At 70.6% G+C, this 922,746-nt stretch carries 844 protein-coding genes, 13 tRNA genes, 28 pseudogenes and 4 riboswitches (2 of these 889 running past the window's edge); of the genes and pseudogenes, 601 read left to right on the plus strand and 284 right to left on the minus strand.

Annotation, left to right across the window (positions count from 1 at the left end; genetic code table 11):
- Both H4F70_RS03155 and H4F70_RS03160 read right to left on the minus strand, forming a co-directional pair.
- Nucleotides 1-573, minus strand: the 5' end (the start) of a protein-coding gene (locus H4F70_RS03155; RefSeq protein WP_182359008.1) for a class I SAM-dependent methyltransferase. The gene continues 711 nt to the left of window position 1, outside the view; 573 of the gene's 1,284 nt are visible here — the first part of the coding sequence; its start codon is at nt 571-573; its stop codon lies beyond the left edge, outside the window.
- A gap of 20 nt (nt 574-593) precedes the next feature.
- The gene (locus tag H4F70_RS03160; protein WP_235681312.1) at nt 594-2,042 is read right to left on the minus strand and encodes an FAD-binding oxidoreductase; all 1,449 of its coding nucleotides are present in this window, start codon (nt 2,040-2,042) and stop codon (nt 594-596) included.
- 316 nt (nt 2,043-2,358) lie between these two features.
- Between H4F70_RS03160 and H4F70_RS03165 the strand changes: the two genes are divergently transcribed.
- Genes H4F70_RS03165 through H4F70_RS03175 form a run of 3 tightly spaced genes read left to right on the plus strand, consistent with a single transcriptional unit; the run spans nt 2,359 to nt 3,844 of the window.
- Nucleotides 2,359-2,676 carry a YbaB/EbfC family nucleoid-associated protein gene (locus H4F70_RS03165; RefSeq protein ID WP_182347397.1) on the plus strand — a complete coding sequence of 106 codons (318 nt, stop codon included), beginning with the start codon at nt 2,359-2,361 and terminating at the stop codon, nt 2,674-2,676.
- 17 nt (nt 2,677-2,693) lie between these two features.
- Entirely contained in the window at nt 2,694-3,317 is a 624-nt protein-coding gene (recR, locus tag H4F70_RS03170) for a recombination mediator RecR (RefSeq protein WP_182347356.1), read from the plus strand.
- An 8-nt stretch (nt 3,318-3,325) separates the two neighbouring features.
- On the plus strand, nt 3,326-3,844 hold the full coding sequence (locus tag H4F70_RS03175) for a uridine kinase family protein (RefSeq protein WP_220471764.1): 519 nt from the start codon (nt 3,326-3,328) through the stop codon (nt 3,842-3,844).
- Between the two features lie 36 nt (nt 3,845-3,880).
- On the opposite strand, the gene H4F70_RS03180 is transcribed toward H4F70_RS03175, so the two are convergent.
- The 3 genes from H4F70_RS03180 to leuA form a co-directional block, all read right to left on the minus strand.
- The gene (locus H4F70_RS03180; protein WP_182359010.1) at nt 3,881-4,729 is read right to left on the minus strand and encodes a type 1 glutamine amidotransferase; all 849 of its coding nucleotides are present in this window, start codon (nt 4,727-4,729) and stop codon (nt 3,881-3,883) included.
- Nucleotides 4,726-6,033, minus strand: a complete 1,308-nt coding sequence (locus H4F70_RS03185) for a MurT ligase domain-containing protein (RefSeq protein WP_182359011.1) — start codon at nt 6,031-6,033, stop codon at nt 4,726-4,728. Before H4F70_RS03185 ends, H4F70_RS03180 begins: the two co-directional genes overlap by 4 nt.
- Nucleotides 6,034-6,094: 61 nt before the next feature.
- Complete coding sequence (gene leuA / locus H4F70_RS03190) at nt 6,095-7,906, minus strand: 2-isopropylmalate synthase (RefSeq protein WP_182359012.1); 1,812 nt, start codon at nt 7,904-7,906, stop codon at nt 6,095-6,097.
- A gap of 485 nt (nt 7,907-8,391) precedes the next feature.
- On the opposite strand from leuA, the gene H4F70_RS03195 reads away from it, so the two are divergent.
- A complete protein-coding gene (locus tag H4F70_RS03195; RefSeq protein ID WP_182359013.1) occupies nt 8,392-9,858 on the plus strand; it encodes a catalase in 1,467 nt (488 codons plus the stop codon).
- Between the two features lie 21 nt (nt 9,859-9,879).
- Here the strand turns inward: H4F70_RS03195 and metA are convergent, their stop codons facing one another.
- Together metA and H4F70_RS03205 are read right to left on the minus strand one after the other, a co-directional pair.
- Entirely contained in the window at nt 9,880-10,791 is a 912-nt protein-coding gene (gene metA, locus H4F70_RS03200) for a homoserine O-acetyltransferase MetA (protein ID WP_182359014.1), read from the minus strand.
- Nucleotides 10,792-10,837: 46 nt separating this feature from the next.
- Nucleotides 10,838-11,485, minus strand: coding sequence for a nitroreductase family protein (locus H4F70_RS03205; RefSeq protein WP_235681313.1), 648 nt, complete (start codon nt 11,483-11,485; stop codon nt 10,838-10,840).
- Between the two features lie 207 nt (nt 11,486-11,692).
- Between H4F70_RS03205 and H4F70_RS03210 the strand changes: the two genes are divergently transcribed.
- From H4F70_RS03210 to H4F70_RS03220, 3 genes are all read left to right on the plus strand, one after another.
- The gene (locus H4F70_RS03210) at nt 11,693-12,958 is read left to right on the plus strand and encodes an aspartate kinase (protein WP_182347350.1); all 1,266 of its coding nucleotides are present in this window, start codon (nt 11,693-11,695) and stop codon (nt 12,956-12,958) included.
- 5 nt (nt 12,959-12,963) lie between these two features.
- The gene (locus tag H4F70_RS03215) at nt 12,964-14,001 is read left to right on the plus strand and encodes an aspartate-semialdehyde dehydrogenase (protein WP_182359015.1); all 1,038 of its coding nucleotides are present in this window, start codon (nt 12,964-12,966) and stop codon (nt 13,999-14,001) included.
- Between the two features lie 107 nt (nt 14,002-14,108).
- On the plus strand, nt 14,109-15,089 hold the full coding sequence (locus H4F70_RS03220) for a patatin-like phospholipase family protein (RefSeq protein WP_182359016.1): 981 nt from the start codon (nt 14,109-14,111) through the stop codon (nt 15,087-15,089).
- Nucleotides 15,090-15,101: 12 nt separating this feature from the next.
- Here the strand turns inward: H4F70_RS03220 and H4F70_RS03225 are convergent, their stop codons facing one another.
- The 3 genes and pseudogenes from H4F70_RS03225 to H4F70_RS03235 form a co-directional block, all read right to left on the minus strand.
- Nucleotides 15,102-15,371 carry an L-asparaginase family protein gene (locus H4F70_RS03225; RefSeq protein WP_235681314.1) on the minus strand — a complete coding sequence of 90 codons (270 nt, stop codon included), beginning with the start codon at nt 15,369-15,371 and terminating at the stop codon, nt 15,102-15,104.
- 106 nt (nt 15,372-15,477) lie between these two features.
- Nucleotides 15,478-15,924 (minus strand): annotated as a pseudogene (locus H4F70_RS03230) (asparaginase); the annotation flags it as partial.
- Nucleotides 15,921-16,919 (minus strand): pirin family protein, encoded by a 999-nt coding sequence (locus H4F70_RS03235; RefSeq protein WP_182359018.1) that lies wholly within the window; start codon nt 16,917-16,919, stop codon nt 15,921-15,923. The gene H4F70_RS03235 and the pseudogene H4F70_RS03230, both read right to left, overlap by 4 nt.
- 126 nt (nt 16,920-17,045) lie before the next feature.
- Between H4F70_RS03235 and H4F70_RS03240 the strand changes: the two genes are divergently transcribed.
- The 6 genes from H4F70_RS03240 (at nt 17,046) to H4F70_RS03265 (ending at nt 21,695) form a co-directional block, all read left to right on the plus strand.
- Nucleotides 17,046-17,258, plus strand: a complete 213-nt coding sequence (locus tag H4F70_RS03240; RefSeq protein WP_182347345.1) for a dodecin — start codon at nt 17,046-17,048, stop codon at nt 17,256-17,258.
- 34 nt (nt 17,259-17,292) lie between these two features.
- Nucleotides 17,293-17,374: riboswitch (Fluoride riboswitch) on the plus strand.
- Between the two features lie 15 nt (nt 17,375-17,389).
- Entirely contained in the window at nt 17,390-17,854 is a 465-nt protein-coding gene (locus tag H4F70_RS03245) for a fluoride efflux transporter FluC (RefSeq protein ID WP_182359019.1), read from the plus strand.
- Nucleotides 17,851-18,219, plus strand: coding sequence for a fluoride efflux transporter CrcB (gene crcB, locus H4F70_RS03250; RefSeq protein WP_182359020.1), 369 nt, complete (start codon nt 17,851-17,853; stop codon nt 18,217-18,219). Before H4F70_RS03245 ends, crcB begins: the two co-directional genes overlap by 4 nt.
- Nucleotides 18,220-18,275: 56 nt before the next feature.
- Nucleotides 18,276-18,494, plus strand: a complete 219-nt coding sequence (locus tag H4F70_RS03255; RefSeq protein WP_182359021.1) for a hypothetical protein — start codon at nt 18,276-18,278, stop codon at nt 18,492-18,494.
- Between the two features lie 129 nt (nt 18,495-18,623).
- Nucleotides 18,624-19,388, plus strand: a complete 765-nt coding sequence (locus H4F70_RS03260; protein ID WP_182360135.1) for an HAD-IIA family hydrolase — start codon at nt 18,624-18,626, stop codon at nt 19,386-19,388.
- A gap of 147 nt (nt 19,389-19,535) precedes the next feature.
- Complete coding sequence (locus H4F70_RS03265; protein ID WP_182359022.1) at nt 19,536-21,695, plus strand: BCCT family transporter; 2,160 nt, start codon at nt 19,536-19,538, stop codon at nt 21,693-21,695.
- 23 nt (nt 21,696-21,718) lie between these two features.
- On the opposite strand, the gene H4F70_RS03270 is transcribed toward H4F70_RS03265, so the two are convergent.
- The 4 genes from H4F70_RS03270 to H4F70_RS03285 are packed head-to-tail and all read right to left on the minus strand — an operon-like array spanning nt 21,719 to nt 24,988.
- The gene (locus tag H4F70_RS03270; RefSeq protein ID WP_220471765.1) at nt 21,719-22,186 is read right to left on the minus strand and encodes a thioesterase family protein; all 468 of its coding nucleotides are present in this window, start codon (nt 22,184-22,186) and stop codon (nt 21,719-21,721) included.
- The gene (locus H4F70_RS03275; protein ID WP_182359023.1) at nt 22,183-23,166 is read right to left on the minus strand and encodes a 3-hydroxyacyl-CoA dehydrogenase NAD-binding domain-containing protein; all 984 of its coding nucleotides are present in this window, start codon (nt 23,164-23,166) and stop codon (nt 22,183-22,185) included. The genes H4F70_RS03270 and H4F70_RS03275 overlap by 4 nt, the downstream gene beginning before the upstream one ends.
- A 44-nt stretch (nt 23,167-23,210) precedes the next feature.
- Complete coding sequence (locus tag H4F70_RS03280; protein WP_182347341.1) at nt 23,211-24,095, minus strand: beta-keto acid cleavage family enzyme; 885 nt, start codon at nt 24,093-24,095, stop codon at nt 23,211-23,213.
- Nucleotides 24,092-24,988, minus strand: a complete 897-nt coding sequence (locus H4F70_RS03285) for a TetR/AcrR family transcriptional regulator (protein ID WP_220471766.1) — start codon at nt 24,986-24,988, stop codon at nt 24,092-24,094. Before H4F70_RS03285 ends, H4F70_RS03280 begins: the two co-directional genes overlap by 4 nt.
- A gap of 204 nt (nt 24,989-25,192) precedes the next feature.
- Here H4F70_RS03285 and H4F70_RS03290 point away from each other — a divergent pair, with 204 nt between their 5' ends.
- Genes H4F70_RS03290 through H4F70_RS03310 form a run of 5 tightly spaced genes read left to right on the plus strand, consistent with a single transcriptional unit; the run spans nt 25,193 to nt 31,412 of the window.
- Entirely contained in the window at nt 25,193-26,785 is a 1,593-nt protein-coding gene (locus H4F70_RS03290; protein WP_182359024.1) for an ABC transporter substrate-binding protein, read from the plus strand.
- The gene (locus tag H4F70_RS03295; RefSeq protein ID WP_182347339.1) at nt 26,785-27,741 is read left to right on the plus strand and encodes an ABC transporter permease; all 957 of its coding nucleotides are present in this window, start codon (nt 26,785-26,787) and stop codon (nt 27,739-27,741) included. Before H4F70_RS03290 ends, H4F70_RS03295 begins: the two co-directional genes overlap by 1 nt.
- Nucleotides 27,738-28,628 (plus strand): ABC transporter permease, encoded by an 891-nt coding sequence (locus tag H4F70_RS03300; protein ID WP_182359025.1) that lies wholly within the window; start codon nt 27,738-27,740, stop codon nt 28,626-28,628. The genes H4F70_RS03295 and H4F70_RS03300 overlap by 4 nt, the downstream gene beginning before the upstream one ends.
- Nucleotides 28,625-30,319 carry an ABC transporter ATP-binding protein gene (locus tag H4F70_RS03305; RefSeq protein WP_182359026.1) on the plus strand — a complete coding sequence of 565 codons (1,695 nt, stop codon included), beginning with the start codon at nt 28,625-28,627 and terminating at the stop codon, nt 30,317-30,319. Before H4F70_RS03300 ends, H4F70_RS03305 begins: the two co-directional genes overlap by 4 nt.
- 25 nt (nt 30,320-30,344) lie before the next feature.
- The gene (locus H4F70_RS03310; protein ID WP_182359027.1) at nt 30,345-31,412 is read left to right on the plus strand and encodes an alpha/beta hydrolase fold domain-containing protein; all 1,068 of its coding nucleotides are present in this window, start codon (nt 30,345-30,347) and stop codon (nt 31,410-31,412) included.
- 74 nt (nt 31,413-31,486) lie between these two features.
- On the opposite strand, the gene H4F70_RS03315 is transcribed toward H4F70_RS03310, so the two are convergent.
- Together H4F70_RS03315 and H4F70_RS03320 are read right to left on the minus strand one after the other, a co-directional pair.
- A tRNA-Pro gene (locus H4F70_RS03315) sits at nt 31,487-31,560 on the minus strand.
- A gap of 63 nt (nt 31,561-31,623) precedes the next feature.
- The gene (locus H4F70_RS03320; RefSeq protein WP_235681473.1) at nt 31,624-32,541 is read right to left on the minus strand and encodes a metallophosphoesterase; all 918 of its coding nucleotides are present in this window, start codon (nt 32,539-32,541) and stop codon (nt 31,624-31,626) included.
- A 206-nt stretch (nt 32,542-32,747) separates the two neighbouring features.
- Here H4F70_RS03320 and H4F70_RS03325 point away from each other — a divergent pair, with 206 nt between their 5' ends.
- The gene (locus H4F70_RS03325; protein ID WP_182359028.1) at nt 32,748-33,218 is read left to right on the plus strand and encodes a GatB/YqeY domain-containing protein; all 471 of its coding nucleotides are present in this window, start codon (nt 32,748-32,750) and stop codon (nt 33,216-33,218) included.
- Nucleotides 33,219-33,236: 18 nt separating this feature from the next.
- On the opposite strand, the gene H4F70_RS03330 is transcribed toward H4F70_RS03325, so the two are convergent.
- A complete protein-coding gene (locus H4F70_RS03330) occupies nt 33,237-35,618 on the minus strand; it encodes a penicillin-binding protein (RefSeq protein WP_182359029.1) in 2,382 nt (793 codons plus the stop codon).
- Nucleotides 35,619-36,004: 386 nt separating this feature from the next.
- Between H4F70_RS03330 and H4F70_RS03335 the strand changes: the two genes are divergently transcribed.
- Nucleotides 36,005-36,274: a WhiB family transcriptional regulator gene (locus tag H4F70_RS03335; RefSeq protein ID WP_182360139.1), complete on the plus strand. Its 270-nt coding sequence runs from the start codon at nt 36,005-36,007 to the stop codon at nt 36,272-36,274.
- A 25-nt stretch (nt 36,275-36,299) separates the two neighbouring features.
- On the opposite strand, the gene bagB is transcribed toward H4F70_RS03335, so the two are convergent.
- Entirely contained in the window at nt 36,300-37,451 is a 1,152-nt protein-coding gene (gene bagB / locus H4F70_RS03340; RefSeq protein ID WP_182359030.1) for an ArsA family ATPase, read from the minus strand.
- Nucleotides 37,448-38,476, minus strand: a complete 1,029-nt coding sequence (gene bagA / locus H4F70_RS03345; RefSeq protein ID WP_182359031.1) for an ATPase BagA — start codon at nt 38,474-38,476, stop codon at nt 37,448-37,450. Before bagA ends, bagB begins: the two co-directional genes overlap by 4 nt.
- A gap of 117 nt (nt 38,477-38,593) precedes the next feature.
- On the opposite strand from bagA, the gene H4F70_RS03350 reads away from it, so the two are divergent.
- Genes H4F70_RS03350 through H4F70_RS03360 form a run of 3 tightly spaced genes read left to right on the plus strand, consistent with a single transcriptional unit; the run spans nt 38,594 to nt 40,025 of the window.
- A complete protein-coding gene (locus H4F70_RS03350; RefSeq protein WP_182347331.1) occupies nt 38,594-38,764 on the plus strand; it encodes a Sp36 family protein in 171 nt (56 codons plus the stop codon).
- On the plus strand, nt 38,761-39,228 hold the full coding sequence (locus tag H4F70_RS03355) for a RidA family protein (RefSeq protein ID WP_182359032.1): 468 nt from the start codon (nt 38,761-38,763) through the stop codon (nt 39,226-39,228). Before H4F70_RS03350 ends, H4F70_RS03355 begins: the two co-directional genes overlap by 4 nt.
- Nucleotides 39,225-40,025 (plus strand): MBL fold metallo-hydrolase, encoded by an 801-nt coding sequence (locus H4F70_RS03360; RefSeq protein WP_235681315.1) that lies wholly within the window; start codon nt 39,225-39,227, stop codon nt 40,023-40,025. Before H4F70_RS03355 ends, H4F70_RS03360 begins: the two co-directional genes overlap by 4 nt.
- A 102-nt stretch (nt 40,026-40,127) precedes the next feature.
- Here the strand turns inward: H4F70_RS03360 and H4F70_RS03365 are convergent, their stop codons facing one another.
- Together H4F70_RS03365 and H4F70_RS03370 are read right to left on the minus strand one after the other, a co-directional pair.
- On the minus strand, nt 40,128-40,802 hold the full coding sequence (locus tag H4F70_RS03365) for a Crp/Fnr family transcriptional regulator (protein ID WP_182347329.1): 675 nt from the start codon (nt 40,800-40,802) through the stop codon (nt 40,128-40,130).
- 293 nt (nt 40,803-41,095) lie between these two features.
- Entirely contained in the window at nt 41,096-41,275 is a 180-nt protein-coding gene (locus tag H4F70_RS03370; protein ID WP_182347328.1) for a hypothetical protein, read from the minus strand.
- 236 nt (nt 41,276-41,511) lie between these two features.
- Between H4F70_RS03370 and nth the strand changes: the two genes are divergently transcribed.
- The 4 genes from nth to H4F70_RS03390 are packed head-to-tail and all read left to right on the plus strand — an operon-like array spanning nt 41,512 to nt 44,757.
- On the plus strand, nt 41,512-42,222 hold the full coding sequence (gene nth / locus H4F70_RS03375) for an endonuclease III (protein WP_182360141.1): 711 nt from the start codon (nt 41,512-41,514) through the stop codon (nt 42,220-42,222).
- The gene (locus H4F70_RS03380; RefSeq protein ID WP_235681316.1) at nt 42,219-42,836 is read left to right on the plus strand and encodes a TlpA family protein disulfide reductase; all 618 of its coding nucleotides are present in this window, start codon (nt 42,219-42,221) and stop codon (nt 42,834-42,836) included. Before nth ends, H4F70_RS03380 begins: the two co-directional genes overlap by 4 nt.
- Complete coding sequence (locus H4F70_RS03385; protein ID WP_372497606.1) at nt 42,833-43,570, plus strand: NUDIX hydrolase; 738 nt, start codon at nt 42,833-42,835, stop codon at nt 43,568-43,570. The genes H4F70_RS03380 and H4F70_RS03385 overlap by 4 nt, the downstream gene beginning before the upstream one ends.
- Complete coding sequence (locus H4F70_RS03390; RefSeq protein WP_182359033.1) at nt 43,567-44,757, plus strand: MarP family serine protease; 1,191 nt, start codon at nt 43,567-43,569, stop codon at nt 44,755-44,757. Before H4F70_RS03385 ends, H4F70_RS03390 begins: the two co-directional genes overlap by 4 nt.
- An 8-nt stretch (nt 44,758-44,765) precedes the next feature.
- Here the strand turns inward: H4F70_RS03390 and H4F70_RS03395 are convergent, their stop codons facing one another.
- The 3 genes from H4F70_RS03395 to nhaA all read right to left on the minus strand — a co-directional run bounded on the left by H4F70_RS03395 (nt 44,766) and on the right by nhaA (nt 47,703).
- Nucleotides 44,766-45,704: an alpha/beta fold hydrolase gene (locus tag H4F70_RS03395; RefSeq protein WP_182359034.1), complete on the minus strand. Its 939-nt coding sequence runs from the start codon at nt 45,702-45,704 to the stop codon at nt 44,766-44,768.
- A gap of 39 nt (nt 45,705-45,743) precedes the next feature.
- Nucleotides 45,744-46,307, minus strand: a complete 564-nt coding sequence (locus tag H4F70_RS03400) for a phage holin family protein (protein ID WP_182347325.1) — start codon at nt 46,305-46,307, stop codon at nt 45,744-45,746.
- Between the two features lie 178 nt (nt 46,308-46,485).
- Nucleotides 46,486-47,703: a Na+/H+ antiporter NhaA gene (gene nhaA / locus H4F70_RS03405; RefSeq protein ID WP_182359035.1), complete on the minus strand. Its 1,218-nt coding sequence runs from the start codon at nt 47,701-47,703 to the stop codon at nt 46,486-46,488.
- A gap of 780 nt (nt 47,704-48,483) precedes the next feature.
- On the opposite strand from nhaA, the gene H4F70_RS03410 reads away from it, so the two are divergent.
- Together H4F70_RS03410 and H4F70_RS03415 are read left to right on the plus strand one after the other, a co-directional pair.
- On the plus strand, nt 48,484-50,472 hold the full coding sequence (locus H4F70_RS03410) for a hypothetical protein (protein WP_182359036.1): 1,989 nt from the start codon (nt 48,484-48,486) through the stop codon (nt 50,470-50,472).
- Nucleotides 50,473-50,607: 135 nt separating this feature from the next.
- Nucleotides 50,608-51,378: a Fic family protein gene (locus H4F70_RS03415; protein ID WP_182347322.1), complete on the plus strand. Its 771-nt coding sequence runs from the start codon at nt 50,608-50,610 to the stop codon at nt 51,376-51,378.
- 475 nt (nt 51,379-51,853) lie between these two features.
- Here H4F70_RS03415 and H4F70_RS03420 read toward each other — a convergent pair whose 3' ends face one another.
- A complete protein-coding gene (locus H4F70_RS03420; RefSeq protein ID WP_182360144.1) occupies nt 51,854-52,648 on the minus strand; it encodes an HAD family hydrolase in 795 nt (264 codons plus the stop codon).
- 358 nt (nt 52,649-53,006) lie between these two features.
- Between H4F70_RS03420 and ssd the strand changes: the two genes are divergently transcribed.
- From ssd to H4F70_RS03455, 7 genes are all read left to right on the plus strand, one after another.
- On the plus strand, nt 53,007-54,170 hold the full coding sequence (ssd, locus tag H4F70_RS03425; RefSeq protein ID WP_182359037.1) for a septum site-determining protein Ssd: 1,164 nt from the start codon (nt 53,007-53,009) through the stop codon (nt 54,168-54,170).
- Nucleotides 54,167-55,396 carry a TadA family conjugal transfer-associated ATPase gene (locus tag H4F70_RS03430; RefSeq protein WP_182359038.1) on the plus strand — a complete coding sequence of 410 codons (1,230 nt, stop codon included), beginning with the start codon at nt 54,167-54,169 and terminating at the stop codon, nt 55,394-55,396. The genes ssd and H4F70_RS03430 overlap by 4 nt, the downstream gene beginning before the upstream one ends.
- A 380-nt stretch (nt 55,397-55,776) precedes the next feature.
- Nucleotides 55,777-56,265 (plus strand): type II secretion system F family protein, encoded by a 489-nt coding sequence (locus H4F70_RS03435; RefSeq protein ID WP_182359039.1) that lies wholly within the window; start codon nt 55,777-55,779, stop codon nt 56,263-56,265.
- Between the two features lie 361 nt (nt 56,266-56,626).
- Entirely contained in the window at nt 56,627-57,085 is a 459-nt protein-coding gene (locus H4F70_RS03440; protein WP_338064889.1) for a type II secretion system F family protein, read from the plus strand.
- Between the two features lie 313 nt (nt 57,086-57,398).
- Entirely contained in the window at nt 57,399-57,563 is a 165-nt protein-coding gene (locus H4F70_RS03445; protein WP_200172217.1) for a DUF4244 domain-containing protein, read from the plus strand.
- A 104-nt stretch (nt 57,564-57,667) separates the two neighbouring features.
- On the plus strand, nt 57,668-57,979 hold the full coding sequence (locus H4F70_RS03450) for a TadE family type IV pilus minor pilin (protein WP_182347319.1): 312 nt from the start codon (nt 57,668-57,670) through the stop codon (nt 57,977-57,979).
- Between the two features lie 88 nt (nt 57,980-58,067).
- Nucleotides 58,068-58,364 (plus strand): Rv3654c family TadE-like protein, encoded by a 297-nt coding sequence (locus H4F70_RS03455; RefSeq protein ID WP_235681317.1) that lies wholly within the window; start codon nt 58,068-58,070, stop codon nt 58,362-58,364.
- Nucleotides 58,365-58,417: 53 nt separating this feature from the next.
- On the opposite strand, the gene H4F70_RS03460 is transcribed toward H4F70_RS03455, so the two are convergent.
- Nucleotides 58,418-60,832, minus strand: coding sequence for a DEAD/DEAH box helicase (locus tag H4F70_RS03460; protein ID WP_182359040.1), 2,415 nt, complete (start codon nt 60,830-60,832; stop codon nt 58,418-58,420).
- Between the two features lie 130 nt (nt 60,833-60,962).
- On the opposite strand from H4F70_RS03460, the gene H4F70_RS03465 reads away from it, so the two are divergent.
- From H4F70_RS03465 to topA, 3 genes are all read left to right on the plus strand, one after another.
- The gene (locus H4F70_RS03465; protein WP_182359041.1) at nt 60,963-61,463 is read left to right on the plus strand and encodes a hypothetical protein; all 501 of its coding nucleotides are present in this window, start codon (nt 60,963-60,965) and stop codon (nt 61,461-61,463) included.
- Between the two features lie 45 nt (nt 61,464-61,508).
- Nucleotides 61,509-62,135 carry a hypothetical protein gene (locus H4F70_RS03470; protein ID WP_182359042.1) on the plus strand — a complete coding sequence of 209 codons (627 nt, stop codon included), beginning with the start codon at nt 61,509-61,511 and terminating at the stop codon, nt 62,133-62,135.
- Between the two features lie 181 nt (nt 62,136-62,316).
- Entirely contained in the window at nt 62,317-65,280 is a 2,964-nt protein-coding gene (gene topA, locus H4F70_RS03475) for a type I DNA topoisomerase (RefSeq protein ID WP_182359043.1), read from the plus strand.
- Nucleotides 65,281-65,289: 9 nt separating this feature from the next.
- On the opposite strand, the gene H4F70_RS03480 is transcribed toward topA, so the two are convergent.
- From H4F70_RS03480 to H4F70_RS03490, 3 genes are all read right to left on the minus strand, one after another.
- Entirely contained in the window at nt 65,290-66,285 is a 996-nt protein-coding gene (locus tag H4F70_RS03480) for a polysaccharide deacetylase family protein (protein ID WP_308316948.1), read from the minus strand.
- 552 nt (nt 66,286-66,837) lie between these two features.
- Nucleotides 66,838-68,358: an adenylate/guanylate cyclase domain-containing protein gene (locus H4F70_RS03485; RefSeq protein WP_182359044.1), complete on the minus strand. Its 1,521-nt coding sequence runs from the start codon at nt 68,356-68,358 to the stop codon at nt 66,838-66,840.
- 55 nt (nt 68,359-68,413) lie between these two features.
- The gene (locus H4F70_RS03490) at nt 68,414-70,003 is read right to left on the minus strand and encodes an adenylate/guanylate cyclase domain-containing protein (RefSeq protein WP_182359045.1); all 1,590 of its coding nucleotides are present in this window, start codon (nt 70,001-70,003) and stop codon (nt 68,414-68,416) included.
- Between H4F70_RS03490 and H4F70_RS03495 the strand changes: the two genes are divergently transcribed.
- The gene (locus tag H4F70_RS03495; protein ID WP_182359046.1) at nt 70,002-71,198 is read left to right on the plus strand and encodes a DNA polymerase III subunit delta'; all 1,197 of its coding nucleotides are present in this window, start codon (nt 70,002-70,004) and stop codon (nt 71,196-71,198) included. The genes H4F70_RS03490 and H4F70_RS03495 overlap by 2 nt on opposite strands.
- Nucleotides 71,199-71,301: 103 nt before the next feature.
- A tRNA-Thr gene (locus H4F70_RS03500) sits at nt 71,302-71,377 on the plus strand.
- A 325-nt stretch (nt 71,378-71,702) separates the two neighbouring features.
- Here the strand turns inward: H4F70_RS03500 and H4F70_RS03505 are convergent.
- Nucleotides 71,703-73,205 (minus strand): Ig-like domain-containing protein, encoded by a 1,503-nt coding sequence (locus H4F70_RS03505; protein ID WP_182359047.1) that lies wholly within the window; start codon nt 73,203-73,205, stop codon nt 71,703-71,705.
- Nucleotides 73,206-73,547: 342 nt separating this feature from the next.
- Here H4F70_RS03505 and H4F70_RS03510 point away from each other — a divergent pair, with 342 nt between their 5' ends.
- The 12 genes from H4F70_RS03510 to H4F70_RS03565 all read left to right on the plus strand — a co-directional run bounded on the left by H4F70_RS03510 (nt 73,548) and on the right by H4F70_RS03565 (nt 85,771).
- Nucleotides 73,548-74,480 carry a GDP-mannose 4,6-dehydratase gene (locus H4F70_RS03510; RefSeq protein WP_182359048.1) on the plus strand — a complete coding sequence of 311 codons (933 nt, stop codon included), beginning with the start codon at nt 73,548-73,550 and terminating at the stop codon, nt 74,478-74,480.
- A 1-nt stretch (nt 74,481) separates the two neighbouring features.
- Complete coding sequence (gene rfbB / locus H4F70_RS03515; RefSeq protein ID WP_182359049.1) at nt 74,482-75,501, plus strand: dTDP-glucose 4,6-dehydratase; 1,020 nt, start codon at nt 74,482-74,484, stop codon at nt 75,499-75,501.
- Between the two features lie 11 nt (nt 75,502-75,512).
- A complete protein-coding gene (locus tag H4F70_RS03520) occupies nt 75,513-76,115 on the plus strand; it encodes a dTDP-4-dehydrorhamnose 3,5-epimerase family protein (protein ID WP_182359050.1) in 603 nt (200 codons plus the stop codon).
- Nucleotides 76,112-76,981, plus strand: coding sequence for a glucose-1-phosphate thymidylyltransferase RfbA (rfbA, locus tag H4F70_RS03525; RefSeq protein ID WP_182359051.1), 870 nt, complete (start codon nt 76,112-76,114; stop codon nt 76,979-76,981). Before H4F70_RS03520 ends, rfbA begins: the two co-directional genes overlap by 4 nt.
- 80 nt (nt 76,982-77,061) lie before the next feature.
- Complete coding sequence (locus tag H4F70_RS03530) at nt 77,062-78,204, plus strand: ABC transporter ATP-binding protein (RefSeq protein ID WP_182359052.1); 1,143 nt, start codon at nt 77,062-77,064, stop codon at nt 78,202-78,204.
- A 109-nt stretch (nt 78,205-78,313) separates the two neighbouring features.
- On the plus strand, nt 78,314-79,390 hold the full coding sequence (locus H4F70_RS03535) for an extracellular solute-binding protein (protein WP_182359053.1): 1,077 nt from the start codon (nt 78,314-78,316) through the stop codon (nt 79,388-79,390).
- Nucleotides 79,391-79,550: 160 nt separating this feature from the next.
- Nucleotides 79,551-81,071, plus strand: a complete 1,521-nt coding sequence (locus H4F70_RS03540; RefSeq protein WP_235681477.1) for an ABC transporter permease — start codon at nt 79,551-79,553, stop codon at nt 81,069-81,071.
- A 135-nt stretch (nt 81,072-81,206) separates the two neighbouring features.
- Nucleotides 81,207-81,995 (plus strand): class I SAM-dependent methyltransferase, encoded by a 789-nt coding sequence (locus H4F70_RS03545; RefSeq protein ID WP_182359055.1) that lies wholly within the window; start codon nt 81,207-81,209, stop codon nt 81,993-81,995.
- A gap of 514 nt (nt 81,996-82,509) precedes the next feature.
- Nucleotides 82,510-82,872 carry an MTB12 C-terminal domain-containing protein gene (locus H4F70_RS03550; protein ID WP_182359056.1) on the plus strand — a complete coding sequence of 121 codons (363 nt, stop codon included), beginning with the start codon at nt 82,510-82,512 and terminating at the stop codon, nt 82,870-82,872.
- Nucleotides 82,873-82,974: 102 nt separating this feature from the next.
- Nucleotides 82,975-83,715 (plus strand): ABC transporter ATP-binding protein, encoded by a 741-nt coding sequence (locus H4F70_RS03555; RefSeq protein WP_182359057.1) that lies wholly within the window; start codon nt 82,975-82,977, stop codon nt 83,713-83,715.
- Nucleotides 83,712-84,503 (plus strand): hypothetical protein, encoded by a 792-nt coding sequence (locus H4F70_RS03560; protein WP_235681320.1) that lies wholly within the window; start codon nt 83,712-83,714, stop codon nt 84,501-84,503. The genes H4F70_RS03555 and H4F70_RS03560 overlap by 4 nt, the downstream gene beginning before the upstream one ends.
- 137 nt (nt 84,504-84,640) lie before the next feature.
- Nucleotides 84,641-85,771, plus strand: coding sequence for a thiolase family protein (locus tag H4F70_RS03565; protein WP_182359058.1), 1,131 nt, complete (start codon nt 84,641-84,643; stop codon nt 85,769-85,771).
- A 76-nt stretch (nt 85,772-85,847) separates the two neighbouring features.
- Here H4F70_RS03565 and H4F70_RS03570 read toward each other — a convergent pair whose 3' ends face one another.
- Nucleotides 85,848-86,003, minus strand: coding sequence for a hypothetical protein (locus H4F70_RS03570; protein ID WP_182359059.1), 156 nt, complete (start codon nt 86,001-86,003; stop codon nt 85,848-85,850).
- A gap of 295 nt (nt 86,004-86,298) precedes the next feature.
- Here H4F70_RS03570 and H4F70_RS03575 point away from each other — a divergent pair, with 295 nt between their 5' ends.
- A complete protein-coding gene (locus H4F70_RS03575; protein WP_268968351.1) occupies nt 86,299-87,204 on the plus strand; it encodes a glycosyltransferase family 2 protein in 906 nt (301 codons plus the stop codon).
- Nucleotides 87,205-87,427: 223 nt separating this feature from the next.
- The gene (locus tag H4F70_RS03580; protein ID WP_182359060.1) at nt 87,428-89,617 is read left to right on the plus strand and encodes a DUF6541 family protein; all 2,190 of its coding nucleotides are present in this window, start codon (nt 87,428-87,430) and stop codon (nt 89,615-89,617) included.
- A gap of 62 nt (nt 89,618-89,679) precedes the next feature.
- Here the strand turns inward: H4F70_RS03580 and H4F70_RS03585 are convergent, their stop codons facing one another.
- The 4 genes from H4F70_RS03585 to H4F70_RS03600 are packed head-to-tail and all read right to left on the minus strand — an operon-like array spanning nt 89,680 to nt 93,097.
- Nucleotides 89,680-90,543: a glycosyltransferase gene (locus H4F70_RS03585; protein WP_182359061.1), complete on the minus strand. Its 864-nt coding sequence runs from the start codon at nt 90,541-90,543 to the stop codon at nt 89,680-89,682.
- On the minus strand, nt 90,540-90,998 hold the full coding sequence (locus tag H4F70_RS03590) for a DUF2304 domain-containing protein (protein ID WP_182359062.1): 459 nt from the start codon (nt 90,996-90,998) through the stop codon (nt 90,540-90,542). Before H4F70_RS03590 ends, H4F70_RS03585 begins: the two co-directional genes overlap by 4 nt.
- Nucleotides 90,999-91,004: 6 nt before the next feature.
- A complete protein-coding gene (locus tag H4F70_RS03595) occupies nt 91,005-91,688 on the minus strand; it encodes a glycosyltransferase family 2 protein (RefSeq protein WP_182347378.1) in 684 nt (227 codons plus the stop codon).
- 53 nt (nt 91,689-91,741) lie between these two features.
- Nucleotides 91,742-93,097: a polysaccharide biosynthesis protein gene (locus tag H4F70_RS03600; protein ID WP_182359063.1), complete on the minus strand. Its 1,356-nt coding sequence runs from the start codon at nt 93,095-93,097 to the stop codon at nt 91,742-91,744.
- Nucleotides 93,098-93,328: 231 nt separating this feature from the next.
- On the opposite strand from H4F70_RS03600, the gene H4F70_RS03605 reads away from it, so the two are divergent.
- The 3 genes from H4F70_RS03605 (at nt 93,329) to H4F70_RS03615 (ending at nt 96,471) form a co-directional block, all read left to right on the plus strand.
- Nucleotides 93,329-94,132: a crotonase/enoyl-CoA hydratase family protein gene (locus tag H4F70_RS03605; protein WP_372497608.1), complete on the plus strand. Its 804-nt coding sequence runs from the start codon at nt 93,329-93,331 to the stop codon at nt 94,130-94,132.
- 135 nt (nt 94,133-94,267) lie between these two features.
- Nucleotides 94,268-94,816 (plus strand): MarR family winged helix-turn-helix transcriptional regulator, encoded by a 549-nt coding sequence (locus H4F70_RS03610; RefSeq protein WP_235681321.1) that lies wholly within the window; start codon nt 94,268-94,270, stop codon nt 94,814-94,816.
- A complete protein-coding gene (locus H4F70_RS03615; RefSeq protein ID WP_182359065.1) occupies nt 94,813-96,471 on the plus strand; it encodes an MDR family MFS transporter in 1,659 nt (552 codons plus the stop codon). Before H4F70_RS03610 ends, H4F70_RS03615 begins: the two co-directional genes overlap by 4 nt.
- Nucleotides 96,472-96,594: 123 nt before the next feature.
- Here H4F70_RS03615 and H4F70_RS03620 read toward each other — a convergent pair whose 3' ends face one another.
- Complete coding sequence (locus H4F70_RS03620; protein ID WP_182359066.1) at nt 96,595-97,086, minus strand: inorganic diphosphatase; 492 nt, start codon at nt 97,084-97,086, stop codon at nt 96,595-96,597.
- Nucleotides 97,087-97,337: 251 nt separating this feature from the next.
- On the opposite strand from H4F70_RS03620, the gene dacB reads away from it, so the two are divergent.
- The 23 genes and pseudogenes from dacB to H4F70_RS03735 all read left to right on the plus strand — a co-directional run bounded on the left by dacB (nt 97,338) and on the right by H4F70_RS03735 (nt 122,525).
- The gene (gene dacB / locus H4F70_RS03625; protein ID WP_182359067.1) at nt 97,338-98,744 is read left to right on the plus strand and encodes a D-alanyl-D-alanine carboxypeptidase/D-alanyl-D-alanine endopeptidase; all 1,407 of its coding nucleotides are present in this window, start codon (nt 97,338-97,340) and stop codon (nt 98,742-98,744) included.
- Nucleotides 98,732-99,850, plus strand: coding sequence for a zinc-dependent metalloprotease (locus H4F70_RS03630; RefSeq protein WP_182359068.1), 1,119 nt, complete (start codon nt 98,732-98,734; stop codon nt 99,848-99,850). The genes dacB and H4F70_RS03630 overlap by 13 nt, the downstream gene beginning before the upstream one ends.
- Complete coding sequence (gene tilS / locus H4F70_RS03635; RefSeq protein WP_235681322.1) at nt 99,826-100,860, plus strand: tRNA lysidine(34) synthetase TilS; 1,035 nt, start codon at nt 99,826-99,828, stop codon at nt 100,858-100,860. The genes H4F70_RS03630 and tilS overlap by 25 nt, the downstream gene beginning before the upstream one ends.
- Nucleotides 100,861-100,943: 83 nt before the next feature.
- Nucleotides 100,944-101,507 carry a hypoxanthine phosphoribosyltransferase gene (gene hpt, locus H4F70_RS03640; RefSeq protein WP_182360149.1) on the plus strand — a complete coding sequence of 188 codons (564 nt, stop codon included), beginning with the start codon at nt 100,944-100,946 and terminating at the stop codon, nt 101,505-101,507.
- A gap of 376 nt (nt 101,508-101,883) precedes the next feature.
- Nucleotides 101,884-103,320, plus strand: coding sequence for an amidase (locus tag H4F70_RS03645; protein WP_182359069.1), 1,437 nt, complete (start codon nt 101,884-101,886; stop codon nt 103,318-103,320).
- 236 nt (nt 103,321-103,556) lie between these two features.
- Complete coding sequence (gene ftsH, locus H4F70_RS03650; protein ID WP_182359070.1) at nt 103,557-105,923, plus strand: ATP-dependent zinc metalloprotease FtsH; 2,367 nt, start codon at nt 103,557-103,559, stop codon at nt 105,921-105,923.
- Nucleotides 105,924-105,983: 60 nt separating this feature from the next.
- A complete protein-coding gene (gene folE, locus H4F70_RS03655; RefSeq protein WP_182347286.1) occupies nt 105,984-106,655 on the plus strand; it encodes a GTP cyclohydrolase I FolE in 672 nt (223 codons plus the stop codon).
- Between the two features lie 125 nt (nt 106,656-106,780).
- Complete coding sequence (gene folP, locus H4F70_RS03660) at nt 106,781-107,614, plus strand: dihydropteroate synthase (protein ID WP_182360150.1); 834 nt, start codon at nt 106,781-106,783, stop codon at nt 107,612-107,614.
- Nucleotides 107,611-108,009, plus strand: coding sequence for a dihydroneopterin aldolase (gene folB / locus H4F70_RS03665; protein ID WP_182359071.1), 399 nt, complete (start codon nt 107,611-107,613; stop codon nt 108,007-108,009). Before folP ends, folB begins: the two co-directional genes overlap by 4 nt.
- On the plus strand, nt 108,006-108,515 hold the full coding sequence (gene folK / locus H4F70_RS03670) for a 2-amino-4-hydroxy-6-hydroxymethyldihydropteridine diphosphokinase (RefSeq protein ID WP_182359072.1): 510 nt from the start codon (nt 108,006-108,008) through the stop codon (nt 108,513-108,515). The genes folB and folK overlap by 4 nt, the downstream gene beginning before the upstream one ends.
- Nucleotides 108,516-108,564: 49 nt before the next feature.
- Nucleotides 108,565-109,053, plus strand: a complete 489-nt coding sequence (locus H4F70_RS03675; RefSeq protein ID WP_235681323.1) for a DUF3180 domain-containing protein — start codon at nt 108,565-108,567, stop codon at nt 109,051-109,053.
- 52 nt (nt 109,054-109,105) lie between these two features.
- The gene (locus H4F70_RS03680; protein ID WP_182359073.1) at nt 109,106-110,176 is read left to right on the plus strand and encodes a DUF6779 domain-containing protein; all 1,071 of its coding nucleotides are present in this window, start codon (nt 109,106-109,108) and stop codon (nt 110,174-110,176) included.
- Between the two features lie 176 nt (nt 110,177-110,352).
- Nucleotides 110,353-111,345 carry a Rossmann-like and DUF2520 domain-containing protein gene (locus tag H4F70_RS03685; RefSeq protein WP_182360152.1) on the plus strand — a complete coding sequence of 331 codons (993 nt, stop codon included), beginning with the start codon at nt 110,353-110,355 and terminating at the stop codon, nt 111,343-111,345.
- Entirely contained in the window at nt 111,342-112,271 is a 930-nt protein-coding gene (gene panC / locus H4F70_RS03690; protein ID WP_182359074.1) for a pantoate--beta-alanine ligase, read from the plus strand. Before H4F70_RS03685 ends, panC begins: the two co-directional genes overlap by 4 nt.
- Before the next feature lie 67 nt (nt 112,272-112,338).
- Nucleotides 112,339-112,794 carry an aspartate 1-decarboxylase gene (gene panD, locus H4F70_RS03695; RefSeq protein WP_182347281.1) on the plus strand — a complete coding sequence of 152 codons (456 nt, stop codon included), beginning with the start codon at nt 112,339-112,341 and terminating at the stop codon, nt 112,792-112,794.
- A gap of 2 nt (nt 112,795-112,796) precedes the next feature.
- Nucleotides 112,797-113,612: a type III pantothenate kinase gene (locus H4F70_RS03700; protein ID WP_182359075.1), complete on the plus strand. Its 816-nt coding sequence runs from the start codon at nt 112,797-112,799 to the stop codon at nt 113,610-113,612.
- Nucleotides 113,613-113,852: 240 nt separating this feature from the next.
- A complete protein-coding gene (locus tag H4F70_RS03705; protein WP_182359076.1) occupies nt 113,853-114,272 on the plus strand; it encodes a rhodanese-like domain-containing protein in 420 nt (139 codons plus the stop codon).
- Nucleotides 114,273-114,473: 201 nt separating this feature from the next.
- The gene (gene lysS, locus H4F70_RS03710; RefSeq protein ID WP_268968379.1) at nt 114,474-115,931 is read left to right on the plus strand and encodes a lysine--tRNA ligase; all 1,458 of its coding nucleotides are present in this window, start codon (nt 114,474-114,476) and stop codon (nt 115,929-115,931) included.
- A gap of 360 nt (nt 115,932-116,291) precedes the next feature.
- On the plus strand, nt 116,292-116,630 hold the full coding sequence (locus H4F70_RS03715; RefSeq protein WP_182347277.1) for a histone-like nucleoid-structuring protein Lsr2: 339 nt from the start codon (nt 116,292-116,294) through the stop codon (nt 116,628-116,630).
- 324 nt (nt 116,631-116,954) lie between these two features.
- Entirely contained in the window at nt 116,955-117,884 is a 930-nt protein-coding gene (locus H4F70_RS03720) for an esterase/lipase family protein (protein ID WP_182359078.1), read from the plus strand.
- A 56-nt stretch (nt 117,885-117,940) separates the two neighbouring features.
- Nucleotides 117,941-118,912 (plus strand): esterase/lipase family protein, encoded by a 972-nt coding sequence (locus H4F70_RS03725; RefSeq protein ID WP_182359079.1) that lies wholly within the window; start codon nt 117,941-117,943, stop codon nt 118,910-118,912.
- A 360-nt stretch (nt 118,913-119,272) separates the two neighbouring features.
- A pseudogene (locus tag H4F70_RS03730) lies at nt 119,273-121,851 on the plus strand (ATP-dependent Clp protease ATP-binding subunit).
- A gap of 239 nt (nt 121,852-122,090) precedes the next feature.
- A complete protein-coding gene (locus H4F70_RS03735) occupies nt 122,091-122,525 on the plus strand; it encodes an OsmC family peroxiredoxin (protein WP_182359080.1) in 435 nt (144 codons plus the stop codon).
- A 93-nt stretch (nt 122,526-122,618) separates the two neighbouring features.
- Here H4F70_RS03735 and H4F70_RS03740 read toward each other — a convergent pair whose 3' ends face one another.
- Nucleotides 122,619-122,921, minus strand: a complete 303-nt coding sequence (locus tag H4F70_RS03740) for an antibiotic biosynthesis monooxygenase family protein (RefSeq protein ID WP_182347272.1) — start codon at nt 122,919-122,921, stop codon at nt 122,619-122,621.
- A gap of 77 nt (nt 122,922-122,998) precedes the next feature.
- On the opposite strand from H4F70_RS03740, the gene H4F70_RS03745 reads away from it, so the two are divergent.
- On the plus strand, nt 122,999-123,874 hold the full coding sequence (locus H4F70_RS03745) for an alpha/beta fold hydrolase (RefSeq protein WP_372497611.1): 876 nt from the start codon (nt 122,999-123,001) through the stop codon (nt 123,872-123,874).
- Between the two features lie 16 nt (nt 123,875-123,890).
- Here H4F70_RS03745 and H4F70_RS03750 read toward each other — a convergent pair whose 3' ends face one another.
- Complete coding sequence (locus tag H4F70_RS03750; protein ID WP_182359081.1) at nt 123,891-124,784, minus strand: A/G-specific adenine glycosylase; 894 nt, start codon at nt 124,782-124,784, stop codon at nt 123,891-123,893.
- 128 nt (nt 124,785-124,912) lie between these two features.
- Here H4F70_RS03750 and H4F70_RS03755 point away from each other — a divergent pair, with 128 nt between their 5' ends.
- Together H4F70_RS03755 and H4F70_RS03760 are read left to right on the plus strand one after the other, a co-directional pair.
- Nucleotides 124,913-125,539, plus strand: coding sequence for a carbonic anhydrase (locus H4F70_RS03755; protein ID WP_182359082.1), 627 nt, complete (start codon nt 124,913-124,915; stop codon nt 125,537-125,539).
- A 63-nt stretch (nt 125,540-125,602) separates the two neighbouring features.
- Nucleotides 125,603-126,322 (plus strand): hypothetical protein, encoded by a 720-nt coding sequence (locus H4F70_RS03760; protein WP_182359083.1) that lies wholly within the window; start codon nt 125,603-125,605, stop codon nt 126,320-126,322.
- A gap of 32 nt (nt 126,323-126,354) precedes the next feature.
- Here the strand turns inward: H4F70_RS03760 and disA are convergent, their stop codons facing one another.
- A complete protein-coding gene (gene disA / locus H4F70_RS03765; RefSeq protein WP_182360154.1) occupies nt 126,355-127,440 on the minus strand; it encodes a DNA integrity scanning diadenylate cyclase DisA in 1,086 nt (361 codons plus the stop codon).
- A gap of 204 nt (nt 127,441-127,644) precedes the next feature.
- Here disA and H4F70_RS03770 point away from each other — a divergent pair, with 204 nt between their 5' ends.
- Nucleotides 127,645-128,163: a PaaI family thioesterase gene (locus H4F70_RS03770; protein ID WP_182359084.1), complete on the plus strand. Its 519-nt coding sequence runs from the start codon at nt 127,645-127,647 to the stop codon at nt 128,161-128,163.
- Nucleotides 128,164-128,172: 9 nt separating this feature from the next.
- On the opposite strand, the gene radA is transcribed toward H4F70_RS03770, so the two are convergent.
- The gene (gene radA, locus H4F70_RS03775; RefSeq protein WP_182347267.1) at nt 128,173-129,555 is read right to left on the minus strand and encodes a DNA repair protein RadA; all 1,383 of its coding nucleotides are present in this window, start codon (nt 129,553-129,555) and stop codon (nt 128,173-128,175) included.
- 142 nt (nt 129,556-129,697) lie between these two features.
- The gene (locus H4F70_RS03780; protein WP_182359085.1) at nt 129,698-130,432 is read right to left on the minus strand and encodes a hypothetical protein; all 735 of its coding nucleotides are present in this window, start codon (nt 130,430-130,432) and stop codon (nt 129,698-129,700) included.
- Nucleotides 130,433-130,877: 445 nt separating this feature from the next.
- On the opposite strand from H4F70_RS03780, the gene H4F70_RS03785 reads away from it, so the two are divergent.
- The 5 genes and pseudogenes from H4F70_RS03785 (at nt 130,878) to rlmB (ending at nt 135,140) form a co-directional block, all read left to right on the plus strand.
- Complete coding sequence (locus tag H4F70_RS03785) at nt 130,878-131,366, plus strand: CarD family transcriptional regulator (RefSeq protein WP_143906260.1); 489 nt, start codon at nt 130,878-130,880, stop codon at nt 131,364-131,366.
- Nucleotides 131,363-132,085, plus strand: a pseudogene (gene ispD, locus H4F70_RS20330) (2-C-methyl-D-erythritol 4-phosphate cytidylyltransferase); the annotation flags it as partial. The gene H4F70_RS03785 and the pseudogene ispD, both read left to right, overlap by 4 nt.
- 54 nt (nt 132,086-132,139) lie before the next feature.
- Complete coding sequence (ispF, locus tag H4F70_RS20335; RefSeq protein ID WP_235681480.1) at nt 132,140-132,610, plus strand: 2-C-methyl-D-erythritol 2,4-cyclodiphosphate synthase; 471 nt, start codon at nt 132,140-132,142, stop codon at nt 132,608-132,610.
- Between the two features lie 52 nt (nt 132,611-132,662).
- On the plus strand, nt 132,663-134,084 hold the full coding sequence (cysS, locus tag H4F70_RS03795) for a cysteine--tRNA ligase (RefSeq protein WP_182359087.1): 1,422 nt from the start codon (nt 132,663-132,665) through the stop codon (nt 134,082-134,084).
- A gap of 66 nt (nt 134,085-134,150) precedes the next feature.
- Nucleotides 134,151-135,140 (plus strand): 23S rRNA (guanosine(2251)-2'-O)-methyltransferase RlmB, encoded by a 990-nt coding sequence (rlmB, locus tag H4F70_RS03800; protein ID WP_182359088.1) that lies wholly within the window; start codon nt 134,151-134,153, stop codon nt 135,138-135,140.
- Nucleotides 135,141-135,197: 57 nt separating this feature from the next.
- On the opposite strand, the gene H4F70_RS03805 is transcribed toward rlmB, so the two are convergent.
- On the minus strand, nt 135,198-137,294 hold the full coding sequence (locus H4F70_RS03805; RefSeq protein WP_182359089.1) for an acyl-CoA dehydrogenase family protein: 2,097 nt from the start codon (nt 137,292-137,294) through the stop codon (nt 135,198-135,200).
- Nucleotides 137,295-137,606: 312 nt separating this feature from the next.
- Here H4F70_RS03805 and H4F70_RS03810 point away from each other — a divergent pair, with 312 nt between their 5' ends.
- From H4F70_RS03810 to ccsB, 7 genes and pseudogenes are all read left to right on the plus strand, one after another.
- Nucleotides 137,607-137,861 carry a hypothetical protein gene (locus H4F70_RS03810; protein ID WP_182359090.1) on the plus strand — a complete coding sequence of 85 codons (255 nt, stop codon included), beginning with the start codon at nt 137,607-137,609 and terminating at the stop codon, nt 137,859-137,861.
- Between the two features lie 201 nt (nt 137,862-138,062).
- Nucleotides 138,063-139,324: pseudogene (gene hemL / locus H4F70_RS03815) on the plus strand (glutamate-1-semialdehyde 2,1-aminomutase).
- A gap of 74 nt (nt 139,325-139,398) precedes the next feature.
- A complete protein-coding gene (locus H4F70_RS03820; RefSeq protein WP_235681481.1) occupies nt 139,399-140,013 on the plus strand; it encodes a histidine phosphatase family protein in 615 nt (204 codons plus the stop codon).
- Complete coding sequence (locus H4F70_RS03825) at nt 140,010-140,639, plus strand: TlpA disulfide reductase family protein (RefSeq protein ID WP_235681324.1); 630 nt, start codon at nt 140,010-140,012, stop codon at nt 140,637-140,639. Before H4F70_RS03820 ends, H4F70_RS03825 begins: the two co-directional genes overlap by 4 nt.
- Nucleotides 140,636-141,460, plus strand: a complete 825-nt coding sequence (locus tag H4F70_RS03830) for a cytochrome c biogenesis CcdA family protein (RefSeq protein ID WP_182359092.1) — start codon at nt 140,636-140,638, stop codon at nt 141,458-141,460. Before H4F70_RS03825 ends, H4F70_RS03830 begins: the two co-directional genes overlap by 4 nt.
- 79 nt (nt 141,461-141,539) lie before the next feature.
- Nucleotides 141,540-143,294: a cytochrome c biogenesis protein ResB gene (gene resB / locus H4F70_RS03835; RefSeq protein WP_372497609.1), complete on the plus strand. Its 1,755-nt coding sequence runs from the start codon at nt 141,540-141,542 to the stop codon at nt 143,292-143,294.
- 3 nt (nt 143,295-143,297) lie between these two features.
- A complete protein-coding gene (gene ccsB / locus H4F70_RS03840; protein ID WP_182359093.1) occupies nt 143,298-144,314 on the plus strand; it encodes a c-type cytochrome biogenesis protein CcsB in 1,017 nt (338 codons plus the stop codon).
- A gap of 88 nt (nt 144,315-144,402) precedes the next feature.
- On the opposite strand, the gene H4F70_RS03845 is transcribed toward ccsB, so the two are convergent.
- Nucleotides 144,403-144,567, minus strand: coding sequence for a hypothetical protein (locus H4F70_RS03845; RefSeq protein WP_182347256.1), 165 nt, complete (start codon nt 144,565-144,567; stop codon nt 144,403-144,405).
- Between the two features lie 166 nt (nt 144,568-144,733).
- On the opposite strand from H4F70_RS03845, the gene H4F70_RS03850 reads away from it, so the two are divergent.
- Together H4F70_RS03850 and cds1 are read left to right on the plus strand one after the other, a co-directional pair.
- Nucleotides 144,734-145,081, plus strand: coding sequence for a DUF4229 domain-containing protein (locus tag H4F70_RS03850; protein ID WP_235681325.1), 348 nt, complete (start codon nt 144,734-144,736; stop codon nt 145,079-145,081).
- Nucleotides 145,078-146,190, plus strand: coding sequence for an L-cysteine desulfhydrase Cds1 (gene cds1, locus H4F70_RS03855; protein WP_182359094.1), 1,113 nt, complete (start codon nt 145,078-145,080; stop codon nt 146,188-146,190). The genes H4F70_RS03850 and cds1 overlap by 4 nt, the downstream gene beginning before the upstream one ends.
- Here cds1 and H4F70_RS03860 read toward each other — a convergent pair.
- Both H4F70_RS03860 and H4F70_RS03865 read right to left on the minus strand, forming a co-directional pair.
- Nucleotides 146,118-147,386: an acyltransferase family protein gene (locus H4F70_RS03860; protein WP_235681326.1), complete on the minus strand. Its 1,269-nt coding sequence runs from the start codon at nt 147,384-147,386 to the stop codon at nt 146,118-146,120. The genes cds1 and H4F70_RS03860 overlap by 73 nt on opposite strands.
- A gap of 38 nt (nt 147,387-147,424) precedes the next feature.
- Nucleotides 147,425-149,344, minus strand: a complete 1,920-nt coding sequence (locus tag H4F70_RS03865) for a hypothetical protein (RefSeq protein WP_235681327.1) — start codon at nt 149,342-149,344, stop codon at nt 147,425-147,427.
- A gap of 220 nt (nt 149,345-149,564) precedes the next feature.
- Between H4F70_RS03865 and H4F70_RS03870 the strand changes: the two genes are divergently transcribed.
- From H4F70_RS03870 to H4F70_RS03880, 3 genes are read left to right on the plus strand one after another with little or no spacing between them, the layout of a single operon-like run.
- Nucleotides 149,565-149,723, plus strand: coding sequence for a helix-turn-helix domain-containing protein (locus H4F70_RS03870; RefSeq protein WP_182360157.1), 159 nt, complete (start codon nt 149,565-149,567; stop codon nt 149,721-149,723).
- A gap of 60 nt (nt 149,724-149,783) precedes the next feature.
- On the plus strand, nt 149,784-150,515 hold the full coding sequence (locus H4F70_RS03875; RefSeq protein WP_182359095.1) for a Clp protease N-terminal domain-containing protein: 732 nt from the start codon (nt 149,784-149,786) through the stop codon (nt 150,513-150,515).
- Nucleotides 150,516-150,552: 37 nt separating this feature from the next.
- A complete protein-coding gene (locus H4F70_RS03880; protein WP_182359096.1) occupies nt 150,553-150,936 on the plus strand; it encodes a phage holin family protein in 384 nt (127 codons plus the stop codon).
- A 15-nt stretch (nt 150,937-150,951) separates the two neighbouring features.
- On the opposite strand, the gene H4F70_RS03885 is transcribed toward H4F70_RS03880, so the two are convergent.
- Nucleotides 150,952-151,821 (minus strand): 1,4-dihydroxy-2-naphthoate polyprenyltransferase, encoded by an 870-nt coding sequence (locus tag H4F70_RS03885; RefSeq protein WP_182359097.1) that lies wholly within the window; start codon nt 151,819-151,821, stop codon nt 150,952-150,954.
- A 52-nt stretch (nt 151,822-151,873) separates the two neighbouring features.
- On the minus strand, nt 151,874-152,431 hold the full coding sequence (locus H4F70_RS03890; RefSeq protein WP_235681328.1) for a MarR family winged helix-turn-helix transcriptional regulator: 558 nt from the start codon (nt 152,429-152,431) through the stop codon (nt 151,874-151,876).
- Between the two features lie 220 nt (nt 152,432-152,651).
- Between H4F70_RS03890 and H4F70_RS03895 the strand changes: the two genes are divergently transcribed.
- Complete coding sequence (locus tag H4F70_RS03895) at nt 152,652-156,110, plus strand: AfsR/SARP family transcriptional regulator (RefSeq protein WP_182359098.1); 3,459 nt, start codon at nt 152,652-152,654, stop codon at nt 156,108-156,110.
- A 42-nt stretch (nt 156,111-156,152) separates the two neighbouring features.
- On the opposite strand, the gene H4F70_RS03900 is transcribed toward H4F70_RS03895, so the two are convergent.
- From H4F70_RS03900 to H4F70_RS03945, 10 genes are all read right to left on the minus strand, one after another.
- Nucleotides 156,153-157,010 (minus strand): ABC transporter permease, encoded by an 858-nt coding sequence (locus H4F70_RS03900; protein WP_182359099.1) that lies wholly within the window; start codon nt 157,008-157,010, stop codon nt 156,153-156,155.
- Nucleotides 157,007-158,050, minus strand: coding sequence for an ATP-binding cassette domain-containing protein (locus H4F70_RS03905; protein WP_182359100.1), 1,044 nt, complete (start codon nt 158,048-158,050; stop codon nt 157,007-157,009). The genes H4F70_RS03900 and H4F70_RS03905 overlap by 4 nt, the downstream gene beginning before the upstream one ends.
- A 79-nt stretch (nt 158,051-158,129) precedes the next feature.
- A complete protein-coding gene (locus tag H4F70_RS03910; RefSeq protein WP_235681329.1) occupies nt 158,130-158,765 on the minus strand; it encodes a TetR/AcrR family transcriptional regulator in 636 nt (211 codons plus the stop codon).
- Between the two features lie 337 nt (nt 158,766-159,102).
- Complete coding sequence (gene menE / locus H4F70_RS03915; protein ID WP_182359101.1) at nt 159,103-160,305, minus strand: o-succinylbenzoate--CoA ligase; 1,203 nt, start codon at nt 160,303-160,305, stop codon at nt 159,103-159,105.
- Nucleotides 160,306-160,312: 7 nt separating this feature from the next.
- Nucleotides 160,313-160,666, minus strand: a complete 354-nt coding sequence (locus H4F70_RS03920; protein WP_182359102.1) for a DUF3349 domain-containing protein — start codon at nt 160,664-160,666, stop codon at nt 160,313-160,315.
- The gene (locus H4F70_RS03925; RefSeq protein ID WP_182359103.1) at nt 160,663-161,085 is read right to left on the minus strand and encodes a DUF3349 domain-containing protein; all 423 of its coding nucleotides are present in this window, start codon (nt 161,083-161,085) and stop codon (nt 160,663-160,665) included. Before H4F70_RS03925 ends, H4F70_RS03920 begins: the two co-directional genes overlap by 4 nt.
- Before the next feature lie 19 nt (nt 161,086-161,104).
- On the minus strand, nt 161,105-161,362 hold the full coding sequence (locus H4F70_RS03930; RefSeq protein ID WP_182359104.1) for a hypothetical protein: 258 nt from the start codon (nt 161,360-161,362) through the stop codon (nt 161,105-161,107).
- A complete protein-coding gene (locus tag H4F70_RS03935) occupies nt 161,359-162,624 on the minus strand; it encodes an inorganic phosphate transporter (protein ID WP_182359105.1) in 1,266 nt (421 codons plus the stop codon). Before H4F70_RS03935 ends, H4F70_RS03930 begins: the two co-directional genes overlap by 4 nt.
- A 149-nt stretch (nt 162,625-162,773) precedes the next feature.
- Nucleotides 162,774-163,784: a hypothetical protein gene (locus tag H4F70_RS03940; protein WP_182359106.1), complete on the minus strand. Its 1,011-nt coding sequence runs from the start codon at nt 163,782-163,784 to the stop codon at nt 162,774-162,776.
- Between the two features lie 421 nt (nt 163,785-164,205).
- Nucleotides 164,206-165,096 (minus strand): 1,4-dihydroxy-2-naphthoyl-CoA synthase, encoded by an 891-nt coding sequence (locus H4F70_RS03945; RefSeq protein WP_182359107.1) that lies wholly within the window; start codon nt 165,094-165,096, stop codon nt 164,206-164,208.
- Nucleotides 165,097-165,156: 60 nt separating this feature from the next.
- Here H4F70_RS03945 and H4F70_RS03950 point away from each other — a divergent pair, with 60 nt between their 5' ends.
- The 7 genes from H4F70_RS03950 to H4F70_RS03980 all read left to right on the plus strand — a co-directional run bounded on the left by H4F70_RS03950 (nt 165,157) and on the right by H4F70_RS03980 (nt 173,441).
- Nucleotides 165,157-165,807 carry a PaaI family thioesterase gene (locus H4F70_RS03950; RefSeq protein WP_182347364.1) on the plus strand — a complete coding sequence of 217 codons (651 nt, stop codon included), beginning with the start codon at nt 165,157-165,159 and terminating at the stop codon, nt 165,805-165,807.
- 66 nt (nt 165,808-165,873) lie between these two features.
- The gene (locus H4F70_RS03955; RefSeq protein ID WP_182359108.1) at nt 165,874-166,893 is read left to right on the plus strand and encodes an o-succinylbenzoate synthase; all 1,020 of its coding nucleotides are present in this window, start codon (nt 165,874-165,876) and stop codon (nt 166,891-166,893) included.
- Nucleotides 166,894-166,943: 50 nt separating this feature from the next.
- Nucleotides 166,944-168,614: a lipase family protein gene (locus tag H4F70_RS03960; RefSeq protein WP_235681330.1), complete on the plus strand. Its 1,671-nt coding sequence runs from the start codon at nt 166,944-166,946 to the stop codon at nt 168,612-168,614.
- A 225-nt stretch (nt 168,615-168,839) separates the two neighbouring features.
- Nucleotides 168,840-170,534 carry an FAD-dependent oxidoreductase gene (locus tag H4F70_RS03965; protein WP_182359109.1) on the plus strand — a complete coding sequence of 565 codons (1,695 nt, stop codon included), beginning with the start codon at nt 168,840-168,842 and terminating at the stop codon, nt 170,532-170,534.
- An 86-nt stretch (nt 170,535-170,620) separates the two neighbouring features.
- Nucleotides 170,621-172,291 carry a 2-succinyl-5-enolpyruvyl-6-hydroxy-3-cyclohexene-1-carboxylic-acid synthase gene (gene menD / locus H4F70_RS03970; RefSeq protein WP_182359110.1) on the plus strand — a complete coding sequence of 557 codons (1,671 nt, stop codon included), beginning with the start codon at nt 170,621-170,623 and terminating at the stop codon, nt 172,289-172,291.
- Nucleotides 172,292-172,311: 20 nt separating this feature from the next.
- Nucleotides 172,312-172,755, plus strand: a complete 444-nt coding sequence (locus H4F70_RS03975; protein ID WP_182360161.1) for a DUF3592 domain-containing protein — start codon at nt 172,312-172,314, stop codon at nt 172,753-172,755.
- On the plus strand, nt 172,752-173,441 hold the full coding sequence (locus tag H4F70_RS03980; RefSeq protein ID WP_182359111.1) for a demethylmenaquinone methyltransferase: 690 nt from the start codon (nt 172,752-172,754) through the stop codon (nt 173,439-173,441). Before H4F70_RS03975 ends, H4F70_RS03980 begins: the two co-directional genes overlap by 4 nt.
- Nucleotides 173,442-173,502: 61 nt before the next feature.
- Here H4F70_RS03980 and H4F70_RS03985 read toward each other — a convergent pair whose 3' ends face one another.
- Nucleotides 173,503-174,810: a geranylgeranyl reductase family protein gene (locus H4F70_RS03985; protein WP_182359112.1), complete on the minus strand. Its 1,308-nt coding sequence runs from the start codon at nt 174,808-174,810 to the stop codon at nt 173,503-173,505.
- A gap of 269 nt (nt 174,811-175,079) precedes the next feature.
- Here H4F70_RS03985 and H4F70_RS03990 point away from each other — a divergent pair, with 269 nt between their 5' ends.
- The 4 genes from H4F70_RS03990 (at nt 175,080) to H4F70_RS04005 (ending at nt 179,595) form a co-directional block, all read left to right on the plus strand.
- Entirely contained in the window at nt 175,080-176,096 is a 1,017-nt protein-coding gene (locus H4F70_RS03990) for a polyprenyl synthetase family protein (protein WP_235681485.1), read from the plus strand.
- Nucleotides 176,097-176,178: 82 nt separating this feature from the next.
- Nucleotides 176,179-177,045, plus strand: a complete 867-nt coding sequence (gene htpX / locus H4F70_RS03995; RefSeq protein WP_268968352.1) for a zinc metalloprotease HtpX — start codon at nt 176,179-176,181, stop codon at nt 177,043-177,045.
- Between the two features lie 102 nt (nt 177,046-177,147).
- Nucleotides 177,148-177,717: an ATP:cob(I)alamin adenosyltransferase gene (locus H4F70_RS04000; protein WP_182359114.1), complete on the plus strand. Its 570-nt coding sequence runs from the start codon at nt 177,148-177,150 to the stop codon at nt 177,715-177,717.
- A 57-nt stretch (nt 177,718-177,774) separates the two neighbouring features.
- Nucleotides 177,775-179,595, plus strand: coding sequence for a BCCT family transporter (locus H4F70_RS04005; protein ID WP_182359115.1), 1,821 nt, complete (start codon nt 177,775-177,777; stop codon nt 179,593-179,595).
- Nucleotides 179,596-179,636: 41 nt separating this feature from the next.
- Here H4F70_RS04005 and H4F70_RS04010 read toward each other — a convergent pair whose 3' ends face one another.
- Entirely contained in the window at nt 179,637-180,128 is a 492-nt protein-coding gene (locus tag H4F70_RS04010; RefSeq protein WP_182349421.1) for a YajQ family cyclic di-GMP-binding protein, read from the minus strand.
- 167 nt (nt 180,129-180,295) lie between these two features.
- Between H4F70_RS04010 and H4F70_RS04015 the strand changes: the two genes are divergently transcribed.
- The 26 genes and pseudogenes from H4F70_RS04015 to H4F70_RS04145 all read left to right on the plus strand — a co-directional run bounded on the left by H4F70_RS04015 (nt 180,296) and on the right by H4F70_RS04145 (nt 207,178).
- Nucleotides 180,296-180,378 (plus strand) — tRNA-Tyr (locus H4F70_RS04015).
- Nucleotides 180,379-180,658: 280 nt separating this feature from the next.
- Nucleotides 180,659-180,731, plus strand: a tRNA-Thr gene (locus H4F70_RS04020).
- Nucleotides 180,732-180,778: 47 nt separating this feature from the next.
- A tRNA-Met gene (locus H4F70_RS04025) sits at nt 180,779-180,851 on the plus strand.
- 98 nt (nt 180,852-180,949) lie between these two features.
- Entirely contained in the window at nt 180,950-181,114 is a 165-nt protein-coding gene (gene rpmG / locus H4F70_RS04030; protein WP_182349420.1) for a 50S ribosomal protein L33, read from the plus strand.
- A gap of 149 nt (nt 181,115-181,263) precedes the next feature.
- A complete protein-coding gene (gene hadA / locus H4F70_RS04035; RefSeq protein WP_182359116.1) occupies nt 181,264-181,755 on the plus strand; it encodes a (3R)-hydroxyacyl-ACP dehydratase subunit HadA in 492 nt (163 codons plus the stop codon).
- Nucleotides 181,756-181,805: 50 nt separating this feature from the next.
- A complete protein-coding gene (locus H4F70_RS04040) occupies nt 181,806-182,246 on the plus strand; it encodes a MaoC/PaaZ C-terminal domain-containing protein (protein WP_182360163.1) in 441 nt (146 codons plus the stop codon).
- A gap of 245 nt (nt 182,247-182,491) precedes the next feature.
- Nucleotides 182,492-182,564, plus strand: a tRNA-Trp gene (locus tag H4F70_RS04045).
- Nucleotides 182,565-182,610: 46 nt separating this feature from the next.
- Nucleotides 182,611-182,940: a preprotein translocase subunit SecE gene (gene secE, locus H4F70_RS04050; protein ID WP_182359117.1), complete on the plus strand. Its 330-nt coding sequence runs from the start codon at nt 182,611-182,613 to the stop codon at nt 182,938-182,940.
- A gap of 171 nt (nt 182,941-183,111) precedes the next feature.
- Nucleotides 183,112-184,059, plus strand: coding sequence for a transcription termination/antitermination protein NusG (nusG, locus tag H4F70_RS04055; protein ID WP_372497610.1), 948 nt, complete (start codon nt 183,112-183,114; stop codon nt 184,057-184,059).
- A gap of 65 nt (nt 184,060-184,124) precedes the next feature.
- Nucleotides 184,125-184,559, plus strand: coding sequence for a 50S ribosomal protein L11 (gene rplK / locus H4F70_RS04060; RefSeq protein ID WP_182349417.1), 435 nt, complete (start codon nt 184,125-184,127; stop codon nt 184,557-184,559).
- Nucleotides 184,560-184,671: 112 nt separating this feature from the next.
- Nucleotides 184,672-185,385, plus strand: coding sequence for a 50S ribosomal protein L1 (gene rplA / locus H4F70_RS04065; protein WP_182359118.1), 714 nt, complete (start codon nt 184,672-184,674; stop codon nt 185,383-185,385).
- Nucleotides 185,386-185,758: 373 nt separating this feature from the next.
- A complete protein-coding gene (gene rplJ, locus H4F70_RS04070; protein WP_182349415.1) occupies nt 185,759-186,292 on the plus strand; it encodes a 50S ribosomal protein L10 in 534 nt (177 codons plus the stop codon).
- Nucleotides 186,293-186,397: 105 nt separating this feature from the next.
- Entirely contained in the window at nt 186,398-186,787 is a 390-nt protein-coding gene (gene rplL / locus H4F70_RS04075; protein WP_182349414.1) for a 50S ribosomal protein L7/L12, read from the plus strand.
- 457 nt (nt 186,788-187,244) lie between these two features.
- Complete coding sequence (locus H4F70_RS04080; protein WP_182359119.1) at nt 187,245-188,375, plus strand: ABC transporter ATP-binding protein; 1,131 nt, start codon at nt 187,245-187,247, stop codon at nt 188,373-188,375.
- Nucleotides 188,376-188,461: 86 nt separating this feature from the next.
- A complete protein-coding gene (locus H4F70_RS04085; RefSeq protein WP_182360165.1) occupies nt 188,462-189,193 on the plus strand; it encodes an MlaE family ABC transporter permease in 732 nt (243 codons plus the stop codon).
- A gap of 6 nt (nt 189,194-189,199) precedes the next feature.
- Complete coding sequence (locus H4F70_RS04090; protein WP_182359120.1) at nt 189,200-190,057, plus strand: MlaE family ABC transporter permease; 858 nt, start codon at nt 189,200-189,202, stop codon at nt 190,055-190,057.
- Nucleotides 190,058-190,060: 3 nt separating this feature from the next.
- A pseudogene (locus tag H4F70_RS04095) lies at nt 190,061-191,379 on the plus strand (MCE family protein).
- A gap of 8 nt (nt 191,380-191,387) precedes the next feature.
- The gene (locus tag H4F70_RS04105) at nt 191,388-192,458 is read left to right on the plus strand and encodes an MCE family protein (protein WP_182360166.1); all 1,071 of its coding nucleotides are present in this window, start codon (nt 191,388-191,390) and stop codon (nt 192,456-192,458) included.
- Nucleotides 192,455-193,456 carry an MCE family protein gene (locus tag H4F70_RS04110; protein WP_182349365.1) on the plus strand — a complete coding sequence of 334 codons (1,002 nt, stop codon included), beginning with the start codon at nt 192,455-192,457 and terminating at the stop codon, nt 193,454-193,456. Before H4F70_RS04105 ends, H4F70_RS04110 begins: the two co-directional genes overlap by 4 nt.
- Before the next feature lie 3 nt (nt 193,457-193,459).
- Complete coding sequence (locus H4F70_RS04115; protein WP_182359123.1) at nt 193,460-194,692, plus strand: MCE family protein; 1,233 nt, start codon at nt 193,460-193,462, stop codon at nt 194,690-194,692.
- Between the two features lie 113 nt (nt 194,693-194,805).
- Entirely contained in the window at nt 194,806-196,122 is a 1,317-nt protein-coding gene (locus H4F70_RS04120) for an MCE family protein (RefSeq protein ID WP_182359124.1), read from the plus strand.
- A complete protein-coding gene (locus tag H4F70_RS04125) occupies nt 196,122-197,369 on the plus strand; it encodes an MCE family protein (RefSeq protein ID WP_182359125.1) in 1,248 nt (415 codons plus the stop codon). The genes H4F70_RS04120 and H4F70_RS04125 overlap by 1 nt, the downstream gene beginning before the upstream one ends.
- Before the next feature lie 222 nt (nt 197,370-197,591).
- Nucleotides 197,592-198,320: a hypothetical protein gene (locus H4F70_RS04130; RefSeq protein ID WP_182359126.1), complete on the plus strand. Its 729-nt coding sequence runs from the start codon at nt 197,592-197,594 to the stop codon at nt 198,318-198,320.
- A gap of 11 nt (nt 198,321-198,331) precedes the next feature.
- A complete protein-coding gene (locus H4F70_RS04135; protein ID WP_182359127.1) occupies nt 198,332-199,141 on the plus strand; it encodes a hypothetical protein in 810 nt (269 codons plus the stop codon).
- A gap of 435 nt (nt 199,142-199,576) precedes the next feature.
- Complete coding sequence (gene rpoB, locus H4F70_RS04140; protein WP_182359128.1) at nt 199,577-203,068, plus strand: DNA-directed RNA polymerase subunit beta; 3,492 nt, start codon at nt 199,577-199,579, stop codon at nt 203,066-203,068.
- A gap of 129 nt (nt 203,069-203,197) precedes the next feature.
- A complete protein-coding gene (locus tag H4F70_RS04145; protein ID WP_182359129.1) occupies nt 203,198-207,178 on the plus strand; it encodes a DNA-directed RNA polymerase subunit beta' in 3,981 nt (1,326 codons plus the stop codon).
- A 102-nt stretch (nt 207,179-207,280) separates the two neighbouring features.
- On the opposite strand, the gene H4F70_RS04150 is transcribed toward H4F70_RS04145, so the two are convergent.
- The gene (locus tag H4F70_RS04150; RefSeq protein WP_182359130.1) at nt 207,281-207,805 is read right to left on the minus strand and encodes a SixA phosphatase family protein; all 525 of its coding nucleotides are present in this window, start codon (nt 207,803-207,805) and stop codon (nt 207,281-207,283) included.
- Between the two features lie 136 nt (nt 207,806-207,941).
- Between H4F70_RS04150 and H4F70_RS04155 the strand changes: the two genes are divergently transcribed.
- The 7 genes from H4F70_RS04155 to H4F70_RS04185 all read left to right on the plus strand — a co-directional run bounded on the left by H4F70_RS04155 (nt 207,942) and on the right by H4F70_RS04185 (nt 215,455).
- The gene (locus H4F70_RS04155; RefSeq protein WP_182359131.1) at nt 207,942-208,436 is read left to right on the plus strand and encodes a MarR family winged helix-turn-helix transcriptional regulator; all 495 of its coding nucleotides are present in this window, start codon (nt 207,942-207,944) and stop codon (nt 208,434-208,436) included.
- The gene (locus H4F70_RS04160; protein WP_182359132.1) at nt 208,433-210,022 is read left to right on the plus strand and encodes a DHA2 family efflux MFS transporter permease subunit; all 1,590 of its coding nucleotides are present in this window, start codon (nt 208,433-208,435) and stop codon (nt 210,020-210,022) included. Before H4F70_RS04155 ends, H4F70_RS04160 begins: the two co-directional genes overlap by 4 nt.
- A gap of 522 nt (nt 210,023-210,544) precedes the next feature.
- Nucleotides 210,545-212,443: a dermokine domain-containing protein gene (locus H4F70_RS04165; RefSeq protein ID WP_182359133.1), complete on the plus strand. Its 1,899-nt coding sequence runs from the start codon at nt 210,545-210,547 to the stop codon at nt 212,441-212,443.
- 140 nt (nt 212,444-212,583) lie between these two features.
- Entirely contained in the window at nt 212,584-213,285 is a 702-nt protein-coding gene (locus H4F70_RS04170; protein ID WP_235681332.1) for a class F sortase, read from the plus strand.
- Nucleotides 213,286-213,348: 63 nt separating this feature from the next.
- Nucleotides 213,349-213,864: a DUF3558 domain-containing protein gene (locus tag H4F70_RS04175; protein WP_235681488.1), complete on the plus strand. Its 516-nt coding sequence runs from the start codon at nt 213,349-213,351 to the stop codon at nt 213,862-213,864.
- Nucleotides 213,861-214,421, plus strand: coding sequence for a DUF3558 domain-containing protein (locus tag H4F70_RS04180; protein WP_182359135.1), 561 nt, complete (start codon nt 213,861-213,863; stop codon nt 214,419-214,421). Before H4F70_RS04175 ends, H4F70_RS04180 begins: the two co-directional genes overlap by 4 nt.
- Nucleotides 214,422-214,552: 131 nt before the next feature.
- Complete coding sequence (locus H4F70_RS04185) at nt 214,553-215,455, plus strand: PaaI family thioesterase (RefSeq protein WP_182349351.1); 903 nt, start codon at nt 214,553-214,555, stop codon at nt 215,453-215,455.
- A gap of 46 nt (nt 215,456-215,501) precedes the next feature.
- On the opposite strand, the gene H4F70_RS04190 is transcribed toward H4F70_RS04185, so the two are convergent.
- Nucleotides 215,502-216,203 carry a TetR/AcrR family transcriptional regulator gene (locus H4F70_RS04190; RefSeq protein WP_182349350.1) on the minus strand — a complete coding sequence of 234 codons (702 nt, stop codon included), beginning with the start codon at nt 216,201-216,203 and terminating at the stop codon, nt 215,502-215,504.
- Nucleotides 216,204-216,350: 147 nt separating this feature from the next.
- On the opposite strand from H4F70_RS04190, the gene H4F70_RS04195 reads away from it, so the two are divergent.
- From H4F70_RS04195 to acuI, 9 genes are all read left to right on the plus strand, one after another.
- Nucleotides 216,351-217,577: a lipid-transfer protein gene (locus tag H4F70_RS04195; RefSeq protein ID WP_235681489.1), complete on the plus strand. Its 1,227-nt coding sequence runs from the start codon at nt 216,351-216,353 to the stop codon at nt 217,575-217,577.
- Between the two features lie 86 nt (nt 217,578-217,663).
- Nucleotides 217,664-218,095, plus strand: coding sequence for a type II toxin-antitoxin system Rv0910 family toxin (locus tag H4F70_RS04200; RefSeq protein WP_182359136.1), 432 nt, complete (start codon nt 217,664-217,666; stop codon nt 218,093-218,095).
- A 9-nt stretch (nt 218,096-218,104) separates the two neighbouring features.
- A complete protein-coding gene (locus H4F70_RS04205; RefSeq protein WP_235681333.1) occupies nt 218,105-219,025 on the plus strand; it encodes a MaoC/PaaZ C-terminal domain-containing protein in 921 nt (306 codons plus the stop codon).
- A gap of 62 nt (nt 219,026-219,087) precedes the next feature.
- A complete protein-coding gene (locus tag H4F70_RS04210; protein WP_182359137.1) occupies nt 219,088-219,957 on the plus strand; it encodes an SDR family oxidoreductase in 870 nt (289 codons plus the stop codon).
- Nucleotides 219,958-219,962: 5 nt separating this feature from the next.
- A complete protein-coding gene (locus H4F70_RS04215; protein WP_182359138.1) occupies nt 219,963-222,227 on the plus strand; it encodes an acyl-CoA dehydrogenase family protein in 2,265 nt (754 codons plus the stop codon).
- A gap of 105 nt (nt 222,228-222,332) precedes the next feature.
- Nucleotides 222,333-223,205, plus strand: coding sequence for a class I SAM-dependent methyltransferase (locus H4F70_RS04220; protein ID WP_220471767.1), 873 nt, complete (start codon nt 222,333-222,335; stop codon nt 223,203-223,205).
- A 41-nt stretch (nt 223,206-223,246) separates the two neighbouring features.
- Complete coding sequence (locus H4F70_RS04225) at nt 223,247-224,863, plus strand: hypothetical protein (RefSeq protein ID WP_182359139.1); 1,617 nt, start codon at nt 223,247-223,249, stop codon at nt 224,861-224,863.
- A 94-nt stretch (nt 224,864-224,957) separates the two neighbouring features.
- Entirely contained in the window at nt 224,958-226,223 is a 1,266-nt protein-coding gene (locus tag H4F70_RS04230; protein ID WP_182360171.1) for a lipase family protein, read from the plus strand.
- Nucleotides 226,224-226,282: 59 nt separating this feature from the next.
- Nucleotides 226,283-227,275 carry an acrylyl-CoA reductase (NADPH) gene (gene acuI / locus H4F70_RS04235; protein WP_182359140.1) on the plus strand — a complete coding sequence of 331 codons (993 nt, stop codon included), beginning with the start codon at nt 226,283-226,285 and terminating at the stop codon, nt 227,273-227,275.
- 18 nt (nt 227,276-227,293) lie between these two features.
- Here the strand turns inward: acuI and H4F70_RS20340 are convergent, their stop codons facing one another.
- The gene (locus H4F70_RS20340; protein WP_182359141.1) at nt 227,294-228,043 is read right to left on the minus strand and encodes a DnaJ family domain-containing protein; all 750 of its coding nucleotides are present in this window, start codon (nt 228,041-228,043) and stop codon (nt 227,294-227,296) included.
- 251 nt (nt 228,044-228,294) lie between these two features.
- Between H4F70_RS20340 and H4F70_RS04245 the strand changes: the two genes are divergently transcribed.
- From H4F70_RS04245 to H4F70_RS04335, 19 genes are all read left to right on the plus strand, one after another.
- Nucleotides 228,295-229,806 carry a hypothetical protein gene (locus H4F70_RS04245; RefSeq protein WP_182359142.1) on the plus strand — a complete coding sequence of 504 codons (1,512 nt, stop codon included), beginning with the start codon at nt 228,295-228,297 and terminating at the stop codon, nt 229,804-229,806.
- A gap of 169 nt (nt 229,807-229,975) precedes the next feature.
- Nucleotides 229,976-230,818: a TIGR03084 family metal-binding protein gene (locus tag H4F70_RS04250; RefSeq protein WP_182359143.1), complete on the plus strand. Its 843-nt coding sequence runs from the start codon at nt 229,976-229,978 to the stop codon at nt 230,816-230,818.
- On the plus strand, nt 230,815-232,560 hold the full coding sequence (locus tag H4F70_RS04255; protein ID WP_182359144.1) for an acyclic terpene utilization AtuA family protein: 1,746 nt from the start codon (nt 230,815-230,817) through the stop codon (nt 232,558-232,560). Before H4F70_RS04250 ends, H4F70_RS04255 begins: the two co-directional genes overlap by 4 nt.
- Nucleotides 232,561-232,586: 26 nt before the next feature.
- The gene (locus tag H4F70_RS04260; RefSeq protein WP_268968380.1) at nt 232,587-233,753 is read left to right on the plus strand and encodes an acyl-CoA dehydrogenase family protein; all 1,167 of its coding nucleotides are present in this window, start codon (nt 232,587-232,589) and stop codon (nt 233,751-233,753) included.
- Nucleotides 233,750-235,360 (plus strand): acyl-CoA carboxylase subunit beta, encoded by a 1,611-nt coding sequence (locus tag H4F70_RS04265; protein WP_182359145.1) that lies wholly within the window; start codon nt 233,750-233,752, stop codon nt 235,358-235,360. Before H4F70_RS04260 ends, H4F70_RS04265 begins: the two co-directional genes overlap by 4 nt.
- 22 nt (nt 235,361-235,382) lie before the next feature.
- Nucleotides 235,383-237,521, plus strand: coding sequence for an acetyl/propionyl/methylcrotonyl-CoA carboxylase subunit alpha (locus H4F70_RS04270; RefSeq protein ID WP_182360173.1), 2,139 nt, complete (start codon nt 235,383-235,385; stop codon nt 237,519-237,521).
- Entirely contained in the window at nt 237,518-238,678 is a 1,161-nt protein-coding gene (locus tag H4F70_RS04275; protein ID WP_182359146.1) for an acyl-CoA dehydrogenase family protein, read from the plus strand. Before H4F70_RS04270 ends, H4F70_RS04275 begins: the two co-directional genes overlap by 4 nt.
- A 51-nt stretch (nt 238,679-238,729) precedes the next feature.
- A complete protein-coding gene (locus H4F70_RS04280; RefSeq protein ID WP_182359147.1) occupies nt 238,730-239,524 on the plus strand; it encodes an enoyl-CoA hydratase family protein in 795 nt (264 codons plus the stop codon).
- Nucleotides 239,525-239,579: 55 nt separating this feature from the next.
- On the plus strand, nt 239,580-240,215 hold the full coding sequence (locus H4F70_RS04285) for a TetR/AcrR family transcriptional regulator (protein ID WP_182359148.1): 636 nt from the start codon (nt 239,580-239,582) through the stop codon (nt 240,213-240,215).
- Between the two features lie 203 nt (nt 240,216-240,418).
- Complete coding sequence (locus H4F70_RS04290) at nt 240,419-254,611, plus strand: non-ribosomal peptide synthetase (RefSeq protein ID WP_182359149.1); 14,193 nt, start codon at nt 240,419-240,421, stop codon at nt 254,609-254,611.
- A complete protein-coding gene (locus tag H4F70_RS04295; protein WP_182359150.1) occupies nt 254,608-254,877 on the plus strand; it encodes an MbtH family protein in 270 nt (89 codons plus the stop codon). The genes H4F70_RS04290 and H4F70_RS04295 overlap by 4 nt, the downstream gene beginning before the upstream one ends.
- On the plus strand, nt 254,874-255,872 hold the full coding sequence (locus H4F70_RS04300) for an ATP-binding cassette domain-containing protein (RefSeq protein WP_182359151.1): 999 nt from the start codon (nt 254,874-254,876) through the stop codon (nt 255,870-255,872). The genes H4F70_RS04295 and H4F70_RS04300 overlap by 4 nt, the downstream gene beginning before the upstream one ends.
- Before the next feature lie 107 nt (nt 255,873-255,979).
- On the plus strand, nt 255,980-256,861 hold the full coding sequence (locus H4F70_RS04305; RefSeq protein ID WP_372497553.1) for an ABC transporter permease: 882 nt from the start codon (nt 255,980-255,982) through the stop codon (nt 256,859-256,861).
- 354 nt (nt 256,862-257,215) lie between these two features.
- Nucleotides 257,216-257,590: a 30S ribosomal protein S12 gene (gene rpsL / locus H4F70_RS04310; protein ID WP_143906421.1), complete on the plus strand. Its 375-nt coding sequence runs from the start codon at nt 257,216-257,218 to the stop codon at nt 257,588-257,590.
- Nucleotides 257,590-258,060 (plus strand): 30S ribosomal protein S7, encoded by a 471-nt coding sequence (gene rpsG, locus H4F70_RS04315; RefSeq protein ID WP_143906423.1) that lies wholly within the window; start codon nt 257,590-257,592, stop codon nt 258,058-258,060. The genes rpsL and rpsG overlap by 1 nt, the downstream gene beginning before the upstream one ends.
- A 139-nt stretch (nt 258,061-258,199) precedes the next feature.
- Nucleotides 258,200-260,302: an elongation factor G gene (gene fusA / locus H4F70_RS04320; protein WP_182359152.1), complete on the plus strand. Its 2,103-nt coding sequence runs from the start codon at nt 258,200-258,202 to the stop codon at nt 260,300-260,302.
- 206 nt (nt 260,303-260,508) lie between these two features.
- Complete coding sequence (gene tuf / locus H4F70_RS04325; RefSeq protein ID WP_182347946.1) at nt 260,509-261,699, plus strand: elongation factor Tu; 1,191 nt, start codon at nt 260,509-260,511, stop codon at nt 261,697-261,699.
- Between the two features lie 315 nt (nt 261,700-262,014).
- Entirely contained in the window at nt 262,015-295,779 is a 33,765-nt protein-coding gene (locus H4F70_RS04330) for a non-ribosomal peptide synthase/polyketide synthase (RefSeq protein WP_182359153.1), read from the plus strand.
- Complete coding sequence (locus tag H4F70_RS04335; RefSeq protein WP_182359154.1) at nt 295,776-296,744, plus strand: alpha/beta hydrolase; 969 nt, start codon at nt 295,776-295,778, stop codon at nt 296,742-296,744. The genes H4F70_RS04330 and H4F70_RS04335 overlap by 4 nt, the downstream gene beginning before the upstream one ends.
- 12 nt (nt 296,745-296,756) lie before the next feature.
- Here the strand turns inward: H4F70_RS04335 and asnB are convergent, their stop codons facing one another.
- Nucleotides 296,757-298,442, minus strand: a complete 1,686-nt coding sequence (asnB, locus tag H4F70_RS04340; protein ID WP_182359155.1) for an asparagine synthase B — start codon at nt 298,440-298,442, stop codon at nt 296,757-296,759.
- A gap of 180 nt (nt 298,443-298,622) precedes the next feature.
- Nucleotides 298,623-299,561, minus strand: coding sequence for an esterase/lipase family protein (locus tag H4F70_RS04345; protein WP_235681335.1), 939 nt, complete (start codon nt 299,559-299,561; stop codon nt 298,623-298,625).
- A 269-nt stretch (nt 299,562-299,830) separates the two neighbouring features.
- On the opposite strand from H4F70_RS04345, the gene H4F70_RS04350 reads away from it, so the two are divergent.
- Nucleotides 299,831-300,763: an esterase/lipase family protein gene (locus H4F70_RS04350; protein WP_182359156.1), complete on the plus strand. Its 933-nt coding sequence runs from the start codon at nt 299,831-299,833 to the stop codon at nt 300,761-300,763.
- A 10-nt stretch (nt 300,764-300,773) separates the two neighbouring features.
- Here the strand turns inward: H4F70_RS04350 and H4F70_RS04355 are convergent, their stop codons facing one another.
- A complete protein-coding gene (locus H4F70_RS04355) occupies nt 300,774-302,024 on the minus strand; it encodes an alkane 1-monooxygenase (protein ID WP_182359157.1) in 1,251 nt (416 codons plus the stop codon).
- Between the two features lie 383 nt (nt 302,025-302,407).
- Between H4F70_RS04355 and H4F70_RS04360 the strand changes: the two genes are divergently transcribed.
- Nucleotides 302,408-303,562 carry a lipid II:glycine glycyltransferase FemX gene (locus H4F70_RS04360; protein WP_182359158.1) on the plus strand — a complete coding sequence of 385 codons (1,155 nt, stop codon included), beginning with the start codon at nt 302,408-302,410 and terminating at the stop codon, nt 303,560-303,562.
- 177 nt (nt 303,563-303,739) lie between these two features.
- Complete coding sequence (locus H4F70_RS04365) at nt 303,740-304,906, plus strand: adenine nucleotide alpha hydrolase family protein (RefSeq protein WP_182359159.1); 1,167 nt, start codon at nt 303,740-303,742, stop codon at nt 304,904-304,906.
- 72 nt (nt 304,907-304,978) lie between these two features.
- Here H4F70_RS04365 and H4F70_RS04370 read toward each other — a convergent pair whose 3' ends face one another.
- From H4F70_RS04370 to H4F70_RS04400, 7 genes are all read right to left on the minus strand, one after another.
- Complete coding sequence (locus H4F70_RS04370; RefSeq protein WP_182359160.1) at nt 304,979-306,001, minus strand: hypothetical protein; 1,023 nt, start codon at nt 305,999-306,001, stop codon at nt 304,979-304,981.
- A gap of 192 nt (nt 306,002-306,193) precedes the next feature.
- Nucleotides 306,194-307,363 carry a hypothetical protein gene (locus H4F70_RS04375; protein WP_182359161.1) on the minus strand — a complete coding sequence of 390 codons (1,170 nt, stop codon included), beginning with the start codon at nt 307,361-307,363 and terminating at the stop codon, nt 306,194-306,196.
- 53 nt (nt 307,364-307,416) lie between these two features.
- Nucleotides 307,417-308,571: a hypothetical protein gene (locus H4F70_RS04380; RefSeq protein ID WP_182359162.1), complete on the minus strand. Its 1,155-nt coding sequence runs from the start codon at nt 308,569-308,571 to the stop codon at nt 307,417-307,419.
- 57 nt (nt 308,572-308,628) lie between these two features.
- Nucleotides 308,629-310,047 (minus strand): wax ester/triacylglycerol synthase domain-containing protein, encoded by a 1,419-nt coding sequence (locus tag H4F70_RS04385; RefSeq protein WP_182359163.1) that lies wholly within the window; start codon nt 310,045-310,047, stop codon nt 308,629-308,631.
- Between the two features lie 150 nt (nt 310,048-310,197).
- Complete coding sequence (locus H4F70_RS04390; protein WP_182359164.1) at nt 310,198-311,154, minus strand: ABC transporter permease; 957 nt, start codon at nt 311,152-311,154, stop codon at nt 310,198-310,200.
- Nucleotides 311,151-311,990: an ABC transporter permease gene (locus tag H4F70_RS04395; RefSeq protein ID WP_182359165.1), complete on the minus strand. Its 840-nt coding sequence runs from the start codon at nt 311,988-311,990 to the stop codon at nt 311,151-311,153. Before H4F70_RS04395 ends, H4F70_RS04390 begins: the two co-directional genes overlap by 4 nt.
- A complete protein-coding gene (locus H4F70_RS04400) occupies nt 311,987-312,988 on the minus strand; it encodes an ATP-binding cassette domain-containing protein (protein WP_182359166.1) in 1,002 nt (333 codons plus the stop codon). Before H4F70_RS04400 ends, H4F70_RS04395 begins: the two co-directional genes overlap by 4 nt.
- A gap of 371 nt (nt 312,989-313,359) precedes the next feature.
- Between H4F70_RS04400 and H4F70_RS04405 the strand changes: the two genes are divergently transcribed.
- The gene (locus H4F70_RS04405) at nt 313,360-313,590 is read left to right on the plus strand and encodes an MbtH family protein (RefSeq protein WP_182359167.1); all 231 of its coding nucleotides are present in this window, start codon (nt 313,360-313,362) and stop codon (nt 313,588-313,590) included.
- Between the two features lie 22 nt (nt 313,591-313,612).
- Here the strand turns inward: H4F70_RS04405 and H4F70_RS04410 are convergent, their stop codons facing one another.
- The 7 genes from H4F70_RS04410 to H4F70_RS04440 all read right to left on the minus strand — a co-directional run bounded on the left by H4F70_RS04410 (nt 313,613) and on the right by H4F70_RS04440 (nt 318,289).
- A complete protein-coding gene (locus H4F70_RS04410) occupies nt 313,613-314,413 on the minus strand; it encodes an alpha/beta fold hydrolase (RefSeq protein ID WP_182359168.1) in 801 nt (266 codons plus the stop codon).
- Between the two features lie 74 nt (nt 314,414-314,487).
- Entirely contained in the window at nt 314,488-314,703 is a 216-nt protein-coding gene (locus H4F70_RS04415; protein ID WP_182359169.1) for a hypothetical protein, read from the minus strand.
- 360 nt (nt 314,704-315,063) lie between these two features.
- Nucleotides 315,064-315,927: an Asp23/Gls24 family envelope stress response protein gene (locus H4F70_RS04420; RefSeq protein WP_182359170.1), complete on the minus strand. Its 864-nt coding sequence runs from the start codon at nt 315,925-315,927 to the stop codon at nt 315,064-315,066.
- Nucleotides 315,928-316,124: 197 nt separating this feature from the next.
- Entirely contained in the window at nt 316,125-316,304 is a 180-nt protein-coding gene (locus H4F70_RS04425) for a DUF2273 domain-containing protein (protein WP_182359171.1), read from the minus strand.
- Nucleotides 316,301-316,489 carry a hypothetical protein gene (locus H4F70_RS04430; RefSeq protein WP_182359172.1) on the minus strand — a complete coding sequence of 63 codons (189 nt, stop codon included), beginning with the start codon at nt 316,487-316,489 and terminating at the stop codon, nt 316,301-316,303. Before H4F70_RS04430 ends, H4F70_RS04425 begins: the two co-directional genes overlap by 4 nt.
- 4 nt (nt 316,490-316,493) lie before the next feature.
- The gene (locus H4F70_RS04435) at nt 316,494-317,015 is read right to left on the minus strand and encodes an Asp23/Gls24 family envelope stress response protein (protein WP_182359173.1); all 522 of its coding nucleotides are present in this window, start codon (nt 317,013-317,015) and stop codon (nt 316,494-316,496) included.
- A gap of 158 nt (nt 317,016-317,173) precedes the next feature.
- On the minus strand, nt 317,174-318,289 hold the full coding sequence (locus tag H4F70_RS04440) for a CaiB/BaiF CoA transferase family protein (RefSeq protein WP_182359174.1): 1,116 nt from the start codon (nt 318,287-318,289) through the stop codon (nt 317,174-317,176).
- A 349-nt stretch (nt 318,290-318,638) separates the two neighbouring features.
- Between H4F70_RS04440 and H4F70_RS04445 the strand changes: the two genes are divergently transcribed.
- The 5 genes and pseudogenes from H4F70_RS04445 to narI all read left to right on the plus strand — a co-directional run bounded on the left by H4F70_RS04445 (nt 318,639) and on the right by narI (nt 326,897).
- On the plus strand, nt 318,639-319,871 hold the full coding sequence (locus H4F70_RS04445) for a nitrate/nitrite transporter (RefSeq protein WP_182360176.1): 1,233 nt from the start codon (nt 318,639-318,641) through the stop codon (nt 319,869-319,871).
- A gap of 121 nt (nt 319,872-319,992) precedes the next feature.
- Nucleotides 319,993-323,717: pseudogene (locus H4F70_RS04450) on the plus strand (nitrate reductase subunit alpha).
- Complete coding sequence (narH, locus tag H4F70_RS04455; protein WP_182359175.1) at nt 323,717-325,426, plus strand: nitrate reductase subunit beta; 1,710 nt, start codon at nt 323,717-323,719, stop codon at nt 325,424-325,426. The pseudogene H4F70_RS04450 and the gene narH overlap by 1 nt, the downstream one beginning before the upstream one ends.
- Complete coding sequence (gene narJ, locus H4F70_RS04460) at nt 325,426-326,127, plus strand: nitrate reductase molybdenum cofactor assembly chaperone (RefSeq protein WP_182347938.1); 702 nt, start codon at nt 325,426-325,428, stop codon at nt 326,125-326,127. The genes narH and narJ overlap by 1 nt, the downstream gene beginning before the upstream one ends.
- Nucleotides 326,124-326,897, plus strand: coding sequence for a respiratory nitrate reductase subunit gamma (narI, locus tag H4F70_RS04465; protein WP_182359176.1), 774 nt, complete (start codon nt 326,124-326,126; stop codon nt 326,895-326,897). The genes narJ and narI overlap by 4 nt, the downstream gene beginning before the upstream one ends.
- 46 nt (nt 326,898-326,943) lie before the next feature.
- Here the strand turns inward: narI and H4F70_RS04470 are convergent, their stop codons facing one another.
- Complete coding sequence (locus tag H4F70_RS04470) at nt 326,944-327,774, minus strand: oxygenase MpaB family protein (protein ID WP_182359177.1); 831 nt, start codon at nt 327,772-327,774, stop codon at nt 326,944-326,946.
- A 157-nt stretch (nt 327,775-327,931) separates the two neighbouring features.
- On the opposite strand from H4F70_RS04470, the gene H4F70_RS04475 reads away from it, so the two are divergent.
- Nucleotides 327,932-328,564 carry a TetR/AcrR family transcriptional regulator gene (locus H4F70_RS04475; protein WP_182359178.1) on the plus strand — a complete coding sequence of 211 codons (633 nt, stop codon included), beginning with the start codon at nt 327,932-327,934 and terminating at the stop codon, nt 328,562-328,564.
- Nucleotides 328,565-329,188: 624 nt separating this feature from the next.
- Here the strand turns inward: H4F70_RS04475 and H4F70_RS04480 are convergent.
- A complete protein-coding gene (locus H4F70_RS04480; RefSeq protein WP_372497554.1) occupies nt 329,189-329,929 on the minus strand; it encodes a GntR family transcriptional regulator in 741 nt (246 codons plus the stop codon).
- Between the two features lie 4 nt (nt 329,930-329,933).
- Nucleotides 329,934-331,070: an acyl-CoA dehydrogenase family protein gene (locus tag H4F70_RS04485; RefSeq protein WP_182360178.1), complete on the minus strand. Its 1,137-nt coding sequence runs from the start codon at nt 331,068-331,070 to the stop codon at nt 329,934-329,936.
- 297 nt (nt 331,071-331,367) lie between these two features.
- Here H4F70_RS04485 and H4F70_RS04490 point away from each other — a divergent pair, with 297 nt between their 5' ends.
- From H4F70_RS04490 to H4F70_RS04500, 3 genes are read left to right on the plus strand one after another with little or no spacing between them, the layout of a single operon-like run.
- Entirely contained in the window at nt 331,368-332,813 is a 1,446-nt protein-coding gene (locus H4F70_RS04490) for an aldehyde dehydrogenase family protein (protein ID WP_182359179.1), read from the plus strand.
- Nucleotides 332,814-332,833: 20 nt separating this feature from the next.
- Complete coding sequence (locus tag H4F70_RS04495) at nt 332,834-333,799, plus strand: oxygenase MpaB family protein (RefSeq protein ID WP_182359180.1); 966 nt, start codon at nt 332,834-332,836, stop codon at nt 333,797-333,799.
- 50 nt (nt 333,800-333,849) lie between these two features.
- Entirely contained in the window at nt 333,850-334,368 is a 519-nt protein-coding gene (locus H4F70_RS04500) for a heme-binding beta-barrel domain-containing protein (RefSeq protein WP_182359181.1), read from the plus strand.
- 11 nt (nt 334,369-334,379) lie between these two features.
- Here the strand turns inward: H4F70_RS04500 and H4F70_RS04505 are convergent, their stop codons facing one another.
- Both H4F70_RS04505 and H4F70_RS04510 read right to left on the minus strand, forming a co-directional pair.
- Entirely contained in the window at nt 334,380-335,573 is a 1,194-nt protein-coding gene (locus tag H4F70_RS04505; protein ID WP_182359182.1) for a TetR/AcrR family transcriptional regulator, read from the minus strand.
- A 95-nt stretch (nt 335,574-335,668) separates the two neighbouring features.
- On the minus strand, nt 335,669-337,531 hold the full coding sequence (locus H4F70_RS04510) for a penicillin-binding transpeptidase domain-containing protein (RefSeq protein ID WP_182359183.1): 1,863 nt from the start codon (nt 337,529-337,531) through the stop codon (nt 335,669-335,671).
- Nucleotides 337,532-337,716: 185 nt separating this feature from the next.
- On the opposite strand from H4F70_RS04510, the gene fadD5 reads away from it, so the two are divergent.
- The 10 genes and pseudogenes from fadD5 (at nt 337,717) to H4F70_RS04560 (ending at nt 347,752) form a co-directional block, all read left to right on the plus strand.
- On the plus strand, nt 337,717-339,339 hold the full coding sequence (gene fadD5, locus H4F70_RS04515) for a fatty-acid--CoA ligase FadD5 (RefSeq protein ID WP_182359184.1): 1,623 nt from the start codon (nt 337,717-337,719) through the stop codon (nt 339,337-339,339).
- A gap of 10 nt (nt 339,340-339,349) precedes the next feature.
- Nucleotides 339,350-340,162: an MlaE family ABC transporter permease gene (locus H4F70_RS04520; RefSeq protein WP_182359185.1), complete on the plus strand. Its 813-nt coding sequence runs from the start codon at nt 339,350-339,352 to the stop codon at nt 340,160-340,162.
- Nucleotides 340,159-341,019 carry an MlaE family ABC transporter permease gene (locus tag H4F70_RS04525; protein ID WP_182359186.1) on the plus strand — a complete coding sequence of 287 codons (861 nt, stop codon included), beginning with the start codon at nt 340,159-340,161 and terminating at the stop codon, nt 341,017-341,019. Before H4F70_RS04520 ends, H4F70_RS04525 begins: the two co-directional genes overlap by 4 nt.
- A gap of 184 nt (nt 341,020-341,203) precedes the next feature.
- Nucleotides 341,204-341,413 (plus strand): annotated as a pseudogene (locus tag H4F70_RS21060) (MlaD family protein); the annotation flags it as partial.
- A gap of 221 nt (nt 341,414-341,634) precedes the next feature.
- Nucleotides 341,635-342,132, plus strand: a pseudogene (locus tag H4F70_RS04535) (MCE family protein); the annotation flags it as partial.
- Nucleotides 342,132-343,217: an MCE family protein gene (locus tag H4F70_RS04540; protein WP_182359187.1), complete on the plus strand. Its 1,086-nt coding sequence runs from the start codon at nt 342,132-342,134 to the stop codon at nt 343,215-343,217. The pseudogene H4F70_RS04535 and the gene H4F70_RS04540, both read left to right, overlap by 1 nt.
- Nucleotides 343,214-344,305, plus strand: a complete 1,092-nt coding sequence (locus tag H4F70_RS04545; protein WP_182360180.1) for an MCE family protein — start codon at nt 343,214-343,216, stop codon at nt 344,303-344,305. The genes H4F70_RS04540 and H4F70_RS04545 overlap by 4 nt, the downstream gene beginning before the upstream one ends.
- Entirely contained in the window at nt 344,302-345,411 is a 1,110-nt protein-coding gene (locus tag H4F70_RS04550; RefSeq protein ID WP_182359188.1) for an MCE family protein, read from the plus strand. The genes H4F70_RS04545 and H4F70_RS04550 overlap by 4 nt, the downstream gene beginning before the upstream one ends.
- A complete protein-coding gene (locus H4F70_RS04555) occupies nt 345,408-346,514 on the plus strand; it encodes an MCE family protein (RefSeq protein WP_182359189.1) in 1,107 nt (368 codons plus the stop codon). The genes H4F70_RS04550 and H4F70_RS04555 overlap by 4 nt, the downstream gene beginning before the upstream one ends.
- Nucleotides 346,511-347,752: an MCE family protein gene (locus tag H4F70_RS04560; protein ID WP_182359190.1), complete on the plus strand. Its 1,242-nt coding sequence runs from the start codon at nt 346,511-346,513 to the stop codon at nt 347,750-347,752. The genes H4F70_RS04555 and H4F70_RS04560 overlap by 4 nt, the downstream gene beginning before the upstream one ends.
- A gap of 20 nt (nt 347,753-347,772) precedes the next feature.
- Here the strand turns inward: H4F70_RS04560 and H4F70_RS04565 are convergent, their stop codons facing one another.
- Together H4F70_RS04565 and H4F70_RS04570 are read right to left on the minus strand one after the other, a co-directional pair.
- A complete protein-coding gene (locus H4F70_RS04565; RefSeq protein ID WP_182359191.1) occupies nt 347,773-348,309 on the minus strand; it encodes a hotdog fold domain-containing protein in 537 nt (178 codons plus the stop codon).
- Nucleotides 348,310-348,475: 166 nt separating this feature from the next.
- Nucleotides 348,476-349,003 (minus strand): DUF8020 domain-containing protein, encoded by a 528-nt coding sequence (locus H4F70_RS04570; protein WP_182359192.1) that lies wholly within the window; start codon nt 349,001-349,003, stop codon nt 348,476-348,478.
- A gap of 705 nt (nt 349,004-349,708) precedes the next feature.
- On the opposite strand from H4F70_RS04570, the gene rpsJ reads away from it, so the two are divergent.
- The 26 genes from rpsJ (at nt 349,709) to H4F70_RS04700 (ending at nt 363,869) form a co-directional block, all read left to right on the plus strand.
- Nucleotides 349,709-350,014 carry a 30S ribosomal protein S10 gene (gene rpsJ, locus H4F70_RS04575; protein ID WP_003938093.1) on the plus strand — a complete coding sequence of 102 codons (306 nt, stop codon included), beginning with the start codon at nt 349,709-349,711 and terminating at the stop codon, nt 350,012-350,014.
- Between the two features lie 29 nt (nt 350,015-350,043).
- On the plus strand, nt 350,044-350,700 hold the full coding sequence (gene rplC / locus H4F70_RS04580; protein ID WP_182347919.1) for a 50S ribosomal protein L3: 657 nt from the start codon (nt 350,044-350,046) through the stop codon (nt 350,698-350,700).
- Nucleotides 350,697-351,368 (plus strand): 50S ribosomal protein L4, encoded by a 672-nt coding sequence (rplD, locus tag H4F70_RS04585; protein ID WP_182347918.1) that lies wholly within the window; start codon nt 350,697-350,699, stop codon nt 351,366-351,368. The genes rplC and rplD overlap by 4 nt, the downstream gene beginning before the upstream one ends.
- Entirely contained in the window at nt 351,365-351,679 is a 315-nt protein-coding gene (gene rplW, locus H4F70_RS04590) for a 50S ribosomal protein L23 (protein WP_182347917.1), read from the plus strand. The genes rplD and rplW overlap by 4 nt, the downstream gene beginning before the upstream one ends.
- A 50-nt stretch (nt 351,680-351,729) precedes the next feature.
- Entirely contained in the window at nt 351,730-352,569 is an 840-nt protein-coding gene (gene rplB, locus H4F70_RS04595) for a 50S ribosomal protein L2 (RefSeq protein WP_182347916.1), read from the plus strand.
- Between the two features lie 13 nt (nt 352,570-352,582).
- A complete protein-coding gene (gene rpsS / locus H4F70_RS04600; protein WP_143906485.1) occupies nt 352,583-352,864 on the plus strand; it encodes a 30S ribosomal protein S19 in 282 nt (93 codons plus the stop codon).
- Entirely contained in the window at nt 352,861-353,268 is a 408-nt protein-coding gene (gene rplV, locus H4F70_RS04605) for a 50S ribosomal protein L22 (protein WP_182347915.1), read from the plus strand. Before rpsS ends, rplV begins: the two co-directional genes overlap by 4 nt.
- Nucleotides 353,268-354,059 carry a 30S ribosomal protein S3 gene (gene rpsC / locus H4F70_RS04610; protein ID WP_182347914.1) on the plus strand — a complete coding sequence of 264 codons (792 nt, stop codon included), beginning with the start codon at nt 353,268-353,270 and terminating at the stop codon, nt 354,057-354,059. Before rplV ends, rpsC begins: the two co-directional genes overlap by 1 nt.
- A 2-nt stretch (nt 354,060-354,061) precedes the next feature.
- The gene (rplP, locus tag H4F70_RS04615) at nt 354,062-354,478 is read left to right on the plus strand and encodes a 50S ribosomal protein L16 (RefSeq protein ID WP_182347913.1); all 417 of its coding nucleotides are present in this window, start codon (nt 354,062-354,064) and stop codon (nt 354,476-354,478) included.
- Nucleotides 354,478-354,714 carry a 50S ribosomal protein L29 gene (gene rpmC / locus H4F70_RS04620; protein ID WP_182347912.1) on the plus strand — a complete coding sequence of 79 codons (237 nt, stop codon included), beginning with the start codon at nt 354,478-354,480 and terminating at the stop codon, nt 354,712-354,714. The genes rplP and rpmC overlap by 1 nt, the downstream gene beginning before the upstream one ends.
- Entirely contained in the window at nt 354,711-355,010 is a 300-nt protein-coding gene (gene rpsQ, locus H4F70_RS04625) for a 30S ribosomal protein S17 (RefSeq protein WP_182347911.1), read from the plus strand. The genes rpmC and rpsQ overlap by 4 nt, the downstream gene beginning before the upstream one ends.
- A 211-nt stretch (nt 355,011-355,221) precedes the next feature.
- Nucleotides 355,222-355,590, plus strand: a complete 369-nt coding sequence (rplN, locus tag H4F70_RS04630; RefSeq protein WP_143906493.1) for a 50S ribosomal protein L14 — start codon at nt 355,222-355,224, stop codon at nt 355,588-355,590.
- Nucleotides 355,590-355,904, plus strand: a complete 315-nt coding sequence (gene rplX / locus H4F70_RS04635) for a 50S ribosomal protein L24 (RefSeq protein WP_182359193.1) — start codon at nt 355,590-355,592, stop codon at nt 355,902-355,904. The genes rplN and rplX overlap by 1 nt, the downstream gene beginning before the upstream one ends.
- A gap of 2 nt (nt 355,905-355,906) precedes the next feature.
- The gene (rplE, locus tag H4F70_RS04640) at nt 355,907-356,473 is read left to right on the plus strand and encodes a 50S ribosomal protein L5 (protein ID WP_182347909.1); all 567 of its coding nucleotides are present in this window, start codon (nt 355,907-355,909) and stop codon (nt 356,471-356,473) included.
- Nucleotide 356,474: 1 nt separating this feature from the next.
- A complete protein-coding gene (locus H4F70_RS04645; RefSeq protein ID WP_143906499.1) occupies nt 356,475-356,660 on the plus strand; it encodes a type Z 30S ribosomal protein S14 in 186 nt (61 codons plus the stop codon).
- A gap of 93 nt (nt 356,661-356,753) precedes the next feature.
- The gene (rpsH, locus tag H4F70_RS04650; RefSeq protein ID WP_182359194.1) at nt 356,754-357,152 is read left to right on the plus strand and encodes a 30S ribosomal protein S8; all 399 of its coding nucleotides are present in this window, start codon (nt 356,754-356,756) and stop codon (nt 357,150-357,152) included.
- Nucleotides 357,153-357,163: 11 nt separating this feature from the next.
- Nucleotides 357,164-357,703: a 50S ribosomal protein L6 gene (gene rplF, locus H4F70_RS04655; protein WP_182347908.1), complete on the plus strand. Its 540-nt coding sequence runs from the start codon at nt 357,164-357,166 to the stop codon at nt 357,701-357,703.
- Nucleotides 357,704-357,705: 2 nt separating this feature from the next.
- Nucleotides 357,706-358,113, plus strand: a complete 408-nt coding sequence (gene rplR / locus H4F70_RS04660; RefSeq protein WP_182359195.1) for a 50S ribosomal protein L18 — start codon at nt 357,706-357,708, stop codon at nt 358,111-358,113.
- Between the two features lie 31 nt (nt 358,114-358,144).
- Complete coding sequence (rpsE, locus tag H4F70_RS04665) at nt 358,145-358,789, plus strand: 30S ribosomal protein S5 (protein WP_182347906.1); 645 nt, start codon at nt 358,145-358,147, stop codon at nt 358,787-358,789.
- 2 nt (nt 358,790-358,791) lie between these two features.
- Nucleotides 358,792-358,977, plus strand: coding sequence for a 50S ribosomal protein L30 (rpmD, locus tag H4F70_RS04670; RefSeq protein ID WP_182347905.1), 186 nt, complete (start codon nt 358,792-358,794; stop codon nt 358,975-358,977).
- Nucleotides 358,974-359,417 carry a 50S ribosomal protein L15 gene (rplO, locus tag H4F70_RS04675; protein WP_182359196.1) on the plus strand — a complete coding sequence of 148 codons (444 nt, stop codon included), beginning with the start codon at nt 358,974-358,976 and terminating at the stop codon, nt 359,415-359,417. The genes rpmD and rplO overlap by 4 nt, the downstream gene beginning before the upstream one ends.
- 270 nt (nt 359,418-359,687) lie before the next feature.
- A complete protein-coding gene (gene secY / locus H4F70_RS04680) occupies nt 359,688-360,995 on the plus strand; it encodes a preprotein translocase subunit SecY (protein WP_182347903.1) in 1,308 nt (435 codons plus the stop codon).
- Nucleotides 360,992-361,537, plus strand: coding sequence for an adenylate kinase (locus tag H4F70_RS04685; protein ID WP_182359197.1), 546 nt, complete (start codon nt 360,992-360,994; stop codon nt 361,535-361,537). Before secY ends, H4F70_RS04685 begins: the two co-directional genes overlap by 4 nt.
- Before the next feature lie 2 nt (nt 361,538-361,539).
- Entirely contained in the window at nt 361,540-362,334 is a 795-nt protein-coding gene (map, locus tag H4F70_RS04690) for a type I methionyl aminopeptidase (protein WP_182359198.1), read from the plus strand.
- An 88-nt stretch (nt 362,335-362,422) separates the two neighbouring features.
- On the plus strand, nt 362,423-362,884 hold the full coding sequence (locus tag H4F70_RS04695) for a MerR family transcriptional regulator (RefSeq protein WP_182359199.1): 462 nt from the start codon (nt 362,423-362,425) through the stop codon (nt 362,882-362,884).
- Nucleotides 362,874-363,869: an aldo/keto reductase gene (locus H4F70_RS04700; protein ID WP_182359200.1), complete on the plus strand. Its 996-nt coding sequence runs from the start codon at nt 362,874-362,876 to the stop codon at nt 363,867-363,869. The genes H4F70_RS04695 and H4F70_RS04700 overlap by 11 nt, the downstream gene beginning before the upstream one ends.
- A gap of 54 nt (nt 363,870-363,923) precedes the next feature.
- On the opposite strand, the gene dtd is transcribed toward H4F70_RS04700, so the two are convergent.
- A complete protein-coding gene (dtd, locus tag H4F70_RS04705) occupies nt 363,924-364,424 on the minus strand; it encodes a D-aminoacyl-tRNA deacylase (protein WP_182359201.1) in 501 nt (166 codons plus the stop codon).
- 53 nt (nt 364,425-364,477) lie between these two features.
- Nucleotides 364,478-364,993: a hypothetical protein gene (locus tag H4F70_RS04710; protein WP_182359202.1), complete on the minus strand. Its 516-nt coding sequence runs from the start codon at nt 364,991-364,993 to the stop codon at nt 364,478-364,480.
- A 262-nt stretch (nt 364,994-365,255) separates the two neighbouring features.
- On the opposite strand from H4F70_RS04710, the gene infA reads away from it, so the two are divergent.
- The 15 genes from infA (at nt 365,256) to H4F70_RS04785 (ending at nt 375,456) form a co-directional block, all read left to right on the plus strand.
- The gene (infA, locus tag H4F70_RS04715; protein WP_143906524.1) at nt 365,256-365,477 is read left to right on the plus strand and encodes a translation initiation factor IF-1; all 222 of its coding nucleotides are present in this window, start codon (nt 365,256-365,258) and stop codon (nt 365,475-365,477) included.
- Between the two features lie 92 nt (nt 365,478-365,569).
- Nucleotides 365,570-365,683 (plus strand): 50S ribosomal protein L36, encoded by a 114-nt coding sequence (rpmJ, locus tag H4F70_RS04720; RefSeq protein WP_143906526.1) that lies wholly within the window; start codon nt 365,570-365,572, stop codon nt 365,681-365,683.
- Between the two features lie 174 nt (nt 365,684-365,857).
- Nucleotides 365,858-366,232 (plus strand): 30S ribosomal protein S13, encoded by a 375-nt coding sequence (gene rpsM / locus H4F70_RS04725; protein WP_182347898.1) that lies wholly within the window; start codon nt 365,858-365,860, stop codon nt 366,230-366,232.
- A gap of 3 nt (nt 366,233-366,235) precedes the next feature.
- Entirely contained in the window at nt 366,236-366,643 is a 408-nt protein-coding gene (gene rpsK, locus H4F70_RS04730) for a 30S ribosomal protein S11 (RefSeq protein WP_143906530.1), read from the plus strand.
- 33 nt (nt 366,644-366,676) lie between these two features.
- Nucleotides 366,677-367,282 carry a 30S ribosomal protein S4 gene (rpsD, locus tag H4F70_RS04735; RefSeq protein WP_182359203.1) on the plus strand — a complete coding sequence of 202 codons (606 nt, stop codon included), beginning with the start codon at nt 366,677-366,679 and terminating at the stop codon, nt 367,280-367,282.
- Between the two features lie 207 nt (nt 367,283-367,489).
- Nucleotides 367,490-368,530 (plus strand): DNA-directed RNA polymerase subunit alpha, encoded by a 1,041-nt coding sequence (locus tag H4F70_RS04740; RefSeq protein ID WP_182359204.1) that lies wholly within the window; start codon nt 367,490-367,492, stop codon nt 368,528-368,530.
- Nucleotides 368,531-368,587: 57 nt separating this feature from the next.
- Nucleotides 368,588-369,145, plus strand: a complete 558-nt coding sequence (rplQ, locus tag H4F70_RS04745) for a 50S ribosomal protein L17 (RefSeq protein ID WP_182347895.1) — start codon at nt 368,588-368,590, stop codon at nt 369,143-369,145.
- Nucleotides 369,146-369,151: 6 nt separating this feature from the next.
- A complete protein-coding gene (truA, locus tag H4F70_RS04750; RefSeq protein WP_235681337.1) occupies nt 369,152-370,060 on the plus strand; it encodes a tRNA pseudouridine(38-40) synthase TruA in 909 nt (302 codons plus the stop codon).
- Entirely contained in the window at nt 370,023-370,994 is a 972-nt protein-coding gene (locus H4F70_RS04755) for a hypothetical protein (protein ID WP_182359205.1), read from the plus strand. Before truA ends, H4F70_RS04755 begins: the two co-directional genes overlap by 38 nt.
- Before the next feature lie 518 nt (nt 370,995-371,512).
- The gene (gene rplM / locus H4F70_RS04760; protein ID WP_182347893.1) at nt 371,513-371,956 is read left to right on the plus strand and encodes a 50S ribosomal protein L13; all 444 of its coding nucleotides are present in this window, start codon (nt 371,513-371,515) and stop codon (nt 371,954-371,956) included.
- 56 nt (nt 371,957-372,012) lie between these two features.
- Nucleotides 372,013-372,498 carry a 30S ribosomal protein S9 gene (gene rpsI, locus H4F70_RS04765; protein ID WP_372497556.1) on the plus strand — a complete coding sequence of 162 codons (486 nt, stop codon included), beginning with the start codon at nt 372,013-372,015 and terminating at the stop codon, nt 372,496-372,498.
- Nucleotides 372,499-372,687: 189 nt separating this feature from the next.
- Nucleotides 372,688-374,040 carry a phosphoglucosamine mutase gene (gene glmM / locus H4F70_RS04770; protein ID WP_182359206.1) on the plus strand — a complete coding sequence of 451 codons (1,353 nt, stop codon included), beginning with the start codon at nt 372,688-372,690 and terminating at the stop codon, nt 374,038-374,040.
- Between the two features lie 84 nt (nt 374,041-374,124).
- Nucleotides 374,125-374,508 carry a hypothetical protein gene (locus H4F70_RS04775; RefSeq protein ID WP_182347891.1) on the plus strand — a complete coding sequence of 128 codons (384 nt, stop codon included), beginning with the start codon at nt 374,125-374,127 and terminating at the stop codon, nt 374,506-374,508.
- Entirely contained in the window at nt 374,505-375,089 is a 585-nt protein-coding gene (locus tag H4F70_RS04780) for a hypothetical protein (RefSeq protein WP_182359207.1), read from the plus strand. Before H4F70_RS04775 ends, H4F70_RS04780 begins: the two co-directional genes overlap by 4 nt.
- Nucleotides 375,082-375,456, plus strand: coding sequence for a hypothetical protein (locus H4F70_RS04785; protein WP_182359208.1), 375 nt, complete (start codon nt 375,082-375,084; stop codon nt 375,454-375,456). Before H4F70_RS04780 ends, H4F70_RS04785 begins: the two co-directional genes overlap by 8 nt.
- Nucleotides 375,457-375,500: 44 nt before the next feature.
- Here the strand turns inward: H4F70_RS04785 and H4F70_RS04790 are convergent, their stop codons facing one another.
- Nucleotides 375,501-376,448 carry a dienelactone hydrolase family protein gene (locus tag H4F70_RS04790; RefSeq protein WP_235681339.1) on the minus strand — a complete coding sequence of 316 codons (948 nt, stop codon included), beginning with the start codon at nt 376,446-376,448 and terminating at the stop codon, nt 375,501-375,503.
- Nucleotides 376,449-376,542: 94 nt separating this feature from the next.
- Between H4F70_RS04790 and glmS the strand changes: the two genes are divergently transcribed.
- From glmS to tsaD, 19 genes and pseudogenes are all read left to right on the plus strand, one after another.
- Complete coding sequence (gene glmS, locus H4F70_RS04795) at nt 376,543-378,411, plus strand: glutamine--fructose-6-phosphate transaminase (isomerizing) (RefSeq protein WP_182359209.1); 1,869 nt, start codon at nt 376,543-376,545, stop codon at nt 378,409-378,411.
- Between the two features lie 58 nt (nt 378,412-378,469).
- Nucleotides 378,470-379,958 (plus strand): annotated as a pseudogene (locus H4F70_RS04800) (NAD(P)H-hydrate dehydratase).
- A 67-nt stretch (nt 379,959-380,025) separates the two neighbouring features.
- Nucleotides 380,026-380,193, plus strand: a pseudogene (locus H4F70_RS20945) (arsenate reductase/protein-tyrosine-phosphatase family protein); the annotation flags it as partial.
- 59 nt (nt 380,194-380,252) lie between these two features.
- The gene (locus H4F70_RS20950; protein ID WP_308316644.1) at nt 380,253-380,495 is read left to right on the plus strand and encodes a hypothetical protein; all 243 of its coding nucleotides are present in this window, start codon (nt 380,253-380,255) and stop codon (nt 380,493-380,495) included.
- A 260-nt stretch (nt 380,496-380,755) separates the two neighbouring features.
- On the plus strand, nt 380,756-381,412 hold the full coding sequence (locus H4F70_RS04810; protein WP_220471768.1) for a glycosyltransferase family 2 protein: 657 nt from the start codon (nt 380,756-380,758) through the stop codon (nt 381,410-381,412).
- Nucleotides 381,409-381,690: pseudogene (locus tag H4F70_RS21065) on the plus strand (glycosyltransferase family 2 protein); the annotation flags it as partial. The gene H4F70_RS04810 and the pseudogene H4F70_RS21065, both read left to right, overlap by 4 nt.
- 121 nt (nt 381,691-381,811) lie before the next feature.
- Nucleotides 381,812-383,512, plus strand: a complete 1,701-nt coding sequence (locus H4F70_RS04820) for a glycosyltransferase family 2 protein (RefSeq protein ID WP_220471769.1) — start codon at nt 381,812-381,814, stop codon at nt 383,510-383,512.
- Nucleotides 383,509-384,306, plus strand: a complete 798-nt coding sequence (locus H4F70_RS04825) for a polysaccharide deacetylase family protein (protein ID WP_182359211.1) — start codon at nt 383,509-383,511, stop codon at nt 384,304-384,306. The genes H4F70_RS04820 and H4F70_RS04825 overlap by 4 nt, the downstream gene beginning before the upstream one ends.
- Entirely contained in the window at nt 384,303-385,349 is a 1,047-nt protein-coding gene (locus tag H4F70_RS04830; protein ID WP_182359212.1) for a GNAT family N-acetyltransferase, read from the plus strand. Before H4F70_RS04825 ends, H4F70_RS04830 begins: the two co-directional genes overlap by 4 nt.
- A gap of 46 nt (nt 385,350-385,395) precedes the next feature.
- Nucleotides 385,396-386,262: a glycoside hydrolase family 16 protein gene (locus tag H4F70_RS04835; protein WP_182359213.1), complete on the plus strand. Its 867-nt coding sequence runs from the start codon at nt 385,396-385,398 to the stop codon at nt 386,260-386,262.
- A complete protein-coding gene (locus H4F70_RS04840) occupies nt 386,259-388,649 on the plus strand; it encodes a hypothetical protein (RefSeq protein WP_182359214.1) in 2,391 nt (796 codons plus the stop codon). Before H4F70_RS04835 ends, H4F70_RS04840 begins: the two co-directional genes overlap by 4 nt.
- Nucleotides 388,649-390,475: a hypothetical protein gene (locus H4F70_RS04845; RefSeq protein ID WP_182359215.1), complete on the plus strand. Its 1,827-nt coding sequence runs from the start codon at nt 388,649-388,651 to the stop codon at nt 390,473-390,475. Before H4F70_RS04840 ends, H4F70_RS04845 begins: the two co-directional genes overlap by 1 nt.
- Nucleotides 390,472-390,945, plus strand: coding sequence for a hypothetical protein (locus H4F70_RS04850; RefSeq protein WP_182359216.1), 474 nt, complete (start codon nt 390,472-390,474; stop codon nt 390,943-390,945). The genes H4F70_RS04845 and H4F70_RS04850 overlap by 4 nt, the downstream gene beginning before the upstream one ends.
- Nucleotides 390,946-391,180: 235 nt before the next feature.
- On the plus strand, nt 391,181-391,867 hold the full coding sequence (locus H4F70_RS04855; RefSeq protein WP_182359217.1) for a TetR/AcrR family transcriptional regulator: 687 nt from the start codon (nt 391,181-391,183) through the stop codon (nt 391,865-391,867).
- A gap of 804 nt (nt 391,868-392,671) precedes the next feature.
- Nucleotides 392,672-393,842, plus strand: a pseudogene (gene alr, locus H4F70_RS04860) (alanine racemase).
- Nucleotides 393,843-393,853: 11 nt separating this feature from the next.
- Nucleotides 393,854-394,309 (plus strand): tRNA (adenosine(37)-N6)-threonylcarbamoyltransferase complex ATPase subunit type 1 TsaE, encoded by a 456-nt coding sequence (tsaE, locus tag H4F70_RS04865; RefSeq protein WP_235681490.1) that lies wholly within the window; start codon nt 393,854-393,856, stop codon nt 394,307-394,309.
- Between the two features lie 88 nt (nt 394,310-394,397).
- The gene (gene tsaB, locus H4F70_RS04870; RefSeq protein WP_235681340.1) at nt 394,398-395,084 is read left to right on the plus strand and encodes a tRNA (adenosine(37)-N6)-threonylcarbamoyltransferase complex dimerization subunit type 1 TsaB; all 687 of its coding nucleotides are present in this window, start codon (nt 394,398-394,400) and stop codon (nt 395,082-395,084) included.
- Complete coding sequence (gene rimI / locus H4F70_RS04875; protein WP_235681341.1) at nt 395,081-395,611, plus strand: ribosomal protein S18-alanine N-acetyltransferase; 531 nt, start codon at nt 395,081-395,083, stop codon at nt 395,609-395,611. Before tsaB ends, rimI begins: the two co-directional genes overlap by 4 nt.
- Nucleotides 395,608-396,654, plus strand: coding sequence for a tRNA (adenosine(37)-N6)-threonylcarbamoyltransferase complex transferase subunit TsaD (tsaD, locus tag H4F70_RS04880; protein ID WP_182359219.1), 1,047 nt, complete (start codon nt 395,608-395,610; stop codon nt 396,652-396,654). Before rimI ends, tsaD begins: the two co-directional genes overlap by 4 nt.
- Before the next feature lie 15 nt (nt 396,655-396,669).
- Here the strand turns inward: tsaD and H4F70_RS04885 are convergent, their stop codons facing one another.
- Entirely contained in the window at nt 396,670-398,424 is a 1,755-nt protein-coding gene (locus H4F70_RS04885; RefSeq protein WP_182359220.1) for a TIGR03767 family metallophosphoesterase, read from the minus strand.
- 276 nt (nt 398,425-398,700) lie between these two features.
- On the opposite strand from H4F70_RS04885, the gene groES reads away from it, so the two are divergent.
- Nucleotides 398,701-399,000, plus strand: coding sequence for a co-chaperone GroES (gene groES, locus H4F70_RS04890; RefSeq protein ID WP_143906608.1), 300 nt, complete (start codon nt 398,701-398,703; stop codon nt 398,998-399,000).
- Nucleotides 399,001-399,141: 141 nt separating this feature from the next.
- A pseudogene (groL, locus tag H4F70_RS04895) lies at nt 399,142-400,753 on the plus strand (chaperonin GroEL).
- Nucleotides 400,754-400,949: 196 nt separating this feature from the next.
- Here groL and H4F70_RS04900 read toward each other — a convergent pair.
- A pseudogene (locus H4F70_RS04900) lies at nt 400,950-401,228 on the minus strand (WhiB family transcriptional regulator); the annotation flags it as partial.
- Between the two features lie 718 nt (nt 401,229-401,946).
- Between H4F70_RS04900 and H4F70_RS04905 the strand changes: the two are divergent.
- The 3 genes from H4F70_RS04905 (at nt 401,947) to H4F70_RS04915 (ending at nt 404,375) form a co-directional block, all read left to right on the plus strand.
- Entirely contained in the window at nt 401,947-402,594 is a 648-nt protein-coding gene (locus tag H4F70_RS04905) for a hypothetical protein (protein WP_182359221.1), read from the plus strand.
- 205 nt (nt 402,595-402,799) lie between these two features.
- Nucleotides 402,800-403,405: a sigma-70 family RNA polymerase sigma factor gene (locus tag H4F70_RS04910; protein WP_182346143.1), complete on the plus strand. Its 606-nt coding sequence runs from the start codon at nt 402,800-402,802 to the stop codon at nt 403,403-403,405.
- Entirely contained in the window at nt 403,383-404,375 is a 993-nt protein-coding gene (locus tag H4F70_RS04915) for an anti-sigma-D factor RsdA (RefSeq protein WP_182359222.1), read from the plus strand. Before H4F70_RS04910 ends, H4F70_RS04915 begins: the two co-directional genes overlap by 23 nt.
- A 161-nt stretch (nt 404,376-404,536) precedes the next feature.
- Here H4F70_RS04915 and H4F70_RS04920 read toward each other — a convergent pair whose 3' ends face one another.
- On the minus strand, nt 404,537-404,944 hold the full coding sequence (locus H4F70_RS04920) for a DUF5319 family protein (protein WP_182346141.1): 408 nt from the start codon (nt 404,942-404,944) through the stop codon (nt 404,537-404,539).
- A gap of 235 nt (nt 404,945-405,179) precedes the next feature.
- Here H4F70_RS04920 and guaB point away from each other — a divergent pair, with 235 nt between their 5' ends.
- The 5 genes from guaB to guaA all read left to right on the plus strand — a co-directional run bounded on the left by guaB (nt 405,180) and on the right by guaA (nt 411,827).
- On the plus strand, nt 405,180-406,730 hold the full coding sequence (guaB, locus tag H4F70_RS04925) for an IMP dehydrogenase (protein WP_182359223.1): 1,551 nt from the start codon (nt 405,180-405,182) through the stop codon (nt 406,728-406,730).
- Nucleotides 406,731-406,841: 111 nt separating this feature from the next.
- A complete protein-coding gene (locus H4F70_RS04930; RefSeq protein ID WP_182359224.1) occupies nt 406,842-407,981 on the plus strand; it encodes a GuaB3 family IMP dehydrogenase-related protein in 1,140 nt (379 codons plus the stop codon).
- Nucleotides 407,982-408,132: 151 nt separating this feature from the next.
- Nucleotides 408,133-409,851, plus strand: coding sequence for a GMC family oxidoreductase (locus H4F70_RS04935; RefSeq protein ID WP_182359225.1), 1,719 nt, complete (start codon nt 408,133-408,135; stop codon nt 409,849-409,851).
- Between the two features lie 47 nt (nt 409,852-409,898).
- A complete protein-coding gene (locus H4F70_RS04940) occupies nt 409,899-410,120 on the plus strand; it encodes a hypothetical protein (protein WP_182359226.1) in 222 nt (73 codons plus the stop codon).
- Between the two features lie 126 nt (nt 410,121-410,246).
- On the plus strand, nt 410,247-411,827 hold the full coding sequence (guaA, locus tag H4F70_RS04945) for a glutamine-hydrolyzing GMP synthase (RefSeq protein ID WP_276529692.1): 1,581 nt from the start codon (nt 410,247-410,249) through the stop codon (nt 411,825-411,827).
- A 21-nt stretch (nt 411,828-411,848) separates the two neighbouring features.
- Here the strand turns inward: guaA and H4F70_RS04950 are convergent, their stop codons facing one another.
- Both H4F70_RS04950 and H4F70_RS04955 read right to left on the minus strand, forming a co-directional pair.
- On the minus strand, nt 411,849-412,154 hold the full coding sequence (locus H4F70_RS04950; protein WP_182359227.1) for a hypothetical protein: 306 nt from the start codon (nt 412,152-412,154) through the stop codon (nt 411,849-411,851).
- Nucleotides 412,147-413,514: a PspC domain-containing protein gene (locus H4F70_RS04955; RefSeq protein WP_182359228.1), complete on the minus strand. Its 1,368-nt coding sequence runs from the start codon at nt 413,512-413,514 to the stop codon at nt 412,147-412,149. The genes H4F70_RS04950 and H4F70_RS04955 overlap by 8 nt, the downstream gene beginning before the upstream one ends.
- A 128-nt stretch (nt 413,515-413,642) precedes the next feature.
- Here H4F70_RS04955 and H4F70_RS04960 point away from each other — a divergent pair, with 128 nt between their 5' ends.
- The 3 genes from H4F70_RS04960 to H4F70_RS04970 all read left to right on the plus strand — a co-directional run bounded on the left by H4F70_RS04960 (nt 413,643) and on the right by H4F70_RS04970 (nt 417,162).
- Nucleotides 413,643-414,953: an ATP-binding protein gene (locus H4F70_RS04960; RefSeq protein ID WP_372497557.1), complete on the plus strand. Its 1,311-nt coding sequence runs from the start codon at nt 413,643-413,645 to the stop codon at nt 414,951-414,953.
- A gap of 4 nt (nt 414,954-414,957) precedes the next feature.
- Nucleotides 414,958-415,641 (plus strand): LuxR C-terminal-related transcriptional regulator, encoded by a 684-nt coding sequence (locus tag H4F70_RS04965; RefSeq protein WP_182346232.1) that lies wholly within the window; start codon nt 414,958-414,960, stop codon nt 415,639-415,641.
- A 303-nt stretch (nt 415,642-415,944) separates the two neighbouring features.
- On the plus strand, nt 415,945-417,162 hold the full coding sequence (locus H4F70_RS04970) for a family 43 glycosylhydrolase (RefSeq protein ID WP_182359229.1): 1,218 nt from the start codon (nt 415,945-415,947) through the stop codon (nt 417,160-417,162).
- A 40-nt stretch (nt 417,163-417,202) separates the two neighbouring features.
- Here the strand turns inward: H4F70_RS04970 and H4F70_RS04975 are convergent, their stop codons facing one another.
- From H4F70_RS04975 to H4F70_RS05000, 6 genes are all read right to left on the minus strand, one after another.
- The gene (locus H4F70_RS04975) at nt 417,203-418,516 is read right to left on the minus strand and encodes a serine/threonine-protein kinase (protein WP_268968353.1); all 1,314 of its coding nucleotides are present in this window, start codon (nt 418,514-418,516) and stop codon (nt 417,203-417,205) included.
- Nucleotides 418,517-418,525: 9 nt separating this feature from the next.
- Nucleotides 418,526-419,455 (minus strand): alpha/beta fold hydrolase, encoded by a 930-nt coding sequence (locus tag H4F70_RS04980; RefSeq protein WP_182359230.1) that lies wholly within the window; start codon nt 419,453-419,455, stop codon nt 418,526-418,528.
- Nucleotides 419,456-419,477: 22 nt separating this feature from the next.
- Nucleotides 419,478-420,029, minus strand: a complete 552-nt coding sequence (locus H4F70_RS04985; RefSeq protein WP_182359231.1) for an META domain-containing protein — start codon at nt 420,027-420,029, stop codon at nt 419,478-419,480.
- A 33-nt stretch (nt 420,030-420,062) separates the two neighbouring features.
- Complete coding sequence (locus H4F70_RS04990; RefSeq protein WP_182359232.1) at nt 420,063-421,295, minus strand: MFS transporter; 1,233 nt, start codon at nt 421,293-421,295, stop codon at nt 420,063-420,065.
- A gap of 7 nt (nt 421,296-421,302) precedes the next feature.
- The gene (locus H4F70_RS04995; RefSeq protein WP_182359233.1) at nt 421,303-422,916 is read right to left on the minus strand and encodes a GNAT family N-acetyltransferase; all 1,614 of its coding nucleotides are present in this window, start codon (nt 422,914-422,916) and stop codon (nt 421,303-421,305) included.
- Nucleotides 422,917-423,081: 165 nt separating this feature from the next.
- A complete protein-coding gene (locus H4F70_RS05000) occupies nt 423,082-423,846 on the minus strand; it encodes a Clp protease N-terminal domain-containing protein (protein ID WP_182359234.1) in 765 nt (254 codons plus the stop codon).
- Between the two features lie 621 nt (nt 423,847-424,467).
- On the opposite strand from H4F70_RS05000, the gene H4F70_RS05005 reads away from it, so the two are divergent.
- On the plus strand, nt 424,468-425,139 hold the full coding sequence (locus tag H4F70_RS05005) for a hypothetical protein (RefSeq protein ID WP_182359235.1): 672 nt from the start codon (nt 424,468-424,470) through the stop codon (nt 425,137-425,139).
- Nucleotides 425,140-425,150: 11 nt separating this feature from the next.
- Here H4F70_RS05005 and H4F70_RS05010 read toward each other — a convergent pair whose 3' ends face one another.
- From H4F70_RS05010 to H4F70_RS05020, 3 genes are all read right to left on the minus strand, one after another.
- Nucleotides 425,151-425,783: a hypothetical protein gene (locus H4F70_RS05010; RefSeq protein ID WP_182359236.1), complete on the minus strand. Its 633-nt coding sequence runs from the start codon at nt 425,781-425,783 to the stop codon at nt 425,151-425,153.
- Complete coding sequence (locus H4F70_RS21070; protein ID WP_372497563.1) at nt 425,780-425,992, minus strand: type II toxin-antitoxin system HicA family toxin; 213 nt, start codon at nt 425,990-425,992, stop codon at nt 425,780-425,782. Before H4F70_RS21070 ends, H4F70_RS05010 begins: the two co-directional genes overlap by 4 nt.
- Nucleotides 425,993-426,112: 120 nt before the next feature.
- Nucleotides 426,113-426,598 carry a MarR family winged helix-turn-helix transcriptional regulator gene (locus H4F70_RS05020; protein ID WP_182359238.1) on the minus strand — a complete coding sequence of 162 codons (486 nt, stop codon included), beginning with the start codon at nt 426,596-426,598 and terminating at the stop codon, nt 426,113-426,115.
- Between the two features lie 188 nt (nt 426,599-426,786).
- Here H4F70_RS05020 and H4F70_RS05025 point away from each other — a divergent pair, with 188 nt between their 5' ends.
- Together H4F70_RS05025 and H4F70_RS05030 are read left to right on the plus strand one after the other, a co-directional pair.
- Nucleotides 426,787-427,689, plus strand: a complete 903-nt coding sequence (locus tag H4F70_RS05025) for a VOC family protein (protein WP_182359239.1) — start codon at nt 426,787-426,789, stop codon at nt 427,687-427,689.
- Between the two features lie 229 nt (nt 427,690-427,918).
- Nucleotides 427,919-429,499, plus strand: a complete 1,581-nt coding sequence (locus H4F70_RS05030; protein ID WP_235681343.1) for a DNA polymerase Y family protein — start codon at nt 427,919-427,921, stop codon at nt 429,497-429,499.
- A gap of 95 nt (nt 429,500-429,594) precedes the next feature.
- Here H4F70_RS05030 and H4F70_RS05035 read toward each other — a convergent pair whose 3' ends face one another.
- Nucleotides 429,595-430,053 (minus strand): DoxX family protein, encoded by a 459-nt coding sequence (locus H4F70_RS05035; RefSeq protein ID WP_235681344.1) that lies wholly within the window; start codon nt 430,051-430,053, stop codon nt 429,595-429,597.
- A gap of 113 nt (nt 430,054-430,166) precedes the next feature.
- Between H4F70_RS05035 and H4F70_RS05040 the strand changes: the two genes are divergently transcribed.
- The 4 genes and pseudogenes from H4F70_RS05040 to sigJ all read left to right on the plus strand — a co-directional run bounded on the left by H4F70_RS05040 (nt 430,167) and on the right by sigJ (nt 432,537).
- The gene (locus tag H4F70_RS05040) at nt 430,167-430,559 is read left to right on the plus strand and encodes a type II toxin-antitoxin system TacA family antitoxin (RefSeq protein WP_182359240.1); all 393 of its coding nucleotides are present in this window, start codon (nt 430,167-430,169) and stop codon (nt 430,557-430,559) included.
- Nucleotides 430,556-431,071 carry a GNAT family N-acetyltransferase gene (locus tag H4F70_RS05045; RefSeq protein WP_220471770.1) on the plus strand — a complete coding sequence of 172 codons (516 nt, stop codon included), beginning with the start codon at nt 430,556-430,558 and terminating at the stop codon, nt 431,069-431,071. Before H4F70_RS05040 ends, H4F70_RS05045 begins: the two co-directional genes overlap by 4 nt.
- 34 nt (nt 431,072-431,105) lie before the next feature.
- Nucleotides 431,106-431,648 carry a hypothetical protein gene (locus tag H4F70_RS05050; protein WP_235681345.1) on the plus strand — a complete coding sequence of 181 codons (543 nt, stop codon included), beginning with the start codon at nt 431,106-431,108 and terminating at the stop codon, nt 431,646-431,648.
- 27 nt (nt 431,649-431,675) lie between these two features.
- Nucleotides 431,676-432,537: pseudogene (gene sigJ, locus H4F70_RS05055) on the plus strand (RNA polymerase sigma factor SigJ).
- 117 nt (nt 432,538-432,654) lie between these two features.
- On the opposite strand, the gene H4F70_RS05060 reads toward sigJ, so the two are convergent.
- The 9 genes from H4F70_RS05060 to H4F70_RS05095 all read right to left on the minus strand — a co-directional run bounded on the left by H4F70_RS05060 (nt 432,655) and on the right by H4F70_RS05095 (nt 439,081).
- Nucleotides 432,655-432,915, minus strand: a complete 261-nt coding sequence (locus H4F70_RS05060) for a HepT-like ribonuclease domain-containing protein (protein WP_372497558.1) — start codon at nt 432,913-432,915, stop codon at nt 432,655-432,657.
- Nucleotides 432,916-432,986: 71 nt separating this feature from the next.
- Nucleotides 432,987-433,304, minus strand: a complete 318-nt coding sequence (locus H4F70_RS05065; protein WP_182359243.1) for a nucleotidyltransferase family protein — start codon at nt 433,302-433,304, stop codon at nt 432,987-432,989.
- A gap of 121 nt (nt 433,305-433,425) precedes the next feature.
- Nucleotides 433,426-434,001: a carboxymuconolactone decarboxylase family protein gene (locus H4F70_RS05070; RefSeq protein WP_182359244.1), complete on the minus strand. Its 576-nt coding sequence runs from the start codon at nt 433,999-434,001 to the stop codon at nt 433,426-433,428.
- A 366-nt stretch (nt 434,002-434,367) separates the two neighbouring features.
- Nucleotides 434,368-434,958, minus strand: a complete 591-nt coding sequence (locus H4F70_RS05075) for a hypothetical protein (protein WP_182359245.1) — start codon at nt 434,956-434,958, stop codon at nt 434,368-434,370.
- Between the two features lie 48 nt (nt 434,959-435,006).
- On the minus strand, nt 435,007-436,323 hold the full coding sequence (locus H4F70_RS05080) for an ISL3 family transposase (protein WP_182359246.1): 1,317 nt from the start codon (nt 436,321-436,323) through the stop codon (nt 435,007-435,009).
- 183 nt (nt 436,324-436,506) lie between these two features.
- On the minus strand, nt 436,507-437,472 hold the full coding sequence (locus H4F70_RS05085; RefSeq protein ID WP_182359247.1) for a hypothetical protein: 966 nt from the start codon (nt 437,470-437,472) through the stop codon (nt 436,507-436,509).
- A 63-nt stretch (nt 437,473-437,535) separates the two neighbouring features.
- On the minus strand, nt 437,536-437,670 hold the full coding sequence (locus H4F70_RS20780) for a hypothetical protein (protein ID WP_268968191.1): 135 nt from the start codon (nt 437,668-437,670) through the stop codon (nt 437,536-437,538).
- A 63-nt stretch (nt 437,671-437,733) separates the two neighbouring features.
- A complete protein-coding gene (locus tag H4F70_RS05090) occupies nt 437,734-437,898 on the minus strand; it encodes a hypothetical protein (protein ID WP_182359248.1) in 165 nt (54 codons plus the stop codon).
- A gap of 289 nt (nt 437,899-438,187) precedes the next feature.
- On the minus strand, nt 438,188-439,081 hold the full coding sequence (locus H4F70_RS05095) for an alpha/beta hydrolase fold domain-containing protein (RefSeq protein ID WP_182359249.1): 894 nt from the start codon (nt 439,079-439,081) through the stop codon (nt 438,188-438,190).
- A gap of 121 nt (nt 439,082-439,202) precedes the next feature.
- Between H4F70_RS05095 and H4F70_RS05100 the strand changes: the two genes are divergently transcribed.
- The 3 genes from H4F70_RS05100 (at nt 439,203) to H4F70_RS05110 (ending at nt 443,200) form a co-directional block, all read left to right on the plus strand.
- Nucleotides 439,203-439,481, plus strand: coding sequence for a DUF4129 domain-containing protein (locus tag H4F70_RS05100; RefSeq protein WP_182359250.1), 279 nt, complete (start codon nt 439,203-439,205; stop codon nt 439,479-439,481).
- A 5-nt stretch (nt 439,482-439,486) separates the two neighbouring features.
- A complete protein-coding gene (locus tag H4F70_RS05105; RefSeq protein ID WP_182359251.1) occupies nt 439,487-439,672 on the plus strand; it encodes a hypothetical protein in 186 nt (61 codons plus the stop codon).
- Nucleotides 439,673-439,834: 162 nt separating this feature from the next.
- Complete coding sequence (locus tag H4F70_RS05110; RefSeq protein ID WP_182359252.1) at nt 439,835-443,200, plus strand: error-prone DNA polymerase; 3,366 nt, start codon at nt 439,835-439,837, stop codon at nt 443,198-443,200.
- Nucleotides 443,201-443,319: 119 nt separating this feature from the next.
- Here H4F70_RS05110 and H4F70_RS05115 read toward each other — a convergent pair whose 3' ends face one another.
- A complete protein-coding gene (locus H4F70_RS05115) occupies nt 443,320-444,327 on the minus strand; it encodes an esterase/lipase family protein (protein ID WP_182359253.1) in 1,008 nt (335 codons plus the stop codon).
- 217 nt (nt 444,328-444,544) lie between these two features.
- Nucleotides 444,545-445,816 (minus strand): GAF domain-containing protein, encoded by a 1,272-nt coding sequence (locus tag H4F70_RS05120; protein ID WP_182360192.1) that lies wholly within the window; start codon nt 445,814-445,816, stop codon nt 444,545-444,547.
- Nucleotides 445,817-446,016: 200 nt separating this feature from the next.
- On the opposite strand from H4F70_RS05120, the gene H4F70_RS05125 reads away from it, so the two are divergent.
- Nucleotides 446,017-447,882 carry a flavin-containing monooxygenase gene (locus H4F70_RS05125; protein WP_182346226.1) on the plus strand — a complete coding sequence of 622 codons (1,866 nt, stop codon included), beginning with the start codon at nt 446,017-446,019 and terminating at the stop codon, nt 447,880-447,882.
- A 131-nt stretch (nt 447,883-448,013) separates the two neighbouring features.
- Here H4F70_RS05125 and H4F70_RS05130 read toward each other — a convergent pair whose 3' ends face one another.
- From H4F70_RS05130 to H4F70_RS05155, 6 genes are all read right to left on the minus strand, one after another.
- Nucleotides 448,014-449,213, minus strand: coding sequence for an ABC transporter permease (locus tag H4F70_RS05130; protein ID WP_182359254.1), 1,200 nt, complete (start codon nt 449,211-449,213; stop codon nt 448,014-448,016).
- The gene (locus H4F70_RS05135; RefSeq protein ID WP_182359255.1) at nt 449,210-450,157 is read right to left on the minus strand and encodes an ABC transporter ATP-binding protein; all 948 of its coding nucleotides are present in this window, start codon (nt 450,155-450,157) and stop codon (nt 449,210-449,212) included. Before H4F70_RS05135 ends, H4F70_RS05130 begins: the two co-directional genes overlap by 4 nt.
- A gap of 45 nt (nt 450,158-450,202) precedes the next feature.
- Nucleotides 450,203-450,745, minus strand: coding sequence for a hypothetical protein (locus H4F70_RS05140; protein WP_182359256.1), 543 nt, complete (start codon nt 450,743-450,745; stop codon nt 450,203-450,205).
- Complete coding sequence (locus H4F70_RS05145; RefSeq protein WP_182359257.1) at nt 450,738-451,052, minus strand: helix-turn-helix transcriptional regulator; 315 nt, start codon at nt 451,050-451,052, stop codon at nt 450,738-450,740. Before H4F70_RS05145 ends, H4F70_RS05140 begins: the two co-directional genes overlap by 8 nt.
- 70 nt (nt 451,053-451,122) lie before the next feature.
- Entirely contained in the window at nt 451,123-452,784 is a 1,662-nt protein-coding gene (locus H4F70_RS05150) for an ABC-F family ATP-binding cassette domain-containing protein (protein ID WP_182359258.1), read from the minus strand.
- A 31-nt stretch (nt 452,785-452,815) separates the two neighbouring features.
- A complete protein-coding gene (locus H4F70_RS05155; protein WP_182359259.1) occupies nt 452,816-453,280 on the minus strand; it encodes a tRNA (cytidine(34)-2'-O)-methyltransferase in 465 nt (154 codons plus the stop codon).
- Nucleotides 453,281-453,436: 156 nt separating this feature from the next.
- Here H4F70_RS05155 and H4F70_RS05160 point away from each other — a divergent pair, with 156 nt between their 5' ends.
- The 3 genes from H4F70_RS05160 to H4F70_RS20345 all read left to right on the plus strand — a co-directional run bounded on the left by H4F70_RS05160 (nt 453,437) and on the right by H4F70_RS20345 (nt 455,864).
- Complete coding sequence (locus H4F70_RS05160; protein WP_182359260.1) at nt 453,437-454,486, plus strand: hypothetical protein; 1,050 nt, start codon at nt 453,437-453,439, stop codon at nt 454,484-454,486.
- Between the two features lie 115 nt (nt 454,487-454,601).
- The gene (locus H4F70_RS05165) at nt 454,602-455,453 is read left to right on the plus strand and encodes a bifunctional methylenetetrahydrofolate dehydrogenase/methenyltetrahydrofolate cyclohydrolase (protein ID WP_182360193.1); all 852 of its coding nucleotides are present in this window, start codon (nt 454,602-454,604) and stop codon (nt 455,451-455,453) included.
- 45 nt (nt 455,454-455,498) lie between these two features.
- Nucleotides 455,499-455,864: a DUF3017 domain-containing protein gene (locus H4F70_RS20345; RefSeq protein WP_182359261.1), complete on the plus strand. Its 366-nt coding sequence runs from the start codon at nt 455,499-455,501 to the stop codon at nt 455,862-455,864.
- An 84-nt stretch (nt 455,865-455,948) separates the two neighbouring features.
- On the opposite strand, the gene metX is transcribed toward H4F70_RS20345, so the two are convergent.
- Together metX and H4F70_RS05180 are read right to left on the minus strand one after the other, a co-directional pair.
- On the minus strand, nt 455,949-457,094 hold the full coding sequence (gene metX, locus H4F70_RS05175; protein ID WP_182359262.1) for a homoserine O-acetyltransferase MetX: 1,146 nt from the start codon (nt 457,092-457,094) through the stop codon (nt 455,949-455,951).
- Nucleotides 457,095-457,096: 2 nt separating this feature from the next.
- Nucleotides 457,097-458,419, minus strand: a complete 1,323-nt coding sequence (locus tag H4F70_RS05180) for a bifunctional o-acetylhomoserine/o-acetylserine sulfhydrylase (protein WP_182359263.1) — start codon at nt 458,417-458,419, stop codon at nt 457,097-457,099.
- Between the two features lie 411 nt (nt 458,420-458,830).
- Nucleotides 458,831-458,951: riboswitch (SAM riboswitch) on the minus strand.
- A gap of 391 nt (nt 458,952-459,342) precedes the next feature.
- On the opposite strand from H4F70_RS05180, the gene H4F70_RS05185 reads away from it, so the two are divergent.
- The 5 genes from H4F70_RS05185 to H4F70_RS05205 all read left to right on the plus strand — a co-directional run bounded on the left by H4F70_RS05185 (nt 459,343) and on the right by H4F70_RS05205 (nt 463,784).
- The gene (locus H4F70_RS05185) at nt 459,343-460,566 is read left to right on the plus strand and encodes an NADP-dependent isocitrate dehydrogenase (protein WP_182346104.1); all 1,224 of its coding nucleotides are present in this window, start codon (nt 459,343-459,345) and stop codon (nt 460,564-460,566) included.
- A 200-nt stretch (nt 460,567-460,766) separates the two neighbouring features.
- Nucleotides 460,767-461,975, plus strand: coding sequence for an MFS transporter (locus H4F70_RS05190; protein WP_235681347.1), 1,209 nt, complete (start codon nt 460,767-460,769; stop codon nt 461,973-461,975).
- Nucleotides 461,976-461,985: 10 nt separating this feature from the next.
- Complete coding sequence (locus H4F70_RS05195; protein ID WP_182359264.1) at nt 461,986-462,798, plus strand: exodeoxyribonuclease III; 813 nt, start codon at nt 461,986-461,988, stop codon at nt 462,796-462,798.
- Complete coding sequence (locus H4F70_RS05200) at nt 462,788-463,273, plus strand: guanyl-specific ribonuclease (RefSeq protein ID WP_182359265.1); 486 nt, start codon at nt 462,788-462,790, stop codon at nt 463,271-463,273. The genes H4F70_RS05195 and H4F70_RS05200 overlap by 11 nt, the downstream gene beginning before the upstream one ends.
- A 31-nt stretch (nt 463,274-463,304) precedes the next feature.
- Entirely contained in the window at nt 463,305-463,784 is a 480-nt protein-coding gene (locus tag H4F70_RS05205; protein ID WP_182359266.1) for a barstar family protein, read from the plus strand.
- 42 nt (nt 463,785-463,826) lie between these two features.
- Here H4F70_RS05205 and H4F70_RS05210 read toward each other — a convergent pair whose 3' ends face one another.
- Nucleotides 463,827-464,255, minus strand: coding sequence for a CBS domain-containing protein (locus H4F70_RS05210; RefSeq protein WP_182346100.1), 429 nt, complete (start codon nt 464,253-464,255; stop codon nt 463,827-463,829).
- A 136-nt stretch (nt 464,256-464,391) separates the two neighbouring features.
- Between H4F70_RS05210 and trpS the strand changes: the two genes are divergently transcribed.
- The 3 genes from trpS to H4F70_RS05225 all read left to right on the plus strand — a co-directional run bounded on the left by trpS (nt 464,392) and on the right by H4F70_RS05225 (nt 469,524).
- On the plus strand, nt 464,392-465,453 hold the full coding sequence (gene trpS, locus H4F70_RS05215; RefSeq protein ID WP_235681348.1) for a tryptophan--tRNA ligase: 1,062 nt from the start codon (nt 464,392-464,394) through the stop codon (nt 465,451-465,453).
- Nucleotides 465,454-465,479: 26 nt separating this feature from the next.
- Complete coding sequence (gene yhjD, locus H4F70_RS05220) at nt 465,480-466,538, plus strand: inner membrane protein YhjD (protein WP_182359268.1); 1,059 nt, start codon at nt 465,480-465,482, stop codon at nt 466,536-466,538.
- Nucleotides 466,539-466,617: 79 nt separating this feature from the next.
- The gene (locus tag H4F70_RS05225; protein ID WP_220471771.1) at nt 466,618-469,524 is read left to right on the plus strand and encodes an FAD-binding and (Fe-S)-binding domain-containing protein; all 2,907 of its coding nucleotides are present in this window, start codon (nt 466,618-466,620) and stop codon (nt 469,522-469,524) included.
- A gap of 2 nt (nt 469,525-469,526) precedes the next feature.
- On the opposite strand, the gene H4F70_RS20350 is transcribed toward H4F70_RS05225, so the two are convergent.
- Together H4F70_RS20350 and H4F70_RS05240 are read right to left on the minus strand one after the other, a co-directional pair.
- Nucleotides 469,527-471,050: a D-alanyl-D-alanine carboxypeptidase family protein gene (locus tag H4F70_RS20350; protein WP_276520726.1), complete on the minus strand. Its 1,524-nt coding sequence runs from the start codon at nt 471,048-471,050 to the stop codon at nt 469,527-469,529.
- Nucleotides 471,047-471,952 (minus strand): alpha/beta fold hydrolase, encoded by a 906-nt coding sequence (locus tag H4F70_RS05240; RefSeq protein WP_182359269.1) that lies wholly within the window; start codon nt 471,950-471,952, stop codon nt 471,047-471,049. The genes H4F70_RS20350 and H4F70_RS05240 overlap by 4 nt, the downstream gene beginning before the upstream one ends.
- Nucleotides 471,953-472,199: 247 nt before the next feature.
- Here H4F70_RS05240 and H4F70_RS05245 point away from each other — a divergent pair, with 247 nt between their 5' ends.
- Nucleotides 472,200-473,522: a WXG100 family type VII secretion target gene (locus tag H4F70_RS05245; protein ID WP_182359270.1), complete on the plus strand. Its 1,323-nt coding sequence runs from the start codon at nt 472,200-472,202 to the stop codon at nt 473,520-473,522.
- A 52-nt stretch (nt 473,523-473,574) separates the two neighbouring features.
- Nucleotides 473,575-474,420 (plus strand): ESX secretion-associated protein EspG, encoded by an 846-nt coding sequence (locus H4F70_RS05250; protein WP_182359271.1) that lies wholly within the window; start codon nt 473,575-473,577, stop codon nt 474,418-474,420.
- Nucleotides 474,421-474,440: 20 nt separating this feature from the next.
- Here the strand turns inward: H4F70_RS05250 and H4F70_RS05255 are convergent, their stop codons facing one another.
- The 8 genes from H4F70_RS05255 to sdhC all read right to left on the minus strand — a co-directional run bounded on the left by H4F70_RS05255 (nt 474,441) and on the right by sdhC (nt 483,541).
- The gene (locus H4F70_RS05255; RefSeq protein ID WP_182359272.1) at nt 474,441-475,511 is read right to left on the minus strand and encodes a Gfo/Idh/MocA family protein; all 1,071 of its coding nucleotides are present in this window, start codon (nt 475,509-475,511) and stop codon (nt 474,441-474,443) included.
- A complete protein-coding gene (locus tag H4F70_RS05260; protein WP_235681349.1) occupies nt 475,508-476,650 on the minus strand; it encodes a tellurite resistance/C4-dicarboxylate transporter family protein in 1,143 nt (380 codons plus the stop codon). Before H4F70_RS05260 ends, H4F70_RS05255 begins: the two co-directional genes overlap by 4 nt.
- Before the next feature lie 19 nt (nt 476,651-476,669).
- Nucleotides 476,670-476,999 carry a cupin domain-containing protein gene (locus tag H4F70_RS05265; RefSeq protein ID WP_182346093.1) on the minus strand — a complete coding sequence of 110 codons (330 nt, stop codon included), beginning with the start codon at nt 476,997-476,999 and terminating at the stop codon, nt 476,670-476,672.
- An 87-nt stretch (nt 477,000-477,086) separates the two neighbouring features.
- Nucleotides 477,087-479,888 carry an aconitate hydratase gene (acnA, locus tag H4F70_RS05270; RefSeq protein ID WP_182359273.1) on the minus strand — a complete coding sequence of 934 codons (2,802 nt, stop codon included), beginning with the start codon at nt 479,886-479,888 and terminating at the stop codon, nt 477,087-477,089.
- A 223-nt stretch (nt 479,889-480,111) separates the two neighbouring features.
- Complete coding sequence (locus tag H4F70_RS05275; protein WP_235681493.1) at nt 480,112-480,822, minus strand: succinate dehydrogenase iron-sulfur subunit; 711 nt, start codon at nt 480,820-480,822, stop codon at nt 480,112-480,114.
- A 74-nt stretch (nt 480,823-480,896) separates the two neighbouring features.
- A complete protein-coding gene (gene sdhA / locus H4F70_RS05280; RefSeq protein ID WP_182359275.1) occupies nt 480,897-482,669 on the minus strand; it encodes a succinate dehydrogenase flavoprotein subunit in 1,773 nt (590 codons plus the stop codon).
- Between the two features lie 21 nt (nt 482,670-482,690).
- A complete protein-coding gene (locus H4F70_RS05285) occupies nt 482,691-483,134 on the minus strand; it encodes a succinate dehydrogenase hydrophobic membrane anchor subunit (protein WP_182359276.1) in 444 nt (147 codons plus the stop codon).
- Nucleotides 483,134-483,541 (minus strand): succinate dehydrogenase, cytochrome b556 subunit, encoded by a 408-nt coding sequence (gene sdhC, locus H4F70_RS05290; RefSeq protein WP_182346089.1) that lies wholly within the window; start codon nt 483,539-483,541, stop codon nt 483,134-483,136. The genes H4F70_RS05285 and sdhC overlap by 1 nt, the downstream gene beginning before the upstream one ends.
- A gap of 273 nt (nt 483,542-483,814) precedes the next feature.
- Between sdhC and H4F70_RS05295 the strand changes: the two genes are divergently transcribed.
- From H4F70_RS05295 to H4F70_RS05315, 5 genes are all read left to right on the plus strand, one after another.
- Entirely contained in the window at nt 483,815-484,234 is a 420-nt protein-coding gene (locus tag H4F70_RS05295) for a cytidine deaminase (protein WP_372497559.1), read from the plus strand.
- Entirely contained in the window at nt 484,222-485,544 is a 1,323-nt protein-coding gene (locus H4F70_RS05300; protein WP_182359278.1) for a thymidine phosphorylase, read from the plus strand. The genes H4F70_RS05295 and H4F70_RS05300 overlap by 13 nt, the downstream gene beginning before the upstream one ends.
- Nucleotides 485,545-485,701: 157 nt before the next feature.
- The gene (locus H4F70_RS05305; RefSeq protein WP_182359279.1) at nt 485,702-486,691 is read left to right on the plus strand and encodes a R2-like ligand-binding oxidase; all 990 of its coding nucleotides are present in this window, start codon (nt 485,702-485,704) and stop codon (nt 486,689-486,691) included.
- Nucleotides 486,692-486,734: 43 nt separating this feature from the next.
- Entirely contained in the window at nt 486,735-487,919 is a 1,185-nt protein-coding gene (locus tag H4F70_RS05310; protein WP_268968354.1) for an adenosine deaminase, read from the plus strand.
- Nucleotides 487,920-488,021: 102 nt separating this feature from the next.
- Nucleotides 488,022-488,762 (plus strand): VIT1/CCC1 transporter family protein, encoded by a 741-nt coding sequence (locus tag H4F70_RS05315; RefSeq protein WP_276520727.1) that lies wholly within the window; start codon nt 488,022-488,024, stop codon nt 488,760-488,762.
- 46 nt (nt 488,763-488,808) lie between these two features.
- Here H4F70_RS05315 and H4F70_RS05320 read toward each other — a convergent pair whose 3' ends face one another.
- Nucleotides 488,809-490,077 carry a primosomal protein gene (locus tag H4F70_RS05320; protein WP_182359280.1) on the minus strand — a complete coding sequence of 423 codons (1,269 nt, stop codon included), beginning with the start codon at nt 490,075-490,077 and terminating at the stop codon, nt 488,809-488,811.
- Nucleotides 490,078-490,149: 72 nt separating this feature from the next.
- Between H4F70_RS05320 and upp the strand changes: the two genes are divergently transcribed.
- Nucleotides 490,150-490,773: a uracil phosphoribosyltransferase gene (upp, locus tag H4F70_RS05325; protein ID WP_182359281.1), complete on the plus strand. Its 624-nt coding sequence runs from the start codon at nt 490,150-490,152 to the stop codon at nt 490,771-490,773.
- 22 nt (nt 490,774-490,795) lie between these two features.
- Here upp and H4F70_RS05330 read toward each other — a convergent pair whose 3' ends face one another.
- Entirely contained in the window at nt 490,796-492,526 is a 1,731-nt protein-coding gene (locus H4F70_RS05330; protein WP_182360198.1) for a phospho-sugar mutase, read from the minus strand.
- A 35-nt stretch (nt 492,527-492,561) separates the two neighbouring features.
- Entirely contained in the window at nt 492,562-493,425 is an 864-nt protein-coding gene (locus tag H4F70_RS05335; protein WP_182359282.1) for a purine-nucleoside phosphorylase, read from the minus strand.
- A gap of 135 nt (nt 493,426-493,560) precedes the next feature.
- On the opposite strand from H4F70_RS05335, the gene H4F70_RS05340 reads away from it, so the two are divergent.
- Together H4F70_RS05340 and H4F70_RS05345 are read left to right on the plus strand one after the other, a co-directional pair.
- The gene (locus H4F70_RS05340) at nt 493,561-494,268 is read left to right on the plus strand and encodes an enoyl-CoA hydratase-related protein (RefSeq protein WP_182346217.1); all 708 of its coding nucleotides are present in this window, start codon (nt 493,561-493,563) and stop codon (nt 494,266-494,268) included.
- Nucleotides 494,269-494,271: 3 nt separating this feature from the next.
- Nucleotides 494,272-495,468, plus strand: coding sequence for a M20 family metallopeptidase (locus H4F70_RS05345; RefSeq protein WP_182359283.1), 1,197 nt, complete (start codon nt 494,272-494,274; stop codon nt 495,466-495,468).
- A gap of 7 nt (nt 495,469-495,475) precedes the next feature.
- Here the strand turns inward: H4F70_RS05345 and H4F70_RS21075 are convergent.
- Both H4F70_RS21075 and H4F70_RS21080 read right to left on the minus strand, forming a co-directional pair.
- Nucleotides 495,476-495,655, minus strand: a pseudogene (locus tag H4F70_RS21075) (gamma-glutamylcyclotransferase); the annotation flags it as partial.
- 108 nt (nt 495,656-495,763) lie between these two features.
- A pseudogene (locus H4F70_RS21080) lies at nt 495,764-496,042 on the minus strand (gamma-glutamylcyclotransferase family protein); the annotation flags it as partial.
- 276 nt (nt 496,043-496,318) lie between these two features.
- Between H4F70_RS21080 and H4F70_RS05355 the strand changes: the two are divergent.
- Together H4F70_RS05355 and H4F70_RS20355 are read left to right on the plus strand one after the other, a co-directional pair.
- The gene (locus H4F70_RS05355) at nt 496,319-497,722 is read left to right on the plus strand and encodes an NAD(P)H-quinone dehydrogenase (protein ID WP_182359285.1); all 1,404 of its coding nucleotides are present in this window, start codon (nt 496,319-496,321) and stop codon (nt 497,720-497,722) included.
- A gap of 234 nt (nt 497,723-497,956) precedes the next feature.
- Nucleotides 497,957-498,529, plus strand: a pseudogene (locus H4F70_RS20355) (phosphatase PAP2 family protein); the annotation flags it as partial.
- A gap of 61 nt (nt 498,530-498,590) precedes the next feature.
- On the opposite strand, the gene glpK reads toward H4F70_RS20355, so the two are convergent.
- Nucleotides 498,591-500,144, minus strand: a complete 1,554-nt coding sequence (gene glpK, locus H4F70_RS05360) for a glycerol kinase GlpK (protein ID WP_235681350.1) — start codon at nt 500,142-500,144, stop codon at nt 498,591-498,593.
- A gap of 133 nt (nt 500,145-500,277) precedes the next feature.
- Here glpK and H4F70_RS05365 point away from each other — a divergent pair, with 133 nt between their 5' ends.
- Nucleotides 500,278-502,002, plus strand: a complete 1,725-nt coding sequence (locus H4F70_RS05365; RefSeq protein WP_182359286.1) for a glycerol-3-phosphate dehydrogenase/oxidase — start codon at nt 500,278-500,280, stop codon at nt 502,000-502,002.
- 20 nt (nt 502,003-502,022) lie between these two features.
- Here H4F70_RS05365 and H4F70_RS05370 read toward each other — a convergent pair whose 3' ends face one another.
- Both H4F70_RS05370 and H4F70_RS05375 read right to left on the minus strand, forming a co-directional pair.
- Nucleotides 502,023-502,394 (minus strand): GNAT family N-acetyltransferase, encoded by a 372-nt coding sequence (locus tag H4F70_RS05370; RefSeq protein WP_235681351.1) that lies wholly within the window; start codon nt 502,392-502,394, stop codon nt 502,023-502,025.
- On the minus strand, nt 502,391-503,458 hold the full coding sequence (locus tag H4F70_RS05375; RefSeq protein WP_182359287.1) for an oxygenase MpaB family protein: 1,068 nt from the start codon (nt 503,456-503,458) through the stop codon (nt 502,391-502,393). Before H4F70_RS05375 ends, H4F70_RS05370 begins: the two co-directional genes overlap by 4 nt.
- A 121-nt stretch (nt 503,459-503,579) precedes the next feature.
- Between H4F70_RS05375 and H4F70_RS05380 the strand changes: the two genes are divergently transcribed.
- On the plus strand, nt 503,580-504,200 hold the full coding sequence (locus tag H4F70_RS05380; protein WP_182359288.1) for a TetR/AcrR family transcriptional regulator: 621 nt from the start codon (nt 503,580-503,582) through the stop codon (nt 504,198-504,200).
- Nucleotides 504,201-504,299: 99 nt separating this feature from the next.
- On the opposite strand, the gene H4F70_RS05385 is transcribed toward H4F70_RS05380, so the two are convergent.
- The 8 genes from H4F70_RS05385 to H4F70_RS05420 all read right to left on the minus strand — a co-directional run bounded on the left by H4F70_RS05385 (nt 504,300) and on the right by H4F70_RS05420 (nt 511,517).
- Nucleotides 504,300-506,087: an acetyl/propionyl/methylcrotonyl-CoA carboxylase subunit alpha gene (locus H4F70_RS05385; RefSeq protein WP_182359289.1), complete on the minus strand. Its 1,788-nt coding sequence runs from the start codon at nt 506,085-506,087 to the stop codon at nt 504,300-504,302.
- Nucleotides 506,088-506,255: 168 nt separating this feature from the next.
- A complete protein-coding gene (locus H4F70_RS05390; RefSeq protein ID WP_182346074.1) occupies nt 506,256-506,675 on the minus strand; it encodes a SufE family protein in 420 nt (139 codons plus the stop codon).
- Nucleotides 506,672-507,631, minus strand: coding sequence for a sulfurtransferase (locus tag H4F70_RS05395; RefSeq protein ID WP_276520728.1), 960 nt, complete (start codon nt 507,629-507,631; stop codon nt 506,672-506,674). The genes H4F70_RS05390 and H4F70_RS05395 overlap by 4 nt, the downstream gene beginning before the upstream one ends.
- Before the next feature lie 150 nt (nt 507,632-507,781).
- Complete coding sequence (locus H4F70_RS05400) at nt 507,782-508,198, minus strand: DUF2784 domain-containing protein (RefSeq protein WP_182359291.1); 417 nt, start codon at nt 508,196-508,198, stop codon at nt 507,782-507,784.
- Nucleotides 508,199-508,318: 120 nt separating this feature from the next.
- Nucleotides 508,319-508,741, minus strand: coding sequence for a cupin domain-containing protein (locus tag H4F70_RS05405; RefSeq protein WP_235681352.1), 423 nt, complete (start codon nt 508,739-508,741; stop codon nt 508,319-508,321).
- A 63-nt stretch (nt 508,742-508,804) separates the two neighbouring features.
- A complete protein-coding gene (locus tag H4F70_RS05410; RefSeq protein ID WP_182359292.1) occupies nt 508,805-509,515 on the minus strand; it encodes a Maf family protein in 711 nt (236 codons plus the stop codon).
- Nucleotides 509,516-509,517: 2 nt separating this feature from the next.
- A complete protein-coding gene (locus H4F70_RS05415; RefSeq protein WP_235681353.1) occupies nt 509,518-509,868 on the minus strand; it encodes an acyl-CoA carboxylase epsilon subunit in 351 nt (116 codons plus the stop codon).
- On the minus strand, nt 509,865-511,517 hold the full coding sequence (locus H4F70_RS05420; protein ID WP_182359293.1) for an acyl-CoA carboxylase subunit beta: 1,653 nt from the start codon (nt 511,515-511,517) through the stop codon (nt 509,865-509,867). Before H4F70_RS05420 ends, H4F70_RS05415 begins: the two co-directional genes overlap by 4 nt.
- Nucleotides 511,518-511,654: 137 nt before the next feature.
- On the opposite strand from H4F70_RS05420, the gene H4F70_RS05425 reads away from it, so the two are divergent.
- Nucleotides 511,655-512,524, plus strand: coding sequence for a biotin--[acetyl-CoA-carboxylase] ligase (locus tag H4F70_RS05425; protein ID WP_182346069.1), 870 nt, complete (start codon nt 511,655-511,657; stop codon nt 512,522-512,524).
- Nucleotides 512,525-512,535: 11 nt separating this feature from the next.
- On the plus strand, nt 512,536-513,027 hold the full coding sequence (locus tag H4F70_RS05430; RefSeq protein ID WP_182359294.1) for a PH domain-containing protein: 492 nt from the start codon (nt 512,536-512,538) through the stop codon (nt 513,025-513,027).
- Between the two features lie 54 nt (nt 513,028-513,081).
- On the opposite strand, the gene H4F70_RS05435 is transcribed toward H4F70_RS05430, so the two are convergent.
- Nucleotides 513,082-513,627, minus strand: a complete 546-nt coding sequence (locus H4F70_RS05435) for a GtrA family protein (protein WP_276520745.1) — start codon at nt 513,625-513,627, stop codon at nt 513,082-513,084.
- 506 nt (nt 513,628-514,133) lie between these two features.
- Here H4F70_RS05435 and H4F70_RS05440 point away from each other — a divergent pair.
- From H4F70_RS05440 to H4F70_RS05475, 8 genes are all read left to right on the plus strand, one after another.
- Nucleotides 514,134-515,132, plus strand: a complete 999-nt coding sequence (locus H4F70_RS05440; protein WP_182359296.1) for a hypothetical protein — start codon at nt 514,134-514,136, stop codon at nt 515,130-515,132.
- Nucleotides 515,133-515,260: 128 nt separating this feature from the next.
- On the plus strand, nt 515,261-516,544 hold the full coding sequence (locus H4F70_RS05445; RefSeq protein ID WP_268968385.1) for a 5-(carboxyamino)imidazole ribonucleotide synthase: 1,284 nt from the start codon (nt 515,261-515,263) through the stop codon (nt 516,542-516,544).
- Nucleotides 516,537-517,079 carry a 5-(carboxyamino)imidazole ribonucleotide mutase gene (purE, locus tag H4F70_RS05450; RefSeq protein WP_182346064.1) on the plus strand — a complete coding sequence of 181 codons (543 nt, stop codon included), beginning with the start codon at nt 516,537-516,539 and terminating at the stop codon, nt 517,077-517,079. Before H4F70_RS05445 ends, purE begins: the two co-directional genes overlap by 8 nt.
- Nucleotides 517,076-517,852: a TetR family transcriptional regulator gene (locus H4F70_RS05455; RefSeq protein ID WP_372497560.1), complete on the plus strand. Its 777-nt coding sequence runs from the start codon at nt 517,076-517,078 to the stop codon at nt 517,850-517,852. Before purE ends, H4F70_RS05455 begins: the two co-directional genes overlap by 4 nt.
- Nucleotides 517,853-518,108: 256 nt before the next feature.
- Nucleotides 518,109-519,269 carry an acyl-CoA dehydrogenase gene (locus H4F70_RS05460; protein ID WP_182359298.1) on the plus strand — a complete coding sequence of 387 codons (1,161 nt, stop codon included), beginning with the start codon at nt 518,109-518,111 and terminating at the stop codon, nt 519,267-519,269.
- A 49-nt stretch (nt 519,270-519,318) separates the two neighbouring features.
- Nucleotides 519,319-520,167 carry a 3-hydroxybutyryl-CoA dehydrogenase gene (locus H4F70_RS05465; RefSeq protein WP_182359299.1) on the plus strand — a complete coding sequence of 283 codons (849 nt, stop codon included), beginning with the start codon at nt 519,319-519,321 and terminating at the stop codon, nt 520,165-520,167.
- Between the two features lie 173 nt (nt 520,168-520,340).
- Nucleotides 520,341-522,014 (plus strand): FAD-binding oxidoreductase, encoded by a 1,674-nt coding sequence (locus tag H4F70_RS05470; protein ID WP_182359300.1) that lies wholly within the window; start codon nt 520,341-520,343, stop codon nt 522,012-522,014.
- A gap of 12 nt (nt 522,015-522,026) precedes the next feature.
- Nucleotides 522,027-522,653, plus strand: a complete 627-nt coding sequence (locus H4F70_RS05475; protein ID WP_182359301.1) for a TIGR03085 family metal-binding protein — start codon at nt 522,027-522,029, stop codon at nt 522,651-522,653.
- 115 nt (nt 522,654-522,768) lie between these two features.
- On the opposite strand, the gene H4F70_RS05480 is transcribed toward H4F70_RS05475, so the two are convergent.
- The 3 genes from H4F70_RS05480 to H4F70_RS05490 all read right to left on the minus strand — a co-directional run bounded on the left by H4F70_RS05480 (nt 522,769) and on the right by H4F70_RS05490 (nt 525,861).
- A complete protein-coding gene (locus H4F70_RS05480; RefSeq protein ID WP_182359302.1) occupies nt 522,769-523,428 on the minus strand; it encodes a TetR/AcrR family transcriptional regulator in 660 nt (219 codons plus the stop codon).
- 70 nt (nt 523,429-523,498) lie between these two features.
- Nucleotides 523,499-524,242, minus strand: coding sequence for a TIGR03089 family protein (locus tag H4F70_RS05485; protein WP_182359303.1), 744 nt, complete (start codon nt 524,240-524,242; stop codon nt 523,499-523,501).
- A 68-nt stretch (nt 524,243-524,310) separates the two neighbouring features.
- A complete protein-coding gene (locus H4F70_RS05490) occupies nt 524,311-525,861 on the minus strand; it encodes an LCP family protein (protein ID WP_235681497.1) in 1,551 nt (516 codons plus the stop codon).
- 508 nt (nt 525,862-526,369) lie between these two features.
- Between H4F70_RS05490 and rfbD the strand changes: the two are divergent.
- The 4 genes and pseudogenes from rfbD (at nt 526,370) to H4F70_RS05510 (ending at nt 530,370) form a co-directional block, all read left to right on the plus strand.
- Nucleotides 526,370-527,295: pseudogene (rfbD, locus tag H4F70_RS05495) on the plus strand (dTDP-4-dehydrorhamnose reductase).
- Nucleotides 527,296-527,467: 172 nt separating this feature from the next.
- Complete coding sequence (locus tag H4F70_RS05500) at nt 527,468-528,346, plus strand: glycosyltransferase family 2 protein (protein WP_182360204.1); 879 nt, start codon at nt 527,468-527,470, stop codon at nt 528,344-528,346.
- A 16-nt stretch (nt 528,347-528,362) separates the two neighbouring features.
- Complete coding sequence (gene manB / locus H4F70_RS05505; protein WP_182346055.1) at nt 528,363-529,517, plus strand: mannose-1-phosphate guanylyltransferase; 1,155 nt, start codon at nt 528,363-528,365, stop codon at nt 529,515-529,517.
- Complete coding sequence (locus H4F70_RS05510) at nt 529,510-530,370, plus strand: SGNH/GDSL hydrolase family protein (protein WP_182359305.1); 861 nt, start codon at nt 529,510-529,512, stop codon at nt 530,368-530,370. Before manB ends, H4F70_RS05510 begins: the two co-directional genes overlap by 8 nt.
- Nucleotides 530,371-530,397: 27 nt before the next feature.
- Here the strand turns inward: H4F70_RS05510 and H4F70_RS05515 are convergent, their stop codons facing one another.
- The 3 genes from H4F70_RS05515 to cofD are packed head-to-tail and all read right to left on the minus strand — an operon-like array spanning nt 530,398 to nt 533,371.
- Nucleotides 530,398-530,973 (minus strand): NUDIX hydrolase, encoded by a 576-nt coding sequence (locus H4F70_RS05515; RefSeq protein WP_182359306.1) that lies wholly within the window; start codon nt 530,971-530,973, stop codon nt 530,398-530,400.
- Nucleotides 530,970-532,343 carry a coenzyme F420-0:L-glutamate ligase gene (locus H4F70_RS20360; protein WP_235681355.1) on the minus strand — a complete coding sequence of 458 codons (1,374 nt, stop codon included), beginning with the start codon at nt 532,341-532,343 and terminating at the stop codon, nt 530,970-530,972. The genes H4F70_RS05515 and H4F70_RS20360 overlap by 4 nt, the downstream gene beginning before the upstream one ends.
- On the minus strand, nt 532,340-533,371 hold the full coding sequence (cofD, locus tag H4F70_RS20365) for a 2-phospho-L-lactate transferase (RefSeq protein ID WP_235681356.1): 1,032 nt from the start codon (nt 533,369-533,371) through the stop codon (nt 532,340-532,342). The genes H4F70_RS20360 and cofD overlap by 4 nt, the downstream gene beginning before the upstream one ends.
- A 699-nt stretch (nt 533,372-534,070) precedes the next feature.
- On the opposite strand from cofD, the gene H4F70_RS05525 reads away from it, so the two are divergent.
- Nucleotides 534,071-534,328: a WhiB family transcriptional regulator gene (locus H4F70_RS05525; RefSeq protein ID WP_182360205.1), complete on the plus strand. Its 258-nt coding sequence runs from the start codon at nt 534,071-534,073 to the stop codon at nt 534,326-534,328.
- 87 nt (nt 534,329-534,415) lie between these two features.
- On the opposite strand, the gene H4F70_RS05530 is transcribed toward H4F70_RS05525, so the two are convergent.
- Nucleotides 534,416-534,859, minus strand: a complete 444-nt coding sequence (locus H4F70_RS05530) for a metallopeptidase family protein (protein ID WP_372497564.1) — start codon at nt 534,857-534,859, stop codon at nt 534,416-534,418.
- 268 nt (nt 534,860-535,127) lie between these two features.
- On the opposite strand from H4F70_RS05530, the gene H4F70_RS05535 reads away from it, so the two are divergent.
- The 19 genes from H4F70_RS05535 to secA all read left to right on the plus strand — a co-directional run bounded on the left by H4F70_RS05535 (nt 535,128) and on the right by secA (nt 555,827).
- The gene (locus H4F70_RS05535; protein WP_182359308.1) at nt 535,128-535,526 is read left to right on the plus strand and encodes a DUF3499 domain-containing protein; all 399 of its coding nucleotides are present in this window, start codon (nt 535,128-535,130) and stop codon (nt 535,524-535,526) included.
- A gap of 71 nt (nt 535,527-535,597) precedes the next feature.
- On the plus strand, nt 535,598-536,974 hold the full coding sequence (locus tag H4F70_RS05540) for a phosphomannomutase/phosphoglucomutase (RefSeq protein WP_182359309.1): 1,377 nt from the start codon (nt 535,598-535,600) through the stop codon (nt 536,972-536,974).
- Nucleotides 536,975-537,090: 116 nt separating this feature from the next.
- Nucleotides 537,091-537,327, plus strand: coding sequence for a Trm112 family protein (locus tag H4F70_RS05545; protein ID WP_182346048.1), 237 nt, complete (start codon nt 537,091-537,093; stop codon nt 537,325-537,327).
- A complete protein-coding gene (locus H4F70_RS05550; RefSeq protein ID WP_182359310.1) occupies nt 537,324-538,523 on the plus strand; it encodes a tobH protein in 1,200 nt (399 codons plus the stop codon). The genes H4F70_RS05545 and H4F70_RS05550 overlap by 4 nt, the downstream gene beginning before the upstream one ends.
- Complete coding sequence (manA, locus tag H4F70_RS05555) at nt 538,523-539,833, plus strand: mannose-6-phosphate isomerase, class I (RefSeq protein ID WP_182359311.1); 1,311 nt, start codon at nt 538,523-538,525, stop codon at nt 539,831-539,833. Before H4F70_RS05550 ends, manA begins: the two co-directional genes overlap by 1 nt.
- A gap of 23 nt (nt 539,834-539,856) precedes the next feature.
- A complete protein-coding gene (locus tag H4F70_RS05560) occupies nt 539,857-540,771 on the plus strand; it encodes a cation diffusion facilitator family transporter (protein ID WP_182359312.1) in 915 nt (304 codons plus the stop codon).
- Nucleotides 540,772-540,822: 51 nt separating this feature from the next.
- Nucleotides 540,823-542,313 carry an adenosylhomocysteinase gene (ahcY, locus tag H4F70_RS05565; protein ID WP_182359313.1) on the plus strand — a complete coding sequence of 497 codons (1,491 nt, stop codon included), beginning with the start codon at nt 540,823-540,825 and terminating at the stop codon, nt 542,311-542,313.
- A complete protein-coding gene (locus H4F70_RS05570) occupies nt 542,313-542,969 on the plus strand; it encodes a dTMP kinase (protein ID WP_182359314.1) in 657 nt (218 codons plus the stop codon). The genes ahcY and H4F70_RS05570 overlap by 1 nt, the downstream gene beginning before the upstream one ends.
- Before the next feature lie 283 nt (nt 542,970-543,252).
- Complete coding sequence (locus H4F70_RS05575; protein ID WP_338064895.1) at nt 543,253-544,065, plus strand: glycoside hydrolase family 5 protein; 813 nt, start codon at nt 543,253-543,255, stop codon at nt 544,063-544,065.
- A gap of 33 nt (nt 544,066-544,098) precedes the next feature.
- Nucleotides 544,099-544,293 (plus strand): hypothetical protein, encoded by a 195-nt coding sequence (locus tag H4F70_RS20955; RefSeq protein ID WP_338064896.1) that lies wholly within the window; start codon nt 544,099-544,101, stop codon nt 544,291-544,293.
- Between the two features lie 53 nt (nt 544,294-544,346).
- Nucleotides 544,347-544,934, plus strand: coding sequence for an IS607 family transposase (locus tag H4F70_RS05580; protein WP_182359315.1), 588 nt, complete (start codon nt 544,347-544,349; stop codon nt 544,932-544,934).
- Nucleotides 544,935-546,398, plus strand: coding sequence for an IS607 family element RNA-guided endonuclease TnpB (gene tnpB / locus H4F70_RS05585; RefSeq protein WP_182359316.1), 1,464 nt, complete (start codon nt 544,935-544,937; stop codon nt 546,396-546,398).
- Nucleotides 546,399-546,477: 79 nt separating this feature from the next.
- Nucleotides 546,478-546,741 (plus strand): hypothetical protein, encoded by a 264-nt coding sequence (locus tag H4F70_RS20370; RefSeq protein ID WP_268968356.1) that lies wholly within the window; start codon nt 546,478-546,480, stop codon nt 546,739-546,741.
- A 112-nt stretch (nt 546,742-546,853) separates the two neighbouring features.
- Nucleotides 546,854-547,540: an MtrAB system response regulator MtrA gene (mtrA, locus tag H4F70_RS05595; RefSeq protein WP_182346041.1), complete on the plus strand. Its 687-nt coding sequence runs from the start codon at nt 546,854-546,856 to the stop codon at nt 547,538-547,540.
- Between the two features lie 38 nt (nt 547,541-547,578).
- Nucleotides 547,579-549,285, plus strand: coding sequence for an MtrAB system histidine kinase MtrB (gene mtrB / locus H4F70_RS05600; RefSeq protein ID WP_235681499.1), 1,707 nt, complete (start codon nt 547,579-547,581; stop codon nt 549,283-549,285).
- 38 nt (nt 549,286-549,323) lie between these two features.
- Nucleotides 549,324-551,066, plus strand: a complete 1,743-nt coding sequence (gene lpqB, locus H4F70_RS05605) for an MtrAB system accessory lipoprotein LpqB (protein WP_182359318.1) — start codon at nt 549,324-549,326, stop codon at nt 551,064-551,066.
- 188 nt (nt 551,067-551,254) lie between these two features.
- On the plus strand, nt 551,255-551,848 hold the full coding sequence (locus H4F70_RS05610; protein ID WP_420883137.1) for a ComF family protein: 594 nt from the start codon (nt 551,255-551,257) through the stop codon (nt 551,846-551,848).
- 309 nt (nt 551,849-552,157) lie between these two features.
- Nucleotides 552,158-552,802, plus strand: coding sequence for a ribosome hibernation-promoting factor, HPF/YfiA family (hpf, locus tag H4F70_RS05615; RefSeq protein WP_182360208.1), 645 nt, complete (start codon nt 552,158-552,160; stop codon nt 552,800-552,802).
- A 166-nt stretch (nt 552,803-552,968) separates the two neighbouring features.
- Nucleotides 552,969-555,827, plus strand: coding sequence for a preprotein translocase subunit SecA (gene secA, locus H4F70_RS05620; protein ID WP_182359319.1), 2,859 nt, complete (start codon nt 552,969-552,971; stop codon nt 555,825-555,827).
- 76 nt (nt 555,828-555,903) lie between these two features.
- Here secA and H4F70_RS05625 read toward each other — a convergent pair whose 3' ends face one another.
- Complete coding sequence (locus H4F70_RS05625; RefSeq protein ID WP_182359320.1) at nt 555,904-556,560, minus strand: Rv3235 family protein; 657 nt, start codon at nt 556,558-556,560, stop codon at nt 555,904-555,906.
- Between the two features lie 186 nt (nt 556,561-556,746).
- On the opposite strand from H4F70_RS05625, the gene H4F70_RS05630 reads away from it, so the two are divergent.
- The 6 genes from H4F70_RS05630 to H4F70_RS05655 all read left to right on the plus strand — a co-directional run bounded on the left by H4F70_RS05630 (nt 556,747) and on the right by H4F70_RS05655 (nt 564,318).
- Nucleotides 556,747-558,204 (plus strand): WS/DGAT/MGAT family O-acyltransferase, encoded by a 1,458-nt coding sequence (locus H4F70_RS05630; protein ID WP_182359321.1) that lies wholly within the window; start codon nt 556,747-556,749, stop codon nt 558,202-558,204.
- 24 nt (nt 558,205-558,228) lie between these two features.
- Complete coding sequence (locus H4F70_RS05635; protein WP_182359322.1) at nt 558,229-558,720, plus strand: DUF6912 family protein; 492 nt, start codon at nt 558,229-558,231, stop codon at nt 558,718-558,720.
- 135 nt (nt 558,721-558,855) lie between these two features.
- Nucleotides 558,856-560,028, plus strand: coding sequence for a ferredoxin reductase (locus H4F70_RS05640; protein ID WP_235681358.1), 1,173 nt, complete (start codon nt 558,856-558,858; stop codon nt 560,026-560,028).
- 175 nt (nt 560,029-560,203) lie between these two features.
- Nucleotides 560,204-561,505, plus strand: a complete 1,302-nt coding sequence (locus H4F70_RS05645) for a fatty acid desaturase family protein (protein WP_182359323.1) — start codon at nt 560,204-560,206, stop codon at nt 561,503-561,505.
- Nucleotides 561,502-562,341: an alpha/beta fold hydrolase gene (locus H4F70_RS05650; RefSeq protein ID WP_182359324.1), complete on the plus strand. Its 840-nt coding sequence runs from the start codon at nt 561,502-561,504 to the stop codon at nt 562,339-562,341. Before H4F70_RS05645 ends, H4F70_RS05650 begins: the two co-directional genes overlap by 4 nt.
- Before the next feature lie 60 nt (nt 562,342-562,401).
- Entirely contained in the window at nt 562,402-564,318 is a 1,917-nt protein-coding gene (locus tag H4F70_RS05655) for a chloride channel protein (RefSeq protein WP_220471774.1), read from the plus strand.
- Between the two features lie 343 nt (nt 564,319-564,661).
- On the opposite strand, the gene H4F70_RS05660 is transcribed toward H4F70_RS05655, so the two are convergent.
- Genes H4F70_RS05660 through H4F70_RS05675 form a run of 4 tightly spaced genes read right to left on the minus strand, consistent with a single transcriptional unit; the run spans nt 564,662 to nt 568,477 of the window.
- A complete protein-coding gene (locus H4F70_RS05660) occupies nt 564,662-565,084 on the minus strand; it encodes a nuclear transport factor 2 family protein (RefSeq protein WP_182346032.1) in 423 nt (140 codons plus the stop codon).
- Nucleotides 565,081-566,274 carry a thiolase domain-containing protein gene (locus H4F70_RS05665; protein WP_182346031.1) on the minus strand — a complete coding sequence of 398 codons (1,194 nt, stop codon included), beginning with the start codon at nt 566,272-566,274 and terminating at the stop codon, nt 565,081-565,083. The genes H4F70_RS05660 and H4F70_RS05665 overlap by 4 nt, the downstream gene beginning before the upstream one ends.
- A gap of 23 nt (nt 566,275-566,297) precedes the next feature.
- The gene (locus tag H4F70_RS05670; protein WP_182359325.1) at nt 566,298-567,458 is read right to left on the minus strand and encodes a thiolase domain-containing protein; all 1,161 of its coding nucleotides are present in this window, start codon (nt 567,456-567,458) and stop codon (nt 566,298-566,300) included.
- Between the two features lie 17 nt (nt 567,459-567,475).
- On the minus strand, nt 567,476-568,477 hold the full coding sequence (locus H4F70_RS05675) for a Zn-ribbon domain-containing OB-fold protein (RefSeq protein ID WP_182359326.1): 1,002 nt from the start codon (nt 568,475-568,477) through the stop codon (nt 567,476-567,478).
- Nucleotides 568,478-568,586: 109 nt separating this feature from the next.
- On the opposite strand from H4F70_RS05675, the gene H4F70_RS05680 reads away from it, so the two are divergent.
- The 4 genes from H4F70_RS05680 to H4F70_RS05695 all read left to right on the plus strand — a co-directional run bounded on the left by H4F70_RS05680 (nt 568,587) and on the right by H4F70_RS05695 (nt 571,078).
- On the plus strand, nt 568,587-569,630 hold the full coding sequence (locus tag H4F70_RS05680) for an LLM class F420-dependent oxidoreductase (protein WP_182359327.1): 1,044 nt from the start codon (nt 568,587-568,589) through the stop codon (nt 569,628-569,630).
- Between the two features lie 68 nt (nt 569,631-569,698).
- Nucleotides 569,699-569,923 (plus strand): type II toxin-antitoxin system VapB family antitoxin, encoded by a 225-nt coding sequence (vapB, locus tag H4F70_RS05685; protein ID WP_182346027.1) that lies wholly within the window; start codon nt 569,699-569,701, stop codon nt 569,921-569,923.
- Nucleotides 569,920-570,333 carry a PIN domain nuclease gene (locus tag H4F70_RS05690; RefSeq protein ID WP_182359328.1) on the plus strand — a complete coding sequence of 138 codons (414 nt, stop codon included), beginning with the start codon at nt 569,920-569,922 and terminating at the stop codon, nt 570,331-570,333. Before vapB ends, H4F70_RS05690 begins: the two co-directional genes overlap by 4 nt.
- A 100-nt stretch (nt 570,334-570,433) precedes the next feature.
- Nucleotides 570,434-571,078 carry a DedA family protein gene (locus H4F70_RS05695; protein ID WP_235681359.1) on the plus strand — a complete coding sequence of 215 codons (645 nt, stop codon included), beginning with the start codon at nt 570,434-570,436 and terminating at the stop codon, nt 571,076-571,078.
- A gap of 52 nt (nt 571,079-571,130) precedes the next feature.
- Here the strand turns inward: H4F70_RS05695 and H4F70_RS05700 are convergent, their stop codons facing one another.
- Nucleotides 571,131-571,487, minus strand: coding sequence for an amino acid permease (locus H4F70_RS05700; protein ID WP_182346026.1), 357 nt, complete (start codon nt 571,485-571,487; stop codon nt 571,131-571,133).
- 215 nt (nt 571,488-571,702) lie between these two features.
- Between H4F70_RS05700 and H4F70_RS21085 the strand changes: the two are divergent.
- Nucleotides 571,703-571,855: pseudogene (locus tag H4F70_RS21085) on the plus strand (FitA-like ribbon-helix-helix domain-containing protein); the annotation flags it as partial.
- 9 nt (nt 571,856-571,864) lie between these two features.
- Nucleotides 571,865-571,987: a hypothetical protein gene (locus H4F70_RS20785; RefSeq protein WP_268968357.1), complete on the plus strand. Its 123-nt coding sequence runs from the start codon at nt 571,865-571,867 to the stop codon at nt 571,985-571,987.
- Between the two features lie 444 nt (nt 571,988-572,431).
- On the opposite strand, the gene H4F70_RS05710 is transcribed toward H4F70_RS20785, so the two are convergent.
- Together H4F70_RS05710 and H4F70_RS05715 are read right to left on the minus strand one after the other, a co-directional pair.
- Nucleotides 572,432-573,052 carry a hypothetical protein gene (locus H4F70_RS05710; protein ID WP_182346024.1) on the minus strand — a complete coding sequence of 207 codons (621 nt, stop codon included), beginning with the start codon at nt 573,050-573,052 and terminating at the stop codon, nt 572,432-572,434.
- Between the two features lie 240 nt (nt 573,053-573,292).
- Nucleotides 573,293-574,153, minus strand: coding sequence for a crotonase/enoyl-CoA hydratase family protein (locus H4F70_RS05715; protein ID WP_182359329.1), 861 nt, complete (start codon nt 574,151-574,153; stop codon nt 573,293-573,295).
- Between the two features lie 155 nt (nt 574,154-574,308).
- Here H4F70_RS05715 and H4F70_RS05720 point away from each other — a divergent pair, with 155 nt between their 5' ends.
- Nucleotides 574,309-575,943 carry an acyl-CoA synthetase gene (locus H4F70_RS05720; protein WP_182359330.1) on the plus strand — a complete coding sequence of 545 codons (1,635 nt, stop codon included), beginning with the start codon at nt 574,309-574,311 and terminating at the stop codon, nt 575,941-575,943.
- 8 nt (nt 575,944-575,951) lie between these two features.
- Nucleotides 575,952-577,076 (plus strand): NAD(P)H-dependent flavin oxidoreductase, encoded by a 1,125-nt coding sequence (locus H4F70_RS05725; RefSeq protein WP_182359331.1) that lies wholly within the window; start codon nt 575,952-575,954, stop codon nt 577,074-577,076.
- A gap of 138 nt (nt 577,077-577,214) precedes the next feature.
- On the opposite strand, the gene H4F70_RS05730 is transcribed toward H4F70_RS05725, so the two are convergent.
- The 5 genes from H4F70_RS05730 to H4F70_RS05745 form a co-directional block, all read right to left on the minus strand.
- Nucleotides 577,215-578,078: a DUF559 domain-containing protein gene (locus H4F70_RS05730; RefSeq protein WP_182359332.1), complete on the minus strand. Its 864-nt coding sequence runs from the start codon at nt 578,076-578,078 to the stop codon at nt 577,215-577,217.
- Nucleotides 578,079-578,309: 231 nt separating this feature from the next.
- Complete coding sequence (locus H4F70_RS05735; protein WP_235681360.1) at nt 578,310-580,301, minus strand: multicopper oxidase domain-containing protein; 1,992 nt, start codon at nt 580,299-580,301, stop codon at nt 578,310-578,312.
- Nucleotides 580,193-581,041 carry a hypothetical protein gene (locus H4F70_RS20375; RefSeq protein ID WP_235681361.1) on the minus strand — a complete coding sequence of 283 codons (849 nt, stop codon included), beginning with the start codon at nt 581,039-581,041 and terminating at the stop codon, nt 580,193-580,195. The genes H4F70_RS05735 and H4F70_RS20375 overlap by 109 nt, the downstream gene beginning before the upstream one ends.
- The gene (locus H4F70_RS05740) at nt 581,038-582,201 is read right to left on the minus strand and encodes a hypothetical protein (protein ID WP_235681362.1); all 1,164 of its coding nucleotides are present in this window, start codon (nt 582,199-582,201) and stop codon (nt 581,038-581,040) included. The genes H4F70_RS20375 and H4F70_RS05740 overlap by 4 nt, the downstream gene beginning before the upstream one ends.
- Nucleotides 582,198-583,028: a helix-turn-helix transcriptional regulator gene (locus H4F70_RS05745; RefSeq protein ID WP_182359333.1), complete on the minus strand. Its 831-nt coding sequence runs from the start codon at nt 583,026-583,028 to the stop codon at nt 582,198-582,200. Before H4F70_RS05745 ends, H4F70_RS05740 begins: the two co-directional genes overlap by 4 nt.
- 86 nt (nt 583,029-583,114) lie before the next feature.
- Between H4F70_RS05745 and H4F70_RS05750 the strand changes: the two genes are divergently transcribed.
- Nucleotides 583,115-583,897 carry a DUF2249 domain-containing protein gene (locus tag H4F70_RS05750; RefSeq protein WP_182359334.1) on the plus strand — a complete coding sequence of 261 codons (783 nt, stop codon included), beginning with the start codon at nt 583,115-583,117 and terminating at the stop codon, nt 583,895-583,897.
- Nucleotides 583,898-584,048: 151 nt separating this feature from the next.
- Here H4F70_RS05750 and H4F70_RS05755 read toward each other — a convergent pair whose 3' ends face one another.
- Both H4F70_RS05755 and H4F70_RS05760 read right to left on the minus strand, forming a co-directional pair.
- Nucleotides 584,049-585,191, minus strand: coding sequence for an acyl-CoA dehydrogenase family protein (locus tag H4F70_RS05755; protein WP_182359335.1), 1,143 nt, complete (start codon nt 585,189-585,191; stop codon nt 584,049-584,051).
- Between the two features lie 57 nt (nt 585,192-585,248).
- Entirely contained in the window at nt 585,249-586,436 is a 1,188-nt protein-coding gene (locus H4F70_RS05760) for an acyl-CoA dehydrogenase family protein (protein WP_182359336.1), read from the minus strand.
- Nucleotides 586,437-586,599: 163 nt separating this feature from the next.
- Between H4F70_RS05760 and H4F70_RS05765 the strand changes: the two genes are divergently transcribed.
- The 11 genes from H4F70_RS05765 (at nt 586,600) to H4F70_RS05815 (ending at nt 597,889) form a co-directional block, all read left to right on the plus strand.
- Nucleotides 586,600-586,788, plus strand: coding sequence for a ferredoxin (locus H4F70_RS05765; protein WP_182346015.1), 189 nt, complete (start codon nt 586,600-586,602; stop codon nt 586,786-586,788).
- A 490-nt stretch (nt 586,789-587,278) separates the two neighbouring features.
- A complete protein-coding gene (locus tag H4F70_RS05770) occupies nt 587,279-587,989 on the plus strand; it encodes an MlaE family ABC transporter permease (RefSeq protein WP_235686510.1) in 711 nt (236 codons plus the stop codon).
- Nucleotides 587,990-587,993: 4 nt separating this feature from the next.
- A complete protein-coding gene (locus H4F70_RS05775; protein ID WP_182346013.1) occupies nt 587,994-588,842 on the plus strand; it encodes an MlaE family ABC transporter permease in 849 nt (282 codons plus the stop codon).
- Between the two features lie 14 nt (nt 588,843-588,856).
- Nucleotides 588,857-590,035, plus strand: coding sequence for an MCE family protein (locus H4F70_RS05780; RefSeq protein WP_182359337.1), 1,179 nt, complete (start codon nt 588,857-588,859; stop codon nt 590,033-590,035).
- A gap of 4 nt (nt 590,036-590,039) precedes the next feature.
- A complete protein-coding gene (locus tag H4F70_RS05785; RefSeq protein ID WP_182359338.1) occupies nt 590,040-591,080 on the plus strand; it encodes an MCE family protein in 1,041 nt (346 codons plus the stop codon).
- A gap of 88 nt (nt 591,081-591,168) precedes the next feature.
- Entirely contained in the window at nt 591,169-592,290 is a 1,122-nt protein-coding gene (locus H4F70_RS05790) for an MCE family protein (RefSeq protein ID WP_182359339.1), read from the plus strand.
- Nucleotides 592,287-593,609 carry an MCE family protein gene (locus H4F70_RS05795; RefSeq protein WP_182359340.1) on the plus strand — a complete coding sequence of 441 codons (1,323 nt, stop codon included), beginning with the start codon at nt 592,287-592,289 and terminating at the stop codon, nt 593,607-593,609. The genes H4F70_RS05790 and H4F70_RS05795 overlap by 4 nt, the downstream gene beginning before the upstream one ends.
- Nucleotides 593,609-594,991 carry an MCE family protein gene (locus H4F70_RS05800; protein ID WP_268968359.1) on the plus strand — a complete coding sequence of 461 codons (1,383 nt, stop codon included), beginning with the start codon at nt 593,609-593,611 and terminating at the stop codon, nt 594,989-594,991. Before H4F70_RS05795 ends, H4F70_RS05800 begins: the two co-directional genes overlap by 1 nt.
- Entirely contained in the window at nt 594,988-596,451 is a 1,464-nt protein-coding gene (locus H4F70_RS05805) for an MCE family protein (RefSeq protein WP_182359342.1), read from the plus strand. Before H4F70_RS05800 ends, H4F70_RS05805 begins: the two co-directional genes overlap by 4 nt.
- Nucleotides 596,452-596,492: 41 nt before the next feature.
- Nucleotides 596,493-597,227, plus strand: a complete 735-nt coding sequence (locus H4F70_RS05810) for a hypothetical protein (RefSeq protein WP_182359343.1) — start codon at nt 596,493-596,495, stop codon at nt 597,225-597,227.
- 2 nt (nt 597,228-597,229) lie between these two features.
- Nucleotides 597,230-597,889 (plus strand): hypothetical protein, encoded by a 660-nt coding sequence (locus tag H4F70_RS05815; RefSeq protein WP_182359344.1) that lies wholly within the window; start codon nt 597,230-597,232, stop codon nt 597,887-597,889.
- Nucleotides 597,890-597,901: 12 nt separating this feature from the next.
- Here H4F70_RS05815 and H4F70_RS05820 read toward each other — a convergent pair whose 3' ends face one another.
- From H4F70_RS05820 to H4F70_RS05835, 4 genes are all read right to left on the minus strand, one after another.
- Nucleotides 597,902-599,344: an alpha,alpha-trehalose-phosphate synthase (UDP-forming) gene (locus H4F70_RS05820; RefSeq protein WP_372497562.1), complete on the minus strand. Its 1,443-nt coding sequence runs from the start codon at nt 599,342-599,344 to the stop codon at nt 597,902-597,904.
- A gap of 67 nt (nt 599,345-599,411) precedes the next feature.
- Entirely contained in the window at nt 599,412-599,591 is a 180-nt protein-coding gene (locus H4F70_RS05825; protein WP_182359346.1) for a hypothetical protein, read from the minus strand.
- Nucleotides 599,592-599,791: 200 nt separating this feature from the next.
- Nucleotides 599,792-601,270, minus strand: coding sequence for a threonine/serine exporter family protein (locus tag H4F70_RS05830; protein WP_372497565.1), 1,479 nt, complete (start codon nt 601,268-601,270; stop codon nt 599,792-599,794).
- Nucleotides 601,271-601,406: 136 nt separating this feature from the next.
- On the minus strand, nt 601,407-601,793 hold the full coding sequence (locus H4F70_RS05835) for a nuclear transport factor 2-like protein (RefSeq protein ID WP_182359347.1): 387 nt from the start codon (nt 601,791-601,793) through the stop codon (nt 601,407-601,409).
- 131 nt (nt 601,794-601,924) lie between these two features.
- On the opposite strand from H4F70_RS05835, the gene H4F70_RS05840 reads away from it, so the two are divergent.
- Nucleotides 601,925-601,997, plus strand: a tRNA-Thr gene (locus tag H4F70_RS05840).
- A 127-nt stretch (nt 601,998-602,124) separates the two neighbouring features.
- Here the strand turns inward: H4F70_RS05840 and bfr are convergent.
- The 4 genes from bfr to H4F70_RS05860 all read right to left on the minus strand — a co-directional run bounded on the left by bfr (nt 602,125) and on the right by H4F70_RS05860 (nt 604,335).
- A complete protein-coding gene (bfr, locus tag H4F70_RS05845) occupies nt 602,125-602,595 on the minus strand; it encodes a bacterioferritin (RefSeq protein WP_182359348.1) in 471 nt (156 codons plus the stop codon).
- A 134-nt stretch (nt 602,596-602,729) separates the two neighbouring features.
- A complete protein-coding gene (locus H4F70_RS05850) occupies nt 602,730-602,927 on the minus strand; it encodes a (2Fe-2S)-binding protein (RefSeq protein WP_143906927.1) in 198 nt (65 codons plus the stop codon).
- A 192-nt stretch (nt 602,928-603,119) separates the two neighbouring features.
- Nucleotides 603,120-603,839, minus strand: a complete 720-nt coding sequence (locus H4F70_RS05855; protein ID WP_182346001.1) for a hypothetical protein — start codon at nt 603,837-603,839, stop codon at nt 603,120-603,122.
- A 67-nt stretch (nt 603,840-603,906) separates the two neighbouring features.
- The gene (locus H4F70_RS05860) at nt 603,907-604,335 is read right to left on the minus strand and encodes an HIT family protein (RefSeq protein ID WP_182359349.1); all 429 of its coding nucleotides are present in this window, start codon (nt 604,333-604,335) and stop codon (nt 603,907-603,909) included.
- An 88-nt stretch (nt 604,336-604,423) separates the two neighbouring features.
- On the opposite strand from H4F70_RS05860, the gene purD reads away from it, so the two are divergent.
- From purD to H4F70_RS05890, 6 genes are all read left to right on the plus strand, one after another.
- A complete protein-coding gene (gene purD, locus H4F70_RS05865; RefSeq protein ID WP_182359350.1) occupies nt 604,424-605,695 on the plus strand; it encodes a phosphoribosylamine--glycine ligase in 1,272 nt (423 codons plus the stop codon).
- Between the two features lie 105 nt (nt 605,696-605,800).
- Nucleotides 605,801-606,994, plus strand: coding sequence for a pyridoxal phosphate-dependent aminotransferase (locus H4F70_RS05870; RefSeq protein WP_182360212.1), 1,194 nt, complete (start codon nt 605,801-605,803; stop codon nt 606,992-606,994).
- 109 nt (nt 606,995-607,103) lie between these two features.
- Entirely contained in the window at nt 607,104-607,742 is a 639-nt protein-coding gene (locus H4F70_RS05875) for a TetR/AcrR family transcriptional regulator (protein WP_182359351.1), read from the plus strand.
- Between the two features lie 86 nt (nt 607,743-607,828).
- Nucleotides 607,829-609,244 (plus strand): adenylosuccinate lyase, encoded by a 1,416-nt coding sequence (gene purB, locus H4F70_RS05880; RefSeq protein ID WP_235681501.1) that lies wholly within the window; start codon nt 607,829-607,831, stop codon nt 609,242-609,244.
- An 18-nt stretch (nt 609,245-609,262) separates the two neighbouring features.
- The gene (locus H4F70_RS05885; protein ID WP_182359353.1) at nt 609,263-610,153 is read left to right on the plus strand and encodes a phosphoribosylaminoimidazolesuccinocarboxamide synthase; all 891 of its coding nucleotides are present in this window, start codon (nt 609,263-609,265) and stop codon (nt 610,151-610,153) included.
- The gene (locus H4F70_RS05890; RefSeq protein WP_182359354.1) at nt 610,150-612,285 is read left to right on the plus strand and encodes a S9 family peptidase; all 2,136 of its coding nucleotides are present in this window, start codon (nt 610,150-610,152) and stop codon (nt 612,283-612,285) included. Before H4F70_RS05885 ends, H4F70_RS05890 begins: the two co-directional genes overlap by 4 nt.
- A gap of 106 nt (nt 612,286-612,391) precedes the next feature.
- Here H4F70_RS05890 and modA read toward each other — a convergent pair whose 3' ends face one another.
- Both modA and H4F70_RS05900 read right to left on the minus strand, forming a co-directional pair.
- Nucleotides 612,392-613,174, minus strand: a complete 783-nt coding sequence (gene modA, locus H4F70_RS05895; protein WP_182359355.1) for a molybdate ABC transporter substrate-binding protein — start codon at nt 613,172-613,174, stop codon at nt 612,392-612,394.
- Entirely contained in the window at nt 613,171-613,587 is a 417-nt protein-coding gene (locus H4F70_RS05900; RefSeq protein ID WP_182359356.1) for a TOBE domain-containing protein, read from the minus strand. Before H4F70_RS05900 ends, modA begins: the two co-directional genes overlap by 4 nt.
- A gap of 134 nt (nt 613,588-613,721) precedes the next feature.
- Here H4F70_RS05900 and H4F70_RS05905 point away from each other — a divergent pair, with 134 nt between their 5' ends.
- Complete coding sequence (locus H4F70_RS05905; RefSeq protein WP_182359357.1) at nt 613,722-614,219, plus strand: glutathione peroxidase; 498 nt, start codon at nt 613,722-613,724, stop codon at nt 614,217-614,219.
- Nucleotides 614,220-614,273: 54 nt separating this feature from the next.
- Here the strand turns inward: H4F70_RS05905 and H4F70_RS05910 are convergent, their stop codons facing one another.
- Nucleotides 614,274-614,942: an MBL fold metallo-hydrolase gene (locus tag H4F70_RS05910; protein WP_182359358.1), complete on the minus strand. Its 669-nt coding sequence runs from the start codon at nt 614,940-614,942 to the stop codon at nt 614,274-614,276.
- Nucleotides 614,943-615,085: 143 nt separating this feature from the next.
- On the opposite strand from H4F70_RS05910, the gene purS reads away from it, so the two are divergent.
- Nucleotides 615,086-615,328 carry a phosphoribosylformylglycinamidine synthase subunit PurS gene (gene purS / locus H4F70_RS05915; RefSeq protein WP_182345990.1) on the plus strand — a complete coding sequence of 81 codons (243 nt, stop codon included), beginning with the start codon at nt 615,086-615,088 and terminating at the stop codon, nt 615,326-615,328.
- Nucleotides 615,325-616,005, plus strand: coding sequence for a phosphoribosylformylglycinamidine synthase subunit PurQ (gene purQ / locus H4F70_RS05920; protein WP_182345989.1), 681 nt, complete (start codon nt 615,325-615,327; stop codon nt 616,003-616,005). Before purS ends, purQ begins: the two co-directional genes overlap by 4 nt.
- A gap of 114 nt (nt 616,006-616,119) precedes the next feature.
- On the opposite strand, the gene H4F70_RS05925 is transcribed toward purQ, so the two are convergent.
- Nucleotides 616,120-616,917, minus strand: coding sequence for a family 1 encapsulin nanocompartment shell protein (locus tag H4F70_RS05925; protein ID WP_182360213.1), 798 nt, complete (start codon nt 616,915-616,917; stop codon nt 616,120-616,122).
- 12 nt (nt 616,918-616,929) lie between these two features.
- Nucleotides 616,930-617,949, minus strand: coding sequence for a Dyp-type peroxidase (locus H4F70_RS05930; RefSeq protein WP_182360214.1), 1,020 nt, complete (start codon nt 617,947-617,949; stop codon nt 616,930-616,932).
- 238 nt (nt 617,950-618,187) lie between these two features.
- Here H4F70_RS05930 and H4F70_RS05935 point away from each other — a divergent pair, with 238 nt between their 5' ends.
- Together H4F70_RS05935 and purL are read left to right on the plus strand one after the other, a co-directional pair.
- Nucleotides 618,188-619,609 carry a M18 family aminopeptidase gene (locus H4F70_RS05935; protein ID WP_182359359.1) on the plus strand — a complete coding sequence of 474 codons (1,422 nt, stop codon included), beginning with the start codon at nt 618,188-618,190 and terminating at the stop codon, nt 619,607-619,609.
- Nucleotides 619,610-619,796: 187 nt separating this feature from the next.
- Entirely contained in the window at nt 619,797-622,058 is a 2,262-nt protein-coding gene (purL, locus tag H4F70_RS05940) for a phosphoribosylformylglycinamidine synthase subunit PurL (RefSeq protein ID WP_182360215.1), read from the plus strand.
- Between the two features lie 78 nt (nt 622,059-622,136).
- Here the strand turns inward: purL and H4F70_RS05945 are convergent, their stop codons facing one another.
- On the minus strand, nt 622,137-623,576 hold the full coding sequence (locus H4F70_RS05945; RefSeq protein ID WP_182359360.1) for an alpha/beta hydrolase family protein: 1,440 nt from the start codon (nt 623,574-623,576) through the stop codon (nt 622,137-622,139).
- Nucleotides 623,577-623,858: 282 nt separating this feature from the next.
- Between H4F70_RS05945 and H4F70_RS05950 the strand changes: the two genes are divergently transcribed.
- The 4 genes from H4F70_RS05950 (at nt 623,859) to purM (ending at nt 629,302) form a co-directional block, all read left to right on the plus strand.
- The gene (locus H4F70_RS05950) at nt 623,859-625,700 is read left to right on the plus strand and encodes an alpha/beta hydrolase (RefSeq protein ID WP_182359361.1); all 1,842 of its coding nucleotides are present in this window, start codon (nt 623,859-623,861) and stop codon (nt 625,698-625,700) included.
- Between the two features lie 114 nt (nt 625,701-625,814).
- Nucleotides 625,815-626,222, plus strand: coding sequence for a sterol carrier family protein (locus tag H4F70_RS05955; RefSeq protein ID WP_235681502.1), 408 nt, complete (start codon nt 625,815-625,817; stop codon nt 626,220-626,222).
- A 90-nt stretch (nt 626,223-626,312) separates the two neighbouring features.
- On the plus strand, nt 626,313-627,986 hold the full coding sequence (gene purF, locus H4F70_RS05960) for an amidophosphoribosyltransferase (protein ID WP_235681363.1): 1,674 nt from the start codon (nt 626,313-626,315) through the stop codon (nt 627,984-627,986).
- Between the two features lie 215 nt (nt 627,987-628,201).
- On the plus strand, nt 628,202-629,302 hold the full coding sequence (purM, locus tag H4F70_RS05965) for a phosphoribosylformylglycinamidine cyclo-ligase (RefSeq protein ID WP_182359364.1): 1,101 nt from the start codon (nt 628,202-628,204) through the stop codon (nt 629,300-629,302).
- A 241-nt stretch (nt 629,303-629,543) separates the two neighbouring features.
- On the opposite strand, the gene H4F70_RS05970 is transcribed toward purM, so the two are convergent.
- Together H4F70_RS05970 and ygfZ are read right to left on the minus strand one after the other, a co-directional pair.
- Nucleotides 629,544-629,744, minus strand: coding sequence for a DUF3073 domain-containing protein (locus tag H4F70_RS05970; protein ID WP_182359365.1), 201 nt, complete (start codon nt 629,742-629,744; stop codon nt 629,544-629,546).
- A 210-nt stretch (nt 629,745-629,954) separates the two neighbouring features.
- Nucleotides 629,955-631,064, minus strand: coding sequence for a CAF17-like 4Fe-4S cluster assembly/insertion protein YgfZ (ygfZ, locus tag H4F70_RS05975; protein ID WP_182359366.1), 1,110 nt, complete (start codon nt 631,062-631,064; stop codon nt 629,955-629,957).
- Between the two features lie 149 nt (nt 631,065-631,213).
- On the opposite strand from ygfZ, the gene H4F70_RS05980 reads away from it, so the two are divergent.
- Nucleotides 631,214-632,203: an aminodeoxychorismate lyase gene (locus H4F70_RS05980; protein ID WP_182359367.1), complete on the plus strand. Its 990-nt coding sequence runs from the start codon at nt 631,214-631,216 to the stop codon at nt 632,201-632,203.
- Nucleotides 632,204-632,221: 18 nt separating this feature from the next.
- Here the strand turns inward: H4F70_RS05980 and H4F70_RS05985 are convergent, their stop codons facing one another.
- From H4F70_RS05985 to H4F70_RS06015, 8 genes are all read right to left on the minus strand, one after another.
- The gene (locus H4F70_RS05985) at nt 632,222-632,866 is read right to left on the minus strand and encodes a ScbR family autoregulator-binding transcription factor (RefSeq protein ID WP_182359368.1); all 645 of its coding nucleotides are present in this window, start codon (nt 632,864-632,866) and stop codon (nt 632,222-632,224) included.
- Between the two features lie 444 nt (nt 632,867-633,310).
- Nucleotides 633,311-633,988, minus strand: a complete 678-nt coding sequence (locus tag H4F70_RS05990; protein ID WP_182359369.1) for a heme-binding beta-barrel domain-containing protein — start codon at nt 633,986-633,988, stop codon at nt 633,311-633,313.
- A 247-nt stretch (nt 633,989-634,235) separates the two neighbouring features.
- On the minus strand, nt 634,236-634,541 hold the full coding sequence (locus tag H4F70_RS05995) for a DUF1416 domain-containing protein (protein ID WP_182345979.1): 306 nt from the start codon (nt 634,539-634,541) through the stop codon (nt 634,236-634,238).
- A 31-nt stretch (nt 634,542-634,572) separates the two neighbouring features.
- On the minus strand, nt 634,573-635,406 hold the full coding sequence (locus H4F70_RS06000; protein WP_182359370.1) for a sulfurtransferase: 834 nt from the start codon (nt 635,404-635,406) through the stop codon (nt 634,573-634,575).
- 246 nt (nt 635,407-635,652) lie between these two features.
- Nucleotides 635,653-636,120: a DUF4395 domain-containing protein gene (locus H4F70_RS06005; RefSeq protein ID WP_182359371.1), complete on the minus strand. Its 468-nt coding sequence runs from the start codon at nt 636,118-636,120 to the stop codon at nt 635,653-635,655.
- A gap of 215 nt (nt 636,121-636,335) precedes the next feature.
- Entirely contained in the window at nt 636,336-636,404 is a 69-nt protein-coding gene (locus H4F70_RS21090; protein WP_372435213.1) for a putative leader peptide, read from the minus strand.
- A 125-nt stretch (nt 636,405-636,529) separates the two neighbouring features.
- Nucleotides 636,530-637,015 carry a thioredoxin family protein gene (locus H4F70_RS06010; RefSeq protein ID WP_182359372.1) on the minus strand — a complete coding sequence of 162 codons (486 nt, stop codon included), beginning with the start codon at nt 637,013-637,015 and terminating at the stop codon, nt 636,530-636,532.
- Nucleotides 637,012-637,839: an LmeA family phospholipid-binding protein gene (locus H4F70_RS06015; protein WP_182359374.1), complete on the minus strand. Its 828-nt coding sequence runs from the start codon at nt 637,837-637,839 to the stop codon at nt 637,012-637,014. The genes H4F70_RS06010 and H4F70_RS06015 overlap by 4 nt, the downstream gene beginning before the upstream one ends.
- Nucleotides 637,840-638,025: 186 nt before the next feature.
- Between H4F70_RS06015 and H4F70_RS06020 the strand changes: the two genes are divergently transcribed.
- The 7 genes from H4F70_RS06020 to H4F70_RS06050 all read left to right on the plus strand — a co-directional run bounded on the left by H4F70_RS06020 (nt 638,026) and on the right by H4F70_RS06050 (nt 645,218).
- On the plus strand, nt 638,026-638,730 hold the full coding sequence (locus tag H4F70_RS06020; RefSeq protein WP_182359376.1) for a winged helix-turn-helix domain-containing protein: 705 nt from the start codon (nt 638,026-638,028) through the stop codon (nt 638,728-638,730).
- A 92-nt stretch (nt 638,731-638,822) separates the two neighbouring features.
- A complete protein-coding gene (mshD, locus tag H4F70_RS06025) occupies nt 638,823-639,782 on the plus strand; it encodes a mycothiol synthase (protein WP_182359378.1) in 960 nt (319 codons plus the stop codon).
- 243 nt (nt 639,783-640,025) lie between these two features.
- Entirely contained in the window at nt 640,026-641,111 is a 1,086-nt protein-coding gene (gene pstS, locus H4F70_RS06030; RefSeq protein ID WP_182360216.1) for a phosphate ABC transporter substrate-binding protein PstS, read from the plus strand.
- Nucleotides 641,112-641,127: 16 nt separating this feature from the next.
- Complete coding sequence (gene pstC, locus H4F70_RS06035; protein ID WP_182360217.1) at nt 641,128-642,177, plus strand: phosphate ABC transporter permease subunit PstC; 1,050 nt, start codon at nt 641,128-641,130, stop codon at nt 642,175-642,177.
- Nucleotides 642,174-643,091 carry a phosphate ABC transporter permease PstA gene (gene pstA / locus H4F70_RS06040; protein WP_182359380.1) on the plus strand — a complete coding sequence of 306 codons (918 nt, stop codon included), beginning with the start codon at nt 642,174-642,176 and terminating at the stop codon, nt 643,089-643,091. Before pstC ends, pstA begins: the two co-directional genes overlap by 4 nt.
- Nucleotides 643,092-643,176: 85 nt before the next feature.
- Complete coding sequence (gene pstB, locus H4F70_RS06045) at nt 643,177-643,953, plus strand: phosphate ABC transporter ATP-binding protein PstB (protein WP_182345971.1); 777 nt, start codon at nt 643,177-643,179, stop codon at nt 643,951-643,953.
- A gap of 173 nt (nt 643,954-644,126) precedes the next feature.
- Nucleotides 644,127-645,218 carry a class I SAM-dependent methyltransferase gene (locus H4F70_RS06050; protein WP_182359382.1) on the plus strand — a complete coding sequence of 364 codons (1,092 nt, stop codon included), beginning with the start codon at nt 644,127-644,129 and terminating at the stop codon, nt 645,216-645,218.
- Nucleotides 645,219-645,315: 97 nt separating this feature from the next.
- On the opposite strand, the gene phoU is transcribed toward H4F70_RS06050, so the two are convergent.
- The 4 genes from phoU to H4F70_RS06070 all read right to left on the minus strand — a co-directional run bounded on the left by phoU (nt 645,316) and on the right by H4F70_RS06070 (nt 650,598).
- Entirely contained in the window at nt 645,316-645,984 is a 669-nt protein-coding gene (phoU, locus tag H4F70_RS06055; RefSeq protein WP_182359384.1) for a phosphate signaling complex protein PhoU, read from the minus strand.
- 113 nt (nt 645,985-646,097) lie between these two features.
- Nucleotides 646,098-648,257, minus strand: a complete 2,160-nt coding sequence (locus H4F70_RS06060) for an LCP family protein (protein WP_235681365.1) — start codon at nt 648,255-648,257, stop codon at nt 646,098-646,100.
- Nucleotides 648,258-648,464: 207 nt separating this feature from the next.
- On the minus strand, nt 648,465-649,619 hold the full coding sequence (gene dusB / locus H4F70_RS06065) for a tRNA dihydrouridine synthase DusB (RefSeq protein WP_268968387.1): 1,155 nt from the start codon (nt 649,617-649,619) through the stop codon (nt 648,465-648,467).
- 28 nt (nt 649,620-649,647) lie between these two features.
- Nucleotides 649,648-650,598 (minus strand): acyl-ACP desaturase, encoded by a 951-nt coding sequence (locus H4F70_RS06070; RefSeq protein ID WP_182359388.1) that lies wholly within the window; start codon nt 650,596-650,598, stop codon nt 649,648-649,650.
- A gap of 174 nt (nt 650,599-650,772) precedes the next feature.
- On the opposite strand from H4F70_RS06070, the gene H4F70_RS06075 reads away from it, so the two are divergent.
- Both H4F70_RS06075 and H4F70_RS06080 read left to right on the plus strand, forming a co-directional pair.
- On the plus strand, nt 650,773-652,149 hold the full coding sequence (locus H4F70_RS06075; RefSeq protein ID WP_182359390.1) for an NADP-dependent succinic semialdehyde dehydrogenase: 1,377 nt from the start codon (nt 650,773-650,775) through the stop codon (nt 652,147-652,149).
- A gap of 106 nt (nt 652,150-652,255) precedes the next feature.
- On the plus strand, nt 652,256-654,058 hold the full coding sequence (locus H4F70_RS06080) for an AMP-binding protein (protein WP_182359392.1): 1,803 nt from the start codon (nt 652,256-652,258) through the stop codon (nt 654,056-654,058).
- A 102-nt stretch (nt 654,059-654,160) separates the two neighbouring features.
- Here H4F70_RS06080 and H4F70_RS06085 read toward each other — a convergent pair whose 3' ends face one another.
- Complete coding sequence (locus H4F70_RS06085) at nt 654,161-656,692, minus strand: ATP-dependent Clp protease ATP-binding subunit (RefSeq protein WP_182359394.1); 2,532 nt, start codon at nt 656,690-656,692, stop codon at nt 654,161-654,163.
- Between the two features lie 330 nt (nt 656,693-657,022).
- Between H4F70_RS06085 and H4F70_RS06090 the strand changes: the two genes are divergently transcribed.
- A tRNA-Lys gene (locus H4F70_RS06090) sits at nt 657,023-657,095 on the plus strand.
- A gap of 42 nt (nt 657,096-657,137) precedes the next feature.
- On the opposite strand, the gene H4F70_RS06095 is transcribed toward H4F70_RS06090, so the two are convergent.
- The 3 genes from H4F70_RS06095 to H4F70_RS06105 all read right to left on the minus strand — a co-directional run bounded on the left by H4F70_RS06095 (nt 657,138) and on the right by H4F70_RS06105 (nt 657,915).
- Nucleotides 657,138-657,320, minus strand: coding sequence for a helix-turn-helix transcriptional regulator (locus tag H4F70_RS06095; protein ID WP_182359395.1), 183 nt, complete (start codon nt 657,318-657,320; stop codon nt 657,138-657,140).
- Nucleotides 657,317-657,577 carry a hypothetical protein gene (locus tag H4F70_RS06100; RefSeq protein ID WP_182359397.1) on the minus strand — a complete coding sequence of 87 codons (261 nt, stop codon included), beginning with the start codon at nt 657,575-657,577 and terminating at the stop codon, nt 657,317-657,319. The genes H4F70_RS06095 and H4F70_RS06100 overlap by 4 nt, the downstream gene beginning before the upstream one ends.
- Nucleotides 657,578-657,645: 68 nt before the next feature.
- The gene (locus H4F70_RS06105) at nt 657,646-657,915 is read right to left on the minus strand and encodes a hypothetical protein (protein ID WP_182359399.1); all 270 of its coding nucleotides are present in this window, start codon (nt 657,913-657,915) and stop codon (nt 657,646-657,648) included.
- A 166-nt stretch (nt 657,916-658,081) separates the two neighbouring features.
- Between H4F70_RS06105 and H4F70_RS06110 the strand changes: the two genes are divergently transcribed.
- Together H4F70_RS06110 and H4F70_RS06115 are read left to right on the plus strand one after the other, a co-directional pair.
- Nucleotides 658,082-658,363 (plus strand): hypothetical protein, encoded by a 282-nt coding sequence (locus H4F70_RS06110; RefSeq protein WP_182359401.1) that lies wholly within the window; start codon nt 658,082-658,084, stop codon nt 658,361-658,363.
- A 131-nt stretch (nt 658,364-658,494) separates the two neighbouring features.
- On the plus strand, nt 658,495-658,713 hold the full coding sequence (locus H4F70_RS06115) for a hypothetical protein (RefSeq protein ID WP_182359403.1): 219 nt from the start codon (nt 658,495-658,497) through the stop codon (nt 658,711-658,713).
- A gap of 54 nt (nt 658,714-658,767) precedes the next feature.
- On the opposite strand, the gene H4F70_RS06120 is transcribed toward H4F70_RS06115, so the two are convergent.
- The 3 genes from H4F70_RS06120 to H4F70_RS06130 all read right to left on the minus strand — a co-directional run bounded on the left by H4F70_RS06120 (nt 658,768) and on the right by H4F70_RS06130 (nt 660,712).
- Nucleotides 658,768-659,205: a hypothetical protein gene (locus H4F70_RS06120; protein ID WP_182359405.1), complete on the minus strand. Its 438-nt coding sequence runs from the start codon at nt 659,203-659,205 to the stop codon at nt 658,768-658,770.
- Nucleotides 659,189-660,292, minus strand: a complete 1,104-nt coding sequence (locus H4F70_RS06125; RefSeq protein WP_182359406.1) for a tyrosine-type recombinase/integrase — start codon at nt 660,290-660,292, stop codon at nt 659,189-659,191. Before H4F70_RS06125 ends, H4F70_RS06120 begins: the two co-directional genes overlap by 17 nt.
- A 66-nt stretch (nt 660,293-660,358) precedes the next feature.
- Nucleotides 660,359-660,712 carry a hypothetical protein gene (locus H4F70_RS06130; RefSeq protein WP_182359408.1) on the minus strand — a complete coding sequence of 118 codons (354 nt, stop codon included), beginning with the start codon at nt 660,710-660,712 and terminating at the stop codon, nt 660,359-660,361.
- Nucleotides 660,713-660,868: 156 nt separating this feature from the next.
- Here H4F70_RS06130 and H4F70_RS21095 point away from each other — a divergent pair, with 156 nt between their 5' ends.
- The 75 genes from H4F70_RS21095 (at nt 660,869) to H4F70_RS06495 (ending at nt 711,408) form a co-directional block, all read left to right on the plus strand.
- A complete protein-coding gene (locus H4F70_RS21095) occupies nt 660,869-661,084 on the plus strand; it encodes a helix-turn-helix transcriptional regulator (RefSeq protein ID WP_182359410.1) in 216 nt (71 codons plus the stop codon).
- Nucleotides 661,081-661,269: a hypothetical protein gene (locus tag H4F70_RS06140; protein ID WP_182359412.1), complete on the plus strand. Its 189-nt coding sequence runs from the start codon at nt 661,081-661,083 to the stop codon at nt 661,267-661,269. Before H4F70_RS21095 ends, H4F70_RS06140 begins: the two co-directional genes overlap by 4 nt.
- Nucleotides 661,270-661,571: 302 nt before the next feature.
- A complete protein-coding gene (locus H4F70_RS06145) occupies nt 661,572-661,748 on the plus strand; it encodes a hypothetical protein (protein WP_182359414.1) in 177 nt (58 codons plus the stop codon).
- Nucleotides 661,749-662,057: 309 nt separating this feature from the next.
- A complete protein-coding gene (locus tag H4F70_RS06150) occupies nt 662,058-662,900 on the plus strand; it encodes a PD-(D/E)XK nuclease family protein (protein ID WP_182359416.1) in 843 nt (280 codons plus the stop codon).
- Nucleotides 662,897-663,256, plus strand: a complete 360-nt coding sequence (locus tag H4F70_RS06155; protein ID WP_182359418.1) for a hypothetical protein — start codon at nt 662,897-662,899, stop codon at nt 663,254-663,256. Before H4F70_RS06150 ends, H4F70_RS06155 begins: the two co-directional genes overlap by 4 nt.
- On the plus strand, nt 663,253-663,840 hold the full coding sequence (locus H4F70_RS06160; protein ID WP_182359419.1) for an ERF family protein: 588 nt from the start codon (nt 663,253-663,255) through the stop codon (nt 663,838-663,840). Before H4F70_RS06155 ends, H4F70_RS06160 begins: the two co-directional genes overlap by 4 nt.
- Nucleotides 663,840-664,184 (plus strand): hypothetical protein, encoded by a 345-nt coding sequence (locus H4F70_RS06165; RefSeq protein WP_182359421.1) that lies wholly within the window; start codon nt 663,840-663,842, stop codon nt 664,182-664,184. Before H4F70_RS06160 ends, H4F70_RS06165 begins: the two co-directional genes overlap by 1 nt.
- Entirely contained in the window at nt 664,181-664,399 is a 219-nt protein-coding gene (locus H4F70_RS06170; protein WP_182359423.1) for a hypothetical protein, read from the plus strand. The genes H4F70_RS06165 and H4F70_RS06170 overlap by 4 nt, the downstream gene beginning before the upstream one ends.
- Entirely contained in the window at nt 664,396-664,785 is a 390-nt protein-coding gene (locus H4F70_RS06175; protein WP_182359425.1) for a hypothetical protein, read from the plus strand. Before H4F70_RS06170 ends, H4F70_RS06175 begins: the two co-directional genes overlap by 4 nt.
- 31 nt (nt 664,786-664,816) lie before the next feature.
- Complete coding sequence (locus tag H4F70_RS21100) at nt 664,817-665,152, plus strand: HNH endonuclease (RefSeq protein WP_372497550.1); 336 nt, start codon at nt 664,817-664,819, stop codon at nt 665,150-665,152.
- 98 nt (nt 665,153-665,250) lie between these two features.
- Nucleotides 665,251-665,889, plus strand: a complete 639-nt coding sequence (locus tag H4F70_RS21105; RefSeq protein WP_182360219.1) for a DnaT-like ssDNA-binding domain-containing protein — start codon at nt 665,251-665,253, stop codon at nt 665,887-665,889.
- 4 nt (nt 665,890-665,893) lie between these two features.
- Complete coding sequence (locus H4F70_RS06190; RefSeq protein ID WP_182359429.1) at nt 665,894-667,201, plus strand: AAA family ATPase; 1,308 nt, start codon at nt 665,894-665,896, stop codon at nt 667,199-667,201.
- Entirely contained in the window at nt 667,191-667,682 is a 492-nt protein-coding gene (ssb, locus tag H4F70_RS06195) for a single-stranded DNA-binding protein (protein WP_182359431.1), read from the plus strand. The genes H4F70_RS06190 and ssb overlap by 11 nt, the downstream gene beginning before the upstream one ends.
- On the plus strand, nt 667,682-667,960 hold the full coding sequence (locus H4F70_RS06200; RefSeq protein WP_182359433.1) for a DUF6378 domain-containing protein: 279 nt from the start codon (nt 667,682-667,684) through the stop codon (nt 667,958-667,960). The genes ssb and H4F70_RS06200 overlap by 1 nt, the downstream gene beginning before the upstream one ends.
- Complete coding sequence (locus tag H4F70_RS06205) at nt 667,957-668,592, plus strand: hypothetical protein (protein WP_182359435.1); 636 nt, start codon at nt 667,957-667,959, stop codon at nt 668,590-668,592. Before H4F70_RS06200 ends, H4F70_RS06205 begins: the two co-directional genes overlap by 4 nt.
- Complete coding sequence (locus H4F70_RS06210; protein ID WP_182359437.1) at nt 668,592-669,218, plus strand: DNA polymerase III subunit beta family protein; 627 nt, start codon at nt 668,592-668,594, stop codon at nt 669,216-669,218. Before H4F70_RS06205 ends, H4F70_RS06210 begins: the two co-directional genes overlap by 1 nt.
- On the plus strand, nt 669,215-669,400 hold the full coding sequence (locus H4F70_RS06215; RefSeq protein ID WP_182359439.1) for a hypothetical protein: 186 nt from the start codon (nt 669,215-669,217) through the stop codon (nt 669,398-669,400). Before H4F70_RS06210 ends, H4F70_RS06215 begins: the two co-directional genes overlap by 4 nt.
- Before the next feature lie 1,070 nt (nt 669,401-670,470).
- On the plus strand, nt 670,471-670,707 hold the full coding sequence (locus H4F70_RS06220; RefSeq protein WP_182359440.1) for a hypothetical protein: 237 nt from the start codon (nt 670,471-670,473) through the stop codon (nt 670,705-670,707).
- On the plus strand, nt 670,704-671,957 hold the full coding sequence (locus H4F70_RS06225; protein ID WP_182359442.1) for a DNA cytosine methyltransferase: 1,254 nt from the start codon (nt 670,704-670,706) through the stop codon (nt 671,955-671,957). Before H4F70_RS06220 ends, H4F70_RS06225 begins: the two co-directional genes overlap by 4 nt.
- 13 nt (nt 671,958-671,970) lie before the next feature.
- Complete coding sequence (locus tag H4F70_RS06230; protein ID WP_182359444.1) at nt 671,971-672,426, plus strand: hypothetical protein; 456 nt, start codon at nt 671,971-671,973, stop codon at nt 672,424-672,426.
- Nucleotides 672,427-672,571: 145 nt separating this feature from the next.
- Nucleotides 672,572-673,582, plus strand: coding sequence for a class 1b ribonucleoside-diphosphate reductase subunit beta (gene nrdF / locus H4F70_RS06235; RefSeq protein WP_182359446.1), 1,011 nt, complete (start codon nt 672,572-672,574; stop codon nt 673,580-673,582).
- The gene (locus tag H4F70_RS06240; RefSeq protein WP_182359448.1) at nt 673,573-674,037 is read left to right on the plus strand and encodes a nucleoside triphosphate pyrophosphohydrolase family protein; all 465 of its coding nucleotides are present in this window, start codon (nt 673,573-673,575) and stop codon (nt 674,035-674,037) included. Before nrdF ends, H4F70_RS06240 begins: the two co-directional genes overlap by 10 nt.
- Nucleotides 674,038-674,214: 177 nt before the next feature.
- Nucleotides 674,215-674,874 carry a hypothetical protein gene (locus H4F70_RS06245; RefSeq protein ID WP_182359449.1) on the plus strand — a complete coding sequence of 220 codons (660 nt, stop codon included), beginning with the start codon at nt 674,215-674,217 and terminating at the stop codon, nt 674,872-674,874.
- Nucleotides 674,875-675,228: 354 nt separating this feature from the next.
- A tRNA-Leu gene (locus tag H4F70_RS06250) sits at nt 675,229-675,303 on the plus strand.
- A gap of 315 nt (nt 675,304-675,618) precedes the next feature.
- Entirely contained in the window at nt 675,619-676,134 is a 516-nt protein-coding gene (locus H4F70_RS06255; protein WP_182359451.1) for a cutinase family protein, read from the plus strand.
- A gap of 9 nt (nt 676,135-676,143) precedes the next feature.
- The gene (locus H4F70_RS06260; protein WP_182359453.1) at nt 676,144-676,362 is read left to right on the plus strand and encodes a glutaredoxin domain-containing protein; all 219 of its coding nucleotides are present in this window, start codon (nt 676,144-676,146) and stop codon (nt 676,360-676,362) included.
- Nucleotides 676,359-676,652, plus strand: a complete 294-nt coding sequence (locus H4F70_RS21110; RefSeq protein ID WP_182359460.1) for an HNH endonuclease — start codon at nt 676,359-676,361, stop codon at nt 676,650-676,652. The genes H4F70_RS06260 and H4F70_RS21110 overlap by 4 nt, the downstream gene beginning before the upstream one ends.
- Nucleotides 676,653-676,842: 190 nt before the next feature.
- Entirely contained in the window at nt 676,843-677,979 is a 1,137-nt protein-coding gene (locus tag H4F70_RS06270; protein ID WP_182359462.1) for a hypothetical protein, read from the plus strand.
- A 527-nt stretch (nt 677,980-678,506) separates the two neighbouring features.
- Entirely contained in the window at nt 678,507-678,689 is a 183-nt protein-coding gene (locus tag H4F70_RS06275; protein ID WP_182359463.1) for a hypothetical protein, read from the plus strand.
- 635 nt (nt 678,690-679,324) lie between these two features.
- On the plus strand, nt 679,325-679,627 hold the full coding sequence (locus H4F70_RS06280; protein ID WP_182359465.1) for a terminase small subunit: 303 nt from the start codon (nt 679,325-679,327) through the stop codon (nt 679,625-679,627).
- 55 nt (nt 679,628-679,682) lie between these two features.
- Complete coding sequence (locus H4F70_RS06285; RefSeq protein ID WP_182359467.1) at nt 679,683-681,143, plus strand: terminase; 1,461 nt, start codon at nt 679,683-679,685, stop codon at nt 681,141-681,143.
- A 102-nt stretch (nt 681,144-681,245) separates the two neighbouring features.
- Nucleotides 681,246-682,394 (plus strand): phage portal protein, encoded by a 1,149-nt coding sequence (locus tag H4F70_RS06290; RefSeq protein ID WP_235681368.1) that lies wholly within the window; start codon nt 681,246-681,248, stop codon nt 682,392-682,394.
- Nucleotides 682,372-682,992, plus strand: coding sequence for an HK97 family phage prohead protease (locus tag H4F70_RS06295; protein WP_182359469.1), 621 nt, complete (start codon nt 682,372-682,374; stop codon nt 682,990-682,992). The genes H4F70_RS06290 and H4F70_RS06295 overlap by 23 nt, the downstream gene beginning before the upstream one ends.
- A 1-nt stretch (nt 682,993) precedes the next feature.
- Nucleotides 682,994-684,214 carry a phage major capsid protein gene (locus H4F70_RS06300; RefSeq protein ID WP_182359471.1) on the plus strand — a complete coding sequence of 407 codons (1,221 nt, stop codon included), beginning with the start codon at nt 682,994-682,996 and terminating at the stop codon, nt 684,212-684,214.
- 58 nt (nt 684,215-684,272) lie between these two features.
- Nucleotides 684,273-684,422 (plus strand): hypothetical protein, encoded by a 150-nt coding sequence (locus tag H4F70_RS06305; RefSeq protein WP_182359473.1) that lies wholly within the window; start codon nt 684,273-684,275, stop codon nt 684,420-684,422.
- Between the two features lie 328 nt (nt 684,423-684,750).
- Nucleotides 684,751-685,092, plus strand: coding sequence for a hypothetical protein (locus H4F70_RS06310; protein ID WP_182359475.1), 342 nt, complete (start codon nt 684,751-684,753; stop codon nt 685,090-685,092).
- Complete coding sequence (locus tag H4F70_RS06315; RefSeq protein WP_182359477.1) at nt 685,092-685,436, plus strand: hypothetical protein; 345 nt, start codon at nt 685,092-685,094, stop codon at nt 685,434-685,436. Before H4F70_RS06310 ends, H4F70_RS06315 begins: the two co-directional genes overlap by 1 nt.
- Before the next feature lie 868 nt (nt 685,437-686,304).
- Nucleotides 686,305-686,892 carry a phage tail tube protein gene (locus tag H4F70_RS06320; protein WP_182359479.1) on the plus strand — a complete coding sequence of 196 codons (588 nt, stop codon included), beginning with the start codon at nt 686,305-686,307 and terminating at the stop codon, nt 686,890-686,892.
- A 98-nt stretch (nt 686,893-686,990) separates the two neighbouring features.
- Nucleotides 686,991-687,338 (plus strand): hypothetical protein, encoded by a 348-nt coding sequence (locus H4F70_RS06325; protein ID WP_182359481.1) that lies wholly within the window; start codon nt 686,991-686,993, stop codon nt 687,336-687,338.
- A 344-nt stretch (nt 687,339-687,682) separates the two neighbouring features.
- A complete protein-coding gene (locus H4F70_RS06330; protein ID WP_182359483.1) occupies nt 687,683-691,441 on the plus strand; it encodes a tape measure protein in 3,759 nt (1,252 codons plus the stop codon).
- A 197-nt stretch (nt 691,442-691,638) separates the two neighbouring features.
- Nucleotides 691,639-692,319 carry a hypothetical protein gene (locus H4F70_RS06335; protein WP_182359484.1) on the plus strand — a complete coding sequence of 227 codons (681 nt, stop codon included), beginning with the start codon at nt 691,639-691,641 and terminating at the stop codon, nt 692,317-692,319.
- A 4-nt stretch (nt 692,320-692,323) separates the two neighbouring features.
- Nucleotides 692,324-693,637, plus strand: a complete 1,314-nt coding sequence (locus H4F70_RS06340) for a Gp37-like protein (protein ID WP_443735764.1) — start codon at nt 692,324-692,326, stop codon at nt 693,635-693,637.
- 98 nt (nt 693,638-693,735) lie between these two features.
- Nucleotides 693,736-694,398, plus strand: a complete 663-nt coding sequence (locus H4F70_RS06345; protein ID WP_235681369.1) for a M15 family metallopeptidase — start codon at nt 693,736-693,738, stop codon at nt 694,396-694,398.
- A complete protein-coding gene (locus tag H4F70_RS21115; RefSeq protein WP_182359489.1) occupies nt 694,398-694,628 on the plus strand; it encodes a holin in 231 nt (76 codons plus the stop codon). The genes H4F70_RS06345 and H4F70_RS21115 overlap by 1 nt, the downstream gene beginning before the upstream one ends.
- Nucleotides 694,625-695,008, plus strand: coding sequence for a hypothetical protein (locus tag H4F70_RS06355; RefSeq protein ID WP_182359490.1), 384 nt, complete (start codon nt 694,625-694,627; stop codon nt 695,006-695,008). Before H4F70_RS21115 ends, H4F70_RS06355 begins: the two co-directional genes overlap by 4 nt.
- Complete coding sequence (locus H4F70_RS06360) at nt 695,008-696,093, plus strand: hypothetical protein (protein ID WP_182359492.1); 1,086 nt, start codon at nt 695,008-695,010, stop codon at nt 696,091-696,093. The genes H4F70_RS06355 and H4F70_RS06360 overlap by 1 nt, the downstream gene beginning before the upstream one ends.
- Before the next feature lie 12 nt (nt 696,094-696,105).
- On the plus strand, nt 696,106-697,776 hold the full coding sequence (locus tag H4F70_RS20790; protein ID WP_182359493.1) for a collagen-like domain-containing protein: 1,671 nt from the start codon (nt 696,106-696,108) through the stop codon (nt 697,774-697,776).
- A 3-nt stretch (nt 697,777-697,779) separates the two neighbouring features.
- Complete coding sequence (locus H4F70_RS06370; protein WP_182359495.1) at nt 697,780-698,484, plus strand: glycine-rich domain-containing protein; 705 nt, start codon at nt 697,780-697,782, stop codon at nt 698,482-698,484.
- Nucleotides 698,485-699,268: 784 nt separating this feature from the next.
- A tRNA-Lys gene (locus H4F70_RS06375) sits at nt 699,269-699,342 on the plus strand.
- Between the two features lie 414 nt (nt 699,343-699,756).
- On the plus strand, nt 699,757-699,957 hold the full coding sequence (locus H4F70_RS06380; RefSeq protein WP_182359497.1) for a hypothetical protein: 201 nt from the start codon (nt 699,757-699,759) through the stop codon (nt 699,955-699,957).
- Between the two features lie 62 nt (nt 699,958-700,019).
- On the plus strand, nt 700,020-700,850 hold the full coding sequence (locus H4F70_RS06385) for a phage antirepressor KilAC domain-containing protein (RefSeq protein WP_182359499.1): 831 nt from the start codon (nt 700,020-700,022) through the stop codon (nt 700,848-700,850).
- Nucleotides 700,847-701,212: a hypothetical protein gene (locus H4F70_RS06390; RefSeq protein ID WP_182359500.1), complete on the plus strand. Its 366-nt coding sequence runs from the start codon at nt 700,847-700,849 to the stop codon at nt 701,210-701,212. Before H4F70_RS06385 ends, H4F70_RS06390 begins: the two co-directional genes overlap by 4 nt.
- A 14-nt stretch (nt 701,213-701,226) precedes the next feature.
- Nucleotides 701,227-701,622 (plus strand): hypothetical protein, encoded by a 396-nt coding sequence (locus H4F70_RS06395; protein WP_182359502.1) that lies wholly within the window; start codon nt 701,227-701,229, stop codon nt 701,620-701,622.
- Nucleotides 701,619-701,786, plus strand: a complete 168-nt coding sequence (locus H4F70_RS06400; protein WP_182359503.1) for a hypothetical protein — start codon at nt 701,619-701,621, stop codon at nt 701,784-701,786. The genes H4F70_RS06395 and H4F70_RS06400 overlap by 4 nt, the downstream gene beginning before the upstream one ends.
- Nucleotides 701,783-701,929, plus strand: a complete 147-nt coding sequence (locus H4F70_RS06405) for a hypothetical protein (protein ID WP_182359505.1) — start codon at nt 701,783-701,785, stop codon at nt 701,927-701,929. The genes H4F70_RS06400 and H4F70_RS06405 overlap by 4 nt, the downstream gene beginning before the upstream one ends.
- Nucleotides 701,926-702,294: a hypothetical protein gene (locus H4F70_RS06410; RefSeq protein ID WP_182359507.1), complete on the plus strand. Its 369-nt coding sequence runs from the start codon at nt 701,926-701,928 to the stop codon at nt 702,292-702,294. Before H4F70_RS06405 ends, H4F70_RS06410 begins: the two co-directional genes overlap by 4 nt.
- A complete protein-coding gene (locus tag H4F70_RS06415) occupies nt 702,294-702,608 on the plus strand; it encodes a hypothetical protein (RefSeq protein WP_182359509.1) in 315 nt (104 codons plus the stop codon). Before H4F70_RS06410 ends, H4F70_RS06415 begins: the two co-directional genes overlap by 1 nt.
- Nucleotides 702,605-702,892, plus strand: a complete 288-nt coding sequence (locus H4F70_RS06420; RefSeq protein ID WP_182359510.1) for a hypothetical protein — start codon at nt 702,605-702,607, stop codon at nt 702,890-702,892. The genes H4F70_RS06415 and H4F70_RS06420 overlap by 4 nt, the downstream gene beginning before the upstream one ends.
- A 69-nt stretch (nt 702,893-702,961) precedes the next feature.
- Nucleotides 702,962-704,803, plus strand: a complete 1,842-nt coding sequence (locus H4F70_RS06425; RefSeq protein ID WP_182359512.1) for a ParB/RepB/Spo0J family partition protein — start codon at nt 702,962-702,964, stop codon at nt 704,801-704,803.
- 147 nt (nt 704,804-704,950) lie between these two features.
- The gene (locus H4F70_RS06430) at nt 704,951-705,700 is read left to right on the plus strand and encodes a hypothetical protein (RefSeq protein ID WP_182359514.1); all 750 of its coding nucleotides are present in this window, start codon (nt 704,951-704,953) and stop codon (nt 705,698-705,700) included.
- 190 nt (nt 705,701-705,890) lie between these two features.
- Nucleotides 705,891-706,019, plus strand: coding sequence for a hypothetical protein (locus H4F70_RS20795; protein ID WP_268968361.1), 129 nt, complete (start codon nt 705,891-705,893; stop codon nt 706,017-706,019).
- Nucleotides 706,016-706,306, plus strand: a complete 291-nt coding sequence (locus H4F70_RS06435; protein WP_182359516.1) for a hypothetical protein — start codon at nt 706,016-706,018, stop codon at nt 706,304-706,306. Before H4F70_RS20795 ends, H4F70_RS06435 begins: the two co-directional genes overlap by 4 nt.
- Complete coding sequence (locus H4F70_RS06440; protein ID WP_182359518.1) at nt 706,303-706,458, plus strand: hypothetical protein; 156 nt, start codon at nt 706,303-706,305, stop codon at nt 706,456-706,458. Before H4F70_RS06435 ends, H4F70_RS06440 begins: the two co-directional genes overlap by 4 nt.
- A gap of 1 nt (nt 706,459) precedes the next feature.
- The gene (locus H4F70_RS06445) at nt 706,460-707,071 is read left to right on the plus strand and encodes a hypothetical protein (RefSeq protein ID WP_182359520.1); all 612 of its coding nucleotides are present in this window, start codon (nt 706,460-706,462) and stop codon (nt 707,069-707,071) included.
- Nucleotides 707,068-707,799: an alpha/beta hydrolase family protein gene (locus H4F70_RS06450; RefSeq protein ID WP_182359522.1), complete on the plus strand. Its 732-nt coding sequence runs from the start codon at nt 707,068-707,070 to the stop codon at nt 707,797-707,799. Before H4F70_RS06445 ends, H4F70_RS06450 begins: the two co-directional genes overlap by 4 nt.
- Nucleotides 707,796-707,924: a hypothetical protein gene (locus H4F70_RS20800; RefSeq protein ID WP_268968334.1), complete on the plus strand. Its 129-nt coding sequence runs from the start codon at nt 707,796-707,798 to the stop codon at nt 707,922-707,924. Before H4F70_RS06450 ends, H4F70_RS20800 begins: the two co-directional genes overlap by 4 nt.
- A complete protein-coding gene (locus H4F70_RS06455; protein ID WP_182359524.1) occupies nt 707,921-708,067 on the plus strand; it encodes a hypothetical protein in 147 nt (48 codons plus the stop codon). Before H4F70_RS20800 ends, H4F70_RS06455 begins: the two co-directional genes overlap by 4 nt.
- Nucleotides 708,064-708,462 carry a hypothetical protein gene (locus H4F70_RS06460; protein ID WP_182359526.1) on the plus strand — a complete coding sequence of 133 codons (399 nt, stop codon included), beginning with the start codon at nt 708,064-708,066 and terminating at the stop codon, nt 708,460-708,462. Before H4F70_RS06455 ends, H4F70_RS06460 begins: the two co-directional genes overlap by 4 nt.
- On the plus strand, nt 708,455-708,616 hold the full coding sequence (locus tag H4F70_RS06465; protein WP_182359528.1) for a hypothetical protein: 162 nt from the start codon (nt 708,455-708,457) through the stop codon (nt 708,614-708,616). Before H4F70_RS06460 ends, H4F70_RS06465 begins: the two co-directional genes overlap by 8 nt.
- Complete coding sequence (locus tag H4F70_RS06470; RefSeq protein WP_182359529.1) at nt 708,609-709,310, plus strand: hypothetical protein; 702 nt, start codon at nt 708,609-708,611, stop codon at nt 709,308-709,310. Before H4F70_RS06465 ends, H4F70_RS06470 begins: the two co-directional genes overlap by 8 nt.
- Entirely contained in the window at nt 709,300-709,560 is a 261-nt protein-coding gene (locus H4F70_RS06475) for a hypothetical protein (protein ID WP_182359531.1), read from the plus strand. Before H4F70_RS06470 ends, H4F70_RS06475 begins: the two co-directional genes overlap by 11 nt.
- Nucleotides 709,557-709,754, plus strand: coding sequence for a hypothetical protein (locus H4F70_RS06480; protein ID WP_182359533.1), 198 nt, complete (start codon nt 709,557-709,559; stop codon nt 709,752-709,754). Before H4F70_RS06475 ends, H4F70_RS06480 begins: the two co-directional genes overlap by 4 nt.
- Nucleotides 709,744-710,133 carry a RusA family crossover junction endodeoxyribonuclease gene (locus H4F70_RS06485; RefSeq protein ID WP_182359535.1) on the plus strand — a complete coding sequence of 130 codons (390 nt, stop codon included), beginning with the start codon at nt 709,744-709,746 and terminating at the stop codon, nt 710,131-710,133. Before H4F70_RS06480 ends, H4F70_RS06485 begins: the two co-directional genes overlap by 11 nt.
- Entirely contained in the window at nt 710,130-710,786 is a 657-nt protein-coding gene (locus tag H4F70_RS06490; RefSeq protein WP_182359537.1) for a hypothetical protein, read from the plus strand. The genes H4F70_RS06485 and H4F70_RS06490 overlap by 4 nt, the downstream gene beginning before the upstream one ends.
- Nucleotides 710,779-711,408 carry a 3'-5' exonuclease gene (locus H4F70_RS06495; RefSeq protein ID WP_182359539.1) on the plus strand — a complete coding sequence of 210 codons (630 nt, stop codon included), beginning with the start codon at nt 710,779-710,781 and terminating at the stop codon, nt 711,406-711,408. Before H4F70_RS06490 ends, H4F70_RS06495 begins: the two co-directional genes overlap by 8 nt.
- Nucleotides 711,409-711,440: 32 nt before the next feature.
- Here the strand turns inward: H4F70_RS06495 and H4F70_RS06500 are convergent, their stop codons facing one another.
- The gene (locus H4F70_RS06500) at nt 711,441-711,746 is read right to left on the minus strand and encodes a hypothetical protein (RefSeq protein ID WP_182359541.1); all 306 of its coding nucleotides are present in this window, start codon (nt 711,744-711,746) and stop codon (nt 711,441-711,443) included.
- Between the two features lie 1,483 nt (nt 711,747-713,229).
- Here H4F70_RS06500 and H4F70_RS06505 point away from each other — a divergent pair.
- The 32 genes and pseudogenes from H4F70_RS06505 to H4F70_RS06655 all read left to right on the plus strand — a co-directional run bounded on the left by H4F70_RS06505 (nt 713,230) and on the right by H4F70_RS06655 (nt 739,275).
- The gene (locus H4F70_RS06505; RefSeq protein WP_182359543.1) at nt 713,230-713,922 is read left to right on the plus strand and encodes a hypothetical protein; all 693 of its coding nucleotides are present in this window, start codon (nt 713,230-713,232) and stop codon (nt 713,920-713,922) included.
- Between the two features lie 395 nt (nt 713,923-714,317).
- Nucleotides 714,318-715,007, plus strand: coding sequence for a RapZ C-terminal domain-containing protein (locus H4F70_RS06510; protein ID WP_182359545.1), 690 nt, complete (start codon nt 714,318-714,320; stop codon nt 715,005-715,007).
- A gap of 180 nt (nt 715,008-715,187) precedes the next feature.
- On the plus strand, nt 715,188-715,592 hold the full coding sequence (locus tag H4F70_RS06515; protein WP_182359547.1) for a hypothetical protein: 405 nt from the start codon (nt 715,188-715,190) through the stop codon (nt 715,590-715,592).
- Nucleotides 715,540-717,111, plus strand: a complete 1,572-nt coding sequence (locus H4F70_RS06520) for a hypothetical protein (RefSeq protein ID WP_182359549.1) — start codon at nt 715,540-715,542, stop codon at nt 717,109-717,111. The genes H4F70_RS06515 and H4F70_RS06520 overlap by 53 nt, the downstream gene beginning before the upstream one ends.
- Before the next feature lie 16 nt (nt 717,112-717,127).
- The gene (locus H4F70_RS06525) at nt 717,128-718,411 is read left to right on the plus strand and encodes a phage portal protein family protein (RefSeq protein WP_182359551.1); all 1,284 of its coding nucleotides are present in this window, start codon (nt 717,128-717,130) and stop codon (nt 718,409-718,411) included.
- On the plus strand, nt 718,408-719,613 hold the full coding sequence (locus H4F70_RS06530; RefSeq protein ID WP_182359553.1) for a head maturation protease, ClpP-related: 1,206 nt from the start codon (nt 718,408-718,410) through the stop codon (nt 719,611-719,613). Before H4F70_RS06525 ends, H4F70_RS06530 begins: the two co-directional genes overlap by 4 nt.
- A gap of 1 nt (nt 719,614) precedes the next feature.
- A complete protein-coding gene (locus H4F70_RS06535; protein ID WP_182359555.1) occupies nt 719,615-720,019 on the plus strand; it encodes a capsid cement protein in 405 nt (134 codons plus the stop codon).
- 14 nt (nt 720,020-720,033) lie between these two features.
- Nucleotides 720,034-720,960, plus strand: a complete 927-nt coding sequence (locus tag H4F70_RS06540) for a phage major capsid protein (protein WP_182359557.1) — start codon at nt 720,034-720,036, stop codon at nt 720,958-720,960.
- Between the two features lie 16 nt (nt 720,961-720,976).
- Nucleotides 720,977-721,372, plus strand: a complete 396-nt coding sequence (locus H4F70_RS06545) for a hypothetical protein (RefSeq protein WP_182359559.1) — start codon at nt 720,977-720,979, stop codon at nt 721,370-721,372.
- Nucleotides 721,373-721,385: 13 nt separating this feature from the next.
- Nucleotides 721,386-721,748 (plus strand): hypothetical protein, encoded by a 363-nt coding sequence (locus H4F70_RS06550; protein WP_182359561.1) that lies wholly within the window; start codon nt 721,386-721,388, stop codon nt 721,746-721,748.
- Nucleotides 721,748-722,125, plus strand: a complete 378-nt coding sequence (locus H4F70_RS06555; RefSeq protein ID WP_182359563.1) for a hypothetical protein — start codon at nt 721,748-721,750, stop codon at nt 722,123-722,125. Before H4F70_RS06550 ends, H4F70_RS06555 begins: the two co-directional genes overlap by 1 nt.
- The gene (locus H4F70_RS06560; RefSeq protein WP_182359565.1) at nt 722,125-722,397 is read left to right on the plus strand and encodes a hypothetical protein; all 273 of its coding nucleotides are present in this window, start codon (nt 722,125-722,127) and stop codon (nt 722,395-722,397) included. The genes H4F70_RS06555 and H4F70_RS06560 overlap by 1 nt, the downstream gene beginning before the upstream one ends.
- Entirely contained in the window at nt 722,397-722,795 is a 399-nt protein-coding gene (locus tag H4F70_RS06565; protein WP_182359566.1) for a hypothetical protein, read from the plus strand. Before H4F70_RS06560 ends, H4F70_RS06565 begins: the two co-directional genes overlap by 1 nt.
- Before the next feature lie 95 nt (nt 722,796-722,890).
- Nucleotides 722,891-723,772 carry an Ig domain-containing protein gene (locus tag H4F70_RS06570; protein ID WP_182359568.1) on the plus strand — a complete coding sequence of 294 codons (882 nt, stop codon included), beginning with the start codon at nt 722,891-722,893 and terminating at the stop codon, nt 723,770-723,772.
- 95 nt (nt 723,773-723,867) lie between these two features.
- The gene (locus H4F70_RS06575) at nt 723,868-724,251 is read left to right on the plus strand and encodes a hypothetical protein (RefSeq protein WP_182359570.1); all 384 of its coding nucleotides are present in this window, start codon (nt 723,868-723,870) and stop codon (nt 724,249-724,251) included.
- 32 nt (nt 724,252-724,283) lie between these two features.
- Nucleotides 724,284-724,613: a hypothetical protein gene (locus H4F70_RS06580; RefSeq protein ID WP_182359571.1), complete on the plus strand. Its 330-nt coding sequence runs from the start codon at nt 724,284-724,286 to the stop codon at nt 724,611-724,613.
- Nucleotides 724,614-724,640: 27 nt separating this feature from the next.
- On the plus strand, nt 724,641-728,540 hold the full coding sequence (locus H4F70_RS06585; RefSeq protein ID WP_182359572.1) for a phage tail tape measure protein: 3,900 nt from the start codon (nt 724,641-724,643) through the stop codon (nt 728,538-728,540).
- Nucleotides 728,537-729,457: a hypothetical protein gene (locus H4F70_RS06590; RefSeq protein WP_182359573.1), complete on the plus strand. Its 921-nt coding sequence runs from the start codon at nt 728,537-728,539 to the stop codon at nt 729,455-729,457. Before H4F70_RS06585 ends, H4F70_RS06590 begins: the two co-directional genes overlap by 4 nt.
- A complete protein-coding gene (locus H4F70_RS06595) occupies nt 729,454-731,100 on the plus strand; it encodes a Gp37-like protein (RefSeq protein ID WP_182359574.1) in 1,647 nt (548 codons plus the stop codon). The genes H4F70_RS06590 and H4F70_RS06595 overlap by 4 nt, the downstream gene beginning before the upstream one ends.
- A gap of 12 nt (nt 731,101-731,112) precedes the next feature.
- Entirely contained in the window at nt 731,113-731,712 is a 600-nt protein-coding gene (locus H4F70_RS06600; RefSeq protein ID WP_182359575.1) for a phage gene 29 protein family protein, read from the plus strand.
- A gap of 2 nt (nt 731,713-731,714) precedes the next feature.
- Nucleotides 731,715-732,200: pseudogene (locus H4F70_RS20390) on the plus strand (M15 family metallopeptidase); the annotation flags it as partial.
- Nucleotides 732,201-732,332: 132 nt separating this feature from the next.
- Nucleotides 732,333-733,103: pseudogene (locus tag H4F70_RS20395) on the plus strand (glycoside hydrolase family 19 protein); the annotation flags it as partial.
- A gap of 87 nt (nt 733,104-733,190) precedes the next feature.
- Nucleotides 733,191-733,430, plus strand: a complete 240-nt coding sequence (locus H4F70_RS06610; protein WP_182359577.1) for a holin — start codon at nt 733,191-733,193, stop codon at nt 733,428-733,430.
- 2 nt (nt 733,431-733,432) lie between these two features.
- Nucleotides 733,433-733,867: a hypothetical protein gene (locus H4F70_RS06615; RefSeq protein WP_182359578.1), complete on the plus strand. Its 435-nt coding sequence runs from the start codon at nt 733,433-733,435 to the stop codon at nt 733,865-733,867.
- Nucleotides 733,864-734,973 carry a glycine-rich domain-containing protein gene (locus tag H4F70_RS20805; RefSeq protein WP_182359579.1) on the plus strand — a complete coding sequence of 370 codons (1,110 nt, stop codon included), beginning with the start codon at nt 733,864-733,866 and terminating at the stop codon, nt 734,971-734,973. Before H4F70_RS06615 ends, H4F70_RS20805 begins: the two co-directional genes overlap by 4 nt.
- The gene (locus H4F70_RS06625) at nt 734,970-735,671 is read left to right on the plus strand and encodes a glycine-rich domain-containing protein (RefSeq protein WP_182359580.1); all 702 of its coding nucleotides are present in this window, start codon (nt 734,970-734,972) and stop codon (nt 735,669-735,671) included. The genes H4F70_RS20805 and H4F70_RS06625 overlap by 4 nt, the downstream gene beginning before the upstream one ends.
- A gap of 6 nt (nt 735,672-735,677) precedes the next feature.
- Nucleotides 735,678-736,022 carry a hypothetical protein gene (locus tag H4F70_RS06630; RefSeq protein WP_182359581.1) on the plus strand — a complete coding sequence of 115 codons (345 nt, stop codon included), beginning with the start codon at nt 735,678-735,680 and terminating at the stop codon, nt 736,020-736,022.
- Complete coding sequence (locus H4F70_RS06635; protein ID WP_182359582.1) at nt 736,022-736,351, plus strand: LtfC-like domain-containing protein; 330 nt, start codon at nt 736,022-736,024, stop codon at nt 736,349-736,351. Before H4F70_RS06630 ends, H4F70_RS06635 begins: the two co-directional genes overlap by 1 nt.
- A complete protein-coding gene (locus tag H4F70_RS06640; RefSeq protein WP_182359583.1) occupies nt 736,351-738,138 on the plus strand; it encodes a phage tail fiber repeat family protein in 1,788 nt (595 codons plus the stop codon). Before H4F70_RS06635 ends, H4F70_RS06640 begins: the two co-directional genes overlap by 1 nt.
- A gap of 1 nt (nt 738,139) precedes the next feature.
- The gene (locus H4F70_RS06645; protein ID WP_182359584.1) at nt 738,140-738,508 is read left to right on the plus strand and encodes a hypothetical protein; all 369 of its coding nucleotides are present in this window, start codon (nt 738,140-738,142) and stop codon (nt 738,506-738,508) included.
- A gap of 64 nt (nt 738,509-738,572) precedes the next feature.
- Nucleotides 738,573-738,920, plus strand: coding sequence for a hypothetical protein (locus H4F70_RS06650; RefSeq protein ID WP_182359585.1), 348 nt, complete (start codon nt 738,573-738,575; stop codon nt 738,918-738,920).
- A 19-nt stretch (nt 738,921-738,939) separates the two neighbouring features.
- Entirely contained in the window at nt 738,940-739,275 is a 336-nt protein-coding gene (locus H4F70_RS06655; RefSeq protein ID WP_182359586.1) for a hypothetical protein, read from the plus strand.
- 532 nt (nt 739,276-739,807) lie between these two features.
- Here H4F70_RS06655 and H4F70_RS06660 read toward each other — a convergent pair.
- The gene (locus H4F70_RS06660) at nt 739,808-739,984 is read right to left on the minus strand and encodes a hypothetical protein (RefSeq protein ID WP_182359587.1); all 177 of its coding nucleotides are present in this window, start codon (nt 739,982-739,984) and stop codon (nt 739,808-739,810) included.
- A gap of 347 nt (nt 739,985-740,331) precedes the next feature.
- Between H4F70_RS06660 and H4F70_RS06665 the strand changes: the two genes are divergently transcribed.
- The 3 genes from H4F70_RS06665 (at nt 740,332) to H4F70_RS06675 (ending at nt 741,968) form a co-directional block, all read left to right on the plus strand.
- Nucleotides 740,332-740,829 carry an ImmA/IrrE family metallo-endopeptidase gene (locus H4F70_RS06665; RefSeq protein ID WP_182359588.1) on the plus strand — a complete coding sequence of 166 codons (498 nt, stop codon included), beginning with the start codon at nt 740,332-740,334 and terminating at the stop codon, nt 740,827-740,829.
- Nucleotides 740,826-741,197 (plus strand): hypothetical protein, encoded by a 372-nt coding sequence (locus tag H4F70_RS06670; protein ID WP_182359589.1) that lies wholly within the window; start codon nt 740,826-740,828, stop codon nt 741,195-741,197. Before H4F70_RS06665 ends, H4F70_RS06670 begins: the two co-directional genes overlap by 4 nt.
- A 435-nt stretch (nt 741,198-741,632) precedes the next feature.
- The gene (locus tag H4F70_RS06675) at nt 741,633-741,968 is read left to right on the plus strand and encodes an STAS domain-containing protein (RefSeq protein WP_182359590.1); all 336 of its coding nucleotides are present in this window, start codon (nt 741,633-741,635) and stop codon (nt 741,966-741,968) included.
- A gap of 224 nt (nt 741,969-742,192) precedes the next feature.
- Here H4F70_RS06675 and H4F70_RS06680 read toward each other — a convergent pair whose 3' ends face one another.
- Genes H4F70_RS06680 through H4F70_RS06690 form a run of 3 tightly spaced genes read right to left on the minus strand, consistent with a single transcriptional unit; the run spans nt 742,193 to nt 744,089 of the window.
- Nucleotides 742,193-742,984, minus strand: coding sequence for a nuclear transport factor 2 family protein (locus tag H4F70_RS06680; RefSeq protein ID WP_182359591.1), 792 nt, complete (start codon nt 742,982-742,984; stop codon nt 742,193-742,195).
- 41 nt (nt 742,985-743,025) lie between these two features.
- The gene (locus H4F70_RS20905) at nt 743,026-743,871 is read right to left on the minus strand and encodes a tyrosine-type recombinase/integrase (protein WP_276520637.1); all 846 of its coding nucleotides are present in this window, start codon (nt 743,869-743,871) and stop codon (nt 743,026-743,028) included.
- A gap of 41 nt (nt 743,872-743,912) precedes the next feature.
- On the minus strand, nt 743,913-744,089 hold the full coding sequence (locus H4F70_RS06690; RefSeq protein WP_182359593.1) for a hypothetical protein: 177 nt from the start codon (nt 744,087-744,089) through the stop codon (nt 743,913-743,915).
- 258 nt (nt 744,090-744,347) lie between these two features.
- Between H4F70_RS06690 and H4F70_RS06695 the strand changes: the two genes are divergently transcribed.
- The 4 genes from H4F70_RS06695 (at nt 744,348) to H4F70_RS06710 (ending at nt 745,808) form a co-directional block, all read left to right on the plus strand.
- Nucleotides 744,348-744,420, plus strand: a tRNA-Glu gene (locus tag H4F70_RS06695).
- A gap of 140 nt (nt 744,421-744,560) precedes the next feature.
- Nucleotides 744,561-744,634, plus strand: a tRNA-Asp gene (locus H4F70_RS06700).
- Nucleotides 744,635-744,666: 32 nt separating this feature from the next.
- Nucleotides 744,667-744,740 (plus strand) — tRNA-Phe (locus H4F70_RS06705).
- Between the two features lie 240 nt (nt 744,741-744,980).
- Nucleotides 744,981-745,808 carry an acyl-CoA thioesterase gene (locus tag H4F70_RS06710; RefSeq protein ID WP_182359594.1) on the plus strand — a complete coding sequence of 276 codons (828 nt, stop codon included), beginning with the start codon at nt 744,981-744,983 and terminating at the stop codon, nt 745,806-745,808.
- Nucleotides 745,809-745,857: 49 nt separating this feature from the next.
- Here H4F70_RS06710 and ehuA read toward each other — a convergent pair whose 3' ends face one another.
- The 6 genes from ehuA to H4F70_RS06740 form a co-directional block, all read right to left on the minus strand.
- On the minus strand, nt 745,858-746,619 hold the full coding sequence (gene ehuA, locus H4F70_RS06715; RefSeq protein WP_182359595.1) for an ectoine/hydroxyectoine ABC transporter ATP-binding protein EhuA: 762 nt from the start codon (nt 746,617-746,619) through the stop codon (nt 745,858-745,860).
- A gap of 28 nt (nt 746,620-746,647) precedes the next feature.
- Nucleotides 746,648-747,295 (minus strand): ectoine/hydroxyectoine ABC transporter permease subunit EhuD, encoded by a 648-nt coding sequence (ehuD, locus tag H4F70_RS06720; protein ID WP_182359596.1) that lies wholly within the window; start codon nt 747,293-747,295, stop codon nt 746,648-746,650.
- Nucleotides 747,292-748,068 carry an ectoine/hydroxyectoine ABC transporter permease subunit EhuC gene (gene ehuC / locus H4F70_RS06725; protein WP_182359597.1) on the minus strand — a complete coding sequence of 259 codons (777 nt, stop codon included), beginning with the start codon at nt 748,066-748,068 and terminating at the stop codon, nt 747,292-747,294. Before ehuC ends, ehuD begins: the two co-directional genes overlap by 4 nt.
- A gap of 5 nt (nt 748,069-748,073) precedes the next feature.
- Nucleotides 748,074-748,991: a transporter substrate-binding domain-containing protein gene (locus tag H4F70_RS06730; protein ID WP_182345958.1), complete on the minus strand. Its 918-nt coding sequence runs from the start codon at nt 748,989-748,991 to the stop codon at nt 748,074-748,076.
- Nucleotides 748,992-749,110: 119 nt separating this feature from the next.
- Nucleotides 749,111-750,637, minus strand: coding sequence for an MFS transporter (locus H4F70_RS06735; protein WP_235681371.1), 1,527 nt, complete (start codon nt 750,635-750,637; stop codon nt 749,111-749,113).
- Entirely contained in the window at nt 750,634-751,890 is a 1,257-nt protein-coding gene (locus H4F70_RS06740; RefSeq protein ID WP_182359598.1) for an alkaline phosphatase family protein, read from the minus strand. The genes H4F70_RS06735 and H4F70_RS06740 overlap by 4 nt, the downstream gene beginning before the upstream one ends.
- 45 nt (nt 751,891-751,935) lie before the next feature.
- On the opposite strand from H4F70_RS06740, the gene H4F70_RS06745 reads away from it, so the two are divergent.
- From H4F70_RS06745 to H4F70_RS06780, 8 genes are all read left to right on the plus strand, one after another.
- On the plus strand, nt 751,936-752,571 hold the full coding sequence (locus tag H4F70_RS06745) for a TetR/AcrR family transcriptional regulator (RefSeq protein WP_182345956.1): 636 nt from the start codon (nt 751,936-751,938) through the stop codon (nt 752,569-752,571).
- Nucleotides 752,572-752,803: 232 nt separating this feature from the next.
- Entirely contained in the window at nt 752,804-754,465 is a 1,662-nt protein-coding gene (locus H4F70_RS06750; RefSeq protein ID WP_182359599.1) for an AMP-binding protein, read from the plus strand.
- A gap of 5 nt (nt 754,466-754,470) precedes the next feature.
- Complete coding sequence (locus tag H4F70_RS06755) at nt 754,471-756,078, plus strand: carboxyl transferase domain-containing protein (RefSeq protein ID WP_182359600.1); 1,608 nt, start codon at nt 754,471-754,473, stop codon at nt 756,076-756,078.
- Between the two features lie 8 nt (nt 756,079-756,086).
- A complete protein-coding gene (locus H4F70_RS06760) occupies nt 756,087-758,174 on the plus strand; it encodes an acetyl/propionyl/methylcrotonyl-CoA carboxylase subunit alpha (protein ID WP_182359601.1) in 2,088 nt (695 codons plus the stop codon).
- The gene (locus H4F70_RS06765; protein ID WP_182345953.1) at nt 758,171-759,334 is read left to right on the plus strand and encodes an acyl-CoA dehydrogenase family protein; all 1,164 of its coding nucleotides are present in this window, start codon (nt 758,171-758,173) and stop codon (nt 759,332-759,334) included. Before H4F70_RS06760 ends, H4F70_RS06765 begins: the two co-directional genes overlap by 4 nt.
- Before the next feature lie 68 nt (nt 759,335-759,402).
- Nucleotides 759,403-759,861, plus strand: a complete 459-nt coding sequence (locus H4F70_RS06770) for a MaoC family dehydratase (RefSeq protein WP_182360222.1) — start codon at nt 759,403-759,405, stop codon at nt 759,859-759,861.
- A gap of 86 nt (nt 759,862-759,947) precedes the next feature.
- Nucleotides 759,948-760,769 (plus strand): HpcH/HpaI aldolase/citrate lyase family protein, encoded by an 822-nt coding sequence (locus tag H4F70_RS06775; protein ID WP_182359602.1) that lies wholly within the window; start codon nt 759,948-759,950, stop codon nt 760,767-760,769.
- Between the two features lie 136 nt (nt 760,770-760,905).
- A complete protein-coding gene (locus H4F70_RS06780) occupies nt 760,906-762,531 on the plus strand; it encodes an ABC transporter substrate-binding protein (protein ID WP_182359603.1) in 1,626 nt (541 codons plus the stop codon).
- Between the two features lie 91 nt (nt 762,532-762,622).
- Here the strand turns inward: H4F70_RS06780 and H4F70_RS06785 are convergent, their stop codons facing one another.
- From H4F70_RS06785 to H4F70_RS06800, 4 genes are all read right to left on the minus strand, one after another.
- A complete protein-coding gene (locus tag H4F70_RS06785; protein WP_182359604.1) occupies nt 762,623-764,296 on the minus strand; it encodes an ABC transporter substrate-binding protein in 1,674 nt (557 codons plus the stop codon).
- A 166-nt stretch (nt 764,297-764,462) separates the two neighbouring features.
- Nucleotides 764,463-765,674 carry a M20 metallopeptidase family protein gene (locus H4F70_RS06790; protein WP_182359605.1) on the minus strand — a complete coding sequence of 404 codons (1,212 nt, stop codon included), beginning with the start codon at nt 765,672-765,674 and terminating at the stop codon, nt 764,463-764,465.
- The gene (locus H4F70_RS06795; RefSeq protein WP_182359606.1) at nt 765,671-766,441 is read right to left on the minus strand and encodes an SDR family NAD(P)-dependent oxidoreductase; all 771 of its coding nucleotides are present in this window, start codon (nt 766,439-766,441) and stop codon (nt 765,671-765,673) included. Before H4F70_RS06795 ends, H4F70_RS06790 begins: the two co-directional genes overlap by 4 nt.
- 191 nt (nt 766,442-766,632) lie before the next feature.
- A complete protein-coding gene (locus H4F70_RS06800) occupies nt 766,633-767,550 on the minus strand; it encodes a 3-oxoacyl-ACP reductase (protein ID WP_182359607.1) in 918 nt (305 codons plus the stop codon).
- A gap of 235 nt (nt 767,551-767,785) precedes the next feature.
- Here H4F70_RS06800 and H4F70_RS06805 point away from each other — a divergent pair, with 235 nt between their 5' ends.
- From H4F70_RS06805 to H4F70_RS06830, 6 genes are all read left to right on the plus strand, one after another.
- On the plus strand, nt 767,786-768,286 hold the full coding sequence (locus H4F70_RS06805; RefSeq protein WP_182345946.1) for a pyridoxamine 5'-phosphate oxidase family protein: 501 nt from the start codon (nt 767,786-767,788) through the stop codon (nt 768,284-768,286).
- Entirely contained in the window at nt 768,283-769,107 is an 825-nt protein-coding gene (locus H4F70_RS06810; RefSeq protein WP_182359608.1) for an SIR2 family NAD-dependent protein deacylase, read from the plus strand. The genes H4F70_RS06805 and H4F70_RS06810 overlap by 4 nt, the downstream gene beginning before the upstream one ends.
- 541 nt (nt 769,108-769,648) lie before the next feature.
- A complete protein-coding gene (locus H4F70_RS06815; RefSeq protein WP_182345945.1) occupies nt 769,649-770,533 on the plus strand; it encodes an IclR family transcriptional regulator in 885 nt (294 codons plus the stop codon).
- Nucleotides 770,534-770,672: 139 nt separating this feature from the next.
- The gene (locus tag H4F70_RS06820) at nt 770,673-771,551 is read left to right on the plus strand and encodes an alpha/beta fold hydrolase (protein WP_182359609.1); all 879 of its coding nucleotides are present in this window, start codon (nt 770,673-770,675) and stop codon (nt 771,549-771,551) included.
- 76 nt (nt 771,552-771,627) lie between these two features.
- The gene (locus tag H4F70_RS06825) at nt 771,628-772,806 is read left to right on the plus strand and encodes an acyl-CoA dehydrogenase family protein (RefSeq protein WP_182345943.1); all 1,179 of its coding nucleotides are present in this window, start codon (nt 771,628-771,630) and stop codon (nt 772,804-772,806) included.
- Nucleotides 772,807-772,984: 178 nt separating this feature from the next.
- On the plus strand, nt 772,985-773,419 hold the full coding sequence (locus H4F70_RS06830) for a MarR family winged helix-turn-helix transcriptional regulator (protein WP_235681372.1): 435 nt from the start codon (nt 772,985-772,987) through the stop codon (nt 773,417-773,419).
- A gap of 86 nt (nt 773,420-773,505) precedes the next feature.
- Here the strand turns inward: H4F70_RS06830 and H4F70_RS06835 are convergent, their stop codons facing one another.
- Genes H4F70_RS06835 through H4F70_RS06845 form a run of 3 tightly spaced genes read right to left on the minus strand, consistent with a single transcriptional unit; the run spans nt 773,506 to nt 775,801 of the window.
- A complete protein-coding gene (locus tag H4F70_RS06835; protein WP_182345942.1) occupies nt 773,506-774,294 on the minus strand; it encodes an SDR family NAD(P)-dependent oxidoreductase in 789 nt (262 codons plus the stop codon).
- Nucleotides 774,295-774,351: 57 nt separating this feature from the next.
- The gene (locus H4F70_RS06840) at nt 774,352-774,651 is read right to left on the minus strand and encodes a hypothetical protein (protein WP_182359610.1); all 300 of its coding nucleotides are present in this window, start codon (nt 774,649-774,651) and stop codon (nt 774,352-774,354) included.
- 4 nt (nt 774,652-774,655) lie between these two features.
- Nucleotides 774,656-775,801 carry a 3-ketosteroid-9-alpha-monooxygenase, oxygenase component gene (locus tag H4F70_RS06845; protein WP_182345941.1) on the minus strand — a complete coding sequence of 382 codons (1,146 nt, stop codon included), beginning with the start codon at nt 775,799-775,801 and terminating at the stop codon, nt 774,656-774,658.
- A 244-nt stretch (nt 775,802-776,045) separates the two neighbouring features.
- Between H4F70_RS06845 and H4F70_RS06850 the strand changes: the two genes are divergently transcribed.
- Both H4F70_RS06850 and H4F70_RS06855 read left to right on the plus strand, forming a co-directional pair.
- Nucleotides 776,046-776,684 (plus strand): TetR/AcrR family transcriptional regulator, encoded by a 639-nt coding sequence (locus tag H4F70_RS06850; protein WP_182345940.1) that lies wholly within the window; start codon nt 776,046-776,048, stop codon nt 776,682-776,684.
- Nucleotides 776,677-777,354 (plus strand): PaaI family thioesterase, encoded by a 678-nt coding sequence (locus H4F70_RS06855; RefSeq protein ID WP_182359611.1) that lies wholly within the window; start codon nt 776,677-776,679, stop codon nt 777,352-777,354. Before H4F70_RS06850 ends, H4F70_RS06855 begins: the two co-directional genes overlap by 8 nt.
- On the opposite strand, the gene H4F70_RS06860 is transcribed toward H4F70_RS06855, so the two are convergent.
- Both H4F70_RS06860 and casG read right to left on the minus strand, forming a co-directional pair.
- The gene (locus H4F70_RS06860) at nt 777,314-778,276 is read right to left on the minus strand and encodes an amidohydrolase family protein (protein WP_182359612.1); all 963 of its coding nucleotides are present in this window, start codon (nt 778,274-778,276) and stop codon (nt 777,314-777,316) included. The genes H4F70_RS06855 and H4F70_RS06860 overlap by 41 nt on opposite strands.
- Nucleotides 778,277-778,293: 17 nt before the next feature.
- A complete protein-coding gene (gene casG, locus H4F70_RS06865; protein ID WP_182359613.1) occupies nt 778,294-779,940 on the minus strand; it encodes a steroid-24-oyl-CoA synthetase in 1,647 nt (548 codons plus the stop codon).
- 235 nt (nt 779,941-780,175) lie between these two features.
- Between casG and casI the strand changes: the two genes are divergently transcribed.
- Nucleotides 780,176-781,906: a steroid-22-oyl-CoA synthetase gene (casI, locus tag H4F70_RS06870; RefSeq protein WP_235681373.1), complete on the plus strand. Its 1,731-nt coding sequence runs from the start codon at nt 780,176-780,178 to the stop codon at nt 781,904-781,906.
- Entirely contained in the window at nt 781,903-783,510 is a 1,608-nt protein-coding gene (locus H4F70_RS06875; protein WP_182359615.1) for a class I adenylate-forming enzyme family protein, read from the plus strand. The genes casI and H4F70_RS06875 overlap by 4 nt, the downstream gene beginning before the upstream one ends.
- 111 nt (nt 783,511-783,621) lie before the next feature.
- Here H4F70_RS06875 and H4F70_RS06880 read toward each other — a convergent pair whose 3' ends face one another.
- From H4F70_RS06880 to H4F70_RS06890, 3 genes and pseudogenes are all read right to left on the minus strand, one after another.
- Nucleotides 783,622-785,139: an HNH endonuclease signature motif containing protein gene (locus H4F70_RS06880; protein ID WP_182359616.1), complete on the minus strand. Its 1,518-nt coding sequence runs from the start codon at nt 785,137-785,139 to the stop codon at nt 783,622-783,624.
- Nucleotides 785,140-785,328: 189 nt separating this feature from the next.
- Nucleotides 785,329-786,855: an AMP-binding protein gene (locus H4F70_RS06885; RefSeq protein WP_182360224.1), complete on the minus strand. Its 1,527-nt coding sequence runs from the start codon at nt 786,853-786,855 to the stop codon at nt 785,329-785,331.
- Nucleotides 786,856-786,933: 78 nt separating this feature from the next.
- Nucleotides 786,934-787,729, minus strand: a pseudogene (locus H4F70_RS06890) (SDR family oxidoreductase).
- A 147-nt stretch (nt 787,730-787,876) separates the two neighbouring features.
- Between H4F70_RS06890 and H4F70_RS06895 the strand changes: the two are divergent.
- Nucleotides 787,877-788,638, plus strand: a complete 762-nt coding sequence (locus H4F70_RS06895; RefSeq protein ID WP_182359617.1) for an SDR family NAD(P)-dependent oxidoreductase — start codon at nt 787,877-787,879, stop codon at nt 788,636-788,638.
- Nucleotides 788,639-788,700: 62 nt separating this feature from the next.
- Here H4F70_RS06895 and H4F70_RS06900 read toward each other — a convergent pair whose 3' ends face one another.
- Nucleotides 788,701-789,375, minus strand: coding sequence for a GerMN domain-containing protein (locus H4F70_RS06900; protein ID WP_182359618.1), 675 nt, complete (start codon nt 789,373-789,375; stop codon nt 788,701-788,703).
- 204 nt (nt 789,376-789,579) lie between these two features.
- Here H4F70_RS06900 and H4F70_RS06905 point away from each other — a divergent pair, with 204 nt between their 5' ends.
- The 4 genes from H4F70_RS06905 to H4F70_RS06920 all read left to right on the plus strand — a co-directional run bounded on the left by H4F70_RS06905 (nt 789,580) and on the right by H4F70_RS06920 (nt 793,993).
- Nucleotides 789,580-791,082, plus strand: coding sequence for a CoA-acylating methylmalonate-semialdehyde dehydrogenase (locus H4F70_RS06905; RefSeq protein ID WP_182359619.1), 1,503 nt, complete (start codon nt 789,580-789,582; stop codon nt 791,080-791,082).
- A gap of 2 nt (nt 791,083-791,084) precedes the next feature.
- Nucleotides 791,085-792,242: an acyl-CoA dehydrogenase family protein gene (locus tag H4F70_RS06910; RefSeq protein ID WP_182359620.1), complete on the plus strand. Its 1,158-nt coding sequence runs from the start codon at nt 791,085-791,087 to the stop codon at nt 792,240-792,242.
- Nucleotides 792,243-792,318: 76 nt separating this feature from the next.
- Nucleotides 792,319-793,212 carry a 3-hydroxyisobutyrate dehydrogenase gene (gene mmsB / locus H4F70_RS06915; RefSeq protein ID WP_182359621.1) on the plus strand — a complete coding sequence of 298 codons (894 nt, stop codon included), beginning with the start codon at nt 792,319-792,321 and terminating at the stop codon, nt 793,210-793,212.
- Between the two features lie 4 nt (nt 793,213-793,216).
- Nucleotides 793,217-793,993, plus strand: a complete 777-nt coding sequence (locus H4F70_RS06920) for an enoyl-CoA hydratase (RefSeq protein ID WP_182359622.1) — start codon at nt 793,217-793,219, stop codon at nt 793,991-793,993.
- Nucleotides 793,994-794,021: 28 nt separating this feature from the next.
- Here H4F70_RS06920 and H4F70_RS06925 read toward each other — a convergent pair whose 3' ends face one another.
- Nucleotides 794,022-794,549 (minus strand): gamma carbonic anhydrase family protein, encoded by a 528-nt coding sequence (locus tag H4F70_RS06925; protein WP_182359623.1) that lies wholly within the window; start codon nt 794,547-794,549, stop codon nt 794,022-794,024.
- Nucleotides 794,550-794,673: 124 nt separating this feature from the next.
- Between H4F70_RS06925 and H4F70_RS06930 the strand changes: the two genes are divergently transcribed.
- Nucleotides 794,674-795,120 carry a cupin domain-containing protein gene (locus H4F70_RS06930; protein ID WP_182359624.1) on the plus strand — a complete coding sequence of 149 codons (447 nt, stop codon included), beginning with the start codon at nt 794,674-794,676 and terminating at the stop codon, nt 795,118-795,120.
- Nucleotides 795,121-795,177: 57 nt separating this feature from the next.
- A complete protein-coding gene (locus H4F70_RS06935) occupies nt 795,178-796,494 on the plus strand; it encodes a family 1 glycosylhydrolase (protein WP_182359625.1) in 1,317 nt (438 codons plus the stop codon).
- Nucleotides 796,495-796,515: 21 nt separating this feature from the next.
- Here the strand turns inward: H4F70_RS06935 and H4F70_RS06940 are convergent, their stop codons facing one another.
- Nucleotides 796,516-796,956: a PaaI family thioesterase gene (locus tag H4F70_RS06940; protein WP_182359626.1), complete on the minus strand. Its 441-nt coding sequence runs from the start codon at nt 796,954-796,956 to the stop codon at nt 796,516-796,518.
- Between the two features lie 51 nt (nt 796,957-797,007).
- Here H4F70_RS06940 and H4F70_RS06945 point away from each other — a divergent pair, with 51 nt between their 5' ends.
- Together H4F70_RS06945 and H4F70_RS06950 are read left to right on the plus strand one after the other, a co-directional pair.
- Entirely contained in the window at nt 797,008-797,862 is an 855-nt protein-coding gene (locus tag H4F70_RS06945; protein WP_220471776.1) for an MBL fold metallo-hydrolase, read from the plus strand.
- Entirely contained in the window at nt 797,859-798,935 is a 1,077-nt protein-coding gene (locus H4F70_RS06950) for a winged helix DNA-binding domain-containing protein (RefSeq protein WP_235681374.1), read from the plus strand. The genes H4F70_RS06945 and H4F70_RS06950 overlap by 4 nt, the downstream gene beginning before the upstream one ends.
- A 7-nt stretch (nt 798,936-798,942) precedes the next feature.
- Here H4F70_RS06950 and H4F70_RS06955 read toward each other — a convergent pair whose 3' ends face one another.
- From H4F70_RS06955 to H4F70_RS06965, 3 genes are read right to left on the minus strand one after another with little or no spacing between them, the layout of a single operon-like run.
- Nucleotides 798,943-799,359, minus strand: a complete 417-nt coding sequence (locus tag H4F70_RS06955; protein WP_182345912.1) for a VOC family protein — start codon at nt 799,357-799,359, stop codon at nt 798,943-798,945.
- Between the two features lie 5 nt (nt 799,360-799,364).
- Nucleotides 799,365-800,219: an AraC family transcriptional regulator gene (locus H4F70_RS06960; protein WP_182359627.1), complete on the minus strand. Its 855-nt coding sequence runs from the start codon at nt 800,217-800,219 to the stop codon at nt 799,365-799,367.
- 17 nt (nt 800,220-800,236) lie between these two features.
- Entirely contained in the window at nt 800,237-800,752 is a 516-nt protein-coding gene (locus H4F70_RS06965) for a MarR family winged helix-turn-helix transcriptional regulator (RefSeq protein WP_182359628.1), read from the minus strand.
- 344 nt (nt 800,753-801,096) lie between these two features.
- Here H4F70_RS06965 and H4F70_RS06970 point away from each other — a divergent pair, with 344 nt between their 5' ends.
- A complete protein-coding gene (locus H4F70_RS06970) occupies nt 801,097-801,972 on the plus strand; it encodes a LuxR C-terminal-related transcriptional regulator (RefSeq protein WP_220471777.1) in 876 nt (291 codons plus the stop codon).
- Nucleotides 801,973-801,980: 8 nt separating this feature from the next.
- Nucleotides 801,981-803,471, plus strand: a complete 1,491-nt coding sequence (gene mftG, locus H4F70_RS06975) for a mycofactocin dehydrogenase MftG (RefSeq protein WP_182359629.1) — start codon at nt 801,981-801,983, stop codon at nt 803,469-803,471.
- 47 nt (nt 803,472-803,518) lie between these two features.
- Here mftG and H4F70_RS06980 read toward each other — a convergent pair whose 3' ends face one another.
- Complete coding sequence (locus H4F70_RS06980; RefSeq protein WP_182345908.1) at nt 803,519-803,914, minus strand: SgcJ/EcaC family oxidoreductase; 396 nt, start codon at nt 803,912-803,914, stop codon at nt 803,519-803,521.
- Nucleotides 803,915-804,137: 223 nt separating this feature from the next.
- A riboswitch (cobalamin riboswitch) is annotated at nt 804,138-804,321 on the plus strand.
- A gap of 196 nt (nt 804,322-804,517) precedes the next feature.
- Between H4F70_RS06980 and metE the strand changes: the two are divergent.
- Nucleotides 804,518-806,778 (plus strand): annotated as a pseudogene (gene metE / locus H4F70_RS06985) (5-methyltetrahydropteroyltriglutamate--homocysteine S-methyltransferase).
- 129 nt (nt 806,779-806,907) lie between these two features.
- On the opposite strand, the gene H4F70_RS06990 reads toward metE, so the two are convergent.
- The 3 genes from H4F70_RS06990 to macS all read right to left on the minus strand — a co-directional run bounded on the left by H4F70_RS06990 (nt 806,908) and on the right by macS (nt 810,822).
- Complete coding sequence (locus tag H4F70_RS06990; RefSeq protein ID WP_235681505.1) at nt 806,908-808,404, minus strand: DUF2339 domain-containing protein; 1,497 nt, start codon at nt 808,402-808,404, stop codon at nt 806,908-806,910.
- Between the two features lie 484 nt (nt 808,405-808,888).
- The gene (locus H4F70_RS06995) at nt 808,889-809,533 is read right to left on the minus strand and encodes a response regulator (protein ID WP_235681506.1); all 645 of its coding nucleotides are present in this window, start codon (nt 809,531-809,533) and stop codon (nt 808,889-808,891) included.
- A 26-nt stretch (nt 809,534-809,559) separates the two neighbouring features.
- Nucleotides 809,560-810,822, minus strand: coding sequence for a MacS family sensor histidine kinase (gene macS, locus H4F70_RS07000; RefSeq protein WP_182359632.1), 1,263 nt, complete (start codon nt 810,820-810,822; stop codon nt 809,560-809,562).
- 79 nt (nt 810,823-810,901) lie between these two features.
- On the opposite strand from macS, the gene H4F70_RS07005 reads away from it, so the two are divergent.
- On the plus strand, nt 810,902-811,465 hold the full coding sequence (locus H4F70_RS07005) for a DinB family protein (RefSeq protein WP_182359633.1): 564 nt from the start codon (nt 810,902-810,904) through the stop codon (nt 811,463-811,465).
- A 22-nt stretch (nt 811,466-811,487) separates the two neighbouring features.
- Here the strand turns inward: H4F70_RS07005 and mftR are convergent, their stop codons facing one another.
- Nucleotides 811,488-812,234, minus strand: coding sequence for a mycofactocin system transcriptional regulator (mftR, locus tag H4F70_RS07010; RefSeq protein ID WP_182359634.1), 747 nt, complete (start codon nt 812,232-812,234; stop codon nt 811,488-811,490).
- 102 nt (nt 812,235-812,336) lie between these two features.
- Here mftR and mftA point away from each other — a divergent pair, with 102 nt between their 5' ends.
- The 5 genes from mftA to H4F70_RS07035 are packed head-to-tail and all read left to right on the plus strand — an operon-like array spanning nt 812,337 to nt 817,313.
- Nucleotides 812,337-812,441 (plus strand): mycofactocin precursor MftA, encoded by a 105-nt coding sequence (gene mftA / locus H4F70_RS07015; protein ID WP_182345902.1) that lies wholly within the window; start codon nt 812,337-812,339, stop codon nt 812,439-812,441.
- Nucleotides 812,441-812,737 carry a mycofactocin biosynthesis chaperone MftB gene (mftB, locus tag H4F70_RS07020; protein ID WP_182345901.1) on the plus strand — a complete coding sequence of 99 codons (297 nt, stop codon included), beginning with the start codon at nt 812,441-812,443 and terminating at the stop codon, nt 812,735-812,737. Before mftA ends, mftB begins: the two co-directional genes overlap by 1 nt.
- Nucleotides 812,738-812,767: 30 nt before the next feature.
- On the plus strand, nt 812,768-814,030 hold the full coding sequence (gene mftC / locus H4F70_RS07025; protein ID WP_182359635.1) for a mycofactocin radical SAM maturase: 1,263 nt from the start codon (nt 812,768-812,770) through the stop codon (nt 814,028-814,030).
- Nucleotides 814,031-814,077: 47 nt separating this feature from the next.
- The gene (gene mftD, locus H4F70_RS07030; RefSeq protein ID WP_182345898.1) at nt 814,078-815,250 is read left to right on the plus strand and encodes a pre-mycofactocin synthase MftD; all 1,173 of its coding nucleotides are present in this window, start codon (nt 814,078-814,080) and stop codon (nt 815,248-815,250) included.
- A gap of 29 nt (nt 815,251-815,279) precedes the next feature.
- Nucleotides 815,280-817,313: a mycofactocin system FadH/OYE family oxidoreductase 1 gene (locus tag H4F70_RS07035; protein ID WP_182359636.1), complete on the plus strand. Its 2,034-nt coding sequence runs from the start codon at nt 815,280-815,282 to the stop codon at nt 817,311-817,313.
- Between the two features lie 38 nt (nt 817,314-817,351).
- Here the strand turns inward: H4F70_RS07035 and H4F70_RS07040 are convergent, their stop codons facing one another.
- Nucleotides 817,352-817,972: a transglutaminase domain-containing protein gene (locus tag H4F70_RS07040; protein WP_182359637.1), complete on the minus strand. Its 621-nt coding sequence runs from the start codon at nt 817,970-817,972 to the stop codon at nt 817,352-817,354.
- Between the two features lie 195 nt (nt 817,973-818,167).
- Nucleotides 818,168-818,686 carry a transglycosylase family protein gene (locus H4F70_RS07045; protein ID WP_235681375.1) on the minus strand — a complete coding sequence of 173 codons (519 nt, stop codon included), beginning with the start codon at nt 818,684-818,686 and terminating at the stop codon, nt 818,168-818,170.
- Nucleotides 818,687-818,925: 239 nt separating this feature from the next.
- Here H4F70_RS07045 and H4F70_RS20165 point away from each other — a divergent pair, with 239 nt between their 5' ends.
- The 9 genes and pseudogenes from H4F70_RS20165 to H4F70_RS07090 all read left to right on the plus strand — a co-directional run bounded on the left by H4F70_RS20165 (nt 818,926) and on the right by H4F70_RS07090 (nt 829,651).
- Nucleotides 818,926-819,351 carry a hypothetical protein gene (locus tag H4F70_RS20165; RefSeq protein ID WP_220471778.1) on the plus strand — a complete coding sequence of 142 codons (426 nt, stop codon included), beginning with the start codon at nt 818,926-818,928 and terminating at the stop codon, nt 819,349-819,351.
- Between the two features lie 61 nt (nt 819,352-819,412).
- Nucleotides 819,413-821,538 (plus strand): annotated as a pseudogene (locus H4F70_RS21120) (mycofactocin system FadH/OYE family oxidoreductase 2).
- Nucleotides 821,535-822,208, plus strand: a pseudogene (gene mftE, locus H4F70_RS07060) (mycofactocin biosynthesis peptidyl-dipeptidase MftE). Before H4F70_RS21120 ends, mftE begins: the two co-directional pseudogenes overlap by 4 nt.
- A pseudogene (mftF, locus tag H4F70_RS07065) lies at nt 822,205-823,663 on the plus strand (mycofactocin biosynthesis glycosyltransferase MftF). Before mftE ends, mftF begins: the two co-directional pseudogenes overlap by 4 nt.
- A 94-nt stretch (nt 823,664-823,757) precedes the next feature.
- Nucleotides 823,758-825,233: a sigma-54-dependent transcriptional regulator family protein gene (locus H4F70_RS07070; RefSeq protein ID WP_182360229.1), complete on the plus strand. Its 1,476-nt coding sequence runs from the start codon at nt 823,758-823,760 to the stop codon at nt 825,231-825,233.
- Nucleotides 825,234-825,289: 56 nt separating this feature from the next.
- Entirely contained in the window at nt 825,290-826,813 is a 1,524-nt protein-coding gene (gene exaC / locus H4F70_RS07075; protein ID WP_182359639.1) for an acetaldehyde dehydrogenase ExaC, read from the plus strand.
- Nucleotides 826,814-826,950: 137 nt separating this feature from the next.
- Nucleotides 826,951-827,475, plus strand: a complete 525-nt coding sequence (locus tag H4F70_RS07080) for a DUF779 domain-containing protein (RefSeq protein WP_182359640.1) — start codon at nt 826,951-826,953, stop codon at nt 827,473-827,475.
- Nucleotides 827,476-827,684: 209 nt separating this feature from the next.
- A complete protein-coding gene (locus tag H4F70_RS07085) occupies nt 827,685-829,220 on the plus strand; it encodes an alkaline phosphatase family protein (protein WP_182359641.1) in 1,536 nt (511 codons plus the stop codon).
- A gap of 71 nt (nt 829,221-829,291) precedes the next feature.
- Entirely contained in the window at nt 829,292-829,651 is a 360-nt protein-coding gene (locus H4F70_RS07090; RefSeq protein WP_182359642.1) for a hypothetical protein, read from the plus strand.
- 38 nt (nt 829,652-829,689) lie between these two features.
- Here the strand turns inward: H4F70_RS07090 and H4F70_RS07095 are convergent, their stop codons facing one another.
- Nucleotides 829,690-830,205 carry a GyrI-like domain-containing protein gene (locus H4F70_RS07095; RefSeq protein ID WP_182359643.1) on the minus strand — a complete coding sequence of 172 codons (516 nt, stop codon included), beginning with the start codon at nt 830,203-830,205 and terminating at the stop codon, nt 829,690-829,692.
- Nucleotides 830,206-830,270: 65 nt separating this feature from the next.
- Complete coding sequence (locus H4F70_RS07100; RefSeq protein ID WP_372497547.1) at nt 830,271-831,329, minus strand: AraC family transcriptional regulator; 1,059 nt, start codon at nt 831,327-831,329, stop codon at nt 830,271-830,273.
- Between the two features lie 123 nt (nt 831,330-831,452).
- On the opposite strand from H4F70_RS07100, the gene H4F70_RS07105 reads away from it, so the two are divergent.
- Nucleotides 831,453-832,595 carry an acyl-CoA dehydrogenase family protein gene (locus H4F70_RS07105; protein ID WP_182359644.1) on the plus strand — a complete coding sequence of 381 codons (1,143 nt, stop codon included), beginning with the start codon at nt 831,453-831,455 and terminating at the stop codon, nt 832,593-832,595.
- A complete protein-coding gene (locus H4F70_RS07110; protein WP_182359645.1) occupies nt 832,595-833,722 on the plus strand; it encodes a CaiB/BaiF CoA transferase family protein in 1,128 nt (375 codons plus the stop codon). The genes H4F70_RS07105 and H4F70_RS07110 overlap by 1 nt, the downstream gene beginning before the upstream one ends.
- 40 nt (nt 833,723-833,762) lie before the next feature.
- Here the strand turns inward: H4F70_RS07110 and H4F70_RS07115 are convergent, their stop codons facing one another.
- Nucleotides 833,763-834,956 carry a pyridoxal phosphate-dependent aminotransferase gene (locus H4F70_RS07115; protein ID WP_182359646.1) on the minus strand — a complete coding sequence of 398 codons (1,194 nt, stop codon included), beginning with the start codon at nt 834,954-834,956 and terminating at the stop codon, nt 833,763-833,765.
- 125 nt (nt 834,957-835,081) lie between these two features.
- On the opposite strand from H4F70_RS07115, the gene H4F70_RS07120 reads away from it, so the two are divergent.
- The 3 genes from H4F70_RS07120 (at nt 835,082) to H4F70_RS07130 (ending at nt 839,598) form a co-directional block, all read left to right on the plus strand.
- Nucleotides 835,082-836,296: an acetyl-CoA C-acetyltransferase gene (locus H4F70_RS07120; RefSeq protein WP_182345869.1), complete on the plus strand. Its 1,215-nt coding sequence runs from the start codon at nt 835,082-835,084 to the stop codon at nt 836,294-836,296.
- Nucleotides 836,297-836,336: 40 nt separating this feature from the next.
- Nucleotides 836,337-838,472, plus strand: coding sequence for a 3-hydroxyacyl-CoA dehydrogenase NAD-binding domain-containing protein (locus H4F70_RS07125; RefSeq protein WP_182359647.1), 2,136 nt, complete (start codon nt 836,337-836,339; stop codon nt 838,470-838,472).
- A 115-nt stretch (nt 838,473-838,587) separates the two neighbouring features.
- Complete coding sequence (locus H4F70_RS07130; RefSeq protein WP_182359648.1) at nt 838,588-839,598, plus strand: isopenicillin N synthase family dioxygenase; 1,011 nt, start codon at nt 838,588-838,590, stop codon at nt 839,596-839,598.
- A 39-nt stretch (nt 839,599-839,637) separates the two neighbouring features.
- On the opposite strand, the gene H4F70_RS07135 is transcribed toward H4F70_RS07130, so the two are convergent.
- Entirely contained in the window at nt 839,638-840,294 is a 657-nt protein-coding gene (locus tag H4F70_RS07135) for a hypothetical protein (RefSeq protein WP_182359649.1), read from the minus strand.
- A gap of 265 nt (nt 840,295-840,559) precedes the next feature.
- On the opposite strand from H4F70_RS07135, the gene H4F70_RS07140 reads away from it, so the two are divergent.
- Nucleotides 840,560-841,924 (plus strand): acyltransferase, encoded by a 1,365-nt coding sequence (locus H4F70_RS07140; protein ID WP_182359650.1) that lies wholly within the window; start codon nt 840,560-840,562, stop codon nt 841,922-841,924.
- Nucleotides 841,925-841,944: 20 nt separating this feature from the next.
- On the opposite strand, the gene H4F70_RS20175 is transcribed toward H4F70_RS07140, so the two are convergent.
- The 4 genes from H4F70_RS20175 to H4F70_RS07155 all read right to left on the minus strand — a co-directional run bounded on the left by H4F70_RS20175 (nt 841,945) and on the right by H4F70_RS07155 (nt 848,720).
- Complete coding sequence (locus tag H4F70_RS20175) at nt 841,945-844,290, minus strand: 1-acyl-sn-glycerol-3-phosphate acyltransferase (RefSeq protein WP_235681378.1); 2,346 nt, start codon at nt 844,288-844,290, stop codon at nt 841,945-841,947.
- Nucleotides 844,283-845,728: an HAD-IB family hydrolase gene (locus H4F70_RS07145; protein WP_220471842.1), complete on the minus strand. Its 1,446-nt coding sequence runs from the start codon at nt 845,726-845,728 to the stop codon at nt 844,283-844,285. The genes H4F70_RS20175 and H4F70_RS07145 overlap by 8 nt, the downstream gene beginning before the upstream one ends.
- A complete protein-coding gene (locus tag H4F70_RS07150; protein ID WP_182359651.1) occupies nt 845,729-847,261 on the minus strand; it encodes a wax ester/triacylglycerol synthase domain-containing protein in 1,533 nt (510 codons plus the stop codon).
- Nucleotides 847,262-847,454: 193 nt separating this feature from the next.
- On the minus strand, nt 847,455-848,720 hold the full coding sequence (locus tag H4F70_RS07155) for an alpha/beta hydrolase (protein WP_182359652.1): 1,266 nt from the start codon (nt 848,718-848,720) through the stop codon (nt 847,455-847,457).
- Between the two features lie 264 nt (nt 848,721-848,984).
- Between H4F70_RS07155 and H4F70_RS07160 the strand changes: the two genes are divergently transcribed.
- A complete protein-coding gene (locus tag H4F70_RS07160) occupies nt 848,985-849,419 on the plus strand; it encodes an SRPBCC family protein (RefSeq protein ID WP_182345855.1) in 435 nt (144 codons plus the stop codon).
- Between the two features lie 48 nt (nt 849,420-849,467).
- Here H4F70_RS07160 and H4F70_RS07165 read toward each other — a convergent pair whose 3' ends face one another.
- Complete coding sequence (locus H4F70_RS07165; protein WP_182359653.1) at nt 849,468-850,883, minus strand: amidase; 1,416 nt, start codon at nt 850,881-850,883, stop codon at nt 849,468-849,470.
- Nucleotides 850,884-851,072: 189 nt separating this feature from the next.
- Between H4F70_RS07165 and H4F70_RS07170 the strand changes: the two genes are divergently transcribed.
- Nucleotides 851,073-852,587: a flavin-containing monooxygenase gene (locus H4F70_RS07170; protein ID WP_182359654.1), complete on the plus strand. Its 1,515-nt coding sequence runs from the start codon at nt 851,073-851,075 to the stop codon at nt 852,585-852,587.
- On the opposite strand, the gene H4F70_RS07175 is transcribed toward H4F70_RS07170, so the two are convergent.
- The 3 genes from H4F70_RS07175 to H4F70_RS20420 all read right to left on the minus strand — a co-directional run bounded on the left by H4F70_RS07175 (nt 852,536) and on the right by H4F70_RS20420 (nt 856,507).
- The gene (locus tag H4F70_RS07175) at nt 852,536-853,207 is read right to left on the minus strand and encodes a DUF3239 domain-containing protein (RefSeq protein WP_182359655.1); all 672 of its coding nucleotides are present in this window, start codon (nt 853,205-853,207) and stop codon (nt 852,536-852,538) included. The two genes, H4F70_RS07170 and H4F70_RS07175, sit on opposite strands and share 52 nt — an antisense overlap.
- A 64-nt stretch (nt 853,208-853,271) precedes the next feature.
- Complete coding sequence (locus tag H4F70_RS07180; RefSeq protein ID WP_182359656.1) at nt 853,272-854,963, minus strand: DNA repair helicase XPB; 1,692 nt, start codon at nt 854,961-854,963, stop codon at nt 853,272-853,274.
- Nucleotides 854,964-854,989: 26 nt separating this feature from the next.
- A complete protein-coding gene (locus H4F70_RS20420; protein WP_235681379.1) occupies nt 854,990-856,507 on the minus strand; it encodes a helicase-associated domain-containing protein in 1,518 nt (505 codons plus the stop codon).
- 9 nt (nt 856,508-856,516) lie between these two features.
- Here H4F70_RS20420 and H4F70_RS20425 point away from each other — a divergent pair, with 9 nt between their 5' ends.
- The 6 genes from H4F70_RS20425 to H4F70_RS07205 all read left to right on the plus strand — a co-directional run bounded on the left by H4F70_RS20425 (nt 856,517) and on the right by H4F70_RS07205 (nt 859,196).
- Nucleotides 856,517-857,038 carry a hypothetical protein gene (locus H4F70_RS20425; protein ID WP_235681380.1) on the plus strand — a complete coding sequence of 174 codons (522 nt, stop codon included), beginning with the start codon at nt 856,517-856,519 and terminating at the stop codon, nt 857,036-857,038.
- Entirely contained in the window at nt 857,035-857,388 is a 354-nt protein-coding gene (locus H4F70_RS20430; RefSeq protein ID WP_235681381.1) for a hypothetical protein, read from the plus strand. The genes H4F70_RS20425 and H4F70_RS20430 overlap by 4 nt, the downstream gene beginning before the upstream one ends.
- 45 nt (nt 857,389-857,433) lie before the next feature.
- Nucleotides 857,434-857,658: a hypothetical protein gene (locus H4F70_RS07190; RefSeq protein ID WP_220471931.1), complete on the plus strand. Its 225-nt coding sequence runs from the start codon at nt 857,434-857,436 to the stop codon at nt 857,656-857,658.
- Nucleotides 857,659-857,728: 70 nt separating this feature from the next.
- Nucleotides 857,729-858,214, plus strand: a complete 486-nt coding sequence (gene moaC, locus H4F70_RS07195; RefSeq protein ID WP_182359657.1) for a cyclic pyranopterin monophosphate synthase MoaC — start codon at nt 857,729-857,731, stop codon at nt 858,212-858,214.
- Nucleotides 858,211-858,738 (plus strand): MogA/MoaB family molybdenum cofactor biosynthesis protein, encoded by a 528-nt coding sequence (locus H4F70_RS07200; RefSeq protein WP_235681382.1) that lies wholly within the window; start codon nt 858,211-858,213, stop codon nt 858,736-858,738. The genes moaC and H4F70_RS07200 overlap by 4 nt, the downstream gene beginning before the upstream one ends.
- Nucleotides 858,735-859,196, plus strand: a complete 462-nt coding sequence (locus H4F70_RS07205) for a molybdenum cofactor biosynthesis protein MoaE (protein ID WP_182359659.1) — start codon at nt 858,735-858,737, stop codon at nt 859,194-859,196. Before H4F70_RS07200 ends, H4F70_RS07205 begins: the two co-directional genes overlap by 4 nt.
- Before the next feature lie 151 nt (nt 859,197-859,347).
- Here H4F70_RS07205 and H4F70_RS07210 read toward each other — a convergent pair whose 3' ends face one another.
- The 3 genes from H4F70_RS07210 to moaA all read right to left on the minus strand — a co-directional run bounded on the left by H4F70_RS07210 (nt 859,348) and on the right by moaA (nt 861,941).
- Nucleotides 859,348-860,001 carry a transglycosylase family protein gene (locus H4F70_RS07210; RefSeq protein ID WP_182359660.1) on the minus strand — a complete coding sequence of 218 codons (654 nt, stop codon included), beginning with the start codon at nt 859,999-860,001 and terminating at the stop codon, nt 859,348-859,350.
- A 9-nt stretch (nt 860,002-860,010) separates the two neighbouring features.
- Nucleotides 860,011-860,186: riboswitch (cyclic di-AMP (ydaO/yuaA leader) on the minus strand.
- Between the two features lie 363 nt (nt 860,187-860,549).
- Nucleotides 860,550-860,819, minus strand: a complete 270-nt coding sequence (locus tag H4F70_RS07215) for a MoaD/ThiS family protein (RefSeq protein WP_182359661.1) — start codon at nt 860,817-860,819, stop codon at nt 860,550-860,552.
- A gap of 45 nt (nt 860,820-860,864) precedes the next feature.
- Complete coding sequence (gene moaA, locus H4F70_RS07220) at nt 860,865-861,941, minus strand: GTP 3',8-cyclase MoaA (protein WP_182359662.1); 1,077 nt, start codon at nt 861,939-861,941, stop codon at nt 860,865-860,867.
- 143 nt (nt 861,942-862,084) lie between these two features.
- Here moaA and H4F70_RS07225 point away from each other — a divergent pair, with 143 nt between their 5' ends.
- From H4F70_RS07225 to H4F70_RS07235, 3 genes and pseudogenes are all read left to right on the plus strand, one after another.
- A complete protein-coding gene (locus tag H4F70_RS07225) occupies nt 862,085-862,948 on the plus strand; it encodes an ABC transporter permease (RefSeq protein ID WP_182359663.1) in 864 nt (287 codons plus the stop codon).
- A 116-nt stretch (nt 862,949-863,064) separates the two neighbouring features.
- Nucleotides 863,065-864,060: pseudogene (locus H4F70_RS07230) on the plus strand (sulfate/molybdate ABC transporter ATP-binding protein); the annotation flags it as partial.
- 19 nt (nt 864,061-864,079) lie between these two features.
- Nucleotides 864,080-864,259 (plus strand): TOBE domain-containing protein, encoded by a 180-nt coding sequence (locus tag H4F70_RS07235; protein ID WP_182359665.1) that lies wholly within the window; start codon nt 864,080-864,082, stop codon nt 864,257-864,259.
- Between the two features lie 15 nt (nt 864,260-864,274).
- Here H4F70_RS07235 and H4F70_RS07240 read toward each other — a convergent pair whose 3' ends face one another.
- Nucleotides 864,275-864,562: a hypothetical protein gene (locus H4F70_RS07240; protein WP_182359666.1), complete on the minus strand. Its 288-nt coding sequence runs from the start codon at nt 864,560-864,562 to the stop codon at nt 864,275-864,277.
- A 331-nt stretch (nt 864,563-864,893) separates the two neighbouring features.
- Here H4F70_RS07240 and H4F70_RS07245 point away from each other — a divergent pair, with 331 nt between their 5' ends.
- On the plus strand, nt 864,894-865,304 hold the full coding sequence (locus tag H4F70_RS07245) for a cold-shock protein (protein ID WP_182345829.1): 411 nt from the start codon (nt 864,894-864,896) through the stop codon (nt 865,302-865,304).
- Nucleotides 865,305-865,387: 83 nt separating this feature from the next.
- On the opposite strand, the gene H4F70_RS07250 is transcribed toward H4F70_RS07245, so the two are convergent.
- Together H4F70_RS07250 and H4F70_RS07255 are read right to left on the minus strand one after the other, a co-directional pair.
- Nucleotides 865,388-865,969 carry a DUF2771 family protein gene (locus H4F70_RS07250; RefSeq protein WP_182359667.1) on the minus strand — a complete coding sequence of 194 codons (582 nt, stop codon included), beginning with the start codon at nt 865,967-865,969 and terminating at the stop codon, nt 865,388-865,390.
- 142 nt (nt 865,970-866,111) lie between these two features.
- The gene (locus tag H4F70_RS07255; protein ID WP_182360231.1) at nt 866,112-867,902 is read right to left on the minus strand and encodes an MFS transporter; all 1,791 of its coding nucleotides are present in this window, start codon (nt 867,900-867,902) and stop codon (nt 866,112-866,114) included.
- 317 nt (nt 867,903-868,219) lie between these two features.
- Here H4F70_RS07255 and H4F70_RS07260 point away from each other — a divergent pair, with 317 nt between their 5' ends.
- The gene (locus H4F70_RS07260) at nt 868,220-869,107 is read left to right on the plus strand and encodes a DUF3027 domain-containing protein (RefSeq protein WP_182359668.1); all 888 of its coding nucleotides are present in this window, start codon (nt 868,220-868,222) and stop codon (nt 869,105-869,107) included.
- Nucleotides 869,097-872,156, plus strand: coding sequence for a sacsin N-terminal ATP-binding-like domain-containing protein (locus tag H4F70_RS07265; RefSeq protein WP_235681384.1), 3,060 nt, complete (start codon nt 869,097-869,099; stop codon nt 872,154-872,156). The genes H4F70_RS07260 and H4F70_RS07265 overlap by 11 nt, the downstream gene beginning before the upstream one ends.
- Nucleotides 872,157-872,173: 17 nt before the next feature.
- Here H4F70_RS07265 and H4F70_RS07270 read toward each other — a convergent pair whose 3' ends face one another.
- A complete protein-coding gene (locus tag H4F70_RS07270; RefSeq protein ID WP_182359669.1) occupies nt 872,174-872,491 on the minus strand; it encodes a DUF2530 domain-containing protein in 318 nt (105 codons plus the stop codon).
- Nucleotides 872,492-872,625: 134 nt separating this feature from the next.
- Between H4F70_RS07270 and H4F70_RS07275 the strand changes: the two genes are divergently transcribed.
- Genes H4F70_RS07275 through H4F70_RS07285 form a run of 3 tightly spaced genes read left to right on the plus strand, consistent with a single transcriptional unit; the run spans nt 872,626 to nt 875,384 of the window.
- Entirely contained in the window at nt 872,626-874,143 is a 1,518-nt protein-coding gene (locus H4F70_RS07275) for an NCS2 family permease (RefSeq protein ID WP_182345819.1), read from the plus strand.
- A 60-nt stretch (nt 874,144-874,203) separates the two neighbouring features.
- Nucleotides 874,204-875,037: a TrmH family RNA methyltransferase gene (locus H4F70_RS07280; protein WP_182359670.1), complete on the plus strand. Its 834-nt coding sequence runs from the start codon at nt 874,204-874,206 to the stop codon at nt 875,035-875,037.
- Nucleotides 875,038-875,084: 47 nt separating this feature from the next.
- Nucleotides 875,085-875,384, plus strand: coding sequence for a DUF2537 domain-containing protein (locus tag H4F70_RS07285; protein WP_182359671.1), 300 nt, complete (start codon nt 875,085-875,087; stop codon nt 875,382-875,384).
- Nucleotides 875,385-875,493: 109 nt separating this feature from the next.
- Here the strand turns inward: H4F70_RS07285 and H4F70_RS07290 are convergent, their stop codons facing one another.
- Together H4F70_RS07290 and H4F70_RS07295 are read right to left on the minus strand one after the other, a co-directional pair.
- A complete protein-coding gene (locus H4F70_RS07290; protein WP_420883138.1) occupies nt 875,494-876,081 on the minus strand; it encodes an HNH endonuclease signature motif containing protein in 588 nt (195 codons plus the stop codon).
- On the minus strand, nt 876,078-877,118 hold the full coding sequence (locus tag H4F70_RS07295; protein ID WP_182359672.1) for a DUF222 domain-containing protein: 1,041 nt from the start codon (nt 877,116-877,118) through the stop codon (nt 876,078-876,080). The genes H4F70_RS07290 and H4F70_RS07295 overlap by 4 nt, the downstream gene beginning before the upstream one ends.
- Nucleotides 877,119-877,305: 187 nt before the next feature.
- On the opposite strand from H4F70_RS07295, the gene H4F70_RS07300 reads away from it, so the two are divergent.
- The gene (locus H4F70_RS07300) at nt 877,306-878,454 is read left to right on the plus strand and encodes an acyl-CoA dehydrogenase family protein (protein WP_182359673.1); all 1,149 of its coding nucleotides are present in this window, start codon (nt 877,306-877,308) and stop codon (nt 878,452-878,454) included.
- Nucleotides 878,455-878,589: 135 nt separating this feature from the next.
- On the opposite strand, the gene sepH is transcribed toward H4F70_RS07300, so the two are convergent.
- The 3 genes from sepH to H4F70_RS07315 form a co-directional block, all read right to left on the minus strand.
- Nucleotides 878,590-879,639 carry a septation protein SepH gene (gene sepH / locus H4F70_RS07305; RefSeq protein WP_182359674.1) on the minus strand — a complete coding sequence of 350 codons (1,050 nt, stop codon included), beginning with the start codon at nt 879,637-879,639 and terminating at the stop codon, nt 878,590-878,592.
- Nucleotides 879,640-879,906: 267 nt separating this feature from the next.
- Nucleotides 879,907-881,031, minus strand: a complete 1,125-nt coding sequence (gene serC, locus H4F70_RS07310) for a phosphoserine transaminase (protein WP_182359675.1) — start codon at nt 881,029-881,031, stop codon at nt 879,907-879,909.
- Between the two features lie 44 nt (nt 881,032-881,075).
- Nucleotides 881,076-882,209, minus strand: coding sequence for a citrate synthase 2 (locus tag H4F70_RS07315; protein ID WP_182345806.1), 1,134 nt, complete (start codon nt 882,207-882,209; stop codon nt 881,076-881,078).
- A 427-nt stretch (nt 882,210-882,636) separates the two neighbouring features.
- Between H4F70_RS07315 and H4F70_RS07320 the strand changes: the two genes are divergently transcribed.
- Both H4F70_RS07320 and H4F70_RS07325 read left to right on the plus strand, forming a co-directional pair.
- Nucleotides 882,637-883,938, plus strand: a complete 1,302-nt coding sequence (locus H4F70_RS07320) for a citrate synthase (protein WP_182345804.1) — start codon at nt 882,637-882,639, stop codon at nt 883,936-883,938.
- Nucleotides 883,939-884,038: 100 nt separating this feature from the next.
- Nucleotides 884,039-884,422, plus strand: coding sequence for an FKBP-type peptidyl-prolyl cis-trans isomerase (locus H4F70_RS07325; protein ID WP_182345802.1), 384 nt, complete (start codon nt 884,039-884,041; stop codon nt 884,420-884,422).
- Here the strand turns inward: H4F70_RS07325 and H4F70_RS07330 are convergent.
- From H4F70_RS07330 to H4F70_RS07350, 5 genes are all read right to left on the minus strand, one after another.
- Nucleotides 884,344-884,793 (minus strand): hypothetical protein, encoded by a 450-nt coding sequence (locus tag H4F70_RS07330; RefSeq protein ID WP_182359676.1) that lies wholly within the window; start codon nt 884,791-884,793, stop codon nt 884,344-884,346. The two genes, H4F70_RS07325 and H4F70_RS07330, sit on opposite strands and share 79 nt — an antisense overlap.
- Nucleotides 884,794-884,882: 89 nt before the next feature.
- Nucleotides 884,883-885,035, minus strand: a complete 153-nt coding sequence (locus H4F70_RS07335; RefSeq protein WP_182359677.1) for a hypothetical protein — start codon at nt 885,033-885,035, stop codon at nt 884,883-884,885.
- Between the two features lie 107 nt (nt 885,036-885,142).
- Nucleotides 885,143-885,949, minus strand: coding sequence for a DsbA family protein (locus H4F70_RS07340; protein ID WP_182359678.1), 807 nt, complete (start codon nt 885,947-885,949; stop codon nt 885,143-885,145).
- 323 nt (nt 885,950-886,272) lie between these two features.
- Nucleotides 886,273-887,244, minus strand: coding sequence for a M56 family metallopeptidase (locus tag H4F70_RS07345; RefSeq protein WP_182359679.1), 972 nt, complete (start codon nt 887,242-887,244; stop codon nt 886,273-886,275).
- Nucleotides 887,241-887,630 (minus strand): BlaI/MecI/CopY family transcriptional regulator, encoded by a 390-nt coding sequence (locus tag H4F70_RS07350; RefSeq protein WP_182359680.1) that lies wholly within the window; start codon nt 887,628-887,630, stop codon nt 887,241-887,243. The genes H4F70_RS07345 and H4F70_RS07350 overlap by 4 nt, the downstream gene beginning before the upstream one ends.
- A gap of 428 nt (nt 887,631-888,058) precedes the next feature.
- On the opposite strand from H4F70_RS07350, the gene H4F70_RS07355 reads away from it, so the two are divergent.
- From H4F70_RS07355 to H4F70_RS07380, 6 genes are all read left to right on the plus strand, one after another.
- Entirely contained in the window at nt 888,059-888,361 is a 303-nt protein-coding gene (locus H4F70_RS07355; protein ID WP_182345794.1) for an urease subunit gamma, read from the plus strand.
- Nucleotides 888,358-888,852, plus strand: a complete 495-nt coding sequence (locus H4F70_RS20960; protein ID WP_308316595.1) for an urease subunit beta — start codon at nt 888,358-888,360, stop codon at nt 888,850-888,852. Before H4F70_RS07355 ends, H4F70_RS20960 begins: the two co-directional genes overlap by 4 nt.
- Nucleotides 888,853-888,856: 4 nt before the next feature.
- Nucleotides 888,857-890,566: an urease subunit alpha gene (locus H4F70_RS07365; protein ID WP_182359681.1), complete on the plus strand. Its 1,710-nt coding sequence runs from the start codon at nt 888,857-888,859 to the stop codon at nt 890,564-890,566.
- A 309-nt stretch (nt 890,567-890,875) separates the two neighbouring features.
- The gene (locus H4F70_RS20440) at nt 890,876-891,265 is read left to right on the plus strand and encodes an urease accessory UreF family protein (RefSeq protein WP_420883141.1); all 390 of its coding nucleotides are present in this window, start codon (nt 890,876-890,878) and stop codon (nt 891,263-891,265) included.
- Between the two features lie 61 nt (nt 891,266-891,326).
- Nucleotides 891,327-892,085 (plus strand): urease accessory protein UreG, encoded by a 759-nt coding sequence (gene ureG / locus H4F70_RS07375; RefSeq protein WP_182360235.1) that lies wholly within the window; start codon nt 891,327-891,329, stop codon nt 892,083-892,085.
- A 12-nt stretch (nt 892,086-892,097) separates the two neighbouring features.
- Entirely contained in the window at nt 892,098-892,859 is a 762-nt protein-coding gene (locus tag H4F70_RS07380) for an urease accessory protein UreD (RefSeq protein WP_182359682.1), read from the plus strand.
- Here the strand turns inward: H4F70_RS07380 and H4F70_RS07385 are convergent.
- The 4 genes from H4F70_RS07385 to H4F70_RS07400 are packed head-to-tail and all read right to left on the minus strand — an operon-like array spanning nt 892,846 to nt 898,037.
- On the minus strand, nt 892,846-894,495 hold the full coding sequence (locus H4F70_RS07385; RefSeq protein WP_182359683.1) for an ABC transporter ATP-binding protein: 1,650 nt from the start codon (nt 894,493-894,495) through the stop codon (nt 892,846-892,848). The genes H4F70_RS07380 and H4F70_RS07385 overlap by 14 nt on opposite strands.
- Nucleotides 894,492-895,313, minus strand: coding sequence for an ABC transporter permease (locus H4F70_RS07390; protein WP_182345784.1), 822 nt, complete (start codon nt 895,311-895,313; stop codon nt 894,492-894,494). The genes H4F70_RS07385 and H4F70_RS07390 overlap by 4 nt, the downstream gene beginning before the upstream one ends.
- On the minus strand, nt 895,306-896,400 hold the full coding sequence (locus H4F70_RS07395) for an ABC transporter permease (RefSeq protein WP_235681385.1): 1,095 nt from the start codon (nt 896,398-896,400) through the stop codon (nt 895,306-895,308). The genes H4F70_RS07390 and H4F70_RS07395 overlap by 8 nt, the downstream gene beginning before the upstream one ends.
- Nucleotides 896,397-898,037: an ABC transporter substrate-binding protein gene (locus tag H4F70_RS07400; RefSeq protein ID WP_235681386.1), complete on the minus strand. Its 1,641-nt coding sequence runs from the start codon at nt 898,035-898,037 to the stop codon at nt 896,397-896,399. Before H4F70_RS07400 ends, H4F70_RS07395 begins: the two co-directional genes overlap by 4 nt.
- A gap of 178 nt (nt 898,038-898,215) precedes the next feature.
- Here H4F70_RS07400 and H4F70_RS07405 point away from each other — a divergent pair, with 178 nt between their 5' ends.
- A complete protein-coding gene (locus H4F70_RS07405; protein ID WP_182359685.1) occupies nt 898,216-898,542 on the plus strand; it encodes an ArsR/SmtB family transcription factor in 327 nt (108 codons plus the stop codon).
- Nucleotides 898,543-898,608: 66 nt separating this feature from the next.
- On the opposite strand, the gene H4F70_RS07410 is transcribed toward H4F70_RS07405, so the two are convergent.
- The 3 genes from H4F70_RS07410 to betT form a co-directional block, all read right to left on the minus strand.
- Nucleotides 898,609-900,162: a GMC family oxidoreductase gene (locus tag H4F70_RS07410; protein WP_182359686.1), complete on the minus strand. Its 1,554-nt coding sequence runs from the start codon at nt 900,160-900,162 to the stop codon at nt 898,609-898,611.
- 26 nt (nt 900,163-900,188) lie between these two features.
- On the minus strand, nt 900,189-901,664 hold the full coding sequence (locus tag H4F70_RS07415; RefSeq protein ID WP_182359687.1) for an aldehyde dehydrogenase family protein: 1,476 nt from the start codon (nt 901,662-901,664) through the stop codon (nt 900,189-900,191).
- 64 nt (nt 901,665-901,728) lie between these two features.
- Nucleotides 901,729-903,816, minus strand: coding sequence for a choline BCCT transporter BetT (gene betT, locus H4F70_RS07420; RefSeq protein WP_182359688.1), 2,088 nt, complete (start codon nt 903,814-903,816; stop codon nt 901,729-901,731).
- A gap of 415 nt (nt 903,817-904,231) precedes the next feature.
- On the opposite strand from betT, the gene H4F70_RS07425 reads away from it, so the two are divergent.
- The 4 genes from H4F70_RS07425 (at nt 904,232) to H4F70_RS07440 (ending at nt 907,807) form a co-directional block, all read left to right on the plus strand.
- Nucleotides 904,232-905,872: an alkaline phosphatase D family protein gene (locus H4F70_RS07425; protein WP_182359689.1), complete on the plus strand. Its 1,641-nt coding sequence runs from the start codon at nt 904,232-904,234 to the stop codon at nt 905,870-905,872.
- A gap of 87 nt (nt 905,873-905,959) precedes the next feature.
- Entirely contained in the window at nt 905,960-906,403 is a 444-nt protein-coding gene (locus H4F70_RS07430; RefSeq protein WP_235681387.1) for a helix-turn-helix domain-containing protein, read from the plus strand.
- Between the two features lie 115 nt (nt 906,404-906,518).
- Entirely contained in the window at nt 906,519-906,842 is a 324-nt protein-coding gene (locus H4F70_RS07435; RefSeq protein ID WP_182359690.1) for a HepT-like ribonuclease domain-containing protein, read from the plus strand.
- Between the two features lie 92 nt (nt 906,843-906,934).
- Nucleotides 906,935-907,807, plus strand: coding sequence for a sugar phosphate isomerase/epimerase family protein (locus tag H4F70_RS07440; protein WP_182359691.1), 873 nt, complete (start codon nt 906,935-906,937; stop codon nt 907,805-907,807).
- A 57-nt stretch (nt 907,808-907,864) separates the two neighbouring features.
- On the opposite strand, the gene H4F70_RS07445 is transcribed toward H4F70_RS07440, so the two are convergent.
- Entirely contained in the window at nt 907,865-908,983 is a 1,119-nt protein-coding gene (locus H4F70_RS07445) for a glycerophosphodiester phosphodiesterase family protein (RefSeq protein WP_182359692.1), read from the minus strand.
- A gap of 255 nt (nt 908,984-909,238) precedes the next feature.
- Here H4F70_RS07445 and H4F70_RS07450 point away from each other — a divergent pair, with 255 nt between their 5' ends.
- On the plus strand, nt 909,239-909,670 hold the full coding sequence (locus tag H4F70_RS07450; RefSeq protein WP_182359693.1) for a hypothetical protein: 432 nt from the start codon (nt 909,239-909,241) through the stop codon (nt 909,668-909,670).
- Here H4F70_RS07450 and H4F70_RS07455 read toward each other — a convergent pair whose 3' ends face one another.
- Together H4F70_RS07455 and H4F70_RS07460 are read right to left on the minus strand one after the other, a co-directional pair.
- A complete protein-coding gene (locus H4F70_RS07455) occupies nt 909,671-911,587 on the minus strand; it encodes a propionyl-CoA synthetase (protein WP_182359694.1) in 1,917 nt (638 codons plus the stop codon).
- 145 nt (nt 911,588-911,732) lie between these two features.
- Nucleotides 911,733-913,271, minus strand: coding sequence for a carboxyl transferase domain-containing protein (locus tag H4F70_RS07460; RefSeq protein WP_182359695.1), 1,539 nt, complete (start codon nt 913,269-913,271; stop codon nt 911,733-911,735).
- A gap of 149 nt (nt 913,272-913,420) precedes the next feature.
- On the opposite strand from H4F70_RS07460, the gene H4F70_RS07465 reads away from it, so the two are divergent.
- The 5 genes from H4F70_RS07465 (at nt 913,421) to H4F70_RS07485 (ending at nt 918,858) form a co-directional block, all read left to right on the plus strand.
- Nucleotides 913,421-914,179 (plus strand): enoyl-CoA hydratase, encoded by a 759-nt coding sequence (locus H4F70_RS07465; RefSeq protein ID WP_235681388.1) that lies wholly within the window; start codon nt 913,421-913,423, stop codon nt 914,177-914,179.
- Between the two features lie 11 nt (nt 914,180-914,190).
- A complete protein-coding gene (locus H4F70_RS07470) occupies nt 914,191-915,414 on the plus strand; it encodes an MBL fold metallo-hydrolase (protein WP_235681389.1) in 1,224 nt (407 codons plus the stop codon).
- Between the two features lie 152 nt (nt 915,415-915,566).
- Nucleotides 915,567-918,023 carry an HAD-IC family P-type ATPase gene (locus tag H4F70_RS07475; protein WP_182360240.1) on the plus strand — a complete coding sequence of 819 codons (2,457 nt, stop codon included), beginning with the start codon at nt 915,567-915,569 and terminating at the stop codon, nt 918,021-918,023.
- Nucleotides 918,024-918,145: 122 nt separating this feature from the next.
- Nucleotides 918,146-918,331 (plus strand): antitoxin, encoded by a 186-nt coding sequence (locus tag H4F70_RS07480; RefSeq protein WP_182359696.1) that lies wholly within the window; start codon nt 918,146-918,148, stop codon nt 918,329-918,331.
- A gap of 95 nt (nt 918,332-918,426) precedes the next feature.
- On the plus strand, nt 918,427-918,858 hold the full coding sequence (locus tag H4F70_RS07485; RefSeq protein WP_182359697.1) for a type II toxin-antitoxin system Rv0910 family toxin: 432 nt from the start codon (nt 918,427-918,429) through the stop codon (nt 918,856-918,858).
- Between the two features lie 43 nt (nt 918,859-918,901).
- Here the strand turns inward: H4F70_RS07485 and H4F70_RS07490 are convergent, their stop codons facing one another.
- Nucleotides 918,902-919,375 (minus strand): adenylyltransferase/cytidyltransferase family protein, encoded by a 474-nt coding sequence (locus tag H4F70_RS07490; RefSeq protein WP_182359698.1) that lies wholly within the window; start codon nt 919,373-919,375, stop codon nt 918,902-918,904.
- Between the two features lie 92 nt (nt 919,376-919,467).
- On the opposite strand from H4F70_RS07490, the gene H4F70_RS07495 reads away from it, so the two are divergent.
- From H4F70_RS07495 to H4F70_RS07505, 3 genes are all read left to right on the plus strand, one after another.
- A complete protein-coding gene (locus H4F70_RS07495; protein ID WP_235681390.1) occupies nt 919,468-920,322 on the plus strand; it encodes a maleylpyruvate isomerase family mycothiol-dependent enzyme in 855 nt (284 codons plus the stop codon).
- A gap of 87 nt (nt 920,323-920,409) precedes the next feature.
- Nucleotides 920,410-921,918: a carboxylesterase/lipase family protein gene (locus tag H4F70_RS07500; RefSeq protein ID WP_182359699.1), complete on the plus strand. Its 1,509-nt coding sequence runs from the start codon at nt 920,410-920,412 to the stop codon at nt 921,916-921,918.
- Between the two features lie 123 nt (nt 921,919-922,041).
- A protein-coding gene (locus H4F70_RS07505) for a universal stress protein (RefSeq protein WP_182359700.1) crosses the window boundary here: on the plus strand, nt 922,042-922,746 show its 5' portion. 228 nt of this gene lie beyond the right edge of the window; the window shows 705 of its 933 coding nt (coding positions 1-705); it begins with the start codon at nt 922,042-922,044; its stop codon lies beyond the right edge, outside the window.

The following is a 922,746-nucleotide window of genomic DNA, read 5'->3' on the forward strand; positions in this document are numbered from 1 at the left end:
GAACACCAGGCGGTACTTGTCGTCCTGCGCCTGCTCCAGAGAGTCGTCGGCGTGCCGGTAGGTGGCGCAGGTGTAGGTCATCGACGGCCCCAGAACCCGCTCGTAGAAGGCGTTGGAGACGTCGTAGTGGTGGCTGATGACCTCGGCGTCGCGTTCCTTTGAATGACGCAGGCCCTCCGCGATCCGTCGCCAGCGCGGCAGCGTCTCCTGCGGCGGCGGTGCGAGGATGCGCAGGCGGTCGCGGCCGAGCGAGCGGACGATCGCGGCGCCGTCGCGCAATGACGGACGGTGCATCGAGATCGATTGCAGGCGCTTGAACACCTCGTACGGGTCGCCCGGGTGGGCTCCGACGAGGTCGAGGTCGCCGAAGGCGTAGGCGCGCGCCATGCCGAGGTCGCCGGGGGCGGTGGCCACGAAGTTCGCGCCCCGGGGGGTCTTCAGGAGCAGCCCGTACGGCGAGTCGGGGTCGCCGGCGGTGCTGCCGTCGTAGGCGGTGAAGTGCAGGGGGATGGGGCCGTCGGTGACCTTCTCCAGCATCTCCGCCAGTGTCAGATCCGAAGGCACGCTGTTCATGGGGGCTCCCTTGAACGAGATCACTGTTGTTTTACCGCCTTTGCGTACAGGTCGAGCAGACGCGATTCCGGGTCGTACCGCGTCTTGAGCCCGGCGTAGTCGGCTCCGCCGTACATGCGGTCGAACTCCTCGCGCCCGTAGAACGACTCCGAGTAGAGCGACTTGTGCCCGCCGAGCTCGGCCACTGTGCGTTCGATGCGCCGGTTCATCGCGCCCACGGGCTCTCCGGGCACGATGGGGACGGACGACCAGAAGCCGATGTTGACGTAGATGCGTCCGGACTCGAGGGGGTACAGGGTCCAGGGTTCGGCAGGGGCGGCGACCGCATCGTCGCGACCGCCCCCGGCCGGACCGCTGCGCAACGCCAACGGGCACAACCACACCGGCTCGATGCCGGTGGCCGGAAGGAACCACCGCGTGAACTCGGCGGTGCGCTCCAGGGGGACCTCGATGTCCTGCACGACGCGCTCGCGCGGGGGCAGGCCCTTGCGCTTTTCGAGCCGGTCGCCGATGTCGTACTTCTGGTCGAGGCCGATCAGCTTCCAGTAGAAGCTGCTGCGCAGATACCGGCGCGGCCAGAACCGCCGGATCCGCGGATTCTGCGTGCCGAACGCCCGCGAGCACCAGAACCAGTCGGTGTCCCAGCGCCACAAGTAGTCGCGGATCGTCAGCAGGTCGGTGCGCGGAGACGCCTCCGGCGGATGCTGGATGGACCGGTAGTAGATGTCCATACCGGTGTAGTCGGAGGGGCGCTCGGTGCGGGACAGCTCGGATCCGTCGGTTTGCGTCCCCAGGATCAGGTATGCCTCGTCGGAGGTGAAGACGGCGCCGTCGAGGTAGTCGACCGCCACCGCGTCGCCGCCCGGCCCTTCCCAGGTGCCCGAGCCGGCGATCCTCCCCATCGTCTCCTGCAACGCGTCGAGGTCGGTGAAGCGCACGTGGCGCAGCCGGACGTACGGCTTGACGGGCTCGAGCTCGATGCGCAGCCGCGTGGCGTAGCCGAGGGTGCCGTACGAGTTGGGGAACCCGCGGAACAGGTCGGACGCCGCGCCGTCGGGGCGTGCGGTGACGATCTCGCCGGTGGGGGTGAGTACGTCCATCTCGAGCACCGACTCGTGCGGCAGGCCGTTGCGGAACGAGGTGGACTCGATGCCCAGGCCGGTGACCGCACCGCCGAGTGTGATGGTCTTGAGCTGCGGGACCACCAGCGGCGCGAGACCGTACGGCAGCGTCGCGTCCACCAGGTCCTCGTAGGTGCACATGCCCTGCACGTCGGCCGTGCGCGCGGACGGGTCGACGGAGATCACCCCGCCGAGCCCGGACACGTCCAGCCCGGGCGCGCCCGTGGCGCTGCGCGCGCGGAACAGGTTGGACGTCTTCTTGGCCAGCCGCACGGGGGCGTCCGCGGGGATCGCGCGGAAGCTGGCGAGAAGCCGCTCCACGCCGGCCGCATGTGCGACGGTCCCCACGAGACGGGCGGGCGGCGGCACGGGCCCGCGCGGTGGTCTACGCAGAACCGGGATGGCATTCACGTGGCGCTCGAACCTTTCGTCAACTCGGACTCTACTGGTGCACCTCGCACGGCGGTGCGCAATGCACCCGCGGTGAGGAAAGCAGTGTCCCCGCGGTGAGGAACGCTACGACTCGCGCCGCCGTGCCGTGCGCGCACCCCCGCCCACCGGCCGGGCGTGGCCGGCCGGGTGCGACGGCTACGCTGGTGGCCGAGTTTCCCGACGAGAGGACCGCGCCGAAATGCAACCTGGAGACCCGACGCAGCCCGGAGGAATGCCGGACATGCAGCAGCTCATGGCCCAGGCCCAGCAGATGCAGCAGCAGATGATCCAGGCCCAGCAGCAGCTGGCGGAGAGGCAGGTGGAAGGCCAGGCGGGCGGCGGGCTGGTCAAGGCGACGGTCACCGGCACAGGCGAGCTGCAGTCGATCCTCATCGACCCGTCCGTCATCGACCCGTCCGATGCGGAGACCCTGCAGGACCTCGTCGTCGGCGCGGTGCACGACGCCTCGGCGAACGCGCAGAAGACGGCAGCCGAGCTCATGGGCCCGCTCGCGGGTCCGCTCGGCGACATCGGCCTGCCCGGCTTCTAGCGACAGCGGGTCGCGGCATGTACGAGGGTCCGGTACAGGATCTCATCGACGAGCTGGGCAAGCTGCCCGGTATCGGGCCCAAGAGCGCCCAGCGGATCGCCTTCCACATGCTCACCGTGGAGCCGGCGGACATCGACCGGCTCCTGGCGTCGCTGCGGAAGGTGCGCGAGGGCGTCCGGTACTGCGTCGAATGCGGCACGGTCGCCGACGGCGAACGCTGCCGCATCTGCCAGGACCCCCGCCGTGACCGCACCCGCATCTGCGTCGTCGAGGAGCCCAAGGACGTGCCCGCCATCGAGCGGACGCGCGAGTTCAAAGGGCTCTACCACGTGCTGGGGGGTGCGCTGAACCCGCTCGACGGCATCGGCCCCGACCAGCTGCGGGTACGCGAGCTGCTGCAGCGGCTCGGCGGCGCCGCGCCGGGGCCGGACGGTGTGACGGCGGAGGTGGCCGAGGTCATCATCGCCACCGACCCCAACACCGAGGGGGAGGCCACCGCGACGTACCTCGTGCGGATGCTGCGCGACTTCCCCGGGCTGTCCGTGAGCCGTCTGGCGTCCGGGCTGCCCATGGGATCCGATCTCGAGTACGCCGACGAGATGACGCTGGGACGTGCGCTCACCGGGCGCCGGGTGCTCTAGGCGCCCGCGTGGCTCTCCAAGTGTGGGCGGTCGACGGGCCGTCAGGGTCCGGCAAGACCGTCTTCGCCGACGCCCTGGTCGCCCGGTTGCATGGCGAGGGGCGGGAGGTGGCGTTGGTGCGGGCCGACGACTTCGCGACGTGGGACGCCCCGGCCTCGTGGTGGCCGCGTCTGGCGACCGGGGTGCTCCGGCCCCTGGGGCAGGGGCGGCCCGGCGGATATCGGCGCGTCGAGTGGCGCAGGCCGTCGGAGCACGCACCCGCCGTGCCGCGGCCGGGGGCGTGGGTGGACGTGCCGGTGCCGGAGGTCCTCGTGCTCGAGGGGGTGACCACGGCCCGGCGCGCGATGGCCGGACGGCTGGACCGGGCGTTCTGGGTGCAGTGGGGCGACGAGGCCGCGCGCCTCGAGCGCGCGGTCGCCCGCGACGGCGAGGCGTGCCGGGCGCACCTGGAACGCTGGCAGCGGTTCGAGCGCGGCTGGTTCGCCGTCGACGACACGCGATCGCGGTGTGAGCGCGCGGAATCCTGACATTCGCACGCCCTGGCCCAACTGTCCCGGCCGGCGCTACCGCGCTGCCAAACGCTCCGTGCGCAGCGCGTCGACAGCGGGGATCTCCAGCGGCGCAAGCGCGCTGGAGTCGACGCCCAGGGCTCGGGCGATGAGCAGATCCGCCAGTTCCGGGTTGCGCGCGAGCACGGGGCCGTGCATGTAGGTGGCGACGAGCGACCCCTGGACGGCGCCCTCGAACAGCGTCTCGTCCGTGCCCGACTCTTTCGTGCCCACCTGCTTGTTGCCGGTACCACGCCGGACCCGGCCGAGCGGTTGCGCGCCGGCCCCCAGAGTGGTGTTGCCGCCGTGGTTCTCGAACCCGGTGAGAGTGGCGGTGAGTCCGTCGACCAGCGGAGTCGAGGCGACCTCGCCGATGATGCGGCCCGGGGCGTGCCTGGGCGTCCTCAGCCCCCGGGCGACGAGGGCGCGCGAGACGCGGCCGCCCGCCTCCGGCTGCCCGGGCTCGGTGGTCGCATCCAGCAGGCCCAGGCCGTCGACCCTGCACACCGCCCCGCCGGGCCCGTCGGACGCAGTGAACCACTCGCCCATCACCTGCAGCCCGGCACACACAGCGAGAACGGGGGCGCCGCCGTGCGCCGCCCGCTGCAGGCCGGGGTGGGCGGTCATGTGACGGGCGGCCAGCCGCTGCGCCGCGTCCTCCCCGCCGCCGAGGGCGTAGATGTCGAGGGAGTCGGGGACCGGTTCGCCGAACCCGGTGGCGACGATCTCCGCGCGGTATCCGCGCATCCGCAGCCGCTGGCGCAGCACCACCGCGTTGCCGCCGTCGCCGTAGGTGCCGAGCACGTCCGGCAGGATCAGGCCGATCCGGACGGTCGAGTCGCCTGTCGCCGTGCCACTGCTCATCGTGCCGTCTCCTCGCGCTTCAGCGCCCGGTCGAGTCCTGCCAGGGCCGTGTAGTTGGCGAGCACCTCGACCCGGCCGGGCGGGCACCGGTCGACCGCCCGCAGCGCGTTCTTCTCCAAGGTGTGCTCGACGCCCGCGTAGGCCAGGCGCACCGCCAGGTCGGTGCCGCGTTCGCCGGCCGCCACGATGGGGGCCGAGCCGCCTGCCAGCGCTTCGAAATCGACATCCCACAGCCAGGACAAGTCCTCGCCGTCGGGAATCCGGCCGTTGACGGCGATCACGAGGCCGTCGGCGGATGTGTCCGACATCGACAGGGCCTCCTGCCATCCGGCGGGGTTCTTGGCCAGAAGCATGCGCAATCGGTGGGGGCCGCGCTGCACCGTCCGGTAGCGGCCCGCGACCTCGGTGACCGTCCCGACGGCGCGCGCGGCGTCGGCGGGGGGCGCACCGACGGCGACGGCGGCCGCCACGGCCTGCGCGGCGTTGCCCAGGTTCGCCCGCCCGGGGATCCGCAGTCGGAGAGTCGCGGTGAACCCGTCCGGCCCGGACAGCACGTCGCCGTCCACGGACCAGTCGGCCTGCGGCCGGGCGAGGGTGCAGCCGGAACAGTGCCAGGCGGGGTGCGGGTCGTGCGCGGTCCCGGCCTCCGGGGCCGGACGGACGATCGGTTCGCCGCACCGCGGGCATCCGGCCGAGTCGTCGGTCCAGCCGGCGCCGGCCGCCACCCACACCACGTTCGGCGCGTCGAAGGCGACGGAGCTGACGAGGACGTCGTCGGCGTTGGCGACGAGGACGGTCCCGGGATGCCGGGCGAGTCCCTCGCGCAGGCGACGCTCCACGGCGTTGATCTCGCCGACACGGTCGAGCTGGTCCCGGCTGAGGTTGAGCAGGATGACGGCAGACGGTGCGACGGCGTCGGCGACGTGCGGGACGTGCAGTTCGTCCACTTCGAGGGCGGCCGTGGACGCCGCGGGCGCCTCGCCGAGCGCGGCCACCAGCCCCGCGTCCATGTTGGCGCCGTCGGCGTTGGTGGCCACCGGGCCCAGCGACGACAGCGCCGCGGCGACCATCCTGTTGGTGGTGGACTTGCCGTTGGTGCCGGTGACGAGCACCGTGCGTTTGCCCGCGCCGAGCTGCCCCATGATCGAGCGGTCCACCTGCAGTGCGATGAGCCCGCCGATCATCGCCCCCTTGCCCCGCCCGGACTTGCGGGACGCCCAGGCGGCGGCTGATGCGATCCGCATCGCCGTCCGCCCGCGGAGAGTCAGTCCGGGAGCCGGGTTTCCGGGGGAGGCATCGGTCATGCCGCAAAGTCTGACACAGCGGCCGGCGCCCGCTGCGGGCACCGGTCGCCGTGTGCGCGTGCTACTTGTGGGCGCGGTTGACCGCGGAGATCACCGCGCGCAGCGAGGCCACGGTGATCGACGGCGCGAGGCCGACGCCCCAGAACACCGTGGTCTCGCCGTCGGGGCGCTCCACGGCGCACTCCAGGTAGGCGGCGGCCATCGCGTCGTCGCCGGCGGACATCGCGTGCTCGCTGTAGTCCAGGACACGCACGTTGTAGCCGGCGGTGGCGAGTCCGTCGACCAGGGCGGCGACGGGGCCGTTGCCGGACCCGTGCAGCTCGCGTTCGACTCCGTCGATTCTGAGGGTGGCGATGATCTCGTCGTCATCGCCGTCGCTGCGGGCGGGGGTCAGCTCCTGGGAGATCCGTTCGATGGGCACCGTGCGGTCCAGGTACTCCTCGGCGAAGACGTCCCACATCTCCTTGGGGTTGATCTCGCCGCCCTCGGAGTCGGTGAGCCCCTGCACGGTCCGCGAGAACTCGATCTGCAGGCGCCGCGGCAGGTCCAGCCCGTGGTCGGTTTTCATCACGTAGGCGATGCCGCCCTTGCCGGACTGCGAGTTGACGCGGATGACCGCCTCGTACGTACGGCCCACGTCCTTGGGGTCCACGGGCAGGTAGGGGACCTGCCAGACGATGTCGTCGATGTCCTTGTCCGCGGCGTCGGCGTCGAACTTCATCGCGTCGAAGCCCTTGTTGATGGCGTCCTGGTGGCTGCCGGAGAAGGCGGTGTAGACCAGGTCGCCGCCGTAAGGGTGGCGCTCGGGCACGTTGAGCTGGTTGCAGTACTCTACCGTGCGGCGGATCTCGTCGATGTCGGAGAAGTCGATCTGCGGATCCACCCCGCGGGTGAACAGGTTCATGCCCAGGGTGACCAGGCAGACGTTGCCGGTGCGCTCGCCGTTGCCGAACAGGCAGCCCTCGATGCGGTCGGCGCCCGCCATGTATCCCAGCTCGGCGGCCGCGACAGCGGTGCCACGGTCGTTGTGCGGGTGCAGGCTCAGGATGATCGCATCGCGCCGCGCCAGGTTGTCGCTCATCCACTGGATGGAATCCGCGTAGACGTTGGGCGTGGCCATCTCCACGGTGGCGGGCAGGTTGACGATCAGCGGGTTCTCCGCCGTCGGCGCGATGATCGCGCTGACGGCGTCGCAGATCTCCTTGGCGTAGGCGAGCTCGGTGCCCGTGTAGGACTCCGGCGAGTACTCGAACCGCCAGTGGGTGTCCGGGTACTTGGCGGCCTCTTCCAGCACCTTGTGCGCCGCGTCGGTGGCGATCTTCGTGATGGCGGGCTCGTCCGCCTTGAACACGACGCGGCGCTGCAGGATCGAGGTGGAGTTGTAGAAGTGCACGATGGCGTTGGCCGCGCCCTCACACGCTTCGAAGGTGCGCTCGATCAGCTCCGGGCGGCTCTGCGTGAGCACCTGGATGGTGACGTCGTCGGGGATGGCGCCGTCCTCGATGATCTCGCGGACGAAGTCGAAGTCGGTCTGGCTGGCCGCGGGGAAGCCCACCTCGATCTCCTTGTACCCCATCCGCACGAGCAGCTCGAACATGCGGCGCTTGCGGGCGGGGGTCATCGGGTCGATCAGCGCCTGGTTGCCGTCGCGCAGGTCCACGGCGCACCACAGCGGCGCACGGTCGATCACCGTGCCCGGCCAGCGGCGCCCGTCGAGCGTGATCTCCTCCACCTCGTCCGCGAACGAGCGGTAGCGGTAGGCGGGCATCGACGAGCCGCGCTGGGTGTTCCAGGCGGGCTGATCGGCGGGGGCCGGGCGGCTCGGGGTGACGATGTTGCGCCGGCCGGCGGTGAAGGCGTCTGCGGAAGTCATGATGGGATTCTCCCTGTGTGCGGGGCACGGGCGCGGGTGGGCCCGAAACCTGCTGGCGGATAGACCGACGTGCCTGGATGACGTTGCGGATCCCGTGGTGGACCTGTGGGCCCGGCGGGTACGTCCGCACTGGCGCGGCGTGGCGGAGACGGCTGCGGCGTGGGCCGCGCGATGCTACGGCGTGCGAGTGCTGCTACGGCATGGATAAGGGCCCGCGACGGGGAGCCGGTCTGCTGTGTCAGATCCCGCCGCGGCACTCAAGGAGGAGCACGCGCTGCATGCAGGTCACTCTACTACCCGTCCCGCCCCTGATCCAGGCCGAGTTCAGGAGTGCCGCATCCCCGGCCGGTCGCGGCGCGGGTGCGACGACGCGCCGGATGTTCACCGCAAGTCCCCCCCACCGGGGAGCGGATCGGGCAGGATCGGGGTGGGCGACACCGCTACTGAGCAACCACCAGTGCACTACCGGCAGGAGGCCGACGCCGATGACCCCGACCGACGATCAGAAGGCCGATCCGACGACGCTGACCACCGCGGTCGGTGCGCCGGTGCCGAACAACCAGGACGTGCAGACGGCCGGCCCGCGCGGTCCGCAGCTGCTGCAGGACGTGTGGTTTCTGGAGAAGCTCGCGCACTTCGACCGCGAGGTGATCCCGGAGCGGCGCATGCACGCCAAGGGCTCGGGCGCGTTCGGCACGTTCACCGTCACCGGCGACATCACGCGCTACACCCGCGCGAAGATCTTCTCGGAGATCGGCAAGAAGACCGAGCTGTTCGCGCGGTTCTCCACCGTGGCGGGCGAGCGCGGCGCCGCCGACGCGGAACGCGACATCCGCGGCTTCGCCGTGAAGTTCTACACCGAGGAAGGCAACTGGGACCTCGTCGGCAACAACACCCCCGTCTTCTTCTTCCGCGACCCGCTCAAGTTCCCCGACCTCAACCACGCCGTCAAGCGCGATCCGCGCACCAACATGCGCAGCGCGGAGAACAACTGGGACTTCTGGACGCGGCTGCCCGAGGCGCTGCACCAGGTGACGATCGTGATGAGCGACCGCGGCATCCCCGACGGCTACCGGCACATGCACGGGTTCGGTTCGCACACCTTCAGCCTCGTCAACGCCGACGGCGAGCGCTTCTGGGTCAAGTTCCACCACGTGTGCCGTCAGGGCATCAAGAACCTCACCGACGAGGAGGCCGCGGCCGTCGTCGCCGGCGACCGCGAATCCAGCCAGCGCGACCTCTACGAGGCGATCGAGCGCGGCGAGTTCCCCAAGTGGACGCTGTGCGTGCAGGTGATGCCGGAAGCGGACGCCGAGAAGGTGCCGTACCACCCGTTCGACCTGACCAAGGTGTGGCCCAAGGCCGACTACCCGCTGATCGAGGTGGGCGAGTGGGAGCTGAACCGCAATGCGGACAACTACTTCGCGGAGGTCGAGCAGGCCGCGTTCAATCCGGCGCACGTGGTGCCCGGCATCGGGTTCTCCCCGGATCGCATGCTGCAGGGGCGCCTGTTCTCCTACGGCGACGCGCAGCGTTACCGCCTGGGCGTGAACAACTACCAGATCCCGGTCAACCAGGCGCGCTGCCCGGTGGGCAACTTCCACCGCGACGGGACGATGCGGGTGGACGGCAACCAGGGGTCTACCAAGCACTACGAGCCGAACGGCGACGGACTGTGGCAGGAGCAGCCCGGATACGCCGAGCCGCCGCAGACGGTCGGGGCGGTGGCGGACCGGTTCGACTTCCGTGCCGATGACGACGACTACTACTCCCAGCCGCGGGCGCTGTTCAACCTGATGGATGCCGGGCAGAAGCAGGCGCTGTTCGACAACACCGCGCGCGCCATCAAGGGCGCGTCGCCGGCGACCGTCGAGCGGCACATCGCCCACTGCACGGCGTGCGACCCCGCCTACGGCGAGGGGGTGCGGGCGGCCATCGACGCGCTGGGGTGAGCGCGCGGCCGGGGCGGCTCGTCACCCAGTGGGGTCGTACGGCGTCTCCTGGTACACGCAATAATTGAGCCAGTTCGTGAAAAGCAGCTGACCGTGCCCGCGCCACCGGTTCACCGGCGGGGCTGCGGGGTCGTCGTCCGGGAAGTAGTGCGCTGGGGCCGGCACCGGCAGATCCTGGCTCCGGTCACGCGCGTACTCACGGGCCAGCGTGTCCGCGTCGTACTCCGGATGGCCGGTGACGAACACCTGGCGGCCGTCCGGGGTGGCCGCGAGGAACACCCCGGCCTCGTCGCTGCGCGCCAGAACTTCGACCTCGCCCGTCGCCTCGATGTCGTCGGCCCGGACGTCGGTGTACCGCGAGTGCGGGGCCAAAAACTCGTCGTCGAAGCCGGTCGTCACCGCCGAACGGCCGCCGGTGAGCTGATGGCGGAACACTCCCGACAGCTTCCGGGGCATCTCGTACTTGCCCACCCGGTAGTGCCGGTACAACGCGGCTTGGGCGCCCCAGCACACGTGCAGGGTGGACTGGACGTGGGTACGCGACCAGTCCAGGATCCGGGTCAGCTCCGGCCAGTAGTCGACCTGTTCGAAGTCGAGCCGCTCGACCGGGGCTCCGGTGATGATCAGTCCGTCGAAGTGTTGCTCGGACACGTCGTCGAACGTCGAGTAGAACGCGTCGAGGTGGTCGGCCGAAGTGGTGCGCGAGACATGGCTGGCCATGTGCAGCAATGTGATGTCGATCTGCAGCGGAGTGTTGCTGAGCAGCCGCAGCAGTTGCGTCTCGGCGACGACCTTGGCGGGCATGAGGTTCGCGATCGCGATCCGCAGCGGACGGATGTCTTGATGTCCGGCGCGTTCGTCGGACATGACGAAGATCCGCTCGGACTCCAGAATCGTCCGCGCCGGCAGGTCGCACGGCATGGTTACAGGCATCGACGACCACTGTATTCCGGTGTGTGCCCCGGATGCGCCGGACCGTTCACGCTTCGGCCGAGAACGGCGCCCCCCACCGCTCTCCGAACACCATGTCCTCCAGTGCCGGCCGCCGACGCGGCGCGCGGTCCCGCTCGACGATCCTCGGGTCCGCGCCGTCCTCGGTCCCGAGGTGCCCCAACGAGATCATCACCAGCGGCTCGAAGACGTCCGGGATCTGCAAGGCCCGCCGCGCTTCGTCCCGGTCGAATCCCGACATCGGATGCGCGACGAGTCCCATCGACACGGCCTGGAGCGACAGCTGCGCCGTCGCCAGGCCGGCGTCGAACATCGCGTACGGCAGATCGCCCTTGTCGTTGGCCGTCTGCACGACGCCCAGCAGCAGCGCCCCCGCCGACGCCGCCCAGCGCTTGTTCCCGTCAGAGAGCAACGAGGCGAGCGCCGTGTGCGCGGAGTCGCCGCGGAGCCCGGCGACGAACCGCACGGGGAACGTGCCGCCCCAGGAGGCGGCCACCCGAGCCGACTCGACGGCCGCGAGCAGCTCGTCGGGCGTCATCACGGCGTCAGGGTCGAGGTTGCGCGCGCTCCAACGCTGCGCGATCACCGGGTGGATCCGGACGCCGGCGTCCGCCGACCGGTCGGCATGCGGATGAAGCGGTTGCGCGGGCCTCGGCTCGTCGAAGATCTGCGGCACGGCCGCATGGTATCCACGCACGGGCCCGGCGCACCCGCGGCGGTGACCGACGCCTCACCCGCGTGACGTGACGCAGTGCACGCCCCCTGACGCCAACCTGATGCTGCGGCCCGTTGATCGGTACCCTGGATCTCTGATTACGACCGATAGAAACAGTGACCGACCAACGACCTGTGATCGAACAGCACTGTCTGGAGGAACCCTAGCGTGGCAATCGTCGTGCAGAAATACGGCGGATCGTCGGTGGAGAGCGCCGACCGCATCCGGCGCGTGGCCGAGCGGATCGTCGAGACGAAGAAGCAGGGCAACCACGTCGCCGTCGTCGTCTCCGCCATGGGCGATACCACCGATGAGCTCCTGGACCTGGCCCAGCAGGTGAACCCGGTGCCCCCCGCGCGTGAGATGGACATGCTGCTCACCTCGGGTGAGCGCATCTCCAATGCGCTCGTGGCGATGGCGATCAGCTCCCTGGGCGCCGAGGCGCGCTCGTTCACCGGTTCGCAGGCCGGCGTCGTCACCACGGCGGCGCACGGCAAGGCCAAGATCATCGACGTCACCCCCGGCCGCGTGCAGCAGGCCCTCGACGAGGGGTCGATCGCGATGGTCGCCGGATTCCAGGGCGTCAGTCAGGACACCAAGGACGTGACGACGCTGGGCCGTGGCGGCTCCGACACCACGGCTGTCGCCCTGGCCGCAGCGCTCGACGCCGACGTGTGCGAGATCTACTCGGATGTCGACGGCGTGTACACGGCAGACCCGCGGATCGTGCCCGACGCGAAGAAGCTCGACAACATCTCGTTCGAAGAAATGCTGGAGATGGCGGCCTGCGGGTCCAAGGTGCTCATGCTCCGCTGCGTGGAGTACGCCCGTGGAGCGAACCTGCCCATCCACGTCCGCTCGTCATACACCGACAAGCCGGGCACCATGGTGTCCGGATCGATGGAGGATATCCCCGTGGAAGAAGCCGTCCTCACCGGCGTCGCACACGATCGCGACGAGTCGCAGGTCACCGTGCAGGGACTACCCGATTCGCCGGGATACGCCGCCAGCCTGTTCCGTGTGGTCGCCGACGCCGACATCAACATCGACATGGTGCTGCAGAACGTCTCCGAGATGGAGACCGGCAAGACCGACATCACCTTCACACTGCCCACCGACGACACCGCCAAGTGCGTCGAGGCCCTCACCGCGGCCAAGGACCGGATCGGGTTCCGCAACGTGGTGTTCGACGACCACATCGGCAAGGTGTCGCTGGTGGGCGCGGGTATGAAGAGCCACCCGGGCGTGACTGCCACCTTCTTCGAGGCGCTCGCCCAGGCCGGCATCAACATCGACTTGATCTCCACCTCCGAGATCCGCATCTCGGTACTGGTCAAGGACACCGACGTGGACGAGGCCGTCCGCGTCGTGCACAAGGCGTTCGACCTGGGCGGCGACGAGCCCGCCAAGGTCTACGCCGGAACGGGGCGCTGATTCCGATGACCACACTCGCAGTAGTAGGAGCCACCGGCCAGGTGGGCGTGGTGATGCGCCGCCTGCTCGAGGAGCGGAACTTCCCCGCCGACAAGGTGCGGTTCTTCGCGTCCGCGCGCTCGGCGGGCACGACGCTGCCGTTCCGCGACGAGGACATCGTCGTGGAGGACACGGCGGCCACGCCCGATGAGGACCTCAAGGGCATCGACATCGCTCTGTTCTCCGCCGGCGGCACGCTGTCGAAGGAGCAGGCTCCGCGCTTCGCGGCCGCAGGCGCCGTGGTGGTGGACAACTCGTCGGCGTGGCGCAAGGACCCCGACGTGCCGCTGGTGGTCAGCGAGGTCAATCCGGGCGACATGGCGAACCGGCCGAAGGGCATCATCGCCAACCCCAACTGCACCACGATGGCCGCCATGCCGGTGCTGGGGCCGCTGCACGGGGCCGCCGGGCTCCAGCGGCTCATCGTCTCCACCTACCAGGCCGTCTCCGGCAGCGGGCTGGCCGGCATCAAGGAGCTGGCCTCGCAGACCCGCGCCGTCATCGACGACGCGGAGAAACTGGTGCACGACGGTTCCGCCGCCGACTTTCCCGAGCCCGAGAACTACGTGGCGCCTATCGCGTTCGACGTGGTGGCGCTCGCGGGCGGCCTGGTCGACGACGGCTCGGGCGAGACCGACGAGGACCAGAAGCTGCGCAACGAGTCGCGCCGCATCCTCGGCATCCCCGAGCTGCTCGTGTCCGGCACCTGCGTGCGCGTGCCGGTGTTCACCGGCCACTCGCTGGCGATCAACGCCGAGTTCGACCGCCCCCTCAGCGTGGAGGACGCACAGAAGTTGCTGGCGGACGCGCCGGGCGTGGAACTCGTGGACGTGCCCACCCCGCTCGCCGCCGCCGGTCAGGACAACTCGCTCGTCGGCCGCATCCGCAAGGATGAGGGCGTCCCCGAGGGGCGCGGCCTGGCGCTGTTCGTCTCGGGTGACAATCTGCGCAAGGGCGCGGCGCTTAACACCATCCAGATCGCGGAGCTGCTGGTCAAGGAGTAGCCGCAGGGCATCGCCTCGGGCACTGCACGCCGATCACGTACTTTCTGCCGATTCCGGGAGGAGAATCGACGGAAAGTACGTGATCGGAGTTGTGTGCGAGGTGCGTCATGACGGACAAGCGGGCCGACCTCGTCTGTGAGGGCGGGGGCGTGCGCGGAATCGGCCTTGTCGGGGCGGTGGACGTGCTGGCCGAGGCCGGCTACACGTTTCCACGCGTGGCGGGGTCCAGTGCGGGGTCGATCGTCGCGGCGTTCGTGGCAGCGCTGCAGAAGGCGGGCGAACCGCTCGGCCGCCTGCACGACATCGTCGACGCGATCGACTACACCAAGTTCCAGGACCGCAGCCTCGTCGGCCGCGTCCCCCTCGTCGGTTCCATGCTCTCGCTGCTCACCGCGGACGGCATCTACGAGGGCGCCTATCTTGAATCCTTCGTCGCGGGCGTGCTGAAGGACTTGGGGGTGCGGACCTTCGGTGACCTGCGGCTGGGCGAGGCCGACGATGCCGGCCTGGAACGCAAGTACGCCTGGTCGCTGGTGATCACGGCCAGCGACCTGTCCCGGCGCCGGCTGGTGCGCATCCCATGGGACCTGCCCGCGTACGAGAAGGATCCCGACGAGTTCCCGGTGGCGAAGGCGGTGCGCGCCTCGGCGGCGATCCCGTTCCTGTTCCAGCCGGTGCGGGTATCGGGTGCGACGTGGGTGGACGGCGGGCTGGTGGACGATTTTCCCATCGAGCTGTTCGACAGGCCGAACAGCGCCGATCCGCTGTGGCCCACCTTCGGCATCCGGCTCAGCGCGCGCCCGGGCCTGGTGCCGCCGACGCACGCGGTGAGCGGGCCGTTCTCGATCGCCCTGGCGGCCCTCGGCACCCTGCTGAGCAACCAGGATGCGGCCTACATGAACGACCCGTGCACGGTGCGCAGGACGATCTTCGTGCCGTCCGACGCGGTGAGCCCCATCGATTTCGACATCACCGCCGCACAGGTGGACGCGCTCTATGCCAGGGGCGCGGAGTCCGCGCGCGGATTTCTGGCCGGCTGGGACTTCGCCGAGTATGTGACGCAGTGCCGGCACGGATTCGGCGGATGATCGGGCGGTCGGTCAGCCGGTGAAGGCCTGCGCCACGTCGCCGGGCCGCGCGCCCGCGTCGGCGAGGTCGGCACCGCCGCCGCCGTAGTCGGCGAAGGCGGGACCGCACGGCACTCGGGTGGAGACGACGACAGCGACACCGGCGGCGATCGACTGGCGCACTGCCTGCACCACAGCGGCGTTGGCGTTGCCGGGCCCCATCGCCTCGAGCACGAGTCCGCGGGCGCCTACGGCGCACAGGGCGTCGATCGCGGTGGCGTCGACGCCGGGATACAGCGCCACGGTGTCCACCCGGGGGGAGCGGCCCCGCCGAGTCCGGGCGACCGGTCGCCGGTAGTGCGGCCAGCCCCCGTTGCCGCGCCGCGTCCGCCTCCCGCCCGTCCGGCCAGGTCTCGAACCCTTCCAGTGCTGTGGTGCTCGTCTTGCGGGTCCCCCAGACGGGCAACGTCTTCCCGGCGAAAGCGATCCGCGCCCCCGGCGGTGCGGAACCGGGTGCGCCGCCCGCGATGTTCAGGGCGAGGAGCAGGTTCCCGGGTCCGTCGGGCTCGGGGTGGTCGGCGCCGCGCTGCGCGCCGGTGAACACCACCGGCGCGGCGATCCGCGTCTGGGCGACAGTCAGATCGGTGACGAGCGCGGTCTCCTCCATCGTGTCGGTGCCGTGCAATACGACGACGCCGTCGGCGCCCGCGCGCGCCTCGGCCACCGTGCGGGCGGCGATGCCGGCGAGCAGATCGCCGGCGCTGCGCCCGGGTGCCAGTGCGCCGGTGGCGTCGCGCGTGGCCGCGATGGTGCCCCCGGTGGCGAGGACCACCACGCGTGTGTCGGGGCGGGTCACCGGTTGCGGCGGGGTGTGATGCGGGCGTGGGGCAGTGGTGGCGCGGGTAGGCGTTCGATGCTTGCAGGGGCGTGGCTCGCGGGTTCGTGGCCCCCGTACCCCTGCACGGCGCCGAAGCGCGGGGAGTGCTGCTGCCATTCCTCGCGGTATGCGGCGATGTCCTCGTGCGAGCGGCCCACGAAGTTCCACCACATGACGATTTCCTCGCCGAACGGGGGGCCGCCCAGCAGCAGCATGCGGGCGGGGACCTCGGCCAGGTTGGTGATCCGCAGCGTCGGCCTGCCCGCGGCCGCGAAGCCGAGGTCGGCGCGTTCCAGAACGGTCCCGCAGAGATCGACGGCGCCGGCGTCCACCATCAGGCCGTGCTCGAAAGCCGGTTCCACCGTGAACTCGGCGCTCGCGCCCACGGGCAGCAGCAGTTCGGCTCCCAGCAGCGGAGTCGCCGTCCGCACCGGCGACTCCGACCCCAGCAGCCCACCGAGGAACACCCGGGCGGTGAGCCGCCCGGCTCGGACCGGGTCGGGGACGTAGTGCGCGAAGTCGCGCGGGCCGTCGCGATGCGCCTCCGGCAGCGCGATCCACAGCTGCGTGCCGTGCAGCACCGTGGTGGACGGGGTGGACACCTCGGAGTGGCAGATGCCGCGACCCGCGGTCATCAGGTTCAACTCTCCCGGCCGCACCATCGCGTGCACACCCAGGCTGTCGCGGTGCTCGATCTCGCCGGTGAACAGCCAGCTCGCCGTCTGCAGTCCGGTATGCGGGTGCGGCGGGACGTCCATCCCGCCGGAGACGGAGACGTCGTCCGGCCCGTAATGGTCGAGGAAGCACCAGGCGCCGATCAGCGACCGTGTGCGCTGCGGAAGGGTGCGCCGCACCGTCATCGCGCGGGGCCCGCCCAGAGGGACGTCCCGCGGGGAGATGACCTCGATCGCGTGCGCGGCCGGTCCCTCCGCGCCGCACACGACCTCCGGCGGATGCGCCTCGACGTTGCTCATGCCCCGATGCTGCCAGAGATCGCGGTGCGGGTGCGGCCGAAACCGGGCCCGCCGCGGCCGGGGCTGCCGTAGCGTCGGAGGAGAATGCTGCACGCTCCGGTCGATTCGCCGAGGAAGGTGATCACGATGGGTTCAGAGGGGCACGTCTATCGGATGACGGAGGTCGTCGGCTCCTCGCCGGACGGCACCGACGCGGCCATCCGCAACGCCGTCGCCAAGGCGTCGGAGACCATCCGCAACATCGGATGGTTCGAGGTGGTGGAGACCCGCGGTTACGTCGAGGACGACGCGGTGGCGTACATGCAGGTGACGCTGAAGATCGGTTTCCGCGTGGACTGACCGCCGCTGCGGTGGGCCGCCCGCAGCGGCTATGCTCGGATGCGGCGATGGATCTCCGCCGAGGCCGCGCGTCGGCCTGAACCGCCCCGTCCGGGGCTGATGGCTCCTTCCCTTCAGAGGAAAGGAGACGTGTGTCCACACCACCGCACTCCCGGGCGGCGCTGGCAGCCCTGGTCGCCGTGGGCGGCGTCGTCGGCACCTTCGCCCGCCACGGCCTGGGCGTGCTCTTCCCCGATGCCCCGGGGCACTGGCCGGTGACGACGTTCGCCGTCAACATCACGGGGGCGTTCCTGCTGGGGATGCTGCTGGAGATGCTCACCCGGCACAAGCGTGCCGGCTCCGCCGGCCGCGCATCTACCCTCGCGCGACTGGGCGTGGGGACCGGAATGCTCGGCGCTTTCACCACCTACAGCACGCTCGCAGTGGATACCGACCTGCTGGTGCACCGCGGTCACACGGTCGCCGCCGCGTCGTACGCGCTCGCGACGGTCCTGGTCGGCGCCGTCACCTGTGCCCTCGGCATCGCGGTGGGGGCACGCATGCGGTGGCCCGCAGCCGTCGCGCCCGCCGAGCCCCCGGAAGGCGACCGGACATGACGACGCTCTGGGTCGCGCTCGCCGGCGGCGGGGGAGCCACGGCGCGATTCCTCCTGGACGGCGCCATCACGTCCCGCCGCACGCTGCGGTTCCCGTGGGCGACGTTCGCGATCAACGTACTCGGTTCGCTGCTGCTCGGATATCTCACAGGGCTCGTCCTGTTCCAGGATGCTCCGACGGGTCTCACCGTCATCGCGGGCGCAGGATTCTGCGGCGGGTTCACCACGTTCAGCACCGCGAGCGTGGAAACGGTCCGCCTGCTGGAGGCGCGCCGCTACACGGCGGGGCTGGCGAACGTCGCCGGGACGCTCGCCGTCACGGCGGGCGTAGCGGCGTTCGGCCTGTGGCTCGCCTCGGTGTCGTAGGGCGGACGGTGGGCGGCGGACGGCAAATGAGGTACGGAGCCGGAAGGAGTCACGGGATGGACGGCGACGACGGCGGGCACGACCAGTGCATCGTGGTGGGGTTCGACGGGCGGCCTGCCGGACGTGCCGCATTGGCGAAGGCTGCGGAGATCGCGGGGTTGCTGGGAGCGGGCCTGGCGGCGGCCATGGAGCGTCTTCTGGGCGACGCCGTCTCGGTGCAACTGCTCAGGCACGGCCACTGCCCGGTCCTTGTCGTCCCCGAGCTCTCCCGCTGAGTCGGGGCGGGGCGGGCGCCCCGCCCGCATCAGCATTCCGGCGCACGGCCTGTGCAACCGGCGCGGGCAGGCCATGATGGGGAGGTGGCGGATGACACGGACACCTCGGCGCGGCGCTGGACCTACCTCATGGACATGGACGGCGTACTCGTCCATGAGGAGACACTGATCCCGGGGGCGGACGAGCTCATCGCCGAGCTCACCGAGGCCGGGAACCCGTTCCTGGTGCTCACCAACAACTCGATCCGCACGCCCCGCGACCTGCGTGCACGCCTGGGACAGACGGGGCTGGACGTGCCCGAGTCGGCCATCTGGACGTCGGCCCTCGCCACGGCGAGTTTCCTGGACTCGCAGCGTCCTCGCGGCAGCGCGTACGTCGTCGGCGAGTCGGGCCTGACCACGGCGCTGCACGACGTCGGCTACGTGCTCACCGATCGCGACCCGGACTACGTGGTGCTGGGGGAGACCCGCACCTATTCGTTCGAGGCGATCACCACGGCGATCCGCCTGGTGGAGCGGGGTGCGCGGTTCATCGCCACCAACCCGGACCCGACGGGCCCGTCGCGCGACGGTTCGCTGCCCGCGACGGGCGCCGTGGCGGCGCTCATCAGCAGGGCGACGGGACGCGAACCGTACTTCGTGGGCAAGCCGAACACGCTGATGATGCGGTCCGCGCTGCGCGCGTTGGGGGCGCACTCGGAACAGACCCTGATGATCGGCGACCGGATGGACACCGATGTGGTGGTGGGCCTCGAGGCGGGCATGCGGACGATCCTCGTGCTCAGCGGCATCTCCACGCGGCAGACGATGGGCATGTACCCGTACCGGCCCACCCTCGTGGTGGACTCCGTCGCCGACCTCGTCGGCAGGACCGGCGACCCCTTCGCCGGCTGATCGGCACCGCCCCGCGCCGCGTGCCCCGGACGGACATCACGCCGCGGGATCCGCGGTCAGCCCATACGATCTACTTGCCGATGGATTATGGGCGGTTTCCAGCCGGGCGCACTATGCGACGGGACCAGGGCCGCCGTGGGAGTGGTGATGGACAACGACGACGCAGGCGGGCCCCGCCCCGACGACCATGCACGCCCCGACGACCGCGCACATCGCCGGACCGAGCGGATGCGGGAGCCGGCCAAACGGCTGATCAAGCAGGTATCGGATCGCAGCCTGGTGCATCCGGCGCTCATCCCGGGGATCGGCGTGGAGCGCACGGGACGGGTGTTCAACACGAGCCCGCCGGTGTTCGTCGTCTCGGGACTGCTCATCGCGGCGGTCATCGTGTGGGCGTTCGTGGCGCCGGACAACATCAAGTCCGTCGGTGACGAGTCCCTTCAGTGGGTGACCACCAATTTCGGCTGGATGTACGGCGTGCTGGCCCTGGTGATCGCCGCGTTCATGCTCGTGCTCGGCTACAGTCGCACCGGCGGCGTGCGCCTGGGCGCGGACGACGAGGAGCCCGAGTTCACCACCGTGTCGTGGGTGGCGATGCTCTTCTCCGCCGGCATGGGCATCGGGCTGCTGTTCTACGGCCCGTACGAGCCGCTCACCTACTTCATGGACCCGCCGCACGGGTTCGAGGTGTCCCCCGAGACCGTCGACGCGGCGCAGACGGCGCTGGCGCAGACGATGTTGCACTGGGGCCCCATCGCGTGGGCGTTCTACGCGCTCGTCGGCGGCGCCATCGCCTACAGCGCCTACCGTCGCGGCCGTCCCCCGCTGATCTCGGCGATCTTCGAACCGATCTTCGGCACCCGCACGCACGGGCCGCTCGGCGCCGTCATCGACATCTTCGCGATCATCGTGACCCTGTTCGGCACCGCGATCTCGCTGGGCATCGGAGCGATGCAGATCGCGCGCGGCACCGAGGTCGTCACCGGTGCGGGCCACCTGGGCAACACGTTCATCATCGGCACGATGGCGGTGCTCACCGCGGCGTTCATCGTCTCTGCGGTGTCGGGGATCAAGCGCGGCATCCGGATGCTGTCCAACATCAACATGGTCATCGCGGGGCTGCTCGCGGTGTTCGTCTTCATCGCGGGGCCCACGCTGTTCCTGCTCAACCTCATGCCGGCCGGGGTCGCGTCGTTCTTCAACGAGTTGGGCACCATGATCATCCGCAACGGCAACGAGGGTGGCGGCACTGCGGAGTTCATGTCCGCGTGGACCACCTACTACTGGGCGTGGTGGGTGTCGTGGACGCCGTTCGTCGGCATGTTCATCGCCAAGATCTCCCGCGGCCGGACGCTGCGTGAGTTCGTCACCGTCGTGATACTCGTGCCCGCGGGGGTCTGCTTCATGTGGTTCGCCGTGTTCGGCGGGACCTCGATGTGGCAGAAGATGAACGGCAAAAGCGTCGACGCCGGGGGTTCGCCGGAGGCGATGCTGTTCGGCATGCTCGACAACCTGCCGTTCGGCGCCGTCACCGCGGTGATCGCGATGATCTCCATCGTCGTGTTCTTCGTGACCTCCGCGGATTCGGCGTCGATCGTCATGGGGTCGATGAGTCAGCGTGGCAAGCCGGAGCCGTCCACCTGGGTGACGATCTGCTGGGGCGTCCTGCTGGGGCTCACCGCGGCGTCGCTGCTGCTGGCCGGCGGCTCCGATGCGTTGGGCGGGCTGCAATCGATCATGGTCGTGTCGTCGCTGCCGTTCGCGTTCGTCATCATGGGCATGATGGTGTCCTGGGGCAAGGACCTGCGCACCGACCCGTACATGCTGCGCCACAAGTACGCGCGTGCCGCGATCGCACAGGGGGTGCGCCTGGGCATCGCCAACCACGGCGACGACTTCGTCTTCGGCTCCAGCGCGGTGTCGTCCGACGCGGGCGCCGGAGCCTGGCTCGACAGCCGCGACCCGGACCTCGTCGAGTGGTACATCAAGGCGGCGGAGGAAGTGGGCGTGGTGGACGCGGACGACGTGCGCCGCACGCTCGACCCGGGCCGCATCCAGCCGAAGGGGCCGGACCGCCCGGACCTCACCGCGTCGGGCGACCTGGCGTTGGCGACCGGCCGCAAGCTCGAGCGGCTGGCACGCAAACGCGAGGCCCTCGAGCGGGAACTGCTGGACAACCGGATGCGCGAACAGCTCGTACGCCGGCAGGAGTCGGTTCGCGCGCGCGGGCGCGACGACGGAACCGGCGGGGCCGGAGACGACTCCCGCACGTCCGCAGACGAGGGGCCGCGGGACGACGAGCAGTAGCAACGTCGCCCCGCGGGTGCCCCTCAGACGCCGACGGCGCGGCCGCTCCACGCCGGCGCGGGCGTCTGCGCGCCGCGCGCGGCGGTGAGCACCTCGTCCGGCAACGGCACCGCACCGCCCGCGTTCTGGTCCACGTGCACGCCCAGGATCTCCTCGGTGGACACGAGGGCCGGCTCCGCGCCGGCGAGCGCGGCGGACATGGAGTGGGCCAGGTGCAGCTTCTTGCCGGCGACCCCGACGACCTCGGTGTGCACCGTCAGCGGTGCGCCCAGCGGAACCTCCTGCAAGTACCGGATGTGCGCCTCGACGGTGTAGAGCGAGCAGCCCGTGCGCTCGCGGTACCGCGGCCCCAGGCCGAGCACGTCCATCGCCTCGTCGGTGGCGTACCCGAACACGAGAACGTAGAAGGCTTCGGACATGTGGCCGTTGTAGTCGATCCACTCCGGGCGGACCGCCGTCCGGTAGGTCGACAGTGCCGGGCGCGCGCTCACTCCCGGCCGCCGGGGTAGTCGCGGCGGATGCCGGCGATGGCCTGGCGCACGGCGATCACCGAGGCGTCGCGCGCGCGGATCAGCTCGTCGATGGTGCGGCCCTTCGCCGCCTCGTCGACACTGTCGACCACCGCGTCGCGGAGCTCCTGGGTCAGCTCGGGGGCCTCGAGCCGGGTCCAGGGCGACTTGAGCGACGGGCCGAAGTGGTCCAGGTTGTGCGCCATGCCGCCCTGGCCGCCCGCCAGGTGGAAGGTGAGCATGGGGCCCAGCAGCGGCCACCGCAGGCCGGGGCCGTCGGTGATCGAGCGGTCGATCTGCTCGGCGGTCGCCTCGCCGTTGTCGATCATGTGCAGGGCCTCGCGCCAGAGCGCCTCCTGCAGGCGGTTGGCGATGAAACCGGGCAGCTCGCGGTCCATGCGGATCACCGACTTGCCGATGAGTGTGTACCACTCGGCGGCCCGGTCGACCGCGGCCGCGGCGGTGTGCTTGCCGCCGACCACCTCCACGAGCGGGATCAGGTAGGGCGGGTTGAACGGATGCCCGACGACGAGCCGCGCCGCGCCGTCCGGCGCCTCCGCGACGGCCGTCTGCGCCATCTCCGTCATGCTGTAGCCGGAGGTGGACGACCCGATCACGGCGTCCGCCGGGGCCGCGGCGGCGATGTCGGCGAGCAGCCGCTGCTTCATCTCGAGGTTCTCCGGCGCAGACTCCTGGACGAACCCGACACCGTCGAGCGCCTCGGCCAGGTCGGTGTGCACGGTCCAGGCGTCCTTGTCTGCGCCGTCGGCGAGACCGAGCGCGGTGAGGGCCGGCCAGGCGTTGTCGATGAGTCGCGCGAGCCGTTCGCCGGCCTCCGGCGCGGGATCCCACACGCGGACGCGCAGCCCGCGGGCGAGGAAGTAGGCGGCCCAGCCGCCGCCGATGACTCCGGCGCCCACGCAGGCGACGGTGTCGATGGTCTTCATGTCACGGAGTTCCATGATCGCTGCTTTCAGTTCGGGGCGGAACGCGGTGCGGTGAGGGCTCAGTGCGGGCGGAGGCCGAGGAGCTCGCGGGTCTCGTCCGGGGTGGCGACCCGGGCGCCGAGAGAGTCGATGATCTCGCCGGCCCGCTGCACGAGCTGGGCATTGGTGGCCTTGACCCCCTTGGACAGGTACAGGTTGTCCTCCAGGCCCACGCGCACGTGGCCGCCGGCCAGCACGGAGCGCGCGACCCATTCGAACTGGTTGCGTGAGATCGCGAACGCGGTGAACTCGGCCGTCTTCGGCAGCATCGCCACCTCGGCCTCCAGCAGGGCGCCGTCGGCGGGCGCGCCGTAGGGGATGCCCTGGCAGATCTGGTAGAACGGTGGGTCGTCGAGCAGGCCCTCCTGGTACATCACGTTGGCGAACCAGACGTTGCCGGTGTCGAAGCACTCCAGCTCCGGCTTGACGCCCAGCTCGCGGATGCGGGCCGCGCCCTCGCGCATCATGTCCGGGGTGGAGATGTAGGTGGAGCTGCCCTCGCCGAAGTTGAGCGTGCCGCAGTCGAGCGTGCAGATCTCCGGCCGCAGCGCCTCGACGTGCTCGAGGCGGGTGGCCTGGCTGACCAGGTCGGTGCCCTCCACGTGCTGCATCGGATTCTGCGGGTCGATCACGTAGTCGCCGCCCATGCCCGCGGTCATGTTGATCACCGGGTCCACATCCGATGCGGCGATGAGGCGCTGCACCTCGGCGTAGTACTCGGTCTTGCGGGAGCCGAGGGTGGTCTGCGGATCGCGCACGTGGATGTGGACGATGGAGGCGCCGGCGCGCGCCGCGTCGATGGCGGAGTCGGCGATCTGCTGCGGGGTGACGGGAACGTGCTCGGACCGGCCGGCGGTGTCGCCGGCCCCGGTGACGGCGCAGGTGAGGATGACGTGACGGTTCATGGAACGGTCCTAACCGGTAGTGCGTGGGCGATGAGATTGCGGTCTATGAAGTTGTCCACCTGCTCGGCCATCTCCTGCGGGCCGAGCAGTCCGGTGAGCACGCGGATGCCGAGCCCGTCGATGTAGGCGGTGAGGACGTCGGCGGTCCGGTCGGGCGGGGCGTCCGTGAACGCGCCGGTGCGGGTGCCCTCGGCGATGACGCCGCGGACGGTCTCCCACCAGCGGCGGTAGCTGGGGCCGTGCTCGAAGCGGTCGCCGTCGACGGCGACGGCCGCCCACGTCTGCAGCCAGATCGACCACTCGGCCCTGCGCAGGCGATCCGCCGGCATTTGCAGGCGCACAAGGGTCTTGAGCTGTGACGCCGGGTCGTCGACGTCGGTGAGGCGGGCGCTCTGGCGGTCGAACGCCAGCTTCACCGAGTAGCGCAGCACCTCGGCGAATACGTCGCGCTTGGAGGGGAAGTAGTAGTGCACGGACGCGCTGGAGGCGCCGGCGGCGTCGGCGATGTCACTGATGCGGACGCCGTCGTAGCCGTGCTCGGCGAACAGCCACCACGCCCGCTCGACGAGCGTGCGTCTGCGCAGCGCCTGCTCCTCGCTCTCCGGGTGACGGGAGGGGAGGGTCTCGGGTGGTGGTGTGGCGGACACGGATTCGACGTTCGAACCCGAGTCTTCGCCCCCCGTCAGCAGCCACTGGACGGTGACGCCCGTGACGGTCGCCAACGCCAGCAGCTCGTCCGTGGAGAAGCGGCGCGTGCCGCCCAGCGACTTCGAAAGCTTGGTCTCGTCCAGGCCGATGCGACCCGCGACATCGCGCTGCGCCATCGCGGACCCCCGGATGGCGGTGCGTGCACGGCCGCCGACGGCTTCCGCCATCCCCTCCGACTTGCTCACACCTGAAGCATAGTCAGCAACTTGCTTCCATCGCAAGTATCTGATGATGTGTTAGAAATTGCATCGCGAATCGAAAGTCCTCCGGGGCGCCACGCCCGTGGCGCTCCGGAGGGCGGCTATTGCATGTCCCACTGTCGACTCGAGAACGGATCTGATGCGTAGCGCACGACGGAACCGGACCGGCACGTACCTGAAGGCGACAAAATGAACAGTGAACAACGATCGGCCCCCGCCGGCGGGGCGGCCTTGAGCCGCCGCGGATTCCTCGGTGCGGGCCTCGGAATGGGGACCGCCCTCATCCTCGCCGCATGCGGGAGCTCCGCCACCGCGGGCTCCTTCGATATGAGCGGCACCCCGACGCCCGGCGGCAGGCTCCGCGTGGGACTCACCGGCGGCGGTGCGACGGACACGCTCGACGCGCACTTGTCCGTGAACACCACGGACATCGCACGCGTCGTCAACCTGTACGACACGCTTCTCGAGCTCGACCACGAATACGGCCTGCGGCCCGGACTGGCGACGAAGGCGGAGGTGACGCCCGACGGGCGCGTGTGGACCGTCCACCTGCGCGACGACGTGGTGTTCCACGACGGCAGGCCGATGACGGGCCGCGACGTCAAGGCGACGTTCCTGCGGATCACCGACCCGGACGACCCGAAGAACGGGGCCGTGGACCTGCAGCCTCTGCGGGAGATCGAGGTCGTCGGCGAGCACCTCGTGCGCTTCCACCTCGACACGCCGGTGTCGTACTTCGACCGGCTGCTCGCCGCGTACACCTCCGGGATCGTGCCCGTCGATTACGACCCGCAACGTCCCGTGGGCACCGGGCCGTTCCGGTACAAGTCGTTCACTGCGAGCCAGCAGAGCACGTTCGCGCGCAACGAGCACTACTGGCACGACGACCAGCCCTACCTGGACGAGCTGACGATCCTCAACTTCAACGACGACGACGCCCTGATCAACGCGCTGTTGTCGAACCAGGTGGACGCCATCGGCCAGATCCCGCCGGCGCTCGTCGAGGTGCTCGAATCCGACCCGCGCATCGACATCCTCAACTCGGAGACCGGGTCGTGGACGCCGTTCACCATGCGGGTGGATCAGGCTCCGTTCGACGACAACCGGGTGCGCGAGGCATTCCGGCTGGCCGTCGACAGGGAGCAGATGGTCCGCCAGGTCTACAGCGGGCACGGGCGGGTCGGCAACGACATGTACGCGCCGTTCGACAGCGCGTACTCGAAGAACCTGCCCCAGCGCACCCAGGACCTCGACAAGGCCCGGCGTCTGCTGGCCGAGGCCGGGCACCCCGACGGGATCACCGTCGAACTGGTCACCTCCAACATCCAAGCGGGCGCGGTCGAGGCGGCGCAGGTGTTCGCGCAGCAGGCCAAGGGCGCCGGAATCACCGTCGACATCCGGCGCGTGGAGCCGACGACCTTCTTCGGTGACGATTACCTCAAGTGGACCTTCGCGCAGGACTTCTACTACACGCGCGACTTCCTTCCGCAGGCGATGACCTGCAGCCTGCCGAAGTCGGCCTTCAACGAGACCCACATGGACAACCCCGAGCTGACGCGCCTGGTCAAGCAGGCCACCGCGACGGTCGATGAGGGTCCGCGCACCGAGCTGATCCGGCGGGCCCAGAAGATCCTCTACGACGAGGGCGGGTACATCATCTGGGGCTTCGCCAACCAGATCGACGCCTACCAGCGGTATGTGGGCGGACTGGTGCCCGACCGCACCGGGCTCGCGTTGTCCGGCTTCCGGTTCCGTCAAGTGTGGATGAGGGAGGCGCAGTGATGGCACGTTTCATCGCCAAGCGCCTCGCGATCAGCGTCGTCATCCTGTTCCTGGTCAGCGTGCTCGTGTTCATCGCGACGCTGCTCCTGCCCGGCGACCCGGCGCAGGCGATCCTGGGGCAGCAGGCGACGCCGGAACGGCTGGCGGCGCTGCGCGAACAGCTGAACCTCAACGACCCTGTGGTGCAACGGTATCTGGAGTGGCTCGGCGGCATCTTCACCGGCGACTTCGGCACGTCCACGGCCACGGGCGCGTCGGTCGGCGCCTACCTGGGGCCGAAGATCGTCAACTCGCTGGTGCTCATGCTGATCGCCGCGGTCGTCAGCATCCCCGTCGGCATCCTCATCGGAAGCTACAGCGCGATCCGCCGCGGCAAGGCCGCCGACAACGCCACCACGTACGCGACGCTCGTCGTGGCCGCGCTGCCGGACTTCGTCATCGGCATCGTCCTGATCGCCGTGTTGTCGACCAACGTGTTCGACGTGCTGCCGGCGGTGACGATGAACCCTCCGGGCACCCATGTGTGGGACTTCCCGCCGCAGCTGGTGATGCCGATCCTCACGCTCGTGATCGTGGTGCTGCCGTACATCGTCCGGATGATGCGGGCGACGATGGTCGAAGCCCTCGACGGCGGCTTCGTCGAGATGGCCCGGCTCAAGGGCGTTCCGGAAAGGCAGGTCATCACCCGGCACGCCATGCCGCATGCGCTCGGCCCGGTCGCCCAGGTGATCGCCTTCCAGCTGGCGTGGCTCGCCGGCGGCATCGTGGTCGTCGAGTATCTCTTCCGCTACCCGGGGATCGGCGCCGCGCTGGTGGACGCCGTGCACAACCGCGACATCCAGGTGGTGCAGACCATCGCGCTGCTCATCGCCGCGGTGTACATCGTGGTGAACCTGCTGGCCGACGTCGTCGGCATCGTGACCAACCCGAAACTGCGGACGGAGCCGGCGAAATGAGTGCACAACCGGACGGCGTCATCAGCCAGGAGGCGCAGGCGTCCGCGCCCGCGAGCCTGTGGCGGCGGTTCATCGCGCAGCGGCAGGCGAAGATCGGCGTCGTGATCACCGGCATCGTCGTGGCGGTCGCCGTCTTCGGGCCGCTGCTGCTGCCGTGGGCCACGGGGTACACGAGCACGGAGTTCGCGGCCAAACCGTTCCAGGGCGACGGGGTGTTCGGCACGGACAACCTGGGCCGCGACGTGCTGAGCAGGTTCCTCGACGGCGGACTGCGCCTGCTCGTCTACGCCGCGCTCGCCACCGTCCTGGGCCTGGCGCTCGGCACGGTGCTCGGCATGGTCGCCGCCTACACCCGCGGCTGGGTGGACAGCGTCATCATGCGCGGCAACGACATCCTGCTGGCCCTGCCGCAGCTCGTGTTCGCGTTGCTGGCGATCACCGTGCTGGGGCCCCAGGGGTGGGTCCTCGTCGTCGTCATCGGCATCACCCACGCGCCGAGCGTCGCCCGCGTCGCCCGGTCCGCGACTCTGTCGGTGATCACTGAGGACTACATCACCGCCGCGGAGATGTACAACGTTCCGCGGTGGCGGATCCTCGCGCGCGAGGTGCTGCCGAACATCACCGGCCCGCTCATGGTGGAACTGGGCCTGCGGATGACCTATTCGATCGCCTACATCGCCTCGCTGTCGTTCCTGGGGCTCGGGCTCCAGCCGCCCGCCGCCGGCTGGGGCTTGATGATCAACGAGAACCGCATCGCACTGGCGGTGCAGCCGTGGGGCGTGCTGCTGCCGATCATCGCCATCGCCCTGCTGACCGTCGGCACGAACCTCGTCACGGACGCATTCGCGCGCGCCACGGCGAACCTGCACGTGGAGGACCAACAGTGAACAACCAGACGACCACCGCGGGGCCTGTCGCCCTGCGCGCCCGGGACCTGAGGGTGGCGGCCACCGCCGGCGGCAAGGAAGTGCTGCACGGCGTCTCCTTCGACCTGCACGCCGGCGCGATGCTGGCACTGGTGGGCCAGTCCGGATCCGGCAAGACGACGGCGGGTCTGGCCTGCCTCGGCCACTTCCGGCGCGGCCTGCGGCACACCGGCGGCGGCGTGGACCTGTACCAGGACGGGGAGCCCCTCGACGTGCTGGACCTGCCCGAACCGGAGCGCCGCAAGCTCCGCGGCGGCCGCATCTCCTACGTGCCCCAGGATCCCGCGCTCTCGCTGAACCCGGCCATGCGGGTGGGCGACCAGATCCTCGAGGTGCTGCGGGTCCACGGCTTCGGCGGGTCCGACGCCGAGCGCAAGGCCCGCGTGGCCGAGGTGCTGCCGGAGGTGGGGCTGCCCGGGGACCCCGGGTATCAGCGCCGGTACCCGCACCAACTGTCCGGGGGCCAGCAGCAGCGCATCGGCATCGCCATGGCGTTCGCGTGCAGGCCGTCGGTGATGGTGCTGGACGAGCCGACGACGGGACTCGACGTCACCACCCAGGCGCTCGTGCTCGAGACCATCCACGAGCTGACCCGCCGTCACGACGTGGCGGGCCTGTACATCACCCACGACCTGGCGGTGGTCGCCGAAGTGGCCGACGCGGTGGCCGTCATGCTCACCGGCGACATCGTCGAACGCGGCGGGTGCTCGGAAGTGCTGTACCGCCCCCGGCACGAGTACACGCGGCGGCTGCTGCGGGCGGTGCCGGACCTGGAGGGGGAGCGCCGGATCGGGCACACCGAGGCCATCACCGGGGAACACCTCGCCGCGCCGGCGCCGGTCCGGGGGCGCTCCGCGCGCGTCATGACCGGACCGGATGCGGCGGAGACTCCGGCGGCGTCGGAGGCCCTGCTGCGGACCAGGGATCTGCGGCTCTCCTACGGCAAGGCCCGGATTCTCGACGGCATCGACATCGCGCTGGGCGCCGGCGAATCCATGATGCTGCTGGGCGAATCCGGATCGGGCAAGACGACCCTTTCCCGCTGCATCGCCGGCCTCAACAGCCGGTACCGCGGCGACGTCGTGCTCTCCGGCGGCGCTCTCGCCCGCGGCACCCGGCAGCGCACCGCGGAGGAGCGGCGCAGCATCCAGTACGTGTTCCAGAGCCCGTTCTCGTCGCTGAACCCCCGGCGCACCATCGGCGAGTCCATCGAGGTGCCGTTGCGGATGACGGGCGGCACCACCGGGCGGCAACGCCGGGAGATGGTCCAGGAGGCGCTCGACCAGGTGGAGCTGGGCCGCAGCTTCATCGACCGCCGCCCGGGCGATCTCAGCGGCGGCGAACGCCAGCGGGCCGCCATCGCCCGGGCCCTCGTCAACGCCCCGAGCGTGCTGGTGTGCGACGAGGTGACGTCCGCGCTGGACGTGTCCGTGCAGGCGGCGATCATCGACCTGCTGCGGACGTTGCAGTGGGAGACCGGCATGGCCATGCTGTTCGTCACGCACAACATCGCGCTGGCGCGCCACATCGCCCAGCGCCTGGCCGTGCTGCAGAGCGGCAGGATCGTCGAGAACGGCCCCGTGGACGAGGTGCTGGACGATCCGCAGCACCACTACACCCGCGAACTCATCGCCCACATCCCGCGCATGTGAGCGGAAGCCCCGAGGAGAGGCAACGATGACGCACGACACTTCCACGCACCCTGCTGCGACCCCCCGCGGCATCGACGACGTGCCCGGCCACGTGCGCGAGCGCCTCACCCCGCAGATGCGCCGGGTGGTGATCCACCAGCTGGCGCGGGCGGCCGCGGTGGCGGGCGGAGGCGACGTCCCCGCGGACCCGGTCGCGGCCATGCGCGCCGAATACCGCGATGAGCGGAGGTTCTGGAACGAAGGCGGGCCGAGGATGGCGGCGACCGACGAGCTGCGGATCCGCGCTGCGGGCACGGACGTGCCGATCCGCATCCACCGCCCGACCTCCGCCGCGGAAACACCGGCGGTCGTGTACTTCCACGGCGGCGGGTTCACCGTGGGGGATCTCGACACGCACGACCGCATCATGCGGGTTCTCGCCGACAGGAGCGGCGCGGCCGTGGTCGGCGTGGAATACTCGCTGTCGCCGGAGGTCCGGTTCCCCCAGGCGCTGCACGAGTGCGCGGGCGTGGTCGCCGAGCTGGCGGTGCACGGCCGACGGCACGGGATCGACCCGACCAGGCTGGCGGTGGCGGGCGATTCCGCGGGGGCGATGCTGTCGATGGCGACGGCGCTGCTGCTGCGTGACCGCCCTGCGGCCCTGCCCGGCATCGACCTGCACGCGGCGGCCGCCGCCAGCGGGGCGCTGCGGGCGATGCTGCTCTACTACGGCGGGCACGGATTGCGCGACTCCGCCACGAGCAGGCAGTACGGCGGCTTCTGGGACGGCATGGCACCGCAGGATCTGCAGGGCTTCCAGAGCACCGTCTTCGACGACCCCGCCGACCGCGAAGGGCCCCTCGTCGACCACATCTCGGCGGATCTGGACACGCCGCTGCCGCCCGCCTACGTCGTGGGCGCGGAGCTCGACCCGCTCGCCGACGATGCGCGGGCGCTCGCTGCGGCGCTCCGGCGGGGAGGCCAGGACGTGCGGTTCCGCATGGTGCCCGGCGTGCTGCACTCGTTCCTGCACTTCGGCCGGATGCTCGACGAGGCGAACGAGGAACTCGCCTGCGGCGCGGAGTTCGTGCGGGCGCGCTTCCTGGCCGCCTGACCAGGCTTGGCGCTCGAGTACGACAGAAAAATGCCGGGACACCGTCTGAGCGGTGTCCCGGCATCTTCATTGCGTCGGGGTGGCGGGATTCGAACCCACGACCTCTTCGTCCCGAACGAAGCGCGCTACCAAGCTGCGCCACACCCCGTGGCGGACCGACAGTGCACGCGGAAAATCCTCCCCGGGCACTCCCGAACAAGCCTCGCTGAGTCTAGCGCACACCTGCCCCGGAGTGCGAAACGGCCTCCCCGTCGGCCGCCGCGCGGCTGTCGACCTGCACGGGGACGAGTGTGAGCAGGGTGGCCTCCGGTCGGCAGAAGAAGCGGGCGGGGGCGTACGGCGAGGTGCCCAGTCCGGCCGAAACGTGCAACCGCATGTGTTCGCCCCATTGCGACGGTCCTTTGACCCGTGAGCGGTCGATGCCGCAGTTTGTCACCAGCGCGCCGTACGCGGGGAGGCACAGTTGGCCGCCGTGGGTGTGCCCGCACAGGGCGAGGTCGTAGCCGTCGGAGGCGAAGTGGTCCAGCACCCGTGGTTCGGGGGAGTGGCTCAGGGCCAGGCGCAGGTCGGCGGAGGTATCGGCCTTGCCCTCGATCGTGTCGTAACGGTCGCGCTGCAGATGCGGATCGTCCACGCCGGCGACGCTGATCGTGTTGCCCCCGGCGGTGATCTCCTGCGTGCGGTGGGTGGCGTCGATCCATCCCCGTTCGATGAACGCGGCGCGCAGGTCCTGCCATGGCAGCGGGGGGCCGGGGACGCGCCGGTGATCGCGGTCGAAGTACTTGAGCGGGTTCTTCGCGACCGGGCCGAAGTAGTCGTTGCTGCCGAAGACGAACGCGCCGGGGCGGTCCAGGAGGCCGCCGAGCGCCTGCACCACGGCGGGTACCGCGCGGGGGTGCGCAAGGTTGTCGCCGGTGTTGACCACGAGATCCGGCTCGAGCGCGTCGAGTTCGCGCACCCATGCCTGCTTGAGCTGCTGCCGGGGCAGCATGTGCAGGTCGCTGAGGTGCAGCACGCGGATGCTCGGCGAGCCCGGGGCGAGCACCTCGAGGGTGGCGGAGCGCAGCGCGAACGCGTTGCGCTCGATCAGCGTGGCGTAGCCGAGCGACGCCGCGCCCGCGGCGACCACCGCTCCGAGCGCCTTCCAGGCGGGGCCGCCGGGGACCCGCGGGCCGCTCGCGGGGCGAGGTGTCCAGTGCGTTCCAGAAGTTGTGCCCACGTCTGCCACGATACGGCAGGCGCCCACCGTCCGAACGGCTGTGCACAGGGCACGGGTGCAGGAAGCCAGGGTGCGCGGGCCGGGGTGCGCGTCCGGGGCGCGTACCGTTTCACGCTATGGGAGAACTCAAGGATCAGATCCGCGGCGACCTCACCGCCTCGATGAAGGCCAAGGATCCGCTGCGTACCGGGACGCTGAGGATGGTGCTGTCCGCGGTGCAGGCGGAGGAGGTCGCGGGCAAGGAGGCGCGCACCCTCACCGACGACGAGGTGCTCAAGGTCATCGCCAAGGAGTCGAAGAAGCGCCTGGAGGCCGCGCAGGTGTTCGACGATGCCGGCCGGGCGGAACTGGCGCGCAAGGAGCGGGCCGAGGAGGAGATCCTCGCCGCGTACCTGCCGCGGCAGCTGGACGACGACGAACTGGGCCGGGTGGTCGACGAGGCCGTCGCGGAGGTGCGCGAGCAACTGGGCGCGGAGCCGGGGATGCGTCAGATGGGGCAGATCATGAAGGCGGCGACGGCCCGCGCCGCGGGACGCGCGGACGGATCCAGGCTGTCGAGTGTGGTGAAATCCCGCCTGGCGGGCTGATCGGCGCCCGACCGGGGATCAGTCCGCGTCGTCGCCCCGGTCGGCACCGCCGTTGTCTCCTCTGTCGTTGCTCCGGTCCTCGGATCGTGGGGTCGGCCGGTCTCCACGGTCGCCGCCGTTGTCGTCGGCGGGCTTACGGCTGCCGTCGCTGATGCTGATGGTGATCGTGGAGCCGGGGACGGCGGAGCCGACGGGGCTCACGGACACCACGTTGCCCTTCTGCTTGTCGGACGGCACCGTCACGGACTTGACCTGGAAACCCGCACCGCGCAGGCGGGCGGTGGCGCCGGCCTCCGTGCGGCCGACGACGTCCGGCACGACCGCGGAGGCGTTGCCCTTGACGTACTGGGGGTCCGGCTGCGGCAGCACCGGCGGCGGGTAGTCGCCGAGGATGCGCCCCACCGCCTGATACCAGGCCAGCGCCGGTTCGGTGCCGCCGTACACGTTGCCCTCGGCGCACGAGCGCAGCGGCGAGGTGCAGATGGGTCCGGGGTTGGTGCCGTCGTTGTACACGTAGGAGAAGCCGGCGATGGACTGGGTGAACGCCAGGAAGGCCGACGAACGGTAGGTCTCCGTGGTGCCGGTCTTCGCGGACACCGGCGCTGTCCACCCGGCCGCCGCCGCGGAGCCCGCGGACGTGCCGCCGGGCAGATGGTCCTCGCCCAGGCCGACGGCCAGGGTGTTCGCGAGGCCCGGGTCGATGACCTGCTTGCACGCCTCCTGCGTGACCGGGACCGGTTTGCCGTCGCGGTCGAACACGGCCTCGATGGGGGTGGGTGGGCACCAGACTCCGCCGGACGCGAGCGTGGCGGCCACGTTGGCCATCTCAAGCGGGTCCACCGGCGTGGGTCCCAAGGTGAACGACCCGCGGTTCTCGTCCTTGATGATCTGCGCCAGGCTGCGGTCGTCCACCCCGGACGTGCCGGGCTTGGTGTAAGAGCGCAGGCCCAGGCGCACGGCCATGTCCACGGTGGGGTCCACGCCGACGTCCTTGAGCATCTTGACGAAGGCGGTGTTCGGGGAGGTGGCCAGCGCCTGCGTCAGCGACATGCTCGGGGGGTAGTCGCCCACGTTGCGCACGCAGTACGAGTCCGAGGGGCAGCCGGCGGCACCACCATGACCCATCCCCTGGGCGATGAAGAGCGGGGGGACCTGCACAGTCGTGTCCAGGCCCAGGCCCTTCTCCATCGCCACCGCAGTCGTGAAGATCTTGAAAGTGGAGCCCGCGCCGTCGCCGACCATGGTGAACGGCTGCGGCTGCACCGTCTCGTGCGCGGCCGCGTCGAGCCCGTAGGTGCGGCTGCTGGCCATGGCGACCACCTTGTGGGCGTCCTTGCCGGGCTCGATCAGGTTCATGACCTCCGCGATGCCTTCGAGGTCGGGCGACGCGGTGTCGGTGAGTGCGCGCTTGACCGAGTCCTGGATCTCCGGCCGCAGCGTGGTGCGGATCAGGTAGCCGCCGCGCTTGAGCTGCTCGTCGGTGAAGCCGGCGTTGTTGAGGTAGTTGAGCACGTAGTCGCAGAAGAACCCGCGGTCGCCGGCGGCGATGCATCCGCGGGGGAGCGTGTTGGGCTCCGGCAGGATCCCCAGCGGCTGCTCTTTGGCCTCGGCGGCCTGCTGCGGGGTGATCGCCTCGGTGGACGCCATCGCGTCGAGCACCTCGTTGCGCCGCTTCGTGGTCTCGTCCGGATTGATGTACGGGTTGAGCCGGGACGGCGACTGCACCATGCCGGCCAGCATCGCCGACTGCGTCAGATTGAGGTCCTTGGCATCCACCCCGAAGTACGTGCGGGCGGCGTCCTGCACCCCGTAGCTGCCGTTGCCGTACGGAACCAGGTTGAGGTAGCGGGTGAGGATCTCGTCCTTGGAAAGCTGCTTGTCCAGCGTCAGCGCCATCCGGGCTTCGCGGAGTTTGCGCGAGATGGTCGTCTCGGTGGCCTCGCGGCGCTGAGCATCGGTCTGCGCCGCCACGAACACCAGGTAGTTCTTCACGTACTGCTGGTCGATGGTGGAGGCGCCTTGCTGCACCTCGCCGCTGCTGGTGTTGGTGAGCAGCGCGCGCAGCGTTCCCTGCCAGTCGACGCCCTTGTGCGTGGCGAACCGGCGGTCCTCGATCGAGACCTGGGCCAGCTTCATGTAGTTCGAGATCTGGTCGCTGGGCACCTCGAACCGGCGCTGGTCGTAGAGCCAGGCGATGGGGTTCCCCGCTGCGTCGACGATGGTCGTCACCGCCGGTGCATCCCCCTCGAGCACCTGCGACGACGACGAGTCGACGGCGTCGCTGGCCTTGTTGACGACGACCCCTACGCCCCCGAATACGGGGAACAGGACGCCCGCCAGCACGACGCCTGCGAGCACGCAGATGCCGAGCAACTTCGCGATTGTCTTCCCGGACGGCACGCACCACAGAGTACGCAGGGTGCCGCCCGTGCCGTGTACGCGGCGCGCGCACCGGCGTCGTCCATGCGACCGCCGGAGCCGCCGCGGGAGCCGGAATCGCAGCGGCGGCGGCCGTTTACCTGGTGGACGGGGGTTGCAGACCGGTGTTCAGTCGCCTAAGTTAACAATTACTGTGATGCAGTTAACAAACTGAGGTTTTGCACGCGAAGGGGGCAGGTCATATGCGCACTTCAGCCCATATGTCGGAATCCGCAAGCGTACGGAAGAGCACGGGCGGCGAGGACGCGGCCCGTGCGCGCGCCAGGACCACCGGGCACGGTGCCTCGGTGCCGAAGCTCCGCAAGACCGGGATCCCGCCGTTGTCGGTGGATTCCAGCGAGGCACGGATGGCGTGGACGTCGCAGGCACTGTGCCGCAACATCGACCCCGACGAGCTGTTCGTCCGGGGCGCGGCACAGCGCAAGGCCGCCACGATCTGCCGGCACTGCCCCGTCATGCTCGAATGCGCGGCGGACGCGCTCGACAACCGGGTGGAGTTCGGCGTGTGGGGCGGTATGACGGAACGCCAGCGCAGGGCGTTGCTTAAGGAGCACCCCAACGTGACGTCCTGGGCCACCTTCTTCGAAGCCGCCCGGCGACGCCGTTCGGTCGGCTGACCGCGCGACGGCCGCCGCCGCGCGGTCAGGAGCCGTCGGCGACGAGCTGGTCGCCGACGGCGCGCAGCGCGTCGAGGCTGGAGACCTCGAACGGCAGCGACGGCACACCGACGACGGGTACGCGCGGGTGCGCACCGGTGAAGCGGCCGAGCAGCCGCACCTCGCGCTTCGCCGTCGCACCCCGCTCGGCGTGGATGCGCAGCACCGCGCCGGCCACCGGCGGAAGGGACGGTTGCCGTGGTTCGCCCTCCGGGGCTCCGCGCTCCTCATCGAGTCGGTCGGCTGCGGCCAGCGCCTTCTCCACCGGCAGCGGGGACAGCATCGGGTGCGTGCGATTGAGCACCAGCCCGGCCAGCGGCATGTTCTCGTCGGTGAGGCGCTCGACGAAGAACGACGCCTCCCGCAGCGCGTCGGGCTCCGCGGCGGAGACCACGAGGAACGCCGTGCCGGGCCTGCGCAGGAGCTGGTAGGTGCGGTTGGCGCGTTCACGGAAGCCGCCGAACATCTCCTCGAACGACTGCACGAACAGCGAGGCGTCGGCGAGCATCGAGCTGCCCACCACCGTCGACACCGCGCGCATCGCCATGCCGACGGCGCCGCTGACGATCTTGCGGATCCCGCGGCCCGGGGCCATGAACATGCGGATCATGCGGCCGTCCAGAAACGCACCCAGCCGTTGCGGGGCGTCGAGGAAGTCGAGCGCGTTGCGCGACGGCGGGGTGTCCACCACGATGAGGTCCCACGCGTCCTCGGCGACGAGCTGCCCCAGCTTCTCCATCGCCATGTACTCCTGCGTACCGGCGAAGGACGAGGCGACGGTCTGATAGAAGGGGTTCGCCAGTATCTCCCGCGCGCGCTCCGGCGTCGCGTACTGCACCACCATGTCGTCGAAGGTGCGGCGCATGTCCAGCATCATCGCGTGCAGGCCGCCGCCGGAGGCGTTGTCCGGCAGGGGCACAGGCTGCGGCGTGTTGCTCAGGTCGCCCACGCCCAATGCCTGCGCCAGCCGCCGCGCCGGGTCGATGGTCAGTACGACGACGGAGCGGCCGGATTCGGCGGCGCGCAGGGCGAGCGCTGCGGCCGTCGTCGTCTTGCCCACGCCGCCGGCGCCGCAGCACACGACCACGCGGGTGGTGCCGTCGGCGAGCAGTGCCGCAACGTCCACGGTGCCGGTCATCGGACCCCCTGTCCCGCCAGCTGTTCGGCCAATTGGTAGACGCCGCCGAGGTCCATGCCGTCGGGCACCTCGCCCAGCTCGAGCTGCGCCACGTGCAGCCCCGCGAGCTCTCGGGCGCTCTCGCGCTGTGCCCGGCACCGGATGGCGTGCTCGATCGTCTCGGTCAGCAGTCCCGCGAAGTCCTCGTCGGAGACGATGAGATGCACGCGCGCGAAGTCCGCACGGATGGACTCGGCGTCGATGCCGCCCTCCGCGGCCGCGGCGATGGTCTCGTCGTCGAGGAAGGTGGCCTCGGTGCGGTTGACGATCACCGTGCCGGGCTGCAGGTCCAGGCGCTGCAGCTCGGCCATCGCGTCGGCGGTTTCCTGGACCGGAAGCGCCTCGAGGAGCGTCACCAGGTGCACCACCGTCTGCGGTGAGTGCAGCAGATCCACCACGCCCTCCGACTGCGACCGGATGGGGCCGCCCTTGGCGAGGTCGGCCATCGCTTTGGTGACGTCGAGGAAGCTGCCGATGCGGCCGGTGGGCGGCGCGTCGACCACGACCGCGTCGTAGAGGTACCGGCCGTCCTCGGTACGGCAGGCCGCCTCCTTGATCTTGCCGGTGAGCAGGACGTCTCGAAGGCCGGGCGCGAGCGTCGTGGCGAACTCGACGGCGCCGATGCGCTTCATCGCCTTGCCCGCAAAGCCCAGGTTGTAGAACATGTCGAGATATTCGAGGAAGGCGGCCTCGATGTCGATGGCCAGCGCGTGCACCTCGCCGCCACCGTCGGCGACGGCGACCTTCGTCTCCGCGTACGGCAGCGGGGCGGTGTCGAAGATCTGGGCGATCCCCTGGCGCTCCTCGACCTCGATGAGAAGAACCCTGCGTCCCCCCGCGGCGAGGGAAAGGGCCAGCGCGGCGGCCACGGTGGTCTTACCGGTACCGCCCTTGCCGCTGACGAAGTGCAGGCGCGCCTGCGCGGCGGTTTCCGGCCACGTGGATGTCAGTCCCTCCACCGTGGAGCGGGCATGTGTAGTGGGCACCGCCCGAGTCTATGAGGTGAGATGACGGCGCAGGAGCGTTAGGCCCGTCGCGGCGCCGGGCGTACCACGCTTCGCCGTGCACACGGGTGGCGACGGCGGCGGGGATATGGTGTCTTCATGAGTGAATCCGAGCAGGCAGTGCAGTGGGAGTACGCGGTGGCGCCGCTGCTCATCCACAATCCCAAAGCCATTCTCGACAACTTCGGCGCCGACGGGTGGGAGCTGGTCTCGGTGCTGCCCGGGCCCACCGGCGAACAGCACGTCGCCTACCTGAAGCGCCGCAAGTGAGCACGGCGACGCCCACCGCCCGGCTGGCCGAGCTGGGGCTGGTGCTGCCGCCGGTGGCCGCGCCGCTGGCCGCGTACGTGCCGGCCGTGCGCAGCGGGTCGTTCGTGTTCACGTCCGGCCAGCTGCCCACGGTGGACGGCGAGCTCGTGCGGACGGGAAAGGTGGGGGCCGACGTCACGCCGGAGGACGCCAAGGATCTCGCGCGTGTCGCGGTGCTCAACGCCCTGGCCGCCGTCGATTCCGTCGTGCGGCTCGACGACATCGTGCGCATCGTCAAGGTCGTCGGATTCGTCGCGTCCGCGCCGGGTTTCGGCGGGCAGCCCGGCGTCGTCAACGGTGCCTCGGAGCTGCTCGGCGCGGTGTTCGGGGATGCCGGGCGGCATGCGCGCAGCGCCGTCGGCGTCTCGGATCTGCCGATCGACTCGCCGGTCGAGGTGGAGCTGCAGGTGGAGGTGCGGTCGTGACCGCCCCGGCCCACCCGGCCTACGGGGTGCTGCGTCCGGTGACCGCCGCCGCCGGCGTCGTCCTGTGCCACAACCCGGGGATCATGGAACTCGACGGCACCAACACGTGGATCCTGCGCGCTCCGGGCGCGGACGCGGCCGTCGTCGTGGACCCGGGGCCCGATGACGCGGAGCATCTCGCGAGGGTTGCGGCGCTGGGCCCTGTGGCCGCCACCGTCGTCACCCACCGGCACGAGGACCACACCGGGGGGATCGACAGATTCCACGCGCTCACCGGAGCCGACGTGCACGCGGTGCTCCCGGAGCACCGCCGCGGCGGCGGCGGCGCACTGGAGGACGGCGCGGTGCTGGACGCGGCGGGGGTGCGCCTGCGCGTGCTCGCGACGCCCGGGCACACCGCGGACAGCGTCTCGCTCCTCATCGAGCCGGACGGCGACCGCCCCGGGGCGGTCCTCACCGGCGACACCATCCTGGGGCGGGGCACCACCGTGATCGACCCCGAGGACGGGTCGCTGCGCGACTACCTCGGTTCGCTGGAGAAATTGATCGCAGTGGGGGAGGGGGCGGCATGCCTTCCCGCGCACGGGCCCGACCTGCCGGACACCGCCGCCGTGGCCCGCGAGTACCGGGCGCACCGGCAGCAGAGGCTGGGCCAGGTCCGCGATGCGCTCGCGGTGCTGGGGGAGCAGGCGACGGCGCGGCAGGTGGTCGAGCACGTCTACCGGGACGTCGACGAATCGCTGTGGCCCGCCGCCGAATGGTCGGTGGCCGCGCAGCTGGACTACCTGCGCGGCTGAGACACGGCGGCTGAGACACGCCTGCGGGCGGCGGCCACGCGGTCCGGGCGCATCCCGGCCGGTGTGCCGCCGCCCGCAGGCGCGGAAGTTCGACCCGTCGGGTCAGCGTGCGCGGCGCGCGAGCCGCTCGGAATCGATGATGAGCACGCTCTTGCCCTCGAGGCGCAGCCAGCCGCGGTGCGCGAAATCGGCGAGCGCCTTGTTGACGGTCTCGCGCGAGGCACCGACGAGCTGCGCGATCTCCTCCTGCGTGAGGTCGTGCGTGACGCGCAAGGCGCCGGCCTCCTGGGTGCCGAAACGCTGGGCCAGCTGGAGCAGCGCCTTGGCGACGCGGCCGGGGACATCGGTGAAGATGAGGTCGGCCAGCGAGTTGTTGGTGCGGCGCAGGCGCCGGGCCAACACGCGCAGAAGCTGCTCGGCGATCTCCGGGCGCTGCGAGATCCAGTCCTTGAGGGCCTCGCGGTCCATCGAGACCGCTTTGACCTCGGTGACCGTGATGGCGCTGGACGTGCGCGGGCCGGGGTCGAAGATGGAGAGCTCGCCGAACATGTCCGATGGGCCCATGATCGTCAGCAGGTTCTCGCGGCCGTCCGGCGAGCGCCGCCCGATCTTGATCTTGCCGGAGCCGATGATGTACAGCCGGTCGCCCGGCTCACCTTCGTGGAAGATCGTGTGGCCTCGCGGAAACTCGACCGGCTGAAGCTGCTTGATCAGGGCGGAAACTGCGGAGGGTTCTACTCCCTGGAAGATTCCGGCTCTGGCCAGGACCTCGTCCACGTGGGCTCCTCATGGTCTGTGCTGTGTGTGTCTGCGCCGTGCGAATCTGTTGTGCGCCGCGCGGCTTCCGGTACCCGCGCTTGCCCGGGCACGCGGTGCATCACGACGTAGTCTAGTGACCGGCGCGTAATGCCCTGTGACCGAGGCTACAGGCACGCCGCGCCGTGCGGCGGGATTTGGCGGCGGACAGGCGCCGGAAATCCGCCGGGGCGGTGCATTGCCCCGACGTTACAGTGTGCGGTCCCGGCGCCCGCGTGAGCCTCCTCGCAACGGGCGCGGGGCGGCCGCGGCGGTCACGGCACCCGCGCGTGGGCGGGCTCGGTGAGCAGGTCGCTGGGGGTGTGCGATTCGATGAACTCCTGCGGATCGCCGACATGGTCCGTGCGGCGTTTGAGCAGGGTCTCGATGTGTTCCATCGCCATCGCGAATGCGATCACGATCACCGGCGCGAGGACGACGAGGACTACCTGCATGCACGTGAGTAAACACCGTCGATGTCTCGTTCGGGACACGAACCCGCCGCGGGTTGTCGTACGTCACACCCAGTACGGCCGCCGCCGGGACAGATGCACCAGTGCGGTGTCCGCGGCGGTGGGGGGCGGTCCGTAGTCTGGTCGGCGTGGTGGTGAGTGGAGGCGCCGGCGGCCGGCGCGGTCGGCGCTGGTCCAAGCCGGAGAGCCGGCTGGCGCTCGTGCGGCGTGCACGGCGGATGAACCGCACGCTGGGGGAGGCGTTCCCGCACGTGTACTGCGAACTCGACTTCACCACCCCCTTGGAACTCGCGGTCGCGACGATCCTGTCCGCGCAGTGCACCGACAAACGGGTGAACATGGTGACGCCCGCACTGTTCGCGCGGTACCGCTCCGCGCAGGACTACGCGGCGGCCGACCGTGCGGGACTCGAAGAGATGATCCGCAGCACCGGCTTCTACCGCAACAAGACGGATTCGCTGATCAAGCTGGGCCAGGCGCTGGTGGATGAGCACGGCGGCGAGGTCCCGGCGACCATGACGGAGCTCTCGAAGCTGCCGGGGATCGGACGTAAGACGGCCAACGTGATCCTGGGCAACGCCTTCGACGTGCCCGGGATCACGGTGGACACGCATTTCCTGCGGCTCGTGCGCCGGTGGCGCTGGTCCGAGTCGACCGATCCGGTCAAGGTGGAACACGAAGTGGGCGGCCTCATCGAGCGGCGCGAGTGGACGCTGCTGTCGCACCGGGTGATCTTCCACGGCCGCCGCGTATGCCATGCGCGCCGTCCCGCATGCGGGGTGTGCGTGCTCGCCGCCGACTGCCCTTCCTACGGCGAGGGTCCCATCGATCCTTCCGAGGCCGCGGCGCTCGTGCGGGGCCCGGAGACCGCTCACCTGCTCGAACTCGCGGGCATGGCGCCGGACGCGGATGCGGAGCCGTCCCGTTGAGTCGGCTGAGCGCCTCGGCCAAGACCGGCATCGGCGTGTTCATCGTGCTCGTCGCGCTCATCGTCGCGATGGTCATGACGCTGCTGGGCGACGACGGCGGTCCCGCCGCGTCCGCCCCGGCCGCGGCCGGCCCCACGGCATCCGGCTCCGCGTCCACCTCGCCGACGGCTCCGGTGGCGGAATCCGCCACGCCGTTGCAGGGGTTGACCCTCGCCGACCTCTACGACGGGCACCCGGTGGACGTCGGTGCCTCCTTGGCCGGCAGACCCGCGGTGATCAACCTGTGGGCGTACTGGTGCGCGCCGTGCCGGGAGGAGCTGCCCGCGATGGAGCGGTTCGCGCGGCGGGCCGGCGACGCCGTCACCGTGCTCACCGTGCACAGCGACCAGCACGCGGACAAAGGACGCGCGTTGCTGGAGGACCTGGGCGTCGACCTGCCGTCGGTGGCGGACCCGGAGCGCAAGGTGGCGGCGGCGGTACGGGCGCCGCAGGTGCTTCCGGTGACGGTGCTGGTCCGGCCCGACGGAACCATTGCGCGGGTGGTGGCGATACCGTTCACGGACGCCGACCATATCGCGGAGGTCGTGGAAGAGACGCTGGGAGTGACGCTGTGAGTATCGCCGACGAGGGAGCGTCAGCGTCCTGCGCCGACGGCTCGGTGCCGGACTGGCTGGCAGGCCTGGCGGAGCGGTTGCATGAGGGCGGTGCGCAGCGCCGCCCCCTCCTGCCGCGGGTGCTGCAGTCGCGCGCCGTGCCGCCGGGCGTCCGCACCCGCCCCGCGTCGGTGCTCATGCTCTTCGGTGACAGCGCGACCGGAGACGGGGCCGCAGGTGACGTGCTCCTCACCCAGCGGGCGGCCACGCTGCGCCACCACAGCGGCCAGGTCGCGTTCCCGGGCGGCGCGGCGGACCCCGGCGACGGGGGCCCTGTGCAGACGGCCCTGCGTGAGGCGGAGGAGGAGACCGGGCTGCGCCCCGACGGGGTGCAGCCGCTGGCGGTGATGCCGCAGCTGTTCGTTCCGCCGTCGAAGTTCCTGGTGAGCCCCGTCCTCGCCTATTGGCGCGAGCCGTGTCCCATCCGGGTTGTCGACGAGGCAGAGACCTCGCGCGTCGCCCGCGTTCCGGTGGCGGACCTCGTGGACCCTGCGAACCGTTTTCAGGTGCGGTATCGCCAGGTGTTCACCGGTCCCGCCTTCATGGTCGACGGGATGCTCGTGTGGGGCTTCACCGCGGGTCTGCTGTCGGCGCTCATCACCGAGGCGGGGTGGGAGCGCGAGTGGGACGCAGGTGACATCCGCGAGTTGGACGTGACCCTCGCAGAGGTCGACGAGCAGGCCACGCGCGGGTGACCGGCTCGCTCTGGCTCGACGTCGCGGTCGTCGCCGTGGCGGTGCTCGCCGCGATGTCCGGCTGGCGGTACGGCGCGATCGCCTCGGCGCTCGCCTTTCTGGGCGTGCTCGGGGGATTGGCCGCCGGCATCGAGTTGACCCCGCACTTGGTCGGCGGGGTGGACGACGCCCGCGGTCGGCTGCTCCTCGGCATCCTCGTGATCGTGCTGCTGGCGGTCTGCGGCGAGATCATCGGTGTCACCATCGGCCGGTTCGCGCGGCGTTTCATCCAGCACCATGCGGTGCGCCTGGTCGATTCTGCCGTCGGGGCGCTGTTCCAGGCTGTGGCGGTCCTGGTCACCGCCTGGCTGCTCGCCGTCCCGGTCGCGACGAACACCCAGACCACCGCCGCCGCGGCGGTACGCGACTCATGGGTGCTCAGCAACGTCGACGCGCTCGCCCCGTCGTGGCTGCGGGCCGTGCCGGGCCGGCTGTCCGCGTTGCTGGACACCTCCGGGCTGCCGGATGTGCTCGGGCCGTTCGCCCGGACCCCCATCACGGACGTGGACCCGCCCGCCGAGGGATCGGTGTCGGCCCCGGGGGTGGTCGCCGCGTCGGAGAGCGTGTTCGAGATCCGGGGCAGGGCCCCAGGATGTCAGCGCACGCTGGAGGGCAGCGGCTTCGTCGTCGCGCCGCAGCGGGTCATGACCAACGCGCACGTGGTGGCCGGTACGTCGTCGGTGTCGGTGATGACCGGTGACGGCGCTCTGCCGGCGACGGTGGTGCTGTTCGACCCCACCACGGATGTGGCGATCCTGGACGTGCCGGAGCTCGGAGCCGAGGCGCTGCGCTTCGCCCCCGATCCGGCCCACAGCGGCCAGGAGTCCGTCGTCCTCGGCTATCCGGGAGGAGGGCCGTTCACCGCCAGCCCCGCCCGCGTCCGCGACAGGATCATGCTGAGCGGACCGGACATCTACCATTCGACGACGATCAAGCGCGAGGTCTACACCATCCGCGGCAAGGTGCGGTCCGGCAACTCGGGCGGCCCGCTGGTGGCCACCGACGGCAGCGTGCTCGGCGTGGTGTTCGGTGCAGCTGTGGACGACCCGGACACCGGGTTCGTGCTCACCGCGGACGAGGTGGAAGCCCAGGTGGGCTCGGCCGAACAATGGTCGCAGGCCGTCGGCACGGGTGCCTGCGTGGCGTAGGGGCGGGCTCAGTCGCGAAGGAACCGGAGGATCGCCGCACTGGTCTTGGCGGGCGCTTCCTGGTGCGGGAAGTGCCCCGTATTCACGGCCTCCAACCGTCGTTGCGGGGCCCAGCGTGCGCAGCGGCGGAACGTCGCCGGCGGCACGTGCCCGTCGTCGGTGCCGTGTATCTGGAGCACGGGGGCGCCGGGGGCGGTGCGCATCGCGGCACGGAATCGGGCACCGTCCGGCCGGAACTGGCTCCGGAACGCCCAGCGGTGGTACTCCAGCGCGCAGTGCGCAGTGCCGTCGATCCTGATGGCGGAACGCACGCGCCGCTCCGTCTCGGCGAAGTCCGCAGTGCGCGCCCAAGCGGCCCCCGCACGCTCCCGCAACACCGCGGCCGCGCCCGCGCCGTCGTCCGCGGTGAGCCTGCGCTCGCCGAGGCGCGGAACCTGGTCGGCCAGCAGACGGGGCGCGAGTGCGGAGCGCTGTGCCGCGTCGGCGATCGCCGCCCGTCGTAGCGCGAGCGGATGCGGGGCGGAGACGGTGACGATGCCGCGGACGTGGGCCGGATACAACACCGAGGCGGCCCAGCAGATCTGGCCGCCGTCGCCGTGGCCGACCAGGAAGGCGTCGTCGTGCCCGAGACCGCGGATGAGCCCGGCCAGGTCGCCGGCGAGGGTCCAGCCGTCGTAGCCGCGCGGCGGCTTGTCGCTGTCGCCGTATCCGCGCAGGTCCACCGCCACGGTCCGGTAGCCGACGTCGCCGAGAGCGGTGAGCTGGTGGCGCCATGACCACCAGTACTGGGCGAAGCCGTGGACGAGGACGACGAGTGGCGCGGCGGCATCCTCCGGGCCGGCCTGCGCGGCGTGCAATCGGATGCCGTTGCCCCGGACATCGATATGCCGCCACGGCCCGTCGTGGCGAACCGTCGACGGGTCCGGCCCGGTGCGGCTATCGGCCATCGCGGTGCCCCGGGGACGGCGTGCGCGGGCGCACGGGGGTCAGCGGGCGTGCCTACCGGACGCCGCGGCTGCGGCCTCGGCCATCGACCGCTCGTGCACGGACGCGCCGGCGGGCGCGGGCGTCGGCGCGTCCTGCTTACCGCCCGACGGCAGCACGGAGGAGATCTCCTTGACGGAATCGATCGTCTTGTTGGGCGCGCGCAACTTGCGCACGCGCAGATAACCGAGGAACCCGGCGAGCGCCGCGGCGAACACCTGGATGCCGAAGACGATGAGGAATGCCGCCCACCTCGGCAGCCACTCGCTGAGCAGCTCGCCGAGGAAGAAAAAGAAGAAGAACGCGCTGAACAGCAGGATCGTCGCGGCCACGATGAAGAACACGCTGCCCTGCAGGGCCTTCTTCACCTCGCCGGTGACCTCGGCCTTGGCCAGCTCGACCTCGGAGCGCACCAGCGTGGACACCTGGCTGGTCGCGTTCTTGACCAACGCGCCGATGGAGGCGTCCTGTGCGGCCGGGTCCAGGTCCGACAACGGGATCGACGCCAGGGACGCGGGCGCCCCGTCGCCGGCGCCGCGGCCAGTGGTGCGGTCGGTGAAGCTCACGTCAACCCTCCGTATTACGTCTGCATACGTCTGCGTCCGTGCCACCGTGCGGTCCGTGCGGCTGTGCGCACATGCGTGGCGGCCGCATCGGCCTCAGTGAATCATCGTGCCATGCGCGGCGGACTCCCACATGCCGGGTGCCGCAGAACGACCGGGCCGATGTCGCGGACGAGCGCGCTCACCCGACCGGGTCGGGCCGCCCGGCGTCCGCGTCGACCCGCTGGTGGTGTCGCCCGCGCAGGACCATCGCGATCGACCCGAGTATCGCGGCGATCACCGACCCTGCCAGGACGGCGATCTTGGCCATCTCCGCCGCGTCGCCGGCCAGCGAGAGTTCGGCGATGAGCAGGCTCACGGTGAAGCCGATGCCGCCGAGAACGGCCAGCGCAAACATGTCCATGTATTGCAGGCCCCGGGGGATCTGTGCCACGCCGAGCCTGATGGCGAGCCACGACGCGCCGAAGATCCCGATCGTCTTGCCCACCACCAGGCCCACCACGATGCCCAGGGCGATCCGATCCGATCCGAGCTCTCCGAGGAGCTCGCTGTCCACGTGCACACCGGCGGCGAAGAACGCGAAGATCGGCACGCACAGTCCCGCGGACCACGGAGTGATCCGCTCGGCGAGCCGTGTGGCGGGGGGCTCCTCCTCGCCGGGGTCGCTGCGCACGCGGGTCAGCAGGCCCAGGGCGACGCCCGCGATGGTCGCGTGGATGCCCGAGCTGTGCATGAACACCCAGGTGAGCACCGCCAGCGGAACGTACAGGAACGGCGTCGTGATGCGGCGGTACTGCGCGAACCAGTAGACGGCGAGACTGGCGACGGCGGCGAGCAGCCAGCCGATGGCGATGCCGGACGCGAAGACGAACGCGATGACCGCGATGCCGATGAGATCGTCGACCACGGCCAGGCTCAGCAGGAACACGCGTGCGGTGGCCGGGACGTTCTTGGCCGTCAAGGAAAGCACGCCGAGTGCGAACGCGATGTCGGTCGCGATCGGGATCGCCCATGCCTGGTCGACCCCGGGGGTGCCCCAGCCGATTCCGAGCAGGATCGCGGCGGGTACGACGACACCGCCGACCGCGGCGATGATGGGGAGCACCGCCTTCCTGCGGTCGGACAGTTCTCCCAGGACCATCTCGCGCTTGAGCTCGACGCCGGCGATGAAGAAGAACACGGCGAGCAGACCGTCCTTGGCCCAGTCGCCCAGAGTGAGGTCGAGGTGCAGCGCCGACGGGCCGACGGTGAAGTCCCGCAGCGACACGTAGGCGTCGAACAAGGGGGTGTTGGCGGCGATGAGGGCCAGAACTGCGGCGCCGAGGAGGGCCAGTCCGCCGACGGTCTCCTTGCGGAAGAAGTCGCCGGTTCGGGAAGCGAGGCCGGGGGCGGGAGTCATCGGACTGTGGGGCATGGGAGGCGGGAGACCTTCCGTCGGATGTCGTCATCGGAGCCGAACCCGGACAGGCCCCACGTGGACGGCCACCCTGCATCGTGTGCGGCGCGCGGATGCGACACCGCCGAACGCGGATCAGTCATGGCAGAACCATACGTAGACCGATGCCCGTGCATCGACTGCCGACCAGACTTCCCGGCACACCGCGGACGAGTCTACCGTGCCGTGCGGACCGGCCCCCGGCGGCCCGGCCGGCGCGGCGGTTCTGTGAGTCGCGGATTTTCACTGAGCTCCAACGCTTTTCAGTGTCGCGCGGGGCGGCGTCCCCGTCATGGCCGTGGGGGCGGGCAACAAAACGATTGTCATGATCGGTTGAACATGTAACAAAAATCCTGCGTTACGAGATGCCCATTGGTGGGGGATGGCTAAGGTTCAACTCGATGATGAGGATGCTAAATACAGCTATACCGTTCGAATGACAGCCGTTGAATCTCATACCTTCCCCTGGGGTCGCTCCACTGCTACTCGCGAGTCATTCAGTGCTACTGTGATGCGCATCAACGGGGTAACCAGTGCAATCCGTGGCGAGAGGCCGTCGGGGCGCGCGGGAACCGTGCGGCGTACTGCATCGGGGAAGTGCGCACTCCGGGATCGCCCTGAATGGAATCAATGTCGAGGTGGGTATCCATGCAAGGTGGAAGAAGGCGTGAATGCAGTGCGCGTTCACGCGGGGGAAGTAAAAGGATCGTCGGAGGTGCGGCTGCATTCGCGACGCTCGCGTGGATGACGATTCCGGGAATCGCCATCGCCGATACGCCCGGTCAGCAATCCGAGCAGGACAGCCAGGGTCGATGCGAGCAGAAGACCGAGATCGGCGGCGGCGAGGTGTACGTCGGGAGCTCGTGCGACGTCGACATCAACATCCCCGGCGTCGACCGGCAGTGGGCCAGTCAGACGGTGACGGACATCATCGCGTCGGCGAACGCCATGATCCCCGATGGCTGGGTCAGCGCCGGGGTGAACGGCCAGCTCACGGTGACGATCCCGGGCCTTCCGGTGTTCGAGGTGCCCGAGTTCAATGCCGGCAGCGCGGTCGGCGTGGCCGTGGGAAGCGCGGCACTCGGCAGCGTGACCCTGGGCAGCTCCGCGCTGCTGCCGATCCTTGCGGCCGGCAGCATGGGCGCGTTCGGCAGCAGCGGCTCGGACAGCGGCGGCGCGGGGAGCTCGAACCTCGACTTCGGGAGCGGCGACATCACCCTGCCCGGGAGTTCGGCGGGCAGCTTCGCCGACATCCTGCTGGCGCTGGGGAGTTCCAGTGGTGGCAGCGGTTCGGAGTCCGGTGGCAGCTCGGGCAGCGATTTCGGAAGTGCGGACCTGACGGGCAGCTTGGGTGGTTTCGAGACGAGCATCGGTGATCTGGTCTCCGGCAGCACGGGGTCGTCCGGTTCTGAGGGCGGCACGGGCAGTGAGGCCGGGCTCGAGCTGGGTCTGCAGTTCCTCCTGGGTAGTGCGGCGCTGCCGTTCGCGAGTCTGGCGGGCAGTGTCGATGGTGGCAGCCTGCCGGGGGCCGGGAGCAGCGGTTCGGAGGCCGGTGGCAGCAGTGATCTGACCGGCAGCCTGGGCGACATTCCGGGCAGCGTCGAGGGCAGCATCGGTGAGCTGGTCACGGGTAGTACGGGGTCGTCCGGTTCTGAGGGCGGCACGGGCAGTGAGGCCGGGCTCGAGCTGGGTCTGCAGTTCCTCCTGGGTAGTGCGGCGCTGCCGTTCGCGAGCTTGGCGGGCAGTGTCGATGGTGGCAGCCTGCCGGGGGCCGGGAGCAGCGGTTCCGAGTCCGGCGGCAGCAGTGATCTGACCGGCAGCCTGGGCGACATTCCGGGCAGCGTCGAGGGCAGCATCGGTGAACTGGTCACGGGTAGTACGGGGTCGTCCGGTTCCGGTGGCAGCTCGGGCAGCGATTTCGGAAGTGCGGACCTGACGGGCAGCTTGGGTGGTTTCGAGACGAGCATCGGTGATCTGGTCTCCGGCAGTACGGGGTCGTCCGGCTCCGATGCCGGCACGGGCAGCGAGGCCGGGCTCGAGCTGGGTCTGCAGTTGATCCTGGGCAGCGCTGGACTGCCCTTCGCGAGCCTGGCGGGCAGTGTCGATGGCGGCAGCCTGCCGGGGGCCGGGAGCAGCGGTTCCGAGTCCGGCGGCAGCAGTGATCTGACCGGCAGCCTGGAGGACATTCCGGGCAGCCTCACGGATCTGTTCACCGGGTCCAGCGACAGCCTCGGGGACGGCGGAAGCCTTGACTCCATCACGTCGAGCCTCGGACAGCTGACCACCGGATCCGGCGACAGCCTCGAGGGCAGCCTCGATCCGGGCAGCATGGATGCCGGCAGCGCGGCGGAGATCGTCGGTCAGATCACCGCCGGTTCCAGCGACAGCCTCGAAGGCAGTCTCGACCCGGGCAGCCTGGACGCCGGAAGCATGAGCGAGAGCCTGGGGCAGATCACTGCGGGCTCCAGCGACAGCCTCGAGGGCAGCCTGGACCCGGGCAGCCTCGACCCGTCGAGCGTGAGCGGCAGCGTCAGCGAGAGCCTCGGTCAGGTGACGGCGGGCTCGACCGGCAGTCTGGGTGAGGACAGCAGTCTGCAGCCGCCGGAAGCCGGTGGCGGCGGTGGATTCCACATCACCGGCAGCCTCGGCAACACCTTCGGCAGCGGGACGGGAGGCGGAGTCGGCCCGTTCGGCAGCATCGGTGGTGCCGGCCTCCAACTTCCCGGCAGCTGACCGGCGGAAGACGCCAGACCAGCGACGCCCCGCGGCAGTTCGCCGCGGGGCGTCGCTGCGTGCGCGCCAGACCCCCAGAAGAAAACAGGGTCGGCACCGGCCGGCCCGTGAACGGACGGACGGTAACCTGCGGCTGTGACAACGAGTCGACACTCTGCGCCCGACCCCCTCGCCCCGCTGGCGGCGCTCCCCGGAGTCGCCGACGCTGCGGACCGGGCACGTGCGGCGCTCGAAGAGGCGCACCGGCACAAGGCCAACCGTCGCGGCTGGCCGACATCTGCGACGGAGGCCTCGCTGCGGGCCGCCCGCAACTCGGCGGCCCTCGACGGTGCATCCATCGCGTTGCCCGAAGACGGGGACATCACCGATCCGCTCCTCGCGGGAGCCCTTCGCGTGTCCGCCATGCTCGACGGGGACGCACTCACCAACACCCTCGGCACGTGGGAACGGGCGCCGCTGCAGGTGATAGCCCGCCTCCACACAGTCGCGGCGGCCGGCGTCGTCGACGATCCCGATGCACTGGGACGCCCCCGCGCGACGCCGGGGATCAGCGAGCGCCTCGACGCGCTGGCCGAGCTCGCCACCGGCGGTACGAGTGTCGCCGCGCCGCTGCTGGCGGCCGTCGTCCACGGAGAGCTGCTCACGCTCCGGCCCTTCGGAACCGCAGACGGCATCGTCGCGCGCGCGGCGTCGCGGCTCACGTGCACCGCGACGGGACTCGACCCGCACAATCTGGGCGTGCCGGAGGCTTACTGGCTCAAGCGGCGCAACGCCTATCGGCAAGCCGCCGACGGGTACGCCGCGGGAACCGCGGAGGGCGTCGCAGGGTGGATCATCACCTGCTGCGCGGCATTGGAAACAGGCGGACACGAGGCCGTGAAAATCGCCGAAGCGCATTCGGGATAGAGAATTCCCTTGTGCGGACATGAAGCGGGCGACGGCATCACCCAACTATCGAGTGCCGTCGCCCGCTAACACAGACTGCCAGTTGCCATGCGTGCATCAATGGGTTGTGTGGGTGGCCTCGGCGCATTGGCTCCGGCTGCGTGGGGGCCCCTACCCAAAGAGACCAGCAACCCAGCTAATCCGGAACAATTACGCAGGCCCACAACGCTTTTGCCTCCTGCGGCGTGCTCTGCGTGGTGAGTCTGGTTGTCCATGTTGGGAAACAACAACCGGGAGAGCGACCCTTCTCTTCTGGATCGACCTTGGCCTGCTGTGCTTCCGTGACTTCTTTCTACCCCCTATGCGCTGCTGTTGCAAGGGGTTCCGACGAAGTTCCTAACGGTGGAGAAATACTGTCTCATCAGCGATAATGTCGACGTCGATCGTGTGTTGAGCTGACTGATCGAAATCCTTTCCGGTCGCCGCCGGCCGGCGGTCAGCGTTTGCTTCGCAGCAGCTTGAAGGCGACGGCGCCCGCCGTCACCGCGCTCAAGCCTGCGGCGGCTCCGGCCACGGCGTACGGCGATCCGCGCCGCCTGCGCCCCCGCCGGATCGCGACGGCATCGACGAAAGTCAGGACAGGCCACCCCCGCTCGGCCGCGGCCTTCCGCAGTTTCCGATCGGGATTGACCGCGGTGGGATTGCCGACGCACTCGAGCATCGGCAGATCGGTGCTCGAATCGGAGTACGCGTGGGACCGGGACAGGTCGTACCCGTGCTGTTCGGCGAGCCGACGGATCGCCTCCACCTTGCCGGTGCCGAAACAATAGAAGTCGACCTCGCCGGTGTACTTCCCCTCGCTGACCTCCATGCGGGTGGCCACGCTGTGGTCGGCGCCCAGTGCGGCGGCGATCGGCGCGACGACCTCCTCGCCGGAGGCGGAGACGACGACCACGTCGTGGCCCAGTGCGGTGTGGTCGGCGATCAGCTCGGCCGCCTCGGCGAACACGAGCGGGGTGACGATGTCGTCGAGAGTCTCGTCGACGATGGACCGGATCTGCTCGACGTCCCACCCCGCGCACATTGCCGTGATGTGCCGTCGCATGCGGTCGATCTGGTCGGCGTCGGCGCCGGAGAGCAGAAACAGGAACTGTGCGTAGCTGCTCTTGAGTACGGCGCGGCGATTCAGCAGACCCTCATCGAAGAACGGGCGGCTGAACGCGAGCGTGCTCGACTTGGCGATCAGGGTCTTGTCCAGATCGAAGAAAGCGGCGACCCGCCGCGGCGGCATTGCCACTGAAGGATCAGGTTGCGCGGACACACTCACAGGATAGGGCCGACGACACGGTGAAGTCGCTCATGAGAATTTCCGCCGTCGTCGCGTCGCACGGGTGTAGCATGAAGATGCTCGGCCAAGCCGAGTGCCTTCAGCCCAACCCCCCGGGGCTGGACGCAACGGCCCCCACTCACTCCCCCCTGGTGGGGGCCGTTCCATGTCGTGGCCGGGTTGTGCGGTGCGACTCCGCGGGAGCTGTCGCATTCGGGAGTTGTCCACAGGCCCGGATTCTCCACAGGTTTCTGCATATCGCCAGGTCGCGCGATCCTCATCGGAGCCGGTGGTGGGCGGGGGTCCGGCAAAGTCGTCCTCGATGCGGAAGCAGACGGCAGGGGGCGTGATGGTGGCAGCAGCAGCGACGCACGCGGTCGGGGTGTGGGTGGCGAGCACAGAGTTGCGGGTGGAGGTGGAGCGGGCCGCTGCGGCGTCCGGGGTGGGGTTGTCCCGGCCCGGTGCGCAGGATGGCGGCCGGGGGCTGTCGGACGAGCAGTCGGTTGCGCCACCCACGGAGGCAGAGTGGGGCCGCTGCCCGATCATCGTCCTCGACGGCGATGCGGCCGCGGCGTGTGAGCGTGCCGGGCTTCCACGACGTCGGGCGGTGCTGGTCGTGGCACCCTCGGGTGCAGCCGATGCGCGCTTGTGGCAGCGCGCGGTGCGGATCGGGGCGGAGGACGTCCTCGAACTGCCGGCCGACGAGCACGCCTTGCTGGCAGCGCTCAACCGTCATGCGGTCGACGGGCGGCCCGGCGACGGTGGCGTTATCACCGTCGTTTCAGGGCACGGCGGCGCCGGCGCGTCGGTCCTCGCCTCCGCGCTCGCGCTCACCGCTGATACGCCGACACTGCTCGTGGACCTCGATCCGGACGGTCCGGGCCTGGACCTTCTGCTGGGGCTCGAACGGGACGAGGGCCTGCGCTGGCCGGAGTTGCGGGTGCAGGACGGCCGTGTCGACCCGGAAGCGTTGCACCGTGCGCTTCCTCGCCGCGAAGCGACGACGGTCCTGTCCTCGTCGCCCCCGTCGGCCACCGCGGACGTGCCGTGGAAAGCGCTGCGGGCAGGCGCCGTGCGGTCGGTGCTCCGTTCCGGCCACGACGGGGGGATGACGGTGGTCTGCGATGCGTCGCATCAGCGGTCCGAAGCCACCGAGGCGGCGATCGAGACGGCCGATCTGACGGTTCTCGTTGTCGCGGCGGACGTTCCGGCCTGTGCGTCGGCGGTCCGATGCTCCGCGTGGGTCCGTCGGCACACCGACGACATCGCGCTGGTGGTGCGGGGGCCGTCGCCCGGCGGCCTGCGCGGCGGCGACGTGGAGGCGGCGTTGGGGCTGCCGCTGCTGGCGTCTATGCGCCCGGAGCCACGTATTGCCAAGGCGCTCGAACGCGGGGGCCTGACGCTCTCGCGCAGGTCGCCGTTGGCGGACACGGCGCGGGCGGTCCACCGCCTCCACGCACGGCGCCCGCAGGCGGGCACGGCATGACGGGCGAATCGGCGGTCGCCGCGGTGGTGGACGGGCCGCTGCTCGCGCGCGTGCGTGAGCGTCTCGCCGGGTCGGCCGGAGTGCCGGCGCCGGCGGCTGTGGCGGCGGCCGTCCGCGCGGAAGCGCAGGGCGTCATCGGCGACGCGGACATGCTGCAGGCGCTGCGCGAGCTGGAGACCGAACTGGTGGGCGGCGGACCCCTGGCCCCACTTCTCGCCGCCCCGGACGTGTCCGACGTGCTGGTCAACGCCCCGGACGAGGTGTGGGTGGACAGGGGAGGCGGGCTGCAACGGACGGCGGTGCGTTTCGCGGACGAGGCTGCGGTGCGCAGGCTCGCCCAGCGGCTTGCGCTGGCGGCGGGACGGCGGCTCGACGATGCGCAACCCTGGGTCGACGCACACCTGGAAGCCGTCGATGGAGGCCCCCACATGATCCGCGTCCACGCCGTGCTGTCGCCGGTGGCGCGCCACGGCACCGCCCTGTCGCTGCGGGTGCTCCGGCCTGCCGTGCAGAGCCTCGACGCGCTCGCGGCGGGCGGCTCGATTGCGCCCGAGGCCCTGCATCTGCTGCGGCGGATCGTCGGGGCGCGGCTGTCCTTCCTCGTCGCGGGCGGCACCGGGTGCGGCAAGACGACGATGACGTCGGCGCTGCTCGGCGAGGTGGATCCGGCCCAGCGGATCGTGTGCGTCGAGGACGCCCCGGAACTCGCGCCGCGCCACCCGCACGTGGTGAATCTGGTCGCGCGCCCGGCCAACGCGGAAGGCGCCGGCGCCATCACCCTGCGCGACCTGGTGCGTCAGGCACTGCGGATGCGCCCTGACAGGATCGTCGTCGGCGAGGTGCGCGGGCCGGAAGTGCTCGACATGCTGGCCGCGCTGAACACGGGACACGAAGGCGGTGCGTGCACCGTGCACGCCAACTCCCCGCGCGAAGTGCCGGCGCGGATCGAGGCACTCGCGGCCACCGCCGGAGACGGCGCCCATGCCGGCAGCCCCGGCCTGCACCGTCAGCTGTACGCGGCGGTCCAGGTGGTGCTGCACGTGCGGCGTGCCGCGGACGGCCGCCGCGAGCTGGCCGAGATCGCGGTGCTCCGGCACGGTCCCGGCGGCTGCGAGGTGGTGCCCGCGTGGAGCGGGGAAGGGCTGCGCGAGGGCATCGGCCGGCTACGGGAACTGTTGGGGCGGGAGGGGACCCGTGTGGACACCGGGCTGAAGGGGGGTGCGTGAGGTGGACGCGGGCGCCGCGGTGGCGGCACTCCTGGGCCTCGCCTTGTGGATTGCGCCGGGGCCGCCGTCGCTGCAGCGGCTGCGTGCCTGGGGCCGGAGTACCCGGCCCGCCGCGGGCGGTCGGCGGATCATCGTCGCCTGCGCCGTGGTGTCCGCCGTCGCCGCGGTCGTGCTGTGGGGTGCGGCGTCCGCGGTGTGCATCGTCATGGGAACGGCGACCATCATGCATCTGCGGTCGCGGCGTGCGGCCGTGGCACGGGGCCGTGCTGCGGCCGCTGAGCTGGCCTCGGCGCTCGAGATCGTCGTCGCCGAGTTGCGCGTGGGGCGCGCACCCCGGCCGGGCGTGTGCGGTGGCGGCGCTGCATGCACGGAGGGGGGCGGTGTCCGGGCGCCTCGCCAGGGCGGCGGCGCAGGCGCAGCTCGGCGGAGCGATCTCACGCGTGCTGGCCGCCGGGGACGGGGCGACGGCCGGGGCACGACGCACCGGCCAGTCCTGGCCGGCGGGCGGCCGGAACGCGGAAGCCTGTGGTCCGGACGCCGATTGGCGGCGGATCGCCGTGGTGTGGGCGGTCGCGGAACGCCGCGGCATCGCGCTGGGTGGCCTCCTCGATGCGGCGCGCGCGGATCTGGCCGTGCGGGTGTCATTCCGGCGACGGGCGGAATCCGGGCTGGCGGGCGCCCGATCCACCGCCACGATCCTCGCGGCGTTGCCGGTGGTGGGAGTCGGTTTCGGACACCTGATGGGCGCGGCCCCGCTGGCGGTGCTCACCGGCGGCGGCGCCGGGGGGTTTCTGCTCGTCGCGGGGGTGCTGCTCGATTGTGCCGGGCTGGTGTGGGCGGAGCGGATCATGTCGGGGACCGCCCGGTGAGCCTGTGGGTGCCGCTGCTGTTGCTGGGCGTGCTCGCCGTCCTCCCGGGCCATGCGAGCCGGCTTCGGGCGGTCGTGCCTCGGCCGAAGCCGGCGGCCGGCGCCGCGGAACAGGGAAGTCTGCGGGCTCTCGCCGCCCTGGGCACGGCCAAGCTGCGGCGTGAGGATCTGCTTGCGCTGGCCGGCGGCGCGGCGGTCGCAGCGGTGTCGGGCGGGGCCCTCGGCGTCTGCGTCGGCGCGGCGCTTACCGCGGCGGGAATGTGGGGAGCACGGCGGTGGGCGGGGCGCGCGGTCCCCGACGACCCGCTGGCGGTGGCGGGGGCCCTCGATTGCTGGCCGCCTGCTTGCAAGCCGGCCTCGCGGTGCCGGACGCCGCCGTCGCCGCAGCACAGGTGTGCGATCCGGGGCCGCCGCACGATGCCGAGGGGGATCGCCGCACCGTTGCGCCCGCCGCACCGACCGGGGCGGCGCCGCGGTTGGGGGTCGCGCTGCGCCGGGTCGCCGACCTGCTCGCGCTGGGCGGCGACCCCACCGACGCGTGGGAGGTGCTCGCCGGGGAACCGGGCTTGGAACCGTTGGCCAGGCTGGCACGGCGGAGCGCGGATTCGGGGTCCTCGCTGGCTGGCGAGGCCGGGCGGCTGGCGGAGGCGTTTCGTGCGCGCGCCGCCGACACGGCGGTGGCATCGGCGGAGAAGGCGGGCGTCGCGATCGCGGGGCCGTTGGGCGTCTGCTTCCTGCCGGCGTTCGTGTGTCTCGGCATCGCGCCGGTGATCGTCGGGCTCGCCGGCGACATCCTCGGCGGGGGACCGGGTGCGGGGTGAGCGCCCGGGCGACAGCGTGCGACGCGGCTGCACGCGGAACGCGTAGCGGCAAAGACTTCCGCCGGATGCGTTGCGCCGGCGGGAAACAGGAAGCGGACTATCGCGGGAGGGGAGATCGATGGCAGTCACGACCGGAGTGGTGATCGACGAAGCACCGGAGGAGGGGGTGCCGCCGGGGGACCAGGTCTACGACGAGGAGGCGCAGTGCGGCTGCGTCGGCCCCGGCGGAGGCGATGAGCGCGCGATGCGCGGGCTGGTGCGCACCGCTGTGGGCAAGGCGCGCGACGTGACCGACGAGGTGCGGCTGCGGCTGATGCTCGCGGCGGCCGGGGACGACGGGATGAGCACCGTCGAGTACGCGATCGGAACGATCGCCGCCGCCGCCTTCGGCGCGGTGCTCTACCAGGTGGTCACCGGCGACGACATCGTCTCCGCGCTGACCGGGATCATCGACGACGCGCTCGCCACCAGCGTGTGAGAGGCATCGTCCGGCGGGGAAGCGCGTCCACTGCGGCGCGCCTCCCCGCCCGCAGGCGGGGCCCGCGCCGGCGTGGCCGCCACGGTCCGGGCGGCGAGAGCGGTATGGCCACCGTGGAAGCCGCGATCGCGCTGGCCGCGCTCGTGCTGGTGGTCGCCGCCTGCGCGGCGGCGGTGATGACGGTGGTCACGCAAGTGCGCTGCGTGGACGCGGCGCGCGAAGTGGCGCGGCTCGCCGCGCGGGCGGACGGTCGCGCCGTGGACGCGGGGCGCCGGATGCTTCCCGATGCGCGGATCGACGTGACGACGTCCGAGGGGATGGTCGTCGCGGTCGTGTCCGTGGATGCGCCGGTGCTGCCGATGTCGCTGTCCGCGACGTCGGCAGCCGTGGTCGAACCCGGGAGCGACGCAGGATGACCGCTGGGCGTCGTGCGCACGGGGACGCCGGGTCGGCCACGGTGTTCGCGGCGTTCGGCATGCTGGCCCTGCTCACGTTCACCGTGCTGTGCGTGCAGGTGGGAGGGGCCATGGTGGCCCGGCATCGGGCGCAGCGGCGGCGGACCTGGCCGCGCTCGCAGCGGCGACGGCCCTGGCGGACGGCGGCGGCGCATGCGCGGCCGCTCGCACGGTGGCGGGGCGCAACGGTGCACGGGTCTCCGCGTGCACGGTCGACGGGCGGACGGTCCTGGTGCACGCGACGGCGCCGCTTCCGCTGCGCGGACTGCCGGGCCCTTCGGATGCCGAGGCGGTGGCGCGCGGCGGCTGGAGCGTCGACCGGCCGCTCGGCGGGGGCGCGCGGTGACCCATCGGCGTCTGCGTATGCATCCGTGTTCGTGCCGGCACCGACACCCTGGCCTACCGCTGCCGGTGGCCCAGCTCTCCCAGCACTGCCTGCAGCAGCGCGACGGCCCCGGCCTTGGACAGCGGCTCGTTGCCGTTGCCGCACTTGGGCGACTGGATGCACGACGGGCAGCCGGAGGCGCACTCGCAGGCCGCGACGGCGTCGTGCGTGGCGCGTAGCCAGCGTTCCAGCTCGGCGTGCCCCCGGTCGGCGAACCCGGCGCCGCCCGGGTGCCCGTCGTAGACGAACACCGTCGGCAACCCGGTGTCGGCGTGCAGCGCCGTCGACACCCCGCCGATGTCCCACCTGTCGCACGTGGCGACGAGCGGCAGCAGACCGATCGCGGCGTGCTCGGCGGCGTGCAGAGCGCCGGGGAAGTCGGCCTCCGCCAGGCCGGCGTCCGCCAGCAGCTCCGGCGTCACGGTGTACATGACCGCGCGGGTGGGGAGCACGCCCGGCGGCATGTCGAGGTCCACCTGATCGAGCACCTCCCCGCTGTGCAGGGTGCGCAGGAACCCCACCACCTGGTGGGTCACCTCCACGGAAACGGAAGCCACCGTCACTGCACCGAAGGATTCCCGCGCGTGCACCTCGGTGATCTCGATGGAGGTGTCCTCGCGTGCATGGGTGGTCCAATCCGGCTCCTCGGCGTGCACCAGGGCGACCCCGTCGTCCAGGTCCAGCTCGTCGACGACGAAGGACTCGCCCTGGTGGATGTGCACGGCCCCGGGATGGATCGTCGCGGGCGCGCGCCCGGAGTCCACCGTGCCGAGCAGCCTGCCGGTCTCCGCGTCGACGATCGCGACCTCGCGCCCGCCGGATCCGCGGATGTCGACCTCGCCGTGGGGCCGGACGTCGGCGGTGGGGTACCAGCCGTCGCGGCGGCGGCGCAGCAGGCCGTCGTCGACCAGGGCCGCGACCACCTCGTCGGCTCCCAGCTCGGCGACCTCCGCCGCGGTCAGCGACGATTCCACCGCCGCGCACAGCAACTGCGGGCCCAGCACGTACGGGTTGGCCGGGTCGGTGACGGTGGCTTCGACAGGCCGCTCGAGCAGCGCCTGGGGGTGATGCACCAAGTAGGTGTCCAGCGGATCGCCGCGGGCCACCAGGACCACCAGCGACCCCTCCCCGCGGCGGCCCGCCCGGCCCGCCTGCTGCCAGAACGACGCGACCGTCCCCGGGTACCCGGCCACCACGACCGCGTCGAGGCCCGCGATATCGACCCCGAGCTCCAGCGCGTTCGTCGTCGCCACGCCGAGAAGCGCGCCGTCGGCCAGCGCGGCCTCCAGCGCACGCCTGTCGTCGGCGAGGTACCCGGCGCGGTAGGCGGCGATGCGGTCGGCGAGCTCGGGGACCGCATCGCCGGCGAGGCCGGCCGCGGTGAGGGCGGTGATCTCGGCGCCGCGCCGCGACCGGACGAAGGTGAGCGTGCGCGCGCCCTCCACCACGAGGTCGGCCATGATGCGCGCCGCCTCCGCGCCCGCCGACCTCCGGACCGGGGCCCCGTTCTCGCCGGTGACCTCCGGCAGCAGCGGCGGCTCCCACAGGGCGACGGTCCGTGGACCGTGCGGCGATGCGTCGTCGGTGACCTCGACGACGTCGGCGCCCACCAGCCGCGACGCCGCCGCGCCGGGTTGCGACGTGGTGGCGCTGGCGAGCACGAACACCGGCGCCGAACCGAACCGTGCGCACAGGCGCCGGAGCCGCCGCACGATGAGCGCGACATTCGATCCGAACACGCCGCGATAGGAGTGGCACTCGTCGATGACGACGAAGCGGAGGCGACGGAAGAACGGGCTCCACCGGGCGTGCCCGCCGAGCAGGCCGAGGTGCAGCATGTCCGGATTGGTGAACACCCACCGCGAATGCGCGCGCACCCACTCGCGGACCTCGCGGGGGGTGTCGCCGTCGTACGGGGCGGGGTTGACGGGTGCAACGGGCGCGACAGGGGAAGCGGGGGACGCGGCGGGTGCGGCGCCGGGGGCCGCCGACTCGATCTCCCCGCACAAGGCGCGCACCGACCGCAACTGGTCGGCGCCGAGTGCCTTGGTGGGGGAGAGATACAGCGCGGTCGCCCGCGGGTCGGCATACAGCGCGCTGAGGACGGGCAGGTGATACCCCAGCGACTTTCCCGACGCCGTGCCCGTGGACACCACGACGTGCCGGCCCGCGAACGCGTGCTCGGCCACTGCCGCCTGGTGCTGCCATGGCCGCGGGATGCCGGTGGCCTGCAGCGCCGCGACGACGTCGGGGTGCGCCCACTGCGGCCAGGAGGCATGACGGGCCTCGCGCCCGGGGAGGTCGACCGCATGGGTGAGCACCTCCGGCGCCGCGGCGCCCGCGAGTACGTGGTCGAGCAGTTCGCGTCCGAAGTTCGTCGCCGTCACCCTGCCGCCTTCCCCGTCGCCGCTACGAATATTTCGTTCCATTGACCGTGTGATCGACGCCTCTGTACTATCCGCCTTGAGATGACAGTCACATGAGCAACATTGGTCACATCAATCACACGATCCGGATCGACGGTCGCGTCGCCGGAACGTCGCTTGCATGGAGGTCCCCATGAGTATCACCCGTACTCGCAGCGCCGTCGCAGGCGGCGCCGCGCTCGCTGCCGTTGCGGCGCTGGCGCTGCCGGCGGTGGCCTCGGCGGCACCGCAGAACAACAGTCCCCTCGGCAGCATCATCGACGCGGGGTCGTCGCAGTCGGCGATGCCGGACCTGGGCTCGCTGCAGTCGTCGCTGGGCAGTGCCGTCGCGCCGGTCGCCAGCCTGGCCGCACCGCTGGGGAGCCTGCTGTTGCCGGTGGGCAGCCTCGCCGGTTCGCTGGGTTCGGTGGTGCTGCCGGCGGGCAGTCTGATGGAGCAGCTCGGCAGCGCCGTGCCGGGAAGCTCCGGCAGCGCGGCGCCCGACTCGTCGGGCAGCGCACCGCCGCTGCCGGACACGGGCAGCGCGCAGTCGTCCGGGGCCACGGACGCGCCCGCCGGGAGCAGAAGCGCCGACGGCAATCCGTTCGACGACCTCATCGCGACGCTCGCGAGCCTGTTCACCGGGATGTCCTGACCGGGACCGGCGCGGCACAGCGGTGTGCGACGCTACTATTCGCGGGTGCACCAGCTGTCCCTCTTCGCGGCGGAGTCCGAGGAACCCGCGCCGTCCGACCTTGCCGGGCTGCTCGCCGCGGGCGGGCACGCGGTGGTGACCGGCGCGGGCGCCCGTGTCTCCATCATCGTCGACGCCCCGTGGCGTGCCCGCGCCGTCCTGCAGATGATGCAGCAGGCACTGCGGGCAGGACACCCGCAGGCGGTCGAGGCCCTCGAGGCGGCGGAGATTCTTGGAACGGCGGAGATCCTCGAAACGGATGAGGGGCGCCCGCTTGTGCGCACGGCTCCCGCGCCGGAACTGCTGCCGCTCGCCAGGGCGTGGCAGCGCGGCGCGATCAAACGCGTCCCCGACGGGTGGGTCCCCTCGGCGCGAGCACTGCGAGCATGGTCCCTCGCCGCCGGGCGGGCGGTGGACGGGCATTACCTGCTGGGCCTCGATCCGCATGCCGAGCAGACGCACCAACCGTTGGCCGCGGCGCTCGCGGGCGCCGGGATCGCCGTCACCGTGATCGGCCCGCGCGGCGGCGGGCCTGCCGTGCGGGTGACGGGTCGGCGCCGGCTCTCGCGGCTTCGCGAGAACATCGGCGAGCCGCCGCAGGACGGCCCGCCCGACGCGTGGCCGCCGGAATGATCGGAACCGACGGTGAGACGTGCCCGTGCCGGGTGTGCAAGTCTGGTGGCGATGACGGACGGGCGCATCGGCGGTCGGCCTTGCACACGGCCGACGGTTGCTGAGTATGGTCGTGTTCCGATAGCGGCGGCTTCGGTGCGCCGATTCGGGCGGCGCGACGCGGAAAGGGTTTGGTCAGCAGGTGGCAAGCACGAAGCAGGGCTCCGGTGCGAAGAACGGATCGGGCGACGCGGTCACGCGCCGGCTCGTGATCGTCGAGTCTCCGGCCAAGGCCCGGACCATCGCCAACTACTTGGGTTCCGGTTACGTCGTCGAATCGTCTCGCGGCCACATTCGCGACCTTCCGCGCGGCGCCGCGGACGTCCCCGCCAAGTACAAGGGGGAGAAGTGGGCGCGCCTCGGCGTCAACGTCGACCATGACTTCGAGCCGCTCTACGTGGTGAGCCCGGACAAGAAGTCCACCGTCACCGAGCTGAAGTCTCTGCTCAAGGATGTCGACGAGCTCTACCTCGCCACAGACGGCGACCGCGAGGGCGAGGCGATCGCGTGGCATCTGCTCGAGGCGCTCAAGCCCAAGGTGCCCGTCAAGCGCATGGTGTTCCATGAGATCACCAAGCCCGCGATCCTCGCGGCGGCCGAGAACCCTCGCGACCTGGACCAGGACCTGGTGGACGCGCAGGAGACGCGGCGGATCCTCGACCGCCTGTACGGCTACGAGGTCTCGCCGGTGCTGTGGAAGAAGGTGATGCCCAAGCTCTCCGCCGGCCGTGTGCAGTCGGTGGCAACGCGCATCATCGTCCAGCGTGAACGTGAGCGGATGGCGTTCACCGCCGCCGATTATTGGGACATCGCCGCCACGCTCGACGCGGGTGCCGATGCCGCACCGCGGTCGTTCGGAGCCAAGCTGCAGTCGATCGACGGCAAGCGGGTGGCCACGGGGCGCGACTTCGGCCAGGACGGGCGGCTCAAGGCGGCCAAGCCCGGCAACGTCGAGGTCACCCTGGTCGACGAGGCCCGCGCCCACGCGCTCACCGAGTCGCTGCGGGGCACCGACCTGACCGTGTCCTCGGCGGAGGAGAAGCCCTACACCCGTCGCCCCTACGCTCCGTTCATGACCTCCACCCTGCAGCAGGAGGCCGGGCGCAAGCTGCGGTTCTCGGCCGAGCGCACCATGCGCGTGGCGCAGAAGCTGTACGAGAACGGCCACATCACCTACATGCGTACCGACTCGACCACGCTCAGCGAGTCGGCGATCCGGGCCGCGCGGGAGCAGGCCGGCGAGCTGTACGGGCCGGAGTACGTGCACTCCAGCCCGCGGCAGTACACCCGCAAAGTCAAGAACGCGCAGGAGGCGCACGAGGCCATCCGCCCCGCGGGTGACCAGTTCAAGACGCCGGGAGAGCTGCACGGCCGGCTCGACGGCGACGAGTTCCGGCTCTACGAGCTGATCTGGCAGCGCACCGTGGCCTCGCAGATGTCCGACGCCCGGGGCGTCACGCTGAGCCTGAAGATCGCCGGCACCGCGCGCAGCGGCGAGCAGTGCGTGTTCTCCGCATCCGGGCGCACGATCACCTTCCCCGGCTTCCTCAAGGCGTACGTGGAGACGGTGGACGCCCTCGAGGGCGGCGAGGCCGACGACGCCGAGCGCCGGCTGCCGTACCTGTCGGAGGGACAGGGCGTGACCGCCACCGAGCTCCGGCCGGACGGGCACTCCACCACGCCGCCGTCCCGCTACACCGAGGCCAGCCTGGTCAAGGCGCTCGAGGAGCTCGGCATCGGCCGCCCGTCCACCTATGCGTCGATCATCAAAACCATCCAGGACCGCGGGTACGTCTACAAGCGAGGCAGCGCGTTGGTGCCCGCGTGGGTCGCGTTCGCCGTCATCGGGCTGCTCGAAGCGCACTTCGGGCGGCTGGTGGACTTCGACTTCACCGCGTCCATGGAGAACGAGCTCGACGAGATCGCCGCCGGGGCCCAGAGCCGGATCGACTGGCTCACGGACTTCTACTTCGGCAATGCATCGGACCCGGCGGGCACGCTGTCCGGCTCGGGTGGGCTCAAGCAGCTGGTGGGCGGCAACCTCGAAGACATCGACGCGCGTGAGGTCAACTCGATCCGCGTGTTCGACGACGCGGAGGGCCGGCCGGTGTTCGTGCGCGTCGGACGGTACGGGCCGTACCTCGAACGCACCGTCATCGGCGACGACGGTGAGCCGACGTCGCAGCGCGCCAACCTCACCGACTCGATCTCACCGGACGAGCTCAGCGTCGAGGTGGCCGAGAAGCTCTTCGCCACACCGCAGGAGGGGCGCGAGCTCGGCGTGGACCCCGCCACCGGCCACCGCATCCTGGCAAAGGAGGGCAGGTTCGGCCCGTACGTGACGGAGGTGCTGCCCGAGCCGAAGCCCGACGCCGACGCAGCGGGTGCCGGAGTTGTGGAGCCGGAGGCCAAGGAGGCGCCCGCCAAGGCCGCGGCCAAGAAGGCGCCCGCCAAGGCCGCGGCCAAGAAGGCGCCCGCGAAGAAGACGGCGAAGAAGGCGGCAGGACCCAAGCCGCGCACCGCATCGCTGTTCAAATCGATGGAGTTGTCGTCGCTCACGCTCGATGACGCCCTCACGCTGCTGTCGCTGCCGCGCGTGGTGGGCGTCGACCCGGAATCCGGTGAGGAGATCACCAGCCAGAACGGCCGGTACGGCCCCTACATGAAAAAGGGCACCGATTCCCGGTCGCTGGCGACGGAGGACCAGATCTTCTCGATCACCCTCGACGAGGCCCTCAAGATCTACGCCGAGCCCAAGCGGCGGGGCCGCCAGGCCGCGAAGCCGCCGCTGCGCGAGCTGGGCGACGACCCGTCCACCGGCAAGGCGATGGTGATCAAGGACGGGCGGTTCGGCCCGTACGTCACGGACGGCGAGGTGAACGCGAGCCTGCGCAAGGGCGACGAGGTGGCGGAGGTCACCGTCGACCGGGCTTCCGAGCTGCTGGCGGACAGGCGCGCGAAGGCGCCGGCGAAGAAGACCGCCAAGAAGACGGCCGCCAAGAAGTCTCCTGCGAAGAAGACCGCGGCGAAGAAGACGGCGGCGAAGAAGTCTCCTGCGAAAAAGACGGCCGCCAAGAAGACCACAGCGAAGAAGGCGGCGGACTGACCCCCGGGATCACGTGCGCGGGCCGGTGGCCACGGGCGGCAGCTGCTGCCAGTGGGCGAGGACGGCCGGGTCCTGCATCTCCATCCATGCGATCACGTCGGAGTACGTCGCGCAGACCGTTTCGGGGTCGTCGCAGACTTCGCGCATGAAATCGGCGGTGGCCGGGTTGAAGGCGTTGCCGTTCCAGTCGTTGAAGTGGTTGGCGATCACGAGCGGTGCGCGGTTGCCGCCCTTGGCCTGTCCGTACATGTACATGTAGGTGTCTTTGACGATCCGCCGCACTTCGGGGGCGGTTTCCGGCTCGTCGCGTGCGCGGTTGAACGTGTACCAGAAGTTGTAGTCGAGGGCGGTCTGGGTCTTTCCGAGCGGCGGCGAGTAGACGTTGGGGATGGGGAACTCCCAGATGCCGTCCACTTTGTACGGCCAGGAGATGCCGGTGGTGGGCGAGGGCATGGACGAGTCCCAGGTCATGCCGTGGGCCTTCCACGCGGGGATGAGCTGGTCGAGCCGGCCTTCGAGGCATTGGGTGCGGCCGCCGCGGACCTCGTCGGGACCGAAGAGCAGTTCCTCGGGGGCGTTGTCGAGGCCGTTGTTGTGTTTCCAGCCGGCCATGAGTGAGAAGAACTCGTCCAGCTCGACGTTCCAGTCGTCCGTGGTCCAGCGGTCGCCGTTGTAGCCGCCGCCGGCGCAGAAGTGGCCGACGTAGTGGGTGCCCATCTCGTGGCCGGCAAGCCAGGTGCGGTTGAGGTAGCGGATCTGCTGGCGCACCTCGCTGCGGGTGCCGCCGAAGGCGACGGCTGCTTCGCCGGGTGCGTGACCGGGGCCCTGGTAGTGGTCCGCGTTGTCGTCGGTGAGGAAGTACAGGCCGGTCATCAGGGCGGTGAAGCGGGCGTCGGTGGCCTCGGCGGCGTCGAGGAACATGTCCCAGTTGGGGGTGACTCCGACGCCGTCGAAGGAGAACAGCACGAACTGCGGCGGCTTCTCTCCGGGGGCGAGCCTTGTCATCGGCACATTGGTAGGGGGCGGGGCGGGCGGCGAGGAGGGAGGCGCAGCAGGGGGTGCCGGTGTCCCGGCGGAGCCTGTGGCGACCCGCCCCTGCGGCCGGCCGCCGTCGTCCGCGGCGCTGCTGCTTCCGGTGCTCTGCCACTGGAGCAGGCCGATCGTCGCGGTCACCAAGACGAGGGCCATGCCGACGGCGGCATATTCGGCCAGGCCGGGCCGCCTGCGCACGAGGGTACGGCGATAGCGGGCGCGTGCCGCACGGCCGAAACGGCGGGAGCGGTGGTGACGCCCCGTCATAGACGACGGGACGCGGTGGCAGGCGGGCATGCCGTGGTGCGCCGCGGACGGTCCACCCCGCTCCGGCCGGTGGCTTCGGTGCGAGTGACGTTGGACCGCACGGAGCTTCGGATCAGACGGACACGACGGTCGTGGATTGTGTCGGCGGTCACGCACCGGACTATAACAACGGCGTAGTCCCGTGGTGCACAGGCGATCCGCCGCGTGTCCTCCGAATGCGCACTGCTCGAACCGGGAATCGCACGGGACGTGCGGTCGTCACGGCACCGGACGCATGAGCCTCGTGGTCGCGGTACGGCCGCGGAGGAGCACCGCGTGGCCCGCACCCCACCGTGCCTGCTCGTCGGCCGATGCGGCGTCCCACACGGTGGACGACGCCAACGTCCGCGTCGGCTCGTTCTTCGCCAGCTCAGTGAGCCGCGCGGCCTCGTTGACCGGCGTTCCGATCACGGTGTACTCCATGCGGTCCGCCCCGCCGACGTGGCCGGCCACCGCCGTGCCCGCGGAGACGCCGATGCCCATGCCGGTCCGGCCCACGATGTCCGTGAGGATGGGGCGCAGTTCGCGCGCCGCCGCGAGCGCGGCCGTGCACGAATCGCCGTGGTCTATGGGGGCGCCGAACACCGCGAGCGTCGCGTCGCCCTGGAACTTGTTGACGAACCCGCCGTGCGCGTCGACGACCCGGATCACGGCGTCGAAGAAGGCGTTGAGCATCCGGACGACCTCCTTGGGGCCGGACCGGTCGGTGATCGTCGTCGATCCGACGAGGTCCACGAACAGCACGGCCACCTCGTGTTCCTCGCCGCCCAGGTCGGTGCCGCGCTCGAGGGCCTGGCGTGCCACGTCCTCGCCGACGAACCGGCCGAACAACTCGCGCAGCCGGCGCCGTTCGGCGAGGCCCGCGACCATGCCGTTGAATCCCATCTGCAGTTCACCCAGCTCGGTCGTGTCGTACACGGTGACCTGGGCGGTGAGGTCGCCGCGCCGGACCTGCTGCATGCCGTGCTGCAGCGCCCGGATCGGATCGCCGACGGCGCCGGCGGCCAGCCACGTCGTGAACGCACCCAGGACGAGGCCCGCGGCGGCCAACGTGACGACCGCAGGGCGGATGTCGGCGGGCCGGCCCACATCGTCCGCCAGGCCGACGTCGGCCGCCACCATGAGGACTCCCAGGACGGGAAGCCCGGTGCCCAGCAGCCAGGCGGTGAGGATGCGCTGCCGCACTCCGGGCGTGAAGACCTGCGCGAGGATCGTGCCGTCGAGAAGCGCGGTGGTGGCCGGCCGCAGGAAGCGTTCCGCCTCGAAGTAGGTGAGCGCGGCGCTGGCGACGCCGCCGAGAAGGACGGCGAGTGTGACGACACTGCCCATGCCGGCGGAGAGGTTCGCGCCCTGCCAGACGACCGGCAAACCGCACACCACCCACAGTGCACCCACCAGCATCGCCTGCGCGATGGGGACGCGGATGACCCTGCGGCGCACGCCGGGCGGCGCGTGGCCCCCGGTAGAGCCTGCACCGGGGGCGGCGGCGAGGGCGGCGCGTTGCCATCGGATCACCGGCCATACGATCCACAGCGTGCCGGCGATCAACAGGACCGCGGACACAGTGATCACCCCCAGGAACAGGGGAAGACGGCGGGCGGCGAAATCGTTCACGGCAGGCGAGAGGGCGTACCGCATGAGCAGGTACAGGAAGACGGCCCCCGCGAGGTTCGACGCCGTGGTGCCGACGATGAGAGCGGGCAGCACTGCGCGCGGGCGCGTCGACGGGGCGAGGACCATGGGGTCAACCTAACGTCCCGGCCTCTCGGGTGTGGGGCGCTCGCACACCGCCGGATCAGGCAGGAGAATCCAGGGGCTCGTCGGCGGTGCGGGGTCGGCTGAGGCGCGTCTCCGCCCGACGCCCCCGGAGCAGCACGGATTCCCCCGGCACCCAGCGCTGCATCTCGTCGGGCGCGGCGGCGGCGACGGTGGTGGCGGACGCCAGCACCGCGCATCGCTCGTTCTTGGCCAGTTCGGTGAGCCGGGCCGCCTCGTTGACCGGGTCGCCGATCACTGTGAACTCGAACCGCGCGGCCGCGCCCACGTGTCCGGCGATGGCGACGCCCGCCGAGACGCCGATGCCGAACTCCCCTTCGCCGACGACGATGTCGAGGCGATCGCGGAGCTCGCGGGCGGCGGCGAGAGCGCCGCCGGCCGGATCGGGGTGCTCCAGCGGTGCGCCGAACACCGCGAGCGCCGCGTCGCCCTGGAACTTGTTGACGAATCCGCCGTGATGCCCGACCGCGTCGACGATCTCGCGGAAGAACTCGTTGAGGAGCATGACGACCACCTCGGCGCCGACCGTGGCGGCGAGCCGGGTGGACCCGACCAGGTCGACGAACAGCACCGCGACGTAGCGTTCCGCTCCGCCCAGCTCGGTGCCGCGCTCGAGTGCCCGGCGTGCGACGTCCTCGCCGACGTACCGGCCGAAGAGGTCGCGCATGCGCTGGCGTTCCTCGAGGCCGCGCACGAGGTCGTTGAACCCGGCCTGCAGCAGCCCGATGTCGCTGCCGTCGTACACCTCCACCGCGGCGGTCAGGTCTCCTGCCTGGACCCGGTGCTGCGCCTCGCGCAGCTGCGCGATGGGATCCCCGATGGCGCTGCCGACGAGGAAGAACGCGAGGACTCCGACGACCAGGGTGATCAGCGAAACGATGAGGACCACGTCGAGCACCCGGCTCGCGTCGGACGGCAGCACGCCGAGCTTGAGGCCCCCCACGGTGAGCGTGATACCGACGACGGGGATGCCTGTGCTCACCGCCCATGCCAGCATGATGCGGTGGGACACGCCGGGGGCGTTGGTCTGCTCCATCACGCCGTAGCTCAGGGCCTCCGCGGCGAGGGGACGCAGGATGCGCTCGGCCTGCAGGTATCCGAGGGCGCTCGTGGTGACGGCGCCCAGCCCGCCGGCGACGGCGATGGACAACACGCCGCCGCCGAGTGTGGTGACGTTGATGAGCGTCAGCAGCAGTACCCCGCCGGCCCACATGCACATGTGCAGGATCGCGTGGTAAAGCGGAACCCGCATGGCCCGCCGGCGCACCTTGAGGGTGTCCTCGATGCTGTCGCGCTGCCACCGCAGGACGGGGAGCACGAGCATGATGCCGCCGATGCCGCCGACGACGAGCGCGATGGCGAGGTAGCCGAAGAACAGCGCGGCCGAGGCGGGTGTGAACGCGGACGGGGTGGTGATGGGGCTGTCCGGGATGAGGATCTTCATGCACAGGAACACCAGCAGCGCACCGACGACGTTGGCGCTGAGCATCGTCATGGCATACACCGGCCACGGCGTCCTCACCAGCCAGCGGACCAGCCGCCATACGCGTCGCACGATTGTCACCGTAGTCGCAGCGTGTCGGCGGGGGAGACTAATGTCGGGGCCCATGGTGGTGAGTGCGGGGAGCGTGTTCGATCGACTGGTGGGGCAGCATCGGGCTGTGGAGACGCTGGCGTCCGCGGCCGATGCGGCGCGGAGCGCCGCATCGGGGATGACGCATTCGTGGCTGTTCACAGGTCCCCCCGGGTCGGGCAGGTCCATCGCCGCGCTCGCGTTCGCGGCCGCACTGCAGTGCACGTCGGAGGGGGTTCCCGGCTGCGGCGAATGCGCGGCGTGCCGCACCGCGCTGGCGGGCACGCACGGCGATGTGCGTCGCGTCGTGCCCGAAGGCCTGAGCATCCCCGTCAAGGAGATGCGTGCCATCGTGCAGGTGGCCAACCGGCGGCCCAGCGTGGGGCGCTGGCTCATCGTGGTGGTCGAGGACGCGGACCGGCTCACCGAGGGCGCATCGAACGCGCTGCTCAAGGTGGTGGAGGAGCCGCCGGAGCGCACCGTGTTCCTGTTGTGTGCGCCGTCCACCGACCCGGAGGACGTGTCGGTGACGATCCGTTCCCGTTGCCGGCACGTGGGGCTGGTGCAGCCGCCCACGGCGGCGGTGGCGCAGGTGCTCCGCGAGCGCGACGGATTGGACGAGGCGCAGGCACTGTGGGCGGCGTCGGTGAGCGGAGGGCACGTCGGCAGGGCACGCAGGCTGGCGCGCGACGAGGCGGCCCAGGACCGGCGGCTGCAGGCGCTGCGGCTGCCCACGGCGGTGCTGCGTCCCGCAGGCGGCTACCTGTTGGGCAAGCAGCTGGTGGACGCGGCCGAGGCCGAGGCCAAGGATGCCAACGCGGAGCGCGAAGCGCGTGAGCTGGACGAGCTGCGCACGGCGTTGGGTGCCGGGGGGACGGGCAAGGGCACCGCGGGGACCATGCGCGGCACCGCCGGGCTGATCAAGGACCTGGAGAAGCAGCAGAAGACCCGGCGCACCCGGTCGCAACGCGATGCCCTCGACCGCGCGCTGATGGACGTGGTGGGCCTGTACCGGGACGCGCTGGCGGTGAGCATGGGTTCGTCCGTGCCGGCGCTGCACCCCGACCTCGCCGACGACGCCCGCGCCGTCGCACGCGAGGCTCCGCAGGCGGGGCTGCTGCAGGCGGTCGAGTCGGTGCTCGAATGCCGCGAGGCACTGTCGTCGAACGTCAAGCCGCAGGTGGCGATGGACGCGATGATCGCGGGTCTCGAGGCGGCCACCAGGCGCTGACCGCGACGGCGGTACCCCGATTTTTGTTCCGGGCCGACGTGCCGCTAGACTTCACTTCGCCCGGGCAGCCCCCGGGCGGCTCTTCCGGGCGTGCTCGGAAAACGCCACCTTAGCTCAGTCGGTAGAGCGATTCACTCGTAATGAATAGGTCACCGGTTCGATTCCGGTAGGTGGCTCCAGTGCGCGGACCCCATCCCTGAAGGGATGGGGTCCGGTCTTTTCGGTGCGGGCTGCGGGGCGCGTGCACCGGCACTGCGCTGGGAAAACGGGTATACCCCAAGTGGTATGACGCGCGCCTGGCCGGCGACTTGGCACCCTGTGTGCGGTGCTGTTAGCCTGTGTATTAGCGGCGGTTCGCGCCTACCCCCCCTGGCGCACCCCGCTCTCGATTCCTTCCGCCACCTCCCCCCCGGCGGAAGGAATCCCGGCCCGTCCCGCCTCCACCCCCCGGATGGCGGGACGGGCCCCTTACTTTCCCGGTCCTCTACGCGCGCGGCGATCCCGTCACTTGCCCAGCGACCCCAGCGAGCCGAACAGCGCACTCAGGTCGAAGGATCCGCTGGCCGCGCCATTGCCGCCGTCGCCCGGGGTGCCGCCGCCCGTGGCCATTGCCACCTGAACCGACGTGGAATTGCTGGATGACCGCACAGAGCCGGTGCCGGAGTTGTACTCGGCCGTGATCGTGCGCTGCCCCGCGGTGGCAGGTGTCCACTGCAGGGTGGCGACCCCGTCGGTCACCGCGGTGGTGCCAATGACGGTTGCGCCGTCCTTGAAGGTGACGGTGCCGGTTGTCGCGTCGGCTCCCGCGACCGTCACGACCACGCGCAGGGCGCTCGTTGCGCCGACTTCGGCTCCGTCCACGTTGTCGATCGTGGTCGTGGATTCCTGCGCCTCGACCGGTGCCGGCCCGATCGTGATGGTGGACGCGTCACTGGTCGATCCGCTGACGCCGTCGCGTCCGGAGAAGACGGCGGTGATGTTCGCCGTGCCGGTCGTGGCGGGCGTCCAGGAGTACTCGGCGCGGCCGTCCGCTCCGACGGGGACGTCGGCGATGGTTTCGCTGCCGTTCTTGAAAGTCACCTCGCCTCCGGCAGCGGCGGGGGACACCGCGGCGCTGAGCTGGACGGCGGTGCCGACCTGGCCTGACGCGGGCACTGACAGCGAGGTGATGGAGCCGATGTTCTGTGCGGCCACTTGCACCGTTTGAGCGGCGGAGGTGGATTTCGCCACGTTGCTGTTACCGAGGTACTTGGCAGTGATGGACTGAGTGCCCTTGGTGGTCGGAATCCAGTCGAACTCAGCTTTGCCTTCGGAGTCGAGGGTGCTGGATCCGATCTTGGTCGAGCCCGAGTAGAAGTCGACGGCATCTCCGGCCGATCCGGCGGTGACGGTCGCCGCGAGAATTGTCGGCTCGCCGACCTGTGCCGATCCGACAGGCGCGAGAGTCGTGGACGATGCCGCCTTCTCGACGGTGATGGTCGGCCCGAGATCGGTGTCCACCGTGTTGGCGATGAGTCCTCCGGTGTGGTGGAAAGACACCCCACCGGTGGCGACCTGCCCCGGGGCGCAGCGGACGATGTACTCCGCCGTCCACTCGACAACCTTGTCCGGCGTCATCGACCAGCCGCCGCTGTCCAGTTTCGTCACTCTGGGGTCGACGACGGCGGGATTGGTGACCGAGGTCATCCCCTTACCTGGAACGCTCAGAGTCACCGAATCGGGTACGTACTCAAGGCACGTCGGGTGGTGATCTTCATATGCATAAGCGGAGCCCGACGTTTGGACGTATACCGAGATGGGGGCGATTCCGGCGACCACTCGCCCCTGCAGGCGGTTCGTGATCGTGATCGACTCGCCGTAGCTGGGGGTGCTGTCGCTGACAGTCCTGGTATAGACCAGATCCTGTTTATTGAACGGCCCGTCCTGGGATCGGGCGGAATCGGTCGCGCTGACCGACTCCGCCCCCGCGGCGCCCACCCCGATAGTCGTTGCGAACGAGGCCGCCAACGCCCCCGCTCCCACGCCGGCCACGAGCCGGCGCGTGAAAGTACTGCTCATTCGGATCCTCCATGACGGATACGCCCAACGTGCCGTGGGCGACGCGACTGCATCCGGTCGTCCGTCATGAACGTTCGACCGAGTGATTGTCGACACAATAGCTAACGCGATCGTGGGTTTCAAGCGATTGGTCAGGTGCGGCTCCGTGGCGGTCGCGGTCGCCCCCGGCCGCGCACCCGTGCGGGCACGTCGGGCAGACTGTGGGTTTGTGCGTTCGCAGGGCGCGCGGCGCGCGCCGCGGTCGACAGCCGGGCGCAGCACCGCAGCACAGTCGGAAGGGAACACTCCACGATGCGCGCACTCGTCACCGGCGGGGCCGGCTTCATCGGCTCCACCCTGGTCGACAGGCTCCTCGACGACGGGCACGAGGTCACCGTCGTCGACAACCTCAGTCGCGGCCGGGCGGGCAACCTGGGCCGGGCCCGTGAGAACGAGAACTACAAGTTCGTGCACGGAGACCTCGTCACGGCGGACCTGGGCGAGATCGTCGCCGAGCGCCGGCCGGAGGTGATCTTCCACCTTGCCGCGCAGATCGACGTGCGGCAGAGTGTGCAGAACCCGGCCGCGGACGCCTCCGTCAATGTGCTGGGCACGGTGCGGCTCGCCGAGGCCGCGCGCCGGGCCGACGTACGCAAGATCGTCTTCACCTCGTCGGGCGGCTCCATCTACGGTTCGCCGGAGACGTTCCCCGTCACTGAGTCGATGCCGGTGGATCCGCAGTCGCCCTATGCGGCCGGAAAGGTCTCCGGCGAGATCTACCTCAACACCTTCCGGAATCTCTACGGGCTGGACTGCACGCACATCGCGCCCGCCAACGTCTACGGCCCACGCCAGGATCCGCACGGCGAGGCCGGGGTGGTGGCGATCTTCTCGCAGGCGCTTCTGCACGGCAGCGAGACGAAGATCTTCGGCGACGGCGGGAATACCCGCGACTACGTCTTCGTCGACGACGTGGTCGAGGCGTTCGTGCTGGCATCAGGCACCGACGGCGGCGGGCAGCGTTTCAATATCGGCACCGGTACCGAAACCTCGGACCGCGAACTGCACGGCATGGTGGCCCGCGCCGCGGACGCCCCGGACGCCCCCGCACTGCTGGCGGCCCGCCTCGGCGACGTCCGGCGGTCCGTGCTCGACCCGACGTTGGCCGGCCGGGTGCTCGGCTGGCAGCCGAAGGTCGACATCGAAGAGGGCATCCGGCGGACCGTCGAGTACTTCCGCAGCTGAGATGGCCGCATCGGCAGCGCGCATCCTGGTCACGGGCGGGGCCGGGTTCATCGGCTCGGGATTCGTGCACTACACGGCGCGCACCCGCCCGGACGTGCAGATCATCGTGCTGGACAAGCTCACCTACGCGGGCAGTCGTGAGTCGCTCGAAGGGACGGGCGCGCGCCTGGTCGTCGGCGACGTGGCCGACGAGGAGACCGTCGATTCCCTGATCGGCGAGCTCGACCCGGCCGCCGACGCGGTGGTGCACTTCGCCGCCGAGTCGCACAACGACAACTCGCTGGACGACCCGTCGCCGTTCGTGCACACGAACCTCGTCGGCACCTTCACACTGCTGGAGGCGGTGCGCCGCCGCGGCGTGCGGCTGCATCACGTCTCCACCGACGAGGTCTACGGCGACCTGCGGCTGGACGACCCGGCCCGATTCACCGAGCGCACCGCCTACAACCCGTCCAGCCCGTACTCTGCGTCCAAGGCGGGCTCGGACATGCTGGTACGGGCGTGGGTGCGCTCGTTCGGGATCGCCGCGACGCTGTCCAACTGCTCCAACAACTATGGGCCGCGCCAGCACATCGAGAAGTTCATCCCCCGTCAGATCACGAACGTCCTCACCGGCCGCCGCCCCAAGTTGTACGGTGCGGGCCGCAACGTGCGCGACTGGATCCACGTCGACGACCACAATGCCGCGGTGTGGCGGATCCTGGAGGCCGGCGAGAACGGCCGCACCTACCTGATCGGCGCAGACGGCGAGCGGTCCAACCTGCAAGTGCTCCAGTCGATCTTGCGCCTCATGGGCCGCGCACCCGACGAGTTCGATCACGTCTCCGACCGGCCCGGGCACGACCTGCGCTACGCCATCGACGCCGGCCCGTTGCGGCGCGAGCTGGGGTGGCGGCCGCACTATGCCGATATGGAGGCGGGCCTGGCGGACACTGTCGACTGGTACCGCGACAACCGCAGCTGGTGGGCCGGCGCGAAGGACGTCGTCGAGGACCGTTACGACACGCTGGGGTGGGGGTAGCGGTGCCGGGCATGACATTCGATGCGCTCGCCGTTCCCGGCGCCTGGGTGTTCACCCCGCGTCAGCACCACGACGAGCGCGGGGTGTTCCTGGAGGCGTTCACCGCGGACGCGCTGCACGAGGCAACGGGCCGCACGCTGGCGCTCGAGCAGACGAACTGTTCGGTCTCGCGCGCCGGGGTGCTGCGCGGCATCCACTTCTCCGATGTCCCGCCGGGCCAGGCCAAGTACATCTCCTGCGTGCGCGGCGCGATCATGGACGTGGTGGTGGACGTGCGGGCGGGATCGCCGACCTTCGGCGTCGTCGACGCGGTGCGCCTCGACGACGCGGAACGGCGGGCGGTCTTCGTCTCCGAAGGGCTGGGGCACGGGTTCGTCGCACTCACCGACGATGCGACGGTGATGTACCAGTGCTCCACCGGTTACGCGCCGGGCCGCGAGCACGGCGTGCACCCGCTGAGCGTGGACGTCGACTGGGGGGCGGACCGCGACGCCCTCGTGCTCTCGGCGAAGGACTCCGCCGCGCCGACGCTGAGCGAAGCCGCCGAGCAGGGGATTCTGCCGCGCTACGATGCCGTGATGGAGTGGATCGCGCTGCAGGAGGCCCGGGTGTGAAGGGGATCATCCTCGCGGGCGGCTCCGGAACACGCCTGCATCCCATCACCCGCGGTGTCAGCAAACAACTGGTGCCGGTGTACGACAAGCCGATGGTCTACTACCCGCTCAGCACCCTCATGCTCGCGGGAATCCGCGACATCCTCGTCATCACCACTCCGGAGGACCGCGGGCTGTTCGAGCGGCTCCTCGGCGACGGGGAGCAGTTCGGCGTCTCGCTCACCTACCGTGTGCAGGACCGCCCCGAGGGGTTAGCCCAGGCGTTCGTGCTGGGCGCGGAGCACATCGGATCGGATACGGTGGCGCTCATCCTGGGCGACAACATCTTTTACGGCCCGGGTCTGGGCACGCAGCTGCGGCGGTTCAACCGCATCGACGGCGGCGCGGTGTTCGCCTACCGGGTGGCCGACCCGTCCGCCTACGGCGTCGTCGAATTCTCCGACGACGGCCGCGCGTTGTCGCTCGAGGAGAAGCCGACGGCGCCGCGGTCGCACTACGCGGTGCCGGGGCTGTACTTCTTCGACAACGACGTGGTGGAGATCGCCCGAGGCCTGTCGCCCTCGGCTCGGGGGGAGTACGAGATCACCGACATCAACCGTGCCTACCTGGAGGCGGGCCGGCTGCACGTGGAGGTGCTACCGCGTGGCACCGCCTGGCTGGACACCGGCACGTTCGACTCGCTGCTGGAGGCCGGCAACTTCGTGCGCACCATCGAGCAGCGCCAGGGCCTCAAGATCGGGGCCCCCGAGGAGGTCGCATGGCGCCAGGGGTACATCGGCGATGCGCAACTCGACGGGCTCGCTCGCGCCCAGGTGAAGTCAGGGTATGGGAAGTACCTTCTCGAGATGCTCGCCCGAGGGAAATAGGCGGGAAGCCGCGGTCGCGTCCGGCCGCTGAACGGTCCCCATCGTATTTGCGTCGCGCATTCTGTGTGTAGCCTTACCTCATGTTCCGTGTTCGTGGTGTGACCCGCGTCTTCCCGTCGCGGCCGGCGCCGGTGCACGCACTCCGCGGGGTCGATCTGGATGTGCGCAGGGGCGAGCTCACGGCGGTACTCGGCGCGTCGGGTTGCGGCAAGACCACCCTGCTGCGTGCGCTCGCGGGTTTCGACCGTCCCGACGCGGGCACCATCCACTTGGGCGACACGCTCGTCGCCGGCCCGGGCGCCTTCGTGCGACCCGAACACCGGAACGTGGGGATCGTGGCGCAGGAGGGGGCGCTGTTCCCGCACCTCAGCGTCGCCCAGAACGTCGTCTACGGCCTGCCCGACGGTCTTCTGTCGGCTTTCAACTTTGTCGCACGCCGCCGCCGGCGGGCGCGCGTCGACGAGATGCTCGAGCTCGTCGGTCTTCCCGGCTACGGCGATCGCCGGCCGGACGAGCTCTCCGGTGGCCAGCAGCAGCGCGTCGCATTGGCGCGCGCGCTGGCCCCCGCTCCCTCGGTGATCCTGCTGGACGAGCCGTTCTCCGCGCTCGATGCGGCGCTGCGCGTGGAGCTGCGCGAGGAGGTCCGTGACCTGCTGCGCGACGTGCAGGCCACCGCCGTGCTCGTCACGCACGACCAGTCCGAGGCGCTCTCCCTCGCCGACCACGTGGCATTGATGCGCGACGGACGAGTGGTGCAGGCCGGAAGCCCCGCGGACGTGTATGCGCGGCCGGTCGACCCCGCCGCGGCGGCTTTTCTCGGCGAGTCGGTCGAGATCCCGTGCCGCGTGCACGGGGGGGACGGCGACCTGGTGGAGGTCGATTGCCCGCTGGGCCGCCTGCGGGTGAAGCCCTCGGCGCTGTTCGACGGGCAGGGCGCCGGCGCCTCCGCCGATCGGACGATGGTGTTGCGCCCCGAGCAGCTGGCGATAGCGGACGACGGCACGCCCGCCACGGTGTGCGCGACGAGCTTCTTCGGGCATGACGGCCTGGTACGGCTGCGCGTGGACGACGGGACCCCGCTGCTGGTGCGACTCGACGGCAGGGACATACCTCCGGTGGGATCCGCCGTCCACGTGCGCGCGATCACCGGCGCGGCAGAGTCCGGTGGCCGCGTGCGCGCCGCGCCACCGCTGTTCGCGGAGCGGACCCGCTCGTCGGCGTGAACCCGCCGCACTCGCCGCGGGGGCTGAGGAACCCGCACCTCTGATCGGCCGTGTGTGACGGCCCGGAGGGAAAGCCTTGATCCACAACCGAAGAAAGAGGCACAAAGGCATGTCCATCTCCATCAAGCACCGCCGGTCGGTGCGTCTGCTGGCCGCCGCCGCTGCGGCGACCGCCGTTCTGGGCCTGGCCTCCTGCTCGAGCGGTGGCGACGGTGCCGTCGGGGGCGACTCCGCGAACGACGCGGATGCGCCCAATGCCACTCTCACCCTGTATTCCGGTCAACACGAGGAGCTTGCGAAGGCCCTGGCCGCCGGCTTCGAGAAGGACACCGGCATCAAGATCGACGTGCGGGCGGGCAAGGACGCGGAGATGGTCAACCAGATCATCGAGGAGGGTGACAAGTCGAAGGCCGACCTCATCATCACCGAGGAGCCGGGTCCCATCGCCGAGTTGGACAGCAAGGGCCTGCTCGAACCGGTGACCAAGGAGGCGTTGGCGGAGCCGGACCAGCGGTTCGTCCCTTCGACCGGCGACTGGCTGCCCTGGGCGGCGCGGTCGCGCGTGTACTTCTACGACCCGGCGCTGATCTCCGAGGACCAGCTGCCGGACAGCATCCTCGACCTTGAGAACCCCGAGTGGAAGGGCAGGTTCGCCTATGCGCCGTCGGGTGCGTTCGTCTCGACGACCACGTACCTGATCAACACGATCGGCAAGGACCGCACCCTCGAGTGGCTCAAGGCCATCAAGGAGAACGGGGTCAACGAGCGGTCCAACGGGAAGGTGCGCGACAGCGTCGAAGCGGGGCAGCACGAGTTCGGGCTGTCCAACCACTACTACTGGTACATCCTGGCCAAGCAGAAGGGCGGCGAGCAGAACCTCACCTCGCGCGTGCACTTCCTCAACAACGATGACGCGGGTGCGTTGATGCTCGCGTCGGGGGCCGGGGTGCTCAAGTCGAGTGCGCACAAGGAGGAGGGGCAGCGCTTCCTCACGTGGCTGGCGTCCGCGGACGGCGGACAGAAGATCGTGGCCGAGGACAGTCCGCAGTTCCCGCTCGCCGCGGGCGTCACCAGCAGCTACGGGCTGCCGTCGATCGATTCGCTGACGTTCCCGGAGTTCGATCAGGGGTCGCTCGAGGACGTCGGCGCGGCCAAGGATCTGCTCAAGCAGGCCGGCATCGTCTGACCCGCATCGGTGGCAAGAATCGTGATTCCCTGTGAGTGAAGACCTGCTGGCCGCCCCGGCCCCGGGCGGACCACCGCAGCCGGGGGCGGCCGTACCCGGTCGGCGGCCGAGGCGCACCCGCGGGATCCGGCCGCGCACCACCCGTCCGCCCCGGACATTGGTGATCCCCGGTCTGCTGATCGCGGCGGCCGCCCTGGCTCCTGCGGCGTACTTGCTGCTGCGTGCCGGTTTCAGCTTCTCGCTGCTGTGGGACGAGTTGGACTCGCCCAGCACGCTTCCGCTGCTGTGGAACACCGTCAAGCTGCTCGTGCTCGTGTGCCTGTGCACCGCAGTGCTCGGTGTGGGGCTGGCGGTGCTCATCGCGCGGACCTCGTTGCCGATGCCACGGGCGTGGACCGTGGTGCTCACACTGCCGTTGGGGGTGCCCACCTTTGTCGGCTCCTACGCATGGGTGGCCTTCAGCTACGAGTACTTTCCGCAGTCGCGGCTGATCTTCGGACTCGGCGGGGCGGTCGCCGTGCTGTCGCTGACCTTGTTCCCGTACGTGTTCCTGCCGGTGCTCACGGCGCTGCGCCGACTCGACCCGGCCCAGGAGGAGGCGGCGCGCGCGCTGGGCCACGGACCCGTACCGGTGTTTTTGCGCGTGACTTTGCCGCAGCTGCGCCCCGCGGTCGCGACGGGACTGCTCATCGTCGGGCTGCACATGCTCGCCGAGTTCGGCGCGGTGCAGATGCTCGGCTACTCCACGCTCACCACCGCGATCGTCCAAAGGGCGACGGTGCTGGGCATGCCCGAGTCCGCGCGCGCCCTCGCCGTCGTCCTCGCCGGCGGCGCCATCGTGCTGCTGTTCCTCGACCGTCTGTTGCGCGGCCGGGCACGGCCGGTGCACACCGGCCAGGGCACACCGCGGCCGCCGAGGCGCTGGCGGCTCGGGTGGTCCACCCCGCTGTGGCTGCTGCTGTGCCTCGCGGTCGCGGCCGCCGCGTTGGCGATCCCGCTGTGGGTCACGGTGTCCGGGTTGCTGCGGCATCTGGGCGGGGACGCCGGGGCGGTGGACTGGCAGCTGCTGCGCGACGCCACCGCCAACACCGCGCAGTGGGCGGGTGCGGCGGCGGTCGTGGCGACGGTGTGTGCGCTGCCTGTCTCGCTGCTGGCCGTGCGCTATCCGGGCAGGATCTCCGGCGCCATCGAGCGCTCCACGTGGGTGGCGCACGCTCTGCCGGGCGTGATCATGGCGCTGTCGTTGGTCTACATCTCGGTGCGCTGGCTGTACCCGCTCTATCAGACCTCGACTCTGCTGGTGATCGGCTACGTGGTGATGTTCCTGCCGCTGGCGGTGGGCTCACAGCAGGTGGGCGTGGCCCAGGCGTCCACGCGGTTGGACGAGATGTCGCGCTCGCTGGGCAAGGGGCCGCTGGCCACCTTCGGGCGGGTGACTGTGCCGCTGTCGCTTCCGGCGATCGGCGTGGGGGCGCTGCTGGTGGCGCTGGACGCGGGCAAAGAGCTGACGACGACGCTGCTGCTGCAGCCGACCGGCGAGAAATCGCTGGCCACCGCGCTGTGGTCGACGACCAACGGCGAAGTCCTGGACTTCACCGCCGCCGCGCCGTACGGCCTGGTGCTGCTGCTGATCGGGGCGGTCCCCGCAGTGCTGTTGGCGCGATCCACTCTGCGGGCGTAGCCGGGTCGACGCACTGGGGCCCCGTCAGCAGGACCTCTGCGTGGAGAATAAACCAAGCCTTGCCTTACTATGGCCTTGTCTCGCACAATAGGACGCATATCAACCTGGTTTATTCGCCCACCCTGGAGGCCCGTCATGACCGTGAGCATCCCGCTGCCGCAGCGTCCCATCGAAGACCTTCCAGGGCACTGGCTGCTGGCGCGGCTGGGCAAGCGGGTCCTGCGCCCCGGGGGAAGGGAGATGACGGATGCGCTGCTCGCGGCGGCGCGGATCCCGGGTGCGGACGTCGTGGAGCTGGCGCCGGGACTGGGCAGGACGGCCGCGCTGATCCTCGAGGCCGGCCCCCGCAGCTACACCGGCGTCGACGAGGACCCGGATGCCGTGCTGTCCACGCAGGCGAGCATCGGCGGCCGCGGCGCCGTGCGCGAGGCGCCGGCGGCGGAGACCGGGCTCGACGACGCCAGCGCGGACCTGGTGGTGGGTGAGGCGATGCTGACGATGCAGAGTCCCCGTGGCAAGGACGCGATCATCGCCGAGGCGGCCCGGGTCCTCCGCACGGGCGGCCGCTATGCGGTCCACGAGCTGGCTATCGAGCCCGACACCCTCGACGACGAACAGAAGACCGAGATTCGCAAGGCGCTGGCGCGCTCCATCAAGGTCAACGCCCGGCCGCTGACGACGCAGGAGTGGACCGCGCTGTTCGAAAAGCACGGATTCCGCGTCGAATCGGTCCGGCACACGGACATGGCGCTGCTGGAGGCCAAGCGCAACCTCGACGACGAGGGTGTGCGGGGCGTCCTGACGATCGTCGTCAATCTGCTGCGCAATCCGGGCGCGCGCAAACGCGTCCTGGAGATGCGGTCGGTGTTCCGGCGATACCGCGACAACATGTCTGCGATCGCGCTCGTCGCCGTCAAACAGTGAGCAGCGGCGCCGGTGGTGGCGACGGATTCGGTGACGAGGGACATTTCATCGCCGCCGACGGTGCGCCGCCGAATCCGCACGCGCTGCACTGGCCGACGATCCTCGCGTCCGCGGGGGTGGCGGCCGTCGTCGCAGCGCTGATCCTCAGCGTCGGGATCGTCGGCATGCACCGCGACGACTCCGCTGCCGCCGCGCAGCCCGCCGTGGTGCGCGTGGTCGCGGACCCGGGCGCGGGCGTGGTTGCCGGAGAGCCGCCGGCATCCGCCGCGACGCCGGCACCTGCCGCGCAGCCGGAACCGGCGGCGCCGTCGGCGCCCGCCGAAGAACCCGCACCCGCTGCGCCGACGGTCCAGGTCGCCCCGCCTGCCGCCGCGGCACAGCCCTCACCCGCCGCGGCCCGCAGGGCCAGGCGGCGGAGCCTGGGCCGCAGGCCGCGGAGCCGGCGCCGGAACAGCACGAGCCGACCGAGGTCACCGCGTGGGCGCCGCCGTCGCCGCTGCCGCCGGACTTCACGGTGTCCGCCGCCGAGCCGACGCTCGCCGATCTCAACAACCTCGTCTACTTCATCACGGCGACGGCCGCGTCCGACGAGGCCAAGGCCCGCAACATCGAGGCGGGCATGGGCGGGGTGATCGTGCCGAAGACCGTCTACAACCTCGGTCTCTTCCGCGCCCCACGCGGCTGGAGCCGGGTGACCGGGCCGGTGCAGCGCCAGGGCAATCGGATCACCGTGCAGCTGCACAGCTTCTCGGCGGGGATGCCGGGCGTGGACATGCCGATCGCGTTCGTGCGGCAGGGCGGCGTCTGGAAGCTGGCGTCGTCCTCGCTGTGCGCGGGGGTGCGGACGGTGGGCCTGCCGATCTACTGCAACGGCTGAGCGGGCGATGGCAGAGCAGTCTCGGCCGCCGCGACCGCGCGCCGACGGCATGATCCGCACCGAACCCACTTGCAGGGCTGAACCCACAGTCAGGACCACGCCATGATCGAGGCGCACGACCTCACCCGCAGTTTCGGAGTCCGGCGACGTCCGGCGACGCCGCTGGCCGGGGTGTCGCACGTGTTCGGCGACGGCACGCTGACCTACCTGCTGGGCCTCAACGGCACAGGGCAGTCGACGCTGCTGCGGTGCCTGAGCGGGGTGCTCCGCCCCGATGCAGGGACCGCCCGCGTGGACGGGAACGAGCTCGGCCGGGCCGCCGCGCCGGCGCGGCGTCTGGGCATGCACCTGGACGCGGATGCGTTCCACCCCGGCCATTCCGGACGCCGGCACCTGCGTTGGCTCGCCGCGCAGGCGGGGGTGCCCGCGCACGCGGTGGAAGCGCTGCTGCGGCGGACCGGCCTCGAGGCAGTGGCGGAGCGTCCGGTGCGCGGGTACTCGCTGGGCATGCGTCAGCGCCTCGGGATCGCGTCGGCCCTGGTCGGCAACCCGCGCAACGTGATCCTGGACGAGCCGATGAACGGGCTGGACGTCGCGGGAGTCCTCTGGCTGCGGGGCCTGCTGCGCGAGTGGGCCGACGAGGGCAGGTGCGTGATCGTGGCCTCGCACAATCTCGCCGAGGTCGAGGCGACAGCGGACGAGATCCTCATTCTTGAAGGCGGTGGCATCGTGGCGCGGGGAACGGTCGACGAGGTGCGCGAGCCGCACGCCGACCTGGAATCGGCCTTCCTCGCGCACGTTCCGCGCGCGGCCGGTGCGCCCCGCGTGCGGGAGGCGGCGTGAGCGCGGCGATGGTGCTCGCGCGCTCGGTGCGCGCCGAGGGGGTGCGGCTCGGCGGCGGTCGGGGACTGCTGTTGCGCGTGGCCCTTCCACTGGGGCTGGGCCTGCCGGTGGTCGTCACTCTCGCGGTCGCCGTGGTCGCCGAGAAGTTGCACGGCGCCGACAGCCTGCTGCAGGTACGGCAGGTGCCCACGTCGAACTCCGTGTACTGGCTCGTCTACCTGGGCGTGACGGTGTTCGCGGTGGTCGCCGCCTATGCGCAGGGCACCGTGGTACGCGGCCCGGCCGCCGAGGCCGCGCGCCACGGCGCGCCGCGTCCATTCACGGGGATGCTCGGCCGGTGGATCCTCATCGGTGCCGTGTCGGCGTTCGGCATGGTGCTGTGCGCGTTCCTGCTGATGGTGGCGCTGCCCGCGCTGTTCCCCGGGGTGTGCGGACAGGTGGACGCGGCATCGGCCGACGGCGTCCGCCTACTGTGGGCGCTCCCGGTCTACGCGTTCCTCGCCGCCGGGATCGGGGTCGCGGTGGGCGCGCTGGTCCCGTGGCCCGCCGCGGCCGTCGCGGTGCTGACGCTGTGGGCGCTGTTCATCGAGAACGCGGCGGTGATGCTGCCGCGCGGCGGCGACCTGATCGGCTGGATGCCGTTCCTCAACGGCGTCTACGCCTCGGGGCAGGACATCGCGCTGAGCCCGTCGTGGGGGAGGGACGGCGCGCTGGCCTACGTCGCGCTGGTGACTGCCGCGCTGCTGGCGGCCGGCTGGGCCCGGCTGCGGCGCGAGCGTGCGCGGTGACCGCCCTGTTCTGCCAGGCGGACGGGCCGATCGTGGTGCAGCGCACCCTCCCGTAGCCTGAACATGTTGCAGTGCGGGCGCCGCGCACAGTGTGCACGGCGCGATCGCCGACCCCCGTCGTCCCAGGAAGGACCCCCATGACCTCTGCCGTCATCGTCGACGCCGTCCGGACCCCCATCGGCAAACGCAAGGGCGCCTACGCCGAGGTCCATCCGGTGGACCTGTCCGCACACGTGCTGGGCGCGCTCGCCACGCGCACCGGGATCGACCCTGCTCTCGTCGACGATGTGGTGTGGGGGACCGTCATGCAGTATTCGGAGCAGGCGGGGAACGTCGCCCGCAATGCCGTACTGGCGGCCGGGTGGCCCGAGTCGGTGCCCGGCACCACGATCACCCGCGCGTGCGGGTCCAGCCAGCAGGCGCTCAGCTTCGCGGCCGCGACGGTGGCTTCCGGTCAGCAGGACTTCGTCGTGGCCGGCGGTGCGGAGTCGATGACCCGGGTGCCGATGGGCTCGAACACCGGCGGCGACCCCAACCCGCCGAGCGTGCTCGACCGCTTCGGCGTGCAGGGCTTCAACCAGGGCGTGGGCGCCGAAATGGTCGCGGAGAAGTGGGGCTTCGGCCGCGCGCAGCTGGACGAGTACGCGGTGCGTTCGCACGAACTCTCCGCGCAGGCCATCGACGCCGGGGTGTTCGATGCACAGCTGGCGCCGCTCGCCGGCCTCGAACAGGACGAGGGCGTGCGTCGCGGCAGCACCGTCGAGGGCCTGGGCAAGCTGAAGACCGTGTTCAAGGAGGACGGGGTCATCCACGCCGGCAACGCCTCCCAGATCTCCGACGGCGCCGGAGCGCTGCTCGTCGCCACCGAGGAGACGGCCCGCAAGCACGGCATGCGGCCGATCGCGCGCGTGCACACGGTCGCGGTGGCCGCCGACGACCCGGTGATCATGCTGACGGCGCCCATCGCCGCCACGGCGAAGGCGCTGAAGAAGTCGGGCCTGTCCATCGGCGACATCGGCGCTTACGAGGTGAACGAGGCCTTCGCCCCGGTGCCGCTGGCGTGGCTCGCGGAGGCCGGCGCGGACATGGACCGCATGAACCCGCTGGGCGGGGCGATCGCGGTGGGCCACCCGCTGGGCGGCTCCGGTGCCATCCTCATGACTCGCTTGGTGAACCACATGCGCGACAACGGCATCCGCTTCGGGTTGCAGACGATGTGCGAGGCCGGCGGGATGGCCAACGCGACGATCGTCGAGCTCATCGACTGAGGGGCCGACCGCAACGGCGGTCGTGGCATGAGTCGGGGCCTGGTGCACGCACCCGGCCCCGACTCATGCGTGTCGACTACTCTGCCGAGCCGGTGGTGAGCGAGCCGAGCATCTCGCCGGCCTTGTCGGCGAGCGAGCCCATGTCGGTCGAGCCTGCGGCCTTGAGGATGTCGTCGATGGTGCCGAGCGAGCCGAGGACCGCGGCGCTGATGACCTCTCCGATGGAACCCATGTGTTTCTCCGATCGTCCGGTCCGGCGGTGGTGCCGGATCGCCGGAATTCTATCCGTTCCGAATCAAGGAATGTGATCTGCATCAATCATGCAAGTGATGTGCTGGTTGAATACGCAGGTCGACCGTTCAGGTGAACTATCTCACAATAGAGTGCGGGCGGCCGTGACGGCCGCAGCGCGTGCGGCGCCGGTGACCAGCGATCGTGGCACGGCGTGCGTAGTGTCCGTAGGTTCGTCCCGGAAAGAGCTGCGACCATCCGAGCGTGCGGCAGACGGCACGCGGTGAGGAACCACTGTGCACTCCGAATCCCTGCAGATCGATGTCCTCCTGCCGTACTACGGCGATGTCGACTACATGAAGGCCGCGGCCTCGAGCGTGTTGAACCAGTCGCATTCCGCCTGGCGCCTGATCGTGCTGGACGACGGATACCCCAGCGACGAGCCGGCCCGCTGGTTCGCCGAGATCTCCGCCCGGGACGAGCGCGTCGTCTACGAGCGCAATGCGGAGAACCTCGGCGCCAACGGCAACTACCGCAAGGCGTTGGCGATGGCCACCGCCCGCGTCGTGGTGGTCATGGGCGCGGACGACATCATGCTGCCCAACTACTTGGCGCACGTCGCCGAGGCGTTCACCGCTCACCCCGACGCGGACGTGTTCGAATGCGGCGTGCAGGTGGTGGACGAGCACGACCGCGCGATCCGGCCGCTCAGCGACGCGATCAAGGGCCGCGTTGCGCCGCGCCCGGAGTCCCGGACGGTGTACGAGGGCGAAGAGCTCGCGGTGGGGCTCATGCGGGGCAACTGGACCTACTTCCCGTCGCTGGCGTGGAAGTCGGAGACGGTGCAGCGGATCGGCTTCCGTGAGGGGCTCGACGTCGTCCAGGACCTGGCGCTGCTGTGCGACGTCGTCACTGACGGCGGGCGGATGGTCTTCGACCCGCGCCTGGGCTTCCTGTACCGGCGGCATTCGGCGTCGGACTCGTCCGTGCGGGCGCTGGACGGAAGGCGGTTCGACGAGGAGCGTCGCTTCTACGTCGAGCAGGCCGGGCGGTTCGAAGCCCTGGGCTGGCGGCGCGCCGCCCGTGAGGCAAGGGGGCACCTCACGTCCCGCCTGCACGCGCTGGCGCTGGTCCCCAAGGCCGCGCGCACCAAGGAGACCCGCGGCGGGCTGGGTCCGCTGCTGCGTCACGTCGTGCGCTGATCCAGGCCGGGCGCCGACTCGCACCCCCGCCCTCATGACACCGTCACGGCGCGCACGTATGCTTCCCACGGTGTCGTTCGGCCGGTCGACACCACCCCCTTGCGGGGACACGTACGGGCCCGGCCGCTTGTCCTCGGCCCGTCGGCAGACGTGACGCTCGGCGCCAGCCGACGCACCCGCGCGGGGGGACCCGACGGATGGGACGAAGGGAGTCGGCTCGGCCGTGCAGACAGCCTTGCTCGCGATAGTCGGCGCACTCCTTCTGCTGGTGCCCGGTTTCCTCGTCGGACTCGCCGTGCGCCTGCGCTGGACCGTTGCGGCGGCGCTGGCGATTCCGATCACCTTCGGCATGGTGGTGGTGGGCACCATCGTCACCAGCGCGTCGGATCTGCCCTGGAACGCGTGGTCGGCTCTGGTGACGCTCCTGGTGTTCCTGGCGCTCGGCGCGGTCTACAGCGTCGCGCTCGCCCGCCGCGGCTCTGCCGGGCATGCCGCACAGGGCGACTCGGACGACGACGGGCGTGACGACGCGGGCCGGGACGGTGCCGGGTCCGACGGCGCCGGGGCCGATGCGGCCGCCACCGCGGATGCGCCGGCCGGGCGCGCGTGGCTCGCGCCGCCCGCGGGTGTCCCGTGGGCGGGGGTGGCCGCCGCCGTGGTCGGCGTGCTGGTGGGCGCGGGCACGATCTTCGGCATCCTCTTCCGCGGCCTGTCCAAGGTTCCGGACGGCATCGCGAGCCTGTCGAACGTCTGGGACGAGCAGTGGCACGCCAACGTCATCACGTTCATCGACGACACCGGCATTGCGGGGGCCACCGACCTGGGCCGGCTGTTCCAGGTGGAGACCCATGCGGACTTCTACTACCCGGACGCCTGGCATGCGCTCGGCGCCCTGCTGAAGAGCCTCACCGGATCCGACATCCTGCCCGTCATCAACGTCTGGACGATGACGTGCCTGGCGTTGGTGATACCCCTGTCCGCGGCGGCACTGGCCTGGCGGGTCGTGCGCGACCGCTTTTCGCCGGGAGCCGCCGCACTTGCGGCGGGCTGCGCCGGCGCGGTGAGCGGGGTGCTCCCGTCGCTGCCCTACGTGGAGTTCCTCACCACCGCCAACCCCAACGCCGTGGGTGCGGCGATGGCGGGAATGACCGTGGTGCTGGTGATGTCCGTCACCGGGGCGCCGCGTCGGATCCCGCTCGCCGCGCTCGGCCTGATCGGCATCGCGGGCGTGCACCCGTCGGGGGCGGTGTTCTCCGCGCTGCTGCTGGGCCTGTGGTGGGTGTTCGAGGCGTTGTGGCGCCCCCGCCGTGGCCGTCTCCGCGACCTGGCGGCGCTCGCAGGCGTCGCGGTGCTCACCATCGCGGTGATGCTCCCGCAGATCCAGGGCGTGCTCGGCGAGCAGACCTCGATCGAGTCCTACGATTTCAGCCTCGACATCTCGCGGCTGACCGCCGTGCACAATGCCTTCACCCTCACCAACCAGTGGACCGCCCCGTTCCCCACCCCCTGGGTGCTGTTGGCGTTCGCGGTCCTTGCATGCGCGGTGCTGCTGGCCCGCTTCAGCGTGTGGATGACGGTGGCGTGGGCGCTGATGCTGCTCGTGGTGTGCGACGCCATCGAGTCGATCGGCGGCACGGCGTCGGACCTGCTCAGGGTGTTCTCCAACGCCTTCTACACCGATCCGCGCCGGCTGCAGTACGCGGTGGCCCTCCTCGTCGTGGCGCTGGGCGGCGCGGGGATCGCGCTCGCCGTGTGGGGCGTGTATTCGGCACTGCGCCGGTGGGTCCCGGCCCGCCGCGGATCGGCGACGGCGGTGCTGGTGCTGTTGTCCCTCGCCGTCCCGGTGACGTCGGGCGCCGTGGTCTCCACCTACGCCGACCGGATGGGGGCCATGGCCGTGGGCGACCGCTTCGGCCGGATGATCTCCCCGGACGACCGGGAGGCCATGCAGTACCTGGCGACTCTGCCCGACGCGCGGTCGACGACGATCTTCGTCGACCCGGACCAGGGCATGGGGTGGATGTATGCGCTCGAGGGGCTGCATCCGCTGTTCACCCACTTCGCCTTCCCCGACCCGATCGGGCCGCGCACGTGGGCTTTGTGGGACAGGCTCAACACCGCCGGGACCAATCCGCGGGTGGACGCCGCGCTGCAGCAGCTGGACATCAAGTACGTCGTGATGAGCCCGCCCGTGTACTGGCCCTTCCAGACGGTGCCCCGCGGTCTGCTCGACCTGGACCGCACCCCTGGGCTCAAGCGGATCTACGACAATGGTGAGACGAAGATCTACGAGGTGCGCGGCTGGGAGCCGCCGAAGCCCGGCGAGACCCGGTACGGCTGGGCTCCGTTCGCCGACCGCTCCGGCGCCGAGAACTGGGACGCGCCTGCCGAGGTCCTGCCGCCGGGATTCTGACGCGTCGGGGCCGTGGCGCCGTGGCCTGCGCTGACGCGCCGAGGCCGGTCCGCGCGCGACGGTCAGCGCGGGTTCTTGTGGAACAGCCCCCGGTAGGCGCGGCGCAGCAGCGGCGCGGGCAGCAGGCGGAAGGCCGTGCGCGCGGCGAGGTTGACCCGCGACTCGACCGGGCCGGCGAGACCGTAGGCGCGCAGGTTGCGCTGCATCGTCCGCTCGGCCGCGAAGATGCCCGGCGCGCGCCTGCGGCCCAGCATCGCGTCCCCCGCGCGGAAGAGGACCAGGGGCTCGGGGAGGTTGCGCATGCGGGCGCCGGCCGCGAGCATGCGGGCGAACAGGTCGTAGTCCTCCATGTACGGGACGTGCCGGTAGCCGCCGACGTTCCGGGCGAGGTCGCGTCGGTACAGCACCGTCGGATGGTTGAGGGGGCTGTTGCGGCGGGCGTAACGCGCCAGGGCCCGGTGCGGGCCGGGCAGGCTGCGCAGCCCCACCACGTGGTCGGCCTCCTCACCTGCGGGCCCGCCGTCGAACTCGAACACCGCTGAGCCCACGCAGTCGAGCGGGAGGCCGTCGCGCTCGGCCTGTGTGATCGCCTCCACCTGCACCGCGAAGCGTGCCGGGAGGTTGACGTCGTCGGCGTCGGCCTTGGCGATCCATCCGGACCGCGCCGCCTCCAGCCCGGCCTGGTTGCCCGCGGCAGCCCCTTGGTTCTCCTGGAGGACGATCCGGCGCAGCACGGGCGTGCGGCCGGCGAACGCGTCGAGCACCTCGTGGTGGCCGGGGTGCAGCGGGCCGTCCTCGACGACGATGACCTCGGCCGCCGGATAAGTCTGCGCGTACACGCTCTCGAGCGCGCGGCGGAAGTGCGCAGGGTCGGCGCCGGCGTACACCGGCATGACGACGGAGAGCTCGATCGGGTTTCCTGTCATCCTGCGCGCGTGGACCCGTCGGCCGAGTCCATCGCGGTGGCGTCTTCGTCGGCCTGCCGGGCACCGGGGCCTTCCGCACTACCGGCAGCGGACGCCCGCACGGCCGGCTCGATGGCGGCCTCCTGGATGCGGATCTCCGCGCCCTGCAGCGCGATGGCCCGGACAAGGCGCGTATAGCGCAGTTCCTGCTCGCGGAAGCGCAGGTAGGTGCCCACCGTGGTGAAGCCGAACGTCACCACCAGGGCGTAGAGCATGAGGTCGGTGCCGCGGTCCACGCCCATCGCCTGCGCCACCTCGGTGAGGTCGTTGGGGCGGATCACCGTGTAGATCCCGAACAGGCAGAACGCGAGGAACAGCAGTTTGAACAGCGCCGACGACCGGGAGCTGCCGCGGGAGCGCAGGTAGTAGATGAAGAAGATGAGTACCGCGGCGATGAGGACGATCTGGATGATCACTGCAGTTCACCGCCTGATCCTGCTGCGCAGCAGCCCGTCGAAGAGGATATTGACGCCGTTGAGGAGCGATTGCCCCTTGGCCATGGAGTATTCGGTGTAGAGGATCGTCACCGGCTGCTCGGAGACGCGCCAGTCGTGCTCGTCGATCAGCTGCACGAACTCGGAGGCGTGGCTCATGCCGTTCATCGTGATGTCGAGCTGGTCGGCGACGGTCTTGTCGAACACCCGCAGGCCGTTGTGCGCGTCGGTGAGGCCGAGCCTGCGGGTGCGGGGGCTCAGCGCCACCACCGTGCGCAGCACGAACCGCTTGATCAACGGGACACTTGAAGAATCCTGCCCGCCGAAGCGGGTGCCGACGACGATGTCCAGCGGTTCCGAGCGCAGCCGGCCCACCATGGTCTCGACGTCCTCGGTGCGGTGCTGGCCGTCGGCGTCGAAAGTGACGAAGTACCGGGCGCCGGGGCGGCTGCGCGCGAACTCGACGCCCGTCTGGATGGCGGCGCCCTGCCCCAGGTTGACGGGGTGGCGCACCAGGTGCACGCCGGCGGCGAGGATCTCGTCGGCAGAGCCGTCGCGGCTGCCGTCGTCGACGCACACCACATTGGGGAAGGTCCGCTTTGCCGCCTCGGCGACCTCGCGGATCACCGGGGCCTCGTTGTATACGGGGACCACGAGCCAGACATCGGACATGTCCTGCACGGGTGGCCTCTTTCGCGACGATTGCTCGGGTGTCGTGGGGAATACTAGCCGGGGAGTGTGTCCGAAATGTAATCCGGCGCGCGTACCGGAGCGCGGCGGGCCGCGGTGAGTGCCGCGGACAGGTGCACGGCGATGCCGACGAGCGGCCCCACCACCAGCGCGGTCACGGTGGCGGTGGTGATGTCCCACGGCAACGTGAGGACGATGATCGCGGTGCCGGTGGCCGCCCACCAGCCGGCGGCGTACGCGCGGTGCCGGTCCGAGGCGAGGGTGGCGCACCCGGTGAGCATGAGAGCCGCAGTGGTGACCGCGCCGCCGACGAGCGCGGCGAGCGGCCCGCCCGCCATGTCGAAGCCCTCGCCGACGAGCCGGATCAGCGGCGGGCCGATCCACCACGCGAGCGCGGCCCCGACCGCGCCCACCGCCGCGACTGCGCCGAGCGGCAGGGCGAGCGCGCGCAGCAGCGTCGACCTGCGTTCGACGAAGTACACGATGATGGCGCTCTGGAACGACGTCAGCGGCACCAGCAGCGGCGCGCGCGTCACGGTGACGGCGAACAGCAACGACCCCGCGGTGGCACCCAACTCGGAGGATTCGGCGCCGGCCAGGAGCACCGGGAACCCGACGATCAGCACCGAAGTGGCGGCGGAGGCTGCCATGGCCTGCAGCGTGCGGCGCAGGAAACTCCGGGGCGCCTCGTGCACCCGCCGGGCCAGCGTGGTGCGTCCGGACGAGGCTGTCAGCAGCAACAGCCACGACACGGCGCCCGCCACCGTCGCGAAGACGAAGGCGACGATGCCGTAGCCCGCCGCGACCGCCCACACCGCGATGACGAGGCGCAACGCCGCATCGGCGGCCATCCCGCACGCGTACAGCAGCCAGCGGCCCCGGCCCGCCGCGAGGCCCCACAGCGCGGCCTGCACCGCGACTGTCCACACCGACACGGCCAGGACGCCCACGCCGAGCACCTCGTGCCCCTGGAGCACGCGCGACGCCCAGAGCGGGGAGGTGGCCACGATGAGCAGCGCCATGACGAATCCGACGCCGGCGGCGAGCAGCGCCGGACTCGTGGAGCGGCCGGTCGCGGTGCGGCCGCCCGGTGCGGCCCCCGCGAGAGCCGCCTCCTCGGCACTCACCGCGCGGGTGGATTCCTGCATGAGGCCGTTGGCGATCCCGACGAAGGTGAAGAACAGCGCCCAATACACGGTGAAGTCGGCATAACCGGCCGCGCCGAGCTGCCGTCCGGCCAGCAGCATGACCACGTAGCCGGCGGCCGCGGCGAAGACCGTCGCGGCGAGCACGGCGCCCATGCCGTGACGGGAAAGGGTGCTCGTCGCGATGGCGGGGGTGCCGGTGTCGCCGTCGTCCGGGGCGCCGTCGGCGGAGTGGGGGATGGGCACCGCCGCATTGTGCCAGGCCGCGTGCCCGGCTGTCCGTCCGCACGCCGGAGCGTGGGCGACCGCGCCGCGCGAGCCGGGTGCAGTAGCTGCTACCGCCGAGTAGGGTGATGCCGGCGACGTCGGCGGGACGACGGCTCAGGCGATGAGGACGGTGCGGCAACCATGACAGAGGACACGCGGACGCAGGATTCCGGCACGGACGCGCAGGGGCGGTACGGCCCGTACGAATCGATGACCGTCGAACGCGCCGGACACGTCGCCGAGGTGACGCTGACCGGCCCCGGCCGCGGCAACGCGATGGGCCCGGCCTTCTGGGCGGAATGCCCACGCGTGTTCGCCGCGCTCGATGCCGACCCGGAGGTCCGCGCCGTCGTGCTCACCGGCTCGGGGAAACACTTCACCTACGGGCTGGACCTGCCCGCGGTCGCGCCCTCGCTCGGCCCGGTGCTCGCGCCCGGCGCGCAGGCGAAGGAGCGCACCGATTTCCACGACCTGATCCTGGCCATGCAGGAGGCCGCGAGCGCCGTGGAGCGTTGCCGCAAGCCCGTCGTCGCCGCCGTCGCGGGCTGGTGCATCGGCGGTGGCGTGGACGTGATCACCGCGGCCGACTTCCGCTACGCGTCCGCCGATGCCCGGTTCTCCATCCGCGAGGTCAAGGTGGGGATGGTCGCGGACATGGGCACCCTCGCGCGCATCGCGGGGATCGTCGGCGAGGGCCACACCCGCGAGCTGGCGTTGACGGGCCGGGACATCGACGCGGCGCGTGCCGAGCGGATCGGCCTGGTCAACGACGTGTACGAGGACCGGGACGCGCTGTTGGCCGCGGCACGTACGGCGGCACAAGAGATCGCGGCCAACCCACCGCTGGTGGTGCACGGCGTCAAAGCGGTTCTCGGCCACACCCGCAGCGCCCAGATCGACGCGAGCCTGCGGTACGTCGCGGCCTGGAATGCGGCGTTCCTGCCGTCGAAGGACATCGGCGAGGCGATGGCGGCGGTCTTCGAGAAGCGCACGCCCGAGTTCCACGGGCACTGACCGGCCGATCCCACGGGGCCGGACGGGGCCGGGTTGCGCGCGCCACGGTGTCCGGCGGAAACTTGTAGCCTGCATATTCATCGCGCGGAGCGGCCGTCGCCGCCGGTGCGTCCGAGCGCCGTCCGGGGAGGATGCGTGTCACCAGATCAGCGATTCGGCCCCCACGTGCCGACAGGCGCGGAGGATATTCCCACGTGCACCGATGAGCTCGGCAACCAACTCGCCCGGCTGCACCGGATGCGCGAGCGGACGATGACACAGGTGGGCCGTTTCGGGGCAGACGGCCTGGAGCTGGCGGCCTACCGGTGCGTGTTCGCGCTCCTGCAGCACGGGCCGATGCGGTCCGGCGCGCTGGCGGAGACGATGCTCTCGGACCCGTCGACGGTGAGCAGGCACGTGGCGCAGTTGGTGGAGCGGGGGCACCTGGAGCGGCAGCCGGACCCCGCCGACCGGCGCGCCAGCCTGATCGCGGTCACCGAGTCCGGCCGGCACGCCGCCGACCGGATGCGGCTGCGGCGCAACCAGCGGCTGGGTGCGGTCGTGGGCGCCTGGCCCGAGTCCGAGCGGGTGGAACTCGCCCGGCTGCTGGGCAAGCTGCTCGACGGCTACGAGCAGCGCCGCGACGAGATCGTCGCGGGCGATTCCGCGGCCGGAGGACGGCCGGAGAACGGCCCGCGCAGATGACCGACACCACCCGCGACGCCTCCGAATCGCCCGCCGGGCTCGACCACAAGGCGATCCTCATCATCCTCAGCGGGCTGATGCTGGGGATGTTCCTCGCGGCTCTGGACCAGACGATCGTGTCCACCGCGATCCGCACCATCGCCGACGACCTGGACGGCTATGCGCTGCAGGCCTGGGTGACCACCGCGTACCTCATCACGGCGACGCTGGCGACACCGTTGTACGGCAAGATCTCCGACATCGTCGGGCGCAAGCCGCTGTTCATCAGCGCCATCGTGATCTTCGTCGCCGGATCGGCGCTGTGCTCGTCCGCCACGTCGATGTACATGCTCGCGGGGTTCCGCGCGCTGCAGGGAGTCGGCGCGGGCGGGCTCATGTCGCTGGCGCTGGCGATCCTCGGCGACATCCTCGCACCGCGTGAGCGCGCGAAGTACCAGGCGTACTTCCTCGCCGTGTTCGGCACGTCGAGCGTGCTGGGGCCGGTGCTCGGCGGTCTGTTCGCCGATCACGCGAGCATCCTCGGCGTCACGGGGTGGCGGTGGGTGTTCCTGGTGAACGTGCCCGTCGGACTCGTCGCGTTGATCGTGGTGTTCCGCAACCTCCGGCTGCCGCGCGTACGCCGCGACACGCGCGTCGACTGGTGGGGTGCGCTCGTGCTGGCGGTGGGCCTGGTGCCGTTGCTGATCGTCGCCGAACAGGGGCGCGAATGGGGGTGGGGCAGCGGGGCCGCCCTTGTCTGTTACGCGATCGGCGCGGTGGGGGTGGTCGCGTTCGTGTTCGTGGAGATCGCCATGGGTGACGCGGCGCTGATCCCGATGCGCTTCTTCCGCAACAGCAACTTCGCCCTGGGGGTGGTGATCTCGTTCGTCGTGGGCATGGCGATGTTCGGCGGGATCATGCTGCTGCCGCAGTACCTGCAGGTGGCCAAGGGCTCGACGCCGATGGTCGCCGGGCTGCAGATGCTGCCGCTGGTGCTGGGCATGATGACGGGGTCGGTGGTGTCCGGCCAGCTGATCTCGCGCACCGGGCACTACCGGATCTACCCCATCATCGGATCCACCATGCTCATGGTCGGCATGTTCCTGCTGCACTTCGTGCACGCGGACACGTCGTTCCCGGTGGTCATGGGGTTCATGGCGATCGTCGGCTTCGGGCTGGGCAACATGATGCAGCCGCTCACGCTCGCCATCCAGAATGCGCTGCCCGCGCGCGATATGGGGGTGTCGACCGCGGCGGCGACATTCTTCCGGCAGATCGGCGGCACCCTGGGCGTGGCGATCTTCCTGTCGATCCTGTTCGCGCAGATGACCCCGAACATCACCGAGAGACTGGAGGCGGCGGCCCACGACCCGCAGTACATCGCCGCGGTCCAGCAGGCGGCGACAGGCGGCGACGAGGTGAACAGGACCTTCGCCCAGGGGCTGCTCGACCACGACTCGGCCGCGGCCGGCAAGGTGCTCGAGGACAGCTCCCTGATCCAGCAGCTCGACCCCGCACTGGCCGCGCCGTTGGCGGAGGGATTCTCCGACGCGATGGGGCAGGTGTTCCTGGCCACCACCGGTTTCGCAGCGCTGGCCTGGGTGCTGGTGCTGTTCTGGAAAGAGGTGCCGCTGCGCGCCGCGGGCGGCATCGCAGCGGCACGGGACGAGGAATAGGCGGCTCGACGGAGAACGCACAGCGCCCGCCCCGTCCGCACACCACCGGGTGTGCGGACGGGGCGGGCGCATGGGTGCTTGCGGGCGCTGCGGTGGCGGCGACCGCACCGCAGCGCAGGGCCGTCAGTGCCCGCCCTGCTCCTTCTCGCGCTTGAACGAGCGTTCGACCTCGGCCTCCGCTTCGGCGCGGCCCACCCAGTCGGCGGCCTCGACGTGCTTGCCGGGCTCGAGGTCCTTGTAGTGGACGAAGAAGTGCTTGATGGCTTCGAGCTCGTGCGCGGGCACGTCGGCCAGGTCCTGGATGTGGTCCCAACGGTGATCGCCCGCCGGCACGCACAGCACCTTGGCGTCGCCGCCGGCCTCGTCGACCATGTTGAACATCGCGACCGGCCGGGCCTCGACGATGACGCCGGGGAACACCGACTGCGGCAGCAGCACCAGGGCGTCGAGCGGGTCGCCGTCCTCGCCCAGCGAGTCCTCGATGAAGCCGTAGTCGGCCGGGTACACGGTGGACGTGTACAGGTAGCGGTCCAGCCGGACGCGGCCGGACTCGTGGTCCACCTCGTACTTGTTGCGCTGCCCCTTGGGGATCTCGATGGTGACGTCGAACTCCACGCGTCCTCGCTTTGCGTTGATGATGGCTGGTGGTGGTGATCGCCGGGCGCCACTGATGCCGAATGCGACCACTGTCCGCCGGGCACGGCATCGACCAGGCGCGCGGCGGAGGCAACCCGGCAAGGATAGCGTCCCGGCGGTTACTGTGGACGTCGACCTGGGGGCGCCCGGCCGTGCGGAGCGCCGCGCAGGCGCCTCCGTCCACGCAGAAACCGCCCCCGCCGCACCCGAGGAGAACGACGATCAGCTCGATGCTCAAGCGTGTCCTCCCCGGCCGCGGCGCCGCCGCCGGTCACCTGCACCGGAGGCGCCGGCGCCTCCGGATCGCCGCGGTCGTGCTCGCCGCGCTGCTGGTGGTGGTCGCCGGCGTGCTGGCATGGCGGGTGATCGACGACGGATCCGCGGTCGCGGCCGCGGAGCCGGCTCCCGCGCTGATCACGCCGTCGCCGCAGATCGTGCCCGTCCCGCCGGACGCGCCTGTGCCGACCGCAGCCGGCCTCGACGCAGCGCTCGCGGGCGTGCTGGCAGACCCCGCGCTGGGTGACCTCACCGGCCAGATCAGCGACGCGGCGACCGGCCGCGTGCTGTGGTCGCAGGATGCGCAGCGCCCCCGTACGCCCGCCTCGGTGACGAAGCTGCTCACCTCCGCGGCGGCGCTGCTGGCGATCCCGCGGGACCAGCGGATCACCACCACCGTCGTGCAGGGCGCGGACGGTCGCGTCGTCCTGGTGGGCGGCGGCGATCCGACACTCACCGCGCAGCCCGTGGGGGCCGAGGGGTACTACCGCGGGGCCGCGCACATCGCGCAGCTCGCCGAACAGATCCGCGCCTCGGGGGCGGAGGTGACCGGCGTGGACGTCGACGTGGACCTCTACCAGGGGCCGACGCTCGCCCAGGGGTGGTTCGACTCCGACATCGCGGCCGGCAACATCATTCCGATGCGGCCGATCGCGCTGGACGGCGGACGCCTCGACATCCGCAATCCCGACTCGCCGCGGTCGGACACGCCCGCGCTGGACGCGGGGCGGGCGCTGGCCGCCGCGTTGGGCGTGGACGCCGGCGACGTGCGCCTGGCGCCCGCGCCGCCGCAGGCGCAGAAGCTCGCGAGCGTACAGTCGGCGCCGATGGTCGAGCTGATCCGCCAGCTGTTGGTCCACTCCGACAACGTGCTGGCCGACGCGGTGGGGCGGCAGGTGGCGCTGGCCACCGGGCACCCCGCGGACTTCGACGGCGCCGCCGCCGCGATCGAATCGGTGCTGCGCGGCGCCGGCTTCGACCTGACCGGCGTGGAACTGCACGACTCGTCCGGCATGTCGGTGGACAACAAGATCCCCGCACGGCTGCTCGACCAGCTGCTCTCCGCCGCCGCGGGCCCCGGGCATCCCGCACTGCGGCCGCTGCTGGACTCGCTGCCCGTCGCCGCCGGCACCGGCACGCTGGCCGACAGGTACGAGACCACCGCGCAGGCCGGTGCGGGATGGGTGCGGGCGAAGACGGGCACACTGTCGGGAGTGAGCACGCTCGCCGGCGTGGTCACCGACGTCGATGGCCGGGTGCTGGCGTTCGCGCTGATGTCCGGCGGCACGGCGCCGGCGGACGCCCGTCCCGCTCTCGACGCGATCACGGCACAGTTGAGGGGGTGCGGATGTCAGGGCTGAACCCCGAGGCGGGGCACGGCGGGCACGAAGAGGGACAGGACGCCTCCGGCGGGGCCGGGCAGGGTTTTCCGGGAGACGACGTCGACTGGGCGTTCGCAGGCGGCATCGCCGCGCGCCTGGCACCGCCCGGGCCCACGATGACCGGCTACACCCGCGACCAGGTGTACGCGGAGCTCGCCCGCGCGTCGGCCTCCGCGGAACCGCACGTGCGGGAGGTCACGGGCCTCGCCGACGGGCTTCCGGTGCCGCCGGCCCGCGTCGTGGACAGGGCCGGATGGGCGCGGGCCGCGACCGCATCGATGGGGGTGCTCACGGGGGCCGGCGCGGGGGAGGCCGGTGCCGACGGCGCCGGTTCCGGACTGGCGGGCAAGGCGGGCGGATTGCAGGCAGGAGCAGTGTTCGCGTTCCTGTCCACCGCGATCCTCGGCCAGTACGACCCGTTCACCGACGACGGCACGCTGCTGCTGGTGGCGCCGAACGTCGTCGCCGTCGAGCGTGCGCTCAAGGTGCGGCCCGCGGATTTCCGCCTCTGGGTGTGCTTGCACGAGGTGACGCACCGCGTGCAGTTCTCGTCGTCTCCGTGGCTCACCGCGTACATGCGCGAGTCGGTCGACCTGTTGGCCACGGAAGCCGACGAGCCGCTCACCGACGTCCTGGGCCGGGTGGCGGAGCAGTTGCGCAAGCGTCGCCGCGGTGAGGAGACGCCGGATGAGAAGGGCATGATCGGGCTGGTCTCCGCGGCGGCGTCGGAGCCTCAGCGTCAGGCCATCGACCGCATGCTCATGCTCGGCACCCTCCTGGAAGGGCACGCCGACCACGTCATGGACTCGGTCGGGCCCGAGGTGGTGCCGACGGTGGCCCGCATCCGCGCGGCCTTCGACCACCGCCGCCAGCACAATCCCAGCGTGATCCAGCGGGTCATGCGGGCGCTGCTGGGCGTCGACGCCAAGATGGCACAGTACGTGCGCGGCAAAGCCTTCGTCGACGCGGTGGTGGAGCGTGTGGGCATGGAGCTGTTCAACACCGTGTGGACGGGGCCCGAGACGCTGCCGCTCAAGGACGAGATCGAGGAGCCGCAGCGGTGGATCGCGCGCGTGCTGGGCTGACGGGCGAGCCGGCACTGCTGCAGATCCGCCGGGCGGTCCGCCGTTGGCTGCCCGCGTACGCGCCGAGCGGCCGGGTGTGCGTCGCGCTCTCCGGCGGAGCCGACTCCCTGGCGCTCGCGGCGGCGGCGGTGCCGGAGTGCGCCGCGCGCGGCGGGGACATGATCGCGTTGGTCGTCGACCACCGGCTGCAGGAAGGGTCCCGGGCGGTGGCGGAGTGCGCGGCCGGGCAGGCGCGGACGCTCGGGTGCGCGGAGGCGCGCGTCGTGGAAGTGGACGTCGCCGGGCGCGGGGGGATGGAGGCCGCGGCGCGTGCGGCGCGGTACGAGGCGCTGGGCGCGGCGCGCGGAGACCGGCCGGTGCTGCTCGCCCACACTCTCGACGACCAGGCCGAGACGGTGCTGCTGGGCCTGGGCCGCGGCTCCGGGGCGGGTTCGATCCGCGGCATGCGCGCCTGGTCGGAGCCGTGGGGGCGTCCCCTGCTGGAGGTACGGCGGGCGGTGACGCGGTCGGCCTGCGCGGAGTCCGGCCTCACGCCGCACGACGACCCGCACAACAGCGATCCGCGCTTCACCCGCGTGCGCTTGCGCCACGAGGCGCTGCCGCTGCTCGAGGAGGTGCTCGGCGGCGGCGCCGCGGAGTCCCTGGCCCGCACGGCCGCACAGCTCGGTGAGGACGATGCGGTGCTGAACGGGCTCGCCGACATGCTGCTGGCGCGGGCTGCGGCGGCCGGTGACGGTGCGGGAGACGGGCTGGACGCGCGGGAACTCGCGTCCGAGGCGGCCGCGGTCCGGCGACGCGCCCTGCGGAGCTGGCTGCGCGCAGAGGGCGTCACCGGACTCACCGATGCGCGGCTGCGCCGGATCGACGCGCTCGTCGGCGACTGGCACGGGCAGGGCGGGGTGGCCGTCGGCGGCGGTGGCCCCGGAGTGCGTGTGGTGGCGATGCGGCAACATGACAGGCTGACGGTGATGCGCGAGGCGGGTGCGCCGGCAGGTGCGGACCCGAGATGAAGTGGAGTGGAATCGTGTCCGACGGTGACGGCAACAACGGCCCGGTGAGCGGGATCGACGGCGGAGCGCAGGGTGCAGGCGGGTTGTACAGCGGCGACATCGCCTCGGTGCTCATCACCGAGCAGCAGATCCGCGACAAGACTGCCGAGCTCGCCGCCGCGGTCGCGGCGCGCTACCCGGAGGCGGGCGGCGGCGACCCGGACCGCGATCTGCTCCTCATCGGCGTGCTCAAGGGCGCGATGATGTTCCTCACCGACTTCGCCCGGAGCATCCAGGTGCCCACCCAGATGGAGTTCATGGCGGTGAGCTCCTACGGTTCGGCCACGTCGTCGTCCGGGGTCGTGCGCATCCTCAAGGACCTCGACCGCGACATCGCCGGACGCGACGTGCTCATCGTCGAAGACATCATCGACTCGGGCCTCACGCTGTCGTGGCTCCAGCGCAACCTCGCCACCCGGAACCCCCGGTCGCTGGAGGTGTGCGCGCTGCTGCGCAAGCCCGACGCGGTTCGCTCCGACTTGGAAGTGCGCGACGTGGGCTTCGACATCCCCGACGAGTTCGTGGTGGGCTACGGGCTCGACTACGCGGAGCGCTACCGCGATCTGCCGTACATCGGGTTGCTCGAACCGCGGGTGTACGCGGGCTGAGTGCCGGCCGCGGGGCGGCCGCTCTGCGTGCCGGGGGCGGTTCGTCACCTCGCCGCGAGCGGAACTTACCGTCGCGAGCGGTTCGTCACCTCGCCGCGGGAACTTACCGTCGCGAGCCGGTCCCCTTGTCGCGGCCTGTTCCCGGGGGTGTTTCCGGATGACCGGCCCGCGCACTGGGGAATGGCTCGCGCACAAGCGGGTGACTGGCACGCGGGTGGTGGTTCGGCTCGCGCGCCGCCGGTGGACACGCCCGCAGTTTGGCGACCCGCGCGCGCATCGCCGGCCCGCTCGCGAGACCCGACCCGTCCCCCGGAACCCCGGGCCTGCCGTCGCCGTCCGCGCGCCCGATGCCCGCCGAGCCGATAGCCTCCAGAGTATGAGCGGTGACGGTACGAGCCCACACAGCCCGAGCCCACACAGCCCGGACGCCGCGCGCGACCCCGTGGGAGCCGTCGACCCGGGCGAGACGGCGGTGGAGATCGCGGAGCGCGTGCGTTCCGGCCGGTGCTCCGCGGATGCCGCGGTGGTCCGGGCGCTGCGCCGCATCGAGGCGCGCGACCATGAGCTGGGCGCCTTTCGTCGGGTGCGCGCGGACGAGGCCCTCCGGGAGGCGCGCGGCCTGGCGGATCATGCCGATCTGGCGCGGCTCCCGCTCGCGGGCGTCCCCGTCGCAGTCAAGGATGTACTGGAGGTGACCGGCGAGTCGGTGCGCATCGGGTCGGCGGCCACGTCGGTGGAACCGGTGCCGGCCGATCACGAGCTCGTCGCCCGGCTGCGCGCCGCCGGCGCCGTGATCGTGGGCCTGACCGCGGTGCCGGAGCTGTGCATCTTCCCCACCACGGACTCGTCGTTCGGGATCACCCGCAATCCGTGGGACCGTTCGCGCACGCCGGGGGGTTCGTCCGGCGGCTCCGGTGCCGCGGTGAGCGCGGGCATGGTGCCGGTGGCGCACGGCACGGACGGCTTGGGCTCGATCCGCATCCCGTCGGCGGACTGCGGGCTGTTCGGCATCAAACCGGGCCGCCATCTGCTGCCCGGCGGTGACGGCGCGGACTCCTGGTACGGCATGTCGGAGTCGGGTCCGATGGCCACGACGGTCGCCGATGCCGCACTCATGCTCTCGGTGCTCGCCGGGGATCCGGGGCTTGCACGTCCGGCGCCCGCGGCAGGTCTGCGGATCGGCGTCTCGGCGGGCACGCCGAGCCCGGTGACGCGCCTGGATCCCTCTCTGGCGGCCGCCCTGGAACAGGTTGCGGACACGCTGCTGCGCGCCGGGCACCAGGTGGCACGGGCGCGGGTGCCCTACCCGCGCAACCCGCTGGGGCTGCTCGCCCGCTGGACGCGTGGACCCGCCGGTCAGGCCCGCACGCTGGACCGGCGCATGCTGGCGCCGCGGACCCGCACGCATACGGCGATCGGCGACGCGGTCGAACGGTGGGGGCTGGCCAAGGACACGTATGCGCAGCGCATCGAGCGGGACATGCGCGCGCTGTTCGCGGACTTCGACATCGTCGCCACACCGACCCTTCTGCGCACGGCGCCGGCCGCCGCCAGGTGGTCGGACAGGCGGTGGCTGCCCAACGCGGTGTCGAGCATCCGGTACGCCTCGTATCCGGGGATCTGGAACGTGCTCGGGTGGCCGGCCGCCAGCGTGCCGGCGGGGCTGCACCCGGGGGACGGGATGCCGATCGGCGTGCAGCTCGCCGGCCCGCCCGGAAGCGAGGCGACGATCCTGGCGCTCGCGGCCGAGATCGAGTCGCTGCGGCCGTGGCCGCGCACCGCCCCGGACTACACCGGAGTCGTGCGCCACTGATCCTGCGCGCCGGGAACCGCGGGGGCGGCGCGTACGTTGTCATTGCAATGGGATGGCGCCGGCGGCCGGAGGGCTGTGGGACGTCGGTGCACGTCCGGGTACCCTGGAGGATCCGGTGACCTGGACGATCCCGCATACCGGAGTTCAGGTGAACGGGCGCGCCGCGGCCGCGCAGCCGGATATGCCATCGAGATGAACCGTGACCGGAAGGATTTGGCCACCGCGGCCGACGCTGTATGAACCGTAAGACGGTGTTCCGGAACCTGGCGATCGTGGCCGGGATCGTGCTGGCGATCTGGGCGGTGATTCAATTCACCGGGGGGTCGAGCGAGTACAAGCAGGTCGACACTTCCGTGGCTGTCGCCCAGCTGGAGGGCGGCAATGTCGAGTCGGCGAACATGCTCGACAAAGAGCAGCAGCTGCAGCTGACGCTGAAGAATCCGGCGGACGGCACCGACGGCAAGACGAAGATCGTCGCCGAGTATCCGGCCGGCGCCGCGGAGGCGCTGTTCGACCAGGTGCAGAACTCGGGCGCCACCAAGTACGACACCACGGTCTCGCAGGAGAGCTGGTTCACCTCACTGCTGGTGTTCATGCTGCCCATGCTGCTGATCCTGGGTCTGTTCCTGTTCCTGATGAACCGGATGCAGGGCGGCGGCCGCGGCGGGATGATGGGCTTCGGCAAGTCCAAGGCCAAGCAGTTGACCAAGGACATGCCCAAGACCACGTTCGACGATGTCGCCGGGGCCGACGAGGCGGTCGAGGAACTCTACGAGATCAAGGATTTCCTGCAGAGCCCCGCGCGCTACCAGGCGCTGGGCGCGAAGATCCCCAAGGGCGTGCTGCTCTACGGCCCGCCCGGCACGGGCAAGACGCTGCTGGCGCGCGCGGTCGCGGGCGAGGCGGGGGTGCCGTTCTTCTCGATCTCCGGCTCGGACTTTGTCGAGATGTTCGTCGGAGTCGGCGCGTCGCGGGTACGCGACCTGTTCGAGCAGGCCAAGCAGAACAATCCGTGCATCATCTTCGTCGACGAGATCGACGCCGTGGGCCGCCAGCGCGGCGCAGGTCTCGGCGGCGGGCACGACGAGCGCGAGCAGACGCTCAACCAATTGCTCGTGGAGATGGACGGCTTCGGCCCGACGAGCAACATCATCCTGATCGCCGCGACCAACCGGCCGGACATCCTGGACCCCGCGCTGCTGCGTCCCGGGCGCTTCGACCGGCAGATCCCCGTCAGCCCTCCGGACATGGCGGGCCGGCGGGCGGTGCTCAAGGTCCACTCGGAGGGGATGCCCATCGCCCCGGATGCCGACCTGGACGGCCTGGCCAAGCGCACCGTGGGCATGTCCGGCGCGGACCTGGCGAACGTGATCAACGAGGCGGCGCTGCTCACCGCGCGTGAGCACGGCACCGTCATCACGGGCGCATCGCTCGAGGAGTCCGTGGACCGCGTGATCGGCGGGCCGCGGCGCAAGAGCCGCATCATCAGCGAGCAGGAGAAGAAGATCACCGCGTACCACGAGGGCGGGCATGCGCTCGCGGCGTGGGCGATGCCGGACATCGAACCGGTGTACAAGGTGACGATCCTCGCGCGCGGGCGCACCGGCGGCCACGCGCTCACCGTGCCCGAGGACGACAAGGGCTTGATGACCCGCTCGGAGATGATCGCCCGCCTGGTGATGGCGATGGGCGGCCGTGCCGCGGAGGAGCTCGTGTTCCACGAGCCCACCACGGGCGCGTCGTCGGACATCGAGATGGCCACCAAGATCGCGCGCGCGATGGTGACCGAGTACGGCATGAGCGCGAAGCTGGGCGCCGTCAAGTACGGGCAGGAACAGGGCGATCCGTTCCTGGGCAGGTCGATGGGCCAGCAGCCGGACTATTCGCTCGAGGTGGCGCACGAGATCGACGAGGAGGTGCGCCGGCTGATCGAGGCCGCGCACACCGAGGCCTGGTCGATCCTCGACCAGTACCGGGACGTGCTCGACACCGTCGCCGGCGAGCTGCTCGAGAACGAGACGCTGCACCGCAAGGAGCTCGAGCGGGTGTTCTCCGCGGTGGAGAAGCGCCCGCGGATCACGACGTTCAACGAGTTCGGCCAGCGGGTCCCGTCGGAGAAGCCTCCGATCAAGACGCCGGGCGAGCTGGCGATCGAGCGGGGCGAGCCGTGGCCGCCCCCGGCTCCCGTGCCGGCGTTCAAGCGTGACCGGGAAGCCGCTGTGGGCGGCGGCCCCGCCGGCCCTTCCGAGACACGGGACCAGCCGGCGGGACACCGTCGGTCAGTGCCGCAGCAGCCGGCGCCGGGCCGCCCCGGGCACTACGCGCAGCAGCCGGAGCCCTCGGCAAACGGCAGCGACTACGGCGCACCGGCCGGGTGGCATGCCCCCGGGTGGCCGCCGGGTGGCCGCCGCCACGGCGGCTTCCGGGATCCCGCGGAGCACGACGGTCCGTCCGCGCGGCCGAACGGGCCGGGGGTCGGCAGGCATCCCGGCGAAGATCGTTACTCTGACCAGGAGGGTGCCGACGGTGAGCGGCATGGCGGCCGAGGTGAGAGCGACGATCGCGGCGGTCGCCACGACTACCCTTCCGACGGCGCGCAGTAGGGCCACCGGGTGTCCGGCGGGCCGGCCGGCGCCTTCCGCGACTACCGGAGGAACGAACGAGTGCGGACTGACAGTGTTTCGGGCAGCAACGGGCTTGCCGACGGCGCCCCGGGCCGCGAGGGTGCGGCCGGGGGCGACGGTGCCGGGAAGTTCGGTGCCGTCCGGCCGTTCGATGCAGCGCGAGCGGAAGCGGCCGTGCGGGAGTTGCTGCTGGCGGTGGGGGAGGATCCCGACCGTGAGGGGCTGCGCGAGACCCCCGCCCGCGTGGCGCGGGCGTACCGCGAGGTGTTCGACGGCCTTTTCAGTGAGCCGGATTCGGTGCTGGACACCGTGTTCGACGAGGGGCACCAGGAGATGATCCTGGTGCGCGACATTCCTGTGTACTCCACATGCGAGCATCACCTGGTGCCGTTCCACGGGGTGGCCCACGTGGGGTACATCCCCGGCGCGTCCGGCAAGGTCACGGGGTTGTCCAAGCTGGCGCGCGTGGTCGATCTGTACGCAAAGCGCCCGCAGGTGCAGGAGCGGCTCACCAGTGACATCGCCGACGCTCTGGTGCGCAAACTGCAGCCGCGTGCCGCCATCGTCGTCATCGAGGCCGAGCACCTGTGCATGTCGATGCGCGGCATCCGCAAGCCGGGCGCCACCACGACTACCTCCGCGGTCCGGGGCCTGTTCAAGACCTCGGCGGTGTCCCGCGGCGAGGTTCTCGACCTGATCCTGCGCAAGTGACCGCCGCAGTGGGCAACCGGGACGGGACGGCCGGCCGCGCGCGCCGCAAAGAGGATCCGGGACGCCGGGCGTCGCGCGAGGACGCGCCGCGCCCCGGCCTGCCGCGCCCCGGCCGCTGCGCCGTCATGGGCATCCTCAACGTCACCGCCGATTCGTTCTCGGACGGCGGGCGGTACCTCGAACGCGACCTCGCCGTCGAGCACGGCGCGCAGCTGGCGGCCGCCGGCGCGGACATCGTCGACGTCGGTGGCGAGTCGACCCGCCCCGGAGCCCATCGCGTCTCCGCGGAGGTGGAGCGCTCCCGGGTCGTGCCCGTGATCCGCGGGCTGGTGCGCTGCGGGATCAGCGTGAGCATCGACACTATGCGCGCGTCGGTGGCGGAGGCCGCCGTGGCGGCGGGGGCGTCCGTGATCAACGACGTCTCCGGCGGCCGGGCCGACGCCGACATGGCCCGCGTGGCGGCGGAGGCCGGTGTGCCCTGGATCCTCATGCACTGGCGGGCCGCCGGGGCGTCCGGCGAGTACGTCAACGCCTCGGGCGTCACCGATTACGGCGATCGGGGGGTGGTCCGCACCGTGATCGACGAGCTGCTCCGGCAGGTGGACGTGGGCGTGGCGGCGGGGGTCGCGCCGGAGAACATCGTGCTGGACCCGGGGCTGGGCTTCGCGAAGACGGGTGCGGACAACTGGAAGTTGCTCGCGCAGCTTCCGCTGCTGGTCGCGGAGGGCTTTCCCGTGCTCGTCGGCGCCTCGCGAAAGAGGTTCCTGGGTTCGCTGCTGCCGGAGGAGTCGGGCGGGCCCCGTCCCCCCGCCGGCCGCGACGGCGCGACCGCGGCGGTGAGCCTGCTCGCAGCCCAGGCGGGTGCCTGGGGGGTCCGGGTGCACGATGCCCGCGGGTCCCGTGATGCGCTGGCAGTGCTCGACGCCTGGCCCGGTGGCGGCGGGCGGGTGCCGCGGTGAACGCGCGGTCGCAGTGGCCGCCCGCCGGCGACAAGGTGACGCTGACCGGGCTCACGATCCGCGGCCGTCACGGCGTGTTCGAGCACGAGAAGCGCGACGGCCAGGACTTCGTCGTCGATGTGACGGTGTGGTTCGACCAGCGCCCGGCCGCGGTGTCCGACGACCTGGCCGACACGGTCGACTACGGTGCGCTGGCGCAGTGCGCCGCGGACATCGTCGCCGGCCCGCCCCTCGACCTCATCGAGGCGGTGGCGGCGCGGATCGCGGATGCGGTGGCCGCGTGGCCGCGCATCGACGCGGTGGAGGTCACAGTGCACAAGCCGTCCGCGCCCATACCCCTGCAGTTCGTCGACGTCGCGGTGACCGCCCGGCGCGGTGGCGGGGCGCAGCGATGAGCCGTGTGGTGCTGTCGGCCGGATCCAATGTGGGCGATAGGCTCGCGCACTTGCAGTCGGTGGCCGACGAGCTGGGAGACCGGCTCATCGGCGCGTCGCACGTGTACGTGACGGCGCCGTGGGGCGGCGTCGAGCAGGACGACTTCTACAACGTCACCCTCATCGCCGACGACCCGGGCCGTGACCCGTGGGACTGGCTGCGCCTGTGCCACCTGCTGGAGTGGCGGGCGGACAGGGTGCGTGACGTGCGCTGGGGCCCGCGCAGTCTCGACGTCGATGTCATCGCGTGCTACGACCCCGCCGAGGTCGTCTCGCAGCACCCCGACTTGCTGCTGCCGCATCCGCGCGCCCGCGCCCGCGCCTTCGTACTGGTGCCGTGGATGCAGATCGAGCCGGAGGCGATACTGGGGGGAATCGTGGTGCGCGACCTTGCGGCCGCGCTGGACCCAGCGGAGATCGCCGGCGTGCGCCGCACCGACTTCACGCTGACGCGGTCGGCGCGGTGATCGGAGGGCATGCCGGGATGCGGGCGCGTGCGGTGCGCAGTGGGGGGCGGTGGCTGAGCTGAAGGCGACACGGATCGTCGACCTGGCGCTGGTGGCGCTGCTGTTCCTCGCGGCCGGATGGGCCGTGGCCGCAGCGGCGTACGGGAATCTCCCGTCGGTGCCGACCCTCGTGGGGCTGCCGCTGGTCGTGCTGGCCGGAGCCGAGGCCGCGGCGGGCCTGTTCATCCGGCACCGCGTCTCCGAGGGCGAGGTGGGCACCGGGCTGCATGACCTGAACCCGTTGACGATCGCCCGCGCGGTGGTGCTGGCGAAGGCGTCGGCGATCGCGGGCGCGGTGTTCTCCGGCGGCTGGGCGGGGCTCCTGATCTACCTGGTGCCGCAGCTGGACAGGCTCGCTGCGGCCCGAAGTGATCTGCCGGGCACCATTTTCGGGCTTGTGGCGGGTTTGGTGCTGGTAGCCGCGGCATTGTGGCTCGAGCACACGTGCACGGTGCCCCCGGAGTCGCGGGGCGACGGTGGCGACCGCCACGATGAGTGACTTGCCGCCGGGGTTCCCTGAAGGCCGAGGCCGCTGACGGTATGTTGTCGGCATGACCGTTCCCGGCCGAGACAGTTCTGCGCGCCCCGATCGCCGCAAGGGGGAGCGGCGGACACGCGCGCGCAGACAGTCCGTGTGGGAAGCGGTGCTCGGCGCGTTGATTCTGCTGGCCATCGTCGCCAGCATCATCATGATCTTCACGGACAGCGTGCCGTTGCTGCGGTTCGGTGTAGTCGCCGCGCTGTGGGCGGCCGTCGTCGGCGCCATCGCGATGACGAAGTTCCGCAAGGACTCCGAGAACGACGCGGCCCGAGCCCGCGACCTCAAGCTGGTGTACGAGCTGCAGTTGGAGCGCGAGATCGCCGCGCGCCGCGAGTACGAGCTGGTGGTGGAATCGCAGGTGCGCCGCCAGGTGGAGGAGCGCGTGCAGCACGAGGCCTCCGAGGAACTCGAGTCGCTGCGCATGGAGATGGCTGCGCTGCGGGCGAGTCTGGAGGCGCTGTTCGACGGCGAACTGCCTGATGAGCGTCTGGCCGTGCGCGCCGAATCGCACCGGTTGCATGAGCTCTCGGGCGGGCCCGGACAGATGGTGGCGGCCCAGGCGGCGGAGCTGCCCGAGATCGATGAGGTCGTGGCCGTGGACGGCATCGACGATGCAGGCGCTGCCTTCGAACCCGACTACGAGGCGTACAGGCAGGCCGCGCAGGATCTGCCGGGGGCGGGGGATGAAGCGCCGGTCACCGCGGAGACGCAGGTGCTCCCGGATGGCGCCGACGTCGACGATGAAGCCGTCGACGACACCGACGACGCGGCGGATGCCGAGTTCGCTGAGGCCGCCGTGGTGGACGACGCCGTGGTGGAAGAAGACGAGGTCGCCACGGACTCCGCCCGCCGCGTGCCGGCCGAGGAGGCGCCGGTCGAAGGCGAGCCGGTCGACGCGTACCCGGCGGAGGATGAGGATGCCGACGACGAGGCCGCCGACGACGAGGCGGACGAGGAAGACACTTCGGAGCACGGCACGCGGCCGGGTGGGAACACGGTGGCCGAGCTGCTCGCACGGATGCGGGAGACCGGCAGCGTCCCGGACAACCTCGGTCGCCGCCGCCGCCGGGCACAGGACTGACGCGGCCCACACGGGCCGGGACGGCGACGCATCGGCGCCCGTGAGATAGCTCACCTGGGGCTGTCGGCGTCGCGCACGGCGCGATATTCTCGCGGAGAACGTCCGGTACCTGCACGGCAGGACTGGAACGACTCCGGAAGGACCCACGAGTGGCCGCACCCGGTCAAGATCCCCTGCTGCCCGACGGCGGGCCCCGCGCCGCCGCGGAGTGGCCCCGCCCTGCCCGCTTGTCCGTCGGCGTCATCGCCGCGGGACGGGTCGGCACTGCCCTCGGCGCGGCTCTCGAGCGCGCAGGGCACGTCGTCGGCGCATGCGCAGCGGTGTCCGACGCGTCGAGGGAACGGGCGCGCACACGCCTCCCGGAATCCCGCATCACCCCCGCGGATGCGGTGGCCGCATCGTCGGAGCTGGTGGTCCTCGCCGTGCCGGACACGGAACTCGCGTCCTTGGCCGCGGGCCTCGCGCACACGGTGCCGGACTGGTCCGGAAAGATCGTCCTGCACACCTCGGGGGCGAACGGCGTCGCGATCCTGGACCCGCTCGCCGCGCGCGGCGCGATCTGCCTGGCCGTCCACCCCGCCATGACCTTCACCGGGGACCCGTCCGATGTGGATCGCCTGGGTTCCGCATGCTTCGGGATCACGGCGCCGGATGAGGTGTCGACGGCCATCGCGCAGTCTCTTGTGCTCGAGATCGGCGGCGAGCCCGTCGTCATTCCCGAGGATTCCCGCACCCTTTACCACGCTGCGCTTGCGCACGGCAGCAATCACCTGGTCACGCTGGTGCGCGACGCGGCGAGCGCGCTCGCCGCGGCATTGCGCCCACGGGGTTCCGGGGAGGCCGATGCGGCGGCGTACGGCACGATCACGACCGAAGCAGGGGCGCCCGAGCGCATCCTCGCGCCACTGCTGACCGCCGCGCTCGACAACGCGCTGCGTCACGGCGACCGCGCGCTGACCGGCCCGGTGGCGCGGGGGGACGCGGCCGCGGTGGCCGCGCATCTGCGGGAGCTCGACGTCGTCGACGCGGAGGTCGCCGAAAGCTACCGCGGGCTCGCACTGCGGACGGCGCAGCGTTCCGGCGCGACGCGGGCATTGATAGACCTTCTACGCCCGGCGGGAACGGGCTGCACCGAAACCGATTCCGAACGGCAGGAGCACCACCTGTGACGCTGCAAGCACGTGACTACACCCCCGGCGGACTGACGGTCCACCACGAGCCGCGACGGATCACGGCCGTGACCCGGGCCTTGCGCGGCGTGGGCCGGCAGGTGGTGCTCGTGCCCACGATGGGGGCGCTGCACGAGGGACACCTGGAGCTGGTGCGGCAGGCCAAGCGCGTCCCCGGGGCGGTCGTGGTCGTGTCCGTGTTCGTGAACCCGCTGCAGTTCGGCGAGGGCGAAGACCTCGACGCGTATCCGCGCACGCTCGAAAGGGACGTCGAACTGCTGCGCGCGGAGGGCGCCGAGCTGGTCTTCGCCCCGTCGGCCGCCGCGATGTACCCGCACGGGCCGCGCACGACGATCCACCCGGGGCCGCTGGGGGCGGAGCTGGAGGGCGGCGCACGGCCCACCCACTTCGCCGGCATGCTGACCGTGGTCTGCAAGCTTTTCCAGATCGTCGCGCCGCATGCCGCTTTCTTCGGAGAGAAGGACTACCAGCAGCTCGCGTTGATCCGGCAGATGGTCACCGACCTCGACTTCGACGTCAAGGTGGTCGGCGTGCCCACCGTCCGTGAGTCCGACGGTCTGGCGCTCTCGTCACGCAACAGCTACTTGACTCCCGAGCAACGCACCCTCGCCACCACGCTTTCCGCCGCGCTGGTGGCCGGGGCCCATGCGGCGGCCGGCGGCGCCGAGGCCGTGCTGACCACGGCGCGCGGGGTCCTCGACACGGTGCCTGAGCTGGACGTGGACTACCTCGCACTGCGCGGGCTCGACCTGGGCCCCGCGCCCGAGGTCGGCGACGGACGACTGCTCGTCGCAGCCAGGCTGGGGACGACCCGGCTCATCGACAACGTCGGCGTGCCCATCGGAACGGGCTTCACCGGTTCCGACACGCCCGGGGTGCCGGAGGATGCGGAGGCCGTGCCCTGACCGCACCCCGCCGATACGCGATCACCCGAACACCGGCTCCCCGGTAGCACCACCAGGAAGGACCCTCATGTTCCGCACGATGCTCAAGTCCAAGATCCACCGCGCCACCGTCACGCATGCAGACCTGCACTACGTCGGCTCGGTCACGGTGGACGCCGACCTGATGAAGGCTGCCGACCTCTACGAGGGCGAGCAGGTCGCCATCGTCGACGTCACCAACGGGGCCCGCCTCGAGACCTACGTGATCACGGGGGAGCCGGGCTCCGGCGTCATCGGCATCAACGGTGCCGCCGCCCACCTGATCGACCCGGGTGACCTGGTCATCCTCATCTCCTACGCGATGATGGACGAGAAGGAGTCGCGCGAGTTCCAGCCGTCGATCGTGTTCGTCGACGAGAACAACGTGCCCGCCGAGGTGGGCGGCAACCCGGGCCACGCTCCCGCGGACTCGGGCCTGACGAGCCTCCAGCACCGTGATCCGTCCATCGAGCGGGCCGCGGGACTCGTGGGCAGCCCGGCCTGACGATGCTCCTGGCCGTCGATGTAGGCAACACGAACACCTCGCTCTCGGTCTTCGACGCGGACGCACCGGGCGGAGAGCCGGTGCTGCGCAGACGCATGCGCACCGATGCGCGCCAGACGGCAGATGAGATCGCGCTGGTCGTCCGCGGGCTGCTGGGCGAGCGGGCCGAGGCGATCACGGGTGTCGCCGCGCTGGCCACGGTGCCGTCGGTGATGCGTGAACTGCGGCTGATGCTGGAACGCTACTGGCCGCACATTCCGCATGTCGTCGTGGCGCCGGGGTTGCGGACCGGGGTCCCCCTGCTGGTGGACAATCCGAAGGAGGTCGGGGCCGATCGCGTGATGAACGCGCTGGCCGCGCACCACCTGTTCGGGTGTCCCGTCATCGTCGTCGATTTCGGCACCTCCACCCGCGTCGACGTGGTCAGCGGTGCCGGGGAGTTCCTGGGCGGGGCGATCGCGCCGGGCATCGACATCTCGGTGGACGCGCTGGCGGCGCGGGGCGCCGCACTGCGCAAGGTGGAGCTCGCCCGGCCGCGGTCCGTCGTGGGAAAAAGCACGGTGGAGGCGCTGCAGTCCGGCATCGTCTTCGGCTTCGCCTGCCAGGTGGACGGCATGGTGGCGCGGGTGCGCGAGGAGCTGCCGGAGTTCGCCGACGACGACGTGGCGGTGGTCGCGACCGGCGGCCTGGCCGGGGTGGTCCTGGGCGAATGCGCCGCGATCACCGACCACGTACCGGACCTCACCGCGGTAGGCCTGCACTTGGTCTTCGAGCGGAATCGGGCGGGCTCACGCGCCGGCCGCCGCCAGGTGCGGTGACGGTCTGTGCAGCCGGGTCCGCCTGTGGCATAATCGCACGCGTGAGTATCGGTGCCGACTCACGGCATGCTCCTTCGCAGGATGGTCGTATGCATGCCGTGAACACGCAGAGCGCGCGCCCGGGGTCCGCCCGGTCCGGCGCTGCCTGCGCGCGCCGTCCGGAGTGTTGTCGAGGCTGATTTCCGCCTCCACCTCCGCGTAGCAGCAATGTCTGCGCATCTCACACTTCGGAGTACCTCCATGACCACTTTCATGGCCACCGGTGTCGCAGCGTCCGCCTCGGCGCTTCCCGCGTCCGCCTACCCCGCCGCCATCGACCGCGACGCCGTCGTCGTCGATATCCGCACCTATGCTCAGCGCGCGGTTGCAGGGGCACTTCCCGGCGCGCTCGCCATCGCCGCGGACCTCGTCGAAGCGCGCCTGGACCCCGCATCGACCGGGCATCTCGCCGTGGCCGCCGATCCGCGCGTGCAATGGGTGCTGGTCAGCGACGACGGCACGCTCGCGTCGATGGCTGCGCAGGCGCTGCGCGCGCTCGGCGTCCGCAATGCGGTGCACGTCGACGGCGGATTCCTGGCACTGGAACGTCTGGGCCTCGTCGCGGCCGGCGATTCCGCGGGGCATGTGCGCAGGGAGGCCGCCGCCATCTCGGCGCACTGACGGAATCCTGCGGCAGGGACCGGCGCGGCGCGCGGCCGGGGACGGAGTGACGAAGCACACCGATTACCCTTGTTTGCTGTGAGTGACAATGCGCCCGATTTCCGCAGCCCCGAAGATCCCGGCCAGAAGGCGGCTTCTGCGGGTACGCCACGGACGGGGCGGCCCGACGGCGCCGATGAATCGACGCCGGAGCAGCACAGGATCCGCGCCGCCAAGCGGGAGCAGATGCTCGCCGAGGGCATCGAGCCGTATCCGGTGGCGATCGACCGCACGCATTCGCTCGCCGAGATCCGCGCCCGATACCCCGAGCTGGAACCGGATACGCAGACCGGAACGGTCGTCGGCATCGCGGGACGGGTGATCTTCGTCCGCAATACGGGCAAGCTGTGCTTCGCCACTCTTCAAGAGGGCGACGGTACGCAGTTGCAGGCCATGATCAGCCTCGCGGCCGTCGGGGCGGAGTCGCTGGCACGGTGGAAAGCGCTCGTCGACCTCGGCGACATCGTCTACATCCACGGTGAGGTGATCAGCTCACGCCGCGGAGAACTGTCGGTGATGGCGGATTCGTGGCTGATGGCGTCGAAGTCGCTCCGCCCGCTCCCGGTGGCGCACAAGGAGATGAACGAGGAATCGCGGGTCCGTCAGCGCTATGTCGACCTGATCGTGCGGCCGGACGCGCGTCGGATTGCGCGTGAGCGGATCGCCGTCATGCGGGCGCTGCGCGATTCCATGGATTCCCGGGGCTTCCTCGAGGTGGAGACCCCCATGCTGCAGACGATCCATGGCGGCGCGGCGGCGCGGCCCTTCGTCACGCATTCGAACGCGATGGACATGGACCTGTACCTGCGGATCGCGCCGGAATTGTTCCTCAAGCGCTGCGTGGTCGGCGGGATCGACCGGGTCTACGAGATCAACCGGAACTTCCGCAACGAGGGCGTCGATTCCACGCACTCGCCGGAGTTCGCGATGCTCGAGACCTACGCCGCCTACGGGACCTACGACGACTCGGCCCGGATGACCCGCGAGCTCGTCCAGGAGGTGGCGGATGCCGCATTCGGCACCCGCCAGGTGACCTTGGCGGACGGTACCGTCTACGACGTCGACGGCGAGTGGACGGAACTGGAGATGTATCCGTCGCTGTCGGAGGCGTTGGGGCACGAGATCACGCCGGATACCACGATCGACGAGCTCGCCGCGCACGCCGAGCGGCTCGGCGTGGAGGTGCCGGCCACGGCCGTGACGCACGGCAAGCTCGTCGAGGAGCTGTGGGAGTTCCTGGTGGGCGACCACTTGCACGCCCCCACGTTCGTGCGCGACTTTCCGGTGGAGACGTCTCCGCTCACGCGCCAGCACCGGACCAAGGCCGGGGTGACCGAGAAGTGGGACCTGTACGTGCGCGGATTCGAGCTGGCGACGGGCTATTCGGAGCTTGTGGATCCGGTGGTGCAGCGCGAGCGCTTCGAGCTGCAGGCGCGGCTCGCGGCCTCGGGCGATGACGAGGCGATGGTGCTCGACGAGGACTTCCTCGCGGCAATGGAACATGGAATGCCGCCCACCACCGGCACCGGAATGGGGATCGACAGGCTATTGATGGCGCTCACCGGCCTGGGGATCCGCGAGACAATTCTTTTCCCCCTGGTCAGGCCCTCGCGGGATTGACCCGGGATTCACTCTCCGCCTGATGCGGGGCGCCGCACGATTGCGGCGCCCCGCATCAGGCGTCTCGGATGGAAACGCCATTACGCGTAGGGCGCCGGAGTCGGGTCGGCTCCATCGGATGCGCCATCATGCCTTCCTCGGGGCGGCGCCGTCCGCAGTATTGCTGTCGGCGCCGGGTCGGAGCGGTTCACCGATAATCATTCCGTGATTTGCGATGCGGATGCAATAGTCGTCGAATAGGTCTACGATCGCAAATGGAAGGCGCACAAGGGTCGAGATGTCCTGAATCGCGTGTTCCAGCACACGTGATCGGGTCGCAACCCGGCTGGGTCACGCGGACGAAACCGAAGTGAGGGTTTGATGGCAAAGAAGGTCACGGTCACGCTCATCGACGATCTGGATCGGGAATCGGAGGCCGTTGAGACGGTTGAATTCGGTCTCGACGGCGTCGGATATGAGATCGACCTCTCAGAGGAGAACGCGGAGAACCTTCGCGAGCTGATGCGGGATTGGATCATTCATTCCCGCAAGGTGAGCGGCCGTCGTCGCGGTCAGCGCGCGTCGACCGCGCCCCGCTCCACGAACAGCCGTGAGGAGACGGCGGCCATCCGCCGTTGGGCGCGGGACAACGGATTCAAGGTGTCCTCGCGCGGACGCATTCCCAGCGAAGTGCTGGAGGCCTACGGCAAGGCGCACTGAGCCCGCGCGCTCTGGACTCGCGCCTTTCCGGGGCCGGTCGCGGGCCGGCGGTTGCGGGCATCTCGGGCGGGAGCTCCGCAGCCGTGCAACGGCCGTCCGGCATCGTTTCGCCGCGTCCGGCAGACGTGCGCGGTCCCCGCGATTCGACATCGCGGGGACCGCGCACGTGTTAGTTTCCGGCGATCGGGACAAATCACGTGGGGAGATGTGCGGATGGACTCATCGCGGGCGGATACGGATCGGCCGAGGGGCGGGTCACGCCCCACCAGGCGGCAGAATAGGCGCGGCCGATTGCGCCGGGCCCTTTCGCACACGGTGATGGCCATGGCCGCCGGCGCACTCGCGGTCGGCGGGGTGGCCGCGGCGCCCGCAGCCGCCGATCCGCTGCCGGTGCCGCCCACATTCTTCGCGGGCATCCCCTACGAGCTGGCGGATCCGGGCGGGTCGTTGCCGGGCGTCAATGATTGGGATTGCGTGCCGAGCGCCGAGCACCCCGATCCGGTGATTCTCGTGCACGGCACGGGCGGGGGAGCCCAGACCAACTGGGGCGCGATGGCTCCGCGCATCAAGAACGCGGGTTATTGCGTGTACGCGTTGACCTACGGGGTGAATCCGGGGACGCCGTGGCCGCTCAGCGCCATGGGCGGGTTGACGCGCATGCAGGATTCCGCGCAGGAGTTGTCGGTGTTCGTCGACAAGGTGCTGGCGGCCAGCGGGGCGCAGAAGGTGGACTTCGTCGGGCATTCGCAGGGCACGTTGATGCCGAATTACTATGTGAAGTTCCTCGGCGGCGCGCCCAAGGTGGACAAGTACGTCTCGCTGGCGCCGCTGTGGAAAGGGACTACCGCCGGCGGCGCGAGCGAATTCACCGCGAAGCTCGACAAGGCCGCGAAGACGAATCCGGCGGCCCGGCAGTACGCGGACCTGATGAACGAGTACTGCGGGGCGTGCTCGCAGATGTCGGCCGGGTCGCCGTTCATCGAGAAGATGAACGCGGGCGGCACCTACGCGCCGGGCGTGCAGTACACCAACATCATGACGCGGTACGACGAACTGGTGGTCCCATGGACCGCCGGGTACGTCGAGGCGCCGAATGCGACGAACATCGTTGTACAGGACACCTGTGCGCAGGACTATTCGGACCATCTCGCCATCGCCGCCTCGGTGCGGTCGCAGGCGATGGTCCTCAACGCGCTCGACCCCGCCCATCCGGTACCGGTGCCATGCGTGTTCGTGCCGCCTTTCCTCGGTTGAGGGGCGGCCGACCCTGCCGCACGACGAGTGCGGAGCCGAACTCACGAGGAGCGTCCATGGCACGTCGACACGGTGACCGCACAGTGGGGCGGGGGGTGGTGGCCGTGGCGGCCGTGCTCGCGGTGTTCGGGGCAGCGCCGGCGACGGCGTCGGCCGCTTCGCCGTGGGATCGGATCACCACGCTGACCGACACGTTCATGCCCGTGCTGAGGAACCCCGGCGGGTCGCTGCCGGGCGTCAACGATTGGGGGTGCACGCCCGGCGCGGAGCATCCGGAGCCGGTGATCCTCGTGCACGGCACCTTCAGTGATCAGCAGATCAACTGGGGGGCGATGGCGCCGCGTCTCAAGGACGCGGGCTACTGCGTGTACGCGCTCGACTACGGGGTGAATCCGGGGACGCCATGGCCGCTCAGCGCGTTCGGCGGCCTGACCCGGATGCAGGATTCCGCGCAGGAGTTGTCGGTGTTCGTCGACAAGGTGCTGGCGGCCAGCGGGGCGCAGAAGGTGGACTTCGTCGGGCATTCGCAGGGCACGTTGATGCCGAATTACTATGTGAAGTTCCTCGGCGGCGCGCCCACGGTGGACGAGTACGTCTCGCTGGCACCGCTGTGGAACGGCACGGACGCGGTGGGCCCGCTGACGGCGGGGGCCGGCACGGCGGCGCAGGGCGACCCGGTCACGGATGCGATGACCGCTCTGATGGACGAGTACTGCGGTGCCTGCGCGCAGATGACGGCCGGGTCGCCGTTCATCGAGAAGATGAACGCGGGCGGCACCTACGCCCCCGGAGTGGAATACACCAACATCATGACCCGGTACGACGGGACGGTCGTCCCTTGGTCGTCGGGATACGTGGAGGGGCAGAACGCGACGAACATCGTCGTGCAGGACGGCTGCCCGCAGGACCACTCGGATCACTCGTCGTTGGTGGCGTCGGTGCGCGCGCAGGCGATGGTCCTCAATGCGCTCGACCCGGCCGATCCGGTGCCGGTGCCGTGCGTTGCTGTGCAGCCGTTCTCGGGTTGACCGGCGTGGCCCACGCTGTTCGCTGTCGGCGTAGGGGGCCTGGAAGTATTCGTTGACGTGCGGCGTTGACCCGTAGGACACGGATCCTGGTGTCGGTGCGCCGACCGGGCCCGGGTGACCGGCTACGGCCGGTCGACCGGGCCACTAGAGTATCGGGTAGGTGCCGGGGCGGTGCGTGCATCACGGTGGACGCGTGGTCCCGGTACGGGTGTTCCCGCAATCCGGAATGCCGGCGTCGCCCTTCACCGGGTGCGCCAGACCGCAGGCCAGCGTGACTGTGTGACAAGAGGCTGCGTATCCGCGCCGTGCGACGGGTACGCCGCAGTGACGGCTCTGCTGCCGAAAATGTGAGGGAGAGCAATGTTCGAGAGGTTTACCGACCGCGCGCGGCGCGTCGTCGTCCTGGCCCAGGAAGAGGCCCGGATGCTCAACCACAACTACATCGGCACGGAGCACATCCTGCTGGGCCTCATCCACGAGGGCGAGGGGGTCGCCGCCAAGGCCCTGGAATCGCTGGGCATCTCTCTGGAAGGCGTGCGGAGCCAGGTCGAGGAGATCATCGGACAGGGGCAGCAGGCCCCGTCCGGGCACATCCCGTTCACGCCGCGCGCCAAGAAGGTCCTCGAGTTGAGCCTGCGCGAGGCGTTGCAGCTCGGCCACAATTACATCGGCACGGAGCACATCCTGCTGGGCCTGATCCGCGAGGGCGAGGGCGTCGCCGCGCAGGTGCTGGTCAAGCTGGGCGCGGACCTCAACCGTGTGCGTCAGCAGGTGATCCAGCTGCTGTCGGGGTATCAGGGCAAGGAGGGCGCTGAGGCGGCCACCGGCGGGCGCAGCAGCGAGTCCGGCACGCCGTCGACGTCTCTGGTGCTCGACCAGTTCGGACGCAATCTCACGCAGGCTGCGACCGACGGCAAACTCGACCCGGTGATAGGCCGGGCCAAAGAGATCGAACGCGTGATGCAGGTGCTGAGCCGGCGCACCAAGAACAACCCTGTCCTCATCGGCGAGCCCGGCGTCGGCAAGACGGCCGTCGCCGAGGGACTGGCGCAGGCCATCGTCGCCGGCGACGTGCCGGAGACCCTCAAGGAGAAGCAGCTCTACACCCTGGACCTGGGATCGCTGGTCGCGGGCAGCCGGTACCGCGGTGATTTCGAGGAGCGCCTCAAGAAGGTGCTCAAGGAGATCAACACGCGCGGCGACATCATCCTGTTCATCGACGAGCTGCACACGCTCGTCGGCGCGGGTGCGGCCGAGGGCGCCATCGACGCGGCGTCGATCCTCAAGCCCAAGCTGGCCCGCGGCGAGTTGCAGACCATCGGCGCCACCACGCTGGACGAGTACCGCAAGTACATCGAGAAGGACGCCGCCCTGGAGCGCCGCTTCCAGCCGGTGCAGGTGGGCGAGCCGTCGGTGGAGCACACCATCGAGATCCTCAAGGGGGCTGCGCGACCGGTACGAGGCGCACCACCGGGTGTCCATCTCCGACAGCGCGCTCACCGCGGCGGCCACCCTGGCCGACCGCTACATCAGCGACCGATTCCTGCCGGACAAGGCCATCGACCTGATCGACGAGGCGGGCGCGCGCATGCGCATCCGCCGCATGACCGCTCCGCCGGACCTGCGCGCCTTCGATGACCGGATCGCGGACGTGCGCCGCGAGAAGGAGTCGGCCATCGATGGACAGGACTTCGAGAAGGCCGCCAGCCTGCGCGACCAGGAGAAGCAGCTCATCCAGCAGCGGGCCGACCGCGAGAAGCAGTGGCGGTCCGGCGACCTCGACGTGGTCGCGGAGGTCGACGATCAGGAGATCGCCGAGGTTCTGGGCAGCTGGACCGGCATCCCCCGTGTTCAAGCTGACGGAGGAGGAGACGAGCCGCCTGCTGCGCATGGAGGACGAGCTCCACAAGCGCATCATCGGGCAGAAGGACGCCGTCGCCGCCGTGTCCAAGGCAATCCGCCGCACCCGCGCCGGGCTCAAGGACCCCAAGCGGCCGTCCGGCTCCTTCATCTTCGCCGGGCCCTCGGGCGTCGGCAAGACCGAGCTGTCCAAGGCGCTGGCAGAGTTCCTCTTCGGTGACGACGACGCGCTCATCCAGATCGACATGGGCGAGTTCCACGACCGCTTCACCGCGTCGCGGCTCTTCGGCGCGCCCCCCGGGTACGTCGGCTATGAAGAGGGCGGCCAGCTCACCGAGAAGGTGCGGCGCAAGCCGTTCTCGGTGGTGCTGTTCGACGAGATCGAGAAGGCGCACCAGGAGATCTACAACACGCTCCTGCAGGTGCTGGAGGACGGCCGTCTCACCGATGGCCAGGGGCGTCTGGTGGACTTCAAGAACACCGTGCTCATCTTCACCTCCAACCTGGGCACCTCGGACATCTCCAAGGCGGTCGGCCTGGGCTTCACGTCCAACGACGCGGAGCAGGACAACTACGAGCGGATGAAGCTCAAGGTCAACGACGAGCTCAAGAAGCACTTCCGGCCGGAGTTCCTCAACCGCATCGACGACATCATCGTGTTCCACCAGCTCACCCGCGACCAGATCATCGAGATGGTGGACCTGATGATCACGCGGCTGGAGACGCAGATGGCCGCCAAGGACATGGCGATCGAGCTCACCGAGAAGGCGAAGTCGCTACTGGCCAAGCGCGGCTTCGACCCGGTGCTCGGCGCCCGGCCCTTGCGCAGGACCATCCAGCGCGAGATCGAGGACCAGCTCTCGGAGAAGATCCTCTTCGGCGAGGTCGGCCCCGGCGAGATCGTGCTCGTCGACGTCGAAGGCTGGGACGGCGAGGGCTCCGGGGACAAGGCCGCATTCACGTTCACCGGGCAGCCGCGGCCCGATGCCCTGCCGGACACCCCCGAGGGGGCGCTGGCGGGGGCCGGCGGCGAGGAGCAGTCCTCGCAGTCCGGCGGCGATAAGGCCGGCGGCGAATAGGAGCGGCGCGAAGAACTCGAGGACAGGCGGCGCCGGGCGGCACCCATCGCGGGTGCCGCCCGGCGCCGTCCGTCGGGTCATCGGCGCGCGGGCGGCGATTTACTACGACGGGTAGTGACTTTATTCGTGTCGGCGGCGATGATGGGTGTGGCAAGGATCCGTATGCGCGTCACGCGGACGGGCCGCCGCGGGCGCACCGCGCGGCCCGGACGGGACGCGACACATCGAGAGGACGTCAGATGCCCAAGCGCAGCGCACGCACCGAGTGGACCGGCTCATTCCAGGAGGGGTCGGGCAGGGTCGAGTTCACCAGTTCGGGGCTCGGCACCTTCACGACCTCGTTCCCCACGCGCTCGGCCGACGCCGCCGACGGCACCACCAGTCCGGAGGAGATGATCGCCGCGGCGCATTCCGCCTGCTTCGCGATGCAACTCTCCGCGGTGATCGGGGAGGCGGGCGGCACGGTGAAGAAGCTCGACGTGACCGCGGAGGTGGGACTGGGGCCGGACGACCCCGGCTTCAAACTCACCGGCATCGCCCTGACGCTCCGCGGCGAGGTGGACGGCATGGATGCGGACGCGTTCGCCACGGCGGCCCGGACCGCGAAGGAGATGTGCCCCGTCAGCAAGGCGCTCGCGGGGGTGGACATCACTCTGGACGCGCAGCTGGCTTGAGCCGACGCACAGCCGGGCACATCCCGAAAGCCGTACGGGGCCGCCGGCGGGGGACGATTCCCGCCTGCGGCCCCGTACGCGCGTGTCCGGTACTCAGCGGCGGACGTTCTCGACGACCTCGAACTCGAGCAGGGAGGCGCCCGTGGCGACGGGCTTCGGCTTGTCACCCGCGTGGGCGGCCTTGCCGCGGCCGTCGGCCCATGCCTGGAAGGCCTCCTCCGTCTCCCACTCGGTGACGACGAAGTAGCGGTCCTCGCCTTTGGTGGGGCGCAGCAGCTGGAAGCTGACGAAGCCGGGGGAACCCTCGACCGCGCCCGCGCGCGCCGCGAAGCGCTTCTCCAGTTCCGGCCCCGCGCCCTCGGGGATTTCGATGGCATTGATCTTCACGACGCTCATGCCACGACAGTACCGGGCGGCCGGCCCCTGGGCCGGGCGTGCGGCGCGGCGCGGCGGTAGCGTGCTGGACCGTGGGTATCGGCAGGCAGGATCGCGAGCGGCTCGGCATCACCGATCACGGGGGTCCCGACGGGGCCGGTCCGGGTGACGGCCGCACGATCCTGCTGCTGCACGGGCTGATGGGCAGGGGGAGCGCATGGGCGCCGCACGTGGGGTGGCTGCGCCGGTACGGGCACGTGTACACGCTCGACGCGGCCTGGCACAGGGGACGCGAATGGGTGGATCCGTACGCGGAGCTCCACGATGTCGCCGTACCTGCCGGAACTGCGGAACCCGCCGACGCCGCCCTCCGCACCGAACGGTTCGTCGCGGACGCCGCCGCGGCGCTGGAGGCCGTGGGCGACGGGCCGGCGGTGGTGATCGGGCATTCGATGGGGGGACTCCACGCGTGGTGCCTGGCCGCAGCGCGGCCGGACCTGGTCGAAGCGGTCGTCGTCGAGGACATGGCTCCGGACTTCTACGGTTGGACGACCGGCCCGTGGGACGGATGGTTCGGCAGCTGGCCGGAGGAGTTCACGCGTGCGCAGGCGACCGGGATGTTCGGCGAGGTCGCCGGACGGTACTTTCTGGACTCGTTCGACCGCACGGCGCACGGCTGGCGACTGCACGGGCGGATCCCGGTGTGGCAGCGGATCGCCCAGCACTGGGGGACGCGCACCTACTGGCGGCAGTGGTCGCAGGTCCGGTGCCCCGCCCTGCTCATCGAGGCCGAACACACCTTGACGCCGGAAGGGCAGATGCGCCGGATGGCCGTACAGGATCGCGGTCCCGGCGTCGCGACCCGGTATGTGCGCGTCGCGGATGCGGGGCATCTGGTCCAGTCCGACGCGCCCGACGAGTACCGCGGCGCGGTGGAGGCGTTCCTGTCCGAGCTGGGAGGCCCCCCGCGGTGAGCCTTTCGGCGCCTCGTCAGTGCTCGCCGGGCAGCGCGAACATGCCGTCGGAGGTCTGCTCGATGAGCCCGTCTGCGAGCAGCGTGCCCAGTGCGCGGTCGCGCTGGGCGGGTTCGCGGGTCCACGCCGCGTCCAGCCGTGCGCGTGCGACCGGACCGCGTGCCGCGCGCAGTACGGCCATCAGCCGGCCACGCGCCTGCCGGTCGGTGCCCTCGAACTTCTGCGTGGCACGTCTGGGCCCCTCGTATGTGGGGAAACCCAGTGAGCGCCAACGACATTCGGTTAAGGGGCAGGTGTCGCAGCCGGGGGTGCGTGCGGTGCAGACGAGCGCGCCGAACTCCATGAGCGCGGCCGACAGGCGTGCCGCCGCCGCGGGGGCCGCCGGGAGCATCGCGTCGACGTCCTCCAAGTCGCGGCGGGTGGACGGCGGACCGGGGTCGCCGCGGCCGTGGACCGTCCGTGCGACGACCCGCCGCACGTTGATGTCGACCACCGGCACGCGCTGGCCGTAGGCGAAGCAGGCGATGGCGCGGGCGGTGTAGGCGCCGATGCCCGGAAGACCGAGCAACGTGTCGACGTCGCCGGGCACCGTGTCACCGTGCTCGCGCGCGAGGATGCCGGCGCACTCGTGCAGACGCAGCGCCCGGCGCGGGTATCCCAGGCTCCCCCACTCGCGCAGCACCTCGCCCGCGGTGGCCGCGGCCATGGCCGACGGGGCGGGCCAGCGCCGCGCCCACCGTTCCCATACGGGGAGCACGCGCGCGACCGGGGTCTGCTGCAGCATCACCTCGGACAGCAGGATCCGCCATGCGTCGGTCCCCGTGCGGCGCCAGGGCAGATCGCGCCCGCGGGCGGCGTACCAGCCGGCCAGCTCGCCGGCGGGACCGCGCCCGTCCGTCGCCGTGTCCATCGGCGGCCTCCTCCCGTCGCTGCATCGGTGACTGTACTGGTCAGTAGCAATTTCGATGCGTTCCGTCGAAACCTCGAAAGTCGGGGGGTCGACGAATTGACGACTTTTCGCAGGTACATACTGAACCCATGCCGAATTCGAATCCTGTCTCTGCCTGGAACGCCCTCAAGGAGGGTAACCGTCGTTTCGTGGAAGGTAAGCCCCTGCACCCGTCCCAGGGTGTGGATCGACGCGAGGAGCTCGTGGCCGCGCAGCATCCGACGGCGGTGATCTTCGGGTGCGGCGATTCGCGCGTGGCCGCGGAGATCACCTTCGATCAGGGCCTCGGAGACGTCTTCGTGGTCCGGACAGCGGGGCATGTCCTGGACGATTCGGTGCTCGGCTCGATCGAGTTCGCCACCGAGTTGCTCGAGGTCCCCCTCGTCATCGTGCTGGGACACGACAATTGCGGGGGCCTCGGTGCGACGCTCGACGCGCTCGACAACGGCAACATCCCCTCCGGCTTCATTCGCAGCATCGTCGAGCGGGTCGCCCCGTCGGTGCTCCAGGGGCGGCGTGAGGGGCTCTCCACCTTCGACGAGCTGCTGGGCAAACACGTCATGGAGACGGCCCACCTGCTCACCGAGCGCTCGCAGCTCATCGCCCAGCGGGTCGAGGAGGGCAAGTGCGCCATCGTCGGCCTCACCTACACCCTGTCGGACGGACACATGGAGCTTCGGGGCGTCATCGGCGACGTGGGCGAGCAGGTGGCCTGACCGACACCGACACGCCGATCGAGGTGCACCCCGTCGCCGCGATCCTCGCCTACCGTTGACGGCGTGTGGGAACCGGAGGGGCCGCTGCCCCAGCAGATCTACCGGCGGCGACGCTTCGCCGCGGTGGGCGTCGCGCTGGTCGTGCTCATCGTGGTCGTCATCCTCGTCGCCGTGTCCTGCGGCGGCGGGTCCGACGAGCCGTCCGCGGCCGCCGTGGTGAAGACCTCCGACTCGCCGGAGGCTCCCGCCACCGCCGAGTCCGGAACGGCCACCCCGACGGGGACCGCGACGTCGTCCGGAACCGCCGTTTCCGGCACCGCGGCGCCGGGCGAGGCGCCGCAGCCGGCCGGCGCCGCCCAGGCCGAAGGCCAGGAGACGACGGTGCCCGGTGGGCAATGCGCGGATTCGTCCATCGGGCTCACCGTGGCCCCGGATAAGCCCAACTACACGGTCGGCGAATCGGTCACGTTCATCTCGACGGTCACGAACATCGGCTCGGTGCCGTGCGTGCGCGACCTGAGCGGGCCGATGATCGTCAACACCGTGGAAGCCGTCGACGGCGGCCAGGTCTGGTCCAACGCGGACTGTTTCCCCGGCACCGGCAGCGACATCCGCACGCTCGAACCGGGGGAGCAGGCGCAGTTCAAGATGGTGTGGGCGGGGACCACGTCGAGCCAGGGGTGCACGCCCGCGGACCGGAAGCCGGTGCCGCCGGGCGTCTACGCGGTGACCACCCACCTGGGGTCGCTCGCCGGCAAGCCCGTGCCGTTCAACATCCACTGACCCGCGCACCCGGTATTCAGAAGGGGCGCAGATCACCCCAGTCGTTCGGCGATGCCGGCCTCGGCGAGGCGCGACAGTCCCTCGCGGATGTGGCGTGACCACATCGGCGTGATCCCGTCGACCGATTGCAGGTCTGCGGCGGTGGCCGCGAGGAGCTCGTGCAGCGTGCCGAACGCATCGACCAGCTTGTCCACCTGGGTGAACTGCAACCGGGGGATCCGGGTGAGCAGCCGGTAGCCGCGCGGCATGATCGGCGAGTCGAGCGACTCGATCGTCGGCGTGTAGCCGAACGCCCGCGCCAACGTGGTCAGGTCCAGCAGGTCGGCGCCGGTGAGCTGGTCGATCGCCTCGAGGGCGGTGCGGATCCGGCTGCTGTCCGGGAGGGTGCCCCCGGGGAGATAGTCGCGCACCAGCAGCTCCCGGCCCGCGTCCCGATTGCCCACCAGCTCCTCGAGCTGCAGCGCCAGCTGACGCCCGTCCGTGCCGAGCTCGACGACGTGCTTCTCCAGCTCGGTGGACTGCCGCCGGACCATCTCCAGGCGCTGGACCACCGTCATCGCGTCGCGCAGCGTGACGAAGTCCTCGATCTCGATCACCGACAGCTGGCGGTCCACCTCGTCGAGCCTGCTCCGGTAGCGCTCGAGCGTGGCCACGGCCTGGTTGGCGCGCGACAAGATGGTGCCCGAATCCTCGATGAGGTGCCGGTGCCCGCCCACGTACACGCTGACGATGCTCATGGACTGGCTGACGGACACCACCGGATGGCCGGTCTGGATGGCGGTGCGCTCGGCGGCGCGGTGGCGGGTGCCCGATTCCTCCGTGGGCAGGTTGGCGTCCGGCATCAACTGCACGTTGGCCCGCAGGATCCGCGTGCAATCGGTGGACAGGACGACGGCGCCGTCCATCTTCGACAACTCGCGCATGCGGGTGGGCGCGAAGGCCACGTCGAGCTCGAATCCGCCGTCGCAGATGCTCTCCACGAGCGGGTCGTAGCCCAGCAGGATCAGGGCGCCCGTGTGGCCGCGCAGGATCCGTTCGAGACCGTCGCGGAGGGCTGTGCCGGGTGCCAGGCGGGCGACGGTGTCGCGCAGGCTCGCCGTTTGGCGCCGCTCTTCGATGGGCACGTTCCCCGCCTTTCTCCCGGCCTGCGACTCTCCGGCCCGCGACTTCCCACCTGCGACAGGCTCCCGGAAGCGACACGGCCGGTCTGTGCACGCGGCCCGGCGTCCGCACGCGGAACCGTACCGGGAAGATGTGTGCCGGCGCACGATCCGTGGAGGCGCCCGGCGGGTCGCGTCACGCCGCAATTAGATTACCTGCCCATGAGCAGCAACTGGACGGTACCCGGGGAGGCCGCGCCGCCGGAGCGGCATCCCGAAGCGCCGGCACCCGGTGAACCCATCCCGGAGCACTGGCACGGATGCTTCGGCTGCCGCGGCACCGGCGACGGCGGACTGGGTCTCGACGTGTCCGCGGGCACGGGCGCGGAGGTGACCGGCAGGATCGTCGTCGACCCGGCCTTCGAGGGCGGTCCGGGGGTGATCCACGGCGGCGTACTGTCGTCGGTGTTCGACGAGGTGATGGGCTTCTCGGCGAAGCTGCTCGCAGTCGAGGTGGTGACAGCGCACCTGGAGGTGGACTTCGCGAGTCCGGTTCCCGTGGGGTCGGACCTGACGGTGCGGGCACGCGTGGACGGGGTGCTGGGCCGCAAGCTGTACGCGTCCGCGGAGGTGTATGTGGACGGGGCCGAGACGCCCGCCGGCAGCGCACAGGCTCTGTTCATCACGATCGACCAGGCCGTGCACTTCCGCGACCTGGTGGGGAACTCCACCCGCATCTGACGGTGCGCACTACGTGCGCAGCCCCGACTCGAGCGCCGCGGACAGGTCCGAGACCTCGACGGCCCGCGTCGCTGCGGGCAGTCGGCCGCTGTCCGGCGGGACGAGCGCCGTGGGGAACCCCAGTCGCGCGGCCTCGGCGATACGCCGCCCCGCCCCCGTCACGCGCCGTACCTCTCCGGCCAGGCCCAGCTCGCCGATCGCGACCGTGCCGTCCCGGACCGGGCGGCCCGAGACGGCCGACGCGACGGCCAGGGCCAGCGCCAGGTCCGATGCGGGCTCGGTGACCCGCATGCCGCCCACGGTGGCCACGTAGACGTCGTTCTTGCCGATCTTGAGCCCGGCGTGCCGTTCGAGCACGGCGAGGACCATCGCCACCCGGGACGAGTCGAGTCCGCTCACGGCCCTGCGCGGCGACGGCAGAGCCGATTCGACGACCAGCGCCTGCAACTCGCCGAGCAATGGGCGCTTGCCGTCCATCGTCACGGTGACCGCGGTGCCGGGCACCGTGCCGTCGCGGTGATGCAGAAAGAGGCCCGAGGGGTCGGCGATGCCGGCGATGCCGTCGTCCCGCATCTCGAAACAGCCGACCTCGTCCGCCGCGCCGAAGCGGTTCTTCACGCCGCGCACCATCCGCAGCGTCGAGTTCTTGTCGCCCTCGAAGTGCAGGACCACGTCGACCAGATGCTCCAACGTGCGCGGACCGGCCACGGCGCCGTCCTTGGTGACGTGCCCCACCAGCAGCACGGCGATCCCGCGGGCTTTCGCCAGCGCGGTGAGTGCGGCGGTCACGGCGCGCACCTGCGTGGTGCCGCCGGTGACGCCGTCCGCGTCGTGCGCGAGCATTGTCTGCACCGAGTCCACCACCAGGAGTGAGGGCGCGGTGGCATCGACGTGGCCGACGACCGTGGCGAGATCGGACTCGGCGGCCAGCAGGACGTCCTCGTGGACGGTGCCGGTGCGCTCGGCTCGGAGCCGCACCTGGCCTGCAGACTCCTCGCCGGTGACGTACAGCGCACGGCCGCGGCCGCCGAGGGCCCAACGGTGGACGACCTCCAGGAGCAGAGTGGATTTGCCGGCTCCCGGTTCGCCTGCGAGCAGCACCACGGCTCCCGGCACGATGCCGCCGCCGAGGACCCTGTCGAGTTCGTCGACGCCGGTGGGCACGGCCCGCGTGGTGGTGGCGTCGACGGTGGTCAGCGGCACTGCGGGCGAGGAGGGCAGAAGTGCGACGGGCATGCGGGTGGCGCCGCGGTCCGGCCCGCCGCCGACCGCGGCGAGCTCCGCGCGCTCGTGGAGGCTGCCCCAGCTGCCGCAGCCGGGGCAGCGACCGGCCCACTTCGGCGTCGAATGGCTGCATTCGTTGCAGCGGAACGAGACTCTGGTCTTTGCCACGTCTCGAAGCATAGGGCGGGGCCCCGACAGGAGTGGCAGGAGTGGCACGTCGGGGCGCGGGGCGTGGGGGGAAACGAAGAACCCCGGGCTCCTCGATGTGAGGGGCCCGGGGCAGTGTGCACGCGGCCGGCGCCGCGATCGCTCAGTGTCCTTCGGAGCGTTCGCCTTCCCAGTGCTGGGGGACGGTGACGGGGACCTCTGTCGTGAGTGGTGCCGTGCCGTCGAAGGTGAAGGTGACCTCCACGTTCGTGCCGGGGCGGTGCGTGCCCTCGAGGGTCACCGGCCGGAGCTTGATCGCGGTGAGATCCTCGAGCGGGTCGGCGGCCGCGTCCACGGCGGCGCCGGACGCGCCGCCCACCGGAACGCAGAGGTGCTCGTCGGACGTCGTTGCGGCCTCGGTGCCCGTCTGCGTCGCCGCGGCGGTGGTGGAGGGGCCCTCGGCGGCCACCGCATCGGCCTCGCCGAGCTGTTGCGAGGTCGCGGTGGTGAGGGCGCTGGAGCCGCAGAGGGTCACAGGCTGCTGCTCGATCGTCACGGGCGTGCCGTCGACGGTGATCTGCTCGAGCGGGAAGTCGGTGGTGGGGCTGGCGTTGGACGCCGTGAAGGTCAGGTGGAACGGGTTGTAGTCCTTCAGCGCCTTCTCGGTGGCGAGCACCAGCTGGATGTCGTTGAGCGAGATCGTGCCGTCGGCGGACTGGACGTGGGAGCCGGTGACGGCCGGGACCTGCTCGGAGGTCTGTGCGATCTGTCCGGCGCTGCAGGCGGACAGGCCCAGGGCGGCGGCCGCGGCGAAGGCGACCACGGCTGCCCCGCGGCGGCCGAGCGGTCGGCGGATCCCCGCCTGGTTGCGGGGAGTCGACGCATTTGAGGCTGTCACGGGTGATCCTCCAGGGCGTATCGCGTGGTCGGCGGCCTGGCCGCCGCCCACCGGGGGTCTGTCGAGTGTTGCCGCCGCCGGAACAGTCGGCGGAGCCCCGGCGCCGGGCGCCGCCACCGCGGGCTCCGGGCTGGAGAGATGGTACCTGCTCCGTCCGGCGTGGTGGACTCAGTGCTTCTCCTACAGACAGTAGTGCGCGTCGCCGCCGACGGTGACACGAGGGTCCGGGATGCGGGGCGCGGCCAGGGGGTGGACGTCCGTCACATCTTGCGGCGGGCGCGGGGACGTCCGCTGCGGTTTTGTCCCACGTGTGCACGATGGACGACCGTCCAGCCGCCCCGGGTGGCCGCCCGGGGTTCCGTACGGCGCGCCTGACCTGCGAGGACAATGAAGGTCCAGGTGGGCGGCGTGTTATGATGGGCACATTGAAAGGGGAATCGAACAGATGAATTTCAGTGTCGGAGACACCGTCGTTTACCCCCATCATGGCGCGGCGTTGATCGAAGCGATCGAGATGCGGACGATCAAGGGGGAGCCCCGGGAGTACCTGGTGCTCCGCGTCGCCCAGGGTGATCTGACGGTTCGGGTGCCGGCGGCCAACGCCGAGTACGTCGGCGTTCGTGACGTGGTCGATCAGGAGGGGCTCGACAAGGTCTTCGAGGTATTGCGCGCCCCGCACACGGAGGAGCCGACCAACTGGTCGCGGCGCTACAAGGCCAACCTGGAGAAGCTCGCCTCCGGCGATGTGAACAAGGTGGCCGAGGTGGTCCGCGACCTGTGGCGGCGCGAGCAGGACCGCGGCCTGTCCGCGGGGGAGAAGCGCATGCTCGCCAAGGCCCGGCAGATCCTCGTCGGCGAGTTGGCCCTGGCGGAGAACACAGACAGCGACAAGGCCGAGTCGATCCTCGACGAGGTGCTGGCCACCGCGTCGTGAACGACTCCGACCCCGCGCGGGCCGGATCGGACGCAGACCCCACGGCCGGCGGCGGAACAGTCATCGCACTCGTTCCCGCCGCCGGCCGCGGTGTGCGTCTGGGCGCGGACGGGCCCAAGGCCTTCGTCCCGGTGGCGGGCGTGCCCATGCTGCGGCGGGCGGTCGCAGGGCTGGTCGCGTCCGGTCGCGTCGACGGCGCAGTCGTGATCGTGCCCGCCGGGTACGAGGCTCACACGCGGCGCCTGCTCGCCCCCGTGGACGCGGGAGCGCTCCGTGCCGGCATCCGGATCGTGGTGGGCGGGGCCGAACGCTCGGATTCCGTGCGCGCAGGGCTCGCGGCGGCGCCGGAGGCCGATCTGGTGCTCGTCCACGATGCGGCGCGCGCGCTCACGCCGCCGGAGCTGGTGGCCCGGGTGGTCGACGAGTTGCGCCGCGGCGCGTCCGCCGTGATCCCGGGGGTTCCGGTGTCGGACACGATCAAGCCGGTGTCGACGGCGGGTGGGCGGCGCATCGTCGCCGGGACGCTCGACCGCTCGACGTTGCGCGGGGTGCAGACGCCGCAGGGCTTCCGTGCGGACCTGCTGCACCGCGCGCACGAGCACGAGGGCGACGCCACCGACGACGCCGCGCTGGTGGAGTTGCTCGGCGAGCCCGTGACGGTCGTCGAGGGGGCCGAGCGCGCCTTCAAGATCACGGGTCCGATGGACCTGACCCTGGCGGAGGCGCTCGTCGGCGCGGAACCCGCCGCGCTCGGCGCCGGAGGTGGAACGGACATGGCACGCGTGGGGATCGGCACCGACGTGCACCCGGTGGAGAAGGGTCGTCCCTGCTGGGTTGCGGGACTGTACTTCCCCGACGACGACGGGTGCGCCGGGCACTCGGACGGCGACGTCGCGGCGCACGCCCTGTGTGATGCGCTGCTGTCCGCCGGGGGGCTGGGCGACGTGGGCGCAGTGTTCGGGACCGGCAGGCCGGAATGGTCCGGGGCCTCCGGCGCGGCGCTGCTCGCCGAGGTCCGCAGGCTGCTGCTCGAGCACGGCCTCGTCGTCGGCAACGCGGCGGTGCAGGTGGTGGGAAACCGGCCGCGGCTGGGTCCGCGCCGCGAGGAGGCGCAGTCGGTGCTGTCCGCGGTGCTCGGCGCGCCGGTGTCGGTGTCGGCGACGACCACCGACGGCCTCGGCTTCGCAGGGCGCGGCGAGGGGCTCGCGGCCACGGCCACTGCGCTGGTGTCGCCCGCCCGCTGACGGCGCGGGGCGACTGCACCGAAACCAACCATCACCAGTAGGATCGATGCCTGTGACGCTGCACCTTTACGACACCGAGACACGGGAACTGCGCCCGTTCGCCCCGCTCGTGCCCGGGGTGGCCTCGATCTACCTGTGCGGCGCCACCGTCCAGGGAGAGCCGCACATCGGGCACGTGCGCAGCGGCGTGGCGTTCGACGTACTGCGCCGCTGGCTGCTGGCGCAGGGGCTGGACGTGCACTTCATCCGCAACGTCACCGACATCGACGACAAGATCCTGCGCAAGGCCGACGAGGCCGGCCGGCCCTGGTGGGAGTGGGCCGCCACATACGAACGCGCATTCACGGACGCGTACCGCCGGCTCAATGTGCTGCCGCCGTCCGCGGAGCCGCGGGCCACGGGGCACATCACCGAGATGGTGGATCTCATGCAACGGCTGTTCGACGCCGGGTGCGCATACGCCGAGGGCGGCGACGTGTATTTCGACGTGCGCAGCTTCCCCGGCTACGGCCGGCTGTCCGGCCACCGGCTCGAGGACGTGCACCAGGGCGAGAGCGCGGGCGAGCACAAGCGCGATCCGCGGGACTTCACGCTGTGGAAGGCGGAGAAGCCGGGCGAGCCGTCCTGGCCCACGCCGTGGGGGCGGGGCCGGCCGGGATGGCATCTCGAATGCTCGGCGATGGCCACCGCGTACCTGGGCGCGTCGTTCGACATCCACTGCGGCGGAATGGACCTGGCGTTCCCGCATCATGAGAACGAGCGCGCGCAGAGCCGGGGCGCCGGCGACGGCTTCGCCCGCACCTGGCTGCACAACGGCTGGGTGACCATGGGCGGCGAGAAGATGAGCAAGTCGCTGGGCAACGTCCTGTCCATCCCGAACGTGCTCGCCCAGGTGCGGCCGCAGGAGCTGCGCTACTACCTGGGCAGCGCACACTACCGTTCGATGCTCGAGTACTCCGAGTCCGCGCTGCAGGACGCCGTCGCCGCGTACCGGAAGATCGAGGCCTTCGTGCGGCGCGTCGACGATCGGGTGGGGCCGGTGGGCGTGGGCGAGTGGCCCGCGGAGTTCGCCGGAGCGCTCGACGACGACCTCGGAGTGCCCGCGGCGCTCGCCGTGCTGCACGGCACCGTCACCGAGGGGAACCGCGCCCTGGAGGCGGGAGAGCATGCGGCGGCCGCGGAGTGCGCCTCCGCGGTGCGCGCGATGACCGGAATCCTGGGCGTCGACCCGCTCGATGAGCACTGGTCCGCGGACGGCGCGGGCACGGACGCCGGGCCCGCCACCGCCGCGCTGGATGCGCTCATCGTCGAGCAGCTGAAGATCCGCACTCGCGCGCGCGCAGAGAAGGATTGGGCCGTGGCGGACGAGGTGCGCGACCGCCTTGCGGCCGCCGGCATCGAAGTCACGGACACCCCGGAGGGGCCCGAATGGGCGCTGCGCGCGGACGGCGCCGACCCGCGGGGCGTGTCATGACGAATGACGTGCGCACGTACGACGCAGGCGCAGATTCGGATCGCACCACACCGGAGGGCTTGAACAGTGGCAGGTAACTCTTCCCGGCGCGGCGCGATCCGCAAGTCCGGCACGAAGAAGGGGCAGGTGTCGGGTTCCGGCGGCAAGGGCCGACGGAGCCTGCGCGGGCGTGGGGCGACGCCGCCGAAGGAGATGCGGCCGTACCACCCCGCCGCCAAGAAGGCTGCGAAGGCGGCCAAGACCGCGGGGACGGCGCCCGGGGGCGCACAGCCGGCACGGCGGCAGTCCGGCGGTGCGCGCCGGGGCGACGCCGCGCACGAGAACGTGCTCGGCCGCAACCCGGTGCTCGAGTGCCTGCGGCAGCGGGTGCCCGCCACGACGCTGTTCGTGGCCGTGGGGACCGAGAACGACGAGCGCCTCACCGAGGCCGTGCAGCTGGCGGCCGAGGCCGGGATCTCCATCCAGGAGGTGCCGCGCACCGACCTCGACCGGATGTCCACCGGCGGCGTGCACCAGGGAGTGGCGCTGCAGATCCCGCCGTTCCGCTATGCGCACCCCGACGAGCTGCTCGACCACGCCCGGGGCAGCGGGCGGCCGCCGCTCATCGTCGCGCTCGACAACATCACCGACCCGCGCAACCTCGGCGCGGTGATCCGGTCGGTCGCCGCGTTCGGCGGCGACGGCGTGCTGATCCCCGAACGGCGCAGCGCGTCGGTCACCGCCGTCGCCTGGCGCACCAGCGCGGGCGCGGCCGCGCGGGTCCCGGTCGCCAAGGCCACCAACATGACCCGCACCCTCAAGTCGTGGCAGAAGGCCGGCTTTCAGGTCGCCGGGCTCGACGCGGGCGGCGAGACGTCCATCGACGACCTCGACGTGGCGGTCGATCCGCTCGTGCTCGTCGTCGGGTCGGAGGGCAAGGGGCTCTCGCGGCTGGTGCGGGAGACCTGCGACCGCGTCGTCAACGTCCCCATGGCCGGCGAGATGGAGTCGCTCAACGCCTCCGTCGCCGCCGGCGTGGTGCTCGCCGAGGTCGCGCGGCAGCGCCGGGCGCAGTGAGCCGCCTGCGGTGAACCCCCTGCCGTGAACAACCGGGCCCGCTGACCCCCACACGGGTCAGCGCTGGCGCACCGGATCGGTGCCCGGGCCGTCGAGCATGGCCGAGTCGAGCAGGATGCGCGGAATCCCGAACGCCGCCACCAGGGTGAGCGCGTGCGGCCGCAGCCGGGTGCACAGCTCGCCCACGTGCCGGGTGACGGCCTTCGCGCGCTCTGTGGACAGGCGGCCGTGCTCCATGAACCAGGCCTTGTCCTCCTCGATCGAGTGCAGCGCGTAAAGCGTGCAGACGTCCTCGAGCAGGTCGCGCGCCGGGCCTTCGGGGCACTCGTCGATGCCCGCGAGGAACGCCTCGAGCACCACGCGCTCGATGTGCACGCGTCCCGCGCGCAGCACGTGGTCCTGGACGGAGTTGAACGCCTCGAACTCCGCGAGCGGATCCTCGCCGTCCGCGCCCGGCGCGCCACGGCGCAGGCGGCGCGCCGCGGTCTCCAGCACGTGCTGCTCACGGTCCTCGAACATGCGCAGCTGCACCGACCTCTCGGCGAGGTCGCCCTCCTCGAGGGTCTCGTCGGACCGGTCGAGGATCCGCTGGATGATCTGGCGCGCGGCCGTCCGCTCGCGCACGGTGTCCGCCACGGTCTCGGCGACGAACCGCATCCACCCCACGGCGCCGAACTCGGACACCTCGTCGGCGTAGCTGGTGAGCAGCTCCTTGGCCACGAGCTGGGTGAGGACGGTGTTGTCGCCTTCGAAGGTGGTGAACACGTCGGAGTCGGCCTTGAGCCCGGTCAGATGGTTCTCCGCCATGTACCCGGCCCCGCCGCACGCCTCGCGGCACTCCTGGATGACGCGGGTGGCGTGCCAGGTCTGCGCCGCCTTGAGCCCGGCGGCGCGGCTCTCCAGCTCGCGCTGCTCGTGCCGGTCGGGATCCTGCGCCACCTGCAGGTCGTGCATCTTCGAGACCAGCTCGTTCTGGGCGAACCCCAGGGCGAAGCTCCGCGCGAGCAGCGGAAGCAGGCGGCGCTGATGCTGCAGGTAGTCCATGAGCAGCACCTCGCCGGTGCGGCGGGGGCCACCGCCGTCGGGGGCCGCGGCGTCGCCGGAGTCGCCGCCGGGCACGCTGAACTGGCGCCGCTGCTCGGCGTAGCGCACCGCGATCTCGAGGGCCACGCGTGCCGCCGAGCCGGCCGATCCGCCGACGCTGACGCGGCCCCGGATCAAAGTGCCCAGCATGGTGAAGAATCGTCGGCTGCGGCTGTCGATCGGCGAGGTGTACCGCCCGTCGGCGTCGATGTCCCCGTACCGGTTCAGCAGGTTCGTACGGGGCACGCGCACACGGTCGAAGGCGACGCGGCCGTTGTCCACACCGCGCAGCCCGCCCTTGAGCCCGTCGTCGGCGGTCGTCACACCCGGCAGCGGGCCGCCGTCGTCGTCGCGGATGGGAACCAGGACGCAGTGCACGCCGTGATCGAGCGGCGCGCCGTCGGCGTCATGGGTGATGAGCTGGGCGAACACGGCTGCCATGCGGGCATGCAGCGCCGCCCCGCCGATGTACTCCTTGACGGCGGACGGCGTCGGCGTGTGGACGATGATCTCGTCGGTGTCCGGGTCGAAGGTGGCCGTCGTCTCCAGGTTCTGCACGTCGGAGCCGTGACCGATCTCGGTCATGGCGAAACAGCCGAGCAGGTCCAGGTTGATCAGTGGCGCGATGTACTCGCGGTGGTGCCGCTGCGTGCCCAGGTTCTCGACCGCCCCGCCGAACAGCCCCCACTGCACGCCGGCCTTCACCATCAGCGACAGGTTGGCCTGGGCGAGCATTTCGATGCCGGTCACGGCCCCGCCGGGATCCCCGGTGCCGCCGGCCTCCACCCCGAAGCCGCTGGCCGGCCAGTCGGTGCGGGCGAGCCGGTGCATCTGGTCGAGCGCGCGCTGTCGCGACGCGGCGAGGTCCAGCGACGGGTCGTCGAGGAACGCGGCGTCGTCGAGCAGGGCGCGCGAGGTCTCGCGGACGTGCGCCCAGCGGCCGTCGAGCACGGTGCGGATCTGCGCCGCGATCTCGGCGTCGGCCGCCGGGGCGGCGCCGTCGGCCGCGGCCGAGGCGGAAGGGGCGGGCGCATTGTGCGGGTTTCGCGTGCCGACCGGGGTGTCTGCCATGCCACGACGCTAACCGGACACGCGGGTTCGTGCATGCACGGTGGCTCCGGTGCCGTCCGGTCGGGGCGGGTGGCCGGGCGTGGGGCGGATGGTGCGCGCAGAGCGGAAACGGTGGCGTGCGGCGCGGCGATGGTGTTGCATGAGTGACATGGGCAACAGGCGGCGGCGTGGCGGAACAGCAACGGCGATCTCCGGGACGGCGCTGTCCGGGGGAGCCGCGCACCGGGCGGTGGCGGCGGTGCCGCGGCGTTCGCGATGGCGTGCGGCGCGGCGCTGGCCTGGGCACCCGCCGCGGCCGCGGATCCGCCCCCCATGACCCCGCTGCCCGGCGCCGGCCATGAGTTGCAGGTGCACGGGATCGCGACCATCGATGACGTGCTCCACACCGACAAAGACGTGATCCTCGGCGGCGGCGACGTGCGCGCGACGACGATCGACGGCGTCCACTACCACTACTACCGGGTCGTGAACGGCGTCCGGCAGGCGATGGTGCGGAGCCCGGAGCTCTGCCTGCCGCAGATCCCGTGCCACGCAGTCATCTTCGACGACCTGAGCCCCGTGTATTGATCGCGGCGGGCGGTGACGGCCGGCACTCCACTACACCCTGTCGTTGACGGCGGCGCGCAGGCTGGGACACTTGTGGTCGTGAGTGCATCGAAATCCCGGGCCGGCGGCGCCGAGGGCGGCACGTCGGGCCCGCGTCCCACCGCAGATCCCGACACCGCCGCGCACGCGCATTCGGAAGCGCTTTTCGCCCGCGCCTCCGCGGTGACGCCGGGCGGGGTCAACTCGCCCGTCCGCGCGTTCGGCTCGGTCGGCGGCACCCCGCCGTTCATCCGCTCGGCCCGCGGGTGCCGGTTGACGGACGAGGACGGCAACAGCTACGTCGACCTGGTCGGTTCATGGGGGCCGATGATCCTGGGCCACGCGCACCCGCGGGTGGTCGAGGCCGTGCAGGAGGCCGCGGCGTCCGGGCTGTCCTTCGGCGCGCCCACCGAGCGCGAGGTCGAACTGGCGGAGGAGATCGCCGCCCGCATCGACCCGGTGGAAGCGGTGCGGCTGGTCAACTCCGGCACCGAGGCGACGATGTCGGCGGTCCGCCTGGCGCGGGGCTTCACGGGTCGCGGCAAGATCGTGAAGTTCTCCGGCTGCTATCACGGCCACGTCGACGCGTTGCTGGCCGACGCCGGGTCGGGGGTGGCCACCTTCGGCCTGCCGACCTCGCCGGGCGTCACGGGCGCCCAGGCCGAGGACACGATCGTCGTCCCCTACAACGATCTCGCGGCCGTCGAGCGCGTGTTCGCCGAGTTGCCGGGGCAGATCGCCTGCGTGATCACCGAGGCGGCGGCGGGAAACATGGGCACCGTGCCGCCCGTCCCGGGATTCAACGAGGGGCTGCGCCGCCTGTGCACGGCGGACGGCGCGCTGCTGATCATGGACGAGGTGATGACCGGATTCCGCGCCACGGCCACCGGTTGGTACGGAATCGACGGCGTGCGCGGCGACCTCATGACGTTCGGCAAGGTCATCAGCGGCGGGCTTCCGGCCGCGGCGTTCGGGGGGCGCGCAGACGTGATGGCCCACCCTGGCGCCGCAGGGCCCGGTGTATCAGGCGGGCACGCTGTCCGGCAATCCGGTGGCGACGGCGGCCGGCCTGGCCACGCTCCGCGCGGCCGACGACCGGCGTCTACCAGGCGTTGGAGCGCAACGCGCGGACACTGCGTACGATTTTGAGCGACGCCCTCACCGTCGCCGGGGTGCCGCATCAGGTGCAGCACGCGGGAACGATGGTGGGGTTGTTCTTCGCGCCCGAGCGGGTGGACGATTTCGCCGGCGCGAAGAGTTCCCAGACGTGGCGGTACCCCGCGTTCTTCCACGCGCTGCTCGACCACGGCGTGTACGCGCCGGCCAGTGCCTTCGAGACCTGGTTCGTGTCCGCCGCGCTGGACGGCGACGCGTTCGAGACCATCTCCGCGGCGGCGACGGCGGCGGCGCAGGCGGCCGCGCAGGCACAGGAAGGCGAGCAGTGACCGACGAACGTGGAGAACCGACCACCGCCGCGCCCGGCAGCGGTGCAGGCGCCCCGGATGCCACGCGCACGGTCGTGCATTTTCTGCGTCACGGCGAGGTGCACAACCCCACGGGGATCCTGTACGGGCGGCTGCCCGAGTTCCGGCTGTCGCTCAACGGCCAGGCACAGGCGCGGGCCGTGGCGGATGCGCTGGCCGACCACGACATCACCTACGTGGTGGCGTCGCCTCTGCAGCGGGCGCAGGAGACCGCCGCCCCCATCGCCGCCGCGCACGATCTCACCGTGGCCACCGACGAGCACCTCATCGAGGCCGACAACGCCTTCGAGGGACTGCGGGTGGCCGTGGGCGACGGCGCCCTGCGTCGGCCGCGGCACTGGCCGAAGCTGCGCGACCCGTTCACCCCGTCGTGGGGCGAGCCGTACCTGCAGATCGCGCACCGGATGCTCGCCGCGGCCAACGCGGCCCGCGTCGAGGCCCGCGGTCATGAGGCGGTGTGCGTCAGCCACCAGCTTCCGGTGTGGACGCTGCGGCGGTTCCTCCAGGGCGATCGGCTCTGGCACGATCCGCGCCGCCGCCAGTGCGGGCTCGCCTCGCTGACCAGCCTGGTCTTCGAGGGCGATCACTTGGTGGACATCGTCTATTCGGAACCCGCCGGCGCCTCCGACCCGCGGGTGACGGGGGCATGACGGTCCGCGCCGCGCGCCCGCGGCGCCGGCAGGCCGCTGCCGCGGCGGCGATGCTCGCGGCCGCGGTGTTGGTGCTCACCGGCTGCTCCACGGGGTCGGACGCGGTGGCGCAGGGCGGCTCGTTCCAGTTCGTCTCCCCGGGCGGTCAGACGGAGATCTTCTACGATCCTCCGTCCGCGCGCGGCACGATCGGCGACATCTCCGGGCCTTCGCTGATGGACGACGACGCCACCCTCAGCCTGGACGACTACGCAGGCAAGGTGGTCGTGCTCAACGTGTGGGGCCAGTGGTGCGGTCCGTGCCGCGCCGAGGTGCCCGCGCTGGAGTCCGTCTACGAGGCGACACGCGACCAGGGGGTGCAGTTCCTCGGCATCGACGTGCGCGACTACAACAAGGACAAGGCGCAGCACTTCTTCCGCGCCAACGATGTGAGCTATCCGTCGATCTACGATCCGCCCATGCGCACGCTGGGCGCGCTCGGGAACTTCCCCGCCAACGTCGTCCCCTCGACGCTGGTCCTCGACCGTGAACACCGGGTGGCGGCGGTGTTCCTCAAGGCCCTCACCGCCGAGGAGCTGCAGCCCGTGGTGGAGCGGATCGCGGCGGAACAACCGGCGGCGCCATGACCGGCCCACTGTTGCTCGCCGCGGGCGTCGAGGACAACGCCTTCTACACCGCGGCGTCCAGCGGCCCGCTCCTGCTGGCGCTGGCCGCCTGCCTGCTGGCCGGGCTGGTGTCGTTCGCCTCGCCGTGCGTCGTGCCGCTGGTGCCCGGATACCTGTCCTACCTGGCGGGCGTCGCGGGGGCGGAGACGCCGGCGGTGACGGTGGCCGAGGCGCGCTCGGGTGCGCGCAGGGCCGGCCGGATGCGCGTCGCGGGCGCGGCGGCGATGTTCGTCACGGGGTTCACCGTGGTGTTCGTGCTGCTCACCGCCACCGTCTTCGGCGCGATCACCGTGCTCGGCGAGAACCGGCAGCTGATCGAACGTATCGGCGGCGTCGTCACCATTGCGATGGGGCTCGTGTTTCTCGGGTTCTTCCCGCTGCTGCAGCGGGATACGCGGCACGTGCCGACCCGGCTGACATCGTTGGTGGGCGCGCCGCTGCTGGGGGCGGTCTTCGCCCTGGGCTGGACGCCGTGCTTGGGACCCACGCTCACCGGAGTGATCTCGGTGGCGGCGGGCACGGAGGGCACCACCGCGGTGCGCGGCGTGGTGCTCATCGTCGCCTACTGCATCGGGCTGGGGCTGCCGTTCGTCGTGTTGGCGTTCGGCTCGGCGGCCGCATTGCGCGGCGTGGGCTTCCTGCGCCGCCACGCGCGCGCCATCCAGGTGTTCGGCGGGATCATGATGATCGCCGTCGGCGTCGCGCTGGTGACGGGCCTGTGGGGCGAGTTCGTCGGGTGGATCCAGGCCGCATTCGTCTCCGACACGGTCCTGCCGATCTGAGGGGCGCCGGTGCAGCGGATACGAACCCGCCCTGCAGGGCGGCCATGGATGAAGGAGGACCAGCGGTGAGGGAGTTGCAGTGAGCACGTCGACGCAGCCGCAGCCGCAATCGCAGCCGCAGCCCCCGACTCCGCCGCAGGAACCGACGCGGCGGCCCGGCGGCGGGCGCGGCCCGCTGCGCCGCGTGTTCGCGGTCCTGCGCAACCTGTGGCGGTCGCTGACGAGCATGCGCACCGCGCTGGTGCTCCTGTTCCTGCTGGCGTTGGCCGCGATACCCGGGGCGCTGGTCCCGCAGCGCAGCCTGAACGCGCAGAAGGTCGACGAGTACATCGCCGACCACGAGATCATCGGCCCACTGTTCGACAAGCTCGAGGTCTACAACGTCTTCGGCAGCTTCTGGTTCACGGCCATCTACGTGCTGCTGTTCATCTCGCTGGTCGGGTGCATCACGCCCCGCGTCGGCGCACACGCGAAGGCGCTGCGCACCGCGCCGGTGCGCGCCCCGCGGCGATTGTCGCGCCTGCCCCACCACGCGTCCGGGGAGATCGACGGCGACGTGGACGAGGCGGCGGCCACCGTTCGCGGAATGCTGCGCGGCTGGCGGACCGAGACGCGCGAGGAGTCGCGCGGCGGCGTCCGCTCGGTGACGGTGTCCGCAGAGCGCGGCTACCTTCGCGAGGTCGGCAACCTGGTCTTCCACCTCTCCCTCGTGGGCCTGCTCGTCGCCATCGCGATGGGCAAGATCTACGGCTACGAGGGGAACCGGATCGTCATCGCCGACAACGGCCAGTACGGCTTCTGCAACACCACCCCGGCCGCGTACGACTCGTTCCGGGCGGGGCTCGATATCGATGGCACGGGGCTTTCCGGATTCTGCGTCCGCGTCGACGACTTCACCGCCGACTACCTGCCCAACGGCCAGGCGGAGATGTTCACCTCGAACATCCAATACCAGACCGAGGCGCAGGTGGCCGCCGGCTCCGACGAATGGCAGGACTACCGGCTCCAGGTGAATGAGCCGCTGCGCATCGACGGCGACCGCGTCTACCTGCAGGGGCACGGGTTCGCGCCGACGTTCACCGTCACCTTCCCGGGCGGCGAGTCCAACACACAGACGCTGCAGTTCGCCCCGGAGGACGCCACCACGTTCCTCAGCGCGGGCGCGATGACGTTCGATCCGCCGGCCGGGATGTATGCGAGCCCCGACGAGGCACGGCAGAATCAGATCGCGATCCAGGGGCTGTTCGCCCCCACGGCGCGCTTCACCGGCGAAAACGGCACCTTGATGACGTCCGTCAACGCGGAGATGCTCAACCCGGCCGTCGCCATCGACGTGTTCAAGGGCGACACCGGCATCGACAGCGGGCTGTCCACGTCGATCTTCCGGCTCAACCAGTCGATGATCGACCAGGGGCGGCTGGTCAAGAAGGACCGCGTCAACCTCATGCCCGGCGAGTCGACGACCCTCGACGACGGGACCGTCATCCGCTTCGACGGCGCGGAAGAGTTCATCAACGTGCAGGTGTCGCACGACCCCGCGCAGACGTGGGTGCTCGTGTTCGCCGTGATGATGATCGGTGGACTGCTGGTGTCACTGCTGATCAAGCGGCGCCGCGTGTGGGCGCGCATGTCGCCCGCGCCGGATGCGGCGGCGGCCGGTGATGGACCCGCACCGCCGCTGCGACGTACTGTAGTAGAGCTTGGCGGTCTGGCCCGGACCGATCACGCAGGCTGGGGCGGCGAATTCACCCGACTGTCCGAGCGGCTCTTCGCCGAGCCCGCGGACGGCAACGGCGGCACAGCGCGCGCCGCAGCGGAAGGGACGCAGGAGTAGAGGATGCCCGTCAACGAGAATCTTGCACAGTACAGCGACTTCGCATTCAAGTCCGCATTCGTCATCTACGTGTTGGCCGTGTTGCTGATCATGGCCTCGTATGCGTCGATGCGCACCAAGGCCGTCACGGCGAAGGATCGTGCACGTGAACTGGTGGGCGTCGCCGCGGGGGAGGGCGACTCCGTGCCGGCGGGGCCGGGCGGCGGCACCGGCACCGACCCGGACCAGCCCTCGGGTGCGCGAGGAGCGGCCCGCCCGCTCCAAGAACGCCTGGCGAACATGGGCTTCTCGCTCACGGTGCTGGGGGTTCTGCTGCACCTGGCGAGCATGGTGTTGCGGGGATTCGCGACCGAACGCATGCCGCTGGGCAACATGTACGAGTTCGTATCGATGGCCTGCCTCGTCGGCGCCGCCGTCGCGGTATGCACGCTGCGCGCGCAGAGCAAGCGACCGTTGCTGGCCTTCGTGCTGGTGCCCGTCGTCATCCTGATGTTCGTCGCGGGCACGGTGCTCTACGCCACGGCCGCACCGGTGGTGCCGGCCCTGCAGTCCTACTGGTTGCCGATCCACGTGACGATCATCTGCATCGGCAGCGGCATCTTCCTCGTTTCCGGCGTTGCCAGCATGCTGTTCTTGTTCCGCATCCGGTTCCCCAAGGGCGAAGAGGCCGACACCCGCGCGGGACGTTTCGCGGCCAAGCTGCCCGACGCGCAGTACCTCGACCGGCTGGCCTACAAGACAGTGGTCTTCGGATTCCCGATCTTCGGCATCGGTGTCATCTGCGGGGCCATCTGGGCCGAGGCCGCGTGGGGCAGGTTCTGGGGTTGGGACCCCAAGGAGACGGTCTCGTTCATCGCATGGATCGTCTACGCCGCGTACCTGCACGCGCGCGCCACCGCAGGCTGGCGGGACACGAAGGCGGCGTGGATCAACGTCGCCGGGTTCGTGGCGATGCTGTTCAACCTGTTCATCATCAACATGGTGGTGTCGGGCCTGCACTCGTACGCCGGGCTGACCTGACGTCGAGGCATACGAAGGGAGTGGGGCCGCAGCGCACGCCGCGGCCCCACTCCCTTCGTCGCAAGTGGTCCTGTGTCCGTCTCTCCGGTCAGTCTTCCCTGTCGGAAGGGTCGGGGCGGACGTTGAGGCCGCGGAGGAACTCGGGGTCGTCGTCGGGGGCGGGGCCGCGGCGCGGGGTGAGGTCGGGGGCGAACGCGCGCCACCCCAGGACCACCAGCGTCGCGAGCCCGATCGCGGCCAGCACGTAGATCACGTCCGACTCCCTCCTCGTTGCGCCCGTTTCGGCATGACCATGAGCGTATCGGGGTGTCGGCGCCGCCGCCATAACGCCGGTCACCGGCGGCGGTGCGCGTGCCGCCGGGGTCACAATCGTCTCCGCCGTCGCCGGGCCGGGCGCGCGCGGCAGGTAGCCTGGGGGTGTGAGTGACGATGTGAACCGCGTCCGCGGCACCGGCGATGCCCGGCCGGTGGAAACCCAGCCGTCGGCGAAGAAGAGCCTGGCGAAGAACCTCGTGTTCTACACGCTTGCGCGGCTGGCACTGTTCGCCGCACTCACCGCGATCATCATGGTCATCGGGAGCATCGCGGTGGACGAGTTCCCGCTGCTGCTCGCGATGGTCCTCGCCCTGCTCGTGTCGCTGCCGCTGTCGATGGTGCTGTTCAAGTCGATGCGGATGGCGGTCAACAAGGACATCGCCGCCGTCGACGCGACGCGCAGGGCGCACCGGGAGAACCTCGAGGCGAAGCTCCGCGGCGAGGTCGAGTGAGCGCGTCCCGCACCGCCCCGGCCGACCGCGCCTGGTGCGACAACGCCGTCCGGCTCATCGGCGCGGATGCGCGCCGCAGTTCCGATACGCACCTGCTGCGCTATCCGCTGGCCGCCTCCTGGGCGGGGGCGACGGCGGAGCGCGGCGGCATCCAGTTGTATCTCAAGGACGAATCCACACACATCACGGGCAGCCTCAAGCACAGGCTGGCGCGGTCGCTGTTTCTGCACGCGCTCTGCAACGGGTGGATCGGGCCGGAGACGACGGTGATCGAGGCGTCGTCGGGGTCCACTGCGGTGAGCGAAGCGTACTTCGCCAAGCTGCTGGGGCTCGACTTCGTGGCGGTCATCCCGCGCAGCACCAGCACGGCCAAGATCGGGTTGATCGAGAGCGCGGGCGGGCGGTGCCACTTCGTGACCGATCCGGGCGCGATCTACGACGAATCGCGGCGGCTGGCGGCCGAGACCGGCGGCCACTACCTGGACCAGTTCACCAACGCCGAACGGGCCACGGATTGGCGCGGCAACAACAACATCGCCGAATCGATCTTCGAGCAGATGTCCGATGAGGACAGCCCGATCCCGGCCTGGGTGGTGGTGGGCGCGGGGACCGGCGGCACCAGCGCGACGATCGGCCGTTTCATCCGGTACCGGCGGCACGCGACGCGGCTGTGCGTCGTCGATCCGGAAGGGTCGGTGTTCCACGACGCCTGGCGTACCGGCGACCGCGGGGTGACGGCTGCGCGCGGCTCGCGGATCGAGGGGATCGGCCGGCCGCGGGTGGAGCCGTCGTTCATCCCGTCCGTGGTGGACGAGATGATCCGGGTCCCTGACGCCGGGTCGATCGCCGCGGCGCGCCACGGGTCCGCGGCCATGGGGCGCAGGCTGGGCGGGTCGACCGGAACGAACCTGTGGGGGGCGTTCGAGCTGATCTCCCGCATGGTCGACGAGGGCCGCTCGGGCAGCGTCGTCACGCTCCTGTGCGACGGCGGCGAACGCTACGCCGACACCTATTACGACGACGTCTGGGTCGCCGGTCAGGGCATCGGGCTCTCGGACGCGGAGGGGGTGCTCGACGAGTTCTCCGCCACGGGCCGCTGGCGGGGCTGACCGGGGTCGTGCGACGCTGAGGCTCCGGCGGCGGCCGAGGCGTCGCCGCTCCGCGTCGACCGGCGCGCGCCGCGCGGCTGGGTGAGGCGCGCGAGTAGCCAGGCGAGCGGGATCGTGACCACCACCGTCGCCTCGGTGAGAACGGATATCGACCCGTGGAACGGGCGGTAGCCGAGCGCGTCCATCAGCAGCTCCATCACCAGCAGGTGGAGCAGGTAGAACTCGTAGGAGATCCCGCCGAGCCACACCACCGGCCGCCACGCGAGCGCACGCGCGAACAGCGTGGGGCGCGCGCCTCCGCGGGCCAGCGTCAGTGGTGCGAGGACTCCCAGCGTGCACACGGTGTACAGGAGGTTCTTGGCGATCGACTGCCCGGTGCCCACGGGCATGATCGTGGCCTCACCGGCGATCGGGGTGCAGGCGACGACGAACGCGGCCGCGGCGACCGCGAGGCATGCGACGGTGAACAGCCGCGGCCGGCGGGGGAACCCGCGGCGCCGCAGTGCGGGCTCCGCCACCGCGAGCATCATCCCCGCGGTGAACCAGATGAGGAAGCTGGGGAGCCACAACCGTGCCGTGAGATCCACCCGCGCCGAGGCGAGGCCCGGCAGCCGGTAGAACAGATCCGTGTGGGTGGCCCAGATCCACAGCGGCGACAGCACGGCGACGGCGGCGAGGGTCAGCAATGCGCATGCCATTCCGCCCCTGCTCCGCAGCGCTCGCGCCACGGCAAGGCCGATCAGCGGCAGCACGAGGTAGAAGCTCACCTCCACGGCGATGCTCCACAACTGGGTCAGCGAATCGTGGAGGTGCCCGTAGCCGTAGATCTGGGTGAACGTCATGTTGCGCAGGAATCCGTCCCACCCGCGCCCGAACGGGCCGGAATCGCGCAGCAGGTAGACGGCGTACACGACGACCACGATGGCCCAGTAGGCCGGGAGGATCCGCCGCGCCCGCGCGCGCAGATACCGGGTGAGGGACGGTCCCTTCGCCGCGGCGGCACCGGCGAGCCCGGCGCGAACCCAGGGTCGGATCAGCAGATAGCCGGACAGCGCGAAGAAGAACGGTACGCTCACCTCGAGCCGCGCGCCGAAGCGGCCGAACGCGTCGTCGGTGTAGTTTCCGGTCCAGAAGAAGGCGTGCGACACGAGCACCATCAGGCACGCGACGGCGCGCAGCCCCGTCAGCGCCGCCACGCGGTGGCGGGATCCCGGTGCGGACGTCGCGGGACGGTTCACGGGTGCGGACGCGCGTCGTCGTCGGTCGTGTCGTTCCCGGCGCCCGCGCGGGACCCGGCGTCCGGGGACTGCGCGGGGACCACGGAGCCGAACGGTCCGCCCCCGAAACACAGGTTCAGATCGGGGGTCACGGCGGATATGTCGACGGCCGCGCCGCCGCCCGTCAGACGGACGTACGCCGTGCCGAGACCGCTGCGGACAGGCACCGTGACGGGGGCGCCGCCGGGCATCGAGACCTCGATCGTCCCGTCGCGGTTGCTCAGATAGTTGAGCTGCGCCGTCCACACCCAGGGGATCACGGGCTGGGACAGTGCGATGGCGCCGTCGATCCCGGGGGCCACGGCGACGGCGTCCCCGGTGACGCGCGTGCCGCAGCCGGGCGCCAGGCCTTCGGTGAGCGCGCGGATCCAGGAGACCTCGGCCGGGATCAGGTGTCCGTCGTCGTCGAGCATCGTCAACGAGGGGGTGGAATCGGCGAACGCGGGTCGTTCACGCAACGGGCCGAACACGGCGCTGGACTGGTTGTAGGGCGCCGCGACCGGCAGCAGCACCCAGATCGACACCGGCTGCGACAGCAACGGCACGTCCTGGTGTGCTGCGAGCGCGGCCGTGGCGTTGTGGACATAGTCCACCGTGGGGTTGTCCCGCCACCGTTGTTCGAAGGTGTATGTGGACCACAGGCTGCCGGCGAGGAACGCGGCGGCGACCACCGCGGTGATCGCCGGCCGTGTCCGCACGGACAGGATCGGCCGGAACGCCGGGTGCGTGGCGCGGCGAGGTGCCTGATCGATGATGGCGAGTGCGAGGGCGACGATCACCGAGGTGTCCGCGACGTAGCGGAGCGTCTGGGCGATCTCGACCGCGGTGCCCTCGCCGCCGCGGGTGAGGACCATCGCGAGTTGCGAGGCCAGCGCATAGGCGGCCACGGCCGGCCACACCCATCCGATGCGCCGCCGGCGCAGGTGATTGCCCACGACGACGGCGGCTATGAGGAGCCACGCGCCGACCACCAGCACGACGGGCGGTGTGGCCCAGGGCGGGCTCGGCGGCCAGCGGTCCCAGCTCCACGGGCCGCCGAACAGCGCCGGAAGCAGCCCGAGCGAGGTGCCGTGGTGCAGCAGCGCGGCCGCGTCGTCGAGACGGTCGGTGCGCAGCGGCGACGCGACGTGGGAGAAGTAGACCGCCGCCCAGCCGGCGAGGATCACCGCGGCGCCGACCCACAGGGACGCGCACGCGCGCACGGTGGAGCGGATCGGTCGGCGGTCGCCGGCCGTGTGCGCCAACAGCGCCACCACGACGAACGCGACGAACGGGATGACCACAGACTTTTCGTAGAACGCGAGTGCGAGGACAAGAGTGCCGGCCCCCGTCACCGCGTGCCGGAGACGCCCCGTGCGGTACAGCAGGATCGCTTCGGCCGTCACCAGGGCCAGCCCCGCCTGCAACGGGAGCTGGTTGAGCCCGTTCGCCCACCAGGCGAACGACGGCAGAGTGAGGGGCGAGAACAGGTAGAGCGCCAGCGGAATGAGCAGCGTGGGCCGGCCGCCGAGGATCACGCGGAGGACGCGGAGGACGGCCAGGGAGGCCAGGGCCTGCAGTACGACCAGGCTGATCGCGGGGAGCGTCCAGTGCAACGGGGCGATCTTGGTGAGGATCCCCGCCACGAGGAAGGCGCCGGGCATGAGGTGCCCGTCGTGGTCGTAGAGCAGGAAGTCGGCGGACAGCAACGGATGCTCGCCGGCGCGCGCGACGAGGATCAGGTCGTCCCAGTAGAAGTAGCCGCGGGCGGCCACGACGCCGCGGACCACCAGCTGCGCGGCGATGAGCGCCAGCGCGGCCACGAGCACACGTCGGCCGGTGAAGGCGCGGTGCGCTTCCGCGCGGGGCGCGGGTGGTCGTTCGGTCGCGATGGTCACGGCCCCTCACGATAGAGGAGCGATCGCCGTGTCAATGAATATTGACAGATTGGCGATGTCAACATATATTGACGGCATGGATGCGGGATCGACGATCGGCGGAGCCGCCGGGGCGGCGCGGGATGACGGAGACGCGACGAAGGCCGGCGAGGACGCGGGTTCGGAGGACACCGCCGCGCTCGTCCGGGGCGCCGCTGCTGCGGACCCGGCCGTCGGGCTCGTGGCCGTGCGCGCGCTGCGGCGTCTCACCGAGCGGCTCGAGAGCCTGCAGGTGGATGCGGCCCGCAGGCAGGGCTGGTCCTGGCAGGCGATAGCCGACCTTCTCCAGGTCAGCCGTCAAGCGGTGCACCAGAAGCACGGTCGGCGCACGCGCCGATGATGCGGCCCGCCCGGGACGTATCCGGCAGCGCACTGTACGAATCAGACTACGGAGGACACGATGTTCGAAAGATTTGCGCGAGACGCGCGCCGCATAGTCATAGTGGCGCAGGAAGAGGCGATCGACTTGGGAAGCGCCCAGGTGGACCCTCGGCACTATCTGCTCGCGATGCTGCTCGCGGCGGAACCGCCCGTGCGGAGAGTGCTCGAGGACGCGGGATTCACGGTGGAGCAGGTGCGCGACGATATCCGTACGGCCGACGCGGCTGTGCACGACGCGGCGCAGGACCGGCCGGGGACGGTGCTGAACGCCGAGGACGTGGATGCGCTCCGCTCGATCGGAATCGATCTGGACGCGGTGCGTGAAAGCATCGAGGCGCAGTTCGGACCGGAAGCACTCTCCGGCGAGGTCGACACCGATGATCCGGCGCCTGACACGGGCATGCGGGACGAACAGCGTCCGTCGGAACGCGGACGGGGGAGGCCCGGCGATCGACGGCACCCCGACGGCGATCGCGGCCACGGCCACGGCGGGCCGCACGGTCGTCGGGGCAGGGGCCGGCGCGGCGGCGGGCGGTTCGGCAGGGTCCGTCTGGACGCGGACGCGAAGAAATCTCTGCAATCGGGGTTGGGTCACGCCGTCCGTGAGCGGGCGGGGGAGATCACCGGCGCCTACCTGCTGTTGGGGGTGCTGTCCGGCGCGTCAGGGCCTACCAAGCGGCTCATCGAGACCCGCACGACGACGGAAGCGCTGGCCGACCGCGTGAAAACCTCGATGGGTTCCGCCGCGTGATGGTGGCGGGTGGCCGCGACGATGGCACGATGGTCGGATGATCAGCTTCGGAGTACGCCTCGTCAGCAACGCGGTCGCCATCTGGGTGGCCACGTACCTGCTGGCCGGGATCTCTCTCGACACGGACCAGCACGACACCGGGGCGACCATCCTGGTGTTCCTCGGGGTGGCACTGGTCTTCACTGTGGTCAACCTCATCATCAAGCCGATCGTCATGGTGCTGTCCCTGCCACTGCTGATCCTCACCCTGGGGATCTTCTATTTCGTGGTGAACGCGCTGATGCTCATGTTCACCGCGTGGCTCTCGCAGGAGTTCGGCTGGGGTTTCGAGGTCGGCGGCTTCGGCACCGCATTGCTGGGCGCCATCGTGATCTCGATCGTCAACATGATCCTGTCGGTGCTGATCCCCGATCGGCGATGAAGCGGGCCGCGTGGGCTATGTCAGCCCGAGCGCGAGGCCCGTGGCGACCGACCAGGCCAGCATCGCCAGCCCGGTATCGCGCAGCGCTGGGATGAGCGCCATTCCGTCGGCGCCGGTGCGCACCGGGGCGGCGGCTCGTGCGGCGAGGGGCAGCGCGACGAGCCCGACCAGGACCCACGGGCTGCGGAACGCGAGCGCGATGGTGGCCGCGAAGGGCACGGACATGAGGGTCAAGAAAAGCACGCGCGTCCGGGCGTCGCCCAGGGTGACGGCGAGTGTCGTCTTGCCGGTTTCGCCGTCGGAGTCGATGTCGCGGAGATTGTTGGTGACGAGCACGGCGCTCGAGAAGCAGCCCACCGCGACCGCGCAAGCGATTCCGGCCCAGTCGATGCGGCCGGCCTGGACGAACTGGGTACCGAGCACCGCGACCAGTCCGAAGAACACGAACACCGCGATCTCGCCGAATCCGGCGTACCCATAGGGCTTGGAGCCGCCGGTGTAGAACCAGGCGCCGAGCACGCACAGGACGCCGACGATGATCAGCCACCACGCGCTGACGAGCGAGAGGGCGACGCCGGCGACGCCCGCGACGCCGAAGCATGCGAACGCGGCGCGCTTCACGGCCCCCGGGCGGGCAGCGCCGGAGCCGACGAGGCGCATGGGGCCGACGCGCTCGTCGTCGGTGCCGCGGATGCCGTCGGAGTAGTCGTTGGCGAAGTTGACGCCGATGATCAGCGCGACCGCGACGACGAGCGCCAACAGTGCCTTCCACCACACGAATCCGTCGAGGGAGGCGGCAGCCCCGGTGCCGGCGAAGACGGGTGCGACAGCGTTGGGCAGAGTTTTGGGGCGTGCGCCCTCTATCCAGTCGGCGATGGTGGCCATGGTGTGGAGTCTTTCAGCACGGCGCGTCGGGGCCGCCGTCGGTGTGCGGATGTCATCTGCGCCGCGGCATGGCGGGCATCGGCAGCGGCTCGACGGGGGGCACGCCGCGCGCCTCGGCGAACAGCCGCGAGAAGAAGCTCTCCAGCGCGGGGAGCTCGTCGTCGGTGATGTGCCGGGTGAAGTGCCGGCGGATCCCCTCGCGATGGACGCGGGACGCCTCCCGGAGGCGTGCGCGGCCGGTGTCGGTGAGCGAGACCCGGACCCCGCGGCGGTCGGAGCTCACGCGCACGCGTGCGACGAGGCCCGCGGACTCGAGCTTGTCGACCACGCGCGTGAGCCCGCTCGTGGTCACCAGCACGCCCTCGGCCAGTTCCCCCATGCGCATGGAGTTGTCCTCGCTGTCCCGCAGGCGCAGCAGGACATCATATTGCGCGAGGGTCAGGCCCGCCTTCTCCGCGAGTTCCTCACCCAGGTCCTGGACGATGGTGCTGTGTGCGAACAGCATGTTGCGCCACACGCGCAGCGAGCGTGCGTCGGGGATCGACGGATCGGCGACGGCGGCCGTCGCGGCGGCGGGGGGCGCATCCTGATCGAGGGGGGCGTCGGGCACGGGGTAGGTCCTCAGGGCTGGTCGGCGGCCGGGTTCGGCCGACGGGGCGGAATCGTACGGTGGTTCTTCCGCAAGCGGGGGGTCGGGGCGGGCGCCGCGCCCGGCGGGAAGCCGCACGGAAGCAACAGTACTTGCTTTCACAACAATCGTACCTGCGAAAGTATCGGCGTGCCCGGGAGATGCGTCCCCGGGGGGCCGGCCGCATACGATGGGCGCTGTCGTGGCGGATAACGGGATTGCACAGGCGGAGGCGGCGTGGGCCGCGGGCACGGTCGTGGCCGTCCTCGGTCCGGTGTCGGTGCTGCGGGACGGCGCGCTGATGCCCGTGCCAGGCCGTCGCCCGCGAACGCTCGTCGCGGCGTTGGCCCTCGACGCCGGCCGGTTCATCAGCGCCGCATCGCTGATCGACGAGGTCTGGGGTGATGCGTTGCCCCGGGATCCGATGAATGCGCTGCACACTCAATTGTCCCGGCTGCGGGCACTGCTCCCGGACGGAGCCCTGGAACAGGGGCCGGCCGGATATCGGCTGGCGCTGGCCCGCAGCGAGGTGGACCTGTCGGCGGCGGAGGACGGGATCGGCCACGCCGAGGCCGCGGCGCGGCGGGGCGAGGCGTCGCCGGCCCTCGCGCTGCTGGACCTGGTCACCGCGCCGATGCGCGGCGTGCCGGGGGACGACCTGCCGGACGGCCCGGTGCGTGACGCACTGCGCGCGAGCGCATTCCGGATGCAGGAACGCGCGGAGGCGGTGTATGTCGACGGGGCGATGGCGGCCGGCAGGTACGCGGATGCATTGCCGCTGCTGCGTGCGCTCTGCGAGCGCCGGCCGATGGACGAACCCACGCACGCGAAGCTCATGCGGGTGCTTGCGGAGACGGGGCGCGGCAACGAGGCGGTCGCGCTGTACGCGCAGCTCCGCTCGAGGCTGGCGGACGGGCTCGGCACCGACCCGTCCGAGGAGTTGAGCGCCGTGCACGTGGCGATCCTGCGCGGCGAACTGGGCGGTATGCCGGCCGAGGGCGGTGACGACGATGCGTCGGCGACGGCCACCGCGCCGTGGTCGATCGGGCTGCGCGCGGAGCCGAACGCGCTCATCGGACGCGACGCGGATCTGGCAGCGGTGCATGCGCTGCTCGAATCGTCGCGCGTCGTCACGATCCTGGGCCCCGGCGGCACCGGGAAGACCCGGCTGGCCAACAGGGCGGGCGCGACGCACGCGGAGCACGGCCGGGTGGCGCTGGTGGAATTGGTCGGCGTGCGCAGCGGCGAGGACGTGGCGGCCGCCGTCGCCGGCACGCTGGGTCTGGGCGACGCGGACCGGTTGATGATGGAACCGGTGACACGTCGGCAGTCGCGTGCGTCGGCGGACCCGCGGGACAGGCTGAAGCAGTCCTTGGCGTCCACTCCCACGCTGCTGATCCTGGACAACTGCGAACAGGTCGTCGGCGCCTGCGCGGACCTCGTCGCGGATCTCATCGCGTCGTGTCGCCGCCTGACCGTCCTGACGACGAGCCGCATCCCGCTCATGATCGCCGCGGAGTGGACGTATCCGCTGGCCCCATTGTCGGTGGCGCCTGCGGGCCCCGGTGGCGGGGGCCCCGTGAACGGGGGCTCGCCGGCGACGGAGTTGTTCGCGGCGCGGGCGCGCGCGGTGCGGCCCTCGGTGCGCCTCGACGACGCGGCGGTGGCGCGGTTGTGCTCCGCCCTGGACGGGCTGCCGCTGGCGATCGAACTCGCGGCGGCGCGCGTCCGCACCATGAGCGTGGAGCAGATCAACGCACGCCTCATCGACCGGTTCGCTCTGCTCAACACCGGCGATCGGGCGGCGCCGCACCGTCACCGCACCCTGCACGCGGTGATCGACTGGAGCTGGAACCTCCTCGACGCCCGCGAGCAGGACGCGATGCGCCGGCTCTGCTATTTCCCCGGAGGTTTCGGGATCGATGCCGCGCGCCGGGTGATAGGAGGCCGGGACGGTGGTGGCACGGCGACGGGAGGACCGGACGCCGCGGTGGACGATGCGATCACGGGGCTGGTCGAGCAGTCCATGCTCGAGGTCGCCGAGGTGGACGAGCCGTCGGGGCTGCGTCATCACATGTTGGAGACCGTGCGCGAGTTCGGATTGCAGCGGCTCGAATCCCGGCCCGGGGAACGTGACGATGTGGAGGAGCTCTTCTGCGAGTGGGCCGCGGAAGCGTCCACGCGGATCACCGAACAGATCCTCCGCGGAGGCACCGCCGAGTCCATGATCGAGATCGAGGTCGAGCACGAGAACCTCGTATTCGTTCTGCGCGCGGCCCTGGAATCGGGGCGGACCGCGGTGGTGCTGCCGGTGTTCACCGTGCTGTCGGTCTTCTGGTCCATCCGGGGCTCCCACCCGGAGGCGGCCCTGTGGAGCGAGCGCGTGCAGGCGCACTGGAATGCGCTCGAGGCCCGCGCCCAGGACGCGGGCCGCGAGCGGACGGCGTGGGCCCACGACGCGGCGATCGACACCGACGTGCTGTACCTGGCGCTGCTCATCGTCATCGGCTACCAGCTTTTCCTCAACGACCGCCGCGCGATCGCGCGGACGCGTGGCCGCATCCGGACACTGCTGCGTACCCGGCCGCCGTCGAGTGCGGAGGCCGGGTACCTCGCACGGCTGGCGACGGTGACGCGGCCGACGCGGCTCGGGCGGATGTTCGCGCGCGGAGCGCGCTCGGGCGAGTCGGGTGTACAGGCCCTCGCCCGTTCCTTCCGCGCCAATGCGCACGAGAACGCGGGACGCTGGACCGCGGCCCGGCGCGACGCGTCAGCGGCCCTGGACCTGGCGCGTCAGCGGGGCGACCGGTGGAGCGAGGGGATGGCCGCGCAGATGCTCGGCCAGTTGTCGGGGCAGGCCGGCCGTCACCGTGACGCGGTGGACTACTACCGGCTGGCCGCGAAGGTCCTGTGGGAGGTGCATGCTTACGAGGAGAGCATCCAGATGCGCGGGTTCATCGCGGCCGCCCTGGTCGGTGCGGGGCAGCCGGAGGCCGGGCGCCGCGAGGCCCTCGCCGCGCGCGGAGCGGGCGAGGTGGTCGGGGCGGCGGCGCCGGGCGGGCGCCACCCTGACGCGCAGTACCGCGCGGCGATCGCGGCGGCCCTGGCGGAGGCGGACCTGGCGGATGGCGATGTGGACGGCGGTCTGCGCCGGTACCGGGAGGCCGTGGAGGACGGCATCGGCGTGCACGGCACCGAGCGGTCGGCGGCTGTCGACCCGTACATGGGTCTGCTCATCGCGGCGGCCACCTGCGCGCATGCCGCCGGGGGGCACGCGGCGGCCGCCTGCGAGTTCGCGCGGCTCCTGGCGCGCGGGGTAGTGCCCCGGCTCACCTCCGGCATCGCGGGATCACGGGAGTCGGTGGTGGATCTGCCCGTCACCGCGGCGGTCTTGCTGGCGATGACCGTGGCGGAGTTCGTCGGCGGTGTCGGTACGGAAGCTCCTGCCAGGTTCGCCCGAGAGCTGGCACTCGCCGAGCGGGCGCACGCGCGGCAGGACTATCCGTCGATGAGCATCGGCCGGTGGACGGACGCGGCCCGGCACGCCGCCGGTGATACGGAGGTGGAGGCGGCACAGCGGCGTGCCGCGGGGCTGGTGGGTCCGGCGCTGGTCCGGGAGCTTCTCGCCGCACTGAGCCGCGACCGGCCCGCGCTCGGATGAGCACGGGCCGGCCGCGTTCGGAGGTCGCTCCCGACGGAACCGTCAGGCCTTGCGCATGTAGGCGCGCACGGTGATCGGCGCCATGACGAGCACCACGACGGCGGCGGCGATGAGTGTCCAGGCCACCTCCATGCCCACGTGCCCGTTGTTGGCGAGCTCCCGGACGGCGCTCACCAGGTGCGAGACCGGGTTGATCTTGACGAAGCCCTGCAGCCAGCCGGGCATGGTCTCGACCGGGACGAACGCGTTGGACATGAACGTGAGGGGGAACAGCACGATCATCGACACGCCCTGCACCGTCGACGCCTTGTTCATCACCACGCCCATGAACGCGAAGATCCAGCTGATGGCCCAGGCGCACACGATCACGAGGACGCCCGCCGCGATGACGCCGAGCACGCTGCCGCCGGGGCGGTAGCCCATGATCAGGCCCACGATGAACGTGATCACGGTGGCCAGCGTGTAGCGCACGACGTCGGCCGAGAGCGCCCCGGACAGCGGCGCGATGCGTGCGATCGGCAGCGATTTGAACCGGTCGAACACGCCCTTGTCCATGTCCTCGCGCAGCTGCGTCCCGGTGACGATGGACGCGGTGATCACCGTCTGCACCAGGATGCCGGGGATCACCAGCGGGAGGTAGTCGTCGACGGCGCCGGAGATCGCCCCGCCGAAGATGTAGGTGAACATCAGCGTGAAGATGACCGGCTGGACCACAACGTCGAAGAACTGCTCCGGGTTGTGCTTGAACTTGAGCAGCCCGCGGTAGGCCATGGTGCGGGTGTGCGAGAGCGTCTGTCGCAGGCTCACGGTGTTGGAGGCTTCCGCCGCCCGGCGCGGCACCGAATGCGTGGCGGGGCCGGCGGACTGCGGCGGGGCGGGGCTGGTGGTCGTGGTGGTCATGCTGCGTCCCCGTTCTGTGCGGATCCGGCGTCGGCGGTGCCGGGGGTGGCGCCATCGGAGTCGGCAGGCGTGCCGGTGATGGTGAGGAACACCTCGTCGAGGCTGGGCTTCTGCACCGTCAGTTCGGCGGTGGTGATGCCGTGCTCGCGCAGGTGGATGAGCAGTTCAGGTGTCTGTCCCGGGTCGATCATCGGGGCCGTGAGCCGGCCCGACTCGGCGGTGACGCCCACGGGCGTGTCCAGGGCCTCGGAGATGATCGCCCGCGCGCGGTCGCTCTGCGCCGGGTCGGCGAGGGTGATCTGCAGCGACGAGCCGCCGATCGACGCTTTGAGATCGTCCGCGGTGCCGTCGGCCACCACCCGGCCGTGGTCGATGACGGCGATGCGGTCCGCGAGCTGGTCGGCCTCGTCCAGGTACTGGGTGGTGAGCAGCACCGTGGATCCGCCGGCGACGAGCCCGCGGATGGTCTCCCACATCTGGGTGCGCGCGTGCGGGTCCAGGCCGGTCGTGGGCTCGTCCAGGTAGAGCAGCGGCGGCGCGGAGATGAGGCTGGCCGCCAGGTCGAGCCGGCGGCGCATGCCCCCGGAGAAGTTCTTCAGCGGCCGTGCCGCGGCCTCCACCAGATTGAACTCCTCGAGCAGCTCGGCAGCGCGTCGACGGGCGTCCCGGCGGCTCAGGCCCAGCAGCCGCGAGAAGACGACGAGGTTCTCGGTGGCGGACAGGTCCTCGTCCACCGACGCGTACTGACCGGTGACGCCGATGAGCGAGCGCACCGCGGTCGGTGCGCGGCGCACGTCGTGCCCGAAGATCCGGGCCTCGCCGGAGGTGGCGCGCAGGAGCGTGGCGAGCATGCGGATGGTGGTCGTCTTGCCGGCGCCGTTGGGGCCGAGGACCCCGTAGACGGTGCCGGTGGGAACGGTGAGGCTGACGCCGTCGACCGCGCGGAATCCGCCGAACTCCTTGACCAGGTCGACGGCCTCGATGGCCGGCGTGCTTGCGGTGGCGGCGGACTGCGGGTCCGCCAGTGCTGTTGCTGTCATGCCGACCAGCGTGGGGGCGCCCGCTTGCAGAACCCTTGCACGCCGTGTCCGCCCGCTTGCAGGCGTCGTGCGGCGCCGTTCATCCGCGGTCGAGGATGCCGCGCAGCAGCAGGTCGATCATGCGCTTCGCCGACTGCGCGGCGTCGTCCGCGTCGCGCAGGCACACGGCGAAGATCGCGGCGCCGGCGACGGCGTCGATGATCGTGTCGACGTCGAGGCCCGGGCGGGCCGCGCCCGCGGCGGCGGCCTCGTCGAGCAGTCGGCCGAGCGCCGCACGCAGCGGGTCGAGTTGCTCGATGACCAGACGCCTGTGCAGCTCCGGGTCGGATCGGGTCTCGGCGATCAGCCCCGGCACGCCCGCGCGCGCCGCGGGGGCGCCGAACAGCCCGTATGCGCCGGAGACGAGCGTGGAGACCGCGCCGATCAGGTCGTCCGCGGGAAGGTCGCCGGGGTCGACGGACGGGTAGACGGCGTCGTGGATGATCTGGGCCCTCGAGCTCCATCGCCGGTTGATGGCGGGGCGGCCGACCCCGGAGCGCGTGGCGATCGCGTCGATGCTCGTGCGGTTGTATCCGCGTTCCTCGAGCAGTGCGCGGGCGGCGTGCACTGCGGCGGCGTCGATGTCGGGATTGCGCTGTGTCCCCGCCCGGTGCGGCCTTCCGTGCACCGGGCCGCCGACGTATTCCATCCGCTCCACGTCCTGGTCACCCCTCATTTGTGATCCACTGCACATCGCATTCTGTGTCGTTACAGTGTGTCATTACTGCGTGGGGATTGCGATGCGACGAGGTATTCGAAGGGTGCGGATGCCGGACGGCGCATCGGACACGGGAACGGGTTTCACCGGGGTCGCACTGCCGTCGGAGTCCCGGTCGGACTCGGGCGACCTCGTAGGCCGCTTCCGGCGTCGGCCGTCGGCGCCGACGCGCGGCCGGAGGCGGGGAGGGGTACTCCGCCGCGCCGACGGGACGCGGACCGGCGAGGACGCCGCGCGGCTGTGGCACGAACCGGAGCGCGCGCCGGATCCTCCCGGATTCTGCCTGGTCCCGCGTTCAGCCGCCGGTCAACCGGGCAAGCAGCGCCCGCCGATCCACCTTGCCGATCCCGCGCAGGGGCAGTGCGTCCACCACGAACATCTCGCGCGGGGCAGCGCGGGGGCCGAGTTCCTGCGCGACGGCGGAGCGCAGCGATTCCAGCGTGGGGGCCCCGGCGGCTCCGGGGGCGTCCGCCGCGGCGTCCCGAACGACGGCGACGGCGACCCGCCGGCCGAGCCGGTCGTCGGGCAGCCCGACCACCGCGCACGCGCGTACGCCCGGCACCCGCTCGAGCACGGCCTCGACCACCTGCGGCACGACGGTGAGCCCGCCGGTCGTGATCGCCTCGTCCAGCCGGCCCGTCACCGTGAGCACGTCGCCGTCGAACTCCCCGGCATCATCGGTGCGGAACCAGCCGGGCTCGGAGAACGCGGGATGGCCCGGCGCGCCCAGGTAGCCGGCGGCCACCACCGGCCCGCCCAGCACGATCCGGGAGGTGCCCGGCTCGATCCGCACGCGCACCCCGTCCAGCGGCACGCCGTCGTAGACGCACCCGCCGCACGTTTCGCTCATCCCGTAGGTGCGCACCAACGCCAGTCCGGCCGCTGCGGCGCGCTCACGCAGCGCGCCCGGTGTCGCGGCGCCGCCGACGAGGATCGCGTCGAAGGTGCGCAGGGCGTCCACAGCGCCCGGGTCGTCGAGGGCCTTGACGAGCTGGGTGGGCACCAGCGACGTGTAGCGGCGGCCGGCGGGCATGCGTCGGGTCGCCGCGACGAGGTCCTCCGGGGCGAAGCCGCGTGTGACGTCGACGATCACCGGTTCCGTGCCGGCGACGACCGAGCGCACCAGGATCTGCATCCCCGCGATGTGGTGCGGGGGCAGCGGCAGGAGCCAGGTTCCCGGCCCGCCGAGCCTGTCCTGTGTGGCGCGCGCACCGGCGACGAGCGCGGAGCCGGTGAGCAGTGCGCCTTTGGGAGTGCCGGTCGTGCCCGAGGTGGCGACGATCATGGCCACCGCCTCGTCGACGACGGAACCGGGCGGTAGCGCGTCGGTGAGGCGGCCGGCTTCGCGCGGGTCGTCGGCGGGGACCGGCAGAAGGGCGTCACCGTCGCCGTCGAGGGCCCGGGCGATGCGGGGCAGCAGTGCGGCCGCCCGCGCGGTGGGCGGGACGGTCAACGCGGCGAGCCGGCGGCCTGCCGACGCCGGGCGCGGTTCGGTCATCGGCAGGTCAGCGGTCGCGCCGGGAGTGCTGTTCGTGCGGGGTCGAGTGCTGGTCCCGCGGCGACCAGTGCATGTGCGCCAGGGGCCAGCCGCCCTCGACCAGGTGTGCGCGCACCCGGTTGACGTCGCGCTCCGCCGGCATCTCGTTGGTGATCTTCGTGATGAGCACCTGGATGTCCGCCTTGGTGACGGGAAGGTCCCCGCGGGACACGAGCTCGTCCGCCACCATCGCGACCTCGTCGTGTGTGAGGCGGCGTTCGAGCAGGGCGAGCAGCGGGATGTAGTCCTGCTCGGGGACGCCCTCGGGGTAGCCGGCACGCAGCCAGTCGACCACGGCTCCGACGATCGGAGGAAAACTCATGCGCCTTCCTCCTGGGCCGGAACAGGCTCCTCAGCGGGTCGAGGTTCCTCGGCGGGCGCGGGCGCCTGAGCGGGCTCGGCGTCCTGTGCGGCGCCGGTGCTCCGGAGCCACTCGGGGGCGTCGTCGATGCTCTCCGGGTCGGCCAGCGGCCACCCGCCCGCGGCGAGCCGCACCGCGACGCGCTTGACGTCGTCTTCGAGCGGAGACTCGCTGGTGAGTCGGACGATGGTGTCCTCGATCTCCGAGACCTCGATGGGGGTCTCCACGTCCTCGATGAGGGCGTCGACCACTTCGCGGATCTCCTCGTCGGTGAGCTTGTGCTGCAGCACCGCGAGCAACGGGAAATAGTCTTTGGGCGGCACACCGTCCGGGTACCCGGCGCGCAGCCATCCGGTCACGGCGGCTATCAGCGGGTGCACACGCCCTCCTTCGGCTCGGTCAGTGCCCACCGGTGATGATGATCGCCGCGATGCCGGCCGTCACCGCGCAGACGACCAGGGCGAAGCAGGCGTAGGCGGCGGCCCGGCGGGCGGGCGAGGGGGCGGCGGTGGTGGGCTCGCCATTCTCGTCGACGCCTAGCGCACCACCGTAGAGGAACTTCAGTCCGACGGCGAATACGGCGGGGATGCCGGCCCCCAGGAGCAGGCCCACGGCGATGACCTGCCAGAGCGAGTTGAGGGTGTTGGTGAGGCTCATCGTGCGGCTCCCTTGAAGCGTCGCGAACCATCGCCGACGGTCGCATGCGCCGTGGGCGGCGGCTCGTGCGCGGTGTCGAGCGGGGCGGCGCCGTGCGCCGCGGCGGAGGCGTCGGGCGAACCGGCCGGCGCGGTGTCGGCGGCCCAGTCTGCGTTGACGTTCTCGGCGTTGACGGCCTGGCGGCGGGAACGGTTCCACATCCACCCGGCCATGGCGAGCAGGATGGCGAACACGACGATGACGCCCGTGGCACCGCCGATGTAGTGGGCGAGGGCCCAGCAGGCGGCACCGACGAGGCCGGCCGCCGGCAGCGTGATGACCCAGGCGATGGCCATGCGCCCGGCGACGGCCCAGCGCACCTCCGCCCCCTTGCGACCCAGGCCCGTGCCCATGATCGAGCCTGTGGCCACGTGGGTGGTCGACAGCGGCAACCCCAGGTGGCTGGACGTGAGGATGATGGCGGCCGACGAGGAGTCCGCCGCCATGCCCTGCGGGGAATCGATCTCCACCAGGCCCTTGCCGAGGGTGCGGATGACGCGCCAGCCGCCGAAGTACGTGCCCGCGGCGATGGCGATGGCGCACGCGGCCTTGACCCAGAAGGGCATCGGGTCGTCCGCGTTGATGGCGCCGTGGGCGACCAGCGCCAGGAAGATCACGCCCATCGTCTTCTGCGCGTCGTTGGTGCCGTGCGCCAGGGAGATCATCGACGCGGAGCCGATCTGGCCCCAGCGGAACCCGCGGCCGCGCTTCTCGGCGGGGACGCCGGAGGTGATCTTGTAGATCAGGCGCGTGCCCACTGTGGATACGAGGCCGGCCACGACCGGCGCGAGCAGCGCGGGGAGGACGACGCGGCCGAGGACGCCGCCCCACTCGACGCCGGAGGTGCCGAGCGCGGCCAGCGCGGCGCCGATGAGCCCGCCGAACAGCGCGTGCGAGGAACTCGACGGCAGGCCGAACAGCCAGGTGGCCAGGTTCCAGATGATCCCGCCCACGAGGCCGGCGAACACGATGAACAGCAGCGCCTCGCCCTGGACCGCGTCGAGGGAGACGATGCCCTTGGCGACGGTGGCGGCCACGGCGACGGAGAGGAACGCGCCGAGCAGGTTCAGGGTGGCGGAGAGTGCGACGGCGACCTTGGGTCGGAGCGCACCGGTGGCGATGGAGGGTGCCATCGCATTGCCGGTGTCATGGAAGCCGTTCGTGAAGTCGAACGCCAGCGCGGTGACGATCACGATCGTGAGTACGAGCAACTCTGCAGTCACAGGCCTGAGTGTGTGGCTCCCCGGCGAAAATGTCTAACCTGCGAATCTCGCTGACCTGGGAGTTGTGGATCGGGTCGGCGAAAGTTCACCCAGAGTTCACCTGAACGGCCCCTGCGCTTTGCGTTGGCCGCGGGTGGATGTCTGCACCGTCACATCCGTGCAGGCCGCGGCGCGTTTCCCGGGGGCTTCGCATCGCCGTCCCACTCATCACCCGCTGCGCCGCCCTGGCCCGCGTACCGGACGGCGGCGCGGACGAGGCCGGTCAGCTCGCTGAGAGGCACCGTGGAGATGCGCCCCTCCGACCTGTCGCTCGTGCCGCGCAGCACCAGCGTGCGCGGGCCCGTCTCGACCTCCGTGAGGCGCAGGTTCCACGGGAGTTCCGGCACGGTCAGCGTGCGCACCCGCAGCCCGGGGATCTGCCGCGCCCGTCCCCGCACGCGGGGACGGCTGCTCAGCGCCAGCCGTGACACCCGCAACTCGGTGGGGGAGAACTGCAGGTCTCCGTCCGCCACCCGGGGGACCACGATGACGTGGCCGAGGCGTTGCGCGCGGCTCCACGACGCCCGCATGACGCCGCCCGCGTCTATGTCGATGGTCAGGTCCGGCAGCTGGGTGCGCACGAGCCGCCGCAGCTCGTGCGAGGACAAGCGCAGCTCAACGTCGATGGTGCCGAACACCAGTGCGGGGGAATACGCGGTGCGCAGCTGGATGTCGCGGCAGTCCACCTCGGCGTGGTCGACGTGCACCTGCAGGTCGGGCCGGGCGGCGTCACCGGCGGCCGGATCGGCCGGGTTCCTGACCCATTGCAGGTCGGCGGCCGTCGCGCGGATGCGTGCGAATTGGCCGCGCGCCAGGCCGAGGGAATCGACCTCGGTGTCCAACGCGGTGGGCGTGAGCGTGAGCAAGCCGGCGCCGGCCCGCATGCGCACGCGCTTGTCCAGGAACTGGTCGGCGACGGTGCGCATCGCGTTCTGGAGGAACTGCGCGGGCGTGAGCGGGACGCTGCTGCTCATCGGGTTGGTGAGCGCCGCGCCGATGTCCGAGCCGAACAGAGACCTGCTCACACCCAGCCCCATGCCGACGCCGGTGTCGATGACGCGCTCCACGTCGCGCAGGCGCCGCTGCCAGCCGATGTTGAACGGGTCGAACGGGTCGATCATCGGACTCGGCCGTCCGCGGGGTGGGTTTCGCTCAAGGTGTTCCCGCTCATGGTGCTTCTCCGTGGCTCGGGCGCGGCTGCGGCGCGGGATCGGGATCCGGTGGGGCTGCGCAGGGGCGGTCTGCTCGGGGTCCACCCAGATTAGTCGCCGTCGGGGTCGGCGTCGCCGTTCCGCTGCGCGGGCGGGGGAACGAGGACGAAGGTAGACTGTGCACAGAGGGTCCGAGGGTGCCGGACTGAGGGTGCCGGACTGGGAGGTGCCGTTGTGAACACGTACGTGCTGCTCGGAATCGCCACCGTCGCGTACTGGATCAGCGGTTGGGACAACCTGAGCCGGACGATCGCACACTTCGTCACGGGGTGAGGGCGGGCCCCGCCACGGCGGGGTTCTGTGCACGGCCGCGCCGTGACGGGTCGGCCCGTCAGTAGTACCAGGGGTGCCCGGACCAGTCCGGATCGCGCTTTTCGAGGAACGCGTCGCGGCCTTCCACCGCCTCGTCGGTCATGTAGGCCAGGCGGGTCGCCTCGCCGGCGAAGAGCTGCTGGCCCACCAGACCGTCGTCGAGCAGGTTGAACGCGTACTTGAGCATGCGCTGCGCCTGCGGCGACTTGCCCATGATGGCGCGTGCCCACTCGATGCCGACGTCCTCGAGCCGGTCGTGGTCGACCACCTCGTTGACGGCGCCCATCTCGTGCATCTGCTCCGCGCTGTACGCACGGCCCAGGAAGAAGATCTCGCGGGCGAACTTCTGCCCTACCTGGCGGGCCAGGTAGGCGCTGCCGAATCCGCCGTCGAAGCTGCCCACGTCGGCGTCGGTCTGCTTGAAGCGTGCGTGCTCGCGGCTGGCCAGGGTCATGTCGCAGACCACGTGCAGGCTGTGCCCGCCGCCGGCGGCCCAGCCGTTCACCAGCGCGATCACGGGCTTGGGCATCATCCGGATCAGCCGCTGCACCTCGAGGATGTGCAGGCGGCCGGCACGTCCATTGTCGACGGTGTCGGCGGTCTCGCCCGCCGCGTACCGGTACCCGCTGCGGCCGCGGATGCGCTGGTCGCCGCCCGAGCAGAAGGCCCACCCGCCGTCCTTGCGGCTCGGGCCGTTGCCGGTGAGCAGCACCGTCCCCACGTCGGCGCTCATGCGGGCGTGGTCCAGCGCCGCGTACAACTCGTCGACGGTGTGCGGGCGGAACGCGTTGCGCACCTCGGGGCGGTCGAACGCCACGCGTACGGCGCCGATCTCGCGGTGCCGATGGTAGGTGATGTCGCTGAAATCGAAGCCGGGGACGGGCTGCCAGTGCTCAGGATGGAATGTCACGCCCTGAGGATAGGCCGACGCCGCGGAAGCCCGTCCGGTTAGCGTGCAGGCATGGAAGAGATGACGCGCGCCACCGGCGCCGATGACGCTGTGCGGGACGACGGCGATGCGCCGCGGGGCGGGTTCCCCGTGTTCAGCGCGGCGCCCGAGGACGGCGGGCCGCACTTCGGCCGGTTCGTCGCCGCGATGCGCGACCTGCAGGACCTCGCTGTGTCCGCCGCCCCGGAACCGGAGGTGTTCGGCGCGGCGGCGGACAAGGCGGAGGAGCTCGCGGCGATGCTGCGCCCGTACGCCGCGGAGGAGGGGAGGTCGCCGGCCAACCGTGCGATCGGGCTGCCCGGCCGCGGCAGCCTGCTCATGCTGCCGTGGACGCTCACCGGGCTCGAACCCGGGCGCGTCACGGCGTCCGGGGTGTTCCGCCGCTACCACCTGGGCGGCAACGGGGCGGCCCACGGCGGCGTGCTGCCGTTGCTGTTCGACGACGTGTTCGGCATGGTGACGCACGCGCAGGGGCAGCCGGTCTCGCGCACCGCCTACCTCACCGTCAACTACCGGAACGTCACGCCGCTGGACAAGGAACTCACGGTGGAGGCGACGGTGGACTCGGTCGACGGCCGCAAAACGTACGTCTCCGGCAGGCTGTGGGACGGCGAAACGCTGCTGGCCGACGCGGACGCGCTGATGGTGCGCCTGCGGCCGTGGCAGCCGTGAGGAGTCGGCAGCCGTGAGGAATCGGCGGCCGTGCGGCGCGGCCACGAGGCGGCGGGGGATGGACCGGTGAGCACAGTGCCGTCGTTGGACGCGGTGCGTGACGGCGCGGCGGTGGTGTCGCTGCCGATGACCGTGCGCTTCCGCGGCATCACCGAGCGCGAGGTGATGCTGATCCGCGGCCCGCAAGGCTGGGGCGAGTTCGGCCCGTTCCCCGAGTACGCGGACGGGGAGGCCTCGGCGTGGCTGGCGTCCGCTATCGAATCCGCCTGGCGGCCGTGGCCGCGGCCGCTGCGCCCGGTGGTGCCGGTCAACGCGACGGTTCCGGCGGTGCCCGCGGCGCGGGTGCCCGAGGTGCTGGCGGCGTTCCCGGGTGCGGGCACGGCGAAGGTCAAGGTGGCCGAGCGGGGGCAGACCCTGGCAGACGACCTCGCGCGGGTGGCGGCGGTCCGCGAGCGGGTCCCCGTGGTGCGCGTGGACGCCAACGGCGGCTGGTCGGTGGCGGAGGCCGAACGCGCGTTGCGGGCGCTGAGCGCGGACGGGCCCCTCGAGTACGCGGAACAGCCGTGCGGCACCGTGGGCGAGCTGGTGGAACTGCGCGCCCGCGGCACGGGCGTGCCCATCGCCGCCGACGAATCGATACGCAAGGTCGACGACCCGCTGCGCGTGGTGCGCGCCGGGGGAGCGGACATCGCCGTGGTGAAGGCGGCCCCGCTCGGCGGCATCCGGCGCCTGCTGGCCGTCGCCGGACAGGTGGGGGTGCCGGTCGTGGTCTCCAGCGCCATCGACTCCGCGGTGGGGATCGGCGCCGGCCTCGCCGCGGCCGCGGCCCTGCCGGAGCTGGCGCACGCCTGCGGGCTCGGCACGGGTGGGCTGTTGGCGGAGGACGTGGCCCCGCCCCGGACTCTGGTGGCGGACGGTGCCGGGGGCCTCGGCCTCCCCACGGGCAGGACCGAACCCGACGCGGACCGGCTGCGCGCGCTGGCCGCGCCCGCGGAGCGCCGCCGCTGGTGGTTCGACCGGCTCGCACGCTGTCACGCGCTGTTGGAGGATGCCGCCGGAGGTGGCGTGGTGATGGGCCGCACTTGACACTCCGTGAGTGATGCACAAGGCTTACTCGCCGGTAAGGATGCTGGCGGGTGCCGGCGCCGACGGTCGTAGTGGGAGGGCATCGCGTGGGCATCGACGGCTTCGCAACGGGTGGGGGGACGCGGCGGGCACGCCCGTCGGCCGGCGGTGCGCGGCGGCGATGGCGCCGGTCGGCGCTCTGCCTCGCCGCGGCGGCGATCGTGCCCGCCGCGGCCGCGCCCGCGGTCGCCGGTGCGCAGCCGGCGGGGCCCGCGCAGTCGGTGGGCGACGCGGGCGTGGCGGCGCTGCAGGATCTGTCGCGTTTCCAGGAGCGCACGGGCTCGTCCGACCTCGCCGCGGTCGACGGGATCTCGGGGTCCACCGCAATGCCCGGCGTCGAGGGGTCGCTGGGCACTGCGGGGTCGATGGACCTGTACGGATCCGCCAACACGGCGGATACGCGGGTGCTCGGCGTGGGGTCCACGGACCCGGCGACGGCGCCGACGGGCTCGACGCTGTCGGACTCGCCCGCAGGACAGGAGATCGCGACGTTCTACCGCCCGCCCGCGGACCTGCCGGGCACGCCCGGGCGCATCATCCGCTCGGAGCCGTCGCACCTGGCCTGGTCGGTCCCGGGCGCCGACGGACCGTATCCGGGCGTCGCCACCCGCATCATGTACTCGTCGCAGGACACGCACGGCGCGCCGAACGCCGTCACCGGCACCTTCTTCGCGGCCCGGGCGCCCTGGACGGGCCCCGGCGAACGGCCGCTCATCGTCATCGCTCCCGGCACCCAGGGGCAGGGCGACGCGTGCGCGCCGTCCAAGCTGATCAATTCGCTCGCCTCGGGCTCGGCGCAGTCCGGGCCGCTGCTGGAGTACGAGATGATCCCGGTCTCGATCTGGCTGGCCAAGGGCGCGAACGTGGTGATGACCGACTATGAGGGGCTGGGCACCCCGGGCATGCACACCTACGTCAACCGGGTCTCGGAGGCGCACGCCGTCATCGACGCCGCGCGCGCCGCGGGCGCTCTCGCGGGCTCCGGCGTGACGGACTCGACCCCGATCGGGATCTACGGCTACTCGCAGGGCGGCGGCGCCGCGGCGGCCGCGGCCGAGCTGCTGGGCACCTACGGTGCCGACATCGCGCCGCGGGTGGCCGGAGTGGTCGCGGGGGCCCCGCCGGCCGATCTGGCCGCGACGCTCCGGCAGGTCGACGGCACCTCGCTGGCCGGCGTCATCGGCTACGCCCTGAACTCGATGCGCACCGCGTATCCGGACGTTGTCCAGCCGGTGCTCGACGCCGAGATCAACGATCGCGGCCGCCGGATGCTCGACGCGGTGGCACAGCAGTGCGTCGGCGAGACCGCAGCCCAGTTCGGCTTCGCCGACACCGCCGCGTTCACTCGCAGCGGCGAGTCGGTATCGCAGATCGTCGCGCGATACCCCGAGGTGGAGGCGGTGCTGGAGGAGAACCGCATCGGCCGGATCAAGCCGGACGCGCCGGTGCTGGTGCTCAGCGGCAACAACGACGACATCGTCCCGCACGGCCAGGCCGAGCAGCTGGCGTCGGACTGGTGCGCGCTGGGCGGGGACGTGCGCTTCGACACCTTCGTGGAGCCGTCCATCCTCGACGGCGCGGGGCTGGGGCACGTCGTCCCCATGCTCGGCGGCACGCCGGCCTTCGTCGACTGGCTCGATGCGCGGTTCGCCGGCGAGCCGATGGAGGGCACCTGCGGCTGACGCGGGACGGCCGACCGCATGCGCGGCCGTGATTTTGCACGGTCGCCGGGGTCACCGCTAGGACGAGTGAACCTGTTCTAGTTATGATGGTGGCAACGTCGCGGCGCACGGGTTTGGGATGCAAGCCGGGGTGCGCCGGAAGATACTGTGCCGAGCGGGCGGTGGATCCGGCTGCGCGGCGCGCGCGGCGGTCGCTGCGCAGGGAACGCGAACGTGAGGACAGTCATGACTTATGTGATCACTCAAGCGTGTTGCAACGACACGGCGTGCGTCGACGTCTGCCCCGTCGACTGCATCCGCCCCACCGCGGACGACGAGCTGTTCGCCACTACCGAGCAGCTGTACATCGAGCCCACCACGTGCATCGACTGCGGCGCGTGCGTGGACGCCTGCCCGGTGGACGCGATCTTCCCGGAGGATCAGCTCAGCGAGGAGAACGCCAAGTACACGCAGATCAACGCCGAGTACTTCGACAAGCATCCGCTGGTGGTGGATTGGGACTCGTTCGTCCCGCCGTCGCCGATCGTCGTCCCCAAGGACCAGGCGCCGCTGCGTGTCGCGGTGGTGGGTGCGGGTCCCGCCGCCACGTACGCGGCCGAGGCCGTGGTCACCCAGGGCGGCCGTTCGGTGGAGGTCGACATCTTCGACTGCCTCCCGTCCCCGTGGGGTCTCGCCCGCGCAGGGGTGGCGCCCGACCACCAGGGCACCCGCATCATCACGGACACGTTCGAGACGATCGTGCGCAAGCCGGCGATCGCCGCCCACCTGGGCGTGGAGGTGGGCACCCACATCAGCCACGAGGAGCTGTTGGCCCATCACCACGCGGTGATCTACGCCGTGGGGGCGTCCACCGACCGGCACTTGGGCGTCCCGGGCGAGGACCTGCCGGGCAGCGTGTCCGCCACCGACTTCGTGGCCTGGTACAACGGTCATCCCGACCACGCCGGCGACGTCTACGACCTCTCCGGCGAGCGGGCGGTGGTGATCGGCAACGGCAACGTGGCCCTCGACGTGGCACGGGTGCTGGTGACGTCCCCCGACGAGCTGGCCAAGACCGACATCGCGGACCACGCCCTGGCCGCGCTACGGCAGAGCAACATCCGTGAGGTCGTCGTGCTCGGGCGGCGCGGGCCGGTGCAGGCGGCGTTCACGAGCAAGGAGCTGATGGGGCTCGACGACGTGCCCGGCGTGGATATCGTGGTGGACCCGGCCGACCTCGAGCTGGACGAGCACAGCGCCGCGTTCCTCGCCTCCGACGAGTGCCCGTTCCCCGTGCCCCGCAAGATCGAGTGGCTGCGCGAGTACGCCTCGCGCACCCACGACCCGGCGCGCAAACGCATCGTGCTGCGGTTCCTCGGCTCGCCGGAATCACTCGACGGCGACGGGCGCGTCGAGCGCGTCAACGTGGTGCGCAACGAGCTGGTGGCAGACGAATCCGGCCGCCTTCGCGCGCAGGCCACCGACGCGACGTCCGCCCTCGAAACAGGCCTTGTGCTGCGGTCCATCGGCTATCGGGGCACCCCGGTCGCGGGCCTGCCGTTCGACGAGCGCCGGGGCGTGATCCCCAATGAGGCCGGCCGGGTGGTCGACCCGGACCGCGACGGCCCCGTCGAGGGGGTGTACGTGACCGGGTGGATCAAGCGCGGGCCCACCGGCACGCTCGGCACCAACAAGAAGTGCGCCGGGGAGACGGTGGAGAAGCTTGCCGAGGACGTCAAGGCGGGGCTGTCGGGGCGCCCCGTGGAGAGCCGCGAGGCGCTGGACAAGCTTCTCGCCGGCCGCTGCCCGGACGCAGTCGGGTTCGACGAGTGGCGGCTGCTGGACCAGGCGGAGACGGCGGCGGGCAAGGAGTCGGGCCGGCCGCGCGTCAAGGTGACGGACGTGCAGGTGATGATCGACATCGAGAAGGGCCGCAGCTGATCCGCGCCGGAGTCGTCGGTGATCCGCGTGATATGCCGGGGGCTCCGGGCGCGTCCGCCCGGCGTCCGCGTGGGACCCTGGAGCATGTGAATCCGTCCACGGCGCAGGCAGCCGTCATCGTCGACGAGCTGGTGCGCGGCGGCGTGCGCGACATCGTGCTCTGCCCCGGCTCCCGCAACGCGCCGCTCTCGTTCGCGCTGTACAGGGCGGCGACGGCGGGGCGCGTGCGGCTGCACGTGCGCATCGACGAGCGCACCGCAGGGTTTCTGGCCGTGGGCATCGCGGTGGCGTCGGGGCGTCCTGCAGTGGTCGTGATGACCTCCGGCACGGCCGTCGCCAACCTGGGGCCGGCGGTGCTGGAGGCCAACTACGCGCGCGTTCCGCTGGTGGTGCTCAGCGCCAACCGGCCGTACGAGCTTCTGGGCAGCGGAGCCAATCAGACGGTGGAGCAGTTCGGGCTGTTCGGCACGCAGGTGCGGGCGGCGATCAGTATCGGACTCGCCGAGCCGGAGACCTCCGAAGATGCCGTGTCCCGGCAGAACGCGGCGTGGCGCACCGTGGTGTGCCGGGTGCTCGCAGAGGCCTCGGGAACCCGATCGCGGCTGGCCGGTCCGGTGCAGTTCGACGTGCCGCTGCGTGAGCCCCTGGTGCCGGAGGACGGCTGGGCGGGCGGCGCGACGGAAGGCCGTGCCGATGCCGCCGCCACGCACCCCGGCCGCGCGGACGGCGCACCGTGGACGCGCGTCCCCACTGCGGCGATCGAAGTGCGTGTGCCGCTGGACCTCACCGTGAACACCGTCGTCATCGCGGGCCATGGCGCGGGGCGCTATCCCGAGCTGGACGGTCTGCCCACCATCGCCGAGCCCACGTCGCGGCAGCGGGGCGTGCCCACGCATCCGTGGGCGCTGCTGTCCGTCCGTCCGCGGCAGGCCGTGATCCTCGGCCGGCCCACGCTGCACCGGCCGGTGTCGGCGCTGCTGGCGCGGCCGGACGTCGACGTCATCGCGCTGACCACGGGCCCGCGCTGGCCTGACGTGTCGGGGAACGTGGTGCTCACGGGCACGGCGCCGGAGACGGCGGGCGCCCCGTCCGAGGAATGGCTGCAGGCGTGCGCTGCGGCCGACCGGGGCGCGCGTGCCGCCGTCGACGAGGGTCTGGACGGGAACGTTCCGGCGACCGGTCTCCACGTGGCGCGCGCGGTGCTGCGGGGCCTGCGCGCCGGCGACCAGCTGGTGCTGGGCGCGTCGAACCCGGTGCGCGACGCCTCGTTGGCCGCGCGCATCCCCGACGGGGTGGCGGTGCGGTCCAACAGGGGCGTCGCAGGCATCGACGGAACGGTGTCGACGGCCGTCGGATCCGCCGTGGCCCACCCGGGGCGCACGGTGGCGCTGATGGGCGACCTCACTTTCCTGCACGACGCGAACGGACTGCTCATCGGGCGCGCGGAGCCGCGGCCGGCGGATCTCACGATCATCGTGGCCAACGATGCGGGGGGCGGGATCTTCGCCCTGCTCGAGCAGGGCGACACCCGCTACACGGACGCGTTCGAGCGGGTGTTCGGCACGCCCCACGAGGCCGACCTGGCCGCGCTGTGCGCCGCCCACGGCGTGGCGCACCGCAAGGCCGACCCGGAGCAGTTGACCGCGATCCTCACCGATGCCGGCCGGCGGCCCGCCGGCATCGAGGTGATCGAGGTGACCACCCACCGCGAGGGGCTGCGGCGGCTGCACGACGACATGCGCGGCCGGGTGTCGTGACGGGTCCGGTCGCGCCGGCGATGCGCCTGCCGAAGGTCACGCACCGCGTGGGCCGGCGGATCGTGCTCGTCATCGCGACGATGGTGACGGTGCTGGGCATCGTGCTGCTGCTGGCGTGCTGGCGCACAGACCGGGCGATCGAAGCGGATATGGGCACGGCCTCGGCCGAGGTCCTCTCCGCCGGGCACCTGCGATCGTCGATCAGCTTCGCCACCCCCGACGGCGTCACGCACAATCCCCCGACCGGAGTCCTGTATCCGACCGGCTTGACGCAGGGGCAGTTCATCGAGGTGGAGTACGACAGGGGAGACCCCGACATCGTCCGGGTGAAGGGGCGCGACGCCGCCGTCGCCGTGGTGCCGGTCGGATCGGTGGTGCTGGGCACGTGGATAGCGGCCGGCGCGGCGCTGCTGGTGCTGCGCTTGCGGTCCCGGCGGCAGGCGCAGGTAGCGTCACACGGGTGAACAGGGCATCACTGCAGAAGGACCCCCGCGAGGTCGCGTCGATGTTCGACGGCGTGGCCCGCCGGTACGACGTGACCAACACCGTGTTGTCATTCGGCCAGGACCGGTCGTGGCGGCGGGCGACCCGGCGCGCGCTGGACTTGCGGCCCGGCGAACGGGTGCTCGATCTCGCCGCCGGCACCGCGGTGTCGACGGTGGAGCTCGCCCGGTCCGGAGCGTGGTGCGCGGCCACGGACTTCTCGCAGGGCATGCTCGCCGCCGGACGCGGGCGGGCGGTGCCCAAGGTGGCGGGCGATGCGTTGCACCTGCCCTACGCCGACGCCTCGTTCGACGCGGTCACGATCTCCTTCGGGCTCCGCAACGTCGCCGACACCGACGCCGCGCTCGCCGAGATGGCGCGCGTGACCCGCCCGGGCGGGCGGCTCGTGGTGTGCGAGTTCTCGACGCCGGTGTTCGGCCCGTTCCGCACCGTCTACATGGAATACCTGATGAAGGCGTTGCCGCAGGTCGCGGAGTCCGTCTCCTCCAACCCCGAGGCGTACGTGTACCTGGCGGAGTCGATCCGCGCGTGGCCCGATCAGCACGGTCTCGCCGAGCGCATCGACGCGGCCGGCTGGTCGGGCACCGAGTGGCGCAACCTCACCGGGGGCATCACCGCGCTGCACCGGGCGGTGCGCCGGGCGTGAGCCCGACCCCCGCGCGCGGGGGCCGGGGGCCCGGCGGGGCAGCCTTCGGTCGGCGACGCGCTCAGTCGGCGAAAGGCGCGCGCTGATCCGTGCGCAGCGATGCGCGTCCGGCGGCGCGCCACGCCCGGGCGACGACATCGGCGTCCTCGTCGGTCACCAGGTTGCCCATCACCCGGACCGCCACCTCCATCAGGCGCCGCGAGCGCATCGCGACGGGCCCGCCCGCGGGCAGCACCCGGGGCACCGTGAGCAGCCCTGCGAGGCGGCGGGCGACGGAGAACGCGTCGCCGTAGTGCGCGGAGAGCAGTGTCGGCCAGGACCGCGTCAGCCCGCTGCCCGGGCCGTCGCCGCTCAACAGCTCCACCAACAGCCGGCCGCCCTCGAGTCCGTAGTCGATGCCCTCGCCGTTGAGCGGGTTCACACAGGCCGCGGCGTCGCCTACCAGCGCCCAGTTGGGGCCCGCCACGCCGGAGACCGCGCCCCCCATGGGCAGCAGTGCCGACGCCGGCGCCGCGGGGTCGCCGTGCAGGTCCCAGTCGTCGCGCCGGCACCGCACGTAGTGGTCCAGCAGCGGCCGGAGTGCCCCCTTCGCGGGGCGGGCGGCGGTGGCGAGGGTGCCGACGCCGATGTTGACGCGCCCGTCGCCGAGCGGGAACAGCCAGCCGTAGCCGGAGAGCAGGGCGCCGTCCGGATCGCGCAGTTCGAGGTGCGACGAGATCCACGGATCATCGTGCCGACCGGAACCGATGTAGGCGCGGGCGGCCACGCCGTACGCGGTCTCGCGGTGCCAGCGCCGGCCCAGCATCCGGCCGACCGGCGAGCGCACGCCGTCGGCGACGATCAGGGTGCGGCAGCGCACGTCGACCCCGTCCGTCCGCTCCCGGCCCCGCTCGTCGTCCCGGACCCGGACGGAACGGACGCGACCGTCCGGCGCGCGGTCGACGCCGATGATGCGCGCGCCGCCGAGCATCCGCGCGCCGGCGTCGACCGCGCCCGCGCGGATCCGGTCGTCGAGGACCGAGCGGGGGACCGCGCTGCCCTCGGCGGGGAACGCGCCGCCGGGCCACGGCATCTCGAGCTGACGGCCGAAGCCCTTGAGCCGCAGGCCCTTGTTGACGGCCTGCGTGCGGGCCCAGCCGCCCAGGCCGAGCCGGTCGAGCTCGCCCAGCGCGCGGGGGGTGAGGCCGTCGCCGCAGGTCTTGTCGCGGGGGAAGCGGGCGGCGTCGAGCAGCAGCACATCGTGCCCGGCGCGCGCGGCCCACGTGGCGGCCGCGGAACCCGCGGGGCCCGCACCGACGACGAGCACCTCCGCCTCTGCGGGGATGCGGGATGTCGGAAGCCGGTCGTCCCGGCGGGCGGTGGTGTGCACACGACCATCTTGGCAGCCGCGGCCGGCCGGCCGCCGCGGCCCGACCCCGACCGCACGGAGCGCGGCCTCGGCGCGGCGGGTATGCGACGCTACTATGCAACGGCGCTGCCGCGATCGGCGTCCCGGTCCCGGCGGGACCGGGACGGACGGCGGGCGGCGCGCAACCGGCCGTGGCAGCGCACCGCTGTACCCGGCGGGACCGGGCGTACCGGGTACGGTCACCTGGGGCGGTCTGCGCCCGACGACATCGAGACAGGACAGGTATCAGGATCGTGAGCACGGATGCGTCCACGGACACCATCGTCGCCGGTGTGGATCTGGGTGATCCGGACTTCGCCGCGCGGATCCGCGCCCGGATGGCGGAGTCGGAGGAGCTGCTCATCGGCGAGCTCTCCGTCGGCGAGGACTTCCTCACCGAACCCGTGCTGCACCTGGCCTCCGCGGGCGGCAAACGATTCCGCCCGCTGTTCACGCTCCTGAGCAGCGAGTTCGGTCCCGACCCTGACAACGCGGACGTCATCACCTCGGCCGTTGTGCTCGAGTTGGTCCATCTGGCCACGCTGTATCACGACGACGTCATGGACGAGGCGGCGATGCGGCGCGGTGCGGAGAGCGCGAACTCCAAGTGGTCCAACTCGGTCGCGATCCTGTCCGGGGACTACCTGTTCGCGCAGGCATCCCGGCTGGTGTCCACTCTGGGGCCGTCGGCGGTGGAGATGATCGCGCTCACTTTCGCCGAGCTCGTCACCGGGCAGATGCGCGAGACCGTCGGTGCCCGCCGGGCCGACCCCGTGCGCCACTATCTCGACGTCATCGGGGAGAAGACGGGGTCGCTGATCGCCGCCGCCGGCACCTTCGGCGGCAGGTTCTCGCGGGCGGAAGACGAGAGGTGCGCGACGCTGCACCGGCTGGGCGCGGCCGTCGGCATGGCGTTCCAGATCTCCGACGACATCATCGACATCACCTCCGCGTCCGACCAGTCCGGCAAGACGCCGGGGACCGACCTGCGGGAGGGCGTGCACACCCTCCCGGTCCTGTACGCATTGGCCGGCGACGGCCCGGACGCCGCGCGCCTGCGCGTGCTCCTGGACGGGCCCGTCGTCGACGATGCGACGCTGACGGAGGCCCTCGAGCTCCTCGCCGCATCGGATGGCATGTCGCGGGCGAAGGCCACGCTCGCCGACTACGCCCGGCAGGCGCGCGAGGAGCTGGCGACGCTGCCGGATGGACCCGCCAACCGGGCGCTGTCGTCGCTGGTGGAGTACACCATCGCGCGCGTCGGCTAGGTCGCGCACGTCACCGGTGGCGCCGGGAACCGTCCCGCCGCGGGAGGCGTTGAACGGGTGGAAGGCTGCGAAAGGGCAGAACGTGCACTCTCACTCGAACGGTCTCAAGACCGCGCTGCTGCTGGGCGGGATGTCCGCGCTGATCGTCGTCATCGGGGGGCTGTTCGGCCGGACCGCGCTCATCATCGCGATCGTGCTCGCGGTGGGGATGAACGCGTACGTGTACTTCAACAGCGCCAAACTCGCGCTGCGGTCGATGCACGCCTACCCCGTCACCGAGGTGGAACAGCCCGGGATGTACCGGATCGTGCGCGAGCTCGCCACACGGGCGCACAAGCCCATGCCGCGGTTGTACGTCAGCCCCACCAATGCGCCCAACGCCTTCGCGACGGGCCGCAACCCGCAGAACGCGGCGGTGTGCTGCACGCAGGGGATCCTCGAGCTGCTCGACGAGAGGGAGCTGCGCGGGGTGCTGGGGCACGAGCTGTCGCACGTGTACAACCGCGATATCCTCATCTCCTCGGTGGCGGGCGCGCTCGCCGCGGTGGTGACGGGCCTGGCGAACATGGCGATGTTCGCCGGGTTGTTCGGCGGCCGCGGCGACGAACGTTCGAACCCGCTGGCGCTGCTGCTGGTGGCCATGCTGGGCCCCGTGGCGGCCGGGCTGATCAAGATGGCGGTGTCCCGGTCCCGGGAGTATCAGGCGGACGAGTCCGGCGCGGAACTCTCCGGCGACCCGCTGGCGCTCGCATCCGCGCTGCGCAAGCTGGAGTACGGGACGCAGGCCGCGCCGTTGCCGCCCGACCCCAAACTGGCCTCGCAGTCGCACATGATGATCGCGAACCCGTTCCGCGCCGGCGACCGCATGCAGCACATGTTCTCGACGCATCCGCCGATGGCCGACCGCATCCGCCGTCTCGAGGCGATGGCCGGCGGACCGGGTGCCTGATCGCCGCACCCGTGCGCGTGGGGGTGTGCGGGACAGCGCCTTTCACCAGTGACTATGCCGATGCGGCCTGAATAAGACGGCGCGCGCTCCTACGATGCGGGCATGACCTCATCGGATGTGACAGGGAGTGCGCAGGCGTCGGCCGATCCGGTCGACACGCGGCTGATGCTCGCCGGCGGCTGCGAGGAGGCTGCGGCCGTCCTCGGCGTCGCCGTGTCCACTGGTGCCACTTTGCCGTTCAGCGTGGTCAGGCTGCTTGCGCGGGTGCAGAACGACCTCTACGACATCTCCGCGCGGGTGCGCGCGGTGGCGCGCGGAGACGATCCGCCCGTGGAGCTCAGCGACGTCTACGTCGACCGTGTGGACCGTGCCGTCGAGCATTACGAGGCGATGCTCGCGCCGGCCGTCGTCGCGGCATTGCCGGGCGGCACGCACACGGGTGCGTCGTTGCATCACGCGCGCACAGTCGTGTTCCGGGCGGAACGCGCCGCCCGCGCCGTCGGCGCCGATCCGCTGATCATCCGCTATCTCGTGGCGCTGGAGGTCCTCGTCGTCGTCCTCGCCCGGCTGGCGAACGCCGAGCACGGTGACACCGACTGGCAGCCGGGACTTTCCGGACGGCTCGACGAGGTCGAACTCTGGGAGCCGCTCCCCGAGGGCTGGGGGCCCTGAACAGTCGAGAAGGACCAGCGGGAACCCGCCCGGAACAGCGACGCGTGAGAGGGGATCATGAGTTCAAGCACCGAGGAAGGCTCCGCGATCGATGAGCCGACGCAGGCACGAGAGCCGCGGAACCCGTTCAGTTCCAAGGGGCCCAAGGCCATCGACCCGGTCGTGTTCTGGATCGCGCTGGGGCTGATCCTCGTCTTCGTCGTCCTCGGCGCCGTCTTCCCCGACGAGACGGGCCGCGTCGCGGGCACGGCGCTCGACTGGGTCATCGCGAACCTGGGATGGGCGTTCATCCTGGCGGTGGCAGGATTCGTCACCTTCACGCTGTGGCTGGCGCTGAGCCGGTACGGCCGCATCCCGTTGGGCCAGGCGGGGGACAAGCCCCAGTTCTCCAACGTCTCGTGGATCGCCTTGATGTTCGCCGCGGGCATGGGCGTGGGGCTGGTGTTCTGGGGCGTGGCGGAGCCCATCACCCACATGATGGAGCCCCCGCCGGACTCCGGAGTGGAGGCCGGCACCCGCGGCGCCGCACGCGTGGCCATGCAATATTCGTTCTTCCACTGGGGGATCCAACCCTGGGCGATCTACGGCGTCGTCGGGCTGGCGCTGGCGTACTCCACCTACCGCAAGGGCCGGGGCAATCTGCTGTCCGCGCCGTTCACCCCGCTGATCGGCGACCCGGAGAACGCCGCCGGCCGGGTGATCAACATCTTCGCGATCGTCGTGACGAAGTTCGGCTCGGCGACCTCCCTGGGCCTGGCGGGCCTGGAGATCGCGGCGGGCCTGTCCTATGTCTTCGGCCTCGACGCCAGCAACAATGTCGCAGTCATCTCGATCCTCATCCTCACCGTGGTCTTCGTCATCACCGCGGTGTCCGGCGTGGAGAAGGGGATGAAGCACGCCAGCAACATCAACCTGGTCCTTGCTTTCGCTTTGATGATGTTCGTCCTGATCGCCGGCCCCACGGTGTTCATCTTCGACATCTTCGGGCGCTCGTTCGGCGACTACCTGTGGAACTACATCCCGATGACCTTCCACACCGCGGGGTTCGGCAGTGAGGCGCTCAACGGGTGGCTCTCCAGCTGGACGATCTTCTACTGGGCCTGGTGGGTGTCCTGGGCACTGCACGTGGGGACGTTCCTGGCGCGGGTGTCCAAGGGGCGCACGATCCGGGAGTTCGTCGCCGGCGTGGTGATCGTTCCGGCGCTCGGCGGGATGGTGTGGTTCGCGGTCTTCGGCGGCGCCGGGCTGAAATCGCAGCTCACCGAAAGAAACGACCTGTGGCGGGTGATGCAGGAGACCAACGCCGACGGCGGGTCCGGCCCCGCGGCGGCCCTGTTCTCCTTGCTGCAGGAGTACCCCTGGTTCTCCGTCATCGGCACGCTGGCGATCATCCTCGTCGCCATCTTCTTCATCACCGCGGCGGACACGGGTGCGATGGTGCTCGGAATGCTGTCCTCGCGCGGTATCCCCGAGCCGCGACACGTGATCAGCGTCATCTGGGGCGCGATGAGCGCCGCCGTCGCCATCGTCCTGCTCTACGTCGGCGGTCTCGACGCGATCGAAACCTTCGTGATCCTGGCGGCGTCACCGTTCATGCTGCTGATGATCGGGATGGCGGTGAGCTTCTACCTGGATCTGCGGCACGATCCGCTGCGCACGCAGATCGCCCCGCCCGTGCGCAAACACGCGCCCGACCCCGTCGACACGTCGATCGAGGAACGCCGACGGGAACGGGCGGAGGCGAAGAGGCGGGGCGGCGCGGAGGACTCCGCTACGTCGGGGACCGCGGCCGAGGAGATCGCGGGCGGGGCCCTGCTCGGCGACCCGCAGACGGTGGACGACCGCACCGAAGGAAGGGGCGGACCCGACTCGCGGTGAACGGTGCGCCGATCGTCGCCCGTCCGGGCGACGATCGGGCGTCACCGGTAGTTGACGAACTGCAGCGCGATGTCGAAGTCGCTCGACTTGAGCAACGTGATCGTCGCCTGCAGGTCATCGCGCTTCTTGCTGGACACGCGCAGTTCATCACCCTGGATCTGCGCCTTGACGCCCTTGGGGCCCTCGTCCCGGATCTTCTTGGAGATCTTCTTGGCCTTGTCCTGGTCGATTCCCTGCACCAGCGAGCCTGTGATCTTGAACGCTTTCCCGGAGGCCTGGGGTTCGCCGGCGTCGAAGGCCTTCAGCGAGATGTCGCGCCGGATCAGTTTCTCTTTGAACACGTCGAGCGCCGCCTTGACCCGTTCCTCGGCCTCTGCGGACAGCACGACCGTCTCCTCGCCGGACCATTCGATGCGGGCTCCGGTGCCGCGGAAGTCATAGCGATTGGCCAGCTCTTTCGCCGCCTGGTTCAGCGCGTTGTCCACCTCCTGGCGGTCGACCTTGCTCACGACGTCGAAAGACGAATCTGCCACCGGTTCTTCTCCTCGGGTCGGGGTGATGCGCCGGCCGCCGTACGCGCCGGCTCCCGACAGACGTTATCGCCGGGGACGGCTCGTTGGCCAGCCGATTTGCATGTTCCCGGATGCGTGCGTGTAGTGTGCCTATCGCGCCCGGCGGTCGTTTCCGCCGGGAGACGCACGGCAGGTTGCCCGAGCGGCCAATGGGAGCGGACTGTAAATCCGCCGGCTTACGCCTACGTAGGTTCGAATCCTACACCTGCCACACTCACGCGAATGCCCCTGTTTCCTTGTGGAACAGGGGCATTCGCGTTTCCGGGCCGGTCTGCCGACGACCCGGAGCCCGGCCGCGGTGGAGCGCATGGAGGGCCGTCGGCCGGCGATTTTGCGATGCGGGGCGGCTGTGTGTACTCTCGTGAAGGCTTGACCGCGAGGAGGTGGTCGGTGCACGCCTGATGGTGTGTGTCGGCATGGCTTGTACTCCACTCCGATGCACTTTTCAGCGCATCGGATGGACCGGCTACACTTTCCCGTGGCGAAGACACGCCCCCTTAGCTCAGTCGGTAGAGCGTTTCCATGGTAAGGAAAAGGTCGACGGTTCGATTCCGTCAGGGGGCTCGCGCGGGTGGACGGCTTGGCGGAATGTCCAGGGCGTCGCCCAGCAAGGCGGTGTAGCTCAGTCGGTAGAGCAAGCGGCTCATAATCGCTGTGTCGCCGGTTCAAGTCCGGCCACCGCTACCGAAATGGAAGTCCCGCGGCCGATGGCCGTCGGCTTAGTACCCCTGGGGCGCGGCTGACAGAGCCCACCCACAGACCGACCCGAAGGAAGGCATCTCGTGGCTGCCACCGACGTCCGTCCCAAGATCACGCTGGCCTGCGAGGTTTGCAAGCACCGCAACTACATCACCCGCAAGAACCGTCGGAACAATCCCGACCGTCTTGAGATGAAGAAGTTCTGCCCCAACTGCGGCAGCCACCAGGTCCACCGCGAGACCCGCTGAGCTCGCAGTCGGTCCGGGCCGACACGCAAGCGCGGCAGTGACTTCGGTCGCTGCCGCGCCTTGTCATGTGCGGACCGGGCGCTGCCGGGCGGCGGCCGGCTCCGGAACGTCCGCGGCCGGGGACCAGCACGCACAAGAAGGGGAGAGCGATGCCACTGCCACCGGGCTTCGACGACACGCACTACCACGTCGACGACATCTATCAGGTCGCCCGCGACAAAGTGCGCGAGTTCGCGCTCGCGGTCAAGAGCGAGCACCCTGCCCATCACGATGAGCGGGTGGCGCGGGATCTCGGATACTCCGGGCTGGTGGCGCCGCCGACATTCTTCGCGATCTTCGGGGCGCTGGCGCAGCGCCGGCTCCTCGAGCTGGGTGGCCTGGACCTGACCCGGGTGATGCAGACCGACCAGCGTGCGGAGTTCCACAAGCCGCTGGTGGTCGGTGCGCACCTGAGTTGCGAGGTGTCCGTGGACTCGGTACGCGCGATGGCGGGCGCCGACATCATCGTGACCAAGAACGTCGTCGCCGACGCGGACGGTGAGCCGGTGCTGACGACCTATACGACAGTCGTGCACCGGGAGCTCGCCGCCGACGACGAGGGCGCGAACGACGAGATCATGGAGGCGGTTCGAGCGCTATGACCGGAACCGAACGCCAGGGGGGCGCGCACGAGGCGTCCGAGGCGGAGCAGATGACGGTCCGTGTCGGTCGCCGGGACTTCGACTCGGTCGCTGTGGGGGACGCCCTCACACCGCGCACGGTGTCCGTCGGCCGGGCCGACCTGGTGCGGTACGCGGGGGTGTCCGGCGACCTCAACCCGCTGCATTGGGATGACGCCATCGCGGCGAGGCTGGGACTCGACAGCGTGGTCGCCCACGGGATGTTCACGATGGGGGTCGGCGCCGGCTACATCTGCGATTGGGTGGGGGACCCGGGTGCGATGCTCGACGTCAGCGTCCGATTCACGAGCCCGGTTCTGGTTCCGCCGTTCCCCGCGCGCGCGGAGGTGGAGCTCACCGGCAAGGTCAAGTCGGCAGACCCGGCGGCTCGCACGGTCGTCGTCGCGCTGCAAGCGAAGTCCGGTGGGAAGAAGGTGTTCGGGCGGGCTACGGCTACAGTGCAACTCGCCTGAGGCTGCGCCTCGTTTGCGGTCCGCCGGGGTGCATGCAGTACACTAGGACTTCTGCGAGGGTGCGAAGCCTCACGGTGTTCCCCCGCGGCCGTCAGCGCTGCGTCGGGCGGCCCGGTTTTCCGTCGGGTCGCGGGGCCGGTAGGGTCGCGGGTACCGCATACAGTGTCTGTCGTGCGGGCAGGATCATGCGTGGGGCTTGTCCACGCAGTGGGTCGGTGACGGAGCATTCTTCCGGGGCCGGCCAAAGGGGCGTAGCTCAATTGGCAGAGCAGCGGTCTCCAAAACCGCAGGTTGCAGGTTCAAGTCCTGTCGCCCCTGCCCACGATCGCCGAACACTTCGGTGCCGGTCAAGGAGAGGAATGCGGTGAGCGACGAGCAGGACATGGCTTCCGGCGGCGCTCGGCCTACCGGGAAACGCGGCCGTGCCGATGCCGTCACCACCGTGCCACGTCCCAAGGTCCGCAAAAGGCCGGCCTCAGAGGGGGGCGAGTCGCGGGGCAGCCGTAATCCGTTCTCCCTGATGCTCCGGTTCCTGCGTGAAGTCGTCGCGGAGATGAAGAAGGTCATCTGGCCGACCAAGCAGGAATGGTTCACCTACACGGTCGTCGTCCTGGTGTTCATCGTGGCCCTGATCGGACTCACCACCGGACTCGACATCGGCTTCGGCAAGGCCGTATCCGTGGTGTTCGGCTGAATCAGTAGTGTTCGGCGGAGAGGATCCACCGGTACGGTGGGGCGGGGCGTCCTGGGCGAGGATGTGGACGCGCCGGCGGATCAGAGCAGGTCGCTGACAGCGTCGGGCGGGGCGGAATCGCGCCCGCCCTTCAGAACGCAGGTGACGAGACTGAAAGAAAGCGAGTGCCCAGTGAGCACCCACGAAAGCGATGCCGAGCAGTCGGACGTCGAACTTCCCGGCGTGCCGGCCGACGATGCAACGGCGGCCGCGGAGGTCGACGCGCCGGGTGCTCCTGATACCGACGACAGCGCCTCGGCGCCCGGCGAGGCCGCCTCGCTGTTCTCGGACGGCACCGCCGCCGCGGCCCCCGCGGACGAGCAGGCCGTGGCCGCGGGGGAGGACGAGGTGACCGGGGACGTCGTCGTCGACACCACGGAGACCGGCGCTGCGGAGACCGACACCGCAGAGGACGGCGCTGCGGAGACCGGCACCGCGGAGGACGGCGGCGAGGAGCCGCAGATCGACCCGGAGCGCGAGCTGCGCAGGGAGCTGCGCCGCCTCGAGGGCGACTGGTACGTCATCCATTCCTACGCGGGCTACGAGAACAAGGTGAAGACCAACCTCGAGACTCGCGTGCAGAACCTCGATGTGGGCGACTACATCTTCCAGGTGGAGGTTCCCACCGAGCAGGTCACCGAGATCAAGAACGGCCAGCCCAAGCAGGTCAACCGGAAGATCCTGCCCGGCTACATCCTCGTCCGGATGGAACTCAACGACGAGTCGTGGGGCGCCGTGCGCAACACCCCCGGCGTGACCGGCTTCGTGGGCGCCACCTCGAAGCCGTCCCCGTTGAGCCTGAAGGACGTCGTCAAGTTCCTGCTGCCCCAGGGCGAGAAGAAGAAGTCCGGGGCAGGCAAGGTGTCGGCGTCGGCCGCCGGCGAGTCGGCCGCGAGGCCGGCCGTCGAGGTCGATTTCGAGATCGGCGAGTCCGTGACGATCATGGACGGGGCCTTCGCGACGCTGCCCGCCAGCATCAGCGAGGTCAACGTCGAACAGCAGAAGCTGAAGGTCCTGGTGTCCATCTTCGGTCGTGAGACGCCGGTGGAACTGAACTTCGGGCAGGTCTCGAAGATCTGACCGGGCCCTTCACGCATCGATGACAGCCCCGGCCGCAAGCCGGGGGCAGTGATAGGAAACGAAAGATGCCCCCCAAGAAGAAGAAGCTCGCTGGGCTCATCAAGCTCCAGATCCAGGCAGGCCAGGCCAACCCGGCCCCGCCCGTCGGTCCGGCGCTCGGTCAGCACGGCGTCAACATCATGGAGTTCTGCAAGGCCTACAACGCCGCGACGGAATCGCAGCGCGGCAATGTGGTGCCGGTGGAGATCTCCGTCTACGAGGACCGCTCCTTCGACTTCAAGTTGAAGACGCCTCCGGCGGCGAAGCTGCTGCTCAAGGCGGCCAACGTGGCCAAGGGTTCCGGCGAGCCGCACAAGAACAAAGTCGGTTCGGTCACCATGGACCAGGTCAAGGAGATCGCCAAGACCAAGGAGCCGGACCTCAACTCCAACGACATCGATGCCGCCGCGAAGACCATCGCCGGCACCGCCCGTTCCATGGGTATCGAGGTGAAGGGCTGACCCGTTCCCGGCGGCCGTGCGCCCCGGGGGACGCGATCCCCGTTCGATACCGGAACCGTGGGAGGGCCGGCCAGGCCCGTCACCACGACTGACCTCAAAGGACAGCACACTCATGGCAAAGCGCAGCAAGGCGTACCTCGCCGCGGCGGAGAAGATCGACGCGGCGAACCTCTACACCCCCCTTCAGGCCGTCGGACTGGCCAAGGAGACCTCCTCGTCGAAGATGGACGCGACGGTGGAGGTCGCGATGCGGCTCGGCGTGGACCCCCGCAAGGCGGACCAGATGGTGCGCGGCACCGTCAACCTCCCGCACGGCACGGGCAAGACCGCCCGCGTCATCGTCTTCGCGGCGGGCGCGAAGGCCACTGAGGCCGAGGAGGCCGGCGCCGACGCGGTCGGCGCCGAGGATCTCATCGAGCGCATCCAGGGCGGCTGGCTCGACTTCGACGCGGCGATCGCCACGCCCGACCAGATGGCGAAGGTCGGCCGCATTGCGCGCGTCCTGGGCCCGCGCGGCCTGATGCCGAACCCCAAGACCGGTACGGTGACCAACGACGTCGCGAAGGCCGTGGCCGACATCAAGGGCGGCAAGATCAACTTCCGCGTGGACAAGCAGGCGAACCTGCACGTCGTGATCGGCAAGGCGTCCTTCGAGCCGAACCAGCTCGTGGAGAACTACGGTGCCGCCATCGATGAGGTGCTGCGGGTCAAGCCGTCCTCGGCGAAGGGGCGCTACATCAAGAAGGTCACGATCGCGACGACCACCGGACCGGGCATCCCGGTGGACCCGACGCGCACCACGCGGCTTCTCGACGACAGCGAGTAGAGGTACGCACAAGGCTCAGCGGCGGGATCGCCGACCGCCGACCGGCACGAGGGCCGGCCGCTCCCCACGGGGCGGCCGGCCCTCTGCGTTGACACCGGCAGGGGGTGGTGTGGTGCGCTTCGTCGGCGTCGGGTAGTCTTCTCGCAGAAGTTCGACTCGATCGAAGTTCTACCGAAGACCGTTGGACACCGTCTGCTTCGCGCAGGCGGACGAAGGTCCGGGAGCGACCCGGCGGCCCACGCAGGAGAACGAGGTTGGGGAATGCACGGGCGCCTTCGGGTGCCCCGACGCGGTTCCCCTCACACGCCCCGTGCGCCCTGCGCCGGGGCGTCAGTCGTCTCCGGGCACACGAGTGCAAGAAAGGAGGCGAAGCATGGCCAAGCCGGAGAAGGTCACCGCGGTTGCGGAGATCGCCGAACGTTTCCGGGAATCGCACGCGGCCGTCGTGACGGAATACCGTGGACTCTCGGTCCCCGCACTGATGGAGCTGCGTCGCGCACTCGGTTCGGACGTCACCTACTCGATCGCCAAGAACACGCTGGTCAAGCGTGCTGCGGCGGAGGCCGGTGTCGAGGGGCTGGACGACCTGTTCGTCGGTCCCACGGCGATTGCCTTCGTCAGGGGAGAGGCCGTGGACGCGGCCAAGGCGATCAAGAAGTTCTCCAAGGACCACAAGTCGCTGGTCATCAAGGGGGGCTACCTCGACGGCGCCACGCTGAGCGTGGATGAGGTCGAGAAGTTCGCTGATCTCGAATCGCGCGACGTCCTGCTGGCGAAGCTCGCAGGCGCGATGAAGGGCAACCTCACCAAGGCCGCCGGGCTGTTCAACGCCCCGGCCTCCCAGGTTGCGCGCCTGGGTGCGGCGCTGCAGGACAAGAAGGCCGCGGAGGGCGACGCCGCCGCGTGATCCGCGCACGCGGGCCACGTACACACCGATGCGCACGCGCGTGCGCACCCCACCTCGTCCGACACGCGGCGGGTGGGGACCAGACTGACAGGAAGGACCGCCACCATGGCGAAGCTCAGCACTGAAGAACTGCTCGACGCTTTCAAGGAGCTCACCCTCCTCGAGCTCTCCGAGTTCGTGAAGGCCTTCGAGGAGACCTTCGAGGTCACCGCGGCCGCCCCGGTCGCCGTCGCAGCCCCGGGTGCCGCCCCGGCCGGCGGGGATGACGCCGCCGCCGAGCAGGACGAGTTCGACGTCGTGCTCGAGTCGGCTGGCGACAAGAAGATCCAGGTCATCAAGGTCGTCCGCGAGGTCGTCTCCGGGCTGGGCCTGAAGGAGGCCAAGGACCTCGTCGAGAGCGCCCCCAAGGCGATCCTGGAGAAGGTCGACAAGGAGGCCGCCGACGCGGCGAAGGCCAAGTTCGAAGAGGCCGGCGCCAAGGTCACCGTCAAGTAGGACTGCGGGCCGCACGGCCGGTGCCCGGTACGGAAGGTCACGAATTCGTATCGGTTTGCATGCATGAAGGTGGACCACCCCACGGGGTGGTCCACCTTTGCTTTTGCCGCGCAGGATGTCGCTGCGGCGGCGCGGAGGGAGGCGCAGAGTCGCTCTCTCTGTGACCGGGAAGTGGGCCCCGCGGTGTGATGTGTGGTGGAATACATCCTGTCCGGGCCGAGGTCCAGCACTCCCCGTAGGCGGTGTCGGGGCACCGACGGGGCCGGCCGGTCCTTCGGCGCCACGCGGGGTGGGCCCGCGGGCGGCGCGTGCGACAGGACATGGTGGCGAACGGAGGATCTCTTCCCCCATCGCCTACTGACCCGTCAGTAGCCCGGTGGACGGCGGGGATGACCTATGGGATAAGGTGACGCGAACCACATCAGGGATGGTGTGGTGAACATTCGTGGGAGGTGTCGTGGGAGTCGAGGTCGCGGTCGAGGGACTCACCAAGTCTTTCGGTTCACAGAACATTTGGCAGGACGTGTCGTTGACGCTCCCCGCGGGTGAGGTCAGCGCGCTGCTGGGGCCTTCGGGTACGGGCAAGTCCGTCTTCCTGAAGTCCCTGATCGGGCTCCTGCGCCCCGAGCAGGGATCGATCGTCATCGACGGCACGGACATCCTGCAGTGCTCGTCCAAGGAGCTCTACGAGATCCGCCAGATGTTCGGCGTGCTCTTCCAGGATGGCGCACTGTTCGGTTCGATGGATCTGTTCGACAACGTGGCCTTCCCCCTGCGGGAGCACACCAAGAAGAGCGAATCCGAGATCCGCAAGATCGTCATGGAGAAGCTCGACCTCAACGGGCTCATCGGCGCGGAGAACAAGCTCCCGGGCGAGATCTCCGGCGGCATGCGCAAGCGCGCTGGCCTGGCGCGCGCGCTGGTGCTGGATCCGCAGATCATCCTCTGCGACGAGCCGGACTCGGGCCTCGACCCCGTCCGCACCGCGTACCTGAGCCAGTTGATCATCGACATCAACGCGCAGATCGACGCCACCGTCCTCATCGTGACGCACAACATCAACCTGGCCCGTACGGTTCCGGACAATCTCGGCATGCTCTTCCGTAAGCAGCTGGTGATGTTCGGCCCCCGCGAGGTGCTGCTGACGAGCGACGAGCCTGTGGTCGAGCAGTTCCTCAACGGACGCAAGATCGGCCCCATCGGGATGTCCGAGGAGAAGGACGACGCCCAGATGGCGGCCGAGCTGGCGGCGCAGGCCGCCGGCCACCACGACGGCTCGCCGGAGGAGGACGTCCGCGGCATCGTGCGCCAGATGGAGGCCAGCCCCGGCATGCCCGAGCGTCAAGCGGTGGGCCGACGGCAGGCGCGTGTCCGCGAGATCCTGCACACGCTGCCCGCCGACGCGCAGAAGGGCATCATCGCCAGCCTGGAGGGCCGGTACGGGCCGGACGAGTTCGGCGAGGACTACGGTTACGAATCGGAGCAGGAGGGGGCGCATCGCGCGCCTTCCCACAGCGCCTCCGATCCCGATACGGAGGTCTTCGCGTCGGCGGACCCGCAAGGGCCCCCTGCTGAAGGCAGATCGTGACGGACGCCGCCGTCGGCTTCCGGGAGAACCGGTTCGTCGACGCAGCCGTTCGCGGCGTCGAGGGGGGACTTCGCCAGGCAGGGCTGATGTTCCAGCTCTTCGTGGACGTCGGCCGGGCCGCGTTGCAGCGTCCGTTCCAGTTCCGCGAGTTCATTCTGCAGGCGTGGTTCATCGCGTCCGTGACGATCCTGCCGACCATCCTGGTGGCGATCCCCTTCGGCGCGACGGTGTCGCTGCAGACGGGATCGCTGATCAAGCAGCTCGGCGCGGAGTCATTCACCGGCGCGGCCAGCGTGGTGGCGGTGATCCAGCAGGCGAGCCCGCTGGTGGTGGCGCTGCTGGTGGCCGGCGCGGCGGGTTCCGCGGTGGCAGCGGACCTCGGTTCGCGGACCATCCGTGAGGAGATCGATGCGATGCGGGTGCTCGGTATCGATCCCATCCAGCGGCTGGTGGTGCCGCGCGTGCTGGGGATGGTGCTCGTCGCCGTGCTCCTCAACGGGTTGGTCAGCGTCGTCGGCGTGGCGGGCGGCTACTTCTTCAACGTGGTGGCGCAGGGCGGCACGCCCGGCGCGTACCTGGCGTCGTTCTCGGCGCTCGCGCAGCTTCCGGACCTGTGGATCGGTGAGATCAAGGCCGCCGTGTTCGGTCTGATCGCCGCGGTCGTCGCGGCCTACAAGGGCCTCAACCCCAAGGGCGGCCCCAAGGGGGTGGGCGATGCCGTGAACGAGGGCGTCGTCATCACCTTCCTGTTGCTGTTCTTCGCGAACATCATCCTCACCGCCGTGTACCTGTCCCTCGTTCCGCCGAAGGGAGCGTGAGCGCCCATGACGATCGCGCGTGAACGCAGCATGCTGGGGATGCGTGCCAAGCGGGCGGCCCGCGTTCCGGTCGACGTGCTCGACCGTGCCGGCGACCAGATGTCCTTCTACGGGCAGGTGCTGGTGTGGATACCCCGGACGGTGACGCGATACCGCCGTGAGGTGGTGCGTCTGCTGGCCGAGGTGTCCTTCGGAGCAGGCGGTCTCGCCGTCATCGCGGGCACCGTCGGCGTCATCTTCATGATGTCGCTGTTCGTGGGCGTCGTCGTGGGCATGGCGGGGTACGCCTCCCTCGACCAGCTCGGCGCCTCGGTGCTCACAGGTTTCCTCTCGGCGTATGTCAACACGCGCGAGCTCGCCCCGCTGATCGCCGCGCTCGGCCTTTCCGCCACGGTCGGTTGCGGTTTCACCGCGCAGCTCGGTGCCATGCGGATCTCCGAGGAGATCGACGCGCTCGAGGTGATGGCCGTACCGAGCGTGCCGTTCCTCGTGTCCACCCGCGTCATCGCGGGATTCATCGCGGTCATCCCGCTCTACATCGTGGGGCTCCTCGCGTCCTACCTGGCGTCCCGACAGGTGAACACGTGGATGAACGGTCAATCACCGGGCTCCTACGACCATTACTTCAATCTCTTCCTCTCGCCGATCGACGTCCTATGGTCGTTCGGCAAGGTGCTCATATTCGCCTTCGTCCTCATCCTCATCCACTGCTACTACGGCTATTCCGCGTCCGGCGGCCCCGCCGGCGTCGGCGTCGCGGTGGGCCGGGCGGTGCGCACCGCGATCGTGATCATCGCGGTCCTCGACTTCTTCCTGAGCCTCGCCATCTGGGGCACCACGACGACGGTCAGAGTGGGGGGCTAGCCCATGGACTCCCAGGGTTCGACGTTGCGCCGCAGACTGCTCGGGGTGCTGCTGTTCGCGTTGGTCATCGGGTTCGTGGCGGTGACGGTGTTGCAGTACAACAAGGCGTTCTCGACGTATACGAGTATTTATCTGGTCACCGATAGTGCGGGCAATGCGTTGCCTGAGCGTGCGGATGTGAAGGCGCGGGGGGTGATCATGGGCACGGTCGGGTCGACGCAGGCGCACGGGGACAAGGTGGTGCTGCGGCTGGATCTGGATCCGGCGTTGGCGGAGCAGGTGCCGCCGTCGGCGACGGCGCGTCTGTTGCCGAAGACGTTGTTCGGTGAGCGGTATGTGGCGTTGCAGATTCCGAAGGGCGCCGAGGGGCATGTGTCGGAGGGGGACACGATCTATCAGGATGCGTCGGGCAATGCAGTGGAGATCGGGCACATGCTCGATACGGTGTTGCCGATTCTGCGGGCGGTGCCGCCGCAGGATCTGTCGGTGACGTTGACGGCGATCAATCACATGCTCGAGGGGCAGGGGGAGGCGATCGGGCGGGGGATCGAGCAGCTCGATGAGATCACCGATCAGGTGGTGGACCGGTTGCCGGATGTGAAGGCGGATATCCGGGGGATCGCGGAGTTCGCGCGGACGTATCAGTCGGCGGCGCCGGATCTGGTGGATGCGCTCGATAATCTGCGACGACGAACACGACCGTGGTGCAGATGCAGGATCGGATCCATGAACTTCTTCTGGCGGGGGCGGATACGGCGCGGGCGTCGTCGGATCTGATTGATCGGACGCGGGGGGATTTCGTGGCGGTGTCGGCGCAGTCGGTGCGGCCGTTGGAGGTTTTCGCGGACGCGTCGCCGGCGTTCGGCTGCACCTTCGACTCGTTCGCCGAGATCCATGAGCGCGGCAAGAAGATCGTCGGCTACAACGAGCCCAACCCGGGGATCCGGGTGACGCTCGAGCTGGTGAACCCGCGCGGCCGCTACCTGCCGGACCAGGACGAGCCGCGCCTGTTCGACACGCGCAAGGCGCGGTGCTACCCGAAGGCGGTGCCCGGGCAGAACTATCCGATCCCGGACGGCACCCTCAACGACGGGTCGTATCAGCCGCCGGTGATCAATACGGGCGGGGCGCCGACGCTGTATCCGCCGGATCCGATGTATGCGGCCGAGCCGGAGTCGCAGTACCGGGGTTCGCAGTCGGAGCAGAAGGCGCTGGCGCAGGTGTATGCGGCGGCGTCGGGTGCGGACGCGGCGTCGATTCCGGGGTGGACGACGGTGATCGGGGCGCCGTCGCTGCGCGGCAACGAGGTGGTGTTCAAGTGAGGCGGCAACTGCGCGGGCTCACCGCGCCCATCATCAAGCTGCTCATCTTCGGCGTTGTCACCATCCTGATGACCGGTGTGCTCGCGGTGTCCATCGCCAATATCGGCGGCGGCAGCGGGACGCAGTACTACGCGTTGTTCACCGACGCCACCTCGCTCAACAGCGGCGACGACGTCCGCATCGGCGGGGTCAAGGTGGGGCAGGTGACCAGCATCGAGGTGGTCGACCGCGACAAGGCGAAGGTCGGATTCACCGTCAACCGGGACGGCGGGCTGCCGGCGGACAGCGTCGTGAGCCTGAAGTTCCGCAACCTCATCGGCCAGCGGTACGTCTCGGTGAGCCAGGGCGACGATCCGAGCGCGGGCAAGCTCGAGGCGGGTGAGACGATCCCCGTCGACCAGACGCACCCGGCGCTGAACCTCACGCAGCTGTTCAACGGCTTCCGGCCGTTGTTCCAGACACTGCAGCCCGACGACGTCAACAAGCTCGCGTTCTCGATCATCCAGGTCTTCCAGGGGCAGGGGCAGACGGTGGGCGACCTGGTCGCGACCACGTCGACGCTGACCAACACGATCGCGGACAAGGACGCGGTCATCGGCAAGGTCATCGACAACCTCAACGCGGTGCTCGACACGGTGAACGAGCACGCGGAGGGCCTCGACCAGATGGTCGTCAACACCCGCAACCTCGTCGCCGGGCTCGCCGCGGACAGGGACGCGATCGGCGACGCCGTCTCCTCGCTGGCCGACCTCACGGATGCGACGACCGACCTGATCGAGCCGGCGCGGCCGTCGATCCAGGGGCTGATCTCCGGGACCAACCAGCTGGCGGCCGGGCTGAACGCGCAGGAAGACGACGTGGACAAGGTCCTGCAGACGCTGCCGAAGAAATACGAGGCGCTCAACCGGACGGCGATGTACGGCTCGTGGTTCCAGTTCTATCTGTGCGGCCTCGACATCGTGATGGGCCCCGGGCACTCGGACAACCTCGACCTGTCGAGCGTGTCGAATCTGCCCGCTGTCAATCAGGCGCTGTATACGAACATGGCGCCGCGCTGCCATGCGGGAGGTGACCGGTGACCATCCGACGCAATCCGATACTGACGGGCGTCATCGGCATCCTCATGGTGGTGCTGCTGGCCGTGGCGTCGTTCTCGTTCAAGTCGCTCCCGTTCATCGGGGCCGGCCCTGTCTACCATGCCGAGTTCGCGGAGGCCGCGGGCCTCAAAGAAGGCAATGAGGTGCGCGTGGCGGGGGTCAAGGCCGGCCAGGTGACCGGCGTCGAACTCGACGGCGACAAGGTCCTCGTCGCATTCCGGGTGACCGACACGTGGGTCGGCGACCAGTCGACGGCGAGCATCCAGATCAAGACCCTGCTCGGCTCGAAGTACCTGGCGCTCGACCCGCGCGGATCGGAGCGGGCCGACCCGGACGTCACGATTCCGCTCTCCCGGACCAGTTCCCCGTACGACGTGGTCCAGGCGCTCTCGGATGCGGCGGAGAGCGTGGGCGAGATCGACAGCACCCAGCTCGCGCAGAGTATGCAGGTGCTCTCGGAGGCGTTCGCGAACACGCCCGAACACGTGCAGAGCGCGCTCGACGGGGTCACGCGGCTCTCGAAGACCATCGCCTCGCGCGATCAGGAGATCCAGCACCTCTTCGACGCGACGAAGCAGACGAGCCAGATCCTCGCCGACCGCAACCAGGAGTTCGAACAGATCCTGGCGCACTCGGCGGACCTGCTCGAGGAGTTCAACGCGCGGCGGGACGCCATCCACCGGCTCCTGGTGCGCACGCAGGACCTGTCCACCCAGCTGCGCGGCCTCGTCGCCGACAACCAGGAGCAGATCGGCCCGGCGCTGACCCAGCTGCAGCAGGTCGTGGACCTGCTGCAGAAGAACCAGGACAACATCGACAAGGCACTCGTTCAGGCGCCGGTGTTCTATCGGCTGTTCAACAACTCGCTCGGCAACGGGCGCTGGTGGGACACGATCGTCGGAAACGTGGTTCCGCCGGGGCTGCCCGACGTGCCGTCTCCGCGTGAACCGGTCCGCAAGCTCGGCGGGGGAGGGAACTGACGCATGGCTGTGCTCAATCGCGTTTCGAACAAGCTCGTCGCGCTCATCGCGGTGTTCCTGGTGCTTCTGGCGGTGGCGGGGACCGCGGTGTGGTTCGTGTTCTTCCGGGCCGAGCCCACCCGCATCACCGCGTATTTCGACCGGACCGTCGGCATCTACGCCGGGTCCAAGGTGATGGTCCTCGGCGTGGAGGTCGGCAAGGTCGATTCGGTCGACCCCGAAGGCTCGGACGTCAAGGTGGTGATGACCGTCGACGGCGATGTGGACATCCCCGCGGGGGTCACGGCCGTGCAGGTGACGCCCTCCGTGGTGCCGGACCGGTACGTGCAGTTGGCGCCGGCGTACTCAGGCGGCCCGAAGCTGCCGCAGAACGCCACTCTCGATCGCGACCACACCCGCACCCCCGTCGAGATCGACGAGATGTACAAGAGCATCCAAGAGGTGTCGGAGGCGCTGGGACCGCACGGTGCGAACAAGAACGGGGCGCTGACCGATTTCGTCAACAGCGCCGCCGCCAACCTGGACGGCAACGGCGACTCGATCAACGAGACGATCGCCAAGCTCAGCGATGCGGCACGGACGCTGTCGGATTCGCGCGGGGACATCTTCGCCACCGTCCGCAACCTGCAGACCTTCGCGAGCACCCTCGCGGAGCACGACGCGCAGGTGCGCAAGTTCAACTCGCAGATGGCGCAGTTCAACGACTTCCTGGACGGCGAACGCGGCGACATGGCCGAGTCGATCAAGCAGCTGTCCTACGCGCTCGGCGACGTGGCCCGCTTCGTCCACGACAACAAGGACCTGCTCGAGAGCAACATCAAGGGGCTGGCATCGGTCACCCAGACGGTGGCGAGCCACCGTGACGGGCTCAAGGAATCGCTCTCGCTGATGCCGCTCGCCATCGCCAACTTCATCAACGCCTACGACCCCGACTCGGGCACGATCCAGATGCGGCTGGGCTTCCCCATGCTGCAGGATCCGCTGTACGAGATCGGCTGTCAGATGCTGAACATGGGCAAGATGGGGCCGGGCATCCCCGAGTACGAGGCGCTGGAGAAGAAGATGCGGCCGGTCATGGACCAGTGCAAGGCCATCGCAGACAAGATCACCGCGGGTATCAAGACACCCACGCTGAACCTGCCGTTCGGGATCCTCAGCGGCGACAACCTGCAGCGGTCCCCGGTGCCGGGCACGGAGCCGGGCGTCGTGTCGCCGCGCTTCGAGGGGGGCAACTGATGCGGTGGCATAGGAGCGCGGGGCTCGCGTCGCAGAAGCGACCGCGCCCGGAGGCGGACGGGCGCCCGGGCAGGGGCGACCCTGGCCGTGGGCGGTTGGCGGTGGGGGCCTGTATGGCCGGCGCGGCGATGGTGCTGAGCGCCTGCGGAACGGGCGGCGTCTACAGCCTGCCGCTGCCCGGCGGTGCGGACACCGGCGAACATCCGATGACGATCACCGCGGACTTCGCGGACGTGCTGTCGCTGGTGCCGCAGTCGGCGGTCAAAGTCGGCGGCATCGCCGTCGGCCAGGTCAAGACGATCGAACTCGCCCCGGACGGCTGGTCCGCGCGGTTGACGCTGGAGATCCAGGGAGACCTCGGCCTGCCGGCCAACACGGTCGCCCGGATCGAACAGACCAACCTGCTGGGCGAGAAGTTCGTGGCCCTGAGCCCGCCGACCACCGTCGCCCCGACGGGCACGCTCGAGGACGGGGCGCAGATCCCGCTGCAGCGGACCGGCCGCAGCGTGCAGATCGAAGAGGTCCTCGGTGCGCTGTCGCTGCTGCTCAACGGCGGCGGCGTGGCGCAGGTCCAGCCGATCGTCGAGGAGATGAACAAGGCGATCGGCGGTCGCGAGTCGCAGACCCGGGACCTGCTCGGCCAGTTCACCGACCTGGTCGCGGGCGTCAACGATCAGCGGGAGTCGATCAGCGAAGCGCTCGACAGCCTGCAGACGCTCACGGGCACGGTCAGCAACCAGCGCGAGCAGATCCAGGCCATCCTGGAGGAACTTCCGGAGGGGGTCCGGATCCTCAGTGAGCAGCGCCCCGACTTCGTCGCGCTGCTCAATCAGCTCGACCGCCTGGGCAAGGCCGGCACCGACGTCATCACGACGACGCGCGAGGACGTGCTGCGCGACCTGCGCGCGATGCGGCCGACGATCCAGGCGCTGGCCGACAACGTCCCGTCGCTGGTGGGTGCTCTGCCCATCCTGCCGACCTTCCCGATTCCCGACGAGATCCTGCAGGGGATCCAGGGCGGCTACGCGAACGTGTGGGTGTCGGCGGATCTGCGCATCGGCGAGACGCTCGCAAACCTCGGCGTGGGACGCCCGGATCCCCGGTACGTCAAGCCGTACGGGGCGCACCAGGTGCCCGTCGATCTGAGCAACCCGTGGATCAACGGGAACGGTCCGCGGCGCGGCTGGCCCACGGTCACGCTGCTGCCGTTGGCGGACACCGCCCCGCCGTTCCAGCGCAACCCCGCGAGCCTGCCGCTCGGCGTCGTCGACAACGCGGCGGAGGCGGTGCGGAAGGGAACACAGGCGGTGCAGGACGGGTTGGACCGCGCAGCCGACGCGCTGCCGCAGATCGGCCAGGTCGCCACCCCGCCCCCGGATGAGCAGGCGGGTGCGGGCGGTCCGGCAGACGGCCAGGGAGGTGGCGACTGATGCTGTCCCGACTGATGAAAGTGCAACTGGTCGCGTTCCTCGTCATCGCCGTGCTGGGCATCGTCTACGTCGGCGGCAAGTACGCGCGCCTGGACGACCTCGTCGGCGTCGGCCGGTACACCGTGCACATGAACCTCAACCACTTCGGCGGGATCTTCCCCAATGCGGAGGTCTCCTACCGCGGGGTCCCCGTGGGCCGGGTCGGCGAGATGAGGCTGACGCCGGACGGGCTCCAGGTGGACCTGGAGCTCGAGAACGGCGGTCCCAAGATCCCGGAATCCACGCACGTCGTCGTGGCCAACCGTTCGGCCATCGGCGAGCAGTACGTGGACTTCCAACCGGTGAGCGACGCCGGGCCGTACCTCGACGGCGGGGACACCATCCCCGCGGACCACACCTCCACGCCGATCCCCATCGAGGATCTGTTCCAGTCCGTGTCGGGACTCATGGATTCCGTCCCGGTGGACGCGCTCAGGACGACCTTCACCGAATTGGGCAAGGCGTTCAACGGGCGCGGAGAAGACCTGCGCTCGCTGGTGCAGTCGGTGAACGCGTTCACCGACGAGGCGTCGAAGAACCTGCCGCAGACCCTGGACCTGATCACGGACAGCGTCACCGTGCTGGGCACGCAGGCGGACCAGTCCTCGGCGATCCAGTCCTACAGCGCCGATCTGGACCGCATCACCCGGCAGCTCAAGTCGAGCGACCCGGACGTGCGGCGCCTCATCGGCACGGCCAAGGATGCCAGCGACGAGGTCGGGGACTTCGTGGGCAGAAGCGGCGACGACATCGCCTCGCTGCTCGCGGGCGCCAACGTGATCAGCGGCGTCGCCGACGACGTGTGGGAAGGACTGCGCGTCCTGCTGGCCGCGTTGCCGGCGCTGGGCGCGGCGTCGCCCACCGTCGCCCCCGGCGACGACACGATCCACATGGGCGTCGTGCTGGAGACCAACAATCCGGTCGCGTGCACGCGCGGCTACGAGGGCACACAGAAGATTCTCGCCGAGATGAAGGCGAAGAACCCCGACTTCGACGACACCACGGACGATTTCCCGGTGAACCTCGACGCCTCGTGCGACGTGCCGCTCGGCAACCCCACGGGCGTGCGGAGCTCGGACCGGATCAAGTACGCGGATCCGACCACGGTGCAGCCGTGGGACGACAAGCCCAAGCAGGATCCGGACAAGCTCTATCTGCGACCGATCGCATCGCAGGTGGCGGCGCTGCTGGGCGTGACGCCGCGCTGAGGATCGGCGCGACGTCACCCCACGGCGGGTCGGCGCGCGGCCGCGGCCGCGTGCCGGCGATCCGGTACGGGCGCTGCGCGGTTGCGGCACGTAGCCTGCAGGGGTGCCCGGGGCCGAGGGCCGGGGCGCGGCAGGCTGGCCCGCGTCGCGCCGCCTCGCGTGGCCCGGGCGTGTGCGCCGGGCCGTCCGGGAGGACCCGGAGTAGTCGAAACACCAGATTGGATGACTGTGACCGAAGCTGCGTCCTCGACGGACGGCGGAAAGCGCTCGCGCGACAAGGGCCTGATCGTGACCGTCGCATTGTGTTCAGCCGCGCTCGTGGCGGCGGTGGTGATGGCGACGCTGTGGACGGTCGCCGCGGTGCAATCCGGTTCGTCGGAGAACACCGTCGCCGCCGACCGCAACGCGGCGCAAGAGGCGGCCGGCAGGGCCGCCGTGGCCCTGACGACGGTGTCGATGGACGACATCGACAAGAGTCTCGACGGGATGTACGACGTCACCACCGGCGAGCTCGCGCAGCAGTTCGCCCCCGGCACGGCCAGGGACGACCTGGCGGCGGCGCTCAAGGAGACCGGCGTGTCGATGCGGACGGATCTCAACTCGGCGGTGCTGACGTCCTTCGACGATGACAAGGACACCGCCTCGGCGCTCGCATTCGTCGTGCGCACGCAGACGCTCACCGACGGCCAGGAGCGGGTGCTGCGGCAGGGGATCGGCATGACGCTGACCAAGCAGGACGGCGCGTGGAAGGTGTCGGACTTCGACACGCGGTTCGCCGGGGTGGGAGACGCGAGCGGCGAGAACACGGGGGCCGGGGACGTGCCCGCGCAACCGGCTCCCGGCGATCCTGGCGCGCCCGCACCCGCACCCGCGCCCGGCGGGGACGACACGGGAGGCACGGGCGGCGGCCCGGCGCAGGGATCCGATCAGCAGAACCCGGCAGGGTCGTGAGGAGGCTTTCGATGAGGTTCGGCAAGAAGCCCGGCGACCCGTCGGCGGACGCGGTGCAGCAGTCGGATGCCGCGGAGTCGTCGGACACGACGAAGACGGACAGTGCACAGACGGACAGTGCACAGACGGACAGTGCACAGACGGACAGTGCACAGACGGACAGTGCGAAGTCGGATGCTGCGAAGTCGGTCGACGACGAGCAGAAGTCCGGGGATGCGCAGGAGACCGGGGAGGCGGAGACCGCTGCCGTTGCGGCGGACGACGGTGCGCAGCCGGAGCGGTCGAAGGGCGGGGCGCCGAAGCGCACGCGCCGCACGCGGCTCGCGATGATCACCGCAGCGGCGGGCGCTGTCGTGTTCACCCTGGCCGCGGCGCTGTCGGGGTGGCAGTGGGCCGAGCACAACGGGCCCTATCCGGCGGATGCCAGTACGGCGTTCGTCGACCAGTCCGCCACGGCGCAGGCCGCGCAGGCCGCGCGCGACATCGTGCAGGGGGTCTTCTCGTACTCGTACCAGGACCTCGACGCCTACCAGGATTCGCTCGCGAAGTTCCTCAACAAGGACATGCTGGCGAGCTATCAGAAGACGGCCGATCAGAACGTCCAGATCATCACCCAGGCGAAGACCACGATCAAGGCCACCGTCGGCGAGGGGAACGTCGGGATCGAGAAGCTCGACGGCGACGAAGCGACGGCGGTGGTGATCATGGAGCGTTCCGGGACCAACGGCGACTCCCAGCAGATCTCGGACGCCGCCCCGCTCCGTGTGCAGATGGAGAAGATCAACGGCCAGTGGAAGGCCAAGGACATGCGCCTGCTCTGAGGACCGGGCCAGGCCGGCGGAGGCGAAACGCCGGGCCGAGTCTTGACGTGGCGGCGTGGACCGGTCACCCTGATCCGGGAACAGAAGGCCGTATCCTCCCGCCGGTGCCGAATCCGGCGCGGGGCCCGGTGGCGGATGCCCGTCGCGTCTCCTCGGACGCGACGGGTCCGGTGGTCGTGAGCGGATTCGACATCGCCGCGGGATTGCGCTACCGTTGGACGTTGCGCTGGCTGCCTCCTGTCCACTTGCCGCTTCCGGCGGGTCCTGGCGCCTGGTCCTCTTGCGGAACTGCAGTGCGGAAACGCGGTGCGGGCCCTGTGAGTACGGATCAGGCCGCTGGTCACCTGAAGGTGCGGAATTGTCGGGAGTGCATCCGGCAGAATCCGCAGAACAGGTACAGCGGCGGCCGCCCGATTCGAGGGTGGCGCGCGTGAGGTGCTGGAAGGACGCATCTTGGCAGTCTCCCGCCAGACCAGGAAAGAATCGACGATTCCCGGGGCCCCCAGGAGGATCTCGTTCGCAAAGATCCAAGAGCCGATCGAGGTGCCCGGGCTCCTGGACATCCAGACGGATTCATTCGAGTGGCTGATCGGTTCGGGGGCATGGCGCGACCGTGTCACCGCCCGTGGTGACACGCAGAGGCAGGGCGGGCTCGAGGAGATTCTCACGGAGCTCTCGCCCATCGAGGACTTCGCGGGTACCATGTCGCTTTCCTTCAGTGAACCGCACTTCGAGGACGTCAAGGCCTCCATCGAGGAGTGCAAAGAGAAGGACATCACCTACGCGGCCCCGTTGTTCGTGACCGCCGAGTTCATCAACAACGAGACCGGCGAGATCAAGAGTCAGACGGTCTTCATGGGCGATTTCCCGATGATGACCGACAGGGGCACGTTCATCATCAACGGCACCGAGCGCGTCGTCGTGTCGCAGTTGGTGCGCAGCCCCGGCGTGTACTTCGACGAGTCGATCGACAAGTCCACCGAGAAGGAACTGCACAGCGTCAAGGTGATCCCGGGCCGCGGCGCGTGGCTCGAGTTCGACGTGGACAAGCGCGACACCGTGGGCGTCCGCATCGACCGCAAGCGTCGCCAGCCGGTGACCGTGCTGCTCAAGGCGCTCGGCTGGACGAGCGAGATGATCACCGAGCGGTTCGGCTTCTCGGAGATCATGATGTCCACGCTGGAGAAGGACGCCACCGGCGGTGTCGACGAGGCGCTGCTGGACATCTATCGCAAGCTGCGCCCGGGCGAGCCGCCCACGAAGGAGAGCGCGCAAGCGCTGCTGGAGAACCTGTTCTTCAAGGAGAAGCGCTACGACCTGGCCCGCGTCGGCCGCTACAAGATCAACAAGAAGCTGGGCCTGAACACCGCCGGTGCTGACGACCCGCTGGTGCTCACCGAGTCGGACATCGTCACGGCGGTGGAGTACCTCGTGCGTCTGCACGCCGGCGAGACCTCCATGGTCTCCCCCGACGGCGTCGAGGTGCCGGTCGAGGTGGACGACATCGACCACTTCGGAAACCGTCGCCTGCGCACGGTCGGCGAATTGATCCAGAACCAGATCCGCGTGGGCCTGTCCCGCATGGAGCGGGTGGTGCGCGAACGCATGACCACCCAGGACGTCGAGGCGATCACGCCGCAGACGCTGATCAACATCCGTCCGGTCGTCGCGGCGATCAAGGAGTTCTTCGGCACCTCCCAGCTGTCGCAGTTCATGGATCAGAACAACCCGCTGTCGGGTCTGACCCACAAGCGACGGCTCTCTGCGCTGGGCCCGGGCGGCCTGTCGCGTGAACGCGCCAGCCTCGAGGTGCGCGACGTCCACCCGTCGCACTACGGCCGCATGTGCCCGATCGAGACGCCGGAGGGTCCGAACATCGGCCTCATCGGCTCGCTTTCGGTGTACGCGCGGGTCAACCCGTTCGGGTTCATCGAGACGCCGTACCGCAGGGTCGACAACGGCGTGATGACCGACCAGGTCGACTACCTCACCGCGGACGAAGAGGACCGGCACGTCGTCGCCCAGGCGAACTCGACCACCGACGCGGACGGCAACTTCACCGATGAACGCGTCCTGGTCCGCAAGCGGGGCGGCGAGGTCGAGTACGTCAGCCCGATGGAGATCGACTACGTCGACGTTTCGCCGCGCCAGATGGTCTCGGCCGCGACGGCCATGATCCCGTTCCTCGAGCACGACGACGCGAACCGCGCGCTGATGGGCGCGAACATGCAGCGTCAGGCCGTGCCGCTGGTGCGCAACGAGGCGCCGCTGGTGGGCACCGGCATGGAGCTGCGTGCGGCCGTGGACGCCGGCGACGTCATCGTCGCGGCCAAGGCGGGCGTGGTCGAGGAGGTCTCGGCCGACTACATCACCGTCATGGCGGACGACGGCAGCCGCGCCACCCACCGGCTCGAGAAGTTCGAGCGTTCCAACCAGGGCACGTGCGCCAACCAGCGTCCCGTCGTGGACGAGGGCATGCGCGTGGAGGCCGGCCAGGTCCTCGCGGACGGTCCGTGCACGGATACGGGCGAGATGGCGCTGGGCAAGAACCTGCTCGTGGCGATCATGCCGTGGGAGGGCCACAACTACGAGGACGCGATCATCCTCTCCCAGCGGATCGTCGAGGAGGATGTCCTCACCTCGATCCACATCGAGGAGTACGAGATCGACGCGCGTGACACCAAGCTCGGCGCGGAGGAGATCACCCGGGACATCCCCAACGTCTCCGACGAGGTCCTGGCGGACCTCGACGAGCGCGGCATCATCCGGATCGGCGCCGAGGTGCGCGACGGCGACGTGCTTGTCGGTAAGGTCACGCCGAAGGGCGAGACCGAGCTGACTCCGGAGGAGCGTCTGCTGCGGGCGATCTTCGGTGAGAAGGCGCGCGAGGTCCGCGACACCTCGCTGAAGGTGCCGCACGGCGAGTCCGGCAAGGTCATCGGTGTCCGCGTCGTATCGCGCGACGATGATGACGAGCTGGCCCCCGGCGTCAACGAGCTCGTGCGCGTGTACGTGGCGCAGAAGCGCAAGATCCAGGACGGCGACAAGCTGGCCGGCCGGCACGGCAACAAGGGCGTCATCGGCAAGATCCTCCCGCAGGAGGACATGCCGTTCCTGCCGGACGGCACGCCGATCGACATCATCCTCAATACGCACGGCGTGCCGCGGCGTATGAACATCGGCCAGATCATGGAGACCCACCTGGGCTGGATCGCCAAGACGGGCTGGAAGGTCGAAGGCGACCCCGAGTGGGCCGAGCGGCTTCCGGAGGAGATGTACGAGGCGGGTCCGGACACGATCACCGCCACCCCCGTGTTCGACGGCGCGGAGCCGGCCGAGATCGAGGGCATGCTCGGGTGCACGCTCAAGAACCGCGACGGCGAGCGCATGGTGGGCCCGGACGGCAAGGCGACCCTGTTCGACGGGCGCTCCGGCGAGCCGTTCCCGTACCCGGTGGCCGTGGGCTACATGTACATCATCAAGCTGCACCACCTGGTGGACGACAAGATCCACGCCCGTTCCACGGGGCCGTACTCGATGATCACGCAGCAGCCGCTCGGCGGTAAGGCGCAGTTCGGCGGCCAGCGCTTCGGCGAGATGGAGTGCTGGGCGATGCAGGCCTACGGCGCCGCCTACACGCTGCAGGAGCTGCTGACGATCAAGTCGGACGACGTGGTGGGCCGCGTGAAGGTGTACGAGGCCATCGTCAAGGGTGAGAACATCCCGGAGCCCGGCATCCCCGAGTCGTTCAAGGTCCTGCTCAAGGAGCTGCAGTCGCTGTGCTTGAACGTCGAGGTGCTCGCCTCCGACGGCATGGCGATCGAAATGGGCAGTTCCGACGACGAGGACCTCGAGCGGGCCGCGGCGAACCTGGGCATCAACCTGTCCAAGAACGAATCGGCCACGGTGGACGACCTGGTGAACTAGGTGCCCGCCTCCCGGCCGGAGTCGCTCCGGCCGGGGGAGGGCGCAACGGATACTCAACTTTTTTGGCAGTCAGGACCCCGACCGCACGGTATACGGGTCCATATCCCGCAAGCGGGGAAAGGAAGTTACGTGCTCGACGTCAACTTCTTCGACGAACTCCGGATCGGTCTCGCCACCGCCGAGGACATCCGCAACTGGTCCTTCGGCGAGGTCAAGAAGCCGGAGACCATCAACTACCGCACGCTCAAGCCCGAGAAGGACGGCCTGTTCTGCGAGAAGATCTTCGGCCCCACCCGGGACTGGGAGTGCTACTGCGGTAAGTACAAGCGCGTCCGCTTCAAGGGCATCATCTGCGAGCGCTGCGGCGTGGAGGTCACGCGCGCCAAGGTGCGTCGCGAGCGCATGGGGCACATCGAGCTCGCCGCGCCGGTCACCCACATCTGGTACTTCAAGGGCGTGCCGAGCCGCCTCGGGTACCTGCTGGATCTGGCGCCGAAGGACCTCGAGAAGATCATCTACTTCGCGGCGTACGTGATCACGGCCGTCGACGACGAGCTGCGCCACAACGAGCTGTCGACGCTCGAGGCGGAGATGACGGTGGACCGCAAGGCCGTCGAGGACCAGCGCGACGCCGACCTCGAGGAGCGCGCCCAGAAGCTGGAAGCCGACCTGGCCGAGCTCGAGGCCGAGGGCGCCAAGGCCGACGCGCGGCGCAAGGTCAAGGACGCGGGCGAGCGCGAGATGCGGCACATCCGCGAGCGTGCGCAGCGCGAGCTGGACCGTCTCGAGGAGATCTGGACGACGTTCACCAAGCTGGCGCCGAAGGACCTCATCGTCGACGAGAGCCTGTACCGGGAGCTCGAGGACCGCTTCGGCGAGTACTTCGAGGGCACGATGGGCGCCGAGGCGATTCAGAAGCTCGTCGAGGCGTTCGACATCGAGGCCGAGGCCGAGAACCTGCGCGAGACCATCCGCTCCGGCAAGGGGCAGAAGAAGCTGCGCGCGCTCAAGCGACTCAAGGTCGTCGCCGCGTTCCAGAGCTCGGGCAACGACCCGGCCGGCATGGTCCTCAACGCCGTGCCGGTGATCCCGCCGGAGCTGCGCCCGATGGTGCAGCTCGACGGCGGCCGGTTCGCCACCAGCGACCTCAACGACCTGTACCGCCGGGTGATCAACCGGAACAACCGTCTCAAGAGGCTGATCGACCTCGGCGCGCCCGAGATCATCGTCAACAACGAGAAGCGGATGCTCCAGGAGTCGGTGGACGCGCTGTTCGACAACGGCCGGCGCGGCCGCCCCGTCACCGGCCCGGGCAACCGCCCGCTCAAGTCGCTGTCGGACCTGCTCAAGGGCAAGCAGGGCCGGTTCCGTCAGAACCTGCTGGGCAAGCGCGTCGACTACTCGGGCCGCTCCGTGATCGTCGTGGGCCCGCAGCTCAAGCTGCACCAGTGCGGTCTGCCGAAGCTCATGGCGCTCGAGCTGTTCAAGCCGTTCGTCATGAAGCGTCTGGTCGACCTCAACCACGCGCAGAACATCAAGTCGGCCAAGCGGATGGTCGAGCGTCAGCGCCCGCAGGTGTGGGACGTGCTCGAAGAGGTCATCAACGAGCACCCGGTCATGCTCAACCGCGCACCGACGCTGCACCGCCTCGGCATCCAGGCCTTCGAGCCGCAGCTGGTCGAGGGCAAAGCCATCCAGCTGCACCCGCTGGTGTGCGAGGCGTTCAACGCCGACTTCGACGGCGACCAGATGGCCGTGCACGTGCCGCTGTCGTCGGAGGCGCAGGCCGAGGCGCGCATCCTGATGCTGTCGAGCAACAACATCCTGTCGCCGGCGTCCGGCCGCCCCCTGGCCATGCCGCGCCTCGACATGGTGACCGGTCTGTACCACCTGACCCGCGAGGTGGAGGACGCCCTGGGCGCCTACACCCCGTCGGCGACGGACCAGGCGGCGACGGGCGTGTACTCGACGCCCGCCGAGGCGATCATGGCCGTCGACCTGGGCGACCTGGCGATGCAGGCGCGCATCCGCGTGCGCCTGAGCCGTCAGCGCCCCCCGGCGGAGACCGAGGCCGAGCAGTTCCCGGACGGCTGGGCCCCCGGCGACGCCTGGATGGCCGAGACGACTCTGGGCCGCGTGCTGTTCAATGAGCTGCTCCCGGTGGACTACCCGTTCATCGACGAGGTCATGCCGAAAAAGCGCCAGGCCGCGATCATCAACGACCTCGCGGAGCGGTACCCGATGATCACCGTCGCCCAGACGGTGGACAAGCTCAAGGACACCGGCTTCTACTGGGCGACTCGCTCGGGCGTCACCGTGGCCATGTCCGACGTGCTCGTGCCGCCGCAGAAGACCGAGATCCTCGAGGCGTACGAGAAGCGCGCCGACCAGACCGAGAAGCTGTACCAGCGTGGCGCGGTCGGCGAGTCGGAGCGCAACAGCGAGCTGGTGAAGATCTGGTCGGAGGCCACCGAAGAGGTCGCCAAGTCGATGGAGGCCAACTACCCCGACGACAACCCGATCCCGATGATCGTGAAGTCGGGCGCGGCGGGCAACATGACGCAGGTGCGTTCGCTGTCGGGCATGAAGGGGCTGGTGACCAACCCCAAGGGTGAGTTCATCCCGCGCCCCATCAAGTCCTCGTTCCGCGAGGGACTGACCGTGCTCGAGTACTTCATCAACACGCACGGCGCCCGCAAGGGCCTGGCGGACACGGCGCTGCGCACGGCCGACTCGGGCTACCTGACCCGCCGTCTGGTCGACGTCTCGCAGGACGTCATCGTGCGCGAGGTCGATTGTGCGACGCCGCGCGGCATCACGATCGCCATCGCCGAGCCCGAGCTGGACGCGGCCGGTGAGCCCACGGGCAACCTGGTCCGCGACGCGCACGTGGAGACGTCCGCGTTCGCCCGCACCCTGGCCTCCGACGCCCTCGACGCCGAGGGCAACGTGGTCGTGGCGAAGGACAGCGACCTGGGCGATCCGGCGATCGAGAAGCTGCTCGCCGCCGGCGTCACCAAGGTGAAGGTCCGCTCGGTGCTGACCTGCGCCACCGGAACGGGTGTGTGCGCCAAGTGCTACGGCCGTTCGATGGCCACCGGACAGCTGGTGGACATCGGCGAGGCCGTGGGCATCGTGGCGGCGCAGTCGATCGGTGAGCCGGGCACGCAGCTGACCATGCGCACCTTCCACCAGGGTGGCGCCGGTGGCGACGACATCACCGGCGGTCTGCCGCGCGTGCAGGAGCTCTTCGAGGCGCGCGTGCCCAAGGGCAAGGCGCCGATCTCCGAGCAGTCGGGCCGGGTGCGCATCGAGGACGACGACCGCTTCTACACGATCACCGTCACGCCCGACGACGGCGGCGAGGAAGTGGTCTACGACAAGCTGTCCAAGCGTCAGCGCCTGGCCAAGCACCGTCCCGAGGGCGAGCAGTACGAGCGGGTCCTGCAGGACGGAGACCACGTGGAGGTGGGCCAGCAGCTGCTCGAGGGCGCTGCCGACCCGCACGAGGTGCTGCGCATCATGGGCCCCCGCGACGTCCAGGTCCACCTCGTCAACGAGGTGCAGGAGGTCTACCGGGCCCAGGGCGTGTCGATCCACGACAAGCACATCGAGGTCATCGTGCGGCAGATGCTGCGCCGCGTGACGATCATCGATTCCGGTGCCACGGAGTTCCTGCCCGGCTCGCTGGTCGAGCGCGCCGACTTCGACGCGGCCAACAAGCGGGCCGTGCAGGAGGGGCAGGAGCCGTCCGCCGGGCGCCCGGTGCTCATGGGCATCACCAAGGCGTCGCTGGCCACCGACTCGTGGCTGTCCGCGGCCTCGTTCCAGGAGACCACGCGCGTGCTGACCGATGCGGCGATCAACCGCCGCAGCGACAGCCTCGTGGGCCTCAAGGAGAACGTGATCATCGGCAAGTTGATCCCGGCCGGCACCGGCATCAACCGGTACCGGAACATCCAGGTGCAGCCGACGGAGGAGGCGCGCGCCGCCGCATACGCGGTGCCCGCCTACGACGACGCCTTCTACGGCCCGGACGGCGGCTTCGGCAGCGCCACCGGTGCCGCGGTGCCACTGGACGACTTCCCGTTCTCCGGCGACTACCGCTAGCAGGCCCCGCCTCCGGCAGGACAACGGACACGGCCCCCGGATCCGCACTGGATCCGGGGGCCGTGGTCTGTCCGGCGACGGCCATGCCGTGCCGCGGTGTGATCAGGGCGTGAAGACGGCGGTGATGACGCCGTACGGGTCGGAGGAACCGCGGAGCACGTCGGGGAGCGCGGACCACGCCGCGTCGGTGGCGATCGCGATGCACGCGCCTGTGGGCATGCCGGCGCGGACCTCGTCGGCGAGGCGCCCGGACGGCGCGAGGGTCAGCGCGGTCCGGGGCAGCTCGGGGAAGTGGCCGACGACCACGAGGGTGTCCACGTCGTCGCCCACTGGTGCAATGGCGTCGAGGACGTCGTCGACGCCGGCGTCGTACAGCGCGGGCTCGACAATGCATGCGATCGCCGCTTCGTCCCAGCCGGCGGCGGTGGCCACGGCCTGGAGCGTTTCGCGCGTGCGCACCGCGGTGGAGCACAACGCGGCGCCGACTTGCCATCCGTGCGCGGCGATCCATTCGCCGGCGGCCTCGGCCTGCGCAGCGCCGTGCTCGGTCAGCGGGCGGTCGTGGTCGGGTGCGCCGGCGGCCGGAGCGGCCTGACCGTGACGGATGAGAATCAGAGTGCGTGACATGCCTGCGACGGTAGCGGGGGACCGACGGCCGCCACGACCGTCAGGGGTGTGATCGGGGGCTCCCGCCCGGTCCGCTGTGATCCGTTCCCCAATGCTTGCAATGGTGAAGTAATCGCATCAGCGGTAGTATTTCGCTGTGGATGTTGCACCGGAAGAAGACCTCGCCGATGTGTTCGACACGCTCATCGGGATTCTCCACAGGGGATGCGATGCGGACGTGCTCGACGTGTTCGTCAGCATGGATCTGACCCTCACGCAGGTGCGCGTGGTGTTCATGCTGGCTATGCACGGCAGTGAACTGCCGATCAATGTGGTCGCCGAACGACTCAACGTCTCGGTTGCGACGGCGGGCCGCACCGTCGACCGCCTCGTGACGCTCGGCATGGTGGATCGCCGCGAAGACCCGGACGACCGTCGCAGCAAACTCGTCTCGCTCACTGCGGAAGGCGTCCGGCTGGCGGACACGCAGCGCGAGGGAATGCGTGAGCGGATCCGAACGTTCTCCCGTGCGTTGCCCGCCGACGTCGCGGACGGACTGAGAGAGGCTGTCGCGGCCGCCATCGCCGCCACCCCAGAACATCTCCGTGCAGGTGCCGCCTGCTCGCCCGACCAAGTCAGGACTTGCTCATGACATCAGAAATCACCCCGGGCACGGCCGCGCCGCCCGGCGACGCCGCGGCGGGCACGACCGCCCTGGACGCGCGGCTGCTCAAGGTGGCCGGCGTCGTGGTCCTCGGCGCGATCATGGCGACCTTGGACATGACTATCGTCAACGTCGCCATCCCCACCTTCCAGGACGCCTTCCACGCGAGCTATGCCAACGTCGCGTGGGCGGTCACCGCCTACACCCTGTCGCTGGCCACGGTCATCCCGCTCACCGGGTGGGCCGCGGACCGCTTCGGGACAAAACGCCTCTACCTCACGGCGCTGGCGCTGTTCGTCATCGGCTCGGTCGCCTGCAGCACGGCCTGGTCGCTGGAGGCGCTGATCGGCTTCCGCGTGCTGCAGGGCCTGGGCGGCGGCATGCTCATGCCGCTGAGCATGACGATCCTGACCCGGGCGGCGGGGCCGCATCGCATCGGCCGCATGATGGCGCTGCTGGGCGTGCCGATGCTGCTGGGCCCGATCTGCGGCCCGATCCTCGGCGGCTGGCTGATCGACTCGGTCTCCTGGCACTGGATCTTCCTGGTGAACGTGCCGGTCGGCGCGCTGGCGATCCTCGCAGCGTTCTTCGTCCTGCCGTCCGACGAGACGCATCCGGGCGAGAAGTTCGACTTCCTCGGGATGCTGCTGCTCTCGCCCGGGCTCGCCCTGTTCCTCTTCGGTGTCTCCTCGATCCCGGACGAGGGGACGGTGGCGGCGGCGCGGGTGCTCGGCCCCGGCATCGTCGGCCTAGTGCTGATGGTGCTGTTCGTTCTGCACGCGCTGCGCAAGACGAACGCGCTCATCGACCTGTCGCTGTTCAAGGACCGGAACCTGACGGTCTCCGTGATCACGCTGATACTGTTCGTGATCGCCTTCATGGGCACGATGATGCTGCTCCCCAGCTACTTCATGCAGGTGCGCGGGGAGTCGACGTTGATGGCGGGCCTGTTGGTGGCACCCCAGGGTCTCGGCGCGATGATGTCGATGCCCATCGGGGGCAAGCTGATCGACAAGATCGGCCCCAAGTTCGTTGTGCTTCCGGGCATCTCGCTGATCGTCGTCGGGCTGGGGCTGTTCACTCAGGTGGGTACCGACACTTCCCTCTGGTACACCAGCGGCTCGTTGTTCATCATGGGTATCGGGATGGGCTTCACGATGATGCCGCTGATGACGTCCGCACTGGCGACGCTGACGGAGCACAAGGTGGCACGGGGTTCGACGCTGATGAACATCGTCCAGCAGACGGGCGCGTCGATCGGTGCGGCGACGATGTCGGTGATCCTCACCAACCAGATGACGAGCCACGGCGTCGACGCGGCGGCGATGCAGAGCGCCGGGGCGACGGGCGGTGGCCCGGTGCCGGCGGACATGGCGGCGAAGATCCAGGAACTGCTCACCGGCGCGGCCGACGCGTTCAGCGACACCTTCGTCGTGAGCGTCGTCATCGTGGCGTGCACGCTGATTCCGGCACTGTTCCTGTCGCGGCAGAAGGTCGCGCCATCGGAGCAGGCGGGCGCGGCGCCGTCCGCCGTCGCCGGCACGGACGACGAGCGCGAGCTGATCGCAAAGTGACGCGGGGAGGTCCTGACGCCGCGTCTGCTCGGCGCCGTCCCGAAAAGCCCGCGCTGCAGGGTGCAGGAGCCAGCACGTAGTCGTCTCCTCCAGGCGGCGAGGCCCCACCCGGCACCGGGTGGGGCCTCGCCGCGTCTGCATCCCTGCACTCGCCGTTCGATCACCCCCGAAGCGGGGTGATCGAACGGCGAGTGCGTCGCGTCCGGTGTGCGCCGATCTCCGATTTTCGCCGCAAGGCGACGCGCACAACGCATTGACCTGCATCGCACTGAATGCGTTGAAGGCACTCTGCTCGCCACACGCCGTGCTGCGCGAGGAAGTGGAACGCGATCGGTGCGTGAATGCGTGCGACTCTTGCTATGGTGCTGTTCCAGTACGGCTGTCAAGGTGGCGGGTCGGCTGAATTCGTCGTGTGCGCAGCCCCGGCGGGGCCGCGCGAACATGGGAGTTCTGCATGTCCGGTGCCCGGCGGTGGGTCATGGGCATAGCCCGTATTGCGGACAGAAGAACGGTTTAAAACTCATGAAGACCAAGCAATTGTGGGTGCGAGGGCTGCGGTCGGCGGTGGCCTCCGCGGGCGTACTCGCGCTGGTGGGCGCGGCGGGTGCCGCCGGCGCGGGCATGGCGACCGCGGCGCCAGGTGACTCGTTCACGGCGCCACTGTGTGAAGGCACCGATTTCACCCCGCTGCCCGAGCAGATCACCCTCACCGGCGAGCGCCTCGAGAACTACAACAACGGGTACGTGGTGCCGCTCTACGGCAACAAGCCGGACGACCCGCTGACCGTTCAGTACGCCCCGCTCTGCGGCGTACGCAACGTGGACGGCACGCCGATTGCCGAGTGGATGTACTGCACCGACGCAGCCAAGAGCACGTGCGGCGGGGTTGCGCCGGAGGGCTGGCGGGATCCGTCGACCCGGACTGATCCGCTCGACCCGAGCAGCGCGGAACTCGTCGAGGAAGGAACGCCGCTCAACGACTGGGGTTCGCCCGTCGGGCCGAACGAGTCACTGTCCGGCAATCCAAAGCTCAGCGGCGATCAGGAGAAGCTCATCGCTTATCTCCTGCAGCACCCGATTCCGTGGGAGGGCGGCGCAACCACCGACAACACCTCCATGGCGAACCGGAACGCGCTGCAGGACGCGGTGTGGTGCATCTCCGACTACGACACTGCAGGCAATACCGCGGTCTGCGACCAGTACCTCTCGCAGGATATGCAGGCTGAGATCCTCGCCGGTCTTCCGGACGACGCCGCGGCGGTGCTGGAGCTCGAGCGCGCCGTGCCTGCGCCCGGCGACGAGATCGGCGTGGGTGAGACCGCGCGGTTCACGCTCACGACGAACATCTACGACACGCCCTTGACACTCAACCTGCCGGACGGCGCGACCGTCGAGGTGTGCGAGGGCGCCGCGACGATCGCGGGCGACGCGATCACGGTGGAGGGCACCGGTGATGCTTCTACTTCCGTCACGCTGTGCGTCACGTCGGACGCGGAGATGACGGCAGATCTGGCGGTGGGCGCGACGCTCCCGTCGGTGAAGAACATCCAGTGGAACCAGGCCACGCCGATCAGCGATCCGCCTGCCGGCTGGGAGGAGCGTTGGGATTGCCAGGTGTTCGCCACCTTCGACACCCAGAAGCCGACCCTGCGTGATGACGCGTCCGTGACGTTCGTCGAGGATGAAGAAGCGGGCGGCACCGGCTCGCTCGGCTCCCTGGGCTCGCTCGGCAGCACGGGCGGCAGCCTCGCCGGCTCTCTGGGCAGCGCGGCGCTCGGTTCTCTGGGCAGCCTGGGCGACACCGGCTCCGGTAGCACCGGTGAGTTCGGTTCGACGGGTGACACAGGTTCGGGGAGCAATGGCGAGACGGGCTCCGGTTCGCTGGGCAGCCTCGGTGATCTCGGCTCCACTGGCGACACCGGCTCGGGGAGCAACGGTGAAGGCGGTACGGGTTCGGCCGGCGACATCGTCACCGGCTCCCTCGGCAGCCTCGGTGCGGGAAGTGCCGCAGTAGGAAGCCTGGGCTCCAGCGGTTCCACCGCCGGCAGCCTCGGCGCCGGCAGTGCCGTGGCCGGGTCGCTGGGCAGCCTTGCGGCCGGCGGCGCGCTGGGTAGCGAGGGGGGCTCCCTCGGCTCGGAACAGCCCGAACAGCCCGGTCAGCCTGAGACCCCGGAACAGCCCGGTCAGCCGGAAACGCCCGAGCAGCCTGGCACGCCCGGGAACGGTGGTGAGACCAACGGCGGCGGATCCGGCGCCGGGCAGGGCGACACCACCGGTCAGCAGGCGGAGCGCCCGCATGCCATCAACGGTGGTAGCGCGGGTGTCGGGTTCAATGCCGAGACCGGCGTGGGTCTGGCCGTGGCGCTGCTGGTGCTCGGCGGAGCCGGAGCATTCGTGGCGATGGGCCGCATGCGCCGATAGTGTGAGTTGATGTCGGCGGCGGGGCCCGGTCCGGTGCGATCGCACCGGACCGGGCCCCGCGCGTGGTGTACCCGGCCGTCGTGTCCGTGGGGCGACGCGGTGCAGCGGACGCCGCACGGCGGTGAAGAATCGGAGTGTGGATGATGCGGGGTGGCCCTCGGGGGCGGCGCGGCGGCCGGCTGTGGTCGGCGCTTCTGCTCGTGGCCGCGGTGGTCGTGCTGGCTGCCGGCGGCCTGATGCTCACGGGCGCGATCGGCTCCGGGTCGGGAGAATCGCCGCGCCCGCCACAGGCGAGCGGGCAGGCGCCGACCGTCGGGTCCGCCTCGTCGGCTCCACCGCAGCCGGGGCCGGCGGGCGACGATGCGATACGTGACGCGTCGCCGGGCGCGATGGCGCCGCGCACGCTGCGGCTCGGGCGGATCGGGATCACCGCGCCCATCGGCGTGGCGACGGTGCCGGGCGGCGTGCTGACTCCGCCGGACGACGTCTCCACCGTCGGCATCTGGACCGGCGGGGCCGCGCTGGGCGACGACGACGGCACCACGCTGCTCGCCGGTCACGTCAATCTGATGGGCCAGGGGCCGGGCGCGCTGTTCGACCTGGCCCGCATGCGCCCCGGGGACATCATCTACACCTCGGACAACGCCGGTGCGACCACCGAGTGGCGGGTGACGGCCGTGACCGAACGGCCCAAGACGGACGGCGTGGAGCCGAGCGTGTTCGACGGTCCGGAGGGCCCGCGTCGCCTGGCCGTCGTCACCTGCGGTGGCGAGCTGACCTACGCCGGCGGCGTGGGCGACTACACGGACAACGTCTACCTGTATGCCGAACCCGTGCGCTGATACCCTCGCCGGGTGAAGCGAAGTGTCTGGGGAGGGGCGCTCGCGGTCACTGTCGGGGTGACCGTGGCGGCGTGCGGCGGGCAGGGGGGACCGGCCGATGGTGCGCGTGCGGCGGAACCGTCGGAATCGGCATCGCCTGCACCCTCTGCCGGCGTGCCCGCGGAGCCCGGCCCGGCGTTGGGAATGTGCGGTTCCGTCACCGACGCCGAGTTGGCCGCGACCACGGAGATCACCTTGCCGCTGACGGCGGTGCGCGACACTGTCGGCTGCCAATGGGATGTCGGGCTGGTCGATCTGGGATCGCACGTGAGCTTCACCTGGTACCGGGGCAGCCCCATCGGCCGTGAACGCGCAATCGACGGCGCGGTAGGACGTGTCGTGCAGGACGTGACAGTCGCCGGACAGCCCGGCTTCTCCTCGCAGGCCGATTCGTCGCTGTGCGAGGTGGGGGTCCAGTACGGTGCGGACTTCTTCCTCTGGTCGGTCTCCTACGGGGTGGACGAGCCCAGTCCGCCGACGGGAGGCGTGTGCGACGTGGCGATGACGTTGGCGACGATGACGGCGGAGCGTGCCGGATGATCGCGCATCTCCGGCCACTGCGCACCCTGCGTGCGCAGCGTGCGGCGCGCCGGCGGGGCGTGCTCGCGGCGCTCGCCGCCTGCCTGTTCGCGGCGGGGTGCACGCAGGCGATCCCGGGTGAGGCGACGGTGGCCCGTGCGGGCACGGGCCCCGCCGGCGAAGAGTACGTCAACCTGCTGAGGGAATGCACCGTGGTCCCGATGGAGGCGATCGCCGAGGCGGTGGGTGTGCTGAACGTGTACTCCACCTTTTCGGGCGCAGTATGCCGATGGTCATCGCTCGACGGGGATACCGACGTTCAGCTGAACTGGTTCGAAAGCGGCACGGTGGACCGGGAGAAGGCGGTGGCGGAGCGGCTCGGCTATGCGGTGGAGACGGTGCGCATCTCCGGGGCGTCGGCCTACGTCATGCGACCGCCCGATGATCCCGCGTCCTGCGGTGCGGTGGCGCGCGCGGGCGACGCCGGCGTGGTCGGCTGGTGGGTGCACGGGGCGCGGGTGGACCCCTGCGCTGCGGCGCGCACGCTGGTGGAACTGAGTATCAACCGCGCACTGTGACGCCCCGGCGCGGCGGAGTTTCGCCCCGACGCCTGCGCGGGCGGCCGACCCTTCGACGCTACAGGCGCGCGGCCGCCGCGGTTGAGCCACCCGGGTCGAATCGGACGCGGCGCGCCGACTTAAATGGGGCTGTGACTTTCGATGCACGGCAGACCCCGCTCCTGGACCCCGTCAACGCCGCGCTGGGCGTACGGCTACGGGAGCAGGGCCAGGGCGGGCTGGTGTACGAGCAGGCGCTGGGGGCGCGCTTCCACGACCACCGGGGGCTGTCCACGCTCGGCTCGGTGGGGGTGCTGTTGGACACCGCGGTCGCCGGCACGGTGTACGCGGCGCTGCCGTCCGGCAAGCGGTCCGTCGCCGCGTCGCTCACCGTCTCGTCGGCAGGCCCCGTCCCCGCTGCGGGGACGGTCGCCGTCTACGGACGCATCGAGAATCTGGACACCGACGCGGGGATCGGCGTGGCCTCCGGCTCGCTGCGCGACGAGGACGGGACGGTGTGCGCGATCGTCAGCGCGCGCGGGGTCGTGGTGGATCGGAACTTCGACCACGGGGCGGAGTCCGGCGCGCCCGAGCTGCCGCCCGTCACCGAGCCGGCGTCGGGGGAGGATCTGCGCGGTCGGCTGGGGCTCGACGTGGTGCAGGGCATCGCGCTGGGCGAGATCCCCCGCGGGGCGATGGCGGAGCTCATGGGGCTCGAGGTGCGGATCGTCGAGACCGGGACCATCACCGCCGTCCTCGCTCCGCAGGAGTGGATGGCCAACAGTATGGGCACCCTCCAGGGTGGGATCCTGTTGGCGGCGGCGGACCTGATCTGCGGGCTCGCCGCCGAGACCGCGACGGACCCGGGCGAGGCGTACCGCGTGCTGGACCTGCGCACCGACTTCGTGCGCTCGCCGGCGGTCACCGGCCCCGACATCCGGCTCGAGGCCAATGTGGTGCGCGTGGGGCGCCGGATCGAGCTGGTGGAGGCACGCATCGCCACCGACGACGGACGGCTGCTGACGCGCGCCTCCGCATCGGTGCTGCGCATGTGATCGCCGTGCGTTCCTGACTTCCGTGCGGAGGCGCCGGCGCCGCGGGTCAGGCGGTGGGCGCCAGGTCCGCGACGGGCGCGTCCGGATCGATGACCACGCCGGCGCCGCGCAGCGCGCCGTCGAGGACCTGCCAGATGGCGACGCGCAGGAAGTCCCCGAGCCGGTCGATGGTGAGCGGGGACGCGGGATTGCCCAGCCACCGGTTGACGGCCGAGTCCACCAGACCGGTCACGCCGAAGGCGAGCGTCTCGGCGATGTCGGCGGGCTTGCCCAGCGCTGCGAGCACCTCGGCGATCAGGTCCGACAGGCGCACGGCGATGGCCGTCTTGGTCCCGGTCACCACGCGTGATCCCACCGTGCGGTGCGACGCCGACCCGACTCCGAGGAATTGGTGCAGCCGGGGCGATTCGACGATCCAGCGCATGTATGCGGAGACGGCGTCGTCGATGGCCTCCCGGACGGTGCCCTGCGGGGTCAGCGTGGGCGAGATCGTCTCGAGCAGCATTCCGATGATGCGCTCACGGATCTGCTCGTCGAGGTCCCCGCGGCCGGAGAAGTGCCGGTAGACGACGGAACGGGGGATTCCGGCGCGCCGCGCGATGGCCTGCACGCCCACGTCGTCGGCGGATTCGCTGATGACCTCCACCGCCGCGGCGAGGATGCGTTCGCGCCGTTCCGCTTTGTGGCCGGCCCATCGGGTGGAGCGCCCGTCGGCCTGCCCGGCGCCGGTGCTGGGTTCTGCCGTCATGCGCGGTTCGTCACTCCTGGGGTCGTCGGGCACGTGATCACAGTACCCATCCGATGATTGACGCGACACCATGTCTCACTTATGTTGGTGAGACGTGGCGTCGCACACACTCTCCGGGGCGCCGAGACTACCGAGGGGACGGTGACGATGGGACCGGATATGCGGAATCCACGCGGACGGCGGGTGTTCGTGGTGGGCGTCGGGATGACGGACTTCGTCAAACCCGGGGCGCGCGAATGGGACTACCCGGACATGGCGCGCGAGGCGGGGACGGCGGCGCTCGCCGACGCGGGCATCGAGTACGGGGAGGTCGAGCAAGCTTACGTCGGCTACGTCTACGGCGAGTCGACGTCCGGGCAGCGCGCGGTCTACGAACTGGGCCTCACGGGGATCCCGGTCGTCAACGTGAACAACAACTGCTCCACCGGATCCACCGCGCTGTACCTGGCGGCGCAGTCCGTGGCGGGCGGGCTGGCGGACTGCACCCTGGCGCTGGGTTTCGAGAAGATGCAGAAGGGCTCGCTCGGCGCCACCTACGACGACCGTGAGCAGCCGATGATGCGGCACCTGCTGGCCACGGCGGAGCTGCAGGAGTTCGCCATGCCGCCCGCCCCCTACATGTTCGGGGCGGCCGGGGTCGAGCACGCCGAACGTTACGGCACCACCGCCGAACAGTTCGCCAAGATCGCGGTGAAGAACCACCGGCACTCCAAGAACAACCCGCACGCCCAGTTCCGCGACGAGTACTCGCTGGAGGAGATCCTAGGGTCGCGCCCCATCCACGGGCCCCTCACCAAGCTGCAATGCTCGCCCACCTCGGACGGATCCGGCGCGGTCGTCATCGCCTCGGAGGACTTCGTCGACCGGCACGGGCTCGCCGGGCAGGCCGTCGAGATCGCGGGGATGTCCATGGTCACCGACCTGCCGAGCACGTTCGAGGACAAATCGGTGATCAGTCTCGTCGGCGCCGACATGACCCGCACGGCCGCGCAGCGGGTGTACGAGCAGGCGCAGATCGGCCCCGACGACGTCGACGTGATCGAACTGCACGACTGCTTCTCCACCAACGAACTGCTCACCTACGAGGCGCTGGGGCTGTGCGGCCCGGGCGAAGGCGGAGCGCTCGTCGACGCGGACGACACCACCTACGGCGGCCGCTGGGTGGTCAACCCGTCCGGCGGGCTCATCTCCAAGGGGCACCCGCTGGGCGCGACCGGCCTGGCCCAGTGCAGCGAACTGACCTGGCAGCTGCGCGGGTCCGCGGACGCGCGTCAGGTCGCCTCGGCGGCGGCGCCGTCCGGGGTGGCGTTGCAGCACAACATCGGCCTCGGCGGCGCGGTCGTCGTCGCCGCATACCGGCCCGCCGAGCGCTGACGGCGCGCGGCGCACCGCGCCGGAATCAGCAGCACACCGAAGAGCAGCACACCGGAAACAGCACGCACAGCGAAGGAGCTTCACCAATGGCATCGGTATCCGTCTCCGCCACCCTGTCCACCGCACCGGAGAAGACCTGGGACGCGCTCTCGGACCTGTCCAGGTGGGAGGAGTGGCTGACCATCCACCAGTCCTGGAAGAGCGAGCTGCCCACCGAGGTGGCGGTGGGCGCGCAGTTCACCGAGGTCGTCTCGGTGATGGGCATGGCAAACAAGATCGAGTGGACCGTCACCGAGGTGACCGTCCCGCAGTCCGTCACCATCGAGGGCACCGGCATGGCCGGGGTGAAGGTGCAGTTCACGCTGCAGGTCCAACCGGACGGCGACGGTTCCCGCGCCGTGATCGACGCGTCGTTCACCGGCACCATGATCGTCGGGCCCATCGGCAAGTCGGTGGCGAAGAACGCCAAGGGCGACCTCGAGGCGTCGCTGGCGCGTTTCGCCGAGATCTTCGGCTGAGGCGGGGCAGTGACCTCATCGGACACGCGGGCGGCGCGCCCTTCCGAACCGGTGGCGTTCGACGGCGCAGGGCTGGGGGTGTGGACGGACCCGGAACGCTTCGAGGTGACGGCCGAGCGCATCGCCGAGTACGCCGCCGCCACCAACGATCCCATCGAATCGCACCGGGCGGGCCGCGTCGCCCCGCCGGTGTTCGCAGTGGTGCCGGTGTTCCTGTCGATGGCGCCGGCCGCGCTGTCGGTGGCGCCGCCGGAGCTGCTGATGAAGCTGGTCCACGGAGAGCAGGACTTCCGGTTCCACCGGCCCATCGTTCCCGGTGACACGCTCGTCGCGCGGGCCCGCCCCGTCGGCTACGCGGGCAGGGGCAGCGGCTCCAGCGTGGTCGTGCACGCCGAGACGCGCACCGAGGCAGGTGAACTGGTGGGCGAGCAGTGGCTCACGGCGTTTTTCCGCGGCGTCGACGCGGGGCCGGGGGAGGGGGAACAGGCCCCGCCGCACCCGCTCGACCCGGCGCTGCGCGCCGCCGCGCCGGCGGCGGAGGTGCGCCAGCACATCGACGAGGACCAGACGTTCCGGTATTCCCCGGCCTCGGGCGACCCCATGCCGATCCACCTCGACGACGAGATCGCGCAGATGGCGGGCCTTCCGGGAATCATCAATCACGGCCTGTGCACGATGGCGTTCACCTCGTGGGCCGCGCTCACCGAGCTCGCCGGCGCGGACACGGCGCGGTTGCGACGGCTGGCCGTGCGGTTCGCGCGCCCGGTGCTTCCCGGGCAGACCATCGACACCCGGTTCTGGCGTGCCGCACCGGGCTTCGCGGGCGCCGGCGAGACCGCCTATTCGTACGAGACCGTCGTCCCGGGCGGTGCGGGCGCGCCCGAGGCGACGGTCATCACCGACGGGCTCGCCGTCATCGCCGACGCCTGACCGGCGGGCCCGATCAGGGCGGGCGCCGCCATCCACCACGACATCGCAAGGGAGAGTTGCACATGGGAATCCTGGACGGACGCGTAGCGGTCATCACCGGCGCGGGGCGCGGCATCGGCCGCGAACACGCGCTGCTGTTCGCCCGTGAGGGGGCGCGGGTCGTCGTCAACGACGTCGGCGGCGCCAACGACGGCTCGGGGGCCGACGAGGGGCCGGCCCAGCAGGTGGTCGACGAGATCCGCGCCGCGGGCGGAGAGGCCGTGGCGAACACCGGCAGCGTTGCCTCGTGGGCCGACGCGGCTGCCGCCGTCGACCAGGCGGTCGACGAGTTCGGCCGGCTTGACATCCTCGTCAACAACGCGGGCATCCTGCGCGACGCGTTCATCGCGGGCATGGACGAAAACCAGTGGGACGCGGTGCTGGCCGTGCACCTCAAGGGGCACGCGGGCATGCTGCACCACGCGGCCGCGTACTGGAAGGCACAGACCAAGGCGGGCGAGCCGGTGGACGCGGCGGTCGTCAACACCGCCTCCGCCTCGGGGACGTTCATGCCGAACGCGGGTCAGGCCAACTACGGCGCCGCCAAGGCCGGCATCGCCGCACTCACACTGGTGGCGGCCGACGAGCTGGACCGCTATGGGGTGCGCGTCAACGCCATCGCGCCCATTGCGCGCACGCGGCTGACACTGGCGACGCCGGGCATGGGCGCGTTGTTCGCCCAGGAGGTGCCCGCCGGGGAGTTCGACGCGTTCAGCCCCGCGAACATCTCCCCCGTCGTCGCGCACCTGGCGTCGCAGAAGTGCTCGCTCACCGGCAAGGTGTTCGCGGTGCAGGGCGGTGCTATCTCGGAGCTCGCGGGGTGGCACGACGTCTCTACCATCGAGGCGGACGGCCCGTGGGAGCTCGACGACCTCGCGGCAAGGCTCGGGTGAGCGCCATGGCCGCCGAACGCCGCCGCGCCGCATACGAGCTGGGGCTGGGTCTCGTCGAGGAGCACACGGCCCTCGCGGAATCGGTGCGCGCCTTCGCCGAGCGCACGATCACCGCCGACGGGGTGCGGGCGGCGCTCGAGGCGCCCGAGGAGGAGAAGTTCCCGTGGTACTGGCCGGACCTGTCCGCGCAGGACCTGTTGGGATTGCACGTTCCCGAGGAACAGGGAGGTTCCGGGGGCGGGCTGCTCACCGCCGCGGTGGCGCTCGAGGCCCTCGGACGCACCGTCGCGCCGGGACCGTACGTCCCCACGGTGCTCGCGTCGGCGGTACTCGCCGCAGCGGACGACAAGGCGGGGATCGACCTGCTGCCGGGCCTGATCTCCGGCGAGCGCACGGGCGCGGTCGCGCTGGGTCCCGCCGTCGCGGGGGCCGCGGGGATCACGGGCCGACGCGACGCGGACGGACTTGTGCTCGACGGTGTCCTCGACGCGGTGCTGGGCGCCGCGGCGGCCGACATGGTGGTCGTGCCCGTGACGATGGTCGGCGAGGCCAGGGGTGACGGGGCCGGCGGGGCCACGGAAACGGTGTGGGTCGCGGTCGACGGCCCGCAGCTGCGGCGCACCGAGCAGGACGGGGTGGACCTGCTGCGCCGGTCTGCGCGCGTCGAGGCGACCGGGCTCCGGGTGCCGGAATCCCGGGTGCTGGCGGCGCTGGATCCCGACCGTGTGCGTGCCCTGGCGACGGTCCTGCTCGGGGCCGAGGCGCTGGGCGTGCTGTCCTGGTGCGTGTCCACGGCGGCGGAGTATGCGAAGACGCGCGAGCAGTTCGGGCGCCCCATCGGCAGGTTCCAGGCGGTCAAGCACACCTGTGCACGGATGGGCATCGCGCTGGAGAAGGCGCGGGCGACGCTGTGGGACGCCGCCCGCGCGCTGGACGGGGACGACGCCGACGCGGTGCTCGCCGCAGACATCGCCGCCACCGTGGTGCCCGATGCGGCGGTGGAAGTGGCGCAGCAATGCATCCAGGTGCACGGGGGCATCGGCTTCACCTGGGAGCACGACGCACACCTGTACTACCGCCGGGCACTGGCGATCCGCGCCGTCCTGGGCACCCGGGAGGAGCGCGCAGGCCGGGTGGCGGCGGCCGCGCTCGCCGGCATCCGCCGCGAGTGCACGCTGGAGCTTCCGGAGGAGGCCGATGCGCTGCGCGCGCCCATCGCGGATGCATTGCGCGGCATCGCCGCGATCGACGACGAGGACGAACAGCTCGTCGCGCTCGGCGACGGAGGCTGGGTGCAGCCGCACCTGCCGCGGCCGTACGGGCGCGGGGCGGGCCCCCTCGAACAGATCGTCATCTCCGAGGAGATCGGCACGGCGGACATCGCCATGCCGCAGCTGCTCATGGGCGGCTGGGCAGTCCAGGCGATCGTCGCGCACGGCACCGAACGGCAGAAGCGCGAACTCGTCGTCCCCACGCTGCGCGGGGAGGTGGTGTGGTGCCAGCTTTTCAGCGAGCCGGGTGCCGGTTCCGACCTGGCGTCCCTGACCACCCGGGCCGTGCGCGTCGACGGCGGCTGGGAGATCACCGGCCAGAAGATCTGGACCACCGTCGCCCAGTTCGCGCAGTGGGCCATGCTCATCGCCCGGACGGACCCGGAGGCGCCCAAGCACGAGGGCATCACCTACTTCGTGCTCGACATGTCCACGCCCGGTGTCACGGTGCGGCCGCTGCGAGAGATGACCGGTTCGGCGCTGTTCAACGAAGTGTTCCTGGACCGCGTGTTCATTCCGGACTCGGACGTGGTGGGGGAGGTGGACGACGGCTGGCACGTCGCACGCACGACCCTCGCCGGCGAGCGCGTGGCGTTGAGCCAGAAGATGGAGGCCTACGCCACCGACGCCGACCTGCTGGCCTTCGCACGCGGCCGCACGCTCACCCCGGTGGGCCGCCACGAGCTCGGCGAGCTCGTGGCGGAGAGTCAGGCGGTGGACCTGCTCGGCGTGCGCACGGTCCTGGGGCAGCTCTCGGGCACGGACGTGAGCACCACGTCGAGCGTGGGCAAGCTGCTGGCGATGGGGCTCGGCCAGTCGATCGCCGAGTATGTGGTGGCGCAGCTCGGCCCGGCGGGCGCGGTGGCGGTGCCGGGTATGCCCAGCGACAAGGCGATCGAACAGCTCATCGCCGGGCGGGCCACCACCATCTACGGCGGCACCACGGAGGTGCAGCTCAATGTGATCGCCGAGCGGATGCTGGGCCTCCCGCGGGACTGACCGCCCCGCCGCGCGACACGATCGCGCGGCGGGATCTCCCGGCAAGGCGACGGACTGCGGCGCCGTCGGCGATCATGGGTGCATCGGTCCGAGACAGGAGGCGGGATGCGCGACATGGACGCTGGGGCAGGGTCTGATTCCGGAGGGCCGGCGGACCCGGTCGGCGACCTGGACTGGGACGGGGAGCACGGCGCGTTCTGGGTGCGCGAGCAGGAGCACCAGGATGCGGTGTTGCAGCCGTTCGTCGCGCCCCTGCTCGACGCGGCCGTGGTCGGTTCGGGCACCGCGGTGCTCGACGTGGGATGCGGCTGCGGGGCCACCACGCGGGCGGCCGCCATGCGCGGGGCGGCTCCCGTGGTGGGGCTCGACCTGTCCTCGGCGATGCTCGCCCGGGCGAGGGAACTCGCTGTGGCGCAGGGGGTCGAGGGCGTGGACTTCGTGCAGGGCGACGCACAGGAGCACCCCTTCGCGCCGGCGACGTTCGACGCCGTGATCAGCCGCTTCGGCGTCATGTTCTTCGACGACCCGCCCACAGCGTTCCGCGGGTTCGCGCGCGCCCTGCGCCCGGGCGGCAGCCTGGCCTTCGTGTGCTGGCAGTCGGCCCGCCGCAACCCGCACATCTCGCTGCCGATGCGCGCCATCGTCACCGCGTTCCCCGATGCGCTGCCCCGGGACACGCCCCAGCCGCCGTTCAGCATGGCCGAACCCGACGAGGTCCGGGATCTGCTCGCCGGCGCCGGATTCGGCGACGTCGAGTGTGCGCCGATCGAGCAGCGACTGCGCGTCGGCGACGACGTCGACCAGGTGCTGGCGCACTATCTGGCCGGGCCGATGGCCCGTCGGCTGCTCGAGCGGCAGCCGGCCGAGGAGATCGAGGAGGTGACCGCGCGCATCCGCGCGCAGTTGGCCGAGCACGCCGGCGCCGACGGCGTCCACCTGGGGTCGGCCGCGTGGCTGGTGACCGCCCGCGCCCGTTGAAGTGCGCCGCCGCCGTGCCCGCGTCCGCTACCGTAGCGGCTGTGAACGGGGACGATGCGGAGGGCGACGGCGGAGCCGAACCGCAAGATCGTGGGAGGCAACAGGATTCCGGTCGGCAGGAGGGACGCGGGGCCGCGGGAGACGGCCCCTTGCGCACCGGCGCGAACGCGGGTGCGGCCCTGGCGAGCGCGCTGCTCGGCGGGTTCGTGTTGGCGGGAGCCGAGTTTCCGCACGCGCCGAGACGGGTGAACTTCGCTTTCGTCGAGTCCGGCGCCCCCGGTGCCGACGGCGGAATCGTCCGCGCACCCTGGGAATGGCTGCAGCACCTGGCACCCGGAATCGGAGTCCTCGTCGCAGTGGGCGCCTGCGCGCTGCTCGAACTCGGGGAACGGCGATCCGCCGGCGGCGGCCCGGGCGGCGTGCGCACCAGGCCGGTGCCGCGTCGCGTCAGATCCTGGTCGGTGGCGCTGGGCGGCGTCGTGCTGCTCTCGGTGCTGCTCGCGGCCGACCGCGGTGTGGTGACGTCCGGCGTGGACGCGGCGACGGCGGTGGGTCTCGCGGTGGGCGCAGGTGTGCTGCTCGGGGCGGCGGGGCAGGCCTCGAGCGGACGGCGGTGGGCGCTGCCCGTGTTCCTCGGCGGCGCCGCAGTGGCATGCGTGCTCGCCCGGCCCGCTGCGGTGACCTGGGCTATGAACACCTTCAGCGGCGGGTCGTCCGCGTTCCTGGTCGACGGTGCTGCGGCGGAATCCGGTTCATGGTGGTGGCCGCTGGCCGTCGCCGGGGTCGTGATCGTCGTCGCGGCGCTGGCAGAAGCCCTGCCGCCGATGCGCCGGTCCGGCTCCGGCGACGACACCACGGCGTCCCCGCAGAGGAGGCCCTCGGGCGCCGACCGCGGAGCGGCGATCCGCGCCGGTGCGCTGACGCTGGCGGTGGCGGGCGGATTCGGCCTCCACCTGTTCGCCCGGTCGTCGGACGGGTGGGGAGCGATGGCGTCGGCGCTCGCGTTGACCGTGGTGCTGTTCGGGCTGTGCGGTCTGCTGCTGGGCGGTGACGGCGTGATCCTGCCGGCGGCGCTGGCGACGACGACGGCGGCGGCGCCGCTCGCGGCGGAAGCGACCGGCACGATGGTCCTGGGGATGCCGGTGATCGTCGCGTTCGTCGTCCTCGGTGTCGCGGCCGCGGTGGCGGGGGTGCGGTGGCCGTCGGCGGGGCTCGGCTTCGCGGTGCTGTCGGTGGCGGGCGTCCTCGGCGTCGTGACGTTCGGCGATGCGCAGACGCTCGTCGTGTTCCGGCTGCTCGTTGCGGCGGTCGGCGGCGCGTACCTGCTGTCGTCGTGTGTCGTGCAGCTGCCGGCGGGATCCGGTTCCGTGGAATCGCCGGTCCCCTGGGCGGGTGGATGCGCCGGGGTCCGGTGCCGCGCGCAGCATGCGGTGCCGGCCGCGGCGTTGCTGTTCGCGACGTCCGCTCCGGCGGCGCTCGCCGAGAAGGTGTCGGCGCGGTTGCGTGCGCTGCCCGGCGACGTCCTCGCAGGGGCCGGAGCGGAAGGGGCGTCGCCGGGGGTCGGAGTGGCGATGGTGCTCACCGTGGCCGGCTGCGCCGTCGCCTACGCGCTGATCACGCTCCGCACTGCGCGCCCGGCACTGTGGGGCACGTCATAGGACGGGTGTATAGTTAGCGGCGATTCGGAGCCGAACGAAGGTGAGGCGAGCAGTGGCTGCACGAGACCTGGCTGCACGAGACCTGGCGGCGCGCATGCGTGGCCGGGCGCCGCATGCCCGCGCGGCGGCCGGCCACGGCGGGCGCCTCGCGGCGGTGGGTGCGGCCCTCGCCGCGGTCGGCGCGCTCACGTTGGCGCCCACTGTGTCGGCCGCGCCGGCCCCGGCCCCGGCCGCCGCGCATGCCGAGGCGCTCGCACCGCTCGCGCCGGGCACGCTGTTGTCGGACCCCGTCGCGATCGACCCGTCCGCAGCGGACGGTGCGCTGTGGATCCCGGGCACCGCGCAGGCCTGGAAGGTCGAATACCGCACCACGACGTCCGGTGAGGAGCCCGCGGCGAGCACCGGCACGGTATACGTGCCGCAGGGGCAGGCGCCGGAGGGCGGCTGGCCGGTGATCTCGTGGGCGCACGGCACCACCGGGCTCGGCGACGCGTGCGCGCCGTCGGACACCGGGTGGTCGCAGCGCGATCTCGACTACCTCGCGCACTGGATGGGCCAGGGGTACGCGGTGGTCGCCACCGATTACGCGGGCCTCGGCACACCCGGCGGAATGCCCTACCTGGACGGCAAGGTCGAGGCGCACAACGTCGTCGACATGGTCAAGGCCGGGCGGAACGTGGCCGGGGCGGACCTGTCCCGCGAATGGGTGGTCATCGGCCAGTCGCAGGGCGGCGGCGCGGCCATCACGACGGCGCGCTACGCCGACGAGTACGGCGGACCGGACCTCGACTACCGGGGCGCGGTGGGCACCGGGGTGCCGGCGTACATCGAGAACATCGTCGCGATCGCGGGCCCCGGCATGCCGCCGATCGCCCTGCCGAAGGGCATGACCGCCTACGGCCTCTACATCCTCGCGGGCCTCGACACCGCGCACCCCGAGCTGGGCATCCCGTCCGTGCTCACCGACCAGGGCCGCGTGCTGCTCGGCCAGGCGAAGGCGCAGTGCCTCGGCGACTTCGAACAGACCGCGGCGGGGACCGTCCTGGGGTCGCTGTTCACCGCGCCGCTGTCGTCGCTGCCGGACTTCCACCGGGTGCTGTTCGACTACATGAAGATGCCGGAGGACGGCTTCGGTCAGCCGTTCTTCATCGGGCAGGGGCTCAAGGACACCGACATCATCATGCCGTCGACGCTGATCTACGCCGAGACGCTGCGGCGCAACGGCCAGCCGCTCACCTTCCGCGCGTATCCCACCGACCACAGCGGCACCATGGCGGCGTCGCTGCCGGACAGCACGCCGTTCGTGCGGGCGCTGTTCGACGGGAACCCGCCCGCGCCGTCGTTCGGCTCCGCGGAGTAGATCGTGGCAGTCTGGGTGGCGAGCACGGTCACAGCAGCCGCACAGACGGGAACAGCCACATGAGCGCGGACGGCACCTATCCTGCGTACGTCGTCGAGGAGAAGGGCGAGCCCGCACGGCTGAGGCGGCTGACCGACGCGGACCTGCCGGACGGCGACGTGACGGTGGACGTCACGCACTCGTCGCTCAACTTCAAGGACGGCCTCGCGGTGACCGGCAAGGGCCCCATCGCGCGCAGGTTGCCGATGGTGTGCGGGATCGACCTGGCGGGCAGGGTGTCCGCCTCGGAGTCGCCGCGCTGGAAGCCGGGCGATGAGGTGGTGCTCACCGGGTGGGGGCTGTCCGAGACGCACCCCGGCGGGTACACCGCGCGCCAGCGGGTCCGCGGAGAGTGGCTGGTGGCCCTGCCGGAGGCGCTCACCGCCGAGCAGTCGATGGCGGTCGGGACGGCGGGGCTGACCGCCATGCTGTGCGTGCTCGCACTCGAAGAGTCCGGCATGACTCCGCAGCAAGGGCCGGTGCTGGTCACCGGCGCGTCGGGCGGCGTGGGCAGCGTGGCCGTCGCGGTGCTCGCGACGCTCGGCTACGAGGTGGTCGCCGCGACCGGCCGCCCCGAGTCGCACGGATATCTCACCGCGCTGGGGGCGTCGTCGTTCGTCGACCGCGCCGAGCTGTCCGAGCCGGGGCGCCCATTGCAGAAGGAACGGTGGGCGCACGCGGTGGACACGGTGGGCAGCACCACGCTGGTGTCGGTGCTCGCGCAGACCGCCTACCGGGGCTCCGTCGCCGCGTGCGGGCTCGCCGGCGGCAACGACCTGCCCGCCACGGTGCTGCCGTTCATCCTGCGCGGAGTGTCCCTGCTGGGCGTGGACTCGGTGCAGTGCCCCACGCACGTGCGCACCGAGGCATGGGCCCGGCTGGGTGCGGACCTCCCGCAGGGGCTGCTGGCGAGCCTCACCACCGTGCGCGGGTTCGCGGACATCCCGCAGCTCGCCGAGGACATCCTGGCGGGCCGGACGCGGGGACGCGTGGTCATCGACATCCACGGGTGACGGTCTGCGGCCGGGTTCTCAGCGCCGCCGCAGTGCGGCCACCACCGTCTTGGGGGCCGGGTTGACGTGCGCGGCCCCGTCGATCACCACGGTGGGGACGGTCTCGTTGCCGTCCGCGACGGACCGGACGAACGCGGCGGCCCGGGCGTCCTCCCAGATGTTGATCATCGTGGGGCGCAGCCGCCGGGCCCACAGGATCGCCCGCAGGCGCTGACAGAACACGCAGCCGGGGCGCCAGTACACGGTGACTCGCGATGCGGCCGGCGCGGAGTCTTCGGTCATCGATGCAGTGCTCGCTTTCGTGCGTACGGGGCGCGTGGTCGGTGCGGCGCCGCGGACCGGCGCACCGGCGGCCGTGTCCTCAGCGCGCCACCGGGCGACGGCGGCGTCGACGGCGACCGGCGCGATCGGCAGCACCGGCGGTGACGGGGCGCGTATCCATTCCGCGATGCGGCGGTTGAGCTCGGCGACGTGGGAGCGCACCTGGGCCTCCGCGCCGGGTGTACGCGGGTCGATGTCCGCGAGCGTGCGGGGCAGACGGTCGATCTCCCGTCGGAGCTGCAGTGACATGGGCAGCAGTGCATCGGTGGAAAGGCCCTCCTCTTCGAGCTTGCGCCGCACCCATCCCATGTCGTCGTCCACCGGTGACGGGGGTATGGGCTTGCCGGTGCCGGGCAGGCCGTCGAGGTCGCCGCGCTCGGCCGCGACGCGGATCTGCCGTTCCACCCACGATTCGACGGTCATGCCCGCCGGCTTGCGCTCGGTCATCGGACCGGTCCTCCGATCGCCGTTCCGGGGCTGCCGCGCATCGCCCCTGCTGGTGCACGTTCCGCCCCTGCCTGGTGCACGTTCCGCCCTTGCCTGGTGCACATTGTCGGCGCGTGCGTGCGGCGCGGCAAGCGGGCGGCGGCAGCGGTGCGGAAGGGCGGGTGCGCGTGTACTCGCCCGTACGGATTTCGCCCGGTATAGATCGGGGGAGGGCCGCCGGATCCGCGACCCGTCGAACCGGAAGGACCCTGATGAGCGAGACGGCTGCCACCGCGAGAGCACACGGCACGAACGCAGCGGCCACGACACCTCCGGCGGGGGTGGAGTTCGCCCGCGCCGGGGAGTCGCGGCCGACGACGGGCCCGATGCGCAGCGTGCTCGCCGCGGCAGCGGGCGCGGCCTCGGACGACCTCGCTGCGCGCGTGGAGCGCGGCCGCGACTGGCGCACGGACTATGCGCCGCTGATGGCGGAGCTGACCTCCCTTTCTGCGCGGGACGCGGACACGGCGTGGGCTATCGCGGAAGCCGGGACCGCGCAGGCGCGCCGCGGGCTGGTCTGGGAATCGGCTGCGGGGGCCGTGCCTCTCGACGAGATCGGCGACGCGGACTGGTCGGTCTCGGCCGTGGCGACCGGACAGGTTCTAGGCACGGCGACGCCGGAGCCGACGCTGCGGGTGCCGTACCGGGGCGACGTCCTCGAGGGGGAGGCGCTCGTGGCGCAGCTCGACAGGTGGGTGACGGCGGGGGTCGTCGAGCCTTCGTTCGCGCGGGCGATCACGCGGGTGGTCGAGCACCCGGAGTGGCTCGCGCTGCCCGGGCGCACGATCGCGATGATGGGCGCGGGCGGCGAGTTGAGCCCGCTCGAGCCCTTCGCACGGTGGGGCGCGGACATCCTCGCAGTCGACCTTCCGGTGGAGCCGGTGTGGGACCGGATCGTGCGGGTGGCGGAGCAGGGGGCAGGGCGCGTGCGCTTCCCGGTGTCCGCGGACGGGACTCCGGGTATGGACCTCGTCGGCGCGCCCGCCGCGGCCGCCGCCTGGCTGGACGGGCACGCGGGCGAGGGCGACTCCGCCGGGGCGCGGATGGTGTTCGGCATGTACGCCTACGCGGACCGGGGCGCGCACGTGCGCATCAGCATGGCCACCGACCTCATCATCGAGCGACTCCTTGCGGCGCACCCGTCGACCGCGCTCGCATACCTGCAGACGCCGACGGACGCGTTCGTCGTGCCGCCCGAGGTGGTCGCCGCCGGGCACGGTGCGTGGGACCGGCGCGACGTCAAGCGGTACCTGCAGGCGCCGCTGCGCGTCGCGGGCCGCGGCGCGCTGTTCGAGCCCTCCTACAAGTCGGTGCACGACGACGGTACGGCGGTGGCCGACATCCTCGTGCCGCAGCAGGGCCCCAGCTATGCGATGGCCAAGCGGCTGCAGCGCTGGCGTGGGATCAGCGCCGAGCGCGCCGGGCACACGGTGTCGTTCAACGTGGCGCCCGCGTCGTGGACCCGCTCGGTGACGAAGAACCGGGTGCTGGCCGCGGCGTACAAGGGGGCGGGTCGATTCGGCGTGGAGATCTTCGCCGCCGACACCACGCGGGTTCTCATGGCCGCGCTGCTCGCCCACGACCTCCACCACGACGCCGGCACGCGTACGCACCCCGAGCGGCTGTTCGCGGATCAGGCGGCGCACGGCGGGCTGTGGCGTTCGGCGTACGAGCCGAAGACCGTGCTCGGCTTCGCGGCGCTGTTGGGGATGGCGCGGCTGTAGGTCCCGGGGCGGCGACGGGCGGCTGGGCGGAGCGATTCCAGCAACCAGGGCACGAATTCGTGGGGATTGTGACCTGGAACGCTGGATCGGCGCGTCCGCCCCCGTCTACCGCGCGCAAAAACAAGCAGTCGTGCTTGATTGTTCGCGCATCCTGTGTGACGCTGTGCACGTGGCGGAACTCGAACCGGTCCTGGCAGACCTCGAAGCGGAGGGCGAGGCGCTCGACGTGCTCGTCGCCGGCCTCGACGCCGACGCGTGGTCCACGCCGACGCCGGCGACCGGCTGGACCATCGCGCACCAGATAGGGCATCTCGCCTGGACGGATGCGGCGTCCCTGACTGCCGCGACCGACGAGTCCCGGTTCCAGGAGCTCGTTGCGGCGGCCTGGGCGGATCCGACGGGCTTCGTCGACGCGGGCGCCGAACGATGGGCGCGCACCGCCCCCGCGGAACTGCTCACGCGTTGGCGCGAGGGGCGGGCCGCGCTCACGCAGGCGCTGCGGGACAGGCCGGCGGGGACGAAGGTGCCGTGGTTCGGCCCCCCGATGAGCCCGGTGTCGATGGCTACCGCGCGGATCATGGAGACCTGGGCCCACGGCGAGGACGTCGCCGACGCGATGGGCGTGGCAAGGGCGCCGACGACAAGGCTGCGGCACGTCGCCCACATCGGTGTCCGCACACGCGATTTCGCCTTCGCGGTGCACGAGCTGGCGCCGCCCGCCGCGCCGTTCCGTGTGGAGCTGCGCGCGCCGGACGGCGACAGCTGGGTGTGGGGCCCTGACGACGCGGCGCAGCGGATCACCGGCCCGGCGCTGGACTTCTGCCTGCTCGTCACCCAGCGGCGGCACCCCGATGATCTCGATATCAAAGCCGAAGGCGACGACGCGCGGCGATGGATGACGATCGCGCAGGCGTTCGCGGGCGCACCGGGAGGCGGGCGCCCGCCACTGTCGGACGAGTCCCGGCGGGAAGAGCGCCGGCGGGAAGAGCCCCGGCGGGAGGAGACCCGATGACATCACTGGCGCCCGACCCGGATCTGATCCGCGTCGGCAACTGCTCCGGCTTCTACGGCGACCGCATCTCCGCCATGCGCGAGATGCTCGAGGGCGGCGAGCTGGACGTGCTCACCGGCGACTACCTCGCCGAGCTCACCATGCTCATCCTCGGCCGCGACCGGATGAAGCACCCCGAGCTGGGCTACGCCAAGACCTTCGTGCGCCAGCTCGAGGACTGCCTGGGCCTCGCACTGGACAAGGGCGTGCGGATCGTCGCCAACGCGGGCGGGCTCAACCCCGCCGGTCTCGCCGAGCGGCTGCGGGAGCTGGCCCGGGGGCTGGGGCTGACGGCGACAGTCGCGCACGTCGAGGGCGATGATCTGACGTCGCGCGCCGCCGAGCTGGGACTGGGTGAACCGCTCACCGCTAACGCTTACCTCGGCGCGTGGGGCATCGTGGAGGCCCTCGGTGCGGCCGCGGACGTCGTGGTGACCGGGCGGGTCACCGACGCGTCGGTGATCGTCGGCCCCGCGGCCGCCCACTTCGGGTGGGGCCGCACGGATTACGACGCGCTCGCAGGGGCCGTGGTCGCCGGGCACGTCATCGAGTGCGGCACGCAGGCCACCGGCGGCAACTTTTCGTTCTTCCGCGAGATCGCCGACCTGTCGCGGCCGGGATTCCCGATCGCGGAGATCCGGCGCGACGGCTCGTCGGTGATCACCAAGCATCCGGGCACGGCCGGCGCGGTCACGGTCGACACGGTCACCGCGCAGCTGATGTATGAGATCCAGACCGCGCGCTACGCCAATCCGGACGCCACCGCCCGCCTGGACACGGTCGAGCTCGCGCAGGAGGGCCCCGACCGCGTCGCGATCACCGGAGTGCAGGGCGAGCCCCCGCCGCCGGACCTCAAGGTCTCGCTCAACACGCTCGGCGGCTTCCGCAACGCGATGACCTTCGTGTTGACGGGGCTGGACGTCGAGGACAAAGCCGAGCTGACCCGGCGGCAGCTCGAGGCCTGGCTGCCCGTCCGCCCCGCGGAGCTGACCTGGGACCTCGCGCGGGTGGACCGGCCCGACGCCCCCACCCAGCAGCAGGCGAGCGCACTGCTCACCTGCACGGTGCGAGACCAGGACCCGGACAAGGCGGGCCGGGCGTTCTCCAACGTCGCCGTCGAGCTCGCGCTGGCGGGCTACCCGGGGGCCACGCTCACCTCGATGCCCGGCGCTGCCGCGCCCTACGGCGTGTTCGAGGCCGGCTACGTCGACCGGCGGGACGTGCCGCACGTCGCGGTGCTGCCGGACGGCGCGCGAGTGCAGATCACGTCGGCCGCCGAGACCCGGGAACTGGAGCCGGTACCGGATCCCGCGCTGCCGGACGATGACGATCCCGGCCCGACGCGCAGGCTTCCGCTGGGTGCCGTCGCGGCCGCCCGCAGCGGCGACAAGGGCGGCAACGCCAACATCGGCGTCTGGGTCCGCACCGACGCGCAGTGGCGCTGGCTCTCCCACGCGCTCACCGTCGACGAACTGCGCAGGATGCTGCCGGAGACCGAGGGCCTGACGATCACGCGCACGCTTCTGCCGAATCTGAGGGCGGTGAACTTCGTGATCGAGGGACTCCTCGGGCAGGGCGTCGCGTACAACGCGCGGTTCGACCCGCAGGCCAAGGGCCTGGCCGAGTGGCTGCGCTCGCGCCGCATCGACATGCCCGCGGCCATCGCGGACACCGGAATCGACGTCGAGGAGTCGGCACTGTGAGAACAGAAACCCGCCGGGGGAGCACGGTGGACCACTGGGGTGGGCCTGACGCCGCCGCGTTGCGCAGCACGGTGAGCGCCTTCATGGCCCGCGATGTGCTGCCCCACCAGCACGAGTGGGAACGCGCGGGCGAGCTCCCCCGGAGCCTGCACCGCACTGCGGGGGAGCTGGGGCTGCTCGGCGCCTCGTTCCCGGAATCCGCCGGGGGCGGGGGCGGGTCGCCGCGGGACGCGGTGATCATCTGCGAGCAGATGCACTACGACGGGTGCTCCGGCGGCCTGTTCGCGTCGCTGTTCACGTGCGGGATCGCGGTGCCGCACCTGATCGCGGCCGGCGACCCCGGCCAGATCGACCGTTGGGTGCGGCCCGTGCTGGAGGGCACGGCGATCGGTGCGCTCGCGATCACCGAACCCGGCGGCGGTTCGGACGTCGGCCACCTGCGCACGCGCGCGGTCCGCGACGGCGACCACTACGTGGTGGACGGCGCCAAGACCTTCATCACCTCCGGCGTGCGCGCCGACTTCGTCGTCACCGCGGTGCGGACGGGCGACCCGGGAGAGCCCGGCGGAGCGGGTGCCGCCGGCGTGTCGCTGCTGGTGGTCGAAAAGGGGACGCCCGGATTCGAGGTCTCCCGCAGGCTCGACAAGATGGGCTGGCTGGCCTCCGACACGGCCGAACTGTCCTTCACCGATTGCCGGGTTCCCGCGGGCAACCTCGTGGGCCCGGAGAACAGCGGCTTCCTGCAGATCGCCCAGGCTTTCGTCACCGAGCGGGTCGCGCTCGCAGCGCAGGCCTATTCGGCGGCCCAGCGCTGCCTGGACCTGACCCTGGCGTGGTGCCGCGATCGGGAGACGTTCGGCCGACCGCTCATCGCCCGCCAGTCGGTGCAGGACACCTTGACGGAGATGGCCCGCCGCATCGACATCGCCCGGGTGTACACGCGGCATGTCGTGGACCGCTACGCGGAGGGCGACACCGACCTGGTGGCGGAGGTCTGCTTCGCGAAGAACACCGCGGTGGAGACCGGGGAATGGGTGGCGAACAAGGCGGTCCAGCTCTTCGGCGGAATGGGGTACATGCGCGAGAGCGAGGTGGAACGCCAGTACCGGGATATGCGCATCCTCGGCATCGGCGGCGGCACCACAGAGATCCTGACCGGACTGGCGGCAAAGCGATTGGGGTTCCAGCGATGAGCACACTGAAGACGCTTCTCGATACAGGGTCGGAGGGGTACCGCGCCGCGGCCGAAGCCATGGGGCGCAAGCTCGACGAGGTCGGCGCCGAGGTGGACAAGGCGCTTGCCGGCGGCGGGGAGAAGTACGTCGAGCGGCACCGGAGGCGCGGCAAACTGCTCGCTCGCGAACGCATTGAGCTGCTCATCGACGAGGACTCCCCGTTCCTCGAGTTGTGCACTCTTGCGGCCTGGGGGACCGACTTCCCCGTCGGCGCCAACCTGGTCGCGGGAATCGGCGTGGTCGAGGGCGTCGAGTGCATGATCGTCGCTAACGATCCCACCAGCCGCGGCGGGGCGTCGAACCCGTGGACGATCAAGAAGTCGTTCCGCATCAACGAGATCGTCCGGCAGAACCGGCTGCCGGTGATCTCGCTCGTGGAGTCGGCGGGCGCCGACCTGCCCACGCAGAAGGAGGTCTTCATCCCGGGTGGGCGGATGTTCCGCGACCTCACCCGCGCCTCGGCGGCGGGGATCCCCACGGTGGCGCTGGTGTTCGGCAACTCCACCGCCGGCGGCGCGTACATCCCGGGCATGTCCGACCACGTGGTCATGGTCAAGGACCGGTCCAAGGTGTTCCTCGGCGGGCCGCCGCTGGTGAAGATGGCCACCGGGGAGGTCTCGGACGACGAATCGCTGGGCGGTGCGGAGATGCACGCGCGCACATCGGGGTTGGCCGACTACTTCGCGCAGGACGAGTACGACGCACTCCGCATCGGCCGGTCCATCGTCAAGAGGCTGAACTGGCGCAAGCAGGGGCCGGCGCCGGAACTCGGCCCCGACGGCCGGGCGCCCGAACCGCTCTACGGCAGCGAGGAGCTGCTGGGCATCGTGCCAGACGACCTCAAGGTGCCGTTCGACCCGCGCGAGGTGATCGCGCGCATCGTCGACGGGTCCGAGTTCGACGAGTTCAAGGCGCTCTACGGCTCGTCGCTGGTCACCGGGTGGGCGCGGCTGCACGGCCATCCCATCGGCATCCTCGCCAACGCGCGCGGCGTGCTGTTCTCCGAAGAGGCGCAGAAGGCGGCGCAGTTCATCCAGCTCGCCAACCGCGCGGACACCCCGCTGCTCTTCCTGCACAACACCACCGGCTACATGGTGGGCGCGGAGTACGAACAGGGCGGGATCATCAAGCACGGCGCGATGATGATCAACGCGGTGTCCAACTCGACGGTGCCGCACATCTCCCTGCTCATCGGCGCGTCGTACGGCGCCGGCCACTATGGGATGTGCGGCCGGGCGTACGACCCGCGCTTCCTGTTCGCCTGGCCCAGTGCCAAATCCGCGGTAATGGGACCTGCCCAGCTGGCCGGGGTCATCTCCATCGTCAGCCGCGCGAGCGCCGAGGCGAAGGGGCGGCCGTTCGACGAGGAGGCCGACGCCGGGATGCGCGCCATGGTCGAGGCGCAGATCGAGGCCGAGTCGCTGCCGATGTTCCTGTCCGGCCGCGTGTTCGACGACGGCATCATCGACCCGCGCGATACCCGGACGGTCCTGGGCATGTGCCTGTCCGCCATCGCGTCCGCACCGATCGAGGGCACCGGCAACTTCGGTGTCTTCAGAATGTGAGCCTGCCGTGACCGATACCGCCATGCCGGCGTCCACGTCGGCGACCAGCCCCGCCCCGGTGAGCAGCTCTACTCCGGTGAGCAGCGCTGCCCCTGTCACCACCGTCCTGGTGGCCAACCGCGGCGAGATCGCCCGGCGCGTGTTCGCCACCGCGCGCCGCACCGGACGCGGCACCGCCGCCGTCTACTCCGATGCGGACGTCGACGCGCCGCACGTGCGCGAGGCCGACGCAGCGGTCCGGCTGCCGGGCGCGACCCCCGGGGAGACCTACCTGCGCGGCGACTTGATCGTGGCGGCGGCGCGCGCGGCCGGCGCCGACGCCGTCCACCCCGGGTACGGGTTCCTCTCGGAGAACGCCGACTTCGCCCGCGCCGTCGTCGACGCCGGGCTGACGTGGATCGGGCCGCCGGTCGAGGCCATCGCGCTGATGGGCTCCAAGGTGGAGTCGAAGAAGCGGATGGCCGAGGCCGGCGTGCCCGTGCTCGAGCAACTGGACCCGGACGAGGTCACCGACGACCAATTGCCGGTGCTCGTCAAGGCGTCGGCGGGCGGCGGCGGACGCGGCATGCGCGTGGTGCGCGGCCTGGCCGACCTTCGCCCGCAGATCGAGGCCGCACGGGCCGAGGCCGCCTCCGCGTTCGGCGATCCGACGGTGTTCTGCGAGCGCTATCTGGAGACCGGCCGGCACATCGAGGTGCAGGTGATGGCGGACGCCCACGGGACCGTGCTCGCGCTCGGCGAGCGGGAATGCTCGATCCAGCGCCGGCATCAGAAGGTGGTCGAGGAGGCGCCGTCACCGCTGGTCGAGCGCATCGACGGGGCGGGCGGTGACATGCGCCGGCGGCTCTTCGACGCCGCCCGGCTGGCCGCCTCGGTGATCGGCTACGAGGGCGCGGGCACGGTGGAGTTCCTGGCCGACGAACAGGGCCGCTTCTACTTCCTCGAGATGAACACGCGCCTGCAGGTGGAGCACCCCGTCACGGAGTTGACGACCGGGATCGACCTGGTGGAGATGCAGTTCCGCGCGGCGGAGGGGGCCCGCTTCGGCGAGGGCGAAGGGTCCGGGAAGGACACGGCGGCGCGGGGGCACGCGATCGAGGTGCGCCTGTACGCGGAGGACCCGGCGCTCGACTGGCAGCCGCAGTCCGGCACCGTCCACCGGTTCTCGGTGCCCGGGGTGACGGCGGAGTTCGCGGCCCCGCACGTGGACCGGGGCGTCCGGCTGGACTCGGGTATCGAAGACGGCTCGGCGGTGGGCGTGCACTACGACCCGATGCTCGCCAAGGTCATCGCGTGGGCACCGGACCGCGGCGAGGCGGCGCGCATCCTCGCGTCGGCGCTGGCCCGGGCCCGGATCCACGGCTTGGTGACCAACCGCGACCTGCTGGTCAACGTGCTGCGGCATCCTGCGTTCCTCGCCGGCGAGACCGACACAGCGTTCTTCGACCGCCATGGGCTCGACGCCCTGTCCGCACCGCTCGCCGACGCAGTGGCCGAGCGCGTCTCGGCGCTCGCCGCCGCGCTGGCGCAGGCCGCGGCGAACCGGGCGGCGGCGACGGTGGTGCCGGGCCTGCCGGGCGGGTGGCGCAACGTGCCCTCGCAGCCTCAACGCAAGGACTTCCGCGGCGCCCGCGGCACCCACGAGGTGGACTACCGGCTGACCCGCGACGGTCTCGCCACCGGCGTCGTCGACGGTGTCGGCCTCGTCTCTGCTGCGCCGGACCGAGTGGTGCTCACCGTCGACGGGCTCCGCCGCGAGTACGCGGTCGCCCGGTACGGCGGCGGATCCGCGGGCGACCGGGTGCACGTCGACTCGTCGTCGGGGCCCTGCGCCTTCGAAGCGGTCCCGCGGTTCGTCGACCCGTCCGACATGCAGGCGGCGGGCTCGCTGTTGGCGCCGATGCCCGGCACCGTGATCCGGCTGGGCGCGGCGGTGGGGGACACGGTCACCGTGGGCCAGCCCGTCCTGTGGCTCGAGGCGATGAAGATGGAGCACGCCATCGCGGCGCCGGCGGACGGCGTCCTCACCGAGGTCGCGGTGGAGGCCGGCACGCAGGTGGAGGTCGGCGCGGTCCTCGCGGTCGTGTCCGCTGCGGACGCGGCCGAGGGGCCCGACGGCGACGGATCCGACGGGCCACGACAGTCAGGAGAGCACGCATGAGCTTCATCGAATCCGACGAGCAGAAGCAGCTCCGCGCGGCCGTGGCGGGCCTGGCGGCGCGGTACGGATACGTCGACTACGTGCTGCCGCGCGCACGGCGCGGCGAACCGCTCACCGAGCTGTGGGACGAGGCGGGCAAGGCGGGGTTCCTGGGGGTCAACCTGCCGGAGGAGTACGGCGGCGGCGGGGCGGGCATCTACGAGCTGGCCCTGGTGCAGGAGGAGCTCGCCGCGAAGGGCGCCGGACTGCTGCTGGTGGTGGTCTCGCCCGCGATCTGCGGCACCATCATCGGCAAGTACGGCACCGAGGCGCAGAAGGACGCCTGGCTGCCGGGCCTGGCGGACGGCAGCAGGAAGATGGCGTTCGGGATCACCGAGCCCGACGCGGGCTCGAACTCCCACCGCATCACCACCACGGCGCGGCGCGACGACGGCGGATGGGTGCTCAGCGGCAGCAAGGTCTTCATCTCCGGCGTAGACCAGGCGGACGCCGTGCTCATCGTCGCCCGCACCGAGGATCACCGGACCGGCAGGCTCAAGCCGGCGCTGTTCATCGTGCCCACCGACGCGGAGGGGTTCACCGCGCGGCCGATGGCGATGGACATCGTCGAACCCGACCACCAGTTCACCCTGTTCCTCGACGACGTGCGGCTGCCGGCCGACGCTCTCGTCGGCGCGGAGGACGCGGCGCTGATGCAGCTGTTCGCCGGGCTCAACCCCGAGCGCATCCTGGGGGCCGCGATGGCGGTGGGCATGGGGCGCTACGCGCTCGACGCGGCCACAGCCTATGCGCGGGAACGCGCGGTGTGGGATGCGCCCATCGGCGCGCACCAGGGCGTCGCGCACCCGCTGGCGCAGGTGAAGATCGAGCTGGAACTGGCCAAGCTGATGATGCAGAAGGCCGCAGTGCTCTACGACTCGGGCGACGACGGCGGCGCCGCGGAGGCGGCCAACATGGCCAAGTACGCCGCGGCGGAGGCGAGCATCAAGGCGCTCGACCAGGCGATCCAGACGCACGGCGGCGGAGGGCTCGCCGCCGAGTACGGGCTCGCCGCGATGCTCGGCGCCGCGCGCATCGCGCGAGTGGCCCCCGTGAGCCGCGAGATGATCCTCAACTTCGTCTCGCAGCACAGCCTGGGCCTGCCGCGGTCGTACTGACCCGGCGGGCGCCGGGCCGCACCCGCACACCGATTTCCGAGGAGCACAGCGATGACCGACAAGCAGGACTGGCCCCTCGTCCGTTACGACACGGACGAGGTACGTGCCACGCTGACCCTGGACTCGCCGCACAACCGCAACGCGCTGTCCCCGCGCCTCATCGCCGACGTCCGGGCGGGGCTGGCGCGGGCGCAGGACGACCCGGACGTCCGGGCTGTGGTGCTCACGCACACCGGCGGGACCTTCTGCGCGGGCGCCGACCTGAGCGCGGCCACCGGCTCAGGCCCCGCCGATGCCGGCACCGGCGGCGGGGAGTCGCCCGCCGAGGCGATGGCGGGCCTGCTGCGTGCGATCCTCGAATGTCCCAAGCCCGTGATCGGACTGATCGACGGGCACGTGCGGGCGGGCGGCATGGGGCTGGTCGGCGCGTGCGACATCGCGGTGGCCGGGCCGCGGTGCACCTTCGCGCTCACGGAGGCGCGCCTGGGGCTCGCCGCGTCGATCATCTCGCTCACCGTGCTGCCCCGGATGACCTCGCGCGCGGCCGGGCGGTACTTTCTCACCGGCGAGAAGTTCGACGGAGCGCGCGCCGAGGCGATGGGTCTGGTGACGGTGGCCGCCGACGACGCGGCCGCGGTGACGGACGCGCTGGTGGCCGAGCTCCGCAAGGCCTCCCCGCAAGGCCTGGCCGAGTCCAAGGCGCTGCTCACCCGGGCGGTGCTGGCCGGTTTCGACGCGGACGCGGGGCGCCTGTGCGAGCGGTCCGCGCAGCTGTTCGGGACGCCGGAGGCGATCGAAGGCATGACGGCGTTCCTGCAGAAGAGGGCGCCGGCCTGGGCGGAATGACGGCGCGTCCGGCCCGGGCGCGCCTGTGTGCACGACAGCGGTGAGGAGAGTGCGGATGACCGGCCGTCGTTCCGAGGTGCGCGAACCCCAGCAGGACCGGAGCCGGGCCACCCGGCAGCGGTTGCTCGAGTCGACGATCGAACTGCTCGCGGTGCACGGCTGGGCGGGGTCGACGGTGGCGGAGGTGGCCGAGCATGCCGGGGTGTCGCGAGGGGCCGCACAGCACCATTATCCGACGCGCGAGGACCTCATCACGGGCGCTCTGGAGTACATGTTCGACAGCCGCATGACCGAGCTCCGGGGCGGCGCGGCCGCGATCGGCGCGGGCCCGAGCCGTACCTTGCACGTCGTCCAGGGCGTGGTCGACCACTTCACCGGTAACCTGTTCAAGGCGGCGCTGCAGGTGTGGACGGCGGCGGCCGCGGACGAGCAGCTGCGGACCCGGATCGTGCCGTTGGAGGCGAAGTTCGGCCGGCACGCGCACCGCACCACCATCGAGATGCTCGGCGCGGACGATGCCGACCCGGTGGTGCACACACTCGTGCAGGCCACTCTGGACATGGCGCGCGGCCTCGGGCTGGCGGACGTGCTCACCGACGATTCCGCCCGCCGCGAGCGCATCGTGCGCCAGTGGGCCAACACGCTGCACACGGCCCTGGACTCCGCCGGCGCCGGTCGCTCCCGTCGCTGAATCCGGGGTTACCACCGGCCTCATGACGTCGCGCGGTTCCCGACCGTTCTCCGCCGCGACCCATCCGCTCGATGCTCGGCGCCGAAGTCCTACGCGAGAGCCGATTCGTCGGCGAGGGGCCGCCACGCGCCGCGTGCGCAGCTGCTGAACGCAGTGCACCCTCCGCCGTCGTACGCGGACGACCAGCGCGGAGGGAGCCACGTATGGAACGCCACGTCGTGCACGATCGCGAGGCACACGAGCCGGGTGCCGCCGGCCCCGATTCAGCCGGCTCCAGCGCTGCCGGGGGATGCAGGGCGGGTGCGCACGCCGCGTCGGGACCGCTGTACCCGCTGACCGACGCCCAGCGTGGCCTCTGGGAGGCGCAGCTGCTGGCGCCGGACGTGCCGGTCACGATCGCCCAGTATCTCGACCTGCCGGGCGCGGTGGACCCGCAGGCGGTGGCCGACGCGGTACGGATGACCGGTGATGAGGTGGACGCGGCGCGGACCCGCATCGTCCTGCGGGACGGCGAACCGTTCCAGATGGTGGACCGGGAAGTTCGGTTGGACGTCGAGCAGCACGACTTCCGGGGCGAGGCCGCACCTCGTGCGGCCGCGATGGCGTGGATGCAGGCCCGTGCCGCCGAATGCGTGGACGCACTCCGGGACCGGCTGGTCTGCAACGCGCTGCTGCGTGTGGGCGACGAACACTACATCTGGTTCTGCCGCGGTCACCACATCGTCTTCGACGGATTCTCGGCGATGAAGGTGGCTGAACGGGTGGCGGAGCGGTACGGCGCGCTCGTCGCGGGCGAGGACGCGGCTCCGCTCGCGACGGCCGGTGCGGCAGTGGTGCAACAGCAGACAGCTGATTACCGGCGGTCGGAGCAGTGGGCCGCCGACCGCGAACACTGGGCGGGCAAGCTGGACCCGCTGCCGTCGGTGCACACGCTCGCAGCGGGGAGGACGGCACCCGCCGATCCCTCCAGCCTGCGGGCCGGGGCGGCATTGCCGCACGAAACGTTCGCGGCGATCGTGCGGATGTGCGCCGACCGCGGGATCCGCCCGGAATCGGTGATCGCCGGGACGATGGCGTACTACCTCGCCTCCATCACAAGCGAACCGGAGGTGGTACTCAGCCTGCCCGTGGCGGCGCGGCCTACGCGGGCGTTGCGCCGACCCGGCGGCGTGCTGTCGAACATCGTCCCGCTGCACGCGCGTTTCCGCGCACAGACGACCGTCGGGGATCTCGTCGACGGGATGAACGTCGAACTCCGGACTGCGGTGCAGCACCAGTGCTACCGGTACGAGGACATGATGCGGGACGCCGGGGCGTCCACCGGGCGACGGGGATTCCTCGGCCCGCTGATCAACATCATGATGTTCCACGACGGCATCGATTTCGGTCCGGTCAAGGGGACTATGCACATTCTGTCGACCGGTCCGGTGGAAGACCTGTCGGTCAACGTGTACCCGGCGCAAGGCGGCAGCCGGACCGTCGTCGACTTCGAGGCCAACCCGAACTTGTACGACGCGCAGGAACTGCGGGACCACCACGACAGGTACATTTCGCTGCTGCACGCGGTCGCCACAGCCGATGCGTCGACGCTGCTCACCCGCTTGCCGATAGCGGGGGAGGCGGAGCGGCGGCGGGTGCTCCGGACCTGGAACGACACGGACGTCGAACTCGAGGCGACGACGCTTCCCGCGATGTTCCGGGCGGCCGTGGCGCGGTGTCCGGACTGGGTCGCCCTCGCCTCCGACGAGGCGGGTGCGGACTCGCTGACCTATCGGGAGCTCGACGCTCGCGCCGAGCGGCTGGCGCGGGTGCTGAGCGCGAGAGGCGTCGGGCCGGGATCGACCGTGGCGATCGCCGCACCACGATCGGTGGCCGCGATCGTGGCTGTGTACGCGGTGGTCAAGGCCGGTGCCGCGTACCTGCCGCTCGATCCGGACCATCCGGCCGAACGCACGGCGCACGTCCTGCGCGCGGCACGTCCGGCCTGCGTTCTGGCTGCAGCCGACCTGGCGGACGACGTGGCGGAGTCGGTGCCGATGACGCCCGCGAACCCTGAATCCGGCGGACCGGCCGGACCGGCTCCGATAATGCGGATCGACGGCGCGGGCGCACTGCTCGGGACGGGCACGGCCGGCGGCGGCGCGGAACTGCGCGATCCCCGCCCCGACGATGCCGCGTACGTCATCTTCACCTCCGGCTCGACGGGGCGGCCCAAGGGCGTCATCGTCACCCACCGGGCGATCACGAACCGGCTGCGGTGGATGCAGCACCGGTACGTGCTCGGCTCCGAGGACACCGTCGTGCAGAAGACACCGATGACCTTCGATGTTTCCGTGTGGGAGCTGTTCTGGCCGTTGCAGGCGGGCGCCACGATGCTCCTGCCGCTCGACGGCGGGCACCGGGACCCGGACTACCTGGCACAGCTGATCAGCCGTGCGGGCGTGACCGTCGCGCACTTCGTGCCGTCGATGCTGGCCGCATTCGTCGCCGAGCCGCATGCGGCCGCGTGCACCTCGTTGCGGATGGTCTTCTGCAGCGGCGAGGCGCTGCCGTCCACAACGGCGCGGGACTTCGACGCGGTGCTGGGGGCTCCGCTGCACAACCTCTACGGCCCGACGGAGGCGGCGGTCGACGTCACCGCCACCGAGTGCCTGCCGGGAGACCTGTCCGGCGAGGCGATCCCGATCGGGTCGCCGGTTTGGAACACGCGCACCTACGTGCTCGACGCCGCCCTGCGGCCGGCCGCCGTCGGCGCAGTCGGTGAACTGTACCTGGCGGGCACGCAGCTCGCGCGCGGCTATGCCGGCCGCCCGGCGCTCACGGCCGGCACGTTCGTCGCGGACCCGTTCGGCGGCGGCGGGCGGCTCTACCGCACGGGCGACCTGGCCCGATGGCGGTCCGACGGGCGCCTGGACTTTCTCGGGCGCACCGATTCGCAGGTCAAGGTCCGCGGTCAGCGCGTGGAGCTCGGCGAGATCGAAGCCGTGCTGACCGGCGAGCCCGGCGTCGGCCAGGCGGTAGCGACAGTGCTCGGTGAGGGCGAGCACGCGACGATCGTCGCGCATGTCGTCGGCGACCCCGCCGCGACCAGGGCCGGATCGTCGGGGCCCGGCCTGGACGGGCGCGACCTTCGCAGGCGGGTCCGCGCGCGGCTGCCCGAGTACATGGTCCCCGCGGCGATCGTGGTCCTCGACGCGATGCCGGTGACTGCCAACGGAAAACTCGACCGTGCGGCGCTGCCGCGACCGGATTTCGATGCGCGCGCCGACGAAAGGGAGCCGCAGACACCGGCGGAACGGGCCGTGGCCGCGGCCTTCGCCGAGATCCTCGAGGTGCGGAAGGTGGGTGCGGACGCCGACTTCTTCGACACCGGCGGCAACTCGCTGCTGGCGACGCAACTCGTGGCCCTGCTGCGTGCGTGGACCGGCCTCGAGTTGACGATCGCCGACGTGTTCGACGCGCCGACGGTCGCAGCCTTCGCCGCGTCGCTTCCCGACGACGTCGTCTTCTCCATCGAACACCCGCACACCGGCGGCGCGGCACTTCCGCCGCGCCCCGCCGTGGTCCCGCTCTCGCCGGATCAGCGGCGGCTGTGGTTCCTCAACTCGCTCGATCCCGGGACGGGCAACTACAACATCCCGGTAGCGCTGGACCTCGCCGGCGAACCCGACCGAGCGGCATTGGGCGCGGCGCTCGCCGACGTCACGGCGCGGCACGAGATCCTCCGCACCGTCTATCCGTCAGGGGAGGCCGGGCCGCGCCAGCGGGTGCTCCCGGTGCGGGCGGCGCGGATACCGGAGGAAAAGGTGGCGGAGGACGCGGCGGCCGCGCGTCTGCGCGCGTTCGCCGCGGAGGGATTCGACCTCACACGTGACCGTCCGCTGCGCGCCGCCCTGTTCCTCGTCGGCGATCCGCAGGACGGGGCAGCCGTGCGTTACGTGCTCGCCGTGTCGATCCACCACATCGCTGCGGACGGGTGGTCGCTCACCCCTCTCGCACACGATCTGGCGGCGGCGTACGACGCCCGCAGCCGTGGTGCGGCGCCCGGGTGGCAGGAGCTGCCGCTGCAGTTCGCGGATCACACGATGCGCCGACTGGGGAGGCTCGGCGACCCGCACGACCCGCACGGCCGTCTGTGCCGACAGCGCGCGTACTGGGCGGGGGCGCTCGACGGGCTCGCCGATCAGGATGTGCTGCCGTCCGCGCCGTCGTCCGTCGGCCGACGCACGGGGACGGGCGGTCTCGTCGATTTCCGGATCGGCGCGGAAGCGGCCGACGGGCTGCAGGAACTCGCACGTCGCCACGGGACGACACGGTTCATGGTCCTGCACGCGGCGCTGGCCGCCCTCGTCCACCGGCTCAGCGGCGCCGTCGACGTCGGCATCGGCACGCCGGTGGCCGGCCGCACCGACCGTGACCTGGCCGGGCTCGTCGGCATGTTCGTCAACACGCTCGTTCTGCGTACGCCGATCGATCCGGCGCGCGGCTTCGATGCGCTGCTGCATGCGGCCCGGCAGGCGTCCCTCGACGCACAGGCACACGCGGACCTGCCGTATGAGGAGATCGTCGACCAGGTGCGCGCCGCCCGCCCGGAGGACGAGCGGGATCGCGAGCCGACCCTGTTCCAGGCGGTGCTCTCGCTGCAGGACAGGCCGGCGACTCGGCTGGTGACGGGAGGACTTGCGGCGACGGCCACTCCGATCCGGACGGGTACGGTCAAGTTCGACCTCGAGGTCGTCATCGAGGACCCGGGTGCTGCCGAAGCGCAGGGGGTGGACGATTCCGGCGCGGACGGTGCCGGCGGCATCCGCGGCTCCTTCGCCTACGACGACGGCCTGTTCGACGAGGAGACCGTCGCAGCGATGGCCGACCGGTTCGTCCGGATCCTCGAGGCTGCGGTGCGTGCGCCCGAACTTCCGCTGGACCGGATCGAGATCCTCTCGCGGGATGAGCGCAGTCGCACCGTCCCGATGCGCGCCCCGGAGCCGCCGCAGTTCCCGAAGGCCTCGGAAGTCTCCTTCCCGCCGACACTGGGCAGGATGCTCACGCGGGCGGCGTCGGCGAACCCCGGTGGTCAGGCCGTCGTCTCGGACGGGCGCAGGTGGACGTACCGGACCCTGGACGAGCGGTCGAACGCGCTGGCGCGGACGCTGATCGCGCGCGGAATCGGCCCGGACTGTTTCGTCGCGGTCGCGATCCGGCGATCTGTGGACGCGCTGGTCGGGATCTGGGCGGTCGCCAAGTGCGGCGCCGCCTTTCTGCCGGTCGATCCGGACTATCCGCGTCAGCGCATCGAGTACATGCTCGCCGACTCCGGCGTGCGGTGCGGACTGTGCACCGACGACGACTTCGACAACGTGAGCGAGGTGCGAAGCGAGGCCGAACCGACGAGGGACGACGAGCCGCCGGGTGAGGACGGGACCGGTCGTCTTGCGCAGGATATCGATTGGGTCGTCGTCGATTCGGTCGCCGTGCGCGACGAGTGCGCCCGCGTGTCCGCCGCACCTGTCCGGGACGACGAGCTCGTCCGCCCGGCCGACCCCGGACAGCCCGCGTACTTGATCTATACATCGGGTTCGACGGGCCGACCGAAAGGCGTCGTGGTCACGCACCGCGGGCTGCACGATCTCGCCGACACCGAGCGGCGACGGTTCGCCGTGGACGGCGACGCTCGCGTCCTCCACTTCGCCTCGCCCAGCTTCGACGCGTCGGTGCTGGAGATTCTGATGGCGGTCGGCTCGTCGGCGACGCTGGTGATCGCGCCCGGCTCCGTGGTCGGCGGGCGCGAACTCGCCGACCTGCTGGAGCGCGAGCAGGTGACGCACGCCTTCATCACTCCGGCGGCGTTGACGTCGCTGCCGCAGGGCCGGCTCCCCTCACTGAAGACGCTCGTCGTGGGCGGCGACGTATGCCCGCCCGGCGTCGTGGCGGACTGGTCCCCGGGCCGGACGATGGTGAACGCGTACGGTCCGACCGAGGCCACGGTGGCGGTCACGGTCAGCGGGCCGTTGGCGCCGGGACGAGGAAACGTCATCGGATCAGCAGTGCAGGGGGCGGAACTGCTCGTTCTCGACGGTCGGATGCGTCCGGTCCCGCCCGGAATGACCGGTGAACTCCACATCGCCGGTCCGGCGCTGGCCCGCGGTTACCACCGCCGTCGCGCGCTCACCGCGGAGCGGTTCGTGGCGAATCCGTTCGGGCCCCCCGGGGCGCGGATGTACCGCACCGGGGACCTCGTCCGCGCCGACCGGGACGGGCGGCTGTCTTTCGTGGGCCGCGCCGACTCCCAGGTGAAGGTACGCGGATTCCGCATCGAACCGGGCGAGGTCGACGCCGAGCTCGTGACTCTCCCCGGGATCCGTGAAGCACGCACGCGGGTGCTCGGGCGCGGTGCCTCGGCGCGACTGGTCTCCTACGTTCTGACCGACGCGGCACAGGCGGACGGCGCATCCGTGCCCGCCGAGGCGGAGATCCTCGCCGCGCTGAGCGGCAGGTTGCCCGGCCACATGGTGCCGGCATCGATTGTCGCGCTCCCCGAGTTCCCGCGGACGGCGTCCGGCAAGCTCGACACAGCGGCGCTGCCGCGGCCCGAGATCACGGCCGCGGGGGGCAGGACGGCGGAGTCGACGGCGGAGCGGCTCGTCGCAGAGGCCTTCGCGCGCGTCCTCGACGGCACGACGCACGGAACCGAGGAGGCAGGGACCCCAGCGTCCGAGGAAGAGCCGGAGAACGGCTCGGCGGGGCTGGAGGTGGACCGCAGCTTCTTCGCGCTCGGCGGGAACTCGCTGCTGGCCGTGCAGGTGGCCGAGCGGCTCTCCGCGGTGACGGGAACCGCGCTGTCCGTGCGGGAGGTCTTCGACCACTCGACGATCGCGGCACTCGCCGCCGTCGTCGAGGGCCGCGGCGCCGTTCCCGACGGCGGCCTGGGCGAACCCGGCGCGGACCGGGTCGCCGGGCTGCACGAGCGCGTGCCGTTGTCCTCCGCCCAGCAGCAGATCTGGCTCGACTACCGCAAGGAACCGGCGTCGGACAAATACAACATCGCCGTCGCCGTGGAACTGCGTGCTGTGTCGGGGGCTGATCTCCCCGTCGGACTTGGGGGACCGGATATCGCCGCGTTGCAGGCCGCGGTCGCGGACCTGCTCGGGCGGCACGAGGTGTTGCGCACGGTGATCGTCGACTCCGGACTCGGGCCCGCGCAACTCGTGCGGCCGGTCGAGGAGGTCGGGGACGTGCTCCCGGTCGAATCCGTCACTGCCGAGGACTGGTCCGCACGCGCCGCAAAGGTGGCGGGACGACCGTTCGCCCTCGAGCGCGAGATCCCGTTCCGGGCACGCCTGCTCGACGTGGACGACGGGAGCTGCGTGCTCCTGCTGGTCCTCCACCACATCGCCGCGGACGGCGGATCGATGGGCCCGTTGGCACGCGACCTCGCGGAGGCCTATTCGTCCCGTGGCGAGGGCCGGCCGCCGCGGTGGCGGCCTCTGTCGATGCAATACCGCGACTACACGCTCCGGGAGCAGGCGCGGCTCGGCGACGTGGCGGACCCCCGCAGCCGCGGCGCCGCGCAGCTGCGGTACTGGCAGGAGACGCTCGCCGGCCTGCCCGCCGAGTCCTTGCCCGCGCTGGACCGGCCGCGGCCCGCCGGATCGGCGCGCCAGGATGCGCGCGGCATCGAAGTCGGCGAGTCCGGATTCGCAATCCCGGCCGCCGTCCGCGTGCGGCTCGTGGAGCTCGCGCAGAAGGCCGGGGCCACAGAGTTCATGGCCGTCCACGGTGTGCTGGCACTTCTGCTCGCCCGCATGAGCGGCTCCGACGACGTGGCCATCGGAACCCCGGTCTCCGGACGCGGGACGGAGGGGCGCGAAGGGCTCGTCGGCATGTTCGCCAACACGGTGGCTCTGCGGACGGTCATCGATCCGGGGGCCGGCTTTACCGAGCTGCTTCGTGCCTCGCGCTCCGCCACCCTCGAGGCGCTCGCGCACGCCGATGTTCCGTTCGAACGCGTTGTCGCTTCCTGCGACCCGCCTCGGCTCGCCGGTCGGCACCCGCTGTTCCAGGTTGCCTTGACGCTCGAGGACGGGGAGGCGCCGGCGGTGCGGTTGCCGGGGCTCGCGGCGACGACGTCGCGCATCGGCAACGCCGCCGGCAAGTTCGACCTCGAGATCCGGCTACGGCCGGACGGCGGCGGCGACCTGGTCGGGACGATCGCTTTCGACCGCGCGCTGTTCGATGAGTCGACGGCGGGGGAGTTCGGCGCGCGGCTGGCCCGCGTCGCGGCAGCGGTGGCGGATGCGCCCGGCACCGCAGTCGGCGACGTGCCGATCCTTTCCGCGGCGGAGCGTGCGGCTGCGACCGTCTCGCCGCCGGCATCGGAGCACCGAACGCTCGCCGAGATCCTGGACGATGCGGTGCGGCGTGAACCGGACCGGGCCGCGATCCGGGACGGGGCACGGTCGCTGACCTATCGACAGCTCGACGCACGCGTGAACCGGGTGGCCAGGTCGCTGCTTGCGCACGGGGCGGGCGCCGGATCGCCGGTGGCGATCGCGATTCCGCGCTCCGTCGAATCGGTGATCGCGGTTTGGGCGGCGGCGCGCACCGGCGCGGCGTTCGTGCCTGTCGACACCGCGTACCCGCCTGAGCGGATCGCGCACATGATCGAGGATTCCGGTGCCCGGATCGGCCTGTGCGGGTCGGCGGCGGCCGCGCCCGGTACGACCGGAATGCGGTGGCTCGCCATCGATGACGCTGAGGCGGCGCAGCCCGGCGAGGCGGACCCCGACCGTCCGATCGAGGATGCCGACCGGCCCGAGCCTGTGCGGCCGGGACAGGTGTCCTACATGATCTACACCTCGGGCACCACCGGCCGGCCCAAGGGCGTCATGGTGACGCACGCCGGCCTCGCCGGGCTCGTCCGCGCCCAGAACGAGCGGTACGGGACCACCGCGCACTCGCGCATTCTGCACTTCGCCTCGCCGAGTTTCGACGCCTCGATGCTCGAGATCCTGCTCGCCACGGGGGCGGCCGCCACGCTCGTGGTGGCACCCCCCGACGTCTACGGCGGCGCGGAACTGGCGTCGCTGCTCGCCGCAGAACGGATCACGCACGCGTTCATCACTCCCGCCGCACTGATGTCGGTCGACCCGGACGGCATCGACGCGCTGCAGGTGGTCGCGGTCGGAGGGGACGTGTGCCCGCCTGCGCTCGTCGAGCGGTGGACGGCCGGCGGCCGGACCGTTCTCGACGCCTACGGGCCCACCGAGACGACGATCGTCGCCACCATGAGCGGCCCGCTGGTCCCCGACGCGGACGTCACCATCGGGCATCCGATCGACGGTGCGGCGGCGTACGTGCTCGATTCCCGGTTGCATCCGGTTCCGGACGGCGTGATCGGGGAGCTGTACCTTTCGGGCGCAGGTCTGGCGCGCGGTTATCACGGCCGGGCGGGTCTCACCGCATCACGTTTTGTCGCGCATCCGTGGGGCGCGCACGGCGAACGGCTCTACCGGACCGGGGATCTGGTGCGCCGCGGGCGCGGCGACGGTGCGCTGCGCTATCTGGGCCGCGCCGACGGCCAGATCAAGGTGCGCGGGCACCGGATCGAGACCGCCGAGGTCAACGGAGCGCTCACCGCGCACCGCGGGGTGCGCTACGCGGTGAGCGTGGTGCGAGACGAGAGACTGTTGTCCTACGTCGTGACGGAGCCCGGCACCGACCTTCGCGAGGTACGGGACCGGGCGCGCGCGGCGCTACCGCGCCAGATGATGCCGGCAGCGATCACCCGCGTCGGCGCGTTGCCCCGGACGGTCAACGGCAAACTCGATGTCGCCGGACTGCCTGAACCCGACTTCGACGCGGCGGTCGACGAGTACGTGCCTCCGCGCACCGAACGGGAACAGCAGGTCCAGGACGCAGTGGGCGCCGTGCTGGACGCCCGCCGCGTCGGCGTGCTGGACGACCTGTTCGACCTCGGACTCGACTCGCTGCTCGCCACTCGGGCGGCCCGTGATCTCGCCGAGGCGTGCGCGGTCGACATCCCGGTGCGGGCACTGTTCGACAACCCGACGGTTGCACGGTTGGCGGAGTGGGTCGACCTGGCGGAGCGCCACGGCCGTGCCGGGACGTCTGCGCGGATGGAGCAGCGCGGACCGTTCGGGCGGGAACTGCCGGGTCCTGCCGGACGGGACCGCCCCGGGATCGTGCCTCTCGCTCCGGCGCAGCACAGTCTCTGGGTGCTCGAGCGTGTCGCGGAACGCTCGGCCTCATACAACATCCCGCTCGCGGTGCGTTTGCGCGGCGCGCTCGACGTCTCCGCGCTCCGCGGCGCCGTCCACGATCTGATCGAGCGGCATGAACCGTTGCGGACCGTGCTGCCCGATGCGGACGACGGACCGCACCAGGTGATCCTGGACGCGCCCGACGAGACACGGGTGCTCGCATCGCACTGCGTGGCGGACGGGGACGTGGATGAGGCACTCCGGCAGCATGCGGTCCGGCCCTTCGACCTCACCGGGGAAGCGCCGTTCCGCGCCGTACTGCTGCACTCCTGCGGGGGCGGGCACACGAACGGGCACACGAACGGCGACGGGGCGGGACGGGCGGTTCTGCTCCTGGTCGTGCATCACGTCGCTGCGGACGGCGCGTCCCTCGTACCGATGATGCGGGACTTCGCCGAGTTCTACAGTGCACGTGCGGCCGGTCGTCGTCCCCGTCTTCCCGCACTGCCGATGCGCTACGCCGACCATGCCGTGAATCTGCGTGCGTTGCTCGGCGGTGCGGCGGACCCGTCCGCCGAAGCCCGCAGGCAGCTCGACTATTGGGTAGCGGAGCTGGCGGGCGCGCCGGAGGAATCAGGCGTACCGGCCGATCGTCCGCGGCCCCCCGCGCCGTCAGGACGCGGCGGTGAGGTGCCGATCCCGTTGGGCGGCGACACGATGGCGGCGCTCCGCAGATTTGCGCGGGGCAGGCGCGCGAGCACATTCATGGTGCTGCACACCGCTCTCGCCGTGCTGATCGCACGGGTCGCCGACGAGCCCGATGTCATGATAGGCACGCCGGTGGCGGGTCGGGACGGGCCGGGTCTGGCGGATCTGGTCGGTATGTTCGCGGGCACGGTCGCGCTGCGCACCGTGATCGACAGCGGCGAGACGTTCGTCGAAGCTCTTCTGCGCGTGCGTGACCGGGATCTGGACGCTTTCGAACATGCCGACATCCCGTTCGAGCAGGTCGTCGCGGCCGTGAATCCGGCACGTCACCCCGCGCGGCATCCCCTGTTCCAGGTGGCGCTGTCGGTGGTCGGTGCACAGTCATCCGCTGCGGGCCTCCCGGCCGCGGGACTGCCGGGGCTCGACGTCGCGGTGGACGAAGTGGCGACGGCGACGACGAAGTTCGATCTGCAGGTGACGGTGCGCGAACAGTCCGACGGCACGGCCGACGCGACGCTCGAGTATGCGACCGACCTCTTCGACGGCAACCGGGCACACGCGTACGCCCGGATGTTCGCGTCGATCATCGAGCAGGCGCTGGACGCAGACGGCGACGTGGTCGTGGGCGACATCGTGCTGGTGACCGGGCCCGAACGCGCCGCGACCGTGCCCCTGCGCAGCGCGTGCGATCCGGCCTCCGATCGGGATTCCGCGGCGCGGCTGCTGCCGGACCTTCTGACGGCGGCCGTCGCGCGCAGGGGCGAGGCGACGGCATTGGTGCAGGACGCGCACACGGTCACCTACGCCGAGCTCGACGCGCGGTCGAGCAGGCTGGCCCGCGTTCTCATCTCCCGCGGCGCGAGGCCCGAGATCCCGGTGGCGGTCGCGGTGCGGCGCTCGATCGAGTCCGTGCTGTGCCTGTGGGCGGTGGCCAAGACGGGCGCGACGTTCATGGCGATCGACGGCGACTATCCACCGGCGCGGGTCGAGCGGATGCTTGCGGACTCGGGTGCCCGGCTCGGGGTGTCCGACGACAGGGTACCGGGCGGCTGCGCCGGATCGGTGCGGTGGATGAGGCTCGACGACCCGGCCTTCCTGCGCGAATGCGCGGTGGCGTCACCGGACCCGGTCCGCGACGCCGACCGCGCGGAGCCGCTGCAGGCGCGGCACCCGGCCTACCTGGTGTACACCTCCGGTTCCACCGGTACGCCCAAGGGCGTCACCGTCACGCACGCGGGCCTGGCGAACTTCTCCGATGAGGTGCGCGAGCGGTACTGCATCGGGCCGGACAGCCGCACCCTGCACTTCGCGTCGACGAGCTTCGACGCCGCGATTCTTGAAGCACTCCTGGCGTTCCCGTCGGGTGCGGTCATGGTGATCGCGCCGGCCGATGTCTACGGCGGCGATGAACTGACCGGGCTCCTGGCGCGGCAGCGGGTCTCGCACGCTTTCATCACCCCCGCGGCGTTGGACACCGTCGACCCGGAACGGGTGCCCGGGCTCGGCACCGTGCTCGTCGGCGGCGAGGCGCTGCGGCCGGACCTGGCCGAGTGTTGGGCCGCGGGCCGGGTGCTGTCGAACGTCTACGGACCGACTGAGACGACCATCGTCACCACGATGAGCCCGCCGGTCGGGGACGGGCCGATCACCATCGGCGGACCCATCCGAGGTGTTGAAGCGATGGTGCTGGACCGACGTCTGCACCCGGTTCCCACAGGCGTGGTCGGAGAGCTGTACTTTGCCGGCCCCGGACTGGCCCGCGGATACCACCGCCGGCCGGCGTTGACGGCCGGAAGCTTCGTGGCGAACCCGTTCGGCCGGCCCGGCTCGCGGATGTACTGCACCGGCGACCTGGCGCGGCTGCGAGTGGACCGGACGATCGAGTACCGAGGCCGCATCGATCACCAGGTCAAGATCCGTGGTTTCCGCATCGAGCCCACGGAGGTGGACGCGGTGCTCGCCCGGCATCCGGATGTCGGAGCCGCCGTCACCGTTCCCGTATCCGGACCCGGTGGAGACACGGTGCTCGTCTCCTACGTGCAGCCCGCGTCGGGGGCCGGGCCGGGCGAGACCGGCGGGCCCGGCCGCGTGGACGGCGTGGGGCTCGACTGCCGCCTGCTGCGCGACTACGCGGCGGCGGTGCTGCCGCGCCACATGGTGCCCGCGGCCGTGCAGGCGCTCGAGCGGATTCCGCTCACGCCCGTCGGAAAGCTGGACCGGGCGGCGTTGCCCGCGGCTCGACTGCAGGACGCCGGACGCGGGCGCGGTCCCGGGACACGGTTGGAGCAGGCGATCTGCGCGGTCTTCGCAGACGTGCTCCGCTACGGGAAGATCGGCGCGGAAGACGGGTTCTTCGAGCTCGGCGGGACGTCGCTGCTGGCGACGCGCGCCGTGGCCGAGCTCCGGGTTTCCGGTCTGCCGGAGCTGCGGCGGATCTCGCCGCAGTGGTTGTTCACCGACCCGACTCCTGCCGACCTCGCGCGGCGGTGTTCGGCGGCGCACGGTCGGGATGTTCCGGAAGGCGGGCCGGACGCAGCGGGCGACGCCCACGGTGCGGACCGGAAGGTCGCGGCCGCCGATGCGCTGGCGGTGCTGCTGCCGATCCGGGCGGGCGGAACGCAGGCGCCGCTGTTCTGCGTGCACCCGGCCATGGGGCTGTCGTGGGGGTACAACGGTCTACTCGAACATCTGGGTCGCGACCGTCCGGTGTACGGATTGCAGACGCCGAATCTCCGCGGCACCGAGGAACTGCCCGGTTCGATTCCCCGGCTCGCGGAGCGCTATGTCACGGAGATGCGGCGCGTGGCCCCGCACGGCCCGTACCACCTGCTGGGGTGGTCGCTCGGCGGGCTGATCGCGCACGAGATGGCGACGCTGCTGGCCGCCGACGGTGAGGACGTGGCCACGCTGACCATGCTCGACAGCTTCCTTCCGGGCCGGCGCGGGCCGGAGTACCGCGCGATGCCGAGCGTCGCGGAGCTCGTTGCCGAGCTGACCGGTGCGCACACCGTGCCCGGCGCGGCGGGCGCCGGGACGATCGCAGACCCGGACATGACCATCGAGGACGCCGCGGCGCTGCTGCCCGAATCCGGCAGCGCCCTCGCCGACCTGGGTATCGAAGAGCTTCGGCGGATGTACGACGCCTACGCGCAGGGCGTCGCACTCGCGGCGGCATTCCGGCCCGATCTGTTCGACGGGGACGTCCTGTTCGTCACCGCAGGCCGCGGTGGACCCGGCGGCCCGCGGGCGTTCACGGACTGGCCGCGGCACGTCGGCGGGGCAATGAGGGAGATCACGGTCGACTGCGTCCATGCGCAGTTGACGTCCCCGGAGGCGCTGGCCGTCGTCGGTCCGGCGGTCGAGGCCTTCCTCACCCGAGGCGACAGCCTCGCCCGGAACGGCCATGCGGCGCGCGACGCCGGACGGCCCGAATACATCGCAGCACCCACGACAGGAGGACGATCATGAGCACATCCACCGGACACGACCGCGCGGCGAATCCCTTCGACGACGAAGACTCCGCCTTCTTCGTGCTGGTCAACGACGAGGGCCAGTACTCCTTGTGGCCGGCGTTCGCCCCGGTCCCCGACGGGTGGACCATCCGCCTGGGCGAGTCGTCCCGGCAGGACGCGGTGGACTTCGTCGAGCGGAACTGGACCGACATGCGTCCCGCCAGCCTCGTGCACGCGATGCGCGGATCGTCCGGCGCACCGGCGGAGGAGCACACGCGATGACGGGCCCGGCGGTCGAGATTCGAGGACTGGAGAAGCGGTTCGGCCCCGGCGCCGGTCGGCGCCGGGCAGGCGTCGTCCGGGCGCTGGACGGTGTCGACCTGGAGATCGCCAGAGGCACGATCACCGCCGTACTCGGGCCCAACGGTGCCGGCAAGACCACGGTGGTACGCATCCTGAGCACCCTTTTGCGTCCCGACAAGGGCACAGTACTGCTGGACGGCGTGGATGTCGTCTCGTCGCCGGGCCGCGTTCGCCGCAGGATCGGGCTATCCGGGCAGTACGCGGCCGTCGACGGCAACCTGACCGGCTTCGAGAACCTGCGGATGATCGGGCGCCTGTACGGACTGCCACGGCGCATCGCCGCAGCGCGGGCCCGGGAATTGCTCGGCCGATTCCATCTCGAAGACGCTGCGGACCGGCGCTCGTGTGGCTACTCGGGTGGTATGCGGCGTCGACTCGACCTCGCGGGCGCGCTCGTCGCCTTCCCTCCCGTCGTGGTCCTCGACGAGCCCACGACGGGCCTCGACCCTCGCGGCCGGCAAGAGATGTGGGAGGTCGTCGAGGGGCTTGTCTCCGACGGGACGACGGTGCTGCTGACCACTCAGTACCTGGAGGAGGCCGATCGTCTGGCAGATGCGATCACGGTGATCGACCGGGGCGCGGTGATCGCCCGCGGCACCGCGGATGAGCTCAAGGCGCGAGTCGGTGGCGACGTGGTGTCGATACGTGTGCGCGAGCCTGGCGAGGTCCTGGATGCCGTCCGTGCCCTGGGGGCAGTCTGCGACGGCGATCCGCAGGCGGACGGCTGTACCGTGTCCGCGCGCGCCCAGAACGGCAGCCGGTCCCTCGCCGCGGCGGTGTCCCGGCTCGCGGTCGACGGGGTCAGAGTGGAAGACGCTTCGCTCTCGGAAACGAGCCTGGACGAATTCTTCCTGGCCGTCACCGGGCGCGGCGTCGGTAAGGACGGCGATGCGACGGCGGGGGTCGCGGGGTGACGAAGCTGGAATCACTCGCGACGCGCACGGCGCCCCGTGACGAACCCACCCCGGCCGATACCGGGCCGGACGACGGTTCGACTGCGGGTGGCAGCACGACCGCGGACATGGACGGATCCACCGCCGGTCCGGTGCCGGGTGACGGTGGAGAAGCTGCGGATGTGGCCGCCCACCTGCGCGCGGCCGAGGGCCACCGGATACGGCGGATGTTCGACGACAGTGCGGTCATCGCCTTCCGGAACATCCTGACGATCCGGCGCGTGCCCACGCTCTTGGTCAGCGCCACGGTGCAGCCGCTGATGTTCGTCGCGTTGTTCGCGTACGTCTTCGGCGCCTCGCTCGGCGGCGGCGAGTACCGGGAGTTCCTGATGGCCGGAATCTTCACCCAGACGGTGGTGTTCAACGCGGCGTTCACCACGGTGGGGCTGTCCGGGGACCTGCAGCACGGACTGATCGACAGATTCCGGTCGTTGCCCATGTCGCGCCTGGCGGTGGTGCTCGGACGGACGGTCTCGGACTTCGCCGTCAACGCGATCAGCGTGACTGTCATGGTCGGGTGCGGGTATCTGATCGGCTGGCGGATCACCGGCGGCCTCGGCGCCGCCCTGGCGGCCTTCGGGATCCTCGCTCTATTCGCGTTCGCGATGTCCTGGGTCGGCGTGCTGACCGGACTCCTGGCGCGGAGTGTCGAGGTGGCGCAAAGCGTGGGCTTCCTGTGGATGTTCCCGCTCACCTTCATCTCGTCGGCGTTCATTTCCGCGCAGAGCCTGCCGGGCCCGCTGCGCGTGATCGCCGAGTGGAACCCGATCACCGCCGTCGCCACTTCGGGTCGTCAGCTCTTCGGCAACCCGGCGCCCCCGGACTTCCCAGTGGCCTCGGGGTGGCCGGCGGACAACGCGTCGATGTACGCGCTGCTCTGTGCGGCAACGATCATCGTCGTTTTCGGTACGCTTTCGTTGCTGTCCTATCGCCGGGTCGCTCGCGCCTGACGCGGGTTCCGCGACCCGCGGTCGACTTCCGCCGACAGGTGCGATGTCCGGCGCGTCGCGCCCGCTTTGACCGCCTGTGCTGCGGCCGGGTATCGTAGACGGCCGTGCCCGGCTTGCCGGGTCGATCTGTGTGCCTGCCCGACGGTATGGCCAAGTGTGCGTTCCCGCGCTGCGCGCGCGGGCGAGCAGCTGGCTGCGCTGTGAGGGGATGCGACACGCCCGACCGTGGGGTTCGGGTGAGGGGCAGTAGCTACCTTGTCCCAACTGCGAAAACCCTAATTTCACATCAGCAATGTTCGTCTCGACCGGCCGACTGAGTCAGCCGCGCCGGTCGAGCCACAGAGAAAGACGGTTATGCCAACCATTCAGCAGCTGGTCCGCAAGGGCCGCCACGACAAAGCGGTGGGGGGTAAGACCACTGCGCTCAAGGGGAGCCCCCAGCGCCGTGGCGTCTGCACCCGCGTCTACACGACCACGCCGAAGAAGCCGAACTCCGCTCTTCGCAAGGTCGCGCGTGTGCGCCTGACCACCGCAGTCGAGGTCACCGCCTACATCCCGGGCGAGGGCCACAACCTCCAGGAGCACTCGATGGTCCTGGTCCGCGGCGGTCGCGTGAAGGACCTGCCGGGCGTGCGCTACAAGATCATCCGCGGTTCCCTCGACACCCAGGGTGTCAAGGGCCGCAAGCAGGCACGCAGCCGCTACGGCGCCAAGAAGGAGAAGAGCTAATGCCTCGTAAGGGTCCCGCCCCGAAGCGTCAGCTGGTCAACGACCCGGTCTACGGATCGCCTCTCGTGTCGCAGCTGGTGAACAAGATCCTCAAGGACGGCAAGAAGTCCACCGCGGAGCGCATCGTCTACCAGGCCCTCGAGCAGACGCGCGAGAAGACCGGCACCGATCCGGTCGTCACCCTCAAGCGCGCGCTCGACAACGTCAAGCCGGCCCTCGAGGTGCGCAGCCGCCGTGTCGGTGGCGCCACCTACCAGGTGCCGGTCGAGGTGCGTCCGGGCCGTTCGACCACGCTGGCGATGCGCTGGCTGGTGACCTTCGCGCGTCAGCGGCGCGAAAAGACCATGGTCGAGCGTCTGGCCAACGAGATCCTCGACGCCAGCAACGGCCTGGGCGCGGCGGTCAAGCGGCGCGAGGACACGCACAAGATGGCCGAGGCCAACAAGGCGTTCGCGCACTACCGCTGGTGATCCGACTCCGGCGGGGGCGGGCTGCGGCCTGCCTCTGCCGGGAGGGTCACGGTGCCGGTCGGTCACACGCCGGCGCAAGAGAATCCCGGGCCCCAGCAGGGTCCACCGAATCACCGAGTCACGAGCGGGGAAGAATCCTGTGGCACAGGACGTGCTAACCGACCTCAAGAAGGTCCGCAACATCGGCATCATGGCGCACATCGATGCCGGCAAGACCACGACCACCGAGCGCATCCTCTACTACACCGGCATCAACTACAAGGTCGGCGAGACGCACGACGGTGGCGCCACGATGGACTGGATGGAACAGGAGCAGGAGCGGGGGATCACGATCACCTCCGCCGCCACCACCTGTTTCTGGAAAGACACCCAGATCAACATCATCGACACGCCGGGCCACGTCGACTTCACCGTCGAGGTGGAGCGTTCGCTGCGCGTGCTCGACGGTGCTGTCGCGGTGTTCGACGGCAAAGAGGGCGTGGAGCCGCAGTCCGAGCAGGTCTGGCGTCAGGCCGAGAAGTACGACGTCCCCCGCATCTGCTTCGTCAACAAGATGGACAAGCTGGGCGCGGACTTCTTCTTCACGGTGCGCACCATCAAGGAGCGCCTCGGCGCCACGCCGCTGGTCCTGCAGGTGCCGATCGGTGCCGAGGACCACTTCGACGGCGTCGTCGACCTCGTCGAGATGAAGGCGCTCACCTGGCGCGGCACTGTGGCGCCGGGTACCGAGCCCGTCATCGAGGAGATCCCCGCGGACCTCCAGGAGACGGTCGACGAATACCGGGAGAAGCTCCTCGAGGCGGTCGCCGAGACCGACGAGGCCCTGATGGAGAAGTACTTCGGCGGCGAGGAGCTCACCACCGCGGAGATCAAGGGCGCCATCCGCAAGGTCACCATCGCCAGCGAGCAGTACCCGGTGCTGTGCGGCACGGCGTTCAAGAACAAGGGCATCGAGCCGATGCTCGACGCCGTCATCGACTACCTGCCGACCCCGATGGACGTCGAGGCCGTGCAGGGGCACGCGGTGGACAACCCCGAAGAGGCGCTCGTCCGGCACCCGTCCAAGGACGAGCCGTTCGCGGGCCTCGCCTTCAAGGTGGCGGCGCACCCGTTCTTCGGCAAGCTGACCTACGTGCGCGTCTACTCGGGTCACATCGCCTCCGGCACCCAGGTCATCAACTCGACCAAGGGCAAGAAGGAGCGCATCGGCAAGCTTTTCCAGATGCACTCCAACAAGGAGAACGCCATCGATGAGGCCCAGGCCGGCCACATCTACGCGTTCATCGGGCTCAAGGACGTCACCACCGGTGACACGCTCTGCGACCCGGCCAACCCGATCATCCTCGAGTCGATGTCGTTCCCGGAGCCGGTCATCGAGGTGGCGATCGAGCCGAAGACCAAGTCCGACCAGGAGAAGCTCGGCACCGCGATCCAGCGGCTCGTCGACGAGGACCCCACCTTCAAGGTCCACCTCGACGACGAGACCGGCCAGACCGTCATCGGCGGGATGGGCGAGCTGCACCTCGACGTCTTCGTCGACCGCATGCGGCGCGAGTTCAAGGTCGAGGCGAACATCGGCAAGCCACAGGTGGCCTACCGCGAGACGATCCGCAAGACGGTGGAGAAGTACGACTACACCCACAAGAAGCAGACCGGCGGCTCGGGCCAGTTCGCGAAGGTCATCATCAAGCTGGAGCCCTGGGAGGGCGAGGAAGGCGAGACCTACGAGTTCGAGAGCAAGGTGACCGGCGGCCGCGTGCCGCGCGAGTACATCCCTTCGGTCGACGCCGGCATCCAGGACGCCATGCAGTACGGTGTCCTGGCCGGGTACCCCATGGTCAACGTCAAGGCCACGCTGCTCGACGGCGCCTACCACGAGGTGGACTCCTCGGAGATGGCGTTCAAGGTGGCCGGGTCGATGGCCTTCAAGGAGGCCGCGCCGAAGGCGAAGCCGGTGATCCTCGAGCCGCTGATGGCCGTCGAGGTGATCACGCCCGAGGACTACATGGGCGAGGTGATCGGTGACCTGAACTCCCGCCGTGGCCAGATCCAGGCCATGGAGGAACGCAGCGGTGCCAGGGTCGTCAAGGCCACGGTCCCGTTGTCGGAGATGTTCGGCTACGTCGGAGACCTTCGGTCGAAGACACAGGGCCGAGCGAACTACACCATGGTGTTCGACTCCTACGCCGAAGTTCCTGCGAACGTGGCCAAGGAGATCGTCGCGAAGGCCCACGGAGAGTAATCTCCGTCTCATCGCGCGCCGGACACCAGGGCGACGGTGGGATACTGCACTGTTGACACGCCGTGTTCGATCCATGAAGCGATCGGCACACAGTGTTCGCGGTGGTTCCCGCCGGTCGGGCCCTGTGCACGACCAGAAGTACTGACCAGAACATCAACTGCACTGCTGCCAGGCAGCACGCAACGATAAGTCCAGGAGGACAACCAGTGGCGAAGGCGAAGTTCGAGCGGACGAAGCCGCACGTCAACATCGGGACCATCGGTCACGTTGACCACGGCAAGACCACCACCACCGCTGCCATCACCAAGGTGCTCGCGGATGCGTTCCCCGACCTCAACGAGCCGTCGGCGTTCGACACGATCGACAAGGCGCCCGAGGAGAAGGCTCGTGGCATCACGATCAACATCTCCCACGTCGAGTACCAGACCGACAAGCGCCACTACGCGCACGTCGACGCCCCGGGTCACGCCGACTACATCAAGAACATGATCACCGGCGCCGCCCAGATGGACGGTGCGATCCTGGTCGTGGCCGCCACCGACGGCCCGATGCCGCAGACGCGTGAGCACGTGCTGCTCGCCCGTCAGGTCGGCGTGCCCTACATCCTGGTCGCCCTGAACAAGGCCGACATGGTCGACGACGAGGAGATCCTCGAGCTCGTCGAGATGGAGGTCCGCGAGCTGCTGGCCAGCCAGGACTTCGACGAGGACGCGCCGATCATCCCGATCTCCGCGCTCAAGGCTCTCGAGGGCGACGAGAAGTGGACCCAGTCCGTCCTCGACCTCATGAAGGCCGTCGACGAGTCGATCCCGGACCCGGTGCGCGACACCGACCACCCGTTCCTGATGCCCGTCGAGGACGTCTTCACGATCACGGGTCGCGGCACGGTCGTCACCGGCCGTATCGAGCGTGGCGTGATCAACGTGAACGAGGACGTCGAGCTCATCGGCATCAAGCCGACGGCCACCAAGACGACCATCACGGGCATCGAGATGTTCCGCAAGCTGCTCGACCAGGGCCAGGCGGGCGACAACGTCGGCCTGCTGGTGCGCGGCATCAAGCGTGAGGACGTCGAGCGCGGCCAGGTCGTCATCAAGCCGGGCGCCTACACCCCGCACACCGAGTTCGAGGGCCAGGCCTACATCCTGTCCAAGGACGAGGGCGGCCGTCACACGCCGTTCTTCAACAACTACCGCCCGCAGTTCTACTTCCGCACCACTGACGTCACCGGCGTCGTGGAGCTGCCGGAGGGCACCGAGATGGTCATGCCCGGTGACAACACCGACATGTCCGTCAAGCTGATCCAGCCGGTCGCCATGGACGAGGGCCTGCGCTTCGCGATCCGCGAGGGTGGCCGCACCGTGGGTGCCGGCCGCGTCACGAAGATCATCAAGTGATCGACTGACCACAGCCGACGAGCGGCGCCGATCCTGCGGGGTCGGCGCCGCAGTCGTGCCTGGTGTCGGCTAAACGATGGATTTTCTGTCGGGGAGCGCCAGTGGGTATCGTCGGGTGGTCTGCTGGTGGTAATGCCAGTGGTTGAATGGCACCATTCCGGGTAACGGAGGTGCACCGGTGAGGCGATGTAGCAACCGGTAGCGGAATCGGCCGGGTCGGGTTCGGGTGGTCGGCGTATCGGCGACGGCCGCAATGTGAAGCGTGCGCGTGCAGCCTGTCTCGGGGCAGCTGTCCGAGCGGTGCGAAGGGAGCGGATGTTGGTGCCTGGGGTCGAGGGGATCTACGGGGGTCCGGCCGGAGAGGTTCCGGAGGGCGCGTTCCCGTTGTCGCCCGCGCAGTCGGGCATCTGGGCGGCGCAGGAGGTCGCGCCGGACGTACCGGTCAACATCGCGCAGTACATCGATGTGCGGGGCGAGCTCGACTTCGACAAGTACAATGAGGCGAATGTCCGCGTCGGCCGGGAGCTGGGCTCGGCGTTCCTGCGCTTGGTCGAGGCGGGCGGGCGCCCGTACCAGATCGTCGACCGCGCCATCGAGGACTCGGTGTCCTACGTGGACCTACGCTCGGCGGCGGATCCGGAGGCGGCGGCGCTGGCGTGGATGCGGCGCGAGTATTCCGCGCCGCTGGACATCTATGCGGACCGGTTGACGGTCGCGGTGGTGCTCCGCCTCGAAGCGCAGCGCTATTTCCTCTACACCCGCGTGCACCACATCGCGCTGGACGGCTTCGGCGGGATGACGATGATGAACCGCCTCGCAGAGGTGTACAGCGCGCTGGTCGAGGGCACCGAGCCGCCGAAGTCCAAGGCGCGCGAGCTCGATCGCATTCACGCCGCCGAGCTCGAGTACCGCGGCTCCTCGCGGTTCGAGGCGGACCGCGAATACTGGGCCCAGCGCACGCATGACCTGCCGGAGGCGCTGAGCCTGGCGGGGAGGCAGGCGGAGGCGCAGGTGCCCAGCATGGTCGCAAGCACCCCCCTGCCGCCGGCGGCGGAGGAGGCGCTCGAGGCGAACGTGGGGCGCTCGTCGGTCGCGCCGATGCTCATCGCCGGCGCGGCAGTGTACCTGGCGCGCGTCACGGGCCGCGACGACATTGTGCTCAGCCTGCCGGTGTCGAGTCGCACCACGGCGGCCATGCGCAACTCCGGCGGAATGGTGTCGAACGTGGTGCCGCTGCGCGTGCGCGTGGTGCCGGAGGAGACCGTCGGTGGCCTCGTCGCGGGCGTGCAGACCGAGCTCATGGGGGCGTTGCGCCACCAGCGGTACCGCCACGAGGACATTCGCCGCGATGCGGGCTTCGATTCGACGCACCGCGGCTTCTTCGGCCCCGCCGTGAACATCATGCTGTTCCACAGCGAGGTGCGGTTCGGCGGCGCGACGGGGCACTTGAACGTGCTCTCGACCGGCCCGGTCGAGGACCTGGCGATCAACATCTACCAGTCGGTGGCCGGCTCGCAGATCCACGTGGACTTCGAGGCGAACCCGGCGCTGTACGCGCAGGATAAGCTCGGCCGGCACCACGATCGTTTCCTGCATTTCCTGGGCGAGTTCATGGGCGTCGACGAATCGACGGCGCTGGGGGATCTCGAGCCGGTGGGCCGCGCGGAGCGCGACACCGTGCTGTATGAGTGGAACGACACGGCGGAGTCGTACGAGCACGCGACGCTGATCGAGTTGTTCGATGCTCAGGCCGCCGCCACCCCGGACGCGACGGCGATCGCCTTCGGCGGGCGGAAGTGGAGCTACGCGGAGTTCGCCGCACTGACCAATCGACTCGCCCGATACCTGATCGGACTCGGTGTGGGGCCGGAATCGCGGGTCGCATTGGCGACGCGCCGGTCGGTCGAGATGGTCGCCGGGATGTACGCGGTGCTCAAGGCCGGCGGTGCCTTCGTGCCGCTCGACCCGGAGCACCCGGTCGAGCGGAATCGTTATGTGCTCGAGTCGGCGCGTCCCGAGTGCGTGCTGACGACACGCTCCGATGCGCCGGACCTGCCGAGCGGTGTCGGCGGCTTGGCGATCGACAAGCTGTCCCTGGACGCCTACGACGGATCGGCGGTCACCGACGCCGACCGCAAGCAGCCAGTCAGGGTCGACAATGCCGCCTACGTGATCTACACCTCCGGCTCGACCGGCCGGCCGAAGGGCGTCGAAGTCGGCAGGAAGGCGATCGCCAACCAGGTTCAGTGGCTCGCGTCCCGGTACGCGCTGGGCCCGCAGGATGTCGTCCTGCAGAAGACGCCGTTCACGTTTGACGTCTCCCTGTGGGAACTGTTCGCGCCGTTGACCGTCGGTGCGCAGATGGTCATCGCGGAGCCGGAGGCGCACCGGGATCCGGTGCGGCTCGCGGAGGCGATCGCGGAACACGGGGTGACGGCCACGTCCTTCGTGCCGTCGATGCTCTCCGCATTCATCGACGCCACGCGCCCCGAGGACAGCTGGTCGTTGCGGTTGGTTCTCGCGGCAGGCGAGGTGCTGTCCGGCCCGACCGCCGATCAGTTCGCCCGGTTCAGCGGTGCGGAGTTGCACAATCTCTACGGTCCGACGGAGGCCGCGGTGCACGCCACTGCGGCGCCGATGCAGACGGACGGCGCCCGCGCGGTGCCGATCGGCGGCCCGGTGGCGAATACGCGCACGTACGTGCTCGACTCCCGGCTGCGGCCCGTTCCGGTGGAGACCGTGGGCGAGCTGTACCTGTCGGGCGCGCAATTGGCTCGCGGGTATGCGGGGCGCAGCGATCTGACGGCGGATCGGTTCGTCGCGGACCCCTTCAGTGCACCGGGCGGCCGGATGTACCGCACGGGGGACCTGGTTCTCTGGCGGACGGACGGGCAGCTCGAGTATGTGGGGCGCGCCGACCATCAGGTGAAACTGCGGGGGCAGCGCATCGAGCTCGGTGAGATCGAGTCGGTGATGCTGGAGCAGGATGGCGTGCGCGCCGCTGCCGCCGCCGTGGTCGACACTCCGCTCGGGCGGAGGCTCGTCGCCTACGCCGTGCCCGCCGGCGACGCCGAAATCGACTCGGCGGACGTGCTGGCCGGAATCGGCGCTGCACTGCCCGGCTACATGGTTCCGGACATCGTGGTCCCGCTCGCGGAGCTGCCGCTCAGTCCCAGCGGCAAGTTGGACCGCAGATCCCTCCCGGTCCCAGAGTTCGCCGGGGGCGACGCCGAGTTCCGGGCCCCGACGACGGAGGTCGAGAAGGCGTTGGCCGGGGCGTTCGCGGAGGTCCTCGGGGTCGACGAAGTGGGGGTCGACGATTCGTTCTTCGCCCTCGGCGGGGACAGCATCGTGGCCATCCAGCTGATCACCCGCGCGAAAGAGCGGGGTCTGGTCTTCAAGGCCCGGGATGTCTTCGAGCGTAGGACAGTTGCGGGGCTGGCCGAAGTAGCGGAGCCTGCGGACCGGGCGCGGGCCGAGGTGCTCGAGGAGTACTCGGGCGGCGGAGTGGGTCCGGCGCCGTTGACCCCCATCGCGCATGCGATGCGGGCACGCGGCGATTACGGGCGCTATGCGCAGGCAATGGCGGTGACGGCGCCGGCGGGGGCGGAAATCGGACGTCTGGTGGCCACACTGCAGCATGTGGTGGACCACCACGATGCGCTGCGGGCCCGTTTGGATCGGGACCGGCTGGTGTTCCAGCCCGCCGGAGTGGTCGATGCGACCGCGATGGTCGAGCGTTGCCGGGTCGGATCCGACGTTATGAGGGATCCCGAGCGGTTCGCCGAGGTCGAGCGTGCGTCGCTCGAGGCCGCGGCGGATCGACTCGATCCGCATGCCGGCCGCTTGATCGAGCTGGTGTGGTTCACTCCCGAGGACGGCGATGCGGCCCGGTCCGGCGGCGACTGTGACAACGACGCACCGGCTGACGATGCTGGCGGCGCCGCTGCCGAGCGGCTGCTGATCGTCGTCCACCACCTCGCGGTCGACGGGGTGTCGTGGCGGATCCTGCTCCCGGATTTCGCCGCCGCATGGGCGGCATGCGCGGCGGGCGCGGCGCCGGATCTGGCCCCCGCGATCACCTCCGCGCGCCGGTGGGCGTACGGCCTTCAGGAGAAGGCGGCATCGCGACGCGGCGAGTTGGACGTGTGGCGCTCGATGCTCGACGAGCCGGATCCGATGATCGGAACCGCCCCGTTCGATCCGGCCATCGACACCGGGGCGACGGCGCGCCGCGCGTCCGTGGAGTTGTCCGCCGCCGAAACCCGCGATCTGCTCATGACGGTGCCGACGGCGTACGGGGCGGACGTCAACGACGTGCTGCTCACCGGCTTGGCTCTCGCGGTCGCACGGTGGCGCGCAGAAGACGGCGCGGGGCATGGCTCCACGCTGGTGAACCTCGAGGGGCACGGCAGGGAGGAGGATCTCCTTCCGGGCGCAGATGTCTCACGCACGGTCGGCTGGTTCACCTCCGAATTCCCGGTGCGCCTCGACATCGGCGGGATCGATGTCGATGACGCGTTGGCGGGCGGTGCGGCGGCCGGAGAGGCGCTCAAAACCGTCAAGGAGCAGCTGCGGGCGATACCCGGTCGTGGGATCGGGTTCGGCCTGCTGCGCCACCTGGACCCGGAATCCGCGGCCGTGTTGCGGGAACTGCCTGCACCGGAGTTCACGTTCAATTATCTCGGACGGGTCTCGGCGGGCGACATTCCCGAGGCGCTGCGCGAGTTCGGCTGGATGCCCGCGGGCAATGCCGGGGACCTGAAGGCCACCATGGGCCGCGCGATGGCGCTGAACTCTCCGCTGGAGATCAATGCGATCTCGGCTCCGGGCGTGGACGGCGAGCGGCTGGCGGCCGCCTTCTCCTTCGCTTCGCGCGTACTCGACGAGCACCGCGTGCAGCACCTGGCCGACTTGTGGACGTCCGCGCTGCGGGCGCTCGTCGCGCACGTCGCGGACGGAGGTGCCGGGCTGACACCGTCGGACGTGCCGCTGGTGTGCGCCGACCAAAACCAGCTCGATGCCTGGGCCCGTGGCCATGCCGGGATGTCCGACGTCTGGTCTCTCTCGCCGCTGCAGGAGGGGTTGTTCTTCCACGCTCTGTTCGCGGAGCGGAGCCTCGACGTCTACACGGCGCAGATCGTGCTGGACCTGCACGGGAGTGTCGACGCCGAGCGCATGCACGCCGCCGCGCAGCGTCTTATCGACAGGCACGGGAACCTGCGGGCCGCCTTCGTGCAGGACGAGTCCGGTGCGCCGGCGCAGATCGTGCTCAACGGGCTCGATGCACCGTGGCGCGTCGTGGACCTGACCGATCTGCCGCCGCAGGAGCGTGACACGGAGCTCGAACGGATGCAGACGGACGACCGCACGCGGAAGTTCGACATGGCGGCACCGCCGTTGATGCGGTTCAGCCTGGTGCGGCTCGCTCCCGACACGTTCCGGTTGGCGATCACCAGCCACCACATCCTGCTGGACGGCTGGTCCACCCCGCTGTTGGTGCGCGAGTTGCTGATGTTGTACGCGGGCGACGGGGACGCCTCGGTGCTGCCGCGGATGCGGCCGTACCGCGATTACCTGAGCTGGCTGTCGCGGCGTGATGCCGAGGCATCACGCGAGGCCTGGGCGCGGGAGCTCTCCGGCATCGGTGAACCGACGTTCCTCGCGCCGCGGAACCCGAATCCGGATGCGCCCGCCGAGCCGGTGGATCTGGACGTCGACGTGGACCCGGGCCTGCGCGACGGACTCGAACGCCTCGCCGCGGAGGCGGGCGTGACGCTGAACACCGTGGTGCAGGCGGCGTGGGGGATCGTGCTGTCGCGGCTGACCGGCAGCCGCGACGTGGTCTTCGGTGCCACGGTATCCGGACGCCCCCCGCAGCTTACGGGCGTGGAGTCGATGATCGGCCTCTTCATCAACACCGTGCCCGTGCGGGTCCGGCTCGCGGCGGACGAGGCGGTCGAGGGCCTGCTGCGCAGAATCCAGGACGCGCAGGCGGCGCTGCTCGATCACCACCACGTGGGCCTGACGGAGATCCAGCGCCTGGCCGGGGTGGGCGAACTGTTCGACACGTTGACGGTCTTCGAGTCGTATCCCGTCGACCGCAGCGGGCTCACCGCTGAGACGGACATCGCCGGGATGTTCGTCGACGATGTGTCCGTGGTCGATTCCACGCACTATCCGCTGGCGCTGATGGTGCTGAAGGACCCGGAACTGCGGTTCCGGATCAAATACCTGCCGGCGTCGTTCGACCGGGCGATGGTGGGCCAGCTCGTCGAGCGGTTGCTGCGCGTGCTCGACGGCATGGCGTTCGACCCGTCCGCGCCCGCGGACGGTATCGAGATTCTCGATCCGGAGGAGCTGGCGCGCTTGACCTCGGTGCGCGGCGGTCCGGCGCTCGAGTCGCGCACGCTGGCGCAGATCCTCGAGGGGGCGGCCGCGGCGAACCCGGACGGCGTCGCCGTGGAATCCGGCGACCGACAGATGAGCTACCGCGAGCTCGATCGGCTGTCGAACCGCCTCGCGCGCGTGCTCGTCGCCCGCGGCGTGGGCCCGGAATCGTTCACGGCGCTGGCGATCAGCCGCTCGATCGAGTCGATCCTGGGCATCTGGGCGATCACCAAGGCGGGCGGCGCGTATGTCCCCGTCGACCCGACGTACCCTGCCGACCGGATCGCGCACATGGTCGGCGACAGCGGCGCGGTGCTGGGGCTGACCGTTCCCTCGGAGCGCACCGCGCTGCCCGGCGCGCTCTCATGGACGGACATCGACGCCGAATCCGTCGCGGCGCTCACCGCGGGGTACTCGGACGCGCCGCTCACGGACGCCGAGCGACTCGCGCCGGTGTCGGTGGACGGCGCCGCCTACATGATCTACACGTCGGGCACCACCGGGCTGCCCAAGGGTGTGGTGGTCACGCACGGCGGGCTGGCGAACTTCGCGGCCGAACAATGCGAACGGTATGAGCTGTCGACCAGCTCGAGGCCGATGCATTTCGCGTCACCGAGCTTCGACGCGTCCGTACTGGAACTCTTGCTCGCTTTCGGTTCGGGTTCAACCCTGGTCATCGCTCCGAACGACCTCTATGGCGGCCCTGAGCTCGCGCGCTTCCTGCGGGAGGAAGCCGTTTCGCACGGTTTCATCACTCCGTCGGCGCTGGCGTCGGTGGATCCGTCGGGGCTCGACGATTTCCAGTACGTCGTGGCCGGAGGCGAAGCGGTTCCGTCGGACTTGGTGCAGCGCTGGGCTCCGGGGCGGCGTTTGTTCAACGGCTACGGCCCGACCGAGACGACGATCATGACCAACATCAGCGATCGTCTGCGCCCGGATGACGGTGTGACCATCGGCGGACCGGTCCGCGGGGTGGAGGCGCTGGTCCTGGACGATCGGTTGCGCCCGGTCCCGGTCGGGGTTCGCGGCGAGCTCTATATTTGCGGGCCGAATGTGGCGCGCGGATACCATGGGCGTGGTGCATTGACCGCCGCGCGGTTCGTCGCCAATCCCTTCGGCGGCGACGGCACGCGCATGTACCGTACGGGCGATGTCGTGCGGTGGATCGAGGATGATGCCGGCGCTCTGACGATCGAATACGTCGGTCGCAGCGACTTCCAAGTCAAAGTCCGCGGCTTCCGGATCGAGCTCGGTGAGATAGACGCGGCTTTGACCCGGCATCCGGACGTGGAGTTCGCGACGACCCACGGCCAGGAATTGCCGTCGGGTGCGAAAGCGCTCGTGTCCTACGTGCTTCCGAGTGACGGGGCCGAGCTGGACACGGCCGAGTTGACCCGATTCGTCGGCGAATCGCTGGCATCCTACATGGTGCCTTCCGCGGTCGTCATCCTCGACGAGATTCCATTGACGGCCGTCGGAAAGCTGGACCGCGCCGCACTGCCGATAGCCGATATCAGCGGGGCGATCGGCGAGTTCGTCGCACCCCGTGATCCGGCGGAGGCCCTGGTCGCCGGAGTCTTCGCCGAAGTGCTCGGTGTGGAGTCCGTCAGCGTCACGGATTCATTCTTCGAACTCGGCGGCGATTCATTGATCGCCACCAAGGTGATCGCGCGGATCAATGCGGACGGACAAGCGCGGCTGGGAGTTCGCGATCTGTTCGAGGCGCCCTGTGCGGCGGACCTGGCTGCGCGGCTCGACTCGGCGCGAACGGCCGGCGGCGACCGCCCCGCCCTGGCTGCGCGGACGCGGCCTGAGCGGATTCCGCTGTCGCTGGCACAGCGCAGCATGTGGCTGATGAACCGCTACGATCGCTCGTCGAGCGCCTACAACGTCCCGATGGCGGTGCGCCTGACCGGGGAACTCGACGCGGAAGCGATGTCGGCCGCGGTGCGGGACGTCCTCGGGCGGCACGAGTCGCTGCGTACCTTCTACCCGGATTCGGACGAAGGGCCATACCAGCGGATCATTCCGGCGGACGACGTCGCCACGGACCTGGTTCGGCAGACGGTCTCCGACGCTGATCTGCATAAGACGCTGAACGGCTTCGCTGCACTGGGCTTCGACGTCGCCGAAGAAGTGCCGGTGCGCATTCGTTTGTTCGAGATGAGGCCCGACGACCACTACTTGATCCTCGTGGTGCACCACATCGCAGCGGACGGAGCCTCCTTGATGCCGCTCGCGCGAGACGTCATGGTGGCGTATACGTCGCGCTGCTCCGGCCGCGCGCCCCAGTGGGAGCCGCTTGAGGTACAGTACGCCGACTTCGCATTGTGGCAGCATGAGGTCGTCGGCGATCCGGCGGACGACGATTCTCTCGCCGCGCGCCAATTGGCGTTCTGGGGGCGCGAGCTCGCGGGGTTGCCCGAACGTCTCGAATTGCCGACGGACCGTGCGCGCCCGGCGCGGCAGTCGATGAACGGCGACCACATCGATTTCACGATCGATGCGGAACTCACCCGAGGTCTGAACGAGGTCGCCGCCTCGCATAATGCGACCTTGTTCATGGTCGCGCACGCCGCGCTCGCCGCACTGCTTGCGCGGCTGTCCAGCAGCGACGACATCGCGGTCGGTACTCCGATGTTCGGCCGGGGGGACCGATCACTGGACGATCTGGTGGGCATGCTCATCAATACGCTGGTCCTCCGCACCGAAGTGGATCCGGCGGCTCCGATTTCGGAGTTGATCGCTTCTGCACGGACGGCGGATCTGGCGGCGTTCGACAACGCCGACGTGCCGTTCGAGACTGTCGTGCAGTCCCAGGGGGTCGTGCGCTCCAATGCGTACGCGCCGCTGTTTCAGGTCATGCTCGCCTTCCAGAACAACGCGCAGGCGACTCTGGAGTTGCCCGGGCTCAGGGTCAACGTGCTTGCGGACATGGCGGAGTCCGCCAAATACGATCTGACGTTCACGCTTTCCGAACAGGTCGGTGAAGACGGCGCGGGCGGCGGCATCGACGCGCGCTGCACGTACGCGACCGATCTGTTCGACCGGTCGACCGTGGAATTGATCGTGCAGCGGTATGTCCTCGTCCTCGAAGCGTTCGCGTCGGACGCGGCCGTGGCGATCGGCGATATAGACATACTCACCGACAAGGAGAAAGCCCAGTTGGCTCCTGCCGAATCACAGCGTGTGATGACGGTCCGTGAATTGCCGCAACTATTGGCGGCGGCCGTGCGCGTCGATCCCGAGGCGATCGCCGTGGAGCACGACGGCATGCGGGTGACCTACCGCGAGTTCGACGAGCGTATGAAGCTGCTCGCCGGGACGATGGCCGAGCGCGGGATGGATGACCAGGCGATCGTCTCCGTCGTCCTGTCCGGGCTGGTGCCGACGATAATGACCGCGCCCGAAGGCTTCGGAGCCGTTCTCGACCAGGTCATCGCGGACGCGCACGCGCTGGTCGGCGATATCGAGATCGTGCCTGACGAGCCGGCGGTGCACACGGCGCCCGGCGACGAACCGGATCCGGACGGCTGGCCGTTGACCAGCGCTGCGGGGCGCTGGCAGGAACTGGCCGTGCAGGATCCGGATGCGCTTGTGGTCGTCTGCGGCGAACAGCGGCTCACCCGCGCGGAACTCAACTCCCGCGCCAACGCTCTCGCCCGGGAGTTGCAGTCGTGCGGCGTCGGTCCCGACGACGTGGTTCCGCTGATCGTGCCACGTTCGGCGGAATGGGTGGTCGGCATGCTCGCGGCGTGGAAGGCGGGTGCGGCGTACTGCCCGCTGGATCCGGCGTGGCCGCTCGAGCGCATCATCGAACTCGTCGGCGTGCTCGATGCGTCGGCGGTGGTGACCACGTCCGGTTGGCGGCCGGAATCTGATCTGCCGTTCACGACAATCGCTCTGGATGATCCCGCCACGGCCGTACGTCTGGCAGACCGCGATGACACGGACCTCCCGGACGCCTGGGCGGACGCCGCGGCGGGGGACCGGCTCGCGTACGTGATCACCACCTCCGGATCGACGGGCAAACCGAAGCCGACGATGGTGCCGATGCGCGGTGTGGCCAACGACTTCCAGTGGTACCGCAGCGCATTGGACTTCCGTGCCGGCACCGGAGTGCTCGTCGCCAATTCGCCGCTGTTCGACCAGACGCAGAAGAACATCTGGCTCTCGCTCGGCTTCGGCGGCGTTCTCCACCTCGCCGCCGACGGGTTCGATCCGCAGTCGATTCTGCGGCAACTGGCCACCGGGGACATCGCGGTCGCGAACATGGCCCCGAGCGCCTTCGAGGTGCTGGTGGATCTCGACACCGCATCAGCGATCGCCAACCTCGAGTGGATCGTCCTGGGCGGTGAGCCCATCCGCGAGGCGGCCCGCAGGCCGCTGATCGGCACGCGCACGCGGATGCTGAACACGTACGGCCCCACGGAGACGTCGGACACGACCTCCTGCTTCGAGGTGGACCTCTCCTCCCTGGATGCGGAGGACGGCGATATCCCGATCGGGGATGCCTTCGCCGGTGCGGAGTACTACGTGCTCGATAGTCGGCTGCGACCGGTGCCGGCGGGGGTGACGGGCGAGCTGTACATCAGCGGCATCGTCCTGGGTCGCGGCTACCGCGGGATGTTCGCGATGACGGCGTCCCGATTCGTCGCGAACCCGTTCGGCGAGCCGGGAACGCGTATGTACCGCACGGGCGACCTGGTGCGGCGCCGCCCCGACGGCGAGCTGATGTTCATCGGCCGCAGCGACTTCCAGGTCAAGATCCGCGGCTTGCGCATCGAGCTCGGGGAGATCGAGACGGCGCTGACCGCCGCAGCAGGGGTCATGCAATCGGTCGTCGTGGTGCATGAGGACGATCGCGGCCAGCATCTGGTCGGCTACGTGACGGCCCGCGATGGTGCGTCGATGGCGGAATCGGACCTGATCTCGCAGCTCGGCGGGAAATTGCCCGAGTACATGGTGCCGGAGGCCGTCGTGGTACTCGACGGCATGCCACTGAACCCCAGCGGCAAGATCGACCGCAAGGCACTGCCGGCGCCGGTGATGAATGTCGACGAGAGCCGGTACGTCGCCCCGCGCGGCGTGGCCGAGGATGTGGTCGCCGGCATCGTGGCCGACGTACTCGGACTGGACCGCGTCAGCGTCGAGGAGTCCTTCTTCGACCTGGGCGGGAACTCGCTGAGCGCCACCCGCGTAACCGCACGCGTGGGCGAGGCGTTCGGCGTCGAAATCGGTATGCGGGACCTGTTCGACGCGCCCACGGTCGCGCTGCTCGCGGACTTCGCAGAACACGCCGAGGGGGAGGGCGCCGCCCGTCCGGCGCTCGTCGCCGCCGAACGCCCCGAGCACCTGCCGTTGTCGATGGCGCAGCAGCGCATGTGGCTGCTCAACCGGTTCGACCCGCAGTCGCCCGCCTACAACATCCCGCTGTCCGTGCGGTTCTCCGGATCGCTGGACACCGACGCGTTGGCAGCGGCATTGCGGGACGTGGTCGAGCGCCAGGAGACGCTCCGCACGGTGTTCCCCGGCGCGGACGGCGAGGCCGAGCAGGTGATCCTCCCCGCCGCGCAGGTGGAGATCGACCTCACCCCGGTGGATGTCGACGAAGCGGGGCTCTCGGACGAGCTGCTCGCCATCGCCGCACGCGGATTCGACCTCACCGCGGACGCGCCACTGCGTGTCCGGCTGTTCCGGACGTCCCCCACCGAGCACGTGCTCGCTCTGGTGCTGCATCACATCGCCTCCGACGGTGCATCGTCGGCACCGCTGGCCGGTGACATGATGGTCGCCTACGCGGCCCGCGTGCGCGGCGAGGCCCCGGACCGGCCGCCGCTGGCGGTGCAATACGTCGACTACGCGATCTGGCAGCGCGAACTTCTGGGCGCGCACGACGACCCGGACGCCCGGGGTGCACGGCAGATCGCCTATTGGTCGCAGACCCTGGCCGGGATTCCGGAGTCGATCGCGCTGCCGACGGACAGGCCGCGGCCGACGACGCGTGATATGCGCGGTGGTGCGGTGATGGCGGATATCGACCCTCAGACGCATCGCGCGCTGGTGGATCTGGCCCACCGCAACGGCGCATCGCTGTTCATGGCGCTGCATGGCGCGCTCGCGGTCATGCTCTCCCGCGTGAGCGGCACGCAAGACGTCGCCGTCGGGGCGGCGGTGGCCGGGCGCGGCGAGCCGGCGCTCGAGGACATCGTCGGCATGTTCGTCAATACCCTGGTTCTGCGCACGCACGTGGATCCGGAGCTGGACTTCGCCCGGTTCCTGGGCCGCGTGCGCGAGGCCGACCTGAGCGCGTTCGGCAATGCGGACGTGCCGTTCGAGCGGCTCGTCGAGATCCTCGACCCGCCGCGCTCCACGGCGCACACCCCGCTGTTCCAGGTGATGATGACCCACCAGGCGGATGCAGTGCCCACCCTGGAGTTCGAGGGGCTGGAGGTCGCGCCGGGCGCCGTGGACGTGGAGGTCGCGAAGTTCGACCTCACCTTCGACCTCTCCGAGCGCTGGAACGCGGACGGCACCCCCGGCGGTATCGGCATCCATACCGGGTACGCGACCGACATCTTCGATGCGGGCACGGTCGAATCGCTGGTCCAGCGCTACCTGCGGGTGCTCGAGGCGGTCGTGGCGGACGATTCCGCGCATATCGGGCGCATCGACGTGCTCAGCGCTGCCGAGCGCACCACCCTGGTGCCCGTGCGCGGCGTTTCCAGCGTGGAAGCGCGGACCCTCCCTACCCTGCTGGCGCGCGCAGTCGAAGCGAACCCGGACGGTATCGCGGTGGAATCCGGCGACCGCCGGGTCACCTACCGGGAACTCGATGAGCGGTCCAACCGACTCGCGCGGGTGCTGATGGATCGTGGCGTGGGCGCCGAGACCTTCGTGGCGCTGGGCATCACGCGCTCGGTCGAGTCGATCCTGGGCATCTGGGCCGTCGCGAAGGCGGGCGGCGCGTACGTGCCGATCGACCCCACGTATCCGGCGGAGCGCATCGCGCACATGGTCGCCGATTCCGGCGTGCGGGTGGGGCTGACGGTGGCCGCAGATGCGGACCACTTCCCGCAGGGCGCCGATTGGATCGAACTGGATTCGGACGCGTGCGCCGAGTGGTGCGCGCGGCAGTCGGCCGCCGCAGTGACCGACGCGGAACGCAGGGGCGTGGTAGCGCCGGAGAATGCGGCATACGTGATCTACACCTCCGGCACCACGGGCCGGCCGAAGGGCGTCGTCGTCACGCACGGCGGGCTGGCGAACTTCGCACTCGAGCAGCGCGAGCGTTACGAGGTCACGACGGATTCGCGCACACTGCACTTCGCGTCGCCGAGCTTCGATGCCTCGGTGCTCGAATTGCTGTTGGCGACCGGAGCGGGGGCGACGATGGTCATCGCCCCGACCGACGTGTACGGCGGGACGGACCTGGGCGAATTCCTCCGCGAACGGCGCGTGACGCATGCGTTCATCACGCCTGCGGCGCTGGCATCGGTGGACCCGTCCGGGCTCGACGAGTTCGCGGTGGTGGTCGTGGGCGGCGAGCACTGGGGGGCCGAGCTGGCCGACCGGTGGGGGCCGGGCCGCCACCTGCACAACGGGTACGGGCCTACCGAGGCGACGATCATGACGAATATCTCGGACCCGGTGCGGCCCGGGGATCGCGTGACCATCGGCGGGCCGGTGCGCGGCGTGCGCGAACTGGTGCTGGACGATCGGCTGCAGCCAGTGCCGGAGGGCGTCGCCGGCGAGCTGTACCTGTCTGGCCCGGGTGTGGCCCGCGGGTATCACGACCGCCGCGGGCTGACGGCGGCGCGCTTCGTCGCCGATCCGTACGGCGAGCCAGGCGAGCGGATGTACCGCACCGGCGATGTGGTGCGCTGGACCGCGGACCACGCCGTCGAGTACGTGGGCCGCAGCGACTTCCAGGTCAAGGTGCACGGCTTCCGCATCGAGCTCGGCGAGATCGAGGCCGCGATGGCCGGGCACGCGGACGTGGAGTTCGCGAGCGCGGCGACGGTGGCCGGCCCCTCCGGGGACGAGGTGATCGTCGGCTACGTCCTGCCGGTGACGGGGCGCTCGATCGACACCGCCGCGCTGCGCGAGCACGTGCGCAGGTTCCTGCCCGGCTACATGGTCCCATCGCTGATCACCGTGCTCGACGAAGTGCCGCTCACGCCCGTGGGCAAGCTGGACCGCCGGGCGCTGCCGCGGCCGGAGTTCTTCGCGCGCGCCGACGACAAGCGGATGCCGCGCACGGAATTGGAACGGCTCGTCGCGGAGTGCCTGGCCGAGGTGCTGGGCGCGGACGCGATCGGTGTGGACGAGTCCTTCTTCGACCTGGGCGGGAACTCGCTGGTGGCGACGAAGGCGATGGCGCGGATCAACGAGGCTATCGGAGCCGACGCTCCGGTCCGGGTGCTCTTCGAGGCGCCGACCGCGGCCGATCTGGCCCGCAGACTGGAAGAGCTGCGTGGTCGGTCGGCCGAGCGGCCCCCGCTGGTGCCGCAGCAGCGGCCGGAGCGCATCCCGCTGTCGTTGGCGCAGCAGCGGATCTGGTTCCTCAATCGTCTCGACCCGGATTCCGCGGCGTACAATATCCCGCTGGCGCTGAAACTGTCCGGATCTTTGAACGTCGAAGCGCTGCGCGCCGCTCTGCGCGACGTGATCGGCCGGCACGAGTCATTGCGCACCGTATACCCGGATTCCGTCGACGGACCGAGCCAGAAGGTTCTGGATGTCGCGCAGGCCGCGGATTCGGCGTTGCCGCTCGAGGATGTCCGCGACGACGCTGAAGCACGGTCGCGCGCTGTCGAACTGGCCTCGGCGGGATTCGATGTGACAAGGCAGCTACCAGTGCGCGCCCGGCTGTACAAGACTGCGGGCGACGAGCACGTGCTGGTCGTCGTCGCGCACCACATCTGCGCCGACGGTTCCTCGATGGCCCCGTTGTCCCGCGATCTCATGATCGCGTACGACGCGCGAACGGGCGGGGAGGCTCCGCATTGGGATCCGCTGGAGATCCAGTACGCGGACTTCGCGCTGTGGCAGCGCGGGCTTCTCGGTTCGGAAGACGATCCGCGCTCCGTCGCGTCCGCGCAGTTGCAATTCTGGCGGGACCGGCTCACGGGATTGCCGGAAGTCCTCGAGCTTCCTGTCGACCGGCCGCGCCCGGCATCGCGGTCGGGAGCCGGCGAAATCGTCGAGTTCCGGGTCGATGCGGAAGTGGTCGGCCGCATCCGCGAACTCGCGCGCGAGCACGGCGCCACACCGTTCATGATCGTCCACGCTGCGCTGGGTGCCCTGCTGTCGCGGTTGAGCGGTGCGGCGCGGATTCCGATCAGCACGCCGGTTGCCGGGCGGGGCAGCGCCTCTCTCGACGATCTGGTCGGCATGTTCGTCAACACCCTCGTTCTGCGGGCGGACGTTGATCCGACGACGTCGTTCGCAGATCTCGTCGACGCGGTCAAAAGACTGGACCTGGACGCGTTCGGCAACGCCGATATTCCGTTCGAACGTGTATTGAACGCGCTCGGCGCGGCGCGGTCGGATTCGTACACTCCGTTCGCGCAGGTGATGCTGAGCTTCCAGAACCTCCAGCAGCCGTCCGTGCGAATGGCCGGGCTGGCGGTCGAAGCCCTCGATGCGAACTTCGGCGAGGTGCAGTCGGATCTCGGTGTGACTCTGGTCGAGCGATTCGATGCGGACGGTTCGGCACGCGGCTGGGACGGTTACCTCGAGTTCGCGACCGACATCTTCGATCGCAGCACGGCGAAACGCTTCGCGGAGCGGCTCGTTTCCGTGCTCCGCGCCGGCACCGCCGAACCGACCACCGCAGTCGAGGAGATCGACATCCTCACGGCGCAGGAGAAGCCGGGTGCCGTATCGGCTGCACCGCCCGGCTCCCTGTCGTCGCAAGCGGTGTCGGACGACTTGAAGGCGAAGCCGCTGCCGGAGTTGCTGGACACGGCCGCGGCGTTGCGTCCGGGCGATGTCGCAGTCTCGCACAACGGCATCGATGTCACCTACAAGCAGTTGCACGACAAATCAGCGGAACTGGCGACGTCGCTCGCGGGCATGGGGGTCGGTGCCGAGGCGGCAGTGACCGTCGCGCTGACCACGCTTCTGCCGGGGGTCCTCGATGGCGAGGACAGTGCGGATTTCGCGGCCAACTTCGCTAGTCTGCTCGCAGGCCTCGTTGCCGACGCCACCACCGGCGAGGGCGTCGCGGAGGTTCCGCGTGCGATGGACCGTTTCGTCGCTCAGGCCGGGCGGACGCCGGAGAGCGTCGCCCTGCACTTCGAGGGAACGGAACTGACCTACCGCGAGTTCGACAGCAGGTCGAACGTCATGGCGCGCCACCTCATTTCGATGGGCGTAGGGCCGGACCGCCCCGTTGCGATCGGGATGCAGCGCAGCCTCGAGGCGATGGTCGCGATTCATGCGGTGCTCAAGGCCGGTGGTACGTATGTGCCGCTGGACCCGGAGCACCCCGCGGAGCGGACCGCCTATGTCATCGAGGCCGCTCGTCCCGTCATTGTCCTGACCCGTCGTGCAGACCGGATCGCGTTGCCGGACGATGCGCAGGTGGTGAAGGTCGACGACTTCGATGCGGCGGGGGTGGGCGACGGGCCGATCACCGATGCCGATCGATTGAGTGTCCTGCGCGGCGACAATGCCGCGTACGTGATCTTCACTTCCGGCTCCACCGGCAGACCCAAGGGGGTCGTGTGCACCTACGCGGGCCTGGACAACCAGATGCAATGGACGGTTGACCAATATCGGTTGACCGAAGAGGACCGCATCGTGCAGAAGGCCCCGTACACCTTCGACGTGGCCATGTGGGAGTGCCTGGCGCCGCTCCTCGTCGGCGCGCGAGTGGTCATCGCACGGCACGGCGGGCACCGTGAGCCGGATTATCTGTCAGATTTGATCAAGACGCAGCGGGTCAGCGTCGTGGAGTTCGTCCCCTCGATGCTTGACGTGTTCATTTCGGGAGAGTTCGGCGACGTCCTGGATTCTGTCCGTTTCGTCGTGGCCGGCGGAGAGGCGCTCTCCCCCGAGCTGATCGACCGGTTCCGTGAGACGAGTGACGCCGAACTGGTCAACACCTATGGTCCGACGGAATTCACCGTCACGGCGACGTATTCGCTTTTGGACTATCCGTTCGGTGCGTCCGTGCCGATCGGCGTGCCCTTGCTCAACTCGCAGGGCTACGTGCTCGATTCCCGGCTGCGGGCGGTACCGCAGGGAGTCGCAGGGGAGCTGTATCTTTCAGGGATCCAGCTTGCCCGGGGGTATCAGGGCCGGGCGGATCTGTCCGCCGAGCGATTCGTCGCGGACCCCTTCGGTGCTCCGGGCGAACGCATGTACCGCACGGGGGACCTCGTGCGGTGGAACAACCACGGCGAATTGGAGTTTCTCGGGCGTACCGATTTCCAGGTCAAGATCCGCGGACTGCGGATCGAGCTCGGGGAGATCGAATCAGCGCTGTTGTCCCGCGACGAGCTGAGCCAGGCTGCGGTGACAGTTCATCAGGGCGTGTCGGGACAGCGCCTCGTCGGATACGTCGTCGCCGATGCGCCCGTGGACGTCCAATCGCTGATGTCTGCGTGCGCCGCCACGCTGCCGGAATACATGGTGCCGGACACGATCATGCAGCTCGAGGCGATGCCGTTGAACGCGAACGGCAAGCTCGACCGCAACGCGCTGCCGGACCCGGATCCCGCGATGTTCACGCGCGACTACGTGGCGCCCGAAACGGAGGCGGAGCGGTCCGTCGCCGCGATTTTCGCGGAACTGCTCGGAATCGATCAGGTCAGCGCCGCGGAGCCGTTCTTCGAGCTCGGAGGGGACTCGCTTTCCGCGACGCGGGCCGTGGCGCGGATAAATGCCGTATTCGATGCGGATCTCAGCGTCAGGGAGTTCTTCGACGGGGCCACCGTCGCGGCGATAGCGCATCGTCTCGACGGACGGACGACCGTGGACCGGGTGCCACTCACGGCTCGGCAGCGCCCGGAGCGCATCCCGCTGTCGCTGGCGCAGCAACGGATGTGGTTCATCAACCAGTTCGACACCGCCTCGGCGGCCTACAACATGCCGCTCGCGGTACGCCTGCGCGGAGCTGTCGATCTCGAGGCCCTGGATCAGGCGTACCGCGACGTAGTCGCGCGGCACGAAACGCTGCGGACGGTGTACCCGGACTCGGACGGCGAGCCCCGCCAGGTGATCGTCGACGCCTCCGAAGCGTCGGCGGAGCTGCCCGTCGTCGCTTCTGCCGGCGAACAGGACATGATGGCCCGCATGGCGGCCATGGCCGGTGAGGGATTCGATGTCACTCGGTCCGTACCGGTGCGAGTGGCGTGCTTCGAGCTGGGCGCGACCGATCACGTGCTGATGATGGTGGTGCACCACATCTCGGCGGACGGGGCGTCGCTCGCACCGCTGTTCTCGGACCTGATGACCGCGTATGCGGCACGGTCCGCAGGGCAGGTGCCGGCGTGGGAACCGCTGCCGGTCCAGTATGCGGACTTCGCGCTGTGGCAGCGGGACCTGCTCGGCGACGAAGCGGACGCGGAATCTCTGGTGAGGCGGCAGCTGGACTACTGGCACGCTGCTCTAGCAGGGCTTCCGGAATCGATCGAGCTCCCGGCCGACCGCCCGCGACCGCCCGTGCAATCGTTCCGCGGGGCGGGCGTGCCGTTTGCGCTCGACGCTGATCTGCACGGTGCGCTCGCGGAGGTCGCGCGGCGTACCGGCACGACCATGTTCATGGTCATGCACGCGGGTCTTGCAGTCCTGCTCGAACGGCTCAGCGCCCAGCCGGACGTCGCCATCGGCACCCCGGTGGCCGGCCGCAATGACGCACAGCTCGACGAGCTCGTAGGAATGTTCGTCAACACGCTGGTGCTGCGGGCCGCCGTGCACCCCGACGCCTCGTTCAGCGATCTGCTCGCGCAGGTGCGCAAAACCGATCTGGCGGCCATGGGGCACGCGGACGTGCCTTTCGAACGCCTCGTCGAGGTGCTCGACGTGCCGCGCTCCACTGCGCACCAGCCGTTGTTCCAAGTGGCGCTGTCGTTCGACAACAACGAGGCGGTCGATTTCGAGTTCGGCGGGCTGCACATCGCTCCGGTCGAGCCGCCGTTCGCCGTGTCGAAATTCGATCTGCAGCTCAGCGTGCGCGAGCGCTACGACGATGCGGGACGTGGCGCGGGAATCGACGCCGCGTTTGATTACGCCACCGATCTGTTCGACGAAGCCACGGTCCGTGGATTCGCAGACCGGCTGCTGCGGATCCTCGAGGCGGTCGTCGCCGACCCCGACGTCACTGTCGGCGACATCGAAATCCTTTCGGGCCACGAGCGCGCTGTGCTTGTTGAGGAGCAGGGTGCGAGCGCCTTGCCGGCGCGCACATTGCCGGATCTGTACGCGGACGGCGTCGCTGTCGATGCCGAAGCCGTTGCGGTCGAGGCCGACGGCACCGGGATGACATACCGCGAGCTGGACGAGGACTCGAGCCGGCTCGCACACGTGTTGATCTGCCGCGCGGTGGGGCCGGAGTCGGTGGTCCCGATCGCCATCCCGCGCTCGGCGCACACCGTCGTGGGGATCTGGGCGGTCGAGAAAGCGGGCGGTGCGTACCTTCCGCTCGATCCGAAACACCCCGTGGAACGCAACGGGGAGATCGTCGCGGACAGCGGTGCCGCCGTCGGGCTGACGCTGCGCGCATACCGGGATGCACTGCCAGACTCGATCGAGTGGATCGTGCTCGACGACACGGCCACCGCTGAACTGCTTGCGCAGTCTCCGAGCGGCCCCATCGACGATGCCGACCGCCTTCGCACGCTGCTCGTCGACCATCCGGCTTACGTGCTGTACACCTCCGGCTCGACGGGAAAGCCGAAGGGTGTCGTGGTGACGCACCGCGGCCTGGCGAATCTGGCGATGGACCTTCGGCATCGTTACGAGGCGAACCCGGGCGCGCGCCTGCTGCAGGTCGCTGCGCCGAACTTCGACACTTCAGTCGGCGAGATGCTCGCGGCGTTCAGCGCGGGTGCCACGTTGGTGGTTTCGCCTCCGGACGTGTTCGGCGGCGACGAGCTCGCGGATTTCATCGCGGCGAACCGGATCACCAACGTCGTACTCACCCCGACGGCCTTGATGACCGTCGACCCGGCGGGCCTCGACACCGTCGGCTCGGTCACCGTCGGTGGCGATGCGTGCCCTCCTGAACTGGTATCCCGCTGGGGCGGCGCACACCGTTTCCACAACGGGTACGGCCCTACGGAGACGTCGGTCCTCGTCACCATCACCGAACCGATGCGGCCCGGCGCGCCGGTCACGATCGGTGCGCCTATGCGCGGCGTCACCGCGCTGGTGCTCGACGAGCGACTGCGGCCCGTGCCGCGGGGCGTGCCCGGCGAGCTGTACATCGCGGGCCCGGGCCTGGCGCGCGGCTACCTCGGACGCAGCGACTTGACCGCGGAACGGTTCGTGGCGAACCCCCATGGGGCTCCGGGATCGCTGATGTACCGCACCGGCGACCTGTCCCGGTGGGGCGACGATCACGTCCTCGAGCATCTCGGGCGTTCGGACCATCAGGTGAAGGTGCGGGGGAACAGGGTCGAACTCGGCGAGATCGACTCGGTGCTGGCCGCCTCCGATGCCGTGGACTTCGCGGTGACCGTCGGCGTCGAGGACCCGTCCGGGCAGACCGCCCTGGTCTCCTACGTGCACGCGGCGAACGGGCACATCGCCGATCCCGCGGATCTCACGGGTGTCGTCGCCCGGTCCCTGCCGTCGTACATGGTGCCGTCGGCGGTGATCGTTCTCGACGAGATTCCGCTGACGCCCATCGGTAAGCTCGACCGCAAGCGGTTGCCTGAGCCGCGCTTGTCGGCATCGTCCGTCGCGGTGTATCGGGCGCCTTCAACGTCGCTGCAGCATACGATCGCCGGCGTCTTCGGCGAGATCCTGGGGCTCGACGAGGTGGGCATCGACGACAGCTTCTTCGATCTGGGCGGAAACTCGCTGATCGCCACCCGCGCCGTCTCGCGCATCCGCGCTGCCACGGACACGCAGGTCGGCGTGCGCGAACTGTTCGAGGCGCCGACGGTGGCGCTGCTCGCCGAGCGTCTCGAGCCGAACATCGGCTCCGGGGCCGGCAGACCCCCGCTGGTGGCCGGATCGCGTCCGGAGCGCCTGCCGCTGTCGCTGGCGCAGAAGCGGATGTGGTTCCTCAACAGGTTCGACCCGGACTCGGCCGCCTACAATATTCCGCTGGCCGTTCGGTTGCAGGGGCGGCTGAACATGGCGGCCCTCGCAGCGGCGGTCGACGACCTGGTGGAACGCCACGAGACGCTGCGGACGGTGTATCCGGACGCCGAGGACGGACCCCACCAGTTGGTGCTGCCGGCCGGAGATGTCTCATTCGATCTCACTGCGCGAGCCGTGGATGAAGACCAGTTGCCCCGCCTCCTCCTGGAGCTGGTCTCCGCGGGGTTCGACGTGACGGCGGCGGTGCCGGTGCGCCTGCGCCTCTTCGAGCTCGGCGAAGACGACCACGTGCTGGCCGCCGTGATCCACCACGTCTCGACCGACGGCGAATCGACGGCGCCGTTCGTCCGCGACCTCGTGTCCGCCTATGTCGCACGGCACGCGGGCACGTCGCCGGAGTTCACCGCGCTGGCGGTCCAATACGCGGACTTCGCACTGTGGCAACGGGACCTGCTCGGCGACGAAGACGACGCAAACAGTCTCGCCGCGGCGCAGATCGCCTTCTGGCGCCACGCGCTCAGCGGCGCGCCGGACGTGCTCGAACTGCCCACGGACCATACGCGTCCGGCGGTTCAGACGTTGCGCGGCGACCGGGTGGATTTCCCAGTGGACCGGCGGATGCACGAGCGCATCGAAGCGCTGGCGAAGCAGCACGGTGCGACGCCGTTCATGGTGGCGCATGCCGCCTTCGCCGTGCTGCTCAGCCGCCTGGCCGACGGCGGGGACATCGTCGTCGGCACGCCGATCGCAGGCCGAGGCGAACCCGAGCTTGACGACATCATCGGCATGTTCGTCAACACCCTGGCGCTGCGTGTGCAAGTGGATCCGGCCGCGTCGTTCGCGGACGTGCTCGGGCTCGTACGCGAGCGTGACCTCGCGGCGTTCGCGCACGCCGACATCCCGTTCGAGAGCTTGGTCGAGGCGCTCAACCCTGCGCGCAGCACTGCGCACCACCCGATCTTCCAGGTGGGTTTCTCGTTCCAGAACACCACGCGCACGGAACTGGAACTTCCGGGCATGACGATCACGCCGCTCGAGGCCGGCGGCGACACGGCGCAGTTCGACCTGCACTTGATCCTGCAGGACGAGTACGACGAATCCGGCGATCCCGCCGGCATCGCGGGCGTTTTCACCTATGCGGAGGACTTGTTCGAGCGGTCGACGGTCGAGCGCATTGCCGAACGATTCGTGCGGCTGTTCGGTGAGCTGCTCGATCGCCCGGGCCACGCTGTAGGCGACGCGGAACTGCTCGAATCGACGGAACGCGCTCGGATCATCGAGCAGTGGAACGACACGTACGTGCCGCTTCCCGCTCGTACATTGCCAGACTTGGTCGACGATGCCGTCTCGCGGCACGCAGATGCGACCGCGCTGATCTTCGAGGATGAAGAACTGACGTATGCGCAGTTCGATGCGCGGATCAACCGGCTGGCCCGCTGCCTGATCGACAAGGGCGTTGGTCCCGAGGTCATCGTGGGGCTCGCGATTCCGCGATCGGTGGAATTGCTGGTCGCCATGTACGCCATCGCGAAGACGGGCGGCGTGTATCTGCCTATCGACCCGGACCACCCCGCCGCGCGAAACGAGTACGTTCTCGACAGCGCACGTCCGGCGTTCGTGCTCACGACGGCGGCGGCGGCGTCGCAGCTGCCGGATACGGTCGAGTGCGTTGCGGTGGAACTGCTCGAGGTAGACGGATTCGCTGCGACGCCGATCACCGATAACGAGCGGACTGCGCCGCTGCGGCCGGGCAACACGGCGTACATCATCTACACCTCGGGTTCGACCGGCCGGCCCAAGGGCGTGGCAGTGCCGCACGCGGCCATCTGCAACCAGCTGCTCTGGAAGCAGAACGCCTACCCGCTGAGCTCCGACGACGCCGTGCTCCAGCGCACCCCGTTCACCTTCGACCTGTCGGTCTGGGAGTTCTGGTGGGCGCTCACCAGTGGTGCACGGCTCGTCGTCGCCCGGCCCGACGGGCATGGCGACCCCGAATACCTCGGCGGGCTGATCGAGCGGCACGGGGTGACCGCGGCGCACTTCGTACCTTCGCTGCTCACGGCTTTCATGGCCGTCGTCGAACCGGAACGGGTCGCTTCGCTGCGTCGCGTGCTGTGCATCGGCGAGGCGTTGCCGGCGGAGACGGTGACGCGCTTCCGCGCGTTCTGCGATGCGTCGATGCACAACCTGTACGGACCGACCGAGGCCGCGGTGAGCGTGACCTACCACGAATGCGCGGTAAAGGAGATCGGTTCGGTGCCGATCGGTCGTCCGGAGTGGAACGTTCGCGCGTACGTGCTCGACGCGCGCCTGCAGCCGGTCCCCGCCGGTGTCGCGGGAGACCTGTACCTGGCGGGCTCGCAACTGGCCCGCGGGTACTTCGGGCGCGTCGATTTGACTGCCGAAAGTTTCGTGGCCGACCCGTTCGGCAGGCCGGGGGAGCGGATGTACCGCACCGGGGACGTCGCGCGCTGGACGGACGGCGGCGAGCTCGACTATGTGGGACGCGCCGACTTCCAGGTCAAGATCCGCGGATTCCGCATCGAGCTGGGCGAGATCGAAGCCGCGCTGTCGGCGCAGGACGGCGTTGCGCAGACGGCGGTGGTCGTCCACCAGGATGCGCGCACCGGTGCCCGCATCGTCGGCTACGTCGTGGCGGCCCCGGGCGCGGAGCTGGAGTCCAAGCGCGTGCAGGAAGCGGCCGGGCGCAGGCTGCCCGGATATATGGTGCCGTCGGTCGTGATGATGCTCGATGCACTCCCGCTGAGCGTGAACGGGAAGCTGGATCGCAAGGCGCTTCCCTTGCCGGACCTCGATTCCGCGCGGAGCGCGTACGTCGCGCCGCGCACTCCGGTCGAGGAGATCATCGCAGGCGTCTTCGCCGACGTCACCGGCCAGGAGCGAGTCGGGATCGAGGACGACTTCTTCGATCTGGGAGGCAATTCGCTGATCGGTACGCGCGTTATCGCGCGCGTCAACGCGGCGCTCGATGTCTCGATCGGTGTCCGGGAGCTTTTCGAGGCGCCGACGGTATCGCGGCTGGCCGAGCGCGCAGAGCAGAGCACCGGTACGGCGCGGCCGGCGCTCGAGCCTGTGGCGCGACCGGATCGGGTGCCGTTGTCGCTGGCGCAGAAGCGGATGTGGTTCATCAACCAGTTCGACACATCCTCGGCGGCGTACAACATTCCGCTGGTGGTGCGTCTATCCGGGGAGCTCGACGTCGAGGCGTTGCGCTCGGCGGTCGTCGACGTCGTCTCGCGGCACGAGATCCTGCGCACCGTGTACCCGGACGACGGGTCCGGCCCGCGTCAGCGGATCCTGCCGTCGGACGTCATCGATGGCGCAGCTCTGGCCGTCGACGACGCCGCCGATGAGTCGCACCTTCGCGCACTGGTCGCCGCCGAGGTGGAGCGCGGATTCGACGTCGCGGCGCAGGTTCCCGTGCGCGCACGTCTGATCCATTTCGGCGACGCGGAGCACATGCTGGTGCTGGTGCTGCACCACATCGCGGGCGACGCGGCCTCGACGGCGCCGTTGGCACGCGATGTGATGACCGCCTACGGAGCCCGCGCCGCGGGGGACGAGCCGATGTGGCGGCCGTTGGCCGTGCAGTACGCCGATTACGCGTTGTGGCAGCGGGAAGTGCTCGGAGACGCGGCGGACGCCGATTCGGAGGTTTCCCGCCAACTCGGCTTCTGGAAGGACGCCCTCGCGGGACTGCCGGAGGTGCTCGAGCTGCCGACGGACCGGCCGCGCCCGTCGGTGCAGTCGATGCGCGGCGCGCAGTTCGACTTCGTCATCGACACGGACGTGCGCGCCGGCGTGGACGCGCTGGCGCGCGAGCGGGGCGCCTCGTCGTTCATGGTCGTCCACGCCGCACTCGCGGTGTTGCTGTCCCGATTGAGCGGAAGCGGCGACATCGCCATCGGTTCCGCGATCGAGGGGCGCGGCGAGGCCGCGCTCGACAATCTCGTGGGAATGTTCGTCAACACCCTGGTGCTGCGCACGGCCGTCGATCCGGCCGAATCGTTCGCCGACCTGCTCGGCCGGGTACGCGAGGACGACCTTGCCGCGTTCACACACACGGACGTGCCCTTCGAGCAACTCGTCGACGAACTCGCACCCGAGCGATCCACGGCGCACTCGCCCCTGTTCCAAGTGGTGCTCGCGTTCCAGAACATCGAACAGGCGCATCTGGAACTGCCCGGTCTGACCGTGTCCGGGGTCGACACCGATGTGGCGACTGCGAAGTTCGACCTGCAACTGACGATCTCGGACGCTCCCGGCGGTGGACTGGACGCGAACTTCATCTACGCGACCGATCTGTTCGACGAGGGCACGATCCGCAGGTTCGCGCAGATCTTCGAGCGCCTCCTCGCCGGGGCGGTCGGCACGCCGGACACGCCGGTGGGGGATCTGCCCGTGCTCGGCTGCGATGAGACCGAGAACATGGCTCCCGTGCGTGGACTGCGGCCGGCGCCGCAGGCGACGTTCGCCGAGATCCTGGCGCGGGCGGCATCCCGCGAACCGCGGGCGACTGCGCTCATCGTCGGCGACCGTCACGTGAGCTATGGAGAACTCGACGCGGAATCGACACGGCTCGCACGCATCATGCTGGGCCAGGGCGTCCGTTCCGGTTCGACGGTGGTGATGGGTCTGCCGCGGTCGTTTGAATCCGTGCTCGGCATCTGGTCGATCGTGAAGACCGGGGCCGCCTTCGTGCCTGTGGACCCCGAGTATCCCGCCGACCGCATAGCGCACATGATCTCGGACTGCGGGGCGAAGGTGGGCGTGACGACGTCGGCGCACCGCGCGCACCTGCCGGACGATGTGACGTGGCTGGTCCTCGACGATCCGACGGTCCGCGCGTTGATCGACGGAGCGGCGACTGATCCCGTGACGGACGTCGATCGCGGCCCGGTGCGCGGTGAAGACGCGGCATACGTGATCTACACCTCCGGATCCACGGGACTTCCGAAGGGCGTCGTCGTGACGCATCGCGGCCTCGAGACCATGGCGACCGAACAACGGGAACGTATGCGTACGACTTCCTCGTCGCGTGTACTGCATTTCGCATCGCCGAGTTTCGATGCGTCGGTGTTCGAGTACCTCTTCGCCTTCGGAGCCTCTGCGACGATGGTGATAGTCCCCACGAGCGTGTTCGGAGGCGAGGAGCTCGCCGAGCTGCTGCGTGCGCACGCGGTGACCCATGCCTTCATCACCCCGGCGGCGCTTGCGTCGATGGAACCGGTCGGACTCGAAAGTCTCGAGGTGCTCAGCGTGGGCGGCGAGGCATGCCCGCCTGAACTCATGGCGAGGTGGGCCCCGGGCCGCGCGATGTTCAACCTGTACGGCCCCACCGAAGACACGGTGTGGTCGACGGCGACCGGCGCGTTGGATCCCGCGCTGCCCGTCACGATCGGCGGACCGGTGCGCGGCGTCGGCCTGCTGGTGCTCGACCAGCGGCTGCAGCCCGTTCCCGTGGGGGTATCGGGAGAGCTGTACATCGCGGGGTCGGGCCTGGCACGCGGGTACCACCAGCGCCAGGGGCAGACTGCCGCGAACTTCGTCGCGAACCCGTTCGGCGGAGCCGGCGAACGGATGTACCGCACCGGGGATCTGGCGCGGTGGATCACAGACGGTGATGGCGGGCCGGGCGCACTCGAGTACCTCGGGCGTACGGACTTCCAGGTCAAGGTCCGCGGCTTCCGCATCGAGCTCGGTGAGATCGACGCGGCGCTGGGGCGTCACGAGGCCGTCGATTTCGCGATGACCATCGGCTACGAACGCACCGGCGCGACGACGACCTTGGTGTCGTACGTGCATGCCGTCGACGGCGCCGAGATTGACGTACCCGAGCTCGTCGCATTCGTTTCCGGCACGTTGCCGGACTACATGGTGCCGTCGGCTATCACCGTCGTCGACGAGTTCCCGCTCACGCCATCCGGGAAGGTCGATCGCGAGGCGCTGCCGGAGCCGGTGTTCGTCGACTCGTCGGCCGAGTACGTCGCGCCGTCGACGGCGATGGAGCGATCGATCGCCGCGGTGTTCGCGGAGGTGCTGGGGCTCGAGCGCGTGGGCGTGGAGGACTCCTTCTTCGCGCTCGGCGGCGACAGTATCGTGTCGATCCAGCTGGTCACGCGCGCCAAGGAAGCCGGGATCGTCGTCACCGCGCGCGACGTGTTCGAGCGCAAATCCGTCGCCGGCCTCGCTGATATCGCGCAGTGGGCTTCCGACACTGACGCCATCCGCACCCTCGACGAGCTGCCTGGCGGGGCGGTGGGCACGTTCCCGCTCACTCCGATCGCGCAGTGGCTGGTGGGTAACGGCGGCGGCTACGATCGCTTCTCCCAGGCGAGTCTGCTGACGCTGCCGGAGGGCATCGACCGCCCGCGCCTGGTACGCACGCTGCAGGCGGTGCTCGATCGCCACGACATGCTGCGTGCGCGGGTGGAGGCCGACGCAGCGCGGTCCGGTGGCGAGGGAATGCGCTTCGCGGTGCCCGCGCCCGGTGCCGTGTCCGCGGACGATCTCATCGAGTGCATCGAGTTTACCGACGCACCGGGGTCCGACGCCTTCGCGCGGCTGGCCGAAGACGCGCAGGAGGCGGCTGCGGCCCGCCTCGATCCGCGTGGCGGAACGATGGTGCGGTTCGTCTGGTTCGCCCCGGCCGGCGGGCTGGACGCGCACGACGGGAGGCTCCTCGTCCTCGTGCACCACCTCGCGGTGGACGGGGTCTCGTGGCGCCTGATCGTGCCGGACCTCGCCTCGGCGTGGTCGCAGGTCGCCGCCGGCGAAGAACCTGTGCTCGCGCCGGGGGGGACTTCGATGCGACGCTGGGCCCACGCGCTCGAGGAGCAGGCGCGCTCCGGTGGGCGGTCCGCGGAGATGGACCATTGGCGCGCGGTGCTCGGGCACGACGATCCCGCGTTGGGCTCGCGCCGATTCGATTCGGCGGTCGACGTGATGGCGACCGTTGAGCGATTCGACGTGTCGTTGTCGGCGGAGACGACCGAGGCGCTGCTGACGGATCTGCCGGCGGCGTTCCGCGGCGGCGCCAACGACGGCCTGCTCGCCGCGCTGGCGCTTGCAGTGGCTGCGTGGCGTGCGCAGAGCGGGCACGGTTCCGATGTCCCGTCGGCATTGATCAACCTGGAGGGTCACGGGCGCGAAGAGGACGCCGTACCGGGCGCGGACGTGGGGCGCACCGTCGGCTGGTTCACGAGCATGTACCCGGTGCTGCTCGACCTCACCGGCGTGGACGTCGACGACGCCTACGCGGCCGGGGAAGGCGCGGACGCCGCGGTCAAGGCCGTCAAGGAGCAGCTGCTGGCCGTGCCGGGCCGGGGCGTCGGCTTCGGCATGCTGCGCTACCTCGATGACGACGCGGGCGAGGAGCTGGCGCGGCTCGCGGTGCCGCAGGTGAGCTTCAACTACCTCGGCCGGATGGGCTCGAGTGCAGTGTCGGCGGATCTGTCGGGCGTCGGCTGGCTCCCGGACGGCGAGTCGGCCGCCCTTGGCGGCGCCGCCGACCACGACATGGCGGCCCCGGCCGTGCTGAGCATCAACGCCGTGACCACGGAGTCGGATGACGGGCCGGTGTTGCGTGCGAACTTCGCGCATGCGGCCGGGGCGCTCGGCGAGCACGACGCCCGCGCCATCGCCGGGCTGTGGTGCGGGGCCGCCGACGCGCTGGCGCAGCGTGCGCGCGGCGGAAGCGCCGGCGGGCTCACCCCGTCGGACGTGCCGCTCGTGGCGGTCGACCAGCCACGGCTCGAGGCGCTCGAGCGGCAGTACCCGCGCCTGGCCGATGTCTGGTCGCTTGCACCGCTGCAGCTGGGCATGTTCTTCCATGCGCTGCTGGCCGAGCGGGGCCACGACGTCTACACGTCGCAGGTGGTGCTCGAGCTCCGCGGGACGGTCGGTGCGTCCGGGTTGCGTGCGGCGGCCGAAGCGCTGGTCGGGCGGCACCCGAATCTGCGCGCGGGCTTCGTCGCCGGCGATTCCGGCGAGGCCGTGCAGGTGATCGTCGACTCGGTCGACCTGCCGTGGGCGGAGATCGATCTGCGGTCGGTGGATTCGGACCGACGCGACGAGGAGTGCCGCCGGTTGCTGGAGGACAACCGCACGGCCGCGTTCGATATGGCGCGCCCGCCGTTGCTGCGATTCCTGCTGGTCCGCACAGGCGACGAACACTACCGTTTCGCGATCGCCAACCATCACATTCTGCTCGACGGATGGTCGCTGCCGCTGCTGCTCAAGGACCTGCTGGTGCTCTACGCCGCCGGCGGCGACGCGACAGTGCTCCCGCGGGTGCGGCTGTACCAGGATTACTTGGCGTGGCTCGCCCGGCAGGACGAGCAGGCGTCGATGCGGGCGTGGCGCGAGGCGCTCGACGGGGTCGAGCAGCCGACGCTGATCGCTCCGGACGGCGGCGACGATGGACGCGATCCGCAGGACGTGGCGGTCGAGGTGCCCGACACGGTCGCCGATGCCTTGGCCGAGCTGGCACGTGACCGGGGCGTCACGCTCAACACGATCGTGCAGACCGCCTGGGGGTTGCTGCTCGCCAGGATGACCGACAGCTCCGATGTGGTATTCGGTGCGACGGTGTCCGGACGGCCACCGTCGGTCAACGGCATCGAGTCGATGGTGGGACTGTTCATCAATACCGTGCCGGTACGCGTGCGTCTCGACGAGGTCCGGGGCGAGGCCCTCGTCGACCTGATCGAGCGGGTGCAGGCCCGGCAGGCCGGTCTGTTCGATCACCATCACGTGGGGTTGCCGCAGATCCAGCAGGCTGCGGGCGTGGGCGCGCTGTTCGACACGCTGACCGTCTTCGAGTCCTATCCGGTCGACCAGGCGGGGCTCGCCGAGCAGACCGATATCAACGGCATGCGGTTGACGGGCGTGGCGATGCAGGATGCCACCCATTACCCGTTGAGCCTGCTCGCCGAGGCGGATCCGCGCTTGCGGCTGACGGTCAAGCATCTTCCCGGTGCGGTGTCGCCGGATGCCGCCACGGCGATATCCGAGCGGCTCGCGCGCATCCTCGCCACAGTCGCGCACGCACCGCGGACGCGTACGTCGGCAGTGGGGCTGCTCGGTGAGGAGGAGCGGCGCACCGTCCTCGAGCGGTTCAACCGCACCGAGCGGGACGTGCCGACGGCGACGCTCGCCGATCTGGTCGATCAGCAGGCGGAGCGGACGCCTGATGCGCCCGCGCTCACGGACGATCACGGATCGGTGTCCTATCGTGATTTCGCGGCACGGGTGCGGCGCTTGGCCCGCCACCTGATCGCGTCAGGCGTCGGCCCGGGCGCCACCGTCGCGGTGGGAATGCGCCGCTCGACCCGGATGGTGGTGGCCGTGCACGCGGTGATCGCCGCGGGGGGCGCGTACGTGCCGATGGATCCGGAGCATCCGGCCGACCGCATCGCGCATGTCGTCGCGTCCGCGCGCCCGGTCTGCGTGTTGACGGCCTCCGCGGACGCGAGCGTCTTCGAGCAGGCCGGTGCGCAGACCGTACGGCTCGACGAGCTCGAGTTGGGCGGGCTGTCCGCCGATCCGATTCGGCCGGACGAGCGTTCCCGTCCGCTCATGGCGCAGGACGCCGCATACGTGCTGTTCACATCCGGGTCGACGGGGCGTCCGAAGGGCGTCGCGATCGAGCACCAGGCGATCGTCAACCAACTGTCGTGGATGGAAAGCGAGCACGGCTTCTCTGCGGACGACGTGCTGTTGCACAAGACGCCGGCGACCTTCGACGCGTCGGTGTGGGAGCTGCTGCTGCCGCCGGTGGTCGGTGCGCGCATGGTCGTGCTCGAGCACGACGGCCATCGCGACCCGGCCCGGATGGCGGCCGTGGTGGCCCGTGAATCGGTGACGGCGGTGCAGTTCGTTCCTTCGCTGTTGGCGCTGTTCCTCGACGAGGCCGACGCCGACGCCCTCGCCACGCTCCGGGTGGTCTTCGCCGGCGGCGAGGCACTGACCTCGGCGCTGGTCGAGAGGGTGCGGGCCGTCAGTGCGGCGAGCGTGGTCAACCTGTACGGCCCCACGGAGGTCACGATCAACTCGGTGACCGCGACCGTGCCCGCCGATACGGCGGGCAACACCGTGCCGATCGGCGAGCCGGTGTGGAACACGCGGGCGTACGTGCTCGACGGCCGGCTCGAGCCAGCGCCTATCGGGGCGGTGGGCGAGTTGTATCTCGCCGGTGGGCAATTGGCCCGCGGCTATGCCGCCCGGGCCGATCTGACCGCCGAGCGTTTCGTCGCCGATCCGTTCGCCGGGGCGGGTGCGCGAATGTACCGCACCGGGGACCTGGTGCGGTGGACCCGTGCCGGATCGTTGGAGTACCTCGGGCGTGCCGATTTCCAGGTCAAGGTGCGCGGTCAGCGCGTCGAGCTCGGTGAGATCGAGGCCGTGCTCGCCTCGCACCCGCGCGTGGGGCAAGCGGCGGCCGTCGCCCACGAGGGCGGCGGCTCGGACGGTGCCGAGGGCGCCGCCGCCACACGACTGGTCGCATACGTGTCCGTCGGCGACGCAACTGTGGACGAGCGGGAACTGCGGGAATTCGCGGCGCGCGAGCTGCCGGAATACATGGTCCCCGCGCTGGTGATGACGCTGCCGTACCTTCCGCTGAACACCAGCGGCAAGGTCGACCGGCGTGCGCTGCCCAAGCCCGTGTTCACCGCGGGCGCGGAGTACCGGGCGCCGTCCACCGACACCGAGCGCGCGATCGCCGCCGTGTTCGCAGAGGTTCTCGGCGCGGAGGACATCGGCGTCGACGATTCCTTCTTCGACCTCGGCGGCGACAGCATCGTGTCGATTCGGCTCGTCTCGCGGGCGCGTGCTGCGGGCGTGCACTTCACTGCGCGCGACGTGTTCGAGCACAGGACCGTCGCGGGTCTCGCCTCCGTGGCGGCTGAAACCAGTCGGGATATCGGTGTCGCCGAAGAATTGCCCGGCGGCGGAGTCGGCGCGGCTCCGCTGGTGCCCGTGGCGGCGAAGATGGTCGAGCGGGGCGGCGACTTCGATCGCTTCACCATGCCGATGGTGCTCACGCTTCCGGCAGGGATCAGCGAGACGAAAGTGGTCGAAACCCTGCAGGCCGTGGTCGACACGCACGACATGCTGCGTGCGGTACTCCTCGACGAGGACGGCGACCCCTCCCTGTACGTGCGGCCCGTCGGGGGGCTCGATGTCCGGGATGTCCTGCGCAGGGTCGAGTTGACCGGTAGGCAGTATCCGGGCAGCGCCGGTTACGCACGGGTGGCCGGGGATGAGTTCACACGCGCACTGAACCGGTTGGACACGGCTGCTGGGACGCTGCTCCAGTGCGTGTGGTTGGTGCCCGACGACCCGGAAACGGCGGGCCGGCTCGTCATCGTCCCGCACCATCTGCTCGTCGATTCCGTATCGTGGCGGATCCTTGTTCAGGATTTCGCCATAGCAGGCGCGCAGGTCGCGCACGGGCAGGCGGCGGAGTTGCAGCCGGTCGGCACCTCGATGCGCGCCTGGTCGCACCGGCTCGTCGAGGCGGCGCAGGACCCGGAGCGCGAGCGGGAGCTGGAGTTCTGGCGTCGCACCCTCGCGGGCGCGGATCCCTTGCTGGGTCGGCGGCCGTTGGATCTGAGCCGCGACCTGGTCGAATCGTTGCAGCGTACTGAAGTGCGCCTGAGTACTGCTGTCACTCGCGGGCTGCTCGATTCGGCGCGGAACGTGTTCGGGACCGACCCGGGGCGGCTGGCGACGGCCGCACTGTCAGCAGCGCTTGTGCAATGGCGTCGCCACCGCGGTATAGAAGAACCTTCCGCATTGATGACGCTGGAGGGGCATGGACGTGACGAGGCGGCTGTGCCGGGTGCGGATCTGTCCCGAACGGTCGGATGGTTCACGGCCATGTACCCGGCCCGCGTCGACTTGTCCGAGGTGGACGTGGACGAGGTCTTCTCCGGCAGTACGCGACGCAAGGCCGACGCCACGGTGAAGTTGGTCGAGAAGACCGCCGAGCAACTCGAGCGTGTGCCGGGGTCAGGTATCGGGTATGGGCTTCTGCGGTATCTCAACCCCCGCACGGCTCCGGAGCTTCAGCAGCATGGTGAGCCTCAGGTGGTTTTCAACTACATCGGCAGCGTGGAATCCTCGGAGATTCCAGAGGAGGTGCGCGGCCTGGGCTGGCTTCCGGATTTCGAGGACAACGATCTCGGAGTGGACAACCCCAGCCGGATGCCGGCGCAGGCGGTAGTGGACATCCAGTCGATGATCGCCGACACCGCGGAGGGGCCCGAGTACCTCGCTTACGTGTCGGTGGCCCCCGGGGTACTCGATGAGAGCGAGGCCGGTGAGCTGCTCGGCCTGTGGCAGCAGGCGCTTTCGGCGATCGCGGAGGCCGGCGCCCGGTGAATGCGGAGCGGGCGGACGTCCCGGACGGTGTGGTCGGCTCCGGCGCGCGCAAGGTGTGGGCTGCGCGGTGGCCGAGCGTGCCGATGCGTCTGTCCACCTGGTGGCTGCGGCGAGCCGACCGGGCATTGACCCTGGATGAGGCGTTGCGCAGGCGCGACGAGGCGCAGGCCAGGGGAGGCGCGCCACCGCCGCGCTCGACGCTTCGGCGCTGCCGCGTGGACATGGAGCAATGGGGCGGGCTTCCCGTGTACACCGTGACGGTGCGGGGGCGCACGTACCCTGCGCGGACGGTGATTTTCCTGCATGGCGGCGGATTCACCACGCCGCTGCAGCCGCAGCAGTGGATGCTGGTGTCCGCGCTGGCGCGCAACGGGGACGTTCGGGTGCTGGTGCCTACGTACGCGCTTGCACCGAGTGGTACGCATCCGGAGGCACTGGGGCGGATGCTGCAGTTGTACCGACGCGTGCTCGAGGACTGCGACGCGGCGGATGTGATGCTGGCGGGGGAATCGTCGGGCGGGGGCATGGCCTACGCCCTGGCGCAAGCGATCCGCGACGGTGGGATCGCCGCGCCCGCGAACCTGCTGCTGTTCTCCCCGTGGTTGGATCTCGAGCTGGACAACCCCGAGATCAAGGACGTGGCCGGCAAGGATCCGATTCTGGACGTGGAAGTGCTGCGCCACCTGGGGCGCGAGTGGACGGCCTCTGCGGGACGGTGCGGGGTGGGGGCGAGTCCTATCGACGGAGACTTGCTGGGGCTCCCTCCCGTCGACGTGTTCATCGGTACGAACGAGGTGTTCATCGCGGACTGCCGGCGCCTGAGCGAACTGGCACGGCGGCTGGACGTCGACGTGCGCGTGCATGAATACCGTGGTGGGTTCCATGCGTTCATGTACTTGTCGTGGCTGCCGGAGACCTGGCACGTCATGCGCATCGTGCGCCGGAGGCTGCGCCAGGCGCAGTGATCTGGCGGGGCCTCAGCCCGGGACTCGACCGGCGCGGGTGTAGCTGCCGTGGACGCCGAGCACGGCACGCCCGGACGGGTCCGCGGCTTCGGCAAAGGCCGGATCCCACGCCAGCGCCTCCGGGGTGGAGCAGGCGATGGACTCGCCGCCCGGCACCGTGCGGGCGCAGGCGGAGCCCGGAAAATGCCGCTCGAAGATCTCGCGGTACAGGTACGCCTCTTTCGACTGGGGCGGGCTGTGGGGGAACCGCGTTGCCGCGGCGGCGAAGTCGGCATCGGAGACCGCCTTCTCCGCGTGGTCCTTGAGTCCGTCGATCCAGCCGTATCCGACCCCGTCGGAGAATTGCTCCTTCTGCCGCCACAGGATGGAGTCCGGCAGCGCGCCGTCGAAAGCTTCACGCAAGGCGTGTTTCTCCATGCGCCCGTCGGCGATGGTCTTGCGGGAAGGATCCATGCTCATCGCCGTGTCGAGGAACTCGAGGTCCAGAAACGGCACGCGCGCTTCGACACCCCAGGCCATCATCGCCTTGTTCGCGCGGAGGCAGTCGTAACTGTGCAGCGCGTCGAGTTTGCGGACGGTCTCCTCGTGGAACTCGCGTGCGGACGGCGCCTTGTGGAAGTACAAGTAGCCGCCGAAGATTTCGTCTGATCCCTCTCCGGAGAGCACCATCTTCACGCCCATCGCCTTGATGCGGCGGGCCAGAAGGAACATGGGGGTCGATGCGCGGATGGTCGTCACATCGTAGGTCTCTATGTGCCGGATCACTTCCGGCAGTGCGTCGAGCCCTTCGTCGAAGGCGTAGGTGAATTCGTGATGTTCGGTGTCGATCGCCTCTGCCGCGACGCGGGCGGCGGAGAGGTCCGGCGACCCGGTGAGCCCGATGGCGAACGAATGCAGGCGCGGCCACCAGGCGCGGCTGCGGTCGTCATCCTCGATCCGGTCGCGAGCGAACTTGGCCGCACACGCGGCCACGAGTGAGGAGTCGAGCCCGCCGGAGAGGAGGACCCCGTAGGGTACGTCCGTCATGAGCTGGCGGTGCACGGCGGCCTCGAAGCCCGAGCGCAGATCCGTCGGCACAGTATCCGAGCCCGCGACGGCATCGTAATCGCGCCATTCCGGTGCGTAGAACCGGACCAGGCCGATCTCACTGTCGTAGACGTGCCCCGGTGGGAAGACCTCCACGTCGTCGCAAACGCCTACCAGCGCCTTCATCTCCGAGGCGGTCCAGAGACGGCCCACGGAGTCGCGCCCCCAATACAGCGGGCAGACACCCATCGGATCGCGGGAGATCAGCGCCCGTCCGGCCTCGGAGTCCCAGAGAGCGAACGCGAAGATGCCGTTGAGCCGGCCGAGGAAAGACGTGTCGCGGCACGCGGCGTAGAGAGCATTGATCACCTCGCTGTCCGATGCGGTGGTGAACTCGTAGTCCAGGCGCTCGCGCAGCGAGCGGTGGTTGTAGATTTCGCCGTTGACGGCGAGCGTCAGCGTGCCGTCGCGCGAGGTCATGGGCTGTGCGCCGCTGCCGGGATCGACGATGGCGAGGCGCTCGTGCGCAAGCACCGCTCCGTCGCGTACGGCGACGCCGCTCCAGTCGGGGCCGCGATGCCGCTGCTTGCTCGACATTTCGACGGCGCGTTGGCGCAGTGCGGCCAGGTCGTCTCCGGCGGGCAGGTCGAAACAGCCGAGAATCGCGCACACGGCGAAGGCTCCTCTCCAGAAGGTGGGCGGTACGCGCGTCGGCGGTCCCGTTCACTGAACAGGTCTCATGGTAAACGCCGTTCGCATCGCAGGCTCGTTCTGCGCGCGGCCGTGCGGGTGGCTCCCGGTCCGGACCTGTGGGGGCTGTCGCCCGCGGGGAGACGTCGGGATGTGCGGTGCTCAGCCGGCGCAGGGGGCTTCGTGGGTCTGCGCGTAGGCCGGATCGAGCGCGGACTGGACCAGATAGACCGAGCGGGGGTTGCTCACCAGCTGTTCGTGACTTGTCGTGTTCTCTTTGCAGCCGTTCTGGACCCAGACGTTGTCCACGGTGGCACCGGGCCCCGCGGTGAGGAACGTGTTCGAGGGGGGAGTCGAGATGCGGTCGCTGTGCGAGGCGATCACCGTGTAGTGCACGCCGGGCACGGTGTCTCCGCCGGCGTTGAGGCGATCGAGGAATTCGCTGCCGACCATCTGCTCCGCGTAGGACGGGCCCACGGTACGGGCGAGGATTTTCTGCACAGGGACGCCGATGCGCGTGAGCGCGCGGGAGATCGCGACGACGTCGCCGAACGTGGAGCCATGGTTGGTAGCGCCCAGGGTGACCAGGTTGCGCACCTTGTTGTCCGCGGGGGCTTCGGGAACCGCGCCGCCGTGGAACCGCAGGTACTGGCGTGCGACCAGCCCACCTTGGGAATGCCCGACCATATCGACTTGACGGGCCCCGGTCTCCTGCAGGACCCGGTCGACGAATGCGGACAGCTGGGCCGCGGACCAGTCGATGTTCGCCCCGCCGCCGAGACCCAGCAGGTTGCCGTCGAGGGCATTGCCGTCATTGCCGTAATCGGGTGCGAAGACGCAATATCCCTCGTCGGCGAGTTGCGGCCCGAGCGTCGACCACGTGGTCTCGGCGTCCGACCAGGTGCCGTGCACGAGGATCACGGGACGCGGGTGCTCGGCCGACGGGACGCATCCCCAATCATTGACGCGGGGCAGCGCTTGGGAGGCGGAAGCCGGGATGAGCGGTATGGCCTGCGCCGCGCCGGCCGTGAGGATAGCGGGGGCGCCGACGAGGGTGAGAGCGGACGCGAGCGCGGCCATGGTCGTGCGAATACCGGTCATGCTGGCCTCTCCCGGGGCTGTTGTATGCGGGTGTATGCGGGGCGTGCCCGTCGGTGGCACGCGGATTGCGGCGGTGGAGGTCTGCGCGCAAGGTGCCGATGGGACCCTGCCCTCGAGCAGTGGCCGATCATGCGCCGGAACGCACATTACCCTGTTGCTCAAGTTTCTGCTGTGGCGCCTGTGGTTTGGGCTCAGGCCGGGTGACGGCGCTGCGGGTGATGCGTATCGTTGGCGATGCGGTGTCGATCGACGTGAGGATGTGATCCGGCATGGGTGCATGGCAACGCGCGGCGTTCGAGTTCGCCGTCGATGGTGCCGTTGCGGCGGCCTCTGCAGTGCGGCGCCGGAATCACGATCCATTTCCACCGTCGCCCATCGACGGTGTCAACGACTGGACGGCTCCGCTCTCGGCGCAGCGTCCGCGCCCGGTGGTGCTGGTGCACGGCACCGGCGTCGGTGTGCGCGATACGTGGGATGTGATCGCAGCCGCCCTCGTGGCCGACGGATATCGGGTCTTCGCGGTCGAGCATGGCCGACGGCGCGGTCTGTTCGATGGGAACCTGACCGATCGACCGGGGGGCGGGGATATCGCGGATTCGGCGATCGAGTTGTCCGGGTTCGTCGAGAGCGTCAGGCGCGCGACGGGCGCGGAGCGTGTCGACATCGTCGCCCACTCGATGGGCGGGGTGGTAGCGCGCCAATACCTGCGGTTCTCCGGCGGGGCCGACCCGGCCGCGCCGGAGAACAACAAGGTCGGCCGGCTCGTCATGCTCGGAGCGACGAACCACGGCATCACATTCGGGACGATGCAGCTGATCGGCATGGCCGCGGAGAGGCTGGGCCTTCCGCTGGGCGCGCTCAGTGATGCCGCGTTGGGGCGGTCGCTGGCCCAGCAGATGGTGGGGTCGTCCTTCCTCGACCGCCTCAACGAAGGCGGCGACACCGTCCCCGGGGTGCAGTACACGGTGATCGCCAGCAGGGATGATCAGGTTTCCACCCCGCCCGAGCGCACGTTCCTCACCGCGGGGGACGGGTCGCGAGTGCGCAATATCTGGGTGCAGGACATCGATCCGTCCGCTCAGGTCGACCACATGCAGCTGTGCACGCATGAGGTCGCGGTTGACATCGTCCGTGAGGCGCTCGGAAGTGCGGCCGTCGGCGCCGACGGGGCGCTGGAGACACGCGCGGAATCGTGCGGGTGAGCGCGACAGATTACGCGGAGTCGGCAGAGTCCAGCCGACGTCCAGCCTTGCTTCTGGTGAGGTTTTCATCGGGCCCGTCAGGCCGGAGCGCGGGGTGATGCACCGTGCCATCGCGGTGGACGCCGCGGCTGTAGCGGTGGATCAGCTTCGCAGCCTTCGACGGTTGAAGGTTCGCACGGGTGACGTCGCCGTCGTAATGTGCGACCACGCGCGGGTCCATCAGTACGCGCCATAGCGGTGTCACCAATGCCGTGAGCACCATCAGTGCGTACCCGGCGGGCAGTTGCGGGGCCTCTTTGCAGCTGCGGAGGGCTTGATAACGCCGGCTGCCGTGCGCATGGTGATCCGAGTGCCGTTGGAGGTTGAGCAGCAGTACATTGCTGCCCGGGTGATCGCCGTTCCAGCTGTGCTCCGGGCGGACGCGCCCGAGTCTGCCGTCCGGCTCCCGTGCGCGCAGCAGACCGTAGTGCTCGATGTAGTTGACCGCCTCGAGCACGAGCATCCCGATCACGGCCTGCAGCGCGAGCCATGGTGCCACCTCCCAGCCGAATGAGCCGATGACGGCGGCGAACAGGACCACGCTGATCGTCCATGATTGGAGGATGTCGTTGCTCGGGTGCCAGAATCCGTGGCCCTGGCGGCGGAGGCGTCCGGCCTGCGAGCGCACGCCGGACAGGAACCCTCCGACCAGTGCGCGGGGGTAGAAGGCCCACAGGGACTCCCCGAGCCGGGCGCTCGCCGGATCGGCAGGCGTGGCGACGCGGACGTGATGCCCCACATTGTGTTCGACGAAGAAGTGGCCGTAGAACGACGGCGCCAGAGCCAGCTTGGCGAACGACTTCTCCGACCGTGTGTTCTTGTGGCCCAGTTCGTGTGCAGCGTTGATGCCGACGGCTGCGCTGATGCCCATGGTGATCGCCAGGCCGCCGCGTTCGCCGGTGGTCATCGGCTCATTCGCCAGGCACCAGGCGCCGAAGACGAACCCTGCGTACTGCACGGGCACGAACAGGTACGTGCACCATCGGTAGTACCGGTCGGCGGCGAGTGCACGCACGGCGCCGTCCGGTGGGCTGGAGCGGTCGGGACCGCACACCACGTCGATCAGGGGCACGGCGACGAGTACGAGATAGGCGCCGAACCCCCACAACAACCCGGACACGTGATGCGCAAGCAGCCACGCGAAAAACGGGCCGGCCGGCGCGACCAGCGACAGCGGCCACAGATAGCGCTTAGAATCCCGCCATGGACGGTCTTTGCTCATGACCGGCCTCCCCAAACCGCTGCTCCTGGTGTGAAGCCATCGCCAGTCTACCGCCTTTCCGTGCCCTCCGCGTCCCTGCGGCCCGTGCGTCGGTGCGGATGCTCCCACCCGGGAGAACGTGTCATGCGGTTGAAAACTGAATCTGACCTGTTTCAGACGTATAATACCAACGCGGACGCCCTGCTTGGGGTGTCTGTGGCCTTCGTAACTTGGGTGCGTGGAGTCGGGTGAGATGGCGTGCGACGCCGAGCCGGGCCGCCGAGCGCTGGTTGCCGACACTTGATCGGTTACGGTACCGAGGGTGCTTCGGACATGCGTCCAGTCATCGTTGTGTGAACCCGCTGGCTGGCACGGGGAGTGCTGTGAGTCGGAAGGGAGGGGCCGTGGCGGGATCGCTGTGGAGGGCGCGTGCACATCGCTTTGGCGCGAAGGGGTCGCCCGGCCCGCCGGTGCAGGTCCGTTTCGCTGATTCGGACGAGGTTGCACGGTGGGATGACCTGCTACTGGCCGCGCCGGATGAAGGCAACGCATACCGGGGCAGCGTCAACATCGCATGCATGGCGTTGCAGGGGTATCAGGCGGTCCGTCTCATCGTCGGCGGACACGCTGTGACGGGGTTCCGCGTCGACGTACGGCCGCTCGGTGCGATGTGGATGCTCATAGGCCCACCCGCGTCGGATGCGGTGGAGCTGGTCGATGCGGCGTGTGCGATTGCTGATTTCGCGGCCGAGCACGGGGTCTCGGCGGTTCGGGTCCGCCCCCAGCTGCGCGAGGATGAAGGAGCCGCCCGATTCCTGCGTGACAGCGGTCTGGTGCGGGTGCCGTCGTGGCTGTCGGACCATATCGCCGTGGTGGATCTCTCCGGCACACAGCAGCAGGTCTATGCGCGGTTCAAAAAGCAGACGCGGCATGCGCTGCGCCGTTCGGTGCGCGAGGGCGTGCAGGTGCGCCGGGTCGAGCCGACGTCCGAGAACTGCGTGACGATGAACCGCCTGGTCGAGCAGACGCGGCATGAACGTTTCAGCACACCGCCGGACCATGTGCTGACCGATATCTACCGCACACTCTCGGCGGACGGTGCAGGGCAGATGTTCATGGCGTGGCATGGGGGGCGGGTCGTGGCGGCCGCTTTCGCGGTCGTATTCGGCGAGAACGCCATGTGCATGGTGGGGGGATCGGTCCGCAAGGCGCCGGGGGACGCGGAGCATCCGGGGCTGGGCACGTCCGGAGCCGGATACGCACTGCAGTGGGAGTGCATGAAGTGGGCGCATGAGAGGGGCTGTACGCGGTACGACATGGACGTCACACCATCCACCGCATACATTCACGACCCGACGCACCCGTTCCATCGGATCGGCAAGTTCAAGAAATCCTTCAGCCGGGAGATCACCGACTACCTCGGCTGCTACCAGGTGTCCGGACGCCCCCTGTCCGGATGGATGATCCGCAGGGCGGAACGATTTACGCAGCGCAAGGCAGCCCGCCGCGCACGTCAACGCGGCCGGCGGCCGAATCCGGACTTCGTGTGGCTGAGATGACACTGACGCTCGCCGGAGACTAACGGCACGCAGGTGTCGTGGTGCATCGCCTGCTCGCCCGTATGCGCGGAGTGCGTCGCTCACGCTTACAGTGTCGGAAGAAGCTGTACGCACATACGGCGTGACCACCCGGGGCTGAGTTCCCCGGGTGTTTGCACGCCGAGTTAGGACGAACCCATGTCCTCCACACTCGCCGTCCGCGTGAACCCGCCTTCGGGGAACGAGGTATCGGCACGTTTCTCAGTAGGTAAGAAGAGATTCACGGTTCGCACGTCGGCGAACGTCTCACTCGCCTCCGGCGCGACGCCGTGGCTTGCGCCGGGGCTGTTGGCGGCGATGCGCCAGAATGCCGCTCTGGACATCGACGGGCCCCTGGACTCAGTGGCGCTCACCGGTGCCGAGGAGGTCCAGCGGATCATGAGCGACTGGTATCCGGCACAGATGCACGCCACTGCCATTCTGCAACAAGAAACCACGAATGAGACCCTCGCCGGTGGTAGAGGGGTCGGATGCTTCTTCTCAGGCGGGGTCGATTCGTTCTATTCCACCGTCAAACACATCGACGAGATCACGCACCTCATATTCATCCACGGGTTCGATATTCCGCTGGACAATGAAGACTTGGCCGAGCGCACGCTGCGTACCCTCCGCAAGGCGGCTGAGGATCTGGGAAAACCCCTCATTGAGGTCCGAACGAATCTGCGGCAGGTTCATGCGCTGCTGGGGCTTGATTGGGAATCGCATTCGCACGGGTCGCTCCTCGCGCATGTCGCGCTTCTGCTAACGGACCATATTGGCAAGTTGTATCTTCCGTCGAACCGCATCGAGGGCGAGCTGGAGCCGTATGCCACGCACCCGGATCTCGACAAGCATTGGGGGTCCCGCGGTCTCGAGATCGTGCACGATGGCAACGAGGCGAACAGGCCGATGAAGGTCGCGGCGTTCGCCGACAGCGAGCCGGCGATGAACAACCTCCGAGTCTGCTGGTGGAACAAAGACAATGATTACAACTGCGGGCACTGTGAGAAGTGCATTCGCACGATGATGAACATCAAGATTGCGGGTGCAGAGGGAAAGTGCGCAACCCTGCCTGCTGATATTCCATATGATGTGTACAACCGGATGTATATCAATAAGCCGGGAAAGCACGGTGCAGTGGAGAATCTGAAGGCGATGGACGATTTCGGATACCGGGACGCCGAGATGGAGCGTGCGTTACGCGACGCGATCGACAGGCCCACGTGGCAGAACCAGATCTTCCATGCTCGCCAGTTGGCCGGCTTGGCACCTCAGTTCGCCGGCTTTCTTTGGAAAAAGGGCACCGGGCAGCTGTCACAAAAGTAGATGGTTGAGCCTGAGCGCCCGGCCTGGCCCGCTTGCTGCTGTGTGGCTTGCGGCAGGCCGGGCGCGATGGGATCAATCGGTATCGCCCCTTCGGGCAATGATGGCTTGGTAGGCCTTCTCCCGTAGCGTCAGCCCCAGGACTTTGACCACGGTAAAGATGTACCACGAGCGTGCCGTCGCCTTCTGCAGAGCCGAGCGGTGCAGCGCCGATTCGAGCGCGCTCTCGAGTTCGGGATCGTCGCGGTCGGAATTTTGTAGTGCTCGAAGATTATCCCGCAGAAAATAGACGGCGCTGGGATTATCTGTGGGGATTTTCGAAAGGGCCTTCGCGGCGTCAATCGGCGGCAACGCGCGGCATTTATCGGCAGCACCTACGATGCGCATGTTAATCGCTGTACGAACGCATTTCTCGCATTCTCCACAGTTCAGCGCGTCGCTGCGGTTCCAGAAACAAACTCGAAGATGCTGCATGGCTGCAGGACTTTCTTTCGCCGTCGCGGCCTTCGCTACGCGATCGGCTTCGAGTCCGTCGTGGATGAGTTGCACGTTACTGCTGGACCACAGCGGGTCCAGGTCGGGGTGCGTACCTCTCGGTGCGAGGTTGCCCTCCGTACGGCCCGCTGGGATATAGACGGTGTGCAGGTGATCCGCGAGGGAGAGAGCCACGTGGGCAAGCCCGAAGCCGACGTCCCATCCTCCGTTCATCTCGAACATGCGACGAATGTTCGTCTGATATTCGATCAGGTGCTTACCCATTTCCGCAGCGGCCTCACGAACCCCCTCGAGGCTCTTCTCGTAATGTCGGCGACTGTGGCTGTTGAGAAAAATATCGAACCCGTGCACGAAGATGAGATGCGTGATGTCAGGCTGGTGCTTTACAGCTGAATAAAATGAGTCGAGTCCACCGCTAAAAAAACACCCGACCCCGCGTTCTCCGTGGCCTTTGTCCTGCGTGGAATCTGCCACGAGGTTGACCTTGCGCATGGTATTCGGCCACCACTCGTGGAGGGTATTCTGTGCGGTTTCGGCGCCTTGCAAAGTGCTTTCGTCGACGGCTGAATCGACGCGTAAATCCAACCCCTTGCGCATCGCCATGATCAGCGCCGGTGGAAGCCATGCCGTGCCGGTGTTGCGTAGGGGTGACGTTCGCGGATCCGTTCACCCGGTACTGTGAGTCGTTCCACGCGAACTCGGCCGCGGTTTCGTTCGTATTGCAGTCCACGGGCGTTACAGTGAACACTTGAGACACCAATCTATATCGTCGCTGAAGTGCGGATGCAAATTCTGTTATCGTGGCCGGCCGACGCGGGAGCCGATCGAACGTCTGATCTTTTGTGAAAGCAGAATGAACGGCAATTTTGCTTCTCTGGTGAAGTTCCATAGCTCTGCTGCGATTTCTTGCCTCGGGGTTCGGCGCAGCGTCTGTTCTAAGGCAGAGCGCAGTTCAGGATCAACGACTCCCGCATCGTTCATTTCTTGCAGATAGTGCTCCAGGTAATATCTAAACTGCGGAGCCTTCGCCGGGACCTTGCGCAGTGTCTTGGCTACGTTATATTCGGGAAACGAGGTGCACGCCCCTGACGCGCCGACAATACGAAGATTGATCGCTGTGCGGACGCATTTTTCGCACTCCCCGCAGTTTTGCGTGTCGCTACGGTTTGCGAAACATACACGCAAGTGTGCCATCGCGGCGGGGCTTTCTTTGATGGCTCGGGCTTTCGCGATTCTGTTCGCTTCAAGGCCGTCGTGGATGATTTCGGTAACGGAGCTGGTCCACAGGTGGTCGAGATCCGGGTGTGTTCCGCGCGGGGGAAGGTTGTCACCATACTCGCCGGCCGGGATGTAGACGGCCCGAAGATGATCGGATAGAAGATGCACGATGTTCGGTAGTGCGTATCCGATATCCCATCCTCCATTGTATTCAAAAAGCGGGCGAATGTTCGTCGTGACCGTGATCAATTCTTTGCCGAGTTCGTCGGCGGCCGCCTGTACACCGCGCAGTGCTGTCTCGTAGTGGTCTTCGCTTTTTAGGAATATATCGAACCCTTGGACGAAGATGAGATGGGTGATGTTGGGCTGGTTCTTCACGGCGGAATAGAAAGAATCGAGTCCGCCGCTGAAAAAACACCCAACGCCGCGGTTGTCGGGGGCTGTTGCCGTCGTCGATGTCGCATCGATTTTGACGGCGTGCATTGTGTCAGGCCACCATGAACAAAACAAGGACTGCGCCTGTGTTGCGCCGTCGAGCGCCTTTGCGTCGACGGGGCCATTTACACTGAGGTCGAGCCCTTTCTTCATGGCGAGAACTAGTGACGGTGTGAGCCAGGCCGTCGCGCTGTTGCGAAGTGTAACGTTTGCGCTTGTCTCGATCGTGTAAGACTTGTCTGCCCAGGACAGTTCAGCGGCCGCCTGGTTCATAGGGCGCTTGATGGGCGTGGTGGTGAACGTATCTATCATGGATGTACCCGATCATGGTTGGACGAAAGAAAGGTGCGTATTTCGAGAGGAGTTCAAGGAGAGGGAGTCAGCTTTTGGTAGATAAGTATCAATGCCATTTTCGTCGACGTTATACTCGACCAGAATGCCGCGATGGCACGCTGCATGGGGCTCCGGTCCAGTGCAAGTTTAAGTTCGTTAAGAATGTCCTCGTCCGCTTCTGGAAGATTTGTCAATGCGCAAATGTTTTCCCTTAGGAAGTATATCTGATTCGGCGTGGTGTATTTAATATGACGTATGGCTCTGGGGATGTTCGTTTGCGGTATTGCGGTAAAGGATTCGCCTGCCCCGGCGGCTTTCATGTTAAGTGCAGTGCGTACGCATTTTTCGCATTCCCCACAGTTTTGTACGTCGCTTCGGTTCCAGGAGCATACGCGGAGGTGATGCATCGCTGCTGGCGTACCTAATATGGCTTTGGCCTTTTCAGTGCGGGTGGCCTCGAAGTTGTCGTACACTAGTGTGACCGCTTGACTTGACCAAAGCGGGTCCAGTTCGGGGTGGGAGCCATGAGGAATCAGATTGTCTCGGTGATGAGAAGCGGGGATTAGCGCGGTGTGAATGTGGTCGGAAAGCAAGAAGGCTACGTGTGCCATCGCCGCGCCGTGAGCGTGCATCCAATTGCGTCCGGAGACGAACGGTGTTTTGATGCTTGTTGTAACTTCGATTAGTGTCTTATTCATTTCCGTTGCGATAGTGCGGATGTGTTTCAGGGCGTTTCGATAATGGGCTGTGCTGTTTAGGTATATATCGAAGCCATGCACGAATATAAGATGTGTGACTGTGTGATCGTTAGTGATGGCTGAGTAAAAAGAGTCTAGTCCACCGCTGAAAAAGCAACCAATTCCACGGCCATTCGCAGTCTGGTTTGGTTCGGTGGACGCTTCGATACTGATCTTGTGCAGTTCCTCTGGCCACCAACTGTGGAGTAGCTGCTGCGCTTCGTTGGTGCCCTCGAGTGTTTTAGGGTCGACAGTCGAGTCAATGTGCAGCGGAAGATCTTTTTTCATCGCCATGATCGTGGCCGGGGGCAGCCATGCGGTCGCGGTGTTGCGAAGCGTGACGTTTGCGCTCGTCTCGATCGTGTAGGTCTTATCGCCCCACGAAAATTCTGCCGCAGCCTCGTGATCGGGACGGTCTAAAACATTGACGGTGAAGGTCTCTGCGGTCATTGGTGACTCCGTGTTGGCGGTATGAGTGGGAGGAGCGGTTGTATCGAGGTGGATCGGTCAGGAACCGGCGTGCGTCAACGCCCGAGTTGTCTCTTCGTAGGCGTATTGGAGAGAGGACTTGTAGGCGGCAGCGTCGGGCACGGCGTCGCGGTCGGCGACGAAACATATGGTGAGGGTATCGCCGATGGTGTAGATCCCGTGGTTAAGGGCGGTTCTGGAGTCCAACGCCGGCAGTCCATAGCTCGACACGACCCGGCCGCCGTCGAGGGTCAAATCATCGGCACCGCGCCGCACGTTCGTGATCATCGTATTAGACAGACCTACTTGCGATCCTGTGTCCGGCCAGTGTCGGTTTATCAGTGAGGTGGCTGCTAGCGCGGTGGACGGTAGGTACTGGAGTAGCGATCGTGAGCGCTGAACCGCCCCATTGAGGTCCCGGCACTTGTCCGTGCGGACACTGTTGCTGATGGCGATGCAACGCAGATATAGGTCGGGTTCGTCGTTATGGAGATCGACGATGAGTGCGTCGAATTGGTTCGCCGAGGGTTTGTCGATCTTCCCGCGGGTGGACATGGGTACCAGTGCGGCGAGGTTCGAAGGAATCGGCTCTCCGCAATCGGAGAGATACAGCTCCATTGCGCGCGAGATCATGGTCAGCAGAAAATCGTTCACGGTGACGTCCGGTACTGCCGCCTTGGCTGCGCGGATTTCAGGTACAGAGACAGAGAGCGCGTCGAACGTGCGAGTGGGCCGAGGCTTGTGGTTGAAGCGTGTGCGCGGGCGTTTGTGCTGGGGGAGGGTGATTGTCCCCTCGGTATCGAGGCGCGCCACGGTGCGTGATGCCGCGGCGATGTCCTTCACCCCGCGGGCCAGTCGTGCCACTTGCGCCGGCTGATGGCGCAGCGCGGACCGCAGGAGGTGACGGCGTGAAGCGGTAGTGCTGGAAGAGTCGGGGCGAGGTGCGTCCCCCGTTTCGTTCGGGTCGGCTGTTCCCAACAAACCGCGTAGCACTGCGACACTGAACAAGCCATCGCCCAGCGCATGATGCATCTTCAGCGTGATGGCGGTGGCATATTCCGCGCCATCGATGTCGTGAAGTCCCGTATCCACATGGAGCTCCCATGGCGGGGCGTCGAGGTCCAATTGCGTGGCGGCGAGTCGCTCGAGACGGTGACGCAGATACTCCCATCCTGCGCCGCCCGCATAGCGCGTGTGGATATGCCGCGCCGGCCGGAATGATTCGTCGTCGATCCAGTACGGGTAGTCTAGGTCGAAAGGGACGCGGCGGAGCCGGCGGCGTAGCTCCGGCATCATTGCCGCCCGGTGTGCGAGGCGGGCCATCAGTGCCTGTGTGGCCGCTGCGTCGTCCGTCTCTACCCGGGTGGACTCGAATATGAACACGGCGACGATCTGCAGGGGTAGAGCCCTGTGCTCCAGGTAGACGTACGCGGCATCGGTAGGGTCGAGTTGCTGCACGCGCTCCTCCTGATGTTGTGCATAATAACCGGCAAGGCTGCGGCCGTGCGACACACTGCGGAGCCTGCCGCGCCTCGGAGCCGCAACGTTACATCTTTGGGAGTTTGAAAGCTCCAAATAATACAGTGAGATGAAAACGTCCAGCAGTGATCAGGGGTTGGCCGCCTTCCGGAAGCCACGGATGGCCGGGTAGGTGAACAGCAGGATCAGTCCCACAGCCCACGCGAGCGTGTACCAGAGGTTGTTTCCGAGGGGGGTCCCCAGCGCGAATGAACGCATCGCTTCGACAGCGCAGCTCATCGGCTGATACTCGACGAATGTCTGCAGCCACTGCGGGTATGCCATCAGCGGAACGAAGCCGGTGTTGAAAAACATCAGCAGTGAGGTAACCAGCGATATCATCTCGATGAGTTTCGTCTGCCCGCCGACGACTGCCGCGGCCGTGACCATGGTTGCGAAGGCGAGGCCGAAAAGCAGCGGGATGAAGAACATGCCGACGGCCGGCCAGAAGCCGTTCTGGAACCGGAATCCCAGCAACACGCCGACGATCAGGATGACCGCGGTCGTCACGATGATCCGCACCGCCTCGGCGATGAGCCGGCCGGCGAGACTCGACGCCCTGTGCACCGGCAGAACCCAGAATCGCGACAGCAACCCCGAACGTTTTTCCAGCTGCAAGCTTATTGCCCCCACCATGGAGCCGACCATCGAGGCGATGAGAGCCATCATGGCCACTTGCCCGTAGATCGCCGACTGCCCCGTGGCGGCACCGATGGAGTTGCCCAATACCACCTTGAACATGACCAACATGAGGCCGGGGTAGAGGAGTACTTGGACAGTCGTCAGGGGATCCCGCAGCCAGCCGAAGAGGAGCCGGTGGGCGTGGAGCAGGCTCTGGCGTGGTAAGGCGCGCAGTGACGTCTCCGGCCACGCGTGCGTGAGCTCGGGAAACTCCAAGGCTTCCCGCTCTGCCTGCGAAGTGAGGGACGCAGGCACGGCGTCGTCGTGGACGGCAAACGCTGATGCCGGTTCAGTAGCGCCGGGATCAGCGCGCAAATTCTTCGCAGGCTTCGTCAAGGTGCGTGAGGCAGTGTGCCGTGGGCTCATCCGCGCCTCCCGTTCGCCCAAATGCTGATCGGTGCGAAAACCGACAAAGCCCCGAACGCCCAGGCCAGGGCCGGCCAGAGAGTGGGCCAATCCACGCCGTCGGAGGCCATGTCGCGCATGGCGGTCGCAATCACGGAAATCGGTTGATTGCGCACGAAGGGCCGTATCCACTCCGGGAAGCCGGTGATCGGTACGAATCCCGTCGAGAGCATCCCCAGGATTAGCTGCGGCAGGGTGAGGGCTTGCGTCGTCGCCGCGGGCGTCTTCGACAGCGTGCCGATGGCGTCCCCGCCCATCGTGAGCGCGAACCCGACGAGAAGGGCGAAGAGGCAGAATCCGATCGAGTTGAGCCATCCGAGATGGAATCGAAACCCGATCACGTGGCCGCATACCAGCGCTACACACAGGGACACGAAGAGCCGGAAGAGATTGGCGGACATGCGTGACGCAAGCGGGGTGCCGGCGCGGATCGGCATCGTCTTGAGGCGGTCGCTCATTCCGTCGACACGGTCCATGGCCGCTTTCATGGCGGCTGACAGTGCCGTGAATGACAGCGCCTGCAACGCGATGATCGGCATGAGGAACTGGGCGTAGTCCACGCCCTGGAAGTTCATGACGAACTTCAGCGGCAGGTAGAAGCCGATCGTGAAGACGATGGGGCTCAGGATCGCGGAGACGATCTCGCCGTTGCGGAAGATGGGCTTGATCAGACGCAGGCTCAGCACCCACCATTGCTGCAGGGAACTCGGAGCGGCCCGGCGGCGTCTGCCGACGTACCGGCGGTCCGTGCCGGGGCGCGAAGCGACGGCGGCACCGGTGGTCGAGGTGAGCGTCATGAGGCTGCCTCGGCGCCGGTGCCGTCTCGGCCGTTCTCAGGTGCATCGGGCATCGGACGGGTGAGATTGAGGAAAACCTCGTCCAGTGACGGGCGCCGCAGCGCGATGTCATTGAGCTCGATGCTCGCCAGATCCAGTCGCCTCAGGACCTCGGCCAACGTCTGCGCGCCCTTCGGAGCCGGCACCGCGACGGCCGTCGGCGCGTCCTCGCCATTCGGCCGCGATTGCGGAGGCAGAAAGTCGTCAAGAACCTCGATCACCCGAGGGACATCGTCCGGATGCAAGGGGACCACCTCGCAGTAGCTGCTGCCGGTGCGGGCTTTGAGCTCGTCCGCCGTGCCCTCGGCGATCACCGTGCCCTTGTCGATCACGATGATGTTGTCGCTGAGCACATCGGCCTCTTCGAGGTACTGCGTAGTGAGGATCGTGGTGATGCCTTGATCGCGCAAACGGCTCACCAGATCCCACACCGCCTGCCGGCTGCGCGGGTCCAGGCCGGTGGTCGGCTCGTCGAGGAACACGACTTCCGGGCGCACCACCAGGCCGCAGGCGATATCGATGCGCCGGCGCATCCCGCCGGAATACTTCCCCACGAGCCGGTCCGCTGCGTAGACGAGGTCGAACTCTTCGAGCAGAGCGTTGGAGCGCCGCACGGCGGACTTCTTGTCCAGCCCCATGAGGCGGCCGAACAGCATGAGGTTCTCGCGGGCGGTGAGCTTGTTGTCCAACGCCGCCGACTGGCCCGTGAGCATGATCGAACGGCGCACCCCGGCGGCATCGGACACCACATCGTGGCCTGCGACGACGGCGCGACCGCTCGTCGGCTTGATCAGCGTCGACAGCACGTTCACGGCGGTGGACTTGCCGGCGCCGTTGGGACCCAGAACCCCCAGGACTTCGCCGCGCTCCGCGCGGAAGCTGATCCCGCGCAACGCGTGTACATCGCCGAAGGACTTGGTGATGTCCTCGACGAGTACGCCCGCGTCGGGTTCGGTCATGGGTGCTCCGCTGCGTCGTCGGTGGTTGTCGGGAATCCGCCGGGGCGGCAGAAGCCTGGCCGCCCGGCGGTGTATAGCCGCCAGTCTCTCATGCTGCGGGCCGCCTGCAGCAGATCGTTCGATTCCGGCGCACGTGTGTGGACATCGCCCGACCCGGCCGGAAGGTTACCCGGCAGCGCACCGATGTGGCGCGGGTGGCCCGGGTGCGACGAACAACCGTGGTCGCGGGGGCATACCGGTTCGGGCGATACTGAGCGAGCGGCGCTCGGCAGGTAGCATCATGGGCTGGCGGCGCGGGCTGCGCGCAGGGCCGCGGGCCCGCCGGACACACATACTCACCCCAACGCGGGTAAGTGAAGGAGAACGAAGCAGTGGGCAATCCGTTTGACGACGCTGACGCCAAGTTCAAGGTGCTGGTCAACGACGAGGGACAGCACTCGCTCTGGCCGGTGTTCGCGGACGTCCCAGCGGGCTGGAAGGTTGTCTTCGGTGAGGACAGCCGGGAGGCCTGCGTCGAGTACATCGAGGCCAACTGGACGGACATGCGTCCGAACAGTCTGATCAAGGCGATGGAAGAGGACGAGCGCAACCGAGGGTCCTGAGCCTCTCGGGGAGCAGCCGCGGTCACTGCTGCAGGAAGTCGATGAGCAGCTCGTTGACCGCGTCGGGGCGCTCCAGGTAGCCGTAGTGGCCGGCGTCCGGCACTTCTTCGTAGCGGGCGCCCGGGATCTCATCGGCCACCTCGCGGCACAAGTCCGTCGGCACCATGCGGTCGTCTGCGAATCCCACCACCATGCACGGCACGCTGATGCGCCGGTAGTGCGCGGTGCGGTCCTCCCCGCGGTCCACCTCCATCTGCGCGCGCAGGCCCGGCGTATGCTGGGGGGCGGAGAACTCGAAGATGTCGAGCCAGTCGCGGGCGGCGGACGGTTCCGCGAGCGTGGCGGGGGACAGGTTCAGTGCCGCCGTGACCGCCGAGCGGTATTCCGCGGGCAACTGCACGTTCTGGTCCGCCAACGCGCGCTCGCCGGCCCCCAAGCGCGCCTGGAAGGCGCTCTGCCGCCCGTACGTGGCGAGCATGACGGCCCGCGATACCAGATCGGGGCGCGCGAGCGCGAGCTCCTGAGTGATGCGGGCTCCCAGTGACGTGCCCACCACGCGTGCCGGCCCGCCGAGGTGCTCGATCAACGCGGCGATATCACCGACCATGTCGTCGAGCGAGAACCCCTCGGCACACTCGTCGGTGGGGGCGATGCCGCGGTTGTCCACCGTGACCACCCGATACCCGGCCTTCGTCAGCGCCGGAACCTGGTGCGCGCCCCACACACGGCCTGGGCTCCCCGTGCCCATGACCATGACGACCAGCGGGCCGGAGCCCTGCTCGGCGTAGTTCAGGCGGATTCCGTTGAGTTCGGTGATCGGCATAGGGGTGATTGTCTCATCCCGAGCGTGCCCGGTCCGCATGCGCACAGGTGCGGGCCGAGGGGCGGGGGTCGTCCTTATTCCACCCGCCGCGAGGGGCGGTCCGGGTGGCGCAGCTCCAGGAGAACCCGCACATCCGGGAGGTGCCCGCCGGCGTTGTCCGCGATATCCGCGATGACGTGCGACAGGCGGGCCCGCAGGGCATCGAGGTCCGCATCCGTAGTGGTGCGTACGGTCAACGTCAGGGTGGGTCGCCCGCGCACCGTGCGCGTGCGGGCGCGGACGTCGTCCACCGCCGGCAGCGATGCGATCTCCTGCGCTGCGGCATCGGCGATCGCCGACGGGGCGACGGAAATGCGGCCGAGGGCGGCGTGTTCCCAGCGCGAGTCCGGTGCCCGGCGCGGACGGAGATGCGCGCCAACGACCGCCGCCCCCAGAAATGGTGAGCACCACGGCCGCGCCGATCAGGCCCCAGTGCCATGCCGGGGCTGACGGGACGGCGTAGATCCACTGCCGGTCAGGGTAGATCGACCAACGCTCGGACAGGTTTGTCCCCGCCCAGAACGCGATGGCGAAGCCCCCGACCGCGATCAAAGCGAGGCCGACAGCAGCGACGACCACACGGCCGACCCCGCCGAGTCCGCGACCGACGTTCACCGCACCCTCCGTCGGGGGCCGTCCGGCAGGAGAGCGGTGCGCACATTGACGCGCGGCCGGGGGGCCAAGTCGTCGACGAACGGCAAGACCGCGTCGCGCACGGTCCGCTCGAGATCCGGCATCGGAGTTCTCTGATCCGTGGAGGCGGATTCCGCTGCCGTGCGCATTTCGGAGGGCATGGAGACCGTGACGGTGATCTTCCTGCGCGATGCGATGGTCTCGACTCTGCAATGCGGCAGGGCATCCTTGGCGCGCGCGCTGCAGGCTCGTGCCACGTTTGTAGGGGTGAGCCAGACGGGGACGTCGGCGTGCAGCCGCAGGTGGGTGCGGCGACGGGGGCGTAGTGCGCTCCAGAGCAGGGCGATTCCGATCGCCACACACGCCGGCGCCGCATACCGCATCCAATCGCGCCAGGTCAGCCGGGCCACCCACGCGACGGTGTTCGCCAGCCACGGGTCGCCTGCGATCACCTCGTAATACAAGAGCACCTCGCGCACGCACAGCGCACCGATCGCGAACAGTGCGAAACCGATGACGAGGAAAACAGCGGCGGACGCGGGGGCCGCGCGCGGCTCGCGGGCGGAAACCCTGCGCCCCGTCATCGCGCCCCCGGAACGGCCCCCGGAGCCGGAAGGCTCCGACGGCCGGGTTTGCGCCGCACCGGCTCCCGGGGCGGCGGACAGCCGGCCGACGGTGACGTCGACGCGGATCGGAATAAGGGCGGTCAATTCGCGGATGCGCTCGGTGACGCGTTGTTGGACCGACCGGGAGACATCGGTCAGCGACTCGTCCCGGTGAACGGCGATGCGGATGCCCACCACCGCGCTGCCGTTCCTGACCGCGGCGATGGCGCGCGGCATGCCGCCTCCGCTGCGCCGGCCGGTGTCGGCGGAGCCCGGGACACCCCGGCGACCTCGCGCGCCGCCGCGCACGCGATCCGGGTGACCACGCGGTTCCGGATCGTCAGTGTGCCCCGTTCTTCCGGCGGGGTGCGGCCGCCCGCCTGTCCTCACAGCCGGCGGCCCCGGAGCGCGGGCGGGCGGCCTGCGGGGCGGCCTCAGCCACGGCCGCGGCCCCGCCAGACGGCCGTGATGTCGATGGCCCCGTCGTGATGCGCGCCGACAGCCAGCCCGACCGCGCCCAGGATCACCGCGACGATGAACCCGACGATCCCGCCGGTGGTGGCGGCGATGGCCAGGAGGAGGCCCGCTATCAGGCCGACTGCTGCGGTGCTCATGATCGCTCCTGTGTTTGTGCGACCGGCGGCGGCCGGCGGTGGGCGAGGTCGGCGATGGTGACCACCACCTTCGGCAGCGCCAATCCCAGGTGTTCGGCGGCAGCGGCACGCACGTCGGGCATCGCCGATGCGGACACGATGCCGGCGCTGTCGGTGTCGGCAGGCGCGCTGTCAGCAGACTCCATCGCTCTACTGGACCCGCGAGGACGCCGTGGCCTCGAGCCCCTCGTCGTCCCCCGGGATGTGCACGTCGTAGACGGTGACGTTGACTTCGACGACCTCCAGCCCGGTCATCCGTTCGACGGCGTCGATGACGTTGCGCCGGATGGCGGCGCCGAGGTCGTAGATGGGTACGCCGTAGTCCGCGACGATGCCGATGTCGATGGCGGTTTGCCGTTCGCCCACCTCGACGGCCACGCCCTGCGAATGGTTGACGCGGGCGCCGGGGATCCGCCCGCGCAGCGCCTCGACCGCGCGCGCGGTGCCGCCGCCCAGCGCGTGCACGCCGTCCACCTGCCGGGTCGCGGTACCCGCGATCTTGGAGACGACCGTGTCGGTGAGGATGGTGCGGCCCTGGTCGGTCACCAGTTGCGTCGACGCGGAGCCCGCCTGCGGGGCGGCGGCCAGGGGGCGTGGGCCGCTCTCGGGCCCCGCACCGCCGGAGTGCGGTGCGGGTTCCGGAGTGGGAGCTGCGGAAGCCGGTGTAGCCATAGTGTCCGTCCCCTCGTGATGACGACTCGCGCGATGGTGCCGACCCTCGCGACGGTCACGCCGCGGCGGGCGCGCTTCCCCTTCATCGTACGGCGGACGGGAGATCGGTACGGGTGGTGCGACGGTCCGCCGTCCGGGCCGGGCCCGGACGGCGCCTGTCACTCCCAGACGGAGTCGATATCGGTGTGTTCGCGCGGCGGAGTGGACGGGGCCGGTGCGGGCGTGCGCGAGAACCGGGGCGCGGGCATGGGCTGGACGACGCCGTCGAGCTCGGTGAGGATCCCGCGGGCGGCGACGTGCGGATCGCCGGCGGCCTCGCCGAAGCTGAGGACGGGGGTCGCGCAGGCGTCGGTGCCCTCGAACACCGCGGCCCACTCGTCGCGGGTCTTCGTAGCGAAGGCGCCGACGAGCGCCGCACGCAGCTCCGGCCAGCGCTTCCGGTCCTGTTGTGCGGGCACCGACTCGGCGTCGATGCCGAGGCCGTCAAGCAGTTGGGCGAAGAACTGGGGCTCGATGGCGCCCACCGCGAAGTAGCCGCCGTCCGCGCACTCGTAGGTGTCGTAGAAGGGGGCGCCGCCGTCGAGCAGGTTCGCGCCGCGCTCGTCGCTCCACATGCCGCGGCCGCGCCAGGACCACATCATCTGCGCCAGCAGCGTCGATCCGTCGATCATCGCCGCATCCACCACCTGCCCGCGGCCGGAGGCGGTGGCCTCGTGCATCGCGGCGAGGATGCCGAAGACGAGGAACATCGAGCCGCCGCCGAAGTCGCCCACCAGGTTGAGCGGGGGCACGGGACGCTCGCCCGGGCGGCCGATCGCGTGCAGCACGCCGGTGAGGCTGATGTAGTTCATGTCGTGTCCGGCGCGCTGCGCCATCGGGCCGTTCTGGCCCCAGCCGGTCATCCGCCCGTAGACGAGCCGCGGGTTGCGGGCCAGACATTCGTCGGGGCCCAGGCCCATCCGCTCGGTGACGCCGGGACGGAAGCCCTCGATGAGGACGTCCGCGCGTTCGATGAGGCCCAGCACCTTCTCGACGTCGGCGGGGTCCTTGAGGTTCGCGGCCACGGCGCGCCGGCCCCGCTGCAGATGGTCGCCGGAGGGCGCGGTGCCGGCACGGTCGACGCGGACGACGTCGGCCCCGAGGTCGGCGAGGAGCATCGCCGCGTGCGGGCCGGGGCCGATGCCCGCGAGCTCGACCACGCGCACGCCGTGCAGCGGACCGCTCCGGCCGGCGGGTCCTGCGGGGTCGACGGGCGAGTTGCGGTTGTCGTTCACAGTGCGATCTCCACGGTTTGTCTCGGATTCTCCAGGGCGTGTGTCCAACGACACGATTCTTCGTACCCTAGCAAGCGCTTGGCTGCGTTCGGCGGGGTCAGGGGGCCGGAGGAGGCTCGCACGTGCCCGGAAATCAGCTACGACGCTGTGTCGTATTTGCGGCGGGGGCACGCCCGGCGCTCGCCTGCCCGGATTCCGGCAATTAGCCCGATCGGACTAGCGCGGATCGCTGACGAGGGCCAGGCCGTTGGGCTACGTTGTGGGCGAACGAGGCGGTATTCGGTGGCATGCGCACGAGCCCGGACGGGCCCGCGGCGCAGCCGACGCGATGGGGAGAAGGCCCGTGATCATGCGATTGGGCGCACGCGGAAATCTGTTGCTCGCCACATTCGTGTCGATGATCGACTTCTGGGTCTGGAACGACCTGGGCCCGTTGTCCTCGCGGTACTCCGAGTCGATGGCGTTATCGTCATCGCAGAGCGCGATCATGGTCGCGATGCCGGTGCTCGTCGGCTCGCTCGGCCGCATCCCCGTCGGCGCGCTCACCGACAGGTACGGCGGCCGGCGGATGCTGCTCGTGGTCACCCTCGCGTCGATCATCCCGATCCTGCTCGTCGGATACTTCGGCTCATCGGGCAGCTACGGCGCGCTGCTGGCGTCGGCCCTGCTGCTCGGCGTGGCGGGCACGGTGTTCGCCGTCGGCATCCCGTTCGTCAGCGCCTGGTACCCGCCGGAGCGCAAGGGTTTCGCCACCGGCGTCTTCGGCGCGGGCATGGTGGGCACCGCGGTGGCCGCGTTCTTCACGCCGCGGTTCGACAACTGGTTCGGCGGAATGCAGACGCACTTCATCCTGGCGGCCATCCTCGCCGGCACGGCGGTGCTCGTGTTCCTGTGCGCCTCGAACGCGCCGCAGTGGAAGCCGCAGAAGGAGCCGTTCGTCCCCAAGATGTGGGCGGCGATGAAGCTGCCCGTCACCTGGAACATGTGCGTGCTCTACGGCCTGGTCTTCGGCGGCTTCGTCGCGTTCTCCAGCTATCTTCCCACCTACATCGCCACGATCGACGTCTACGACTTCGACCCCATCCAGGCGGGCAGCCGCACCGCGGCGTTCGCGATCGCGGCGGTGATCGCCCGGCCTATCGGCGGCATGCTCTCCGACCGTGTGCCGCCGAAGAACGTCGTGCTGGTCTCCGTGGCGGGCACCGCGGTGTTCGCGGCCCTGGTGAACATGCAGCCTGAGCCGGAGTGGCAGGCGGGCCTGGTCTTCGGCGGCCTCGCGTTCTTCCTCGGCATCGGGGCGGGCGGCGTGTTCGCGTGGTTGTCCCAGCTGGCCCCGGCGCACCGCGTGGGCAGCGTCACCGGCATCGTCAGCGCCGCCGGCGGCCTGGGCGGCTACTTCCCGCCGCTGATCATGGGCGCCACCTACGACGCCGCCGGCAACAACTACCACCTCGGTCTGACGCTTCTGGTGATCACCGCGGTGATCATCCTGGTGTACACGGCGATGCTCGTGCCGGCCGACGACCCTACGCGCCGCGTGAACAGACCCGGCTCCAGGCCGAAGGAAGAGGCGCGGCAATGACCGGCACCGCCGCAGCAGCCATACCCACCGCACCGACCACAACAAGGAGACCGGCGTGACTTCCACCGACATTCCTCGGACCGGCGCTCCGCGACACGGCAGGCCGCAGACCGACGGGCCGCTGGCGGACGTGCTGCTGGACACCGGCAGGTTCTTCCGCCGCGGCGCCGAGTTCTCCGCGGACAAGCGCACCGTCAGCCTCCAGGGCGGGCGCGAGGGCGACGTGTTCTACCGCGACCGCTGGAGCCACGACAAGGTGGTGCGCTCCACGCACGGGGTGAACTGCACCGGGTCGTGCTCGTGGAAGATCTACGTCAAGGACGGGATCATCACCTGGGAGACGCAGGAGACCGACTACCCCTCGGTGGGGCCGGACCGCCCCGAGTACGAGCCCCGCGGTTGCCCCCGCGGCGCGGCGTTCTCCTGGTACACCTACTCGCCCACGCGGGTGCGCTACCCCTACGGGCGCGGCGTGCTCGTGCAGATGTACCGCGAGGCGAAGGCGCGCCTGGGGGACCCGGTGCTGGCCTGGGCGGACATCCAGGCCGACCCGGAGCGCCGTCGCCGCTACCAGCAGGCGCGCGGCAAGGGCGGGCTGGTGCGCATCTCGTGGGACGAGGCGGCGGAGATGGTCGCGGCGGCCCACGTGCACACCATCAAGGAGTACGGGCCGGACCGCGTCGCGGGCTTCTCGCCGATCCCCGCGATGTCGATGATCTCGCACGCGGTGGGGGCGCGGTTCATCGAGCTGCTCGGCGGGGTCATGACCTCGTTCTACGACTGGTACGCGGATCTGCCCGTCGCGTCGCCGCAGGTGTTCGGCGACCAGACCGACGTGCCCGAATCCGGTGACTGGTGGGACGCGTCGTACCTGCTCATGTGGGGATCGAACGTGCCGATCACCCGCACGCCCGACGCGCACTGGATGACCGAGGTCCGCTACCGCGGCACCAAGGTCGTCTCGATCAGCCCCGACTACACCGACAACACCAAGTTCGCCGACGAGTGGATGCCCTGCGCCGCCGGCACCGACGGCGCACTCGCGATGGCGATGGGGCACGTGATGCTGCGCGAGCACTATGTGGACTGTTCCACCCCGTTCTTCAGTGACTTCGCGAAGCGCTTCACCGACCTGCCCTACCTGATCAGGCTCGAGGAGCGCGACGGCGCCTACATCGCGGGCAAACGCCTTGTGGCCGCCGACCTGCCCGGCCCGGAGGCGGACCAGGAGCTCGCCGAGTTCAAGCCGGTGCTGCTCGACGAGGCCAGCGGCGGCCACGCGGTGCCGCGGGGCAGCCTCGGACACCGCTATGCCACGTCGGACGAGGGCGCGTGGAACCTCGACCTCGGCGACATCTCGCCCCGGCTCACCGTGGGGCGCGAGGACGCGCCGGGCGGCGGGCACTCGTGGACCCGGGGATGTGCCAGAATCCGTCGAGGTGCTGGTCACCGGATTCGACACCGTGGAGGGGCGGGCCGAGGTGCACCGCCGCGGAGTGCCGGTCCAGCGGGTGGGCGGCCACCTGGTGTGCACGGTGCTGGACTTGATGCTCGCCCCAGTACGGGGTGTCGCGGCCCGGGCTGCCCGGACAGTGGCCCACCGGCTACGAGGACCCGTCGGTGCCGTGCACGCCCGCGTGGCAGGAGCCGATCACCGGCGTGAGCGCCGAGCAAGCCGTGCGCGTGGCCCGGCAGATGGCCGAGAACTCCATCGAGTCCGGCGGCCGGACCATGATCATCATGGGCGCCGGCATCTGCCAGTGGTTCCACGGCGACGCCACCTACCGCGCCGTCCTGTCGCTGCTGCTGCTCACCGGTGCGATGGGCCGCAACGGCGGCGGCTGGGCGCACTACGTGGGTCAGGAGAAGGTGCGTCCCATCACCGGGTACTCGACGCTGGCGATGGGCCTGGACTGGTCGCGTCCGCCGCGCGTGATGGCGGGCACCACCTATTGGTACGCGCACACCAACCAGTGGAGCTATGACAACTACCGGGCCGACGCCCTGTCCACCCCGCTGGGGCGCGGGCGCTTCGCGGGCAAGCACACGATGGACGTGGTCTCGGCGGCGACCGCGATGGGCTGGTCGCCGTTCTACCCGCAGTTCGGCCGCTCGAGCCTGGACGTCGCCGACGACGCCGAGGCCGCGGGGCGCGGTGACGACGTGCCCGGCTACGTGGCGGACAGGCTCGCCTCCGGCGATCTCACGCTGGCGGTGACCGATCCGGACGCGCCCGAGAACTGGCCGCGCGTGCTCAGCGTCTGGCGCTCGAACCTGCTGGGCTCGTCGTCCAAGGGCAACGAGTACTTCCTTCGGCACCTGCTGGGCACCTCGTCCAACATGAGCGCCGAGCCGATGCCGGAGGACCTGCGGCCGGTGTCGGTGCGGGTGCCCACCCGCGAGGACGGCAGCGCGGAGGTGCCCGAGGGCAAGCTCGACATGGTCATGTCGATCGACTTCCGCATGACCTCGACCACGCTGCTCTCGGATGTCGTGCTGCCCGCGGCCACCTGGTACGAGAAGCACGACCTGTCGAGCACCGACATGCACCCCTACGTGCACGCCTTCAGCCCCGCGATCGACCACCCGTGGGAGTCGCGTTCGGACTTCGAGGCGTTCCAGACGATCGCGAAGGTGTTCAGCAGGCTCGCGGCCGAACACCTGGGGGTGCGCAAAGACGTCGTGCTGGGCACGCTGCAGCACGACACCCCGGGCGAAACCGCCTACCCGCGCGGCGCGGAGGACAATTGGCTGGAGACGGGGGCCACGCCGGTCCCCGGCAAGACGATGGGCCCCATCACGGTGGTCGAGCGCGACTACGGCGCCATCGCGGACAAGTGGTCCACGCTGGGCCCGTTGGTGGACACGCTCGGGATGACGACCAAGGGCGTCACCTTCCACCCGGACGAGGAGGTCGCGCAGCTCGCCGCACTGCACGGGGTGATGGACCGCGGGGCCGGCGCCGGGCGACCGGCGATCGACACCGCGGTGAAGATGTGCGAGGCGGTGCTGCGGCTGTCCGGCACCACCAACGGTCGGCTGTCGGTGCAGGGGTTCAAGGATCTCGAACGCCAGACGGGGCAGCGCATGGCGCAGCTCGCCGAGGGGTCCGAAGAACGGCACATCACCTTCCAGGACACCCAGGCGCACCCGGTGCCGGTGATCACCAGCCCGGAATGGTCCGGCAGCGAGACCGGCGGCCGCCGCTACGCGCCGTTCACGCAGAACATCGAGCACCTCAAGCCGTTCCACACCGTCACCGGCCGCATGCACTTCTTCCTCGACCACGACTGGCTCGAGGAGATCGGCGAGCAGATGCCCGTCTACCGTCCGCCGATGAACCTGCACGCGCTCTACGGCGAGCCGAAGCTGGGGGAGACCGGCGAGCTGGGCCTGGCCGTGCGCTACCTGACCCCGCACTCCAAGTGGTCGATCCACTCGGAGTACCAGGACAACCTGTTCATGCTTTCGCTCTCCCGTGGCGGCCCCACCATGTGGATGTCGCCGGACGACGCGGCCACCATCGGGGCCGCCGACAACGAGTGGGTGGAGGCGGTCAACCGCAACGGCGTGTTCGTGTGCCGGGCGATCGTCTCGCACCGGATCCCCAAGGGCGTGGTGTTCGTCTACCACGTCCAGGAGCGCACCATCGACACTCCGCTGTCGGAGACCACGGGCCGGCGCGGCGGCATCCACAACTCGATCACCAGGCTGCTGGTCAAACCCTCGCACCTGGCCGGCGGTTACGGCCAGAACAGTTATGCGTTCAACTATCTCGGCCCCACGGGCAACCAGCGTGACGAGGTCACGTTCGTCCGTCGCCGCTCCCAGGAGGTGACCTACTGATGCGCGTCATGGCTCAGATGGGCATGGTGATGAACCTCGACAAGTGCATCGGGTGCCACACCTGTTCTGTCACGTGCAAGCAGGCGTGGACCAACCGGGCGGGCATGGAGTACGTCTGGTTCAACAATGTTGAGACCCGGCCCGGCCAGGGGTATCCGCGCACCTACGAGGACCAGGACAAGTGGCAGGGCGGCTGGGTCCTCGACCGCAAGGGCCGGCTGCGGCTGCGGGCCGGCGGCCGCATCAAAAAGCTCGTCAACATCTTCTCCAACCCCAAGCTGCCGTCGATCCAGGACTATTACGAGCCCTGGACCTACGACTACGAGAACCTGACGACGGCGCCGGCCGGCGACCACATCCCCGTCGCCGCGCCGCGCAGCCTGCTCACCGGCGAGCCGATGAAGGTCACCTGGTCGTCCAACTGGGACGACGACCTGGGCGGATCCCCGGAGATCGTCCCCGGCGACCCGATCCTCAGCCAGGTCAGCGAGGAGGTCAAGCTGCAGCTGGAGCAGACCTTCATGTTCTACCTGCCGCGGATCTGCGAGCACTGCCTCAACCCGTCGTGCGCGGCGTCGTGCCCCTCGGGGGCCATCTACAAGCGCTCCGAGGACGGCATCGTGCTGGTCGACCAGGACAAGTGCCGCGGCTGGCGCATGTGCGTCTCCGGCTGCCCGTACAAGAAGGTCTACTTCAACCACCGCACGGGCAAGGCGGAGAAGTGCACGTTCTGCTATCCGCGCGTGGAGGTGGGCCTGCCGACGGTGTGCGCGGAGACCTGCGTGGGCCGCCTGCGGTATATCGGTCTCATGCTGTACGACGCGGACGCGGTGCTCGACGCGGCCAGCACCGAGGACCCGCAGGACCTGTACGAATCGCAGATGCGGGTGCTGCTGGACCCCAACGATCCCGAGGTGATCGCCGGCGCCCGCGAGGCGGGCATCTCCGACGACTGGATCGAGGGCGCGCAGCGCTCGCCGATCTACGCGCTGATCAAGAAGTACAAGGTGGCGCTGCCGCTGCACCCGGAATATCGGACCATGCCGATGGTCTGGTACATCCCGCCGCTGTCGCCGGTGGTCGACGCGGTCGCGCGTGACGGCCACGACGCGGAGGACGTCGGCAACCTGTTCGGGGCCATCGACGCGCTGCGCATCCCCAAGGAGTATCTGGCGGGGCTGTTCACCGCGGGTGACACCGACATCATCGACGACGTGCTGCACAAGCTCGCCGCGATGCGTTCGTACATGCGCGACATCAACCTGGGGCGCGAGCCGCAGGCGCACATCCCCGCCGCGGTCGGCATGGGCGAGGAGGAGATGTACGAAATGTACCGGCTGCTCGCGCTGGCCAAGTACGACGAGCGGTACGTCATCCCCACCGCCTACCAGAACGAGGGCCACAAGCTGGAGGAGACGGCCACCGACTGCCCGCTGAACTTCGAGGGCGGGCCCGGGATGTACATGGCGGGTTCGGGGCCCTTCGGCGAGACCTCCGGCACGCCGGCCCCGGTCGCGGTGGAGACGTTCAACGCGCTCAAACAGCGGCAGACCAGCGAGCACACGGCGGGCAGCCGCGTGAACCTGCTCAACTGGGACGGGCTGGGCAGCCCGCCCGGACTGTTCCCGCCGGATTCCGGAGGCCATGGGGAGGGGCACCGGGAGGGCGGAACCGCCGAAGAAGGCGGAGCGGTCGGAAAGGACGTGTGATGAGGCTGTTCCGACGTAGCACCGGCATCGCCGACGGCCACCGCCGGTTGGTGTGGCAGTCGGTGTCTCTGCTGCTCGCCTATCCGGAGGACGATGCGGAGGGCATGCCCGACTACGCCGACCGGCTCGCGCTGGTGGCCGGCGTGCTCGACGACCTGCCGCCATCGGTGGCCGGGCCGCTGCGGCGGTGCGTCGACGGGTTGTCCGCGGTGGAGGTGCATGAGGCGGCGCAGCGGTATGTCGAGACCTTCGACCTGCGCCGGCGGCGGTCGCTGTTCCTCACGTACTGGACCGACGGCGACACCCGCAACCGGGGCAACGCCATGCTGCAGTTCGCGGACGCGTACCGCGAGGCCGGGGTGGAGCCGCCGGACGGCGAGCTGCCCGACCATCTGGCCGTGGTGCTCGAGTTCGGCGCCACCGTGGAGTTCAAGGCGGGCATGGCGCTGCTCACCCGGTACCGTGCACCGCTCTCGCTGCTGCAGGACGCGCTCGGGCAGATGGGGTCCCCGTACGCCGGGGCGGTGGAAGCGGTGCTGGCGACGGTGCCGGAACCGGACCCCGAGCAGACCCGGCGTGAGGCGCAGCGGATCGCGCAGGCGGGGCCGCCGAGCGAGTCGGTGGGCCTGGACCCCTATTCGGTGACGGTGCCGGTGGACGCGCTGGCCGCGTCGCTCCGCACGGTGGGAGGATCCCGATGAGCAGCAGCAACGGCGCGCTGGAGGTTTTCTGGGATGTGATCCCGTACGTGTCGCTGGCGATGATGATCGTCGGACTCGTCTGGCGGTACCGCTACGACAAGTTCGGGTGGACCACCCGGTCCTCCCAGCTCTACGAGTCCCGGCTGTTGCGCATCGGCAGCCCCCTGTTTCACTACGGCATCATCGTCGTGTTCCTCGGGCACATCATCGGGCTGGTCATACCGCAGAGCTGGACCGACGCGATCGGCATCTCCGAGACCGCCTACCGCTGGGTCGCACTGGGCGCGGGCGGCATCGCGGGTCTGGCGACGCTCGTCGGCGTCAGCATCCTCATCTACCGGCGGCGCCGCACGGGGCCGGTATTCATCGCCACCACGTGGAACGACAAGTGGATGTACGTGCTGCTGGTCGCGACGCTGGTGGCCGGGCTGTCCACCACCGTCATCGGCATGACCCCGTCGGGACGGGCGCCGGACGCGAACTACCGCGAGACCGTCTCGCCGTGGTTCCGCGATTTCTGGAGCCTCCAGCCGGACGGCAGCCTCATGGCCGCGGCCCCCGTCCAGTTCCAGGTGCACGTGGCGATCGCACTGGTGCTGTTCGCCATCTGGCCGCTGACGCGTCTTGTGCACGTGTTCAGCGCCCCGGTGTGGTACCTGTTCCGCCCGTACATCGTCTACCGCAGCCGCAGCGCCGCCCAGGACGATCACCTGCTCGGCTCGGACCCGCAGCGCCGAGGCTGGAGCCGCGACGCGCCGGCCCGCTGGTGAGGCCGCCCGCCGGGCCCGCGCGTGAGCATGCGGCCCGGCGCCGGGGTCAGTGCGCCAGCCCGCGGCTGGACCGCAACCGCCGGCGCATGTCCGCCAGGTAGAGCCGTGCCGGCAGGGTGCGGACAAACCGCGGCACCACCGCGTAGACGGGCGGCAGGATGCGGAAGAGCAGATCGAACGCCCGCTGATGCCGGTCGCTCCACGGCAGCGCGAAGGCGTCGCGCGCCTGCTGCGGCAGCAGCCCGGTCGTCACGAACCGGTTCAGCGGCATCGCCGGGCGCAGGAACCAGGGGGCGCTTCGGGTCGCCAGAAGCGTGTGCGTGAACGCGCGCACCTGGTCGTCAACGGTGAGCGTGTCCATCGTGCGCTCCCAGTAGCGGTCGAACCCGGCGACGGTGTCCGGCCACATCTCCGGGCGCACCTGCAGGGCCGTGCCGTAGGCCATCGACTCGCGGTAGACGCGCTCGGCCGACACGGGCCCCAGCGGGCCGCGGAAGCGCCGGTGCAGGTCGACCCCGCCATGGTAGAGGGTGGCGGCGACCCACAGCTGCAACTCCGGGTCGAACGCGTTGTAGGTCTCCGAACGCACGGGCACGTGCGCCTTGTTGACCATGCGCACGATCTCGCGGCGCTCGTCGTCCGTGCCCAGTGCCACGGCGTAGATGTAGCTCATCGTGGTGCGCAGGCGGCTGAGCGGGCGGTGCAGGACGTCGCTGTGGTCGGCCACCCCGTGCCCCACGCCGGGCATCGCCAGCTGCAGCAGGATTGCGGCGCCGGCGCCCAGGAACACGTACGCCTCGTCGACGTAGTCCGCCACACCCACCGTCGGTGCGCCGTCGGCCTCCGTCGCCAGGTCCGTCGTGTGCGGTGCTGCCATACCGTCTCCGATCCGTGCCGTCACTGCTCCAAGGCCGTCGCTGATTCAGGCCGTCACTGCTTCAGGACGCTGACGTCGCGGGGACCTCCGATGCAACAATATTACTCTAACTGTTGCATGTGATCGTCGGCTCCGCAAGCGTGGTTAACCTGTGGGCGTGACGGATGACAATGTGCGGGCGCTGATGGGGGCGGGCGCAGGTGTTGCAGAGGCGGACGCCCGGATCCTCGAGGCCGCGCTGGAGCAGTTCGCCCTCACCGGCATCCGCAAGACCAGCACCGACGACATCGCGCATCGGGCGGGGGTAAACCGCGCGACGCTCTACCGTCGGCTCGGCACCAAGGACGACGTGGTGCGTGCGGCATATCTCTACGAGGCGGCGCGGGTGCTCGCGCATATCGAACGCGCAGTCGAGGGCATCGGGGAGCTGGAGGAGTACGTCGTCACCTTCTTCACGGTCACCGTCCGCGCGGTCCGCGGAAACCCGCTGCTGGAGCGGATGCTGCGCGTGGACCGGGATGAGACGCTGCGGTCGCTCACCATCGGCGCGGGCGACGTGCTCACCCTCGCGACCGCCTTCCTCGCCGACAAGATCAGGACGTTGCGCGCGCGTGAGGCCGGCGCGGGGGAAGCCGACGCCCGGCTCGGCGACGTCGACGCGCTGTCGGCCGTGCTGGCCCGGCTCACGCAGTCGCTGCTGCTCACGCCGGACGGCCCGCCGCAGCTCGACGACGACGAGGGGTTCCGGGCGTTCGCGACCGCGTTGCTGGTGCCGCTGATTCGCGGGTGAATGCTGTTTTGTCGGTCGGCTCCTCGTTTCGGCAGATACCATACTCCTACGATTCGATCTCAAGTCGAAAAGCTATTCAGCTATATCGACAGTATTGATTGGTGGCAAATCGCATACGGGTATATAAATAACAACTCGTGGAGGTGCAGTATCGCCTTTGCCTTCTGTTGACGATAGGAATCATGACGATGTCCGCGCAGTCGGTCACGCAGGTGGTGGCAACGCCGGCTAGGTGAACTTGGCCACGGGGCTGGCGGTGCGCACATCAATATTGGGGAGCCGCAAAGTGTGTCATTGGAACCGCAAATTCTGCTCCGCCTTGACTGGGATGCTCCAAGGTGAAATTGTGCGTCCATATATCTACGAATTGAGCGTGACGCTTGACGGTGACGTATGTGTTATTCGATATTTCTTCGAGTCCGATACTCCCGAAGAGAGGCATTGGTACGGCTTCCGAATTGATCTGAAAGAGCTGCAAAGCTTGTTTAGTGAGCCAGATCCGGTCAGTGTCGCTGACGCATGCTTCTACGATGTTTTTCCACCGGGATCGTGGGACCCGGGTCGATCTGATTCAGATGGGGTGATGTGGATTGGCAGATGAATTTTGACCGCACCCGCACGGGGTCAGCCCCGGCTCCGTGCTTCGCCGTCCCACATGTGCACCGCGTCGAGGTGGGCGACGAGCCGCCGGGCGCCGTCGGTGAACTGCCGCCGGGTCTCGTCCTCGACGGTTGCGAGGTCACCCGAGCGCAGCGCCTCGATCAGCCGGCGGTGGCCCGCCACCGCTGTGGCGCCCCAGCCCGGGTCCGCGGCGTACAGCGCGTACGGGGTGTAGCGGACGGCGTTGTGCAGGAACCACGCCAGCTTGTCGGAGCCTGCGATCCGGTTGAGTCGGCGGTGGAACTCGAACTCGCGCAGCGCGACGGTCTCCACGTCCGCCACGGCGAGGGTGGACTCGAGCGCGTCGCAGTGCGAGGTGAGGTCGGCGAGGTCGGCGTCGGTGACGCGGCGGGCCGCGCGCGCTGACAGTTCCACGGCGATCTGCCCCTGCAGCCAGAAGATGTCGACGACGTCCTCGCGGCTGAGCGGGTTGACGACGTAGCCGCGGTGCGGGACCGACTCGACCAGCCCCTCGCCGCGGAGCTTCGACAGTGCCTCGCGCACGGGGGTGACGCTGACGCCCAGGTCCGCGGCCGTCTCGTCGAGGCGGATGAAGGCCCCCGGGCGCACCTGCCCGGACATGATCCAGGCGCGCACGTGGTCGGCGACGTCGTCGGACAGTTGGGGGCGCCGCCGAAGCCGCCCCTGCGTCGCGCGGGAGGCGGTGGCGCCGGGTCCGGTGGCGGTATCGGGGGCGGCGGTCACGGCGTCACAGCCCGTAGGTCTTGCCGACGACGTCGCGCTGGATCTCGTTGGTGCCGCCGTAGATCGACGAGACCAGCGTGGCGCGGACGTGGCGTTCCATGTCGAACTCGGTGGCGTATCCGTAGCCGCCCATCATCTGCATGCCCTCGAGCGCGACCCGCTTGGCGGTTTCGGTGGCCTTGAGCTTGACCATCGACGCCTCGCGGGGGAACAGCGCGCCGGGGTGATCGTCGACCATCCGCGCGAGCCGGTAGACCAGCAGACGGGTGCATTCGATCTCGGTGGCCAGGTCGGCGACGCGGTGCCGCAGGCTCTGGAACGAGCCGACGGGCCGGCCGAACTGCCGTCGTTCGCTGATGAACTCCAGCGCGTCCGCGAAGGCCCGCTGCGCGGTGCCGAGCATCATCGCGCCGAGGATGAGCCGTTCGATGTTCAGGCCTGTCATGAGCTGGCCCCAGCCGGCGTCGATCTCGCCGATCACCGCGTCCTCCGGAAGGTGCACGTCGGTGAAGTACAGGTCGTTGACGTCGTTGCCGCCCATCGTGGGAATGCCCTTGATGGTCAGGCCCGGGGTGTCGGACGGCACGTGGAACATCGTCAGGCCCCGGTGCTTGTCCTCGCCGCGGGAGGTGCGCGCCACGAGCAGGATCGCGTCGGCGATGTGGGCGTTGGAGCACCAGGTCTTCTGGCCGTTGATCACCCATCCGTCGTCGCTGCGCTCCGCCTTGCACGACAGGTTGCCCACGTCGGATCCGGCTTCGGGCTCGGACATCGAGATGGAGTAGCTGCGGCCGCCGACGATGCCGCCGAGGACGTCCTTCTTCTGCGCGTCGGTGCCGAACTTCTGGTAGGCGGCGCCGGTGATCAGCGTGGGCCCGATCCCGCCGACGGGCGCCATTCCGCGCGCGGTGGCCTCGAGCAGGATGCAGAGGTCCACCATCGAACCGTCCGAGCCGCCGAACTCCTCCGGCACGGTCAGTCCCAGCCATCCGAGGTCCGCCATCCGGCCGTAGAACCGCGTGTTGTGGTGGACCGTGCCCTGTTCGGTCAGCGCGTCCCGCTGCGCGCGGGTGCCGCACTCGCGCCGGCACATATCGGCGACGGCGCGTTGGAACGCGGCCTGCTCGTCCGTGAACCCCATCGCGTCCGGCTGCAGCCCCGTCGATACGTCGGTGATCCCTTTCGCCATGCGGCCTCCTCATCGTCGTCGCGTCGCTCGCGCAGCCGCTCCTGCGTGTGCCGCTGCGGTCGTCCGCGTGCCTTGTCCCGCCACGGATCGGCGCATACTGTGGTGTCCACCACAGTAGATCACATCACATATATGTGATGCGATACTGCGATCACCGGAGACGCTCGCGGTCATGGCGAGTCGGGGACGAGCCGCCGGTACCGGTGACGCGGACAGTCGGCGGCTGTGGTGGAAGGAGTGCGAGTCGGCATGACGCAGACCGAACACAGGCAGAGGACGGACGACGCGGCCGCGCAAGTGGAAACGACCGCGCAGGTGGAAGCGGCCGCCGAGGCCGCCCGCTCCGCCGCCCGGTGGTGGGACGTCCAAGGATTCCGGGGCAGGCGCGGCTGGCTCCGCGACTTCGCCCGGGTGCTTGCGCGCGGAGCGGACGAATTGGCCGGGGTCATCGCGCGTGAGACCGGCAAGCCCGACGACGACGCGCTGCTCGAGGTCATGCTGGCCGTCGAGCACCTGGACTGGGCGTCGCGCAATGCCAAGCGGGTGCTGCGACGGCGGTCTGTGCGGTCGGGGGTGGTGGGCATCGACCAGGCCGCGTCGGTCGGCTACCGCCCGTACGGTGCCGTCGGCGTGATCGGCCCGTGGAACTACCCGCTCTACACGCCGATGGGCTCGATCGCCTACGCACTGGCCGCCGGCAACGCCGTCGTCTTCAAGCCCAGCGAGCTCACGCCCGGCGTCGGCGAGTGGCTGGCACGGGCGTGGCAGAGCCTGGCGCCGCCGCAGCCCGTTCTCCAGGTGGTCACAGGTGACGGTGCGGTGGGGGCCGCGCTGTGCCGCGCGGGCGTGGACAAGGTCGCCTTCACCGGTTCGACGGCCACCGCCAAACGGGTCATGGCCACCTGTGCGGAGAGCTTGACGCCCCTCGTCGCGGAGTGCGGCGGCAAGGACGCGATGCTGGTGGCGGCTGATGCCGACCTCGATGCCGCCGCCGAGTACGCGGTGTTCGGCGGGCTCGGCAACGCCGGGCAGACCTGCGCCGGCGTCGAGCGGATCTACGTCGCGGACGGGGTGTTCGACGAGTTCGTCGCCGCGGTGACCGCCCGCGTGCGCGCGGTGCGGGCGGGGACGGACTACGGCCCGATGACGATGCCGGCGCAGGCGGAGATCGTGCGCGCGCAGATCGCCGACGCTCTGCGCGGCGGCGGGCGGGCACTGGTCGGCGGGGAGGACTCCACGCAGGGGCGGACCATCGAGCCCGTCGTGCTCACCGGCGTCGCGCCCGATTCGACGGCGGCCACCGACGAGACCTTCGGCCCTGTGCTCGTCATCGAGCCGGTGGCGGATCTCGACGAGGGCGTGCGACGGGCCAACGCCTCGCGCTACGGACTCGGCGCGTCTGTGTTCACCGCCGACGCCGACGCGGGTCGGGCCGTCGCGGACCGGCTCGACTGCGGCGTGGTCACGGTCAACTCGGTGCTGGGGTTCGCCGGCGTGCCCGCGCTGCCGTTCGGCGGCACGGGCGACTCCGGCTTCGGCCGTATCCACGGCGACGACGGACTCCGGGAGTTCGCGACGGTCAAATCCATGACGGTCACGCGGTTCGCCACGCCGCTGAAACTGATGACGATGCGCCGGCGCCGGCGCGACGTGCGCGTCGCCCGGATCATGCTCCGGCTCCGGCACGGCCGGTGAATGCACGAAAGGGGAACGCCATGGGGATCAGGACCGCGCCCGGCGCGTTCAGCTGGCTGCCGTACATCCGCACGCTCGACCCGCAGCGGGACCGGCACGAGATCCACCGGCTCACCGCCGGATTCGAGTTTCCGTTCGACTACCAGCGGGCGCTGGAATTCGCGCTGTTCCGCACGTACTGTGTGCCGTCGATCTCGGCAGTGCTCGCGGAATCAGGCGAGTTCGCCGCGCGCCCGCAGAAGCGCTACGACGATACTGCGATCCTCATGGCCGAAATGGTGGAACACGGCGTCGACTCCGAACGCGGCCACGAGTCGGTGCGCAACATCAACCGCATGCACGGGATGTACGACATCGCGAATGACGACATGCTCTACGTGCTGTCCACCTTCATCTACGACCCCATCGACTGGATCGACCGGTACGGGTGGCGCCGCCTGGACCCGGTGGAGCGGCTGGCCGCCTACCACTACTACGCGGAGATCGGCCGTCACATGGCGATCCGCGACATCCCCGCCGACTACGAGTCGTTCGCCCGGTTCAAACTCGACTACGAGCGCGACCGCTTCCGCTACGCGGACACCAACAACGCCATCGGCCGCTACACGCGCGACCTCTACTGCTCCTGGTTTCCCGCGCCGCTGCGGCCGCTGGTCGCCCGCGGGGTGTACGCGATGCTGGACCAGCAGATGTCCGACGCGTTCGGATTCCCGGCGGGGTCGCCGCGTCTGCGGGCGCTGATCGAGGCCGCGCTGCACGCCCGCAGCGCGGCGGTGCGGTTCCTGCCGCGTCGCAGGGTCTCGCGCACCACCCGCGACCCGCGCAACCGCACGTATCCGGGCTACCCGGGTGGCTACCGCCCACGCGACCTGGGCGTGGAACGGGCGCACGGGCGCGCGCGCAGGCACCGCGGCACCGTTCCGGCGGAGGCGCGCGCGTCCGGCACGATCACCGGTGCTGCCGCCCCGGCGGGCCCCTCGTCGTAGTCTGGCGCCATGAACGAGCGTGAGCCGATGAGCGACGAGAGCCAGTGCCGATGACCGACGAGAACGCCGCGCTCGGGCCGCTGGCCGGATTCGCCGGCCGCTGGGCCGGCGGGGGCGAAGGGCATTATCCGACGATCGACGACTTCACCTACGAGGAGGAGATCGAGTTCTCCGGGGACGGCCGGCCGTTCCTGACGTACCTGTCGCGCACATGGGCGCCCGTCCGCTCCCGTCCGATGCACACGGAGACCGGGTTCCTGCGCAATGTCGGCGGCGGCGAGGCGGAGCTTCTGGTCACCCAGCCGACAGGGTTCACCGAGATCCACCGCGGCGCCGTGGAGACCTCCGGCGCCGTCGGGACCGCAGAGGTCGTGCAGGCCGGCAGCGGCAGTGTCGTTTTCGCCCCGGAGCAGCTGCACATCGCCCGCACCCCCGGTGCCAAGCCGGTGCACGGCGTGCGCCGGCGGTTCACGGTGGACGGCGACCGGCTCTCCTACGCACTGTGGATGGCGCACGCGGACACCCCCATGACCCACCATCTCAGCGCGGTCCTGCGCCGGCGCGGCTGAACGGCATCCCGCTATCCGGCGCGCTGCAGCGCCAGCACCATCTCCTCGAGTTGCGCCTGCGTGCCCGGGTCGGCGGTGAAATGCACGGCCCGGCCCACGTCGAGGATCACGGCGAACGCCGCGTGCGCCAGGTAGACGGCCTCATTGCGGGGCATGTCCGGGCGCGATCGGAGCAGGGTGTCCGCCCAGCACTCCGCCAGGCGCCTGTGCGCGGCGCGGAGCATGCGCCGCCGGCTCGGCGGCAGATTGGACACCTCCGCGAAGTAGAGCGTGAGCTGGTCGGGGTGCCGGAACGACCGCCGGATGTACAGCTCCGCCTGCAGGCGCAGCGCCGCCGCCGGATCGGGCGCGGACACCGTCGCGGCATGTTGCGCGGGTCCGAAACCCTCCGCAGTTCGGCGGAACGCCGCGTCCAGCAGGGCCGGTTTGCCGCCGAAGTGCCGGTAGACGCCCGACGCCGTCATCCCCGCGGCCGCGGCGATCTCCTCGACGCCCACCTCGTGGTAGCCGCGGCGGGCGAAGAGCCTGATCGATTCGGTCAGCAGCGCCTCGCGCGGGTCGGCCGGCGCCGGCCGACCCGCTGTGCGGTGCGGTGCGGCGTCCGCAGCGCGCACGGGCGCCGCCGGAACGCGCGCCGGACAGTCCACGACGGCGAGGCAGCCGTCCACGAGCACCGATGCGATCCGCTGCCGCGCCAGCGGCACGCGGTGGCCGGTGATACTCCCGAGCACGCTCAGCGCGGCCGTGGTGCGCATCTGCACCTCCGCGCCGGTCAACTCGGGACGGAGTGCGTGTACGGGTGCGGCCAGGCGCGCGGTGACGGTGCGCATCGTCCGCACAACCCGGCGTCGGTCCCCGTCGCGCAGCATCCGCGCCTCCCACCGGTAGAGCCCGCCGCTGCGCCGGTGCGCGATGGACGTGGCGGCCAGCGATGCCAGGAGCGCCGTGAGGCGGGCGCGCGGGGGCGCCGCCGGATCCGGAGGCAGGTCGGTCGCGTCGTCGAGCGCGGACACCAACGACTCGACGGAGTGCAGGAACAACGCGTACTTGCTCGGGAAATGCCGGTAGAGAGCGGGACCGGATATTCCGACTGCGGCGGCGATCTCGTCCATGCCGGCGCCGTGGTAGCCGTGCGCGTCGAACGCCTCGGCCGCGACGACGGCTATCTGCTGCCTGCGATCGCGGGGACGCACCTGTGCCGACATGGGTAGAAAGTTAACCGCAGTTCCATACGCGCGGGGTGGTATCGGCGGGATGCCTCGTGCACGAGGTCATCAGGCGGTGCCGCCGGGGGTCTGCGTCAGGAGCCATGGTCGGGGGTGGCGCCCAGGGCGTCGAGGAACGCGCGGGTGACGTCGGTGGCGGGCTGTGAGGAGTCGGCGCCCTGGACGAACACCGCGAACGCCATGTCGCCCAGGATCCCGACGAACCAGCCGTGCGCGCGCCGGTCGGTCACCTCGGCCGTTCCCGCCACGCCGGCGAGTCCGTCGATGTCGCGCAGCGCGGACGCATTGCCCGCGGCGACGGCCTCGTGCATCATCAGGCGCACTGCGTTGGCGGTGTCCTCGGACACGGTGGTCGGCGGGTCGGCGACGGTGGCCTTCTTGCCGACGACGAGCATCGGAGTGAAGCGGTCGCCGTCGTCGGCCAGAGTCGCCGCGACCACGGCCATGCCGAACGGGCTCGCTGCCACCGGACCCTGCCCGATGCCGGCCTCGACCCGTGCGGCGCCGGGTTCGGTGGGCGGCACCGAACCGGTGAGCGTGGTCAGCCCCGGCGTGTCGAAGTCGGCGCCGATGCCCAACGCTTCGGCCGTGTCCGGGAGTGCGCCGTCCGGCAACTCTCCGGTGAGGCTCGCCAGCGTGGTGAGGCAGGGAGCGGCGAAGGCCTGGGTCAGCGTCACGAGGCCCAGGTCCAGGTCGTCGGGGTTGAACACGGTGCGGCCGTCGACGGTGGCGTGCGCGGGGCAGCCGACGATGTCGTCCGTGCCGGTCCCCGAGGTGCCCAACGCTGCGGACACCGTGACCAGGGAGAACACGGACCCCGGGGCGTAGAGACCGTTGAGCGCGACGGGGCCGCGGGCGGAGGCGGCGGCGTTCTGCGCCACCGCGAGCACCCCGCCTTTCGACGGTGTGAGTGCGACTATCGCCGCCGGCCGGGTGGCGGAGTCCACAGCCAGCTGGGCGGCCTTCTGCACGTCCAGGTCCATCGTGGTGGGCACGTTCTGGACGTCCTCGGGCGATTTCGCCTGCACCCGGACATCGTCCTGGTGTCCCGGGTTGTCGATATCGACGGACCACCCGGCCGACTCGGCGAGGATTCCGCGCCACACCTCAGGGATGCCGTCCAAGGCCGGGGAATGCACCGCCGGGTCCACAGTGAGCAGCCGGCCGCGCTGGGGCAGCGCGACGGAGGCGATGGCGTCGAGGTCCTCGCGCAGCGGGTCGATGTCCGCCGGCCGCAGGGTGATCACCACGTAGCGGCCCGGCGATGGTGCCGCGGGGCCTCCTGCCGCGGCGTCGTGTGCCGACGCGGACAGTTCCTGCTCCGTCTCCGCGATCCCGGCGGTGATCGTCTCCGCGGTGATCGTGGGGTCGACCCCGTGCAGGACGTCGGCCAGCGCGGCGACGTCCGCGGGCGGTGCGTCGAGCGCGATGGCGACGTCGGTGACCGTCTGCCACTGCATGATGGCGTTGCGGTTGCGGTCGATCACGGGGCTCTCGAGGTCGAGATCCCGCGAGTAGACGAGCCGCCCACCGGGCTGCAGCCGCGAGTCGATGATATGCGGCGACCACGGCACCTTGCCGCCCTCGAGGCGGCCGATGGTGCCGGTGGTCTCGGTCTTGTTGCCGTCGGGCAACTTCCAGGCGATGTGGGTGGTGAGCGTGCCACGCAGAGATTCGAGCGTCGACAGGTGTGCGGTGGAGTCCCCCATGCCTTGGAACGTCGCGGTGAGCGCCTGCTCGGCGGCGGCCGGATCGTCGGTCAAGGCCGCGGCCTCCGCGAGGTCGTGGTCGTTGACGGCCATGACGAAATCGCGCATCGGATCGGACGGAGCGCCGAGCGTCAGGCTGCACGCGGAGGAGCACAAGAGCACGACGGCGCCGCCGCACGCCGCCGCGGCGCGCACTGTGCTGCGTCCCCTGCGGGGCGGAGTCGGCATGCAACCAGTGGAACAGACGGCGTCGGCGCTGTCATCAGGCGGCCGTCGGACGTCACCGTCGGCGCGGAATCTTCGTTAACAAAACGCACCTGCGCGAGTGCTTCCTGTGTAATACTCGCCACACCTGCCGGGGCTGCGTCCCCGGTGCGGGGCAGGAATCCGAAGTCGACGACAGGGGTACCGACATGGCAGTGGACGTTCCGGGCGCGGGGGCCGCCGCGGCGCCCCGGCGCTACACCCGCAACACCTGGAACAACTGGGTGACCGGCCACGCGGTGATGCGGCCGGACGCCGAGGCGTTCCGCTACCGGGGGACGCCGACGACCTGGGCGGTGCTGCACTCGCGCGCGGCGGCGATGGCGTCGGCACTGTCCCGCCGCGGGGTGGTCCAGGGCGACCGAGTCCTGCTGCTCACCCTGAACCGCACCGAGTTCTTCGAAGCGGTCCTGGCGGTGAATGCGCTGGGGGCCATCGCGGTGCCGGTGAACTTCCGCCTCACGCCGCCGGAGTGCGCGTACATCGCGGAGAACTGCGGCGCCCGCGCCGTGATCACCGAACCCGCCCTCGAACCCCTCGTGACGGCGCTCCGGACCCTGGTTCCGGCGCTGACCCTGGCGGTCACGATGGCGCCCGACGGGGCGGGGGCCGCGGACTCCGCGGCCCCCGTCGCCGAGGGGTTCGAGGGTTTCGAGGACCTGATCGGAGAGGACGGCGAACAGTACGCTCCGCGGGACGTCCCGGAGGACGCGCCGTGTCTGATCCTCTACACCTCCGGCACCACCGGCCGGCCCAAAGGGGCGGTGCTCACCTACTCCAACATGGCGGCCCAATCGCTCACGTGCATCCGCGCCCTGCAGATGGATCTGGACGGCGTGGGACTGCTCGCGGCGCCGACGTTCCACGTGGCCGCGCTGGGGTCGATCGCCCCGGCGCTGCAGCTGGGCACCACCACCGTGATCCACCCGTTGGGCGCGTTCAGCCCCACCGAGATCCTCGACACCTGGGAACGCGAAAGGATCACGTCCACCTTCATGGTGCCGGTGCAGTGGCAGGCCGTGTGCGCCGATCCCACGGTCAAGGACCGTGATCTGGCCCTGCGCACGATCTCCTGGGGAGCGGCGCCCGCATCGGACACGGTGCTCCAGGCGATGGCCGACACCTTTCCCGGCGCCCTCAACGTCGCCGTGTTCGGCCAGACCGAGATGTCGCCCATCACCTGCGTGCTCGACGGCGCGGACGCCCTGCGCAAGATCGGCTCCGTCGGCCGGGTGATACCGACGATCCAGGCGCGCGTCGTCGACGACGCCATGAACGACGTCCCGCAGGGCGAGGTGGGCGAGATCGTCTACCGCGGGCCGACCCTGATGCAGGGGTACTGGAACGACCCCGCCGCCACCGACGCGGCGTTCGACGGCGGCTGGTTCCACTCGGGGGACATGGTCCGCGCGGACGACGAGGGCTTCATCTACGTCGTCGACCGCAAGAAGGACATGATCATCTCCGGCGGCGAGAACATCTACTGCGCCGAGGTGGAGAACGTGCTCTACGGGCATCCCCGCATCCGGGAAGCGGCGGTGATCGGACGGCCGGACCCCACGTGGGGCGAGGTCCCGGTGGCCGTCGTCGCGCTGCAGGGCGACGGGCCGGACCTCGACGCGGCGGCGCTCGCGCGGTGGCTGGGCGAGCGGCTCGCGCGCTACAAGCACCCGCACGACGTGGTAGTGGTCGACGCGCTTCCCCGCAACGCCAGCGGCAAGGTCGTCAAGGGCGAGCTGCGGGAAAGCGCACCGGCGGCGCACACGGGGTGAGGGGTTCCCGGTGACCTATGGCCTTCCCGTGGCACGGGGGCCGGTGCACGACCTCGCCCTGCAGGTCGGGGGGCTCGTCGCGTTCTCCCTGCGCGTACTGGTGGCCGCGCCGCGTGCGGCGGTGCGCGGCCGGCTGCCGCTGCGCGAGGCGGTCGAGCAGACGGCGTTCCTCGCGCGGGTGTGCAGCGGCCCGGCACTGCTGCTGATGCTGCCGATCGGCGTGCTCATCGCCGTCTCGGTCGGGTCCCTCGCCGCGCGTCTCGGCGCGGGCGGCTACTCGGGCGCGGTCACCGCGTTCGTCGTGGTCGGGCAGGCCGCTGCGCTGGTGTGTGCGCTCATGCTCGCCGGGGTCGGCGGCTCGGCCATCTGCGCGGACCTCGGTTCGCGGACCATCCGCGAGGAGATCGAGGCCCTCGAGACCATGGGGATCGACGTCGTCGAACGCCTGGTCGTGCCCCGGGTCATCGCGGCCGTGGTGGTCTCGGTGCTGCTGTGCGCGCTGGTGACCTTCGCGGGGGTGCTCACCTGCCTGCTCTACCAGGTGTACGTGCAGCACCAGTCCTCCGGAGCGTTCCTGTCGACGTTCGCGCAGTACGGGCGTCTGTCCGACTTCACCACCGCCATGATCAAGGCCGCCGCGTTCGGGCTGACCTCGGCTCTGATCGCCTCGTTCAAGGGGCTGCACGCCAAGGGCGGGCCGAGCGGGGTGGCGGACGCGGTCAACGAGACCGTCGTGCTCGCCTTCGTGGTCGTGTTCGTCGTCAACACCGTGCTCTCGCAGCTGTACTCGGTGATCGTCCCGGCGCCGGGGGCCTACGCATGATCGGGACGGGGACCGTCGCCCGGGCGCGTCGCGCCGGGCGGCCGCTGCGGCGCACCTACGACGGATTCGCGCGCTTCGGCGCGCACGTGACGTTCTTCGTGCAGGTGATCGCCGGCATTCCCTTCGCCGTGCGCAAGTACTGGCGGCACATCCTGCGCGAGATCGGCGACGTGAGCTTCGGCAGCGCGTCGCTGCTCGCCGGCGGCGGCACGATCGGGATCGTGTTCGCCATGTCGGGCGTCGCCGCGATCATGGTCGGCGTCGAAACCCACCGGGGCCTGGAACTGATCGGGATGACCTCGCTCAGCGGCCTGCTTTCGGCCATCGCCAACACGCGCGAACTGGCGCCGGTGGTCGCGAGCATCGCACTGGCAGCCAAAGTGGGCACCGGATTCACGGCCAGGCTCGGCGCCATGCGCATCTCCGACGAGATCGACGCACTCGACTCCATGGCCGTCCGGTCCGTCCCGTTCCTCGCCAGCACCCGCCTCGTCGCCGCGATCGTGTGCGTGGTGCCGATCTACATGGTCGGGCTGCTCGCCGCCTACATCGCGACGCGGTTCACGGTCGTGACCATGGCGGGCGACTCCGCCGGAACCTACGACTACTATTTCCACTTGGGGCTGGGCGCCTCGGATTTGTGGTTGTCGCTGGCCAAGGCGCTGGTCTTCGCGATGATCGTCGCGCTGGTGCACTGCTCGTACGGTTTCCACGCGTCCGGCGGCCCCGAGGGGGTGGGCCGCGCCGCGGGCCGTGCGCTGCGGACGAGCATCCTCGCCATCGGCATCGCCGACGTGGCCATGACGTTCGCGCTGTGGGGCATCGAGCCGGCGGTGCCCGGTCTGGGGCTCTCGTGAACGGCTTCCGTGCGCCGCGCGGGCACGTGCCGCGCCCGCGGGGGCGCGCCGTGCCACGCGGCTCACGCCTTCGAAGGCGGCACTCGCGGTGCGCGGGGTGGCGGCCTTCCTCGCAGTCGTCCTCGGAGCGGCCGCGTTCGTCGCCTACGGAAACGGGGAATTCGCCGGGCACCCGGAGGTCACCGTGGACCTGCCGGCGGAGGCGGGGCTGCTCACCGGGGCCGTGGGCGTGCAATACCGGGGCGTGCCGGTGGGCGAGGTGACGGACATCGACGCGGGCACGGCCGCATCGACGGTGCGCCTGCGCATCGACCCCGACGCGATCGGGCGCATCCCGGCGGCGGTGAAGGTGCGCGTGGCGCCGAAGACGCTGTTCGGCGACGTCGTCCTGCAACTGGTACCCGGCGCCGCGCGGGCCGGGGACGCCCCGGCATCCAGGGACACGTTGGAGGCCGGGGACATCCTGCCCGCGGACACGTCACCGGAAGCGGTGCGACTCTATGACGTCTACGAGCGTGCCGTGGCGACGATGGACCGTCTGCAGCCGCAGCATCTGCAGACGGCGCTCACGGCGATGGCCGACGCGCTGCGGGGGCGCGGCGCAGCCTCGGCCGGTCGCTGGACCGGCTGTCACGCGCCGCCGACACGCTCGTGCCGGTCACCCGGCGCCTGCTGTCCCGCGCCCCGCAGTTCGCGGCCGCGGCGGACGCCGCCGACGCGGCCGCCGCCGACGGGCTGGGCGTGCTGCGCGACGTCACTGCGCTGTCGCGGACGGTCACGGACAGGCCCGGCAGCCTCGCCGCCTTCTTCCGGGCCGCGGGGGCCGCGGCGTCGTCCACGGCCGCCGTCGCCGGCGACACCACCGGCACACTTCGACGGATCATCGACCAGGCGGCCCCGGCACTCGCGGCCGTCGACGCCGGTCGCGAGGGCCTGCCGGGAACGTTCGCCGCGCTCCGGCGGTTCACCGACAAGGGCGTCGCGGCCTTCGACACCGGAGTCTTCGACATCACCGCGGTGCCGAGCTTCAGCGACCCGATGCCGTACACGGCGGCGGACTGTCCGCGCTACGGCGGCCTCGCGGGCGCGAACTGCGGCGGGGGAGGCGACTGATGAGGCGACCGACGGCGTCGACGCCGGGAATCCTCCGCCGCCCCGGGCCGGGGGCGCACCGCAGGGGCGGGCTGCGCGGGCCGCTCACCGTCGTCGCTGCGTTCGTCGCGCTCGGGATCGCGGCCATCGTCGTCGTGACCAACACCCTCACGGTGCCCGTGCCGGGCGGCACCCACGACTACTCCGCGGCGTTCACCGCGGTGCCGGGGCTGGCGGCCGGGGACGCGGTGACCGCGGCGGGCGTGCGGGTGGGCCGCGTCGCATCGGTGACCCGCGCCGACACCGACGACGGTGGCGCGCACGCCGTGGTCGCGTTCACCGTACGCGACGACGTCCCCCTCGACGCCCGGGTGCAGGCGGCCGTCCGCTACGGCGACATGCTCGGCGTGCGCTACCTCGCGCTGACGGCACCGCCCACGGAATCGGGTACGCGGCTGCCCGCGGGCGCCCGCATACCGCTCGGTCGGACGAGCCCGCCGCTGGACCTGACGGCCGTGTTCGACGGCTTCAAGCCGCTGTTCGACGCGCTCGACCCGGCGCAGGTGAACGCGCTGGCGCGGTCGATCGTCGACGCGTTCGGCGGCGACGGGGGCGGCATGCAGGTGCTGGTGGGCAGGATCGCCGACGTGTCGGAGAACCTGGCCGGCCACCGCGAGACGATCGCACGCGTGGTCGACAACCTCGGCGTCCTGGCGCAGGCCGCCGGCCGGCGCGGCACCGAGATCGCCGGGCTCATCGACGGTCTGGCGCGGATCTCCGGCACGATGGCGCGCCGCAACGACGCACTCATCGGCATCCTCGACGACGGCGGCCGGGCAGCCGGTGCGGCGGCGGCGCTGCTGGAGAGCCGCGTCGACACGCTCGCGGGGAGCCTCCGGCGGCTCGGGGAGACGGCCGACTCGTGGGTGGACAACACCGACGAGTTCAACCGGACGATGGCGGTGCTCGTCCCCTTCACACGGTCGGTCGGCCGGATCACCGATTACGGCGGTTGGCTGCAGCTGTACCCGTGCACGCTCACCGCGAAGGTCGGCGACCTCGAAGCCAACCTCCTGGGCCCGGAGCACAGCGAGGTGTGCCGATGAGCCGGGCCGGATCCGCGCGGCGGTGGGCGGAACGCGCCCGGCAGGCCGGTGCCGCCGCGTTCGCGGGGCGCGGATCGGAGAGCGCACGCTCGCGTGCACTCGTCGTCGTCGGCGCCGCGGGGATCGTCGCGGCGGCCCTGGTGCTGCTGGCGGCGGTGGCACTGCCGCACGGCCGGTACCTCCTGCGTACCGATCCCTACACGGCCGAACTCGCCAATGCGGCGGGACTCGAAGCCGGTGATCCGGTGCTGGTGGCGGGCGTGCCCACGGGCAAGGTGGAATCGATCGACTTCGCGGGGGACCACGTGGAGGTGCGTTTCCGGCTGGACGACGGCCGCCCGCTGGGCGCGGGAACGACGGCCTCGGTGCAGCTCGCGACGATACTCGGCAAGCGGTACCTGGCGGTGGACCCCGCCGGCGGCGGCACGGTGGGGCGGGACCGGACGATCCCGCTCGCGCGCACCACCGTCCCCTACAGCCTCGACGCGGCATCCCGGTCCGCCGTGGACACTGCGCAGCACCTCGACGTGGACGCGGTGGAGGACATGGTGGACGCGCTGCGCGACGCGCTGCCGCAGAATCCGGACACCCTGCGGCGGGCGGTCACGGGCGTGTCCGCAGCGGCGGAGGCCATGAACGAGAACTCCGCGCAACTCGGAGCGCTGCTCGACGCGGGGAAGACCCTCACCGGGCTGCTGGTGCGGCAGGACCGGTCGCTCGACACCATCTCCGCCGAGGCGCGGACGCTGCTCGGGTCGCTCGCCGCGCGGCGGCAGGCGCTCAGCGGGCTCGCCGCCGACCTGCGCACCATCCTCGGTGCCGCCGACGCGGTGCTCGCGGAGGCGGACGCGGCCGGGCCGGGCGGGGCCGGAGGGCTCGACAGTCTCGTGAGCGATCTGCATTCCGTGCTCGGCACCCTGGAAGGGAATGCGGCGCGCATCGGGGAGGTCGTCGACCGGCTGCCGGCCGAGGTCCGTGCGGTGGTCGACGCGAGCGGCAACGGAAACTGGGTGGACGTGTCGGCGCCGGCCGGGCCCATCCCCGACACGCTGCTGTGCGTGTTCGGCGTGATGGAGGACTGCCGGTGACGGCCGGGGCGGGGCGCACCCGCCGCCGGTGGCGCGTCGTCGCGGCGTTGCTGTGCGTGCTGGCGCTGGCCGTGGCCGCGGTGTGGTTCGTATTCGTCCGCGGCGCGGAGACGCGCCGGGTCGTCGCCGACTTCACGCACGTCGAGGGGGTGCACCCGGGCAGCAAGGTGGACGTGCTCGGCGTACCGCTGGGGCGTGTCGAGTCGGTGCGGCCGCGGGGAGGCGCGGTGCGGGTGACGATGACGCTGCGCGAGGACGTCGTGCTGCCCGCCGACGTGAACGCCTACGTGATGAATCCCTCGGTGATCAGCGCGCGGTTCATCGAACTGGGCCCGGTCTACCGGGGCGGAGCCCGCTACGCCGACGGCGACGTCATCCCGGTGGAGCGGACCCACGCGCCCGTCAATTGGGACGAGCTGCTCGGCAGCCTCGACACGATCGCGAACGCGCTCGGCCCGGGCGGCGGCGATGTCGGGGCGTTGATCGACCAGGCCGCGCAGGCCACCGACGGGCTGGGCGGGGCGCTGCACAGGGCGATCGAGCAGGTGGGCTCCGCGACGTCGCTCGTGGGGGCGCGCGCCGACCAGATCGGCGCGCTGCTCGACGACCTCGACCGCATCGCCGGCGCCGTCGGCGCCCGGCAGGGGCGCATCGCCGACACCGTCCGCTCCCTCGCCGCGCTGGGCGACGAGCTGCGGCGGCAGGACCTCGACGTGGTCACGCCCCTGACGCAGCTGAACAGTCTGTTCGACAGGGTCGGTGCGCTGCTCGAGTCACGGTCCGGCGAGGTGGCCGAGGCCATCGCCGATGCCCGCGCGGTCACCGGGCTCCTCGCGTCCAAGCCCGCGAATCTCGCCGAGTTCCTCGACCTGACGCCGCTGGCCCTGCAGAACATCGACCGCGCCATCGGCCCCGACGAGCGCGCCCGGCTGCGCCTCGACGTCTCCTCGAGCGGTGACCAGTTCGCCACGACGCAGCGGATCTGCGAGATGCACCCGGGCCCGCTGTGCACCGCGCCGGGTCTCACCAATCCTGTCCCCATCCCGCTGAGCCGGTCGGATCCTTTCGGCCCGCTGGTGGAGCGATTCGGGGAGGAGGGCCGATGACCGGGCACACGTCCTCCCGCCGCCGCGGTAGGCGGCTGCGCGGCGCGCTCGCCGCGGTCGCCGTCGGCGCGACGATGGCGGTAACGGCATGCGGCGGGCCGGGTCTGCAGGATCTTCCCGTCGGACACGAGGCGGAGGGCGACTCCTACAGCGTGACGGCCGTGTTCGACCACGCCGACCGGCTGGTGCCCGGCGCCCCCGTGCGGATCGGTCAGCTGACGGTGGGCCGGGTCCACGGCCTGTCCACCGACGGCCGCCGCGCCGACGTCCGGCTGAGCCTGCGCAGCGACGTCGACATCCCCGCGGATGCCGCCGCCGTCATCGAGGTGCCCTCCGCGCTGGGCAACCCGTTCGTGCGCATCGAACCCGACGGCTCCACGGGGGACGGCCCTGGCGAGGACGACCCGACGGTTCCGGGCGGGCGCATGCTCGCCGACGGCGACACGATCCCGCCCGACCGGACCCGGGTGGGGCCCGAGCTGGAGACGAGCCTGGCCACCCTCGGCGTGCTGCTCAACGGCAGCGGCCTCGACCAGCTGCAGACGGTGATGACCGAGCTCGACGCCGCGTACGGCGGGCGCGGCGCGCAGGTCCGCGGGCTGATCGACGACGCGAATGCACTGCTCGGCGACGTGCACGCGCAGCGCGGAGATCTCGACCGCACGCTGACGGCGATGGACTCGCTGACCGGCACGCTGGTCCGGCACCAGGACGACATCGATCGGGCGCTCGAGCAGGCCGCGCCGATGGCGGCGCGGCTCGCCGCGCAGGGCGACCGGATCTCAGAGCTCGTCGACTCCGGTGCGGACATCGCCGCGCACGCCGACGCGCTGCTGTCGACCTCGGCCGCGCGGATCGGCGCCGAGGTCGACCAGGTGTCACGGATCCTCGCGGCACTGAGCCGGTTCAACTCCGTCGACGCCGAGACTCTGCGCAGCGCCAACGCGTTCATCGCGGGCTTCACGTCGGCGATCCGCGGCGACTATCTCGTCTTCGACGGCGCACTGGACATCCCCCAGTCGCTGTTCGAGTTGTGGGCGGGGGAGCGGCTGCCCGCCAGGCCCTCACCACCGCCACCGCCGACGGCGGGAGGTCCGCGATGAGGCGTCGGGTCGTCGTCCAGCTGGTTCTGTTCGTGGTGATCGGGCTGGCCGCCACCGTGTTCGGCGTGCGGTACGTCGCGGGGCCGCAGAGCTTCGGCGGCGCGATCAGCGTGACGATCATCGCGGACGGGGCGTCCGGGGTGGGGGCCGGCGCCTCCGTCACCTACCGGGGCGTGCCGATCGGACGCGTGACCGCGGTGACGATCGGCGGCGGTGCGGGGCCCGCCGGCGGCACCGGCGATGGCAAGCAGGCGGGCGGCGCGGTGGCCATCGCGGCAGATCTTGACCCCGGCGTCCGGATACCCACGTCCGCGACAGCGCGTGTGGCGGGTGCGAGCGCGCTCGGAATCCGCTCGGTGGATCTCGCCGCAGACACGGATGAGGGCCCCTACCTGCGTGACGGAGACACGGTGTCGGCGCCGGCGGAGGACCGGCCCAAGCAGCTGGGCGCGCTGCTGGCCGACGCCTCCGCAGTGCTCGACACGCTCGACCCGGACTCTCTGCACAGTCTGGGCACGACTCTGAGCACCGCATTCGAGGGCACCGGGCCGGTGCTGCGCCGGATGATCGACGACACCGACCGCATCACGGCCGCACTCGACGCGCACGCCGCGACGATCGCCGGGCTCGTGGAGGGGACGCTGCCGGTCGTCGGCGCCCTGGCCGACGCGGGCGGCGGGTTCCCCGAGGCGGTGGCGGCCGCTCACCGCATCACCCGTCAGCTCGTCGAGCAGAAGGGCACCCTCACGCACCTGTTGTCGGACTCGCCCGCCCCGCTGCAGATGGTGGGCGATCTGCTGACCGGCGCGCGTGCCGACATCACCGGGTTGGTGACTGCGGGCGACACGATCAGCGCGATCCTCGGCGACAGGGATGCCGCCCTGGGCGCGGGGCTGACGGCGTTCCCCGAGACCCTCGATCAACTGACGTCCGTGCTGCACGACGGGCGGGCCGACTTCGTGCTCGTCGCCACGCAGGGGCCGGTGTGCTATTACGACACGCCCCGCCGGGCGGTCGGCGACACGTCCGCCAGGCCCGCGAACCTGGACCTGTACTGCCCGCCCGGCGAGGACCTGGCGCAGAGGGGTTCACGCAACGCCCCGCGGCCCGACGGCCTGGGCCTGCGGAATGCGACGCGTCCCGGCACCCCCGTCGGGCCGCCGATGGCAGAGGACCCGTGGCTGATCCCCACGGGCCGCGACCTGCTGCGGCAGGCGACGGACGGCGACGGCGATTGATCGGCAGCGGCGACGACCGGTCAGCGCGGGGTGACCCAGGTGGTGATCCGTGCCCGCACGACGAGCGTGCCGCTGCGGTCGAAGATGCGGACGGGCACCGTCATCTCCGTGCCCTCGGTGATCGCGTCGAAGTCGGGGACGGTGTCGGATCCCGGCCGGGCGCCGCCGGCCGCCGGGGCGGCTTCCAGCGCGGCGATCGCGCGCAGGCCCGTCGTCGCCTTGGCGACGTACTCCACCTCCATCGACTTCGGGATCCACCGGTGCGTCGTGGGCACCGTCGCCTCGCACAGCATCCCCATGGCGATCTCCGCCAGGTTGCAGGCGGCGATGGCGTGGAAAGTGCCCAGGTGGTTGTGGATGCCCCACCACTTCGGCGCGGTCACCTCGCAGCGTCCCGGCTCCATGACCTTCACCGTGGGCAGCACCGTGGCGAAGTACGGCACCCGCGCGCACAGGCCGAGGGAGAACAGCGCATTGCCCAGCCGACCGGACGGCAGCCGCTTGCGCAGTGCGTAGGTGGGGCCGATCGGGGGCGGGTCGGCGGGATGAGCGTGCATGGGTTCCCTCTCAACAGGCGGCGGGGGCGGCACGGCGCGATGCCGCGAAGATTTCTTACTCAATAGTAAGTTACAGGAATCGGTCTGCCCAGCACAGCGCCGCCGCCCCCGCGAGAGAAGCGGGAGCGGCGGCGCCGGATCGGAGCCCAGCCCGGACAGGGGAGTCTCAGCGGTTGGCGAGCATGTCCATGAAGGTCTGCTGGATCTGGGCGGCGTTGGGCGAGCCCATGGCGCCGCCGATGATCAGCCCCGGGATGCAGCCGAACACCAGCAGCCAGCAGCCGACGACGGACCCGATGGCGGCGCCGAACGCACCGCCGTTCTGCACGCCCCAGAGCCACTCGCCGACCAGCTTGTTGAACTGCCCCACCGCGTCCGCCTCCACGCGCTGGAGGGTGAGCGTCTTGCCGTCCGCGCCGATGGTCGCGTCAACGGGTGCGGCGACGTCCGTGCCCGGAAGCGTGAGCGGAATCGACTCGACCACGTTCCCCGCGCCGTCGCGGACGTCGATGGTGCCGGGGCCGGAGGTGAAGGAGAAGGCGCCGGCGTCGAGGATGACGCTGTCGCCGGCGGGCTGGGTCTGCGTGGACTCCGGCGCGGGGGCGGCCGCGGCGGTGGTGGTGGCGCCCACGGCGACGGCCGCCGCGGAGACTGCTGCGATGGCCGCGTTGCGGCCGAGGCGGGTGAGGTTCATCGTCTTCTCCGTTCGGTGGTGCGGGTCCGCCGCGGCGGACGTGCATTTCAAGCTGGCGCAATCCCAGGAGCATAAGCCCTCCCGTCGGTCTTGGCAGCCCGACGCGGCGAATGCGGCCGGGGTGACCGCCTCCGCTTCCTCGGCGGCGGGCGGAGAGAGCGGGCACCACCTGCCGTGCAGGCCGCGTGCGGGTGTGATCGGACACGATTTGGCAAGGCCGGGCGCGTCGGGCATACTGTCGGGGTTGCCTTGAGCGCGTCCTGCGCCGGTGGCGGCGGTCCCGTCGGGTCCGCGCGCCCGTCGGTAGGGGGTGCGCGCGGGCGGGTGCGACCATTCGGCTAGAGTGGTCGCCCGGCCTACCAAGGCCTGTGTACGACGTGCCTGACAGCGTCCGCCCGGCGGGCGCGGCCGGTGCGTTCTCCGCGGCTATGCGCGGTTCCGTCCCGCCGGGGCGGCGTCCGGGTGTGTCGCGTGAGAAGCGAGAGGGCGACACGCCCGACCGCGTGTACCGGTGGACCATGACAGATGAACAGCGGCGACGATGAGCCATGGTGCTGATCGCAGTCGGCGGTGCCGATCACGAGAGATCGTCGATCACAGGTGTGCGGCCGGCCCCACTCGACCACATTCCGCTGCCATCGGTCCGGTAATGAACGAAGCGGCGCCTCCCGGGCGTCGCGACACGGCAAGCAAAGGACTACAAGCGTGGCGGGACAAAAGATCCGCATCAGGCTCAAGGCCTATGACCATGAGGCGATTGACGCGTCTGCGCGCAAGATCGTCGAGACGGTGACCCGCACCGGCGCCCGCGTCGTCGGTCCGGTGCCGTTGCCCACCGAGAAGAACGTCTACTGCGTCATCCGTTCGCCGCACAAGTACAAGGATTCGCGCGAGCACTTCGAGATGCGTACCCACAAGCGCCTCATCGACATCCTCGACCCGACGCCCAAGACCGTCGACGCGCTCATGCGCATCGACCTGCCTGCCAGCGTCGACGTCAACATTCAGTGAGCCCGGGAAGACGCAGCGGAGAACATTCAATGACTGATACCGAGATCAAAGGCATTCTGGGCAACAAGCTCGGCATGACCCAGGTCTTCGACGAGAACAACCGGGTCGTCCCGGTGACCGTCGTCAAGGCCGGTCCGTGCGTTGTCACCCAGGTGCGCACCGAGGAGCGCGACGGCTACAGCGCCGTCCAGCTGGCCTTCGGCGCCATCGACCCGCGCAAGGTCAACAAGCCTGTCGCGGGCCACTACGCCAAGGCCGGGGTCACCCCGCGACGCCACATCGTGGAGCTGCGGGTTCCGGACGCCTCCCAGTACGAGGTGGGCCAGGAGCTCACCGCCGAGGCGTTCTCCGACGGCACGCTCGTCGACGTCACCGGCACCAGCCGCGGCAAGGGCTTCGCCGGCACGATGAAGCGTCACGGCTTCGCCGGCCAGGGTGCCAGCCACGGCACACAGGCCGTGCACCGTCGCCCCGGCTCGATCGGCGGCTGCGCCACGCCGGGCCGCGTGTTCAAGGGCATGCGCATGGCAGGCCGGATGGGCAACGACCGCGTCACCACGCAGAACCTGACCGTCCACAAGGTGGACACCGAGGCCGGTCTGCTGTTGATCAAGGGCGCGATCCCGGGCCGCAAGGGCGGCGTCGTGATCGTCAAGACCGCAGTGAAGGGTGGTGCGCAGGCATGAGCGCCGAGAACACCGTCAAGCTGACCCTCGACGTCCACGTCCCGGCCGGCGGAACCGACGGTTCCGTGGAGCTGCCGGCCGACATCTTCGACGTCGAGCCCAACATCCCGCTGATGCACCAGGTCGTCACCGCGCAGCTCGCGGCGGCGCGCCAGGGCACGCACAAGGTGAAGTCGCGCGGCGAGGTCCGCGGCGGCGGCCGCAAGCCGTACCGCCAGAAGGGCACCGGCCGCGCGCGCCAGGGTTCGATCCGCGCGCCCCAGTTCACCGGCGGCGGCACCGTGCACGGCCCGCAGCCGCGTGACTACTCGCAGCGGACCCCCAAGAAGATGAAGGCCGCCGCGCTGCGCGGCGCGCTGACCGACCGGCTGCGCAGCGACCGCATCCACGTCGTGTCCGAGCTGGTCGAGGGCCAGGTGCCGTCCACCAAGAAGGCGCTCGGCTTCCTCGGCCGCCTCAGCGACCGCGCGAAGTTCCTCGTCGTGGTCCCGCGTGAGGACGTCGTGACGTGGCAGAGCGTCCGCAACATCGAGGGCGCGCACCTGATCGCACCGGATCAGCTCAACACCCACGACGTTCTGCGCAGCGACGACGTCGTCTTTTCCGTTGCGGCGCTCGAGAGCTTCGTGACCGCCCGCAGCACGGCAGCGAAGGAGGTCTCGGCATGAGCATCGCGGAGATCAAGTCCGACCCGCGAGACATCCTGGTCGCACCGGTGGTCTCGGAGAAGTCCTACGGGCTCATGGAGGACGGTGTCTACACCTTCCTGGTGCGCCCGGACGCCAACAAGACGCAGATCAAGATCGCCGTGGAGAAGGTCTTCGGGGTCAAGGTCACGTCGGTGAACACCGCCAACCGTCAGGGCAAGCGCAAGCGGTCACGCCTCGGCTACGGCCGGCGCAAGAACACGAAGCGCGCCTTCGTGACGCTGTCCGACGACAGCAAGCCCATCGAGATCTTCGGAGGGCCGGTCGGCTGAGCCGCGGCTCGCCCCACCGGAACTCGTAGAAGGTAAGGACTTCAAGACTCATGGCAATCCGTAAGTACAAGCCGACGACACCGGGCCGCCGCGGCTCGAGCGTCGCCGTTTTCTCCGAGATCACGCGCTCGAAGCCGGAGAAGTCGCTCGTGCGCCCGCTGCACAACAAGGGCGGACGCAACGCGCACGGGCGGATCACGACCCGGCACCAGGGCGGCGGGCACAAGCGCGCCTACCGGGTGATCGACTTCCGTCGCCACGACAAGGACGGCGTGCCGGCCAAGGTCGCGCACATCGAGTACGACCCCAACCGCACCTCGCGGATCGCGCTGCTGCACTACTACGACGGCGAGAAGCGCTACATCCTCGCGCCCAAGGGCATCGGCCAGGGCGACGTCGTGGAGGCAGGCCCGGGCGCCGACATCAAGACCGGCAACAACCTGCCGCTGCGCAACATCCCCGCGGGCACCGTCATCCACGCGGTGGAGCTGCGCCCCGGCGGCGGCGCCAAGATGGCCCGCTCGGCCGGCGCCAGCATCCAGCTGCTGGGCAAGGAGGGCAAGTACGCGAGCCTGCGCATGCCCTCCGGTGAGATCCGCCGCGTCGACGTGCGCTGCCGCGCGACCGTCGGCGAGGTCGGCAACGCAGAACAGTCCAACATCAACTGGGGCAAGGCCGGCCGCATGCGGTGGAAGGGCAAGCGCCCCTCCGTCCGCGGCGTCGTGATGAACCCCGTCGACCACCCGCACGGCGGTGGCGAGGGCAAGACCTCGGGTGGTCGCCACCCGGTCAGCCCGTGGGGCCAGCTCGAGGGCAGGACCCGCCGACCCAAGAAGGCCAGCGACGCGATGATCGTCCGTCGTCGCCGTACCGGCAAGAACAAGCGCTAGGAGGGAGTGAAGGATGCCACGCAGCCTCAAGAAAGGCCCGTTCGTCGACGACCACCTCCTGGCGAAGGTGGACGCGCAGAACGAGAAGGGGACCAAGCAGGTCATCAAGACCTGGTCCCGTCGCTCGACGGTGATCCCGGACTTCATCGGACACACGTTCGCGGTGCACGACGGCCGCAAGCACGTCCCGGTGTTCGTCTCGGAGAACATGGTCGGACACAAGCTCGGTGAGTTCGCGCCGACCAGGACGTTCAAGGGCCACATCAAGGACGACCGGAAGAGCAAGCGCCGATGAGCACACAGTCAGAGACACAGGCCGTCGCGCAGACGGCGAAGGCCACCGCGCGCTTCGTGCGAGTGACCCCGATGAAGGCCCGCCGCGTCGTGGACCTGGTCCGCGGCCGGAGCGTCGGCGACGCGCTCGACATCCTGCGGTTCGCGCCGCAGTCGGCGAGCGAGCCGGTCGCCAAGGTCGTGGCGAGCGCCGCGGCGAATGCGGAGAACAACCTCGACCTCGACCCGCGCACGCTCGTCGTGTCCGCGGCGTACGTCGACGAGGGCCCCACCTTCAAGCGGTACCAGCCGCGCGCACAGGGCCGGGCCTTCCGCATCCGCAAGCGCACCAGCCACATCACCATCGAGGTCCAGTCGGTGCCCGGCCAGGGCAGCGGCCGCGGCCGTCGGAAGGGAGCTCAGTAGTGGGCCAGAAGATCAACCCGCACGGGTTCCGACTGGGAATCACCACCGACTGGAAGTCGCGGTGGTACGCGGACAAGCAGTACGCCGACTACGTCAAGGAAGACGTGGCGATCCGCCGGTTGCTCTCGACCGGCATGGAGCGCGCCGGCATCTCGAAGGTGGAGATCGAGCGCACGCGTGACCGCGTCCGGGTCGACATCCACACGGCACGGCCGGGCATCGTCATCGGCCGCCGCGGCTCGGAAGCCGACCGCATCCGCGGCAAGCTCGAGAAGCTGACGGCCAAGCAGGTGCAGCTGAACATCCTCGAGGTCAAGAACCCCGAGGCCGATGCGCAGCTCGTCGCCCAGGGCGTGGCGGAGCAGCTGTCCAACCGCGTCGCCTTCCGCCGGGCCATGCGCAAGGCCATCCAGTCGGCCATGCGTCAGCCGCAGGTCAAGGGCATCCGCGTGCAGTGCTCCGGCCGTCTCGGCGGTGCGGAGATGTCGCGCTCGGAGTTCTACCGCGAGGGCCGCGTGCCGCTGCACACCCTGCGCGCCGACATCGACTACGGCTTCTTCGAGGCCAAGACGACCTTCGGCCGCATCGGCGTGAAGGTGTGGATCTACAAGGGCGACGTCGTCGGAGGCCGCCGCGAGGTGGCGGCCAACGCCGCGGCCGAGCGTGACCGTCCGCGCCGCGAGCGCCCGGCACGTTCGCGCCGCCCGTCCACGGCCGGCCAGGGCGGGGGCCGTGCGGCCACCGCCACTGCGCAGGCCGAGGCGCCCGCCGCAGAGAATCAGGAGGGCTGACGATGTTGATGCCACGACGGGTCAAGCACCGTAAGCAGCATCACCCCAAGCGCAAGGGCATGGCCAAGGGCGGCACGGAGGTCACGTTCGGTGACTACGGCCTGCAGGCCCTGGAGCCGGCGTACATCACGAACCGCCAGATCGAGGCGGCGCGTATCGCGATGACCCGCCACATCAAGCGCGGCGGCAAGATCTGGATCAACATCTTCCCGGATCGCCCGCTGACCAAGAAGCCGGCCGAGACCCGCATGGGTTCCGGCAAGGGCTCGCCGGAGTGGTGGATCGCGAACGTCAAGCCCGGACGCGTGATGTTCGAGATGAGCTACCCCAATGAGGAGATCGCCCGCGAGGCACTGCTGCGCGCGGCGCACAAGCTGCCCTGCAAGTGCCGGATCGTGACAAGGGAGGGGAGCTTCTGATGGCAACGGGAACCCAGGCGTCCGAGCTCCGGGAGCTCGGCGAGGAGGAGCTGGCCACGGCCCTCCGCGAGGCCAAGGAGGAACTGTTCAACCTCCGCTTCCAGATGGCGACCGGGCAGCTCGACAACAATCGTCGCCTCCGGACCGTCCGGCGCAACATCGCCCGGATCTACACGGTGCTCCGCGAGCGTGAGCTGGGGCTCGCGGTCGGACCGGACGAGGACGGCGCCGCATGAGTGAGGACAAGACAGTGAGCACCACCGAGAACGCAGCGGCCGACGAGCGTGGCCGCCGCAAGATCCGCATCGGCTACGTCGTCTCCGACAAGATGGAGAAGACGATCGTCGTCGAGCTCGAAGACCGCGTCAAGCACCCGCTGTACGGCAAGATCATCCGCCGTACCAGCAAGGTGAAGGCGCACGACGAGAACAGCCAGGCCGGCGTGGGCGACCGCGTCCAGCTGATGGAGACCCGGCCCATGTCCGCCACCAAGCGGTGGCGGCTGGTCGAGGTCCTCGAGAAGGCCAAGTAGTACTCGGTGCGGCCGGCCGACCGCGCAGGCGGGGGCCGGCCGCACCGGTGCACGTCCCAACCCTTATGATGGTCTGGTTTGCCGCACGGGCTCGCTTCCGTGCGGCGTGCCCCGCCATCGTGCGGGAGTCCACCCCTCGGGGCGGGCGAACGACCGCGTGCGTCGGGTCGGTAATCCGGCGCACATCGAGTCCAGGTCAAGGAGAACTCTAGTGATCCAGCAGGAGTCGCGGGTCCGAGTTGCCGACAACACCGGTGCCAAGGAGATCTTGTGCATCCGTGTTCTCGGCGGCTCCGGTCGCCGCTACGCCGGGATCGGCGATGTCATCGTCGGCACGGTCAAGGACGCCATCCCCGGCGGCAACGTCAAGCGCGGCGATCTGGTCAAGGCCGTGATCGTGCGGACCAAGAAGGAACGCCGTCGCCCGGACGGTTCCTACATCCGCTTCGACGAGAACGCCGCCGTCATCATCAAGCCGGACAACGATCCGCGCGGCACCCGCATCTTCGGGCCCGTCGGCCGCGAGCTGCGCGACAAGAAGTACATGAGGATCATCTCGCTCGCACCGGAGGTGCTGTGATGAAGGTGCACAAGGGCGACACGGTCCTCGTCATCTCGGGTAAGGACAAGGGCGCCAAGGGCAAGGTCATCAAGGCCATCCCGGATCGCAACCGCGTCATCGTCGAGGGCGTGAACCGCATCAAGAAGCACACCGCCGTCTCTGCGAACCAGGCCGGCGCGCGCGTCGGCGGGATCGTCACCCAGGAGGCCGCCATCCACGTCTCGAACGTGATGGTCGTCGACTCCGACGGCAACCCCACCCGCGTCGGATACCGCACCGACGAGAACGGCAAGCGGGTGCGGATCTCCCGTCGCAACGGGAAGGACATCTAGAGATGACGAGCACCGAGAACAAGATCCAGCCGCGCCTGAAGCTGCAGTACCGCAGCGAGATCCGCGACGCCATGCAGAAGGAGTTCTCCTACGAGAACGTCATGCAGGTGCCGGGGCTCGTCAAGGTCGTCGTCAACATGGGCGTCGGCGACGCCGCCCGCGACGCCAAGCTCATCAACGGCGCCGTCCGCGACCTCTCGCTGATCACCGGCCAGAAGCCCGAGATCCGCCGCGCACGCAAGTCCATCGCGCAGTTCAAGCTGCGTGAGGGCATGCCCATCGGCGCGCGCGTCACGCTGCGCGGCGACCGCATGTGGGAGTTCCTCGACCGTCTGCTCTCGATCGCGCTGCCGCGCATCCGCGACTTCCGCGGACTGTCGGGCGAGCAGTTCGACGGCAACGGCAACTACACCTTCGGCCTGTCCGAGCAGTCGATGTTCCACGAGATCGACATCGACTCGATCGACCGCCCGCGCGGTATGGACATCACCGTCGTGACCACCGCCACCAACAACGACGAGGGGCGCGCGCTGCTCAAGCAGCTCGGCTTCCCGTTCAAGGAGAAGTGAGATGGCGAAGAAGGCGCTCGTCAACAAGGCGAACCGCAAGCCCAAGTTCTCAGTTCGCGCTTACACGCGGTGCCAGCGGTGCGGACGCCCGCACTCGGTCTACCGCAAGTTCGGACTGTGCCGCGTCTGCTTCCGCGAGATGGCGCACGCGGGCGAACTGCCGGGAGTCCACAAGAGCTCTTGGTGATCCACCACCACACCACTTCGCGGTAGGCCTGCTGCGCCGCCCCGGCGGCGTCCAAGAGGGAACCATTGCGAGAAAGGTATACAGGTCACTTTCATGACCATGAGCGATCCGATCGCAGACATGCTCACGCGTCTGCGCAACGCCAACTCGGCGTACCACGACGAGGTCTCCATGCCCTCGTCCAAGCTGAAGGTGAACATCGCCGAGATCCTCAAGCGCGAGGGCTACATCGGCGACTACAAGGTCGAGGACGCGCGGGTGGGCAAGACGCTCACGCTGGTCCTCAAGTACGGCCCTGCGCGTGAGCGCAGCCTCGCCGGCGTCCGCCGCGTGTCGAAGCCCGGCCTGCGCGTGTACGCCAACTCCACCAACCTGCCCAAGGTCCTCGGCGGCCTCGGCGTGGCGATCATCTCGTCATCGACCGGCCTGCTCACGGACCGCCAGGCAGCCAAGCAGCGAGTAGGCGGGGAAGTCCTCGCCTACGTCTGGTAGGGGGTCGAAGAATGTCTCGTATCGGTAGAGACCCGATCACCGTCCCCGGCGGCGTCGACGTGGCCATCGACGGCCAGGACGTCACGGTCAAGGGGCCCAAGGGAGAGCTGGCGCTGACCCTGCACGACGTCATCGGCATCGAGAAGGCCGAGGACGGGCGCCTGCAGGTCACGCGCGCCGACGAGGACCGCGACAGCCGCGCGCTGCACGGCCTGTCCCGCACGCTCGTGCAGAACATGGTCACCGGCGTCACCGACGGCTACGTCATCAAGATGGAGATCCACGGCGTCGGCTACCGCGTGGCGCTGAAGGGCTCCACGCTGGAGTTCTCGCTGGGCTACAGCCACCCGGTCACTGTCGACGCGCCGGAAGGCGTGAGCTTCCAGGTCGAGAACCCCACCCGGTTCTCCATCAGCGGCATCGACAAGCAGAAGGTCGGTCAGGTGGCCTCCAACATCAAGCGTCTGCGGAAGCACGACCCCTACAAGGGCAAGGGCATCCGCTACGAGGGTGAGCAGGTCCGTCGCAAGGTCGGAAAGACGGGTAAGTGATCATGACTGAGACTGCACAGACCAACGGCAAGCGGGTCCAGCGCGGCACGGACGTGTCCACCGCGCGCCGCGTCGCCCGGAATCGTCGGCACTTCCGCCTGCGCAAGAAGCTGGCCGGCACGCCGGCGCGTCCGCGCCTGGTCGTGAAGCGCTCCTCCCGGCACATCCACGTCCAGGTCATCGACGACACCGTGGGCCACACCCTGGCCGCGGCGTCGAGCATCGAGGCCGACGTCCGCGCCGTCGACGGCGACAAGACGGCCAAGGGCGTCAAGGTCGGCGAGCTCATCGCGGCCCGCGCCAAGGCGGCCGGCGTCACCGCCGTCGTGTTCGACCGCGGCGGCAACGCCTACCACGGCCGTATCGCGGCGCTCGCGGACGCGGCGCGCGAGGGCGGGCTGGAGTTCTGATGAAGACGATCAACAACGGAAGGACTGTCTGATGCCGGGACGTCAGCGGCGTGACGGCGGACGGGGTCCCGCCGGACAGAACGGCCCCAACAGCGACAACAAGGGCCAGGGCGGCGGCCGCGGTCGCGGCGGCCGGGACAACCGGTCGCGCGACGCGGAGAAGTCGAACTTCATCGAGCGGGTTGTCACGATCAACCGCGTCTCGAAGGTCGTCAAGGGCGGCCGCCGGTTCAGCTTCACCGCGCTGGTCATCGTCGGCGACGGCAACGGCGTCGTCGGCGTGGGCTACGGCAAGGCCAAGGAAGTGCCGGCCGCGATCCAGAAGGGCGTGGAGGAGGCGCGGAAGAACTTCTTCCGCGTTCCGATGATCGGAAGCACGATCACCCACCCGGTGCAGGGCGAGGAGGCCGCCGGTGTGGTCATGCTGCGCCCGGCCAGCCCGGGTACCGGTGTGATCGCGGGCGGTGCGGTGCGCGCCGTCCTCGAGTGCGCGGGCATCCAGGACATCCTGTCCAAGTCGCTCGGCAGCGACAACGCGATCAACGTCGTGCACGCGACGGTGGCCGCGCTCAAGGGTCTGCGTCGTCCCGAGGAGGTCGCGGCGTCCCGCGGCCTGCCGATCGAGGACGTGGCCCCGGCGGCGATGCTGCGGGCGCGTGCCGGGCAGGGGGCATGACGATGGCACAGCTCAAAGTCACCCAGGTCCGCAGCACCATCGGAACCAAGCAGAACCAGCGTGACAGCCTGCGTACCCTCGGGCTCAAGCGGATCCGGCACACGGTCGTCCGTGAGGACTCGCCGGAGACGCGCGGTCTGATCAACGTGGTCTCGCACCTCGTCACGGTGGAGGAGGTCTCACAGTGACCATCAAGTTGCACCACCTGCGCCCGGCGCCGGGCGCCAAGACCGACCGCACGCGCGTCGGCCGCGGCGAGGGCTCCAAGGGCAAGACCGCGGGACGCGGCACGAAGGGCACCAAGGCCCGCAAGAACGTGCCGGCCGCCTTCGAGGGCGGGCAGATGCCGCTGCACATGCGGCTGCCCAAGCTCAAGGGGTTCAAGAACCAGTTCCGCACCGAGTACCAGGTCGTCAACGTCGGCGACATCGCGCAGTTGTTCCCGCAGGGCGGAACCGTCGGAGTGGCCGATCTGGTCGCGGCCGGCGCTGTCCGGAAGAACCAGCCGGTGAAGGTCCTCGGCGACGGTGAGATCGGCGTCAAGGTCGACATCACCGCGGACAAGTTCTCGGCGTCCGCAGCGGAGAAGATCGCGGCGGCCGGCGGCTCCGTGAACGCCACCGCCTGACGGACACGGCACGTGCGACCCGGTCGCGTTCCGGCCACCCCTCGTGGGGGACCGGCGCGGACGCCGTCGCAGCAGCGCGCATGCCGCGGACGGGGCCTTGCGGGCCCCGTCCGCGGCATCGCTGTCTGCACCCACTGTTAGAGTTCAACCGTCGTCCGCGCGCCGGCCGGACCACGCCGGTGGGGATTGCCCGGGCCGCCGCCCGATGAGGGCGGGCGGGTCGGTGGGGTCTTTCCCGGGCGCCCCGTCAGCACACATCCAGGAGGACACTTGCTCTCGGCCTTCGGATCTGCCTTCAGGACTCCGGACCTGCGGCGGAAGATCCTGTTCACGCTCGGCCTGATCGTGCTGTATCGGCTCGGCGCGATGATGCCGTCGCCCGGCGTGGACTTCAAGGTGGTCCAGCAGTGTTCCGCGGACGCCCTCGGCGGCGACTCGGCGGGCGTGTACACGCTCATCAACCTGTTCTCCGGCGGCGCGCTGCTGCAGCTGTCGGTGTTCGCCATCGGCATCATGCCGTACATCACGGCGAGCATCATCGTCCAGCTGCTGACCGTCGTCATCCCCAAGTTCGAGGAACTGCGCAAGGAAGGGCAGTCCGGCCAGGCGAAGATGACGCAGTACACGCGGTACATCACGATCGCACTGGCACTGCTGCAGTCCACCGGCTTCGTCGCGCTGGCCAACAGCGGCAATCTACTGCGCGGCTGCGACCAGCCGATCCTGGCGGATTCGAGCATCTTCGGGCTCGTGGTGACGACGCTCGTCATGTCCGCGGGCGGCGTGCTGCTGATGTGGTTCGGCGAGCTCATCACCGAGCGCGGAGTGGGCAACGGCATGTCGCTGCTGATCTTCATCAGCATCGGCGCGGGCCTGCCCACCATGGGCAAGTCCATCCTGGACCAGGGCGGGCTCAAGTTCACGCTGATCATGCTCGCGGTGCTCGCGATCCTCGTCGGCGTCGTGTTCATCGAGCAGGGCCAGCGCCGCATCCCCGTCCAATACGCCAAGAGGATGGTGGGCCGGCGAATGTACGGCGGCACGTCCACGTACCTGCCGCTCAAGGTCAACCAGGCCGGCGTCATCCCGGTGATCTTCGCGTCCTCGCTGCTCTACCTGCCCACCCTCGTGGCGCAGCTGACGAGCAACAACGGCACCGAGGAGCACTGGTGGAACAAGATCATCAACCAGTACCTGTCCAACCCCGCGGACACCGGCTACATCATCATCTACTTCCTGCTCATCATCTTCTTCACCTACTTCTACGTCGCCATCACGTTCAATCCGGAGGAGCGGGCGGACGAGATGAAGAAGTACGGTGGGTTCATTCCGGGCATCCGGCCGGGGCGGCCGACGGTGGAGTACCTGCAGTACGTGCTCACACGCATCACCCTGGTGGGCTCGCTCTACCTGGGCATCATCACGGTGTTGCCGAACTTCTTCCTGGGCGCGGCGGCGACGGCGAGCATGGCGTTCGGCGGTACGTCGATCCTCATCATCGTCGTGGTCGCGCTCGACACCGCGAAGCAGATCGAAAGCCAGTTGTTGCAGCGAAACTATGAAGGGTTCCTTCGATGAGAATTGTTCTACTCGGCCCCCCCGGAGCAGGTAAGGGCACCCAGGCGGCCATCCTTGCCGACAAGCTCGGAGTGCCGCACATCTCCACGGGCGACCTGTTCCGCGCGAACATCGGCGAGGGCACGGAGCTCGGCGTGGAGGCCAAGCGGTACCTCGACGCCGGCGAGCTGGTCCCCAGCGAGTTGACCAACCGGATGGTGGAGGCGCGCCTGTCCGAGTCGGACGCGCAGCAGGGTTTCCTGCTCGACGGCTTCCCGCGCACTGTCGACCAGGCCGAGGCCCTCGAGGGGATCCTCGAGCGGCTGGGCACCGCGCTCGACGCGGTGCTGGAGTTCGTCGTAGACGAGGATGTCGTGGTGGAGCGGATGCTGGCGCGTGGCCGCGATGACGACAAGGAGGACGTCATCCGCAACCGGCTGCGCGTGTACCGGGCGGAGACGGCTCCGTTGCTGGACCATTACCGGAGCATCGAGGTCAGCGTCGACGCGGTGGGCGAGATCGAGGAGATCAACGCGCGGGCCATGGCAGCGCTGGGCAAGTAGCCGTGGGATTCGTGCGACGTCGCAGAACCGTCCCGTTCCGCACGGCCGGGGAGCTGGACGCGATGGCTGCGGCCGGCGCGATCGTCGGGAGGACCCTCGTGGCAGTCCGGGAAGCCGCTGAACCGGGGGCCAGCACGCTGGACCTCGACCGCGTGGCCGAGGAGTCCATCCGGTCCGCCGGTGCCGTGCCTTCGTTCCTCGGGTACCACGGGTTCACCGGCTCCATCTGCTCGTCGCGCAACGATGTGGTCGTGCACGGCATCCCGCGCGCCGACGACGTTCTCGCCGAGGGCGACCTGCTCTCCATCGACTGCGGCGCCATTCTGGACGGGTGGCATGGCGACGCGGCATGGACCTTCGCCGTGGGCGCGATCACCGCGGCGGAGGAGGAGCTCAACGCCGCCACCGAACAGTCGCTCGCGGCGGGGATCGCGGCGATGCTGCCCGGGAACAGGCTGACCGACGTGTCCCATGCGATCGAGGAAGGGACGCACGCGGCGGGGCGGGCCCACGGGCGGAGCTACGGCATCGTCGACGGCTACGGGGGTCACGGCATCGGCCGGGAGATGCACATGGACCCGTTCCTGGCCAACGAGGGAGCCCCCGGGAAGGGGCCGCGGCTGGTGGCCGGCTCCGTGCTCGCCATCGAACCGATGCTGACCCTGGGCACGGACCAGACCACCGTGCTCGAGGACGGGTGGACGGTGATCACCGACGACGGCTCCAAGGCCTCGCACTGGGAGCACACCGTGGCCGTCACCCAGGACGGCCCGCTGATCCTCACGCCACGGCCGTAGCCCGCAGGCACCCCCGGAGGGGCCGTTCCGCGCATGCCGCGGGGCGGCCCCTCCGGCGTGTTCCTGCCCGGATGGCTATCGTCGGGGCATGGGTGCGGACCGGAACGGCCGGGGCGGGGCGGACGCAGGCGGGGCGGGCCTGACCATCGCGGAGGCGGCACAGCGGACGGGGCTGACCGCGCACACTCTGCGTTACTACGAGCGGGACGGGCTGATGCACGGCGCGATCGACCGGGCGCCGTCCGGGCACCGAAGATACAGCGCCGCCGACCTCGGCTGGATCGAACTCATCACGCGGCTGCGCGCGACGGGGATGCCGATCCGGGAGATCCAGCGGTACGCGGAGCTGGTGCGTGCCGGCGACGGCAGTGAGCCGGAGCGGCTCGAGCTGCTGCTGGCGCATCGCGTCCGGGTGCAGGGCAGGCTCGCGGAGGTGACCGAGCACCTCGAGGCGCTGGACACGAAGATCGGCCTCTACGCGGAGCGGGTCGCGGCGCGCGGCTTGACTTCGAGCGCGCTCGAAGTCGTTGACTTGTCCCATGACCACTGAACTCGCAACCCGGACCCTCGGCACCGCCGCGCCGCTGACCGTCTCCGCCATCGGACTCGGCTGCATGGGCATGTCGGAGTTCTACGGAGCCCACGACGATGCCGCGGGCATCGCCACCATCCACCGCGCGCTCGACCTCGGGGTGACGCTGCTCGACACCGCCGACATGTACGGCCCCTTCACCAACGAGGAGCTGGTCGGCAGGGCGATCGCCGGCCGGCGCGACGAGGTCGTGCTCGCCACGAAGTTCGGCAACGAGCGGCGCGCCGACGGCACACGGGTGGGGATCAACGGCCGCCCCGACTACGTCGTCGCGGCGTGCGAGGCGTCCCTGCGCCGGCTCGGCGTGGACCACATCGACCTGTACTACCAGCACCGCGTGGACCCCGACGTCGCCATCGAGGAGACCGTCGGCGCGATGGCCGGGCTCGTCGAGGCGGGCAAGGTGCGCAACCTCGGCCTCTCGGAGGCCGCCCCGGACACGGTCCGCCGCGCTCACGCCGTCCACCCCATCACCGCGTTGCAGACCGAATACTCCCTGTTCAGCCGCGACCTCGAGGACGAGATCCTGCCGGTCCTCCGAGAGCTGGGCATCGGGCTGGTGCCGTATTCGCCGCTCGGCCGCGGCATGCTGACCGGCCACGTCGGCGCCGTCTCCGCCGCCGGCGACGCGCGCGGGACGGAGTACTTCCCCCGGTTCCGCGGCGACGCGCTCGTCACCAACCTCGCGCTGGTCGACCGCGTCCGCACCCTGGCCGAGGCGAAGGGCGTCACGCCGGGGCAGCTGGCGCTCGCCTGGGTGCTGGCCCAGGGGCCGGACGTAGTCCCGATCCCCGGCACCAAGCGGGTGGCCTACCTCGAGGAGAACGTTGCCGCGGCCGGCGTCGGGCTGGCGGCGGCGGACCTCGCGTCACTGGAGGACGCCGTTCCGCGCGGGGCCGTCGCGGGTGCCCGCTACGGCGACATGTCCAGCATCGACGGCTGAGCCGGGGCCGGTAGGTGCGGGGCCCCTTCGGGCGGGGCTACTGCTGCGGGCCGGTCACTGCTGCTGTGTCCCGGTGTGGACGAGCACGGTGACCGGCCCGTCATTGGTGAGGGTGACCCGCATGTGCGCGCCGAAGCGCCCCGTCTGCACCCGGGCACCCAGCGCGGCGAGCTCGTCGGCGACGGCCCGCACCAGCGGCTCGGCCACCGGGCCCGGGGCGGCGCCGTTCCACGACGGGCGCCTGCCCTTGCGGGTGTCGCCGTACAGGGTGAACTGGCTGACCACGAGCACCGGGGCGTCCACGTCGGAGGCCGAGAGCTCGCCGTCGAGGATGCGGAGCCGCCAGATCTTCGCGGCCAGGGCACGCGCGGCCGCGTCATCGTCGGAATGCGTCGCGCCGACGAGCACCAGCAGCCCCTGCCGGACGCCGGGCGGGGCCGCGCCGGGGTCGCCGGTGACACCGTCCCCGGTTTCACCGTCGCCGAGGATTTCGCCGACGGTCTCGCCGTCGACCTGCACCCGTGCCCATGTGACTCTCTGAACGACCGCCCGCATACTGCCATTCGATCAGAACCGCCACCGACCGCTCCCGCGGAGTCCGGGACCCGCTACTCGACGTCGTCGCCGGGGGAGGAGGGACGGTCGGGGCCGATGCGCCCATGCGTGCCGGCGAGGGCCGGCGGGCGGCCGGGCGCGCGGTGCCAACGGTCGCCGCGCGCATCGGTGAAGGTGATCGCGGGGAGCGCGGCGACATGCGCGGGTTGCCGCACGGACTGTCGGTGCTCCCCGGGCAGCACGAACCTGATGCGGATGGGCGGCGCGTCGAGCCCGTCGGCCCCGTCTCCCGCGGTACGGGCGTCTTCCGGCAGGACCTCGACATCGTGGATGGGGTGGCCGGATCGGTTCGCGATCACGAGCTCCGAGTCCGCGATCCACACGCTCACCTGATCCGCATGGGTACGCCGGGCGCGCATGCGCTCGCCCATCTCGCGCAGCAGGCGATGCTTGCGTTCGCGGTGGATCTGCCAGAATCCGACGCCGAACGCCGCGACGGTGCCGATCGATCCGAACCAGGTGGCGAGGTCGCCGAAACTGTCGAACCACTGATGCGGTGCTGCGGCCATGGTCGGTGATCCTTCTCGTCCGGTACGGGCGGGTTTTCGCCGCGCGGGCGCGGGCGTGTACCCTGGTCGATTGGTGCGTGCTGCGCGCGCGTCCCGTGCCGCCTGAAGGCGGCGGGTCCGTCCGGATCGGACGGCAGGGCGCGCGGGCCTGTAGCGAGCAGGCCTGTAGTGGGCATCATCCCTTAGGAGGACGAGTAGGCGTTCGATTCGCGCTCGCCCGGGCGTGCCCGGGTGGCCGATCGTCGCCAGGATCGCGGAGGACATGGCCAAGAAGGACGGCGCCATCGAGGTCGAGGGGCGTGTGATCGAACCCCTGCCCAACGCAATGTTCCGCGTTGAGCTGGAGAACGGACACAAGGTCCTTGCCCACATCAGTGGCAAGATGCGGCAGCACTACATCAGGATCCTCCCGGAGGACCGGGTGGTGGTGGAGTTGTCGCCGTACGACCTCTCCCGCGGTCGGATCGTTTTCCGGTACAGGTGAGAACCCTTTCCGGCCGGTCCCGGTCGGAAGGACTACGATTCCGCGGCGCCGATGGCGGCGGCGTGGAGTGATCTTCAGGAGATTCGACAGACGTGAAGGTGCAACCGAGCGTCAAGAAGATCTGCGAGAAGTGCAAGGTGATCCGCCGTCACGGGCGGGTCATGGTGATCTGCGACAACCCGCGGCACAAGCAGCGCCAGGGTTAGGCAGCGCCGGCCAACGCACAATTGCGATCGGCTTGCCGAGCGACATGACAGCCTCCCAGAACCAGCCGAGCCCCACGCGGGCGCGGTCCACCCCCGGCACGGAGGCCGGGGCCCCATAGCGATCGGGGACGGGCTGGGAGAAGACCTCCGAACACCGAGAACAGGATCTGCCACATGGCACGACTCTCTGGTGTGGATCTGCCCCGCGAGAAGCGGATGGAGATCGCACTGACATACATCTACGGGATCGGCCGTACCCGCTCCCAGGAGATCCTCGCGGCCACGGGCGTCAGCCCCGACCTGCGCAGCAAGGATCTGACCGACGAGGACCTCACGAAGCTGCGTGAGTACATCGAGAACAGCCTGAGGGTGGAGGGCGACCTTCGCCGCGAGGTGCAGGCGGACATCCGTCGCAAGATGGAGATCGGCTGCTACCAGGGCCTGCGCCACCGTCGTGGGCTTCCGGTCCGTGGTCAGCGCACCAAGACCAACGCGCGCACGCGCAAGGGCCCCAAGAAGACCATCGCCGGCAAGAAGAAGGCCAGGTAAGCAATGCCACCGAAGTCACGCGGCACCGGCCCCAAGAAGGGCACCCGACGCAGGGACAAGAAGAACATCCCGCTCGGCGCCGCACACATCAAGAGCACGTTCAGCAACACGATCGTCTCGATCACCGATCCCGCCGGCAACGTCGTCTCCTGGGCGTCGTCCGGCCATGTCGGCTTCAAGGGTTCGCGCAAGTCGACCCCGTTCGCTGCGCAGCTGGCGGCCGAGAACGCCGCGCGCAAGGCGCAGGAGCACGGCATGAAGAAGGTCGACGTCTTCGTCAAGGGACCGGGTTCGGGCCGCGAGACGGCGATCCGCTCGCTGCAGGCCGCCGGTCTCGAGGTCGGCACAATCTCTGATGTCACCCCTCAGCCGCACAACGGCTGCCGTCCGCCCAAGCGGCGCCGGGTCTAGCGGGAACTGGAAAGGATAGGAGGCTAAAGGTTCATGGCTCGTTATACCGGACCGGTCACCCGCAAGTCGCGTCGTCTGCGTGTCGACCTCGTCGGAGGAGACCAGGCGTTCGAGCGTCGCCCCTACCCGCCCGGCCAGCACGGCCGCGCGCGGATCAAGGAGAGCGAGTACCTGCTGCAGCTGCAGGAGAAGCAGAAGGCCCGCTTCAGCTACGGCGTGATGGAGAAGCAGTTCCGCCGTTACTACGAAGAGGCCGCGTCGCGTCCCGGCAAGACCGGTGAGATCCTGCTGATCCTGCTCGAGTCGCGTCTCGACAACGTCGTCTACCGCGCCGGCCTCGCGCGCACGCGCCGTCAGGCGCGTCAGCTCGTCAGCCACGGCCACTTCCTGGTCAACGGCAAGAAGGTCGACATCCCCAGCTACCGCGTGTCGCAGTACGACATCATCGACATCAAGGAGAAGTCGATGAGCACGCTGCCGTTCCAGGTGGCGCGGGAGACCCAGGGTGAGCGCAACGTCCCCGGCTGGCTGCAGGTCGTCGGCCCGCGCATGCGGGTGCTCGTGCACCAGCTGCCGGAGCGCGCGCAGATCGACGTGCCGCTGCAGGAGCAGCTCATCGTCGAGTACTACTCGAAGTAGATCGTGCGTCCCCCGTGCGGCCGATGCCGCGCGGGGGCGCTGTCCCGGACAGCGTTCGGGGCTTCCCCGAAGGTCTCGGGGGTCCGTCCGTCCCGGGCTGCAGTGCCCGGGGGCGGGGTCGTCCACGGGCCGAGGGCGTTCGGCCCGCGGCCGGTGGAGGTGTCAGGTGGACGTCAAATAGCGGACGTCCGTACAGGAGGAATGTCAATGCTCATCTCGCAGCGACCCGTGCTGACCGAAGAGGTCATCGCGGACAACCGCTCGAAGTTCGTGATCGAGCCGCTGGAGCCGGGGTTCGGCTACACGCTCGGCAACTCGCTTCGGCGCACGCTGCTGTCGTCCATTCCGGGCGCGGCGGTCACCAGCATCCGGATCGAAGGTGTGCTCCACGAGTTCACGACGATCCCGGGTGTGAAAGAGGACGTCACCGAGATCATCCTCAACCTCAAGGGACTCGTCGTGAGCTCCGAAGAGGACGAGCCGGTCACGATGTACGTCCGCATGCAGGGGCCCGGCGTGGTCACCGCGGGTGACATCGTCCCGCCGAGCGGCGTGGTGGTGCACAATCCCGATCTGCATATCGCGACGCTGAACGAGAAGGGCAAGCTCGAGATCGAGCTCGTGGTCGAGCGTGGCCGCGGTTACGTCCAGGCGATCCAGAACAAGGCCGCAGGCGCGGAGATCGGCCGTATCCCGGTCGACTCCATCTACTCGCCGGTCCTCAAGGTGACCTACAAGGTCGAGGCCACCCGTGTGGAGCAGCGCACGGACTTCGACAAGCTGATCCTGGACGTGGAGACGAAGCACTCGATCTCCCCGCGTGACGCCATCGCGTCGGCCGGCAAGACGCTGGTCGAGCTGTTCGGGTTGGCACAGGAGCTCAACGTGGAAGCGGAAGGCATCGAGATCGGGCCCTCGCCCGTCGAGGCCGACCACATCGCGGCGTACTCCATGCCGATCGAGGAGCTGGAGCTGGCGGTCCGCTCGAACAACTGCTTCAAGCGCGAGGGCGTCCACACTGTGGGCGACCTGGTGGCGCGCAGCGAGTCGGATCTGCTGGACATCCGGAACTTCGGACAGAAGTCGATCAACGAGGTCAAGGTCAAGCTCGCCGCCCTTGGCCTGGCGCTCAAGGACAGCCCTCCCGGGTTCGACCCGTCCACGATCGCCGGATACGACCCGGAGACGGGCACGTGGACGGACACGGACGAGGACGATCAGGACTTCGCCGAGACCGAACAGCTGTAACCGTCTTCACCCGGAACGCCGGAGAGGCCGTCCCGGGTACCTACAAGGAGCACTACAATGCCCAAGCCCACCAAGGGTGCCCGCCTCGGCGGGTCGGCTTCGCACCAGAAGGCCATCCTGGCCAACCTGGCCACTGCGCTCTTCGAACACGGTCGGATCACCACCACCGAGTCGAAGGCCAAGAGGCTGCGTCCGTACGCGGAGAAGCTGATCACGAAGGCCAAGGCCGGCACGCTGGCAGACCGACGCGAGGTGATGAAGAACATCACCGACAAGGACGTCGTCCACCACCTGTTCGCCGACATCGGACCGCACTTCTCGGAGCGGGACGGCGGGTACACCCGCATCATCAAGACGCTCCCGCGCAAGGGCGACAACGCCCCGATGGCGATCATCGAGCTGGTGCGCGAGCAGACGGTGTCCACCGAGGCGGACCGTGCGCGTCGCGTCGCGGCCTCGCAGGCCCAGGAGAACCCGGTCGCCGAGGTCGCCGACGAGGCGTCCGAGGCCGAGGTCGAGAACGCCGAGGAGGTGGTGGAGGGGATCGAGGAGACCACCGCCACCGCAGCCGACGCGACCGACGCCGAGGACGACAAGGCCGCAGACAAGGACTAGTCCCCCGTGGAGGATTCCTTTCAGAGCGCGGGTGAGCCCGCCGCCGCGGACAGCGGCGGCGGGCTCACCCGTCTGCGTCTCGACATCTCCTACGACGGCACGGACTTCTCCGGGTGGGCCAAGCAGCCCGGGTTGCGGACGGTGTGCGGCGTTCTGGAGGATGCGCTGGCGACCGTGCTGCGCACACCCGCCCACCTGACGGTGGCGGGCCGGACGGACGCCGGGGTGCACGCGGCGGCACAGGTGGCGCACCTGGATCTGCCGACGGACGCGGTACCGGACGAGCCGTCCCGGCTGGTGCGCCGGTTCGCCCGGCTGCTGCCGCAGGACGTGCGCATACGCGCGTTCACCCCGGTGCCCGCGGAGTTCGATGCGCGGTTCTCGGCCCTGCGGCGGCACTACGCCTACCGGGTGACGGCGGCGGAATCGGGCGCGGATCCGGTGCGGGCCCGCGACACCGCGGTGTGGCGTGGCCCCGTCGACCTGGCGGCGATGCGGCAGGCCTCGGCCGCGCTGGTGGGGTTGCATGACTTCGCCGCGTACTGCCGGCGTCGCGACGGCGCGACCACCGTCCGTGAGTTGCAACGCTTCGAATGGGCCGAGGACGGCGGCGGCGTCCTCGTGGCGCAGGTGAGTGCGGACGCGTTCTGCTGGTCGATGGTGCGCAGCCTCGTCGGGGCGGCGCTCACGGTGGGGCAGGGCCGGCGCCCTCCGCGGTGGATGACGGAACTGCTGGCGGAGCGGGAGCGGTCCAGCGCGGTGCCGGTGGCGCCCGCGAAGGGTCTGAGTCTGGCCGGCGTGGACTATCCGCCGGACGACGAGCTCGCGGCACGGAATCGCAGAACAATGGACAAGCGCAGCCCGGTCGAGGCGGAGCGTGGCCGTATGGAGCCCGGCGGCTGCTGCGGCGACTGAACCGGCACGCGGGCTGCTGCGGGAGTCCACCGCCCGGGGACTCCGGCGGGGCGGCGACGAGGGGGAGACGGTGGGGGATTCGGAAGGACGCGACCGGGGGACGGTGGTGGTCGACGTAGGTCCCGTGATCGTTCGCGCATGGGGGAACGGGACTGTCACCCGGCAGCGGGCGGCGGTGCTGCGCACACGCGAGGGTCTCGAGTACGGGGACGAGGCCGCCCGCCGCGCCGGGGACGGCCTGGGCGCGTTCGAACCTTCCCTGCCGTCGGCGGTGGACGAGGAGTACACGGCCCTCGGCGATGCGGTGTTCCGGACCGTGGAGCTGTTCCGCGGGCTGTTGCGGCATGTGCACGCGGCGGTCGCCGTCGGCGACGGCGTGCAGGCCGGCCGGGAGTGCGGACGCGCGCGGATGGTGCTGGTGCTGCCGGGACAGTGGGGGACGATCCGTCGGGGCGTCCTCGAGCGCGCGGCGGCCGCCCTGGCGGACGACGTCGTCACGGTGGGATCGACGTGGGCTGCGGTGACGTCCGCGGAGTCCGAGGGGCTGATTCGTCCGGGCGGCGCGGTCGGCGTCGTCGAGCAGTGGCCCGAGTGCACGGTCTCGTCCGTGGTGGACCGGCGGCCGCAGCGCCGGTCCGCGGGAGGCGGGCGCTGGAACCCCGGCGTTGTGCGGCCGCCGGAGCATCGGCGCGCCGTGCACGGCGCGGGAGACGTGCTGGGGCGCGAGGGCGTGGCTGGATCCGAATGCGGCACCGGCCTGCTCCCCGGGTTGGCAGACCTCAACGGCGGCGTGGCGCCGGACGGGGTGATCGCGGTACCGCGCGCGGGACGGGAGTTCGACCGGACCCTCTGCGCCGCCGGCGGCGCCCGGCTCGTCTGTACGGACGGGGATGCGCCGCTGCGCGGCGCGGTGCTGTGGGCGCGGACGCCGTGACGGTCGCCGGGCCCTCTGCGTTGCAGGACCGATGTCCCGGCAGTCACGGGAGAATTCTCTCGCGGGGTGGGAACCGGTGCGGCCACGGTTGCGTCCATACAAGTGGGGGGCAGCGGGGTGCCCGGGCCGGTGTCGGTCCGGGCGCCGTCTCGGTCCGATCGTCCCGCGGTTCCGGGCGGAGCGCGCGGGATGAGGAGGGAGCGGACCGAGGCGCCGGCCACACGGTGCGCGCTGTGATCGAGGGGGAGATAGGGGAGAGGCCGGCCGGGACCCGCGCGAGGGGGATGCGGGTCCGCGGCCACGGTGGCCCGGTGCGGAAGTCGGAGGGGAGGTCCGGCTCCGTACCGGGCCGCATTTCGGCGTGCTGGCGGGCCCGCTTTGACGGCGCCGATCGGCTGTCGGTATCGTTCTTCGTTGGTGTACTGCCACGCAGGTCGCCCCCGGGTCTCCACCGGCCGCCGGGGCCGTCCGGCACGCACCCAGGCCGGCATTCCATTCGACAGACGAGGAACAACCTAGTGTCCACGTACACCCCGAAGGCCGGTGACGTCACCCACCAGTGGTACGTCATCGACGCCACCGATGTGGTGCTCGGACGGCTCGCCAGCAAGGCGGCGACGCTGCTCCGCGGCAAGCACAAGCCCACGTACACCCCCCACTCGGACGGCGGGGATTTCGTCGTCGTCGTCAATGCCGAGAAGGTCGCGCTCACCGGCAAGAAGTTGACGGACAAGCGCAGCTACCGGCACTCCGGCCACCCGGGCGGGCTCAGCTCGCTGTCTGCCGGCGAAATGATCGCCAAGCACCCTGACCGCTTCGTCGAAGACGCGATCAAGGGCATGCTCCCGCACACCAAGCTGGGCCGCGCCATGGCCTCCAAGCTCAAGGTCTACGCGGGCCCCGAGCACCCCCACGCCGCGCAGAAGCCGGTGCCGTTCGAGATCAAGCAGGTGGCCCAGTGACGGCGCCGGAGGAGCACAACGTGACCAACCCTGAGAACGAAGGCCTGCAGGCCTCCATCGCCGACAGCGTCGAGGTCGTCGACGAGGGCATCGTCGACGAGGGCTACGAGGTGGCCGAGGACGTCGTCGCGGCGCCGGTTCCGCACTTGGGCGGCGACCGTCCGGTGCAGACTGTCGGCCGCCGCAAGGAAGCGGTGGCGCGGGTGCGTCTGCAGCCCGGTACCGGCGGCTTCACCCTCAACGGGCGGACCATCGAGGACTACTTCCCCAACAAGCTGCACCAGCAGCTGGTGAAGTCCCCGCTGGTGCTCGTCGAGCGCGAGGAGTCCTTCGACATCCATGCGCGTCTGCACGGAGGCGGCCCCTCGGGGCAGGCCGGTGCGCTGCGCCTGGCCATCGCACGCGCCCTGGTGGACGTGCAGCCGGAGGACCGTTCCGCGCTCAAGTCCGCGGGCTTCCTCACCCGTGACGCGCGCGCGGTCGAGCGCAAGAAGTACGGCCTGAAGAAGGCCCGCAAGGCTTCGCAGTACTCGAAGCGCTGAGTGGTCGACGCCGCCGGTCCCGTGCCGGCGGCGTCCCCGCGCACACCGAGGGCGGGCGTCGGGAACGATCCGGCGCCCGCCCTCGGTTTTCTCGTTCCGCCCTGTACACACAAGACCGCGTGGCGGATGACCCGTCCTTTGCACCATGCACCGCCGGACGGTGACGCCGCGGGAAGGACCTCGACCAACATGTCACGACTCTTCGGTACGGACGGGGTCCGCGGGGAAGCGAACTCCACCCTGACCGCCGACCTCGCCCTGGCGCTGGCGGAGGCGGCCGCCGCGGTGCTCGCATCGCCGTCGGCGGGCGCGGCCCGCCCGGTCGCGGTGCTCGGGCGGGATCCGCGCGCCAGCGGCGAGATGCTCGAGGCGGCGGTGAGCGCGGGGCTCGCCGCGTCCGGGGTCGACGTGCTCCGCGTCGGGGTCGTCCCCACACCCGCAGTCGCGTTTCTCACCGCGGCGTACGAGGCCGACATGGGTGTGATGATCTCGGCGTCGCACAACCCGATGCCGGACAACGGCATCAAGATCTTCGGCCGCGGCGGCCACAAGCTGGACGACGCGGTGGAGGACCGGATCGAGCAGCTGCTGCGTCCGGGCAGCGAGCCGCAGCGACGCGCGTACCGGCCGACGGGTGCGGCGATCGGCCGGGTGCGTAGCGCGCACGAAGCGCTGGACCGCTATCTGCAGCACCTGGCCGCAGCGGTGGACACGCCGCTGGAGGGCGTGACGGTGGTGGTCGACTGCGCCAACGGTGCGGCCCACCGGGCAGCGCCGCTCGCATACAGGGCGGCGGGCGCGAAGGTCGTCGCCATCAACGACGAGCCCGACGGCATCAACATCAACGACCGATGCGGCTCCACGCACCTTGACGACGTGCGGCGCGCGGTGGTGGAGCAGGGGGCCGATCTGGGCCTGGCCCACGACGGCGACGCCGACCGTTGCCTGGCCGTCGACGCGGAGGGGAACGTGGTCGACGGCGACGTGATCATGGCGATCCTGGCCGTGGCCATGCGCGAGGCGGGCGAGTTGTCGGAGGACACCCTGGTGGCGACGGTGATGAGCAACCTGGGGCTGCACCTGGGCATGCAGGCCGCCGGGATCACCGTGCGCACCACCGCGGTAGGCGACAGGTACGTCCTGGAGGAACTGCGTCGCGGATCCTACAGCCTGGGCGGGGAGCAATCGGGGCACGTGGTGCTGCCGGATCATGGCACCACGGGCGACGGAGTTCTGACCGGGCTCCGGCTGATGGCGCGCATGGCGCAGACCGGACGCACGCTCGCCGAGCTGACCAAGGTGATGACGGTGCTGCCGCAGGTCCTCGTGAACGTGCGGGTGGACGACAAGAAGGCGGTGGCCGATTCCGCCGTCGTCGGCGAGGCGGTGCGCCGGGCCGAGGCGGAACTGGCGGGGCGCGGTAGGGTGCTGCTGCGGCCGTCTGGGACGGAGCCGCTGGTGCGGGTCATGGTCGAGGCGGAGGACATCGCCGTCGCCCGCACGCTGGCGGACGCGCTCTCCGAGGCGGTATCCGGCGTGTAGGTGGCGGACGGGAGGGGCGCGCCGTCGGCCGACACGCGGAGCGGGGCGGCCGGCGACAGGGGATGCACGGGGGACGGGGGACGAATGGACGGATCCGGGGCGGACGGACGTCGCGGGCGGCTCGATGTGGACCGCGCGGAGGTCGATGCGGTCCTGCGCGCGCTCGGCGCGAGCGCGTCGGATGCGCGCGCGGCGGCGGGGGAGTTCACGCGGCCTGCGGCGCCGGGCATGGCGGAGACCGCCGGCGATTCTGCGCTCGGACGGATCGACGAGGCGCTGCGGCAGTGCCTCGCCGGGGTCCGGCGCGGCGAACAGGAATGGGCGGCCACGGTCGACGACTGCGCGCAGTACATCCGGCGCACGGTCGGCGCCGCGGCGGACGCCGACGCGGAGGTGGCCGAGGCTTTGCGGTCGGTGGGGGCCGCCGCGGCGGGCTCGCCGCCCGGCGGGGCGGCGGGCCCGCTGTGACGCCGCGGGCGCTTCCTGCGGCGTGGGAGCATGTCGTCGACGGCGGCGGGGTCCGGGGATCTGACCCGCCGGCCACTGCGGAACCTGGTGCGGACCTGCGCGCGCTCTGGGAGCGCGCGGCGGGCGCGGACCCGATGGGGCTCCGGCTGCGTGCAGAGTGGTGCGACGCCCGGGCGGACGACCTCGAAGGCGTCGTGCACGAAGGCCGCCTGCTCCCGGCGGGCGTGCTCAGGGCGCTGGGCAGCGCGGCGGACTCTCCGGCGCACGACCTGGAGGGCGGCCTGCGGTCGCTGGGCCACCATGCGGACGTGCTGCGGTACGTTGCCGAGGTCCTGCGTGCGGGCGCCGGGGCGGTGGAGACGGTGCGCGCGCGGCACGCGCACGCACTGGCGGCCGTGGAAGACGGTGCGCCGGGCGCGGCCCGTGATGCGTCCACTGCCGGGCCCGGCGAGCTGCGTGCGGTGTTCGCCCGTTCGTGCATGCAGACCGCGGCGTCGATGCACCGGATAGGCGAGGTTCTTACGGAGGAGCTGGGGGCGACGCCGGTAGACGGCCGCAACGTGGGGGACTCCCGTGTTTGAGCAGCGCTTCGACCACATCTGCGCGGATCACGCCCAGGCGATGGAGGCCATCGAGCAGCGGATCCGGGAGGTCGTGGCCCGGCGGGGCGGCGAGCCGCAACCGGCCTCGCCGTCAGGGCAGGCGCCGGCCGCGGGGGAACCGGCACCCGCGGAGGATCCCCGGCCGACAAGGGCGCCCGCGTCGGTCGGGGATCGGGGGCCCGTAGCCGTGCAGGACCCCGCCGCGGCATCCGAGCCCGTCGGGCGGGATTGCGCCGTGTCGGAGCAGGCGGTGGACAGCGCACCGTGGCCGGAGCGTGACGGGGTGCGGGCGCGTGGCGCCGTGTTCCTCGACTCGCGCTGGAACTCGGACCTGCCCTGGGGCTGACCCCGAACTGCGCTCTGTGCGGCCGAGGGCGGGCCGGCGCCCGCTCAGCGGCCGGCGAGCGTACCGAGCAGCCGCGCGCGGGTGCTCGGGGCGGCGGGCTCGTCGGGCTCGGCGGCGACCGCCGCGGTGCCGGGCAGGACGGTGGCCTCGTCCGTGAAGACGGCGTGCTCCTTGCTGTCGGTGACGGCGGCCAGCAGAAAGCCGGTCAAGCACGCGCGCGTGGTCGCCTGCAGATGCTTGTCGGAGCCGGGAAGGCCGAAGAACGAGGCGAGCCTGCGGTCCTCGGCGAGCGCGCCGTCCTCCGCGGCGGGAACGATGCGGGTGGTCACCGGGCCACCCAGGGCGGCGGCAAGGGCCGTGGACTCCGCGGACGCCACGCCGCCCGTCCCCGGCTCGGACAACACCAGCGCGGGTGCGTGCACCTGGCCGGCCGACGGCAGCGCGGAAGGGCTTGTCGGCGCCGGGAACAGTGCGGTGACCGCGGCGACGGGCCGGCGCGCCGTGGGGTCGAACGGCCGCGCGGGACGCTGGGACTTGCGGCCGGCCCGGGCGCGTCCGGACAGGGCGTCGTCGTCGGCCGCACCGTGAAGTCCCGCAGCCAGTACGGCTGCTCCCGCGCCGAATCCGTGCCCCGCCATGGCAACCTTCGCCGGGTGCACGCTGATCTGGCCGGGGCCCAGCCGCACGCTGGTGGCGATGTCCGCGGCGGTGCCGAGATCCTGCGCGAACGACCGGGCGGACGGGAGAGCCCCGCGCTCCGTCGCCGGGGCGACCACCACGAATCCCCAGGAAGCCAGGTGGGCGAGCGTGTCGAGGTATCGGCGCGGCGGCGTGAGCCAATCGTGCCCGAACACCACGGCGGGCAGCCCGAAGCCGGATTCCGGCGTGCACACGACGCCCGGTAGCCCGGCGAACGCCAGGTCGCCGCGCAGCACGCGGTGCGGGCCGCGCCGGGACAGGGAGCGTGCCAGGGACTTCGGTTTGGGTGCCACGTGACGACGGTAACCGATCGCGTGCGCCCTGTCGGGACGGCAGCCGTAATCCACCCCCGCGGGCACGCGGACGGGGCACGTATCCTTGTGCACTATGTGCGGAATCGTGGGGTACGTGGGCGCCAAGCCCGCCCTCGGAGTGGTCGTGGAGGCGCTCCGGCGGATGGAGTATCGGGGTTACGACTCGGCCGGGGTGGCGATCCTCGACGGGGACGGGAGCCTGGCCGTGGAGCGGCGGGCGGGCAGGCTGGCCAACCTGGAGGACGCCCTGGCCGCGGCCGGCGACGGCGTCTTCGCCGGCCACGCCGGCATCGGGCATACGCGATGGGCCACCCACGGGCGGCCCACCGACCGCAACGCGCACCCGCACACCGACGCCACCGGGCGTTTCGCGGTGGTGCACAACGGGATCATCGAGAACTTCGCGGCGCTGCGCGCCGAGCTCGAGGACCTGGGCGTGGACCTGTGCAGCGACACCGACACCGAGGTGGCGGCGCACATGATCGCCATCGAGTACGCGGACGGACCGCACGCGGGGGACTTCGTCGGCAGCGCGCTCGCGGTGCTGCGCCGTCTGGAGGGTGCGTTCACGCTGGTGTTCACCCACGCCGGCGACCCGGACACCATCGTCGCCGCCCGCCGGTCCACGCCGCTGGTGGTGGGCGTCGGCGAGGGCGAGATGTTCATCGGCTCCGATGTGGCCGCGTTCATCGAGCACACCCGTGAGGCGGTGGAGCTGGGCCAGGACCAGGCCGTGGTCATCACCGCCGACGGCTACGAGGTCACCGATTTCCACGGCGCGGACGCGACGGACCGCACCCGGCCGTTCACCATCGATTGGGACCTCGACGCCGCCGAGAAGGGCGGCCACGAGTACTTCATGCTCAAGGAGATCCAGGAGCAGCCGGCAGCCGTCGCGGACACTCTGCGCGGGCACTTCATCGACGGCAGGATCGTGCTCGACGAGCAGCGCCTGTCCGACCAGGAGCTCCGCGACGTCGACAAGGTCTTCGTCGTGGCCTGCGGCACCGCCTACCATTCCGGGCTCGTCGCCAAGTACGCCATCGAGCACTGGACCCGGCTGCCCGTCGAGGTGGAGCTGGCCAGTGAGTTCCGCTACCGCGACCCGGTGCTCGACCGGTCCACGCTCGTCGTCGCCATCTCGCAGTCGGGCGAGACGGCAGACACTCTCGAGGCCGTGCGGCATGCGAAGGACCAGAAGGCCCGCGTGCTGGCGGTGTGCAACACCAACGGCGCGCAGATCCCCCGCGAGGCGGACGCGGTGCTCTACACCCGGGCCGGGCCGGAGATCGGTGTCGCGTCCACCAAGTGCTTCCTGGCGCAGCTGGCCGCCAACTATCTGGTGGGCCTGGCGCTGGCGCAGGCGCGCGGCACCAAATACCAGGACGAGGTGGCCCGCGAGTACGAGGCGCTCGAGGCCATGCCCGCGCTGATCGAGCGCGTGCTGCAGACGGTCGAGCCGGTGCGGCGCCTGGGCCGCGACATCGCGCAGGCCCCCGCGGTGCTGTTCGTGGGCCGTCACGTGGGCTACCCGGTGGCGCTCGAGGGGGCGCTCAAGCTCAAGGAGCTCGCCTACATGCACGCCGAGGGGTTCGCCGCGGGCGAGCTCAAGCATGGCCCGATCGCGCTGCTGGAGGACGGGCTGCCGGTGTTCGTCGTCATGCCCTCGCCCAAGGGGCGGGCGGTGCTGCACTCGAAGATGCTCAGCAACATCCGCGAGATCCAGGCCCGCGGCGCGCGCACGCTCGTGATCGCGGAGGAGGGCGACGACACGGTGCGGCCGTATGCCGACCACCTCATCGAGATCCCCCCGTCGGCGACGCTGCTGCAGCCGCTGCTGTCGACGGTGCCGCTGCAGGTGTTCGCGGCGGAGGTGGCCAAGACGCGCGGCTACGACGTGGACAAGCCGCGCAACCTGGCGAAGTCGGTGACGGTGGAGTAGAAGTCCGCCCGCGGCCGCTACAGGGTGTGCCGCGGCCGCCCGGAGGAGGCACAGCCGTATGCGCGAGTTCCACAGCGTCGACGCGGTGCGCGCGGCGGAGGTGCCGCTGCTGGCGTCGCTGCCGGAGGGCACCCTGATGCGCCGGGCGGCCCACGGTCTGGCGGTGCTGGCGGCCGCCGAGCTGGTACGCACGCGCGGCGGAGTGGCGGGACGACGGGTGCTGGCGCTGGTCGGCTCGGGCGACAACGGCGGCGACGTGCTGTTCGCAGGGGCGCTGCTGCGCCGGCGCGGCGCGGCCGTGACCGCGGTGCTGATGAGGCCGGAACGGGCGCACCCGGCGGGACTGGCGGATCTGCGTGCGGCCGGTGGCGTCGCGGTGGCGGCCGCGGACGTGCTCGCGGGGCGGGTGCGCGGGTCCGCGGCGGCGGCCGGCACCGACCTGGTCCTCGACGGCATCGTGGGGATCTCGGGGCGGCCGGCCTGCGGCCCGATGCGGCGGAGCTCGTCGCGCGGATCGACACGGAGCCGCAGCGGCCGGTGTTCGTGGCCGCGGACCTGCCCAGTGGCGTGGACCCGCAGACGGGTGCGACGGACGGCCCGCGGTGCGTGCGGACGTCACGGTGGCGTTCGGGGCGCGCAAACCCGTGCACGTGCTCGGTGCGCGGTGGTGCGGCCGGGTGGTGGAGGTGCCCATCGGGCTCGCGCTCGGCGCGCCGGAGCTGCGACAGTGCAGCGACTCCGACGCGGGCCGCGCGTGGCCGGTGCCCGGCGCGGACGACGACAAATACTCCGGGGGCGTGACGGGAGTGGCGGCCGGCTCGGGCACGTACCCGGGGGCTGCGGTGCTGTGCGCGGGGGCCGCGGTGGCGGCCACGTCGGCGATGGTGCGGTACGCCGGAACCGGGCGGGAGGCGGTGCTGGCGGCGTGGCCCGAGGTCATCGCCACCGACACCGTCGCCGAGGCCGGCCGCGTGCAGGCATGGGCGGTGGGGCCCGGTATGGGTCTGGACGACGAGGCCGAAGAGCGGCTGCGGACGGTGCTGGGCGCAGACGTGCCCGTGGTGGTGGACGCCGACGCGCTGACCTTGCTCGCCCGGCATCCGGGGTGGGTGCGCGAACGTACTGCGCCGACCGTGCTCACGCCGCATGAGGGGGAGTTCGCACGTCTGACCGGCGGGCCCGTGCCGGCCGACAGGCTCGCCGCGGTGCGGGCGCTGGCGGCCGACCTGGGCGCCGCGGTGCTGCTCAAGGGGAACGTCACGCTCATCAGTGCGCCCGGCGGTGAGGCGTACGCCGAGCACTCGGGGCACGCGTGGGCGGCGACGGCCGGCTCGGGCGACCTGCTTACCGGCATCGTCGGCGCGCTGCTCGCGGCCGGGCTCGACCCGGCGTTCGCGTGCGCGGCGGCGGCGCGCGTGCACTCGACGGCGGCAGGGATCGCGGCGCGAGGTGCCGGCGCTGTGGACGGGGAGCGGGCCGGCGCGCCGGTGTCGGCCTCGGCGGTGCTGGCATGCGTCCGTGCGGCGGTGCGGGCGATGCGGGGGTAGCGCCGGCGTGAGGCTGCTGTTCGTGTGCACGGGCAGCATCTGCCGCAGCCCCACCGCCGAGCGCCTGATGGTCGCCTGGGCGCGCGAACAGGGCATGGAGGGGCGGGTGACGGCTGCGAGCGCGGGCGTCCGCGCGTTGGTGGGCTCGGGAATGGAGCCGCGGGCCGCGGCGGTGCTGGAGTCGCTGGGCGGCTCGGCGCTGGGATTCGAGTCACGCCGGCTCACGCCCACGCTGGGGCAGGCCGATCTGGTCATCACCATGACACAGGCGCAGCGCGAGGCGGTGATGCGGCTGTGCCGCGGCGGTTCCGCGGCACGTTCACACTGCGGGAGGCCGCGCACTTTGCGCGCCTGGGCACCCGTGGCGCCGCGAGTCTCGTCGAGGCACGGGTGCACGAGGGTAGGCCGAGAGGGCTCGACTTCGCCGATCCGATGGGCGGCGCCGATGCAGCCTTCGTGCGGGTGGCCGAGGAGATCCGCGATGCGCTGCCCGCGCTGCTGGAGACGGTGTCGGCCCGGGCCGGTGGTCGGGCGTGACACCGCCGTGCGCCGGGGTGAGCCCAGTCGCGGGCTCCGCTAGGAGTGTGGGTCGGTATTAGCGAGTCGAGCCCGGCCTCACGTGGCCGGGCTCGACTGTGTGCGTCCCGGGCTTCGCGATTTCTGTGGCGGTGTGCCCGCTCTGCCATCCCGGACGTTCAACCGGTCGACGACGCCGGGCAGGCCGCCTGACACACCGGTGCGCCACTCAGCCGGCGGCCACGCCCGCCAGGCCGGCAACGCCGACCACGCCGTGGAGTTTGCGCAGGCGTCTGGGCAAAGGGTACGCGCTGCTGGCTGGCTTCAAGGCCTGCACCAGCGACATCATCGTCATGATGGACGCCGACGGCTCGATGACGCCTAGCGAGATCCGGGCGTTCGTCTCGGCGCTCGAGGCGGGCGCCGACCTGGTCAAGGGCTCCCGGTTCCTGCAGGGCGGGGGCAGCGCCGACCTCACCCCGGTGCGCATGCTGGGCAACTCGATGCTCACCTACCTGGTGCGCGCGTCGTTCGGCGGCCGGTACTCAGACCTCTGCTACGGCTACATGGCGTTTTGGCGCGAGCTGCTGCCGCTTTTCGACGCCGACGTGGCCGGCTTCGAGGTGGAGACCTTCCTCAGCGTCCGCGCGCTCACGGCCGGGCTGCGCGTGGTGGAGGTGGCCTCGTATGAGGGGCAGCGGATCAGCGGCGAGAGCAATCTGCGCACGATGCGCGACGGCTTCCGCGTGCTCGGCGCCATTGCCCGCGAGCGGGTGCGTGTGCAGCGCTACCGCAAGAGCACCGGCCCGGGGCACCCCGAGATCGTCGTGCACGTGCCCCGTCCCGGCGAGGCCGCACTCGTCCCCGCGACTCGTGCAGCCGCCCCGCCGATGGCGGTGGGGGCGGCGGTCGCCGCAGTGGCGGACGGTGCGCGATGATCGTCTCGGTGGTGGTCTGCACACACGCGGACGCCCGGCTCCCGCTGCTGCGCGACGCGCTCGCCTCCTTGCGCTCGCAGACCCGCCCGCCCGACGAGGTGATCGTCGTCGTAGATCACAATCCGGCCCTTTTCGCGCGCGTGGCGGAGGAGAGTGCCGGCATCACAGTGATCGCGTCCGACGATCCGCCCGGGCTCTCGGGCGCGCGCAACGCGGGCACAGCGGCCGCGTCGGGGGCTGTGGTGGCCTACCTGGACGACGACGCAGTCGCCGAGCCCGGCTGGCTGGCCGCCCTGGCCGCGCACTACGCCGACCCGTGGGTGCTCGGCGCCGGCGGGCATGCGGTGCCGCGGTGGGCGGGGCGCGCGCCCCGCGTGGTGGCCGGACGAGTTCGACTGGGTGGTGGGCTGCAGATACCGCGGCCAGCCGCGGCGCACGGCCCCGGTGCGCAACCTCATGGGCTGCAACATGTCGTTCCGCCGCTCCGCGGTCGAGGAGGCGGGCGGGTTCGACGCGGGGCTCGGGCGCACCGCGGCCGGCGCCGCGGGCTGCGAGGAGACCGAGCTGTGCATCCGCATCGCGGCGGCCCGGCCCGGCGGGGTGTTCCTGCTCGACCCGGCCGCGCGCGTCCACCACTACGTGCCGCGCGAGCGGGCGACGGCCGCGTACTTCCGGCGCCGTTGCCTGGCGGAGGGGGCGTCGAAGGCCGGCGTCGCGCAGCGCACGGGCGCGGCGGCGGCGCTGCGCACCGAGCGCGCGTACGTGCGCCGCACGCTGCCGGTCGGGGTGGGGCGCAACCTCGCCCGGGCCGTGCGCGGCGAGGGGGCCGGGATCCTGCGCGCGGGGGCAATCGTCGCCGGCGCGGGTCTCACCGCGTACGGGTTCGCGGGCGCCCGGCTGGGCGCGCATCGCGTCCCGGCAACCGTGGCCGAGCCGATCCTGCCGTTGATCCTCGACGGTGCCGACGTGCCCGCCGTCCCCAGCGCCGACGGAGCAGGACACTACGGCCGGGCGCTGTGCCTGCTGCTCGACGACGGCATTCCCGTGGCCCGGCGAATCACCGAGCTCGACCGGGTCGACGCATCCCCGCCACGCGCAGCCCGGCCGCGCGCCGCAGGTCGGCGGCGCCCCGAGGCGACGGTGGTGATCGCCACCCATGACCGGCCCGCCGGCCTGGCCGAATGCGTGCTGTCGGTGTGGCGCGGCACCGCGGTGCCCGCGCGCATCGTCGTGGTCGACAACGCCCCGTCCGACGCCGCCGCCGAGCGCACCGTCGCCGCACTGGCCGGGGGCGGCTGCCCCGTGGACTACGTGCGTGAGGACCGCCCCGGCCTCGCGCTCGCGCACAATGCCGCGCTGCCGTTGATCGTCACGCCCGTGGCGGCGTTCACCGACGACGACGTGCTGGTACACGAGCGGTGGCTCGAGGCGCTGCTGGACGTGTTCGACGCCGATCCGTCGACGATGTGCGTCACCGGGATGATCGCGCCGCGCGAGCTCGACACCCTGCCCCAGCAGTGGGTGGAGGCGCGGGCGGTATTCGACAAAGGCCTGCGGCGCACGGTTTTCGACCTGGACGGGCCGCGCCCCGGCGACCCGCTCTTCCCGCTCACCGCGGGCGCGTTCGGCTCGGGCGCCAGCATGGCCTTCCGCACCGGCTACCTACGCGCCGTGGGCGGCTTCGATCCGGCGCTGGGCGCCGGCACGGCAGCGATGGGCGGCGACGACCTGGCCGCCTTCTACGACGTGGTGCGCGGCGGGCATCGGCTCACCTACGAGCCGTCCGCGATCGTGCTGCACCCGCACCACCGCGACTACGCGCAGCTGCGCCGCCAGGCCTACGGCTACGGCGTGGGCCTGGGCGCGTACCTCACCCGGTGCGTGCTCGACGACCCGCGCACGCTGGCCGTGCTGGCGCGCAACGCCTCCGCCGCGGTGGCGCGGGTGTCCGGCGGCGACGCCGAGCCGGTGATCCCGGGGCTGCCGCCGTACCCCCGTGCGCTGGTGCGGGCGCAGCGCCGCGGCATGGCCGCGGGGCCGTACCTCTACCTGCGCAGCCGGCGGCGTACGGCGCGGGCGGCCCAGGAGGTGCGGGCATGAGCGCCGTGATCCCGATCCTGCTCTACCACTCGGTGCGGCCCGTGCCGGCGGAGGGCTTTGAGCGCTTCACCATCGACCCCGGCCTGTTCGCCGAGCACCTCGACACCGTCACCGGCCTCGGCTTCACCGCATGCACTGTGGGCGCGCTCGCGGCGATGCTGCGGGCGGGCACCCCGCCGCCGCGGCGCACCGTCGTGATCACCTTCGACGACGGCTACGCCGACTTCGCCGAGTATGCGTGGCCCCGGCTGCGCGCCCGTGGCCTCACGGCCACGATGTACGCGGTCGCGGGACACCTGGGCGGGCGCAGCGCCTGGATGGACGGGCAGGCGGGGGCGATGCGGATGCTGCCCGCCGCCGACCTGCGCGCGCTGTCCGGCGAGGGCCTGGAGATCGGCGCGCACAGCGTCAGCCACCCGCAGCTCGACTGCCTGCCGCTGGCCTGCGCTCGCGAGGAGATCCGCGACAGCCGCGCCATCCTCGAGGACGCGCTGTCCTGCGAGGTGACCACCTTTGCCTACCCGCACGGCTTTCACGACCGGAACGTGCGCCGCGCCGCCATCGACGCCGGGTACACCTCGGCGGCTGCAGTACGCAACGCGCTGAGCCACACCGGCGACGACGTGTACCGGCTGGCGCGCATCACCATGGCCCCCGACGACGGTCCCGGCCGCATCGCCGCGCTGCTCCGCGGCCGCGGGGCCCGCATCGCCGCCCCGCACGAGCGGATGCAGACCACCGTGTGGCGCGGCACGCGCCGCATCCGCAGCCGGCTGCGGGCGGTGCACGCATGACCGGCGTCGCGGTGACGATGCCGGCGCCGCGGGAACGCTGGCGCGGGATCGTCGCCGCCAGCGACACGGCCCTGCCCGAGCAGGTGCCTGAATGGGTGGACGCGGTGTGCGCCTCGAAGCGCTACACCGACCTAAGCCGGCTGTACGTGTTCGACGACGGCACCGAGGCGGTGCTGCCGCTGGTGCGCCGGCGCGGCCCGGCCGGGATCGGCGGCAGCCTGCAGTCCTTCCCGCCGGCGTGGGGGATCGGCGGGCTGCTCAGCGCGCGGGCGCTCTCGGCGCGGCAGGTGCGCGACGTGCTCGGCGACCTGCGCCGCCAGCGCGCGCAGCGGGTGTGGATTCGGCCGGACCCGGTGGCCGCGTCCGCGTGGCGGGCCGCCGCCGGTGCCGCGGGCGCGACGCTGGTGCCGCGCCGCGCGCACGTGCTCGAGCTGGCGCCGGGCCGTGACGCGGTGTGGGCGGGGCTCTCGCAGACGGGGCGGCGCAACGTGCGCCTGGCGCGTCGGTCCGGGGTGGAGGTGGTCTCGGCGCACTCGGGCGCGCTGCTCGACGAGTACTACGGGCTGTTCCTGTCCTCGGTGGACCGGTGGGCGGAGCACCAGCACGAGCCGCGCCCGCTCGCCCGCGCGCGGGCCCGCCGCCGCGACCCGCTCGCCAAGCTGGCGGCCATGGGCAAGCATCTTGGCGAGGACTTCGTCGTCACGCTCTGCCGCGTGGACGGCGTCGCGGTGGCCGGGGTGGTCGTGCTCTACGGGCGTACGGCGCACGGCACCCGGGCGGCGATGGATCGCGAACGCCTGGGGCGTTCCCACGCCAGCGAGCTCGCCTGCTGGACCTCGATCGAGCTGGCCCTCGAGCGAGGCTGCACCGCCTTCCACATGGGCGAGTCGGGCGGCTCGACGGAGCTGGCCCGGGCCAAGGAGAAGTTCGGCGCGCACCCTGTCGACTACGCAGAGGTGCGCCTTGAGCGGCTGCCCTGGACGCGGGCCGACGGTGTACTGCGCGCCGGGGTCAAGCGTGTGATCGGATTCCGCGATGACTAGCGGCCGGCGCCGGCCTGGTGGGAGCCCTCCGGCCACGCGCAAGGTCGTGGCTGCGGCGGCTGCCGCCGTGGTGCTCGCGCTGACGTCCGCGTGCACCGTCAACGTATCGCTGGGCCACGAGGGACGCGACGGCGCCGCCTCCGCCGCGTCCCCGACGGTGTCGCCGCGGCCCACCGCGCGGCCCGGGGGAGCGCACGCGTTCGACGAGCAGTTCGACGGCGCCCGCTTGGATATGTCGCGATGGAGCACCTGCTACTGGTGGCAGGAGGACGGCGGCTGCACGATCGCCTCGAACAACGAGCTGGAGTGGTACCGGCCGGAGCAGGTCTCGGTGCGCGGGGGCGCGCTGGTACTCACCGCCCAGCACCGCACCGTCAGCGGCGACGGCGACACCTTCCCGTATGTCTCGGGCGTGGTCACCACGGGTCCACCGAAGCACGACGCCCCACCGAAATACACCTTCACCTACGGCACCGTCGAGGTCCGCTTCCAGATCCCGCGCGGTGCGGGCCTGTGGCAGGCGATCTGGCTGCTGCCGGCGAGCGAATCGTCGGTGCCCGAAATCGACATGATGGAGGCCGTGGGGCAGCTCCCGGGCGAGGCCAATATGTACTTCCACCCGGGCGACCGTGCACAGTCGGTGAGCGGGCAGACCGTGGCCCTGCCGGAAGGAGCCGACCTGTCGCAGACGTGGCACACCGTGCGGCTCGACTGGTCGCCCGGGCTGCTTGTGTACTCGCTGGACGGGGCGGAGGAGTGGCGGGTGACCGGCGATCAGGTCCCGAGCGAGCCGATGTACCTGCTGCTCAACCTTGCTGTGGGCGGCGTCTACGGCGGACAACCCGACGCCTCGGCGTTTCCGGCCGAGTTTCTCGTCGACTCGGTACGCATCGAGCCTGCGGGGGAACAGTGACCCTCACGCGGCCGGAGGCCGCGGCACCGGGCCACGCGGCCGCTGGCGGTCCCCGCCGCGCCGGGCGCGCGCTGCGCGCCAACGCCGCCGCACTCATCATCAGCACCGGCGTCACCTCCGCCGCGGGTTTCGCCTTCTGGGCAATCGCTGCCCGGCTGCTGCCCACCCACGCGGTGGGAGTGGGCACAGCGCTGGTGTCGGCGATGACACTGCTCGCCAACCTCGCCACCCTGGGCCTGCGCAACGGCCTGGTGCGCTTCCTGCCCGTGGCCGGGGCCTCGTCGCGGCGGCTGATTGCGGGAGCCTACGCGGCGAGCGCGACGGCGGCGGTGCTCGCCGCGGCAGTGTTCCTCGCCGGGCAGCGCTGGTGGGCGCCGCAGCTGGCGTTCCTGCGCGACGGGGCGGCCACGGCCTGCGCCTTCATCGCCGCAACCGCGGTGTGGGTGCTTTTCGTGCTGCAGGACCAGATCCTCATCGGTCTGCGCAGCAGCGTGTGGGTTCCGGTGGCCAACGCGCTGTACTCCGTGGCCAAGCTCGCCGCGGTGCCGCTGTTCGCGGCGTCGGCCACGTGGGCGGTGTTCGCGGCCACCACGCTGCCCGCTGCGGCGGCGGTGGCCGGGGTATCGGTGCTGGTGCTCGCGCTCACGGCACGCCGCCGCGCCGCGGGGAGCGTCGCGGCTGGCGGTGGCGCGGAAGACGGGGAAGCCGCCCGCGGCGGCGTGGAGCCCGCGCGCTTCCCGCTGCGGCTGCTCGTGCGGTTCGCCGCCTACGACCAGGCCGCGTGGCTGGTGTGGATGGCCGTGCCCGAGGTGCTCACTCTGATCGCCCTCAACGTGCGCGGGGCCGACGCCAGCGCCTATTACTACATGGCCAACGCCATCGGGTATTCGCTGTACCTGGTCACCAGCAACATCGGCAGCGCGCTGATCGCGGAGTCGGCGCACGACCCGCTGCAGTCCGTCGCCCACGCGCGGCGGGCGCTGGGTTACTGTGTGGCGCTGGTGGTTCCGGCGGCGCTGTTCGGCACGGCAGTGGCGCCGCTGGTGCTGCGGGTGCTGGGCAACGACTACGAGGCTGGCGCCACCGGGGCGCTGCGGCTGATCCTGCTTTCGGCGATACCGCAGATCGTCGTGGGCATCAGCGTGAGCACAGCGCGCGTGCGCGGCGACATGCGCACCGTCGTCGCCGTCTACGTCCTCATCGCCGCAATGATCTGGACAGGCAGCTGGTTCGCGCTCAGCGCCTGGGGCGTCACCGGCATCGGTGCGGCGGTGCTGGTGGCACAGTGCACGGCCGCCGCGCTGCTGCTTGCCACCGGAAAGACCGGCCTGTTCGGCGACGCGGGCGGGCGAGCAGCGCTGGCCGGCGCGCCGCGCGCGTGGCGGCAGCGGCGTCTGGGTCGGGACGCGGCCGGCGGGCTGGGCGCCGCCCTGGCGGCGTGCGGGTTCGATGTGGGCGCCGCTGTGCGCCGCCTCGACGCGGAGTCGGACACCCTCGTGCTGGCCGTTGACGACGCCGGCGTGCCCGCGGTGCTCAAGCTCTCCACGTCCGCCGCCGCCGACCGCGGGCTGGGACGGCACGCCGAAACCGTCGCCCGCCTGCGTGCGTCGATCGACGCGGACGCGGCGGCGGTGCTGCCCACGGTCCGAACCATCGTGAGGGTGGAAGGCCGGACGGCGGTGTGCGAGACGCGGCTGCCGGGCCGGCCGTTCGACGCCGGTGCTGCCGCGTCCGCCGCGGAGGCGGCCGCCGCGTTCGCCGCGCTGGGCCGGGTGCAGCGGGGCACGGCGCGCGCGGTGCGCGTCGATGGTGAATGCCTCCGCCGGTGGGTCGACACGCCCCTAGACGTGCTGCGCGGGGCCGACGGCGCGCCGGGGGCGCTCGCGCTGGTGCGCGAGCGGCTGCGGGCGCCGCTCGACGGCGCCACCGTGGTGACCGCGCAGGCGCACGGCGATTTCTGGCCCGGCAACGTGCTGGCAGACGGCGCCGCGGTGACGGGGATCGTCGACTGGGAGAACGGCGACCCCGACGCCCTGCCTGACTTGGACCCGGTGCACTGGTATCTGGCCACCCGGCCGGCCGAGCTGGGCGCGGCGGCGTGTGCGGCACTGAGAGATCCAGACGGGCTTCGCCGGTTCCTCGCCGATGCCGACGCACCGCGGCCCAACCCGGCCCTGCCGCTGGACGTGCTGGTGCTGCTGGCATGGTTGCAGCACGTGTCCAACACCCGGCTGCGGGCCACCCGTAACGCCCCGGGCGCCGTGTGGCACCGGCGCAACGTGCGGCCGGTGCTGCAGCTCGTGGCCGGCGGCAGCGGTGGTGCGGTGCGGTTCGGTGCGGCGCCCGCCGGGACCGGTCGCGCGGAGACGGGGGGCGCGCGATGCTGATGGCCGCCACGAGCCGGCGGGGCGCCGCACAACCCCCCGGCCCCGAGAGCACGCCCGGGCGCGCCGCCGCCGCGTTGCGCGCGCAGGCACGGCCGCTGCTGTGCCTGGCGGCTGCGGTGCTGTTGTGGTGCGTGGGCTTCGCCTGCGCGGGCGGGCCGCTGAGCATGGGCGGGCTGGGGCTGCTGAACCTGTTCGACATCGCCACCACGACGGGGCTGGCGCTCCTTCTGCTAGGCACGCTGGCAAGTATTTTCGCGCGGCGCCCCGGCTGGGTGACGGGCACGCACATCGTGACCTATCTGGCGCTGGTGCACGGCACGCCGGCCGTGCTCTACGGCACGGTGCGCTACGCGTGGTCGTACAAGCACCTCGGCATCGTCGACTACATCCTGCGCAACGGGGCCGTCGACCCGCACATCGGCGTCAACCCGATCTACCACAACTGGTCGGGCTTCTTCGCCGGCAGCGCATTGGTCTCGTCCGCGGGCGGCGTGCACGACGCCTTCACGCTGGCGCTGTGGGCGCCGCTGGGGTTCAACCTGATGATCCTCGTGGTGCTGCGGTTCGTGCTGCGCGGACTCACCGACCGCGAGGACCTGGCCTGGCTGGCGGTGCTGTGGTTCTTCGTCATCACCTGGGTGGGGCAGGACTACTTCTCGCCCCAGGCCATGGCGTTCGTTCTGTACCTGGCAGTCATAGGCACGCTGCTGCGGCGCGACATGCCCGCAGCAGTGCGGCTGGGCCTGTTCACGGTGACGGTGGCGGCGCTGGCGGTGACCCACCAGATCACGCTGCTGGTGCTGGTGTCGTCGGTGACGGCGCTCGTGATGTTCCGCGTGGTGCGCGGGTGGTACCTGCCACTGATCGCGATCGTGCTGTGCGGGGGATGGGCGCTGACGTTCGCGCGCGGCTACACGGTCGCCAACGTTAGCGAGCTCATCGCGGGTTTCGGCCGGCCGGTGGCCAACGCCGATGCCACCTTCGCCAAGTCCGCGGGGGCGAGCGGAGCCGAGGCGCTGGTGTCATGGGGCGACCGGTCGACGGTGGCGCTCGCCGTGCTGATCGCACTGATCGGTGCGTGGCTGGCACGGCGGCGCGGCCACCCGCAGCGTGCCGCCCTGGTGCTCATGGCCGCTCCCGTCGCCACCATGGTGCAGACGTCCTTCGGCGGCGAGGCGCTGTTGAGGGTGTATCTGTTCGCGGCGCCGTTCATCGCCTACCTCGCGGCGATGGCCTGCCTGCCCCCGGCCCGGGCCTCCGTGGAGGCCGGGGCGGGGGGGTCCGGCGGGATCCACCGTCGGTCGGGGCCGCCCGGTTCCGCCGTCCCGGGATTCCCGTATCGCCGCTTCGTGGCGGCGGCCGCCGCGGTGGCGCTGGTGGTGCCGGGCTTCTTCCTGGGCTACTACGGCAAGGAGCGCGGCAACTACTTCACGCAGGACGAGGTGGCGGCGTCGGCATGGGTCGACCGGACCGCGCCGCCCGGGTCGCTGCTGGTCACTGGGAGCACCAACTATCCGGGCCAGTTCCTCTACTACGACAAGTTCGCCTACGTGGCGATCGATCGGGAGCCTGGGCCCTCGCGCGAGAACGTCGTCACGCATCCCGTGGGCGTGCTGCACGACTGGTTGACCAATCCGCAGTTCGCGAGGTCCTACCTGCTGATCACTCGGTCGCAGGAGATCGGTTCCGAGATGGGGCGCACGCTGCCGCCGGGCACGCTGGCGGATGTGGAACGGGAACTGCGGCGCTCGCCGCAGTTCACGGTGGTCTATGAGAATCCCGACGCGGTGGTGTTCGCGCCGTCCCAGGCGGGGGAGGGGTCATGAACGATCGGGGCGGGGCGCGGCCCGTCGCCACGGCGGCGTCGGCGGCGTCGGCCGCGGCGGCCGCGGCCACCGCGGTGGTGATGGTGGCGCTGGTGGTGTATCCACCGCTGCGGCTCGGCGCGGCGGCGCTGTTCTGCCTGCTGGCGCCGGGCAGCGGGTGGGCCTGGCGGCTTGCCCGCACCGGCCGTATCCGGCCGGCCGACCGACTCGCCGTGGCGCTCGTGCTCAGCGTGTGCGCGACGACCGCCGTCGCGACTGCGATGGTGGTCAGCGGGCTGTGGTCGGTGGCGGGCGGGATCGCCGCGCTCAGCGTCGTCACTGCGGGGGGCTTTGCATCGTGGCCGCAGTTTTGGCGCGGAATGCAGGGGCGGCTACTTCGGGCGAGGACGCCACGGCGGCGCCTCGTGCTGCGGCGGGCGCGATCCGGCGGCTGTCGCGGGGCCGACGTATCGACGAGTGAGCCGCGATGAAGCATGTACTGTCTTCACGGTGTGCGAATACCGGCAATTCGGTATTCATCGATGGTGCCGCTCAGTCCCTCGGTATCTGGCGGGAGCGTGTCCCAGTCCGCGGACCGCTGCGGCCGCGGTCCGCGGCCGCAGAGCTGACCCCCGGGCTGTTGCGCTGATTCGGGGCGCCACACGCAGCCGGGGGCGGTCATCCGCACCGCACGCGATATGGGATAGGAAGGCGGGCACGCAGCTCATGGTGAGGCAGGAGCGGGCCGAGGCCACCCGACGACAGATCCTGGACGCTGCGGCGACGGTGTTTTCCAGAGATGGTTACGTGGCCGCGAATCTGGGCGAGATTGTCACGCATGCCGGCGTCACCAAGGGCGCGTTGTACTTCCACTTTGATTCCAAAGGGACTTTGGCGCGCGCGATCATCGCCGACCGCGACTTGCGCGTCGCGCACGCTCGCCGGATGATCGCCGCGTCGAACCTGCCCCCACTCGAAGACCTCATTCAGCAGTCGCTCACGGTCGCCGCACTCGTTTATACCGACGCGTACGTGCGCGCCGGCGACAGGCTTGTCCAGGAGATCGGTGAGGCCGGCGCCGAGGCGGGCGTCACCTCGAGAGCGGTGCGCGCGCAGATCACCGCGTTGCTCGCCGCCGCCGCCGAGGGCGGCGATGCCCGGGTAGACGATCCGGCCGCGGTGGCCAGGGTGCTGTGGGCACAGTTCTGCGGCGCGCGGGTGGCCGCACGGCTGGCTCCCGACGAGTTCGACCTGATCGACGGCGTCGAGGACATGTGGGCCATGGTTATCGATTCGATCATCACCGAGGACTTGCGCGGGTACTTCCGTCAAGTGGTCACGCGTGCAGCGGGCATGTATCGCACAGCGACGGCCGTGTCCGCCGAGGCCGACGGGGGAGCCGAACCCGCATGAGCGAGGCCTGCAGGCGACGCGGCCGGCCCCGTCCCGCCGCGGCCCCGTCCCGCAACATCGGTTCCCGCCCCGGGGCCGCCCCATGGGTGTCGGGCGGGTGACGATGCGGGTGAGTTGTTTTTGTCCTCGCGGCCGCTTCGTCCGAAACATGCAGGTGGGGGTGCGGTCATCGCGGGTGTGCCCTTTCGAGTGGGATGTGAGAGTTTCCTCGAAAGCCTCCCCCGGTGACCGCTTCTACGCCGGGACCATCACGGTCGGCGTGTCCACGCTCTCGCGGGGCTCGTACACCACCCTGCCGGACTCAACTCGGCGTGTCGTGAGCGCCGGGGAACTATCGCGTCACGCATACGGTGGCGGTGTCGCGCGTCAGCGCATACTGGACTTTCGCCGTTTCCTGCGGGCGTGCTGCCGCTGCCCGACCAGTCGCTCGTGCTTCTGCGGTTGATGACTGCGCCCGTGCCTTGTCACCGATCCGGCCGGGCTGGGCTTCGAGGCAAACGAGGTCTTTCGCGTCGTCACCGGTCACAGCACCGACAACCCGGACGACGGCCCGGTGGACTCGACCCTCGACGCCGTACAGTCCGCGCCCGACTGGCGTTCGTTGGCGGCGTGCGTTGCGGCGGTGAAGTTCGTATCAGGCACCCGGCTGGTGTGGACGGTGGACGACCGCACGTCAGTGCACTGGGAAAGTCCCGCGGTCTGGAGGCTGCAGTGGGGAGCGACTGCCCGGCGTCTCCCCGGCAGGTGCCGGCACCGCCGCCGCGGCGGCGCCGGTGCACCGCGCCAGTGGCAGAATCCGTGATCATGACCGGCCAGTCCCAGCCCAGCCCAGCCCAGCCCCGGCCTCCGTGGCCGCAGGCGCTCGCGACCATCGACCACGACGCCCTCGCCCACAACGTCGGTGTGATCCGCGAACGCGCCGGGGACACCCCGGTCATGGCCGTCGTCAAGGCCGACGGCTACGGGCACGGCGGCGCGGAGGTGGCCCGCACGATGCTGGCGGAGGGGGTGCGCGAACTGGGCGTGTGCACACTCTCCGAGGCGCTGGGCCTGCGCGCCGCGGGCATCACCGCGCCGATCCTGTCGTGGCTGCACACCCACGACGCCGACTTCGCGCCCGCGATCGCAGCGGGGGTGGACCTGGCGGTGTCCACCCGTCGGCACCTCGCCGCCGTGGTGGACGGCGCGCGCCGTGCCGGAGCGCCGGCGGTGCTGACGGTCAAGGTGGACACCGGGCTCAACCGCAACGGCGTGAACGCGGACGACTGGCCGGGGCTGCTCGAGGCGGTCGTCGCAGCGCAGCGGGCCGGCGACGTCCGGCTGCGCGGCATCTTCACGCACTTCGCGCGCGCCGACGAGCCCGATCACCCCGTCATCGACATCCAGGCTGCGCGGCTCAAGGAGATGGTCGACCAGGCGTGCGCCGTCGGACTGGAACCGGAGGTCGTGCACGCGGCCAACTCCGCCGCCACCCTCACCCGCCCGGACCTGCGCTTCGACATGGTCCGGCCGGGGATCGCGCTCTACGGGCTCTCGCCGATGCCCGAGGTGTCCGACTTCGGGCTGCGCCCGGTGATGCGGCTCTCCGGCCGGTTCGTCAACGTCAAGGTGGGTGCGCGAGGGGGAGGGGGTGTCCTACGGGCACACCTGGACCGCCCCCCACGACACCACCGTCGGAGTACTGCCGCTGGGCTACGCCGACGGCATCCCGCGCACACTCAGCGGACGGTTCGATGTGACGGTGGACGGCGAGCGGCGGCCCGCCGTCGGACGGGTATGCATGGACCAGTTCGTGGTGGACCTGGGGCCGGGCTCGGGCGTGGAGGTCGGCGACGAGGCGGTGATCTTCGGCGACCCGCGCCGCGGCGAGCCGCACGCCCAGGAATGGGCCGACGCGCTCGGTACCATCCACTACGAGGTGGTCACCGGGGTGAAGGGACGCGTGCAGCGCCGCTACGTCGGGAGCCGGGGCTGATGCCGCAGCGCATGCTGGCCGCGCCCGCGGACACGGAGGATTTCGGGGCGGAGCTCGCAACGGAGCTCGCCGCGGGCGACGTGGTGATCCTCGACGGGCCGCTGGGGGCCGGCAAGACCGTGCTCGCCCGCGGCATCGCCCGGGGGCTCGGCGCGCAGGGCGCTGTGACGTCGCCGACGTATGTCATCGCCCGCGTGCACCCGGCGGGCGGGCGGCGTCCGGACGGCGGGGCCGCGACGGCGATGGTGCACGTGGACGCCTACCGCCTGGGGGACGGCCCCGGGGCGCTCGACCAGCTCGACGCCCTCGACCTCGATACCGACCTGGACGATTCCGTGGTGGTCGTCGAGTGGGGCGCGGGCCTCGCCGAACGGCTCGCCGATCACCACGTGGTGGTGCGGCTGCGGCGCGATCCGGACACGGACGTGCGCACGGCGGAATGGGAGCGCCATACCGGCAGCGCGTGAACTCCGCGCGTGACGCGCGGGCGCCGGCGGTCGGTGCGGTGACGGCCCGCGCGTTCGGCGTTTGCGCAGGTCGGTACGATGGGGGACCGTGCTTGTTCTCACCGCCGACACCTCCACGCCTGCCGTCACCGCCGGGCTCGTGCGCCTGGACGAAGGGGCCGCCGCGACGGTCGCCGTGCGGGTGACCCGCGATGCGCGCGCCCATGCCGAGGTGCTCACTCCGCAGATCCTGGAGTGCCTGCAGGACGCGGGCGCGGCGCCGGCCGACCTTGACGCCGTCGTCGTGGGCGCCGGGCCGGGGCCGTTCACCGGGCTGCGCGTGGGGATGGCGACGGCGGCCGCCTTCGGCGACGCGCTCGGCATCCCGGTGCAGGGGTGTGCAGCCTCGACGCCATCGCCGCGCAGGCCCGCGCCGACGCGCGGCGGCGGCCGCGGCGCTTCCGGAGGAGTACCTGGTGGTCACCGACGCGCGGCGGCGCGAGGTGTATTGGGCGCGGTACCGGGGCCGCGAGCGGGTCGAGGGTCCGGCCGTCGCCGCACCGGCCGACGTCGCCGTCGGCGCCGCGGGCGTCGCAGCAGGGTCGCCGGATCACATTGCGACGGTGGGGCTGCCGGCGTTCACCCCCGCTTCGCCCACGCCGTGGGGCTTGTGGCGGCCGCGGCGGACCTCCTCGCCGCGGGCACGGAACCCGCACCGCTCGAGCCGCTGTACCTGCGGAGGCCCGACGCCGCCGAGCCGACGCCGCGGGTGCCGGCTGCGCAGGTCCGCGCGTGAGCGCGCCCGGCGGCGACGAGACGGGCGGGATCACCGTCGGCCCGCTCGAGTTCGCCGACGCCCATGCGTGCGCCGCGCTGGAGCGGCTGCTGTTCGCAGGGGAGAGCCCGTGGCCCGCGGCCGCGTTCGCCGAGGAGCTGCGCGCGCCGCACACCCGGTTCTTCGCGGCGCGCCGCAGTTCCCCGCAGCATCCGCGCCCGTGGCTCGTGGGCTATGCGGGCATCGCGCTGCTCGGCGGTGCGGAGCCCGAGTCGGAGGTGCACACCATCGCCGTCGACCCGAAGGTCCAGGGCCGGGGCGTGGGGCGGCGGCTGCTGGCGCTGCTGTTGGCCGAGGCCGACGCGCACGGCGGGCCGGTGTTCCTCGACGTGCGCACCGACAACGCGCCGGCGATCGCGCTGTATCGGAGCGAGGGCTTCGAGAACGTCGGGCTGCGCCCGCGCTACTACCAGCCCAGCGGGGCGGACGCGTACGTGATGTGCAGGCGTGCGGCGGAAGACACGGACGGCAAGGAGAACGCGCGATGATCGTCATGGGTATCGAGAGCTCGTGCGACGAGACGGGCGTCGGCATCGTGCGCCTGGAGACGGGTGCCGACGGCGCTGCGCGCGTGGAGCTGCTGGCCGACGAGGTGGCCAGCAGCGTCGACGAGCATGTCCGCTTCGGCGGGGTGGTGCCGGAGATCGCCTCGCGGGCGCACTTGCAGGCGATCGTGCCGACGATGCGCAGGGCGCTCGCCGCCGCCGGCGTGGACCGGCCCGACGCTGTCGCCGCCACGGTGGGCCCCGGGCTCGCGGGCGCGCTGCTGGTGGGGGCGGCGGCGGCGAAGGCCTACGCCGCCGCGTGGGGCGTGCCGTTCTACGGGATCAACCACCTGGGCGGGCACGTGGCCGTCGACGCCCTCGAGCACGGGCCGCTGCCCCGGGCCGTGGCGCTGCTGGTGTCCGGCGGGCACACGCAGTTGCTGCTGGTGGACGGACTCGGCGCGCCGATCGTCGAGCTCGGCTCCACTGTGGACGACGCGGCGGGCGAGGCGTACGACAAGGTGGCGCGCCTGCTGGGGCTCGGTTATCCGGGCGGGCCCGCCATCGACCGGCTGGCCGGGGCGGGCGACCCGTCCGCCATCGCGTTCCCCCGCGGCATGACGGGGCCGCGCGACGCCCGGCACGCCTTCTCCTTCTCCGGCCTCAAGACCGCCGTGGCGCGGTACGTGGAGCGTTGCGAGCGGGACGGCCGCCCGGTGCCTGCAGCCGATGTCGCGGCCGGCTTCCAGGAGGCGGTGGCCGACGTGCTGACGATGAAGGCCGTGCGTGCGTGCGTGGACGAGGGCGTCGGCACGTTGCTCATCGGCGGCGGGGTGGCCGCCAACTCCCGGGTGCGGGCGCTGGCGGAGGAGCGTTGCGCCGCGGCGGGCATCACGCTGCGCGTGCCGCGGCCGCGCCTGTGCACGGACAACGGCGCGATGATCGCGTCGCTGGGCGCCCACCTCATCGCGGCGGGCGCCGCGCCGTCGCCGCTGGGCATCTCGACCGATCCGGGTCTGCCGGTGCAGACCAGCCAGGTCGGCTGAGGCGGACCTGCGCCGTCACGCGGACGGCGACGCGAGCAGCAGCTCGACGTTGTGGTCGGCCGGGCCGCCCATGTTGTCCGGGTCCTTGTTGACGTCGTTGTAGGACAGCTCGCGGTACAGCGACGCCAGCCCCAGCGGGGAGAGGTCGTCGTAGGGCAGCTGGTAGGGGGCGTCCGATTCGATGAGGGTCGCCAGCAGCGAGAGCGTGCCGTCGGCGTTGTCCACCACCTCGATGACGCGCGCGTACTGCGGGAAGTCGATGTGCGAGGCCGTGTTGACCTCCCAGAACCCCTGCCGCGCGGTGGGCCCCGGGTGCGGGGTGACCCTGTTGGCGTGCGTGTGGCCGTTCACCCAGGCGCACACGTTGGGGAAGCGGTGCAGCAGGTCCACCAGCTCGGCGCCGGAGTGGCGTGGTTCCGCCGGGTTCTCCGGGTCCGGGATGAGCAGTCCCGTCGTATCGCTGGTGTGGTGGCTGAACAGGATGAACAGGGTGTCGTCGGCGCCGGTGCGCACCTCGCGTCCGTCGCCGTCGAAGTACCGGCTGCTGCCGGCGGCGAGGGTCCGTTCGATCCAGCGGAACTGCGCTTCGCCGAACGAGCCGTCGACGAATCCGCCCCGGTTGGTGGAATCCATGCTGATGCCGACGACCCCGGGGGCGATCTCGAAGCTGTAGTAGCCGATGCCGGTCTCGGGTGCGTCGGCGGCGAAGCCGTGCCCGTGCGGTCCGGGGCCCAGGTGGCGGGGGTCGAAGTGCGCGGCCAGGAACTGGCGCGGAGTGAAGGGCGCGCGGCGTGCGTCGGGGGTGACGATACGTGCGGGGTCGGTCATCCGCCCGACGATCCCGGGCACCGCGGCCGGGTCGGTGCGCAGCGCCCTCTGAAGCTGCTCGGCCTCCGCCGCCGAGCCGGGCGCGCCGAGCTTGAGGTTGCCGGTGTAGAGGTCGGTGATGGGCGGTATGCCGCTGGGGGCGGTGCCGATGACGGAATCGTCGTGGTTGCCGAACACCGCGAACCACGGCACCGACAGCCCGGGGCTGGACATCGGCGCCAGCGCCGCGTCGAAGTAGCCGTCGAGGACGGGGAACCCGGCGCGCTTGAAACTGTCGGTGTGCCGGGACTCGGGGTTCCAGTACAGGTCGAAGCCGGAGTCCTGGGTGCCCTCGTACCGGTGCGGGTCGCCGGTGTTCGGCGTGAACCGGCCGCCGCTGAGCGCCGTGAGGTACCAGTCCAGTTCCACGTGCTCGTGGTTGTCGGTGTTGTCGCCGGTGGTGACGACCGCGTCGAACCGGCGGCCCGAGTGCGGCCCGCCGGCCAGCGCGTTGATGCGGCCCACGAGCGAGGTGAGCCCCTGCGTGGTGAGCAGGTCCTGGGGGCGCGACGCGGAGCCGATGAGCGGGTGCACGAACTCGACGCGCACCGGTGACTGGGCGTCGAGGATGTGCATGTCCGTCATCTGGACAAGGGAGGCGAGCGCGCGGCGGCGGTCGGCCCGCGCCGCGCGTGCGGGGGCGAGCTCGGTGCGCACGACCACCGGGTACCCGGGCCCGGCGGTGAGGCGCTGGTACCCGCGCGGCCCGGCGGGCACCGCGACGGCCTCGAGCGTGGTGCCGGCCGTCGACCCGGCCAGGGCGTCGGCGCGGGCGGCGGCCGGGGCCCAGAAACCGCCGGCGGCGCGGCCGGGTGCGGCGGCGCCTAGCGCGTTGAGCGTGAGGGCCCCGCCCAGGCCTGCCCCCGCGCCGGCCAGGAACTTTCTGCGATTCACCGTGGTCACGGCGCCATCCTATGTGACCTGGACGACTATCCGGAACGGGGAGGCGGGTGCCGCGCGCCGGTCTCCGCCGGGCTGCTCGCGCGGTCGCGCCCGCGCGAGCACTGGGAAGGGTTGAGCGCTGGCACTCGCATGTATAGAGTGCTAGTTGGTACCGAAGCGGTTCCGGCACCCGCGACGACGGGACTGCGTGACGCACCGATCCGACTACATTCGATCCGCGCCCGGCGGGGGACGACCCCGCGGGTGTGTATGACCACTGAAAGTGGAGGGCTCATCGTGGCGAGCGTGAACATCAAGCCGCTCGAGGACCGGATCCTCGTCAAGACCAACGAGGCGGAGACGACGACCGCCTCCGGCCTGGTCATCCCGGACACGGCGAAGGAGAAGCCCCAGGAGGGCACCGTCATCGCCGTGGGCCCCGGCCGCTGGGACGACGAGGGCGAGAACCGCATCCCCGTCGACGTCTCGGAGGGCGACACCGTCGTCTACAGCAAGTACGGCGGCACCGAGATCAACTACAAGGGTGAGGACTACCTGATCCTGTCGGCGCGCGACGTCCTCGCGGTCATCGGCTAGCAGTTCCCCCGGGCGTCGGCCCGTACCGCGATGCGGTCCGGTCCGGACCCCGTGACACGACCCGCCCCGGAGACGCCGCCCACGCGACGCCCCGGGGCGGGCGCGTATCAGCGAACTGCCGAGAAGATCCGGAGGAGAGCCATGGCCAAGCAGATTGAATACAACGAGCAGGCACGGAACGCCATCGAGCGCGGAGTGGACCAGCTCGCCGACGCCGTGAAGGTGACGCTGGGCCCGCGCGGCAGAAACGCGGTGCTCGCCAAGGCGTTCGGCGGGCCCCACCATCACCAACGACGGCGTGTCGGTGGCGCGCGAAATCGAGCTGGAGGACCCGTTCGAGAACCTGGGCGCCCAGCTGGTCAAGTCGGTCGCCACCAAGACCAACGACGTGGCCGGCGACGGCACCACCACGGCGACGGTGCTGGGCCGGGCGATCGTGTCCGGCGGCATCCGCAACCTGGCGGCGGGCGCGAACCCGGTGGCCCTGGGCGCCGGCATCGCCCGTGCCGCGGAGCACGTCACGCAGGCGCTGCTGAGCGCCGCACGCCCCGTGGAGGGCAAGGACGCGATCGCGAAGGTCGCCACCGTCTCCTCGCGTGACGAGGAGATCGGCACCATGGTGGGCGAAGCGATGACCGTGGTCGGCGCCGACGGCGTCGTCACCGTCGAAGAGTCCGGCACCATCGACACCGAACTGCAGGTGACCGAGGGCGTCCAGTTCGACAAGGGGTTCCTGTCCCCGTACTTCGTCACGGATGTCGAGGAGCAGGAGGCGGTGCTCGAGAACGCGCACATCCTGTTGTTCCGCGAGAAGATCAGCTCGTTGCCGGACCTGCTTCCTCTGCTGGAGAAGGTCGTCGAGAGCGGTCGGCCGCTGCTCATCATCGCCGAGGACGTCGAGGGCGAGGCGCTCTCGACGCTGGTCGTCAACGCGCTGCGCAAGTCGCTCAAGGCCGTCGCGGTGAAGGCGCCGTTCTTCGGCGAGCGCCGCAAGGCGTTCCTCGACGACCTCGCCATCGTCACCGACGGCCAGGTCGTCACCGCCGACGTGGGCCTGACCCTGCAGTCGGCGGAGCTGTCGATGCTGGGCACGGCCCGTCGCGTGGTCGTGACGAAGAACGACACCACCATCGTCGACGGTGCCGGCGCCAAGGACGAGGTGGACAAGCGCGTGGCGCAGTTGCGTGCGGAGATCGAATCCTCCGACTCCGAGTGGGACCGCGAGAAGCTCGCGGAGCGCGTCGCGAAGCTCGCGGGCGGCGTCGCCGTCATCCGTGTGGGTGCGGCCACCGAGACCGAGCTCAAGGAGCGCAAGCACCGCGTCGAGGACGCGGTGGCCGCGGCCAAGGCGGCCGTCGAAGAGGGCGTCGTCCCCGGCGGCGGCACCGCGCTGGTGACCGCCGCGGCCGGTCTGCGCGACCTGGCCGACTCCGCGACGGGCGACGAGGCGGTGGGGATCGAGCTGGTGCGCACTGCGCTGCAGGCCCCGCTCTACTGGATCGCCGCCAACGCGGGGGTCGACGGGTCCGTGGTCGTGGAGAAGGTGGCGGGGCTTCCGGCCGGCCACGGCTTCAACGCCGCCACGCTCGAGTACGGCGACCTGGTCGCCGACGGCGTCATCGACCCGGTGAAGGTCACCCGCTCCGCGGTGGAGAACGCGGCCTCGGTGGGGCGGATGGTGCTCACCACCGAGGGTGCTGTGGTGGACAAGCCCGAGGAGGACGAGGGCGCCGAGGCAGGCCACCAGCACTGACGCATGAGGCCGCCGACGAGTCGGAACGGCCGTGGCCCGCGGGCACCGCACAGGTGCCCGCGGGCCACGGCCATTTCCGGGGATTCCGGCAGCTCCCGGAGCCGACCGTTCAGGAGGCGGTGCTGCGGAGCGCTGCGGGTTCGTCGGCGTGCGCGGCGCGGCGCCCCGCCACGGCGGCGGGACGGCCGGAGCGGGTGCGCCCGCGTTCCTTGATGATCGACAGGCGCTCGGACTCCGACAGCCCGCCCCAGATGCCGTACGGCTCGGCCAGTGCCAGCGCATGTTCGCGGCAGCTGATCAGAACCGGGCACTGCGCGCACAGTTGCTTGGCACGCTCTTCCCGTGCGGTGCGGGCGTGGCCCCGTTCGCCGTCGGGATGAAAGAACACCGACGAGTCGACTCCGCGGCACAGGCCCTGCTGCTGCCAGTCCCAGTCGTCGACGAGAGGGCAGGGGATGGCGTGTGGGCGGCTCATGGCACCTCCGTCGGGCATCGGTACGGGTGGATCTGCTGCGCGCCGTTCGAGCCGAGCCCGGGGCGTCGGGTGTGACGCGCGGCACGGCCCAGGTGGGCGTGTTGCCACTCTAGGCACGCGCGGAAATTCGTGTCAAACGAGTGTGTGTCACTCAGTGCGGGGATTCGCTGCAAAGCGTGAGCGCATCGAGGGCAGGCGATCCCGGCATCTGAAACGTGCCATCGCCTGTTGGGGCGGATGCGTCCGCAGGGGTGGACGGGGACTGCGCGCCGAGGCGGCGGGAGGCTGGTGCACACTCGGCGGGAACAGTCGGGGACCCACAGTCGGACGGCGCGGATCGCGTCGTGGACACGGGGAGGAGGGCGGTGCGGATGATGCCTGCACAGACAGGTGACGGCGGCGTTCCGGAAAGAGAACCGGATGCGGTGCCGGAGGGGGCCGACGCGCGTGCCCGCATCCTGCACGCGGCGGCGTTCGGCGCCGGGCCCGCGAGCGTCGCGGGGCGGGTCGGCGCCGGAGCCGAGCGGCCGGGCAGGGCACCCGCGATCGTGCTCCCCGCCGCGCGCACCCCCCGTGAGCTCTGGTGGCGGGCGGTGGCGCATTCCGGGGCCGGGTACTACTCCCGGGCGGGCGGCGATCTGGCGGCGCTGGCGGCCGCGGGCGCCGGGCCGGGGGGGACGCGCTGGCGGCGTCGACCGCGGCGTCGCTGCTCCGGCAGATGGGCGGCCACGATCGGGCGGCGGTGTACGACGGTCGCGCGCTGGCGCGGATCGCCGGCGCCGGGGGCGGCGCGCGCGAACCTGTGGCCGGGCACGCGGCCGCCGACGCGTGGACGGGACTTGCGGCGGATCGCCTGGGCCGCGGCGACTGGCGCTCGGCGCGCAGGCTCCTGGCCCGGTGCCGGGAACAGTGCGCGGAGTCCGGTCGGGAGCCGGCGCGGGGCACGGAGACGCCGGGCACGGGTGCGCCTCCGCGCGTGGCACTGCGCCTGCACTGGGTGACGGCCGAGACCGCGATGACGGCGGGCGCCCCGGAGGCGGCGGTGGCCGCGGCGCGCGCCGGGCTGGAGATGCTCGAGGCGGGCGCGTTCCCGTCGGAACGGCACCGGGTGAAGACCCTCCTCGTCGCCGCGGCGGCGGAGGCGGTGGCCGGGAGGCCGGGGGCGGCGGCCGCGCTGGCGGACCGCGCCCACTCCGCTGCCCGGACTGCGGGGCTGGTGCCTCTCCGGTGGGCGGCCGCGATGCTGCTCGCCGGCGTGACGGAGAACGCGGCGGCCGGTGCGGCCGCCTCCGACGTGCACGCATGCCACGGCATCCTCGTGGCGCGCGGGGGCGGGGATCCGCGCCTGATGAGGGGGTATCTCTGAGCCCCCGGCGCGCGTTCGGCACGGCGCCCGGGGGCGCCGTGCTCGGCGGCCGTGGTGTCGGCGGATCGGGCCGGCCGGCACGGCGCCGGGGTGCCAGGGTGCGCTCCGGCGTACCTGCGGCCGATATGGTGGGACGGGACAATCGACTTGAAACATGCATCGCCGCTGTTCGCCGGCGGGGCGAGGACTGGGGCTTGAAGGCACGATGACGCGACCGGACGACGAGGTATCCCGAGATGTCGCGGATGCCGTGGCGGGAGATCGCGCCGCACTGCATCGGCTGCTGACCGAGATCCGCCCCCTCGTCGTGCGCTACTGCCGTGCACGGGTGGGCTTCGCTGAACGCGGCTTCGGCTCGGCCGACGACGTGGCGCAGGAAGTGTGCATGGCGGTGGTGACGGCGCTGCCGCGGTACAAGGATCAGGGCAAGCCGTTCATGGCGTTCGTCTACGGGATCGCCTCGCATAAAGTCGCCGATGCGCACCGTTCGTCCGCGCGTAACAAATCCGAGCCCACCGCAGATATACCGGATGAGATCGGGCGCAACGGTGTCCAGGACGGGACGTACCTGGACCCGGAGCAGTCGTATCTGGATGCGGAATCCCGCGTGCGTGTGGAGCGGCTCCTCGAGGGGTTGCCGGACAAGCAACGCGAGATCATCGTTCTTCGATTGATCGTCGGGATGTCCGCGGAGGAGACGGCTGCTGCGGTGGGCAGTACCGCGGGAGCGGTACGCGTGGCCCAGCACAGGGCGCTCGCAAAACTGAGGAACACTTTTGGAGAGGCGGGTGAGCAGGGTGTCCGAGCGTGACAACGCGACGGGCGACGAGTCCCCCGGGGCGGACCTCGCCGCCATCCTGCACGATGACGAGTTCATCGAATCGATACTCCGCGGAGGCGAGGTGCCGGCCGAGGCCGACGCCGAGGCCGAGCTCGCAGTGCTGTTGTCGGGCGCCCGCCATCAGATCGTGAGCACCCCGATGCCCGGCATGCCGTCGGAGGACGAGCTTGCCGCGGCGCTGGCGTCGGGGATCGAGGAGGCCGGCGCGGGCACGGTGGTGCCGCTGCGCCGGAGCCGTCGGTACCGCTGGATGACGACGGTGACCGCGGGCGCCGCCTCGGTGGCGGTGCTGCTCGGCGGCATCGCCGTGGCGGGGCACTTCCTGGGCGCGGACGAGCCCGTCGGCCAGAGTTCGGAGGACTTCGTCACCGCGGCCAGCATCCGCGACGATCTGGCCCACGCGAAGGACCTGCTGGCCAAGGGGGACCTGCGCGGTTGCCTCGCGGTCCTCGACTCGGCCACGGAGAAGATGGAGAAGATCCGCGGGGATTCGGCGTTCCCCGAGCTCGACGACACCCGCACGGAGCTGTGGGCGCAGGCGACCGGCCGGCCGAAGTCCGAGGCGCCCGCGGTGGGTGCCGACGTCGTCGTGCCGTCGCCCGCGCCGACGAGCACGGCCACTCCTCCTCCGTCTTCGCCGTCCCCGCCGTCGATCGGTATCGAAGGGGTGCCGGGCCTGCCGGACATCTCCGTGCCGCTGCCGCAGATCCAGCTGCCGCCGTTGCCGGACGTGCGGCTGCCGCAGATCCCGTTGCAGCAGGCTCCGGCGCCGAATCCGACGACGACCACCACGCCGACCCCGACGACGCCGCCGACCACCACGCCGACGGAGACCCCGGCGCCGTCATCCAGCGCGGACGAGCCGCCGCCGGGCACAGCCACACCGACACCCACCCCCGGTCCGCAGAAGCAGCAGCTGTCCGACCTCGACGGAAACTGACCCTTCTTCGGGAATAGTTCGCTCGGAGCTTCGTGCCCCGGGCCGGTCGATACACACGCAGAAGACGACGATCGCCGCCGCACCCGTTCAGGGCGCGGCGGCGATCGTCGTTCGCGCAGGTCCGGGGCCGTGCTCGGAGAGCCTGGCCGGCCCGGAGGTGCTCAGATGTCGTGGCCGTCGCTGAACAGCGACGCGTCGTTCATCGCGGCGTCCGCGTATCCACGGCAGTAATCCCAGGTGACGTAGTCCTCCGGCTGCGGGTCGAACGCGGGCTCGTGCGGGCGCACGCTGCCGTCGACGAGCAGCTGCATGAGGTTGGCGCGCAGCATCTCCCAGTCGTGGAAGTGGTCGTCGTGGCAGTCCTCGCAGGCGATGACCAGGCCACGCACGCCACGGTGGCCCAGCAGGGCCTCGTAGACGGCGAGGTCGGCCAGGTCCTCCTCGACGGCCAGGCGTTCATGGGCGTCGAGCGGCTGGGCCGGTTCCGGGGAGTCGAAGGCCGCGGCCGGATCGGCGGGGTCGCCCGCGAACGGATCCGGCGGCAGGCCAGGCGGCAGATGCTCGTGCACGACGCCCACGGTACTTGGGGAGCACCCGAACCCGCCACCGCAGTCCCGTGATGCGCGCGTCGCCGGTCCGGGGGAGTGCGGGGGCGGCGGGGCCGGGGCCGTGCCGGGCGACGGAATGATGCACGGTGACGAGCGTCTCGTGGCGTGCGGCCCGGGCGGTCCGCACGCGCGGATCCCGATACCATGGACCGCATCCCCATCCGCAGCGGCCACACCCAGGAAGGCCAAACATCGTATGAGCAATCCGGCCGGGCAGGTAAACGGCAACATCAGGTTCGGCGGCGACCGCGACGACAAGATCGCGATGACCGGGCTGACGTTCGATGACGTCCTGCTCCTTCCCGCGGCCTCCGAGGTCATTCCCGGCGGGGTCGACACCTCCACGCAGGTCACGCGCAACATCCGGCTGCGTGTGCCGCTGGTCAGCTCGGCCATGGACACGGTCACCGAGGCGCGGATGGCCATCGCGATGGCGCGCGCGGGCGGGATGGGCGTGCTGCATCGCAACCTCGCCGCCGATGCGCAGGCGGGGCAGGTGGAGACGGTCAAGCGCTCCGAGGCCGGGATGGTGACCGATCCGGTCACGTGCAGCCCGTCGCACACGCTCGCCGAGGTGGACGCGATGTGCGCGCGCTTCCGCATCTCGGGGCTGCCGGTGACGGACGAGGCGGGCGCGCTCGTGGGCATCATCACCAACCGCGACATGCGCTTCGAGATGGACATGAGCCGGCCGGTGTCCGAGGTGATGACCGAGGCCCCGCTCGTGACCGCGCAGGAGGGCGTCTCGGCCGAGGCTGCGCTGGGGCTGCTGCGGCGGCACAAGATCGAGAAGCTGCCCATCGTCGACGGCGCCGGCAGGCTCACAGGTCTCATCACCGTCAAGGACTTCGTCAAGACCGAGCAGTACCCGGATGCCACCAAGGACCGCGACGGTCGGCTGCTCGTGGGTGCGGCCATCGGCGTGGGCGAGGAGTCGTGGACCCGCGCGATGGGCCTGGTCGACGCGGGCGCCGACGTCCTCGTGGTCGATAGCGCGCACGGGCACTCGGCGGGGGTGCTGGAGATGATCTCCCGGCTGCGCAAAGAGGTCGACAACCGGGCCGGGGTCGAAGGCGTCGACATCATCGGCGGCAACGTCGCCACGCGCGGCGGGGCGCAGGCGCTCATCGACGCCGGCGTGGACGCGGTGAAGATCGGCGTGGGGCCCGGTTCCATCTGCACCACGCGCGTGGTGGCCGGCGTGGGCGCGCCCCAGATCACCGCGATCCTCGAGGCGGCGGCGGTGTGCCGCCCCGCGGGGGTGCCCATCGTCGCAGACGGCGGCCTGCAGTTCTCCGGCGACGTCGCGAAGGCCCTCGCGGCCGGGGCGTCCGCCGCGATGCTCGGCTCCCTGCTGGCGGGCACGGCCGAATCGCCCGGCGAACTGGTGCTGGTGGGCGGCAAGCAGTTCAAGGCCTACCGCGGGATGGGGTCGCTGGGCGCGATGCAGGGCCGCGGGCAGGGCAAGTCCTACTCGAAGGACCGCTACTTCCAGGACGACGTGCTCTCCGAGGACAAGCTCGTCCCCGAGGGCATCGAGGGCCGGGTGCCGTTCCGCGGGCCGCTGGGCTCGGTGATCCACCAGCTCACCGGCGGGCTGCGCGCCGCCATGGGCTACACCGGGGCACGCACCATCGCGGAGCTCAACGACGCGCAGTTCGTCCGGATCACCGCGGCCGGCCTCAAGGAGAGCCATCCGCACGACATCCAGATGACCGTCGAGGCGCCCAACTACTATTCACGCTGAGCCGCTGCGCCCGGCGCACACCGCGCCGGGCGCCGCAGCGGCGGCAGGACGGGCGGTCGTCGGCCGTCATGGACGGGGCCGTGCCCCTGAGAACCAGGAAAGGGGACACGCGTGCGTGACCTCGTGGAAATCGGCATCGGGCGCATAGCCCGGCGCACCTACCAGCTCGAGGACATCGACATCGTCCCCTCGCGGCGCACCCGCTCGGCCAAGGACGTGTCCACCGCCTGGCAGATGGACGCCTACAGGTTCGACATCCCGCTGCTCGCGCATCCCACGGACGCGCTCGTCTCGCCCGAGTTCGCGGTGGAGATGGGCCGCCGAGGCGGGCTGGGCGTGTTCAACGGCGAGGGGCTGTGGGCCCGGCACCGCGACGTGGAGGACAAGCTCGCGCAGGTCATCGAGGTGGCCGAGGGTGAGGACGGCCCGGCCGCGGCCACCCGCATGCTGCAGCGGCTGCACGCCGCGCCGGTGGACCCGGACCTGCTGGGGCAGGCGGTGGCGTCCATCCGCGACGCCGGGGTCACCACGGCCGTGCGGGTGAGCCCGCAGAACGCCGCCGCGCTCACCCCGCACGTCGTCGCTGCGGGCGTGGACCTGCTGTTCATCCACGGCACGATCATCTCCGCCGAGCACGTGGGAGCGGGGGCGGCGGAGCCGCTCAACCTCAAGACGTTCATCAACGACCTCGATGTCCCCGTGGTGGCGGGCGGCGTCAGCGACCACCTCACGGCGCTGCACCTGATGCGCACGGGGGCGGCCGGCGTCATCGTGGGCTACGGGGCCGCCGACGGCGTCACCACCAGCGGCGAGGTGCTGGGCATGGGCGTGCCGATGGCCACCGCCATCGCCGACGCCGCAGCGGCCCGCCGCGACTACCTGGACGAGACCGGCGGCCGGTATGTGCACGTGATCGCCGACGGCGACATCCGCACCTCCGGCGACGTCGCCAAGGCCATCGCCTGCGGCGCCGACGCCGCGGTCCTGGGCACGCCCCTCGCTCTCGCCGAGGAGGCGCCGGGCAAGGGCTGGTACTGGCCGACGGTGGCGGCGCACCCGTCCATGCCGCGCGGCGCCATCGTGCCGGTCACCTTCGACGACCGCCCGAGCCTCGATACGGTGCTGAGCGGGCCGGCAGACGATCCGTTCGGTTCGCTCAACCTCGTCGGCGGCCTGCGACGGTCGATGGCGAAGTCCGGGTACTCCGACCTCAAGGAGTTCCAGCGCGTCGAGCTGAGCGTGCGGGGATAGCCGCGCCGAGCGGTCAGGGGCGGCGGCCGCGCCGCGCGGGGGTGACCGGCCCGCCGGTCCGCGATCCAGTGCGGCCGTATACCCGGTACCCGCCGTTATAGTAAGATCCCTCACACGGACTTCGGGCAGCGGTCGATGTGGAGGAGACGGCATGGCGCCAGGCGTGGACGGGCCGGACTACGACGTGGTGGTGGTCGGATCGGGATTCGGGGGCAGCGTCAGCGCGCTGCGTCTCACCGAGAAGGGCTACTCGGTGGGGGTCCTCGAGGCGGGGCGCCGCTACGCCGACGACGAGTTCGCCGCCACCAGTTGGGACCTCAAGAAGTTCCTCTGGGCGCCGCGGCTGGGCTGCTACGGGGTGCAGCGCGTGCACATGCTGCGTGATTGCCTCATCCTCGCCGGTGCAGGCGTGGGCGGCGGCTCGCTGAACTACGCGAACACCCTCTACAAGCCCACAGGGCCGTTCTTCACCGACCCGCAGTGGGCGCACATCACCGACTGGGAGGACGAGCTCACCCCCTACTACGAGCAGGGCCGGCGGATGCTGGGGGTGGTGCAGAACCCGACGATGACCCCGGCCGACGAAGTCATCAAGTCGGTGGCCGACGACATGGGCGCGGGCGACACGTTCATCCAGACCCCGGTGGGCGTGTACTTCGGCGAGGCCGGCGAGACGGTGGACGACCCGTACTTCGGCGGCGTCGGGCCCGCCCGCACCGGGTGCATCGAATGCGGCGAATGCATGACGGGATGTCGGCACGGCGCCAAGAACACGCTGGTCAAGAACTATCTGGGCCTGGCCGAGCGGGCCGGTGCGCAGGTGCACCCGATGACCACCGTCACCGCCGTGCGCCGACGGGCGGACGGGGTGTGGGAGATCTCCACCGAACGCACTGGTGCCTGGGTGCGCAAGCAGCGCCGCACCTTCACCGCGGCCAATGTGGTCCTCGCCGCCGGCACGTGGGGCACGCAGAACCTCCTGCACGCGATGCGCGACGCGGGCACGCTGCCCGGGCTGTCTGACAAGCTCGGCGAGCTCACCCGCACCAACTCGGAGTCCATCGTCGGCGCGGGCAAGTTCGCGGTGGACCCGGAGATGGACCTGACCAAGGGCGTCGCCATCACCTCGTCGTTCCACCCCACCGGCGACACCCACATCGAGCCGGTGCGCTACGGCAAGGGCTCCAACGCGATGGGGCTGCTGCAGACGCTCATGACCGACGGCGGCGGGCGGATTCCGCGCTGGCTCAAGCTGCTCCTGCTCATCCTGCGGCACCCGCTGATGACGCTGCGCATGCTCAACGTGCGGCGGTGGTCGGAGCGCACGATCATCGCGCTGGTCATGCAGAACCTCGACAACTCGATTACGACGTTCACCAAGCGGGGCATTCTGCGGCGGCGGCACATCAGCAGCCGGCAAGGCCACGGCGAACCCAACCCGTCGTGGATCCCCGCGGGCAACGAGGCCACGCGGCGCATCGCCGACAAGATCGACGGCATCGCGGGCGGCACGTGGGGCGAGATCTTCAACATCCCGCTCACGGCGCACTTCCTGGGCGGTGCGGTGATCGGCGACGGCCCCGGCTCCGGGGTGATCGACCCGTACCACCGGGTGTACGGGTATCCGACGATGTACGTGGTGGACGGTGCGGCGGTGTCGGCCAACCTGGGCGTGAACCCGTCGCTCACCATCACCGCGCAAGCCGAACGGGCAGCGGCGATGTGGCCGAACAAGGGCGCGACCGACGCGCGGCCGCCGCAGGGCGAGGGCTACCGTCGCATCCGGCCGGTCGCGCCGCGCAGCCCGTTCGTCCCGGCGAGCGCGCCCGGCGCCCTGCGACTGCCGATCACGCCGATCCAGGCGAGCTGAGCGGGGACGGTGCCGTCGGCTTGGGGTTCCTGATGCACACTGGGCCCATGGCGAAGCAGAAGAAGTGGGCGGAGATGTCGTCGGCGGCGCGCGCGGCGATCACGGTGCTGGCCGTGCTGCAGGTGGTGCTGGCGGGTGCGGCGTGGGCAGACCTGGCCCGCCGGGCCCCGGAGCAGGTGAACGGCAGCAAGCGGTCCTGGGCGTGGGGCATCGCGGTGAATTTCGTCGGCCCCGTCGCCTACTTCGCCCGCGGCCGCCGCACGCGGTAGCGCCGCGGCCAAGCGGATTCGGCACGTCTGCAGCCCGGAACGTGCGAAATCCGCTTGGTGGGCGCGTGGGGGTGCCGGGCCTGGGCGTGATGAGGGCTCCCGGCGCGCGCATCGTAGACTGTGCGGGTGCCTGAACTCCGCCTGCAGCAGTCCGCCCGGCCCGTGCTCGTCGTCGATTTCGGCGCGCAGTACGCGCAGCTGATCGCCCGCCGGGTCCGCGAGGCCGGCGTCTACTCCGAGGTCATCGCGCACACCGCGAGCGTGTCGGAGATCTCCGCCAAGGACCCGTCCGGCATCATCCTGTCCGGCGGCCCCGCCAGCGTGTACGCGGACGGCGCCCCGGCGCTCGACCCTGCGCTGTTCGACCTGGGCGTGCCGGTGCTCGGCATCTGCTACGGCTTCCAGGCGATGGCCCGGGCGCTCGGCGGTATCGTGGAGCACACCGGCGGCCGCGAGTACGGGCGCACGTCGCTGGACGTCTCCGGCGGCACGCTGCACCAGGGCCTGCCGGAGCAGCAGCCGGTGTGGATGAGCCACGGGGACGCGGTGACGAAGGCGCCCGCCGGGTTCACGGTCACGGCGTCCAGCGAGGGGGCGCCCGTCGCGGCGTTCGAGTGCCTCGACCGGCGCCTGGCCGGGGTGCAGTACCACCCCGAGGTCCGGCATTCCCCGCATGGCCAGGAGGTGCTCACCCGATTCCTGCGCGACGTCGCCGGCCTCGAGCGTTCCTGGACCACCGCGAACATCGTCGAGCAGCTCATCGAGCAGGTGCGCGCCCAGGTGGGCGACGGCCGCGCGCTGTGCGGACTGTCCGGCGGGGTCGATTCCGCGGTGGCCGCCGCGCTGGTGCAGCGCGCCATCGGCGACAGGCTCACCTGCGTGTTCGTCGATCACGGTCTGCTGCGCGAGGGGGAACGCGGTCAGGTCGAGAACGACTTCGTCGCGGCCACCGGCGCCCGGCTGGTGACGATCGACGCGGCGTCGACGTTCCTGGGCGAGCTGGCCGGCGTCTCCGACCCGGAGGGCAAACGCAAGATCATCGGGCGCGAGTTCATTCGCAGCTTCGAGGGTGCGGTCACCGAGGTGCTCGGGGACGCGGCCTCCACCGGCGCGACGGTCGACTTCCTCGTGCAGGGCACGCTGTATCCCGACGTGGTCGAGTCCGGCGGCGGCTCCGGCACCGCGAACATCAAGAGCCACCACAATGTGGGCGGGCTGCCGGAGGACCTGCAGTTCACCCTCGTCGAGCCGCTGCGCCTGCTGTTCAAGGACGAGGTGCGCGCCGTGGGGCGCGAGCTGGGGCTGCCGGAGGAGATCGTCGGCCGCCAGCCGTTCCCCGGTCCGGGATTGGCCATCCGCATCGTCGGCGAGGTCACCGCGGAGCGCCTGGCGCTGCTGCGCCGCGCCGACGCCATCGCCCGCGAGGAGCTCACCATCGCAGGGCTCGACCAGCAGATCTGGCAGTGCCCGGTGGTGCTGCTCGCGGACGTGCGCAGCGTCGGCGTGCAAGGCGACGGCCGGACTTACGGTCACCCCATCGTCCTGCGGCCGGTGTCGAGCGAGGACGCGATGACGGCGGACTGGTCGCGGCTGCAGTACGAGGTGCTCGAGACGATCTCCACCCGCATCACCAACGAGGTGCCCGACGTCAACCGCGTCGTCCTGGACGTGACGAGCAAGCCGCCGGGCACCATCGAGTGGGAGTGACCCGCGCCGGCGGGCCGGGCGTCACCTCCCCGACCTGCACCCGTGCCGCCGTCTGCGGGGACGCAGTCGCGGGCCGGCGATGAGCAGTAGTCCTACGACGCCGGCGGCGATGACGAACGCCCACCGCAGGTCCACCGCGCCGAGGAAGGCAACCGAGAACGGGCCGAACAGGGCCCAGACGGCCACGGCGAAGGCGGCGAGCGCGGCGCACAGCATCGGGCCGGACGGTCCGCGGCGGTCCCCATGCTCCGCCGGGGCGCCGGTGGCGGCATCAGGGTGACCGTCGGCCGGGCCGCCGGATTCCGCGTGGAATGTGTCGTCAGCCATGGCGGACCACCACCTCTCCGATAGCACTGTCGGCGTTGACGGTGAGGACGGGGCTGTCGGCGGGCTGCCCCGGTCGGGGCGCGGCCGCCGCCTCCGGCAGGCATGTGCTGTCGCCCACGGTCGTGTGGCAGGTGGCGTCGACGCGCATGGTGTCGGGGACGATGACCTCCACGCGGCCGACGTTGTTGCGCACGTCCACCGTCGTGTCCGCGGTGAGGTCGAGGGACCGCAGATCCAGGAGGATCTCGCCCGCGCCCACCTGGTATTCGGGCTGCAGTTGGGCGAGCGTCGTCGGACGGAACTCGCGCTGCCCCACCCCGCCGTCCGTGTCGAGCGAGCCTGCCAGCGAGCCGAGTATGACGAACCCGGCCAGCGGCGCGGCGACGATGAGCAGGCCGTACCCGGTGCGCAGGAACGCCCCGACGGCGAGGCCCGCGCCGACGACGGCGAGCGCGACGGCCGCAATCCGCGGAGCGGTGAGCCAGTCCGCCCCGGCGGCCGACACTCCCGAGGCCACTGCGGCGGCGATGAGCGCCAAACCGATGGTGAACACCGTGAGCCGTGAGCGGCGCCGCTGCGACGGTGCGGGCTCGGGCTCCGGCGGCGGGGTCGGCAGGTCCCATGCGAACGGTGCGGCGCCCAGTGGATCCCACTCGGGCGGGGTGGTGGCACCGGAGCCGGCGGTCGCCGTATCGGCGCTGCCGGCGTTTCCGCCGTCGGAGTTGTCGGCGGCCCGGCCCCGGGCGCCGGTGGTTCCGGCGTCCGCCGACGGTCCGGAGCCGGGCGCGGCCGGCTGCGCGGGGCCGGCGGAGGGCGGTGCGGGAAAGGCGTAGGCAGGGCGCGGGCGCCTGCGGTACAGCAGGTACAGCGCGCCGAGCATGAGCACCGCGCCGAGCAGCCCCGCGCTACCCCTGCCGGTGGTGGCCGGCAGCGTGGACACCGCGACGATCCCGAGTATGCCGAGCAGTGCGATGTTCCTGGCGCGGAACCGGTTGCGGGGCTTGTCCGGCCGGCTCCACGCGGCGGCGTACGGGTGTTGCGGGTGCGGGTAGGGCGGGTACCCGTGGACGCCGTACGGATATCCGAACACGGCCGGGTCCTGGTACGGCTGCCGCGGCGACGGGAACGTGAGCCAGCATGCGACGTACAGCCACACGCCGGCCCCGCCGAAGAGTGCGGACACGACGAAAGCGATCCGCACCAGCAGCGGGTCCACGTCGTAGCGCCTGCCGATCCCTTCCGCGACGCCGGCGATCTTGCCCTGCTCGCGCAGCCGCTCCGGCCGGGTGCGCCACAGGTCTCGCAGTTCGTCGGCGATCCCATCGAGCTGGGGCGGCCCCGTGGGTCTCGTAGTGGTCATGTGCTCAATCGTGGCCGCGCGGCGGTGCCGGCACCATCGGGGATCGCCCTGAATCATGCCGGGGCCGCCGCCGGAACGTCAGGGCAAGCCCTGATGCCGCGCACGGCCGCGCGTGCCAGGATCGGGGTGTGACCACCGAGCGCCCGCCGACGCCGATACCGCAGCCGGCGCCGTACCCGGCCGTCCGGCCGCTGCGGCGCCGCCAGCGCAGCGTGCTGGGCGGGGTCGCGGGCGGGGTGGCCGACCATCTCGGTGTCGACGCGACCAAGGTGCGCGTGGTGTTCGCTCTCCTCGCGGTGCTCGGCGGTGCGGGCATCGTCGCCTATGCGCTGCTGTGGATCTTCATGCGCCCCAGCGCCCAGGGCGGCAGCACCTCGCCGGTGGAGCGCCGCCGCGCCATGGGCCTCATCGTGCTCGGCGTGGCAGGCGCGTTCGCGTCCAGCTGGCTGCTGAGCGGCACCGCGGCGTCGGTGATCGTGCCGATCGTCGTCGTGGGCATCGGCGCGGCGCTGGTGTGGCGGGAGTTCGACGCGGACGGTCCCCGGTCGATCATCGGCATGCCGCGGCACCCCACCGCGCTCACCTGGGCGCGGGTGGTCGCCGGGGTGAGCCTGGTCGTCGTGGGCCTCGGCGTGGTGGTGCTCGCCCAGGTGGACCTCGCCTCGCTGCGCTCGTCGCTGCTGGCGGTCGTCGTCACCCTCGTGGGGGTGGGCCTGCTGTCCGTGCCCATCTGGCTGCGGATGGTGCGCACCCTCAACGAGGAGCGCGCCGCCCGCATCCGCGACGCCGAACGCGAGGAGATCGCCTCGCACCTGCATGATTCGGTGCTGCAGACGCTCGCGCTGATCCAGAAGCAGCCCGGCGACCCACAGCAGGTGCTGCGCCTGGCACGGTCGCAGGAGCGCGAGCTGCGGCAGTGGCTCTTCGGCGGCTCGCGCACCGCGCAGGACAGCCTCACCGAGGCGCTGCGCGCGGCGTGCGGCGAGGTGGAGGACCACTACGGGGTGACGATCGACCCGGTGTTCGTCGGCGAGATCGACGCGGCGTCGCGGTCCTCGGAGGACGGTGCCCGGCCCTCGGGTCAAGCGTTGGTGGCCGCCGCGCGGGAGGCGCTGGTGAACGCGGCCAAGCATTCCGGGGCGCAGCGGGTGGATCTGTACGCGGAGGCGCAGGCTCCGCCGGAGGCCGCCACGGACGGCGAGCGGATGCGGGTGAGCGTGTTCGTGCGCGACCGCGGCGTCGGCTTCGACCCGGACGCGATTCCCGCCGACCGCAAGGGGGTCACCGGCTCGATCCGTGCGAGAATCGCCCGGCACGGCGGCGCGACGGAGATCCGCTCCGGGAGCGAGCGGGGCACCGAGGTGCGCTTGACGATGCCGTTCGCGGTGCCGCGGGCCGCGGGGGACCGGATCGGAGACGAAGGAGCAGTCAGTGGGTGAGGTTCTGCGCGTGTACCTGGTGGACGACCACGCGGTGTTCCGCTCGGGGGTGCGCGCCGAGCTGAGCCGCGAACCGGACATCGAGCTGGTCGGCGAGGCAGGCGACGTGGCCGGGGCCGTCGAGGGCATCGGCGCCGCGCACCCGCACGTCGTGCTGCTCGACGTGCACATGCCCGGGGGCGGCGGCGTCGCCGTGCTACGCGGGGTGGACCGCCCGGGCAACGGGGCGGCGGCCGGTGCGGCCGGCGGTGAAGCCCACCCGGACCCGGTGTTCCTGGCGCTGAGCGTCTCCGACGCCGCCGAGGACGTCATCGCCGTGATCCGGGCGGGCGCGCGCGGGTACGTCACCAAGACGATCTCCGGCTCCGAGCTCGCCGATGCGGTCCGCAGAGTGGCGGGCGGGGACGCGGTGTTCAGCCCGCGCCTGGCCGGATTCGTGCTCGACTCGTTCACCGGCCGCTCGCCGCTGCCCGAGCCGGCGCTGGACCCGGAACTCGACTCGCTGACCCCGCGCGAGCTGGAGGTGCTGCGTCTGCTGGCCCGCGGCTACACCTACCGCGAGATCGGCGGGGAACTCTTCATCTCGGTCAAGACGGTCGAAACGCACGCATCGAACGTGCTGCGCAAGACCCAGCAGTCCAATCGCAATGCGCTCACCCGGTGGGCGAGCCGCCGGCGGCTCGACTGAGCGCCGATTTCATCTGGATTCATTCGAACCGGTCACGCAGAGGTCACGGGGAGGTTACCGTCTAGGCGTCCGGAAGGGGGACGCCGACGGCTGCGGGGCGCTGGAGGGTGCACCTGCGCTGCGGGGAATAGAGCCTTCGGCGCGGCCGCCTTCGTACACCGCAGCGAGGATCCCGCGTACTGATTCGAGGAACCCATGGCCACTGCCGTGCCGCCATCCGCCGCCGTGCAACCATCCGCCGCAGTGCCGTCGGATGACCCGCCGAACACCTGCCCGCCGCCTGCCGGTCTGCGCTCTGCACGATTGCGTACTGCCGCATGGCGGGGCGACCGCTCCGGGGCGCGTCCCCGGCCACGGCGGCGCCGCTACGTCCGCGGCCTGCTCGTGGCGCTCATGGCGGCCGCGCTCACCATCGGTGGGACGGCGGTGGCCGGTGCCGCGCCCGGGTCGCTGGACCCGGGCGGCCTGTCGGGTTCGGCGGGCTCGGTTCCGCAGTCCGGCGACCCCACCGGACCCACCGGGTCGCTGGGGTCGCTCGCACCCGGCTCGGGGCGCGTCGACTTCGGCACCGGGGTCAACCCGGTGGTGCTGCCCATTGCGGCCGACCCGTCGGTGGTGCGCGCTCCCGACGGCACCTTCTACCTCTACGCCACCTCCGACGACTGGCAGGACGGTGGCGGCATGCACCACCTGCCTATCTTCCGCTCCACCAACCTCGTCGACTGGACGGTGGCGGGCAACGTGTTCCCCGGCAAGCCTGCGTGGGTGGACCCCGCGGGCGGGCTGTGGGCGCCGGACGTGCACCTGGTCGGCGACACCTACGTCGTCTACTACTCGGTGGGCGGGACGGCGGATCCGTGCATCGGCATGGCCACCTCGGAGTCGCCCACCGGGCCGTTCACCGACCTGGCCCGGCCGGTGTTCTGTTCGTCCGACGTGGGCGTGCCCGGCACCATCGACCCCTCCGTGTATTACGACGGCGCCACGCCCTACGTGTTCGTCGGCAACTTCGGCGGCATCTACGCGATTCCGCTGACCCACGATGGCACGGCGGTGGCGGGCGACGATCCGAAGGCCGCACCCGTCCGCGTGGCGGGCAACGGGTACGAGGCGCCGTACATCCAGCACAAGAACGGCTACTACTACCTGTACGTCTCGGCCGGAAACTGCTGCAACGGCGCCGCGAGCGACTACCGGGTGTACGTGGGCCGGTCGCAGAACCTGCTGGGCCCCTACGTGGACTCCTCAGGACGGCCGATGCTCGACGAGGGCGGCGACCTGATCCTGTCCGGCAACGTCACCTGGCTGGGCCCGGGGCACATCACCGTGGTCACCGACGACGCCGGCGCCGACTGGGCGATGTACCACGCGGCGCCGCGGGCGGCCCCGCGATTGGGCGCGGGCCCGCAGAACCGGGAGGGGATGATCGACAGGATCAGCTGGGTCGGTGGCTGGCCGCGGATCGGCGACGGCACCCCGTCGTCCACGGCGCCCGCCGTGCCCTACATCGGCGGCGTGTAGGAGGCGGCGCTCTGCGGCCCGTCAGGCGCGGCGCCGCCGCTCAGAAGATGCTGGTGACCAGCAGGACGAGTATCAGTGCCAGCACCACGGCGATCCCCGCCACGATGGCGGCGCGCAGGAACCACGCGTAGCCGGGTGCAGGGGCGGGCGTGGAGTGCCGGGGCACCCGCGACGACGCGTCCGCGTGGATGCGCGCCGGCTCGGCGTGGGTCTCCGCGCCCCACGGGAGCGTCGCCAGCGCGGGATTGTCCGGCTTGCGCACCTGGTCCAGGGGCGTGGCGTGCTGCACGGCGAGGAGCCCGCCGACGGTGCTGCCCGGCACCGCCTTGCTGCGTTGCCGTATGCCGCCCGCCCGGCGCACCCACACGGGGATGCGGCCGTCGGGGGCGAGCAGCGGCGAGGTGAGCATCAGACCCGGATCCAGTTCGTCGCCGGCGGCGACGTGCGCGAGCCGGTCGCGCGCCTCCGCCATGGTGGGGCGCCGGGCGGGGTCCGGCTCGAGCATCGCGAGCACCACGCCCATCGCCGGGTGCTCGGACAGCGGCGCGGTGACCTCGCCGCGGGCCACGTTGTGCAGCACCACCGCATGGTCCTCGTCCACCCCGAACGGCGGCAGCCCCTCGATCGCGGTATAGACGGCGGCGCCCAGGGAGAACACGTCGCTGGACGTCGTCGGCGTGTGGCCGCGGGCGATCTCGGGGGCGAAGTAGGCGGGGGTGCCCACGATGACGTCCTCGCCCACGCCCGCCGGGTCCGGGGACCCGGCCGGCGCGATCTCGTCCGCGGCAGCATCCTCCGCCGGAACATCCTGCGCCACCGCGGGGACGGCCCGGGCGATGCCGAAGTCGCTGATCTTCACGACGCCCGCCGTGGTGCCCCGGTCCGCGATGAGGATGTTGCCCGGCTTGATGTCGCGGTGCAGGATTCCCGCACTGTGCGCCTCCGTCATCGCGTCCGCAACCTGGGCGCCGATCTGCGCGGCCTGCTGCGGCGGCAGCGTGCCCGTCATGTGCAGAACCTGCGCCAGGCTGCACGACGGCAGGTACTCGAGGACGATCCACGGCGCGCCCTGGTCGAGCGTCACGTCGAAGACGCGGGTGATGTGCGGGCCGGCGAGCTGGGACAGAACGCGGCCCTCGTGCAGGGCGCGGGTGCGGAGCGACTCGGCGCGGTCCGATTCCAGCCCGGCGGTGTCCGCGATCTGTTTGAGCGCCACCTCGCGGTCCAGCAGCACGTCGCGCGCCAACCACACCGTCCCCATGCCTCCGCCGCCCAGGCGCGATTGCAGGCGGTACCGCCCGGCGACGAGATAGTCCGGTCCGGCGACGTGCGGGGAGGGGGAGGATCCGGTCACTTCATGAGGTTACCGGAGCCGCCCGTCCGCGGCCCACGCCGCGAGCACGGACCGGACGGCGGCGACGAGCAGCAGCGGCTGGTCGGCCATCGGGTGGTGGCCGGTGTGCGGCAGCTCGAACACCAGCGCCCCGGGACCGAAGCGCGCGCGCATCTCCGCGAACACGTCGTCGGCGATGATCCCGTCCTGTGCGCGGAAGTAGGCCATCGGGCACGGCGGCGGCCCGGCGCCCAGCAGGTCGCTGCCGTCGCGGCCGGTCATCGAGGGATCGAACTTCCACGACCAGCCGCCCGGCACCGGCCCCATCGACGTCCGGGCCACGTGGTCGATCACATACGGCAGCGTCACCGTCTGGGCGGGGATCAGGCGGAAGTGTGCGAGCGCCGTGTCGACGTCCGGGTAGACCTTCTTGGGGCGGCGCAGCGCGGAGCCGCGCGTCTCCTCCTCGGCGGGCGTGCGCAGGCGGATGGGGGAGTCGATCACCTGGATTCCGCCGAGCCGATCGCCATGGCGGTGCGCTGCCACGTAGGTGACCATGCCGCCCATGCTGTGCCCCACGACGACGGGCCGCGCACCGAGCCCGGCCGCCTCGGCGACGGCGACGAGCTCGTCCGCCCACTGGGCCAGCGCGTAGTGGTCTCGGGTCTCGCTGTCGCCGTGGCCGGTCAGGTCGAGGGCCGCGACCCGGTGCCGGTCGGCGAGCTGCGGGGCGATGTGGTCCCACCAGTGCGAGTGCGCGGCGCCGCCGTGGACCAGCAGGATCCCCGGCGTGGCGGCGTCCTGCGGCCCGGCGTCCCGGGGTGCGGCGTGCCGGGGTGCGGCGTGCCGTTCCCACACCCGGTACCGCACCTGCGCGCCGCCCACCGTGACCTCGCCGTGGGACGGCCGGGCCGCCAGCGCGTCGGTGAACCATTGCGGGGCGCTCGTCACGGGGTCCATGGACCGAACCTACGGGATGGCGTCAGCCCTGCCGGGCGAAGGTGATCACCGTGCCGTCGAAGGGGGTCCCCGCTGCGCCGGCCAGCGTCAGCGTGTCGCCGTCGAGGCCGATCGTCGCCCCGGCGGCGAGCAGCTGTGTGAGCCACTGGTCCTGCTCCATCAGCGCGGGTTCGCAGGCCATCATCGTGCTCGCGGCCTGCGGCACGGTCAGCGTGCCGTCGGCGATCGTGTAACCGCCGAAGAGCCGGTTGCACCCGGCGTGCAGCGAAGCCATGTCGCCCTGGAAGGTCGCCTCGATCGTGGAGCCGGGCACCAGCTCGTGGCCGGTGACGGCGGTGCTGGTGAACACGGCGCCGTCCAGCTCGGCCGGGGTGGGGGCGTCGGCCATCGCGGGTCCGCCTTCCTGCTCGGTGGTCGTCGCCGCGGGCGCGGGGGTGCCCGGGCCGGCCGGCTCCTGGCTGTTGCTGCAGGCACCGAGGGCCGTCGCCGACGCCGCCAGCGCGGCGGCGGCCGCCACGGTGCGCGCGGTGCGGTGTGCGCGGCCGTCGGTGCGGCGCAAGGGGGTCCATCGCATGCGTCGAGCGTAGTGCGCGGCGCGCGACCGCCGTCAGCGCCCGGGCGGCCGGGCTCCGGCGAGGCCGGCCCCGGCGATCCCGGCGGCGGCCACGGCCGCGAGCACCAGTCCGAGGATCAACACCGACGGGACGGTGCCGATGAGGCCGCCCAGCGCGGCGAGCCCGATCACCGGCAGCGCCATGCCGATATAGGAGATGAGGAAGAAGCCGGAGTGGGCGCCCGCCCGTCGCTGCGGGTCGGCGATGCGGTCGACGGTGACGCTGCCCGCCTTGAACAGCAGGCCCGCGGCAGTGCCGGCCACGACGGCGGAAACAACGAACAGTGCCAGCGACGAGGAGTGGACGGCGAGCGCGGTGAGCAGCCAGCCGGCCGGGTACAGCACCGCGCCGGCGGCCGCGAGCGTGCGGGCGCGGGCGTTGCGCAGGAGTAGCTGCGCGCCCGCCGCGGTGCCCATCACCAGCATCACCAGGACACCGGAGAGCACGCGGCCCGGCGCGGTGAGCACGTCGGCCAGGATCACCGGGACCAGCGCGGTGAACGTGCCGAACACGGCGAACGCCGTCAGCCCCATCGCGCCCGAGCAGAAGTACACCCGGGCCCGGCCGTGCGGCACCGCGATCAGGGCGCCGGTGGCGTGCGCGCGCGGCGCGGTCTCCGGGACCAGCGTCAGCGCGAGCCCCGCCACGGCGAGGGCGGCGCCGAAGAACAGGAACGGGGCGGTGAGCGGCCCCGGGATCCACTCGCTGATCATCCCGCCGAGGAGGGCCCCGGCGCCCAGTCCGCCCAGATTGGCGAGCGTGGTGGCCGTCGTGGCGCTCGTTGCGGGCCTGCGGACTGCGCCGCGGTGGCCCAGCTCGACCATCGCCGCGGTCGCCGTCGACGTCGTCAGACCCACGCCCATGCCCTGGACGAGCCGCGCGGCGAGCAGGCCCGGCACGGACTGCCACAGCAGGAACACCAGCACCGACGCGACGCCCAGCGCCGCGGCCGCCGCCAGGATCCGGGTGCGGCCGAAGCGGTCCGACAGGCTGCCCGCGAACACCAGCGTGGCCACCGTCCCCGCCGCGTACATGGAGAAGACGACGGTGACCATGGTGGGGCCGAAGCCGTCGCGCTCCTGGTACAACGGCCACAGGGGCGTGGTGACGGTGCCGTAGCCCATCGTCGCGAAGAACAGCAGGCCCACCACGGCGAAGCCTGTGCGTAGGCGGGTGTCCGCGTTCTCCGGCCGTCCTGGCGGTGCCGGCGCGGGCGGTGATCCCACGCGGGCGCTATCGCCGTGCGGCGGCCTGGGCGGCCACGATCGCGTCCGGCGTCACCGCGTCGAGCGCGTCGTCGAACGCGTGGTGGGTCTTGACGTACTTCGCCACGTACGGGCACACCGGGACGATGCGTATGCCCGCCGTGCGGGCGTCGGTGAGAGCGTGCTCGACGAGGACCCCGGCGAGCCCACGTCCGCCGAAGCGCTCGTCGATCTCCGTGTGGTAGAAGATGCGCCGGCCGTCGGCGTCGGTGTAGGCGGCGAAGCCGGCGGCCTCGCCGTCCAGTGCGATCTCGTAGCGCAGCCTCTCCGGCGCGTGCCGCACCGTCGGCTCCGCGCTGTCCGGATGCGTACTGTCCGAATGCGTTCCCATCTCCTCAGCCTGCCCGATGCGTCCGTCTCGTGCCCGGGGTTCCGCTGCGCGCTTCGCGGCCTCGCAGGCCGCGTCGACCCGGCGCGCCCGGCGCGTGGCGGCGGCGGTGACCACGCAGGTGAGGGCGGCGGCGACGGGCAACGCGTGCGGCAGCAGCGCCGAGAACCCGACGGCGGCCGCCCCCGCGAGCAGCACCGCGTCCAACAGGCGGTCGCGGCGGTGCCGCAGCGACAGCAGCCAGAACATGATCATGAACAGCGCGATCGGGACGGTGACGAGTGCCGACGACGCGGTGCGCGACAGGGCCGTCGCACCCACGTCGTAGTCGAGCACCGCCCCGATGCCCACGGAGAGGGTGGCCACCGCACCGAACACGAAATAGTGCCCGTACCCCCAGCGCAGCGCCATCGACAGCCGGTTCAGCAGGTGGTGCTGCGGGCGGTCGAAGTACAGCCACCACACCGAGCCCGCCAGCACGAGTGCGCTCGCGCTCACGACGATCAGGGTGCCCGGGCCCGACACGTGATCGCGGGCGACGATGATCGCATTCGTCGAGGCCAGGATCGTCTCGCCCAGCACGATCAGCGTGAATGAACCGTAGCGGTCGGCGATGTGCTCCGGGTTCCACGGCGTGGGGTCGCGGCGCTCGGCCAGTGCGGGCACCGCGAGCTCGCACGCGGCGAACACCACGAACAGCGGGGCCTGCCAGGCGTCGGGGACGAACAGCCACGCGACCCACAGCGACTGCACGGCGGTGATGCCGCAGGCGTAGGTGAGGGCGACGCGGCGGCGCCGCGGGTCCGCGCGGGACGCCCGCAGCCACTGCATGACCATCGCGATCCGCATGACCACGTAGCCGATGACGACGAGCGTGAAGTCGCGTTCCGTCATGGCGTCCGGCATGCCCGCGGCGAGGATCAGCACGCCCGCCATCTGCACCAGCGTCATCAGCCGGTACCGGGCGTCGTCGCAGTCGTAGGCGCTGGCGAACCACGTGAAGTTCATCCACGCCCACCAGATGGCGAAGAACACCATCGCGTAGCCGGTCAGGGCGGAACCCACCCGGCCGTCGGTGACGCCCGAGTGGAATGCCGCCGACGCCAGGCTCACCGCCACCACGAACACCAGGTCGAACAGCAGCTCCAGCGGCGAGGACCCGCGGCCCTCCTCGGCGGGGTCGCGGGGGGTCATGCCGCCGGGCGCGGGCAGGCGCAGGGCGTGCGGGGGCGTGGGCGGGGACGTGTCCGTCACGGGTCGACGATAAGCGCGCGCGGGTCTGTTCGCCGGGTGGTTGGGTGCCGGGCCCACGCCGAGTGGGGCCGTGTCGGGTGCTTTTCCGCAGAAGAGCGCCGCGGACGGCCCCACTCGGCAATCGTCGCGCGGACGGGCACCCCCGGGGGCGGCGGTGATCCGGGCCTACGCGCCGTCCCCGCCCCCGCCGTCCCCGCCCCCGCCGTCCTCGCGCTGCGCGACGATGCGCTGCAGCGTGTCGGCGACGTACTGCTGCACCGCCGCGCGGTCCAGGCCGAGTGCGCCGAGCGGCCCGTCCGGTTCGTGCTCGAGCAGCGCCAGCAGCAGGTGCTCGGTGCCGATGTAGTCGTGCCCCATGCGCTGGGCGGTGTGGAAGGTGAGCTCCAGTGCCGTCTTCGCGTCGGCGTTGTAGGGGATGAGCGCGGGCACCTCGTCGGAGGCGGGCGGCAGGGCGCGGGTGGCGGCCTCGCGGATCTTCTCCGGGGTGACGTCCTGCTCGGCGAGCGCGTGGAGGGCCAGCGAACCGGGCTCCGTGAGCAGACCCAGGGTCAGGTGGGCGGGGGTGATCCGGTCGTGGGAGCCGGCGCGGGCCTCGTTCTGGGCGGCCACCACCACGTTGCGGGCGCGTGGGGTGAACTTGCTGAAGCCCGCGCTCGCGTCCATCCCGGCGGCCGGCTTGGCGACGAACCGCTTCTGCGCGGCCTGCTTGGTCACCCCCATGCTGGCGCCGATCTCGGTCCACGAGGCGCCCGAACGGCGGGCCTGGTCGACGAAATGCGCGATCAGGTGGTCCGCGATCTCGCTGAGGTGGTCCGCGGCCAGCACCGCGTCGGTGAGCTGCTCGAGGGGGTCGGTATGCGACTGGGCGATGGCCGCGATGAGGTCGTCGAGGCGCACGGTGCCGGCGATGGGGGTTTTGTCGGTGCTCATGCGTCAACAATAGGTTGACGATGTTAGATCGTCAACTGTTGGTTGACGGTGAGGGTGGGGTGGCTCGCGTGTGCCGTGCTCGTGCGGGCGGGGTAGCTCGGGCGGTGTCCATCGCTCGGTATGGATTTCGGTGATTTTCCGCCGGCGGGCACCGAAAAAAGCCCCGCGCGGCGAGGGGTGCGGGCCGGGCGGGGCGTGGGTGACCGCGCCGCCTCTCCGGTGCTTCCGACCTGGGGGTTTGACGGTGCGGGCGTGTCGCGCTTTACTGGAATAGATGTCGAACTGGTGTTCGCATGCGGTGCCTGTGGGCGACGGGTGCGGGTGGTCCGGTTCACCGTCGAAATGACTTGAGTGCGAGATCGCGTCTTCCCCGCGATCCCCGGCCGGGCATGGCCGTGCGGAACGTGGGAGGAGTGTGCGATGACGGGGTTGTCGCCGGCGCAGAGAACGCTAGACGGGGGGTCCGACAAAACCCGGGCCGAGACGATCGCGCATCTGCGCCGTCGCATGGCAGCGGTCCCGTCGCTGGTCGACCGGAGCCGGGACTCTGCCCCGGTCGCGACCCCGCAGCCGGCCCCCGTTCCTGTTTCGGCCCCGGCCCCGGCCCCGAACTCGGACCCGGTGCGCACGACGGTTCCGCGGAACCGCACTCCCGGCCCGGGGCGCTCCGCCGCCCGCGAGCTCCTCGTCGCGCTGCCGGGCCTGGCGGAGGTGCTGCCGGCGGGCGGCGTCACCCGCGGCTCTGTCACCGCGCTCACCGGCTCCCGGTCACTGCTCATCGGGCTGCTGGCCCGGGTCACCGCGGAGGGCGGGTACGCGGCCGTGGTGGGGCACCGGGGACTGGGACTGCTCGCGGCGGTGGAGATGGGCGCGGACCTGGGCCGCATCGCGCTGGTGCCGGATCCGGGGGCCGACCGCGTCGGGGTGGCGGCGGTGCTGCTCGACGGCATGGACCTGGTGGTCCTCGACCTCGGCGGGGCGCGGGTGCCGCCGAGCCGCTCGCGCGCGGTGGTGGCCCGCGCCCGCAGCAAGGGCGCCGCGCTGGTGGTGACCGGCGGCGAGTGGGAGGGCGCCGAGGTGCGCGTCGACGCGCAGGTGAGCGGCTACGAGGGGCTGGGCCGGGGGCACGGCCGGGTGCGGGGGATGGGCCTGACGGTGCGCGCCCGCGGCAGGGCCTTCCCCGCGCGCGGTACCCGGCTGGTGTTGCGCCACCAGCACGGGCTCATGGGCTGGGAGGCGGACGTGGAACCCGTGCGCGCGGCGAGCGCGGGAGCGGGGCGCCGGGGGGCGTGACGCCGGCGGGGTTACGCGAGCGTCAGCGAGCGCACCGGGGTGTCCGCTGTGCAGGTCGGCTCGATGCGTGCCATGAGCTCACGCATAGTCGCATCGTTGGAGATGCCGAGATCGCGGAGCGGGCGTGCTTCCGGTGCTCGCTCGTCGGTATCAGGGCCGGAGATCGCCAGCCAGCACAGGTTGTCGGCAGTGGGCATCGCGAAGTGGACGGTGCCGTGGGTCGGAGTCTGCGCCAATGCCTGGGAGATCGGATCGTCGGGCAGGATCGCACATGCGACGATATCGCCGGTGCTGGAGAGTTGATTGGCGAACGACGTGCACCTGCCGGGCTGTTCGGCGATGCGTTCCCTGAGCCACTGCGCGAAATCGGAGCGGGGCGGCCACTGGGCATCCGGCGTTTTCAGCGTGCGGACATACACGGCCGGTGCCTCGTCGGATGCGGGCACGGCCTGCCACTCGAGAACGGGGATCATCTCGATCGATGCTCCGAGTACGAACTCCGCGGCATCCACGGCCAAGGACTGGGCCTGTGCAAGGGTGTCTGCGCCGCCGACGACGGGCAGATCCAGGCCGTAGTATTGCCAGGTCGGCTCGGCGTCGGTGACGTGGCGGAATGCGACGTGCACCGGGCGAATCTCGCTCACTTCTTCTTCACCGCTTTTCTGGCTTGCTCCCGCGTCAACCCTAGATCGTTGCGGAGGATCTGGCGGACGATGCCACCGGTAACGGTTGCGCCGTCGTGGTAACTGAAGAGGACCTGGTAAGTCCTACCGTCCTGTGTGCGCTCATAGAACTTGTGCGAACCCCGCTGTCTGACTGGTTCTCCGCAAAGTCTACGCAGTATCCGCGTCATCTCCCGGCCTGTGAGGTTCGGAAACCTGTCGTCTTTGCCCACCCCGTACCGCAGCCTCCCCCCTCAAGCGACATTGCAATACTACCCGAGCCGAGCGCGGGACGGTGCCGGTCTGCGCGCCTATGCGAGCCCGCCGGGGTCGGCCGTGGTGGCGGGGCCGGCTGCGTCGTCGTTGAGGTGGCGGAACAGCCGTACCAGACGGCCCTCGAACCGGGCGCGCTCGTCGTCGTCGAAGCACGCGAAGATCGACGCTTCCGCAACGTCCAGTGCCGCGTCGGCGCGCGCGAGCAGCCGGCGCCCCGCCGCGGTGAGCGTGACGATCTGCCGGCGGCGGTCCTTCGGGTCGCGGGCACGCTCGACGGCTCCCGCCCGGTCGAGGTTGTCGAGGTAGGCGATGATGTCGCCCGGATCGAGCACCACGCGGGCCGCCAGCTCCTTCTGGTGGCATGCCCCCCGGCCCTTCAAGGTGCTGAGCAGCGCGTGCTCGTTGGGTAGCAGACCCACCTCCGACAGGCTCTGCACGTACTGCTGCCGCACCCGCAGGGCGGTCTTGACCAGGGTGTATCCGAGGCGGTCGGTCAGTGCGGCGGGGTCGTCTGCGCTCATGGCCTGTTCATTGCGGTGGCGGGAGATCGGTGGCGGGGGTGGTGCGGTCGTGCCGATCGTATCGCCCGCCGGGTGCGGGCGATGAGTGCGGGACCGATGCCGATAAATAGATTAGTTTGCCAATGATTAGGAAACATGCTTATTGTGACGAGGCGCCCGGAGGGGGTGCATCGAGCGGAGGAGTGGGGATGATCCAGGAGCTGTCATACGCGGGGTTCGGTTCGCCGCGGGCCGAGCAGTGGCGCACGTACGGGCCGGGGGTGCTGGGCGCCATGCTCAAGGAGGACGGGCCCGACGGCGCGGTCCGGCTGGCGGTGGACGACGTTGACTACCGGCTGGCGATCCATCCGGCCGGCGCCGACGAGTTCCGCTACGCGGGGTGGGGGATGGCCAACGAGACCGACCTGCGCGCCTATGCCGAACGGCTCGAGGCCCACGGGGTGCGCGTGCAGTGGGGCGATGCCGCGCTGTGCGTCGAGCGGCAGGTGGCCGAGCTCGCGTGGTTCGAGGACCCGTGGGGCCTGCGGCACGAGCTGAGCTGGGGCAAGTGGGCGACGCCGCTGTCGTTCCGGCCGGGGCGGGTGATGCGCGGCGGGTTCGTCACGGGCGGGCAGGGGCTGGGGCATGTGGTGTTCCAGGTGCCCGACCTCGCCGAGGCCGACCGCTTCTACGGCGATGTGCTGGGCTTCCGGCTCTCCGACGTGGTGCGCACCGGGTATGCGACGGTGCGCTTCTACCACGTCAACGGGCGCCATCACTCGCTGGCGCTGGCCGAGTACCCGGGTCATGTGGGTGTGAACCACCTGATGTTGGAGCTGGAGCACATGGACGACCTGGGCCGTGCCGTGGACCTGGTGGAGGCGGGCGGCGCGGAGATCATGCAGACGCTGGGGCGGCACACCAACGACCTGATGACCTCGGCGTACATCAGCACCCCGTCGTCGCTGCAGGTGGAGCTGGGCTACGGCGGCCTGGTGGTGGACGAGCCGGGCTGGGTGGCGCGCACCTACCGGCAGCCGAGCTTCTGGGGGCACCGGTTCTCCGAGGCGGCGCGGCGCCGGCCGCCGGGGATCCTCCGGCCTGTGGCCTGACGGTGGCGGGGCCGGGCGTGCCGCCGGCGGTTTGACGGTTCCGCGGGTGCGCGGTTTACTGGAGCGGGAATCGAATGTGTGTTCGCAACCCTGTCTGCTGTCCTGTCTGTAGTTCTGTTCATGGCTTTGTTCGCGGTGTCGTGTCTTCCCCACGGCCGCCGGCGGCCCGGTGATCGGCGGCGTACGCGCCCGCAGGTCCGGCCGCCCGGAGTGTGGGAGGAGGGTCGCCGTGGCGCGTGCTGCCGGCGGGGCGCGTGGTTCCGGCTCCACGAGGATCCTCGCCCTGTTGTGTCCGGACTGGCCGGCGGCTGCTGCGGCGGCGGACGCGGACCTGCCGCCGTCGGACCCGGTGGCGGTGCTGCACGCGGGCCGCGTGGTGGCGTGCACTGCGGTGGCCCGGTCGCGGGGCGTGCGGCGGGGGCTGCGCAAGCGTGAGGCGCAGGCGCGGTGCCCGGAGCTGCATGTCGCCGACCTGGACGTGGACAAGGATGCCCGGCTGTTCGAGCCGGTGGTGGCCGCGGTGTCGGCGCTGGTGCCGGGGGTGGAGATCCTGCGCCCGGGGCTGATGGTGGTGTCGGCGCACCGGGCCGCCCGGTACTTCGGCGGCGAGCACGCGGTGGCCGAGCCGCTGATTGACGCGGTCGCGGCGGCGGGCGTCGAATGCCAGGTGGGGATCGCCGACGCCTTGGCCACCGCGGTGGTCGCCGCCAAGCGTGGGCGGCATGTGGCGGCAGGGGAGGACCGCCGGTTCCTGGCGCCGCTGCCGGTGTCGGCGCTCACCGACGAGCCGAGCCTGTCCGCACCCGAGCGTGCCGAACTGGTGGACCTGCTGCGGCGCATGGGGATCCGGACGTTGGGCGCCTTCGGGGAGTTGCCGCGGGCGGACGTCGCCTCCCGGTTCGGCGCCGACGCGGTGGTGGCGCACCGGATGGCGTGCGCGGAGTCCGGCCGGCTTCCCGCGCCGCGCGCGGTGCCCGCGGAACTGACGGTGCAGACGCGGTGCGACCCGCCGATCGACCGGGTGGACATGGCCGCGTTCGCGGGGCGGCGCCTGGCGGAGCGGCTGCACACCGCGCTCGCCGCAGCCGGGGTGGCCTGCACGCGCCTCGTGATCCACGCGGCCACCGCGGAGGGCGAGGAGCACGACCGCACGTGGCGCTGCGCCGAGCCGCTCACGCCCGACGCGACGGCCGACCGGGTGCGCTGGCAGATGGACGGCTGGCTCAGCGGCCGGAACGCGGCCCGCCCGTCCGGCCCGATCACGCTGCTGCGCCTGGAGCCGGTGGAGGTGGCCGGGGGGGAGCTGCAGCGGGGGCTGTTCGGCGGCGCGGGCGAGGCGCGGGATCGGGCCCGGCGCGCGGTCTCGCGGGTGCAGGGCCTGCTGGGCGGAGAGGCCGTGCTCTCCGGGGTGCTCTCCGGCGGGCGGGGGCCGGGCGAGCGGGTGGCGCTGCTGACCTGGGGCGAGCAGCCGCTCCCGGCCCGCGACCCGTCCGCGCCGTGGCCGGGGCGGCTGCCGGCGCCGTCGCCGTCGACGCTGCTCGCGGAAGAGGCCGGGCTGCTCGACGCCGCGGGCGATCCCGTGGGGGTGACGGGCCGGGGGCTGTTCACCGCGGCGCCGGCCGTGCTGGTGTGGCGGGGGCGCTCCCGGGAGGTCACCGGCTGGGCGGGGCCGTGGCCGGTGGACGAGCTGTGGTGGGATCCGGGGGCAGGGCTGCGCGCGGCCCGGGCGCAGGTGCTGGCCTCCGGCGCCCCGGCGGTGCTGCTGCTGTGCCGTGGCGGGGAGTGGACGGTGGAGGGGGTGTACGGGTGAGCGGTCAGGCGGGACGACTACCGGTGCGGAGAGTTCGGGCTCCCCTCGCCCCCGGCACGAGCCGGGTCGGAATCCTCACCCGTGACGCTCACCTCTCAGCCGCGCGCCGCCCGCAACGCCCACAGCACCAGCGGCACCTGCAACGGCAACCGCCCGTAGGCCACGGCCTGCTGCCACGCGGGCCGGTTGCGCCGGCGGTAGTCCAGCGCCATCTGGATGTTGCCGGGGAACACCCCGACCAGCAGCGCCGCGGACGCCAGCCCACCGGTCCGGCGCGTGCGCGGGATGGCGACGGCCGCCGCGCACGCCAGCTCGCCCACTCCCGACGCGTACACCCAGTCGCGCCGCGAGGCGACGCCGGTGAGCTGCGGCGGGATCAGCGGCTCGAAGAACCGGGGCCGCGCGAAGTGCAGGGCACCGGCCCCGCCCAGCAGTGCGGCGAGGGCGGGCGCGGCGGCGCGGTCGAGACGGGAGCGGTCGGCCCGGGGGCGGCCCGGCCGGGAGAGGTCCTTGCGGGCACGGGACGGGCGGCGCAGGCGCGGTGCGGAAGGCATGCGGCGATTGTGGCGCAGCGCGCGCCGCGGTGCGAGCCGGCGGCCCGGTCGAGGAGCGGATGTGCGGACGATGTGTGTACATCAGGCGTACAGTCGGGGGTGACTGAGCCGGGGTGGCCTGGAACGGCCGGGAAGAATTATGGAAAGGCGGGGGAGAATTGCAGGGGGGAGAGACGACGGTGCAGGCGATGCAGCACGAGGACAAGAGCGGAGAGGCGGCGGGGCCCGTCGAGGGAAAGCGGGACCGGCGCCTGAGCCTGCGCACCACCGCGCGGCAGTCCGCGCTGATTCAGCAGGCGGCGGCGTCCGCGCACAAGACCGTGAGCGAGTTCGTCCTGGACAGCGCCACCGATCGTGCCGAGGATGTCCTCGCAGGCCGCCGTCATTTCGCGATCGGTGACATCGCATGGCAGGCATTCCACGTGGAGCTCGATCGGCCGGCGGTGCTCAAGCCGCGCCTGCGCGCGTTGCTGCACGAGGATCCGCCGTTCGAGCCGCAGGCGTGACGCGGTATCGCGCACCGCGGCGACTCACCGCCGCAGCGGACATGTCCGGGTTCCGGTCCGGCAGCGGAAGCCTTGATCGGTGGCTGCAGCGCTACGCGCTGGCGAATCAGCAGTCCGGCATGGCGACGACCTTCGTGACCACGCCGGAAGGGTCTCCAGAAGTCGTCGGTTTCTACTCGCTCGTCACCGGCGGCGTGGAGCATGATGCCGCTCCGGCACGCGTGCGCAGGGGCGTTCCGCGCCACCCCGTTCCGGTGATCATTCTGGCCCGGCTGGCCGTGCACACCGAACATCAGGGAACTGGGCTAGGGCGTGGGCTGCTGCGCGATGCCCTCATACGTGTGTCGAATGCCGCCGGCGAGATCGGCGTACGGACCCTGCTGATCCACGCTAAAGACGACGCGGCGCGCAAGTTCTACTGCGCTCAGGCGGAGTTCGATCCCTCCCCGGTCGATCCGCTGCAGCTGTTCCTGCTGATGAGGGACCTTCGCAAGGCCGTGCGGGAAAGATAGGCGCGCACCGGCCCGCGGGTCGTAGGATCGACGGATGGCTGACGGGAATGCTGTGGCGGGTCGTGCTGGCGCCGACGCGAGGAGGCGCACCGGGCGCGCGTTTCTCGGCTGGGCGGCGGTGTACGCGGTGTCGCAGGCCAACATCGCCCGCACGCTCGGCCCGGCCGCGCCCAAGCTGCTGAAGATCCAGACGGCCACCTCCGCCGCCGGGTACCGCGAGGTGCTCGAGTCGATGACGCCGCGCGAGCTGGCCGGCTACCGCGCCCACTACCCGCTCGACATGGTGCACCCCTTCCTCTACGCGATGGCCCTGCGGGCGGGGGCCCGGGCGCTGCACGCGCGACGGCCGCAGCCGGAGCCGATGCGCCGGTTCCTCATGGCGGCGCCGGTGGTGTCGGCGGGGTGCGACTACGTCGAGAACGTCGCCGGCTGGTACCTCATCGACCACGGCGAGCACGTCACCGACGCGGGCACGCGTGCGGTGACGGCGGTGAGCACGCTCAAGTGGGTGCTGGCGCTGGGGGAGCTGGGGCACGTGCTCTCGGGCCTGGCGGTGGCCCGGCTGCGGCGGCACTGACCGTCCGCAACCCCCTAGCCTCGGTTCATGGGTTCCGACGCGCTGGCCGCGGAGTTCGAGGCGCACCGCGCCCATCTGCTCTCGGCCGCCTACCGGCTCACCGGCAGCGTCGCCGACGCCGAGGACGCGGTGCAGGAGGCGTGGCTGCGCCTCGACCGCGCCGGGCCGGCCGACATCGACGACCTGCGCGCCTGGCTGACGACGGTGGTGGGCCGCATCTGCCTCGACCGGCTGCGCTCGGCGGTGGCGCGGCGCGAAACGTACACCGGCCAGTGGTTGCCGGAGCCGATCGTCACGCCCCTGTCCGGCGCGCGCGCCGAGGATCCGCTCGATCAGGTGGTGCGCGACGAGGACAACCGGCTGGCCGCGCTGATCGTGCTCGACACCCTCACCCCCGAGCAGCGGGTGGCGTTCGTGCTGCACGACGGGTTCGGCGTCCCCTTCGGTGAGATCGCGGCGATGCTGGCGGTGACGCCCGCGGCGGCGCGGCAGGCGGCCTCGCGGGCGCGGCGCACGGTGGCCTCGGCGCCGCCCCCGGCGCCGGTCGGCGAGCATGCGGCGGCCGTGCAGGCGCTGGCCGCGGCGGTCGCCTCGGGCGAGGTGGACGCGGTGGTGCGGGTGCTGCATCCGCAGGCGACGTTCGTCGGCGACGCGGGCGGCACGGTTCCTGCTGGGACTGGCGCGGATGTACGGGCCGCACAGGCTGCTGGAGCTCGAGCCGGTGCTGGTGAACGGGCGGCCGGGGCTGCTGCACCGCGGGGCCCCGGCGGATGCGGAGACGGGGCGGCCCGCGATCGCCCGCCGCGTCATCGCCGTCGTCGTCCGCGAGGGGGCCGTGTGGGCCGGCTACGACATGGCGAACCCGGCGAAGCTGCGGGGCGTGCGCTGAGCCTGTGCGCCGCGATCCTGCGACAGAACGTGATCCGCAGGTTTCCTCCCGGTCCGAGCACGGCTTGTGCGGCCCGCCGGCGTGTCAGGGGAACCGGCGCTCGGCTCGGAGATGTGTTCAGTCGTCCAGCAGCCGGCGCAGGCCGATGGCCAGCGAGCGGAGGTCGTTATCGACGATGTCGGCGATCAAGTCCGGACGGACTCGGAAGTACTCATGAGCAACGATATTGCGCAGTCCGATGATGCTGTGCCAGGGCGTCCCGGGAAGTGCCGTACTGAGGTCCTCACGGATGGAATTGGCCGCCTCACCTATGAGCATGAGGTTATGGAGCACTGCGTCGTATGCCATGCGTCCCACTGGGCCCGAGGTCGCGTCCATCGCATCCCTGTAGTCCGAGCACCGCTCGACGGCATCGAGGATGTCTGAGATCCGCTCTCTGCGTGACCGGGTCACAGCGCGACGGACTCGGCCTGCGCGCGAACGGACACCCCGTCGAGCAGCAGTTCGGCCGCAACGACGTCGACACGGGTGCCCAGCAGCAGAGAGAGCTCATCGGCCAGCCCCGCCACCCGCAGCAGTGGGTTTCCTCCGCCGACATCCAGGTCGACGAGCAGGTCGATATCGCTGCCGGGGTGGTCATCACCGCGCGCAACCGACCCGAAGATGCGCGGATTGGTGGCCCGGTACCGCTCCAGCACCGCGAGAATATCGGCCCGGCGACCCTCGAGGATGGTGCGTCGCGCCGACGCATCGCTGACCGTGCTCATACGTCCACGCTACCGACTTTCGCGGGGGCCGGGCCCGATCCGAGCACGGCGTGCGTTGCCGACCGGCGTGTCGGCCCGGCGTGTCGCGGGAGGCGGTGCTCGGATCGGGGGGGGCGGGCGGTCAGGCGTCGTCGGCCCAGGGAACCCGGCATGCGTCGGTGCTGAATCCCTGCTCGTGGATGCCGAGCGCCGAGTTCATGCGGGCCCGCGAGTTCTCCAGTGCGATCTGGTAGGTGAGCTCCACCAGGCCGTCGCGGCCGAAGCGGGTCTCAAGGTCGGCCACCTGCTCGTCGGTGACGGCGGTGGCGACGTCGCCGGTCATAGCGTCGGCGTAGGCGATGGCGGCGCGCTCGTCGTCGGAGTAGAGCGGCGAGGTGGCGTAGTCGGCGATGTGGGCCAGGCGTTCGGTGTCGAGGCCGGCCAGGCGCTGTTCCATGGTGCCGAAGTCGACGCACCAGCTGCAGCCGATGGTCCAGGCGGTGCGGTAGACGGCGATGTCGCGGATGTTCGCGGGCAGCCGCTTGGACGCCTGCTGGGCCAGCATCTCGTGCACGGTGCTGGTGCGAGCGATGCCCGGGTGGTGCAGGGAGACGGAGAGCGGTTCGGGTACCTCCCCGTACATGCGGGCCGCGATGCGGTAGGCGAGCTTGGCGACGGGGCCGGCCTGGGCGGGGGTGACGGCGGGGATGCGTGGCATGCTCGTGCTCCTTGGCGTGGGGCCCTTGTTGTGGGCCGTCTACCTGTGAGACGAGGCGGCGGGACGGAATGTGACCGTCGGGCCTGTGGCACTCCGTGCTCGTGGCGATCCGGGGCCGGCGGGGTCTGCGGACCAGCGAGCCGGCGCGGCTGTACTTCCTGTCGCAGGCACTTCGGCGAGGACGGCAGTATTCTGTTGGATGTGCCGTGCGAAGAGCCGCCGTTGTCGGTGCGGCAGTGCGGAAGCAGGCGCGACACCGTGTGCGGCCGATGATGGTCGCACACGGCGGTCGTCAGGGGCCTGCGCCCCGCCCCCCGGTGGCTGCCAGTATCAGTGGCAGCCACTGGGCGGGTAAGTAGGCGATGGTTATGCGCCCACCTGGGGATGTGAGCCGTCATCCAGGTCGAGTTGCAGGGTCGTGGTCGCCAGTGCAGTGTCGGAATCTGGGCACGACAGTGACCCGCTCTTCGTGGACGTGAACTCCACGCCGGAAGCGTTGACCGCAGCGGCCTTGCCAGTCGCATTGTCGTAGGCGACGGGGCCCACATCGCTCTGGTGAACGGCCAGGGTGCAGGTGCCCGTCGCGTCAGATGCCACCGCGGTGATTCCGCCATCGGGAATCGACAGAGTCCCCTGCGGGCTACCGCCGTTGTAGTCGACGCTGAGTGTGGCGTCATCGTTGACCGTCACCGTGGTGGGCACGGTCCCGTCCAGGTAGCAGTACGAGATGTTGATCGCGTTCTGCTGCAGGGTGATGGTGTCGTCGCCGGCGGCGGTTGGCGTGTTGCCCTCGGCCTCGAACGTGTAGCAGTCGAGGGTGTGCCCGTTGGTGGCGAGATGCAGCGCCGGTGTTGACGTGCCCGTCGCGGTGACGTGTTCCCCTCCGTGCGGTGTGATCGTCGTCGCGGATGCGACGCCCTGCCCTGCGATCGCCAGCCCTGCGGCGGCGGCGATCACGATTGCGCTGCGAGCGCGGAATCTGGCTCTTCGAGGTTGAGCGGGCTGTCAGCATGAGAACTGGTGTGCGGCAGCCCGCTGTCGACGGGTGCAGTGGAATCGTATCCGGCGGCGGGAGTTCTCCGTGTTCCGGAATCCGCACGCAGACCGCTTGACGGCCTTGACCAGCCTGTTGTAGCCCTCGGTGCCGGCGTTGGTGATGCCCGTTTCCAGGAACGCGTTGATCTGCGGCCACCACGTGTCCACCGTGGTCGCGAGCGTGACCAGCTCCGGGAGCTGCGAGTCCGCGCACCAGAGGAAGAACCTGTGCAGCCGGTGACGAACCAGGTGCGGGTCTCCGCCGGCCTCCACGGTCTCCAGCAGCCGGCGCAGCTGCTCTTTCGCGATGTAGGCCATCAGGATCCGGTGCGACGGATCCTCGTCGATCATCGCGTTCCACATTCGCGCAAAGCTCTTGTCCGACAATCGTTCCCGCGCGGTCAGGAGCCGTTTCCTGTTGGCCCACTCGGGGTCGGCCTTCCCGCCGCGGCGGTCCTTGAGTTCCCAGGTGACCTTCCTGCGAACCTGGGTGACCGCGTCGTTGGCGAGCTTGACCAGGTGGAAACGATCGACCACCAGCGTCGCGTTCGGCAGCAGCCCCGGCGTGCGGACCGCCTTGGCGTAGACACCGGCCGGGTCGATCGCGACGTACCAGGCGCCCGCCCGGAATGCCGGGGGCTGGGCCTCGAGCCAGGCGACGACCGCCGCCGCGGTGCGCCCCTCGGTCTGCCCGAGCAGCCCCTGACTGCCGCCGAGATCGACGAACCCGGTGTCCCACGGGTCGACACGCACCCACTTACCCGTCGCTGGGCACCGCTGCCACCGCGGCTTGCCCCGCCGCGTTTCGTCGATGCCCAGCACCCGCACCGGCGCCGGCTCCGTCAAGAGCGCGTCGGCGTGGTCGATGAACGCCTGATGCGCCGTCGGCCAGGACACACCGAACCCGGCGGCGACTTCGGCGACCGACCGTGCGGCGTCGCCGATCGCCGCACCGATCCGGCTGCGCAGTCGGCCGGTGACCCGGGCCCGCGCCGGGATCTGCCCTATCGCCTCGGTGAAGGTTGCACGATCGCAGCCGGTCTCTCGACATCGCCACCGAGACTTGTTCCACCGCACCATAATTCGGTCGTCGCCGTAGGGGAGGTCTTTCGGCCAGGTGACTGCGGCGCCTTTGCGGGAAGTCGACGCCACCCCGCAGTTCGGGCAGACGCGCGCACCGTCGTCGTCGGTGACCACGTCGACGATTCTGGTGCCGTCGTCGAGATGATGAACGTCGATGACCCGCAGCCCCGGTAGCCCGAACAGTGTTGTCGTAGCATCGTCCATGCCCTTGGCCCTCCTGGGATCCGATTGCTTCGCAACAACCAGATTTCAGGAGGCCAGGGGCTTTGGCATGTCAGACACGCCAAACGGCATCAGGCCAGGACAGCCCGCTCAACCTCGAAGAGCCCGGAATCTACTCTCTGGCATGAGAGCTCCTATCATCTTCTGTGGGTTGGTAGCCGCATGTCACGGCTCTAGCGTGGTGCCCTTCCAGGCAGCCACATCCTTTGGGGCGGCGGTGTACACGTCGTGGCTCACGGTGAGCGAGTTGTTTCCGCTCGGGGACGGAGCCTGCGCGCGCGCGTTGACCAGCCCATTGAGGCTTCCGAACAATCCGCAGCCTGTTGCGCCGGGAACCGCGAACTGATTGTCGCCGCCGATGGTGTTGCCGATGTAGCCCCCGGGGATTCCTGCGGGGGCGTCAGGGTACTTATCGGCGACCGACGTCCATTCCTGCTGCGATGTGTCCGTGGTGCGGATTCTGAGGGTGATTGGGTCATCCTCGGATCCGAGATAGCAGTTGTCGCCGAGAAGCGGATTGGAGAGCTTGATGCGCACGGGCAGATCGATCGACAGGGAGAGCAGCGAGTTGCCGTCTGGCGTGACATCAGGCATTCCCACGGGATCCACGGTTGCCTGGACACTCGTCAGGCCAAAGTTTTCTGCTGACGACGTGCCGATAGCTCCGCCGGGCACGGGCAGACTCCGGTAGAACACCCCGTACTTAGTGCCCGGGGCGGGAATGAATTCTGCGTCAGTAGTGGGGAATCCTTGTTCGTTGAGAACAGGCTTTGCGCCGCCACTGATGCGCAAGCTCCCGTCGGGGATGGGGACCGTGAATCCCCCGATCTGCATCGTGCCGCTTCGGACGACGTCCTCGATGCAGGTGCCGAACGCGATCGTCCCAGCCGGTCCGCCCCACGCGGTTGTGGCCGCCGTATCGCAGTTGTCCCAGAACGAGAAAGTCAAGGGGCCGTTCGCATCGGCGCTTGCCACCGACGCGCTCAACCCGCCGCTCCCGGACGATCCGCCCGAGTCGCTGGAGAGTTCCGAGCTGGGTGCCGCGCCGGCGAGTCCGCTGCCGACGAGCGCGACGGACGCGCCCACCGCGGTGGCGGTGCCGAGCACTCGGCGCATGGTCTTGGTCTTCATGGGGTTCCTTTCCCGTGGGGATGGGTGTGTGATGCGGCGCCGCGCACTGCGGCGAGCCGCGGCTTACTCGAACGAACCGGCGGTGAGGTCCTCCACCGACCAGGTTTCGATCTTCCAGAAGTCGGCGGAATCGCTGGTGGAGCCGGCGACGATCGCTTTCAGCAGCGTGCCGATGACGGCGGGCAGGTTACTGCTCATGAACGGGCCTTCCTGAGTGTGGAGGGGTGATGTCCGGGCGATTCCCGAACGGCGAGGTGGGGGTCACGCGTTGGCCAGGCTGCCGTCGGCGAATGTCTGGCTGGCGGTATCGATGTCCCCCAACGCGGCGGACGCCGGATCGACCGAGGCGAACGCCCGCAGAATCCCGATGAAGGGAACCGCGGTGATGGAATTCGCCATCACGTAGAGCAGAGTTTTCGAACCCATGGTTTTCCTTTCGTGCGCAGGGCACGCCGAATAACCGGCGGACCGGTGCGGAATATGTGAATGGGTCGGTCGCGGGTGAAGGTGGCCGCGGCAGTCATCAGGGAAGGCGGTTCAGCCGGGATCTCCGGCGCGGCTACAGGTTGTGAGCCGCATAGCACCCCCAGCGGTTCAATGTGTCGAATCTCACTCCCTACGGCGGGACCCTACTTCGGGGTAGTGACGAAGTCAATCGGTTTGAGGGAAGTCAGGCCGATTTTTTACGAGGCGGTTACGCAGGGTCAGCGGAGGCCTACGGGTTCCCGGTCGCGCGGGTGACGATCCTCCGCCGTGCTGCACGCCCGGCCCGGGTCGGCACCAGCGGATACACGTGGCACGCACCGGCGGCCACCTGCAGGTCCAGTGGTGTCTCGGCGTCCCGACACTTGCGCGCCAGGATGGGCGCGTCCGCGTAGGTGATGTCGAAGGTCCCGTAGTAGGCGTCGATCGGTGGCAGGCCGGCCATGCTGCCGAGGACGGGACTCAGGCGCGGATCGTCGGGATCGGCTCCGCCGGCCCACTCCCGTCCGGCGACGAGCGCCCCCGCCTTGCCCAGCCAGGGGTCGTATACCTCGATGGCGTCGATCTCCGGGTTCCGGCAGGCGATGTCCAGCCACGGCGCGATGAGGGTGAGCGCGCGTGGCAGCGGACGCGCGGAATCCCGGAGTGTCTGGGCAAAGCCCAGGGCTAGCCCGCCGCCGGCGGAATCGCCCATGATCGTCGGCTCGGAGGCGTCGGCGGCCAGGTCCGCATACAGAGCGTCGAGCATCGCGTACGCCTCGGTGAATGTGTGCTGCGGGGCCAGGCCGTACAGCGGCACGTGCACCGTTGCACCGGCCCGGGCGAGCATCCCGATCAGCGTCCAATGCTGCGAGGCGATCTCGTTGACGTACGCGCCGCCGTGCAGATACAGCACGACGGAGTCCGCCGTCCCGGAGCCCGTCGCCCCCGTGCGCGGCGCGACGGTGACGTGTCGGAACCCCTCGACGGCGTGCTCGGCGACCGCGCATCGCCTGCGCAATCGTCGCGGCGGCCCCGCGTCGGCCTTGGGCTGCTGCAGGTGCCGGGCGTAGCGCTCGGCGTCGGAGTAGAGGGTCTTGCGGGTGCGGCGCAGGTAGGCGGCGACGATCGCCGTATCGATGCCCATGGCGCCCTCCGGTCGGTCGTGGTCTGCGCGCAGTCTATGGCGGGGGAATCGTCTGCGGTGGTTGTCGTAGCGCCGCGTTACCGTGCGTGTGTACGGGAGGGGGCTCCATGACGGTGCAGGCGTGGGTGACGGTGATCGTGGGGTGGTCGGGTTCGGCGGCGTGATCGTGACCCTGTGGCAGAAGGATCGTGCCGATCGGCGGGCGGAATTGTGGCGGCGGCTCACGAGGGCGTTCGAGCAGGCAGCGTATGGCGGCGGTCCTGCGGCGGAACTCGGTGTCAAGGCTGTCGGCGTCATCAGCCGTTCGCGCCTTGCCACCCGTGAGGAGGCGGCGTTGGTCGTGGCATTTCTCAGGGCGACGCTTCCGCGCCGGGCGGATAATGAGCGGGGAGCGAGGTGAGTCGAGTGGTGGACGAGAAGCGCGGGCCTGCGGCGTGGAGTCTGGAGACCAGGCGTTTGGCGGCGCAGATCCTGCTGCGCGAAGAGAAGAAGCTGGGGCTGGTCTCCGAAGACTGGGTCCGGCGTATCGCCGCGGGGGAAGAGCTGCGTGAGGCCGAGGCCGTGGCCGGGAGGTCCGGGACGCTGGGCTGATCGGTGCTCGTGCAGGGGGTGCGTCTTGACCTCTGCGGGCGGTCGGCGCTAGATTGGTTGTATCGAAAGAATGTTCTATATCTGCTGAGTGCCGCTGTGCCTTCCCCACGGCGGCGTGCCCCGGGCGTTCGGGGCGGTCGGTCATGCCGGGAAGGGGCTGTCATGGGGTGGGGCGGAGGCTGGAGCAGCGGCCCGCCGAGCTGGTCGGAGATGGAGCGCGTGCTCTCCGGCCGCCCAGCGCCGGAATCGTCGCGGCGGGGCGCGGGTGAGCAGCCCGCGCGCAGGTCCGAGTTTCCCGGCGACGGCAACGACAGCCCCGCCTGGTCCCGCACACGCGCCCCGTACCTGCCACCGGACACGGCACGGCAGAGCACCCGCACCCCTTACGCCGAGCTGCACGCGCACTCCGCGTTCAGCTTCCTCGACGGGGCCAGCCCGCCGGAGGAACTCGTCGAGGAGGCGGCGCGTCTGGGGCTGGAGGCAGTGGCGCTCACCGACCACGACGGGCTCTACGGCGTCGTCCGTTTCGCCGAGGCCGCCGCCGAGCTGGGCGTGCGCACCGTCTTCGGAGCCGAGCTGGGCCTGGACGCGGCGGACGAACGTGCCGGGGCCGACGGCGGACCGGATCCCGACGCCACCCACCTGCTGGTGCTCGCCCGCGGCCAGGAAGGCTACCGGCGCCTGTCCCGCGAGATCGCCGCCGCGCACCTGGCCGGCGGGCAGAAGGGGCGCCCGCACTTCGACCTCGACGCCCTCGCCGGCGCCGCGGGCGGGCACTGGCAGATACTCACCGGTTGCCGCAAAGGCCACGTGCGCAGGGCTCTCGCCTCCAGCCCCGACCCGGACACGGCGCTGGCCGCCGCCGACGCCGCGTTGGGCGGGCTGGCCGAGCGTTTCGGACGCGAACGCGTCACCGTCGAACTCACCCGCAACGGCGGCCCGCGGGACGACGAATTGTGCGAGGCGCTCGCCACGCTGGCCCGCCGCCACCGCCTCGACACCGTCGCCACCACCGCCGCCCACGCCGCCGCACCCCGGCGCCGGCGCCTCGCGATGGCCATGTCCGCGGTCCGCGCGCGCCGCAGCCTGGACGACGCGGCCGGCTGGCTCCCCGCGGTGGGCGGCGCACACCTGCGCTCGGGCGACGAGATGGCCGTGCTGTTCGACCGCTACCCGGATGCGGTGGCCCGGGCGGCGGAGCTGGGGCGCGAGTGCGCCTTCGACCTGCGGCTCATCGCCCCCCGGCTGCCCCCGTTCGACGTGCCCGCAGGGCACACCGAAGCCACCTGGCTGCGCGAGCTGACCCTGCGCGGCGCCGCCCGCCGCTACGGCGGCCCCGCGCGCAACCCGGCGGCGTACCGGCAGATCGAACACGAACTGGCCGTGATCGAGCAGCTCGACTTCCCCGGATACTTCCTGGTGGTGCACGACATCGTCGACTTCTGCCGGCGCAGCGGCATCCTGTGCCAGGGGCGCGGCTCGGCGGCCAACTCCGCGGTGTGCTTCGCGCTGGGCATCACCTCGGTGGACGCGGTGAGCGCGGGGCTGCTGTTCGAGCGGTTCCTCTCGCCCGAGCGCGACGGCCCGCCCGACATCGACGTCGACATCGAATCCGACCGCCGCGAAGAGGCCATCCAATACGTCTACCGCAAGCACGGCCGCGACCACGCGGCCCAGGTGGCCAACGTCATCACCTACCGTCGGCGCTCGGCGGTACGCGACATGGCGCGGGCGCTCGGCTTCTCCCAGGGGCAGCAGGACGCGTGGAGCAAACAGGTGCGCGGATGGGGAAGGCTGTCGCAGGACCAGGGCCTGCGCGCCGATACCGACATCCCCGGCGCAGTGCTGGACCTGGCCGAACAGATCGAGGACTACCCCCGCCACCTGGGCATCCACTCCGGCGGCATGGTCATCTGCGACCGCCCCGTCGCCGACGTGTGCCCCGTCGAATGGGCGCGCATGGAAGGGCGCACCGTGCTGCAGTGGGACAAGGACGACTGCGCCGCGGTGGGCCTGGTCAAGTTCGACCTGCTGGGGCTCGGCATGCTCTCCGCGCTGCATTACGCCATCGACCTGGTGGCCGAGCACAAGGGCGTCCACGTGGACCTGGCGCAGCTGGACCTGGCGGAGGAGGCCGTCTACGCGATGCTCCGGCGGGCCGACTCGGTGGGCGTGTTCCAGGTGGAATCCCGGGCACAGATGGCCACGCTGCCCCGGCTCAAACCCCGCACCTTCTACGACCTGGTGGTGGAGGTGGCGCTCATCCGGCCCGGGCCCATCCAGGGCGGCTCCGTGCACCCGTATATACGGAGGCGTAACGGCGAGGAGGCGGTGACCTACGAGCATCCCGCCATGGAGAACGCGCTGGCCCGCACCCTCGGCATCCCCTTGTTCCAGGAGCAGCTCATGCAGCTGGCCGTGGACGTCGCCGGGTTCACCGCCGCCGAGGCCGACCAACTGCGCCGCGCCATGGGCTCCAAACGCTCGCCGGAGAAGATGGAGCGGCTGCGCGGACGCTTCTACGAGGGCATGCGGCGGCTGCACGACATCACCGGCGACAAGGCCGATCGCATCTTCGAAAAGGTCTGCGCCTTCGCCGATTTCGGCTTTCCCGAGAGCCACTCGCAGTCGTTCGCGGCCATCGTCTACTACTCGGCCTGGTTCAAGCTGCACCACCCGGCCGCCTTCTGCGCCGCGCTGCTGCGGGCCCAGCCGATGGGCTTCTACTCGCCGCAGTCCCTCGTCGCCGACGCCCGTCGGCACGGCGTCGCGGTGCACGGGGTGGACATCAACGCGTCCGGCGTCGAGGCGGGGCTCGAGGACGCGGGGCGGGACGTGCGCCTGGGGCTCGGAGCCGTGCGCGGGCTGGGGGAGAACAAGGCCGAGGAGATCGTGGCGGCCCGGCCGGACGGCGGGTTCGCGTCGATGACCGACCTCACCGGGCGGGTGGAACTGTCCACGGCGCAGGTGGAGGCGCTGGCCACCGCGGGGGCGTTCGGGTGCCTGGGACTGGGGCGCCGCGACGCGCTGTGGTCGGCGGGCGCGGCCGCGGCGGAACGGCCCGGGCGGCTCCCCGGCTTGGGCACCGTGGCGGTGGCGCCCTCGCTGCCCGGCATGAGCCGGCTCGAACTCGCCGCCTCCGACGTGTGGGCCACCGGCATCTCACCCGACAGCTACCCCACGGAGTTCATCCGCACGTGGCTGGACGAGCGCGGCGTGGTGCCGGCATCGGGGCTGCTCACGGTGCCCGACGGCGACCGGGTGCTGGTGGGCGGGGCCGTCACCCACCGCCAACGGCCCGCCACCGCGGGCGGCGTCACCTTCCTCAACCTCGAGGACGAGACCGGCATGGTCAACGTGGTCTGCTCGGCGGGGCTGTGGGCGCGGCACCGCCGGCTCGCCGTCACCGCGACGGCCCTGGTGGTGCGGGGCACGGTGCAGAACGCCTCCGGCGCGGTGACGGTGGTGGCCGACCGGCTCGAACCGCTGGACCTGCGGATCGCCGCGCGGTCACGCGACTTCCGGTAGGGGTGCGGGGACAGTCTTGCGCATTCCGAGCGCCGTTTCCACCGGATCGGCCGGGAACAGGCGCTCGGGCGGTGCAGGAGGCGCTCGGACCGTGCCAGGCCGGTTGCGGCGCCCGCCCGTCAGTGCACCCAGGGGGCGAACGGCGCCTGGTAGAAGCACGGCACCGGCTGCGCGTGCGCGGGGTCGAGGGCGTTGAGGACGAACAGCCACGACCGCTCGTTGTAGAGGGTGGAGATGTGCTCCGAGTGGTCCGCGGCGCACGCGTCCTGCAACAGGATGTTCGTGACATCACCGCCGCGGTAGAACTGCTGGTCATACGGGGTCACCACCTCGTCGTACCGGGTGATGATGCTGTAGACGTGCACCCCGTCGATGCCCGTGGGCCGCCCGGACGGGTACACCTGCCGCATCAGCGGCGAGCCCACCGCCTGCTGGGTGAGTGCGGGTGTCGCCTGCGCCAGGCTGCCGTACACCGCCGGGCCCAGCAGCGGGATCAGCGACCGCAGATACACCACCTCGCTCATCGTCGTGCCAGTGGACGGCGAGATCCCCACCTTGGTGTGCACCTTCGCGGCGCCGCCGAGTTGCGTGAGGTAGTAGTCCGGCAGGATGCCGCCGCCCTGCGAATGCCCCACCAGGTCCACCTGCTCGGCGCCGGTGGCGGCCAGTACGCGGTCGACGGTGTCCGACAACGTCCGCGCCGAGGTCGGGATGTCGGCCAGCCCCTGGATCGGGATCTCCGAAATCCACTCGGGGTTGCCGTAATTGAAGGTGAACACGCAGTAGCCCGCGTTCTTCAGCAGCGGCGCGCCCGCCTGCCACGCGAGCGCCTGATTGGTGCCGGTGGGATTGACCAGCACCACGGGGTGGGGATGCGCGGCGGACGGGCGGCAGTTCCAGTCGTTCGCACCTGGCGGCGGGGTCTCGGGGAAGACGCCGGCGCGCACGCCGGCCGAGATGTCGAACGGCACCGGCAGCGGGCCATCCGTCGGGCTCTGCGCCGCGGCGGGGGAGGCGGTGCCGAGTGACAGCGCCAGTACCAGCGTCAAGGCCAGGGACAGCGCCAGGCCGAAGGCCAGGGCCGCTCTCGTGCCGGCCGCCCGTGCCGTCAACCGTGCTTGCGCCATGTGCTGCTCCCCGCCCCTCGATAGCTGTATCCCGGAGTCTCGCAGACGGGTGTCCATTGCGCGTGCGTTTCGGGGAGAGCACTGCGGTCCGGGGCGCCTTCTGTTGATATCGAGCACCGTTTCCACCGGGCCGGCCGGGAACAGGCGCTCGGGCGGTGCAGGAAGTGCTCGGACCGGGCGGGCCGGACCCTCCGAGGGCCGGGCGCCGGCCCCGACGTCAGTACCGCGACCCCGCCAGCGCCCCGCGCACACCGGGGCAGGCCACGCGCTGCACGAACGGCGAGTCCGCCGCCCGCCCCGCCCCGGCCGGATCCAGCGTGAGCTCCACGGAGTCGGCCAGCCGGTAGGGCCTGCTCAGCACGATGCCGCCGAGCACCCGCCGCAATCGCGAGACTTCCGCGCGCACGGTGACGAGGTGCTCGGCGTCGCCGAAGAGATCGCGGCTCAACTGTGCGGCGCCCATGCCGTCCGGCCTGCGGGCGTAGAGCAGCAGAAGGATTTCGGCGTGCCGCGCGGTGAGCACCGCGGCACCGGCATCGGCCCGGCCGCCGCCGGAGACCGTGGGCTCGGCCGTGAGAGTCACCGTGAGGGCGATCCGCGCGGAACTCCCCGTCGGGCGGATCAGCCAGCCGCCCGCCACCTGCTCGGCCCCGCACATTCCCATGCCCGGCACCTGCATCGGCTTGTCGGGGTGGGGGACCGGCACCCTTCCGCCGATGACGACGCCGTCCGACTGCGCTACCCAGCCTTCCGTGTCTACCAGCAAGGCGGGCCCGGACCTGCCGGCGAGCGCGGCGGCGGCCGACGACCGCAGCTGCTCCAGCCGCTGCTCGTGGTGGCGCCACAGCTGGGACTCGGCCATGCGCACCGCCGTCTCCACCAGTGCCACCACGGTGGGATGCAGTGTCATCGCGGGGCCGGACACGTCGACCACCCCCAGCAGCCGGCCGGTGCGCGGGTCGTGGATGGGGGAGGCGGTGCAGTACCAGGGGTGCTGGGACTGCTCGAAGTGCTCGGCGGAGAACAACTGCACGGGTGCGGCCTCGGTGAGGGCGGTGCCGATGGCGTTGGTGCCCACCCGCTGCTCGGTCCATTCGGCGCCCTCGGCGAAGCCCAGCCGGTCGGCGTGCCGGCGCACCGTGGCCGAGCCTGAGCGCCAGAGGATCACGCCGTCCGCGTCGGCCACCACCAGCAGCATGTGCGACGCGTCCGCGATGGCCTCGATCACCTGGCGCAGCTCGCCGATGACGTACCGCAACGCGCTGGCGCCCCGCCGCCTTTCGAGCTCGGACGGGTCGGCCAGTAGTCGGTGTGCGGCGGAGTCGGCGGTGCGGCCGGCCTCGAGCATCCTCGACCAGGAGCGGGCGACGACGGCGCGCGGCGCGTCGGAGGGAGCCGCCCCGCTGAGGACGGCGTCATGCACCCGGGCCAGCCGGTGCGCGTACCGGGGCAGGTCGGTGCCGGGCTGCACCGCGCTGAAACCGCCCATGCCCATCATCCCGTCGCCGCGCCGAGCCTGCACAAGAGAAGCCTGTGCCTGCAAACCCCGTGTCCTGGACCACAGTCATATGCGATTGTCCGGCGCGGGGCGATCCTCGTGCAACCCCGTGCAACCGTTGCCGCGACGCAGCCGTCGGAGTGTGCTGTGGGTCACAGAAGATCACCGCCCGCGACCCGAAGGGGACGATCATGACCGAGATGCTCACCCGGCCGGAACACCAGCTTCAGCCCACCGCGCCGGCCACCCCGCAGCAGCGCGTCGACGCCTGGCTCGCCGCGTTCGAGGCGGCGCTCGCGGAGCGGGACATCGCACGCGCCGCCGGCATGTTCGCCGTCGACGGCCACTGGCGCGACCTCGTCGCCTTCACCTGGAACCTCAAGACCGTCGAGGGCCGCGGGCAGATCGCCGACATGCTCACCGCCCGCCTGGACGGCACGGACCCGTCGGGGCTGCGCACCTTCGAGTCGCCGGAGGCCGCCGACGGCGTGCTCACCGCGTGGATCACCTTCGAGACGGCCACCGGTCGGTGCGAGGGGCACCTGCGGCTGCGGATGGACGACGCCGATGGCGCCGACGGCACCACCGACCAGGCGTGGACCCTGCTCACGACCCTGCAGGAGCTCAAGGGCCACGAGGAGAGCCAGGGCGCCGACCGCCCGATGGGGGCCAAGCATGGCGCCGACAAGCGCCGGCTGAGCTGGGCGGAGGAGAAGGAGATCGAGGAGCGCGACCTGGGCTACGCGGTCCAGCCGTACGTGCTCATCGTCGGCGGCGGACAGGGCGGCATCGCACTGGGCGCCCGCATGCGCCAGCTGGGGGTTCCGGCGATCGTCATCGACTCGCACGCGCGCCCCGGCGACCAGTGGCGCGGCCGCTACAAGTCGCTGTGCCTGCACGACCCGGTCTGGTACGACCACCTGCCGTACCTGCCGTTCCCGTCGAACTGGCCGGTGTTCGCCCCCAAGGACAAGATCGGCGACTGGCTGGAGATGTACACCAAGGTCATGGAGGTGCCGTACTGGTGCTCCACCACCGCCACGTCGGCGCGCTACGACGACGAGGCCGGCGAGTGGGTGGTGCACGTGGAGCGCGACGGCCGGCCGCTGACCCTGCGCCCGAAGCACCTGGTGATGGCGACGGGCATGTCCGGCAAGCCCAACGTTCCGCAGTTCCCGGGGGCCGAGCGGTTCCGCGGCGACCAGCACCACTCGTCCCGGCATCCGGGGCCCGACCAGTACGCCGGCAAGCGGGTCGTCGTGATCGGCGCCAACAACTCGGCGCACGACATCTGCGGGGCGCTGTGGGAGAACGACGTGGACGTGACGATGGTGCAGCGCTCGTCCACGCACATCGTCAAGTCGGATTCGCTGATGGAGCTGGGGCTGGGCGACCTGTACTCGGAGCGCGCGGTGGCGGCGGGCATGACCACGCACAAGGCCGACCTCACCTTCGCGTCGATGCCGTACCACATCATGCACGAGTTCCAGATCCCCGTGTACGACAAGATCCGCGAGCGCGACGCCGACTTCTACGCGCGGCTGGAGAAGGCCGGCTTCGCGCACGACTGGGGCGACGACGGCTCCGGGCTGTTCATGAAGTACCTGCGCCGCGGGTCCGGGTACTACATCGACGTCGGCGCCGCCGAGCTGGTGGCGAGCGGCGACATCAAGCTGGCCCGCGGCGGCGTCCGCGAGATCACCGAGGACTCGGTGATCCTCGACGACGGCACCGAGCTGCCCGCGGACGTCATCGTCTACGCCACCGGGTACGGCTCGATGAACGGGTGGGTGGCCGACCTCATCGACCAGGCCACCGCCGACAAGGTCGGCAAGGTGTGGGGCCTCGGTTCGGACACCACCAAGGACCCGGGCCCATGGGAGGGCGAGCAGCGCAACATGTGGAAGCCGACCCAGCAGGAGAACCTGTGGTTCCACGGCGGCAACCTGCACCAGTCACGCCACTACTCGCTGTACCTGGCCCTGCAGCTCAAGGCGCGCTACGAGGGGATCGACACGCCCGTCTACGGGCTGCAGGAGGTGCACCACCTGAGCTGACCGGCGCCGAGCATCCCCCTCCGAACCGGGCAGACCCGCAAAGCCGAGCACCGGTTCCCGCGAGATCCGCGGGAACCGGTGCTCGGGTGTTGTCGGAGGTGCTCGGACCGAGGGGCAGCGCGCCCCGGCCGCTACCGCCCCAGCGCCTCCTTCCAGCCCACCACCTTGCCGATGCGCAGGATCGAGCGCTGGTAGATCTTGGCGGCCACCACCGACAGCGCGCCGATGACGACGAGCATGATCGCGATGGTGCCGACGATCTGGCCGGGCCCGGTCACCCCGGCGGCGATGCGCAGCGGCATGAGGATCGCGGAGAACGGCGGTATCCAGCTGAGCACCGTGCCCGCCGTGCTGTCCGGATTGTCGACGGTGGAGAACGCGACGATGAACATGGCGACGATGAGGATCATCAGCGGCATCGCCGTGGAATTGACGTCTTCCTGGCGCGAGACCATCGACCCGGCTGCCGCGTACAGCACCGCGAACAGCGCGTACCCCAGGATGAACCAGCCGAGCGTGGCCAGCAGCGTGGCCACCGCGGTGCCGGTCACCGTCAGCACCCCGGTGGCGAGGCCCGTGGCGACGCCGGCCACCCCGTAGGCGGTGAGCTGCATCAGACCGACGGCGCCGATGCCGATGATCTTTCCCCACAGCAGGTGCAGCGGCCGCACGGTCGACAGCAGCAGTTCGACGACGCGGCTGGACTTCTCCTCGACCACGCCCATCGCCACGAACATGCCGAAGGTGAGGATCTGCATGTACAGCAGCACCACGGCGGCGATGGACATGGCGATGCGCTGGCCCTTCTCCGGGTCGGGCGGGTCGAGCGCGTCGACGTGCACGGTGGCGGCGGACACCGCCTGGTCCACCGCGGCCACGTCCACCCCTTGGGCGGCCATGGCCTGCTGTCGGGCCGCCGAGCTCACGGCGGCCGAGATGACCGTGTGCAGGTCGGTGCTCAGCTCGGACTCCGTGATCGCCGTGACCGAGCCGTCGGCTGCGGGCAGCAGGGCGGCGTCCACGTCGCCGTCGGACACGGCGGTGCGGGCGGCCTGCTCGTCCGGCAGCCCGCGCACGTCGATCGTCATGGCCATCGCCTGGCCGGTCGACTCCAACGGCTGGGCCAGGGACTGATCGCCCACGATCCCCACCGTCGCGTCGTTCCCGTCGTCGCCGCCCCCGGAGAACACGGAGTAGGCGATGATTCCGCCGATGATGGCGATGAGGATGATGATGTTGCTGATCAGGAAGCTCTTCTTCCGGATCTGCGTGGTGAACTCGCGGCGGGCCACCAGGCCGACGGCGCGCGTGGGGGAGATGGTGGTCTTCATGCGGTCACGACCTCTCGGAACAGCTCGGTGAGCGACGGGCGGCGCAGCGTGAATTCGTGCACCGGACCGGTGCGCAGCGCCGCGGCGAGCACCGCCTGGTCGTCGGCGCCGGGGGTGAGGGTGAGCAGCGTGTGCTCGCCCGACTGTTCCGCCGCAGCGACCCCGGGCACGGCGGACGCCCACCCGGCGGGCGCCTGCGGGGCGTGCACCACCAGCTGGGCCTCGCCGCGCGCCCGGAGCTCGTCGACGGTGCCGATGGCCCGCATACGCCCACCGGCGATGATGCCGACGCGGTGGCAGAGCCGCTCGACCAGCTCGAGCTGGTGGCTGGAGAAGATGACGGGCACCCCGCCCGCGGCCTTCTCGCGCAGGACGTCGCTCATGACGTCGACGGCGACGGGGTCGAGGCCGGAGAACGGCTCGTCGAGCACGAGCACGGCCGGATCGTGCACCAGCGCGGCGGCCAGCTGCACGCGCTGCTGGTTGCCCAGGCTCAGCGCGTCGACGGTGTCGCCCACCCGGCCGTCGATGCCGAGCCGCTCCGTCCACCGCTGCACCGCGGCGTCGGCGTCGGCCCTGCTCAGGCCGTGCAGCTGGGCCAAGTAGGCGAGCTGAGCGCCCACCTTCATTTTGGGGTACAGCCCTCTTTCCTCAGGCATGTAGCCGACGGTGCGGCGCACGTCGAGGTCGACGGGACGGTCGCCGATGCGCACCTCGCCCGCGTCGGCGGCGAGCACGCCGAGGGCGATGCGCATCGTCGTCGTCTTGCCGGCGCCGTTGCTGCCGACGAATCCGAAGATCTCGCCGGGCTGCACGGTGAAACTCATGTCGTCGAGAGCGCGGACGGTGCCGTAGGACTTCGAGATGCCGTCGATGGTCAAGGTCGCGCCGGCATTCCCGTGGTGGCTCGGCGGCGCGATGCCGGAGGAGGTGGACGTGGTCATCGGTACTCCAAGTGATGTCCGGGGGTGACTGTGCGGGAGGGAAGGTCAGCTGTTCGCGTCGTCTTCCGGGTCGGGATCGGGGCGGGACCACGCGAGCATGAGCGTCGGCGATGTCCCGCCGATGAGTAGCGCGGTGACCACGAGCAGCCCGCCCATGTAGGCGAGTTCGGGCGTGGCGTCGCCGTTGCTGGAGACGAAGATGAGCACGGCCGCGGGAACGAAGGCGGCGACCTGCGTGATCGTCAGGCCGATCGAGCGGGCGCTGTTGCGCAGCTGCAGCTCGTATTCGTCGAGCGCATCGCGTGGAGCGTCGCCTTGGCGGCCGGAGACGATCTGCACCATCGTCCACAGAACGAGCATGAGCACGGTCGCGCCCAGCCACGCCCAGTATGCGGCGGTGATCTCCCAATAGGTGAGGACGGCGATGACGATCATCGCCGTGTAGAGCGTGCACAATAGGGCGACGAGCGTGCGGCGCGCCGGGCGTGTCCGCAGCCCCGGCATCCACGTGCTGTGTCGCTGCTGTTGTTCGAGAAATCTGCGGGTGCGGTAGGCCTGATAGCGCTCGACGACGCCGAAGTCAGACATGATGGTCACCGCCTTCTGGGCCGGATCCGCCGGTCCGGCCTGTCTGTGGTGGGGGCAGGAGGCTCTGCGCGAGCGGCGCGAACTCCGTGCGGGAGAACACCGCCTCGACAGGCAGTGCGAAGACCTCGCAGATGCGCAGCGCCAAGTCCAGGCTGGGGTAGTGGTCCCCGCGTTCCAGTGCGCCGATCGTCTGCGGGTTGACCGAGACCAGCTCAGCGAGCTGCGCGCGCGACATCCGCCTGTCGGCGCGCAGCACGCCGACTCGGTTGTGGATGGGGAGCGATTGTCCCCTGCGTGCTGCGCTCACATGATGAAGTGTTGTATAAACCCAACGATAACGCAAGTGGAAACAACATTCCGGTGGATAGACCGCGCGGTCAGGCCTCACGCACCCGACCGTCGGAGACCTCCCAGCGGACGGTGGCGTGCACCGCGTCGAGCATCCGCCTGTCGTGCGTGACCAGCAGCAGCGTGCCCTCGTAGGCGTCCAGAGCCTGCTCGAGCTGCTCGATCGCGGGCAAGTCGAGGTGGTTGGTGGGTTCGTCGAGCACCAGCAGGTTGACGCCGCGCGCCTGTAGCAAGGCCAGCGCGGCGCGGGTGCGCTCGCCGGGCGAGAGCGACGCGGCTGCGCGGCCCACGTGCGCGGCGCGCAGCCCGAACTTGGCCAGCAGCGTGCGCACGTCGGCGTCGGGCCACTCGGGGACGACGGCACCGAACGCCTCCGCCAGCGGCGCGGGCCCCGTGAAAGCGCCGCGAGCCTGGTCGATCTCGCCCACCCGCACGCCCGAGCCGAGCGCCGCGGTGCCCTCGTCGGAAGCGATCGTCCCCAGCAGCAACCGCAGCAGCGTCGATTTGCCCGCCCCGTTGGCGCCGGTGATGACGATGCGGTCGCCCCAATTCACCTGCACCGACACCGGTCCCAGGGTGAACCCGCCGCGGCGCACGACGGCGCCCGACGCGGTGGCGACGACGGTACCGCTGCGGGGAGCGGGAGCGATGGTCATGCGCAGCTCCCACTCCTTGCGCGGCTCCTCCACCACCTCGAGCCGCTCGATCGCGCGCTGCGTCTGCCGGGCCTTCGCGGCCTGCTTCTCGGACGATTCCGCGCGCAGGCGGCGGCCCATCTTGTCGCTGTCGCCGGCCTTGCGGCGCGCGTTGCGCACGCCCTGCGACAGCCAGTTGCGCTGCATCTGCGCCCGGTCCTCGAGCCGGGAGCGGGTGTCCGCGTATTCGTCGTAGGCCTCGCGGGCGTGCCGGCGTGCCACCGCCCGTTCCGCCAGGTACGCCTCGTAGCCGCCGTCGTAGACGTCCACCGACTGCTGGGCCAGGTCCAGCTCCACCACCCGGGTGACGGTGCGCGCCAGGAACTCCCGGTCGTGGCTCACCACCGCCAGGCCCACCTGGGCGTCGACGACGAACCGCTCGAGCAGTGCCAGGCCGTCCAGGTCGAGGTCGTTGGTCGGCTCGTCGAGCAGCAGCAGGTCGTAGCGCGAGAGCAGCAGGGCCGCGAGGGCTGCGCGCGCCGCCTGGCCGCCGGATAATCCGGTCATCGGGGCGTCGAGCGGGTCGGCGTCGGCGGTCGGGGCCCGCAGGCCCAGGTCGGCGGCGACGGCCGCGGCGCGCTCGGGCAGGTCGGCGCCGCCCAGCGCCAGCCAGCGCTCGAGGGCCGGACTGTAGTGGTCCTCGCCGCCGTCGCTCAGCGACTCGGCGGCGGCGTTCATGGCGTCCTCGGCCTCGGCGACGCCCGTGCGGCGCGCGAGGAAGCCGAGCACCGTCTCACCCGGGCGGCGCTCGTGTTCCTGCGCGAGGTGGCCGACGGTCGCGCCGGGCGGGGTCAACGTGACGGTGCCGGCTTCCGTTCCTGCGTTGCCGGTCCGAGCGGCCGCGGCGAGCATCCGCAGCAGCGTCGACTTGCCCGCCCCGTTGGCGCCGACGAGACCCACCACGTCGCCGGGGCCCACCGTCAGGTCGAGGCCGGAGAACAGGGTGCGGTCGCCATGTGCGGCGGAGAGGCCGGTGGCCTGCAGGAGTGCGCTCACATGGACAAGTATGAGCGTGCGGGTCGACGATTCAGACGCCGCCGGGATAGCCCAGCTGTCGCCACGCCTCGTAGCACGCGACGGCCGCCGAGTTCGACAGGTTCATCGACCGGCGCCCGGGGATCATGGGGATCCGGACGTGCGCGGTGACGTGCGGATCATCGAGTACCTCCTGCGGCAGGCCCGTCGTCTCCGACCCGAACAGCAGCACGTCGCCATCACGGTACTCAACCTGCGCGAACGAGGCGGTGGTGTGCGTGGTGAACGCGAAGACCCGCCCCGGGGCGACCGCCGCCCACGCCGACTCCACGTCGGGGTGCACGAACACCCGGGCCAGGTCGTGGTAGTCGAGCCCGGCCCGGCGCACATGCTTGTCCGACAGGTCGAACCCCATCGGCTCCACCAGGTGCAGCTCCGCCCCGGTGCCGGCGACCATGCGGATGGCGTTGCCGGTGTTCGGCGGGATGAGCGGCTGGTGGAACATCACTTTGAGCACGGGGTACAGGATGCCACCCGGCGCGGCGGGGGGTGCTCGGCGTCGCGCTCGGAGTGTGAGTGCGATGTCGGCTTCGCGTCCTGATTTCAGGCCCGGAGCGGGCGCGGCGCGGACTACGGTCGACATACCTGCCGAGACGCTCCAGAAAGGTCAGCGATGTCCGTGCCGCCGCAGCCGCCGCCCGGTCCCGAGCACCCGTACGGTGACGGCCCGCCGGACGACGACACCCCCATCGCGTATTCGCAGACCCCGTACGGCCACCCCGGATACGCCCACGACGATCCCACGCAGCAGATCCCGCTGCAGCGGCCCTACGCGCAGGACCAGGGCTATCCGCAGGAGCAGGCATACGGCTATGGCTATGCCGCGCCGCCTCCACCCCCGCCGCCGAAGAAGCAGTGGCCGTGGGTGGTCGGCGCCGTCGTGGTGCTGGCGGTGGCGGCTCTCATCGTGGCGCTCGTGGTGGTGCTGATCGGCGACCGCGACACAGCCGACAATGCCGGCGCCGTCACTGCGCCCGCCCCGGCCACCGGCGAAGCCTCCGCGCCGGACACAGGGGCGGTTCCGACAACGGGAGAGGCCCCCACGCCCAGCGCGGACACCGGCGTGCTGCCCACGAGCGGAATCTTCAAGGTGGGTTCCGACATCCAGCCCGGCGAGTACGCGGTGTCACCGGCCGACGGTGCGTCGGGTTACTGGGAGCGGCTGTCGTGCACCACCGGCGCGTTCGAGTGCATCATCGCCAACGACAACGTTTCCGGGCCCGGCTATCTCACGATCCTGCCCGGCGACGTGGCCGTGCGCGTCGAGCGGCTGCGGCTGGTGCCCACCGGTGCGGCCCCCGCCACGGCCCCGCCGGCGACCACCCCGCCTCCCGCGCGCAGCGGCGATCTGCCCATTGACGGCCAAGGTTTCGTCGGCCGCGCGTCGGCGCGCTGCAACTCCGACGACCCGGCCGTCGTGGCCGCCCGCACCGGCGGGTCGCTGGTGGTGATCTGCCGGACGGGCGTCGGTCGGTTCTACTACAAGGGCGTGCGGCTGGAAGACGGCGCGGCGATCGAGATCGATGACCCGGTGCCCTCGGGTTCCGGCTTCACCGCGACCAACGACGGGGTGCAGTACGCGATCAGCCCCGGCGCTCTCGTCATCACGCAGGGGCCGACGCGGCTCGCCGACGAGAAGGTGCTGCAGTACCGGGCGCGGTGACCGCTCCCGCTTCGGCGTCGCGTTCGAACTTCGCACGCGAAGTCGGTCACCCGCGTCCGTCACACCCGCACGGTCCGCCCCGGCGGGCCGGTCGCGGACCTGCCAGAATGGCATGGTGACTGCGACGACTCTCGACGGCAAGCTGACCCGCGACGAACTCTTCGCCGACCTCACCTCCCGGGTGGCGGCGCTGGCGGCGAAGGGCATCACGCCCGGCCTGGGCACGATCCTCGTGGGGGACGACCCGGGCTCACACGCCTACGTGCGCGGCAAGCACAACGACTGCGCCAAGGTGGGCATCACGTCGCTGCGTCGGGACCTGCCGGCCGACGTCACCCGCGAGCAGCTGCTGGACACCATCGCCGAGCTCAACGCGAACCCCGAGTGCACCGGCTACATCGTGCAGTTGCCGCTGCCGGGCCACCTCGACGAGAACGAGGCGCTGGAGGCGGTGGACCCGGACAAGGACGCCGACGGCCTGCACCCGATGAACCTCGGCCGCCTGGTGCTGGGCAAGGAGGCTGCGCTGCCGTGCACCCCGCGGGGGATCCTGCATCTGCTGCGCCGCTACGAGGTGCCGATCGCCGGCGCCCACGTGGTGGTCGTCGGCCGCGGGGTCACCGTGGGCCGGCCGATCGGGCTGCTGTTCACCCGGCGTACCGAGAACGCCACGGTCACCCTCTGCCACACGGGCACGAAGGACCTGGCGGCCGAGGTACGGCGCGCGGACATCGTCATCGCCGCGGCCGGGAAGCCCGGACTCGTCACCGCCGACATGGTCAAGCCGGGCGCCGCGGTGCTCGACGTGGGGGTCACGCGCACGGACGCCGGCCTGGTGGGCGACGTCGACAAGAGCGTGTGGGAGGTGGCCGGTCACGTGTCGCCGAACCCGGGCGGCGTCGGCCCGCTCACCCGGGCCTTCCTGCTGCAGAATGTGGTCGAGCGTGCCGAACGGGACGCAGGGTAGGCCGACCGACGAAGGCCGGGTCGGGAACACAGTAGGGGACAGCTGATGAGCAAAGCGGGCGACGGGGGAGGTCCGGGAGCGGGCAAGGCCGTGCCCAGCCGCATCGCCGCGCCGACGGGTCCGCCGACGACGCTCCTCTACCGGCTGCGCACCATCCACCTGCCGCTGATCCTCATCGCCTGCGGCCTGTGCGCGGCGATGGTGCTCGTGGCGATGGACCGGTGGCGCCGCGGCACCGTACTGTTCGGCCTGGTCACCCTGGTGGCGGCGGCGGTGCGCCTGGTGCTTTCGCCGGAGCGGGTGGGGGTGCTGGCCGTGCGCAGCCGGGGGTTCGACGTGGCCACGCTGGCCGCGTTCGGCGGGCTGATCATCTGGCTGGGCCTGTCGATCGAGTCGCTGGGCACCGGGTAGCACGGGCAGCCGTCAGCCGGCGGAGCCGCACGGAACTCCGACGGAGCTGCACGGAATCCCGGCAGGGAAGCGCAGGATCCCGTGTCAGCGCCGCGCCGTGGCCGCCTTGCGCGCCAGTTCCATCGTTTTGCCGATCGCGGCGTCGACCGCGTCGAACTCGATGAGGAACGCGTCGTGCCCGTAGCGGCTCTCGTACTGCAGGAACTCGACGCATCCGGCCAGATGCTCGGCGATCTCCGCCTGCAGCCGGAGGGGGTAGAGCCGGTCGGAGTCCCAGCCGGCGACGATAGTGGGGACCGTGCAGCCGGCCAACGCCGCGTGCACGCCGCCGCGGTCGCGTCCCACATCGTGCCGATTGAGCGATTCGGTGAGGATCACGTAGCTTCCGGGGTCGAAGCGCCCGACGAACTTGTCCGCCTGGTACTCCAGGTAGCTCTGCACCGCGTAGCGGCCGTCCTTGAGCGGGTCCTCGTCCAGCTGGCCCGCGTTGGCGAAGCGCTCGTCCAGTTCGAACTCGGTGCGGTAGGTCAGGTGGGCGAACCGCCGCGCCAGCTTGAGGCCGGTGTCGGGCCGCAGGCTGGTGCCGTAGAAGTCGCCGCCCTGCCAGTCCGGGTCGCGGCGGATGGCCTCGAGCTGGGTGGTCTGCGTGCCGATCTGGTCCGCGGTGGCGCGCGCGCCCACGGCGAGGATCAGCGCGGAATCGACGCGTTCGGGGTAGGTGACCTCCCACTCGAGCGCGCGGGCGCCGCCCATGGAGCCGCCCATGACGGAGGCGACCCGGTCGATGCCGAGTTCTTCGAGCGCGCGGGCCTCGGCGCGCACCTGGTCGCGGATGGACAGGTACGGGAAGCGCGAGCCCCAGGGGCGCCCGTCCGGCGCGGGGGAGGACGGGCCTGTGCTGCCGTTGCAGCCGCCGAGCGAGTTGGTGGTGATCACGCACCACTCGTCGGTGTCGAGGGCCAGCCCGGGCCCGATGAGCCCGTTCCACCAGCCCGGCGACGCGTGCCGCTCGTCGGCGGGGCCGGCGGCGCGGGTGTCCCCGGTCAGCGCGTGCAACGCGAGCACCACATTGTCGCGCGCGGCGTTGAGCTCGCCCCACCGCTGGAACGCGATGGTGACCTGGGGGAGCCGGACGCCGCAGTCGAGGACCAGCGGTCCGATCTCGACGGCGCCCTGCTGCCCGTCCGGCGACGGAAGCGACGCCTGACGGGCAGGGTGGACCGTACTCATTGTCAAGATGCTGCCGCCGCCGCGAAGCCGGTCTCCAGGTCCGCGAGGATGTCGTCGATGCCCTCGATGCCCACGCACAGGCGCACCTGGCCGGCGTAGACGCCCGCGGCCTCCCGCTCGACCTCGGAAAGCTGCTGGTGCGTCGTCGACCACGGGTGGACCACCAGCGAGCGGACGTCGCCCATGTTGGCCACGTGGCTGTGCAGGGTGAGCGCGTCGATGAAGGCGCGCGCGGCCTTCTCGCCGCCGGCGATGTTGAAGGTGAGCACGGCGCCGGTGCCGCGGGGCAGCAGCTTCGTGCCGCGTTCGTGCCACTGCGACGACGGGAGGCCGGCGTAGGAGACCGACTCGACCTCGCCGCGCGCCTCGAGGAACTCGGCGACGCGCTGCGCGTTGGCCACGTGCCGTTCCACGCGCAGGCTCAGCGTCTCCAGGCCCTGCGCGGTGAGGAATGCGTTGAACGGCGAGGGGGCGTTGCCCATGTCGCGGAGCAGCTGCACGCGCGCCTTGAGCGCGAACGCGGGCGCGCCGAGGTCCGCGTAGACGACGCCGTGGTAGCTCTCGTCCGGCTCGGTGAACCCGGGGAACCGGGGCGTGCCGTCGGACTGCTTGACGGTCCAGTCGAAGTTGCCGCCGTCGACGAGGACGCCGTTGATCGTCGTCCCGTGCCCGCCGAGGTACTTGGTGGCCGAGTGCACGATCACGTTGGCGCCGTGCTCGAGCGGGTTGAGCAAGTAGGGGGTGGCGATCGTGTTGTCGACGATCAGCGGGACGCCGGCCTCCTGCGCCACGCCGGAGATGCCGGGCAGGTCGAGGACGTCGCCGCGCGGGTTGCCGATGGTCTCGCCGAACAGTGCCTTGGTGTTGGGCTTGACGGCGGCGCGCCACTGCGCGATGTCGTCGGGGTCGTCGACGAAGCTCACGTCCACGCCGATCTTGCGCAGCGTGTAGTGGAACAGGTTGAACGTGCCGCCGTAGATGTGCGGGCTGGACACGATGTGGTCGCCGGCGCCGGCGATGTTGAGCAGCGCGTACATCGTGGCGGACTGGCCGGAGGACAACAGCAGTGCCGCGACGCCGCCCTCGAGCGCGGCGATGCGCTGCTCGACCGCGTCGACGGTGGGGTTCATGATGCGCGTGTAGATGTTGCCGGGCTCGGCCAGCGAGAACAGTGCCTCGGCGTGGTCGGTGCTGTCGAATTGGTACGACGTGGTCTGGTAGATCGGCAGCGCCGTCGCCTTGGTCGTCGGGTCCGGGGTGTGGCCGGCGTGGACCTGTTTGGTCTCGAACGACCAGTTCGCGGTGGGATCGGTGTTCTCTGTCATCGATGTGCTCCAGGGGCTGGTCGCCGCGCGCCCCGGTGGGCGTGCGCGGCGGAGGGCGGATGGCTCCGGCCGACCCGGGGCGCGTGCCCGCGCGGTGCGCTCCGTGGTCCGGTGGTGCTGTGGTCCGGCGGCGCGCGGTGCCCCTGCGGAAGACGGACGCCTTCCGCGACGGAGCGTGCGCGGGCTTCGCCGGCGAGGGCGGACGAAGCCGTCGGGCAGGGTGCATCCTGTCGCGGTGCCGGGCATGGCCCGGGACAGCGACGGCGATGCGGGGATCGGCACTTCCGTCAGCTACGACAACACATGTGTGAACCTCCGTTGGGGCTTACCCCTTTTCTGTGGGCCCGCCCCAGCGGGCCCGCGCTTGTCGTCCGCGACGGCCGCCTGCCCGGAGGGCGCCACGCCTGCGCGGGGGCAGGCGTGCCGTCGAGGGAAGGCGTCCACGGACGACCTGGTCATCACCCGGGGCACCCCACCGCGGTTGGAGGGTTGCCGGCCAGCAAGCCGGGGCTTGACGCTGACGCTCATGACCTGACCCGATCTTAGCCGCATACGCCCCCACGGTTTCAACTGGTCGGTCCCGGCGGGGGCCGCGGATCCGGAGCGGTTGTAGTCACCGGGACCTGAAGGGGTGCCGGGGGCGCGCTATCGAGTACGCTCGTACTGCAGAGCGCGAGGTGCGTGCGGCCGGGTGCCGCGACCGTGCCCGCCGTCCCGGTGCTCGATGCGGATTTCGTCACCACGTCACCACATCTGTGACCCGGGGTACTAATCTGCACCATGACGGAGTATGTCAGTACGGCCGGTGCCCGAGGGGGCACGTGCGCCGCGCGGTCGCCCTGCAGCCGGCCGACGGGCGTGCATCCACAAGATGGGCCGCGCTGCGCGAGTTGAACAGGCTTGTCTAGGAGGACGCGGACCACATGTCCAAGATCAAGGTCGAGGGAACCGTCGTCGAGCTCGATGGCGACGAGATGACCCGCATCATCTGGCAGTTCATCAAAGACAAGCTGATCCATCCGTACCTGGATGTGAATCTGGAGTACTACGACCTGGGTGTCGAGCATCGCGACGCCACCGACGACCAGGTCACCGTCGACGCGGCCAACGCCATCAAGAAGCACGGCGCCGGCGTCAAGTGCGCCACCATCACGCCCGACGAGGCGCGAGTGGAGGAGTTCGGCCTCAAGAAGATGTGGCGCTCGCCCAACGGCACCATCCGCAACATCCTCGGCGGCACGATCTTCCGCGCGCCCATCATCATCTCCAACGTGCCGCGCCTGGTCCCCGGCTGGACCAAGCCCGTGGTGGTCGGCCGCCATGCGTTCGGCGACCAGTACCGCGCCACGGACTTCAAGGTGCCCGGCGCCGGCACCGTCACCATCACCTACACGCCCGAGGACGGCAGCGAGCCGATCCAGCACGAGGTGTGCAAGATCCCCGAGGACGGCGGCGTCGTCATGGGGATGTACAACTACAAGAAGTCCATCCAGGACTTCGCCCGCGCTTCGCTGTCCTACGGGCTGCAGCAGAACTACCCGGTGTACCTGTCGACGAAGAACACGATCCTCAAGGCCTACGACGGCATGTTCAAGGACGAGTTCCAGCGCATCTATGAAGAGGAGTTCAAGGCGGAATTCGACGCCGCCGGGCTCACCTACGAGCACCGCCTGATCGACGACATGGTCGCCTCCTCGCTCAAGTGGGAGGGCGGCTACGTCTGGGCCTGCAAGAACTACGACGGCGACGTGCAGTCCGACACCGTCGCCCAGGGCTACGGCTCACTGGGCCTGATGACCTCGGTGCTCATGACGCCGGATGGACGGACGGTGGAGGCCGAGGCCGCGCACGGCACCGTCACCCGCCACTACCGGCAGCACCAGCAGGGCAAGCCCACCTCCACCAACCCGATCGCGTCGATCTTCGCGTGGACGCGGGGCCTGGAGCACCGTGGCAAGCTCGACAACACCCCCGACGTGGTGGAGTTCTGCCACCTGCTCGAGGACGTGGTCATCAAGACCGTCGAGAGCGGCAAGATGACCAAGGACCTGTCCCTGCTCGTCGGCGGCGACCAGGGCTACCTCACCACCGAGGAGTTCCTCGGCGCCCTCGACGACAACCTCCAGGCCGCGAAGGCCCGCGCCTGACACGGCGCCGCGCGCAGCGGCGTCCGACGGCGGATATCCGGCCGGGGTCCCCACGGGCCCCGGCCGTCGCCGTGCGTGGCGCGTGTCATGCCGGCGGCGGGAATGCGCGCACGCGCGCGCCCCGTTGACCATGGGGGCCACCGCCGTCCCGTCGGCGACGAGCCACACCGACGATCAACCACCAGGAAGGCGGTGCCCGCATGTCCGTGCGCCTCGCGATGACGGCGCTCGCGCTCGGCGGATTCGGCATCGGCACCACCGAGTTCGTGGCGATGGGGCTGCTGCCGCAGATCGCGGACGGCATGGGGGTATCCGAGCCGGCGGCCGGGCACGTCATCTCCGCCTACGCCCTGGGCGTGGTGGTGGGAGCGCCGGCGATCTCGGCGCTCACCGCGCGCGTGGACCGGCGGCGCCTGCTGGTGGCGCTCATGGCCGCCTTCACGGTGGGCAACGCCGTCACCGTGCTGGCGCCGAGCATGAACGTGCTCATCGCGTCGCGCTTCCTGGCGGGGCTGCCGCACGGCGCGTACTTCGGGGTCGCGTCGCTTGTGGCCGCACGCCTGGCGGGGGCGGGCAGGAGGGCCAAGGCCGTTGCGACGGTCATGCTGGGACTGTCGGTGGCCAACGTGCTGGGCGTCCCACTCGCCGCGGCGATGGGCCAGCAGCTGGGATGGCGCAGCGCATTCGGCCTGGTGGCGGTGATCGGCCTGGCGACGATGGCTGCGCTGCTGCGTTGGGTGCCGTTCATGGCGGCGGCGCCGTCATCGAGCCCCCGCGCCGAACTGGGCGCGCTGCGGCGGCCGCAGGTGTGGTTGACGCTGGCCGTCGGGATGGTCGGCTTCGGCGGCATGTTCGCCGTCTACACCTACATCGCGACCACCCTCACCGACGTCGCCGGCCTATCCTCCGCGCTCGTGCCCCTCGCGTTGGCGCTCTACGGCCTCGGCATGGTCGCGGGCAACCTCGTCGGCGGGCGGCTGGCCGACCGGGCCCTCATGCCGTCGATGTTCGTGATGCTCGCGCTCATCGCGGCCGTGATGGGCCTGTTCGTCGTGGCCGCGCACAACCCGGTGACGGCGCTCGCCGCCGTGTTCCTGGTGGGCGCCTCCGGGGCGGCGATGGTCCCGGCGCTGCAGACGCGGCTGATGGACGTGGCCGCCGACGCCCAGAACCTGGCTGCGGCACTGAACCATTCTGCGCTCAACGTCGCCAACGCGGGCGGGGCGTGGCTGGGCGGAGTCGTCATCGCCGCGGGTCTCGGCTACACCGCCCCGGCGGCCGTGGGCGCCGGGCTGGCGGTGGCCGGTCTGCTGATCCTGACGGTGAGCGCCGCGGCGCAACGGCGCACCGACGCGGGCAAGGTGCAGGCCGACGCGGACCGGGACGACGCGCCGGTGACGGTGCATTAGCCTTCAGGGCGTGTCGAAGAGCGATCTCACCGTCAGCACCGTCAACATCAACGGCGTCCGCGCCGCCACCAAGAAGGAGCACGGGCTGCTCCACTGGCTGGCCGATACCCGGGCGGACGTGGTCTGCCTGCAGGAGGTGCGGGCCACCGACGCGCAGCTGCACACCTCGCTGGCTCCGGCCGTCGAGGACGGTTGGCACATCGTCTCCGCCGAACCGGAGCAGAAGGGCCGCAACGGGGTGGCAATCCTGTCGCGCGTGCCCGCCGACGCACACCGCATCGGTCACGGCGACCCCGAGTTCGCCGCGTCGGGCCGCTACATCGAAGCGGACTTCGGCGACGTCACCGTCGCGAGCCTGTACCTGCCGTCCGGGGAGACCGACACCCCTCGGCAGGACGAGAAGGAACGGTTCATGGACTCTTTCGCCGAGCACATGGGGCGCACAGTGGACGCCGGGCGGGCCACGGTGGTGTGCGGCGACTGGAACATCGCCCACACCGAGCGTGACCTGAAGAACTGGAAGGGCAACAAGAAGTCCTCCGGCTTCCTGCCGAACGAGAGGGCCTGGTTGGACACGATCTTCGCGGACGATTCCGGCTGGGTGGATGTGATGCGTGCACTGCACGGCGACGTCGACGGCCCCTACAGCTGGTGGTCATACCGCGGCAAGGCGTTCGACAACGACGCGGGCTGGCGCATCGACTATCACGTCGCCACGTCCGGGCTCGCGGAATCGGCGACCACGGGGGTGGTCGAGCGCGCCGAAAGCTACGACACCCGCTGGTCCGACCACGCGCCCGTCACCGTCACCTATGCGCGCTGAGCGGTCCCGGCTGCTGCGGCCCGTTGTGCTGCAGTCCGGCTCACCACGGCCCGGTCGCGTTGCGGCGCTGCTGGTGGCGCTCGTCGCCGTCGTCGCCGCGCTGCTGGCCGGCTGCGCTCCGGCGGCCCCCGGGAACGGCGCGGCGCCCGGGGCGCATGCCGCGGCCGACGCCGGCAGCCACCCCGCGGTCCCCGGGGTTCCGGACGCCGCCTGGCGCACCCTCGCTTTCATCGACGCGGGCGACTGGCCGGAGGCGGCCGATGCCCCGGGCACCCGGGGCGGGCAGCGCTTCGGCAACAGGGAGAAGCGGCTGCCGGAGCGCGACGCCGACGGCGACCGCATCCGGTACCGAGAATGGGACGTCAATCCGAGGAAACCTGGCCAAGGACGGGACGCGGAGCGCATAGTCACAGGGGACGAGGGTTCAGCCTGGTACACGGGCGACCACTACGCGACGTTCACGCGTATGCGTTGACGGTGGCAGCCCGCAGGAGAGGTGAGGCGCCATGACCGAGATCGACAAGTTCGCCGCGTCCGGCGGGCGTACGGTCGGGATCGCCCGGCCCGGCGACACCGGGGCGGGGGAGGTCATCGTGGCCCTCGAGAACGCCGGGTTCGCGGTGAACACCGTCTCGGCCGAGCACATGCACACCGTCGGCGGGGTGTTCGAGGAGTTCTCCGCTGCGCTCGAGTTCCCCGACTACTTCGGCAACAACAAGGACGCGTTCGACGAGTGCATGCGCGAGCTCGACGAGTTCGTGGGGGAGGCGGCGGGCTACGCCATCGTCATCCGGCACGCGTCCGAGCTGCTGGCCGACGAGCCGGACGAACTCGAGTGGTTCGTCGACGCGTTCCAGTTCTACGAAGAGCACTACGGTGACGCCGAGGTGGAGTTCCGGGTGCTGCTGGTGGTGGCACCCGGAGAGGCGGACGACGTGCAGGAGCAGTGGCGGGACTTCGGCGCGGAGCCGGTGGAACTGGGCTGAGCTCCGGCGGCCCGGGCGCGGCCTGCGCCGATCCGGCGGCGATCAGCCGCGGTGGATGTAGGACTCGAGGTGGTCGCGTTCGGTCTCGAGCTCGTCCATGCGGCTCTTGACCACGTCGCCGATGCTGACGATGCCGCGCAGCGCGCCGTCCACGACGACGGGCAGATGGCGGATGCGGTGTTCGGTCATGGTGGCCGCGAGGCTGTCCACCGAGTCGCCCAGCGCGCAGGTGAACACGGTGGTGGACATGATTTCAGAGATCGGCGTGCCCAGCGCGCCCGCGCCGCACCGGTGCATCCGGCGGATGATGTCGCGCTCCGAGATCATCCCCAGCACCTCGTTGTTGAGCACCACCACCAACGCGCCCACATTGTGGCGGGCCATGTCGTCGATGACCTGACGGACGGTGACACTCGGCGCAACGGTGAGCACCGCGGTGCCCTTCGACTGCAGAACGTCTACGATACGCATGCGGACTCCCCTGTTGAGCGTCCTCGGACGATCACACGATTCTACTGTGATCCACGACACTTTCCCAGGTGTGCGGCCGTGGGCGCGGGCTCGGCCGGGGACGGGGGGCTGCGCGGCCCGTGAAAGTATGGGTGACATGGCAGAACCGTCCACGTCATCGGCCCCCGCGGCACCATTGGCCCCGGCGCAGGAGCGCAAGCCCCGGGTGCTCTCGGGTATCCAGCCCACCGCCGATTCGTTCCACCTCGGCAACTACCTCGGCGCGCTGCGTCAGTGGGTGCCGTTGCAGGACGAGCACGACGCGTTCTACTTCATCCCCGACATGCACGCGATCACGGTCCCGCAGGATCCGAAACTGCTACGCAAGCGCACCCGTGTGGCCGTGGCGCAGCTGCTCGCCATCGGCATCGACCCGCAGCGCTCGACGCTGTTCGTGCAGAGCCAGGTGCCCGAGCACGCGCAGCTGGCCTGGGTGCTCAACTGCATCACCGGATTCGGCGAGGCGAGCCGGATGACGCAGTTCAAGGACAAGTCGGCCAAGCAGGGCGCGGAGACCACCGGGGTGGGGCTGTTCACCTATCCGGTGCTCATGGCCGCGGACATCCTGCTCTACCGCTCGCACCTGGTGCCCGTCGGCGAGGACCAGCGCCAGCACCTGGAACTGACCCGTGACCTGGCGCAGCGGTTCAACGCGCGGTACGGCAAGTCGTTCGTCGTGCCGGAGGCGACGATCATCAAGGAGTTCGCCAAGGTCTACGACCTTCAGGAGCCGACGAAGAAGATGAGCAAGTCCGGGGACAACCCCAAGGGCATCATCAACCTGCTCGACGATCCGAAGGTCTCCGCCAAGCGCATCAAGTCCGCGGTGACCGACACCGGCAACGAGGTGCGCTTCGACCGCGAGGAGAAGCCCGGCGTGTCGAACCTGCTGACGATCAATTCGGCGTTGTCCGGCCGCAGCATCGCCGAGCTCGAGCAGCGGTTCGCGGGCTGCGGCTACGGCGAGCTGAAGAGCGACACCGCCGAGGTCCTCATCGAGTTCGTCACACCGCTGCGCGCCGCGGTGGACGGATACCTGGCCGACCCGACCGAGCTCGACCGCGTGCTCTCGCACGGCGCGGAGCGGGCGCGTGCGGTAGCGTCGGGAACCCTGAAGCGCGTCTACGACAGGGTGGGCTTCCTCGCTTCGGGGGATTGACCTCCGCGGGAAAGGAGTTGAGCCGTATGGCCCGCAGCGGCACTGCGACCGGGAAGACCGACGAGGACAAGGGCCCGTCGTTCCTGGACCGGCGCCGGGCCGCGTGGCCCTGGTTCGACCACGTCATGCGGGCGGCCGCCCGTTACAAGGACGAGCGCGGCGACCACTACGCCGCCGCCGTCACCTATTTCACCGTGCTGGCGCTGTTTCCGCTGCTGATGGTCGCCTTCGCGGTGGCCGGGTTCGTGCTCGCCGGCAACGCGGAGCTGCTGGACGAGCTGCGCACGCAGATCACCGACAACGTGCCGGGGTCGATGGGCGGCACGATCAACGAACTGGTCGACACGGCGATCAACTCCCGTGCGGCGGTGGGCGTGCTCGGCATCCTGGGCGCCCTCTACACCGGGCTCGGCTGGATGGCGCACCTGCGCGCGGCGCTGACCGAGCAGTGGGAGCAGACAAGCCCGCAGCCGAAGTTCCTCGCCAAGAAGGTCCACGACCTGGGCGCGCTGTGCGGTCTGGGCGCGGCGATGGTGGTCTCGCTGGGTGTGACCGCGCTGGGATCCGGGGCGCTGGGCAAGAAGGTGCTCGAGTGGTTGCACTTGGACGCAATGCCAGGCGCCGGAGTGCTGCTGACGGTGGTGTCGGTGCTGGCGGGCGTGGCGGCCTCCTGGGCGCTGTTCACGTGGGTGATCGCCCGGCTGCCGCGGGAGCGCGTGGCGCTGCGCAGCGCGGCGATGGGCGCCCTGCTGGCGGCGATCGCGTTCGAGGTGTTCAAGCGCGTCGCGGTCGTGTACCTGTCGAACATCGTGCAGGGCCCGGCGGGCGCGACCTTCGGCCCCATCATCGGCATCATGGTCTTCTCCTACATCACCGCGCGGATCACCCTGTTCGCCACCGCCTTCGCGGCCACCAGCGAGGAGAGCCTGGACCTGGCGCCGGTGCCGGTGCCCGATCCCGTCATCATCCGGCCGCGAGTGGACGAACGTGAGCCGGGCGCCGGGATCGCAGCGCTCGCGGGCGTGGGCGTGGGCGCCGCCGCGGGCTGGGGGATCGGGAGGATGGCGCGGGACCGGCGGCGCTGAACGCCCGGACGGGCCCCGCGGAACCGGCCGGGGACTACGCTCGCGGTAGACGCACGCCGCACCCGTGAAGGAGGACCCGATGGCGAGCCGGATGGACACCGTCGGCCCCTCTGCGGACGTCGTCTCCCGGCTGCGCCGTTCCACCGCGGCCGACGTCCTCGATGATCCGGCCTCCCTCGCCCTCTACAGTGCCGACGCGTCGAACTACCGCCACGTGCCCACGGCCGTGGTGCTGCCCCGCGGCGAGGACGACGTGGCGGCGACCCTGGCGGTCTGCCGCGATCACGCGGTGCCGCTGACCATGCGCGGCGCGGGCACGTCGATCGCGGGGAACTGCCTGGGCGCGGGCATCGTCATGGACACCTCCCGGTACTTCGACGCGATCGAGGACATCGACACCGCCGCGGCCACGGCGGTGGTGCGGCCGGGCGTGGTCGGCGGCCGCCTGCGGGAGGCGCTCGCGCCGTCGGGGCTCGCCTTCGCGCCGGACCCGTCGACGATCTCGCGCTGCACCGTGGGCGGGATGATCGGCAATAACTCCTGCGGCTCCCACTCGGTGGCCTGGGGCAAGACCAGCGAGAACATCCGTGCACTCGAGGTGATGCTCGCCGACGGCACGCGCCTGGAACTGGGGCCCACCACAGCGGAGCAGATGGCGGCGGCCGCCGCGCGCGGCGGCGCGGCGGGGCGGCTGTACCGCGGGCTGGACGCGTTGACGACGGAGAATCTGGCGGTGCTGAGGACCGAGCTGGGCCGGTTCCCGCGCCAGGTCAGCGGATACGGCCTGCACGAGCTGCTGCCGGACAACCATCGCAACCTGGCGCGTGCCCTGGTGGGCAGCGAGGGAACCTGTGCGGTGGTGCTGCGCGCCACGCTGGACCTGGTGCGGCCGCCCGCGCACCGTGCGCTGCTGGTGCTGGGGTTCGACGGCGACATCGCGTCGGCGCGGGCGGTGCCGGCGATCCTCGAGCACTCTCCGCTCACAGTGGAAAGCATGGGCCGCAAGCTGTTCGCGGGCGTGCGGCTGCACGGCGCGCGCGCCACCGCTGCGGATGCGCTGCCGGACACGTCGGACTGGCTGCTGGTGGAAACCGGCGGCGCGACGCCGGAGGACGCCCGCGCGGCCGCCGAGACGCTCGCCAGCGGTATCGGGATGCCCGTCGGCTCCGACCGGCGCGCCGTCGTGCTCACCGACCCCGCCCGGCAGAAGGTGGTGTGGTCGCTGCGGGCGGACGGCAGCGGACTGGCGGCGCGCACGATCGACGGGGACGCGGCCTACCCGGGTTTCGAGGACGCCGCGGTGCCGCCCGAGCGCCTCGCCGACTACCTGACCGACTTTCGCGGGCTGCTGGGCGAGTACGGCCTGAGCGGCGTGTCCTACGGCCACTACGGCGAGGGCTGCCTGCACATTCGGCTGGACGCGGACCTGTCCACGGCGCCGGGGGTGGACCGCTACCGCGCGTTCCTGTTCGACGCGGCGGACGTCGTGGCCCGCTACGGCGGGTCGATCTCCGGGGAGCACGGCGACGGGCAGGCGCGGTCCGAGTTGCTGCCCCGCGCCTACAGCCCCGAGGTCATCGGTTTGTTCGAGCGGTTCAAGGGTCTGTGGGATCCGGACGGACTTCTCAACCCGGGGATCCTTGTACGCCCCAAGAAGGTGGACGACGACGTCCGCTGGTTGGAGCTGGGCGTGCGGGAGTGGGACACGGAGTACAGCTATCCCGACGATCGCGGCAGTTTCCGGCAGGCGGTGAGCAGGTGCCTGGGTATCGGCAAGTGCCGCGTGGAGCACGGCGTCGCGATGTGTCCCAGTTACCAGGTGACCCGCGACGAGAAGCACTCCACGCGCGGGCGCGCCCGGATGCTGTTCGAGATGCTGCAGGGCGACGTGATCGACGACGGCTGGCGGTCCAAGGAGGTGCTCGGCGCGCTGGACCTGTGCCTGAGCTGCAAGGCGTGCAAGTCCGACTGCCCGGTGAACGTGGACATGGCCACCTACAAGTCGGAGTTCCTCTACCAGCACTACCGCGGGCGCCTGCGGCCGCGCGTGCACTACGCGCTGGGTCGGCTGCCGCAGTGGGCGCGCCTGGCTTCGCGGGCGCCCGGGGTGGTCAACGCGCTGTCCGGCGGACGGCTGACGGGGGCGGCGGCCAAGCGCGCCGCGGGCATCGACGCGCGGCGGGACCTGCCACGCTTCGCGCCGCGCACGCTGCGTCGGCAATGGCGCGACCGGCCGCCGGCGCGGGCCGCCGCGCGGGGCACGGTGGTGCTGTGGCCGGACACGTTCACGAACCACCTGGATCCGGGCGTGGGCATGGCCGCGGCCGCAGTCCTCGAAGACGCGGGATACCGGGTGGAGTTGCCCGGCGGGCCGGTGTGCTGCGGGCTCACCGCGCTGAGTACGGGGCAGCTGCCGCTGGCGCGCAAGACCGTGCGCAAGAGTCTGGACGTGCTGGCGCCGCACCTGGCGGCGGGCGCCCCGGTGATCGGCCTGGAGCCCAGCTGCACGGCGGCGTTGCGCTCCGAGATCACCCGGCTGCTGCCCGACGACGACCGCGCCCGCGCGCTGTCGGGTTTGGTGCGTACCTTCGCCGAGCAACTCGTCGACCACACGCCCGGCTGGGAGCCGCCGGCGGAACCGCGGGATGCGGTGGTGCAGACCCACTGCCACCAGTACGCGGAGCTCGGCGACGACGCGGACCGTGCGTTGATGCGCCGTGCGGGCATCCGGCCGGCGGAGATGAGCCCGGGCTGCTGCGGGCTGGCCGGCAACTTCGGGTTCGAAGACGGGCACTACGAGGTGTCGATGGCGGTGGCCGAGCAGAACCTGCTGCCCGCGATCCGTTCCGCCGGCGCGGACCCGCTCGTCATCGCCGACGGATTCAGCTGCCGCACCCAGGCGCGCGACGGCGCGGACGTGCGGGCACGCCACCTCGCGGAGGTGCTCGCGGAGCGCCTCACCGGGGGTGGCAGCGCCGCCGGGTGACCTCAGCGGCGGCGGCGCAGCAGGCGGATCCCGCCGGCGGCCAGCAGCAGTGCGGCGGCGACGACGCCGGTGACCGCCGCGTAGTAGCCGACACCGTGCGCGGACCCGCCCGAGCCCGGCTGCGCGCTCTGCGGGGGCGCCGCGAGCGTCACCGCGCCGTCGTCTCCGGCCCGGTTCGCGGCGGCGTCTCCGCCGTCGGCCGTCCCGTCCGGGCCCACGGTGCCGGGCTCGACGAGGGTGCCCACCGATTCGCCGGGCGGAAGGCGGAAGCCGTAGTCGAGCAGCGCGGCGGCCTGCTGCCACGGGTCGGACGGGGTGCGCGTGCCGTCGAGCAGCGTCACCACCAGGCGCCTGCCGTCCCGCTCGGCTGCGCCGATGAACGTCTGGCCGGCGTCGTCGGTGTACCCGGTCTTGCCGCCCAGCGCGCCCGGATACTGCGACAGCAGCGGGTTGTCGTTGGCGATGGCGAAGCCGGGATGGTCCGGCAGGACCACCGGCGCGCCGTCCGGGCCCACCACCGGCGGCAGCAGCCCGGTCGCGGGGTCCGGCTCCGCGTCCGCCAGCGCGGCGGTCACGGTGTCCGGGTCGGTGGTCTCGAGGCGGATCGGCTCCGTGCCCGCCGCGATGCGGGCCTGCGCGGCGGCGCGTTCCTCGTCGATCTGCGCCTGCGACTTGGGGTAGCCGGGGAACTCGATCGGCCCGTGCGAGATGAGGTCGGCGAACACCGGGTCCTGCATCGCGTCGCGGAAGAGGAGGGCCAGGTCGTACGCGGAGGTGGACATGCCCGGACCGTCGAGACCGGACGGGGTGGGGGTGCGGGTGTCGAGTGCGCCGAGGTGCCGGGCGAGCGTGTTCATGGCCGCCGTGGTGGCCTCCGTGCCGCCCATCCGGTCGGCGAGGACCTGGGCGGCGTCGTTGCCGGAATTCATCATGAGCCCGCGCAGCAGCATGTGCACGGTGTACTCGCCTCCGGGGCCGACGCCGACGCGGCTGCCCTCCACGTTCGCCTCGTCCGCGGTGGCGGTGAGCACCGTGTCGAGGTCGAGCTTCTGCAGGGCCAGTGTGGCCAGGAGGATCTTGATGGTGCTCGCGGGGCGGTGGCGGCCGTGCGGATCCTTCGCGGCGAGGACCTCACCGGTGTCGAGGTCGGCCAGCACCCAGCCGGACGCCGAGATCCCGTCGGGCAGCGGCGGCGTCCCCGCGGGTTGCACGCTGCCGCACGCGTCGAGCCGCGGGCCGCCGACGGGGTCGTCGGGGACCGGGAGCGGCGGCGGGGCGGTCTCGCCCGGCTCCGGGACCTCGGAGCTGTCGATCGGCGGCGGCGGGGAGTTCCGGTGTGGGCACGCGTCGGTGTTCGGGGTGGTGAACACCGGGGCGGGCTCGGCCGTCGCGGTGGGGGCCGAGGGCAACGCACCCGCAGTGACTGTCGCCGCCGCGGGCAAGAGCGCGACCGTCGCGGCGCACAGCAGTGCCGCGGCGGCGCGGCGCCGCATGCGCGGGCGGACCGCGGCGTCGCGAAGCGTCATGCCGCGGCCAGCTCGGCGATGAATCCGCGCACTGTGCGTGCCACCAGGTCGGGGTCTTCGAGCATCGGCACGTGCCCCACGTCCGGCAGCAGCAGCCGCTCGGCGGTGTCCGGCAGCTCGTCGAGGAACGCCTGCGCGTACACGCGCCACGGGATCACCCGGTCCTTGTCGCACAGGACCAGCTGCACCGGCGTGGCCGTGGCGTCCAGCCCCGTGAGCCCGCCGTCACGGGCCGCCGACCACAGCACCGGCAGTAGCGCGTGCGAGTGGATGGCCGCGTTCAAGGCGCGCTTCGCCGCGTCGAACGGCACCGCCGCCGGGTGCGCGGTCACCACGGACATGGCGGCCTTCTGGATCCGCCGCACGCCCACTGCCCATGAGGCGAACGGCCGGGCGAGGACCATCAGCGGCGACAGCGCCAGGAACGCCGCGCCCAGCCGCACCGCGGGAATCGACAGGGTCGTCCACCCGCCGGCCGGGGCGATCGCGGTCACGCTGCGCGCACGGCCCCGCTGTTCGAGCTCGAAGGCGATCCAGCCGCCCAGTGAATTGCCGACGATGTGGCAGGTGTCCCAGCCGCACTCGTCCAGCACGCGCTCGACGGCGTCCGCCATGTCCTTGGCGCCGGTGCGGCCCCATCGCGCGTCGGGCCCGCCCCAATGCCCGGGCAGCGTCACCGCGAGGACCTCGTGGTCCACGGCGAGCTGGTCGACGACCTCGGTCCACACCTCGTGCGTCATGAGGAACGGGTGGATGAGCAGCACCGGCTCGCCGCTGCCGGCGTGGCGGTACGGGCGGGGTGCGCCGTCCGCGCGTCGGGGTACCGGCGTCGTGCCGCGCGTCGGCTCCCGCCGCCGCGTGGTCGGGTCGTTCGTGCTCATCTCTTCCTCACTGCCGCTCATCGCCGGGACCGTGGAATCGGCCGGGCCCTGCCCGGATGCGGCCCCTGGGCGTCGGCCGAGTTTACGCTACGAGACTGCCGGATCCGGGGAGGTGAGGGGTCTTCTGCGCCGAAGCGGTCGCCGCGGCGCACCGGCGGCGGGTAGGGTGCGACGGGTCCGGGCCGCCGCGGGGGCGGGGCTCGGGGACGCGCGATGCACGCAGTCCGGGCCGGGAGAGCCGCGGCCCGCAGGGGGAGGGGGACGAGTCATGTCAGGACCAGGCCGGCAGGCGGACGCCGGGGCGGGAACGGCGGGGGCCGGGCTTTCGGCGCCCCTCGATTTCGAGGCGTTCGAGGAGATGAGCCGCTCGCGGCTGCGCTTCTACGCCGAGGAGCTCACTCCCGACGCGGTGTCCGGCAATTCGAACCACTGGACGACGGCGGCGACGGGTCTGTCCGGGGTGCTCGACAGGCTGCATGCCGCGGTGTCGTCGGTGCCCGAGGCGGAGTTCCGGGGCGCGTTCCCCGAGTCGCTCCGCGACGCGCACCGCGGCTTCGCGGGCGGTGCCACCAGGCTGGGCGACGCGCTGGGCAGGCCCGCGGGCCGGCTCGACGCGGCGGCGCCCCAGCTGGGCGACGTGCGCACGCGGGTCGCGGCAGCGCCGGCCGGCGGCGGGTTGCTGCAGGGGTTCCCCTCGCGGTACTTGTTCGCGGAGCCGTCCGCCGAGCTGGCCGCGTTGATGGAGTCGCTGTATGTGCCGGCGGTGCGGCAGGCGGTGACGGTGGACCCGCTTCCCGGTCCGGATGCCCGCGAGGGTGCCGGAACTTCTGCGGCCGGTGCCGCCGGGGCGGGCGTCCGCCCGGGAGCCGGGCTTGCGGGAATCGCCGGGTCGGCCGTCGACGCCGGGGCGGGCGGCGACGGACGTCCGGCCTCCGCGCTGCCGGCCGACGACACGATCGGTCGTGAAGCCGGCCCCGCGGGGAATGTGGCCGGTGCCGGCGCGGCCGCGCCGGGGACGGAAGGAACGCTCGCGCGCCATGCGGACGGTGCCGCGGCGGACGGCGCAGTGGCGGCGGACCGGCAGGGGGTCTCCGCCGCGGACGCGGGCGGAGCCCCGTCGACGGCCGCCCCGCCCGGGCCCGGTGCAGCCGTCGACGGCGGCACGTCCGGCGGGCATTCCCGCGGTGACGCGGCCGGGCATGGGCCGCCTGCCCACCGCAGTGCCGGCTCACCGGTGGCGGCCGGCGCTCCCGTCCCCGGCGGCGTGGCGGACCGTCCCCGGGACCGCGGCGCCCACGGTCGCGGGCTCCGGGCTCCGGAGCGGGTGTGCCGGCCGGCGGTCGCGGCGGTGGCGGTTCCGGCGGCTCGGCGGTGCCCGGCGGGCCGACGCGTGGCGGGCACGTGGCGGGAAGGGCCGCAGCACCGGTCCCGGCCGCCGGGGCTGTTGCGGCGCAGGAGGCTCCGGGGGGTGGCGTCCGCAGACCGATGGGCCCGGCGATGCTGGGCGGCGCGAGCCGCGGGCGCGGGGGCGACGAGGAGGGGTATGACGCGGCCGGATTCCTCACCACCGTCGGGCACGGCGACCAGCTGATCGGCGACCTGGGCGCAGTGGTGCACCCGGTGCTCGGGTCCGCGGACGGCGCGTGAAGCGCACGCTCACCGGCGAGCAGTTCCGGTACCTGTGGCGGGAGGCCGGCGGCGACGTGGTCAAGCGGCCGCTGCAGGTTCTGGGCTCCGCGCGCACGCGCAGCGAGTCCGCATCCCGGACCGCGGAGCTCGCCGATTGGTGGCGGTCTCGGCCGGATCCCGCCCTGCTGTCGGCCGTGCGCACCCTGTGTCGTCCGGAGCTGTGGCTCGAGGCGACGGCCGTGGACGCGTGCGGGCGGCCGTCGCGCGGGCTCGTCGGCATCGCCGCTGCGTGCTCGGTGCTCGTGCTGCAGGATCCGGTGCCGGAGCCTGCCTGGCGGGTCGCGGAACCGGGCACCGGCGACGCGGGGCCGGTCTGGTCCCGGGAACGGGGAGGCGATTGCCACGTCGAGACGGGCCACGTCGCGCTGCTGGTCGCGCGGCTATGCGCGGGGCTGCCGCGGTATCCGGCCGGCGGGGGGACCGTGCTGTCGGCCGCGCTGGCCGCCGTCGCCCCCGATCCGGGCGGCGGTGCGGGCGCGCCCCTGTCCGAGCGTGCGACCACGTCCGACGCCGAGCGTATTCGTGCGCTCGGGGAGGGGCCGCGGACGTGTGAGGCGTACTTTCAGGTCACCGCGCCGGCGGGCGTCTCGGGTGAGGTCGTGCGGGCCGGACTGGCCTGGCTCGTCGGCCACGACGGCGGCCACGTCCTCGACGGGGACGGGGTCGGCCACGTCGCCGGTCCCGCGCGGGTCGGCGCGCCCGACAGGACCGTGCGGTCCCGGCCCTGCGGCACCGCCGGGGTCGAGGACGCGGTGCGTGCGCTCCTCGCGCGGGCGCAGGAGCAGCGGCCGCGGGGGTGACCGCGCTGGGCATCTCGGCGTCAGGCGGCGCCGAGTCCGGCCGCCGCACGCGCGTCGTCGACGAGGCGCGCGACGGCCACCGCGGCATCGGGCGACCAGCCGAAGGGCATCGGCGCGCCGAAGCGGACCCGCGCCGCGAACCGGGCCAGCTGATGGGTGTAGGTCGACGGGCGGGTGAACAACGCCGTCCCGCCGGTGGGGTCCGCCGGCGCCCCGTTACTGTGGACGGCCAGGTCGCCGCCGAGGTGCGGAAGCAGGATCCCCTCGGCCGTGAGCGTGCCGTCGCGCCCGGCGACGCGGAGCCGGTGCCGCGTCGACGCGGCCGCGATGGACGCGTGCACCTGCGCGTGCGCGCCGCCGGGGTAGCGCAGCGCCACGGTGACGGACTCGTCGACCGGGGCGCGGCGGCCGTCGGCGGAGCGTCCCACTGCGGCGTGCCGGGCGGACGCCGATTCCACCGTCGGCGCACCGCCGCCCGCCGCGCCCAGCAGGTGCGCGATCTGCAGCCCGTAGCAGCCGAGGTCCAGCAGCGCGCCGCCGCCGAGCCGCCGGGACCAGCGCGGATCGTCCGGGCCGGGCGACGGCATCGACAGGTCTACCCGCACCGAGGCGAGCTCCCCCAGCGCGCGTGCGCCGCCGACGGGCGGTGCGGCGAGGTCCCCGATGCGGTCCCACAGCGGATGGCACAGGTGGTGATACGCCTCGTGCACGATGAGGTCGGCAGGGTGCGCGGCGGACCGGATGCGGGCCGCCTGTTCCGCAGTTGTCGCCAGCGGCTTCTCGCACAGCACGTGCTTCCCGGCGGCGAGCGCGGCAAGGACCCAGTGCGCGTGCAGCGCCGGGGGCAGCGGGAGATAGACGACGTCGACGGCGGGGTCCGCGAGGACGTCCTCGTAGGTGGCGTGGACGCGCTCCACACCGCACAGCTCGGCGAAGAACTCCGCGCGCGCCCGGTCGCGGGATGCCACGGCCACCAGACGATGCCCCAGTGCCCGGGCGGGCAGCACCACCGCCTCGCCGGTGATCCGGGCGACACCCAGGATGCCGATGCGCAGCGGCGGTGCGGCAGGGTCGGCGGTCGCCGGCGTCACGGGGCCGGGTCGGGTTCTTCGGGGATGATGTAGGGGCGTTCCGGCTGGGGCGGGACGATCCGCCCCAGGATGAGCGTGCGGAACAGGTGCACGCACATGCTGATGAACACCGCCGCCCACGCGGCGAGCGCCACCCAGGCCTCGACCTCCGCGATCGTCTGCACCAGCGGAAGGTCGTCGACGGACTCCGAGCCGAGGAAGTGACTGGCCACCGAGTACATCCCCAGCGGGAAGATGATGCTCCACAGCGTGGCGTCGTACCGCAACGGCAGCCGGTGGACCACGTGCCGCCAGTAGCCGGCGGCGAGCAGCACCGGGATCAGCCAGGTGCCGAAGACCCAGAAGATCACCGACGTGCCGGCCGCCAGCTCCCGGATGGCCCGCACCATGGGCGCGGCGTGGTCGCCGATGAGCACCACCTTGGAGCCGGCCAGGACTGTGATGGCGGTGGCGCCCATCGAGATCCAGTAGGCGGGCACCGCGTCTTCGGGGCCCAGCGGGTAGAGCATGAGTCGCGCTGCCACCAGCAGCGCGACCCCCGCGTAGAGCACGCATCCGACGGCCCACGAGAACACGGCGAGGATGCCGAGCTCGTCCCGGAACGTGGTGACCATGGGCTCGAGCGTGGCCGCGAGCACCGCCAGGGACTGGCCGCCGACCACCCAGATGAACCACGTCCCGTTGGCGCCGGGCAGCGTGGGCCGGTGCGACGGGTGCAGCACGGCGGTCCACGGCACGATGTACCCCAGCAGGAACCAACTGACGGCGGTGATCACGAGCATCGCGATCCCGAGCCCGCGGTAGTCATCCACCAGCAGCACGGTCCCCAGCACGCCGGAGGCGGCGGTGAAGGTGAAGTAGCCGAAGCCGCGACGCGGATCCTTGAAGTCGTTGCGGATCGCGGGGCGGTGCCGGGCGATGCGGATCACGGTCAGCGCCGTCAGCAGCACCCAGGAGATGCCGCAGATCGCGGCCATCGTCTGCGCCAGCAGGTCCAGCCCGTGGATGCGGATGGCCACCGACACGATGCCCGTCGCCATGGTCAGCGCGAAGTAACCCGGGTTCAGCGTGGACACAGCGGAGTCGACCCGCCGGAGGAACGTGCGTGGCGTCAGATGCTCGGGGTCGGTGTCGGTCACGGCGCCGGCTCCGGGTCGGTCAACTCTTCGCGACAGTCAACAGGAAGGAGGAGTCCTCCACCGCTGTCACACTGTGGCGTGCCGGCGGAATCACCAGCAGGTCGCCCGTGCGACCTTCCCACGAGTCCTCGGAGGTGTCGAGCGTGATGCGCCCGGTGAGCACCTGCACCGTCGCCTCGCCCGGGCTTTCGTGCTCGGCGAGCTCGCCGCCGGCCGCGACGACCACGAGGGTCTGCCGCAGCGTTTTCTCGTGCCCGCCGAAGACGGTGGAGGACGCGACCTTCCGCTCGCTCCCCGCCGCCTTCGCCCGCAACTCGCGCGTCAGCGCCACCAGCGACATCTTGTTCATGGGCTCATTGTGTCACCCTGCGCCGCGGGACGGTGGCGTTGCGGCGCGATAGCGCGGAACGACGGCCGTCGAATACGGATGCGCCGCTCAGGCGCCCAGCAGTTGCCGCAGCACGTACTGGAGGATGCCGCCGTGGCGGTAGTACGCCGCCTCCGCGGGCGTGTCGATGCGCACCTTCGCGGTGAACTCCGTTGCGTCCGCCCGGACGGTGACGGTGCGCGGGAACTCGCCGGAATCGGCCCCCGCGATGCCGCTGATCGCGAACTCCTCCTCGCCGGTGAGCCCGAGGCTCTCGATCGACTCGCCCTCCGGGAATTCCAGGGGCAGCACGCCCATGCCGATGAGGTTGGAGCGGTGGATGCGCTCGAACGACTGCGCGATCACCGCCCGCACCCCCAGCAGGAGCGTGCCCTTGGCGGCCCAGTCGCGCGACGACCCGGAGCCGTACTCAGCACCCGCGAGCACCACCAGCGGCGTGCCGTCGGCCTGGTACTTCTCGGCCGCGTCGAAGATGCTCATCTGCTCGCCCGTGGGCAGGTAGCGGGTGACGCCGCCCTCCACCCCCGGCACCAGCTCATTGCGCAGGCGGATGTTGGCGAAGGTGCCGCGGATCATCACTTCATGGTTGCCGCGCCGGGACCCGTACGAGTTGAACGACCGCGGCTCCACGCCGTGCTCCTGCAGGTACGCGCCGGCGGGGCCGTCGCGCCGGATCGCCCCGGCGGGCGAGATGTGGTCGGTGGTGACCGAGTCGCCCAGCTTCGCGAGGACCCGGGCGCCGGCGATGTCGCGGACGGGCTCCGCCTCGCGGGACATGCCGTCGAAGTACGGGGGCCTGCGCACGTAGGTCGAGTCGTCCTTCCACTCGAACACCTCGCTCGTCGCCTCCGGCAGGCTCTTCCAGTTGTCGTCGCCGGCGTAGACGTCGGAATAGCCCTCGGTGAACATCCCGGCCTCGATGGACTCGGAGATCACCTTGTCCACCTCGGCCTCGTCGGGCCAGATGTCCGCGAGGTACACGGGCTCGCCGTCGCTGCCGATGCCGAGCGGATCGGAGGTCAGGTCGACGAGCATGCTGCCGGCGAGCGCGTACGCCACGACGAGCGGGGGGGAGGCGAGGAAATTCATCCTCGACTGCGGGTGGATGCGGCCCTCGAAGTTGCGGTTGCCGGAGAGCACCGCCGCCACGTTGAGGTCGGCCTGATCGATGGCGTCGGCGATGGGGCCCAGCAGCGGCCCCGAGTTGCCGATGCAGGTGGTGCAACCGTAGCCGACCAGGTTGAACCCCAGCTTGTCGAGATAGGGGGTCAACCCGGAGCGCTCGAAGTAGTCGGTGACCACGCGCGACCCCGGCGCCAACGTGGTCTTCACCCACGGCTTGCTGGTCAGTCCCCGTTCCACGGCCTTCTTCGCCAGCAGTGCGGCGCCGATCATCACCGAGGGATTGGAGGTGTTGGTGCACGAGGTGATCGCCGCGATGATCACGTGCCCGTTGTCGATGGTGAACTCGTCGCCGCCCGGCATCGTCACCGGCGTCGGGTCGGACGGGTAGTCCGGGGCCGGCCCGTCGATGTCGACCTCGACGGGGGGCGCCACGTTGTGGTCCTCGACGATGGCGACCGGGTCGGAGGCGGGGAACGACTCGAACGACGCCTCGTCGAGGCCCACCTCCTGCACCTCGTCGATGACCTTCGACGTCTCCTCGCCGTGCAGCAGCTGCTTGACGGCGCGCTTGGAGTGGGTCAACGGGATACGGTCCTGCGGGCGCTTGGGTCCGGCGATCGACGGGCGGATGGTGGACAGGTCCAGCTCCACCTTCGTGCTGAACTCCGGCTCGTGGTCGGGGTCGTGCCACATGCCCTGCATCTTCGCGTAGGCCTCGACGAGCGCGATCCGCCACTCGGGCCGGCCCGTCAGCCGCATGTAGTCCAGGGTGACCTGGTCGATGGGGAAGATCGAGACGGTGGAGCCGTACTCGGGGCTCATGTTGCCGAGGGTGGCGCGGTTGGCCAGGGGCACGTTGGCGACGCCGGGGCCGTAGAACTCGACGAACTTGCCCACCACCCCGGTCTTGCGCAGCAGCTCGGCGACGGTGAGGACGACATCGGTGGCGGTGGTGCCCGGCTGCAGTTCGCCGGTGAGCTTCATGCCCACCACCTGCGGGATCAGCATCGACATCGGCTGGCCCAGCATGGCCGCCTCGGCCTCGATGCCGCCGACGCCCCAGCCGACGACGCCGAGACCGTTGATCATCGGGGTGTGCGAGTCGGTCCCGACGAGGCTGTCGGGGTAGGCGGTGGTGGTGCCGTCGGCGTTCTCGCGGGTGAACACCCCGCGGCCCAGGTACTCCAGGTTGACCTGGTGGCAGATGCCGGTGTCCGGGGGGACCACGAGGAAGTCGTCGAACGCGCCCTGCCCCCAGCGCAGCAGCTGATAGCGCTCCTTGTTGCGCTCGAACTCCAGATCCGAGTTGATCCGCGCCGCGTCGACGCTGGCGAACTCGTCGGCGATCACGGAGTGGTCGATGACGAGTTCGGTGGGGATGAGCGGGTTGATCTTCTTCGGATCGCCGCCGAGGGCCGTCATCGCGTCGCGCATCGCCACCAGATCGACCACGCACGGGACGCCCGTGAAGTCCTGCATGAGCACGCGGGCGGGGGAGAACTGGATCTCCGGGTTTGCGGCGGAGGCGGGATCCCACTGTGCGAGCGCGTCGATCTGCGTCCGGGTGACCAGGTGCCCGTCCTCGTTGCGCAGCAGGTTCTCGAGCAGAACCTTGAGGCTGTAGGGCAGGCGCTCCGCCCCGGGCACCCGGTCCACCCGGAAGACCTCGTACCGTGCTCCGTCGACCTCCAGCTCGTCGCGCGCCCCGAAGCTGTCCTCGCTCATGGCAATCCACCTCTCCAGACGTACTCGTGCGCGGCCGCACGTGCCGGGAGGCACCGGTGCGCCGCCTCTGGCCTCACATTAGCCCTGCCCCGGGGCATTCGACCACGGAACAGGGACGCGGGCGCCCCGGAAGCCGCACTGCGTGGCGTGGAAAACACCGCGCGCCCCGCACAGGTACCGGTGCGGGGCGCGCGGAGAGCGTGGGCCGGCGGCGGGCCGGTCGTCAGCGGGCGAACAGCAGCGCGCGCTTGACCTCGGCGATCGCCTTGGTGACCTCGATGCCGCGGGGGCATGCCTCGGTGCAGTTGAACGTGGTGCGGCAACGCCACACGCCGTCGACGTCATTGAGGATGTCGAGCCGCTCGGCGGCGCCTTCGTCGCGGCTGTCGAAGATGAACCGGTGCGCATTGACGATGGCGGCGGGGCCGAAGTAGCTGCCCTCGTTCCAGTACACGGGGCACGAGCTGGTGCAGCACGCGCACAGGATGCACTTGGTGGTGTCGTCGAAGCGGGCGCGGTCGGCCTGCGACTGGACGCGTTCGCGGGTGGGCTCGTTGCCGGACGTGATCAGGTACGGCTTGACCGCGCGGTAGGCGTCGAAGAACGGCTCCATGTCCACGATCAGGTCCTTGAGGCATGGCAGCCCCTTGAGCGGCTCGATCGTGATCGTCACCGGTTTGCCGTCCTTGGGCAGCATGTCCTTCATCAGCAGCTTGCAGGCGAGCCTGTTGACGCCGTTGACGCGCATGGCGTCCGAGCCGCACACGCCGTGCGCGCACGAGCGGCGGAACGTCAGCGACCCGTCGAGGTACCCCTTCACGTAGAGAAGGAGGTTGAGCAGCCGGTCGGAGGGCAGCGCGGGCACCTGGAAGTTGTCCCAGTGTGCGCCCTTGCCGTCCTCGGGATTGAAGCGCGCGATCTTGAGGGTGACCATCACCGAACCCTCGGCGGGCTTCGGCAGCTCCGGGTCGCCCTGCGGCGGCGCGGTGATTACGGCGGTGTCGGCCATCAGTACTTACGCTCCATCGGCTCGTAGCGGGTCTGGACAACCGGCTTGTGGCCGAGCCGGATCCCGGAGAGCAGACCCTCGCCCTCCTTGTAGGCCATGGTGTGCCACATGTAGTTGGCGTCGTCGCGCTTGGGGTAGTCCTCGCGGGCGTGGCCGCCGCGGGTCTCCTTGCGGTTGAGCGCGCCCACCACGGTGACCTCCGCCAGCTCGAGCAGGAAGCCCAGCTCGATCGCCTCGAGGAGGTCGCTGTTGAACCGCCGGCCCTTGTCGTGCACCACGATGTGGTTATACCGCTCCTTGAGCGCGCGCACGTCCTTGAGGGCCTGCTCGAGGGTCTCCTCGGTGCGGAACACCTGCGCGTTGGCGTCCATCGTCGCCTGCAGTTCCTTGCGGATGTCCGCGACGCGCTCGTTGCCGTGGTCGGACAGGATCTGCGCGAGCCAGGCGGTGACCATCCCGGCCGGGTCCTCCGGCAGGTCGACGAAGTCGTGCGACTGCGCGTACTCGGAGGCGGCGATGCCGGCGCGGCGCCCGAACACGTTGATGTCGAGCAGCGAGTTGGTGCCCAGGCGGTTGGCGCCGTGCACCGAGACGCACGCGCATTCGCCCGCCGCGTACAGGCCGGGGACGATGTCCTCCTGGTCGTTGCGCAGCACGTTGCCCGTGATGGTGGTGGGGATGCCGCCCATCACGTAGTGGCACGTGGGGTAGACGGGCACCGGGTCGGTGACCGGGTCCACGCCCAGGTAGGTGCGCGAGAACTCGGTGATGTCCGGGAGCTTCTCATTGAGCACGTCCGCGCCGAGGTGGGTCACGTCGAGGAAGACGTAGTCCTTGTGCGGCCCGGCGCCCCGGCCCTCCATCACCTCGAGGACCATCGAGCGCGCGACGATGTCGCGCGGCGCGAGGTCCTTGATGGTGGGGGCGTAGCGCTCCATGAAGCGCTCGCCGTCGACGTTGCGGAGGATGCCGCCCTCGCCGCGCACGGCCTCGGAGATGAGGATGCCCAGCCCGGCCAGGCCCGTCGGGTGGAACTGGTGGAACTCCATGTCCTCCAGCGGCAGGCCCTTGCGGAAGATGATCCCCATGCCGTCGCCGGTCAGGGTGTGCGCGTTGGACGTGGTCTTGTACATGCGGCCCGACCCGCCGGTGGCGAACACGATGGCCTTGGCCTGGAACACGTGCAGCTCGCCGGTGGCCAGCTCGTAGGCGACGACGCCGGTGGCGACGGGGCCCTCGTCGGTGTCGGTGAGGCACACGTCGAGCGCGTAGAACTCGTTGAAGAACTCGACGTCGTGCTTGACGCAGTTCTGGTAGAGCGTCTGCAGGATCATGTGGCCGGTGCGGTCCGCGGCGTAGCAGGCGCGGCGCACCGGCGCCTTGCCGTGGTCACGGGTGTGCCCGCCGAAGCGGCGCTGGTCGATCCGCCCCTCGGGAGTGCGGTTGAACGGCAGGCCCATCTTCTCCAGGTCCATCACCGCGTCGATGGCCTCCTTGGCCATGATCTCCGCGGCGTCCTGGTCGACGAGGTAGTCGCCGCCCTTGACCGTGTCGAAGGTGTGCCACTCCCAGTTGTCCTCTTCGACGTTGGACAGCGCGGCGCACATGCCGCCCTGCGCTGCGCCGGTGTGGGAGCGGGTGGGGTACAGCTTGGTCAGCACCGCGGTGCGGGCCCGCGGTCCGGCCTCGATGGCCGCGCGCATGCCGGCGCCGCCTGCGCCGACGATGACCACGTCATAACGGTGTTGATGCAGCTCTTGCGATTCTGGCATGAAGTTTCTGCTCCCCGGAGGTCAGCTGATCTTGATGTTGGGGTCGAACGAGAAGATGACGTAGGTGCCGATCGCCATGATCAGGACCATCGCGACGACGAGGACCGTCGTCAGCCAGAACCGCGTCGAGTCCTTGCGCGCGTAGTCCGAGATCACCGTGCGCAGGCCGTTGCCGCCGTGCAGCATGGCGAGCCAGAGCATGATCAGGTCCCAGATCTGCCAGAACGGGTTGGTCCAGCGGTCCGCGACGAAGGCGAAGTTGATGCGATGCACGCCGTCGTCGACCATGAGCATGATCGACAGGTGCGTGAGCACCAGGATCAGCAGCGCGACGCCGGAGACGCGCATGAACACCCACGCGGCCATCTCGAAGCCGCCGCGGCGGGGCCGGCGGGGCGACCGGGGATTGTCGAGGCTCGCGGGGCGGTCGTAGGAACGACCCATGATGGGGGCTTCGGCGGTCATTATGAGATCCCCTTCATGATCTGCTGGATGATGCGGAAGGTGGCCGGGATCATCACGACCAGCCAGACGACTCCGACTCCCCAGAGCAGCTGACGCTGGTAGCGGCAGCCCTTGGCCCAGAAGTCGACGAGGATGATGCGGACGCCGTTGAGGCCGTGGTAGAGCACCACCGCGACGAGCGTGAGCTCCATCAGGGCGACGATCGGGTTCTGGTAGGTGCCGATCACCTCGTTGTAAGCGTCCTGACTGACGCGCACGAGGGCGGTGTCCAGCACGTGGACGAACAAGAAGAAGAAGGTGGCGACGCCGGTGATCCGGTGCAGGGCCCAGGACCACATTCCGGGATCGCCCCGGTAAAGGGATCGTGTGCGCTCTCTGGTGAGGGCGACTTCTTGCGTGCTGGTCATCGAGTGCTCTGCCTCCAACGTCTGTGGTGATTCGGCGGCCGCGAGACGTAGCAGATGCCGTGGGGACGCGGGAGTCCTACCGGCGGGGCCTCGGGGCTCGACGAGAACCTGAACCGACAGATGAACTGTAGACCCAGCGTAGTGAGGCAACGAATCCGATATACCGGCAACGCGGAGATCCGGCCATTGTCTTAGCCCAGGCTAAGCAAACTTCGTCGGGGCGTCCGGCGGTCCTGCGCCGCGCTCCGGGGCGGCGGTGGCACCATGGGTGACGTGGCCGACACGGACTGGAATGACCTGCGCACGCACGCTTTCGCGGCAATGCGGAACGCCTACGCGCCGTACTCCGGGTTCGCGGTGGGTGCGGCGGGGCTGACGGCGGACGGCCGGGTGGTCGTCGGCTGCAATGTGGAGAATGTCTCACTGGGGCTCACCGTCTGCGCCGAGAACGTACTGGTCGGTAACCTGTTCGTCTCCGGGAGCGGTCGGCTGCGCGCGGTGGCGTGCGTGGGCCCCGAGGGCGCCGCGGTCATGCCGTGCGGGCGGTGCCGGCAGGTGCTGCTGGAGCATGGCGGTCCGGAACTCGCCGTCGACGCCGGCGCGGGGCCGCCGGTGCCGCTCGGCGAGCTGCTCCCGCGCGCGTTCGGGCCCGGCGAGACGGAATCGGGGGCGGTGCGGCGATGGACCCGGTGAGCGTCATCGCGCGCAAGCGCGACGGCCACGAGCTCACGGACGCGGAGATCCGCTGGGCGGTGGGCGCGTACACGGCGGGCGGCTTCGCCGACGTGCAGATGGCCGCACTGCTGATGGCCATCGTGCTGCGGGGGATGACCGACCGGGAGACCGCGTCGCTCGAGTCGGCGATGCGGGCGAGCGGATCCACTGCGGACCTCTCCGGTCTGCGGCGCGGCGGTGTGCCCCTGCCCACGGTGGACAAGCACTCCACCGGCGGGGTGGGCGACAAGATCACGCTGCCGTTGGCGCCGCTCGTCGCGGCCTGCGGCGTCGCGGTGCCCCAGCTCTCCGGGCGCGCGCTGGGGCACACCGGCGGGACCCTCGACAAGCTCGAGGCCATCCCGGGGTGGCGGGCCGAGGTGCCCATGCCGGCGATGCGCCGCCAGCTGGAGGACGTCGGGGCCGTGGTGTGCGCCGCCGGCGCCGGGCTGGTTCCCGCGGACCGCGCGATGTACGCGCTGCGGGACATCACCGGCACCGTCGAATCGATACCGCTTATCGCAGCGTCGATCATGAGCAAGAAGCTGGCGGAGGGCGCGGATGCGCTGGTGCTCGACGTCAAAGTGGGCTCCGGCGCCTTCCTGCCCGACGCAGCATCGGCCCGCGCGCTGGCGGAGACGATGGTGCGCCTGGGCGCCGACGCGGGCGTGCGCACCACGGCGCTGCTCACCGCGATGGACACCCCGCTGGGCAGGACGGTCGGCAATGCGCTCGAGGTGGCCGAGGCGGTGGAGGTGCTCGCAGGCGGGGGCCCGCCCGACGTCGTGGAGCTGACCACGGCCCTGGCGCGGGAGATGCTCGCCGCCGCGGGCCTGGACGCGGTGGACCCGGCGGTCCGGCTGGCGGACGGCACGGCGATGGACCGGTGGCGGCGGATGATCGCCGCGCAGGGCGGCGACCCGGATGCTCCGTTGCCCGTCGCGCGGCACGTCGACACCCTGCGCGCCGAGCCCGGCGTCGCGGGGGTCGTGACCGGGCTGGACGCGCGGGCGGTGGGGGAGGCGGCCCGCATCCTCGGCGCCGGCAGGCTCGTCCCGGGCGACGCGGTGGCGGCCGGGGCCGGGATCGAGATCCATGCCCGCCCGGGCGAACCGGTGGCGGCGGGCGGGCGGCTGCTGTCGCTGCACGCCGACGCCCCGGACCGGATCGCCGCGGCGCGCGAGGCGCTCGCCGGCGCGATCGGCATCCGGCCGGGGCCCGCGGGCGGGGCGGGATGCCCCGACGACCGCGGCGGGGCCGGGCCGTTGGTGCTGGGCCGGGTGGGCTGATCCGATCACGGCGGGTCGGGCGTCCGATTCCGGCGCCGGATATGTGTGAATACGGGTATCGTCGAATGTGACCGGGATCTCACGCGCTTCGGTCGTACGGACGGGCCGGGGATCCTCATCGGTGCGCCTGCCGGGAGGTACTTCTATGACGACACACATGACTGCGCAATCGACGGCCACGCACACCGTCCCGCCTGCGGGTGCGGACGATGTGCCGGACCTGCGCGCGGACTTCGCCACGCTCCGCGCCGGCGGGCTCAATTGGCAGTCGATGCCGCTGCGCCTGTTCACCAAGGGCACCGCGCATTTCTGGGACCCGCGGACCATCGACTTCTCCCAGGACCGCGCGGACTGGGAGGCGATGACCGACGAGCAGCGCCGCAGCGCCACCTACCTGTGCTCGCAGTTCATCGCCGGCGAAGAGGCGGTGACGCAGGACCTGCAGCCGTTCATGCGCGCCATGGCCGCGGAGGGGCGCTTCGGCGACGAGATGTACTTGACGCAGTTCTGCTTCGAGGAGGCCAAGCACGCGCAGGTGTTCCGGCTGTGGATGGATGCGGTGGGGCTCGACGGCGACCTGCAGCCGTTCGTCAAGGACAACCCCGGCTATCGTCGTCTGTTCTACTACGAACTGCCGCAGTCGCTGCGGGCGCTGGAGCAGGACCCGAGCCCGGCCAACCAGATCAAAGCCAGTGTCACCTACAACCACGTGGTGGAGGGCAGCCTGGCGCTCACCGGGTACTACGCCTGGCAGAAGGTGTGCAAGGAGAACGGGATCCTGCCGGGGATGCGCGAACTCATCAGCCGCATCAGCCTGGACGAGCGTCGGCACATGGCCTGGGGCACGTTCACCTGTCGGCGGCACGTGGCCGCGGACGACAGCCTGTGGGAGCTCGTCCAGCAGCGCGTCGCCGAGCTCATGCCGTACGCGATCACGATGATCAACTGGGTCAACGAGCAGTTCGACGAGCAGCCGTTCGGGCTCGACCCGGACGAGTTCGTCACCTACGCCGCCGACCGCGCGCAGCGGCGGCTCACCGCCATCGAATCCGCCCGCGGGCGCCGCGTCGAGGAGATCGACCTGGACCACGCACCGGAGGCGCTCGAAGACCGTTTCGCGGAAGAGGACGCGGCGGTGCTGGGGTAGCCGGGTGTGCCGGGACGACGGCGCGCCGCAGTACGGTCGGGGGGTGGACACCGCAGTGAACGGCCCGGCCGCGGACCTCGACCCGTCGTGCAGTGCACCGTCGGACAGTGGTCCGGCGCGTGCCGCCGCCTTCCGCGCGGCGCCCAAGGTGCTCCTGCACGACCACCTCGACGGCGGGCTGCGCCCGCAGACGGTGCTCGAACTGGCGGACGCGCACGGCTATCGCGGGCTGCCGGCCGCGGACGGTCCGGGGCTGGCACGCTGGTTCCGCTCCGCCGCGGACAGCGGCTCGCTCGAGCGCTACCTGGAGACGTTCGCGCACACTGTCGGCGTCATGCAGCACCGTGCAGCGCTGGTGCGCGTCGCCCGCGAGTGCGCGGTGGACCTGGCGGACGACGGCGTGGTCTACGCGGAGGTCCGTTTCGCGCCGGAGCAGCACCTCGAGGGCGGGCTGAGCCTGGACGAGGTGGTGCAGGCCGTGCTCGACGGGTTCGCCGAGGGCGCCGACGTGGCCGAGCGGGGCGGGCGCGGGATCAGGATCGGCACGCTGGTCACCGCGATGCGGCACGCGGCGCGGTCACGGGAGATCGCAGAACTGGCGGTGCGGTTCCGGGACCGCGGCGTGGTGGGCTTCGACATCGCGGGGGCTGAGGCCGGCAACCCGCCGACCCGCCACCTGGACGCGTTCGAATACATGCGGCAGTCCAACGCGCACTTCACCATCCATGCCGGCGAGGCCTTCGGCCTGCCGTCGATCCACGAGGCGATCGCGTTCTGCGGCGCCGACCGCCTGGGCCACGGCGTGCGCATCACCGACGACATCACCGTGCCCGACGGCGGCATCGTCGACTGGTCCCCGGACGCGCCGCGCGGCAGCAGGCCGACGCTCGGCCGGGTGGCGAACTATGTGCGCGACAAGCGGATCCCGTTGGAGCTGTGCCCCAGCTCCAATGTGCAGACCGGCGCCGTGGCGAGCCTGGCCGAGCACCCCTTCGACCTGCTGGCGCGCCTGCGGTTCCGCGTCACGGTGAACACCGACAACCGGCTTATGAGCGACACGACGATGAGCGGCGAGATGATGAAACTCGTCGACACCTTCGGTTATGACTGGGTGGATCTGCAGCGGTTCACCATCAACGCGGCCAAGTCCGCGTTCCTCCCGTTCGATCAGCGGCTGGCGATGATCGACGACGTGATCAAGCCGGGCTACGCGGTGCTCTTCGGCTGACTGCGGACGCCCGCACAAAGGTTCGGATAGGCTACCATTCGTGCTGGTAGTGCAGCCTTTCCTTGCTGGTGGCGGGTGTGCTGCGCGCCTACGATCGGGTTCATGGAGACCATGACGGGGGAGCCGTCGCAGGCGGCGGTGGCGGGGACCCATCCGGAACCCCACGGCGGCGCGATCGCGTCGAAACTCAACTGGCTGCGGGCGGGCGTGCTCGGCGCCAACGACGGGATCGTGTCGACGGCCGGGCTCGTCGTGGGCGTGGCGGCGGCCTCGGCCTCGCGAGACACGCTTCTGACTGCGGGCGTGGCGGGACTCATCGCGGGCGCGGCGTCGATGGCGATGGGCGAGTACGTCTCGGTGAGCACCCAGCGCGACGCGGAGCGCGCGCTGCTGGCCAAGGAGCGCCAGGAGCTCGCCGACGAGCCGGAGGGCGAGCTGCGCGAGCTCGCCGCCCTCTACCGGGCGAAGGGCCTCAGCGGCGCGACGGCGCACGCGGTGGCGGTGGAGCTCACCGCGCACGACGCGCTGTCCGCGCACGCCGAGGCCGAGCTGGGAATCGACCCCGACCAGCTCGTCTCGCCCTGGCATGCGGCCGCGTCCTCGGCAGTGTCGTTCATCATGGGCGCGCTGCTGCCGCTCATCGCGATCGTCCTTCCGCCGCCGGGCCTCCGGGTTCCCGTCACCGTTCTCGCGGTGCTGGCGGCACTCGCCCTCACCGGCGCGGTGAGCGCCGCACTCGGCGGCGCCGGCAGGCTGCGCGCGACGGTGCGCGTGATGTGCGGCGGGGCCGCGGCGATGGCGGTCACCTACGCGGTGGGCGAGGTCATCGGCGCGCTGATGTGACGGCGTGACCAGGCGGCTGCGCGACGCCGCGTGCGGCCCGGGCGCGTCAGGTGTCCGGCTGGACCAGGCGGTCCTCGAAGGCGTGCTCCAGTGCGCGCCATTGGCCTGCCTCGACGGTAAACGGCGGGTGCGGCATCACGCGGAGCGGATCCGGCTCGCGGATGAACGACACGAGGGCGCCGAGCTCGGTCGAATCGTCGAGGGCCTGCTCCACCGCGTCGTCGTCGCAGTAGTCGGCGGCGTCCTCGAGCAGCTCGATCGCCAGGTCGAGCTGCTCGGAGTCGACGGCCACCGGGCCGTCGGTGATGTCCTCGACGAGCCCGGTGAGCACGTACACGTTGTCGTCGGTGATGACGATCTCGAGGTCGCCGCCGGTCGCCGACTGGGCCACAGTGGAATACGTGCTCACCCCGGCCAGGTCGTGGTCGTGATTGTCCGCCAGGTGCTGGGTCAGCGCCCGCGGCGTGGTGAACACGCGGATGTGTCCGTCGCGGCCGAGGAACACCGGGTCGTCCTGCAGATAGCAGCGCAGGGTGTAATAGGTGCCGCCGGGGACCACCACCTGGATGGGGTCGATGCCCACGGAGTCCCAGAATGCGTACTCGTCGTCCCCGTCATCATCGTCACCGCTGTCGTCGTCCCCGGAGCCGTCGGAGTCGAGCAGGTCCAGGTCGTCGTCGGTGTCGAGCTCGTCGTCGTTCTCGACATCGTTCTCGTCGGACGCCGTCAGCTCGGCCTCTGCGATCTCGAGGGCCGCGGCGTCGACATCGGGGCCGCTGATGACGTCGTCGATCGCGGCGAGGATCGAGTCCCACTCGCCGGCCAGCAGCCGTCCGATCCGGGCCCACCGCTTGCCGCCGGACCGGCCGTGGAACGGCGCGGTACCGCTGCCGAGCAGGTCCAGCTCCCCGTGTTCTTCCAGGAAGTCGGTGATGCTGTCGATGTCGCAGACGTCGCCGAGGGCGAAGACCACGCCAAGGGCGTCGTCGAGGAACCGCGTCGACGACAGGGTGGGGTCGCGCTGCGCCACCGCGGGCACCCGGGTGAGGTCGTAGCGGTCCTCGGGTTCGGGGGTGAGCTCGTCGGCCGACAGCGCCTCGACGATGTGCCAGGACGGGTGGTCGTACAGGTCATGGTCGTGGTCCGTGCGGATGAACGCGGTGAGCTCGGCGACGGAGTCGAAGCCGAAGACCTCGTCCTCCAGCCCCAGGAACGCCTGCCACTCGTCCTCGCCGTCGCGCCACCGCGGCGCCCACAGCGTGTAGACGCTGCCGGTGTGAAGGCGCAGTTCGATGGGGACGATGTCACCTGCCATGGCCGCGAGCCTATCGACACTATGCGCGTTGCGGAAAGGTTCGTGGCGTGATGGACCGCATAGGCTGCCGGTATGGACATGCTCGTGATCGATCACCCTCTCGTCGCGGCCAGGCTGGCGGCACTGCGCGACGAGCGCGCCGACAACGCGCGCTTCCGCGCGGTGCTGCGCGATCTCACGACGATGCTCGTCTACGAGGCGTGCCGCGACATCGCGGTGACGGAGATCGACGTGCGGACGCCGGTGGCGCCGACGCGCGGTGTGCGCGTGGCGAACCCGCCGCTGCTCGTGCCGGTGCTGCGCGCCGGACTGGGCATGGTGGACCAGGCGCAGGCCGTCCTTCCTGAGGCCGATCTGGGCCTGGTGGGCCTGGCGCGCGACGAGTCCACGCACAAGCCGACGGCCTATCTGGAGTCGCTGCCGGACGATCTGAGCGGGCGCCCGGTACTGGTGCTCGACCCGATGCTGGCCACGGGCGGTTCGATGGTGCACACGGTGGAGCTGCTGCGGGGCCGGGGCGCGGACGTGGTGACCGTCATCTGCGTGGTGGCCGCGCCGCAGGGCGTCGAGGCGGTGCGGGCGTGCGGCGCGGTGGACCGCCTGGTGATCGCCGCGCTGGACGAGGGCCTCGACGCCGACGCCTTCATCGTCCCCGGCCTCGGCGATGCGGGGGACCGGCAGTACGGGCCGCGCTGAGCGGGTCCTGTGCGGCGCCCGGTCAGGGGGTGAGCAGCCGGCGGGCGTCGTCGGCGACGCCGCGCAGCAGCACGTCGGCGTCGGCGCGCCGCGCGGCCAGCGCCTCCATGTCCAGTGCCCCCGGCTCTGCGGCGGGCAGGAACGCCACTTCGGCGTAGGCCTTGACCGTGGGTTCGGTGCCCGAGGGGCGGATCACCAGGCGCACCGCGGGCCCGCTCGCGTCGTCGGGCGAGGCGAGGACCAGCGCGTCGGTCCGCAGGGCGTCGTCGCGCCGGGCGAGGTCCTCGCAGTCCACGGCGACGCCGCCGAGACGGAATGGCGCGTTCCGGCGCAGTCGGCGCATCAGCCGCACGGCATCGTCGGCGGTGTCGGGCCGCACCGAGAACTGGCGCCCGGCGTGCACCCCGAACTCGCGCGCGAGCCGGTCGAGCTCGCCGGGGATGCTGCGCCCCCCGGCGCGCAGCCGGGCCGCCATGCGGCACAACGCCACCGCCGCGGAGATCCCGTCCTTGTCGGCCACGGCCTCCGGGTCCACACACATCCCGATCGCCTCCTCATACGCGTAGACGAGCCGGGCTCCGGGCACGTCGTCGGCGGCGCGCACCAGCCATTTGAAACCCGTGAGCGTCGTGCGGTACCGCGTGCCGTGCGCCGCGGCGATGCGGCCGAGCAGGGTCGACGAGACGACGGTCGTCGCGACGAGCGGTTCCGGGGCGGTGGTCGATGGCGCGGTCGACTCCGCGCCCGGTCCGGGGGTGCGCAGAATGTGCTCGCCCAGCAATGGGCCGGTCTCGTCGCCGCGCAGCATCCGCCAGCCGTCGCGGTCCGGTACTCCCAGCGCGCACCGGTCGGCGTCGGGGTCGAGCGCGATCGCCACGTCGGCGTCCACCCGCCGTGCCAGGGCCAGCAGACGGTCGGTCACCCCGGGCTCCTCGGGGTTGGGCCGCGGCGCGGTGGGGAAATCCGGGTCGGGCGCGAACTGCTCGTCCACCACGTGCACGTCGGCGAATCCCGCGCGGCGCAGCGCCTCCACAGCCGGCGCGCCGCCCACCCCGTGCACCGGGGTGAGCGCGATGCGCAGCGGACCGGCAGCGCCTGCGCCGCCGAGAACCCGGGACGCGCGTTGGAGGTAGCTCTCGACGAGTGCGGCGCACCGACGGTCCGGTTCCGCGGAACCGCGGTCCGTGTTCCCTGGCAGGGGTGTGCGCGCGATTCCGGCAGCGGGGCCGGCCGCGGCGATGGCCTCCTCGATGGCGCGGTCCGCCGGCGGCACGAGCTGCGCGCCGCCCCGCAGGTACACCTTGTAGCCGTTGTCGCCCGCCGGGTTGTGGGAGGCGGTGATCTGCACCCCCGCGGCCGCGTCGAGCGCGCGGACGGCGAAGGCGGTGACGGGCGTGGGCAGCGGCTCCGGGAAGGCCACCACGTCGAACCCGGCGGCGGCCAGCACCTCGGCGGCGGCGCGTGCGAAGACTGCGGAGCCGTGCCGGGCGTCGCACCCCACGACGACCCTCGCCCGCGATTCGCCGCGGCGGCGCAGGTACGACGCGAGCCCCGCGGTGGCGCGCAGGACCACCGCGGTGTTCATCCCCGCCGGCCCGGCGCGCAGCGGGCCACGCAGCCCGGCGGTGCCGAACGCGAGCGGCGCGGCGAACCGTGCGGCGAGCTCGGGCCCGTCCGTCGGGAGCGATCGCAGCGCGGCGCGGTCACGCGGATCCGGGTCGCCCGCAATCCATTCCGCGACCTCGTGGGCCAACGGGGCGCTCGGGTTCGACCGGTGTTCGCGGGGCGTCACAGCGTCGACACCACGTCGCGCAGCAGGCCGCCCATCCGGCCCGCGGCCGCCGCACCCGCCGCGAGCACCTCCTCGTGGTCCAACGGTTCGCCGGTGATGCCGGCGGCGGCGTTGGTCACCATCGACACGCCCAGGACCCGGGCGCCCGCGGCGCGCGCGGCGATCGCCTCGTGCACCGTGGACATGCCGACCAGGTCGGCGCCGAGGGTGCGCAGCATGCGGATCTCGGCGGGCGTCTCGTAGTGGGGCCCCGGCATGCAGGCGTACACGCCCTCGGCGAGCGTCGGGTCGACGTCGCGGCACAGCGCGCGCAGGGCGGGGTCATAGGCGTGGGTGAGGTCGACGAACCGCGGGCCGACCAGCGGCGACCGCCCTGTGAGGTTGAGGTGGTCGCTGATGAGCACCGGCTGCCCCACCGTCATGTCGCCGCGCAGTCCGCCGGCGGCATTGGTGAGCACCACCGTCCCCGCGCCCGCGGCGCACGCGGCGCGGACGGGGTGGACGACGTGGGCGAGGTCGTGGCCCTCGTAGGCGTGGGTGCGGCCGAGCATCACCAGGACACGATGCCGCCCCACCGTCGCGGAGACCACGGTGCCGGCGTGCCCCTCGGCGGTGGGCGGGACGAAGCCCGGCAGGTCCGCCATGGGTATCGGCGTGCCGGTGTCCGCGCCGCCCAGCAGGCTGTCCACGGCGGGCCGCCAGCCGGAGCCCAGCACCACCGCCACGTCGTGGCGCCGCACGCCGCTCCGCTCGGCGATGACGGCCGCGGCCTCCGCGGCGATCCGGTCCGGGCCGCCGGCACCGGCCTGCGGTGCGGGAGCGGGCGTGGGGGCGTCGGCGGGATCGTTCGGCGAAGGCATGCCCCCATTGTCGCGGTCTCGCGCCCCGCCGTGGGACGCAGGCCGCAGGCAGGCGGTCGCTACGATCGACGCATGCCGAACACTGACCAGGATCCGGGCCCGGCCGACGACGCGTCGGGCACGAAGACGCGGCCGATGCCGCTGCTGCAGCGCCGGGGCGACGTCTTCGTCCTCTGGCTGGCCGGGGCCGAAGCCCAGGACGACGACGCCCGCTTCCACCCGGACCGGCTCGCGGCGCTGCACGTCGCGCTCGACGAGGTGGAGGCCGCCGAGGGGCCCGCAGCGTTGGTCACGGCGAACACGGGAAAGTACTACAGCAACGGTCTGGACCTGGAGTACATCCTGCCGCAGATGGACCGGCTCGACGCATACCTGGACGAGGTGCACGCGCTCTACCACCGCCTGGTCGCGTTTTCCACGCCCACCGTGGCCGCGGTGCAGGGGCACGCGTTCGGCGCCGGCGCCATGCTGGCCACGGCGCACGACTTCCGTGTGATGCGCGCCGACCGCGGCTTCTACTGCCTGCCGGAGGTCACGCTGCAGATGCCGTTCACCCCGTCGATGTCGGCGCTGATGACGCGCAGGCTGCCCGCGCAGGTGGCGCTCGAGGCGATGACCACGGGCCGCCGCTACGGCGGCGGGGACGCGCTGGCCGCGGGCATCGTCGACGCCGTGGCGGACGGCTCCGCCTCGGCCGACGCGGTGCTCGACGCGGCGGTGGCGCGGGCGCAAGAGCTCGCCCCGCTGCGCGGACCCAACCTGGCCGGGATCAAGCGGGGGATCCACGCGGAGCTGCTCGAGGCGCTGGCCCGCAAGACGGTCGGCACGCGGATCGGCGGCTGACCGATGGCGGCCGGCGCGGACTGGTTCGAGGAGTGGCTGGGCGCCCATCGGGACGACCTGACGGCGTGGCGCCGCCACATCCATCGCAACCCCGAGTTGTCCCGCAAGGAGTTCCAGACCACCGACTTCGTCGTGGAGCACCTGCGCGCCTCGCGGCTGGACCCGCAGGTGCTGCCCGGCGGCACCGGGCTGGTCTGCGACATCGGCCCGGCGGACGCCGACGGCAAGCGCATCGCGCTGCGCGCGGACATGGACGCGCTGCCGATGACCGAGACGACCGGACTGCCTTTCGCGTCGCGCAACCCCGGCGCGGCGCACGCGTGCGGGCACGACGCGCACACCGCCATCCTGTTGGGCACCGGATTGGCGCTCGCCTCGGCGCCGCAGCTGCAGCAGGGGGTGCGGCTGCTGTTCCAGCCCGCCGAGGAGGTGATGCCGGGCGGGGCGCTCGACGCCATCGCCGCGGGTGCACTGGGCGGAGTCTCGCGCATCTTCGGGCTGCACTGCGACCCGCACCTGCGAGTGGGCACCGTGGGCCTGCGGGTGGGGGCGATCACCTCGGCCGCGGACATCGTCGAGGTGCGCCTGAGCTCGCCCGGCGGGCACACGTCGCGCCCGCACCTCACCGCGGACCTGGTGCACGCGATCGGCCTGCTCATCACCGGCATCCCCAACCTGGTCGGCCGGCGGGTGGACGCGCGGTCGCGCACCGTCGTCACGTGGGGCGCGGTCAACGCCGGAGCGGCGCCCAACGCCATTCCGCGCAGCGGCGTGCTGCGCGGCACCGTCCGCACCGGCGACAGGGCCACTTGGCGGCAGCTGCGCCCGCTTGTCTGCGAGCTGATCCAGGCGCTCGCGGTGCCGACGGGGGTCGAGGTGGAGATCGACTACCGCCAGGGCGTGCCGCCCGTCGTCAACGACGAGCACTCGGTGGCGGTGCTGCGGCGCGCGGTCGACGCGATCGGGCCCGACGTGGCGGTGCCCACGCCGCAGTCCAGCGGCGGCGAGGACTTCGCCTGGTATTTGGAGAAGGTGCCCGGGGCGATGGCCCGCTTGGGGGTGTGGGACGGCGGGCGCAAGGTGGACATCCACCAGCCCGACTTCGACCTGGACGAGCGCGCACTGGAGGTGGGGGTGCGCACGATGGTCAACCTGGTCGCGCCGCGGGCCAAAGTGCCCTACCAGGAGACGCTGGGGTAGCGGGGCCCTATTCGGGGCAGCCCGGGCCCACGTTGCGGCTCTCTCGGGTACGCAGCCCGCGCACGTAGTGCGCCGGCGCGCCGGCGGCCTCGGCGGCGTCCGCGATCACGCCGAGGTAGCGCGCCGACGGCAGTCCGCCCTCGAACGCGTCCATGACGTACAGCCAGGCCAGCAGCGGATCGGTGACCACGGCGGCGGGGTCGGCGTCGAGGAGGGACGGCCCGGTGGGGGCCGGGACGGCGGGGGCAGAGCCGTCGCCGGGGGCGCCCGCGCCGGGCGCGGTGCCCTCGGGGTGGATGCGCGCGCGGATCTTGCGGTGCAGTCCCAGCTCGGCGCCCTCCCAGCGGTCCAACCCTGGGGCGTCGTCCTCGGCGATGTCGTAGAGCACCACGAACACCCGGGAGGCCGGATCCTCGACCACGGTGGCCAGGGCGCCCTCCCAGCCCAGGTCGCCGCCGCAGAACGTCAGCCGCCACCCGTAGAGCCAGCCCGTGCCCGCCATCGGCGAATGCGGTGCGCGGGTGAGCATCTGCTCCGGGTGCATGTTGGACCCGTATGCGGCGTACATCGACACGTGTCCACGATAGGCGACGCGGCCGTCCGCGCGCGATGTGCACACTCTCCGATCCCGGCGGCGGACATGGGCGGGTCGGGCGGCATCACCCGTCCGGGGGAGTCGTGGCCGCGGGGTGTGCGGCGCGCCTCCGCGCGCGGCCGGGAACCGATAGCGTGGACGTGACGGCGCCGCGACCGGCCGCCCCGGCGGGCTTGATGCGCGCCACCTCGGCCCATGGGCCCACGCGGTCCACGCGACGACGCGGACCACAGCGACGAACGGAGATCGGCGAGCATGTACCGGATCGTGATCATCGGCGGCGGACCGGCCGGCTATGAGGCGGCGCTGGTGGCGGCGCAGAACGGCGCGGCGGTGACCCTCGTCGACTCCGAGGGGATCGGCGGCGCCGCGGTGCTGGCGGACTGCGTCCCGTCGAAGACGTTCATCGCGTCGACGGGCATGCGGACGACGCTGCGACGCGCCGACGAGCTGGGCGTGGACATCGACCTGGACCACGCGCACATGAACATGAAGCGCATCAACCGGCGCGTCATCGACCTTGCCCGCGCGCAGTCGGAGGACATCGCCGCGCGGCTCGAGGAGGAGGGCGTCACCGTCATCGACGGCCGCGCCCGCCTCGCCGACACCGCCGCGGGCTACGCGTCGCACCGCGTCACCGTGGAGCTGGCCGGCGGCGGCGAGCAGACGCTCACCGCCGACGTCGTCCTCATCGCCACCGGCGCCAACCCCCGGGTGCTGCCGGGTGCGCAGCCGGACGGCGAGCGCATCCTCACCTGGCGGCAGGTGTACGACCTCGAGGAGCTGCCCTCGCACCTGATCGTCATCGGCTCGGGCGTCACCGGCGCGGAGTTCGTCTCCGCCTACACCGAGCTGGGCGTCAAGGTCACGCTGGTGTCCAGCCGTGATCGCGTCCTGCCGCACGAGGACGAGGACGCCGCCCTGGTGCTGGAGGAGGCGCTGGCCGAGCGCGGCGTCAGCATCGTCGCCCACGGGCGTGCGGACCGCATCGACCGCACCGCGGACGGCATCAGCGTGGTGCTCTCGGACGGGCGCACCGTCGAGGGAAGCCACGCGTTGATGACGGTGGGTTCCGTGCCGAACACCGACGACCTGGGGCTCGACTCCGTGGGCATCGAGCTCGAACGCAGCGGGCACATCACCGTCGACCGCGTCTCCCGCACCTCCGCGCCCGGCGTGTACGCGGCGGGCGACTGCACCTCGCTGATGCCGCTCGCCTCGGTGGCCGCCATGCAGGGGCGGATCGCGATGTACCACGCGCTGGGCGAGGGGGTGACGCCCATCAAGCTCAAGACCGTGTCCGCGGCCGTGTTCACCCGCCCGGAGCTCGCCACCGTCGGCGTCAGCCAGAACGCCATCGACGCCGGGGAAGTGCCGGCCCGCACGATCATGCTGCCGCTGAGCACCAACCCGCGGGCGAAGATGATGGGCCTGCGCCGCGGCTTCGTGAAGATCTTCTGCCGGCCCGCGCAGGGCACCGTCATCGGCGGCGTCGTCGTGGCGCCCACGGCGTCCGAGCTGATCCTGCCGATCGCCATCGCGGTGCAGAACCGGCTGTCGGTGGCGTCGCTGGCGGCCACGTTCTCCGTGTACCCGTCGCTGTCCGGATCCATCACCGAGGCCGCCCGGCAGCTCATGCGGCACGACGACCTGGACTGAGCGCATGCCGACGGCCCGCCGCGCGCCGACGGGCGTCGCCGCGTGAACCACAACCTCACCTGGCAGCAGGCTGCGTGGATCGCCGGAGCGGCGGCCGCGATCGCGGCGGCGCTGTGGGCGTGGTCGGGCGCGCGGCGACGGCGCGGAGCCGAAGCGCCCGCGCGGGGGCTCGGCGCCGCGCGCCTGCTGCGCGAGGCGGCGGTGGTCGTCGGCCTGTACGCGGCGTGGCAGTGGGTGGGCGGCGTCGCCGGCCGGACCACCGACGGCGCCGTCGCGCGCGGGCAGGCGATCCTGGATCTCGAGCACACCCTGCACCTGCCGGGCGAGCACACGGTGCAGCAGTGGATCCTGCCGTCCGCGCCGGCGTCCCAGGCCGCCAACCTGTACTACGCCACCGCGCACTTCGGCGCCATGATCGCCCTGCTGGTGTGGTTGTACGCGCGGCACCGCGGGGCATATGGCCGGGTGCGCACCGTCGTGGCCGTGTCGACGGCCGTGTGCCTGGCCGTCTCGCTGATATCCGTCGCCCCGCCGCGCCTGCTGCCGGACGCGGGCTTCGTCGACGTGGCAGCCCGCTACGGACAGTCCGTCTACGCCGCGGCCGGGGCGCTGGCGCCCGACGAGGTCGCCGCGATGCCGTCGGTGCACGTCGCGTGGGCGTGCGTCGTGGCCTGCGCGGTGTGGCGGTACGGCGGCCGGCGGTGGCGGTGGGCCGGCCCCGCGCACCTGGTCCTCACCGTGTTCGTCGTGGTCGCCACGGCCAACCACTACTGGCTCGACGGGGTGGCCGCCATCGCCGTGGTCGCGGCGTCCGCAGCGGCGACGATCGCCGGCTACCGGGCGGCGACGCGCGTGCGCGAGGCGACCGTCAGTCCTGCGCCCAGCCGTAGGTGCGCTCCACCGCCTGGTTCCACCGGGCGTACAGCTCCTCCCGCCGCTGCGCGGGCATCGACGGCTCCCACGTGCGCTCCGCCGACCAGTTCCGCCGGATCTCCTCCGTCCCGGACCAGTACCCCACGGCCAGCCCCGCCGCATACGCGGCCCCCAGCGCCGTCGTCTCGATGACGGCGGGGCGGGTGACCGGGACGCCCAGGATGTCGGCCTGGAACTGCATGAGCAGCTCGTTGACCACCATGCCGCCGTCCACGCGCAGCTCGCCCACCGGCAGCCCCGATTCCATCGCCGCCTCGATCACCTCGCGGCTCTGGAACGCGGTGGCCTCCAGCGCGGCGCGCGCGATGTGCGCCTTGGTGACGTAGCGGGTGAGCCCCACCAGCACCCCGCGGGCGTCGGGGCGCCACCGCGGTGCGAACAGGCCCGAGAATGCGGGCACCAGGTAGGCGCCGCCGTTGTCGTCGACGCTCGCCGCCAGCGCCTCCACCTCCGAGGACGACGAGATGAGGCCCAGGTTGTCGCGCAGCCACTGGATCAGCGAGCCGCTCACCGCCACCGAGCCCTCCAGCGCGTACACCGCCGGCTGGTCGCCCAGGCGGTAGCAGACGGTGGTGAGCAGCCCCTTGTCGCTGTGCACCGGCTCGGTGCCCGTGTTGAGCAGCAGGAAATTGCCGGTGCCGTAGGTGTTCTTGGCGTCGCCCGGCTCCAGGCAGGCCTGGCCGAACATCGCCGCCTGCTGGTCGCCGAGGATCCCCGCCACGGGCACGCCGCCCAGCACGCTGCGGCGGCGGACCCGGCAGTATTCCTCCGACGAGCTGCGGATCTCCGGCAGCATCGCCATGGGGATGCCCATGTCCTCGCAGATCCGCGCGTCCCACTGGAGCGTGGCCAGGTCCATCAGCAGCGTGCGCGAGGCATTGGTGACATCGGTGACATGGATGCCCGGCTCCTGGCCCGGCCCGCCCGGACCGCCGGACAGGTTCCACATCAGCCACGTGTCCATGGTGCCGAAGCACAGCTCGCCTGCCTCGGCCCGCGCGCGCACCCCGTCGACGTTCTCGAGGAGCCAGACCAGCTTGGTGCCGGCGAAGTACGGCGACAGCGGCAGGCCCGTGACGGCGCGGTAGCGGTCGATGCCGCTGCCGTCCGGGGCGCCTGCCGCGAGCCGCTCGCAGATCTCCGCGGTGCGCGTGTCCTGCCAGACGATGGCGTTGTACACCGGCTCGCCGGTGGCGCGGTCCCACACCACGGTGGTCTCGCGCTGGTTGGTGATGCCGATGGCGGCGATGTCCGACGGGGCGATGTCCGAGGACGCGAGCGCCTCGCCCGCCACGGAGCGGGTGTTCACCCAGATCTCCGCGGCGTCGTGCTCCACCCACCCGGGATGCGGGAAGATCTGCCGGTGCTCGCGCTGGGCGACGTCGACGATGCGGCCGTCGTGGTCGAAGATGATGCAGCGGCTGGAGGTGGTGCCCTGGTCGATGGCGGCGATGTATCCGCCGCCGTGCGGGGAGTCTGCGTCGGTCACCGCCTCATTATGCGGACAACACCGCCCGGCGCGGCGTAATCCCGTGGGCCGCGCGCCGCAGGAACTAGCCTGGGGACGCGCCGGTGCGGCGACGGAAGACGAGATGGCGACGAGACGGCACGAGGGAGTCAGGGTGGCGAAGGAACCGGGACACGAGCGGCTCGGGCCCCAGCAGCGCGGCGAGGCGTGGCGGCGGCTGGGCACCGACCAGTTCGATCTCATCGTCATCGGCGGCGGGGTCGTCGGGGCGGGCACCGCTCTCGACGCCGCCACCCGCGGGCTGCGCGTGGCGCTGGTGGAGGCGCGCGACTTCGCCTCGGGCACCTCGTCGAGGTCGTCGAAGATGTTCCATGGCGGGCTGCGGTACCTCGAACAGCTCGAGTTCGGGCTGGTGGCCGAGGCGCTGCACGAGCGGGAGCTGGCCATGTCGCGGCTGGCCCCGCACCTGGTCAAGCCGCTGCAGTTCCTGTTTCCGCTGCAGCACCGGCTGTGGGAGCGGCCCTACATCGCCGCCGGGATCATGCTGTACGACACGATGGGCGGGGCCAAGTCGGTGCCCGCGCAGAAGCACCTGACCCGGGCGGGCGCGCTGCGCATGGCGCCCGGGCTCAAGCGCAGCGCGCTGGTGGGCGGCATCCGCTACTACGACACCGTCGTCGACGACGCCCGCCACACCATGACCGTCGCGCGCACCGCGGCCCATTACGGCACGGTGGTGCGCACCTCGACGCAGGTCGTGGGGTTTCTGCACGAGGCCGACAGGGTCAGCGGCGTGCGCGTACGCGACAGCGAGACCGGCGAGGTCGCCGCGGTGCGCGGGCACGCCGTCGTCAACGCGACGGGCGTGTGGACCGACGAGATCCAATCGCTCTCCGGCGAGCGAGGCCGCTTCCGCGTGCGCGCCTCCAAGGGCGTGCACATCGTGGTCCCGCGCGACCGCATCGTCAGCGAGTCCGCGATCATCCTGCGCACCGAGACGTCCGTGCTGTTCATCATCCCGTGGGGCCGCCACTGGATCATCGGCACCACCGACACCGACTGGAACCTGGATCTGGCGCACCCGGCCGCGACGCACGCGGATATCGACTACCTGCTGCGCCACGTGAACAAGGCGCTGGTCACCCCGCTCACCCCCGACGACATCGAGGGCGTCTACGCGGGACTGCGGCCGCTGCTGGCGGGGGAGAGCGACGAGACCTCCAAGCTCTCGCGTGAGCACGCGGTGGCGCGCGTGGCGCCCGGCCTGGTCGCCATCGCCGGCGGGAAGTACACCACCTACCGCGTGATGGGCGCCGACGCGGTCGACGCGGCGGCGGAAGACGTGCCGGGCCGGGTGGCCGAGTCCGTGACGGACAAGGTGCCGCTGCTCGGCGCCGACGGTTACTTCGCTCTGGTGAACCAGGCGCAGCACGTGGCTGAACGGTACGGGGTGCACCCATACCGGGTCCGCCACCTGCTGGACCGCTATGGATCGCTCATCCACGACGTGCTCGCGCACGCGGAGGGCCGGCCGGAGCTGCTGGGGCCCATCGACGCCGCACCCAACTACCTGCAGGTGGAGGTCGTCTACGCCGCCGACTCCGAGGGCGCCTTGCACGTGGAGGATGTGTTGGCCCGGCGCACGCGTATCTCCATCGAGTACGCGCACCGCGGCGTGGACTGCGCGCGGCAGACGGCCGAGCTCATGGCCGGCGTGCTCGGCTGGAACCAGGCCACCGTGGACCGCGAGGTGGAGAATTACTGTGCACGCGTCGAGGCGGAGGTGCGCTCGCAGGAGCAGCCCGACGACCTGTCCGCGGACGAACTGCGCGCCGCGGCGCCGGAGGCACGTGCTGAGATCCTCGAGCCCGTCGAGTAGCCGGGGCGTGCCGGGGCGGCTCAGGCCGGTTCGGGCAGGCCCATCTCGGAGCGGGTGGCGGCGGGGATGTGCGCCAGGTGCTCGGCGTTCTTTGTGACGAACTTGCGCACGTAGCTGCAGGTGGGAATCACGGACAGGCCGGCGGCTTCGGTGTCCGCCAGCGCGGCGGCGACGACCTTGCCGGCCAGGCCGCGGCCGCCGAACTCGGCGCCGACCTCCGTGTGGTCGAAGTCGCGGGCGCCGTCGGCCGGCACGTAGGCGGCGAAGCCGGCGAGCGCGTCGTCGACGAAGATCTCGAATCGGTTCCGTTGCGCATTGTGGACGATCTGCTCGGTCATCTGCTGCCGCCTTCCGTCGACGCCGGCCCACGCGATGCGGGCGTGCTCACTCACCGTTGTAGCAGCCGCAGGACGAACCCCGGCGCCCAGGCCGTGCGCGGCGCGCCCGCCGGGTTGTAGTGCTGGGGGCCGGAGGCGAACCGGCCGGCCGGCAGGTTGCGGGCCGGGCTCTCCATCAGCGGGGCGTCCGCCGGTACACGCCCGGCGGCCCGGTCGAGGCCGTCGCGGGCGCGCGGATGCTTGCGGTAGCGGGGAGGGACGAGGCGGAACACCGCGCCCACGGCGCGCCCGACGAGCCTGTGCAGCCGCTCGTCGCGCGCCGTCCAGTCGTAGCCCAGCAGGTTCCGCACCTCCGGGTCGTACATCCCCACCGTGAGCCACACGAACCCTCGTGCCAACAGCGGACGCTGCAGCCGCCAGAGGCGATCCGGCAGCCACGGCAGAAACGGCGGGCGGGGGAGTGCGGTGAGGTCGAGCACGTCGCGCGTGGCCTTGTTGTCCTCGAGCACCTCGGCGCACATGTGCTTCCAGTACCGCTGGAAGTCCTCCCAGGTGTCCGGCACCGGCCGCATGCTCACGCCGTACTGGGCATACCACTGCTTGTGCTCGTCGAACAGCCGACGCTTCTCCGCCTCGGAGATGCCGCCGCAGAAGTGCTCTGCGGTGACGATGGTGCCGTAGAAGAACGTGGCGTGTGCCCAATAGAACACGTCCTGGTCCAGGGCGTGATAGCGGCGGCCCTGCGCGTCGACGCCCTTGATGTCGCGGTGGTAGTCGCGCACGTCGAGCCCGGTCCGGTGCGCGCGGTCGCCGTCGAACACCACGCCGCCGATGGGGTAGAGCGACCGGAGCAGCCGCTCCCAGCGCTCATCGAAGAAGTCCGAGTGCTGCTCCACCGCCGCCCCCAGCTTGGGGTGCATGTTCTGCATCGAGCCCGCCCAGGGGCCCTGGAGCAGCCCGCGCCAGTCGCCGAAGTACTTCCACGTCGCCGATCCGGGCCTGAGCGGTGCGGGTGTGGCGGGTGCGGGTGTGGCGGGTGCGGGTGTGGCGGGTGCGGGTGTGGCCGGTGCGGCCTCGCGCGGTTGCGTTCCGGCGTGGGGCGGGGGGACTGTACTCATCCGGGCTCCTCGATTCTGTCCAGGTCGATTGCGTCCGGGCGATTGGCCGCGCGCCCCTTTTGACAACGTATGTTGTCAGGATAGGAATACGATGCGGATCGGTCAAGGGAGGTGGTGCGTGATGGCGCGTGCGCGTGATGCGCGGCCCTCGCTGGAGGAGCGCAGGCGGATGCGGCGCGAGGCGCTGATCGACGCGGGGATCACCCTGCTCGGCGCCACCGAGACGACGCCGCTGACTGTGCGTGCGGCATGTCGCACGGCAGGCCTGACGGAACGCTACTTCTACGAGAGCTTCGATGATCGGGACGGCTTCGTCCGCAGCGTGTACGACGCGCTGGGCGCCCGGGCCAAGGCCGCGTTGGACGACGTGGTGCAGGCGGGTCCCATGGACGGTGCGGCGCGCGCGCGTGCCGCGGTGGAGGCGTTCATCGGGCTGACGGTGGACCGGCCGGTGCTGGGCCGCGCGCTGCTCATCGCGCCGCTCACCGAGCCCGCGCTGAGCAGGGTGGGCGTGGCCCTGGCGCCGGAGTTCGTGACGATGGTGTTCGACGGCCTGTCGGCGGTGGAGGACGTCGCGGAGCGGCACATGCGGTCCACCGGCCTCGTCGGCGCGTTCACGGCCCTGTTCATCGGATACCTCGACGGCACCCTCGCCGTCGACCGCGAACGGCTCGTCGAGCACTGCGTGGGGCTCCTCGTCGACTCCGGGATCCGCAACCCGCGCGGCTCGGTCAGCGCATAGCAGGGATGCGCACACGACTGCGGGCCGGGCGCGACTTCGATCGTCGCACCCGGCCCGCAGTCGTGGACTGTGGTCCTGGGGCCGTGCGGCCCCGGGGCCCTACTTGATCTCGGCCAGCACGGTGCCCTGGTTGATGGCGGCGCCCGGCTCGACGGCCAGGCCGGTGACGACGCCGTCCTTGTGCGCGGTCACCGGGTTCTCCATCTTCATCGCCTCGAGCACCACGATGAGGTCACCGGCGGCGACCTCCTGGCCCTCCTCGACGGCGATCTTGACGACGGTGCCCTGCATGGGGGCGGTGATCGCGTCACCGGACACCGCCGCATTGCCGGCGGCGCCGCGCTTGCGGGGCTTGACCTTGCGGCGCACGGCGGTGGCGGTGCCGCCGCCGTTGCCTCCCAGGTTCAGCTCGCCCGGCAGCGACACCTCGAGGCGCCGGCCGCCGACCTCGACCACGACGTTCTGCCGCTCGGCGTCGTCCTCGGGGGCCTCACCGGGGGCGTTGAACGGCTCGATGGTGTTGTCCCACTCGGTCTCGATCCACTTGGTGTAGATGTCGAAGCCGTTCTCGTCGCCGACGAATGCCGGGTGCTCGACGACCGCACGGTCGAAGGGGATCACGGTGGCCAGCCCCTCGACCTTGAACTCGGCCAGGGCGCGGCGGGCGCGCGCGAGCGCCTGCGGACGGTCCTCGCCGGTGACGATGAGCTTGGCCAGCATCGAGTCGAACTGGCCGCCGATGACGCTGCCGCTCTCCACGCCGGAGTCCATGCGCACGCCGGGGCCGGTCGGCGGCTCGAACAGGGTGACGGGGCCGGGGGCGGGCAGGAAGCCGCGGCCCACGTCCTCACCGTTGATGCGGAACTCGAACGAGTGCCCGCGCGGGGTGGGATCCTCCTTGATGGAGATCTCCTCGCCGTTGGCGATGCGGAACTGCTCGAGCACCAGGTCGATGCCGGAGGTCTCCTCGGTGACGGGGTGCTCCACCTGCAGGCGGGTGTTGACCTCGAGGAAGCTGATCGTGTCGCCCTGCACCATGTACTCCACCGTGCCGGCGCCGTAGTAGCCGGCCTCGCGGCAGATCCGCTTGGCGGACTCGTGGATGCGGCTGCGCTGCTCGTCGGTGAGGAACGGGGCGGGCGCCTCCTCGACGAGCTTCTGGAAGCGGCGCTGCAGCGAGCAGTCGCGGGTGCCCACGACCACGACGTTGCCGTGCGTGTCGGCGATCACCTGGGCCTCGACGTGACGGGCCTTGTCCAGGTACTGCTCGACGAAGCACTCGCCACGGCCGAAGGCGGCGACGGCCTCGCGGGTGGCCGACTCGAACAGCTCGGGGATCTCCTCGACGGTGCGCGCCACCTTCATGCCGCGTCCGCCGCCGCCGAACGCGGCCTTGATGGCCACGGGGACGCCGTGCTGCTCGGCGAAGGCGACGACCTCGTCCGCGCCGGCCACCGGGTCCTTGGTGCCCGCGGCCATGGGGGCGTTCGCGCGCTCGGCGATGTGCCGGGCGGTGACCTTGTCGCCCAGGTCGCGGATGGACTGCGGCGACGGGCCGATCCAGATCAGGCCCGCATCCAGGACGGCCTGGGCGAAGTCGGCGTTCTCCGACAGGAAGCCGTAGCCGGGGTGGATGGCGTCGGCGCCGGAGTCGGCCGCCGCCTTGAGGAGCTTGGCGAAGTCGAGGTACGAATCGGCAGAGGTCTGACCACCCAGGGCGAAGGCCTCGTCGGCGAGGCGGACGTGGGGTGCGTTGGCGTCGGGTTCTGCGTAGACGGCCACGCTGGCGAGACCCGCGTCGGCTGCCGCTCGTATCACTCGCACCGCGATCTCGCCACGATTGGCGACGAGGACCTTGGTGATCTTTTCACTGGAGTGATTCGGCACAGGGCCTCCCGGGTGTGTCTTCGTGGAATTTCGTGCCCCTCGCGGGGGTGATTCTGGTAATGGAGTCTAAGCAGCGAGGTGGTGCGACGTCAGCCGCTGGTCCCGCTGCGGCTGCATCGCGACACTGCGCGACCGCGTCACACTCTATGCGCCCGTGTGACTGCGGCGTCAGGCGGACTCCCGGATATTGCGCTTGACGCGCGAGAGCATGGCGGACAGGCCGCGCAGCCGCAGCGGGCTGACCACCTTCTCCAGGCCCAACGTGGAGTAGAAATCGTCGGGCACCGCCAGGATGTCTTCGGCGCTGCTGCCGTCGAGTCCCTCGTACAGGATCCCCGCGAAACCGCGGGTGGTCGGGGCCTCCGGGGGAGCGCTGAAGTACAGGCGCACTGACTGCTTGTTCGCGGCGTCGACGCGCAGGAACAGCGGCGACTGGCACTCGGGCACCGGTTCCATCGCCGCCTCCTCGAGTTCGGCCGGGAGCGGGGGGAGCTCCTGGCTGAACTCGAGGAGAAGGGTGACCTTGTCCTGCCCCTGGAGGTCCTCGAAATCGTCGATGATCTCCGCGAGCGCGGCGGGAATGCTCATGACCGCGACGGTACCGCCCCGGGCTCCTCGCCCGCCGCGATGGGCACGCGCACCGTGTTGCCCCACTCGGTCCACGAGCCGTCGTAGTTGCGGATGTTCGGCAGGCCCAGCAGGTGGGTGAGCACGAACCAGGTGTGACTGGAACGCTCGCCGATCCGGCAGTAGGCGATGATCTCGCCGTCGTCGACCTGGCGGGCGTCCTTGACGCCGGCATAGATCTCTTCGAGCTCCTCGCGGGAGCGGAAGCGGCCGTCCGGGGCGGCCGCCTTGGCCCAGGGGATCGAGACGGCGCTGGGAATGTGGCCGCCGCGGAGCACGCCCTCCTGCGGGTAGTCGGGCATGTGGGTGCGCTGGCCGGTGTACTCCTCGGGGGAGCGGACGTCCACGAGCGGCCCGGAGCCGAGGAAGTCCAGGACATAGCCCTGGTACGCGCGGATCTGCGAGTCGTCGCGCTCGACCACCGGGTACTCCGTGCGGGGCAGCTGCGGCACGTCGAAGGTCATCTCGCGGTTCTCGGCCAGCCAGGCGTCGCGGCCGCCGTCGAGCAGGCGCACATCTTCGTGCCCGAACAGCGTGAACACCCACAGCGCGTAGGCGGCCCACCAGTTGGACTTGTCGCCGTAGACGACGATGGTGTCGTCGCGCTTGATGCCCTTGCTGCTCATGAGCTCGGCGAAGGCGGCTCCGTCGAGGTAGTCGCGGGTCACCTGGTCGTTGAGGTCCAGGTGCCAGTCCACCTTGACGGCGCCGGGGATGTGGCCGACGTCGTAGAGCAGCACGTCCTCGTCCGACTCGACCACGACGAGGCCCGGCGTGCCGATGTTCGCGGAGAGCCACTCGGTGGACACGAGGCGTTCCGGGTGTGCGTAGGCGGCGAAGGTCGGATTCTGCTCGACGGGGACTGGCACGGTGCGCTCCTGTTGTCTCGACAGTGGCGGTCTGGGATGTCGCGGCATGCGGCCGGGTCGGTGCCGGTCGGGCGTGGCCGGCCTGGCATGGCCGGTCCGGCAGGGCCGATTAGGCAAGGTCGCCGTGACGTAAATCAGCCTAGTCCCCCTGGCGGCCGGTGAGACACGGCGCGGGGCCGGATGGCGGTGTGGACCCTGTCACTCGCGCGGGCCGTGCTCGGCGTGCGTCCCGTCGCGGGAGTCTTCGCGGGCCGGTCCGCGCCGCCGCGACTGCAGCACCCCGAAGCCCGCCCACGACGCCGCCACGAGGAGTGCCGCCGCGATCTCCGCGACCCCCGCCGCGCCGCGCGGGTAGACGACGCCGGTGATGTAGTACGCGATGAATCCGTCACCGGGCAGGGGTGCCATACCGCCGTGGTCGCGTGCCCAGCGTTCGATGAGGGTCAGCGGGCACTCGAGGTAGGGGATGACGGTGATGCACACGGCCCATGCGGCGGCCATCAGGTGCAGCCAGATCGTGCGCGGATGGCGCCAGGCGATGAACCCGCCGCACAGGAGATACCCGATGAACGCGAAGTGCAACGCGGCCGAGAAAACCACCAGCGCCAAGTACACGTGCTCACCCCCGAGTGCCGATGCGGCGCTTCTCTATGGCATGAGATTAACCGCCGAATCGGCTGGACGTGCGGGAATCGGGGAACCGCGCGGCCGCACGCCGCCGATCGCGCGTACCGGTCACTCCCCGCCGGCGGTCGCCGCGGGATCGAGCATCGTCAGCAGCAGCGTCGCATCGGTGACGGCGCGCACTTCGTGCAGCAGCCGGGCGGACAGGTGTGCGATGTCGCCGGGGTGCAGGTCCACGGTGCGGCCGTCGGCGGTGAACGCGATGTGCCCGTCGATGGACTGCACGAGGATGGGGAACGCGGCTTTGTGCTCGGCGAGGATCTGGCCGGCGGCGAACCGGAACACGATCACGCGGGCACCGTCGGCGACCATGATCCTTTTGACGCCCGGTCGCGTGGCACGCGGCTCCGCCGCGTCGATCAGGCCGTGATGGTCGGCCATGGTGAGGATCCTGGGGGCGGTGCCGGACCCTGCCGCCTTCTCGTCGGACGTCTGCGCCTCATCATCGGGCGTCGCGGCATTCTCCTCGGACATGGTCACCTCTCAGTGCGGCGGTCGGCCCCGATCTTCGCATGCCGCTGCCGTCCGCGCCGCCGGTCAGTCGGCGTTGCCCGCCCACACCCGGGCGACGTCGAGGCCCACGTCACGCAACAGCGTGCGGACCAGCGGCAATCCGATGCCGATGACGCTGGACGGGTCGCCTTCGATTCCATCGACGAACCAGCCGCCGAGGCCGTCGAGCGTGAAGGCGCCGGCGACTTCGAGCGGCTCGCGGGAGGCCAGATACGCCTCGAGTTCCGCCGGGGAGGGAGTGCCGAACCGCACGGTGGTCGAGCAGACGCCCTCCGCCTCGGCGACGATGCTTCCGCCCGCGATACGCAGCACGGCGTGCCCGGTGAGCAGGTCGCCGCTGCGCCCGGCCATCGTGGCCCAGCGTTCGCGAGCGGTCGCCACGGTGTGCGGCTTGCCCTGCAGTCGGCCGCCGATGTGCAGCATGGAATCGCAGCCGACGACCACCGCGTCGGCCGGGGCGTCGGCGCCGCGCGGCTGTGCGAGGAGGCCGTGGGCCACGTCGACGGCCTTGGCGCGGGCGAGCGCCGTCACGACCTCGTGAGGTCCTGTGCCCGGCGACAGTTCCGCGGCGACAGCGTCCTCGTCGACGGACGAGACGCGCACCGACGGCTCCACCCCCGCGGCGCGCAGCACGGACAGCCGCGCGGGCGACGCCGAGGCGAGGACGAACCGGACGGGCGCGACGGCACCGCCCGGGCCGGGGTCACCCGGGCGGGCGGCGACGGGGGTGGCCATGCTCAGCGGCCGCCGAATCTCCCGGACTGGTACGCGCGCGGTGAGAACATGCGTGGCATGCCGTCGAGGGCGTCGTCGTGGTCGCCCCACAGATCGCGCGGGCCCGCATCGCCGGATCCGGCGTCGTCGCCGGAGGCCCCGGCGACGACCGCGACCAGCGCCGCGAGCTCTTCGGGCGACGGGTTGCCCTTGACGACCCGGAGCAACACCGGCGCGGTATCGCCGGTGTCGCCGCCCGCTGCGGCCGCGGCCTCGTCGATCACGCTCTGCGCTTCGGTACTCACGGTCTTCGTATCCACCATCGCTTCGGAATCCACCACCGCTCCGGCCTTCGCCACCGTTCCGATACTCACAGCGGAATGTTCCCATGCTTCTTGGGCGGCAGGCTGACCGACTTGCGTTCGAGCAGCCGCAGCGACTTGGCGATGTAGGCGCGGGTGTGCGACGGCGGGATGACCGCGTCCAGGTATCCGCGCTCGGCCGCGACGTACGGGTTGACCAGAGTGTCCTCGTACTCCTGCTGGAGGTCCAGGCGCACCGCGTCGACGTCCTTGCCTTCGGCCTCGGCGGCCTTGAGCTCCTTGCGGTAGACGAAGCCGACCGCGCCGGACGCGCCCATGACGGCGATCTGGGCCGTCGGCCAGGCGATGTTGACGTCGGCGCCCATGTGCTTGGACCCCATCACGTCATAGGCGCCGCCGTAGGCCTTGCGGGTGATGACCGTGATCTTGCCGACGGTCGCCTCGCCGTAGGCGAACAGCAGCTTGGCGCCGCGCCGGATGATGCCGCCGTACTCCTGCTCGGTGCCCGGCAGGAAGCCGGGGACGTCCACGAGGGTGACGATGGGGATGTTGAAGGCGTCGCACGTGCGCACGAAGCGGGCGGCCTTCTCGGAGGCGTCGATGTCGAGCGTGCCGGCGAACTGGGTGGGCTGGTTGGCGACGATGCCGACGGAGCGGCCGTCGATACGTGCGAAGCCCACGACGATGTTGGTGGCGCGACCGGCCTGGACTTCGAGGAACTCCTCGTCGTCGACCAGTCGCTCGATGACCCCGTGCATGTCGTAGGGCTGGTTGGGCGAGTCGGGGATGATCGTGTCGAGCTCGAGGTCGGTGGCCGTGACCGACTCCTCGATGGAGGTCTCGACGGGGTTGGGGGCCGGGTAGCGTGGCGGCTCGGAGCGGTTGTTGTTGGGCAGGTAGCCCACCAGCTCCTTGACGTACTCCAGCGCGTCCTGCTCGTCGGGTGCCACGTAGTGCGCCACGCCCGAGGTGCCCATGTGGGTGTTCGCGCCGCCGAGCTCGTCCATGGTGACGTCTTCGCCGGTGACGGTCTTGATGACGTCGGGGCCGGTGACGAACATCTGGCTGGTCTTGTCGACCATGACGATGAAGTCGGTGAGCGCCGGCGAGTACACGTGCCCGCCCGCGTTGGGCCCCATGATCAGCGAGATCTGGGGGATGACGCCGGAGGCCTGCACGTTGCGGTAGAAGATCTCCCCGTACAGGCCCAGGGAGACGACGCCCTCCTGGATGCGGGCGCCGGCGCCCTCGTTGATACCGATCAGCGGACGACCCGTCTTGAGTGCCAGGTCCATCACCTTGACGATCTTCTCGCCGTAGACCTCGCCGAGGCTGCCGCCGAAAACGGTGACGTCCTGGCTGAAGATGCACACCTCGCGGCCGTCGATGGTGCCGTAGCCGGTGACGACGCCGTCGCCGGTGGGGCGGTTGGCGTCCAGGCCGAAGTTCGTCGACCGGTGCCGGGCCAGCGCGTCGATCTCCACGAACGAACCGTCGTCGAGCAGTTCCTGGATGCGTTCGCGGGCGGTGAGTTTGCCTTTCGCGTGCTGCTTCTCGATGGCGGCCGCGCCGACCGGCTGCTGAGCTTCCGCGAGCCGGTTGCGCAGGTCCGCGAGCTTGCCCGCGGTCGTGTGGATGTCGATGGCGGCCGGGTCCTGTGGGGCCGCGGCGCCCGTCGTCGAATCTGTCGCACTGGTCATGTTCTGCATGGTAGCGATGCGCGCCACACGTCATCGTCCCGAGGTCCGGCTACCGGCCGGTACCGGGTGTGCGGCTGCGCACAGTGGCGCACACGGCGCGGTGCAGGAGAGTCGCCACGCGGAATAGTGTGGGGTCCATGTACGGGGATCTGGGTCGGCCGCCGCTGGACGAACGCGGCCTGCGCCGCAGCCTGACCGGCGCGGCGGACGCGCCGTGGTCGGGGCTCGAGGTGGTCGCGCAGACGGGGTCGACCAATGAGGACCTGCTCGGGCGCATCGCGCGGGACCGGCGCCCCGAATCGCTGGACCGGACGGTGCTGCTGGCCGAACAGCAGGTGGCCGGCCGCGGGCGGCGCAGCCGGTCGTTCGAGTGCGCGCCGCAGTCGCAGGTGCTCATGTCGTCGGTGCTGCGCCTGCCGGGCGTGCCGCCGGACCGGCTGGGCTGGCTGCCGCTGCTCACCGGCGTCGCCGTGGTGGACGCGCTCCGCGAGGTCGCGGAGGTCGACGCGCTGCTCAAATGGCCCAACGACGTCCTCGTCGACGGACGGAAAGTGGCCGGAATCCTCGCCGAGGTTTCGGCGCCCGCCGCGCGGCCGGGGGCACCGTACGTCCCGATGATCGTCGTCGGGGTGGGGCTCAACGTCTCGCAGTCGGCTGACGAGCTTCCGGTGCCTACCGCAACGTCGCTGGCGGTGGAGGGCGCCGCCTGCCTGGACCGCAACACGCTGGTGCGGGCGATGCTGCGGAACCTGGCTTCGAGAACCCATCGATGGCAGGGGATGCGCGGCGAATCCCCGGAACTCACCGCCGACTACCTGCGCTATTGCAGCACAGTGGGCCGCGAGGTGCGGGCGCTGCTGCCCGGCGGCGACGCGCACGTGGGCCGTGCGACCGGCATCGACGAGCGAGGATGCCTGCTCATCGACGCAGGGCCGGGCGGGCCCGTGGCGGTGGCGGCGGGGGACGTCGAGCACGTGCGCCCGGCCGCCGCGCCGGGCGCGGGCTGACCGGGACGGCGATGGCCTACCCTGCGAACGCCCTGGAACCGGGCGAGATCGTGCTGTGGCACCGTAACCCGCACTGGAAGTCCGTCCTCCCTGCGGCCTTGCTGCTGCCGGTTCTGACGGGCGCCGCGGGCATCTGCGGCGGGCTGATCGAGCGGCATGCGGGATCCGGTCTCACAGCGGTGCTGTACGGGCTGCTCGCGGCGGCGTGGTGCGGTGCCGTGTGGTGGCGGTGCGTGCTGCCGTGGCTGCGGTGGCGGTCGACGCACTTCGTCGTCACGGATCGTCGCGTGATGGTCCGCCAGGGTGTGTTCTCGCGCTCCGGGTTCGAGCTGGAACTGGACCGCGTCAGCGACGTCCGTTTCCGCCGGTCGTTTTCGGAGCGGCTGCTGGGGGCCGGGACCCTGGTGCTGCGGTCGTCGTCCGCGGAGCCGCTGGAATTCGCCGGCATGCCCGGGGCGCGGCGCGTGCAGCGGCTCATCCGCGAAGAGGCCGGCTGGAACTGACCCGACGGGCCGAAGCCCGCCGCCGCGCGGGCGGGGCGAGCGGCGGCTCAGCCGTCAGCCGCGCGGCGTCAGCCGCGGTTCGGGGAGATCCGGCGGGCCGGATCCCGGGCGTTTGGACACGTCGACCTCGGTAGTCTCGTCCTCGTGCGGGAACACCCAACGCCGCATGGCCCAGAACCGGAAGGCCATCTGCAGCAGGTTGCCGATGACGTACGCGCTGACGAAGTCCGCAATGTTCTCGACCGTCAGCGAATAGCGCTCGGCGTTCAGGTGCAGCCCGTAGCGGGATGCCCACAGCGGGAGGAAGCTCAGCACCACGCCGATGCCGCTGACGACGAAGAACAACACCGCTTCGGAGCTGATGTGCCGGCCGCCGCGGGAGCGGAACGACCATTGCCGGTTGAGGTAGTACGACAGGAGCATGGCCAGCACGCCGGAGACGACTTTGGCGGTGAGCGGCTTGGGTTCGAGGATCGTGAGCTTGAGGCAGTAGAAGATGGCCAGGTCGACGACGAAGGTGGTGCCGCCGACGATGGCGAACTTGATGAACTCGGCGTGGCGCAGCGCAAGATCCCGGAAGGGCTGCGGGATCATCCCCATCACGGTGTCGACATAGGCCACGATGCCACAGTCTAGATTCCGTACGGCCCGGCGTGTGCGCTGCGGCGCAGGCCGGGCGCCGAGTGTGTGCGGGATCTCGCCCGCAGGACCCCTCTATTGCGGCGCGGAACCGTCGATGAGCGCGGCCGCGTCGGACGCATCGTGGTAGCTTCCGGGGAAGGTAGCCCCGTGCCCGATGGCTTCGCCCATCGGTTCGTCGAGTGCGCGGGGTGTTCACGATGACTTCCGAAACGGCTGATCACACCATCGCCGTGTTCGTTTCAGGGTGGGTTTTCGATGACGGCGCATTTGCGCCGCCCGATCGCGGAGACATCCTCGATGTCGAATTGACCTTCGAACCCGCTGGGCAGACACCTTCACCCTGTGAGCGAGCCGTGCAGGCCACCGCGCGGCCGATGTTCGGGCACGCCCCTGCCGGTCGGCTGCGCTGGCCCCACGAAGTGATCGGTGACGGGTGGTCTGCCGAATGGTGGTCCGAGCGGCCTATGGCCGGACGAGTCGAACTCACCGGAACGCTCGTCGTCGGTATCGGCTGGACGTCGTCAAACAACGCGGCACGGGTGCGCGGTCGGGTCCGTCGGGTCCGGCTGGTCGAGCAGCGCTGCGAGCACGTCGAACGAGGGATACGTGCCGTGGACGGCGCCGAGCGGCTGACCGAGGTCGAGTCCACCCCGCACCGCTTCTGGTCGGACCCGGTTGTCGACGAAGACGGTTACCGGGCGACGGGCGTGCTGGTCGATCTGGACGTCCACGACGTGCCGACGGCGAAGCTGGAGTTCGTCGCCGGCGCAGTCTCCGTCGACGGTCCCGACGTGTGGGTGATGGACCGGTCGGATCCGGTACTTCTGCACGTCGACACGAGGTCGACGCCGCCGCGGGTGGTCGAGTACCTGTTGCCGCTGACCATCGAGCCGCCGGTGGACCAGTGGACCCGCAGGGTGCACGCCGACCGCGACGGGTGTTGGATCACCTCCCGCTACGAGGTGTTCCGGTGCGATCACGACGACGACGGGACGTTGACCGTGGAGCGCGTGTGCACGGAGGGTGGCAATACCGTCCTCGTCGACGGGCGCCTGTTCCTGGTCGGCCACATGCGCCCTGTTTTGGGCGATGACCCCCGCTACGGCGCCGTGCACATCGAGGGCGACGCCCACCGGCTGCGGGTGCTCGACGCGGAGCGGCATTTCGTCCCCGTCGAGGATCCGGCCACCATCGCCGAGGTCACGGCGCAGCGACATCGAGCCGACTCGGCGCGCGGCGTCGACGGCACGGAGTGGAAGGTCACGGGCATGCTCACCGCGCAGTCCCCGGACGGCACGCGACGGCGCATCGACCTCGATGCGCGTACTCGTGGCGCCGTGCGCTGGTTTCGGCCGGACCCGCTGGCCGACCCGGCGAACGCGGACATCGTCGCGAGGATCTCGTTTCCGCCGGTGCGCACCGGACCGGAGAACCCTGCGGCGCGGCGATCTCCGGAGCGCTGAGCTGCGTGCACAGATGTCCGGGGCGCGTCGGCGCACGAGCCGCTTCCGTGACACCATGGACAGCCGTGACCGACGAATCGTTTTCCGCCCCCGCCGACGACGACAGTGCCGCGCGCGGTGACGCGCGCATCCGCGGCGGCGCGCGGGAATCCGCCCCTCCCGGCCGCGGCGAGGCGGCCGCGGCGGCGGGCGTGATGCCGCTGGTGGCGATGATCGGCGGCGGGCAGCTGGCGCGGATGACGCAGCAGGCGGCCATCGCGATGGGACAGAACCTGCGGGTGCTCGCGGGCGCGCCGGACGAGTCCGCGGCGCAGGTGTCCGCGGACGTCGTCCTCGGCAGCCACACGGACCTCGAGGCGCTGCGCCGCGCCGCGGACGGTGCGTCCGTGCTCACCTTCGACCACGAGCACGTGCCGCCGGAACATCTGCATGCGCTGGTCGCCGAGGGGGTGACGGTGCTGCCACCACCGGAGGCGCTCGTGCATGCCCAGGACAAGCTGCTGATGCGCAGCCGGCTGCGCGAACTCGGCGCCCCGGTGCCGGACTTCGCGCCGGTGGAGGACACCGCGGACGTGGCCGGGTTCGCCCAGCGTCATTCGTGGCCGGTGGTGGTCAAAGCGACCCGCGGCGGATACGACGGCAAGGGCGTGTGGGTTCTGCATTCTGAGGACGAGGCGGCCGAGGTGGTGGCCGCGCAGCGCGCCGCGGGGACGGTGCTCATGGTCGAGGAGGCCGTGCCGTGGCGCCGCGAGCTGTCCGCGATGGTGGCGCGGTCGCCGTTCGGCCAGGGCGCGGCGTGGCCCGTCGTCGAGACGGTGCAGCGCGACGGTGTGCTCGCCCTCGCGCTGGCTCCGGCGCCCGGCATCTCCGCCGATCTGGCTTCCCGCGCGCAGCAGCTGGCTCTGCGCCTGGCCGACGAACTGGGCGTGGTCGGGTCGATGGCCGTCGAACTCTTCGAGTTCGACGGGCCGGACGGCACCCCGCAGATCCAGGTCAACGAGCTGGCCATGCGCCCGCACAACTCGGGTCACTGGACGCAGGACGGCGCCGTCACCTCCCAGTTCGAACAGCACCTGCGCGCGGTGCTCGACTACCCGCTCGGCGACCCGTCGCCCAGGGCGCCGCTCACGGTGACGGCGAACGTCCTCGGCGCCGCGCAGGCGCCGGAAATGTCGATGGACGAGCGGATGCACCATCTGTTCGCGCGGATGCCCGAGGCGAAGGTGCACCTGTACGGCAAGGGGGAGCGTCCGGGCCGCAAGCTGGGGCACATCAACATCACCGGCGCCTTCCCCGGATCGCCCGACGACACGGCCTACGCGGCGGACGTGCGTGAAAGGGCGGAGCGCGCGGCACACTGGATGTCGCACGCGGAATGGACCGACGGATGGGATGGGCACGCGGATGACTGACCAGCAGCCGGAGCAGACCCCAGGTGCGCCGGGGGCGGGCGCCGCGCGCGTCGGGTTGATCATGGGCAGCGATTCCGACTGGCCGACGATGGAGGCCGCCGCGCTGGCGCTGGCGGAGTTCGACGTGCCGTTCGAGGTCGGCGTCGTCTCGGCGCACCGCACACCGCAGAAGATGCTCGACTATGCACGCAGCGCCCACGGCCGGGGGGTGCGCGTGATCATCGCGGGCGCCGGCGGTGCCGCGCACCTGCCGGGCATGGTGGCCTCGGCCACGCCGCTGCCGGTGATCGGCGTGCCGGTCCCGCTCAAGCATCTCGACGGGATGGATTCGCTGCTGTCGATCGTGCAGATGCCGGCGGGCGTGCCGGTGGCGACGGTGTCCATCGGCGGCGCGCGCAACGCGGGCCTGCTCGCGGTCCGCATGCTCGCGGCGTCCGACGCCGCACTGCGCGAGCGGATGGTGGAGTTCCAGGCGGGGCTCGAGCGCATGGTGGCGGACAAGGACGCCGCGCTGCGCGCGAAGCTGATGGGGTGAATCCCGTGCCGACCGGCGAGCGCGAGACGCAGGGCCCGGCGCGGTTGCGGGTGATGGATGCCGCGATCCGCCTCTTCGCCGAGTCCGGGTTCGAATCCACAACCGTCGACGAGATCGCCGCGGCCGCAGGGATCTCGCGGCGCACGTTCTTCCGCCAGTTCCATTCCAAGGAGGACGTGGTCTTCGCCGACCACCGCGCGCTGCTCGCGCAGGCGGCGGAGTTCCTCGAGCAGGCGCGGTGCGATCCGGGTGCGGATCCGTGGGAGTCGGTGTGCGACGCGGCGGAACTGGTCTTCCGTCGGTTCGAGGAGAACCGGGCGCTGTCGGTGCGGCGTTATCGCGTGGTCAACGCCGTCGAGGCGCTGCGCGAGCGGGAGATCGTCACGGTGCACAGCTACGAGCGGCTGTTCACCGACCACCTGGGCGCGGTGGCCCCGTCCGCGTCTCCACTGGTGATCGTCCCGTTCGCGGCGGCGGTGACCGCGGGCCACAACTATCTGCTGCGCGAGATGCTGCGGGGCAACCCGGAGGCCACTCTGCCTCGGCTGCGTTCCGAGCTGGAGCTGATCCGCACCCGGATGCGCGGAGATGCGCCCCGCTGCGACGGCGCCGGGGACGACCGTGCGCCCGCCGCCCGCCGGGTGGTCGTCGTCGTCGCCGACCAGGCCTCGGCCGACGACGAGATCGCCGACGCGGTGCGCTCCGGGCTGGCGCGCGCCGCCGCCGGTTCCGCCGACGCCGCCGTCGATTCCGACACCGACGTTGGCACTTAGTGCCATCTGGCGAGGCGGCCGCCCTCTCCACCGGGCGCGAGGGCTTGACGTGCGGGCGGATGGCGGGAGTAGCATCACAGCGACGGATGTCTAGGCGCTGTGGGCGTTGACGACGAGGATGCGGGCGTCCGTGAGGAGCGGTGAATGGCACTGAGTGTCAAGTACTGATTGCCAGGCACTGAGTGTCAGCGGGCGTGCGCGCGTCATGCCGAGCGGACGTCGCCGCTGCCCATGGGACCTACGAGGAGGACCACCGATGGCCGGAAACCCGGATTTCGACCTGTTCAAGCTGGGCGATGAGCACGAGGAGCTGCGCGCGGCGATCCGCTCGCTGTCCGAGAAGGAGATCGCCCCGCACGCCAAGGCCGTGGACGAGGAGTCCCGGTTCCCGCAGGAGGCACTCGACGCCCTCGTCGCGTCCGGCTTCAACGCCGTGCACGTGCCGGAGGAGTACGACGGCCAGGGCGCCGACTCGGTGGCCACCTGCATCGTCATCGAGGAGGTGGCGCGGGTGTGCGGCTCGTCGTCGCTGATCCCCGCGGTGAACAAGCTGGGCACGATGGGGCTCATCCTCAACGGCTCCGACGAGCTCAAGAAGCAGGTCCTGCCGCAGCTGGCCTCGGGCGAGGCCATGGCCTCCTACGCGCTGTCCGAGCGCGAGGCCGGCTCGGACGCCGCCTCGATGCGCACCCGCGCCAAGGCCGACGGCGACGAGTGGGTCCTCAACGGATCGAAGTGCTGGATCACCAACGGCGGCAAGTCCGCCTGGTACACCGTCATGGCGGTGACCGACCCGGACAAGCGCGCCAACGGGATCTCCGCGTTCATGGTGCACAAGGACGACCCGGGCTTCTCCGTCACCGGCTACGAGCACAAGCTGGGCATCAAGGGCAGCCCCACCGCGGAGCTGGCCTTCGAGAACTGCCGCATCCCCGGCGATCGGATCATCGGCGCGCCCGGCACCGGATTCAAGACGGCGCTGGAGACGCTGGACCACACGCGGCCCACGATCGGCGCGCAGGCGGTGGGCCTGGCCCAGGGCGCGCTGGACGCCGCCATCGACTACACCAAGGACCGCAAGCAGTTCGGCAAGTCGATCAGCGAGTTCCAGGGCGTGCAGTTCATGCTGGCGGACATGGCCATGAAGCTCGAGGCCGCCCGCCTGATGGTCTACACCTCGGCGGCGCGGGCCGAGCGCGGCGAGAAGAACCTGGGTTTCATCTCGTCCGCCGCCAAGTGCTTCGCCTCCGATGTGGCCATGGAGGTGACCACGGACGCGGTGCAGCTGTTCGGCGGCGCCGGGTACACGACCGACTTCCCGGTGGAGCGTATGATGCGCGACGCGAAGATCACCCAGATCTACGAGGGCACCAACCAGGTCCAGCGCATGGTCATGTCGCGGGCGCTGCTGAAGTGAACGGGCCGGCGATCGCGCCGGTCACGGATCCCGACACGAAAGCGAGATTATGAAGCAAGTAGGAGTGGTCGGCGGCGGCACCATGGGCGCCGGAATCGCCGAGGTCTGCGCCAAGGCGGGCACCGCGGTCACCGTGCTGGAGACCAAGCAGGAGTTCGCCGACGCGGCCCGCGCCCGCATCGAGAAGTCGATCGCGCGCGGGGTCAAGGCCGGCAAGTTGGAGCAGGCCGACGCCGACGCGGCGCTCGCGCGCGTCACCGTCACGCTGGAGATGGCCGACCTCGCCGACGCCGACCTGGTGATCGAGGCGGCGCCGGAGATCGAGTCGCTCAAGGCCGAGATCTTCGGCAAGCTCGACCAGATCGTCAAGGCCGACGCGATCCTCGCCACCAACACCTCGTCGATCCCGGTGATCAAGGTCGCCAACGCCACCACCCGGCCGGAGAAGGTCGTCGGCGTGCACTTCTTCAACCCGGTCCCGGTGATGCCGCTGGTGGAGGTCATCTCGACGCTGTCGACCTCCCCGGAGACCGCCGCCGCGGTCACCGAGTTCGCCTCCAGCACGCTGGGCAAGACGGCGGTGCAGGCGGGGGACCGTTCCGGCTTCATCGTCAACGCGCTGCTCATCCCGTATCTGCTCTCGGCGGTGCGGATGTACGAGTCGGGCTACGCCACCAAGGAGGACATCGACGCGGGCATGAAGGGCGGCTGCGGCCACCCGATGGGCCCGCTGACGCTGTGCGACACGGTGGGCCTCGACGTGGCGCTGGCCGCGGCGGAGTCGATGTACGCCGAGTTCGGCGAGCCGCACATGTGCCCCCCGCCGCTGCTGCGCCGCATGGTGGATGCGGGACACCTGGGCCGCAAGACGGGCAAGGGGTTCTACGACTACAACTGAGTCTTCCGGGCTGGCGGCGCGCACGCGCGTGCCGCGGCCGTGAGCGACAGTGGGCGGACGCCCCGGCCAGGAGAGATCCCCGCCGGGGCGTCCGCCTGTTCCCAGGCCCCCGCGGTGTCCGCGGACTAGGGTGCGGTGGAAGATGCAGGCGCCGGCGGGACGGAGGGGAGCGGGTGGGGCGTTCGTGGTGGGGCTGGGGCGACGACGACGCCGCGGTGACGGGGGCGGAGGCCGCCGCACTGGAGCAACGGGTGGCTTCCCTGCTCCCGGGCGTCGATCTCACCGCGCACCGGCCGCCGGACGTCCGTGATGTGCCGCTGCCAGCGCCGCGGGTGTCCGCGCCCGGGTCGTTGCGCGCACTCGTGTCCGACGGCCACGACGACCGTGCGGCGCACGCCCGGGGCAAGGCGTTCCGCGATGTGGTGCGCAACCTGCACGGCACGGTCGGCCACGTGCCGGACCTGGTGGCGCGGCCGCGTACCGAACAGGACGTGTGCGATGTGCTCGATTGGTGCACCGGCGCGGGCATCGCCGTCGTCCCCTACGGCGGCGGCTCGTCCGTGGTGGGCGGGGTGGAGCCGCGCTTCGACGGCCCGGCGGTGAGCCTCGATACGACGGCGATGGGCCGGGTCCTGGAGGTGGACGCCGCCAGCAGGGCCGCGCGCGTCCAGGCGGGGATCCTGGGCCCGGCGCTCGAAGACGCGGTGCGCCCCTCGGGCCTGACCCTGCGCCACTTCCCCCAGTCTTTCGAGTTCTCCACGCTCGGCGGCTGGCTGGCCACCCGTGCGGGCGGTCATTACGCGACGGTGCTCACCCGCATCGACGACCTCGCCGAATCGCTGCGGGTGGTGACCCCCGTGGGGACGTCCGCATCTCTGCGCGTGCCGGGGTCCGGCGCCGGACCGTCGCCGGACGCGCTGTTCCTGGGCTCCGAGGGGACGCTCGGCGTCATCACAGAGGCGTGGATGCGACTGCAGGACCGTCCCCGGTTCACCGCGTCGGCCGCGGTGCACTTCGGTGAATACGCCCGCGGCATCGCGGCTACCAGGGCGTTGGCGCAGTCCGGGCTGGCCCCGTCGAACTGTCGGTTGCTCGACCCGGTGGAGGCGATGCTCAACGCCGGGACGGCATCGCAGGGGGGTGTGCTGGTGCTCGGCTTCGAATCCGCCGACCATCCGGTGGACGCCGCCATGGACCGTGCGGCCGAGCTGTGCGCAGACCACGGCGGAAAGGTCCGCGACCGGCGCAGCGACGACCGCGCCGGCGGACGCGGGGCGGAGGGGGCCGAGGACGCCGGAGGCCCCGCGCGGCGATGGCGCTCGTCGTTCCTGCGCATGCCGTATCAGCGGGACGCCCTGGCGGCACGGTCGATGATCGTCGAGACCTTCGAGACGGCATGCACCTGGGACCGTTTCGACGCGCTGCGCCACGCGGTCACCGCGGCGGCGCAGGACGCGATGGCGCAGGAGGGGGCGCCGGGCGTGGTCTCGTGCAGGTTCACCCACGTGTACCCGGACGGGCCAGCGCCGTACTTCGGCGTCTACGCGGCCGGGCGGTGGGGCGCGACCGTGGCGCAGTGGGACGGGATCAAGGCCGCGGTGAGCGGGGCCATCGCCCGCGAGGGCGGCACCATCACCCACCACCATGCGGTGGGCAGGGACCACCGCCCCTGGTATGACGGGCAGCGCCCGGACGTGTTCGCGGGCGCGTTCCGCGCGGCGAAGTCGGCGCTCGACCCCGGCGGCGTGCTCAACCCGGGCGTCCTCGTGGACTCCGCCCCGCGGCCGGTGCCCGCGGACAGGCGGACGGCGGACGGCGGGAGCCCAGGCAGCGGGGCGCCGCGGTAGTAGCCTCGGCGCATGGGATTCGTGCAGGAAGAACGACGGGCCATAGTCGACACGATGCAGCAGGTGGGGCCGGACGCGCCCACGCTGTGCGCGGGGTGGACGGTACGGGACCTGCTCGCGCACCTGGTGCTGCGGGAGAGCCGGCCCGACGCCGCGCCCGGCATCCTCCTTCCACCGCTCGCCGGGTACACCGCGCGGGTGCAGGAGTCGGTGGCGCGCAGGAACTTCGGCGAATTGCTGGATGCGGTGCGCAGCGGCCCGCCCTGGTATTCGCCGCTGCGCTACCTCGACGAGAAGGCGAATCTGGTCGAGTACATCGTGCACCACGAGGACGTGCGGCGAGCGCACGAGGGGTGGGAGCCGCGCGAGCTGCCGGCCCCGGTCCGCGGCGCGTTGTGGAAAGCGGCGACGATGCTGGGACGGCGCGCGTACTCGTCGGCGCCGGTTCCCGTCACGCTGGAGGCGCCGGGCCGGTCCGGTGTCCGCGTGCACGGAGGCGGCGGCGCGGGGGTCACCCTGCGCGGGGAGCCGGAGGAACTGCTGTTGCACGCCTTCGGCCGCGACGCCGTCCGTATCGACGCGGACGGGCCGGCCGAGTCTGCGCGTGCGGTGCGGGAGATGAAGCGCACGATCCCCTGAGTCGTCGGCCTCTGAACCGCGGTCCCTCCGGCCTTCCGCGGCGGCGATGCAAAAGCCCCGGCCGCGCTGTGCGCGGCCGGGGCCGGGTCGGATGTTCGGATAAGTGAGAGGCCGGTCAGTCCGCCAGCAGTCCGCGGACGGCCGGCGCATACCGTGTGACGACGTCGTCCACCGACATCTCCGCCACCACCGGGGACTGCACGATGTACCGGGCGTAGACCAGCCCCATGTTCATCGCGACGATGACCGCGCTGCGTTGGTGCGCGAGCGCGGCGTCCATCCCCGCTTCGGTGAGCTGCTTCTCCACCACCTCGCCGGTGGAGTCGCCGACGGCGAGGATCAGCTCGTCGGTTTGCGGGTCCTCGCCGGCGGACAGGATCAGCCCGGTGAGCAGGCTCTGGGTCTCGGGGCGTTCCCAGGCGCGCAGGACCTCGCGGATGAGGCGTTCGGCGAAGTCCATGCCGCGCATGCCCTGTGCGCTGTCGTCGTTGATGTTCTCCGCCACCTCGGCCCGCCTGGCGGCGGGCTCGTGATGGCGATAGAGCACCTCACGGAACAGCCCCTGCCGGGAACCGAAGAAGTAGTTGATCATAGCGGGGTCGACTCCGGCGTCGTCCGCTATCGATTTCGCTGTTGCCGCGCGGAATCCTTGGGATGTGAAAGCCTGGTGGGCGGCGTCGAGGATCGTCTCACGGGTGTCCGGTCGCCCGGGCCGACGACCGGGCCGGCCGCCACCGGCTTGCCTCCGCTTCATGGGGGGCTGGTCTGTAGCCATGCCACCATACTAGTTATCCGATCGGGCCTTGGCTTCCCGAGATCTGGCCGAGATTATCGATACCAGTTCGTTACCGCAGGTCCACCGTGATTTTTTCGATTTCATATCGGCGTGACATCGACGCGTCGTCCGGGTTGCTCACCTGCACAAGCGAAGCCCCGGCCGCAAACGGGGCGAGCAACCCGGTCAGTATCGACCGGGCGTCATCCCACTCCGATGTGGACAACACCCGATCCGCATCCGTGATCTGACGCTCAGTGGCGGCCGCCCGTGCCGCATCGGCGACCTCGGAGATGCTGCGCCCGTTGATCGCAGGGGCGGCGGCGTCGATCCGCTGCGGCATGAACCGGTCGCCGTGGAGGCGTACCGTCGTCGCGTAGTCCGTGGCTCCGGGCGGCAGCGCGACGGCAGGCTTGCCGAACGCGTCGAGCGACAGCACCACGAGCTCGTCCGCGTCCAGGGCCGCCGCGGCGGACTCCGCCTGCAGCAGCGGCTCGGCGACGAAGGCGATCTCGGCCTGCTCGTCACTGGTGCCTACAAGCACCTCGCAGCCCGCCCACCAGCAGCCCAGGAGTACGGCAGCGGTCTGCCAGTGCGCCGGCAGCACGATACGCACGCGGGTGCCGGGTTCCGCAGCGAACTCGTCGTGCACCAAGTTGGCCGTCTTGGCGGCCCAGTTCATCAACGTCACCGTGGACAGCTCCACGCGTTCGCCGGTGGCGTCGTCGTAGTACGTCACGCGCGGGGTGGCCGGGCTCGTCGCCAGGATCGGGTCGACGAGCTTCTCGGTGAGTGTGCGGTGGGTGGGGGTCACGGTTCACCTCGTATGCGGATGTGTGCGGCGGTTCCGCTGCGCGTTGCCGGCGGCGTTGCGGCTCGCGGTCAGTTCACGCACCGGACGCCGTCGTCCGCGCTCACGGCGGGACCCACGGGGTGGTCGGCGCCGGGTTGCCCGGTGGCCTGCCCGGGCTGCCCGCCGCCGGTCGCCGGGTCCCCGGACGCGGACGGACCGCCGGACCCGGAGACGCCGTCGGTCCCGGACACCAGGGTGCCAGACCAGGATCCCGAGCCGGGACCGGCGTACTGGTCGTCCAGGACCACTGTGACCGTTCCCGGCGCCATCGCGTCGTCGGGCACCACTTCGAGTCCGCCCAATGCGCGTGCCACGGCGGTCGCTGCGTCGCGGCTCCCCGGAGCAGCGCGCACCTGTGAGGCGGCCGGCGGCGTTCCGGTGTAGTTGGCGACCCGGCCGGCGCCGTACCCGACCGAGCCGAGCGCCTCCGACACCGACGACGCGAGTCCGCCGATGGCCGAGCTGTTGAGAACGTCGACGGTCACGGCGCCGGGGTCGACGTCGAGCGGGCGTCCGTCGTCCGCGGCGCCGCTGCCGCCTGACCCGCCGTCGCTGCTGCCGCTGCCGCCGTTGTCGGCGGACTGCGCCGGGGGACCGTCGCCGCGGCCCACCAGCCGTTCGAAGAACGAGTGGACCTGCGTCGGGTCGATCTCCACGATCGATTCGCCGTCCGGGGACGTGCCGGCGGGGTCCTCGACGGGGATCGTCTGGAACGTCACCGCGCCCGCGGACAGGTCCTGCAGGCGGCGGGCGAAGCCGACGATGTCCCAGCCGGAGTCGACGACGACCGACCTCTGGACCGCGGAATTGAGCTGATTGAGCTTGGCGGGGTTCGCGAGCATGTCCGCGCTCAGCACCTCCTGGGCGAGCGAGGCGAGGTACGTCTGCTGCCGGACGATCCGGTCGAGGTCCCCGCGGGGCAGCCCGTGCCGCTGGCGCACGAAGCTCAGCGCGTCGGCCCCGTGGAGTGTCTGCGGGCCGGCCGGGAAGTCGGCGCCCGAGTAGGGGTCGTCGACGGGCGCGTTGAGGCACACCGGCACCCCGCCGACGGCATTCGTCAACAGGACGAACCCGAGCAGCCCCACCTCCGCGTAGTGGTCGACGGTGATGCCCGTGAGGTCGGCCACGGCCTGCAGCAGCGCGTGCCGGCCCGCCTTCGTGCTCTCGGCGTCCGCCTTCGCCGGATCCACGCCGTTCTCGATGAGCCGCTCCTGAGCCAGCGCCTTCGTCTCGCCGTAGGCGGCGTTGATCTTGGACATGCCCAGTCCGGGGACCTTCACGTACGAGTCGCGCGGGATCGACACCGCGGTGGCCGACGAGCCGTCGTTGGGGATGCGGATCAGGATGATGGTGTCCGTGTTGGTGGCGTCGGCCTCGCCGGCACGGAGCATGTCCAGCTCGCTCTGCGAGAGCGGATTGCCCTGCGCGTCGGTGCGCGAGTCGATCCCGACCATGAGGATGTCGACGGCGCCGTCCTTGCCGTCGCCCAGGTCGAGGCCGCCGGCCGTCGTCAAGCTCGAGCGCAGCGAGTCCACCTGTTGCCAGGCGAATCCGGTGACGACGAGCACCAGCACCGACACGAGGGTGACGAGGACCTTGCCGGGATGCCGGAGCGCCGTCCCCCATGCGCCTGCGGCGGCCGGGCGGGGGCGTCCGGCGGGGCCGGGACGACCAGGGCCGGCGCGGCCCCGGTCGCCGGGACGGTCGCGTCCGTCCCGGCCGGACCGGCGATGCCCGTGGGCGGAGGATCCCGCGGCGCGCCGGGAGCTGTTTCCGCGGCGCCGCGCCCGTGCCGCATCGCTTCCGCGGCGGGGGTCACGTCCGTCGGGGTCGGACGGCACGGGCAGCCCTCCTGTCGGTCGCCTGCTCTGCTTTCTCGCCTGGGTACTCTCGCTGTGCACAACCCGGACGACGGGCTGCGATGCCGGCGCGCCTGCCGCCCCGCGGATTCCTCGCCGTCGGTGTTCCAGAATAGCGGTCCGGCGGGCCGCGGTCCGGGAGGCCGGACCGCGATCGTGCCAGACTCGGCCGCGGGCGAACGGCGGCCGCGGCGGGCTCCGGCGCCCGCCGAAGACGGGAGGACGGGGCATGGCGACGCGGATACTGATCGCGGGAGCGGCAGGTCAACTGGGTTCCGCGTTGCTGTCCGAATGGCGTGGCGGAACGGGTCCGCACGCGGGACGAGTCGACGCGGTGGGCGTCGGCTCGGCTGAGATGGACGTCACCGATCCGGCGGCGGTACGGGCTGCGGTCACGCGTTTCCGGCCGCGCGTCGTCGTCAACTGCGCCGCCTACACGGCGGTCGACGCGGCGGAGGCCGACGAGCCCGCCGCACACGCCGTGAACGCAGCGGGGGCGGCGGCCGTCGCGCGCGCATGCGCCGACGCCGGCTGCGGACTGGTGCACATGTCCACCGACTACGTGTTCTCGGGCGAGCGGTGCGCGGGCGCGGACGGTTGCGGACCGGACGACCCCGTGGATCCGCGCACCGCCTATGGGCGGTCGAAGGCCGCGGGGGAGCGGGCGGTCCGATCGGCGCACCCGGCGGCGGTGATCGTCCGGACCGCCTGGGTGTACACCGGGGCGGCGCGGCCGGGCGGCGGAGATTTCGTCGCGACGATGCGGCGGTTGGAGGCCGAACGCGAGAGCGTCGACGTCGTCGACGACCAGTGCGGGTCCCCGACGTACGTCCGGGACCTGGCCCGCGGGATCGCGGAGCTCACGGAGGTGCTCGCCGCGGGGCCGGCGGAGCCCGGCGCGCGGCCGGGGCCCGTGGGGCGCACGCTGCACGCGGCGGGCGGCGGGGCGGCCACCTGGTACGAGGTGGCGCGCGCGGTGTTCGAGGAGCTCGGCGCGGACCCGGACCGGGTGCGCGCGTGCCTGACCGAGGACATGCCCCGGCCCGCGCCGCGCCGCCGGTACTCGGTGCTCTCGGCGGATCCTGGGCTGATGCCGGGCTCACCCCGCTGCGGCACTGGCGGCCCGCCCTGGCCGCGGCACTGGCGGCGCCGTGACCCGCGACGGACGGGGTGCGCCGCGTGGACGTGACGCGCCGCGCACGCCCGGCACCTCGTTGTGCCGCGGCGCGCTGCTGTGGATACCCTGACCGGCGTGACTCCGACCCCTCCTGACGAATCGGCGGCCCCCGCCGGCGGACCGGCATCGGGCGCCACGCCGACGCTCAGCGTGGTCACGGTGACCTATTCGCCCGGCGAGCACCTGCGTGGATTCCTCGAGTCGCTCGCGTCGGCCACCGTGCTGCCCACCGAGGTCATCATGGCCGACAACGGCTCCACGGACGGTGCCCCGGAGGCCGCGGCGGAGCAGTTCCCCTCAGCGCGTCTGCTGCGCACCGGTGGCAACATCGGATACGGCGGCGCCATCAACCGCGCGGTCGGGGAGATCGACCCGGCGGCCGAGTTCGTCGTGGTGGCCAACCCGGACGTGCGCTGGGAGGCGGGCGCCATCGATGCGCTCATCGCCGCGGCGCGCCGCTGGCCGCGTGCGGGGGCTCTGGGCCCCACCGTGCTGGAGCCGGACGGTTCGCGGTATCCGTCCGCGCGGGCCGTTCCCGGCCTGCTGGACGGAGCGGGGCACGCGGTGCTGGGCAAGCTGTGGCCGTCCAACCGGTGGACGCGCGCCTACCTGCAGGAGTCGCAGGAGGTCAGCGAGCGGCCGGTGGGATGGCTCTCCGGCTCGTGCCTCCTGCTGCGCAGGAAGGCCTTCGACACGATCGGCGGGTTCGACTCCCGCTACTTCATGTACATGGAGGACGTCGACCTGGGCGATAGACTCGGCCGGGCCGGGTGGCAGAACCTGTACGTCCCGGACGCCACCGTGGTGCACGCCAAGGGACATGCGGCGGGCAAGGCGCCGGAGTTGATGCTGCCCGCGCACCATCGAAGCGCCTACCGGTTCCAGGCGGACCGACACCCCCATTGGTGGCAGGCACCGCTGCGTGGGGCGCTGTGGGCGGGGCTGCGCGTCCGGTCGCAGGTGGCGGTGGCGGCCGCCGTCCGCGAGCGGTGCCGGGCGGGGGCGACGCGGGGCGAGGGGAAAGCGTGAGAGCGGAGACGAAGCGATGACCGTACAGTCCGGGCAGTGGGGAACCGGCGATACCCGGCAGTCTGCGGCAGGCGCGGCGGCGCCACGGGGTCAGCACCGCGCGGAGGAGACGGACGCGGTGATCCTGGTGGGCGGCAAGGGGACCCGGCTGCGGCCGCTGACCCTCTCAGCGCCGAAGCCGATGCTGCCCACTGCGGGGGTGCCGTTCCTCACGCACCTGCTCACGCGCATCCGCCAGGCCGGCATCCGGCGGGTGATCCTCAGCACGTCGTTCAAGGCGGAGGTGTTCGAGGAGCACTTCGGCACCGGGGCCGACCTGGGCCTGTCCATCGAGTACCTCACCGAGACCGACCCGCTCGGCACCGGCGGCGGCATCCGCAACGTGCTGCCGCGGATCGCCTCCGAGAACGTCCTCGTGTTCAACGGCGACGTGCTCGGTGGCACGGACCTGAACGCGCTGCTCGAGACGCACGCCCGCCAGGAGGCCGACGTCACGATGCACCTGGTGCGCGTGGGCGACCCGCGCTCGTTCGGCTGCGTGCCCACCGACGAATCGGGCCGGGTCACGGCGTTCCTGGAGAAGACCGAGGATCCGCCGACGGACCAGATCAACGCGGGTTGTTACGTGTTCCGTCGCAAGGTGATCGAGCGGATCCCCGCGGGCCGTCCGGTATCGGTGGAGCGCGAGATCTTCCCGGCGCTGCTCGCCGCGGGGGCGCGGGTGTTCGGGCACGTCGACGCGTCGTACTGGCGCGACATGGGCACGCCCGAGGACTTCGTCCGCGGGTCGGCCGACCTGGTGCGCGGCATCGCGCCGTCGCCCGCACTCGACGGGACGCGCGGCGAGTCGCTGGTGCACGCGAGCGCGGGCGTGGCGCCGGGCGCGCTGCTCATCGGCGGCACGGTGGTCGGGCGCGGTGTCGAGGTGGGTGCCGGGGCACGCCTCGACGGTGCGGTGCTCTTCGACGGGGCCAAGGTGGAGGCCGGCGCGGTCGTGGAGCGTTCGATCATCGGTTTCGGCGCCCGCATCGGCCCGCGCGCACTGATCCGCGACGCGGTGATCGGCGACGGCGCCGACGTGGGGGCGCGGTGCGAGCTCGTCGGCGGCGCGCGCGTGTGGCCCGGGGTCAACCTGCCCGACGGCGGCGTCCGGTTCTCGACCGATGTCTGACGGCAAGGGGGACCTCGTGGATCGGCACGCGCAGGACGTGGCAGACCGGCCGGTGTACCGGCGTTACGTGGCGCTGGGGGATTCGTTCACCGAGGGCGTCGGCGACGACGACGTGGCGCGCCCCAACGGGCTGCGCGGCTGGGCGGACCGGGTCGCCGAACAGCTCGCGGCGCATGCCGTTCACGCGGGCGGCCCTGCGCCCGGCTACGCGAACCTGGCGGTGCGCGGGCGGCTCCTGCCGCAGATCCTCGACGAGCAGATCGAGCCGGCCCTCGCCCTGCAGCCGGACCTGGTGACCGTCTACGCCGGGGGCAACGACATGATGCGGCCCTCGCTCGACCTCGACGCCCTGGTGGCGCGCTACGAGGCGGCGCTGTGCCGGCTCACTGCATCGGGCGCGCGGGTGCTGGTGTTCACCGCCTACGACGCGGGCTGGGCGCCGGTGTTCCGGCGCCTGCGCGGCCGCACCGCCATCTACAACGAGTTGCTGCGGCCCGCGGCGGCGCAGGCGGGCGCGGACCTGGTGGACTACTGGAACATGCGTGGATTCGACGACACGCGGATGTGGGGGACCGACCGGCTGCACATGTCGCCGTGGGGCCACACGCTGATGGCCGCAGAGGTGCTCGACGTGCTCGGCGTTCCGCACGCCGTCGAGCGCCCGCAGCTGCCGCCGGCCCCCGCGCTGACGCGGTCCGAGCAGCGGGACGTGGACCGCGAGTGGCTGCGCACCTTCCTGGTGCCCTGGGTGGGGCGCAGGCTGCGCGGCGCGTCGTCGGGCGACGGCATCAGGCCCAAGTACCCGGTGCTGACGCCGATCGCGGAGCCGGCGCAGAACCGGAACGCGGTCTGAACCGCCGGGCGCGGTGCGGGTGCCGGGTCAGCGGCGGCGTGCCAGCGCGAGCATCCTGGCGATCGTCTCGTGCTCGGCGGTGTCCGGCAGCCCGTCGGTGGGCCACCAGCGCAGGTCGTCGGACTCCGCGGACCGCACCGGCTGCGCGCCCGCCGGTGCGACTGCGAGGAAGCGCACGTCCAGGTGGCGGGTGGGCACGCCGAGCGAGCAGGTGATCGGGTGCGTGTGCAGCTCCAACGGCACCGGGTCCAGCACCAGTCCGGCCATCCCGGATTCCTCGGTGGCCTCGCGCAGTGCGGCGGCCTGGATGCTCGCATCGCCGGGTTCGCAGTGTCCGCCGAGCTGGATCCACCGCCCCACGCGCGGGTGCAGCGTCAGCAGCACCCGCTCCAGATCCGCGTCGACCAGCAGCGCCGACGCGGTGAGGTGACCGGGCGCGCTGCGGCGCAGGCAGGCGTCGGGCGCGGCGTCGAGGAATGCGAGATAGGTGTGCCGCATCGCATCCTGCGCGGTGTCGGGTGCGGGCCACGCGCGCAGGGTCGCCTCCGCGGAGGCATGCAGAGCGGTGGGTTCCTGCGCGGCTGCCGAGTCCCGCGCCGTCATCGGGTGACCAGCCGTGTTCCGGTGTCGGCGGGCGGGCGCGGCGTCAGGTCGCCGGTGGGATGGCCCACGGCGATCGCGCCGAGCGGACGCCACTCCGCGGGCAGGTCCAGCACGCGGCGCACTGTCGCCGGGGCGAAGATGGTCGAGCCGATCCAGCAGCTGCCCACGCTGCGCACGGCCAGTGCCACGAGCAACCCCTGCACCGCAGCCCCGACGGCGACGGTGAACATCGTCTCCTCCGCGCGGGTGCGGCGGTCGTCGGGATAGTCGTGCGCCCCGTCCGGCACGCAGAACGGGATGAGCACCTCGGGGGCGTCGTAGAGGATGTCGCCGCGGCGCACCCGCCGCTCGACGCGATCGGCGCTCCAGCCGTCGGCGGCCAGGTCGGCACGCCAGTCGTCGCGCATCGCCTCCAGCAGCACGCGCCGGCGGGCCGGGTCGCGGAGCCAGACGAAGCGGACGGGCGCCGTGTGATGCGGCGCGGGGGCGGTCAGCGCCTCCGCGACGGCGTCCTCGATGAGCGCAGGGTCCACGGGGTCCGTGGTGAACGCGCGCACCGAGCGCCGCAGGAGCAGCGCCTCGCGGCGCCCGCGCTCGATCGACTCGGCCGTCCCCAGCCAGAACAGGTCCTCGGTGCCCTCGCGGACCAGGTCGCGGGCGCGGGACCCGTCGTCGCGCGGGGCCAGCCCACGTATCACGGCCACCGGGGTCGAGCCCAGTTTGCCCTTGACGAGATCTCCCGCGGCGGCGATCTCGTCGGCCACCGCGATCTCCGTGACGACCAGCTCGTTGCCCTGCCCGTCGACGCTGCCGTCGAAGGGGTGGCTCACCGCCAGGCCCGCCGCGCCGATCGCCGCGTCGGTCTGCCCGATCCGCCAGGCCCGGCCCATCGTGTCCGTCACCACCACCGCGACCGTGACGCCGGTCAGCCGGCGCACCGCATCGCGTAGGTCCCGTGCGCTCGCGTCCGGGTCCTCCGGCAGCAGGGCCAGCTCGTCGCCGCGCACGTTGGAGCCGTCGATCCCGGAGGCGGCCTGCACGATGCCCAGGCGGTTCTCGGTGATGAGGGTGCGGTTTTTGCGCGCGACCACGCGGACCGACTCCTGGTCCACCAGGCGCCGTCGCGCGGCGTCGCGCTCATCGGGGTCGCCCGGTGCCGCCACGATGCGGCCTTCGGCTTTGGAGACGATCTTGGAGGTGACGACGAGGACGTCGTCGTCCTCGAGCCACGGGGCGCACGCGACGATCGCCGCCGCGAGATCGTCGCCGGGACGGAACTCGGGCAGGCCTTCGATCGGCAGGATCGTCAGGCTCGGCGCCGCGTGGTCGCGGGTGACGGGGTGGCCGGTGACCGGCCCGCCGGCGGTCACTGCGCGGATTCTTCCGCCGGACCGGCCGCCAGATCCAGCGCCTGGCGCGCCATCTCCGCGGCGGCGTCGTCGTCGGTCATGAGCAGCGGCACCGCCCGTACGTCCACGCCGGGCACGTCGGCATGGTCGCCGGTGTGCACCAGCCAGCCGTCCAGCAGCCCGGATTCCGCGCGTGCGCCGTACATGCGGCCGACGGCCTGCGCCGACGTCTCGACGCCGAGGACGGACAGGCAGGTGTCCGCCATGCCCCGCACCGGCGCCCCGGCGATGATGGGGGAGACGCCGACGATCTTCGCGTCGGTGGTCCGCAGCGCGCCGCGGATTCCGGGCACCGCGAGCACCGGGCCGATGCTCACCACCGGATTGGACGGCGCGATGAGGACGACGTCGGCCTCTTCGATGGCCTCCACGACGCCGGGCGCGGGCACGGCGCGCTCGGCGCCCACCTGGACGAAGCTGTGCGTCGGGACCTGTGCGCGATGCCGTACCCACCACTCCTGGAAGTGGATCGCGCGCTGTTCGCCGGAGTCCTCGTCGGTGACGACGACGTGCGTCTCGCAACGGTCGTCGGTCACCGGCAGCAACCGGACCCCGGGGCGCCAGCGGTTGCACAGCGCCGCCACCACGTCGGAGAGTGGATACCCGGCCCGCAGCATCCGGGACCGGATCAAGTGGGTGGCGGTGTCCCGGTCGCCCAGGCCGAACCAGGCGGGGTCGGCGCCGTACGCGGCGAGCTCCTCCTTGACGCGCCAACCCTCGTCGGCCCGGCCCCATCCGCGGTCGCGGTCGATGCCGTCGCCGAGCGTGTACATGCAGCTGTCGAGGTCCGGCGTGATGCGCAGGCCGTGCAGCCACACGTCGTCGCCCACGTTGACCACCGCGGTGACGGAGTGGCCGTCGGCGCCTGAAACGCCGGTACCGGCGCCCGTGCCGTCGGCGCCTTCGCCGCCGGGGATGCCCAGATGTGTCCGCAGTCCCCGGAGGAACTTCGCGCCGCCTACTCCGCCCGCCAAGACCGTCACCTTCACGGGCACGAGCCTAATGCGTAGGGCCGCGCGCACCCCGCCGAGGTCGGTGGCGTGCGGTGCCCATCGCCTTCTCCTGCGACCGCGCGAAGAGGTATGTTGTGAGGGAAAACACACGGCAAAAGGGGAGGTCGCCGTGTAGGGCCTGTGTGACTCCTCCGTGTCGCCCTTCAAAAATGACGGATGCGGATGATATAGCGATTTCGCCGTTCGGGTTGAAGGGTGCGTCGGGGAGGTGTTTAATCACAGGCATGTGATTCGGGTGGATGCGCGGTCTCCGGGCGGCAGGCATCATGGCGGGAGTGCAGGCTCCCGGGTGCTCACGCCGCAGAGCGTGTCGATCGGTCGCTATGGTAAACATGGATGTTCACCATTGGATCGTTCGGCGGCAGCGGCCGCAGGCCGGCGGTTCACCCGGCGCGCACGCCGACGGGCGTCGCTTGCGGACGGTGCAGCTGCAGCGGATGCCTGATCGGGCAGCCCAACCCAGGCATACGGCACCACGACAGATGAGGACCCTTCACGATGCTGAATGAGCCCGGTGGTCACGAATCTGGCCGCAGACTGTTTCACATGACGGAGCTTCACGCGGCCGATGGCGCCGCGCCCGGGGCCGCACCGGAACCGCAGTCGGGGGAGTGCGGGGAGTTCGGTCACGGCTTCGGCGAGGAGCCGGTCGCCGCCGGTCGCCCGGAACTCGACCTGGTGGGCGGGTTCGAGGGGGCGGATCTCGGCCCGCTGGACGAGCAGTGGCAGGACCAGGCGTTGTGCGCGCAGACGGATCCGGAGGCCTTCTTCCCCGAGAAGGGCGGCTCCACCCGCGAGGCCAAGCGCATCTGCCAGAGCTGCGAGGTGCGCGCCGAGTGCCTCGAGTACGCGCTGGAACACGACGAGCGGTTCGGCATCTGGGGCGGACTCTCGGAGCGTGAGCGCCGCCGTCTGAAGAAGGGCATCGTCTGAGGGGAGTCCGAGCCTGGTGTTCGCCCGAGCCCGACAGGGGCTCGAAAGTGACGGGCGGCCCGGGGCGGCGCCGCGGGGGCCGGCCGCTCAGTCCTCCCGAAGCGTCGGGTCGATGATCTCGGGCGTCACGCCCAGGTAGTTCGCAACCTGCTCCACCAGCACGTCGTGGATGAGCAGCATCAACTCCTCGGGCTTGCGTGCCCGGAGTTCCAGCGGCCGCCGGAACAGCACCAGCCGCGCCCGCGTGGGGCGCCCGTCGCGGGTCAAACCTGCCGGGATGAGGCGGGCGAGCGGCACGGCCCCGTCGGCGACCACCTCGGGGGGCCACACCACCGACCGCGGGTTGCGTGCGCTGATCCGCGGAACGTCGTCCACGGCGAGATCCATCTTGGTGAGCCTGTCGTGCCACTCCGCGTCGATCGCGCTGAATGCGCTGAGTGCCAGCTGGTCGAAGGCCGCAGAACGGCTCAGCCTCGCGGGGACGCCCGCCGGAAGGATGCTGCCACGGGGGCCGCGCCCGCGCCGTTCCACGCTGCGCGAACTGGGTACGCGGCCGCGTACCCCCGTGCCGCCCCGGCCGGGCGCGGACGCGCGGGACACGCCCGCTGCGCCCGTGTGCCCCTGCCGCCCCAGGCCGCGGGCGGAGGCCGCACGGTCGCCGAAAGGCCCTCTCATCATGTCGACGAGGCTACCCGCGAGGCCCTCCCGGTGCGCGCAGGCGCGGGCGGAACAGCCGGGGCCGTGCGACATGCGGTGAGTGCGACAGGCCGGCGCCGCGAGTGCGATAGGGTCGACGATTGTGAGGATGCTGCGGAAATGCTGTCGGCCGGGGTGCAACAACCCGGCGGTCGCCACGTTGACGTTCGTGTATTCGGACTCGACGGCAGTGGTGGGACCGCTGGCGACGAGCGAAGAGCCGCACTCCTGGGACCTGTGCGAGGCGCATGCGGTCCGCATCACCGCGCCGCGCAATTGGGATCTGGTCCGGCACGAGGGGCGTTTCGCGCCCGGCGAGCCGGACGAGGACGACCTTACCGCCCTCGCCGAGGCCGTCCGCGAGGCCGGCCGGGGGGAGCGCAGGCGTTCCGCCGACGGTCCGGCGCACGGACCGGACACGTCGCCGACCGCCGCGCCGTCGCCCGTCACGAGGACGGGGCGCCGCGGGCATCTGCGCGTTCTGCCGGACCCGGAGCCCTGACGCGCGGGTCCTGCGGCGTGCCCGGGTGAGTGCAGCGCCTTCAACGACGAGTTTTCGAAAGGCTTGGGTCAGTGGTGCGATCGGCTACGTCAGTGCACGCCGTGATCAAGGCGTACGACGTGCGGGGTCTCGTGGGCGAGCAGCTCGACGAGGGCTTCGTCCGCGACGTCGGCGCCGCGTTCGCGGCGCTGATGCGCGCGGAGGGCGCCGACGCCGTCGTCGTCGGCCACGACATGCGCGAGTCCTCGCCGGCGCTCGCCGCCGCCTTCGGCGAGGGCGTGCGGGCACAGGGGCTCGACGTCGTCGCACTGGGTCTGACGTCCACCGACGAGCTGTACTACGCCTCCGGCGCGGCGTCGTGTCCGGGCGCGATGTTCACCGCAAGCCACAACCCTGCCCGTTACAACGGCATCAAGATGTGTCGCGCGGGTGCGCGCCCGGTCGGGCAGGACTCGGGACTGGCGGTGATCGCCGATGCGGTGATCGCCGGCGTCCCGTCCTGGGACGGACGGCCCGGCGGGTCGTCGCGGCGGGACGTGCTCGGAGGCTATGCGGAGTTCCTGCGCGGTCTCGTGGACCTCAGCGCCATCCGCCCACTCACCGTCTCGGTGGACGCGGGCAGCGGAATGGGCGGCCACACGGTGCCGGCGGTGCTCGGCGGCGGGGGGCTGCCGCTCACGATCGACCCGCTCTACTTCGAGCTCGACGGCGATTTCCCGTATCACGAGGCGAACCCGCTCGACCCGAAGAACATCGTCGACCTGCAGGAGCGCGTCGTCGAAGCAGGTGCGGACGTGGGCCTGGCGTTCGACGGGGACGCGGACCGTTGCTTCGTCGTCGACGAGCGGGGCCGGCCGGTGGCACCGTCGGCGGTGACGGCTCTGGTGGCCGAACGCGAGCTGGCGAAAGCGCCGGGGGCCACCATCATCCACAACCTCATCACCTCGCGAGCGGTGCCGGAGCTGGTCCGCGAGCTCGGCGGCACCCCGGTGCGCACCCGCGTCGGCCACTCGTTCATCAAATCGACGATGGCCGAGACCGGTGCGGTGTTCGGCGGTGAGCACTCGGCCCACTACTATTTCCGCGACTTCTGGAACGCCGATTCCGGCATGCTCGCCGCGATGCACGTGCTCGCCGCCCTGGGCGAGCAGGATCGCCCGCTGTCGGAGCTCATGGCCTCCTACACCCGGTACGCGGCCTCCGGCGAGATCAACTCGACGGTGGACGATGCGGCCGGGCGCACCGAAGCGGTGGTGGCGGCGTTCGCCGACCGGACGGAGTCGGTGGACGAGATGGACGGGGTCACCGTGGACCTGGAGGGCGGCGCGTGGTTCAACCTGCGGGCCTCCAACACCGAGCCGCTGCTGCGGCTCAACGCCGAGGCGGCAACGCAGGACGAGGTGGACGCGCTCGCCGCGGAGGTGCTCGCCGTGGTGCGGGGCGCCTGAGACCGCTGCGCGCCCGCGGCGGATCGGCAAGACTGACAGGTGTGCGACGGTGGTCGGCCGGGGACGCATCCGGCGGTCCCCGGTGCCCGGAACTGATTGCGGAAGGAACATTCGAGATGGCGGTGGAGCTCGATCCCGTGCTCGCAGAGGTGCTGGCCTGCCCGGCGCCCGACCACGGAGCGCTGCGCGCGGGGACGCCGCAGGACCCCGACGCGGACGTGCTCGCCTGCACCGTGTGCGGCCGGATGTACCCGGTGGTCGACGGCATCCCGGTGATGCTGCTCGACGAGGCGGTGTTGCCGGGCGACGGTGCGGCGGGACGGGCGACGGAGAACGGGGAACTGCCGACGTGATCGCTCCGGCGTCCGGGTTCGACCTCGACGACGCCGAGCAGTTGATCCGCGGCGACCACCGGGGGATCCTGCGGTCGGCGGCGTCCGGGGGCGCGCAGGTCCGCGCGGTGGCGACGGCGGTGGTGGAAGACGTGCTCGCCCCGATCACGGGTCTACGCCCGCGTGCGGTGGTGCTCGTGGCACGCCGCGGCGGCGGCGCGGCCGCTGCCGACGTGGCCGCCGCCGCGCTCGGACCGGACCTCGACGTCCCCGTGGTGGGTGCGGCGGCATTGCCGGAGTGGGTCGGTTCCCTGGACCTGGTGGTCGTGCTCGGCGACGACGCCGGAGACCCTGCGCTGAGCGGCGCGGTGGGGGAGGCACTGCGGCGCGGCGCGGACACGGTCGTCACCGTGCCTGCGGAGGGGCCCGTCGGCGCGGCTGCGGGCACGCGGGCGCTGACGGTGCCCCCGCGGGTCCCGGTGCTCATCGCCCACCGGTTCCTGCACCACCTCACTGTCGCCCTGGCCGTTCTGGCCACCGCGCGGCCCGAGCGGTGCGCGCGGTGGCTGGGGACGCGGGACGTGGCGGCGGGACTGACGGCCCTCGCGGACCGGCTCGACGGCGAGGCGCTGTCCGACGGACCCGGGCGCGAGGCATTCCGCAATCCGGCCAAAGCGCTGGCGGACGCGATGCTCGGTCACGACGTGGTGTTCGCCGGCGACGACGCCGTCACCACGGCCTTGGCGCGCTGCGCATCGAGTGACCTGCTGTCCACCGCGGGCGCCGCCGCCGCGGCGGCGGGACTGGTCGACGTGCTGGGGGCGCCGCCGGTCGCGGGCCGCGCCGGCGGCCCCGCGGTCGACCCGATCTTCCACGACGAACAGATCGACGGGCCGGCCCCGGCCCCGCGCCGGGTGTTCGTCTTCGCGGCCGGCGGCGACGAGCCCGCGGTGCGGCGCCGCATGGCGGCGGTGCCGGACGGGGAGTTGCTGCTGGCGGCCGCCGGCGACCGCCCGTACTCCGATCCGGACACGGACGTTGGGGCCGACTCCGCTCGGGTCGGCCCGGAACCCGCCGGATCCTTGCTCGCGTCGGGGGCGGGGACGTTGATCGCGCAGTGCGCGGTGCTGGCGGTGCGGTGGCAGACGGCGGCCGGCTACGTGGCCGCGGCCTCCGGCGCGGCGGAGTGGGGCGGCCTGCAGGGGGAACCGGGGTAGTGCTGGTACTCGATGCTGTGGTGCGCTCCTACGCCTGGGGGTCGCGCACCGCGTTGGCGCGGCTGCGCGGCGACGCCGGCCCTTCGGTGCACCCTGAGGCGGAGCTGTGGTTCGGCGCGCACCCGGCCGATTCCGCACACGTGCGCGGCGGCGGGAACGCCGGGGCCGGGGACGCAGTGGCCGGGAATGCAGTGGCCGGGTACGGCCGCCGGTCGCTACTGGACCTGATCGAGTCCGATCCCGAGGGGCAGCTCGGCGCCGAGGTGCTCGCGCGGTTCGGTCCGCGGCTGCCGTTCCTGCTCAAGCTGTTGGCGGCGGAGGAGCCGCTGTCGCTGCAGGCGCACCCCAGCAGGGATCAGGCGCTCGAGGGGTTCGACCGTGAGGAGGGCGCGGGGATACCCCTCGACTCGCCCATCCGCAACTATCGGGACCGCAACCACAAACCCGAGGTGGTCGTCGCACTCGAACGGTTCGACGCGCTCGCCGGGTTCCGCGACCCGGTACGCACCGTCGAACTGCTGGGCGCCATCGGCGTGCCGGAACTCGACCCGCACCTGGGCCTGCTGCGCGGGCAACCGGACGAGTCCGGGCTGCGGGCGTTGTTCACCACCTGGATCACCATGCCGCAGGCGATGGTCCACCGGCTGCTGCCGAAGGTGCTCGAAGGCTGCATCGGTTACCTCGCCGAGCACGGCAACGGCGGGGAGTTCGCGGCGGAGGCCCGCTCCACGCTGCAGATCGGCGAGGCCTACCCCGGCGACGTGGGCGTGCTGTCGTCGATGCTGCTGAACCGGGTGACGCTGGAGCCCGGTGAGGCGCTGTATCTGCCGGCCGGCAACCTGCACGCCTACCTGCACGGCGTCGGCGTGGAGATCATGGCGAACTCCGACAACGTGCTGCGCGGCGGGCTCACGCCCAAGCATGTCGACGTCCCCGAGCTGTTGCGCGTGCTCGACTTCCACTCGGTCCCCGCCACCCCCACGGAGGGCGTCGCCGCCGGGGCCCGCGAGCGCCGTTACCCGTCGGACACCCCGGAGTTCAGCCTGAGCAGCATCGACCTGCGCGGCGGCTGCGTGGAACTGTCGGGTGCCGGGCCGGAGATATTGCTCTGCACGGAGGGCGCCGTCAGGGCACACTGTGATGCTGTGGACACCACGATTCATGCGACCCAGGCGTTGTGGGTGCCGGCGTCGTCCGGGCCGGTCACGCTGACCGCGGTGCCGCGGGGCCGCGGGCGGGAACAGGGGGGCGGGGCCGCCGGCGACGGCCCGCGGGCGCAGATCTTCCGGGCGCGGGTGGGATCCGCGTGAGCTCCGGCCATGGACAGGAGGGCATGAGGACGATACTCGCGGCCTTGTCGGCCAACCTGGGCATCGCGGTGGGCAAGTTCGTCGGCTTCGCCGTCACAGGGTCGTCGTCGATGCTCGCGGAAGGCGTGCACTCGGTGGCCGACACGGCGAACCAGGCTCTGCTGTTGGTGGGCCGCAAGCAGGCGTCGAAGCGGCCGGACCGTCTGCACCAGTTCGGCTACGGCCGCAACCGCTACTTCTACGCGTTCGTCGTGGCGCTCGTGCTGTTCAGCATGGGTTCGGTGTTCGCGGTCTACGAGGGCATCGGGAAGATCCGGCATCCGGAGGAGCTCAGCAGCCCGTTCGTCGCCATCGCGATCCTGCTCGTCGCCATCGCGCTCGAGGGCTACAGCTTCCACACCGCCCGCGGCGAGTCGAAGGCGCTCAAGGGCCGGCAAAGCTGGTGGGGATTCATCCGCAGCAGCAGGAACCCGGAGCTGCCGGTGGTGCTGCTGGAGGACTCCGGGGCGCTGATGGGCCTGGTGCTGGCGCTGGCGGGCGTGGGGCTCACCATGGCCACCGGCGACGCGGTGTGGGACGGCGTGGGCACGGTGCTCATCGGCTGTCTGCTCGGCGCCATCGCGATCGTGCTCATCGTGGAGATGAAGTCGCTGCTCATCGGCGAGGCCGCCACAGAGGAGCAGGAGAGGCGGATCATGGCCGCGCTGGACGAAGGACTTGCCGAGCGGGTGATCCACCTGCGCACCCAGTACCTGAGCCCGGACGAGTTGCTGGTGGCCGCCAAGATCGCGCTGCCCGCCGGCACGCCCCTCGACGAGGTGGCGGCGCAGGTGGACGCGGCCGAGGCGCGGATCCGCGAGGCCGTGCCGGTGGCGCGTCTCATCTACATCGAGCCGGACCTGGACCGGGCGCGCGGCGCCGGAAGCACGGACCGCTAGCCTGGCAGACGGTCCACGGGCGGACCGACCGGACGTGACGAGGAGAGGTACATGACGAGCGCACAGACCAGGCCGACCGTGCAGACGCTGGGCGGAATCGACTTCGCGGTGGCGGACCTGTCGCTGGCGGAGTTCGGGCGCCGCGAGATCCGGCTGGCCGAGCACGAGATGCCGGGGCTGATGGCGCTGCGGCGCGAGTACGCCGACGTGGCGCCGCTCAAGGGCGCGCGCATCTCCGGCTCGCTGCACATGACCATCCAGACGGCGGTGCTCATCGAGACGCTGACGAGCCTCGGCGCGGAGGTCCGCTGGGCGTCGTGCAACATCTTCTCCACCCAGGACCACGCCGCCGCCGCCGTGGTGGTGGGTCCGCACGGCACGCCCGAGGAGCCGCGGGGCGTCCCCGTGTTCGCGTGGAAGGGCGAGACGCTCGAGGAGTACTGGTGGGCGGCCGAGCAGATGCTCACCTGGCCGGAGGTCGATGGGAAACCTGCGCCGGCGAACATGATCCTGGACGACGGCGGCGACGCCACGATGCTCGTGCTCAAGGGCGCACAGTGCGAGAAGGCCGGCGTGGTGCCGCCCGTCGACGAGGAGCACGACAGCGACGAGTACAAAGTGTTCCTGTCGCTGCTGCGCGCCTCGCTGGCCGCGGATCCCGGCAAGTGGACGACGATCGCGGAATCGGTCCAGGGCGTCACGGAAGAGACCACCACGGGCGTGTTGCGGCTCTACCAGTTCGCCGCGGCGGGCGAGCTGGCGTTCCCCGCCATCAACGTCAACGACTCGGTCACCAAGAGCAAGTTCGACAACAAGTACGGCACCCGGCACTCGCTGCTCGACGGCATCAACCGCGGCACCGACGTCCTCATCGGCGGCAAGACGGCGCTGGTGTGCGGTTACGGCGACGTGGGCAAGGGCTGCGCCGAGGCGCTCAAGGGGCAGGGCGCGCGCGTCTCCGTCACCGAAGCCGACCCGATCTGCGCGCTGCAGGCGCTCATGGACGGGTTCGACGTGCGCACCGTCGACGAGTTCATCGGTGAGTCCGACATCGTCATCACGGCCACCGGCAACAAGGACATCATCGGCTTCGAGCAGATGAAGAAGATGAAGCACCAGGCGATCCTGGGCAACATCGGCCACTTCGACAACGAAATCGACATGGCGGGCCTCGAGCGGGCCGGGGACGTCACCCGCATCAACATCAAGCCGCAGGTCGACGAGTTCCGCTTCGCCGACGGGCACAGCATCATCGTCCTGTCGGAGGGGCGCCTGCTCAACCTGGGCAACGCCACCGGGCACCCGTCGTTCGTGATGTCCAACTCGTTCGCCAACCAGACGATCGCGCAGATCGAGCTGTTCACCAAGCCGGACGAGTACGACAACGAGGTCTACCGACTGCCCAAGCACCTCGACGAGAAGGTCGCCCGGGTGCACGTCGAAGCGCTCGGCGGGTCCATCACCAAGCTGACGAAGGACCAGGCGGAGTACATCGGCGTGGACGTGGAGGGGCCGTACAAGCCGGAGCACTACCGCTACTGATGGGCGTGCTCATCGCGGTGGAGGGCATCGACGGGGCGGGCAAGCGCACGCTCACCGGCCGCCTCGTCGACGCCTGGCGCCGGGCGGGGCTGACCGTCGCTACCGCCGCGTTCCCCCGCTACGGCGCGTCGGTGCACGCCGACCTGGGCGCCGAGGCGCTGCACGGGGGGCACGGCGACCTGGTCGACTCCGTCTACGGCATGGCGCTGATGTGGGCGCTGGACCGGCGCGACGCAGGCGATGACCTGGCCGGGATGATCGCCGGGCACGACGTGGTGCTGCTGGACCGCTACGTCGCCTCCAACGCGGCGTACGGGGCGGCGCGGCTGCGCGAGGGCTGCGGGGGTCCGTTCACCGAGTGGGTGCGCGGTCTGGAGTTCGGCCGGTTCGGCCTGCCGGTTCCGGACGCGCAGCTGTTGCTCGACGTGCCGGTGGGGCTGGCGCGCGAGCGCGCCGCCCAGCGCGAGGCGCAGGATCCGTCGCGGTCCCGGGATGCCTACGAGCGCGACGACTCCCTGCAGGCCCGGGTGGCGGCTGCTTACGAGGCGCTCGCCGACGCCGCCTGGGTGTCGCAGTGGGAGTCGGTGCCGCCGGATGCGGCGGGGTCGGCGGACGCGGTCGACGCGCTGGCGGAGCGTATCGCCCACGCGGGGTGACGTGCGGCCGGGTGCGTCATCGCGTCCGGGCCGGGGTGCGCGGATCCACACCGATCGGCGCGTATTCCCCGATTTCGCATCGATAGGGTTCGGACTACGACATTCTTGTAGACCAAGCGTCTGACAAGAGGTGTTGATGGTGTCCCTCCGTGCACTCGCATTCATGATCGCGCTCGCTGCATTCGTTCTAGGAGCGGGTGCGGCCACTGCAGGGGCTGACCCGCTGCCCGCGGACGGAAGCGCACCTTCGGGCGTTCCCGGCGCAATCGAGTACTCCTCGTACATGACCGACGACGCCGGCCGGTCATTGATCCTCCGCGGGTTCAACACGGCATCCAGCGCCAAGAGCGCCCCCGACGGGATGCCGGACTTCACCGAGGCCGACCTGGAGCGTGAGCACGCCGAGATGGGGACGAACTTCGTCCGGTTCCTGATCTCATGGCGTTCGGTGGAACCGGAGCCCGGCCGGTACAGCCAGGACTATCTCGACCTGGTCGAGGAGCGGGTCGGCTGGTATGCGGAGCGCGGGTACAAGGTGATGCTGGACATGCACCAGGATGTGTATTCGGGCGCGATCGACTCGCACGGCGCCGGCGGCAACGGTGCCGGCGCCCTCGGGAACGGCGCGCCGGCGTGGGCCACATACACCGACGGGTTGCCTGTGCTGGACATGCCCCGCTGGGAACTGCTGTACCTCAACCCGGGCGTGATCCGCGCATACGACAACTTCTGGAACACGACGGGTCGGCATCCCGAACTCGCCGAGCATTACGCGTTGGCGTGGCAGGCTGTGGCGGAGCGCTTCGAGGACAACGACGCAGTGATCGCATATGACCTGATGAACGAGCCGTTCGGCGGGTCGGTGCAGGGCCCGGCGTTCGAAGCGGGCCCGCTTGCGTCGCTGTATCAGCGCGTCACCGACGCCATCCGCGAGGTCGACCAGGACAGCTGGGTGTGTCTGGCGCCGCAGGCGATCGGTGTCAATCAGGGGTTGCCCAGCGGCCTCACGCCGATTGAAGACCCCCGGGACGGTCACCCGCGCATCGCATACTGCCCGCATCTGTATCCGCTCGCCTCGGAACTGGGGAGCGGGTAGGAGGGTGTTGCGCGGACGCTCACCGATGCGACGGTGGAAACGTGGCAGGCGGACACGGTGCGGACCGCCGAGGAGCTCGGCGACGTGCCGATAATCCTCGGCGAGTTCGGCCTGGACACCACCACGCCGGGTGCGCGCGAGTACATCGACCGTGTCTACGCGGCGGCCCGCGAGATCGGTGCGGGCGTCGCCTACTGGTCCAGTGACCCCGGAACGTGGGGGTTCTGAACTGTTCAGTGTTTCGTGAGCAAACGTGACCGAATGTGTGTTTTACAGAGCATGTGAAGTTGGCTCAGTGGGCGCGTGCGCAGGGTGTGCATCCGCAGACGGCGTACCGGTGGTTCCGGGAGGACCGGATGCCGGTGCCCGCGCGCCGTCTGGATTCGGGCACGATCTGGGTCGACGTGGCCGATACCCGGCCTGATGGTCGGGTGGTGGTGTACGCGCGGGTGTCCTCGCACGATCAGCGTGCCGACCTGGACAGGCAGGTCGCCCGGCTCACCGAGTGGGCCACGGTGAACGGCCACACGGTGGGCGAGGTGGTCACCGAGGTCGGGTCCGGGCTGAACGGGAAACGCCCGAAGATCCGGCGGATCTTGTCGGACCCGTCTGCGACGGTGCTTGTCGTGGAGCATCGTGATCGGCTGGCCCGGTTCGGGGTCGAACACCTCGAACCGGCCCTGTCGGCGCAGGGCCGGCGCATCGTGGTGACCGACGACGGCGGGTCCGACGACGATCTGGTCCGCGACATGATCGAGGTGCTGACCGCGATGTGCGCCCGCCTGTACGGGCGCCGCGGCGCCCGGAACCGGGCGATGCGCGCGGTCACCGCCACCAAGCATGACGACCCGCCCGGGGCGGACCGCTGAATGGCCGGGTTCGAGATTCCTGACGGCGAGGCGGTGCAGGCATACCGGTTCGCGCTCGACCCGACTCCTGCCCAGGTGCGGGCGCTGCGGTCGCACGCGGGCGGGGCGCGCAAGGCGCACAACACGATGTTGGCCGTAGTGAAGGCGGTCATGGATCAGCGGGCCGCGGAACGCTCGTACGGGATCGCCGACGCGGATCTGACGCCGTCGCTCAGCCGGTCGCTCGCCGGGCTGCGTAAGCAGTGGAACGCCCGTAAACACAAGGCCGCGCCGTGGTGGGCCGAGAACTCGAAGGAGGCGTACAACACCGGTCTCGACGGCCTGGCCCGTGGCCTGGACGCGTGGGCGAAGTCCCGCAACGGTGAGCGGGCAGGCAGAGCGGTCGGGTTCCCGAAGTTCAAGACCGCCCGGTCGCGCCGGTCGATACGTTTCACCACCGGCACCATCCGGGTCGAGCCGGACCGCCACCACGTCACCCTCCCCAGGCTCGGGCGCATCAGAACGCACGAGTCGACCCGGAAACTGGCCCGCCGCATCGAGGCGGGTACCGCCCGTATCCTGTCGGCCACCGCGTCCGAGGACTCGACGGGGCGGTGGCACTGCGCGTTCCAGGTCCTCGTGCAGCGCACTATCGCCGTGCCCGGACACGTCAGAGCCGGCGCGCCGGTGGTGGGTGTCGATGTCGGCGTGAAGGCCGACTCGCTACTGGTGATCGCCACCCCAGGTGGGAGCGAGGCCAGCCGGGTGCCGGCACCGAAAGCGTACGCACGAACTCAGGCCAAGCGCCGTGCGCTGCAGCGCCGGGCAGCACGCCAGCAGGGCCCCTACGACCCGGCCACGAAGACCAGACGGCAACCGTCGAAGCGGTGGGCCCGGACCCAGGCCCGGATCAACACGACCCATGCCCGCGCTGCCGCCGTGCGCCGCGACGTGCTGCACAAGGCCACCACCGCCCTCGCTCAGCAGCATCGGGTGATCGTCGTGGAGACGCTCAACGCGGCCGGCATGCGCAGTGCGGGAGGAAGCCGGAAGAAGGGCCTGAACCGGGCCCTGGCGGACGCTTCCCTCGCCGAGGTCCGCCGGATGCTCGGCTACAAAACCCGCTGGTACGGCTCGACCCTGGTCGAGGCCGGCCGATACTTTCCGTCGTCGAAGACGTGCTCGGGCTGCGGTGGGCGAAAGCCAAACCTGACGCTGGCCGAGCGCACCTACGTGTGTGATCACTGCGGCCTGCAGGTCGACCGTGACCTGAACGCCGCGATCAACCTCGCCCGACTCGGCGAAACCCGTTCGTGGGGTGAACAGAGTCCCGCCGGGAGTGGCCCGGTGGCAGGACGTGGAGCCATGCAGGAGTCCGCGGCCGCGCAAGCGGCCAACGCAGCAGGCCATGAAGCGTCAACCCCGCCCCGGCAGCCGTCGGGTAAGACGGGGACCGCCTCACCGCAAGGCGAGGCTGCCTCATGAACGAGCATGCACACATTCGCTCACCAAAAGGCAACGGCCATATCTCCCCGATGGTTCCCCCACACTGCTCGTCGACGCGATGGACAGGGCGTACCCGCGTGCCGTGGCCGGCACTCCCGTCGCATGGTCGACCGGGCCGCGCCGTCTTGAAGTGACGTTCCACCCCGACCCCGCCGTCACGGCCCCGACCGAGATCTACCTCCCCTCTGACGAGTTCCCCGGTGACGTCGATGTCACCGGGGCCACCGTGGTGCGGTGGGACCGGGTGAGTCGGCTGCTCACCGTTCAGGCCCCCGGCGGGACGGAGACGGTCTCGGTGACCGTCGTCCCGGAAGGTGACTGATCAGCGGCCGACCGGCCCGGGCGTTCCATCGGTCACCGGCTAGACTGTCCGCGCGAGTGCCGTGCGAACCGCCGCGCCGCCTTGGGTGGCGTCGGCGGTCTGGGATGCCACGATGGGGAACATGAAGCAGCGGATTCTGGTAGTCGACGACGATGCCGCCCTGGCGGAGATGCTGACGATCGTGCTCGAGGCGGAGGGCTTCGAGCCTTGCGTCGTCGGCGACGGGATGGAAGCGCTGCCGCAGATGCGTCAGTTCCGCCCGGACCTCGTCCTGCTCGACCTCATGCTGCCCGGGATGAACGGCATCGACGTGTGTCGGGCGATCCGCGCGGAATCCACCGTGCCCGTGGTCATGCTCACCGCCAAGACCGACACGGTCGACGTGGTCCTCGGCCTGGAATCCGGCGCGGACGACTACATCGTCAAGCCCTTCAAGCCCAAGGAGCTCATCGCCCGGGTGCGGGCGCGCCTGCGCCGGATCGAGGACGAGCCGGCGGAGATCCTCTCCATCGGCGAGGTGGAGATCGACGTCCCCGCCCACAAGGCCACCCGCGACGGTCAACGCGTCAACCTCACGCCGCTCGAGTTCGACCTGCTCGTCGCCCTCGCGCGCAAGCCCCGCCAGGTGTTCACCCGCGAGGTGCTTCTCGAACAGGTGTGGGGCTACCGGCACGCTGCGGACACGCGGCTGGTCAACGTGCACGTGCAGCGGCTGCGTGCCAAGATCGAGCGCGACCCGGACAACCCCGAGGTGGTGCTCACCGTCCGCGGCGTCGGCTACAAGGCCGGACCTCCGTGATCGGTTCCCCCGGGACGCGGCACCGCCTGCGCGGCGCCGTGCTCGCGGTGGCGCACACGCTGCACCGGCTAGGCCGCGGCCTGTCGCGCAGCTGGCGGCGGTCGCTGCAGCTGCGCGTGGTCGTCTCCACGCTGGCGCTGTCTCTGATGGTCATCCTCATCCTCGGCTTCGTGCTGAGCAGCCAGATCACCAACAGGATGCTCGAGGCCAAGGTCGACGCGGCGTCCGAGGAGATCGACCGCGCGCGCGGCACCGTCGACCGGATGCTCGAGAACTCGGACCCGTCCAGCTCGCTCGAGAGCCGGCTGGAGGAGGTCAAATCGGCCCTGACGGACCCGACGACAGACGGCCAGGCCGGCAACAACGCAGGCGCCTTCGAGCCGGTGCTCATCGTGCCCGGGGCCGGCCCGCGCAAGGAGACGTCGGCGGGTCCGGTCAACGAAGTGCCGGACTCGCTGCGCGGGTTCGTCCGCGCCGGCAAGGTGAGCTACCAGTACACGACGGTGCCGGACGGCTCCGGCGTCGGACCGGCGCTGGTGATGGGGACGCCCGCCGGCTCGGACATCTCGCCGATCGAGCTCTACATGATCTTCCCGCTCACGGCGGAGGAGCGCAGCCTGTCGCTGGTGCAGGGCATTCTGCTCACCGGCGGCCTGGTGCTGTTGGGGCTGTTGGCGGCCATCTCGCTGCTGGTGGCGCGGCAGGTGGTGCTGCCCGTGCGGTACGCCTCGCGCATCGCCGAGCGGTTCGCCGACGGGCGGCTCAAGGAACGCATGCCCGTGCACGGCGAGGACGACATCGCCCGCCTGGCGGTGTCGTTCAACGACATGGCGGAGAACCTGTCGCGGCAGATCACCCAGCTCGAGGAGTACGGCAACCTGCAGAAGCGGTTCACCTCGGACGTCAGCCACGAGCTGCGCACCCCGCTGACGACCGTCCGCATGGCAGCGGACCTGATCCACGACAACAGCGACGAGCTCGAGCCGGTGCTGCGGCGCTCGGCGGAACTGCTCACCGCGGAGCTCGACCGCTTCGAGGCGCTGCTGGGCGACCTGCTGGAGATCAGCCGGCACGACGCCGGCGTCGCCGAGCTCGCCGCCGAAAAACTCGACCTGCGGGCGTGCGCGCGCGCTGCGCTCGAAACCGTCGAGCACCTCGCCGCCGAGTCCGGCAGCACCCTCGTGGTGGACCTTCCCGCCGATGCCGTCGTCGCGGAGGTCGACCCCCGCCGGGTCGAAAGGATCCTGCGGAACCTGCTGGCCAACGCGCTCGACCACGGGGAGGGCAAGCCGGTGGCGCTGCGTATGCGTGCGGACGACGACACCGTGGCCGTCGTGGTCGCCGATGCGGGTCTGGGGCTGCGCCCCGGCGAGGAGAAGCTCGTGTTCAACCGTTTCTGGCGGGCGGACCCGTCGCGCGTACGGCGCTCGGGCGGCACCGGCCTGGGACTCGCCATCAGCATGGAGGACGCGCGGCTGCACAACGGCAAGCTGGAGGCGGCGGGGGCGCCCGGCAAGGGCGCCGTCTTCCGGCTGACGCTGCCGCGGGTGCGCGGCTCCGGCGTCGTCTCCTACCCGCTGCCGCTGCGCGTGCAGGCCTCCACGCCGGCGCTCGAGGCGGCGGCCGCCGAGGGGGCCGGCGCCGACGCCCCGGTCGCCGGCGGCGCTGACACCGGCGGCGCTGACACCGGCGGCGCGAACGAGGAGGGTGTCGTCATCGACGCGAGCGGAAGCGAGGCACGGTGATGATCGGGCGCGGACGCTCCCCCCGGAGGACCACCGCGGTGCTCCTCACCGCGCTCGCGGCGATCCTCATGGTGGCCGTGTCGGCGTGTGCGGAACTGCCCACATCGTCGTCGCCGCAGGCGCTCGGCACCGTCCAGCGCGACGTGGGGGCCGCCGACGTGCCCACGCCCACGCCGGGCAAGGAGCCGGACCTGCTCGTGCGCGACTTCCTCAAGGCCAGCAGCGAGCCGGGCGGACGGCACTCGGCGGCGCGCAAGTTCCTCACCCCGGCCGCGGCGAAGACCTGGGACGACACCACCAGCACGTCGATCATCGACAAGATCGACGTGTTCTTCGACAGCCGCAGTGCCGACGAGGCGACGCTGCTCATCAGCGCGGCCAAGGTGGGCCGCCTCGACGACAGCGGCTCGTTCCGGGCGGAGGAGGGCACCCTGGAGACCCGCGTGTCGATGGTGCGCGTGGACGGCGAGTGGCGCATCGACCGGCTACCGGACGGCGTCATCATCGACAGGTCCCAGTTCCTCAACAGCTACCACCAGGTGCAGCTGTACTTCCTCAACCCGGCCGGAACGATGGTGGTCACCGACCCGCGCTGGCTGACGGTGCGCGTCGAGGAGCTCGCCGCGCAGTTGATCTCGATGCTCATCGACGGGCCCAATCAGCTGCTCGAGGAGTCGGTGACGACGCGGTTCGGGCCCAACGTGCACCTGCGCAGCACGCTCACCAAGCTCGACGGGCGCGACAGCAACGTGGGCGTCGGGATCGGCGGCGTGAAGATGGACTTCCAGGGCATCGGCGGTCTGGGCCCGCGGGAACGCCAGCAGTTCGCCGCGCAGATCATCTGGACGCTGTCCTCGGCGGGCGTGGCCGGGCCGTACGAGATCCTGGCGGACGGCGCACCGCTCGACCCGGCCCACGCCGACGGCTACACCACCGCCGACGTCGCCGAGTTCGACCCGTCCGGCGGCGCCACCGACGTCGGGCTGCACGCCGTCGTCGACGGCGCGCTCGTCGCGATGACCGACTCCGGCCCCGTTCCGGTCCCGGGCCCGCTGGGGTCGGCGACGGGCGTCATCGACGCGAGCCTCGCGCGCGACGGCAGGCACGTCGCGGCGGTGCAGACGGCGAAGGCGCCCGCCACCGGCGTGGAACTCGTCGTCGGTCAGTACGGCGCGGCCACCGACGTCGCTGCGGTGGGTCCGTGGATGACCGAGCCCACCTGGGCGCCCGACGGCTCCACCTGGGTCGCAGTGGGCGGAGACTCGGTGCAGCGGATCAGCGTGGGCAGCAACGGCGAGCCGACCGCCGAACAGGTCGACATCGCCGACGTGACGAAGATCGGCGGGGACATCACCGCGCTGCGCCTGTCGCAGGACGGCGTGCGGGCGGCGCTGATCGTGGACGGCCGCGTGTTCGTCGCCTACGTCACGCCGCGGGAGAAGGGCGGATACGCGCTGACGTCGCCGAGCGCGATCGGGTCGAGTCTCAGCGGCGACGCGGTGTCGCTCGACTGGGGCGGCAGCGAGGAGATCGGGCTGGTCCGGTCCACCCCGGACGCGCCGCCGGTGATCATGTCCTTCGACGGGTTCAGCATGCACGCGATGAGCAGCCGCAACCTGGCACCGCCGCTGACCATGATCCAGATGACTCCCGACGACGTCTACGTGGTCGACAGCCGCGGAGTGATGCGGCGCTCGCGGAGCGCGGGCGAAGACTCGCAGTATTGGCGCGAGGTGCCCGGGCTCATGGGCGACAAGCGCGTGCCTGTGGTGCCCGGCTGACACGCGGCCGGTGATGAGGACGGCGTAGTGGGGGACCGCATGGGGATTCTCGCCGGGCTGCTGGATCTGGCGCTGCCGGTGGAATGCGCCGGGTGCGGGGCCGCGGGGTCGGCGTGGTGCGCGCGGTGCGCGGCCGAGTTGGAGGGCGGGCCCGTCGGGTGCGTCCCCGCGTCGCGCCAGGGGTGCCTGTGTGGTCCACCGGCGTGTTCGGCGGTGCGCGCCGCGGCGCCGTGATCGCGCTCAAGGAGCACGGCCGCAGGGATGCCGCGGTGCCGCTGGCCGCGGCGCTGGCCCGATCGATCACCGCGCTGCGGGAGGCCGGCGAGCTCGACCCGCCGGAACTCGCCCCGCTCATCCTGGTCCCGGCTCCGTCGAGGGCATCTGCGGCCCGGCGCCGCGGCGGCGACCCCGTCCTGCGCATCGCCACGCTGGCGGCGGGCGCGTCCCCGACGCGCCATGCCCCGGCGAGGCCCGCCACTGACGTTGCGCCGGACCGTGCGGTGCCGGCGCTGCGGCTGCGCGCGGGCGCACGTGATTCGGTGGGCCTCGGCGCGGCCGCGCGGCAGCGGAACCTGGCGGGCCGCGTGACGGTGCGGCGTGGCGCCGTCGAGCGCCTGTCGGCGGGCTCGGGCCGCGGTGCGCCCGGGTCCGTGCACCGCGCCCCCGCGGTCGTGTTCGTCGATGATGTCGTCACGACCGGGGCCACCGCCGCGGAGTCCGTGCGGGTGCTCGCGAACGCCGGTGTCAGGGTGTGTGCGGCCCTCGTCCTGGGGCACGCGTGAACGACCGCGGGGACCGGCGCACGGGTGTGCCGAAAGGTGTGGCACAACCGGCCGCGGAGCGATAGCGTCGCAGGTAGCACCGGGTGAAACCGCCGGTGCACGGTAAGTCCATGCGGGTTGTCGACGCAGGAGGTTCCGCGTATCCGTCGCGGACGCGCACCATCTCCCGGGGTGGGCGTGGACGGGCGCCGCGCGAGGCGCACGCGCGGGGCACGCTGGGTCGTCCGGTCCGTGAAGCTGCTGCCGCTGCCACACCGAGCGGCAGCCGAAGCTGGGAGGTAAGACGTGTCCACCGGTTCAGAAGCAGCCATGGAGTACTTGCCCGATGAACGCGACGCGTCCGAGGACGGCGGCCTGTCCGCGGACCTCGTGATCAAGGGACGCAACGTCACGGTCCCCGACCACTTTCGGGTGCACGTGGCGGACAAGCTCGCCCGCCTCGAGCGTTTCGATCTGAAGGTCCAGCTCTTCGACGTCGAACTCCAGCACGAGCGCAACCGCCGGCAGTCCAAGTCCGCCAGCCGCGTCGAGATCACCGCGCGGGGGAAGGGGCCGGTGGTGCGCGCCGAGGCGCGCGGCGACAGCTTCTACGCGGCACTCGAATCCGCCATCGACAAGCTCGAGAGCCGCCTGCGCAAGTCGAAGGACCGCCGCACGGTCAGCTACGGCGAGAAGACGCCGATGTCGGTGGCCAGCGCCACGGCGGAACTGGCCCGCAACGCGGACTTCGGCATCCCCCCGGGGTCGCTGGAGGAGGACGACTACCCGGTCGGTCCGGGGCAGGTCGTCCGCACCAAGGAGCACTCGTCCACCCCCATGTCGGTCGACGACGCCCTCTACGAGATGGAACTCGTGGGACACGACTTCTACCTGTTCCAGGATGCCGCCACCGACAAGCCGTCCGTGGTCTACCGGCGGCACGCATTCGACTACGGATTGATCCGGCTCGCCTGAACCGGCCCGCTAGCGCATACCATGGTTCCGGTCGGGGCGAACGCGCCCCGGCCGGAACCGGCGTTTGCGCGTCGGCCGACCGGCCGGGAGCCTGGACCGCGGACCGCCGCGGGCCGCGCGCCGCCCCGGGACATGAGCTCACACAGGATTGAGGAAACGAACGCCCGTGCTGTCGAAACTGCTGCGTATCGGCGAAGGCCGCAAGGTCAAGCAACTCAAGAAGGTCGCAGACCACATCATGGCGCTGGAGGGGGACTACGAGGGCCTCACGGACGCGCAGCTGCGGGCGAAGACCGACGAGTTCAAGAAGCGCTTCGAGCAAGGCGAGTCGCTGGACGACATGCTGCCCGAAGCGTTCTCCGTGGCGCGCGAGGCGTCGTGGCGGGTGCTGGGCCAGAAGCACTTCCCGGTGCAGATCATGGGCGGTGCGGCCCTGCACTTCGGCAATATCGCCGAGATGAAGACCGGCGAGGGCAAGACGCTCACCTGCGTGCTCCCCGCGTACCTCAACGCCATCTCCGGCAAGGGCGTGCATGTGGTGACGGTCAACGACTACCTGGCCAAACGCGACGCGGAGTGGATGGGCCGGGTGCACCACTTCCTGGGCCTCGAGGTGGGTTCGATCCTCAGCGGCCTCACCCCGGAGCAGCGTCGGGCGGCGTACAACGCCGACATCACCTACGGGACCAACAACGAGTTCGGGTTCGACTACCTGCGCGACAACATGACGCACAACCTCGACGACCTGGTGCAGCGCGGGCACGCGTACGCCATCGTCGACGAGGTCGACTCGATCCTCATCGACGAGGCCCGCACGCCGTTGATCATCTCCGGCCCCGCGGACAGCTCGTCCAACTGGTACACCGAGTTCGCCCGCATCGTCCCGCTGCTCACGCTCGACGAGCACTACGAGATCGACATCAAGAAGCGCACGGTGGGCGTGCACGAGGCCGGCGTCGAGTTCGTCGAGGACCAACTGGGCATCGAGAACCTCTACGAGGCCGCGAACTCGCCGTTGGTGAGCTACCTCAACAACGCGGTCAAGGCCAAAGAGCTCTACACGCGCGACAAGGACTACATCGTGCGCAACGGCGAGGTCATCATCGTCGACGAGTTCACGGGCCGCGTGCTGCACGGCCGCCGCTACAACGAGGGCATGCACCAGGCGATCGAGGCGAAGGAGGGCGTCGAGATCAAGGCCGAGAACCAGACGCTCGCCACGATCACACTGCAGAACTACTTCCGCCTCTATGACAAGCTCGCGGGGATGACCGGCACCGCCGAGACCGAGGCCGCCGAGCTGCACGAGATCTACAAGCTCGGCGTCATCCCGATCCCCACCAACAAGCCGATGATCCGCGCGGACCAGCGCGACCTGATCTACAAGACCGAGATCGCCAAGTTCGACGCCGTCGTCGACGACATCGCCGAGCGCCACGACAAGGGCCAGCCGGTGCTCATCGGCACCACCAGCGTGGAGCGGTCCGAGTACCTGTCCAAGGAGCTCACCAAGCGCGGGGTGCCGCACAACGTCCTCAACGCCAAGCACCACGAGCAGGAGGCGACGATCATCGCCCAGGCCGGGCGCAAGGGTGCCATCACCGTGGCCACCAACATGGCCGGCCGCGGCACCGACATCGTCCTGGGCGGCAACCCGGACATCATCGCCGACCTCGAGATCCGCGCGACCGGCCTGGACCCGGTCGAATCCCCCGAGGACTACGAGAAGGCATGGGACGAGGCGATCGTCCGGGTGAAGGACGACGTGCGCGAGGAGGCCGAGAAGGTCAAGGAGGCGGGCGGCCTTTACGTGCTCGGGACAGAGCGCCACGAGTCGCGGCGCATCGACAACCAGCTGCGCGGCCGCTCGGGACGCCAGGGCGACCCCGGCGAGTCGCGGTTCTACCTGTCGCTCGGCGACGAGCTGATGCGGCGGTTCAACAGTGCGGCCGTCGAGTCGATCATGACCCGCCTGAACATGCCCGAGGACATGCCGCTGGACTCGGGCATGGTCGCGAAGGCGGTGCAGACGGCGCAGACGCAGGTCGAGCAGCAGAACTTCGAGATGCGCAAGAACGTCCTCAAGTACGACGAGGTCATGAATCAGCAGCGCACCGTGATCTACGAGGAGCGGCGCCGCATCCTCGAGGGGGAGGACCTCGAGGGGCAGATCGAGCACATGATCACCGACGTGGTGTCGGCCTACGTCGACGGCGCCACCGCCGAGGGATACGTCGAGGACTGGGACCTGGACGCGCTGTGGACGGCGCTGAAGTCCCTGTATCCGGTGGGCATCGACCACAAGGACCTCACGGGCGAGGCCGCCACCGGTGAGCGCGACGACCTGACGGCCAAGGAGCTCAAGGACGCGCTGCTGACCGATGCGCGGAACGCGTACAAGAACCGCGAGGCCGAGATCGACGCGATGGGCGGCGAGGGCGCCATGCGGCAGATCGAACGCAGCGTGCTGCTGCAGGTGCTCGACCGCAAGTGGCGCGAGCACCTCTACGAGATGGACTACCTGAAGGAAGGCATCGGCCTGCGCGCCATGGCGCAGCGCGATCCCCTCGTCGAGTACCAGCGCGAGGGCTTCGACATGTTCGGCGGGATGCTCGAGGGGCTCAAGGAGGAGTCCGTCGGCTTCCTGTTCAACGTCTCGGTGGAGCCGACGCAGTCGGCCCCGGTCGCCGCGGGCCAGGCCGCCGGGGCACCGGCAGCGGTCCCGGCGTCCGCAGGCGGGACCGGAGCGGAGGGCGAGTCCGCTGCGGACGAGGCCGGTGCCCAGCCGGAGCCTGCCGCGGCGGCGCCGGCGCAGGAACCGACGGTCCGTGCCAAGGGGCTGGGCGACGAGCAGGCCCAGGCGTTGAGCTATTCGGGGCCGTCGGAGTCCGGTGACGCCGAGGTCCGGCGTGCCAAGCCGGCCGGTGGAGCCCAGCCCGCGAGCCGCCGTGAGCGCCGGGCCGAGGAACGCGCCCAGGCCAAGAAGAAGGCGAAGGGCGCGAAGTCCAAGAAGTCCCGCCGCTGAGCCGCCCCGCCGCGCGCCGGTCGTGAGCACCCGGCCGGCGCGCGGCGGCGTCGGCCGCTACGCGACGAGCATGCCGCTAGGCGAGGTGCAGTGCGGTGCACACCCAGGCGCCGCGCTTGCGCTCGAAGCGCCCGGCGATCGCGAGCGTGCGGCGGCCACGGACGTAGGTGGCGCAAATCTCGGCGGCGCCGGGGCCGGCCGAGGCGATGTGGATGCGGCGCAGCACGGCGCTTCCCAGTTGCCGTCCCGGCGGGGACGTGCGGGCGAGTTTCCGGACCATGCCCAGCACCGCCGTGTCGGCGAAACCCTCCAGGTGCTCCGGGCGGCGCCGCAGGTCCAGAACCTCGAGCACCAGCCGCAGCGTCACCTCGACTCTGCGGCGGACCTCGACGGCGGCGGCCGCGTCCTGCGTGCGCGGTGCGCGGGTGCGCGTCGGCCGCCGAGCCGGGGCAGGCGACGGGGTCGTCACGGACTGCGGGGCGTCGGCGGCGGGGACCCGCCGGTCCGGCGGGCGGGAAAGGTAGCGCATCGTCGCGTCGAGGACGGGCACGGAGCGGTATTCGACGAAGGGCGGGTTGTGCAGGCTCGCGAGCCGGGGCCTGTCCGTCGGCGCCGGAGTCGGCGGATGGGCGTCCGCACGCCGGGCGCCGGGCGACCCGGCGGGCGTGTCGTCGACAGTGACGTCGTCGACGGTGATGTTGTCGACGCTGATGTTGTGCGCGCAGCTTGGCATGTGCCCCCCTGACTCGACCCGGGGCGCGCCGGCCGGCCCGTCCCGTGGGTGTGCTCCTGTCGAGTCCGCGGGGGAGGCGCGGACGAAATCCATCATGGCAGAATGTGTCTGCGGCCACCACCGGGGGTGGGCACGTCGGAAGCACGTGTACGCGGGCTGCCCGAGCAAAGGTGGGGAAACGCGCAGATGGTCACACGCCTCAGCAGTCAGGACGCCGCGTTCTTCTACATGGAGGAGGCGGCGGCGCCGTCGCACCTGTGCACGATGGCGGTGTTCGACCGTGCGGACGCCCGCCTCGGATACGAGCAGGTGCTGGAGAAGGTCGAGCAGCAGCTGCGGCTCATTCCCCGGTACCGGCAGCGCGTCCGCGAGGTCGCAGGCGGGTTCATGCGCCCGGTGTGGGTGGACGACGCCGATTTCGACATCACCTACCACGTGCGGCGGTCGGCGTTGCCGCGTCCGGGCACCCGGGACCAGCTCAACGATCTGCTGGCCCGCCTGGTCTCCCGGCCGCTGGATCTGGGCCGCCCGCTGTGGGAGCTGTACGTCATCGAGGGCATCGAAGGCGACCGGTTCGCGGTGTTCACCAAGTCGCACCGCGTCATCGTCGATCCGCGCGGCGGCGCGCTCGACATCGGGCAGGTGATCCTCGACGACTCCCCGCAGCCGCCGACGGAGCAGGAGGATCTCTGGATGCCGCGTCCGGAGCCGGGGCGTCTGGGCCTGATGGTCGAGGGCCTCGCGGGCGTGGTCTCGCGGCCGACGTCGGGGGTGGACATGGTCAAGTACGCCTTCGGCGACGTGGCCGATGTCGCCGGCAAGGCGGGCAGGACGCTCGCGGACGTCGCGTCGATCGTGCGCGGTGCCACCACGAACGGTGCGGTGGACCCGCTCAGCGGCGGCCGGTCGGCCACGCGGCGGTTCTGCGTGGCGCAGGCGGAGCTGGCGCACTTCAAGAAGGTGCGGTCACGCTTCGGCGGGACGATCAACGACGTGGCGCTGGCAGCCGTCGCCGGTGTCCTGCGCAGCTGGCTCGTCTCGCGCGGGCACCCCGTGACGGCGTCCACCACGGTGCGCGCGCTCGTGCCCCTGTCGGTGTACCCGGGCGACCGCGCGGCACCCGGATCCCCGCCCGTCGTGGGCGACAGGGAACCGTCGTCGGACAGGTACCCCGTCGGGCCCACGTACGGCGAGACCACCGTGGAGCTGGCGTTGGTGGACCTGCCGGTGGGCGAGCCCAACGCCATCGTGCGGCTCTCGCAGATTTCGCACGCCATGACCGCGCGCCCCGGCGCCGCACGCGCGGTGGCCGCGCGCAACCTCATGCGCCTGTCGGGCTTCACGCCGCCTACGCTGCACGCGATGGGGTCGAGGGTGACGGGCTCGATCTCCCGGCGCGCGTTCCACCTGGTCGTCGCCAACGCCCCTGGGCCGCAGACGCCGATGTACTTCGCCGGTGCACGGATGCGGGAGATGTACCCGGTGCTGCCGCTGGTGCCGGGGCAGGCGTTGAGCATCGGCATCACGTCGTACGACGGGATGCTGTTCTTCGGGTTCGACGTGCAACGCGACGCGGTGCCGGATGTGGACGTGTTCCCGGCGCTGGTCCGCGAGGCCGTCGATGAGCTGCTCGAATCGCTGTGACAACCGAACGGATGGAGTGTGCAGATGCGGGTATTCGTCCCGATGACCGTGCCGATGCTGGAACAGCTCTCCCAGGACAGGCTGTTCATGCCGCTGAGCGGGACGGTGTTCACGGTCACGCCGGCGCTGCGTGAGGAGTACACGGCGGACGGCGATGACGAACTCGCCGAGGTGGCGATGGCGGAGGCGGCGCGGGCCTCGTTGCGCCTGCTGTCGGCGCAGCCCGGAGCCCGGATGCGCAGGGTCGTCCTCAGCGCGGATGTCGCCGCGGCCGAGCACCGTCCGGACCTCGACGCTGCGGTCGCGCGCGTGCAGGAGCCGATCACGCTCAAGCAGGTCGCGTCCGTCCACGTCGATCTCGAGGATGCGGAGGACGACGTCCGGCGTGCGGCGGAGGTCGTCGACGCGGCGGATCTGGGCGACGAGGACGCGGAGTTCGCGCTGGGCGACGCGGAGGACCACTCCCTGGCCTGGTACGCCACCCAGGAGTTGCCGTTCCTGCTCGAACTGATGTGAGGGCGGGGGTGGGCCTCGCGTGGCGGCGCGGGCGGGGCCGTGTGCGGTCCGCATGCCGGTAGGCGCGTTCCCCTCACGCCGCCGATGCGGTAACCTACGGTTGCGTAGGTTGCGGGGCGGAGTGGATCGCCGGGCATGACGGATAGCGGGACGAGGGGACGGGCTGTGGGATTCGACCTGGGACACAGGGTCGCGCAGGTGCGGCAGTGGCTGGAGGAGCCGGCCAAGGACGTGGCGACCACCGGATCGCCGCGAAGGAACATGCTGCGCGGCGCGGTCGCGCGGGTGACGACGCCGCTGCTGCCGGACGACTACCTGCACCTGGTCAACCCGCTCTGGTCGGCCCGCGAGCTGCGGGGGCAGATCGTCGAGGTCCGCCCCGAGACGGCCGACTCGGCCACGCTGGTGATCAAGCCGGGCTGGGGGTTCCGCTTCGACTACCGTCCCGGTCAGTACATCGGCATCGGACTGCTCGTGGACGGGCGCTGGCACTGGCGCTCCTACTCGCTGACGTCGAGCCCGGTCGTCGGCGCCCGGCTCATCACGATCACCGTCAAGGCCATGCCGGAGGGCTTCCTGTCCTCGCACATCGTCGGCGGCGTGGAGCCCGGCACCGTGGTCCGGCTGGCCGCGCCGCAGGGGAACTTCGCGCTGCCGGAGCCGCTGCCGGACCGGATGCTCTTCCTCACCGCGGGCAGCGGCGTCACGCCGATCATGTCGATGCTGCGCACCATGGACCGCCGTGGGCGCGTGCCCGACATCGTCCACATCCACTCCGCTCCCACGGAGGACTCCGCGATGTTCCGCGGGGAGCTGGCCGCGTTGGCGGACGAGCACGAGGGTCTGCGGTTGCACCTGCAGCTCACGCGCTCGATGGGCCAGTTCGATCTGGCCCGGCTCGACGAGCTGTGCCCGGACTGGCGCGAGCGTCAGGTATGGGCTTGCGGGCCGGCCGGCATGCTGGCGGCCGCGGAGGAACGGTGGCGGGCCGCGGGGCTCGAGGACCACCTGCACCTGGAACGGTTCGCGGTGGACCGCACGGGGCAGGACGGCGACGGTGGCACCGTGACCTTCGCCCGGTCCGGAAGGAGCCTGGAGATCGACGGCGCGACAACGCTGCTCGAAGCCGGGGAGAAGTCAGGCGTCCAGATGCCGTTCGGCTGCCGGATGGGCATCTGCCAGACCTGCGTGGTGCCGCTCGAGGCCGGTGCCGTGAGAGATCTACGCAACGGTAAGGTCCATGAGGAAGGGAGCCGGATCCAGACGTGCATCAGCACCGCGGCCGGTGACTGCACGCTCGACCTCTGACCGGGCCGTACTGCCCGGGGGGCGGGGGAGACGGCCCGGCGGAACGGCCCGGGACCGGGGCCGCACACGGGCCGTCGGAGCGGGTGTTGCAGACCTGGGAGGCGGATCGTTCCCGGTACGGGGCGGGAGGTACCGGGGGCGAACCGCCCGTCAACGAGAATTGCAGGTGACAAGCATGGCGATCACAGACGTCGGCGTCTACGCCCATCTCACGGCCGACGACATCGAGAGCCTGCGCATCGAGCTGGACGGGATCCGTGACGACGTCGAACGTGCGCGCGGCGTCCGGGACGCCCGCTACGTGCGGCGCACCATCGTGGGTCAGCGGGTGCTCGAAGTCGCCGCGCGGGCGGCGATCGTCGGCGCACGGACTCGGCCCGGGCTGTATCTGGGCGTGCTGGGGCTCGGCGTGGCCAAGAGCATCGAGAACATGGAGCTGGGCCACAACGTCAGCCACGGCCAGTGGGACTGGATGAACGAGCCGGAGATCCACTCCACCACCTGGGAGTGGGACATGGCCTGCGTCTCCGCCCAGTGGAAGCACTACCACAACTATCTGCACCACAAGTACACCAACGTGCTGGGCATGGACGACGATATCGGCTTCGGCATCATGCGCGTGTCCCGCGACCAGCCCTGGCGCCCCATCTACCTGATCCAGCCTGTGCAGAACTTCCTGCTCGCGCTCGGCTTCGAGTGGGGCATCGGCCTGCACGACATCAAGCTCGGCAAGCTCCGCGGCACCGAGGAGGAACGCGCGCACACCCGGTCACAGCTCCGCGCCTTCGGCCGCAAGATCCGCCGCCAGGTGGTCAAGGACTACGTTCTGCTGCCGGCGCTGAGCGGCTCGCGCTGGCGCAGCACCCTCGCGGCGAACGCCTCCGCGAACGTGCTGCGCAATCTGTGGGCCTACCTGGTCATCTTCTGCGGGCACTTTCCCGACGGCGCAGAGAAGTTCCATCCCGACGACATCGCCGACGAGACGCGCGGCGAGTGGTATCTGCGGCAGATGCTCGGCACCGCGAACTTCGATGCGGGCCCGGCGCTGGCGTTCATGTCCGGCAACCTGTGCTACCAGATCGAGCACCACCTGTACCCCGACCTGCCCAGCAACCGCTACGCGGAGATCGCCGAGCGGGTGCGCGCCGTCTGCGACAAGTACGACCTGCCCTACACGACCGGTCCACTGGCCAAGCAGTACCTGCTGACCCTGCGGACCATCGTCAAGCTCTCGCTGCCGGACCGGTATCTGCGCGACACCGCGGACGACGCCCCGGAGACGGGGTCGGAGCGGCGATTCACCGCGCCCACGGTCTCCACCATCAGCCCGCTGACGGGGCGCCGCAGGGGACTGCGCACCGCACTGCGGGACCTGCGCTCGGCGCGGCGCCGGACGGGCCGCGCCGCCGCGGGCGGGGGCACCGCGCCGGCGGCCGCGGGCGGCGCGGTGGATCCGGCGTACGCGCGCACCGCATGAGCGCGTCCGTACGCACCGTCGCGCCGGCGGGAGTCGAGATCGCCTACCGCCACACCCGGTCCGGGGCGTCTCCGGGCGCGGATCCGGTGCTGTTCATCCACGGGATGGGTGGCGACGGCCGGACGTGGGACGCGGCCGCCCGCGCCGTCCGGGCCTCCGGGCGCGACGTGCTCACGGTGGACCTGCGCGGCCACGGGCGCAGCGCGCGGGCGTCGTCGTACCGGTTCGACGACATCGCGCAGGACGTCATCGGGGTGTGCGACCACCTGGGGCTCCGGCGCGTCGACATCGTCGGGCATTCGCTGGGCGCGCTCACCGCGACGCTGGTGGCCCAGCGCCGGCCGGGCCTGGCACGCAGGCTCGTGCTCGAGGAGATGCCGATGCCGCTGCGCGCCGACGACCCCGCGCCGGAGGTGCCCGCGCACCGGCCCACGCCCGCCGAGCTGTGGCACGCGCTGGGTGCGATGGTCCGCAGCCCCCGCGGCGTCGTGGCGTTCGACCGGGGGCTGACGGAGCCGGCGATGACCCAGTTCCGGGCGCCCAACCCGCGCTGGTGGGCGGCGTTGCCTGCGCTGCGCGGCGTGCCGGTGCTGTTCCTGCGAGGCACCCGTCCCGGCAGCATGGTCGACCCGGCGCTGCTGGCCGAGATGGCGCGTGTGCTGCCGGGGATGGACGTGCGCGGGGTGCCGTGCGGGCACAGCATTCACCGGGACCGGAAGGCCCGGTTCGAGGCCGTGGTGATGCGGTTCCTCGGCGCGCCGGAGGGGCCGCCGGTGGCGCCGCCCGTGGAGCCGCCGGGTGGGGCGACGGTCGGGCGGCCGGTGCGGCAGGACTAGGATTCTTCCGTCCGAACACCGAATTCCACGCCGGACGAGGGTGTGGAGGCTGGAGGTACCGTGGCAGGCCGGGGGCATCCGCCGCGCGATTTGCGACATCTCGCGGACTTCACGGCGCATCGCCGGATCCTGCTCATCACCGCGCTGGCGGTGCCGGTCGGGCTGCTGGGCGCCTGCGCGGCGTGGGTGCTGCTCAAACTGATCGGGCTCATCACCAACCTCGTGTTCTACCAGCGGGTCGCCACGGAACTGGTGGCCCCGGGCGCCGGTGACCACAGCCCCCTCCTCATCATCGGGGCGCCGGTGGCCGGCGGGCTGATCGTCGGCCTGATGGCACGGTACGGCTCGGAGAAGATCCGCGGCCACGGCATGCCGGAGGCCATCGAGTCGATCCTGCTGGGCGGCAGCAAGATCGAGCCTCGAGTGGCCGTGCTCAAGCCCACCTCCTCGGCGGTGGCCATCGGCACCGGCGGGCCGTTCGGCGCCGAAGGCCCCATCATCATGACCGGCGGCGCGCTGGGGTCGCTGCTGGCCCAGTTCCTGCGGCTCACCGCCGACGAGCGCAAGACGCTGCTGGTCGCCGGCTCGGCGGCGGGCATGGCGGCCACGTTCAACACGCCGTTCGCCGCCATCATCCTGGCGGTGGAGCTGCTGCTGTTCGAGTGGCGCCCGCGCAGCTTCATCCCGGTGGTCGCCGCGGTCACCGTTGCGACACTGCTGCGGCACGTGATCCTGGGTACCGGCCCGCTGTTCCCCAGCACCGGCGAGTTCCACATGAGCGCGGCGGCCTGGGTGCTGTGCGCGGTCACCGGCGTGGTCTCGGGCCTGCTGGCGGTGGTGGCGACGACGCTCGTGTACGCCTCGGAGGACCTGTTCCGCAAGCTGCCCGTGCACTGGATGTGGTGGCCGGCGATCGGCGGCGTGATCATCGGCATCGGCGGGCTGTTCGTACCCCAGGCGCTGGGTGTGGGCTACGACGTGATCGGTGCCGAGCTGGACGGTTCCATCGGCCTGGGCCTCGTGGTGGGGATCCTCGTCGTCAAGACCCTCATCTGGTCGCTGTCGCTCGGCTCAGGGACCTCCGGCGGCGTGCTGGCTCCGATGTTCATGATCGGCGGCGCCCTGGGCGCGCTGGAGGCCCAGGTGTTCCCAGACGTCGGGCCCGGGTTCTGGGCGCTGGTGGCCCTGGCCGGGGTGGTCGGCGGGGTGATGCGCTCGCCCATCACCGGCGTGGTGTTCGCCGCCGAGCTCACCCACCGCTTCGACGCACTGCTGCCGCTGGTCATCGGGGCGACGGCGGCGTACGCGGTATCGGTGCTCACACTCAAACGCTCGGTGCTCACCGAGAAGATCGCCCGCCGCGGGTTCCACGTTTCCCGCGAATACGACGTGGACCCCCTCGAGATCCTCTTCGTCGGGGAGGTCATGAACAGCACCCTCGTCAGCTTCGCCCACGACATCACGGTCGACGACGCCGCCGCCACGGTCGCCGGCAACGATCCGGCCACGCGGGCCGATCGACGCCAGCTGCTCTATCCGGTGGTGGACGGGCGCGACAACCTGGTCGGCGTGGTCACCTCGGGCATGCTCGAGAACGCGGTGTACCGGGGCGAATCGGACGAGCTGCTCTCGGCGTTGGCGGTCACGCCCATCGTCACCCACCCGGAGGAGACCCTGCGGTCGGCGGCGATGAGCATGACGGAGCACGAGGTGACCAGGATGCCGGTGGTCGACCGGGAGCGGCCGCAGCGGGTGCTGGGCATCGTGACCCTGCCGATGCTGCTCGCCGGCCGGCAGAAGGATCTGGACGAGGCGCGCACCACCGAGCGGGTGCTGCGGATCCGGGTCGTGCGGCCGCGGTGGCTCGGCGGGCCGGTCGGTGGCGGGGACGATGCCGGCAGCGGGAACGGTGTCGGCACCGGCAGCGAGGGGGACCAGGCGGCCGGGGCGGCGATGGGCAGCGGTTCCGCCGGCTGACCGCACTCCTCCGCCGAACGCACGGGGGCCAGTGGCTACTCCGGCCGGTCGCACCGTCGCCTGCGGGGTGTTTGCCGCTGTAGCCCGAGCGGAAGGCGTGGCGCGGCGAGGGGGGAGCGTTCGTGCCCAGCCAGGAAGGTGCCGAAGAACCGGCAGACGGCTACCCGGATCTTCCGGATGATTCCCGAATCCCTTTCACGCCGGCGACCGCGCCAAGGCCGACTCCAGACGATGTCGCCTGTCCCGGCACTGCGAGAAGGAGAACGCGGCGAACGCTCGACGCGCCATTGAAGTGGCACGTCAGAGCGTCGCCGCCTGAACAACGCCGGGAGCCGTGGGGCGGCTACTCCGCCGGGCGCGCCGTCTTCATCGCGCGGTCGAGCTCCCAGAACGCGCGCAGCGACAGCAGATCGCCGGCGCCGTCCACGCGGTAGATGAACACGCCCTCCGCATCGATCACATGGCCGCCCATCGTGGTGCGGATGCGCCCGATGTTGGCAACCTCGTCGCCGCATGCCACCGAGTCGTCGATGAGGAACTCGATCGAGTCGGTCTTCGCGATGGCCATGTCCCAGAAGCGGCCGATGGCCTCCCGGCCGTGATGGCCGGCGCCCTCGGGATCGAAGCCGGACTTGCCGACGGGGTCCTCCACCCACCCGTCGTCGGCGAAGAGGCCCAGCCAGGCCTGCTTGTCCTTGGCGCGCACGGCCGCCATCGACCGCCGCGACGCCGCGCGGGCCGGGTGCTCGTCGCCGCTGCTGTTCATGCCTCCGCCTTTCCGGCCGTAGCGGGCTTGTCGGCCCCCACCACCCACATCGAGAAGTACTGCGAGCCGCCGCCGTAGGCGTGGCCCAGCGCCTTGCGTGCGTCCTGCACCTGGTGGGCGCCGCCCTTGCCGGTGACCTGGATGGCGGCCTCGGCGAACCGGATCATGCCCGACGCGCCGATGGGGTTGGACGAGAGCACGCCGCCGGATGCGTTGACGGGCAGCTTGCCGTCGAGCGCCGTCGCACCCGATTCGGTGAGCTTCCAACCCTGGCCCTCCTCGGCGAATCCGAGGTTCTCCAGCCACATCGGCTCGAACCAGGAGAACGGCACGTAGATCTCGGCCGCGTCAATCTCCTCGAGGGGGTTCGTGATGCCTGCCTGCTTCCACAGCGCGGCCGCCGCGTCCCGTCCCGCCTGCGGCGAAACCTGGTTGCGCCCGGAGAACCACGTGGGCTCGGTGCGCATGGCGGTGGCGTGGATCCAGGCGACGGGGCGTCCCGCCGCGACGGACGCGTCGGCGCTCGCCTCGTCGCCGATCACCATCGCGCACGCCCCGTCGGACGACGGGCAGGTCTCGTCGTAGCGGATCGGGTCCCACAGCATCTGCGACTGCTGCACGGACTCGACCGTCATGTCCGGCTGGTGCAGGTGGGCGAGCGGATTGAGCGCGCCATTGCGCCGGTCCTTTGCGGCCACGATCGCGCCGACGTGCTCGGGGGCGCCGGACTCGCGGATGTAGGAGCGCACGTGCGGGGCGAAATAGCCGCCCGCCCCGGCGCCGACGGGCTTGTTGAACGGGATCGGGATCGACAGCGCCCACATCGCGTTGGACTCCGACTGCTTCTCCCACGCGACAACCAGGACCTTGCGGTGGATCCCGGACTGTACCATCTTGCCGCCGACGATGGACGTCGACCCGCCCACCGAGCCGGCGGTGTGCACGCGGAAGAGCGGCTTGCCCACGGCGCCGAGCGCGTCGGCGGTGGGCAGCTCCGGCATCATGACGCCCTCGAACAGGTCGGGGGCCTTGCCGATGACGATCGCGTCGATCTCGTCGAGGGTGACGGAGGCGTCGGCGAGCGCGCGGTCGATGGCCTCGCGGCACAGCGCGCCCATCGTCACGTCGTGGCGCTTGGCGACGTACTTGGTCTGCCCGGTGCCGAGCACTGCGGCCAGGTTCTTGCTCATGGTGTAGGTCTCCTCCTGGCTGGTCAGCGTCGTCCGTCGAGGACGCACACGAGGTTCTGCTGCAGCAGCGGGCCGCTGGTGGCGTGCCCCAGTGCCCGGTCGGCGCCGCCGTCGATCACGGCCCGCGCGGCGTTGCCGATGCGCTGCAGACCCGCAGCGAACATCGGATTGCCGGTGAGCGGGCCGCCGGACGGGTTGATCGCGACCGCATCGGCCGCACCGTCGAGGCCCAGGGCGGAACGCAGGATGAGCTCCTGGTGGGTGAACGGGGCGTGCAGCTCGGCCATCGTGATGCCCGCGACGTCGCCGCCGGTGGCGCGCTCGCCCGCCTCGGCGGCGGACGGCGCGGTGGTCAGGTCGCGCCCGCCCAGCTCGGCCGAGTCGATGATGTGCTCGAATCCGGTGATCCATGCGGGGTTGTCGCACAGTGCGAAGGCCCGGCGCCCGCTGGCGAGGACGATCGCCGCCGCGCCGTCGGTGACCGGGGCGATGTCGTGGCGCCGCAGCGGGTCGGCGAGCATCGGCTGCGCCAAGAGCTGCTCGGCGGTGACGTCGTCGGTGACGGTGCCGTCGGGAGCGCGGAATCCGGCGAACTGCGCCGCCGGGTTGCCCACCGCGTCGCGACGCGAACGCGCCGCCACCTCGGCCATCGCCGCCTCGTCCCACAGGCCGGCGTCGAGGCCCAGGCGGGCCTGCATGCCGGCGAGGGCGAGCGAGTCCGGCCACAGCGGCGCGACCACGTACGGATCGGTCTGCAGGGCCAGGGTGCGGCGCAGGTTCCCGGCGGACGACTTGCCGAAGCCGTACGCCAGGGCGGTGTCGGTCTCCCCGGTTTTGAGCTTGACGTAGGCCTCGTACATGGCCCACGCTCCGTCCATCTCCACGTGCGATTCGTCGATCGGCGGCACGGCGCCGATCGCGTCCACCGAGGAGATGAACGAGAACGCGCGGCCGGACATGTAGTCCGACGAGCCGGAGCACCAGAAGCCGATGTCGCGGCGGGTGATGCCCAGGTCCTTGTAGATCTGCTGGAAGATCGGCACCAGCATCTCGGTGCCGTTGGTGGTGCTGTAGCTGCGGCGCACCGACGGCGACTGGCAGAAGCCGACCACGGCGACGTCGTCGTCGGTGACGGTCTCGGGTGTCAGCGCGCCGGGCCGGGCGGCGGTCTGCGTTGATGTCATGTGTGCGTGCTCCCCGTTCACAGGTGCTCGGCGTAGGACTCGTACGGCGCGTCGGGTTCGCCGGTGGGCGCGAAGTGCTCGATGTTGCCCGTCGACGGGACCCATTCCTCGCGCGGCTTCCACACCGCGCGCACGCGCATGCCCATGCGCACCTCGGACGGGTCGCAGCCCAGGACCAGGTGCAGCAGTGGGATGTCCGCGCCGTCGAGGAGGATGTAGGCGCCCACGTAGGGCGGCTTGATCTTCTGCCCGATGAACGGCACGTTGACGATGCAGAAGGTGGTCACGGTGCCCGTGTCGGACACCTCCACCTCCTCGTCGGTGGGCACGCCGTGGGTGGGGCTCGCGCCGCGCGGCGGCACGTACACCTTGCCGGTCTCGGGGCACCGCTGCCCCACCACGCGGCCCTCGGCGATGGCGCGCAGGTAGCTGCTCTCCTCCACCGACGCCGAGTGCTGCACCGTCATCTCGAACGGGGTGACGAGGATCTGCAGCGGGTCCTGGTCGAGGAACGCGGTGAGCGCCGCGCCGGCGAGCGGTTCCGGGTCCGTGCCGGCAGCGGCGTCCGCATCGTCCTCCGGCACGAAGTGGACGATGTCCCCGATGGCGGCCGTGGTGGTCTCCGCCCACACGGCGCGCACCCGCATGCCGGTGGACATCCGTGCGGGGCCGTCGACCTTGACGGCGTGCACCATGGCGGTGTCGGCGCCGTCGAGGCGGATCAGCGCGAACGCGAACGGTTCGGACAACGGATTGCCGTCCACCGGGTCGGCCACCCACGACCAGGTGACGACCTGGCCGGCGTGGCCCACTTCGACGAACTCGTCGAGCGGGTCGGCGGTGTCCGGGTCGAACTCGACGGGCGGCACATGCACCCGGCCGTCGGATCCGCGGACGCCGACGATCCGGCGCCGGGCGAGCGCTCCGAGGAATCGGCCGATCACCGGGCCGACGGAGCGTGTGTAATCGAACTGCAGCTCGATCGGCGCGCTGAGCGGCTCGAGATCGGGGGTAGGCATTGCCACAACAGAGGTTTGCGTGCTCACATGGTGAAGTAGAACACGTTCTCGTTTACAGGGCAAGGGTTTTTGACGAGTTGACTGAAACTCGGTGGAGAGGGGATCGGACATGAAGCTCGGCCTGCAACTCGGATACTGGGGCGCCCGGCCGCCGGAGGACGTCGCGCCGCTGGTCGCCGCAGCGGAGGAATGCGGGTTCGACTCCGCGTTCACCGCCGAGTCCTGGGGGTCCGACGCGCTCACGCCGCTCGCGTGGTGGGGGTCGGACACCCGCCGGTTGCGGCTCGGCACGTCGGTGGCACAGCTCTCCGCGCGCACGCCCACCGCCGCCGCCATGGCCGCGCTCACCATGGACCACCTGACCGGGGGGCGGTTCATCCTGGGGCTCGGCGTCTCCGGCCCGCAGGTGGTGGAGGGGTGGTACGGGCAGCCGTTCGCCAAGCCGCTCGCCCGCACGCGCGAGTACGTGCAGGTGATCCGCGATGTGCTGGCGCGTGAGGCGCCGGTGACGCAGGCCGGCCCGCACTACCCGCTGCCGTACGCGGGGGAGGGGGCGACGGGGCTGGGCAAGCCGCTCAAGCCCATCACCCACCCGCTGCGCGCCGACGTGCCGATCTGGCTGGGCGCCGAGGGGCCCAAGAACGTGGCGCAGACGGCAGAGATCGCGGACGGATGGCTGGCCATCTACTACTCGCCGCGCCTGGCGCCGATGTACGACGAGTGGCTGGACGAGGGCTTCGCCCGCCCGGGCGCGCGGCGCAGCCGGCAGGACTTCGAGATCGCGGCCACGTGCCAGATCACCGTCACCGACGACCCGGGCGCGGTGCGCGACGGCGTGCGGCCCACGGTGGCGCTCTATGTGGGCGGCATGGGCGCGCCCGAGCTCAACTTCCACGCGCAGGTTTACCGCCGGATGGGTTACGGCGCGGTGGTCGACGAGGTGACGGCGCTGTTCCGGTCCGGGCGCAAGGACGAGGCCGCGGCGGCGATCCCCGACGAGATGATCGACGAGACGATGATCATCGGGGACGCGGAGCATGTGCGCCGCGAGGTGGCCCGGTGGAAGGCGGCGGGCGTCACCACGATGCTCGTGACCTGTCGGGACGCCGCTCAGGTGCGCCGCCTCGCCGAGGTGGTGCTGCAGGGGGCGTGATCGCGGTCATCACCCGGCCGTCTTTCGATATCATTGATATCGATCGGCGTCGACGGGAGGCTTACGGCATGGCCGATATCCTTATTCGCGGGTTGGACGAGGCGACGGTGGCGGAGATCGACCGTCGTGCGGCGGAGAGCGGGCAGTCGCGGGCGGAATTCTTGCGGCGACGGCTCGACGTGGAGTTCCGGTCCGGCACGGACATCCCTGTCACGGTGGACGACTGGCGCAGGTTCGGCGCTGCGGCGGCGGACCTGGGCGATCCCTCCGTGATGGGGGAGGCCTGGTCGTGACGCGGGCGCCGTGGCTGATCGACAAGTCAGCATTGGTACGCATGCCGGATTCGCGCGATGTCGACGAATGGAACAATCGGGTTCGGCGCGGCCTCGTCCGCATCGCCACGGTGACCTTGTTGGAGGTGGGCTACTCCGCGCGCTCTGCGGAGGGGCACCGGAGCGCATTGACCACCGCGCCGATCGCCCTTATGCCCGTCGAGCACGCGACTCCCGCCGCCGAGCGCCGTGCCGTCGAGGTCCAGGGGATGCTGGCGGCACGCGGGCATCACCGGGGCCCGTCGGTGCCGGACCTGATCATCGCGGCCGTTGCCGAGCACGCGCGCCTCACCGTGCTGCATGTGGACAGGGACTTCGAACTGATCGCCGAGGTCACCGGTCAGCCCGTCGCCCGTCTGGCGGTGTCATGACCGGCGACGTCGCGGGGCGACCGTTCGGTGTGCAGGGCCGGTCCCGCTGCTGGGTAAGGTGAGGTGACACTCGCCCGCATCGGCGTGAAGGGGCCCGCGCTTGTTGGATTCGATCAACGACTTCATCATCAGTGAGTCGGATGCGCTGTGGCTCTATCCGCTGTTGTTCTCGGTGTGCATCATCGACGGCTTCTTCCCGCCGGTGCCCAGCGAGACGGTGCTGGTCACCCTCGGGTCGCTGGGCGGGGCCACCGGCGAGCCGTACCTGTGGGCGGTGATCCCGGTGGCGGCCCTGGGGGCGGTGATCGGCGACAACATCGCCTACTCCATCGGTAAGTTCGTCGGCACCGACCGGTGGGCGTGGATGCGCAAACCGAAGACGGCCGCGGCCTTCGCCTGGGCCCGTCGCGCACTGGACGAGCGCGGGCCGGTGATCATCGTGACGGCGCGCTTCATCCCGGTGGGGCGTATCGCGGTGAACATCACCGCCGGGGCCACCGGATACCCGCGGCGCGTGTTCTTCCCGCTGACCGTCGTCGCCGGGCTCATCTGGGCGTCGTACTCGGCGCTGATGGGGCACTTCGTCGGCAGCTGGTTCGAGTCGCAGCCGCTGCTGGGAGCGGTGATCTCGATCTGCGTCGCCGTGGTGGTGGGCTTCATCGTGGACAAGCTCATGCAGCGATTCCAGGCGCGCAAGCGGCCGGCCGCTGACGAGGATGCGCAGTCGGAGGAGTCGACGCACTGAACGGGGATCCCGGCCAGCGCCCGTTCTCAACCTGGGCTCCTGGCCGTCGGGCTCATATGCGGCGCCGGCGCCAGGCCCACACCGACAGCACGGCACCTACCGCCACCGCCACCGGCAGCACCCGTCGCAGCCGGCGCTGGTCCTGCATCTGCTGGAACTGCTCGTTGCTGAGGAACTGCTGGCCCTCGGGCGCCGGCGTGAACGCGTCCCAAAAGAAGCGAGCCGAGCCGCCGAGGTTCCCGACCCACCCGATCGACACGCCTACCCACCAGGCGGCGACGAGGCAGGTGGCGGGGAACAGCAGCCAGAACCACGGCCGCCCCAGCGGCGCGAACCGGGCGCGCCGGGGGAGGACCGCGCCGGCCACCGCCGCGACGACGGCGCACGCTGCGAGCATCGACCAGATCATGGGGGCAGCGTACGAGGTCGCGGGGGAGCAGTGGGTTTCTGGTCGAGGTATCCCCTGGACCACCGAGCGTGAGCGCCGGATGCGCCGGTGTGTGCTGCGGGAGCGAGCGACTCCACAGAAGGCGCATCGCTCCCGTCAGTCACTGATATCACCTGGTTGAACGTGATATCGGGTGCTGGGGGCGAAACGAACCGATCGGCGCTGAGGGGCGCTCCTTGAAGGGGCGTTGTCGATCAGGGGCCGAAGGCGGGAGGCCTGCATGCCGGCCGTCACGATCCGAAACCTGCCGGGGAGAGTCGCACCGTGCGCTCATAGCCCGTGTCGCATCGCATAATCGCAGCACCGAGGCGGAGGTACGCGCGATTGTGGATGCGGCAGTGCTGCCCGAGGATCGCGTCCGGCTCGGCAGTCTTCTCGCGGGAATCGGCGGCAGGGTGGATGGTGTGGATCTGGAGGTCGAGTGGAATCGTTCCACGCGCGAACCGGTGGACCTGCTGTGACCATCCTTTACGCCGAAGTGCAGCAGTCGGAGCTGCTGCGCCGTTCACCGGACGCGAGCGTGGTCCGATGGCTCGATGAGCAGTCGACGGCGACGCTGTCGCTCACGTCCATCACTGTCGCGGGGACCCGGTATCCGGTACGGATAAGCGGAGTTGCCGGACGGCGGCCGTAAGGCTCTGCATCGCAGCTGCATTGAAGACGAGTTCCTTCCGATCTTCGAGGGACGGATTCTGGGTTTCGGTGTGGACGAGACGTCCGCTTACGCGGTTCCGCGCCAAGGCCGCCGCCTATCTGCGCTGACGCGAAGTCGACATCGCCCGACACCAATCACGCACCCACGGGCCCTGACGACGTCTTCACCAGCACCGACGTCGACGGCATCGTCTCGGTGCTCGGCCGCATCAGGGCGCGCGCCGAGGCGGTGGGCGCGGCCTGAGCTCCCCTCATGCCCCGCAGTAGTGCGTGTACCCGTACCGCTCGCTGCACCAGAAAAAGCCCTGGTCGCGGTCGCTCATGTCTTCGCCGGGCCGCACGAAGTGCAGGGCGGTGACCTCCCCGTCAGGCCGCATCAGCGCGCCGGTGAAGGTGTACCCCTGCGCCAGATCGCCGAGCCCGCCGCCTGTGGATTCGAGCCGGTCGACCAGGGTGACGGTGATCGTGTCGCCGGCGAGCTCCCAGTGCACCGTCCACTTCTCGCCGGTGCAGCAGCCGCTGAACAGGGAGATGGTGCCGGTGCCGTCCGGTGCGAGATCCATCGAGCGGGTGTGCCCGATCCACTCGCCGGCGACGGCCGCGGCGATGCCCGAGCCGCTGCTGGGCGTGGTGGCCGGGGCGGCGACCGTGGAGCTCGCGGTGGTGGGCACGGTGGTGACCGCTGGGGGAGCGATGCTCGTCGTCGCGCTGGTGTCAGCCGCCGTGGGGGAGACGGTGCTGACGGCGGGCGCGGGCGTGGTGGTGACAGCGGGCAGCGCGTCGCCGCCGGTGGAGGACGAGCACGCGGCCAGAGCCAGTGCGGCGGCGGCGAGCACCGTTGCGAGTCGTGCACCACCATGAGGGGCCGTCATGCGCTGAGGTTAGCGCCTATCGGCACAGTCCACCGGGCGATGGCGCCTGTGCGTGCAGGATGCGGACGGCAGTTGTGTAGCACTTCTGGCGCTACCGTGGATGTGTGAAGGACATCGGCGTGCGTGAACTGCGGCAGTACGCGTCGCGATACATCGCCGAGGTGGCAGCGGGGGAAGAGATCACGGTGGCCGCACCGGCCTGACGGTGCGGCCACGGCGTCTCCGTGCGGATCGGGGATGCTAGCGGCCTGTGAACTCCGGCTTCTGCTTCTGCGCGAACGCTTTGGGGCCGATCTTCGCGTCGTCGCTGCGGAACACCTCGACGCCGATCTTCGCCTCGATGGGGAACGCGTCCTCCTCGTGCATGCCCTCGGTTTCGCGGAGGGTGCGCAGGATCGCCTGCACCGCGACGGGGCCGTTGCCGGCGATGGTCTCCGCCAGCTCGAGGGCCTTGTCCAATGCGGCGCCGTCGTCCACCACGTGGCCGATCAGGCCGTACTCGCGGGCCTCCTCGGCGTTGATGAGCCGGCCTGTGAGCAGCAGGTCCGCGGCGAGGGTGTACGGGATCTGGCGGGCCAGGCGCACCGCCGAGCCGCCCAGCGGGAACAGGCCCCACTTGGCCTCCGCGACGCCGAACCGGGCGCTGCGCCCGGCCACGCGGATGTCGGTGCCCTGCAGGATCTCGGTGCCCCCGGCCACGGCCGCCCCCTCGACGGCCGCGATCAGGGGTTTGGTCAGCCGGCGGCCTTTGAGCAGGGCCGGCAGCCGCGTGACGTCCAGCCCGCCCGAGGATGAGGACCCTGCGCCCCCGCCTCCGCCTTCCTGGTCGCCGGTGCGCATCGACTCGCCGGGGGGAGCGCTGTTCATCGCCTTGAGATCCATGCCCGCGCAGAACGCGCCGCCCGCCCCGGTGAGGATCGCGACGCGGATGTCCGGGTCCTCGTCGACGAGGTCCCACGCGGCCTGCATCGTCGCCATCATGTCCGCGGACAGGGCATTGCGGGCCTCCGGGCGGTGCATGGTGACGATGAGCGTGTGTCCGCGCTTGTCGACCAGGCAGTGCTCGCTGCTGATGTCCATCCGTTCTGCGGTGTCGGTCATCTGTCCTCCGGGTCGGTGCTGCGGGTGGGCGATGCGCCGGCAGGCGCCGGGCCGTGTCAGGACCTCGTGTGGCGCGGACCGGCATCGGTGCTGCTCGTGACGTAGATCTCGAAATGCCCTTGCCTAGAACCGTAACACGTTCTAGTTTGGGTCGTGTGGCCCTGAATATCGCTGACCTCATCGAGCACTGTGTGGACCTCGTGCCGGATCGGATCGCCCTCGAGTCCGGCGACCGCACCCGCACCTACGCGCAGATGGACGAGCGCGCCAACCGGCTCGCGCACCATCTGATCGCGCGGGGCGTGCGGCCGGGCGACCGCGTCGGGCTCTACAGCCGCAACACGATCGAATGCATCGAGGCCATGATCGCCATCTTCAAGGCGCGCGCGGTCATGGTGAACGTGAACTACCGGTACGTGGAGAAGGAGCTCACCCATATCCTCGACGACTCCGACGCGGTGGCGCTGATCTACGAGCGCCAGTACTCGGACAAGGTCGCGGCCATCCTGCCGGGCCTGCCGAAGATCACCGCCACGGTGGTCATCGAGGACGGCACGGACGCCCAGTACGGCACCCATGGCGCCGCGCGATACGAGGATGCGCTCGCCGCGCAGCCGGGCGAGCGGGACTTCGGCGCGCGTTCCGGCGACGACCTCTACTTCCTCTACACCGGCGGCACCACCGGCATGCCGAAGGGGGTGATGTGGCGCCAGGAAGACGTGTGGCGTGTGCTCGGCGGCGGCATCAACTTCGTCACCGGTGAGTACGTGGCCGACGAGTGGCAGCTGGCCAACGAGGGCGCCGGCAACCCGCAGATGGTGCGCTACCCGATCCCGCCGTTCATTCACGGCGGCTCGCAGTGGGCCGTCTTCCAGAGCCTGTTCACTGCGGGCAAGGCCGTGGTCTACCCGGAGTTCGACGGCGACTTCGCCTGGCAGGTCATCGAGAAGCACGGGGTCAACGTGTTGTTCATCGTCGGTGACGCGATGGCCCGGCCGATGATCGACGGGCTGCTGTCCGGCAAGCACGACACTTCCACGCTCTACGCCATCGCCTCGAGCGCCGCATTGTTCTCTCCGTCGGTCAAGCGCCAGTACCTGGACGCGCTGCCGAACACCGTGCTCACCGATTCGATCGGGTCATCGGAGACGGGGTTCTCCGGCATGGGCCTGATCACCAAGGACACGAAGCCGGACTCGGGTCCGCGCGTGAAGATCGACGAGTCTACGAAGGTTCTCGGCGAGGACGGCGAACCGGTCGAGCCGGGCTCGGGCCAGGTGGGCCTGCTCGCGCGGTGCGGCATCCTGCCCATCGGCTACCACAAGGACGAGGCGAAGACGGCCAAGACGTTCCAGACGATCAGGGGTGTCCGTTACTCGATCCCCGGCGACTACGCGACCGTCGACGCCGACGGCACCGTGACGATGCTGGGCCGCGGCTCGGTGTCGATCAACACCGGCGGCGAGAAGGTCTTCCCCGAGGAGGTCGAGGGCGCGCTCAAGGCGCACCCGGACGTCTTCGACGCGCTCGTGGTGGGCATCCCCGACGACAGGATGGGCAGCGCCGTGGCCGCGGTGGTCGCCGTGCGCGACGACGCGGTGCCGAGCTTCGACTCGGTCGATGCGGCCGCGCGCGAGCACATCGCCGGGTACAAGACGCCGCGTGCGCTGTGGTTCGTCGACGAGATCAAGCGTTCGCCCGCCGGCAAGCCCGACTACAAGTGGGCCGTATCCATCACCGAATCCCGCCCCGCAGACGCCCGCAAGGCCGCTGCGGCCACCAACTCCTGAGGACACACATGCGCACCCCTCTCTGCGAACAGCTCGGCATCGCACGTCCGGTGTTCGGCTTCACCCCCTCCGAACACGTGGCCGCTGCCATCAGCCGAGCCGGGGGCCTGGGCGTTCTCGGCTGCGTCCGGTTCAACGATCCGGACGAGCTCGAGGCGACCCTGGCCTGGATGGACGAGAACACCGACGGCAAGCCCTACGGCGTCGACGTGGTCATGCCGGCGAAGGTGCCCACCGAGGGCGGCCAGACCGACCTCGAGTCGATGATCCCGCCGGAGCACCGCGCCTTCGTCGACCGCACCCTCGACGACCTGGGCGTGCCGCCGCTGGACACGTCCGACGAGCACGCGGCGGGCGTGCTCGGCTGGTTGCATTCGGTGGCCCGCGCGCAGGTGGATGTGGCGCTGAAGCACCGCCCGGCCCTCATCGCCAACGCGCTGGGCTCACCACCCGCCGACATCATCGCCGAGGCGCACGGACACGGCGTGCCGGTCGCGGCCCTCGCCGGCGCGGTGCCGCACGCGTTGCACCACGTCGAGAGCGGCGTCGACATCGTCATCGCCCAGGGGTACGAGGCGGGCGGGCACACCGGGGAGATCGCGTCGATGGTCCTCGTCCCCGAGATCGTCGACGCTGTGCAGGCCGCCGCGGGCGACCGGGTCTCTGTGCTCGCGGCGGGCGGCATCGGCAGCGGCCGGCAGATCGCCGCGGCGCTGGCGCTCGGCGCGTCGGGCGTGTGGATGGGCTCGTACTGGCTCACGGCCGCCGAATACAAGCTGGGCAGCGCGTCGGGGGAGGGGCCGTCGACCATCCAGCGCGCCCTGCTGTCCGCCACGTCGTCGGACACGGTGCGCAGCCGCATCTACTCGGGAAAGCCGGCGCGGCTGCTCAAGACCAAGTGGACCGACGCGTGGTCCGCGCCCGGCGCGCCCGACCCGCTGCCGATGCCGCTGCAGAACATCCTCGTCAGCGAGGCCCATCAGCGGATCTCCGCGGCGGACGATCCGGAGGTGGTGGCGATGCCCGCCGGGCAGATCGTCGGCCGGATGAACACGATCCGCCCGGTGGCCGAGAGCATGGATCAGCTCGTCGGCGAATACGAGAAGGCAGTCGCCCGGCTCGCGTCGCTGTAGCCGGAGGCACTGCACTGCGCCCCACACGCCGGGACAGGGTGCCGGGCCCCGGCGTCGCCATCGCGCACCCCGCGCTCGGTGTGTTCTTCGGTGAATTGCGACGGGGAATCACCGAAGAACGTACCGAGCGGCGGGGCGTCAGGTGGCCTCGTCCGGGTGCGTCGCGGGCGGCACCCACGGGTGCGTCGGCGACGGCCACTGATCCACCGGTGCGCCGGACCGCCAGAGCGCATCGCGGATCAGCCGCATCGTCGCACCCCGCTCGTCCGGGTCGAGCATCCCGTTCTTGACGCGGACGACCTGCCAACCGTGGTCCTGCAGCGCATTCCAGCGCGCGCAGTCGCGGTCGAACTGGCTGCCGGCGCGATGCCCGTCGCCCTCGTACTCCACGATCACCCGCCACCGCGGCCACAGCATGTCGACGCGTCCGATCGCCGTACCGTCCGATCGCAGGACGTACTTCTGGGTGGCCGGCCGGGGGAGCCCGTCGCGGATGATCGCCAGCCGCGTGCGCGTCTCCTGCGGCGATTCACCGCCCTCGTCGGAGAGCACGATAGCCTCGCGCAGCCGTCGGATGTGTGCGCTCCCCGGATGTCTGCGCGCGTAGTCGGCAAGTTGCTGCTTGCGCACGAGCTTCGTCTGGTACATCGCGTCGAGAACAGCCACGGCGTCGTCGAGCTCCAGCCGCCGGCCCAGGTCGAAGGCGGTGCGCACGGGCGTGGTCAGCGCGATGCCGTGCCGGACGGTGACGTCGCCTTCCGTCAGCACGTCGCGGTACACGTCCACTCCTTCGGGCGCGGGCAGGCGGCGCGGGCAATTGCACGCAGCGGGCCTGTCGGCGTCGATCCACTTCGTGTCCCACAGCACGGCCGCCGAGAATCCGGCGAGCACCGCCCGGCCCCGGAGCCACAGCGCTAGTGCCCTCGCCTGGCGCTCTGCGGTGTATTCGACGTCTCTGCGCAGGTGGATGCCGGGCATGAGCCTGCGGCAACGGGTGCGCACGCGATGATCCGTGATGCGTTTGGCGGCTATGGCGTCCTTGGCCCGAAAAGGTTCTGTCGGTTCCCCCACACCGCGAGCATGGCATCCGCGGGCCCCTGCACTGCCGATCCGCCGGGCCGCCTGTGGATAACTCGGGCCCCGTGCGCGTCGCCGCTCGGTGTGTTCTTCGGTGAATTGCGACGGGGAATCACCGAAGAACGTACCGAGCGCGGGGTCAGCCGGCCGGCAGGCTCAGTCCGTCACCCGGACGATGCCGTGGGCCCCGCGTTCGGCGTCCACCATCGCATGGTCGACGAACGGGTAGTGCCCGGCCTCGGGGAAGACGAGCTCAACGAACCCGCCCTGGGCGGGCCCCAGGTCCAGGGCCTGGCTGCCGCCCTGCGAGGAGTTCCCCGCGCGCAGCAGGTAGGCACCCTCCTTCCACACGGTGTCGAACTGCCCGCCGATCACGTGGAACGTGGTGCCGTCGTTGGGCCCGGCGGCCAGCACCCAGATCCGCACGCGCTCGCCGACCTTCGCGGTGAGCGGGTCGTGGTCGTACTGGTTCGGGTAGCCGTTGAACACCACCAGGTCGGGGTTCTCCGCGTTGATCTTCGCCTGGTCTGCGATGGAACCGTCGGCCCCCAGGTACTCCTCGGACTGGACCAGCACGTATTCCCTGTCCACCGGTGGCAGGTCGGGCGGGTCGATGATGACCGCCCCGAACATGCCGTTGGCGATGTGCAGCGACATCGGCATCGTGGAGCAGTGGTAGAGCCAGATGCCGGACTTCGTCGCGGTGAAGGTGTACGTCAGCGACTCGCCCGGCGCGATGCTGCGCATGGGCCGGTCGGGGGCCAGGCTGCCCGCGTGGAAGTCGATGGAGTGATCCATGGTGGCGTCGTTGCGGAGCGTGATCTCGAACCTGTCGCCCACCTTGCCGCGCAGCACGGGGCCGGGCACGGTGCCGGCCTGCCCGTCGACGCCGTACGGCCACAGCGTCTGCGTGAATCCGGGCGCCACCTCGATCTTCTCGTCAGTGACGTCCAAGGTGAGCTTGTGCACCGTCTCATCCGACGCGGGGGCGAGCGCGGCGTCGCGTGCCTGGAACCCGGGGCCCGGGTCGGCGAGCAGGTCCGGCAGCGAGGGCACGGCCGAGGTGCCGTCCGCCTGTGCGGCCTGCGGCGAATCCTGCCGCCCACGGTCCATCATCCGACCGTGCATCATTCCGCGCCCGCTGCCCCGGCCGATTCCCGGCGTCACCGCGTCCCCGTCCCCGCCGACGGCGTCGATGCGCAGCACCATGCCCATCTGCCGGTGGCCGGCGATGTCGCACCACCCGTCGACGTTCCCGTCGATCACGCCCGCGTCGATCCGCGCCGATTGCCCCACCGCCAGCCGCGGCGAGCGCGCACCGTTGGCGAGTACGAGGTCGTGGCGCTGGTCGCCGGTGTTCGTCAGTTCGATGACCAGCTTGTCGCCGCGTGGGACCTCGATGGGGGTGCCGGCGCCAAGGGTGCGGCCGTCGGCGTCGACGAAGCGCATGCCCTGCACATGCAGCGACACCGTCGTCGTCTCGCCGGTCGACTGCGCGGCAGGACCCGCGGCCTGCGTGGCCGCGCCGGAGTCGAAGCCCGCCGCGGCGGGGTCCACCGCGACCCCGGCCGCCGCGACGAGCACCGCAACCCCGAGTCCGGCGAGCGCGTGACCGAGACGCCGGCCCTTGTCAGGGTCGACGCGTGCGCCGCGGCCGGGCGGGGTCATCGGACCGCTCCCGGCCTTGCGCGCCACCAGCCACGCGCGCGCCAGGAGGAGGACGAACACGGCGAGCCCGACGACCACGACGATCCACGAGAACTGCTGCACGCGCCGCGGAGTCGGTAGCACGGCGAGCAGCAGCGCGGCGTTGACCATGGTGACGCGGGCGACGGCGAGGGTGTCGAGGACTTTCGTCGCCTGCTGCGTGGCCGACGGCCGCGAGCCGAGGACCACCGGCATGAGGTAGGAGAGTGCGCCCAGCAGCACCTGCGCGAGGAACCCGGCGACGAGGGCGGGGACGACGCCGCGCAGGGCGTCCTCGGCCGACGACCACACCGCGGGTCCGCCATGCGCGGCGGCCACCGCCAGGCCCACCGTCAGCGTGACGAGGGATCCGGCCAGCCAGGCGGCCCCGGCGAGCACCGACAGCGGGGGGAAGTGGATCGGCTTCTTGCGGCGCGCCTCGTCGACGTGCGGCCACAGCACGTAGCCGACGGCGGCGGTATAGGCGGCGCGCCGGCGGCGGCGAGCCAGGCGAGCCCGCTCAGCGCACCGCCCACGGCGACGGCCAGCGCGGCGACGAGGGCGGGCAGGCCCCGTTTGGCCGCGTCTTCCACACCGGAGCCGATGCGGGTGCGCAGTATCGTCGCCCAGAGCGTGACGAGGGTGCCGAGGACGGTGAGCCCGATCCAGCCGAGCACGTTGAGCATCGCGTGCGCGACGATGAACCGCGAGTACCAGTCGCCGGGCAGCCGGCCCCAGGCCATCGCGGCGCCCAGCCCCGCGCCGACGGGCAGCATCAGCCCGGCGGCGGCGTAGAAGCGGACCATCGGCCCGAAGCGCGAGGGCAAGGCGTGGCGCAACCTGTGGGCCATGGCCGCCCCGTGCCACAGGGCGACGATGCCCACCAGGGTGGCGCCGGCGGCGGTGACCGGCCAGGCGCCGGCGAGGACCCCGGCGACGACGGCGACGGCACCGGCGTTGAGCCCGACCAACCTGGTGGTCTGGGTGCGCCGGCCCTGGTCGCGCCCCAGCTTGAGCATGGCCTCCGTGAAGTACCAGCTCCAGATGAGGATGGCGTTGGTGGCCGCGCCGAGGCCCAGCAGGTGCACGAGCAGCCACGGCGACTGTGGGATCTGCTCGTGGGCCGCGGCCACGACGACGAGCGCGACCAGCCACGCGGCCACCACCGAACCGGTGCGCAGATGCCACGTGCTCAGCTTCACGGTGTCGCCGCCTTCTGGTGATCGGCCCCCCGGTCGGCGGCGTCCGAAGCAGGTGTGCGGGACCGCATGCCGGGCCGGGAACCGCGCAGCACGGAGCCCATGGCCACCACGACGAAGGCCAGCAACGCGACGATGTTGAGCACCCCGCCCCACTGGAGCAGGCGCTCGACCCCGCGGGCGTCGCCGCCGATGATCCGCAGTAGAAGCGAGGCGTGCAGGAGGACGGCCGGCGCGTACATGACCGGGTGATAGGGGAGGGGACGGCGCAGCACCGCGGGGAGGATGATCGGCGCGTGGGCCATGATCATCGAGATCACGAACCCGAGCAGGACGGCGTGCACGGAGGCGTCGTAGAGCGGCCCCGACCGCACGGGGCCGGCGACGATCCAGATCAGGGCGGTGACGGTGAGCCAGGCGTACCCCGCGAGCAGGCAGGCGGCGGAGAACCGGGGAAGGCCGGTGGCGCGGACCGTCTTCATCGCGATGTCGTAGCGCAGCAGCCAGGCGACGAGCGCGACGAGCGCGAGCCCCAGCAGCGGGTACCCGGCCTCGGGCCAGAGCAGCGTGGCGAGCGTGCCGACGACGACGGCACCGGCGATGCCCAGGGCGATCGGCTGCGCGTGCGGGTCGGTGAGCGCCACGTGGGCCAGCTCCAGTCGCTCGCCGGCGATGGTCAGGACGAGGAAACCCACCAGCCACGGCAGCAGCCACGGGATGTCGACCCCGCCGAGCCAGAGCCCGGTCCCGCCGAGTGCGAGGACGGCGCCGGCCGCCTGCACCAGCACCGCGGGTTGCGCGTTGCGGCGCCACAGCGGGATATACACGGCGACGAGTGCGGCGGTGCCGATGACGAAAAGCCCCGCGCCGGCGTCGCGGGGCGCGGGGGTCAACAGCAGGATGCCGCCGGCTCCGAGCGCGCCTGGGGCCAGGAAACCCCACGCGCGGCCGAGCGCCACCGCGCGTTCGAGCGCGACGACGGTGCCGACGAAACCGAGGACCATGAGGACCCCGTGCAGCGCGGTGAGCGACAGGTCCCGGACCGGGGCGCCCACCCCCAGCAGCAGGAGCGCGGCGTCGAGCCCGGCGAGCAGGGCGACGCCGCCGGGCGCAAGCAACAGCAGACGGATCCGCCGGGTGGCCTGGAGGCCGGTGGCGCTCACGCCCGGTCCCGCGGCGTGGCTGCGGGTGCGGCCCCGCCGCAGTCTGTCCCGCCGCAGTCTGTTCCGCCGTGGTCCGAGCCGCCGGGCGTGCCGCCCTGGGCACGCGGCCGGACGGGGGTGATCTCCAGGCGGCACGCGTCCGGCTCGGCGAAGGCGGTGAGGGTGCTCGCGTCCGGGTCGCCGCCGAACTCGACGAGTGCGCCGCGGACGATGCCGCGATGCACCGTGCACACCACGTCCGGGTAGGTGCGTGCCGCGTCGATGAGCGGGCACTGGCGCAGCGAGACACCGTCGTCGCGGAGTGTGGGCGCGAAACCGAGCTCGGTGAGCAGTTGCACCAGGCGTTCCTCGGGGGCACCGGATCCGCGGTGCTCCCGGGCGAGGTTGCGTCCCCATTCGACGCCCGCGGCGAGCCCGTCGCGCTCCACGTCGGAACTGACGCGCCGAAGGATCGACGCCAGCGACATCGCGAGTCCTGCGTAGTCACGCAGCCGTGGATCGGCATGCGGGGCGCCCGCGCCGGGCTCGATCTGGGCGGTGTAGATCCACGCGGGGCGGCCGCGTCCCTGCGGTGCGGAGCGGCTGCGTTCGACGTATCCGGCCGCGGCCAATGCGTCGAGGTGTTCGCGCAGCGTGTTGGCATGCAGGCCGGATTCCTCGGCGAGCTCGGCGATGCGCGCACCGTCGGGATGGTGCCGCAGCCGGTCCAGGACGGCGGCGCGCTGGTCGGACAGGCGGGCGACCGGCGCGGGTGCGGAGCGGGGCCCGGGGTGACGGGCGGAAGCGCCACGGCCGGGCAGGCCGGCGCGGCCATCCGGTGCAGCCATATTAATCACGGAATCCACTGTAGTAAATTATTTGCGGGGAGGCCACAATGGCCTTGGCACCCGTACGGCGAGAGGACCCGAACACGATGACGACCAACGACGTGGTCATGGCGACCAGTGCAGACGACGCCCGCGCGGTGGACGCGCTGCGCGGGCAGCATGCGGAGATCATCGGCCGGCTCGCCGGGGTGGCGGATGCGCTGCGCGGCGCTGCGGGATCGGCGGGACCGGAGTTCGACCAGGCCTTCCTGGCGGCCCGCGAGTTCCTGGGCGGCGGCCTGCGCGGGTACATCGACGCGGCGGACACGTCGATGTACCCGGCGGCCCGCTCGGCGCCGGTGACGCGCCTGCTCGCCGAGGCCCACCGGGTGTGCGCGCCGGGAATCCACGAGCAGATCCGCAGGCTGGTCGACGCCACCGAGCGCCCCGAGGCGATCGCCGCGGCGGACGCGGCGGCGGCGCTGGTGCGTGCGCGCCTGACGGTGGAGGACGAGGTGCTGCTGCCGGCGCTCGCAGGGGAGCGGGACGTGGACCTGGCCGCCCTGGCGGCGCGGCTTCCGGACCCGTTCGCGGGCAGCACTCCGCCCGCGGAGGGAGGGGCCGGCGGGCACGTCGGCTGCGCGTGCGGCGAACACGACGGGCCCGGGGCGCCCGAGCTCGACGTGCGTGAGATCCCGCATGCGATCCGGCATGCGACGGTCTTCGGTGCCTTCGATGCGGTACCCGCGGGCAGAGCCATGGTGCTCATCGCACCGCATGACCCGATCCCCCTGCTGCACCAGCTCAGCGAACGCGCGCAAGGACGCCTCGAGGTGTCCTATGAACAGCGGGGACCGGAGGCCTGGCGACTGCGCCTGGCACGGATCTGACGGTCCATCCCCCGGAGGCCGGAGGGGCCGGGGCCGACCGCCATCGGCCCCGGCCTCCTCCTCCGGCGCCGAATCTTTCCGGCGCCGTCCTCATGCAGTGCCGTCCTCATGCAGTGCCGCCCTCATCCGGGGCCGCCGGAATCGGCGGGGGTCAGCCCGCGAGCCGCGCCCCGATCCGGGTCAATTGCGCGGTGGCCGACCCCAGGCGGAACTCGCCGGTCTTCGCGGCGAGGAAGTACCGGTGCACGGGGTGGTCGCGGTCGAGTCCCACGCCGCCGTGCACGTGGATGGTCGTGTGCGCGACGCGGTGGCCGGCGTCCGCGGCCCAGAACTTGGCGATGCGCACGGCGTCGTCCGCGTCGAGGCCCTCCGACAACCGCCAGGCCGCCTGCTCGAAGGTGAGCCGTGCGGCCTTGACGTCGATGAAGGCGTCCGCCAGCCGTTGCGCCACGGCCTGGAAGCTGCCGATGGGCCGGTCGAACTGCTCGCGTTCACGCGCGTACTCGGCCGTCAGCTCGAGGGAACGTTCGAGGACGCCGAACTGCTGTGCGCACAATCCCACGGTGCCGCGCTGTACTACGCGGGTGAGCACGGCCCGTCCGTCGGCGCCGGGCCCCGGGCCGTCCGCCGCGCCCAGCCTGGCGGCGTCGGACAACCGGACGTCGTCCAGCGCGACGGCGGCGGCGCTACCGCGGTCCGTGGTGTCCTGCCGGGAGATCCGCACCTCCGCTGCGGGCACGACGAAAACGCCGACCGTCCCCAGGCGCGGGTCGGCGCCGACGAGGGTGGCCGGGACGAGCATCGCCTCGCACTCGTCGGCGAAGGGGACGGCGGTCTTGGCGCCGCTGAGCACCCAGTGCCCGCCGTCTGCCGACCGCGTCGCGGTGGTCGCCGGCGCGGACGGGTCCGCAGTGAGGGGCTCTTCGAGCGCCGCGGTGAGGATCGCCTCGCCGTCGGCGGCGCGGCGTGCCAGTTCCACCTGGGCCGGCGATCCGAACGTCGCCAGGGCGTCGGCCGCGATGACGATCGACGGCAGATACGGGACGCCCGCGAGCGCGCGGCCCAGTTCCCTCAGGACCGCGGTCTGCTCGAGGATCGAGAAGCCGCCGCCCGCCGGGGCGGGCACAGCCGCGGAGAGGACCCCCGCCTCGGCGAGGGCGGCGTACAGCTCCGCGTCGACGCGGCCCGGTACCGCGTCGAGTTCCTGCTGGCGGTCGGCGGTGGCGAGCTTGTCGCAGATGTCTCGGGTGAGGCCGGCGAGGTCGTCCTGTGCCTCGGTGCGGGTGAAGTCCATGTGCAATCCCTGTGGTCGGGCGCCGGGAGCGGCGCAGGGTGGTCCGAGCGCCGGAGGTCAGCGGCGGGAGGCGGGCTGTCCGAGTGCGGCCATCGCGATGATGTCGCGCTGGACCTCGTTGGTGCCGCCGCCGAAGGTGAGGATCAGCGACGAGCGGTGCATGCGCTCGAGCCGGCCGCGCAACCGGGCCCCGGGGGAGTCCTGGCGCAGTGTCGCGTCGGGGCCGAGGACCTCCATGAGCAACCGGTAGGCCTCGGTGGCGAACTCGGTGCCGAACACCTTGCACGCCGAGGCGTCCCCGGGGGTCGGCGCGTGCTCGGCGCTCCACGCGATCTCCCAGTTCATCAGCTTCAGGTATTCGACCTTCGCGTGGACGCGCGCCAGGTTCAGCTGCACCCACTCCTGGTCGATCACCCGCCGACCGTCGGTGAGCCGGGTGGCCAGCGCCCACTCGGTGGTGGCCTCGAGCGCCCCGACGATGGGGGCGGCGGAGGTGAGGGCGACGCGCTCGTGGTTGAGCTGGTTGGTCATGAGCTTCCAACCGCCCCCGACCTCGCCGACGACGTTCGCGGCCGGGACCCGCACATCCTGGTAGTAGGTCGCGGAGGTGTCGGGGCCGGCCATGGTGTGCACCGGGGTGTAGGAGAACCCCGGGGTGTCGGTGGGGACGATCATCATCGTGATCCCCCGGTGCTTCTTGGCGTCGCGGTCGGTGCGGGCTGCCAGCCACACGTAGTCGGCGTACGCGATGAGGCTCGTCCACATCTTCTGCCCGTTGACGATCCAGTCGCCGGAGGCGTCGTCCTGCACCGCGGACGTGCGCAGGCTGGCCAGGTCGGTGCCGGAGCCCGGTTCGGAGTACCCGATGGAGAAGTGCACCTCGCCCGCGGCGATCCGCGGCAGGTAGAACGCCTTCTGTTCCGGAGTGCCGAAGTGCATGATCGTCGGGGCCACCGAGTTGATGGTGAGGAAGGGGACCGGCGCGCCGGCGATCGCCGCCTCATCGGTGAAGATGAGCTGGTCGATGGTGGACCGGTTCTGGCCGCCGAACTCCTCCGGCCAGCCCAGCGCCAGCCACCCGTCCTCGCCCATCTGGCGGACGACGTCCCGATAGGCGGAGCCCTCGCCGTATTCGCCGCTCTGCACCGAGAGTGCCGCGCGCCGCTCCGGTGTGATCAGGCGGGTGAAGTACTCACGGAGCTCGGCGCGCAGCGCCTCCTGCTCCGGGCTGTAGGCGATGTGCATGTGACCTCCGTTTGCGGGAAGAATGCCCCGGCGGGCCGTTCACAGGGCACCGGCGTCTGTGCGGTGTCTCACGGCCGATCATTGCACATGGCTGGAACACGTTCTAGTGTGTGGTGCACGCCGCCTCGGCGGAGGCGGTACGGATCTCAGGAGGAGTGAGCCGATGAGGGTGAAGGTGGACCTGAACCTGTGCGAGGCCAATGCGATCTGCTGCGGGCTCGCGCCCAAGGTCTTCGAGCTCGATGACGAGGACATCCTGCACGTCAAGGTGGACGAGGTTCCCGAGGAGCTGCAGAAGCGCGTGCAGATGGCCGTGGACCGCTGCCCCAAGGCGGCGTTGAGCAAGTACTGACGGTGCGCGATGCCGCGTGTGCGGCATCGCGGACGGATGGTCGAGGGATGTGCGCCGGCCGGGATGTCCGGCCGGCGCAATGCTGCCGTAGGGATGTGTGGCGCGGACCGTCGTGTCGTCTGTTCGGTGCAATCGGACGGGCGCCCGGTGAGGCGGGTCACAGGTGCTGTACGGTGCTTACTGCAACACGTTCTCGTTGCTCGCGGAGCGGTGCATACAGGGGATGCGGTCTCCGTTGCGCCCCCGGCGGGGCGGCACGGTGGCGGGTGGATCGGGCCGCCGCTCCCGTCGGCGAGGGATGACACGGATTCGGCGGGGTCGCGGATCCACGGCGTGTGCTGATGGATACTGTGTCCGCGCCGTGTGGATGGGACGCAGCTCACGTGGCGGGTGCGAGGATCGCGGTTTCATACGAACGAGTTCTCAGGGAGGAGGTCCGGTGAACAAGGTCTTGGAAGGCCCCGTCAAAGGCATCGGCGGGTTCTTTGCGATGACGCTGGACTCCTTCCGCTACACGTTCTCGCGGCCCGTCCAGTGGCGGGAGTTCATCGAACAGGCGTGGTTTATCGCCCGCGTGTCAATGATTCCCACGGTTCTCGTCGCCGTGCCGTTCACGGTGCTCGTCAGCTTCACGCTGAACATCCTGCTGCGGGAGATCGGCGCATCGGACCTCAGCGGCGCGGGCGCGGCGTTCGGCACGATCAGCCAGGTCGGTCCCATGGTGACGGTCCTCATCGTCGCCGGCGCGGGGGCCACGGCCATCTGCGCCGACCTCGGCGCGCGCACCATCCGCGAGGAGATCGCGGCCATGGAGGTGCTCGGCATCGACCCGGTCAAGCGGTTGGTGATCCCGCGGATGTGGGCATCGATGCTCGTAGCGCTCCTGCTCAACGCCATGGTGTCCACCATCGGCATCTTCGGCGGCTTCGTGTTCTCGGTCTTCCTGCAGGACGTCAACCCGGGCGCCTTCGTCAACGGCATCCCGGTCCTGACCGACCTGGGCGACCTGATCATCTCGGAGGTGAAGGCGGGTGTCTTCGGCGTCATCGCGGGCCTGGTCGCCTGCTACCGCGGACTCACGGTCAAGGGCGGTCCCAAGAGCGTGGGGGACGCCGTCAACGAGACCGTCGTCTACGCCTTCATGGCGCTGTTCGTGGCCAACGTCATCATCACCGCTGTCGGCGTGAAGATCGCGGGGTGACGGCATGGCAGTGATCACCGGACGGTTCCCGCGCACACGTAGGCAGGTGGGGCGCGCGTCGGACAGCGTGGACGACTTCGGCAGGCAGGCCTACTTCTATTGGCTCGCCATCATCAACATCCCCTTCGCGCTGCGCAAGTACAAGAAGGAGACGCTGCGGCTGATCGCGGAGATCAGCATGGGCACCGGTGCGCTCGCGATGATCGGCGGCACAGTCGTGATCGTCGGTTTCCTGACGCTGATGGCCGGCGGCACCATCGCCACGCAGGGTTTCGCCTCGCTCGGCGACATCGGTGTCGAGGCGCTGACGGGCTTCTTCGCCGCGTTCATCAACGTGCGCATCGCCGCGCCGGTGGTGGCGGGGATCGGCCTGGCGGCCACCATCGGCGCCGGCTCCACCGCACAGCTCGGCGCCATGCGGGTCAGCGAGGAGATCGACGCCCTCGAGGCCATGGCCATCTCGTCGGTGCCGTACCTGGTCAGCACGCGCGTGGTCGCCGGCATGATCGCGGTCATCCCGCTGTATTCGCTGGCGGTGATCGCCTCGTTCATCGCCAGTCGCTTCTCCACGGTGGTCCTGTTCGGTCAGTCCGCGGGCATCTACGACCACTACTTCACGACGTTCCTGCAACCGTTGGACATCCTGTGGTCGTTCTTCCAGGCGATAGCGATGGCGATCGTGGTGATGCTGGTCCACACCTACCACGGCTACAACGCCTCCGGTGGGCCCGCAGGCGTCGGTGTGGCGGTGGGCAATGCCGTGCGCACGTCGCTGATCTGCGTCGTCACCGTGACGCTGCTCATCTCCCTGGCGATCTACGGAACGTCCGGCAACTTCCATCTCTCGGGTTAAGGGGGCAGTAGACGATGAGTACACGCCCCGGAGCCCGGGTGAACTACAAGCTGTTCGCGCTCGTCCTCGCGGCGGTGCTGGTGGGCCTGGTCGCCATCGCCGTCACGTCCTTTCTCGGCGGATTCCAGTCCAAGGTGCATGTGACGCTGCGCGCGGACCGTGCAGGCCTGGTGATGGAGCCGGACGCCAAGGTGAAGATGCGCGGCGTCCAGGTCGGCTTCGTCGAGTCGATCGAGCACGAGCTCGGCGGGGCGGTGCTGGACCTGGCGATCTACCCGGACCAGATGGAACTGATCCCCGCGAACGTGCACGCCGACATCCGTTCCACGACGGTGTTCGGCGCCAAGTACGTCAACTTCGAGGAGCCGGCCGACCCGTCGGCAGAGCACCTGCAGCCCGGCGACATCATCGAGTCGCAGAACGTCACCGTCGAGTTCAACACGCTGTTCCAGCACCTGACGGACGTGCTCAACACGGTGCAGCCGCAGAAGATCAACGCGACGCTGGGAGCCGTGGCGACGGCGCTCGACGGCCAGGGCGAGGCGCTGGGGGAGACGCTCGTGGGTGTCGACGACTACCTCGAGAAGATGAACCCGAGCCTGCCGGACCTGCGCAACGTGCTGCAGAAGTCCGCGCCCGTCACCGACATCTACGCGCAGGCCACGCCGGACCTCATGTCGCTGCTCGACAACACGACCGCCGTGGGCGGGACCATCGTGGACAAGTCGGACCCGCTGGCGGAGACCCTCGCCGGCGCCACGTCGATGGCGAACACTGGAAAAGCGGTGCTGGACGCGGCGGGCGACGACTTCATCACCTCGGCGGATCTGCTGCAGCCCACCGTCGGACTGACCCGCGAATACTCGCCGGTGCTCACGTGCTTCATCGTCGGCATCGCCAACGCCAAGGACGCCGGCCAGGCCGCCTTCGGCGGGGCACAGCCCGGGCTGTCGCTCACCTCCGGGTTCCTGCCGGGCGCGCCGTCGTACCAGTACCCTGACAACCTGCCCAAGGTGAACGCGAAGAACCCCCCGAGCTGCTATGGCCTGCCGTGGCTGGGCGAGGGCGTGCACGCGCCGTACGTGGTCACAGACTCCGGCGCCAACCCCACCGTCACCGAGCAGCAGCGGGCCAACCCGCAGTCGCTGTGGGCGTTCCTGCTCGGCCCGCCGCCGCCCGGATGGACGTGGTGACCCGATGAACAAGACACCCCTGAAGTTCACCGCCCTCAAGCTGGGCGTGTTCACGCTGGTGATGCTGCTGATCATGGCCGGGCTGGTCGTGGTGTTCAGCCAGTACCGCACCGGTACCACGGAGGACTACCATGCCGTGTTCGAGAACGCGTCCAGCCTGGAGAGCGGCGACAAGGTCGCCATCGCCGGCGTGACCGTGGGCACCGTGACCGGCGTCCACATCACCGACGACAACCTGGCGATGGTCGACTTCAATGTGGACGACACGTACGAGCTTTCCACGACCACCGAGGTGGCCGTGCGGTACAAGGACCTCGTCGGCAACCGCTACGTGGAGCTGATCAAGGGCGCCGAGCCGGGCACGCCGTTGGGCGTGGGCGCGACGATTCCGACGGAACGCACCGAGCCCGCGCTCGACCTGGACACCCTGCTGGGCGGGTTCAAGCCGCTGTTCAAGGCGTTGGACCCGGAGCAGGTGAACATGCTGGCGAAGTCGCTCATCGACGTCTTCCAGGGTCAGGGGCAGCAGCTCGTGAGCTTGTTGGGCAGCACCAGTTCGTTCTCGAAGACGCTCGCGGACCGTGATCAACTGATCGGCGACGTCATCGACAACCTCAATGCGGTCCTGGGGACGATGGACGAGCACAAGCAGGAGTTCAGCGGCATCGTCGACAACGTCCAGAAGGTCGTGAGCACGCTCGCGGCCAGCCGCGACGCGGTGGTGGGCGGCATCAACAGCATCAACGACGCCTCCGGCACGATGGCGTCGTTGCTGGAGGACACCCGCCCCGACCTCAAGGGCGATGTGGCCGAGTTGAACCGGCTCATGGGCCTGCTGTCCACGGACGAGGCCACCTCGGAGTTCGACTGGGTGCTCTCGAACATGCCGGCCGCGTTCCGGCAGGTCGTCCGCGTGGGCACGTACGGTGCGTTCTTCAACTTCTACCTGTGCGGCGTGACGTTCAAGGTGGGCGACGAGAACAACCCCATCTACATTCCGCTCAAGAACCAGACGACGGGAAGGTGTGCGCCCGTTGATGACTAAGCGATCCCGACGGAGCCCCGGAACCGGGGGCGCCCGGAGGAAGCCAGGACTGTGGACGCGGTTGCGGTCGCTGCCGCGGTTCCGCGACATGAACCCGATCCCGATCGCCATCATCGGATTGGTCCTCACCGCCGCCGTGGTGCTGGGGGCGTTGCAGTACGACAAGCTGCCGTTCATCAACTCGACCAACGGCTACCAGGCGCAGGTGGCCGACGCAGCGGGCCTCAAGTCCGGCGACGACGTCTTCGTCGCGGGCCTCAAGGTCGGCAAGGTGGGCTCCATCGGCCTGCAGGGCGATCACGTGGTGGTCGACTTCACCGTCGACAGCGACATCCGGCTCGGCAAGGACACTGTCGCGGCGATCTCCACCGAGTCGATGCTGGGCAAGCGCGGATTGTCGGTGCGTCCCGCAGGCGCCGGCGACCTCGGAGACGGCGGCGTGATCCCGTTGTCCCGCACGTCGACCCCGTACGCGCTCACCGAGGCGCTGGGCGACCTGGCGACCAACGTGGGCGAGATCGACACCGACGCGGTCACCGAGGCGCTCGAATCCTTCTCGGGCAGCTTCGCCGACGCGCCGGAGGAGTTGCGGGGGGCGCTCGACGGCGTCACCAGGCTGTCGAAGAGCATCAGCTCGCGTGACCAGAAGCTGCAGGAGCTGCTGAAGAAGACCAACGGCGTCACCGGGGTGCTCAAGGACCGCAGCGAGCAGCTCAACGCCCTCGTGGTGGACGCGAACGCGCTGATGGCAAAACTGGACGAGCGCAAGCAGATGCTCAACCAGCTCATCGTGCACATAGGCGCGGTGTCCACCCAGCTCACCGGCTTCGTCGAGGACAACGAGCAGCAGCTCAAGCCCGCGCTGGACAACCTGCACACGGTGATGCAGGTGATGGAGAAGAACTACGCCAACATCTCCGATTCGCTCGACGGCGTCACCAAGTACATGTACGCGCTGGGCGATTCCGTCGCCAATGGCCCGTACTTCATGGCCTACATCCAGAACTTCCTCAATGCCATGGACTACCCCGGCGGGGTGCAGACCACCGACATGCTCAAGCCGCTGCTCGCGCAGATGGCGCAGCAGACCCCGGCGGCCGCGCAGCTGTTCGACGCGGCGAAGAAGCAGGCGGCGCCCGATGCCGATGCGGGCGCGCCGCAGGAGGGCGCCGGAGAGGCTGCGCAGAACACGGACGGGGGTGGACGATGACCGCCTACAAGGGCTACCTCCGCTCGGTGATAGCGGTGGCGCTGGTGCTGCTGGTCGGCGTGAGCGCGTGGCTGGTATGGCCGGGGAACCAGCGGTACACCGTCACCGCATACTTCACCTCGGCGACGGGGATCTACGAGGGCGACTCGGTCCGCGTGCTGGGTGTGCCGGTGGGCGAGGTCACCTCGATCACCCCCGACGGGACCCGCAGCAAGTTCGAGCTTTCCATCGACAAGGGCGTGGACATCCCCGCCGAGGCCAGTGCGATCATCGTCGCGCAGAGCCTGGTGACGTCCCGGTTCGTCCAGCTCACTCCCGTCTACACCGGGGGCGACACGCTCGAGGACGGGGCCGTGATCCCCATCAGCCGCACCGCGGTGCCGGTGGAGTGGGACGAGATCAAGAAGGAGCTGTCGAAGCTCACCGAGGCGCTGGGGCCGGAGGGCGACAAGCCCGGTGCGCTCACCGATTTCCTCAACGTCGCCGGCGATACGCTCGACGGCAACGGCCAGCGGATCCATGACACGATCAAGGAGCTCGCCGCTGCGATGAACACCTTCTCGGACGGCAGCGACGACCTGTTCGGCACCATCAAGAACCTGCAGGTGTTCGTCAACGCCCTCGCGGACAGCAACCAGCAGATCGTCTCGGTCAGCGGGCACCTGGCCCGGGTGTCCGACGTGCTCGCGGACAGCAACCAGCAGCTGGACTCGTCGCTCAAGAGTCTCGACTCCGCAGTGCAGGACGTCCAGCGCTTCCTCACCGACAACCGCTCCGAACTGAGCAGGTCGATCGAGGAGCTCTCCGAGTTCACGAGTGTGATCGCGGACAAGAAGGACCGGCTGGCGCAGCTTCTGCACGTGGGCCCCACCGGGCTGGTGAACTTCTACAACATCTACCAGCCCTACCAGGGCACCTTCACCGGTGCGATCGCGCTGAACAACACGAGCAACCTGGTGGACATGGTGTGCGGCGCCATGGGCGGATCCGACGGAACCGGGCCGAACCCCGACGTCGACACCTGCATCAAGGCGCTGGCACCGGTGATCGGTTCCATCGCGATGAACTACCCGCCGGCCGGCACCAATCCGATCACCGGCATCACCGCCACGCCGGACCAGGTGGTTTACACGGACCCGAGCCTGCACAACGTGCCCAAGCTCGAGCCGCCGCGCCTGCTGCCCAACGCGACGCCGCTGAGCGACGCCGACATCCGGCGCACCGATGGCGGCGACGGCACGACCGACGCGGACGCGGCGCCCGGCAGCGGCCTCGGCGGTCTGCTCAATCCCGTGCTGCCGCAAGGAGGCGGTGACTGATGCGAAGCCGGCACTGCACCGGACGGCGGTTGATCGCCGCCACGGCACTCGGGTGCGCCGCACTGCTTGCGAGCGGGTGCACTTGGAACGGCTTGAATTCGCTGCCGCTCCCCGGGACCGTCGGGACGGACGACGATTCCTACAAGATCACCGCTGTGGTCCCCAATGTGGGCACGCTGACGCAGAACTCTCCGGTGATGATCGACGATGTCACCGTCGGGAGCATCCGCAAGATCACCGCGGACGAGAACTGGAATGCGCGCGTGACGATCGGACTCGAAGCGGGCACGAAGGTACCGCGCGGCACGCGCGCGATGGTGGGCCAGGCGAGCCTGCTGGGCTCGCAGTACCTCGAACTCGACCCTCCGGAGGGGGGCGCGGCCGTAGGCGGCTATCTCAGCGCGGGGGACGTGATCCCGTTGCAGCGGGGCGGCCGGTTCCCCAGCACCGAGCAGACGCTGTCGACGCTGTCCGTGGTGCTCAACGGCGGCGGCCTGGCGCAATTGCAGGACATCACCACGGAGCTCAACGCCGCGCTCGGTGGCAACGAGGGCAGCCTGCATGACCTCATCCCCAGACTCAATGAGCTGGTGTCGACGCTCGACGAGCAGCGCGGAGACATCGTCGCGGCGATGGACGGAGTCGACCGACTCAGCGCGACGGTGCACGAGCAGAACGATGTGCTGGAGAACGCGCTGACGGGTCTGGAGCCGGCCACCAAGGTGCTGGCCGACCAGAAGGACAACCTCACCGATGCGATCGTGGCGTTGGGGAACTTCAGCGCCAAGGCGGACACGGTGCTGACCGAGAGCGGGTCCGACCTGCGCTCGCTCACCGCGGACCTCAAACCGATCCTCGGCGCATTGGCGGACGCGGGAAAGAAGCTGCCGGAGACGCTGTCACTGCTGTTCACCTTCCCGTTCCCGATGGAAACGCTGTTCAACGCGATGCGCGGCGACTACACCAACCTGTGGGACGAGGTGGACCTGACGGGCCAGCGGATCCAACGTTCGCTGCTCGTCGGCAGCCCCGCCCAGCCATGGTCGGACACCGAGTGGGCCAAGAAGATGGCGGATGCCGGGGGCGCCATCGGCGACCCGTTCAATCCGCGGATGCCCGACCCGGCGGCGGTGGAGGCCCCGGGGGCCGCACCGTCGGACGACGGGCAGGGTTCCGCCGCCGCGCCGGCGCCGCAGGAGCCCCCGGTCCAGAATTCGCAGTCCCCGGCCGCGCAGTCCCCGGCCGCGCAGGTTCCGACGGCACCGAGTCCGGCCGGCGACAGGCAAGGCGCAGGTGCGGCACCGCCCGCGGAGCCTGAGCCGGTGTTCGACGCACCGGTCGCAGAGCTCTTCGGCCCGCCGGCGACAGGAGAAGGCAAATGATGCTCAGCCGGTTCGTCCGGATTCAACTGGTGATCTTCCTGATCCTTTCGGTCATCGGCGTCACGGTGATGGCCACGCAGTACATGCGCGTGGGCGACCTGCTGGGGATCGGACAGGACTCGATCACCGTCGACCTGCCGAGCAGCGGCGGGTTGTATGAGAATGCGAACGTGACCTATCGCGGCAGCAACGTCGGAAGGGTCACGTCCGTCGACCTGACCGGTGACGGGGTGAAGGCGCGTCTGTCCATCGACGGCGACGCGCGGATCCCCGTCGACACCGAGGTGGCGGTGCGCAGCGTGTCGGCGATCGGCGAGCAGTACGTGGAGTTCCTGCCGCGCACCGACAAGGGGCCGTATCTCGACGACGGTGCGGAGATCCCCGAAGACCGGGTGAGCATGCCGGTCGACATCGGGCCGATCCTCGACAAGGCCGATGCGCTGCTGTCGACGGTGCCGCGCGACAAGCTCACCAGCCTGGTCGACGAGACCTTCACCGCCTTCGAGGGGGTGGGGCCGGACCTGCGTCGACTCATCGAGTCGAGCAAGACGCTGATCCAGGACGCGCAGGACAGCTCCGACGCCACCAAGAGCCTCCTCGCGCAGCTGGGGCCGCTGTTGGACACCCAGGTGATCTCCGGGGACGACCTGAAGTCCTGGGTGCACGATCTGGCGGCGTTCACCGGCCAGGTCAGGGCCGACGATCCGCAGGTGCGCTCCGTGCTGGACAACGCACCGGACACGCTGCGGGAGGCGCAGCAGACGTTCCAGGATGTGGAGAACACGCTGCCGTTGCTGATGGCCAACGCCGTCACGCTCGGCAAGGTCACCTACACCTACAACGATTCGATCCAGCAAATGCTCGTCGTGTATCCGGCGCTGATGGCGGCCCTGCAGACGGTCACCACCTACGCGTCGAACCACGGCAACAAGCTGCCGCTGGACTTTCACCTGGAGCTCAACGAGCCGCCCGCGTGCACCATGGGTTACCTCGCCCCGGACCAGCGCCGTCCGCCCAACGAGGTGTCGGTGCCGGTGACGCCGGACGGGATCTACTGCAAGCTGCCGCAGGATTCGCCCATCGCGGTGCGCGGCGCCCGGAACTCGCCGTGCCCGAACCAACCGGGCAAGCGTGCCCCCACGCCGGAGCTGTGCAAGGATCCGCGCGGGTTTGTACCCTTGGGCGAGAATCCGACACCGTTCGGCCCCCCGCAGCCGGACGTGCCCGGGGTGCCGCCCGGCACCTATGAGGGTCTGGGAGACCAGCGCAACAACGCACAGCCCAGCAGCGCCGAGGAGGGCCAGGGGCAGATCGGTACCGCCTCCTACGACCCGGGCACGGGCCGTTACGTGGCGCCGGACGGCACCGTGACCGTGGACAAGAGTCTGACGGGGGCCGACAGCGACGCCGCTGCGGGGGACGATTCGTGGCAGGCTCTGCTCACCGCGCCGGGCGCGTGAGTGCAGAGCGTAGCCGCGCCGACAGCACTGAGGACAGGTAATTGAGAGGACTGCGGAGACGCGCGCGCGGCTCGGGCCGCAAGCCGGTGGGCGGCGACGGTGCCGATGCGCGCGCACACGACGGCGCCGGCGCACACGACGGCGCCGACGCGGCTGACGGCGCCGACGCGGCTGACGGCGCCGACGCGGCTGACGGCGCCCAGGCCTCAACAGCGGAAGCCTCGGCATCGGACGGCGCGCCGGATCACGCGCAGCCGGAACGGGTGCGCACACCGCGCGCCTGGCTGTTCCCCGTCGCGTCGGGCGTGGTCATCGTGGCCCTCCTGGTCGTGATGGGTCTGCTGCTGTGGCAGCGGTATGGCACGTCGGACACGAATGCGTCCGCGGGCGGATCGCAGGGCGCGCTGCAGTCGCCGGCCATCGACGTCGCGGAGAAGGTGGTGCTGGGTGTCACCAACGTCAATCCCGACACGGTGAAGGCGAACGCGGACGAGGTGCTGGCGAACAGCACCGGGTCCTTCCACGACGACTACCAGGCGGCGCAGGGCCAGTTCGCCGCCCTCGTGGGCAAGGCGGACGCGACGTCCGCGGGCACGATCGTGGAGTCGGGGCTGGAGTCGCTGAAGGGTGACACCGCCACGGTGCTGGTGGTCGTGTCGACGGACGTGCAGAACAAGGCGCTGCCCGAGGCGTCGCAGCGCGGATTCCGCCTCCGGGTGACATTGGAGAAGGACGGGAACACCTACAAGGTGTCGAATTTGGAGCAGGTGCCGTGACGGTGGACGACGACACGACCGGCGCCGACACGACCGGCGCCGACACGGCTGGCAGTGGCGCGGGGACGCCAGGGCGGAGCCGCGCGCGGCTGTTCGTGCGGGCCGCGACGGTCGCGGTCATCGTGGCGCTGGCCGCGGTGGTCGGGTGGTTGGCGTGGGGGTACTTCACCGAGGATGCGGCGCACACCGACGCGGCGGCGGCGATCGGACAAACCCCCGAAGACGAGGGCGACCCGGCCTCCAACGGGGCGGGCGCACCGGTCGTGTGGGGCCGTGGGACCGGGCCGGCGACGGCGGCGGTCCGGGCCGCGGTGAGCGGCACGGAGTCCATCTTCGGGTACACCTACGACAAGGCGGAGCAGCAGCTCGGCGACGCCTCGAACGCGTTGACCGGCGATTTCCAGGACGAGTTCCGCAAGTACGTTTCCACGCAGCTGGTCCCTGCGGCCCAGGAGAAGAAGGCGTCGGTGGCGGCCACCGTCGTCGGTGCCGCGCCTGTGCGATTCTCGGGGGAGGCGGCGCAGGTGCTGGTCTTCCTCGACCAGGTGGCCAAGACCGAGGGGGCCACGCAGACGGCGTTCACGCCCAGCCAGTTGATGGTCTCGCTGGACAATGCCGATGGGGAATGGCTGATCAGCGACGTGCGGCGCATCGCCTACTGACCGGCCGCTCGGTTACAGCGGCTCCTGCGCGGAGGTCGACCGGAGCACGTCGAGGAACATCCGCGCCCACCGGTCCACGTCGTGCGCCAGCACTTGCCGGCGCAGCGCCCGCATCCGGCGACGGCCCGTCTCGCGATCCTGCGAGACCGCGGCCGTCATCGCGTTCTTCACGCCGTCGATGTCGTGCGGGTTGACCAGGTAGGCCTGCTTGAGCTCGGACGCGGCGCCGGCGAACTCGCTGAGCACCAGGGCCCCGTCCAGGCGCACCTTGCTCGCCACGTACTCCTTCGCCACCAGGTTCATGCCGTCGCGCAGCGGCGTCACCAGCATGACGTCGGCGGCCACGAAGAACGCGGTGAGCTCCTCGCGGCCCACCGGGCGGTGCATGTAGTGCACCATCGTGCTGCCGACCTCACCGTATTCGCCGTTGATGCGGCCGACCTGCTCTTCGATGGACCTCCGCATGATGGCGTACTGCTCGACCCGTTCGCGGCTGGGCGTGGCCAACTGCACCATCACGGTGTCGGACGGGTCCAAGCGTCCCTCCTCGAGAAGCTCGCCGATCGCACGCAGACGCATGTCGATGCCCTTGGTGTAGTCCAGCCGGTCCACGCCGAGCATGATCACGCCCGGATCGCCGAGCTGCCGGCGGATCTCGGCGGCTCTGTCGCGGACGGCCCGGCTGCGGGCGAGGCGGTCGATCCGCGACGAGTCTATGGAGATGGGGAAGGCGCCGACGCGGACGGTGCGCCCCTCGTGGGTGATCGAACCGTGGCGCGCAAGCGGACGAATGTATCCGCGGCTGGTCGGCAGGCCCAGGAGCTTGCGGGCGAGGATCATGAAATTGTCCGCGCCGCCAGGGAGCTGGAACCCGATCAGATCGGCCCCCAGCATCCCCTCGACCACCGCTCGCCGCCACGGCAGCTGCATGAACAGCTCCACAGGAGGGAAGGGGATGTGGAGGAAGAAGCCGATGGTCAGATCGGGGCGCAGCTCGCGCAGCATGCGGGGCACCAGTTGCAGCTGGTAATCCTGCACCCAGACGGTGGCGCCGCCGGCGGCCGTCTTCGCCGTGGCCTCCGCGAAACGCCGATTGACGTCCACGTAGCTTTCCCACCATTCACGGTGGTATTCGGGTTTGACGGCCAGGTCGTGGTACAGCGGCCACAGCGTGCCGTTGGAGAATCCCTCGTAGTAGCGTTCGTAGTCGTCGGAGTCGAGCCGCACCGGGTGCAACTCCAGGCCGTCCTCGACGAACGGGGCGACGTCGGCGTCGGCCTGCCCTGGCCAGCCCACCCATCCGCCGGAGTTGTTCCGTAGGACGGGCTCGAGCGCGCTGACCAGTCCGCCGGGGGAGCGGCGCCATTCCGGCTCGCCGTCCTCTCCGGTCACCAGGTCCACCGGGAGCCGGTTGGCCACGACGACGAAGTTCGAACCGACGTCCTGCTCGCTCACGCGCGCCTCCACAGATCACCAGCTCCGGCGGCCGGGCGGCTGCCGGATCGACACCGATGGTGCCAGGTCAATCGTCGCGGGGCTGCGGGGCGATCCCCAGCATCGACAGGAACATGCGGCATTCCTCCGCATCGGCCGCGAACGCGGCGACGACGCGCTGTGCCTGATGCGTGGTCTCGTCCGCCAGTGGTGCGAGGTCCTCGTCGAGATCCTGCGCAGCATTGCCGCCGGTGGTACTGGCCGCCATCGGTTCCTCCATGTTAGGGCTCGTGAGGTGTGACTGGTTGTCTCGGTAAGGCCGCGCGGGGCGGCGTGAAGTCTGCGGGCTCCGTGGACCGCGTGCGTGCGGTCGTGGCACCGGGGTCTACGGAGAACGTACGTCTGCAGGCCGGGGCCGCGCACTCGCGGCGTCACACGGGCGCAGACCGGCTGCGGATCATTACGACTCTAGGAGACGATTCGCCTGTTCCGCCACTTCGATTCCGTGTGTTCTCGGCCATGCCCGTTGTCGCGGCTGATGCGGCGGACGATCGGTTTCGGCAATGCCGCGGCCCGCACGATGCGCGGCCGGCGGATCGTGCGAGCAGCCCATTCGCCGAGCACCACCCCGGCGGCGAGGGAACTGCCGATGCCGAACACGGTGGCGAGTGCGCTGAAACCGGAGAGCGGCTCGTTGGACAGGAACGAATACAGGCTGCGGTACACGGACAGGCCGGGGAGCAGCGGCGTGATGCCCGCTATTCCGACGATGATCGGCGGGGTCAGCGCGCGGCGGGCGAGCAGGCCGCCGGCAACGCCCACCACGGTGGCGGCGGTGCCCGCGGCGATGATGGGGCCCGCCGCCCAGTACTGGAGCACCGTGTAGACGAGGCTGCCGACGGCGCCGGAGGCCGCGGCCACGCTGACCGCGCGCGCCTCCGCATAACAGGCCAGGGCGAAGAACCCTGCGGCGAAGGCGCCGGCGATCACCTGGACCGGGATGCGCGTGAGGTCCCCGGTGTACTGCGCTGCGCTGATCGGCGGGAGGGTCAGCCCCACCGCGTCGGCGACGCGCAGGCCGATCGCCACGCCGACGATGATGCCGGCCGTCATCATGAGGACCTCGAAGAACCGGGCCGACGCGGTGATCGGTGCACCCGTGATGGCGTCCTGGACCGACCCGACCACGGAGAGGCCGGACAGCAGCACCACGATGCCCGAGGCGATGACCAGGGACGGGCGCAGGTCGAGACCGAGCGCTTCGCGCGCTGTGTAGAGTCCCGCAGCCGGGATCGTCGCGATGAATCCGCCGACGATCTGCTGGAAGAAATACGGCAGTCCGACCCTGTTGAGCACCAGGTTGGTCTGGTAGATCACCATGGTGCACAGCAGCGCCACCGATGCGACGATCACGCCCGCGCCCAGCAGCACCGCGATCGCGCCGGCCATCCCGGCCCACGCCACCGTCGACACCCAGCGGGGATACGGATGCGGCGAGTTGGTGATCGACTCGAGCTCGTTGCGGGCCTCGACGGGGCTGACCGCGCCGACGCGGATGCGCCGCACCAGCCTGTCGATCGCGGCGAGCCTGCTGAAGTCGTGGGAGCGGTGCTCGACGATCCGGATCGACCCGGCCGGCGGCAGCGTCGACCCACGGCGGGCGCTGATCGCGATGGAGTTGAAGGTGACGTCCACGTCGCATTCCGACAGGCCGTACGCCGCGGCGACCTGACGGACCTGGACCTGCGTGTCGATGGCGCCGGTGCCCGACGCCATGAGGACCTCGCCCACCCAGATCGCCAGGCGGAGCACCTCGGTGACGGCGGTGTCGTCGGTGAGGTCGATCGGCTGCAGCGGCGACGGCGGTGGCGTCGTCGTGTCGACGGTGGCGCGACGCACCTTGCGTGGGCGTCGCAGGTCCCCGCGTCCGGTCAGGCGCTGCGCCAGTGTCCGCCGCGGGGGCTTCGGCTCCGGAGGCGCGGCGGCAGGAGTTTCAGCGGGCGCGGCGGCACCGGCGTCCGCGGTCGCCGGATCGGGCGGATCCGTGGGGCGGACGCCGGCGGGGCCGGCGGCTTCGGCCTTGTCAGTCTTCGACAAAGTCCCCGTCCCCGAGTCCTGTCGCGGCGAAAGCGCTGTCGAGGTCGGGGTGTACGAACACCGATCCGACCTGGTCGCCGGTGATCTGGAAGACCACGGCGACGTTACGGGAGTCGGGGGCCTCGCCCGGCGTCGCCGAGCCGCTGGCGACGCTCTCGGTCACCACCAGGTCACCGCGCTCGTACACGCGCTGCGGGGCCATGGTCGTGTGGGTTTCGGACGCCCACGCGTTGAGCACGGCGAGGCCCTGTCCGCCGCCGTGGTCGCCGGCGATCTCGATCCCGTCGCTGGAAAGCTCGAGAAGGGTGTCGATGTCCCCGGATGTGAGGGCTTCCTGCCAGGCGAGCGCGGTGGCATAGGCGGTTGTGCTCATACGGTCAACCGTAGTGGGTCCGGGGGCTCCGCACACTGCTTCCCGGCGGCGATCCGCAGACTTCCGACGGCGATTCCACGCCCGACGGCCCGGCGGCTACGATGTGATGCGGCCCGGCGGACCGGGCCGGTGCTGGAGTGGCGCAATTGGTAGCGCACCCGACTTGTAATCGGGCGGTTGCGAGTTCAAGTCTCGTCTCCAGCTCAATCGAAACGCCAGGCCACTGCCTTCAGTGACCTGGCGTTTCGTTGTACTCGGACGGTGTCGCGCGGCCCGGAGCTTCCTGCACTCCGCCGCGGCGAGGCCGCGTGCCCCTCCGGGGCGGGGGCTGTCAGGACTCGACGTGCGTGGAGAGGTAGAGCGGCTCGCCGAGCTGGTTGATGAGGTCGAGCTGCCGGTCGAGGTAGTCGATGTGCTCCTCCTCGTCCTCGAGGATCGCCTCGAAGAGCCGTGCGGAGGTGACGTCGCCGACCGAGCGCATGTACTCGATGCCGCGCTGGAGACGGTCCACCGCGGCCACCTCGACCTGCTTGTCCGCCTCGAACATCTCGGTCACCGTCTGGCCGATGGCGATGACGCCCAGCCGCTGGTAGTTGGGCAGGCCGTCGAGGAACAGGATCCGGTCGGTGAGGATCTCCGCGTGCTTCATCTCATCGATCGACTCGGCCCGGGTGTGCGAGGCCAGGCGCGCCCAGCCCCGGTCCTCCTGCATCTTGGAGTGCAGGAAGTACTGGTTGATGGCGGTGAGCTCCGCGGTGAGCTGCTCGTTCAGAAAGTCGATGACCTGCTTGTCGCCCTGCATCGTGTCCTCCTCGGTGGGGGTGGGATGACACGTGTCGCCGACAGCGACGCAAGGCCGCCCGCGACACCGAGTCCAGTACTGGGAACAGTACAAGAGTTCGGGGCGCGGAGGCGCCATTGCGCGGGGCCGGCCAGTCAGCCCGCGATCTTCAGTTCGATCGTTCCACCCTCGGCGGGTTTGGACCGGAGAATCGCCTGAATCTTCTTCACGCAGGCACCACAGTCGCGGCCGGCGCCACAGCTGCGGCCGATCTTGTTGACGGAGGTGTGGCCGCACGCGATCTGTGCTCGGATGTCTTCGTCCGTGAAGGCGTGGCACATGCACACATACATCGGGATCCTCCACGGTCGGCGGGTGACGGCTGCCGACGCGGGGTCGGCGGCCGGGGCTGAACTGGCAGGCTCAGGTTAGCCTGCCCATACTTTAACAAGTATGCGCCCGATCGCCGTGTGATGCGCGTCTCAATACCGCCCATCGGGAGGTGGCCGACGCGCAGGGGCCGCACGTCGGTCAACTCCGACCTGTCAGTGGGGGTCGTGCTCGATCTCGGTGTAGACGTCGCGCCCGGACCGCCGACGGCGCCCGCCCGGAATCCTGTTGACGAGTTCGGTCAGCGGCTCGACGGCGGCGTTGAGCGTGATGACGGCGTCGTGCAACCGGTCGATGGTGTCGCCCAGCTCCACGAGCTGGTCCAGGGTGCCGCCTTCGGCGGTGAGCTTCTCCACGAAGCCCTCCTCCGCCAGCAGGCGTTCGGCCAACCCGTCCGCACCGAGGATGCGGTCGAGCACGCCGCCCTCCGCGGTGATGCGGTCGAGCGCGCCGCCGTCGGAGAGCAGGCGGTCGATGGGGCCGTCCGCGGCCACGAGATGGTCCAGCCCGCCGCCCTCACGCAGGAAGCGGTCGACGGGGCTGCCGGGCCGGGCGAGCCGCTGCACCGGCCCTTCCTCGGACAGGACCCGGTCGAGCGCGCCGCCCGGCGCCATCGCCTGGCCCAGCGGGCGGTCGTTCGCCGTGACCTCCGCCAGGCGCTGCAGCAAGGCGATGGGGCCGTTCGGATCCGTGAGCAGCTTGTTGATCTGCTCGGCCAGCCCGCCGGGCCCCACCACGGCCGAGAACTGGTCGGCGTAGCCGCCGGGGCGGCGCAGCGGTCCGTCGGGCGCGACGAGCTGACCCATGCCGAGGGTCGCCTGCGTCGCCGCCACGGCGACCTTCGCCGGAAGAGTGATCAGGTCCACGAATCCCATGCGAAAACATTAACCGAGTCGGATGCGTCCCACGCCCCGGCGGCGCGCGGGGCCGCGACCGGGCGGGTCAGGCGTCCGCGACGTGCGCGCCGTGCCCCTGGGCGCGAAGCTCCGCCCGGATCCGCTCGGCGGCATCGTCCATCTGCTCGGGCGGGGTCTGCGCGTCGGCCAGGGACAGATCGAATCCCGACATGTCGGCCGCGGGGAACACGTGCAGGTGCAGGTGCGGCACCTCGAATCCGGCGATGAGCATCCCCGCGCGGGGGGCGTCGAAGGCGCTGCACACCGCCTTGCCGATGTGCTGGGCCACGGCGGAGCAGTGGGCGAACAGCGCCGGGTCGACGTCCTGCCAGTTGTCGACCTCGACGCGCGGCACGACGAGCGTATGGCCCGGCGCGACCGGGGCGATGGTGAGAAACGCGACCACGCTGTCGTCCGACCACACGAATCGGCCGGGGATCTCGCCTGCGATGATCTTGCTGAATACGGTTGCCATGGGTACGAGCATCGCCGACTGCGGCCCCTCCCGCCACCGCGCCCGCCGCCGGTGCGAGGGCCGGTTCCGCCCCACGTATTCTGTGCGGGTGCGCGTACTCGTGATCGGCTCCGGAGCCCGTGAACATGCCCTCGTGTCGTCGCTCGCCGACGACCCCGCCGTCGAGGCCGTGGTCTGCGCGCCCGGCAACGCCGGCATCGCCGCCCGGGCGCAGGTGGTGCCGGTGGACGCGGCATCGGGCGACGCCATCGTCGCACTGGCGAAGGACACCGCCGCCGACCTTGTCGTCATCGGCCCCGAGGTGCCGCTGGTGCTCGGCGTCGCGGACGCCGTGCGGGACGCGGGGGTCGCCTGCTTCGGGCCGTCGGCCGCCGCCGCCCGGATCGAGGGGTCCAAGGCGTTCGCCAAGGAGGTCATGGCCGCGGCCGGGGTGCGCACCGCGCGCGCCGAATCCGTGGACAACCCGGGCGACCTGGACGCCGCTCTCGACCGCTTCGGACCCACCTGGGTGGTCAAGGACGACGGCCTGGCCGCCGGCAAGGGCGTCGTCGTCACCGCCGACCGCGAACACGCCCGCGCGCACGCCGCAGCGGTGCTCGACAGCGGGCATCCGGTGCTGCTGGAGTCTTTCCTGTCGGGGCCCGAGGTCTCGCTGTTCTGCCTGGTGCACGGCCGCACGGTGGTGCCGCTCCTGCCGGCGCAGGACCACAAGCGCGCGGGCGACGGCGACGCCGGCCCCAACACCGGCGGCATGGGCGCCTACGCGCCGCTGCCTTGGTTGCCGCAGGAGATGACCGACCGGATCGTCGACGAGGTCGTGGTCCCCGTGGCCGCGGAGATGGCCGACCGCGGCTGCCCGTACACCGGGCTGCTGTATGCGGGGCTCGCCATCGACTCCGAGGGGCCCGCGGTGGTCGAGTTCAACTGCCGCTTCGGCGACCCGGAGACGCAGGCGATCCTTCCGCTGCTGCGGACCCCGCTGGGCGGGGTGCTCGCGGCGGCGGCCGACGGCACGCTGGGCACCCTTCCGCCGCTGGAATGGCGCGCGGGCGCCGCGGTGACGGTGGTGCTCGCCGCGCAGAATTATCCGGGCACCCCGCGCACCGGCGACGCCATCACCGGTTCCGGCCTCACCGAGGGCCAGGACGGGACGGCGGTGCTGCACGCGGGCACCGCGCGGAACGAGGACGGCCGACTGGTCTCGGCGGGCGGCCGCGTCCTCAACGTCACCGGCACCGGCGACGACCTGGCGGGGGCGCGGGCGGCGGCCTACGACCGCCTGGCGCGGATCAGCCTCCCGGGGGCGCACCACCGCACCGACATCGGCCTCGCCGCGGAGCAGGGGCGGATCAGCATCTGACCTGCCGGCGGGCGGGGCGGCCCGGCCGGGTGGCACTGCGGCGCACGCTAGTGTCGTGTCGTGGTCACACAATCGCGGCGATCAGGCATCGAACCCTTCCACGTCATGGACGTGCTCAAGGCGGCGGGGGAACGGTCCCGCACGCATGGAGACCTCGTGAGCCTGGCCGCGGGACAACCTTCCACCCCCGCGCCCACTCCGGTGCTCGCGGCGGCGCGGCAGGCGCTCGGCTCGCATCTCCTCGGATACACCGAGGCGCTCGGCATCCCCGAACTGCGCGAGGCCATCGCCCGGTACCACCATGAGCGTTCCGGCGTGGCGGTGGACGCTGACGACGTCATCGTCACCACCGGGTCCTCGGGCGGATTCACACTGATCTTCCTGGCTGCGTTCGACGTCGGCGACACGGTGGTGATGGCGCGGCCCGGCTACCCCGCCTATCGCAACACGCTCGCCGCGCTGGGGTGCCGCGTGGCGGAGATCGACTGCGGGGCGGACACCCGCTTCCAGCCCACGGTGGAGATGCTCGAGGAGCACACGCACCGGACGGGGGCCGCGCCGGCGGGGCTCATCGTCGCGAGCCCCGCCAACCCCACGGGCACCGTGATCGACCCCGACGGCCTGGCCGCGCTGGCGCGTTGGTGCGAGGAGCACGGCACCCTGCTCATTTCCGACGAGATCTACCACGGCATCGAATTCTCCTCCAGCTCGGCGGACGGTGCAGGGCAGGGCGGTGCGGACCCGGGCGGTGCGGCTGCGCCCGCACCGCCCGCGACCAGCAGCGCCTGGGAGACCTCGCGGGAGGCCGTCGTCATGGGGTCGGTGTCCAAGTACTTCTCCATGACGGGGTGGCGCCTGGGCTGGATGCTCGTACCACGGGGTCTGCGGCGCGCGGTCGACAGGCTCACCGGCAACATGAACATCTGCCCGCCGGCACTTTCCCAGGTCGCGGGCGTCGCCGCGTTCTCACCCGAGTCGCGCACGGAGCTCGACGCCCACGTGCGTCGGTACGCCCGCAACAGGACGCTGATGCTGGAGGGCCTGCCGGCGATCGGCATCGACGATCTGGCGCCGGCGGACGGCGCCTTCTACGTCTACGCGGACATCGGGCACCTCACCGACGATGCGTTGCGGTGGTGCACCGATCTGCTGCGCGATACGGGCGTGGCGGTCACGCCGGGTGTGGACTTCGACACGCGGCGTGGAGGCCGCACCGTGCGCATGAGCTTCGCCGGCGCCGAGGATGAGATCGCGGAGGCGCTCCACAGGATGGGCCGCCACCTGCCCGGCCGCGGCTGAGGGCGTCGACGGACGCGTGCCCGGAGGCCGTCGTCGAGCGCGGCGGGTGCGGGCGCCGGCTTGGCCGGAGCGGGGCGTGGACGGCCGCCGATTATGACACGATTGCGCCATGCCGACCGCATCCACGAGCAAGGGTGAGCTGCGGCGCCGATGCCTCGTCGACGCCGCGGTGGAACTGCTGCGCGAGGGCGGGATCAGCGCAATCCGGCACCGGGCGGTGGCCGAGCGGGCCGGCGTGCCGCTGTCCGCCACCACGTACTACTTCAAATCGATCGACGACCTGGTGGCCAGCGCCATCGAGCACTGCTCGCTGCACGAGCACGAACGCATGCAGGAGCTCGTCGACCACGTCACGGTGCGGCGCAGGGGTGGGCGCGCCACGGCGGAGCTGCTGGCCGACCTCTACGCCGCCCCGGGCGGACAGGTGGAGCGCGACATGCTCATCGCGCGCTACGAGCGCCTCACCGGATCGGCGCGCGTGGCCGACCTGCGCGAGCTGCAACGCGGACTGGCGCGTCCGTACGGGTGGATGCTCGCCGAGGTGCTGCGCAAGTGCCGCCGCCGCGCGGACCCCGTCGGCATGGCGGGCATCACCGCGATCATCAACGGCACGATCCTGGCCGGGCTGCTCGACACCGCGACCGACCTGCGCGCGACCACCCGCGACGCGTTGCTGCCCGTGCTCGACGTCTTCGCCCCGCCGCTCGCGGACGGGGAGATGCGGGGAGCCTCCGCCGATCCCGCATAATGGGCGGCGTGGCCGATTCGACGCACGCAGTGCCCCCTTCCCCTTCCACCCCAGCCCCCTCCGCCGCAGCCCCCGCTGCCGCCCCGGTGATCGCCGACGTCCTCGCGCAGCGGTACGCGAGCGGCGAGCTGGTACGGCTGTGGACGGCGGAGAGCAAGATCATCGCCGAGCGCAGGCTGTGGCTGGCGGTGTTGCGCGCGCAGGCCGAGCTGGGCATCGAGGTGCCCGCGCAGGCGTTCGACGACTACGAGCGGGTCGTCGGGCAGGTGGACCTGGCATCGATCGCCGCGCGGGAACGCGTGACCCGCCACGACGTCAAGGCCCGCATCGAGGAGTTCAACGCGCTCGCGGGGCACGAGCACATCCACAAGGGCATGACCAGTCGCGACCTCACCGAGAACGTCGAGCAGCTCCAGGTGCGCGACTCGCTCGAGCACGTCTACCGGCGGGGCATCGCGGTGGCCGCGCGCCTGGGCGAGCGGGCGGCGCAGTATTCGGCGCTGGTGATGGCCGGCCGCAGCCACAACGTGGCGGCGCAGGCGACCACGCTGGGCAAGCGGTTCGCCTCGGCGGCCGACGAGCTGCTGCTCGCGCTGACCCGCCTGCGCGAGCTGATCGACCGCTACCCGCTGCGCGGAATCAAGGGGCCCATGGGCACCGCCCAGGACATGCTGGACCTGCTCGGCGGGGACGAGGACAAGCTGGCGCGACTCGAACAGGGGGTGGCCGGGCATCTCGGCTTCCCTCACGTGTTCACCAGCGTGGGCCAGGTGTATCCGCGGTCCCTCGACCACGACGCGCTCTCCGCGCTCGTCCAGGTTGCGGCGGGGCCGTCGTCGCTGGCGCACACGATCCGGCTGATGGCCGGAAACGAGCTGGTCACCGAAGGGTTCCAGCCCGGCCAGGTCGGTTCATCGGCGATGCCGCACAAGATGAACACCCGCTCGTGCGAGCGCGTCAACGGCCTGCAGGTGGTGCTGCGCGGCTACGCGTCGATGGCGGCGGAGCTCGCGGGCGCGCAGTGGAACGAAGGCGACGTGTTCTGCTCGGTCGTGCGGAGGGTGGCGCTGCCGGACGCGTTCTTCGCCATCGACGGGCTGTTCGAGACGTTCCTGACGGTGCTCGGCGAGTTCGGCGCCTACCCCGCGGTGATCGCCAAGGAGCTCGACCGGTACCTGCCGTTCCTCGCCACGACGAAGATCCTCATGGCGGCGGTGCGGGCCGGCGTGGGGCGCGAGACCGCCCACGAGGTCATCAAGGAGCACGCGGTGGCCGTGGCCCTGGCGATGCGCGAGGAGGGGATCGAACCCGATCTGCTCGCTCGGCTCGCGGCGGACCCGCGCCTGCCGCTGGACCGGGACGGGCTCGAGGCGGCGCTGGCGGACAAGGCCGCCTTCATCGGTGCGGCCGGCGCCCAGACCGCCGCGGTGGTCGCCCGGGTGCAGGAACTGGTCGATTCCGACCCGGCGGCGGCCGCCTATACTCCGGGGTCCATCCTCTAGCGGATAGGATGTACTACCGTGCGTCCTACACTGTCTGACTACAAGCACTTGAGCACCGGCAAGGTCCGGGAGCTCTACGAGATCGACGAGAAGACCCTGCTCATGGTCGCCTCGGACCGGATCTCGGCGTACGACCACGTCCTGAGCACCCCCATCCCCGACAAGGGCAAGGTGCTCACCGCGATGAGCGTCTACTTCTTCGACCAGATCTCGGTGCCGAACCACCTCGCCGGGGACGCCGAGGACGAGCGGATCCCCGAGGAGGTCCTGGGCCGTGCGCTGGTGGTGCACAAGCTCGAGATGATCCCCGTCGAGTGCGTGGCGCGCGGATTCCTCACCGGCTCCGGGCTGGCCGACTACCGGGAGACGGGCGCGGTGTGCGGCGTCGCGCTGCCGGATGGACTGGTGGAGGCGAGCCGGCTGCCGGAGCCCGTCTTCACCCCGGCCCGCAAGGCCGCGGTGGGCGAGCACGACGAGAACATCACCTTCGCCCAGGTGGTGGACACGATCGGCACCGACCTCGCCGTCAAGCTGCGCGACGACACCATCGACATCTACTCGCGCGCCTCGATGCTCGCTTTCGATCGCGGAATTCTGCTGGCGGACACCAAATTCGAGTTCGGCATGGACCCGGGCGGCAATGTGGTGCTGGCCGACGAGGTGCTCACCGCGGACTCTTCCCGGTTCTGGCCGGTGGACGGCTACGCCGAGGGCAACGTGCAGCCCAGTTTCGACAAGCAGTTCGTGCGCGACTGGCTCACCTCGGAGGAGTCCGGGTGGGACCGCGCATCGGACTCGCCGCCCCCGCCGCTGCCGCAGCGCGTCGTCGACGCCACCCGACAGCGCTATGTGGAGGCCTACGAGCGGCTCAGCGGTCGCTCGTTCGACGACTGGCCGGGCGGGGAGTGACGGCCCCGCAGCGTCCGCCCGTCGCCCCGCGTCGTCCGCGCCGGCGCACCCACCACGGGGACGTGTTCGTCGACGACTACGAATGGTTGCGGGACAAGGACGCGCCGGAGGTGCGCGCGCACCTCGAAGCGGAGAACGGCCATACCGACGCGCGGACCGCCGCGCTGACACCGCTACGCGACGCGGTGTTCGACGAGATCCGTTCCCGTGTGCAGGAAACCGACCTCTCGGTGCCGGTGCGCGACGGGGACTGGTGGTACTACGGCCGCACCGTGGAGGGCCGGCAGTACGCACTGCACTGCCGGGCGCCCGCGGTCGCGGGTGATTGGACGCCGCCGGAGCTCGCGCCCGGTGTCGCCGTGCCCGGCGAACAGGTGCTGCTCGACGGCAACGCCGAGGCCGAGGGGCACGAGTTCTTCGCGCTCGGCAGATTCGCCGTCTCCGACGACGGATCGCTGCTGGCGTTCGCCGTCGACACTGCGGGCGATGAGCGGTACACGCTGCGGATCAAGGACCTGCGTTCCGGGGATCTGCTCGGCGACGAGATCCCCGGCACCTTCCCCGGTGCGGTGTTCTCGCCGGACGGCGGCTACGTGTTCTATCCGACCGTCGATGAGGCGTGGCGCCCCGACACCGTCTGGCGACACCGCGTCGGCACGGGGCGCGACGAGGACGTGCGGGTGTTCACCGAACCGGACGAACGCTACTGGCTCGGCATCGGGATCACGCGCAGTCGCCGGTACTTGGTGATCGAGTTGGGATCCAAGATCACCTCCGAGTCGTGGATCCTGGATGCGGACGATCCCGCCGGCGAGTTCCGGGTGATCCTGCCGCGCAGGGAAGGCGTCGAGTACGAGATCGACCACGCCGTGGTGGGCGGCGAGGACCGCCTGCTCATCCTCCACAACGCCGAAGGCGCGCAGAACTTCACGCTCGCCTGGGCACCGGTGGACGAGCCCGCGCGGATGACCGAGGTGCTCGCGCACCGCGAGGACGTGCGCCTGGAACAGGTCGACGCCTTCGCCGGGCATGTGGCGGTGGGGTACCGCAGCGGCGCCCTCCCGCGCATCGGGGTGATGGCGGTGACCGAAACCGGGTTCGGCGGCCTGCGGGAGATCGTCTTCGGCGAGGAGCTGTACTCCGCGGGCCTCGGGGCCACGTCCGAGTGGGAGTCGCCGCTGCTGCGCGTCGGCCAGACCTCGTTCATCACCCCGGCGCGGGTGTACGACTACGAGTTCGCCACGGGCACGTTGCATCTGCGCAAACAGCAGCCGGTGCTGCCGGACCCGTCCGGGCGCGCGTTCGATCCCGCGGACTACGAGCAGAGGCGGGAGTGGGCGACCGCCCCGGACGGCACCCGCATCCCTGTTTCCGTCATCCGCCGGGTGCCTGGGCCCGGCGGGGTGGAGGAGCCCGCACCGACCCTGCTGTACGGCTACGGCTCTTATGAGATCAGCGTGGACCCGGAGTTCTCCATCGCGCGGCTTTCGCTGCTCGACCGGGGCATGGTCTACGCCGTGGCGCACGTCCGCGGCGGCGGCGAAATGGGTCGGCGCTGGTACGACGACGGCAAGCAGTTGGCCAAGCGGAACACGTTCACCGACTTCATCGCCTGCGCACAACACCTGGTGGACACCGGGTGCACCACGCCCGCGCAGCTGGTGGCGGAGGGCGGCAGCGCGGGCGGCATGCTGATGGGCGCGGTGGCGAACATGGCGCCGGAGCTGTTCGCGGGGATCCTCGCGGTGGTCCCGTTCGTGGACCCGCTGACGTCCATCCTCGACCCGTCGCTGCCGCTCACCGTCATCGAATGGGACGAATGGGGCGATCCGCTGCACGACCCCGAGGTCTACCGGTACATGAAGTCGTACTCGCCGTACGAGAACGTCGAGGCCCGGCGGTATCCGGCGATCCTCGCGGTCACCAGCATCAACGACACGCGGGTGCTGTACGTGGAGCCGGCCAAGTGGGTGGCCCGCCTGCGCGCCGTCGTCGCCCCGGAGGTCTCGGAGACGATCCTGCTCAAGACGGAGATGGCCGCGGGCCACGGCGGTGTCAGCGGCCGCTACGACAAGTGGCGGCAGGCGGCGTTCGAGTTCGCGTGGGTGCTGGCCGCCGCGGGGGAGGCGTAGGCCGCGTCCGCTCCGGCAGTCCGAGCACCGTCTGAGCACGCCGCGCGCCGGATCCCGCGACTCAGGCGGGAACCGGCGCTCGGATCGGGCGGGGCGGCGTGCGCGATCAGCGGAAACCCGCCTCGTGCAGGATCCGCTGCCCCTGCTCGCCGGTGACGAGTCCGATGAAGTCGCGCGCCGCCTCCGCCCGGTCGCCGGCGCCGTCGAGCACCGCGATGGGGTAGTGGTTCACCGCGTGGTCGGCCTCCGGGAAGTCGACGGTCTCGACCCGGTCCACGGCGGACTGCGCGTCGGTGACATAGACGAGCCCGGCGTCGGCCTGGCCCGCGATGACCTTGCCGAGCACGTCGGTGACGCTGTTCTCCTCGCTGACCGGGCTCAGCTGCACGCCCGCGCCGTCCTCGATGCGGGCGGCGGCATCACCGCAGGGTACCTGAGGTGCGCACACCACCACCGAGACTCCGGGCCGGGCCAGGTCGGCGAATGTGGCGATGCCGGCGGGGTTGCCGGGCGGGGTGACGATGGTGAGCACGTTGGAGGTGAACGTCGCGGGTGCCCCGTCGGTGAGCCCTGCCGCGGCGGCGTCCTGCATGACCGCTTCGTTGGCCGAGGCGAACACGTCCGCGTCGGCGCCGCTCGCGATCTGCTGCTCGAGGGTATTGGAGCCGCCGAAGGAGAACTCCACGTTGCGCTCGGGGTAGTGCTGCTCGTAGACGCCACCGATCCGGGTGAAGGTGTCTTTGAGTGAGGCTGCTGCGTAGACGGTGAGCGTGTCGGACGTGCCGGTCCCGCATGCGGACGCGGTGACGATGGTCAGGAACGCGACCGCAGCGATACCGCACGTACGGAGGATGGTCGGCCGCGTGCGCCGCGGTGGGGCCGCCGTCATCGCGGACCGTCCTCGAGTACGGTCGGCGTCTCGACGATGACGTTGGTGGACTTGACCACGGCGACAGCGAGCACGCCGGGGGCAAGCCCCAGTTCGCGTGCGGAATCGGCGCTGATGAGCGAGACGACCGAGTGCGGGCCGGCCTGGATCTCCACCTGGGCCATCACGCCGTCCGTCTTGACTTCGGTCACGAGCCCCACCAAGCGGTTGCGTGCGGAACGGCCCACGGACGAGGGGTCGTTCGCGGCGGCGGCGTGGGCGCGGGCGTGGCGTGCCAGGGCCGCGCCGTCGATCATCGTCACTCCACCGGAACGGCTTGCGGCAGGCAGTGCGCCGGTGTCGATGAGGCGGCGCACTGTGTCGGTGCTGACGCCGAGGAGGTCGGCGGCGTGGCGAACACGATACTCGGACATGCGACTATTCAAGCGTATTTTCACCGCAGATGCGACAGGATTCGCGAATGGTCTCAAGATTGCGTCAGGTCTGGAACTCCGTCCCCGGGGAGAGACCCTCCCGGGGCGGGCTCGGCGGTGGGTAGCGTGAGGGCATGAGCGCAGACGACCTGATGAACCTGTCCATCAACACCCTGGCCGGCGAGCCGACGACGATCGCGCAGACGGCCGGATCCGGCCCGGTGCTGGCGGTGAACGTGGCGTCCAAGTGCGGGCTCACGCCGCAGTACACCGCGCTGGAGAAGCTTGCGGAGGACTACGCCGCGCGCGGCCTCACGGTGGTGGGCTTCCCCTGCAACCAGTTCATGGGGCAGGAACCCGGCACCGCCGAGGAGATCGCCGAGTTCTGCTCCGCCACCTACGGGGTCACGTTCCCGCTGATGGAGAAGATCGAGGTGAACGGCGAGGGCCGGCACCCCGTCTACGGCGTGCTCACGGAGAAGGCCGACGATGCGGGCGAGGCCGGCGATGTGCAGTGGAACTTCGAGAAGTTCCTCATCGCCGCCGACGGCACGGTGCTGCGGCGCTTCCGGCCGACGACGACGCCGGACGATCCGGCCGTCGTCGAGGCCGTAGAGGCGGCGCTGGGCTGAGCGGCGCTGGGCTGAGCGGTGCTGGGCTGAGCGGCGCTGGGCTGAGCGGGCCGGTCAGGGGAGGGGGATCTCCACGGCCTCCTCGCGCGGCGGCGTGAGGAACCGGGTGCCGGAGGGGCCGAGGTTCTGCAGCTGGCCCAGGTAGATGCCCAGCCCGGGTTCGGAGACGATGGCGGTGTGGATCGGGATCGCGACGCGCGGCGCGACGGCGCGGAAGTAGTCGACGGTCTCTTGCAACTTGGACCACGGCGCGGTGGCGGGCAGCGCGAGGACGTCGACCGGCTGGTCCGGGACGAACAACGCGTCGCCGGGGTGCAGGAACGCGTGCGCCTGCTGCGGCGTGGAGAACAGGAAGCACGCGTTGTCCACCAGCGGGATGTCCGGGTGGATCGTCGCGTGGGTGCCGCCGGCCACGTCCACGCGCACGTCGGCGATGTGGAACGCGTCGCCGGTGCGCGCGGCGGTGAACCGTGCACCCCATGCCTCGCCCGCCCACAGCTGGGCGCTCTGCGGGTCGCAGTACGCCGCGGCCTGCGGGTTGGCCGCAAGCAGGGCGGGCAGGCGCGCGACGTCGCCGTGGTCCGGGTGCTGATGGGTCACGAGGATCGCGTCGAGGCCGGTGAGCTGTTCGAAGCCCGCCGACAGGTTGCCGGGGTCGATGAGGATGCGTGCGTCCCCGAGTTCCACGAGCACGCACGAGTGGCCGTAGTGAGTCAGTCGCATGGCACCAGTATGCGACGGAACCGGACCGGTAGACTGCCGGGTGGCCGGCGGGTGCCGGCCGGGCGCCTCAGCCGGGGTTCCCGCAATCCGTACCGGATCCGGCGCCGGATCCGGCCTTTCGTATCGACTTCGAGGAGCGACGCGTGGCCCGTGTAGTGGTGGACGTCATGCCCAAGGAAGAGATCCTGGACCCGCAGGGGCAGGCCATCGCCGGGGCGCTCGGCCGGCTCGGGTACGCCGGGGTGTCGGGCGTGCGGCAGGGCAAGCGTTTCGAGCTCGAGGTCGACGGCTCCGTCTCGGATGCGGACCTGGCCAAGATCGCCGAGGATCTGCTGGCCAACACGGTCATCGAGGACTGGAACGTCACCCGGGTGCAGCAGTCATGAGCGCGCGTATCGGCGTCATCACCTTCCCCGGCACCCTCGACGACGTCGACGCGGCCCGCGCGGTGCGGGCATCCGGCGCGGAGGCGGTGAAACTGTGGCACGGCGACGCAGACCTCAAGGGCGTCGACGCGGTGGTCGTCCCCGGCGGCTTCTCCTATGGTGATTATCTGCGCTGCGGCGCCATCGCCCGCTTCTCTCCGGTGATGGGCGAGGTGGTCGAGGCTGCCGGCAAGGGCATGCCGGTCCTCGGCATCTGCAACGGTTTCCAGGTGCTGTGCGAGGCCGGCCTGCTGCCGGGTGCCCTCACCCGCAATGAGGACCTCCTGTTCCTCTGCCGCGACCAGTGGCTGCGCGTGGAGTCGGACGCCACCGCGTGGACGGCGCGGTACGACGCCGGCGCGGAGATCCTCATCCCGCTCAAGTCGGGCGAGGGCCGCTACCAGGCCCCGGCCGACGTGCTCGAGCGGCTCGAAGGCGAGGGCCGCGTGGTGTTCCGCTACGTGGGCGACAACCCCAATGGATCGCAGAACGCCATCGCCGGCGTGGCCTCCGAGAACGGCCGGGTGGTGGGTTTGATGCCGCACCCGGAGCACGCTACCGAGGCGCTCACCGGCCCCAGCGACGACGGCCTGGGCATGTTCCTGTCGGTGCTCGACGGGGTGCTGGCGGGCGCCTGACCGGTCGGGCGCACTTTCCAGTCCGAGCACCGGTTCCCGCCAGATGGCCGGGATCCGGTGCTCGGATGGTGTACGTGGCACTCGGATCGGTCTGCGCGCGCGTGAGCGCCCGGGCTATGCGCCCAGAGTCACGGCGGCCTCGTCGGAGTACACGGCGAAGGTGAACGACTCGGTCAGGTACAGCTCGATGTTCTCGGCGTCGTGCGCGGTGTATCCGATGGACAGGTCCTGGCCGATGTGCAGCGCGAAGTCGCCGCCGCGGGTGGTGAGCACCACGGCGCCCTCCAGCCCCGGCGCCCACACGATCTCGCCGTCGATGAGCCGCTTGAGGTGCTCCTTGATGGGGTATCCGTGGTCGGTGGTCTCCGAGACGGCGGTGAAGGACTCCGCGTCCATGAGGATCGAGTATGGGCCGTCCACGCCGTCGAGGCGCAGAATGCTCAGCGCCTGGGCGAGTGCGGTGGGCGCCTGCAGCGGGTCGCCCGGGAGCGCCATCGGCTCGTGGGAGGTGGCCTGCTTGATGCCGGTGATACGCGCGGCCGCATACCCTTCGAAGACGGCGCGGTCTTCGTGCAGGGCGATGGTCTTGGCGGCCTCCTTCACCGGATCCCAATCGGAATCCTGCGCACCGCGCTCGACGTCGTCGACGGCGGTGCGCGTCACCGTGAACGGCACCCGCAGCTCGACGACGGGCCGGGAGGTGCGAAGCCGGGCCTGGACGCCGCCGCCCGGCGCGTCGATCGCCTCGGTGTGGCCTGTGCCCACGGCGGCCAGGTCGAGGCCGGCGGGGCCGACGACGTCGACGACGCGGCGTCCGGCGATGTTCCGCTTGAAGGTGCGCCGGGCCTCCTCCTCGATCTCGGCCCACGCGCCGTCGGTGATCGGTGCGAGTTCACGGTGCAGATTGCTCATCATGCGTCACTCCTACTTGAGGCTGCCGATTCCGAGGGAATCGTCGGTGTCGGGGGAGGGGGTGGTGGCGTCGTCGGTCTCCTCCGCCCCGGCGCCCCCCGCGACCGGCGCCGGGGGGAGATCGCCGAGGAAGGACTGGGACGGGGCGAAGTACAGGTTGCCGGTCTGGGGCGTGGAGAAGTCGAGGAGCCTGTCGTAGTTGCCGGGCGGGTCCCCCAGAAACATGTTGCGCAGCATGCGCTCGAGCGTGTCCGCGCGCTTGGCATACCCGATGAAGTAGGTGCCGTGCAGGTCCGCGGTGGGGGTGCCGAAGGGCATGTTGGCGCGGTAGATGGCCAGGTCGTTGCCGTCGTCGTCGGCGATGTCGGTGAGCGCCACGTGGGAGTTGACCGGCTGGTCGTCACCGAGCTCGATGTCGTCGAGCTTGGTGCGGCCCACGACACGTTGCTGCTCCTCGACGGAGACGGCGTTCCAGGCGTCCATGTCGTGGTGGTACCGCTGCACGATGACGTAGCTCCCGGCGGCGAACGGGTCGCCGGCGTCGATATAGGCGGCGTCTGCCGCCTCCGCGCCCTCCGGGTTCTCCGTGCCGTCGACGAAGCCGAGCAGGTTGCGGCGGTCGAAATACTGGAACCCGTGCACCTCGTCGACGGCGCTGACGGCGCCGCGCAGCGCGCCCATGATCTGGTCGGCCAAGGCGAAGCAGGCGCCGGGCGACTCCGCCTGGATGTGGAAGAGCAGGTCCCCCGGAGTGGAGGGGGCACGGTGCCGACCGCCGTCGAGCTCGACGAACGGGTGCAGCTCCGGCGGCGGATCCGCGGCGAACAGCCGGGGCCAGGCCTCGGCGCCGATGCCGATGACGACTTCCGGCGACGCATCGGGTCTGCGGAACGCGACCGCCCTGCGCAGACCGGCGACGTCGGGCAGCAGGGCCCGCACGGCGTCCTCGCCGCCGGCGTCGATGGTGAGCGTGAGGAAGATCGCGGCGGAGGTCAGCGGCGTCGCGACCGACTGGGGTTTCGCAGGCGGCAGGCTCGCTCCGCCGGAACGATTCTCGGGCCCGTCGGGCATCGATGGTCTCCTGTCCGTGGTCGGCCCCCGCGCGGGAGGCGGCGGTCCCCGCATCGGCCGGCGGTGGGCCGATTCGGCACCCGGCCGGGTGCTTTCGCGCGCTACTCGAACATGCGTCTACCACCGTAATGGAACGGCTCTCGTGCGGCACCCGGTCGGCGCAGGGACCGTTGTCGTCAGCGCCTGCCATGATGGCGTCATGGTCACCGCTGACACGCCCGTTCCCGAGGGATCCGGCAGCCCTGATGGATCCGGCACCCCCGACACCTCCGCCGACGCGACGGGCCTGTGCGGGTTCATCGACTCGTCGCCGTCCCCGTTCCACGCGTGCGCTACGACGGCGGCGCGCCTGCGGACCGCCGGTTTCCGCGAGCTCGACGAGGCCGACGGGTGGCCGGCGGAGCCCGGGCGGTACTTCCTCGTGCGCGGCGGCTCCCTCATCGCCTGGCAGTCCCGCGCCCGCAGCGCGGACACGAACGTCCCGGCGCCGTTCCCTGCGCGGCCGTTCCGCATCATCGGCGCTCACACGGACAGCCCCAACCTGCGCGTCAAGCAGCACCCGGAGATCGACTCGGCGGGCTGGCGCATGGTGGGCCTCGAACCGTACGGCGGCGCCTGGCTCAATTCCTGGCTGGACCGCGACCTGGGTGTGTCCGGCCGCCTGGCGGTGGCGGCGCCCTCCGGGGGCGGGGTGGAGCACCGGCTGGTGCGCGTGGACGAGCCGGTGCTGCGCGTGCCGCAGCTCGCCATCCACCTGTCCGAGGACCGCAAGGGCGTGCAACTCGACCCGCAGCGCCACGTCGACGCCGTGTACGGGCTGGGCGCGTGGGAGGACGGGGCCGCGGGCGGGTTTCTTGGCCGGCTCGCGGCGCGCGCGGGCGTCCCGGCGGAGTCGGTGCTGGGGTGGGAACTCATGACGCACGATCTGGCCCCCAGTGCTGTCACCGGGGCGGACGGCGAGCTGGTCAGCGCGCCACGGCTGGACAACCTCGCCACCTGCTACGCCGGTCTGAGCGCGCTGCTGGACACGGTGGGGCCGAAGGTGTCCGTGGGCGACGGCGCAGACTCCGATGGTGTGGCGGACCCGGGCGCGGCGGATCCGGTGGTGGTGCTGTTCGACCACGAAGAAGTGGGGAGCATGTCCGCGCGCGGCGCCTTCTCCGACCTGCTCGGCACGGTGCTCGAACGGATCGTGCTGGCGCGCGGCGGCGGGCGCGACGACTACCTGCGCGCGATCGCCGGATCGGTGTGCGTCTCGGGCGACATGGCGCACGCCACGCACCCCAATTATCCGGAACGCCACGAGCCCCGGCACCGCATTCGCGCCGGCGGCGGCCCCGTCCTCAAGGTCAATCAGAACCTCCGCTACGCCTCCGATGCCACCGGCGCCGCGGAGTTCGCCCTGGCCTGCGATCGGGCCGGGGTGCCGCTGCAGCGGTACGTGCACCGCGCGGACCTGCCGTGCGGGTCGACCATCGGCCCCATCACCGCCTCGCGCACCGGCATCACCACCGTGGACGTCGGGGCGCCGCAGCTGGCCATGCATTCCGCGCGGGAGCTGATGGCCGCCTCGGACGTCGCGGCGTACGCGGCGGCGCTGGCGGCGTTCCTGGCCGGCTGAGCGCCTCCGTGGCCGGGGCCCCGCGCTCGGCCGGTCGCCGGGGCCACCTGCCAGCGGGGGAGGAACCCGCACGGATAGACTGGCCACGCCATCGCCGTGGGCATTCCGCTGCACCGAAAGGACCCCTCCACCCGTGTCAGCACAGTCACCCGTGTCAGCACAGCCGCCCGTCGCCGCGGAGCAGGCCGTGGACACGGTCTCGCACGCCGCCGCAACCCCGGACCTCGAGCAGCCCTTCCGCGAGCTGGGTTTGAAGGACGACGAGTACGCGCGCGTCCGCGAGATCCTGGGCCGCCGCCCCACGGACGCCGAGCTGGCCATGTACTCGGTGATGTGGAGCGAACACTGCTCCTACAAGTCGTCCAAGGTGCACCTGAAGTACTTCGGCGAGACCACCACGGACGCGATGCGCGCGCAGATGCTCGCCGGCATCGGCGAGAACGCGGGCGTCGTCGACATCGGCGACGGTTGGGCGGTCACCTTCAAGGTCGAGAGCCACAACCATCCGTCGTACGTGGAGCCGTACCAGGGCGCGGCCACCGGCGTGGGCGGCATCGTGCGCGACATCATGGCGATGGGCGCCAGGCCGATCGCCGTCATGGATCAGTTGCGCTTCGGCGACGTCGGGCACGCCGACACGCGGCGTGTGGTCGACGGCGTCGTCGCCGGGGTCGGCGGCTACGGCAACTGCCTGGGGCTGCCCAACATCGGCGGCGAGACCGTCTTCGACGCCTCCTATCAGGGCAACCCCCTGGTCAACGCGCTGTGCGCGGGCGTGATGCGCAAGGAGGACCTGCACCTGGCGCACGCGTCGGGCACCGGCAACCGGATCATCCTGTTCGGCGCACGCACGGGCCTCGACGGCATCGGCGGGGTCTCGGTGCTGGCGTCGGAGACGTTCGACGAGTCGCAGGGCCGCCGCAAGCTCCCCGCCGTGCAGGTCGGCGATCCGTTCACGGAGAAGGTCCTCATCGAGTGCTGCCTGGAGCTCTACGCGGCCGAGCTCGTCGTGGGGATCCAGGATCTCGGCGGCGCGGGGCTGGCCTGCGCCACCTCGGAGCTCGCCGCGGCCGGTGACGGCGGCATGCGCGTCCGGCTCGAGCGGGTGCCGCTGCGCGCCGAGGGCATGACGCCGGCGGAGGTGCTCTCCAGCGAGTCGCAGGAGCGCATGTGCGCGGTGGTCGCGCCGGAGAACGTCGACGCGTTCATGGCCGTCTGCGCCAAGTGGGACGTGCTCGCCACCGACATCGGCGAGGTCACCGACGGCGACAACCTCGTCATCGAATGGCACGGGCACACCGTGGTGGATGCACCGCCGTCGAGCCTCGCCGACGAGGGGCCGGTGTATCACAGGCCGGTGGCGCGCCCGGACTCCCAGGACGCGCTGATCGGCGACACGACGGCGTCGTTGGCGCGTCCGCGGTCCTCCGAGGAGCTGCGCGCCACGCTGCTGCGGATGATCGCGTCGCCGCAGCTGTGCAGCCGCAAGTGGATCACCGAGCAGTACGACCGCTACGTCCGCGGCAACACCGTCTTGGCGGAGAATGCCGACTCCGGCGTGATCCGTATCGACGAGGAGACCGGCCGCGGTATCGCACTGGCCACCGACGCCTCCGGCCGGTACACCGCGCTCGACCCCTACGCCGGCGCACAGCTGGCGCTGGCCGAGGCCTACCGCAGCGTGTCCGTCAGCGGCGCGGTGCCCACCGCGGTGACGAACTGCCTCAACTTCGGTTCGCCCGAGGACCCCGGTGTGATGTGGCAGTTCCAGCAGGCCGTGCGCGGGCTGGCGGACGGCTGCGCACAGCTCGGCATCCCCGTGACCGGCGGCAACGTCAGCTTCTACAACCAGACCGGCGACGAGCCGATCCTGCCCACGCCGGTGGCCGGCGTGCTGGGGGTGTTCGACGACGTCCACCGTCGCCTGCCGACAGGGCTGGGGCTGGAGCCGGGGGAGACGCTCATCCTGCTCGGCGAGACGCGCGACGAGTTCGACGGTTCCGCGTGGTCGCAGGTGGAGCACGACCACCTGGGCGGTGTGCCCCCGCGCGTCGACCTGGAACGCGAGCGTCTGCTTTCGGAAATCCTCGTCGCCGGAAGCCGCGACGGCCTGCTCAGCGCGGCGCACGACCTGTCGGAGGGCGGGCTGGCCCAGGCTGTCGTGGAGTCGGCCCTGGCCGGCGAGACCGGCTGCCGCATCATCATCCCCGAGGGCGCCGACCCGTTCGTGACGCTGTTCTCCGAGTCGGCAGGCCGGGCGCTGGTGGCCGTGCCGCGCACCGAGGAGAGCCGCTTCGTCGCGATGTGCGACGCGCGCGGGCTGCCGTGGGCGCGCATCGGCGTCGTCGACCAGGGGTCCGACTCCGTGGAGGTGCAGGACCACTTCCAGGTGACCCTCGACGAGCTGCGCGAGGAGCACGAAGCGACGTTGCCGAGGCTGTTCGGCTGACACCGCACCCGGCGCATCGTCCCCGGCCGTGACCGGGCCGAGACGAGGGGCGGGCGGGGTCGACAACCGGGCTGATGATCAGGCGGGGACGACGCCGTCGAGCCAGTCGAAGACGATTTCGTTGCGGCGGGCCGGTGCCATCGGGGCGCAGTGATACTGCGCCCCGTCGGCAGCGGTGAGGGTGACCATAGTCGCGTCGTCGACGGTGAGCAGCGACAGGAACTCCGCGGGCTGCCCGGGGTAGAAGCTCTCGGCTTCGTAGTCGAGCACCAGCGTGGGGCAGCGGATCAGCTGTGCGGCGTCGGCGACGGTGAACTGCTTCATCCGCGCCGCGACGGCGGCGAAGTCGCGGGTGGGATGCCCGCCCAGTGCCGCGTCGTGCGCCTCCGGGGTGTAGATCTCCATGCGCTTGGCCACGGTGAACCGCTGCTCCGGCGTCATCCCGGGGACGATGTGCTCGTTCCAGGTCAGGTTGGTCCGGACAGGGTCGTCGGGGTCGACGATCGCCCGCACCTGCTCGGGGAGGGTCCGCCACATGTCCACGGCGGGCGGATCGGCGACGAGCGCGGCGATCCGGTGCTCGTAGGCGGCGGCGCGCGCCACCAGCTCTCCGCCCATGCTCCATCCGGTGAGCGCGATCGCGTCCGCATCGACGTCGTCCCGCGCGGCGAGAAGATCGACGATCGGCGTGATCACCGCCTCCCAGTCGGGGCGGAAGGGCACGCCGCGCTCGAACAGCATCGAGCCCTGCCCCGGACCTTCGAAGACGAGGGCGTTCCAGTCCCGGTCCAGCGCCGCGCGCACGCCGTAGGCGATGAGCTCGACGCCTTGCGCGTCGCTGCCGTTGTTGATGATCACGGTGCGCCGGGCCGACCCGGAGTCGTCGGGGCGGAACAGCCACCCGGGCAGACCACCGCCGCTGTACGGGATCTGCACGACCTCGGCGGCGGGGCGTGCCCCGAGGGCCAGGCCGGCGCCGTCGATGCCGCGGTCCCAGCCCCTGCGGTACTCCGCGTAGAGGGACTGCTCGTCGCCGGGAGCGGCGGTGCCGAGCACGAAGAACAGGGCGCGTGTGTAGTACGAGGCGGCGCGCAGCGCGGTGTCGCGAGCGGTGACGTGATCGCCCGCCGCGGCCGCGGTGTCGGAGGCGCCGGCGAGGCGGTCGCCCATCGCGCGGAACGCGGTGACGTAGCCGCGGTAGTCCGCGCCGGCGGCGTTCGCCTGATCGACCGCGGTGACGACCTCGCCGGCCTCGGAGATCCCGTAGGCCGACTCGCCGAGGCCGAAAAGCGCGTCGAAGTTCATCGACTCGTCGGTGAAGAGCCGGAGCGCAGGAAGCGGAGCGGCGCCGGCCCCGGGCGGCCCGGCGGGAGGCGGCGCAACGGTGGTCGACGGTGCGATCGGGTCGGCGGGCGCGGCACCGCCCGCGGGATCCGACCCGCAAGCGGCGAGACCCACTGCCGCGCCGGCGCCGAGGGCGCCGGCGAGGAATCCGCGCCGTGTGGTGGCTGGGTCCATGGTTTCCGACCTCCTTGTGCAGGCTCGGGCCGGGATCGGCGGGAACGGCCCGCGTGCCATTTCATGCTAGAGAGTCCCGTATGGTCCGGGCCGGTTCGCCGGGAATCGGCGTCGACGCGGACGGACGCCGCGGGGTGGCAGGCGCGACGTAAGGTCCGGCGGAGACCACCCGGGTAATAGCATGAGCGTGTCCGTCCTGGGGAACGACGAAGCGGGAAGGAGGCACCCGGGTGTCCGCGGTTCCGGTGTCCAAGGTTCCGCCGTCCCGTATCGCCTGTCGCCGTGCTCGTTAGGTCCGGGGACGCGGGGCGCGGCGACCTCGCCGACGGCCCCGGTGGCGGCCCCGATGCGCCGCGCGGCGCGGAGCCTGCCGGGGCGGTCCCGGGGCGACGCCCGCGTCTGCGGCGGGCCGGCCGGTGGGCCGCGGGTCTGGCGAAGTTCGACATCACGGGAGTCTTCTTCGCGACCCTCTTCCTGTGCTGGTCGCTGACCCCGTCGCTGCTTCCGCGCGGGTGGCTGTTCCAGGGGCTCATCGGCGGCATCAGCGCAGCGCTCGGCTACGGCACCGGTCTGTTCGTCGGCTGGGCCGTACGGCGCGTCTACCTGGATCGGCGCACCTGGTGGCCGCTGCCGCGCCGGCGATTGCACGTGGTGCGCGTCGCGGTGGCCACGGTGTGCGTGGCCGCCACGCTCGGGATGCTGGTGTTGTCGTCGATGTGGCAGCGCGAACTCGCGGCGCTGATGGGCATGGAGGGGGCGAGCGCCGGCGGCTACATCCGGGCCGGGCTGGTCACGGTCGGCGTGCTCGCGGCCGTGGTCACCGTCGTGCGCCTGCTGCGCGACGCCGCACTGTGGGCCGGCGGGGCACTGGCCCGGCACACCGGCATGCCCCGGGCCGCGGCGGTCGCGGTGGGCACGATCGCCGTGGCCGCCATCGCCCTGGTCGTGGTCGACGAGGTGCTGCTGCGCGTCACCGAGGGCGTCACGAACCGCATCTTCAGCGCCAACAACGAGGCCACGCCGCCGGGGATCGAGCAGCCGCTGCAGGCGGAGCGTTCCGGTAGTGCGGCGTCGCTGATCCCCTGGGACACGCTCGGCTACGAGGGGCGGTACTTCGTGGCGCGGGGCTGGCGCCAGGATGAGCTGCAGCGGCAGACGGGCGCACCCGCGCGCCAGCCGATCCGCCTGTACGTCGGGCTCGATTCGGCCCCCACCCCGCAGAGCCGGATGCGGCTGCTGCGCGACGAGATGGCCCGCACCCGCGCCTTCGACCGCGAGGCCGTCGTCGTCATCCCCACCACGGGCACGGGATGGGTCAATCCCACCGCCGCGCAGGCCATCGAGCTGATGTACGGCGGGGACACGGCGATCATCGCCTCCCAGTACTCCTACAAGCCGAGCGCGGTGTCCTTCCTGACCGACCGGGATGCGGCCGCGGAGGCCGGACGGCGCCTGATCGACACGGTGCACGGCGCGTACGAGGAGGCCGTCGCCGGAGAACCCGAAGACGACCGGCCGGAGCTGTATGTCTACGGCGAGAGCCTGGGGGTCACGGCGGGCGAGGGCGCATTCGCTTCGCTCACCGACATCAGGGAGACGGTGGACGGCGTGCTGTGGGTGGGGCCGCCCAACAGCAGCCGGCTGTGGCGCAGCATCGTCACCCGCCGCGACCCCGGCACCGACGAGGTCGAGCCCACCTACGCGGGCGGACTGGTGGTGCGGTTCGCGAACGACGCCCAGGACATCCGTGCCGACGAACGCGAGGCGGCGGACGGCGAGAGCATGTGGCTGCGGCCCCGGGTGCTCTACATCCAGCATCCGTCCGATCCCGTGGTGTGGTGGTCGACCGATCTTCTGATACACCGCCCGGCATGGCTGTCCGAGACGCCGGGATACGACCGCCTGGCGGCGATGCGCTGGTTCCCACTGGTCACGTTCTGGCAGGTGAGCGCCGACCTGGCGATGGCGGCGGACGTTCCCGACGGCCACGGCCACAACTACGGCACCCAGGTGCTCGACGGGTGGGCCGCGGTGGCCGCGCCCCCCGGCTGGACCGACGCCGACACCGAGCGGACACGCGTGCTGTTGCAGCGGGCGCGCGAACATCAGGGACCGGAGAAGTGAACGCACCGTCGGCGCGCGTGCCGGCGGATGGATGGAGACGGACAGAGCGAAGGAGAACCGGTGGCTGCGGCGGGACGGAGAGCGGCGGACGATCCGGCGCGCACGCGGGCGGCCATGCTCGCAGTGCGGGCATGGCTGGATGCCGTCGACCAAGACACCGGCGACGACGGCGCAGCCGGCGGTAGCGGGGGCGACGGGGATCGGGACGGGGCAGCGGCGGCGAAGCCCCCGCGGGCCGTCGTCGCGGAGGCGGTACGCCGGAGTGCGCGCACGCTGGAATCGGTGGCGCCCGGGCACAGCGTGGAGGTCCGGGTGCCGCCGTTCGTGGCCGTGCAGTGCATCGAAGGGCCCCGGCACACGCGCGGAACGCCGCCGAACGTGGTCGAGACCGATGCGCTGACCTGGTTGCGGCTGGCGGCCGGGCGGTGGTCGTGGGAGCGCGCGGTAGCGGCGGGCTCCGTGGCGGCGTCGGGATCGCGTGCAGCGGAGATCGCGCGCTGGTTGCCGATCGTGCCACTGTGAGCGGGTGTGACCGACCACGCCCGGTGGTGCGGAAGCCGTGGCCGTAGAATGGGCGGCGCATCGCCCAGCCGCGCAAGGGAGCACTCAGTGGTGACCGACGTCGATCCGACGAGCACCGACAGCACACCCCATGTCACTCCGCCGGAGGCGGACGAGCCGGAGCCGCGCGAGGAGTGCGGGGTTTTCGGTGTCTGGGCGCCAGGCGAGGACGTCGCCAAGATGACCTACTACGGTCTCTACGCCCTGCAGCACCGCGGGCAGGAGGCCGCCGGGATCGCCGCGGCGGACGGCGCGCAGATCCTGGTGTTCAAGGACCTGGGACTGGTCTCCCAGGTCTTCGACGAGCAGACACTCGGCTCGATGCGCGGGCACATCGCCATCGGCCACACGCGCTATTCCACGACCGGGGCCACCACCTGGGAGAACGCGCAGCCGATCTTCCGCACCACCACGGCGGGCACCGGCATCGCACTCGGGCACAACGGCAACCTCGTCAACACCGCCGAACTCGCGGCGGAGGCGTCGGAGAAGGGCCTGCTGGGCCGCAACCGCGGAAGCGGGCGCGGAAGCTCCGACTCGGATCTCATCGGCGCGCTGCTCGCGCATGCGGCCGCGGACAGCACCATCGAGCAAGCGGCGATCGAGCTTCTCCCTCGGCTGCGCGGCGCGTTCTGCCTGACGTTCATGGACGAGAACACGCTCTACGCCGCGCGTGACCCGCACGGAGTGCGTCCGCTGTGCCTGGGGCGGCTCGAGCGCGGCTGGGTGGTCGCCAGCGAGACGTCCGCCCTCGACATCGTCGGCGCGTCGTTCGTCCGCGACATCGAACCGGGCGAGCTTCTCGCGATCGATGCGGACGGGGTGCGGTCGTCGCGTTTCGCCGAGCCCACGGTCACGTCGTGCGTGTTCGAGTACGTGTACCTGGCCCGGCCGGACAGCGTGATCGACGGCCGCTCGGTGCACGCCACGCGCGTGGAGATCGGCCGGCGGCTGGCGGGGGAGTGTCCCGCGCCGGACGGCGAGCTCGTCATCCCGGTACCGGAGTCGGGGACGCCGGCGGCCATCGGGTATGCGCAGGGCTCGGGCATCGCGTACGGGCAGGGGCTGGTCAAGAACGCGTACGTGGGCCGTACATTCATCCAGCCCAGCCAGACCATCCGCCAGTTGGGCATCAGGCTCAAGCTCAACCCGCTGCGCGAGGTGATCCGCGGCAAGCGGCTCGTCGTGGTCGACGATTCGATCGTGCGCGGCAACACGCAGCGCGCGCTCGTGCGGATGCTGCGTGAGGCGGGCGCCGCGGAGGTGCATGTCCGCATCGCCTCGCCCCCGGTGCGCTGGCCCTGCTTCTACGGCATCGACTTCGCCTCGCCGGCCGAGCTGATCGCCAACAACACCGGCAGCGGCAACGGTCGCGCTCCCGCTGCGGACGGCGAAACGCCGGACCTGGACCGCGTGGCGGACTTGGTCGAGGGGGTGCGGCAGAGCATCGGTGCGGACTCGCTCGGATACATCTCCACGGACGGCATGATCGCGGCCACCCGGCAGCCGGCCTCGCGGCTGTGCGCGGCCTGTTTCGACGGGACGTACCCCATCGCGCTTCCCGCGGAGGAATCGCTGGGCAAGAACGTCCTGGAGCCGATGTTCGAGCGTGCCACGGAGGACGGGCGCGGCGGCAGCGGCGACGAGCGTACCGTCGTCGTGGACGAGCGCAACGACGCCCCGGCCATGCGCAACGATAATGTGGACGCAGTGCGCAGGCCCTGACGGCACGGGCAAGCGCGCAGAACCCGGTACGGGGTGGACCCGGCGCGGTTGCGGCGGGTATGTGGTCGTGGTCCGGTATCGTGGGCGTGCAAGTCCGCTCGTGCGCGGGCGCTGGGCTTGCGTGACCGTACGTCCCCCGAGCCGAGTGTTCCCGCGATCCCGCCTGTGATCCGGCTCTGCTCGAGACCCTTCACAGCTGTCGGAGCCGTTACCTGATGACCGAGAATTCCCAGTCCGAGGACACACCGGCGCAGTCCAGCCCGGGCGCGTCGTACGCCGCCGCCGGTGTGGACATCGCCGCCGGCGAGCGCGCCGTCGAGCTGTTCGCCGACCACGTCTCCAAGGCCACGCGGCCCGAGGTGGTCGGCGGCATCGGCGGCTTCGCCGGGCTATTCGCGCTCAAGGGCGGGTACCGGGAGCCGCTGCTCGCCGCCTCCTCGGACGGCGTGGGCACCAAGATCGCGGTGGCGCAGGCCATGGACAAGCACGACACCGTGGGACAGGACCTCGTTGCCATGGTCGTCGACGACCTCGTCGTCTGCGGCGCGGAACCGCTGTTCCTGCAGGACTACATCGCAGTGGGCAAGGTGGTCCCGGAACGCGTGGCGGAGATCGTCGGCGGCATCGCCGACGGGTGCGCCATCGCCGGCTGCGCCCTGCTGGGCGGTGAGACGGCGGAACACCCCGGGCTCATGGAGCCGGGCGTATACGACCTGTCCGCCACCGGCGTCGGCGTGGTCGAGGCCGAGGACGTCCTGGGCCCGGACCGTATCCGGCCCGGCGACGTCGTCATCGGAATGCGGGCGTCCGGGCTGCACTCCAACGGCTACTCCTTGGCCCGCAAGGTGCTCCTCGACATCGCACGCCTGCCGCTGGACGGCTATGTGGAGGAGTTCGATCGCACGTTGGGCGAGGAGATGCTCGAACCCACCCGCATCTACGCCAAGGACTGTCTGGCGTTGATCGCGGAGACGGAAGTGCGCACGTTCTGCCACGTCACGGGGGGAGGGCTCGCATCGAACCTGGCACGCGTCATCCCGCAGGGGCTCGTCGCCGAGGTCGATAGGGGCTCATGGACCCCGGCCGCGGTGTTCTCGCTCATCGCCCAGCGCGGCCGCGTCGAGCGCGCCGAGATGGAACAGACCTTCAACATGGGGGTGGGCATGGTGGCGGTCGTGGCGCCGGAGGACGTCGACCGTGCGCTCGCCGTTCTCACGGCCCGTCACGTGGATTCGTGGGTGCTGGGCAGCGTCCGCAAGCCCGGCGAGGGCGAGGCGGAGCGGGCGACGCTGGTGGGCGATCACCCGCGTTTCTGACCCGACGTCGGCGCAGGGCCCGGACTCCGCGGAATCGCGTGGAGACCGGGCCCGAGTCGTCTGCGGGTTCCGGAGCCAGCGGTCCGGCGGGCGTGTCGGTGGTGCGGTACGCCCGCTGCGGATGCGGGCACGAAAAAACGGTACGACGCGGGACCGGGATGTCCTGCGTCGTACCGTGTTGTCAAGGCCAGGCGAGCGCCCGCAGCTGACGGAGCGCTCGCGTGCTCGGCGGTGAGGCTCCTCAGTGACGCCACTCGTCGTGGTCGTCGTCCCACGCAGACCCTGCGTCCCGATCGGAGCGGTCGTCCTCCAGGAGGTCGCCCCCGGAGGGCGACGAGGTCGACAGCTCCTGCTGCAGGCTCTCGAAGTCGGTCGTCGGGGAGGAGTACTTCAGCTTCCGAGCAACCTTGGTCTGCTTTGCCTTCGCCCGGCCGCGGCCCATGGCTGCCCCCTTCGCGCAATGACGGGGCGGCCTGGGGAAACGTGGCGGCCCCGTACAACTGAGTATCTTTTCCTGCCCCTACTCTAGCCTGCCCGCGCGAAAAGTGCCGCCACCGCCCGCCCGCGGTGTCGCAAAATACACGTCCATAGCCCTCCGACCAGCGGTGGAACGATTCGGCGGGTTCGGGCGGACTGTACGGACACCGTCAGGTCAGCGCCCCCTCAAGCGGTCGATCGCGGCGCGGCCGGCCTGCACCCGGTCGTCGTGGGGGACGGAATCGGGGTCGATGGACGCGGCGAGGCCGCCGGCGGTGAGGGCGGTGTCCGGGGAGACCGAGCGCTTGAGCAGAGCGAGGGCGACGGGGCCCAGCTCGAAGTGGTCGATCACCGTGCCGACACGGCCCACCCTGCGGCCGTCCGCGGTGACGGCGTCGCCGGGGGCGGGGCGCTCGTCTTCGCTGCCGTCGAGGTGCAGCAGCACCAGGTTCCGCGGGGGCTTGCCCAGGTTGTGCACGCGGGCCACCGTCTCCTGCCCGCGGTAGCAGCCCTTGTCCAGGTGCACCGCACCCGCCGCGTCCGGCCCGCCGATCCAGCGGACCTCGTGGGGGATGGTGCGGTCGTCGGTGTCGACGGAGAGCCTGGGCCGCAGGGATTCGACCCGCAGCGCTTCGTACGCCCACGTGCCGGCGGGACGCGCGCCCGCCTCGGTGAGTCGTTCCCACCAGCCCGCCAGCTCGCCACGCGGAACGACGAAGTCCAGCGCGCCCTGTCCGGGCCACGGCATGCGACGGACGAATCCGCCGCCGGGCAGTGGCGAGGACGAGTACGGCCGGTCCGGCACCGGCACCATCGCCGCGAACCCCGGAGGCGGCTGCGCGTCCGCCCGGGCGCCGTCGCCGAGCACCGTGAGGACCGCGTGGTCGTCGGCGGCCTGCGGCTCCACTTTCGCCCAGAACACCATCGAGGTCAGGTAGTGGAGCAGCGAGTGCCCGTGGCCGGGCTCCGTGTCCAACCACAGGGTGTCGTCCATGTCGGTGAGCACGAAGTGCTCCTGGATGCGGCCCGCGATGTCGAGGACGAGGTCCTCGGCGCCGTCGCCGGGCGACAGGGACTCGAGGTGCTGACTGGTGAGCGAGTGCAGCCAGGTGAGGCGTTCCGGCCCGGGCACGCGGATCACGGGCCGGTGCGAGCGGTCCACCACGGCGATGCCGCGGGCGGCCGCGCGTTGCTCGCCGAACGGGTCGCCGAAATGCCATGCGACGCCGTCGTCGGAGACCACGCCCGTGCCCGGCGCGGCGGGGACGGCGCCGGATACCGACATCGACGGGCCGACGGGAGGGGGAGTGCTGACTTGGTGGGACGTGTCGTCACGTGAAGCCGAAACCACGTCCCCATCCTACGTCCGCCCCGGCGCGGCACGCTGTACATGATTGCGGGGGCGCGGGCGGGTGTCCGCATTAGGGTGGTCACATGACTGATTCGGGCGTGAACGATGGTCCTGGCGGCGCTGGTGGTGGCGGGCAGGTCGTGATGACCCTCGACGGCACGGAGCATGCGGCCGACGCCCCGCTGCTCTTCGCGGACGACCTGGCCGTGCTCCGCGGCGACGGGGTGTTCGAGACGGTACTGGTGCGTGGAGGCGCACCGCGGCTGCTGGACGCGCACATCGAGCGTCTGGCCAGGTCGGCGCGCATGCTGGAGCTGCCGTCGCCGGACAAGCAGGCGTGGCGGCGGTTGGCTGAGGCCGCCGCGGCACGGTGGGGGGCGGAGGGTGAGGGCGTGATGCGCCTCGTCCTGAGCCGCGGACGCGAGTCGGGGGGCGGGCCGACCGGATTCGCGCTCGTCTCGTCGCTGCCCGCCCGGAGTGTGCGGGTGCGCAAGGACGGCGTCGCGGTCATCACGATGGACTGCGGGAGGTCCGTGGAGACGGCGGGCGCGTCGCCGTGGGAGCTGGCGGGGGCGAAGTCCATCTCGTACGCGTCGAACATGGCGGCCCTTCGGTACGCCGAGCGGCAGGGGGCCGGGGACGTGATCCTCGTCAGCTCCGAGGGGTACGTGCTGGAGGGCCCGCGCTCGACGGTGGTGATCGCACGGGACGGCGGGTTCATCAGCCCGCCGGTGGAGCACGGAATCCTGCCGGGCACCACGCAGCATGCGCTTTTCGAGGCGGCCCGTGAACGCCGGATCAGCTGCCGGCATGCTCCGCTGCGGCCGGCGGACCTCATCGCCGCGGAAGGAGTGTGGTTGCTGTCGTCGACCACCCTGGTGGCGACCGTGCGCACGGTCAACGGGGTCGACATCGGCCGATCGGACCTGGACGGCGCCGTGCGGTCCATGGTGGAGGCGGCGGTCGGCGGCGGTTCGGGCTCCGGGGCCGACGCCGACCCGCAGAAGAGCGACGCTCCGCAGCAGGCCGGCGCCGCGCCCCGGTCTGCCACCGCTGACGCTGCGCGCGGCTAGCCGTACCGGCCCCCTTTGTCAGGATTCCGACGCGGGCGTCCACCCCGCGGCGAGGATCTTGTCGAGCCTGCCCCGGCGGCGGGGCGGGACCAGCCCGGACAGCAGAACCTGCAGCATTTCGTGGACGCGCTGGGGGAGATCGGCCCGTTGTGTCTGAAACTGGGAGAACAATTGGACGCCGGTGAAAGCGGAGACGATGAAGTGGCCCAGCGCCTCGGCGTCGACGTCCTCGCGTAGATCGCCCTCGTCGATGGCGCGGCGCGCGAGGCGTGCGCAGCCGGTGATCCAGTTCTCGTACGGGTGGTGCGGGCCGTCCGTGAGGCTCAATTCAAGGGTGATGCGCATGCCGGCCCGGACTATCGGGTCTTCCAGGATCTGCCGTGCCATCTCGTGGCAGACCATGACGATCTTCTCCAACGCCGTGGCGTCCGACGCTTCGATGGTCTCGACGGCGGCGACGGACTGACGCTGCTGTGCTGCGATGACCTCGCGGGCGAGGGATTCCTTGGTCTTGAAGTGGAAGTACAGCGCGCCCTTCGTCGTTCCGGCGGCCTCGACGACTTCGTTCAGGCTGGCCCCGTCGTAGCCGTACCGCTCGAAGGCGATGGCCGCGCCTTTGACTATGAGGGCGCGCGTGGTGAAGGCACGGGCCTGTTTGACCATCGCACTAACCTCCAGGGCGTGGGCCGGGCCGCGCCACGGCGGATCGGTGGGGCACCGATGCGGTGTGCGGCGTCATCGAACGGCGGACCGGTCGCCGCGTACCAGGCTGCGGCCGCGGACGACTATCGACTCGGCACGAGTAGAACGTGTCACATATTAAATTACCATCAGAAGAATTGTCGGGCGACGCGACCGCACGACTCACTGCGCGTGGGCGCCGGGGATGAACGTGACGTGACGATGCGGCGTCCGACGCAGACTGCGGAGGCGGGCCGGAGAACGCCGCCGAGGGGATGTCGACACCGGGGGTCGGCGGCGCGTGCCCATGCGCCCATGCGGCGGCAGGGGCGGGCCTGGAGAGATGCGGGATGGCGGGCGCCGTGCGGGCGCGTGCGGGACCGCGCCCGCACGCGCCCTCGGCGTGCCGAAAGCGGGGGCGGACGGTCAGCCGGCGTAGCGGCTGAGTCGCGCCGACATGTGCGGGCGGGGTTCGCCGTCGGCGAAGGCGCGCTCCTCGACATACGCGAGGTCGCCGCCCTCGACGATCCCGTAGATGCGGGTGGCGCCGCCATAGTGGGGGCCGGTGGCGCTGCGGATGACGACATCGGTCGCCATCTCCCACGAGGACTGGTTGCGCGGCGCGCCGTAGAACATCTCGATCACGCCGGAACTGTGAGTGAGCATGAACTCGATGACATCGTCGTCGGTGATGCGCCAGAAACCCGATTCGCGGAGAGTGGGGCGGGCATATGCGCCCTCATCGTCGAGCAGCCATGCGCGAGCCTCCCAGGAGAGATACGCGCCGCCGTCGTGGGTGACGGTGATCTGCTGGCCGAATCGGTGCCCGCCCAGCTCGGGGGAGTCCCCCTCGCCCTCGCCGCGCCACACCCCCACCAGCGGAAGCAGCGCCAGCAGCGCAGGGTTGAGGTCCGGCCCCTGCCGCAGGTTTGCGGTGTCGTCCGGCAGCGGCAGGCCCGCGAGGTTGCCAACGTTGCGGTCGGACGTGCCGGTGGCGGCGGCCCGCTCGGCAGCCTCGGAGACAGCCCGGTTGGCGGAACCCGCGACGGGCGGCTGCCCGCCGGCGCCGTCCCCGGCCGGGGCGTCGCTCGACGGCCCCGACATCACTGTTCGGGGGACTCGTTCGTGATCGTGCGCATCACCGTGTAGACGGCGAACCACGCGATGGCGATGCTGCACAGGACCAGGAGGATCGTAAAGAAGATTTCCACGTCGGTCATCCTATCGTGATCGGGCTCGGGGGAAGGCGCGCAGGGCCGCAGGGAGGGCAGGCCGCATGCGTGAGGGCCCGGCACCAGGCGGTGCCGGGCCCTCACGCCCCGGTCACGGCCGGGGCGTATGTCAGCAGCAGTTACGCGGCGAGGGTGATGGTCGTCTCGTGGACTCCCGGCCCGGACGGCGCGACGGTCGTGTCGCCGTTGCCGGCCGACGACAGCGCGCGGACGGTCCAGCTGCCCGGTCCGGCGAAGAACCGGAAGTCGCCGGTTGCGGACGCCACCACCTCCGCGGTGAACTCGCCCGACGAGTCGAGCAGCCGGACGAACGCGCCGCCCACCGGCTGGCCGTCCTTACCCACGACCCGGCCGGTGATGACGGTCTCGGTCTCGGCGTCGACCCCGGCGGGGAGGGTCTGACTCTGCACTGGTGCTCCGCACATGGTGTTCTCCCTAGTGTGTTCCGGTGCGCCCTCAGGCGCCCTGCTCGATGGGGGCGCCGACGAGCGAGCCGTACTCGACCCAGCTGCCGTCGTAGTTCTTGACGTTCTTCTTGCCGAGGATCTCCTGCAGGACGAACCAGGTGTGGCTGGAACGCTCGCCGATGCGGCAGTAGGCGATGGTCTCCTTGGCGTCGTCGAACCCCTTGGCGCCGTAGAGGGCGGAAAGCTCCTCGTCGGACTTGAAGGTGCCGTCCTCGTTGGCGGCCTGGCTCCAGGGCACGTTGAGCGCTCCGGGGACGTGTCCGCGGCCCTGCGCCTGCTCCTGCGGCAGGTGCGCGGGCGCGGCCAGCTCGCCGGAGAACTCGCCGGGGGAGCGGACGTCGACCAGGTTCTGGTTTCCGATGGCGGCGATGACGTCGTCGCGGTAGGCGCGGATCGACGCGTCGGGCTCCTGCGCCGCGTACTCGGTGGCGGGGCGGCGCACCGTATCGGTGGACAGCGGGCGGGCGTCGAGCTCCCATTTCTTGCGGCCGCCGTCGATGAGCTTGACGTCCTGGTGGCCGTAGTACTTCAGGTACCAGTAGGCGTAGGCGGCGAACCAGTTGTTGTTGCCGCCGTAGAGGACGACGGTGTCGTCGTTGGCGATGCCGCGCTCGGAGAGGAGGCGGCTGAAGCCCTCGCGGTCGAGGAAATCGCGGCGGACCGCATCCTGCAGGTCCGCGCGCCAGTCCAGGCGCACGGCGCCCTCGATGTGTCCGGTCTCGTACGCGCTGGTGTCTTCGTCGACCTCGACGAAGACGACGCCGTCCGCGCCGATGTTCTTCTGTGCCCAGTCGGTGCTGACCAGGACGTCGGAGCGTGCCATGAGGTTCCTTCCTCGCTGTGCCACCGCAGCAGGCGGTGACGCTGTGTGTGACTCTCGATCAGTGGATGCGAAAATCGTTCCCCGGCACCGTGATGCCGGAAGTATCTGGATGATGGCCGCGCGGGAGCGGCCGGGTTTCCGAACGGGTGCGGCCGCCAGTGCGACGTGCCGCCCGCCGGTGGGGCACCGGATCCGGGTGCCGGCGATGCCGCGGGGAGGCGGCGTCACCGGTGGAGCGGAATCCGGTCATGACATTCGCAGGTAGGCGAGCATCGGGTACATCCTGCAGCCCAGGCAGACGCCGAAGGCTGCGTTCAACAGTGCTGCGAACAGCGCGAACGCGGTGGCGATGGCGCCGAGCAACGGCATCCCCGCCGTGTAACCGGCGAGGCCGACGACCGCGAAGGCGAGGCCCACCGTCTGCGCAAAACGCAGGGGCGCCACCGGCTCCCGCTCCGCCGGAGGCGTGAGGCGGGGGGCGACGAGGCGGGCGAAGAACCAACCGTACGGGCTGCGGCGCGGGCCGAAGGCGGCGCCGGCGGCGAACACCAGGGCCTGAACGGCGAGCAGCCACCAAGCACCGGTGAGCAGCACGACCGCGAGAACGGCGGTCGTGACGGCGGCGGCGAAGCGGGGACCGCGGACGTCCACGCCGACGCCCGGCGACGCGGGGGCCGGACGCGTGGCGTCGCGTTCGGTGGATTCCAGAGGCATCGGGTGCGTGCTCCTTGGGCTGCTGAGGATGCCGCGCGACGTGATGACGACTGCGGCTGCCGGTGACCGGCGGGGGACTGCGTGGGCGGCGTGCGAGGTTTCGGCGATCCGGACGATGCCCCGGAGAGCGATGTATCTCGAAGTCCGTGGTGGGGGATCCCCGCCGGAACCGTGGCGGCGCTATCGGTGGAAGCGACCTTTGCCTTGCCCGTTGATCAGCAACAGGAACAGCAACAGCCCCCGAGGCGGCACAGGTCGACTGCGCGGCGTCGGGTGAGCATCATTCGCTCGTGGCTTGTCTGCACAGGATGAGGCTACCGTGCCGCGTGCGGTCTGCGCCACTCCGGGGTGCGGCGCGGGGGTGCCGGGGCGCACCCGGTGCGGCGTTCCGGTACGCCGCACCGGTGGTTCAGCGCAGGGAGCGCAGCGCGTCGGCCAGTGCCGACGTATCCGGCACACCGCTGATCCGCCCGTGCTGTGAGCCGTCGCTTCTGTAGAGGAACGTCGTGGGCAGCGACATCACGTGCAGGCGGCGGGCCAGCGCGGCGTGCTCGTCCAGGTCGAGCTCGAGGTCCTGCACGGGCGCGCCCGCGGGGTCCTCCTCCGCGAGTCGTTCCACGGTGCCGGCCACCACGCGGCGCACCGCCGCGCACGGTCCGCACCACGAGGCGGAGAAGTGCACGACCGCAGGTCCGTCGTCGCGCAGTCCCGCGGCGCGCAGCAGCGCCAGATCGTCGTCCGGCCGCCCCGCCCCGCCCGGGTCGTCTGTGGCCGGAGGCGGACCGTCGGTCTGCCCGCCGCCGGACGGCCGCACCTTCCCGGAGCGGGCACGCAGCGCCAGCCCGACGGCCACGGCGAGGACGATCACGACGACGAGGATCACCGCTTCTCTCATCCGACCCCCTCCGGGCCCGTCGTGTCCCTCGGGGTGACGAGTTCGGTCAGGCGGACCCGCACGTCGTCGGCATCGCCCTGCACGACGATGTTGGTCCCCGCGGAATGCACGCGGGTGGCGTCGAGGCCGTACGGAAGCGCGCGGGCATCGATGGTGACGGCGAACTGCGGGCCGACCACCTCGATCGACGGCACGGGCTCCGGATCGATCCCCGGCGCGCCGGAGCGCGGCCACACCGCGCTCGGGACTATCGACAGCATGCCCTTGTCCAACACCAGGTATGCGACGACGGACACAGCGCTGCGCACCGGGCCGGACTCGTCAGCGGACGTCTGCACTGTGCCGGTCAACAGCACGCGGTGGGCGCTCAACGGGGGGCCATAGGTCAGGGCTCCCGCAGGAGGGGCGTCCTCGGCCGCCGGCGGCTCGGACACCTCGAGGTCCGGTACGCCGAGCAGCCGCCCCAGGGTGGTCTGGCCGATCACCCAACTCGCGGTGGCGTGCTCGGCGCGGATGGTCGCACGGGGGTCGGCGATGATCCCGTCGTCCGGGAAGCGGACACCGGTGAAGCGGCTTTCGACCGTCGTGCGATAGGCGATCGGGGTGGGCACGTCCTGCGCGCTGACGGTGATGGCGGAGGCGTGGCCGCGGGGCACCGACCACAGGAACGGGAACGCGGAGATCGAGACCTCGGGGTCGCTGCCCAGCGCGGCGGTGCCGCGTACCGCCCGCGAGACGCGGTACTCGGTCGCGATCGCGGCGCCGAAGTCGACGACGACGAGCAGCGCCAGCAGCGCCGCCAGTCCCAGGACGAGTTTCCGCACCGGACCATTGTCGCCGATCCCGCAGGGCGCGCTTCGGGCGGAGGGGCCTGCCGATAGGATCGGTGCAAAGCGATGGATCCGCTGTGCGCGCGGGGGCCGGTTTCCGCGGTCCCGCCCGGGACGCAGTGTTCAGGCCGCGACGGCCGGGGCCGCCGGGGGATCCATGGCCTCCGGGAGGGAGTCCGGGTGGACCTGCTGTTGTTGTCGGCGGCGGACGACGCGGCCGCAGTGCTGCCGCCGCTCGGCCTGCTCGCACACGGGGTCGAGGTGGTCTCCACGCTCGCCGCCGCCCCGGAGAAGGCGGTGCGCGCGGACGTGATCGTCGTCGACGCGCTGACGGATCTTCCCCGGGCGCGCGCAGCGTCGGCCTCCCTGGCGGCCGCGGTGCCGGAGGTGCCGGTTCTGGTCGTCGTCACCGAGGGCGACGCGATCGCGTTGAACGCCGAGTGGGCGCTCGCGGATTTCGTACTGTCCTCCGCGGGCCCGGCGGAGGTCGACGCCCGTCTGCGCCTGCTCGGAGCGCGTGCTGCCCGAGGCGGAGGGTCTCGCGAGCCGGACGGCGCCGCAGCGTCCACGGTCACGTTGGGGGAGCTGGTGATCGATGAGGAGACGTACACCGCGCGGCTTCGCGGCCGTCCGGTGGATCTGACCTACAAGGAATTCGAGCTGCTGAAGTTCCTCTGCCACAGCCCCGGACGCGTGTACACCCGCGCGCAGCTGCTGCACGAGGTGTGGGGGTACGACTACTTCGGCGGCACGAGGACGGTGGACGTGCATGTCCGCCGCCTGCGCGCGAAACTCGGCAGCGAATACGAGTCGATGATCGGTACCGTTCGGAATGTGGGGTACAAGTCGGTTCCGCAGCCGGGGTCACGCGAACCGGGCGACTGACGCCGCAGGATCCGGCGCCGGTCGCACCCACGCCGTTGGATGCGTGCCGCGCGGTGGAGCCGACGCGGCACCTGTGCGAGGAGGTCGGGAGAATGTCTGGTCCACAGGATCACACGGGAGGCGCCGCGGGACGGGGCGGTGCGGGCGGCCATCAGTTGCGGCGCACGCCGCAGTTGACGCAGCAGGAGGCCGATGCGGTGCGGTCGGCGGTCGCTGTGACGACCCGAGTGGACGGGGTGGAACCGATCGGCGACGGCCCGATGCGCAGCCTCGCAGGTGGCGACGGGGTGCTGCACCTGCTGGTGCGTGATGCCTCCGGGAGGCTGTTGGCCTACGCGAACATCGACGCGCCGAAGACCCCGCGTGCGATGGTCGAGGCGTTCGTGGTGCCGGACGCACGGGGCACGGGCATCGCGTCGGCGTTGCTGCAGGCCGCCACGGCGGAGGCCGGCTCGCAGGGGCGCATCTGGGCGCACGGTGACGGGGCGGCGGCGCGCGCGGTGGCCGAGCGCATGGACATGGACGTCCGGCGGGAACTGTTGCAGCTCGCGCGTCCGCTCACAGACCCGGCCCTGCCGTCGTTGCGCGTACCGGACGGCGTCACGATCCGCGGCTTCCGCGACGACGACGAGGCGGAGCTGTTGCGCGTCAACAACGCCGCCTTCAGCTGGCACCCGGAACAGGGCGGGTGGACCGGCGACGACTTCGCCGAGCACCGCGCTCAGCCCTGGTTCGACCCCGACGGCATCTTCCTCGCGTTCGACGAGGCGCGTCCCGAGGCCCTCCTCGGCTTCCACTGGACGAAGGTCCACCCGGCGCACGGCGACGCACCGCCCCTCGGGGAGGTCTACGTGCTGGGTGTGGACCCGGCCGCGCAGGGGCGCGGTCTGGGGGCGGTGCTCACGCTCGTCGGCCTCGAGCACCTGCGCGACCTGGGGCTGGACACGGTGATGCTCTACGTGGAGGGCGACAACACCGCCGCCGTCAACACGTATACGCGGCTGGGCTTCACGCGTTCGCGCGCCGACGTGGCCTACGGCTGGTCCAGCTGACGGCGGACCGCCGATGATGGTCACCCACAGTTCCGCGGGCGTTCACTCTTGCGCTGTGGCGCGGTAATCCCCGGCTTTTAACGTTCGCATCGACGGCAGGTCGCCGTCGATGCGAACCGAGGGGAACGAGTGCAGACACCACAGCTGCAGAACGGCCGCGCGACGCGACGGGGCCGGGCGAATCGTCGGACCGCCGCGGCGGGACGGACGATCGGAACACTGGGACTCGCCGCCGCGACGGTGATGACGGTCGCGGCATGCGGAAGCGACAACAACAGTGCCGCCGCCGCGGCCGGCACCGGGGCGGCCGCCGCCGCACAGGACTTCCAGGTCGATTGCACCGACGCGCGCGCACTGTCCGCGGCCGGTTCATCGGCGCAGAAGAACGCGATGGACCAGTTCACGGCCGCCTACATCGCGGCATGCGGCGACCAGGGCGCCAATCTCGCCTACACGGCGAGCGGCTCCGGAGACGGCCGCAAGCAGTTCATCGCGGACCAGGTCGACTTCGCCGGTTCGGACTCGGCGATCACGGGCGAACAGCAGCAGCAGGCGATGGCCCGCTGCGGCGGCGGCGAGGTGTGGAACCTCCCGATGGTGTTCGGTCCCGTGGCGCTGGCCTACAACCTGCCCGGCGTGGACGGGCTGGTGCTGGACGGGCCCACGGCGGCCAAGATCTTCTCCGGCCAGGTCACCATGTGGAATGATCCGTCGATCGCCGCGCTGAACCCGGACGCCGCACTGCCCGCGATGCCGATCGGCGTGGTCTACCGTTCCGACTCGTCCGGCACCACCGACAACTTCCAGACCTACCTGGAGACCGCGTCGGACGGCGTGTGGACACAGGGCGCGGGTTCCGACTTCGTCGGCGGCGTGGGCAACGGGTCGAAGGGCTCGGCAGGAGTGGCGCAGGCCGTCTCCTCCGCAGAAGGGTCGATCACCTACGTGGAGGCGTCGTTCGCCACGCAGTCCGGGCTGCAGACCGCGCGGATCGACAGCGGCGCCGGGCCCGTGGAACTGACCCCCCAGACCGCGGCGACCGCGATCTCGCAGGTCGAGTTCGTCAACCCGGGCAGCAACGACCTCGCGATGGACCTGACGTCGATCTACGGCACCGAGGAACCCGGCGCGTACCCGCTGGTGCTGGCCACCTACGAGATCGTCTGCGGCAGCGGCTACGACGAGCAGACGGCGGGCGCGGTCAAAGCGTTCCTGAACGTCGCCGCCGGGCCGGGGCAGAAGGGGCTCGCGGACATCGGCTACGTCCCGCTGCCCGACGACCTGCGCTCCACGCTGACCGATGCGATCGACTCGATCACGGCCGGTTGATCGGAAGATGACGACGATGCTTCGGCAGCCGGGAACCGTGGGTACGCGGACGCGCGCCCACGGTTCCGGCGGGGCGGACGGTGGAGATCACGGCAGCGGCGGGCGGTTCGACCGGCGCCGGACGCGGGCCGAGTCGACGGGGCGCACCGGCGACCGCGTGCTGCGATCGGCGACGACGGCGGCCGCGGTCGGGGTGTCCGCGATGGTGGCCGCGATCGGGATCTTCCTGGCCTGGCGCGCGGTGCCCGCACTGCAACGCAATGAGGCCAACTTCCTCACCTCGCACGAATGGTCCACGACGGACATCCAGCACCTCGCGTTCGGCATCGCCGACCTGCTCGCGCTCACCGTCTTCGTCTCGGCGTTCGCGTTGATGATGGCGATGCCGGTGTCGTTCGGGATCGCGGTGTTCGTGACGCGCTACGCGCCGCGCCGTCTCGCCCGGCCGATCTCCTACATCGTGGACCTGCTGGCCGCAGTCCCGTCCGTCGTCTACGGCTTGTGGGGGCTGCTGGTGCTCGCGCCGGCGTTGGAACCGGTGGCAACGTGGTTGAACAGCACCTTCGGCTGGTTCCCGCTGTTCGCCACCGGGTCCGGATCCGTCGCCGGCGGCGGCACCGTGTTCACCGCGGGCATCGTCCTCGCCGTGATGATCATCCCCATCATCGCCGGGGTGACCCGCGAAGTGTTCACACAGACCCCGCGCGAGCACGTGGAGGCGGCGCTCGCACTGGGGGCGACCCGTTGGGAGGTGGTGCGGCTCGCGGTGCTGCCGTTCGGCCGCAGCGGGTTCATCGGAGCATCGATGCTGGGGCTGGGCCGGGCGCTCGGCGAGACGATGGCGCTGTACATGGTGCTGCAGACGACGTCTGCGGCGTTCGGCTGGTCGCTCTTCGACAGCGGCGCCTCGATCGCGTCGAAGATCGCCCTCGGCTATGCGGAATTCAACAACGCACTGCAGGCGGGCGCCTATATCGCCGCCGGGCTGGTGCTGTTCGCGCTCACGTTCGTCGTGGGCGCGGGGGCCCGGCTGATCGCGGCGCGCGGGAACGGAGGCAGGTCATGACCGTCGATTCCGGAGTACGGGCCGCAGGACCGTCCGTGTCGTTCATCCCGACCTCCCTCCGGCGTCGCACCGTCGACGGAGCGGCGGGCGTACTGGTGTGGGCGAGTGTGGCCGCGGCGCTGGTTCCGCTGGCCTGGATCCTGTGGACGGTCGTCGCCAAGGGGCTGCCGGCGGTCACCTCGTCGACGTGGTTCACCCACTCGCTCAGCGGCCTGTCCTCGACCACCCCCGGCGGGGGCGTCTACCACGCCATCATCGGCACGCTTCTGCAGGGCCTGGTGTGCTCTGCGATCGCGATACCGGCGGGGATCCTCGTCGCCGTGTACCTGGTCGAGTACGCCGGCCCGTCGCGGCTCGGCCGGGTGACGACCTTCATGGTCGATGTCCTCGCGGGGGTGCCGTCGATCGTCGCGGCCTTGTTCATCTACGCGCTGTGGGTGGTGACCTTCGGTTTCGACAGGTCGGGCATCGCGGTGTCGCTGGCGTTGGTGCTGCTGATGGTGCCGATGGTGGTGCGGTCGACCGAGGAGATGCTGCGGATCGTCCCGGGCGACCTGCGTGAAGCGTCGTACGCGCTGGGCGTCCCGCAGTGGAAGACGATAGCCAAGGTGGTGCTGCCCACGGCGTTGCCGGGCATCGTCACCGGAACGATGCTCGCCGTCGCGAGGGTGCTCGGCGAGACTGCGCCGCTGCTGATCCTCGTCGGGTACGCGCCGTTCATCAACTTCGACCTGGGGTCGGGGGAGATGGGGACGCTGCCCGGCCTGATCGTCGACCAGATGAACAACCCCAGCGCTGTCGGCGCGGACCGCATGTGGGGCTCGGCGCTCACGCTCATCGGCATGGTCGCCGTCCTCAGCATCGCGGCGACGCTGCTGGCGCGGCGGTCCACGGTGCGCGGCGGCAACAGGTGAGTCCGACGGCGGGGCCGGCGGGCCCCGCCGCAATCCGTACCGGGGAGCGTTCCCCGGATTCACATCTCGAGAAGGAGGGCCCTCGATGACCAGGCGTGTGGACCTGCAGAACGTCAACATCCACTACGGCGACTTCCACGCCGTGGCCGACGTCGACCTGACGATGCCGGCGCACAGCGTCACCGCGCTGATCGGGCCGTCGGGCTGCGGCAAGTCGACCGTGCTCCGGTCGATCAACCGGATGCACGAGGTGACTCCCGGCGCGCGCGTGGAGGGCAGCATCCGGCTCGACGACGAGGACATCTACGGTGCGGGCGTGGACCCGGTGGCGGTGCGCCGCACGATCGGCATGGTGTTCCAGCGTCCCAATCCCTTCCCCACCATGTCGATCCGCGAGAACGTCGTGGCGGGCCTGCGTCTGCAGGGCATGCGCGACAAGTCCGCGCTGGCCGAGATCACCGAGCAGGCGTTGCGCGGGGCGAATCTGTGGGGCGAGGTGAAGGACCGGCTCGGCGCGCCGGGCGGCGGACTCTCGGGCGGGCAGCAGCAACGGCTGTGCATCGCACGCGCGATCGCGGTCTCGCCGCAGGTGCTTCTCATGGACGAGCCGTGCTCGTCTCTCGACCCCATCTCGACGCTCGCGGTCGAAGAACTCATCGCCGAGCTGAAGCAGCAGTACACGGTGGTCATCGTCACTCACAACATGCAGCAGGCGGCGCGGGTGAGCGACCGGACCGCCTTTTTCAACCTCGCGGGCGTGGGGCTGCCCGGCCGGTTGGTCGAGGTGGACGATACCGAGACGATTTTCTCCAACCCTGCCCAGCAGGCCACCGAGGACTACATCTCGGGCCGTTTCGGGTGACGGGGCCGACCGTAGTGTGTGTGCGGGGACCAGGATGGGTCGCGGAGGGTATGGTGTATAGCACAGTTCATCCGTGATGCTGCCGGGTCGGTGATTCGGTGCCCGGAGACCCGATCCCCGGAGACCCGGTGCCCGGCGACGCGGCGGATGTTGCGGGACGCCGGAGCACAGCGATGACGGATTCGACCACGAATGCCGCGCCCGCGGGGGAGCTCGCGGAGCGGGTGCTCGCGAGCGCGGTGGCGACTATCGATCTCCTCTCGATTGCACTGGGCGACAGCCTCGGCTACTACCGTCTGCTCGTGCGGCGCCCGCTCACCTCGCCGCAGTTGGCGGAGGCCTCGGGTACTGACGAGCGATACGCCCGCGAGTGGCTCGAACAGCAGGCGGTCACCGGCCTGCTCAACGTCGCCGACCCCACGGCGGCGCCCCGCGAGAGGCGGTACAGCCCTGTCGACGGTGTGACCGAGGTGCTGTGCGACGGCACGAGTCTGGACTTTCTCGCGCCGCTGGCGCGTCAGCTCGCCGCCGCCGGCCGTCAGCTTCCGGCGCTCGCCACGGCCTACCGCACAGGCGGAGGGGTGCCGTGGTCGCAATTCGGTGCCGATATGCGCGAGTCCGAGGCCGACCTGAACCGTCCCGGCTTCGAGCGGCTGCTCGTCGACGACTGGCTCGGCACACTGCCTGATGTCCGGTCCCGCCTGGCCGGGGCTCAGCCGGCGCGGGTCGCCGACATCGGCTGCGGGGCGGGGTGGTCGGCGATCGCGCTTGCGCGCGGGTTCCCGACTATCGTCGTCGACGGGTTCGACCTGGACGCGGAGTCCGTCGAGCTCGCGCGGCGCAATGTCGCGGACGCGGGTATGGCCGACCGCATCCGGATGCACTGCGCGGATATCGCCACGATGCGTACCGATCTCCGATACGACTTGGTCACCGCGCTGGAATGCCTCCACGATCTGCCGTTTCCGGTGGAGTCACTCGCGGCGATGCGTGGCCTCGCCGGAGCGGGCGGCACCGTGCTGGTCGCTGACATGAAGGTTGCCGACGCGTTCGAGGCCCCGGGCGACGACGTGGAACGCCTGATGTACGGATTCAGTCTGTTCGTATGCCTCGCCGACAGCAAGAGCACCCCGGGGTCGGCGGCCACCGGGACGGTCCTACGACGGCCGACGGTCGAACGCTGGGCCCGGGAGGCCGGATACGGCCGGTGCACGACGCTTTCGGTATCGCACGATCTGTGGCGCTTCTACCGCCTGGACCCGTGAGTACGTCGACGGGCCCGTGCCCCCGATCGGGGGACGCGGCCGGGACGGTCACCCCTGCGGTGGGTCCGACGACCGCGCGCGCTGGTCGTCACAGGGCTCAGAGCAGTTCGTGGTCGACGATCTGATCCGGCATCTCGCCCGTCGCCAGGAACACCACCCGGCGGGCGACTTGGACAGCGTGGTCGGCGAAGCGCTCGTAGAACCGGCCCAGCAGTGTCACGTCCACCGCCGTCCCCACGCCGTGCCGCCACTCCCGGTCCATCAGCACAGTGAGCAGGTGGCGGTGCAGGTCGTCCATCGCGTCGTCCTCGGCCTGCAGTCCGCGCGCACGCTGCGGGTCGTGTGTGACGAGGACTTCGCGCGCCGCGTCGGCGAGGGCCACCGCGATGCGGCCCATCTCCGCGACGTGTCCGCCGACCTCCTCCGGAAGCGCATGCTCGGGGTGGTTCCGCTCGGCGACCTTCGCGATGTGCGCCGCCAGAGCGCCCATGCGCTTGAGGTCGGCGACGATCTGGATGCCGCTGACGATCTGGCGCAGGTCCCCGGCCACCGGAGCCTGCAGTGCGAGGAGCGCGAACGCCTGCTCCTCGCACTGCGCGGCCAGCCCGTCGAATACGGGCCGCGTGGACTGCACTTTCCGGGCGAGCGGCAGGTCCGCCTGGAGCAGCGCCTCGGTGGCCTGGTCCATGGCGTCTTCCGCGAGACCGCACATCTCCGCCAGGCCGGTGGAGAGCTGATCGAGTTGCTCGGTATACAAGGTTCGCACGGACCCCAGCCTAGGCGGCCATGCCGACGGGACGGTTCGGTCGCCGTGAATTCGAGGTGAACGTCCGGTCCGCCGCGCGGGCCGTCGGCGGGTGACCTCCGGTCCCGTGTCGGTCAGCCGCAGCTGACGTCGCCCGCATTGACGACGCTGACATCCAACGGCACCGATCCCGACTCGGTGCTGTCCCCGGCGAGCACCGGGTTGAGCACCGATCCGGGGGCGGCCGGGCTGATGATGGATTGCGGGGAGTTGTCGCTGAGCAGTACCTCGACGATCGAACCCAACCCGCTGGTGCGCTGCAGTTTCGCCCCCGGGAAGGCCGAGGCCACGGTGGCCGCCGCCGCGAGGTTGTCGCCGGAGAACTGGATGACCGTCCCGGGGACGTCCGAGGTGTGGTTGCCGACGCTGTAAATTTGGAACCCCTCGGCACCGAGGTCGTCGGCGGTCGCCGAGGCGAACCCGTTGATGCTCGACGCATTGCTCACCTGCACCGGGATCGACCCCGGCGACATCGCATGCACCTGGGGTGCGTCCGCGCCGTTCCCGGTGCCCGGGTCCGCCGGGGCGCCGGTGGGAACGGGAGCTTCGCTGGTGGCCGCCGCGGCCTTCGTATCCTTGCGTTGCTCCCCGGGCAGCGGTTCGTCGTCGATGATCGCGTCGAAGATGGCGCGGATGGCGCTCAGCCGCGGCGTCTCGTTGCCCCAGGCGTCGGTGCCGTCGGTGGGGGCGGTGAGGAAGGTGACCTGATCGGCGTCGACGTTCTGCAGCGAGCGGCCGAGCGTGATGAGTGCCTGCGTGTCGAGGTTGTCCCCGAAGGAGGCCTTGATGAACTCGTTGATGAACGAATTCAGTTTGCCCGGGTCTAGCAGAACATTGTGCGACAAGGCTTTGCGCAGCAACGAGGACAGGAACATCTGCTGGCGTTTGATGCGCCCGTAGTCGCCGTTGCCCTCCGCCTCGACCTTGCGGGCCCGCACGTACTCCAGGGCGGTCGTGCCGCTGATGGTCTGCGGGCCCGGCTCCGGCAGGATCGTGCCCAATTCGTCGTCCACCAGGGGCCTGGTGGTGCACACTTCGACGCCGCCGACGGTGTCGACCATCGCCTCGAAGCCGGCGAAGTCCATGCCCAGGAAGTGGTTGACTTTGATCCCCGAGAGCTTCTGGATCACCTGGACGAGGCACCGGGGGCCGCCGAAGGAGTACGCGCTGTTGAGCTTGACGTCGTCCTCCGCCGGTACGATCTCGTCGGTGTAGGTGCCGGACGAGTTGTCCCAGCGTTCGCAGGCAGGCCGGTCGATGTTGAGATCGCGCGGGAACGAGACGCCCACGACGCGGCTGCGGTCGGCCGGGATGTTGACCAGCATGATCGTGTCCGAGCGGGCGCCCTCGACCTGCGTGGAGGTGCCGGCGCCGACGTCGGCGTTCGCGCCGGCGCGGGTGTCGGTGCCGATGATGAGGTAGTTCTCATCGCCGTACTGCCCGGCGGGGTTGCGCACGTCGTCGGAGTTCTGGTCCAGCGCGGAGACCTGGGTGTACTGGCTGTCGGTGATGCGCAGGTAGCTCCACACGGCGCCGGTCACCACCAGGGAGAGCACCGACACCAAGGCGACGGCAACGTGGCTGAGGCGCAGCCAATAGTTGGGGTGGCGGCCATTGTCGGCGCGGTCGTGGTGGAGGCGTCCCGGGATGTTCAGCGGCAGCGCGGAACGGATCCACGAGGCGGACTCCGGTGCGGAACGGGGTTCGTCGTCGTCCGGGTCCTGGTGCGGCGAGCCGGAGTGCGCCAGGCCGTCGTCGAGAGCGGGGGCTTCCGGTGCCGGGCCGTCGTGCTCGGGACCATCCTGCGGGGTTCCATCAGCCGGTCGTCCGTTCCGCGGCGGTGCCGCGGCAGCCGGGGGCGCCGCGGCAGCTGGGGGAGGGGCCGGCGATTCGGGGCTCTCCGAGGCCGTGTCCGCGGGAGCCTGCGTGTCCGTGTCCTCGGGGACCTGACGGGTTCCGGGGTCCTGCTGCGCCGAAGCTTCGGGGGAGGAGGGGGCCTGGCCCGGATGGCCTATGCGTGCGATGAGGTCGGCGACGGTGACACGGCCGTGCGGGTGCGTGCCGGCCGCGCCGAGCCTGCGCCGTCCGCCGTCGTCGCCGCGGCCCGCGCGGTCCTCGGCGATCCCGCCGCCGGGGTCGGGGTCGGCGGGCGAGTCCGCCGGAGGGATCTCCTCGCTGCGGATGCGCGACAGGGGCCGCTCCCAGGGGGCGGTGAAACGGTGATCGTCTGTCACTGCCCGCCCTTCATGCTCGTCGACTCGTCGGCCGTCCATGGTGGCCCGGTGCCACCGGTGTGTGCGTATCGCCTTGCCGCCGTTCGCGGCCGACGGCAGCCCTGCCCGCTGTCCTGCCCGCGCCCGGCGCTACCCGGGGCGTGGTGTCCGGTCGATCACTCATCGTACTGATCGGCCGGTTCCGGTGCCGTGACGCCCACCCAGGGATCAGCCGCCCGAGTTCATCACGTCCGCGCCGAACGGCACCGTCGCGTCGTCCGGGTCGTCCAGCCAGCCCTCGGGCAGGACGACCTTGCCCGGCGACCCCTGCCGCCCGCGCGGTTGGTAGCCGTCGGCGGGGAAGGGCACGTCCGGGTCGAGGCGCCCCAGGAGGTCCTCGAACTCGGCCATGCCGGTGACCCGCGCCAGCTGTACCCGCAATTCCGAACCGGCCGGGAAGCCGTGAAGGTACCAGGCGATGTGCTTGCGGATCTCGCGGCAGCCCTTGAGTTCACCGTGGTGGGCGATGAGCAGTTCCAGGTGCCGTCGCATGATCCGTGTCACTTCGCCGAGCGTGGGGGGCACCGGCATCTCGCGACCGCTCAGATGCGCGTCCAGCTCGACGAACAGCCACGGCCGTCCCAGGCAGCCGCGCCCGATGACGACGCCGTCGCAACCAGTCTCCGCCATCATCCGCGAGGCGTCCTGCGCGGTGAAGATGTCGCCGTTGCCGAGCACGGGGATCTGCGGGACGTGCTCGACGAGCCGGGCGATCTGCGACCAGTCCGAGTGCCCCGAATAGCGTTGCTCGGCCGTGCGTGCATGCAGGGCCAGCGCGACCGCGCCCTCCTCTGCGGCGATGCGCCCGGCGTCCAGATGGGTGTGATGGTCGTCGTCGATGCCCACGCGGAACTTCACCGTCACCGGCACGCCGCTGCCCTCGGTGGCCCTGACGGCTGCCGCCACGATCTGCCGGAACAGTGCCCGCTTGTACGGCAGCGCGGAGCCGCCGCCGCGCCGCGTCACTTTGGGGACCGGGCAGCCGAAGTTCATGTCGATGTGGTCGGCCAGGTCTTCGTCGACGATCATCTTCGCCGCGTCGTAGGTGGTGGCCGGGTCGACCGTGTACAGCTGCAGCGAGCGCGGCGACTCGTCCGGCCCGAAGGTGGTCATGTGCATCGTCACCGGATGCCGCTCGACCAGGGCGCGAGCGGTCACCATCTCGCACACGTAGAGTCCCGCGGCGCCGCCGGACCGTTCCTGCTCCACCTCGCGGCACAGCGTGCGGAAAGCGACGTTCGTCACCCCCGCCATGGGGGCGAGCACCACCGGGCTGCGCAGCGCGAACGGGCCGATGGTCAAGGGGGCGGGGCGGGTCTGCAGGGAAAGCACCCGTCCATTGTGCCGGAACTCAGCCGGCGAGCGACTCCCGGCGCTTGCGATCGCGTTCGAGGGCGCGGTGGCGGGTCTCTTCGAAACGCTCGACCTTGCCCTCGAGATCGTCGATGAAGGCGCCGATGCGGTCCCGCTGCCGCTCCCCCTCGCCGGTGTAGTCGGTGCGATCCATGATGTTCCACTTGCGCAGGACGGGCTTGACGACCTCGTTGAGGTGCTGTCCCAGGTCGTAGATGCCGTTCTTCGCGATGAGCACCGCGTTGCGACGGAAGTCGGGCATGCCGTGTCCGGGCATCTCGAAGGCCTCGAGGATGTCGGCGATGGCGCCCACGGCCTGGTCGGGCGCGAGCTCCAGGGCGGACTCGCACAGATTGCGGTAGAAGACCATGTGCAGGTTCTCATCCGCGGCGACGCGCTGCAGCATGCGGTCGGCGACCGGGTCGCCGCAGGCCTTGCCGGTGTTGCGGTGGCTCACGCGCGTGGCCAGCTCCTGAAACGTCACATAGGCAAGCGAGTGCAGGATGTCCTTGTCGGTCTGCGGGTTGTAGCCGGTGATCATGTGCTGCATGCGCGCGCGTTCGAGCGCCACCGGGTCGACGCCGCGGGTGACCACGAGGTAGTCGCGCATCACGATCGCGTGCCGATTCTCCTCCGCGGTCCACGTGCCCACCCACGTGCCCCACGGCCCGTCCAGGGAGAAGTTCGTGGCGATCTCACGGTGGTAGGAGGGAAGGTTGTCCTCCGTGAGCAGGTTCGTGATCATCGCGGCCTTGGCGGTGGGGTCGAGGCGGGACTGCTCCTCGTCCCAATCCACGCCGCCCATCGCCGCGAAGTTGGTGCCCTCGTCCCACGGGACGTAGTCGTGCGGGTGCCACTCCTTGGCCATCGATTGGTGTCGGTTGAGGTTGGCCTCGACCACCGGCTCGAGTTCGGTGAGCAATTCGAGCTCGGTCAGCGTGCTGGTCATCGGTTCCCTCCCGATCGCGATTCCGGACACGGCCACCTTACGGCACCGTAGGTATCGGAGGAAGGGTCCCGGGAGTTGAATTCGACGAACGCCGGTGCGCGGTTGCGCGGAAGGGCATCCTGGGGTCAGGGGCCGCGCTGTGGCGGCCTGGAACCTGGCGACGGGAGGACGCAGATGTCAATCGCGACCATTGATCCGACCACCGGTGAACTCGTCCGCGAGTTCGACGAGATGTCCGAAGACGAGGTCGAGCAGCGCATCGCACTGGCGCACGAGGCGTATCTGCGGCACCGCCTGACCGGCTTCGACGAGCGTGCCCGCCTCATGCGGGCGGCGGCGGACCTGATGGATTCGGAGGCCGACGGGCTCTCCGAGACGATGACGGTGGAGATGGGCAAGACCCGCGAGTCGGCCCGAGGCGAGATCGCCAAGGGCACGAAGACGATGCGGTACTACGCCGACAATGCCGAGAAGTTCCTCGCCGACGCCCCGGGGGACACGGCCGCCGTCAAGGCGCGGGACGCTTACGTGAAGTACCTGCCCATCGGCCCGGTGCTCGCGGTGATGCCGTGGAACTTCCCGTTGTGGCAGGTCGTGCGCTTCGCCGCCCCCGCGCTGATGGCCGGCAACGTGGGCCTGCTCAAGCACGCGTCCAACGTGCCGCAGTGCGCGCAGTACCTCGGCGATGTGTTCACGCGCGCCGGTTTCGCCGAGGGCTGCTTCCAAACCCTCCTCATCGGTTCCCGCCGCGTCGAGGCCGTGCTGCGCGACCCCCGCGTGCAGGCGGCGACGCTGACCGGCTCGGAGCCCGCCGGGCGTTCCGTCGCGTCGATCGCGGGTGACGAGATCAAGCACACGGTGCTCGAACTCGGCGGCAGCGACCCCTTCGTCGTCATGCCGACCGCGGACATCGACCGCGCGGTGAAGACTGCGGTGTTCGCCCGTACGCAGAACAACGGCCAGTCGTGCATCGGAGCCAAGCGGTTCATCGTTCACGTGGACGTCTACGACGAGTTCAGCGAGAAGTTCGTCGCGGGCATGAACGCGCTGCGCGTCGGCAACCCCATGGAGGACGGTGTCGACATCGGCCCGCTCGCCACCGAGCAGGGACGCAAGGACGTCGAGGCGCTCGTCGATCCGGCGCTCGAGGCCGGGGCGAAGGCGCTGTGCGGCGGCAAGCGGTTGGACGGAGCGGGATGGTTCTACCCGCCCACCGTCCTCACCGGCATCACACCGGAGATGGACATCTATTACAAGGAGGTGTTCGGGCCGGTCGCGTCGCTGTATCGGGTGACGGACATCGACGAGGCCGTCGCGCTGGCGAACGTCGTCGATTTCGGGCTCGGCGCGGTGGCATGGACCGAGGACCCGGACGAGCGCGCCCGGTTCATCCGCGATCTGGAGGCCGGCGCGGTGACGATCAACGGGATGACGACGTCGTACCCGGAGCTGCCGTTCGGCGGCGTCAAGCGCTCCGGATACGGTCGCGAGCTCCACGCCGAGGGCATCCGAGAATTCTGCAACGCCAAGACGGTGTGGGTGGGCGAGTAGCCGCGTCCCCGGCGGATGCGTCCGCCGGGGACGGCCTTCGCACGATATGTCCGATGTGTGGGACCGCGGCTGAAAATGTGGGTCCCGGCACGGTGGGATGCGCGATATGACGATCGGAACCGGGAACACGGGCGGGGTCACGGCGAGCGGCCCCGCGGAGGAAACGGCGACGCGCGCGGCGCGCGGCGGAGACGGTGAGTACGTGGCGCCGACGAGCGAGTCGGCGGACGTCGAGCGGCTGCTGCCGGAAGAGGCCGCGGCCCGGGGGCTCACCTTCGCCGACGTCCTCATGCGGCGCCGCGGCGACGACCATCCGGGCATGCTGTTCGAAGACTCGACGTGGTCCTGGGCGCAGGTGGTTCAGGAGGCCGTCGACCGCGCAGTCGTGCTGCGCGGGCTGCGGCGCGACGGCAAGCACTTCCACGTGGGCGTGCTCCTCGAGAACGTGCCGGAGTACATCTTCCTCATCGCGGCGGCGGGGCTCTCGGGGGCGACGCTGGTGGGCATCAACCCCACCCGCCGGGGCGCGGAACTCGCGGCCGACATCCGCGGGGTGGACTGCGACCTGATCCTCACCGATGCGGTGCAGGGTGCGGTGCTGGACGGTCTGGACACGGGCGTCGACGACGACCGGATCATCGACGTGGAGGGCGCGCGGTGGCGCGGACTGCTCGCCGACGCGGCGGGTTCCGACGTGCCGGACGTGCCGGAGGCGCACGACCCGTCCCGGGTCCTGCTGCTCACGTTCACGTCCGGCTCGACCGGAGCCCCCAAGGCGGTCATCTGCAGCAGCGGCCGGCTGGCGGCTCTCGCGGCGATCAACCACCTGTCGTTCGTGCGCGACGACGTCACCTACAACTCGATGCCGCTGTTCCACGGCAACGCGATCTTCTCCTGCTGGGCCCCGTCGGTGTTCACCGGCGCGACGTTCAGCATGCGCCGCAAGTTCTCGGCGTCCGGGTTCCTTCCGGACGTGCGCAAGTTCGGGGCGACGTTCTTCAATTACGTAGGCCGGTCGCTCGCCTACATCCTCGCCGTGGCGGAGACGCCGGAGGAGGCGGACACCCGGCTCCGCACGGTGTTCGGCACGGAGGCCGCACCGCACGATCGCGACGAGTTCGAGCGGCGGTTCGGAGTGCGGCCCATCGAAAGCTACGGGTCGTCCGAGGGCGGCTGCATCGTCAGTCAGACGCCCGATGCGCCCGCGCAGTCGCTGGGGCGGCCGCCGATCTTCATGGACGTGCGGGTGCTCGACGACGACGGGGCCGAATGCCCGCCGGCCGAGTTCGACGCGGACGGGAAGATCACCAACGCCGCCGCCGCGATCGGCGAGCTGACCACGCTCAACGGCGCGGCGATGTTCGAGGGGTACTACAAGAATCCGGAGGCCACTGCGGACCGGATCGACGGCGAGGCCTACCGCACCGGCGACCTGGCCTACCGGGACGCCGACGGCTTCTTCTACTTCGCCGGACGCAAGGGCGATTGGATGCGGGTGGACAGCGAGAACTTCTCGGCCGCCCCGGTGGAGCGGATCCTGGCCCGGTTCCCCGGGGTGTCGCTGGTCGCGGTGTACCCGGTGCCGGATCCGCGCACGGGCGACCAGGTGATGGCGACCATCCAGATGCTCGGCGGCACCGCGTTCGACCCGGCCGAGTTCGGCCGGTTCCTGGCCGCCCAGCCGGATCTGGGCACCAAGTGGGCGCCGCGCTTCGTGCGCATCACCTCGACGATCCCGGTGACGGCCACCCGCAAGATCGACAAGCCCAAGCTGCGCCGCGAATCGTGGGTGGACGCGCACACCGTGTACGTCGGCGACACGAAGACCCTCGAATACGCCGAGCTCGACGGGCCGGTGCGCGAGGAACTGCTGTTGGAGTACGCGAAGTACGACAGGTCCCCGGCGTAAGGACAGGTCCCCGGCGTAAGAGCCCATGATGGCGGACGGCGGCCCCCGGAGGTGCATCCTCCGGGGGCCGCCGTCGTCCGGGGCGGGCCTGACGACCGCCGGTCAGCCGGCGGTCAGCGCCAGCTCGTCGCCGTCCACCGTCACCTCGATGGTGTCGCCGCTGTGCACGCCGTCGTCCAGCAGCAGGTCGGCGACCCTGTCGTCGATCTCGCGCTGGATGGTGCGCCGCAGCGGACGTGCACCGTATTCGGGCTGGTGGCCGCGCTCGGCCAGCCAGCCGACCACTTCGTCGGAGAAGCGGATCCCGATCTCCCGCGCGGCGAGCCGCTCGCGGCTGTCCTCGAGGAGCTTGTCGGTGATCCGGTGCAGCTGCTCGGCGGCGAGCTTCTGGAACACCACCACCTCGTCGATGCGGTTGAGGAACTCTGGCCGGAACGACTCCCGCAGGCGACCCATCACCCGGTCTCGGGCCTGCTTCTCGGTGTCGTCCCCGTCCAGCGTGCCGAACCCGAGTCCGCCGGAGCGCGACGAGATGAACTCGGAGCCCAGGTTGCTCGTCATGATGAGCACGGTGTTGGTGAAGTCGACCGTGCGACCCTGGCCGTCGGTGAGGCGGCCGTCGTCGAGCACCTGCAGCAGCACGTTGAACACGTCCGGGTGCGCCTTCTCGATCTCGTCGAGGAGGACCACCGAGTACGGGTTCCGCCGCACCTTCTCGGTGAGCTGACCGGCTTCGCCGTACCCGACGTAGCCCGGGGGAGAGCCCACGAGACGGCTCGCGGTGTGCCGCTCGCCGAACTCGCTCATGTCCAGCCGGATCATCCGGTCGGCATCGCCGAACAGGCTCTGCGCGAGTGTCTTCGCCAGCTCGGTCTTGCCCACGCCCGTCGGCCCCAGGAACAGGAAGCTCCCGACGGGCCGGTTCGGATCGGACATGCCGGCCCGGCTGCGGCGCACGGCCCGCGCGATCGCGTGCACGGCGTCGTCCTGACCGATGACCCGCGCGTGCAACTCGTCTTCGAGGCGCACCAGCCGGTCGCGTTCGTGCTCGGTCATGCGGTCGGCGGGGATCCCCGTCGCGCGGGCGATGATGACCGCGATGTCCTCCGCCGTCACCGTCCGATCCGCGGCGCCGGGGTCGGACTCGGCGTCGCCCGCGTCCGCCGATTCTTCGGCCTGCGCGGCGTCGATCCGCTGCTCGAGCGAGGCGACCTTGTCACGCAGGGTCCCCGCGGTCTCGTAGTCCTCCGCGGCGACGGCATCGTCCTTCTGTGCGGTCAGACGTGCGATCTCCCGGTGCAAGGCCTCGGTGTCGACGCTCGCGAGACGTTTGCGCGCGCCCGCCTGGTCGATGAGGTCGATCGCCTTGTCCGGCAGCAGCCTGTCGGTCATGTACCGCTTGGACAGTTCGACGGCGGCGCGGATCGCCTCCTCCGTGTAGGCCACGCCGTGGTGCTTCTCGTAGGCGGGGCGCAGCCCTGCGAGGATGAGCACGGCGTCCTCGACGCTCGGTTCGGCCACCGACACCGGCTGGAACCGCCGCTCCAACGCGGGGTCCTTCTCGATGTTCTTGCGGTACTCGTCGAGCGTCGTCGCTCCGATCATGTGCAGGTCGCCGCGCGCCAACTTGGGCTTGAGGATGTTGCCGGCGTCCATGGCGCCCTCGGAACCGCCCGCGCCCACGATGGTGTGCAGCTCGTCGACGAACACGAGGGTTTCCCCCTCGGCGGCGGAGATCTCGTCGAGCAGCTTCGTCAGCCGCTCTTCGAAATCGCCCCGGTAGCGCGTGCCGGAGAGCATCCCGGCGAGGTCGAGCGCCACGACCCGGCGCCCGAGGAGGAGCTCGGGGACGTCGCCATCGGCGATGCGCTGGGCCAGGCCCTCGACGATCGCGGTCTTGCCCACGCCCGCCTCGCCGATGAGCACCGGGTTGTTCTTGGTGCGGCGCAGCAGGATCTCCACCACCTGCTCGATCTCGTCGCCGCGGCCGATGACGGGGTCGAAGCCCCCGTCGCGGGCGCGCGCGGTGAGGTCGTCACCGTACTGCGCCAGCATCGAGTCGGCTCCGTCGTCGGGATTCGCACCGGCCTGCGCCGCGCCGTGCCCCTGCGCCGCCGCGATGAGCCGATCGGGCGTGGCGCCCGCTTCACCCAGCTGCCGGCCCGCAGGAAGGTCGGGAGTCATGGCCAGGGCGAGCAGCAGGTGTTCGGGCGCGATGCGCTGTGCACCGGTGGCCCTGGCGGCCTCGAGCGATTCGCTGAGGACGCGGCTGCCCTCGAACCCCAGCGACGGGGCGTCGGGCGACGCGGAGCCGGACTGCTCCGCGCCGGGGCGGAGCTCGGTGGGACGGAACGCGGCGGGGCCCAGGCCCACCGCCTGCAGTAGTGCCGCGACACGCTCGTGCTGCGCGGCCGCGTGCAGGATGCGCAGCGAGCCGACGACCGATTCGCCGTGACGCTGTGCCTCCGCGAACGCCTGCGCGACGATCTTCTGCGTCTCCTCGTCGGCGACGGCGCTCAGCTCGATGCGGCGACGGCCGCCGGGGTTGCCGGAGAACGGGTTGCCTTGGCCGAATCCGCCCGGAATGCCGGAGCCGCCACGGCCGAACGAACCCGGCCCGTTGAACACTGCCATGTACAGCCTCCTGTATGTGAGTGCTTCTGACTCAACCAACAAGGGGGTTCGGTCGGGTATTCCGGGCTTATCGCCAAGGGTTGAGCGTGGCCCTGTGAGGTCTGTCGTAGGCGGGTCGTGTGGTGGGCATGTACTGAGGCCAAGTATCGTGTCCGACCGAGCCCCTTTAGCTCAGTTGGTAGAGCTACGGACTTTTAATCCGGGCGAACGTGGGCACTTGCAAGCCTGTGACCTGCGGCGGAAGGTTTCGCTGGGGCCGGTCGTGGGGCAAACGTGGGGCAAACGTTCCCGCTGCCTGCCCCACGCGCCCGGTTCTGTAAGGTGACACACGCCCCTCTAGCTCAGTTGGTAGAGCAACCGGCTTTTAACCGGTGGGTCGTCGGTTCGAGCCCGACGGGGGGCACAACGATGGGCCATAATGGCCCCTGATTGCGACGCTGAGCGACTATCGCGGCGCGTACGGGCGGGTGGCGTGCCATGCGAGGATCGTCGCCTCTAGCCATCCCTGATTGCGTCCCACGCGCGCATCCGGCGCGGGAAGCATCCCCTTGCGGAAGTACGACTTGACCGTGTTCTCCGACAGGTCCAACAGTGCGGCGATTTCGCCAAGGCTCAGGTAGTGGATCACGGCTCAATCATCACAGACTCGATTGGCACGTCCCATACGGCGGACGCGAGCCGGCGGACGAGTTCCTGCGTGGCGGGGCGCACGTCGGGGGCGGGGTCAAGCACACGCGCTACAGCGTTGATCTGGTCTCCCCATCCTTGCGCGATGAGGGCGGGGGATCGGTTGATACTGCCGTCTGCGTTGTACAGGAGCCCATCGCGGCATGAGGTGTAGGTGATGCCTTCCACGTGGTGTCCGGGGGCGGTGATGGTGGGCATGTTCGCGCCTTTCGGTTGTGTGTGGTGCCGGGGCGGCGGGGGCACCCGGTTGGATGCCCCCGCGCGGCTCACCAGTTGAGTTCACAAATGGCGGCAAGCGCTGCGGTCCGCACGGTGGCGCGGCGATCCCGTGCGAGGTCCGAGAGGTTGTCCGCAATCTCGTTGCGGCGCGCGAACACCCACCGGGTCTCTGTGCACTGCGAGCACAGGATGCCACGGAGGCACGGCTGACCGGGCGAGTTCTCATACTCGCAACGCAGACCCGCCACGTACGAGTACGAGTCAAACTCGCTCACGTTGAGGTTGACCCGGTGGAGGGCGGTTGCGGTGGTGGTCATGGTGACCCCTTTCGGGTTGATTGCGGGGGACTTTCCCTCGCTGATGAATCCAACAGTACACCACTACCGGTGTATGTACAAAACGGGGCGGGAATTGCACGATAGACCGGTAAGGGTGTAGTGTTCTCACTGAGCCCGGACGGTCCGGGCAGTTAGGGGTAGCCCAATGGCTACGGTCTCCATCGCCTGCCCGTTCGACGGCTGCAACGGCGTCGCGTCCCTCACCACGCGGGGCGAGTGCGTGGCGGACGGCTGGGCGCTCGCGGACTGCGGGGCGCACAACCCGGACGCGGTGGCGTCGTTCGTCCTGGACTGGCAGGAGGGCGTGCGGCTGTTGGGCGTCAACCCGTACGACCTGTGCGACACGTGCGGGTTTGAGCACGCGTGGTGCGCGGAGTCGGTGGCCAAGTTCCCGGGGCTGATCGAGTTCCGGGACTACCCGGAGTAGTGCGCGGGCCGGCGGGGCATCCTACGGGGTGCCCCGCTTTCGTTGTCTCTGCACCCGTTTTGCACATAGACCGTTAAGGGTGTACTGTTGGTTTCAGTACAGGGCAGGAACAACTACAGAGGGACGCGAACATGAACGATTGCAAGTTCGAGAACGAGTTTGGCCGTTGCTTTTTCGGCGCGGGGCACTCGATCAAGTACCACGCGGTCAAGGTTTCCGAGACGGTCACGCCTAAGAGGACGGCGAACGGGGCGCGGGTCAACGTCGTGAAGACGGATATGCGGCGGTTCGATCTGATCGGGCGCGAGATTCCGAAGGGCGAGGAAGACAGCCTTAAGTACCACTACTGAGCGAGACGAAGAGGGGCACCCTTACCGGGGTGCCCCTCTTTTCGTGTTTGTGGACTACAGTGCGGCGCTGGCGGCGTTCACAGTGTCCACAAACTGGCGCACCTTGCCCTCATCCTTGGCGCGCGCCTCTCCGGTCGTCTGCGTGCCGTCTGGGTGGGTGAAAACGACGTACAGATTCGTGGTGTTCTTTTTCGCCATGCCACCGGCGATGGTTCCGGCTTCACCGAACGCGAGAGTTCCGGCTACGAGACGGGTTGCGGTGACGCGCCCCTGTTGCGTGAGTCCCGCCTCTAGCGCTGCGGTCACGCCGGTGACCGGGAATGTGTGCTTGCCGGCGGTGACCTGTCCGCCCTCGATTTTGAGTGTCTTACTGACGGTGTAGTTGTACTGTTTGGTGGCGTTCTTGAGCGCTTTCGCTGCCTCTTTCTCTTTCGTGATCTGTTCTACGTCTGCCCAGAATCCCATGATGTGCCTTTCAGTTGAGCGCTTCACGGACCTTATCCCATTGGGATTGACCGTGGTGCGCGTACCTCATGGTGGTCGTGATGCTGCCGTGGCCAAGTATGCGGGACACCTCTTCAATCGGGATGCCCGCGCGGAGTAGCCGGCTCGCGTAGGTGTGCCTGAGGTCGTGGAGTCGGACGGCACCCACCTTGCGGCGGTGCTTGCCGGTGCCTACGTACGCGGTGCGTGCGGCTGCCTGCCAGTGCTTGCGGAGTGTGTCCGTGTTGATCGGGCTGCCGTCCGGTTTGGCGAGGATTAGCCCGGTGTGCGGTTTGCGCCCTTTGGTATAGGGGAGGTCTGGCGGGTCTCGTTGCAGGGCGTCGTGGACGAGGGGGGCAAGTGCTTTCGCGTACCGGGCGCTGATGGGTACGGGGCGCGCCTGGTGGTCTTTGGGCGGTTTGAACAGTTTCGCCACGGGGTCGTATGCCCACGTGACCGTCACCTCTAGCGCGTCTAGGTTGACGTGCTGAGCGTGGAGGGCGACGGCTTCACCGAGACGTAGCCCGGTGTGCAGCATGAGGTCTGCGGCGTGTTTGTCCTCTGCGTCTAGGGGTTTGCGGATGGCGGCGTACTCATCGTCTGCCAAGTACCGGTCTGCCTGCGGGGCCGGCTGTGGCCGCTTCACGCCCTGGCACGGGTTGGTGGTGATTGCTCGTGCGCCGACTGCGGCTTTCATGCTGGCGGATAAGAGCATGTAGCAGCGTTCGACGGTGGCGGCTGCCATGCCGGAGTCTTTCAGGCGCGTAACCCACGTTTGCACGTCGGTGCGCGTGATGCTCTTCAACTTGGTGTCTCCCCACTGTGGCGTGAGGTGGTCTCGTATGCGCGCGTTGTCGGTGCGCGCGGTGGACTCAGCGACCGACCGGGACGCTTGCCAGTGCCGTTGCCATGCTCCCCACGTGATGCCGTGGAGGTCTGCGGCGGTGGGCGTGTCTCGTTCTGCGTCCTCTGTCTTGTTGGCTGCGCGTCTGGCGTCGGTTTTGCGGTGGTAGGTGCCTGCGCTGCGGCGGCGTCCGTCTGCGTCACGGTAGACGGCACGGTACTTGCCGCTGGGGAGTTGTTCAGCCCAACCCACGGGTGCCCCTTCCTTTCTTCCCGCGCGCCCGCCTGTGGGGCTAGGCGCGCGGGGCCGGCCGGATCGTCAGATGATGTAGTCCTCTGGCGGGGGACCGTCCGTTTCGGGGTCTGCGTCGTGGAGTCTGCGCAGGAACTCGCGGGATAGTTCAACGTCGCTCACGTCGGCGACGGCTGCGCGTGCCCCTGAGTACAGGGCTTCGTCGCGTGTGATGAAGCCGGTTTCTACGAGTGCGTCCACGACTGGCAACTGGTATGCGCGGGCTATGGCGATGATGTCACCGGGGGTTACGGTGCCGTTCTTGCGCCTGCGGCGTAGTGCGCTCTGTTCGACGCCGGCTTTTGCGGCTAGGGCGCGCCCTGAGTCTCCTTGTGTCGCTTGGTCGATCCAGTCGCTTGGGGTACGGCTGTCCTCGTTCATGTGTTGCAGTTTGCCACGTTTTGTGGGCAAAAACAACACGGCTGACCTGCCACGATGCCAAATCGCATCCCGGTGGGCGAACTACACTGTTGGCATTTGCCACGGAAGTGTGGCAATCTTCTTCATGTCAGCGAGGCAGAGCGAAGGGCAAGAGCGATGGCAGTCATTCGGGTTCGTGCGGGTGTTCTGGACCGGGCACGCAAGCAGGCCGGCGTGAAGAGTGAACAGGCATTTGCCCAGTTGCTCGGGGTTTCGCGGGAAACCATCCGGCTTGTTGAGGCGGGGGAAAGGATACCATCCAACCCTTTTATTGCCGCACTGTGTGTCACCACGCGGAAGCCTCTTCACGAACTTGTGACGGTCGGACGATGACGCGGGGCGCATTCGTCACTGTGACGCAAGCGGCGCGCGACGCGGCGTGCAGCACCAAGACGATTCACCGGGCGCTGTGGTCGGGCCGGCTGCGCGGATACCAGCGGACCCCACGCGGGCCGTGGTGGATCAAGAGTGACGACCTGGCCGGATGGATGGTCGGACTACCAAACCTGAGCGCATAGCACGGATAGCCCGGAACGGTTAGCGGGGGTTCGATTCCCCTACCGGGCACTCAGCGGACGAGGTTCCGCACGGCTGCCACGAGCCGGTCAATCGTGAGCGCATGTTCTTTCATAACCGAATGAGCCGCTGGGGCTGCGAGATACGGGTTACCAGCATCATGGGCCTACACCGCTTTGGGGAGCCCGCACGTTGACTTGTCCGTGCGGGTGCACCTCGGGGCGAGGGAAGGCGCAGTGTGTCAGTGGCGCAAGGACTTTGACAACGCGACCCGCATGGGTTGCATCACTGGAAGTGACTTGTGATGAATGATTCTGGGGACACGAAGGTGTCCGTGCCGGTGCACGTGCTGACGCTCGCGGTCAAGGCACTGTCTGCGCTGGCGCTTGAAGGCTGCTACTCGGAATGCGATTGCCCGTGGTGCGCATACCGCATGGTGGTTGCGGACGATGTGATCGACGCTGAAACCGTGGAGGTCTGACGGTGGGGCGTAACCGGCTGGAACTAGCGCAATGGGCCGACCAGATTCTCGCTGACGCGGGATACCGGGAACCATGCGCACGCGGCTATGAGGTCGCGGGGCTGCCCCGTGACCTTGACGACCTTGTTTACGGGACGCCGGATGAGAAGCGGCGTACCCGTAGGCGTGTTCAGTTTGACGAGGAACTGTGACGTTCCCTGAGCCACCGAAACATCCGGGCGAGTTACTGGCGTTGCTCGTCGTGGTTGGCGTCGTGGTGGCTGTCGTGTTGTGCGGCGTTGGAGCGCTGCTGATCTTGGAAGGTGGAAAGTGACGGACTACAGCGTAGCACGTGACCGTTGGGGCCGGCCGTTCGTGACAACAGACGGCGGACCCTTGCAGTACGAGGGGCGGCGCAAGACTCCGACCAACGGCACCGCGTACCGGCGGGTGTCCACACTGGCCGGCGCTCTGGACGATAAGAGCGGGCTGATTGATTGGATGGCCGCTCAGACTGCGGTGGGCGTGGTGCGGGACCGGAGTGTGCACGCGCAACTTGCGGGCCTTGTGTCTCAGCATCGGGACCCGTGGCGGGAAGCCAAGACGCACATGCGCAAGTTGGTGGAGCGTGCCCAACTGGCGGCGTCGTCGGACGATGGCGCGGGCCTGGGTACGGCGTTCCACACGATTGCGGAACTGGTGGACCAGGGGCAGGAACCGGAGTTCGTGCCGGAAATGTTCCGCCCGTGGCTGGACCGGTACCGGGAGGCGATGGCCGATTGGGAGGTTCTGGACACTGAGGTGTTCGTGGTCGTGGACGACTTGCAGGTGGCGGGGTCGCTGGACAAACTCGTTCGCCACCGGGAGACGGGCACGGTCGCGGTTGCGGACCTGAAAACGGGGGCGTCTGATCCTCGGTTCCCGTTGAAGGTTGAGACGCAGGTGGCGTGCTATGCGCATGGCGTCCGTTACGTGCAGGAGACGGGGCACCGTTCCCCGCTGCATGAGTCGGTGGACTTGGATCACGGTCTGCTGATTCACGTTCCGGTGCGCGGGTCTAAGCCGCGCGCTGATATGTACCCGTTGGATTTGGCGCGTGGCTGGGAGGCTGCGCGGTTGGCGGCGCGGGTGACTGAGATTCGGAAGACGAAGCCGTTGGAGGCGATGGCGTGAACTTCACTCTGGGTGAACTGGTGGGAGAGATTCGGCGGCTGGCGGGCGTGGAGCCTGATCGGGTGACGCCGGAGCCGGCGAACCGGTATTCGGCGGTCGTGGGCGGTCATGCTCAGCCGCATTGCCTTGTGGGGCACGCGGTCTACAACCTGTCTGACGATCCGAACATTGTTGAGACGCTGGTGGATTGGGATTCGCGGAACGACGGTTACGGCGAGGACGCGGCTACTCTGCTGCGCGGTCGTGGCCACCGGGGTAAGGCGGCTGATTGGGTGTTCTGGGCTCAGGATGCGCAGGACGGCGGCGCGTCGTGGGCTGAGGCTGTCCGACGTGCGGATGCGGAGGCGTACGCGTGAAGGTTGCTGAACTGCTGCCGTTGGTGTCCAAAGAGATCGGGGCGGTACGCAAAGACGGTTACAACAGTGGCCAAAAGTTCAACTTCCGTGGCATTGATGCGGTGGTGAATGCGTGTCATTCGGCGCTCGCGGCGCATGGTGTGGCGGTGACGCCGGAAGTGCGGTCTGTGGAGTATGTGCCCATCGTGTTCGGGAAGAACAAGACTGCGGCAACGTCGGTGCGCGTGATGGTGGCGTACACGTTTCACGGGCCGGAGGACGCGCTTACGGTCATGGTCGCGGCTGAGGGTAACGATATGGCGGATAAGGGCACGGCTAAGGCTATGTCTGTCGCGTTGCGTACGGCGCTGTTGCAGACGTTGATGTTGCCGACTGATGAGCCGGACCCTGACGAGGATTACGACGTGCAAGAGCCTGAGCATGTGGGGTTGATTGCGGATGCGGTGGCCTTGTTGAAGGCGAAGGGGATTGGCCCGGATGAGGCGGCGGACGAGTTCGCGGCTATCGGCGGTGAGGGCAAGATTTCTGAGTGCGCTGATGTGGTTCTGTTGCGGGACTTTATCGAGACGATTAAGGGGGCGTGATGAGTGACACCAACCTGTGCAACCTGATTGAAGATGAGGTAGAGGACGGGATCACCAACGACGATGACTCGGGCTTTATTGCCGCTGAGGTTCTGGCCTCTATACGGCGTGCAGGCTACGCGGTGGTGAAACTGCCCGAACCAAAATACGACGACATGGGCCGCACCATCTTCCCGGTGGACGGTACGCCTTTCCGTGACGGCGAGGTGGTCGTGTCCGAGCGACGCGGCGCGCAAAGCGTCGGGTCCCTGGGCGTGCCGAATCCGATTGACCGGCCGGAGGTTGTGGCGGGGTATGCGGCGGCGCTGATGGCGGCGTACGTCGGGCGGAAGGCGGGCGCGTGATGGCATCCGCATACTTCCTCGCCTGTATGCCCATCGGGGCACTCATTCACTGGTGGCTGCTGGACCTGTTCAACCCGACACGAATGCGGGACCTCCTTGCAGTGACCGTACTCGCGTTCATCCTTGCGCTCGTGTGGCCGCTGACGCTGATGGGCGTCGCGGTCGCATGGGCTGGACGCGAGTTCAAGGAACACAACGAAAGGGCATACGCGTGACCGTGGCAGTAGAACCACACGACAGCATTGACTACATCACTGTGCGACTCATGGAAGTTGAGTCCGCCATTCAGAGGGCACCGGACGAACTGCGGCGTGTCCGTGACGGGCTCGCGGTGGCCGAGGAACGGCTTGCGTCTGAGCGTGCTCATGCACTGTTGGACGTGGTGGAGGATTCGGCCGGCGGGAAGTTGACTGTGGCTGAGCGTGACGCGCGGGTGCATTTGCGTGTGCGTGAGGCGCGGGAGGCTTTCGCGGTGGCTCAGTCTGCGTATGAGTATGCGCGTGATCTGACGCGGGCGTTGGATCGGGAGAAGGATTCGTTGCAGACGCGTAGTGCGAATCTGCGGGCTGAGATGAGCCTTGCCGGGAAGAGTGGCGCGTAGGACAGGACCCACTACTGCGGTCGTGGACCTGGTGCAGTCACGGTCTGGCGGGCGCTGCGAGCGCTGCGGCATGGCTGAGGCGTGCCAGGTCCACCACCGGAAACCAAGACGCATGGGCGGCACGAGGGACCCGCGAATAAACGCACCCTCCAATCTGCTGCACCTGTGCTACTACTGCCATTCTGACGTTGAATCAAAACGTGCCCTTGCAATAGACCAGGGGCACGTTCTTTCGTCATGGCATATTCCGGTGGAAACGGAATGCCAATATCGCGGTAGGTGGGTTCGATTAACTGATGATGGGAACGTGGAAAGGTGCCGTGGTTCAGAATTGACGACGGGTTCGCCGGTAGCCGTCAAGTATTGAGTATCCCTAAGCGTCAGCGTGCGGCTGCGGTCGGGTTTTGGACGCTGGCCGGCTCGTGGTGTGCGCGGGAACTGACGGACGGCGTGGTGCCGGACTACATGGTGTCCGAGTTGTCGGGGACGGCGAAGTTGGCGGACGCTTTGGTGGCTGCGGGGCTGTGGGAACGGTGCCCTGGGGGGTTCGTTTTCGCGCAGTGGAGCAAGTACAACCCGACTGCCGAGCAAGTCCGGTCCGACCGTCAAGCAAGTGCAGTCCGTCAGCGGCGTCGGCGGAGGCGCGCGGATGGAACATACGACGGTGCGGCGGCTGATGAGACCAAACCTACCGTGACCAGCGGTGCTGCCGAACTGTCACGGCGTGACACTTCCGTGAGTCACGGCGGTAGTCACGGCGTGAGTCACGGGGGGAGTGCGTCCACCCCGACCCGACCCGACCCGACCAATAAAGAAAGAGATAGGGGCGGCAACGGCGCTGAGGCACGAGCAACCACGATCCCGGACGACTGGACGCCGACACCGGAAGTGGCCTCACGGATGGCATCCGAGCATCCGGGGATCAATCAGGAAATGGAGTTGGCGAAGTTCCGAGACTATTGGGCTGGCGTTGGCGGCTCTCGTGGCAGAAAGAAGAATTGGGATGCGACGTTCCGTAATTGGATTCGGAATGCGGCGCAGTATCAGGCGGAGCGGAAGCCTGCGGGAAGGCGGGTGATTGCTGGCGGAAGATGGGAAGAGTGATCGTGTGTCCGAGCATTTGGCGTTTGATGAGTACGCGGAACGGGCAATCCTGGGGTTGACGTTGATGCACCCGGACGAGTGCGGGGATGCGCTGCGGTCGTTGGAGCCATCGGATTTTTTCTCGCCTAAGCGCGGGGACTTGGCTGCGGTGGTTCAGGGGATGCTCAGGTCTGGGCAGACGGTGGACCCGGTGACGGTGGCGGGGCAGTGCCAGACGCAGGGGGTCGATTGGGACCCTGTGAAGATTTTCGATCTGGCGCATGAGTCGTTCCGCCCTGAATCGGCCGTAGACGTGTCAAACCGGGTCCGGGAGATGAGCGGTAGGCGGAAACTGGTTTCAGGCTGTCAGCGTGCGATTCAGAGGGTAGAAACGGCGTCTCTAGTTGACGGTGGGGCCGATGTTCGCGCTGCGGTGACCGAACTACGCGAGTTTTGCGACACGGCGGAAGCCACGGCAACCGAAACTCAACACACCTTGCCCACGGCTATGGACGACTTCCTGGCGCAAGAGGACACGCGGAATTGGCTCGTGCCCGGACTGCTGGAACGGATGGACCGGACCATCGTCACGGGCGCTGAGGGCGGCGGCAAGTCGGTCCTGTGCTCACAGATGGCCGCGTGCCTGGCCGCTGGCGTTCACCCGTTCAGCGGCGGCGTCATGGGCGACGGCAAGCAGGGCGTCCGCGTGCTCGTGATCGACTGCGAAAACTCGCCGGCCCAATCGCGGAGGCGCTACCGGTGGGTTATCAACCGGGTAAACGAGGTTCGCCAGCGGGACGAGTTCGCTCGTGTCAATTGGGGCGAGCAAATGGCTATTGATATGCGTCCGCAAGGTATCGACCTGTCTAATGCGCGTGATCTTGCGTGGGTTGAACACGCTATCCAAGCATGTGCACCGGATTTGTTGGTGTTCGGTCCGTTGTACAAAATGCACCGTGGCGAAATCAACGATGAGAAAGCGGCACGCGAGTTGTCGTGGATTCTTGACGGGTTGCGGGAGCGGTACGGGTTCGCGCTGTTGACGGAGGCGCACGCGGGTAACGGCACGTCGGTGACTGGTGAGCGTTTGATGCGTCCTATTGGTTCGTCTCTTTGGCGTCGCTGGCCTGAGTTCGGGTTTGGTTTGCGGCGTGCTGAGAATGATCCGGGCGAGGGGCGCGCAAAAGTGGTGGACGTGGTGCCGTGGCGTGGTGCCCGTGAGGAACGGGCGTGGCCGGAACAACTGAATTACGGGACGACGTTGCCGTGGATTCCTGACGGTGACTATTGGGAAATGCTGCGAGAGTTTGAGAGGAACGAAAATGGCGAATGAGCCGATTGTGACCATTGCAGGCAACCTCACTGCGGACCCTGAACTGAGGTTCGTCGGGGGCAACGGGGATACGGCGGTGTGCAACTTCAACATTGCCAACACGCCGCGCGTCAAGGATGGCGACGAGTGGGTGGACGGTGACACGACGTTCCTGCGGGTCACGGCGTGGCACGGGCTTGCCGAGCACGTGGCGGACTCCCTGAACAAGGGTGACCGGGTGATCGTGACGGGCGGGCTGGCCACTCAGTATTGGGAGGACAAGGAGGGCAACGAGCGTACGTCTCTGACGCTGCGGGCTGACGACGTGGGGCCGTCCCTCATGTGGGCTACGGCGTCCGTGGAGAAGGCGAGCAAGTCCGGTGGCGGCGGTGGCCGTGGGAAGGCGGGCGGTGGGCGTTCCGGTGGGCGTTCGCGGTCTGGCGGTGGCCGGCGGGCGGAAAACGATCCGTGGGGTTCGGCACCGGATCACGGCGGTTACTGATGGCTGATGTTCTCGCGGAGGCTGCGGGAGTTGTTGGCGGCGGGCGTGCTGAGGATTATGGCGCGCCCGCCGAAAACTCTCTAACCGTGGTCGCGGATATGTGGATGGTTTATCTGTCCCGAAAGTTTGGCGCGTCGGTTCTTGTGGAGGCGCGTGATGTAGCGAACATGATGGTTCTGCTGAAAGTTGCGCGTGATGCGCACAAGCCGAAACACGACAACCTCGTTGATATTGCGGGCTATGTGGCGCTCGCTGGCGAAATGGAGACTGGCAATTGATTGACCTGGACACGCTGGACCGGGAAGTTCCGCTTTACAAGTTGGCGGAAGAGAAAGCGACACTGCGGGCGGTGAATGAACGTTTGGCGCGGGAACGAAACGACTACAAGGCTGAGGTTGAGAGTCTGCGCATGATTGCCGAACGCACGCGTGGCCGGCATCGTGTCGCTATTGGGCGGGCGGATAGGTACGCGGAAGAGCTGGACGCGGCGCGGGCCGAGGTTGAGCGCCTGGCGTCTGAGCGTGACCAGTGCATCGCAGCATGTGGGGACAAGGATAAGCGCATTGCCAGCCTGGACCGTGCCGTCAAGTTCGACCGTGGCCGTGCGGAGAAACTGGCCGAGGAACTGGCCGTGGAAAAGTTGAAGGCGCACCTGTGGCGGGAAGAGTCACGGCGCAAGGATCGGGAGAACTTCACTCCCACCGTTCGTTTCATCGAACCGGGCGACCCTGAGCCATCCGCTGGCCTGCTGATGGACCCTGCGGACGGGTACCTGTTCGAGTGGGTGCCGGACGGGTGGCGGCTGCGGGGGGGCCGTAACGGCGAACTGCGACCCGTGGTGCTTCACACTTTTGACGACCTGATCGAGGGTGCCGGGCACGATTACCTCGTGCAGATTGGGGGCAACTAATGCAGATTCGCGTGGACGTTAAGGGGCTCATCGCCACTCTGAAAAACACTGTCCTGTTCGCGGGGGATGATGACACGCTGCCCATGTTGCAGTGTGCCCGCGTGGAAATCATCGGTGACCACCTGTACGCGATGGCCACGGACCGGTTCCGCATCGGCGTCAACCGGGTGCAGTTCAAGTCCGCTACGAACGTTAGTTCCGGGTGGGCGATTCTCGTGCACCGGGACGACATTGGGGCACTGGAAGCCGCGTACAAGGGCGTGAAGCGCGGGACGCTGGCGACTCTGGAAGTGAACGACACGGGGATGCGCGTCGGGGTTGACGGGCACGCGGTAGAAATGAACATCGTCGCGCGGGACTACCAGTTCCCAAAGGTTGCGCAACTGTTGCAGGTGTCGGGCGCGCACACTGTTCCCACGGCTTCAACGATCTTGAACAGTGAGTATCTGGCCGATTTCAAGAAGGCGCGGCGCAGTACCGGGGACATGGTAGAGGTGACGTTCCCGGACGAGACGAACAAGCCGGTTCGTATCACGATCCGGGACTACTTCGTGGGTCTCATCATGCCCGTGCGACTGTCCAACCAGGGCGAGGAAATGTTGGAAGCACTGGGGGTGACGGCATGACAACGCATGATCTGGCAACGCTGATTGCCGAAAAGTTAGAGGGCGCGGCGACCGTGGACGCGTTCGACGTTGCCCACGTGAACGCCATCGAACGTGAACACACCGTGGCGGTAATCGTGTCCGGTGGTGACGGGCAAGACCGAAAGTTCATCGTGGAGGTGTCCGACTATGCCAAGCGGTAAAGGGCGGTTCCTGTTCTCAGGGCAGGCGGCGTGCTGGGCGCGGAGAGTGTCCAACGCGGACCTTGTGGACGCGGAGAACACGGCGCGTACGGACCTTGCCGGGGCACAGAGTGATGGGCCGGCAAGGGCTAACGCGATGATGCGAGCACGAATCTATGCGGCGGAACTGGTGAGGCGAGGATGAAGCGATTCATGGTAAGCGCGGCGGCGGCGGTGGTTGCCGCTGTTGCCCTGTCAGGGTGTTCGGCAATGAACACCACTCAGCACGAGGATTGTGTGGTGCTGAGTAAGGAACGTCTGTTACAGGACGGCACGAGCGGAGAGAAGCGGGTGAACACGTCGTGCGGCACGTTCGAGGTTGGGGACTCGATTGTGGGCGGGTTCAACTCTTACGACACATGGACGCAACTTGCGGAGGGACAGACGTGGGATTTCGTAACGGGCGGGTTCCGGATCGGGATTCTGTCCACCTTCCCGGTAGTGACTGGCGCAGAAAGGGTGTCCTAATGCGGGAATCGGCGAACGCGGCGGCAACGGGGCCTAGGTGCGCGGAGATACGCGTAGAAGTTGTTATCCCCGGACGAGAGGGGCAAGCGTACGGTTATTCGCAACTCGTGGATATGGATACGGTGGCACCTTTTGCGACTCTCCTGGGCTCGGCTGGGCGTCGGATGATTGACACCATTGCCGAACGAGTGCGGAAGGAAGGCATTGGCTAACGCCATGAAAAGCAAGGGTGACCGCTACGAGCGGCACCTACGCGAAGGATTCAGAGCCGCAGGATTCCCCAACGCCGAACGAACAAAAGCCGGATACGAACGAGACGCCGGCGACATACACCTAGACCCGCACCCCGGCAAAGGAGTGCGGGTCATTTGCCAGGCGAAAGACGTACGAACACCCGTCTGGACCGAATGGCTAACGGGACTCGCGGAACAGATCACGGAAGCGGGCGCAGAAGTCGGGTTCATCGCGTGGAAACGTCCACGCCCCGGCAAGGCACCCCTTCACCTGGCGGTTATGCCGCTGGCCGAATACACACGACTGCTACAGAGAGCGGGATACGGGCAATGAGCAAGTGGAACGGCACCCTGGCGGAACTGCGCGGGGCGCTGGATAAGACGCTGGAATACCCGGACGACGTGGAACGAGTGATGCGGGTTGTGTCTCCGTGGTCGCGGGCACTCGCTGATCGGGCGATGGACGGCGGCGTGGAGCATGGCCGCAAGTCAGCGGAGGCAGAGCCGAATCACGTTGAGATGGGCGGTATCGCGTTCGATGGCCACGGATTCATGGTGGCGGTGTGACCCTCACTCTTACGGACCTGTTCTGCGGGGCCGGCGGATCGAGCACCGGGGCCGTGCAGGTTCCCGGTGTTCAGGTCCGCGTAGCCTCCAACCACTGGCAATTGGCCGTTGACACGCACAACAAGAACCATCCGGGGGCGGACCACATTTGCGCGGACCTCTCGCAGATTTCGCCTGAATACTTCCCGCCGTCTGAACTGCTGTGGGCGTCACCCGAATGCACCAACCACAGCATTGCCAGGGGTCGCAAGTACGAGACTGCGGCACCGGACCTGTTCGGGGAGACACTGCCGGACGATGCCGCCGAACGTAGCAGGGCAACCATGTGGGACGTTGTGCGCTTCACCGAACGGCACCGGTATCAGGCGGTGATGGTGGAGAACGTTGTAGACGCGGTGCGCTGGCAACCCTGGCGCGCGTGGCTGATGGCAATGGACTCTCTCGGCTACCACCACCAAACCGTGATGCTGAACAGCGCGCACGCTCAGTTGGCCGGCGAGGGTGCGCCTCAGTCGCGTGACCGCATGTACGTCGTGTTCTGGCGTAAGGGGAACCGTAAGCCGGACTTGCATCGGGTGACGCGTCCGCGTGCGGTGTGCGCGGAGTGTGGTCCCGTGCGGGCGATGCAGTCGTGGAAGCGGGACGACCGTCCGGAGCATGGCCGCTACAGGGCTCAGTATGTGTACAGGTGCCCGAACATGGCGTGCCGGAATGCCGTTGTTGAGCCTCTGGTGCGCACTGCGGCCGACGTTATCGACTGGACCCACCAGGGCACCCGGATCGGGGATCGAACGCGGCCGCTGGCCGATAAGACGATGAACCGCATTCGGTCGGGCATTGAAGAGTATTGGGCACCGCTGGCTGTTCCGGTGGAGGGGCGCGAGGGTAAGCGCGCGGCACCGGTGGACCGACCGTTTCGGACTATGACGACCCGGAACGAGACGGGTTTAGCGTTCATTGCCGAGTTGCGGGGCGGCGGTTCTAAACACCGTCCGGTGACTCATCCGCTGTCTACGGTTACAGCGTCCGGGAATCATCACGGGCTTGTTCGGGGCGAGAAACCGTCCGTTGACATTGACGATGTTCGGTTTCGCATGTTGGAGCCGGAAGAGGTTATCCGGGCGATGGATTTCCCGTCCGGGTATGAGGTGCTGGGCACGCGTCGTGAGCGGGTGAGGATGGCCGGCAATGCGGTCACGCCACCCGCTGCCCGCGACCTGGTGAGCGTCGTTTCTGAATCACTGAACTAGGGAGAGAGAAATCATGGAAGCACATAAGGTTGACGTTCTCGTGAAGGCTGCCGCAATCCTGGAAGGCGCGGACGCAGGGTTCCCCACGCTCGCGGATTCGGTCCGTGACGTGGTGGCTGAGTTGAATGAGGATCGGGAGGTTGACGACCTGGCGCGGGTGTTGGTGGCTGCTGCGAATGGCCACCAGGGGCACCCGACCGACCCGGCACGCCCTGTAAGCGACTACTGGCGGTCTATTGCGCGTGCGGCGTTGGGGCATGGCGGGGTGAATGGTGTTGACTCGCTGGTGGTGGCTCAGCGGAACGAGGCGCTGGACGCGTTGGAGGATATTCGGTTCCGTTCCATCCCAGGCAAGTTCGGCACCATGAATCAAGGGTGCGCACCGGGGCGGATTGCGGAGGCTGTGCACGATATGTTCCGGGATTGGGGCCGTATGCGCTACAAGGAACTTGCGACGATTCCGCTGTGACGAATAGCGATTCTGAGGGGCTGCTAGACACGCGGGCCGGTGCGGCACTCGCACACGACGCGTGGACTAGCGGCCTACAGGCAGGGATCGCGGCCACCCGCGCGGACGTATGGCGTAAACCAGTGTCACCGTTCTTCCGGCACTTATGCGCACTGAAACGACGAGACGAAAAGGAAAGGGGCGACTCGCAAGAGTGTCAGAAACCGTAACCTATCAGCGGCCCATCAACTGGAACGACATTCAAGACCCGACAGACCTGGAAATCTGGAACCGGGCAACATCCAACTTTTGGTTACCCGAAAAGATCGCCCTATCCAACGATATTCCCGGATGGGACACTCTCACCAAACCGGAACAACTAACCGTCATGCGGGTATTCACAGGGCTAACCATGCTGGACACGGCGCAGGGCACCGTGGGATGCATCGAAATGATCCCGGACGCGAACACGCAACACGAAGAGGCTATCCTCTGCTATTTCGCTGGCATGGAGGCTATCCACGCGCGTTCCTACTCTTCCATTTTCTCCACACTGGCGAACAGTAGGGAGATTGACGGGGCGTTCACGTGGTCTGAGACGAACGAGCACTTGCAGAATAAGGCGCGCATCATCCTGTCCTACTATCGGGGTGACTGCCCGCTGCGGAAGAAAGTCATTTCGGTACTGCTGGAATCGTTCCTGTTCTACTCAGGGTTCTACCTGCCGTTCTGGTATGCGGCACGTGGCAAACTCACCAACACGGCGGACATTATCCGGTTGATTCTGCGGGACGAAGTGCTTCACGGGTTCTACATCGGGCACAAGTTTCGGCAAGCATTCGAGGACGCCGACCCCGACACGCAACAAGACGTGTTGGAATACGCGTACGACATGCTCAGCGAACTGTACGACAACGAATGCCTGTACGCGGCGGACCTGTACGACCATTTAGGTTGGACGGACGACGTTAAGGCGTGGATGCGGCTAAACGCCAACCGGGCGCTAAAGAACCTGGGGTTTGAACCACTGTTCGCGGACGAGGATTGCCAGGTGTCAGCGGAAATCATGACGAACCTTGACCCCGGTGCGAACGAGACACACGATTTCTTTTCCGGCTCGGGATCGTCATACGTGATCGGGCGGGTAGAAGAGACAACTGACGACGATTGGAACTGAACATGGCTGGGTGGAGTGATCCGGGCGCGGACCCTGCGGACGAGTGGGACAACCCTAGCGGGAACGTGCCGGACTTGTTTTCGGGTGTGGAAATGTTCATGCGCGCGGCTGGGCAGGATGTTGCGGACCGGCCGGCACTGCCTGAGTTGGGGCCGGTGCGACGACTGCGGCGCGAACTGTTGCGGGAAGAGTTCACTGAATACCGGGCGGCGGAACTGTCCGAAGACTTCCCGGAAATCGTGGACGGTCTCATTGACGTAATCGTGATCGCCTACGGCACTCTGTTGACGTATGCCGGTCGGGATGCCACGCGGGCGTGCATGGCGGAAGTGACCCGCTCCAACCTGGACAAAATCGTGGACGGGCAAGTGACCCGACGTGACGACGGCAAGATTCTTAAGCCTGAGGGGTGGACCGGTCCGCGCATCGCTGAGGTGTTGGAGGCGGCACGGTGACCGAACGGGACACGCAAGTTACCGAATACGGGCTCAACTACGACCCGGCAATGCGGGACCTCATCGTCACGGACGAGGGGCAAGCGCGAGCATTCCGGGACCGGGCAAGAGCGAACGGGCACGACCCGGTAGTGCGGAAGCGGACACGAACAATCACAGTAAGCGAGTGGGTGCCACATGAGTTTGACGACGGACGAAGCGACGGGGCTGCGCGAGTCCCTGGCGCGTGAACGGGACCGGAAGGTGAACAAGGTAGACCTTGACTTCCGCGCGGCGCTGTACAGGCAGGAGCGGGGCCGGCTGCTGCAACCCGAACACCTGGTGAACGATGTTGTGGAGGTGGTGACCCGTCTACGTGCTGCGGCGGTGGACGGGATCGCGGCTGAGCGGGTGTGGGATGCGGACGTGGGCGAGTTCGTCGCGCCTGAGGCGGTCTCAGAGTCGCGTGGCGGGCCTAAGGCACCGTGCAATGTGGGTTTGATTGACCAGGCGGACGCGGAGGTGGTGCGCCTGGCGTCGGTGGCCATGTGGCGGTGCGGTGGCCCGGATCGGCTGCCACGGGGCCTGTGGAGGGACCCGGACGGGCGCGTAAGGGGGGTGAAGGGCGGCAACCTGATTCCGGTGCACATGATGGTGGGTAGCCTGAAAGATCGTGCGGGGGTGCTGGATTGGCCGTCTTGGTGTGAGCCGGAAGAGTGGGCGGCTGTCCGTGAGCGTTCGTTCAAGATGCTTACGGGTCTGCGCGAGTCGCTGGCGGACGCTGCCGTGGCCTCCGGGGCGTCCACGGCTGGGGCTGCTGCGGCTGAGTCGCGGGGCGAGTACGGGTTGTTCGGTTGACGTGGATGGACGAGGACGCGGCCCGCAAGTTCGTGGGCCGCAACTCTCGCACCCTGAGGTATTGGCGTGCGGCGGGGACCGTGGATTGGGGGCGTCGTGGCGGGCGCATTGTCTACGAACGCTCATCCCTCATCGTTGCGCATGAGCGCGCGTGCGAGAACTTGCGGAGGGGCGGGCGGAACAAAGGGAGTGTGAATAAATATCCTTTGCCGCCCGGTCAACTAATGTTATCTGTGTCTGGTTGATCGCCGGATATGGCCGTGAGACTCGCGGGCGAAAGCCTCCCCTCGCGGACCGTTATTCGTCACCCGCCCCTAAGCCTCTCGCGGATGCTCAAATGGGGGCGGCGGGCACGCCCGTGTAGCCCAAAATGGCAGAGGCGGCGCACTCAAAATGCGTTGGTTGCAGGTTCGAGTCCTGCCACGGGCACAGGGGGCCGCAAGTTCTCAAGAACGGCTTGCGGTCCGCACATGTACGCCCCGGAATGGCCTCTGAACCGTCACGCCAACCGGGGCTCTGAACCACACCCGCCCCGCCTCTCAAATGAAGCGCACTGCGGCGGGTTTTCGTCTAACTGGCAGATGCTCCCCGGGGCTATCTGCCCTTTTTCTTGGGGGGACAATGCGAAAGACACTCACAGCGGCAATCGCTGCAACCTGCCTGACCGCCGGCGCGGTCACTACGGCAACCACGGCGACCGCTGAGAGCGTCTGTGAGCCTACGGCAACATTCGTCATGGGCGGCATGAACGACCCCAACGCAAACGCATTCGCGGGCAACGTGCACCGCGTGGCCTACTCTGCGTCCATTTGGCCGGTCGGACCGGTCACCTACGACGCATCCGTGGCGGAGGGCACCGCGAACATGGTGCACGCGGTCAACACCTACGCTGCACAGTGCCCTGATAGCCGCATCCGCGTGAAGGGGTACAGCGAGGGGGCACGGGCTGCCGGGGACGCACTGCTGGTACTGGACCAGGGGCCGTACGCGGACCGGATCACGGGCCGACTTTACGGGGACCCGCGCAACCCTGGCGGCATTGAAGATTCCTTCCGGGGCATGAGCGCGTTCGGCATCACCATGACCGGCACGCGGCCCGCCACGGCAACCATTCCCATTGAAGAGGTATGCAACGACGCACCGGGCGACCGGGACGGCATTTGCTCCCTTCCGGGGCCTGTAACCAACCTGATCGGATTCGCTGACGGCGTGTACGGGTACATGCTGGGCGGTTCCCACGGGTACGACTTGAACGACTGAGGTACACCAATGGTCACTGTCTACACCAAACCGAATTGCCAGCCGTGCAGGCAGACAAAACGGGCATTGGACAAGCGGAATGTGCCGTACGAAGAGGTGAACATCCTTGAAAGCGACGAAGGGCAGAGAGTTGCGCGCACAATGGGGTTCACCAGTGCTCCCGTGGTAGTCGCTGACGGGGCCGGCACGTGGTGCGGATTCAAACCGGATCGCATCGCGGCACTGTGAGCAAGTACGCGGGGCGTAGTACGCGGCGGTGGAAGAAACTTAAAGCATGGTTCAAGGCTGAGGCGACGGAACGCGAGTTGCCGTGTTGGCTGTGTGGCCAGCCCATCGCCTACGACGTGCACTATATGCACCCGGACGCGTTCAGCGTGGATCACATGCTGCCAGTGTCTACACACCCGGAACACGCGGAGGACGCCGCGAACCTTCGTGCGGCGCACAGGCATTGCAATATCGTGCGCCAAAACAAAGAAGCGAAACCAAGCCTGGGGAGGCAAACCCGTAAATGGTGAAATGCATTATCGGGCAATGGGAAGACACCTCACTTGACGATGAGGACAAGGCTGCGCTCGATGCCGTACTCACAGGGGGAATGAGTATGGCACGGGCGTACAGGTATTGCCGAACGGCCGGACTAGAAGCCGGTCTAACGGCGTTCAAGGATCACACGCGGGAACGGTGCGCGTGTAAGGAGTGATGCACATGGGCGCGTTGGCAGAAATACTGCAAGAGCCTGGCGCGCCGGAAGCGGAACACACACCCGCGCGCACACTGGACGCAGACACGGAACTTGCGGGACAGGCACGCACCACAAGGCTTGACCACACACACGACGCGGACACAGAGGACGCGCTACTGCGGTCACTGGGGCATGACCCGGAACGGTGGCGGTTCGCGGGCGCACCGGCAATCTACCGGCGGGACGACGCGGGCGAAACACGATACACCACGTACCGGTACAAACTCATGCCCGTATCGGAAAGCCTCACGGGTTTACTGGACACGATCAAGACGCGCACCATTTCGCCCCGCATGAACGCGGACACGGGCGCGGCATTCACGTTCCAAGCCTCAGACCTACAGTTGGGCAAGAGCGACAACGAAGGCACCACGGGAACCGTAGACCGGTACGTGGAGTCAGTAGGCGTCGCAGTGGAACGTCTGCGGCGGCTCAGGGCACACGAACCGTACGGCACGGTGCACCTGGTGTTCGCCGGCGACTGTATCGAGGGGAACCAATCGCAGTCCGGGCGGAACATGTGGCGCACCGAACTGACGATCACAGAACAGACCCGCGTATTCCGGGCACTGCTGTACCGGACCATTGACGCGTTCGTAGAAGAGGGCGCGGACACGGTACTGGTGGACGTGGTGAACGGCAACCACGACGAGGTTCAGCGCTACCAGACAACCCGCCCCGACGACGGGCACGCCACGGAAGCGGCCATCGCAGTACGGGAAGGGCTCGCACTCAACGAACCTGCGTACGGGCACGTGCAAGTACGCGTGCCGGTCACAGACCAGGGGTACATGACCGTCCCGGTAGGGGACACCGTGTTCACGATTGCGCACGGTCACCAGTGGCGGCGCAACCAAGCGATGAACTGGTGGAGCGGGCAAGCATTCTACGAACACAACCCTGGCGGGGCGCACGTCCTGGCGCACGGGCACTTTCACGAACACGAGGTGCAGCGGGCCGGCAAACGCTGGCGTATCTGTTCACCAACCTACGACCAGGGAAGTAACTACTTCCGTGATCTAACCGGGGCGGTAAGCCAACCGGGGGGGATTGTGTATACGACTTGCGGGGGGCAAGTGAACGATATGTCCATCGTATAGGAGACAAACCGTTGAAGAAAGTAGCGGCAATCGTGGCGCTCGCGGCCGGCATTCTACTGCTGGCCGGATGCGACCAGGAAGGAAACATGACCTACACGCGGAACATGAACACGTCAGCGCACACGGTGGACCTTCCAGACGGGCGCACAGTGTTGTGCGTGTACGAGTCCGGGGATAGGCAGGCGGGACTTTCCTGCGATTGGTCGGGTGCAGCATGACAATCATCTACCAACCGGGGCGGGTACACCAGTGCATACCGCCAAGCATCCGTGACCCCCGCTCAGTGGTCGGGCGAGACCGGTACATTCCGGGAACAATCTGGGAATGCTACTGCGGCAAACACTGGCATGTGGTTGAAGAGTCGCAGATGGCCGCATGGCGGGCGGCGAGAGACCGCAGGGGAAGCATGTGGGTGCCGGTGCACTGGTGGAACACCCAAACACGACGCATCATCCGCTACCACGAACAAGTGATCGAGAAACAGAAACGAGCACTCTCGTTCGCAGACTTCACCAAAGGCGGACCACTTGAACAATGAGACACGCCAACAAGTAGACACCGCCATCGAACAACGATCCCTCGTGGAATGGTTGACCACCGAATACAACACGGCACTACAAGACTTCACGGCAACCATGCTGGACCTGAAAACCAAAGCCGAACACAACCCGGCACTACGCGAATACGTCGCGGAACGGATGAGCCGATGAACAACACAGACACCACAGACCTGCGCGAAACCATCGGACGACTCTCCGACATGGTAGGAGAACTAGGCAACCTCGTAGCAGGACACGAATGCGAAATCATTCTTCCACCCCTACCTGAACCAGTAAGCGCGACCATTGTGCGGTTCCCCAACAAGGGACACACCACAGTATGGCTCGCACCCGACAACACGGAAGTACGAACCAACACAGAGCGCGAAGAGTTCGGCGGACGACAAAGATTCGGACTCACTACCCGCACACTGCACGACGGAAACACAGAGTACCCACTACAGAGATTCAACGGGCACCACGGCGTCACCTACGCACACCGGGGCATCCGAGTCGTAGAGGCAGAAGAGGGAACACCAGCACCAACAGGCGTATTCGGCTGGCACCGACTCTACTAACCCACACGCGAATGGGGCGCATGAAACCATGCATGAGAATGGATGGCCATGCACGAGTGGATGCATGAACATGCACACCCCGGGGGCATGAAAATCACAAACATGCAGGTCAGCGGCCTTTTTCGCGAGGGGGCGAGGGCTCTCCCCCCGGTTTGGGGTACCCATCGCGCGCATAATATACAGTGTGATGCATGAATGGTTGCATGGATATACGGATTGGGTGGATGAATGGGTGTTCTTGAGGCGGCGTTGGATGATTCGCTGGCGGCTATGGATTGGATCAAGCCGGCGGATGCTGCGGCGGTGGCGTTGGCGCGTGGTTATGCGGTTCAGATTGATGCGGTGTTGGCTGCGGCTGATTTGGGGGATGTGTCGGGCACGGATGTGACTAAGGCGCTGTATTTGGGGCCGCACTTGTTGAATGCGCTTAGGGCGTTGGGTGCTACTCCGGATGGGCGCGCGTCGCTGGACCTGACGGAGAAGGTCGAGGGGGCGTTGAGTGGAATACGTGCGCGGAGGGCGACAGGCTGACGGGTCGCTTTGGGGGGTTACTGAGCCACGGTTGTTTACGCCGCCTAGGCGGGAGTTGACGCCGGAAACGTCGCTTGGTTTCGAGTTGATCGAGTTTTCCGAGCGTGTGCTTGGTGTGGTGTTGTTTCCGTGGCAAAAGTGGTTGGTTGTTCATGCGTTGGAACTGAACGAGGATGGCACGTTCAGGTTCCGGCGCGTGATTGTGCTTGTGGCCCGTCAGAATGGTAAGACGACGCTGTTTAAGGTCTGGGCGTTGTGGCGGTTGTTCGCGGACCGTGCGGAAGGTGTGCTTGGTACGGCGCATGATTTGGCGACGGCTGAGAAGACGTGGGAGCAAACGTTGTCGCTTGCTCGTTCGGTGCCTGAGTTGGGCGCGGGGATCGCCAAGGAATCGAACACGAACGGTAACAAGTATTTTCGTCTGGCGAATAATCCGGCGCGGGAGTATTACGGGGGCGAGTACCTGGTTCGTGCGGCGACTGGTGGCGGTGGGCGTGGTGCGTCTATCGAGTTGGTGTTCATGGACGAGTTGCGCGAGCATAAGGATTATTCGTCGTGGTCTGCGGTGACTAAGACGACGAACGCTATTTCGCGTGGCCAGATTGTGGCTATGTCGAATGCGGGGGATGCGTCGTCCGTGGTGTTGAACGATCTACAGGCGCGGGCTACGCAGGCTATCGAGACTGGTATTACGGCGGACACTCAGACGGGCCTATTCGAGTGGTCTGGGGGGCCGGATTGCGACGTGTGGGATCGGGACGCGTGGGCTCAGGCTAACCCGTCTCTCGGCTATTCGGGCATGACTGAGGCGACGTTGGCGGCGGACTGTGAGACGGACCCTGAGGACGTTTACCGCACTGAGGTGTTGTGTCAGCGGGTGAAGTCGCTTGATCCTTCCGTGTTCCCGGAGGGTGCGTGGGATGGATGCGCGGTGCCGGCGAACGTTGCGGTTAGCCATGTGGAGGGAGCCCGGCTAGACGTAACGGTGGAAGTCTCGCATGACCGGTCTATGACGTACCTCGTTGCCTGTGGTGAGTCCACTCTTGGTAAGCCGTTGATCGAGGTGGTGGCGGAGCGTGCGGGCACGGCGTGGGTTGTTCCGTGGCTCGTGGAGCGTGCGGCACTGTTCGGGCGTGTGATTGTTCAGGCTCGTGGTGCGCCTGCGTCGTCGTTGATTCCGGCGCTGAAAGAGGCGTCTACGGGCGTGGACGGTGAAGCCTTGTGGGAAGTGTTGGAGTGGGGCGGTTCGGACCTTACGGGGGCGCACGGGTCGTTTTATGACGCTGTGCGAGAGGCGGATTTTTTGCACCTTGGACAGCCGGTTTTGGATGCTGGCGCGGAGTCGGGGCGTATCAAGCCGTTGGGGGATTCGTGGGTGTTTGATCGCGCTAAGTCTCCGGTTGATGTGTCTCCGGTGATTGGTGCTGTTGGTTCGTTGTGGGCGTTTAGTCGTCCGCGTGAGGCTGCGCAAACGTCGGTGTATGACGATGAGGACGCGGAATTGATGATTTTGTAGGGGGTGTTTATGGGCATTGCTTCGTGGTTCGGTTTTAAGCCGACTGTGATTCCCCCTGAGTCTACTACGATTGAGCCGATTCTAGATCAAATCCGTTGGACGATGGCGGGGCAGACGCCGGAACAGTTGTGGCGGGAACAACCGTATTTGCGGATGGTTACCGGGTTTCTTGCGCGGAACGTGGCGCAACTTGGTTTGCATTGCTACCGGCATGATTCCGGTGGTGGGCGCGAGCGGGTGCGCGATGGCGTGGTGGCGCGCATTCTGGGCCGGCCGAATCCGGAACAGACCGGATACGAGTTGATCCGGGACTTGGTGCACGACCTGAGCCTGTATGACGACGCGTACCTGATGGTGGTCCGCGTGGTGGATAGTCCGACCGGCTGGGAGGTGCGGAACGTTCCGCCCCGGTGGGTGACGGGCGTTGTGGGCAAGACGGCGTACTCGGTGGACGGGTACTCGGTGGTGTTCCCGAAAGCAACACGTCCGGTGACGGTTCCGGCTGGGAACATTCTGCACTTTCACGGGTGGCATCCGGAAGACCGTTCGGGCGGCGTTACTCCGGTGGAGGCGTTGAAGGGCACTCTGCTGGAACAGGTGGAGGCTGCGGAGTATCGGCGTCAGTTGTGGGAACGCGGTGGTCGTGTCGGTTCGTATATCTCGCGGCCGAAAGATGCGCCCGGTTGGTCAAACGAGGGGCGGGCGCGGTTCAAGCGGGGCTGGGCGGCGTCGTGGTCTGGCGACGGGGCGAAGGCTGGCGGTACTCCGGTGCTAGAGGACGGCATGGAGTTGAAGCGTGTCGGGTTCTCTGCGAAAGAGGAAGAGTTCGTAGAGGCGTCGAAATTGTCGCTTCAAACGGTGGCCGGCGTGTACTACGTGAATCCGACGATGCTGGGCCAGTTGGATAATGCGAACTACTCGAATGTGCGCGAGTTCCGAAAGATGTTGTATGGGGACACGTTGGGGCCGACGTTGGCGCAGTTGGAAGCGCGGTTGAATGCGTTTCTGTTGCCGATGCTTGGGGCTGGCGATGGCGAGTACGTGGAGTTCAACATTCGGGAGAAGTTGGAAGGCGACTTTAACGAGTCGGCTACGCAGATGTACCAAGCGGCGGGCGGTCCGTACATGACGCGCAATGAGATTAGGGCGCGGATGAATCTGCCGTCTATCGAGGGCGGAGACACGTTGATTGTTCCGTTGAATCTGGGGACACCTGAGGGGGGTGTGGATGGAAGCCAAGACGAAAAGTAGCGTTGGCCGGATTGAGGTCAAGGCGGATGGCGAAGAGGCGGGCGTGTTCAGTGCGTACGCGTCGGTGTTTGGTGTGCGGGATTCGTACGGTGACGTGGTGGAAAAGGGCGCGTTCACTGACACGTTGAAAGAGTGGTCTGCTAAGGGTGCGACTATTCCGCTGTTGTTCGCGCACAAGAACAATGATCCTGACTATTTCATCGGCTCTGTCAGTGAGGCGGTGGAGGATGAGACGGGGTTGCGGGTCCGCTGCAAGTTGGACTTGGATTCACCTAAGGGTGAACAGGTTTACCGGCTGATTAAGGATGGCCGGCTGGCGGAAATGTCGTTCATGTACAACGTTCGTGATGGTGAGGACGTTGTGCCGGTGAAGGATGGTAAGCGGGATTGGGAGAACCGTTATTACTCGATCAAGTCGGTTGGGTTGTATGAGGTTTCTGTGGTGCATATTGGCGCTAATCCGGCTACGTCGATTAGTGATGTGAAGGCTGCCGGGGCTGAGCGGGATGCTGTTGTGCCGGTGGAGGATGAGGGCGCGGCTCAGCGGGTGAAGAGCGTTGAGGCGTTTGTGGCGAGTTTCGATCTTGGGGGTTACTGATATGGCTAAGACTATTCTGGAAAAGCGTTCCGCTGCCGTGGCTGAGGCGCAGAGCATTGTGGAGAGCGTGAAGAGCGCGGGGGACCTGGACGAGGGGCAGAGCGCGCGTCTGGGCGAGTTGCACACTGAAATCAAGGGCTTTGACGAGCATATCGCGCGCGCCAAGTCGGATGCTGCGATTGTCGAGCAGATCAAGAGCATGGGCAAGGTGGAGCACGAGGGCACGCCCCGTGGTGGCCACGCTGAGGTTCACGCCAAGACCATTGGCGAGCACTTTATCAAGTCGGTGGGTGACCGGATCGCCAGCCGTGACGGTGGCCGGTTCTCTGTGCAGGGGCCGGAGTGGACGGGCGCTAAGGCTGCCACTGATCCTCAGTTGACCGGCGGCGGTGACGGTGCCTATGCCGATTGGCTGGTGGATGTTGATACCAACATTCAGCGGGAGAAGCGGGAACGGCTCGTTATCGCGGACCTGTTGGGTACCGGTACCATTTCGGGGTCGTCTATCAAGTATTTTGTTGAGGGCGATTTCGAGGGCGATTTCGAGACCGTGGGCGAGGGCAAGAAGAAGCCTCAGGTGCACGTGGGTGACCCGACTCCGGTCGTGGATGCGCTCACCAAGATTGCGGCGTGGGTGCACCTGTCGGACGAGACTCTGGAAGACCTGCCGTTCCTCGTTTCCGAGATCAACAACCGACTGATCTACAAGTTGGGCGTTGAGGAAGAGAAGCAGTTGCTTAGCGGCAACGGCACCGGCACTAATCTGTTGGGTCTGCTGAACCGTTCGGGTGTGCAGTCTGAGACTGCGGATGCTGCGGAGGACAACGCGGACGCTATCTTCCGTGCGACCACGAAGATTCAGAATGCGACCGACCTGACGGCGGATGGTATCGTGATTCACCCGCTGGATTACCAGGAGTTCCGTCTTTCGCGTGACGCGAACGGGCGTTACTTTGGTGGCGGCTATTTCGAGGGCAACGCTCAGCCTCCCCTCTGGGGCCTGAGTACCGTTGTTTCCCCGGTGGTGGAGCGCGGTAAGCCTCTGGTTGGCAACTTCCGTCAGTCGTCCACCCTGTACCGCAAGGGCGGTCTGCGGATCGACACCACGAACACCGATGGTGACGACTTCATTAACAACATGGTCAAGACCCGTGTTGAGGAGCGTGTGGCGTTGGCGGTCCGTCAGCCTCTCGCTCTGGTGAAGGTCGCTCTGACGGTGTAAGTGGTTGCGGGGCGGGTGCTTTCGGGTGCCTGCCCCGTTCCCGGATTGGGGGTTCGTAGTGATTGTGAAGAAGATTCAGGCGGTGTCGTCTGGCGCGCATGATGCGCAGTACGCGTCTAAGGCGCAGATTGTCGGCGCGGACGGTAAGGCTATTGACCTGGCGGATATGTTGGCGCGGATTGAGGCGCTGGAAGCGGCGGCCGGCTAATGGAAATGTACGAGTTGGTGCGCAACGGCATGGTTCACACTGTGCAGTTGACCAAGTTGGATGCTCAGCGGTATGGGGCTAAGCCTGTGTCGGTTAAGCCTGCGGTGAAGGCGCGGGGGAAGCGGTCGGGGTGATGATTGACGCGGGGACGCTAGAGGCGTGGGCTCAGGGTGCGCTTGCTCAGGACGACCCGCGTACGGCGATGCTGTTTGATGCTGCGTTGGCGGATGTGCGGTCGTATTGCGGTTGGCATGTGTGGCCGTTGCGTACGGATACGTTGACGTTGAATGGTACGGGGGGCCGGTCGGTTCAGTTGCCGTCGTTGCGCGTGGCGGACGTGGAGAGCGTCACGGTTGGCGGGGCGGTGCTGGACGCGGACGTTTACGAGTGGTCGGCGGATGGCGAGTTGCGGCTGTTGCGTGGCGTGTTCCCGGACCGGTTTCGTTCCGTCACGGTGACGTTGGAGCATGGTTACGAGGATGCACCGGACGTTGCGGCGGTGGTCCTGTCGGTTGCGGCCCGCGCGGGTGCGTCACCGATGGGATACACGCGTGAACAGGTGGGTGGCATTTCGCTGACTCACGGCACGGTGGGCGGCATGGTCGCGGGCGGCACGTTCATGGCGGATGAGCGGGCAAAGTTGGACCGATACGTGGCGGAGGTGCACTAGTGATCGGCTATACGACGCGGGTTCAGGTGGTGCGTCCGCTGGAAGAGCGGGACCGGTACGAGAACGTGCGCTACAACTACGAGGCGGGCGAGGTTCGGGACGTTCCGGCGCTTGTGTCGCTGCAACCGGTGGGCCAGGATTCGGACGATGAGAACCGGGTGATGGTCACGGGCACGTGGGTGTTGCGGACCCGTCCCGGCACTGACATTGATCTTGTGGAGACGGACCGGGTGCGTTCGTTTCACGGGGATATGAAGGTGGAGGGGATCGGGCGTTGGCCGCATCCGATTCGTCCGGGCGGCGTGCACCATGCGGAGGTTAAGTTGCAGGTGGTGACCGGGTGATGATGACGGATGAACAGTGGCAGGCTGTGGTTGGGTCTGCCCCGGTGCAGGCGGCGATTCTGCGGCGGGCTACGACTATCGCGGCGCGTGCCCGTTCGCTGAATGACGCTGAGGGCGGTAAGGCGCAGATCACGTTGGAGCGTGCGACGCGTGCGGATGGCCGGCCGGTGGTGAACGTGGTTAGTGACAATGCGGCGGAAGAGTACGGCACGAGCGGGACGCGGCGGCGTCGGGTGCTGCGGCGTGCTGCGTCTGGGGGTTGATGGATGGCTAAGTACAGGGTGGCGTTCGCGGCTAAGGGGCGTGACGTTGGGAAGATCGTGGAGTTGGACCCGGTGGAGGCGCGCGAGTTGGTGAAGTATGGGCGTCTGGTGCCGGTGGTTGAGCGGCCGGCGCAGGTTGGGAAGCCTGCGGAGGGGAAGCCGGGTAAGTGATAGACCCGGTTGCCGTGTTCTGCGGGGTGTTGCGTGACCGGTTCGGGGTTGCGGTGTCTACGGACCTTCCCGCGCGTTTTGAGGACTATTTGCCGCATGTGCGGGTGATTGGCCTACCGGGGCGCGTTGAGGCGCGTACGTGGCAATCTGGGGGCCTTTTGCGGGCCGTCCCGATGGATGTAGACGTGTTCGCGGAGACTCTGGGCGCGGCATCCGACTTGGCGGGCGAGATTGACGCGTACATGGACGGTGCGCGCTTGGACGAGGGGCGGGCCGAAACGGCGTCTACTCCGCACGAGCGGCCGGACTACAACCCGAACGTGCGTCGCTTTGGGCTGATCGTGGATTGGCACTATCGACCATAACTAGCAACTGGACTGTTGCGCCTACCTCATCACGAGGTGGGCGCATTTTTTGTGCCCAAATGAGGGGGAATGATGGCGGATTTTGATAGTGAGGCTGCGCGGCTCGGGATTACCGGTGCCCTGCGAGTCGGCAAGGTGGGTAGCGAAGCGCCTACGAAGATGGGTGCGTGGGCGGACCCGTGGAAGTCGTTGGGCTATATCAGCGGTGACGGCATCACGGAGACGTTGGACGAGTCGCGGGAAGAGTTCACCCCGTGGCAGAAGTCGAGCCCGATTCGCACGAGCGTTACGAGTTCGGTGAAAAAGTTTCAGGCGGTCCTCTGGGAATCGAACTTTGAGACGATTTCCCTCTACTACCGTAAGGGTATTGAGGATTTCGAGGTGGACGGCGACATTGTTTCGTTCACTGAGGGGGACGCGCCGGCGCAGGACATTCGGGCGTTCGGCATTGACGTGGTGGACGGCGTGTATGCGCGTCGGTTCACTCTTCCGTACGCGGAGGTGACGGACCGTGGCGATATTGTTTACAAGTCGGACACGATCATTGCCTACGACGTGACGATTACCGCACTCGTGGGGCCGGATGGCATTTCGGTCAAGCGCGAGTTTAAGGAGGGGTGGAAGGTTCCGACTGCCCCTGACGGCGGCGGGGCCTGATCCCCTGATGCTCGGGTGTGTGCGCGTGCTGGTAGGTCACCGCGTGCGCACCCGTTTCTAACCTACCAACTGTGATCTACCGGAATGAGGATATGGCTATGAGCACTTACGATCTGGACGCAATGGTTTCTCAGCGCGCGGAGGCTGTCGGCGGTGAGCGTGTCGAGTTCACTTACGGGGGCGAGACGTTCAGTTTCCCGCACCCGCTGTTCGCGGACGACGAGTTCAAGGACGGACTTGCGGACGTGCAGACCGATATGGAAATGGCAGAGCATTACCTTGGTGACCAGTACGACAAGTTCATTGAGGTGGGCGGCAAGTCCGGGTTCATCGGCATTCTGTTGCAGAAGGTGCAGGAGGACGCTACCGACGTTGACGAGAAGGGAAATCCTACTCTGTCGCGTCGGTCCTCCAACCGTGCCCAGAGGCGACAGAAGCGGCGCTAATCGCTGAGTATGGTTTCGATGCTATCGCGGCTTTCTGGCGGGGGGAGATTAGCGTCAGAAAGTTGCGGGCATTGGTCCAATGGTTGCCTGACGGGTCGGCACGACACAAGGCAATGAATGATGGGGTGCAGTGGGGCACTACGAATAGCCTACTGAACCTGATCGAATACCGGCTACGCGAGAATACGGCGCTGTTGTCGCGTGTGAACGGTGGGCGTCCTAAGGCTCAGAAATACAATCCCACCCCGTGGAAGCGCGAGGGGCATATGGGGCACGTCAACGGGCGCAGTGTTGAAGAGGTCAAGGCGTACTTGGATTCGCTCATGGCCTAACAGTTTCGGGGGGTGTTTGCGGTGGCAAGTGACGGTACCGTTTGGATTCCGGTTCTGCCGTCTATGCGCGGGTTCGCTGCGCAAATGGTGGACGGTACCGGCGCTGCCGCTAAGCGCGCGTCGGGGGAGATTGAGAAGGAGTTCAGTAAGGCTGGGCAGGATGCCGGCAAGGCTGCGGCTGCGGGGATCAAGTCTGCGGTTGGGGATGTGCAGGCGGCGTCTAAGCAACTGGCGGATGCGCGCAAGGCTGAGGGGGACGCGGCTAAGCAAGTGCAGGCTGCGGAGAAGGAACTTGCGGGGCTGCGGAAGTCGGGTACGGCGTCGGCTGATGAGGTGTCGGCGGCTGAGGGGCGGTTGGAGTCGGCGCACAAGGCGGTTTCGTCTGCGTCGGCTCAGACGGTGAGCGCTCAGCGTGAGTTGTCTACGGCGCATGGCAAGTTGGCTACGGAGTCTGAGGGGGCGGCGAGCGCGGCCCGGAAGTTGGCTGAGGCTCAGCGGAAGGAACAGGACGCGGCGGGCAAGGTGGCCGTTGCGGAGGAGAAACTTTCGGACTTGCAGGCGTCGGGTAAGGCGTCGTCGTCTCAGTTGGAGGCGGCTACGCAGTCGTTGGAGCGGGCTAAGAGTGGGCTTGCTACGGCGTCGGATCGTACGGCGGCGGCTGAGGCGAATCTTGCGTCTGAGTCGGATAAGGCGGCTGCGTCTGCGGCGAAGATGGCGGATCGGGCGGAAGAGTCCGGGGATGCTATGCGGCGCGCGGATGATGGCGGTAAGTCGTTTGGTTCGACGTTGTTGGATTTGGGGAAGAAGGCGGGCGCGGCGGCTATCGCGTTCGCGGGGATCAAGTCTATTGGTTCGATTTTCGGTGATGCGATTTCGCGGGCGTCGGATACGGTGGCGGCTGAGCAGTCGTTGAGCGGCTTGTATGGGTCTGCCGAGGATGCGGCGGACATGATGGACCGTATCGGGAACATTTCGAGTGGTTCCAAGATTGATACGGGCGCTTATACGGAGATGGCGCAGTCTCTCGGTTACCTGGGCGTTAAGGGTGCTCAGTCTGAGGGCATCATGCGGAATCTTGGTAAGGCGATTGTGGGTGCTGGCGGGGATTCGTCGGCGTTCGATACGGTTTCTGCGTCGCTTACCAAGATGCAGAATGAGGGCAAGGTCACCCGTGAATCGTTGAATCAACTTTCGGGGGCCGGCGTTCCGATTCTCGATTCGTTGGCTACGAAGTTGGGCAAGGAAGTTCCCGACGTGCTGGATATGGTGTCCAACGGTCTCGTGGACGTGGACGACGTTCTGGGCGTGTTGGAAGACGGTACCGGGCAGTGGATGGAACGGCTGATCGAGGCTGGCGGGGAAGTCGATAACACGTTTGGTGCCAGGTGGGCGCGCGCTAAGGATACGGTCATGGAGGCGTTGGGCACGGCGATTCTGCCTGTGTTGGAGCGTCTGTCTCCGGTCATTTCGGGCGTGGCCGATGGTGTCACGTGGTTGATCGGCGCATTCACGTCGTTGGGGGACAATGGCAACCCTGTGATTGATGCGGCGGCTGCGGCGTGGGGGTACCTGAAAGACGGTATCGGTACGGCTAAGGATGTGCTGGCGGGCACGGTTGATGTGTTGGCCAACGTGGTTGGTTGGATGGACCGGAACAAGACGGCGGTTATCACGGTGGCGAGCATTATCGGCACGGTGCTACTGCCGGCGTTGGTCACGTACGGCATTCAGCAGACGGTGACGGCGGCTAAGGCTGTGGCCGCGTGGGTGGCGCAGGGTGCGGCTGCAACGGTGGAGGCTGCGAAGAACGTTGCCGCGTGGGTGACGTTGCGGGCGCAGGCTGTCGGTTCGGCTGCGGCTCAGGTGGCGGCGTCGTGGCGCGTGGTTGCCGGATGGGTTGCCGCTGGCGCGTCGGCTGTCGCTCAGGGCGCGGTGATTGCAGCGGCGTGGATTGGGGCTAAGGCGCAGGCGGTGGGCTCGTTCATCGCTATGGGCGCGTCCGCCACGGTTGAGGCTGCGAAGTCTGCGGCTGCGTGGGTGGCGTCGTCTGCCCGTACGGTCGCGGCGTTGGTCGCTCAGTCTGCCGGGTTCGTGGCGTCTAAGGCTGTGATGATTGCGGGCGCGGTCGCTACCGGGGTTATGACGGCGGCACAGTGGGCGCTTAACAGTGCGTTCCTGGCCAACCCGATTACGTGGATTGTTGCGCTCATCGTCGGTTTGGTCGCGGCAATCGTGTTGATTGCGACTAAGACGACTTGGTTTCAGGATATTTGGTCTGCGGTGTGGGACGCGGTTTCTGCGGCGTGGGATTGGGTCTGGGATAAGTTGTCTACCGGGTTCGGCTACTTGAAGGATGGGTTTCAATCCATCGCGGATAAGGTGGGCGAGGTCAAGGATTGGATTCTGGGCAAGTGGGATGCGATTGTTGAGTTCGTTACCGGTCTTCCGAGTAAGATTTCGTCGGCGGCATCCGGCATGTGGGACGGAATCAAGGATGGATTCAAGAGTGTAGTCAACACGGTTATTGGCTGGTGGAACGGTATGGCCGATAAGTTGACGTTCAAGATTCCGAACATTCCGGGTGTTCCGATGCGTGGCGAGACGATTTCGATTCTGCCGCACATTGGCACGTTGGCGCGTGGCGGTGTTGCGGGTGTTGGCGCGGATGGCCGGCTGTACGGTCCGGGTACGGGCACGTCGGATTCCATCCTTGGGGTGGATGATACGGGGTGGCCTACTGCGCGGGTTTCGGCTGGCGAGTTCGTGGTCAACGAGAAGGCGACGCGGGCGAATCTGCCGCTGTTGCAGGCTATCAACGGTCAAGCGTTGGCGACTGGCGGGCTTGTGGACGCTCAGGATTGGGCGCGTGGCGAGTCTGGGAAGCCTTACCAGTACGCGGGGGTCGGTAACCCGTCGTGGGATTGCTCTAGTTACATGAGCGGTATCTACGCGGTGTTGACGGGGCAGGACCCGTATGCGCGGCACTTCACCACGGAATCCGATTTCGAGGCGTTGGGGTTCGTTCCGGGTCTTGGCGGTACGAACGATTTCAGTATCGGCGTCTACCGGGGCGGTGGTGGCCCGAATAGTCACATGGCGGGCACGTTGGGCGACTTGAACGTGGAGGCTGGCGCTAACGGTGTGATCGCTGGCGTGGGCGCTCAGGGCGCGGCGGACTTCCCGTTGACGTGGCACCTGCCGTTGGAAGGTGATCCTGGCGGAATGCCGAACGGTGACAGCACGATTGACCTGTCCGGTATCACGGGGGATGGGGCGAGTGCGGGTGTCACGGCTGCGTCTGGTGGCGGTTCTGATCCGGGCGGGGACACGGTGCGCGTGTACGTGACGAACTGGCCGGCCGGTGGCGTGTCTAGTGGCGCGTCGTTGCCGTCTGCGGCTTCGTCTGGCGTGTCGGTGTCGAGCACTCCCACTATGCCGTCTGGCGGCGGCGTTGGGGGCACTCAGGACGCGGACCCGTACGGGTTCGGGTTGTGGGTGACTGATCCTGCGGCGGCTGTGCTCGATGCACTGTTCGAGGTGTTGGACATTGGGGACGTGTTCGATGGCGAGCAAGTGGCCACGGATACGCGGAATCAGTTTGGTATTCCTGCCCCGGTGGTGCCCGGTAGTGAGGATGAGGCTACGGGCGGTCCTCAGGTGGTCGGCACGGTTGTGAATGGTGACGTGCATGTGACGGATTACGACGAGTTCGCGGATAACCAAGAGCGGGATATGAATGCCCTTGTGGGGGCTGGGGGGGTGTTCGGCTGATGGATGATGTACGTGTCTGGTGGACGAGTGCCCACCGGCGGCATGTTTGGGACCTGACTAATGGGCCTGTGTGGCTTGATGGTGGGGTTTCTGGGCAGCATTGGCCGGATTTCTCGCAGGTGACGGCGCAACCGGCGCGGAAGGCGGGTGCCCTGTATCGGGGTACCCGTTGGAATGCGCGGAAGGTTGGGCTGAACGTGATCGTCGGTGACCCGTTCTGGTCGGCTGAGGTGCGTACGGGGTTGAAGTATCGGCACCTTGAATCCGATTGGAACTATGACCTTTCGGAAGAGACTACGGGCCGGCTGTGTTGGGTGACGGGGCGCGGGTACCGGTGGCTTGATTGCCGGGTGGAAAAGGCTACTGATCCTAAGGGTACGACTGATCCGGCGCGGCATGGCGTGGGCCGGTATTCGTACGTACTGGCATCGGATGAGGCGTTCTATTCGGGGTTCCCTGCCCGGTACACGGTGGCATCGCGCGCGGACGAGAAGGTGAAGGGGCGCGTGTGGAACGTCGGGGATTACGAGGCGTTCCCGATTTTGCGTGTGCACGGTCCTGCGCAATGGGTGTTGGACGCGGGGCGCGGCGAGATTGTGTTGCCTGAGATTCGTGATGGTGATTGGTGGGATATTGACACTGATCCCGACGTGTTGACGGTTACGGATAGTCAGGGGGTGAATCGGCGGGACGTGTTTAACTCTGAGTGGGCGACCGGCCCGGATTCCGGCGGGCTGTCTGTGAATGCGCTTTCGGTGCCAGTGCCACCGGGTGAGCCGGTGGAGGTGAAGGCTACTCCGGTGGGTCGTCCGCCGATAGGTAAGGATCGGGCGCGGGTTGAGGCTGTCATTCACCCTCGTTACAGGCGGGCGTGGTGATGGCATGGAGCGTCTAGACATTCGGTATCTGTCCAACGAGGGCAGGGAGTTGGGCAACATCACGGATCATATCGAGGCCAAGTTCACGTTTGCGCGGAACAAGGCTGCGGCGGGGACGTTGGTGTTGCCGGGGGATTCACCGGCCGCACCACGGTTGCGTGAGTGTGCGCCCACGGCGTCGCGCCCGTACGGGGACACGGTGCCGGTGCACTTGCATTTCCGTGGGCAGAAATGGACCGGCCGCGTGCACACGTACGAGAACAAGGGCGTGTACGGGGATAAAACGTTGACGGCGCAGTTGGTGTCTGATTGGCGGCACATGGGCGGCGTGTTGGCGTACCCTAACCCGTTGTTGCCGTTGGTGTCTCAGTGGCCGAAGAATGACCCGTATATCGGGCCTATGGATACTGCGGTGCACTACTACATGTTGAAGAACAAGGGGCGGTACAACTTGCCGGTGCACATCGTGTGGCCGGAGGGCGTCGAGTGGTTCAACATTAATGAGTGGGTAAACTTTATGGCCCGCATGGCACCGTTTGACGAGTTGTTCAAGGATGCGCTGCGGGACACGGGCGCGCACGTCGAGTTGTTCATGTGGACACCCGGTGATCCGCAACCGGGCGGTAGTACGTTGGTGAAGCCTACGCTGGTGTTGCGGATTAGTCCGCCGCGAAAGAACGTGGTGGTGGCGTGGGATGAGCGTGTGGGTGGCGGCATCCTGGAATCGAAAGTGTCGGGCAAAACGTCTACGGCTGCGCACGTCGTGGTGGGCGGCAAGACGTACGACTTCGTTAACAATCTGATTTCGGCGGGCGCGAACGCGATTATCAACGGTGCGCTGTCGTTCTTTGGTCTCGCTGGCGTTGGCAACATTATCACGAACGAACTTGACGACGTGTTCATGGCGTTCAACGCGTTTCACAATTGGGATACGGCTACGACTAACGGGCCGTTCTATCTGCGCGAGACGTACGCGAATGGCGGGGCCGGCGGGTTCACTGCGGACGCGGTGCAGTCGGGCGCTACGGCGTTGTACGAGCACAAGGCGCGTAAGACGGTGCGTTTCACTGTGGCGGACGGGTTGCCGTGGAGGTTCGGCGAGGATTTCCTGTTGAACGATATTGTGCGCGCGTTCATTGACGGCGAGTGGCATGAACAAGTGGTGGACGCGGTAACGGTGTCCGAGACGCGCGATAAGGGCGTGTTGGTTGAGCCGGTGATCGGTGACGATGATATTGGGGCACCGCCGATTGCGAAGATGATTCGCCACGGGCAGGACACTATCAAGTGGTTGAAGGCGCTTAGTTTGGCGTCGTGACGGGGGGCGCTATGGCGTTGATTACGGAGAACGGTTGGAGTCAGTGCGGGGCCGGTGCGACGGTGCGCGCACTGGTCCCGGGGACGAAGAATGTTCGGGTGGAGGTTCGGGCCGGCATTGCGGCAACGATCCTGAACGCGTGGGTGGCGTGGTACCACGCAAACGTTGAATCGGTGGACCGGTACAAGCCACGAGACTATTGGGGCTGGTCTGCGACGAATGACGTGTGGAACAGTAACCACCTTTCGGGTACTGCGGTGGACTTGTGTGCGACTCAATATCCGTGGGGGCTGCGGACGATGCCTGAGGGGCGTCGGGCGAAGATTCGTGAGGGTCTGCGTCTGTTTGAGGGCACGATCTTTTGGGGTGCGGATTGGGGCCGTGCGGACGAAATGCACTACCAACTGAACTACCCGGAGGGCGACGCGCGTAATGCTGCGTTCGTGAAGAAACTAGAGGACGGCTATCTGGGCATTTACGGTCCGGGTGGTGGTAGCGGGGAAGAGGTGGCCGGATTGGCTATTAGTGAGAATCGGTTGCGTGAACTGATTTACGAGTGCTTGGAAACGTTCGTGGGGCCGATTGGTTCTGACGTGAAGGATTGTCGTCAGCAGTTGACCGGGGCGCGGAATGACTTTGAGGGTTATCCGGGGTTCCCGCATGGCGGTAAGCGCACGTTGTATGACGTTGCGGTGGCCACGGCAGAGAAGAGCGGTGTACCGGGGTGCCATGATACGGCACCGGGTAAGGGGGTTGAGTGATGGCGGACATTTTCAGTTTGGACGGTTTGACGGAGGCGGCTAAGCGCACTGTGCGTACGTTTGCGCAGGCGTTGGCGTCGTTCCTGGGCGTGGGGTCGGGTTTGGCTGGCGTGGATTGGAAGGTGGCTCTTGGGGCCGCTGGCGGTGCTGCGCTGTTGTCGTTCTTGCACGCGGTATCTGGTGACGTGTCCGGGGGTAGTGGTGCCTCTGGCCGTCACGCGGTGACGTGAGCCTTGAAGAGCATCCGTGGGTTGCGTGGGTGAGTGTCGCGGGCGCGGTGGCTACTGGTCTCGTGGCACTGTCCGGGCGGGTGCGTGAGTTGTTGCGTCCGTTGTATGCGTGGCTGACGGATTCTGAGGTGCGGCATTTGGAGCGTGTGCGGCGTATCGAGGTGGCGGCTGCGGCGTTGAATGATGCGCGTAACGAAACGCTCATGAAGCAGATTGCGGCGTTGTCGTTGCAGTTGGATGCGTCTTTGCGGGCGTCGCGGGAGGCTGAGCAGCGGCACGCGGAGGAAATGGCTTCGTTGCGGGCGGAGTTGGCGGCGCAAACGAACGAGATTGTGGCGTTGCGCGCTGAGTTGGCGGAGTACAGGAACAAGGGGGAGTAATGGCGAATTACGATGATGACGGGGCGGTGTTTGACGACCTTAGTCTGATGTTGACGGCGAACTTTATTGACTATGAGGATTACCCTACGTCGGGGAACCTGATGGTTGAAGTTCGGAATGATCGGGGCCGTATTCAGTTGCCGCGTGGTCGTCGTGGTTTGCCTGGCCAGCCGGGGGAGGCGGCTAAGCCGTTCGACGGGATCAAGAGCATTCCGACTGCGGAGAATCTTCCGGCTGATCCGACAGAGGGGCAGAAGAGCACTGCCTACGTGGCGCAGGATACGGGCATCATGTGGGCGTGGGATGCCGAGTTGGCGAGTCCTGAGTTTCGGGAAGTCGGGTTGTTCCGGGGCGAGCGGGGGCCGCGTGGGGACACAGTGCAGATCGTAGCGGGGAGCATCACGACTACGGCACCGGGTAGTTCTCCGACGCAGGGGTTTACCGAGATTTCGGATGGCGTGTACCGGTGGGATGTGACGTTGCCGCGTGGCGTTGAGGGGCCGGAAGGGCCGGTCGGTCCGCGTGGGCCGGCTGCGTCGGTGGAAGAGGCGGCGGATGTTGAGTATGACCGTCCGCCGGAGCCTGGCGACGTGCTGGTGTACGGGGATAGTGCTAAGTGGTCTCCGTCTCCGTTCTTCCGTGAGATTGGCCCGTACTCGCCTAAGTCTGAGGATTGGCGTTCGGGACAGGGGCAGTGGACGAGCGCAACGCAGTCGGTGATTGCGACTGTGGATATTCCGGGGTTGCCGTGGAAGTGGCGTCCTAAGGTGTTTGGGAACGTGCAAATGGGTTCGGGTTTGGGCACGCGGGTGCAGTGTGAGGTCCGGTTGGGTTCGGATTCGGGGATCATTGTGGGCGTGGGTCCGGGGCGTGTGAATGACAACGATCAACAGTGCACGATTTCGCCACGGTTTGGTGCTGACATTCATCCGAATAGTGATTCTGCGGTGGTGGAGGCTGGCGCGCCTGTCACGTTGTATTTGATGCGTCGTCGCGTGTCGGGTGGCCTGTTGACGGCGTGGTTTGATTATCAGTCGCATTTGAATGTGTGGTGTGTTCCGGTGGACCTTGGCGGGTCTGTGTAGCGGGGGTGTTTGATGGCGGTTTTTGAGTATGCGCGTCCTAAGGGCGTGGAGGTTGCGCCTTTTGATGAGCAGATCGCCACCAAGCGCATGTCTTTGTCGGACCTTGTGGCGTTGGATGAAACGTCGGTGGCGGCTGCGTATGACTTGGCCGGCCGCGCGTTGGACGCTGCACAGTCGGGTAGCGGAGGCGATGGCGGGGACGACGATTCCGGGGGCGTGAACTTGCGGGAGCCGTTTACTCGGGCGGGGGCGATGCCGTCCGGGTGGTCGGCGTTCTCCGGTCCGGGCGTGGCATCCACCAACGTCACGGTTGGTGGTTCGGGTGTTTACGCGCCAAATAAGGGGATCGTGGTCGCTTTGCATGACACCCCGCTGGACACTGAATCCCAAATTACTGAAATGCGTTTGACTCGTAATGACGTGGACACGGTGAATGCGGCTGGCACTGGCGGGTATCGTATTATGCCGTGCCTGGTTCTTCGTTCCGACCCTGATGCCGAGTCGTTTATGTACGCTGGTATCGGTAACAGTCAAGTCGTGATTGGCCGTGCCGTTTCTTCGGGTGGTTCGTGGACGTTGCACGACAAAGAGACCGTTGATACTGGCGTGCATATTGGCGACTTGGTTACGTTCAAGGCGGATGGTCCTCAGTATTCGATTAGGGTGAATGGGGCGCAACTGGCGTCTTGGTTTGATGTGACCAACTTGCATCCCACGACGGGCAGGCACGTCGGGTTTCGGACCGGCCGGGACACTTTTTTCGGTTACAAGTACGGGATTCTGAAAGATTGGCGTGGTGCTGATCTATCGCCTACTTTGACGACAGGTGTCGGCTGGCGTATTGCCCGCGCATCCGAGTCGACAGTATCCGTGACGAAGGGCGTCTTTTACAAAAACGTGTTTGACACGGTTGTGCGTTTGGCGGGTGTGGGCTCTAATCCTGGTCCGGGCGTTATCAACATTCATCAAACCGGTTGGTACGTGGTCCGTCTTCGTTTCGAGAGGACGACAGGGAAAATCACGGGATGGGCCTCCCTGTATCGACGTAAGCCGGATGGCCAAGACTACGAACTGATTAGTTCGTCTACCAAGGGGCATGAAAACAACGCATCGGGCACGTTTGTAGTGTACTTGGAAGAGGGGGACGTGCTGCGCGCGGGGCAAGATGGCCCGGATATGAGCATTAGCGGTAACTCCACTTTGAACGGGACGGTGTTTGAGGGCGCGATGGTTTCAGGGTTGCGCGGTCTTCCGGGTGCCACGGGCGAGAAGGGGGACACGGGGCCGGCGAACGCGTTGGAGATTGGCACGGTGGAGCGCGGCGAGGAAGCCGGGGCGACGATCACGGGTGACGCACCGGCGCAAGTCCTGAACCTGACTTTGCCTAAGGGGGATACGGGCGCGGAATCGACGGTGCCGGGGCCGCGTGGCGAGCGGGGGCCTCAGGGTGAGCGTGGGCCTCAGGGTGAGCGGGGGCCTCAGGGGTTGAAGGGCGAGACGGGGGACCAGGGGCCTCAGGGTCCGCTTGGGAACACGGGCGCGCGTGGGCCTAAGGGTGACAAGGGAGATACGGGCGCGCGTGGGCCTAAGGGCGAGCAAGGCGATTCGAGTGCCTACCAGTTCGTCACTCAGTGGCCGACAGACCCCGTGCCGAACGTGGTGTACATGATGGCGGAGGCGTGAACCATGCCGATGATGATTGATGGCAAGACGTTGACGGCGATGCGTCAGGATGGTGTGGAGGTTGGGCAGGCTCGGGTGTGGCATCCGGATGGGCAGTGGTTCCGGGTGTTCCGTAAGCCGCAAGAGCCAAGATTCTTGGTCGTTAACCACACGATCACAGGCGTCGCCTACCGAGACGTGCCCGCGTGGGCCGATTATGTGGCGTTTTACGTGTGGGGCGGTGGCGGTGGCGGTTCCGGGGGCGATGGCGGCGGGTTCCGTACCGGTACCGGCGGTGCGGCGGGGCAGGCGCGCGGCTTGGGTCCGCTGAGCCTTGTTACTTACCCTCTGAGGCGTCTAGCGATGATGGCGGGCGCGTATGGCGCGGGGGGCGCTAAGGAGTCGTCTGGGAAGGCTGGGGGCGATTCCGGGGTGCAGGCGACCTTGGACGGCAACACGTGGGAGGTATACCTTACCGCCAAAGGCGGGGCCGGAGGTTCCGGATACAACGGTACGGCGGGCGGCACCGCTGACTCGCTCAGGCTGCGTAATGGCGAGATGATTACCGGCGGCAAGGGCGGGTCCAACAACCAAGCCGGTACCGCACCGGGCGGCGGCGGTGGCGCGGGCACCGGAGGCGTTTTCGGCAACGCCAACCCTGGCAAGCCTGGCGGTCGCGGTCGCGTGGCTGTGGCGTTCTGGAACGAGGATTGGCAGGCGGTGAACTAGCGGCGGTCGGTACGTGCGCCTTGCCCTGGCCGGCCCGCGTGCCACGCGCGCACTTCGTCCGCATCCCACAAGGGTGTCCTGCCGACGTACTCGATTGGTTGGGGTGCCCGGTGGCGGTTGACGTACGCCGACCACGTAGAGGCGGTGACCCCTACATGGTCGGCGCAGTCGGCGCGTAGCCAGCGTTCAGGCATCGCGCGCCGGACGGTGGAGCCATGCACGCCATGCGACGAGCGCGCCAAGCGCGGCCCAGTATGGCCACGGCGAGCGGAACGCTACGAGGATGGACGCGGTACTGGCCAACCCTACGAGGTCGGGCGGTATGCGTTTGACGATGTGCATTCCGGTTCCTTCCGTTGCGGAGGTTGTGGGACCCTGGGGGCGGGTCCGGGGCACTATTTCTGCCCCGGACCCTTCCCGTCACCGCTTGCGGCGGTGCTTACCTGGTGGGCGGTTGCGGCGTCCCTGCAAGACCATGATCACGTTCAGGATCAGGCTTGCGATGGGTACCGCATCGCGCCAGGTGAAGGGGTCCAAATTTGAACCTCCACTCTTGAGTTGTTCCGGCTGGCTGCCGGGTCTGGCCTGTTGGCCTGACACCTAGAGTGTAGCAAACTGAGTTTGCAAAGTGCAAGTCGGTGGTCGTGGGGCAGGATCGCGTGTCGTGGGGCAAATCGTGGGGCACACTCGTGACCTACGGTGTCCAACGATCCGGCGCGTGATGCGACACGGGAGTGGCATATACGCAGGTAGGGGCGTAGATATGCGTCCGTTCGTGTCATGTGCCGTCTGTCGGTGTCCTCGCAGGATTACGGACTTTTAATCCGCAGGTCGTCGGTTCGAGCCCGACAGGGGGCACCTGACCTCCACCTGGGCCGCCCGGGTGGGGGTCGTTTTGCGTGTGCAGCGCCCCGCCCCACATGAGCCAGTCGCGGTCAACGCCGAGCGCGAGGCTGATGCGCGCAACCTTCACGTCGAGCCCCCGGGACTGCCGGCCCTTCTCCATGCCTTGCCAGGAGCCGAAGGGGATTCCGCAGCGTTCCGCCGCTTCGCGTTGGGAGAGGCCGTACTCGGTGCGCACGAGAAGCAACCGATTGGCCAGGGTGTCGCTCGGCCTCCAGGGGGCCTGCTGTTCTGTCGGTGCGTTCATGTGCGTGACTGTAACGCACACTCCTGTCACTGTGCAATGTTTTTACGCTCTTGCGTGGAGAAACATCACCGACACGCGGAAACATGATTGACATCCGAATCTGTCAGTGACAGATTCACCGCATGGCAACTCCACTCCAAGAGCTGATCGAGCTCAGGATGCCGCCGGGCCAGACCCTCCCGCTGTTCGTCAACAGTCGCCGACGCCGCGGCATCGGCCTGCGCCGCGTCGCCGAGGACATCTACGAGACCACGAACGTCCGCGTCTCGCATGCAACCTTGCGGAACTGGTTCCCGGCCCAGCCATCCAGAAAGGCCAGCTAACCAAAGGGCCCGCCCGGGCTTCCCTCCCGGACGGGCCACGACACACCAGCGAAAGGACCACTGTGTCCCCTCAGATACTACCCAGCACGTCCGGCGCCTCGCCGTTCGATGCGATCAAACGCACCCGCCCCGACGGCACCGAGTACTGGTCCGCCCGCGGACTGATGGAGGCGGAGAGGTACTCCCGGTGGGAAAAGTTCAAGACCGGCCTGTCACGAGCGATGGCGACGGCCAGGAACCAGGGCCACGACGTAGAGGACCATTTTCCCCGATCGGTGCAGAAGGTCGCGATCGGCTCCGGCGCGACGCGGGACCGCGAGGATTACCACCTCTCCCGATTCGCCGCTTACCTCGTCGCGATGAACGGCGATCCGAACATGCCGGAGGTCGCCGCGGCGCAGGCGTACTTCGCTGTCCGTACCCGGGAGGCCGAGACCACCAGGCCCGCGCTGACGGATGACGAGATCGTCGCCCAGGCACTCGCGATCACCACCCACCGGGTGCGCGAGCTCGAGTCCGTCGTCGAGGACCTCAAGCCCGACGCCCGCGCCTGGCGGCAGCTGGCCGACGCGGACGGCAACTACGGGGTCGGCGACGCCGCGAAGATCCTGTCGCAGGACGCCGGGATCAGTGTCGGCCGCAACCGGCTGTTCACGGTGATGGAGGACGCGAAGTGGATCTACCGGCGCAAGGGGCCGCGCGGCGGGTGGTGCGCCTACCAGACGCAGGTCGAATGCGGCCGGCTCCATGAGCGCCCGGCCACGCCGTTCCTGAACCGCAAGACCGGCGAGTACGAGCTGCCGGCGCCGACGATCCGCATCACGGTCAAGGGCGTCGCGGATCTGCACGCGAAGCTCACCGACGGCCAGCTCGCGATCGGGGGAGTGGCATGAGCGACCGAGACAACGTTCCTGCGGCGTCGGTGCGGATTCCGCTGCACGTGCCGGACCCCTTGCAGGTGCTCGCCGAGATCGAGGCCCGCCGCCGGCACCCCGCGGCCGCCGCACAGCGCACGCCGATGGACACCGCGCAGGAGTTCCACGACGAGGTCGACGCGCAGACCGGGCGGATCCTGCCACGCCGCATCCCCGGCGCCGTGGAACCGACCGCCTGCAGCTTCGGGTTCGAGCCGGTCACCGGCTGGGACCGGTGGTCCGAACTGCCCCGCGCGCACAAGGCCGCACTGATCGGAGTCTCGACGCTCGCCGCCTGCCTCCTGGTCGCCGTCGCGCTCGTCGGTTCGTGGGGGTGGTGACCGTGGTAGCGACCGTGGGAACCAACCGCCCGGTGATCCCGGCGGACGGGTTGACCGTGCACCACGAGCAGGAGGAGGCCGCGCGCCGCGTCGTCGCGGGCAATTCCAGCAGCGCGGCCGAGGCGGCCGAGTTCATGGCCATGCTCGGCATCACCCCCGACAAGGCGGAGGTGCACTCCCGCCCGACGTCACCGCTGTCGAAGAACCAGGCCGCCGCGCTGCGCGGCCGGACCAAAGCCAAGACGGTGCGGCTCAACGAACCGTGCGCCGGCGGCTGCGGCCAACTCCTCCGCCCGTACAAGATGCGCGCGGCGGAAGCGCCGGGGACGGTCGGCGCGACTGGCCGCGGCATGTGCTCGGGCTGCTACCGCAAGGCCCGGGCCGACGAGGCGCAGGAGGCGGCGCCGTGACCCTCTTCTGGCACGTCAGTCAGATCCCCGAAGGCGCCGTCGTCGTCGACCAGCTCTCGCGACGCTTCCACTTCCGCGGCGGACGGTTCGACGACGGCATGCACCAGCTCCACGCCGCCGACCTCGACTTCCCCCTCTTCCACGACACCGGAGACCACCCATGAGACCGCTGCTCCCGCACCGCATCCGCCCCTGGTACCCGCCGCGCACCGACGCACATCCCCTCCGCCGGCCGGTGTCGGCGACGCCGATCTACGACCAGCTCGCCGCCGAGTACGGCTTCGACCCACTCGAGGAGACCCGATGACCCGTGCAGATGTGTGCGCGCGGTGCGGGCACGCCCGCGTGCTCCACGAGACCGTGCCGACCGATCACCGATTCAAGGCCCCGCGGAAGAAGGATCGGGCGCCGGAGCCGCCGATCGGCCGGGACGAGCTGCGCGCGATCATCCGCGCCGAAGTGCGCGCCGAGCTCGCGCGGGCACGGCCGGAGATGGTGACGACGAACGAGTACCACGTACCGGAGCCGGTCCTGTCGCGTGATCAGGCGGTGCGCCTCGCCCAGGCTCCGCAGCCGGGCGAGTCGGCAGCCGACGCGGAGATCCGCCGCCGACTCGTGGGTTCAGCGCAGGTCGCCGAGATCATCGCCCGGGCACAGCGGGGTGATCGGTGATGCGCACGCTCCTCGAGTCCCTCGCGTCGACGCCCAGCCCCGCGTCCCCGCATGGCCGTCTCGGCGACCTGGACCGGGTCGGTGACGCCGCCCTCGAGGCGGCGGCGTGGATCCGGGAGCAGGACCCGCACGCCCTGCATGCGCTGCTGACGCGGATCGGTGGGGAACGCCCGGCCGCCCTCGCCGACATCGCGATGGCCCTGGCCGCCCTGGTCGACCCCGACGAGGAAGACGAGGAGCGGGCGGCGCGGGTGGAGGCGATCAGCGCGCCCCGCGTGCGTCTCGTCGGCCGCCGGTACGGGGGTGCGGCATGACGAGCTCCTACGCCCCGCGCGATGAGGACAGCATCGCCGACATGCTCGCTCCCCGGCCGATGCCGCTGGTGGAGGTGCACTACGAAGTGCCGCCGACCAAGTCGGATCAGCGGCCGTACCGAACCGTGATCGGCCGGGTGGCCCTGGTCGACGCCGGACTCGTCGTGGTCGACCGTGATGTGCCCACCCCGAAGGGGGTGCGGACGACGGAGATCCCCGCGGCCCGCGTGATCCAGATCGACCACCTGCCCGCCCCGCCCGACCAGACGACGCAGGAGGGCTGATGGCAGCTGCCCCGCCGCACCCACCGGCGCACCACCACGTGCAGCCGGTGTGAGGCACCGATCGTGTGGGTGACCACGGCCAGTCGTGGCACCCGCCTCGCCCTCGACGCATCCCCCGATGACCACGGCGTGTTCCAGGTGGTCACCGGCGGCGCCGACGGGCTGATCGGCCGGCCCCTGGCGGGCAGCGACCTTGCCGCCGCGATCGCGGACGGCACGCCCTTGTTCATCCCGCATCGCCGCACCTGCACGGCGAACAAGTCCCACAACCCCATGCCCGACGACGTGCGCGCCGAGATCGCCCGGGGCGTTGGGCCGCGCCACCCCAGGAGAGACACCATGACCACCCCCGAGACATCCCAGACAGGGCCATCCGTCCCCGCGGACGAGAAGTGGCTGAGCGACGTCACCGCGGTCCCCATCGAGAAGATCGTGCCGAACCCGCGGAATCCACGGCGCGAGGTCGCGGTCGACGCGGACCTGGTCCTGTCGATCAAGGCGGTGGGCGTGCTGCAGCCGCTGATCGTCGTCCCGGACGGCCTGGCCGATCCTGTCGACGGCTGGGAGCGGTACATGGTGGTGGCCGGGCACCGCCGTCTGCAAGCCGCGATCAAGGCCGGCCTGGCCGAGGTGCCGTGCATGACCCTTGCTGGCCGCGATGACGCGCCGGACCAGATCGTGGCGATGCTCGCTGAGAACAAGGACCGCGCCGACCTGACCGTGTCGGAGGAGGCTGGGGCGTATCAGGCATTGCTCGACCTCGGGTTGACGCCGGCGAAGGTGGCGAAGAAGACGGGGCGGTCGACCGCGCATGTCGGGGACCACTTGGTGTTGGCCCGTCAGTCGGAGAGAGTCCGCGGCTACGTCGACAATGGTCAGGCGAAGCTCTCCGACGTCGCCGCGCTCGACGAGTTCTCGGATGACCACGAGGAGTACGAGAAGCTGGCCGGTCTGATCGGCTCGCCGTCGATGTTCCAGCTGCACCTCGAGTACGCCCGGCGGCGCCGCGACCGCGCCGCCGCCGCCAAGGCAGCCCGCGACGAGCTCGCCGGGCGCGGCATCAACGCGGTGACCCTCGACGAGCTCGGCGAAGAGATAGCCCAGGAGCAGATCGACGCGGGCGTGGACCCGGACGAGGTCGATGGGGCCGCCGACATCGACGACGTGTGGGAGGAACTCGACGCCGAACCCGACGACCCCAAGTCCGCGGAAGTGCGCGCCCTCGTCGACGTGCACGAGTCGGAGCCGGTGGTGTGGCTGCGCCGCCGGCCCACCCCCGAACCCGGCAGCGAGCAGGAAGCCGCGCAGCGGGAGGAGTCGGCGGCGCAGGCCCGTCGCCGCGAAGAAGACCAGGCCATCAGACAGCAGACGGAGGAAGTCGCCGCCGCCGCGCGTGTCCGGTGGCGGCACCTGGCCGAGCAGGCGCGCGGCGTGTCGACCGCGGCCCGCGCGGAGGAGCTGTTGCGGCCGGTGGTGGTGAACCTCGCCGCCGAACGGCTGCGCCAGTCGCCGCTCAAGCACGAGTACGTGCGGATCATCCTGGGCCTGCCGGAGGTGGAGGTCACCTGGGTGAACACGCGCGACGCGACGCCGGTCGAGGACATCGAGAAGGCGATCAGCAGGTTGAGCCGGCACCAGCTGGCCGCGGTCGCCTTCTTGCTCGACGAGGGGCCGCAGATGGAGATGAGCCTGCTCAATCCGCACAACTGGCGCGGCGCGACGGGCGCATCGTTCGGCCCCGCGGTCGAGGACTGGAAAGAACGGCTCTCCCTCGAGTGGGGCTACGAGCTCGCCGACATCGAGCGGGCCCTGGTGATCGAGGGCGAGACGGCCCGCGCCGCCGCGGCCCTCGAGGCGGAGAACGCCGAAGACGCCCCCGCCGACGGAGACGTGGGCGATGGGGCCGCGTAGTGGATACCGCCGCCGCGGCCGACGACTGGTGGCATTCGCTGCCGCCGGATCGGCGGGTGCAGATCTGGCGGTGGGTCGACCGCCCCGCCGCCCCCGCGGAGACGCCCGGCCAAATGTCCATCCCCATCCGCTCATCGAGGAGGCGCCATGACCGCACCCACCGCTGATGCCCCGCCCGTCGCGCGCGGCGTCGACGTCATCGTCGGCACCAAGGACCTGCGGGCCGCCCTGGCGTCGGTGCTCGCCCATGCGGGCGGGGACCCGGAGCTGCCGGAGCGGCACCGAGTCGTCTGCGAAGTCGGGCCGGAAGAGCTGATCTGGTGGGCCACCGACGGCATGTCCGCGGGCTTGGCTTGGCACGAGGTGCACTCGCACCAGGCGGAGGGGCTGGGCCGGTTCGCGATCCTGCCGGCGGATGCGAAGAAGCTGCTGTCGATCTTCAAGGCGGGCAAGGAAGCCGACGACGATCCGCAGTTCATCGTGCAGATTCAGGTAGTCCAGAAAGGTGACGAGCAGTTCGTCACCGTGACGGACCAGTCCGGGCTGCTGCCGGGACGGTCGTACCGGGTGCCGCAGGTGTACGGGACGGACTCGCCGGGGCCGGCCGTCGACCAGCTGCTCGCCCGGCTGCATCACAGCTCGGCCGCATGGTCGGAGGAGGCCGTCTTCAACGGCGAAGTGCTGGCCCGGTTCAAGGCGGCCACCGGCGCGTACCGGGCGCCGGTGCAAGTCGGCGCGGTCGCCCGGTCGAAGTCGTTGCTCGTCCGGTGCGGCGCGCACTTCATCGGCGCGCTGATGTCGATCCACACGGCCGAGGAGGAAGAGAAAGAACGCGCCGCCTGGCGCGAGGCGTGGGCCGAGCGTCTGCCCCGCCCGGCGACGGGAGACCTGTCGTGACCGCCCCCGCCGCTGCTGCCGCTGGCCTGGTCGTGGCCGGCGTTGTCGCCGCGGCCACCACCGGCGCGGTGGCGGCGTTCCTGGCCGCTGACTTCGTGTACGGCGCCGCCGCGACCGCGTTCGGCCTGCGCCGCCTGCCCACCCGACCCGCACGGCCCACGCCGCGCCCCTACCCCCCGAGGAGTTTCCGATGACCCCCCTGCACGTCACCCCCGCCCCCGCCTACGGCGACGGCCGCGACTGGACCACCTGGCACGCCATCACCCAATGGCTCGCTTTCATCACGTGGACGCGCACCGGATGGGGGTCCTGGTCGTGACCGCCCGTATCGCACCGCAGGCACCTGTGTGGGTGTCCGACCGGGCCGAACCCTGCCGGTCCTGCGGCACCGAGGTCGTCTGGTGCCGCACCGAGAAGGGCGCGCTGATGCCGGTGGACGCGAAGCCGTCGAAGGCGGGGAACATCGCCGTCTCCCGGGCCGGGTCCGCGCTGCATGCCGGGGTCGTGTCGCCGCGGCAGGCGGACGGCATGCGCGCCGCCGGCAGGCCGGTGTTCCTCGCCCACTTCGCTTCCTGCCCGCATGCGGACCAGTGGAGGAAGAAGTGAGCCGCCCCGCGGCCGTGGGTGACCGGGTCACCGTGCGCCCCGGCGTTTACGCCCACATCACGGCGATCCGCCGCAGCCCGTTCCCGTACGCCGAGCTCACCACCGAGCACGGCGACCGCATCACCATCCCCCTGTCGAAACTGGAGGCCTGACATGGACACCGACTTGATCCACAGCGCAGCGGAAGAGCTCGATCGCAACGACTACCCGCAAGCGGCACACGAGCTACGGGAGATCGCCACTGCGAAAGCAGTAGAAGCCGCCGCCGCCTTCGCGTCTGCCGTGCGCGCGCGCAGGGATGCGGAGACGCTACGTGAGGCGGATCGAATCCTGCGAGGAAGTCCGACTGTCGGCGCCCCGGACGCGAGCAGGGTGCTCCTCGCGGAGTCGGACCGGCTGCTACGGGCGTCGGAGCCTGAATCGGAGTGGTCTCCGGCCGTGGGCCAGTGGGCGCAGACCGTCACCGGGGCGGAGGACTTGGCCATCCCGCGTTGGGTGACCGTCGTCCTCGTGTTGAGTGAAGTGGACGGCGACGGCGAGGTGATCGTCGGGTGGGAGGGCCGGCCCGGCAACGGGGGCCGCACGTTCGGTTCCGTCCACGTGTCCGCGCTGGGCCCGGTGAACCCGCGCGTGTGGGGCCGCGACGACGTAGTTCCCGAGCACGTGGTGGTCCGCGACAGAGGAGGGGCCCTCATGGCCGGAAGCACGGCGCGCGTGATGCCCGGGTATGCCCCCTTCACCGAGGTGTTGGAGGCAGGCCGATGATCGACATCGTCACCGTGCAAGGCGTCGGCGAGAAGGTGGGGCAGCCGCAGTCGCGGATGGCCGAGTACGTCCTCGAGCACCTCAACCACAGCCAGTTTCGAGAGGTGCCGGTCACCGACTACGTCACGGTCGGCCCGGTCGGGGTGAACCCGGGGCCCGCGCTGCAGACCGCGGTCGACCGGGTGAAGGCGTCGACGCTCGACGTCATCGACCGCACCCCCAACCCCGCCGTCCTGGTCGGCTACTCCGGGGGCGCGATGGTGGCGCACCGGGTGGCCGACGAGGTCGGCCGCGGCCTGCATCCGCACCTCGATGTGCGCGGCGTCGTACTCATTGCGGATCCGCTCATGCCCCGCGGCGTCACCCCTGCGGGCTACGGGGTGGCCGGCGACGGGCCGATGAGTCTGACGATGCCGACGAAGTGGCTGTGGGATACGCAGGATCCGATCTGCTGCGCCGGGGACCCGTCCCCGTTGCACACCCTGTCGGATCAGATCATGGCGATGTGCCTGGGCGCGCCGGACGTGTGGGCGCAGGACCTCATCGACAGGCTCCGGTCGGGCCGGTGGCAGCCCACCGCGTGGAACTGGCTCGACCTGTTCGGCACGTTCCGCCGCTACTCGCGGGCGATCGACCAGATGGGCTTCTACCTGACCGGCGGCCACTTCGAGGCGTACCGGTATCGCGGCCACGAGGCCGCGGCGTGGATCCGGCAGGTGACGGCATGAGGCGCATCGCAGCCACCGCAACCACGGTCGCACTCGCCGGTGTCGGCCTGGCCGCCGGCGCCGTGCTCGTCGCCGCGTCGGTCGTCGAGGCCGTCGCGACCCGCCTCGAGGAGGCGGCGTGGTGACCACCTACGAGTGCGGGACCTGTTTCCTGTCGGACGCCGACTTTCCCGCGGGCCGCGATCCGGCGTCGTTCTTCACGCGGCGCGGCGGCGAGCAGTACTGCCTCGTCTGCGCCGAGCTTGTCGACGTGGGAGTCGGCCCGTGAGCCCGGTGACGCCTGCGGACGTCATCGACCGGCATTCCCGCGTGGTCCTGCCGTTCCGCACGGCGGAGGTGGTGTGCGCGTGCGGGTGGCGGGCCGCGCTGGGGGCGAACGTGCACGTGGACGGGAGCCGGCTGTTCGCGGTGCACGTGGCCGGCGAGCTCGAGCGTGCGGGATTGCGGTTGACGGTGGCGCGCGAGTTCGCCGCGGTGACGGCACGGATGGTGCGTCTCGAATTGGTCGCGGGGGAGCTGATGAAGCTGGCGAAGGCCTGGCAGGCGTCGGTCGTCGACTACGAGTTGCGCGCCGAGGACTACGACGCCTGGGCGGCCGCCAACGACCGGGTCGAGGCGGGCTACGAGCTGGAACGCGAGATCAAGAGGTGGACCGATGAATGACGAACGCTACGACGCGCTTGACCGGGCACGAGGGTTCGGCAGGTGCACCGATGGTCACCAGCTGAAGCCGATGGACGACGCCCCTGGCAGCGGGTTCCTGGTGTGCGAGCGGTGCGGCTCCGAGTTCTGGGCAGAGGAGGACGAGGATGCCTGACGATGTGATTGCCCGCGCGGAGCTGGCGATGGACAGCATCTCCGAGGGGCCCTGGCATGTCGATCACCCGACGGGATTCCCGAGCGTCTGGCAGGGCGAGCCACACCGCGATGCGGCATTGGTATGCCCGTCGTCGATGCCCGGCGACGAGGGCGAGGCGAACGCCGCCTTCATCGCTGCAGCACCCGCCCTCGTGCGCGACCTGATGGCTGCGCTACAGGCTGCCCGCGCGACGAACACTCGCCTCAATAAGCGCTGCCAGCTCGCCGACCGTGCCCTCGCGGAGAAGGTCTCGGAGCACGCCGGACGGTCATTCGGGCGGGGTTTGGCGAACTGGGCGGCGACCAAGTACCGGGAGGAACGCGACGAGGCGCGGGCCGAGGTGGACGATGCCCTGGACCAGGCCGCGCTTCGGGAGGCGGCGGCGGACCTGCTCCGCGCTCAACGTGACGAGGCGCTGGAAGAGGCGGAGAGGCTGAGGGAGGGCGATTGGGCGCTGCTCTCGCGAAACCTCTACAACGCCGAGGCTGTGCGTGACGAGGCGCGGTCCGCCATCGCACGGGTGCGGGAGCTGGCGGACGATGCGCCCTGGGTGAAGGTCCACGCGGGCGGCGGGAACATGGTCGACCAAAAGCGACTCGTCCCTGCGGGTGACCTCCTCCGCGCCCTGGACGGTGATGTCGGTGCTGCCTGACGACCCGGATTACGAGGAGTGGCGGCGGCTGTTCCGTCTGCCGGACATCGGCGCGGAGATCCGGCGCGAGGAGGCCTTGCGTGCCCGGCGCGAGTTTCAGCACGACCTCGCGGAGACAGTATCCGCGTTCTGGGATGCGCTGCGGCCCGTAGTGGCGAGCACCCTCGTGGCGGTCGAGTACGCGGCGCGGGCGGTCGGTTTCGAGCCGCCGCCGTCCGGTACGCGGCGTGACTTCGGGGGTGCGTCGTGAGCCCGGAGCATTGGCCGGGTGATGCCGGCGACCTTCTCGCTGCCGACCCGTACGGCGTCGTCGCTGACCGGCTGTGGGCCGCGATCGTCCGCACGCTCGGTCTCCTCGAGGATGCGCTGGGCCTGCCGATGGGGACCGTGCTCGGCGAGGTGGACGCGTCCGGGTGGGTGCGGGAGGTGCTCGATGGGCTCTGAACCACGCACCTGGGTGCTCGTCGCCGAGCTGCGCAAGCCGCCGATGACCGCGAACGAGCAGAGGCGCGCCACCTGGCGGACGATGCGCGCGGCGAAGTACGAGGCCGGCCAGCTTGTCTGGGCGCTCGCCAAGCGGGCCAGGGTGCCGCGGCTGCGCCGCGCGCGGGTCGACGTCGTCTGGCACGCCCCCACCCGCACCCGCCGCGACGCCGACGCGCTCGGCCCGTTCCTCAAGGCCACGCTCGACGGCCTCGTGCAGGCCGGCGTGCTCGGCGATGACGACTACCGGCACGTGCCCCGCGTCGGGTTGGGCGTCGAGATCGACCGGGCCCGGCCGCGCATCGAGATCACCATCACCGAACTAGGAGCCCCGGAGTGACGGAAGAGGAGATCGACGCCCTCGTCGACGCCCAGCTCGCTCAAGAGCCGTCCGGCTACGACCACAATCTGGGCCAGCCGGAGTGCCCGCATTGCGGCGACGACTTCCACGGGCTCGCGGTGACGGAGCGGATGCGGCAGATGCGGAGCTTCGGCGAGGTCGACCCGGGCTACCGGTATGACGAGGACACTTCGCCGGTGGTGTGCCCGGGATCGCTGTTCATCGGACCACCCCCGCCGCCAACGCTCGACCCTCTCGAGTTGCTATTCGGCCGACTCCTGGCTCACGCCGACAGTGTGCCGGCCGAACGCGCCGCAGCAGTCCGTCTTCCGTCACGCGGCATCGAGCGAGTCTCCGAGGCGCTGCGCGCCTACACCCGATGGTCGCAGCGCGTGCTCCTCGGTGTGGGCGAAGGCACCGAGTCACGGATCCACGCCCCGTGGCTCGCGGGCAGCCGTGAGGTCATCGAACACGATGACGTGCCCGACGCCCCACTCATCCCCGAGCGCGCCCCGCAGCGCGCCCTCCCCTCCGCCCTCGCCCACGATGGCACCCCGGATCCGCCTGGCCGGCCGCCGGTGCCGCGCCCGTCCACCCGCCCACCGATGTGGGCCCACGACCCCACACGCAGCCGAAGGAGCCGCAATGTCTGACCGACCCGTGATCGTTGTCGATGTCGAGACGACGGGGCTCGACCCCGCCAAGCACACCGTGGTGGAGCTCGCCGCCGTCGACCTGGGCACCGGTGACCACAGGGTGATCGTCCCCGGACTGCGCAAGGAGGACCTGGCCGCGGCGTCGCCGCGCGCGTGGACGGTGAACAAGTATTTCGAGCGGCGGGTGTATGAGCAGGCGATGGGCAAGTCGGCGCTCAATGACGCGCTGTGCGAGCTGTTCGGCTGGCTAGACGGGGCGACGTTGGCCGGCTGCAATCCGGCGTTCGACGCGGCGTTCCTGGCCGCGCTGTTTGCGGACCGGTGCGACGAAGGCGTACCGACGTGGCATCACCGGCTCGCGGATCTGTCCACGCTCACCGCGGCCGCGCTGCAGAAGGACCCGCTGAAGCTGCCGGGGCTCGACGTCTGCTGCGCGTGGTGGGGCGTGACGAACCAGGCGCCGCACACGGCGCTCGGCGACGCCCAGGCGACGGCCGAGTGCCTGCGCATGCTGCGCGCGCACTGCGATGACCGCGGGTCGGTCAGTCCCGACTACGAGGGCCACCAGCCGGCGCCGGAGCGGTACTCGGCGTCGGCGGCCGCGGAGGCGCGGCTGTGATGCCCACCCCGGCCGGGCCCCGCGCCCCACCACTACGCACCCGCCGTGTCCTGCGCATTGTCCTGTTTCGTCCCGCCAGTTGAGGAGACCCGTACGTGTTCTTCCAGATCGACGACCAGCTGACGAACTCCCGCAAACATCGGGAGCTCGCCGAGCAGGCGATGGCCGGGGATCTGCGCGGGCCGGCCGCGATCGGCCTGTGGACGATGTGCGGCGCCCAGTGCCAAGCCTCGCTCACCGACGGGGTCGTGTCCCGGCAGGACGCTGTCCGGGTCTTCCTCGCCCCCCAGGTGGTCGACGACTGCGCGGCTCTGCTCGTGCAGGTAGGCCTGTGGCATGCACCCGGACATGACTGCGCGCGGTGCGTGCAGCCTCCTGCCGACGCGTGGGTCTTCCACGACTGGTTCGACCTCGGCTACGACCGGGCCGACCAGGTGACGGTCACCCGCCGCAAACGGCGGGAGCTGAAGGACCAGAAGCTCATCAACGCCGTGTGGGCGCGCGACTGCGTCGACCCGGCCACGCCGACGACTGCCAAGTGCCGCTACTGCTCCGTGGTGGTCAACAGGAAGGACACCCGCTCAAAAGGCGGGCGCCGTCCGCACCTCGATCACGTCGACCCCACCCGGGCCGACGGCGCGAGGAACATTGTGATCGCCTGCGAGGACTGCAATCGCAGGAAGGGCAACCGCACGCCGGAGCAGGCCGACATGGTGCTGCTCGATCCGCCGCGCGGTGACGTCGGCTCGCCGCGGACCGTGGAGCCACCACGGCCCGCACCCGCGGGCCCGGCACCGACAGCTGCGCCGGGAGGCGCCGCTATTCGCCCCGCCGCCGCCAGCGGCGCCAGGCACGAAGTCGTCTCGCCGCTGGGAAGCGCCGCGGAGACGCACGGCTCGCCGCTGGGAGGCGACGCAGAGCCCACCCCCGCGCCGGCCAGGCGCGCCGGGAACACCGAAGTCGTCTCGCCGGGTCATGCCGACGCAGAGACGCACAACGAGGTCTCGCCGGGTGAAGCCGACGCGGAGACCACAGGCTCGCCGGCCGCCGCCGACGCAGAGCCAACACCGCGTGCCGCAGCCAGCGGCGCGCACCACGAGAAGGTCTCGCCGGGTCATGCCGCCGCGGAGACTGTCCACCGCATCTCGCCGGACGCGTCCGACGCTGAGATGCCCGACCGCGTCGGGCCCGTGCCCGCCCGGAGGGACTCGCCGGCCACGGCCGCCGCAGAGTCCCCCGGGGTGGGCACGGCCCCGACCACACCACCACTCGGCGCGGACCAGGCGCCGACCACGGGCCGACCACGCGCGACCACGCGCGGTCGCACCCCAGGTCAACCACCATCACCACCTGCAACCACGACCGGACCACGCGCCGACCACGACCCGGACCACGCAAACGAAGGTGTGCCCGCACGCGCGACGTACGCGCGCGTGGGCCAGGCAGGGTCAGGGCAGGGGTTGGGTTGGGGTCCGGGGAAGGGCCACGGCACGGCGGGGTCACCGCCTGCTGGTCCACCTGCCCGGTCTCGCCGTCGTCGCAGGGGTCGTGGCCGCGGTCCCCGCCCGTCCACTCCACCTGCCGTTCCCTCACCAGCCTCTCCGCCCACCCCCGGACACCAGCCCTCACCACCACCTGCACCCGAACCTGCCGATGCCCGATGGGATGCCGGCCACGCCCCCGACGTCCCCACGCCGGGCCGGTTCGGTTCGCCGTGGCACGGCTGGCACGGACCGCCGTCGACGGTCACCGAAACCACCTGCCCCGATCACGATCTGCCCGAACCATGCCGCCGCTGCGCCGCTACGACTGGAGACGCCGATGCCTGACCCGACCGTCACCGACACCGATGGGTTCTTCCTCGACCGCCCGGGCCAGCAGGAGCTCCGCGGGCTGCTCGAGCAGATCCCGGGCCTCGTCGAGGACCTGGCCGTGACCGTGACCCGGCAAGACCGGGTGCGCTCCGGTGGCCGCGGCCGCTCGGGCCGCCTCGACGCCAGCCCGATGCCCGTGAACCTGCACGCCGTGGAAATGCGCGACGAGCTGCACGCCGTGCTGGCCGGGTGGGTGCGCCGCACCTGCGAGGCACGGCAGCTCACCTACGACGGGACCGGGGATCTGCTGGGTGTGGCACGGTGGCTGCGCCGGTGGCTGATCGCCGTGGCGCTGACCGACGGCGCCGACGACGTCGTCGCGCAGGTGGCCGCCGCGATGCGCCGGTGCCGCCGCGCCGTGGACCTGCCGCCCGAAGACGGCGTGCAGCTCGACGACCGGCAGGTGCAGCGGGCGCGGATGCTCACGTTCAGCAGGCAGGGCATCCGGGACATGTGCCGGCAGATCGGCGGGGACGCGCGCGGTGTGACGAAGCGGCGCCTCGAAACGCTCATCGACGGTGGCCATGTGGTGCCGGTGCGGGTGATCCGGGTGGGCCGGGATCAGACGGACATCTACCGGCTCGGCGATGTGCTCGACGCGCACGCTGCCGTGCCGCAACGCACCCGCGCGTCCGGGTAGTGCCCCTTACGTGCGGGCTCGTGCTACGCTCAGCGCGTAGCGCGAGGTGAATGTTCACCCCGCGCTTTCGTGTTCTTCCCGCGTCACGCCGGTGCTCAGTCGGAGTGGATGACGGTCAAGCTCGGCCCATGACCCCGTTGATGAATCGGGTGAGGTCGTGCTGCGCGGGAGCAAGCTCCCTCGGCTGCACTCCTTTCTGGGTAGTCATTCGAGCTGCACCCCGCATGGCAAATAAGCTGGGGCGCAGCCGAGGGAACCTACGCCTCGCCCCGGCGACCACCGTGCCCCCGCTCTGAACCCATGGCGGGGGCACGCGCACGTCGGCCTTCCCCGTTCGCGGCCGGGTGCGCGCTGGTGCGGCGAGGTTCGGCCCGTGGCCTGAGGAGGCGGTCGTCGTGATCGAGATCGTGTCGTTCGGGTTCGACCGCGGGCCGCGGCCACACGCCGACGTGGTGTGCGACTGCCGGCGGTTGCCGAACCCGCACGACGTGCCGGGTCTGCGCCCGCGCGATGGGCGCAGCGCCCAGGTGAAGGACTGGCTCCTCGGCCACGACGCGGTGACTCGGTACATCGACGAGCAGGCCCGGTGCATCGCGCAGCGCGCTGCGCGCGGTGACGTCGCGGTGGCCGTCGGGTGCAGCGCCGGGCGGCACCGGTCGGTCGTGGTCGCCGAGGCGCTGGCCGAGCAGCTCGCCGATGAGCACACCGCGCTTCTGCGGCATGCCGCTCTCGGCGCGGCCACGGCCAAGCGCACGGCGGGCCGCGGCAAGACGTCGGAGCGCGGCCTTGGGTGGAGGCACCAGCAGCAACGCGACCGGCTCCTCAAGGGGCACGTCGACGGTGCACCGTGCTGGTGGTGCGGGGCGCCGATGTTCCGTGACGGCAGCGCGAACCCGGACGGCAAGCCGCTGGCCGCGGACCATGAGCAGTCGCGGCGCGACGGCGGGGCGCTGGCGACCCGGCTGCTGCACTCGTCGTGCAACGCGGCACGGGGCGCGGGGGACCGTGATGACGCGCGCCCGGCGGCGCGCGCGGTGGGCCGCGTGGTGGCGCCGCGGCGGCTGGCGATGGCGTGGCCGACCTGACCGACGGCATTACCGCTGGTCACAGACCTGCGCTGCGTATCGGTGCAGGTCAGAGACCCGCGAGTAATCGTCGTACGTAGGGGGTCCCCGGAAATATCTGGGGCCCCGTCCCCTGACCCACCCACCGACGTCACGAGTCAGATTTCCCTCGACGGCGAAAAAATCGGGAGGCGGTGAGCGGTGAACGACGGGGCGGGCACGGACCTGCGGGCGGGCTTCCAGCCGGAGCAGATGTCCGAGCGCGGACGGCACTTGTGGGATGCGCTGGCCCCCGGGTTCAAGGTGGACGCCGGGCGGCTGGTACTGCTCGCCGAGGCGTGCCGGCTGGTCGCCTCGCTCGACCAGCTGGACCGGCTGATCTCCGGCGAAGTCAGCGCATGGGCGCAGATCGACGCGCCGGACGGCGACGGCGAGTACGTGCTGCGTATCGACGGTGCGCTGTCGGAGCGCCGGTCGGTGATGGGCGTGCTGCGGCTGACGATCCGCCAGCTCGAGACGGAGGAGACGACCAGCGAGGGAGGTGGGTTGCTCGATGCGCTCGCCGCAGCCCGAGCTGAGCGGCTGGCAACAGCCCCGGTTTCGTAACGTCCCCGACTACGTCGACTCGCTGGCCGACGAGGTGCTCGACCTGGCGGCAGTGGTGGGGCGCGTGCAGATCCCCTGGCAGATCGACGCGACCACCGACTTCATGGGCGTCGGCCGCGACGGCCGGTGGGCGGCGTCGAAGTGCGCGATCCTGTGCGCCCGGCAGAACGGCAAGAACGGGATCGCCGAGAACATGGAGCTCGGCTGGCTGGTGCTCGAGCCGGGCGTGCGGATCCTGCACACCGCCCACGAGATGCCGGCGGCGATCAACTCCATGAACAAGCTCGTGCAGCTGCTCGAGGCGCACCCGGACTTGCGGGCGATGATCCCCCGTGGCGGCGTGCGCCGACGCGGCGGCGAGGAGGGCATCAAGCTGCGGAACGGGTCGTCGATCATGTTCCGCACCCGCACCGACAGCGTCGCCCGGTCGTTCAGCTTCGACCGGGTCGTGATCGACGAGGCGATGATCTACTCTCCCGAGTCGCGCAACGCGATCGCGGCGACGATGACGACCGGCAAGAACCCGCAGACGATCTACCTTGGCAGCGCGCCGAACTTCCTCGAGCATCCGAACTGTGAGATTTGGTCCTCGATCATCCGGGCCGGCCGTAGCGGCGCGGACCCGACGCTGGCGTACATCGAGTACTCGGCGCCGGAGGACGCCGACCCTGGCGCGCAGGATTCGATCCTGCGGGCGAACCCGTCGACCGGATACCTGACGTCCTTCGGCTATCTGCACGGCGAGTTCGAGTCGGCGCGGGCGCTCGGCGAGTCCGGGATCGCCGGGTACAAGGTCGAACGGCTGTCGATCCCGGTGTTCCCGCCGGACCCGGAAGAGGCCGCGGCGCACGAACCGATCGCGGACATGACCTGCTGGGACGCGGGTGAGATCGGGGAGTCTTTCTCTCCCCCCGTCACCGGCGCGTCGGCGTTGGGCGTGGCCCGGGACTGGGGCGGCGAAATGACCGCGGTCGTGTCCGCGGCGTTCTGCGAAGACGAGAGCGTGCACCTGGAGGTGGGCGCCGCGGGGGCGCCGAATACGCACGCCGATGTCGAGTTCCTGGCGGGAGCGGTGGACCTGCAGGATCCGGTGGCCGTGGCGATGGACGCGAAGTCGCCGACCACCGTGCTCGAGCCGGGGCTGTTGCTTAAGGGCATCGAAGCGGTGAAGTCGTCGGCCGGCGAGATGGGGCAGGCGTGCTTGATGCTCGTCACCTGGATCGCCGAGGGACGGATCACCCATTCGGGGGACCCGCTGCTCACCGAGCCGCTCGCGCTGGTGAAGAAACGACCGATCGGGACGACGGGCGCGTGGGGCCTGGACTGGCGGTGCGAGGCGAACATCGCGCCGCTCGTCGCAGCGGCGCTCGCCCTGTGGGCGCTGGTCACCCGGTCGGCGCAGGCGCCGGATCCGCAGCCGCCCGCGCCCGCAGGAATCGACGACCACACGACCACTACCGCCTGGGACAGCGACGACGAAGCGGCGGGTACGAGCTTCCTCGCCACGGCGGGGTTCTGACGAGAGGAGATGGGCTGTGGCAGAAGCGACCGCACCGGCGCCTCTCTCCGAGATCGGCTACGCGGCCGGCGGCAACGGAAGCGCATCGTCGATTGACGACGAGACGACCCCGGAGCTGCGCTGGCCGGCGAACCTGCCGGTCTACAACCGGATGCGCCGTGAGGACGCGCAGGTGATCTCCGTGCTGCGGGCGATCACCTTGCCGCTCAAGCGCACCGTGTGGCGGGTCGATCCGAACGGCGCGCGCGACGAAGTCGTGCAGCACGTCGCCGACGACTTGAACCTGCCGATCGTCGGCCAGCCGGAGCGGAACACCGGACGGACGCGTGGCCGGTTCTCGTGGAACGAGCACCTCGATCAGGCGCTCCTGATGATGCCGTACGGGCACATGTTCTTCGAGCAGGTGTATCGGATCGACGAGGCGAACCGGGTGCGTCTGCGCAAGCTGGCGCCGCGCATGCCCCTGTCGATACAGGAGATCGAAGTCGCGCGCGACGGCGGACTCGAGTGGATCGAGCAGACCCGCGATATGCGGGCCGTCACGGGGCGTCGCGTGCGGATCCCGGTGTCCCGTCTCGTCGCGTACGTCTGCGACAAGGAAGGCGCCGACTGGACTGGCAACAGCGTTCTGCGCCAGTGCTACGCGCCGTGGATGATCAAGAACGCGATGCTTCGCCTGGCGCCGCAGGTCGTGCAGCGGAACGGCATGGGCGTGCCGATCTACGAGGCTCCGGCCGGCGCCTCGGATGCGGACATTGCGAAGGGCCGCAAGATGGCCTCCGACTTTCAGGCTGGCCGGCGCGCGGGCGGCGCCGTGCCGTCGGGGGCCAAGCTGAGCCTGTTGGGGATCAGTGGGAACCTGCCGGATCCGATGCCGCTCATCGTCTACTCGGACGCGCAGATCGGGAAGTCGGTGCTTGCGCACTTCCTCAACCTCGACGGTAAGGGCGGTTCCTACGCGCTGGCGGGCACGCAGGCTGACGCGTTCGTGCAGTCGCTGCAGACCCGCGCCGCCTACATCCAGTCGGTCGCGAACGCGCACATCGTCGAGGACCTTGTCGACGTGAACTTCGGGCTCGACGAGCGGGCGCCGCGCCTGGTGTTCGACGAGATCGGTGCCCGGCACGCGGCCACGGCCGAGGCGCTCAAGGCTCTGCGGGACGGGGGCCTGATCTTCCCGGACCGTCCGCTCGAGGAGTTCCTGCGTCAGATGTACGGGCTGCCCCCGATGGCGTTGCCGCCAGAACCCGGGACGTCCGGGCGGGAATCGACAACCCCTTCGGAGGGAGACGAATCGTGACGAAAACGTGGTGCCGTATCAACGCGGCCACCAAGGACGCCCCGCCGGAGATCTTCATCTACGACGTCATCGGGTCCTGGTTCAGAGACACCGACGCGGCGACGATCGCCCAGCAGATCAAGGACCTCGACGCCGACGAGCTGCGGGTCCGCATCAACAGCCCCGGCGGCGACGCCTTCGACGGAATCGCGATCTTCAACGCCCTGCGGGCGAATGACGCGCGGGTGACCGTGGTGGTCGACGGACTGGCTGCCTCGGCGGCGTCGGTGATCGCGATGGCCGGTGACGTGATCGTGATGGGCCCCGGATCGCAGTTGATGATTCACGAGCCCTGGCTGTTCACCGAAGGCAGCGCAGGCGATCTGCGCAAGGACGCCGACCGGCTCGACAAGCTGGCCACCTCGATCACTTCGATCTATGCGGCGCGCGCGGGCGGTGACGTCGATCAGTGGCGCGAGCTCGTCGCCGACGAGACGTGGTTCACCGCAGACGAGGCGGTCGACGCGGGACTCGCTGACCGGGTCGACAGCTCTGCTGCCCCCGATGCGCGCGCCCGGGCGGGCGCGTGGTCGATGAAGAACTTCCGCTTCGCTGGGCGTGAGCACGCGCCGGCGCCGCGGATCCCCTCGGCCGAGGCGGTCGAGGTTCCCGAGAGGAAAGGGGGCGTCATGCCCACCCTGATGGAGGACCTGCGTCAGCGCCTCGGTACTGCCGAGGATGCCGACGAGAAGACAGTGCTGGCCGCGTTGGACGAGGCGCTCGCTGAGCAGGCCGGAGACGGTGCCGGCGGCCTCAGCCTGGGCGTCGTCGCGACCGGCGGCGGCGGAGGCGGTGGCGGCGCCGTCGTCGGAAAGCTGGACCTGGCCGCAGAGATGGAGAAGCGCGGCATGGTCGCGGTCGACTCGGAGACGCTCGAGCAGCTGCGCGCCGGGGCGGAGGCGGGCGCTGCGGCGCGCGCACGGCAGGAGCAGGCCGAGCGCGAAGCGCTGGTCGACGCGAAGATCCAGTCCGGCGCGGTGCCGCCTGCCCGTCGCGACCACTGGATCGCGGCGTTCGCCGGGGATCCGGAGGGCGTACGCGAGGCGCTCGCGGCGATGCCTGACGGCCTGATCCCGCTCGCGGAGATCGGGCACGCAGGCGAGCCGGAGGAGCCGGCGGCCGACATCCGCGAGTCCGCCGAGTACAAGAGCTGGGAGTGCTGACATGTCAGGAATCAACGTCAAGTTCAAGACGGGGCCGATCACCTTTGAGGCAGAGGCGAAGGTGACCGGCGGGCAGGTTGTCGTGCCGGGCACGGCGGCCCGCACGATCAAGCCGGCGGCGGCGGGGGCGGCGAACGTGCTGGGCGTGGCCCTCACCGACGCCGCACCCGAAGGCGCGTCGACGAACTTCGTGGCGGTACCGACGCACGCCGCGGTGGCCACGTGCCCCGCGGTCGTGCCGATCGCATCGGACGGTACCGCGGCCGCCGGTGACCTGGTGGTCGCCGACGCGGACGGCGCGGTGAAGAAGTCCGCGGGAACCGAGACGGTCGGCGAGATCGTCGGCCGAGTCATCGAGAAGAAGTCGGACACCGCCAACACGGTGCTGGTCCGGCTGGGCATCTGAGGAGAGCAACTGCCATGACGAAGAGCATCGTGTCCATCTTCGATGGGCCCCAGGTCACCGTCTCCCAGCTGCTCGGCAGCCCGACGGTCATCCCCACCCGCGTGGTCGAGCTGGTCCGGAACAACCTGCTGGTCGAGGCGATCTTCCGCAACGGAGGCAAGCCCGCGAGCCCGGTCGTCCAGTTCACGAAGTCGGCGCCTGTGTTCCTCGACGGAGGCCCGGAGGTCGTCGGCGAGTTCGGCGAGATCCCCGTGTTCGGGTCCGATGAGGCCGAGCCGGACTTCGCTGTCGGCCACAAGATCGCGCTCGGCGTGCGCGTGTCGCGTGAGATGCGGGACTTCAATCAGCTCGACCGCGTCAACAAGCAGGTGCGGGCGGCGTCGAACACCGTCATCCGCTCGAACGAGAAGTCGCTGCAGGCCGCGCTCACTGGCGCGTCGCTGCAGTCGGTCGCGGCCACCGACGAGTGGTCGGCGTCGGCGGGCACGCCCCGCCACGACATCGCGGCCGCGATAGAGAAGGTCAACGGCGCCGTGTTCGACGGAGACTCCGAGCAGCCGCTCGGCTACCTGGCCGACAGCATCGTCGTCAACCCTGCGGTGCTGCCGGCGCTGATGGACTCCTCCGAGTTCAAGGGGCTGTTCACCGGCAACATCGCTGACCAGAACATCGCCTACACCGGCGTGCTGCCGTCCAGCCTGATGGGCATGACGGTGTTCACCTCGCGGTTCTGGCCGAAGACCAAGGCGCTCGTTCTGCAGCGCGGGATCACCGGGTTCTACGCGGACCCGCGGCCGATGGAGGCCACCGGAATGTATGGCGAGGGCGGCGGGCCGAACGGCGGGCCGACCGAGTCGTGGCGTTCCGACGTCTCCCAGATCCGCGCGGTCGGCGTGGACGAGCCGCTCTCGGCCTGCTGGATCAGCGGCATCGCAGCGTGAGGGTGGTGGCCTGACAATGCCGAAGTACAAGGTGCTGGCAGAGCAGTGGGATCGTCGGTTGTCGTCGGCCGCGGAGGCGCCGGTGTTCCAGCGTCACCGGGCCGGCGACGTCGTCGAGATCTCCAAGGCCGAGGGCGAGCGGCATGCGCGCCGGGGAGTCGTCAAGGCTGTGCGCCGGGCTTCCGCGACGTCGGAAGCCGCCGCAGATCCGGTCCCGGTGGCCGAGCCCGCCGGGACGCAGGACGGTGCCGCCGAGGAAGTGGCCGAACCCGAGGGCGCAGAGGCGGGGCCCGAGCGTCCGCGGATGACGGCGACCCGGGACACGTGGGCCGAGTACGCGCTCGCCCGCGGCCTGCCCATCGAGCAGGTGGCGGAGATGGACCGGGACGCGTTGATCGCGGCCCTGTCGTGATCGGAGACTGACAGTGGCAGCGTTCGCGACCGTCGAGCAGCTTGTGGCGCAGTGGCGTCCACTCAAGGCGACGGAGAAGGTGCGGGCCGAGAAGCTGCTGGACATGGCGGCGGTGCTGATCCGCCGGCACGTGACGGTCGTGCCGGGCTCGGAAGACGAGTCGACGGCGCGGCAGGTGTCGCTCGAAATGGTGCGCGCGGCGCTGCTGCCCGGCGTGCACGAGGGTAAGTCGTCGTACTCGGATACTGCGGGTGACGTGGTCGAGTCGGCGACGCTGCTGAATCCGGCGGCGACTTTGCGGTTCACTCGCGATCAGAAGGATCTGTTCGGTGTGGGGACCGCGTCCGCCCCGCAGTGGTTCTTCGGGGATTGCTGATGTACGACTACTTCGGCGTCGCGGTCGTGTGGCCGGTGCAGCGTGAGGAGCGGTACGGCGCCGCGGTGTGGGTGTACGACGAGGTCGTGCCGGGTGTGCAGGTCAGCCCCGTCGACTTCGGCGTCGAGGTGCAGATGCTCGGCGCATCCGAGGAAGTCACCGGCGGCGGCGGTCAGCAGGCGCAGGACGCATACCGGCAGGCGGTGCGGACTGGGTACCGGATCGTCTCCCCGCCGGGCACGCACATCGACGTCGCACCCCAGTGCCGGGTGCGGGTGCCGGGCATCGGGGATCTCGACGTGGTCGGCGATCCGGACCAACGTCTCCATCCCCGCGTCGGGCACACCACGATCCGCTGTGAGAGGAAGGTGGGCTGATGGGCGTCGACGTGCACGACGTGTTCGAGCAGGCCAACCAGTCCGACGAGTTGCGTGCCGCGGTGCGCCAGCGTGCCACGAACATGGTGCAGCGGGCGCGCCGCATCGACGCGAAGGAGACGGATTCGCGCAACGAGTTCCACCTCGCCGAGGAGTTCCGAAGGGATGGACGGTACGTCGTCAACGTCCATTCGTCGGATGTGGAGGGCGAGTACGGGACGTCGCGGGCCAAGCGGATGCGGATCCTGCGCCGGGCGATGGGAGGCCGGTGATGGGCGACAGGGACCTGCTGGCGTTCGTCATCGACCTGCTGACGGACTGCCTGCCCGATGCGGTGGTAGCGGATCGGCTGCCGCCGCTGCAGCAGCTCGAGGACGCGCTTCCAGTGGTGCTCGTCGATGAGCCGCCGGGGGAGGACCCGATCGTTCCGTGGGGCGGTGTTGCTCCGATCATCGACAACTCGGCGTTCGACGTCGAAGTGTTCGCCCCGTCGCTGGCGGCGACGAAGCCTCTCACCCGCATCATCCGGGACGTGATGTTCTCGCTGCCGCAGGTGGCCGCATCCCCGGTGACGCGGGTGTCGATGCCGTCCGGCTGGGCGACAAGGCCGGACTTCAATCCGCGTGTGCGCCGCGTGGGAGCCGAGTTTTCTCTCGACGCGCACGCCTGACTGTCCCTGCTCGGCGCTCGTCGAGCCAATCCGACAAGCAAGCCCCGGCCCATCTGGCCGGGGCTGTGTCATCCCCACGTGAGGAGTGATCAGACATGGCCGAGCAGGCTGTCCTGGAAGGCTTCAACAAGAAGAACACGACCGTCGCGAAGACCGGCGCGGTACGGCTGGCCGGTGTCGGCGTCGCGCCGTCGACGACGATCGGGCCGTACGACAAGTCGGTGCACCGCAACGTCGGCTACATCAGCCCGGACGGCATCGAGCTGTCGTTCGACGAGGAGTCGAACGAGTTCATCCCGTGGCAGGAGGTCGTCGCGATCCGCAAGGATCTGACCAAGTCGGTCAAGTCGATCAAGCTGGTGCTGTGGGAGATCTCCCGCGAGAACATCGCCTACTTCCTCGGCGTCGACCCCGCCGCCATCGTCGCGGGCCAGGACGGTGAGTTCTACTTCGACGAGGCCGGGCTGCCTGAGTTCGCCCACTACCAGCTGAACCTCGACATCATCGACGGAATCCGCAAGGTGCGGCTGATCGGCTTCGACACGCAGGTGTCCGCGCGCGGCGCGATCAAGTTCGTCAACTCGGATCTGTTCAGCCTCGAGGTGACGATCAGCTTCTTCCCGGCGTCGGCCACCGACTACCCGGATCTGGCGGGCAAGACGTGCCGGTGGATCTTTGGCGGCTTCGACACGGACGCGTCGACCCAGCCGGGAGCACTCGAGGTGCTGACCACGAACCTGGCTGACGCCACCACCGGCACCGCCTACTCGCGGTCTCTCACCGCGTCGGGTGGCACGGCGCCGTACTCGTGGGCGGTGACGACCGGGACGCTGCCGGACGGGCTGACCTTGTCGTCGGCGGGCGAGATCGCCGGCACCCCGACCACGGCGGGCGCCGAGACGTTCACCGTGACGGTCACCGATTCGGCGACCACCCCGGCGACGGCAACCAAGGAGCTCACCCTCACCGTCTCCTGACCGAGACGCCCTCGACCGGGCGGCGGCGGGTCGTCAGGCCCCCGCCGCCGCCCGACCTATCTATTCGGCCTGACGTTCGGAAGGGAAGGCCTGACATGCCCGGAATCAACGTGGAGGAACTTTACGCCCAGCGCGCCGAGGCGACCGGTGTCGACGGTGATCGGATCCCGTTCGACTTCGCCGGCCGTACGTGGACGTTCCGCGATCCGCAGACGCTGACTGACGAGGAGAAGGAGGAGATCTCCGAGATCGACTTCGACCCCGACATGGCCGCCTGGTACATGGGCGACGACCAGTACGCCGAGTTCGTGGCCGCGACGGCGACGATCGAGGGCGCCGACGGCAAGCAGCTCGAGATCCAGGGCGGCTCGGGCATCTTCCTGCTCGCCTTCCAGGAGCACATGTCGCGAGTGCGTGACGCGGTGGAGACGCGCCCTACACGAGCCTCGACGTCCTCGCGCCGTCGCCGGAGGCGGTAGAGGCCGCCTGCGAGCAGACGTACGGCTGGGACGTGGTCGCCGCGTTTCACCGCGGCGACATCACGCTGCGCAAGCTGCGGGTCCTGGTCAAGTATCTGCCGCAGGAATCGCCCGTCTACTGGCGGCGCACTGATGACCGCCCGTACGACCTAAAGACCGACCTGGCCTGGCAGACGCTGTGGGTTCTGCTCGGCCTGCTCGTGACCACGAGGAAGGCGTACGGCGACAAGTCGGCGGAGATGCCTTCCGACGACATGCCCCGCTTCCCGTGGTCGGAGCTCGTCCGCGCGAACCAGTCGAAGCTCGGACACGTTCCGCCGGAGCTGGCGGAGCAGGCGCAAGCCTGGCTCGATTCCCTGTGACCGTTCTCGTCGTGAGGTGGTGATCTCGTGGCCGACACCGTGTGGGTGCCGGTGGCCCCGTCGCTCAAAGGGTTCGCGTCGAAGGTCATCAAGGAGGCGTCCGGCGCGGCGCGCTCGTCCGGCCGTGAGTTCACTGCAGGGTTCGGCAAGGCGGGCGCGGCTGCGGGCGACGCGGCGGCCGACGGGCTGGCGGCGTCGGCCGCGCAGATCGACAAGGCCTCGAAGACCCTCGGCGATGCCCGCGCGCGAGAGGCGGACCTCGCGGGGAAGGTGGGCATCGCCGAGGCCAAGCTGAAGGACCTGCGCGAGTCCGGTTCGGCGACGAACCTGCAGCTGACCCGCGCGGAGGAGGGGCTGGCGTCGGCGCAGCGTCGCGCCGAGACGGCGTCCACGCAGACGGCCCGTGCGGCGAAGGATCTCAAGGCGGCGCGCGACGGCGGGGAAGGCACGGTGCGCACGGTCGCCCGGGCTGAGGACAACCTGTCGGCGGCGAAGGACCGTGCCGCTGATGCAGCCGGGAAGCTGACGGTCGAGGAGATGCGCCTCGACAGGCTGCGTGATGATGCGTCGACGTCCGGCGAGAAGCTCGCCCGGGCCGAGGCTGCGGTGCGTAAGGCCCGCGCCGAGGTCGAGTCCACTACTGAGCAGGTGACGGCGAAGGAGAAGCTGCACGAGGCGGCGGTGCGGGACGCTGCGGACGCGGCCGCCGATTCGGGCCGTGAGTCACGGCAGGGAGCCGAAGGGCTCGAGACATACGGGGACAAGGCTTCCGGCGCGGTATCGCAGATCAAGGACTTCGTAGGGGCCGCGGCCGGTATCGGCGCGGCGGTGGCCGTGGGGATGGAGGCGATCAACCAGGCGCAGCTCACGGACACCCTGGCAGCGTCGCTGGGTGCGACGCCGGACAAGGCCGCCGAGTACGGGCGCCTGGCCGGTGACCTGTACTCGCGCGGGTTGGGTGAGTCGATGGAGTCTGTGACGCAGGCGGTCGGCGTCGTCGCGTCGAGCTTCGAGGGGCTCGGCGGCGCGGAGCTCGACGCGGCCACGCAGAACGCGCTGAACTTCTCGAAGGTCTTCCAGGTGGACGTGCCGCAGGCGGTGCAGACCGCGTCGCAGCTGGTGACGAACGGGCTTGCCGCGGACACGACGCAGGCGTTCGATCTGATGACGACCGCGTTCCAGCGGGTGCCGGCGGCGATGCGGGAGGAGCTGCCGGAGATCCTCAACGAGTACGGCACGAACTTCCGGGCGCTGGGCTTCTCTGGCGAGCAGGCGTTCGGGCTTCTCGTCTCCGCGGCCGATCAGGGCAAGTGGGCGCTCGATAAGACCGGTGACGCGCTCAAGGAGTTCACGATCCGCGGCTCCGATATGTCGAAGGCTTCGACGAGTGCGTTCGAGGCAGTCGGCTTGAATGCTGAGCAGATGGCGGCGAAGATCGCCGGCGGCGGTGAGGGTGCGCGCGAGGCGCTGCAGCAGACTGCGCAGGCGCTGCTGCAGATGGAGAATCCGGCGGACCGGGCGAACGCGGCGATCGCCTTGTTCGGCACTCCGCTCGAAGATCTGTCTGTGGACCAGATTCCTCAGTTCCTGCAGGCCATCTCTGACGGGTCGGGCGGGATGGCGGGGTTCGCCGGATCGGCCCAGCAGATGGGCGACACGCTTAATGGCAATGCGGGGAACGCGCTCGAGTCGCTGAAGCGGACGGTGCAGCAGGGGCTCGTGCAGGCGCTGACCGATATGGCCTCGTGGATGCAGCGCAACGCCGACCTGCTCAAGACCGTCGCGCTGGTGGCGGCCCCGCTGGTAGCGGCGTTCGCGGCATACCGGCTCGCGGTTACGGGGATCACGATCGCGACGACGGCGTGGAACACGATCCAGATGCTGCTCAACCGGACGATGACTATGAACCCGGTGGGGCTGATCGTCGCTGCCCTCGCAGGGCTGGTGACTGCCCTAGTGCTGGCCTACCAGCATTCGGAGACGTTCCGGAACATCGTGCAGGCCGCGTGGAACGGGATCAAGACGGCCGTGTCGTGGGCGTGGAACTCGGTGATCAAGCCCGTGTTCACTGCCCTGTGGGGGTGGATCACCGGGACGCTGATGCCGGTGGTGACCGCGCTGTGGCGGAACGTGATCCAGCCGGCGTTCGCGGGGATCGGCAACGTCATCTCGTGGGCGTGGAACAACATCATCATGCCGGTGTTCAACGCCTACAAGTTCTACATCACCGAGATCATCGTGCCCGCGGTGATGTTCCTGTGGAACAACGTGATCAAGCCTGCGTTCGCGGGGATCGGCAACATCATCTCGTTCGCGTGGAACAGCGTGATCATGCCGGTGTTCAACTTCCTCAAGTCCGGGGTACAGGCGGTCGGCGACATCGCGATGTGGCTGTGGAATAACGCGATCAAGCCCGCGTGGGATGGGATCTCCGGCGCGATCGACTTCGCCTGGAACAACGTGATCAAGCCCGCCTTCGACTTCATCAAGGACGGATTCTCCGGAGTCGGCGACACATTCTCCGCGGTCGGCGACACGATCTCCGGAATCTGGCAGGGCATCGTGCACGCCGTCGCCGTGGCGGTGAAGGCCATCGGGTCGATCCTGCAGAAGATCAACATCCCCGACTGGGTGCCCGGCCTCGGCGGCAAGGGACTCGGCGGGCTCGGCGACAGCCTCGTCTCGTGGGCCGACGCGCACATGGCCGACGGAGGACTGTTCCGCGGCCGCGGCGGGCCCCGAGATGACGCGAACCTGGTGGCCCTGTCGGACCGCGAGTTCGTTGTCAACGCGCGGGCGACCGCAGCGAACCTGCCGCTGCTGCAGGCCGTGAACGCCGGGTGGGTTCCGCCCGCGTCGCTGTTGCACGAGATGGTGCCGGGCTTCGCTGACGGCGGTCTCGTCTCCAAGCAGGAGCTGGCCCTGTTCGCCCAGGGAGTCGAGGGCCAGCCGTACGTGTGGGGAGGCGTCCACTGGGGCGACTGCTCCGGCGCGGTGTCGGCACTCGCCCGGTACGCGGTGGGCATGGACCCGTGGGGTGGCCGGTTCGCCACCGGCAACGAGGAGTCCGCGCTGGCGTCGATGGGCTTCCAGCCGGGCCTCGGCCCAGCCGGGTCGCTGAACATCGGCTGGTACAACGGCGGCCCCTACGGCGGGCACACGGCGGCGACCCTGCCGAACGGCGTGAACTTCGAGATGGGCGGCGCCCGCGGGGACGGCCAGTACGGCGGGAACGCGGTGGGCGCGGCGTGGGGACAGTTCACCGACCACGCGCATCTGCCGCCGGAGTTCTTCCTCGGCGGTGACCCGAAGTCGGTGCCGATGACAGATGCCTCGCAGATGGGCGGGCTGCTTGCCCCGTCGGGTGGCCTGGGCACGATGGCTTCCGGCGGCGGGGGTACCTCGTCGGGCGTCTCTTCAGCCGGCGGCGGGAGCGGCGCATCGGCCGGCGGCGGATCCGGCGTGGGCGCCGCGTCGGCGGCCGGTGATGCGGTGCGCGTGTTCGTGACGAACTGGCCTTCCGGCGGGTTCGAGGACACGACGCCGACCGGACCGGGCGTGCCGCCGCCCGACGGTACGGCAGCGCCTGCTGGGGGCGCTGTCGGTGGGGCGTCGGCGACGGCGGCCGGGGACCGGTTGGCGACGCCGTTGGAGATCGGCGCCCAGATCGGGGCGGATGCGCTCGCCGAGATGGGAAACGACGTCACCGGGCGCATCGGCCTGTCGAACATGTTCTCGTCGCCGCAGCTGGTGAACGAGCAGGCCCGGGTGTCGCCCGGCCAGCAGACGCAGGCCGGGAATGCGCCGGTGACGGTGAACGCGGAGATCGTCGTCAACGGTGTGCGTGACGCGGAGGATGCGGCGAACAAGACGGTCGAGGCGCTCGGTGAGCGACTGTCCGTAGTGATGGGGAGGGCCGGCCGGTGAGCCGTGTGGTGCAAATGATCCGCCGCAACGCGGACGGGATCGACGAGCTGGTGCTCGATGTGGCCGGCCCGGAGATGGGCGCCCAGGGCGTGCTGCTCGGCAAGGGATCGCTCAAGGCGATGTATCACGCGCCGCGCACGACGCCGCAGCAGGTGCTCGCGTCGCTGCCCGGGGCGATCCCGTCACGCGACCGCGTCGAGACCCGCGTGTTCACACTGATCGTCCGCACCGAGGCGCACGGCGGGGATTCGTGGGAGGACGTCGATTCGCTGCTGTGGTCGGTGGCCCGGCCGGGCGTGTACTGGATCATCCGTGTCGAGTCCGACGATGGGGGCGAGGCGCGGGAGATCACGGTGCGTCGCACGGGCACGCCGAAGCTGACAGCGCCGGACGGGACGGATCCCGCGCGCGCGGGGTATGCGGTGTGGGAGATCGAGGTGACGGCGTTCGACCCGTGGTGGTACGGGCCGCCGGTCGTTGACGAGTTCGTGAACCCGTCGTCGGGCACGCATTCGGAGACGCTGGTCCTGCCGAACACGGGGGACCATGATGCGTGGCTGCGCTGGATCATCCGCGAGTCGGAAGCGGCGCAGACATGGACGATCCCGGACGGTCTCGGCGTCTACCCGGAAGGGCACGCGAAGGCAGGCCAGCGGATCATGCACACGCTGCCCGAGCTTGCGGCTGGCAAGCACGGCATGGTGGACACGTCGCCGCAGCGGATCCCGCTGTCGGTGCTCGACGAGCCGATGGCGTTCGGCAAGCTGCGGCAAACCAGGTGGACGCACGCGATCCCGCCGAGTCGCGGCGGAGAGGGACCCTTCGAGTTCCCGGTGACGGTGACCGGGTCGGCGACCGCGGGCATCCGGGTCAAGCTGACACCCCGCTATGAGCGGCCGTACGGGAGGACGCTGTGACCGCGCCCGCGGCGCTGGCCGGGTTCGACGAGGTCGAGGCCTACCACGACGCATGGTGGGACGAGATCGTCGCGCAGGCGCAGGCCCCGGCCGAGGTCGACATCTACGACAAGGACTGGCGGTTCCTCTCGACCGTTGATGATGCGATCTCCGGCGACTTCACCGACCTGTACAACGACGCCGGCGAGGGCAAGCTCGCCCAGCTTGCGGCGAACCCGGTGGCACAGTGGATCTCGGAGAACGTCACCGAAGCCGAGGACCTGCACGTCCGGGTGACGCAGTCGCACACCGAGTGGGCGGGCAAGGCGCAGACCATCGAGGAGTCGATGGACTCGGACGGCTTCGAGTCGATGAACATCAGCTTCCTTCACGACTTGCAGCACGCGAAGAAGATCTACTGCTACCCGAACCCGTTCTTCCTGCTGCAGGTGCAGTGGCCGAAGATCTACCCCTACTTCGGGCCGTCCGTCACCGGTGTGAAGACGCTGCTGCACCTGAACTTGCTGCGCCGGTACCAGCCGTTCTGGCGGTTGCCCGCGGACATCTTCTCCAAAACGGCGTGGGCGCAGGACTTCGAGGCGGCGAACTGGCCGCACATCGTCAACCCTCGTGGCACCGGACTGTTCAACGACACGTCGATGCACTGCATCATCGCCACCCGGATGGGCAACTTCTACGACGTCGTCAAGGCCATCCTCGAGGACGCGGGCCTGCAGCTGACCGCGACCCGCTGGTTGCCCGGGGACGAGCAGCCGTTCCCCGAGTACGCGACGATCACGATGCCGACTCTCATCTGGGACGTCGTCGACAAGGGAGGGGTGCGCGGTAAGACGGGCACGCTGCTCGACGGGTTCATGCCGTTTGTTCGGTCGATCCTCGGCGACAACATTCAGGAGACGAAGACCCCGGTCCCGTACGAAGAGCCGAAGGAGTACTCCGAGGACAAGTGGGGGACGGTCAAGGAGGTGCCGGCCGTCGTCTGGTACGCCGCCCAGCGGTACACCACGGCCACGGGGACCGGCCAGTCCGGGATCGTGAAGTGGCGCAAGACCCAGCACAAGGCGATCGCGTCGGCGATCCTCACCGGCGGCAAGTCGCCGGGCTGGGTGAACACCGGGGTGAAGCTGATCGCGAACGCGATCCTCGGCTACATCGGCATGATCTTCCTCAACCCCGGCTTGGCGCTGGGCATCTTTGACGAGCAGATCGAGGACGTGATCCTCGCATTCGCGCGCGCGGACCTGACGAACCTGCGCGACGAAATGGGCCGCGACGCCTACGGCGAGTACTGGGAGTCGTCGGGGCAGAACGGGTTCTCCCCGTCGACGCTGGCCGCGTTCCGCACCGGGCAGATGGCCGTGCAGCCGTACACGTCGTTCCAGGTGGAGGTCGTCAACGGCCAGCCCTACTGGTACGGCATGCACGCCGTCATGGGTGACCGGGTGTCGATGGAGCTCGGAATGTCGGGGGTCCTCTACACCGACCAGATCCGCACGGCACGGCTCACCTTCGGCCCGAACGATCCGGTCGGCTGGACGCTGGCGGTCGGCAAGGACGACGACGACACCTCGCCGACGGCCCGCCTGGCCCGTGTACTGCAGGCGGTGTCGACGATCGCCCAGCAGATCGCAGTCCAATCGTGAGGAGGCCTGACCATGGATGAGCAGCAGCGGATCGAGGAGGCGAAGACGCGGGCCCGCGCCCGCGCGCGGGCGGCCGCCCGCAAATCGGCGGCCACGCCGCCGCCGAAGTTCCGGCCCCCGGACCCCGAACCGGCAGGCCCGGATCCGGGGCCCGCGCGGTACCGGTGGGTCTTCCACGCGCCGCAGGGCACCCCGCCCGGGGCGGGGGAGGAGATGGGCTTCCAGATGCCGGTCGAGCTCGCCGACCTGTACGCGCGGCACGCCGAGCGTGCCGGCCTGATCCACGTCGACGACGTCGCCGCGCTGGCAGACAAGGACGGGACGGTGGCGGTGGCGGGCCTGCCCCGCCAGGTGATCCGGCACGACCCGCCCGAGGCTGGCCCGGAGTGCTGGGTGAACCCCGGCAAGTGGGTGCCGATGAATGCGCCGCCGCCCAAGCGCGTCGAGCCCGAGCCGGTCGACGTCGAGGCACTGTCGGACGACCAGGTGAAGGCGCTGAAGGTGGAGCGCGAAGCGATCGACGAGGCGCTGCGGCGCCGCAGCGTGTGGGAGCAGAAGATGCGCGTCGCCGACGATCCGGCCGCGCACCGCGGCCACGGCAAGGAGGTGTGACAGTGAGTTTCCGGACCGCCTACGGGCACACCCATTCGGAGAACGGGTGGAGGATGTGCAACAGGGACGAGTGCGACATCGTCCGCATCCCCGAGTTGTATCTCACCGACACAGCGCCGATCCGCACGGGTGCGCCATTGACGATCCTCGGCGCCTGGCTGTACTGGTATGACCGCAACGTCGAGGAGATCGTCACGCCGATATGGGGGTGGTCCCGCGAGAACGCGGTCGCCACGTCGAACCACCTGTCCGGCACGGCCGTGGACGTGAACGCGCCCCGCTACCCGTGGGGTGCGCGCAGGATGCCGGCCGACAAGATCGCCAAGGTCCGCCAAGGTCTTGCTCTGTTCGAGGGCACAGTGTTCTGGGGCGCCGACTGGCAGCGTGCAGACGAAATGCACTACCAGATGGCCCATAGCGAAGGCGACGCGCGCAACGAGGCGTTCGCGGCCAAGCTCCGCGACGGCTACCTCGGCATCTGGGCACCCGAGCGCGGCGGCCCGCAGGGCCTGACCGCCGAGGTGCTCTCGGAGGCGATGGGCGGGGCGATCGGTGTCTCCCGGTACGCGGAGCTGCTGCCCGCGTTCACCGCGGCGATGCGCGCCGCCGACGTCACCACGGTGGAGCGGGCGGCCATGTGGTGCGCCCAGCTCGGCCACGAGTCCGGCGGGCTGCGGTGGATGCAGGAGATCTGGGGGCCCACGGTCGCCCAGCGCGGCTACGAAGGCCGCGCCGACCTCGGGAACTCGCAGCCGGGTGACGGCTACCGGTTCCACGGGCGCGGGCCGATCCAGGTGACCGGCCGGGCGAACTACACCGAGTGCTCCCGCTGGGCCTACGAGCAGGGCCTGGTGCCGACGTCGTCGTTCTTCGTGGACAACCCGCACGCGCTGGCAGACGACACGACCGGGTTCATCGGCGCGGTCTGGTACTGGGTCACCCGCGGGCTCAACGGATACGCGGACCGCCGGGATCTCGAGGGCGCGACCCGCTGCATCAACGGCGGGACCAACGGCCTCGCCGACCGCCGACGCCGCTACAACCACTGCCTCGCCCTCGGCGAAGCGCTACTACCGGAGGAGGACCACATGACAGCACAAGACGTCGCCGAGTTGAAGACATTCATCGGCGACTTCATCACCGGCTTCGTCGGCCCGATGGGCTCGGACACCAAGGACGTGCGCGCCCAGCTCACCGGATCGCGCGATCTCGTCTACACGACAGATGAGCACGGGAACCGGGTCGTCGACGTCGCCGCGTCGTGGCCGGGCTGGCGGCAGCTCGGCGGCCGCACCCTCGTCGATGCCATCGCGGTGATCGGCGTGGAGCTCGGCATCGACGGCTTCGAGCTGCCGCCCGGCGAGAACCCCGACGACTCCGCCGACGAGTAGCCGAGCCGGCCACAACTTCATACGCACCCGAACCCGACCCCCGCTGTAGTGCCCGCGGGGGTCTTCGCATACCCGCAGGAGGACGCAATGTGGACCATCAACTTCTGGAAAGACACCGGCGAGCGCGCGGTGAAGACCGCCGTGCAGGCGCTGCTCGCCCTGCTCGCCGTGGGAACGACGGTCCTCGACCTCGACTGGGGTAACGCGGCCGCCGTCGTCGGCACGGCGGCACTCGTCTCCGTGCTGACCTCGCTCGTCTCGTCGGGCATCGGTGACCACGATTCGCCGTCGCTGCTGCCCGCGCGCGGCCGCCAGCGCGGGGAGTGACGGTGGGGTCGGTTCCCGCGTCCGTCGACCCTGTGCTGTGGGCGATCATCGCCGTCGCAGGCGTGGTGGTCACGCCGATCACGATTGCCCTGATCCGCCTGTACCGCGATACGCGGGAGGTCAAGGACCAGGTGTCCAACGCGCATTCGACAAATCTGCGTGAGGAGCAGGACGCGAGGCACGGGGAGATCCTCGACCGTATGTCGTCGCAGGATCGGGTCCTCGGCGAGCTCGAGCGGCGCACGGCGCGGATCGGCGGCGAGGTGCGCGAGGACCGGGAGACATTCGCCCGGCTGCGCTCCGAGGACCGCTCGGAGTTTCAGCGGGTCCGTGACGCGGACCGGTCCGAGTTCCTGCGGCTGCGCGCGGAGACGCATGCCGCGATCCGCCGGGCGGACGCGTCGATCGCGAAGCACCATCCGGAGGACACGCTGTGACTACGCCCAGTGGGGAGCAGCCGGAAGACTTCCGCGGCTACGACCAGATCTCGGGGCTGCAGGACGAGCAGGCGCCAGGCGCGTCGCTGCTCGACCCGGCCGAGCAGGCGCGGCAGAACTTCTTTGGGAACATCCTCGGCGGGTTCCTCTCGGTCGCCGCCGCGATTGGGAACATGGTCGGCGACTTCATCGCCGGAGTCGGTGACCTGTTCGAGGGCGTCCTCGATCTGATCGTGGGCACCGTCGACAACACGTACATCGCCCAGCTGCCGGTCGTGTCGAATCACACCTCGGAGCTGATCGAGGTGCGGGCAACGATCGAGCGGCTGATCCTGCAGGGCGACGCCACCGTGTACACCGGGTCCGGCACTCACCACATCTCCGATGGTGTGTCATCGGTGTACCTGATCGCCATCGGTGGTGGGGGCGGCGGCGCGGGCGGCAAGTGGAACCTGAACTACAACCTCATCTACCCCGGCGCCGGTGGTGGCGGGGGCGGCGAGATCCACGTGAGCATCCCAGTCGCTCTGGTGCCGGACCGGATCCTGAACATTGAGCTCTACACCGGCGGATACGGCGGATCCTACGACGGTAATCCGGGGGCCGGCGGCGGTGACGCTCGCGTGTCGACGACGTCGGGCGACGTCCTCGTCGCGGGCGGCGGCGACGGCGGGTTCGGCGGCGATCAGGCGCGGTACGCGCGGCCGAACTCGGGTGGGTCCGGAATGATTCGCGGCGGGCACGGCGGCCACGGAGCCTATCCGGGCGACCAGCTCGACGGCCAGGACGGCGGCGACTCGGTGATGCAGCAGGAGCTGCACGGCGGGGGCGGTGGCGGAGGCGGCGGAGGCTCCGGCAGCACTGTCGCCGGCTCCGGCGGCCAGGGCGGCATCGCCCGCGGCGGCCAGCGCGGGCAGTCGGGTGCGGATCCGGCGGGCATCACAGCGACCGGCGGTGGCGGCGGGTCAGGCAGCACCGACGTGTACGACCGCCCGGATGGCGGCTACCCGGGGGGCGGCGGTGGTGGTGGATACGCGGATGGCTCACGCGCTCGCTACGGAGGTACTGGCGCAGGTCCATGCGTGTTCGTGGTCGAGCAGATATGACGGCGCCGACTCTCGCCTATCACTCGGTGGTGGACGTGTTCACCGCGGACGGCACTTGGTACAAGCCGGTGGGTTTGGCGTACGCGATCGTCGTGCTCACCGGCGGTGGTGGCGGCGGCGGCTGGGCGACCAGCGGCATCGCGGGCATCGAGGTCGGAGGCGGCGGGGGCGGCGCCCTCAGATCGAAGCCGATCCCCGCCTCACTGCTCCCCGACGCCGTGCAGATCGTGGTCGGCGCAGGCGGGGTCTACCGGCAGTCTGACGGCGGCGATTCCTGGTTCGGCGCCGACTACCGGGCGCCGGGCGGGCAGTGCGGGGAGGACCACCCGCTGGGCGGCATGGGCGGCGTGTCTCCGCTGCGCGGCGGGCAGGGCGGCGCGGGCAGCGGCGCGTGGGGCGAGGCCGTCACGGCCCTGCCTGCGCAGCTGCTGTGCGGCGGCGGAGGAGGTGCTGGCGTGGGCGATGCGTGGGGCGGCCAGTCGGGCATGAACCTGCGGTCCGACGGGACGACCACGACGAACGCGCCGCTGCTGTGGCCGGGGGTGCACCAGGCCGGGCATGGCGGCGCGCCGCGCAGCGGGGGGGCCGGCCAGCAGTTTCCGCAGTGGCCGGCCGGGGGAGGGGGCGCCCGTCAGGACGGGGCGGCCGGGTCGGTCGCGATCATCCAGGTCGTTTCAAACATCACTGACATCACATAGGAGGCCATGGTGGTACCGACCGCGCATCTGATCGACGATGACGTGCCCGGATTCGCCGGGGAAGCGAAGAAGTACCGGCTCTCCGAGCCGATCCGCCACGTCGAGGGCGGCCGCGAGCAGGCCGAGCACGAGGTGATCGTGTTCATCTCGACCAAGTTCAACAACCCGGAGACCGTGGTGACCACGGCCCGGAGGGGTGCGTCGATCCGCCGGCTGCCCGGCTCGATCCAGGGGTTCACGAACCACGAGTACAGCCTCTTCGTGGCGGGCTACGCGCTGGGCGCACCGGACCTCGCCGCACCTGCGGAGGCCGGCGGCGCGCCGGGCACGGCCGACGGCGAGGCGGGCTGATGATCAACATCGGCATCGGGCCGGACAGCGGCATCGTCCACCTGTCCAAGGGGGCCGGGCTTTCCTGGGTCTTCCGCTGGGAGCAGGAGCAGCCCACCGACCCCACTGAGTTCCCGGCCGGGGCCACGCTCGAGCTGATCATCGGCGCGGCCACGTTCCCGTTCCTCATCGACGGCGACACCGCGACGATCAGCATCGAGCCCACCGTGACCGACGCGATCGAGAACAACACCGGCGGGATTCTGCGGTTCACCGAGTCCGGCGAGCTGCCTGAGAATCTGGGCATCCTCAAGGTCAAGCGGCACGACCCGCAAACCCGGAGGTTCTGATGGCGCGCCTGGTCGGTTACACGGATTCGGCGGCGGGCCTGTCCGGGCTGGGGTCGTCCATCACGATCAGCGGCGGCACGACCGTGCCGGTGGTCGGATCCTGGCATCGGCCCGGCGGAACGCTGGTGCCGGTCGCGGGTCGCGATGGCACGTCCATCGAGGTGCGCGGCACGGTGGACACGTGGGCGGACCTGCCTGCGGGCCTCGGCGCCGCGGACGAGGGCGCGTTGTACATCGTCCGCGCGGACGGCCTGGGCTACGTGTGGGGTGGAGACGCGTGGCCACCGGACGGGGAGGGCATCCAGATCCGCGGGCCGAAGGGCGACACGGGCCGGGGCATCACGACGGTGCAGACCGCGCCCGGCGGGTTCCTGGTCGCCTATTCGGATGCGACGTCGCAGACGGTGCCGGTGCCCGCGGTGCAGGCGGCCGAGGATGATGCGGCCGCGGCGGCGGCGAGCGCGGCCGCGGCGCATGATGCGGAAGTGGCGGCCGCGGGGTCGGCGGCCGCGGCGGATGCGGATGCGGCGCAGACCGGACTCGACCGGCAGGCCACCGGCGCCGACGCCACGGCGACCGCGGCCGACCGGACGCAGACTGGCCTCGACGCGCAGGCCACCGGCGCCGATGCTGCGGCGACCGCGGCCGACCGTGTCCAGACCGGCCTGGACGCGCAGGCCACCGCGGCCGACCGGACACAGACTGGGCTGGACGCCACGGCAACGGCTGCGGATCGGGCCGCGACAGGCCAGGACGCGGCGGCAGCGGACGGGTCGGCGACGTCGGCCGCCCAGTCGGCGGCGGATGCGGATGCGGACGCCACGGCCACCGCGGCAGACCGTGTCCAGACCGGCCAGGACGCGCAGGCCACGGCCGCAGATCGAGTCGCCGCGGGCCAGGCGGCAGCGGACGCGGCGGCGTCGGCACAGGCGGCGGCGGACGATGCGGCCCAGACCGCACTGGACCGGCAGGCCACCGGCGCCGATGCCACGGCGACGGCGGCGGACCGGGTCGCCACGGGCGGCGACGCCACCGCGACGGCAGCGGACCGGGTGCAGACGGGCCTCGACCGGGACGCGGCAGCAGCCTCGGCATTGTCGGCGTCGGATGATGCGGACCGGGCCGAGCAGGCGGCGGCGAACGCCGAGACGGGCGCGCCCGCCGGCGGGTGGACCCTCACGGACCTGGCGTCGCCGGTGCAGTCATCCCTCGCCGCGGCGGACACCGCCTCCCAGCCGGGGCACACGCACCTCATTTCAGATGTGACCGGGCTGCAGGGCGAGCTGGACGGCAAGAGCCCGGTCGGCCATACCCACACCACGGCGGACGTGACCGGGCTGCAGGCGGCTATTGACGACGCCGTGGCCGCCCTGGTGAACGGGGCACCGGGCGCGCTGGACACGCTGAACGAGCTCGCCGCCGCGCTCGACAACGACCCGAACTTCGCGGCCACGGTGAACGCGGAGATCGGTACGAAGGCCGACAAGACGTACGTCGACGCCGGCCTGGCGGGGAAAGCGGACACCGTGCACACGCACACGGCGTCGCAGATCAGTGACGCCTCGGCGACCGGGCGGGGTGTGTTGACGGGCACGGCGGCGCAGGCGCGGTCGTCGATCGGTGTGCCCGCGCTAGCGGATATGCAGGCGCTGGTGGAGCAGTACCGGCCAGCGGGGATCACCCATTCGGGGACGGGCCCGCCGCCGACCACGATCCCGGGCGCGAAGGTCGGCGACTGGTGGCTCGACGAGGCGACGATGGACTACTACAAGATCACGGGGATCTGACATGGCGATCACAGCGGAGAAGGTGGGCGCGTTGGGAGGGGCGACCATGTGGGCTGGCGAGGTCACCGGCTTCACGGTCCCGCAGTGGACGGCGTCGCCGATCCCGGTGCCGGCAACGACAGCGGGCGGCGAGCTGCCGCCAGGCCAGTACCGGGTGCACATGTTCACCCTCGCTACGTCGCCGATCATCGTGACGTACTTTCTGGGCCAGCAGTGCCCGTCGAAGTATTCGCAGGTCGGCATCCTGTCCACTGATGTGACGCTGACCGCGGCGACGGTGCCGCAGATGATGGCCACGAACAACGGCCAAGGAGACCGACCGTTGGAATGGGCCCTGTGCATCGCGTATCCGCTGGGAGGTACGGCATGATTGCCGCGCGCAACGACTCTCTCTCTCTCTCTCTCTCGGCCGGTCGCCGCGGGTGGTGGGCTGAATGGCCATCACAGCGCGGCTCGTCGGCAAGCTTGGCGGAGGCATGGAGCAGACGCCCGTGACGGACAGCTCTTACGGCTCCTCGTGGAAGACGATCTGCGAGGTCACAGTCCCCGATGGGGAGACGTGGGTGGTCGTCGGCGACGGCGTGCTGGATTCGGGGCGTTCGACGCGCACAGCGTACTTCCGGGTCGGGGGGTCGCTCAGCCAGGAGGCGTCCGGGTCGGCATCGGTGACTGCAGCGTCCGTGGTGACGGGCCCGGAGGCTGTGCGTGTGCAGATCTCGGGTGGCTCGTCGGTGACGACGGCATCGTTCGACGGCACGGTGTATGCGGCGAAGGTGAGCTGACTGGTGCGGCGGTGGTCGCATGATCACCGCGCGGCTGGTGGGAAGGCTGGGCGGAGGCATGGAGCAGACGCCCCTGGTGGGCGGCCCCTATGCGGGGACCGTCACGCTCCACACGGTGACTGTGCCCGCCGGTGAGACCTGGGTGTGTGCGATCACGGGCGCCGCGTCGGGCGACCCGTCGTATCGCTCGTACCGGATCACGTTCGGCGGAAAGGACTTGTCTACCTCGTCGGGCGTGCACACCTACCGGTACGCTGTCGTCCTCGCAGGGGGGACGACTACCACCCTGGAGAAATCCGGGAGCGCGGACGTGACGGTCGATCTGGTGGTGCACACGGCCACGCTCGACGTGTGACAGGCCCGGTTCCTGTTCCCGCCCAACGGAAGGCGTGCCAAACAAGGGCGCGTGCCCCGTTTTAGGGTGTGGGTGCGCCGCTCCACCCCTCCCAGGAGAGCGGCGTATCCCTGGCCCCCGATGCCGGGACCGGCCCCGCCTGAGGCGTTCCAACCACCGGGCGGGGCCGGAGCATGCCGGGGCGCCGCGCTCCTGCTGGTTGGCGGACCGGCCGGGCGCGGCGCCCCGATTTACCACTGGGCTCGGCCGTAGTGGTCGGCCTACGATCAGGGGTAGCTGGACATTGCGTGATCGGCAGTGCCGGCCGACCGGCCCCGCGCCCGGGATCCCAGAGCCCCGCGCTCGGGGCCGCGTCGTGCGCGCGCAGCGGCGGCGGGTGTTGCATCGGGCGCAAGAGGAAGGCGCGGGTTGCCGTATTCCTGCCGCTGATGGAACACGGTCGGGGTAGAGTCCGCGCTGGTCGCAGCTCAGAGGGGCGGCGGCCACCCCGGCCCCCGCGCGTGGACGACGCACGGGGGCCGGCCGCCGTGCCTCAGTAGATCGGTACGCTCTGCCGCTTCTGCAGCTCGACCCACCCTTCGGGCGGCCACACCTCGCCGGGCAGGTACGGACTCAGCGCCCAGCGCTCGGGTCGGCCGCAGCATGGACAGTGCGGGAAGACGCCGTGCGCGGGAGCCTGCACGAAGACGTACTTGCCGTGGCGGCTCATCCAGAGCCCGCCCCGGGGGAGCGGATCGCCGGTGCGCCTATACCGTCCGCTGGTCTTCACATCATTCGGAGCCATCAGCTCTCCGCCTTCCACTCGTCTGACCGGCGGTTTGCCGATCGCACGCGACGGTAGACAGACGGGGTGCAGGACCAAGCCCGCATCATGTTGTGCACCACACGACAGAAGTGGGCAGCCTCCTCCGCGCGCCGCTGAGGGTGCGCTACTCTGTGGGCAGTGACCCGAAATACACAGAGCCAAGCGGATGTCAAGCATGCTTGTGGATTACTTTGTGGATAACTGGCGTTGTACCTGATGAGGGGCTACCGGAAAGGCTGAGGAGGTGCTCGATGTTGATCAAGGATGCTGCCCGGCAAGCGGCGGAGGCCGCGCTCGACACGTACTTGCCCCGGAAGTTTCCTGTGGACCCGTTCAGCATCGCCCGGGAGATGGACATCGACGTACAGTTCGCTCCTCTCGACGACGATACGTCTGGGATGATCATCTCCGAGGAGGGTAAGCGGCCGCGGATCCTGCTCGAGATCACTGACGCCCCGACCCGCCAGCGCTTCACGTGTGCGCACGAGATTGGGCACTACGTTGAGCGCACGAACCGTATTAACGCGCCTCGGAAGTTCGCGTTCGTGGACCGCAGAGTGCCTCGGCACCGTGACGCACACGAGTTCTACGCTGACGAGTTCGCAGGCAATTTACTGATGCCGGCGAACGAAGTCATACGGATGGCGGACGAAGGAGTCCACCCGATTGCGATGGCGGAACACTTCGACGTGTCGCTGCCAGCTATGCGCGTGCGGCTGAAGATCCTCGGCAAAGCTGTCGCTGCGTGACTGATGATGATGCGCGTGCGTTAGACGCATACGAGCAGTACTCCGGCCTCAGCGTTGACGCGCTCGCCGAGCCACAGAGTGAACAGCCTACCGCGACATTCGACGAGGCAAACGAGAGTGCGCGCGAAGCGCTCAAGCGTAAACGGCAAGACAACAAGCAACGCGGCCACTTCTATAGTTGGGCGACGTGGGTCGCAGTCGGCTGTATTTCCGGGAACTTCGGGATATTCGTGGCTTACATGTGTTCGCAGTGGGGGCGAATCTCCGACACGGTGATGGTGGCGTGGATCTCCGCGACGATCGTTGAGGTAATCGGCATAGTTGTGATCATCGCGAAGTACTTGTTCCATCACGACGACGAGTCATAGCCATTTACATTTGAATGCGACTCGGACCGTCGGACAGGGCCCCAGCGCCAGTGGAGTCAGCGATGCTTGGCCGGGCGAATGCGCCGCGCGCGTGTAGACCGTCCGAATGACACGGCTGTGCTTCCCGCGGTGGCTGAGCTGAGACATCTTGGACGGTCACACAGGTGCGCGCCGCCGAGTAAGGTTGGCCACGTGCGGTTGAAAACACAGCCGTTCCTGGGCATCACTACCGGCCCGTGAACGGGGGGCGGTAGCCGATGAGTCGGCCGCCGCACACGCGCACCTCGCGGCGGCGGCCATGCAGCTCGAGTCGAGGAGGAGTGCAGCTTTATGCCAGTACTTCAACCTGCTGCCCCGTGGGCAGATGCCTGCGGTTTCGTGGAGTCCATGTTGTGCGACGGCGCCGTCGATGCCGGTGTCTTCACAATCGACCGGGTGATCCTGGGCCCGACGGTCCTGCTGTCCTTGTCCGGGACGGCGGATGATCCACAGCCGGCCCGTCTCGCTGACGCGTTGGCCGGGCTGCTCGATGACCCGACCGCCGGCGGCGTCGTGGTCGACGCGACTAGCGTCGATTTCATGAACTCGCCGAGCTTGGCCACCCTGATGGATTTCTGCGGTGCTGCCCGCTACGAGCAGGTGGCGTGCGTGGTGGTGGCGTCGCGTCCGGTGGCACGGCCGTTGCGGATGATCGGCGCCGACGTGGAGCTGCGCCGCAATGTGGGCGAGGCGCTCGCCTACTGCGACGCGCAGGCCGCCATGCGGGTGTGACCGACCATGCTGGGGCATCGGGGGCGGAACCGGCGGCGCGCCGGGTGCGTCCAAGTAAGTGTCCGCATCCCCCTGCGGACGAACGGCGCGCACCCCCCTGCGCGTCGGCAACGGCCCCGGACCATTCGGTCCGGGGCCGTTCTGCGGTCGCAGGGTAAGTAGTCGCGCCCGCTAGGGTCTTCGTGGTCCAGCTCATGCAGCATGCGCCGGATCCGTGAGCCGTCTCAGCTTGCGCAGTCCTGAGTCCATCCGGTGGTGCCGTCCGTGAACATGGTCGTGCCCGGCTGGTACATCGTCGGGTCGTCCATGCAGTAGTCGATGGTCTTACCGGTGAGCGGCTGAGGTTCGCCGCGGGGTGCTCCGGTGAACCCGACCGGCGGCGCGCTGTCCGCAGTCGTGACCGACTGCTCGACGGCTGCCGGCGCCGGTGGCGCCAGGTCCTGTGCGGGCTCGGCGTTCGCCGGGGGAGGCATATGCTTGGTGGCTACGGGCGCAGGCTGCGCCGCGGGGACGTTCTCCGGCATGGAGGACTTTGCGGTGGCGCTCGGCGCGGGCTCCGTGCTGGCCTTGGTGCCGGGCCGGATAGGCAGGTCGGGCGCGTCCGGTCCGCAATCGCTCTTCCACCCGTCACCTGTGCGCACCCACAGGTCCGTGTGCGGACCTTCCTCGTCGACGTAGGCGAGAGCCGCGGTATCGCCGGCGACGTACACGTCGGTGACCGTGACCGGGCCGGGCGGGTCCTGCGCGAACGCGTCGGCGAGCCCGTCCTTCCCGCCGAGCATCATCGACATGATCGCCCGGCAGCCGATGGTGAGTTCATCCCACGCCCCCTCGGGTCCGCTGCGCGCATTGTCGAACGCGGTGCGGATGGCGTCCGCGTCAGTGTCGGGTGACTGTACGGCGGGCGCATCAGAGGCCGGCGTGCTACTTGAGCTGTCGGCGATGCTGCTGCCGCAGCCCGCGAGGGCGAGCGCGGCGGCGAGGGCCGGTAAGGCGGCGGTAGCGCGCGTCTTCATTGGTCTCCTTCGATGATCGTCGGTCGGTTCAACCGATTGGATCATGCCGCACGGTCGAACGGGCGGAGACGCTCGACCGCTTGGTTCCGTCGAATGTCGGAGACCTTGGTGTAGATCTGCGTCGTGGCGAGTGACCGGTGCCGGAGCAGCTCCTGCACCGTGCGCAGGTCGGCGCCGTCGTCGAGCAGGGTGGTGCCGAACCAGTGCCGCAGTGAGTGGGGTGTGCCGGCGACCTTGGCCCGTCGCATGGCCCGGCCGACGACATCGGACACGGACCTGGACCGGACGTGCTCACCGGCGGGGAGCCGTGAGTTCGCGGGGAACCAGTGGCCTCGGCGCGGCATCGTCGCCGCGGCCTCGAGGAGGAGCGGGTGCAGGGGGATCAGCGCGATCCGCCCGCCCTTGCCTCGGACGCGGAGGGTGTGGTCGTCGAGGTCGAAGTCCTCGCCGGACACCTTGGCGATCTCGTGGACTCGGAGGCCTGCGAGCGCGGCGAGCAGGACCATGACCCTGGTCTTGGTGCGCATGCGCGAGGTGAGCAGGATCAGCAAGTCGCGGTCGGAGACGGGGCGGGGGAGCCGGTCGGGGTACTTCGGCGTGCCCACCTTCAGCATGGGGTTGTCGGCGCGCAGGTCCTGGGTGTGGAGCCACTTGAACCAGGCGGCGAGGTAGGAGTGGTAGGTCGCGGCCGTGGACTGTGACCACTCGTCGTGGCTGGCGATCCATCGGACGATGTCGATCGGCTGGGCATGTGCCGGCTGCAGCTCGGTCTCGGTGGCGAACGCGGTGATGACTCGGATGCGTTCGGTGATCGTGACGCGGGCGAGGCGGGCAGCGGACTGGTGAACTTCCCAGTCGTCCAGATGCAGGGGGCGCGGTGTTTCCATGGGGGGATTCTTGCGTGCCGCTGCGCTTTGCCGGGGGAAGTTCATCGAATCGTTAGATCGTTGGGGTGCACCGTGTCTCGGGCCCGGGTGTCCTCGAACCAGACGACGACGCCGGACTTGTGGACGCGGCGGATCCAGCAGGGGCGGTCGTGGTTCTGGAGGATGCCGACGTAGGTGACGGCGAGGCCGATCCGGGCGCGGCATTCATCGAGGGTCATGCCGCGGCCGCCGGCTCGTGTTCCTGCGGGGAGGCTCGGCGGCTGACGAATCTGATGACCTGAGCGTCGAACGTCGGATCTTTTAATCCGCAGGTCGTCGGTTCGAGCCCGACAGGGGGCACGCTGCCGGCCGGGCGCGTTCCGCGTCCGGCCGCCCGGTGACCTCGGGCCGATTTGGCGGAGCGGGAGGGCATGTCATATGCTTCTCTCGCTCCCAACGGAAAGCCGTTGAGGGTACTTGCCGAGCCTGCTCGGCGAGCCCCCTTCGTCTAGCGGCCTAGGACACCGCCCTTTCAAGGCGGCGGCGCGGGTTCGAATCCCGTAGGGGGTACGGTCTCACCGGCAGTGCAGTATCGCGTGCAGTATCGTGATCGACGATGATCACGACGCGGACCAGGCGATTCGGTTCCGGCGGCGGGACATGGTAGAAATTACTACCGGAAGCACTGGCTTCCAGGCAGTACACAGCTAGGCCCTGTGGCGCAGTTGGTTAGCGCGCCGCCCTGTCACGGCGGAGGTCGCGGGTTCGAGTCCCGTCAGGGTCGCACAAGGTTTCGGTGGTACGCCGAGACCTTCCGGCCAGGTAGCTCAGTTGGTACGAGCGTCCGCCTGAAAAGCGGAAGGTCGCCGGTTCGACCCCGGCCCTGGCCACAACATCATGTAAGCGGACACCCCGGTCGCCCTCGTGGCGCCGGGGTGTCCGCTTTCTGCATCAGGCGCTCACTGCCGGGGGGAGAGGCGACGAGCGCGCGATTTCCGCCGCCGGATAGCCTGGCGGAACGCGGCCACGGCCCGTCCCGCGGCGCATTGCGGCGGGGGACGGGCCGTGGCCGCCGACGGCCGTCGCATGAAGGGCCGCAGACAAGTCCGCCCGCAACGAGGAGTGCAGCCGTGCCGCAGAACACCCACCCGCTCGATGCTTCGCTGGAACTGGCCGCGGGAGACGACGGGACCTGCACCGGCGCCACTTCTGCGGCGTACGCGAACATGGTGGGCCCGTTCGGCGGCAATACGGCCGCAGTGCTGCTGCGGGCCGCCGAGCGTCACCCCGAGCGCATCGGCGAGCCCGTGGCGCTGACGGTGAACTTCGCGGGGCCCGTCGCGGACGGCGCGTTCACCGTCACCGCCCGCCCCACGCGCACCAACCGCTCCACGCAGCACTGGTCCATCGAGCTCAGCCAGGACGGAGTCGTCGCCACCACCGCCACGGCCGTGTTCGCGGTGCGGCGGGACACCTGGGCTGCGGACGAGGCCGTGATGCCGCAGGTCCCCGGGCCGGACGAGGTCCCGGCGCGGCCGATGCCGCCGTTCATCAAGTGGGCGGACAACTACGAGTTCCGCTGGATCGTCGGCGGCATCCCGCAGCCTCCTGTGGACGGCGCGGAACCGGTGGAGAGCGACGATTCGACTACCACGATGTGGGTGCGCGACATGCCGCCGCGGCCCCTCGACTTCGCGGCGCTCACCGGCATCTGCGACAGCTTCTATCCGCGGGCGTTCCTGCGGCGCGGCACCGCCCTGCCGGCGGGCACGGTGACCTTCACCGTGTACTTCCACGCGGACGCCGAGGCGCTGGCCCGCCAGGGCAGCGAGCCGGTGCTGGCTACGGCTCGGGCCAAGGCGTTCGGCAAGGGGTACTTCGACCAGGTGGCGGAGATCTGGGGCACCGACGGCACCCTGCTGGCCACCTCGCACCAGCTCGTGTACTTCAAGGCCTGACGCCGGATCGAACACCGCTGCGCCGGCCGTGCCGCGGCGGAGGCGCTCGTCAGTCGCCCAGCACCGCGTGCAGGAACTTCCGCGTGCGCTCCTCGTCGGGGTCGCCGAAGATCTTCTCCGGTGCGCCCTCCTCGACGATCCGGCCGCCATCGAACATGAGCACGCGGTTGGACACGTCGCGCGCGAAGCGCATCTCGTGCGTGACGATGAGCATGGTGATGTCGGTGGTGCGGGCGATCTCGCGGAGCACGTCGAGCACGTCGGAGACGGTCTCCGGGTCCAGCGCCGAGGTCACCTCGTCCAGCAGCAGGATCTCCGGTTCCATCGCCAGGGCCCGGGCGATGGCCACGCGCTGCTGCTGTCCGCCCGACAGCTTGGACGGGTGCTGCTCCGCCTTGTCCGCCAGCCCCACCATGTCCAGCAATTCCATCGCCCGGGTGCGGGCGTCCTGCTTGGAATGCCCGAGCACCCGGATCGGCGCCTCGGTGATGTTGTCGATCACCTTCATGTTGGGGAACAAGTTGAAGTGTTGAAAGACCATGCCGATGGTGCGGCGTCGGCGACGCAGGTACTTCTCCGGAGCGGGGACCCATTTTCCGCGGCGGCGGACGTGGCTCAGCGGTTCGTCGCCCACCCAGATGATGCCGTCGGTGACCTTCTCCAGCGTCATCAGCAGGCGCAGGATGGTGGTCTTGCCCGACCCCGACGGGCCGATGAGCGTGACGCGGTCGCCGCGGCGCACCGAGAAGTCCAGGTGGTCGAGCACGGTGTTGTCGCCGAACTTCTTCACCACCTTCTCGAATCGGATCATCGGCTGATCCTGCGTGGCGGTCGCTGTGTCAGCTGCGGGCAAGACGTGCCTCCAGACGGCGGATGAGCAGGGAGGTGGGATAGCTGGCCACCAGGAAGATCAGACCGGCCAGGGTGAGGGCCTCCATGTAGCGGAAGTGGTCGCCGCCGTAGACCTGGGCCACCCGCACCATCTCCGTCACCGTGATGACCGACAGGAACGGGGTGTCCTTGAACATGGCGACGATGTTGTTGCCCAGGGCGGGCACCACGCCGCGCAGGGCCTGCGGGAGGATCACCGCGATCCACGTGCGACGCCGCGGCAGCGACAGCGCAGTGCATGCCTCCCACTGGTGTCTCGGCACCGCGTCGATGCCGGCGCGGAAGGCTTCGGACTGGTATGTGGCGTAGTGCACGCCGATGACGGCGATGCCGATGTAGAGCGGTTTGACGGTGGGCATGGCCACGTAGACGGCGGTGAGCTGCACCACCAGCGGGGTGGAGCGGATGAAGGTGAACGCGAAACTCAGCGGCCATGTCACGGGTTTGAACCCGGTCTGCTGGATCACGGCGACGATCAGCCCGGCCAGGATGGCGATGGCCGAGCCGATCACGGTGACCAGCAGCGTGGTCTTGAACCCCTCGAGGAGGACGGGCAGGACGTCCCAGGTGGTTTCCCAGCTCCAGTCGATGCTCATCGGTCACCCCCTCGCGTGCCGCGCGGATCCTCGTCGGATGCCCCGGCCGGCGCCGCGGCGCCGGCGAGCGCCGGCGTCCGGTACCGGCGCGGGTCCCACCATGCGGCGTCGACGAGGCCCAGCCGGTGCTTGGCGAGGTACTCGACTCCCTTCATCAGCCACTCGATCACGTACGCGATGATGAAATACAGAACGAGCACGATGCCGTACGCGAGAAACGTGTTGCCCGTGGCGTTGCGCAGGATCTGCCCCTGGAAGTTCAAGTCCACCAGCGTGATCGCCGAGGCGATGGCGGAGCCCTTGAGCAGCTGGATGATGAGCACCTTCATCGGCGGGATCATCTGCACCCACGCCTGAGGGAAGACGACGCGCCGGAATCGGTCCACCGGCGAGAAGCCCAGGGCCACGGCGGCCTCACGCTGGGGCACCGGCACCGCACCCAAGGCGCCACGGACCACCTCGGCGCCGTAGGCGCCGTAGTTGAGCCCCAGCGCGAGGATCCCGCACAGCATCGGAGAGATCTCCACTCCGAGTTGCGGCAGGACGAAGAAGAGCCAGAACATCTGGACCACAAGCGATGTCCCGCGGAAGAACTCGATCACCACGCGGGCGACACCGCGGACGATGGCCGCGGGCGCGGTGGATGCCAGGCCCAGCGCGAAGGCCAGGATGAACATCAGCACCGTTCCGCCCGCGGTCAACTCCAGGGTGACGATCAGGCCGTGCTGGAAGTCCGGAAGGTGGTCGAGTACAGCCTGAAGCTGGTCTCCCATACCGCTTACGGGAGCTTCCCGTCGCAGAACGCTTGCGTGGTCCAGTCGGGATCAGGCATCTCGGCCTCGCTGAAACCGAACTCGCTGACGAGCGAGAGGTAGCGTTCCTTGTCGGTGACGATGGGGCGGACCTTCTCGTTGAAGGCGTCGACCAGCTCGGTGTCACCCTGCCGGAACGTCGCTGCACCACCACTGATTTGCGGGACGCCGTCGATCACCTGCACGAACGACGGGGTGACGTCCACGGGGGCGTCCGGCTGCTGCTTCTTCATGTAGTGCAGTGATACGCCGGTGAGCGCGAAGGCGTCGACACGTCCGGCGGTCACGGCATCCATGCCGTCCTGCGCTGTGTCGACGGACGTCTTGTCGATGCCGAGCTTGTCGCAGTACCCGCTCTCGAGAGCACCCGCCATGACCGCGACGCTGGCGCCCTTCGCGGCCGCGTCGTCGAGGTTCATCAGACCCATCGGGTTCCCGGGCGGGGTCATCAGCGCCGTGGTGTAGCGGAACGTGGGGGTGGAGAACGCCACCTCCTTGCAGCGCTCGGGGAGGATCGACATGTCGGCACTCACCGCGTCGAAGCGTCCCGCCTTGAGCCCGGGGATCAATCCGCCCCAATCGACCAGCACGCCTTCGACCTTGTCGATGCCGAGCTCCTTGTAGGCGGCGCTGTCGATGGCGATCGCGGCACCGGTGAGCGTGCCGTCCTCCTTGAAGCTGTGCGGACGCTCGCCCGCGTAGCCGACGGTGATCTTGCCGGCGTCCTGCGCCTTCTGCAGCGTGTTTCCGGAATCCGAGGAACTTCCGCACCCTGCGAGGGTGAACCCGGTGGCGGCCACGAGGCCCACTCCGCCCGCCCCCGCGAGGAATCCGCGCCGCGAAAAGCCCTGCGTAAGCGGAGTTGTCAATGACTGTCTGCCCATGATCGCGCTCCTCGCCGTGAGCGCCGGCGATGTCGGCGCCACTCGTCGGTTGCCTTCGTGCGTTCGGTCGGATGTGACCTTATAGGTAATTCGTGACCCATGTGATCGGCACCCCGGAATCACGTCTCGGGGGAGACGCGATCGTGACGTCGTGTTCGACCCGCACGGGCGCGTGCGGGCTTCGGGATCGTCAGCGCCACCGCGCAGGCCAGTGCGGCGGCGCCCGCGGCGGCGTAGTACGCGGCGTCGAAGGCGGCGGGCGCGGGCAGATGCGCCAGCGCGGACGGCACGCCCCCGCCCGCCGCGGCGGTGCCCGAGGCCAGGTCCGCCACGCCCACGGTCATCGCGGTGAGCAGCGCCGCCACCACGGCGCTCGCCGTGGAGGTGCCGATGGACCGGAGCAGCGAGTTGAGCCCGTTCGCGGAGGCCGTCTCGGTGCGCGGCACCGACTCCATGATGAGCATCGGCATCGACGAGTACGTGATGGCGGTGCCGATGCTGACGAACATCGCCCCGAGCACGATGAAGGCCACCGAATGGTCCAGTTGCGTCCGCGCGAGGTAGGCGGCGGCCATCACCGCCGCGCCGACGAACAGGGTGGTGCGCGGGCCGCGGCGGTTGGTGATGTAGGCGGAGACCGGCGAGAACAGGGCCATCGCCATGCCGCCGGGTATCATCGCGAAGCCGGCCGCCATGACCGACAGGCCGAACCCGTGCGCGAGCGAGTCCGGAAGCTGGAGCTGCTGCGTGGTGAGCAGCATGTTCGCATACATGGAGAACCCGACGAGCGCGGACGCGGCGTTGGTGAGAAGGACCGGCCTACGGGTGGAGGTGCGCAGGTCCACGAGCGGATCGGCGACCCGCCGCTCGAACGGTATCCAGAGGCCGAGCAGCGCGGCCGCGGCCGCGAACGTGGCGAGTGTTTCGGCGCTCGACCAGCCCCACGCCCCGCCCTTCGTGATCGCCATGAGCAGCGCGGTGAGCGCGCCGGAGAGCAGGAGGGCGCCGAGCCAGTCGAAGCGCCCTCCTGTGCGCACCGGCGATTCCGGGACGATGATCCGCACCGCTACGAGCATGATCGCGCCGAATGCCGCGGGCACCCAGAAGATCCCCTGCCACCCGACGGCGGAGTCGATGATCCCGGCGAGCGGCAGGGCCAGCGCGCTGCCGATGCCGAGGGTGGCGCTCATGAGGGCGGTCGCCCCGGCCACTTTGCGCGCGGGCAGATGGTCGCGCAGCAGTGAGATGCCCACGGGGATCAGCGCTATGGCGAAGCCCTGCAGACCACGGCCGACGACTGCGGCGGCGAACGATGACGACACCGCCGGCAGCGCGGACCCGGTCACCATGAACGCCAGCGACACCTGCAGCATCCGCTTCTTGCCGACCATGTCCGCGAGCCGCGAGATCAACGGCGTCCCCACCGCCGCGGTGAGCAGGGTGATGGTGATCAACCAGGACGCGTCGTCGGCGCGCACGCCGAAGATCGTCGGGAAGTCGGGCAGGATCGGCACGACCATCGTCTGCAGCAGGGCCACCGACGTGCCGGTGAGGCACAGCACGAGCGTGATGAGCGACGGCGACCGGACTGCCGCCGCTGGTCCCGGCGCGGTCGGGTCGGCCGGTTCGGGCCCGCCCCGGATCACCGGAACCCCAGCAGCGGGATCTCGCGTTCGACGGGGGTCAGTGCACCGTGGTGACCGATCAGCCGCGACTGCAGCGGCTCGTGCGAGCGGCGGATGAGCGCCGAGGTCCCGGTGGCGACGGCGAGCACGTCGCCGATACGCCGGCGCGCGTCGTCGGTGACGATGGGGCCGAACCAGCCACGCGCGATGGCGTCGTCGCGTTCGACGACGGCGAACTGCTGGGCGGGCCTGCCGTCCGCGCGTGCGGCCAGCGTCTCCTCCCATCGGTCGCGCACGTCCGCGGCCGCACCCTCGCGCGTGTAGACGTGCCGGTCGCGGGGCTCGCCGCCGATGAGCCGCACCCCGTCGAGCAGGCCGGCGGTGGTGGCCACGCCGTCGCGGTCGTCCAAGTCCAGCGGGTCGTCGATGCCGAGCATGCCGTGATCGGCGGTGACGATCAGCGCGGCGTCCTCCGGCAGGTCGCGCACGATCGTGGCGGTGAGCAGGTCGACCTGCGCGAGTTCATCACGCCAGGAGTCGGAATCGGGCCCGCGGACGTGGCCGGTGAGGTCGAGGTCGCCGTGGTAGGTGTACACCAGCGCGCGGTCGGAGGCGGCAAGTGCGGCCACCGAGCGTGCCGCGAGGTCGCCGAGGGAGAAGGCGGCGTCGAACCGCCCGCCGCGCAGCGAGGCCCTGGTGAGCCCGGATTTCGCCTGGTATCCCGGCGCGACGCGGGTGACGGCGACGCCGGCGCCGGCGGCCCGCTCGAAGGCCGTGGGGCGGGGCTGGAACTGTTCCGGGGGCAGCTCGGCGAGCAGGTCCACGTGGTCGCCCTCGCCGTGCAGGCGCCAGCGCAGCGGGTTCATCGCGCGGTCGAATCCGGGGACGGCCATGAGATACCCGACCAGGCCGTGCTCGCCCGGGGGAACGCCCGTGCCCAGGGAGCTCAGGCTCACCGCGGTGGTGGAGGGGAACCCCGTGCCGATCACCCGCATCGACTCGGCCGTGGCGGGTGCGCCCCGCGAGGTCAGCAGCGGCGCTGCGTCTGCGCAGGCCGCGAGCTGGCGTGCGCCGAGCCCGTCGACGAGCAGGATGCACAGGCGGCGCACCGGCGCCGGGCCGAGCAGCGCGTGGAGGTCGAGGCGGTCGGCCTCGCCCGGGAGTCCGAGCACCGCGAGCGCGCTCGGCACGAGGTCTGCGATGGTGCCGGAACCGCACGCGGGGGCGGGTACCGCCGGGTCGTGCTGCCGGGATGAGGAGGTGACCGTCGCCATCACCTGAGAGTATCCGGGCGCCCGGGGCATCGTATTGTCGGCGGCATGACCGGAGTCGAACCGGACGGGGCGGATGCGGCGGCGGAAGCCGGGACGCTGCGCGACCGGCAGAAGGCCGACAGGCGCCTGCGCCTGCTCAATGCCGCGGCCCGCCTGTTCGCCGAGCGCGGCTACGGCGGCGTCTCGATGCGCGACCTCGGCGCTGCGGCGGACGTGAGCGGCCCGGCGGTGTACCGGCACTTCGCGAGCAAGCAGGACGTGCTCGTCGAGCTCCTCGTCGGCATCAGCGAACGGCTCCTGGCGGACGGCAAGGCGCAGGTGGCGATGGCGGACGGGCCCGACGACGCCCTCCTGCGCCTGGTTGCGGCGCACGCCCGTTTCGCCGTGGCCGACGAGGACCTCATCCGGATCCAGGACCGCAGCCTGTCCGTGCTGGAGCCGGAGGCAGAGAGGCGCGTCCGCCGTTTGCAGCGCGAGTACGTGGAGCTGTGGGCGGGCACGTTGTGCGAGCTGGACGCGGGGCTGTCGGTGCGAGACGCCCGGTTCCGCGCGCATGCGGCCTTCGGGCTGATGAACTCGACGCCCCACGCGCCGTCGGTCGACGAGGTCGGGGGCGGCCACGCGGTGCGTTTGTTGTCGGCGATGGCGCTGGCAGCCTTGCGCGTGCCGCTCGCCGACTGAACCGGACCGCGCGTTCCCCGCTCATGTCCGGCAGTGCCCCGCCCCCGGAATACTCGGGCGTCCCAGTGATGGTGGACACAGCGGTGCGCCCGGTGCTAGCCTCAGTTATCGGTTGTTAACCGAGTGTGCGAGCAGGGCCGGGCATCTCCGGGCCGGGGCGCGCACCGCGGGCCAGGTGCCCGCCGTCAACCGGATGACCTGCACGGAGCACCACCGGAATCGGGAGAGCAGAATGGTCGATGCGGATCGCCGCGGGGTTTCCGCGGACCGGGGGCAGTCGTCGTACGCGCAGGGTGAGGGGGCGCCGCCGCTGCTGGAGCAGACGATCGGGGCGAACCTCGCCGCCACCGCCGAGCGCCACCCGGAGCGTGAGGCACTGGTGGACTGCGCGGCCGGCCTGCGCTGGAACTACACCGAACTGCGTGCGGCGGTGCGCAGGCTGGCCGCGGGGCTCCTGCGCACCGGCGTCCGCACCGGAGACAGGGTGGGGATCTGGGCGCCCAACCGGTGGGAGTGGGTGATCGTCCAGTTCGCCACGGCGGAGATCGGCGCCGTGCTGGTGAACATCAACCCCGCCTACCGGGCGTTCGAGCTCGAGTACGCGCTCGAGAAGTCCGGGATCACTGCGGTGTTCGCGGCGGAAAGCTTCAAGGACTCCGACTACCGCGCGATGCTCGACGAGGTCGCACCCCGGTGCCCCGCGCTCACCGACGTCGTCTACCTCGGGTCGGCCCGGTGGGCGGAGCTCGCGGACCGTCCTCTCGACGCCGCCGACGAGGCGGCGGTGGACGCGGCGGCCGCGCTGCTGGACCGGAACGACCCGATCAACATCCAGTACACCTCGGGCACCACGGGACGGCCCAAAGGCGCCACGCTGACCCACCGCAACATCCTCAACAACGGGTTCATGGTCGGCGAGCTGATCGACTACACCGAGCACGACCGCATTTGCATCCCGGTGCCGTTCTACCACTGCTTCGGCATGGTGATGGGCAACCTGGCGGCCACCAGCCGCGGTGCCGCGATGGTGATTCCCGCGCCGGGCTTCGACCCGCGGGCCACGCTCCGCGCCGTGCAGGTCGAGCGCTGCACCAGTCTGTACGGCGTGCCGACGATGTTCATCGCGGAGCTGGGGCTGGCGGACTTCGACACGTTCGACCTGTCCAGCCTGCGCACCGGCATCATGGCCGGTTCGACGTGCCCGGCGGAGGTCATGCGCAAGGTCATCGACCGGATGAACATGAAGGACGTCTCGATCTGCTACGGGATGACCGAGACCTCGCCGGTGTCCACGCAGACCCGCACCGCGGACACGCTCGAACAGCGGGTGGGCACCGTCGGGCGCGCGGGGCCGCACGTGGAGGTGAAGGTGGTCGACCCGGCCGACGGCACCACGTTGCCACGCGGCGAGGCCGGCGAGTTCTGCAGCCGCGGATACATCGTCATGCGCGGGTACTGGGAGGACCAGGCCAAGACCGACGAGGCCATCGACGCCGAGGGCTGGATGCACACCGGCGACCTCGCTGTGATGGACGACGACGGCTATCTCAGCATCACCGGCCGGATCAAGGACATGGTGATCCGCGGCGGGGAGAACATCTACCCGCGCGAGATCGAGGAGTTCCTCTACACCCACCCCGACATCGTCGACGCGCAGGTGATCGGCGTGCCCGATGAGAAGTTCGGCGAGGAGCTCATGGTGTGGATCAAGCTGCGCGACGGTGCCGATGCGCTGACGGCCGACGGGCTGCGGGAGTACTGCCGGGGCAGGCTCGCACACTTCAAGATTCCTCGGTACGTGCACATCGTCGACGAATTCCCGATGACCGTCACCGGGAAGATCCGCAAGGTGCAGATGCGTACGGAGTCCCTCGAACTGATCGGGAAGAAATGACGACGATGACGGACAATGCAGTGCAGAGCGGGTATGCCGACCAGCACCGCGCGCTGGTCACGGAGCTGCGCGAGCGGCTGGCTTCGGCCTCGCTGGGCGGTGGGGAGCGCGCCCGGCAGCGGCACGTCGACCGCGGGAAGCTGCTCCCACGCGACAGGGTGGAGCGCCTCCTGGACCCCGGTTCGCCGTTCCTCGAGATCGCCCCGCTGGCGGCCGGCGGCATGTACGACGACGAGTGCCCGGGCGCGGGCGTCATCGCCGGCGTCGGCCGGGTGGCCGGCCGCGAGTGCGTGGTGGTTGCGAACGACGCCACCGTCAAAGGCGGCACCTACTATCCGATGACCGTGAAGAAGCACCTGCGGGCGCAGGAGGTGGCGCTGCAGAACAACCTGCCCTGCATCTACCTCGTCGACTCGGGCGGCGCGTTCCTGCCCCGGCAGGACGAGGTGTTCCCGGACCGCGACCACTTCGGCCGCATCTTCTACAACCAGGCGACGATGAGCGCGCGGGGAATCCCGCAGGTCGCGGCCGTCATGGGCTCGTGCACGGCGGGCGGGGCCTATGTGCCGGCGATGAGCGACGAAGCCGTCATCGTCCGCGAACAGGGCACGATCTTCCTGGGCGGCCCGCCGTTGGTGAAGGCGGCGACCGGCGAGGTGGTGACCGCGGAGGAACTCGGCGGCGGAGACCTGCACTCGAAGGTCTCCGGGGTCACCGACCACCTCGCCGACGACGACGAGGACGCGCTCGAAACGGTCCGGCGCATCGCCGGCACCTTCGGCCCGCGCGCTGATCCCCCCTGGGAGGTGGCCGAATCCGTGCCGCCGCTCCACGATCCGGAGACCGTCTACGACGTCGTCCCGCCGGACTCGCGCATACCGTACGACGTGCGCGACGTCATCAGCCGGATCGTCGACGGCGGGGCCGGGTCCGGCGACGTGGAGAACGGATTCCAGGAGTTCAAGGCGGAGTACGGCAAGACGCTCGTCACCGGGTTCGCGCGCGTGCACGGGCATCCCGTCGGCATCATCGCGAACGCGGGCGTGCTTTTCGCCGAGTCCGCGATGAAGGGCGCGCACTTCATCGAGTTGTGCGACAAACGCCGGATCCCGCTGCTGTTCCTGCAGAACATCTCCGGGTTCATGGTGGGCCGGGACTACGAGGCGGGCGGCATCGCCAAGCACGGCGCGAAGATGGTCACCGCCGTCGCCTGCGCCCGGGTGCCCAAGCTCACCGTCGTCATCGGCGGCAGTTACGGGGCCGGCAACTACTCGATGTGCGGGCGCGCGTATTCGCCGCGGTTCCTGTGGATGTGGCCCAACGCGCGGATCTCCGTGATGGGCGGTGAACAGGCCGCCTCGGTGCTGGCCACGGTGCACGGCGACAGACTCGAGGCCCAGGGCGAAAGCTGGTCGGACGAGGACGCCGAGCGCTTCAAGGCCCCGCTGCGCGACCAATACGAACGGCAAGGCAGTCCCTACTATTCGACGGCGCGGCTGTGGGACGACGGCGTCATCGACCCCGCCGACACGCGCACCGTCGTGGGCCTGGCACTGGCCGCTTCGGCGAATGCCCCGCTCGAGCCGGTCTCCTACGGCGTCTTCAGGATGTGAGTGAACAGATGCAGAAATCCGAGCGCAAGCAGGGATTCGACACGGTTCTGGTGGCCAATCGCGGCGAGATCGCGGTGCGCGTGATGCGCACGCTGCGCCGGCTGGGCATCCGGTCGGTCGCGGTGTACAGCGACGCGGACGCCGACGCACGGCACGTCGTGGAGGCGGACGTGGCGGTCCGCCTGGGGCCCGCCGCGGCGCGGGAGAGCTACCTGCGCATCGACAGGGTCATCGACGCGGCGCTGCGCACCGGCGCCCAGGCGATCCACCCCGGCTACGGTTTCCTGTCCGAGAACGCGGAGTTCTCCGCCGCGTGCGCTGAGGCGGGAATCGCCTTCCTGGGGCCCTCCGCGCGGGCGATCGAAGTGATGGGCGACAAGATCACCGCGAAGAAGGCGGTCACCGCGTTCGACGTGCCGGTGGTTCCGGGCATCGCCGAGCCCGGGTTGACCGACGAACAGCTGGTGGAGGCGTCCGGAGGCATCGGCTATCCGGTGCTCATCAAACCGTCGGCCGGGGGCGGCGGCAAGGGCATGCACCTGGTGCACGAGCCGTCGGCGCTGCCGGAGGCGCTGGCGACCGCGCGGCGCGAGGCGGCATCGGCGTTCGGTGACGACACGCTCTTCCTGGAACGGTACGTGTTGCGGCCCCGCCACATCGAGGTCCAGGTGCTCGCCGACGGCCATGGCGGCGTCGTGCACCTGGGCGAACGCGAATGCAGCCTGCAGCGCCGGCATCAGAAGGTCATCGAAGAGGCGCCCTCCCCGCTGCTGGACGAGGAAACCCGCGCGCGCATCGGTGCCGCCGCGTGCGCTACGGCGCGCAGCGTCGACTACCTCGGCGTGGGGACGGTGGAGTTCATCGTCTCCGCGGACCGCCCGGACGAGTTCTTCTTCATGGAGATGAACACGCGGCTGCAGGTGGAGCACCCGGTCACCGAGATGGTCACCGGCGTCGACCTGGTCGAGTGGCAGTTGCGGGTGGCGGCGGGGGAGAGGATCGACTTCCACCAGGACGACGTCGTCATGACCGGCCACGCGATGGAGGGGCGCGTCTACGCCGAGGACCCGGCGCGTGGATTCCTCCCCACCGGCGGCACGGTGCTCGCGGCGCTGGAGCCGCGGGGCGACGGGGTGCGCGTCGACTCGGCGCTGCACGACGGCACGACGGTGGGCAGCGACTACGACCCGATGCTCGCGAAGGTCATCGCCTACGGCGCCGACCGGGACGAGGCGATGGCCCGGCTCGACCGGGCGCTGGCGCACACCGCGGTGCACGGCGTGCAGACCAACATCGAGTTCCTGCGGCACCTGCTGGCCGACGAACGCGTGGCGGCGGGCGACCTCGACACCCTGCTGCTCGACGCGCGTGCCGAGGAGTTCGAGCCGGCCCCGGCGCCGGACGACACGATGGTCGCGGCCGCACTGGTACGCCAGCACCGCCTGATCGCAGGAGGAAAGTCCCCCTGGGAGACGGAGCTCGGCTGGCGGGTGGGCGGTACGGCGCCGGTGCGTACGCGCATGCGCAGCCCGCTGCGCGCGGAGACCGTCTCGGTGTGGGGCTCTCCCGCCGCGGCGCGGGTGCACGTGGGCGAGCAGCCGCCCGTCGACGCGTCGGTGCGCGGTTACGCCCCGGAGCCGGGCGGCCGCCTGCACGCCGTCATCGACGGCGTGCACAGGTCCTACCGGGTCTCGGAATCCGGGAGCGACGTCTGGGTGAGCGACGACCGCGGCACCTGGCGGCTCGGCGAGGAGGAGGTGCGCAGGATCGCACGCTCCCGCGGCCCGCAGCAGGCCGAGGTCCTCAGTCCCATGCCCGGCAGCGTGATCGCTGTCGTCGCCGGCACCGGATCCACGGTGGCGGAGGGAGACCCGGTGGTCGTCGTGGAGGCGATGAAGATGGAGCACACGCTCACCGCGCCGGTGGCGGGGACCGTCGAGAACCTGGTGACGGTGGGGGAGCAGGTCGGCCTGGAGCAGGTGCTGGCCCGGCTGGTGCCCGACACCGGTGGGAACGGGGCCGGTGGAGACGGGGCCGGCGAGAGCCCTGCGGAACACGACGATACAGCGGAGACGATCGCACAGGAGGCATCGTGACGACGAGCATGGCGGCGGAACTGCCGGAGGATTACCGGACGCTCAGCGAGACGGTGGCGGACTTCGCCGACACGGTGGTGGCGCCGGTGTCGGCGCACCACGACCGCGAGCACACCTTCCCCTACAAGGTGATCGAGCAGATGGGGGAGATGGGGCTGTTCGGCCTGCCGGTGGCCGAGGAGTACGGCGGCATGGGCGGCGACTACTTCGCTCTGGCCCTGGCGCTCGAACAGCTCGGGCGGGTCGACCAGTCGGTGGCCATCACCCTGGAGGCCGGCGTGGGCCTGGGATTGATGCCGATCTACAAGTTCGGCACCGAGGAGCAGAAGCGGACGTGGCTGCCGGACCTCGCCGCGGGAAGGCGCCTCGCCGGGTTCGGGCTCACCGAGCCGGGGGCGGGCTCCGACGCGGGTGCCACGAAGACCACCGCCCGGGCCGACGGCGACGAGTGGGTGATCAACGGCGCCAAGCAGTTCATCACGAACTCGGGCACGGACATCACCTCGCTCGTCACCGTCACCGCCGTCACGGGTGCCCGACCCGACGGGCGCAAGGAGATCTCCACGATCATCGTCCCGGCCGGCACACCGGGATTCGTAGCCGAACCCGCCTACGACAAGGTCGGGTGGAACGCCTCCGATACGCATCCGCTGTCGTTCACCGACGCCCGCGTTCCCGCCGGGAACCTGCTCGGCGAGCGCGGCCGCGGATACGCGAACTTCCTTTCCATCCTCGACGAGGGGCGCGTGGCCATCGCGGCTCTGTCCACCGGCGCAGCGCAGGGGTGCGTGGACGAGTCGGTCAAGTACGCGCGAGAACGGCAGTCCTTCGGCCGGCCCATCGGCGAGTATCAGGCAGTGAACTTCAAGATCGCCCGCATGGAGGCGCGTGCGCACACGGCGCGGCTCGCCTACTACGACGCGGCGGCGAAGATGCTGGCCGGAAAGCCGTTCAAGAAGGAGGCGGCGATCGCCAAGATGGTGTCGTCGGAGGCGGCGATGGACAATGCGCGTGACGCCACGCAGATCCACGGCGGCTACGGCTTCATGAACGAATACCCGGTGGCCCGCCACTACCGCGACAGCAAGATCCTCGAGATCGGGGAGGGCACCACCGAGGTCCAGCTGATGCTCATCGCGCGTGAACTGGGGTTCCGGTGAGCGCGCCGGGCGCCGGGCCCCAGCCGGAGGGCGCCGGGCGGCAGGCACCGTCCGAGGCGCCGCGGGAGGTGGTGCAGCGCGGGCTGTGGTTCGAGGAGTTCGAGACCGGGGTGGTGTACAAACACAGCCCGGGACGCACGCTCACCGAGGCCGACAACGTGCTGTTCACCACCCTGACGATGAACACGCAGTCGCTGCACCTGGACGCGGCGTGGGCGCAGGGGCAGCAGTTCGGGCAGCGGCTGATGAACTCGATGCTCACTCTGTCCACGCTCGTCGGGCTGTCCGTCGCGCAGCTGTCGCAGGGCACCATCGTCGCCAACCTGGGTTTCTCCGAGATCGCCTTCCCCAAGCCGATGTACCACGGCGATACCCTCTACGGCGAGACCGTGGTGCTGGCCAAACGCGAGTCGCGCAGCCGCCCGGACGAGGGCATCGTCACGCTCGAGCACGTGGGACGCAATCAGGACGGGGCGATCGTCGCCCGCGCGGTGCGTGCCACCCTGATGCAGAAACGGCCACGATGAGGGAAGAACGGCCACGATGAGGGAAGAACGGCCACGATGATGCAGAATCCGCCCGCCACCGACCGCGCAACCGGAGGCCCCCGACGATGACACCACCGACAGAACCCGCCGCATTGACAGCGGGACCCGCATGGTTGTTCTGCCCCGCCGACCGGCCCGAGCGCTACGCCAAAGCCGCGGACGCGGCGGACGTGGTCATTCTCGACCTCGAAGACGCCGTCGCGGCCGGAGCCAAGGCCGCGGCCCGGCAGGCGCTCATCGACAATCCGCTGGATCCGGCCCGCACCGTCGTCCGGGTCAACGCGTCGGATTCGCCGGATCACGTGCTGGATCTCGAGGCGCTCGCCGCGACGGAGTACACGCACCTCATGCTCGCCAAGACCGAGTCGCCGGAGCAGGTGGCGGCGCTGGCGCCACGGCGCGTGATCGCCCTGGTGGAGACGCCGCGCGGGGCGGTGATGGTGCGTGAGATCGCCGCCGACGACGCCACGGCGGGGCTGATGTGGGGCGCGGAGGACCTCGTCGCCGGCCTCGGCGGGAGCTCCAGCAGGAACGCCGACGGCGCCTACCGGCAGGTGGCGCACCACGTGCGCTCGTCGATGCTGCTGGCCGCGAAGGCTCACGGAAAGCTGGCCCTGGACGCGGTCCACCTCGACATCAAGGACCTCGACGGTCAGCGCGCGGAGGCCCTCGACGCGGTGGCCACGGGGTTCGATGCCTCGGTGTGCATCCATCCCAGGCAGGTGGCCGAGGTGCGCGCGGCGTACCGGCCCACCGAGGCCGAGATCGACTGGTCTCGTCGGGTTCTCGCGGCAGCGGTGGGCGAGCGCGGTGTGTTCGCGTTCGAAGGCGCGATGGTCGACGCGCCGGTGCTCCGCCACGCCGAGGCGGTCCTGCGCAGAGCCTGACTCCCGAGGTATGACCCGGTCGGCGTGTATCGACTATTGAGAGTAGCGACACAGTGTGGTGACCTGGCCTACTACGGTTCGATCCGGACCGCCGCCGGGATCGGACCCGCGCGGCAACGCAACGGTGAGGACTGCAGTGAAGAGACCATGGATCAGATCAGGCGTCCGGCTCGCGGCGGCCGGCGCAGCCGCGGCCCTGCTGGTGGCGGGGTGCGCGTCGACCGACGGCGGCACGTCGGGCTCCGGCGGCGCCGCCTCCGACGGAGACACCACGATCGGCTTCGTCGGCGCGGGCGCAGCCGATTCCGGTGAGCCTGTCGACGGCGGCACGCTGACGTTCGGCTCGTACTCGTTCCCCAGCTCGCTCGACCCCACGAAGACGCTCGCCGCCGGGTCCAACGGGGGAACCGAGATGGCCGCCATCTACGACACCCTCGTGCGCACCGACCCCGGCTCGGGAGACTTCATTCCGCAGCTCGCGGAGAAGCTCGACCACAACGAGGACTACACGAAGTTCACCCTCACGCTGCGTGACGGTGTGACGTTCAGCGACGGCTCGCCGCTGGACTCCGCCGCCGTCAAGTGGAGCATCGACAGGTTCGTCGAGGCCGGCCGCGACGTCGCGCAGGTGTGGGCGGACATCGTCACCGGCATCGATACGCCGGACCCGCTCACCGTCGAGTTCACGCTCAACAAGCCGTGGGCGCAGTTCCCCGTCCTGTTGGCGATGGGCCCGGGCATGATCGTCGGCCAGGGCTCCGACGCGGGCGGCGACTTCACCCCCGTCGGCGCGGGCCCGTACACCGTGGGCCAGTTCGCTCCCAACGAGAAGATCGTGCTCAACGCGCGTGACGACTACTTCGCCGGCAAGCCGCACCTGGACACGGTCACGTTCGTGCCCACGCACGGCGCCCAGCAGCAGCTGGAGTCGCTGCAGAGCGGCCAGCTGTCGATGACCTACATCAACCGCGACGCCCAGGTGATCAAGAGCGCCGTCGATGCCGGACTGCCCGGGTACCTCGACATCCAGGGGCTCGGCAGCATCGGGTACATCAACCAATTGCCCGGCCGGCCCGGCGCCGATGTGCGCGTGCGCAAGGCCATCGCCTACGCGGTCGACCCCGAGGTGATCAACCAGCGCGTCGAGAACGGCCTCGGCATCGCCGATTCCGCGATCGTCCCGGAGAGCTCCCGGTGGTACGACGGTGCGAAGGGTGTGCCATTCGACCCGGCGCAGGCGAAGAAGTTCCTCGACGAGGCGAAGGCCGACGGCTACGACGGCACGCTGCACTACCTGTCCGGCAACGACCCGTCCGCCCGGGCGGCCGCACTGGCGGTCCAGGCGCAGCTCAACGCCATCGGCTTCAACGTGCAGATCGACTACGCGAACAGCGTCAACGACCTGGTCCGCAAGATGTACGTGGACCACGACTTCGACATGGCGCGCGCTGCATTGCAGATGATGGACGACGCGCCGTACCTGCGCCTGTACGCGGGCATGGGCAGCGACTCGAAGAACAATGCGACCGGCTACGCGGACCCCACGATGGACGAGCTGCTCACGGCCGTGCAGACCGCCACCGACGACGACGCCAAGAAGGCGGCGATCGGCGAGGTCCAGGCCCAGGCCAATGAGACCATCCCCTACGCCGTCTGGGGGCCGGCCAAGGTGCTCACCGTGTGGAACGACGATGTGCACGGCGTCAAGCGCAGCGCGGACAACATCTTCCTGCTCGACTCCGCGTGGGTGACGGGTTCCTGACCCGCTCCTGACGTGGAAACGAGTGCGCCCCGACCGGGGATCCCGGCCGGGGCGCACTCGTGTGTACTGCCGAAGCGTCAGGCGGCGATGATCACTCGCCGCTCTTCCACGCGTCGCCCAGGAGCATGATCCCGGTGGCGGACGGCTCCACGCCGTGCACGTTCTTCTGCCAGGCGCGGATGGACGGCAGGGCGCCGATCGGGGCGGACGGGACCGTGGCGTTCCAGTGCTTCTGGATCTCGCCCATCACCGTGCGGGCGTCGTCCTCGGATGCGGTGGAACGGAACTTCGCGATGAGCGCGTCCATCTCCTTGTCGGCGTAACCGGCGGTGTTCGACGGAGAATCGCTCTGGAGCACCCCCTGCAGTCCCAGGTCGGGAATCGACTCGTAGAAGCCGAGGCCCGCGTGCGCCAGGTCGAAGTCGTGCTGCACGTAGACGCCGGTGATGATGTCGGCAGCGCTCGTGGCGCCGTGCATGTTCACCGTGAATCCCACGTTCTGCAACAGCGCCTGAACGGCCAGCGCGATGGCGTGGTCCTTCGGCTCGTTGAGGAACATGTAGTCCAAGGTGCCGTCGTAGCCGTCGGCCTTCGCCTCGTCCAGGAGCTTCCGGGCCTGTTCGGGGTCGAAAGCGACGCCCGGAACGTCGGGGTGCCAGCGTGAGGTCTCCGCGAAGATGTCGGACGTCGGCATGCCTTCGCCGTTCTGGGCCCGCTGGTCGATCTGCTCCGGATTCAGCGCCATCGCGATCGCCTTGCGCACCCGCACGTCCGCGCCGGGGCGTCCCTCGCGGTTGTTGATGATCTCCGCGCTGCCCGAGTTGAGGACGCTGATGTAACCGGGGTAGCCGGCGTCGACGACGTCCTTGATGGCCGGAGCGAGGCCGCGGATGTAGGCGATGTCGAGTCCGCCGGACTTGAGCGAGTCGACGTTCTCCTGCGGGCCGTTGAGTGCGACCATCCGGATCGTGTCGAGCGGCGGCGGCCCGCCCCAGTAATCGGGGTTGGCCTTGAGGATGCGTGCCTCACCCGGGCGGAACTCCTGCTCGACGAACGGCCCGGCACCGATGGGCTTGAAGGCGTCTCCGCTGCCCGCCGATGGCGCCACGATCATGCCGTAGCCCAGTGCCAGCATGGACGGGAACCGGTGCCAGGGCGCCTGCAGAGTGATGGTCACCGTGAGCGGGTCGGTGACGGTGGCGGATTCCACGGTCTGCTTCCACAGGCCTGCGTCGGCGCCGTTCTGCTCGGTGTACCGGTCGAAGCTCGCCACCACCGCCTGGGCGTCCAACGGCGTGCCGTCGCTGAACTTCACCCCGTCGCGCAGCTTCAGCGTCCACGTGACGTCGTCGTCGGAGGTGAGCGACTCGGCAAGCTGCGGGGCGAACTCGCCGCTGTCCGGGTCGTACTTCATGAGCACGCCGTACACGGCGGCGGCGGCGTCGCCGCCGGTTCCGCCGCGGCTCGCGCCCTGCTTGCCGGGGTCGAGCACGGGCGCGAGGGCCTGCACGCCGTAGGTCAGCGTGCCGCCGCGCACCACGTCGCCCTCGTTCTCCTGCACGTTCACCAGCCCCGGTGTGAATGCGCCGGCACCATCGGACGCCGCCTTCGACGTGCCGCCTTCCGAGCCGGCGTCGCCACCGCCCCCGCTCGCGCAGCCGGTGACGAGGACGGCCGCGGCGAGCGCCGCGAGGCCGGCGCGTCCAGCGAGCCGCACGCGGCGGGCGCGCGGCCGTTCGCCCGCCCTGTGGTCGTTCGATTCCATGAAGTCCTCCGCTTCGGGTGTGGACAGGTGTTCCCGTGGCCGGGAGTCGGCCTCATCCTCAGCGAAATTGTGACCCGCGACACCGATTGTTCCCGCCCAGCGGTACTCCCGGCGAAACGCGGGAAATGACTCGGACGTCCGTTCAGCTGTGGGTGGCCGGTCGCGATCAGCCGTGACGTTCCAGTGCCCGGACGGCGAGCCAGGCGAGCGCCGCGGAATGGGTGCCCAGGACGGCGTCGTCGAAGACGATGCGCGGCGAGTGATTGACCTCTCCGCGTGCCTCCTCCGGCACGTCGTCCGGGCGCGCGCCCAGAAACAAGTACGTGCCGGGGACGCGCTCGAGGATCCTGGAGAAGTCCTCGGAGCCCATGGCCGGGTGGGGCATCGACACGATCGACTCCGCGCCGACCAGCCGGGTCAGGTCGCCGACGGCGGCCGCCGTCTCCGCGGGGTCGTTGACGGTGACGGGGTAGCCCAGGTCGAAGTCCACCTCAGCGGTGCACCCGTGTGCGGACGCGACGCCGTCCGCCGTCTCGCGGATGCGTTCGGGCAGTCGGGTTGCCGCGGGCGAGACCATCCGCACCGTGCCCGCCAGCTCGGCAGTGTCGGGGATGACGTTCAGCGCGTCGCCGGCGCGGACGCGGGTGATGCTGAGAACGACAGGATCGAAGGCGGGGAACCTCCGCGTCACCATTGACTGCAGGGCTCCGACCAGCGCGGCGGCGGCGGGGATCGGATCGTGCGTGGAGTGCGGCTGCGATCCGTGACCGCCGGAGCCGCGGACGAGGATCCGCAGCTCCGCTGCACCCGCCAGGATGGGACCCGGCCGGGTGACGAAAGTGCCGCGGTCGCCGGGACCCACGTGCACGGCGAAGGCGGCTGAGGGCGTCCCGGCGGCGGCGAGGACGCCCTCGTCCAGCATCACCTGCGCGCCGTCGTGGCCCTCCTCGCCGGGCTGGAACATGAACACGACGGTCCCGGCGAGCGTGTCCCGCGCGGCATGCAACAGCCGGGCGGCGCCGACGAGCCCGGCGGTGTGCAGATCGTGGCCGCACGCGTGCATCGCGTCATTGGTCGACCGGTACTCCACGTCGGCCAGTTCGGTCACGGGCAGCGCGTCCATATCGCCGCGCAGCAGCACCGTCGGACCGGGCCGGCCGCCGCGGAGCACGGCGACCACCGACGTCGTCGCCGTGCCGCACACGATCTCCAGGCCGGAAAGCCCGTCCAGGGCGCGCAGCACCGCCTGCTGCGTGCGGGGCAGGTGCAGGCCGACCTCGGGGTGACGGTGCAGGTCGCGGCGCAGCGTCACCAGTTCTGGGAGGATTCGCGCTGCATCCGCGAGCAGTTGTGCGGGCGCGAGTGCCGGTGCGGTCAACGGAGCTTCTGGCTTCCGCCGTCGACCATGAGCGTCTGGCCGGTCATGTAACCCGCGTCGTCGGAGGCGAGGAAGACGGCGACCGGGCCGATGTCGCCCTCAGGGTCACCGTAGCGCTGCATAGGCACCGCGGAGATCAGTTTCGAGGCCATCTCCGGATGCTGCTCCATCCAGTGCGCGACGCCCTCGGTGGCGGCGAGCGGGCAGATGATGTTGACGTTGATGCCGTCGGCGGCCCATTCGTTGGCCGCCACCCGGCTCACCGCGCGGATCGCCTCCTTCGCGGCGACGTAGGACGCCTGCGTGCGCATGCCGTCCATCGCCGAGCCGGAGCCGAAATTGATCACCGAGCCCGCCGCCTCCTTGAGGTGCGGGTAGGCGGCCTTCATCAGGCGCACGGCCGGCACGAAACCGGTGCTGAAGGACAGCTCGAACATCTCCGCGGTGGTCTCCAGGAGCGGTGCCTGGCGTGACGCGTGCGCGTTGTTCACCAGCACGCCCACCCCGCCGAACTCGTCGACGGCCGCCGCGACGATGCGTTCGGCTCCGTCCTCGGTCGAGATGTCGATGTGCCGGAAGGCCGCGCGTCCGGGATGGCCGGCAGCGTTGAGCTCGTCCTGCACGGCTGCGCCCGCCTCGGCGTTGATGTCGACGAACAGCACGTTCGCGCCGGCCTTGACGAAGGCGGTGGTGATGCCGCGGCCGATGCCGCCGGCGCCGCCCGTGATGATCGCGGTCTTCCCCTGCAGTCGGTGCCCGGTGCCCATGGTGTCTCCTCGCCGTCGTCTGTGGTGCGTGCGTCCGAATCCTCCGGGTAGTCTTCGTCACATGTGACGCGTGGGACAAGCGGGGGTACCGGCCAGCGGCGGCGTGCGGCGCGGGCGGGTGCAGGCCGGGGACGGAATCGGCGATGCCCCGCGGCCGGTTCGGCCGCGGGGCATCGCCGGGAGTTCTCGCGTCACTCCGTCTTGAGCGCGTCCTTCTCGATCGCCGCGAGGCTGTAGGCGGCGTAGGTGTTGTAGCGGTCGCGTCCCTCGAAGTAAGTGGACAGCTGCTCGTTCATCTCCTCCGGGGTGAACGTTCCGTCCGCGGCGACGAACTTGTGCTCGATCTTGGGCGAGTCCATCAGCGTCACCATGTTGCCGTAGACGACGAACACCTGCCCGGTGATCTCATGGGAGGCGGGCGAGGACAGGTACCGCACGAGCGTGCCGACGCGCTCGGGTGCGAGCGGGTCGACGCCGGAGGCGGTGTTCGCGTCGAAGGTGTCCGCCGTCATCTCCGTGCGTGCGCGGGGGCAGATCGCGTTGGCCTTGACCCCGTACTTGTGCATGCCGTTGGCCGTGGACAAGGTGAGCGCGACGATGCCCGCCTTGGCCGCACCGTAGTTGGGCTGGCCGGCGGGGCCGAACAGGAACGCCTCGGACGCGGTGTTCACCACCCGTCCGTACACCGGCTGCCCGGTCTCCTTGGACAGGTTGCGCCAATGCACCGAGGCCGCATGCGAGGTGGCGGCGTGCCCCTTGAGGTGCACGCGCAGCACGTCGTCCCACTTGTCCTCGGTGAGGTTGAAGATCATCGTGTCGCGCGTGATCCCCGCGTTGTTCACGAGGATGTCCATGGAGCCGAACTGCGAGACGGCGGTGTCGATCATGGACTGCGCCAGAGCCCAGTCGGACACGTCGCCCTTCACCGCGACGGCCTTGCCGCCGGCGGCGACGATCTCGGAGACGACCTCGTCGGCCCGGTCCGTCATGTCGTTGATGACGACCGCGGCGCCGGCGTCGGCGAGCGCCAGCGCCTCGGACCTGCCCAGCCCGGCTCCCGCGCCGGTGACGACGGCGGCCTTGCCCGCCAAGCTCAGTTCGTCGGCCATGTCGGCTCCTGTCCTGTTCTCAAACTGGATCACGTTCTACTGCGTCGGCCGATGCTACGTCCCGCTCGTCGGGCGGGTCGCTTCGACGTCCCGTTCTGCGGGGTGCGACCCGGTCGGTATCCACGCGGATGCGGTGACTGTGATGCCGCCCATGCACACGGCCCATACACTCGCTGTCGGGCCGCGGGCGGCATGCCACGTGGGCCGACCGGGACGATTCGACAGGCGGGCGCAGATGGTGGACGGGGACGGCGGAAACGTGGCAGCGGGCAGGCAGCGTCGCGGCCGGGCGATCGCGATGAGCGACGCGGAGCGGGACGGGTTCCTGGCCGGGGAACGGACCTGCCGGGTCGCGACGGTGGGCAAGGACGGTTCTCCGCACGTGAGCCCGCTCTGGTTCGGCTGGTCGGACGGGGCGTTGTGGCTGTTCTCGATCACGAAGAGCAGGCGCTGGCGCGACCTCGAGCGTGATCCGCGGGTGTCCGTCGTCGTGGACGCGGGGGACCAGTACGACGAGCTGCGCGGCGTGGAGATCTCCGGCCGCGCCGAGCAGGTGGGCGAGGTGCCGCGCAGCGCCGCACCGGACCCGGCGCTCGCGGCGATCGAGCAGGTTTTCGCCGACAAGTACATGGGCGGCACGTTCTATGCCGACGGGAGGCATGCATGGCTGCGGATCGCACCCGAGAAGATCGTGAGCTGGGACTTCCGCAAGCTGGCGGCGCTGCAGGAGCAATGAGCGGCGTGGGTGGAACGGCGGGCGGCGCGCCGGGGGAGGCGCACGGCGGGCTCACGGCGGCGCTGCGCGCGGCGCGCAGCGTGGTGGTGCTCACCGGGGCGGGCGCCTCCGCGGAGAGCGGCATCCCCACGTTCCGCGACGCCCTGACGGGGCTGTGGGCGCGGTTCGACCCGGCGCGGTTGGCCACCCCGGAGGCGTTCGCGGCCGACCCCGACCTGGTGTGGGGCTGGTACGTCTGGCGGCGCGAACAGATCGCGCTGTGCCGGCCCAACCCCGCGCACACGGCGGTGGCCCGGCTGCAGCGTGCGGTCCGCGCACGCGGCGGAACGGTGACGGTCGTGACGCAGAACGTCGACGACCTCCACGAAAGGGCCGGGGCGCTCGATGTGCTGCATCTGCACGGGGCCATCGCGCAGTCGCGCTGTTCGGTGTGCGGAGAGCCGGCGGCGGAGCACGGCGCGACGGGCGTCCGCGGAGACCCCGCCGCCGCGGGCGAGGGGGAGCGCATCCCGCCGCCGGCCTGCGCCGGATGCGGCGGGCCGGTGCGACCGGCGGTCGTGTGGTTCGGCGAGGAGCTGCCGCGGCGGGAATGGCTGCGGGCGCAGGCCGCCGCCGACGGTGCCGACCTGCTCCTGTCGGTGGGGACGTCGTCGACGGTGTACCCGGCGGCCGAGCTCCCGCACATCGCGGCGCGGGCCGGCGCGCGGATCGTTCAGATCAACCCGTCGCCCACCGGGCTGGAACCGATCGTGGACGACGACGTGCGCGCGGCGGCCGGGGCGGTGCTTCCCGGCCTGGTCGACGCGGCCTGCGGCCGATAGCGGCCCGGGCTGCGCCGCCCGGCGTGCGGCCGCGCTGCTTCCGCCCGTGCGGTCCGGCCCAGGGGCTGCGCGCCCTACTTCCTGGTACTCCTGTGCGTCCCGTCCCCGCCGTGCAGAATGGACCGGCAGAAGTGTCACACGTCACGTCACCTCCGTCCGGTGTCGGGTGTGACGGAGTCGGTGCAGGCCGGGGTCGGCCGTGGCCGGTGCTGGACCGCGCGTCGCGTGACCGGCGGGTTTGCCGTCGCTGTGGCGGTATCGGTGAGTGGGAGCGTTCTGGCGTTTCCGGCCGAACACTGCATGCCCATTGAATCGAGAGATGGGTCACTGCTACAGTTTGAGAATCAATTCCAATTCTGCGGTGTGGCACCCACTGGTCCCGTCATCGTCCTCGGCTTTATCAACGCCGGCACGGCCTGCGGTGATATCGCCCGCGACCCGCGACGCCGATGCGCGCAAGCGTCTGGCGGGGTACGCGGCCCGGAGGCGGAGCCCGGTCGTCCACCACGGATTGCAACGCCGTCACCCGATGGAGGCACCGATGTCATCTGTGGACACCCGTTCGCCCGAGGCCACGCCGCGCCCCGCCGACGACCAGAAGCCCCTGCCGCCGTCGATGGTGGAGCGCATGACCCTGATCCTCGACGCCTTCGACCGGCGCTCGAGTCGTCTCAACCTCGAAGAGGTCGCCCAGCGCACCCGGTTGCCGCGCTCGACGGCGCACCGGATCCTCGACCAGCTCGTCAAGCTCGACTGGCTGGACCACGGCTCGCTCGGCTACGGATTGGGCCGGCGTGCGCTGGGATTCGGCGACAGCGGCAACAACCACGCGGAGCTGCGCAGCGTCGCCAACCCGTACCTGCACGAGCTGCACATGCGCACCGGCATGGTGGTGCACCTGTCGGCGCTCGACGGCTCCGACGAGATCTTCCTCGACAAGATCGGCGGCCGCTTCGCCGGCAAGCTGGCCTCGAAGGTGGGCGGCCGCAGCGGCGCCCACTGGAACAGCGGAGGCCGCGCCATGCTCGCCGCGCTCACCCCCGAGGAGGTCGACGACCTGGTGGGCGACCGCGTCCGCTCGCACCGCGGCGAGGGCGGCTGGTCGCTGCCGGAACTCCACCAGGAGCTCAATCGGATCCGCCAGCACTACGGCCTGTCGATCGATCGTTCCGGGCGCCGGTCGATGGGTCTGATCAGCGTGGGGGCGGCCATCGTGGGCCCTGAGGGGCCGGAGGCCGCGGTGTGCCTGTGCCCGCCCTCGAACTCGGTGCCGCTCGAGCGCTACGCGCCGCTGGTGCTGGCCACCACGCGCGAGATCACCAACGAGCTCTACCCGGAGATGCAGCGCCTCGGCGGGCAGCGTGGCGGGCGCTCCGGGGCGCCCCGCGTCGCCGGCGGCCACCGGCACGTGCTGCGCACGGCCTGATGTGATCGGTCAGGCGTTCCGGTGATCGGGACGCCCGCATCCCGCCGCATGACCCGGCGATAATTTCCGGTATGCGCAGCGGAAGTTCCGGCAAGCACTCATGATCGGGCCAGGCGCCTCGAGGACGGGAGCACACTAGATGGTGGACGTCGATTACGAGGGTTCCCGCAGGGAACTGCAGACCGATGCGGGGGTGCTGCGCTACCACGAAGTGGGCGACGGACCGCCGTTGCTGCTTCTGCACGGTTCGGGGCCCGGCGTCACCGGCTGGCAGAACTATCGCGGTGTGGTCGGCGAGCTCGGCGAGCGGTTCCGCTGCCTGATCCTGGAGTTCCCCGGATTCGGCGTGTCCGACCCGGGGGACGGGCATCCGATGATGATGGCGGGCGCGTCCGTCGGCCGCTTCCTCGACGGGCTCGGGTTGGACGAGGTGGACGTCGTCGGCAACTCGATGGGCGGGATCGTGGCGGTGAACGTGGCGATCGCCGCGCCGCAACGGGTGCGCCGCCTGGTCACCGTCGGCGGTCCCGGCAAGGCCCTGTTCAGCCACGGCCCCAGCGAGGGGATCAAGCTGCTGTGCGAGTTCACGGACAATCCCAGCCGGGAGGGCCTCGTCCGGTGGCTGCACTCGATGGTCTACGACCCGGCGGTGGTGACCGAGGAACTGATCGAGGAGCGCTGGCGGCTGGCCACCGACCCGACCACCCTGGCGATCGCCAAGCGGATGTACAGCACCGAGGCGTTCGCCGCCACGATGGCGGCGGCGAAGAAGTCCACAGCGGCGCCGTACTGGTCGCAGCTCGACAAGGTGCAGGCGCCGACGCTGCTCACCTGGGGGCGGGACGACCGCGTCAGCCCGCTCGACATGGCGATGCTGCCGATGCGGGACATCCCGCGCGCCGAGCTGCACGTGCTTCCCGACTGCGGGCACTGGACGATGATCGAAGCGCGTGAGGCATGGTTGTCTGCGGCACTTGCGTTCCTCACCCGTCCGGAATCGGCCGACCGGCTGCCCTGATGAACCCGGGCGCGTTGCGGGGGGCCGCACCGCGCCGAATAGAACAAGCGACCAACCGATCCGGAATCGAGGAAGTATGACCAAGGCGCTCGACTACATAATGGAGCGCGCGGACGAGATCCGCGCCAACGCCGCCGAGAACGAGAAGCTGATGCGCGTCGCCGATCCGTCGGCGGACGTCCTGCGCAAGTCCGGGATCATGCGTCTGCTTCAGCCCAAGACGCACGGCGGCGACGAGGCGCACCCGCGCGAGTTCGCCGAGACGGTCATGGCCACCGCAGCGCTCGACGGCGCCACCGGCTGGCTCGGCGGCATCGTCGGCGTGCACCCGTGGGAGCTCGCCGTGGCGGACCCCAAGGTGCAGGAGGAGATCTGGGGCGAGGACCCGGACGTCTGGATGGCCTCGCCGTACGCGCCGATGGGCGTCGCGGTGCCCACCGACGGCGGCTACATCCTCAACGGCCGGTGGTCCTTCTCGTCCGGAACCGACCACTGCCGCTGGCTCTTCATCGGCGCCATGGTGGGCGACAAGGACGGCAAGCCGCTGATGCCGCCGCAGATGATGCACGTGCTGGTGCCGTGGGGCGACTACGAGATCGACCACGAGAGCTGGGACGTCGTGGGCCTGCGCGGCACCGGCAGCAAGGACGTGGTGGTCAAGAACGCCTTTATCCCCACCCACCGCACGCTGGACGCCCCGAAGGTCATGAGCGGCGAGGCGGCCAAGGAGATGGGCCTGACGCAGACGCTCTACAACATGCCGTACTGGAACGTCTTCCCGTTGGGCATCACGGCGGCTGTGATCGGCATCGCCGAGGGTGCCATGCACGCGCACGTCGAGGCGCAGAAGAACCGCGTGGCGATCACCGGCCAGCCCATCAAGGAGGACCCGTACGTCCTCTACGCCATCAGCGAGGCTGCCGCGGAGATCCAGGCGTCGCGCACCGCGCTCATCGAAACCACCTGCCGTTTCTACGACAAGGTGGACGCCGGCAAGGAGGTCACGTTCGAGGAGCGGGCCATCGGCCGGCGCACCCAGATCCGGGCGGCGCACCGCGCGGTGCGTGCCGTCGACGAGATCATGGACCGTTCGGGCGGCGGAGCACTGCACCTGCGTCACCCGCTGCAGCGGTTCTGGCGTGACGCGCACGCCGGCGTGGTGCACGCGGTGCACGTGCCCGGCCAGATCTACCATGCGAGCGCGTTCACCCAGCTCGGCGGCGAGCCGCAGGGTCGGATGGCCAGCCAGATCTGAGCGCAGCGCGCCGCGCCCCGCCGGCATCCGGAACGGCGGACCCGACGCCGCGCCCCCGCCTGACCGCAGGCAGGGGCGCGGCGTCGTCGTCGGTCGTGATGCCGCGTCGGCCGGCCGGGATGGCCTGCTAAGTCATGAATAGGCCACGGTGCCGATGGGCGCTGCCTACGATTGACCTGTGACCCGGCAACTCTCGGAGTGGAGCATCGGACGCCTGCTGATGACGGCGTCCCGGCTGATGCAGCATGCGTGGGAGCAGTTGCTGCGCGAGCACGGGGTCAGCCATGCCGGGTTCATCATCCTGGAGAGCCTGCGGGACGGTCCGTTGCCGCAGCGCGGCGTCGCGCGCTACTGCCGCGTCACCGACCAGACCATCAGCCGCAGCATCGAGAGGCTCGAGCGGCACGGCCTGGTCACGCGGGCCACCGATCCGCACGACGAGCGGCGCCAACTCGTCACCATCACCGAGCGCGGCCGCGAGCTGCACACCCGGATCACGGAACGGGTGGAATCGGACCCGCTGATCGCGGGGGCCATCAAAGATCCGGAACAGTTCCGGGCGTCGCTGCTCGAGTTGATCGCGAGCCTGGAGGAGAAGTACGCGCAGCGCTGAGCGCGCAGGACGGACAAGCGCAGAGGCGGGGACGATCCGGAAGGATCCTCCCCGCCTCTCGGGTGCTGTCGTCGGCGCGCCGGCGGTCAGCGGCCCATGAGCTTGCGCAGAGCGGCGGCGTGGCCGGCGACGATCTTGTCACGAGGGAAGCCGGACTGCAGTTCGGCGCCCTTCTGGTTGCCATCCGCCACCCACACGGGTCCGTCGGTGATGTGCTCGAGGCCCTCGCGCGCGACGGTGAGCGGATCGGACACCCGCATGCCGGGCACGTCGAAGTTCAGCCCGGCCCGTTCCATCGCCGGCGTGCGGGTGACGCCCAGCACCAGCTGCAGCACGTCCACTCCGCGGTCCTTCATCTCCAGCCACAGGCCCTCGGTGAAGATGCGGCTGAACGCCTTCGACGCCGAGTAGATGCTCTGCTGCTCGGAGCCCAGGTAGCCGGAGAGCGAACCCAGCAGGATGATGCCGCCGCGGCCGCGGTCGGCCATCGGCTTGCCGTAGAGCTGCGCCAGTTCGAGCTGGCGGTCGACGTTGAGCGTGATGACCCCGCGGAAGCCGTCCATGTCGCCGGTGACGAACTCGTGCCCGTAGGTGTTGGCGCCTGCGTTGAAGATCAGCAGGCCCACCTCCAGGCCCTCGGTGACCGCGGCGATGTTGGCCACGGCGTCGTCGGTGAGCAGATCCTGCGCCAGCGTGCGCACCTCGACGCCGTGCTGACGGACGGCTTCGGCGGTCTCCTCGAGCGGGCCGGCCTTGCGGGCGACCAGGACGAGGTTGATGCCGGCCTGCGCCAGTTCGTCGGCGAATGCGGCGCCCACACCCTCGGAGCCGCCGGCGATGACGGCCCAAGGGCCGTACTTGGTCGTGTCGATCATCGGTGAATGCGTCCTTTGCGTGCGGTGACGGGCTGTCGTTCTTGCGGTGACGGGCGGTCAGTCGTCCAGGCGCTCGGTGGCAGCCTCGCCGGGCGATCCGAGACCGGGGATGGTGCGGTCGTCGTCTTCGGGCACGACGAGCCTGCCCTCGACCACGGCGCGTTCGATGCTCGCGCGCAGCGCGGAGCACGAGTGCGCCTCCGGCTCCAGGCGCTTGGCTTCGGACGCCGCCGACTGCAGGAGCTCGCAGTTCTGGGCGGCCGTGCCGTTCCACTGCACCGAGGTCTGGTGGAAGCTGGATTTGTGCACCAGCACCTCGGTGCCGCAACGGTCGCAGCTGACGGGATGGAAGTCCATCGCGCTACCCCTGCGCCCCGGCGGTCTCGCGGGCGGCCATGTTCTCGGCGATCTGTGCGCGCCACGACTTCATCGGCTTCGAGGTGTCGATCTCGAACTCGAAGCGGTCGGTCATCTCGGCGGTCACGTCCGCGCGGTCCACGTAGAACTGCTCGTACCAGCGGCGCAGCTGGTAGACCGGGCCGTCCTCCTCGCTCAGCAGCGGGTTGTCGATGCGTGTCTTGGAACGCCAGATGGCCACGTCCTGTTCGAAGCCCTTGGTGATGAACTCGACGTTGGTGGCGGCGATCTTCTCGGCCTTGCCGGCCGGGATGTCCTCGGTCTTGCGCACCGTCGCGCCGTACATGAGTACGAAGCGGTCGGGGCTGATCGGGTAGTGGCAGTTGATCAGCTTGGTCTCCACGTCGAAGTCCGTGTAGTGGTAGCACAGCTCGTCGACCATGAACGAGGGCCCGTAGTAGGACGCCACCGAGGAGTTGCCCTGCGCCACGTGGGCGGGGTTGGTGCCCGGGGGGATCATGTCCTCGCGGCCCTCGCCGTTCATGTACTGCGTGGCGGTGACGCCCTCGAAGACGTTCTTGAAGTACGTGGGCAGCGCGTAGTGCACGTAGAAGAAGTGCGCCATGTCCACCACGTTGTCGACGATCTCACGGCAGTTGGTGTCGATGATGATCGTCTTCCACTGCCACTCGGTCCACTCGTCCTCGCCGGTGCGGATGACGGGGATGTAATCCTCCGGTTCGCCGTTCTCCGGGTCGTTCCACACGAACAGCAGGCCGTCCCGCTCCATCGTCTTCCACGCCTGGGTGCGGGCGCGCATGGGCACGCGCTTGGCGTAGGGGATGTCCTTGCACTTGCCGTCGCCGCCCCAGCGCCAGTCGTGGAACGGACACGCGATCTCGTCGCCCTTGATCGTGCCCTGCGACAGGTCGCCGCCCATGTGACGGCAGTACGAGTCGAGAACCTTGATGTCGCCGTGGGTGTCCTGCCAGATGACGAGCTTGCCGCCGAAGGCCTCCACGGAGTGGGGCTTGCCGTCGCGGTACTCCTGTGCCAGGCCCAGGCAGTGCCAGCCGCGGGCGTAACGGTCCGGGGCCGGGCCCGAGTCGATCATGCGGGCCGAGTTGGTGCCGTCTGCGGTGATAGTCATGACGTCCGTCCTCGATGCGGGTTTGCTGAGTTAGGGCCACGGTATGGCGGCACCTATACGCGCTGGTAGCGCTTCCCGGACAGCGAGACCTCCGGACGGCCCGGACCTCTGTTTTCCGGTGAGCGGACGGGCGGTCGGCGCGGAACCCGCGTTTGTCACACGATGTCGTGGCCGGAGTCACCGCGGGGCGACCCGCAGGTGCTCGCGGCACACGGACGACGACGGAGATGGGGTGCGGAGGGGAATGCCACGTATAGCCGAGGCACGGGTGCCCGCCGAGCCGAGCTCGAAGCTGCAGTGGGAGAAGTACCGCCGCATGCTCGACACGGCCACCGAACTGGCCGAGGAGAACGAGTTCGAACGCGTGCAGATGCACGACGTGGCGAAGCAGGCGGGGATCGCCATCGGCACCCTCTACCGCTACTTCCCGTCGAAGACGCACCTGTTCGTCGGCGTCATGGCGCGTGAGGTCGAGGACATGCGTTCGAGCTACCGGGTGGCCGCGGACCCCGGTCAGTCGCCGCAGGAGGCGGTGGCGCTGCTCTCCACGCGCGCGCTCCGGGCGCTCATGCGCCGGCCGCTGCTGGCCTCGGCGATGGTGCGGTCGATCAACACGGCCCACGTGGACACGGTGCTGGACTCGGCGCGGGTCGACGCGGCGTTCGACGACGCGGTGCTGGAGGCGGCGCGGATCGACGCGCCGACCGAGCACGACGAACAGCTGCTGCGCTTGCTCAACCAGCAGTGGCTCGGCGTGCTGCAGTCGTGCCTCAACGGGCACGTCACCCAGTCGACCGCGGAGGCGGACCTGCAGGCGTTCTGCCGGATCCTGCTCGGGTCGCTGTCCAGTGCGGTCGCATGGCGGGAGACCCACGGTGCGTGAGGGGCCGGGGGCGACGGACGGACGGCCCCCGCGGGTCGGCGAGAGTCCGGACGGCACGGTGCTCACCGCGACGCGCGGCGAGGTGGCCATCGACCGGGCGACGCACGCGGCGCGGCGGCTCATCGACGCGCTGCTGCGCGCGGACCGCGACGGCACCGACTTGTCCGGCGTGGCCGAGCGGCTCGAGGCCGTCGTGGACGACCTGGACGCGCAGGCGCCGACGGTGCAGGACCGGCTGGTGGACATGTGGTCCGGTGAAGGCATTACCCGCCACGACCCGGTGACGGGGCCGGAGAACGCCATCGCACCGCCCCTGACCCTGTCCGGCCGCGCGGACGGCAGCGTGGACGGCGAAGTGACCATGACGATCCCGTACCAGGGGCCGCCGACCTGCGTGCACGGCGGGGTGTCGGCGCTGCTGCTCGACCACACCCTGGGTGTGGCCAATTCGTGGGCCGGCCGGGACGGGATGACAGCGCAGCTCACCCTGCGTTACCACCAGCCCACGCCGCTGTTCCGGACGCTCACCGTGTCGGCGCGTCAGGAACGGGCCGAGGGCCGCAAGATCTGGACCGTCGGGGAGATCCGGGACGAGGCCGGCGAGTTGTGCGTGTCCGCGGAGGGGTTGTTCATCGACAAGAAGGTGCCTCGCCCGCGCCGGGAGGAGTGATGCCGAACAGTCGGGCGGCGTTGTCGTAGGTGACGGCGCGGAGCCAGTCGTCGCCCAGTTCCAGACGGGTCAGGGCGTGGAGCGACTCCGCATACGGGTAGGGGATGTTGGGGAAGTCCGACCCGTGCAGGATCTTGCCCTGCAGCCCGGCCAGCCGGGGACGCTCCGCCGGATCGAAGGGGAGCTGCTCCTCGGTGAACCGGGTGAACGCCATCGTCGTGTCCAGGTGCACGTTCGCGTACCGCTCGGCGAGGTCCAGGAACTCCGCGTACTCGGGCATCCCCATGTGGGCGACGATAAGCGGCAACCGCGGGAATCGGGCCAGCAGCCGTGCGACCGGCGTCGGGCCGGTGAACCTGCCGGGGGCGGGGCCCGAGCCGCAGTGGATGACGGTGGGTGCGCCGGCGTCGCTGAGCAGGCCCCACACCGGGTCCAGGAGGGGGTCGTCGGGGGAGTAGTCACCCACCTGCACGTGCGACTTGAAGATCCGGGCTCCGGCTCGCAGGGCCTCCGACACGTATGCGCCGGCGCCGGGCTCCGGGTAGAAGGTGGCGGTGTGCAGGCAATCGGGGGTGCGGGCGGCGAAGTCGGCGGCCCACGAGTTGAGCCAGGCCGCCATGTCCGGCTTGTGCGGGTAGAGCATCGACGAGAATGCCCGCACGCCGAAACCGCGGAGAGTTTCAATGCGGGTGGCCTCGTCGTGACGGTAGGCGATCGGCCACGGCCGGCCCACCAGGGGGCCGGCCGAGTCGAAGTACTGCCACACCTTGTCCAGCACGCGGGCGGGCATGAAATGGGTGTGCACGTCGATCAGCCCGGGCAGCCCCAGCCGTTGCCAGAAGTCCACGACTTCGGCGGATTCCCGCGCCGTCTCGGTCGCGGGCGCCGCGTCCTCTTGGGGTTCCGGCCGGTGGTGCTGCACAGTCCGATCACACTCCTCTAGGCGGTCGGGATGGCGATCTCCCGGCGCACGATCTTGCCTGTGGCGTTGCGCGGCAGCGGATTTTCCGTGATGCGCCAGCGCACCGGTCGCTTGAAGTAGGCGAGCCGCTCCGAGACCCACCCTTCCAGACCCTCGCGGGTGACGTCCGCACCGGGCTCGGTGACCACGATGGCGACGGGCACCTGACCAAAGTCGTCATCGGGCGCGCCGAGCACCACGCACTCGCGCACGCCGGGGTAGTCGTCCAGGCACTGCTCGACCTCGGTGGGATAGATGTTCTCGCCGCCGCGGACGATGAGGTCGGACCGGCGCGAGGTGAGGAACAGCATGCCGTCCTTCATCATGCCGATGTCGCCGGTGTGCAGCCAGCGGTCCTGGTCGAAGGCGGACGCGTTGGCCTCGTCGTTGTTCCAGTATCCGATCATGATGTACGGCGCCCGGGCGCACACCTCGCCCTCGACACCGTCCTCGACCTTCTCGTTGAACGCGTCGCGGATCTCCATCTCCACCGTCAGGGTGGGCCGCCCCACCGTGGTGGGGTGTGCGGAGAGGTCGGGCGGGGTGGCCACGGCGATGCCGCCGCAGCTCTCGGTGAGCCCGTAGCTGTTGACGAGGCTGTTCTGCGCGAACGGCACCCGCTCGCGCAGCTGCTGCTGGAACGACGGCGAGGACGGCGCGGACGCCAGGGCGAAGGCCTTGAGCGACGAGGTGTCGTACGCGTCGAAGTCACCGTCGGAGATGAGGCGCTTGGCCATGGTGGGCACCGCGCCCCAGTTGGTGATCTTCTCCTTCTCGATGAGGGACAGCACCCGGTTGGCGTCGAACTTGCCCTGGTAGATGACCATCTTGGTGCCCGTGGCGAGGCGCGGCACGACGATGTTGTGCAGGCTCGCGATATGGAACATCGGCGAGGTCACCAGGTAGACGTGGTCGGCGTCCGCGTCGTCGCCGGCGAAGGCTTCGAGGATCGAGTCGTTGAACACGTGGAAACCCGTGACGGCGATGGCATTGCGGTTGGAGTGCACGGCGCCCTTGGGCTTGCCGGACGTGCCGGAGGTGAACAGGATGATCGCCGGGTCGTCCTCGTCGATCTCCACGGACGGCGCGACCGCCTCGGGGTGGGCCGCCGCCAGCCGCGGGACGTCATCCTCGAGCGATAACAGCGGCACGTCGACCTCGCCGAGCAGTGACGCCCTCTTGGTGTCGACGAGCAGCAGCTTCGGCTCGCTCAGCTCCAGGCCGTTGGTGACCTCCATCGGTGCCCACCACGCGTTGAATCCCACCGCGATCGCGCCGAGCAGCTGAGTGGCCCAGAACGCCTCCACCCACTCGGGACTGTTCGCGCCGAGGATCGCGACGCGGTCGCCCTTGCCGATCCCGTACTCGTCCGCGAACACCTTCGCGATCGAGCGGACGTCACGGGCGTGCCGGGCGAAGGTGATCCGCTGGTCCTCGGTGACCATGTACTCGGCGTCTCCGTGCCGTTCGGAGTCGACGAGCATCTGAGCGAGCGAACCGATCCGGTTCTTGAACACCGTCATGGGGGCGCCCAGAACATTCTCCCGCGCGAGCTCGTGCGGCCCCCCGGGGCCGGTCAACCGTCCGATGAGCTGTGCGTAGGCTTCCTGGGGGTCGGCGGGCATCTCGTTCTCCTTCTGGGTCCGGACTGCCGGATGTGATCCACGTGGCACGGTGCCGACAGTGTGCCGTGCCGTGCCGGTGACGCGGCGCGGATTCTTCCGATCATCGGGACACTTCTTCCGATCATCGGGACATCGCGCCCCCGGCCCGGTAGGACGGTTAGCTTCAGGGTAGGAGTGCCCATGGTGCGGCCGCCGGGCGCCCATCCGAAAGGTGTCATCGGGAAGGGGAATGCGAGTGGCGGAATCCGGACGGGAGGGCGGCGCGCATGCGGCCGCCGACCGCACGACCATTGCACGACTACTCCTGGACCGTGCGGACGACCCGCATCCCGGGGTCCGCACCCGCGACAGGACCTGGTCGTGGGCGGAGACCGTCCGTGAGAGCGCGGCCCGGGGCGCGTTGGCGGACGCCGTCTTCGTCGACGGCCCGCGGCACATCGGCGTCCTGCTGGACAACGATCCGGAGTACCTGTTCTGGCTGGGCGGAGCGGCGCTGACCGGCGCCACCATCGTCGGCATCAACTCCACGCGCAGGGGTGCGATGCTCGAGGCGGAGATCCGCTTCGCCGACTGCCGGATCATCGTCACCGACTCCGCCGGGCTCGAGCTGCTGGCGGGTCTGGACGTGGGGGTGCCGCCCGAGCGGATCCTCGTCACCGACGGCCCCGGCTACGCGGAGGCGGTCGACGCGCATCGGCTCCCGGCAGGCAGCGCCGTGCAGGCCGACGCATCGGCGGGCGAGGACGCGCTCATGCTGCTGCTGTTCACCTCCGGCACCACCGGCATGTCGAAGGCGGTCAAGTGCAGCCAGGGCAGGCTGGCGCGCCTCGGCTACCGGTTGGGCCGCAAGTACGCGGTGACGCGCGACGACGTCTGCTACTGCTGCATGCCGCTGTTCCACGGCAACGCGCTGATGTCGCTGTGGGCGCCGGCGCTCGCGGCCGGCGCGACGGTGTGCCTCACGCCCAAGTTCACCGCGTCGGGCTTCCTCGACGACGTCCGGCACTTCGGGGCGACGTTCTTCACCTACGTGGGCAAGGCGCTCGGCTATCTGATGCTCACGCCTGAACGTCCCGACGATGCGGACAACACCCTGACCCACGGTTTCGGCACCGAGGCCTCGCCCGACGACCAGGCCGAGTTCCGCCGCCGGTTCGGCGCTGTGCTCTACGAGGGCTACGGCTCGTCGGAGGGCTCCGGCAGCGTGCGCCGGGCGCCCGACGCGCCGGAGGGGGCACTCGGCCGCCCGGCGCACGAGGACATCGTCATCGTCGACCCGGACACCCTCGCCGCGAAGAAGCCCGCCCTCCTGGACCGGTACGGGCGCGTGCAGAACCCGGATGAGGCGATCGGCGAGATCGTCGACAAGCGGGGTGCCCGGGCGTTCGAGGGGTACTACAAGAACGACGCCGCCGACGCGGAGCGGCTGCGGCACGGCTGGTATTGGACCGGGGACCTCGGATATGTCGACGTAGACGGGTTCATCTACTTCGCCGGACGCAAGGGGGACTGGATCCGGGTCGACGGCGAGAACACCTCGGCGCTGTTGATCGAACGGATCCTGCGCCGGCATCCGCAGGTCGCCACCGCCGTCGCCTTCGCCGTGCCCGATCCACGGTCCGGCGACCAGGTGATGGCCGCCGTCGAGGTCCAGCCCGGCGCGGAGTTCGACACCGACGAGTTCGTGGGCTTCCTCGCCGCCCAGAACGACCTGGGGACCAAAGCGACGCCCCGGCTGCTGCGCGTGTCGCGGGGCCTGCCGACCACCGGGTCCAACAAGGTCCAGAAAAAGGTTGTCGCCCGGCAGGCGTGGCGGTGCGACGAACCCGTCTACCGGTGGGCCGGACGCGGGGGCGTGCACTACGAGCCGATGTCGGCCGAGCAGATGGACGCTCTCGAGGCCGAGTTCGCCACGTACGGCCGGACGCGGTTGCTGCCGCCCGGCGCGGCGGCGGTGGGGGCGTGAACCTGGCCCGGCTGCTGGAGGAATCCGCAGGTCGCGGCGATGCCGAGTACCTCGTCGCGGGCGGACGGCGGGTGGCATTCCGGGAGAATCATGCACGCGCCCACGCGCTGGCGACCGTGCTGCGGCGCGAGTACGGGATCGGCCGCGGAGACCGGGTGGCGATCCTCGCCGCGAACGGGATCCCCTGGATCACCGCATTCTGGGCGGTGGCGGCGCTCGGCGGGGTCGTGGTGGCCATGAACTCGCGGTGGGCGGCGCCCGAGGTCGAGCATGCGCTGGACCTCACCGAGCCCGCGCTGGTGCTGGCGGACGAGCGCCGGCGCGGCCTCGTGCCGCGCACGGGCGACGGGGCGGTGCCCGTGTGCGCGATCGAATCGGTCGACGCGATGGTGGCGGACGGTGCGGGCGAAGCGGCTTCCGGCGGCATGCGCGCGCACTCGGACGATCCGGCGACGATCCTGTTCACCTCCGGAACCACCGGCCGGGCCAAGGGCGTCGTGCACCCGCACCGCAGCCTGATCGCCACTGTCGACCATCAGCGAGGTCCGCGCGTCGACGACCCTGCCCCGCGGCGCTACCTGCTGGCGACGCCGCTTTTCCACGTGGCTGCTCTGCACAACCTGACCGTGCCGCGGTTGGCGCTGGGGGACGCGGCCGTGATGTGGGAGGGCCGCTTCGACGTCGACGGCGTGACTCGGCTGATCGAGGGGGAGTCGGTGACGCACTGGAGCGCGGTGCCGACGATGGCGTCCCGGCTGCTCGACCTGCTCGAATCCCGCCCGGTGACGGCGCGGCGGCTGCAGTCGCTGCGCGGCCTGTCGCTGATCACCGCGCCCGCCTCGACCGCGATGCAGGATCGGCTGCGGGCGCTGGTGCCGGCCGCGCGGACCGGGCTCGCCGCCACCTACGGGCTCACGGAGACCGCATGCCCCGTCACTGCGGCCACTGAAGCGGACCTGGCGGCGGACCCGCTGTGCGTCGGTAGCCCGGTGCCGCAGATGGAGGTGCAGATCCGGGACGGCGCGGGAGTGGTTCTGGTCGCGGAGCCGAGGGCAGCCGACACCGTCGACGAGGAGAGGCACGCCGGAGTGGGCGAGATCTGGGCCCGCGGGCCGCACCTGATGAGCGGGTACTGGCGCGACGACGAGGCGACGGGCGCGGCATTCGATGCGGACGGCTGGCTGCGGACCGGCGACGTGGGGGAGTTCGTCGACGGCCGGCTCCGGGTGCACAGCCGCCGCACGGATCTGATCATCCGTGGCGGCGAGAATGTTTATCCGGCCGAGGTGGCGGCCGTCGTCGAGTCGCATCCGGCGGTGGACGAGTGCATGGTGCACGGTGCCGCGCACCCGGATTGGGGCCAGGAGGTGTGCGCGGTCGTCGTGCCTGCGGGCGACGACTCCGGCGCGGACGGTGCGGGCCCGGCGCTGACCGCTGACCTCGCCCGGTATGTCTCCGACAGGCTCGCCGCGTACAAGGTCCCCGTCCGATGGCTGGTGCGGGACGCGCCGCTGCCACGCAACGCCTCCGGCAAGGTGGTGCGCGCCGCGGCGCTGCAGCGCGGCGGTGATCCGGCAGCGGATGCGCCGCATCACCTGGAGTGATCCTCCGTACGGCATGCGTGGACTGCGGCCGTGGACCGGGCGGCAGGTGCGCGCGGGTAATGCGCATGATCTCGTGTGCGTCGTGCACCCCGGGGAGGCCGTCCGTCGGCGCTACTCCGGGGGAGGCTGAGCGCCACCGTCGGAGTCGAGCCACTGCAGTGCGAGCGTGTGTCCGGCCGGAGCCCGGAACCGCGGCCGTCTCGCGGCGGCGTCGACCGTCACTTTCCATCCGTGGTGGTGTACCGACCGGTGATGTTCCGTGCACAAGCTGACGAGGTTGTCCAGGTCGGTGGGGCCGCCGTCCACCCAGTGGTGCACGTGGTGCGCGATGCACCACGCGGGCGGGCGATCGCACCGGGGGAAGGCGCAGCCATGGTCGCGTGCGGCGAGTGCACGGCGCTGCGCCGCCGTCGCCAGCCTGCGCGTGCGGCCGACGTTCAACGGCGCGCCGTGGCCGTCGACACCGACCGGCGTGACCGCGGCATCGCATGCGAGGCGGCGCGCGGCGGAGACCGGCATGGCGGCGAACCAGTCGGTCAGGCCGTGCGGCAGGTTGTCGAAAACTTCCGCGTACCGGCCGGCGGCGATCAGTCCCGCGCGCACGGCATGGTCGGCGTCGGTGTCCGCGAGGTCGCGCAGTCCGATGTGCACCGACAGCGTCGCGCCGGTGCCGGCTCCGCCGCCGAGGTCGTGGGTGCCGCCCGCGTGATCCGCACCGCCTGCCGCTGTTCCGGCGCTGCCGCGCGCGGATTCCCCGCCGGGTGATCCCTGCCCGTCGGCGGCGGAGCACGTGGTGTGCCGGCGCAGGAACTCGGCGAGCCCGTCGGCCCGGCGCTTGGGGGCGCTGCGGCGATCGCGCGTGCCGTCCGCCTCGGGGCGCGGTGCGGAGTACGGCGACAGGACCGCACTCAGCCGCTCGCCGGTCTCCGCGTCGAGGTCGCCGCGCACGACGTAGCGCCCGCCGAGCGTGCGGGAGAGGAAGAGCGTGTTGCGGGTGGTGTCGTCGCCGCCGAAGGTGTCGCTGCGGCGGCGCAGCGGCCAAGGGGTATCCTGCCCGCCCGCAGCTCGGCCTTCGCCCTCGGCACCGCTATCGCCCTCGGTACCGTCCTTGCCGGAGGAGCCCGCCCCGTGGTCGTCTCCCTCCGATGCGCCGTCGCCTGCGGATCCCGGCTCGGAGTCGCAGGGCAGTTCGGTGTAGTGCTCGCGGATGCCGTCGATCGTGGCGGACAGCTCGGCCTGCTTGTGGCTGGACGCGAACTCGATGAGCACCGACTCTGCGGTGGCGACCTCATCGGCGGGCATGTTCGGGGGTGGGTCGTCGAGGAAATCCATGATCAGCGTTGCGGACGGCTTGGAGATCCGCTCGCCCGCATAGGACTCGAACACGCGTGGCCTGTCACGCAGCCGCTGGGCGAAGGTGACGAGATTGCGCGCCAGGTACAGGGACATCGTGGTGCGATCAGCGACCATGCTCGCCACCTGGGCCGGATTGCCGACGTCGCTGCCGCGCCCCGAGAGCTCTGCGATCAGGCGCAGCAAGTCCACTTCCCGGGCGAACAGGGAGTGGACGGCGTCGTCGAGCCCCTCGACCAGCTCCGGGTCGGTGCGGCACCACAGGCTCGCGGTCATCGGTGACGCCGCAGCCCTGCCCGCGCCGGTATTGCGACCCCGCCTGCGCCCCATCGTTCCGCCCCCCGATCGCATCCCACAGCCCCCCGCTGCAGCATCCACCATACGGGAACGATTGTTCGATGTCACGTGACCAAGCGAAAGTTCTCCGAATCCACGTTCGAAGAAGGCCGAGTGTGCCGAGTCGGACTACATCTCGCGGAAGACGAGCTCCTTGCCGTCGCGGACGAACACCCTGTCCGGCACGTCATACCCCTCCGCCTGCAGCTGCCGCTTGATCACCTTGCTGGTCGAGGTGCGGGGGAGGGCCGCGGAGAGGCGCACGTACTTGGGCGCCCACTTGGTGCCGAGGTCCGGCTGTTCGGCCAGGAACCCGCCGAACGCCTTCGGATCGAACTCGGTGCCCGGGTAGAGCTCCACGGCGATCATCACCTGATCGCCCACCACCTCGTCGGGCACGGCGTAGACGGCGACGTGATTGAAGGCGGGGAAACGGGCCACGATGCGTTCGACCGGGGCCGCCGCGAAGTTCTCGCCGTCCACGCGCAGGCGGTCGGAGGTGCGGCCGGCGAAGTACCAGAAGCCGTCGGCGTCACGGTAGGCCATGTCGCCGGACCACAGGATGCCGTGCCGGACGCGCTCATCGTCGGCTTCAGCGTTGCCGTAGTAGCCCTCGAACTGGTTCACGTTGCGCGTGTTGGCGATCTCCCCGATGGCCTTCTCCGCGTTGAGCAGCCTTCCCTGCTCGTCGAACTCGGCCCGCGGGCATTCCTCGAGCGTGTCGGGGTCGATGACGGCGGTGCCCTCGTCGGCCAGGCCCAGCGACCCCGCGGGCATACCGGCGGTCCGGTTGATCCGCATGCCGCCCTCGGACGTGCCGTACGAGTCGATCACCTGGCACCCGAACCGTCGCGAGAAGGTGTCGATGTCCTTCTCGTTGGCTTCGTTGCCGAAGGCGATCCGCAGCGGATTGTCGGCGTCGTCGGGCCGTTCAGGGGTGGCCAGGATGTAGTTGAGCGGCTTGCCGACGTAGTTGAAGAACGTGGCCTTGTAGCGGCGGACGTCCTCCAACCATGCGGATGCGGAGAACTTCCTGCGCAGTGCGATGCAGCCGCCGGCGCTGACGGCGGGGGCGATGCCGGCCATGATGGCGTTCGAGTGGAACATCGGCATGGCCACATAGAAGACGTCGTCGGGGCCGAGGTTCCGGCGCTCCTGCTGCTGTCGGGCGATGGTGCCCAGCCGCCCCTGGGAGCAGATGACCGCCTTGGGGGCCGAGGTGGTGCCGGAGGTGAACACGAGCGAGAAGATCGTCGCCGGATCGGGCAGGGCGAACCCGCCGCCGGTTCCGTCGCCCTCCGCCTCGAGCAGTGCGGCGAAGTCGGGTGCGTCGCTGGTGAGGATGCGCTCGGGCGGGCACCCCAGCGTCAGTCCGTCGAGAAGCGGCCGGTGCGCTTGGTCGGTGACGATGAGCTGGATGTCGGTGAAATCGATATCGCGTTCCAGCTCGGCGCCGCGGCGCGTGGGGTTGATCCCCACGATGGTGGCCCCGGACAGGCCCGCGGCGAGCACCCAGAACAGGTTCTCCGGCGAGTTCTCCATGAGCAGGCCGATGTGCCAGGGGCCGTCCACCTGCATGCTGCGGGCCAGCTCGGCCCGCGCCGTCGCCTCCGCGACGACCTGTCGCCAGGACCATTCGCGGTCCTCGAACCGCAGGCCGGGGTTCGTCGTCCGCTCGTGCGGCCACGAGCGAGGCGAACGGGTCGGCCTTCGTCCAGATGGTGTCGGTGCGCATCAGCGCTTCTCGCCGCCGCGGGTGACCAGGTAACGGCCGGGGAACTCGCCGCCGCCGTGCACGGCCAGGTCGGTCCCGGTGAGGTACGTGGCGAGGTCGCTGCTGAAGAACAGGCACGCTTTGGCGACGTCCTCCGGGGACTGCCATGCGCTGCATGGGGATGATCGAGGCGACCGCCGCGCCGCCGTCGTCGCCGTAGACCTCGGCGGCCGCGTCGGTACGGATGAGGCCGGTGGTGATGTGGTTGACGCGCACCTTCGGCGCCCACTCGAGAGCCAGTGCCTGGCTGAACATGAGCAGCCCTGCCTTTGCGGCCGAGTACGCGGCCGTGCCGGGCTGCGGATCGTGGGCGGAGACGCTGCCGATGTTGACGATCGACCCGCCGGAGTCCTGCTGCTGCATGACGGCGTTGGCCGCCTGCGCCAGGTAGAACGGCGCAAGCATGTTCAGTGCCACGATCTTGTCGACGAACCGCGTGGAGACGGTGGCGGAATCGGCATCGGGGGAGCCGCCGGCGTTGTTGACGAGGATGTCGAGGCGGCCGTGCCGTCCCGCGACGTCTTGCACCAGCGCCTTCGCCGCCTCCGCGTCGCGTACGTCGAGCGCACGGAACTGCGCGGTGCGGCCGCCCGCGGCAGGCAGCGATTCCGGCTCGGTCCTGCCGCACACCGTCACCTCCGCGCCCGCGGCGAGCAGCGTCGTCGCGATGACGAATCCGATGCCCTTGGTGCCGCCGGTGACGATGGCCACCCGGCCGCTCAGGTCGATCGTGCTGGTGGGATCGGGGGAACTCATGCGGTCCTCGCTTCCGGGGCGTCGGCGTGCTCCGTGTGTCGGCGTGCTCCGTATACCGGGACGAGGCTACCAAGCACTTGCTCGGTTGATTACCCTGGTGGTCACTGAACGGGTAGGTCATACCCACCGACACTTGGGAGCGCATCGATGGGCACATTGGACGGCAAGGTCGCGCTGATCACCGGCGCCGGTCAGGGCGTGGGCGAGGGGATCGCCTTCGCCCTCGCCAAGGAGGGCGCGAGCATCGCTGCGTTGGGGCGCACCAAGGCCAAGGTGGACGAGACGGCGGAGGCCGTCCGCGCACTGGGTGGCACCGCGATCGCGGTGGAGTGCGACGTGGCGAAGGAGGAGCAGCTGGCGCCGGCGGTCGACGAAGTAGTGACCGCGCTCGGCGGGATCGACATCCTCGTCAACAACGCCAACTACAGCGTCCTGGGCCCGATCGCGCAGGTCAAGCGGCACCACATCGAGAAGGCCCTGGCCGTCGGGCCGCTGGCGGCGCTTTCGCTCATGCAGCTGTGCTATCCGGTCATGAAGGAGCGTGGCGGCGGGTCCGTGATCAACATGGTCACGTCTGCGGCCGTCCGATGGGACACGTCGAACTACGGCGGGTATGCGGCCGCCAAGGAGGCCCTCCGCTCACTCACCCGCGCGGCCGCCTCGGAGTGGGGGCGCGACAACATCCGGGTCAACGCCGTCGCGCCGCATGCGCTGTCGCCCGGGCTCAAGGCGTGGACCGAGCACAATCCCGAAGAGGCCGAGGCGTTCGTCGCCACCATTCCGATGGGCCGGATCGGCGAGTGCGAGGAGGACATCGGCCGCGCCGTCGCGTTCCTCGTCGGCCCCGACGCGCGCTACCTCACCGGAGCGACGATCCCGCTGGACGGCGGGCAGGCGCGCTGGGCGTAGACCGGCTCGCAATTCTGCACGCGGCACCGGCCGTCTCCGTCAGGAGGCGGCCGGTGCCGTTGTCATCGCAAGGACAGCGCGTCGTCCAGCGGCGTGCCATCGATGTAAACCTCCACCGAGTCGACGTTGCCGAACTGCAGGGCGGGCTCGGTCAGCTGCGCGCGCACTCGCGGGATGTCGCACTCGCCGCCCATCGTCAGATCACCGGCCAGGCGAACCGTCGCATGGCCGTCGGCGATCGTCGCACCCTGGTACGACAGGTCGGACATCGCCAGCGCGTTGTACAGGCCGGATGCGCCGTAGTGCTGCTCGTCCACCGCGAGCAGTGCGCGGTAGAGCTCGCCGAGCGGGGCGATCGTCTCCGTCGTGACGGTGACGGGCACGGCGCTGTCGCCGCAGCCCACCGGGTGTCCGGTCGCACCTCCGTCGCCTATCGCGATGAAGGTGAGCGAGTGCCGTGCGGTGTGTTCGGGGTGCGAGGCGCCGGGTTCGCCGGACGCCGCCGGGCCGGGGGCGACGGTGCCGGAAGAATCCTGCCCGGGCGGGAGCGCGCTTGATGCCGTGGGACCCGGTTCGTTCTGACTCGTGTCCGAGGGGTCCGGCACGGCAGGAGCCGACGTCGTCGGACCGTCCTGTGTGGCGGCGACGGACGGCGGATCGGCGCTTTGTCCGCAGGCCGCGGGGAGTACCAGCAGCACCGGTGCGGCAGCCAGGACGATCCGTGCAACGCGATGCATGGCGCGCCTCCTCGTATGTACCCACGTTATCGGCGCGCAAGCGTGGCGCGTTGCACGTGATCGCCGTACTGCTCATGCGCGCCGGCATTCGTCGTCCATGGATCGCGACTTCGTGTGCACGAGGTACGGAAACTAGGTCTAGACATAGTTGGTAGTCCAAGTATATTCTCGTGTCATCACGATCACACGAGAGGCGGGAGCGTCATGGTGCAGGAACTTGCGCACTTCATCGGCGGCCGACGGGTGCCCGGCACCAGCGGGCATTTTGCGGACGTCTACAACCCCAGCGATGGTGCCGTGCAGTCGCGGGTTCCGCTGGCGGGCGTCGACGAGGTGTCCGCCGCCGTTGCGGATGCCGCTACGGCGCAGAAGGAATGGGCGACGTGGAACCCGCAGCGGCGTGCGCGGGTGATGATGAAGTTCGCGCAGCTGGTACGTGAGAACGCCGACGAGCTCGCGCGGCTGCTGGCCTCGGAGCACGGCAAGACCATCGCCGACGCGCATGGGGACGTCGCCCGCGGGCTGGACGTCGTCGAGTTCGCGATGGGTATCCCGCACCTGCTCAAGGGCGAGTACACCGAGGGCGCGGGCACCGGCATCGACGTCTACTCGGTGCGTCAGCCACTCGGCGTGGTCGCGGGGATCACGCCGTTCAACTTTCCGGCGATGATCCCGCTGTGGAAGGCGGCGCCCGCGATCGCGTGCGGCAACGCGTTCATCCTCAAGCCGTCGGAACGCGACCCATCGGTGCCGCTGCGCCTGGCCGAACTGTTCATCGAGGCCGGACTGCCCGCAGGGATCTTCAACGTGGTCAACGGTGACAAGGTGGCGGTGGACGCGCTCCTGGAGCACCCGGACGTGAAGGCGCTCGGATTCGTCGGCTCGTCCGACATCGCCGAGTACATCTATTCCAGCGCGACCTCGCGGGGCAAGCGGGCCCAGTGCTTCGGCGGCGCCAAGAACCACATGATCATCATGCCCGACGCAGACCTCGACGACGTGGCGGATGCGCTGGTGGGCGCCGCCTACGGGTCTGCGGGGGAGCGGTGCATGGCGCTGTCCGTGGCGGTGCCCGTGGGGCAGGAGACCGCGGACCGGCTGCGCGAAAAGCTCGTCGCCCGCATCGACAAGCTCGCGATCGGCTCCTACGACGACCCGGACGTGGACTACGGCCCGTTGGTCAGCGCCGCCGCCGTGGCCCGTGTGCGCGACTACATCCAGGCCGGCATCGACTCCGGCGCGGAGCTGGTGGTCGACGGCCGCGAGATCACCGTCGCCGGGCACGAGAACGGGTTCTTCCTGGGCAGCACGCTGTTCGACAACGTCACCAAAGACATGTCGATCTACCGCGAGGAGATCTTCGGCCCCGTGCTGTGCATCGTCCGTGCACACGACTACGAGGAGGCGCTGGATCTCCCGTCGACCCACGAGTACGGCAACGGCGTATCGATCTTCACGCGTGACGGCGACACCGCACGCAACTTCGCCAGCCGCGTCGACACCGGCATGGTCGGCGTCAACGTGCCGATCCCGGTGCCGGTGGCGTACCACACCTTCGGCGGCTGGAAGCGCTCCGGATTCGGCGACCTCAACCAGCACGGGCCGGATTCCATCCGCTTCTACACCAAGACCAAGACCGTCACGCAGCGCTGGCAGTCCGGCTTCAAGGAGAACGCCGACCACTTCGTGCTGCCGGTGATGGAGTGACGGTGGACACGGCGCCGGCCGCGAGCGCGTTCGCGTTGAGCGAGGACGAACGCGCCATCGTCGGCACCGCGCGGGATTTCGCCGTCGAACATGTCGCCGCGCATGCCCTGGAGTGGGACCGGGACAAGCACTTTCCGGTGGACGTCCTGCGCAAGGGCGCCGCGATGGGGCTGGGCGGCATTTACGTCGGCGAGGACGTGGGCGGGTCCGGGCTGCGGCGGATCGACGCGGCGCGTATTTTCACCGAGATCGCCGCGGCGTGCCCCGCCACCGCCGGCTACATCTCCATCCACAACATGGTCGCGTGGATGATCGACTCCTACGGGAGCGACGAGCAGCGCAGACGTTGGCTTCCCGGGCTGTGCGCGATGGAGCTGCTGGGCAGCTACTGCCTGACCGAACCGGGAGCCGGGTCGGACGCGGCGGCGCTGCGCACGCGGGCCGTGCGCGACGGCGACCACTACGTACTCGACGGGGTCAAGCAGTTCATCTCCGGCGCAGGCGTGTCCGACGTGTACGTCGTCATGGCCCGCACGGGCGCGGCCGGCCCGCGGGGGATCTCCGCGTTCGTCGTGGAGAAGGGCGCCGAGGGGCTGTCGTTCGGCGCGAACGAGTCGAAGATGGGCTGGAACTGCCAGCCCACCCGCCAGGTCATCCTCGACGGGGTGCGTGTTCCCGCGGCGAACCTGCTGGGCGGGGAGGGGTCGGGCTTCGCCATCGCGATGAACGGGCTCAACGGCGGGCGCATCAACATCGCCGCCTGCTCGCTCGGCGGTGCCCGCGCGGCTTTCGAGCAGACAGCCGGATATCTGCGCGAGCGCGAGGCGTTCGGTGCGCCGTTGAGCACCTCGCCGGTACTGCAAGGAAGGCTGGCGGACATGGCGACCGACCTGGAGGCGGCGCGGCTGATGCTGTGGCGCGCCGCGGACGCGCTCGACCACGATGCCCCCGACAAGGTGACGCTGTGCGCGATGGCCAAGCGCTACGTGACCGACGCCGGCTTCGCGATAGCGAACGAAGCGTTGCAGTTGCACGGCGGTTACGGCTACCTCAGCGAGTACGGGTTGGAGAAGATCGTGCGGGATCTGCGCGTGCACCAGATCCTGGAGGGGACCAACGAGATCATGAGGATGATCGTCGGCAGGACGGTCGCGTCGTGACAACGGGCGCCCACGCCCGGGAGATCGACGGCGACCCGGCACCCGCGGCCGCAGCGGCCGCCGAAAGGACTGACTGATGAGCACCATCGCATTTCTGGGGCTGGGGCATATGGGCGGCCCCATGGCCGCCAACCTGGTCAAGGCGGGGCATACCGTGCGCGGCTTCGACCCGGTGCCCGCGGCGCAGGAGGCCGCCGCGACCGCGGGCGTGGCGGTCGCCCCCGCTGCTGCCGACGCGGTCGCCGGTGCGGACACCGTGGTCACCATGCTGCCCAACGGGGCGCTGGTGCTGGAACTGTACGCCGATATCCTGCCGTCCGCGTCGCCGGGCACGCTGTTCGTCGACAGCTCCACCGTCGACGTGGCGGACGCGCGGGCCGCACATGAGATGGCCACCGCGGCCGGGCATGCCATGATCGACGCCCCCGTGTCCGGCGGCGTGGTGGGTGCCGAGGCCGGCACCCTCGCATTCATGGTCGGCGGCGACGAGGAGACCTTCCGGCGCGCCGAACCGCTGCTGCAGGACATGGGCCGCACGATCGTGCACTGCGGCGACCCGGGCAACGGGCAGGCGGCGAAGCTGTGCAACAACATGATCCTCGCGATCTCCATGGACGCGGTCAGTGAAGCGTTCGTGCTGGGGGAGGCGCTGGGGTTGTCGCACCAGGCGCTCTACGACGTCGCCTCCCACGCGTCCGGACAATGCTGGGCGCTCACCACCAACTGCCCGGTGCCGGGCCCGGTGCCGGCGAGCCCCGCCAACCGCGGCTACGAGGCGGGCTTCGCGGTGGGGCTCATGGCCAAGGACCTGGGGCTGGCGGCGAATGCCCTGCGCGAGCACGGCGTCGCCGGGGAATTGGGGCTGCGCATGGCCGAGCGCTACGCGGAGATGCGCGACGCAGGCCGTGCGGCCAACGACTTCTCCGACATCATCAACGACATCCGGGACAAGTCCGGGAAGGGGAACTGAACCAGTGGGTGATTACGAGACCATCCTCCTCGAACGATCGGGCCGCGTCGGGGTGATCACGTTGAACCGGCCGAAGGCGCTGAACGCTCTGAATACGCAACTCATGACCGACGTGACCGATGCGGTGGCCGCACTGGACACCGACCCGGGCGTCGGCGCCATCGTCATCACCGGCTCCGAGAAGGCGTTCGCGGCGGGGGCGGACATCAAGGAGATGTCGACCAAGACATTCGAGGACATCCAGGCCGAGCAGTTCTTCGGCCGGTGGGATGTGCTCACACGGGCACGCACCCCCATCATCGCGGCGGTGTCGGGGTACGCGCTCGGCGGCGGCTGCGAGCTGGCGATGATGTGCGACATGATCATCGCTTCGGACACCGCCAAGTTCGGCCAGCCGGAGATCACGCTCGGCGTCATCCCCGGCATGGGCGGATCGCAGCGGCTCACCCGTGCCGTCGGCAAAGCGAAGGCCATGGACATGTGCCTGACAGGGCGGAACATGAAGGCCGACGAGGCCGAGCGCGCCGGGCTCGTGGCGCGAGTGGTGCCTGCCGAGGATCTCCGCGACGCCGCCCTCGAGGTGGCGGCGACTATCGCCGGAATGTCGAAAACCACTGCCGCTATGGCCAAGGACGCCGTCAACGCGGCCTTCGAGACCCCGCTGGCCGAGGGACTGAGGACGGAGAAGCGCGTCTTCTACTCCACCTTCGCCACCGACGACCAGACCGAGGGAATGGCGGCGTTCATCGCGAAGCGCAAGCCGGAGTTCAACAAGGGCTGAGGAGCCGGCGTTCGCACCCGGCCGCAGGTCATACGTCACCGGCGGGGCGGGAGCCCTCGGAGTGGCGCCGAGCCAGGTCGCGGTAGGTCCGGGGATTGTTGTCCACCCACCAGACCGCGCTGCCGCTGAGCGGCCCGCGCACCGTTGCGGGGGTGCCGGTGGCGACGGACTCCTCGGGGATCCGCGTGCCAGGAGTGACGACGGCCCCGGCGGCGACCAGCGCCCTGTCGCCGATCACGGCCCCGTCCTGGACCACCGCGCCGTTGCCGATGAGTGCCTGCGCGCCCACCTCGGCGCCGTGCACTACGCACGAGTGGCCCACGGTGGCGTCGGGGCCGATCACCGTGGCCTCCTCGCCGCCGTGCACCACCGAACAGTCCTGCACGTTCGCGCCGGTCCGCACGATGATCGGGCCGAAGTCGGCGCGCAGCACGGCGTTGTACCAGACGGAAGCGCCCTCCTCGACGTGCACGTCGCCGACGAGCGTGGCGGTCGGTGCGATCCACGCGCCGGGATGGACCTCGGGTGCGGACCCCTCGAAGCTGAACAGCGGCATGTGCGGAATGTAGCGCGTCGGGGGCGGTGCGGGGGCCGGGCCCGGCGAAACCAGCGATCCAGGCCGTGGCGCGGCCTGGCGGCGCTACTGTGACGGGTACTGTTCCGCATCCGGCGAGGTGACCATGTCGCGAGCACAGCATCCCACCCCGGCGTGCGCCGCCGTCTGCGCGGCTGCCTCAGTGGCGGCGGCAGCCCTCGCGGTGGTCGCGGCGCCCGCCGCCTCTGCGACCCCGCCGTCCGGCGTCATTCCGATCCCCCTCGGCACGGTGAGCATCGCGGGGACCGACGTGACCGCGCGCGTCATCGTGTTCTCTCCGGGCGGCACCACGGGGTGGCATACGCACGACGGCGACGTGCCCGGGATCGTCACCGGCGGTTACATCATCCGCACACTGGACGACTGCTCCGTGTACACGGCGGGCCCGGGGGATCCGATGTCGGGCGGGGGCGCCGCGCACGTGGGCACCAATACCGGCGAGACCACCGCGTTCCTGTGGAGCCTGTACATCGACCAGGCGGGTGATCCGCCGGCGATCGACGCGCCCGCTGCGGACTGTCCGGAGCCGTAGCCCCGGCGGTTCCGCGGAACCGCACCGAACGCACGTCCAGGATGCTAACTTCCGGCCATGCTGAAGAGTTTCGGCGCGCGCGCACTGGTCCTGCGCGTGCTCGGCGCGGCGGTACTGCTCATCGGGCTCGTTGCTGTTCCGCGGAACCTCGCAGTGGCCGACGCGCCGCCGGCGCTGGGGGACGATTTCCACTGGGGCGTGGCGATGTCGGAGTTCCAGTCCGGCGGCTATTTTCCGGACAGCAATTGGACGCGATACGCGCAGAATTCCGCCGACCCGTACCTGGATTCGGTCGACTTCCGCCACCGCTACCCCGGGGACATCCGACGCGCTGCGGACCTGGGGGTGAACACCTTCCGCCTGTCGATCGAGTGGGCGCGCCTCGAGCCTGCGCCGGGGCAGTGGGACGAGCAGGCATTCGAGTACTACGACGACGTGCTGCGCGAGATCGTCGACGCCGGTATGCGTCCGATGCTCACGCTGGACCACTGGGTGTACCCGGGCTGGGTGGCGGACCGGGGCGGCTGGGCGAACCCGGACATCGTCGAGCTGTGGCTGGAGAACGCCCGCAGAGTGGTGGACCGCTATGCGCACCTCGACCCGCTGTGGGTGACGTTCAACGAGGGCACCGCCTACGTGATGCAAGAGGTCAAGCACGGCGGGCTCGCGCCGGCGGACGTCCCGGTGATGTTCGACCGGATGGCGCAGGCGCACCGCGCCATCTACGACCACATTCACGCCGTACAGCCCGGCGCCATGGTCACCACCAACGCCTCCTACATCCCCACGGTGGAGCCGGTGATGGACGCCCAGCTCATCGACAAGGTGGCGGGCCGGCTCGACTACATCGGCATCGACTACTACTACGGTGTGTCTCCCACGAATCCGACGGCGGTCTACGCGCTGCTCGACGAGCACTGGAAGGCCACCCTGGAACCGGAGGGGATCTACTACGCGCTGCGGTACTACGCGCGCACGTTCCCGGGCAAGCCGCTCTACATCGTCGAGAACGGGATGCCCACCGACAACGGCGCACCACGCAGCGACGGGCAGACCCGGGCCGCGGCCCTGCGCGACGACGTCTACTGGATCCAGCGGGCCAAGGCGGACGGCATGAACGTGATCGGCTACAACTACTGGTCGCTCACCGACAACTACGAGTGGGGCACGTACGCGCCCCGGTTCGGGCTGTACACCGTCGACGTGCTCACCGATCCGACTCTCACCCGGCGGCCCACCGACGGTGTGGACGCCTACCGCGACATCATCCGCGCGGGAGGAGTACTCGATGACTACACGCCCAGCCGGCCCCCGGCCGTGTGTTCGCTGGTGGACGCGCCGTCGAGCTGCCTCGATCCGGTGGTGGTGGACTAGCCGGTCGAGGGGGCGGGGTGCTCAGCCGGCGTCGACGCGGATCATCGTCGCGACCATCGTGGCGCAGTGCGTCTCCTCCTCGCCGTCCACGCCGAACACGTCGGCCTGGCACACGGTGATGGTGCGCCCGGAGCGGATGACGCGGCCGCGGGCGACGATCCGATCCCCGCGTGCGGGGGCGAGCAGGTTGGTCTTGAACTCGACGGAGAGCACCTCCGAGCCGGGGGCCATCAGCGTCAGCGCCGCGTAGCCGCAGGCGGTGTCGGCGGCCGCAGTCGTCACCCCGGCGTGGAAGTACCCGGCCTGCTGGGTGAGTCCGTCGGCGAACGGCACGGCGATGTCGACCAGCCCCGGCGCGACACGCTCGAGCCGAGCCGCGTAGGTGGACATGAGACCCTGCCGCGCGAACGAATCGCGGATGGTCGTCTCGAACCCGGGATTGCGCACCACATGTTCCGGCATCTCGACAGATTGTCATACCGGGAGGCGGCCCGGAATGGCACCATCGGTTCCGTGAGCGACCATCCGATCTGCGTGACCTGCGGCGTGCAGTTCCCCCGTGGTCACGACACCGCCCGCTGCCCGGTGTGCGACGAGGAACGCCAGTACATCGGCTACGGCGGGCAGCAGTGGACCACGCTCGGGTCGCTCCGCGGCGACCATGCGAACGTGCTGCGCCAGGAGCCGCGCGGGGTGTGGGGCGTGGGCACCGAGCCGTGGTTCGGCATCGGCCAGCGGGCGCTCATCGTGCCGGGCGAGGACGCCGACGGCGCTCCCGCGAACCTGCTGTGGGACTGCATCAGCCTGGTCGACGAGGACACCGTCCGACGCATCGGCGAGCTGGGTGGCCTGGCGGCGATCGCGATCTCGCACCCGCATTACTACAGCGCGATGCTCGAGTGGTCCGACGCGTTCGGCGGCATCCCCGTGTACGTGCACGCGGACGACGCGCACTGGGTGGAGCACTGCGTGCGGGGCAGGTCGGACCCGGTGCGGCTGTGGGAGGGGGACTCGCTCGAGGTGCTGCCCGGCCGCACTCTGCTGAACCTGCGCGTGCACTTCGCCGGCGGCACCGTGGTGCACTGGCCCGGCGCCGACGGCCGTGGCGCGGTGTGTTCCGGGGACATCCTCCAGGTGGTGGCAGACCGACGCTGGGTGAGCTTCATGTACAGCTATCCGAACCTCATCCCGGAGCATCCGGACACCGTCCGCCGCGCGGTGCGGATGCTCGAACCCTACGATTTCGACATGGTCTACGGCGCGTGGTGGGGCAAGGTCCTCGACGGGGAGCAGGCCGAAGGCGGTGCGAAGGCCGCGGTCCGCCGCTCGGCCGAACGCTATCTGCGGCACCTGGGGGAGGTCCTGTGAGCGGCGCGACGGTGACGCAGTCGAGGGAGATCGCCCGCCTGCGGCTGGCCGCCCAGCGGCTGGTGGGCGACGGATTGCCGGATGCGGCCGCGGCAGTCCGCCACATGTCCGCGATGCAGGGCCAGGACCTGACCGGCGCGATGACGTCGGCCGCGCTGCGGGTGACGGGCCGCTCGCGCCAGGCGGTCGTGGACGCGATGAACGCGGGCGCGATCGTGCGCACCTGGCCGATGCGCGGCACGCTGCACCTGATCCCCGCGGAGGACCTCGGCTGGATCCTGTCGCTCACCGGCGAGCGGACTCTGCGCGCCACCGCCCGCAACCGCGAACTCCGCGGCGTCGACGAGGCGCTGCTGGACCGCGCGCGGGCGGCGGCATTCGCGGCTCTCGCGGAGCGCGGGTCGCTTTCGCGTGACGAGCTGCTGGCCCTGTGGTCGGAGGCGGGCCTGATGGCGGACAGCGGCCGCGGCTACCGCCTGCTGTTCACCCTCGCCGTCGGCGGCGACCTGTGCTTCGGACCGTTCGCGGACGGCGGCCAGCGCATCGTCGCGGTGTCCGACTGGATCCGGCCGGCCGCGGTGCCGGCGCCCGACGAGGCGCTGGCGCAGTGGGTGCTGCGATATTTCCGCAGCCACGGGCCGGCGACGGTCCGGGACTTCGCCTGGTGGACCAAGCTGCCGCTGAACGCGATCCGCGCGGCGGTGGCCGAGGTCGCCGGCAGCCTCGAGTCGTGGACGGTGGGCGGCACCGAGTACCTGATGGCGCCGGAGACCCCGGAGCTGCTCGCCGGGACCGGACGCGCCGCCGGCGGGGTTCTTCTGCTGCCGGGATTCGACGAGTTCCTGCTGGGCTATGGCACGCGCGGGGCGGCGCTGCCGGACGAACACGCGGGCAAGGTGGTGCCGGGGAACAACGGGATGTTCCGCGGCACTGTCGTGTCGGGCGGCCGCGTCGTGGGCACGTGGAAGCGCAGGGGCAGCGGCAAGGCGGTGCGCGTCGACGCCGAACCGTTCACCGCGTTTTCGAAGGCGGTGGAGACGGCGCTGCCCCGGCGTTTCGCGGCCCTGCCGTGAACCGTTCCTACCGCGGCACCGGTTCGCCGCGGTAGGGGCCGAAGCTCCACTTGTTGCCTTCCGGGTCGCGCACGGCGAACTCCCGGTTCCCGTAGTCCTGGTCTGCGAGCGGGCGCATGATGTCCGCGCCCGCGGCCCGCACCTTCGCATAGAGACCGTCGACGTCGTCGGTGACGACGTAGGCGCCGAACGTCCCGGGCTCCAGCGCCCATTCGGCCCCGGGCTTGTGGTCGCCGAGCATGATGCCGCCGCCCTCCGGCCAGGCGAGCTGGGCGTGGACGATGCGCCCGCCGTCGGTGTAGCAGGCTGCCTCGACGAAGCCGAGCGTGCCGACGAGCCAGTCGATGAGGGTCCGTGCGTCGCGCGCCTGCAGCGACGGCCACACGGTGGGCGCCGGGGTGGTGGTGTCGTCTGTCGTGTTCATGCCGCTCAGTCTCCCGCGCGACGGTGACCCCCGGCTTGGATGTTTCCGATCTCCTCGTGCACGAACGCACTGGGCGAAGTGTCGGTGAAGCGCCGGAACTCGCGCGCCAGGTGGGCCTGGTCATAGAAGCCGTGGGCGGCGGCGAGGTCGGCCAGCGGGGGACGGAGACCGCCGCGCACGGCGCGTGTGAGCGCGCCGAAGGCGGCGTCGAACCGCATGAGCCGCCCGAGGTCGCGCGGCGTCAGGCCGAGCTCCCGGCGCACCAGCACCGCCAGTTGACGTTCGCTCAGGCACGTCTCCCGTGCGAGAACGGACACGGGGACCGCGCCGTCCGCCGCGGCCAGCCTCGCCCAGACCTCCCGCACCTCGTCGCGCGGGCGGAACCGGAACCGCTCCGCGGACAGGCGGGCGCGCAGGTAGTCCTCGACGACGTCGAACCGGCCGTTCCACGTGGGGATCTCGTGCAGCTGTTCACGCAGCGCGGTGATGCCGGGGCCGAGCACGTCCTCGGCCTGCCACGTGCGCCGGTCCAGCTCGCCGGCGGGAACTCCGAACAGCCCGGGCGCCGCCAGCGGATGCACCGCAATCTGGATGCCCCGCTGCCGTGTGGGCTGCCGGATGTAGGCGGGGGCGACGTGCAGTCCGGCGACGAGGGAGTCGAACGCGGTCAGGTGCCCCGCGTTCCAGTGGGGGAGCGTTTCGGCACCCTCCACCGGGTCGTCCATGCTGACTATGAAGGTGAGCCCCCGCGACGGGATCCCGCGGTGCAGCCCGGCGTCCAGCCCGTCCGACGAGTACCCGTAGAGCGCGAGCACGCCGGGTACCGGCGATGCCCGGTTTACGAACTCGCGGGTGCTCATGGCGGCGCGGCCATCGTTCAGGGCTCCACGAAGTCCCCGGCGTCGCGGCGCAGTTCGGTGAGCACCGTGACGAGCTGCTCGACCCCGGGGCCGGTGAGCCCGGGTTCGGCGAAGACCACGTCGTTGAGCCTGCCGGTGGCCACGCCGGCGAGACGACGGCCCTCGTCGGTGACCTCGACCAGCGTGGTGCGGCGGTCGCTGGGGTGCGGCTGCCGGCGCACCAGTCCGGCGGCCTCGAGGCGGTCCACCACGTTGGTGACGCTGGTGGGGTGCACCTGCAGGCGCGCGCTGGCCTTGTTCATGGGCAGGGCGCCGTTGCGTGCGAACACCAGCAGCATGAGCATCTCGTACCGCGCGAACGTGAGCCCGTGGGGACGCAGCACCTTCTCGACGCGGCTGAGCATGATCTGGTGCGCGCGCATCACCGACGTCACCGCGGCCATTCCGTCCGCAACCGACCCCCAGCCGTGCGCGACCCACTGGCGGCGGGCCTCCGCGATGGGGTCCTCTGGCAGCGGGTTCTGCGGGCTCATAGAGGCCGATTCTACCGATAGCGGACAGGCCGATTATCGGAAGGTCACGGACTTCTCCGCGCTGGAGCGTCGGTCGTGTCCGAGGTCCGGCGGCCGTGCCGGTCACGGGGTGCGGCGAACCACCCCTGAATGGGGGTGGCTGTGCGCGGCGCACGCGGGTATACGTCTATCGGGATGCGACGGGGACGCGGACTGGCTTATCGTGATATGTGACGGGCGTCTCGTCGCGTGCCCCGGCCGGCCGGGTTCCCGCCAGCGGGTGACCCGCCGGCGGAGCACCGACAGCAGCCTTCAGTCGGCACGTGCGTTCACGGCGCCGATCGGTTTCAGGTGAAGGAGTACAGGTGGCACACGACGATCGCGTGGCCATTCGTGACGCCGTCGGCCGGCTGCACAGGGAATCGGGCCTTCCGATGGTCTTCGGCGGTGCGATCACCGGCAGGGACAGGCTCCAGATCACGGAGTTCGTGGGCGCCAAGAGCGGAACCATGCGCGGCCTGCGCGTGCAGGCAGGCTCCGGCCTGGGCGGCAAGGCCATGGCGATGCGGCGGCCCGTGCTGGTCAACGACTACGCCCGGGCCGATGCCATCACCCATGACTACGACGAGGCCGTCACCGGCGAGGGCATCCGCACGATGGTCGGCGTGCCCGTGATGGTCGGCCGTTCCGTGCGCGGGGTCCTCTATGGCGCGCTGCGGGGCACCGTTGCGATCGGCGACCGCGTGATCGACTCCATGGTCACCGTGGGCCGCGTGCTCGAACAGGACCTGGCGGTGCGTGACGCGATGGAGCGCCGGAACCCGTCCAGCGCGATCTTCCCGCTGCCGGACGAGAACGCGCTCGAGGACGCGCCGCCGGAGATCCGCCGGCGGCTGCTCGACCTGGCCGGCCGGGTGGACGATCCCGCCGTGCGGGACGAGCTCATGGACGTGGTCGCCCAGCTGGAGGGCGCGTCGGGTGCCGGTGTGGTTCCGGGCGTCGACAACGGGGGGATGGCCACCGCGGAGCCCCGCCGGGCGCCGCCCCGCGTGCAGTTGAGCCCGCGCGAGCGGGAGGTCCTTGTCCAGGTGGCGATGGGGCATACCAATGCGCTCATCGGCGAGCGTCTCGGCGTGGGCGCCGAGACCGTCAAAAGCTACCTGCGCACCGCCATGCGCAAGTTGGGTGCCAACAACCGGATCGAGGCCGTCGTCGCGGCACGGCGTCTCGGCGCGCTCTGAGCGGCGGCGTGGGCGTGCGCGCCGCCGACGTGGTCATCGTCGGCGGCGGCTCATGCGGCTCGGTGCTCGCGGCGCGGCTGAGCGAGGATCCCGCGTGCTCGGTGCTGCTGATCGAGTCGGGCACGGGCGTGGCGACGCGCGGTCCGTGGCCCGCGCACATCCTGCCGATCGGGCCCGGCTCGCCGCATGCACACCACTATGCGACGACGCTGCGACACGGCGTGGCGGGCACGCTCGTCCGCGGACGGGGTCCGGGCGGCTCCGGCGCGGTCAACGGTGCATACTTCGTCCGCGCCACGCCGGCCGACCTCGACGCGTGGGGGCGTGCGACCGGCGGCCGGCCGGGCCGGACCGTCTGGTCGTACGGCGACGCGCTCCCGTACTTCCGGCGCTCGGAGCACGACCACGACTTCGGATCGTCGGCCGTGCACGGCGACGCCGGTCCCGTGCCGGTGCGCCGCCGCACCGCGGAGTCGTGGAGTGCGGCGACGGACCGTTTCGTCGCGGCGGCCGAGGCGATGGGCTTTCCGGCAGAACCCGATAAGAATGCCGGCGGGCCCGCGGGAATCGGCCCCGTGCCGTGCAATATCGACCGCGGCATGCGCGTGGACCCCGGCTCCGCGTACTTGAGGGCCGCGGCGGGCCGCCCCAACCTCACCGTCTGGACGGGGACGACGGTGCGGGCGCTGCGGATGTCGGCGGGCGCGGTGCGGGCCGTGCAGGTGCTCCGGGACGGCGGGTTGCTGGAGGTGCAGGCGTACAACGTGGTGCTGGCCGCGGGGGCCATCGAGACGCCGGCCCTGCTGTGGCGCTCGGGGATCGGCGATCCGCGGATGCTCGGCGCGGCCGCCGTGCACGCGCTGCCCGGGGTGGGGCGCGAGTTCTCCGACCACCCGGAGATCACGATCCCCTACAAACCGGCCCCGCCGGTCGGCGATCCGGTCTCGGGCGAGCGGGCCGCGCCACCGATCCTCGAGGCCTGCCTCAACCTCGATACCGGCGACGGTGCGGTGGAGATCCGCCCGTACACGGCGTCGTTCGGCGACGCGGTGCCCGGGAATCCGCCGATGCCGCCGGTGCTGGGCGCCGCGCTCATGGCGCCGTGGGGGAGGGGCCGGATGGTTCCGCACCCTGCCGACCCGTGCGGGGCGCCCCGGATCGAACACCACTATCTATCGGACCCGCGGGACGAGGCGGCCGCCGCGGCGGCGGTGGACCTGGCTCGCGGGCTGCTCGACGCGTCGGGGATGGGCACGCCGATCGACGGAATGCCGGCGAACCTGGGCACCTCGCAGCATCTCAGCGGCACGTGCCCGATGGGTACCGATCCCGGCACCGCAGTGGTGGATCCGCGTTGTCGCGTGCACGGGATCGGCGGGCTCTCCATCGCAGACACCTCGGTGTTCCCGCGCGTGCCCAGCCGGGGACCGCATGCCACGGCGGTGATGCTCGCCGAACGCGCGGCGGAGTTCGTCGCGTCCGGGCTCCGCGTTCCGTGACGGCCCGCCGGTGAAACGCCCGCTGCGCCGTCCGGCCGGTGCGCTCCTCAGCGCGGCCGGACGACCCGGTAGTCCGAGGTGTGCCAGAAGGCCCGCATGCTCGTGATCCGTGCATCGTCGTCGAAGGTCATGACGTCGATGGGGGTCACCTCGACGGTGCGCTCCGGCAGAGTCGTGGTGATGCGGAACCGGAACGCGGCGCTGTCGCCGGAGATGCGGCAGTCGAGCAGCTCGGATTCATTGCGGTAGCCGGCGGACTTCGCGTAGAAGTCGGCGATGTCGTCCCTCCCCCGGTGCGGCTCCGTGCCCACGGGGTCCTCCACCGTCGCGTCGGGTGCATACAGGGCGAGCACGGCGTCGGGGTCGGTGGCGCCGACGGCGTCGACGTAGGACTGGACTGTCGCGCGGATGGCATTGCGCTTCGCGGAATCGTCGACGGCCACTGTTCCTCCTGCATGCTGCGGCGGATGCTGTCACGCTCGACGTTATTCCAGGCGGGACGTGTTTGCGATGGACACGCCGGGGAACCAGCGGACGAATTCCGAGGACGATATTCCGCCGTCGGGTGTCGGCCGACCGGGTCCCGGTTGTATGCTGATCCGTGCAGCTGGTTCGTCCGGCCGGTCACGAGGAGCCCCGAAGGCCGAGCCGGACGTCGAAGCCCCGCGCCGCATCGGCGCAGGCGGTGAGAGGGAACCCGGTGGAAATCCGGGACTGTCCCGCAGCGGTGAGTGGGAACGAAACCCGCCATGGAGCACTGGGCGCACGCCCGGGAAGCGGTGGGCAGTAGGTGGCGGCGGTGTGCCGCGGGCCCGCGAGTCCGAAGACCTGCCGGTTGCGACGGGCACGCCGTGCCCGTCGGGCCACCGCCTCGGGGAATGGGCGTGTCGACCGGTTCGTGTCACAGTGCAGGACAACGTGCACGGTAGCGGGGCTGGGTGGGATCCACAGCCGGATCCGCGCCGCAGTCCGGTGCTGCCAGGGGCTCGAGGCGTGTGCGCGTACCGCCGGCGGTGGCGACATCGACGTTCGTACTGGAGATACACGTGGACACCACTTTCACCGCAACTGTCCTGGGTTCCCCCCGCATTGGGCCACGGCGAGAGCTCAAGAGGGCTGTCGAGGCCTACTGGGCGGGACGCATCGAAGCCTCCGAACTGCTGACGACGGGCGCGGGGCTGCGCGCGGACATGTGGGAGCAGCAGCGGGCCGCCGGTCTCGACGCGATTCCTGTCGGCACCTTCTCCCACTACGACCAGGTGCTGGACACCGCCGTCATGCTCGGAGCGCTGCCGGAGCGGGTCTCGGACATCGACGACCCGCTCGATCGCTATTTCGCGGCGGCCCGTGGCACCGGCACGGTGGCGCCGCTGGAGATGACCAAGTGGTTCGACACCAACTATCACTACCTGGTCCCGGAGATCACCCCGCAGACGCGATTCGCCCTGGATCCGTCCCAGCTTCTCGGTGAGCTCGCTGAAGCGCATGCGCAGGATGTGCCGGCGCGGCCCGTGGTGATCGGGCCGGTCACCTTCCTGCTGCTGTCCAAGAAGGTCGGCGGTGCAGGATCACTGCTGGATCGCGTGGACGAACTGCTGCCGTTGTATGCCGAATTGCTGGGTCTGCTCGCCCAGGCGGGTGCGGAGTGGGTGCAGATCGACGAACCCGCTCTGGCGGCCGACCGTACCGCCGACGAGATCGCCGTCGTACGCCGTGTGTACGACGAGCTCGCCGCAGTGGTGCGGCGTCCTGCGATCCTGGTCGCGTCCTACTTCGGGAGTCTGGGCGATGCGCTGCCGGCGCTCACGGCCACGGGGATCGACGGCATCGCCGTCGATCTGGTCGCCGGCGCGGACGCGCTCGCGGCGGTGCCGGGCCTGGCCCGCAAGCATGTGGTGGCCGGCGTGGTCGACGGGCGCAACGTGTGGCGCACCGACCTCGAGCGTGCGCTCGGCACGCTCGTCACGCTGCTGGGCAGCGTCGGCTCGCTGGCCGTGTCCACGTCGTGCTCGCTGCTGCACGTGCCCTACACGCTCGACGCGGAGACCGGCCTCGACGAGCCGCTGCGTTCGTGGCTCGCGTTCGGTGCGGAGAAGACCGTGGAGGTCGCGACGCTGGCGGCGGCCTTGCGTCAGGGGCGCGACGCCGTGGCGGACGCCGTCGACGAGGGCCGGGCCGCGGTGCGGTCGCGGCGCGAGGATCCGCGCCTGCACGACCAGTCGCTGCGCGCGCGGATCGACGCGCTGACCGCGGGGACGAGGGGAAGGGGTGGGGCCGACGCCCGCAGGAAGGCCCAGCGCGGACTCGGTCTGCCGTTGCTGCCGACCACGACGATCGGTTCCTATCCGCAGACGCGGGAAATCCGCGTCGCGCGGGCCGAGCTGCGCAAGGGTGTCATCGACGGCGCGGAGTACCGCCGCCGCATGCAGTCCCAGATCGCCGAGGTCGTTGCGCTGCAGGAGGAGCTGGGGCTGGACGTGCTCGTGCACGGGGAGCCGGAGCGCAACGACATGGTGCAGTACTTCGCCGAGCAGCTGGGCGGATTCTTCGCGACAGAGAACGGCTGGGTCCAGTCCTACGGCAGCCGGTGCGTGCGCCCGCCGATCCTCTACGGCGACGTGCGGCGGCCGGCGCCGATGACGACCGAGTGGATCACCTACGCCCAGTCGCTCACCGCCAAGCCCGTGAAGGGGATGCTCACCGGTCCGGTGACGATCTTGGCGTGGTCGTTCGTGCGTGACGACCAGCCGCTGGCGGAGACCGCGGACCAGGTGGCGCTGGCGATCCGGGACGAGACGGTGGACCTGCAGGCCGCGGGCATCAGGATCATCCAAGTGGACGAGCCGGCCCTGCGGGAACTGCTGCCGCTGCGGGCCGCCGACCAGCAGGACTACCTCGACTGGGCGGTGGGGGCGTTCCGCCTGGCCACCTCCGGCGTGGCCGACTCCACCCAGATCCACACGCACCTGTGCTATTCGGAGTTCGGCGAGGTCATCGGCGCCATCGCCGGGCTCGACGCGGACGTGACGTCCCTCGAAGCGGCCCGCTCGCACATGGAGGTGCTCGGCGACCTCAACGCGGTGGTTCGACCTGGGCGTGGGGCCCGGGGGTGTACGACATCCACTCGCCGCGCGTGCCGGGCGTCGACGAGATCGCGTCGCTGCTCACAGAGGCGCTGGCGGCGGTGCCGGCGGAGCGCCTGTGGGCCAACCCCGATTGCGGGCTCAAGACCCGCGGCGTGGCGGAGACCAAGGAGTCGCTGCGCAACCTCGTCGAGGCGGCGCGGAGCGTGCGGGCCGGGCTCTAGGCGGGACCTGTTGTCGCCGGCGTGCCGGCCGATCGCCTGCGGGCATCTCCGATCCGCGCACCTCGGCGCCATCCGAGCGCCTGTTCCCCTGATCCCCGGGGGAACGGGTGCTCGGATCGGGCATTCTGATCAGTGTTTCCGGGAGCCGGAGGCGGCGGCGGGCTGTCGGTCCGGCCCCTCGCCGGTGTGCCGCTGGGTGTAGGCGACGCCGAGGGCGAGCAGCACCAGCCCGGCGGCGACGAACGCGATCACCCGGAACATTCCGTTCAACGCCGCAAGATCGAACAGCAGCAGCTTCGCGACCCCTGCGGCGGCCACGACGAGCCCGGTGGCGAGGACGACGGTCCGCGCACGCCCCTCCGCCGAGCGCGCCCACAGGAGGGCTGCCGCGGCGGCGGCGAACCAGACGAGGGTCGCAGCGGTGTGGCCGGCGCGGAATCCACCCTCGGTGCCGCCGGTGACCAGATCCGCTGTGCTGATGCACAGCTGGGTCGCCAGCGTCAGCATGACCACGCCGCCGGCGATCCAGATCGGGCCGTCCTCCGTTCTCGGATCGGTGGCCCACATGACGGTCAGCGCGGCTGCGGCGGCGATCGCCACGAGCGAGCTGGTCAGCATCGACGCCTGCATCGACGGGGCGAGGCCGCCGGGCGCCGTCAGCTGTGCGATCGCGCCGGCGTAGACCATCGCCGCTGCGCCCGCCGCCCCGAAAGCTGTCGCGATGATCTGCAGCGCCCGTCGCAGATCTCCGGCCCGGCGGGCCCCAAGGGCGATCACCATGCACGTGCTGAGCAGGCACGGCGTGGCGACCTCGCCGGAAGCTGCGTAGGCGATGGCCGCGAGTGCGGTGACCGCCGCGGCGGCGAGCCAGGTCGTTCGGCACGAGACCGGCACCGCGGCGCGGCGGGAAGTGCCCAACGCGCCGGCGGCGAGCAGTACCGTGCAGACCCCGGCGACGACCGCGGCCACCGGACGATCGAGCATCGTGGGGAGCGTGAACACCGGCAGCGCGGCGGCCGCGGAGCCCAGGCCCAGCAGCGCTCCCCGGGTGCTGGTCGGCAGCAGGGCCATCGCCGACGCGAGTGCGAGGGCGAGGCCGGCGGCCACCGCGGCGCCGACGAACCACGGGTTCAGGTCGTCGCCGACGCCGGCGAACAGCAACGGCAGGGTGACGGCCGCGGTATTGACCACGAACAAGACCGTCCAGTCGCGGCCCACCTGCGGCCACAGCATGGCGGCGGTGCAGGCGAGCATGAAGCCGATGAGCACCTCGTCGATGCCCGCGGTGACGATGGGCGCGAACATGAACAGCGGGACGGACACCAGAACACAGAGCGCCTGGCTGTCCCAGCGGTGGGCATGCCAGGCGCCGCCGGCGGTGATCGCGGCGCCGGCGGCGATGGCGGCGGCCGAGGGAATCCAGTGGTAGATGGACGACGCGGCGAGCGTGTCGAACAGCCCTGCCGCGACTCCGGTGGCCACCAGGGCGATCGCCCCGGCACGACGCTCGGCGTCGCGGCCGATGCGGGCACCCGCGGCGATGAGCGCGACCGCGAGCAACCGCGCCTCCGGCCACCCGCACCTCGGGACGCAGCAGCCCCCCCGGGCCGCGAGGACGAGCAGCATGACCACCCCCACGAGCGTGATGACCGCGCCGCCGGCGGCCAGCCGCGTCCGACCAGGCCGCGCTCGGCCGCGTCCACGAGCCGCTCGCGGGAGGCGGTCGCGGGACGGCGGCGACTGTTGCGGACACTGCGGCGGTTGCGGGTACGGCCGCCGTGGTTGCGGCCGTGGCGGGGACAGGGGCTGTCGTGGGGGTGGGAGCCGTTGCGGGGAAGGGGGAAAGGGTCGTTGCGTCGCGGGCGGCGGCAAGCACTGCGGCGGCAACCCCTGCCGCGGATTGCCGGCGGCCGGGCCGGCCGCCGGGGATCGCTGTGCGGCGGCGAATGCGGCGAAGTCGGCGCTCACCGCGGCGAGGCGGTGCGCCAGTTCGCGCAGTTGGCCGTCGATGCGTTCAGCGGTGGCGGATGGCGCGTAGTCGTTCATGGATCCAGCATCGTCGCGTGCGACACCGAGAACATGCGCAGAACTACTCAGGCGACGTGGTCATTTACGCCTGTGCGGCGTCGTCGTCCAGGTCGTGCTCGATCGCGTAACGGGTCAACTCCACGCGGTTTCCCAACTGGAGTTTGCGCAGCGTGGCGCCTACGTGGTTCTCGACAGTGCGGGTGCTGATGTCCAGGCGCGTGGCGATCTGCTTCGACGACATCCCCTTCGCCACGTGCCTGAGTACCTCGGTCTCGCGGGGCGTGAGCACCGGGTCGTCGGCGTCTGTGTCGGGGGCGCGGGAGATCCTCCGATACTCGCCGAGCACGAGGCCGGCGAGCCCGGGGGTGAACACGGCCTGCCCGTCGCCGGTGGCGACGACCGCCGCCACCAGTTCGGACCGCTGCGCGCTCTTGACCAGGTATCCGGTGGCCCCTGCTTTGATCGCGTCGAGGACGTCGTCGCGCTCGTCGGAGGCGGAGAGCACGAGTACCCGCGCAGCGGGGTGCGCCCGCAACACCTGCGCCGTCGCTTCGGTGCCCGTCCCGTCGGGCATCTGCATGTCCATCAGGACCACGTCGGGTCGGACGGCCGCGGCGCGGGTGGCGGCGGAGGCGACGCCGTCGGCGGTGGCGACCACGTCGAAACCCTCCTCTGCGAGGTCGCGGGCGACGCCGTCGCGCCACAACGGATGGTCGTCCACCACCATCACGCGGAGTGCGGGATGCGACTCGGTCACCGGGAGCCCGCCTTTCGTCCGGTCTGCGCCCCTTCCGCACGTGCGGGGACGGTCAGCTCCCATTCTGTCCCGGCGCCCGGTTCCGATTCCAGGCGGGCGCTACCGCCGAGGTCCTCGATCCGCCCGATGATGGAGTGGGACACGCCCATCCGGCCCTCGTCCGTCGCCTCCCGCAGACGGCCCGGTGCGATACCGGTGCCGTCGTCGCGCACACTGACGACCACCTCGTCGCCCACATCTTCGAGCAGGATGTGAGCGCGGGCGCCGGGACCCGCATGCCGCGCCATGTTGTCGAGGATGTTGTGGACGGCGGCGAGTACCTCGTCGGCCGTCGCGCGGCACAGTTCGACGGCCTCGGCGGGGGTGCTCACGTGGACGCGGTCGTCGGCCAGGGCCCGCAGCGCGGCGCCGAGATCACGCTCCGCGCTCCCGGCGTCCGCGGCGGAGTCCGTCGGTGCGGAGGCGATGAGCCGCCGGAGGCTGCGCTCCTGTTCGGCGGCGAGCTGTGCCAACTCCTCCGTGGCGCCGCCGATCTCACACCCGCGCCGGGCGATGAGCGCCAGAACCTGCAAGACACCGTCGTGCACTTCGCGGGCGAGGTGTTCGCGTTCGGCCGACCGGGCCGCCAGCCCGATCGCCGACGCCAGCCTGTCGTGCGTGACGCGGGCGCGCGTGGCGGCCAGCCCCACGGCCACCGCGGCCGCGGCGAGGAGGATCATCGTCGCGTTCCGCCCGAAGTTGAGGATGACCTCGTCCTTGACGAAGTAGTTCGCGGCGCCGATGACCACCGCGCCCGCCAGTCCCCAGCGCGCCCCGCCGAGCAGCGCCGCCGACAGCACCGCGCTCGCCATCCACAGGGTGGTCGGCCAGGTCTGGTTGTGCGCGATCCACTCCGCGTCGGCGACCAGCGAGGTCGAGAGCATCATCGCGGCCGACGTCACCAGTTCGCTCGCGACCCACACGCCGCGCCGCGCGAACCCGCGCAGGTAGCCGACGGTCCACGCGAGATTTGCGGCGGTGAGCACGCCGAACAGCGCCCAGGTGGCCTTCGGATGCAGCAGGTCCGCATCCACCGCCACGAGGAAGCCGAGCGCATAGAGGAACCCGACGCCGCGGAACGCCTGGGCCGCTCGCCACAGTGGCCCCGCCGGATCGTCGTCGGCAAGGCCCTGGCGCAGCGAGGCCAGCACGGCGGCGGACGATGCGTGATCGCGGGGCCTCCGGGTGCGCGGCGCACGGGGGCGGCCGGTTCTCGTCATCCGTCGATCATGGACCACACTCCGTCGATCAGACGCAAAGCGGACGGGAACTGTCCTGTTCACATGCCACGGTGGGGACATGAACGCATCCGACTGGAATGAGCAACTCCGCTTTCAGATGACCCTGCACTGGGACGAGCAGATACGGCCACGGCTCGCCGGATTGACCGATGACGAGTACTTCTGGCGGCCGGCCCCGGGAGCGTGGACGGTGCATCCGAGAGGAGAGGGCACCGCTCCCATCGAGGGGGGCTCGGGGGACTTCACCATCGACTTCGCAATCCCCGCACCGTCGCCCGCTCCGGTGACGACGATCGCCTGGCGCCTGGGGCACGTCATCGTCGGCGTCCTCGCAATGCGCAACGCCGGCCACTTCGGACGCGAGCATGTCGACTACACGTCGTTCGACTACGCCGGCACCGCGCAGGAGGCGCTGGCGCAACTGGACGCCGAGTACGCCGCCTGGCTCGCAGGCGTCGAACGTCTCGGCGAGGACGGGCTGGCGGCGCCGTGCGGCCCTACGGAAGGCCCGTGGGCGGAGTACCCGATGTCGACTCTCGTCCTGCACATCCACCGCGAGCTTATCCACCACCTCGCCGAGGTGGCGCTGTTGCGGGACCTCTACCCGTCCGCGCAGCGTTGACGGACGGGCTGCGCCGGGCGCGTCAGCGGGTCGTGTAGGCGCTTCCGATGGGCCGCGGCCCGGCGTCTGCGGCCGGCTCTGCCGCGCCGGCCGGCGCGGGCCCGGCGGCGGGGCCCGGTGCCACCGGCAGCGATCCCACGCCGGCGTCGAGCACGCGCATCCCCTCGTCGAGCAGGGCGTGCAGCCGGGCAACCGATCCGGCGCCGCCGGCGGGACAGCCGTCGGGGGCGCCGTCGGCCCCGTCGAGCCACTTCTCGTAGGCGGACAGCGCCACGCCGAGCATCGTCCACGCCACCGACTGGGGGATGTGCTCGTCGGGGCGCATACCGGTCCGCCGCGCCACGTATTCGGCGATCGCCTGGCGCCAGTCGGTGTACATGAGCATCGAATACGCCTGCAGCGGCTGCTCGCCCAGGATCAGCGCCATCCGACGCCGGTGAGTGACGGCCTCCTCGTCGGGGAAGGTGTTGAAGCGGATGAGCACGCGGCGCAGCCCCTCGGCGAGCGGGATGCCGTCGGGGAGCGCGGCCAGCCCCTCCCGCATGCGCGCCAGGTGGCCCTCGAAGTCTCCCCAGGGCACCGCGTTCTTGGAGGGGAAGTAGCGGAAGAAGGTGCGGCGCGCTATACCCGCCGTCTCGGCGATCTCGTCGACGCTCGTCGCCTCGAAGCCCTGCTCGGTGAACAGCTTGATCCCGACGGCGCCGATCCGGTCGGCGCTCGTGGAGGGGCGCCTACCTGCCCGACCGGCGGGTTGTGTGACGTGCGGCATCGGATCTCCTCCCGGTGATGCAATTATGCACCCGATGCCATTACAGTGATGAATCAGGTCACAGTCGCCACCTGGCCGTGGCCATCGTCGAAGGAGGTTCGCATGTCCGACCGCAATGCAGTCCAGGCCGATGCCGTGGACACCGTGGTGGCCGAGGAGTCGCTGATCGAGGAGGTCTCGATCGACGGCATGTGCGGGGTCTACTGATGACTGCCGCCGCCCCCGGGTTCGAGACCGAGCCCGGGTGGCGGCTGCACCCCCAGGTGGCGCTGCGCCCCGAGCCGTTCGGCGCGTTGCTCTACCACTTCGGCACCCGGAAGCTGTCGTTCCTGAAGAACCGGACCGTCGTGGGGATCGTGCAGTCGTTGCCCGAGCACCCGTCCATCGCCGCCGCCATCGACGCGGCCGGTGTCGATGAGCAGTCGCGGCACCTGTACGTGCACGCGCTGACGACGCTCGCGTCGTCGGACATGCTCGTGCGTTCCGGCCAGTCGGCCGCCTGAGCAGCATCCCCGAGCAGTAATGGAGTACCCATGACCGCCACACTTTCGCAGCCGGCGCCGGTCGGTCGCCTCGTCGACCAGTTCGAGTCCGGCCTCGACGCCCCCATCTGTCTGACCTGGGAGCTCACCTACGCGTGCAACCTGTCGTGCGTGCACTGCCTGTCCTCGTCGGGGCGGCGCAACCCGGACGAGCTCAGCACGGAGCAGTGCAAGGCCATCATCGACGAGCTGCAGCGCATGCAGGTGTTCTACGTCAACATCGGCGGCGGTGAGCCCACCGTGCGGCCCGACTTCTGGGAACTCGTCGACTACGCCACCGACCACCAGGTGGGCGTGAAGTTCTCCACGAACGGCCTGAAGATCGACCGCGCCGTCGCCGAGCGACTCGCGGCGTCCGACTACGTCGACGTGCAGATCTCCCTCGACGGTGCCACCGCGGAGGTCAACGACGCGGTGCGCGGCAAGGGCTCGTTCGCCATGGCCACCACGGCCCTGCAGAACCTGGCCGACGCCGGCTTCAAGGACGCCAAGATCTCGGTGGTCGTCACCCGCCACAACATCTCCCAGCTCGACGAGTTCAAGGCGCTCGCGGACCGCTTCGGCGCCACCCTGCGCATCACCCGCCTGCGCCCGTCGGGCCGTGCCGTGGACGTGTGGGACGAGCTGCACCCGCTGCCCGAGCAGCAGCGCGAGCTCTACGACTGGCTCGTCGCCCACGGCGAAGGGGTCCTCACGGGCGACTCGTTCTTCCACCTGTCCGCCTACGGCGACGGCACCGGTGCGGGGGGCAACGGCGGCGGGCTGCCGGGGCTCAACCTGTGCGGGGCCGGCCGCGTGGTGTGCCTGATCGACCCGGTCGGCGACGTCTACGCCTGCCCGTTCGCCATCCACGACGAGTTCCTGGCGGGCAACGTGCTGCGCGACGGCGGCTTCGAGTCGGTGTGGAAGTCCGCCGAGTTGTTCCGTGAGCTGCGCGAGCCGCAATCCGCGGGCGCGTGCGCCAGCTGCAACTTCTACGACTCGTGCCGCGGCGGATGCATGGCCGCGAAGTTCTTCACCGGGCTGCCGCTCGACGGTCCCGATCCGGAATGCGTCAAGGGCTACGGCGAGGCGCTGCTGGCCGACCGCGGCATCGACATGGCGCTGCCGAAGCCCAGCGTCGACCAGTCGCACCGTGGCCGCAAGCGCGGAAGCGGTCCCGGCACGCCCATCCCGCTCAACCTCGTCACGCGGCCTCCGTCGCGCGCATGCGACGAGAACCCGCTGGCGGACCTGCCCGAGCAGATGCGCTGAATCGGCACCCGCCACCTCCCCTGATCACCGGAAAGAAGTAGCAGCACATGGTAAACCCCTGGTTCGAGACCGTAGCCGAGGCGCAGCGCCGCGCGAAGAAGCGCCTTCCGCGGCCCGTCTACATGGCACTGGTCGCCGGCTCCGAGAAGGGCCTGACCACCAGCGACAACATGAACGCCTTCAGTGAACTCGGTTTCGCGCCGCACGTGGCCGGGCTCAAGGACGAGCGCGAGCTCGCCACCGAGGTGATGGGCCAGCCGCTGTCGATGCCGGTGATGATCTCGCCCACCGGCGTGCAGGCCGTGCACCCGGACGGCGAGGTGGCCGTCGCCCGCGGCGCCGCCAACAGGGGAGTGGCGATGGGACTGAGCTCCTTCGCCAGCAAGTCCATCGAGGAGGTCGCGGAGGCCAACCCGCAGACGTTCTTCCAGATGTACTGGGTGGGCGACAGGGACACCCTCGTCGAGCGCATGGAACGCGCCCGCGCGGCCGGGGCCAAAGGCCTGATCATGACGCTCGACTGGTCGTTCTCCATGGGCCGCGACTGGGGCAGCCCGGAGATCCCCGAGAAGATGGACTTCACGGCGATGCGCAAGAACGCCCTGCAGGGCGCACTGCACCCCAAGTGGCTTCTGCAGTACGCCAAGTCGGGCGCCATCCCGGACCTCACGACGCCGAACCTCAAGAAGCCGGGGCAGCCGGCGCCGACGTTCTTCGGCGCCTACGGCGAGTGGATGGGCACCCCGCTGCCCACGTGGGAGGACGTGGCCTGGCTGCGCGAGCAGTGGGGTGAGAACTTCATGCTCAAGGGCGTCATGCGCGTCGACGACGCCAAGCGTGCCGTCGATGCGGGCGTCACCGCGATCTCCGTGTCCAACCACGGCGGCAACAATCTCGACGGCACGCCGGCGCCGATCCGCGCGCTGGGACCCATCGCGGAGGCCGTGGGCGACCAGGTCGAGGTCGTCATGGACGGCGGCGTGCGCCGCGGCGGCGACGTCGTCAAGGCCCTCGCACTGGGCGCCAAGGCCGTGATGATCGGCCGCGCCTACCTGTGGGGCCTCGCCGCCAACGGGCAGGCCGGTGTGGAGAACGTGCTGGACATCATGCGCAGCGGCATCGACTCGGCCGTGCTGGGGCTCGGCCACAAGTCGGTGCACGACCTCAGTCCCGAGGACCTCATCATGGCCGAGGACTTCGTGCGCAAGCTGGGCGCCTGAACGGAGTCGGGCGCCTGAGCAGCGCGACGATGCACGATGGCGAACCCGCGCGGCCCGCACCGGCCGCGCGGGTTCCGCTTGCGGGGCGGGTGCGTCTGGCGGGCCGGCGCCCGCCGTCCGCGGTGCTGTTCGGTCCGCATGTCACCAACCTCGGAGTCGGCCGCGCGCTGTCGTCCGAGCACGCCGCCTACTACGCGGAGCGTGCGGCGGGCGGCGCGGGCATCGTGGTGACCGAGACGGCGTCGGTGCACCCGTCGGACTGGCCGTATGAGCGGGCACCACTCGCCGCGGAATGCGCCGACGGCTGGGCGCGGATCGCCGAGTCCTCCCGCCCGCACGGCACTATCGTGCTCGCCGGGCTCGGGCACCGTGGATTGCAGGGCAGCAGCGCGTTCGGCGACAGGGGGGCGCTGTGGGGCCCGTCGGCCGTGGCGGACCCGGCCACCCGCGAGATGCCCGCGGTGATGGAGCGTGGCGAGATCGCCGCCGTCGTCGCCGGATTCGCGGACGCCGCACGGCGCGCGACCGGGGCCGGGTGCGACGGCGTGGAGATCGACGTCGGCCCGGCATCCCTGGTGCGGCAGTTCCTCTCCGACCTCACCAACAAGCGGGCCGACGGCTACGGGGAGGACCGTGCCGCGCTGCTGCTCGAGGTGCTCGGCGCGGTGCGGGCAGCCGTAGGGGACGCAGTGGTCGCGCTGCGGCTCACCTGTGACGAGGCCGTGTCCTGGGGCGGAATCGGTCCCGACGAGGCGACGGAGGCGGTGCGCCGTGCTGCGGACGCCGCGGATCTGATCACCGTCGTGCGCGGCGGCCTGTACACCGTCGACGCGTACCGCCCGGTGGTGCTGCCGCCGTGGTCGCAGGCACATGCGCAGTGGGATACGGCGCCCGGCTTCAACGCGGAACTGTGCCGGGCGATGCGTGCGGCCGCAGACGGCCGTGCGGCCGTGGTGCTGCAGGGATCCGTGGTCGATCCGGTTGCCGCCGAGGGGTTCCTGGCGGACGGCACGGCGGACTTCGTCGAGATGACCCGTGCGCTCATCGCCGACCCGCACCTGGTTTCCCGTGTGCGGGCGGGTGTTGCGCCGCGCCCGTGCCTTCTGTGCAACCAGGGGTGCATGGTGGACGACCCGCGCAATCCGCTCGTCGACTGCGCCGTGCGGCCGGGTCCGCCGGGGGACTCGATTCCGCCGGGGGAGTCGATTCCGGTGGCGGAGGAGTGCGGGGAGGCCGTGACCGATTGCGCAGAGGCAACCGCGGCGGATCCGCTCGGAGTGCTGGTGCTCGGCGCAGGGGTCGCCGGCCTTGCTGCCGCGCGCGTCATGGCGGTCGGTGGTGCGCGGGTGACGGTGCTCGAGCGTGCAGCGGCCCCCGGCGGGGTACTGCAGGCGGCCGCGGTCGCACGCCCGGCGCTCGCCGGCCTCCGCGGCTGGCTGGAGGGCGAGTGCGCGCGACTCGGTGTGCGGCTCGAGTGCGGTGTGCACGACGGCGCGCGGCGAGCGGCGGAGACGCTGCGACGCGGCACGCCGGTGATTCAGGCGACCGGCGGCCTGCCGCGGCCGGCGGGCGTGCCGTGCGAGGCCTGGGCCGAGGCCGCTGCGGTGCTCGATACCGCGGGCGGGGTTCTACCGCTTCCCGACGGTCCTGTGCTGGTCAACGATCCGATAGGCGGCCCGGTGGGCGTCGCCGTCGCCGAATGGCTGGCCGCGGCCGGCCGCACGGTGCACCTGGTGACGCCCGACCCGGTCGCGGGCGCCGAGCTGGCACGCGCGGGCGACCTCGTCGGCGCCAATGTGCGCCTGGCTCGCGCCGGGGTGACGAGGCACGTGCTCTCGGTGCTGCGCGGGCAACGCGACGGGGCAGCGGTGCTCGAGCACGGCCACACCGGTGAGCGTAGGGAGGTGCCGTGCGTACTGGTGGTGGATTGCGCGCCTCGGCTGCCTGGAGTATCGCTCGCAGGGGCCGTCCGCGCGGGCGACTGCGTAGCGCCGCGCACCGCGCTCGAGGCGATGCGCGAGGGGGAGGAGGCCGCGAGAACCACGCTCGCGCGACGCCGATAGGACGAAGGGGCGTGCGGTCAGGGGCGCGACGGGGGCGGTCAGAGCTCCGTCGGCAGCCCGTCGTCGTAGAGGTCCAGCACGTTGCGGGCGCCGCGGAGCGTGTCGACGACGCACCGCGCCGGCGTCGCGTACAGCTCCGGGTAATCGACCTCGCCGCGAGTCGGATCAATGGTCCACGCCAGTCGCTCGGCGCCCAGCGAGAACCGCGCGTCGATGCCGCCGGTGTTCCCGCGCGGGTCCTGCCGGTGCCAGGCTTCGCAGAGGTGCACGGCGACGAGGCCGTGCAGGACGTGTCCGTCGCCGTGCTCGAGCCGCTGGTAACACAGGCCTGCGGGGATGCCCTGGCACCGCAGCAACGCTGCCAGCAGGTGCGCCTTGGCGTAGCAGAGGCCCACGCGTTCGGCGAGCACCTCGCCGGCGGTGAGCGTGACGCGTGGGTCGCGGGCGTCGTAGGAATGCGCCACTTCGTCTCGGACCCACTCGAAAGCCGTTCGGGCATAGGCCGTTGCGGTGGCAGTGGCGGTCGCGGCGGAGCCCGCCCGTGCCCGCAGGCCGCGCGCCAGCGTCAGAATCTCGGGGTCCGTCGTGTCGACGTAGGAATCGCGGCCGAGGAACGCCGCTGGCGAAGCGGCGGAGAAGCGCGGTGCGGTGCTCGTCATGCCGACATCATCCCGTGTCCGGCGACCATCCCCCTCGATGGGCGCGTCGCACCGGTGCGCCCGGGCAGGGGCACCCGGAGATGCGCGGACGGAACGAGGGCTCCTCACCGCCCGAGCACTTCGTGCGCGTACCGCGCGCCGGTTCCGCCCGGACTGCGGTGCAACAGGTGCTCGGTTTGGGGGGTGCGCCGCAGGTCAGGGGAACGGCAGCGCGATCGACCCCGGCGGGATCATCGCCGCCGCCGAACCGAGCGGGTCGAACGAGCCCGGATCCATGGACCCCGGCGGCAGTGCCATCGACCCCGGTGGCAGCGCAACGGACCCCGGGAGCAGGTCCAGCGACCCCGGTGGCAGGAGCCCTTCGGTGGCCAGCGCAGGGCTGATGCCGGGGCGCAGGTGCGTGCCGCACGCCGGCCATGCGCCGATGCCCTGGCCGGCGAGCACGCGCTCCGCCACCCTGACCTGCTCGGCACGGGTGGCGTGCGCCGGATTGCCGACGCCGCCGTACGCCTGCCAGGTGGGCATGCTGAACTGCAAGCCGCCGTAGTAGCCGTTGCCGGTGTCGATATGCCAGTTTCCGCCGGACTCGCACTGCGCGACGCCGGTCCAGTCGTAGGCTGCGGCGGTACCGGCGCCGAGGGTCAATGCGATGCCGAGCGCTGCGCTCGTCGCGATCGTCGCGCCAAGGGTGCGGGTCATTGCGGGTGCGGCCACGGGGTTCTCCTTCGCGGTCGTTCTCCGAAGCAACTGTAGAGCCTTGGGGCGCTGGATGGTTCGTTTCGGCGGTATCCCATCCCCGGTCCTGGCCTTTACCAGGGATTCTCGATGTCAGGGGCGGAATCACGATGTTCCCGCCAGCCGGGAGCAAAGCCCCAAAGCCCGGGGAGTGCGAAATGCTGTGCGTCACATATCGACCCCTCGCCACTGGCGATGCGCCTGAGGAAGGAATACCCATGGAAGCCCTCGATACCGCACAGAAGTTCTTCCACGCCTGCGAGTCTGCGCAGGGGTGGAACGAATGCCGCCAGTACGCCGAACCCGACGCGCAGTTCCACAGCCCCGCCGGCAGCTACACGGGATTGACGACGCTGGCAGCGTACTGCGACCAGGTCGCCGGGGCGTTCGCCACCACGTTCCGCGGTTCCACCTATGCGCTGGTCGCGTCCGGGTATGACGCGGACGCCGGTATCGCATTGCTGCACGGGATGTCCTACGCCCAGCACACGGGGGACGGCGGGCCGGTGCCGCCGACGCACAAGAAGGCGGAGATCCCCTTCGTCTACTCGATCCGGATCAACTCGGAGAACAAGATCACCCGCCTGGAGAAGCTGTACGACGAGTCGGCGTCGCGGGAGCTGCTGGGCTGGCCGGCTCTGTAGGCGTACGCGCAGGGCGGAGGGGCGGGTCCGCATCGCCACTGTCACGACTACCGTCGGATGGGTGCGCATCGACCGATCCCCGGCCGCTCCGGCCCCGGCCGTCCCGTTGCTGTCGTCCCCGTTGCGGCTGGGCGCGGACGGGCGTGCGACGGTGCTGCGCGACCGTGTCGTGTTCTGCGCACACCTGACCAACCTGGCGGCGGACGGCATGCCGAACGCCGATCATGCTGCGTACTACGAGGCGCGGGCGCGTGGCGGTGCGGGGTTGATCGTCACCGAGGAGCACACCGTGCACGCCTCGGACCGCCCCTACGAGAAGCTCATCCGCGGATTCGACCCGGCGGTGGTGGAGGGCTACCGGCGGATCACGGACCGCGTCCACGCGCACGGCGCTGTCGTCCTCGCCCAGCTCAACCACAACGGTGCGCAGGGCAGCTCGCTGTACACCCGTCGCCCGCTGTCCGCGCCGAGCCCCGTGTGGGACCCGATGTTCCGTGAGGTTCCCCGCCCGCTGGACCGCGCGGGGATCGCGGACATCGTGCGCGGCTTCGCCGACACCGCCCGGCATTGCCGCCTCGGCGGGTTCGACGGGGTGGAGCTGCAGTGCTCGCAGGCCTCCCTGATCCGGCAGTTCCTCGCCCGCGGCACCAATCGCCGGGTCGACGACTACGGCGGCACGCCCGCCCGCCGCGCGCGGTTCCTGCTCGAGGTGATCGCCGCCGTGCGAGACGAGCTCGGCCCCGGGATGATCCTGGGCGTGCGACTGGCGGGGGAGGAGCAGGTCGACGGCGGTATCACGCTCGACGAGGCCGTGGCGCTGGCGCGGACGGTGGAGGCGACCGGCGCCGTCGACTACATCAACACCTCGATCGGTCTGGCGACGAGCACCCTGCACCTCATCGAGGCGTCGATGGCCACGCCGCCCGGCTACGCGCTGCACATCCCGTCGGCGCTGCGGGCCGCCGTCGCCCTGCCCGTGGTGGGTGTCGGCAGGTTCTCCCGGCCGAGCGATGCCGAGTCGGCCCTACGCGACGGCGCCTGCGATCTCGTCGGCGTCGTCCGCGGGCAGATCGCCGACCCGGATTTCACGGCCCAGGCGGTCACGGCCCTGTCCGGCGACGGCACGCCGCGTGTGTGCTCTGCGTGCAACCAGGAATGCATCGGGCGGGTCGGGTTCAACCGTCCCATCCGCTGCCTCCAGAACCCGCAGGCGGGACGGGAGACGCGGCGCGCACCCCCGTCGGACTGTCCCGGCCCGAGCGGAGACTGCGCGTCACCGTGGTGGGCGGCGGCCCGGCGGGGATGCAGGCGGCGGTGTCCGCCGCCGAGAACGGCCACGAGGTCACCCTGTTCGAGAGGGGCCCGCGGCTCGGCGGCCAGATCACCCTCGCCGCCGCGGCGCCGTACCGGGAGGGCCTGGCGGAGATCACGCGGCACCTGGCGCTGCGGTGCGCGGCGGCCGGGGTCCGCATCGAGTGCGGCGTCGCCGTCCGGGCGGGGATGTTCGATGCGGACATGCTTGACGGCGCGGGTGGAGTGCCCGACGTGGTCGTCGTCGCCACCGGGGCGCTGCCCGCCCCGCCGGGGTGGGCGCGTGGTCTGCCGGCCGACGCATACGCGGACGTGCGCGAGGTGCTCGCGGCCCCCGACGGGCCGCCGCACGGTTCGACGGCCGCGGGCCGGGTCCTCATCGTCGACGGACTGGGCTTCCACCCGGCCACCTCGGTGGCCGAGCTGCTCGCGGCGCGCGGCCACGCGGTGACCGTGTGCACGGACGGCATGGTGGTGGGGCAGGATCTGGGTGTGACTCTGGATCGTGAGGGCTGGCTGGCCCGGGCGCACCGGGCCGGGATCCGGCAGCGCACCGACACCGTCGTCGGCGCAGCGCGGCCGGACGGCTCCGGCGTGCGCGTCACCCTCGTCCACCACCCCACCGGGACATCATCGGAGGGGCGGTGGGACCGGGTGGTGTATGCGGGGCAGCAGAGGAGCGACGACGCGCTGTGGCGTGACCTGGCGTGCGCCGCACCCGGCAGGGGACGGCCGGAGACCGCGGGGGCTGCGAGATCCTCCGCAGGGTTCCCGATGTACCGGATCGGTGACGCGCTGGCTCCGCGCCGTGCAGACGCCGCGATCCGCGAGGGCGAGCGCGTGGGGGCTCTGTTGGGGTCGGGTGCTGCGCTGTGAATCTCGCGGATTCGACATGGGCTGAAACGGCCGTGGACCTGCTGGTGGTGCCGGTCGGATCCGTAGAACAGCACGGCCCGCACCTGCCGCTGGACACGGACACCCGCATCGCCACCGCCGTCGCCGTTTCGCTGGACGAGGTGGTCGCACCCGCCCTCGCCTACGGCGCCAGCGGCGAGCACGAGCAGTTCCCCGGCACCGTGTCGATCGGCTCCGAGGCCCTGCGCCTGCTGCTCGTCGAGTACGGACGCTCGGCCTGCCGGTGGGCACGGCGGGTCGTCTTCGTCAACGGGCACGGCGGCAATGCCTCGGCGCTGGCGTCCGCGGTGAAACTGCTGCGCTACGAGGGCCGCGACGCCGCCTGGTGGACACCGGTGATCCCCGACGGCGACGCCCACGCCGGCCGCACCGAGACGGCGGTGATGCTGTACCTGGCGCCGGGCTCGGTGCGCATGCGCGCGGCGGCCCCCGGGAACACGGCGCCCGCGGGCGCGCTGTGGCAGGCGATGCGCGAGGGGGGGTGGCCGCGGTGAGCGTTTCGGGCGTCCTCGGCGACCCCACGGGCGCGACCGCGGACGAGGGGAGACGGATCGTGGAGGCGCTGTGCGCGGAGCTGCGGGCGGCGGTCGATGCGTGGAGTCCGGACGGGCACGGGAGGATCGCGGCGTGAGCGGTGCGCTTCCCATCGGATTCCGCGTCCGCATCGGGGCCTCGGTGCGTGTCCTCGACGGCGGCACGGCGCTGATCGGCGGCGCACCCACCCGGCTTCTGCGGCTCACACCCCGCGCTGCCGGGCTGCTCGCGTCGGGGGAGTTGACGGTGGTCGACGCGGTGACGGGAACACTCGCCCGCCGGTTGCTCGACACGGGCATCGCGCACCCCGACCTCTCGCCGGCTGATATCGGTCTGAGCGCCGAGCCGCTGCACGAGGCGACCGTCGTGGTCCCCGTGCGCGACAACCAGGCGGGCGTCGACCGGCTCCTGCGCGCGCTCGTCGGCGTGCCGGTGATCGTCGTCGACGACGGCTCGCCCACCCCGGTCCGCGCACCCGGCGCGCGGGTGATCCGCCACGCCGCACCGCGCGGCCCCGGCCGCCGCCAGGAACGCGGGGCTGGCCGCCTGCGATACGGCGCTCGTCGCGTTCCTCGATTCCGACACGGTCCCGCAACCGGGGTGGCTGGACGCGCTGTCGGCGCACTTCGCCGACCCTTCCGTCGCGCTCGCCGCGCCGCGCATCACTGCACTCGCCGCCGCGGACGAGCCGGGGACGATGCGGCCCGGTATCGGCCTCGTCCGATACGAGGAGATCCGGTCGTCCCTGGACCTGGGCGCGGCGCCGGGCCCGGTGGTGTCCGGCACCCCGGTGTCGTACGTGCCGAGCGCGGCGATGGTGGTGCGGCGGACGGCGATCACCGGGATCCCGACGGAGTCGTCGGTGGAGGGGGGCTTCGACGAGCGCATGCACGTGGCCGAAGACGTGGACCTGTGCTGGCGCTTGCACGAGGCCGGTTGGCGGCTGCGCTACGACCCGGCCGCGGTGGTAGCGCATGAGCACCGGACGCGGCTGCACGGCTGGTGGGCGCGCAAGGCGTATTACGGGCTCGGGGCGGCGCCGCTCGCCGAGCGCCACCCGGGGCAGGTCGCACCGCTCATCCTCGCCCCGTGGTCCGCGGCCGCGGGGGCCGCGGTGTTCACGGGCACGCGCGCCGGCCTGGGCGTCGCGATCGTCGTCTCCGCGGCGGCGGGGGCGCGCATCGCGCGGACGCTCACAGGTCTGCAGCGCCCGCGGCAGACGGCAGGCCGGCTGCTCGCGCTGGGGTGCGGATCCGCACTGTGGCAGCTTGCGCTGGGGGTGTGCCGGCATTACTGGCCGTTGGCGGTCGCCTCCGCCGCGGTGTCCCGGCGGGCGCGGCGGGTCGTCCTGGTCACGGCGGTCGCCGAAGGGCTCGTCGATTGGTACGTGCGGGACCTGCGCGGAGGCGAGGGCCGTTGGCGGCGCCCCCGGCTGGATCCTGTCCGATACCTGGTGTGCAAGCGGCTCGACGACGCCGGCTACGGCTTCGGTCTGTGGCGGGGTGCGATCCGTGCACGCAGTGCCGCGGCGCTGTTGCCGCGGCGGGGGTGACGGGGCGCCGTCGATCCGGCCCGTCCGCGAGTACGCAGGATTCCTTCCGCCTGTGACCCTGATTACAGTGGTGATCGTCGGAAGGAGGGCCACGGTGGCGGCGAACACGGTTCCCGGGCGGGCGGGGCAGTGGACTGCGCTGCGCCCGGGCGAGGATGCGGCGGCGGTGGCCCGGCGGCTCGGTGCGGCCCACGACCGGTTCGTCACCGGAGGCGCGCGGCAAGCGGGCCGGTCGACAAGGAGCGGGCCGGCCGGCGGATCGTCGTGGGGGAGCGCGGCGGGCGACGTGGCGCTGGCGGCGGACGTACGCGCGGTGGTCCTGGAATCCTGGGAGCGCAGCAGGTGCAGCGGGGTGGACCCGGAGGCGGAGTCCGCCGGTGTGGCCTTCGGCGACGCGGACCTGCGTGAATACCGAGCCGTCCATCCTTTGGCCTCGGTGTTGCCGGTGGTGCGCACACTGCTCGTCGACGATGCCGTGGATGCGGAGCTGCTGGTCGCGATCAGCGACGCAGACGGGCGCCTGCTCTGGGTGGAGGGCGACACGTCGATGCGGGACCGCGCCGCGGCGATGGCGTTCGCGGAGGGGGCCGACTGGAGCGAGTCGGCCATGGGCACGAACGCCCCCGGCACCTCGCTTGCGCTGGACCACTGTGTGCAGTTGTTCGGCGCCGAGCACTTCGCGCGCACCGTCCGGCGGTGGAGCTGCGCGGCGGCCCCCGTGCACGACCCGGCATCCGGCGCGATCCTGGGCTCCATCGACATCACCGGTGGCACTCGGGTGGCCGCACCGGAGGTCCTCACCCTCGTACGGGCGACCGTGGCGGCGGCCGAGGCGGAGCTGCGGTTGCGCGGCATCGCGGGCGGGCACCGTGCGGACGAGTGGCGCGATGTGTCCGCATCGGGGCCGGCGACGGTCGCCGACGCGCTCGCACCGCCGGCCGGCGCCGGTTCGCCGCACGCGCGGCGGCTGCGGGTCCTCGGGGGAGATCGGCCGACGCTGCGTGCCGGCCGCGGCGAGTCGCGGCTGTCGCCGCGGCATGCGGAGATCCTGGTGCTGCTGACCGAACATCCCGACGGGCTGAGCGCCGAGCGTCTCGCTGTGGAGCTCGACGAGCGTTCCCTGGACGCGGTGACCGTGCGCGCGGAGATGTCGCGATTGCGCCGGGTGCTCGGCGCGGACATGATCGCCTCGCGCCCCTACCGGTTGACGGGTTCCGTACTGACCGATGTGATGGCGGTCCGCAGCGCGTTGAGCAGGGGCGATGTCGAGGAAGCGCTGCGCTTGTACCGCGGCCCGGCGCTGCCCGATTCGCTGGCGCCCGGGGTGTCGGAGGTGCGGGAGTCCCTCGACGCGCGCATGCGTGCGGCGGTGCTCCACAGTGGCGATCCGTCCCTGTTGCAACGCTGGGCCGCGACGTCGACCGGCCGGGACGACCCCGTCGTCTGGCAGGCGCTCGTCGCCCTGCTCCGCGCGGGTTCGCCCGCGTTCGTACAGGCCAAGGCGCATGCGGACCTGCTGGAGCGCCGGTTCGGCCGCGCTGCAACCCGGTTGCAACGTCCGCGCACTTAGTGTCGTGCATCACGCCCGGTCGGCCGGGTGGAGAACACGAACCCAAGGAGTGCGCGATGACCGTGTATGCCCGCCCCGGTGCACCGGATGCTGTGATGTCGTTCCAGTCCCGCTACGACAACTGGATCAGCGGCGCCTGGACCGCCCCGGTGGGCGGCGAGTACTTCGAGAACACCACGCCGGTCACCGGCCAGGCCTTCTGCGAGGTCGCGCGGTCCGGCGCGGCCGACGTCGAGCTGGCGCTGGACGCCGCACACGCCGCAGCCCCCGCCTGGGGCAAGACCACCGCCGCCGAACGGGCACTCGTCCTCAACAGCATCGCCGACCGCATGGAGGCGAACCTCGAGTCGATCGCCGTGGCCGAGTCGTGGGACAACGGCAAGCCGGTCCGCGAGACGCTCAACGCGGACATCCCGCTCGCGATCGACCACTTCCGGTACTTCGCCGGCGCGATCCGCGCGCAGGAGGGCTCGCTCTCGCAGATCGACGAGGATACGGTCGCTTACCACTTCCATGAGCCGCTCGGCGTGGTCGGCCAGATCATCCCGTGGAACTTCCCGATCCTCATGGCCACCTGGAAGCTGGCGCCCGCGCTCGCCGCCGGCAACGCGATCGTCATGAAGCCGGCCGAGCAGACCCCCGCGTCGATCATGCACCTGATCTCCCTCGTCGGGGACCTGCTGCCGGACGGCGTCCTCAACATCGTCAACGGCTTCGGCGCCGAGACCGGCAAACCCCTGGCGTCCAGCAACCGCATCGCCAAGGTGGCGTTCACCGGTGAGACCACCACCGGACGGCTGATCATGCAGTACGCCAGCCAGAACCTCATCCCGGTCACGCTGGAGCTGGGCGGCAAGAGTCCCAACATCTTCTTCGACGACGTCCTGGCCAAGGCCGACGCGTACCAGGACAAGGCGCTCGAAGGGTTCACGATGTTCGCCCTCAACCAGGGCGAGGTGTGCACCTGCCCGTCGCGGTCGCTTATCCAGAACACCATCTACGACGAGTTCCTGGAGCTCGCGGCCATCCGGACCAAGGCGGTGCGCCAGGGCGATCCGCTCGACACCGAGACGATGATCGGCGCGCAGGCCTCGAACGACCAGTTCGAGAAGATCCTGTCCTACATCGACATCGGCAAGGCCGAGGGCGCCACGGTGGTCACGGGCGGCGAGCGGTCCGACCTGGGCGGCGACCTGTCCGGCGGCTATTACATCCAGCCCACCGTGTTCGCGGGCACCAACGACATGCGGATCTTCCAGGAGGAGATCTTCGGCCCCGTCGTCTCGGTCACCTCGTTCACCGATTACGACGATGCCATCCGCATCGCCAACGACACCCTCTACGGGCTGGGCGCCGGAGTCTGGTCGCGCAACGGATCGACCGCCTACCGCGCCGGACGCGACATCCAGGCGGGGCGCGTGTGGACCAACACGTACCACCAGTACCCGGCGCACGCGGCGTTCGGCGGCTACAAGCAGTCGGGCTTCGGTCGGGAGAACCACCGCATGATGCTCGACCACTACCAGCAGACGAAGAACCTGCTCGTCTCCTACGCCGAAGGGGCCCAGGGCTTCTTCTGAGCGGCTTCCCCGGCCGCCGTATCCCCCCTCCCCCCGTGGCGGCCGGGGACTCACGCCGGTGCGGGGGACGAGCGTCGATGCCGTCCCCCGCACCGGCGGCCATCCGACCCGGAACACTCGCGAACCGAGGACCGTTCATGACCGCACCCGCGCGCGTTGTCGCCACCGTGGCGGCCCGTGACCTGCTGTGCAGCCTTCGCCGCCGGCACGGTCCGCTCATGCTCCACCAGTCCGGCGGCTGCTGCGACGGGTCTTCGCCGATGTGCTACGGCGCCGGGGAGTTCCTCGTGGGCGACCGCGACGTCCTCCTGGGCGAGCTCGATCTGGCGGCGGTGCCCGGCGCGGTTGCGGCCGAACGCCCCATCGGCGACGACGCCGTGGCCGTGTGGATCTCCGGGCCGCAGTACGCGGCGTGGCAGCACACGCAGCTGATCCTCGACGTGGTCGCAGGTCGTGGTGGAGGCTTCAGTCTGGAGGCGCCCGAGGGCCTCCGGTTCCTCACCCGTTCGCGCCCGTTCATGCGCGCGGAGCTGCGGGCGTTGACCGACGCGCCGCCGCTGACCGGCGTGCAGGTGGAGGCGGGAGTCGTCCCTCCGACGCCCGGATTCCCCGTGGTGGTGGCGGACGCCGCTGAGGCGGAGGCGGCCTGCGGGTTCCGCTGAGGCGCGATACACACGCCGCGGCCTGCGCCGAGCGTTCCCCGCGTGGTCCGGACGCTCGACCCCGCTGCCCCGGCGAGAAGAAGTATTCGGCCCGCGCGGTATTCCATGAATTGACGGAACCGGTCGCGGAGGGAGCGCGCGACGGGGATACTGCGTGCATCACGCGATCCGCTGTCGATCAGGCGTACCGCCCGATCAAGGAGCCGCCCATGCCGCATGGCCCGTTCGCAGGGATGTCGCGCCGTGAGTTCCTGGCCAAAGTCACCGCCGCGGGCGGGATGGCGGTGCTGGCCTCGTGGGCCGGCCCCGTCATCGAGCGCGCCTACGCCGCCGACCCCGCGGGGACGGGGTCGCTGGACGACATCGAGCACATCGTCCTGCTCATGAACGAGAACCGCTCGTTCGACCACTACTTCGGCACGCTGTCCGGGGTGCGCGGCTTCGGCGACCCGTCCCCGGCGTGGAACCAGTACGGCTACCAGCCGGGTGTGGGGCCCACGCCCGACGGCTACGTCAACCCGTTCCGTCTGGACACCAACCGGGGCCCGGCCCTCGACGGCGAGTGCATCAATGACCCCACCCACGCGTGGGGCCCGCAGCACCGTTCCTGGAACGGCGGTGCGATGGACCGGTGGATCCCCGAGCACATCGCCGCGGACGGGCCCGCCAACGGTCCGGCCACCATGGGCCACTACACGCGCGCGGACCTCCCGGTGCACTACGACCTGGCCGACGCCTTCACCATCTGCGACAACTACTACTGCTCGGTGATGGGCCCCACCGACCCCAACCGGCTGTACTGGATGAGCGGCACCATCGACCCCGACGGGACGCACGGCGGGCCGCTGATCACGACGCCGTACCTGATCCCGCAGAACACCTACAGCTGGCGCACCATGCCGGAGAACCTCGAGGAGGCCGGCGTCTCCTGGAAGATCTACAACAACCGGGACCTGGGGCCGGTGTCCGCAGTGGTGCTCGACGGCATGATGGGGTGTTTCCGCCAGGCCGCGGATCCCGCGTCGGTGCTGGCGCGCAAGGGCAAGGATCCGACGTACCCGGACGGGTTCCGCGACGATGTGGAGAACGACCGGCTGCCCGCGGTGTCGTGGTTGATACCGCGCCTGCTCGACTGCGAGCACCCGGCGTTGCCGCCGGCCCTGGGCGCCACCGGACTGCTCATGGCCCTCGACATCCTCACCGCCAACCCGGCGGTGTGGGAGAAGACGGCGCTCATCGTCAGCTACGACGAGAACGGCGGGTTCTTCGACCACGTGGCCCCGCCCGTGCCGCCGCCCGGCACCCCCGGCGAGTACCTCACTGTGCCGCTCGGCGGCGTGGACGATTCCGACGGCATCGCGGGTCCGGTGGGGCTCGGTTTCCGCGTGCCGGGCCTGGTGATCTCGCCGTACAGCCGCGGCGGGCTCGTCGCATCCGAGGTGTTCGACCACACCTCGCAATTGCGGCTCATCGAGCGACGGTTCGGGGTGGACGTGCCCAATCTGACGCCGTGGCGCCGCGCCACCTGCGGCGACATGACCTCCACCTTCAACTTCGCCGGGCGTCCCGACCCCACGGTGCCGCCCATGTTCGACGGCTACAGCCGCGTGGGGCCCGCCGTGCTGCAGTGCGGCGGAAGCATGGGCCTGGGGTTCGTCAACATGGGCGCCTCGTATCCGGTGCCGCCGAACAGCATGCCGGTGCAGGAGCCGGGCACGAGGGGAAGGCCGTCGGGGATGGCCTGACTCCGCTCGATGCCGCGCGTGACGGTGCCGTTCGCGGCATGATGGACCGTGCAGGACGGAGGCGATGCGCGGTGGATCGCGACGATGCGCAGCCCGGCGGCGATGCGACGCTCGGGTGGCTCTATGCGATGGTCGAGGCTGCGGAGGAGGCCGACCTGATCGAACGGGTCGACGACGAGCGGCGCAACGGGGAGTTCGTGCGCCTGCTGCGCGACGAACACTGCGTCGACGTCGACGCCGAGGACGAGTCGACGCTGGCTGACGGACCGGGGGAGAGCCGTGAGCAGGATTCCGATGAGGAACCGCCCTGGTCTGCGGGGCAGGTGGTCGGCATGATCGAGCACCTGCTGGGTGCGACGGAGGTGTGGCCGGGGCGCGCGTCCGACGAGACCGACGCGTACCCCGGCGGAAACGAGGGGCCGGAGGAATGATCCGGCCAGACCGTGCGAGGTCGCACGCGTGCGGCACTTCAGGCCAGGAACACCGCCAGGTCCGTGCGCATGGCGGCCGGGTCCGCATCGGGCGTCGGCTCGGTCACGTACACCTCGAAGAACCGCGTGGTGGGCGTGTGGCCGGCGGAGGCGACATCACCCATGAACCGGCCCCACGCTTCGCCCAGTCCGTCGTACGAGCCCAGGTGGCTGGTCGCGGCCACGCGCCCGGCGGGGATCGCCGAGGCGACCACGGTATAGCCGTCACCCAGGTCCAGGGGCCCGGCGAGCGGCGCGGTGACGGGGACGCCGACTGCCATGTCGACGGTGTCGGTGGGCATCCGCGTGTGCAGCGCCAGCGCCGGTCCGGCGGGCGTGGTGCCCGCGGAGGCGAGCGCGGGGAACAGCCGCGGGAACACCGCGTCCATCAGCTCGGGCATGCGGGCCAGGGGAAAGTCGCGGACCTCCACCACGGCCAGCGGAACCTCGGGGCCGTCGAGGACGGTGACGCCGTCGTACGCGTCGGCGGGGAAGTACGGATGCGGTGCGGTCATGGCCGGCTCCTTCCGGTGGGAGTGCGTGCGGGTATGCAGACCGGGCGGCTCCGCGGGAATCATCGCTACCGGAATTCTCCGGGAGTCTTGCCGGTCCACCGCTTGAACGCACGGCGGAAGGCGCTCGGCTCGGAGAACCCGAGGCGTGCGGAGATGACGTCGACGGACTCGCCCGCATCGAGCCCGGCCACCGCGTACTCCTGCAGCACCGATTCGCGCAGCCGGCCCAGCGACGTGCCCTCCTGGCGGAGCATCCGGCGCAGCTGCGGTTCGCTCACCGCCAGCGCCGCCGCGACGTCGGATGCGGTGGGCTGGGTGCCGCGGATGCCGAGCTCGACGATCCGCCGCGCGCGTGCGGTCAGGCCGGAGTCGTAGTCGCGCCGGGACAACAGCCGGCCGGGGGAGTCGCGCAGGAAATCACGCAGCGAGCGCTCGTCCTGCACCACCGGGCTCGCCAGGTCGGCCGCGGCGAACGTGATCGCGGGGTCGCGGCTGCCGAAGGTGATGGGGATGCCGAACATGTGGTGGTACGCGACGACGTCGACGGGTGCGGGGTCGGTGTAGGGGAGTTCGACGGAGGACGGCTCCAGCCGCCGTCCGGTGAGCCAGGCGGCGAACCGGTGCGCCAGCAGCAGGCCGAAGTCGGCGACGACGGAAGCGTCCTCCCACGCGTCGGCGCCCGCCGCGGGCAGCACCGAGGTGTCGAACCAGAACCGCACCCCGGCTTCGTCGAAGTCGATGCGCACGGGCGCCGACGAGGGGAGCGCGGGGAGGAAACCCGCGAGCCGGTGCAGCGTCGTGTCGAGGTCGGGGCAGTGGATGATCGCGTGCGAGAGCAGCGCGAATGTTCCGCGGGGCACGGGCGCGAGCCCGAGGCCCATGAGCTCGTCGTCGGTGATCTCGGCGGCGCCGAGCATGAACCGGGCGACGTGGTCGACGGTGAGCCGGGTGTCGGGATTGTCGAGCTCGTGGGCGGTGATCCCCGCGGCCACGAGAGCGGGGCCCAGGTCGATGCCCCGGCGGGCGGACGCGTGCAGCGCCCGCTGGACGAATCCCACCGGCACCATTCGCACCGCCATGCCGACCTCCTCCCGCGTCTGCAGGGTCCCGGTCGGATCGGTCACGAACGCTGATCGTTTCTGTCCTTACCGCCGTCCCCGTCCGAGCATACGGTGAGGTGGAACGCACCCGGACCGGCCCGTGCGCGGGTCCGGTCGGCACACATGTCCGCACAGGAGGGCCACCGTATGGAGCGCACACTTTTCGACGACGACCACAAGCTCTTCCGCGAGTCCTACCGGGGGTTCCTCGCCGAGCACGTCGCGCCGTTCCATGACCAGTGGGAGGACGACAACATCGTCGACCGTGAAGTGTGGGTGGAGGCCGGCAAGCTCGGGTTCCTCGGCATGGCGGTGGACGAGAAGTACGGCGGCGGGGGGGTGCAGGATTTCCGGTACAACGCCGTGGTCACCGAGGAGTCGGTGCGCGGCGGATACAGCGGGCTCGGTTTCATGCTGCACAACGACGTGATCCAGCCCTACCTGATGAACCTGTGCAACGATGAGCAGAAGGAGCGGTGGCTGCCGCGGTTCTGCACCGGCGAGCTGATCACGGCGATCGCGATGACCGAGCCGGGCACGGGCTCGGACCTGCAGGGCATCAAGACCAACGCCAAACGCGACGGGGACGACTGGATCCTCAACGGCGCCAAGACGTTCATCACCAACGGCATCCACTCCGACCTGGTGATCGTCGTGGCGCAGACGGACCCGTCCAAGGGCGCCCAGGGGTTCTCGCTGCTCGGTGTCGAGCGCGGCATGCCCGGGTTCGAGCGGGGCCGCAACCTCGACAAGATCGGGCTCAAGGCCCAAGACACCGCGGAGCTGAGCTTCAACGACGTGCGCGTGCCCGCCGCCAACCTCATCGGCGAGGAGGGCATGGGCTTCGCCTACCTCATGCAGAACCTGCCGCAGGAGCGTCTGTCGATCGCGGTGGTGGCGGCCGCGGCGATGGAGCAGGTGCTCCAGGAGACCATCGAGTACTGCCGTGACCGCAAGGCCTTCGGCCGGTCCATCGGCTCGTTCCAGAACTCGCGGTTCGTCATGGCCGAGCTGGCCACGGAGACGAAGATCGCCCGGGTGTTCGTCGACCAGTGCATCGAGGCGTTGAACCGCGGCGAACTCACCATCGAAGAGGCCGCGATGGCCAAATGGTGGACCACTGAGAAGCAGGTGGCCCTGATCGACCGTTGCCTGCAGATGCACGGCGGCTACGGCTACATGCGCGAGTACCCCGTGGCGAAGGCCTACATGGACTCCCGTGTGCAGACGATCTACGGCGGCACCACCGAGATCATGAAGGAGATCATCGGCCGCGGATTGGGGATGTGATGACGTCTCCCGTTCACTCCGGCCCCGCGCGCTCGGACGGGGGCGGCGGTCCGCTCGCCGGACTGCGGGTGCTCGAGCTCGGCGGCATCGGTCCGGGGCCGCACGCGGCGATGCTGCTCGGTGACCTGGGTGCGGATGTGGTGCGCGTGCGCCGTCCTGGCGGCCTGGTGCTGCCCCCCGAGGACCGCGACGTGCTGTTGCGCGGGCGTCGGCTGGTCGACCTCGACATCAAGACGCAGCGCGACGAGCTGCTGGACCTGGTCGAACGTGCGGATGTGCTCATCGAGGGGTTCCGGCCGGGCGTGTGCGAGCGGCTGGGCATCGGCCCCGACGACTGCGCGCAGCGCAACCCCCGCCTGATCTACGCCCGGATGACCGGATGGGGTCAGGACGGGCCGATGGCGCAACGCGCCGGGCACGACATCAATTACCTGTCGATGACGGGATTGCTGTCGACCATCGGACGGAACGGGGAGCCGCCCGTGCCTCCGCTGAACTTGGCGGCGGATTTCGGCGGCGGATCGATGTTCCTGGTCACAGGGGTGCTGGCCGCGTTGTTCGAGCGGCAGACGTCGGGGCGCGGACAGGTGGTGGATGCCGCCATGGTCGACGGGGTCAGCGCACTGGGCGCGATGCCGTGGTCGTTCCGCGCGTCGGGCATGTGGCAGGACGAGCGCGAGTCCAACCTGCTCGACGGCGGCGCACCGTTCTACCGGGTCTACGAGTGCGCCGATGGCCGCTACATGGCGGTGGGCGCGATCGAACCGCAGTTCTACGCGCTGCTGCTCGAGGGGCTCGAGCTCCCGGCGGACGACCTGCCGATGCAGATCGACCAGTCGCGCTGGCCGGAGCTGCGCGAGCTTTTCGCGGCCCGGTTCGCGACGCGGACCCGCGACGAGTGGACGAAGGTGTTCGCCGACGTCGACGCGTGCGTCACCCCGGTGCTGACCATGGCGGAAGCGCCCGACGCCGAGCATCTCGCGGCGCGGGGGACTCTTCCGCGTACGGGGCCGGACGGCGCGCCGCAGCCGGCCGCGGCGCCGCGCTTCTCACGCAAGCCTCCTGCGGACACGGGCGTGCGGCCGCAGGGGGCGACGCCGCTGGGGCAGATCGGGTGGGATGCCTAGCGTGGACGCGCACACCGGGGCGCCCGGCCGGGGTGCGGGGTCATTCCCGCAGCCCGGCCAGACGTCGTGCCCCCTCGGCGAGCACCTCGTCGCGCTTGCAGAACGCGAAGCGCACGAGGTGCCGCCACGGTCCGGGGTCGTCGGTGAACGGCGCCATCGGCACAGCGGCGACGCCGATCCGCTCGGGCATCGCGCGGCACAGCTGCGCGCCGTCGTCGTAACCGAGCGGGCGCGGATCGGCCAGCAGGAAATACGTGCCGGCGCAGTCGTGCACGCCGAACCCCGTCGCGCGCAGGGCGCCGGCGAGGACGTCGCGCTTGCGTTGCAGATCCGTGCGGTTGCGGGCGATCCATTCCTGCTCGGTGCGCAGCGCCAGCTCCACCGCGGGCTGGAACGGGGTGCCGCCGACGTAGCTGAGGAACTGCTTGGCGCCGCGCGCGGCGGCCACCAGCTCCGCCGGGCCGCACACCCAGCCCGTCTTCCAGCCGGTGACGTTGAACGTCTTGGCGGCCGACGACACCGTGAGGGTGCGGTCGCCGAGCCCGTCGACGGCGCACAGCGGCACGTGCGGGCCGGCCGGGGCGTCCGCGTAGACGAGGTGCTCGTAGACCTCGTCGGAGAGCACGAGCACGTCGTGTGCCACGACGACCTCGGCGATGACCGCCCGGTCGGCGGCGTCGAAGACGGTGCCCGTGGGGTTGTGCGGCGTGTTGACGATGAGCATCCGCGTCGCATCGGACACGGCCGCGCGCAGACCGTCGTGGTCGAGCCCGAAGCCGCCTGCGCGCGGGACCAGCGGCACCGTGCGGCGGACCCCGCCGGCGAGCGATATTACCGCCGAGTAGGAGTCGTAGTACGGTTCGATCAGGACCACCTCGTCACCGGGTTCCACCAGGCCCAGGACCGCGCCGGCGATCCCCTCGGTGGCGCCCACGGTGATGAGGACCTCGGTGTCGGGGTCGGTGTCGAGCCCGTAGCGGGCGCGGCGGTCCTCGGCGACGGCGGCGCGCAGGCCGGGCATGCCGAGGCCCGGCGCGTACTGGTTGAGACCGTCCGCGATCGCCGTGCGTGCGGCGTCGAGCATGGCGGACGGTCCGTCGGTGTCGGGGAACCCCTGGCCGAGGTTGACGGCGTCGTGCCGGACGGCCAGTGCGGTCATCTCGGCGAAGATCGTCGCGCCGTACGGCTGCAGGCGCCGGACGGTGCGGGGCGGGTGCGGGGCGGGTTCCGGCATGGGGCCCACCCTAGCCGCGCGTCCCGGCGGGGCACTGCCGCCGGACTCCGGGGCGGAACAGGGCGTCCCGCCGCCCACAGTGGTAGAACACGTTATAGAAACGTACGAGAGAGGAAGGAATGCCGATGACTACCGAGGCATACATCTACGAGGCGATCCGCACGCCGCGCGGCCGCGGCAAGAAGACCGGGTCGCTGCATTCGGTCAAGCCGATCTCGCTGGTCACCGGCCTGCTCGACGAGATCAAGGTGCGCTTCCCGGACGTCGACTACGACCGGTTGTCCGACTTGATCCTCGGCTGCGTCACCCCGGTGGGCGACCAGGGCATGGATATCGCCCGCACCGCGATCACCGCGGCCGGCTACCCGGACACGGTCGGCGGATTCCAACTCAACCGCTTCTGCGCGTCGGGGCTCGAGGCGCTGAACCTGGCCGCGCAGAAGGTGCGCTCCGGCTGGGACGAGCTGGTGCTCGCCGGCGGCGTCGAGTCGATGTCGCGGGTGCCGATGGGCAGCGACGGCGGAGCATGGGGCCTGGACCCGGCCACCAACTACGACACCGGGTTCGTGCCGCAGGGCGTCGGCGCCGATCTCATCGCCACCATCGAGGGCTTCGATCGGGAGACCGTCGACGCCTACGCGGCCCGTTCGCAGGAGCTGGCGAAAAAGGCGTGGGACGGCGGCTACTTCGCCAAGTCCATCGTGCCGGTGAAGGACCAGAACGGCATCACCGTGCTCGACCACGACGAGCACATGCGCCCCGGCACCACGGTGGAGGCGCTCGGCGGGCTCAACCCGTCGTTCGCCACGGTCGGCGAGATCGGCGGCTTCGACGCGGTGGCGCTGCAGAAGTACCACTGGGTGGAGAAGATCAACCACGTGCACCACGGCGGCAACTCGTCGGGCATCGTCGACGGCGCCGCGCTGCTCATGGTCGGCTCCGAGCAGGTGGGCAAGGACATGGGCCTGACGCCGCGGGCGCGCGTCGTCGCCACCGCCACCTCCGGTGCGGACTCGACGATCATGCTCACCGGCCCCACCCCGGCGTCGAAGAAGGTCCTCGCCACCGCGGGTCTGACCATCGACGACATGGACCTGGTCGAGATCAACGAGGCCTTCGCCTCGGTGGTGCTGCGGTTCCAGAAGGACATGAACGTCCCGGACGAGAAGCTCAACGTCAACGGCGGCGCCATCGCGATGGGCCACCCGCTGGGCGCCACCGGCGCGATGATCACCGGGACGATGGTCGACGAGCTCGAGCGCCGCGGCGGCCGCTACGCGCTGATCACGCTGTGCATCGGCGGCGGCATGGGCGTGGCCACCATCATCGAGCGCGTCTGATCGTCACCGGCGGGAATTCCTGAAAGGGCAACACGAACACATGACTGACAACATCATCGCCTGGGACATCGACGCCGACGGCATCGTCGTGCTCACCATCGACGACCCCCACCAGGGCGCGAACACGATGAACGAGCGGTACCTGTCGTCGATGAAGGCCACCGTCGACCGCCTCTACGAGGAGAAGGACGCGATCACCGGCGTCGTGCTCACCTCGGGCAAGAAGACCTTCTTCGCCGGGGGCGACCTCAACAACCTGCTGGCCGTGCGCAAGGACCAGGCCACGGAGATCTACGGGCACAGCCTGGCCGCCAAGGCGGATCTGCGCCGGCTCGAAACGCTGGGCAAGCCCGTCGTCACCGCGATCAACGGCGCGGCGCTGGGCGGCGGCCTCGAGATCGCGCTGGCCACCCACCACCGCATCGCCGCGGACGTCAAGGGCGTCAAGATCGGCCTGCCGGAGGTCACGCTGGGGCTGCTGCCCGGCGGCGGCGGCATCGTGCGCACGGTGCGGCTTCTGGGCCTGCAGAACGCGCTGATGGGCGTGCTGCTGCAGGGCCAGCAACGCGGCCCCGCCGCGGCCAAGGAGGTCGGCCTGATCGACGAGGTGGTCGACTCGGTCGACGCCCTCGTCCCCGCCGCCAAGGCGTGGATCAAGGCGAACCCGGACAGCGGCGTGCAGCCGTGGGACGTCAAGGGCTACAAGATCCCGGGCGGCACCCCCGCCACGCCGTCCTTCGCGGCCAACCTGCCGGCGTTCCCCGCGAACCTGCGCAAGCAGCTCAAGGGCGCACCCATGCCCGCGCCGCGCGCCATCATGTCGGCGGCCGTCGAGGGCTCGCAGGTGGACATCGACAACGCGCTCATCATCGAGGCGCGCTACTTCACCGAGCTGGTCACCGGCCAGGTGGCGAAGAACATGATCCAGGCGTTCTTCTTCGACCTGCAGTCGATCAACTCGGGCGCCTCCCGGCCCGACGGCATCGAGAAGACCCCGATCACCAAGGTCGGCGTGCTCGGCGCGGGCATGATGGGCGCGGGCATCGCCTACGTCTCCGCCAAGGCGGGCTTCGAGGTGGTGCTCAAGGACGTCGAGCAGGCCGCCGCCGAGCGCGGCAAGGGCTACGCCGAGAAGCTCGAGGAGAAGGCCCTCAAGCGCGGCAAGACCACGGAGGAGAAGTCCAAGGCGCTGCTCGGCCGCATCCACCCGACGGCCGACGCGGCCGACTTCGCGGGCGTGGACTTCGTCGTCGAGGCCGTCTTCGAGTCCGAGGAGCTCAAGCACAAGGTCTTCCAGGAGATCGAGGACGTCGTCACCGAGGACGCGCTGCTCGGGTCGAACACCTCGACGCTGCCGATCACCGGCCTGGCCCAGGGGGTCCAGCGCCAGGAGGACTTCATCGGCATCCACTTCTTCTCGCCGGTGGACAAGATGCCGCTGGTGGAGATCATCCGCGGGGAGAAGACGTCGGACCGCACGCTGGCGCGGGTGTTCGACTACGTGCAGGCCATCCGCAAGACGCCCATCGTGGTGCATGACTCGCGCGGGTTCTTCACCTCGCGCGTCATCGGCACCTTCATCAACGAGGCCATCGCCATGGTGGCCGAGGGCGTGCCCCCGGCCACGATCGAGCAGGCCGGCCAGCAGGCGGGCTTCCCGGCCGCGCCGCTGCAGCTGTCCGACGAGCTCAACCTGACGCTGATGCAGAAGATCCGCAAGGAGACCGCCGACGCGGCCGCCGCCGAGGGGCGGACGCTGCCGGCGGACCCGGCCGGCGACGTCATCAACGCGCTGGTGGACGCTGGCCGCACCGGCAAGCTCGGCGGCGCCGGGTTCTACGACTACGCGGACGGCAAGCGCACCGGGCTGTGGTCGGGCCTCGCGGGGATCGTCGGCGACGCCTCGTCGGACGCTCCGCTGCAGGACCTCATCGAGCGGATGCTGTTCATCGAGGCCATCGAGACGCAGAAGTGCTTCGACGAGGGCGTCATCGACACCACCGCCGACGCGAACATCGGCTCGATCATGGGCATCGGCTACCCGGCGTGGACGGGCGGCGTCGCCCAGTACATCGTGGGCTACGAGGGCGGCAAGGCCGGCTTCGTCACGCGGGCCAAGGAGCTGGCCGCCAAGTACGGTGAGCGCTTCACCCCGCCGGCGAGCCTGGAGGGCTGATCCGCTTCGGTTCTGCTTCCGCTGCGGGGCCCGGCCGTGTCTTCGGATGCGCCGGGCCCCGCAGCCTGTCCGCCACGCAGCCGTAGAGTGGTCGATGCGCGAGGAAAGGACCCCCATGGCTGCCGACACACTCCCCGCCATCGACCTGGCCGCGCTCGACGCGGGCGACCCCGACGCGTTGCGCGCACTGCGCACCGTGACGCACGGCATCGGGTTCTTCTACCTCGACGGCCACGGGATCGCCCCGCGCGCCGCCGACGATCTGATCGACGCCGCGCGGGAGTTCTTCGCGCTACCGGAGCACGAGAAGCGGGAGATCGAGAACGTCCGCTCGCCGCACTTCCGCGGATACACGATGCTGGGCGGTGAGCGCACGCAGGGACGCGTGGACTGGCGCGAGCAGCTGGACATCGGCGCCGAGCGCGCGGCGGCCCCGCTGGACCCGCAGCGGCCGTGGAGGGTGCTCGACGGGCCCAATCAGTGGCCGGCGGGGGTGCCGCGGTTGCGGCGCGCGGCGCTCGACTGGATGTCGGCGGCCGGGGGCGTGGGCATGCGCCTGCTGCGGGCGTGGGCCGCGTCGCTGGGGGCGCCGGCCGGGCACTTCGACGCCGCGTTCGCCGATCCCGACCCGCTGCTCAAGATCGTCCGGTACCCCGGGGGCGGCGGGACCGCGAGCGGGCAGGGCGTGGGCGGCCACAAGGACGTGGGCGCGCTGACGCTGTTGTATCCCGAGCCGGGCACATCCGGCCTGCAGGTGGAGGTGGACGGACGCTGGGTCGACGCCCCGCCCCGGCGGGGGAGCTTCATCGTCAACATCGGCGAGCTGCTGGAGCTGGCCACGGACGGCTACCTCAAGGCCACCCACCACAAGGTGCTGCCGCCGCCGGCGGGCAGCGACCGGATCTCGCTGCCGTTCTTCCTCAATCCCGGGTTCGACCAGGCGTTGCCGCCCGTGGCGCTGGATCCCGCGCTCGCCGTGGAGGCGCGCGGCGTGGGGCAGGACTCCCACGGGGGCCGGCTGCATGCGGTGTACGGGCTCAACGCACTCAAATCCCGCCTGCGGGCGCACCCCGACGTGGCCCGCCGCTTCCATCAGGACCTGCTGGAGCTGCCCGAACTGCGATGAGTGGTCGGCGGCCGCCCCCCCAGGCGGGCGGCACCGCGCTCAACCGAGGATCTTCACCACCGCGAACACCGCCCCGACCACGCCGGCGACGATGAGCAGCGCCGAGACCACGCGTGACGCCGCGGGAAGGATGCCCTCCACCCGCATGATGAGCCGGTGTCCGGCGTCCTGCGAGCACAGTGCGAGGGCCGCGAGCAGCGCGGCCACGGGCAGCAGCGCGATGAGGACGAAGACGACGGAGAGCCCCAGCCGGGTGGGCGTGTCGTGTTTGGCCATCACGGCGATCGCCCCGTAGAAGGGCGCGGAGGTGAGCGACTGCGCACCCCAGGTGATCACTCCGAGGACGAAGGCCAACGCCGGGTGCACCTTCCTGTGCACGGGAAGGGACAGCGGCGGCTTGACGAAGCCGCGCGCGGCGACCGCGATCACGGCCACGGCGATGAGCAGGCCGAGGACTGCCACGACCATGCCGGACAGCGCGTCGAGGGCACGGTGGATGATGTCGAGGATCACGGTGAACGAGAACGCCAGCGTGAGCGCCAGGCCGCAGATTCCGCCCACCATGAAGGCGACGGCGGTGCGGACGTAGGCCCACCGGGTGGCGCTGGAGATCCACACGTACGACACGGCGAGCAATGCAAGCACGTTGACCGAGTCCACCGCGGCCAGCGGAATGATCGATACGAGCGACTTCATGCGTGGGGGGTCCGCCTGTGCAGTCGGAATGGTCGTGGTCACGGATCGGCACCGCGAGGCGGTTCCAGCAAACCATCCTCGCAGTGCCGTCCGGCGGCCGCGCACCGACCCGCCAGAAAGCGGCCGGACCCGGCCGACCGGACCGGAGTGCGCCGACGCCGTACGGGAGTCAGGAGATGACCGAGGTCATACCTGGTCCGCCCGAATGGCCGCGAAACTGACCGTTGGGTAGCGTTGGGCGATCGACAACCGGATGAGGAGGAAGGTGCGTCCCACGTCAACGCGCTCCGCCGGCCGCGGCGGCACCGACCACGTCGTGGGCCGCCGCACGCGCGTCCACAGCGTCGATCTGATCAGAGTGTCGCTGTTCACGCTGGTCCTGATGGTGCACGCGACCGGTTCGATCAACTGGGATGCGGACCACGTGCGCGGCATGCAGTTCTTCACCATGATGGTGCACTGCGCACGCTACGGGTTCGTGTTCGTCACCGGGTTCGTCCTGTTCCTGGCCTATTACCGCAGCTCTATCACCGCTCCGGCCTTCTGGCGGCGGCGCTACGGATTCGTCGCCGCGCCGTACCTGGCATGGTCGGTCATCTACGTCATCACCGGATACGTGTTCGTCCGCGCGCCGTGGCCGGACACCGGCGCGGTCTTCGGCGACATCGGGACCGCGATACTCCAGGGCAATGCGCAGTACCAGATGTACTTCCTGCTCATCTCGATGCAGATCTACCTGCTGTTCCCCCTGGTGCGGATGCTGCTGCGCCGTACCGAGGGGCACCACGGCAAGGTGATGGCGGGGGCGGTGGCGCTGCAGGCCGGCGTGTTCGTGCTGTTCAGCTTCTACCACCCGGACCTGGACTGGTATGGGCACATGTGGAAGGCGCTGCCCACCTATGCGCTGTTCCTGGTAGGCGGTGCACTGGCCGCCGTGCACTACGAGCGCTTCGCCCCGTGGGTGCGCCGCAACCGGCGGTGGCTGGTGCCCCTGTCGATCGCCGGGGCGGTCTTCACGATCGTCATGTTCTTCGCGACCACGGGCGGCGGGAACATGCCCGGTCTCGCCTACGCGGCGTGGAGCGTGCAGAATCTGCCGTGGTATCTGGCGGCCGTGGCACTGTTCTTCATCGTCGCGCAGGCGTGGGACGACCGCCGCGGGGAAGGGGCCGGGTGGGGCGCCCGGCTCGTCGACTACGGCGCCGTGCGCGCGTTCGGGATCTTCGCGGTGCATCCGCTCGTGATCGACCTCATCCACCAGTCGGGCTTCGTCGACTGGCTCTACGCCACCTACCCGGACACGACGTTGCAACGCAGTGTCCTGCTGGTGCTGGTCACCCTGGTGGCCAGTCTGTGCCTGGTGGAACTCATCCTCTACACACCGCTGGCGCGTGTGCTCGTCGCGCACGACAGGATCCGCCCGCGGCGCACGCCCGCAGCGGCTACTGCTGCCGATGACAGCACGGCCGACGACGACATCGTCGCGCCGACGGCGGGCCCGGCCGATGCCGTGCCAGATTCGCGCGCGGCGGCCCTGCCGGTGCACGCTCCTGTCGTCCCGGCACCGCTGGACCCGGAACTCGACGGTGCAGGTGCCGCCCCGGCGCGTGCGGGGGCGGCGGCCAGGTAGGCCGCAGCCCCCCGGCCGCGTCACACCGTGCGCGACGGGTCCGAGCCGAACAACTGCGCGTGCGCCCGGGCACGGACCACGGTGATCGCGTCGATGATCGTTTCGAGGTGGGCGCGTGCGGTGCGGCGTTTGGCCACCTTCGCGTCCGCGTCGTCCCCGGCGTCGAGCAGTCCGGCCTCGCTGAGATAGGCGTAGCCGCCCTCGAGCATCGCCTTGCCCACGGACGATTCGCCGACGATGAGCTGACGCTCGAGCGCGGTGCGTCCGTAGCGCAGCGACTTGGCGATGATCTCCTGCTTGTCGGTGGCCTCGCCGGGCGCGAGACCGGCGACGACGGTGGAGACGATCCACCGGGCCTCGATGAAAGGCAGCAGAGTGCTGTGGGCGACGAGCGGACGGAATCCGCCCAGCAGCTCGTGCACCGGTTCCTCGCCCGGCCGTGCCAGCGTGGCGCGCCAGTCGGCGTCGTGGTCGGAGAGCACCTTGTCGACGGCCCGGCGGAACTCCTCCGCCGAGGGCAGGAAGAAGGTGGCCCGGAGCATCGCGTGCAGCTCGTCGGTGGTCCTTCCGAAGGCCTCCACGCGGGTCTCGGCGGGCGTGGACGCGACGGTGGCCACGCACACCTCCGCCACCGCCTTCTCGATGAAGTAATGCACGATCGTGTTGCGGTAGTAACCGGCCACCAGGTCCTGGCCCCGGCCCAGTCCGATCAGCTCCACCGACGCCCCGGTGGACCGGCGCAGCACGCCGGTGCCCAGGGCATTCTGGAACAGCGTCTCACCCGCGGCGACGTCGCCATCGCGGAGGATGTCCTCCAGCCGGACGCCGCGCGACTTGAGCCAGCGCACGATCTCGCGCGTCGCCTGATCGAGTTCGACGCGGGTGAGCGCACGCGGCTGTGTGCCCAGCAGCACCAGGCACAGCAGCGACGCCATCGTCACGGGCACACAGGCGTTCGCCCGGCGCGCGACGTCCGTGGACACCTGGCGCAGGAGTTCGGGAGTCGGCTCCGGCGCCACGCCGTCGAGCACCACCGGCTCGGCGAAGTCCAGGTAGATGTCGCCCATCGGGGCTCGCAGGCGGCGGAGGTAGTCGACGAACCAGCCGAGGCTCTCCGCCTCCTTGGGCTTGCCCGCCTCTTCGCGCGCGTACTCGGCGGTCTCGCCGATGAGGTCGTAGTTGATGGACACGGGGATCAGGTGCAGGTCCTCCGTGCCGGTGGCGTGCGCGGCGTCGATCGCGTACTTGAGCAGCCCGAAACGGGGGCGGCCGATGATGCCGCTGCGTGAGCGCGTCCCCTCGAACGACCAGCTCAACGGGAATCGCTTGGCCATGAGGAAGCCGAGGTACTGCCGCAGGGCCAGCTTGTAGACAGGGTTGTCGTTGAACTTGCGCCGGATGAAGATGGTGCCGGACCGGCGGCCGGCGTACCCCACTCCGGCGAAGGCCATGTTGATGCCGCCGATGGAGTGCGGTGCGGGGAAGTCGTTGTCGTACATCACCGACATCAGTGCGATGGCGTCGATGTGCGACTTGTGCGTCCACAGCAGCGCGGACGGATGGTCGCGCATCATCGCGCGTGCGCGTTCGACGTTGGCCGGGTCGGTGACCACTCTGCGATAGCCGAGCGAGGTGATCCAGCGGGTGAGCGTGCCCATCCAGTCGATGAAGAACGTGCTGGGGGTGGCCACGAGTTCGTGCAGGTATGCGCGCGCCTCGGTGCGGATGTCCCCGGCGGGGCGGCCGAGGGTCCTGGCCGCGTCGGCGATGGCCGCGCGGTAGCCGGCGCGCGCCTCGATGCCGGGGATGACGAACCGCGGCACCTTGTAGCGGCGCCCGCGCAGGCCACGCTCCTCCACGTCGAGTGTGAGATCGGCGTGCCGGGCGATGAATGCGTCGAAGGATTCGCGCTGGTCGTCGTCGGCGGCACCGTCGACGGCGCCCTCCGCCTCGTAACGGACGCGCAGGTCCGCGATCGTCGCGCCTTCGCCCAGCACCACGAGGCGACGGGTGGGGTCGTCGCGGCGCAGTCGTCGTGCGATCTGGTTGCGGGGCCGCGCCGGATCGCCCAGCACCAGGTCGCGGAAGCGCGGGGTGGAATCCTGGGTGCCGCGCGCCGGGACCCACGCCCGGCGTACCGGCACCACCGTGGTGTCCTCGTCGACGGAGGCGACGGCGGCGGCGAGCTCGGCCGTGTCGGGCGCGTCGGTGCCGCAGAAGGCGACCCGGGCGTAGCGGGCGCGCGTGCGGCCACCAGGGTGGTGGCCGCGCACCCACTCGGCGAGCGAGGCCATCTCCCGCAGGTCCTCGGCGTCGCACAGGAACAGCGTGGCGGTGTCGTCCATCGGCCGGGCCGTCTCACTCATCGTCGCTCGGCCAATCTGCGAGGGTGTCGAGGTACATCTGTCGCACCTCGGCGATGCGCTCGTCGATCTCGTCCAGCTTCCAGTCCGCGGTGGGCACCGGGGGCAGCACCGCCACGTCCACCGTGCCGGGGTTGATGGTGACCGCGTCGCGCGCCCCGAGCATCTCCGCGTTGCGGATGACGATCGGCACCACGGGGATGCCGGCGTGCATGGCGATGCGGAACGCGCCCTTTTTGAACGGTCCCACCTCACGGGTGTCGAGCCGCGTGCCCTCCGGCGCGATGAGCACCGACAGGCCCTTGTCCGCCATCGCCTCGATGGGCTTGAGCGCCTCGACGGCGGACTTGGTGTTGTCGCGTTCGACGAAGGCGATGTCGGCGAAGCGGCCGAAGGCGCTGATCATCGGGTCGTCCTTGAGCTCGGCCTTGGCCACCGAGGTGAAGTCCCTGCCGATCAGCGACACGGCGATGAACGGGTCGAAGCCGTTGCGGTGGTTGAACAGGAACACCGCCGGCCGTGACGCGGTGAGGTTCTCACGCCCGGTCACGTTCATCTCCACGCCGTTGATGCGGAGCATGAGCGTGGACCAGTGGTCGGTGATGAAGTTGATCGCGCTGCGGCGGTTGCGGGCCAGCAGCCCTTTGGCGGCGCCCAGCCCGGCGATCGGCAGGAAGGTGCTGAAGCCGATGAGCGTGCGGATCGAAGACCCTGCGCCGCGGCTGGACAGCCGGGTCACCGGCCAGCCCCGCTTGCCGGCGATCTTGGCCATCGTCTCGCCGGGGTTCGTGGGGCGCGGCTTGCCGACGAGGTACATCAGCGCGACGTCCTCGTCGCCATCGGCGTAGAAGTAGCTCCGGTCGAGGTCGACGCCGTGGTCGGCGGCGAACTGCTGCGCGGCGTACGCCTTGGTGTCGCCCCAGATGACGGGCTTCGCGACGTGGCCGGTGAGCACACCGTCGTCGTCTTCGAACCGGTTGCACACCACGTGCTCGATACCGAGGGCGTCGGCCACCGGCTGCACCTGGAAGGTGGTCGCGGACGAGGTGAGCACCACGGTGTGGCCGGCGTCCTGATGGGCGCGCACGATCTCGCGCATCTCGGGGTAGATGCGGCCGGCGACCTTCTTCTTGTACAGCCGCAGCGCCATCTCGTCGAGATCTTCGACGGTGCGGCCGGCCCAGGTGTGCGCGCCGAGGTCGAGCAGCTCGGCGAACGTGTCCGGGTTGAGCCCGCCGCCGCCGACCATCACGCCGAGGGTGCGCAGCACGTCGACGGGGCCGTACTCGCCGGCCTTCATCCGCTCCTCGGTGAGGTAGCGGGCGGTGTAGCCGGCGACGAGCGTGCCGTCGAGGTCGAAGAACGCGCCCACCGCGGGTCCTTCGGGCCCGCCCGCGATCTCCTCCACGGTGCCGGGCAGTCTGAGATTCTTGGCCGCCATCTACTTGTCCCCGTCCTTCGTCGCCGGTGCCTTGCGCGCGGCGGTCTTGCGAGCTGGTGTCCGGCTTGTGGCCGGCTTCGGCGCGGGCTTGCGCGCCGGCGCCGGGACAGCGGCGGCGTCCTTCGCCGTCGACGAGGGGGCCTCGGCGAGGACCTCGTCGAAGCCGGCGGTGAGCGCCTGTTCGAGCGCTTCGGTGTCGCTGAACGCGGCGGTGTCGTAGTTGACGCCGACGAAACACTTGCCGGCGAACGAGACCATCGTCGCCATCATCGCGACCCCCGGCAGCGGTCCGATGGGCACGCTGCGGGTGATGCGGGTCCCGGCGATATAGCGTTCGGCCACCTTGCCGGGGACGTTGCTGGCCTGCACGTCGATGCCGAGGCTGCCGGTGCCCGTGCCGGCGAGCAGCTGCTGCGGCAGCCAGGACAGCACGGGGGCGAGGATCGCCGTGGGATCGATGGACGATCCGGAGCGGGCGTGCAGCACGCACTTGCGGATGGCGAGCATGCGCGTGGCCACGTCCGGTTCGGCCACCGGCAGCCCCATCGTGATGGCGGACCACTGGTTGCCCGCGGTGGCGTCGCCGCCGGCGCGGGCATTGACCGGCATGGCGAGGTTGAGCGAGTCGATGGGCACGCCGAGGCGTTCGTGGTAGATGCGCATGGCGCCCGCGATGCCCGCCAAGTAGGCGTCGTTGACCGAGCAGCCGTGCGTCTTGGCGGCCGCGCGGATGTCGGCCAGCGGGAAGTCGAGGGTGCTGAAGCGGTGGTCGAGTCCGCGGCGTCGTAGCAGCGGAGAAGGCTCGGCGGCCGCCGAATCGGCGAGCTTGCGCAGGTCGTCGATGGTGCGTGCGGCGGATCCCACCGCGGCGCGCGGGTCGGTGACGGCGTTCCCCGCGCGGCGGGCGATGCCGGCGGCGCGCGAGAGCGACCCGAGTACGAGCCGCTGGGGGAGCCCGCGGACCGCCGACTGCGTCAACTCGAGCGGGGTGACGTCCTGCGGCACGGGTACCGGGGGCATCGGCTCGGGGGACGGGCCGCGGCTGTCCTGGTGGATCATCTGGTCCAACAGCATGCCGCCGACCCCGTCGGTCACGGTGTGGCTGAGCTTCCAGAGCAGTGCGGCCTTCGCGTCGGGCTCGTCGAGGCCTTCCACCAGCGTGGCCTCCCAGAGGGGGCGGCCCGGGTCGAGCGGCGTGGCGTGCAGGACCTCGGCCAGGTCGAGCAGGTCACGCAACGCACCGGGCCCGGGCAGCACCACGCGGCGCAGGTGGTATGCGAGCGAGAAGTCCGGGTCCACCACCCAGCGCGCGGGCGCCAGCGGCAGCAACGGGGCCACCACCCGCTGACGCAGCCGCGGCACCACACGCGACGCGCGGTCGATCTGCTCGCGCAAGGTCGCGAAGTCGGGGACCTCGTCGAGCGTCTCGATGAACATCAGCGACGTCCGCGAATGGGCGTCCATGTCGGCCCGGAACATCATGTAGTCGAAGGCGCTGAGTCTGTCGTCGAATTGCACTGTCGTATCGCCCATCGGCTGCGCACCCTCCCAGGAGTCGCCACGGCCTCCGCGTGGCGCGAGTCGTCGTTCGGCGAAGGCGACGTCCGGCGCCCATTCCGTCCCGCGTCACCTCGCTGCCGTGGTCCGTCGCACAGCGGGCCCCGGCATGTGACAAGCATTGCAGGACGGCGCCGAGAATGTGCGGCGAATACTGGTGATCGGGAGGTCAGGTGCGGGTGGCCGCGGCCCATTCCAGGAATCGTTCGATTCCCCGTACGGACGCCCGCGTGCGGATCGAGTGCAGATGGTCGTAGGCGTGCTGCGCCCCGGGCAGCTCCGCGAAGGCGACGACGCTGTCCGAGACCGCGCGCAGGTGGCGGACGAAGTGCCGGGACTCGTCGATCTCCACGCCGGTGTCGTCGGTCCCGTGCAGGACGAAGAACGGCGGCGCGACGGCGTCGGCGTGCAGCAGCGGCGACGCCAGCGCGAAGTCCGCCGCGTCGTCGACGGGGTCCTTCTTGAGGATCATCGGCGCCAGGAAGCGGTCGCGTCGCTTGGTCGCGTGCGCGGTCCCGGACTGCGCGGTGAAGTCGTAGATGCCGTACTGGGGCACCGCGGCCTGGACCGAGGTGTCCGCGCCGTCGGCCAGGTGCGGCTGCAGCCGCGGGTCGTCGGGGGTGAGTGCGGCGAGCGACGCCAGGTGCGCGCCGGCGGAGCCGCCCGTGATCGCGATGAACGACGGGTCCGCGCCGTACTCGGCGGCGTGCGCGCGCACCCATGCGATGGCGCTCTTCACATCGAGGATCTGGGCGGGGAAAGGGTCCTTGGGGCACAGGCGGTAGTTGATGCTCACGCACACCCAGCCGCGCGCGGCCATCCGGTGCAGCAGCGGCAGCGCCTCGTACCGCTTGTCGCTGCCCATCCACATCCCGCCGTGGACGTGCAACAGAACGGGCGCCGGGCCGGACCCTCCACCGGGGCGCGTCCCGCTGCGCGAGCGGTAGACGTCGAGGCGGCACAGTTTCTCCGCCCGGGCCCGTGCCGCGGGACCGTCCGCGGCGGGGACGCCGGCCGGGCCGAAGTAGGGGATGTCGCGCAGCACTTCGACGTCGCCTGGCCGCATGGGCACGGGGGACAGGCGCGCGGCGAGGCGCTCGCGTCCGCCGGCGGGCGGCCGGGAGCGGCCGATCGCCTCGTCCAGCGCGGAGTCCACCGCGCGGCCCGTGGCCAGGGCCCGGCGGACGAGCTCGGCCTGCCCGGCGATGGTCAGGGCGGACACCGCGGCGGACGCGGCACCGCGCCGCCGCGCCACGCCGACGGCGGCGTCCGCGGCGGAGGCGCCCAGCAGATACGGCGACAGCTCGTTGACCGGGCCGCCCACCATCATCGAGCCCGCGCCCAGCCAGTAGTTCGACGGCGGTGCCACGGAGTTGAGCGTCGCCGCGGCGCCTGCCCACAAGCGGGAGGGGACGCCGCCCGTCACGCGGGTCATCGCACGCAGCGGGCCGCGTCCGCGTCCGCCGTCGCCGTGGTTACGCCGTCCTGATCCACTCGCACCCCGTTCCATGGCCGCTGATGGTATGCGCGGCGTCACGTTTTGTCGCGGATGAGTTCCGGTCCGGAGCCGGGGCCGCCGCCGTGGCGGAAGGCGCGGGCTCCGGCGCGGGTGGCACGATGGCGGAGGACACGAGGGTGCGGGGCGCGCCGGCGCGGCCGGCATCACCAGGCTTCGCGACACGATCAGAGGGAGTTCACTGTGGGAGAGGTCAAGGCGGTCAGCGAGATCGACATCGTCGCGGAGCCGTCGGCGGTGCTCGAGGCCATCGCCGACTATGCGACGGTGCGTCCGAAGATCCTCCCGTCCCAGTACCGCGACTATGCGGTGGTGCAGGGCGGGCAGGGGGACGGCACCCTCGTGCGCTGGACGCTGCAAGCGACCAAGAAGCGCGTGCGGTACGTCGAGGCGGCCGTCTCGGTGAAGGGCGACACCGTGACGGAGACCGACGCCAATTCGACGATGGTCACGACGTGGACGGTCACCCCGATCGCCGACGGGGCGCGCGTGGCGGTGGAGACCGCGTGGGCGGGAGCCGGCGGCATCGGCGGCGTGTTCGAGGGTCTTTTCGCCCCGCTGGGATTGCGGAAGATCCAGGGGGAGACCCTCGCGAACCTGGCCAAGCAGGTCAAGTAGCCGGGTGGCCCCCCGGCGGCGCGCACGCGTGCCGCCGGGGGCACCGCGTCAGCCGCGTGCCGGCCACACCGGGGTGATCGGCCAGGGGCGCTCCCGCTCGAGTTGCGCGGCGACCCGGATCAGCAGGTCTTCGCGGCCGAAGGCCGCCACCAGCTGCACACCGACGGGCATGCCGTCGCGGTCGGTGCCCAGTGGCAACGAGATCGCCGGCTGGCCGGTGATGTTGAACGGGCTGGTGAGCCCTCCGTAGACGGCACCGTGCGTCCAGATGGCCTCCACGGAGCCTGCGTCCAGCAGGCCCAGCGGCGGCGTCAGTGCGCCCAGCGTCGGCAGCAGGAGCAGGTCGTGATCGGCGAAGAACGCGCCGACCGTCCCGGCCACGGCCGCCAGCTTGTCCAGAGCGACGCCGAAGTCGGCGGCGCTCAGTTTCTTGGTGCGCTCGTAGATCATCCGGCCGACCGCCTCGAGGTCGTCGTCGCGGAGCCCGCGGCCGAGCGCGGCCAGCCGGGCGTCGACCGACGCGGTCATCGACACCGCCATCCCCGTCGACATGGGTGCCGCCATGTCGTCGAGCGGGAACGTGGGCGCGCCGGGGGCGACGCGGTGCCCCAGGCCGGACAGCACCGTCGCGATGTCCTCGACAGCGGCGGCGCAGTCGTCGTGCACAGGTCGGCCGTCGGGGAAACACGTCATCGTCGCGATCGTCAGCATGCCGGGGTCGGCCCCCACCTCCTCGGAGTAGGGGCGCGCCGGCTGCACGATCGTGACCGGGTCGCCGATGCGCGGTGCGGAGACGACGTCCAGCAGCAGCGCGGAGTCGCGCACGCTGCGGGTGACGGCGTGCTGCACCGACAGCGGGGCGCCCAGCGGGTTGCCCGCGCACGTGCGTCCGCGTGACGGCTTGAGCCCCACGAGCCCGGTCATGGCCGCGGGGATGCGGATCGAACCGCCGCCGTCGCTGGCGTGCGCGGCGGGCAGGATGCCCGCGGCCACGGCCGCCGACGCGCCGCCGGACGACCCGCCGGGGGAGCGGTCCAGGTCGTGGGGGTTGCGTGCGGGGCCGAACAGGGCGGGCTCCGTGGACGCGTTCTGGCCCCACTCCGGGGTGTTCGTCTTGCCGACGACGGCCAGGCCCGCGCGCCGGTACGCCGACACGATCGGGGAGTCGGCGGTGGCCGTCGCGTCCGCGAACAGGCGGCTCCCGTTGGTGGTGGGCAGACCGGCGACGTCCGCGCCGAGGTCCTTGATGGCGAACGGGACCCCGTGCAGCGGCCCCGCCGGCAGTCCGGCGTCCACCTCGGCGCGCACCTCGTCGGCGCGGGTGGCGACGACCGCGTTCACCGTGGGGTTGCGCTGTGCGATGCGGTCGAGCGCGAACTCGACGACCTCGCGCGCGGACACCTCGCCGCCGCTGATCGCCTGCGCCAGGCCCGTCATGTCGCGCGTGTCGAACAGCTCTTCCATCCGTGCTCCTTCGCTGTGGCCGGGGCCGCCCGCCCGGAACGTGCCGCCATGGACGGCGTCATTGTCGGCCGCGGCGGCGGACCGGTGCCACCGGAGTCCCTGTGAGCGGGTGACCGTCGTCACGGCGACGGTACGGTGGGTGCGGCGGCGCGGAGAGCCGGATCATGCTGGATGCGAGGCGGGAGCGGGATGTCGGGAGCGGACGGGTACGGATTCGCCATCATCGGTGCCGGCCTGGGCGGGCTGGCGGCGGCCATGGAACTGGCGCGGTCCGGGCGCACGGACTTCGTCATCCTCGAGCGCGCGGCCGGGGCGGGCGGGGTCTGGCGGGACAACACCTACCCGGGGGCGGCATGCGACGTGCCGTCGCCGTACTACTCGTACTCGTATGCGCCGGAGCCGGACTGGCCGCGCAGGTATGCGCAGCAGCCGGACATCCTCGCCTACATCCGGCGTCTCGTCGGCGAGTACGGGTTGCTCTCGCACATCCGCTTCGGCGCCGAGGCGACCGCGGCGCGTTTCGACGAGGCCTCGGCCCGGTGGGAGATCACGCTGGGCGACGGCGACGTGGTCCGTGCGCGCTTCCTGGTGCCCGCGGTGGGCCAGTTGTCCACCCCGGCGCTGCCGCCGATTCCGGGCATCGGCACGTTCTCCGGGCCGGCCTTCCACTCCGCCCGGTGGCGGCATGACGTCGACCTCTCGGGCAAGCGGGTGGCGGTGATCGGCACCGGCGCCAGCGCCGTCCAATTCATCCCGCACGTGCAGGCCGCCGCGGCGCACCTGACGGTGTTCCAGCGCTCCGCCCCCTACCTGCTTCCGCGCCTGGACCGGGCCTACGGCGCCCGCCACCGCAGGCTCTTCCGCGCCGTCCCGGCGACCCTGGCGGCGGAACGGCTCTTCTGGTGGTGCTTCGCCGAACTGTGGACGCTGCAGATGAAGGGCAACCGCGCCGTGTCCGCCCTGTTCCGTGCCTGGTCGGCCCTGCACCGGCGCCGGGGCGTGCGGGACGCGACGCTGCGGGCGGTGCTCACCCCGGACTACCCGATGGGATGCAAGCGTGTGCTGTTCTCCAGCGACTACTACCCGGCGGTGGCGCAGTCTGATGTCACGGTCGAGACCGACACCGTCGCCGAGGTGATGCCCGATGGCATCCTCACGGCGTCCGGCGTGCGGCACCGGGCGGACGTGCTCATCTTCGGCACCGGATTCCGTGCGCAGGAGTTCTGCACGGCCGTCGATATCCGCGGCGCCGGCGGGGCGTCGCTGGCCGAGCGGTGGGCCGACGGCGCGCGAGCGTACCTGGGGATCGCGGTGCCCGGGTTCCCCAACCTGCTGATGATGTACGGGCCCAACACGAACCTCGGTTCGGGTTCGATCCTGTTCATGCTCGAGCGCCAGGCCGTGTACATCCGGCGCCTGGCCGAACTGGCGGACGCGGCCGGTGCGGACGCCGTCGACGTGCGCGCGGACGTGGACGACCGGTTCGACGCGGACGTGCAACGGCAGCTGGCGCACAGCGCGTGGACCGGCTGCGACAGCTGGTACGTCGCCGCGTCGGGCCGCATCTCCAGCAACTGGCCGGACACCGTCTCCGCCTACCGGCGCATCACGTCACGGGTGTCGCTGGACGACTACGTGCTGCTCAGGGCGGATCAGTCGCGCAACGCGTCCGGCAGGTCCCGATTGGACAGCAGGATCATCTGATTGGGGGACTTGTCCACCTCGGCAGCGCGCGCAATGCTGCGCTGCAGAAGGTCCCACTCGTAGCCCGCGATCAGCGACTGCCCCTGGCCGATCACGGACTTGTCCTTGGTTCCCCACGACAACGGCATCAGGCTCGCGGTCTGCCACGACGCGCCCCGGTACCGGCTGGACCGGTCCTGCAGCACGGCGACGCAGGGGATCTTGGCGCCGACCACCATCGGATGCCCGGTCACGGCCGTCGCGGTGCGCGTCACCAGTGCGTAGACGGGGTCCACGTCGCCGGTGCGCGAGACGTTGACCAGCCCCAGCAGGGTGACGCCGTGGCGACGCTTCTCCGCGAGGACGGCGCCGACCAGCTGGCTGCGCTCGTACTGCTGCTTGATGGAGCCGACCTTGCGGGGCAGCAGGTACGCCATGACGATGGATCCGACGCCCATGACCACGAGCGCTGCGGCCAGGATGTACCAGCCGCCCGAGCCGAAGACCGCGGCCGCGACGCCGCCCGCGATCCACAGCAGTGCGACGAGAATCGAGGAGATGCGCAGCCGGCGCAGCTCTTGGTAGTTCTCGTTGACACTTCTGGCGTACTTGACATCGACGGGGAACGGCAGTTGGCGCACGCCACCGATCCTAGCGGCCGCCTCTGCGGCGGCGCCCGCCGCCGGGTCGGTGCCCGGCCCCGCGTCAGGCTTCGGCGTCGGGCAGGTCGCCCTCCACATCGGGGATCGGCGGGCCCAGCAACTCGTCGGCGTCGACGATCCGGTAGGCATAGCCCTGTTCTGCCAGGAACCGCTGCCGGTGCGCCGCGTAGTCGGCGTCGAGGGTGTCGCGCGACACCACCGAGTAGAAGTGCGCCTGCCCGCCGTCGCGCTTGGGCCGCAGCAACCGGCCGAGGCGCTGCGCCTCCTCCTGTCGGGAGCCGAAGGTGCCGGAGACCTGCACGGCCACGGCGGCCTCGGGCAGGTCGATCGAGAAGTTGGCGACCTTGCTCACCACGAGGGTCCGGATCTCGCCGCTGCGGAACCTGTCGAAGAGCCGCTCGCGCTCGGCGGTGCGGGTGGAGCCCTGGATGACCGGCGCGTCCAGCGCGGCGCCGAGCTCCTCGAGCTGGTCGAGATACGCGCCGATGACGAGCGTCTGCGCGCCCGCGTGCCGGTCGAGGATCGCCTGGACCACCGGCACCTTCGTCTCCGCGGTGGAGCACAGCCGGTAGCGGTCCTCGGTTTCGGCGGTGGCGTAGATCATCCGTTGGTTCTCGGTCAGCGTCACCCGGACCTCGACGCAGTCGGCAGGGGCGATCCAGCCCTGCGCCTCGATGTCGCGCCACGGGGCGTCGTACCGCTTGGGGCCGATCAGCGAGAACACGTCGCCCTCCCGGCCGTCCTCGCGCACCAGCGTGGCGGTGAGCCCCAGCCTGCGCCGCGACTGCAGGTCGGCCGTCATCCGGAACACCGGGGCGGGCAGCAGGTGCACCTCGTCGTAGACGACCAGCCCCCAGTCGCGCGAGTCGAACAGCTCGAGGTGCTTGTACTCGCCCTTCGACCTGCGCGTGATGACCTGGTAGGTGGCGATGGTGACGGGACGGATCTCCTTCTTCTCGCCCGAGTACTCGCCGATCTCGTCCTCGGTGAGGGTGGTGCGGTCGATCAGCTCCCGCTTCCACTGGCGGCCGGCGACGGTGTTGGTGACCAGGATCAGCGTGGTCGCCCGCGCCTTGGCCATCGCGGCGGCGCCGACCATCGTCTTGCCCGCGCCGCACGGCAACACCACCACGCCGGATCCGCCGTCCCAGAACGAGTCGGCGGCCAGCTGCTGGTAATCGCGCAGCCGCCAGGGATGGGTGTCGGTGTCCAGGGCGATCTCGTGGGCCTCGCCGTCGACGTATCCGGCCAGGTCCTCGGCCGGCCAGCCCACCTTGAGCAGCATCTGCTTGAGCCGCCCGCGTTCGCTGGGGTGCACGCGCACCGTGTCGTCGTCGATGCGGTCGCCGAGCATCGGCTTGATCTTCTTGTGCCGCATCACCTCTTCGAGCACCGCGCGATCGAGGCTGATCAGGGTGAGCCCGTGCGCGGGGTGCTTGACCAGTTGCAGCCGCCCGTATCGGGCCATGGTGTCGGCCACGTCCACCAGGAGCGGCTGCGGCACGGGGAAGCGTGAGTATGTGACGAAGGCGTCGACCACCTGTTCGGCGTCGTGGCCCGCGGCGCGCGCGTTCCACAGCGCCAGCGGCGTCACACGGTAGGTGTGCACGTGCTCGGGGGCGCGCTCGAGTTCCGCGAACGGCGCGATGGCCGCGCGGGCGTCCGCGGCCTGCGGGTGGTCCACCTCCAGCAGCAGCGTCTTGTCGGACTGGACGATCAGCGGTCCGTCGCTCACGTGGCCTCCCCGGTGTGCAATGTTCCTCAGTCCGCCCACGATACCGACGTGATCCGGTGCAGGGAAAACACGTGGCGGGCGCCGGTGACGGCATCGAGCGCCTCGAGGACGCCGCCGTGGAATCCGACCGGCTCGACCAGGCGGTGGATCGCCGTGCCCTGCGCGTCCACGTAGCCGACCGACACCGTCCGCCCCGTGCGCGTCGCGGTCTGCAGCAGCGCGACGGTGGCGGCGCCGCCCGCGCGCGTGCCGTCGGCCCGGACGGTACGTGCACCGGAGACGTCCTCCGCCTTGTCGCCCGCGCGCATGCCGGCCACGATCTCCGCCAGCGCCGCGTCGCCGAGGGCCGCCGGGCGGGGGCGGTGCACGTTCTGCCGCGTGCGGCGCGGCGTCGCGACCCGCGCGCCGCGCGGTCGCAGGTCCAGCACGCCGCCGTGCACGTCCTCGCCGACCGCCGCGACGCCGGCGCCGCGCAACGCTGCCATCAGGTCCGCCAGTTCCAGGGAGGACACGGCGACGGTCGGGGCGAGCCTGCGCAGCCCCAGGTCGGGCAGGCGGGTGAACACCTCGGACAGCAGGACCTCGTCCTCGCACCGCAGGAACGAGTTGGCGAAGCCGATGCGCAGCCGGCCGTACCGGCGGGCCGCATCGTCGATCAGGTAGGTCAGCGCCTGCGGGACCGGCGTGCGCGAGGCCCCGGCGAACAGCGCGTGCAGATCGGCGCCGCTCATCCCGGAGTCCAGTCCGGCGCGCAGCGAATCCTCGGTGATCCGGTACACCGTGGCGGCCCCGGCCGACTCGACCTCGGCCACCCGCGCGACCTTGGCCGCGAGCTCCGGTACGAGCGGTCCGGGGGCGATCATGGTGAGGTCGGCCTGCAGCAGCACGTGGTCCACCGGGTCCGGCATGGCGTCCGACATCGCGGCCGCCGCCGGGTCCGCGTCCGGGCCGGGCCCCGGGTCGGACCCGGGATCGGCCCCCGGCGCCTCCGTCAGCGCACGGCCGGGGGCGGACAGCGCCCCCTGGGCGACCGCCCCCAGGTCCTGTGCTTCGGCCAGCAGGTATTCGACGTATCCCCGCGGCATGCGTGCGTGGCGCCGCGGGCGGAGCCACTGCAGCGAGGCGAGCAGGTCGGACGCGCCCAAGCCGGTGCCGGGCGGCTCGGCGGCCAGGCGCCCCAGCACGGCCTCCCGGTCGGCGGCGACCCCCGGCGCGTGGAGTTCGGCGGACAGCGCCGGCACCACCTTGTCCGCGGCGTCGCGCGTGCCGATCTCCCAGATGCGCCGCGGCATCCGCAGCCACGCCCGGGCCAGCACCGCCCACCGGACTGCCGGCTCCAGTCCCAGCCAGGCGTCGATCTCCGCCGACGGCGCCCAGTAGGAGTCTGCGGTGTCGTGCTCCGGCACGGGGTCGGGCAGGCCGGAACGGATGAGGTCCGCGCGAGCGAGCAGCTCGAGCAGGAACCCGACGCGCCGCTCGTCCAGGGACAGCTCTTTGGCGAGCCGCCGGATCTCCCGCACGCCGACGCCGCCGCTGCGCAGCACCGGCACCGGATGCGCGCCGAGCGAGTCGAGGACGGCGCCCGCGTGCCGCAGCAGCTCCCCGGCTCGCCGGCGGCGGCGGCATCGACGGTCTTCGGTTCGTGCGCCGTCGGCGCGATCGGCGGCGGCGTGAGCCGCACCTGCGCGGCGGCCAGGGAACCGGCCGCGGCCCGCACGGCCTCGGGCAGCCGGACGGTGTGGTCGTCCACCTTCTCGAGCAGCCCGGCACGGAGCAGGCGCTGCACCGGGCTCGTCGGCGGCGCGTCGTCCGCGGCGGTCCGTGTCCTGCCGAGCCCGCCGCCGGAGAGCAGTGCTGTCACCATGGCGCGCTCGTCGTCGGGCAGGGCGGCGAGCCGCGCGGCCACCCCGTCCGCCGCCTCGCCGCCGGAGCCGCCGGCGGGGCCGTCTGCACGGCGGGCGGCCGGGGCGAATCCGGCGGGCGGCGCCGGCAGGACCTCCCGCGCCGCGGACACCATCTGCAGGCGGTCGTCCCCCCACACCAGCGCGGCCGCGCGCAGTGCACCGAGCGCGTGATCCACGGCGGCGGGCCCTGCGGCCTCGTCGAGAGCGTCGTGCACCGCGTCGACCGGGACCGGGGCCGCGTCGGCGTCGGCGTCGGCCAGCACGGCCACAACCGCCATCGCCAGCGTGTCGTGGTCCTCGGCGGCCCGGTGCACCGACATGCGCTGCGCGGCGCGGTCCGCCAGCACCGTCGTCGAGGCGGGAGGCGCGACGGCGAGGTCCGGGCGCAGCCGTACGAGCTGCGCAAGCTCGTCGTCCGTGCGGCTGCGCAGCCACTCGGCGAGCCCGATACCACCGCCGTCCGGCTCGTGGTCGACGTCGGGGTCTGCTGTACTTTCCGTGGCCATCGGGACTCAGGTTAGTGACCTGGGCTGGCCCATGTCGGCGGCGACTGTCAAAATGGGGCCGTGGCTGAGAATTCGGTGGCGGAGAACGCCCACATCGTCGAGATCGCTGAGTCCCATCATCGTCATGATTCGGGATGGCCAGAGCTTCCCGCAGGCGAGCATGCCGTGACGGAGCTGTCGTCCGCGCGTTCGGGCGGGCTGTCGCCTTTCGGTGAGCTCATCGAGTTGCCGCTGCCCGCGGAGAACCTGCCGTACGTGCACCCCATCACGGTGCCGAACCGCTGACCGCCCGCATGCCGGGCGTCGGTGCGGCGCCGGAGGCGGGCACGCACGCGATGTCGCAGGAGGTGTCACGATGAGCGCCGACGACGGGGCTGCGTTGACGCATGTCGACGACGCGGGACATGCCAGGATGGTCGACGTCGGCGGCAAGCCGGCGAGCGCCCGCCGCGCCGTCGCCGCCGGAACTTTCCGCACCACCGCGCAGGTGGTCGGCCTGCTGGCGGACGGCACACTGCCCAAGGGCGACGCGCTGGCGGCGGCGCGCATCGCCGGGATCATGGCGGCGAAGAAGACGCCCGAACTGGTGCCCCTGTGCCACCCCATCGCCATATCCGGAGTCACGGTGGAGTTCGAGGTGGGGGACGAGTCCGTCGGTGTGATGGCGACAGTCCGCACCACGGACCGCACCGGGGTGGAGATGGAGGCGCTCACCGCGGTGGCGGTGGCCGGCCTCACCTTGCATGACATGGTCAAGGCCGTCGATCCCGAGGCGAGGATGGACGACGTGCGCGTGCTCGCCAAGGACGGCGGCAAGACCGGCGAATGGCGCCGGTCGTGACCACCGGTGCGCGCAAGGGACGAGCGGCCACCGACGGGGCCGGTTCCGCGGCGCGCACCGCGGTCGTCATCGTCGCCTCGACGCGGGCGGCCGGAGGCGTCTACCCGGATCGCGCGGGGCCGCTGGCGGTGGCCTGGTTGCGTGAGCGCGGCTACGCCACCGGGGACGCCCTTGTGGTGCCGGACGGCGACGCGGTGGGCGCCGCACTCGGCGACGCGCTGCGGGGCCGTCCCGACGTCATCCTCACCTCCGGCGGCACGGGCATCTCTCCCACGGACACGACCCCGGAGCAGACGGCCCCCCTCCTGGACAAGACGGTGCCCGGCCTGGCGGACGCGATCCGCGACGCCGGCGCGCCCTCGGTGCCGACGGCCGTGCTCTCGCGCGGGCTCGCGGGAGTGGCGGGCGGCACCCTGGTGGTGAACCTTCCCGGATCGTCCGGAGGCGTGCGCGACGGCCTCGGCGTACTCGACGGGGTGCTCGACCACGCCGTCGACCAACTGCGGGGCGGAGACCACGCATGACCACCGACGCGCCGGGCGGTGCGGATGCGACGACGGGCGCGGTGCGTCGCGCCGCGGTCTGCGCCGAGCGGATCACCCTGCGCGGACACGAGGATCTCGTCGGGCACGATTCCGCCGGCGCTGTCGTGGGCTTCTGCGGCGTCGTCCGCGATCACGACGGCGGCCGCGGCGTGCTCCGCCTCCACTACACCGCGCACCCTGGTGCGCAGGACGTACTCGAGCGCGTGGCGGACGGTATCGCCGGCGCCCATCCGGGTATCCGGGCCATCGCCGTGAGTCACCGCGTGGGCGACCTCGAGATCGGCGACGAGGCCCTCGTGGCGGCCGTCTCCGCCGACCATCGGGGCGCGGCGTTCACCGCCTGCGCGGCGCTCGTCGAGGCGGTCAAGGAACAGATTCCCGTGTGGAAGCACCAGTTCTTCTCCGACGGCACCGACGAGTGGGTGGGCTGCGCGTAGAGGCGGCGCGGACGCGGCGTGCCCGCACGGCGTGCGGCCGGCCTCCAGGCACCACCGCATCCTGCGGGCGCACGTCCTTCCAGGGCAAGAGTCCGGCCCGCACCACATCGGTGCGGGCCGGACTCTTTCGGCGTTCTCCGCCGGGCCGGTATCAGCCCAGGTTGAGGTTCGCCAGCGTCAGGTAGTGGGCGACCACGTCGCGGTCGACGTCCACACCCTGATCGGACGCGTACTGCACGGCGTTCGCAGCGGCATCCTGGATGTTCGTACGGAAGTCGTCGCCCACCGGGACGTTGTTGTCCTCGGCGTAATCGAGGACCTGGTCCACGATCTGGCTGACGACGTCGGCGGGGGCTTCCTCGGCCGGGGCCGCGGGCGCGGCCTGGGTCACCGCGGGTGCGGGGGCCGGCGCGGGTGCGGGAGCAGCGGGGGTGCGCGGAGTGTAGCCGCCGAGCCCCTTGCCGCACACGGGCCATGCGCCCTTGCCCTGGCCGGCGAGGACCTCTTCCGCCACGGCGATCTGCTGGCTCTTGGTGGCCTGGTTGGCGCTGGGCGCGTACTGCGTGCCACCGTAGGCGGCCCACGTGCTGGGCGAGAACTGGAGTCCGCCCTGGTACCCGTTGCCGGTGTTGATCGACCAGTTGCCGCCCGACTCGCACTGTGCGACGGCGTTCCACTGGGCGTCGGTGGCGGCGTTGGCGGTGCCGGCGAGCGCCAGCGACGCGCTGCCTGCGACAGCTCCGGAAACGGCGATCTTGGTCATGGTGCGCCCGGCGGTGCTGGGCTTGCGGTGACGTCCGGCCATCGTTCTGGAAGTTCCTCTCCACACACGCCTGCGAAGTCAGCTGTCGGGTTGGGGCTGAGAGGTAGCCCTGCGCACCACGCCGGCCTGCGGCCGATCCGGTGTGCGTTCACCCCAAGGGGCCGTGTGGTGTCCGAGGCGTGACGCCCGTTCCTTCTCGGCCCCGATGTCCTTTGCGGACTTGGGTTCCCCGCTTCCGTCCCTGGGTTGTTCGTCGGTATCCGGGTCCCCGTCGGACGGAGTTCGGCGTTACGGGGCCGGATCGGCCGAGTCATCGACCGCGGACGACGCTATCCGTTACGAGACCGTGAGTCACGCCTGTCCTCGTCGCGTGCGCTTGATAGTCCATTACTGGTCTTCATTGCAAATCCGCGACATCAATGCAGGTAGTGACGGTGTGTTACTTAACGATGCTGGACCGTTACCCTAACGTGACGTGATGCACGTCACGTGCAGTCAAGGTAGGAGGCTTGTTTCGGTGTGTCGTGGTCGACTCCATGACCGGCGCGGGGAAGGCGCCCCGTCGTCGCTCCCGGGGGTCGCGACGGGGCTCAGCCGCCCGCGAACGGCGGGAGGACGTCCAGCGTGCCCCCCTCGGAGTCGAGGGGCAGCGGAGCGCTGTGGTCGCGCACCGCCACGCCGCTCCAGAGGAACGAGCAACGCGTGAGCACCTCGGCGACCTCCGGGCGCACGCCCGTGAGGTGCTCGAGGACGCTGTCGAGGCTCGGCGCGGGCGAAGGGCATGCGATGCACTCCTCGTCGCGGCCGGCCGCGGAGGCCGCTCCGGCGAAGTAACGGATCGTGATCGTCGGGGCGCTCACAGGCGTCGCCTTTCCATCAGGAGGTGTATCCGGTGGGGTCCGCCGTCAGCCGCCGATGGCGCTCATCGGCCTGTCCGGCTGGTGGAAGCCGGGGGAGTCGATGCCGTGCCCGGCCTTCTTCGCCCACATCGCAGCGCGCCAGCGGCGGGCGACGGCGTCATCGTCCGCACCGCCGCGCAGCAGCGCGCGCAGGTCGGACTCCTCGCGTGCGAAGAGGCAATTGCGCACTTGGCCGTCGGCGGTGAGCCGGGTCCGGTCGCAGGAGGCGCAGAACGGCTCGGTCACCGACGCGATGATGCCGACGGTCGCCGGGCCGCCGTCGACCAGCCACCGCTGTGCCGGGGCGGAACCGCGGTGGGCCGGATCGGGGGTCAGGCGGAAATGCGCGCCCAGCACCTCGCGGGTCTGCTGCGCCGTCACCATCGTCGACCGGCGCCAGTCGTGGCCCGCATCCAGTGGCATCTGTTCGATGATCCGCAGCTCGTAGCCGTGCTCCAGGCAGTACTCGAGCAGAGCCGGCGCGTCCTCCGCATTGAGGTCCGGCTTGAGCACCGCGTTGACCTTGACGGGGGTCAGGCCGGCATCCCGCGCCGCCCGCAGGCCGGCGAGGGCGTCGTCCAGCCGGTCGCGCCGGGTGATGGCCGCGTACTCCTCGGGGTCGATGGTGTCGAGTGAGACGTTGACCCGGTCGAGGCCCGCGTCGGCGAGCGCCTGCGCCTTGCGGGCGAGCCCGACGCCGTTCGTGGTCAGTGCCAGTGCGGGGCGCGGGTCCAGGGCCGCTGCGGCGGCGATGATGTCGACGATGTCGCGGCGCAGCAGTGGCTCACCGCCGGTGAACCGGATCTGCGTGATGCCGAGGTCCCGCGTGCCGATGCGCAACAGCCGCCCGAGCTCGTCCGCGGTGAGGACCTCGTCCGTGGGCAGCCATTCGAGTCCCTCGGCCGGCATGCAGTACGTGCATCGGAGGTTGCATCGGTCTGTCAGCGATACGCGCAGGTCCGTGGCGACGCGCCCGAAGGTGTCCGCCAGCGGGCCGTGGGCGAACCGCGCGTCGGCCTCGTCGGGCCCCGACGGGCCGGCAGCCTTGCCCATGGACGGTAGCCCCAGGTTGACTGCTGTCATACGACCACCCTATCCGCCATCGGCGCCGCGTCGAGCCGTGAACCGTGGATAAGTCGCCGTCCGGGCGGCGGGCAGCGTCGGTGCCGCGCATCGAAACGCATATGCCAGCATGCAGCGACGAAAAAGACGCATATGATGTGCGAATGCTGCGGACGTGGACCGGGACCCGGCGGCGAAACGCCGTCGCCGCACCCGGGTGGCTGTTCCTGCCCGCCGCGGTCGGGGTCCTCGTCATCGGACTGCCCATCGCGGGACTCGCGGCGACGGTGCCGTGGGACCGGTTCCTGCGCCTGATCTCGTCGCCGTCGTCTCTCACGGCCCTGCGCCTGAGTCTGCAGACCGCGGCGGCCGCCACGGTGATCGTGGTGGTACTGGGCGTGCCGATGGCGATCCTCCTGTCCCGGTCCGCAGGGCGCTGGGTGCGGCCGGTGCGGGCGGTGGTGCTCGTCCCCTTGGTCCTTCCCCCGGTGGTGGGCGGCCTCGCGTTGCTCTACACCTTCGGCCGGAGCGGCATCGCGGGGGAGCGGCTGCAGGCGCTGGGCATCGACATCGCCTTCTCCACCACCGCGGTCGTGCTGGCCCAGGTGTTCGTGTCCCTCCCGTTCCTTGTGTTGAGCCTGGAGGGCGCGCTTCGAGGCATGGACACGCGCTACGAGGCGGTGGCGTCGACGCTGGGGGCCCGCCCGGGCCGCGTGCTCCGCAAGATCACGCTGCCGATGGTGCTGCCCGGGCTGGTCTCCGGCGTCGTCCTGGCGTTCGCGCGGTCGCTGGGGGAGTTCGGCGCGACGATCACCTTCGCGGGCAGCCTGCAGGGGCGGACCCGTACGCTGCCCCTGGAGATCTACTTGCAGCGTGTGGACGATCCGGACGCGGCGGTGGCCCTGTCGATGGTGCTCATCGTCGTGGCGGTGGTCGTCGTCGTCGCGATTCACGGCCGGGATGCCGCGGGACTCGCCCGGCGCAGGGGGCTCGTGAGGAGTCGGTCGCGTGAGGAGCCGGCCGCATGAGGAATGACGGGAGCGTGGGCGTGTCCGGAATCGGAGAGCGGGACGGGGGTGCGGACGCCGGCGGCGCGCCGTGGCTGTCGGTCGAGGCGACGGTGATCGAGCGGGGATTCGCCGTGTCCCTGCGCCTCGCGCCGGGCGAGGTGGTCGCGGTGCTCGGCCCCAACGGGGCCGGCAAGTCGACGTTGCTTTCGGTGATCGCAGGCCTGGTGCACCCGGACTCGGGGCGCGTCCGTGCGGGCGACCGTGTGCTGCTCGACACGGAGGCGGGAACGGACGTACCCGTGGCCCGGCGCAGGGTGGGTTTGCTGGCGCAGGATTCGCTGCTGTTCGGCAGCCTGTCGGCGGCGGAGAACGTCGAGTTCGGCCCCCGCAGCCAGGGCCTGGGCAGGCAGGAGTCCGCAGAGACGGCGCGTCGCTGGTTGGCGGAGGTCGGTGCCGCGGACCTGGCGGCACGCAAGCCGCGGAAACTCTCCGGCGGTCAGGCGCAGCGCGTGGCCATCGCCCGGGCGCTCGCCGCAGGACCGGAGGTGCTGCTGCTGGACGAGCCGATGGGGTCGCTCGACGTGGCGGTCGCCGCACAGGTGCGGTCGATGCTGCGGCGTGTGCTGCACGACCGCGCGGCCGCGACGGGCGGGCGTAGCGCGGCCCTCATCGTCACGCACGACGTGGTCGACGCGCTGACGCTGGCGGACAGGATCATCGTGCTCGACAACGGGACCGTCGTCGACGACGGTCCCGTCGAACAGGTGCTGCGGTCGCCGCGGAGCCCGTTCGCCGCCGACCTCGCCGGCACCAACATGGTGTCGGGGCGCGCGGTCGACGCCGTCGACGCGGCGCCGGCCTCGGCCGGGACCGGTGCGGCAGGTCGCGCCGGCGGTCGGTTCCGCCGGCCGTGGCCGGGCGGCCCGGCCCGAAGGCGCGCCGACCGCGAGGCAGGGTTCCGCGCCCGCGGCCGTGGAGCGCGACGCGCCGTCGTCCCCGGCGGCGATCCGCACAGTCTCCGACGCACAGGTGCGGGGCGCCACGCTGCATCAGCTGGCGGCGGGCGAGCCCGCGGTGGCGGTGTTCCCGCCCCGGGCGGTCGCGGTGTACCGCACGGCGCCGCAGGGTAGCCCGCGCAATGTGTTCCCGGTGCGCGTGACCGCGGTGGAGGCCCGCGGCGACGCGATCCGCGTGCGCGCGTCCGGTGGTCCGGACATCCCTCTGATGGCGGAGATGACCGCGACGGCGGCCCGGGAACTGGGCATCGCCGCCGGCGACGAGGCCGTGTTCGTGGTCAAGGCCTCGGAGGTGCGGGTGTACCCCGGCTAGGGAGGCGGCGGCCGGTCAGGCGCGTCGTCTGCGGCCCGACGCGAGGGCGCCGACGACCCCGACGATCATGCCGAGGGGGCAGAGCATGGCGGCGAAGTAGAAGTAGGTGCTCAGGTGCGCGTGGAAGATCGGCGCGGCGAACGAGACCACGATCGCGACCAGACCGACGGCGAACAGCACGACGCCGAGCCGGATGATCGCCGTCGAGACCGGGTGGCCGACGGTGCCGGGTGCCGGCGCGGTGCCGGTCTCGGCCGTGGTGCCGGGTCGTGCGGTACTGGCGGGGGTCGGTACGTCGCTCACCTGTACCACGGTAGCGCGTCGGCGCGGCGTGCAGGCCGCCGACCGTGCGTGCGGTGCTCGCGCGGGCGGCCGTCGAAACAAGGAACGGCGGCGCCGGTCGGGCACGGCGCGGGGCGTGCGGCATCGGGGGTAGTGTCGGTGGCAGGACGCGTCCTGCGGTGTGCGGGGCGCGTCAGTCGTGCGGGCGGCGTGCGCCCGCACGATGCGTGAAGCTCCCCGCGGCGGGTCCGGCAGGTCCCGCGGTGCGGGTCTGCGAGCACAATGGCGGTGGATCGAGCACGGCGACGGTCTTCGCGCAGTCGCGTTCTTTCGCTTCGAGAGGGTGAACACGGTGCCGACGGGCAAAGTGAAGTGGTACGACAACGCGAAGGGCTTCGGTTTCCTCGCACAGGACTCGGGGGAGGACGTCTACGTCCGGTCGGGCGCGTTGCCCGACGGGGTCGAGTCGCTCAAGGCAGGTCAGCGGGTCGAATTCGACATGGCGACGGGGCGGCGCGGACCGCAGGCGCTGCGCGTGCAGGTTCTCGAGCCGGCGCCGTCGGTGCGCCGCGGACGGCAGTCCCGCCGCGACGCCGCGCACCGGCGTTCCCCCGACGAGCTGCACGGGATGGTCGAGGACATGATCACCCTGCTCGAGGCGACGGTGCAGCCCGATCTGCGCAAGGGGCGGTATCCGGACCGCAAGACGGCACAGCGGATCTCCGAGGTGGTGAGGGCGGTCGCGCGCGAGTTGGACGCGTGATCGCCGCACGCCGACTCGAGCCGGTGCGCAGCGGAGCGGCCGGGCCCGCCCGCCCGGCCGCTCCCTCACTCACAAGAGAGCGATCAGCGGGTCTTGATGGACCACGTCGCGTGGTCGATGTAGGTGACGTCGCCGGTCGCCTGGTCGATGATGCCGGTGGGGAGGGTGATCTCGACGCCGGCGAGAACGTTGCCGTCCGGATTCACCGGCGGCACGGTGACGCTATGGGTGCTGCCGGGAGTGAAGATCTGCTCGTCCGGGATCAGTGACCCCACCCCGCCGTCCACGACGCCGGGGTCGACGTAATAGCGCTTCAGGCTCCACGGGGCGTTCGCGATGGCGTCGGGGACATCGATGACCAGCGGGGTGCCCTCGGCCACGGGGATGTCGGCCGTCTCGCCGGGAGGATCGCACTCGGTGGGCGTCTGCGGGTCGCACCATTCGAAGGGCTCCACCTTCACGGTGCGGTCACCGGCTGTGGCTGTGACCACGGGGCGTTCGACCGTGTCGTCGGAGACGATGGCCACGATGAGGAATGTGACACCCACGACGGCGGCCACGGCGACGACCGCGACGAGGCTGCGCAGGATCAGCCGGGTGCGGCGGCTGCGGACCCGGCGCGGGCGCTTCGTGCTCCGGCGCTTGCGTGCGTCGGTTGTGCTCACCTGGTGCTCCTCAATATCTGCGTCGCCGGTTCTTCCCGGCGTTCGGGCCGCCCATCGTGCACGGCCTGTCCGTCCTGCGAAACGCGCCCGTTCTGCGTCGGGCGTCCGTCGTCCGATGCCCGCCCGGGGCCGGAGATCCGGATCAGCCCGCGGGCGATGACCGTGACCCGTCGGCTGCGACCTCGGGCGCGACGGTGTCGGGCCTGCGGCCCCGGAAGGCGGGGATCACCGACCTGCCCTGCGATATGAGCACGGTCTGGATCAGCCCCACGCCCAGGATGCACGAGATCACCGTGAACCCTATCCAGTAGTCGGTGGGCAGCAGCACGCCGAGGGCGCCGCCGAGGACCCAGCTGAGCTGGAGGATCGTCTCCGAACGCCCGAAGGCCGAGGCCCGGGACCGGTCGGGGAGGTCCTGCTGGATCGCGGCGTCGAGCGAAACCTTGGCCAGCGCGCTGGCGATGTTGCCGAGCAGCGCGGCCAGCGCCACGGTCGCGAGCACATGCGTGCCGGCCGCGAAGGCCGCGGCGATGAATGCGGCCGCGGTGCACCAGAGCACGACAGTCGCGGGCTTACGCAGTGTGAGCCGTGCGCCCGCCGCGTTGCCCGCGACGTTGCCGGCGCCGGCGGCGACCGCGATCATCCCCGTGAGTATCAGGCCCAGCAGGCCTTCCTCGTCGGCGTGCGCCTTGGCGACGAACGGGATGTACAGGAACAGGAAACCGATGAGGACCTTGATCGTGCCGGTTCCCCACAGCCCGGTGAGGATGTTGTGGCCCAACGGCTGGCGCAGGGTGGAGGACGCGGACCTGCCGCGTCCGAAGCGGCGGCGTCGCGTGCCGTCGCGTGCCGTCGCGCCGGGCCGGCCTTCCAGGTCGGGTGCGGCGGCGGGGGCGGGTGTGCCGTGGTAGGTGAAGGTGGTGGCGATCTCGCCCTCGGTGACCTCCACCCACGCGGGGATGCGCATGCTCAGGTACGCGCCGCCGAGGGCGAACACCGCCGTGAGCCACAGCGCGCCCGACGACCCGGTCGCGAACGCCACGATCCCGGCGATCGCGCCCGCGACCGTGGTGCCGCCCACCAGGCCGAAGATCTGCAGCCGGGAGTTGACGCGCACCAGGTCCATGTCCGGGGGCAGGAGGCGCGGCGTGACGGCGGATTTGAGGACGGAGAACGACTTGCTCATCACCAGCATGCCGAGGGCGGCCGGGTAGAGCACCCACGAGTCGAAGTTGAGCGCGAGGATGATCGCGAGCACCACCCGCACCCCGTAGGAGGAGGCGAGCGCGATGCGGCGTCCGCGCTGGATCCGGTCCAGTGCGGGGCCGATCAACGGCGCGATGACGGCGAACGGGGCCAACGTCACCAGCAGGTACAGGGCCACCTTGGTCTTCGACTCGCCGGTGGCCGCGGAGAAGAACAGCGTGTTCGCCAGGGCCACTGTCAACGCCGCGTCACAGGCGAAGTTGGCCATGTACGCCCAGATGAGGGCGGTGAGTCCGGATTTGTCCGCGCCGTCCGCGCTGGCCGCGCGGCGCACGGAGGCGATCCCCTGGGCGGTGAGCTGGCGGCTGCGCATGGCCGCCACACGGGTGACGGTGATCTTGCGCGGCAGGCCCCCGCCGCGCCGTCCGCCGCGGGCGCCGCCCTGCCGGTCCCGGTCCGCGTCGTCGGTGGAACCGTCCGCGTGCGGCGCGCGGACCTCGTCGGCGTCGCCCGGCGTGTCGGGGGCGTCGAATGCGCGGGTGCGTCCTGCCGCGTCGTCTCCGCGCAGTGGCGGGAGAGGCGGGCGGCGCGGCGGGTCCTGACGGTGGGGTCGGGGCGCGCGGTGGGGGAGTCCAGGATGCCCATCGTGGGTGCCGGGATCGTCCCCGCGGGCGCCGTGCGCACCGTCCCCCGAGTACGGGTCGGGGTGGGTCGGGTAATTCGCCATCCCCGGGTGGCGGGGCGCGGAGGGCGTGTACGGGATGTACTCCGTACCGTCGGGGGTGCCGACACTCCGCCCGTCGAGCGGCGTGTGCGGGTATGCGGTGTCACCGTGGCCGTCCGGGCCGCCGTCGCGTGGCGGTCGCCTGTGCGGCCACCCGGGCCGGTGGCGTGGATCGTCTTCGGTCACGTGTCGATTCTTCCCCAGACGCGCGCACCGCGCCGACAGGGGCGGCCCGGAATGTCCCCGAATGTGACGGTGCCCACCGCCGTGCGGGGCGGCAGGCGGCGGCCGCCGTGACGGACTCGGGGCCATACGGCAAAATGGGGGCTGTGAATTCCGTCGACTATCCCACTGCAGGTGATCGTGCCGTCGCGGCGTCCGCGGACGCTGCGGACTCCGCCGCGGCGAACGTGCCGCCCGTGCTCGCGGAGGCGGTCACGCTCGCGCGCGCCGCGGTCGTCGAGCTCGGCGAGGGCGCCGTGGGCGAGCATCTCGCCACGGTGGGCGAGGACGATGCGTCCGCATCGCACTACTTCGCCGCGGACATCCAGGGATACCGCGGATGGCAGTGGGTTGTGGTGGTCGCGGCCGCGCCGGATTCGGATGAGGCGACGGTCAGCGAGATCGCACTGCTTCCGGGGGTCGATGCGCTCGTCGCGCCGCAATGGACGCCGTGGGAGGAGCGGGTGCGTCCCGGCGACCTCGGCCCCGGCGACCTTCTGCCCCCGCCCGCCGACGACCCGCGCCTGGTTCCCGGCTACGTCGCGAACGGCGATCCGGAGATCGACGAGGTGGCGTGGGAGGTCGGGCTGGGCCGGCGTCAGGTGATGAGCCGTGAGGGGCGCGATCTCGCCGCGCAGCGCTGGCACGACGGCGACCACGGGCCGGGCTCGGGGATGGCCAAGGCGGCGCCGGGCACGTGCGACGGGTGCGGCTTCTACCTTCCGCTGGCGGGGGCGCTCCACGGGGAGTTCGGCGTGTGCGGAAACGAGTTCGCCGCAGACGGCACGGTGGTGCACGCCCACTACGGCTGCGGTGCGCACTCGGACACCTCGCTGCCCGCCGGCGCCGGCTCACCCGCCTACGAGCCGTATGACGACGGGGCGCTCGAGTCTGTGACTGTGCAGTCGCCCGGGCAGGCCGACGACGCCGCCCCCGCGTCCGGCGCGGCTCACGGGGTGCCGTCCACGGGGACCAGTGACGACTGACCGCGTAGCGGGTCGCCTGGACGCCCCGCCGGGGAAAGGGGACCCGTTCGATCCGGATGACCCGTTCGACACCGCGGACCTCCGCGACGCGACGCTGGAATCGTGGCGGCGCTCGCCGACGCGGCTCCGGGAGGACGCCGCGGCGGAGGCGGATCTCCGCCGCGGCGGATACCGGGACCGCGTCCTCACCGAACTCGCCCAGAACGCCGCGGACGCGGCCGCGGAGGCGGGGGTCGCGGGCGAGCTCACCGTCGCGGTGGAGTCCGGTCGCGACGGTGATGAGCTGCGCGTCGCCAACACGGGTGAGCCGCTGAGTCGCGCCGGGGTCACCACCTTGTGCGCGCTGCGGGCGTCCGAGAAGACCGGCGGCGTGGGCCGGTTCGGGGTGGGCTTCACCGCGGTGACGGCGTTGGGCGACAGCGCGGAGATCCGGTCGCGGCACGGCGGCATCGTGTTCTCGGCGGAGTGCACCCGCGCCGCACTCGCGGAGGCGGGGGTGACGGAACCGGCGGAGGGTGTGCCGATGCTGCGGCTGCCGTGGCCGTCGTCGACCGCGCCGCAGGCGGGTGCGGACACGGAGGTGGTCGTCGGTCTGCACACGGGTGTCGACCCCGCCGCAGTGACGGAGTCGTTCTGCACGGAGGCGCCCGAGCTGCTGCTGGAACTGCCGGCACTCACCGCCATCAGGGTCGGCGACCGACGGTGGACGCGCGTCGATGAGACGATCGGGACCGGCGCACGCGACGGAACCGCTGGGGACGGTGTGCAGGGTGCGGTGCTGTGCTACCGCCGGATCCGGGACTCGGCGGGCGGCGTCGCGACGTGGCTCGAGGCGTCCGTGCCGGGCGCCCGGTGGCTCGTGCGGATGGAGGCCGGCGCAGTGGTGGCCGGGGGGCCGGACGTGGTGCGGGCGCCCACCCGGTCCGACGAGGAACTTTCGCTGCCCGCGCTGCTCATCGTCGACGCGCCGATGGCCCCCGACCGTCGCCGGCTCATGCCCGGTACCGAACTGAGCGCCGCGGCGTCGCACTACCCTGACCTGGTGTGTGCGGCGCCGGCGGGCGACAGGCTGCGCCTGGTGCCGGAAGTCGGTTTTCCGCGAGGGCCGGTCGACGCCCGAGTGCGCGACGACATCACCGCGGCGCTCCGCACCCGTCGATGGCTGCCGACCGTGCAGGGCCGCGACGCGGCCGGTGGAACGGCGATCATCGTCCCGGGCCTCACCGGCGATCTCGCATCGGTGCTGCGCGACACCGTCGACTCTCTGGTGGTGCCGGAGTTCTCGGGACCGCGGGCGCAGGCGCTCCTCGCACCGTATGGGGTGCGGATCCTCGACGCGGCCGGGCTGGTGGAGCTGCTCACCGGCGTGGACCGGCCGCCGTCATGGTGGGGGCGACTGTACGCGGCCCTGGCACCGCTGGCGGCGGACTCGGCGGTACTCGACCAGCTCGGGGCGCTACCGGTTCCCCTCGCCGACGGACGCACCGTCACCGGCCCCCGCACCGTCGTGATCGGCGACGACCTGCCCGCGGACGCGCAGGGCCGGGTTCCGGCGGACGGGGCCTCGGCCGGCGTCGACCCGGACGCGAGCGCCGTCCCGGTGCTGCCCTGGGTGCGGCTCGTCCATCCGGCAGCGGCGCACGGGCTGCTGCTCCGCCTCGGCGCCGCACAGACCGGCACCGGCGAACTTCTGGCCGACCCGGCTTTGCGGGCCGCGGTCGAAGACGAGCTCGAATCGGCGCTCACCGGGGAGTTTCCGGCAGGCGACCGCGACACTCCGGCCGGCGGCGCGGCGGAGGGAGTCAGCGGCCTCGTGGACGCGGTGCTCCGGCTCGTGCGCCTCTCCGCGGCGGGGGACGGGTCGCCGGAGTTTCTGCCGGACTGGCTCGGGATGCTCCCGCTGCCGGATGCGTGCGGCGAGCTGCGCGCGGCCGACGAGCTGTTGGCGCCGGGGGCGCCGCTGGCGGAGGTGCTCGTCGAGGATTCCCCGTTCGGCATACTCGAGGCGGGCGTGGTCGACGAGTATGGGATCGACACGGTTCGCGCCGTCGGCGTGGGCTGGGGATTCAGCGTGGTGCGCGATGACGCGCCCACCGGTCCCGATCACGACCTGGACGAGGAAACCGCCTGGTGGTCGGCTCTGGACGATGAACCCGAGACTCTGGTCGCCGTGCGAGACCTGGACCTGGTGGACCCGCACAGATGGGGTGCGGCGTTGCGGGTGCTGGCGGATGATGCGCGGATCCGGCCGCTGCTCGATGATCGCGACGGCTACACCGCGTGGTGGCTGCGTCGGCACGCGCAGATCGGCGTGACCCCTGTCGCTGCCCTGCGGGGCGACGACCCGACGTTCGAGGGGCTCCTCGACGTCTTTCCCGGGCCGGAAGCATCCGCCGCACACTCGGCGGGGCCATCCGGGGATCTGCGGGCGGCGATGGGCAGAGGCGTCCTCGCCCGCGGAACGGTGGACAGCGTGGGGCTGGCCCGGACGCTGATCCGGCGGCTCGCCGACCCCGCCCGCACGCCGAGTCCCGCGGTCATCGTGCACGCGCACCGGCTGCTGGCCGAGGCGCTGGACGACGGGATGGTCGATCTGGACGACCTCGCACCGCCGGACTTCGTGCGCGCGGTGGACGGCAGCGTCGTGGCCGCGTCGGAGGCACTCGTACTGGACCGTCCCTGGCTCGCGGCGGTGGTGCCGCAGCGGCGATCGGTCGTGGGCACCGTCGCCCGCGCAGGCGCGCTGGCGGATCTGCTGGACGTCGAGACGGCGTCGCGGGCGGTACGGGTGTCGGTGACGTCGTCCGGACGGCGCAGCACCTGGGAGGCGGAGCCCGGCGCGGTCGTCGCTGCGGTGCAAGCCGGTGTCGAGCTGCCGCACGGGGCACTGGTGGTGCACGAAGACGGACTCGCCGTGCACGTCGAGGTGGAGGGCGAGGAGCTGCGCAAGGCGACGGTGCCCTGGTGGATCGACGGCGAGGGCACCGTGCACACCGACGGGGCATGGCAGGCGGCCGTTGCCGGGGTCGCCGCGTCGCAGCGGGGCTGACGCCCGCGGCGCGGAACTCAGGTCAGGCCCTGCTGGGCGCCCTTGCGCCCCGACCGCGCGCCACGCCGTTGCACCAGGAAGACTGCGGTGCCGAGCGCGCCGATGACCAGCCCCGCGTAGCAGACCGGGAGCGCGCTCGCCGAGGTTCCCTGGGTGGCGAGAATGAGGACGGTCGCGATGATCCAGGCGCCGAAGCCGGCGGCGACGACGGGCCGGGGATCCAGCGCGGCGGCGGGGAGCGTCGGCCGTTCCGGCGCACCGTCGGCGCCGGTGGGCGCCGCAGCGGTGCGCGGTGCGTGAGGTTCGTCCGGGGCGCCGGGTTGCTGGTCGGTCACGGGGCAGAGACTACCCGGGCGGCGGCTGCCGTCCGGACGTCAGCCGCCTCCGGCAGCGCGCGGCGATGAGAGGAACGTCATGGACGCGGGCTTTAGCGCGGGTATCGGACGTCCAATAACTTATCCTGCTCTGCATGGCAGACGACAACGCAGCGCAGGCGGAGCCCGCGGCGGAATCCGGCAGCGGCGCCGCGCCGAAACCTCCGAGCCGGCTGCCCGCCGTCGACGCCTTCTTCAAGATCACCGAACGCGGCTCCACCTACACGCGTGAGATCCGCGGCGGCGTCGTCACGTTCGTCACCATGGCGTACATCATCGTGCTCAACCCGCTGATCCTCGGCAGTTTCAGCGAGGACGACGCGGCGGCGCACAAGGACGTGCTCGGCAACATCCTTCCGGTCGGGCAGGTTGCCGCGGTGACGGCGCTGGTGGCGGGCGTGATGACCATCGCGTTCGGGCTCATCGCCAAGTATCCGTTCGGATTCGCGGCAGGGCTGGGCATCAACACGTTGCTGGCGGTCTCCATCGTCCCGCAGGTCACCTGGCCGGAGGCGATGGGCCTGGTCGTCATCGACGGCATCATCATCGTCATCCTCGCCGCCACCGGGTTCCGGACCTCTGTGTTCAATGCGATCCCCGCGCAGCTCAAATCGGCTATCGCCGTGGGCATCGGACTGTTCATCGCGTTCATCGGCCTGGTGGATGCGGGTTTCGTGCGGCGCATCCCGGACTCCGCCAACACCACGGTTCCGGTGGGGCTGGGCATCAACGGGTCGATCGCCTCCTGGCCGACCGCGCTGTTCGTCTTCGGACTGCTGCTGATGGGGGTGCTCGTCGCACGGAAGGTGCGCGGCGGACTGCTGATCGGCATCGTTGTCACCACGGTTCTCGCCTTCATCGTCGAACAGATCTGGCACATCGGGTCCTCCGCGAGCACCGGCCCTGAGGGCTGGAGTATGTCGGTGCCGGACATCCCGGGCACGCTGGCCAGCCTGCCGGATCTGAGCCTGGTGGGGGAGTTCAGTTTCGGCGCATTCGCGCGCATCGGCGTGCTCTCGGCATCGCTGTTGGTGTTCACGCTGGTTCTCGCCAACTTCTTCGACGCCATGGGCACGATGACGGGGCTGGGCAAGGAGGCGGGCCTGGCCGACAAGGATGGCACCCTGCCCGGCATGGGGAAGGCGCTGATCGTCGAGGGGACGGGCGCGATCGCGGGCGGCGCCGGCTCCGCGTCGTCGAACACGGTCTTCGTCGACTCGGCGTCGGGGATCGCCGACGGCGCCCGAACAGGGCTCGCGAACATCGTCACCGGATTGCTGTTCATCGCCGCGATGTTCCTGACGCCGCTCTACGAGGTGGTTCCGCTCGAGGCCGCGGCGCCCGCGCTGGTGGTGGTCGGCGCCATGATGATGAGCCAGATCAAGGACATCGACTTCGGCCGGTTCGACGTGGCGCTGCCCGCATTCCTCACCATCGTGACGATGCCGTTCACCTACTCGATCGCGAACGGCATCGGCGTCGGCTTCATCACGTGGGTGGTGCTGGCCGCGGCCACAGGAAAAGCCCGCAAGACGCATCCGCTGATGTGGCTGGTGGCGATCGCATTCGTCGCGTACTTCGCGGTCGGCCCGATCACGGACGCCGTGACCTGAGCGGGCGCGCGGTCCAGGGGCGGGCGGCGTCCGGGCCTGGGGCTGCGGAACAATGGTGCGGTGGTCAACGTCATCGACATCAGCGACGCCGACGATCCGCGGATCGACGACTATCGCAACCTCAATTCCTCGGATCGGCGGCCGGACCTGCCCGGGGGCAAGGGACTGGTGATCGCCGAGGGCGTGCTCGTGGTGCAGCGGATGATCGCGTCGCGGTTCGCGCCGCACTCTCTGCTCGGAGTGGACCGGCGGCTGCAGGAGCTGGGCAGCGCCCTCGACGCGGTCGACGTCCCCTTCTACCGGGTGCCCACCGAGGTCATGGACGAGTGCATCGGGTTCCACCTGAACAGGGGGGTGCTCGCCGCCGCGCGCCGGGCCCCGGAACCTCACCTCGACACGGTGCTCGACGGAGCGCGCACGGTAGCGATGCTCGAGGGCGTGAATGACCACGAGAACATCGGGTCGATGTTCCGCAATGCGACGGGGCTGGGGATCGACGCCGTCCTCTTCGGTGCGCGATGCGCGGACCCGCTCTACCGGCGCGCGGTGCGCGTGTCGATGGGGCACGTGCTGCGTCTCCCGTTCACGCACATCCCCGAGTGGCCGGCGGGAATCGACGAGGTGCGGTCGCGGGGGTTCACCGTGGTCGCGTTGACCCCGGATCCGGAGGTTCCCATGCTCACCGAGGTGCTCCACGACCGCGGACCGACAGACCGGGTGGCCCTGCTCGTGGGGGCGGAGGGGCCGGGGTTGCGGAAGCACACCATGAACGCGTGCGATGCGCGGGCGCGCATTCCGATGGCTCCGGGGACGGACTCCCTCAATGTCGCCACGGCGGCGGCGGTCGCGTTCTACGAGCGCCTGCGGAGCATGCAGATGGCCGACGCGAGGTGACGGGGACGCCGGGGGAGTTGGTCCACGAACGTCCGCGGGGTGCATCGGTGCATCGCGGCTCGGCGGATTGGCGGGTCGGCACGGAGGCGGCGGCGCGGTATCCGGCCGCCGGGATGGTGGCCTCGACCATGATGGCCGCCTGGACCGCGGTGTTCGTCGCCGTCGTCGGCCTGGGGTTGAGCGCCGTGTCCTCGTGGCTGGCGATCGCCGTCAACGTCGTGGTGGTGGGCGCGGCGGCCCCCGCCGTCCGTCGGTGGCGGCATGCCACGACGGTGCGCTGGATCGTGTGGGGCGTCGTGCCGGGGGCTATCCTCGGGTGGGCTGCGCTGGCCGTGCTCGCACTGTAGTTCTGGCCGCGCAACAGCCCTGACCCCGCAACAGCCCTGGCCTGCCACCTGCAATGGTGTGCGGACGCGCGCCGTCGCGGCGGCACCCCGCCGTTGTGAGGAGCCGGCCTCAGGTGACGGTGGTCCGCGGTCGGTGCGATGAGTGCTCTGCGGCGCGCGGCGGCCCGAGCGCCTTGCCGTCGGGGCCCACCCACTGGGATGGCGACCGGCCGTGTGCCGGTGGCAGGAACCGCGGCAGCCCGTCGTTCCCGTCGATCACGACGGTCCACCCGTGATGGTGGACGGCCCGGTGGTGTTCCGTACACAAGTTGACCAGGTTGTCCAGGTCTGTGGGACCGCCGTCCGCCCAATGCCACACGTGGTGGGCGACGCACCATGCGGGCGGTCGGTCGCACCGGGGGAATGCGCACCCATGGTCGCGCGCCGCCAGTGCGCGGCGCTGGGCCCGGCTGGCCAGCCTCCGGGTGCGCCCCACGTTGAGCGGCATGCCCCGGCCGTCCACGCCGATCGGCGTGATCGCCGCGTCGCACGCGAGGCGTCGCGCCGCGCCGACCGTCACGTTGGCGAACCAGTCGGTCATGCCGTGCGGAAGGTTGTCGAACACCTCCTCGAACCGCCCCTCGGCGATGAACCCGGCCCGGGCGGCCGCGTCGTCGTCGGTGTCGGCCAGGTCGCGCAGACCGATGTGCAGGCTCAATGTCGTGCCGGTGCCTGCGCCGCCGCCCAGGTCATGGGACGCGGCCGAGGGTTGCCCGCACCCGGGTGTACCCGCCCGGCCGGTGCTGCGGCGTGGGCCGGCGCCGCGGCTCCCTCCGGGGGTGGTGGGGGCACCGCAGCGGCGTGTCCGGCCCGCGCCGGAGTCCACGTCGTCTCCGAGGCGATGCGGGTGCGTGGGGAGTCTTCGGGCGCCGGCGAGCCCGCCGCGGCCCCGTCGCACTGGGAGTGGCGACGCAGGAACTCGGCGAGACCATCGGCACGGCGCTTGGCGGCCGTGCGGCGGTCGCGCGTGCCGTCCGGCTCCGGCCGCGGAGCCGACAACGGCGAGAGTGCCGTGACCAGGCGCTCACCTGTTTCGGAATCCAGATCCCCGCGCACTGCGTACCGGTTGCCGAGCGTGCGTGAAACGAAAAAGGTGTTGCGTTCGGTGTCGTCAGCGCCCCGGCTCTCCGGCCGGACCTGGCCGTATGACGGGCCCGCCGGGGTCGCGCGGTCGCCGCCGGTATCACCGCCTTCGGAATCACCGTCCCCGGATCCCCCAGCACCGTTCCCATCCGGGTTCTTGCCCTGAGGTACTGCGGTGTAGTGATCACGGATGCCATCGATCATCGCGGCGAGCCTGTTGTGGCCGGCGTTGCGCGCGTAACCGATGAGCACGTTCTCCGTACGGTCGATAGCGTCCGCAGGCATCGCCTTCGGCGGATCGTCGAGGAACTTCACGATCATCGTCGCGGCGTTCTTCGTGATCTCGCCGCCGCGTACCGCGGCGAAGATCCGCGGGCGCTCGTTCATGCGCATGGCGAAGGTGACCACGGCGCGGGCCTTCGCGATCGTGAGCGTGCTGTGGGACGTCAGATGATCGACGATGTTGGTGAACCGCCCCTGGGCGGAGTCGCGCGTCGCGAGCTCGGCGATCTTGCACAACGAAGAGATCTCGGCACGGTGCATCGCCTGTGCGTCGTCCACGATCGATCCGAGCAGATCCGCGTCCGCGCGCCGCCACAGGCCGGCTGTCATCCCGCCGCCGGCAGAGTCCCCCGTAAACCGTTCCATACCGCCCCCCTCGGCTCGCACATTACAGTACCCGAACAAAGGTTCGTGCGTAAACCATAGAACAGATATTCCCATCGGGGCGGTGGCGGCACCCGTCGAGCCTGGTGCCGCTGCTGCGGAGCGCGGGGTCTTGCGACTAACCTCACCGGGTATGCGCCGGACAATTTTCGATACTGATCACGATGCGTTCCGCGACAGCGTGCGCACATTCATCTCCCGCAACGTCGCGGACCGGATAGACGAGTGGGAGTCGGCCCAGATCGTGCCGCGCTCGCTGTTCACCGAAGCGGGCGCCGCAGGGTTCCTCGGTATGGCCGTGCCGGAGGAGTTCGGCGGCGGGGGAGTGCCCGATTTCCGTTTCAACATGATCATCGGCGAGGAGTTCGCCTTCGCGGGCGCAGGTGCCGCCGGCCTGGGGCTCACGCTGCACAACGACATCTGCCTCCCATACCTGCTCTCACTGACCGACGACGAGCAGAAGCAGCGCTGGCTGCCCGGGATCGCCGCGGGAGAGACCATCACCGCCATCGCGATGACGGAGCCGGGTGTGGGCTCGGACCTCGCGAACATCGCGACCACGGCCATCCGTGACGGCGACGAGTACGTGCTCAACGGCTCGAAGACCTTCATCACCAACGGCATCAACTCGGATCTGGTGATCGTCGCGGCCAAGACGGACCCGAGCCAGAAGCACAAGGGGCTCAGCCTCATCGTGGTCGAGCGCGGGATGGCGGGCTTCGAGCGGGGCCGCAACCTGGCCAAGCTCGGCCTGCATTCGCAGGACACCGCGGAGCTGTTCTTCGACGACGTGCGGGTACCCGCGTCGAACCTGCTGGGCGAGGAAGGCAAGGGATTCGCCTACCTCATGCAGAACCTCCCGCAGGAGCGGCTGTCGATCGGCGTCGCGGGGGTCGCAGCGGCCCGTGCGGCGTTCGACTGGACCACGGACTACGTCCGTGAGCGCAAGGTGTTCGGCAACTCGGTGGGCTCCTTGCCGACGACGCGGCATGCCTTGGCGGAGATCGCCACCGAGGTCGAGGTGGCGCAGCACTATGTGGACCAGGCGGTGCTGTCGCTCAATGCGGAGGAGCTGAGCGCGGTGGACGCCTCCATGGCAAAGCTGTGGTGCACCGAGCTGCAGGGGCGCACGGTGGACCGCTGCCTGCAGCTGTTCGGCGGGTACGGGTTCATGCTGGAGTACCCGATCGCCCGTGCCTACGCCGACGCGCGGGTGACCCGGATCTACGGCGGAACCAGTGAGATCATGAAGGAGATCATCGGTAGGTCGCTCGACGTCTGACCCTGCCGCGGCGCGTGGATCCCGGGGATTGACTCCGGCCTCCGATACCGGACACCACCTCGGTACCGGAGGCCGGATGCTGTGCCGGCGGATCCCGACGGCCGGCCCGCAGGGTGCCGGCCGCGGTCGGTGTTCTCAGCCGTTGGCGTTGCTGCGGACGCCGAGCAGGACGTCCTCCCAGGAGGGCATCGTCGGCTTGTGCTTGCGTGCCTTGCCGCGCGTGTGCGGGCTCGGGTGCGGGATGAGCGCGTCCTCGGGTTCCTCGTCGATGGGGGGACCGGATTCGGCCCGGGCCTCGCGGTCGCCGGCCTGCTCGGCGGTGGGGCGGGACGAGCGCTCCGCGCCCCCGTGGTCGTGCTCGGTGCCCTGCCCCTGCCCAGTGCCGGGCGCGGCGCCGGGGCCGTCCTCCGGCGCGTCGGCGCCGCCCGCAACGGCCTCGACGGCGACGGCGTCGTCCGGGGACGAGGCGGGCTCGGAAGGGGCGGGCTCGGCCTCCGGCGTCGTATCCGGGGCGTGTGCCGGCGCAGCGACCTCGGGGCCGTGGATTCCGACGTGCGACGCGCTCGGGGGCTCTGGTACCGCGGCGATGGGGCGCAGCGGGCGGTTCACGTCGGGGTCCAGCAGTTCGGTCGCGGCATCGTCGAGAGCATTGAGCGTGCCGGTGAGGCCGTCCTTGTACAGGCGCCAGTGCGCGGCATTGCGGGACTTGCCCGCCCACCACGACAGTTGCACTACCCATTCACCGTCCACCGTGCGCCAGGCGTCCCATTCGCCGGACTCAGGATCCAGCCCGCGGGCGCGAAAGACGATGGCGACGATCTCGTCGAGGGTCTGGACGGCGGGGCCGTCGGACCGTACCGGGTGCCCCTTGCGGCCCATGTCCGCGGCATTGCCGCGTTCGAGCAGCACCGGATGCGCGAAGCGCTCGACGCGGGATTCCGGGATGCTGGCGAGTTCCGCCACCTCCGCCACCGACGCGCCCGCCCGGACGCGCGCCTGGATCTCACGTGGGCGCAACTGGCTGCTCGATTCCACCTCGATCTGGCCCAGGCGGCTGAGATCGCCGCGGGCGGCGGCGCGGAGGCGGTCGTCCGCGGGGACGGAGAAGCGGTCCTCGGAGCCCTTCACCTGGAGGAGGACGTTCTTGCCGCCCGCATCCATGCCGATCACTTGAAGTTCTCGCACGCGTAGACCTCCTGTGGCAGCTTCCGGTAGGGCGAGCGTAACCGAGTCGAGACCGCTGCGCGGGGAGGACACGCGCCGGGGTCCTTGCCTTTGCTTGCGGCGCAAGTTATTGGAGTATCCAACGTACCCGAATGCGGCATGCGGGACGAATGTGCGTGGTGAGGTGGATGCGTGTGGTGGGGCGGATGATGTCCGCGGGCCGCTCGGTGTGCGGAGAACGGCCCGGGCGAGGCGCGATCGTGCGCGTCGCCCGGGCCGTCCGGTGTGTCAGAGGCGTTCGGCGACCCAGTCGATGCACTGCGTCAGCCGCGTGACGTCGTCGGGGTCGATGGCCGGGAACATGCCGATGCGGAGCTGGTTGCGCCCCAACTTGCGGTACGACTCGGTGTCGACGATCCCGTTGGCGCGCAGCACCTTCGCCACGGTGGCGGCGTCGACGTCGTCGTTGAAGTCGATGGTGCCCACGACCTGCGACCGCAGGGCCTTGTCGGTGACGTACGGCGTCGCGAACGCGCTGGCCTCGGCCCACGAGTACAGGCGCGACGACGAATCCGCGGTCCGCGCCGCCGTCCAGGCGAGCCCGCCGCCGGCGTTCATCCACTCGATCTGGTCTGCCAGAAGCAGCAATGTCGCCAGGGCCGGCGTGTTGTACGTCTGGTCCTTGCGGCTGTTGTCCACGGCCACCGGGAGCGACAGGAACTCGGGCGTCCAGCGGCCGGACGCCTTGATCTCCTCGACGCGGGCGAGGGCGGCGGGGCTCATGATCGCGATCCACAGCCCACCGTCCGCGGCGAACGACTTCTGCGGTGCGAAGTAGTAGACGTCGGCCTGGGTGATGTCGACGGGGAGGCCGCCGGCGCCGGAGGTCGCGTCGATGGCGACGAGCGCGTCGCCCGCCCCCTCCGGGCGCCGGACCGGCACCGCCACGCCGGTGGAGGTCTCGTTGTGCGCCCAAGCGATCAGGTCTGCCGACGGATCGGCGGCGGGAACCGGCGCCGATCCGAAGTCCGCTTCGACCACGATCGGGTCGCCGATGAACGGGTTGCCGGCGGCCACCTTGGCGAACTTGGAGCTGAACTCGCCGTAGCTCAGGTGCAGTGAGCGCTCGCGGATCAGTCCGAAGGCCGCGGCGTCCCAGAACGCGGTGGAGCCGCCGTTGCCGAGGACCACCTCGTAGCCGTCGGGCAGCGAGAACAGCTCACGCAGCCCATTGCGGATGCGGGCGACGACGTCCTTGACGGGGGACTTGCGGTGGCTGGTGCCCATGACCGAGGCGCCTACCTCGACCAGCGTGTGCAGCTGTTCCGGGCGGACCTTGGACGGCCCGCAGCCGAATCGGCCGTCTGCAGGCGTGAGATCGTCCGGAATGATCAGTGCGGTGGGGTCGGCCATGAGTCGCAGCATCCTCGTCGTCGGGGTCCGTACGGGGACCGAGTTTAGCCCGCGCTCCCGAACACCTCGCTCCAGCCGTCGACGGACTCCGGCTCGCGGGGGCCGGGGCCCACGTACAGAGCCGACGGCCGGACCAGCTTGCCCAGCCGCTTCTGCTCCATGATGTGCGCACACCAGCCGGCCGTGCGCGCGCAGGTGAACATGGCGGGCATCATCTGCGGCGGGACCTCTGCGAAGTCGAGCATCACCGCGGCCCAGAACTCCACGTTGGTGGCGATGGCGCGGTCCGGGCGGCGCTCCCGTAGCTCGGCCAGGGCAGCCTGCTCCAGCGCCGCCGCGGCCTCGTAGCGCGGCGCGTCGAGTTCCTTGGCGGTGGCTCGCAGGACGCGGGCGCGCGGGTCCTCGGCCCGGTATACGCGGTGGCCGAACCCCATCAGGCGTTCGCCGCGGTCCAGAATTCCCTTGACGAGACCGCGGGGGTCGTCGGAGCGTTCCGTCTCCTCGATCATCGGCAGCACCCGGGCCGGTGCGCCGCCGTGCAGCGGGCCGGACATGGCGCCCACCGCGCCGGAGAGCGACGCGGCCACGTCGGCGCCCGTCGAGGCGATCACCCGGGCGGTGAAGGTGGACGCGTTCATGCCGTGCTCGGCGGCGGACACCCAGTACGCGTCCACGGCGCGGACGTGGCGCGGATCCGGCTCGCCTTTCCAGCGCACCATGAACCGTTCGGTGATCGTCGAGCACTCGTCGATGACCGTCTGCGGGACGGCCGGCTGGTAGATGCCGCGGGCCGACTGGGCGACGTAGGACAGCGCCATCACCGACGCGCGGGCGAGTTGTTCGCGCGCGGCGGCGTCGGTGGTGTCCAGCAGCGGGTCGAACCCCCAGATCGGCGCGAGCATCGCCAGACCCGCCTGCACGTCGACGCGGACGTTTCCGGTGTGGATGGGCAGCGGGAACGGCTCGGCCGGGGGCAGGCCCGGCCCGAACTTGCCGTCGACCAGCAGCGCCCAGGCATGCCCGAAAGTGACCTTGTGGGAGACGAGATCGTCGATGTCGACGCCCCGGTACCGCAGGTGGCCGCCGTCCTTGTCCGGCTCGGCGATCTCCGTGGTGAAGGCGGTGACTCCCTCGAGGCCCTCGGCGAAGCCCTCGGGGAGGTCGGCTGCGGTAGGCATAGTGGCGCTCCTGGATCTTCGATTGCGCGGGTGTCGGGCGGCGTCGCCCCGTTCCCGAGGGGGCGGGCCGCGCGGACAGCCGGTGGGACGGCCGGATCACGACCGTTACCCACGAGTATGACGCACGACACACGCCGAGTGCCGTCCGGGGCGAGCGGCGGGCCGGCAGGGGGTGCGGCGCGACGGTGCGGAAATGCGGCGTGCGGTACCGGCGAGTAGGCCGCGTACGACCGCGGCGCGGTAGGCTGGCGGAAAGTGTGCAGGTCACGGGATCGACCTGTGTGGAATAGGGTGCCGGTCGCGGACCTGAGTGGGCGCCGCCGCCGGAGGGTGACTAGATTCTGTGGCGGGAACCGATGCTCCAACAGGGGTTATCCGGGCCGAGGACTTCCACGTTACTGAGTCACCAATCGGAGAGGGATGTTCTGTGTCTGCTGAGAATGACCAGAAAGCCGTACTCAGCTATCCGGGCGGTGAGCAGCCCCTCGGCGTTGTGCGTGCGGCCGAGGGCAACGACGGCGTCGCGCTCGGCTCGCTGCTGGCGGACACCGGCTACGTCACGCTGGACGCCGGGTTCGTCAACACCGCGTCGTGCTCGTCGGCGATCACCTACATCGACGGCGGCAACGGCATCCTGCGGTACCGCGGGTACCCGATCGAGCAGCTCGCGCAGAATTCCACGTTCATCGAGGTCAGCTATCTGCTGATCTATGGCGAGCTGCCGTCCGCGTCCCAGCTTGAGACCTTCACCGAGCAGATCCGCCGGCACACGCTGCTGCACGAGGACCTCAAGCGGTTCTTCGACGGCTTTCCGCGCAACGCGCATCCCATGCCGGTGGTCTCCAGCGCCGTGAACGCGCTCTCCGCGTACTACCAGGACTCGCTCGACCCGGGCGATCCCGAACAGGTCGAGCTGTCGACGATCCGCCTGCTGGCCAAGCTGCCCACCATCGCCGCCTACGCCTTCAAGAAGTCGGTCGGCCAGCCTTTCCTGTACCCGGACAACTCGATGGGCCTGGTGGAGAACTTCCTGCGGATGACCTTCGGTCTGCCCGCGGAGCCGTACGATCTCGACCCGGAGATCGCGGCCGCCCTGGACATGCTGCTGATCCTGCACGCCGACCACGAGCAGAACTGCTCGACCTCGACGGTGCGCCTGGTCGGCTCGTCCAACGCCAACCTGTTCACCTCGATCTCCGGCGGGATCAATGCCCTGTGGGGTCCGCTGCACGGCGGCGCCAACCAGGCGGTGCTCGAGATGCTCGACGAGATCCATGCGGCCGGCGGGGACACGAAAGACTTCATGCGCCGGGTGAAGAACAAGGAAGACGGCGTGAAGCTCATGGGCTTCGGCCACCGCGTCTACAAGAACTACGATCCGCGCGCGGCCATCGTCAAGCAGACCGCGGACAAGATCCTCGACAAGCTCGCGCCCGACGACGAGCTGCTCGGTATCGCGAAGGGGCTCGAGGAGGTCGCGTTGAGCGACGACTACTTCATCGAGCGCAAGCTCTACCCCAACGTCGACTTCTACACCGGTCTGATCTACCGGGCGATGGGATTCCCGCCGCGCATGTTCACAGTGCTTTTCGCGCTGGGCCGGCTGCCCGGCTGGATCGCACACTGGCGGGAGATGCACAACGACCCGGCGACCAAGATCGGCCGCCCCCGCCAGATCTACACCGGCCACACGTCCCGCGACTACGTGGATCTGTCGCAGCGGTCGTAGCCCGTAGCCGCGTGAAAAGGCGCGCAGGGACGCCCGCAGGCTCCCGCACACCCAGCAGCAACGAGACACGTCGCAGCGTCGACGACGAGAGGTGGACGCAATGACCAAGCCAGTGGTCGAGTACCCGGAGGGGCCCCCGCCGAACGACTTGGTCGTCGAGGACATCGTCGTGGGCGAGGGCCCGGAGGCCCAGGCCGGCGACATCGTCGACGTCCATTATGTGGGTGTCGAGTACGACTCCGGAGAGGAGTTCGACTCGTCTTGGAGCCGTGGCGAGTCGATCCGCTTCCCGCTGCGTGGACTCATCAAGGGCTGGCAGGAGGGCATCCCCGGCATGCGCGTCGGCGGCCGCCGGCAGCTGACGATCCCGCCGGAGATGGCCTACGGACCTGCGGGCGCCGGGCATCAGCTTTCCGGCCGGGCCCTGGTGTTCGTCATCGATCTGCTGGGAGTGAGGACGCCCGAGGAAGAGCAGCCGGAGTAGGTTTCGCCGGATCCTCGCATCCGTTCGATGGCCGCCGGCTCCCGGGGCGACGGGCCGGCGGCCATTCGTATATCCGTGTTGGCGTTCGCCGGTGGTCTGGCGCGTATGCCGACGCCGCAGGCGGCGGAACCCGAGCACGAGCGCGCGCTCACGAGCTGGACGAACACGACGGCCGTGGTGGACACGCTGGCGGAGACGTCCCCGACGATCGTCTTAATGCGCTGGTCGGCGTCGACGCCGATGATGCCGCCGAGGTTCGCGGTGCCGTCGGTGAGCAGGAACAGCACGCCGATCCCGATGAACAACAGGCCCGACACCAGCGCCGTGGTGTGCGTGCGCAGCGGCCCGATGCTGATCCCCCGGCCCCGCAAGACGCGGCCGTTCCCCAGGTTGAATCGGTCTCACAGGAGCGCCAGCAGGAACAGCGGGATCGCCGGGCCCAGTGCGAACACCGCGCCGATCAGCCCGCCGTCAGCCGACGCACCGCCCACGAGCGCCAGCGACAGTAGCAGGTGACGAGGGAGCTGAACGCGCCCACGCCGGCGCCGAGCGGCACCATCACCGTGGCGAGACCCAGGTAGAACAGCACCGTGCGGGCGGCGAGACGGCCCACACTGTCGAAGGCGTAGGCGAAGAACGACGGCAGCAGCAGCGCCGATCACGGGCTGAGGAGCAGCAGCACTCCGCCGAGGAGGGCGCCGAGCAGCCCGATCTCCGGCGTCACCCGCCCTCCTGTCCGGCGAGGAGCTTGTCGATCGTCGAGGTGAAGGTGTCTATCGGCTGCGCGCCGAGGATCGGGTGACCGTTGACCGAGAATGCGGGCGTGGCGGGAATCCCGAGCCGCTGCGCCGTCATCGTGTCGACGTGCAGCAGGGCCTCGAAGTCGTCGCTGTTCATCTGCGCCATGAACCGGTCGATGTCCGGCACCCCGGCGGCGACAGCGAAGCCGCGGAGGCGCTCCGGGCTCATCTCCGGGTGGCCCGATTCCGGCGCGGCGGCGTAGAGGGCGGAGTTGAACTCCCAGAAGCGTCCCTGGGCGGCCGCGGCCCGCCCTGCGCGCGCCGCGCGGGCGGATTCCTCGCCGTAGATGGGCAGGTCCCGCCATTCGATGCGCAGCTGCCCGCTTTCGACGTACCGGTCGATGAGAGTCGGCTCGATGTCCTGGCTGAACTTCGCGCAGAACGGGCAGCGGTAGTCCGCGAACTCGACCAGGACGACCGGTGCGTCGACGGCACCCATTGCGAGCGGGTCGCCCTCGGTCCTGCGTGCCAGGTCGCCCAGGGGGCCGATCCCGCCGTCGGCGGAGGCGCGATCCTCTTCCGAGATCGATGCGGGGCCCGCCGCTTGCCCGGCCGGATCGTCATCGCCCTGTCCGGTGAAAAGGACGACGCCGAGGACCACGGCGATCACCACGATCACGGCGAACGCGGCGACCTCGATCCGCCGGCGCGTCGACCCGGCCTGGGTACGCGGTGCGTTCTTCCGTCCAAGGTGGCCGTCGGGTCGGTCGTCCGGCTGAGGTTCCATCGATGCTCCGTCCGCTGTCGGCGTCGTCGGGGCGGCCCCCTGACTACTAAGCTGCATAGTAACTAGTCGGTTACTATCTTGCATAGTTGGTCCAGGGGTGTGCGAAAAGGACGGAAATGCGGTGCGGAGTGCAGAACACGGTGGTGATCGGCGTGCCAACGGTCATCATCGCCAACCCGTGGTTCGGCCGTGAGATCCCGGTGCGGTGGTGGGAGCGCCGGAGGCGGGCAGAGGGGAAGCGGAGAGACCCGGGGGAGCGCCGGCGGGACTGCGGCCCGGCCTGCGCCGTCTGACGCGCCGGCGCACGCTTCAGGCTCGTGCGCTCAGGCTCGTGCACTCAGACGCAGGCACACGATGGTCGCTGCGCACAGCGCCGACGCGACGGAAAGCACGACCGGCACGGCGGCCACGGTGACCGCGAGCGGGTAGTCCGCCGCGGCCCAGCGGCGGTGTTCGCGTCCCGGGCAGGCGCCGAGCCAGCATAGGCGCGCCGTCACCGCGTCCCTGGACAGAGCCAGCCCGGCGACAGGCGGCGAATGCGGCGTGCCGGCGGCGAAGTCGTGCACCGTGAGGAGCGCGGCGCCGACCGTGTCCGCGCCGTTGCTCTGCGCCGCACGGTTGTCCGCGGAGAACTCCACGAGCGTGCGCACGGCGTCCGGTGCCCGTGCGAACAGCGGGATGAACGGCAGCGCCGCGGCCGCAGCCTCGGCGAGCGCCACCAGTGCATGGTGCCGTCCCAGCAGGTGCGCCGCCTCATGATCCAGCACAGCGGCGCGTTCCGCGGCGGGCAGCCGGTCGATATGCCCGCTCGCGATGATCGTCGGCCTCGCCCCGCCCACGCTGTAGCAGACCGGCTCATCGGCATCGACCCACAGGACGGCGAAGCCGCGGTGCGCGGTGCGCGCATGCGCGAGCAGATCCAGCTCGAGCAGCAGCCGGTGCACGGAGGCGCGGCGCGCACGCAGGCGGCGCGTCACGCTCACCAGCACGAACAGCGCGAGGCCCCCGAGCGCCGCCGTCGCCGCGACCTGTGCCGCGGGCAGCCACGGCAGCGTGCCGTCCTCACGCAGCCGTTGCAGACACATGTGGGCCGCGCCGAACGTGGTGCGGCCGGGCCTGGTCAGCATCGACACCGGCGCGGCGATCAGAGCGGCCAGGACCAGGGTCATGGACGAGGTCCAGGCGGCCAGCGCGAGGCGGGGGTGCAGACCCGGCGCCACGGTGACGGAAAGGTACCGGGGCGCACCGAACCCCACGACGAGCATGGCGACCAGCAGGCCGAGCGCGACGATCACGTGGCCGGCCGCCCCGTGTCGGCGGGCCGCGCACGGGCGGCCTTGCGCAGCGCGCTGCGGAGAAACGCCGACTCCTCGTCGGAGGCGGACTGTGCGAAGTGCAGCAGGACGTTCTCCGGGTCGCCGCTCGACGACAGAACCTCGCGGAGCATCTCCGCGCCGTACTGGGGGCGCGACTTGGCCGCGTGGTACAGGTAGGCACGACCGTCGCGCGTACGGTCGGCCATCCCCTTGCCGTGCAGATTGTCGAGCACGGTCATGACCGTGGTGTAGGCGTGGGCGCGCGGGGCTTCGAGGCGCTCGAGCACCTGGCGCACCCGCAACGGCTCGGACGAGGCCCACAGCACCTGCATCACGGCGGACTCGAGTTCGCCCAACCTCACCATGGCGGCCTCACCGTGGTCGCCGCGCCGCCGGGGCAGTGCGACGGCCGCCGGCTCATCTGCTCGTGACTCGGCATCCGTTCTCCTGGTCGACTTCGTGATCGGTGCCAGTCTAGCTGTGCGCCCCGGCGACGGGGGCCCGTGCGGCCCGGTCTGCGGCGGGAAACCGAAGGCGCTCGGGCGGGGATGTGGATGGTCGGCCGGTCCGGTGACGGCGATGTAGAGTCGGGGCGGCCGGGCCCGGACGGGCTCCGTGCAGCGTGGGCGGCACCGGATCCACGCCGGTCCGCACCGGCGTTCCGGACTACGGTTCGCGGGTTCGTGGGTTCGCGCGCGGCGCGTCGGGCGCCGAGGCGTCGGCACCGCCCCGCGTGCCGACGGTCGACGTCCGGGCGCAGCGGTGGCCTTCGTCGAGTGAAACAGAGGTGCGTATGCAGCTTGTGCCATCCGATACGGAGAAGCTTCTGCTCAGCGTGGCGGGCATGGTCGCGCGGGACCGGCGCGAGCGCGGCGTCCGGCTCAACCATCCGGAGACGATCGCGTTGCTGTCGTGCTGGGTCATCGAGCGTGCCCGCGAGGGAGCCCGCGTCGCGGACTTGATGAACGACGGCCGGTCCGTGCTCACAAGGGAGGAAGTCATGGACGGAGTGCCGGAGATGATCCCGGACATCCAGGTGGAGGCGACCTTCCCCGACGGTCGCAAACTGGTCACGATCACGGAGCCCATCCAGTGACGCCCCCCGGCCCGATGATTCCCGGCGAGATCCGCACCCGCCCCGAGCCGATCGAGCTCAATGTGGGCCGCGAGCGCATCAGCCTCGTCGTCGTCAACGAGGGCGACCGTCCCATCCAGATCGGCTCGCACCTGCACTTTCCGGACGCGAACCCGGCGCTGCAGTTCGACCGCGAGCAGGCGCAGGGATACCGCCTGGACGTTCCGGCGGGCACCTCGGTGCGGCTGGAGCCGGGTGTGAGCCGCACGGTGGAGCTCGTGGCGCTCGGCGGCCGCCGGTTCGTGGCGGGACTGCAGATCCGCGACCTGCGCAACGAGCCCGCGACGGTGCGTCATCGTCCGCGTCGCGTCGTCCCGTTCGGCGAGCCCGGCAGCGAGGTCGAGCAGCCGGCGCGTGCCAAGGGTCTGCGGATGCGGGTGGGCGAGGAGAGCGCCACCGATGCCGACCCGGCCGGATTGGACGCGGCCGCACCGGATTCGGACGAGGAGTGATCACGTGAGCCGTATTGAACGCCGCGAGTATGTCGAGCTGTACGGGCCCACCACCGGTGACCAGATCAGGCTCGGCGACACCGACCTGTGGATCGAGGTGGAGCACGACCACACCGTGGGCGGCGACGAGGCGACCTTCGGCGGCGGCAAGACCATCCGCGAGTCGATGGGCCAGGGGATGACGCTCCGCTCGGAAGGCGCGCTGGACCTGGTCATCACCAACGTCGTCGTCCTCGACCACTGGGGCATCGTGCGCGGCGACGTCGGCATCCGGGACGGCCGGATCGTCGCGGTGGGCAAGGCCGGCAACCCCGACATCATGGATGGCATCGGCGACGGCATGCACATCGGTCCGGGGACCGACGTCATCGCCGGCGAGGGGAAGATCCTCACCCCGGGCGCCATGGACACCCACGTGCACTATCTGACCGAGATCGAGATGCGCGAGGCGCTGGCCACCGGCATCACGACGGTGACCGGCGGCGGGACGGGCCCCACCGAGGGGTCCAAGGCCACGTCCGTCACGCCGGGCGCCGCCTCGTTGACCATGATGCACCGCGCGCTCGACCAGATCCCGCTCAACGTGATCCTGTTCGGCAAGGGCAGCACGGTCTCCGCCGACGCGCTCCGCGAGGAAGCGATGGCGGGCGCCGGCGGCTACAAGGTGCACGAGGATTGGGGCGCCACCCCGGCCGCGATCAACGCCGCGCTCGATGCTGCGGACGAGCTGGGACTGCAGGTGGCGCTGCACGCCGACAGCCTCAACGAGACCGGCTACGTGCAGGACACGCTCGACGCGATCGGCGGGCGCGGCATCCACGTGTTCCACTCGGAGGGCGCCGGCGGCGGGCACTCGCCGGACATCATCGTCGTGGCGAGCGAATCCAACGTGCTGCCGGCATCCACCAACCCGACGCTGCCGTTCACCGTCAACACGGTCGACGAGCACCTCGACATGCTGCTCGTGGTGCACCACCTCAACCCGCGGGTGCCGGAGGACCTCGCCTTCGCCGAGTCGCGGATCCGCGCCTCGACGATGGCGGCCGAGGACATCCTGCAGGACATGGGGGCCATCTCCATCACCTCGTCGGATGCGCAGGCGATGGGCCGTATCGGCGAGGTCGTCACCCGCACCTGGCAGGTGGCGCACGTGATGAAGAACAAGTTCGGTCCGCTGGGGTCGACGATGCCCGCGGACAACGAGCGCGCCCGCCGGTACGTGGCCAAGTACTCGATCTGCCCGGCGGTGGCGCATGGCATCGACCACGAGGTGGGCTCGATCGAGCCGGGCAAGATGGCCGACCTGGTCCTGTGGGACCCGGCGTTCTTCGGGGTGCGTCCGTACGCGGTGCTCAAGTCGGGGGCCATCGTCGCGGCGCCCCTGGGCGACCCCAACGGCGCCGTGCCCAACCCGCAACCGGTGCTCGTGCGCCCCACCATCGCGGCGCAGCCCCCGCAGGCGGCGCACCTGGCCACCTCCTTCGTCTCGCCCCTGGCGCTGGAGAACGGGCTCGAGGAGCGGCTGGGCCTCACGCGCAGGCTCGCGGCGGTCCGACCCACACGCGGGATCACCAAGGCGGACATGCCCAACAACACCGCCCTGCCGGATCTGCGGGTGGATCCGGAGACGTTCGCCATCCGCATCGACGGCGAGCTGGTCCGGCCGGAGCCCGTCGAAGAGCTGCCGTTGACGCAGCGCTACCTGATGTTCTAGGCGGGCGGCTGTGCACACCACCCGTCCGGGGGGCACCGGACAGATCGGCGCCCTTCTGCTCACCGACGCGCGCCTGCCCGGCGGCGGGCACGCGTATTCGGCGGGTCTGGAACCGGGGCTGCGCGCGGGGGTTCCGGCGACCGCCGTTCCGGACTACATCGCGGCACGGCTGCGCACCGTGGGCCTCGTCGAGGCGTCGGCCACCGTGCTCGCACACCGCGCGGTCCTCGAGACGCCGCGCGGGCTCGCGGCGGTGCACGATGCACTGCTGCCCGCACGCCCAGCGCACCGCTGCGCGACGTGTCCGGGATGCTCGGGCGCGGGCTCGTGCGGCTGGTGCGCCGGCTGGCGCCCGACGATCCCGCGGTGGCGCACCTCGACGCGCTGGGGCGCACGCCGCAGAGGCCGGTGGTGCTCGGCGTGGCGGCGGCCGTGCTGGGCGCCTCCGAGGAGCAGGCCGCACGGGCGAGCCTGTACGACGACGCGCAGACGGTCGCGTCCGCGTCGCTCAAGCTGGCGCCGGTGGATCCGGTGGACGCCGCGGGCTGGGTCCTCGGCGCGGAGCCGCTCATCGAGGAGATGGTGGCGACCGCGCTGGCCGTCACCGATCCGGCGGACATGCCTGCCACCGCCGCGCCGCAAGCCGACCAATGGTCCCTGGACCACCAACGCGAGACGAGGAGGCTCTTCGTTGCCTGACACGACGAACCCGTTGCCTGACACGGGGAACACGGCCACCGGCCCGGCGGCCGGCGGCGCACTGCCGGAAAGCGCCGGGAGGGCACTGCGCCTGGGCGTGGTGGGCCCAGTGGGCGTCGGCAAGTCGACGCTGATCGGCACCCTGTGCCGCGCGCTCGGCGCGGAACTGAGCCTGGCGGTCATCACCAACGACATCTACACCGATGAGGATGCGCGGATGCTGCGCTCGGCGGGGGTCCTGCCGGTCGAGCGGATCCGCGCCGTCGAAACCGGCGCCTGCCCGCACACCGCGATCCGTGATGACGTCACCCCCAACCTCATGGCGGTCGAGGACATCGAGGCGGACTTCGCGCCGGTCGACATCACGATCGTCGAAAGCGGCGGAGACAACCTCACCGCCACCTTCAGCCCGGCGCTTGTCGACGCGCAGATCTTCATACTCGACGTCGCCGGCGGCGGGGACGTGGCACGCAAGGGCGGGCCGGGTGTGGAACGCGCCGACCTGCTGGTGATCAATAAGACCGACCTGGCACCGTACGTGCACGTGGACGCCGAACAGATGGTGGCCGATGCGCGCGCGGCCCGCGGCGGCCTGCCCGTGCTGCCGCACAGCGAGAGCGACCAGGACGCCACCGGCAGGCTTGTGCAGTGGGTGCGCACCATCCTCGACGACCATCGGCATGGGCGGCACGTGCCCCGCGATCCCGGCCCGATGGCGCCGCACAGCCACGGCGACGGCACCGTCCACTCGCACGACGGGGAGCACGCGCCCGGCGGCGAGCACGTGCACGCCGATGGCACCCGGCACTCGCACTCGTGAGCAGGAGCGCCGGTGACTGAGCGGCCTGCGCGTATCGGTGTCGAGCTGGTCGACGGCCGGGTGCGGCTGGCGGATATCGCGGCCAGCCGGTACCTGCAGCCCCGGCCGTTGGGCGTCGACGGCGACAGCGTGCGGATCGCGCTCGTCGGCCGCTATGCGATGCTGCTGGCGGGCGACGATCTGCGCATCGACATCACGGTGGGGCCGGGCGTGCGGCTGGAGATCGTCGAACCGTCCGGCACCGTCGCCTACGACGCGCGCGGCGGCGACGCCCGCTGGTCGGCCACCGCGCGCGTGGCGGAGGGCGGATCCCTGGTGTGGCGGTCGTCGCCGTTCGTGGTGACCGCGGGCGCGGACCTGTCGCGGGAGACGTCCGTGGACCTGGCCGAGGGCGCGACGGCGCTGCTCGCGGAGACGCTGGTGCTGGGCCGCTCGTACGAGACCGGGGCCGGCCCGCTGCGGTCACGGATGTGCGCGACACAGTGCGGACGTCCACTGCTGGTGGAGGACCTGGACTTGCGGAGCGGCCCGCTGCGCAGCGCGCCCGGCGTGCTCGACCGCGCGCGGGTCCTGGCGTCGGTCATGCTGTTCGGCGCCCGTCCGGCCGCGGCGGAGACCCGGCACGAGACGCTGTTGGCCGGCCGCGGCGCCTTGGCGCGTGCGCTGTCGGTGCACGCCCACGAGGCCGAGGACGCGCTGGCGGAGACGTGGAGCCGCTGGCGGACGGTGCACGCGGCGGCGCAGGCGGAGGTGCCGAGCCTCACGCGGGGTTAGCGCCGGCATCCCCGGATCCGCCCGTGCCGGCCCGGCGGATGTCCCGCATGTCGACCGTCCGGTGCGCGACGGCCCGCAACAGGCCGTGATCGTGACTGATCATGAGCACGCCGACCCCGTCCGCCGCCAGCTCGGTGATGATCGCAGCCACCGCGGCGGCGGTGGCGGCGTCGAGCATGGCGGTGGCCTCGTCGCAGATCAGGAACCGCGGCCGCGCCACCAGGGCGCGGGCCAGGCACGCGCGCTGCAGTTGCCCGTCGGAGACCTGGCCGGGGAAGCGGTCCAGGAGATCCGGGGTGATGCCTGCCCGCGCCGCGGCGCCGGCGGCCTCCTCCGCGGACGCGCCCGGCTCGGCGATGAGCGCACGCAGGGTCATCCGCGGATCGGCGGCGGCGCGCGGCGACTGGTGCAGCAGCGCGGTGTCGCCTCGCATCCGGCCCCGGCGGGTGCTCACCGCACGGCCATCCACGGTGACGGAGCCGGCGAGGGGGATCTGCAGCCCGCACAGCATCCGCGCCAGACTCGACTTTCCGGAGCCGGACACGCCCGTGAGCCCGAGGACGCTCCCGGGGGCGACGGTGACGGACGCGCCGGAGAACACCGCCGTGGCGCCGTAGCGGCAGGTGAGGTCCACCCCGCGCAACGCGGCACCGGGTGCGTCGTCCCCCGCTCCGCGACCGGTGCACTGCCGGTCCCGGGTCGTGTGCCCCGCAGCAGATCCGGTGTGGGGGACCGCGCGGAGCCTGGCCGCGAAGTCGTGCTGCGGGTCGAGGTCGGTCAGCTCGGGCGGCGCCCCCGGGATCGGGTGCAGTCCGCGGGAGGGCAGCGCCGCGAGCAGTGCCGCCGTGTAGGCGTGCGCCGGTGCGGAGAACACACTGCCGGTGGTGCCGCGTTCGACGATGCGTCCGGCATACATCACGGCGCAGTGGTCGGCCACGCCGGTCGATTCCACCGATTGCAGGTCGTGCGTGATGAGCAGGACGGCGGCCCCGCCGTCGGCGGCCTCCCGCAGCAGGCCCAGCACGTGCGCGGCGAGTCCCGGGTCGAGCCCCGCGGTGGGTTCGTCGGCGACGAGCACCGGCGGTGCGCCGGCCAGGGCCGCGGCGACGGCGACGCGCTGGGCCATGCCGCCGGACAGTTCGTGCGGATAGAGCCGCGCGGTATCCGGGCCCAGATGCACACGGGCGAGCAGGTCCGCGACGGCCGCCCGGGCGGGTGCGCCGCGGGCCGACCCGGTCACGCCGACCGCGTGGAGCGCTTCGGCCAGCTGCGGACCGATCGCCCGCACCGGGGTGAACGACGCCGCGGCGGACTGCGTGGCGAGCGCGACGGTGCGCCCGCGTAGTCGGCGCCAGTCCTTCTCCTTCGCGCCGGTCATCGTCCGCCCGTCGATGGTCGTCGTGCCCGCGGTGCGCGTGCCGTCCGGCAGCATTCCGCACAGCGCGGATGCGAGGATCGATTTTCCGCAGCCGGATTCGCCGACGAGCGCGGTGACGGTGCCCGGGGCCAGGTCCAGGTCCACATCGGTGGCGGCATGCACCCAAGCGCGCCGGCGGCCGACGCGGGCGGGGATGCGTACGGTGAGGCCCCGCACCGTCGCGGCGGCCGGGGCCTGCAGGCCGGTGCGTACCGTCATCGCACCACCGCCGGGCCGTGGTGCCGCCGCGCCCGCAGCCCGGCCCCGACGCCGGCGACGGCGAGGGTGGTGGCGACGAGGACGGCGACGGGGGCCGCCAGCGTCCACCAGGCCCCGGTGAGGATGTCGCCGCGGGAGACCTCCAGCAGAGTGCCGATGCTGGCCTGGTCCGGCGAGAGACCCAGGCCCAGGAAGCTCAGCGTGGACTCGTGCCACACCGCGTGGGGGAGCAGCATGATCAGCGCCACGCCCGCCTGCGGTGCCGCCGCGGGCAGCAGGTGGCGGCGCAGGACCCGCCACCGTCCGGCGCCCCACAGGTAGGCGGCGTCGACGTAGGCCGACGACCGCACCGACAGGATCTCCGCGCGCACGATGCGCGCCACCTGCGGCCAGTGGGTCAGCGCGATGGACGCGACGATCGCGGGGACGGATCCGCGGTAGAGGGCCACGATGACGATGCCCAACAGCAGGTGGGGGAGCGCGTTGACCCCGTCGGTGAGCCGCATGACCGCGGTGTCGAACCGCCCGCCGATGGTGGCCGCCGCGGAGCCGACGGCCAGGCCGAGCACCGTGGCGACGACCGCGCACACGGCGGCGATGAGCAGCGACACGCGCAGCCCCTCCGCGGTGCGGACGAACAGGTCGTAACCCGAGTGGTCGGTGCCGAACCAGTGCGCGGCGCCGGGTGCGCGCCGCGCGTCTGCGAAGTCGGCGTGCTGCGGTCCCGCCGCCCACGGCACGGCGACGGCGTAGACGATGAGTGCGGCGAGTACGGCGCCGGGCAGGGCGATGCGCCGGGCGACGGACAGCTCAGACATCGGCGCTCACCCGCGGGTCGAGCAGGAGGTACGCCGCGTCCGCGAGCAACGATCCGACGAGCACCAGCGCGGTGGTCGCCACGGTGAGGGCGGCGAGCAGGGCGAAGTCGAGCGCGGTGGCCGACTGCACGACGGCCGCGGCCAGTCCGGGCCAGCCGAACACCTCCTCGACCAGCACCGCACCGACGACGAGCTCGGGCAGGCGCGCGCCGAGGATCGTCACCAGCGGTGCGAGAGAGACCGGAAGCATGTGGCGGACGACGATCCGTGCCGGTGCGATCCCGCGGGCGCGCGCCCCGCGTACCGCGTCGGAACCCGCCGCCCGTGCCACCGACGTGCGCACGGACAACAGCAGCCACGGCACCTGTGTGACGGCCAGCGCGCACGCGGGGAGCACCAGGTGCGATGCCACGCCGGCGACGGTGGGGTCGGCGCCGGGGGCGGCCGCGCCGGATGAAGGAGCCCAGCGCAGCGCCACCGCGAATGCGGCGACGGCACCGAGTGCCACCGCGAACGGCGGGATCGCCTGCAGCACCACCGCGACGGCGCTGCACAGTCGGTCGATCAGCGAACCGGGGCGCATTCCCGCCGCGGTGCCCGCCACCACTGCGACGGCGACGGCGATGGTCAGGCCGGTGGCGGTGAGCAGCAGCGTCCACGGCAGGCGCTGCGCGAAGACCTCGGTGACGGGCATCGAGTAGACACGGGAGAGGCCCAGGTCGCCGTGCACGGCGTCGACCACCCACTGCCACCATGCCTGCCACCAGGGCCTGTCGAGTCCCAGCGCAGCGGCCATCGATGCCCGGTCCGCCGCCGAGGTGTGCTGGTAACGGGCGCCGAGGTAGGTGGCGAGCGGGTGGAACGGCGAGTGCGCGGCCAGCACGAACACGCCCGCCGAGAGCGCGACCAGCAGGGGGACGGCGACCGCGGTGCGCCGCGCGACGAGGCGGGCGACGTCCGCACGTCGGCGCCGCCACCGGCCGGACGGCGGGCGCGGCGCTTCCGCAGCCCCGTCGGCGCCGCCGCCGGCGCCGTGCCCGGGTGCGGACGGCGCCGCCGCGGCCGTCCCGCGCAACGAGGTCGTCACCGGCGCCACCGTGCGAGGTTCCACCACGGGCCCCAGGACACCCCGTGCGAGTGCGGCTCCATCACGGCGGAACCCCGGTTCCAGCCGTCCTCCCGGGAGACGTACGTGTGGTCGAGGAACGCGAGGAAAACGTACGTGGGGTGCGCGACGTACGCGGCCTGCACGGCCCGGTAGTCGTCGGCGCGGCGCTGCGGGTCCAGGCTCCGGCGCGCGTCGTCGAGCGCCTCGTCGACGCCGGGGATGGCGAACCCGGACGGATTGTCGTAGGTGGCGGTCCGGGGCGACCGGGTGTGCAGCGCCCCGTAGATCTGGGTGTCGAGGTCATAGGGCTTGTCGCCGCCGCCGAGCAGGAAGGCGCCCGTGTCGATCTTCGTGTTCATCTCGTCCCACGTGGAGCCCTGGAGTCGCACGTCGATGCCGATGCGGTGCATGTCGGAGGCGAAGGCGGCCGCGAGGTCGCGTCGGACGGTGTCCTCGGCCGGGTAGTACACGGTGAACGCGGCGCGGTCGGCGCCGCGGGCCCGGATCCCGTCCGCGGCGGGTATCCAGCCGGCGTCGTCCAGGATGCGCCGCGCGCGCTCGGGGTCGTGCGGGAACACCGCGTCGGGGGCGAACGCGTCACCGTACACCGCCGCGACGGGCGTGGAGGCGGCGCGGCCGTGCCCGGCGAGCACGTCGTCGATCATCGCCTGGCGGTCCACGGCGAGGTTCATCGCCCGGCGCGCGCGGCCGTCGGCGGTGAACGGATTTCCGGCGGGCAGCGACACGCCGCGCCAGTCCGCCGACTGCACGGCGTCGACGCGCATGCCGTCCGCGCCGGTGAAGGTCTCGGCGAGCACCGGCGGCAGAACGGTGCCGTCGATGCCGCCCGCCCGCATCTGCTGGGCGCGCGCGTTGTCGTCCGGGGTGTACACGGTGACGAGCTCGGTCACCTCGGGTGCGCCGTCGAAGTAGTCGGGGTTGGCCTCGAAGCGCGCCTCGGTGGGGGTGAGCTCCGTCAGCCGGTACGGGCCGGTGCCCACCGGGCGGGTGTTCAGCGGCGACTCGACGGCGGGCCCGCCGCCGAGCTCCTCGGAGGGGGCGATGCCGAGAGTGAGGCGGGCGGGGAAGGCGTAGTACGGGTAGTCGAGGGTGAACCGCACGTGGTGGTCGTCGACGGCGGTGACCTCGTCGATCATGGTGTAGGACGCGGCGATCTCGGAGGCGGACGCCGGGTCCAGGACGGCGTCGTAGGTGGCGACGACGTCGGCCGCGTCGAAGGCGGAGCCGTCGGAGAAGGCGACGCCGCGCCGCAGTTCGACGTCCCACACGGTGCTGTCGGCGTTCGGCGTCGGCGGCGCGGCGGCGAGCGCGGGGATGAGGTCCGGCAGTGTGCGGTCGGATGTGGACGTGGGGCGCAGGAGCCCGTCGTACAGCGGGGAGACGCCGAGTTCGCCGTAACCGTTCACCGGGTTGTAATCGCCCAGCGGCTGGGCGTCGGCGAGCACGATCCGGCTCGGCGTCGCCGAGGGGTCCGTCGCCTGCGCGCCGCAGCCCGCCAGGACTGCCCCGGTGGCGGTGAGGGCGACGGCGGTGCGCGCGGCCCGGGAGCGATTCCGGTTCCGTCGCCGTGTCCTCGCGTCGTCGACGGCAAGCACGCGCGTCTCCTCTCCCGCGGCGTGTCCGCACAGGGGCACCGCATGATCAATATGTGTCCATCTGATCAGATGAATCTGCATAACCCTATAGCCCGGTCACGGGCTTGGCCAGGCGGTAGCCTGTCACGGAGTGCGGGAGGGGGATGGCTGAGCTAGCGGGGGTTGATGGGCTGGCGGGATGGACGAGCAAGGGGGAGCGACGGTGGCCTCGCCATGGGAGCACGGCCTCGACATCGACGAGTGGGCGGCGCGGTTCCACCTGCTAGGCGATGCGACCCGGCTGCGATTGCTCGCGGCCATGCACCAGGCGGGGCCGGGGACGGCCAGCGTGGGCGAGCTCGCGGAGGCGGCGGGCATCACGCACACCGCGGCGTCGCAGGCCCTCCGGGTTCTGCGCCTGCAGGGGTGGGTGCGCGATGAGCGGGCCGGACGCAGCGTCCGCTACACGCTCACCGACTCCACCGTGCATGAGCTGCTGCACCTGATGGGGGCCAGGCACGAGTGAGGCGGCCGGGCCGGCACTGCGGGAGTGCCTGCCCGGCCGCCACGGCCTCGTCAACGGGGCGGCGGGTCACTGGCCTGTTCTGATCATCTCCGCGCACTTCTCGCCGATCATCATCGTCGTGACGTTGGGGTTGACGGCGACGATGTTCGGCATGATCGACGCGTCCGCGACGCGCAGGCCGCGCACGCCCTTGACGCGCAGCTGCGGGTCCAGCGGGGCGCCGGGGTCGTCGGGCGAGCCCATGGGCACGGATCCCGTCGGGTGGTAGACGGTGTTGTGGGTGCGGGTGATGTAGTCGGCGATCTCGTCGTCGGTGCGCACCGCGTCCCCCGGGAACAGCTCCATGCCCGCCCACTCGGCCATCGCGGGCTGCGCGACGATCTCCCGCGCCAGGGTGATCCCGTAGGTCATGATGTCCATGTCGTAGGGGTCGGAGAAGTACTTCGGGTCCACCCTCGGCTTGTCGCGGAAGTCGCGGCTGCGCAGCCGCACCGTGCCGCGGGATCGGGCGTGCGTGACGTTGGGGGTGAGGCAGAACGCGTTCTCCGACGTCGGGTAGCCCTGCCGCACCGTGTGCATGTCGAACGGCGTGTTGCCGAAGTGGAACATCAGGTCCGGCCGGTCGAGCCCCTCCACGGTGTTCGTGAAGATCCCGATCTCCCACCACTGCAGCGATTCGGTGACCATCGGCTTGCGCGCGTCCCACTGGATGACGCCCTCCGGATGGTCCTGCAGGTGCGAACCCACGCCGGGGGAGTCCACCAGCACGTCCACGCCCACGTCGCGCAGGTGGCCGGCGGGGCCGATGCCGGAGAGCATGAGCAGCTTGGGCGAGTCGATGGCGCCCGCCGAGACGACCACCTCGCGGTCGGCGTGGATGGTGTCGGTGTGCACCAGGTCCGGGTTCAGCACCTGGACCCCGGTGCAGCGCTTGTCGTCGTCGATGATGAGCTTCTTCGCCCAGCGTCCGGTGAGGACCGTGAGGTTGGGTCGGCTGTCCATGATCGGATGCAGGTAGGACACGGACGAGGAGGAGCGCACGCCGTTGTCCAGCGCGTTGGTCTGGAAGAATCCGGCGCCTTTGACCACGGTGCCGTTGTTGAACTGGACGGTGGGGATGCCGGCCTGGGCGCAGGCCTCGAGGATGGCGACGCCGGCCGGGTCCTCGGGCGCGATGTTGCGGATGCGCACCGGCCCGTCGTGGCCGTGGTGGTCGCCGGGCTGGTCGTTGTTCTCCAGCTTGCGCACCAGCGGCAGCGTCTTCGCGGACTCCCATCCGGTGCAGCCCCACTTCTGCGCCCACTCGTCGAGGTCCTCGGCGGGGGGCCAGAACGCGATGCACGAGTTGTGCGACGAACAGCCGCCGAGGACCTTCGCGCGGGCGTGCCGCATGAACGAGTTGCCGTGTTCCTGCGGCTCGATCAGGTAGTCCCAGTCGTAGCCGGATTCGAGCAGTGCAGGCCACCGGGTGAGCTGCAGGATCGCGTCGTCGCCCACGTCGCTGGGGCCCGCCTCGACGAGTGCGACCGTCACCGACGGATCTTCGCTCAGCCGTGCGGCCACCGCCGCGCCCGCGCTGCCGCCGCCGACCACGACGTAGTCGAATCGCTGCTCTGCCATGAGGTCTCCTTCGCTCGGGCGTGCGGTCAGTGCTGCGGGAACCAGCCGGTGACGGCCGGGCGCAAATTCTGGTAGATGTGCTTGATCTCCTGGTACTCGGCCAGGCCTGTCGGCCCCAGCTCCCGGCCGTTACCGGACATGCCGTATCCGCCCCACTCGGCCTGGGGCAGGTAGGGGTGGAAGTCGTTGATCCACACGGTGCCGTGCCGCAGACGCGCGGCCACACGTTCGGTCTTGCCCGCGTCCTGGCTCCACACGCCCGCGGCGAGCCCGTAGGAGGTGTCGTTGCCGATGGCCACCGCCTCGTCCTCGGTGCGGAACGTCTCGACGGTGACCACGGGGCCGAAGCCCTCGTCCTGCACCACCGACATCTCCGAACGGCACGCGTCGAGCACCGTCGGCAGGTAGTAGAAGCCGGATTCGAGCGTGCCCGCGGGCCTGTCGCCGCCGCAGTGCAGCACGGCGCCCTCGTCGATCCCGGCCTGCACGTAGGCGGTGACCTTGTCGCGGTGGGCGGCGGAGATGAGCGGCCCGGTTTCGGCGGTCTCGTCGAACGGGCCGCCCAGGCGGATCCGCTGCGCGCGGCGGACGAGCTCGTCGACGAAGCGGTCGTGGATCGACTCCTCGACGATGAGGCGCGACCCGGCCGAGCACACCTGCCCGCTGTGCACGAACGCCGCGTTGAGGGCGTTGTCGACGGCCGCGTCGAAGTCGGCGTCGGCGAAGACCACGTTGGGGTTCTTGCCGCCGAGCTCCAGCGCCACCTTCTTCACCGTCGGCGCGGCGGACGCGGCGATGACCCGGCCGGTGGCGAGCCCGCCGGTGAACGAGATCAGGTCCACGTCGGGATGTTCGGACAGCGGCGCGCCCGCGGTGGCCCCGGCGCCGAGCACCAGGTTGCCGACGCCCGCCGGCAGCCCCAGCCCGTCGAGCACGTCCATCAGCAGGATGGCGGTGTGCGGGGTGAGCTCGCTGGGCTTGAGCACGAAGGTGTTGCCTGCCGCCAGCGCCGGGGCGACTTTCCACGCCACCTGCAGCAGCGGGTAGTTCCAGGGCGTGATCATTCCGCACACGCCCACCGGTTCGTGCACGATCCTGCTCGCGACGTCGGGCATGCCCGGGTCCACCACCCGGCCGGCTTCCTGGCCGGCGAGCCGGCCGAAGTAACGGAAACTCGCCGCGATGTCGTCCATGTCGATCTCGCTCTCCACCAGCCGCTTGCCGGTGTCGAGCGATTCCGCGCGGGCGAACTCCGCCTTGCGCGTGCCGCCGATGATGTCCGCCGCCGCGAGCAGCAGCGCCCCGCGTTCGGCGGCGGGCGTCGCGCTCCATCCGCCCGCGTCGAAGGCGCGGCGGGCCGCGGCGATGGCGGCGACGGTGTCCTCGCGGGCGGCCTCGCTGACCGTGCCCACCGGGCTTCCGTCGGCGGGGCAGCGGATCTCCCGCGTGCCGCCGTCGGCCGCGGCGGTCCACCGGCCGTCGATGAACAGTGTCGATGGCATGGTTGCCCTCTTTTCGTGGATTCGGTGGTCGTCGGTGTCGCCGGTGTCGTAGGAGTGCGCCGGGTCAGACGCCCGAGGCGCTCTCCCGGATGTGCAGGAAACCCAGGTGCCTCTCGTACTGGTCCAGGACGTCCTCGATGATCTGGTCCTTGGTGAAGCCCATGATGTCGTAGCCCTGCCCGGTGCCGCCGTCCACGTACACCTCCATGCGCACGTACTCGTCGGCGGTGCGGGGCAGGCTCATCCCGTAGGCGGGCACGGCGACCCGACGGCGCCACACCTGGTAGTGGAACGGGGTCGAGCCCTCGGACCCCACTTCGAGCTCGATGAGTTCGTGGTCGCCGTCGTCCGTGCCGTCGGCCCCGTTCGTAGCGGGGGCGCCCTGCGCTGCGACGGGCCCGCAGTGCGCGTCGATTCCGCGGCTGCGCAGTTCGTCGACCACCTCGCCGAGGCTCGGCAGCAGCACGTTCCGCTCGAAATCGCGTGCCCGCTCCTCGCCGGGGAAGCTGAGCACGCGGCCGAGCCGGTGCCGCCAGGAGTGGGTACGTTCGTTCCGGGTGCGACCGGACAACGAACCCGGCAGACTCTGCTCGGCGCTTTCGACGCGGAACGACTCCACCCGTAGCGAGCGGTACAGGCCGAAGATCACGAGGATGATGACGAAGGCGAACGGCAGCCCCATTATCACCGTGGCGCTCTGCAGGGCGCCGACGCCGCCGACGATGAGCATCGCCACCGTGAGCGCGCCCGTCGCGAGCGCCCAGAAGATGCGGAGTGCGGGCCGTCCGTCGTGCTGCGGGCTCGGCAGGCGCGACGACAGGTTGGCCATCACCAGCGCGGCCGAGTCCGCGGAAGTGACGTAGAACAGCAGCGCGGTCACGGTGGCCACGGCGGCGACGGCGACGAACGCCGGATAGTTGGTGAGCAGCTCGTAGAACGCGCCCTCGGGCTCGAGCACCGCCTGCTCGCCGAACTCGTCGCTTCCGGAACGCACCAGGTTCAGCGCGGAGTTCCCGTAGATCGACGCCCACATGAGGATGTAGAGGAACGGGATGGTGAGAGTGCCCAGGACGAATTGCCGGATGGTGCGTCCGCGTGAGATCCGTGCCAGGAACAGGCCCACGAACGACGCCCACGCGATCCACCACGCCCAGAAGAAGACGGTCCAATCGGTCATCCACGTGCCGGTGTCCTCGTAGGCGAAGGTCTGGCCGACCATGCCGGGGAACAGCCGGAAGAAGTCGGCGATGTTGAGCACCAGCGCGTCGAGCAGGAACCGCGTCTTGCCCATCACCAGAACCCAGATGCTCAGTGCGAGCGCCAGGAACACGTTGAGCAGCGAGAGCATCTTGATGCCCTTGTCCACCCCGGACGTGGCGGACAGCGTCGCGACGGCGACGCCGACGACGACGATCGCGATCTGCGTACCGGTGCCGACGGGGATGCCGAACACCATCTGCAGTCCCACGTTGACCATCACCACGCCGATGCCCAGCGAGGTGGCGACGCCGAAGATGGTGCCGAGCAGCGCGGCGAAGTCGACCGTGTCGCCCAGCGCTCCCTTGACGCGCTTGCCGAACACCGGCGCGAGCGCGGAGCGGATGGCCAGCGGCATGTTCTTGCGGTACGCGAAGTAGGCGAGCGCGATGCCCATCAGCGCATACAGTCCCCATCCGCTGACCCCATAGTGGAACAGCGTCCACGCGACGCCCTCGCGGGCGGCGTCGACGGTCTCGGGCGCGGTGCTGGGCGGGTTCAGATATTGGGTCACCGGCTCCGAAACGGCGAAGTACATCAGGTCCGTGCTGATGCCGGCGGCGAACAGCATCGATGCCCACGACATCAAGCCGAACTCCGGCTGCGAATGCGCGGGGCCGAGTTTGATCGCGCCGTACCGGGACACGGCCAGGTAGATGACGAAGACCAGCACGACCGCGACGAGCGCCACGTAGAACCAGCCGAACCAGTCCGACGCCCACGTGACGACGCTGCCGAGCACGGATTCGGCGTTGTCGGGCGCGATGAGGGCCCAGATCGTGATCGCGAGAGTGACCGCTGCTGCAGGGAGGAACACCCGCCAGTTGGTCCGCGGCCGGTCGGGAGCGTCGTCGACGGCTGCCGGGTCGGAGGACTCGATGGTGGTCGCACTCACGTGGCGGATTCCTTTCGCAGGCTGACGCGCGCCGCGCCGCGGTGTCGGTCCCGAGTGCGTCCGTCCGGCCCGAGTCCGTCGGTCGGTGGTGTACACACAGCGGCGTTCAGGCCGTGAAAACGCGGACGGCGGCGACTTCACAGTAGGCCACGCGGGCGTGCGGGGCGCCCGGATCCTGAAACGGATCTGGACAGCGGACGGCGGATATGCCTGGCCCGGTACGACCCGCGACCAGCGTGATCACAGGACGAGGTGACGCGTGTCATGCCAGGTCGGGCGGGTGTGTCTCGCTCCGGCGCCACCCTCATTCGGGGGTATCGCACCGGCGGGGTGAGACGGGATTTCATCGGAACGTCGCCTCCTCGTCCGCCAGGATCCGCATCCCGGTGAAGTCGGACGGCTTGACTTGTGAAACATGAGCAAACCCGAGATCTCCCTGCCCGATCGTTCCGTCGCCGGCGGCACCACTCGCCGCAGCTTCCTCACATGGAGCGCCCTGGTGGGCGCGGCGGCGTTCACCCCCGCGATGCTGTCCGGACCCGACGCCGCGGCCGCCCCCGCGACCGGTTCGCTGGGCAGCGCCGGGAGCCTCGGCGGCGGTGACCCGTTCGCGCTCGGCGTGGCGTCGGGCGACCCCCTGCCGGACTCGGTGATCCTGTGGACGCGCGTGACGACCGATCCGCTCGTGCCCGGCGGCGGGGTGCCGCCGGTGCCGGTGCCGGTGGACTGGGAGGTGGCCCGCGACGAGCGGTTCCGCGACGTCGTCGCCCGCGGCAGCGACGTGGCCCTGCCGGCCGCGGCGCACTCCGTGCACGTCGACGTGCGGGGGCTCGAACCGTGGCGGCGCTACTACTACCGGTTCCGGGCGCTGGGGCAGGTCTCTCCCGTCGGTCGTACGCGGACCGCGCCCGCGGCGGGTGCCGACGTGGGCGCGATGGCCTTCGCCTGGGCGTCCTGCCAGGCCTGGTATCAGGGTTACTACACGGCGTATGCGGACATGGCGGAGCAGGACCTGGACGTGGTGTTCCACCTGGGCGACTACATCTATGAGTACGACCTGCCGGAGGATTCGGTGCGTCCCCTGACAGGCCTCAGCGCGGAGGTGCGCCGCGAGACGACGACTCTGCAGGACTATCGCCTGCGTTACGGGTTGTTCAAGAGCGACGCGCACCTGCAGAGCGCGCACCGCGCGGCGGCGTGGATCCACACCATCGACGACCACGAGGTGGACAACAACTGGGCGTCGCAGATCTCGCAGGACGAGGGCGCGGACCCGCGGGCGTTCCTCGAGCGGCGGGCGCAGGCGTTCCGGGCCTGGTGGGAGCACACGCCCACCCGGGTGCTGCCGCCGTCGGGGCCGGACATGCGCCTGTACCGGCGCTACGAATACGGGGCGCTGGCGTCGTTCTCCGTGCTCGACACCCGCCAGTACCGCAGCGACCAGGCGCACGGCGACGGCCAGCACGTGCAGGATGACGTCACTGCCGACGCGGGGCGCACGATCACCGGCGGGGAGCAGGAGCAGTGGATCCTCGACGGGTTCGACCGGTCGGAGGCCCGCTGGAACTTCCTGGCACACCAGACGGTCATCACCGACCTGCCGCGGATCCGCGACGGTGAGCGCAAGGTGAGCATGGACCAGTGGGGCGGATACGAGGCGTCGCGCCACCGCATCCTCGACGGCGCGCGGGACCGAGGAGTACGCAACCTCGTCTCGATGGTGGGCGACATCCACCGCACCACCGTCTCCGAACTGCGGCGCGACTACCGCGACGACTCCTCGCCGGCCGTCGGCGTGGAGATGGCGGGCACGTCCATCGCCTCCGGCAAGGACGGCGAGGACAGCGACAAGGCGAACGAGGAGTTCCTCGCGAACAACCCGGCGATGAAGTTCGGCAGCGCCCAGCGCGGATACGTGCTCTGCGAGCTGCGGCCGGACCGGTGGCAGGCGCGGCTGAAGGTGACCGACAAGGTCACCGTGCCCGGCCGGCCGGTGCGCACCCGGGCCACGGTCACCGTGCCCGACGGGAAGCCGGAGATCGACGTGCGTGCGTGAGCGCACCGCGGAGTCGCCGACCGCGGTGTATGAGCCGCAGACGGCGTGAGACGTCTGCGGCTCATACACGCGTGTTTGGTCGAGGGTGTGAAGGAGATCCGTGCGATGCGGGAGGCGGCGGGGCTCACGCAGTCGGAGCTCGCCGCCAGGGTCGGCATGTCGCAGCCGAACATCTCCGCCTACGAGTCGGGTGCACGGACGCCGGGGGCGGAGACGATCGGCCGTATCCGTGCGGCCTGCCGGCCGCGTCCCGGCAGGCTGCTGTCCGAAAACAGACGGGAGATCCGCCGGATCGCCGCGGAGCACAAGGCGCACGATCCGCGGGTGTTCGGCTCCATCGCGCGGGGGGAGGACACGCCGGCTTCGGATCTGGATCTTCTCGTGCGGTTCGACGACGACGCGAGCCTGTTCGACCTCGTGGGACTGGCAGAGGCACTCGAGGCGCTCCTCGGGGTCCGGGTGGATATCGTCTCCGAGGCTGGCCTGACCAGGCGGAGCCGTGCGATACGCGATGAGGCGGTCGCGATCTGATGGCGGACGACGATCGTCGCGGAGGCGGGGGGAGGGCGGTAGCACGGGCTCGGGTGCGGGCGGGGCTGAGAAAACGGCCCGGTGCGACCTGGCCGTGCGCTACGGAGATCGCGCCGTGGAGGCTCTCGATGCGCTCGTTGCGTACTGCGACGAGGCCGCCGAGCTCACGGCGAGGGGCAGGAAAGCCTACGAGAGTGACGTTCTGTTGCGCCGCGCGTCGGAGGCCATCTTCCATCACGTCGGCGACACGATCCGGAACTCGCTGCCGCCAAGGCTGCTCGAGGAGCACCCGGGCCAGCCGTGGAGCTTGATCGTCGGGATGCGCGTGCGGATGGCGCACATCTACGCCGAGAACGATACGTCGATCATGTGGAACACCCTCGTCGAACACGTGCCCCGCCTGCGCGAGTACATCGCTCACGGGATTCTGCGCGGCTGAACGCGGAGGCGCATCCGGCGCTGTCCGGTGACGAGGGCCCGCAATCGTGTTGATGGATACGGATGGTGCGGCCACCGCATAAGTTGTCATGCATGCGAGAAACGGACTCTGCGAGCTTCGGTGGCGAGTGCCGCCCCGACCCGCTCGACGGCTACGCCTTGTGCTGGGGTTGCGTCCCGGGCACCGGCCTCACGGATCTGGCGGCGCTCGCCGCTCGGCACGGCTTCCGCGAGATCAGCGTGCGGCCCCGCCAGTACTTCGCGGCGGCCGGCGACGACCCCGCGTGGCGGGGGAAGTTCGACGACGCCGGCGTGCGCGTGGGCGTGATCGACGCGATGCTGTCGCGCCTGCCCGGGGCGCCGGAGCCGCACGAAGTTCCGCAGTCGCTGCGGCCCGATTACGCGCTGGGCCTCGACGACTGCCTCGAGGCGGCGGAGGCGCTCGGTGCGCGGGCGCTCAACGTCGCGCACTACCTGGGCAGCCCGGTCCCGCCGGACGAGCTGGCCGACGCGGTCGGTGAGATCGCCGACGCCGCGGCGCGGATCGGCGTGGCCGTGGCGCTCGAGTTCATTCCGGACACCGGCATCCCCGACCTGGCCGCAGCGCTCGACATCGCCCGCCGGGCCGCGCGTCCCAATGCGGGCGTGCTCTTCGACAGCTGGCACTTTCTGCGCAACGGGGGCGCACTCGGCGACATCGCGGGCCTCGCGCAGTGCCCCGTCGTCGAGGCCCAGCTCAGCGACCGTCGCACGCCGGCACCCGGCGAGGAATACGTGCCCATGAAGGGGCGGTTGCCGCTGGGGGAGGGCGAGGCGCCGCTCGCCGCCATCGCGCGGGCACTGCGGCAGGCGGCGCCGGAGACGGTGTTCAGCCTCGAGATCTTCCCGGACCAGCCCGGCGACCCGGACCGGACGGTGGCGCACCTGGCGGAGACCACCCGCACGTTCGCGGCTTCCCACGGGTGAGCGCGTGCCTACGCCCCGGAGCCGGTATCCGTAGGCACGCGCTCACCGGTCACGCGGTCACTGCGCGGGGAACGCCTCCGGCAGCGCCATCCCCCGCTCGGCCATGACGGCGCGCAGGCGGGTGGGGTAATCGGTGATGAGTCCGTCGACGCCGAGGTCGATGAGCTCGGCCATGCGGGCGGTGTCGTCGACGGTCCACGGCACCACGCGGTAGCCGGCGTCGTGCGCGGCGGCGATGAGCGGCGCGTCGACGAGCGTGTGCGATGGGGACAGGACCTCGACGCCGAGAGCGTCCGCGGCCGCGAGGATGTCCCCGCCCACCGCGTCGTAGTCCACGGGGCCGGTCCACTCGGACCCGGGGAACCAGTTGGAGTCGTTCCACAGCATCACCAGCGGGATCGACGGCTCCGCCGCGCGCACCAGCGGTAGCGACCGCCAATCGAAGCTCTGGATCATCACCTTGTCGGTGACGCCCGCATCGCGCACCGCGGAGAGGATCGTGTCGACGAACTCCTGCGGCGAGGCGGTGAGCCCGGGCCGGTCGGCCTCGATCTTCGTCTCGATGTTGAAGTGCACGTCCGCATTCCGCTCCTGCGCGACGGCGAACACGTCGCGGAGCCGGATGAGCGTGTTGCCCTCGACCACCTCCGTATCCGGGTGGTTCGGCAGCGGCACGTCGCAGGCGAGCGTCTGCAGCTGGTCCCAGGTGAGGTCGTGGAGGGCGTCGCCGACGTACGGGAACATCGGATCGCCGTCGGTCGCGGGCGCGGTGTCGCGGCACTTGCCCGCGGAGATCACCGGGTCGTGCCACACCACCGGCACGCCGTCCGCGCTGATGCCGATGTCCAGCTCCAACGTGGTGACGCCCAGCTCGACGGCCTTCTCGAACGCCCGGCGCGACTCCTCGGTGGTCTCGCCCAGGCCGCCGCGGTGGGCCTGCAGGTCGAAGCCGTCCGGAAGGTTCGCCGCGGGGCCGGCGCCGCCGCCCGGGAGCGATCCCGTGTCGGCCGACCCGGTGGACCCGAACGGGTCGACCGACCCGAAGGGGCCGGCGGCCGGGGCCGCGTACGCCACGGCGGTGATCGCGGTGGCGGCGGCGATCGCGGACGCGAGAACGGAGGCGCCGCGTACCAGCGGCCGCCGACTCCGCCTTCCGGGACGTCGACTGTGCGACATGAGGTTCCTTTCACGTGTGTGGACACCCCGTTCCGGGGTGCATCGTCGACGCTAGGTGCGGCACGGCGCTCCGGCGGGACACGTGCGGGGAGCGCCCCGAGGGTTCACCAGGCGATCGCCCGCCGGTCGCCGCGGCGCCGCCTCACCGGTCACGATGTCGTCACGCCGCAGGAACGTGTCGGAGGCCTGTGCGAGACTCGGCGCTGTCGGTCCGAGTTCCGGGCGGTGCACAGAGGGGACGGTGGGAGGTAGTCGATGCGCGTGTCGCACCCATATCTGCGGGTGGTCGCGGGGTTCTTCGCCGCCGTGTTCCTCATGGGCGTCGTCGACCTGGGCTTGGACGGCGAGGTGGGCGCTGCGATCGTCTCGCTGCTGCTGGCGGGCGCGCTCGGCTGGTATGCGGTGATCGGGCCGTTGCGCGTGCGTGCGCGGCGCATCCGCGAGCAGAACGCCGCGACGGCCGCCCGTGCCGACGCGGCGAACCAGGCCTACCTGGCGGGTGACTGGCGCGCCGCGATGGCGCCGCCGCCACCTGCACCGCCGCGACTGCCCGTGCGGCGCGGCGTCCTCGCCGCCATCGGCGTGGCCGCGTTCTTCTTCGTCATCGCCGTCGTCAGCGTGGTCACCGGCAGCGGCGACGCGGCCACGTCGGGCAGCTCCCCGGCGACGGCCGTGCAGGTGCGGTAGCTAGTCGCCCAGCTGCTTCTCCAGCGCTTCGAGCACGGCCATGTCCTCGATGGTGGAGGGCACCACCACGTCCTGACCGTCGACGAGCTGGCGCATCGTCTTGCGCAGGATCTTGCCGGAGCGGGTTTTGGGGAGCGCGTCCACCACTGTGACGTCCCGGAACGAGGCGACGGCGCCGATCTCGTCGCGCACCAGCGCCACCAGCTGTTCACGCAGCGCGTCGGCATCGATCGTGGAGCCGGACTTGAGCACCACGTAGCCGCTGGGGCGCTGGCCTTTGAGGTCGTCGTGGATGCCGATCACCGCGCACTCGGCCACGTCCGGATGCCCCGCCACCACGGCCTCCATCCCGCCGGTGGACAGCCGGTGCCCGGCCACGTTGATCACGTCGTCGGAGCGCCCGAGGACGAAGATGTACCCGTCCTCGTCGATGCGGCCGGAGTCGCCGGTGGCGTAGTACCCGGGGAACGCCGCCATGTACGACGAGTGAAACCGCTCCGGGTCGCCCCACAATCCGGTGAGCGTCCCCGGGGGCAGCGGCAGCCGGATGGCGATGTTGCCCTCCTCGCCTGTCGCCACCTGGACGCCTTTGTCGTCGAGGATCTCCACCCGGAACCCGGGCACCGGCACGGTGGACGAGCCGGGTTTGATGGGCATCGGCTCGAGCCCCACCAGGTTGGCGGTGATGGGCCAGCCGGTCTCCGTCTGCCACCAGTTGTCGATGACGGGCACGCCGAGCACCCTGCCCGCCCACTCGAACGTGTCCGGGTCCAGCCGCTCGCCGGCGGTGAACAGGTGGGTCATCGTGGACATGTCGTGCGCGGACATCAACGCGGCGTCGGGGTCGACCTTGCGGATGGCGCGGACGGCGGTGGGCGCGGTGAACAGTGCCTTGACGCCGTGCTGGGCGATGACCCGCCAGAAGGCGCCGGCGTCGGGGGTGCCCACGGGTTTGCCTTCGTAGAGCACCGTGGTGGCGCCGGCGAGCAGAGGTGCGTAGACGATGTACGAGTGCCCCACCACCCATCCGACGTCCGAGGCGCACCACCAGACGTCGCCCGCACGGACATCGAAGATGCCGCCCATGGACCAGTGGAGCGCCACCGCGTAGCCGCCGTTGTCGCGCACCACACCCTTCGGCTTGCCGGTGGTTCCGGAGGTGTAGAGGACGTAGAGCGGATCGGTGGCCGCGACCGCCACGGGGTCGGCGGGTGCGGCGTCCGCCATGAGCGCGTCCCAGTCGAGCCAGTCCGGGTGGTCCTCGGCGGACCCGGCGACCTGTTCGCGTGTCTTGACGATCACCGTCCGCGGGGCGGCCGGCGTCATCTCCAGCGCCTGGCGCACCATCGGAAGGTACGGCACGGGACGCGCCGGTTCGATGCCGCCGGACGCGGTGATGAGCGCCTTCGGCTCGGCGTCGTCGATGCGGGCGGCGAGCTCCTTGGCCGCGAAGCCGCCGAACACCACCGAGTGCACGGCGCCCAGCCGCGCGCAGGCGAGCATGGCGATTGCGGCCTCGGGGATCATCGGCATGTAGACGACGACGCGGTCGCCGTGGCTGATGCCCTGCGCGGCCAGCACGCCCGCGAAGCGCGATACCTCGTCGAGCAGCTCCGCGTAGGTGTAGGTGCGCTGCACGCCGAGCATGGCGGAGTCGTAGATCAGCGCGGCACGGTCGCCGTGCCCTGCGGCCACATGGCGGTCGAGCGCGTTGGCGCAGGTGTTGAGCCGGCCGTCCGGGAACCATCGGCCGGATTCGGACGCCTCGGCATCGAGGGCGCGGGTCGGGGGCGTCGACCATGCGATCCCCTGCGCGGCGGCCAACCAGAACGCGTCCGGCGTCGTGGCCGACGCGTCGTAGGCCTGTGCGTACGCGCCGGTGTGCGGGCCTGGTCCGCTGTGGCCGCTGCTGGTCATGTCCCACCTCGACTCGGGTCGTCCGATCTGAACGGTTCGTGCACTCCCACACTATTGTGCGGACGGTCACAGCGTCACGGTCGCCGGGCGGTGCGATGCGCTTCACCCCCGGACAGGGGGCCGCGCAGTCCGGCGCCGCACGCGGTCAAGGGAGCCCCAGCCGCCGGTATCGGTCCAGCCGGGCGCGCATACGGTCATCGTCGCCCACCTCCGTGAGCGCGCGCAGTTCGGCGGCGATCGCCTCACCGGCGCGCGCGCCGAGCTCTGCGGGGCCATCGCCGGACTCCTCGAGGACGACGGCGTCGATGATCCCGTCGCGCAGCAGGTCACGCGACCGCACGCCCTGCTGCTCTGCCATCTGCGGGGCGTGCGCGGTGTCGCGGTGCACGATGGCGCTCGCCCCCTCGGGCGGCAGCGGTGCGAGCCAGCCGTGCTGGGCTGCGAGCACGCGGTCGGCGGGCAGCAGCGCCAGCGCCCCGCCGCCGCTGCCCTGGCCGAGGATGATCGACACCGTCGCGGTGCGCAGGGTCACCAGGTCGGCCACGCAGCGAGCGATCTCCGGGGCCAGCCCCCGCTCCTCGGCGGCGACGGACAGCGCCGCGCCCACGGTGTCGATGACGAGGACGAGGGGCAGACGCACCTGTTCGGCCAGCCGCATCGCCCGGCGGGCCTCCCGTAGCGCGCCGGGTCCCAGAGGTGTCGACGGCGTCTGCGCCACTCGGTCCTGGCCCAGCACGACCGCGGGCACGCCGCGGATCCGGGCCAGCGCCAGCACCATCGCGCTCTCCACCTCGCCCTGGCCGGTGCCGCTGAGGGGGACGAGGTCGGTGGCGGCGTGGGCGAGCAGGGTGCGGATGCCGGGCCTGTCGCCGTGCCGCGACAGGATCACCGACTGCCACGCGGGGACGTCGGGCACGTCCTGATACCGGGAGACGACCTGCGGCGCGGGGCCGGGCGCTGCGTGCGGGCCGGGTGCGTGCAAGGTATCCGGACGCCCCGCGAGAACCCGCAGCGCGCGGACGAGCAGGGGGCGCAGGTCGGCGGCGGCGACGACGCCGTCGACGATGCCGTTGCGGAAGAGGTTCTCCGCCGTCTGCACCCCGGTGGGGAACTCCTCGCCGTATAGCGCCGCGTACACACGCGGCCCCAGAAAACCGATGAGCGCACCCGGCTGGGCCACGGTGATGTGGCCGAGCGAGCCCCACGAGGCGAACACGCCGCCGGTCGTCGGGTTGCGGAGGTAGACGAGGTAGGGCAGGTGCGCGGCCTTGTGGTTCTGTGCGGCCGCGGCGATCTTCACCATCTGCAGGAACGCCGTGGTGCCCTCCTGCATGCGCGTGCCGCCGGAGGTGGGCGAGGCGATCACCGGAAGCCGTTCCGCGGTGGCGCGCTCGATGGCGGAGGTGATGCGCTCGGCCGCGGCCACGCCGATGGAGCCGCCGAGGAACCCGAACTCGCAGGCGATCAGCGTCACCCGGCGGCCGTCCACCGTGGCCTCGCCGGTGAGCACCGATTCGTCGACGCCGGTGCGCTCGCGGGCGCGTCGTAGGGAATCCGCGTAGGCGTCGGTGTGCGGCAGGCGCACGGGTTCGGCGTCCCACGATACGAAAGTGCCCGCGTCGGTGACGGCCTCGATGAGCGCGAGCGCGGTGATGCGTTCCGGTGCGTCGCCGGGTGCGGGCATGTGCCGTCTCCTCGCGGGGGTCGTCCGGTCCGGGCCGGGCCGGTGCCCCAGACGCTACCGCCGACGTCGGTGCGGGGCTGTATCTTCGAATCGAGCGGCTACCGGCGGGTAGGCGGTGGGCCGGCGGCGAACGGGAGAGGAGCGAGCGGGTGACGGGAACCGAGGCGCAGTCCGGGCAGGTGGGCGTGCGGCACGAGGGAGCCGTGGCGGTGCTGGAACTGCAGCGGGCGGACAAGCGCAATGCGCTGAACACCTCGATGTGCGACGCGATCCGCGAGGCCGTGGAGGAGGCGGCCGGGGGCGGTGCCCGCGCCGTCGTGATCACCGGCGCGGGCACCGCCTTCTGCGCGGGCGCCGACCTGTCCGGCGACGTCTACAGCAGCCGCTTCCCGCTGGCGTTGGTGCACATGCTGCACACGATCGAACAGGTGCGGGTCCCGGTGATCGCCGCGGTGAACGGCCCCGCGATCGGCGCGGGCACCCAGCTCGCCCTGGCCTGCGACCTGCGCGTCGTCGACGAGGGCGCGCGCTTCCAGATCCCCGTGGTCAAGGTGGGACTGGCGGTGCACAACTGGACCGTCCGCAAGCTCACGGAGATGGTCGGCGGTGGCCACGCGCGCACGATGCTCCTGGGCGCGCAGCAGATGGACAGCGTCCAGGCGGGCACGCTGGGCCTGGCGAACCGGATCGGCGATGTGGCGGCGGCCCGGGAGTGGGCGGCCGAGCTGGCGGGATACGCCCCGCTGAGCCTGCAGCACCTGAAGATGGTCTTCAACGACGACGGCGGCCGGTCCAAAGCCTCGGACGAGCAGACGGAGCTGTTCAACAAGGTCTGGGCCAGCGAGGACAAGTCGGAGGCGAGCAGGGCGCGGCGCGAGGGCCGCGCACCCCGGTTCCAAGGAGTGTGACCGTCGTGCGAGTGGGAGAACCCCGCCGCGCCGGCCTGCGCGATGCCCGGGCGGCAGCGGCACTCGCGGCTGCGGGCGCCGCGGCGGCCGTGCTGGCGGGCGAGTTGCGCCACGTGCGCGGCGAGATCGGCGCCCCGGCGCGGCGGGGAGTGCGGTTCCGCAACACCGAGCCGTCGGCGTCGTTCGCGCCGGAGGGGCTGTGGCGGGGCCTGCAGGAACTGCGCCGGGACGGCGGCCCCCGGACTCCCGCCAGGTCGATTCCGGTGATCGTGCCGGACGTCGGCGCCGTGGCGGGGGAGTGCGCCGCGACGTGGCTGGGGCACGCGACGGTGCTGCTCGAGATCGAGGGGCGGCGGGTGCTCACGGATCCGGTCATGCGATACCGCTGCTCGCCGTCCCGGTGGCTGGGCCCGCGGCGCCTGCACCGGCCGCCGGTGACCGCCGCGGGGCTCCCGCCGGTCGACGCGGTGGTGATCTCACACGACCATTACGACCATCTCGAGCGTGCGACGGTGGTCCGCCTGGCGCGCACGCAGGACTGCACCTTCATCGTGCCGACGGGGGTGGCCGCGCACCTGCGTCAGTGGGGTGTCGACGACGGCCGCATCGTGGAACTGGGGTGGGGGGCGTCCGCCGTCGTGGCGGGGCTGACGTTCACCTCGTGCGAGGTGCGGCACTTCTCCGGCCGGGGCCTCCGGCGGGACGGGACCCAGTGGGCGGGCTGGAGTGTGACGGGCGCGCGGAGGCGCGTGTTCTTCGGCGGCGACAGCGGCTACACATCGGCATTCCGGTCCGCCGGCGACGCGCACGGGCCGTTCGATCTGACGGTGCTGCCCATCGGCGCGTACTCCACCCTGTGGCCGGACATCCACATGACGCCGGAGGAGGCCGTCAACGCGTGCGGCGACCTCAACCCCGGAGGGCGCACCACGCTGCTCCCGGTGCACTGGGCGACCTTCGATCTGGCTCCGCACTCCTGGTCCGATCCCATCGATCGGCTGTGCGCGGCGGTAGGGCGCGTGGCGGGGAACGGCCGAGGAGGCGGGATCGCGGTGGCGGTTCCGCCGCCCGGGCGCAGGGTGGACCTCGCGCCGACGGCCGACGGCACAGGGATGTTGGACGGCACAGGGATGTCGGACGGCACCGGAACGGAGGACGGTGCAGGGGCGGGCGACGGCGCCACTCCCGTCGCGGAGGAGCACCGCTGGTGGAGTGACGACCGCATCACGGATTGAGGGACGCATCACCGATTGACGGCCGCGCGCGGCGGCGGAGTCATTAGGGTGTCGGTGTGTCAGTCGACGAGTCGGATCCCGCAGGTGAGGCCCGGGTGCGCGCGGCGGCCACGGACCAGGGTGCGCCGGTGCCGCGCTCTCCGGAGCCCGTGATGGCGCCGCCGAACGGGCAGGGGACGGGCCGGCGGGAGCCGGGCCTGTCCGCGTCGGAGGTGGCGCAGCGGATGCGCGACGGGCTCGCCAACGACGTTCCGCAGCGCGGCTCGCGCTCCACCACGGACATCATCCGCGCCAACGTCTTCAACCGCATCAACGCGATGCTCGGCGTTCTGCTCGTGATCGTGCTCGCCGCCGGTTCGCCGATCGACGGCATGTTCGGCCTGGTGATCATCGCGAACAGCGGCATCGGGATCATCCAGGAACTGCGCGCCAAGCGCACCCTCGACAAACTCACGATCGTCGGCCAGGCGCAGCCGGTGGTCCGCCGCGGCGGCACCGCGTCAGGGCTGCCGCCCGAGCAGGTCGTCGCCGACGACATCATCGAGCTGGGCGCGGGCGACCAGCTGGTGGTGGACGGCGAGGTGATCGAGGCCGCGGGGCTCGAGGTGGACGAGTCGCTGCTCACCGGCGAGTCCGATCCTGTGCACAAGCCGGTGGGGTCGCGCGTGCTCTCCGGCAGCTTCGTCGCCGCGGGCGGCGGCGCCTTCCGCGCCACCGCGGTGGGGACGCAGGCGTACGCGGCCCGCCTGGCCGACGAGGCGAGCCGGTTCAGCCTGGTCGATTCGGAGCTGCGCACGGGCGTGGACCGCATCCTCAAGTTCGTCACCTACCTGCTCATCCCCGCGGGTGCGTTGACCATCTACAACCAGCTGGTCAACTCGCAGGAGGGCGTGCGCGATTCACTGATCGGCATGGTGGCGGCACTGGTGCCGATGGTGCCGGAGGGCCTGGTGCTGATGACGTCGATCGCGTTCGCGGTGGGCGTGGTGCGGCTGGGGCAGCGCAAGTGCCTGGTGCAGGAGTTGCCCGCCATCGAGGGGCTCGCCCGCGTGGACGTGGTGTGCGCGGACAAGACCGGCACGCTGACGGAGAACGGCATGCGCCTGGCCGAGGTGCGTGTCACCGGCGCCGCACGCGGGGGTGCTGCGCCGGGCGGCGGTGCTGAGAGCGCGCGGGTGGACGCGGCGCTGGCGGCTCTCGCGGCGGCGGAGGCGCGGCCCAACGCGTCGATCCTTGCGATCCAGGAGGCGAGGCCGGACGACCCGGGCTGGCGTGCCACGGCCGTCGCGCCGTTCTCATCGGCGAAGAAGTGGAGCGGGATCTCCTTCGGCGACGAGGGCGATTGGCTGCTGGGAGCACCGGACGTGCTCCTGGATCCGGCGTCGGACGTGGCGCGCGAGGCCGAGGAGATCGGGTCGCACGGGCTGCGTGTGTTGTTGCTCGCCGAGGCCGGCCGCCCCGTCGACGACCCGGACGTCGCCGCCACCGCGCGACCGGCCGCCCTGGTGGTGCTGGAGCAGAAGGTGCGGCCCGACGCCCGCGCCACGCTGGACTATTTCGACGCCCAGGGCGTGGCGGTCAAGGTGATCTCGGGAGACAACGCCGTGTCGGTGGGCGCCGTCGCCGACTCGCTCGGCATCACGGCAGGCGGCGCCGCGATGGACGCACGCACGCTGCCGGACGACGTGGACGGGCTGGCCGACGTCCTCGGTGGGACGACGACCTTCGGGCGCGTGCGGCCCGACCAGAAGAGGGCGATGGTCGCCGCTCTGCAATCACGCGGGCACACGGTGGCGATGACGGGCGACGGCGTCAACGACGTGCTGGCGCTCAAGGACGCCGACATCGGGGTGGCGATGGGCTCGGGCAGCCCCGCCACCCGGTCCGTCGCCCAGATCGTGTTGCTCGACGACAAGTTCGCCACCCTGCCGTACGTGGTGGGCGAGGGGCGCCGGGTGATCGGCAACATCGAACGGGTCGCCAACCTGTTCCTCACCAAGACGGTGTATTCCGCGCTGCTGGCGTTCCTGGTGGGTTTCGCCGGGGTCATCGCGGCCATCGCGGACGCCGATCCGGTCCCCTTCCCGTTCCTGCCCAGGCACGTGACCATCGCGGCGTGGTTCACCATCGGCGTGCCGGCGTTCATCCTGTCGCTGGCGCCCAACAACGAGCGCGCGCGTACGGGCTTCGTCTCCCGCGTCCTGCGACTGGCGGTGCCGGCGGGCGTCATCATCGGCATCGTCACGTTCGTCTGCTACATGATCGTCTACCAGGGGGCGGACCTGCCCGAGCCCGTGCGGGAGCAGGTGTCGACCAGTGTCCTGATCACCCTGATCGTCGCGAGCCTGTGGGTGCTGGTGGTGGTCGCACGGCCGTACCAGTGGTGGAAGATCGTCCTGCTCGTGGTCTCGGGCCTGGCTTACGTGGTGCTGTTTTCGATCCCGTTCGTGCGCACCTTCTTCGAGATCGACCCGTCCCACTGGCAGTGGACGGTCACCGGGCTCGCCTGCGGTGTGGTGGGGGCGGCGTTGATCGAAGCGGTCTTCTGGATCGGCAGGGCGCGCACGGGGGACAGTCGGCCGCTGTGGGGGCGCACGGGCGGGGCGTGACGCCCGCCGTGGTGCGGAAGACGATCGCGAGGGCGCCGGCCCTGCAATCACGGCCCGAACGTGGAACGGTGGAGTGGGATATGCCGGAGAGCCCGGCATGCGGACGACTGGAGGTGGGCCTGATGGGCTTCGCTGACTCGCTCAAGGGCCTTGTGGGCAAGGCGAAGGGCTACGCGCAGCAGAACCCTGACAAGATCGACCAGGCGGTGGAGAAGATCGGCGACACCGTCGACGAGAAGACCGGCGGCAAGTACGCGGACAAGGTCGACAAGGCGCAGGACACGATCAAGGGCAAGCTCTCGGAGTAGTCTTCGTCCGGAGCGGAGGCGCCGGTGGCGGCCGGTCGCAGGGGTGATCCCTGCGCGGCCGGCCGTCGTGTGCCCAGATCAGGACGGGAGAATCGATGACCACGCTGAAGGTGACCGAGACGTTCGCGCTGTCCCCGCAGGAGGCATGGGACCGGGCGTCGGATCTGCATCGATTCGAGCAATGGCTGACGATCCACGACGGCTGGCGCAGCGAGCTTCCCGACACCGTCGAGCAGGGCCTGGAGCTGACGTCGGTGATCTCGGTGCGCGGCATGCGCAATCGCGTCGACTGGACGCTGGAGGAATACCGCCCCATCGAGCGGATCGGGCTGCGCGGAGCGGGGAAGAGCGGCACGAAGGTGGCGATGACGCTGACGATCGCGCCGGCGGGCGACGGCTCGGCGATCACCATGGACGTCGAATTCTCCAATCCGATGGCGCGGGGCCCCATCGGCTCCGCGATCGGGCGGTCGCTCAAGGGCGACATCACGCGTTCGATGGCGAAACTCGCGGCTCTGCCGGACTGACCTGCTCCGCCGGGCGGGCGCCTGCGCCGGGGACCGCGGCGGATCAGCGTCCGGCGAGCCGCCCCGCTATGCGGGTGGTGGACCGTTTGGGGACGTGCGGCACCTCCCACACCTCGGCTCCCAACGAGTCGGCCGCCAGGCGCTTGGGCTCGGCGTGCGGATCGCCCACGGTGAACACCAGCGCGCGAGGCGCCAACGGTTCGAGCACTCGGCAGTAATCGCGCCATCCGGCGACGTTCGGGTCTCCGGAGATGATGAAGGCGCCGTCGACGCAGCGCAGCGCAGCGAGCATCGCGGCGCGGTCCGCGGCGGTATTGATGGGGCGCGTCATGCCCTTCCAGGCGCGGATGCGTTCATCGTCCTCGACGCCGACGACCAGGAGGTGGCCACGTCGATGGGCCTCGCCCAGCAGCCGCAGGTGCCCCACGTGCAGGATGTCGAATGCGCCGGTGGCCACCACCGGGCGCGACGGCGGCTCGGGGGTGGTCCAGGCGGTGGTGAGGTGCTGTCGGGTCACCTCCGCATTGTCCACCAGCGGGCACGCGCGCACCGGGGAAGGCGCGCGCAACGGCGTTCCCGGCAGCGCCGCCGTGCGTTAATGTCGGGGGCATGGCCGTGACCAAGGTGGACCGGGACGCCGTGCAGGCCGCACTGTTCGAGCAGTGGTCGGTGCTGGAACAGCTGCTGCGCACGCTGGACGCCGAGCAGTGGCAGGCCGCCACCGCATTGCCGGGATGGACGGTGCACGACATCGCCGCGCACATCATCGGCACCGAGTCGATGCTCGACGGCCGGGAGACGCCGCCCGCGCCGGTCGGCGCCGCCCCGGCGGCGCACGTGCGCAATCCCATCGGCGAGGTCAACGAACGCTGGGTGCGGTCCCTGCGGGACGTGCGGCCGGCGGATCTGATGGACAGGTGGACGGCGCTGCTGGCCCGGCGCCGGCACGCGCTCGAGCAGATGCCGCAGGCGAGCTTCGACGCCGCGACCACCACGCCTGTGGGTCCGGAATCGTACGGGCGGTTCATGCGTATCCGGTTGTTCGACTGCTGGATGCACGAGCTCGACATCCGTGACGCCGTCGCGCGTCCGGGGGAGGAGGGCGGCGCCCGCGCCGAGCTCGCGTTCACCGAGATCGCCGGCGCGGTCCCGTTCCTCGTAGGCAAGAAGGCGGGCGCGCCGGACGGCGCCCGGGTCCGCCTGCGTCTCGACGGCCCGATTCTGCGGACGTTCGACGTCCATGTGACCGACGGGCGCGCGGCGATGGCGCCGATCGACGGGGAGCCGGACGTCACCGTCACCATGCCGTCCGGGGTGATCGCCCGGCTGGCCGGGGGCCGGATGACGATGGATGAGGTTGTGCATCAGATCGCGGTCGAGGTGGGGCGGCCCGGTGCGATGAGCGCCGAGGACGCGGTGGCGCTGGGGTGGCGGATCCCGGCGTCGCTGGCGTTCACGATCTGAGTATCCGCCCGCGCCGGGCGGATCCGCACCCGTTCGTGCGGGTTCCTCGGCACTGAAGGAGCACGAGCGCTTTCGTATAGTGATTCCATGGCTTTGATCACGGAGGTCGAGACCGCCGAGGGGCGGGTGCGCGGCCGCCGCTACCGGGAATTCCTCAGCTGGCGCGGGATTCCGTTCGCCCTGCCGCCCATGGGCAGGCTGCGGTTTCGCTCGCCTCAGCCGATGACGCCCTGGTCGGGGGTGCGTGACGCGCTGAGCTGGGGTTTCGCGCCTCCGCAGATGAAGTTCGCCACCATGATGGGGCTAGGCAAGTACCAGCCGATGAGCGAGGACTGCCTCACGCTCAACGTGCTTGCGCCGGCGGCCCCCAGCGCGCGGCCGCGCCCGGTCATGGTCTACATCCATGGCGGCGGATACGTCATCGGCACCAGCGCGACGATGGTCTACGGCGGCCAGGGTCTGGTGGAGCACGGCGACATCGTCTACGTTTCGCTCAATTACCGGTTGGGTCCGCTGGGCTACCTGGACTTCTCGGAGTTCTCGACGCCGTCGCGCCCCATCGAATCCAATCTGGGCCTGCGGGACCAGATCGCCGCGCTCGAGTGGGTGCACCGCAACATCGCGGCCTTCGGTGGCGACCCGGACAACGTGACGGTGTTCGGCGAGTCGGCCGGCGGCAACGCCGTGGTGTCGCTCATGTCGTCGCCGCATGCGGAGGGCCTGTTCAGCAGGTCTATCGCGCAGAGCGCGAATGCTGCCGTCTGCTATGGGCCGGAACGGTCGCAGCGGTGGTCGCGGATCTTCCTCGACGAGCTCGGTGCTGAGGACGGCCGCGAGGTGCAGGCGCTCGAGTCCGCGGGCGTCCGGCACCTGGGCAAGGCGGGGCTGTCCTTCATGCGGCGCGCACTGGAAGACGAGCCCGGGACGCTCGGCTACGCACCGGTCGTCGACGGGGATGTTCTGCCGATGGCGCCTCTCGACGCGTTCGCCGAGGGCAAGACGCAAAGGTTGCCCATGATCATCGGCACCAACCGCCGCGAGGCTGCGCTGTTCCGCAAGTTCGGCGACGAGGGCATGCCGCTCACCACCGACCGTGTTGATCTGCTGTTCGAGAACACCCAACCGGAGTTGCGCAAGCGTGTGCTCTCTGCCTACCCGTCGTATCCCTCGGACAACGCGCTGACCGCACTGTGCGGCGACGCCATGTTCTGGAAGCCGTCGCTGGACTGCGCGGACGGGCACACGCAGACGGCGCCCACGTACCGGTACCGCTACGACTATGCGCCGCGGCTGATGGACACGCTCGGCCTGGGGGCGACGCACGCGACTGAGCTGGTGCCGGTGTTCGGGCTGGGGGAGACGACCTTCGGCAAGTCCATGACCACGCTCGGCGGCGCGCGTGACCTGCGCGGCGTGAGCCGGAGGATGCAGGGGCACTGGCTGCGCTTCGCACGTGAGGGGGCGCCCATGGACACCTGGCCGCGCTACGACACCCACGAGCGCCGCACCATGATCTTCGACCGCCGCGACCGCGTGGTCTCCGATCCGCGCCGCGAACGCCGAGAGGCCTGGGAGGGCTTCCGCGGGTATCGGTGACCCGCGCCGCAGTCGCGCGTGGGCGGAGCGGGCGGGTGGCAGAATGGGCACTGGACGCATCCGATGCGGGCGTGCCGCGTCGGGCCTTGTGCGACGGACGTTGCGCGACGGACGGGAGCGGCAGTGGTGGAGCGGGACTCCGGCCAGGCGGAGGATGTGGCAGAGGGCGCGGTGTGCGTGGGCGTCGACGGGTCCGAGGGCTCGGCGCGCGCGGTGCGATGGGCCGCGCGGTACGCGGTGGCGGGGGTCTTTCCGCTGCGCCTGCTCTACGTGGTGACGGTGCCCTCGGTGTTCTACACCGAGCCGATGGCGGCGCGGTTCGTCGAGGAGGAGCGCACGCGCATTGCCGAGAAGGTGCTGCGTGATGCGGCCGACGCCGCGCGGGCGGCAGTGGACGGCGCGGATCTGACGATCGACGCCGGCTACGAGGTGGGGTCGCCGTCCGAGGCGCTCATCGATCGCACCGCCGACGCGCGCCTGCTCGTGATGGGCACACGGGGCCACGGCGAGTTGACCGGGCTTTTCGTCGGGTCGGTGACGCGGGCGATCGTCGGGCACGCGCACTGCCCGGTGGCGGTGATCCCCGGGCTGCCGGGCGGCGTCCCCGATCCGGCGGACAGGACCGAAGCGCCGGTCGTCGTCGGCGTGGACGGCTCGGAGGCCGGGCTCGCCGCGCTCGATTGGGCGTACGCGGAGGCGGACTCGCGGGGCGCGGAACTCGTGGCCGTGCACGTGTGGAGCGACGCCGGCGTGCAGCCGCGGCTGCTCGGCTCGCGCGCGGGCGACCCGTATTGGCGGCGGGTCCAGCGCTCCGAGGAGGAGCAGCTC

The organism is Tomitella gaofuii, from assembly GCF_014126825.1.
GTDB lineage: Bacteria > Actinomycetota > Actinomycetes > Mycobacteriales > Mycobacteriaceae > Tomitella > Tomitella gaofuii.

Coding starts and splice junctions, on each gene's coding strand:
- menE (WP_182359101.1), bottom strand. CDS start 160,305: ATGACCGAACCGCGCCCGGCGTCGGCAGGCCGCCGGCTCGCCGCGTTG.
- H4F70_RS03465 (WP_182359041.1), top strand. CDS start 60,963: ATGAGTATCACCCGTACTCGCAGCGCCGTCGCAGGCGGCGCCGCGCTC.
- H4F70_RS05785 (WP_182359338.1), top strand. CDS start 590,040: ATGAACAAGACACCCCTGAAGTTCACCGCCCTCAAGCTGGGCGTGTTC.
- H4F70_RS05140 (WP_182359256.1), bottom strand. CDS start 450,745: ATGTCTGACTTCGGCGTCGTCGAGCGCTATCAGGCCTACCGCACCCGC.
- H4F70_RS05345 (WP_182359283.1), top strand. CDS start 494,272: ATGGCGGCCGGCGCGGACTGGTTCGAGGAGTGGCTGGGCGCCCATCGG.
- H4F70_RS04350 (WP_182359156.1), top strand. CDS start 299,831: ATGGGTGCATGGCAACGCGCGGCGTTCGAGTTCGCCGTCGATGGTGCC.
- H4F70_RS07495 (WP_235681390.1), top strand. CDS start 919,468: ATGGCCGTGACCAAGGTGGACCGGGACGCCGTGCAGGCCGCACTGTTC.
- H4F70_RS05725 (WP_182359331.1), top strand. CDS start 575,952: ATGCGCACCCCTCTCTGCGAACAGCTCGGCATCGCACGTCCGGTGTTC.
- H4F70_RS05210 (WP_182346100.1), bottom strand. CDS start 464,255: ATGCGTATCGTAGACGTTCTGCAGTCGAAGGGCACCGCGGTGCTCACC.
- H4F70_RS05770 (WP_235686510.1), top strand. CDS start 587,279: ATGACGCTGGACTCCTTCCGCTACACGTTCTCGCGGCCCGTCCAGTGG.
- rpmD (WP_182347905.1), top strand. CDS start 358,792: ATGGCACAGCTCAAAGTCACCCAGGTCCGCAGCACCATCGGAACCAAG.
- H4F70_RS06495 (WP_182359539.1), top strand. CDS start 710,779: ATGTCTGACCGACCCGTGATCGTTGTCGATGTCGAGACGACGGGGCTC.
- H4F70_RS05850 (WP_143906927.1), bottom strand. CDS start 602,927: ATGTATGTGTGCATGTGCCACGCCTTCACGGACGAAGACATCCGAGCA.
- H4F70_RS06000 (WP_182359370.1), bottom strand. CDS start 635,406: ATGGCACGCTCCGACGTCCTGGTCAGCACCGACTGGGCACAGAAGAAC.
- H4F70_RS06935 (WP_182359625.1), top strand. CDS start 795,178: ATGCTGAAGAGTTTCGGCGCGCGCGCACTGGTCCTGCGCGTGCTCGGC.
- H4F70_RS20370 (WP_268968356.1), top strand. CDS start 546,478: ATGGACAGGGCGTACCCGCGTGCCGTGGCCGGCACTCCCGTCGCATGG.
- H4F70_RS05800 (WP_268968359.1), top strand. CDS start 593,609: ATGCGAAGCCGGCACTGCACCGGACGGCGGTTGATCGCCGCCACGGCA.
- H4F70_RS05050 (WP_235681345.1), top strand. CDS start 431,106: ATGGCTGACGGGAATGCTGTGGCGGGTCGTGCTGGCGCCGACGCGAGG.
- H4F70_RS03260 (WP_182360135.1), top strand. CDS start 18,624: ATGGACATGGACGGCGTACTCGTCCATGAGGAGACACTGATCCCGGGG.
- H4F70_RS05085 (WP_182359247.1), bottom strand. CDS start 437,472: ATGAAGACCAAGACCATGCGCCGAGTGCTCGGCACCGCCACCGCGGTG.
- H4F70_RS07350 (WP_182359680.1), bottom strand. CDS start 887,630: ATGGTGAGGTTGGGCGAACTCGAGTCCGCCGTGATGCAGGTGCTGTGG.
- H4F70_RS03395 (WP_182359034.1), bottom strand. CDS start 45,704: ATGGCCGATAGCCGCACCGGGCCGGACCCGTCGACGGTTCGCCACGAC.
- H4F70_RS03265 (WP_182359022.1), top strand. CDS start 19,536: ATGGACAACGACGACGCAGGCGGGCCCCGCCCCGACGACCATGCACGC.
- H4F70_RS06565 (WP_182359566.1), top strand. CDS start 722,397: ATGGGCGACAGGGACCTGCTGGCGTTCGTCATCGACCTGCTGACGGAC.
- H4F70_RS04295 (WP_182359150.1), top strand. CDS start 254,608: ATGAGCACATCCACCGGACACGACCGCGCGGCGAATCCCTTCGACGAC.
- mtrA (WP_182346041.1), top strand. CDS start 546,854: ATGGGGAACATGAAGCAGCGGATTCTGGTAGTCGACGACGATGCCGCC.
- H4F70_RS04695 (WP_182359199.1), top strand. CDS start 362,423: ATGGGTGCGGACCGGAACGGCCGGGGCGGGGCGGACGCAGGCGGGGCG.
- H4F70_RS05640 (WP_235681358.1), top strand. CDS start 558,856: ATGACGGATAGCGGGACGAGGGGACGGGCTGTGGGATTCGACCTGGGA.
- H4F70_RS06845 (WP_182345941.1), bottom strand. CDS start 775,801: ATGACTATCACCGCAGACGGCACCAACTCGGCCCGCATGATCGACTCG.
- H4F70_RS07325 (WP_182345802.1), top strand. CDS start 884,039: ATGACCAAGCCAGTGGTCGAGTACCCGGAGGGGCCCCCGCCGAACGAC.
- H4F70_RS20350 (WP_276520726.1), bottom strand. CDS start 471,050: ATGACGCTTCGCGACGCCGCGGTCCGCCCGCGCATGCGGCGCCGCGCC.
- H4F70_RS06815 (WP_182345945.1), top strand. CDS start 769,649: ATGTCATCTGTGGACACCCGTTCGCCCGAGGCCACGCCGCGCCCCGCC.
- H4F70_RS05745 (WP_182359333.1), bottom strand. CDS start 583,028: ATGGCTGCACCGGATGGCCGCGCCGGCCTGCCCGGCCGTGGCGCTTCC.
- hadA (WP_182359116.1), top strand. CDS start 181,264: ATGCCACTGCCACCGGGCTTCGACGACACGCACTACCACGTCGACGAC.
- H4F70_RS04560 (WP_182359190.1), top strand. CDS start 346,511: ATGAGGCGTCGGGTCGTCGTCCAGCTGGTTCTGTTCGTGGTGATCGGG.
- H4F70_RS03770 (WP_182359084.1), top strand. CDS start 127,645: ATGAGCAGCAACTGGACGGTACCCGGGGAGGCCGCGCCGCCGGAGCGG.
- upp (WP_182359281.1), top strand. CDS start 490,150: ATGGACATGCTCGTGATCGATCACCCTCTCGTCGCGGCCAGGCTGGCG.
- rplE (WP_182347909.1), top strand. CDS start 355,907: ATGACGAGCACCGAGAACAAGATCCAGCCGCGCCTGAAGCTGCAGTAC.
- acuI (WP_182359140.1), top strand. CDS start 226,283: ATGAGCGCGGACGGCACCTATCCTGCGTACGTCGTCGAGGAGAAGGGC.
- H4F70_RS20175 (WP_235681378.1), bottom strand. CDS start 844,290: ATGAGTGAGACGGCCCGGCCGATGGACGACACCGCCACGCTGTTCCTG.
- H4F70_RS06850 (WP_182345940.1), top strand. CDS start 776,046: ATGCCACGTATAGCCGAGGCACGGGTGCCCGCCGAGCCGAGCTCGAAG.
- H4F70_RS04525 (WP_182359186.1), top strand. CDS start 340,159: ATGATCGGGACGGGGACCGTCGCCCGGGCGCGTCGCGCCGGGCGGCCG.
- H4F70_RS03875 (WP_182359095.1), top strand. CDS start 149,784: ATGTTCGAAAGATTTGCGCGAGACGCGCGCCGCATAGTCATAGTGGCG.
- H4F70_RS05710 (WP_182346024.1), bottom strand. CDS start 573,052: ATGACGGCCCCTCATGGTGGTGCACGACTCGCAACGGTGCTCGCCGCC.
- H4F70_RS05760 (WP_182359336.1), bottom strand. CDS start 586,436: ATGCACATCGCCTACAGCCCGGAGCAGGAGGCGCTGCGCGCCGAGCTC.
- H4F70_RS04850 (WP_182359216.1), top strand. CDS start 390,472: ATGAACGATCGGGGCGGGGCGCGGCCCGTCGCCACGGCGGCGTCGGCG.
- rfbB (WP_182359049.1), top strand. CDS start 74,482: ATGGCCGCATCGGCAGCGCGCATCCTGGTCACGGGCGGGGCCGGGTTC.
- H4F70_RS03750 (WP_182359081.1), bottom strand. CDS start 124,784: ATGGACACGGCGACGGACGGGCGCGGTCCCGCCGGCGAGCTGGCCGGC.
- H4F70_RS03630 (WP_182359068.1), top strand. CDS start 98,732: ATGTCAGGGCTGAACCCCGAGGCGGGGCACGGCGGGCACGAAGAGGGA.
- exaC (WP_182359639.1), top strand. CDS start 825,290: ATGACCGTGTATGCCCGCCCCGGTGCACCGGATGCTGTGATGTCGTTC.
- H4F70_RS03460 (WP_182359040.1), bottom strand. CDS start 60,832: ATGGAACGAAATATTCGTAGCGGCGACGGGGAAGGCGGCAGGGTGACG.
- H4F70_RS05750 (WP_182359334.1), top strand. CDS start 583,115: ATGACGACCAACGACGTGGTCATGGCGACCAGTGCAGACGACGCCCGC.
- H4F70_RS05515 (WP_182359306.1), bottom strand. CDS start 530,973: ATGACGGCGCGGGACTCGGCAGCCGCGCAGGAACCCACCGCTCTGCAT.
- H4F70_RS03295 (WP_182347339.1), top strand. CDS start 26,785: ATGGCACGTTTCATCGCCAAGCGCCTCGCGATCAGCGTCGTCATCCTG.
- H4F70_RS05510 (WP_182359305.1), top strand. CDS start 529,510: ATGTCTGACGGCAAGGGGGACCTCGTGGATCGGCACGCGCAGGACGTG.
- H4F70_RS07460 (WP_182359695.1), bottom strand. CDS start 913,271: ATGCCCGCACCCGGCGACGCACCGGAACGCATCACCGCGCTCGCGCTC.
- H4F70_RS05185 (WP_182346104.1), top strand. CDS start 459,343: ATGTCCAAGATCAAGGTCGAGGGAACCGTCGTCGAGCTCGATGGCGAC.
- pstA (WP_182359380.1), top strand. CDS start 642,174: ATGACCGTCGATTCCGGAGTACGGGCCGCAGGACCGTCCGTGTCGTTC.
- H4F70_RS03325 (WP_182359028.1), top strand. CDS start 32,748: ATGGGAGAACTCAAGGATCAGATCCGCGGCGACCTCACCGCCTCGATG.
- H4F70_RS06665 (WP_182359588.1), top strand. CDS start 740,332: ATGTTGATCAAGGATGCTGCCCGGCAAGCGGCGGAGGCCGCGCTCGAC.
- pstS (WP_182360216.1), top strand. CDS start 640,026: ATGACGGTCGCGGCATGCGGAAGCGACAACAACAGTGCCGCCGCCGCG.
- H4F70_RS03700 (WP_182359075.1), top strand. CDS start 112,797: ATGCTCCTGGCCGTCGATGTAGGCAACACGAACACCTCGCTCTCGGTC.
- rplC (WP_182347919.1), top strand. CDS start 350,044: ATGACTGATACCGAGATCAAAGGCATTCTGGGCAACAAGCTCGGCATG.
- H4F70_RS04830 (WP_182359212.1), top strand. CDS start 384,303: ATGACCGGCGTCGCGGTGACGATGCCGGCGCCGCGGGAACGCTGGCGC.
- H4F70_RS06930 (WP_182359624.1), top strand. CDS start 794,674: ATGTCGCGAGCACAGCATCCCACCCCGGCGTGCGCCGCCGTCTGCGCG.
- H4F70_RS04355 (WP_182359157.1), bottom strand. CDS start 302,024: ATGAGCAAAGACCGTCCATGGCGGGATTCTAAGCGCTATCTGTGGCCG.
- narH (WP_182359175.1), top strand. CDS start 323,717: ATGCGCGTCATGGCTCAGATGGGCATGGTGATGAACCTCGACAAGTGC.
- H4F70_RS03510 (WP_182359048.1), top strand. CDS start 73,548: ATGCGCGCACTCGTCACCGGCGGGGCCGGCTTCATCGGCTCCACCCTG.
- H4F70_RS03785 (WP_143906260.1), top strand. CDS start 130,878: ATGAATTTCAGTGTCGGAGACACCGTCGTTTACCCCCATCATGGCGCG.
- H4F70_RS05335 (WP_182359282.1), bottom strand. CDS start 493,425: ATGCCTTCGCCGAACGATCCCGCCGACGCCCCCACGCCCGCTCCCGCA.
- H4F70_RS03950 (WP_182347364.1), top strand. CDS start 165,157: ATGACGCGCGCCACCGGCGCCGATGACGCTGTGCGGGACGACGGCGAT.
- H4F70_RS05275 (WP_235681493.1), bottom strand. CDS start 480,822: ATGGTCACCCTCAAGATCGCGCGCTTCAATCCCGAGGACGGCAAGGGC.
- H4F70_RS05435 (WP_276520745.1), bottom strand. CDS start 513,627: ATGGGGATGATCCCGCAGCCCTTCCGGGATCTTGCGCTGCGCCACGCC.
- H4F70_RS05905 (WP_182359357.1), top strand. CDS start 613,722: ATGAGCGCAGACGACCTGATGAACCTGTCCATCAACACCCTGGCCGGC.
- H4F70_RS07135 (WP_182359649.1), bottom strand. CDS start 840,294: ATGAAGTCGCTCGTATCGATCATTCCGCTGGCCGCGGTGGACTCGGTC.
- H4F70_RS03445 (WP_200172217.1), top strand. CDS start 57,399: ATGCTCGCGGCGGCCGGGGACGACGGGATGAGCACCGTCGAGTACGCG.
- H4F70_RS06165 (WP_182359421.1), top strand. CDS start 663,840: ATGAGTGACACCAACCTGTGCAACCTGATTGAAGATGAGGTAGAGGAC.
- H4F70_RS04275 (WP_182359146.1), top strand. CDS start 237,518: ATGAGCTTCATCGAATCCGACGAGCAGAAGCAGCTCCGCGCGGCCGTG.
- H4F70_RS03235 (WP_182359018.1), bottom strand. CDS start 16,919: ATGAGCAACGTCGAGGCGCATCCGCCGGAGGTCGTGTGCGGCGCGGAG.
- H4F70_RS06105 (WP_182359399.1), bottom strand. CDS start 657,915: ATGACCACCACCGCAACCGCCCTCCACCGGGTCAACCTCAACGTGAGC.
- H4F70_RS06370 (WP_182359495.1), top strand. CDS start 697,780: ATGCCGATGATGATTGATGGCAAGACGTTGACGGCGATGCGTCAGGAT.
- H4F70_RS06990 (WP_235681505.1), bottom strand. CDS start 808,404: ATGCTGCTCGTCCTCGCGGCCCGGGGGGGCTGCTGCGTCCCGAGGTGC.
- H4F70_RS06445 (WP_182359520.1), top strand. CDS start 706,460: ATGGACACCGACTTGATCCACAGCGCAGCGGAAGAGCTCGATCGCAAC.
- ssd (WP_182359037.1), top strand. CDS start 53,007: ATGCGGAAGCAGACGGCAGGGGGCGTGATGGTGGCAGCAGCAGCGACG.
- H4F70_RS06270 (WP_182359462.1), top strand. CDS start 676,843: ATGGGCGCGTTGGCAGAAATACTGCAAGAGCCTGGCGCGCCGGAAGCG.
- H4F70_RS03975 (WP_182360161.1), top strand. CDS start 172,312: ATGCGCCTGCCGAAGGTCACGCACCGCGTGGGCCGGCGGATCGTGCTC.
- H4F70_RS03485 (WP_182359044.1), bottom strand. CDS start 68,358: ATGGTCCTCGCCCCGTCGACGCGCCCGCGCGCAGTGCTGCCCGCTCTC.
- H4F70_RS06085 (WP_182359394.1), bottom strand. CDS start 656,692: ATGGCAGTGTTCAACGGGCCGGGTTCGTTCGGCCGTGGCGGCTCCGGC.
- H4F70_RS05410 (WP_182359292.1), bottom strand. CDS start 509,515: ATGGCCACCCCCGTCGCCGCCCGCCCGGGTGACCCCGGCCCGGGCGGT.
- H4F70_RS06110 (WP_182359401.1), top strand. CDS start 658,082: ATGGCTACGGTCTCCATCGCCTGCCCGTTCGACGGCTGCAACGGCGTC.
- H4F70_RS03185 (WP_182359011.1), bottom strand. CDS start 6,033: ATGACCGATGCCTCCCCCGGAAACCCGGCTCCCGGACTGACTCTCCGC.
- H4F70_RS03480 (WP_308316948.1), bottom strand. CDS start 66,285: ATGACAAGGCTCGCCCCCGGAGAGAAGCCGCCGCAGTTCGTGCTGTTC.
- H4F70_RS04130 (WP_182359126.1), top strand. CDS start 197,592: ATGACTGTGACCGAAGCTGCGTCCTCGACGGACGGCGGAAAGCGCTCG.
- H4F70_RS03495 (WP_182359046.1), top strand. CDS start 70,002: ATGGTGGTGAGTGCGGGGAGCGTGTTCGATCGACTGGTGGGGCAGCAT.
- H4F70_RS07130 (WP_182359648.1), top strand. CDS start 838,588: ATGGCTGCCGACACACTCCCCGCCATCGACCTGGCCGCGCTCGACGCG.
- H4F70_RS06880 (WP_182359616.1), bottom strand. CDS start 785,139: ATGACCGCGAGCCTGTGGTGCCGCACCGACCCGGAGCTGGTCGAGGGG.
- H4F70_RS04125 (WP_182359125.1), top strand. CDS start 196,122: ATGCTGTCCCGACTGATGAAAGTGCAACTGGTCGCGTTCCTCGTCATC.
- H4F70_RS05110 (WP_182359252.1), top strand. CDS start 439,835: ATGGGGTGGGGCGGAGGCTGGAGCAGCGGCCCGCCGAGCTGGTCGGAG.
- H4F70_RS04120 (WP_182359124.1), top strand. CDS start 194,806: ATGGCCGGCGCGGCGATGGTGCTGAGCGCCTGCGGAACGGGCGGCGTC.
- H4F70_RS05860 (WP_182359349.1), bottom strand. CDS start 604,335: ATGGCAACCGTATTCAGCAAGATCATCGCAGGCGAGATCCCCGGCCGA.
- H4F70_RS04425 (WP_182359171.1), bottom strand. CDS start 316,304: ATGAGCACCGCAGCAGTCGGCCTGATAGCGGGCCTCCTCCTGGCCATC.
- tnpB (WP_182359316.1), top strand. CDS start 544,935: ATGGCCGGGTTCGAGATTCCTGACGGCGAGGCGGTGCAGGCATACCGG.
- H4F70_RS03240 (WP_182347345.1), top strand. CDS start 17,046: ATGGGTTCAGAGGGGCACGTCTATCGGATGACGGAGGTCGTCGGCTCC.
- H4F70_RS05320 (WP_182359280.1), bottom strand. CDS start 490,077: ATGGCAGGTGACATCGTCCCCATCGAACTGCGCCTTCACACCGGCAGC.
- H4F70_RS05000 (WP_182359234.1), bottom strand. CDS start 423,846: ATGAGCACCGACAAAACCCCCATCGCCGGCACCGTGCGCCTCGACGAC.
- H4F70_RS07455 (WP_182359694.1), bottom strand. CDS start 911,587: ATGACCAGCAGCGGCCACAGCGGACCAGGCCCGCACACCGGCGCGTAC.
- H4F70_RS03290 (WP_182359024.1), top strand. CDS start 25,193: ATGAACAGTGAACAACGATCGGCCCCCGCCGGCGGGGCGGCCTTGAGC.
- H4F70_RS06900 (WP_182359618.1), bottom strand. CDS start 789,375: ATGCATCGCGTTGCACGGATCGTCCTGGCTGCCGCACCGGTGCTGCTG.
- H4F70_RS06215 (WP_182359439.1), top strand. CDS start 669,215: ATGACAACGCATGATCTGGCAACGCTGATTGCCGAAAAGTTAGAGGGC.
- H4F70_RS04040 (WP_182360163.1), top strand. CDS start 181,806: ATGACGGTCCGTGTCGGTCGCCGGGACTTCGACTCGGTCGCTGTGGGG.
- H4F70_RS06540 (WP_182359557.1), top strand. CDS start 720,034: ATGACGAAGAGCATCGTGTCCATCTTCGATGGGCCCCAGGTCACCGTC.
- rpsE (WP_182347906.1), top strand. CDS start 358,145: ATGCCGGGACGTCAGCGGCGTGACGGCGGACGGGGTCCCGCCGGACAG.
- fadD5 (WP_182359184.1), top strand. CDS start 337,717: ATGGCAGTGGACGTTCCGGGCGCGGGGGCCGCCGCGGCGCCCCGGCGC.
- H4F70_RS03720 (WP_182359078.1), top strand. CDS start 116,955: ATGGCCGCCGGCGCACTCGCGGTCGGCGGGGTGGCCGCGGCGCCCGCA.
- narJ (WP_182347938.1), top strand. CDS start 325,426: ATGAGGCTGTTCCGACGTAGCACCGGCATCGCCGACGGCCACCGCCGG.
- H4F70_RS03595 (WP_182347378.1), bottom strand. CDS start 91,688: ATGTCCGATGTCTGGCTCGTGGTCCCCGTATACAACGAGGCCCCGGTG.
- H4F70_RS05305 (WP_182359279.1), top strand. CDS start 485,702: ATGACTGCGCAATCGACGGCCACGCACACCGTCCCGCCTGCGGGTGCG.
- H4F70_RS04710 (WP_182359202.1), bottom strand. CDS start 364,993: ATGGCCGCAGCACCGCATCAGTGGTTCGACAGTTTCGGCGACCTCGCC.
- H4F70_RS04290 (WP_182359149.1), top strand. CDS start 240,419: ATGGAACGCCACGTCGTGCACGATCGCGAGGCACACGAGCCGGGTGCC.
- H4F70_RS06230 (WP_182359444.1), top strand. CDS start 671,971: ATGGAAGCACATAAGGTTGACGTTCTCGTGAAGGCTGCCGCAATCCTG.
- H4F70_RS07425 (WP_182359689.1), top strand. CDS start 904,232: ATGAGCAAACCCGAGATCTCCCTGCCCGATCGTTCCGTCGCCGGCGGC.
- H4F70_RS07125 (WP_182359647.1), top strand. CDS start 836,337: ATGACTGACAACATCATCGCCTGGGACATCGACGCCGACGGCATCGTC.
- H4F70_RS06820 (WP_182359609.1), top strand. CDS start 770,673: ATGGTGGACGTCGATTACGAGGGTTCCCGCAGGGAACTGCAGACCGAT.
- casG (WP_182359613.1), bottom strand. CDS start 779,940: ATGCCCGCCGACCCCCAGGAAGCCTACGCACAGCTCATCGGACGGTTG.
- H4F70_RS03370 (WP_182347328.1), bottom strand. CDS start 41,275: ATGCAGGTAGTCCTCGTCGTCCTCGCGCCGGTGATCGTGATCGCATTC.
- H4F70_RS03520 (WP_182359050.1), top strand. CDS start 75,513: ATGACATTCGATGCGCTCGCCGTTCCCGGCGCCTGGGTGTTCACCCCG.
- mftB (WP_182345901.1), top strand. CDS start 812,441: ATGACTGCCGCCGCCCCCGGGTTCGAGACCGAGCCCGGGTGGCGGCTG.
- H4F70_RS05060 (WP_372497558.1), bottom strand. CDS start 432,915: ATGGACGCGACCTCGGGCCCAGTGGGACGCATGGCATACGACGCAGTG.
- H4F70_RS04940 (WP_182359226.1), top strand. CDS start 409,899: ATGGCGAAGCAGAAGAAGTGGGCGGAGATGTCGTCGGCGGCGCGCGCG.
- H4F70_RS06390 (WP_182359500.1), top strand. CDS start 700,847: ATGAGCGACCGAGACAACGTTCCTGCGGCGTCGGTGCGGATTCCGCTG.
- ahcY (WP_182359313.1), top strand. CDS start 540,823: ATGACGAGCGCACAGACCAGGCCGACCGTGCAGACGCTGGGCGGAATC.
- H4F70_RS06320 (WP_182359479.1), top strand. CDS start 686,305: ATGATGGCGGATTTTGATAGTGAGGCTGCGCGGCTCGGGATTACCGGT.
- H4F70_RS20440 (WP_420883141.1), top strand. CDS start 890,876: ATGCTCGGGCGCGGGCTCGTGCGGCTGGTGCGCCGGCTGGCGCCCGAC.
- H4F70_RS05835 (WP_182359347.1), bottom strand. CDS start 601,793: ATGAGCACAACCGCCTATGCCACCGCGCTCGCCTGGCAGGAAGCCCTC.
- H4F70_RS06450 (WP_182359522.1), top strand. CDS start 707,068: ATGATCGACATCGTCACCGTGCAAGGCGTCGGCGAGAAGGTGGGGCAG.
- H4F70_RS06360 (WP_182359492.1), top strand. CDS start 695,008: ATGGCGAATTACGATGATGACGGGGCGGTGTTTGACGACCTTAGTCTG.
- H4F70_RS05645 (WP_182359323.1), top strand. CDS start 560,204: ATGGCGATCACAGACGTCGGCGTCTACGCCCATCTCACGGCCGACGAC.
- H4F70_RS21105 (WP_182360219.1), top strand. CDS start 665,251: ATGGTGTCCGAGTTGTCGGGGACGGCGAAGTTGGCGGACGCTTTGGTG.
- H4F70_RS03220 (WP_182359016.1), top strand. CDS start 14,109: ATGACGGACAAGCGGGCCGACCTCGTCTGTGAGGGCGGGGGCGTGCGC.
- H4F70_RS04000 (WP_182359114.1), top strand. CDS start 177,148: ATGACCTCATCGGATGTGACAGGGAGTGCGCAGGCGTCGGCCGATCCG.
- H4F70_RS04855 (WP_182359217.1), top strand. CDS start 391,181: ATGGTGAGGCAGGAGCGGGCCGAGGCCACCCGACGACAGATCCTGGAC.
- H4F70_RS06410 (WP_182359507.1), top strand. CDS start 701,926: ATGACCCGTGCAGATGTGTGCGCGCGGTGCGGGCACGCCCGCGTGCTC.
- glmS (WP_182359209.1), top strand. CDS start 376,543: ATGTGCGGAATCGTGGGGTACGTGGGCGCCAAGCCCGCCCTCGGAGTG.
- H4F70_RS06575 (WP_182359570.1), top strand. CDS start 723,868: ATGCCCGGAATCAACGTGGAGGAACTTTACGCCCAGCGCGCCGAGGCG.
- H4F70_RS06905 (WP_182359619.1), top strand. CDS start 789,580: ATGGTGCAGGAACTTGCGCACTTCATCGGCGGCCGACGGGTGCCCGGC.
- H4F70_RS07110 (WP_182359645.1), top strand. CDS start 832,595: ATGACGTCTCCCGTTCACTCCGGCCCCGCGCGCTCGGACGGGGGCGGC.
- H4F70_RS05300 (WP_182359278.1), top strand. CDS start 484,222: ATGGACCCGGTGAGCGTCATCGCGCGCAAGCGCGACGGCCACGAGCTC.
- H4F70_RS04345 (WP_235681335.1), bottom strand. CDS start 299,561: ATGACCGGTATTCGCACGACCATGGCCGCGCTCGCGTCCGCTCTCACC.
- H4F70_RS04170 (WP_235681332.1), top strand. CDS start 212,584: ATGATGCGGGGTGGCCCTCGGGGGCGGCGCGGCGGCCGGCTGTGGTCG.
- H4F70_RS05130 (WP_182359254.1), bottom strand. CDS start 449,213: ATGAAGACCACCATCTCCCCCACGCGCGCCGTCGGCCTGGTGGCCCGC.
- H4F70_RS05990 (WP_182359369.1), bottom strand. CDS start 633,988: ATGTCGGGGCCGTCGAGCGACGCCCCGGCCGGGGACGGCGCCGGCGGG.
- H4F70_RS03350 (WP_182347331.1), top strand. CDS start 38,594: ATGAGTGAATCCGAGCAGGCAGTGCAGTGGGAGTACGCGGTGGCGCCG.
- H4F70_RS05790 (WP_182359339.1), top strand. CDS start 591,169: ATGAACCCGATCCCGATCGCCATCATCGGATTGGTCCTCACCGCCGCC.
- H4F70_RS04565 (WP_182359191.1), bottom strand. CDS start 348,309: ATGCACGCTCATCCCGCCGACCCGCCCCCGATCGGCCCCACCTACGCA.
- H4F70_RS06340 (WP_443735764.1), top strand. CDS start 692,324: ATGGAGCGTCTAGACATTCGGTATCTGTCCAACGAGGGCAGGGAGTTG.
- crcB (WP_182359020.1), top strand. CDS start 17,851: ATGACGACGCTCTGGGTCGCGCTCGCCGGCGGCGGGGGAGCCACGGCG.
- H4F70_RS06140 (WP_182359412.1), top strand. CDS start 661,081: ATGACGCGGGGCGCATTCGTCACTGTGACGCAAGCGGCGCGCGACGCG.
- H4F70_RS05795 (WP_182359340.1), top strand. CDS start 592,287: ATGACCGCCTACAAGGGCTACCTCCGCTCGGTGATAGCGGTGGCGCTG.
- H4F70_RS05465 (WP_182359299.1), top strand. CDS start 519,319: ATGAAGCAAGTAGGAGTGGTCGGCGGCGGCACCATGGGCGCCGGAATC.
- H4F70_RS03490 (WP_182359045.1), bottom strand. CDS start 70,003: ATGGGCCCCGACATTAGTCTCCCCCGCCGACACGCTGCGACTACGGTG.
- H4F70_RS06775 (WP_182359602.1), top strand. CDS start 759,948: ATGACACCACCGACAGAACCCGCCGCATTGACAGCGGGACCCGCATGG.
- trpS (WP_235681348.1), top strand. CDS start 464,392: ATGGCAGAACCGTCCACGTCATCGGCCCCCGCGGCACCATTGGCCCCG.
- macS (WP_182359632.1), bottom strand. CDS start 810,822: ATGACGAGAACCGGCCGCCCCCGTGCGCCGCGCACCCGGAGGCCCCGC.
- H4F70_RS05120 (WP_182360192.1), bottom strand. CDS start 445,816: ATGGGCGGTTTCAGCGCGGTGCAGCCCGGCACCGACCTGCCCCGGTAC.
- H4F70_RS05315 (WP_276520727.1), top strand. CDS start 488,022: ATGGAGACCATGACGGGGGAGCCGTCGCAGGCGGCGGTGGCGGGGACC.
- H4F70_RS03195 (WP_182359013.1), top strand. CDS start 8,392: ATGACCCCGACCGACGATCAGAAGGCCGATCCGACGACGCTGACCACC.
- H4F70_RS04090 (WP_182359120.1), top strand. CDS start 189,200: ATGACGATCGCGCGTGAACGCAGCATGCTGGGGATGCGTGCCAAGCGG.
- H4F70_RS05190 (WP_235681347.1), top strand. CDS start 460,767: ATGTCCGTGCGCCTCGCGATGACGGCGCTCGCGCTCGGCGGATTCGGC.
- rplV (WP_182347915.1), top strand. CDS start 352,861: ATGAGCACACAGTCAGAGACACAGGCCGTCGCGCAGACGGCGAAGGCC.
- H4F70_RS06630 (WP_182359581.1), top strand. CDS start 735,678: ATGGTGGTACCGACCGCGCATCTGATCGACGATGACGTGCCCGGATTC.
- rplK (WP_182349417.1), top strand. CDS start 184,125: ATGCCCCCCAAGAAGAAGAAGCTCGCTGGGCTCATCAAGCTCCAGATC.
- H4F70_RS06745 (WP_182345956.1), top strand. CDS start 751,936: ATGACCGGAGTCGAACCGGACGGGGCGGATGCGGCGGCGGAAGCCGGG.
- rplW (WP_182347917.1), top strand. CDS start 351,365: ATGAGCATCGCGGAGATCAAGTCCGACCCGCGAGACATCCTGGTCGCA.
- H4F70_RS06295 (WP_182359469.1), top strand. CDS start 682,372: ATGGAAGCCAAGACGAAAAGTAGCGTTGGCCGGATTGAGGTCAAGGCG.
- rpsG (WP_143906423.1), top strand. CDS start 257,590: ATGCCTCGTAAGGGTCCCGCCCCGAAGCGTCAGCTGGTCAACGACCCG.
- H4F70_RS07105 (WP_182359644.1), top strand. CDS start 831,453: ATGGAGCGCACACTTTTCGACGACGACCACAAGCTCTTCCGCGAGTCC.
- H4F70_RS04255 (WP_182359144.1), top strand. CDS start 230,815: ATGACATCACTGGCGCCCGACCCGGATCTGATCCGCGTCGGCAACTGC.
- H4F70_RS05115 (WP_182359253.1), bottom strand. CDS start 444,327: ATGGCGCAAGCACGGTTGACGGCACGGGCGGCCGGCACGAGAGCGGCC.
- H4F70_RS06325 (WP_182359481.1), top strand. CDS start 686,991: ATGAGCACTTACGATCTGGACGCAATGGTTTCTCAGCGCGCGGAGGCT.
- H4F70_RS04210 (WP_182359137.1), top strand. CDS start 219,088: ATGGGAATCCTGGACGGACGCGTAGCGGTCATCACCGGCGCGGGGCGC.
- H4F70_RS05545 (WP_182346048.1), top strand. CDS start 537,091: ATGGCGGTGGAGCTCGATCCCGTGCTCGCAGAGGTGCTGGCCTGCCCG.
- mftC (WP_182359635.1), top strand. CDS start 812,768: ATGACCGCCACACTTTCGCAGCCGGCGCCGGTCGGTCGCCTCGTCGAC.
- H4F70_RS05805 (WP_182359342.1), top strand. CDS start 594,988: ATGATGCTCAGCCGGTTCGTCCGGATTCAACTGGTGATCTTCCTGATC.
- H4F70_RS06555 (WP_182359563.1), top strand. CDS start 721,748: ATGTACGACTACTTCGGCGTCGCGGTCGTGTGGCCGGTGCAGCGTGAG.
- folP (WP_182360150.1), top strand. CDS start 106,781: ATGGGCATCCTCAACGTCACCGCCGATTCGTTCTCGGACGGCGGGCGG.
- H4F70_RS07085 (WP_182359641.1), top strand. CDS start 827,685: ATGCCGCATGGCCCGTTCGCAGGGATGTCGCGCCGTGAGTTCCTGGCC.
- H4F70_RS06420 (WP_182359510.1), top strand. CDS start 702,605: ATGACGAGCTCCTACGCCCCGCGCGATGAGGACAGCATCGCCGACATG.
- H4F70_RS03830 (WP_182359092.1), top strand. CDS start 140,636: ATGACCGGCCCACTGTTGCTCGCCGCGGGCGTCGAGGACAACGCCTTC.
- H4F70_RS03645 (WP_182359069.1), top strand. CDS start 101,884: ATGAGCGGTGACGGTACGAGCCCACACAGCCCGAGCCCACACAGCCCG.
- H4F70_RS06895 (WP_182359617.1), top strand. CDS start 787,877: ATGGGCACATTGGACGGCAAGGTCGCGCTGATCACCGGCGCCGGTCAG.
- H4F70_RS06995 (WP_235681506.1), bottom strand. CDS start 809,533: ATGGTGGTGGACGACCATCCGTTGTGGCGCGACGGCGTCGCCCGCGAC.
- moaA (WP_182359662.1), bottom strand. CDS start 861,941: ATGACAGCAGTCAACCTGGGGCTACCGTCCATGGGCAAGGCTGCCGGC.
- H4F70_RS04270 (WP_182360173.1), top strand. CDS start 235,383: ATGCCGGCGTCCACGTCGGCGACCAGCCCCGCCCCGGTGAGCAGCTCT.
- rplB (WP_182347916.1), top strand. CDS start 351,730: ATGGCAATCCGTAAGTACAAGCCGACGACACCGGGCCGCCGCGGCTCG.
- H4F70_RS07260 (WP_182359668.1), top strand. CDS start 868,220: ATGGGGGCTGTGAATTCCGTCGACTATCCCACTGCAGGTGATCGTGCC.
- bagB (WP_182359030.1), bottom strand. CDS start 37,451: ATGACCGGCACCGTGGACGTTGCGGCACTGCTCGCCGACGGCACCACC.
- H4F70_RS05635 (WP_182359322.1), top strand. CDS start 558,229: ATGCGGGTATTCGTCCCGATGACCGTGCCGATGCTGGAACAGCTCTCC.
- H4F70_RS04280 (WP_182359147.1), top strand. CDS start 238,730: ATGACCGACAAGCAGGACTGGCCCCTCGTCCGTTACGACACGGACGAG.
- mftD (WP_182345898.1), top strand. CDS start 814,078: ATGGTAAACCCCTGGTTCGAGACCGTAGCCGAGGCGCAGCGCCGCGCG.
- H4F70_RS05675 (WP_182359326.1), bottom strand. CDS start 568,477: ATGCCTACCCCCGATCTCGAGCCGCTCAGCGCGCCGATCGAGCTGCAG.
- H4F70_RS05625 (WP_182359320.1), bottom strand. CDS start 556,560: ATGCCAAGCTGCGCGCACAACATCAGCGTCGACAACATCACCGTCGAC.
- H4F70_RS04190 (WP_182349350.1), bottom strand. CDS start 216,203: ATGACGGCAGAACCCAGCACCGGCGCCGGGCAGGCCGACGGGCGCTCC.
- H4F70_RS03905 (WP_182359100.1), bottom strand. CDS start 158,050: ATGACAGCAACAGCACTGGCGGACCCGCAGTCCGCCGCCACCGCAAGC.
- H4F70_RS05970 (WP_182359365.1), bottom strand. CDS start 629,744: ATGGGCCGCGGCCGGGCGAAGGCAAAGCAGACCAAGGTTGCTCGGAAG.
- H4F70_RS04115 (WP_182359123.1), top strand. CDS start 193,460: ATGGCTGTGCTCAATCGCGTTTCGAACAAGCTCGTCGCGCTCATCGCG.
- H4F70_RS06755 (WP_182359600.1), top strand. CDS start 754,471: ATGACGGACAATGCAGTGCAGAGCGGGTATGCCGACCAGCACCGCGCG.
- H4F70_RS04085 (WP_182360165.1), top strand. CDS start 188,462: ATGTTCCAGCTCTTCGTGGACGTCGGCCGGGCCGCGTTGCAGCGTCCG.
- rpsK (WP_143906530.1), top strand. CDS start 366,236: ATGCCACCGAAGTCACGCGGCACCGGCCCCAAGAAGGGCACCCGACGC.
- H4F70_RS04445 (WP_182360176.1), top strand. CDS start 318,639: ATGCGATTGGGCGCACGCGGAAATCTGTTGCTCGCCACATTCGTGTCG.
- vapB (WP_182346027.1), top strand. CDS start 569,699: ATGGCCGATATCCTTATTCGCGGGTTGGACGAGGCGACGGTGGCGGAG.
- H4F70_RS06070 (WP_182359388.1), bottom strand. CDS start 650,598: ATGACCAGCACGCTGACCGAGCTCGAATTGCTCACCGAACTCGAGCCG.
- H4F70_RS04985 (WP_182359231.1), bottom strand. CDS start 420,029: ATGCGATGGACCCCCTTGCGCCGCACCGACGGCCGCGCACACCGCACC.
- dtd (WP_182359201.1), bottom strand. CDS start 364,424: ATGCGGGCGGTCGTTCAGAGAGTCACATGGGCACGGGTGCAGGTCGAC.
- ehuC (WP_182359597.1), bottom strand. CDS start 748,068: ATGGGAGACCAGCTTCAGGCTGTACTCGACCACCTTCCGGACTTCCAG.
- purE (WP_182346064.1), top strand. CDS start 516,537: ATGACTGACCAGCAGCCGGAGCAGACCCCAGGTGCGCCGGGGGCGGGC.
- H4F70_RS03680 (WP_182359073.1), top strand. CDS start 109,106: ATGACCGTTCCCGGCCGAGACAGTTCTGCGCGCCCCGATCGCCGCAAG.
- H4F70_RS05035 (WP_235681344.1), bottom strand. CDS start 430,053: ATGCCTTCCGCACCGCGCCTGCGCCGCCCGTCCCGTGCCCGCAAGGAC.
- H4F70_RS04495 (WP_182359180.1), top strand. CDS start 332,834: ATGGGGATCAGGACCGCGCCCGGCGCGTTCAGCTGGCTGCCGTACATC.
- rpsM (WP_182347898.1), top strand. CDS start 365,858: ATGGCACGACTCTCTGGTGTGGATCTGCCCCGCGAGAAGCGGATGGAG.
- ehuD (WP_182359596.1), bottom strand. CDS start 747,295: ATGAGCATCGACTGGAGCTGGGAAACCACCTGGGACGTCCTGCCCGTC.
- H4F70_RS03275 (WP_182359023.1), bottom strand. CDS start 23,166: ATGGAACTCCGTGACATGAAGACCATCGACACCGTCGCCTGCGTGGGC.
- H4F70_RS07445 (WP_182359692.1), bottom strand. CDS start 908,983: ATGTCGCACAGTCGACGTCCCGGAAGGCGGAGTCGGCGGCCGCTGGTA.
- H4F70_RS05715 (WP_182359329.1), bottom strand. CDS start 574,153: ATGACCGACACCGCAGAACGGATGGACATCAGCAGCGAGCACTGCCTG.
- H4F70_RS06010 (WP_182359372.1), bottom strand. CDS start 637,015: ATGAGAGAAGCGGTGATCCTCGTCGTCGTGATCGTCCTCGCCGTGGCC.
- H4F70_RS07120 (WP_182345869.1), top strand. CDS start 835,082: ATGACTACCGAGGCATACATCTACGAGGCGATCCGCACGCCGCGCGGC.
- pstB (WP_182345971.1), top strand. CDS start 643,177: ATGACCAGGCGTGTGGACCTGCAGAACGTCAACATCCACTACGGCGAC.
- guaB (WP_182359223.1), top strand. CDS start 405,180: ATGAGCAATCCGGCCGGGCAGGTAAACGGCAACATCAGGTTCGGCGGC.
- H4F70_RS04165 (WP_182359133.1), top strand. CDS start 210,545: ATGAAGACCAAGCAATTGTGGGTGCGAGGGCTGCGGTCGGCGGTGGCC.
- H4F70_RS07500 (WP_182359699.1), top strand. CDS start 920,410: ATGGCTTTGATCACGGAGGTCGAGACCGCCGAGGGGCGGGTGCGCGGC.
- nth (WP_182360141.1), top strand. CDS start 41,512: ATGAACCGCACGCTGGGGGAGGCGTTCCCGCACGTGTACTGCGAACTC.
- H4F70_RS06280 (WP_182359465.1), top strand. CDS start 679,325: ATGGGTGTTCTTGAGGCGGCGTTGGATGATTCGCTGGCGGCTATGGAT.
- H4F70_RS04375 (WP_182359161.1), bottom strand. CDS start 307,363: ATGATAGATACGTTCACCACCACGCCCATCAAGCGCCCTATGAACCAG.
- glmM (WP_182359206.1), top strand. CDS start 372,688: ATGTCACGACTCTTCGGTACGGACGGGGTCCGCGGGGAAGCGAACTCC.
- H4F70_RS03165 (WP_182347397.1), top strand. CDS start 2,359: ATGCCGGACATGCAGCAGCTCATGGCCCAGGCCCAGCAGATGCAGCAG.
- H4F70_RS06465 (WP_182359528.1), top strand. CDS start 708,455: ATGAATGACGAACGCTACGACGCGCTTGACCGGGCACGAGGGTTCGGC.
- H4F70_RS05135 (WP_182359255.1), bottom strand. CDS start 450,157: ATGACCACGTCCACCTCCTCCGGCATCGCGCCGCCGAGCCACCACGGG.
- H4F70_RS05020 (WP_182359238.1), bottom strand. CDS start 426,598: ATGAGCGCAGACGACCCCGCCGCACTGACCGACCGCCTCGGATACACC.
- H4F70_RS07225 (WP_182359663.1), top strand. CDS start 862,085: ATGCTGCGGACGTGGACCGGGACCCGGCGGCGAAACGCCGTCGCCGCA.
- H4F70_RS03300 (WP_182359025.1), top strand. CDS start 27,738: ATGAGTGCACAACCGGACGGCGTCATCAGCCAGGAGGCGCAGGCGTCC.
- H4F70_RS05430 (WP_182359294.1), top strand. CDS start 512,536: ATGGCCTACCCTGCGAACGCCCTGGAACCGGGCGAGATCGTGCTGTGG.
- H4F70_RS05995 (WP_182345979.1), bottom strand. CDS start 634,541: ATGTGCGGAGCACCAGTGCAGAGTCAGACCCTCCCCGCCGGGGTCGAC.
- H4F70_RS04505 (WP_182359182.1), bottom strand. CDS start 335,573: ATGTCGGCACAGGTGCGTCCCCGCGATCGCAGGCAGCAGATAGCCGTC.
- H4F70_RS05630 (WP_182359321.1), top strand. CDS start 556,747: ATGGTCACACGCCTCAGCAGTCAGGACGCCGCGTTCTTCTACATGGAG.
- rpsL (WP_143906421.1), top strand. CDS start 257,216: ATGCCAACCATTCAGCAGCTGGTCCGCAAGGGCCGCCACGACAAAGCG.
- purM (WP_182359364.1), top strand. CDS start 628,202: ATGACCGAGAATTCCCAGTCCGAGGACACACCGGCGCAGTCCAGCCCG.
- H4F70_RS05560 (WP_182359312.1), top strand. CDS start 539,857: ATGAGGACGATACTCGCGGCCTTGTCGGCCAACCTGGGCATCGCGGTG.
- H4F70_RS05375 (WP_182359287.1), bottom strand. CDS start 503,458: ATGAGTACAGTCCCCCCGCCCCACGCCGGAACGCAACCGCGCGAGGCC.
- H4F70_RS20340 (WP_182359141.1), bottom strand. CDS start 228,043: ATGACCGAGCGCAAGCCGGCGGGCATGACCGTCGAATCGTGGGTGGAA.
- nrdF (WP_182359446.1), top strand. CDS start 672,572: ATGCGCACTGAAACGACGAGACGAAAAGGAAAGGGGCGACTCGCAAGA.
- rpsQ (WP_182347911.1), top strand. CDS start 354,711: ATGAGTGAGGACAAGACAGTGAGCACCACCGAGAACGCAGCGGCCGAC.
- H4F70_RS03535 (WP_182359053.1), top strand. CDS start 78,314: ATGTCCATCTCCATCAAGCACCGCCGGTCGGTGCGTCTGCTGGCCGCC.
- H4F70_RS20345 (WP_182359261.1), top strand. CDS start 455,499: ATGAGCAAAGCGGGCGACGGGGGAGGTCCGGGAGCGGGCAAGGCCGTG.
- H4F70_RS03885 (WP_182359097.1), bottom strand. CDS start 151,821: ATGGCCACCATCGCCGACTGGATAGAGGGCGCACGCCCCAAAACTCTG.
- H4F70_RS07415 (WP_182359687.1), bottom strand. CDS start 901,664: ATGCCATCGACACTGTTCATCGACGGCCGGTGGACCGCCGCGGCCGAC.
- H4F70_RS03215 (WP_182359015.1), top strand. CDS start 12,964: ATGACCACACTCGCAGTAGTAGGAGCCACCGGCCAGGTGGGCGTGGTG.
- H4F70_RS07405 (WP_182359685.1), top strand. CDS start 898,216: ATGGACGAGCAAGGGGGAGCGACGGTGGCCTCGCCATGGGAGCACGGC.
- H4F70_RS05205 (WP_182359266.1), top strand. CDS start 463,305: ATGACCGAGATCGACAAGTTCGCCGCGTCCGGCGGGCGTACGGTCGGG.
- H4F70_RS05985 (WP_182359368.1), bottom strand. CDS start 632,866: ATGGTCAAACAGGCCCGTGCCTTCACCACGCGCGCCCTCATAGTCAAA.
- H4F70_RS06655 (WP_182359586.1), top strand. CDS start 738,940: ATGATCACCGCGCGGCTGGTGGGAAGGCTGGGCGGAGGCATGGAGCAG.
- H4F70_RS03545 (WP_182359055.1), top strand. CDS start 81,207: ATGACCGTGAGCATCCCGCTGCCGCAGCGTCCCATCGAAGACCTTCCA.
- H4F70_RS04430 (WP_182359172.1), bottom strand. CDS start 316,489: ATGGAGTCTGCTGACAGCGCGCCTGCCGACACCGACAGCGCCGGCATC.
- H4F70_RS07390 (WP_182345784.1), bottom strand. CDS start 895,313: ATGTCTGAGCTGTCCGTCGCCCGGCGCATCGCCCTGCCCGGCGCCGTA.
- H4F70_RS04330 (WP_182359153.1), top strand. CDS start 262,015: ATGTTGGTGCCTGGGGTCGAGGGGATCTACGGGGGTCCGGCCGGAGAG.
- H4F70_RS20800 (WP_268968334.1), top strand. CDS start 707,796: ATGAGGCGCATCGCAGCCACCGCAACCACGGTCGCACTCGCCGGTGTC.
- pstC (WP_182360217.1), top strand. CDS start 641,128: ATGCTTCGGCAGCCGGGAACCGTGGGTACGCGGACGCGCGCCCACGGT.
- H4F70_RS06650 (WP_182359585.1), top strand. CDS start 738,573: ATGGCCATCACAGCGCGGCTCGTCGGCAAGCTTGGCGGAGGCATGGAG.
- H4F70_RS05680 (WP_182359327.1), top strand. CDS start 568,587: ATGAAGCTCGGCCTGCAACTCGGATACTGGGGCGCCCGGCCGCCGGAG.
- nhaA (WP_182359035.1), bottom strand. CDS start 47,703: ATGACTCCCGCCCCCGGCCTCGCTTCCCGAACCGGCGACTTCTTCCGC.
- H4F70_RS06050 (WP_182359382.1), top strand. CDS start 644,127: ATGACGGATTCGACCACGAATGCCGCGCCCGCGGGGGAGCTCGCGGAG.
- H4F70_RS20795 (WP_268968361.1), top strand. CDS start 705,891: ATGACCCCCCTGCACGTCACCCCCGCCCCCGCCTACGGCGACGGCCGC.
- H4F70_RS07150 (WP_182359651.1), bottom strand. CDS start 847,261: ATGGGCGATACGACAGTGCAATTCGACGACAGACTCAGCGCCTTCGAC.
- H4F70_RS05340 (WP_182346217.1), top strand. CDS start 493,561: ATGCCGCTGCTGCAGCGCCGGGGCGACGTCTTCGTCCTCTGGCTGGCC.
- H4F70_RS06075 (WP_182359390.1), top strand. CDS start 650,773: ATGTCAATCGCGACCATTGATCCGACCACCGGTGAACTCGTCCGCGAG.
- H4F70_RS05180 (WP_182359263.1), bottom strand. CDS start 458,419: ATGACAGAGAACACCGATCCCACCGCGAACTGGTCGTTCGAGACCAAA.
- H4F70_RS06535 (WP_182359555.1), top strand. CDS start 719,615: ATGTCAGGAATCAACGTCAAGTTCAAGACGGGGCCGATCACCTTTGAG.
- H4F70_RS04265 (WP_182359145.1), top strand. CDS start 233,750: ATGAGCACACTGAAGACGCTTCTCGATACAGGGTCGGAGGGGTACCGC.
- yhjD (WP_182359268.1), top strand. CDS start 465,480: ATGGCCCGCAGCGGCACTGCGACCGGGAAGACCGACGAGGACAAGGGC.
- H4F70_RS07040 (WP_182359637.1), bottom strand. CDS start 817,972: ATGACGAGCACCGCACCGCGCTTCTCCGCCGCTTCGCCAGCGGCGTTC.
- H4F70_RS06500 (WP_182359541.1), bottom strand. CDS start 711,746: ATGCCACAGGCCTACCTGCACGAGCAGAGCCGCGCAGTCGTCGACCAC.
- serC (WP_182359675.1), bottom strand. CDS start 881,031: ATGGCCGACCCCACCGCACTGATCATTCCGGACGATCTCACGCCTGCA.
- metX (WP_182359262.1), bottom strand. CDS start 457,094: ATGAGTACGGTCCACCCTGCCCGTCAGGCGTCGCTTCCGTCGCCGGAC.
- H4F70_RS04905 (WP_182359221.1), top strand. CDS start 401,947: ATGGGCGGCCACGATCGGGCGGCGGTGTACGACGGTCGCGCGCTGGCG.
- H4F70_RS07295 (WP_182359672.1), bottom strand. CDS start 877,118: ATGACAGCCGGCCTGTGGCGGCGCGCGGACGCGGATCTGCTCGGATCG.
- H4F70_RS04540 (WP_182359187.1), top strand. CDS start 342,132: ATGAGGCGACCGACGGCGTCGACGCCGGGAATCCTCCGCCGCCCCGGG.
- rplX (WP_182359193.1), top strand. CDS start 355,590: ATGAAGGTGCACAAGGGCGACACGGTCCTCGTCATCTCGGGTAAGGAC.
- mshD (WP_182359378.1), top strand. CDS start 638,823: ATGTCTGGTCCACAGGATCACACGGGAGGCGCCGCGGGACGGGGCGGT.
- H4F70_RS06600 (WP_182359575.1), top strand. CDS start 731,113: ATGGATGAGCAGCAGCGGATCGAGGAGGCGAAGACGCGGGCCCGCGCC.
- H4F70_RS04135 (WP_182359127.1), top strand. CDS start 198,332: ATGAGGTTCGGCAAGAAGCCCGGCGACCCGTCGGCGGACGCGGTGCAG.
- H4F70_RS06825 (WP_182345943.1), top strand. CDS start 771,628: ATGACCAAGGCGCTCGACTACATAATGGAGCGCGCGGACGAGATCCGC.
- H4F70_RS04420 (WP_182359170.1), bottom strand. CDS start 315,927: ATGCCGCGCGCCATCGCCGCGGTCAGGAACGGCAGCGCGGTGGTGGGC.
- H4F70_RS05875 (WP_182359351.1), top strand. CDS start 607,104: ATGCCGACCGCATCCACGAGCAAGGGTGAGCTGCGGCGCCGATGCCTC.
- leuA (WP_182359012.1), bottom strand. CDS start 7,906: ATGACTTCCGCAGACGCCTTCACCGCCGGCCGGCGCAACATCGTCACC.
- bfr (WP_182359348.1), bottom strand. CDS start 602,595: ATGCAGGGCGACAAGCAGGTCATCGACTTTCTGAACGAGCAGCTCACC.
- H4F70_RS07300 (WP_182359673.1), top strand. CDS start 877,306: ATGCGCCGGACAATTTTCGATACTGATCACGATGCGTTCCGCGACAGC.
- narI (WP_182359176.1), top strand. CDS start 326,124: ATGAGCAGCAGCAACGGCGCGCTGGAGGTTTTCTGGGATGTGATCCCG.
- H4F70_RS07115 (WP_182359646.1), bottom strand. CDS start 834,956: ATGCCGGAACCCGCCCCGCACCCGCCCCGCACCGTCCGGCGCCTGCAG.
- H4F70_RS07410 (WP_182359686.1), bottom strand. CDS start 900,162: ATGGCAGAGCAGCGATTCGACTACGTCGTGGTCGGCGGCGGCAGCGCG.
- H4F70_RS04570 (WP_182359192.1), bottom strand. CDS start 349,003: ATGAACCTCACCCGCCTCGGCCGCAACGCGGCCATCGCAGCAGTCTCC.
- H4F70_RS07205 (WP_182359659.1), top strand. CDS start 858,735: ATGACCACCGACGCGCCGGGCGGTGCGGATGCGACGACGGGCGCGGTG.
- H4F70_RS04160 (WP_182359132.1), top strand. CDS start 208,433: ATGACATCAGAAATCACCCCGGGCACGGCCGCGCCGCCCGGCGACGCC.
- rplF (WP_182347908.1), top strand. CDS start 357,164: ATGTCTCGTATCGGTAGAGACCCGATCACCGTCCCCGGCGGCGTCGAC.
- H4F70_RS05935 (WP_182359359.1), top strand. CDS start 618,188: ATGGTCACCGCTGACACGCCCGTTCCCGAGGGATCCGGCAGCCCTGAT.
- H4F70_RS03615 (WP_182359065.1), top strand. CDS start 94,813: ATGACCGACACCACCCGCGACGCCTCCGAATCGCCCGCCGGGCTCGAC.
- H4F70_RS03280 (WP_182347341.1), bottom strand. CDS start 24,095: ATGAACCGTCACGTCATCCTCACCTGCGCCGTCACCGGGGCCGGCGAC.
- mftR (WP_182359634.1), bottom strand. CDS start 812,234: ATGCCGCACGTCACACAACCCGCCGGTCGGGCAGGTAGGCGCCCCTCC.
- H4F70_RS07340 (WP_182359678.1), bottom strand. CDS start 885,949: ATGGAACCTCAGCCGGACGACCGACCCGACGGCCACCTTGGACGGAAG.
- H4F70_RS05870 (WP_182360212.1), top strand. CDS start 605,801: ATGGACGTGCTCAAGGCGGCGGGGGAACGGTCCCGCACGCATGGAGAC.
- H4F70_RS05225 (WP_220471771.1), top strand. CDS start 466,618: ATGGCGAGCCGGATGGACACCGTCGGCCCCTCTGCGGACGTCGTCTCC.
- H4F70_RS05125 (WP_182346226.1), top strand. CDS start 446,017: ATGACCGAGATGCTCACCCGGCCGGAACACCAGCTTCAGCCCACCGCG.
- H4F70_RS03735 (WP_182359080.1), top strand. CDS start 122,091: ATGCCCAAGCGCAGCGCACGCACCGAGTGGACCGGCTCATTCCAGGAG.
- H4F70_RS05390 (WP_182346074.1), bottom strand. CDS start 506,675: ATGAGCATTCCCGCCGCGCTCGCGGAGATCATCGACGATTTCGAGGAC.
- H4F70_RS03740 (WP_182347272.1), bottom strand. CDS start 122,921: ATGAGCGTCGTGAAGATCAATGCCATCGAAATCCCCGAGGGCGCGGGG.
- H4F70_RS06795 (WP_182359606.1), bottom strand. CDS start 766,441: ATGGGCACCGGGCACCGACTGCAGGGGAAGACCGCGATCATCACGGGC.
- H4F70_RS05660 (WP_182346032.1), bottom strand. CDS start 565,084: ATGAACAGCAGCGGCGACGAGCACCCGGCCCGCGCGGCGTCGCGGCGG.
- H4F70_RS06660 (WP_182359587.1), bottom strand. CDS start 739,984: ATGAGCCGCCACGGCAAGTACGTCTTCGTGCAGGCTCCCGCGCACGGC.
- H4F70_RS03930 (WP_182359104.1), bottom strand. CDS start 161,362: ATGAGCCTCACCAACACCCTCAACTCGCTCTGGCAGGTCATCGCCGTG.
- H4F70_RS04740 (WP_182359204.1), top strand. CDS start 367,490: ATGCTCATCTCGCAGCGACCCGTGCTGACCGAAGAGGTCATCGCGGAC.
- H4F70_RS05570 (WP_182359314.1), top strand. CDS start 542,313: ATGGGCGTGCTCATCGCGGTGGAGGGCATCGACGGGGCGGGCAAGCGC.
- H4F70_RS06835 (WP_182345942.1), bottom strand. CDS start 774,294: ATGATCGACACGACCAAGTACGGCCCTTGGGCCGTCATCGCCGGCGGC.
- H4F70_RS03555 (WP_182359057.1), top strand. CDS start 82,975: ATGATCGAGGCGCACGACCTCACCCGCAGTTTCGGAGTCCGGCGACGT.
- H4F70_RS03410 (WP_182359036.1), top strand. CDS start 48,484: ATGACGATTCCGGGAATCGCCATCGCCGATACGCCCGGTCAGCAATCC.
- H4F70_RS03910 (WP_235681329.1), bottom strand. CDS start 158,765: ATGAGGGGTGACCAGGACGTGGAGCGGATGGAATACGTCGGCGGCCCG.
- H4F70_RS05460 (WP_182359298.1), top strand. CDS start 518,109: ATGGCCGGAAACCCGGATTTCGACCTGTTCAAGCTGGGCGATGAGCAC.
- H4F70_RS07170 (WP_182359654.1), top strand. CDS start 851,073: ATGTCGGGAGCGGACGGGTACGGATTCGCCATCATCGGTGCCGGCCTG.
- H4F70_RS05900 (WP_182359356.1), bottom strand. CDS start 613,587: ATGTCCGAGTATCGTGTTCGCCACGCCGCCGACCTCCTCGGCGTCAGC.
- H4F70_RS06635 (WP_182359582.1), top strand. CDS start 736,022: ATGATCAACATCGGCATCGGGCCGGACAGCGGCATCGTCCACCTGTCC.
- H4F70_RS07095 (WP_182359643.1), bottom strand. CDS start 830,205: ATGACCGCACCGCATCCGTACTTCCCCGCCGACGCGTACGACGGCGTC.
- metA (WP_182359014.1), bottom strand. CDS start 10,791: ATGCCTGTAACCATGCCGTGCGACCTGCCGGCGCGGACGATTCTGGAG.
- H4F70_RS05575 (WP_338064895.1), top strand. CDS start 543,253: ATGACCGACGACGCCGGCCGGTCATTGATCCTCCGCGGGTTCAACACG.
- H4F70_RS21095 (WP_182359410.1), top strand. CDS start 660,869: ATGGCAGTCATTCGGGTTCGTGCGGGTGTTCTGGACCGGGCACGCAAG.
- H4F70_RS05650 (WP_182359324.1), top strand. CDS start 561,502: ATGAGCGCGTCCGTACGCACCGTCGCGCCGGCGGGAGTCGAGATCGCC.
- H4F70_RS20425 (WP_235681380.1), top strand. CDS start 856,517: ATGCGCGCCGAGCGAGTCGAGGACGGCGCCCGCGTGCCGCAGCAGCTC.
- H4F70_RS04215 (WP_182359138.1), top strand. CDS start 219,963: ATGGCCGCCGAACGCCGCCGCGCCGCATACGAGCTGGGGCTGGGTCTC.
- H4F70_RS04230 (WP_182360171.1), top strand. CDS start 224,958: ATGCGTGGCCGGGCGCCGCATGCCCGCGCGGCGGCCGGCCACGGCGGG.
- H4F70_RS04400 (WP_182359166.1), bottom strand. CDS start 312,988: ATGACCGAACCCGACGCGGGCGTACTCGTCGAGGACATCACCAAGTCC.
- H4F70_RS06925 (WP_182359623.1), bottom strand. CDS start 794,549: ATGCCGCTGTTCAGCTTCGAGGGGTCCGCACCCGAGGTCCATCCCGGC.
- H4F70_RS06730 (WP_182345958.1), bottom strand. CDS start 748,991: ATGGGCAGACAGTCATTGACAACTCCGCTTACGCAGGGCTTTTCGCGG.
- H4F70_RS06640 (WP_182359583.1), top strand. CDS start 736,351: ATGGCGCGCCTGGTCGGTTACACGGATTCGGCGGCGGGCCTGTCCGGG.
- H4F70_RS03805 (WP_182359089.1), bottom strand. CDS start 137,294: ATGGCAGACACCCCGGTCGGCACGCGAAACCCGCACAATGCGCCCGCC.
- H4F70_RS06680 (WP_182359591.1), bottom strand. CDS start 742,984: ATGAAGACGCGCGCTACCGCCGCCTTACCGGCCCTCGCCGCCGCGCTC.
- mftA (WP_182345902.1), top strand. CDS start 812,337: ATGTCCGACCGCAATGCAGTCCAGGCCGATGCCGTGGACACCGTGGTG.
- moaC (WP_182359657.1), top strand. CDS start 857,729: ATGAGCGCCGACGACGGGGCTGCGTTGACGCATGTCGACGACGCGGGA.
- H4F70_RS07475 (WP_182360240.1), top strand. CDS start 915,567: ATGGCGCCGCCGAACGGGCAGGGGACGGGCCGGCGGGAGCCGGGCCTG.
- H4F70_RS04845 (WP_182359215.1), top strand. CDS start 388,649: ATGGCCGCCACGAGCCGGCGGGGCGCCGCACAACCCCCCGGCCCCGAG.
- H4F70_RS04200 (WP_182359136.1), top strand. CDS start 217,664: ATGGCATCGGTATCCGTCTCCGCCACCCTGTCCACCGCACCGGAGAAG.
- H4F70_RS05910 (WP_182359358.1), bottom strand. CDS start 614,942: ATGCGACTGACTCACTACGGCCACTCGTGCGTGCTCGTGGAACTCGGG.
- H4F70_RS05160 (WP_182359260.1), top strand. CDS start 453,437: ATGTCCGTGCCGCCGCAGCCGCCGCCCGGTCCCGAGCACCCGTACGGT.
- H4F70_RS05945 (WP_182359360.1), bottom strand. CDS start 623,576: ATGGACCCAGCCACCACACGGCGCGGATTCCTCGCCGGCGCCCTCGGC.
- H4F70_RS06145 (WP_182359414.1), top strand. CDS start 661,572: ATGAATGATTCTGGGGACACGAAGGTGTCCGTGCCGGTGCACGTGCTG.
- manB (WP_182346055.1), top strand. CDS start 528,363: ATGACCGTACAGTCCGGGCAGTGGGGAACCGGCGATACCCGGCAGTCT.
- H4F70_RS06560 (WP_182359565.1), top strand. CDS start 722,125: ATGGGCGTCGACGTGCACGACGTGTTCGAGCAGGCCAACCAGTCCGAC.
- modA (WP_182359355.1), bottom strand. CDS start 613,174: ATGACGGCGGCCCCACCGCGGCGCACGCGGCCGACCATCCTCCGTACG.
- H4F70_RS06100 (WP_182359397.1), bottom strand. CDS start 657,577: ATGCCCACCATCACCGCCCCCGGACACCACGTGGAAGGCATCACCTAC.
- H4F70_RS05775 (WP_182346013.1), top strand. CDS start 587,994: ATGGCAGTGATCACCGGACGGTTCCCGCGCACACGTAGGCAGGTGGGG.
- H4F70_RS07450 (WP_182359693.1), top strand. CDS start 909,239: ATGCGCGTGTCGCACCCATATCTGCGGGTGGTCGCGGGGTTCTTCGCC.
- H4F70_RS06625 (WP_182359580.1), top strand. CDS start 734,970: ATGACGGCGCCGACTCTCGCCTATCACTCGGTGGTGGACGTGTTCACC.
- H4F70_RS04005 (WP_182359115.1), top strand. CDS start 177,775: ATGAGTTCAAGCACCGAGGAAGGCTCCGCGATCGATGAGCCGACGCAG.
- H4F70_RS06785 (WP_182359604.1), bottom strand. CDS start 764,296: ATGGAATCGAACGACCACAGGGCGGGCGAACGGCCGCGCGCCCGCCGC.
- H4F70_RS06800 (WP_182359607.1), bottom strand. CDS start 767,550: ATGGCCGACGAACTGAGCTTGGCGGGCAAGGCCGCCGTCGTCACCGGC.
- H4F70_RS04545 (WP_182360180.1), top strand. CDS start 343,214: ATGAGCCGGGCCGGATCCGCGCGGCGGTGGGCGGAACGCGCCCGGCAG.
- rpsS (WP_143906485.1), top strand. CDS start 352,583: ATGCCACGCAGCCTCAAGAAAGGCCCGTTCGTCGACGACCACCTCCTG.
- acnA (WP_182359273.1), bottom strand. CDS start 479,888: ATGAGCGAGGACAGCTTCGGGGCGCGCGACGAGCTGGAGGTCGACGGA.
- H4F70_RS05395 (WP_276520728.1), bottom strand. CDS start 507,631: ATGCCGCGACATCCCAGACCGCCACTGTCGAGACAACAGGAGCGCACC.
- H4F70_RS03900 (WP_182359099.1), bottom strand. CDS start 157,010: ATGACCACCACGACCACCAGCCCCGCCCCGCCGCAGTCCGCCGGCCCC.
- H4F70_RS20165 (WP_220471778.1), top strand. CDS start 818,926: ATGGAAGCCCTCGATACCGCACAGAAGTTCTTCCACGCCTGCGAGTCT.
- H4F70_RS04485 (WP_182360178.1), bottom strand. CDS start 331,070: ATGGGGTTCACGGACGAGCAGGCCGCGTTCCAACGCGCCGTCGCCGAT.
- H4F70_RS06805 (WP_182345946.1), top strand. CDS start 767,786: ATGGTGGACGGGGACGGCGGAAACGTGGCAGCGGGCAGGCAGCGTCGC.
- H4F70_RS03755 (WP_182359082.1), top strand. CDS start 124,913: ATGCCGAATTCGAATCCTGTCTCTGCCTGGAACGCCCTCAAGGAGGGT.
- H4F70_RS05265 (WP_182346093.1), bottom strand. CDS start 476,999: ATGAACAAGATGTCGCTGGTGGCGCTGACGCGCGAGTTGCGGGCGAAG.
- H4F70_RS04285 (WP_182359148.1), top strand. CDS start 239,580: ATGACCGGCCGTCGTTCCGAGGTGCGCGAACCCCAGCAGGACCGGAGC.
- H4F70_RS05780 (WP_182359337.1), top strand. CDS start 588,857: ATGAGTACACGCCCCGGAGCCCGGGTGAACTACAAGCTGTTCGCGCTC.
- H4F70_RS04220 (WP_220471767.1), top strand. CDS start 222,333: ATGCGCGACATGGACGCTGGGGCAGGGTCTGATTCCGGAGGGCCGGCG.
- H4F70_RS05700 (WP_182346026.1), bottom strand. CDS start 571,487: ATGATCTGGTCGATGCTCGCAGCGTGCGCCGTCGTCGCGGCGGTGGCC.
- H4F70_RS05200 (WP_182359265.1), top strand. CDS start 462,788: ATGCGCGCTGAGCGGTCCCGGCTGCTGCGGCCCGTTGTGCTGCAGTCC.
- H4F70_RS06570 (WP_182359568.1), top strand. CDS start 722,891: ATGGCCGAGCAGGCTGTCCTGGAAGGCTTCAACAAGAAGAACACGACC.
- H4F70_RS04435 (WP_182359173.1), bottom strand. CDS start 317,015: ATGGCTACACCGGCTTCCGCAGCTCCCACTCCGGAACCCGCACCGCAC.
- H4F70_RS03965 (WP_182359109.1), top strand. CDS start 168,840: ATGACTTATGTGATCACTCAAGCGTGTTGCAACGACACGGCGTGCGTC.
- H4F70_RS05240 (WP_182359269.1), bottom strand. CDS start 471,952: ATGAGCGGCAGTGAGGAAGAGATGAGCACGAACGACCCGACCACGCGG.
- H4F70_RS21070 (WP_372497563.1), bottom strand. CDS start 425,992: ATGACGCGGATACTGCGTAGACTTTGCGGAGAACCAGTCAGACAGCGG.
- H4F70_RS06255 (WP_182359451.1), top strand. CDS start 675,619: ATGAACGACCCCAACGCAAACGCATTCGCGGGCAACGTGCACCGCGTG.
- recR (WP_182347356.1), top strand. CDS start 2,694: ATGTACGAGGGTCCGGTACAGGATCTCATCGACGAGCTGGGCAAGCTG.
- rplR (WP_182359195.1), top strand. CDS start 357,706: ATGACTGAGACTGCACAGACCAACGGCAAGCGGGTCCAGCGCGGCACG.
- dacB (WP_182359067.1), top strand. CDS start 97,338: ATGCTCAAGCGTGTCCTCCCCGGCCGCGGCGCCGCCGCCGGTCACCTG.
- H4F70_RS05765 (WP_182346015.1), top strand. CDS start 586,600: ATGAGGGTGAAGGTGGACCTGAACCTGTGCGAGGCCAATGCGATCTGC.
- ssb (WP_182359431.1), top strand. CDS start 667,191: ATGGCGAATGAGCCGATTGTGACCATTGCAGGCAACCTCACTGCGGAC.
- H4F70_RS05425 (WP_182346069.1), top strand. CDS start 511,655: ATGTACGGGGATCTGGGTCGGCCGCCGCTGGACGAACGCGGCCTGCGC.
- H4F70_RS07145 (WP_220471842.1), bottom strand. CDS start 845,728: ATGGCGGCCAAGAATCTCAGACTGCCCGGCACCGTGGAGGAGATCGCG.
- hpf (WP_182360208.1), top strand. CDS start 552,158: ATGGAGTACTTGCCCGATGAACGCGACGCGTCCGAGGACGGCGGCCTG.
- H4F70_RS06470 (WP_182359529.1), top strand. CDS start 708,609: ATGCCTGACGATGTGATTGCCCGCGCGGAGCTGGCGATGGACAGCATC.
- H4F70_RS06960 (WP_182359627.1), bottom strand. CDS start 800,219: ATGAGCACCCGCGAGTTCGTAAACCGGGCATCGCCGGTACCCGGCGTG.
- H4F70_RS05070 (WP_182359244.1), bottom strand. CDS start 434,001: ATGCCACGCATCCCCGCCGTCACCCCCGCCCAGGCCGGCCCCGTCGCC.
- H4F70_RS04490 (WP_182359179.1), top strand. CDS start 331,368: ATGACGCAGACCGAACACAGGCAGAGGACGGACGACGCGGCCGCGCAA.
- H4F70_RS07355 (WP_182345794.1), top strand. CDS start 888,059: ATGCAGCTTGTGCCATCCGATACGGAGAAGCTTCTGCTCAGCGTGGCG.
- H4F70_RS03530 (WP_182359052.1), top strand. CDS start 77,062: ATGTTCCGTGTTCGTGGTGTGACCCGCGTCTTCCCGTCGCGGCCGGCG.
- H4F70_RS05825 (WP_182359346.1), bottom strand. CDS start 599,591: ATGGCGGCCAGTACCACCGGCGGCAATGCTGCGCAGGATCTCGACGAG.
- infA (WP_143906524.1), top strand. CDS start 365,256: ATGGCCAAGAAGGACGGCGCCATCGAGGTCGAGGGGCGTGTGATCGAA.
- H4F70_RS05095 (WP_182359249.1), bottom strand. CDS start 439,081: ATGGGCATCGATACGGCGATCGTCGCCGCCTACCTGCGCCGCACCCGC.
- rplD (WP_182347918.1), top strand. CDS start 350,697: ATGAGCGCCGAGAACACCGTCAAGCTGACCCTCGACGTCCACGTCCCG.
- H4F70_RS06955 (WP_182345912.1), bottom strand. CDS start 799,359: ATGAACACGACAGACGACACCACCACCCCGGCGCCCACCGTGTGGCCG.
- H4F70_RS07275 (WP_182345819.1), top strand. CDS start 872,626: ATGGCAGACGACAACGCAGCGCAGGCGGAGCCCGCGGCGGAATCCGGC.
- tsaE (WP_235681490.1), top strand. CDS start 393,854: ATGCTGGCCGCGCCCGCGGACACGGAGGATTTCGGGGCGGAGCTCGCA.
- H4F70_RS05405 (WP_235681352.1), bottom strand. CDS start 508,741: ATGTCCGAGGAGAATGCCGCGACGCCCGATGATGAGGCGCAGACGTCC.
- H4F70_RS04685 (WP_182359197.1), top strand. CDS start 360,992: ATGAGAATTGTTCTACTCGGCCCCCCCGGAGCAGGTAAGGGCACCCAG.
- H4F70_RS07210 (WP_182359660.1), bottom strand. CDS start 860,001: ATGGCCGGACGTCACCGCAAGCCCAGCACCGCCGGGCGCACCATGACC.
- H4F70_RS06405 (WP_182359505.1), top strand. CDS start 701,783: ATGAGACCGCTGCTCCCGCACCGCATCCGCCCCTGGTACCCGCCGCGC.
- H4F70_RS06505 (WP_182359543.1), top strand. CDS start 713,230: ATGCCTGACCCGACCGTCACCGACACCGATGGGTTCTTCCTCGACCGC.
- H4F70_RS05025 (WP_182359239.1), top strand. CDS start 426,787: ATGATCCAGGAGCTGTCATACGCGGGGTTCGGTTCGCCGCGGGCCGAG.
- H4F70_RS06260 (WP_182359453.1), top strand. CDS start 676,144: ATGGTCACTGTCTACACCAAACCGAATTGCCAGCCGTGCAGGCAGACA.
- ccsB (WP_182359093.1), top strand. CDS start 143,298: ATGCCCGTCAACGAGAATCTTGCACAGTACAGCGACTTCGCATTCAAG.
- H4F70_RS07440 (WP_182359691.1), top strand. CDS start 906,935: ATGCGAGAAACGGACTCTGCGAGCTTCGGTGGCGAGTGCCGCCCCGAC.
- ftsH (WP_182359070.1), top strand. CDS start 103,557: ATGAACCGTAAGACGGTGTTCCGGAACCTGGCGATCGTGGCCGGGATC.
- H4F70_RS04195 (WP_235681489.1), top strand. CDS start 216,351: ATGGGACCGGATATGCGGAATCCACGCGGACGGCGGGTGTTCGTGGTG.
- H4F70_RS07385 (WP_182359683.1), bottom strand. CDS start 894,495: ATGACGGTACGCACCGGCCTGCAGGCCCCGGCCGCCGCGACGGTGCGG.
- H4F70_RS05480 (WP_182359302.1), bottom strand. CDS start 523,428: ATGGCTACAGACCAGCCCCCCATGAAGCGGAGGCAAGCCGGTGGCGGC.
- H4F70_RS03825 (WP_235681324.1), top strand. CDS start 140,010: ATGACGGTCCGCGCCGCGCGCCCGCGGCGCCGGCAGGCCGCTGCCGCG.
- H4F70_RS06130 (WP_182359408.1), bottom strand. CDS start 660,712: ATGAACGAGGACAGCCGTACCCCAAGCGACTGGATCGACCAAGCGACA.
- H4F70_RS03565 (WP_182359058.1), top strand. CDS start 84,641: ATGACCTCTGCCGTCATCGTCGACGCCGTCCGGACCCCCATCGGCAAA.
- H4F70_RS05420 (WP_182359293.1), bottom strand. CDS start 511,517: ATGACCAGTGCGACAGATTCGACGACGGGCGCCGCGGCCCCACAGGAC.
- H4F70_RS05665 (WP_182346031.1), bottom strand. CDS start 566,274: ATGAGCAAGAACCTGGCCGCAGTGCTCGGCACCGGGCAGACCAAGTAC.
- tsaD (WP_182359219.1), top strand. CDS start 395,608: ATGATCGTCATGGGTATCGAGAGCTCGTGCGACGAGACGGGCGTCGGC.
- H4F70_RS20790 (WP_182359493.1), top strand. CDS start 696,106: ATGGCGGTTTTTGAGTATGCGCGTCCTAAGGGCGTGGAGGTTGCGCCT.
- H4F70_RS03920 (WP_182359102.1), bottom strand. CDS start 160,666: ATGAGTTTTCCTCCGATCGTCGGAGCCGTGGTCGACTGGCTGCGTGCC.
- H4F70_RS07255 (WP_182360231.1), bottom strand. CDS start 867,902: ATGGCGAATTACCCGACCCACCCCGACCCGTACTCGGGGGACGGTGCG.
- H4F70_RS06810 (WP_182359608.1), top strand. CDS start 768,283: ATGAGCGGCGTGGGTGGAACGGCGGGCGGCGCGCCGGGGGAGGCGCAC.
- H4F70_RS06220 (WP_182359440.1), top strand. CDS start 670,471: ATGAGCAAGTGGAACGGCACCCTGGCGGAACTGCGCGGGGCGCTGGAT.
- H4F70_RS03715 (WP_182347277.1), top strand. CDS start 116,292: ATGGCAAAGAAGGTCACGGTCACGCTCATCGACGATCTGGATCGGGAA.
- H4F70_RS03585 (WP_182359061.1), bottom strand. CDS start 90,543: ATGACAGGAAACCCGATCGAGCTCTCCGTCGTCATGCCGGTGTACGCC.
- rplL (WP_182349414.1), top strand. CDS start 186,398: ATGGCGAAGCTCAGCACTGAAGAACTGCTCGACGCTTTCAAGGAGCTC.
- H4F70_RS04980 (WP_182359230.1), bottom strand. CDS start 419,455: ATGGACCCCGTGACGAGCGCCCCGCAATGGTTCACCGACGCGCTGGCG.
- H4F70_RS06245 (WP_182359449.1), top strand. CDS start 674,215: ATGAGTTTGACGACGGACGAAGCGACGGGGCTGCGCGAGTCCCTGGCG.
- H4F70_RS05855 (WP_182346001.1), bottom strand. CDS start 603,839: ATGGGATTCGTGGACCTGATCACTCTTCCGGCGAAGGTCGCCGTGGCG.
- H4F70_RS05245 (WP_182359270.1), top strand. CDS start 472,200: ATGTCAGGACCAGGCCGGCAGGCGGACGCCGGGGCGGGAACGGCGGGG.
- H4F70_RS07155 (WP_182359652.1), bottom strand. CDS start 848,720: ATGACCCGCGTGACGGGCGGCGTCCCCTCCCGCTTGTGGGCAGGCGCC.
- H4F70_RS07005 (WP_182359633.1), top strand. CDS start 810,902: ATGAACGCATCCGACTGGAATGAGCAACTCCGCTTTCAGATGACCCTG.
- H4F70_RS03705 (WP_182359076.1), top strand. CDS start 113,853: ATGACCACTTTCATGGCCACCGGTGTCGCAGCGTCCGCCTCGGCGCTT.
- purQ (WP_182345989.1), top strand. CDS start 615,325: ATGAGCGCGCGTATCGGCGTCATCACCTTCCCCGGCACCCTCGACGAC.
- rpsD (WP_182359203.1), top strand. CDS start 366,677: ATGGCTCGTTATACCGGACCGGTCACCCGCAAGTCGCGTCGTCTGCGT.
- H4F70_RS04700 (WP_182359200.1), top strand. CDS start 362,874: ATGACCACTGAACTCGCAACCCGGACCCTCGGCACCGCCGCGCCGCTG.
- H4F70_RS06940 (WP_182359626.1), bottom strand. CDS start 796,956: ATGCCGGAACATGTGGTGCGCAATCCCGGGTTCGAGACGACCATCCGC.
- H4F70_RS04150 (WP_182359130.1), bottom strand. CDS start 207,805: ATGTCACGCACTCTGATTCTCATCCGTCACGGTCAGGCCGCTCCGGCC.
- H4F70_RS04955 (WP_182359228.1), bottom strand. CDS start 413,514: ATGACCACTACGAGACCCACGGGGCCGCCCCAGCTCGATGGGATCGCC.
- H4F70_RS21115 (WP_182359489.1), top strand. CDS start 694,398: ATGGCGGACATTTTCAGTTTGGACGGTTTGACGGAGGCGGCTAAGCGC.
- H4F70_RS06415 (WP_182359509.1), top strand. CDS start 702,294: ATGCGCACGCTCCTCGAGTCCCTCGCGTCGACGCCCAGCCCCGCGTCC.
- folK (WP_182359072.1), top strand. CDS start 108,006: ATGAGCCGTGTGGTGCTGTCGGCCGGATCCAATGTGGGCGATAGGCTC.
- H4F70_RS04390 (WP_182359164.1), bottom strand. CDS start 311,154: ATGAGCCCACGGCACACTGCCTCACGCACCTTGACGAAGCCTGCGAAG.
- ispF (WP_235681480.1), top strand. CDS start 132,140: ATGGCACGCGTGGGGATCGGCACCGACGTGCACCCGGTGGAGAAGGGT.
- H4F70_RS04950 (WP_182359227.1), bottom strand. CDS start 412,154: ATGGCTGACGACACATTCCACGCGGAATCCGGCGGCCCGGCCGACGGT.
- ygfZ (WP_182359366.1), bottom strand. CDS start 631,064: ATGTCGGTATCCGGCGCCGTCCCCGCCGCGCCGGGCACGGGCGTGGTC.
- H4F70_RS04825 (WP_182359211.1), top strand. CDS start 383,509: ATGAGCGCCGTGATCCCGATCCTGCTCTACCACTCGGTGCGGCCCGTG.
- H4F70_RS04370 (WP_182359160.1), bottom strand. CDS start 306,001: ATGGCGATGCGCAAGGGGTTGGATTTACGCGTCGATTCAGCCGTCGAC.
- H4F70_RS05285 (WP_182359276.1), bottom strand. CDS start 483,134: ATGACCGCCGAAGCCCCCATCATGGGTCGTTCCTACGACCGCCCCGCG.
- H4F70_RS04645 (WP_143906499.1), top strand. CDS start 356,475: ATGGCGAAGAAGGCGCTCGTCAACAAGGCGAACCGCAAGCCCAAGTTC.
- H4F70_RS06545 (WP_182359559.1), top strand. CDS start 720,977: ATGCCGAAGTACAAGGTGCTGGCAGAGCAGTGGGATCGTCGGTTGTCG.
- H4F70_RS06645 (WP_182359584.1), top strand. CDS start 738,140: ATGGCGATCACAGCGGAGAAGGTGGGCGCGTTGGGAGGGGCGACCATG.
- H4F70_RS06210 (WP_182359437.1), top strand. CDS start 668,592: ATGCAGATTCGCGTGGACGTTAAGGGGCTCATCGCCACTCTGAAAAAC.
- H4F70_RS06520 (WP_182359549.1), top strand. CDS start 715,540: ATGCGCTCGCCGCAGCCCGAGCTGAGCGGCTGGCAACAGCCCCGGTTT.
- H4F70_RS06740 (WP_182359598.1), bottom strand. CDS start 751,890: ATGGCGACGGTCACCTCCTCATCCCGGCAGCACGACCCGGCGGTACCC.
- H4F70_RS04245 (WP_182359142.1), top strand. CDS start 228,295: ATGAGCGAGACGGCTGCCACCGCGAGAGCACACGGCACGAACGCAGCG.
- mmsB (WP_182359621.1), top strand. CDS start 792,319: ATGAGCACCATCGCATTTCTGGGGCTGGGGCATATGGGCGGCCCCATG.
- H4F70_RS04395 (WP_182359165.1), bottom strand. CDS start 311,990: ATGACGCTCACCTCGACCACCGGTGCCGCCGTCGCTTCGCGCCCCGGC.
- H4F70_RS03180 (WP_182359010.1), bottom strand. CDS start 4,729: ATGAGCAGTGGCACGGCGACAGGCGACTCGACCGTCCGGATCGGCCTG.
- rplA (WP_182359118.1), top strand. CDS start 184,672: ATGGCAAAGCGCAGCAAGGCGTACCTCGCCGCGGCGGAGAAGATCGAC.
- H4F70_RS05380 (WP_182359288.1), top strand. CDS start 503,580: ATGGCGCGTGCGCGTGATGCGCGGCCCTCGCTGGAGGAGCGCAGGCGG.
- H4F70_RS05090 (WP_182359248.1), bottom strand. CDS start 437,898: ATGGGTTCGAAAACTCTGCTCTACGTGATGGCGAATTCCATCACCGCG.
- H4F70_RS06750 (WP_182359599.1), top strand. CDS start 752,804: ATGGTCGATGCGGATCGCCGCGGGGTTTCCGCGGACCGGGGGCAGTCG.
- H4F70_RS05755 (WP_182359335.1), bottom strand. CDS start 585,191: ATGGACTTCACCCGCACCGAGGCACAGGACGACCTCGCCGGCCTCACC.
- H4F70_RS06430 (WP_182359514.1), top strand. CDS start 704,951: ATGACCGCACCCACCGCTGATGCCCCGCCCGTCGCGCGCGGCGTCGAC.
- H4F70_RS03335 (WP_182360139.1), top strand. CDS start 36,005: ATGGCGTGGACGTCGCAGGCACTGTGCCGCAACATCGACCCCGACGAG.
- H4F70_RS04555 (WP_182359189.1), top strand. CDS start 345,408: ATGACCGGGCACACGTCCTCCCGCCGCCGCGGTAGGCGGCTGCGCGGC.
- rplQ (WP_182347895.1), top strand. CDS start 368,588: ATGCCCAAGCCCACCAAGGGTGCCCGCCTCGGCGGGTCGGCTTCGCAC.
- H4F70_RS04365 (WP_182359159.1), top strand. CDS start 303,740: ATGTCCTCCACACTCGCCGTCCGCGTGAACCCGCCTTCGGGGAACGAG.
- H4F70_RS06485 (WP_182359535.1), top strand. CDS start 709,744: ATGGGCTCTGAACCACGCACCTGGGTGCTCGTCGCCGAGCTGCGCAAG.
- sdhC (WP_182346089.1), bottom strand. CDS start 483,541: ATGACCAGCACGCAAGAAGTCGCCCTCACCAGAGAGCGCACACGATCC.
- H4F70_RS20780 (WP_268968191.1), bottom strand. CDS start 437,670: ATGAGCAGTAACCTGCCCGCCGTCATCGGCACGCTGCTGAAAGCGATC.
- H4F70_RS06005 (WP_182359371.1), bottom strand. CDS start 636,120: ATGCCTCTGGAATCCACCGAACGCGACGCCACGCGTCCGGCCCCCGCG.
- H4F70_RS03430 (WP_182359038.1), top strand. CDS start 54,167: ATGACGGGCGAATCGGCGGTCGCCGCGGTGGTGGACGGGCCGCTGCTC.
- H4F70_RS05440 (WP_182359296.1), top strand. CDS start 514,134: ATGGCCGGACGAGTCGAACTCACCGGAACGCTCGTCGTCGGTATCGGC.
- H4F70_RS20905 (WP_276520637.1), bottom strand. CDS start 743,871: ATGGAAACACCGCGCCCCCTGCATCTGGACGACTGGGAAGTTCACCAG.
- H4F70_RS03725 (WP_182359079.1), top strand. CDS start 117,941: ATGGCACGTCGACACGGTGACCGCACAGTGGGGCGGGGGGTGGTGGCC.
- H4F70_RS03255 (WP_182359021.1), top strand. CDS start 18,276: ATGGACGGCGACGACGGCGGGCACGACCAGTGCATCGTGGTGGGGTTC.
- H4F70_RS04305 (WP_372497553.1), top strand. CDS start 255,980: ATGGACGGATCCACCGCCGGTCCGGTGCCGGGTGACGGTGGAGAAGCT.
- H4F70_RS03605 (WP_372497608.1), top strand. CDS start 93,329: ATGACCGTCGAACGCGCCGGACACGTCGCCGAGGTGACGCTGACCGGC.
- H4F70_RS03570 (WP_182359059.1), bottom strand. CDS start 86,003: ATGGGTTCCATCGGAGAGGTCATCAGCGCCGCGGTCCTCGGCTCGCTC.
- H4F70_RS06840 (WP_182359610.1), bottom strand. CDS start 774,651: ATGGACTTCCATCCCGTCAGCTGCGACCGTTGCGGCACCGAGGTGCTG.
- rplP (WP_182347913.1), top strand. CDS start 354,062: ATGTTGATGCCACGACGGGTCAAGCACCGTAAGCAGCATCACCCCAAG.
- H4F70_RS06760 (WP_182359601.1), top strand. CDS start 756,087: ATGCAGAAATCCGAGCGCAAGCAGGGATTCGACACGGTTCTGGTGGCC.
- H4F70_RS04470 (WP_182359177.1), bottom strand. CDS start 327,774: ATGGCAGCACCGCACACGACGGACCTGGCGACGGAGGCCGACGGCGCA.
- H4F70_RS07480 (WP_182359696.1), top strand. CDS start 918,146: ATGGGCTTCGCTGACTCGCTCAAGGGCCTTGTGGGCAAGGCGAAGGGC.
- rpsH (WP_182359194.1), top strand. CDS start 356,754: ATGACCATGAGCGATCCGATCGCAGACATGCTCACGCGTCTGCGCAAC.
- H4F70_RS03880 (WP_182359096.1), top strand. CDS start 150,553: ATGATCAGCTTCGGAGTACGCCTCGTCAGCAACGCGGTCGCCATCTGG.
- H4F70_RS03810 (WP_182359090.1), top strand. CDS start 137,607: ATGACCCCGCTGCCCGGCGCCGGCCATGAGTTGCAGGTGCACGGGATC.
- H4F70_RS06380 (WP_182359497.1), top strand. CDS start 699,757: ATGGCAACTCCACTCCAAGAGCTGATCGAGCTCAGGATGCCGCCGGGC.
- H4F70_RS04380 (WP_182359162.1), bottom strand. CDS start 308,571: ATGACCGCAGAGACCTTCACCGTCAATGTTTTAGACCGTCCCGATCAC.
- H4F70_RS06290 (WP_235681368.1), top strand. CDS start 681,246: ATGGCGGGGCAGACGCCGGAACAGTTGTGGCGGGAACAACCGTATTTG.
- H4F70_RS04300 (WP_182359151.1), top strand. CDS start 254,874: ATGACGGGCCCGGCGGTCGAGATTCGAGGACTGGAGAAGCGGTTCGGC.
- rplJ (WP_182349415.1), top strand. CDS start 185,759: ATGGCCAAGCCGGAGAAGGTCACCGCGGTTGCGGAGATCGCCGAACGT.
- H4F70_RS05955 (WP_235681502.1), top strand. CDS start 625,815: ATGCTCGCAGTGCGGGCATGGCTGGATGCCGTCGACCAAGACACCGGC.
- H4F70_RS06610 (WP_182359577.1), top strand. CDS start 733,191: ATGTGGACCATCAACTTCTGGAAAGACACCGGCGAGCGCGCGGTGAAG.
- H4F70_RS06115 (WP_182359403.1), top strand. CDS start 658,495: ATGAACGATTGCAAGTTCGAGAACGAGTTTGGCCGTTGCTTTTTCGGC.
- H4F70_RS03940 (WP_182359106.1), bottom strand. CDS start 163,784: ATGATCGACCCGTTCGACCCGTTCAACATCGGCTGGCAGCGGCGCCTG.
- H4F70_RS04910 (WP_182346143.1), top strand. CDS start 402,800: ATGACGCGACCGGACGACGAGGTATCCCGAGATGTCGCGGATGCCGTG.
- H4F70_RS04935 (WP_182359225.1), top strand. CDS start 408,133: ATGGCGCCAGGCGTGGACGGGCCGGACTACGACGTGGTGGTGGTCGGA.
- H4F70_RS06080 (WP_182359392.1), top strand. CDS start 652,256: ATGACGATCGGAACCGGGAACACGGGCGGGGTCACGGCGAGCGGCCCC.
- H4F70_RS05980 (WP_182359367.1), top strand. CDS start 631,214: ATGACTGATTCGGGCGTGAACGATGGTCCTGGCGGCGCTGGTGGTGGC.
- H4F70_RS04775 (WP_182347891.1), top strand. CDS start 374,125: ATGGACGGATCCGGGGCGGACGGACGTCGCGGGCGGCTCGATGTGGAC.
- H4F70_RS04500 (WP_182359181.1), top strand. CDS start 333,850: ATGACCGACGAGAACGCCGCGCTCGGGCCGCTGGCCGGATTCGCCGGC.
- rpmC (WP_182347912.1), top strand. CDS start 354,478: ATGGCAACGGGAACCCAGGCGTCCGAGCTCCGGGAGCTCGGCGAGGAG.
- H4F70_RS07485 (WP_182359697.1), top strand. CDS start 918,427: ATGACCACGCTGAAGGTGACCGAGACGTTCGCGCTGTCCCCGCAGGAG.
- H4F70_RS05080 (WP_182359246.1), bottom strand. CDS start 436,323: ATGGACGATGCTACGACAACACTGTTCGGGCTACCGGGGCTGCGGGTC.
- H4F70_RS04510 (WP_182359183.1), bottom strand. CDS start 337,531: ATGCCGACTCCGCCCCGCAGGGGACGCAGCACAGTGCGCGCCGCGGCG.
- H4F70_RS06300 (WP_182359471.1), top strand. CDS start 682,994: ATGGCTAAGACTATTCTGGAAAAGCGTTCCGCTGCCGTGGCTGAGGCG.
- ehuA (WP_182359595.1), bottom strand. CDS start 746,619: ATGATCCGATTCGAGAAGGTGGTGAAGAAGTTCGGCGACAACACCGTG.
- H4F70_RS06690 (WP_182359593.1), bottom strand. CDS start 744,089: ATGACCCTCGATGAATGCCGCGCCCGGATCGGCCTCGCCGTCACCTAC.
- H4F70_RS05670 (WP_182359325.1), bottom strand. CDS start 567,458: ATGACATCAACGCAGACCGCCGCCCGGCCCGGCGCGCTGACACCCGAG.
- H4F70_RS07080 (WP_182359640.1), top strand. CDS start 826,951: ATGACCGCACCCGCGCGCGTTGTCGCCACCGTGGCGGCCCGTGACCTG.
- H4F70_RS03310 (WP_182359027.1), top strand. CDS start 30,345: ATGACGCACGACACTTCCACGCACCCTGCTGCGACCCCCCGCGGCATC.
- H4F70_RS05475 (WP_182359301.1), top strand. CDS start 522,027: ATGGGATTCGTGCAGGAAGAACGACGGGCCATAGTCGACACGATGCAG.
- H4F70_RS04180 (WP_182359135.1), top strand. CDS start 213,861: ATGATCGCGCATCTCCGGCCACTGCGCACCCTGCGTGCGCAGCGTGCG.
- H4F70_RS06965 (WP_182359628.1), bottom strand. CDS start 800,752: ATGAGCCCGCAGAACCCGCTGCCAGAGGACCCCATCGCGGAGGCCCGC.
- H4F70_RS06200 (WP_182359433.1), top strand. CDS start 667,682: ATGGCTGATGTTCTCGCGGAGGCTGCGGGAGTTGTTGGCGGCGGGCGT.
- H4F70_RS07035 (WP_182359636.1), top strand. CDS start 815,280: ATGCACGATGGCGAACCCGCGCGGCCCGCACCGGCCGCGCGGGTTCCG.
- H4F70_RS05925 (WP_182360213.1), bottom strand. CDS start 616,917: ATGAGCAATCTGCACCGTGAACTCGCACCGATCACCGACGGCGCGTGG.
- panD (WP_182347281.1), top strand. CDS start 112,339: ATGTTCCGCACGATGCTCAAGTCCAAGATCCACCGCGCCACCGTCACG.
- H4F70_RS04410 (WP_182359168.1), bottom strand. CDS start 314,413: ATGCCGATCACCGAACTCAACGGAATCCGCCTGAACTACGCCGAGCAG.
- sdhA (WP_182359275.1), bottom strand. CDS start 482,669: ATGCCAGAATCGCAAGAGCTGCATCAACACCGTTATGACGTGGTCATC.
- H4F70_RS05065 (WP_182359243.1), bottom strand. CDS start 433,304: ATGAGCACGGTCAGCGATGCGTCGGCGCGACGCACCATCCTCGAGGGT.
- H4F70_RS07165 (WP_182359653.1), bottom strand. CDS start 850,883: ATGGAAGAGCTGTTCGACACGCGCGACATGACGGGCCTGGCGCAGGCG.
- H4F70_RS05355 (WP_182359285.1), top strand. CDS start 496,319: ATGTACCGGATCGTGATCATCGGCGGCGGACCGGCCGGCTATGAGGCG.
- H4F70_RS03420 (WP_182360144.1), bottom strand. CDS start 52,648: ATGCCGCCGCGGCGGGTCGCCGCTTTCTTCGATCTGGACAAGACCCTG.
- H4F70_RS03450 (WP_182347319.1), top strand. CDS start 57,668: ATGGCCACCGTGGAAGCCGCGATCGCGCTGGCCGCGCTCGTGCTGGTG.
- H4F70_RS07315 (WP_182345806.1), bottom strand. CDS start 882,209: ATGCCTACCGCAGCCGACCTCCCCGAGGGCTTCGCCGAGGGCCTCGAG.